The organism is Variovorax sp. HW608 (assembly GCF_900090195.1).
In the GTDB taxonomy this organism is placed as follows: Bacteria; Pseudomonadota; Gammaproteobacteria; order Burkholderiales; family Burkholderiaceae_C; genus Variovorax.
In genome coordinates this window covers 4,895,178-5,791,044 of sequence record NZ_LT607803.1, presented here as the reverse complement: position 1 = coordinate 5,791,044, position 895,867 = coordinate 4,895,178, and the positions used below count along the sequence as shown (strand labels likewise).

The 895,867-nt window shown below is 67.4% G+C and carries 839 protein-coding genes, 10 tRNA genes, 6 pseudogenes and 2 riboswitches (2 of these 857 only partly in view); of the genes and pseudogenes, 376 read left to right on the top strand and 479 right to left on the bottom strand.

Annotation, left to right across the window (positions count from 1 at the left end; all coding sequences use genetic code 11):
• The 6 genes from VAR608DRAFT_RS27400 to nanR all read right to left on the bottom strand — a co-directional run.
• Positions 1-884, bottom strand: the 5' portion of a protein-coding gene (locus VAR608DRAFT_RS27400) for a DUF5060 domain-containing protein (protein ID WP_088956939.1). The gene continues 634 nt to the left of window position 1, outside the view; 884 of the gene's 1,518 nt are visible here — the first part of the coding sequence; its start codon is at positions 882-884; its stop codon lies off the left edge, out of view.
• A 2-nt stretch (positions 885-886) separates the two neighbouring features.
• On the bottom strand, positions 887-1,756 hold the full coding sequence (locus VAR608DRAFT_RS27395) for a carbohydrate ABC transporter permease (RefSeq protein ID WP_088956938.1): 870 nt from the start codon (positions 1,754-1,756) through the stop codon (positions 887-889).
• Positions 1,756-2,712, bottom strand: a complete 957-nt coding sequence (locus VAR608DRAFT_RS27390) for a carbohydrate ABC transporter permease (protein WP_197700419.1) — start codon at positions 2,710-2,712, stop codon at positions 1,756-1,758. Before VAR608DRAFT_RS27390 ends, VAR608DRAFT_RS27395 begins: the two co-directional genes overlap by 1 nt.
• 5 nt (positions 2,713-2,717) lie before the next feature.
• Positions 2,718-3,962 carry an ABC transporter substrate-binding protein gene (locus tag VAR608DRAFT_RS27385; RefSeq protein ID WP_088956937.1) on the bottom strand — a complete coding sequence of 415 codons (1,245 nt, stop codon included), beginning with the start codon at positions 3,960-3,962 and terminating at the stop codon, positions 2,718-2,720.
• A gap of 84 nt (positions 3,963-4,046) precedes the next feature.
• Positions 4,047-4,877 (bottom strand): phosphogluconate dehydrogenase C-terminal domain-containing protein, encoded by an 831-nt coding sequence (locus VAR608DRAFT_RS27380; RefSeq protein ID WP_088956936.1) that lies wholly within the window; start codon positions 4,875-4,877, stop codon positions 4,047-4,049.
• Between the two features lie 143 nt (positions 4,878-5,020).
• Positions 5,021-5,731, bottom strand: coding sequence for a transcriptional regulator NanR (nanR, locus tag VAR608DRAFT_RS27375; RefSeq protein ID WP_088956935.1), 711 nt, complete (start codon positions 5,729-5,731; stop codon positions 5,021-5,023).
• A 266-nt stretch (positions 5,732-5,997) separates the two neighbouring features.
• Between nanR and VAR608DRAFT_RS27370 the strand changes: the two genes are divergently transcribed.
• From VAR608DRAFT_RS27370 to VAR608DRAFT_RS27330, 9 genes are all read left to right on the top strand, one after another.
• Positions 5,998-7,299 (top strand): MFS transporter, encoded by a 1,302-nt coding sequence (locus VAR608DRAFT_RS27370; protein WP_088959006.1) that lies wholly within the window; start codon positions 5,998-6,000, stop codon positions 7,297-7,299.
• 37 nt (positions 7,300-7,336) lie between these two features.
• Entirely contained in the window at positions 7,337-8,167 is an 831-nt protein-coding gene (locus VAR608DRAFT_RS27365; RefSeq protein WP_088956934.1) for a phosphogluconate dehydrogenase C-terminal domain-containing protein, read from the top strand.
• A gap of 17 nt (positions 8,168-8,184) precedes the next feature.
• Positions 8,185-9,429: a ribulose-bisphosphate carboxylase large subunit family protein gene (locus tag VAR608DRAFT_RS27360; protein ID WP_088956933.1), complete on the top strand. Its 1,245-nt coding sequence runs from the start codon at positions 8,185-8,187 to the stop codon at positions 9,427-9,429.
• Positions 9,426-10,796, top strand: coding sequence for a 3-oxo-isoapionate kinase OiaK (gene oiaK, locus VAR608DRAFT_RS27355; protein ID WP_088956932.1), 1,371 nt, complete (start codon positions 9,426-9,428; stop codon positions 10,794-10,796). The genes VAR608DRAFT_RS27360 and oiaK overlap by 4 nt, the downstream gene beginning before the upstream one ends.
• Before the next feature lie 98 nt (positions 10,797-10,894).
• Positions 10,895-12,343 (top strand): FAD-linked oxidase C-terminal domain-containing protein, encoded by a 1,449-nt coding sequence (locus VAR608DRAFT_RS27350; RefSeq protein WP_231972976.1) that lies wholly within the window; start codon positions 10,895-10,897, stop codon positions 12,341-12,343.
• Between the two features lie 2 nt (positions 12,344-12,345).
• Positions 12,346-13,458 carry a glycolate oxidase subunit GlcE gene (gene glcE, locus VAR608DRAFT_RS27345; RefSeq protein WP_088956930.1) on the top strand — a complete coding sequence of 371 codons (1,113 nt, stop codon included), beginning with the start codon at positions 12,346-12,348 and terminating at the stop codon, positions 13,456-13,458.
• Positions 13,459-13,464: 6 nt separating this feature from the next.
• Positions 13,465-14,736, top strand: coding sequence for a glycolate oxidase subunit GlcF (gene glcF, locus VAR608DRAFT_RS27340; protein WP_088956929.1), 1,272 nt, complete (start codon positions 13,465-13,467; stop codon positions 14,734-14,736).
• A 65-nt stretch (positions 14,737-14,801) separates the two neighbouring features.
• Complete coding sequence (gene pyk / locus VAR608DRAFT_RS27335) at positions 14,802-16,220, top strand: pyruvate kinase (RefSeq protein WP_088956928.1); 1,419 nt, start codon at positions 14,802-14,804, stop codon at positions 16,218-16,220.
• Positions 16,221-16,286: 66 nt separating this feature from the next.
• Positions 16,287-17,213, top strand: a complete 927-nt coding sequence (locus VAR608DRAFT_RS27330; protein ID WP_088956927.1) for a DMT family transporter — start codon at positions 16,287-16,289, stop codon at positions 17,211-17,213.
• Between the two features lie 112 nt (positions 17,214-17,325).
• Here VAR608DRAFT_RS27330 and gpmA read toward each other — a convergent pair whose 3' ends face one another.
• Genes gpmA through VAR608DRAFT_RS27290 form a run of 8 tightly spaced genes read right to left on the bottom strand, consistent with a single transcriptional unit; the run spans position 17,326 to position 28,015 of the window.
• Positions 17,326-18,075, bottom strand: coding sequence for a 2,3-diphosphoglycerate-dependent phosphoglycerate mutase (gene gpmA, locus VAR608DRAFT_RS27325; RefSeq protein WP_088956926.1), 750 nt, complete (start codon positions 18,073-18,075; stop codon positions 17,326-17,328).
• 22 nt (positions 18,076-18,097) lie between these two features.
• Complete coding sequence (eda, locus tag VAR608DRAFT_RS27320; RefSeq protein WP_088956925.1) at positions 18,098-18,733, bottom strand: bifunctional 4-hydroxy-2-oxoglutarate aldolase/2-dehydro-3-deoxy-phosphogluconate aldolase; 636 nt, start codon at positions 18,731-18,733, stop codon at positions 18,098-18,100.
• Positions 18,730-20,655 (bottom strand): phosphogluconate dehydratase, encoded by a 1,926-nt coding sequence (gene edd, locus VAR608DRAFT_RS27315; protein WP_088956924.1) that lies wholly within the window; start codon positions 20,653-20,655, stop codon positions 18,730-18,732. Before edd ends, eda begins: the two co-directional genes overlap by 4 nt.
• A 33-nt stretch (positions 20,656-20,688) precedes the next feature.
• Entirely contained in the window at positions 20,689-21,981 is a 1,293-nt protein-coding gene (gene eno, locus VAR608DRAFT_RS27310) for a phosphopyruvate hydratase (protein ID WP_088956923.1), read from the bottom strand.
• A 16-nt stretch (positions 21,982-21,997) separates the two neighbouring features.
• A complete protein-coding gene (gene pyk, locus VAR608DRAFT_RS27305; RefSeq protein WP_088956922.1) occupies positions 21,998-23,413 on the bottom strand; it encodes a pyruvate kinase in 1,416 nt (471 codons plus the stop codon).
• 10 nt (positions 23,414-23,423) lie between these two features.
• A complete protein-coding gene (locus VAR608DRAFT_RS27300; RefSeq protein WP_088956921.1) occupies positions 23,424-25,061 on the bottom strand; it encodes an NADP-dependent glyceraldehyde-3-phosphate dehydrogenase in 1,638 nt (545 codons plus the stop codon).
• 28 nt (positions 25,062-25,089) lie between these two features.
• The gene (gene gntK / locus VAR608DRAFT_RS27295) at positions 25,090-26,652 is read right to left on the bottom strand and encodes a gluconokinase (RefSeq protein WP_088956920.1); all 1,563 of its coding nucleotides are present in this window, start codon (positions 26,650-26,652) and stop codon (positions 25,090-25,092) included.
• Positions 26,653-26,662: 10 nt separating this feature from the next.
• Positions 26,663-28,015: a GntP family permease gene (locus VAR608DRAFT_RS27290; RefSeq protein ID WP_088956919.1), complete on the bottom strand. Its 1,353-nt coding sequence runs from the start codon at positions 28,013-28,015 to the stop codon at positions 26,663-26,665.
• 285 nt (positions 28,016-28,300) lie between these two features.
• Between VAR608DRAFT_RS27290 and VAR608DRAFT_RS27285 the strand changes: the two genes are divergently transcribed.
• Both VAR608DRAFT_RS27285 and VAR608DRAFT_RS27280 read left to right on the top strand, forming a co-directional pair.
• A complete protein-coding gene (locus VAR608DRAFT_RS27285; protein WP_088956918.1) occupies positions 28,301-29,332 on the top strand; it encodes a LacI family DNA-binding transcriptional regulator in 1,032 nt (343 codons plus the stop codon).
• 497 nt (positions 29,333-29,829) lie between these two features.
• A complete protein-coding gene (locus VAR608DRAFT_RS27280) occupies positions 29,830-30,936 on the top strand; it encodes an IS110 family transposase (protein WP_088956917.1) in 1,107 nt (368 codons plus the stop codon).
• 458 nt (positions 30,937-31,394) lie between these two features.
• Here VAR608DRAFT_RS27280 and VAR608DRAFT_RS27275 read toward each other — a convergent pair whose 3' ends face one another.
• The 3 genes from VAR608DRAFT_RS27275 to VAR608DRAFT_RS27265 all read right to left on the bottom strand — a co-directional run bounded on the left by VAR608DRAFT_RS27275 (position 31,395) and on the right by VAR608DRAFT_RS27265 (position 36,878).
• The gene (locus VAR608DRAFT_RS27275; RefSeq protein WP_088956916.1) at positions 31,395-32,456 is read right to left on the bottom strand and encodes a DNA-binding protein; all 1,062 of its coding nucleotides are present in this window, start codon (positions 32,454-32,456) and stop codon (positions 31,395-31,397) included.
• A gap of 166 nt (positions 32,457-32,622) precedes the next feature.
• Complete coding sequence (locus VAR608DRAFT_RS27270) at positions 32,623-35,805, bottom strand: error-prone DNA polymerase (RefSeq protein WP_088956915.1); 3,183 nt, start codon at positions 35,803-35,805, stop codon at positions 32,623-32,625.
• Between the two features lie 74 nt (positions 35,806-35,879).
• Complete coding sequence (locus VAR608DRAFT_RS27265) at positions 35,880-36,878, bottom strand: IS1595 family transposase (protein WP_088956914.1); 999 nt, start codon at positions 36,876-36,878, stop codon at positions 35,880-35,882.
• Between the two features lie 28 nt (positions 36,879-36,906).
• On the opposite strand from VAR608DRAFT_RS27265, the gene VAR608DRAFT_RS37690 reads away from it, so the two are divergent.
• The gene (locus VAR608DRAFT_RS37690; protein WP_197700418.1) at positions 36,907-37,332 is read left to right on the top strand and encodes a hypothetical protein; all 426 of its coding nucleotides are present in this window, start codon (positions 36,907-36,909) and stop codon (positions 37,330-37,332) included.
• Positions 37,333-37,461: 129 nt separating this feature from the next.
• On the top strand, positions 37,462-37,650 hold the full coding sequence (locus VAR608DRAFT_RS37250) for a hypothetical protein (RefSeq protein ID WP_157731123.1): 189 nt from the start codon (positions 37,462-37,464) through the stop codon (positions 37,648-37,650).
• Between the two features lie 217 nt (positions 37,651-37,867).
• On the opposite strand, the gene VAR608DRAFT_RS27250 is transcribed toward VAR608DRAFT_RS37250, so the two are convergent.
• The 6 genes from VAR608DRAFT_RS27250 to VAR608DRAFT_RS27225 form a co-directional block, all read right to left on the bottom strand.
• On the bottom strand, positions 37,868-38,329 hold the full coding sequence (locus VAR608DRAFT_RS27250; protein ID WP_088956912.1) for a hypothetical protein: 462 nt from the start codon (positions 38,327-38,329) through the stop codon (positions 37,868-37,870).
• 50 nt (positions 38,330-38,379) lie between these two features.
• The gene (locus VAR608DRAFT_RS27245; RefSeq protein WP_088956911.1) at positions 38,380-38,613 is read right to left on the bottom strand and encodes a BPSL0761 family protein; all 234 of its coding nucleotides are present in this window, start codon (positions 38,611-38,613) and stop codon (positions 38,380-38,382) included.
• A gap of 35 nt (positions 38,614-38,648) precedes the next feature.
• Positions 38,649-39,947 carry an AAA family ATPase gene (locus VAR608DRAFT_RS27240; protein WP_088956910.1) on the bottom strand — a complete coding sequence of 433 codons (1,299 nt, stop codon included), beginning with the start codon at positions 39,945-39,947 and terminating at the stop codon, positions 38,649-38,651.
• Between the two features lie 10 nt (positions 39,948-39,957).
• Positions 39,958-40,155: a hypothetical protein gene (locus VAR608DRAFT_RS27235; protein WP_088956909.1), complete on the bottom strand. Its 198-nt coding sequence runs from the start codon at positions 40,153-40,155 to the stop codon at positions 39,958-39,960.
• A gap of 85 nt (positions 40,156-40,240) precedes the next feature.
• A complete protein-coding gene (locus VAR608DRAFT_RS27230) occupies positions 40,241-40,858 on the bottom strand; it encodes an MbcA/ParS/Xre antitoxin family protein (RefSeq protein WP_088956908.1) in 618 nt (205 codons plus the stop codon).
• A gap of 184 nt (positions 40,859-41,042) precedes the next feature.
• Entirely contained in the window at positions 41,043-41,588 is a 546-nt protein-coding gene (locus VAR608DRAFT_RS27225; protein ID WP_088956907.1) for a hypothetical protein, read from the bottom strand.
• Positions 41,589-42,612: 1,024 nt separating this feature from the next.
• On the opposite strand from VAR608DRAFT_RS27225, the gene VAR608DRAFT_RS27215 reads away from it, so the two are divergent.
• Positions 42,613-42,891 (top strand): helix-turn-helix domain-containing protein, encoded by a 279-nt coding sequence (locus tag VAR608DRAFT_RS27215; RefSeq protein ID WP_088956905.1) that lies wholly within the window; start codon positions 42,613-42,615, stop codon positions 42,889-42,891.
• 12 nt (positions 42,892-42,903) lie between these two features.
• Positions 42,904-43,440, top strand: coding sequence for a helix-turn-helix domain-containing protein (locus VAR608DRAFT_RS37685; protein WP_197700417.1), 537 nt, complete (start codon positions 42,904-42,906; stop codon positions 43,438-43,440).
• 1,627 nt (positions 43,441-45,067) lie between these two features.
• Here the strand turns inward: VAR608DRAFT_RS37685 and VAR608DRAFT_RS27200 are convergent.
• The 5 genes from VAR608DRAFT_RS27200 to tolB form a co-directional block, all read right to left on the bottom strand.
• A tRNA-Lys gene (locus VAR608DRAFT_RS27200) sits at positions 45,068-45,143 on the bottom strand.
• A 49-nt stretch (positions 45,144-45,192) separates the two neighbouring features.
• Complete coding sequence (locus VAR608DRAFT_RS27195) at positions 45,193-45,993, bottom strand: tRNA threonylcarbamoyladenosine dehydratase (protein WP_088956904.1); 801 nt, start codon at positions 45,991-45,993, stop codon at positions 45,193-45,195.
• 25 nt (positions 45,994-46,018) lie between these two features.
• Positions 46,019-46,756 (bottom strand): tol-pal system protein YbgF, encoded by a 738-nt coding sequence (ybgF, locus tag VAR608DRAFT_RS27190; protein WP_088959004.1) that lies wholly within the window; start codon positions 46,754-46,756, stop codon positions 46,019-46,021.
• Positions 46,757-46,758: 2 nt separating this feature from the next.
• Positions 46,759-47,268 (bottom strand): peptidoglycan-associated lipoprotein Pal, encoded by a 510-nt coding sequence (pal, locus tag VAR608DRAFT_RS27185; RefSeq protein ID WP_088956903.1) that lies wholly within the window; start codon positions 47,266-47,268, stop codon positions 46,759-46,761.
• A gap of 19 nt (positions 47,269-47,287) precedes the next feature.
• Positions 47,288-48,604, bottom strand: a complete 1,317-nt coding sequence (tolB, locus tag VAR608DRAFT_RS27180; protein ID WP_172843904.1) for a Tol-Pal system beta propeller repeat protein TolB — start codon at positions 48,602-48,604, stop codon at positions 47,288-47,290.
• 149 nt (positions 48,605-48,753) lie between these two features.
• Here tolB and msbA point away from each other — a divergent pair, with 149 nt between their 5' ends.
• Positions 48,754-50,538, top strand: a complete 1,785-nt coding sequence (msbA, locus tag VAR608DRAFT_RS27175) for a lipid A export permease/ATP-binding protein MsbA (RefSeq protein ID WP_088956902.1) — start codon at positions 48,754-48,756, stop codon at positions 50,536-50,538.
• Between the two features lie 110 nt (positions 50,539-50,648).
• Here msbA and rng read toward each other — a convergent pair whose 3' ends face one another.
• The 8 genes from rng to VAR608DRAFT_RS27135 all read right to left on the bottom strand — a co-directional run bounded on the left by rng (position 50,649) and on the right by VAR608DRAFT_RS27135 (position 57,591).
• Positions 50,649-52,175, bottom strand: a complete 1,527-nt coding sequence (gene rng, locus VAR608DRAFT_RS27170; RefSeq protein ID WP_088956901.1) for a ribonuclease G — start codon at positions 52,173-52,175, stop codon at positions 50,649-50,651.
• A 7-nt stretch (positions 52,176-52,182) separates the two neighbouring features.
• The gene (locus VAR608DRAFT_RS27165; protein ID WP_088956900.1) at positions 52,183-52,788 is read right to left on the bottom strand and encodes a Maf family protein; all 606 of its coding nucleotides are present in this window, start codon (positions 52,786-52,788) and stop codon (positions 52,183-52,185) included.
• Positions 52,789-52,870: 82 nt separating this feature from the next.
• Positions 52,871-53,338, bottom strand: coding sequence for a 23S rRNA (pseudouridine(1915)-N(3))-methyltransferase RlmH (rlmH, locus tag VAR608DRAFT_RS27160; RefSeq protein WP_088956899.1), 468 nt, complete (start codon positions 53,336-53,338; stop codon positions 52,871-52,873).
• Complete coding sequence (rsfS, locus tag VAR608DRAFT_RS27155; protein ID WP_088956898.1) at positions 53,335-54,003, bottom strand: ribosome silencing factor; 669 nt, start codon at positions 54,001-54,003, stop codon at positions 53,335-53,337. The genes rlmH and rsfS overlap by 4 nt, the downstream gene beginning before the upstream one ends.
• Positions 54,003-54,623: a nicotinate (nicotinamide) nucleotide adenylyltransferase gene (nadD, locus tag VAR608DRAFT_RS27150; protein ID WP_088956897.1), complete on the bottom strand. Its 621-nt coding sequence runs from the start codon at positions 54,621-54,623 to the stop codon at positions 54,003-54,005. The genes rsfS and nadD overlap by 1 nt, the downstream gene beginning before the upstream one ends.
• On the bottom strand, positions 54,614-55,543 hold the full coding sequence (gene hemF / locus VAR608DRAFT_RS27145; protein WP_088956896.1) for an oxygen-dependent coproporphyrinogen oxidase: 930 nt from the start codon (positions 55,541-55,543) through the stop codon (positions 54,614-54,616). Before hemF ends, nadD begins: the two co-directional genes overlap by 10 nt.
• A gap of 7 nt (positions 55,544-55,550) precedes the next feature.
• Positions 55,551-56,840: a phosphoribosylamine--glycine ligase gene (gene purD / locus VAR608DRAFT_RS27140; RefSeq protein WP_088956895.1), complete on the bottom strand. Its 1,290-nt coding sequence runs from the start codon at positions 56,838-56,840 to the stop codon at positions 55,551-55,553.
• Between the two features lie 25 nt (positions 56,841-56,865).
• Positions 56,866-57,591 (bottom strand): YebC/PmpR family DNA-binding transcriptional regulator, encoded by a 726-nt coding sequence (locus tag VAR608DRAFT_RS27135; RefSeq protein ID WP_088956894.1) that lies wholly within the window; start codon positions 57,589-57,591, stop codon positions 56,866-56,868.
• A 211-nt stretch (positions 57,592-57,802) separates the two neighbouring features.
• On the opposite strand from VAR608DRAFT_RS27135, the gene VAR608DRAFT_RS27130 reads away from it, so the two are divergent.
• From VAR608DRAFT_RS27130 to VAR608DRAFT_RS27120, 3 genes are read left to right on the top strand one after another with little or no spacing between them, the layout of a single operon-like run.
• Positions 57,803-58,831, top strand: coding sequence for a chorismate transformation enzyme, FkbO/Hyg5 family (locus VAR608DRAFT_RS27130; protein ID WP_088959002.1), 1,029 nt, complete (start codon positions 57,803-57,805; stop codon positions 58,829-58,831).
• A complete protein-coding gene (locus tag VAR608DRAFT_RS27125) occupies positions 58,800-59,645 on the top strand; it encodes a lysophospholipid acyltransferase family protein (protein ID WP_231972975.1) in 846 nt (281 codons plus the stop codon). Before VAR608DRAFT_RS27130 ends, VAR608DRAFT_RS27125 begins: the two co-directional genes overlap by 32 nt.
• Entirely contained in the window at positions 59,612-60,388 is a 777-nt protein-coding gene (locus VAR608DRAFT_RS27120) for a glycosyltransferase family 2 protein (protein ID WP_088956893.1), read from the top strand. The genes VAR608DRAFT_RS27125 and VAR608DRAFT_RS27120 overlap by 34 nt, the downstream gene beginning before the upstream one ends.
• Positions 60,389-60,434: 46 nt before the next feature.
• On the opposite strand, the gene VAR608DRAFT_RS27115 is transcribed toward VAR608DRAFT_RS27120, so the two are convergent.
• From VAR608DRAFT_RS27115 to VAR608DRAFT_RS27065, 11 genes are all read right to left on the bottom strand, one after another.
• Positions 60,435-61,037, bottom strand: a complete 603-nt coding sequence (locus VAR608DRAFT_RS27115; protein ID WP_088956892.1) for a DUF2652 domain-containing protein — start codon at positions 61,035-61,037, stop codon at positions 60,435-60,437.
• Between the two features lie 106 nt (positions 61,038-61,143).
• Complete coding sequence (gene fabG / locus VAR608DRAFT_RS27110; protein ID WP_088956891.1) at positions 61,144-61,875, bottom strand: 3-oxoacyl-ACP reductase FabG; 732 nt, start codon at positions 61,873-61,875, stop codon at positions 61,144-61,146.
• A gap of 9 nt (positions 61,876-61,884) precedes the next feature.
• Positions 61,885-62,340 (bottom strand): hydroxymyristoyl-ACP dehydratase, encoded by a 456-nt coding sequence (locus tag VAR608DRAFT_RS27105; RefSeq protein ID WP_088956890.1) that lies wholly within the window; start codon positions 62,338-62,340, stop codon positions 61,885-61,887.
• Entirely contained in the window at positions 62,337-63,086 is a 750-nt protein-coding gene (locus VAR608DRAFT_RS27100) for a class I SAM-dependent methyltransferase (protein WP_088956889.1), read from the bottom strand. The genes VAR608DRAFT_RS27105 and VAR608DRAFT_RS27100 overlap by 4 nt, the downstream gene beginning before the upstream one ends.
• A 37-nt stretch (positions 63,087-63,123) precedes the next feature.
• Positions 63,124-63,972, bottom strand: a complete 849-nt coding sequence (locus VAR608DRAFT_RS27095; protein ID WP_088956888.1) for a polysaccharide deacetylase family protein — start codon at positions 63,970-63,972, stop codon at positions 63,124-63,126.
• Positions 63,972-66,359: an MMPL family transporter gene (locus VAR608DRAFT_RS27090; RefSeq protein WP_088956887.1), complete on the bottom strand. Its 2,388-nt coding sequence runs from the start codon at positions 66,357-66,359 to the stop codon at positions 63,972-63,974. The genes VAR608DRAFT_RS27095 and VAR608DRAFT_RS27090 overlap by 1 nt, the downstream gene beginning before the upstream one ends.
• Positions 66,359-66,949, bottom strand: a complete 591-nt coding sequence (locus tag VAR608DRAFT_RS27085) for a LolA-related protein (RefSeq protein ID WP_231972973.1) — start codon at positions 66,947-66,949, stop codon at positions 66,359-66,361. Before VAR608DRAFT_RS27085 ends, VAR608DRAFT_RS27090 begins: the two co-directional genes overlap by 1 nt.
• Before the next feature lie 16 nt (positions 66,950-66,965).
• A complete protein-coding gene (locus tag VAR608DRAFT_RS27080; RefSeq protein WP_088956885.1) occupies positions 66,966-67,946 on the bottom strand; it encodes an acyl-CoA synthetase in 981 nt (326 codons plus the stop codon).
• A 55-nt stretch (positions 67,947-68,001) separates the two neighbouring features.
• Positions 68,002-69,705 carry an AMP-binding protein gene (locus VAR608DRAFT_RS27075; RefSeq protein WP_231972972.1) on the bottom strand — a complete coding sequence of 568 codons (1,704 nt, stop codon included), beginning with the start codon at positions 69,703-69,705 and terminating at the stop codon, positions 68,002-68,004.
• A gap of 13 nt (positions 69,706-69,718) precedes the next feature.
• On the bottom strand, positions 69,719-70,357 hold the full coding sequence (locus tag VAR608DRAFT_RS27070) for a hypothetical protein (protein ID WP_088956883.1): 639 nt from the start codon (positions 70,355-70,357) through the stop codon (positions 69,719-69,721).
• A gap of 3 nt (positions 70,358-70,360) precedes the next feature.
• Positions 70,361-70,672 carry a phosphopantetheine-binding protein gene (locus VAR608DRAFT_RS27065; protein ID WP_088956882.1) on the bottom strand — a complete coding sequence of 104 codons (312 nt, stop codon included), beginning with the start codon at positions 70,670-70,672 and terminating at the stop codon, positions 70,361-70,363.
• 106 nt (positions 70,673-70,778) lie between these two features.
• Here VAR608DRAFT_RS27065 and VAR608DRAFT_RS27060 point away from each other — a divergent pair, with 106 nt between their 5' ends.
• A complete protein-coding gene (locus VAR608DRAFT_RS27060) occupies positions 70,779-72,299 on the top strand; it encodes a helicase HerA-like domain-containing protein (RefSeq protein ID WP_088956881.1) in 1,521 nt (506 codons plus the stop codon).
• A 6-nt stretch (positions 72,300-72,305) separates the two neighbouring features.
• Here VAR608DRAFT_RS27060 and VAR608DRAFT_RS27055 read toward each other — a convergent pair whose 3' ends face one another.
• The 4 genes from VAR608DRAFT_RS27055 to VAR608DRAFT_RS27040 are packed head-to-tail and all read right to left on the bottom strand — an operon-like array spanning position 72,306 to position 76,289.
• Positions 72,306-73,532, bottom strand: coding sequence for a Glu/Leu/Phe/Val dehydrogenase dimerization domain-containing protein (locus tag VAR608DRAFT_RS27055; protein ID WP_088956880.1), 1,227 nt, complete (start codon positions 73,530-73,532; stop codon positions 72,306-72,308).
• 25 nt (positions 73,533-73,557) lie between these two features.
• The gene (locus VAR608DRAFT_RS27050; RefSeq protein ID WP_088956879.1) at positions 73,558-74,352 is read right to left on the bottom strand and encodes an ABC transporter ATP-binding protein; all 795 of its coding nucleotides are present in this window, start codon (positions 74,350-74,352) and stop codon (positions 73,558-73,560) included.
• Positions 74,352-75,281, bottom strand: coding sequence for an ABC transporter permease (locus VAR608DRAFT_RS27045; protein WP_088956878.1), 930 nt, complete (start codon positions 75,279-75,281; stop codon positions 74,352-74,354). The genes VAR608DRAFT_RS27050 and VAR608DRAFT_RS27045 overlap by 1 nt, the downstream gene beginning before the upstream one ends.
• A gap of 30 nt (positions 75,282-75,311) precedes the next feature.
• On the bottom strand, positions 75,312-76,289 hold the full coding sequence (locus VAR608DRAFT_RS27040) for an ABC transporter substrate-binding protein (RefSeq protein WP_088956877.1): 978 nt from the start codon (positions 76,287-76,289) through the stop codon (positions 75,312-75,314).
• A 205-nt stretch (positions 76,290-76,494) separates the two neighbouring features.
• On the opposite strand from VAR608DRAFT_RS27040, the gene VAR608DRAFT_RS27035 reads away from it, so the two are divergent.
• Positions 76,495-76,968 (top strand): Lrp/AsnC family transcriptional regulator, encoded by a 474-nt coding sequence (locus VAR608DRAFT_RS27035; RefSeq protein ID WP_088956876.1) that lies wholly within the window; start codon positions 76,495-76,497, stop codon positions 76,966-76,968.
• A gap of 18 nt (positions 76,969-76,986) precedes the next feature.
• On the opposite strand, the gene VAR608DRAFT_RS27030 is transcribed toward VAR608DRAFT_RS27035, so the two are convergent.
• Positions 76,987-77,628 carry a DUF1109 domain-containing protein gene (locus VAR608DRAFT_RS27030; RefSeq protein ID WP_088956875.1) on the bottom strand — a complete coding sequence of 214 codons (642 nt, stop codon included), beginning with the start codon at positions 77,626-77,628 and terminating at the stop codon, positions 76,987-76,989.
• A complete protein-coding gene (locus VAR608DRAFT_RS27025; protein ID WP_088956874.1) occupies positions 77,628-78,197 on the bottom strand; it encodes a sigma-70 family RNA polymerase sigma factor in 570 nt (189 codons plus the stop codon). Before VAR608DRAFT_RS27025 ends, VAR608DRAFT_RS27030 begins: the two co-directional genes overlap by 1 nt.
• 248 nt (positions 78,198-78,445) lie before the next feature.
• Here VAR608DRAFT_RS27025 and VAR608DRAFT_RS27020 point away from each other — a divergent pair, with 248 nt between their 5' ends.
• The 5 genes from VAR608DRAFT_RS27020 (at position 78,446) to VAR608DRAFT_RS27000 (ending at position 83,794) form a co-directional block, all read left to right on the top strand.
• Positions 78,446-79,786 carry a GTP cyclohydrolase II gene (locus VAR608DRAFT_RS27020; RefSeq protein ID WP_231972971.1) on the top strand — a complete coding sequence of 447 codons (1,341 nt, stop codon included), beginning with the start codon at positions 78,446-78,448 and terminating at the stop codon, positions 79,784-79,786.
• Entirely contained in the window at positions 79,783-81,183 is a 1,401-nt protein-coding gene (locus VAR608DRAFT_RS27015; protein ID WP_088956873.1) for a DUF1688 family protein, read from the top strand. The genes VAR608DRAFT_RS27020 and VAR608DRAFT_RS27015 overlap by 4 nt, the downstream gene beginning before the upstream one ends.
• A gap of 55 nt (positions 81,184-81,238) precedes the next feature.
• Complete coding sequence (gene upp / locus VAR608DRAFT_RS27010) at positions 81,239-81,868, top strand: uracil phosphoribosyltransferase (protein WP_088956872.1); 630 nt, start codon at positions 81,239-81,241, stop codon at positions 81,866-81,868.
• A 106-nt stretch (positions 81,869-81,974) separates the two neighbouring features.
• Positions 81,975-82,457 (top strand): DUF411 domain-containing protein, encoded by a 483-nt coding sequence (locus VAR608DRAFT_RS27005; RefSeq protein ID WP_088956871.1) that lies wholly within the window; start codon positions 81,975-81,977, stop codon positions 82,455-82,457.
• A gap of 56 nt (positions 82,458-82,513) precedes the next feature.
• The gene (locus tag VAR608DRAFT_RS27000; protein ID WP_088956870.1) at positions 82,514-83,794 is read left to right on the top strand and encodes an amidohydrolase family protein; all 1,281 of its coding nucleotides are present in this window, start codon (positions 82,514-82,516) and stop codon (positions 83,792-83,794) included.
• 13 nt (positions 83,795-83,807) lie between these two features.
• On the opposite strand, the gene VAR608DRAFT_RS26995 is transcribed toward VAR608DRAFT_RS27000, so the two are convergent.
• On the bottom strand, positions 83,808-84,833 hold the full coding sequence (locus VAR608DRAFT_RS26995; protein WP_088956869.1) for an AraC family transcriptional regulator: 1,026 nt from the start codon (positions 84,831-84,833) through the stop codon (positions 83,808-83,810).
• Between the two features lie 141 nt (positions 84,834-84,974).
• Here VAR608DRAFT_RS26995 and VAR608DRAFT_RS26990 point away from each other — a divergent pair, with 141 nt between their 5' ends.
• From VAR608DRAFT_RS26990 to VAR608DRAFT_RS26980, 3 genes are all read left to right on the top strand, one after another.
• Positions 84,975-86,393 (top strand): FAD-binding oxidoreductase, encoded by a 1,419-nt coding sequence (locus tag VAR608DRAFT_RS26990; protein WP_088956868.1) that lies wholly within the window; start codon positions 84,975-84,977, stop codon positions 86,391-86,393.
• A gap of 10 nt (positions 86,394-86,403) precedes the next feature.
• Positions 86,404-87,228 (top strand): alpha/beta fold hydrolase, encoded by an 825-nt coding sequence (locus VAR608DRAFT_RS26985; RefSeq protein WP_231972970.1) that lies wholly within the window; start codon positions 86,404-86,406, stop codon positions 87,226-87,228.
• Positions 87,229-87,356: 128 nt separating this feature from the next.
• Positions 87,357-88,007 (top strand): redoxin domain-containing protein, encoded by a 651-nt coding sequence (locus tag VAR608DRAFT_RS26980; protein WP_088956867.1) that lies wholly within the window; start codon positions 87,357-87,359, stop codon positions 88,005-88,007.
• A gap of 18 nt (positions 88,008-88,025) precedes the next feature.
• Here the strand turns inward: VAR608DRAFT_RS26980 and VAR608DRAFT_RS26975 are convergent, their stop codons facing one another.
• The 6 genes from VAR608DRAFT_RS26975 to icd form a co-directional block, all read right to left on the bottom strand.
• Positions 88,026-88,544, bottom strand: coding sequence for a GNAT family N-acetyltransferase (locus tag VAR608DRAFT_RS26975; RefSeq protein WP_088956866.1), 519 nt, complete (start codon positions 88,542-88,544; stop codon positions 88,026-88,028).
• Position 88,545: 1 nt separating this feature from the next.
• Positions 88,546-89,994, bottom strand: a complete 1,449-nt coding sequence (gene sbcB / locus VAR608DRAFT_RS26970; protein WP_088956865.1) for an exodeoxyribonuclease I — start codon at positions 89,992-89,994, stop codon at positions 88,546-88,548.
• A gap of 2 nt (positions 89,995-89,996) precedes the next feature.
• Entirely contained in the window at positions 89,997-91,454 is a 1,458-nt protein-coding gene (gene cls / locus VAR608DRAFT_RS26965; protein ID WP_088956864.1) for a cardiolipin synthase, read from the bottom strand.
• Between the two features lie 118 nt (positions 91,455-91,572).
• Positions 91,573-93,894, bottom strand: coding sequence for an ATP-dependent Clp protease ATP-binding subunit ClpA (gene clpA / locus VAR608DRAFT_RS26960; protein ID WP_088956863.1), 2,322 nt, complete (start codon positions 93,892-93,894; stop codon positions 91,573-91,575).
• Between the two features lie 53 nt (positions 93,895-93,947).
• Positions 93,948-94,307 (bottom strand): ATP-dependent Clp protease adapter ClpS, encoded by a 360-nt coding sequence (gene clpS / locus VAR608DRAFT_RS26955; protein WP_088958998.1) that lies wholly within the window; start codon positions 94,305-94,307, stop codon positions 93,948-93,950.
• 238 nt (positions 94,308-94,545) lie between these two features.
• Entirely contained in the window at positions 94,546-95,805 is a 1,260-nt protein-coding gene (gene icd, locus VAR608DRAFT_RS26950) for an NADP-dependent isocitrate dehydrogenase (protein WP_088956862.1), read from the bottom strand.
• A 191-nt stretch (positions 95,806-95,996) separates the two neighbouring features.
• On the opposite strand from icd, the gene VAR608DRAFT_RS26945 reads away from it, so the two are divergent.
• Positions 95,997-96,341: a cell envelope biogenesis protein TolA gene (locus VAR608DRAFT_RS26945; protein WP_088956861.1), complete on the top strand. Its 345-nt coding sequence runs from the start codon at positions 95,997-95,999 to the stop codon at positions 96,339-96,341.
• A gap of 182 nt (positions 96,342-96,523) precedes the next feature.
• Entirely contained in the window at positions 96,524-96,973 is a 450-nt protein-coding gene (locus VAR608DRAFT_RS26940; protein WP_088956860.1) for a DUF192 domain-containing protein, read from the top strand.
• Positions 96,974-97,033: 60 nt separating this feature from the next.
• On the opposite strand, the gene VAR608DRAFT_RS26935 is transcribed toward VAR608DRAFT_RS26940, so the two are convergent.
• Together VAR608DRAFT_RS26935 and xseA are read right to left on the bottom strand one after the other, a co-directional pair.
• Complete coding sequence (locus VAR608DRAFT_RS26935) at positions 97,034-97,615, bottom strand: superoxide dismutase (protein WP_088956859.1); 582 nt, start codon at positions 97,613-97,615, stop codon at positions 97,034-97,036.
• Between the two features lie 50 nt (positions 97,616-97,665).
• Positions 97,666-98,979, bottom strand: coding sequence for an exodeoxyribonuclease VII large subunit (gene xseA / locus VAR608DRAFT_RS26930; RefSeq protein WP_088956858.1), 1,314 nt, complete (start codon positions 98,977-98,979; stop codon positions 97,666-97,668).
• Between the two features lie 311 nt (positions 98,980-99,290).
• Here xseA and VAR608DRAFT_RS26925 point away from each other — a divergent pair, with 311 nt between their 5' ends.
• The 6 genes from VAR608DRAFT_RS26925 (at position 99,291) to adk (ending at position 103,090) form a co-directional block, all read left to right on the top strand.
• Positions 99,291-99,923, top strand: coding sequence for a MotA/TolQ/ExbB proton channel family protein (locus tag VAR608DRAFT_RS26925; protein WP_088956857.1), 633 nt, complete (start codon positions 99,291-99,293; stop codon positions 99,921-99,923).
• Between the two features lie 2 nt (positions 99,924-99,925).
• Entirely contained in the window at positions 99,926-100,351 is a 426-nt protein-coding gene (locus VAR608DRAFT_RS26920; RefSeq protein WP_088956856.1) for an ExbD/TolR family protein, read from the top strand.
• Complete coding sequence (lpxK, locus tag VAR608DRAFT_RS26915) at positions 100,348-101,337, top strand: tetraacyldisaccharide 4'-kinase (RefSeq protein ID WP_088956855.1); 990 nt, start codon at positions 100,348-100,350, stop codon at positions 101,335-101,337. The genes VAR608DRAFT_RS26920 and lpxK overlap by 4 nt, the downstream gene beginning before the upstream one ends.
• The gene (locus tag VAR608DRAFT_RS26910; RefSeq protein WP_088956854.1) at positions 101,318-101,500 is read left to right on the top strand and encodes a Trm112 family protein; all 183 of its coding nucleotides are present in this window, start codon (positions 101,318-101,320) and stop codon (positions 101,498-101,500) included. Before lpxK ends, VAR608DRAFT_RS26910 begins: the two co-directional genes overlap by 20 nt.
• Positions 101,497-102,273, top strand: coding sequence for a 3-deoxy-manno-octulosonate cytidylyltransferase (gene kdsB, locus VAR608DRAFT_RS26905; protein WP_088956853.1), 777 nt, complete (start codon positions 101,497-101,499; stop codon positions 102,271-102,273). Before VAR608DRAFT_RS26910 ends, kdsB begins: the two co-directional genes overlap by 4 nt.
• 160 nt (positions 102,274-102,433) lie before the next feature.
• Positions 102,434-103,090, top strand: coding sequence for an adenylate kinase (gene adk, locus VAR608DRAFT_RS26900; protein WP_088956852.1), 657 nt, complete (start codon positions 102,434-102,436; stop codon positions 103,088-103,090).
• 38 nt (positions 103,091-103,128) lie between these two features.
• Here the strand turns inward: adk and VAR608DRAFT_RS26895 are convergent, their stop codons facing one another.
• Positions 103,129-104,130, bottom strand: coding sequence for an asparaginase (locus VAR608DRAFT_RS26895; RefSeq protein WP_088956851.1), 1,002 nt, complete (start codon positions 104,128-104,130; stop codon positions 103,129-103,131).
• A gap of 74 nt (positions 104,131-104,204) precedes the next feature.
• Here VAR608DRAFT_RS26895 and lexA point away from each other — a divergent pair, with 74 nt between their 5' ends.
• The 4 genes from lexA to VAR608DRAFT_RS26875 all read left to right on the top strand — a co-directional run bounded on the left by lexA (position 104,205) and on the right by VAR608DRAFT_RS26875 (position 107,629).
• Complete coding sequence (lexA, locus tag VAR608DRAFT_RS26890) at positions 104,205-104,879, top strand: transcriptional repressor LexA (RefSeq protein WP_088956850.1); 675 nt, start codon at positions 104,205-104,207, stop codon at positions 104,877-104,879.
• A gap of 144 nt (positions 104,880-105,023) precedes the next feature.
• Positions 105,024-105,365: a hypothetical protein gene (locus tag VAR608DRAFT_RS26885; RefSeq protein ID WP_088956849.1), complete on the top strand. Its 342-nt coding sequence runs from the start codon at positions 105,024-105,026 to the stop codon at positions 105,363-105,365.
• Positions 105,366-105,452: 87 nt separating this feature from the next.
• Positions 105,453-106,460: a D-2-hydroxyacid dehydrogenase family protein gene (locus VAR608DRAFT_RS26880; protein WP_088956848.1), complete on the top strand. Its 1,008-nt coding sequence runs from the start codon at positions 105,453-105,455 to the stop codon at positions 106,458-106,460.
• Positions 106,457-107,629 (top strand): MFS transporter, encoded by a 1,173-nt coding sequence (locus VAR608DRAFT_RS26875; RefSeq protein ID WP_088956847.1) that lies wholly within the window; start codon positions 106,457-106,459, stop codon positions 107,627-107,629. The genes VAR608DRAFT_RS26880 and VAR608DRAFT_RS26875 overlap by 4 nt, the downstream gene beginning before the upstream one ends.
• On the opposite strand, the gene VAR608DRAFT_RS26870 is transcribed toward VAR608DRAFT_RS26875, so the two are convergent.
• Complete coding sequence (locus VAR608DRAFT_RS26870) at positions 107,619-109,742, bottom strand: type IV pilus assembly protein FimV (RefSeq protein ID WP_088956846.1); 2,124 nt, start codon at positions 109,740-109,742, stop codon at positions 107,619-107,621. The genes VAR608DRAFT_RS26875 and VAR608DRAFT_RS26870 overlap by 11 nt on opposite strands.
• A gap of 146 nt (positions 109,743-109,888) precedes the next feature.
• Here VAR608DRAFT_RS26870 and VAR608DRAFT_RS26865 point away from each other — a divergent pair, with 146 nt between their 5' ends.
• From VAR608DRAFT_RS26865 to VAR608DRAFT_RS26845, 5 genes are read left to right on the top strand one after another with little or no spacing between them, the layout of a single operon-like run.
• Positions 109,889-111,409: a 3-hydroxyacyl-CoA dehydrogenase gene (locus VAR608DRAFT_RS26865; RefSeq protein ID WP_088956845.1), complete on the top strand. Its 1,521-nt coding sequence runs from the start codon at positions 109,889-109,891 to the stop codon at positions 111,407-111,409.
• 13 nt (positions 111,410-111,422) lie between these two features.
• Positions 111,423-112,202 carry an oxepin-CoA hydrolase, alternative type gene (locus tag VAR608DRAFT_RS26860; protein WP_088956844.1) on the top strand — a complete coding sequence of 260 codons (780 nt, stop codon included), beginning with the start codon at positions 111,423-111,425 and terminating at the stop codon, positions 112,200-112,202.
• 55 nt (positions 112,203-112,257) lie between these two features.
• Positions 112,258-112,977 carry a Crp/Fnr family transcriptional regulator gene (locus VAR608DRAFT_RS26855; protein WP_088956843.1) on the top strand — a complete coding sequence of 240 codons (720 nt, stop codon included), beginning with the start codon at positions 112,258-112,260 and terminating at the stop codon, positions 112,975-112,977.
• Positions 112,978-112,988: 11 nt separating this feature from the next.
• Positions 112,989-114,077 carry a phosphotransferase gene (locus tag VAR608DRAFT_RS26850; protein WP_088956842.1) on the top strand — a complete coding sequence of 363 codons (1,089 nt, stop codon included), beginning with the start codon at positions 112,989-112,991 and terminating at the stop codon, positions 114,075-114,077.
• A gap of 23 nt (positions 114,078-114,100) precedes the next feature.
• Entirely contained in the window at positions 114,101-115,372 is a 1,272-nt protein-coding gene (locus VAR608DRAFT_RS26845; protein WP_088956841.1) for an acyl-CoA dehydrogenase family protein, read from the top strand.
• A gap of 53 nt (positions 115,373-115,425) precedes the next feature.
• Here the strand turns inward: VAR608DRAFT_RS26845 and VAR608DRAFT_RS26840 are convergent, their stop codons facing one another.
• From VAR608DRAFT_RS26840 to VAR608DRAFT_RS26820, 5 genes are all read right to left on the bottom strand, one after another.
• Positions 115,426-115,917 carry a GNAT family N-acetyltransferase gene (locus tag VAR608DRAFT_RS26840; protein ID WP_231972968.1) on the bottom strand — a complete coding sequence of 164 codons (492 nt, stop codon included), beginning with the start codon at positions 115,915-115,917 and terminating at the stop codon, positions 115,426-115,428.
• A complete protein-coding gene (gene glmM / locus VAR608DRAFT_RS26835; RefSeq protein ID WP_088956840.1) occupies positions 115,914-117,248 on the bottom strand; it encodes a phosphoglucosamine mutase in 1,335 nt (444 codons plus the stop codon). The genes VAR608DRAFT_RS26840 and glmM overlap by 4 nt, the downstream gene beginning before the upstream one ends.
• Positions 117,249-117,259: 11 nt before the next feature.
• The gene (gene folP / locus VAR608DRAFT_RS26830; RefSeq protein WP_088956839.1) at positions 117,260-118,105 is read right to left on the bottom strand and encodes a dihydropteroate synthase; all 846 of its coding nucleotides are present in this window, start codon (positions 118,103-118,105) and stop codon (positions 117,260-117,262) included.
• Between the two features lie 61 nt (positions 118,106-118,166).
• Positions 118,167-120,083, bottom strand: coding sequence for an ATP-dependent zinc metalloprotease FtsH (gene ftsH / locus VAR608DRAFT_RS26825; protein ID WP_088956838.1), 1,917 nt, complete (start codon positions 120,081-120,083; stop codon positions 118,167-118,169).
• Positions 120,084-120,250: 167 nt separating this feature from the next.
• Entirely contained in the window at positions 120,251-120,919 is a 669-nt protein-coding gene (locus tag VAR608DRAFT_RS26820; protein WP_088956837.1) for an RlmE family RNA methyltransferase, read from the bottom strand.
• 19 nt (positions 120,920-120,938) lie between these two features.
• Here VAR608DRAFT_RS26820 and VAR608DRAFT_RS26815 point away from each other — a divergent pair, with 19 nt between their 5' ends.
• Both VAR608DRAFT_RS26815 and VAR608DRAFT_RS26810 read left to right on the top strand, forming a co-directional pair.
• Positions 120,939-121,418, top strand: coding sequence for a YhbY family RNA-binding protein (locus VAR608DRAFT_RS26815; RefSeq protein ID WP_088956836.1), 480 nt, complete (start codon positions 120,939-120,941; stop codon positions 121,416-121,418).
• A gap of 2 nt (positions 121,419-121,420) precedes the next feature.
• Positions 121,421-122,185, top strand: coding sequence for a glycosyltransferase (locus tag VAR608DRAFT_RS26810; protein ID WP_088956835.1), 765 nt, complete (start codon positions 121,421-121,423; stop codon positions 122,183-122,185).
• A 20-nt stretch (positions 122,186-122,205) separates the two neighbouring features.
• Here VAR608DRAFT_RS26810 and VAR608DRAFT_RS26805 read toward each other — a convergent pair whose 3' ends face one another.
• From VAR608DRAFT_RS26805 to rpsB, 21 genes are all read right to left on the bottom strand, one after another.
• Positions 122,206-122,619 carry a DUF4149 domain-containing protein gene (locus VAR608DRAFT_RS26805; protein WP_088956834.1) on the bottom strand — a complete coding sequence of 138 codons (414 nt, stop codon included), beginning with the start codon at positions 122,617-122,619 and terminating at the stop codon, positions 122,206-122,208.
• A 16-nt stretch (positions 122,620-122,635) separates the two neighbouring features.
• Positions 122,636-123,112, bottom strand: coding sequence for a transcription elongation factor GreA (greA, locus tag VAR608DRAFT_RS26800; RefSeq protein WP_088956833.1), 477 nt, complete (start codon positions 123,110-123,112; stop codon positions 122,636-122,638).
• 65 nt (positions 123,113-123,177) lie between these two features.
• A complete protein-coding gene (locus VAR608DRAFT_RS26795) occupies positions 123,178-124,047 on the bottom strand; it encodes a Kdo hydroxylase family protein (RefSeq protein ID WP_088956832.1) in 870 nt (289 codons plus the stop codon).
• A 17-nt stretch (positions 124,048-124,064) separates the two neighbouring features.
• On the bottom strand, positions 124,065-127,292 hold the full coding sequence (carB, locus tag VAR608DRAFT_RS26790) for a carbamoyl-phosphate synthase large subunit (RefSeq protein WP_088956831.1): 3,228 nt from the start codon (positions 127,290-127,292) through the stop codon (positions 124,065-124,067).
• Positions 127,285-128,469: a glutamine-hydrolyzing carbamoyl-phosphate synthase small subunit gene (gene carA, locus VAR608DRAFT_RS26785; protein WP_088958996.1), complete on the bottom strand. Its 1,185-nt coding sequence runs from the start codon at positions 128,467-128,469 to the stop codon at positions 127,285-127,287. The genes carB and carA overlap by 8 nt, the downstream gene beginning before the upstream one ends.
• 137 nt (positions 128,470-128,606) lie before the next feature.
• The gene (locus VAR608DRAFT_RS26780) at positions 128,607-129,383 is read right to left on the bottom strand and encodes a TrmH family RNA methyltransferase (RefSeq protein WP_088956830.1); all 777 of its coding nucleotides are present in this window, start codon (positions 129,381-129,383) and stop codon (positions 128,607-128,609) included.
• A complete protein-coding gene (gene rnhB, locus VAR608DRAFT_RS26775; RefSeq protein WP_088956829.1) occupies positions 129,380-130,081 on the bottom strand; it encodes a ribonuclease HII in 702 nt (233 codons plus the stop codon). The genes VAR608DRAFT_RS26780 and rnhB overlap by 4 nt, the downstream gene beginning before the upstream one ends.
• Positions 130,053-131,207, bottom strand: coding sequence for a lipid-A-disaccharide synthase (gene lpxB, locus VAR608DRAFT_RS26770; protein WP_172843902.1), 1,155 nt, complete (start codon positions 131,205-131,207; stop codon positions 130,053-130,055). The genes rnhB and lpxB overlap by 29 nt, the downstream gene beginning before the upstream one ends.
• Positions 131,208-131,212: 5 nt before the next feature.
• The gene (lpxA, locus tag VAR608DRAFT_RS26765; RefSeq protein ID WP_088956828.1) at positions 131,213-132,001 is read right to left on the bottom strand and encodes an acyl-ACP--UDP-N-acetylglucosamine O-acyltransferase; all 789 of its coding nucleotides are present in this window, start codon (positions 131,999-132,001) and stop codon (positions 131,213-131,215) included.
• A gap of 13 nt (positions 132,002-132,014) precedes the next feature.
• Positions 132,015-132,458, bottom strand: coding sequence for a 3-hydroxyacyl-ACP dehydratase FabZ (gene fabZ / locus VAR608DRAFT_RS26760; protein ID WP_088956827.1), 444 nt, complete (start codon positions 132,456-132,458; stop codon positions 132,015-132,017).
• Entirely contained in the window at positions 132,455-133,441 is a 987-nt protein-coding gene (lpxD, locus tag VAR608DRAFT_RS26755; RefSeq protein WP_088956826.1) for a UDP-3-O-(3-hydroxymyristoyl)glucosamine N-acyltransferase, read from the bottom strand. Before lpxD ends, fabZ begins: the two co-directional genes overlap by 4 nt.
• A 14-nt stretch (positions 133,442-133,455) precedes the next feature.
• A complete protein-coding gene (locus VAR608DRAFT_RS26750; protein WP_088956825.1) occupies positions 133,456-133,986 on the bottom strand; it encodes an OmpH family outer membrane protein in 531 nt (176 codons plus the stop codon).
• Complete coding sequence (gene bamA / locus VAR608DRAFT_RS26745; protein WP_088956824.1) at positions 133,986-136,406, bottom strand: outer membrane protein assembly factor BamA; 2,421 nt, start codon at positions 136,404-136,406, stop codon at positions 133,986-133,988. Before bamA ends, VAR608DRAFT_RS26750 begins: the two co-directional genes overlap by 1 nt.
• 39 nt (positions 136,407-136,445) lie before the next feature.
• Positions 136,446-137,816: an RIP metalloprotease RseP gene (rseP, locus tag VAR608DRAFT_RS26740; RefSeq protein ID WP_088956823.1), complete on the bottom strand. Its 1,371-nt coding sequence runs from the start codon at positions 137,814-137,816 to the stop codon at positions 136,446-136,448.
• A gap of 24 nt (positions 137,817-137,840) precedes the next feature.
• The gene (ispC, locus tag VAR608DRAFT_RS26735) at positions 137,841-139,028 is read right to left on the bottom strand and encodes a 1-deoxy-D-xylulose-5-phosphate reductoisomerase (RefSeq protein ID WP_088956822.1); all 1,188 of its coding nucleotides are present in this window, start codon (positions 139,026-139,028) and stop codon (positions 137,841-137,843) included.
• A complete protein-coding gene (locus VAR608DRAFT_RS26730; RefSeq protein ID WP_088956821.1) occupies positions 139,025-139,870 on the bottom strand; it encodes a phosphatidate cytidylyltransferase in 846 nt (281 codons plus the stop codon). The genes ispC and VAR608DRAFT_RS26730 overlap by 4 nt, the downstream gene beginning before the upstream one ends.
• 4 nt (positions 139,871-139,874) lie before the next feature.
• Positions 139,875-140,609 carry a polyprenyl diphosphate synthase gene (uppS, locus tag VAR608DRAFT_RS26725; protein ID WP_088956820.1) on the bottom strand — a complete coding sequence of 245 codons (735 nt, stop codon included), beginning with the start codon at positions 140,607-140,609 and terminating at the stop codon, positions 139,875-139,877.
• 2 nt (positions 140,610-140,611) lie between these two features.
• Positions 140,612-141,172, bottom strand: coding sequence for a ribosome recycling factor (gene frr / locus VAR608DRAFT_RS26720; RefSeq protein ID WP_088956819.1), 561 nt, complete (start codon positions 141,170-141,172; stop codon positions 140,612-140,614).
• Between the two features lie 13 nt (positions 141,173-141,185).
• On the bottom strand, positions 141,186-141,908 hold the full coding sequence (gene pyrH / locus VAR608DRAFT_RS26715; RefSeq protein WP_088956818.1) for a UMP kinase: 723 nt from the start codon (positions 141,906-141,908) through the stop codon (positions 141,186-141,188).
• Between the two features lie 96 nt (positions 141,909-142,004).
• Entirely contained in the window at positions 142,005-142,931 is a 927-nt protein-coding gene (gene tsf, locus VAR608DRAFT_RS26710) for a translation elongation factor Ts (protein ID WP_088956817.1), read from the bottom strand.
• A gap of 109 nt (positions 142,932-143,040) precedes the next feature.
• Positions 143,041-143,796: a 30S ribosomal protein S2 gene (rpsB, locus tag VAR608DRAFT_RS26705; protein WP_088956816.1), complete on the bottom strand. Its 756-nt coding sequence runs from the start codon at positions 143,794-143,796 to the stop codon at positions 143,041-143,043.
• 233 nt (positions 143,797-144,029) lie between these two features.
• On the opposite strand from rpsB, the gene VAR608DRAFT_RS26700 reads away from it, so the two are divergent.
• The 3 genes from VAR608DRAFT_RS26700 to VAR608DRAFT_RS26690 are packed head-to-tail and all read left to right on the top strand — an operon-like array spanning position 144,030 to position 148,149.
• Positions 144,030-145,358, top strand: a complete 1,329-nt coding sequence (locus tag VAR608DRAFT_RS26700) for an amidase (RefSeq protein WP_088956815.1) — start codon at positions 144,030-144,032, stop codon at positions 145,356-145,358.
• Positions 145,359-145,411: 53 nt separating this feature from the next.
• Positions 145,412-146,668: a D-amino acid dehydrogenase gene (locus VAR608DRAFT_RS26695; RefSeq protein ID WP_088956814.1), complete on the top strand. Its 1,257-nt coding sequence runs from the start codon at positions 145,412-145,414 to the stop codon at positions 146,666-146,668.
• A gap of 17 nt (positions 146,669-146,685) precedes the next feature.
• The gene (locus VAR608DRAFT_RS26690; protein WP_088956813.1) at positions 146,686-148,149 is read left to right on the top strand and encodes an NAD(P)H-hydrate dehydratase; all 1,464 of its coding nucleotides are present in this window, start codon (positions 146,686-146,688) and stop codon (positions 148,147-148,149) included.
• Between the two features lie 10 nt (positions 148,150-148,159).
• On the opposite strand, the gene VAR608DRAFT_RS26685 is transcribed toward VAR608DRAFT_RS26690, so the two are convergent.
• Positions 148,160-148,921, bottom strand: a complete 762-nt coding sequence (locus VAR608DRAFT_RS26685; RefSeq protein WP_088956812.1) for an SDR family oxidoreductase — start codon at positions 148,919-148,921, stop codon at positions 148,160-148,162.
• Between the two features lie 15 nt (positions 148,922-148,936).
• Positions 148,937-151,189 carry a ribonuclease R gene (gene rnr / locus VAR608DRAFT_RS26680; protein WP_172843999.1) on the bottom strand — a complete coding sequence of 751 codons (2,253 nt, stop codon included), beginning with the start codon at positions 151,187-151,189 and terminating at the stop codon, positions 148,937-148,939.
• An 81-nt stretch (positions 151,190-151,270) separates the two neighbouring features.
• On the opposite strand from rnr, the gene VAR608DRAFT_RS26675 reads away from it, so the two are divergent.
• A tRNA-Leu gene (locus tag VAR608DRAFT_RS26675) sits at positions 151,271-151,355 on the top strand.
• A gap of 78 nt (positions 151,356-151,433) precedes the next feature.
• Here VAR608DRAFT_RS26675 and rimO read toward each other — a convergent pair.
• From rimO to VAR608DRAFT_RS26650, 5 genes are all read right to left on the bottom strand, one after another.
• Complete coding sequence (rimO, locus tag VAR608DRAFT_RS26670; protein WP_088956811.1) at positions 151,434-152,840, bottom strand: 30S ribosomal protein S12 methylthiotransferase RimO; 1,407 nt, start codon at positions 152,838-152,840, stop codon at positions 151,434-151,436.
• A 39-nt stretch (positions 152,841-152,879) separates the two neighbouring features.
• Positions 152,880-153,437 carry a polyhydroxyalkanoate synthesis repressor PhaR gene (phaR, locus tag VAR608DRAFT_RS26665; RefSeq protein WP_088956810.1) on the bottom strand — a complete coding sequence of 186 codons (558 nt, stop codon included), beginning with the start codon at positions 153,435-153,437 and terminating at the stop codon, positions 152,880-152,882.
• A 73-nt stretch (positions 153,438-153,510) separates the two neighbouring features.
• Positions 153,511-153,879: a hypothetical protein gene (locus VAR608DRAFT_RS26660; RefSeq protein WP_088956809.1), complete on the bottom strand. Its 369-nt coding sequence runs from the start codon at positions 153,877-153,879 to the stop codon at positions 153,511-153,513.
• A 211-nt stretch (positions 153,880-154,090) separates the two neighbouring features.
• A tRNA-Val gene (locus VAR608DRAFT_RS26655) sits at positions 154,091-154,167 on the bottom strand.
• Positions 154,168-154,216: 49 nt separating this feature from the next.
• Positions 154,217-156,457: a RelA/SpoT family protein gene (locus VAR608DRAFT_RS26650; RefSeq protein ID WP_088958993.1), complete on the bottom strand. Its 2,241-nt coding sequence runs from the start codon at positions 156,455-156,457 to the stop codon at positions 154,217-154,219.
• A 148-nt stretch (positions 156,458-156,605) separates the two neighbouring features.
• Here VAR608DRAFT_RS26650 and VAR608DRAFT_RS26645 point away from each other — a divergent pair, with 148 nt between their 5' ends.
• Positions 156,606-157,376, top strand: a complete 771-nt coding sequence (locus tag VAR608DRAFT_RS26645; RefSeq protein ID WP_088956808.1) for a 3-hydroxybutyrate dehydrogenase — start codon at positions 156,606-156,608, stop codon at positions 157,374-157,376.
• Between the two features lie 18 nt (positions 157,377-157,394).
• Here the strand turns inward: VAR608DRAFT_RS26645 and VAR608DRAFT_RS26640 are convergent, their stop codons facing one another.
• Together VAR608DRAFT_RS26640 and VAR608DRAFT_RS26635 are read right to left on the bottom strand one after the other, a co-directional pair.
• Entirely contained in the window at positions 157,395-158,099 is a 705-nt protein-coding gene (locus tag VAR608DRAFT_RS26640) for an SIMPL domain-containing protein (protein WP_088956807.1), read from the bottom strand.
• A 43-nt stretch (positions 158,100-158,142) separates the two neighbouring features.
• Complete coding sequence (locus VAR608DRAFT_RS26635) at positions 158,143-158,490, bottom strand: hypothetical protein (protein ID WP_088956806.1); 348 nt, start codon at positions 158,488-158,490, stop codon at positions 158,143-158,145.
• 171 nt (positions 158,491-158,661) lie between these two features.
• Between VAR608DRAFT_RS26635 and ompR the strand changes: the two genes are divergently transcribed.
• Both ompR and VAR608DRAFT_RS26625 read left to right on the top strand, forming a co-directional pair.
• A complete protein-coding gene (gene ompR / locus VAR608DRAFT_RS26630; RefSeq protein WP_088956805.1) occupies positions 158,662-159,393 on the top strand; it encodes an osmolarity response regulator transcription factor OmpR in 732 nt (243 codons plus the stop codon).
• A 34-nt stretch (positions 159,394-159,427) separates the two neighbouring features.
• The gene (locus VAR608DRAFT_RS26625; RefSeq protein WP_088956804.1) at positions 159,428-160,951 is read left to right on the top strand and encodes a sensor histidine kinase; all 1,524 of its coding nucleotides are present in this window, start codon (positions 159,428-159,430) and stop codon (positions 160,949-160,951) included.
• Here the strand turns inward: VAR608DRAFT_RS26625 and ispF are convergent.
• The gene (gene ispF, locus VAR608DRAFT_RS26620) at positions 160,942-161,427 is read right to left on the bottom strand and encodes a 2-C-methyl-D-erythritol 2,4-cyclodiphosphate synthase (protein WP_088956803.1); all 486 of its coding nucleotides are present in this window, start codon (positions 161,425-161,427) and stop codon (positions 160,942-160,944) included. The genes VAR608DRAFT_RS26625 and ispF overlap by 10 nt on opposite strands.
• On the bottom strand, positions 161,424-162,134 hold the full coding sequence (gene ispD / locus VAR608DRAFT_RS26615; RefSeq protein WP_088956802.1) for a 2-C-methyl-D-erythritol 4-phosphate cytidylyltransferase: 711 nt from the start codon (positions 162,132-162,134) through the stop codon (positions 161,424-161,426). The genes ispF and ispD overlap by 4 nt, the downstream gene beginning before the upstream one ends.
• A gap of 98 nt (positions 162,135-162,232) precedes the next feature.
• On the opposite strand from ispD, the gene mfd reads away from it, so the two are divergent.
• Genes mfd through VAR608DRAFT_RS26600 form a run of 3 tightly spaced genes read left to right on the top strand, consistent with a single transcriptional unit; the run spans position 162,233 to position 167,697 of the window.
• Complete coding sequence (mfd, locus tag VAR608DRAFT_RS26610) at positions 162,233-165,727, top strand: transcription-repair coupling factor (protein ID WP_088956801.1); 3,495 nt, start codon at positions 162,233-162,235, stop codon at positions 165,725-165,727.
• Positions 165,724-166,434 (top strand): phosphoserine phosphatase SerB, encoded by a 711-nt coding sequence (gene serB / locus VAR608DRAFT_RS26605; RefSeq protein WP_088956800.1) that lies wholly within the window; start codon positions 165,724-165,726, stop codon positions 166,432-166,434. The genes mfd and serB overlap by 4 nt, the downstream gene beginning before the upstream one ends.
• 3 nt (positions 166,435-166,437) lie before the next feature.
• Entirely contained in the window at positions 166,438-167,697 is a 1,260-nt protein-coding gene (locus tag VAR608DRAFT_RS26600) for a cystathionine gamma-synthase family protein (RefSeq protein ID WP_088956799.1), read from the top strand.
• A gap of 18 nt (positions 167,698-167,715) precedes the next feature.
• On the opposite strand, the gene VAR608DRAFT_RS26595 is transcribed toward VAR608DRAFT_RS26600, so the two are convergent.
• A complete protein-coding gene (locus VAR608DRAFT_RS26595) occupies positions 167,716-168,903 on the bottom strand; it encodes an aminotransferase-like domain-containing protein (protein ID WP_088956798.1) in 1,188 nt (395 codons plus the stop codon).
• Between the two features lie 78 nt (positions 168,904-168,981).
• Here VAR608DRAFT_RS26595 and nth point away from each other — a divergent pair, with 78 nt between their 5' ends.
• Positions 168,982-169,620, top strand: a complete 639-nt coding sequence (nth, locus tag VAR608DRAFT_RS26590; RefSeq protein WP_088956797.1) for an endonuclease III — start codon at positions 168,982-168,984, stop codon at positions 169,618-169,620.
• Positions 169,621-169,641: 21 nt separating this feature from the next.
• Here nth and VAR608DRAFT_RS26585 read toward each other — a convergent pair whose 3' ends face one another.
• The 8 genes from VAR608DRAFT_RS26585 to VAR608DRAFT_RS26545 form a co-directional block, all read right to left on the bottom strand.
• Positions 169,642-170,193, bottom strand: coding sequence for a histidine phosphatase family protein (locus VAR608DRAFT_RS26585; RefSeq protein WP_088956796.1), 552 nt, complete (start codon positions 170,191-170,193; stop codon positions 169,642-169,644).
• Entirely contained in the window at positions 170,190-170,987 is a 798-nt protein-coding gene (gene cobS, locus VAR608DRAFT_RS26580; protein ID WP_088956795.1) for an adenosylcobinamide-GDP ribazoletransferase, read from the bottom strand. The genes VAR608DRAFT_RS26585 and cobS overlap by 4 nt, the downstream gene beginning before the upstream one ends.
• A complete protein-coding gene (cobT, locus tag VAR608DRAFT_RS26575; protein ID WP_088956794.1) occupies positions 170,984-172,033 on the bottom strand; it encodes a nicotinate-nucleotide--dimethylbenzimidazole phosphoribosyltransferase in 1,050 nt (349 codons plus the stop codon). The genes cobS and cobT overlap by 4 nt, the downstream gene beginning before the upstream one ends.
• A complete protein-coding gene (locus tag VAR608DRAFT_RS26570; protein WP_231972967.1) occupies positions 172,030-173,499 on the bottom strand; it encodes a cobyric acid synthase in 1,470 nt (489 codons plus the stop codon). Before VAR608DRAFT_RS26570 ends, cobT begins: the two co-directional genes overlap by 4 nt.
• Positions 173,500-174,218: 719 nt before the next feature.
• Entirely contained in the window at positions 174,219-175,697 is a 1,479-nt protein-coding gene (locus tag VAR608DRAFT_RS26560) for an efflux transporter outer membrane subunit (RefSeq protein WP_088956792.1), read from the bottom strand.
• A gap of 38 nt (positions 175,698-175,735) precedes the next feature.
• A complete protein-coding gene (locus VAR608DRAFT_RS26555) occupies positions 175,736-178,996 on the bottom strand; it encodes an efflux RND transporter permease subunit (protein WP_088956791.1) in 3,261 nt (1,086 codons plus the stop codon).
• A gap of 24 nt (positions 178,997-179,020) precedes the next feature.
• On the bottom strand, positions 179,021-180,277 hold the full coding sequence (locus VAR608DRAFT_RS26550; protein WP_088956790.1) for an efflux RND transporter periplasmic adaptor subunit: 1,257 nt from the start codon (positions 180,275-180,277) through the stop codon (positions 179,021-179,023).
• 248 nt (positions 180,278-180,525) lie between these two features.
• A complete protein-coding gene (locus VAR608DRAFT_RS26545) occupies positions 180,526-181,386 on the bottom strand; it encodes an alpha/beta hydrolase (protein WP_088956789.1) in 861 nt (286 codons plus the stop codon).
• Positions 181,387-181,572: 186 nt separating this feature from the next.
• On the opposite strand from VAR608DRAFT_RS26545, the gene VAR608DRAFT_RS26540 reads away from it, so the two are divergent.
• Positions 181,573-182,505, top strand: coding sequence for a LysR family transcriptional regulator (locus tag VAR608DRAFT_RS26540; RefSeq protein ID WP_088956788.1), 933 nt, complete (start codon positions 181,573-181,575; stop codon positions 182,503-182,505).
• Here VAR608DRAFT_RS26540 and VAR608DRAFT_RS26535 read toward each other — a convergent pair.
• The 8 genes from VAR608DRAFT_RS26535 to VAR608DRAFT_RS26500 are packed head-to-tail and all read right to left on the bottom strand — an operon-like array spanning position 182,502 to position 190,098.
• Positions 182,502-183,464 carry an aminotransferase class I/II-fold pyridoxal phosphate-dependent enzyme gene (locus VAR608DRAFT_RS26535; protein ID WP_088956787.1) on the bottom strand — a complete coding sequence of 321 codons (963 nt, stop codon included), beginning with the start codon at positions 183,462-183,464 and terminating at the stop codon, positions 182,502-182,504. The two genes, VAR608DRAFT_RS26540 and VAR608DRAFT_RS26535, sit on opposite strands and share 4 nt — an antisense overlap.
• The gene (gene cbiB, locus VAR608DRAFT_RS26530) at positions 183,461-184,405 is read right to left on the bottom strand and encodes an adenosylcobinamide-phosphate synthase CbiB (protein ID WP_269458499.1); all 945 of its coding nucleotides are present in this window, start codon (positions 184,403-184,405) and stop codon (positions 183,461-183,463) included. Before cbiB ends, VAR608DRAFT_RS26535 begins: the two co-directional genes overlap by 4 nt.
• Before the next feature lie 5 nt (positions 184,406-184,410).
• Entirely contained in the window at positions 184,411-184,980 is a 570-nt protein-coding gene (gene cobO / locus VAR608DRAFT_RS26525) for a cob(I)yrinic acid a,c-diamide adenosyltransferase (protein ID WP_088956786.1), read from the bottom strand.
• Between the two features lie 19 nt (positions 184,981-184,999).
• Positions 185,000-185,788, bottom strand: a complete 789-nt coding sequence (locus VAR608DRAFT_RS26520; protein ID WP_172843901.1) for an ABC transporter ATP-binding protein — start codon at positions 185,786-185,788, stop codon at positions 185,000-185,002.
• Positions 185,785-186,792, bottom strand: coding sequence for a FecCD family ABC transporter permease (locus VAR608DRAFT_RS26515; RefSeq protein WP_088956785.1), 1,008 nt, complete (start codon positions 186,790-186,792; stop codon positions 185,785-185,787). The genes VAR608DRAFT_RS26520 and VAR608DRAFT_RS26515 overlap by 4 nt, the downstream gene beginning before the upstream one ends.
• Positions 186,789-187,658 carry an ABC transporter substrate-binding protein gene (locus VAR608DRAFT_RS26510; RefSeq protein ID WP_088956784.1) on the bottom strand — a complete coding sequence of 290 codons (870 nt, stop codon included), beginning with the start codon at positions 187,656-187,658 and terminating at the stop codon, positions 186,789-186,791. Before VAR608DRAFT_RS26510 ends, VAR608DRAFT_RS26515 begins: the two co-directional genes overlap by 4 nt.
• Positions 187,655-188,224 (bottom strand): bifunctional adenosylcobinamide kinase/adenosylcobinamide-phosphate guanylyltransferase, encoded by a 570-nt coding sequence (locus VAR608DRAFT_RS26505; RefSeq protein WP_088956783.1) that lies wholly within the window; start codon positions 188,222-188,224, stop codon positions 187,655-187,657. Before VAR608DRAFT_RS26505 ends, VAR608DRAFT_RS26510 begins: the two co-directional genes overlap by 4 nt.
• Positions 188,221-190,098, bottom strand: coding sequence for a TonB-dependent receptor domain-containing protein (locus tag VAR608DRAFT_RS26500; RefSeq protein WP_231972966.1), 1,878 nt, complete (start codon positions 190,096-190,098; stop codon positions 188,221-188,223). Before VAR608DRAFT_RS26500 ends, VAR608DRAFT_RS26505 begins: the two co-directional genes overlap by 4 nt.
• Positions 190,099-190,177: 79 nt before the next feature.
• Positions 190,178-190,423, bottom strand: a riboswitch (cobalamin riboswitch).
• 67 nt (positions 190,424-190,490) lie between these two features.
• On the opposite strand from VAR608DRAFT_RS26500, the gene VAR608DRAFT_RS26495 reads away from it, so the two are divergent.
• The 4 genes from VAR608DRAFT_RS26495 (at position 190,491) to VAR608DRAFT_RS26480 (ending at position 192,248) form a co-directional block, all read left to right on the top strand.
• A complete protein-coding gene (locus VAR608DRAFT_RS26495; protein ID WP_088956782.1) occupies positions 190,491-190,718 on the top strand; it encodes a DUF904 domain-containing protein in 228 nt (75 codons plus the stop codon).
• Positions 190,715-191,035 carry a cell division protein ZapA gene (locus VAR608DRAFT_RS26490; protein ID WP_088956781.1) on the top strand — a complete coding sequence of 107 codons (321 nt, stop codon included), beginning with the start codon at positions 190,715-190,717 and terminating at the stop codon, positions 191,033-191,035. The genes VAR608DRAFT_RS26495 and VAR608DRAFT_RS26490 overlap by 4 nt, the downstream gene beginning before the upstream one ends.
• A 344-nt stretch (positions 191,036-191,379) precedes the next feature.
• Positions 191,380-191,823, top strand: a complete 444-nt coding sequence (locus tag VAR608DRAFT_RS26485) for a universal stress protein (protein WP_088956780.1) — start codon at positions 191,380-191,382, stop codon at positions 191,821-191,823.
• Complete coding sequence (locus VAR608DRAFT_RS26480) at positions 191,823-192,248, top strand: universal stress protein (RefSeq protein WP_088956779.1); 426 nt, start codon at positions 191,823-191,825, stop codon at positions 192,246-192,248. Before VAR608DRAFT_RS26485 ends, VAR608DRAFT_RS26480 begins: the two co-directional genes overlap by 1 nt.
• A 6-nt stretch (positions 192,249-192,254) precedes the next feature.
• Here the strand turns inward: VAR608DRAFT_RS26480 and VAR608DRAFT_RS26475 are convergent, their stop codons facing one another.
• The 8 genes from VAR608DRAFT_RS26475 to VAR608DRAFT_RS26440 all read right to left on the bottom strand — a co-directional run bounded on the left by VAR608DRAFT_RS26475 (position 192,255) and on the right by VAR608DRAFT_RS26440 (position 202,231).
• Positions 192,255-193,814 (bottom strand): malonate--CoA ligase, encoded by a 1,560-nt coding sequence (locus VAR608DRAFT_RS26475; protein ID WP_088956778.1) that lies wholly within the window; start codon positions 193,812-193,814, stop codon positions 192,255-192,257.
• A 7-nt stretch (positions 193,815-193,821) separates the two neighbouring features.
• Entirely contained in the window at positions 193,822-194,598 is a 777-nt protein-coding gene (locus VAR608DRAFT_RS26470; RefSeq protein ID WP_088956777.1) for an enoyl-CoA hydratase/isomerase family protein, read from the bottom strand.
• A complete protein-coding gene (locus tag VAR608DRAFT_RS26465) occupies positions 194,595-195,584 on the bottom strand; it encodes a Bug family tripartite tricarboxylate transporter substrate binding protein (RefSeq protein ID WP_088956776.1) in 990 nt (329 codons plus the stop codon). The genes VAR608DRAFT_RS26470 and VAR608DRAFT_RS26465 overlap by 4 nt, the downstream gene beginning before the upstream one ends.
• Before the next feature lie 71 nt (positions 195,585-195,655).
• On the bottom strand, positions 195,656-197,086 hold the full coding sequence (locus VAR608DRAFT_RS26460; protein ID WP_088956775.1) for a malonyl-CoA decarboxylase: 1,431 nt from the start codon (positions 197,084-197,086) through the stop codon (positions 195,656-195,658).
• Positions 197,087-197,180: 94 nt separating this feature from the next.
• Positions 197,181-198,392: an OmpA family protein gene (locus VAR608DRAFT_RS26455; RefSeq protein WP_088956774.1), complete on the bottom strand. Its 1,212-nt coding sequence runs from the start codon at positions 198,390-198,392 to the stop codon at positions 197,181-197,183.
• Complete coding sequence (locus VAR608DRAFT_RS38125) at positions 198,389-200,317, bottom strand: serine/threonine protein kinase (protein WP_088958988.1); 1,929 nt, start codon at positions 200,315-200,317, stop codon at positions 198,389-198,391. Before VAR608DRAFT_RS38125 ends, VAR608DRAFT_RS26455 begins: the two co-directional genes overlap by 4 nt.
• 119 nt (positions 200,318-200,436) lie before the next feature.
• A complete protein-coding gene (lgt, locus tag VAR608DRAFT_RS26445) occupies positions 200,437-201,264 on the bottom strand; it encodes a prolipoprotein diacylglyceryl transferase (RefSeq protein ID WP_088956773.1) in 828 nt (275 codons plus the stop codon).
• Positions 201,265-201,292: 28 nt separating this feature from the next.
• Entirely contained in the window at positions 201,293-202,231 is a 939-nt protein-coding gene (locus VAR608DRAFT_RS26440; RefSeq protein ID WP_088956772.1) for a LysR family transcriptional regulator, read from the bottom strand.
• Positions 202,232-202,339: 108 nt separating this feature from the next.
• Between VAR608DRAFT_RS26440 and ilvD (VAR608DRAFT_RS26435) the strand changes: the two genes are divergently transcribed.
• Positions 202,340-204,034 carry a dihydroxy-acid dehydratase gene (ilvD, locus tag VAR608DRAFT_RS26435; RefSeq protein WP_088956771.1) on the top strand — a complete coding sequence of 565 codons (1,695 nt, stop codon included), beginning with the start codon at positions 202,340-202,342 and terminating at the stop codon, positions 204,032-204,034.
• A gap of 133 nt (positions 204,035-204,167) precedes the next feature.
• Here the strand turns inward: ilvD (VAR608DRAFT_RS26435) and VAR608DRAFT_RS26430 are convergent, their stop codons facing one another.
• Positions 204,168-204,404 carry a TIGR04438 family Trp-rich protein gene (locus tag VAR608DRAFT_RS26430; protein WP_088956770.1) on the bottom strand — a complete coding sequence of 79 codons (237 nt, stop codon included), beginning with the start codon at positions 204,402-204,404 and terminating at the stop codon, positions 204,168-204,170.
• A 106-nt stretch (positions 204,405-204,510) separates the two neighbouring features.
• Here VAR608DRAFT_RS26430 and VAR608DRAFT_RS26425 point away from each other — a divergent pair, with 106 nt between their 5' ends.
• A complete protein-coding gene (locus VAR608DRAFT_RS26425) occupies positions 204,511-204,816 on the top strand; it encodes a c-type cytochrome (RefSeq protein ID WP_088956769.1) in 306 nt (101 codons plus the stop codon).
• Positions 204,817-204,825: 9 nt separating this feature from the next.
• Here VAR608DRAFT_RS26425 and VAR608DRAFT_RS26420 read toward each other — a convergent pair whose 3' ends face one another.
• The 3 genes from VAR608DRAFT_RS26420 to fumC all read right to left on the bottom strand — a co-directional run bounded on the left by VAR608DRAFT_RS26420 (position 204,826) and on the right by fumC (position 208,983).
• The gene (locus tag VAR608DRAFT_RS26420) at positions 204,826-205,332 is read right to left on the bottom strand and encodes a Signal transduction histidine kinase (protein ID WP_088956768.1); all 507 of its coding nucleotides are present in this window, start codon (positions 205,330-205,332) and stop codon (positions 204,826-204,828) included.
• 39 nt (positions 205,333-205,371) lie between these two features.
• Positions 205,372-207,366 (bottom strand): acetate--CoA ligase, encoded by a 1,995-nt coding sequence (gene acs, locus VAR608DRAFT_RS26415; protein ID WP_088956767.1) that lies wholly within the window; start codon positions 207,364-207,366, stop codon positions 205,372-205,374.
• Positions 207,367-207,582: 216 nt separating this feature from the next.
• The gene (gene fumC / locus VAR608DRAFT_RS26410; RefSeq protein ID WP_088956766.1) at positions 207,583-208,983 is read right to left on the bottom strand and encodes a class II fumarate hydratase; all 1,401 of its coding nucleotides are present in this window, start codon (positions 208,981-208,983) and stop codon (positions 207,583-207,585) included.
• A 129-nt stretch (positions 208,984-209,112) separates the two neighbouring features.
• On the opposite strand from fumC, the gene VAR608DRAFT_RS26405 reads away from it, so the two are divergent.
• Genes VAR608DRAFT_RS26405 through VAR608DRAFT_RS26395 form a run of 3 tightly spaced genes read left to right on the top strand, consistent with a single transcriptional unit; the run spans position 209,113 to position 212,287 of the window.
• Positions 209,113-210,663: a fumarate hydratase gene (locus VAR608DRAFT_RS26405; protein WP_088956765.1), complete on the top strand. Its 1,551-nt coding sequence runs from the start codon at positions 209,113-209,115 to the stop codon at positions 210,661-210,663.
• Positions 210,660-211,514 (top strand): glutamate racemase, encoded by an 855-nt coding sequence (gene murI, locus VAR608DRAFT_RS26400; RefSeq protein ID WP_088956764.1) that lies wholly within the window; start codon positions 210,660-210,662, stop codon positions 211,512-211,514. Before VAR608DRAFT_RS26405 ends, murI begins: the two co-directional genes overlap by 4 nt.
• 11 nt (positions 211,515-211,525) lie before the next feature.
• Entirely contained in the window at positions 211,526-212,287 is a 762-nt protein-coding gene (locus tag VAR608DRAFT_RS26395) for a hypothetical protein (RefSeq protein WP_088956763.1), read from the top strand.
• 13 nt (positions 212,288-212,300) lie between these two features.
• Here VAR608DRAFT_RS26395 and VAR608DRAFT_RS26390 read toward each other — a convergent pair whose 3' ends face one another.
• The 13 genes from VAR608DRAFT_RS26390 to VAR608DRAFT_RS26330 all read right to left on the bottom strand — a co-directional run bounded on the left by VAR608DRAFT_RS26390 (position 212,301) and on the right by VAR608DRAFT_RS26330 (position 227,274).
• Positions 212,301-213,599 (bottom strand): MFS transporter, encoded by a 1,299-nt coding sequence (locus VAR608DRAFT_RS26390; protein WP_088958987.1) that lies wholly within the window; start codon positions 213,597-213,599, stop codon positions 212,301-212,303.
• Between the two features lies 1 nt (position 213,600).
• The gene (locus VAR608DRAFT_RS26385; protein WP_088956762.1) at positions 213,601-214,233 is read right to left on the bottom strand and encodes a DUF6806 family protein; all 633 of its coding nucleotides are present in this window, start codon (positions 214,231-214,233) and stop codon (positions 213,601-213,603) included.
• A gap of 22 nt (positions 214,234-214,255) precedes the next feature.
• Positions 214,256-214,348, bottom strand: a tRNA-Leu gene (locus tag VAR608DRAFT_RS26380).
• A gap of 87 nt (positions 214,349-214,435) precedes the next feature.
• Positions 214,436-214,509: transfer RNA gene (locus tag VAR608DRAFT_RS26375), tRNA-Cys, on the bottom strand.
• 39 nt (positions 214,510-214,548) lie between these two features.
• Positions 214,549-214,624, bottom strand: a tRNA-Gly gene (locus VAR608DRAFT_RS26370).
• 85 nt (positions 214,625-214,709) lie between these two features.
• Positions 214,710-217,151, bottom strand: coding sequence for an endopeptidase La (gene lon / locus VAR608DRAFT_RS26365; protein WP_088956761.1), 2,442 nt, complete (start codon positions 217,149-217,151; stop codon positions 214,710-214,712).
• Positions 217,152-217,270: 119 nt separating this feature from the next.
• The gene (gene clpX, locus VAR608DRAFT_RS26360; RefSeq protein WP_088956760.1) at positions 217,271-218,536 is read right to left on the bottom strand and encodes an ATP-dependent Clp protease ATP-binding subunit ClpX; all 1,266 of its coding nucleotides are present in this window, start codon (positions 218,534-218,536) and stop codon (positions 217,271-217,273) included.
• Between the two features lie 106 nt (positions 218,537-218,642).
• Complete coding sequence (clpP, locus tag VAR608DRAFT_RS26355) at positions 218,643-219,251, bottom strand: ATP-dependent Clp endopeptidase proteolytic subunit ClpP (RefSeq protein ID WP_088956759.1); 609 nt, start codon at positions 219,249-219,251, stop codon at positions 218,643-218,645.
• 89 nt (positions 219,252-219,340) lie between these two features.
• Complete coding sequence (gene tig, locus VAR608DRAFT_RS26350; protein WP_088956758.1) at positions 219,341-220,654, bottom strand: trigger factor; 1,314 nt, start codon at positions 220,652-220,654, stop codon at positions 219,341-219,343.
• Positions 220,655-220,683: 29 nt separating this feature from the next.
• Positions 220,684-220,770 (bottom strand) — tRNA-Leu (locus tag VAR608DRAFT_RS26345).
• Between the two features lie 137 nt (positions 220,771-220,907).
• A complete protein-coding gene (locus VAR608DRAFT_RS26340; RefSeq protein WP_088956757.1) occupies positions 220,908-224,081 on the bottom strand; it encodes an efflux RND transporter permease subunit in 3,174 nt (1,057 codons plus the stop codon).
• A gap of 10 nt (positions 224,082-224,091) precedes the next feature.
• On the bottom strand, positions 224,092-225,255 hold the full coding sequence (locus VAR608DRAFT_RS26335) for an efflux RND transporter periplasmic adaptor subunit (RefSeq protein ID WP_088956756.1): 1,164 nt from the start codon (positions 225,253-225,255) through the stop codon (positions 224,092-224,094).
• A 105-nt stretch (positions 225,256-225,360) separates the two neighbouring features.
• Positions 225,361-227,274, bottom strand: coding sequence for a potassium transporter Kup (locus VAR608DRAFT_RS26330; protein ID WP_443082894.1), 1,914 nt, complete (start codon positions 227,272-227,274; stop codon positions 225,361-225,363).
• Between the two features lie 54 nt (positions 227,275-227,328).
• Here VAR608DRAFT_RS26330 and hpnC point away from each other — a divergent pair, with 54 nt between their 5' ends.
• The 3 genes from hpnC (at position 227,329) to hpnE (ending at position 230,489) form a co-directional block, all read left to right on the top strand.
• Positions 227,329-228,225 (top strand): squalene synthase HpnC, encoded by an 897-nt coding sequence (gene hpnC / locus VAR608DRAFT_RS26325; protein ID WP_231972965.1) that lies wholly within the window; start codon positions 227,329-227,331, stop codon positions 228,223-228,225.
• 13 nt (positions 228,226-228,238) lie between these two features.
• Positions 228,239-229,078: a presqualene diphosphate synthase HpnD gene (hpnD, locus tag VAR608DRAFT_RS26320; protein WP_088956753.1), complete on the top strand. Its 840-nt coding sequence runs from the start codon at positions 228,239-228,241 to the stop codon at positions 229,076-229,078.
• Positions 229,079-229,208: 130 nt separating this feature from the next.
• Positions 229,209-230,489, top strand: a complete 1,281-nt coding sequence (gene hpnE, locus VAR608DRAFT_RS26315) for a hydroxysqualene dehydroxylase HpnE (RefSeq protein ID WP_088956752.1) — start codon at positions 229,209-229,211, stop codon at positions 230,487-230,489.
• Here hpnE and VAR608DRAFT_RS26310 read toward each other — a convergent pair.
• Together VAR608DRAFT_RS26310 and VAR608DRAFT_RS26305 are read right to left on the bottom strand one after the other, a co-directional pair.
• On the bottom strand, positions 230,486-231,988 hold the full coding sequence (locus tag VAR608DRAFT_RS26310) for a sigma-54 dependent transcriptional regulator (protein ID WP_088956751.1): 1,503 nt from the start codon (positions 231,986-231,988) through the stop codon (positions 230,486-230,488). The two genes, hpnE and VAR608DRAFT_RS26310, sit on opposite strands and share 4 nt — an antisense overlap.
• A gap of 16 nt (positions 231,989-232,004) precedes the next feature.
• A complete protein-coding gene (locus tag VAR608DRAFT_RS26305; protein WP_088956750.1) occupies positions 232,005-233,384 on the bottom strand; it encodes an acetate kinase in 1,380 nt (459 codons plus the stop codon).
• 568 nt (positions 233,385-233,952) lie between these two features.
• Here VAR608DRAFT_RS26305 and VAR608DRAFT_RS26300 point away from each other — a divergent pair.
• The 4 genes from VAR608DRAFT_RS26300 (at position 233,953) to VAR608DRAFT_RS26285 (ending at position 237,048) form a co-directional block, all read left to right on the top strand.
• Complete coding sequence (locus VAR608DRAFT_RS26300; protein ID WP_088956749.1) at positions 233,953-235,335, top strand: hypothetical protein; 1,383 nt, start codon at positions 233,953-233,955, stop codon at positions 235,333-235,335.
• Positions 235,336-235,431: 96 nt separating this feature from the next.
• The gene (locus tag VAR608DRAFT_RS26295) at positions 235,432-235,803 is read left to right on the top strand and encodes a hypothetical protein (protein ID WP_088956748.1); all 372 of its coding nucleotides are present in this window, start codon (positions 235,432-235,434) and stop codon (positions 235,801-235,803) included.
• 19 nt (positions 235,804-235,822) lie between these two features.
• Positions 235,823-236,506 (top strand): C39 family peptidase, encoded by a 684-nt coding sequence (locus tag VAR608DRAFT_RS26290; protein ID WP_088958986.1) that lies wholly within the window; start codon positions 235,823-235,825, stop codon positions 236,504-236,506.
• Positions 236,506-237,048, top strand: coding sequence for a hypothetical protein (locus tag VAR608DRAFT_RS26285; RefSeq protein ID WP_088956747.1), 543 nt, complete (start codon positions 236,506-236,508; stop codon positions 237,046-237,048). Before VAR608DRAFT_RS26290 ends, VAR608DRAFT_RS26285 begins: the two co-directional genes overlap by 1 nt.
• Positions 237,049-237,051: 3 nt before the next feature.
• On the opposite strand, the gene VAR608DRAFT_RS26280 is transcribed toward VAR608DRAFT_RS26285, so the two are convergent.
• On the bottom strand, positions 237,052-237,783 hold the full coding sequence (locus VAR608DRAFT_RS26280; RefSeq protein ID WP_088956746.1) for an HAD family hydrolase: 732 nt from the start codon (positions 237,781-237,783) through the stop codon (positions 237,052-237,054).
• A gap of 15 nt (positions 237,784-237,798) precedes the next feature.
• On the opposite strand from VAR608DRAFT_RS26280, the gene hemH reads away from it, so the two are divergent.
• Positions 237,799-238,836 carry a ferrochelatase gene (gene hemH, locus VAR608DRAFT_RS26275; protein WP_088956745.1) on the top strand — a complete coding sequence of 346 codons (1,038 nt, stop codon included), beginning with the start codon at positions 237,799-237,801 and terminating at the stop codon, positions 238,834-238,836.
• A 15-nt stretch (positions 238,837-238,851) separates the two neighbouring features.
• Here hemH and VAR608DRAFT_RS26270 read toward each other — a convergent pair whose 3' ends face one another.
• From VAR608DRAFT_RS26270 to VAR608DRAFT_RS26230, 9 genes are all read right to left on the bottom strand, one after another.
• The gene (locus VAR608DRAFT_RS26270; RefSeq protein WP_088956744.1) at positions 238,852-239,358 is read right to left on the bottom strand and encodes a DUF1993 domain-containing protein; all 507 of its coding nucleotides are present in this window, start codon (positions 239,356-239,358) and stop codon (positions 238,852-238,854) included.
• Between the two features lie 49 nt (positions 239,359-239,407).
• A complete protein-coding gene (locus tag VAR608DRAFT_RS26265; protein ID WP_088956743.1) occupies positions 239,408-240,283 on the bottom strand; it encodes an alpha/beta fold hydrolase in 876 nt (291 codons plus the stop codon).
• 20 nt (positions 240,284-240,303) lie between these two features.
• On the bottom strand, positions 240,304-241,365 hold the full coding sequence (locus tag VAR608DRAFT_RS26260; RefSeq protein ID WP_088956742.1) for a branched-chain amino acid ABC transporter permease: 1,062 nt from the start codon (positions 241,363-241,365) through the stop codon (positions 240,304-240,306).
• Positions 241,366-241,512: 147 nt separating this feature from the next.
• Entirely contained in the window at positions 241,513-242,493 is a 981-nt protein-coding gene (locus VAR608DRAFT_RS26255; RefSeq protein WP_088956741.1) for a branched-chain amino acid ABC transporter permease, read from the bottom strand.
• Positions 242,490-243,218 (bottom strand): ABC transporter ATP-binding protein, encoded by a 729-nt coding sequence (locus VAR608DRAFT_RS26250; RefSeq protein ID WP_088956740.1) that lies wholly within the window; start codon positions 243,216-243,218, stop codon positions 242,490-242,492. Before VAR608DRAFT_RS26250 ends, VAR608DRAFT_RS26255 begins: the two co-directional genes overlap by 4 nt.
• Positions 243,215-244,048: an ABC transporter ATP-binding protein gene (locus VAR608DRAFT_RS26245; protein ID WP_088956739.1), complete on the bottom strand. Its 834-nt coding sequence runs from the start codon at positions 244,046-244,048 to the stop codon at positions 243,215-243,217. Before VAR608DRAFT_RS26245 ends, VAR608DRAFT_RS26250 begins: the two co-directional genes overlap by 4 nt.
• Positions 244,049-244,090: 42 nt before the next feature.
• Entirely contained in the window at positions 244,091-245,557 is a 1,467-nt protein-coding gene (locus VAR608DRAFT_RS26240; protein ID WP_443082893.1) for an extracellular catalytic domain type 2 short-chain-length polyhydroxyalkanoate depolymerase, read from the bottom strand.
• A 113-nt stretch (positions 245,558-245,670) separates the two neighbouring features.
• Positions 245,671-246,873, bottom strand: a complete 1,203-nt coding sequence (locus VAR608DRAFT_RS26235) for a substrate-binding domain-containing protein (RefSeq protein WP_088956738.1) — start codon at positions 246,871-246,873, stop codon at positions 245,671-245,673.
• Positions 246,874-247,023: 150 nt separating this feature from the next.
• Positions 247,024-248,553: a sigma-54 interaction domain-containing protein gene (locus VAR608DRAFT_RS26230; protein ID WP_172843900.1), complete on the bottom strand. Its 1,530-nt coding sequence runs from the start codon at positions 248,551-248,553 to the stop codon at positions 247,024-247,026.
• Positions 248,554-248,787: 234 nt separating this feature from the next.
• Here VAR608DRAFT_RS26230 and VAR608DRAFT_RS26225 point away from each other — a divergent pair, with 234 nt between their 5' ends.
• The 5 genes from VAR608DRAFT_RS26225 (at position 248,788) to VAR608DRAFT_RS26205 (ending at position 255,954) form a co-directional block, all read left to right on the top strand.
• Entirely contained in the window at positions 248,788-249,633 is an 846-nt protein-coding gene (locus tag VAR608DRAFT_RS26225) for a GIN domain-containing protein (protein WP_088956737.1), read from the top strand.
• Positions 249,634-249,750: 117 nt separating this feature from the next.
• Complete coding sequence (locus VAR608DRAFT_RS26220) at positions 249,751-251,256, top strand: efflux transporter outer membrane subunit (protein WP_088956736.1); 1,506 nt, start codon at positions 249,751-249,753, stop codon at positions 251,254-251,256.
• Positions 251,253-252,404 (top strand): efflux RND transporter periplasmic adaptor subunit, encoded by a 1,152-nt coding sequence (locus tag VAR608DRAFT_RS26215; RefSeq protein WP_088956735.1) that lies wholly within the window; start codon positions 251,253-251,255, stop codon positions 252,402-252,404. Before VAR608DRAFT_RS26220 ends, VAR608DRAFT_RS26215 begins: the two co-directional genes overlap by 4 nt.
• The gene (locus VAR608DRAFT_RS26210; protein WP_088956734.1) at positions 252,401-255,532 is read left to right on the top strand and encodes an efflux RND transporter permease subunit; all 3,132 of its coding nucleotides are present in this window, start codon (positions 252,401-252,403) and stop codon (positions 255,530-255,532) included. Before VAR608DRAFT_RS26215 ends, VAR608DRAFT_RS26210 begins: the two co-directional genes overlap by 4 nt.
• On the top strand, positions 255,529-255,954 hold the full coding sequence (locus VAR608DRAFT_RS26205) for a hypothetical protein (protein ID WP_088956733.1): 426 nt from the start codon (positions 255,529-255,531) through the stop codon (positions 255,952-255,954). The genes VAR608DRAFT_RS26210 and VAR608DRAFT_RS26205 overlap by 4 nt, the downstream gene beginning before the upstream one ends.
• Positions 255,955-255,957: 3 nt before the next feature.
• Here VAR608DRAFT_RS26205 and VAR608DRAFT_RS26200 read toward each other — a convergent pair whose 3' ends face one another.
• Positions 255,958-256,662: a Crp/Fnr family transcriptional regulator gene (locus tag VAR608DRAFT_RS26200; protein ID WP_088956732.1), complete on the bottom strand. Its 705-nt coding sequence runs from the start codon at positions 256,660-256,662 to the stop codon at positions 255,958-255,960.
• A gap of 127 nt (positions 256,663-256,789) precedes the next feature.
• Here VAR608DRAFT_RS26200 and VAR608DRAFT_RS26195 point away from each other — a divergent pair, with 127 nt between their 5' ends.
• Complete coding sequence (locus VAR608DRAFT_RS26195) at positions 256,790-257,236, top strand: hypothetical protein (RefSeq protein ID WP_088956731.1); 447 nt, start codon at positions 256,790-256,792, stop codon at positions 257,234-257,236.
• Positions 257,237-257,327: 91 nt separating this feature from the next.
• Here the strand turns inward: VAR608DRAFT_RS26195 and VAR608DRAFT_RS26190 are convergent, their stop codons facing one another.
• The 3 genes from VAR608DRAFT_RS26190 to VAR608DRAFT_RS26180 form a co-directional block, all read right to left on the bottom strand.
• Entirely contained in the window at positions 257,328-258,833 is a 1,506-nt protein-coding gene (locus VAR608DRAFT_RS26190; protein ID WP_088956730.1) for a tripartite tricarboxylate transporter permease, read from the bottom strand.
• 142 nt (positions 258,834-258,975) lie between these two features.
• Positions 258,976-259,482, bottom strand: a complete 507-nt coding sequence (locus VAR608DRAFT_RS26185) for a tripartite tricarboxylate transporter TctB family protein (protein ID WP_088958983.1) — start codon at positions 259,480-259,482, stop codon at positions 258,976-258,978.
• Positions 259,483-259,505: 23 nt separating this feature from the next.
• A complete protein-coding gene (locus VAR608DRAFT_RS26180) occupies positions 259,506-260,465 on the bottom strand; it encodes a Bug family tripartite tricarboxylate transporter substrate binding protein (RefSeq protein ID WP_088956729.1) in 960 nt (319 codons plus the stop codon).
• 109 nt (positions 260,466-260,574) lie between these two features.
• Here VAR608DRAFT_RS26180 and VAR608DRAFT_RS26175 point away from each other — a divergent pair, with 109 nt between their 5' ends.
• The 4 genes from VAR608DRAFT_RS26175 (at position 260,575) to VAR608DRAFT_RS26160 (ending at position 263,973) form a co-directional block, all read left to right on the top strand.
• Entirely contained in the window at positions 260,575-261,255 is a 681-nt protein-coding gene (locus VAR608DRAFT_RS26175; protein ID WP_088956728.1) for a response regulator transcription factor, read from the top strand.
• Positions 261,252-262,667, top strand: coding sequence for a sensor histidine kinase (locus VAR608DRAFT_RS26170; protein WP_088956727.1), 1,416 nt, complete (start codon positions 261,252-261,254; stop codon positions 262,665-262,667). Before VAR608DRAFT_RS26175 ends, VAR608DRAFT_RS26170 begins: the two co-directional genes overlap by 4 nt.
• A gap of 15 nt (positions 262,668-262,682) precedes the next feature.
• Complete coding sequence (locus VAR608DRAFT_RS26165) at positions 262,683-263,105, top strand: RNA-binding S4 domain-containing protein (RefSeq protein ID WP_088956726.1); 423 nt, start codon at positions 262,683-262,685, stop codon at positions 263,103-263,105.
• A 61-nt stretch (positions 263,106-263,166) separates the two neighbouring features.
• Entirely contained in the window at positions 263,167-263,973 is an 807-nt protein-coding gene (locus VAR608DRAFT_RS26160; RefSeq protein WP_088956725.1) for a PPK2 family polyphosphate kinase, read from the top strand.
• Between the two features lie 32 nt (positions 263,974-264,005).
• Here the strand turns inward: VAR608DRAFT_RS26160 and VAR608DRAFT_RS26155 are convergent, their stop codons facing one another.
• The 10 genes from VAR608DRAFT_RS26155 to cysS form a co-directional block, all read right to left on the bottom strand.
• Positions 264,006-265,574, bottom strand: coding sequence for an acyl-CoA synthetase (locus VAR608DRAFT_RS26155; protein WP_088956724.1), 1,569 nt, complete (start codon positions 265,572-265,574; stop codon positions 264,006-264,008).
• 71 nt (positions 265,575-265,645) lie between these two features.
• Positions 265,646-266,113 carry a MarR family winged helix-turn-helix transcriptional regulator gene (locus tag VAR608DRAFT_RS26150; RefSeq protein ID WP_088956723.1) on the bottom strand — a complete coding sequence of 156 codons (468 nt, stop codon included), beginning with the start codon at positions 266,111-266,113 and terminating at the stop codon, positions 265,646-265,648.
• A gap of 60 nt (positions 266,114-266,173) precedes the next feature.
• Positions 266,174-267,139 (bottom strand): PDR/VanB family oxidoreductase, encoded by a 966-nt coding sequence (locus VAR608DRAFT_RS26145; RefSeq protein WP_088956722.1) that lies wholly within the window; start codon positions 267,137-267,139, stop codon positions 266,174-266,176.
• Positions 267,136-268,185, bottom strand: coding sequence for an aromatic ring-hydroxylating dioxygenase subunit alpha (locus VAR608DRAFT_RS26140; RefSeq protein ID WP_088956721.1), 1,050 nt, complete (start codon positions 268,183-268,185; stop codon positions 267,136-267,138). Before VAR608DRAFT_RS26140 ends, VAR608DRAFT_RS26145 begins: the two co-directional genes overlap by 4 nt.
• Before the next feature lie 239 nt (positions 268,186-268,424).
• Positions 268,425-268,517 (bottom strand) — tRNA-Ser (locus VAR608DRAFT_RS26135).
• Between the two features lie 23 nt (positions 268,518-268,540).
• The gene (locus tag VAR608DRAFT_RS26130; protein ID WP_088956720.1) at positions 268,541-269,809 is read right to left on the bottom strand and encodes an aspartate kinase; all 1,269 of its coding nucleotides are present in this window, start codon (positions 269,807-269,809) and stop codon (positions 268,541-268,543) included.
• A gap of 98 nt (positions 269,810-269,907) precedes the next feature.
• Positions 269,908-270,858 carry a tRNA lysidine(34) synthetase TilS gene (tilS, locus tag VAR608DRAFT_RS26125; RefSeq protein ID WP_088956719.1) on the bottom strand — a complete coding sequence of 317 codons (951 nt, stop codon included), beginning with the start codon at positions 270,856-270,858 and terminating at the stop codon, positions 269,908-269,910.
• A 39-nt stretch (positions 270,859-270,897) separates the two neighbouring features.
• Positions 270,898-271,878, bottom strand: coding sequence for an acetyl-CoA carboxylase carboxyltransferase subunit alpha (locus VAR608DRAFT_RS26120; RefSeq protein WP_088956718.1), 981 nt, complete (start codon positions 271,876-271,878; stop codon positions 270,898-270,900).
• 15 nt (positions 271,879-271,893) lie between these two features.
• On the bottom strand, positions 271,894-272,544 hold the full coding sequence (locus VAR608DRAFT_RS26115; RefSeq protein WP_088958982.1) for a DNA-3-methyladenine glycosylase family protein: 651 nt from the start codon (positions 272,542-272,544) through the stop codon (positions 271,894-271,896).
• A 14-nt stretch (positions 272,545-272,558) separates the two neighbouring features.
• Positions 272,559-273,935, bottom strand: a complete 1,377-nt coding sequence (gene cysS, locus VAR608DRAFT_RS26110; RefSeq protein ID WP_088956717.1) for a cysteine--tRNA ligase — start codon at positions 273,933-273,935, stop codon at positions 272,559-272,561.
• 189 nt (positions 273,936-274,124) lie between these two features.
• Here cysS and VAR608DRAFT_RS26105 point away from each other — a divergent pair, with 189 nt between their 5' ends.
• The 5 genes from VAR608DRAFT_RS26105 (at position 274,125) to VAR608DRAFT_RS26085 (ending at position 277,525) form a co-directional block, all read left to right on the top strand.
• The gene (locus tag VAR608DRAFT_RS26105) at positions 274,125-274,709 is read left to right on the top strand and encodes a tetratricopeptide repeat protein (protein ID WP_088956716.1); all 585 of its coding nucleotides are present in this window, start codon (positions 274,125-274,127) and stop codon (positions 274,707-274,709) included.
• Between the two features lie 52 nt (positions 274,710-274,761).
• Complete coding sequence (locus VAR608DRAFT_RS26100; protein WP_443082892.1) at positions 274,762-275,355, top strand: peptidylprolyl isomerase; 594 nt, start codon at positions 274,762-274,764, stop codon at positions 275,353-275,355.
• Between the two features lie 15 nt (positions 275,356-275,370).
• Positions 275,371-275,880 (top strand): peptidylprolyl isomerase, encoded by a 510-nt coding sequence (locus VAR608DRAFT_RS26095; protein WP_088956714.1) that lies wholly within the window; start codon positions 275,371-275,373, stop codon positions 275,878-275,880.
• A gap of 89 nt (positions 275,881-275,969) precedes the next feature.
• Positions 275,970-276,731 carry a UDP-2,3-diacylglucosamine diphosphatase gene (locus VAR608DRAFT_RS26090; RefSeq protein ID WP_088956713.1) on the top strand — a complete coding sequence of 254 codons (762 nt, stop codon included), beginning with the start codon at positions 275,970-275,972 and terminating at the stop codon, positions 276,729-276,731.
• A complete protein-coding gene (locus VAR608DRAFT_RS26085) occupies positions 276,731-277,525 on the top strand; it encodes a zinc-dependent peptidase (protein WP_088956712.1) in 795 nt (264 codons plus the stop codon). The genes VAR608DRAFT_RS26090 and VAR608DRAFT_RS26085 overlap by 1 nt, the downstream gene beginning before the upstream one ends.
• Before the next feature lie 25 nt (positions 277,526-277,550).
• On the opposite strand, the gene VAR608DRAFT_RS26080 is transcribed toward VAR608DRAFT_RS26085, so the two are convergent.
• Both VAR608DRAFT_RS26080 and VAR608DRAFT_RS26075 read right to left on the bottom strand, forming a co-directional pair.
• Positions 277,551-280,346: a DUF349 domain-containing protein gene (locus VAR608DRAFT_RS26080; RefSeq protein ID WP_088956711.1), complete on the bottom strand. Its 2,796-nt coding sequence runs from the start codon at positions 280,344-280,346 to the stop codon at positions 277,551-277,553.
• Between the two features lie 93 nt (positions 280,347-280,439).
• On the bottom strand, positions 280,440-284,279 hold the full coding sequence (locus VAR608DRAFT_RS26075; protein WP_088956710.1) for a DUF748 domain-containing protein: 3,840 nt from the start codon (positions 284,277-284,279) through the stop codon (positions 280,440-280,442).
• Between the two features lie 597 nt (positions 284,280-284,876).
• On the opposite strand from VAR608DRAFT_RS26075, the gene VAR608DRAFT_RS26070 reads away from it, so the two are divergent.
• From VAR608DRAFT_RS26070 to tolA, 20 genes are all read left to right on the top strand, one after another.
• Positions 284,877-285,725, top strand: coding sequence for a lytic transglycosylase domain-containing protein (locus VAR608DRAFT_RS26070; RefSeq protein WP_088956709.1), 849 nt, complete (start codon positions 284,877-284,879; stop codon positions 285,723-285,725).
• Between the two features lie 39 nt (positions 285,726-285,764).
• Positions 285,765-285,892: riboswitch (ZMP/ZTP riboswitch) on the top strand.
• Positions 285,893-285,933: 41 nt separating this feature from the next.
• Positions 285,934-287,178 (top strand): serine hydroxymethyltransferase, encoded by a 1,245-nt coding sequence (gene glyA, locus VAR608DRAFT_RS26065; RefSeq protein WP_088956708.1) that lies wholly within the window; start codon positions 285,934-285,936, stop codon positions 287,176-287,178.
• 73 nt (positions 287,179-287,251) lie between these two features.
• Entirely contained in the window at positions 287,252-287,695 is a 444-nt protein-coding gene (gene nrdR / locus VAR608DRAFT_RS26060; RefSeq protein ID WP_088956707.1) for a transcriptional regulator NrdR, read from the top strand.
• Between the two features lie 143 nt (positions 287,696-287,838).
• Complete coding sequence (locus VAR608DRAFT_RS26055) at positions 287,839-288,423, top strand: GspH/FimT family pseudopilin (RefSeq protein WP_088956706.1); 585 nt, start codon at positions 287,839-287,841, stop codon at positions 288,421-288,423.
• Positions 288,411-289,016, top strand: a complete 606-nt coding sequence (pilV, locus tag VAR608DRAFT_RS26050) for a type IV pilus modification protein PilV (protein ID WP_157731122.1) — start codon at positions 288,411-288,413, stop codon at positions 289,014-289,016. Before VAR608DRAFT_RS26055 ends, pilV begins: the two co-directional genes overlap by 13 nt.
• Entirely contained in the window at positions 289,003-289,806 is an 804-nt protein-coding gene (locus tag VAR608DRAFT_RS26045; RefSeq protein ID WP_088956704.1) for a PilW family protein, read from the top strand. Before pilV ends, VAR608DRAFT_RS26045 begins: the two co-directional genes overlap by 14 nt.
• Positions 289,806-290,513 carry a pilus assembly PilX family protein gene (locus VAR608DRAFT_RS26040; RefSeq protein ID WP_088956703.1) on the top strand — a complete coding sequence of 236 codons (708 nt, stop codon included), beginning with the start codon at positions 289,806-289,808 and terminating at the stop codon, positions 290,511-290,513. Before VAR608DRAFT_RS26045 ends, VAR608DRAFT_RS26040 begins: the two co-directional genes overlap by 1 nt.
• Before the next feature lie 45 nt (positions 290,514-290,558).
• Positions 290,559-293,678: a pilus assembly protein gene (locus tag VAR608DRAFT_RS26035; protein ID WP_088956702.1), complete on the top strand. Its 3,120-nt coding sequence runs from the start codon at positions 290,559-290,561 to the stop codon at positions 293,676-293,678.
• Positions 293,679-293,694: 16 nt separating this feature from the next.
• Complete coding sequence (locus VAR608DRAFT_RS26030) at positions 293,695-294,114, top strand: type IV pilin protein (RefSeq protein WP_088958981.1); 420 nt, start codon at positions 293,695-293,697, stop codon at positions 294,112-294,114.
• 14 nt (positions 294,115-294,128) lie between these two features.
• Positions 294,129-294,680 carry a GspH/FimT family pseudopilin gene (locus tag VAR608DRAFT_RS26025; protein WP_172843899.1) on the top strand — a complete coding sequence of 184 codons (552 nt, stop codon included), beginning with the start codon at positions 294,129-294,131 and terminating at the stop codon, positions 294,678-294,680.
• Positions 294,681-294,829: 149 nt separating this feature from the next.
• A complete protein-coding gene (gene ribD, locus VAR608DRAFT_RS26020; RefSeq protein WP_443082891.1) occupies positions 294,830-295,945 on the top strand; it encodes a bifunctional diaminohydroxyphosphoribosylaminopyrimidine deaminase/5-amino-6-(5-phosphoribosylamino)uracil reductase RibD in 1,116 nt (371 codons plus the stop codon).
• Positions 295,946-295,988: 43 nt separating this feature from the next.
• A complete protein-coding gene (locus tag VAR608DRAFT_RS26015) occupies positions 295,989-296,642 on the top strand; it encodes a riboflavin synthase (RefSeq protein WP_088956699.1) in 654 nt (217 codons plus the stop codon).
• A complete protein-coding gene (gene ribBA / locus VAR608DRAFT_RS26010) occupies positions 296,639-297,799 on the top strand; it encodes a bifunctional 3,4-dihydroxy-2-butanone-4-phosphate synthase/GTP cyclohydrolase II (protein WP_088956698.1) in 1,161 nt (386 codons plus the stop codon). The genes VAR608DRAFT_RS26015 and ribBA overlap by 4 nt, the downstream gene beginning before the upstream one ends.
• Before the next feature lie 29 nt (positions 297,800-297,828).
• Positions 297,829-298,293 carry a 6,7-dimethyl-8-ribityllumazine synthase gene (gene ribH / locus VAR608DRAFT_RS26005; protein ID WP_088956697.1) on the top strand — a complete coding sequence of 155 codons (465 nt, stop codon included), beginning with the start codon at positions 297,829-297,831 and terminating at the stop codon, positions 298,291-298,293.
• Positions 298,290-298,823, top strand: coding sequence for a transcription antitermination factor NusB (gene nusB / locus VAR608DRAFT_RS26000; RefSeq protein WP_088956696.1), 534 nt, complete (start codon positions 298,290-298,292; stop codon positions 298,821-298,823). The genes ribH and nusB overlap by 4 nt, the downstream gene beginning before the upstream one ends.
• Positions 298,823-300,022: a pyridoxal phosphate-dependent aminotransferase gene (locus VAR608DRAFT_RS25995; protein WP_088956695.1), complete on the top strand. Its 1,200-nt coding sequence runs from the start codon at positions 298,823-298,825 to the stop codon at positions 300,020-300,022. The genes nusB and VAR608DRAFT_RS25995 overlap by 1 nt, the downstream gene beginning before the upstream one ends.
• On the top strand, positions 300,019-300,480 hold the full coding sequence (gene ybgC, locus VAR608DRAFT_RS25990) for a tol-pal system-associated acyl-CoA thioesterase (protein WP_088956694.1): 462 nt from the start codon (positions 300,019-300,021) through the stop codon (positions 300,478-300,480). The genes VAR608DRAFT_RS25995 and ybgC overlap by 4 nt, the downstream gene beginning before the upstream one ends.
• The gene (gene tolQ / locus VAR608DRAFT_RS25985) at positions 300,477-301,190 is read left to right on the top strand and encodes a protein TolQ (RefSeq protein ID WP_088956693.1); all 714 of its coding nucleotides are present in this window, start codon (positions 300,477-300,479) and stop codon (positions 301,188-301,190) included. The genes ybgC and tolQ overlap by 4 nt, the downstream gene beginning before the upstream one ends.
• A gap of 16 nt (positions 301,191-301,206) precedes the next feature.
• A complete protein-coding gene (locus VAR608DRAFT_RS25980; protein ID WP_088956692.1) occupies positions 301,207-301,644 on the top strand; it encodes an ExbD/TolR family protein in 438 nt (145 codons plus the stop codon).
• A 3-nt stretch (positions 301,645-301,647) separates the two neighbouring features.
• The gene (gene tolA / locus VAR608DRAFT_RS25975) at positions 301,648-302,640 is read left to right on the top strand and encodes a cell envelope integrity protein TolA (protein ID WP_088956691.1); all 993 of its coding nucleotides are present in this window, start codon (positions 301,648-301,650) and stop codon (positions 302,638-302,640) included.
• A 25-nt stretch (positions 302,641-302,665) separates the two neighbouring features.
• On the opposite strand, the gene VAR608DRAFT_RS25970 is transcribed toward tolA, so the two are convergent.
• The 3 genes from VAR608DRAFT_RS25970 to dnaE are packed head-to-tail and all read right to left on the bottom strand — an operon-like array spanning position 302,666 to position 307,325.
• On the bottom strand, positions 302,666-303,229 hold the full coding sequence (locus VAR608DRAFT_RS25970; RefSeq protein WP_088958980.1) for a YbhB/YbcL family Raf kinase inhibitor-like protein: 564 nt from the start codon (positions 303,227-303,229) through the stop codon (positions 302,666-302,668).
• Positions 303,230-303,231: 2 nt separating this feature from the next.
• Positions 303,232-303,813, bottom strand: a complete 582-nt coding sequence (locus VAR608DRAFT_RS25965) for a phosphatase PAP2 family protein (protein WP_088956690.1) — start codon at positions 303,811-303,813, stop codon at positions 303,232-303,234.
• A gap of 11 nt (positions 303,814-303,824) precedes the next feature.
• Complete coding sequence (gene dnaE, locus VAR608DRAFT_RS25960) at positions 303,825-307,325, bottom strand: DNA polymerase III subunit alpha (protein WP_088956689.1); 3,501 nt, start codon at positions 307,323-307,325, stop codon at positions 303,825-303,827.
• Positions 307,326-307,420: 95 nt separating this feature from the next.
• On the opposite strand from dnaE, the gene VAR608DRAFT_RS25955 reads away from it, so the two are divergent.
• A complete protein-coding gene (locus VAR608DRAFT_RS25955) occupies positions 307,421-308,206 on the top strand; it encodes a sulfurtransferase (RefSeq protein ID WP_088956688.1) in 786 nt (261 codons plus the stop codon).
• A gap of 104 nt (positions 308,207-308,310) precedes the next feature.
• Here the strand turns inward: VAR608DRAFT_RS25955 and VAR608DRAFT_RS25950 are convergent, their stop codons facing one another.
• From VAR608DRAFT_RS25950 to VAR608DRAFT_RS25935, 4 genes are all read right to left on the bottom strand, one after another.
• Positions 308,311-309,201, bottom strand: a complete 891-nt coding sequence (locus VAR608DRAFT_RS25950; RefSeq protein WP_088956687.1) for a pirin family protein — start codon at positions 309,199-309,201, stop codon at positions 308,311-308,313.
• Positions 309,202-309,225: 24 nt separating this feature from the next.
• Positions 309,226-309,771 carry a flavodoxin family protein gene (locus VAR608DRAFT_RS25945; protein WP_088956686.1) on the bottom strand — a complete coding sequence of 182 codons (546 nt, stop codon included), beginning with the start codon at positions 309,769-309,771 and terminating at the stop codon, positions 309,226-309,228.
• 89 nt (positions 309,772-309,860) lie between these two features.
• Positions 309,861-310,304, bottom strand: coding sequence for a DoxX family protein (locus VAR608DRAFT_RS25940; RefSeq protein ID WP_088956685.1), 444 nt, complete (start codon positions 310,302-310,304; stop codon positions 309,861-309,863).
• 48 nt (positions 310,305-310,352) lie between these two features.
• The gene (locus VAR608DRAFT_RS25935) at positions 310,353-311,054 is read right to left on the bottom strand and encodes a pirin family protein (RefSeq protein ID WP_088956684.1); all 702 of its coding nucleotides are present in this window, start codon (positions 311,052-311,054) and stop codon (positions 310,353-310,355) included.
• A 145-nt stretch (positions 311,055-311,199) separates the two neighbouring features.
• On the opposite strand from VAR608DRAFT_RS25935, the gene VAR608DRAFT_RS25930 reads away from it, so the two are divergent.
• From VAR608DRAFT_RS25930 to trmB, 4 genes are all read left to right on the top strand, one after another.
• Entirely contained in the window at positions 311,200-312,153 is a 954-nt protein-coding gene (locus VAR608DRAFT_RS25930) for a LysR family transcriptional regulator (RefSeq protein WP_088956683.1), read from the top strand.
• A 345-nt stretch (positions 312,154-312,498) separates the two neighbouring features.
• The gene (locus VAR608DRAFT_RS25925) at positions 312,499-313,569 is read left to right on the top strand and encodes an NAD(P)/FAD-dependent oxidoreductase (protein WP_088956682.1); all 1,071 of its coding nucleotides are present in this window, start codon (positions 312,499-312,501) and stop codon (positions 313,567-313,569) included.
• Positions 313,570-313,586: 17 nt separating this feature from the next.
• Positions 313,587-314,501: a tRNA glutamyl-Q(34) synthetase GluQRS gene (gene gluQRS, locus VAR608DRAFT_RS25920; RefSeq protein WP_088956681.1), complete on the top strand. Its 915-nt coding sequence runs from the start codon at positions 313,587-313,589 to the stop codon at positions 314,499-314,501.
• A complete protein-coding gene (trmB, locus tag VAR608DRAFT_RS25915) occupies positions 314,471-315,244 on the top strand; it encodes a tRNA (guanosine(46)-N7)-methyltransferase TrmB (RefSeq protein WP_088956680.1) in 774 nt (257 codons plus the stop codon). Before gluQRS ends, trmB begins: the two co-directional genes overlap by 31 nt.
• Positions 315,245-315,268: 24 nt before the next feature.
• Here trmB and VAR608DRAFT_RS25910 read toward each other — a convergent pair whose 3' ends face one another.
• Positions 315,269-315,712, bottom strand: coding sequence for a hypothetical protein (locus VAR608DRAFT_RS25910; RefSeq protein ID WP_088956679.1), 444 nt, complete (start codon positions 315,710-315,712; stop codon positions 315,269-315,271).
• 231 nt (positions 315,713-315,943) lie between these two features.
• On the opposite strand from VAR608DRAFT_RS25910, the gene VAR608DRAFT_RS25905 reads away from it, so the two are divergent.
• A complete protein-coding gene (locus VAR608DRAFT_RS25905; protein WP_088956678.1) occupies positions 315,944-317,137 on the top strand; it encodes an ABC transporter substrate-binding protein in 1,194 nt (397 codons plus the stop codon).
• A gap of 95 nt (positions 317,138-317,232) precedes the next feature.
• On the opposite strand, the gene VAR608DRAFT_RS25900 is transcribed toward VAR608DRAFT_RS25905, so the two are convergent.
• Positions 317,233-317,955, bottom strand: coding sequence for a Crp/Fnr family transcriptional regulator (locus tag VAR608DRAFT_RS25900; RefSeq protein WP_088956677.1), 723 nt, complete (start codon positions 317,953-317,955; stop codon positions 317,233-317,235).
• A 100-nt stretch (positions 317,956-318,055) separates the two neighbouring features.
• Between VAR608DRAFT_RS25900 and VAR608DRAFT_RS25895 the strand changes: the two genes are divergently transcribed.
• Positions 318,056-318,649, top strand: coding sequence for an HD domain-containing protein (locus tag VAR608DRAFT_RS25895; protein WP_088956676.1), 594 nt, complete (start codon positions 318,056-318,058; stop codon positions 318,647-318,649).
• 22 nt (positions 318,650-318,671) lie between these two features.
• Positions 318,672-319,439 carry a class II aldolase/adducin family protein gene (locus tag VAR608DRAFT_RS25890; RefSeq protein ID WP_088956675.1) on the top strand — a complete coding sequence of 256 codons (768 nt, stop codon included), beginning with the start codon at positions 318,672-318,674 and terminating at the stop codon, positions 319,437-319,439.
• Position 319,440: 1 nt separating this feature from the next.
• Here the strand turns inward: VAR608DRAFT_RS25890 and VAR608DRAFT_RS25885 are convergent, their stop codons facing one another.
• Positions 319,441-320,004 carry a MarR family winged helix-turn-helix transcriptional regulator gene (locus VAR608DRAFT_RS25885; protein WP_231972963.1) on the bottom strand — a complete coding sequence of 188 codons (564 nt, stop codon included), beginning with the start codon at positions 320,002-320,004 and terminating at the stop codon, positions 319,441-319,443.
• Positions 320,005-320,232: 228 nt separating this feature from the next.
• Between VAR608DRAFT_RS25885 and VAR608DRAFT_RS25880 the strand changes: the two genes are divergently transcribed.
• From VAR608DRAFT_RS25880 to alaC, 6 genes are all read left to right on the top strand, one after another.
• Positions 320,233-321,222: a Bug family tripartite tricarboxylate transporter substrate binding protein gene (locus tag VAR608DRAFT_RS25880; protein ID WP_088956673.1), complete on the top strand. Its 990-nt coding sequence runs from the start codon at positions 320,233-320,235 to the stop codon at positions 321,220-321,222.
• 35 nt (positions 321,223-321,257) lie between these two features.
• The gene (locus VAR608DRAFT_RS25875; RefSeq protein WP_088956672.1) at positions 321,258-323,570 is read left to right on the top strand and encodes a xanthine dehydrogenase family protein molybdopterin-binding subunit; all 2,313 of its coding nucleotides are present in this window, start codon (positions 321,258-321,260) and stop codon (positions 323,568-323,570) included.
• On the top strand, positions 323,563-324,420 hold the full coding sequence (locus VAR608DRAFT_RS25870) for an FAD binding domain-containing protein (protein ID WP_088956671.1): 858 nt from the start codon (positions 323,563-323,565) through the stop codon (positions 324,418-324,420). The genes VAR608DRAFT_RS25875 and VAR608DRAFT_RS25870 overlap by 8 nt, the downstream gene beginning before the upstream one ends.
• Positions 324,421-324,581: 161 nt before the next feature.
• Complete coding sequence (locus tag VAR608DRAFT_RS25865; RefSeq protein ID WP_088956670.1) at positions 324,582-325,058, top strand: (2Fe-2S)-binding protein; 477 nt, start codon at positions 324,582-324,584, stop codon at positions 325,056-325,058.
• Entirely contained in the window at positions 325,048-325,875 is an 828-nt protein-coding gene (locus tag VAR608DRAFT_RS25860; RefSeq protein WP_088956669.1) for a CoxG family protein, read from the top strand. The genes VAR608DRAFT_RS25865 and VAR608DRAFT_RS25860 overlap by 11 nt, the downstream gene beginning before the upstream one ends.
• A gap of 111 nt (positions 325,876-325,986) precedes the next feature.
• The gene (gene alaC, locus VAR608DRAFT_RS25855; RefSeq protein WP_088956668.1) at positions 325,987-327,213 is read left to right on the top strand and encodes an alanine transaminase; all 1,227 of its coding nucleotides are present in this window, start codon (positions 325,987-325,989) and stop codon (positions 327,211-327,213) included.
• A 36-nt stretch (positions 327,214-327,249) separates the two neighbouring features.
• Here alaC and VAR608DRAFT_RS25850 read toward each other — a convergent pair whose 3' ends face one another.
• From VAR608DRAFT_RS25850 to VAR608DRAFT_RS25770, 17 genes are all read right to left on the bottom strand, one after another.
• The gene (locus VAR608DRAFT_RS25850) at positions 327,250-328,545 is read right to left on the bottom strand and encodes an MFS transporter (RefSeq protein WP_088956667.1); all 1,296 of its coding nucleotides are present in this window, start codon (positions 328,543-328,545) and stop codon (positions 327,250-327,252) included.
• A 13-nt stretch (positions 328,546-328,558) separates the two neighbouring features.
• Positions 328,559-329,527, bottom strand: a complete 969-nt coding sequence (locus tag VAR608DRAFT_RS25845) for a PDR/VanB family oxidoreductase (protein WP_088956666.1) — start codon at positions 329,525-329,527, stop codon at positions 328,559-328,561.
• Positions 329,528-329,550: 23 nt separating this feature from the next.
• A complete protein-coding gene (locus VAR608DRAFT_RS25840) occupies positions 329,551-330,000 on the bottom strand; it encodes a RidA family protein (RefSeq protein WP_197700415.1) in 450 nt (149 codons plus the stop codon).
• Positions 329,997-331,031, bottom strand: a complete 1,035-nt coding sequence (locus VAR608DRAFT_RS25835) for an aromatic ring-hydroxylating oxygenase subunit alpha (protein ID WP_088956665.1) — start codon at positions 331,029-331,031, stop codon at positions 329,997-329,999. Before VAR608DRAFT_RS25835 ends, VAR608DRAFT_RS25840 begins: the two co-directional genes overlap by 4 nt.
• A 37-nt stretch (positions 331,032-331,068) precedes the next feature.
• On the bottom strand, positions 331,069-331,299 hold the full coding sequence (locus tag VAR608DRAFT_RS25830) for a recombinase-like helix-turn-helix domain-containing protein (protein ID WP_197700414.1): 231 nt from the start codon (positions 331,297-331,299) through the stop codon (positions 331,069-331,071).
• 44 nt (positions 331,300-331,343) lie between these two features.
• On the bottom strand, positions 331,344-331,679 hold the full coding sequence (locus VAR608DRAFT_RS25825) for a hypothetical protein (protein ID WP_088956663.1): 336 nt from the start codon (positions 331,677-331,679) through the stop codon (positions 331,344-331,346).
• A gap of 28 nt (positions 331,680-331,707) precedes the next feature.
• Positions 331,708-332,703, bottom strand: coding sequence for a tripartite tricarboxylate transporter substrate binding protein (locus tag VAR608DRAFT_RS25820; RefSeq protein ID WP_088958978.1), 996 nt, complete (start codon positions 332,701-332,703; stop codon positions 331,708-331,710).
• Between the two features lie 11 nt (positions 332,704-332,714).
• Complete coding sequence (locus VAR608DRAFT_RS25815; RefSeq protein ID WP_088956662.1) at positions 332,715-333,686, bottom strand: VOC family protein; 972 nt, start codon at positions 333,684-333,686, stop codon at positions 332,715-332,717.
• A gap of 13 nt (positions 333,687-333,699) precedes the next feature.
• Positions 333,700-335,175 (bottom strand): aldehyde dehydrogenase, encoded by a 1,476-nt coding sequence (locus VAR608DRAFT_RS25810; RefSeq protein ID WP_088956661.1) that lies wholly within the window; start codon positions 335,173-335,175, stop codon positions 333,700-333,702.
• Between the two features lie 20 nt (positions 335,176-335,195).
• Positions 335,196-335,999: an aspartate dehydrogenase gene (locus VAR608DRAFT_RS25805; protein ID WP_088956660.1), complete on the bottom strand. Its 804-nt coding sequence runs from the start codon at positions 335,997-335,999 to the stop codon at positions 335,196-335,198.
• Positions 336,000-336,013: 14 nt separating this feature from the next.
• Positions 336,014-337,702 carry a thiamine pyrophosphate-binding protein gene (locus VAR608DRAFT_RS25800; protein ID WP_088956659.1) on the bottom strand — a complete coding sequence of 563 codons (1,689 nt, stop codon included), beginning with the start codon at positions 337,700-337,702 and terminating at the stop codon, positions 336,014-336,016.
• Between the two features lie 151 nt (positions 337,703-337,853).
• Complete coding sequence (locus VAR608DRAFT_RS25795) at positions 337,854-338,693, bottom strand: SDR family oxidoreductase (RefSeq protein ID WP_088956658.1); 840 nt, start codon at positions 338,691-338,693, stop codon at positions 337,854-337,856.
• 7 nt (positions 338,694-338,700) lie between these two features.
• Positions 338,701-339,546, bottom strand: a complete 846-nt coding sequence (locus VAR608DRAFT_RS25790; RefSeq protein WP_088956657.1) for an IclR family transcriptional regulator — start codon at positions 339,544-339,546, stop codon at positions 338,701-338,703.
• 31 nt (positions 339,547-339,577) lie between these two features.
• Complete coding sequence (locus tag VAR608DRAFT_RS25785) at positions 339,578-340,444, bottom strand: alpha/beta fold hydrolase (RefSeq protein ID WP_088956656.1); 867 nt, start codon at positions 340,442-340,444, stop codon at positions 339,578-339,580.
• 9 nt (positions 340,445-340,453) lie between these two features.
• On the bottom strand, positions 340,454-341,002 hold the full coding sequence (locus tag VAR608DRAFT_RS25780) for a cupin domain-containing protein (protein WP_088956655.1): 549 nt from the start codon (positions 341,000-341,002) through the stop codon (positions 340,454-340,456).
• Positions 341,003-341,025: 23 nt separating this feature from the next.
• The gene (locus VAR608DRAFT_RS25775; RefSeq protein WP_088956654.1) at positions 341,026-341,844 is read right to left on the bottom strand and encodes an SDR family oxidoreductase; all 819 of its coding nucleotides are present in this window, start codon (positions 341,842-341,844) and stop codon (positions 341,026-341,028) included.
• A 5-nt stretch (positions 341,845-341,849) separates the two neighbouring features.
• Positions 341,850-342,827, bottom strand: a complete 978-nt coding sequence (locus VAR608DRAFT_RS25770) for a Bug family tripartite tricarboxylate transporter substrate binding protein (RefSeq protein ID WP_088958977.1) — start codon at positions 342,825-342,827, stop codon at positions 341,850-341,852.
• Positions 342,828-343,207: 380 nt separating this feature from the next.
• Between VAR608DRAFT_RS25770 and VAR608DRAFT_RS25765 the strand changes: the two genes are divergently transcribed.
• The 3 genes from VAR608DRAFT_RS25765 to VAR608DRAFT_RS25755 all read left to right on the top strand — a co-directional run bounded on the left by VAR608DRAFT_RS25765 (position 343,208) and on the right by VAR608DRAFT_RS25755 (position 350,802).
• A complete protein-coding gene (locus VAR608DRAFT_RS25765) occupies positions 343,208-344,521 on the top strand; it encodes an MFS transporter (RefSeq protein WP_088956653.1) in 1,314 nt (437 codons plus the stop codon).
• Between the two features lie 91 nt (positions 344,522-344,612).
• Entirely contained in the window at positions 344,613-347,825 is a 3,213-nt protein-coding gene (locus VAR608DRAFT_RS25760; protein ID WP_088956652.1) for an adenylate/guanylate cyclase domain-containing protein, read from the top strand.
• A gap of 19 nt (positions 347,826-347,844) precedes the next feature.
• The gene (locus VAR608DRAFT_RS25755) at positions 347,845-350,802 is read left to right on the top strand and encodes a hypothetical protein (RefSeq protein ID WP_088956651.1); all 2,958 of its coding nucleotides are present in this window, start codon (positions 347,845-347,847) and stop codon (positions 350,800-350,802) included.
• Between the two features lies 1 nt (position 350,803).
• On the opposite strand, the gene VAR608DRAFT_RS25750 is transcribed toward VAR608DRAFT_RS25755, so the two are convergent.
• From VAR608DRAFT_RS25750 to alaS, 4 genes are all read right to left on the bottom strand, one after another.
• Positions 350,804-353,680, bottom strand: a complete 2,877-nt coding sequence (locus tag VAR608DRAFT_RS25750) for a Dyp-type peroxidase (RefSeq protein WP_088956650.1) — start codon at positions 353,678-353,680, stop codon at positions 350,804-350,806.
• A gap of 4 nt (positions 353,681-353,684) precedes the next feature.
• Positions 353,685-355,127: a cytochrome P450 gene (locus VAR608DRAFT_RS25745; protein WP_157731121.1), complete on the bottom strand. Its 1,443-nt coding sequence runs from the start codon at positions 355,125-355,127 to the stop codon at positions 353,685-353,687.
• 99 nt (positions 355,128-355,226) lie between these two features.
• On the bottom strand, positions 355,227-356,243 hold the full coding sequence (locus VAR608DRAFT_RS25740) for a 2-dehydropantoate 2-reductase (RefSeq protein ID WP_088956648.1): 1,017 nt from the start codon (positions 356,241-356,243) through the stop codon (positions 355,227-355,229).
• Positions 356,240-358,876, bottom strand: coding sequence for an alanine--tRNA ligase (gene alaS, locus VAR608DRAFT_RS25735; RefSeq protein ID WP_088956647.1), 2,637 nt, complete (start codon positions 358,874-358,876; stop codon positions 356,240-356,242). The genes VAR608DRAFT_RS25740 and alaS overlap by 4 nt, the downstream gene beginning before the upstream one ends.
• A 116-nt stretch (positions 358,877-358,992) precedes the next feature.
• Between alaS and VAR608DRAFT_RS25730 the strand changes: the two are divergent.
• Positions 358,993-359,350, top strand: a pseudogene (locus VAR608DRAFT_RS25730) (DUF2784 domain-containing protein).
• Here VAR608DRAFT_RS25730 and VAR608DRAFT_RS25725 read toward each other — a convergent pair.
• From VAR608DRAFT_RS25725 to thpR, 3 genes are read right to left on the bottom strand one after another with little or no spacing between them, the layout of a single operon-like run.
• A complete protein-coding gene (locus VAR608DRAFT_RS25725) occupies positions 359,316-363,449 on the bottom strand; it encodes a PAS domain S-box protein (RefSeq protein WP_088956646.1) in 4,134 nt (1,377 codons plus the stop codon). The pseudogene VAR608DRAFT_RS25730 and the gene VAR608DRAFT_RS25725 overlap by 35 nt on opposite strands.
• Before the next feature lie 8 nt (positions 363,450-363,457).
• Positions 363,458-364,429 carry a diguanylate cyclase domain-containing protein gene (locus tag VAR608DRAFT_RS25720; protein ID WP_088956645.1) on the bottom strand — a complete coding sequence of 324 codons (972 nt, stop codon included), beginning with the start codon at positions 364,427-364,429 and terminating at the stop codon, positions 363,458-363,460.
• Between the two features lie 30 nt (positions 364,430-364,459).
• A complete protein-coding gene (gene thpR, locus VAR608DRAFT_RS25715) occupies positions 364,460-364,990 on the bottom strand; it encodes an RNA 2',3'-cyclic phosphodiesterase (RefSeq protein ID WP_088956644.1) in 531 nt (176 codons plus the stop codon).
• Between the two features lie 199 nt (positions 364,991-365,189).
• Here thpR and VAR608DRAFT_RS25710 point away from each other — a divergent pair, with 199 nt between their 5' ends.
• The 6 genes from VAR608DRAFT_RS25710 to VAR608DRAFT_RS25685 all read left to right on the top strand — a co-directional run bounded on the left by VAR608DRAFT_RS25710 (position 365,190) and on the right by VAR608DRAFT_RS25685 (position 371,872).
• On the top strand, positions 365,190-366,311 hold the full coding sequence (locus tag VAR608DRAFT_RS25710) for a sugar ABC transporter substrate-binding protein (protein WP_088956643.1): 1,122 nt from the start codon (positions 365,190-365,192) through the stop codon (positions 366,309-366,311).
• 17 nt (positions 366,312-366,328) lie between these two features.
• On the top strand, positions 366,329-367,855 hold the full coding sequence (locus tag VAR608DRAFT_RS25705; RefSeq protein ID WP_088956642.1) for a sugar ABC transporter ATP-binding protein: 1,527 nt from the start codon (positions 366,329-366,331) through the stop codon (positions 367,853-367,855).
• Positions 367,852-368,838 (top strand): ABC transporter permease, encoded by a 987-nt coding sequence (locus VAR608DRAFT_RS25700; protein ID WP_088956641.1) that lies wholly within the window; start codon positions 367,852-367,854, stop codon positions 368,836-368,838. Before VAR608DRAFT_RS25705 ends, VAR608DRAFT_RS25700 begins: the two co-directional genes overlap by 4 nt.
• Before the next feature lie 8 nt (positions 368,839-368,846).
• Positions 368,847-369,815 carry an ABC transporter permease gene (locus tag VAR608DRAFT_RS25695; protein WP_088956640.1) on the top strand — a complete coding sequence of 323 codons (969 nt, stop codon included), beginning with the start codon at positions 368,847-368,849 and terminating at the stop codon, positions 369,813-369,815.
• A 27-nt stretch (positions 369,816-369,842) separates the two neighbouring features.
• The gene (locus VAR608DRAFT_RS25690; RefSeq protein WP_088956639.1) at positions 369,843-370,775 is read left to right on the top strand and encodes an SMP-30/gluconolactonase/LRE family protein; all 933 of its coding nucleotides are present in this window, start codon (positions 369,843-369,845) and stop codon (positions 370,773-370,775) included.
• A 134-nt stretch (positions 370,776-370,909) separates the two neighbouring features.
• Entirely contained in the window at positions 370,910-371,872 is a 963-nt protein-coding gene (locus VAR608DRAFT_RS25685; RefSeq protein WP_088956638.1) for a cupin-like domain-containing protein, read from the top strand.
• Here the strand turns inward: VAR608DRAFT_RS25685 and VAR608DRAFT_RS25680 are convergent.
• The 3 genes from VAR608DRAFT_RS25680 to VAR608DRAFT_RS25670 form a co-directional block, all read right to left on the bottom strand.
• A complete protein-coding gene (locus VAR608DRAFT_RS25680; protein WP_088956637.1) occupies positions 371,857-373,428 on the bottom strand; it encodes a hypothetical protein in 1,572 nt (523 codons plus the stop codon). The two genes, VAR608DRAFT_RS25685 and VAR608DRAFT_RS25680, sit on opposite strands and share 16 nt — an antisense overlap.
• Positions 373,421-374,527 (bottom strand): glycosyltransferase, encoded by a 1,107-nt coding sequence (locus tag VAR608DRAFT_RS25675; RefSeq protein WP_088956636.1) that lies wholly within the window; start codon positions 374,525-374,527, stop codon positions 373,421-373,423. Before VAR608DRAFT_RS25675 ends, VAR608DRAFT_RS25680 begins: the two co-directional genes overlap by 8 nt.
• 191 nt (positions 374,528-374,718) lie before the next feature.
• Positions 374,719-375,666 carry a transcriptional regulator gene (locus VAR608DRAFT_RS25670; protein WP_231972961.1) on the bottom strand — a complete coding sequence of 316 codons (948 nt, stop codon included), beginning with the start codon at positions 375,664-375,666 and terminating at the stop codon, positions 374,719-374,721.
• Positions 375,667-376,162: 496 nt separating this feature from the next.
• Between VAR608DRAFT_RS25670 and VAR608DRAFT_RS25665 the strand changes: the two genes are divergently transcribed.
• Positions 376,163-376,236, top strand: a tRNA-Gly gene (locus VAR608DRAFT_RS25665).
• A gap of 4 nt (positions 376,237-376,240) precedes the next feature.
• Here VAR608DRAFT_RS25665 and VAR608DRAFT_RS25660 read toward each other — a convergent pair.
• Positions 376,241-377,179, bottom strand: coding sequence for a LysR family transcriptional regulator (locus VAR608DRAFT_RS25660; protein WP_088956635.1), 939 nt, complete (start codon positions 377,177-377,179; stop codon positions 376,241-376,243).
• Positions 377,180-377,301: 122 nt separating this feature from the next.
• On the opposite strand from VAR608DRAFT_RS25660, the gene VAR608DRAFT_RS25655 reads away from it, so the two are divergent.
• The 3 genes from VAR608DRAFT_RS25655 (at position 377,302) to VAR608DRAFT_RS25645 (ending at position 380,699) form a co-directional block, all read left to right on the top strand.
• Complete coding sequence (locus VAR608DRAFT_RS25655; protein ID WP_088956634.1) at positions 377,302-378,552, top strand: CaiB/BaiF CoA transferase family protein; 1,251 nt, start codon at positions 377,302-377,304, stop codon at positions 378,550-378,552.
• A 115-nt stretch (positions 378,553-378,667) separates the two neighbouring features.
• A complete protein-coding gene (locus tag VAR608DRAFT_RS25650) occupies positions 378,668-379,645 on the top strand; it encodes a hydroxymethylglutaryl-CoA lyase (protein ID WP_088956633.1) in 978 nt (325 codons plus the stop codon).
• Positions 379,646-379,688: 43 nt separating this feature from the next.
• Positions 379,689-380,699, top strand: a complete 1,011-nt coding sequence (locus tag VAR608DRAFT_RS25645; protein WP_443082890.1) for a Bug family tripartite tricarboxylate transporter substrate binding protein — start codon at positions 379,689-379,691, stop codon at positions 380,697-380,699.
• A 4-nt stretch (positions 380,700-380,703) separates the two neighbouring features.
• Here VAR608DRAFT_RS25645 and VAR608DRAFT_RS25640 read toward each other — a convergent pair whose 3' ends face one another.
• The gene (locus VAR608DRAFT_RS25640) at positions 380,704-383,844 is read right to left on the bottom strand and encodes an adenylate/guanylate cyclase domain-containing protein (RefSeq protein ID WP_088956632.1); all 3,141 of its coding nucleotides are present in this window, start codon (positions 383,842-383,844) and stop codon (positions 380,704-380,706) included.
• A 240-nt stretch (positions 383,845-384,084) separates the two neighbouring features.
• Between VAR608DRAFT_RS25640 and VAR608DRAFT_RS25635 the strand changes: the two genes are divergently transcribed.
• Entirely contained in the window at positions 384,085-384,486 is a 402-nt protein-coding gene (locus tag VAR608DRAFT_RS25635) for a GreA/GreB family elongation factor (protein ID WP_088956631.1), read from the top strand.
• Positions 384,487-384,502: 16 nt separating this feature from the next.
• Positions 384,503-385,051: a hypothetical protein gene (locus tag VAR608DRAFT_RS25630; RefSeq protein WP_088956630.1), complete on the top strand. Its 549-nt coding sequence runs from the start codon at positions 384,503-384,505 to the stop codon at positions 385,049-385,051.
• On the opposite strand, the gene VAR608DRAFT_RS25625 is transcribed toward VAR608DRAFT_RS25630, so the two are convergent.
• Both VAR608DRAFT_RS25625 and VAR608DRAFT_RS25620 read right to left on the bottom strand, forming a co-directional pair.
• Positions 385,030-385,383, bottom strand: a complete 354-nt coding sequence (locus tag VAR608DRAFT_RS25625; protein WP_088956629.1) for a hypothetical protein — start codon at positions 385,381-385,383, stop codon at positions 385,030-385,032. The genes VAR608DRAFT_RS25630 and VAR608DRAFT_RS25625 overlap by 22 nt on opposite strands.
• A gap of 116 nt (positions 385,384-385,499) precedes the next feature.
• Positions 385,500-386,414, bottom strand: coding sequence for a hypothetical protein (locus tag VAR608DRAFT_RS25620; protein ID WP_088956628.1), 915 nt, complete (start codon positions 386,412-386,414; stop codon positions 385,500-385,502).
• A 261-nt stretch (positions 386,415-386,675) separates the two neighbouring features.
• On the opposite strand from VAR608DRAFT_RS25620, the gene VAR608DRAFT_RS25615 reads away from it, so the two are divergent.
• The 7 genes from VAR608DRAFT_RS25615 to VAR608DRAFT_RS25585 all read left to right on the top strand — a co-directional run bounded on the left by VAR608DRAFT_RS25615 (position 386,676) and on the right by VAR608DRAFT_RS25585 (position 396,554).
• Complete coding sequence (locus VAR608DRAFT_RS25615) at positions 386,676-388,373, top strand: DUF1302 domain-containing protein (protein ID WP_088956627.1); 1,698 nt, start codon at positions 386,676-386,678, stop codon at positions 388,371-388,373.
• Positions 388,374-388,408: 35 nt separating this feature from the next.
• Positions 388,409-389,764: a DUF1329 domain-containing protein gene (locus VAR608DRAFT_RS25610; protein ID WP_088956626.1), complete on the top strand. Its 1,356-nt coding sequence runs from the start codon at positions 388,409-388,411 to the stop codon at positions 389,762-389,764.
• 108 nt (positions 389,765-389,872) lie between these two features.
• On the top strand, positions 389,873-390,955 hold the full coding sequence (locus tag VAR608DRAFT_RS25605) for a WD40/YVTN/BNR-like repeat-containing protein (protein WP_197700413.1): 1,083 nt from the start codon (positions 389,873-389,875) through the stop codon (positions 390,953-390,955).
• Positions 390,956-390,980: 25 nt separating this feature from the next.
• Positions 390,981-393,428, top strand: a complete 2,448-nt coding sequence (locus VAR608DRAFT_RS25600) for an efflux RND transporter permease subunit (protein WP_088956625.1) — start codon at positions 390,981-390,983, stop codon at positions 393,426-393,428.
• 24 nt (positions 393,429-393,452) lie between these two features.
• On the top strand, positions 393,453-393,923 hold the full coding sequence (locus VAR608DRAFT_RS25595; protein ID WP_088956624.1) for a MaoC family dehydratase: 471 nt from the start codon (positions 393,453-393,455) through the stop codon (positions 393,921-393,923).
• A 62-nt stretch (positions 393,924-393,985) separates the two neighbouring features.
• Entirely contained in the window at positions 393,986-395,656 is a 1,671-nt protein-coding gene (locus tag VAR608DRAFT_RS25590) for an alpha/beta fold hydrolase (RefSeq protein ID WP_157731120.1), read from the top strand.
• 61 nt (positions 395,657-395,717) lie between these two features.
• Complete coding sequence (locus tag VAR608DRAFT_RS25585; RefSeq protein WP_157731119.1) at positions 395,718-396,554, top strand: alpha/beta fold hydrolase; 837 nt, start codon at positions 395,718-395,720, stop codon at positions 396,552-396,554.
• Here the strand turns inward: VAR608DRAFT_RS25585 and VAR608DRAFT_RS25580 are convergent.
• Positions 396,551-396,979, bottom strand: a complete 429-nt coding sequence (locus VAR608DRAFT_RS25580; protein ID WP_197700575.1) for a type II toxin-antitoxin system VapC family toxin — start codon at positions 396,977-396,979, stop codon at positions 396,551-396,553. The two genes, VAR608DRAFT_RS25585 and VAR608DRAFT_RS25580, sit on opposite strands and share 4 nt — an antisense overlap.
• Positions 396,976-397,257 (bottom strand): type II toxin-antitoxin system prevent-host-death family antitoxin, encoded by a 282-nt coding sequence (locus VAR608DRAFT_RS25575; protein WP_088956620.1) that lies wholly within the window; start codon positions 397,255-397,257, stop codon positions 396,976-396,978. The genes VAR608DRAFT_RS25580 and VAR608DRAFT_RS25575 overlap by 4 nt, the downstream gene beginning before the upstream one ends.
• 202 nt (positions 397,258-397,459) lie before the next feature.
• On the opposite strand from VAR608DRAFT_RS25575, the gene VAR608DRAFT_RS25570 reads away from it, so the two are divergent.
• The gene (locus VAR608DRAFT_RS25570) at positions 397,460-398,122 is read left to right on the top strand and encodes a hypothetical protein (protein ID WP_088956619.1); all 663 of its coding nucleotides are present in this window, start codon (positions 397,460-397,462) and stop codon (positions 398,120-398,122) included.
• Between the two features lie 24 nt (positions 398,123-398,146).
• On the opposite strand, the gene VAR608DRAFT_RS25565 is transcribed toward VAR608DRAFT_RS25570, so the two are convergent.
• The 3 genes from VAR608DRAFT_RS25565 to VAR608DRAFT_RS25555 all read right to left on the bottom strand — a co-directional run bounded on the left by VAR608DRAFT_RS25565 (position 398,147) and on the right by VAR608DRAFT_RS25555 (position 401,188).
• Positions 398,147-399,433 carry a cupin-like domain-containing protein gene (locus VAR608DRAFT_RS25565; RefSeq protein ID WP_157731118.1) on the bottom strand — a complete coding sequence of 429 codons (1,287 nt, stop codon included), beginning with the start codon at positions 399,431-399,433 and terminating at the stop codon, positions 398,147-398,149.
• A 211-nt stretch (positions 399,434-399,644) separates the two neighbouring features.
• Positions 399,645-400,271, bottom strand: coding sequence for a hypothetical protein (locus VAR608DRAFT_RS25560; protein WP_088956617.1), 627 nt, complete (start codon positions 400,269-400,271; stop codon positions 399,645-399,647).
• Positions 400,272-400,435: 164 nt separating this feature from the next.
• Positions 400,436-401,188, bottom strand: coding sequence for a response regulator (locus tag VAR608DRAFT_RS25555; protein ID WP_088956616.1), 753 nt, complete (start codon positions 401,186-401,188; stop codon positions 400,436-400,438).
• A gap of 198 nt (positions 401,189-401,386) precedes the next feature.
• Here VAR608DRAFT_RS25555 and VAR608DRAFT_RS25550 point away from each other — a divergent pair, with 198 nt between their 5' ends.
• From VAR608DRAFT_RS25550 to VAR608DRAFT_RS25535, 4 genes are all read left to right on the top strand, one after another.
• The gene (locus VAR608DRAFT_RS25550) at positions 401,387-403,642 is read left to right on the top strand and encodes an ATP-binding protein (protein WP_088956615.1); all 2,256 of its coding nucleotides are present in this window, start codon (positions 401,387-401,389) and stop codon (positions 403,640-403,642) included.
• Positions 403,643-403,740: 98 nt separating this feature from the next.
• On the top strand, positions 403,741-404,685 hold the full coding sequence (locus VAR608DRAFT_RS25545; protein WP_231972960.1) for an intradiol ring-cleavage dioxygenase: 945 nt from the start codon (positions 403,741-403,743) through the stop codon (positions 404,683-404,685).
• A gap of 129 nt (positions 404,686-404,814) precedes the next feature.
• Entirely contained in the window at positions 404,815-405,783 is a 969-nt protein-coding gene (locus VAR608DRAFT_RS25540) for a tripartite tricarboxylate transporter substrate binding protein (protein WP_088956613.1), read from the top strand.
• Positions 405,784-405,863: 80 nt separating this feature from the next.
• The gene (locus tag VAR608DRAFT_RS25535) at positions 405,864-406,958 is read left to right on the top strand and encodes a 3-keto-5-aminohexanoate cleavage protein (protein ID WP_088956612.1); all 1,095 of its coding nucleotides are present in this window, start codon (positions 405,864-405,866) and stop codon (positions 406,956-406,958) included.
• Between the two features lie 40 nt (positions 406,959-406,998).
• Here the strand turns inward: VAR608DRAFT_RS25535 and VAR608DRAFT_RS25530 are convergent, their stop codons facing one another.
• From VAR608DRAFT_RS25530 to VAR608DRAFT_RS25485, 10 genes are all read right to left on the bottom strand, one after another.
• Positions 406,999-408,039 (bottom strand): AraC family transcriptional regulator, encoded by a 1,041-nt coding sequence (locus VAR608DRAFT_RS25530; RefSeq protein ID WP_088956611.1) that lies wholly within the window; start codon positions 408,037-408,039, stop codon positions 406,999-407,001.
• Between the two features lie 34 nt (positions 408,040-408,073).
• The gene (locus VAR608DRAFT_RS25525) at positions 408,074-409,072 is read right to left on the bottom strand and encodes a Bug family tripartite tricarboxylate transporter substrate binding protein (RefSeq protein WP_231972959.1); all 999 of its coding nucleotides are present in this window, start codon (positions 409,070-409,072) and stop codon (positions 408,074-408,076) included.
• 138 nt (positions 409,073-409,210) lie between these two features.
• Positions 409,211-410,854 carry a 3-(methylthio)propionyl-CoA ligase gene (locus VAR608DRAFT_RS25520; RefSeq protein WP_088956610.1) on the bottom strand — a complete coding sequence of 548 codons (1,644 nt, stop codon included), beginning with the start codon at positions 410,852-410,854 and terminating at the stop codon, positions 409,211-409,213.
• Positions 410,855-410,896: 42 nt separating this feature from the next.
• Entirely contained in the window at positions 410,897-412,258 is a 1,362-nt protein-coding gene (locus VAR608DRAFT_RS25515) for an MFS transporter (RefSeq protein ID WP_331713004.1), read from the bottom strand.
• Positions 412,259-412,274: 16 nt separating this feature from the next.
• The gene (locus VAR608DRAFT_RS25510) at positions 412,275-413,246 is read right to left on the bottom strand and encodes a quinone oxidoreductase family protein (protein ID WP_088956609.1); all 972 of its coding nucleotides are present in this window, start codon (positions 413,244-413,246) and stop codon (positions 412,275-412,277) included.
• A 135-nt stretch (positions 413,247-413,381) separates the two neighbouring features.
• A complete protein-coding gene (locus VAR608DRAFT_RS25505; RefSeq protein ID WP_231972958.1) occupies positions 413,382-413,978 on the bottom strand; it encodes an RBBP9/YdeN family alpha/beta hydrolase in 597 nt (198 codons plus the stop codon).
• Positions 413,975-415,033, bottom strand: coding sequence for a 3-keto-5-aminohexanoate cleavage protein (locus tag VAR608DRAFT_RS25500; RefSeq protein WP_088956608.1), 1,059 nt, complete (start codon positions 415,031-415,033; stop codon positions 413,975-413,977). The genes VAR608DRAFT_RS25505 and VAR608DRAFT_RS25500 overlap by 4 nt, the downstream gene beginning before the upstream one ends.
• 54 nt (positions 415,034-415,087) lie before the next feature.
• Positions 415,088-415,936 carry a TauD/TfdA family dioxygenase gene (locus VAR608DRAFT_RS25495; RefSeq protein WP_088958971.1) on the bottom strand — a complete coding sequence of 283 codons (849 nt, stop codon included), beginning with the start codon at positions 415,934-415,936 and terminating at the stop codon, positions 415,088-415,090.
• Positions 415,937-416,147: 211 nt separating this feature from the next.
• The gene (locus VAR608DRAFT_RS25490; RefSeq protein ID WP_197700411.1) at positions 416,148-418,847 is read right to left on the bottom strand and encodes a LuxR C-terminal-related transcriptional regulator; all 2,700 of its coding nucleotides are present in this window, start codon (positions 418,845-418,847) and stop codon (positions 416,148-416,150) included.
• Positions 418,848-418,911: 64 nt separating this feature from the next.
• A complete protein-coding gene (locus VAR608DRAFT_RS25485; RefSeq protein WP_088958969.1) occupies positions 418,912-419,187 on the bottom strand; it encodes a metal/formaldehyde-sensitive transcriptional repressor in 276 nt (91 codons plus the stop codon).
• A gap of 46 nt (positions 419,188-419,233) precedes the next feature.
• Between VAR608DRAFT_RS25485 and dmeF the strand changes: the two genes are divergently transcribed.
• Both dmeF and VAR608DRAFT_RS25475 read left to right on the top strand, forming a co-directional pair.
• On the top strand, positions 419,234-420,211 hold the full coding sequence (dmeF, locus tag VAR608DRAFT_RS25480) for a CDF family Co(II)/Ni(II) efflux transporter DmeF (RefSeq protein ID WP_088956607.1): 978 nt from the start codon (positions 419,234-419,236) through the stop codon (positions 420,209-420,211).
• A gap of 103 nt (positions 420,212-420,314) precedes the next feature.
• On the top strand, positions 420,315-420,884 hold the full coding sequence (locus VAR608DRAFT_RS25475; protein ID WP_088956606.1) for a cysteine dioxygenase: 570 nt from the start codon (positions 420,315-420,317) through the stop codon (positions 420,882-420,884).
• A gap of 4 nt (positions 420,885-420,888) precedes the next feature.
• Here the strand turns inward: VAR608DRAFT_RS25475 and VAR608DRAFT_RS25470 are convergent, their stop codons facing one another.
• A complete protein-coding gene (locus VAR608DRAFT_RS25470) occupies positions 420,889-421,296 on the bottom strand; it encodes a VOC family protein (RefSeq protein ID WP_088956605.1) in 408 nt (135 codons plus the stop codon).
• On the bottom strand, positions 421,293-421,793 hold the full coding sequence (locus VAR608DRAFT_RS25465) for a helix-turn-helix domain-containing protein (RefSeq protein ID WP_088956604.1): 501 nt from the start codon (positions 421,791-421,793) through the stop codon (positions 421,293-421,295). Before VAR608DRAFT_RS25465 ends, VAR608DRAFT_RS25470 begins: the two co-directional genes overlap by 4 nt.
• 28 nt (positions 421,794-421,821) lie before the next feature.
• Between VAR608DRAFT_RS25465 and VAR608DRAFT_RS37245 the strand changes: the two genes are divergently transcribed.
• From VAR608DRAFT_RS37245 to chrA, 3 genes are all read left to right on the top strand, one after another.
• The gene (locus tag VAR608DRAFT_RS37245; protein ID WP_157731117.1) at positions 421,822-422,244 is read left to right on the top strand and encodes a hypothetical protein; all 423 of its coding nucleotides are present in this window, start codon (positions 421,822-421,824) and stop codon (positions 422,242-422,244) included.
• Positions 422,245-422,354: 110 nt separating this feature from the next.
• Positions 422,355-424,118 (top strand): tannase/feruloyl esterase family alpha/beta hydrolase, encoded by a 1,764-nt coding sequence (locus VAR608DRAFT_RS25460; RefSeq protein ID WP_088956603.1) that lies wholly within the window; start codon positions 422,355-422,357, stop codon positions 424,116-424,118.
• A gap of 79 nt (positions 424,119-424,197) precedes the next feature.
• On the top strand, positions 424,198-425,415 hold the full coding sequence (chrA, locus tag VAR608DRAFT_RS25455) for a chromate efflux transporter (protein WP_088956602.1): 1,218 nt from the start codon (positions 424,198-424,200) through the stop codon (positions 425,413-425,415).
• A gap of 13 nt (positions 425,416-425,428) precedes the next feature.
• On the opposite strand, the gene VAR608DRAFT_RS25450 is transcribed toward chrA, so the two are convergent.
• Positions 425,429-426,136 carry a VIT1/CCC1 transporter family protein gene (locus tag VAR608DRAFT_RS25450; RefSeq protein ID WP_088956601.1) on the bottom strand — a complete coding sequence of 236 codons (708 nt, stop codon included), beginning with the start codon at positions 426,134-426,136 and terminating at the stop codon, positions 425,429-425,431.
• Positions 426,137-426,235: 99 nt separating this feature from the next.
• Here VAR608DRAFT_RS25450 and VAR608DRAFT_RS37675 point away from each other — a divergent pair, with 99 nt between their 5' ends.
• The 6 genes from VAR608DRAFT_RS37675 (at position 426,236) to VAR608DRAFT_RS25420 (ending at position 429,625) form a co-directional block, all read left to right on the top strand.
• Positions 426,236-426,556, top strand: coding sequence for a hypothetical protein (locus tag VAR608DRAFT_RS37675; protein WP_197700410.1), 321 nt, complete (start codon positions 426,236-426,238; stop codon positions 426,554-426,556).
• Positions 426,543-426,752 (top strand): hypothetical protein, encoded by a 210-nt coding sequence (locus VAR608DRAFT_RS25440; protein ID WP_088956600.1) that lies wholly within the window; start codon positions 426,543-426,545, stop codon positions 426,750-426,752. The genes VAR608DRAFT_RS37675 and VAR608DRAFT_RS25440 overlap by 14 nt, the downstream gene beginning before the upstream one ends.
• Positions 426,753-426,856: 104 nt before the next feature.
• A complete protein-coding gene (locus VAR608DRAFT_RS25435; RefSeq protein WP_088956599.1) occupies positions 426,857-427,738 on the top strand; it encodes a S1C family serine protease in 882 nt (293 codons plus the stop codon).
• Positions 427,735-428,118, top strand: coding sequence for a response regulator transcription factor (locus tag VAR608DRAFT_RS38120; RefSeq protein WP_088956598.1), 384 nt, complete (start codon positions 427,735-427,737; stop codon positions 428,116-428,118). The genes VAR608DRAFT_RS25435 and VAR608DRAFT_RS38120 overlap by 4 nt, the downstream gene beginning before the upstream one ends.
• Positions 428,119-428,125: 7 nt before the next feature.
• Complete coding sequence (locus VAR608DRAFT_RS25425; protein ID WP_088956597.1) at positions 428,126-429,130, top strand: S1C family serine protease; 1,005 nt, start codon at positions 428,126-428,128, stop codon at positions 429,128-429,130.
• A 96-nt stretch (positions 429,131-429,226) separates the two neighbouring features.
• Positions 429,227-429,625 carry a VOC family protein gene (locus tag VAR608DRAFT_RS25420; RefSeq protein WP_088956596.1) on the top strand — a complete coding sequence of 133 codons (399 nt, stop codon included), beginning with the start codon at positions 429,227-429,229 and terminating at the stop codon, positions 429,623-429,625.
• 21 nt (positions 429,626-429,646) lie between these two features.
• On the opposite strand, the gene VAR608DRAFT_RS25415 is transcribed toward VAR608DRAFT_RS25420, so the two are convergent.
• From VAR608DRAFT_RS25415 to VAR608DRAFT_RS25400, 4 genes are all read right to left on the bottom strand, one after another.
• Positions 429,647-433,003, bottom strand: coding sequence for an error-prone DNA polymerase (locus VAR608DRAFT_RS25415; protein WP_088956595.1), 3,357 nt, complete (start codon positions 433,001-433,003; stop codon positions 429,647-429,649).
• Positions 432,996-434,348, bottom strand: a complete 1,353-nt coding sequence (locus VAR608DRAFT_RS25410) for a Y-family DNA polymerase (RefSeq protein ID WP_088956594.1) — start codon at positions 434,346-434,348, stop codon at positions 432,996-432,998. The genes VAR608DRAFT_RS25415 and VAR608DRAFT_RS25410 overlap by 8 nt, the downstream gene beginning before the upstream one ends.
• Entirely contained in the window at positions 434,317-435,123 is an 807-nt protein-coding gene (gene imuA / locus VAR608DRAFT_RS25405; protein WP_088956593.1) for a translesion DNA synthesis-associated protein ImuA, read from the bottom strand. The genes VAR608DRAFT_RS25410 and imuA overlap by 32 nt, the downstream gene beginning before the upstream one ends.
• Positions 435,124-435,203: 80 nt before the next feature.
• Entirely contained in the window at positions 435,204-436,193 is a 990-nt protein-coding gene (locus VAR608DRAFT_RS25400) for an IS1595 family transposase (protein ID WP_088956592.1), read from the bottom strand.
• A 158-nt stretch (positions 436,194-436,351) separates the two neighbouring features.
• Between VAR608DRAFT_RS25400 and VAR608DRAFT_RS25395 the strand changes: the two genes are divergently transcribed.
• Both VAR608DRAFT_RS25395 and VAR608DRAFT_RS25390 read left to right on the top strand, forming a co-directional pair.
• Complete coding sequence (locus tag VAR608DRAFT_RS25395; RefSeq protein WP_088956591.1) at positions 436,352-437,305, top strand: aldo/keto reductase; 954 nt, start codon at positions 436,352-436,354, stop codon at positions 437,303-437,305.
• A 247-nt stretch (positions 437,306-437,552) separates the two neighbouring features.
• On the top strand, positions 437,553-438,965 hold the full coding sequence (locus VAR608DRAFT_RS25390) for an amino acid permease (RefSeq protein ID WP_088956590.1): 1,413 nt from the start codon (positions 437,553-437,555) through the stop codon (positions 438,963-438,965).
• 7 nt (positions 438,966-438,972) lie between these two features.
• Here the strand turns inward: VAR608DRAFT_RS25390 and VAR608DRAFT_RS25385 are convergent, their stop codons facing one another.
• The 6 genes from VAR608DRAFT_RS25385 to VAR608DRAFT_RS25360 form a co-directional block, all read right to left on the bottom strand.
• Positions 438,973-439,944: a Bug family tripartite tricarboxylate transporter substrate binding protein gene (locus tag VAR608DRAFT_RS25385; RefSeq protein WP_088956589.1), complete on the bottom strand. Its 972-nt coding sequence runs from the start codon at positions 439,942-439,944 to the stop codon at positions 438,973-438,975.
• Positions 439,945-439,956: 12 nt separating this feature from the next.
• Positions 439,957-441,669, bottom strand: coding sequence for a dihydroxy-acid dehydratase (gene ilvD, locus VAR608DRAFT_RS25380; RefSeq protein WP_088958968.1), 1,713 nt, complete (start codon positions 441,667-441,669; stop codon positions 439,957-439,959).
• 56 nt (positions 441,670-441,725) lie between these two features.
• Positions 441,726-442,181, bottom strand: coding sequence for an aconitase X swivel domain-containing protein (locus VAR608DRAFT_RS25375; RefSeq protein WP_088956588.1), 456 nt, complete (start codon positions 442,179-442,181; stop codon positions 441,726-441,728).
• A 61-nt stretch (positions 442,182-442,242) separates the two neighbouring features.
• Positions 442,243-443,538, bottom strand: coding sequence for an aconitase X (locus VAR608DRAFT_RS25370; RefSeq protein WP_088956587.1), 1,296 nt, complete (start codon positions 443,536-443,538; stop codon positions 442,243-442,245).
• 42 nt (positions 443,539-443,580) lie between these two features.
• The gene (locus VAR608DRAFT_RS25365; RefSeq protein WP_088956586.1) at positions 443,581-444,423 is read right to left on the bottom strand and encodes an IclR family transcriptional regulator; all 843 of its coding nucleotides are present in this window, start codon (positions 444,421-444,423) and stop codon (positions 443,581-443,583) included.
• 72 nt (positions 444,424-444,495) lie between these two features.
• Positions 444,496-445,953 (bottom strand): FAD-dependent oxidoreductase, encoded by a 1,458-nt coding sequence (locus tag VAR608DRAFT_RS25360; protein WP_088956585.1) that lies wholly within the window; start codon positions 445,951-445,953, stop codon positions 444,496-444,498.
• Between the two features lie 162 nt (positions 445,954-446,115).
• Between VAR608DRAFT_RS25360 and VAR608DRAFT_RS25355 the strand changes: the two genes are divergently transcribed.
• Both VAR608DRAFT_RS25355 and VAR608DRAFT_RS25350 read left to right on the top strand, forming a co-directional pair.
• On the top strand, positions 446,116-447,111 hold the full coding sequence (locus VAR608DRAFT_RS25355) for a Bug family tripartite tricarboxylate transporter substrate binding protein (protein ID WP_088956584.1): 996 nt from the start codon (positions 446,116-446,118) through the stop codon (positions 447,109-447,111).
• 5 nt (positions 447,112-447,116) lie between these two features.
• Positions 447,117-448,118 carry a Bug family tripartite tricarboxylate transporter substrate binding protein gene (locus tag VAR608DRAFT_RS25350; RefSeq protein ID WP_231973602.1) on the top strand — a complete coding sequence of 334 codons (1,002 nt, stop codon included), beginning with the start codon at positions 447,117-447,119 and terminating at the stop codon, positions 448,116-448,118.
• 30 nt (positions 448,119-448,148) lie between these two features.
• Here VAR608DRAFT_RS25350 and VAR608DRAFT_RS25345 read toward each other — a convergent pair whose 3' ends face one another.
• The 3 genes and pseudogenes from VAR608DRAFT_RS25345 to VAR608DRAFT_RS25335 form a co-directional block, all read right to left on the bottom strand.
• Positions 448,149-448,580 (bottom strand): GNAT family acetyltransferase, encoded by a 432-nt coding sequence (locus tag VAR608DRAFT_RS25345; RefSeq protein ID WP_231972957.1) that lies wholly within the window; start codon positions 448,578-448,580, stop codon positions 448,149-448,151.
• Between the two features lie 175 nt (positions 448,581-448,755).
• Positions 448,756-449,646 (bottom strand): alpha/beta fold hydrolase, encoded by an 891-nt coding sequence (locus VAR608DRAFT_RS25340; RefSeq protein WP_088956581.1) that lies wholly within the window; start codon positions 449,644-449,646, stop codon positions 448,756-448,758.
• Positions 449,647-449,671: 25 nt separating this feature from the next.
• A pseudogene (locus tag VAR608DRAFT_RS25335) lies at positions 449,672-450,494 on the bottom strand (DODA-type extradiol aromatic ring-opening family dioxygenase).
• A gap of 90 nt (positions 450,495-450,584) precedes the next feature.
• Here VAR608DRAFT_RS25335 and VAR608DRAFT_RS25330 point away from each other — a divergent pair.
• From VAR608DRAFT_RS25330 to VAR608DRAFT_RS25280, 12 genes are all read left to right on the top strand, one after another.
• Entirely contained in the window at positions 450,585-451,472 is an 888-nt protein-coding gene (locus tag VAR608DRAFT_RS25330; RefSeq protein ID WP_088956580.1) for a LysR family transcriptional regulator, read from the top strand.
• Between the two features lie 88 nt (positions 451,473-451,560).
• Complete coding sequence (locus VAR608DRAFT_RS25325; protein ID WP_088956579.1) at positions 451,561-453,432, top strand: ABC transporter ATP-binding protein; 1,872 nt, start codon at positions 451,561-451,563, stop codon at positions 453,430-453,432.
• Between the two features lie 22 nt (positions 453,433-453,454).
• Entirely contained in the window at positions 453,455-453,601 is a 147-nt protein-coding gene (locus VAR608DRAFT_RS37240; protein WP_157731116.1) for a hypothetical protein, read from the top strand.
• A 279-nt stretch (positions 453,602-453,880) separates the two neighbouring features.
• On the top strand, positions 453,881-455,251 hold the full coding sequence (locus tag VAR608DRAFT_RS25320) for a DUF2868 domain-containing protein (RefSeq protein WP_231972956.1): 1,371 nt from the start codon (positions 453,881-453,883) through the stop codon (positions 455,249-455,251).
• On the top strand, positions 455,248-456,666 hold the full coding sequence (locus tag VAR608DRAFT_RS25315) for a GTPase/DUF3482 domain-containing protein (protein WP_088956578.1): 1,419 nt from the start codon (positions 455,248-455,250) through the stop codon (positions 456,664-456,666). Before VAR608DRAFT_RS25320 ends, VAR608DRAFT_RS25315 begins: the two co-directional genes overlap by 4 nt.
• A gap of 19 nt (positions 456,667-456,685) precedes the next feature.
• Complete coding sequence (locus VAR608DRAFT_RS25310; protein WP_088958966.1) at positions 456,686-457,432, top strand: glutamine amidotransferase; 747 nt, start codon at positions 456,686-456,688, stop codon at positions 457,430-457,432.
• 64 nt (positions 457,433-457,496) lie between these two features.
• Complete coding sequence (locus tag VAR608DRAFT_RS25305; protein WP_088956577.1) at positions 457,497-458,141, top strand: CDP-alcohol phosphatidyltransferase family protein; 645 nt, start codon at positions 457,497-457,499, stop codon at positions 458,139-458,141.
• Between the two features lie 61 nt (positions 458,142-458,202).
• Positions 458,203-459,780: a phospholipase D family protein gene (locus VAR608DRAFT_RS25300; protein ID WP_088956576.1), complete on the top strand. Its 1,578-nt coding sequence runs from the start codon at positions 458,203-458,205 to the stop codon at positions 459,778-459,780.
• 19 nt (positions 459,781-459,799) lie between these two features.
• Positions 459,800-460,414 carry a histidine phosphatase family protein gene (locus VAR608DRAFT_RS25295; RefSeq protein ID WP_088956575.1) on the top strand — a complete coding sequence of 205 codons (615 nt, stop codon included), beginning with the start codon at positions 459,800-459,802 and terminating at the stop codon, positions 460,412-460,414.
• Positions 460,415-460,451: 37 nt separating this feature from the next.
• Positions 460,452-461,411 (top strand): DnaJ C-terminal domain-containing protein, encoded by a 960-nt coding sequence (locus VAR608DRAFT_RS25290; RefSeq protein WP_088956574.1) that lies wholly within the window; start codon positions 460,452-460,454, stop codon positions 461,409-461,411.
• Positions 461,412-461,415: 4 nt separating this feature from the next.
• On the top strand, positions 461,416-461,739 hold the full coding sequence (locus VAR608DRAFT_RS25285; RefSeq protein ID WP_088956573.1) for a chaperone modulator CbpM: 324 nt from the start codon (positions 461,416-461,418) through the stop codon (positions 461,737-461,739).
• 175 nt (positions 461,740-461,914) lie between these two features.
• Complete coding sequence (locus VAR608DRAFT_RS25280; RefSeq protein WP_088956572.1) at positions 461,915-462,667, top strand: zinc ribbon domain-containing protein; 753 nt, start codon at positions 461,915-461,917, stop codon at positions 462,665-462,667.
• Positions 462,668-462,677: 10 nt separating this feature from the next.
• Here the strand turns inward: VAR608DRAFT_RS25280 and VAR608DRAFT_RS25275 are convergent, their stop codons facing one another.
• Positions 462,678-463,763 carry an IS630 family transposase gene (locus tag VAR608DRAFT_RS25275; RefSeq protein ID WP_088952391.1) on the bottom strand — a complete coding sequence of 362 codons (1,086 nt, stop codon included), beginning with the start codon at positions 463,761-463,763 and terminating at the stop codon, positions 462,678-462,680.
• 203 nt (positions 463,764-463,966) lie between these two features.
• Between VAR608DRAFT_RS25275 and VAR608DRAFT_RS25270 the strand changes: the two genes are divergently transcribed.
• Positions 463,967-464,410 carry a hypothetical protein gene (locus tag VAR608DRAFT_RS25270; RefSeq protein ID WP_088956571.1) on the top strand — a complete coding sequence of 148 codons (444 nt, stop codon included), beginning with the start codon at positions 463,967-463,969 and terminating at the stop codon, positions 464,408-464,410.
• A 27-nt stretch (positions 464,411-464,437) separates the two neighbouring features.
• Here the strand turns inward: VAR608DRAFT_RS25270 and mmsB are convergent, their stop codons facing one another.
• From mmsB to VAR608DRAFT_RS25250, 4 genes are all read right to left on the bottom strand, one after another.
• The gene (gene mmsB, locus VAR608DRAFT_RS25265; RefSeq protein WP_088956570.1) at positions 464,438-465,337 is read right to left on the bottom strand and encodes a 3-hydroxyisobutyrate dehydrogenase; all 900 of its coding nucleotides are present in this window, start codon (positions 465,335-465,337) and stop codon (positions 464,438-464,440) included.
• Between the two features lie 170 nt (positions 465,338-465,507).
• Positions 465,508-466,623, bottom strand: a complete 1,116-nt coding sequence (locus VAR608DRAFT_RS25260; protein ID WP_088956569.1) for an enoyl-CoA hydratase/isomerase family protein — start codon at positions 466,621-466,623, stop codon at positions 465,508-465,510.
• Between the two features lie 12 nt (positions 466,624-466,635).
• Entirely contained in the window at positions 466,636-467,790 is a 1,155-nt protein-coding gene (locus VAR608DRAFT_RS25255) for an acyl-CoA dehydrogenase family protein (protein ID WP_088956568.1), read from the bottom strand.
• Positions 467,791-467,943: 153 nt separating this feature from the next.
• On the bottom strand, positions 467,944-469,464 hold the full coding sequence (locus VAR608DRAFT_RS25250) for a CoA-acylating methylmalonate-semialdehyde dehydrogenase (RefSeq protein WP_088956567.1): 1,521 nt from the start codon (positions 469,462-469,464) through the stop codon (positions 467,944-467,946).
• A gap of 101 nt (positions 469,465-469,565) precedes the next feature.
• Here VAR608DRAFT_RS25250 and VAR608DRAFT_RS25245 point away from each other — a divergent pair, with 101 nt between their 5' ends.
• A complete protein-coding gene (locus tag VAR608DRAFT_RS25245; RefSeq protein ID WP_088956566.1) occupies positions 469,566-470,477 on the top strand; it encodes a LysR family transcriptional regulator in 912 nt (303 codons plus the stop codon).
• Position 470,478: 1 nt separating this feature from the next.
• On the opposite strand, the gene VAR608DRAFT_RS25240 is transcribed toward VAR608DRAFT_RS25245, so the two are convergent.
• The 5 genes from VAR608DRAFT_RS25240 to VAR608DRAFT_RS25220 form a co-directional block, all read right to left on the bottom strand.
• Positions 470,479-470,742, bottom strand: a complete 264-nt coding sequence (locus VAR608DRAFT_RS25240) for a hypothetical protein (RefSeq protein WP_088956565.1) — start codon at positions 470,740-470,742, stop codon at positions 470,479-470,481.
• A gap of 100 nt (positions 470,743-470,842) precedes the next feature.
• Positions 470,843-472,222, bottom strand: coding sequence for a CoA transferase (locus tag VAR608DRAFT_RS25235; protein ID WP_088956564.1), 1,380 nt, complete (start codon positions 472,220-472,222; stop codon positions 470,843-470,845).
• Positions 472,223-472,260: 38 nt separating this feature from the next.
• Positions 472,261-473,178 carry an NYN domain-containing protein gene (locus tag VAR608DRAFT_RS25230; RefSeq protein WP_088956563.1) on the bottom strand — a complete coding sequence of 306 codons (918 nt, stop codon included), beginning with the start codon at positions 473,176-473,178 and terminating at the stop codon, positions 472,261-472,263.
• Positions 473,179-473,188: 10 nt separating this feature from the next.
• Positions 473,189-473,827 (bottom strand): 3-oxoacid CoA-transferase subunit B, encoded by a 639-nt coding sequence (locus VAR608DRAFT_RS25225; protein WP_088956562.1) that lies wholly within the window; start codon positions 473,825-473,827, stop codon positions 473,189-473,191.
• Position 473,828: 1 nt separating this feature from the next.
• Positions 473,829-474,635 carry a CoA transferase subunit A gene (locus VAR608DRAFT_RS25220; RefSeq protein ID WP_088956561.1) on the bottom strand — a complete coding sequence of 269 codons (807 nt, stop codon included), beginning with the start codon at positions 474,633-474,635 and terminating at the stop codon, positions 473,829-473,831.
• Positions 474,636-474,735: 100 nt separating this feature from the next.
• On the opposite strand from VAR608DRAFT_RS25220, the gene VAR608DRAFT_RS25215 reads away from it, so the two are divergent.
• Together VAR608DRAFT_RS25215 and VAR608DRAFT_RS25210 are read left to right on the top strand one after the other, a co-directional pair.
• Entirely contained in the window at positions 474,736-475,302 is a 567-nt protein-coding gene (locus VAR608DRAFT_RS25215; protein WP_088958965.1) for a LuxR C-terminal-related transcriptional regulator, read from the top strand.
• Positions 475,303-475,314: 12 nt separating this feature from the next.
• Positions 475,315-476,376 carry an MBL fold metallo-hydrolase gene (locus tag VAR608DRAFT_RS25210; protein ID WP_231972955.1) on the top strand — a complete coding sequence of 354 codons (1,062 nt, stop codon included), beginning with the start codon at positions 475,315-475,317 and terminating at the stop codon, positions 476,374-476,376.
• Here VAR608DRAFT_RS25210 and alkB read toward each other — a convergent pair.
• Genes alkB through ada form a run of 3 tightly spaced genes read right to left on the bottom strand, consistent with a single transcriptional unit; the run spans position 476,348 to position 478,854 of the window.
• A complete protein-coding gene (gene alkB / locus VAR608DRAFT_RS25205) occupies positions 476,348-476,995 on the bottom strand; it encodes a DNA oxidative demethylase AlkB (protein WP_088956559.1) in 648 nt (215 codons plus the stop codon). The two genes, VAR608DRAFT_RS25210 and alkB, sit on opposite strands and share 29 nt — an antisense overlap.
• Positions 476,996-477,005: 10 nt before the next feature.
• Positions 477,006-477,716 carry a 2OG-Fe(II) oxygenase gene (locus VAR608DRAFT_RS25200; RefSeq protein ID WP_088956558.1) on the bottom strand — a complete coding sequence of 237 codons (711 nt, stop codon included), beginning with the start codon at positions 477,714-477,716 and terminating at the stop codon, positions 477,006-477,008.
• Between the two features lie 55 nt (positions 477,717-477,771).
• The gene (gene ada, locus VAR608DRAFT_RS25195) at positions 477,772-478,854 is read right to left on the bottom strand and encodes a bifunctional DNA-binding transcriptional regulator/O6-methylguanine-DNA methyltransferase Ada (protein ID WP_088956557.1); all 1,083 of its coding nucleotides are present in this window, start codon (positions 478,852-478,854) and stop codon (positions 477,772-477,774) included.
• A 173-nt stretch (positions 478,855-479,027) separates the two neighbouring features.
• Between ada and VAR608DRAFT_RS25190 the strand changes: the two genes are divergently transcribed.
• Positions 479,028-480,626, top strand: coding sequence for a glucan biosynthesis protein (locus tag VAR608DRAFT_RS25190; RefSeq protein WP_088956556.1), 1,599 nt, complete (start codon positions 479,028-479,030; stop codon positions 480,624-480,626).
• Here VAR608DRAFT_RS25190 and VAR608DRAFT_RS25185 read toward each other — a convergent pair.
• The gene (locus VAR608DRAFT_RS25185) at positions 480,605-481,048 is read right to left on the bottom strand and encodes an FKBP-type peptidyl-prolyl cis-trans isomerase (protein ID WP_088956555.1); all 444 of its coding nucleotides are present in this window, start codon (positions 481,046-481,048) and stop codon (positions 480,605-480,607) included. The genes VAR608DRAFT_RS25190 and VAR608DRAFT_RS25185 overlap by 22 nt on opposite strands.
• 97 nt (positions 481,049-481,145) lie before the next feature.
• Here VAR608DRAFT_RS25185 and VAR608DRAFT_RS25180 point away from each other — a divergent pair, with 97 nt between their 5' ends.
• Both VAR608DRAFT_RS25180 and eutC read left to right on the top strand, forming a co-directional pair.
• Entirely contained in the window at positions 481,146-482,540 is a 1,395-nt protein-coding gene (locus VAR608DRAFT_RS25180; protein WP_088956554.1) for an ethanolamine ammonia-lyase subunit EutB, read from the top strand.
• Positions 482,537-483,322, top strand: a complete 786-nt coding sequence (gene eutC, locus VAR608DRAFT_RS25175; protein WP_088956553.1) for an ethanolamine ammonia-lyase subunit EutC — start codon at positions 482,537-482,539, stop codon at positions 483,320-483,322. Before VAR608DRAFT_RS25180 ends, eutC begins: the two co-directional genes overlap by 4 nt.
• A 16-nt stretch (positions 483,323-483,338) precedes the next feature.
• Here eutC and VAR608DRAFT_RS25170 read toward each other — a convergent pair whose 3' ends face one another.
• Positions 483,339-485,036 (bottom strand): phosphoethanolamine transferase, encoded by a 1,698-nt coding sequence (locus VAR608DRAFT_RS25170; protein ID WP_088956552.1) that lies wholly within the window; start codon positions 485,034-485,036, stop codon positions 483,339-483,341.
• 228 nt (positions 485,037-485,264) lie between these two features.
• Here VAR608DRAFT_RS25170 and VAR608DRAFT_RS25165 point away from each other — a divergent pair, with 228 nt between their 5' ends.
• A complete protein-coding gene (locus VAR608DRAFT_RS25165) occupies positions 485,265-485,942 on the top strand; it encodes a response regulator (protein ID WP_088956551.1) in 678 nt (225 codons plus the stop codon).
• Positions 485,939-487,306, top strand: a complete 1,368-nt coding sequence (locus tag VAR608DRAFT_RS25160) for a sensor histidine kinase (protein ID WP_088956550.1) — start codon at positions 485,939-485,941, stop codon at positions 487,304-487,306. The genes VAR608DRAFT_RS25165 and VAR608DRAFT_RS25160 overlap by 4 nt, the downstream gene beginning before the upstream one ends.
• Positions 487,307-487,310: 4 nt before the next feature.
• Here VAR608DRAFT_RS25160 and VAR608DRAFT_RS25155 read toward each other — a convergent pair whose 3' ends face one another.
• On the bottom strand, positions 487,311-488,093 hold the full coding sequence (locus VAR608DRAFT_RS25155) for an SDR family oxidoreductase (protein ID WP_088956549.1): 783 nt from the start codon (positions 488,091-488,093) through the stop codon (positions 487,311-487,313).
• 116 nt (positions 488,094-488,209) lie between these two features.
• Here VAR608DRAFT_RS25155 and VAR608DRAFT_RS25150 point away from each other — a divergent pair, with 116 nt between their 5' ends.
• Positions 488,210-489,907, top strand: coding sequence for an electron transfer flavoprotein-ubiquinone oxidoreductase (locus tag VAR608DRAFT_RS25150; protein WP_088956548.1), 1,698 nt, complete (start codon positions 488,210-488,212; stop codon positions 489,905-489,907).
• A 16-nt stretch (positions 489,908-489,923) separates the two neighbouring features.
• On the opposite strand, the gene VAR608DRAFT_RS25145 is transcribed toward VAR608DRAFT_RS25150, so the two are convergent.
• The 13 genes from VAR608DRAFT_RS25145 to VAR608DRAFT_RS25085 all read right to left on the bottom strand — a co-directional run bounded on the left by VAR608DRAFT_RS25145 (position 489,924) and on the right by VAR608DRAFT_RS25085 (position 505,651).
• Positions 489,924-491,261: an ATP-binding protein gene (locus tag VAR608DRAFT_RS25145; RefSeq protein WP_088956547.1), complete on the bottom strand. Its 1,338-nt coding sequence runs from the start codon at positions 491,259-491,261 to the stop codon at positions 489,924-489,926.
• Positions 491,262-491,267: 6 nt separating this feature from the next.
• Positions 491,268-491,936, bottom strand: a complete 669-nt coding sequence (locus tag VAR608DRAFT_RS25140) for a winged helix-turn-helix domain-containing protein (protein ID WP_088956546.1) — start codon at positions 491,934-491,936, stop codon at positions 491,268-491,270.
• A gap of 28 nt (positions 491,937-491,964) precedes the next feature.
• Positions 491,965-492,696, bottom strand: coding sequence for a cytochrome b/b6 domain-containing protein (locus VAR608DRAFT_RS25135; RefSeq protein ID WP_088956545.1), 732 nt, complete (start codon positions 492,694-492,696; stop codon positions 491,965-491,967).
• The gene (locus VAR608DRAFT_RS25130; protein WP_088956544.1) at positions 492,668-493,138 is read right to left on the bottom strand and encodes a diheme cytochrome c; all 471 of its coding nucleotides are present in this window, start codon (positions 493,136-493,138) and stop codon (positions 492,668-492,670) included. Before VAR608DRAFT_RS25130 ends, VAR608DRAFT_RS25135 begins: the two co-directional genes overlap by 29 nt.
• Positions 493,135-493,557 (bottom strand): DUF1924 domain-containing protein, encoded by a 423-nt coding sequence (locus VAR608DRAFT_RS25125; RefSeq protein ID WP_088956543.1) that lies wholly within the window; start codon positions 493,555-493,557, stop codon positions 493,135-493,137. The genes VAR608DRAFT_RS25130 and VAR608DRAFT_RS25125 overlap by 4 nt, the downstream gene beginning before the upstream one ends.
• A 46-nt stretch (positions 493,558-493,603) precedes the next feature.
• Entirely contained in the window at positions 493,604-496,156 is a 2,553-nt protein-coding gene (locus VAR608DRAFT_RS25120) for a cation-translocating P-type ATPase (RefSeq protein WP_088956542.1), read from the bottom strand.
• Positions 496,153-497,112: a cation diffusion facilitator family transporter gene (locus VAR608DRAFT_RS25115; protein WP_088956541.1), complete on the bottom strand. Its 960-nt coding sequence runs from the start codon at positions 497,110-497,112 to the stop codon at positions 496,153-496,155. Before VAR608DRAFT_RS25115 ends, VAR608DRAFT_RS25120 begins: the two co-directional genes overlap by 4 nt.
• Before the next feature lie 56 nt (positions 497,113-497,168).
• The gene (locus VAR608DRAFT_RS25110; protein WP_088958964.1) at positions 497,169-500,837 is read right to left on the bottom strand and encodes a hydantoinase B/oxoprolinase family protein; all 3,669 of its coding nucleotides are present in this window, start codon (positions 500,835-500,837) and stop codon (positions 497,169-497,171) included.
• An 82-nt stretch (positions 500,838-500,919) separates the two neighbouring features.
• Positions 500,920-502,209, bottom strand: a complete 1,290-nt coding sequence (locus VAR608DRAFT_RS25105; RefSeq protein WP_088956540.1) for an MFS transporter — start codon at positions 502,207-502,209, stop codon at positions 500,920-500,922.
• Between the two features lie 40 nt (positions 502,210-502,249).
• Positions 502,250-503,065 (bottom strand): putative hydro-lyase, encoded by an 816-nt coding sequence (locus VAR608DRAFT_RS25100; RefSeq protein ID WP_088956539.1) that lies wholly within the window; start codon positions 503,063-503,065, stop codon positions 502,250-502,252.
• A 53-nt stretch (positions 503,066-503,118) separates the two neighbouring features.
• The gene (locus VAR608DRAFT_RS25095; protein WP_088956538.1) at positions 503,119-504,024 is read right to left on the bottom strand and encodes a LysR family transcriptional regulator; all 906 of its coding nucleotides are present in this window, start codon (positions 504,022-504,024) and stop codon (positions 503,119-503,121) included.
• 49 nt (positions 504,025-504,073) lie between these two features.
• Positions 504,074-504,850 carry a serine O-acetyltransferase gene (gene cysE, locus VAR608DRAFT_RS25090; RefSeq protein WP_088956537.1) on the bottom strand — a complete coding sequence of 259 codons (777 nt, stop codon included), beginning with the start codon at positions 504,848-504,850 and terminating at the stop codon, positions 504,074-504,076.
• Positions 504,851-504,886: 36 nt separating this feature from the next.
• Positions 504,887-505,651, bottom strand: a complete 765-nt coding sequence (locus tag VAR608DRAFT_RS25085; RefSeq protein ID WP_088956536.1) for an RNA methyltransferase — start codon at positions 505,649-505,651, stop codon at positions 504,887-504,889.
• A gap of 143 nt (positions 505,652-505,794) precedes the next feature.
• On the opposite strand from VAR608DRAFT_RS25085, the gene VAR608DRAFT_RS25080 reads away from it, so the two are divergent.
• Together VAR608DRAFT_RS25080 and VAR608DRAFT_RS25075 are read left to right on the top strand one after the other, a co-directional pair.
• On the top strand, positions 505,795-506,829 hold the full coding sequence (locus VAR608DRAFT_RS25080) for an inositol monophosphatase family protein (protein ID WP_088956535.1): 1,035 nt from the start codon (positions 505,795-505,797) through the stop codon (positions 506,827-506,829).
• The gene (locus VAR608DRAFT_RS25075) at positions 506,829-509,075 is read left to right on the top strand and encodes an FUSC family protein (RefSeq protein WP_088956534.1); all 2,247 of its coding nucleotides are present in this window, start codon (positions 506,829-506,831) and stop codon (positions 509,073-509,075) included. The genes VAR608DRAFT_RS25080 and VAR608DRAFT_RS25075 overlap by 1 nt, the downstream gene beginning before the upstream one ends.
• Before the next feature lie 2 nt (positions 509,076-509,077).
• On the opposite strand, the gene VAR608DRAFT_RS25070 is transcribed toward VAR608DRAFT_RS25075, so the two are convergent.
• Positions 509,078-509,587 carry a MarR family winged helix-turn-helix transcriptional regulator gene (locus VAR608DRAFT_RS25070; protein ID WP_088956533.1) on the bottom strand — a complete coding sequence of 170 codons (510 nt, stop codon included), beginning with the start codon at positions 509,585-509,587 and terminating at the stop codon, positions 509,078-509,080.
• A gap of 114 nt (positions 509,588-509,701) precedes the next feature.
• On the opposite strand from VAR608DRAFT_RS25070, the gene VAR608DRAFT_RS25065 reads away from it, so the two are divergent.
• The 3 genes from VAR608DRAFT_RS25065 to VAR608DRAFT_RS25055 are packed head-to-tail and all read left to right on the top strand — an operon-like array spanning position 509,702 to position 513,004.
• Positions 509,702-510,688: a Bug family tripartite tricarboxylate transporter substrate binding protein gene (locus VAR608DRAFT_RS25065; protein ID WP_088956532.1), complete on the top strand. Its 987-nt coding sequence runs from the start codon at positions 509,702-509,704 to the stop codon at positions 510,686-510,688.
• Positions 510,689-510,714: 26 nt separating this feature from the next.
• Positions 510,715-511,683, top strand: a complete 969-nt coding sequence (locus VAR608DRAFT_RS25060) for a Bug family tripartite tricarboxylate transporter substrate binding protein (protein WP_088956531.1) — start codon at positions 510,715-510,717, stop codon at positions 511,681-511,683.
• A 4-nt stretch (positions 511,684-511,687) separates the two neighbouring features.
• A complete protein-coding gene (locus tag VAR608DRAFT_RS25055; RefSeq protein ID WP_088956530.1) occupies positions 511,688-513,004 on the top strand; it encodes a sulfatase family protein in 1,317 nt (438 codons plus the stop codon).
• A 61-nt stretch (positions 513,005-513,065) separates the two neighbouring features.
• Here VAR608DRAFT_RS25055 and VAR608DRAFT_RS25050 read toward each other — a convergent pair whose 3' ends face one another.
• Positions 513,066-513,245 carry a hypothetical protein gene (locus VAR608DRAFT_RS25050; protein ID WP_088956529.1) on the bottom strand — a complete coding sequence of 60 codons (180 nt, stop codon included), beginning with the start codon at positions 513,243-513,245 and terminating at the stop codon, positions 513,066-513,068.
• A 273-nt stretch (positions 513,246-513,518) separates the two neighbouring features.
• Between VAR608DRAFT_RS25050 and VAR608DRAFT_RS25045 the strand changes: the two genes are divergently transcribed.
• The 6 genes from VAR608DRAFT_RS25045 to VAR608DRAFT_RS25020 all read left to right on the top strand — a co-directional run bounded on the left by VAR608DRAFT_RS25045 (position 513,519) and on the right by VAR608DRAFT_RS25020 (position 520,097).
• The gene (locus VAR608DRAFT_RS25045) at positions 513,519-514,100 is read left to right on the top strand and encodes a PadR family transcriptional regulator (RefSeq protein WP_088956528.1); all 582 of its coding nucleotides are present in this window, start codon (positions 513,519-513,521) and stop codon (positions 514,098-514,100) included.
• A 5-nt stretch (positions 514,101-514,105) separates the two neighbouring features.
• Positions 514,106-514,939 carry a siderophore-interacting protein gene (locus VAR608DRAFT_RS25040; protein WP_172843897.1) on the top strand — a complete coding sequence of 278 codons (834 nt, stop codon included), beginning with the start codon at positions 514,106-514,108 and terminating at the stop codon, positions 514,937-514,939.
• Positions 514,940-515,051: 112 nt separating this feature from the next.
• Positions 515,052-515,564, top strand: a complete 513-nt coding sequence (locus VAR608DRAFT_RS25035) for a hypothetical protein (protein WP_088956526.1) — start codon at positions 515,052-515,054, stop codon at positions 515,562-515,564.
• A gap of 79 nt (positions 515,565-515,643) precedes the next feature.
• A complete protein-coding gene (gene mutS, locus VAR608DRAFT_RS25030) occupies positions 515,644-518,271 on the top strand; it encodes a DNA mismatch repair protein MutS (protein WP_088958963.1) in 2,628 nt (875 codons plus the stop codon).
• 26 nt (positions 518,272-518,297) lie between these two features.
• Complete coding sequence (locus VAR608DRAFT_RS25025; RefSeq protein ID WP_088958962.1) at positions 518,298-519,137, top strand: proteasome-type protease; 840 nt, start codon at positions 518,298-518,300, stop codon at positions 519,135-519,137.
• 153 nt (positions 519,138-519,290) lie between these two features.
• Positions 519,291-520,097 carry an alpha/beta fold hydrolase gene (locus VAR608DRAFT_RS25020; protein WP_088958961.1) on the top strand — a complete coding sequence of 269 codons (807 nt, stop codon included), beginning with the start codon at positions 519,291-519,293 and terminating at the stop codon, positions 520,095-520,097.
• Positions 520,098-520,116: 19 nt separating this feature from the next.
• Here the strand turns inward: VAR608DRAFT_RS25020 and VAR608DRAFT_RS25015 are convergent, their stop codons facing one another.
• From VAR608DRAFT_RS25015 to VAR608DRAFT_RS25000, 4 genes are all read right to left on the bottom strand, one after another.
• Positions 520,117-520,941 (bottom strand): undecaprenyl-diphosphate phosphatase, encoded by an 825-nt coding sequence (locus tag VAR608DRAFT_RS25015; RefSeq protein ID WP_088956525.1) that lies wholly within the window; start codon positions 520,939-520,941, stop codon positions 520,117-520,119.
• A gap of 58 nt (positions 520,942-520,999) precedes the next feature.
• The gene (locus tag VAR608DRAFT_RS25010) at positions 521,000-521,638 is read right to left on the bottom strand and encodes an aspartate/glutamate racemase family protein (RefSeq protein ID WP_088956524.1); all 639 of its coding nucleotides are present in this window, start codon (positions 521,636-521,638) and stop codon (positions 521,000-521,002) included.
• Positions 521,639-521,647: 9 nt separating this feature from the next.
• Positions 521,648-522,496, bottom strand: a complete 849-nt coding sequence (locus VAR608DRAFT_RS25005) for a transporter substrate-binding domain-containing protein (protein WP_088956523.1) — start codon at positions 522,494-522,496, stop codon at positions 521,648-521,650.
• A 115-nt stretch (positions 522,497-522,611) separates the two neighbouring features.
• On the bottom strand, positions 522,612-523,961 hold the full coding sequence (locus VAR608DRAFT_RS25000; protein WP_088956522.1) for an aspartate aminotransferase family protein: 1,350 nt from the start codon (positions 523,959-523,961) through the stop codon (positions 522,612-522,614).
• Between the two features lie 126 nt (positions 523,962-524,087).
• Here VAR608DRAFT_RS25000 and VAR608DRAFT_RS24995 point away from each other — a divergent pair, with 126 nt between their 5' ends.
• Complete coding sequence (locus VAR608DRAFT_RS24995; RefSeq protein ID WP_088956521.1) at positions 524,088-524,954, top strand: MurR/RpiR family transcriptional regulator; 867 nt, start codon at positions 524,088-524,090, stop codon at positions 524,952-524,954.
• Positions 524,955-524,960: 6 nt separating this feature from the next.
• Here the strand turns inward: VAR608DRAFT_RS24995 and VAR608DRAFT_RS24990 are convergent, their stop codons facing one another.
• The 4 genes from VAR608DRAFT_RS24990 to VAR608DRAFT_RS24975 are packed head-to-tail and all read right to left on the bottom strand — an operon-like array spanning position 524,961 to position 534,151.
• A complete protein-coding gene (locus VAR608DRAFT_RS24990) occupies positions 524,961-526,433 on the bottom strand; it encodes an efflux transporter outer membrane subunit (RefSeq protein ID WP_088956520.1) in 1,473 nt (490 codons plus the stop codon).
• 4 nt (positions 526,434-526,437) lie between these two features.
• Positions 526,438-529,692: an efflux RND transporter permease subunit gene (locus VAR608DRAFT_RS24985; protein ID WP_088956519.1), complete on the bottom strand. Its 3,255-nt coding sequence runs from the start codon at positions 529,690-529,692 to the stop codon at positions 526,438-526,440.
• A gap of 13 nt (positions 529,693-529,705) precedes the next feature.
• Positions 529,706-532,846 (bottom strand): efflux RND transporter permease subunit, encoded by a 3,141-nt coding sequence (locus VAR608DRAFT_RS24980; protein ID WP_088956518.1) that lies wholly within the window; start codon positions 532,844-532,846, stop codon positions 529,706-529,708.
• Positions 532,847-532,861: 15 nt separating this feature from the next.
• Positions 532,862-534,151, bottom strand: coding sequence for an efflux RND transporter periplasmic adaptor subunit (locus VAR608DRAFT_RS24975; RefSeq protein WP_088956517.1), 1,290 nt, complete (start codon positions 534,149-534,151; stop codon positions 532,862-532,864).
• 249 nt (positions 534,152-534,400) lie between these two features.
• Here VAR608DRAFT_RS24975 and VAR608DRAFT_RS24970 point away from each other — a divergent pair, with 249 nt between their 5' ends.
• From VAR608DRAFT_RS24970 to VAR608DRAFT_RS24950, 5 genes are read left to right on the top strand one after another with little or no spacing between them, the layout of a single operon-like run.
• Positions 534,401-534,913: a DUF6622 family protein gene (locus VAR608DRAFT_RS24970; protein WP_088956516.1), complete on the top strand. Its 513-nt coding sequence runs from the start codon at positions 534,401-534,403 to the stop codon at positions 534,911-534,913.
• Between the two features lie 21 nt (positions 534,914-534,934).
• On the top strand, positions 534,935-535,219 hold the full coding sequence (locus VAR608DRAFT_RS24965; RefSeq protein ID WP_088956515.1) for a 2TM domain-containing protein: 285 nt from the start codon (positions 534,935-534,937) through the stop codon (positions 535,217-535,219).
• Positions 535,216-536,253: an alpha/beta hydrolase family protein gene (locus tag VAR608DRAFT_RS24960; protein WP_231972954.1), complete on the top strand. Its 1,038-nt coding sequence runs from the start codon at positions 535,216-535,218 to the stop codon at positions 536,251-536,253. Before VAR608DRAFT_RS24965 ends, VAR608DRAFT_RS24960 begins: the two co-directional genes overlap by 4 nt.
• Positions 536,250-537,308, top strand: coding sequence for a sensor histidine kinase (locus VAR608DRAFT_RS24955; RefSeq protein ID WP_088956514.1), 1,059 nt, complete (start codon positions 536,250-536,252; stop codon positions 537,306-537,308). The genes VAR608DRAFT_RS24960 and VAR608DRAFT_RS24955 overlap by 4 nt, the downstream gene beginning before the upstream one ends.
• 5 nt (positions 537,309-537,313) lie before the next feature.
• On the top strand, positions 537,314-538,138 hold the full coding sequence (locus tag VAR608DRAFT_RS24950; RefSeq protein WP_088956513.1) for a LytR/AlgR family response regulator transcription factor: 825 nt from the start codon (positions 537,314-537,316) through the stop codon (positions 538,136-538,138).
• Between the two features lie 112 nt (positions 538,139-538,250).
• Here VAR608DRAFT_RS24950 and VAR608DRAFT_RS24945 read toward each other — a convergent pair whose 3' ends face one another.
• Positions 538,251-538,586: a hypothetical protein gene (locus VAR608DRAFT_RS24945; protein ID WP_088956512.1), complete on the bottom strand. Its 336-nt coding sequence runs from the start codon at positions 538,584-538,586 to the stop codon at positions 538,251-538,253.
• A gap of 138 nt (positions 538,587-538,724) precedes the next feature.
• Between VAR608DRAFT_RS24945 and VAR608DRAFT_RS24940 the strand changes: the two genes are divergently transcribed.
• The gene (locus VAR608DRAFT_RS24940) at positions 538,725-540,530 is read left to right on the top strand and encodes a glutamine--tRNA ligase/YqeY domain fusion protein (RefSeq protein WP_088956511.1); all 1,806 of its coding nucleotides are present in this window, start codon (positions 538,725-538,727) and stop codon (positions 540,528-540,530) included.
• A gap of 16 nt (positions 540,531-540,546) precedes the next feature.
• Here VAR608DRAFT_RS24940 and VAR608DRAFT_RS24935 read toward each other — a convergent pair whose 3' ends face one another.
• Positions 540,547-541,476: a succinylglutamate desuccinylase/aspartoacylase domain-containing protein gene (locus VAR608DRAFT_RS24935; RefSeq protein ID WP_088956510.1), complete on the bottom strand. Its 930-nt coding sequence runs from the start codon at positions 541,474-541,476 to the stop codon at positions 540,547-540,549.
• A 155-nt stretch (positions 541,477-541,631) separates the two neighbouring features.
• On the opposite strand from VAR608DRAFT_RS24935, the gene VAR608DRAFT_RS24930 reads away from it, so the two are divergent.
• Both VAR608DRAFT_RS24930 and VAR608DRAFT_RS24925 read left to right on the top strand, forming a co-directional pair.
• A complete protein-coding gene (locus VAR608DRAFT_RS24930; protein WP_088956509.1) occupies positions 541,632-543,299 on the top strand; it encodes an HsdM family class I SAM-dependent methyltransferase in 1,668 nt (555 codons plus the stop codon).
• Positions 543,296-544,474 carry a restriction endonuclease subunit S gene (locus VAR608DRAFT_RS24925; RefSeq protein ID WP_088956508.1) on the top strand — a complete coding sequence of 393 codons (1,179 nt, stop codon included), beginning with the start codon at positions 543,296-543,298 and terminating at the stop codon, positions 544,472-544,474. The genes VAR608DRAFT_RS24930 and VAR608DRAFT_RS24925 overlap by 4 nt, the downstream gene beginning before the upstream one ends.
• 13 nt (positions 544,475-544,487) lie before the next feature.
• On the opposite strand, the gene VAR608DRAFT_RS24920 is transcribed toward VAR608DRAFT_RS24925, so the two are convergent.
• The gene (locus tag VAR608DRAFT_RS24920; RefSeq protein ID WP_088956507.1) at positions 544,488-545,534 is read right to left on the bottom strand and encodes an aldo/keto reductase; all 1,047 of its coding nucleotides are present in this window, start codon (positions 545,532-545,534) and stop codon (positions 544,488-544,490) included.
• Between the two features lie 143 nt (positions 545,535-545,677).
• On the opposite strand from VAR608DRAFT_RS24920, the gene VAR608DRAFT_RS24915 reads away from it, so the two are divergent.
• A complete protein-coding gene (locus VAR608DRAFT_RS24915) occupies positions 545,678-545,983 on the top strand; it encodes a hypothetical protein (RefSeq protein WP_088956506.1) in 306 nt (101 codons plus the stop codon).
• Positions 545,964-546,887, top strand: a complete 924-nt coding sequence (locus VAR608DRAFT_RS24910) for an RNA polymerase sigma factor (protein ID WP_088956505.1) — start codon at positions 545,964-545,966, stop codon at positions 546,885-546,887. Before VAR608DRAFT_RS24915 ends, VAR608DRAFT_RS24910 begins: the two co-directional genes overlap by 20 nt.
• 21 nt (positions 546,888-546,908) lie before the next feature.
• Here the strand turns inward: VAR608DRAFT_RS24910 and VAR608DRAFT_RS24905 are convergent, their stop codons facing one another.
• The 4 genes from VAR608DRAFT_RS24905 to VAR608DRAFT_RS24890 all read right to left on the bottom strand — a co-directional run bounded on the left by VAR608DRAFT_RS24905 (position 546,909) and on the right by VAR608DRAFT_RS24890 (position 550,893).
• The gene (locus VAR608DRAFT_RS24905) at positions 546,909-547,862 is read right to left on the bottom strand and encodes a beta-propeller fold lactonase family protein (protein ID WP_088956504.1); all 954 of its coding nucleotides are present in this window, start codon (positions 547,860-547,862) and stop codon (positions 546,909-546,911) included.
• 27 nt (positions 547,863-547,889) lie between these two features.
• On the bottom strand, positions 547,890-548,423 hold the full coding sequence (locus tag VAR608DRAFT_RS24900) for a cytochrome b (protein WP_231972953.1): 534 nt from the start codon (positions 548,421-548,423) through the stop codon (positions 547,890-547,892).
• Positions 548,424-548,497: 74 nt separating this feature from the next.
• Positions 548,498-549,031, bottom strand: a complete 534-nt coding sequence (locus VAR608DRAFT_RS24895; RefSeq protein ID WP_088956502.1) for a c-type cytochrome — start codon at positions 549,029-549,031, stop codon at positions 548,498-548,500.
• 128 nt (positions 549,032-549,159) lie between these two features.
• On the bottom strand, positions 549,160-550,893 hold the full coding sequence (locus VAR608DRAFT_RS24890) for a pyrroloquinoline quinone-dependent dehydrogenase (protein ID WP_088956501.1): 1,734 nt from the start codon (positions 550,891-550,893) through the stop codon (positions 549,160-549,162).
• Between the two features lie 233 nt (positions 550,894-551,126).
• Here VAR608DRAFT_RS24890 and VAR608DRAFT_RS24885 point away from each other — a divergent pair, with 233 nt between their 5' ends.
• The gene (locus VAR608DRAFT_RS24885; RefSeq protein ID WP_157731115.1) at positions 551,127-551,816 is read left to right on the top strand and encodes an ankyrin repeat domain-containing protein; all 690 of its coding nucleotides are present in this window, start codon (positions 551,127-551,129) and stop codon (positions 551,814-551,816) included.
• Between the two features lie 49 nt (positions 551,817-551,865).
• Here VAR608DRAFT_RS24885 and ylqF read toward each other — a convergent pair whose 3' ends face one another.
• Positions 551,866-552,825: a ribosome biogenesis GTPase YlqF gene (gene ylqF, locus VAR608DRAFT_RS24880; protein WP_088956499.1), complete on the bottom strand. Its 960-nt coding sequence runs from the start codon at positions 552,823-552,825 to the stop codon at positions 551,866-551,868.
• Between the two features lie 208 nt (positions 552,826-553,033).
• On the opposite strand from ylqF, the gene VAR608DRAFT_RS24875 reads away from it, so the two are divergent.
• Genes VAR608DRAFT_RS24875 through VAR608DRAFT_RS24865 form a run of 3 tightly spaced genes read left to right on the top strand, consistent with a single transcriptional unit; the run spans position 553,034 to position 555,363 of the window.
• Complete coding sequence (locus tag VAR608DRAFT_RS24875) at positions 553,034-554,215, top strand: acyltransferase family protein (protein ID WP_231973599.1); 1,182 nt, start codon at positions 553,034-553,036, stop codon at positions 554,213-554,215.
• Between the two features lie 60 nt (positions 554,216-554,275).
• Positions 554,276-554,650 (top strand): HPF/RaiA family ribosome-associated protein, encoded by a 375-nt coding sequence (locus tag VAR608DRAFT_RS24870; RefSeq protein WP_088956497.1) that lies wholly within the window; start codon positions 554,276-554,278, stop codon positions 554,648-554,650.
• Positions 554,647-555,363: a carboxypeptidase regulatory-like domain-containing protein gene (locus VAR608DRAFT_RS24865; RefSeq protein ID WP_157731114.1), complete on the top strand. Its 717-nt coding sequence runs from the start codon at positions 554,647-554,649 to the stop codon at positions 555,361-555,363. The genes VAR608DRAFT_RS24870 and VAR608DRAFT_RS24865 overlap by 4 nt, the downstream gene beginning before the upstream one ends.
• 3 nt (positions 555,364-555,366) lie before the next feature.
• Here the strand turns inward: VAR608DRAFT_RS24865 and VAR608DRAFT_RS24860 are convergent, their stop codons facing one another.
• From VAR608DRAFT_RS24860 to VAR608DRAFT_RS24830, 7 genes are all read right to left on the bottom strand, one after another.
• Positions 555,367-555,816, bottom strand: a complete 450-nt coding sequence (locus tag VAR608DRAFT_RS24860) for a desulfoferrodoxin family protein (protein ID WP_088956495.1) — start codon at positions 555,814-555,816, stop codon at positions 555,367-555,369.
• 19 nt (positions 555,817-555,835) lie between these two features.
• Complete coding sequence (locus VAR608DRAFT_RS24855) at positions 555,836-556,210, bottom strand: response regulator (protein WP_088956494.1); 375 nt, start codon at positions 556,208-556,210, stop codon at positions 555,836-555,838.
• Between the two features lie 61 nt (positions 556,211-556,271).
• Positions 556,272-557,840, bottom strand: a complete 1,569-nt coding sequence (locus VAR608DRAFT_RS24850; protein ID WP_157731113.1) for a sensor histidine kinase — start codon at positions 557,838-557,840, stop codon at positions 556,272-556,274.
• 114 nt (positions 557,841-557,954) lie between these two features.
• On the bottom strand, positions 557,955-558,872 hold the full coding sequence (locus VAR608DRAFT_RS24845) for an SDR family NAD(P)-dependent oxidoreductase (protein WP_088956492.1): 918 nt from the start codon (positions 558,870-558,872) through the stop codon (positions 557,955-557,957).
• An 83-nt stretch (positions 558,873-558,955) separates the two neighbouring features.
• A complete protein-coding gene (locus VAR608DRAFT_RS24840) occupies positions 558,956-559,336 on the bottom strand; it encodes a response regulator (RefSeq protein ID WP_088956491.1) in 381 nt (126 codons plus the stop codon).
• A 154-nt stretch (positions 559,337-559,490) separates the two neighbouring features.
• Positions 559,491-561,071, bottom strand: a complete 1,581-nt coding sequence (gshA, locus tag VAR608DRAFT_RS24835; RefSeq protein ID WP_231972952.1) for a glutamate--cysteine ligase — start codon at positions 561,069-561,071, stop codon at positions 559,491-559,493.
• A 131-nt stretch (positions 561,072-561,202) separates the two neighbouring features.
• Positions 561,203-561,859 carry an alpha/beta hydrolase gene (locus VAR608DRAFT_RS24830; protein ID WP_088956489.1) on the bottom strand — a complete coding sequence of 219 codons (657 nt, stop codon included), beginning with the start codon at positions 561,857-561,859 and terminating at the stop codon, positions 561,203-561,205.
• 176 nt (positions 561,860-562,035) lie between these two features.
• Between VAR608DRAFT_RS24830 and VAR608DRAFT_RS24825 the strand changes: the two genes are divergently transcribed.
• Positions 562,036-563,133, top strand: a complete 1,098-nt coding sequence (locus tag VAR608DRAFT_RS24825; RefSeq protein WP_088956488.1) for a M14 family metallopeptidase — start codon at positions 562,036-562,038, stop codon at positions 563,131-563,133.
• Between the two features lie 3 nt (positions 563,134-563,136).
• Here the strand turns inward: VAR608DRAFT_RS24825 and VAR608DRAFT_RS24820 are convergent, their stop codons facing one another.
• From VAR608DRAFT_RS24820 to VAR608DRAFT_RS24805, 5 genes and pseudogenes are all read right to left on the bottom strand, one after another.
• Positions 563,137-563,544, bottom strand: coding sequence for a hypothetical protein (locus VAR608DRAFT_RS24820; protein WP_088956487.1), 408 nt, complete (start codon positions 563,542-563,544; stop codon positions 563,137-563,139).
• Positions 563,545-563,643: 99 nt separating this feature from the next.
• Entirely contained in the window at positions 563,644-566,277 is a 2,634-nt protein-coding gene (locus VAR608DRAFT_RS24815) for an autotransporter family protein (RefSeq protein WP_443082964.1), read from the bottom strand.
• A gap of 27 nt (positions 566,278-566,304) precedes the next feature.
• Positions 566,305-566,436, bottom strand: a pseudogene (locus tag VAR608DRAFT_RS38595) (ESPR domain-containing protein); the annotation flags it as partial.
• Between the two features lie 233 nt (positions 566,437-566,669).
• On the bottom strand, positions 566,670-567,551 hold the full coding sequence (locus VAR608DRAFT_RS24810; RefSeq protein WP_088956485.1) for a DUF808 domain-containing protein: 882 nt from the start codon (positions 567,549-567,551) through the stop codon (positions 566,670-566,672).
• An 18-nt stretch (positions 567,552-567,569) separates the two neighbouring features.
• Positions 567,570-568,085: a GNAT family N-acetyltransferase gene (locus VAR608DRAFT_RS24805; protein ID WP_088956484.1), complete on the bottom strand. Its 516-nt coding sequence runs from the start codon at positions 568,083-568,085 to the stop codon at positions 567,570-567,572.
• Between the two features lie 44 nt (positions 568,086-568,129).
• On the opposite strand from VAR608DRAFT_RS24805, the gene VAR608DRAFT_RS24800 reads away from it, so the two are divergent.
• On the top strand, positions 568,130-568,411 hold the full coding sequence (locus VAR608DRAFT_RS24800) for a 2Fe-2S iron-sulfur cluster-binding protein (protein WP_088958959.1): 282 nt from the start codon (positions 568,130-568,132) through the stop codon (positions 568,409-568,411).
• Here the strand turns inward: VAR608DRAFT_RS24800 and VAR608DRAFT_RS24795 are convergent.
• Complete coding sequence (locus tag VAR608DRAFT_RS24795; RefSeq protein ID WP_231972951.1) at positions 568,408-569,583, bottom strand: MFS transporter; 1,176 nt, start codon at positions 569,581-569,583, stop codon at positions 568,408-568,410. The two genes, VAR608DRAFT_RS24800 and VAR608DRAFT_RS24795, sit on opposite strands and share 4 nt — an antisense overlap.
• A 110-nt stretch (positions 569,584-569,693) precedes the next feature.
• On the opposite strand from VAR608DRAFT_RS24795, the gene VAR608DRAFT_RS24790 reads away from it, so the two are divergent.
• Positions 569,694-570,332, top strand: a complete 639-nt coding sequence (locus tag VAR608DRAFT_RS24790; RefSeq protein ID WP_088956482.1) for an RluA family pseudouridine synthase — start codon at positions 569,694-569,696, stop codon at positions 570,330-570,332.
• 9 nt (positions 570,333-570,341) lie between these two features.
• Here the strand turns inward: VAR608DRAFT_RS24790 and VAR608DRAFT_RS24785 are convergent, their stop codons facing one another.
• From VAR608DRAFT_RS24785 to VAR608DRAFT_RS24770, 4 genes are all read right to left on the bottom strand, one after another.
• Positions 570,342-570,785: a universal stress protein gene (locus VAR608DRAFT_RS24785; protein ID WP_088956481.1), complete on the bottom strand. Its 444-nt coding sequence runs from the start codon at positions 570,783-570,785 to the stop codon at positions 570,342-570,344.
• A 112-nt stretch (positions 570,786-570,897) separates the two neighbouring features.
• Positions 570,898-571,638: a 2OG-Fe dioxygenase family protein gene (locus tag VAR608DRAFT_RS24780; protein WP_088956480.1), complete on the bottom strand. Its 741-nt coding sequence runs from the start codon at positions 571,636-571,638 to the stop codon at positions 570,898-570,900.
• Positions 571,635-571,916 carry a DUF427 domain-containing protein gene (locus VAR608DRAFT_RS24775; protein ID WP_088956479.1) on the bottom strand — a complete coding sequence of 94 codons (282 nt, stop codon included), beginning with the start codon at positions 571,914-571,916 and terminating at the stop codon, positions 571,635-571,637. The genes VAR608DRAFT_RS24780 and VAR608DRAFT_RS24775 overlap by 4 nt, the downstream gene beginning before the upstream one ends.
• A gap of 82 nt (positions 571,917-571,998) precedes the next feature.
• Positions 571,999-572,478, bottom strand: coding sequence for a VOC family protein (locus VAR608DRAFT_RS24770; RefSeq protein ID WP_088958958.1), 480 nt, complete (start codon positions 572,476-572,478; stop codon positions 571,999-572,001).
• Between the two features lie 158 nt (positions 572,479-572,636).
• Between VAR608DRAFT_RS24770 and VAR608DRAFT_RS24765 the strand changes: the two genes are divergently transcribed.
• Both VAR608DRAFT_RS24765 and VAR608DRAFT_RS24760 read left to right on the top strand, forming a co-directional pair.
• Complete coding sequence (locus VAR608DRAFT_RS24765; protein WP_157731112.1) at positions 572,637-572,885, top strand: hypothetical protein; 249 nt, start codon at positions 572,637-572,639, stop codon at positions 572,883-572,885.
• A gap of 239 nt (positions 572,886-573,124) precedes the next feature.
• Complete coding sequence (locus tag VAR608DRAFT_RS24760; protein WP_088956477.1) at positions 573,125-573,439, top strand: NIPSNAP family protein; 315 nt, start codon at positions 573,125-573,127, stop codon at positions 573,437-573,439.
• Positions 573,440-573,529: 90 nt separating this feature from the next.
• Here VAR608DRAFT_RS24760 and VAR608DRAFT_RS24755 read toward each other — a convergent pair whose 3' ends face one another.
• The 19 genes from VAR608DRAFT_RS24755 to egtB form a co-directional block, all read right to left on the bottom strand.
• On the bottom strand, positions 573,530-573,994 hold the full coding sequence (locus tag VAR608DRAFT_RS24755) for a hypothetical protein (protein ID WP_088956476.1): 465 nt from the start codon (positions 573,992-573,994) through the stop codon (positions 573,530-573,532).
• A 127-nt stretch (positions 573,995-574,121) separates the two neighbouring features.
• On the bottom strand, positions 574,122-574,454 hold the full coding sequence (locus VAR608DRAFT_RS24750; RefSeq protein WP_197700409.1) for a potassium channel family protein: 333 nt from the start codon (positions 574,452-574,454) through the stop codon (positions 574,122-574,124).
• On the bottom strand, positions 574,451-575,491 hold the full coding sequence (locus VAR608DRAFT_RS24745; protein WP_088956475.1) for a DUF2955 domain-containing protein: 1,041 nt from the start codon (positions 575,489-575,491) through the stop codon (positions 574,451-574,453). Before VAR608DRAFT_RS24745 ends, VAR608DRAFT_RS24750 begins: the two co-directional genes overlap by 4 nt.
• A 15-nt stretch (positions 575,492-575,506) precedes the next feature.
• Positions 575,507-576,652 (bottom strand): HlyD family secretion protein, encoded by a 1,146-nt coding sequence (locus tag VAR608DRAFT_RS24740; protein WP_088956474.1) that lies wholly within the window; start codon positions 576,650-576,652, stop codon positions 575,507-575,509.
• A gap of 55 nt (positions 576,653-576,707) precedes the next feature.
• Entirely contained in the window at positions 576,708-578,270 is a 1,563-nt protein-coding gene (locus VAR608DRAFT_RS24735; protein ID WP_088956473.1) for an efflux transporter outer membrane subunit, read from the bottom strand.
• 4 nt (positions 578,271-578,274) lie between these two features.
• Entirely contained in the window at positions 578,275-579,405 is a 1,131-nt protein-coding gene (locus tag VAR608DRAFT_RS24730) for an AI-2E family transporter (RefSeq protein ID WP_088956472.1), read from the bottom strand.
• Positions 579,406-579,426: 21 nt separating this feature from the next.
• Positions 579,427-580,068, bottom strand: a complete 642-nt coding sequence (locus tag VAR608DRAFT_RS24725; protein ID WP_088956471.1) for a VIT1/CCC1 transporter family protein — start codon at positions 580,066-580,068, stop codon at positions 579,427-579,429.
• Between the two features lie 40 nt (positions 580,069-580,108).
• Positions 580,109-581,047 carry a carbamate kinase gene (gene arcC / locus VAR608DRAFT_RS24720; RefSeq protein WP_088956470.1) on the bottom strand — a complete coding sequence of 313 codons (939 nt, stop codon included), beginning with the start codon at positions 581,045-581,047 and terminating at the stop codon, positions 580,109-580,111.
• Between the two features lies 1 nt (position 581,048).
• The gene (locus tag VAR608DRAFT_RS24715) at positions 581,049-582,053 is read right to left on the bottom strand and encodes an ornithine carbamoyltransferase (RefSeq protein ID WP_088956469.1); all 1,005 of its coding nucleotides are present in this window, start codon (positions 582,051-582,053) and stop codon (positions 581,049-581,051) included.
• Between the two features lie 12 nt (positions 582,054-582,065).
• The gene (locus VAR608DRAFT_RS24710) at positions 582,066-583,289 is read right to left on the bottom strand and encodes an arginine deiminase (protein WP_088956468.1); all 1,224 of its coding nucleotides are present in this window, start codon (positions 583,287-583,289) and stop codon (positions 582,066-582,068) included.
• Between the two features lie 32 nt (positions 583,290-583,321).
• On the bottom strand, positions 583,322-584,227 hold the full coding sequence (locus VAR608DRAFT_RS24705; protein ID WP_088956467.1) for an amino acid ABC transporter substrate-binding protein: 906 nt from the start codon (positions 584,225-584,227) through the stop codon (positions 583,322-583,324).
• A 15-nt stretch (positions 584,228-584,242) separates the two neighbouring features.
• Positions 584,243-585,574, bottom strand: a complete 1,332-nt coding sequence (gene potE, locus VAR608DRAFT_RS24700; protein WP_231972950.1) for a putrescine-ornithine antiporter — start codon at positions 585,572-585,574, stop codon at positions 584,243-584,245.
• A 49-nt stretch (positions 585,575-585,623) separates the two neighbouring features.
• A complete protein-coding gene (speC, locus tag VAR608DRAFT_RS24695) occupies positions 585,624-587,999 on the bottom strand; it encodes an ornithine decarboxylase (protein ID WP_172843896.1) in 2,376 nt (791 codons plus the stop codon).
• A 63-nt stretch (positions 588,000-588,062) separates the two neighbouring features.
• Positions 588,063-590,324, bottom strand: coding sequence for an arginine/lysine/ornithine decarboxylase (locus VAR608DRAFT_RS24690; RefSeq protein WP_088956466.1), 2,262 nt, complete (start codon positions 590,322-590,324; stop codon positions 588,063-588,065).
• Between the two features lie 4 nt (positions 590,325-590,328).
• Positions 590,329-591,708, bottom strand: a complete 1,380-nt coding sequence (locus VAR608DRAFT_RS24685; protein WP_157731111.1) for a DcaP family trimeric outer membrane transporter — start codon at positions 591,706-591,708, stop codon at positions 590,329-590,331.
• A gap of 159 nt (positions 591,709-591,867) precedes the next feature.
• Positions 591,868-592,965: an AraC family transcriptional regulator gene (locus tag VAR608DRAFT_RS24680; protein WP_088956464.1), complete on the bottom strand. Its 1,098-nt coding sequence runs from the start codon at positions 592,963-592,965 to the stop codon at positions 591,868-591,870.
• A 159-nt stretch (positions 592,966-593,124) separates the two neighbouring features.
• Positions 593,125-594,660, bottom strand: a complete 1,536-nt coding sequence (locus tag VAR608DRAFT_RS24675; protein ID WP_088956463.1) for a DUF3300 domain-containing protein — start codon at positions 594,658-594,660, stop codon at positions 593,125-593,127.
• A gap of 94 nt (positions 594,661-594,754) precedes the next feature.
• A complete protein-coding gene (gene egtD / locus VAR608DRAFT_RS24670) occupies positions 594,755-595,735 on the bottom strand; it encodes an L-histidine N(alpha)-methyltransferase (protein ID WP_088956462.1) in 981 nt (326 codons plus the stop codon).
• Entirely contained in the window at positions 595,735-596,982 is a 1,248-nt protein-coding gene (egtB, locus tag VAR608DRAFT_RS24665; RefSeq protein ID WP_088956461.1) for an ergothioneine biosynthesis protein EgtB, read from the bottom strand. The genes egtD and egtB overlap by 1 nt, the downstream gene beginning before the upstream one ends.
• 147 nt (positions 596,983-597,129) lie before the next feature.
• Here egtB and VAR608DRAFT_RS24660 point away from each other — a divergent pair, with 147 nt between their 5' ends.
• Positions 597,130-598,506 carry an NAD(P)/FAD-dependent oxidoreductase gene (locus VAR608DRAFT_RS24660; RefSeq protein WP_443082889.1) on the top strand — a complete coding sequence of 459 codons (1,377 nt, stop codon included), beginning with the start codon at positions 597,130-597,132 and terminating at the stop codon, positions 598,504-598,506.
• An 8-nt stretch (positions 598,507-598,514) separates the two neighbouring features.
• On the top strand, positions 598,515-599,000 hold the full coding sequence (locus VAR608DRAFT_RS24655) for a RidA family protein (protein ID WP_088956460.1): 486 nt from the start codon (positions 598,515-598,517) through the stop codon (positions 598,998-599,000).
• A gap of 17 nt (positions 599,001-599,017) precedes the next feature.
• Here VAR608DRAFT_RS24655 and VAR608DRAFT_RS24650 read toward each other — a convergent pair whose 3' ends face one another.
• From VAR608DRAFT_RS24650 to VAR608DRAFT_RS24635, 4 genes are all read right to left on the bottom strand, one after another.
• Complete coding sequence (locus VAR608DRAFT_RS24650; protein ID WP_088956459.1) at positions 599,018-600,229, bottom strand: DUF1501 domain-containing protein; 1,212 nt, start codon at positions 600,227-600,229, stop codon at positions 599,018-599,020.
• A 10-nt stretch (positions 600,230-600,239) separates the two neighbouring features.
• Positions 600,240-601,802 carry a DUF1800 domain-containing protein gene (locus VAR608DRAFT_RS24645; RefSeq protein WP_088956458.1) on the bottom strand — a complete coding sequence of 521 codons (1,563 nt, stop codon included), beginning with the start codon at positions 601,800-601,802 and terminating at the stop codon, positions 600,240-600,242.
• 92 nt (positions 601,803-601,894) lie between these two features.
• Positions 601,895-602,569 (bottom strand): DsbA family oxidoreductase, encoded by a 675-nt coding sequence (locus tag VAR608DRAFT_RS24640; protein ID WP_088958953.1) that lies wholly within the window; start codon positions 602,567-602,569, stop codon positions 601,895-601,897.
• 70 nt (positions 602,570-602,639) lie between these two features.
• Positions 602,640-603,578 (bottom strand): LysR family transcriptional regulator, encoded by a 939-nt coding sequence (locus tag VAR608DRAFT_RS24635; RefSeq protein WP_088956457.1) that lies wholly within the window; start codon positions 603,576-603,578, stop codon positions 602,640-602,642.
• 156 nt (positions 603,579-603,734) lie between these two features.
• Between VAR608DRAFT_RS24635 and VAR608DRAFT_RS24630 the strand changes: the two genes are divergently transcribed.
• Genes VAR608DRAFT_RS24630 through uraH (VAR608DRAFT_RS24615) form a run of 4 tightly spaced genes read left to right on the top strand, consistent with a single transcriptional unit; the run spans position 603,735 to position 606,485 of the window.
• Positions 603,735-605,072, top strand: coding sequence for an MFS transporter (locus tag VAR608DRAFT_RS24630; RefSeq protein ID WP_088956456.1), 1,338 nt, complete (start codon positions 603,735-603,737; stop codon positions 605,070-605,072).
• Entirely contained in the window at positions 605,072-605,602 is a 531-nt protein-coding gene (gene uraD / locus VAR608DRAFT_RS24625) for a 2-oxo-4-hydroxy-4-carboxy-5-ureidoimidazoline decarboxylase (RefSeq protein WP_088956455.1), read from the top strand. Before VAR608DRAFT_RS24630 ends, uraD begins: the two co-directional genes overlap by 1 nt.
• Positions 605,603-605,615: 13 nt before the next feature.
• A complete protein-coding gene (gene uraH, locus VAR608DRAFT_RS24620; RefSeq protein ID WP_088956454.1) occupies positions 605,616-606,104 on the top strand; it encodes a hydroxyisourate hydrolase in 489 nt (162 codons plus the stop codon).
• A 27-nt stretch (positions 606,105-606,131) separates the two neighbouring features.
• Positions 606,132-606,485: a hydroxyisourate hydrolase gene (gene uraH / locus VAR608DRAFT_RS24615; protein WP_088956453.1), complete on the top strand. Its 354-nt coding sequence runs from the start codon at positions 606,132-606,134 to the stop codon at positions 606,483-606,485.
• A 7-nt stretch (positions 606,486-606,492) separates the two neighbouring features.
• On the opposite strand, the gene VAR608DRAFT_RS24610 is transcribed toward uraH (VAR608DRAFT_RS24615), so the two are convergent.
• From VAR608DRAFT_RS24610 to VAR608DRAFT_RS24560, 11 genes are all read right to left on the bottom strand, one after another.
• On the bottom strand, positions 606,493-607,257 hold the full coding sequence (locus tag VAR608DRAFT_RS24610; RefSeq protein WP_088956452.1) for an alpha/beta fold hydrolase: 765 nt from the start codon (positions 607,255-607,257) through the stop codon (positions 606,493-606,495).
• A 33-nt stretch (positions 607,258-607,290) separates the two neighbouring features.
• Complete coding sequence (locus VAR608DRAFT_RS24605) at positions 607,291-607,725, bottom strand: carboxymuconolactone decarboxylase family protein (RefSeq protein WP_088956451.1); 435 nt, start codon at positions 607,723-607,725, stop codon at positions 607,291-607,293.
• Entirely contained in the window at positions 607,722-608,933 is a 1,212-nt protein-coding gene (gene pcaB, locus VAR608DRAFT_RS24600) for a 3-carboxy-cis,cis-muconate cycloisomerase (RefSeq protein WP_088956450.1), read from the bottom strand. The genes VAR608DRAFT_RS24605 and pcaB overlap by 4 nt, the downstream gene beginning before the upstream one ends.
• A 12-nt stretch (positions 608,934-608,945) precedes the next feature.
• Positions 608,946-609,779, bottom strand: coding sequence for a shikimate dehydrogenase family protein (locus VAR608DRAFT_RS24595; protein WP_088956449.1), 834 nt, complete (start codon positions 609,777-609,779; stop codon positions 608,946-608,948).
• Between the two features lie 21 nt (positions 609,780-609,800).
• A complete protein-coding gene (locus tag VAR608DRAFT_RS24590) occupies positions 609,801-610,553 on the bottom strand; it encodes an ABC transporter ATP-binding protein (RefSeq protein WP_088956448.1) in 753 nt (250 codons plus the stop codon).
• 158 nt (positions 610,554-610,711) lie between these two features.
• Positions 610,712-611,458, bottom strand: coding sequence for an ABC transporter ATP-binding protein (locus VAR608DRAFT_RS24585; RefSeq protein ID WP_088956447.1), 747 nt, complete (start codon positions 611,456-611,458; stop codon positions 610,712-610,714).
• The gene (locus VAR608DRAFT_RS24580; RefSeq protein WP_088956446.1) at positions 611,455-612,450 is read right to left on the bottom strand and encodes a branched-chain amino acid ABC transporter permease; all 996 of its coding nucleotides are present in this window, start codon (positions 612,448-612,450) and stop codon (positions 611,455-611,457) included. The genes VAR608DRAFT_RS24585 and VAR608DRAFT_RS24580 overlap by 4 nt, the downstream gene beginning before the upstream one ends.
• A complete protein-coding gene (locus VAR608DRAFT_RS24575) occupies positions 612,447-613,322 on the bottom strand; it encodes a branched-chain amino acid ABC transporter permease (RefSeq protein WP_088956445.1) in 876 nt (291 codons plus the stop codon). The genes VAR608DRAFT_RS24580 and VAR608DRAFT_RS24575 overlap by 4 nt, the downstream gene beginning before the upstream one ends.
• Before the next feature lie 22 nt (positions 613,323-613,344).
• Entirely contained in the window at positions 613,345-614,508 is a 1,164-nt protein-coding gene (locus VAR608DRAFT_RS24570) for an ABC transporter substrate-binding protein (RefSeq protein ID WP_088956444.1), read from the bottom strand.
• A 45-nt stretch (positions 614,509-614,553) separates the two neighbouring features.
• Positions 614,554-615,435, bottom strand: a complete 882-nt coding sequence (locus tag VAR608DRAFT_RS24565; protein WP_088956443.1) for a sugar phosphate isomerase/epimerase family protein — start codon at positions 615,433-615,435, stop codon at positions 614,554-614,556.
• Positions 615,436-615,473: 38 nt separating this feature from the next.
• Positions 615,474-616,397: a shikimate dehydrogenase family protein gene (locus VAR608DRAFT_RS24560; RefSeq protein WP_088956442.1), complete on the bottom strand. Its 924-nt coding sequence runs from the start codon at positions 616,395-616,397 to the stop codon at positions 615,474-615,476.
• 170 nt (positions 616,398-616,567) lie between these two features.
• Between VAR608DRAFT_RS24560 and VAR608DRAFT_RS24555 the strand changes: the two genes are divergently transcribed.
• Positions 616,568-617,353, top strand: coding sequence for an IclR family transcriptional regulator domain-containing protein (locus tag VAR608DRAFT_RS24555; protein ID WP_088956441.1), 786 nt, complete (start codon positions 616,568-616,570; stop codon positions 617,351-617,353).
• 7 nt (positions 617,354-617,360) lie between these two features.
• Here the strand turns inward: VAR608DRAFT_RS24555 and VAR608DRAFT_RS24550 are convergent, their stop codons facing one another.
• On the bottom strand, positions 617,361-618,773 hold the full coding sequence (locus VAR608DRAFT_RS24550) for an MFS transporter (protein ID WP_088956440.1): 1,413 nt from the start codon (positions 618,771-618,773) through the stop codon (positions 617,361-617,363).
• Positions 618,774-619,101: 328 nt separating this feature from the next.
• Here VAR608DRAFT_RS24550 and VAR608DRAFT_RS24545 point away from each other — a divergent pair, with 328 nt between their 5' ends.
• Positions 619,102-620,346, top strand: a complete 1,245-nt coding sequence (locus VAR608DRAFT_RS24545; protein WP_088956439.1) for an ROK family protein — start codon at positions 619,102-619,104, stop codon at positions 620,344-620,346.
• Between the two features lie 70 nt (positions 620,347-620,416).
• Positions 620,417-621,355 carry an ABC transporter substrate-binding protein gene (locus tag VAR608DRAFT_RS24540; protein WP_088956438.1) on the top strand — a complete coding sequence of 313 codons (939 nt, stop codon included), beginning with the start codon at positions 620,417-620,419 and terminating at the stop codon, positions 621,353-621,355.
• Between the two features lie 89 nt (positions 621,356-621,444).
• On the opposite strand, the gene aroC is transcribed toward VAR608DRAFT_RS24540, so the two are convergent.
• Positions 621,445-622,560 (bottom strand): chorismate synthase, encoded by a 1,116-nt coding sequence (aroC, locus tag VAR608DRAFT_RS24535; RefSeq protein WP_088956437.1) that lies wholly within the window; start codon positions 622,558-622,560, stop codon positions 621,445-621,447.
• A 99-nt stretch (positions 622,561-622,659) separates the two neighbouring features.
• Between aroC and VAR608DRAFT_RS24530 the strand changes: the two genes are divergently transcribed.
• Positions 622,660-623,079 carry a cupin domain-containing protein gene (locus VAR608DRAFT_RS24530; RefSeq protein ID WP_088956436.1) on the top strand — a complete coding sequence of 140 codons (420 nt, stop codon included), beginning with the start codon at positions 622,660-622,662 and terminating at the stop codon, positions 623,077-623,079.
• 49 nt (positions 623,080-623,128) lie between these two features.
• Positions 623,129-623,698 carry a GbsR/MarR family transcriptional regulator gene (locus VAR608DRAFT_RS24525; protein ID WP_088956435.1) on the top strand — a complete coding sequence of 190 codons (570 nt, stop codon included), beginning with the start codon at positions 623,129-623,131 and terminating at the stop codon, positions 623,696-623,698.
• On the opposite strand, the gene cydX is transcribed toward VAR608DRAFT_RS24525, so the two are convergent.
• Genes cydX through cydD form a run of 5 tightly spaced genes read right to left on the bottom strand, consistent with a single transcriptional unit; the run spans position 623,695 to position 630,050 of the window.
• Positions 623,695-623,817 carry a cytochrome bd-I oxidase subunit CydX gene (gene cydX / locus VAR608DRAFT_RS24520; protein WP_088956434.1) on the bottom strand — a complete coding sequence of 41 codons (123 nt, stop codon included), beginning with the start codon at positions 623,815-623,817 and terminating at the stop codon, positions 623,695-623,697. The genes VAR608DRAFT_RS24525 and cydX overlap by 4 nt on opposite strands.
• 33 nt (positions 623,818-623,850) lie before the next feature.
• Positions 623,851-625,005 (bottom strand): cytochrome d ubiquinol oxidase subunit II, encoded by a 1,155-nt coding sequence (gene cydB / locus VAR608DRAFT_RS24515; RefSeq protein WP_088956433.1) that lies wholly within the window; start codon positions 625,003-625,005, stop codon positions 623,851-623,853.
• A 16-nt stretch (positions 625,006-625,021) separates the two neighbouring features.
• A complete protein-coding gene (locus VAR608DRAFT_RS24510; protein WP_088956432.1) occupies positions 625,022-626,635 on the bottom strand; it encodes a cytochrome ubiquinol oxidase subunit I in 1,614 nt (537 codons plus the stop codon).
• A gap of 35 nt (positions 626,636-626,670) precedes the next feature.
• Positions 626,671-628,365, bottom strand: a complete 1,695-nt coding sequence (gene cydC, locus VAR608DRAFT_RS24505; protein ID WP_088956431.1) for a thiol reductant ABC exporter subunit CydC — start codon at positions 628,363-628,365, stop codon at positions 626,671-626,673.
• Positions 628,362-630,050, bottom strand: a complete 1,689-nt coding sequence (cydD, locus tag VAR608DRAFT_RS24500; RefSeq protein WP_443082888.1) for a thiol reductant ABC exporter subunit CydD — start codon at positions 630,048-630,050, stop codon at positions 628,362-628,364. The genes cydC and cydD overlap by 4 nt, the downstream gene beginning before the upstream one ends.
• A 185-nt stretch (positions 630,051-630,235) precedes the next feature.
• Here cydD and VAR608DRAFT_RS24495 point away from each other — a divergent pair, with 185 nt between their 5' ends.
• Positions 630,236-631,336 (top strand): glycosyltransferase family 4 protein, encoded by a 1,101-nt coding sequence (locus VAR608DRAFT_RS24495; protein WP_172843895.1) that lies wholly within the window; start codon positions 630,236-630,238, stop codon positions 631,334-631,336.
• Here VAR608DRAFT_RS24495 and VAR608DRAFT_RS24490 read toward each other — a convergent pair.
• The 7 genes from VAR608DRAFT_RS24490 to VAR608DRAFT_RS24460 all read right to left on the bottom strand — a co-directional run bounded on the left by VAR608DRAFT_RS24490 (position 631,333) and on the right by VAR608DRAFT_RS24460 (position 639,559).
• Positions 631,333-632,490, bottom strand: a complete 1,158-nt coding sequence (locus VAR608DRAFT_RS24490; protein WP_231972949.1) for an acyltransferase family protein — start codon at positions 632,488-632,490, stop codon at positions 631,333-631,335. The two genes, VAR608DRAFT_RS24495 and VAR608DRAFT_RS24490, sit on opposite strands and share 4 nt — an antisense overlap.
• Positions 632,491-632,500: 10 nt before the next feature.
• A complete protein-coding gene (locus tag VAR608DRAFT_RS24485) occupies positions 632,501-633,460 on the bottom strand; it encodes an NAD(P)H-dependent flavin oxidoreductase (protein ID WP_088956428.1) in 960 nt (319 codons plus the stop codon).
• Positions 633,461-633,549: 89 nt separating this feature from the next.
• Positions 633,550-635,370, bottom strand: a complete 1,821-nt coding sequence (locus VAR608DRAFT_RS24480) for an acyl-CoA dehydrogenase (protein ID WP_088956427.1) — start codon at positions 635,368-635,370, stop codon at positions 633,550-633,552.
• A 100-nt stretch (positions 635,371-635,470) separates the two neighbouring features.
• Positions 635,471-636,403 carry an electron transfer flavoprotein subunit alpha/FixB family protein gene (locus VAR608DRAFT_RS24475; RefSeq protein WP_088956426.1) on the bottom strand — a complete coding sequence of 311 codons (933 nt, stop codon included), beginning with the start codon at positions 636,401-636,403 and terminating at the stop codon, positions 635,471-635,473.
• Between the two features lie 2 nt (positions 636,404-636,405).
• On the bottom strand, positions 636,406-637,167 hold the full coding sequence (locus VAR608DRAFT_RS24470; protein ID WP_088956425.1) for an electron transfer flavoprotein subunit beta/FixA family protein: 762 nt from the start codon (positions 637,165-637,167) through the stop codon (positions 636,406-636,408).
• Between the two features lie 153 nt (positions 637,168-637,320).
• The gene (locus VAR608DRAFT_RS24465; protein WP_088956424.1) at positions 637,321-638,601 is read right to left on the bottom strand and encodes a mechanosensitive ion channel family protein; all 1,281 of its coding nucleotides are present in this window, start codon (positions 638,599-638,601) and stop codon (positions 637,321-637,323) included.
• Positions 638,602-638,605: 4 nt separating this feature from the next.
• Positions 638,606-639,559: a histone deacetylase family protein gene (locus VAR608DRAFT_RS24460; RefSeq protein WP_088956423.1), complete on the bottom strand. Its 954-nt coding sequence runs from the start codon at positions 639,557-639,559 to the stop codon at positions 638,606-638,608.
• 73 nt (positions 639,560-639,632) lie between these two features.
• Between VAR608DRAFT_RS24460 and VAR608DRAFT_RS24455 the strand changes: the two genes are divergently transcribed.
• The 6 genes from VAR608DRAFT_RS24455 to VAR608DRAFT_RS24430 all read left to right on the top strand — a co-directional run bounded on the left by VAR608DRAFT_RS24455 (position 639,633) and on the right by VAR608DRAFT_RS24430 (position 645,777).
• The gene (locus VAR608DRAFT_RS24455; protein ID WP_088956422.1) at positions 639,633-640,553 is read left to right on the top strand and encodes an AAA family ATPase; all 921 of its coding nucleotides are present in this window, start codon (positions 639,633-639,635) and stop codon (positions 640,551-640,553) included.
• Positions 640,550-641,557 carry a DUF58 domain-containing protein gene (locus tag VAR608DRAFT_RS24450; RefSeq protein ID WP_172843894.1) on the top strand — a complete coding sequence of 336 codons (1,008 nt, stop codon included), beginning with the start codon at positions 640,550-640,552 and terminating at the stop codon, positions 641,555-641,557. The genes VAR608DRAFT_RS24455 and VAR608DRAFT_RS24450 overlap by 4 nt, the downstream gene beginning before the upstream one ends.
• The gene (locus VAR608DRAFT_RS24445) at positions 641,551-643,545 is read left to right on the top strand and encodes a transglutaminase family protein (protein WP_443082887.1); all 1,995 of its coding nucleotides are present in this window, start codon (positions 641,551-641,553) and stop codon (positions 643,543-643,545) included. The genes VAR608DRAFT_RS24450 and VAR608DRAFT_RS24445 overlap by 7 nt, the downstream gene beginning before the upstream one ends.
• An 81-nt stretch (positions 643,546-643,626) precedes the next feature.
• Complete coding sequence (gene mltB / locus VAR608DRAFT_RS24440; protein ID WP_088956420.1) at positions 643,627-644,715, top strand: lytic murein transglycosylase B; 1,089 nt, start codon at positions 643,627-643,629, stop codon at positions 644,713-644,715.
• A 3-nt stretch (positions 644,716-644,718) separates the two neighbouring features.
• Positions 644,719-645,339: an HD domain-containing protein gene (locus VAR608DRAFT_RS24435; RefSeq protein ID WP_088956419.1), complete on the top strand. Its 621-nt coding sequence runs from the start codon at positions 644,719-644,721 to the stop codon at positions 645,337-645,339.
• Between the two features lie 24 nt (positions 645,340-645,363).
• On the top strand, positions 645,364-645,777 hold the full coding sequence (locus VAR608DRAFT_RS24430; protein ID WP_088956418.1) for a PaaI family thioesterase: 414 nt from the start codon (positions 645,364-645,366) through the stop codon (positions 645,775-645,777).
• Positions 645,778-645,843: 66 nt separating this feature from the next.
• Here the strand turns inward: VAR608DRAFT_RS24430 and VAR608DRAFT_RS24425 are convergent, their stop codons facing one another.
• The 4 genes from VAR608DRAFT_RS24425 to VAR608DRAFT_RS24410 all read right to left on the bottom strand — a co-directional run bounded on the left by VAR608DRAFT_RS24425 (position 645,844) and on the right by VAR608DRAFT_RS24410 (position 648,048).
• A complete protein-coding gene (locus tag VAR608DRAFT_RS24425) occupies positions 645,844-646,326 on the bottom strand; it encodes a DUF2846 domain-containing protein (protein ID WP_443082886.1) in 483 nt (160 codons plus the stop codon).
• Positions 646,323-646,793 (bottom strand): hypothetical protein, encoded by a 471-nt coding sequence (locus VAR608DRAFT_RS24420; RefSeq protein WP_331713003.1) that lies wholly within the window; start codon positions 646,791-646,793, stop codon positions 646,323-646,325. Before VAR608DRAFT_RS24420 ends, VAR608DRAFT_RS24425 begins: the two co-directional genes overlap by 4 nt.
• A gap of 4 nt (positions 646,794-646,797) precedes the next feature.
• Positions 646,798-647,247, bottom strand: a complete 450-nt coding sequence (locus VAR608DRAFT_RS24415; protein ID WP_157731110.1) for a hypothetical protein — start codon at positions 647,245-647,247, stop codon at positions 646,798-646,800.
• 336 nt (positions 647,248-647,583) lie between these two features.
• Positions 647,584-648,048, bottom strand: coding sequence for a winged helix-turn-helix transcriptional regulator (locus VAR608DRAFT_RS24410; protein WP_088956416.1), 465 nt, complete (start codon positions 648,046-648,048; stop codon positions 647,584-647,586).
• Between the two features lie 234 nt (positions 648,049-648,282).
• Here VAR608DRAFT_RS24410 and VAR608DRAFT_RS24405 point away from each other — a divergent pair, with 234 nt between their 5' ends.
• Together VAR608DRAFT_RS24405 and VAR608DRAFT_RS38115 are read left to right on the top strand one after the other, a co-directional pair.
• Positions 648,283-649,446 (top strand): MFS transporter, encoded by a 1,164-nt coding sequence (locus VAR608DRAFT_RS24405; protein ID WP_231972948.1) that lies wholly within the window; start codon positions 648,283-648,285, stop codon positions 649,444-649,446.
• A gap of 74 nt (positions 649,447-649,520) precedes the next feature.
• The gene (locus VAR608DRAFT_RS38115) at positions 649,521-649,937 is read left to right on the top strand and encodes a 2Fe-2S iron-sulfur cluster-binding protein (RefSeq protein WP_231972947.1); all 417 of its coding nucleotides are present in this window, start codon (positions 649,521-649,523) and stop codon (positions 649,935-649,937) included.
• A 122-nt stretch (positions 649,938-650,059) separates the two neighbouring features.
• Here VAR608DRAFT_RS38115 and glpD read toward each other — a convergent pair whose 3' ends face one another.
• Positions 650,060-651,703, bottom strand: coding sequence for a glycerol-3-phosphate dehydrogenase (gene glpD / locus VAR608DRAFT_RS24395; protein WP_088956415.1), 1,644 nt, complete (start codon positions 651,701-651,703; stop codon positions 650,060-650,062).
• A 101-nt stretch (positions 651,704-651,804) separates the two neighbouring features.
• Here glpD and VAR608DRAFT_RS24390 point away from each other — a divergent pair, with 101 nt between their 5' ends.
• The gene (locus tag VAR608DRAFT_RS24390) at positions 651,805-652,575 is read left to right on the top strand and encodes a DeoR/GlpR family DNA-binding transcription regulator (protein ID WP_088956414.1); all 771 of its coding nucleotides are present in this window, start codon (positions 651,805-651,807) and stop codon (positions 652,573-652,575) included.
• 11 nt (positions 652,576-652,586) lie between these two features.
• Complete coding sequence (glpK, locus tag VAR608DRAFT_RS24385; RefSeq protein WP_088956413.1) at positions 652,587-654,080, top strand: glycerol kinase GlpK; 1,494 nt, start codon at positions 652,587-652,589, stop codon at positions 654,078-654,080.
• Here glpK and VAR608DRAFT_RS24380 read toward each other — a convergent pair whose 3' ends face one another.
• From VAR608DRAFT_RS24380 to VAR608DRAFT_RS24370, 3 genes are all read right to left on the bottom strand, one after another.
• Complete coding sequence (locus VAR608DRAFT_RS24380; protein WP_088956412.1) at positions 654,081-655,037, bottom strand: alpha-E domain-containing protein; 957 nt, start codon at positions 655,035-655,037, stop codon at positions 654,081-654,083. It abuts the gene before it with no gap.
• Between the two features lie 17 nt (positions 655,038-655,054).
• Complete coding sequence (locus tag VAR608DRAFT_RS24375; protein WP_088956411.1) at positions 655,055-656,563, bottom strand: circularly permuted type 2 ATP-grasp protein; 1,509 nt, start codon at positions 656,561-656,563, stop codon at positions 655,055-655,057.
• A gap of 99 nt (positions 656,564-656,662) precedes the next feature.
• Positions 656,663-659,068 carry a DNA internalization-related competence protein ComEC/Rec2 gene (locus VAR608DRAFT_RS24370; protein WP_231972946.1) on the bottom strand — a complete coding sequence of 802 codons (2,406 nt, stop codon included), beginning with the start codon at positions 659,066-659,068 and terminating at the stop codon, positions 656,663-656,665.
• A gap of 100 nt (positions 659,069-659,168) precedes the next feature.
• Here VAR608DRAFT_RS24370 and VAR608DRAFT_RS24365 point away from each other — a divergent pair, with 100 nt between their 5' ends.
• From VAR608DRAFT_RS24365 to VAR608DRAFT_RS24345, 5 genes and pseudogenes are all read left to right on the top strand, one after another.
• The gene (locus VAR608DRAFT_RS24365; protein ID WP_088958946.1) at positions 659,169-662,660 is read left to right on the top strand and encodes a transglutaminase family protein; all 3,492 of its coding nucleotides are present in this window, start codon (positions 659,169-659,171) and stop codon (positions 662,658-662,660) included.
• Between the two features lie 54 nt (positions 662,661-662,714).
• Positions 662,715-665,423, top strand: a complete 2,709-nt coding sequence (locus VAR608DRAFT_RS24360; protein WP_088956410.1) for a circularly permuted type 2 ATP-grasp protein — start codon at positions 662,715-662,717, stop codon at positions 665,421-665,423.
• A 7-nt stretch (positions 665,424-665,430) separates the two neighbouring features.
• Positions 665,431-666,423 carry a transglutaminase family protein gene (locus VAR608DRAFT_RS24355; protein ID WP_088956409.1) on the top strand — a complete coding sequence of 331 codons (993 nt, stop codon included), beginning with the start codon at positions 665,431-665,433 and terminating at the stop codon, positions 666,421-666,423.
• Complete coding sequence (locus VAR608DRAFT_RS24350) at positions 666,420-666,878, top strand: RidA family protein (RefSeq protein ID WP_088956408.1); 459 nt, start codon at positions 666,420-666,422, stop codon at positions 666,876-666,878. Before VAR608DRAFT_RS24355 ends, VAR608DRAFT_RS24350 begins: the two co-directional genes overlap by 4 nt.
• A 15-nt stretch (positions 666,879-666,893) precedes the next feature.
• Positions 666,894-667,104 (top strand): annotated as a pseudogene (locus tag VAR608DRAFT_RS24345) (Lrp/AsnC family transcriptional regulator); the annotation flags it as partial.
• A 28-nt stretch (positions 667,105-667,132) separates the two neighbouring features.
• Here VAR608DRAFT_RS24345 and VAR608DRAFT_RS24340 read toward each other — a convergent pair.
• Positions 667,133-667,339 carry a DUF6494 family protein gene (locus VAR608DRAFT_RS24340; protein ID WP_088956407.1) on the bottom strand — a complete coding sequence of 69 codons (207 nt, stop codon included), beginning with the start codon at positions 667,337-667,339 and terminating at the stop codon, positions 667,133-667,135.
• Between the two features lie 82 nt (positions 667,340-667,421).
• Between VAR608DRAFT_RS24340 and amrB the strand changes: the two genes are divergently transcribed.
• Both amrB and amrS read left to right on the top strand, forming a co-directional pair.
• A complete protein-coding gene (gene amrB, locus VAR608DRAFT_RS24335) occupies positions 667,422-668,222 on the top strand; it encodes an AmmeMemoRadiSam system protein B (RefSeq protein ID WP_088956406.1) in 801 nt (266 codons plus the stop codon).
• Between the two features lie 5 nt (positions 668,223-668,227).
• A complete protein-coding gene (gene amrS / locus VAR608DRAFT_RS24330) occupies positions 668,228-669,295 on the top strand; it encodes an AmmeMemoRadiSam system radical SAM enzyme (RefSeq protein WP_088958945.1) in 1,068 nt (355 codons plus the stop codon).
• Between the two features lie 42 nt (positions 669,296-669,337).
• Here amrS and glnA read toward each other — a convergent pair whose 3' ends face one another.
• The 3 genes from glnA to VAR608DRAFT_RS37520 form a co-directional block, all read right to left on the bottom strand.
• Positions 669,338-670,831 (bottom strand): type I glutamate--ammonia ligase, encoded by a 1,494-nt coding sequence (gene glnA, locus VAR608DRAFT_RS24325; protein ID WP_088956405.1) that lies wholly within the window; start codon positions 670,829-670,831, stop codon positions 669,338-669,340.
• A gap of 44 nt (positions 670,832-670,875) precedes the next feature.
• A complete protein-coding gene (locus VAR608DRAFT_RS24320; RefSeq protein ID WP_088956404.1) occupies positions 670,876-671,127 on the bottom strand; it encodes a hypothetical protein in 252 nt (83 codons plus the stop codon).
• 411 nt (positions 671,128-671,538) lie between these two features.
• Entirely contained in the window at positions 671,539-671,799 is a 261-nt protein-coding gene (locus VAR608DRAFT_RS37520) for a hypothetical protein (RefSeq protein ID WP_172843783.1), read from the bottom strand.
• A gap of 53 nt (positions 671,800-671,852) precedes the next feature.
• Between VAR608DRAFT_RS37520 and VAR608DRAFT_RS24315 the strand changes: the two genes are divergently transcribed.
• From VAR608DRAFT_RS24315 to VAR608DRAFT_RS24305, 3 genes are read left to right on the top strand one after another with little or no spacing between them, the layout of a single operon-like run.
• The gene (locus VAR608DRAFT_RS24315; protein WP_231972945.1) at positions 671,853-672,227 is read left to right on the top strand and encodes a tripartite tricarboxylate transporter substrate-binding protein; all 375 of its coding nucleotides are present in this window, start codon (positions 671,853-671,855) and stop codon (positions 672,225-672,227) included.
• Entirely contained in the window at positions 672,224-672,613 is a 390-nt protein-coding gene (locus tag VAR608DRAFT_RS24310) for a RidA family protein (RefSeq protein ID WP_088956402.1), read from the top strand. The genes VAR608DRAFT_RS24315 and VAR608DRAFT_RS24310 overlap by 4 nt, the downstream gene beginning before the upstream one ends.
• Before the next feature lie 40 nt (positions 672,614-672,653).
• Positions 672,654-673,457, top strand: a complete 804-nt coding sequence (locus tag VAR608DRAFT_RS24305) for a cyclase family protein (protein WP_088956401.1) — start codon at positions 672,654-672,656, stop codon at positions 673,455-673,457.
• Here VAR608DRAFT_RS24305 and VAR608DRAFT_RS24300 read toward each other — a convergent pair.
• From VAR608DRAFT_RS24300 to VAR608DRAFT_RS24265, 8 genes are read right to left on the bottom strand one after another with little or no spacing between them, the layout of a single operon-like run.
• Positions 673,443-674,468: a LacI family DNA-binding transcriptional regulator gene (locus VAR608DRAFT_RS24300; protein WP_088956400.1), complete on the bottom strand. Its 1,026-nt coding sequence runs from the start codon at positions 674,466-674,468 to the stop codon at positions 673,443-673,445. The two genes, VAR608DRAFT_RS24305 and VAR608DRAFT_RS24300, sit on opposite strands and share 15 nt — an antisense overlap.
• A 14-nt stretch (positions 674,469-674,482) precedes the next feature.
• A complete protein-coding gene (locus VAR608DRAFT_RS24295) occupies positions 674,483-675,469 on the bottom strand; it encodes a 2-hydroxyacid dehydrogenase (RefSeq protein WP_231972944.1) in 987 nt (328 codons plus the stop codon).
• A complete protein-coding gene (locus VAR608DRAFT_RS24290; RefSeq protein ID WP_088956398.1) occupies positions 675,466-676,419 on the bottom strand; it encodes a sugar kinase in 954 nt (317 codons plus the stop codon). The genes VAR608DRAFT_RS24295 and VAR608DRAFT_RS24290 overlap by 4 nt, the downstream gene beginning before the upstream one ends.
• Positions 676,416-677,165, bottom strand: a complete 750-nt coding sequence (locus VAR608DRAFT_RS24285; RefSeq protein WP_088956397.1) for a sugar phosphate isomerase/epimerase family protein — start codon at positions 677,163-677,165, stop codon at positions 676,416-676,418. Before VAR608DRAFT_RS24285 ends, VAR608DRAFT_RS24290 begins: the two co-directional genes overlap by 4 nt.
• Positions 677,165-677,938, bottom strand: coding sequence for an amino acid ABC transporter ATP-binding protein (locus tag VAR608DRAFT_RS24280; protein ID WP_088956396.1), 774 nt, complete (start codon positions 677,936-677,938; stop codon positions 677,165-677,167). The genes VAR608DRAFT_RS24285 and VAR608DRAFT_RS24280 overlap by 1 nt, the downstream gene beginning before the upstream one ends.
• Positions 677,939-677,965: 27 nt before the next feature.
• Positions 677,966-678,763: a transporter substrate-binding domain-containing protein gene (locus VAR608DRAFT_RS24275; protein ID WP_088956395.1), complete on the bottom strand. Its 798-nt coding sequence runs from the start codon at positions 678,761-678,763 to the stop codon at positions 677,966-677,968.
• A gap of 44 nt (positions 678,764-678,807) precedes the next feature.
• Positions 678,808-679,461, bottom strand: coding sequence for an amino acid ABC transporter permease (locus VAR608DRAFT_RS24270; protein WP_088956394.1), 654 nt, complete (start codon positions 679,459-679,461; stop codon positions 678,808-678,810).
• Positions 679,462-679,466: 5 nt separating this feature from the next.
• Positions 679,467-680,138 carry an amino acid ABC transporter permease gene (locus VAR608DRAFT_RS24265; protein ID WP_088956393.1) on the bottom strand — a complete coding sequence of 224 codons (672 nt, stop codon included), beginning with the start codon at positions 680,136-680,138 and terminating at the stop codon, positions 679,467-679,469.
• 147 nt (positions 680,139-680,285) lie between these two features.
• On the opposite strand from VAR608DRAFT_RS24265, the gene VAR608DRAFT_RS24260 reads away from it, so the two are divergent.
• Positions 680,286-681,989 carry a hypothetical protein gene (locus VAR608DRAFT_RS24260; RefSeq protein WP_088956392.1) on the top strand — a complete coding sequence of 568 codons (1,704 nt, stop codon included), beginning with the start codon at positions 680,286-680,288 and terminating at the stop codon, positions 681,987-681,989.
• A gap of 7 nt (positions 681,990-681,996) precedes the next feature.
• Here VAR608DRAFT_RS24260 and VAR608DRAFT_RS24255 read toward each other — a convergent pair whose 3' ends face one another.
• From VAR608DRAFT_RS24255 to VAR608DRAFT_RS24230, 6 genes are all read right to left on the bottom strand, one after another.
• Positions 681,997-682,314 (bottom strand): hypothetical protein, encoded by a 318-nt coding sequence (locus tag VAR608DRAFT_RS24255; RefSeq protein WP_088956391.1) that lies wholly within the window; start codon positions 682,312-682,314, stop codon positions 681,997-681,999.
• 87 nt (positions 682,315-682,401) lie between these two features.
• On the bottom strand, positions 682,402-685,950 hold the full coding sequence (locus tag VAR608DRAFT_RS24250) for a patatin-like phospholipase family protein (protein ID WP_088956390.1): 3,549 nt from the start codon (positions 685,948-685,950) through the stop codon (positions 682,402-682,404).
• Between the two features lie 118 nt (positions 685,951-686,068).
• Positions 686,069-686,254 (bottom strand): hypothetical protein, encoded by a 186-nt coding sequence (locus VAR608DRAFT_RS24245; protein WP_088956389.1) that lies wholly within the window; start codon positions 686,252-686,254, stop codon positions 686,069-686,071.
• Between the two features lie 31 nt (positions 686,255-686,285).
• A complete protein-coding gene (parC, locus tag VAR608DRAFT_RS24240; protein WP_088956388.1) occupies positions 686,286-688,667 on the bottom strand; it encodes a DNA topoisomerase IV subunit A in 2,382 nt (793 codons plus the stop codon).
• Positions 688,668-688,701: 34 nt separating this feature from the next.
• Positions 688,702-689,565, bottom strand: coding sequence for a lytic transglycosylase domain-containing protein (locus tag VAR608DRAFT_RS24235; protein ID WP_088958944.1), 864 nt, complete (start codon positions 689,563-689,565; stop codon positions 688,702-688,704).
• 88 nt (positions 689,566-689,653) lie between these two features.
• Entirely contained in the window at positions 689,654-691,651 is a 1,998-nt protein-coding gene (locus VAR608DRAFT_RS24230; RefSeq protein WP_088956387.1) for a DNA topoisomerase IV subunit B, read from the bottom strand.
• Positions 691,652-691,790: 139 nt separating this feature from the next.
• Between VAR608DRAFT_RS24230 and VAR608DRAFT_RS24225 the strand changes: the two genes are divergently transcribed.
• From VAR608DRAFT_RS24225 to VAR608DRAFT_RS24205, 6 genes are all read left to right on the top strand, one after another.
• Entirely contained in the window at positions 691,791-693,008 is a 1,218-nt protein-coding gene (locus VAR608DRAFT_RS24225; protein ID WP_088956386.1) for an MFS transporter, read from the top strand.
• A 7-nt stretch (positions 693,009-693,015) separates the two neighbouring features.
• Entirely contained in the window at positions 693,016-693,156 is a 141-nt protein-coding gene (locus VAR608DRAFT_RS37235) for a hypothetical protein (protein ID WP_157731109.1), read from the top strand.
• Positions 693,153-693,707 (top strand): class I SAM-dependent methyltransferase, encoded by a 555-nt coding sequence (locus VAR608DRAFT_RS24220; RefSeq protein WP_443082885.1) that lies wholly within the window; start codon positions 693,153-693,155, stop codon positions 693,705-693,707. The genes VAR608DRAFT_RS37235 and VAR608DRAFT_RS24220 overlap by 4 nt, the downstream gene beginning before the upstream one ends.
• A gap of 44 nt (positions 693,708-693,751) precedes the next feature.
• A complete protein-coding gene (dapA, locus tag VAR608DRAFT_RS24215) occupies positions 693,752-694,678 on the top strand; it encodes a 4-hydroxy-tetrahydrodipicolinate synthase (protein ID WP_088956384.1) in 927 nt (308 codons plus the stop codon).
• A gap of 110 nt (positions 694,679-694,788) precedes the next feature.
• Positions 694,789-695,880: an outer membrane protein assembly factor BamC gene (gene bamC, locus VAR608DRAFT_RS24210; protein WP_088956383.1), complete on the top strand. Its 1,092-nt coding sequence runs from the start codon at positions 694,789-694,791 to the stop codon at positions 695,878-695,880.
• Positions 695,881-695,905: 25 nt separating this feature from the next.
• Entirely contained in the window at positions 695,906-696,682 is a 777-nt protein-coding gene (locus tag VAR608DRAFT_RS24205; protein ID WP_088956382.1) for an MBL fold metallo-hydrolase, read from the top strand.
• A gap of 62 nt (positions 696,683-696,744) precedes the next feature.
• Here VAR608DRAFT_RS24205 and VAR608DRAFT_RS24200 read toward each other — a convergent pair whose 3' ends face one another.
• From VAR608DRAFT_RS24200 to VAR608DRAFT_RS37220, 19 genes are all read right to left on the bottom strand, one after another.
• Complete coding sequence (locus VAR608DRAFT_RS24200; protein WP_088956381.1) at positions 696,745-697,005, bottom strand: hypothetical protein; 261 nt, start codon at positions 697,003-697,005, stop codon at positions 696,745-696,747.
• 94 nt (positions 697,006-697,099) lie between these two features.
• Positions 697,100-697,612 (bottom strand): hypothetical protein, encoded by a 513-nt coding sequence (locus VAR608DRAFT_RS24195; RefSeq protein ID WP_088956380.1) that lies wholly within the window; start codon positions 697,610-697,612, stop codon positions 697,100-697,102.
• On the bottom strand, positions 697,602-698,741 hold the full coding sequence (locus VAR608DRAFT_RS24190) for a cupin domain-containing protein (RefSeq protein ID WP_088956379.1): 1,140 nt from the start codon (positions 698,739-698,741) through the stop codon (positions 697,602-697,604). Before VAR608DRAFT_RS24190 ends, VAR608DRAFT_RS24195 begins: the two co-directional genes overlap by 11 nt.
• Positions 698,742-699,046: 305 nt before the next feature.
• Entirely contained in the window at positions 699,047-699,412 is a 366-nt protein-coding gene (locus VAR608DRAFT_RS24185) for a helix-turn-helix transcriptional regulator (RefSeq protein WP_231972943.1), read from the bottom strand.
• Between the two features lie 17 nt (positions 699,413-699,429).
• Positions 699,430-699,714: a hypothetical protein gene (locus VAR608DRAFT_RS24180; RefSeq protein ID WP_088956378.1), complete on the bottom strand. Its 285-nt coding sequence runs from the start codon at positions 699,712-699,714 to the stop codon at positions 699,430-699,432.
• Positions 699,715-699,742: 28 nt separating this feature from the next.
• Positions 699,743-699,919, bottom strand: coding sequence for a hypothetical protein (locus VAR608DRAFT_RS37230; protein WP_157731108.1), 177 nt, complete (start codon positions 699,917-699,919; stop codon positions 699,743-699,745).
• A 16-nt stretch (positions 699,920-699,935) separates the two neighbouring features.
• On the bottom strand, positions 699,936-700,187 hold the full coding sequence (locus tag VAR608DRAFT_RS24175) for a hypothetical protein (protein WP_088956377.1): 252 nt from the start codon (positions 700,185-700,187) through the stop codon (positions 699,936-699,938).
• 4 nt (positions 700,188-700,191) lie between these two features.
• A complete protein-coding gene (locus tag VAR608DRAFT_RS24170; protein ID WP_088956376.1) occupies positions 700,192-700,779 on the bottom strand; it encodes a hypothetical protein in 588 nt (195 codons plus the stop codon).
• Between the two features lie 78 nt (positions 700,780-700,857).
• Complete coding sequence (locus VAR608DRAFT_RS24165) at positions 700,858-701,238, bottom strand: hypothetical protein (RefSeq protein ID WP_088956375.1); 381 nt, start codon at positions 701,236-701,238, stop codon at positions 700,858-700,860.
• Complete coding sequence (locus VAR608DRAFT_RS24160; protein ID WP_157731107.1) at positions 701,231-701,527, bottom strand: hypothetical protein; 297 nt, start codon at positions 701,525-701,527, stop codon at positions 701,231-701,233. The genes VAR608DRAFT_RS24165 and VAR608DRAFT_RS24160 overlap by 8 nt, the downstream gene beginning before the upstream one ends.
• Entirely contained in the window at positions 701,524-701,862 is a 339-nt protein-coding gene (locus VAR608DRAFT_RS24155; RefSeq protein WP_088956373.1) for a hypothetical protein, read from the bottom strand. Before VAR608DRAFT_RS24155 ends, VAR608DRAFT_RS24160 begins: the two co-directional genes overlap by 4 nt.
• Complete coding sequence (locus tag VAR608DRAFT_RS24150; protein WP_157731106.1) at positions 701,852-702,493, bottom strand: YkgJ family cysteine cluster protein; 642 nt, start codon at positions 702,491-702,493, stop codon at positions 701,852-701,854. Before VAR608DRAFT_RS24150 ends, VAR608DRAFT_RS24155 begins: the two co-directional genes overlap by 11 nt.
• Positions 702,490-702,927 (bottom strand): hypothetical protein, encoded by a 438-nt coding sequence (locus tag VAR608DRAFT_RS24145; protein ID WP_088956371.1) that lies wholly within the window; start codon positions 702,925-702,927, stop codon positions 702,490-702,492. The genes VAR608DRAFT_RS24150 and VAR608DRAFT_RS24145 overlap by 4 nt, the downstream gene beginning before the upstream one ends.
• Complete coding sequence (locus VAR608DRAFT_RS24140) at positions 702,927-703,145, bottom strand: hypothetical protein (RefSeq protein ID WP_088956370.1); 219 nt, start codon at positions 703,143-703,145, stop codon at positions 702,927-702,929. The genes VAR608DRAFT_RS24145 and VAR608DRAFT_RS24140 overlap by 1 nt, the downstream gene beginning before the upstream one ends.
• Entirely contained in the window at positions 703,132-703,839 is a 708-nt protein-coding gene (locus VAR608DRAFT_RS24135) for a hypothetical protein (protein ID WP_088956369.1), read from the bottom strand. The genes VAR608DRAFT_RS24140 and VAR608DRAFT_RS24135 overlap by 14 nt, the downstream gene beginning before the upstream one ends.
• 48 nt (positions 703,840-703,887) lie before the next feature.
• Complete coding sequence (locus VAR608DRAFT_RS24130) at positions 703,888-704,991, bottom strand: recombinase RecT (protein WP_088956368.1); 1,104 nt, start codon at positions 704,989-704,991, stop codon at positions 703,888-703,890.
• Position 704,992: 1 nt separating this feature from the next.
• Positions 704,993-705,865 (bottom strand): PD-(D/E)XK nuclease-like domain-containing protein, encoded by an 873-nt coding sequence (locus VAR608DRAFT_RS24125; protein ID WP_231972942.1) that lies wholly within the window; start codon positions 705,863-705,865, stop codon positions 704,993-704,995.
• Complete coding sequence (locus VAR608DRAFT_RS37225) at positions 705,862-706,002, bottom strand: hypothetical protein (RefSeq protein WP_157731105.1); 141 nt, start codon at positions 706,000-706,002, stop codon at positions 705,862-705,864. The genes VAR608DRAFT_RS24125 and VAR608DRAFT_RS37225 overlap by 4 nt, the downstream gene beginning before the upstream one ends.
• Positions 705,999-706,157 carry a hypothetical protein gene (locus tag VAR608DRAFT_RS37220; RefSeq protein WP_157731104.1) on the bottom strand — a complete coding sequence of 53 codons (159 nt, stop codon included), beginning with the start codon at positions 706,155-706,157 and terminating at the stop codon, positions 705,999-706,001. Before VAR608DRAFT_RS37220 ends, VAR608DRAFT_RS37225 begins: the two co-directional genes overlap by 4 nt.
• 502 nt (positions 706,158-706,659) lie before the next feature.
• Here VAR608DRAFT_RS37220 and VAR608DRAFT_RS24120 point away from each other — a divergent pair.
• The 6 genes from VAR608DRAFT_RS24120 to VAR608DRAFT_RS24095 all read left to right on the top strand — a co-directional run bounded on the left by VAR608DRAFT_RS24120 (position 706,660) and on the right by VAR608DRAFT_RS24095 (position 711,107).
• A complete protein-coding gene (locus VAR608DRAFT_RS24120; RefSeq protein ID WP_172843782.1) occupies positions 706,660-707,034 on the top strand; it encodes a hypothetical protein in 375 nt (124 codons plus the stop codon).
• A gap of 6 nt (positions 707,035-707,040) precedes the next feature.
• Positions 707,041-708,309: an MT-A70 family methyltransferase gene (locus tag VAR608DRAFT_RS24115; protein WP_088956366.1), complete on the top strand. Its 1,269-nt coding sequence runs from the start codon at positions 707,041-707,043 to the stop codon at positions 708,307-708,309.
• Between the two features lie 360 nt (positions 708,310-708,669).
• The gene (locus VAR608DRAFT_RS24110) at positions 708,670-709,293 is read left to right on the top strand and encodes a hypothetical protein (RefSeq protein ID WP_088956365.1); all 624 of its coding nucleotides are present in this window, start codon (positions 708,670-708,672) and stop codon (positions 709,291-709,293) included.
• 15 nt (positions 709,294-709,308) lie between these two features.
• On the top strand, positions 709,309-709,836 hold the full coding sequence (locus tag VAR608DRAFT_RS38590; protein WP_088956364.1) for an HNH endonuclease signature motif containing protein: 528 nt from the start codon (positions 709,309-709,311) through the stop codon (positions 709,834-709,836).
• 257 nt (positions 709,837-710,093) lie between these two features.
• On the top strand, positions 710,094-710,585 hold the full coding sequence (locus tag VAR608DRAFT_RS24100) for a phage terminase small subunit P27 family (RefSeq protein ID WP_157731103.1): 492 nt from the start codon (positions 710,094-710,096) through the stop codon (positions 710,583-710,585).
• Between the two features lie 222 nt (positions 710,586-710,807).
• Positions 710,808-711,107, top strand: coding sequence for a hypothetical protein (locus VAR608DRAFT_RS24095; RefSeq protein ID WP_088956362.1), 300 nt, complete (start codon positions 710,808-710,810; stop codon positions 711,105-711,107).
• Positions 711,108-711,849: 742 nt separating this feature from the next.
• On the opposite strand, the gene VAR608DRAFT_RS24090 is transcribed toward VAR608DRAFT_RS24095, so the two are convergent.
• From VAR608DRAFT_RS24090 to VAR608DRAFT_RS24080, 3 genes are all read right to left on the bottom strand, one after another.
• Positions 711,850-712,149, bottom strand: a complete 300-nt coding sequence (locus VAR608DRAFT_RS24090) for a hypothetical protein (RefSeq protein WP_088956361.1) — start codon at positions 712,147-712,149, stop codon at positions 711,850-711,852.
• Between the two features lie 310 nt (positions 712,150-712,459).
• On the bottom strand, positions 712,460-712,636 hold the full coding sequence (locus VAR608DRAFT_RS24085; RefSeq protein ID WP_088956360.1) for a DUF3606 domain-containing protein: 177 nt from the start codon (positions 712,634-712,636) through the stop codon (positions 712,460-712,462).
• Between the two features lie 118 nt (positions 712,637-712,754).
• Positions 712,755-713,021 (bottom strand): hypothetical protein, encoded by a 267-nt coding sequence (locus VAR608DRAFT_RS24080; protein WP_157731102.1) that lies wholly within the window; start codon positions 713,019-713,021, stop codon positions 712,755-712,757.
• Between the two features lie 265 nt (positions 713,022-713,286).
• On the opposite strand from VAR608DRAFT_RS24080, the gene VAR608DRAFT_RS24070 reads away from it, so the two are divergent.
• On the top strand, positions 713,287-714,003 hold the full coding sequence (locus VAR608DRAFT_RS24070; protein WP_088956357.1) for an SOS response-associated peptidase: 717 nt from the start codon (positions 713,287-713,289) through the stop codon (positions 714,001-714,003).
• A 161-nt stretch (positions 714,004-714,164) separates the two neighbouring features.
• On the opposite strand, the gene VAR608DRAFT_RS24065 is transcribed toward VAR608DRAFT_RS24070, so the two are convergent.
• The 7 genes from VAR608DRAFT_RS24065 to VAR608DRAFT_RS24040 form a co-directional block, all read right to left on the bottom strand.
• Positions 714,165-715,043: a hypothetical protein gene (locus tag VAR608DRAFT_RS24065; protein WP_157731101.1), complete on the bottom strand. Its 879-nt coding sequence runs from the start codon at positions 715,041-715,043 to the stop codon at positions 714,165-714,167.
• A gap of 457 nt (positions 715,044-715,500) precedes the next feature.
• The gene (locus tag VAR608DRAFT_RS37665; RefSeq protein WP_197700408.1) at positions 715,501-716,040 is read right to left on the bottom strand and encodes a hypothetical protein; all 540 of its coding nucleotides are present in this window, start codon (positions 716,038-716,040) and stop codon (positions 715,501-715,503) included.
• Entirely contained in the window at positions 716,037-716,348 is a 312-nt protein-coding gene (locus tag VAR608DRAFT_RS37660) for a hypothetical protein (protein ID WP_197700407.1), read from the bottom strand. The genes VAR608DRAFT_RS37665 and VAR608DRAFT_RS37660 overlap by 4 nt, the downstream gene beginning before the upstream one ends.
• A 225-nt stretch (positions 716,349-716,573) precedes the next feature.
• Positions 716,574-717,395: a radical SAM protein gene (locus VAR608DRAFT_RS24055; RefSeq protein WP_088956355.1), complete on the bottom strand. Its 822-nt coding sequence runs from the start codon at positions 717,393-717,395 to the stop codon at positions 716,574-716,576.
• A 62-nt stretch (positions 717,396-717,457) separates the two neighbouring features.
• Complete coding sequence (locus VAR608DRAFT_RS24050; RefSeq protein ID WP_088956354.1) at positions 717,458-718,666, bottom strand: hypothetical protein; 1,209 nt, start codon at positions 718,664-718,666, stop codon at positions 717,458-717,460.
• A 73-nt stretch (positions 718,667-718,739) separates the two neighbouring features.
• A complete protein-coding gene (locus tag VAR608DRAFT_RS24045; RefSeq protein ID WP_088956353.1) occupies positions 718,740-718,955 on the bottom strand; it encodes a hypothetical protein in 216 nt (71 codons plus the stop codon).
• 26 nt (positions 718,956-718,981) lie between these two features.
• Complete coding sequence (locus tag VAR608DRAFT_RS24040; RefSeq protein ID WP_088956352.1) at positions 718,982-719,176, bottom strand: hypothetical protein; 195 nt, start codon at positions 719,174-719,176, stop codon at positions 718,982-718,984.
• Between the two features lie 264 nt (positions 719,177-719,440).
• On the opposite strand from VAR608DRAFT_RS24040, the gene VAR608DRAFT_RS24035 reads away from it, so the two are divergent.
• Both VAR608DRAFT_RS24035 and VAR608DRAFT_RS24030 read left to right on the top strand, forming a co-directional pair.
• Positions 719,441-719,662, top strand: coding sequence for a hypothetical protein (locus VAR608DRAFT_RS24035; RefSeq protein ID WP_157731100.1), 222 nt, complete (start codon positions 719,441-719,443; stop codon positions 719,660-719,662).
• A 12-nt stretch (positions 719,663-719,674) separates the two neighbouring features.
• Positions 719,675-721,537: a terminase large subunit gene (locus tag VAR608DRAFT_RS24030; RefSeq protein ID WP_088956350.1), complete on the top strand. Its 1,863-nt coding sequence runs from the start codon at positions 719,675-719,677 to the stop codon at positions 721,535-721,537.
• 23 nt (positions 721,538-721,560) lie between these two features.
• Here VAR608DRAFT_RS24030 and VAR608DRAFT_RS24025 read toward each other — a convergent pair whose 3' ends face one another.
• The gene (locus VAR608DRAFT_RS24025; protein ID WP_088956349.1) at positions 721,561-721,869 is read right to left on the bottom strand and encodes a hypothetical protein; all 309 of its coding nucleotides are present in this window, start codon (positions 721,867-721,869) and stop codon (positions 721,561-721,563) included.
• Positions 721,870-721,985: 116 nt separating this feature from the next.
• Between VAR608DRAFT_RS24025 and VAR608DRAFT_RS24020 the strand changes: the two genes are divergently transcribed.
• Genes VAR608DRAFT_RS24020 through VAR608DRAFT_RS24005 form a run of 4 tightly spaced genes read left to right on the top strand, consistent with a single transcriptional unit; the run spans position 721,986 to position 723,513 of the window.
• Positions 721,986-722,279: a hypothetical protein gene (locus tag VAR608DRAFT_RS24020; RefSeq protein ID WP_088956348.1), complete on the top strand. Its 294-nt coding sequence runs from the start codon at positions 721,986-721,988 to the stop codon at positions 722,277-722,279.
• Between the two features lie 12 nt (positions 722,280-722,291).
• Entirely contained in the window at positions 722,292-722,855 is a 564-nt protein-coding gene (locus tag VAR608DRAFT_RS24015; RefSeq protein WP_088956347.1) for a hypothetical protein, read from the top strand.
• A gap of 6 nt (positions 722,856-722,861) precedes the next feature.
• A complete protein-coding gene (locus VAR608DRAFT_RS24010; RefSeq protein ID WP_088956346.1) occupies positions 722,862-723,062 on the top strand; it encodes a hypothetical protein in 201 nt (66 codons plus the stop codon).
• Between the two features lie 4 nt (positions 723,063-723,066).
• A complete protein-coding gene (locus VAR608DRAFT_RS24005; RefSeq protein ID WP_088956345.1) occupies positions 723,067-723,513 on the top strand; it encodes a hypothetical protein in 447 nt (148 codons plus the stop codon).
• Positions 723,514-723,787: 274 nt separating this feature from the next.
• Here VAR608DRAFT_RS24005 and VAR608DRAFT_RS24000 read toward each other — a convergent pair whose 3' ends face one another.
• The 3 genes from VAR608DRAFT_RS24000 to VAR608DRAFT_RS23990 are packed head-to-tail and all read right to left on the bottom strand — an operon-like array spanning position 723,788 to position 730,220.
• Positions 723,788-726,976 (bottom strand): type I restriction endonuclease subunit R, encoded by a 3,189-nt coding sequence (locus tag VAR608DRAFT_RS24000; RefSeq protein ID WP_088956344.1) that lies wholly within the window; start codon positions 726,974-726,976, stop codon positions 723,788-723,790.
• Complete coding sequence (locus VAR608DRAFT_RS23995) at positions 726,973-728,301, bottom strand: restriction endonuclease subunit S (protein ID WP_088956343.1); 1,329 nt, start codon at positions 728,299-728,301, stop codon at positions 726,973-726,975. Before VAR608DRAFT_RS23995 ends, VAR608DRAFT_RS24000 begins: the two co-directional genes overlap by 4 nt.
• Positions 728,298-730,220, bottom strand: coding sequence for a type I restriction-modification system subunit M (locus tag VAR608DRAFT_RS23990; RefSeq protein WP_088956342.1), 1,923 nt, complete (start codon positions 730,218-730,220; stop codon positions 728,298-728,300). Before VAR608DRAFT_RS23990 ends, VAR608DRAFT_RS23995 begins: the two co-directional genes overlap by 4 nt.
• Positions 730,221-730,345: 125 nt before the next feature.
• Here VAR608DRAFT_RS23990 and VAR608DRAFT_RS38300 point away from each other — a divergent pair, with 125 nt between their 5' ends.
• Complete coding sequence (locus tag VAR608DRAFT_RS38300; protein WP_157731099.1) at positions 730,346-730,678, top strand: recombinase family protein; 333 nt, start codon at positions 730,346-730,348, stop codon at positions 730,676-730,678.
• A gap of 137 nt (positions 730,679-730,815) precedes the next feature.
• On the opposite strand, the gene VAR608DRAFT_RS37210 is transcribed toward VAR608DRAFT_RS38300, so the two are convergent.
• Positions 730,816-731,853: a hypothetical protein gene (locus tag VAR608DRAFT_RS37210; RefSeq protein ID WP_157731098.1), complete on the bottom strand. Its 1,038-nt coding sequence runs from the start codon at positions 731,851-731,853 to the stop codon at positions 730,816-730,818.
• Positions 731,854-732,058: 205 nt separating this feature from the next.
• On the opposite strand from VAR608DRAFT_RS37210, the pseudogene VAR608DRAFT_RS23980 reads away from it, so the two are divergent.
• The 5 genes and pseudogenes from VAR608DRAFT_RS23980 to VAR608DRAFT_RS23965 all read left to right on the top strand — a co-directional run.
• A pseudogene (locus VAR608DRAFT_RS23980) lies at positions 732,059-732,316 on the top strand (ATP-binding protein); the annotation flags it as partial.
• A 1,550-nt stretch (positions 732,317-733,866) separates the two neighbouring features.
• Complete coding sequence (locus VAR608DRAFT_RS23975) at positions 733,867-734,064, top strand: hypothetical protein (RefSeq protein ID WP_088956341.1); 198 nt, start codon at positions 733,867-733,869, stop codon at positions 734,062-734,064.
• 53 nt (positions 734,065-734,117) lie between these two features.
• A complete protein-coding gene (locus VAR608DRAFT_RS37205) occupies positions 734,118-734,294 on the top strand; it encodes a hypothetical protein (protein WP_157731097.1) in 177 nt (58 codons plus the stop codon).
• 402 nt (positions 734,295-734,696) lie between these two features.
• Positions 734,697-736,877: a DEAD/DEAH box helicase gene (locus VAR608DRAFT_RS23970; protein WP_157731096.1), complete on the top strand. Its 2,181-nt coding sequence runs from the start codon at positions 734,697-734,699 to the stop codon at positions 736,875-736,877.
• Complete coding sequence (locus VAR608DRAFT_RS23965) at positions 736,874-737,551, top strand: DUF2290 domain-containing protein (RefSeq protein WP_088956339.1); 678 nt, start codon at positions 736,874-736,876, stop codon at positions 737,549-737,551. The genes VAR608DRAFT_RS23970 and VAR608DRAFT_RS23965 overlap by 4 nt, the downstream gene beginning before the upstream one ends.
• A 519-nt stretch (positions 737,552-738,070) precedes the next feature.
• Here the strand turns inward: VAR608DRAFT_RS23965 and VAR608DRAFT_RS38585 are convergent.
• Positions 738,071-738,472: a hypothetical protein gene (locus VAR608DRAFT_RS38585; protein ID WP_231972941.1), complete on the bottom strand. Its 402-nt coding sequence runs from the start codon at positions 738,470-738,472 to the stop codon at positions 738,071-738,073.
• 238 nt (positions 738,473-738,710) lie between these two features.
• Between VAR608DRAFT_RS38585 and VAR608DRAFT_RS23950 the strand changes: the two genes are divergently transcribed.
• From VAR608DRAFT_RS23950 to VAR608DRAFT_RS37190, 20 genes are all read left to right on the top strand, one after another.
• Complete coding sequence (locus tag VAR608DRAFT_RS23950; protein ID WP_088956337.1) at positions 738,711-739,460, top strand: hypothetical protein; 750 nt, start codon at positions 738,711-738,713, stop codon at positions 739,458-739,460.
• Positions 739,457-740,926 (top strand): phage major capsid protein, encoded by a 1,470-nt coding sequence (locus VAR608DRAFT_RS23945; RefSeq protein WP_157731095.1) that lies wholly within the window; start codon positions 739,457-739,459, stop codon positions 740,924-740,926. Before VAR608DRAFT_RS23950 ends, VAR608DRAFT_RS23945 begins: the two co-directional genes overlap by 4 nt.
• A gap of 83 nt (positions 740,927-741,009) precedes the next feature.
• Positions 741,010-741,348 (top strand): hypothetical protein, encoded by a 339-nt coding sequence (locus VAR608DRAFT_RS23940; protein WP_088956335.1) that lies wholly within the window; start codon positions 741,010-741,012, stop codon positions 741,346-741,348.
• A gap of 4 nt (positions 741,349-741,352) precedes the next feature.
• Positions 741,353-742,813 (top strand): phage portal protein, encoded by a 1,461-nt coding sequence (locus VAR608DRAFT_RS23935; RefSeq protein ID WP_088956334.1) that lies wholly within the window; start codon positions 741,353-741,355, stop codon positions 742,811-742,813.
• The gene (locus VAR608DRAFT_RS23930) at positions 742,810-744,744 is read left to right on the top strand and encodes a hypothetical protein (RefSeq protein ID WP_088956333.1); all 1,935 of its coding nucleotides are present in this window, start codon (positions 742,810-742,812) and stop codon (positions 744,742-744,744) included. The genes VAR608DRAFT_RS23935 and VAR608DRAFT_RS23930 overlap by 4 nt, the downstream gene beginning before the upstream one ends.
• Positions 744,734-744,886 (top strand): hypothetical protein, encoded by a 153-nt coding sequence (locus VAR608DRAFT_RS37200; protein WP_157731094.1) that lies wholly within the window; start codon positions 744,734-744,736, stop codon positions 744,884-744,886. Before VAR608DRAFT_RS23930 ends, VAR608DRAFT_RS37200 begins: the two co-directional genes overlap by 11 nt.
• A complete protein-coding gene (locus tag VAR608DRAFT_RS23925; RefSeq protein WP_088956332.1) occupies positions 744,883-745,587 on the top strand; it encodes a phage gp6-like head-tail connector protein in 705 nt (234 codons plus the stop codon). The genes VAR608DRAFT_RS37200 and VAR608DRAFT_RS23925 overlap by 4 nt, the downstream gene beginning before the upstream one ends.
• Positions 745,587-745,946 (top strand): hypothetical protein, encoded by a 360-nt coding sequence (locus tag VAR608DRAFT_RS23920; RefSeq protein ID WP_088956331.1) that lies wholly within the window; start codon positions 745,587-745,589, stop codon positions 745,944-745,946. Before VAR608DRAFT_RS23925 ends, VAR608DRAFT_RS23920 begins: the two co-directional genes overlap by 1 nt.
• Positions 745,943-746,329: a hypothetical protein gene (locus VAR608DRAFT_RS23915; protein ID WP_088956330.1), complete on the top strand. Its 387-nt coding sequence runs from the start codon at positions 745,943-745,945 to the stop codon at positions 746,327-746,329. The genes VAR608DRAFT_RS23920 and VAR608DRAFT_RS23915 overlap by 4 nt, the downstream gene beginning before the upstream one ends.
• 13 nt (positions 746,330-746,342) lie before the next feature.
• Entirely contained in the window at positions 746,343-747,062 is a 720-nt protein-coding gene (locus tag VAR608DRAFT_RS23910) for a hypothetical protein (RefSeq protein WP_088956329.1), read from the top strand.
• Positions 747,059-747,376 carry a hypothetical protein gene (locus VAR608DRAFT_RS23905; RefSeq protein ID WP_088956328.1) on the top strand — a complete coding sequence of 106 codons (318 nt, stop codon included), beginning with the start codon at positions 747,059-747,061 and terminating at the stop codon, positions 747,374-747,376. Before VAR608DRAFT_RS23910 ends, VAR608DRAFT_RS23905 begins: the two co-directional genes overlap by 4 nt.
• Positions 747,377-747,444: 68 nt before the next feature.
• A complete protein-coding gene (locus VAR608DRAFT_RS23900; RefSeq protein WP_088956327.1) occupies positions 747,445-747,672 on the top strand; it encodes a hypothetical protein in 228 nt (75 codons plus the stop codon).
• The gene (locus VAR608DRAFT_RS23895) at positions 747,665-748,408 is read left to right on the top strand and encodes a hypothetical protein (protein ID WP_088956326.1); all 744 of its coding nucleotides are present in this window, start codon (positions 747,665-747,667) and stop codon (positions 748,406-748,408) included. The genes VAR608DRAFT_RS23900 and VAR608DRAFT_RS23895 overlap by 8 nt, the downstream gene beginning before the upstream one ends.
• A 35-nt stretch (positions 748,409-748,443) precedes the next feature.
• Positions 748,444-750,747: a phage tail tape measure C-terminal domain-containing protein gene (locus VAR608DRAFT_RS23890; RefSeq protein WP_088956325.1), complete on the top strand. Its 2,304-nt coding sequence runs from the start codon at positions 748,444-748,446 to the stop codon at positions 750,745-750,747.
• A gap of 6 nt (positions 750,748-750,753) precedes the next feature.
• Complete coding sequence (locus VAR608DRAFT_RS37195; RefSeq protein ID WP_157731093.1) at positions 750,754-751,134, top strand: hypothetical protein; 381 nt, start codon at positions 750,754-750,756, stop codon at positions 751,132-751,134.
• Positions 751,135-751,145: 11 nt separating this feature from the next.
• The gene (locus VAR608DRAFT_RS23885; RefSeq protein ID WP_157731092.1) at positions 751,146-751,613 is read left to right on the top strand and encodes a DUF1833 family protein; all 468 of its coding nucleotides are present in this window, start codon (positions 751,146-751,148) and stop codon (positions 751,611-751,613) included.
• Positions 751,610-752,026, top strand: a complete 417-nt coding sequence (locus VAR608DRAFT_RS23880; protein ID WP_088956323.1) for a C40 family peptidase — start codon at positions 751,610-751,612, stop codon at positions 752,024-752,026. Before VAR608DRAFT_RS23885 ends, VAR608DRAFT_RS23880 begins: the two co-directional genes overlap by 4 nt.
• A complete protein-coding gene (locus VAR608DRAFT_RS23875; RefSeq protein WP_088956322.1) occupies positions 752,011-756,507 on the top strand; it encodes a phage tail protein in 4,497 nt (1,498 codons plus the stop codon). Before VAR608DRAFT_RS23880 ends, VAR608DRAFT_RS23875 begins: the two co-directional genes overlap by 16 nt.
• A 13-nt stretch (positions 756,508-756,520) precedes the next feature.
• Complete coding sequence (locus tag VAR608DRAFT_RS23870; RefSeq protein ID WP_088956321.1) at positions 756,521-757,858, top strand: tail fiber domain-containing protein; 1,338 nt, start codon at positions 756,521-756,523, stop codon at positions 757,856-757,858.
• Complete coding sequence (locus VAR608DRAFT_RS37190) at positions 757,855-758,028, top strand: hypothetical protein (protein WP_157731091.1); 174 nt, start codon at positions 757,855-757,857, stop codon at positions 758,026-758,028. The genes VAR608DRAFT_RS23870 and VAR608DRAFT_RS37190 overlap by 4 nt, the downstream gene beginning before the upstream one ends.
• Before the next feature lie 5 nt (positions 758,029-758,033).
• On the opposite strand, the gene VAR608DRAFT_RS23865 is transcribed toward VAR608DRAFT_RS37190, so the two are convergent.
• The gene (locus tag VAR608DRAFT_RS23865; protein WP_088956320.1) at positions 758,034-759,419 is read right to left on the bottom strand and encodes a tyrosine-type recombinase/integrase; all 1,386 of its coding nucleotides are present in this window, start codon (positions 759,417-759,419) and stop codon (positions 758,034-758,036) included.
• 183 nt (positions 759,420-759,602) lie between these two features.
• Between VAR608DRAFT_RS23865 and VAR608DRAFT_RS23860 the strand changes: the two genes are divergently transcribed.
• On the top strand, positions 759,603-760,127 hold the full coding sequence (locus VAR608DRAFT_RS23860; protein ID WP_088956319.1) for an FKBP-type peptidyl-prolyl cis-trans isomerase: 525 nt from the start codon (positions 759,603-759,605) through the stop codon (positions 760,125-760,127).
• 78 nt (positions 760,128-760,205) lie between these two features.
• Here the strand turns inward: VAR608DRAFT_RS23860 and VAR608DRAFT_RS23855 are convergent, their stop codons facing one another.
• The 3 genes from VAR608DRAFT_RS23855 to coaBC all read right to left on the bottom strand — a co-directional run bounded on the left by VAR608DRAFT_RS23855 (position 760,206) and on the right by coaBC (position 762,593).
• Positions 760,206-760,700, bottom strand: coding sequence for a glycine zipper 2TM domain-containing protein (locus VAR608DRAFT_RS23855; RefSeq protein ID WP_088956318.1), 495 nt, complete (start codon positions 760,698-760,700; stop codon positions 760,206-760,208).
• A 176-nt stretch (positions 760,701-760,876) separates the two neighbouring features.
• On the bottom strand, positions 760,877-761,323 hold the full coding sequence (gene dut / locus VAR608DRAFT_RS23850; protein ID WP_088956317.1) for a dUTP diphosphatase: 447 nt from the start codon (positions 761,321-761,323) through the stop codon (positions 760,877-760,879).
• A 28-nt stretch (positions 761,324-761,351) separates the two neighbouring features.
• Entirely contained in the window at positions 761,352-762,593 is a 1,242-nt protein-coding gene (gene coaBC / locus VAR608DRAFT_RS23845; RefSeq protein ID WP_088956316.1) for a bifunctional phosphopantothenoylcysteine decarboxylase/phosphopantothenate--cysteine ligase CoaBC, read from the bottom strand.
• A 125-nt stretch (positions 762,594-762,718) separates the two neighbouring features.
• On the opposite strand from coaBC, the gene VAR608DRAFT_RS23840 reads away from it, so the two are divergent.
• The 7 genes from VAR608DRAFT_RS23840 (at position 762,719) to VAR608DRAFT_RS23810 (ending at position 768,908) form a co-directional block, all read left to right on the top strand.
• The gene (locus tag VAR608DRAFT_RS23840; protein WP_088956315.1) at positions 762,719-764,389 is read left to right on the top strand and encodes a CTP synthase; all 1,671 of its coding nucleotides are present in this window, start codon (positions 762,719-762,721) and stop codon (positions 764,387-764,389) included.
• A 79-nt stretch (positions 764,390-764,468) separates the two neighbouring features.
• A complete protein-coding gene (gene kdsA, locus VAR608DRAFT_RS23835; protein ID WP_088956314.1) occupies positions 764,469-765,326 on the top strand; it encodes a 3-deoxy-8-phosphooctulonate synthase in 858 nt (285 codons plus the stop codon).
• Positions 765,323-765,613 carry a DUF1330 domain-containing protein gene (locus VAR608DRAFT_RS23830; RefSeq protein WP_088956313.1) on the top strand — a complete coding sequence of 97 codons (291 nt, stop codon included), beginning with the start codon at positions 765,323-765,325 and terminating at the stop codon, positions 765,611-765,613. The genes kdsA and VAR608DRAFT_RS23830 overlap by 4 nt, the downstream gene beginning before the upstream one ends.
• A 19-nt stretch (positions 765,614-765,632) precedes the next feature.
• Positions 765,633-766,916 (top strand): phosphopyruvate hydratase, encoded by a 1,284-nt coding sequence (gene eno / locus VAR608DRAFT_RS23825; RefSeq protein WP_088956312.1) that lies wholly within the window; start codon positions 765,633-765,635, stop codon positions 766,914-766,916.
• Between the two features lie 21 nt (positions 766,917-766,937).
• Positions 766,938-767,213 (top strand): cell division protein FtsB, encoded by a 276-nt coding sequence (gene ftsB, locus VAR608DRAFT_RS23820; protein ID WP_088956311.1) that lies wholly within the window; start codon positions 766,938-766,940, stop codon positions 767,211-767,213.
• Between the two features lie 34 nt (positions 767,214-767,247).
• Positions 767,248-767,898, top strand: a complete 651-nt coding sequence (locus tag VAR608DRAFT_RS23815; protein WP_088956310.1) for an AAA family ATPase — start codon at positions 767,248-767,250, stop codon at positions 767,896-767,898.
• Between the two features lie 26 nt (positions 767,899-767,924).
• The gene (locus VAR608DRAFT_RS23810; RefSeq protein ID WP_088956309.1) at positions 767,925-768,908 is read left to right on the top strand and encodes a hypothetical protein; all 984 of its coding nucleotides are present in this window, start codon (positions 767,925-767,927) and stop codon (positions 768,906-768,908) included.
• Between the two features lie 19 nt (positions 768,909-768,927).
• Here the strand turns inward: VAR608DRAFT_RS23810 and hslO are convergent, their stop codons facing one another.
• Both hslO and VAR608DRAFT_RS23800 read right to left on the bottom strand, forming a co-directional pair.
• The gene (hslO, locus tag VAR608DRAFT_RS23805; protein ID WP_088956308.1) at positions 768,928-769,926 is read right to left on the bottom strand and encodes an Hsp33 family molecular chaperone HslO; all 999 of its coding nucleotides are present in this window, start codon (positions 769,924-769,926) and stop codon (positions 768,928-768,930) included.
• A complete protein-coding gene (locus VAR608DRAFT_RS23800) occupies positions 769,927-770,451 on the bottom strand; it encodes a gamma carbonic anhydrase family protein (RefSeq protein WP_088956307.1) in 525 nt (174 codons plus the stop codon).
• A 39-nt stretch (positions 770,452-770,490) separates the two neighbouring features.
• Here VAR608DRAFT_RS23800 and VAR608DRAFT_RS23795 point away from each other — a divergent pair, with 39 nt between their 5' ends.
• A complete protein-coding gene (locus VAR608DRAFT_RS23795) occupies positions 770,491-771,294 on the top strand; it encodes a ferritin-like domain-containing protein (protein WP_088956306.1) in 804 nt (267 codons plus the stop codon).
• On the opposite strand, the gene VAR608DRAFT_RS23790 is transcribed toward VAR608DRAFT_RS23795, so the two are convergent.
• Positions 771,257-772,525 carry an MFS transporter gene (locus tag VAR608DRAFT_RS23790; RefSeq protein WP_088956305.1) on the bottom strand — a complete coding sequence of 423 codons (1,269 nt, stop codon included), beginning with the start codon at positions 772,523-772,525 and terminating at the stop codon, positions 771,257-771,259. The genes VAR608DRAFT_RS23795 and VAR608DRAFT_RS23790 overlap by 38 nt on opposite strands.
• Positions 772,526-772,754: 229 nt before the next feature.
• Complete coding sequence (gene ltrA, locus VAR608DRAFT_RS23785; RefSeq protein ID WP_231972940.1) at positions 772,755-774,263, bottom strand: group II intron reverse transcriptase/maturase; 1,509 nt, start codon at positions 774,261-774,263, stop codon at positions 772,755-772,757.
• A gap of 403 nt (positions 774,264-774,666) precedes the next feature.
• Here ltrA and VAR608DRAFT_RS23780 point away from each other — a divergent pair, with 403 nt between their 5' ends.
• The 3 genes from VAR608DRAFT_RS23780 to VAR608DRAFT_RS38100 are packed head-to-tail and all read left to right on the top strand — an operon-like array spanning position 774,667 to position 776,170.
• Complete coding sequence (locus VAR608DRAFT_RS23780) at positions 774,667-775,068, top strand: VOC family protein (protein WP_088956304.1); 402 nt, start codon at positions 774,667-774,669, stop codon at positions 775,066-775,068.
• A gap of 36 nt (positions 775,069-775,104) precedes the next feature.
• Positions 775,105-775,629, top strand: coding sequence for a winged helix-turn-helix domain-containing protein (locus VAR608DRAFT_RS23775; RefSeq protein WP_088953016.1), 525 nt, complete (start codon positions 775,105-775,107; stop codon positions 775,627-775,629).
• The gene (locus tag VAR608DRAFT_RS38100) at positions 775,547-776,170 is read left to right on the top strand and encodes an IS630 family transposase (protein WP_231973569.1); all 624 of its coding nucleotides are present in this window, start codon (positions 775,547-775,549) and stop codon (positions 776,168-776,170) included. The genes VAR608DRAFT_RS23775 and VAR608DRAFT_RS38100 overlap by 83 nt, the downstream gene beginning before the upstream one ends.
• 15 nt (positions 776,171-776,185) lie before the next feature.
• Here the strand turns inward: VAR608DRAFT_RS38100 and VAR608DRAFT_RS23765 are convergent, their stop codons facing one another.
• Together VAR608DRAFT_RS23765 and xerD are read right to left on the bottom strand one after the other, a co-directional pair.
• A complete protein-coding gene (locus VAR608DRAFT_RS23765; RefSeq protein ID WP_443082884.1) occupies positions 776,186-777,163 on the bottom strand; it encodes a Bug family tripartite tricarboxylate transporter substrate binding protein in 978 nt (325 codons plus the stop codon).
• An 8-nt stretch (positions 777,164-777,171) separates the two neighbouring features.
• On the bottom strand, positions 777,172-778,074 hold the full coding sequence (gene xerD, locus VAR608DRAFT_RS23760; protein ID WP_088956303.1) for a site-specific tyrosine recombinase XerD: 903 nt from the start codon (positions 778,072-778,074) through the stop codon (positions 777,172-777,174).
• A 402-nt stretch (positions 778,075-778,476) separates the two neighbouring features.
• Here xerD and VAR608DRAFT_RS23755 point away from each other — a divergent pair, with 402 nt between their 5' ends.
• Entirely contained in the window at positions 778,477-779,847 is a 1,371-nt protein-coding gene (locus VAR608DRAFT_RS23755; RefSeq protein WP_088956302.1) for a chloride channel protein, read from the top strand.
• Here the strand turns inward: VAR608DRAFT_RS23755 and VAR608DRAFT_RS23750 are convergent.
• The gene (locus tag VAR608DRAFT_RS23750) at positions 779,793-780,020 is read right to left on the bottom strand and encodes a hypothetical protein (RefSeq protein ID WP_231972939.1); all 228 of its coding nucleotides are present in this window, start codon (positions 780,018-780,020) and stop codon (positions 779,793-779,795) included. The genes VAR608DRAFT_RS23755 and VAR608DRAFT_RS23750 overlap by 55 nt on opposite strands.
• 81 nt (positions 780,021-780,101) lie before the next feature.
• Between VAR608DRAFT_RS23750 and VAR608DRAFT_RS23745 the strand changes: the two genes are divergently transcribed.
• From VAR608DRAFT_RS23745 to VAR608DRAFT_RS23730, 4 genes are read left to right on the top strand one after another with little or no spacing between them, the layout of a single operon-like run.
• Positions 780,102-781,322, top strand: a complete 1,221-nt coding sequence (locus VAR608DRAFT_RS23745) for a helix-turn-helix domain-containing protein (protein WP_088956301.1) — start codon at positions 780,102-780,104, stop codon at positions 781,320-781,322.
• Positions 781,323-781,367: 45 nt separating this feature from the next.
• Positions 781,368-782,045, top strand: a complete 678-nt coding sequence (locus VAR608DRAFT_RS23740) for a Vgb family protein (RefSeq protein ID WP_088956300.1) — start codon at positions 781,368-781,370, stop codon at positions 782,043-782,045.
• 31 nt (positions 782,046-782,076) lie between these two features.
• On the top strand, positions 782,077-782,859 hold the full coding sequence (locus VAR608DRAFT_RS23735) for a DUF899 domain-containing protein (protein ID WP_088956299.1): 783 nt from the start codon (positions 782,077-782,079) through the stop codon (positions 782,857-782,859).
• 31 nt (positions 782,860-782,890) lie between these two features.
• Entirely contained in the window at positions 782,891-783,526 is a 636-nt protein-coding gene (locus VAR608DRAFT_RS23730; RefSeq protein WP_088956298.1) for a hypothetical protein, read from the top strand.
• Here the strand turns inward: VAR608DRAFT_RS23730 and VAR608DRAFT_RS23725 are convergent.
• Positions 783,465-784,442 (bottom strand): tripartite tricarboxylate transporter substrate binding protein BugE, encoded by a 978-nt coding sequence (locus tag VAR608DRAFT_RS23725; RefSeq protein WP_088956297.1) that lies wholly within the window; start codon positions 784,440-784,442, stop codon positions 783,465-783,467. The genes VAR608DRAFT_RS23730 and VAR608DRAFT_RS23725 overlap by 62 nt on opposite strands.
• Before the next feature lie 98 nt (positions 784,443-784,540).
• Here VAR608DRAFT_RS23725 and VAR608DRAFT_RS23720 point away from each other — a divergent pair, with 98 nt between their 5' ends.
• Both VAR608DRAFT_RS23720 and VAR608DRAFT_RS23715 read left to right on the top strand, forming a co-directional pair.
• Positions 784,541-785,461 carry an AEC family transporter gene (locus tag VAR608DRAFT_RS23720; RefSeq protein WP_088956296.1) on the top strand — a complete coding sequence of 307 codons (921 nt, stop codon included), beginning with the start codon at positions 784,541-784,543 and terminating at the stop codon, positions 785,459-785,461.
• A 43-nt stretch (positions 785,462-785,504) separates the two neighbouring features.
• Positions 785,505-785,930: a hypothetical protein gene (locus tag VAR608DRAFT_RS23715; RefSeq protein ID WP_088956295.1), complete on the top strand. Its 426-nt coding sequence runs from the start codon at positions 785,505-785,507 to the stop codon at positions 785,928-785,930.
• Here the strand turns inward: VAR608DRAFT_RS23715 and queG are convergent.
• Positions 785,917-786,987 (bottom strand): tRNA epoxyqueuosine(34) reductase QueG, encoded by a 1,071-nt coding sequence (queG, locus tag VAR608DRAFT_RS23710; protein ID WP_088956294.1) that lies wholly within the window; start codon positions 786,985-786,987, stop codon positions 785,917-785,919. The two genes, VAR608DRAFT_RS23715 and queG, sit on opposite strands and share 14 nt — an antisense overlap.
• On the opposite strand from queG, the gene tsaE reads away from it, so the two are divergent.
• Both tsaE and VAR608DRAFT_RS23700 read left to right on the top strand, forming a co-directional pair.
• Positions 786,973-787,467 carry a tRNA (adenosine(37)-N6)-threonylcarbamoyltransferase complex ATPase subunit type 1 TsaE gene (gene tsaE / locus VAR608DRAFT_RS23705; RefSeq protein ID WP_088956293.1) on the top strand — a complete coding sequence of 165 codons (495 nt, stop codon included), beginning with the start codon at positions 786,973-786,975 and terminating at the stop codon, positions 787,465-787,467. The genes queG and tsaE overlap by 15 nt on opposite strands.
• A gap of 166 nt (positions 787,468-787,633) precedes the next feature.
• The gene (locus VAR608DRAFT_RS23700; RefSeq protein WP_088956292.1) at positions 787,634-789,097 is read left to right on the top strand and encodes an N-acetylmuramoyl-L-alanine amidase; all 1,464 of its coding nucleotides are present in this window, start codon (positions 787,634-787,636) and stop codon (positions 789,095-789,097) included.
• Positions 789,098-789,115: 18 nt separating this feature from the next.
• Here the strand turns inward: VAR608DRAFT_RS23700 and VAR608DRAFT_RS23695 are convergent, their stop codons facing one another.
• The gene (locus tag VAR608DRAFT_RS23695) at positions 789,116-789,625 is read right to left on the bottom strand and encodes a hypothetical protein (RefSeq protein ID WP_088956291.1); all 510 of its coding nucleotides are present in this window, start codon (positions 789,623-789,625) and stop codon (positions 789,116-789,118) included.
• Positions 789,626-789,762: 137 nt separating this feature from the next.
• Between VAR608DRAFT_RS23695 and VAR608DRAFT_RS23690 the strand changes: the two genes are divergently transcribed.
• The 7 genes from VAR608DRAFT_RS23690 to VAR608DRAFT_RS23660 all read left to right on the top strand — a co-directional run bounded on the left by VAR608DRAFT_RS23690 (position 789,763) and on the right by VAR608DRAFT_RS23660 (position 795,055).
• On the top strand, positions 789,763-790,470 hold the full coding sequence (locus VAR608DRAFT_RS23690) for an RNA polymerase sigma factor (RefSeq protein WP_088956290.1): 708 nt from the start codon (positions 789,763-789,765) through the stop codon (positions 790,468-790,470).
• Between the two features lie 11 nt (positions 790,471-790,481).
• Positions 790,482-791,051 (top strand): ferritin-like domain-containing protein, encoded by a 570-nt coding sequence (locus VAR608DRAFT_RS23685; protein WP_088956289.1) that lies wholly within the window; start codon positions 790,482-790,484, stop codon positions 791,049-791,051.
• Positions 791,052-791,062: 11 nt separating this feature from the next.
• Entirely contained in the window at positions 791,063-791,464 is a 402-nt protein-coding gene (locus VAR608DRAFT_RS23680; RefSeq protein WP_088956288.1) for a c-type cytochrome, read from the top strand.
• 15 nt (positions 791,465-791,479) lie between these two features.
• Entirely contained in the window at positions 791,480-791,842 is a 363-nt protein-coding gene (locus VAR608DRAFT_RS23675) for a hypothetical protein (protein WP_088956287.1), read from the top strand.
• Positions 791,843-791,917: 75 nt separating this feature from the next.
• A complete protein-coding gene (locus VAR608DRAFT_RS23670) occupies positions 791,918-793,336 on the top strand; it encodes a porin (RefSeq protein WP_088956286.1) in 1,419 nt (472 codons plus the stop codon).
• A 25-nt stretch (positions 793,337-793,361) separates the two neighbouring features.
• Positions 793,362-794,285 (top strand): metal ABC transporter substrate-binding protein, encoded by a 924-nt coding sequence (locus VAR608DRAFT_RS23665; RefSeq protein WP_172843893.1) that lies wholly within the window; start codon positions 793,362-793,364, stop codon positions 794,283-794,285.
• A complete protein-coding gene (locus VAR608DRAFT_RS23660) occupies positions 794,282-795,055 on the top strand; it encodes a metal ABC transporter permease (protein WP_088956285.1) in 774 nt (257 codons plus the stop codon). The genes VAR608DRAFT_RS23665 and VAR608DRAFT_RS23660 overlap by 4 nt, the downstream gene beginning before the upstream one ends.
• On the opposite strand, the gene VAR608DRAFT_RS23655 is transcribed toward VAR608DRAFT_RS23660, so the two are convergent.
• Positions 795,043-795,465: an Lrp/AsnC family transcriptional regulator gene (locus VAR608DRAFT_RS23655; RefSeq protein WP_088956284.1), complete on the bottom strand. Its 423-nt coding sequence runs from the start codon at positions 795,463-795,465 to the stop codon at positions 795,043-795,045. The two genes, VAR608DRAFT_RS23660 and VAR608DRAFT_RS23655, sit on opposite strands and share 13 nt — an antisense overlap.
• Positions 795,466-795,606: 141 nt before the next feature.
• Here VAR608DRAFT_RS23655 and VAR608DRAFT_RS23650 point away from each other — a divergent pair, with 141 nt between their 5' ends.
• From VAR608DRAFT_RS23650 to VAR608DRAFT_RS23640, 3 genes and pseudogenes are all read left to right on the top strand, one after another.
• Positions 795,607-796,656 (top strand): ornithine cyclodeaminase, encoded by a 1,050-nt coding sequence (locus VAR608DRAFT_RS23650; protein WP_088956283.1) that lies wholly within the window; start codon positions 795,607-795,609, stop codon positions 796,654-796,656.
• Positions 796,657-796,730: 74 nt separating this feature from the next.
• A pseudogene (ctlX, locus tag VAR608DRAFT_RS23645) lies at positions 796,731-797,641 on the top strand (citrulline utilization hydrolase CtlX).
• A 128-nt stretch (positions 797,642-797,769) separates the two neighbouring features.
• Positions 797,770-798,057 (top strand): glycine zipper 2TM domain-containing protein, encoded by a 288-nt coding sequence (locus VAR608DRAFT_RS23640; RefSeq protein WP_088958939.1) that lies wholly within the window; start codon positions 797,770-797,772, stop codon positions 798,055-798,057.
• 66 nt (positions 798,058-798,123) lie between these two features.
• Here VAR608DRAFT_RS23640 and VAR608DRAFT_RS23635 read toward each other — a convergent pair whose 3' ends face one another.
• Positions 798,124-798,774 (bottom strand): DedA family protein, encoded by a 651-nt coding sequence (locus VAR608DRAFT_RS23635; protein ID WP_088956282.1) that lies wholly within the window; start codon positions 798,772-798,774, stop codon positions 798,124-798,126.
• A 48-nt stretch (positions 798,775-798,822) separates the two neighbouring features.
• Here VAR608DRAFT_RS23635 and mutL point away from each other — a divergent pair, with 48 nt between their 5' ends.
• The 5 genes from mutL to VAR608DRAFT_RS23610 all read left to right on the top strand — a co-directional run bounded on the left by mutL (position 798,823) and on the right by VAR608DRAFT_RS23610 (position 804,675).
• Complete coding sequence (mutL, locus tag VAR608DRAFT_RS23630) at positions 798,823-800,700, top strand: DNA mismatch repair endonuclease MutL (protein ID WP_088956281.1); 1,878 nt, start codon at positions 798,823-798,825, stop codon at positions 800,698-800,700.
• 179 nt (positions 800,701-800,879) lie between these two features.
• On the top strand, positions 800,880-801,803 hold the full coding sequence (locus VAR608DRAFT_RS23625; RefSeq protein ID WP_088956280.1) for an alpha/beta hydrolase: 924 nt from the start codon (positions 800,880-800,882) through the stop codon (positions 801,801-801,803).
• An 88-nt stretch (positions 801,804-801,891) separates the two neighbouring features.
• A complete protein-coding gene (locus VAR608DRAFT_RS23620; protein ID WP_231972938.1) occupies positions 801,892-803,082 on the top strand; it encodes a multidrug effflux MFS transporter in 1,191 nt (396 codons plus the stop codon).
• The gene (gene miaA, locus VAR608DRAFT_RS23615) at positions 803,072-804,025 is read left to right on the top strand and encodes a tRNA (adenosine(37)-N6)-dimethylallyltransferase MiaA (protein ID WP_172843892.1); all 954 of its coding nucleotides are present in this window, start codon (positions 803,072-803,074) and stop codon (positions 804,023-804,025) included. The genes VAR608DRAFT_RS23620 and miaA overlap by 11 nt, the downstream gene beginning before the upstream one ends.
• The gene (locus VAR608DRAFT_RS23610) at positions 804,022-804,675 is read left to right on the top strand and encodes an ABC transporter ATP-binding protein (RefSeq protein WP_088956277.1); all 654 of its coding nucleotides are present in this window, start codon (positions 804,022-804,024) and stop codon (positions 804,673-804,675) included. Before miaA ends, VAR608DRAFT_RS23610 begins: the two co-directional genes overlap by 4 nt.
• A gap of 14 nt (positions 804,676-804,689) precedes the next feature.
• On the opposite strand, the gene VAR608DRAFT_RS23605 is transcribed toward VAR608DRAFT_RS23610, so the two are convergent.
• Both VAR608DRAFT_RS23605 and VAR608DRAFT_RS23600 read right to left on the bottom strand, forming a co-directional pair.
• Positions 804,690-805,505 carry a YoaK family protein gene (locus VAR608DRAFT_RS23605; RefSeq protein ID WP_088956276.1) on the bottom strand — a complete coding sequence of 272 codons (816 nt, stop codon included), beginning with the start codon at positions 805,503-805,505 and terminating at the stop codon, positions 804,690-804,692.
• Positions 805,506-805,512: 7 nt separating this feature from the next.
• Positions 805,513-806,484 carry a threo-3-hydroxy-L-aspartate ammonia-lyase gene (locus VAR608DRAFT_RS23600; protein WP_088956275.1) on the bottom strand — a complete coding sequence of 324 codons (972 nt, stop codon included), beginning with the start codon at positions 806,482-806,484 and terminating at the stop codon, positions 805,513-805,515.
• Positions 806,485-806,689: 205 nt separating this feature from the next.
• On the opposite strand from VAR608DRAFT_RS23600, the gene VAR608DRAFT_RS23595 reads away from it, so the two are divergent.
• From VAR608DRAFT_RS23595 to VAR608DRAFT_RS23585, 3 genes are all read left to right on the top strand, one after another.
• The gene (locus VAR608DRAFT_RS23595; protein WP_088956274.1) at positions 806,690-807,508 is read left to right on the top strand and encodes a hypothetical protein; all 819 of its coding nucleotides are present in this window, start codon (positions 806,690-806,692) and stop codon (positions 807,506-807,508) included.
• Positions 807,509-807,623: 115 nt separating this feature from the next.
• On the top strand, positions 807,624-807,980 hold the full coding sequence (locus VAR608DRAFT_RS23590) for a YciI family protein (RefSeq protein ID WP_088956273.1): 357 nt from the start codon (positions 807,624-807,626) through the stop codon (positions 807,978-807,980).
• On the top strand, positions 807,977-809,230 hold the full coding sequence (locus VAR608DRAFT_RS23585; protein WP_231972937.1) for an RNA polymerase sigma factor: 1,254 nt from the start codon (positions 807,977-807,979) through the stop codon (positions 809,228-809,230). Before VAR608DRAFT_RS23590 ends, VAR608DRAFT_RS23585 begins: the two co-directional genes overlap by 4 nt.
• Here the strand turns inward: VAR608DRAFT_RS23585 and VAR608DRAFT_RS23580 are convergent, their stop codons facing one another.
• Complete coding sequence (locus VAR608DRAFT_RS23580; RefSeq protein WP_157731089.1) at positions 809,231-809,575, bottom strand: hypothetical protein; 345 nt, start codon at positions 809,573-809,575, stop codon at positions 809,231-809,233.
• Between the two features lie 172 nt (positions 809,576-809,747).
• Between VAR608DRAFT_RS23580 and VAR608DRAFT_RS23575 the strand changes: the two genes are divergently transcribed.
• Together VAR608DRAFT_RS23575 and VAR608DRAFT_RS23570 are read left to right on the top strand one after the other, a co-directional pair.
• Positions 809,748-812,303, top strand: coding sequence for an ABC transporter permease (locus tag VAR608DRAFT_RS23575; RefSeq protein WP_088958938.1), 2,556 nt, complete (start codon positions 809,748-809,750; stop codon positions 812,301-812,303).
• A 7-nt stretch (positions 812,304-812,310) separates the two neighbouring features.
• Positions 812,311-813,393, top strand: coding sequence for a lipocalin-like domain-containing protein (locus tag VAR608DRAFT_RS23570; RefSeq protein WP_443082883.1), 1,083 nt, complete (start codon positions 812,311-812,313; stop codon positions 813,391-813,393).
• Positions 813,394-813,662: 269 nt separating this feature from the next.
• On the opposite strand, the gene VAR608DRAFT_RS23565 is transcribed toward VAR608DRAFT_RS23570, so the two are convergent.
• The gene (locus tag VAR608DRAFT_RS23565; protein ID WP_088956269.1) at positions 813,663-814,583 is read right to left on the bottom strand and encodes a 2OG-Fe(II) oxygenase; all 921 of its coding nucleotides are present in this window, start codon (positions 814,581-814,583) and stop codon (positions 813,663-813,665) included.
• 509 nt (positions 814,584-815,092) lie between these two features.
• Between VAR608DRAFT_RS23565 and VAR608DRAFT_RS23560 the strand changes: the two genes are divergently transcribed.
• The 3 genes from VAR608DRAFT_RS23560 to VAR608DRAFT_RS23550 all read left to right on the top strand — a co-directional run bounded on the left by VAR608DRAFT_RS23560 (position 815,093) and on the right by VAR608DRAFT_RS23550 (position 818,326).
• On the top strand, positions 815,093-815,530 hold the full coding sequence (locus VAR608DRAFT_RS23560; protein ID WP_088956268.1) for a hypothetical protein: 438 nt from the start codon (positions 815,093-815,095) through the stop codon (positions 815,528-815,530).
• 101 nt (positions 815,531-815,631) lie between these two features.
• A complete protein-coding gene (locus VAR608DRAFT_RS23555) occupies positions 815,632-816,273 on the top strand; it encodes an FABP family protein (protein ID WP_088956267.1) in 642 nt (213 codons plus the stop codon).
• Positions 816,274-816,382: 109 nt separating this feature from the next.
• Positions 816,383-818,326 carry a kelch repeat-containing protein gene (locus tag VAR608DRAFT_RS23550; protein ID WP_088956266.1) on the top strand — a complete coding sequence of 648 codons (1,944 nt, stop codon included), beginning with the start codon at positions 816,383-816,385 and terminating at the stop codon, positions 818,324-818,326.
• A 27-nt stretch (positions 818,327-818,353) separates the two neighbouring features.
• Here VAR608DRAFT_RS23550 and VAR608DRAFT_RS23545 read toward each other — a convergent pair whose 3' ends face one another.
• The 10 genes from VAR608DRAFT_RS23545 to VAR608DRAFT_RS23500 all read right to left on the bottom strand — a co-directional run bounded on the left by VAR608DRAFT_RS23545 (position 818,354) and on the right by VAR608DRAFT_RS23500 (position 829,312).
• Positions 818,354-819,346 (bottom strand): branched-chain amino acid ABC transporter permease, encoded by a 993-nt coding sequence (locus VAR608DRAFT_RS23545; RefSeq protein ID WP_088956265.1) that lies wholly within the window; start codon positions 819,344-819,346, stop codon positions 818,354-818,356.
• 12 nt (positions 819,347-819,358) lie between these two features.
• Positions 819,359-820,234 (bottom strand): branched-chain amino acid ABC transporter permease, encoded by an 876-nt coding sequence (locus VAR608DRAFT_RS23540; RefSeq protein WP_088956264.1) that lies wholly within the window; start codon positions 820,232-820,234, stop codon positions 819,359-819,361.
• 10 nt (positions 820,235-820,244) lie between these two features.
• Positions 820,245-821,438, bottom strand: coding sequence for an ABC transporter substrate-binding protein (locus tag VAR608DRAFT_RS23535; protein ID WP_088956263.1), 1,194 nt, complete (start codon positions 821,436-821,438; stop codon positions 820,245-820,247).
• A 37-nt stretch (positions 821,439-821,475) separates the two neighbouring features.
• Positions 821,476-822,669 (bottom strand): ABC transporter substrate-binding protein, encoded by a 1,194-nt coding sequence (locus VAR608DRAFT_RS23530; RefSeq protein WP_443082882.1) that lies wholly within the window; start codon positions 822,667-822,669, stop codon positions 821,476-821,478.
• 33 nt (positions 822,670-822,702) lie between these two features.
• The gene (locus tag VAR608DRAFT_RS23525) at positions 822,703-823,413 is read right to left on the bottom strand and encodes an ABC transporter ATP-binding protein (protein WP_088956261.1); all 711 of its coding nucleotides are present in this window, start codon (positions 823,411-823,413) and stop codon (positions 822,703-822,705) included.
• A 1-nt stretch (position 823,414) separates the two neighbouring features.
• On the bottom strand, positions 823,415-824,185 hold the full coding sequence (locus VAR608DRAFT_RS23520; protein WP_088956260.1) for an ABC transporter ATP-binding protein: 771 nt from the start codon (positions 824,183-824,185) through the stop codon (positions 823,415-823,417).
• A gap of 179 nt (positions 824,186-824,364) precedes the next feature.
• The gene (locus tag VAR608DRAFT_RS23515; RefSeq protein ID WP_088956259.1) at positions 824,365-825,924 is read right to left on the bottom strand and encodes a DHA2 family efflux MFS transporter permease subunit; all 1,560 of its coding nucleotides are present in this window, start codon (positions 825,922-825,924) and stop codon (positions 824,365-824,367) included.
• Positions 825,925-825,942: 18 nt separating this feature from the next.
• Positions 825,943-827,256 (bottom strand): efflux RND transporter periplasmic adaptor subunit, encoded by a 1,314-nt coding sequence (locus VAR608DRAFT_RS23510; RefSeq protein WP_088956258.1) that lies wholly within the window; start codon positions 827,254-827,256, stop codon positions 825,943-825,945.
• 30 nt (positions 827,257-827,286) lie between these two features.
• Entirely contained in the window at positions 827,287-828,777 is a 1,491-nt protein-coding gene (locus VAR608DRAFT_RS23505) for an efflux transporter outer membrane subunit (protein ID WP_088956257.1), read from the bottom strand.
• Positions 828,758-829,312 carry a MarR family winged helix-turn-helix transcriptional regulator gene (locus tag VAR608DRAFT_RS23500; RefSeq protein WP_088956256.1) on the bottom strand — a complete coding sequence of 185 codons (555 nt, stop codon included), beginning with the start codon at positions 829,310-829,312 and terminating at the stop codon, positions 828,758-828,760. The genes VAR608DRAFT_RS23505 and VAR608DRAFT_RS23500 overlap by 20 nt, the downstream gene beginning before the upstream one ends.
• A 75-nt stretch (positions 829,313-829,387) precedes the next feature.
• Between VAR608DRAFT_RS23500 and VAR608DRAFT_RS23495 the strand changes: the two genes are divergently transcribed.
• Positions 829,388-831,175, top strand: a complete 1,788-nt coding sequence (locus tag VAR608DRAFT_RS23495; protein WP_088956255.1) for an ABC transporter transmembrane domain-containing protein — start codon at positions 829,388-829,390, stop codon at positions 831,173-831,175.
• A 30-nt stretch (positions 831,176-831,205) separates the two neighbouring features.
• Here the strand turns inward: VAR608DRAFT_RS23495 and VAR608DRAFT_RS23490 are convergent, their stop codons facing one another.
• From VAR608DRAFT_RS23490 to VAR608DRAFT_RS23370, 25 genes are all read right to left on the bottom strand, one after another.
• Positions 831,206-831,640, bottom strand: a complete 435-nt coding sequence (locus tag VAR608DRAFT_RS23490) for a DUF1178 family protein (protein ID WP_088956254.1) — start codon at positions 831,638-831,640, stop codon at positions 831,206-831,208.
• Between the two features lie 7 nt (positions 831,641-831,647).
• Positions 831,648-832,262, bottom strand: a complete 615-nt coding sequence (locus tag VAR608DRAFT_RS23485; protein WP_088956253.1) for an NUDIX domain-containing protein — start codon at positions 832,260-832,262, stop codon at positions 831,648-831,650.
• A gap of 10 nt (positions 832,263-832,272) precedes the next feature.
• Positions 832,273-832,578: a DUF2818 family protein gene (locus VAR608DRAFT_RS23480; protein ID WP_088956252.1), complete on the bottom strand. Its 306-nt coding sequence runs from the start codon at positions 832,576-832,578 to the stop codon at positions 832,273-832,275.
• A 9-nt stretch (positions 832,579-832,587) separates the two neighbouring features.
• Complete coding sequence (nuoN, locus tag VAR608DRAFT_RS23475; protein ID WP_088956251.1) at positions 832,588-834,075, bottom strand: NADH-quinone oxidoreductase subunit NuoN; 1,488 nt, start codon at positions 834,073-834,075, stop codon at positions 832,588-832,590.
• Between the two features lie 24 nt (positions 834,076-834,099).
• On the bottom strand, positions 834,100-835,575 hold the full coding sequence (locus VAR608DRAFT_RS23470; protein ID WP_088956250.1) for an NADH-quinone oxidoreductase subunit M: 1,476 nt from the start codon (positions 835,573-835,575) through the stop codon (positions 834,100-834,102).
• Positions 835,576-835,598: 23 nt separating this feature from the next.
• Positions 835,599-837,623, bottom strand: coding sequence for an NADH-quinone oxidoreductase subunit L (gene nuoL / locus VAR608DRAFT_RS23465; RefSeq protein ID WP_088956249.1), 2,025 nt, complete (start codon positions 837,621-837,623; stop codon positions 835,599-835,601).
• Between the two features lie 8 nt (positions 837,624-837,631).
• On the bottom strand, positions 837,632-837,940 hold the full coding sequence (gene nuoK / locus VAR608DRAFT_RS23460; protein WP_088956248.1) for an NADH-quinone oxidoreductase subunit NuoK: 309 nt from the start codon (positions 837,938-837,940) through the stop codon (positions 837,632-837,634).
• Positions 837,937-838,584: an NADH-quinone oxidoreductase subunit J gene (locus tag VAR608DRAFT_RS23455; protein WP_088956247.1), complete on the bottom strand. Its 648-nt coding sequence runs from the start codon at positions 838,582-838,584 to the stop codon at positions 837,937-837,939. The genes nuoK and VAR608DRAFT_RS23455 overlap by 4 nt, the downstream gene beginning before the upstream one ends.
• A gap of 35 nt (positions 838,585-838,619) precedes the next feature.
• Positions 838,620-839,162, bottom strand: a complete 543-nt coding sequence (gene nuoI / locus VAR608DRAFT_RS23450; protein WP_088956246.1) for an NADH-quinone oxidoreductase subunit NuoI — start codon at positions 839,160-839,162, stop codon at positions 838,620-838,622.
• Positions 839,163-839,167: 5 nt separating this feature from the next.
• Entirely contained in the window at positions 839,168-840,244 is a 1,077-nt protein-coding gene (gene nuoH / locus VAR608DRAFT_RS23445) for an NADH-quinone oxidoreductase subunit NuoH (RefSeq protein ID WP_088956245.1), read from the bottom strand.
• Positions 840,241-842,388: an NADH-quinone oxidoreductase subunit NuoG gene (gene nuoG, locus VAR608DRAFT_RS23440; RefSeq protein ID WP_088956244.1), complete on the bottom strand. Its 2,148-nt coding sequence runs from the start codon at positions 842,386-842,388 to the stop codon at positions 840,241-840,243. The genes nuoH and nuoG overlap by 4 nt, the downstream gene beginning before the upstream one ends.
• Before the next feature lie 22 nt (positions 842,389-842,410).
• On the bottom strand, positions 842,411-843,751 hold the full coding sequence (nuoF, locus tag VAR608DRAFT_RS23435; RefSeq protein WP_088956243.1) for an NADH-quinone oxidoreductase subunit NuoF: 1,341 nt from the start codon (positions 843,749-843,751) through the stop codon (positions 842,411-842,413).
• A complete protein-coding gene (locus tag VAR608DRAFT_RS23430) occupies positions 843,751-844,281 on the bottom strand; it encodes an NADH-quinone oxidoreductase subunit NuoE family protein (RefSeq protein ID WP_088956242.1) in 531 nt (176 codons plus the stop codon). The genes nuoF and VAR608DRAFT_RS23430 overlap by 1 nt, the downstream gene beginning before the upstream one ends.
• Positions 844,282-844,289: 8 nt before the next feature.
• Positions 844,290-845,543, bottom strand: a complete 1,254-nt coding sequence (locus tag VAR608DRAFT_RS23425) for an NADH-quinone oxidoreductase subunit D (protein WP_088956241.1) — start codon at positions 845,541-845,543, stop codon at positions 844,290-844,292.
• An 88-nt stretch (positions 845,544-845,631) separates the two neighbouring features.
• Entirely contained in the window at positions 845,632-846,243 is a 612-nt protein-coding gene (locus VAR608DRAFT_RS23420) for an NADH-quinone oxidoreductase subunit C (RefSeq protein WP_088956240.1), read from the bottom strand.
• A 13-nt stretch (positions 846,244-846,256) separates the two neighbouring features.
• The gene (locus tag VAR608DRAFT_RS23415) at positions 846,257-846,736 is read right to left on the bottom strand and encodes a NuoB/complex I 20 kDa subunit family protein (protein WP_012748606.1); all 480 of its coding nucleotides are present in this window, start codon (positions 846,734-846,736) and stop codon (positions 846,257-846,259) included.
• A 15-nt stretch (positions 846,737-846,751) separates the two neighbouring features.
• Positions 846,752-847,111: an NADH-quinone oxidoreductase subunit A gene (locus VAR608DRAFT_RS23410; protein ID WP_088956239.1), complete on the bottom strand. Its 360-nt coding sequence runs from the start codon at positions 847,109-847,111 to the stop codon at positions 846,752-846,754.
• Between the two features lie 58 nt (positions 847,112-847,169).
• Positions 847,170-847,254, bottom strand: a tRNA-Leu gene (locus VAR608DRAFT_RS23405).
• Positions 847,255-847,376: 122 nt separating this feature from the next.
• A complete protein-coding gene (gene secG, locus VAR608DRAFT_RS23400; RefSeq protein WP_088956238.1) occupies positions 847,377-847,808 on the bottom strand; it encodes a preprotein translocase subunit SecG in 432 nt (143 codons plus the stop codon).
• Positions 847,809-847,844: 36 nt separating this feature from the next.
• The gene (gene tpiA, locus VAR608DRAFT_RS23395; RefSeq protein WP_443082881.1) at positions 847,845-848,594 is read right to left on the bottom strand and encodes a triose-phosphate isomerase; all 750 of its coding nucleotides are present in this window, start codon (positions 848,592-848,594) and stop codon (positions 847,845-847,847) included.
• Positions 848,595-848,605: 11 nt separating this feature from the next.
• Positions 848,606-849,604: an NAD(P)H-quinone oxidoreductase gene (locus tag VAR608DRAFT_RS23390; RefSeq protein ID WP_088958936.1), complete on the bottom strand. Its 999-nt coding sequence runs from the start codon at positions 849,602-849,604 to the stop codon at positions 848,606-848,608.
• 38 nt (positions 849,605-849,642) lie between these two features.
• Positions 849,643-851,922, bottom strand: coding sequence for a polyribonucleotide nucleotidyltransferase (pnp, locus tag VAR608DRAFT_RS23385; RefSeq protein WP_231972936.1), 2,280 nt, complete (start codon positions 851,920-851,922; stop codon positions 849,643-849,645).
• 222 nt (positions 851,923-852,144) lie between these two features.
• The gene (gene rpsO, locus VAR608DRAFT_RS23380) at positions 852,145-852,411 is read right to left on the bottom strand and encodes a 30S ribosomal protein S15 (RefSeq protein ID WP_088956237.1); all 267 of its coding nucleotides are present in this window, start codon (positions 852,409-852,411) and stop codon (positions 852,145-852,147) included.
• Between the two features lie 212 nt (positions 852,412-852,623).
• Positions 852,624-853,808 (bottom strand): pyridoxal phosphate-dependent aminotransferase, encoded by a 1,185-nt coding sequence (locus VAR608DRAFT_RS23375; RefSeq protein WP_269458568.1) that lies wholly within the window; start codon positions 853,806-853,808, stop codon positions 852,624-852,626.
• A complete protein-coding gene (locus VAR608DRAFT_RS23370; protein WP_088956235.1) occupies positions 853,805-855,085 on the bottom strand; it encodes a branched-chain amino acid ABC transporter substrate-binding protein in 1,281 nt (426 codons plus the stop codon). The genes VAR608DRAFT_RS23375 and VAR608DRAFT_RS23370 overlap by 4 nt, the downstream gene beginning before the upstream one ends.
• A gap of 122 nt (positions 855,086-855,207) precedes the next feature.
• Here VAR608DRAFT_RS23370 and VAR608DRAFT_RS23365 point away from each other — a divergent pair, with 122 nt between their 5' ends.
• Both VAR608DRAFT_RS23365 and VAR608DRAFT_RS23360 read left to right on the top strand, forming a co-directional pair.
• Positions 855,208-855,582: an Hsp20/alpha crystallin family protein gene (locus VAR608DRAFT_RS23365; RefSeq protein ID WP_088956234.1), complete on the top strand. Its 375-nt coding sequence runs from the start codon at positions 855,208-855,210 to the stop codon at positions 855,580-855,582.
• Positions 855,583-855,828: 246 nt separating this feature from the next.
• On the top strand, positions 855,829-856,566 hold the full coding sequence (locus VAR608DRAFT_RS23360) for an alpha/beta hydrolase (RefSeq protein ID WP_231972935.1): 738 nt from the start codon (positions 855,829-855,831) through the stop codon (positions 856,564-856,566).
• Here the strand turns inward: VAR608DRAFT_RS23360 and tsaD are convergent.
• On the bottom strand, positions 856,514-857,563 hold the full coding sequence (tsaD, locus tag VAR608DRAFT_RS23355) for a tRNA (adenosine(37)-N6)-threonylcarbamoyltransferase complex transferase subunit TsaD (RefSeq protein WP_088956233.1): 1,050 nt from the start codon (positions 857,561-857,563) through the stop codon (positions 856,514-856,516). The genes VAR608DRAFT_RS23360 and tsaD overlap by 53 nt on opposite strands.
• A 76-nt stretch (positions 857,564-857,639) precedes the next feature.
• Here tsaD and VAR608DRAFT_RS23350 point away from each other — a divergent pair, with 76 nt between their 5' ends.
• From VAR608DRAFT_RS23350 to VAR608DRAFT_RS23335, 4 genes are all read left to right on the top strand, one after another.
• Positions 857,640-858,908, top strand: coding sequence for a nitrate regulatory protein (locus tag VAR608DRAFT_RS23350; RefSeq protein WP_088956232.1), 1,269 nt, complete (start codon positions 857,640-857,642; stop codon positions 858,906-858,908).
• Between the two features lie 326 nt (positions 858,909-859,234).
• The gene (locus VAR608DRAFT_RS23345; RefSeq protein ID WP_088956231.1) at positions 859,235-860,479 is read left to right on the top strand and encodes a CmpA/NrtA family ABC transporter substrate-binding protein; all 1,245 of its coding nucleotides are present in this window, start codon (positions 859,235-859,237) and stop codon (positions 860,477-860,479) included.
• Between the two features lie 10 nt (positions 860,480-860,489).
• Complete coding sequence (gene ntrB, locus VAR608DRAFT_RS23340; RefSeq protein WP_088956230.1) at positions 860,490-861,416, top strand: nitrate ABC transporter permease; 927 nt, start codon at positions 860,490-860,492, stop codon at positions 861,414-861,416.
• A 55-nt stretch (positions 861,417-861,471) separates the two neighbouring features.
• Positions 861,472-862,281 (top strand): ABC transporter ATP-binding protein, encoded by an 810-nt coding sequence (locus VAR608DRAFT_RS23335; protein WP_088956229.1) that lies wholly within the window; start codon positions 861,472-861,474, stop codon positions 862,279-862,281.
• Between the two features lie 15 nt (positions 862,282-862,296).
• On the opposite strand, the gene VAR608DRAFT_RS23330 is transcribed toward VAR608DRAFT_RS23335, so the two are convergent.
• Entirely contained in the window at positions 862,297-863,583 is a 1,287-nt protein-coding gene (locus VAR608DRAFT_RS23330) for an ANTAR domain-containing protein (RefSeq protein ID WP_231972934.1), read from the bottom strand.
• Positions 863,584-863,808: 225 nt separating this feature from the next.
• Between VAR608DRAFT_RS23330 and VAR608DRAFT_RS23325 the strand changes: the two genes are divergently transcribed.
• Positions 863,809-865,080: an MFS transporter gene (locus tag VAR608DRAFT_RS23325; RefSeq protein ID WP_088956228.1), complete on the top strand. Its 1,272-nt coding sequence runs from the start codon at positions 863,809-863,811 to the stop codon at positions 865,078-865,080.
• A gap of 29 nt (positions 865,081-865,109) precedes the next feature.
• On the opposite strand, the gene VAR608DRAFT_RS23320 is transcribed toward VAR608DRAFT_RS23325, so the two are convergent.
• A complete protein-coding gene (locus VAR608DRAFT_RS23320) occupies positions 865,110-866,819 on the bottom strand; it encodes a bifunctional protein-serine/threonine kinase/phosphatase (protein WP_088958934.1) in 1,710 nt (569 codons plus the stop codon).
• Positions 866,820-866,880: 61 nt separating this feature from the next.
• Here VAR608DRAFT_RS23320 and nirB point away from each other — a divergent pair, with 61 nt between their 5' ends.
• From nirB to VAR608DRAFT_RS23275, 9 genes are all read left to right on the top strand, one after another.
• Complete coding sequence (nirB, locus tag VAR608DRAFT_RS23315) at positions 866,881-869,346, top strand: nitrite reductase large subunit NirB (protein WP_088956227.1); 2,466 nt, start codon at positions 866,881-866,883, stop codon at positions 869,344-869,346.
• Positions 869,347-869,377: 31 nt separating this feature from the next.
• The gene (gene nirD, locus VAR608DRAFT_RS23310; protein ID WP_088956226.1) at positions 869,378-869,758 is read left to right on the top strand and encodes a nitrite reductase small subunit NirD; all 381 of its coding nucleotides are present in this window, start codon (positions 869,378-869,380) and stop codon (positions 869,756-869,758) included.
• A 10-nt stretch (positions 869,759-869,768) separates the two neighbouring features.
• A complete protein-coding gene (locus tag VAR608DRAFT_RS23305) occupies positions 869,769-872,570 on the top strand; it encodes a nitrate reductase (protein WP_088956225.1) in 2,802 nt (933 codons plus the stop codon).
• 98 nt (positions 872,571-872,668) lie between these two features.
• Positions 872,669-873,607, top strand: a complete 939-nt coding sequence (ybiB, locus tag VAR608DRAFT_RS23300) for a DNA-binding protein YbiB (RefSeq protein ID WP_088956224.1) — start codon at positions 872,669-872,671, stop codon at positions 873,605-873,607.
• Complete coding sequence (gene cobA, locus VAR608DRAFT_RS23295; protein ID WP_088956223.1) at positions 873,604-874,392, top strand: uroporphyrinogen-III C-methyltransferase; 789 nt, start codon at positions 873,604-873,606, stop codon at positions 874,390-874,392. Before ybiB ends, cobA begins: the two co-directional genes overlap by 4 nt.
• Positions 874,392-875,642: an NAD(P)/FAD-dependent oxidoreductase gene (locus VAR608DRAFT_RS23290; RefSeq protein WP_088956222.1), complete on the top strand. Its 1,251-nt coding sequence runs from the start codon at positions 874,392-874,394 to the stop codon at positions 875,640-875,642. The genes cobA and VAR608DRAFT_RS23290 overlap by 1 nt, the downstream gene beginning before the upstream one ends.
• Positions 875,643-875,739: 97 nt before the next feature.
• Positions 875,740-875,952, top strand: a complete 213-nt coding sequence (gene rpsU / locus VAR608DRAFT_RS23285; protein WP_007833691.1) for a 30S ribosomal protein S21 — start codon at positions 875,740-875,742, stop codon at positions 875,950-875,952.
• A 118-nt stretch (positions 875,953-876,070) separates the two neighbouring features.
• Positions 876,071-876,520 (top strand): GatB/YqeY domain-containing protein, encoded by a 450-nt coding sequence (locus VAR608DRAFT_RS23280; RefSeq protein ID WP_088956221.1) that lies wholly within the window; start codon positions 876,071-876,073, stop codon positions 876,518-876,520.
• A 3-nt stretch (positions 876,521-876,523) separates the two neighbouring features.
• Positions 876,524-876,976, top strand: a complete 453-nt coding sequence (locus VAR608DRAFT_RS23275; protein ID WP_088956220.1) for an NUDIX domain-containing protein — start codon at positions 876,524-876,526, stop codon at positions 876,974-876,976.
• Here VAR608DRAFT_RS23275 and pmbA read toward each other — a convergent pair.
• A complete protein-coding gene (gene pmbA, locus VAR608DRAFT_RS23270) occupies positions 876,973-878,343 on the bottom strand; it encodes a metalloprotease PmbA (RefSeq protein ID WP_088956219.1) in 1,371 nt (456 codons plus the stop codon). The genes VAR608DRAFT_RS23275 and pmbA overlap by 4 nt on opposite strands.
• Positions 878,344-878,413: 70 nt before the next feature.
• Here pmbA and yjgA point away from each other — a divergent pair, with 70 nt between their 5' ends.
• Both yjgA and mog read left to right on the top strand, forming a co-directional pair.
• A complete protein-coding gene (yjgA, locus tag VAR608DRAFT_RS23265) occupies positions 878,414-879,070 on the top strand; it encodes a ribosome biogenesis factor YjgA (protein WP_088956218.1) in 657 nt (218 codons plus the stop codon).
• Positions 879,067-879,663 carry a molybdopterin adenylyltransferase gene (mog, locus tag VAR608DRAFT_RS23260; protein ID WP_088956217.1) on the top strand — a complete coding sequence of 199 codons (597 nt, stop codon included), beginning with the start codon at positions 879,067-879,069 and terminating at the stop codon, positions 879,661-879,663. Before yjgA ends, mog begins: the two co-directional genes overlap by 4 nt.
• A 16-nt stretch (positions 879,664-879,679) precedes the next feature.
• Here mog and VAR608DRAFT_RS23255 read toward each other — a convergent pair whose 3' ends face one another.
• The 4 genes from VAR608DRAFT_RS23255 to VAR608DRAFT_RS23240 all read right to left on the bottom strand — a co-directional run bounded on the left by VAR608DRAFT_RS23255 (position 879,680) and on the right by VAR608DRAFT_RS23240 (position 884,125).
• Positions 879,680-881,116 carry an aldehyde dehydrogenase family protein gene (locus VAR608DRAFT_RS23255; protein WP_088956216.1) on the bottom strand — a complete coding sequence of 479 codons (1,437 nt, stop codon included), beginning with the start codon at positions 881,114-881,116 and terminating at the stop codon, positions 879,680-879,682.
• Between the two features lie 37 nt (positions 881,117-881,153).
• Positions 881,154-882,065, bottom strand: coding sequence for a 5-dehydro-4-deoxyglucarate dehydratase (gene kdgD / locus VAR608DRAFT_RS23250; RefSeq protein ID WP_088956215.1), 912 nt, complete (start codon positions 882,063-882,065; stop codon positions 881,154-881,156).
• A 142-nt stretch (positions 882,066-882,207) separates the two neighbouring features.
• A complete protein-coding gene (locus VAR608DRAFT_RS23245; protein WP_088956214.1) occupies positions 882,208-883,182 on the bottom strand; it encodes a Bug family tripartite tricarboxylate transporter substrate binding protein in 975 nt (324 codons plus the stop codon).
• A gap of 112 nt (positions 883,183-883,294) precedes the next feature.
• Positions 883,295-884,125, bottom strand: coding sequence for a FadR/GntR family transcriptional regulator (locus VAR608DRAFT_RS23240; protein ID WP_088956213.1), 831 nt, complete (start codon positions 884,123-884,125; stop codon positions 883,295-883,297).
• 68 nt (positions 884,126-884,193) lie between these two features.
• Between VAR608DRAFT_RS23240 and VAR608DRAFT_RS23235 the strand changes: the two genes are divergently transcribed.
• The 13 genes from VAR608DRAFT_RS23235 to dnaK form a co-directional block, all read left to right on the top strand.
• Positions 884,194-885,009 carry an NAD-dependent epimerase/dehydratase family protein gene (locus VAR608DRAFT_RS23235; protein WP_088956212.1) on the top strand — a complete coding sequence of 272 codons (816 nt, stop codon included), beginning with the start codon at positions 884,194-884,196 and terminating at the stop codon, positions 885,007-885,009.
• Positions 885,010-885,073: 64 nt separating this feature from the next.
• On the top strand, positions 885,074-886,060 hold the full coding sequence (locus VAR608DRAFT_RS23230; protein ID WP_088956211.1) for a TRAP transporter substrate-binding protein: 987 nt from the start codon (positions 885,074-885,076) through the stop codon (positions 886,058-886,060).
• 9 nt (positions 886,061-886,069) lie between these two features.
• The gene (locus tag VAR608DRAFT_RS23225; RefSeq protein ID WP_088956210.1) at positions 886,070-886,564 is read left to right on the top strand and encodes a TRAP transporter small permease; all 495 of its coding nucleotides are present in this window, start codon (positions 886,070-886,072) and stop codon (positions 886,562-886,564) included.
• Complete coding sequence (locus tag VAR608DRAFT_RS23220) at positions 886,555-887,907, top strand: TRAP transporter large permease (RefSeq protein ID WP_088956209.1); 1,353 nt, start codon at positions 886,555-886,557, stop codon at positions 887,905-887,907. Before VAR608DRAFT_RS23225 ends, VAR608DRAFT_RS23220 begins: the two co-directional genes overlap by 10 nt.
• A gap of 2 nt (positions 887,908-887,909) precedes the next feature.
• Positions 887,910-888,920, top strand: a complete 1,011-nt coding sequence (locus tag VAR608DRAFT_RS23215) for a lactonase family protein (RefSeq protein ID WP_088956208.1) — start codon at positions 887,910-887,912, stop codon at positions 888,918-888,920.
• Positions 888,921-888,932: 12 nt separating this feature from the next.
• Complete coding sequence (garD, locus tag VAR608DRAFT_RS23210) at positions 888,933-890,522, top strand: galactarate dehydratase (protein ID WP_088956207.1); 1,590 nt, start codon at positions 888,933-888,935, stop codon at positions 890,520-890,522.
• 53 nt (positions 890,523-890,575) lie between these two features.
• Positions 890,576-891,550: a tripartite tricarboxylate transporter substrate binding protein gene (locus VAR608DRAFT_RS23205; RefSeq protein ID WP_088956206.1), complete on the top strand. Its 975-nt coding sequence runs from the start codon at positions 890,576-890,578 to the stop codon at positions 891,548-891,550.
• A gap of 19 nt (positions 891,551-891,569) precedes the next feature.
• On the top strand, positions 891,570-892,562 hold the full coding sequence (locus tag VAR608DRAFT_RS23200) for a Bug family tripartite tricarboxylate transporter substrate binding protein (protein ID WP_088956205.1): 993 nt from the start codon (positions 891,570-891,572) through the stop codon (positions 892,560-892,562).
• A gap of 83 nt (positions 892,563-892,645) precedes the next feature.
• A complete protein-coding gene (gene asd, locus VAR608DRAFT_RS23195; RefSeq protein ID WP_088956204.1) occupies positions 892,646-893,497 on the top strand; it encodes an archaetidylserine decarboxylase in 852 nt (283 codons plus the stop codon).
• Between the two features lie 157 nt (positions 893,498-893,654).
• Positions 893,655-893,984 carry a winged helix-turn-helix transcriptional regulator gene (locus tag VAR608DRAFT_RS23190; RefSeq protein ID WP_088956203.1) on the top strand — a complete coding sequence of 110 codons (330 nt, stop codon included), beginning with the start codon at positions 893,655-893,657 and terminating at the stop codon, positions 893,982-893,984.
• An 88-nt stretch (positions 893,985-894,072) separates the two neighbouring features.
• Complete coding sequence (locus tag VAR608DRAFT_RS23185) at positions 894,073-894,423, top strand: FKBP-type peptidyl-prolyl cis-trans isomerase (RefSeq protein WP_088956202.1); 351 nt, start codon at positions 894,073-894,075, stop codon at positions 894,421-894,423.
• A 132-nt stretch (positions 894,424-894,555) separates the two neighbouring features.
• Positions 894,556-895,122, top strand: a complete 567-nt coding sequence (gene grpE, locus VAR608DRAFT_RS23180; protein WP_088958933.1) for a nucleotide exchange factor GrpE — start codon at positions 894,556-894,558, stop codon at positions 895,120-895,122.
• Positions 895,123-895,227: 105 nt separating this feature from the next.
• On the top strand, positions 895,228-895,867 hold the 5' end (the start) of the coding sequence (gene dnaK / locus VAR608DRAFT_RS23175) for a molecular chaperone DnaK (protein WP_088956201.1). 1,295 nt of this gene lie beyond the right edge of the window; only the first 640 of its 1,935 coding nucleotides appear in the window; it begins with the start codon at positions 895,228-895,230; its stop codon lies off the right edge, out of view.

The window sequence follows — 895,867 nt, the reverse complement described above, 5'->3', positions numbered from 1 at the left end:
TGGTCCACCCATGGCTTGCGGTGGTCGTAGCTCATGTCGGGATGGCCGTTGTGGATGGACTTGAGGTGTCGATACGGATCGCACTCCTCAACCAGATGGAAGTAGCGATCCCATTGCGGCACCGGCTTCACGTCGATGACGAAGTCATATTCGTTGGCGAGAGACCACCAGACGTTGGAGTACGCCGCCAGTCTGGCGACCACGTAGCGCAGGTACCGGCGATCGCGTTCTTCACCCATCGCGACGTAGCCCCAGCGGTCATAGGGATGGAACAGGATGATGTCCGCCTCGATGCCCAGTTCCCGGAGCGCACCCACCTGCTTCTCGAAGTGGCGATACATCACGACATTGGGTCGGTCCAGGTCTTCCTTGCCGTCGCTGCCGACCTCGAAGCACTTGTGCAGGGGTTCGTTGGCGTTGTAGATGTAGTCCTTCGGAAACACCTGCATGCGCATCTTGTTGAATCGGGCCTTCTTCAAGGTGGCCAGCGTCTCTTCCTGCATGGCGAGCGGCTGGTGCGTCCAGGCGTAGCAGGTCGTTCCGAACGGAAGATAGGGAGTCCCATCTGCGTGCGCGAAGTGGAACTTGTTCTTCACCTGTACCGGACCATGCATACCCTCGCGCGGCGCGCTGCACTTGAAGGCGCCCTTCTGCCCATGAAGGGCCGGCACGTCCGAGACGGTCTCGAAGGTCCAATCGCCCTCGGTATCGGGCATGAACCGGACGCGCCAGGTCTGATCGCCGTCGTAGAAGCCGGGGACCTTCACCTGTCGATTGCCGAAGCAGAAGACGGCATCGATCGTGGCGTCGATGAACGGATTGGCCAGCTTCGGGCCCTTGAACGAAGCCTCGAAGATGTCCCACTTGGGGGTGGATTGGGTCATGTTTATCCTTTGACCGCGCCGGAGGTGAGTCCGCCGACGAAGTAGCGTTGAAAGATGAGGTAGACGATCACGGCCGGAAGCACCGTGGTGACGATGGCGGCATTGAGAGGGCCGTATTCACTGCCGAACTCGCCCTGGAATGCCATGAGAGACAGGGGCAGCGTCCACATCTTTCCCTCGAGCAGGATCACCAGGGCCATCGCGAATTCGTTCCAGGTCGAGACGAAGTCGAGGATGAGAAGCGCGGCGAGCACCGGCAACGAGATCGGCAGGAAGATGCGTCGGAAGATCGTGAAGTGGGACGCTCCATCGACGATAGCCGCCTCGCTCAGCTCCTTGGGAACCTCCTTGAAGAACCCGTGGAGAACGAACACCTGATATGGCACACCGAAGGCGATGTACGGAAGCATCAGGCCCAGGCGCGTGTTCAGGAGGCCGAAGTCGTTGACCAGCGTGAACAGCGGCGCCAGCATCACCTGGAACGGAATCATCGTTCCGAAGAGAACCAGGAGGAGCATCAGCTTCTTGGCCGGGACGGTGATGCGGGCGAGCGCGTAGGCGGCCATGGCCGACAGCAGCAGGCCGACCGGGACCTTCACGAGCGTGATGATGGCGCTATTGACGAAACGCGTTCCAAAATTTCCGCGTTGCCACGCATCCGGATAGTTCTGGAAGAACAGCTCCGGCGGCGGCGTGAAGGCGCCCGTACCCATCACGTCCGCGTTCGTCTTGAGCGACGTGAAGAGAATGAAGACGATGGGTGCAAACCAGAGCAGCGCAATCGCGATCAAACCAACCCAGAGAACCACGAGCATCGGGTCGATGCGATCGCTGCCCTGCGGACGGAATGCGGTACTTGTCAACGAAGCCATCACTGCCCCTCCTCGCGCTTCATGCGCCACAACATGTACGGAACCACGATCGCCAACGTGATCAGGAGAAGAACAACCGCCACCGCGCTTCCTCGACCAAAGTCATGGATCTGCATGGACTGCGTGAAGGCCCACAGCGCCAGCATCTGGGTCGACTGCGCTGGGCCACCGAGCGTCATGCCATAGACGATGTCGAACGCCCTCAGAGACTGGATCAGGGAGAGCACCAGCACGATCGTGATGGAGGTGCTCATCGCCGGCAGCGTGACATGGCGGAAAACCTGAAATCGATTGGCTCCGTCAATCCGGGCGGCTTCGACGAGCGTGTGATTGACGCCTTGAAGGCCGGCGAGGAAGAGAACCATCGAGAAGCCGACGTGCTGCCAGATGTAGGCACCGAACACCGAATAGAGCGCGACCTGTCGATCGCCAAGCCAGTCCTTGATCCAGTTCTGCAGGCCCGCGGAGGTCAGCATCTGGTTGAACAGCCCGAAGAACGGGTCATACATCCACTTCCACATCGTCGCGACCGCGATCGGCGCGAGGATCACCGGGAGGTAGAAGATCGCGCGCATGATGTTGCGTCCGGGAACCTGCTGGTTCACGGCCATCGCAAGCCCGAAGCCGATCAGCGGCGGAATGGACACCGCGAGAACGGTCCAGATGATGGTGTTGCGGAACGCAAGCCAGAACACCGGATCGTCCTGGAGGATGTACGCGTAGTTGCTCAGGCCAGCGAATCCGCGCTCCGGCGTCAGGCCGTTCCACGACTGGAAGCTCAGGAGAAACGTGTCCACCATCGGGTACAGGGCGAACACGGCGTAGATCAGCATCGCGGGCCCGAGGAGGATCCAGGCCTGCGTCGAATGCGCATGCCAGAGACCGCTCCAGGAGAAACGCCCTTCAGCGAGCGCTTCGCCTTTGCTCGGCATCGGATGATGGACAGCGTTGGCCATGGCTATCAAGACGGCTTGCGCTTGTCGATGAAGGCCTGCAACGTTGTCGCCGCTTGCGCCGGAGGCAACTGGTCGCTGGCAACCGAATTGATCACGCGGAAGTACTCGGTCGTCACGTCCAGCGGGAAGCCCTGGTCGCCGTTGACGAAGCTCGCGTTGTACTTCGCGAAGATGTCGACCCAGGCGGTGTCCAGCGGCTTGGGTTCCTTGTAGACGACGTTCTTGTTCACGCCGATGGCACCAAACGCCCCGAGGTTGTCCTGCTGCACCTTGTCAGAGATGAAGTAGTCGAGGAATTTGGCGGCAAGATCCTTGTTCTTGCTGTACGGGCTCATGTAGAGATTGACGCCGAAGCCATAGAGCCGGCCCGTGCCGGTCGGGAACGGGAACACGCCATAGGCCTCCGCATCCTTCGTCTCGTTACGCAGCTGCGAGACCATCCAGTCGCCTTCGAGCATCATGGCCGCGCGGCCAGCTTCGAAGAGCTTGCGCGACTGCGCCTGATCGAAGCTCATGAAGGGCTTGAGCATGTAGTCGCTCGTCCACTTGTGGAATTCGTTGAACGCGGTGGTCGCACAGGGCGTCTCGGACCACTTGACGGTCATCGCCTTCAGGGCATCGTGGGTCTTGGCGCCGCATTGGGTTTCGAGGATGGCGTCCATCAGGCGCATGACGTGCCAGTTGACGCTGCCGCCGAAGGTGATGGCCGGGATGCCCGCAGCCTTGAGCTTGCCCGCCGCGGCGACGAGGTCCGCATAGCTGGCGGGCGGCGCATCGATGCCGGCCTTCTTGAACAGCTCCTTGTTGAAGTAGATCGCCTCGCCGTTGATCTGGTACGGCACGCCGTGCTTTCCGGGTGGATAGAGATTGGTGTAGGCGTCGGCGATCGGGCGGATGCGAGCGGTCCAGTTGTATTTCTTGTAGTACTCGTCGAGCGGTGCGCTCAAGCCAGCCTTGACGTACTCGCCGCCGAGGCCCAGGCCCGTCCACATGTAGTAGAGGTCCGGCCCCTGCCTGGAGGTGGATGCGATGCGCAACGCCGACTTGTGTTCGTCGACCGAGCGCGTCTCCATCTTGACGGTCACGCCAGGATTGGCGGCCTCGAAGTCCGCCATGATCTTCTTGAGGGCAGCAGTCTCCGCCGCGGAAGCCGTTCGATTCCAGATGACCAGTTCCTGCGCTTGCGCGGACAACGCTCCGCAGAGAACGACCAGGGCGGCCACGAGTGAACTACGCTTGAATGTGCGCATGATGTCTCCTAGTTGTGAAGGGGGGATGGCCGTGCTCTTGTTTGCGTCGGCCGCGGTCATTGACGCGTCAGGTTGCGCGACGTGCTAAGTGATTCGCCGGATGCTTTCGGCGATCTCTTCGCGATCGAAGACCTGCTTCCAGTCGTCTCGCATCAATCGAGGCTTCCCGAACGTAATGGCCTTGTTGCATGCGTCGGAGAACTGGCCCGGGATCTCCTTGAAGATCACGGCGCTCAGGATCGTCATGTGTCCCAGCAGGAAGTCGCGGGCCGCTGCCGGAGGCACGCCCTTGGCAATCACTTCATCCATCGCCTCGCGCATCACGTCCAGCAGCGTGGCGCAGACGGTCTCGGACAGACCCGGTTCGAGAAGCGCCATCTGATCCACCGTCAGGCGGTAGGAGCGAAGGATGGGCGCATAAATGGTCTTGGCGATGTCCTCGCCGAGTTCAAACGCCTCGGCCGGTCCTTGCATGAGCGCGCTGACCACCGACTGCTTGGCGAAGGCTCCGCCGAAATAGTCCCGCCGCGCTTCGGGCTCGGTCTCGTCGTTGAAGATCGGCGGGTGGCAAGGATGAGCCACGAAATAGACCAGGTCCGGGCGCTTGGGCAGGTGTCCTGCAAACGGCGCCGCAGCGTCGAGCGTGACCACCATGGTGCCCGCCTTGAGTTTCGGCGCGATCTCGTGAGCGAGCTTGCCGATCAGGGTGTCCGGAACCGCGAGGATCACCACCTCGGCGCCGTCGAGCGCGCCGTCCACATCGACACATTCAACGCCCAGTTCGTCCTTGAGGCGCTGGCGTCCGGCGGGACTCGGCTCGACGTGGCGAACACCATAGTCCGATGCGAGGAGGTTCTTCGACAGGCGAAAGCCCATCTTCCCGCCCGCGCCAAAAAGTGCAATCGAGGTCCCCATGGCTCATCTCCTGTGACGCCCCTCAAATACTCTTGAGGTGTGATCTGTTGGAGTGATGGTATGATGAGTATCCAAGAGTTGACCTATCGGAAACCCCTATGTCGCACCCATACCGGCTGGCCCGCCGGCGGGCTTATGGGGACTTAGCCGGTGCGGACCAGTTGTTGATAGAGGCGGTTGGCCCGGCTGAGGTGCGCGTGCATCGCCGCGGCGGCAGCGTCTGGATCTCGCGCGGCGATCGCATCCACGATTCGCTCGTGCTCCACCAGCGTCAACTCTTCCGCCCCAGGTGCGCGAACCATGGCCTGGTAGTACTCACTGGCCCAACGGAACATGGCCTCGACAATCGTCGGGTAGATCGGATTTCCGCTGATCGACGCGATTTCCCGATGGAACGCCATATCCAGCTCGATGAAGCGGGCTAGGTCGACCATCGAAGCGCGGTGTTTTGCAACTGCCAGACGCAGGCGCGCGACGTCCTCTTCTGTCGCCTTTTGCGCGGCCATCCGCGCTGTCCCCTGCTCGAGGAAGAGGCGGACGTCCTTGAGATGCTCCAGGGTTCCCGGCTGCGTGCGAAGCAGATGCATTGCACCACTCGCAATCTGAGCCATCAGGCGGTCGGCCGTCGGCACAACGACGCGTGCCCGCTCACCATGGACGATCTCGACGATGCCCGAGCGCTGCAGGGCCTGGAGCGCCTCTCGAACCGCCGGGCGCCCAACGCCGTATTCCTCCATCAGCTCCCGCTCGGAGGGCAACTGTGCATTTGGCGGAATCGCCCCAGAGCGAATCCGTTCCATGAGCCGGTCGTAGACCTCCTGATAAATCTTCCTGCGCTGGATGGCTTCACTCACGGTGGTCTCCTGACTTCTGCCCTGCGGGCAACTGGTCTGATGACAATACCACGACTCGACGCGTCGAGCGCCTTCGATGGGCCAGACGGATCTGATAGGCGTAAACCCTTATGGTCTGATCTCTATCGTAATGGTGTACTCATCATACCAGCATAGGCGATCAATAAAGGCTGGCGCAGCCTTGGCGAACACGGCGACCATCAGGAGACAAAGTGCAAATTTCTTTCGCGTCGAGCACGGAGGCTTCGGCCATCCGGAAGGTGTCCATGCGACTCGTGCCGTTCGTGGCATTGATGTTCTTCATCAACTTCCTCGATCGCACCGCGATCTCGTTCGCCGGCCCGAACGGCATGACCAAGGACCTCGGACTCACGGCGGCCCAGTTCGGCTTTGCAGCCGGCGTGTTCTTCGTCGGGTACATCCTGCTCGAGATCCCGAGCAACCTCGCTTTGCACAAGTTCGGCGCAAGGCGCTGGATGGCCCGCATCATGGTGACGTGGGGCCTCGTCGCCCTCCTCTTCACCTGGGTGGCCAATTCCACGCAGCTGTACTGGCTGCGCTTCCTGCTCGGCGTTGCGGAAGCGGGCTTCTTCCCAGGAGCAATCCTGTACCTGAGCCTCTGGGTTCCGACCAAGTACCGCTGCCACATCCTGGCCCTGTTCTACCTGGCGCAGCCGCTGACCACGGTGATTGGCGCGCCGCTCGCTGCGCTGCTCATCGAGGCACACGGCCTCTTCGGTCTGGCCGGCTGGCGGATCATGTTCTTCGGCGTCGCCGTGCCCGCCATCGTCGTCGGCCTGGTCGCCTGGTTCTACCTGGTCGACAAGCCCACGGATGCCAAATGGCTGACCCCGGCTGAACAGCAATGGCTGACGCTCGAACTGGCCAAGGAGGACCGGTCCAAGACGCAAGCCCACGGCAATCTCGCCGGCAAGGCGCTGCTCGATCCCCGGGTGTGGGCCTTCGCGCTCATCTACTTCGGCCTGATCTACGGCCTCTACGCCCTCGCCTTCTTCCTGCCGACGATCATCGGGGGCTTCGAAGCGCAGTTCGGAAGCAAGTTCAACATCTTCCAGAAGGGCTTGATCACGGCGATTCCGTACCTGCCCGCAGCGATCGCTCTGTTTCTCTGGAGCCGCCATGCAACGCGCCGCGGAGTGCACAACTGGCATGTCGGCATCCCAGCATTCGTTGGTGCGCTGAGCATCCCCTGCGCGCTGTACATGCAATCGCCCACCGCGACCGTCGCAGTCATCACCATCACCGCCTGCGCGATCTTCGCGGCATTGCCTAACTTCTGGGCCCTGCCATCGCGCTTCCTCAGCGGAGCGGGTGCGGCCGCAGGCATCGCGCTGATCAATACGTTCGGCAACTTTGGCGGCTTTGCCGCGCCGTTTATCACCGGTGCCGTCAAGGACGCCACCGGCTCCTACACCGCATCCATGTTCGTCGTGGGCGCCTTCATGGCTCTGTCAGGCGTTCTCGTCATGACCATTGCTGCGGCTCGCTCCACCCACCAGTCGCCTTCCACCCCCCTCCCCCTGAAGCCCAACACTCGTGCTGGCTAACAGGTCCTCTCAAATCCTCAACCCCGGAGACTCAAACATGTCTGAAAAAATTGCACTCTTTGGCGCAGGCGGCAAGATGGGCGTACGCCTGTCGAAGAACCTGCTCAAGTCGAACTACCGCGTGGCCCACGTAGAGCCTGGCGCTCCCGGCCGCCAACGCCTGAAGGACGAGCTCGGCGTTGATTGCGTGTCGATCGACGAAGCGCTCGACAACGCGGACGTCGTCATCCTCGCGATCCCCGACACGATCATCGGAAAAATCGCCCACGAGATCTCGCCCAAGCTCAAGGCGGGCACCATGGTGATGCTGCTCGACGCGGCCGCCCCGTTCGCCGGCCATCTGCCCGATCGCAAGGACATCACCTATTTTATCGCCCATCCGTGTCACCCGACCATCTACAACGATGAAGTCGAAGAAGCCGCGCGGCGCGACTACTTCGGCGGTGGCGCGGCGAAGCAATCGATCACCAGCTCGCTCATGCAAGGCCCTGAATCCGCATGGGACCTGGGCGAAGCGGTCGCCAAGACGATCTACCAACCGATCAAGGACTCGTACCGCCTGACGGTCGATCAGATGGCCATCCTGGAACCGGGCCTGTCGGAAACGGTCTGCGCCACGCTGCTGGCGGTCATGCGCGACGCGATGGACGAAACGATTCGTCGTGGTGTGCCCGAGAAGTGCGCGCGTGACTTCCTTCTGGGCCACATGAACATCCTCGGCGCCGTGATCTTCAACGAGATCCCCGGTGCGTTCTCGGACGCCTGCAACAAGGCCATCACCTTTGGCAAACCTCGCCTGATGCGCGACGATTGGCTCAAGGTCTTCGATCGGGAAGAAATCGCCGAGAGCATCCGCCGTATCACCTGAACTTCGAGGGGACCACGATGGCAGAACGCATTCACGCTACCTACTGGCTCGAGACCGGAGACGATCCGGCGCGTGCGGCAGAGGTGATCGCCGGCGAGCAATCGAGCGGAACCTTCGTGGCCCTGCCCACGGAGACGCCCGAACTCAAGGCGAGGTCTGGCGCACGTGTCGAACGACTGGAAATCATCGACACCGCAACGGTACCGAGCCTGCCGACACCGAAGAGCGCGAGCCGCTTCACGCGATGCGTGCTCGAGCTGTCGTGGCCCATCGAGAACTTGGGACCTTGCCTGCCCACCTTGATGGCCACCATGGCGGGCAACCTGTACGAGCTGCGAGCCGTCACGGGCCTGCGGATGCTCGATCTGCAGTTGCCCCCGTCGTTTGCAGCGGCCTATCCCGGTCCAGCTTTTGGCATCGAGGGTACCCGCCGCCTGGCGGCTGTGGATCGCGGACCGCTCATCGGCACCATCATCAAGCCCAGCGTCGGGCTGTCTCCAGAGGAGACCGCCCAGCAGGTGCGTGAATTGGTCGAGGGCGGCGTCGACTTCATCAAGGACGACGAGCTCCAGGCGGATGGGCCCCATTGCCCGTTCGACGAGCGGGTTCGCGCCGTGATGCGCGTCGTCAACGAGGCTGCGGATCGCACGGGCAAGAAAGTGATGGTGGCCTTCAATCTCACAGGCGACCTCGACAAGATGCGGCGCCGGCACGATCTGGTGCTCGCCGAAGGCGGCACCTGCGTGATGGCCTGCCTCAACTCGGTCGGGATCGTCGGGTTGCATGAGCTGCGCAAACATTCTCAGCTCCCGATCCACGGGCACCGGGCAGGCTGGGGCTATCTCACCCGTTCACCGGCGCTCGGCTTCGACTACGCGCCCCTGCAGAAGATCTGGCGCCTGGCGGGTGCTGATCACCTCCATGTCAATGGCCTGCGCAATAAGTTCAGCGAGTCCGATGAGAGCGTGATCGCCGCGGCACGTGCCGTGCTCGCGCCGGTCATGGCCAGCGCGTCCATGACGGCCATGCCCGTGTTCAGTTCGGGGCAAACAGGTCTGCAGGCGCACGACACCTACAACGCGCTCGGCTGCGCAGACCTCATTCACACCGCAGGCGGCGGGATCTTTGGTCACCCGAAGGGAACGGCCGCGGGCGTCGAGGCATTGCGTGCATCCTGGCAAGCGGCGATGGACGGTATCTCGCTGGCGGAGAAGTCCAAGCAGAGTCCCGCTCTCGCGCAAGCCCTGGAATTCTGGCGATGACAACCGCATCGATCTGGCCCGATGGGCCTCTGCTCGCCTACTACGGCGACGATTTCACCGGCTCCACCGACGCCATGGAGGCCATGGCGGCCGCGGGCGTGCCTACGGTGCTGTTTCTCGACATCCCCACGCCGGAGACGCTGGCTCGCTTCCCCGCGGCACGGTGCGTCGGGATCGCAGGTTCATCGCGCGGACGCAGTCCTGAATGGATGGAAGCCGAACTTCCGAAAGCCTTCAAGGCCCTCGCAGCCCTGAAGGCGCCCATCCTCCACTACAAGGTCTGCTCGACCTTCGACTCGTCGCCCACGATCGGCTCGATTGGTCGGGCGATCGATCTTGGCGTGCGCCACATGCCCGGCCAGTGGTCGCCATCCATCGTCGGCGCCCCGCGGCTGAAGCGCTACCAGGTCTTCGGGAACCTCTTTGCGGCGGTCGAAGGTGTCGGCTATCGGCTGGATCGTCATCCGACCATGTCGCGACACCCAGTCACGCCCATGGGCGAGGCCGACCTTCGACGGCATCTGTCATCGCAAACCACCCGTCGCATCGAACTGATCGACATGCTCCAGCTGCGCCAGGCTCAGGCCTCGGCACGTCAATCTGAACTCATGGGCGCCGACGTGCCGGTCGTCTTTCTTGACGTGCTGGATGAAGAGACGCTCGTGGCAGCGGGACAAGCCGTGTGGGATGGACGCGGCGAAGGCGTTTTCAGCGCATCGTCGTCCGGGCTTCAGTACGCACTCACCGCGTACTGGCGACAGCTGGGTTTGTTGCCATCCGAGCCTTCCCTCCGGAAAACGGATCACGCCGGCCCTATAGCCGTGGTGAGCGGCAGTTGCTCGCCGGTCACCGCATCGCAGATCGAGTTCGCGCGCCTGAATGGATTTCACACCGAGCGTCTTCACCTCGAGGCCGTTCTCGACGATCGGACGCGCGAGACCGAAATCGAACGCGTCGTGGCAGTCGCCCGCACGGCTCTGAAGGACAACATCAGCCCATTGGTCTACAGCGCGAAAGGCCCGGACGACGCGAGTGTGCTCGATTTCGATGCGATCGCGCAGCGCGCGGGCCTCTCGCGATCCGACGCTGCGCGGCGCGTGGGTGCGTGCCTCGCTGAAGTCATGCGGCGCATCCTGGACCGCTCGTCGCCGAAGCGCGTGGTGGTCGCCGGCGGCGACAGTTCTGGCGAAGTCGCCAGCGCACTTCAGATCGAAGCGCTCACAGTGGTGGCCGGTCTCTCCCCAGGCGCACCCTTGTGTCGTGCCTGGTCGACAAACCCAGGCAGAGACGGGCTGGAGATTGTCCTCAAGGGCGGGCAGATGGGCGGCCAGAACTTTTTTGTCATCGCACGGGATGGCACTCTTTGATGTTCGGCGGTAGCAAGCGACTAACGGGTCTCGCATCGACCGCGTTGATTCCTTCCGAACCGGCGCAGACTCTGCGTCCTGCGGAGCGCGAAGAAGCGATGCGCGTCATCGAGGCACTTCGGAACGCCCTCCCGTCTCACGCCTTGCTTTTTCGAGACGAAGAGATCACCCCATACGAATGCGACGGGCTCACCGCGTATCGCCAGCGCCCGCTGGCGGTCGCATTGCCGGAGACCGAAGCGCAGGTCGCTGCCGTGCTCAAAGCCTGCCACGCGCTCGGCGTGCCCGTGGTGGCGCGCGGCGCCGGCACCGGCCTCTCCGGCGGCGCGATGCCGAACGCGAATGGCGTGACGCTCTCGCTCACCAAGTTCAACCAGATCGTCAAGATCGACCCGGTGAGCCGCACCGCGGTCGTGCAGTGCGGCGTTCGCAATCTCGCGATCAGCGAGACGGCCGCGCCCTTCGGCCTCTACTACGCGCCTGATCCGTCGAGCCAGATCGCCTGCACCATCGGCGGCAACGTCGCCGAGAACTCCGGCGGCGTGCACTGCCTGAAGTACGGCCTGACGCTGCACAACGTGCTGCGGGTTCGCGGCTTCACCGCGGAAGGCGAACCTGTCGAATTCGGCGGCGAAGCACTCGACTGCGCCGGCCTGGACCTGCTGCCACTGGTCATCGGAAGCGAAGGCATGCTTGCGGTCACGCTCGAAGTCACTGTCAAGCTGGTGCCCAAGCCGCAGCTCGCGCGCTGCATCATGGCCAGCTTCGACGACGTGCGAAAGGCGGGCGATGCGGTCGCTGCCGTCATCGCCGCGGGCATCATCCCGGCCGGCCTCGAGATGATGGACAAGCCCATGACCGCCGCCGTCGAGGATTTCGTCCACGCGGGCTACGACCTCGACGCCGCCGCGATCCTGCTGTGCGAATCCGACGGCACGCCCGAAGAGGTGGAGGAAGAAGTCGGACGCATGACCGAGGTGCTGCGCGGCTGCGGCGCGACCGCGATCGCGGTGAGCGAAAACGAAGACGAGCGCCTCAAGTTCTGGAGCGGTCGCAAGAACGCCTTCCCCGCATCAGGGCGCATCAGCCCCGACTACATGTGCCTGGACTCGACGATCCCGCGCAAGCGGCTGGCCGACATCCTGCTCGCGATCCAGGACATGGAGAAGAAATACAACCTGCGCTGCTGCAACGTCTTCCACGCCGGGGACGGCAACCTGCATCCGCTGGTGCTGTTCGATGCGAACGATCCTGACGAGCTGCATCGCTGCGAGCTGTTCGGCGCCGACATCCTCGAGACCAGCGTCGCGATGGGCGGCACCGTGTCGGGCGAGCACGGCGTGGGCGTCGAGAAGCTCAACAGCATGTGCGTGCAGTTCACGTCCGAAGAGAACGAGCAGATGTTCGGCATCAAGCGCGCGTTCGATCCGGCCGGTGTGCTCAATCCCGGCAAGGTGATCCCGACGCTGCAACGCTGCGCGGAATACGGCAAGCAGGTCTTCCGCGCCGGCCAGCCGCAGCCCTTTGCGGACATTCCTCGATTTTGATCATGGGCAGTTCCTTTACTCCTCCTGCCTTGCTTGAGATCACCGAACGCATCCGCGCTGCCGCCGCCGCTGGCACCATGCTGTCCATCCAGGGCGGCGGAACCAAGGACTTCTACGGCGAACCGCCGCAAGGCGAGCCTCTCTCAACCGCAGGCCTGACCGGCATCACCAGCTACGAACCGAGCGAGCTGGTCGTCACCGTGCGTGCAGGCACGCCCCTGGCCGAGCTCGAAGCGGCGCTCGCCGAAAAGGGCCAGTGCCTCGCATTCGAACCCCCGCGTTTCGCCGATGGCGGAACAGTGGGCGGCATGGTCGCTGCGGGCCTCAGCGGACCTTCGCGCGCCAGTGTGGGTTCGGTGCGCGACTTCGTGCTTGGCGCGGTGCTGGTCAACGGGCGGGGCGAAGTGCTGATCTTCGGCGGACAGGTGATGAAGAACGTCGCGGGCTACGACGTTTCGCGCGTGCTCGCGGGCTCGCTGGGCGTACTTGGCGTGATCGCGGAAGTGAGCCTCAAGGTGCTGCCGGTCGCGCCGGCCGAGGCCACGCTGGAGTTCGCCTGCACGCAGTCCGATGCGCTTCGGCTGCTCAATGAATGGGGCGGCCGCCCGTTGCCGCTGAACGCGAGCGTCTGGCGCGAGCGCGAGGGCGCCGGCTTTCTTTCGCTGCGTTTGCGCGGAGCTTCGGCGGCAGTGCAAGCGGCCTGCACGCAGCTCGGCGGCGAGCGGCAAGACCCCGAAGATTCTGCCGCCGGATGGCAGGCGCTCCGCGACCAGCGCCACGCCTGGTTCTCGAGCCATGCCGAGCACGACCTCTGGCGCCTTGCGGTGCCGCAGACCGCACCGGTGCTCGATGTCGCCGGCAGCACGCTGGTCGAATGGCACGGCGGGCGGCGCTGGTATCTCGCGCCGCCCGACCAGCGTCCTCAGTTGCGCGCCGCCGCGCAGGCTGCTGGCGGGCACGCGACGTTGTTCCGGCCCTCGGATGCGCACGGCCATCGCGTGCTGGGCCGCTTCGATGCGCTTAGTGGGCCGGTTGAGCGCATCCACCGCGCATTGATGCAGGAGTTCGATCCTCACGCCGTCTTCCATCGTGGGCGGCTCTACCCCGCAGCCTGAACCAGCATGCAGACCGAACTGGCCCCCGAATTCAAGAACACGCCCGAAGGCCGCGAAGCCGAGGCGATCCTGCGCAAGTGCGTGCACTGCGGCTTCTGCACCGCCACTTGCCCGACCTATCAGTTGCTCGGCGACGAGCTCGATGGGCCGCGGGGCCGCATCTACCTCATCAAGCAGGTGCTCGAAGGCAAGGCGCCGACGCAAAGCACGCAGCTTCATCTCGATCGCTGCCTCACCTGTCGTAACTGCGAGAGCACTTGCCCGAGCGGCGTGCAGTACGGCCATCTGATCGACATCGGCCGCAAGATCGTCGAGGACAAGGTGCCGCGTCCACCCATGGACAACGCGCTGCGCTGGACCTTGAAAGAAGGGCTGACCTCATCGTTCTTCGCTCCGGCGATGAAGCTCGGGCAATCAGTGCGCGGTCTGCTGCCCGCGAAGCTCAGGGCCAAGGTGCCTGAGGTGCGCCCGGCGGGCGCATGGCCGACGCGCACGCATGCACGCAAGATGCTGATGCTCGCGGGCTGTGTGCAGCCTGCGATGTCGCCCAACATCAACAGCGCGACCGCGCGAGTGCTCGATGCCGCCTACATCCAGGCGGTGGTCGCACCGAGCGCGGGATGCTGCGGCGCCATCAAGTTCCATCTGAACGACCACGACGGCGGCAAGGCGCAGATGCGCGCGAACATCGACGCCTGGTGGCCGCAGGTCGAGCGCAACGAAGTCGAGGCGATCGTCATGAACGCCTCGGGCTGCGGCGTCACGGTGCGCGAGTACGGCCACATGCTCAAGGACGACCCAGCCTATGCGGAGAAGGCCGCGCACATCAGCGCGATCACGCGCGACATGAGTGAGCTGCTACCGGACATCGCGCCCAAGCTGCGGTCTCGCCTAAGACCGCGCAATGGTCTGATTGCCTATCACCCGCCGTGCACGCTGCAACACGGCCAGAAGCTGCGCGGCGGCGTTGAGAAGCACCTGCACGCGCTGGGCTTCGACGTGCAGGTCGCGCAGAACGAATCGCACCTGTGCTGTGGCTCCGCGGGCACCTATTCGGTGTTGCAGCCGGAGCTGTCCTACCAGCTTCGGGACCGCAAGCTCGGCCATCTGAACCAGCTTAGACCAACCGCCATCGTGTCGGCCAACATCGGCTGCATCACGCACCTGCAAAGCGGCAGCGAAGTGCCAGTACGCCACTGGGTCGAACTGCTGGACGAAGCCCTCTCACGCGATCGCGAGGCGCATCCGTCCCCATCAGTGAAGCGGCACGGAGTCTGAATCCCCTGTCTCAAATCTCATGCACCGATGACATCCAGTCCGGTGAATCCACTAGGAGCACACGAATGCGACGAACCAAACACGCCAAGATTGTTGCAACTCTCGGCCCAGCGAGTGACGAACGGCAAACTATCCAGGCACTCTTCGAAGCGGGAGCGGATGTCTTTCGCCTGAACTTCAGCCACGGCAAGCATGAGGATCACCGACGCCGGCTTGATCTCATCCGCGAGGTCGAACGCGATTGCGGCCGCCCCGTCGGTGTGCTGCTGGATCTGCAGGGCCCCAAGCTCCGGATCGGCACCTTTCCGAATGGTCCGATCACGCTTGTGGAAGGCGAATCGTTCAGGCTCGATCTCGACACGAAAACACCGGGCGACAGCACACGCGTGGCGATGCCCCATCCGGAGATCTTTGCTGCCCTCGAGGCAGGCACCGATCTCCTGCTCGATGACGGACGGCTGCGACTGCGGGTGGAGCAATTTGGCTCGGACTTTGCGCAGACCCGTGTCGTGACGGGTGGCAAGCTCTCCGACCGCAAAGGGGTAAACGTGCCGGGCGTGGTCCTGCCGCTGTCCGCTCTGACCGAAAAAGACCGGGCAGACTTGGCCTTCGGACTCCAACTCGGCGTCGACTGGGTCGCCTTGTCGTTCGTCCAGCGCCCGGAAGACATCACGGAAGTCCGATCCATCGTCAACGGCCGCGCCGGGATCATCGCCAAACTCGAGAAGCCCGCAGCGATCGCCTCGCTCGACTCCATCGTCGCAGAGGCTGACGCGATCATGGTCGCGCGCGGGGATCTCGGCGTCGAGATGCCTGCTGAGCAGGTACCGGCAATCCAGAAGCGCATCGTGCGCGCTTGCCGGGCGGCCGGAAAGCCGGTCATCGTTGCCACGCAGATGCTGGAATCCATGGTCACCTCCCCTGTTCCCACGCGGGCCGAGGCTTCGGACGTTGCAACCGCCGTCTACGAAGGCGCAGATGCAGTAATGCTTTCCGCGGAATCCGCCAGCGGCCGCTTCCCCATCGAAGCCGTCAAGATCATGAGCAACATCATTGCCCATACCGAGGGTGATCCAAACTACCGAGAAACGGTCGACGCCTCCAGACCGAAGCCGATGTCGGTGGCAGCCGACGCCATCGGCGGTGCACTCCGTGACGTCGCCGGCCTGCTCAAGGCGGCGGCGACGGTTGCCTATACGAGTTCCGGCTACTCCGCCGTGCGCATGTCTCGCGAGCGGCCACAGGCACCCATCATCGGGATGACCCCGCGACTGGCCACTGCGCGACGACTCGCGCTCGTTTGGGGGGTGCACGCCGTCCTGTGCCATGAAGTCGTCGATGTGCCCGAGATGAGCGATCTCGCATGCCAGACCGCACTGAAGGAGGGGTTCGGCAGTCGCGGCCAGACCGTCGTCATCTCTGCCGGTATGCCGTTCGGCACTTCCGGCACGACCAACCTTCTGCGCATCGCGCAAATTGCCTAGTTCCTTCTCCCCAAGGCACCCCGGGATCCGCAACGAAGACCCGCGATCACACGGGGTGTCCATCTCATGGTGAGGCGACCAGTCCCCGACAGTTCAGGTCTCGGCAGCGGTATCGCCCTGGTCCTGCTGGCCTCGTGCAGCTTTGCGGGCAGCGATGCGACCATCAAATATCTCGGCGGCTTCGTCCCCGTACTGGTGCTCTTGTGGGCCAGGTACATATTCCAAAGCGGTGTCATGGCGACTTGGCACTACACCAGGAGCGGGTCGTTCAAATTCAAGACCCGGGCCCCCATGCTTCAGGCGATTCGCGGGATTCTGCTCCTGTGCAATTCAACCGCCTCGTTTTACGGGGTTCAGCATGTTCCGCTCGCGGAGTTCACCGCACTTGTGTTGCTGGCGCCAGTCGCGACGACCGTCTTGGCGGCGGTTGTACTGAAGGAGCCCATGCCCCCTGCACGATGGATATTGGTCGCATTCGGAGTCGCCGGGATGCTCGCCGTGGTTCGTCCAACGGGCGAAGGTTCCATCGGATGGGGCGCGTTGCTGCCGATATTCGCAGCTCTCTGCTATGCCGTTTTCCAGTTGGTGACCCGACGTGTTGCGGCCATCGATGACCTGATCCTCACCAATTTTCTGTCCGCCCTCTTCATCACCTGCGCCCTCGGACTGGTCCTTTGGTTCTTGCCTCTCGACATCGTGCCTACGCTTCGAAGCATGAATACGGCGCATTGGGCACTTCTGCTGCTGATAGGCACATTGGCGACCCTGGGCCAGGTGAGCATGGCAGCCGCGGTCCGGACTGCGCCGCTCTCACTTCTGATGCCATTCGCCTACGCGCAGATCGGCTTTGCAGCCTCGATCAGTGCGGTGCTGTTTCATCACGCACCTGACCGCTGGACGGTTGGAGGTATCTGTCTCATCGTCTTGGGCGGTGTTGGGACGGTGTTGCTCGGCGGCAGAGCTTCGTTGCTTCGTCTGCTCAGGCCGAAGTGACGCAAAGGGTCAATCCGTCTGAGAACCTCCTCCGCCAGCACGTTTCAGGTGTCGAAGGCAGGGGATCAAGCGATTGATTCGCGCCGTACCTTGACCCGCCCGGGTTGATACTCTAAGCGCCCGACTTTCCCTGATTGGCCACGGCTTGCAAGGAGGCCTTGATCGCCTCTTCATCGCCAAGGTAGTAGTGCCGCAAGGGCTTGAGCTGGTCGTCCAGCTCGTACACCAGGGGCTGGCCGGTGGGAATGTTCAGCTCGACGATGTCGGCGTCAGAGACGTTGTCGAGGTATTTGATCAGCGCCCTCAAGCTGTTGCCATGGGCCGCGACGACCACACGCTGACCCGACTGCACGGCCGGCGCGATGGTGGAATGCCAGTGGGGCAGGAAGCGCGCCACCGTGTCCTTCAGGCATTCGGTCCTGGGAAATCCGCCGGCACCCAGTTCGAGGTAGCGGGGATCCGACGCCTCGATCCGGGGGTCGCCGTCCTCCAGCGACGGCGGCGCCACGTCGTAGGCGCGGCGCCAGATCTTGACTTGCGCGTCGCCGTACTGCGCCGCCGTCTCCGATTTGTTGAGACCCTGCAGGGCGCCGTAGTGGCGTTCGTTGAGGCGCCAGGAATGGTGGACCGGGATCCACATGCGATCCATCTCTTCGAGCACGGTCCACAGCGTCTTGATGGCCCGCTTGAGCACCGAGGTGTAGGCCACGTCGAAGTCGTAGCCTTCCTGCTTCAGCAGCTGGCCGGCTGCGCGGGCTTCCGCCAGGCCCGTGTCGGTCAGGCCGACATCGGTCCAGCCGGTGAAGCGGTTTTCCCGGTTCCAGGTCGATTCGCCATGGCGAAGGAGAACGAGTTTCTTCATGATCGGTCCTTGGTGAGGAGGTTCATCGGCTCGCGGAGCGCCGCAGGTCCAGGGACTCGCGGGCCAGCGTCGTGATGCGGCCCCAGTCCCGCGCGGCGACCGCGTCGGCCGGTGTCAGCCACGAACCCCCGACGCAGGCCACATTGGGCAAGGCGAGGAAGTCCGGTGCCGTGGCGACACTGATCCCGCCGGTCGGGCAGAAGCTCACATCGGGGAACGGTCCGCCGAGGGCCTTCAGCATGCCGATGCCGCCGGCCTGCTGCGCCGGGAAGAGCTTGAGTTCGGTGAAGCCCGCCGCGCGCGCGGCGATCACGTCCGAGGGCGTCATCACGCCGGGCAGCAGGGGCAGCGCGCTGTCCCGGGCCGCCGCCACCAGCCCTGGCGTCAAGCCCGGGCTCACGCCGAACAGCGCGCCGGCCTTGAGCGCCGCGTCGAAGTCCTCCGGCCGCGTGATGGTGCCCACGCCGGTGATCGCGCCTTCGACCTCGTTCGCGATGGCCTCGATCGCCTTCAGCGCCACCGGCGTGCGCAAGGTCACCTCCAGCACCCGGATGCCGCCTGTCACCAGCGCGCGCGCCAGGGGCACCGCGTCTTCCAGCCGGTCGATGACGATGACCGGGATCACCGGTCTGGTGCGCATGATCTGCAGGACGTTCATGCCGTGGCTCCTTGTGCGAATACGAAATGGTCGTGAACGGGCGCGGCATGCGCTCCGTGTGTGCCGTGCGCCCCAGTGTCCGACGCACCCGCCTCGGCCGCATGGAAGGTGACCGCCCCCGCCTCGGCGCCCAGCGCGTTGGCGCGGAAGGCCGCGAACAGTTCACGGCCCGTGCCGTAGTGCGACTCGCCGAGATCGGCGCCTGCGGGCTTGCGCGCCTGCCACTCGGCGGCGGCGACGCGGACTTCGAGCACACCGCGTTCGCCATCCAGCACGATGAGATCGCCGTCGCGTACCCGCGCCAGCGGACCGCCGGCGAGGCACTCGGGCGTGAGGTGGATCGCTGCCGGCACCTTGCCGGAAGCGCCGGACATGCGGCCGTCGGTGACCAGCGCCACGCGGAAGCCCTGGTCTTGCAGCACACCGAGGATGGGCGTGAGCTTGTGCAGCTCTGGCATGCCATTGGCGCGCGGCCCCTGGAAGCGCACCACCGCCACGAAGTCGCGCTGCAGTTCGCCGCGATCGAAGGCAGCGATTACCGCTTCTTGCGTGTTGAACACGATCGCCGGCGCTTGCACGATGCGGTGTTCGGGCTTCACGGCCGAGGTCTTGATGACGGCGCGTCCGAGGTTACCCGTGAGCAGCTTCAGTCCACCATCGGCGCTGAACGGCGCCGAGACCGTCGCGAGGACGCCGGCTTCCGCGCTCGCCCGCGGCGCATCACGCCATGCGAGGCGGCCGCCCTCGTCGAGATACGGCTGCTGGCGATAGCGCGCCAGGCCACCCGCGCCGGCCACCGTGAGCGTGTCGCCATGCAGCAGCCCGGCATCGAGCAGTTCGCCGATCACATGCGCCATGCCGCCCGCGGCATGGAACTGGTTGACGTCGGCCTTGCCGTTCGGATAGACGCGGGCCAGCAGCGGCACCACTTCCGAGAGGTCGCGGAAGTCGTCCCAGTTGATGACGATGCCCGCGGCGCGCGCAATGGCGACGAGGTGGATCGTGTGATTGGTCGAGCCACCCGTGGCGAGCAGGCCGACGATGGCGTTGGCGATCGCGCGCTCGTCGACCACGTGGCCGATCGGTGCGTATTCAGTGCCCTCGGCGCCGATCTCCGTGGCGCGCTTCGCAGCCGCCGCAGTCAGCGCATCGCGCAACGGCGTGTTCGGATTGACGAAGGCGGCACCCGGCAGGTGCAGCCCCATCACCTCCATCAGCATCTGGTTGCTGTTTGCCGTGCCGTAGAAGGTGCAGGTGCCCGCGCCGTGGTAGGACTTCTCCTCGGATTCGAGCAGCGCGTCGCGACCGACTTCCCCCTTGGCGAAGCGCTGGCGCACGCGCGCTTTCTCGTCGTTGGAGATGCCCGAAGGCATCGGCCCGCCCGGCACGAAGATCGCCGGCAGGTGGCTGAACTGCAGCGCGCCGATCAGAAGGCCCGGAACGATCTTGTCGCAGATGCCCAGGCACAGCGCCGCGTCAAACATGTTGTGCGACAGCGCCACCGCTGTCGCCATGGCGATCACGTCGCGACTGAAGAGCGACAGTTCCATGCCGGGCTCGCCCTGCGTGACGCCGTCGCACATGGCGGGCACGCCGCCCGCGAACTGCGCCGTCGCACCGGCCTCTCGCGCCGCCCGCTTGATGATCTCGGGGTAGCGCTCGAAGGGTTGGTGCGCCGACAGCATGTCGTTGTACGAGGAGACGATCGCCACGTTGGGTCGCCGCATCTCGCGCAGCATGATCTTGTCCCCGGCAGGTGCTGCGGCATAGCCGTGGGCCAGGTTCGTGCAGCCGAGGGCCTGGCGGATGGGGCCCTTGGCACGGGCTCGTTCGAGCCGCGACAGGTAGGTGGTACGCGATGCCGCGCTGCGGATGCGGATGCGGTCGGTGACCGCGGCAAGCACTGGATGGAGGTTCGTCATGGTTATCTCGAACAGCAAGGCTGCGACCGACCTTTAACCACGCAGGACCGGGAATGCATCGCGGCCGCCGTAAACGGCATCGGAACCCAGTTCTTGCTCGATCACGAGCAGGCGGTTGTATTTGGCAACGCGGTCAGAGCGACACAGCGAGCCGGTCTTGATCTGCGTCGCCCCGGTTGCAACGGCTAGGTCGGCGATGGTGACGTCCTCGGTCTCGCCCGAGCGATGCGACACGACAGCCGACCGGCCAGCGCCAACGGCCATGTCGATGGCGGCGAGCGTCTCGGTGAGCGTGCCGATCTGATTGGGCTTGATCAGAATCGAGTTGGCGATGCCCTCCGCAATGCCACGCTGAAAGATGGATGTGTTGGTGACGAACAGGTCGTCGCCGACCAACTGCACCTTGTTGCCAAGTCGCTCGGTGAGCAACTTCCACCCTGTCCAGTCGTCTTCGGCCAGGCCGTCCTCGATCGACAGGATCGGATAGTTCCCGGCCAACTTGGCGAGGTAGTCAACGAAGCCTGCCGAGTCGAAACGCTTGCCTTCGGATGCGAGTTCATAGTGCCCGTCCCTGTAGAACTCGGAACTGGCCGCATCGAGGCCGAGCCAGATGTCCTTGCCTGCCTTGAAGCCAGCCTTGTCGATCGCGCTCAGGATCGTCTCGAGCGCCGCCTCGTTTGACGGCAGGTCGGGCGCGAAACCGCCTTCGTCGCCGACGGCAGTGGCCAGGCCCTTCGCCTTCAGCACCGACTTCAAGGCATGGAAGACCTCGACACCGTAGCGCAATGCCTCGCGAAAGCTCGGCGCGCCGACCGGCAGGATCATGAACTCCTGGATGTCGACATTGTTGTCCGCATGCGCGCCACCGTTGACGATATTCATCATCGGCACGGGCATCTCCAGCTTGCGCTGTCCCTGCGGCGCGAGATGCCGATAGAGCGGCAAGCCACCTTCAGCAGCGGCCGCCTTGGCGACGGCGAGCGAGACGGCAAGAATGGCGTTGGCGCCCAGACGCGATTTGTTGGGTGTGCCATCGAGTGCGACCATCAGGTCATCGATGGCCTTCTGGTCCGCGACGTCGCTGCGAAGCAGCGCATCGCTCAGCTCTCCATTGATGTGCGCCACGGCACGGGTCACGCCCTTGCCGAGATAGCGCTGTGGGTCCTGGTCGCGCAACTCGACCGCCTCGCGTGATCCGGTCGACGCGCCCGAGGGCGCTGCCGCAAAGCCGCTCGCGCCCGAGTCGAGGATGACCGCCGCAGCGACGGTCGGGTTTCCTCGTGAGTCGAGGATTTCGATGCCCTGGATGTGCTTAATGTTCGTCATAAAAATGCTCCTTCCGTTATGCGCGTGCGATGTGCAGCAGGTTGGTGGTTCCGGCCTTGCCGAAGGGCATGCCGGCAGCGATCACGACGATGTCGCCGGGCTTGGCGTAGCCTTCGTTGCGGGCCACGGCGCAGCCCGTCTCGACCATCCCCGGCACGTCGCTGACGTCGTGTTCGACATGCACGGAGTGCACACCCCGAGCCAGCGCGAGCCGGCGCGCGACCGGTAGTTCGGGGGTGATGCTGACGACCGGCACCACGGGGCGCTCGCGCGCCGCGCGCAGGCTCGTATAGCCGGAACGTGTGTAGGTGACCATGGCCGCCACCGGCACCAGGCTCGCGGTCTGCCGCAGCGACGAGCAGATCGCATCGGCCACCGTCGGCTGGGGCGCGCTGTGCGATGCGTCGATCACCGTGCGGTAGTGCGGATCGCGCTCCACCTCGGCAATGATGCGGTCCATCATCGCGACCGCCTCGCGCGGGTATTGGCCCGATGCTGACTCGGCCGACAGCATCACAGCGTCCGCCCCGTCGTAGATGGCCGTCGCGACATCCGACGCTTCGGCGCGCGTGGGCACCGGCGCGCTGATCATCGACTCGAGCATCTGCGTCGCGACGATCACCGGCTTGCCGGCATCGCGGCACGCACGCACGATGCGCTTCTGGATGCGCGGCACCTGCTCGGCGGGCATCTCCACGCCGAGGTCGCCGCGCGCGACCATCACTGCATCGGACAGCGCGACGATGGCGTCGAGCCGCTCGATCGCTGCGGGCTTCTCCAGCTTGGCGAGCACGCCCGCGCGACCCTGCACGATCTCGCGCAACTCCTGCATGTCCTCGGGCCGCTGCACGAAGGACAGTGCCACCCAGTCGACGCCGAGCTGCAGACCGAAGTCGAGGTCGGCACGGTCCTTGGCCGTCAGCGCCGAGATCGGCAGCAGCACCTGAGGCACGTTGACCCCCTTGCGCTCGGAAAGAACGCCGCCCGCGATGACGGCTGTGTCTGCGAAGTCCGGACCGCAAGCCTCCACGCGCAGGCGGATCTTGCCGTCGTCGAGCAACAGGTCGGTCCCTGCCTTGAGCGCTGCGAAGATCTCCGGATGAAGCAGCGGTGCGCGCTGCGAGTTGCCCGGCGCGCTATCGAGGTCGAGGCGAAATGCGTTGCCGGCGACCAGCGTGACCGGGCCGTCTGCAAAGCTGCCGACTCGCAGCTTGGGCCCTTGCAGGTCGAGCAGGATGGCGATCGGCCTGCCCGTCTCCTGCTCGATGCGCCGCACGATGTCGTAGCGCGCGCGGTGCTGCTCATGGCTGCCATGGCTGAAGTTGAAGCGGAACACGTCGGCGCCGGCATCGAACAGTGCGCGGATGGTTTCGGCGTCGGAGCTCGCCGGCCCGAGGGTGGCGACGATCTTGGCGTGGCGTTGGCGATGCATGACCCGCCCCTCAGAGGATGAAGCCGGTGTTGATGAAGCTGGATTGGTGGTCCTGCACGATTGCATTGAGCAGCTTCTTGCTTGGCTCGGTCTGCTTCGCGGCCACCATCGAGCGGATCGAGAAGGCCCGCAGCGCATCGGCCACCGACAGCGTGCCCTCGGCCGAATCCTTGCGGCCGGCAAAGGGAAACACATCCGGGCCGCGCTGGCATTGGCAGTTGATGTTGACGCGGCAGACCTGGTTGACCAGCGGATCGACCAGCGCACCGATCTGGCCGGGGTCGGAACCGAAGATGCTGACCTGCTGGCCGTGGTCCGAGGTGATGACGTAGTCGAGCGCAGTCTCGACGTCGTCGAAGGGCATCACCGGCACCAGCGGGCCGAACTGCTCCTCGCGATAGAGCTTCATGCCTTCGGCGACCGGGTACACCACCGCGGGATGGAACAGCGTCTGGCAGAACTCGCCGCCGCCCTCGTTGACGATGCGTGCGCCCTTCGCGCGGGCATCGTCCAGCGCCTCGGTCATGTAGGCCGTGCGATGAAGTCCCGGCAGCGGCGTGATGCTTACCCCGCTCTCCCACGGCATGCCGATCTTGAGCTTGTCGAGCTCTTCGACGAAGCGCTGCAGGAAGCGATCGGCGATCGAGCGGTGCACGATCAGCATCTTGAGCGCCGTGCAGCGTTGGCCGTTGAACGACAGCGCGCCCAGGAGGCATTCCTTGACCGTGAGCTCGATGTCGGCGTCGGGCAGGATGATCGCGGCGTTCTTGGCGTCGAGCCCGAGGATCGCCCGCAGGCGGTGCGACTTCGGATGCTGCTTCTTCAGGTGGTCGGCCACCTTGCTCGAACCGATCAGCGCCAGCACGTTGACCTTGCCGGAGGCCAGCAGCCGCGGCACCACCAGCGCGCCGGGTGCGTAGATGGTGTTGATCACACCCGCGGGAAAGGCCGATCGGAAGGCCTCCAGCAGCGGATGGAACAGCAGCGTGCCGTACTGCGGCGGCTTGAACACCACGGTGTTGCCCATCAGCAGCGCGGGGATCAGCGTCGCGAAGGTCTCGTTCAAGGGGTAGTTGTACGGACCCATGCAGAGCACCACGCCGAGCGGTGTGCGCCGGATCTGGCCGATGGTGCCTTCGGCGATCTCGAAGCGCGAGCTTGCGTTGTCGAGGTCCTTCAGCGCCTGGATGGTCGCCTGGATGTACTCGACGGTGCGATCGAACTCCTTGCGCGAATCGGCGAGGCTCTTGCCGATCTCCCACATGATCAGGTTCACGATCAGCTCGCGCTGCTGCGCCATGCGGCGCACGAACTCCTGCATGCAGGCGATGCGCGCGGCAACGCCCATCGTGGGCCACTGGCCGCGGCCGTTGGCATAGGCTGCCACCGCCGCGTCGAGCGCGGCGTCGCTCTCGGCCTCGCCCATCACCGGGTAGCTGCCGATCTCGACCTGGCGCGCTTCGCCTGTGGCGGCGTCGCGCGTGCACACCGGCGACAGCACGGTCTTGCTCGGTCCGTTCCATTCGACCAGTCGTCCGGCAACGAGCGAATGGCGCTGGTGCACCTGTTCGGCCAGACGGTATTCGGCCGGGATGTCTTCGAGGGCAGGAAAGTGCTGTGCGAGTTGGGCGCTGCGGTCGCTGGTCATGGTTTCTCCGAGATGAAGTGGAGGGGTTTCAGGCACCCGTGTGCGTTGCGGGCGGCGCAGCCATCTGCTGCTGGAACTCCGCGATGGCACGGTATTCGTCCGCCAGCTTCGTTGGCAGCGATTGGTAAATCGGGAGCAGACGCTGGTAGATCGGGACGTTCTGTGCGTTCGGGGTGTGGCGATGCGTGGCGCCGACCATACCGGCCACGACCTCGAGCGAATCGATATGCCCCAGCGCGTACAGCCCGAGCACCGCGGCGCCGAGGCAGGAGCTTTCGAAGCTCTCCGGCACGACCACTTCGCGATCGAACACATCGGACATCATCTGGCGCCACATGCCCGAGCGCGCGAAGCCGCCCGTGGCCTTGATGCTGGTGCTCGGTCCGACGATCGACTCGACTGCGGGCAGGATGCTGTAGAGGTTGAAGATCACGCCTTCCAGCACGGCACGGATCATGTGCTCCTTGCGATGGTGCATTGCCAGGCCGAAGAAGGAGCCGCGCAGGTTGGCGTTCCAGTACGGTGCCCGCTCGCCGGCGAGGAACGGGTGGAACAGCAGGCCCTCGGCGCCCGCGGAGATTCGCTCTGCGATGCGCGTGAGCACCTCGTACGTGTCGATGCCCAGGCGTTTGGCGGTCTCGGCCTCGGCGGCCGCGAATTCGTCGCGCACCCATCGCAGGATCACGCCGCCGTTGTTGACGGGACCGCCGACGACCCAGTGCCGCTCCGTAAGCGCATAGCAGAAGGTGCGGGCCGAAGGATCGGTGAGCGGCCGGTCGACCACGGTGCGCATGGCGCCGCTGGTGCCGATGGTGACGGCCACCTCGCCGCGCGATATGGCGTTCACGCCCAGGTTCGACAACACGCCGTCATTGGCGCCCAGCACGAAGGGTGTGTCCTTCGCGAGGCCCAGGCGGAGTGCCGTATCCGCGGAGAGTCCCGCAACATGCCGCGTCGTGGGCACGGGCTGCGAGAGTTGTGCAGGTGTCACGCCGGCGAGCGCGAGCGCCTCGGCATCCCAGTCGAGCGTCGACAGATTGAATAGCCCGGTCGCCGAAGCGATCGAATGATCGACGAGCCATACGCCGAACAGTCGGAAGAAGATGTATTCCTTGATCCCGACGAAGCGCCGGGCACGTCCGAAGAGTTCGGCACGCTCCTGGCGCAGCCACACCAGCTTGGCAAGCGGCGACATCGGATGCACCGGCGTGCCCGTGCGGCGGTAGATCGCGTCACCGTTCCATTCGGTCTTGATGCGCTCGGCCCAGGCCGCGGCCCGGTTGTCGGCCCAGGTGATGCTGCGCGTGAGCGGCGTTCCCGCCTCGTCCACCAGGATCAGGCTGTGCATCGCTGCGCTGAAAGAGATGCACAGCACCTCGCCCGGCTTCGCGTCGCACTGCTGCACGCACGAGGCGATGACGGTCATCGCGGCCTGCAGGATTCGCTCCGGGTCTTGCTCGGCGGCGGCGGTCTCCGGTCGCAGCAACGGATAGTCGACTGCGTGGTGGGCCAGCACACGCCCATCGACAGTGAAGGCGACGGCCTTGGTGCTGGTAGTGCCGATGTCGACACCGATGGCGATGCGAGTCATGGCGCGGGCCTCAGACCACCATGCCGAGCAGCATGATGAAGATGATGCCAACCACCGAGATCAAGGTCTCCATCACCGTCCAGGTCTTGAAGGTCTCGGGGACGGTCATGTTGAAGTATTGCTTGACCAGCCAGAAGCCGGCATCGTTGACGTGGGACAGGATGAGTGAACCCGCTCCTGTCGCGAGCACCAGCAATTCCCGGTTGACGCCCGGCACCATCGTGGCGAGCGGTGCCACGATGCCGGCGCCGGTGATGGTCGCGACCGTCGCCGAACCTGTGGCGATGCGGATCACGCCGGCCACGAGCCACGCCAGCAGGATCGGCGAGAGCTGTGCCTGCAGCGCCATCCGGCCGATCGAATCACCCACGCCGCTGGCCACCAGCATCTGCTTGAAGCCGCCGCCGGCGCCGATGATCAGCACGATCGCCGCGGTCGGCGCCAGACTTTCGTCGACGAACTTCAGGATCTGCTTCGAGTTGAACCCACGGGCGACGCCGAAGGTGTAGAGCGACAACAGCAACGCGGCCAGCAAGGCGGTGATCGGGTTGCCGATGAAGTCGAGCCACTGGCGCACCGCGTTCTTCTCGTCGAGCGTCACGTCGGCGAAGGCCTTGAGCAGCATCAGCGCCACCGGCAGCAACACCGTAACGAGCGTGACGCCGAAGCTCGGCAGGTCGCGCGCCTCCGGTTCGTGCGCCAGTTGCTCCATGAGTTCGGCCGACGGCTCGCCCGGCACATACTTCGAGATGAACTTGCCGAAGATAGGGCCCGCGATCATTGCGGTCGGCAGGCCCACGATGAGGCCGTAGAAGATGGTCTTTCCGACGTCCGCGCCGAAGATCCCGATCGCGAGCAGCGGCCCGGGGTGCGGCGGCACCAGGCCGTGGACCACCGAGAGGCCGGCCAACAGCGGGATGCCGATCTTGATCATCGAGACGCCAGTGCGCTTGGCGACGATGAAGACCAGCGGGATCAGCAGCACGAAGCCGATTTCGAAGAACAGCGGGATGCCCACCAGGAACGCCGCGAACATCATCGCCCAGTGCACGCGATCGCGTCCGAAGGCGTCGATCAGGGTGCGGGCGATGCGGTCGGCGCCGCCCGACTCGGCCATCATCTTGCCGAGCATGGTGCCCAGGCCGAGCACGATGCCCACGAAGCCCAGCACGCTTCCGAAGCCGTCCTGGAAGGACTTCATGACCAGGCCCACGGGCATGCCCGAGGTCAGGCCCAGGAATCCTGCGGCGATCGTCAGCGCAATGAAGGGATGGATCCGCCACCGCGTGATGAGCAGGATCAGGCCGATGATCGCGACGAGCGCATCGAGCATCAGGAACAGTTCTTTGCTTAGGCCGAACATGAATTTGTCTCCAGGCGACGGCCAGGTGCCGTCGATAAATGGAATGGCTGCTTGATGTTGTTTGGATAGCGCTGTCCCGCACTTCGCAAAAAATGCAGCGGTTCGCTGCAATCCTCCTCCGCCATCAGTCGATTTGGACAGCGCTATCCTAGGACAGCGCTATCCCGATCCAAATAGGCGTTTACCCTATGCGTAGCGCGCGGTTGGTTTGGCGCAGGTCCGATCTGGATAGCGCTATCCTTCGCGTGTCCGCAAACCCAATCCAAACCCGAAAAAGCCAGGTCAATGTCAAGCCCCGCCAGCTCCCGTCCCGGCCGCTCATCTGGCCGGATTACGCTAGACGACGTGGCCCGGGTGTCGGGCGTCAGTCCGATCACCGTGTCGCGCACCCTGCGCGGCGAGCGCAACGTCGCGCCGGAACTCAGCGCGCGCGTGCACGCGGCAGTCCAGAAGCTGGGCTACGTACCGAATATCGCGGCGCGCGCCTTGGCATCTGCGCGCAGCTCGCACGTGGCTGTCCTGATTCCTTCGCTGACTAACGCGCTGTTCGTTGAATTGCTCGAAGCTGTTCAGAGCACCTTGGCGTCCAATAGCTTCCAGACCTTGATCGGCGTCACCCACTATCGGGCGTCCGACGAAGAGACGCTGCTGCGCAGCTACCTCGCGCAATCACCGGCCGGCTTACTGGTGACCGGCTTCGATCGCAGCGACAACGCACGCCGAATGATTGCCGACAGCGGGGTGCCATGCGTGCACATGATGGAGACGACGCCACAGCCAGGCGTCTACAGCGTAGGCCTGTCGCAGCACGCAGCCGGCCGTGTCATCACCGAGCATTTGCTGCAGCGCGGGCATCGGCGCATAGCCTATGTCGCAGGCCAACTCGATCCGCGCGTGATGCAGCGCCTGCAGGGCTATCGGCAGGCGCTGAGCGATGCCGGCCGCTACGATCCGAACCTTGAGGTGCTGGACCCGGCGCCGACCTCGATGGCGCTCGGAGCCCGGTTGTTCGAGGAATTGCTGGCGCGCCAACCCGACGTGGACGCGATCTTTTTTTGCAACGACGACCTTGCTCAGGGTGCCCTGCTCTCCGCGTTGCGTATGGGCGTGACGGTGCCGCAACGGGTGGCTGTCGCCGGCTTCAACGACCTCGCCGGCAGCGATCAGATGCTGCCGCCACTGACCACCGTTCGCACGCCGCGCAGTGAGATTGGCAAGCGGGCCGCCTCAATGCTGCTCGCGCTCATGCGGGGCGAGACGGTGAACGAAGGCGCGGTCGACTTGGGGTTCGAGCTCGTTGCGCGAGGTAGCAGCTGACGAATCTCAGCCGGCCTTCGATCGCAGTCAAAATTCCGGATTCGCGTGCGCGAGTCGCCTGGACTGCGAGCGGACCGGCGACGAGCGCCAGCTGCGTCGATTCTGGCGACGTATTGATCGACGGAGCTGCGCCCGCGGACTATCCCGCTGCCAGATCCTGCCAGAGTCGATCATGCTGTCGGAATTCAGCGGATCGACTCAATGCCCTGCTACGCCACCTTGCGATTGGGACTGCTCTGGGCACGCTCCCGAAGTGCAGGCCGACTACGTCCGGGCCACCGACCGCCATGAGTGCGCCGGCTCCTGAGCGTGCCCTTCAGGGTCACGCGTAGCGCCCCTAGACATGATGGCCCGTCCTCGGAGGCCGGGCTGACGGAATTGGGTAGACGGGAAGGGTCTGCCTCCTGCAGGAGTACCGTGGGTTGCGCACCGAGGTGCGCCGAGCCACATGCAGAACACCCGAGGGTGTGGTCTGCAGCTTTGCACAGGAGGCAGACATGGAAGAAGTTAGCACCGTTTTTGTGGGTCTGGATGCCCATGCTCAGTCCACGGCCATCGCGGTAGCACACGTCGGGCGCGAGGCACCACGGTTTGTCGGCACGGTCGGTGCTCGCCTGAGCGAGCTGAGCAAGGCGCTGGGCAAGCTGGGCGAGCCCTCGACGCTGTTGATCGTGTACGAGGCCGGGCCCTGTGGCTACGTGCTGGCGCGCGAGCTGCGCGCCAAGGGCTGGCGCTGCGAGGTGGTGGCGCCTTCGCTGATTGCGCGCAAGCCGGGAGAGCGCATCAAGACCGATCGGCGCGACGCACTGAAGCTGGCCGCGCTGGCGCGTTCGGGCGACTTGACGACGGTGAGCGTGCCCGACGAACGCGATGAGGCCATCCGGGATCTGTGTCGTGCCCGGGTGGATGCCGTGAGGGCGCGGCTGAAGGCGCGCCAGCAACTCAAGGCGATGCTGCTGCGCCACGGGCGCCGCTACACGGGCAAGACGTCGTGGACGGCGGCCCACGAACGCTATCTGGCCACACTCGGCTTCGCGCATCCGGCCCAGGATATTGCCTATACCGAATACCGGCTGGCAGTCAGCGAGGCCGATGCGCGCGTGCGGCGCCTGACCGAGGCCCTGGCACAGCAGATCGAGAACTGGCGCATGCTGGCGGTGGTGCGCGCGCTGATGACCCTGCGCGGTCTGGACTTGGTGGCGGCCACCACGGTGGTGGCCGAGTTGGGCGACATGCGTCGCTTCGCCCATCCGCGCGATCTCATGGGCTACCTGGGTCTGGTGCCCAGCGAGCACTCCAGTGGAACGACACGACGCCAGGGCGAGATTACCAAGACCGGCAACGGGCATGCACGCCGTGTGCTCGTGGAGGCCGCCTGGAACTATCGCTTCCCCGCCCGCATCAGCCGTGTCCTGCAGGTGCGACAGCAAGATCAACCCGCAGCGGTGCGCGCGATTGCCTGGCGTGCGCAATTGCGCCTGTGTCAGCGCTATCGGCGCCTGAGCGTGCGAGGCATGCACCCGAACAAGGTCTGCGTGGCCATCGCCCGCGAGCTCGCTGGCTTCGTCTGGGATCTGGGCCGCCAGGTCCCTCCGCAGGCGTAACCCCTGTCACGCAGAAGCACCACTGAACTGAGTGTGTTCACACCGCACCCGCAAACCCGACGAATGCACACGATAGGGGAACCCTCGACCGGGCGACTATGTGGGCATCCACCAGGATGATCCCCGTTACTAGAGCGAGGCAGCCCCGCGACGCAGGCATGTAGTGCGGTACCCAAACCGCGGATATCAGTGTGATTCATCGTCGCTGAAGCTGCACGCGTCGTCTCCAAGGTGCGGTGTGACGCCCTTCAAACTTCACTGTCGGTCCCTCGCTATCGCGAACACTTCGCGAGGAACCCCCCCTGCGCCGTCTTGACAAGACGGGCCATATCAGTCGCTACTTCGATCGAGGGGCCGCGGCTGCGTCGTGAGCTTCGTGGATCTATGGTGGAGCGCTGCTTTGCAGCGGACTCCAGTTCAATTTCAACCTTCCGCGAGACGTTTACCCTCGCGTAGTCCTACCCTCGTCGCGACGACCGCTTGGGAGTTGATGCCCGCTGCGCAACAGCGGCAATCGCCTGAGCCAGTGCAGCGCGCGCGGCGCTATGGGCGCCCTTTTCATCCATCAGTTGCTCGCGCGTCGCGACCAACTGCTCCTCCAGCCCTCGAGAAGTAGCTTCAGCCCGAGCAAGCGCAGTTGACTGCTCAAGCAATTGCTCGTGCAACTCGTCCTCTGATTCACGAGCCGCCACAGCCGCTGCTCGTTGCGCTTTCCGCTCTGCATCCGCAGCCTCCTCCCACTGCGACCAACGCTTGCGTTCCTTGATCAACTGCGCCTCAATGGCCTTGGCTGCCTGCCGCGCTTGATCCACTTCGGTCAAAAAGCGTCGCTCATGGGCGGCCTCGCGTTCCTGCGTGCGCTGGCGTTCCTGTGTCCACGCCGTCTCACGACTCGACAAGGCCTGCGCATGCTCGTCGCGCAGCACCACGGCGTCACGCTGCAACTGCGCATTGGTGCCTCGCAGCTTCTCGACCTCGCTTTCGTATCGACTGCGAACCACCGCGATGTCGTTCTGCGCCTGCGCCAACTCGGCGCGCAACGCGTCGCAGGTCTGACGCGTCTCGGCCAGGGCTGAGTCGAGAGCCGCCTTTGTGGCCATCAGCTGCTCTTCGCGCGCGACGAGTGCTTCCTGGTCCAGCGACAACTGTTCTCTGCTTTGCTCGAGCGCCGCGCGCTCGTCCTGCAAAGCCTGATCGGCGATCGCGCGTGCTTCGTGTTTGGCGTGGTTCCAGGCGCCGCGCAAGCTCGGCGGCAAGTCGTCCTCGACCGGCTCTGACGCGTCGGCCATGCGCGCCGCGAGAGCTGCAAACCAGACATCCAACATGGGGCTGACCGTGTTCGGCGAGCCCCCTCCCAAGTGCTGACGCACGCGCTCGATGGTGGGTTTGAGCCCCTGGGCCAGGAGCGCATCGGCTGCTTGAGCCACCTCTTCCTGCTGGACCCCGCGTGGGCCGCGCCGGCGGATCGGTGGCATGGAGGTTGGCGTGGACGCCGAGACGCCCGCAGTGCGTGGTTCCATCGACAGCCCTCCAATTGGGGTCGATAACGCAAGATTATCGGCCCCGACCGAATGAATTGCGTTAGATACCCTATGTGCGATGAACAAAGCATACGAATAACGCGCCGGCGCGTCCACTTTGGCGGGACGTAGATGGCCCAAGGGCGAGTCCAAAGCCTCACAAGGCTTACCGGAAGTCGCGACTTCCCACGCGAAGTTGCCCGAGCAATGGGGTGTGATCCACCAGCTTCATTGCGACCAGCGAATGAACGCCTTTCTCGCTCTGCCAGGTGCCCTCGACGCTCAAGAGCTTGGCGCCGAGCAGCACCGTGCGCTGCTGCTCGGCCACCTGAGGCCACACGATGATGTTGACGGTCCCGGTCTCGTCCTCGAGCGTCGCAAAGATCACGCCCTTCGCCGTGCTCGGCCGCTGCCGGTGCGTCACGATGCCGCTGGCGCGAACCTTCTGCCGGTCCTTGGCCTGGGTCCGCAGTTGCTCCGAGGTCCGGATGCCCATTTCGGCCAGCTGCGATCGAATCAGCGCCAGCGGATGGCGACGCAGGCTCAAGCCGAGGGTCCCATAGTCGTCAGCAATCTCTGCGCCCTCCTCCGGCTCGCCGAACGCAATCGCATCCTCATGCGTGCGGGCTTCGCGCAGCATCTTCGTCGGCCGCGTGTCGATGCCCTTTGCGGCCCAGACCGCGTCGGGTCGTCTTCCTGCGAGGCTCAGCAGCGCATCCGCACTCGAGAGGCACGCGAGGTCATGGGCATCGAGCTCGGCGCGCATCGCGAGATCTTCCACGCTCGCAAACGGCGCCTCTGCACGCGCGGCAACGATCCGGTTTGCCGCGTCCTCGCGCATCCCGTTGATCCGCGACATGCCGAGACGCACGGCGCGCAGCGGCTGCTCGTAGGTGGTGTCCCAGCGCGACGAGGCTTCCGCCTGCGCCGGCTCCTCCAGGGTCGTTTCCCAATCGCTGACGGTGACATCGACCGCACGCACGACGACGCCATGTTCGCGCGCATCGCGCACCAGCTGCGCCGGCGCATAGAAGCCCATCGGCTGGCTGTTTAGAAGCGCTGCCAGCATCGCATCCGGATGATGGCGCTTGAGCCAGCAGCTCACATAGACGATGAGCGCGAAGCTTGCCGCATGCGACTCCGGAAACCCGTAGCTGCCGAAGCCCTCTACCTGCTTCGCGATCCGCAGCGCGAACTCCTCGGTGTAGCCCTTCCTCAGCATGCGCTCGATGAGCTTGCGCTGGTGCACTTCGAGCCCGCCACGCTTGCGCCAGGCACCCATGGCCCGGCGCAGCTGGTCCGCTTCACCGGGGGTGAAGTCGGCCGCGGCCATCGCGATCTGCATGACCTGTTCCTGGAAGAGCGGCACACCGAGCGTTCGCTCCGTCGCCGCGCGGATCTCGTCGCTCGGGTACTCGATCGCCTCCTCGCCGGCTCGACGACGCAGGTACGGATGCACCATGCCTCCCTGGATCGGGCCCGGCCGCACGATCGCCACCTGGATCACCAGGTCGTAGAAGCGCCTGGGTTGCATGCGCGGCAGCATGCTCATCTGGGCGCGGCTCTCGATCTGGAAGACGCCGACGGTGTCGGCCTTGCAGATCATCTCGTAGGTAGCGGGATCCTCGGCCGGCACTTCCTGCAGACGCATCGGGCGGCCGAGGGTCTTCTCGCCGGCGAGGTCCAGCGCGCGGTGAATGGCCGTGAGCATCCCGAGCGCGAGGATGTCGACCTTGATGAGACCGGTCGAATCGAGGTCGTCCTTGTCCCACTGGATGATGCTGCGGTTCTCCATGGCCGCGTTCTCCACCGGCACGAGGCGGCTCACCTTGTCCCGCCCGATCACAAAGCCGCCCGGATGCTGGCTCAGGTGCCGCGGAAAGCCACGGATCGTGTCCGCGATCGTGAGCCACCAGATGACCGTCGGGTTGGTCGGATCGATCTCGTTCTCCAGCAGGCATGCTTCGCTGATCCATTTTTCATCGGTGCCGTAGGCGGTTTTGGCCAGACGGTCGATCACGTCATCGGCGATGCCCAGGGCCTTGCCGACGTCGCGCAGTGCGGACTTGGTGCGGTAGGTCGTGGCCACCGCTGTGAGCGCCGCGCGATCCCTGCCGTACTTCTCGTAGATGTACTGCATCGCCTCCTCGCGCCGCTGGTGTTCGAAGTCGACATCGATGTCTGGCGGCTCGCGCCGCTCGACCGAGATGAAGCGCTCGAAGAGCACGTTCATACGCTCGGGATCGACGTTCGTGACCTCCAGGCAATAGCAGACCGCGCTGTTGGCGGCGGACCCTCGCCCCTGGCAGAGGATGTTGCGACCGCGCGCCCAGTGCACGACGTCGGCCACAGTGAGGAAGTAGCTCTCGTACTCAAGCTGGGCGATGACCTGCAGCTCGTGCTCGATCTGCCGGCGGACCTTCTCGGGCAGACCGTTGGGGTATCGGCGCGCCGCGCCCTCGTAGGTGAGCTTGCGAAGGTGCGAAGCCGGCGTCTCGCCTTCGGGAACAACTTCGCGCGGGTACTCGTACTTAAGCTCCTCCAGCGAGAAGGTGCATCGGCTCGCGATGCGGACGCTCTCTTCCATCCATTGGGGGATGAACAGCTTGGCGAGGATCGCGCGCCCGCGCAGATAGCTTTCTGCATTTGCCGCCAACGCGAAGCCCGCCTTGGCCACAGTTGTCCCATGCCGCACCGCTGTGAGAACGTCCTGGACGGGTTTCCTCTTGCGCGTGTGCATGAGCGGACTCGAGCTCGCCACGAGAGGCAGGCCTGTGCGCTCCGATACCTCGTGGGCGGTGCAGATTCGGATGTCATCGTCCAAGAGGAGCGGAGCCGTCACGACGATCCATCCCCGATCGGGAAACCAGGTCTTGAGCCACATGGCCTGTGCGAAGAGCGACTCCACCGTGGCGTCGTCCTCAGGCAGCAGCAGCACGAGGCAGCCTGGCATGCCCGCCAGGTGCGGCGCCTGGATGTTCTTGCCTTCGACATCACTCACGAGAGCGCTGTAGCTGCCTTTCGCTGCCCGCCGGCGCGCGAGGGTGATGCATTCGCAGAGATTGCTCCAGCCGAGCTTGTTCTGCGCCAGGAACACGACCCGTGCATGCGGCTTGCCGCGTTGGGTCGTCAGCAGGATCTCGCTGCCGCAGATGAAGTGCAGGCCGCATTCGCGTGCGTGCAGATGAGCCCGAACCACGCCGGAGACGGAACATTCGTCGGTCAGTGCGAGGGCTGAATAGAGCTTCGCCGCGGCGCGCTCGACCAATTCTTCGGGCTGGGAGGCGCCGACCAGGAAGGTGAAGTTCGAGCGACAGTGCAACTCGGCAAAGGGAGGCGGCTCGTCCATTGAATGCTGTACATAAAAACGGGGTATCCATTTAGCTCCAGCGACGAGAGATATATGGATGTTCATCCAGTAATCTACGCCACTTCCGCGGATCTGGGGATGTTGTCCACGACATCGCGATAGGTCAGCGGATCCGTGACGACGGCCTGCTGCAGCAGCCGGTAAAACAGCAGCCCTCGCGAGCGCGAGGCCCTGCGATTGAAGCGAAAAACAAACTCATCGAGGTAGGCGTCCAGATGCGCCGGCTGCACGGCGCCTTGGTGCGTGCCCAGCACCCAGCGCTTGACCAGTGCGGCCACGCGGTGAACGCCAACCATGGAGACGTGCGCGGGAACGTCGGAGCCCCGATGAACAGTGCGCTGGTGCAAATAGCCCAGATCCGCGAGATCGCGGTAGACGGCCGAGCCGTCGGTGCACACCTGTGAGCCAGGTTCGATGTTGGCGAGCACGAAGGGGATGACCTGCTCGGTGGAGCCGCGATGGATGCGCTCGAGCCGCAGTCGGCCGAAGCCCTTGGGCTCATGCAGTTCCACGGCGATCGCCACAGGTATCTGATGCGTCTGGCTTATTCGACCCTTGCCCCTCCCACGGGCGACAGGCTGCTGACGATCGCTGATGGCCAGATACATCTCGTCGACCTCCACGATGCCGCCGAGCCGTTCCCGCTCGGGGCGCACCATCGCCTGGCGAAGACGGTGCAGCATCGCCCAGGCCGTCTGGTAGCTGCCCAGGCCGAGCACGCGCTGCAGTCCGAGCGCGCTGACGCCATGCTTCTGGTTGGTGACGTACCAGGCCGCGGCCAGCCACACCCGCAGCGGCGTGCGGGTCTTCTCGAAGATGGTGCCTGCGGTCACCGTGCTTTGGGTCGAGCAGCTTCGGCACATCAGCCGTGCGCGGCTGGAGCGATAGGGCTCAGCGGCCACCCCGCAGCGCGGGCACACGAAACCTTGCGGCCAGCGCAGCCGCTCCAGATAGCCAAGACAGGCCTCTTCGGTGGCGAACCAGTCCAGGAACTGGTTCCAGTTCACGGGGTAGTCCTCTCCCGCCTTGGGGACTAACATATGGACGTCCATCCAGTGATGCTAGTTCAACTGGAGCTAAATGGATACCCCGTACATAAAACCAGTACTCTACGCGTCTGAACGCAAGCCGGCGCAGCGGTTACAGTTTTCTCGTAGCGACCTTCAGGAGAGCGCGTTCGCGCAGTTGTCCATGTGCTATTCCGCCCAGATTCGAGCCGAGTACAAGCAGTTCGTGCGCCTCTTTGGCGGCGAGCTGAGCCTGCGCGCTTTTTCCAAGCTTTATTTCGAGCGCCAGAGCGATCCGAAGATCAAGATTCCCAAGGGGATGGACGCCCTCTTCGACCAGCCGCAGTCGGACGAGGAGCGCCAGATCAAACTTTGGATCGATGCGTTCAATGCCGAGCAGGCAACGAAGTTCGAACAGGAGCTCTTCAAGCAGCGCAAGCGCTTACCCACCAAGCAAAAGGTTGGATGTCTCGAAATCGATCCAACTGGCAAACGATAATTGTCATGCTAAGTCCCCTTCAAAGCTCTGAGTCGGTGACCTCTCCCGCAATTGGCCCAATGGCTTTCATGCGTGTCAGGCGTCTGTCGAACGGCTCCTTGCGTCATCCTCTCGGCGCGCCGCACCCGCTTGATCGAGCAGTGCTTCATGCGAAGACCTCAAGGCGGCGCGACGAACGAATTCCTCGACGCTCAGCGCTTGAAGCTCGGCTGCGCGAGCAATGAGCTCGAGTTCCGCGACGGGCACATGGAGCCTGAGCCTGCCGGTTTTTTCATCGCGCAGGCGCGTGTATCGGCGTTTTCCGGTGCGCGTCATTGAGCTGCGATGTTCAGTCGGGTCGCAATCCGACTCAATTCGTTGGGGCCGATGTCAGCCCTCTCGCAGTCCAACTGTCTCGCTGAGGCCATCCTCGCGTTGTCGGAAACCGAGGGGCTCTGCCCGCGTTCGTTGGCGTCGTCACGGTCGAATGTGAAACCCGCCGGCACGCGGCCCTCGAGGGCACGCAACCTTCGGAGGATCGATTCGAGATCGTCGGTCACGACAGAACCGCACCCGCGATGTCTTCTGGCGAGTGCATCGGGCAGAGCGTCACGTAGTAGCCGTTCGCGTCCTCCAAGCTGGCCCGCGCGCCGCAAACGATGCACGCCGTTTGTGTCTGCTCCTCCGCGGCATCGACGATGGCGTCAATGCGATCGGCCAACGCATCCCCTTTCCGGGTCGCACCTCTCAACACGGCAACGCCCTCCCCTGGCTCATGAACGTCCATCCTCACGCGCGAAGTGCTACCGAGCCTGTAGTAGAAGCGCGCAGATCCCCACTTCTCCTTGATCTGGCGCCAGTGAAAGACGCGCTTGTTCTCGCCCAGAGCCACATCGATCTCCGCGCAGGCGCGTACCAGGATCGGCATCCAACCTCGATAGAACTCGAACCCAATATGGGGCCGATCGAACATGTACGGGTAGCGAGATTTGAGCTGTTCAACAGTGAGCATCGGCATGGCCTTTCAGGTTTGAGAAGATGGCGCGCGGTGAAAATCTCACCATTGAGCTAGCGTGGCGGCTCCTTGCTGATCCACCAACACACCGGGTCATCGCTCTCGACCGCCGCATCCAGTTGCCAGGGTTCGGGGTAGTGCCTGAGGATGCGATGGGCCAGCAGCTTCAGCTTGGGCGGGATGGGGCCGCCCCAGAGCGCCTCGTGCTTCTCTGGCTGGAATGCGAGGTCCCTCAGCAGTTCTCCCGCCCATTCCAGCGCCCTGCGCCTTTCATAGCCCACGGTCATGGTGTATTCCCGTTCTCGAAGTAGATGCTTGCGTCCTAGGGCCTGAGCACGATCGCAACGATCGAACCGTCGTCGTCGTCGTGGTCTTTGCGCGGCGAGGCCGCATCGGCAGAGCCGCATCGCGGCTGCAGTTCGAAATCGCCATCCTCGAAGTGCCAGCGCCTGGCCAGGGCGGCGGCGCCCAAGGCGTTCTCGGATGCCTTGCGCATCTGGCGCGGCGTCATCCAGGCCAACGCGCAGAACTGCAGGTTGGTGGGGCGTCTGAACGCGAGTCGGATCTTCTCGTCGGGGACCATGCGCGCCATCGTCGCCTCATAGATGGTGTGCGCGAGCACGAGGCGCCCCTCAATATCAGGCTCTTGAATCTCAAAGGCCGTGAAGCGCGAGCGAAGCGGCGCGCTGAGGCGCGCAGGATCGTTGGCCGTGGCGATGTACATCGCGTAGCTCGCGTCGAACTCGAAGTCCATGCTGACGTCCTTCGTGCAACCTGCCGTCGCGGGCTCGAGCAGGGTCAGCAATGCGTCTGTAGGGGACCCGTGCCCATTACGTTCGCTTGCCTTGTCGAGTTCATCGAGCAGCACGATCGGGTTGGCAAATTCACCCAGGACGATGGTTTGCCACAGCGCGCCGACTTGCGAGTTGCTCCAATATCGTTCGGAGCCTCGCAGACCGGCGTTCGATTGCGCGTTGTCGAACGCCTGACGATAGAGGCTCGTGCCGAGCACCTTCGCCAGCCGCTCGGTGAAATGGGTCTTGCCGACGCCGGGACTTCCGAGCAGCAGGACCGGCCCCGGCTTGGGTGCAGAGCCGGTGAGCTCAGCCAGCGCGAGACTGCGCTCGTAGAACGCGACAACCTCGGCGAAGTGGGGCATCTCCGCGCTCAGTGTCGTCAGCGCCTCGCGCCAGAATGGCGGGTGCGCGACGGCGCGCCAGGGGCCTCGCGTCATGACGTCGCTGAACTGCCGGAGATCATGCCTGACAACATCGGAGTCGCCCGTATCCGGGTTCTTCTTCAGCGCGACGATCCGTGCCCGCGCGGCGGCCCAATCGAAGACCTCCACCGTGTTGGGCGGCTGCTCGGGCACCTCTGCGGGAAACCTATCCAGTTCGTCGCCCGACCGGGCCACGGCCTTTGACCTTTTCTCCTCAATGCGCTCGGCCTCCAGGGCCTGCGCCTGCTCGTTCAGGCGCTTGAGCTCCTCCCTCATCCGGCTCAGTACGGGCTGAGGCAACAGGAAACGCACCCACGTGTCGGTGTCTTCGACGTGATACGAAGCCAGGTGAAGACCGAAGCCTTCTGGCGGGACCTCAGCAGTGGCGGCGTGTTTTGCCATCGGTGAGCTTTCAGGCTGCAGTGGACAGAGAAGAGGCCCGCGTGCCTTCCGAGACACCGACCAGGTGGGTGTACACGTCCAGCGCGCTGAGGATCCGCGGGTCGTCGCGCAGACGCCGCGCTTGCATGCGAACGGCCTCCGAGTCCCGCTTCCTCAACGTCTCGCCCGCCCATTCCAGGGCCCTGCGTCTTTCATGCGCCGTCGTCATGGATGAACTCCTTCCGAATTGCTCGACCAAGTTGTGGCGCGGGACGGCGCTGTCGGCAGTCGCTCCTGATGCTCGATGCGCTACTTCACCGATCGGCATGGGGCGTCATGCGTCGCAACTCGTCCATGACCCGGCGTCGGCCAATGTCCGAACCCAGTGACTCGAGCGGGACGCCTCCCAGTTCGCGATTGAAGCCGCGCAGCCACCGATGCGCCTTGCTCCTGCTGCCGAAAACACGGCACGCTTCGCGCGTCAACATCTCTTCGTTCTTGAAGAGCTCAATGATCGCATCGGGGTTGCACGTGACGTCCAGGAGATCGTCCGGTGCTCGATAGCCCAGCGCTGGATGTTCATTGAAGAGCCACACGTGCAGGTGAGGCAACGGGTAGCACGCCAGGGTTTCCCAATCGTCTTCCATGCCAAGCTGCTTCGCCGCGCTCCTCAATCGGTCACAGACCTCATTGAGCTGCGCCGTGCCTCGCGTCGGCCTGGCCATCCACGTGTGCATGCTTCTTTGCTCGTCTGCCGCGCGTTCGAGTTCGAGTACATCGGGATAATGACGCAACGCCGATTCGACCTCGGAAACGAGCTGTTTGGGCAAGGACGCACCCCACCTGTGGGTGTGCTTGGCGGTATCGACGATGCTCCAGAGGATCTTTCCGGCCTGGATGAAAGCATCCATTCGTTGGTGTGGCATGGTCATGTGTGCGATCCTCGAAACAAGATGTGGACGCCGGCGGTGTCGCGCATCGTTAATACAGCATGGATGCGGCCGCGCGTTCGTCGCCGACGATCTCCACCGGCAAGTCCGCGACGCTCAGGCACCGGCGCCCGCTCTGAACGACACGCGCAATGCTCCTGCACGAACTGGAAGATCTCGCGCGCACTCAGGTGGGTGAGCTTGCGCGACAGCGCGGGCTGCGGGGGCGCGAAGCGAGAGACGCCGAAGCTTTCGCGCGGCCGCGGTGGCAATGAGATAGGCCGCTTGTAGCGCCTGCTCGCCACGCGGGGGCAAGATCGCGAACTCGCGATCGCAACGATTCGGGCAACGCGACTGCATCGTTCGAGTTGGCGATGTAGATGGCCAGGCTCGTGTCGAACGTGACGTCCAGACCCGCGTCCCGCAACGCGCACGCGGTCAGGGGCGCCAGCAGCGAATGGAACGCGGCCAGCGGGTTGTATTGGGCGTGCGGCGGCGCCTTGTCGATCTCTTCGATCACGAAGACCGGGTTTGCCGTCTCGCCAAAGACGATGCGCTCGCAGACGATGCCGTGCGACGCCGTAGACCAGTGACGTTCCGTCCCGAGCCAGATGGCCGCCGCTTGAGCGTTCTCCATCGACTGGACGTGAATGGACAGCGCGACGCGGCTCGCAACGAATTGCGTCGCCTCCCTGCATGTGCGGGTGCGCTTCAACCAGGAAGGCGAGATCACGGCCCCATCGATCCGGATTGCGTCCAGGATTGACGCCTGTGCGCAAGCCCCCGGATTGGTTGATCCGGTTCACAAGACGCGTGGCGTGCTGTCGGTGGTCCTCGTCGCGTGTGGCTTCTGCTCGCGATGCGGCGTCCCAAACTTGCGCCGCGGCAAGCACCCGGTGCATGCGCCCCGGGTCAACGTCTGAAAGAGCACCGTCAAAGTCCGCAACAAATGACGCCTTGTCGACGACGATGACGCGCTGGTCCAAGTCCTTGCGGCGCGAACTCGATGCCTTATGCTCCACGACCTCACGCCGCGCATCTGCAACGATCGCAGCTCGCTTCCGCTCTGTCGATTGCTGCGCTCGTTGCAACACCTCCGCTTCGACGGCGGCGATGAAGGAGGTTGGAAGAAGAAGCTCGAAGGGCTGTCGACCATCCTCGTAGGTACCGAACCAGCATGTCGCATTGCCACTGGATAGCGCATTGTCTCTTGCGCAATCGCGTTCGGCCGCTGTCATGGAGATTCGTCTCCGCACTCTTCTTCGAACGGGACGTGGCCGCGTGGAACGCGCCATGAAGCCAGCTTGGCTTTCGAACGTGCGCACGGCGCTGCAGCGTTCTTGCCAGACCGGTTGACCCGGCCCTTCAAGGGCCCGCCTTTGAGAAGTGTCAGCACGCGCATCACGCTCACCTCTTTCAATTCGCTTCGCAATGGCACGTTCACCATCCTTGCCGTGCTCCCGGGATCTGCGGACACTCGCGTTCGCGAATTACTGTCCAAACGACACAAATGCGCAGTTGCGCTCATCTCAGCCCTTTCGGCGATTCTGTTGCTCCTTGCGAGAGTGCAATCGGAGCGGCGTCGCCCAACCCATCAACTGCTGACGCGACCGATCGTCGCCATGACGCTCCACCACCCGAATCGAGTACCTCTGCCGAAGCCTGCGCATTGAGGAACTTGCAGAGTTTCAGAAGGTGCGAGTTTCGCACCTTCTGTTCTCGCTGACAAGGTGCCCGCCGAAACAACAAGCGGACTCATGCAGCGCTCACCCTACAGCCGAGAGAACCAGGTCATGGCAGAGATCTTGAAAGAATGGCGTCGGGCCGCCGGGCTCACCCAGAAGCAGATCGGCGAGCTCGCGCTCCTTCGCAAGAGCGATGTGACCAAGGTGGAGACGGGCGTGCGGATGCTCAGCTACTTCGAGCTTCGTCGTTGGCTGGCGGCGCTGGCCCTGGACATCCCGCTCTTCGATGCCGAGTTTGAGCATCGAATGCAGGGTCCGCTCGATCCCCTGGTTCACGATCCGCGCGCCTAGGGGTTCCTGGCCATGGATCCGGCCAAACAGGAACAGCTGGACCCGGGTCCCCTGTGGTTGCTCGGGCAAGCGATACGCCGTGAACGCGAGCGCCAGGACGTGAGCCAGGAGCGCTTCGCGTGGCTCTTCGGGTTGGACAGAAGTTATGTGGGCCGGGTGGAACGCGGCGAAGTCAACCTGACCTTCCGGAAACTCATGGTCTTCATCCGGGCCCTTCGCGCCGAGCCGGTCACGTTCTTCCGCGACCTGCACGTCGACCCGCACGCGCGCCGGCAGGTGCCGCAACGAAAGCCGCTTCCCCGCGCCGTGAACGACTTGTCAACCATGGTGGGCTTGGCGGTGATGAAAGAGCGGCAATGGGCCGGACTCACCCAGGAGGAACTTGCCGACAAAGCGGGTGTGGCGCGCAGCTACATCTCCTGGCTCGAATGCGGACGGCGAAACCCGACTTTCGCGCAATTGATGCGAATTCTGGAAAGCCTCGGGGTGGAGCCTGCCGAGTTTTTTCAGCACTTTCCCTTGCCGCCCAAAAAAAGAACTTCCAAATAACCTGCAGGACGGCTAACTCTATTGCCAAATTGGCCAAGCGCCCATCTATTGCGTGCTTTTCAGGACCAGGGTTGCGGAGACTCAAAACGATGGTCGTCCATTTTCATCGTCACTGCAGAAAAACAAGCGTATCGCGGCCGTCCTGCAATAGCAGGCGTCCTGCTTAGCCATGCAATTCAATTCAGGCAAAGAAAGACTTTTTTCACCCGCGAGTTTCTCTGAGTTCCACTCACGGCGTTCAACGCGAACCGTATTGGCGCAAGGGAAGGCTGCGGGGCAGCCCCGCTCGTGGTCATGCGTGTCGTCGGGCGAGACTGTCGCCATCGCAGCAGCGCCAACCGCGCGGGGCTCGTCCGAGGGCCAGTTCGGTGACGAACACGCCATGCGCTCCGGCCGCGAACGCCAGCCAACCGTCCTCGCACGCGGCTCAAATGTAACGAAACGCTTGGCGGACTCGGTCCGCCAGTGGCCGTCTGCGCCCGCCAGCCGTGGGCTGCCCCGGCCCGCTCACGAGCAGTGCCTCACGCTGCAGGCGGGCTCGCGTCAACTGGACAAAATGAATGGCCAGGGTGCGATTAACCAACCATTGCTCCTCCACTCGCATCTCCTCGCAAATTGTGAAAATTCAGATAATCTGACGCCACGGTCTATGGTGAACGTCGGTGTTTCATCAACTGCGTCTCGAACTTATTTCTGACCATTGAGCATTAACACGGAAATAGCGACGAAGCGCGCCCCCGGCGCTTCGATCGTTCGCTTTCAGGGGCGCTCAAGCCTTTTGAAGCCGGTTACTTGACAGCAATTGGCAGACATATCATCAAAATTCTTTCGATTCCGACAGGAGATGACCATGAGCGAAAACCGGCAACCTGATGATGACGAGAGCTTGCGCCCCCTGGAGAAGGTGGCGGCTAAGTTGGAGACCAGCGTGCGTAACCTCGCCCGCTGGCGCAAGCGCGGGGACGACCTTCCACCGTTCTACAAGCTCGGCAATCGCATATTTTGCAAGGTCGGGGAAATAAACGCCTGCATCGAACGCCGACGCGTGGAGCCACCTGCGCCCCCCGCCCCCTCCACCGCAGCCCCCCGGCCCTCCCGGCCCTCCCGGAAGGCGAAAGGAAAGCATTGATGGCGGGCATGCCGACCAGGCGGCGCACCAAGCGCGCCCGCAGGCGCATGGAGCGCGCCTGTGGCGCCGCGCCTCCCCGCCCGGGCGAACGGGCGCGGTTCGCCAGCGCCCCAAAGCCAACCCATGGCGTCCCTGCGGGTTCAGCAGTACCATGTTTTCGCCGGCCCCCTCGCCTGTGCGCCGGCGCTGCAGCCAGCCTGATCTGCTTGATGAGTAAATGATGACTGAAGCGAACGCCGACCGCCGTTGCTATCAATTTCGCAGCACGCGAGCGAGCACTGGCGCGGGTTCTTGGGTGGCAAATGCCCGGATTCGAACTGCGGGACACAGGAATCAAAATCCGGCGCGCGTGTACTTTTCCGCCCTCGGAGGGGCCTCAAACGCACCTTGGACCGTTGCATGCCCTAGTGATGAGTATCTGATGAGTCACGCCCCAAACAACGAGGCCCACTACCGTTTTGGCAGCGGGCCTGGCGTGTCCCTCAGAGGAAGAGTGAATGGTAGGACGTACTGGATTCGAACCAGTGACCAACGGATTAAAAGTCCGCTGCTCTACCAACTGAGCTAACGTCCCCTACCTGTTCAGGCATCTTTGCCGGCGTCGAATCCGGCAAAGCCAGAAATTATAGCGTGGTGTTTCGGGCAATCCGGTCCAGCACCCAGCCCGCTGCACATTGACCGAAAGTCGCCGTCACGCTCACGACCGACCCGTAGCCGTGACAGTTGAGCGACCCGTCGCCTTCGACCGCGCACGAGGCGTCGGGCGGCGCCACGCTCTCGCGGCTGAAGACGCAGGCGATGCCGATCTTGCGGCCTTCGCGCGGCGCTCCGTGCTCCTTGCGCAGACGTTGACGCAACTGCGCGAGCAAGGGGTCGTGCGTCACCAGCGCAAGGTCGTCGATGTCGACCTTGTGCGCCAGTCGCTTGCCGCCCGCCGCGCCCGCGGTGATGAAATCAGCCTTCGTGGCGCGCGCCCACGCCGCCATCGCGACCTTGGCCCGCACCTGGTCGCAGGCATCGATGAGCGCCGTCGGTGCCCCATTCGCTTCGTGCGCAGCGGCAAGCAAGGTCTGCCAGTTGCCCGGCTCGACGAAATCGTCGATGGCCAGCACCTCGCACGACGGGTTGATCTGGGCGATGCGCTCCCGCATCGCTTCGACCTTGGCCTGGCCGATCGTGGCGTCGAGTGCATGGATCTGGCGGTTGATGTTGGATTCGGCGATGTGGTCGAGGTCGATCAGGGTCAGCCGTCCCACCCCGCTGCGCGCGAGCGCCTCCGCGGCCCATGAACCGACGCCGCCGATGCCGGCGACCATCACATGCGAGGCCCGTATCGCAGCCGCGCCCGAGACGCCATAGAGGCGCTCCAGCCCGCCGAAGCGGCGAGCCAGATCCGCATCGTCTGCAGCTACGGCCGGCATCATGATCGGGCGCGATGGACGGCCGCGCTCAGCGCAGCCGCGAAAGCCGCTCGCGTCCGGCCTGTGCGGCCTCGGACTGCGGATAGGCCTTCGTCAGGTCTTCGAGCGTGCGCCGCGCTGCGCGCGTGTCCTTCAGCTCGATCTGGCAGTTTGCGATCGACAGCACCGCCTCCGGCGCCTTCGCATGGTCGGGCGCCAGCGAGAGCATCGAACGGAAGTTCGCGATGGCCTCGTTGTAGTTGCGGGTCGCGTACTGGGCGTTGCCGAGCCAGAACAGCGCCGAAGCGTTGTAGCCGCTCTGCGGATAGCGCTTCACGAAATCGGCGAAAGCGGTTTGCGCCTGCGCGAACTGCCCCGCGCGGAAGATGCCCAGCGCCGCATCGAAGTCGGCCTTCTCGCGCGGATCGGCATTGAACTCGCGACCGTCGATCGAGACTTTCGAGGGCTCGTTCTTCTTGAGCTGGGTATCGACTTCGGTCTGACGCTGCTGCATCTCCGAGAGCGACTTCGTGAGCTGCTCGTTCTGCCCGGTCATGCGGGCCAGGTCGCCGCGCATCTGCTCGATCTGGTTCTGCAGATCGAGCAGGCTGCGGCGCAGCTGCGCGTTTTCCTCGGCGCTTTGCGTGCGGATGGTCTCGACCCGCTGCCGCAGGTCGAGAATCGCGCGTCGCGCCTCGTCGTCCTCGAACAGCGCGGCCTGCGCGCCGAGGGAGGCGCAAAGCAATGCGGCTGCGAGGGCAGCGCCTCGCAAGAGAGCACCGCGCATCATCAGCGGTAGGTGATCTCGGCGCGGCGGTTCTGCGCCCAGACTTCCTCACCCGTGCCCTGCACCGCCGGCTTTTCCTTGCCGAAGCTCACGGCCTCGATCTGGCTGTCGGACACGCCGAGCAGCACCAGCGCACGGCGCACGGCTTCGGAACGCTTCTGGCCGAGCGCGAGGTTGTACTCGCGGCCGCCGCGTTCGTCGGTGTGACCTTCGATCGAGATGCGGCGCTGGGGATTGGCCTTCAGGAAGCGGGCGTGGCCGTCGATCAGCGACTGGAATTCGGGCTTGACGGTGTAGCTGTCGAAGTCGAAATAGACGATCCGTGCCACACCGACCGGACCCTGTGCGGTTTGCGCGCTCTGGTCGATCGAGACCGGTGCGACGCCGCTGGCCGCCCCACCCGAGCCCTGGCCACCGCGGTCCACCACCGGCGTCTCGTTGAGCTTGGTGCCCGACGAGCAGCCTGCGATCAGGGCGACGATGGCCAGCGAATAAATCGTACGTTTCAACATTTCGAACTCCTCAAGTTAGTCATTGCTTTTGAAACGGACCCCAGTCCGGTTCACGGATGTCTCCAGCCTGTCCCGCGAGGCGGGCTTTTATCTTTCCGTCGAGCGTCGTTGTCATCAGGGCCTCGCGGCCCTGAAGCTTCGTGGCGTACACGATCAACTTGCTGTTGGGAGCAAAACTGGGGCGCTCGTCGGCGGTGGTGTCGGTGATGGCCTGCACGTTCCCGCTCTGCAAGTCCATCACGTGAAGCTTGAACCCGCCATTGATGCGCGAAATGTAGGCCAACCACCGTCCATCGCCGCTGACGGATGGAGAGATGTTGTAAGAGCCGCTGAAGGTGACGCGGGTCGGGTTGCCGCCGCCGGCGCTCATCTTGTAGATCTGAGGCGCGCCGCCGCGATCGCTCACGAAGTAGATCGTGCTTCCGTCCGCCGAGTACACCGGCTCGGTGTCGATGCTGTTGCTCTGCGTGAGCCGGCGTGGCTCGCCGCCGCCGGACGAGATCGTGTAGAGCTGCGAGCCGCCGTCGCGGCTCAGGGTGACGGCCAGCGTATTGCCATCGGGCGCCCACGCAGGCGCGCTGTTGGAGCCGCGGAAATTGGCGACCAGCCGGCGCTGGCCGCTTGCGACGTTGTGCACGTAGACCACCGGCTTGCGCGACTCGAAGGACACATAGGCGAGCTGCGTTCCGTTGGAAGACCAGCGCGGCGAGATGATCGGCTCCGGGCTCGCGAGCGCGGCCTGCGCGTTTTCGCCATCGGCGTCGGCCACCCACAGGTTGTAGCGGCTGCCGCCCTTGGTGACGTAGGCGATGCGCGTCGAGAAGATGCCCTTCTCGCCGGTGAGCTTCTCGTAGACGTAGTCGGCGATCCGGTGCGAAGCGAGACGCAGGTCGCCCTGCGGCACGGTGTAGCTCTGACCGCCGAGATCCTGGCCGCGAACCACGTCCCAGAGACGGAAGCGCACTTCGTAGCGACCATCGGGAAGACGCGTCACGCTGCCGGCCACCACGGAATCGGCCGTGCGCTGGCGCCAGAGGCTCAGGTCGGGACGGGAGGTCTCATCGAGCGCCTGGCCCGAGGCGTCGACGCCACGGAACTGGCCGCTTCGTTCGAGGTCGGCCTGCACGATGGCGGAGATCTTCTGGGGCGAGCTCTCCTCACCCTTGAAAGGAACGAGTGCGATGGGCAACTGCGTCAACCCCACACCCGACACCTCGACCCGAAACTGGGCGAGCGCGGGAAGTGCGGGGGAGGCAGCGAGAGCCGCAATCAAGGCGCGGCGAACGAAGAACGATGAAGAAGGGGTTGGGGAGAAGTCTTGCAACGGCTTTTTCATGCGGTTCGGAGAGATTTCCGAGGAATAAGTTTCCCGCCTCGGACCTGACGGGGCCACATGGTACACATTGCGATGCGGCCCGAGTCACAAAACGTGTACAAGAACCGGTCCGGTCCTACACGGAAGGCGCGAACGTAGAATGCGCCGCCATGCAGCCCTCCCCCGCCGCCGACGATGCGCGGCCCCCCTTGACGCGCCGACTCGCGCGACTGATGACCTGGTTCGGCGGCTCGCGCCAATGGTGGGCAATCGGATTCCTCACCGCCAGCATCGCCGCGCTGACCGAAGCGCTCATGCCCGCCCTCACGAAGCCCCTGCTCGATCGAGGCTTCACCAAAGGCCAGCTCCAGCTCTGGATGGTGCCGGCCGCGATGATTTCGCTCTTCGCAGTGCGCGGACTCGCCCAGTTCGTCTCGCAATATGCGCTCTCGCGCATCGCCAATGAAGGCATGCAACGGCTGCGGCGCATGCTCTTCCAGAAACTCATGGCGGCGGAGCTCGCCCTGTTCTCGCGCCACTCGGCCAGCACCTTGTCCAACACGGTCATCTACGAAGTACAGACCGGCGGAATGCTGCTGATACAGGCCCTGCTGGGGCTGTCGCGCGATGGGCTCACCCTGATCGCGCTCGTGATCTACCTGCTCTACCTCAACTGGAAACTCACGCTCATCATCTGCGTCATGGTGCCGGGCGTCGCGTGGATCATGAAGATCCTGTCGAAGCGGCTCTATCACCTGACGAGATTGGGTCAGCTCGCGACCGACGAACTCGCCTACGTCGTCGAAGAAAACGTGCTCGCCAATCGGGTCGTGCGCCTGCACAACGCGCAGGCGAGCCAGCTGGATCGCTTCGAGCGCCTGAGCCACAGCGTCAACCGCCTGGCGCTGAAATCCACCATCGCTTCTGCCGCGATGACGCCGCTCACGCAGTTGCTGGCCGCCGTCGCGTTGTCCATCGTGGTGGTGATCGCGCTTTGGCAAAGCAGCGAGCACGGGCTGACGGTCGGCGGTTTCGTGGCCTACGTGGCCGCGATGGCGATGCTGATCGCGCCGATCCGTCGTCTTGCCGACGTGGCGAACCCGATCACCCGCGGACTTGCGGCACTGGAGCGGGGCCTCGACCTCTTCGACACGGTCGGCCCCGAAAAGCAGGGCCAGCACGAAATCTCGCGCGCCTCCGGGCGCATCGAGCTTCGCAAGACGCGCGTCAACTATCGTGGAAGCGACGAGGCTCGTGCCCTCGACGATGTCGATCTGGTGATCGAGCCCGGCGAAGTCGTCGCCTTCGTGGGACCTTCGGGCTCCGGCAAGACGACCCTCGTCAACCTCCTGCCCCGCTTCGTGCTGCCGAGCGGCGGCGAGGTCCTGCTCGATGGCCAGGATGTTGGCGAGTGGCAGCTCAGGAGCCTGCGCGCGCAGTTCGCGATGGTCAGCCAGGACGTGGTGATGCTCAACGACACGCTGGCGGCCAACGTGGCCCTCGGCGCCGAGATCGAGCGCGACCGGATCCTCGAATGCGTGGCGGCCGCCAACCTCGCGGTGCATGTCGAGAGCCTGCCGAACGGCATCGACACCGTGCTCGGCCACAACGCGACGCAGCTTTCGGGCGGGCAGCGCCAGCGTCTCGCGATCGCGCGCGCCCTCTACAAGAACGCGCCGATCCTGTTGCTGGACGAGGCCACCTCGGCGCTCGATACCGAATCCGAACGGCTGGTGCAGGAAGCACTGCAGCGCCTGATGCAGGGCCGCACCACCCTCATCGTCGCGCACCGCCTCTCGACCATCCAGCACGCCGACCGCATCGTCGTCATGGACCACGGCCGCATCGCCGAGCAAGGCAGCCACGCGCAACTGATGGCCCTCGACGGCCTCTACGCCCGCCTGCAACACCTCGCCATCCGAGGCGCTGCACCAGGGCAGGATCCCACCATCTGACCCAAGCGGGATACCAGAAACACCGCGGAACCGGCTCCGCCGGGCCGCTGGTGTTGCCCCCCGGTAGGGGGGTCAGAGCCACACGAAGTGGGCGAGGCTGGGGGGCGAGCCTATAACAATACGATGTCGTACTGGCCTTGCCCCATCGCGGGCTCGGCCTGCAGCGAGATCGGCTTGCCGATGAAGTCGCTGAGCCCGGCCAGGTGCTGGCTCTCCTCGTCGAGGAACAGCTCGATCACCTGCGGCGACGAGACGATGCGGAATTCGCGCGGCGTGAACTGGCGCGCCTCGCGCAGGATCTCGCGCAGCACGTCGTAGGCGACGCTGCGGGCGGTCTTCACGATCCCCTGCCCGCCGCATGCAAGGCAGGGCTCGCACAGCATGTGCGCCAGCGATTCACGGGTGCGCTTGCGCGTCATTTCCACCAGTCCGAGCTGCGAGAACCCGCCCGCGGTGGTCTTCACGCGATCGCGGGCGAGTTGCTTGCGGAACTCGGCAAGCACCTGCTCGCGATGATCGTCGCGCGCCATGTCGATGAAGTCGACGATGATGATCCCGCCCAGGTTGCGCAACCGGAGCTGTCGTGCAATGGCCTGCGCGGCCTCGAGGTTGGTCTTGAAGATCGTGTCGTCGAAGTTGCGCGCCCCGACGAAGCCGCCGGTGTTCACGTCGACCGTCGTCAGCGCCTCGGTCTGGTCGACCACCAGGTAGCCGCCGGACTTGAGATCGACGCGCCGCCCCAGCGCCTTGGCGATTTCCTCGTCGATCGAATAGAGGTCGAAGATCGGCCGCTCGCCCTTGTAGAGTTGCAGCTTGCCCGCCGCCTGCGGCATGAATTCGAGTCCGAACTTGAGAAGCGAATCGAACTGCTCGCGCGAGTCGATGCGGATGGTCTGCGTGTCCTCGCTCGTCATGTCGCGCAGCACGCGCTGCAGCAGGCTCAGGTCCTGGTGCAGCAGCGACATCGGCGGCATGCGCACCGAAAGCTCGCGAATGCGCGACCAGGTCTTGCGCAGGTAGGCGATGTCCTCGGCGAGCTCCGCATCGCTCGAATCCTCGCCGTTGGTGCGAAGGATGAAGCCGCCCGTGTTCGCCGGCACCACGCCGCCGGTTTCCGCAGCGGCCGCGGCCTCGATCAGCGCCTGCATGCGCGAGCGCAATGCATCGCGAAGATCCGGCGGGATCTTCTGCGAGACGCCGATATGGTTGTCCTGCGGCAGAAAGACCAGGAGCCGCCCCGCGATGCTGATCTGGGTCGACAGCCGCGCGCCCTTGGTGCCGATCGGGTCCTTGATGACCTGCACCAGCAGCGACTGCCCTTCGAACACCTGCTTCTCGATCGGGATCATCGCGCCGGCGTTGCGGTGCTCGCGGTCCGCCTGAACCGTGCTCGGCCGCGAACCCGGCGTGAACGGCGCCACGATGTCCGCCACGTGCAGGAAAGCCGTGCGGTCGAGGCCGATGTCGATGAAAGCGGACTGCATGCCGGGCAGCACCCGGGACACCTTGCCGAGGTAGATGTTGCCGACCAGACCCCGCTCGAGGGTGCGTTCCAGGTGGAGTTCCTGGACCGCGCCATGCTCCACCACGGCGACGCGGGTCTCTTGCGGCGACCAGTTGATCAGGATGTCTTGCATCTGTTGTCTAAAGCCTGAACCCTGCCTGGCGCAGCAACCGGGCGGTTTCGAACATCGGGAGGCCCATGATGCCCGAATGCGAGCCACTGATGTGTTCGATGAATGCGGCGGCCCGGCCCTGGATCGCATAGGCACCGGCCTTGCCGAGCGGCTCGCCGGTGGCAACGTAGGCGGCGATCTGCACGCCATCGATCGGCGCGAAGCTGACATGCGAGACATTGAGCAGCGCCCCCCGATCGGCGCCGTGCTGGAGCGCGATCGCGGTCATCACGCGATGGGTGTGGCCGGAGAGCATTTCGAGCATGCGCTTCGCATCGCGCGCGTCTTCGGGCTTGCCGAGGATCGTCCGCCCGAGCGCGACGGTCGTGTCGGCGCACAGGATCGGCGCGGGCGGCAAGCCGCGCTGTTCCCAGCGCGCGACGGCCGCGTCGAGCTTCAGCCCGGTCACCCGCTGGACGTAGGCCGTCGGCGATTCGCCCGGGAGCACGGCCTCGAGCGCTTCGGCATCCTCGCCAGGCTCGGCCAACAACAGTTCGTGCCGGATGCCCAGCTGCCCGAGCAACTGGGCGCGGCGCGGACTCTGCGACGCGAGATAGATGAAATCGGGGGTCACGTGAGCCCCCACGCTCGGCACTTCGTGTCCTCGCTGCCCCCCGAGGGGGAGCGAGCTTGCTTGGGGCGGCCCGGCACTGCGCTCATTCGCGGTGGTACGGATGGCCGGCGTTGACCGACCAGGCGCGATAGAGCTGCTCGACGAGCAGCACCCGCGCCATCGCGTGCGGCAGCGTGAGGTCGGAAAGCCGGATGCGCTCATGCGCCGCGGCCTTGAATGCAGGGTCGAGCCCGTCGGGGCCGCCGATCACCAGCGCGACGTCGTCGCCCTCGCCCTGCCACGCCTGCAGACGGGCGGCCAGCGCCTTGGTGGTGAGCGCGGTGCCGCGCTCGTCCAGCACGACGATGCGCATGCCCTTGGCGATGGCGGCCTCGATGCGCTCGCGCTCGGCTGCGTAGAGGGTTTCCAGCGTTTTCGAGCCGCGCGGCTCGGTCTTGACCGCACGCAGCTCGAGCTTGAGCTCCGGCGGGAAGCGCTTGGCGTAATCGTCCCAGGCGGTCTGCGCCCAGTCGGGCACGCGCTGCCCGACTGCGACCACCAGGAGCTTCATGACCGGGCGGAGGTGGTCTTGCGCGCGGCCTTCTTCGCCGCCGGCGCCGGCGCCGCTTTCTTCGTCGCGGCCTTCTTGGCGGGTGTCTTCACGACCACGGTCTTGGCCGCCTTCGGCGCCACAGCCTTTCCGGCGGGCGCCTTCCTGGCGGCAGTCTCCTTGGCCGCGGGCCGCTTGCCGGCCAGCTCCGCGGTGCGGGCGGCGGTCTTGGCGGCGCTGGAACGCCGCAGCGAAGTGTGTTTCGCCGCCGGCGCCTTGTCGGCCTCTTCCGATGCCCTCACGGCGATCGGCTTGGTGGCGCCGAGCTTGGTCCGCACCGGCTTGTCGCCCCAGATTTCCTCGAGGTGGTAGTACTGGCGGATCGCGGGCTGCATGATGTGCGCGACCGCGGAACCGCAGTCCACGATGATCCATTCGCCGTTGGCCTCGCCTTCGACGCGCGGCTTGTTGAAGCCGGCTTCGCGAACCGCGTCGAGCACGCTCGCCGCCAGGGCCTTGGTCTGGCGGTTGGAGGTTCCGGAAGCGACGATCACGCGCTCGAAGAGCGGGGAAAGATGCTCGGTATCGAAAACCTGGATGTCATGCGCCTTGACGTCCTCGAGGCCATCGATGATGGCTCTCTGGAGTTTCTGGGTGTCCTTCTTGGCGGCGGCTTCGGTTCTCATCAGGCGGATCGGTAGAGATGGTGTTGTTCAATATAGCGTGCAACCGCCGGCGGAACCAGTTGGCGAAGGTCCTCCCCTCGCTGGGCGCGCGCACGGATGTCGGTCGCGCTGATGTCCATCGGCGGGAGCTGGAGCTTTTCGAAGCGGGCGCCGGGCGGCACGGAAGGCAGCGAGGATGGATCGAACTGCCCGTCGGAGCCCGTGGAGAGTGCGCGGTATGCTACCGAAATTATAGCGATCGAAAGAATCTCTTCGAAGCCGTGCCAAGTGTGGAGCGAACTCGCCTGGTCGGCGCCCAGGATCAGCACGAACTGCGCGCCGGGCTGCTCGTGTTGCAATTCGCGCAAGGTGTCGAGCGTGTAGGTCGGACCGGCCCGCAGGATCTCGCGCGGATCGACCCGGGTGTCGGGCAGATCGTCGAAGGCAAGGTGCGACATGGCGAGGCGATGCTGCGCCGGGCTCAACGCCCGGTCCTTGTGCCAGGCCTGGCCCGTCGGAAAGATGCACAGCTGCGTGAGGTCGAGCTGTGCCAGCGCCGCCTGCGCCATCGCCACATGCGCGTTGTGAGGCGGATCGAATGCCCCGCCGAAGACCCCGATCCGCGGCTTCTTCAGAGCCATTCGCGCCGCACGATGAAATCCCGGTACAGCGCCGCTTCTGGGCCGCCCGGCTCGGGCTCCTGGCGGTAAGCCCAGCTGGCGAGGGGCGGCATCGACAACAGGATCGATTCGGTGCGCCCGCCCGATTGCAGGCCGAAATGCGTGCCGCGGTCCCACACGAGGTTGAACTCGACATAGCGACCACGCCGGTAGAGCTGGAAGCCCCGCTCGCGCTCGCCATAGAGCGTGTTGCGGCGGCGCTCGACGATCGGCAGATAGGCCGGCAGGAAGGCATCGCCGACCGAGCGCAGCATCGCGAAGCTGCGCTCGAAGCCCAGCTCTGAAAAATCGTCGAAGAAGATGCCGCCGACACCACGCTGCTCGTTGCGGTGCTTGAGGAAGAAGTAGTCGTCGCACCACGCCTTGAAGCGCGGGTACTTGTCGTCGCCGAAGGGGGCGAGCGCGTCGCGGCAGGTGCGGTGGAAATGGACCGCGTCCTCTTCGAACCCGTAGTACGGCGTCAGGTCCATGCCGCCGCCGAACCAGCAGACCGGCGGCGCATCGGCAGGAAGCGCCGCGAGCATGCGCACATTCATGTGCACGGTCGGCACGTAGGGGTTGCGCGGATGGAACACCAGCGACACGCCCATGGCCTCGAAGGGCGCACCAGCGAGCTCCGGCCGATGCTGGGTCGCGGATGGCGGCAGTTTGGGTCCGCTCACCTGCGAAAAACCGCAACCGGCGCGCTCGAAAAGCCCACCGCCTTCGAGGATGCAGGTCAGCCCGCTGCCCTGCAGCGGTTCGCCGGGCGCCTTGGACCATTCATCGCGCACGCACTGGCTGCCATCCGCCGACTCGATGGCACAGACGATGCGCTGCTGCAGGCCGCGCAGGTAGTCGCCCACCTCCTGCGGCCTGGCTTCGATCGGGGCGGTCTGCATTGGATCCTCAGGCGCCGCGCGCGTGCACGGCACGGTGCCCGATGTCCTTGCGGTACTGGGCGCCGTCGAAGTGAACGCGCGCCGCGACCTCGTAGGCACGCTGCTGCGCCTGCTTGACGCTGTCGGCCAGCACGGTCACGCAGAGCACGCGGCCGCCACTGGTCTTGAGTTCGCCGCCTTCCAGCGTGGTGCCGGCATGGAAGACCACCGCATCGGGCGCTTCGGCCGGAATGCCCTGGATGCGATCCCCCTTGCGCGGCGCGAGCGGATAGCCGTGCGCGGCCATCACCACGCCGAGCGCGACGCGGCGATCCCATTCGAGTTCGACCTGGTCCAGCGTGCCGTCGGTGGCATGCCAGAAGACTTCGAACAGGTCCGACTTGAGCCGCAGCATGATGGGCTGCGTTTCAGGGTCGCCCATGCGGCAGTTGAATTCGAGCGTCTTCGGGTGGCCCGTGGCGTCGATCATGAGTCCGGCATAGAGGAAGCCGGTGTACGGAATGCCGTCCTTCTCCATGCCGCGGATGGTCGGCAGGATGATCTCGCGCATCGCACGCGCGTGCACCTCGGCCGTGACCACCGGCGCCGGCGAGTAGGCGCCCATGCCCCCGGTGTTCGGCCCCTGGTCGCCGTCCTGCAGGCGCTTGTGGTCCTGGCTGGTGGCGAGCGCAATGACGTTCTTGCCGTCGCACAGGACGATGAAGCTCGCCTCCTCGCCCTGGAGGAACTCCTCGATGACGACGCGCGCGCCGCCCTCGTTGTGGGCGACGCCGAACTTGTTGTCCAGCAGCATGAAGTCGATGGCCTCGTGCGCCTCGGCCAGCGTGGCGGCGACCACGACGCCCTTGCCGGCCGCAAGACCGTCGGCCTTGATCACGATCGGCGCGCCCTTGGCATCGACATAAGCGTGCGCGGCGGCGGCGTCGGTGAACGACTCGTACTCTGCCGTGGGGATGCCGTGGCGCTTCATGAACGCCTTCGAGAAAGCCTTGGAGCTCTCGAGTTGCGCGGCTGCCTTGGTAGGCCCGAAGATGCGCATGCCGTGCGCGCGGAACTCGTCCACGACACCGGCGGCGAGCGGCGCCTCGGGGCCGACGACTGTCAACGCGATCTTTTCCTTCTGCGCCCACTCGCGCAGCGCGGCGGGCTCCGAGAGGTCGACGCACTCGTAGCGCGCATCCGCGCGCGTGCCGCCATTGCCGGGCGCCACATACACCTTGCTCACGCGCTGGGCCTGCGCCAGCCGCCATGCCAGGGCATGCTCGCGGCCCCCGCCCCCGATCACCAGTACCTTCATTCGCGTGCTTTCGTTGGCGCTTCCCTTACTCGGGGAGCGCAGCGTTGTGATAGACATCCTGCACGTCGTCGAGGTCCTCCAGGACGTCGAGCAGTCTTTGCATCTTCGCGGCGTCCTCGCCGGCGAGTTCGATGGTGTTCTCGGCCCGCATCGTGACCTCGGCCACGTCGGGCTGGAGGCCCGCGGCTTCCAGGGCGTTCTTGACGGTTTCGAAATCACCGGGCGCGGTGAGCACCTCGATCGCACCGTCGTCGTCGGTGACGACGTCCTCGGCGCCCGCCTCGAGCGCGACTTCCATCACCTTGTCCTCGCTCGTGCCCGGCGCGAAGATGAACTGCCCGCAGTGCTTGAACTGGAAGGCCACCGAGCCCTCGGTGCCCATGTTGCCGCCGTGCTTGGTGAAGGCGTGGCGCACCTCGGCCACGGTGCGCACCCGGTTGTCGGTCATGGTGTCGATGATGATCGCCGCGCCGCCGATGCCGTAGCCCTCGTAGCGGATCTCCTCGTAGTTCACGCCTTCGAGGTTGCCGGTGGCCTTGTCGATGTTGCGCTTGATGGTGTCGGCAGGCAGGTTGACCGCCTTGGCCTTGTCGACCGCCAGCCGCAGCCGCGGATTGGCGCTCAGGTCGCCGCCGCCGGCCTTGGCCGCCACCATGATTTCACGGATGGCGCGGGTCCAGAGCTTGCCTCGCTTCTCGTCCTGCCGGCCTTTCCGATGCTGAATATTCGCCCATTTGCTGTGTCCGGCCATGGCTTTAACTCTCGCTGTCTTGTGTTTTCAAAGCAAAGAGCGAGTTTACTGTCCGGCGCGAACGACGCCTGCGCCGATGTCAGGGAACCGGATGCCTTTTTGGGATAATCCCGGCGCTGAAAGACGCACTCTGCCGGGCTCCTTGCTCCGGCAACCCAGCCGCCTGCATGAGCACTTCTTCCACCACGCCCGCACACGCCGCACCGACCAAGTGACAGCACGAGAACCCCTTGGGGCGCCGCCCCTGCGCGTTGAGCGCCTTTCCCTCTCCGACAGCCTGGCACTCGCGGCCGGCGGATCCCCACCGTTCGGCGCGCTCGGCTACGGCACGCCCGACGGCCTGGCATGGATGTCGACCGTGAACGCCCGCGTGCTCTCCTCGAGCGCGATGGCGGACGTCTGGCACGCCAGCGAGCACATCGAGTCCGGCACCACCGGCGTGGTGCGCTGGCGCTGCGACGGGCACTGGATGCTCGGCGCCATCGATCTCGACGAGTCGGCCGAGAAGCAGGGCCTCGCCGCCCTTTCCCAGCGGGCCTACCACGACCTGTTCGAGTCGCTCGAGCAGACCGGCTGTGCGCACCTGCTGCGCATCTGGAACTACCTGCCGCAGATCAACGGCGACGGCGGCGGCCTCGAACGCTACCGCCAGTTCAACCTGGGCCGGCAAGAGGCTTTCGTCGAGGCCGGCCAGGCCGCGTTCGAAGGCGCTCCGGCCGCGTGCGCGCTCGGGATTCACCAGGGCGCCCTGTGCATCCGCTTCCTGGCCGGACGCAGCGCGCCGGTGCCGGTCGAGAACCCGCGACAGGTTTCGGCCTACCACTATCCCAAGACCTACGGACCCCGCGCGCCGACGTTCTCGAGGGCAGCGCTCGCCGAGATCGGCGGCGGCGACGTTGCGCTGTTCATCTCCGGCACGGCGAGCATCGTCGGCCACGAGACGGTGCACGAGGGCGAGATCCTGGCCCAGACCGAGGAAACCCTGCGCAACCTGCGCGCGGTCATCGCCGCGGCCAACGAGCGCACCACGGCGCGCTTCGACCTCGCGGCGCTCGACTGCGTGGTCTATGTGCGCAACGCGGCCGATGCTTCGGTCGTGCGGCAGGTCATGCAGGAGTCGCTCGGCCCCACGGCCCACACGCTCGGCCATGCCGTGTTCCTCGAAGCCGACATCTGCCGCCAGGACCTGTTGGTGGAGATCGAGGCCCATGCCGTGGCACGCGGTGCGCTGCGCGGCTGAGCACCCCCTTCACGCGATGACCCGGCCGCTTCGTCTGGCACTCTCGATGGCGCTCGCGCTGCCGCTCTATGCGCTGCTCGCGCTGCTGGGCATGGTGTCGCTCGTCTGGAACCTGGTCGCGATGCTGCTGTATCCGGTGCTGCCGGCGGAGACCGGGCGCACGCTGGGCCGGCGTGTCATCGCGCACGCGTACCGCGCCTTCTGGGCCTCGGCATCGCTGTGCGGCATGATGCGCATCGACGCCAGTTGCCTCGACGCCCTGCGCAACGAGCGCGGACTGATCTTCGTCGCCAACCATCCCACCATGCTGGACGCCCTGCTGCTGGTGGCCAGGCTGCCGCGCAGCGCCTGCATCATGAAGGCCGACCTGATGCGCAACGTCTTCCTCGGCGCGGGTGCTCGGCTGGCGCGCTACATCCGCAACGACTCGGCCCGCACGATGGTCAAGCTCGCGGTCGAGGACCTCAGGAATGGCGGCCAGCTCGTGATCTTTCCCGAGGGGACACGAACCGTGACGCCGCCGCTCAACGCATTCAGGCCCGGCGTCACGCTGATCGCCAAGCTCGCGCAGTCGCCCATCCAGACGGTCTTCATCGACACCGATTCGCCCTATCTCGCCAAGGGCTGGCCGCTGTGGCGCGTGCCGCCGCTGCCCATCGTCTTCCGGCTGCGCCTGGGCCAGCGCTTCGCGCCTTCGCAGCACAGCGACGCGCTGTTGAACCAGCTCGAACAGTATTTCCGCCAATCCATGGAACAGCGCTCCCCGGATGCGCAAGCCGCATGCCAGACGTCTCGCGCACCCACCTTGTCCTGATCCCCAGCTACAACACGGGTGAGCGCCTGTTCTCGACGGTCGCGGCCGCCCGCGCGCAATGGAATCCGGTGTGGGTCGTGATCGACGGCAGCACCGACAGCACCGGCGAGCGGCTCCAGGCGCTGGCGGCATCGGAACCCGGCCTGCGCGTTTCGATCCTTCCCACCAACCAGGGCAAGGGTGCCGCCGTGCTGCACGGATTGCGCGCGGCGCGGGCCGCCGGCTTCACGCACGTGCTGACCATGGACTCGGATGGCCAGCATCCCGCCGACCTGATTCCGGCTTTCATGAAGGCCTCCATGGGCCGCCCCGAGACGATGGTGCTGGGCCGCCCGGTGTTCGATGCGAGCGCCCCGCTGCTGCGCGTGCGCGGCCGGCGCATCTCGAACGGCTGGACGCAGCTCGAGACCCTGTTCGCCGGCATCGGCGATTCGCTGTATGGCTTTCGCGTCTATCCCCTTGCCGAACTGCTGGCGGTGATGGAAGCGCAGCCCTGGATGCGCCGCTTCGACTTCGACACCGAGGCCGTGGTGCGGCTCGCCTGGCGCGGCGTGAAGCCGGTCAACATCGACGCGCCGGTGAAATACCTCAGCGCCGAGGAAGGCGGTGTCTCGCACTTCCGCTATGGGCGCGACAACGTGCTGCTGACCTGGATGCACACGCGCCTGGTGATCGAGTTCATCGCCAGGCTGCCCGGTCTGCTGTGGCGCAGGCTGCGCCGCGCGCCGCCGTTCCAGCCCTGAATCGAGTTTCCCTACGCTTCAACGGTTTGCGCCAGCTTTGTGCCGCTTACAGCTCGTCCAGGTAGCAGGTCATCGAATGATGGCGATAGGCGACTTCGCCGAGCTCATCGTAGCGGTTGCTGCCGCTCTCGAATGGCACCGGCAGCGCAGACCGGTCGTTCAGGTGATCCAGCGTTTCCTGCGTGATCAGCAGGTACTCGGGCGCAGGTACCGAGTTCTTCAGCAGCCGATGCGCAACGATGATGCTCCGGCCGATGAATTTCGAATGTCCCTTGACCTCCATGGTGGATGCCGGGCCGCTGTGCGCGATGAACTTCAGGGTCAGCTGGTGCATCCGGGCGCAGGCGCCGCATTGGCAGACCCGCTCCCTTTCCCGCTCTCTCAGGTGCGCGTGAAAATTCAGGAACATCTTCTTGGCCTGCGCCAGGAGTTCTTCCAGGGTGGGAGGCGCCGTGCGGAAGAAGAGCACGGCATCGCCCTCGAACTCGGAAACCTCCAGACCGATCTCGTTGGAATCCACCAGCAGCTCCAGCAGTTCGCGAATGATGTGCTGGCTGTGGCTAATCTCGGTCTCCGTGACGAACCGGGTGAATCCGCCGATGTCGGGGATGAAGAACAGGACGTTGGAAAAGTTCGAGGACTCTGCCATGGCTCACTCCCCTGCTGCGGCCGCGATCGCTGCGATCGCAGCGATCGCAGCGATCGCAGCGACCAAAGGGTAGCGCAGAACGTCCCCGGCCGCAGGCCGTTGGAATTCAGATCATCCCGCCGTTGATCGAGATGACCTGCCCCGTGATGTAGGCGGCCTCGTCGCTGGCGAGGAAACCGGCCAGCGCGGCCACTTCCTCCGGCGTGCCGGCGCGTTTCGCCGGCACCAGCTGGTTGATCGTCGCCGCGTCGAACACGCCGTCGGCCATCGGCGAGGCGATGATGCCGGGCGCGATCGCGTTCACCGTCACGCCGCGTGCCGCCACTTCCAGCGACAGCGACTTCGTCGCGCTGTTGAGCGCGCCCTTCGCCGCCGCGTAGTTGACCTGTCCGCGATTGCCGGTCAGCGATGCGACCGAGGAAATGTTCAGGATGCGCCCCCAGCGCGTGCGCAGCATCGGCAGCAGCAGCGGCTGCGTCACGCGGAAGAATCCGTTGAGCGACACATCGATCACCTTGTGCCACTGCTCGGGCTGCATGCCCGGGAGCACCGCGTCGTCATGAACGCCCGCGTTGTTGACGATGATCTGGACCGGACCGTCCTTGAGCATGCGCTCGCAGGCCGCACGCGCGGCCTCGTCGCTGCGCAGATCGAACACCACGCATTCCGCCTTGCCGCCGGCGGCTGCGATCGTGGCCGCGAGCTGCTCCACCGCTTCGGGCCGCGAATTCGCATGCAGCAGCACCGTTGCACCATCGCGCGCAAGGCGCTGCGCGATCGCAGCGCCGAGCGCGCCGCTGGCGCCGGTCACCAGCGCGCGTTTTCCTGTGAGGGTCATGGACTTCCTTCAGTTGGCAAGCGGGGTGTTGAGCACGACCACGGCGCGGCCTTCGGCCAGCGCCCGGCCCTGCCCGTCCTTCACCGCAAATTCGTAGAGGATCTGCGTTGCGTCGCCGGAGATCCGTTCGGCGTGCACATGCAAGGCGCCGGCCACGTCGTCGATGCGCTCGACGGCCAGCCGCACGCCCCGCGCGCTCGCCAGAAAACCGGCCGAGGGCTCGCTGTCTTCCGGCGCCAGCAGGCCGCCGTGCAGCGCCATCGCCTGCGCCGCGTATTCGACGAGGTTCGGCGAGAGCAGGCCGCTCGCGGTGCGCAGCGGATTGTCCGCACGCGTGTGCGTGGTCGTCGTGCAATGGATGCGGTTCGCATCCCACGATTCCAGCCGCTCCAGCAGGCACATCGAGCCGCTGTGCGGAATGCGGCCGGCGATGCCGGCCCGGTCCATGGTTTGAGGTGCGGTCATCGGGAATCCTTGAGGTCGGCCACGAGCAGCACGTTCGCAAAGGGCGTGCCTTCGCTCATCGGGATGCTTTCGACCGAGAAGCCGAGGCGCTCCAGCAGCGCCTTCCAGTCCTTGAGCGGCCGGCCCCAGGTCGGCGACACCCGGTGCCCGCGGATGCGCGTGACGGTGCGGTCGACCCATTGGCTGATCGCGAAACGTCGCCGGCTGGCCGCATCGCCGATGCGCAGCAGCAGCCGGCCGCCGGGCTGCAGGGCGTCGCGCACGCGGCGCAGGACGCCCTCCTGCGCCGTGAGGTCCACGTAGTGCAGCACGTCGAGGATCACGACGAGATCACTTGCGGGAAGCTCGGTCGTGCACATGTCGCCGCACACGAACCGGGGCACCGGCCGGAGATGGCCCACCGACGACTCGGCGCGCGCCACGTCCTTGGGCATCAGTTCGACGCCGGTGTAGCTTGGCGACGCCGGCGTGGCGGGCCACGCGGCCGGCCATTCGCCGGGTTTCGCCTGCATCACGCTCATGGCCGACAGGAGGCTCGCGAACAGCCCCTGTCCACAGCCGATGTCGACCACGCGCGCCCGGGCTTCGCCGATGAGCCCGCGCTCGATCAGCCCGCGGAAGACAGGATCACGCCCGAGCTTGCCGCGGGCGAAACGCCAGGCGAAATTGCCGGCCTTCCTATAGGGCGCGCTCGCGCGCTCATGCAATCGACGCCACGCGGCGTCCGTGGAAATCGGCGCACTCATGAAGGAACTCTGGGGGACGCGACAACCGACCGGCGACTCATGCCGACAGGCCCTCCGGCAAGGTCACGGCGCGCAGACCGTCGGCCTGCAACCGCGCCAGCAGCTCGGGGAGCACTTCGAGGATCACCGGTTGCCCTTGCGGGGTACGCGCGGCATGGCCGTCGTGCAGCAGCAGGATGTCGCCTGCCTCGAGCCCCTTGGTGAGCCGCGCGAGCACGGTCTGGGCGTTGCCCTCGCGGGTGTCGAAGCCGCGCCGCGTCCAGCTCACGAGCGACAGGCCCATGCGATGCAGCACCGGAGCCAGGAAGGGATTGCGCAGCCCGGCAGGTGCACGAAAGCAGGTGGGACGCTGCCCGGTGACTTCCTCCAGCACCTGCTGCGCGCGCGAGATCTCGTGCGCGAACCCGCGCGGCCCGAGCAAGGAGAAGTTGTGCCGGTGGCGCGCCGTGTGGTTCTGGATGCTGTGGCCGCGCGCGACGATCTCGCGCGCGAGAGCCGGGTGCTCGAGCACGCGCTCGGCGATGCAGAAGAAGGTCGCGCGCTGGCGGTGCGCGCCCAGCATGTCCAGTACCTTCGGCGTGACCTCCGGGTCGGGTCCGTCGTCGATCGTGATCGCGATCTCGCGCCGCGCCGCCGCGCCGGCCGGCAGCCGCGTGACGTTGGGGCCCAGCAGGCCGCTGCGAGGCGTCAGCCCGGCCGCGGTGATGACCGCATGGTTCAACACGAGCGCGCCGATGGCCCAGGGCCACGCGCCCGGCACGAGAAGCCCCGCGCCGACGGCCGCGACGTGCACGACGGCGCTGGCCTGGATGACCGGCGGCCATGGCCAGGATTCGCGGTTGGATGGGGAAAGGACTTGGGACATGCGGCTGCGCGATTTTCCCATCAGCGCACCCTGTCGGCGACAGGCGCGGTCGCGCGCGCGAAAGCGGCCGAGAGCAGCAGCGCCAGCAAGGCGCCGGGCGCGACCACGCGGCCGATCGAGGACAGCGCAGGAATGTTCGAGATCGCGATCAGGCCGAACGAAATCACCGTCGCCAGGTTCGCCAGCATCAACGACGCGAGCGTGTCTTCGTCGGCGCGGCCGGTCTCGCGCAACTGGTCGAAGAACAAGGCGTAGTTCGAACCCACCGCCACGATCAGGAGCAGCCCCACCAGGTGCAGGATGCCCAGCGGCACATGCAGCGCCGCCATGCCGCCCAACGTGAGCACCACCGCCACCGCGAGCGGCTGGCACACCGCGAGCAGACGGCGCCCCGAGCGCAGGTAGGCGCCGAGCAGGATCAAGACCGCGAGCGCGCCGAGCATCACCTGGACGAAGGCCTCGTGCAGATAGCGCTGATAGAGGTTCGCCAGCTCGTCGCCCACGTTGACGACCTGCACGTCCGGCACCCCGTCGAGCGCGGCCGCGAGCCGGCCGGCATCGAAGCCCGCGCCCGGATGCAGCGCAATCAGCGTGGACCACCCGCCACCCTTGCGCTCGAACATCAGCGCACTGAGCACCGCATCGAGCGGACCGCCCTTCAGATCGGCCCGCTCGATCACCGGGAGGGCCTTGGCCGCCTGCACATCCGCAACGAAGGGTTCGAGCCGCGATGCGGGCAGCGGCAACCCGCGCGTCGCCTCGGCGAGCCGCGTGCGCAAGGTGTCCGCGTCGGGAAGGCTCGCGATCCGCGCCTTCTGCGCCGCTTCGCTCGGCAGCAGCCGCGTGACGGTTTCGTAGCCCGCGAGATCGCCCTTGTCGACCAGCGCGTCGAGCCGCGCGACGGCGGCCTCGGTGGTGCGCAGGGCCGATTGCAGGTCCGCACCCTGGATCACGATCAGCGTGCCGCCGTCGCTCGCGCCGATGTCCGAGCGCAGTTCGGCGTCGAGCTTCTGCGCGGCCTGCGGCACCGGGCTCATCGCACTGAGATTCGCACGCCACAGGTCCCCGCCCTGCCATGTCACCAGCGCCAGCGCGGCGACACCGAGCCCCGCGAACACCCAGCGCAGGCGCGGCAGAGTCCGCACCCCCACGCCCGCGATGCGCGCCATCTGCGCTCGCATGCCCATGCCGGTGGCGCCGTCCGGCGCGAGGATCGGCAGCACGAAGCGCGCCACGAGCGCCGCCGCGATCAGCCCCGCGAGCGAGAACACGCCGAGCTGCGCCAGCCCCGGAAATCCGGAAAACACCAGCGCAGCGAAGCCGCAGACCGAGGTCAGCAGCCCGAGCCGCACCGTCGGCCAATGGATGTCGCGCCAGCGCCGCCAGCCGGTGCCCGGCGTGGCCGCGCCGCGCGCCTGGATCAGGTAGTAGATCGCGTAGTCGACCGTCTCGCCGATCAGCGTGCTGCCGAAGCCCAGCGTGAGGCCGTGCACGGTGCCGAACACGAGGCTGACCGTCGCCGTGCCCCACACCACGCCGGTCGCGACCGGCAGAAAAGCGACGACGAGCGCACGCGGCGACGCGAAGGCCAGCAGCAGCAAGGCCCCCATCACGATGCCGCCCACCGCCGCGAGATGGATCGCCTCGGACTTGATCTGGTCGCGGCTCTCGACCGAGAAGATCGGCGCGCCGGTCATTTGCAGGCGCGGCCGGTCGCCGGACAGCCCCTGCGTGGCCGCGTCGAAGGCGCCGCGCACCTGCGCGATCGCCTTCGCGACCGCATCGAGGTCACTGCCCGACGCATGCGTGGTCGCGAGCAGCAACGCGCGCGGCGCGCTGCGCGACACCCACACGCCCTGCTCGCTGCGCGGCGAACTCGCGGGGATCAACGCTTCGGCGATGCGCTGCGTTTCGCCCGTCGGGTCACGCGCGAGCAGCGGCTTGAGGGCGTTGCCGGCGGGCGTTCCGAGCATCGAGAGCGTGTCGACGATCGCATCGCGCAGGCCATCTGCGGTGAAGCGATCCGGCGTGACATCGGGCGACAGCAGGTAGCGATGGTCGAGGACCCAGCTGCCCGAGGCCTGCCATTCGCTGGTGTCGCCGTTCTGGACCTGGTCGAAGAGACCGCTTTGCCGCATCGCCGATGCGACCGCACGCGACACCCCGGCGCGCTGCGCCGCATCCTTGCCGCCCTCGATGCCGATGAAGACGGTGCGCGAGGCGATGCCGCTCTGGAGTTGCTCGATCAGAACCCGCTGCCGCGCGTCCGGGCTTTTCGGCAGGAAGGCGGAGAGATCCGCGCTGAAATGCGAACGCGCAATGATCACGGCACCCACGGCCAGCAGCACCAGCCAGAGCCACAGCGCGTGTCTGGCGGGACGCCCGCCCGCCTGGGAAGCGCCGCGCATCACGGCGTGGATCGCGCCGGCGCCCCCGGCGCGTTGCCCGCGCGCCGCTCGGGCGTGATGTTCATCACCGAGCGGTCGCCGCCGATGAACTCCATCTCGATGCCGAGCACGTCGCCGCCGCGGCCGGTCAGGCGCATGCTGCGCACCTGTGCGGCGAGGCGCTCGTCGATCGGTTGCAGCTCCAGCGCCCAGTCGTTGCTGCTGCCGCTGAGGGAGCTGCGGAAATAGCGCTGAAGACTCTGGGCATTGCCGCTCAGGGTGCCGCGCATCGCTTCGACCATGCCGAGCAGCTCCGGCATGCTGTCGAGTGCCATCGTGCGCGTGCGGCCGCCGCGCGACAGCGTCAGCGTGTTGCCTTCCACGCTCATCGTCTCGGGGCGCGGCGAGAGCGTGCGGCGCAGCAGGCGGTCGGGTGCGGTGAAGCTCAGCACGCCGCTGGCGTCCAGCGGGCCTTCGAGGCCGCGCACGAAGCGCTGTTCGGTGAAGGTGGCGTCCCCGCTCTTGCGCTGCGCCAAGAGGCCCATCAGCTCGGGCAGGTCGAACGCCCAGACCGAGGACGCCGACAGCGCAAGCGTCAGCGCCGCGAGCATCGCCCTGCAGCAGCGATCAATCCGAATCTTCGAGCCAGAAATCATGAAAGTTGAACCAGTTGTGCGGATACGCGCGGCACAGCGCCTCGAGCCGCGCCACGTAGCTTTCGAGCGCCGCGCGGATGCGCCGTTCGCGCTCGGCAGGATCGCGCGCACGCTCGCTGAAGTCGGCGAGCGGCTCGAACAGCACATCGTAGCGGGCGCCGCCCACATACAGGCCCGCCATGAAGAACACCTTGCGGCGCAGCAGTGCGGCAAGACGGAACGGCCCGTCGTTGAAGACCGCGGGATGTCCGAGGAAGGGCAGCTCGATGCTGCTGCCCCGCTGCTGGCCGGCCTCGTCGGGGCCGGTGAGCGTGCGGTCCGCCAGCAGGCCGGCGAGGCCGCCCGAGTCGAGCCAGTCGCGCAGCTCGAGCATCGCGTGCGGACGGCCCAGCGCGATGATGTGCGGCCGATGCTCGGGCAGGCTGATCGCGCCGAGCAAGGCGCTGATCTGCTGCGCGTTGTCCTGGTACATCAGCATCGCGAGCCGCAAGTCGGCGGGTGCGCCTTCTGTCTGCCGCGTGGCGCCGAGCGCCTCGAAGCTGCCGACGTGCGCGCCGAGCAGGAAGGCGCCGCGCCCCGCGTTCACCTCGGCCTCGACCGCCTCGTGGCCGCGTACGCGGACGTCGAAGAGGTCCATGCGGCCGCGCAGGAAATAGATGCGGTCCAGCACTGTCGAGGCGAAGGCATGCAGCAGGCGATAGCCGTCGCCCCACCCCGCCTGCGGCCCGATCGCGCGGAACAGGTAGCGCTTGATGTGGCGGCGCGGCGTCGGCGCGAACAGCAGGAAATAGAGCGCGATCGGATGCAGCACCAGCCGCGCGACCGGCCGGCCGAGCTTGAGCGCGATCCAGCTGATGAGCTGCAGCGCCAGCATGTTGCTGCGCTCGGGCGCGCGCGCCCAATCGGCCTGTCGCGGTCGCGAATCGCCGCCCTCTGGCGGCGAACCGCTCACTGGACGAACCTCGCGCAGCGGCGCTTCGGGATTCGCCTACGGGCGGCCGGGCGGCTCATGCTTGGTTGCCGACGCTGGGGATCCAGCGCCCGCTCGCGGCGACGACATCGCCGCAGCGCACTTCGAAACGCAGTCCGCGCGACGCGCCGGTTTCGGGAACGAGGTCGATCGCCAGCGTGCTGCCGGGCCGCACCGGCGACAGGAACTTGGCCGCCGCCAGCGTCGGGGTCGGGCCCAGGCGCGCCGACAGGGCCGGCACGCCGCGCACCGCTTCGAGCACCTCCGCCACCAGCAGCGCGCCGGGCAGGAGGGGCTGGCCCGGAAAGTGGCCGGCGAAGGCCGGGTGGTCCTCGGGCACCTCGCGCGTGAGTTGCACCGGCGTCGTGTCCGATGCCAGGTGCGCCAGTGCGAACTCGCGCAGCGACCGGGCGGTGAGCTTGCCCGTCCCTTCGCGCGGGAAGGCATTCACGTGCACCACGCGCCGCGGCACGAACACCGCCTCGATGCGCTCGCGCAGCGCCGCGATGACCGCCTGGGCGTCGAGCGTCGGCGCCACCACGAAGGCCACAGGCCGCACCACGCCGTCGACCACGTCGTCCGGCAGCCAGAAGGCTCCGTCCACGACGCCCGGAATGCTGTTGAGGTGGTGGTTGAGATAGCCCAGCGAACTGCGCCGGCCTGCCACGTGGATGAGGTCGTTCGCGCGGCCCAGCAGGCGAAAGCGCTGGTCGCCCTGCAGTTCGAGGATGTCCGCCATCGGCGTCGGCTCGGCGATGAAGTCGCCCGAGAAGACGAAGCGCTCGTTGCCGGCCGGGTCCTGCTCGCGCCGGACACGGATCTCGCCGAAGGTCTCCCAGACCTCGCTTTGCGTCGGCTGGCGCGTCGCGACCTGGCCGGATTCGGTGCTGCCGTAGATCTCGATCAGCTTGCCGCCCATCGCCTGCTCCGCCTGCGCCGCGAGTTGCGGCGACAGTGGCGCGGTGGCCGACAGGATCAGGTCCACCGGCGGCAGTTCGATGCCGGAAAGCAGCAGGGTCTTGAGATGGAAAGGCGTGGTCACCAGCGCGCGCGGCTGCGGCACCGAGGCCAGCGCCTTCGCCACGTCGGCCGGGAAGAACGGACGGCCGCTGTCGAACGCGGCGCCGCCCAGCAGCGCGAGCAGCGCCGAGGATTCGAGCCCGTAGCTGTGCTGCACGGGCACCGTCGCGACCACCGTCAGGCCGGCGAGCGACGGACGGCCCAGCAGGCTCGACAGCCGCCGGGCCGCGGTGGCGATGTTGCCGACCAGCGTGCCCCAGGTCTTCGCGTGCGGCTGCGGCGCGCCGGTGGAACCGGAGGTCAGCAGGCTGACCGCGTGCATGTCGCGGTCGAGGACGGGCATCGCTACGTCGGCCGACCGGTCCGCGGCGGCGTGCTTGTCGAAGATGACGCTCGGAAGGCCGGGGGTCCCGATCGCCGCGTCGTCGATCACCGCGAATGCCGGATCGCCCACTTCGTGCAGGCGCGCGAGCGTGTCGGGCCGCGCATCGGGCGGCAGGAAGCTGGTTTCTCCGCGCACCAGCGCCGCCGCGAGGCTGACGGTGAAGGCGTAGCGGTCCACGCACAGGTTCACGACCGGGCCGCCGTCGCGCAACTGCGGCGCGAAGCGGGCCACGTCGGCGAGGAACTGGCGCGCGCTCACGGGCACGCCGGCGCGCCAGGCAATCGGCTGGTCGAGATCACGGTCCGCGATCAGCGGCAGGTAGGATTTGGATGTCACCGCAGTGTCCGGTTCAACGCCGGGCGGTGTCATCGACCGGCGTGCTGTAGAAGGCACGCACCGCATCCACGAGGCGGGTGCGTTCGAATTCGGGGTGAATCCGGTAGCGCAGCAGGTATTCGCCGACAAAGAGCGCGCCGATCAAGAGCGGCGTCAGCAGATTGGCGAGCACCGACCAGACCGCGAACGGCTCCGTCACGAAGACGATGACGGAAGCCACCGCCATCAAGGCGAAATAGAGCGTCCAGACCCGCGTGACCTGTGCGGTGTAGACCACCTGGTCCGGCGTCAGCGGGTGCACGCGCTGCGCGAACTGCCCGATGAGCGAGAGCCTGCCGCGGCGCAGCGAGCCGCCGAACCATCCGCACAGCAGCGCATTGATGCCGACGTGCTGCAGCATGTAGAGCCGGTTCGTGTCGCCCGCGTTGCCGTGGATGACCAGCGCGAACAAAAGCACGCCGCCGATCGCCGCGAGCGCCAGACCCCGGTTCCCGAAGCGGCTGCCCGCGAGGCCCAGGGCCGTGAGCCACAGCGGGCCGAGCAGCGCCACGATCGCCCACGGCTCTGCCGGGTGGTAGAGCATCATCCAGTGGGAGACACAGGCATAGGCCACCCCCGCGATCAGCAGGAGCGCCATGCGCCAACGGGACATCGGTCAGGAAGCGCCGCGGTTCTGCGCGACATGCGCCGCGAGACTGCGCAGCGACGAGAAGATCTGCTGGTTGCGCTCGTCGTCCGAACGCAGCTGGAAGCCGTACTTGCGCGAAACCTCCAGCGCCACTTCGAGGATGTCGATCGAGTCCAGACCCAGGCCTTCGCCGTAGAGCGGCGCGGTGGGCGCGATGTCGGCAGGTGCAACTTCAAGGTTGAGCGATTCGACCAGCAGCACGGCCAGTTCATTCTCCAGGGGGGACTGTTCGGAAGCGTCGCCAGTGGCGGGAATGGGAGATTGTGCGGTCGATGACAAAAGTGAACTCCGGAGGAACTTGTGAAAAACTATCGCTCGGGTTTTTGGAATTATAGGGAGGCCGCTTCGCTAGACTGGCTCCTCTCGCAACGACCGGAAATCCCCCATGGCCGACCCCCTCCTGATCGCCCGCCACGACGCGATCGAATGCAACCTGCTGCCGGGCCTGGCCAATCGCCATGGCCTGATTACCGGGGCCACCGGCACCGGCAAGACCGTCACGCTGCAGACGATGGCCGAGAAGCTCTCCGCCATCGGCGTGCCGGTGTTCATGGCCGACGTCAAGGGCGACCTGACCGGCATCAGCCAGAAAGGCAGCATCGGCGAGAAGATGGCCGCGTCGCTCAAGGACCGCGGCATCGATGCACCCGAAGCCCTCGCCTGCCCCGTCACGCTGTGGGACGTGTTCGGCGAACAGGGCCACCCGGTGCGCGCCACCATTTCGGACATGGGGCCGCTGCTGCTGGGCCGCATGCTCGGCCTCAACGACACCCAGTCGGGCGTGCTCAACCTGGTCTTCAAGATCGCGGACGACAACGGCCTCTTGCTGCTCGACCTCAAGGACCTGCGCGCGATGCTCCAGTACGTCGGCGAGAACGCGAGCCAGTTCACCACCCAGTACGGCAACATCAGCGCAGCCAGCATCGGCGCGATCCAGCGCGGCCTGCTGCAGATCGAGACCCAGGGCGGCGACAAGTTCTTCGGCGAACCGATGCTCAACATCGCCGACTTCATGCAGACCGAGGGTGGCAAGGGCGTGGTGAACATCCTGGCGGCCGACAAGCTGATGAATTCGCCGCGCCTTTACGCGACCTTCCTGCTGTGGCTGCTGTCGGAGCTGTTCGAGCACCTGCCCGAGATCGGCGACCCGGACCAGCCCAAGCTGGTGTTCTTCTTCGACGAAGCCCACCTGCTCTTCAACGAGGCGCCCAAGGCCCTGATCGAGCGCATCGAGCTGGTGGTGCGGCTGGTGCGTTCCAAAGGCGTGGGGGTCTACTTCGTCACGCAGAACCCGCTGGACATCCCCGACTCGGTGCTGGCCCAGCTCGGCAATCGGGTGCAGCACGCATTGCGGGCCTTCACGCCGCGCGACCAGAAGGCGGTCAAGGCGACCGCGACGACGATGCGCCAGAAGCCAGGCCTGGACATCGAGAAGGCCATCACCGAGCTCGCGGTCGGCGAGGCGCTGGTCAGCTTCCTCGACGACAAGGGCCGCCCGTCCGTGACCGAACGCGTGTACGTGCTGCCGCCCGGCAGCCAGATCGGGCCGATCACCTCCGCCGAGCGCCAGGCGCTCATCGCGAACTCGCTGGTCGCGGGCGTCTACGAAAAGGCGGTGGACCGCGAGTCGGCCTATGAAAAGCTCAAAGGCCGCGCCGCGAGCGCGCCCGACGCACCCGTGGCCGGCACCGCGAAACCGGGCGCGGCGGCGCCGCAGGATGCAGGCAGCGGCGTGATGAACACCGTCAACGAGATCCTGTTCGGCTCGGTCGGTCCGCGCGGCGGCCGGCACGACGGCCTCGCGCAGACCATGGCCAAGTCCGCCGTCCGCACCATGGGCACGACCGTCGGCAGGGAAATCCTGCGCGGCGTGCTCGGCAGCATCTTCGGCCCGAAGAAGCGCTGACAGGCCTCAGATCAGCTGGGTCAGCGCGTTCTCGAAAGCCATGCGCGCGATCCCGGTGCGCCCGCTGGAACGGGCATGGCAGCGTTCGAGCGCCGCAGCCACCGTGGCCGACACGTCACCGAAGATCGCTGCATCGGACAGCTCCGCATCGCCCGCCATCAGGAATGCGAACGCGCGCGCCATGCCGCAGTTGGCGATGAAGTCGGGGATCACCGCGACCTGCGAATCGGCCTCTTCGTAGATCGGGCCGTAGAAGATCTCGCGGTCGGCAAAAGGCACGTTCGCGCCGCTGGAGACCACTTCGAGCCCGCCTTCGACCAGCGCCCCGACCTGCTCGCGCGTCACGAGCCGCGAGCCGGCACAGGGCAGGAAGATCTCGGCGCCCGCGCTCCAGACGAGGCTGTCGATGTCGTCGAAGCGCAGCATGTGTTTCGCCGACAGCTGGTTTCCCTTCTTGTCGAGGAAGAGCTGGCGGACCTGCTCGAAGCTGAAGCCGTCCGGATTCAGCAGCCCGCCTTCGCGGTCGATGATCCCGACCACCTTCGCGCCGGCCTGCGCAAGGTAGTAGGCCGCGGCGGAGCCGACATTGCCCCAGCCCTGCACGATGACGCGCTTGCCGGCGACGCCGCCGCCGTACAGGCGGTAGTAGTGCCGCACCGACTCGGCCACGCCCCAGCCGGTGATCAGATCGGCCACCACGTACCGGCGCGCGATGTCGGGCGAATACTGGCGGTCTTCCACCACCTTGGCCACGCCCATGCGCAACTGGCCGACCTTCTGGATGCGCTCGCTGTCGCTGGGCGCGAAATGCCCGTTGACCACGCCCTCCTGCGGATGCCAGAGACCATAGCTCTCGGTGATCGGGATCACCTCGTGCACCTCGTCGACGTTGAGGTCGCCGCCGGTGCCGTAATAGGTCTTGAGCAGCGGCGTCACCGCCTTGTACCAGCGCCGCAGCACCTCGTTCTTGCGCGGATCGGCCGGGTCGAAGTCGATGCCCGACTTCGCGCCGCCGATGGCCGGGCCGGAGACGCTGAACTTGACCTCCATGGTCTTGGCCAGCGATTCGACCTCGCGCCGGTCCAAACCGGCGCGCATGCGCGTTCCGCCGCCGGCGGCACCGCCGCGCAGCGAATTGATGACGACCCAGCCCTTGGCGGGCGTTTCGGCGTCGTGCCATTCGAAGACGATCTCGGGCGCCTTGTTCTCGAAACGGGTCAGCAGTTCTTTCATTTCTGTCTTTCAGGATTCATTGAATTCAGGCGAGCAGCAATTTGTCGTCGTCGAGTTTTTCGCCGCGCGTCTTCTCGAACATGTCGAGCAGGTCGGGCACGTCCATGCCCGTGCGGTCCTTGCCCGCGACGTCGAGGATCACGCGGCCCTCGTGCAGCATCACGGTGCGGCTGCCGTAGTCCAGCGCCTGCCGCATGCTGTGCGTGACCATCATCGCGGTGAGCTTGCCGGCCTCCACGATGCGCGCGGTGAGGTCCAGCACGAAGGCGGCCGTCTTCGGATCGAGCGCCGCCGTGTGCTCGTCGAGCAGCAGGATGCGCGACGGCTGCAGCGAGGCCATCAGCAGGCTCACCGCCTGCCGCTGTCCGCCCGACAGCAGGCCCATGCGGTCGGCCAGCCGGTTCTCCAGGCCGAGGTTGAGGATGCTGAGCTTCTCGCGGAAGAACTCGCGCAGGCTGCGCGTGAGCGAGAAGCCGAAGCCGCGGCGCGCGCCGCGCTTCCAGGCCAGCGCCATGTTCTCCTCGATCGTGAGCGCCTCGCAGGTGCCGGCCATCGGGTCCTGGAAGACGCGCGCCACCATGTCCGAACGCTGCCATGCGGCACGTCGCGTGACGTCTTCGCCGTCGATGTGGATCGTGCCGCGGTCGACCAGCAGATCGCCGCTCACCGCATTCAGGAAGGTCGACTTGCCCGCGCCGTTGGAGCCGATCACGGTGACGAACTGGCCCGTCGGGATCTTCAGGTCCAGCCCGCGCAGCACGCGGTTCTCGATCGGCGTGCCCGGGTTGAAGGTGATTTCGAGACCCTTGGCGTGCAACATCAGCGGACCCCCTTGGCAGCGATCGAAGAAACGGTGCGCGCGGCCGCCCGGCGCACCGGCAGCTTGCGCTTCCAGGCCGGCACGAGCAGCGCGAATGCGACGAGTACGGCCGTCACCAGGTTCAGGTCCTGGGCCTTCAGGCCGATGAAGTCGCTGTTGAGCGCCAGCGCGATGAAGAAGCGGTAGAGCACCGCGCCGAGCACGCAGGCCAGCGTGGTCACGACGAGGCTGCGCGCCGGCAGGATGGTTTCGCCGATGATCACCGCGGCGAGCCCGACCACGATGGTGCCGATGCCCATCGAGATGTCCGCGCCGCCCTGGCTCTGCACGAAGAGCGCCCCCGCCAGCGCGACCAGCGCATTCGACAGCGCCAGGCCGCAGATCGTCTGGCGATCGGTCGAGATGCCCTGTGCACGCGCCATGCGCGGATTGCCGCCGGTGGCCCGCATCGCCAGCCCCGCTTCGGAGGCGAAGAACAGGTCCAGCAGTACCTTGGCCGCGACCACGATGGCCAGCAGCAGCAGCGGCTTGAGCAGGTAGTCCGGCATGCCGCCGAAGGCGAGCATGCTGAACACCGTGGGCTCGTCGATCAGCGCCACGTTGGGCTTGCCCATGACGCGCAGGTTGACCGAGTACAGCGCGATCATCACCAGGATGCTGGCGAGCAGCTGCATGATGCGCAGCCGCACATTCAGCCACGCGGTGAGCCAGCCGGCCAGCGCGCCGGCGGCGATGGCCACGCCCGTCGCGGCGAAGGGATTCCAACCCGCCACGATCAGCGCCGCCGCGACGGCGCCGCCGAGCGGAAAGCTGCCGTCGACCGTCAGGTCCGGAAAGTTGATGATGCGAAACGACAGGTAGACGCCGAGCGCGACCAGTCCGAAGATCAGACCGATCTCGATGGCGCCGAGCGAAGCGATGAGCGACATGGAGCGAGCCTCCGCCAGTGCGCTGCGTGCTTACTTGACGACCACCTGGGCCGACTTCACCAGCTCGTCCGAGAGCGTCACGCCCTGCTTCTGCGCTGCGGCCGGGTTCACGTGCAGCTCGAAGTTGTCGCTGGTCTGCGAGGCGATCGTGCCCGGTGCCTGGCCCTGCAGGATGCGCACGACGATCTTGCCGGTCTGGTGGCCGATGTCGTAGTAGTTGAGGCCCAGCGCCGCGACCGCGCCGCGCTTGACCGCGTCGGTGTCCGCCGCCACCACCGGGATCTTGGCCTGCTGGGCCACCTTCACGATGCCCTCGAAGGCCGACATCACGTTGTTGTCGGTCGGCGCGTAGATCACGTCCACCTTGCCCACCAGGCTCTGCGCGGCGCTCGCCACGTCGACGGTGCGCGCGGCGGCGCCTTCCACCAGCGTGAGGCCCGCGGCAGGCATCGCCTTCTTCAGCGCCTCGATGATCGCGACCGAGTTGGCCTCGCCCGGGCTGTAGATCACGCCCACGCGCTTGGCATTGGGCACGACGCGCTTGATCAGCGCCAGGTGCTTGTCCAGCGGCGAGAGGTCGGACACGCCGGTCACGTTCGTGCCCGAGGCCTCCCAGCTCTTCACCAGCTTGGCCGCGACCGGATCGGTCACCGCGCTGTAGACCACGGGAATGTCCTTGCTCGCGGCGACCACCGCCTGCGCCGAGGGCGTGGCGATCGCGACGATCACGTCAGGCCGCTCGCCGACGTACTTGCGTGCGATCTGCGCGGCCGTGCCGTTGTTGCCCTGGGCGCTCTGGAATTCGTACTTCAGGTTCTTGCCGGCCTCGAAGCCGGCGGACTTCAGCTCGTCCCTGACGCCGTCTCGTACCGCGTCGAGGGCCTTGTGTTCGACGATCGAGGTGACCGCCACGGACATCGTCTTGTCGGAAGCATGGCTGGGCGCGGCGGCGCCGGCGAGCGCGAAGGCGAAAAGACCGAGGGCGGAACGCACGAAAGAATGTTTCACGTTGAAGTCCTGATGAGAAATAGTCGATTGGGTTTCAATGGAGGAAAGCGCTCCGGCGCGAGGGCCTCGTGAGCCGCGTCGAATCGCTGCTTTCCAGGGCGAGAAGTGTGAACTTTCGGCCGGAAAATCTGCTTTCATCAAAGACCCGGGCGAACCCTCGGGCGAGAAATAGAATTTCCTCCATCGAACTTCAAAGGAATAAATCTTGTACGAGACCGATCTGGACCGCATCGACCGCAAGATCCTGGGCTTCCTGCAGGAGCACGGCCGGGCCTCCAACCTCGAGCTGGCCGAGGCCGCCGGCCTGTCGCCGGCGCAGTGCCACCGCCGCCACCGGCGCCTGGAGGAAGCCGGCTACATCGCCCGCTACGAGACGCGGCTGGCCCCTGCCCGGCTCGACCTGCACGTGGTCGCCTTCATCCTCGTGGCGATGGAAAAGGGTCACATCCGCGACCTGTCGAAGTTCACCAACGTGGTGACCGACCTGCCGGAAGTGCTGGAGTGCTACTCGATCACCGGCGACTACGACTTCGTGATGAAGGTCATCGCGCGCGACCTGAAGGGGCTGTCGCAGTTCCTGATCGAGAAGCTGATGCGGCTGCCCGGCGTGGACGGCGTGCGGTCCAGCGTGTGCCTGGACGAGTTCAAGTGCACGAGCGCGCTGCCGTTGCCGGAGTGATGGCGCCCCACCGCCTCCTCACCACCTCAACCACCTCGCGCCGATCAGCGCCCCCGCCGCCGCCGGCACGGAAACGCCGAGCACGTACCAGACCGCGAAAAACGGCGCCGCCAATTCCACGCAGTGCAGCGCATAGACCGCGGCCCCAGCCCCGCCGGCCATCAAACCGGCGGCCGCGCCCGCGAGCGCTGGCCGCGTCGGCGCGAGCCCCTTGAGTGCGACCAGTGCAGCGACGAAGACCGGCAACGCAACGAAGGCAATGTTGGCCGTGCAGGTCCGCCACGTCTGACCCATGACCAATGCAGGGCGCTCGCCGGCGGGTGCGGACATCAGCGTGTAGGCCGCAACGCCCCAGATCACGAGCAGCGGCACGGCCAGCCCGAGCCACGCCTTGCGAACGCGCACACCCGGCCGCGCCAGACGCTCGGCCATCAGGTAGGCACCCACCGCGATGCAGATCGGAAACAGCAAGCGCACCCAGAAGATCGGCAGCGCCATCACTTCCATCAGGTCGCGCCGCAGGCCATAGACCAGCAGCATGATGGCGAAGGACAGCGGCAGCCCGGCCAGCATGGCGCTCGACAGCCGCCGGCTCGTCGCATGCCTGGGCACCGGCGTGGCGCTGCCGGCGAGCATCGAGATGAGATCGTCGGTCTTCATCAGATCGCCTCCCTGATCTTCAGCGCCAGCGCCTTCAGGCCGCGATGGATGCCCACCTTGACCGCGGACTCCGACATGCCGGTGAGCTTCGCCGTCTCCGCCACCGAGAGGCCTTCGAGCTTGACGTGCACGATCGGCAGGCGATGGCGGTCCGGCAAGGTATCGAGCAACCCGGCCAGATCGCGGCGCGCATCGCTCGACTCGGTGGCCGATTCGGCGAACACCGCCAGGTCGTCATCCAGCGGCTCGTGCAGCGCTTCGCGCGCGGACTTGGCGCGCAGCAGATCGATCATCTTGTAGCGCGCGATCGCATGCACCCAGGCCGTCAGCGGCTGGTCGCTCTGGTAGGTGTGGCGCTGGTTGTGCATGGCGAGAAGGCATTCCTGGACGAGATCTTCCACTTCATCGGGCCAGCCGAACAGGCGCCTGGCCAGGTACGCGCGCAGGTGCGCGCTGAGCTTTCGCAGAAAGGCGCGATAGGCCGCCTCGTCGCCGTCCAGCCCGCGCAGAAAAAGGTCGCGCAGCGCAATCTCGGCCTCGCTCCTTGCCAACGGGTTCCCTTGGGTCATTCGTGCTTTCGGCTCCGACGGTTACAGCCCCGAGCAAAAAAGAAATCCGGCGGATTGTGCCCCGAGCTGCCAGCGCGCGAACTGCCATGGATTCGCCCGAAATCCGGCACATCTCGCGGCTGTCGCGGAGCATCTCCTCCCGCTGCCGCCTGACCAGCGCCCCCGCCGGAACCCTACGGCGAAAGGCGTATGCACCGGCTTGCCAGTTGTGGAAGCCCTCGATACATTTTGTTTTTTGAGGGCCTGCAATGTCTCTTGACACCGTTCCGACTCCGTCTTCTTCCTCCGTTTCTTCCGCGTCTCCTGAGCCCTCCATCGACGCAGCGGCCGCCCCGGCGGCCGGTTCATCCTCGCCGCGCAAGCACATCCGCCTGACATCGCACGCCGGTCTTTCCGGTGCCTTGCCGATCCAGTGGGGTGCCGCGACCGCCGCCGAGCGCGGGCCGGTGGTCGGTACCACCACCAAGCGCGCGCACCGCAACGTGATCGGCACGCACAGCGGTTCCTACAGCGTCTACCGCGCGCTGGCCGTGGCCGCCGGCGCGCTGTCGCCGAATCACAAGGCCGACCTGACCAACACCGCGCCCACCGATGCGATCGGGCCCTATCCGCAGTGGGGCGAACCGGGACGCATCGTCTCGCTCGATCCGTGGGGCGCGCTGGTCGCCGACGTCTTCGCGACCGAGCTCGCGGCCGGCTACGACATCCGGCCGACGATCGCGATCACCAAGGCGCACGTCATCCTTCCGGAGGTCATCGAGGCGCTGCAGAAGGGCCGCCTCCAGGCCGACGGCAAGTTCCTCACGCCGGGCGGCGCCGCGATCGTCACCAAGGCGGCGATCGAGCCCGTCTGGTATCTGCCCGGGGTCGCCAAGCGCTTCGGCTGTTCCGAGACCGACCTGCGCCGCGTGCTCTTCGAGGAAACCGGCGGCATGTACCCCGAGCTCGTGACGCGCTCCGACCTCGAAGTCTTCCTGCCGCCCATCGGCGGGCAGACGCTCTATATCTTCGGCAACCCGCGCGATCTCGCGAACCCGGAGGTCGAGCTCACCGCGCGCATCCACGACGAGTGCAACGGCTCGGATGTCTTCGGCTCCGACATCTGCACCTGCCGGCCCTATCTCACGCATGCCATCGAGGAGTGCATCCGCGGCGCGCAGCGCGGCGGCGTGGGCCTGATCGCCTACTCGCGCAAGGAAGGCCGCGCGCTCGGCGAGGTGACCAAGTTCCTGGTCTACAACGCACGCAAGCGCCAAGTCGGCGGCGACACCGCCGACCAGTATTTCGCCCGCACCGAATGCGTGGCCGGCGTGCAGGACATGCGCTTCCAGGAACTGATGCCGGACGTCTTCCACTGGCTCGGCATCCGCAAGATCCACCGGCTGGTCTCGATGAGCAACATGAAGTTCGACGCCATCGTGGGCTCGGGCATCGAGATCGGCGAACGCATCAACATCCCCGACGAGCTGATCCCCGCCGATGCGCGCGTGGAGATGGACGCCAAGATGGCGGCCGGCTACTTCACGCCCGGGGTGGTGCCCGACGCCGAGGAACTCAAGAAGGCCAAGGGCCGGGGATTGGATCAATGAGCAAGGACAACTACGGCCTCAATCCCGACCGGCCGACGCGCAACGCGGCCGTGCAGAGCGCGGATGCCGAAGGGCACGTCGATCCCGCCGTCGAGTTCGACCTCGACACCGACCAGCCTGCCGGCGCGGCGGCCTTCCTGCGCACCACCACCGCCATCCGCAGCCGCGCGGCGATGCTGCTGGCACGTGCGCGGGCCGGCGAATCGCAGTGGTTCACCATCGGCAACGGCGATGCGCTCGAAGACACCGCACGCACCATCGGGGAAGTCACGCGCGACCGCTACCCGTGGAACCCGATCCCCTATCACAGCCGCTGGCGGCACTTCGAGGCGGGTGGCATCAACCGCGTGGGGATGCTCGACGACCTGCTGGGTCCGATCGACGCCACCCAGCGCGCCCGCGCGCACATCGATCTGGTGCTGGTCAGCGTTCTGCTCGATGCCGGCGCCGGACCCGACTGGCACTACGTGGAACCGGCCACCGGCCAGCGCTACACGCGCTCCGAAGGCCTGGGCGTGGCGAGCTTCCATGCCTTCACGAGCGGGCTGTTCTCGTCGAATCCGATGCATCCGTTCCAGGCGGATGCGGCCGGATTGCGCGCGCTCGTCACCGACCGGCTCGGCGATGCCTTCCAGGTCAGCAGCTTCAATCCGCTGGTCGGCCTCGCAGGCCGCGCCACGCTGCTGCGCCGCCTCGGCGAGGCGATGAGCGAACAGCCGGAGTACTTCGGCGACGACGGCCGGCCCGGCGGCATCTTCGATGCGCTGGTCGCACCCTACGGCCCCGTCGCGCCGCCCACCGCGGAGATCCGGGCGCACGACATCCTCTCGCTGCTGCTCGATTCGCTGTCGGGCATCTGGCCGGCCTGCAACGCGGTCGACAGCATTGCGGCCGATGGCAGCGACGAGGTCGGCACCGGCGACCCCGCCTTTGCGCTGGGCGACTGCTGGCGCCACAGCGCCGTGCAGGGGCCGGGGCTGACCAACGGCTGGATGCCCTTCCACAAGCTCTCGCAGTGGCTCACCTACTCGCTGCTCGAACCCTTCGAATGGGCAGGCGTGAAGGTGCGGCAGGTCGATGCGCTCACGGCGCTGCCCGAATACCGCAACGGCGGCCTCTTGATCGACAGCGGCCTGATCGTGCCCAAGGACCCGGCCTTCCTCGCACGCGAATGGAAAGTGGGCGACGAATTCATCGTCGAATGGCGCGCACTGACGATCGCCCTGCTCGACGAACTCGTGCCCGTGGTGTGCAAGGTGCTCGGCCGCAAGGAGGACGAGTTGCCGCTCGCGCGCATGCTCGAAGGCGGCAGCTGGGCGGCCGGACGCGTGATGGCACAGCGCTTGCGTGAAGGCGCACCGCCATTGCGGATCGTGAGCGACGGCACCGTCTTCTAGACTTCAAGAACTTTTCCACAACGACAAGAGCGCCCCCGGCGCGCCTCGAATCACCATGAGCAACGTCCACCTCCTCGACCATCCCCTCGTCCAGCACAAGCTCACGCTCATGCGCCGCAAGGAGGCCAGCACCAACAGCTTCCGCCGCCTGCTCAATGAAATCAGCATGCTGATGGCCTACGAGGTCACGCGCGACATGCCGATGCAGGACATCGAGATCGAGACCCCGCTGGAGACCATGCACGCCAAGGTCATCGACGGCAAGAAGGTGGTGCTGGTGTCGATCCTGCGCGCCGGCACCGGCATCCTCGACGGCATGCTGAGCATCATCCCCGGCGCGCGCGTCGGCCACATCGGCCTGTACCGCGACCCGAAGACGCTGACAGCAGTGGAGTACTACTTCAAGATGCCGAGCGAAATGGAAGAGCGCGATGCGATCGTGGTCGACCCGATGCTGGCGACCGGCAATTCGGCGGTGGCGGCGGTGGAGCGCCTCAAGGAGCTCAACCCGAAGTCGATCAAGTTCGTCTGCCTGCTGACCTGCCCCGAGGGCATCAAGACGATGCAGGAGGCGCATCCCGATGTGCCGATCTACACCGCCGCGATCGACCGCGAGCTCAACAGCCATGGGTACATCCTGCCCGGCCTGGGGGATGCCGGCGACCGGATCTTCGGCACGAAGTGAGGCTCGCCCCCAAATTTGCCTGCGCAAACGCAAGAACCGGTGGCCCAACCGCCTTTAGCATGAGGCGCGTCACACCAAGGCCCCGGATAGGCAAAGGACCCCGCCAATGAACCGACCCCCCATCACCCGCAGGACCATGCTGGCAGCCGCGCTGGGCCTGACCCTCGCTCCTGCATTCGCACAGGGCGCCGCCGGCCGGACGCCGGTGGAGGTCTGGAAGGACCCGAGCTGCGGATGCTGCCAAGACTGGGTGGCGCATCTCGAAGCCAGCGGATTCGCCGTCAAGGTGCACGAAACGGGCAACGACGCGGCGCGCAGCCGCCTCGGCATCGACCGCCGGTTCGGCTCCTGCCACACAGCGCAGATCGGCGGATACGCGCTCGAGGGCCACGTGCCGGCGCAGGAGATCAGGCGGCTGCTCAAGGAGCGGCCCGCCGCGATCGGGCTGGCCGTGCCGGGCATGCCGATCGGTTCGCCCGGCATGGACGGCCCCGTCTACGGCGGCCGCAAGGATGCCTTCGACGTCCTGCTGCTCACGCGCAACGGCGGCTCGAAGGTATTCCAGCACTACGCAGGCGCGAAGGCGTAACACGTCGCCAACGAGCACCGGTAGTATTTGCGGTCGACCTCTCCAAGCCCGCACCCATGCTCGACCTCCTGATCCACAACGCCACCCTGCCCGACGGCTCTCGCAACATGTCGGTGGCTGTACGCGACGGCCGCATCGTCGAAGTCGCGCAGGGTCTTCAGGCGGCGGCCCACGAGGTGCTCGATGCCAATGGCCTGCTGCTGAGTCCGCCTTTCGTCGACCCGCACTTCCACATGGACGCCACGCTGAGCTACGGCCTGCCGCGCGTCAACGAGAGCGGCACGCTGCTCGAAGGCATCGCGCTGTGGGGCGAGCTCAAGCCGCTGCTGACGGCCGATGCGTTGATCGAACGCGCCCTGGCCTACTGCGACTGGGCGGTCGCCAAGGGCCTGCTCGCGATCCGCAGCCATGTGGACACCAGCGACCCGAGCCTGCTCGCGGTCGATGCGCTGCTCGAAGTCAAGCGCCGCGTGGCGCCTTATCTCGACCTCCAACTCGTCGCCTTTCCGCAGGACGGCGTGCTGCGCACCCGAGGCGGCGCCCTAAACCTGAAGCGGGCACTCGACAAGGGCGTGGACGTGGTCGGCGGCATCCCGCATTTCGAGCGCACCATGGCCGACGGCGCCGCGAGCGTGAAGCTGCTGTGCGAGATCGCCGCCGAGCGCGGCAAGCTCGTCGACATGCACTGCGACGAGTCGGACGACCCTCACTCGCGCCACATCGAGACGCTGGCCTGCGAAGCGCAGCGCCTTGGGCTGCAGGGCCGCACGACCGGCTCGCACTGCACTTCGATGCACTCGATGGACAACTACTACGTGAGCAAGCTGCTGCCGCTGATCGCGGAAAGCGGCGTCAGCGTGATCGCGAATCCGCTGATCAACATCACGCTGCAAGGCCGGCACGACACCTATCCCAAGCGCCGCGGCATGACGCGCGTGCCGGAACTGATGGCCGCCGGCGTCAACGTCGCCTTCGGCCACGATTGTGTGATGGACCCGTGGTATGGCATGGGTTCGGGCGACATGCTCGAAGTCGCGCACATGGGCCTGCACGTCGCGCAGATGACCAGCCAGCGCGGCATCCGCCAGTGCTTCGACGCGATCACCAGCAACGCGGCGAAGGTGCTGCACCTCGACGGCTACGGGCTCGCGGCCGGCTGCGACGCGAGCTTCGTGCTGCTGCAGGCGCGCGATCCGGTGGAGGCGATCCGCCTGCGCGCGACGCGCCTCAAGGTATATCGGAAGGGCAAGCTCATGGCCGAGACGCCGGCCGCCACCGCGGCGCTGCATGTGCCGGGGCGCGCCGCGTCGACGACCTGGATGATTCCGCGCGCCTGATCTGCCGAGGCCATCAGGCCGCGTCCGCCGCATCATGGTCGCGGCGCCACTCCCCAGGCGGCTTGCCGACCAGCCGCTTGAAGGCACGCGCAAAGGCCGCCTCGGATTCGTAGCCCACGTCGAGCGCGATCGCGGCCACCGTCGACCGCGTTTCGAGCAGCAGGCGCGCGGCCGCCTGCATCCGCCATTGCGCGAGGTACTGGATCGGCGGAATCCCTACCAGGTGCGCGAAGCGGTCGTGCAGCGCCGAGCGTGACAGGCCCACCTGCCGCCCGAGTTCGTCGATCGTCCAGTCCTGAGACGGCTGCTCGTGCATCAGCGCCAGCGCGCGGCCGACGAAGCGGTCGCGCAGGCCGGCCAGCCAGCCGGCGCTCTCCGTGGGCAGGCTGTCGGCATAGCGGCGCACCGCGTCGACGAACATCATCTCGCTCATGCGCGCCAGCATCGCCTCGCCGCCCGGACGCCGGGCATGCGACTCGGCCACCGCCTGCTGGGTGAACTGGGCAATCCACGCGCCCTCGCCGCTCGCACGCAGATGCAGGAGGCGCGGCAGCGCATCGATCAGCGGGTTGAAAGGCTGCAGGTCGCAACCCAGGAAGCCGCAGACGATGGTCACGTCGGCGTCGGCTTCGACATGCGGCAGCCATTCCGGCGACGCCGAATGCGTGACGCTGGCGCCGTTGTAGGCCACGCCCAGCGGAAGCTGGCCGACGCCGTCCATGCCCGGGAACCAGCCCAGCCCCGCATCGCCGCGCATGCCAGGCGCACTCGACACCACGTGGGCATCGCCGTGCGGAAACATGACGACGTCGCCGGCCAGAAGATGCGCCGAAGGTCCGCCGGGGATGCCGGCCCAGCAATTGCCCCTGGCGACGGCGTGGTATTCGATCACGTGATCGACGCCGCGCATCAGCATGGGCGCGAGATCGCGGGCGGGCGGCGCCTCCGCGGCCCAATCGCTGCTACCGCTGACGCTGAAGAACACAGCGCCGCGAAGACGCACGCCGCGCAGCACGTCCGAGAGCGTGTCTTGGCTCATGGGATGCAACCCAGGACGATCGGGCAAGACGCGCGGACTTCAGGTACGGCGCAACGCCGCACGAAAGAAAAAAATGCTCCCACTCGCGGCGCCGCGAGCACGGCGACCGGGTCGTCATCGTTTTCATCCGAGGAGCAGCTCATGCCATCGTTGACCTACCTTACGCTGGACAAGGACGTCCGGCAAGTCCAGCAGTCCGACGTCGATGCCTTCGCCGCCCAGATCAAAGGCGGCGTTTTGCGCATGGGCGATGCGGCCTACGACGAGGCCCGCAAGGTCTGGAACGCCACCGTCGACCGCCGGCCGGCGCTGATCGCCAAGTGCACCAGCGCTGCCGACGTGCAGGCCGGCGTGCAATTCGCCACCAAGCACCGGATGCTGCTGAGCGTGCGCGGCGGCGGGCATCACATCGCGGGCAACGCGGTGGCCGAGGGCGGCCTGACGCTCGACATGTCCGGCATGAAGACGGTCGACGTCGATGCAGCGAAGCGCACCGCGCGCGTCGGCGCGGGCGCGCTCCTGGGTGACTTCGACAAGGCCGCGCAGGCGCACGGCCTCGCGACGCCGCTGGGCATCAACTCGACGACCGGGGTCGCGGGTCTCACGCTGGGCGGCGGCTTCGGCTGGCTCACGCGACGCTACGGGCTCACCGTGGACAACCTCCTGAACGTCGATGTGGTCACCGCAGACGGCGCCAGGCGCACCGCCTCGGCGACCTCCGAGCCCGAGCTCTTCTGGGCGATGCGCGGCGGCGGCGGCAACTTCGGCGTGGCAACCTCGTTCGAGTTCAAGCTGCACCCCGTCGGGCCGGAGGTGTACTCGGGGCTGGTGGTCTACCCTTTCGCGCAGGCGCAGAAGGTGCTGCGTGCATGGCGCGACTTCAACAAGAGTTCGCCCGATGAGTTGAGCGTGTGGACCGTGATGCGCAAGGCCCCTCCGCTGCCCTTCCTGCCCGAATCGACGCATGGAACCGAAGTCGTTCTCTTCCCGTTGTTGTACTGCGGCGAGATGAAGGACGGCGCAGGCGCCGCCGCGCCGGTGACGAAGTTCGGCGACCCGATCGCGGTCGCGCTGGGGGCGAACCCCTACGCCGGCTTCCAGACCGCGTTCGACCCGCTGCTGACGCCCGGCAGCCGCAACTACTGGAAGTCCAACAACTTCAGCGAACTCAGCGACGGGGCGATCGACATGCTGATCGCGAACGTCGGCCGCCTGCCCGGGCCGCAGTGCGAGATCTTCATGGCGCAGCTCGGCGGCGCGATGGCGCGGGTGCAGCAGTCGGAAACCGCCTTCCCCGGCCGGGATGCGAACTACGTCATGAACGTGCACGGCCGCTGGTCCGAGCCGGCCGACGACGACAAGGTGCGCGACTGGGCACGCCGCGTCTTCCAGGAAGCCGCGCCGCACGCGACCGCGAGCGGCTACGTCAACTTCCTGACGGAAGACGAAGCCGAGCGCGTCGAGGCCAGCTACGGCGCGAACTATGCGCGGCTGCAGGCCGCCAAGCGGAAGTACGACCCGGACAACCTCTTGCGCATGAACCTCAACATCGCGCCGTAGGAATCTCCCAATGCGGTTCGCATCCCAGCAGGTCGAGATGTTCCAGGACGTCCCGTTCTTCCGGGAGGCCGGCGCCGGGCCCGGTGTGGTCTGCATTCACTCGAATGCGAGCACCTCGTCGCAATGGCGGGCCCTGACGGACCGGCTAAGCCCGCGGTTCCGCGTGCTGGCGGCGGATTCGATCGGCGCCGGAAAGAGTCCGGCATGGCCGCCGAATCGCAGGGTCACGCTGCGCGATGAAGTCGCGCTGCTGGAGCCGGTCTTCGCGGCCGCCGGGCACCCGTTCTTCCTGGTCGGGCATTCCTACGGCGCGGCGGTGGCACTGGTCGCGGCGCTGTCGTTCCCGGACCGGATCCGCGCGATGGTTCTCTACGAGCCCACCCTGTTCGCCGTGCTCGAGCAGGAAGCGCCCCGGCAGCCGCCAGCGAACGGCATCCGCGCGGCCGCCGACGACGCGGCGGCGTCGATCCGCGCGAACGATCCGATGACGGCCGGCGAGCGCTTCATCGACTACTGGATGGGCGACGGCGCTTGGCGGTCGATGCCGGAAATGCGACGGGTGCAGATCGCCGGCAGCATGCACAACGTGGCCGGCTGGGCCCGCGCCCTCTTCACCGAGCCGACGCCGCTCGCCGCCTTCGCCGGGCTCGACATTCCGGTCCTGTACATGCTGGGCGCACGGTCGCCGCCGTCCACCCATGGCGTCGCGCGGTTGCTGACCGGCTTGCTGCCTTCGGTCACCGTCACGGAATTCACCGATCTCGGCCACATGGGGCCGGTCACGCATCCGGACATCGTCAACACCGCGGTGCAGGCCTTCCTGCAGCGCAACTGAACGTGCCGACCGTCACAAACAGCTACCGCGCTGTGCGCGCCCCGGGTTGCAGCCCTCTGGCGAGTCCGCCCGCAGCGTGGTAATTTGCGAGCCTCTGCTTCCGCGTCAAAGGCGCGAAGGAGTCCGCAATGACGACGGCGATGAACCCACCCGTGGCACCGGGCGAACCGGCCCCCGACTTTGCGTTGCCGGCGGTGGCCGACGCCGAGACCATCTCCCTGGCCGACTATCGCGGGCGAAGCCCCTTGTTCCTGGCGCTGCTGGTGGGCCTGTGGTGCCCCTTCTGCCGGCGGCAGCTGGTTCAGCTCGGCGCCCTGGACGACAAGCTGAAGGCCCTGAGCGTCGAAAGCCTTGCCGTGGTGGCCACCGCGCCGGAGAACGCCCGGCGCTATTTCAAGTTCAGGCCGACGCGGCTGCGGCTCGCCTCCGATCCCGAGCTGTCCACGCACCGTGCCTACGGCGTCCCGAAGCCCGAGCCCACGCCGGACCTGATCCAGGCGCTGGAGCAGATCCGCGTGAACCCCTTCGGCGACCTGCCCGAGCCGCTGCCGATCGCCGAGGCCGCCAAGCTGATCCAGGATCAGGATGGCTACGTCAACACGCCGACCGACGACGCCGAGGTGGGAAAGCAGTGGCCGCAGCTCAAGGCCTACTTCATGATCGACCGCGAAGGCATCGTGCGCTGGGCGGACATCGAATGCAGCTCCGAAGGCCTGGGCGGCATCGGGAAGCTGGCGTCGGAAGACGTGATTCTCGACGCTGCCCGTGCGCTGCAATGAAGCCCCGAGCCGGCGGTCTCAGTCCAGCGCCGCCACGGCGCACCACATGTGCACCTTCGAGAGGTAGGCGCCCGCCAGCGCGACCGCGAAGGGCTCGACGCCGAACGGCCTGAAGCCGCAGCGCTCGTAAAGCGCCTGCGCCGCGGCATTGCCTTCGGTCACGGTGAGCTGAACGATCCGGACGCCCTCCCGCCCCGCCGCCTCGTCCATCAGGGCCAGCACCAGTTGCCGCCCGAAGCCGGCGCCGCGCGCCGACGGCGCCACGTACATGCCGAACAGGTCGGCCTTGTGCCGCGCCTTCTCGCGCGTCTGGAACTGCAACCCCGCCGCCCCGGCGAGCAGGTCACCGGCGATTGCGCCGAACACCACCTGTTCGGCTGCCGCAGAAGCATCGAGCCGCTTCTCCCACCATGACAGCGGCAGCGCCTCGCGCTCCGCGGCCGTCGAGGTGAAGGCGTCCGGATGGCGTGCGTAGCCCTCGAGCATCAGGGCGCGATAGGCCTCGGCATCGCCAGGAAGCAGGCGGCGGATCGTCATCTCAGACCGCCGGTGCAATGGCCTCGGCGTACTCGTACAGCGCGCCGAGGATCTCCTCGCCGCGTTCATCGGCCTTCTCGGCGAGCGTGTCGATCTCCGCGAACAGCTCGTCGACATTGCGCGCACCACCCTCGCCTTCGAGCAGCCGCGCGACGCGATGCGCCTCCCAGCGCTCGGCCTCTTCCTGCGTCAGCGTGTCGACGAAATTGCGGGCGCGGTAGCGGAACAGCAGCTCTTCGAGCCTCGGATCGTCGAAGCCGGTGCGCGCCTGGGCCTGGGCGAGCTGCTCCGGCGAAAGGCTGCGCAGCTGCGTGAGCCGCCGGCGATCGCCGTTGCCGACGAACCCGCCGTAGAGATCTTCGTCGACGTCCGGCGTGCCCTCCTTCGGACGCTCGAAGACCCGCGGCCAGATGCTGCTCATGTCGGGCAGCGAAGCCGCGATGGCCGCGTGGCGCAGGGCAGCCTCCATGTCGATGCCCCAGCGCGCGGCCATCGCCGGTGCGAGCGTGCGCAGGTTGCCGACGACCATCGGCGACTTGTTCAGGTGCAGGCCCTTGATCGGAAGGCGCGTCACGCCTTCGGGCAGATCGGCGCCTCGCGTGAACATGCGCAGCCGCAACGTCTCGACGTCGAGCCGGCCCAGTTCGCTCGGATCGTGCGCGAGGTCCCAGGCGAGCAGTTCGTTCCGGTTCGTCGGGTGGCTCGCCAGCGGCCACATGACCGCCAGGCATCCGCGCTCCGCCGGGAACATCCCCGAGACGTGCAGGAAAGGCCGCATGCCCTCCTTGGTGGCCGGGAGCCCCAGCTCGCTCGCCACGCGGTCCTTTCGGTGCAGCGCGAACGCGAAATCGAACAGCCGCGGCTGCCGGTCGCGGACGAGGCGCGCCAGGGCAATGGTCGCGCGAACGTCGGACAAGGCATCGTGCGCCGCTTCATGCACGAGGCCGTTGGCGCGCGTCAGGTCCTCGAGCTTGAAGCTCTGGCTGCCGTCCGGCTTCCTCGGCCATTCGATGCCGTCGGGACGCAGCGCATAGGTCAGGCGCACCACGTCGAGCAGGTCCCACCGGCCGCAGTCGTTCTGCCACTCGCGCGCATAGGGATCGATGAGGTTGCGCCAGAAGAGAAAGCGCGTCACCTCGTCGTCGAAGCGGATCGTGTTGTAGCCCACGCCGATCGTGCCCGGCTGCGAGAAGGCGCGTTCGATCCGGGCGGCGAATTCATGCTCGGGCAATCCGTGTTCGAGGCACTGCTGCGGCGTGATGCCGGTGATCAGGCAGGCCTCGGGGCTCGGCAGATAGTCGGGCGCGGGCTTGCAGAACATCATCAATGGCTCGCCGATCTCGTTGAGTTCGGCATCGGTGCGGATCGCGGCGAACTGCGCCGGTCGATCGCGGCGTGGCACGGCGCCGAAGGTTTCGTAGTCGTGCCAGAGAAAGGTGTGAGGAGCCATCGTCAAAGCAAAGGGGAGAACAAGCGCGCCGTGGCTTCAGCCAGGCGCCGCGGGAAAGTCTGGTGCCGGTTGCCCCGCACCGGCGAGGCATTGCGCAGGTCGGTCTGGAACTGCGTCACCAGTGCGCCGGTGAGCGTCGGCCCGTAGATCACGGCGGACACTTCGAAGTTGAGCCTGAAGCTGCGGTTGTCGAAGTTCGCGGTGCCGATCATCGCGCAGTTGTCGTCCACCACCAGCGTCTTGGAATGCAGCATCCGGGCCTTGTATTCCCAGATCTTGACGCCGGCGGCGATCAGCTCGTCATAGTAGGAGCGTGCGGCCGCGCTCACGATGAGCGAATCGCTGCGCCGCGGCACCAAGAGGCGCACGTCGACCCCGCGCAGCGCGGCGCTCGTGAGCGCCATCAACGCCGGCTCGGTGGGCACGAAGTACGGTGTGGTGAGCCAGGCGCGCTGCTCCGCGGCATGGATCGCATCGACCTGGATGCGGTGGATCGCCTCGACCGCGCTGTCGGGACCGCTGGTGACGATCTGCACCGGAATGTGGCCGACCCCCTCCTTCGCCTCGACGCGCGGGAACATGCTGTCGATCGCCTTGTGCACATGCCGCAGCGGCTCGCCCGTCGCGTAGGTCCAGTCCTCGATGAAGGTGGTCTGGAGCCAGCGAACGGCGCTCCCCTCGATCCTCAGGTGGACGTCGTGATAGGCATCCGGGCGCGTGCGCGCGTCTTCCGCGTCGGTGATGTTGACGCCGCCGGTGAAGCCGATGCGCCCGTCGCAAACGACGATCTTGCGGTGCGTGCGGTAGTTGGTCACCGGGCGCAGACGCCGCCCGATGCGGGTGTCATGGAACAGCGCCACCTGGACGCCCGCCTCGCGCATAGGCGCCATGAACTTGCGGCCGATGCGCTTGGACCCGAGCGCATCGAGCAGCAGGCGCACCGTCACGCCTTCGCGCGCACGCTCGATCAGCAGGTCGCGCAGCGCGGTGCCGATGTTGTCGGGCTCGAAGATGTAGTACTCGAGATGCACGTGGTCGCGCGCCTGGCGGATGCAGTCGAAGATGGCATCGAAGGTCCGCGCACCGCCCGACAGCAGCTCGGCCGAGGTCGCGCTCGACACCGGCAGTCCGCAGGCCGCCGTTCCCAAGGCGGCCAGTTTCCGCAGGGTGAGTGGCGCGTTCTTCGCTGCTTCCCGCAGCCTGGCGAGGTCGCCCGGCGCCTGCTCGATCGCGCGGCTGCGAAGGCGCCTGAGCCGCTGCTTCTTCAGTCGCTGCGGCCCGAGGAAGTAGTAGATGAGGAATCCCACGAACGGCAGCAACGCGAGCGAGAGGATCCAGCTCATCGTCGACACCGGCGCGCGCCTCTGCATCACGATCCAGACCGAGAGGACCGCGATGTAGCCGCTCCACGCCAGGGAGAGGCCCGTTTTCCATTCCTGACTGAGCTCGGGGAGGATCAAGGCGACGCGTGACTGAAAAAGAAAAAGGCCGGTAGCCCGATGCTACCGGCCCTCGATGACCGACCAGGAACACCACGCAGCCGGCTCAGCCGGGCCGCTGGTGTTGACCCCAAGTCGATCACCCTGCTGCGGTTTCTTCCGCTTCCGGCTTGGAGCGGCCTTCCTTCTTCGCCAGCGGCTGGATGTCGAGCGCGACCTCTTCCTTGTCGTCGAGATCGACCGTCAAGCGGCCGCCTTCCTGCAGGCGACCGAACAGCAGTTCGTCGGCCAGGGCGCGACGGATCGTGTCCTGGATCAGACGCTGCATCGGACGTGCGCCCATCATCGGATCGAAGCCCTTCTTCGCGAGATGCTTGCGCAGAGCGTCGGTGAACGTGACATCCACCTTCTTCTCGGCCAGCTGCGTCTCGAGTTGCAGCAGGAACTTGTCGACCACGCGCAGGATGATCTGCTCGTCCAGCGCCTTGAAGCTCACGATCGCGTCCAGGCGGTTGCGGAACTCCGGCGTGAACAGGCGCTTGATGTCGCTCATCTCGTCGCCGGCCTGGCGCGGGTTCGTGAAGCCGATGGTCGACTTGTTCATCGTCTCGGCACCGGCGTTGGTGGTCATGACGATGATCACGTTGCGGAAGTCGGCCTTGCGACCGTTGTTGTCCGTCAGCGTTCCGTGGTCCATCACCTGCAGCAGCACGTTGAAGATGTCCGGGTGCGCCTTCTCGATTTCGTCGAGCAGCAGCACTGCGTGCGGCTTCTTCGTGATCGCCTCGGTCAAGAGGCCGCCCTGGTCGAAACCGACGTAGCCCGGAGGCGCGCCGATCAGGCGGCTCACCGCATGGCGCTCCATGTACTCGGACATGTCGAAGCGGATCAGCTCGATGCCCATGATGTAGGCCAGCTGGCGCGCCGCTTCGGTCTTGCCGACGCCGGTCGGACCGCTGAACAGGAACGAGCCGATCGGCTTGTCGTCACGGCCCAGGCCCGAGCGGGCCATCTTGACCGCGGAGGCGAGCACTTCCAGCGCCTTGTCCTGGCCGAACACCACGCTCTTGAGGTCGCGCTCGATCGTCTGCAGCTTGCCGCGGTCGTCGTTCGAAACGTTGGCCGGGGGAATGCGCGCGATCTTCGCGACGATTTCCTCGACCTCGGTCTTGCTGATGGTCTTCTTGCGCTTGTTAGCGGGCAGGATGCGCTGCGCCGCACCGGCTTCGTCGATGACGTCGATCGCCTTGTCGGGCAGGTGGCGGTCATTGATGTACTTGGCGCTGAGCTCGGCGGCGGCCTGCAGGGCGGCCGGGCCGTACTTCACGCCGTGGTGCTCCTCGAAGCGCGACTTCAGGCCCTTCAGGATGTCGACCGTCTCGGCCACCGTCGGCTCGACCACGTCGACCTTCTGGAAGCGCCGAGACAGCGCCGCATCCTTTTCGAAGATGCCGCGGTATTCGGTGAACGTGGTGGCGCCGATGCACTTGAGCTGGCCGCTGGAAAGCGCCGGCTTGAGCAGGTTGGACGCATCCAGCGTGCCGCCCGAAGCGGCGCCCGCGCCGATCAGCGTGTGGATCTCGTCGATGAACAGGATCGCGTTGGGCTTGTCCTTGAGCGACTTGAGCACACCCTTGAGGCGCTGCTCGAAATCGCCGCGGTACTTCGTGCCGGCGAGCAGCGCGCCCATGTCGAGCGAGTACACGTTGGATTCCGAGAGGATCTCCGGCACGTCGCCCTGCGTGATGCGCCATGCGAGCCCTTCGGCGATCGCCGTCTTGCCGACGCCAGCCTCGCCGACCAAGAGCGGGTTGTTCTTGCGACGGCGGCACAGGATCTGGATCACGCGCTCGACCTCGTACTCGCGGCCGATCAGCGGATCGATCTTGCCCTCCTTGGAAAGCTGGTTGAGGTTCTGGGTGAACTGCTCGAGAGGAGACGACTTCTCGTTCTTCTCGCCGCCGCCCTCCTCGCCCTCGCCGGACGAGGCATCGCTGCTGCCCTTGGCGGCTTCAGGCGGATCGCTCTTCTTGATGCCGTGGGCGATGAAGTTCACCACGTCGAGGCGCGTCACCCCCTGCTGGTGCAGGTAGTACACGGCGTGCGAGTCCTTCTCGCCGAAGATCGCCACCAGCACGTTCGCGCCGGTGACCTCTTTCTTGCCGTTGCCGGTCGACTGCACGTGCATGATCGCGCGCTGGATGACGCGCTGGAAACCCAGCGTCGGCTGGGTGTCCACGTCATCGGTGCCGGCGACCTGCGGCGTGTTGTCCTTGATGAAGTTGGTGAGCGACGCCCTCAGGTCGTCGACGTTCGCCGAGCATGCGCGCAGGACCTCCGCGGCACTCGGGTTGTCCAGCAAGGCGAGCAGCAGGTGCTCCACCGTGATGAACTCGTGGCGCTGCTGCCTGGCTTCGACAAAAGCCATGTGCAAGCTGACTTCCAGTTCCTGGGCAATCATGTGATTTCCTTTTGGCCTTGCTGTAAATATTTCCAGATGGGTTGGAGAGCGATTTATTCAACCGGTTCGCTGACACATTGCAGCGGATGTCCGGCCTGGTGGGCTGCTTCCATCACCTGATTCACTTTGGTCGCCGCCATGTCGCGGGAGTAGACGCCGCACACGCCGCGCCCATCGAGATGGATCTTCAGCATGATCTGCGTGGCTGTCTCCCGGTCCTTGTTGAAGAACTGCTGGATCACGACGATGACGAACTCCATCGGCGTGTAGTCATCGTTGAGCATCACCACCTGGTACATCTGGGGTGGCGCTGTCTTTTGCGGCCGCCGTTCAAGAACGACCGAGTCGCCATCGTCGCCGGCCGGCTTCGTCGCCGGTGGCGTCTTGGGGGTCGGGGGGATTCTGGTAGCCATGAAAACCATTTTATAGAGCAGCCGCGCATTGCACTTGCGGCAGGGGGACAAGTGGTGGCGGCTTTGTGACATTCAAGGCGAATCGGGGCTGGAACCGGCCTTCGGCTCATGCAAGCGCCGTGCCTTCCGCCCCGGAAACTCCAGCCGGGATGCGATCGAGCGACGCGAAAAAAAGCCCCGGCGCCTTGCGACGCCGGGGGCCCTGGCCGTGAGGGTCCGGAAACGCTCCGGACAACGCTTACATGTTGTCGATCATCACCTGTCCGAAACCGGAGCAGCTGACCTGGGTCGCTCCCTCCATCAGGCGCGCGAAATCGTAGGTCACCTTCTTGCTGACGATCGATTTCTCCATGGAACTGATGACGAGGTCGGCGGCCTCCTTCCAGCCCATGTGGCGCAGCATCATTTCGGCCGAGAGGATCTCGGACCCGGGATTCACGTAGTCCTTGCCCGCATACTTGGGCGCCGTCCCATGGGTGGCCTCGAACATGGCGACCGTGTCGCTGAGGTTCGCGCCAGGGGCGATCCCGATGCCGCCGACCTGCGCCGCGAGGGCGTCGGAGATGTAGTCGCCGTTCAGGTTGAGCGTCGCGATGACGCTGTACTCGGCCGGTCGCAGCAGAATCTGTTGCAAGAACGCATCAGCGATCGAATCCTTGACGGTAATTTCTTTGCCGGTTTTCGGGTTCTTGATCCTCATCCACGGGCCGCCGTCGATGAGTTCGGCGCCGAATTCCTTGGCCGCCAGACCGTAGCCCCAATCGCGGAACGAACCCTCCGTGAACTTCATGATGTTGCCCTTGTGGACGAGCGTCACGCTGGGCTTGTCGTTGTCGATGGCGTACTGGATCGCCTTGCGCACCAGGCGCTCGGTGCCTTCGCGCGAAACCGGCTTGATGCCGATGCCCGAGCTGTTCGGAAAGCGGATCTTCTTGACGCCGAACTCGTCCTGGAGAAACTTGATGAGCTTTTTCGCCTTCTCGCTTTCGGCTTCGAATTCGATGCCGGCATAGATGTCTTCGGAGTTCTCGCGGAAGATCACCATATTGGTCTTCTGCGGCTCCTTCACGGGGCTCGGCACGCCCTCAAAGTACTGGATGGGCCGCAGGCAGACGTAGAGATCGAGCTCCTGGCGCAGCGCGACGTTCAGGGAGCGGATCCCGCCGCCGACCGGCGTGGTCAGCGGACCCTTGATGGACACCACGTATTCACGCACCGCCTGCAGCGTCTCGTCGGGCAGCCAGACGTCCGGGCCGTAGACCTGGGTCGACTTCTCGCCCGCGTAGACCTCCATCCAGTGGATCTTCCTCTTGCCGCCGTAAGCCTTCGCCACCGCCGCATCGACCACCTTGAGCATCACGGGCGTGATGTCCAAGCCCGTGCCGTCGCCTTCAATGAACGGAATGATCGGCTGATCCGGCACATTCAGCGAGTTGTCGGCATTCACCGTGATCTTTTGGCCTTCGGCCGGGACTTTGATGTGCTGATAGCTGGGCATGAGGGCAACGGCTCCGGATGAAATGAACACTTGGAAGACACTACGTTTCCAAGCGCCTGAATACCCTTAGAATTTTAGACGCAACCGGAGGGGTCTGAGGATCTGTCAACCACGGCCGTATTGGCTCCGTTGTTGACAGACCTTCTGCTGGCCGGGAGGCGTTTTCAACCATTTCCAATGAGGAATCCGTAATGAACAAAGTTCTCGCAGCAACGATGGCCGGCCTGATCGCAGCCGGTGCCGGCCTGTTCTCGGTCAGTGCATCCGCACAAGGCCCCTCCACCTCGCAGGAAGCCGCTCCGCCGACCAACACCAAGCCGCAGCAGCGCGCCCAGGAGCGCCGCGCCACCAAGCCGCAAGGCGAAGTCCGTCCTCAAGGCGGCGACACGCCCAAGACCGATGAAGGCAGTGGCGGCCTGACGCAGAACAAAGCGACGGAAGCCGGTCAGGCTCGCGCCGACACCCGCAGCGACCGCCGCCGCGACAAGAAGGGCAATGTCCGCAAGATGAACCCGCAAGGCGGCACGCCCCAGTAAGTCGGGGCTCGTCCCTAGCGAAAAAGCGTTCCTTCGGGAACGCTTTTTTTTCGTCCCCCGAATCAACTCGACTGTCAGCTAGCCGACAGCAATTTCGGCCGAATTAGAGGTAAGCTCGCGGCAATTGGCCATGCCCGCGGACGCGGGCATTGTTGTTTGTATCGCCGTTTGAAAGTCGTTCCATGTTTCAGCGTTTATTCGCCCTTCTCCTGTTGTCCACGTCATTGGGTTTTGTGCACGCCCAGGAGCCGCAAAGCAATCTCCCCCGCGTCCGGGTCAAGGCCGGCATGTATCAAATCGATGCACAGGTGGCAAAAACCCCCGAGCAGCGCCAGACCGGACTGATGTTCCGCAAGGAGATGCCGCAGTCCGAGGGCATGATCTTCGTGTTCGAGCAGCCCGCGACCCAGTGCTTCTGGATGAAGAACACCCTGATTCCCCTCACCGCAGCCTTCGTGGCCGAGGATGGCCGCATCGTGAACCTCGCGGACATGAAGCCGATGACCGAGGATTCGCATTGCTCCAAGGAGCCGGTGCGCTTCGTCCTCGAGATGAACCAGGGCTGGTTCGAGCGCAAGAACATCAAGGCGGGCGTGAAGCTCGGCGGCGAGCTGTTCGCGCAGAGCCGCTGACTTCCGAAGGGCAACAAAAAGCCGACCCGAGGGTCGGCTTTTTTGTTGCAGCGACTGCTATCAGGCGAAGTTCTTCTCGACGAAGCCCCAGTTCACGAGCTTGGCGAGGAAGGTCTCGACGAACTTCTGGCGCAGGTTGCGGTAGTCGATGTAGTAGGCATGCTCCCAGACGTCGACGGTCAGCAGCGCCTTGTCGGCGGTGGTGAGCGGCGTACCGGCGGCGCCGGTGTTCACGATGTCGACGGAGCCGTCCGCCTTCTTCACCAGCCAGGTCCAGCCGGAACCGAAGTTGCCGACCGCCGACTTGACGAAGGCTTCCTTGAAGGCCGCGTAGTTGCCCCACTTGGCGTCGATCGCCTTGGCCAGCGCGCCGCTCGGCTCGCCGCCGCCCGCGGGCTTCATGCAGCTCCAGAAGAAGGTGTGGTTCCAGATCTGGGCCGCGTTGTTGTAGATGCCGCCGCTGGACTTCTTGACGATGTCCTCGAGCGTCATGTTCTCGAACTCCGTGCCCTTCTGCAGGTTGTTCAGATTCACGACGTAGGCGTTGTGGTGCTTCCCGTAGTGGTACTCGAGAGTCTCCTTGGAGTACTCAGGTGCCAGCGCGTCCATCGGGTATGGCAGGGGAGGAAGAACGTGTTCCATGCTTTTTCTCTCTCGGGTTGGTTGTGGGATGGCTGATTCTAGAAAGGAAATCACGGCCCTGACGTCGGACGCATTCCCTTGGGCTGCGTTTGCAGGACCTTCAGATCGGCGCGGCCGTCGGCCAGATGCGCCTGCACCTGGTCGCCGACGGCAAGTCGATCGACGCTGGTGACAGCATGCCCTTGCACGTCCGTGATGAGCGCATAGCCCCGCTGGAGCACGAGCTCCGGATCCAGCAGCTTCAATCGCAGCGATGCACGGTTCAGCAGTTCCTGATGACGGTCGAGCGTCATTCGAAGCCGGGACGGCAAGCCGGCCTGCAGCACCTGCTGAGCATGGGCGAGCCGCGCCGTCTTCGCCTGCAAGGCGAAGTGCATGCGCTGGGCATGGTGCGCGAGACGCAGACGCTGGCGCCCCACCAGTTCCGAGGGACGGCCGAGCCGCCCGGCCGCAAGATCCAGCCGTTGGCTCGACGCATCGAGCCTCGCGAGGATCGCGCCGCGCAAGCGCTCTTCGATCAGCGCCAGCGCACCGAGCCAGAGATCGCGCGGCGCCGCCACGAGCTCCGCGGCGGCGGTCGGCGTCGGCGCGCGAACGTCGGCGCAGAAATCGGCGATCGTGAAGTCGGTCTCATGGCCGACACCGCTGATGAGGGGCACCGGGCTGCGGACGATCGTCCGCGCCAGTGCCTCGTCGTTGAACGCCCAGAGATCCTCGATCGACCCGCCGCCACGCACCAGCAGGATGACGTCGACCTGCGGCTCGAGAGCGTAGAGCGCCTCCAGCGAACGCACGAGCTCCGCCGGCGCACCCGCCCCCTGCACCGCCGCCGGCACCAGCACCACCGGAATGTGCGGCACGCGCCGGCGCAGCGCCGTCACCACGTCGTGCAGCGCGGCGGCACCGAGCGAGGTCACGAGTCCGATGGACCGCGGCATCGCCGGCAGCGGACGCTTTCGCGCCGTGTCGAAGAGCCCTTCTGCCTCCAGCTTGGCCTTGCGCTGGAGGAACTGCTCGAACAGCGCACCCTGCCCCGCCCGACGCAGGCTCTCGACGATCAGTTGAAGATCGCCACGCGGCTCGTAGAGCCCGAGCCGGCCGCGCACTTCGACCTGGTCGCCGTCGCGCGGTGCGAAGTCCAGCAGGCCCGCCGCGCGGCGGAACATGGCGCAGCGCAGCTGCCCGTTCTGATCCTTCAGCGAGAAGTAGCAGTGGCCGCTCGAGGCCCTCGAAAAGCCCGAGATCTCGCCTTTGACGGCGACCGGATTGAAGCGCGCCTCGAGCGCATCCGCAATGGCTCGACACAGGGCGCCCACGGCCCAGACCCGCACGCCGCCCGCAGGTGTTTGCTCACGTTCATTCATGCCGCATCGCTGTGACAGGGTGCGAATCTTCCACAAGCGTCCGTGCGGCCCCATGGCGCGGCGCCGCATACGCAACACAGGCACATGTTCTCGTACAAGCCATTGATTTCATTAAGGAAAGTGCTGCTCAAATATCGCTCGATCCAGCGCCGCGCCCATCCGGCGCGGCTCCGGCCAAGTTGCCCTGCGTGTTAATCACAAAGTTATCCACAGTTTCTGTGCGTCGACGCCTACACGCGAAGGACACCGAAACATGCGCCGGCTCGGTAGATAATCGCCGCGCATTTGCAGTCGATGGGCCGGAGGAATATTTGTTTTCCATCATAGTTGCTGCGGGCTGGCCGATCTGGCCGCTGCTCGCTTGTTCGATCATTGGCCTGGCGCTTGTCATCGAGCGGTTTACCAGCCTGAAGACCTCGAAAGTCTTGCCACCCAAATTGCTCGATGAGGCCATCGCAGTCTCGCGCAATTCCGTTCCGGCCCCGGATGTCGTGACGAAGCTGGAACACAATTCCAGCCTCGGCGAAGTCCTTGCGGCCGGCTTTCGTGCACTGAACTCCAACCCCGCCTCGAGCGAGGACGATCTGCGCGTCTCGATGGAGGCCGCCGGCCGCATGGTGGCACATCGGCTCGAACGCTATCTGCCGGCGCTCGCAACGATCGCATCCGCCGCGCCGCTCCTGGGCCTGCTCGGCACCGTGATCGGAATGATCGAGATCTTCGGCTCGCAGTCCCCGGCCAGCGGCGCGGTCGGCTCCGGCAACCCCGCCCAGCTCGCGCACGGCATTTCGATCGCGCTCTACAACACGGCCTTCGGACTGATCATCGCGATCCCGACGCTCATCTTCTGGCGCTATTTCCGCAGCCGGGTCGATGAGTACCTGCTGAACCTCGAGCTCGCGGGCGAGCGCTTCGCTCGTCACCTGAACACGCTGCGCCGATGAGGATGCACTTCCGCCACGGCTCGCGCGAGGAGCCCGAGATCAACCTGATCCCGTTCATCGACGTCCTGCTCGTCGTGTTGATCTTCCTCATGCTGTCGACCACCTACAGCAAGTTCACCGAAATGCAGCTGCGGCTGCCGGTGGCCGATGCCGAGGCGCAGCGCGACTACCCCAAGGAAGTGATCGTCGCCGTGTCGGCCGATGGGCGCTACTCGGTCAACAAGACGCCCCTGCCCGAGCGCAGCGTCGAGGCGGTCACCGCCGCCCTCGCCGCCGCGGCCAGCGGCGCGAAGGACAACGTGGTCATCATCAGCGCCGACGCCAGCGCGGCGCATCAATCCGTGATCACCGTCATGGAGGCCGCGCGGCGCGCGGGCCTCATGCAGATCACCTTCGCCACGCAGTCGGCCGCCCAGGCGGGACGATAGCCTTGGCTTCGTTGCAGCAGGCCTGGCTGCGACGCGGCGCGGCGGCGTGGCTGCTGTGGCCCCTGTCCCTCCTCTACGGCGGGCTCACGGCCTTCCGGCGCACCCTTTTCCGACTCGGCATCCTGCGAACGGAGCGCCTTGGGGTGCCGGTCGTGGTGGTCGGCAACGTCATCGCCGGCGGATCGGGAAAGACACCGGTCGTCATGGCCATCGTGCGCCGTCTGCAGTCGCAGGGCATCCGGGTGGGCGTGGTGTCGCGCGGCTATGGCCGATCGTCGACCGGTTGCCGTGAAGTACTGGACGACAGCGCAGCCGCCGACGCCGGCGACGAGCCCTTGCTGATACGACGTTCGACCGCCGCCCCCGTGTTCGTCGCGAAGCGGCGCGTCGAGGCCGGACGCGCCCTTCGCGCGCGTCATCCCGACACGCAGGTCATCGTCAGCGATGACGGCCTGCAACACCTTGCGATGGCGCGCGATGTCGAGATCTGCGTCTTCGATGACCGCGGCATCGGCAACGCCTGGCTGCTTCCCGCGGGACCGCTGCGCGAGAAGTGGCCGCGCCCTTGCGATCTCGTTCTGCATACCGGCCGGCATCCGGCTTTCGCGGGCTTCACGGCCGCGCGGTCGCTCGCGGACTACGCGCTCAGGAGCGACGGCACCCGGGTGCCGCTGACCGAACTCGCCGACCAGCGGCTCGCAGCCGTCGCCGCGATCGCCAAGCCCGAGGCCTTCTTCGACATGCTGGGACAGCGCGCGCTGCGCCTCGAGCGGCGCATCGCGCTGCCGGACCATCACGATTTCGAGGACTGGACGCCCTCGGCAACGCAGGGCTGCACGGTGCTGTGCACCGAAAAGGACGCCGTGAAACTGTGGCGCAAGGCGCCCGATGCGCTCGCGGTGCCGCTGCTGTTCGAGCCCGAGGCCGCCTTCTTCTCGGCGCTCGACGCAAAGCTATCATCGGCCGATGGACACCAAGCTGCTTGAACTGCTCGTCTGCCCCGTGACCAAGGGCCCGCTCACCTGGAACCCCGAAAAGCAGGAACTCGTCTCGCGCAGCGCACGTCTGGCCTACCCGGTGCGCGACGGCATTCCGGTGCTGCTCGAAAACGAGGCGCGCCCCCTGACCGACGAAGAACTGGGCCTTTGATCTTGAGCACGAAGTTCGTCGTCCTGATCCCCGCCAGGCTCGCCTCGACCCGGCTGCCGGACAAGCCGTTGGCCGACATCGCCGGTCTGCCCATGGTGGTGCGCGTGGCGCAGCGCGCACGGGAATCGGCTGCCGAGCGCGTCGTGGTGGCAGGTGATGACGCCCGAATCATCGAGGCCTGCGAAGCGCACGGCGTCGAAGCGCTGCTCACGCGCAAGGACCACGCCAGCGGCAGCGATCGCCTGTCGGAAGCCTGCACCCGGCTTGGCCTTGCGGACGATGCGATCGTGGTCAACGTCCAGGGCGACGAGCCCCTGATCGAGGCCTCGCTCATCGACGCCGTGGCCCGGACGCTGTCGGAGCACCCCGGCGCGGCAATGAGCACCGCGGCGCATGCCATCGATTCGCCGGAGGAATTCGCCAATCCCAACGTCGTCAAGACCGTCCTGGACGCGAGCGGCTACGCGCTCTACTTCAGCCGCGCGCCGATCCCATGGTGGCGCGACGGCTTCGCCGATGGCGGGCCGAAGAAGCTGCCGCCCTCGCCGCCGGCATTGCGGCACATCGGGATCTACGGCTACCGGGCCGGTTTCGTGCGGCAGTTTCCGACCCTTCCCGCGGCGCCGGTCGAAGGCACGGAGGCGCTCGAACAACTGCGCGCGCTCTGGCACGGCCACCGCATCGCGGTGCACGTCAGCGAGCATGCGCCCGGCCCCGGCATCGACACGCCGGACGATCTCGCGCGCGTGCGGGCCCTCTTCGCTGCGGGTTAGGGCCTGATCACGCTATTCCGGGGATCGCGGAATAGCGTGATCAGGCCTTAACCGCCGGCCCCGCCGGGGGGCCATGCTATCCTCGAAGGAACTCCGCCATTGACGCCACTCGTGATCAGCACGGCGCGACAGAAATCCAAGAAAACCTTCCGAGGACACCATGAGACTGATATTGTTGGGCGCGCCCGGGGCGGGCAAAGGCACACAGGCGGCCTTCATCTGCCAGAAGTACGGCATCCCCCAGATCTCCACCGGCGACATGCTTCGCGCGGCCGTCAAGGCCGGCACGGCGCTGGGCAAGCAGGCTGAAGCCGTGATGGCCTCCGGTGCGCTGGTCAGCGACGACCTGATCATCAACCTCGTCAGGGAACGCATCGCACAGCCCGATTGCGCGCAGGGCTTCCTGTTCGATGGCTTTCCGCGGACCATCCCGCAGGCCGAGGCGATGCGGGCCGCTGGCGTGAAGCTCGACTACGTTCTCGAGATCGACGTCCCCTTCTCCGACATCATCGAACGCATGAGCGGCCGCCGCTCGCATCCGGCATCGGGCCGCACCTACCACGTGAAGTTCAACCCGCCGAAGGTCGACGGCAAGGACGACGTGACCGGTGAGACCCTGATCCAGCGCGAGGACGACAAGGAAGAAACGGTCCGCAAGCGCCTCGACGTCTACAGCCAGCAGACCCGCCCGCTGGTCGACTACTACTCCCAGTGGGCCAAGGTCGAGCCCGCCGCGGCGCCGAAGTACCGCTCCATCAGCGGCGTGGGCAGCGTCGACGACATCACCCAGCGTGCCCTGACCGCCCTTGGCAGTTGATCGGGCCGGGCTGCGGCGCAGCCCGCGGCCGAACTAGACTAGCCCCCCTCGATCCGGCCGGACGCGCTTGCAGCCAGGAGTTCGAGCGCCAGGGCGATCCGCGCCTTGACCGGTGTGAGTGCGCCTGCATCTCGCAGCGACTCGTCCGGCTTCGCCAGGATGCGTCCCTGCATGCAACGGGTCGCGCGCACCACGGCAATTCCTTCGGCCTGCGCGCGCAGCGCCGCGGCCTCCAACGCGTGGTGCAAGGTGCCGTTGCCCGTCGCTGCGAGCACAAGGCCCTGGACGGCATCGGCGCTGCCTCGCTTGCGCTCGGCGATCAATGCATCGACGATCGCGCCGCGCGCTTCGGCGTGGCTCACCACGATCTCGACGCGCGGCAATGACACGGCACCTGCAACGCGGTCGAATACCTGGGTTGCAGCATGCGGCGCGGGCCAGTTGCGCAGCACCCGAAGCGCACCCTCTTCCACGTACGCCAACGGACCCCCATCGCCCGAGTCGAAGGCGTCGACGCGGTAGGTGTGAACCTTCTGGACATCGAACGCGCTGTGGACGGTGCCCGCACAGACCGCGACGACGCCTCGCACGCCCGCTGTCGCAGCGACCACGATCGCATCGCGCACGTTCTGCGGCCCATCGGGCGCCAGCGCAGTCGCCGGACGCATCGCGCAGGTAAGCACCACCGGCTTGGAAGGCGCGAGGACCGATTGGAGAAAAAAGGCCGTCTCCTCCAGCGTGTCGGTCCCGTGGGTGATGACGACGCCCGCCACATCCGCCTTCGCGAGCCAGTGGGCGCATCTTTGCGCCAGCGTCTGCCAGATCGCGAAGCTCATGTCCTTGCTGTCGACCTGCGCGACCTGCTCGGCCAGCAGCGCAATGCCCTCGGGCGCATCGATGCCTCCCAAAAGCTCCGAGACGCCGACCTCACCCGCGGTGTAGCCGATGTTGTCGCCTGCACGGCCGGCGCGTCCCGCAATCGTGCCGCCCGTGCCCAGAACGACGACCCGGCGCGTGCCGCCTTGAATGTTTTCGCCCATTGCTTGCCAATCCCAGGGAAACTGGTTAAAAATACAGGTACTGGATATGCAGCCAGTCCCTTTCAGGAGCCATCATGCAGTTCGCCGTCAAGCTTACCGCCCGTCAGCAGCAGATTCTGGACTTGATTCAAAGCGCCATCGCGCGCACCGGCGCCCCGCCGACGCGCGCCGAAATCGCGGCCGAGCTGGGCTTCAAGTCGGCCAATGCGGCTGAAGAGCACCTGCAAGCCCTGGCCCGCAAGGGCGTGATCGAGCTGGTGAGCGGCACTTCGCGCGGCATCCGGCTCAAGGGCGAGGCCCTGCGCGCGCTCAACGAATCGCGCAACAACCAGTATTCGCTGTCCCTGCCCGGCATGGCCCAACTCGCCCTGCCGCTGATCGGGCGTGTCGCCGCCGGCTCGCCCATCCTGGCGCAGGAGCACATCGACCAGACCTACTACGTCGAGAACACGCTCTTCCAGCGTCAGCCCGACTACCTCCTCAAGGTGCGCGGCATGTCGATGCGCGACGCCGGCATCATGGACGGCGACCTTCTCGCGGTGCAGGCCACCAAAGAGGCGCGCAACGGCCAGATCGTGGTTGCCCGCCTCGGCGACGAGGTCACCGTCAAGCGTCTCAAGCGCAACAAGCAAGTCATCGAGCTGCACGCAGAAAATCCCGACTACCCGACGATCGTTGTCCAGCCCGGCGAACCCTTCGAGATCGAAGGCCTTGCGGTCGGCCTGATCCGCAACACGATGTTGATGTAGCCCTCCATGCAGGCGAACGCGACGAAAGCGCATTCGCCTCATCACCGGCCGCGACAGGTGGCGGGCGTATGGCATTGGCCATCACCCTGTCGGGGCAATGAAAGCAATCCTGCCTGTGTTCAACCTCTACCTATCGGAGTTCACATGGGAATCGCTCTTCTCAGCATCGTCGACCTGTTCACGCCCCTGCAGTCGCTGGCCGATCGCTGGATGCCGGCACGGCGCTCGCGTCACATCAATTCATCAGGGCTGCGCTATGTCGGCGTTCGGCCGAGTTGCGCGTCGCGGCAGAGCCCGGCAGGCCGGGATGCGTCCGCCAGCATGCGTCCGCTGCGAGTGGTCCGCACGGTCGATGCACAGCAGCCCAACCGGCACCCGGGCCGCGTGGTGATCTCCGGTCGCATGGCGGATGTCTGCGCAGAGCTCGATCGCCTGGTCGCACTGGAAGCCGCGGACACGGCCCGCCACTACGCTCGCATGCATTGATTCCCCCCACCCGGCGTTGCGTGCATTGCCCGACGCCGGGCAACGCACCGACACAGCCTGCGAGTCGTGCAAGGCACAATGCAAACCATGAACATTGTGATCCTCGACGACTACCAGGACGCGGTACGCAAGCTGCAGTGCGCCTCCAAGCTCGACGCCTATGCGGCCAAGGTCTACACGAACACGGTCAAGGGTATCGGTCAGCTCTCGGTTCGCCTCAAGGATGCCGAGGTGATCGTGCTGATCCGCGAGCGCACCCACATCTCGCGGCAGTTGATCGAGAAGCTGCCCAAGCTGAGGCTCATCTCCCAGACCGGCCGCGTCGGCAGCCACATCGACGTGAACGCCTGTTCCGAGCTCGGCATTGCGGTGGCCGAAGGCACCGGATCCCCGCAAGCGCCGGCTGAACTCACATGGGCGCTGATCATGGCGGCGATGCGTCGCCTGCCCCAGTACATCAGCAACCTGAAGCACGGCGCCTGGCAGCAGTCGGGGCTCAAGTCGGGCTCCATGCCGCCGAATTTCGGACTGGGCTCGGTGCTCAAGGGCAAGACGCTTTGCGTCTGGGGCTACGGACGGATCGGTCAGCTCGTCGCGCGCTACGGCCAGGCCTTCGGCATGCAGGTGGTCATCTGGGGGCGCGAGCAGAGTCTGGCCAAGGCACGGTCCGACGGCTTTCAGGTGGCGCCGAATCGCGAAACCTTCTTCGCCGCGGCGGATGTGCTGTCGCTCCATCTCCGACTCACGGAGGAAACCCGTGGCCTCGTGACGCTCGAGGACCTGTCCCGCATGAAGCCGACCTCCCTGTTCGTGAACACCTCGCGTGCCGAACTGGTGGAGCAGGACGCGCTCCTTGCGGCGCTCAATCGCGGCCGGCCGGGCCTGGCGGCGGTCGACGTCTTCGAGAGCGAACCGCCGCTGCAGGGCCACGCCCTGCTCCGGCTCGAGAATTGCATCTGCACGCCCCACATCGGCTATGTCGAGCAGGAGAGCTACGAGATGTACTTCGGGCAGGCCTTCGACAATGTGGTGAGCTTCATCAAGGGCAACCCGACCAACATCGTCAACCCCGGCGCGCTGCAGGTCCGCCGTTGAAGCGGCCTGTCCTGCCGGCCGCCTTGTGGGCCCTGCTGGCGGGCAACTTCGTGATCGGCACGGGTGTCATGGTGGTGCCCGGCACGCTCAACGAGCTCAGTTCTTCGCTCCAGGTCAGCGCGGCGACTGCCGGCCAGTTGATCACGGCGGCGGCGGCCGTGATGTGCGTCGGCGCCCCGTTGCTTGCCGCGGTGGTCGCCGGTTGGGACCGGCGCGTACTGCTCGCCTGCACGATGCTCTGGTATGCCTGCGGCCATCTGCTCGCGACCTTGATGCCCACCTTCGGCGCGCTGCTGCCGGTCCGCATGTTGACGGTGATCGCTCCGGCGATCTTCACGGCGCAGGCCGCCGCCTGCGCGGGACTGCTGGCGCCGCCCGAGCAACGCGGGCGTGCAGTGACCTTCGTCTTCCTGGGCTGGTCCATGGCTTCGGTGCTGGGGCTGCCTCTCGGCGCCCTGATCGGAGGCCACCTCGGCTGGCGAGCGGCCTTCGCCACCATCGCGCTGCTGTCGTTGGCGAGCGCGACCTGGATCTGGGTGAAGCTGCCGTCCGGCATCCGTCCCGCCGCGTTGTCGCGCGATGCCTGGGCGCGGGTCTTCAAGAGTCCGCTTCTCATGGGCGTGGTCTGCGTGACCGCGCTGCAGGGCTCCGGCCAGTTCGTGCTGTTCAGCTACTTCGCACCGATTCTGAAGCAGCGACTCGGCGCCGACGCCACCCAGCTCGGGCTGGTCTGGGCATGGTTCGGCGCCTGCGGCGTGGTGGGCAACATGCTGGTCAGCCGCCACGTCGATCGATTCGGCACATCGCGCATGGTCCTGCTGACCACGGCCTTGATCGCGCTGAGCCTGCTTCTGTGGCCCCTGGGTGTCAGCCTGGCCTGGCTGATGGTCCTGCTCACGCCATGGGGCCTCGGCTGCTTCGCGACCAATTCGGCGCAGCAGGCGCGGCTGGTGTCGCTCTCGCCCGCGCTCGCCGCGGGGTCGGTGGCGCTCAACAGCTCCGGGATCTACATCGGCCAGGCCATCGGCGCCGGTGCGGGCGGCTGGCTGCTTGCCCATGGCGCGATCGGCTGGATGAACTGGGTCGCCTTCGTGACGGTGCTTGCCGCCATCGCACTGAGCGTCTCGGTCGACAGGGCGCGAGCGCGCGCCCCGGCCATCAGCGCTTGACGGACTTGCTCTTCGGCGCGATCTCGGCTTCGGTGGCCGGATCGAACAGTTCGAAGTCGATGACGTGCGGATCACCCGACGGGGCCGGCGGCTTCGGGGGCTCGATCGGCGTCGGCATGGTTTCGTAGGCCGTCTTGTCGAACTCGGCGAGGTCCAGCTCGGGTGGGGGCACGACCCGCGGCGGCGTGTCCCGCTCCTCGTGGTGCGCGGGCGGGATCGGCATGTCCGGGGCCATCACGGTGTCGTGATGGAGCCTGTCGTCGATCGAGCCGTAGATCGACGGCGGCAAGGTCGGCCCGTCCGGCATGACCGGCGGCACCGTATCGGGCCAGAGCGACGCGGTGGCGGTCGCCGAGTGCGTGTCGGTGAACGGCGCCGGCGCGACCGCGGCGGGCGGCGCCGTGTCGGGCTCGATCACTTCCTTGGCAAGGCCGTACAGCAGAAGCAGCTCCTGGTACGCCGCGAGATCAAAGGCGTCGTCCTCGTGGACGCCGGGCTTGCGGAAGATCAGCTCCTCGATCAGCGCCAGCGTGCTCGGCGCTGGCCATTGCGACTCGATGCGCGCGAGCGCGCTGGGGTAGCGCTCGAGGCCCTTGCCAGCGTCGGTGTACTTGTCGAACGGCGGCACGTCCGCGTTGAAGGCGCGTTCGAATTCCTCGGCGAGCCGCGCATAGTCTTCGCGACGATCGAGCGAATGGTAGATGCGCAGCAGGTCCAGATACGCCAGCGCACTCGTCCCCGGATTGGCCGCGATGTGTTCGCGCAGCACGTCGATCGCCTGGTCTTGCTGGCCGAGCGAGAGAAAGAAGTCCGACTGCTGCTGCACGTCGAACAGTTCCTCGGTGTTGACCGGCCGAACCGCCGCGGCTTCGATCGCCCGCGCAGGCGGCGGCGCCCCGACGTTGCCATCGTCGTCGGGCTCCAGAGGCGCGAAGGGCGTGGCGCCGAAGGTCGTCCTGCCGAGCGTGCGCTTCTTGGGCGGTTCGTCCTCGGCGTCGGTGTCCGATTCGTCGTCATCGAGCAGGCCGCCATCGCGACGCAGCCGCTTGGCCCCGTCCCCGCCCTCGGGCTGCAGCACCGACTCGCGCCACCACGCGGTAGCCGCGGCACGGCGACTCGCGCGCCACATCAGGAGCAAGGCGATCAAGGCCAGCAGCAGGCCCGCGATCAGCGCATAGACCAGCGGGTTGCGGAACTGGCTTTCGCGCGCCTGTGCGAGTTCGCTGCGCAATTCGAGGAGCGCGCGCTGGTTCTGCGCGGTCTGTTCGCGCAGCGCGGCCAGCGTGGTTTCCAATTCCTTGCTGCGCTGGTTCTCGCGCTGCGCCTGCTCCGCGGTGGGATTCATCGCGCCCCACAGCGCAGCCGCTGCCGCACGGCGCGCGGGATTCTCGGCGGGCGGAGGCTCGATCTGTGTGGTGCTCTTCAGCCCGGTGTCCCTGGCCGGTTCAGGCTCGAGCGCTTCGACCTGAAGCCGGGGCCCTGCAGCAACGGCTTCGGCCTTCGGTGGTGTCGCCGCCGCTGGCGGCGCGGCCGGCACTGCGCGCGGAACCACCGGCGCGGCCCGGCGCGGCGCCGGCGCAACGGGGGCACTTGCCTGCGGTGCGGCCTGCGCGGCGCTTTCGTGTTCCGCTGAAGAACGGGCCGCGACGCGACGGGCGGTCGAGCTTCCCGAACCGTCGGGGCTCGCAGCACCACCACCGCCACCCGCAGTGCGTGAGGCCGGGCGCGCAGTCGGCCTCGCCACCGGCGCCGCATCGGCCGACGGACGCGCACCCGCCATGGCAACGCCCGGCGGCGTGACATCGGAAGGCACGTCGGCCAACAGCACGTAGCTGCGTGTCGACCTCATGTCGCAGCCCGCGCGAACCGTGACGGTGACGACGGGCTCGTCGACCGGCACGGTCGTTCGCACGTGAATGCTGGAGTTGCCAGGGCTGTTGCCGGACTCGAGGGACACGGTCACCCGGCGTTCGAGCATGGGTGCATCGCCCTGCAAAACCTCGGCGCCGAGGCACAGTGATCCGCCGGCCTCCGCCGCATCGAGCGCAAGCGGAATCACCACGTCGATCGGCTTGCCGATCCAGACGGCACCTTGCGGCCGCCCGATCGTCAAGGCGGGTGATTCGAGGGCGACTCCGAGGAGGAGCAGGCCTGCCGCAAAGCGTGGGAGTTGCAAAATGGAATGCAAAAAGCAATCAAAAGTTAGCGCATTCTGACATGGGGGTCAGCCCCCCTCATTCACCGAGAGACAATTATCAAATGACCGTGAACTTTTCCAATACCGCCGTGATCGGTGCGGGCGCCATGGGGCGCGGCATCGCCCAGATCGCAGCGCAGGCCGGAAGCCAGGTGCTGATGCTCGACAGCTTCGAAGGAGCCGCCGAGCGGGGGCGCGACGCGATCCTCGCCCAGTGGCGCAAGCTGCAGGAGAAAGGCAAGCTCGACGCAGCGCAGCTCGAGGCGCTTTCAGGCCGCGTACGGGCCGTCGGCTCGATGCAGGACCTCGCCGGTTGCGACCTGGTGATCGAGGCGATCGTCGAGGACATCGAGGTCAAGCGAAAGCTGCTGCGCGAGATCGAGGCGGTGGTCTCGCCATCGGCAACGCTGGTGAGCAACACCTCGTCGCTTTCGGTGACCGCGATCGCCACGGCGCTCGAACATCCGGAACGCATGGCCGGCTTCCACTTCTTCAATCCGGTTCCGCTGATGAAAGTCGTGGAGGTGGTGGCGGGCTTCAAGACCGATCCCGAGATCTGCCGCAAGCTCGCCGGCTACGCCACGCAGATGGGCCACAGCCCGGTGCAGGCCAAGGACACGCCCGGGTTCATCGTCAATCACGCCGGCCGCGGCTATGGCACCGAGGCGCTGCGCATCGCCGGAGAAAGCGTGGCCGACTTCGCCACCATCGACCGCATCCTCAAGGACCAGGCCGGCTTCCGGCTCGGGCCGTTCGAACTGCTCGATCTCACCGCGCTCGACGTCTCCCATCCGGTGATGGAGTCCATCTACCGCCAGTACTACGAGGAGCCGCGCTATCGCCCCAGCGTGATCACGGCGCAGCGCCTCGCGGCCGGCGCCCTGGGCCGCAAGAGCGGCGAGGGCTTCTACCGCTATCCCGACGGCGCGATGCAGCAGGTGGCGGAACCGCCGGTGCCTTCGGTCGACACGATGCCGCCGGTCTGGGTATCGCCGCGCGCGGCACGGCGCCCCGAACTGCTGAAGCTGGTGCATGCGCTCGGTGCGCAGCTCGAAAGCGGCGCGGCGCCCTCGCCCGCCGCGCTGATCCTGGTCGCGCCGCTGGGCTTCGACGTCACGACCGTCGCGGCGGTCGACCGGCTCGACGCCACCCGCACTATCGGCATCGACATGATGGTCGACGATGCCGCCACCAGGCGGCGCGTGCTCGCCACCAACCCGGCCACGCGCCGCGACATCCGCGATGCGGCCCACGCGCTGTTCGCGCGCGACGGCAAGGCGGTCAGCGTGATCCGCGACAGCGGCGGCTTCGTCACGCAGCGCGTCGTCGCGACGATCGTCAACATCGCCTGCGACATGTGCCAGCAAGGCGTCTGCACGCCGGCCGACCTGGACCTGGCGGTACGGCTCGGCCTCGGCTACCCGCGGGGGCCGCTGGCCATGGGCGATCTCTACGGCCCGACGAACATGCTGGAAATCCTGTTCAACCTCCAGACCGTGTATGGCGATCCCCGCTACCGCCCGAGCCCCTGGCTGCGCCGTCGCGGCGCGCTCGGCCTGAGCCTCACCCATCAAGAAGAGTAAAGAGACGACAACCATGACCGCAGAGCTCAAGAGCACCACCGAAGGCAGCACCATGGTGCTGACCCTGTCCAATCCGTCGCAGCGCAATGCGCTCGGCCCCGAGATGTATGCGGCCGGCATCGAGGCCTTCAACGGCGCCGAGAACAACGCCGAGATCCGCAGCGTCGTCATGGTCGGCGAAGGCAAATGGTTCTGCGCCGGCGGTTCGCTGCAGCGGCTGCAGGCCAACCGCGCGCTCGATCCGTCGGTGCAGGCCGAAAGCATCGAGGCGCTGCACACCTGGATCGACACCATCCGGACTTTCCCGAAGCCCGTCATTGCCGCGGTCGAAGGCGCAGCGGCCGGCGCCGGCTTTTCGCTCGCGATGGCCTGCGACTTCGTGGTGTCGGCACGCGACGCGGTCTTTGCGGCTTCATACAGCAATGTCGCGCTCTCGCCGGACGGCGGCCTGAGCTGGCATCTGGCGCGCGCCCTGCCGCGGCAGCTCGCGAGCGAATGGCTCATGCTGGGCGAGCGGATCGAGCCCGCGCGCCTGCATGCGCTGGGCCTCGTCAACGAACTCACCGAGAACGGACAGGCGCTCGCGGGCGCGCTCGCACTGGCGGCAAAGATCAACGCGCGCGCACCGAATTCGATGGCCAGCATCAAGGAACTGCTCGGCGAGGCGCGCGGCGCGTCGCTCGTCTCGCATCTGACGCAGGAGCGCGATCACTTCGTGCGCAACCTGCATCACGCCAATGCCGGCATCGGCATTGCGGCCTTCCTTTCCAAGGAGACGCCGCGCTACGAATAGCGTGCCGTCGCCCCCGTGACAACCCCAGGCATTTCAGTCACCGACAGGACAGTCCATGGACGACCCGATTCTTACCATCGAAGAACGTGAAGCGATCAATAGTGGTCGCTGGTTTTCTTCTCTCTCTCCATCACTGCGCCACGACATCCTCCGATGTGCATTCGTCAAGCGATACAAGGACGGCGATCTGATCTGCGCGCGCGGCGATCCGCCCGAGCAGTGGATCGCCTGCGCCAAGGGCGCGGTCCGCGTGAGCTCGACCGCGGTGTCGGGCAAGCAGGTGACGCTGACCTACGTGGAGCCGGGCATCTGGTTCGGCGACGTGGCGATGTTCGATGGGGACAGGCGCACGCACGATGCGTACGCGCATGGGGACTCCACGATTCTTTGCGTGGCGCGCGCGGACTTCCAGAAGATCCTCGCGAATCACGTCGAGCTCTACGAAGCGCTGATGCGGCTGCAGGCACGCCGCATCCGGCAGCTCTTCGGCCTGGTCGAGGATCTGAACACCCTGCCCCTGCGCGCGCGGCTGGCGAAGCAGCTCATCCATCTGGTGCGCAGCTACGGCGTGCCGAACCTCGCGGATGGCAGCCAGATGCGGATCGGGCTGCACCTCGCGCAGGAGGAACTCGCGCAGTTGCTGGGAGCCTCGCGCCAGCGGGTCAACCAGGAACTCAAGGCGATGGAGCGCGAGGAAGCGATCCGCATCGAACCGGGCGGACTGGTGGTGCTCGACCGCGCGGCGCTGATGCGCATTTCGGAATCCGATCAATAAATCTCAGAGACATGACCCAGGACTTCGACAAATTCGTCGGCACGCGTGCCGTCTCCCCGCAGCACCAGTTCGACGTCCGCGCGCTCACCGCCTGGCTCGAAAAGAACCTGGTCGGCTTCAAGGGCCCGCTGACGGTCGAGATGTTCAAGGGCGGGCAGTCCAACCCGACCTACAAGCTGGTGACGCCCACGCAGAGCTACGTGATGCGCGCCAAGCCGGGCCCGGTCGCCAAGCTGCTGCCTTCGGCGCACGCGGTGGAGCGCGAGTTCAAGGTGATGAGCGGCCTGGCCGGCACCGACGTGCCGGTGCCGCGGATGTATTGCCTCTGCGAGGACGAATCCGTCATCGGCCGCGCCTTCTACGTCATGGAGTTCATGCAGGGCCGCGTGCTGTGGGACCAGTCCCTGCCCGGCATGAGCAACGCCGAACGCAGCGCGATCTACGACGAGATGAACCGTGTGATCGCCGCCCTGCACACGGTGAAGTTCGCCGAACGCGGCCTCGCCGACTACGGCAAGCCCGGCAACTATTTCGAGCGGCAGATCGGCCGCTGGAGCAAGCAGTACGTCGCCTCGATCACGCAACCGATCCCCGAGATGGACCGGCTGATGGAATGGCTGCCGGCGCACATCCCGGCGAGCGCGCGCGACGAGAAGATGACTTCGATCGTCCACGGCGACTTCCGGCTCGACAACCTGATGTTCCATGCCACCGAGCCGCGCGCGATCGCGGTGCTCGACTGGGAGCTTTCGACGCTCGGCCATCCGCTCGCGGACTTCAGCTACCACTGCATGTCGTGGCACATTCCGCCGGGCGCGTTCCGCGGCATCGGCGGCCTAGACCTCAAGAGCCTCGGCATCCCCACCGAGAGCGAATACATCCGCAAGTACTGCGAGCGCACCGGCATCACGACGCCCGAGGCGCTGGCGCCCGACTGGAACTTCTACCAGGCCTACAACCTGTTTCGCATGGCTGCGATCCTGCAGGGCATTGCCAAGCGGGTCGAGGCCGGTACCGCTTCGAGTGAGCAGGCGGTGGCCTCCGGTCGCGGCGCACGGCCGATGGCTGAAATGGCGTGGCAGTTCGCCCAACGGGCCTGACCCTTTACCCCACAGGAGACGAAATGGACTTCGAATACTCGGCGAAAACCAAAGACTTGCAGAAGCGCGTCACGGCCTTCATGGAAGACAACATCTACCCGGCTGAAGCCGAGTACGCGGCCGAACTGGCGGCCAACACCGCCGCGGGCAAGCGCTGGAGCGCACTCAACGTGGTGGAAAAGGTCAAGGCCAAGGCGAAGGCCCAGGGCCTCTGGAACCTGTTCCTGCCGGTCGACAGCGCGGCCGCATCCGGCTATGACGGCGCCGGCCTGACCAACCAGGAATACGCACCGCTCGCCGAGATCATGGGCCGCGTGCCATGGGCCAGCGAAGCGTTCAACTGCTCGGCGCCCGACACCGGCAACATGGAAACCATCGCGCGCTACGGCTCCGAGGAGATCAAGGCGCGCTGGCTCAAGCCGCTGCTCGAAGGCGAGATCCGCTCCGCCTTCGCGATGACCGAGCCCGAAGTCGCATCGAGCGATGCGACCAACATCTCGACGCGCATCGAACGCCAGGGCGACGAATACGTCATCAATGGCCGCAAGTGGTGGATCTCCGGTGCAGCCGATCCGCGCTGCAAGGTGTTCATCACCATGGGCAAGACGGATCCCGAGGCGCCCAAGCATTCGCAGCAGAGCATGATCATCGTGCCGGCGGACACCAAGGGCATCCGCATCGTGCGTCCGCTCAACGTGATGGGTTACGACGACGCACCGCACGGCCACGTCGAGATGTACTTCGAGAACGTGCGCGTGCCGGCCGGCAACATCCTGCTCGGCGAAGGCCGCGGCTTCGAGATCGCCCAAGGGCGCCTCGGCCCGGGCCGCATCCATCACTGCATGCGACTGATCGGCCTGGCCGAGCGCGCGCTCGAGCTGATGTGCAAGCGCGCCTCGTCGCGCGTCGCCTTCGGCAAGACGGTGGCATCGCAGACGGTGACGCAGGAACGCATCGCCGAGGCCCGCTGCAAGATCGACATGGCACGCCTGCTCACGCTCAAGGCCGCGTGGCTCATGGACGTCGCCGGCAACAAGGTGGCGAAGACCGAGATCGCGATGATCAAGGTGGTGGCGCCGAGCATGGCCTGCCAGGTGATCGACTGGGCCATGCAGGCCCATGGCGGCGGTGGCATGTGCGACGACTTCCCGCTCGCCTACGCCTATGCCGGCGCACGCACGCTGCGCTTTGCGGACGGTCCGGACGAGGTGCACCGCAACGCGATCGCCAAGTGGGAACTGGGCAAGTACGGCACCGGCAAGACAGACGACACGATGCCGGTCACGCGCTTCTGAGCGCAGCCTTCACAATCAGGGCCGCCGCACTGCGAAGTGCCGGCGGCTTTTTTTTACAGCTTCTTCTGAAGGAACATCGCCGAGCCGAAGGCGGGGTCGAGCTGGTAGTTCGCGAAGCCCTCGCGCTCGTAGGCGCGCAGCGCGCTCTGGTTGCCCGACAGCACCTCCAGCGTCAGCTTGCAGGCGCCACGCGCACGCGCCTCCTGCTCGACACGGGCCAGCATGCGCTGCGTCACTCGCTGGCCGCGATGGCTTTGGAGCACCACCACGTCGTGCACATTGACCAGCGGCTTGCAGGCGAAGGTCGAGAAGCCCTCGATGCAGTTGACCAGCCCGACCGGCTGCTCGCCGTCATAGGCGAGCACCGTGAACGCCTGCGGCCTGGCCGCCAGCGCTTCCGGCAGGCCTGCCAGCACATGGGGTTCGAGCGGCGTGCCGCCGCCGGCGGGATCGCGGGCATAGGCATCCAGCAGCGCCACGAGAGCGCGTGCGTGCGCGGCATTGCGATAGTCGGCGAGGCGGACGTCGATCACGGCTCGGTTCACCCAGCCTCCACGGCCGCAACCAGCCGCCTGGCGCAGGCCTCGGACTGTGCAGCGTCCTTGGCCTCGACCATGACGCGCAGCAAGGGCTCGGTGCCGCTGGCCCGGATCAGCACGCGACCCGCGTCGCCGAGCTCGGCCTCGACCCGTTCGATCTCGTTCGCGAGCGTCCGGTTGGATTTCCAGTCCTGATCCCCGGTGAGGCGCACGTTGATCAGCGTCTGCGGATAGAGCTTCACGCCGCCGAGCAGCTCGGCCACCGTCCGGCCGCTGCGCACGCAGGCCTGCAGCACCTGCAGCGCGCTGACGATGCCATCGCCCGTCGTATGGCGGTCCAGCGCCAGCAGATGGCCCGAGCCTTCGCCGCCGAGCAGCCAGTTGCGCTTGTCGAGTTCCTCGAGCACGTAACGGTCGCCCACGCGGGCGCGCACGAATTCGATGCCCTGCGCCTTCAGCGCCATCTCGACCGCCTTGTTGGTCATCAAGGTGCCGACCACGCCGGCGGGCTTCTCGCCGCGCGCAACGCGCTCCATCGCCATCAGGTAGACCAGTTCGTCGCCGTTGAAGAGGCGCCCGCTCGCATCCACGAGCTGCAGGCGATCAGCATCGCCGTCGAGCGCGATGCCGTAGTCGGCACCCTGCACCTTGACCGCTTCGATGAGCGCCTGCGGGTGCGTCGCGCCGAAGCCCTTGTTGATGTTCAGGCCGTCGGGCGCGCAGCCGATGCTGGTCACTTCGGCGCCCAGTTCGTGGAAGACGGCGGGTGCGACCTGATAGGCCGCGCCATGCGCCGCGTCGACCACCAGTTTGTGGCCCCTGAGCGTCAGGTCGTTGGCAAAGGTGCTCTTGCAGAACTCGATGTAGCGCCCCGGCGCGTCGTTGAGCCGCCGCGCCTTGCCCAGATTGCGGGAGTCGACCCACACGGGCTCTTCCTTCAAGGCGGCTTCCACCGCCAGTTCCCATTCGTCGCTGAGCTTGGTGCCGTGCGCGCTGAAGAACTTGATGCCGTTGTCCGGATAGGCGTTGTGGCTGGCGCTGATCACCACGCCGAGGCTCGCACGCTGCGCGCGCGTGAGATAGGCCACGCCCGGCGTCGGCAACGGGCCGAGCAGCACCACGTCCACGCCGGCCGAGTTGAAGCCCGACTCCAGCGCCGATTCGAGCATGTAGCCCGAGATGCGCGTGTCCTTGCCGATCAGGACCGTCGGCCGCGACTCGGACTGCTTGAGCACGCGACCCACCGCGTGCGCCAGCCGCAACACGAAATCGGGGGTGATCGGCGCCTGCCCGACGGTGCCGCGAATACCGTCGGTGCCGAAATACTGTCTAGTCATCGCTCTGCATCCTATCGCTGTCGTTCTCTGTTCATCGCTCGCCAGACGGCGAGCGCTGCGACGGTCTCGCGCACATCGTGCACGCGAACGATCGCCGCCCCCTTCTCCACGGCCAGCACCGCGGCGGCCACGCTCGGCACCATGCGCTCAGCCGCCGATTCGATGCCGCTGACCGCACCCAGCGAGGACTTGCGCGACCAGCCGGCCAGAAGCGGCAGGCCCGATGCCAGCAATTCGCCCTGTCGCGCGAGCAGCGCGAAATTCTGCTGGACGGTCTTGCCGAACCCGATGCCGGGGTCGAGGACGATGCGTTCCGCCTGCACGCCCCGGGCCCTCATCGCCCTGGCCTGCGCCTCGAGGAATTCGCGCACCGCGGGGACCACGTCCCCGCTCATCGGCGCCACCTGCATGGTCTGTGGATCGCGGTGCATGTGCATCAGGCAAACCCCACATGCCGGGTGCGCGCAGACCACCTCCAGCGCGCCGGGTCGCCGCAGGGCCCAGATGTCGTTGACGATGTCCGCACCGAGCTCCAGCACCGCGCGCATCACTTCGGGCTTGTAGGTGTCGACCGAGACCGGCACGCGCAGCTTCACCGCTTCGCGCACGACCGGCACGACGCGCGCCAGCTCCTCCTCCAGGGGCACCGCGGGACTGCCCGGCCGGGTCGACTCGCCGCCGATGTCCAGGATGTCTGCACCCTCGCCCATGAGTTGCTCGCAATGACGGAGGGCCGCCTCGGTCGAGGCATGGGCGCCGCCGTCCGAGAACGAATCCGGCGTGACATTGACGATGCCCATCACCTGCGGGCGCCCGAGATCGATCGCGAAGCGCGTGGTTTGCCAGACCGCCGTCATGCCGCGTCCCCATGAAAAAACGGGGCCAGGGGCCCCGTTGATCGCCAAAGCTCTGTCACGCTCAGGCTGCGGTCGGCGTCGGATCGGGATTCACCGCCGGCGTGCCGCCACTGCCACCGCTGCCCGACGGCGGGACGCGCGGCGTCCAGTCCTTGGGCGGTCGCGGCGCGCGCCCGGCCATGATGTCGTCGAGCTGTTCGGTGTCGATGGTTTCCCATTCGAGCAGCGCCTTTGCCATGGCGTGCATCTTGTCGCTGTTCTCCTCGATCAGCCGGCGCGCCAGGGCATATTGCTCGTCGATGATGCGGCGCACTTCCGCGTCGACCTTCTGCATGGTCGACTCGCTCATGTTCGTGGTCTTGGTGACCGAGCGGCCGAGGAAGACCTCGCCTTCGTTCTCCGCGTAGACCATCGGACCGAGCGATTCGGTCATGCCGTAGCGCATCACCATGTCGCGGGCGATCTGGGTCGCGCGCTCGAAGTCGTTGCTGGCGCCGGTGGTCATCTGGTGCATGAACACTTCTTCGGCGATCCGGCCGCCGAAGAGCATGCTGATCTGGTTCAGCATGTACTCGCGGTCGTAGCTGTAGCGGTCCTGCGCCGGCAGGCTCATGGTCACGCCCAGCGCGCGGCCGCGCGGGATGATCGTGACCTTGTGGACCGGGTCGCACTTGGGCAGCAGCTTGCCGATGAGCGCATGGCCGGCCTCGTGGTAGGCCGTGTTGCGGCGCTCTTCCTCGGGCATGACCATGCTCTTGCGCTCGGGGCCCATGAAGATCTTGTCCTTGGCCTTCTCGAAGTCCTGCATTTCCACCACGCGGGCATTGCGGCGTGCGGCCATGAGCGCGGCTTCGTTGCAGAGGTTGGCCAGATCGGCGCCCGACATGCCGGGCGTGCCGCGCGCGATGATGCTGGCGTTGACGTCCTGGCCCAGCGGCACCTTGCGCATGTGGACATTGAGGATCTGCTCGCGGCCACGGATGTCCGGCAGCGTCACGTAGACCTGGCGGTCGAATCGGCCCGGGCGCAGCAAGGCGGCGTCCAGGATGTCGGGACGGTTAGTCGCCGCGACCACGATCACGCCGAGGTTGGTTTCGAAACCGTCCATCTCGACCAGCATCTGGTTGAGCGTCTGCTCGCGCTCATCGTTGCCGCCGCCGAGGCCGGCACCGCGCTGGCGGCCGACCGCGTCGATTTCGTCGATGAAGATGATGCAGGGGGCGTTCTTCTTCGCGTTCTCGAACATGTCGCGGACACGGGCTGCGCCCACGCCGACGAACATCTCGACGAAGTCGGAACCGGAGATGGAGAAGAAAGGCACCTTGGCTTCGCCGGCGATGCTCTTGGCCAGCAGCGTCTTGCCGGTGCCCGGCGGGCCGACCAGCAGCAGCCCGCGCGGAATGCGGCCGCCGAGCTTCTGGAACTTGGCCGGGTCCTTCAGGAAGTCGACGACTTCCTTGACTTCCTCCTTGGCCTCGTCGCAGCCCGCGACATCGGCGAAGGTCACCTGGTTGTTGTTCTCGTCGAGCATGCGGGCCTTGCTCTTGCCGAAGCTGAAAGCCCCGCCCTTGCCGCCGCCCTGCATCTGTCGCATGAAGTAGACCCAGACGCCGATCAGCAGCAGCATCGGCCCCCAGCTCACCAGCAGGGTCATCAGCAGCGAGCCTTCCTCGCGCGGCTTGACGTCGAACTTGACGTTGTTGGCGATCAGGTCGCCGACGAGGCCCCGGTCGAGGTAGGTGGCGGTCGTTCGGATCTTGCGGTCGTCCGTGGTGACCGCGACGATCTCGCTGCCACCCTGGCCTTCCTGGATCGTGGCGCTCTTGATGCGGTTGTTTCGCACTTCCTCGAGGAAGTCCGAATAGCCGATGTTGCCTGCGCCGGCAACGCCGCGGGTGTCGAACTGCTTGAACACAGTGAACAACACCATCGCGATGACGAGCCATACGGCAACTTTGGAAAACCACTGATTGTTCAAACGAAGCTCCAGTCGATAGCGCGTAGCACTGAAATCAAAAAACGCACCGTGGGCACGTAATTGGCACCCATTTTAGGCTTTTCAACCCGAAAAACCGCCTGATTTCCCTATAGCAGCCATAGGGTGCGAGCGGTCTTGAGGAGAAATCGTGCATGTGGAAACCGGTATCAATTCGTATCGGAAGACTTGAGCCCGAGGCCGACCATGAAAGTTTCTGCCGATTTGTCGCGCGATGCCTTGGGTTTGAATGGTTTGACGACGCGGAAGTTGTCCTTGAAGAGCCGGCTCAACTCGTTGTAGCCGCTGCCATGGAACAGCTTGGCCACCAGCGCCCCTTCGGGTTTCAGGTGGTGGCGGGCAAAGTCGATCGCGAGCTCGATGAGATGCGCCACCCGCGCCGCGTCGGCAGAAGCGATGCCGGAGAGATTGGGCGCCATGTCCGACACCACCAGGTCGGCCTTCCGGCCGGCCATCGCCGCCGACAGCCGCTCCAGCACATCGGCTTCGCGAAAGTCGCCCTGCAGGAAGGTCACGCCTTCGATCGGCTCCATCGGCAGGATGTCCAGCGCGATGATGGTGCCCGCGAGCTCGCCAACGGCGGCCCCGTCCGGCGAGAGTCTCCGGCGGACGTACTGGCTCCATGCGCCCGGCGAAGAGCCCAGGTCGACCACCAGATGGCCGGGCTTGATCAGGCTCAAGCTTTCGTCGATTTCCTTCAGCTTGTAGGCGGCGCGCGCCCGGTAGCCTTCCTTGGTGGCCAGCTTCACATACGGGTCGTTCACGTGGTCGTGCAACCACGCCCGGTTGACCTTCTTCGCTTTCGGTTTGGGATTCATTGACATCGATAATACGGGGATGCCCGCCATTCAACTTACCCCTGCGCAGCGCAAGGTGCATCGCGCCGAAGCGCACCACCTCGACCCGATCGTCATGATCGGCGGCGACGGTCTGACCCCGGCCGTCAAGAAGGAGGCCGATGCCGCGCTGAAGGCCCACGGCCTGATCAAGGTGCGCGTGTTTTCCGATGACCGGGCTGCACGCGAAGCCATGCTCCAGACGCTGGCGGACGACCTGAACGCCGCGCCCATCCAGCACATCGGCAAGCTGCTCGTCCTGTGGCGCCCCATTCCCGAAAAGGAACGGACCCTCGATGAAGACCGCATGCCCGGTCCGCGCGACGTCAAGGTCATCAAGTACAGCAAGCGCGGCGGCCAGCGGCCCGAGATCAAGACGCTGCGCGTGCTCGGCAACCAGCGCCTGACCTCCGGCGGGAACGTCAAGCGCGCCAAGGCTCGCAAGCCCCTGTCGGTCAAGAAGCGGCGGCAGGCGGATTGAGGATGCCCACCAAGACCGCGGCGGGCGCGCAGCGCCACATCCTCTGCATGAAGTGGGGCACCAAGTACGGCCCCGAGTACGTCAATCGCCTCTACGCGATGGTGCGCAGGCACCTCAAGGGCGACTTCAAGTTCGTTTGCCTGACCGACAACAGCGCGGGGATTCGCCACGAAGTCGAATGCTTTCCGATCCCGCCGCTCGATCTCGAACTGGCCCCCGGGCAGGTCGACCGCGCCTGGAAGAAGCTGACGACCTTCGAGCAGGATCTTCACGGTTTGCGCGGCACCGCGCTCTTCATCGATCTCGACGTCGTGATCGTCGGCAGCCTGGACGAATTCTTCGAGTACCCGGGCGAGTTCCTGATCATTCACGACTACGAGCGCCCATGGCGGCGGCGGCGAATCACCGGGAACTCCTCGGTCTACCGTTTCGAAATCGGTGCCCATCCGGACGTTCTGGCGTACTTCCGCCAGAACATGGACAAGGTGCAGGCGGAGTTTCGCAACGAGCAGACCTACCTGTCCGATTTCATGCATCGCAAGGGCACCCTCGCCTACTGGCCCGAAGCCTGGTGCCCGAGCTTCAAGTACCACGGCATCCCGACCTGGCCGACGAACTACTGGAAGGAACCCTTCGTGCCGGAAGGCGCAAAGATCATGGTGTTCCACGGGGAATGCAATCCGCCGGATGCGCTGGCGGGCCGGCGCAACCGGCGCTTCAGGTTCATCCGGCCGGCGCGCTGGATCACGCGGTTCTGGCAGACCTGAGCGACGGGCGCCGGCGGGGTTCAGTTGCGCAGGCGGCCCATGCGCCACAGCAAGGCGCCGGCACACACCCACTGGCCGAGATACATGCCGCTGCCGAGCGAGTGCCAGAGCCTGAGGTTCTCGCGCGCGAGGATGTGCGGCGCGACGGCGTATTGCTGGAGCAGTGCGAGCAACAGGGCGGTCACGATCAGGATGACGGCGACCCGCTCGGAATCCGTCGACCGGTCATCGGCCCGCGACCGGAAATAAAGCAGCAGCACCAGTCCGCACCCCAGTGCCACCCAGGTCTGCGCCGCGAACAACTGGCCCGCGACATTGCCCGCGACGGCGGGATTGCCGAGCCGGGCGAAGAGCATCGGCACCACCAGAAAGCCGATCGTCGTCAGGCTGCCCCACCAGAAGGCGGCGAGCATGAGCGCGATCCGGTCTTTCATCCGGCTCGCTGGCATCTCAGACGTAGCTGACCGCCACGATCTCGTAGCGCTTCAGGCCGCCGGGGGCCTGGACCTCCGCGGTATCGCCTTCTTCCTTGCCGATCAGTGCGCGGGCGATCGGGCTCGATACGTTGATGAGGCCCAGCTTCAGGTCCGCTTCGTCTTCGCCGACGATCTGGTAGCGGACGGCTTCACCGGAGTTCTCGTCCTCGAGCTCGACCGTCGAGCCGAAGACGACCTTGCCGCCGGCATCGAGCTGCGCCGGGTCGATGATCTGGGCCGCCGACAGCTTGCCCTCGATGTCCTGGATGCGGCCCTCGATGAAGCCCTGACGGTCCTTGGCCGCCTCGTACTCGGCGTTTTCGCTGATATCGCCCTGCGCACGCGCTTCCGCGATCGAGTTGATGACGCCCGGTCGGTCGACCGTCTTGAGCTTTTGCAGCTCTTGGCGCAGCTTCTCGGCACCGCGCTTGGTAATCGGAATGGTGGCCACTAGTTTTGCTCCAGAAAGCGAAACCGCCGAACGCTGCCGTTCGGCGGTCGATGGGAGAGAAATGATCAGACGAGCTTGCGTCCGGTCAGCCGGCTCAGGATGGCGAGCGGGCTCGATTCGGGATTGTATTGCCTCGCAGCCGGCAGATGCAGCGTCTGCTCGAGCATGTACTGGCCCGACATGACCGCGTGCGAAGTCTGGTCCGAGAAGCAGACCCACACGGAACCGGCCGGAAACGGCACGGTCTGCTGTTCGGAGTTCTTCTGGTACTCGAGGTCCGACTTCATGCCGTCGTGCAGTTGCAGCATGAGATGGTCGTATTCGCTGCGCAGCGACTTCGTCACCCGAAGGGCACGCAACAGCCGCGCCTGCAGGCGCGAGTACGGCTTGGCGCGCGGCAGGAAGCGTCGCGCGACCGCCTCGAACGGTTCGCCGACGCGCCAGACCCGCGGCGCACCGTCCGGATTGGCGTTGGTGAAGACGCGAAGAATGCGCTCGCCGTAGTTGGGCCGCGAAGGAAAGGCATCGACATGCAGACGGCGGTCATCCGCCCGCCACGACTGCACGCGAGTCTCCACCTGCGTCGGCCTGAAGCTGGTCGGCGCCAGACGCAGCGCCGGCGTGTAGTGCGGCAGGAGACCATGGATCAACTGCTGCGCCTGCGCACGAAAGCGGCCGACCATGGCCGCCACCGCCTGCTGGCGCGCCTCGTCCCCTTCGACGCCTTTCAGGCGCCCCTGCGCATCCAGGCTGATGTTGCGGACCTTCGGCGACAGCACCTGCGGGGACAGCAGCGGCCGCTCCTCGGGCAGGACTTCGAACCCGAGCCGGGGAAAGTACAGGACCTTGCCCGCCTCGAGCGCCGCGATCCATGCGTCGTTGGGCACTGCGCCATTCCAGTCGGCCAGATCGAGTTCGACGAGCTGCGATTCCATGGAGCGCCTTTCAGCAATTACGCCGCCGCGAGCCGGGCATGCATTTCCTGCACCGAGATCACGTCGAGTTCGTTCATGTGACGCATGCCTTCGACAGCCGCTTCGGCGCCGAAGATGGTCGTGAACGTCGTCACGCGCGCCAGCAGCGCCGAGGTACGGATCTGGCGCGAGTCGGTGATCGCGTTGCGGCGCTCTTCCACCGTGTTGATGACCAGCGCAATCTCGTTGTTCTTGATCATGTCGACGATGTGCGGACGCCCTTCGGTCACCTTGTTGACGACCGCGCAGACGACGCCTGCCGCGCTGATTGCCGCCGCCGTTCCCTTGGTCGCGATGAGCTCGAAGCCCAGTGCCGCGAGACCGCGAGCCACTTCCACCGCGCGCGGCTTGTCGTTGTTCTTCACCGAGATGAAGACCCGGCCGGACTTCGGCAGGTGCGTACCGGCGCCGAGCTGCGACTTCACGAAGGCTTCGCCGAAGGTCTTGCCCACGCCCATCACTTCGCCGGTCGACTTCATTTCAGGGCCGAGGATGGTGTCCACGCCCGGGAACTTCACGAACGGGAACACCGCTTCCTTGACGCTGAAGTAAGGCGGCGTGACTTCCTTCGTGACGCCCTGCGACGCCAGCGTCTGGCCGGCCATGCAGCGCGCCGCGACCTTCGCCAGCTGGATGCCGGTCGCCTTGCTCACGTAGGGCACGGTGCGGGAAGCACGCGGATTCACTTCGAGGACGTAGATCACGTCCTGCCCTTCCTTTTCCTGGATCGCGAACTGCACGTTCATCAGGCCGACCACGTTCAAGGCCTTCGCCATGGCGGCACTCTGGCGCTTGAGTTCGGCGACAGTCTCGGCCTTCAGGCTGTAGGGCGGCAGCGAGCACGCGGAGTCGCCCGAGTGCACGCCGGCCTGCTCGATGTGCTCCATCACGCCGCCGATCAGGGTCGCGCCGTCGGCATCGCGCACGCAATCCACGTCGCACTCGGTCGCGTCGTTGAGGAAGCGGTCGAGCAGCACCGGTGAATCGTTGCTGACCTTCACGGCCTCTCGCATGTAGCGCTCGAGGTCGCGCTGCTCGTGCACGATTTCCATCGCGCGGCCGCCGAGCACGTAGCTCGGGCGCACCACCAGCGGGTAGCCCAGCTCGGAAGCCTTTGCCAGCGCTTCCGACTCGGTGCGCGCGGTGGCGTTCGGCGGCTGGCGCAGCTTCAGCTCGTGCAGCAGCTTCTGGAAGCGCTCGCGGTCCTCGGCCGCATCGATCATGTCGGGCGAGGTGCCGATGATCGGCACGCCGTTGGCTTCGAGGTCGAGCGCCAGCTTGAGCGGCGTCTGGCCGCCGTACTGGACGATCACGCCGGTCGGCTTTTCCTTGTCGACGATTTCGAGCACGTCTTCGAGCGTCAGCGGCTCGAAGTAGAGGCGGTCGCTGGTGTCGTAGTCGGTCGAGACGGTCTCGGGGTTGCAGTTGACCATGATGGTCTCGTAGCCATCCTCGCGCATTGCAAGCGCCGCGTGCACGCAGCAATAGTCGAACTCGATGCCCTGGCCGATGCGGTTGGGACCGCCGCCGAGCACCATGATCTTCTTCTTGTTGGTCGGCTCGGCTTCGCACTCGTCCTCGTAGGTCGAGTACATGTAGGCCGTGTTGGTGGCGAACTCCGCGGCGCAGGTGTCGACGCGCTTGAAGGCGGGACGCACGCCCAGGGCACGGCGCTTCTCGCGGATCGCGGTGTCGGTGGTCTTGAGCTGCTTCGCGAGACGGCGGTCGGAGAAACCCTTCTTCTTCAGCGCCAGCAGCGTGTCGCGGTCGATGTCGTCGAGCGACTTGGTCTCGAGTTCGAGTTCGATCTTCACGATCTCCTCGATCTGCACGAGGAACCACGGATCGATCTTCGTCAGCGCATGGACCTCGTCGACGGTCAGGCCCATCGCGAAGGCATCGCCGACGTACCAGATGCGGTCCGGACCCGGCTCGCCGAGTTCCTTTTCGAGGACCTCGCGGTCCTGCGTCTTCTCGTTGAGGCCGTCGACGCCGACTTCGAGGCCGCGCAGCGCCTTCTGGAACGACTCCTGGAAGGTACGGCCCATGGCCATCACTTCGCCGACCGACTTCATCTGCGTCGTCAGGCGCGAATCGGCCTGCGGGAATTTCTCGAACGCGAAGCGCGGGATCTTGGTGACGACGTAGTCGATGCTCGGCTCGAAGCTCGCCGGCGTGGCGCCGCCGGTGATCTCGTTGCGCAGTTCGTCGAGCGTGTAGCCGACCGCCAGCTTGGCCGCGACCTTGGCGATCGGGAAGCCGGTGGCCTTCGATGCCAGTGCGGACGAACGCGAGACACGCGGATTCATCTCGATGACGATCATGCGGCCGTCCTTCGGATTGACCGAGAACTGGACGTTCGAGCCACCGGTGTCGACGCCGATCTCGCGCAGCACCGCCAGCGAGGCGTTGCGCATGATCTGGTATTCCTTGTCGGTCAGCGTCTGGGCCGGCGCGACGGTGATCGAGTCGCCGGTGTGGACGCCCATCGGGTCGAGGTTCTCGATCGAGCAGACGATGATGCAGTTGTCGGCCTTGTCGCGCACGACTTCCATCTCGTACTCTTTCCAGCCGAGCAGCGATTCCTCGATCAGCAGTTCGTTGGTCGGCGAGGCTTCCAGGCCGCGCTTGCAGATGACTTCGAACTCTTCCGGGTTGTAGGCGATGCCGCCGCCCGTGCCGCCGAGCGTGAAGCTTGGGCGGATCACGGTCGGGAAGCCGACGTGCTTCTGCACCGCCCAGGCCTCGTCCATCGAGTGCGCGATGCCCGAACGCGCCGAGCCGAGACCGATCTTGGTCATCGCGTCCTTGAACTTCAGGCGGTCTTCGGCCTTGTCGATGGCTTCCGGTGTGGCGCCGATCAGCTCGACCTTGTACTTGTCGAGCACGCCGTTGCGCCAGAGGTCGAGCGCGCAGTTCAGCGCCGTCTGTCCGCCCATGGTCGGCAGGATCGCGTCGGGGCGCTCCTTGGCGATGATCTTCTCGACCGTCTGCCAGGTGATCGGCTCGATGTAGGTGACGTCGGCCGTGGCCGGGTCGGTCATGATCGTCGCGGGGTTGCTGTTGATCAGGATGACCTTGTAGCCCTCCTCGCGCAGCGCCTTGCAGGCCTGCACGCCGGAGTAGTCGAACTCGCAAGCCTGACCGATGATGATCGGGCCGGCGCCGATGATGAGGATGCTCTTGAGGTCTGTGCGCTTAGGCATTCTTCTGTCCTTCTTTGTGACTTTGCATGAGTGCCGTGAAGCGGTCGAACAGGTAACCGATATCGTGCGGGCCGGGCGAAGCCTCCGGATGGCCCTGGAAGCAGAACGCCGGCTTGTCGGTGCGCGCGAGCCCCTGCAGCGTGTTGTCGAACAGGCTGACGTGCGTCGGTCGCAGGTTCGCCGGCAGGCTCTTCTCGTCGACCGCGAAGCCGTGGTTCTGGCTGGTGATGCTCACGCGGCCGTTGTCGAGGTCCTTCACCGGATGGTTCGCGCCGTGGTGGCCGAACTTCATCTTGAAGGTCTTCGCACCCGAAGCCAACGCCATGATCTGGTGGCCGAGGCAGATGCCGAACACCGGAATGCCGGTTTCGATGAGCTGGCGCGTCGATTCGATGGCGTAGTCGCATGGCTCCGGATCGCCCGGGCCGTTGGCCAGGAAGATGCCGTCCGGACGCAGCTTCAGCACGTCGGCCGCAGGCGTCTGGGCCGGCACGACCGTGATGCGCGCCCCACGCTGGGCGATCATGCGCAGGATGTTCTTCTTGACGCCGTAGTCGAACGCGACGACGTGGAAGCGGGGCGTGATCTGCACGCCGTAGCCCGAGCCGAGCTTCCACTCGGTCTGGGTCCATTCGTAGGTTTCCTTGACCGACACGACCTTGGCCAGGTCGAGCCCGGCCATGCTCGGCGCCGCCTTGGCGGCGGCGATGGCCTTGTCGATCAGTGCCTGGGTGACGGCCTCACCATCGGCGAGGCCGAGGATGCAGCCATTCTGGGCACCTTTGGTGCGCAGATGGCGCGTCAGCTTGCGGGTATCGATGTTGGCGATGGCGACCGTGTTGCCGCGCACGAGGTACTCGTTCAGCGAGGCGGTCTTGCGGAAGTTCGACGCGACGCGCGGCAGGTCCTTGATGATCAGGCCTGCGGCATGGATCTTGTCGGCCTCGATGTCTTCCTCGTTGACGCCGTAGTTGCCGATATGCGGATACGTGAGCGTCACGATCTGCTGGCAATAGCTCGGGTCGGTCAGGATTTCCTGGTAACCGGTCATCGCGGTGTTGAACACCACTTCGCCGGTCGTGACGCCGGTGGCGCCGATCGAGTTGCCGAGAAAGACCGTGCCGTCTGCAAGCGCCAGGATGGCGGGCGGGAATTTTCCCTTGAGAGACAAAAGCACTGGGATCTCCGGATGGATGACGCCCAAAGCGAACCCAAGATGTGACTCGCGGGTCGCGACTTTCGTCGAGGAGTTGGCTTGCGTGCGCTCTGGGCGGGGTATGTTCGGGAAAGCCCTTGATTATACCCGGCGCCGGGTCACGACTTCGCCTGCGCGGCGCTGGCATGCAGGCAAATTGCGGCGGCGGCGGCCACGTTCAGCGACTCTTCACCGCCCGGCTGCGCAATCCGGATGTGCCGCGCGGCCCGCGCCTCGAGTTCGGCCGAAACGCCCTGCCCCTCGTGCCCCATGAGCCAGGCGCACGGATACGGCAATTCGGCCCGGTGCAGCCAGTCGCCGCGGTGCGAGCTCGTGGCCACAAAAGGCACCGAAAGGGCGTCCAGTGCGGCGATCTCCGCCCCCTCGATGAGCCGGAGGCCGAAATGCGCCCCCATGCCGGCGCGCAGCACCTTCGGCGACCACAACGCGGCGGTGCCCTTCAGGGCGATCACCTGCCTGAATCCGAACGCCGCGGCACTGCGGAGGATGGAGCCGACGTTTCCGGCGTCCTGGAGGCGGTCGAGAACCACGCTGGGTGCATGCGATTCGACCGCTGGACGCGACGGCAGATCGAGCACGAACCCCATCGGCGCCGGGGATTCGAGTCCGCTGACGCCAGCCATCAGCGCGTCGGCGATGACGACGGTCTTGTCGGCCGCCCCGGACCACTCGGCCCGCGCCGCCGGCCAGACCGATTCCGTGAACACCGCGACCGCGGCGCGAACACCCCGCTCGCGGGCCGCCCGGCAAAGATGATCGCCCTCGAGCCAGACCCGGCCGGCCTTGCGGTAGGCGCCGGGCTCGTGCGAGAGCTTTCGCAGTTCCTTGAGCAGTGCGTTGTCGCGCGACGTGATGTGGCTGGGCTCGGACGTCATGGCGCGATCCGGATCAGGGCACCCGTCGCCTCCACCACGATGGCGCCGACCCCCTGGATGCCCGCCGCCCCGCCCGAATCGCGCGCCAGCACCGCCGCCACGGGACTGAACGATCGCCGGTGATGCACGCACGCGCCGTGCCGTTCCAGCGCCTCGAGGTGCTCCGGCGTGCTGTAACCTTTGTGGCCGGCAAAGCCGTAGAGCGGAAACTCCGCGTGAAGCTGCTCGCAGAGCCGGTCGCGGTAGACCTTCGCGAGGATCGAAGCGGCCGAGATCGCCTTGATGCGCGCATCGCCCTTGACCACGGCCTCCGCCAGCACATCGAGCGTCGGGAGCCGGTTGCCGTCCACCAGCACCTTGGCCGGCTTGAGCCGCAGGCCCTCGACCGCCCTGCGCATCGCGAGCATCGTCGCCTGCAGGATGTTGTGCGTGTCGATCTCCTCGACGCTCGCCTGCGCGATCGAGCAGCACAGGGCCCTGGCCAGGATCTGGTCGTTGAGCCTTTCGCGCTGCAGAGCGGTCAGGGTCTTCGAATCCGCCAGGCCGCGGATCGGGCGCTGATCGTCGAGGATCACCGCCGCGGCAACGACCGGGCCCGCCAGCGGGCCGCGCCCCGCTTCGTCGACGCCGGCCACCAGGCCCGGCGCGTCCCAGGCCAGCGTGGCCTGCTCAGCCTTCAAGAACTTTCTGGATCGCATCAGCGCACAGTGTCGGTGTATCGCGCAGCAATTCGCTGTGCAGGGCGCAAAAACGTTGTTGCAAGGCGTGAACCCTGTCGGGTGCGTCGAGCCATTCGAGCGTCGCCTCGGCCAAGGCCTGCGGCGTTGCACGCTCCTGGAGCACCTCGGGCACGACGAACTCTCCTGCAAGGATGTTGGGCAGTCCGACCCAGGGCTGAAGCTGCTTGTGCCGCATGATCAGGTTCCAGGTCAGCGAATTCATGTGATAGGAGATCACCATCGGCCGCTTGAAGAGCGCCGCCTCGAGCGTGGCGGTGCCGCTCGCGATCAAGGTCACGTCGCAGGCGGCCAGCACCGCATGGGATTGACCGTGGAGCAGCGTCACCTGGCCCGCCATCCCGCTGGCCTCAAGCAACTGCTCGATCTCCGCCCGCAGCGTCGGCAGGACCGGAACGATGAACTGCAACGACGGCCGGGCCTTGCGCATGAGCGCCGCGGAGGCAAAGAACCGCGGCGCGATGTGGCGGATCTCCGAGCGGCGGCTTCCTGGCAGCAAGGCCACCACGGTGGCATCGGCCGCCAGCCCGAGCGAGGCGCGAGCCGACGCGCGATCGGGCGTCATCGGGATGACCTTGGCCAGCGGGTGACCGACGTAGGTGGCGGCGATGCCGTGCTTGGCAAGCAGCTCGGGCTCGAACGGAAAGATGCAAAGGACGTGATCGGCAGCGGCACGCAGCTTCACCACGCGTTCGGGACGCCATGCCCAGATCGAGGGACAGACGAAGTGCGCCGTCTTGATGCCGCTGGCACGCAGGCCGGCCTCGAGATCCAGGTTGAAATCCGGCGCATCGACGCCGATGAAGATGTCCGGCCGCTCGCCCTGGAGGCGCGCCCTGAGCTGGCGGCGGATGCCGGCGATCTCGGCGTAATGCCGCAGGACTTCGATGTAGCCGCGGACCGCGAGCTTCTCCTGCGGCCACCAGGTTTCGAAGCCGCGCGACAGCATCTGCGGGCCGCCGATCCCGACCGCCTTCAGCTCGGGCCAGCGCGCCTGCAGGCCGTCGAGCAGCAGCCCGGCCAGCAGATCGCCCGATGCTTCTCCTGCGACCAGCGCGAACTGTCGCGTTGCAGCTTCGACCGACATTGGGTTCAGCGCGCGATGCCGTTCACGGCATTGCCCAGGAAAGCGTCCATCCGGGCGATGTCTTCCGCCGCGCGGGGCATCTCGGCGGCCAGCCCGGCGATGCCCTCGCGGGCTTCGTCCAGTGTCTTGCCCTGGCGATAGAGCAACTTGTGCATCTCGCGGATGGCCGCGATGCGCTCGGCCGAGAAATCACGGCGCCGGAGGCCGACGAGATTGACGCCACGCACGACCAGCGGACTGCCGTCGACCACCATGTAGGGCGGGACATCCTTGTTGACGTGGCTCGCGAAGCCGACCATCGTATGGGCGCCGATCCGCATGCGCTGGAGCACGCCGGCGAGGCCGCCCACGGTCGCCCAGTCCTCGACGTGGACGTGGCCGGCCAAGGTCACGTTGTTCGCCATGGTGATCTGGCTGCCGAGCTGGCAATCGTGCGCGATGTGCACGTACGCCATGATCCAGTTGTCGTCGCCCACGCGCGTGACGCCGGCGTCCTGCGCGGTGCCGAGATTGAAGGTGCAGAACTCGCGAATGGTGTTGCGATCGCCGATCACGAGCTCGGTCGGCTCGCCGGCGTATTTCTTGTCCTGCGGAATCGCGCCAAGGGAAGCGAACTGGAATATCCGGTTGTCGCGGCCGATGGTGGTGCGGCCCTCGATCACGCAGTGCGCACCGATCGTGGTGCCGGCACCCACGCGCACGTGCGGCCCGATCACCGCGTAGGGCCCGACGCTGACGGTGGGGTCCAGTTGCGCGGCGGGGTCGACGATGGCCGTGGGATGAATCAGAGTCATGCGCGGCGCAGGCTCAATTGATCTGCCGCATGGCGCACATCAGGGTGGCCTCGCACGCCAGTTCGGCACCGACGGACGCCTTGCCCTTGAACTTCGAGATGCCGGCCTTCATGCGCTCGATCTCGACTTCGAGCCTCAGCTGGTCGCCGGGCTCGACGGGACGCTTGAAGCGCGCGCCGTCGATCGCCGCGAAGTAGTAGATCGTGTTGTCGTCCGGAACGATGTCCAGCGAGTGGAACGAAAGCAGCGCCGCTGCCTGCGCCATCGCCTCGAGCATCAGCACGCCCGGCATCACCGGCCGGTGCGGGAAATGGCCATTGAAGAACGGCTCGTTCATGGTCACGTTCTTGATCGCCGTGATGCGCTTGCCCTTCTCCATATCGATCACGCGATCCACAAGCAGGAACGGGTAGCGGTGGGGAAGCAGCTTGAGGATTTGATGGATATCGAGCGTCATGATTTCTTGTCCTGCATCGTCAGTTTTTCCAGCGCCTTGAGGCGCTCGCGCAGACTGTGCAGTTGCTTGAGCGTGGCTGCATTCTTTTCCCAGGCGGCATTGTCGTCGATGGGAAACACGCCGGTGTAGTGGCCCGGCTTGTGGATGGATCGGGTCACCAGCGAGGTCGACGAGATGTGCACGTGATCGGCGATGGTCAGATGCCCGAGGACGCCCGCGCGCCCTCCGATCGTGCAGTAGGCGCCGATCGTGGCACTTCCCGCTACGGCGGCGCAGCCGGCCATGGCCGTGTGCTTGCCGATGTGCACGTTGTGGCCGATCTGGATCAGGTTGTCGAGCTTGACGCCGTCCTCGATCACGGTGTCTTCGAGCGCACCGCGGTCGATGCAGGTATTGGCGCCGATCTCCACGTCGTTGCCGATGCGAACTGCGCCGAGCTGCTCGATCTTGACCCAGGCGCCTTCATGCGGCGCGAGTCCGAATCCGTCCGCGCCGATCACGACACCCGGATGCAGAAGGCAGCGCTCGCCGATGATGCAATCCTCGCTCACGGTCACCCGGGACTTCAGGACGGTCTCCGCGCCGATGCGCGCGCCGCGCTCGATCACGCACAGCGCGCCGATGCGAGCGGTCGGATCGATCGTCGCGTCGGGATCGATGACGGCCGTCGGGTGGATTCGCACGGCGTCCGGCCTGGCATGGGTCTTCCGCCAGAGCTGCGTCAGCCGCGCGAAATAGAGGTAGGGGTCCGCCGCGACGATGAACGCACCCCGCTCGGCCGCCGCTTCGCGCATGGAAGGCGCCACGATGACGCACCCCGCCTTCGAGGCGGCAAGCTCCTTGCGGTATTTGGGATGGCTCAGGAAGCTGATGGCGTCGGGCTGCGCCGTCGACAGCGGCGCCAGCCGCTCGATGGACAGCGCCCGATCGCCGTCAAGCTCGCCCCCGAGCGCATCAACGATTTCGCCTAGCCGGATTGCCACACCGAGATGCGGCGCTATTTGCCGCCGTTGGTAGTTGTTGCGTTCAGCGCCTTGATCACCTTCTCGGTGATGTCGTGCTTGGGATTGATGTAGATCGCCTCCTGCAGGATGGCGTCGTACTTCTCGGCCTCGGCAACCTGCTTGACCACGCGGTTCGCGCGCTCGTAGACCTGCTGGAGCTCCTCGTTCTTGCGCGCGTTCAAGTCTTCCTGGAACTCGCGGCGGCGGCGCTGGAAGTCCCGATCCTGTTCGACCAGCGCGCGCTGACGGGCAATGCGCTGGGTTTCGGACAGCGTGGGAGCCTCGCGCTCGAACTTCTCCGAAGCGGCCTTGAGTGCCTCGCCTTGCGCGGTCAGGTCCTTTTCACGCTTGAGAAACTCGGATTCCAGTTTGGCCTGCGCCGCCTTTGCGGGAAGGGCCTCGCGCAAAACGCGATCCGGATTGACGAACCCGATCCGGAAGGTTTCCTGCGCGTGCGCCGGCATTCCCACGGCCATGAGGGCCGGAAGCAGCAGCGCACCTGCGGCACGGAGCAAAGCAGTCATTAGAAGGAGGTTCCGATCTGGAATTGCAAGCGCTGAATTCTATCCTCCGGGATGAAGGTCGACGGGTCCAACGGATTTCCCTCGGCTTTCTGATACTTGACCGGGAGCGCATAGGCCAGGCGCAATGGTCCGAGCGGAGAAACCCAGCTGATGCCCAAACCGGCCGAGGCACGAATCTTCCTGATGGCGTCCCATTGCGCATCGGTCGAGAAACTATTCCGGTCCGCAAACACGTTACCCGCGTCGAAGAAACCGTAAAGGCGCAGCGTGCGGTCGTTGCCGGCGCCGGGGAACGGTGTGCTCAGCTCGGCGTTGAAGATCGCCTTCTTGGTGCCGCCCAAAGCGGCGCCCTCGGTCTGGCCCGCGATCGGCTGGTCGCGCGGACCCAGCGAGTTCTGCTCGAAGCCTCGCACCGAACCCAGGCCACCGGCGTAGAAGTTCTTGAAGATCGGGTAGGCCTTGTTGCCATAGGCGTCCGCATAGCCGAGTTCGCCGTTGATCGCGAACGTGTACTGCTTGCTGAGCGGGAAGAACTGCTGGTACTGGTAGTTGGCCTTGTAGTACTTCATGTCCCCGCCCGCGCCGACCTCGAGGTTGGCGCGTTGCAGGCGGCCGCGACTCGGCACCAGGGCACTGTCCCGGTCGTCCCGCGACCAGCCGACGGTCAGCGGAATACCATTGACCGAGTTGTCCTGGCAGATGATCACCAGGCCGTCGGCACCCGTGGTGCAACCGAAGTAGTTGCGATAGGACTGCGGCGTCAAGGCAGCCACCTTGCTGCCCGGGTCGAAGTGGTAGCGCTCGAGGCCGGCGCCGAAGTAGACCGTGTCGACCTCGCTGAACGGCACGCCGAAGCGAATGTTGCCGCCCTCGTTGACCAGCTTGTAGTCGCCGTCGACCGTGTAGTACGGCCGGGTCGTGGTGCTGTACAGGCTGATGGCGCGGGAAATCCCGTCCTTCGTGAAGTACGGATCGACCGTCGTCAACGACAGCGTGCGGTTGTACTTGCTGGTATTGACCTGCACGCCGAGGTAGTTGCCGGAGCCGAAGACGTTCTCCTGCGAGATGCCGAAGGTCAGGGAGACCTTGTCTGCGGTCGAGAAGCCGGCGCCCAGTTGCAGCGAGCCCGTCGGCTTCTCCGCCACGTTGATCATGAGGTCGACCTGATCCGGCGAGCCCGCCACTTCCTGGGTATCGACATTGACTTCGGTGAAGAAGCCCAGGCGGTCGACGCGGTCGCGGGACAGCTTGATCCGGTCGCCGTCGTACCAGGAGGCTTCGAACTGCCGGAATTCACGGCGGATGACTTCGTCCCGGGTGCGATTGTTGCCACCGATCGCGATGCGGCGGACGTACACGCGGCGGCCCGGGTCGGCATTCAGGGTCAGCGCGACGCGGTTGTTGACGCGGTCGATCTCCGGCTCCGCCTGCACGTGGGCGAAGGCGTAGCCGAACGAAGCGAAATAGTCGGTGAAGGCCTTGATCGTCTCGTTGACCTGTTCGCCGTTGTAGGGCTCACCCGGCTGGATCGTCACCAGCGACTTGAACTCGTCTTCACGGCCGAGGAAGTTGCCGGACAGCTTGACACCCGAGACCACGAACTTCTGGCCTTCGGTGAGGTTCACCGTGACGGAGAGATCCTGGCGGTCCGGGGAAATGGCCACCTGGGTCGAATCGATGTGGAACTCGAGATAGCCGCGCGTCAGGTAATAGGAGCGCAGCGTCTCGAGGTCGGCGTTGAGCTTGGCCCGCGAGTACTGGTTGGACTTGGTGTACCAGCTCAGCCAGCCGCCGCTGTCCTGATCGAACAGGCTGAGCAGCGTCGACTCGCTGAAATCCTTGTTGCCCACGATGCGCACTTCGCGGATGCGCGCGGGCTCACCCTCGGTCACCGTAAAGGTCAGGTTGACCCGATTGCGCTCGATCGGCGTGACCGTCGTGACGACCTGTGCGTTGTAGAGACTGCGGCTCACGTACTGGCGCTTGAGCTCCTGCTCGGCGCGATCGGCCAGCGCCTTGTCGAAGGGCCGGCCTTCCGCCAGGCCCACTTCGCGCAGCGCCTTCTGAAGCGCTGCCTTGTCGAATTCCTTCGTGCCGACGAAATCGACATCCGCGATGGTCGGCCGCTCTTCCACGATCACGACCAGCACATCGCCGTTGACGTCGATGCGCACATCCTTGAACAAACCCAGATCGAACAGCGCACGGATGGCGGCGGAACCACGCTCGTCGCTGTACTGATCGCCAACGCGAAAGGGCAGCGAGGCGAAGATGGTCCCAGGCTCCACACGCTGAAGTCCTTCGACCCGAATGTCGCGAACCGTGAATGGTTCGACCGCCCAAGCCGCGGTGGCGGCAATCGCGCTGGCCACAACTGCGGCAACGCTGCGCAGGCGAAAGCGACTGAATGAATTATTCATCTGTGAAATTGAGCCAGCGCGGAAGGGGCTGGCAGATAGTTAACCAAAGAGCCGCGTGACGTCGTTGAAGAGTGCGATCGACATCATGGCCAGCAGCAACGCGACACCACCGCGTTGAAGCCGCTCCATCCATGCGTCGGAAACACCCCTGCCGGTCAGGCCCTCCCAAAGATAATACATCAGGTGTCCTCCATCGAGGACCGGCAACGGCATCAGGTTCAACACGCCAAGACTCACGCTGATCAGAGCGAGAAAAACCAGGTACTGGGTCAATCCGAGGCTCGCGGATTTCCCTGCATAGTCGGCGATCGTCAGGGGTCCGCTCAGGTTCTTGAGCGACGCTTCGCCGATGACCATCTTGGCCATCATGCGCACCGTCAGCGCCGAGACCTCCCAGGTGCGGACAACGCCGTTGCGGAATCCCTCGACCGCGCCCTGCCGCACCAGAACCATCTCGGGTGGCGCACCCACGTAGGCGCCGATGCGGCCGACCTTCGTGGCGCCCTCATCGCGCACCTCGGGCGCGACCTCGATCTTGACCATCTGCCCAGCGCGCTCGACCTGCCAGGTCTGGCTGCGCGGCTGGTCGCCGTTGACCGAAGCGCGAATGACCTCGCGCAACTGCTGGCCATCGAGGATCGCAACGCCCCCGACGGCGCGCACCACATCACCGGCGTGCAGACCGGCGCGCTCCGCCGCACTCCTGGCCATCACTTCGCCGATCTCGGGGCGGGTCAGCGGCGCGACGACACCGATCTTCTTGAACATCTGCGCGTCGGCATCCTTGGCCTCGACGCGGCTCAGGGGCAGCACGAGCTCGCGGGATGGACGTCCGCCCTCGCCTGATATCTCCAGCGTCAGGTCGCGCTGGTCGAGCGCGCCTCGCGTGATGCGCCAGCGCAGATCCTCGAACGATCGGACGCTTTCCAGGTCGCCATCGAAGCCTGCCCGCGTGACATGCTCGCCACCACGCAGGCCGGCCGCCTCCGCGAGGGAAGCCACGACCGGGCGCGCGAGCTTCGCGGCCGGCTCCTGCACGCCGATCCAGTTGACCAGCGTATAGAGCAGCACCGCCAGCAGCAGGTTGGCCAATGGGCCCGCAGCGACGATGGCGGAGCGAGAGCGCAGAGGCTGGGTGTTGAACGCGCGATGCCGCTCCTCGGGCGCAACCGGGCCTTCACGCTCGTCGAGCATCTTCACGTAGCCGCCGATCGGGAAGGCGCCGATGACGAACTCGGTGTCCTGCCCCGGATGCTGGCGCTTCGGCTTCCAGCGATAGAGGGTCGGTCCGAAGCCGATCGAGAAACGCAGCACTTTCACACCGCACGCGACGGCCACGCGGTAGTGACCGTATTCGTGCACCGCGATCAAGAGGCCCAGTGCAACGATGAAGGCGACGACTGTGAGCATCGGGTGTCCCGGAAGTTGGTGGCGTCAGGCCGCGAAACGCAGCGCAGCGGCGTTGGCCGCGGCGCGGGCAGTCGCATCGAGTTCGAGCAGGTCCCCGAGCGACTGCGGCTTGGAGGGATGCACCACCTCCAAAGTTTCCATGTTGACCGCATGGATCCGGTCGAAGCGCAGCCTGCGATCGAGGAAGGCCTCGACGGCGACTTCGTTGGCTGCGTTCAGGACCGCCGTGGTACCGGGCGCGGCGCGCAGGGCCTGCCAGGCGAGTTCGAGACCGGGAAAGAGCTCCGCGTTGGGCGGATCGAAGGTGAGCGCGGCCATCTGGCGGAAATCGAGCCGGCTCGCGCCGCTCTCGATCCGTTCGGGCCACGAGAGCCCCACCGCGATGGGCACGCGCATGTCGGGCGTGCCCAGTTGCGCGATCACGGACGAATCGGTGAACTGGACCATCGAGTGCACCACGCTCTGCGGATGGATCACCACCTCGATCTGCTCCGGCTGCACACCGAACAGATGGCGTGCCTCGATGACCTCGAGCGCCTTGTTCATCATGGTCGCGGAGTCCACGGAAATCTTGCGGCCCATCACCCAGTTGGGATGGGCGCACGCCTCCTCCGGCGTCACGCTCGTCAGCGACGCCGGCAAGCGCGTGCGGAACGGCCCGCCGGAAGCGGTGAGGATGATCTTGTCGATCCGCCGCGCCCAGGTCGACGGATCCTCCGGCAGCGACTGGAAGATCGCCGAGTGCTCGCTGTCGATCGGCAGCAGGGTCGCGCCGCCGGTGCGCACCGTGTTCATGAACAGATCGCCGCCGACCACCAGCGCCTCCTTGTTCGCGAGCAGCAGGCGCTTGCCGGCACGGGCGGCGGCCAGACAGGGACCCAGGCCGGCCGCCCCGACGATGGCGGCCATCACCGCATCGGCTTCCTCGTGCGAGGCGATGGATTCGAGGGCGCCCGCACCCATCAGGACGCGCGTCGGCAGACCGTTCCGGGCCAGCTTTTCGGCGAGCAGCTCACCATGCGGCGTGCTCGCCATCACGGCGAACTTCGGCGAAAAGCGCGCGCATTGCGCGAGCATCTCGTCGACCTTCGTGGCCGCGGACAGTGCAAAGACCTCGAAGCGGTCGGGATGGCGGGCGATCACGTCGAGGGTGCTGGCACCGACGGACCCCGTCGACCCGAGCACCGTGACGCGCTGTTTGGTTGTGTTCACAGGAAAGCCAACATCATTGCAATGGGCAGCGTCGGCAGCAGCGCGTCGACCCGATCAAGTACGCCGCCGTGCCCTGGCAGCAAGGCGCTGCTGTCCTTGGCACCGGCACTGCGCTTGATCAGCGATTCGACCAGGTCGCCGACCACGCTCATCGCCGCCAGGAATATTACGCCGATCACGAGCAGCCACCAGCCTCGCTCGGCAAGACGGGTGTACAGGCTCGCGACGCCGGCCCGCAGGGCCGAATCGCTCCAGGCCCAGGCCAGGGCCAGAACGACCACGCCGGCCATGCCGCCCCAGACGCCTTCCCAGCTCTTTCCGGGACTGATGGTCGGCGCGAGCTTGTTTCGCGTGAACTTGAGCCCGAAGGCCCGGCCGGAGAAATACGCGAAGACATCCGCCACCCAGACCAGCACGAGGATGGAAAGGAGAAAGTTGATCCCGACGACCCGCGCCTGCACCGCGGCCAGCCATGCGACCCACAGCGCGAGTTGTCCAACCACGAGGCGCAGCCCCCGCGGAATGCGCGGCCATCCCGGGACCGCGACGCGCAGCAGCGCCGCGCCCCCCAGCACCCACCCGGCACTGGCCACGATCCACACCGGAAGCAGGGAGCTCTCGAGCAGGCCCAGCCACCACGAGAGCGCGCAAAGCACGGCGATCTCGGCGCCGAGAAACAGCGAGACGCGCGAACCGTAACCGTTGAGTCGCCCCCACTCCCAGCCGGCGGCGGCGATCAGCGCCAGCATCACGCAGGCGAAAGGGACGGGGGACGGATAGAAAAGCGCAGGCAGCAGGATCGCCAGCAGGACGACGGCGGTGATGATGCGTTGTTTGAGCATTCGCTCAAGCAGCTTGCTGGTCGGGGCGCGTCGCTGCCCGAACCTGTGCGGAGGTCTGACCGTAGCGGCGCTCGCGGTTCTGGTAGGCCGCGATGGCCTCGTCCAGCGCGGCCTCGTCGAACTCGGGCCACAGGCGATCGCTGAAGAACAGCTCGGCGTAGGCGCTTTGCCAGAGAAGGAAGTTCGAGAGGCGTTGCTCGCCGCCCGTGCGGATGAACAGGTCGGGATCGGGAACGTGCGACAGGGCCATCGCCGCATCGAGGTTGGCCTCGGTCAGCGCTTCGCCCCGGGCCGCCAGCTGTGCCGCGGCGCGCGCGATGTCCCAGCGCCCGCCGTAGTTGAAGCACACATTGAGGACCAGGCGCGAGTTGTGCGCCGTGGCCGCCTCCGCCTGCGCCAGGCCCGCCGCGATCTTCTCGGACAAGCCGCCGCGCTCGCCGATGAAGTGCAGCCGGACGCCGTCCTGCATGAGCCTGGGCACCTCGCGCCCGAGGGCCACGACCATCAGGTCCATCAGTCCCGAAACCTCTTCGACCGGACGATTCCAGTTTTCGGACGAGAACGCGAAGACGGTGAGCACCGAGACCCCGCGGGCGGCGCACGCTTTGACGCAGCGCCGCAAGGACTCGACGCCCTGCTTGTGCCCGGCGACGCGCGGCAGAAAGCGACGTGTCGCCCAACGGCCGTTCCCGTCCATGACGATCGCAATGTGATGGGGAACGGCGGGCGCTGCGCTCATCGTCAGACCGCCATGATCTCGGCTTCCTTCGCCACCACGAGGCGGTCGATTTCCGCGATGTGGCGATCGGTCACCTTCTGGATCTCGGCTTCGGCGCGCTTCTGGTCGTCTTCGGAGGCCAGCTTGTCCTTGACCAGCTTCTTGATCGCGTCGTTGGCATCACGGCGCAGGTTGCGCGTCGCGATCTTGGCCGTTTCGCCCTCGTTGCGGACGAGCTTGGTCATCTCCTTGCGGCGCTCCTCGCTCATGGGCGGCATCGGCACGCGGATCAGATCGCCCATCGATGCCGGGTTGAGGCCCAGGTCGCTCTCGCGAATCGCCTTCTCGATCTTGGCGCCCATGCCCTTTTCCCAGGGCTGGACGCTGATCGTGCGGGAATCGATCAGCGACACATTGGCCACCTGCGACAGCGGCACGCTGGAGCCGTAGTAGTCGACGTGGATGGAGTCGAGCAGCTGCGGATTGGCACGCCCCGTGCGGATCTTGGTCAGGTTGTGTTGGAACGCCGCCAGCGATTGATTCATCTTGGCGTCCGTCGTGTTCCGGATTTCTGCGATGGTCATATTCTTTCTCCACTCAGGCATGCACCAGCGTGCCTTCGTCCTCGCCCATCACGACACGCTTGAGCGCACCGTTCTTGAAGATCGAGAACACCTTGATCGGCAGGTTCTGGTCGCGGCACAGCGCGAAGGCCGTGGCGTCCATGATGCCGAGATTCTGCGCGATGGCTTCGTCGAAACTCAGGCGCGAATAGCGGGTCGCGCTCAGGTCCTTCTTGGGGTCCGCCGTATAGACGCCATCGACCTTGGTCGCCTTCAGCACCAGTTCGGCGCCGATTTCGGCGCCGCGCAGGGCCGCGGCGGTATCGGTGGTAAAGAAAGGGTTGCCGGTCCCGGCGGCGAAGATCACGACCTTGCCTTCCTCCAGGTACTGGAGGGCCTTGGGACGGACGTAGGGTTCCACCACCTGCTCGATCGCGATCGCCGACATCACCCGGGCGATCAAGCCCTGCTTGTTCATCGCGTCCGCAAGGGCCAGCGAGTTCATGACGGTCGCGAGCATGCCCATGTAGTCGGCCGTGGCGCGATCCATGCCGACCGAGCCGCCCGCGACGCCGCGGAAGATGTTGCCGCCGCCGATGACGACGGCGACCTCGACGCCCATGTTCACGACCTCGGCGACCTCACCCACCATGCGAACGATCGTCGCGCGGTTGATGCCGAATGCGTCGTCCCCCATCAACGCCTCTCCCGACAGCTTCAACAAGATTCGCTTGTGGGCCGGGCGGGTTTCTGGCATGGAGTGTTCCTTCAAAGTTGGGCGTGTGCGAGTGTATGACGTGGAATTGAAACAGCGGCGGCGCGAAGACTCGCACCGCCGCCGTGGGGCCGCGACTCAGGCGGCAGCGGCCTTTGCAGCGGCGACCTGGGCCGCCACTTCGGCCGCGAAGTCGTCGACCTTCTTCTCGATGCCTTCGCCGACCACGTACAGCGTGAACGACTTGATCGTGGTGTTGGCACCCTTGAGCATCTGCTCGACGGTCTGCTTGTCGTTCTTCACGAAGGACTGGTTGTGCAGCGACACTTCCTTGAGGTACTTCTGCACGCTGCCTTCGATGCGCTTGGCAACGATGTCCGCGGGCTGGGGCTGCTTGCCGGCGGCTTCGGCGGCCTTGCGGTCTTCTTCCGCCTTGCCGGCCGCGACCGCGCGTTCCTTCTCGATCAGTTCGGCCGGGACGTCGGCCGACGAGATCGCCACCGGCTTCATGGCGGCGACGTGCATCGCGACGTCCTTGGCGGCCGTCGCGTCACCCTCGAACTCGACCATCACGCCGATGCGGGTGCCGTGCAGGTACGACGCCAGCTTGCCGTTGCCGGCGAAGCGCTTGAAGCGGCGGAAGGTCATGTTCTCGCCGATCTTGCCGATCAGGCCCTTGCGGACGTCCTCGAGCGTCGGACCGAAGGTGTCCTGCTCGTACGGCAGCGCACCGAGCGCTGCCAGGTCCGCGGGGTTGTGCTTGGCGACCAGCATGGCCGCGGCGTTGGCCAGGGCCAGGAAGCTGTCGTTCTTGGAGACGAAGTCGGTTTCGCAGTTGATCTCGACGATCGCGCCGGCATCGCCTTCGGCATAGGCGGCGACCACGCCTTCGGCCGTGATGCGGCTCGAAGCCTTGCCAGCCTTGTTGCCCAGCTTGATGCGCAGCAGCTCTTCGGCCTTTTCCATGTTGCCGTCGGCTTCGGTCAGCGCCTTCTTGCACTCCATCATCGGAGCGTCGGTCTTGGCGCGCAGCTCGGCGACCATGCTTGCGGTGATTGTTGCCATGTGTATTCTCCGTTCGGTTTATCAGTTGCCGCCCCTCGCGGGCGCCACGAAAATCAGATTAAAAAAAAGGGGCTTCGAGGCCCCTTCTTCAGGCTCGAACGAGCACGAATCAGGCGGAAGCGCCCTCTTCGACCTCGACGAACTCATCGCCGCTGCCTTCGGACACCGCCTTGACCACGTCGCTCGCGGCGCTTGCACGGCCTTCGAGGATCGCATCGGCGATGCCACGGGCGTACAGGGTGACCGCCTTGGACGAGTCGTCGTTGCCCGGGATCACGTAGTCGATGCCTTCGGGCGAGTGGTTGGAATCCACCACGCCGATCAGCGGAATGCCCAGCTTCTTGGCTTCGGCCACGGCGATCTTGTGGTAGCCCACGTCGATCACGAAGATCGCGTCCGGCAGCGCGGTCATGTCCTGGATGCCGCCGATGTCCTTCTCGAGCTTCTCGATTTCGCGCGTGAAGGTGAGCTGCTCCTTCTTGCTCAGGCTGTCGAGACCGGCTTCGAGCTGGGCCTTCATGTCCTTCAGGCGCTTGATCGAGGTCTTGACGGTCTTGAAGTTCGTCAGCATGCCGCCGAGCCAGCGGGTGTCGACGTAGGGAACGCCGGCGCGGCGCGCCTCGGCAGCGACGATTTCACGGGCCTGGCGCTTGGTGCCGACCATCAGGATCGTGCCGCGGTTGGCGGTGAGCTGCTTGGCGTACTTCATCGCTTCCTGGAACATCGGGAGCGACTTTTCCAGGTTGATGATGTGAATCTTGTTGCGGTGACCGAAGATGTACGGGGCCATCTTGGGGTTCCAGAAGCGGGTCTGGTGTCCGAAATGGACGCCGGCTTCCAGCATTTCGCGCATGGTGGTCGACATAGGAATAACTCCAAAGGTTGGGTCTAAAATCCAGCCCGTTTTGTGCGCCCCTCATCGATGGATATCCAACGGACTTGAGGCATCACAACACCTTGATTGGGCTGGTTTGCGGATGCGCTTCACTTCGGGACTCTGGAAAATCACCAGGAAACACCAGAAAACGTGAGTAAAAGTACCCGGAGCGAAACCCAAAGAGTATAGCACGCACCCCATCCCTCAGCGCCCTCCGCCACATGCGCCCCGATCTGCACGCCGCCCGCCTCGCCCTCATGACGGGCGCTTCCGACGCACGCACCGAAATGGAGCACTCCATCGCCACGGCCGAGTCGGCCGTCTGCGAGCATGTCTTCACGCGCAAGCTGTTCGAAGAGGCCCGGCGCGAGGCTGCGGCCGCCTGGGCCGGGCAGCCCCTGGCCGGGCTTGCTTTCACCGCCAAGGACCTTTTCGACGTCGCCGGCCAGCCCACGCCGGCCGGCTCCGCCGTGCTCTCCCATGCGCCGGCAGCGAAGGCCGACGCGGTCGCGGTCGCCCGCCTTCGTGCTGCCGGGGGCGCTCTTCTAGCCCGGACCAACATGACGGAGTTCGCCTTCTCGGGCGTCGGGATCAATCCGCATCACGGAACGCCGGCCAGCCCGTCCGATCCCGGCACGCCGCGGATTCCGGGCGGCTCGTCCTCCGGCGCCGCCGTGTCCGTCGCCGCCGGGGCGGCGTTCATCGGGCTGGGCTCGGACACCGGCGGTTCGATCCGGATTCCCGCCGCGCTCAACGGGATCGTCGGCTTCAAGAACACCGCGCGGCTCGTTCCCACCGACGGCGCCCTCCCGCTCTCGACGACGCTCGACACGGTCTGCGCGATGACGCGGTCCGTCCGCGATGCGATCACGGCGCACGAGATCCTCTCGAGCCGCCGCGTCACCGCAGGAAACGCATCCCTGGCAACCTACCGGTTCGCGGTTTCGAAGGATCTTTTCCAGAACGGGATGGACGCCGTCGTGGCCGGTGCCTTCGAGCGGACCCTGCGCACGCTGCGCAACGCCGGCGCGCAGATCACCGAAATCAGCCTGCCGGCGCTGGCCGATCTGCCGGCGATCAACGCGACCGGCGGCTTCTCCGCCGCCGAGTCCTACGCCTGGCACCGCCATCTGCTCGAACGCAGCGGCGCGGGTTACGACCCGCGGGTCGCGCAGCGCATCCTCAAGGGCGCGACCATGAAGGCGCATGAGTACATCGATCTCTGCCACGCCCGGAGGCACTGGATCGCCCGCATGGAACAGGCGCTGGCCCCCTTCGACGCCGTGCTGTCGCCGACCGTGCCGATCACGGCCCCGACCATCGCCAGCGTGGCGCCGGGGCCGGAGCGCGACGACGAATTCTTCCGCATCAATGCGCTGCTTCTGCGCAACCCTTCCGTCGTCAACATGCTCGACGGTTGCGCGATCTCGATCCCCTGCCACGCCACCGGCGAGCTGCCGGTCGGCCTGATGATCTGGCACGCCGCGCTTCACGACGACGCGGTGCTGGCCGCCGCGCTGCAGGCCGAACGCGCGCTCGGCAGCCGGTAGTCCGGCGCCGACACCGGCCCGTTAGCGTCGAATCAATATCAACGAAGTACCGAATGAAAGTAGCGATCGTGGGAGCCGGCATCATCGGCGTCACCACTGCATGGGAGTTGGCCTCCGACGGGCATGAAGTCATGGTCTTCGACCGACGTGGCGCCGCGGCCGAGGAATCGAGTTTTGCCAACGCCGGCGTCGTGGCACCGGGATACGTCACCCCGTGGGCGGCTCCCGGCATGCGCGGCAAGGTGCTTCGCTCCCTCCTGTCCACGCATGGCGCGGTCAAGCTGCGTTGGCCGCTGTCCATGCGCGACCTGCACTGGATGAGCCACTGGCAGCGCGCGTGCAAGCTCGAAACCTACCTGGCCAACCGCGCACGACTGCAGCGGCTCGCCTTCTACAGCCGCACCCGCCTGCGCGCGATCACCGAGGCTTGCGAGCTCGACTACGAGCGCAGCGACGGCTATCTGGTGCTCCTGCGCTCCAAGCGCGAGAAGAAGCTGGTCCAGGCCGGCCTCGAGGTGCTGCGCACCGCCGGAGCCAAGTTCCAGGAAGTCGATGCCGACGAGGCCCGCAAGATCGAGCCGGCGCTGAATGCCGACACCGCGCTCGCCGGCGCCATCTACCTGCCGGACGACGAAGTAGCCAACTGCCGGCAGTTCGCGCAGTTGCTCAAGTGGGAAGCCGAGGCGCTGGGCGCCCAGTTCCATTTCAACTGCGACCTCGCGCCGCTGAAGCGCGCAGCCCCCACCGAGCTGTCGCTCGCGACCGGCTCCGAGAGCCATCGCTTCGACGCCGTGGTGGTCTGCGCCGGCGTGGCCTCCGCGGACCTGCTCAGGCCGCTGGGGTTGCGCCTGCCGCTGGCGCCGGTCTACGGCCACTCGATCAGCGCCAACATCCGCGAGCCGCTCAGTGCGCCGCGCAGCGCGGTCATGGACGAGCGGTACAAGGTCGCGATCTCCAGGCTCGGCCTGCGGGTGCGGGTCGCGGGGAGTGCCGAGATCGGCGGCTCGCCCGGGAGGATCAACCCGGCTTCGCTGCAGACCCTCTACAAGGTGCTGCAGGACTGGTTTCCCGGCGCGGTGACGCTTCGCTCGGGGGTCCAGCAATGGAAAGGCGCGCGGCCGATGCTGCCGGACGGTCCGCCGATCATCGGACCCAGCGGCGTGCCGGGTGTCTGGCTCAACCTCGGCCACGGATCGAGCGGGTGGGCCCTCTCCTGCGGCAGCGCGCGCGTCCTGGCGGACCTCATGCAGGGTCGAGACCCCGGCATCGACCTCGAGGGCTTCGGCCTGGAACGCCTGCTGCAACATTGAACCCAGAGGACCGCCGCATGCTTCGAATCACATCCGCCAGCACCGCCGATCTGTTCGACATCGCGGCCACGCGCCGGATCGAGGAAGCCGCGGCGAAGGCCCTGCCGCCGCACACGCTGATGCAACGCGCGGGCCTGGCGGCGGCCCGGCTCGCGATGGCGCTGGCGCCGCATGCGCGCCTGGTCTGGGTCGCCTGTGGTCCCGGCAACAACGGCGGCGACGGCTTCGAGGCCGCATCGCAGCTCCAGCGGCGCGGCTTCGAGACGGTCGTCACGCGAATCGGCGAGGAAGGCCGGCTGCCTGCCGACGCTCGGGCCTCGCTCCAGCGTGCGCGCGAGGCGGGTGTGACGTTTGCCGAAGCGCCGCCCGCGACCTGCGACCTCGCGGTGGATGCACTGCTCGGCATCGGCTCCGCCCGGCCGCCGTCCGGCCCGATGCTCGACTGGCTTCGCCGGATGAGCGACGCTGCCGCGCCGGTGCTCGCAATCGATACGCCGTCGGGGCTGGATGCGGATACCGGCAACCTGTCCGCCAACTACCTGCCCGCCGATGGCGCACGGCAGCGTCGCGTGTGCCTGAGCCTGCTGACGCTGAAGCCCGGACTCTTCACCGCCCAGGGCCGCGATGCTGCCGGCGAGCTGTGGTTCGACGACCTGGGCATTGCGGACATCGCCGAGCGCCCTGCCGCCCGGCTGCCCGGCCTCCCCGCCACCTCGCAACGGCGGCACGCATCGCACAAGGGGAGCTACGGCGATGTCGCGGTGATCGGCGGGGCGCCCGGAATGGCCGGCGCCGCGCTGCTGGCCGGCTCCGCAGCCCTCCATGCGGGTGCGGGGCGGGTCTTCGTCGCCCCGCTCGATCGCGATGCGCTGCCGCTGGACCCGGTACGGCCCGAACTCATGTTCCGCCGGCCCGACACGCTCGACCTCTCCGGCATGACGGTCGTGAGCGGATGCGGCGGCGGCACCGCGGTCGCCGAACTGCTGCCGCACATCCTCCAGACCGCTGGCGCGCTGGTTCTCGATGCGGACGCGCTCAACTGCATGGCCTCAGATCCGGCGCTGCAGAGCCTGCTGACGGCGCGCGCCGCGTCCGGCCGGCCGACGGTGCTGACGCCGCATCCGCTCGAGGCGGCTCGGCTGCTGGGCTCGAACACCGGCGAAGTCCAGCGCAACCGCCTCGCAGCGGCGCGCGAGCTCGCCGCCCGCTTCGGCGCGATCGTCGTGCTCAAGGGTTCGGGCAGCGTGATCGCCGGGCCGAACGAGATTCCGGTGATCAACCCGACGGGCAACGCGCGCCTGGCGACACCGGGCACCGGCGACGTTCTGGCCGGCATGGTGGGTGCGGCGCTCGCCGCCGGCCATCCGCCTATGACGGCAACCTGCGAGGCCGTCTGGCGCCACGGAGATCTCGCGGACCGTTGGCCGTCCGGTGTTCCGCTCACCGCTGGCGCGCTCGCCGGCGGCAGCCCGCCCCTCTGAACAGAGAGCGTCAGCCGCGGCCCACGAAGGGCATCTTGGTCGCCATCACCGTGTGGAAAAGCACGTTGGCATCCAGCGGCAGGTTGGCCATGTAGAGCACCGACTGCCCCACGATCGACACGTCCATGGTCGGCTCGATCGCGATCTCGCCGCTGGCCTGCGGGACTCCCTTGGTCATGCGCGCGGCCAGCTCGGTCAGGGCGTTGCCGACGTCGATCTGGCCGACGGCGATGTCGTGCTTGCGGCCATCCAGCGAAGCCGTCTTGGTCAGGCCTTCGACCGCGTGCTTGGTGGCCGTGTAGGCGATCGAATTCGGCCGCGGCGTCGTGGCCGAGATCGAGCCGTTGTTGATGATGCGTCCGCCGCGCGGCGTCTGCGCGCTCATGGTGCGGAACGCCTGCTGGATGCAATAGAACATGCCGTTCAGGTTGATGTCCACCACGCCTCGCCATTGCTCCGGCGTCCAGTCCTCGAACGGGCCCGGCGGGTTGCCCACGCCGGCGTTGTTGAAGAGCAGGTCGACGCGTCCGAAACGCTCCACCGCCGCCGCGAACAAGGCCTGCACGGATTCGGGATTGGCGACGTCGGTCGGCACCGCGAAGGCCCGCGCACCTGCGCCGGATTCCTCGGCCACCTGCTCCAGCGGTTCCAGGCGCCGGCCAGCCAGCACGACATGCCATCCGTCGCCCAGCAGGGCCAGTGCCGCCGCCTTGCCGATGCCGCTCCCCGCGCCCGTGACGATCGCGATGCGGCTCTTCTTCTCAACACTCATTCGAGTCTCCTTGGGTCAACGGCGCGTCTTGCGCCCTTTCATCTTGCTGGCCGCCTTCTTGACCGCGGTCTTGAAGGCCTGGATCGCCGATTTTGGCGCCCGCGACGTCGCGCGCTCGCTGCGTTCGACGGTGCCTTCGGGCTTCTTGCGCGCGCCGCGCTTGGTCGAGGCCTTCACGGGTACGCCACCCGGCGCCACTCCCTTGTCCTTCATCGCGCGCGACCCGAGTTCCTCGCCTTCGCGCACGAGCCGGAAGTCGATCTTGCGGCCGTCGAGGTCGACGCGGCTGACCTGCACGCGCACGCGCGTGCCGATGGCGTAGCGGATCCCGGTGCGTTCGCCGCGCAGTTCCTGGCGCTGCTCGTCGAACTTGAAGTACTCGCCGCCGAGTTCGGTGATGTGCACCAGGCCCTCGACGTACATCGCGTCGAGCGTGACGAAGATGCCGAAGGTGGTGGCCGCGGTCACCACGCCGCCGTACTCCTCGCCGAGGTGCTCGCGCATGTACTTGCACTTCAGCCAGGCCTCGACATCGCGGCTCGCTTCGTCGGCTCGCCGTTCGTTGGCGCTGCAGTGCAGGCCCGCGGCTTCCCAGGCCTGCACTTCCTTGCTCGGTGCGACGCTGGCCTTCTGCGGCTTGGCGCTCGGCGACTTCACGCGCGAAGCGAGGCGCTTCGCGAGCTTGGCATGCGCCTCGCCCGGCGTCGGCAGCATCGGCAACTGGTACTTGGTCTTGCCGAGGATCGCCTTGATCACGCGATGCACCAGCAGGTCCGGATAGCGCCGGATCGGGCTCGTGAAATGCGTGTAGGCCTCGTAGGCGAGGCCGAAGTGACCGCTGTTGATCGGCGTGTAGATCGCCTGCTGCATCGAGCGCAGCAGCATGGTGTGGATCTGCTGCGCATCGGGCCGCTCCTTGGTCGCATCGGCGATCGCCTGGAACTCGCCCGGCTTCGGATCGTCGGTGATCGAGAGCCCGACGCCCATCGCCTTGAGATAGCCGCGCAGGATCTCCTTCTTCTCCGGCGTCGGACCTTCGTGCACTCGGAACAGGCCCGGGTGCTTGCCTTCGGCGATGAAGTCCGCGCTGCAGACGTTCGCCGCGAGCATGGCTTCCTCGATCAGGCGGTGCGCGTCGTTGCGCGTGCGCGGCACGATCTTCTCGATGCGGCCGGCCTCGTCGCAGATGATCTGCGTCTCGGTCGTCTCGAAATCCACCGCGCCGCGCTTCACGCGCTGGCCGAGCAGGGCGCGATAGACGTCGTGCAGGTTCAGGAGGTCCTTGATGCGCTCCTTGCGCTTGTGCGCCTCCGGCCCGCGCGTGTTGCCGAGGATCGCGGCGACCTCGGTGTAGGTGAAGCGTGCATGGCTCCACATCACCGCCGGGTAGAACTGATAGGCGTAGATCTCGCCGTCCGCCGCCACGAGCATGTCGCACACCATGCACAGGCGCTCGACCTCGGGGTTGAGCGAGCACAGCCCGTTCGACAGCTTCTCCGGCAGCATCGGAATCACGCGGCGCGGGAAGTACACGCTGGTCGCGCGGTCGTAGGCATCGATGTCGATGGCCGAGCCCGTCTGCACATAGGCGCTGACGTCAGCGATCGCGACGAGCAATCGCCAGCCCTTGCCGCGGCCGACCTTGGCGGGCTCGCAGTAGACCGCGTCGTCGAAATCGCGCGCGTCCTCGCCGTCGATGGTCACCAACGGAATGTCGGTCAGATCGATGCGCCCCTTCTTGTCGGCGGGCCGGACCTTGTCGGGCAGCGCCTTCGATTCCGCGAGGCACGCTTCGGAGAACTCGTGCGGCACGCCGTACTTGCGCACCGCGATCTCGATCTCCATGCCGGGGTCGTCGATCTCGCCGAGCACTTCCTTCACGCGGCCCACCGGCTGCCCGAAGAGCGCGGGCGGCTCCGTGAGCTGCACCACCACGACCTGGCCCACCTTCGCGGTGCCGGTCGCGCCCTTGGGAATCAGGACGTCCTGGCCGTAGCGCTTGTCCTCCGGCGCCACGAGCCACACGCCGCCTTCGTGCAGAAGACGGCCGATGATCGGCTGCTCGGGGCGCTCGAGGATCTCGACCACGCGCCCCTCGGGCCGACCACGACGATCGAGCCGCACGACACGCGCCTTGACGCGGTCCTTGTGCAGCACCGCACGCATCTCGTTCGGGGGCAGATAGATGTCGGCTTCACCGTCATCGCGTTGCACGAAACCGTGTCCGTCGCGATGTCCAAGCACCGTTCCTTCAAATTCATCCAGCAGTCCGCCGGAATGGCCAAAATTTTTGATATGATCTCCTTCTTTCCTGAAATTCAAAACATAACTGCTTCGGCAGGTATGTGGGCCCAGATGGCGGAATTGGTAGACGCACTAGTTTCAGGTACTAGCGAGTAACATCGTGGAGGTTCGAGTCCTCTTCTGGGCACCAAATTCAAAAACACCCTTTGAGGGTTCTTCGATTCAAGCCACCGGTCTCCGGTGGCTTTTTTCTTTGTCGTTTGCGGCATCAAATCGCCAGCGCGATCAGGTCGTGCCCCTCGGCACCGACGATGCGCGCGCGCGTGAACTCGCCGACCTTCAGCGTCTTGCTGATCTTCTCGGGCGGCAGCAGCCGCACGGTGCCGTCGATCTCCGGCGCATCGGCATAGCTGCGGCCGACACCGCCCTTGCGGCCCATGGCCGGCGCCGAATCCACGAGGACCTGCATCGTGGCGCCGATGCGCCTCTGCAACTTGGCGATCGAGACCGCTTCCGCCACCTCCATGAAGCGCGCGCGGCGCGCTTCCCGTTCGGCTTCGGGCAGCATGCCCGGAATGTCGTTGGCAGCGGCGCCGGCCACCGGGCTGTAGGCGAAGCATCCGGCGCGATCGATCCCGGCCTCGCGGATGAATTCGAGCAGGTGCTCGAACTCTTCCTCGGTCTCTCCCGGGAAGCCGGCGATGAAGGTGCTGCGAATCACGAGCTCGGGGCAGACCTCGCGCCAGCGCGCGATGCGCTCGAGGTTCTTCTCGCCGCTGGCCGGCCGCTTCATGCGCCGCAGGACCTCGGGGTGGCTGTGCTGCAGCGGCACGTCGAGGTACGGCAGGACCTTGCCCTCGGCCATCAGCGGGATGATCTCGTCGACGCTGGGATACGGATACACATAGTGCAGCCTGACCCACGCACCGTAGGGCGCGGCGATCTCGCCGAGCGTGCGAACGAGCTCGAGCATGCGCGTCTTGACCGGCTTCCCGTCCCAGAAGCCCGTGCGGTACTTCAGGTCGACGCCGTAGGCCGACGTGTCCTGGCTGATCACGAGGAGTTCCTTGACCCCGCCCTCGAACAGCGCCCTGGCCTCCGACAGCACATCGCCGACGGGCCGCGACACGAGGTCGCCGCGCATCGACGGAATGATGCAGAAGGTGCAGCGGTGGTTGCAGCCCTCGCTGATCTTGAGATAGGCGTAGTGGCGCGGCGTGAGCTTGAGCCCGGCCACGCCGAAGGCCTGCGGCACCAGATCGATGAAGGGATCGTGCGGCTTGGGGAGATTCGCATGCACCGCATCCATCACCTCCTGCGTCGCGTGCGGGCCGGTCACGGCGAGCACGCTCGGATGCATCTCGCGCACCAGGTTGCCGCCCTGCTCGCCGGTCTTGGCGCCCAGGCAGCCGGTGACGATCACCCGGCCGTTCTCTGCCAGGGCTTCGCCGATCGTGTCGAGGCTCTCCTTGACGGCATCGTCGATGAAGCCGCAGGTGTTCACGATGACGAGGTCGGCGCCCTCGAAGGTCTTCGAGGTCTGGTAGCCCTCGGCGCTCAGTTGGGTCAGGATCAGTTCGGAATCAGTCAGGGCCTTGGGACAGCCAAGGCTCACAAAGCCGATCTTGGGGACAGTCGGCGGGGTCGTTCTATCGGGGGAGGCTACTTCGCTCATATCCCCGTATTGTCCCAGCTATCGGCCGGCACGCGGGATTCAGGGGCGCTTGATGCCGAAAGCGCCCAGGACCTGCTCGGTGTTCTTCTGCATCTGCTCCTGCATCTGCAGGAAGACATTCTTGGACTGCTCCACGTAGTTGCCCATCAGCCCCTGCAGCACCGGCGACTGCAGCGTCATGAAACGGGCCCACATTTCCGGCGTCAGGCTCTCGGCCTTTTCCGCGAGCTGGGCCTGCACCTCGGCCATGGCCTGGATGTTCTTCTCCAGATAGGGGCCCATGTAGCCCTGCATGGCGTGCCCGTAGAACCGGATGATGCTGGCGAGGACCTGCTCGGTGAACATCGGCGCGCCGCCGGCCTCCTCCTCGAGGATCACCTGGAGCAGGATGCTGCGCGTGAGGTCGTCGCCGGTCTTGGCGTCGCGCACGACGAAGGACTCCTTGTTCATGACGAGCTGCTTCACCTCGGCGAGCGTGATGTAGCTGGAGGTTTCCGTGTCGTAGAGCCTTCGGTTCGGATACTTCTTGATCACCCGCTGGACCGGCTTGGTACCGGACTTCTTGCTCTGCACTAGGGACTCCTTCGAATTTCGCATCGCGCGTGCAAACGATTCTAGGGAGCGGCCCTATTGCGCCGCGCCAAGGTTTACCCTGACCGAAAAGAAGGTGTCAGTCCAGCGACGTGGCGTACTCGGCGCCGCAAACCTTGCAGGTGCCGGTCTCGGGACGCTCGTGGGTCGCCTCCCGGTACTGGAGCGGGCTCTTGATGCCGTTGAATACCCAGCAGCGCGGGCAGTGCTCCTGCCCCGCGACCGGGAGATAGGCACGCGCGCGCTGCTCGGCGCGCTCCCGGGTCACCGGGGCGCCCTGGCGAAGGGTGCGCGCCACTTCCTCCGCCGCCATGGTGCCGGCGCGCCCGTGGGCCCGATCGTTGAGCCCGTAGACCACCCGCGCGAACTCCAGCGGCGCCTGGCGCACCAGCGCCGCGATGCGAAGTTCTTCCTGCGTTGGATCGATCTCGGCGGCGGGGCTGTTCATCTGTTCCCTGGAGTCGAGTGCATTGAGGTGACGAGCGGGCAAGTTACCACAACTGCCGCCGCAGCCGCCAGTCGCCCGAAGGCCATAGACCGATAAGCGATCGGGACCGGAATTCCAAGAGGGAAATCCAGGCGAATTCCAGAGAATTGGGAGGAAGAAGAACTTGATCAGCTTTGCGTCTGGTGGTTAATCAGACTGTGACCAAGTGAATTGGTAGGCGCGATTGGACTCGAACCAACGACCCCCACCATGTCAAGGTGGTGCTCTAACCAGCTGAGCTACGCGCCTGTGTGTATTCGAGAGATGAGATTGTAGCAGGCTTTTTCGGCGCCCTTTTTCAGCGACGTCGCGCGGAACGCACACCGGTCACCGAAGCAACCACCATCAGCACCTGCGCAAGCCGCGCGGCATCGGCGATCTCGATGGTGAAGGTCATCCACGCGGTTCCCTTGACGGACTGGGTCTGCACGCCGATCACATTCATCTTCTCGCGCGCGAACACATCGGAGATGTCGCGCAGGAGGCCCTGCCGGTCGGCGGCCTCGATCGCGACGTCGACCGCATAGACCGCGGCGCCATCGCCCTTCTGCGCGCCCCACTCGACATCGATCACGCGCTCCGCGTTCTGGCCCGCCATCGATCGGAAGTTGCTGCAGGTGGCGCGATGGATGCTCACGCCATGACCCTTCGTGACGAAGCCGCGGATCGCATCGGGCGGCGCCGGCTTGCAGCACTTGGCCAGCTGCGTCATGAGCGACGACACGCCGACCACCAGGACACCACCGCGCCCGGCCTGTTCGCTGCCGCGCGCCTTCTTGATGACGACGCCGTCGTCCGGGCCGGGCACCGGCTCGGGCGGACGCAGCAGCATCTCGATGTTGCGCAGCGAAAACTCGTCCTTGCCGACCACCTCGAACAGGTTGTCCGCCGACTTGAAGCCGAGCTGCGACGCGAGGTCCTCCAGCTTGAGCGCCGTCTTTCCTTCGCGCTGCAGAAGCCGTTCGACCGCCTCCCGGCCACGCGCCACCGTCTCGTGTGTGATCTGGGCGTTGAACCACGCCCTGACCTTCGCGCGCGCCCGATGGCTCGCCAGATAGCCCAGCTCGGCGTTGAGCCAGTCGCGCGAGGGACCGCCCTCCTTCGCCGCGATGATCTCGACCGTCTGGCCGTTCTGCAGCGGCGTGTTGAGCGGCACCATCACGCCGTCGACGCGCGCGCCGCGGCAGCGATGCCCGAGGCTGGTGTGAACCGTGTAGGCAAAGTCGACCGCGGTCGCGCCCTGCGGCAGCTCGACGATCGCGGCGTCGGGGGTCAGCACGTAGATGCGGTCGTCGAACAGGCCCTGCCCCTGCTGACCGCCGGACAGATCGCGCTCCCACGCCAGCAGTTGCCGCAGCACCGCGATCTTCGCGTCGTACTCGCCGGTCGCCCACACGCCCGCGTAGCCCTTCTGGCCCGCTTCCTTGTAGGCCCAATGCGCGGCCACGCCGTGCTCGGCATGGTCGTGCATTTCCTCGGTGCGGATCTGGATCTCGATCGGCTTGCCGGCACGCCCGCCGATCACATCACGCACCACGGTGTGCAGCGACTGATAGCCGTTGGGCTTGGGCCGCGCGATGTAGTCGTCGAACTCGGCATCGATCGGCTGGAAGTGCGAGTGCACCCATGCCAGCGCGGCGTAGCAATCCTTGACGTCGCCCACGATCACGCGCAGCGCCATGATGTCGAAGACCTGCTCGAAGTCGAGCGACTTGCCGCGCATCTTCTTGACGATGCTGTAGATGTTCTTGGGCCGTCCCTGCACCTTGGCCTTGATGCCCTCGGCGGCCAGTTCGCGCTCCAGGCGCGATCGCAACTGCTCGACGTAGCTTTCGCGCTCGATGCGCTTCTCTTCGAGAAGACGCGCGATCAGCTTGTAGGTGTCGGGTTCGAGGAAGCGGAACGAGAGGTCCTCGATCTCCCACTTCACCTGCCAGATGCCCAGGCGGTTCGCGAGCGGCGCGAAGACCTGCAGCGATTCGCGCGCGACGTTCTCCGGCGGGGGTTGCTTGGCCGCCGCCGCATAGCGCAGCGTCTGCAGCCTCGATGCCAGCCGGAGCATGACCACGCGCAGGTCGCGCGAGAAGGCCAGCAGCATCTTGCGCACGTTCTCCGTCTGCGTGCCCGCGCCGTCGTTCAGATGAACATTGGCCGTGGCCGAACGTGCCTGCTTCTGCACATACACCAGCTTGGTGGTCTCGACGGCGAGCGCCGCGAAGTTGTCGCCGAAGACCTTGGCGATGACCTCCTGCGGCCGATTCAGGTGCTGGCACGAATAGACGAGATAGCTCGCCGCCTGCATCGCCTCGGAGCCGCCCATCGACGCAACGATGTGCGCGACCGCATCCGCATGCGACAGCGTGTTCTCGCCGGTGTCCAGCGTCTCGTCGGCGATCAACGGCTCGGCGAAGGCGCGGGCGCGCGCGAGCATGTTCTCCATCACCGGCGAGCGCTCCGCCGTCGCGGCCGACAACGGATAGTCGACCACGATCGATTCCGGCGTGGAGGGCGCCTGCAGGTTGGATGGCTCGCGCTTCACAGTGCCTGACGCCGGGAAATCGACCGCCACGCCGGCCGGCAAGCCTCACGGGGGGCGTGATGAAAGGCAAGCGCGGTCATGTCGAAAGCGAAGTCGCGATGAAGATAATCGGGGTCGTTGCATCCTACTTCAACCGGAGTTCACCATCATGCTCAAAGGCAAAACCGCGCTCGTTACGGGGTCCACCAGTGGCATCGGCCTTGGAATCGCCAAGGCGCTTGCACAGCAAGGCGCAAACATCGTGCTCAATGGTTTCGGTGACTCCGAACAGCCGCGCGCGGAAATCGCCGCACTGGGTGTCAAGGTCGAGTACCACGGAGCCGACATGAGCAAGCCCGACCAGATCGCGGACATGATGAAGTTCGCCGCCTCGCGCTTCGACCGCGTCGACGTGCTCGTGAACAACGCGGGCATCCAGCACGTCGCGAACGTCGAGGACTTCCCGCCGGAGCGCTGGGACGCGATCATCGCCATCAACCTCACGAGCGCATTCCACACCACCCGTCTCGCGATTCCGGCGATGCGCCAGGCCAACTGGGGCCGGGTCATCAACATCGCCTCGGCACACGGGCTGGTCGCCTCGGCGCAGAAGTCGGCCTACGTCGCGGCCAAGCACGGCATCGTCGGCTTCACGAAGACGGTCGCGCTCGAGACTGCGACCAGCGGCGTGACCTGCAACGCGATCTGCCCCGGCTGGGTGCTGACGCCGCTGGTGCAAAAGCAGATCGACGACCGCTCTGCGCGCGAAGGCATCGCGGTCGCCCAGGCCCAGAAGGAACTGCTCGGCGAAAAGCAACCCTCGCTGCAGTTCACCACCGTCGAGCAGCTCGGCGGCCTCGCAGTGTTCCTGTGCTCGCCGGCTGCCGACCAGGTCCGCGGCGTCGCCTGGCAGGTCGACGGCGGCTGGACCGCCCAGTAAGCGAGCGCTACGTTCCAGCTACTTCAGCTGGACCGATCCGGAGACGTTCACCACCACGCTGGTCTTGCCGGCTTCGATCGGCAGCGGCGCGTCTGCTGCCATCTTGGCCGCCTCCATCGCCATCACTCGCGGGCGGATCGGGCCGCCGAGGTGCGAATTGACCGCCACCTCGCGCAGCGTGTAGCCGGCAAAGCCGAGCCGTTTGGCCAGCTCGTCGGCGCGCTGCTTGAAGTTGTCGATCGCCTGGCCCTGGGCTTCGGCCTCGGCCTTGGCCCGCTCCTCGCGGCTCAGGCTGAAGCCGACATTGCCGACGGTCAGGGTCGAAATCCTGCCCGCTGTCTGGGCGATGCGCGGGAAGTCCCGGCCTTCGAGAATCAGCTCCGCCGTGCCCTGCCAGCCGGTGAGCTTGCCTTCGCGGCTGCGGCGCGGCGACATCGTGAAGTTCCCGGTGTGCACGTCGAGCTGCCCCGGCTGAGCGCTCTTGCGCGCCTCGGCCAGCGCAGCATCGAGCGCCGACTTGAGCTGCGCCTGCACGGCGCTCGCGTCGGCGCCGTCGCGCGTCGTGGAAAGGGTCATGCTCAACTGGTCCTGCTGAACCTCCACCGTCGCGTCGGACGAAAGCTGCAGCACGTTCTGCGGCGGGGGAAGCGTGACGGCCTGCGACCAGGCCGCCGAAGCGCTCGTCAGGACGGCGCAGGCCGCCAACCATCTGGCTTTGTTCAAGACTGGATTCCTCGGAAGGTGAAAGACGCGGCGCCGGCACAGCTCATGGCCGCTGCTTGCCCGGTACGAGCACCGCGCCCTTGAAGACGGGCGCCGGAATCATGCGCTCCGGCGGCACGGATTCCGCCGAAGCCTGCTGCCGCGGCGCGGATTGCTGCCGCACCTGCTGGCGCAGCTCGGCCAGTTCGGCCGGCGTCAGCCTGCGACCCGCGATTGCCTCGCCCTGCTGGGCCTCGGCACGGGTCGCCGCACGATGGGCTTCGACCGCAGCGCGCAGGCTGCGCTGCTGATCGCCGGTGGAAATGAATCCGACAGGGCCCGCCGCCCAGGCAGAAAGGCCGAGCAAAGCGCAGGCGACGACAAAGGGCAGTACGAATTTATTGCTTTTCATGACGACTGTGGGACAGCAGGAGCGACTTTGCCATCCCAAGGCAATGCGTGAACGTCCTAGCCGCTAACGCCCGCAAGTTTTGTAACTTAGTGTCAAACCAATACCCAAAGCGACGCATCGGCCGCTCAACACCCTCAAAATCGGCGTTGTTACAAATTCACCGTTGTAAAAATGAATCAGACTCCAGCTCGCACTGACAAGATCGTGATCGTCGATGACGACGCCCGCATCCGCGACCTGCTGCGCCGCTACCTCACCCAGGAAGGATTCGAGGTCATCGTGGCGGAAGACGGCAAGGCACTGAACCGGATCCTGCTTCGCGACACGGTCGACCTGATCGTCCTCGACCTCATGATGCCCGGCGAAGACGGCCTCTCCGTCTGCCGCCGCCTGCGCGCCGCCAACGACCGCACGCCGATCATCATGCTGACCGCCAAGGGCGAGGACGTGGACCGCATCGTCGGCCTCGAGGTCGGCGCCGACGACTACCTCGGCAAGCCCTTCAACCCGCGCGAACTGCTCGCCCGCGTGCACGCGGTGCTGCGCCGCCGTCCGCCGCTGGAGGCGCCGGGCGCGCCGTCGACCGACAACGAGACCGTGAACTTCGGCCCGTTCAGCTTCGACCTCGGCTCGCGCACGCTCAAGAAGGACGGCGAGGAACTGTCGCTGACCACCGGCGAATTCGCGATGCTGAAGGCGCTGGTGCGGCACCCGCGCCAGCCGCTGTCGCGCGAAAAGCTGGCCCAACTCGCGCGCGGCCGCGAGTTCGAACCCTTCGACCGCAGCCTGGACGTGCAGATCTCGCGCCTGCGCAAGCTGGTCGAATCCGACGCCGCGGCGCCGCGCTACATCCAGACGGTCTGGGGCGTCGGCTACGTGTTCGTGCCGGACGGCACCACGTGACGCCCACGAAGCACGATGGAGTATTGAACTGAATATGGCCGTCACGCTCGGCCCCCAGACCACCCAGCCGAGCCCGCTCGACGACAGCACCCAGGGCACGCTGCCGAGCCCGCTTGACGGCATCGGGTCGCGCAAGAGGCGCACGCGGCTGCAGCTCGGCCTGAGCCTGTTCTGGCGGACCTTCTTCCTCCTGGTCCTGCTGCTCGTGGGCTGCACCGTCGCCTGGCTGCAGACCTTCCGCGCGCTCGAATACGAGCCGCGCGCGATCCAGACCGCGCACCAGATCGCCTCGCTCGTGAACCTGACGCGCGCGGCGCTGGTGTATTCGGACGCCATCACGCGCGTCTCGCTGATCAAGACCCTGGCCGACCAGGAAGGCGTTCGCATCCTGCCGCGCGAGCCGGGTGACCGCTTCCTGCCCTACACCAGCGGCGCGCTGGACCAGCGGGTCACCGAAGAACTGATCGCGCGGCTGGGCGAAGGCACCACCGTCGCCAGTCGCGTCAACGACGAGCCGGGCCTGTGGATCGGCTTCACCATCGAAAGCGACACCTACTGGCTGCTGGTCGACCCCACCCGCTTCAGCCGCCTGGACCGGCGCACCTGGCTGATCTGGCTCGCGACCACCATGGCCCTGTCGCTCGCCGGCGCGGCGCTGATCACACGGCTGATCAACCGGCCGCTCAAGCAGTTGTCGCAGGCGACGATGCAGGTGCGCGAAGGCGAATACGAGGCGCATCGGCTCGACGAGCGCGCCCGCACCAACGAGATCCGCGCGGTGAACGTCGGCTTCAACCGCATGGCCGACCAGCTCGCCAAGATCGAGCAGGACCGCGCCGTGATGCTCGCCGGGATCTCGCACGACCTGCGTACGCCGCTGGCCCGGCTGCGGCTCGAAACCGAGATGAGCGTGTCCGACCCCGATGCGCGCGACCACATGGCCGCCGACATCGCGCAGCTCGACGCGATCATCGACAAGTTCCTCGACTACGCGCGCCCGGACCACGTCGAGTTCAAGCCGGTGCTGCTGCGCGACGTTGTCGACGCCTGCGCCTATGCGGTGCAGGACCACGAGGACATCAAGATCACGGTCGACGTGCCCTCGGACCTTCGCGTGATGGCCGACGAGGTCGAGCTGCAGCGCGTGATTTCCAATCTCGTCGAGAACGCGCGGCGCTATGGCAAGACGCCCTCGACCGGTGTCGCCGACGTCGCGATCCAGGCGCAGGCCCACAACGACGCGGTGCTCATCAAGGTGCGCGACCATGGCCCGGGCGTTGCCCCCGCCCTGCTCTCGCAGTTGAGCAAGCCGTTCTTCCGCGGGGACGTGGCGCGCACCTCGGCCGCGGGTGCGGGCCTTGGCTTGTCGATCGTCACCAAGAACATCGAGCGCATGGGCGGCACCTTTGCGCTCACCAGCACGCCGGGACGCGGGCTGGCCGCGCACATCCGCATGCCGCGCGCCGCCTCGGCCAAGGGCGACCCTTCGCAGGCGAAAGACAGGGACAGGCACCCCCAGCCACGCCCTGACGCGAGCCGGCCTGGGGGTCAGCGATAGATCAACGCGACGGCGCGCGATTCCATCGCGCGGCCTTCGCCGACCGGGCCGAGCTTCTCGGCCGTCTTGGCCTTGACATTCACCTGCCCGACGTCGACGCCGAGCACCGCAGCGATGCGCTCGCACATCGCCGGAATGTGCGGTGCCAGCTTCGGTGCCTGTGCGATCACGGTGCAGTCGACATTGCCGATTTCCCAGCCGGCCGCGCGCACGCGCCGTGCCGCCTCGGCCAGCAGCACAGTCGAATCGGCGCCGCGGAACTGCGCGTCCGTGTCAGGAAAATGACGCCCGATGTCGCCGAGCCCGGCGGCGCCGAACAGCGCGTCGGTGATCGCGTGCAGCAGCACGTCGGCATCCGAATGGCCGAGCAGGCCCATGGTGTGCGGTACTTCGACGCCGCCGAGCATGAGCTTGCGGCCGGCGACGAGCTGGTGGACGTCCCAGCCTTCGCCGACACGCAGATTGAATGGGGTCATGGCTGGGCTTTCCGGCTGCGCAGGATCGCATTCGCGAGCGCGAAATCTTCCGGATAGGTGAGTTTGAAATTCTGCGCGCTGCCCGGCACCAGGAGCGGCGCGAGGCCGACGGCTTCGATCGCGCTCGCTTCGTCGGTCACGGCGTCGCCGGCACGCTCGAGCGCGTCGAGCAGCATGCCGATGCGGAACATCTGCGGCGTCTGGGCGAGCCATTTGTCGGCCCGCGTCGCAGTGCTCGCCACCCGGCCGTCGGGCGAAGCGACCTTGAGCGTGTCCGCCAGCCGATGCGCCAGCAGTCCGCCGACCGCATCGTGCTCGCAGGCGGCGATCAGCGCCTCGATCTGCGTCGGCGTGACGAGGCAGCGCGCCGCGTCGTGCACCAGCACCCAGTCATGCGCGCCGGCGCCGGCCTGCCGCAGCGAGCGCAAGCCGTTGCGCACCGTGGCGGCGCGCGTGGCGCCGCCGACACGGAACAGGTGTTCGCCGTCGGCCGGAAAGCGCTGCAGCAGGATGCCGACATCGGCATCGTCCGGCGAAACCACCAGCGCCACGCCGGCGAAAACGCCCTTGAGCGAGCGGAAGGCCTCCAGCGTGTGCTCGACCATCGGCCGGCCCGCGATGCGCTGGTACTGCTTGGGCCCCTGCCCGCCCGCGCGGCTGCCGGTGCCGGCGCAGGGAATCAACACGTAGAGTCGGGAAGCGGACATGGTTGCGAAGGGCCTGCGTGAACGGGGCAGCCATTCTAGAATCGCGCTTCACACCCCTCGCCGGTCGGCGCGGGGTGTTCTGCATTTCCAGGCACTTCATGGACCTCCCCCAACTCACGGCCGGCAAGCGCTTCACGCTGCCACGCCCGCCCCTGTCGGCCGACGCTCTCATGCTGGCGCAGCTGGCCGGACGCGAGAAAGCAGCGGGCCGCGCGACCGCCGTCTTCACCGCCGATGCGAACGACGCCCAGCGGCTCATCGACGAGATCATCTTCTTCGCACCCGAGCTGCGCTGCGCACTCTTCCCCGACTGGGAGACGCTGCCCTATGACAACTTCTCGCCGCACCAGGACCTGATCAGCGAACGGCTCGCGACGCTCTGGCGCATCAGCCAGAAGGAAGCCGACGTGGTGCTGATCCCGGCGACCACGGCGCTCTACCGGCTCGCGCCGCCGGCCTTCCTCGCCGGCTACACCTTCCATTTCAAGAGCGGCCAGAAGCTGGAGGAAGCCAAGCTCAAGGCCCAGCTCACGCTCGCCGGCTACAGCCATGTGACGCAGGTGGTGAGTCCTGGTGAATACGCGGTGCGCGGCGGGCTGATCGACCTCTATCCGATGGGCTCGCAGATGCCGCTGCGGGTCGACCTGTTCGACGACGAGATCGACTCGATCCGCACCTTCGACCCCGACACGCAGCGCAGCCTCTACCCGGTGCCCGAAGTGCGGCTGCTGCCCGGCCGCGAGTTCCCGATGGACGACGACGCCCGCGCGCGCTTTCGCAGCCGCTGGCGCGAGCTGCTCGAGGGCGACCCCACGCGCAGCCGCATCTACAAGGACATGGGCAACGGCGTCGCCACGGCCGGCATCGAGTACTACCTGCCGCTGTTCTTCGAAGAGACGGCCTCGGTCTTCGACTACCTTGGGCCGGAAGCCACCGTGGTGCTGCACGGTGACCTCGAACCCGCGTTCCAGAACTTCTGGCAGGACACCAGCGAACGCTTTCGCCTCGTGCGCGGCGATCCGGAGCGGCCCGCGCTGCCGCCCGAGGCGCTGTTCCTGAATGCCGAGCAGTTCTACCAGCGCGCCAAGCCGCATGCCCAGCTCGCAATACGTGGCAATGCCGGCGGCGACGTTCCCGCCGATGCGCCCTACACCGAGTTCGACGTCCTGCCGCCTTTCGCCGTGGTGCGCGGCGCGGACGATCCGCTGATCAAGCTCAAGGACCACATCAAGGCGACGCCCCACCGCGTGCTCTTCATCGCCGAAAGCGACGGCCGGCGCGAAAGCCTGCTCGATTTCCTGCGCGCGAGCGGCGTCGGCCCGCCGGCCTTCGATTCGCTGGCCGAGTTCGAGGCCTCGGAGGGCGAGAAGATCGGCATCGCGACCGCTGCGCTGGTCGCCGGCTTCGCCTGGCGCGAACAGGCGATCGACTTCGTCACCGAAACCGAGCTCTTCGCCGCCGCACCGTCGGCGCGCCGGCGCAACCGCAAGCAGGAACAGGTCAGCGATGTCGAAGCGCTGATCAAGGACCTGAGCGAACTCGCGGTCGGCGACCCGATCGTGCACTCCGCCCACGGCATCGGCCGCTACCGGGGGCTCATCAACATGGACCTCGGCCAGGGCACGGGCCCCGACGGCAAGCCGCTGCTGCAGGAGATGCTGCACCTGGAATACGCCGACAAGGCCACGCTCTACGTGCCGGTCTCGCAGCTGCACCTGATCAGCCGCTACACCGGCGTGAGCGCCGATGAGGCGCCGCTGCACAAGCTCGGTTCCGGCCAGTGGGAAAAGGCCAAGCGCAAGGCCGCCGAGCAGGTGCGCGATTCGGCCGCGGAGCTGCTCAACATCTACGCCCGGCGCGCGGCGCGCGAAGGCCATGCCTTCCGCTTCTCGGGCGCCGACTACGAGGTCTTCGCCAACGATTTCGGCTTCGACGAGACGGCCGACCAGAAGGGCGCGATCCACGCGGTCATCCAGGACATGATCTCGCCGCGCCCGATGGATCGCCTGGTCTGCGGCGACGTCGGTTTCGGCAAGACCGAAGTCGCGCTGCGCGCGGCCTTCGTCGCGGTGACGGGCGGCAAGCAGGTCGCCTTTCTCGCGCCGACCACGCTGCTCGCGGAACAGCACTACCAGACGCTGGTCGACCGTTTCGCGAAATGGCCGGTCAAGGTGGCGGAGATGAGCCGCTTCCGTTCCGCCAAGGAAATCAGCGGCGCCGCGAAGGGCATCGCCGACGGCAGCGTGGACATCGTGGTCGGCACGCACAAGCTGCTTTCGCAGTCGGTGCAGTTCAAGAACCTCGGCCTTTTGATCATCGACGAGGAACACCGCTTCGGCGTGCGCCACAAGGAAGCGATGAAGGCGCTGCGCGCCGAGGTCGATGTGCTCACGCTGACCGCGACGCCGATCCCGCGCACGCTGGGCATGGCGCTCGAAGGGCTGCGCGACTTGAGCGTGATCGCCACCGCGCCGCAGCGGCGGCTGGCGATCAAGACCTTCGTTCGCAACGAGGGCACCGGCGTGATCCGCGAAGCAGTGCTGCGCGAGCTCAAGCGCGGCGGGCAGGTCTACTTCCTGCACAACGAGGTCGAGACCATCGAGAACCGCCGACAGAAGCTGGAGCAGATCCTGCCGGAGGCCCGCATCGCGGTCGCCCACGGCCAGATGCCCGAGCGCGAGCTGGAGCGCGTGATGCGCGACTTCGTCGCCCAGCGCTACAACATGCTCTTGTGCTCGACCATCATCGAGACCGGCATCGACGTGCCGAGCGCCAACACCATCGTGATGAGCCGCGCCGACAAGTTCGGCCTCGCGCAGCTGCACCAGCTGCGCGGCCGCGTCGGGCGCAGCCACCACCAGGCCTATGCCTACCTGATGGTGCCGGACATCGACGGCCTCACCAAGCAGGCCGCGCAGCGGCTGGATGCGATCCAGCAGATGGAAGAACTCGGCTCGGGCTTCTACCTCGCGATGCACGACCTCGAGATCCGCGGCGCGGGCGAGGTGCTCGGCGAGAACCAGTGCGGCAACATGATGGAGATCGGCTTCCAGCTCTACAACGAGATGCTGGCCGAGGCGGTGCGCTCGCTCAAGGCGGGCAAGGAGCCCGACCTGCTGTCGCCGCTGTCGGTGACGACCGAGATCAACCTGCACGCGCCCGCCCTGCTGCCCGACGACTACTGCGGCGACGTGCACCTGCGCCTGTCGTTCTACAAGAAGCTCGCGACCGCGAAGACCTCCGACCAGATCGACACGCTGCTCGAAGAGATCGTCGACCGCTTCGGCAAGCTGCCGCCGCAGGCGCAGACGCTGATCGACATGCACCGCCTGCGCGTGCTTGCGCTGCCCTACGGCGTGACCAAGGTCGATGCGGCGCCGGGCGTCATCAACATCACGTTCAAGAAGGACCCGCCGGTCGATTCGATGAACATCATCAACCTCATCCAGAAGAACAGGCACATCAAGCTCGCCGGCAACGAGAAGCTGCGCATCGAGCGCGAGCTCAAGGAGCCCAAGGACCGCGCGCAGATGGTGCGCGACGTGCTGCGCAGCCTGGGCCAGCCCAAAGTACAGGAACCCGCATCGGTATGACCCCCAAGGAAATCTCTCCCGGCCTCGTCGTGCAGCGCTTCGCGCCGCCGCTCGCCCTCGCCGATTTCAAGCTGATCGCCTTCGACATGGATTCGACGCTGATCAACATCGAATGCATCGACGAGATCGCCGATGCGGTCGGCAAGAAGGCCGAGGTGGCCGCGATCACCGAAGCCACCATGCGCGGCGAGATCAAGGACTTCAAGGAAAGCCTGCGCCGTCGCGTCGCACTGCTGAAGGGCGTGCCGGTCGATGCGCTGCAGAAGGTCTACGACGAGCGCCTCAGGCTCAATCCCGGCGCCGAACAGCTGGTTGCCGCCTGCAAGGCCGCCGGGCTCAGGGTGCTGCTGGTGTCCGGCGGGTTCACCTTCTTCGCGAACCGCGTGAAGGACCGGCTCGGCATCGACTTCGCGCGCTCCAACCTGCTCGACGAGGCCGACGGCAGGCTCACGGGCGAGGTGGTGCAGCAATCCTGGGGCGACATCTGCGACGGCCCGGAAAAGCGCCGCACGCTGCTCGAAGTGGCCTCGCTGCTCGGCATCTCGCCGCAGGAAGCCATCGCCGTCGGCGACGGCGCGAACGACCTGCCGATGATGGGCGAGGCCGGCCTTTCAGTGGCTTTCCACGCCAAGCCGAAGGTGCGCGCAGAGGCCATGGTCGCGATCAATGAAGGCGGGCTGGACCGCCTGCTCGAAGTACTGAGGTGAGACATGGGCAACAACGCTGAAGACAACAAGGGCCCGCTGCCCGCATCCGCCACCGTGCATGCCGACCGCCGGTTCGGCGTCGAGCACGGTGCCATCCACAAGCCGATCCACACTTCGGTGCAATACGGCTTCGATCGCGTCGAGGATCTGATCGGCGTGTTCCAGGGCACGCTCAAGGGCGGCTTCAACTATGCGCGCCAGGGCACGCCGACCAGCGCCGCGCTCGAAAGCAAGATCACCCTGCTGGAAGGCGGCATCGGCACCATTTCCTTCTCGACCGGCATGGCCGCGCTGACCGCGATCTTCCTCACGCTGCTGCGTGCGGGCGACCACCTGGTGTCGAGCCAGTTCGTGTTCGGCAACACCAACAGCCTGTTCGGCACGATGGGCGATCTGGGCATCGAGGTGTCGAAGGTCGACGCCTGTTCGGTCGACAACGTGCGCGCCGCGCTGCGGCCCGACACGCGCATGGTGTTCGTCGAGACAGTCGCCAACCCGGGCACTCAGATCCCCGATCTCGAAGCGATCGGCGCGCTGTGCCGCGAGCGCGGGATCCTCTACGTGGTGGACAACACCATCACCTCGCCCGCCCTGTTCCGGCCGAAAACTGTCGGCGCCGGCCTGGTGGTGAACTCGCTGACCAAGACCATCGCCGGCCACGGCGCGGCACTCGGCGGTGCGGTCACCGACACGGGCCTGTTCGACTGGGCGGCCTATCCCAACATCTCGCCGAGCTATCGCAGCGTCGATCCGCGCCAGCAGGGGCTGCAGCAGCTGCGCAAGAAGGCGCTGCGCGACATGGGCGCGACGCTCTCGCCGGAACAGGCGCACCGCATCAGCCTCGGCGCCGAGACGCTCGCGCTGCGCGTCGCGCAGACCAGCGCCACCGCGCTTTCGCTCGCGCGCTTCCTCGAAGCCCATCCTGCCGTGGCGGCGGTGCACTACCCGATGCTCGAAAGCCATCCGCAGCATGCGCTGGCGGTGCGGCATTTCAAGGCCGGTTCGTGGCTCATGGCGTTCGAACTGCGCGCGGGTCTGGACATGCCGGCGACGCTCAATCGCCTGCAACTGCCGATCAAGGCCACCGGGCTCGGCGACAACCGCACCTTGATCATTCCGGTCGCGCCGACGATCTTCTGGGAAGCCGGCCCCGCGGTGCGTGCGCAGATGGGCATCGCCGACGGGCTGGTGCGGGTGTCGGTCGGGCTCGAATCGGCGGACGAGCTGATCGCCGATTTCGACCAGGCGCTGCGCGGCGCCTGACTGGCCTCGGAGGAAGGCTCAGAGCGCCGAGCCGAGGCGCGCGATGCCTTCCTGGATCTTCTCGACGTTGGCCGTCGCAAAGCTCAGCCGCAGCGTCGCGACGTCCGGCTTCTCGGCATAGAACGGCGCACCGGGCACGAAAGCCACGAGCTTCTCGATCGCGCGCCTGGCGAATTCGCTGGCGTCCGCGACCTTGCCGTTCGCGCCCGTGAGCCGCGCCCAGAAGAACAGCCCGCCGCCCGGCTGCGTGAAGCTGATCGCATCGCCGAGCTCCTTGCGCAGCGCCGCGCCCATGGCCTCGGCGCGCTCGGCGTAGACCTTGCGCACATGGGCCAGCGTGGCGGGCATGCGGCCGCTCTTGAGGTATTGCGCCGCGGTCGCCTGCGCGAAGGTGCTGGTGTGCGCGTCGCTGAACTGCTTGCACATCGTCGCCTTGGCGAGCAGTTCCGCATCGCCGATCATCCAGCCGATGCGCAGGCCCGGGCTCAGCACCTTGCTGAGGCTGCCGCAATGCACCACCAGTTCGCGGCTGCCGGGCACGTCCTTCGTGAGCGACATGAGCGACGGCGGCGGCGCCTGGTCGAAGTAGAGATCGCCATAAGGATCGTCCTCGACGATCACCGTGCCGTGCTTCACCGCCATCTCGAGCACCTTCCTGCGACGCTCGAGGCTCAGCATCGCGCCGCTCGGGTTGCCGAAGGTCGGGATCAGGTAGACGAACTTCGGCTTGTGCTCGGCGATGAGCGCTTCGAGCTCGTCGGTCTTCACGCCGTCGGCATCGACCGGTGCGCTGATCAGGTGCGCACCATAGAGCCGGAAGCATTGGATGGTCGCGAGGAAGGTCGGGCCCTCGACGATCACCTTGTCGCCGGGCGAGACGAGCGTCTTGCCGATCAGGTCCAGCGCCTGCTGGCTGCCGGTCGTGACGATCAGGCCGCTCGGATCGACGTCCACGCCCTTGGTCTTCATGAAGGCGCTCAGTTGCGTGCGCAGCGGTTCGTAGCCCTCGGTGGCGCCGTACTGCAGCGCGCCGCCGGCTTCCTCCGTGAGGGCCTTGGCACTGGCTTCCTTCAGCCCCTCGACGTCGAACATCGCGCTGTCCGGAAAGCCGCCCGCGAAGCTGATGATGCCAGGCTTGCCGAGCAGTTTGAAGAGCTCGCGGATGGCGGAGGTTTCGACGTTGTCGAGGCGGGAGGCGAATTGCATGGAAACCCTTCTGTCGGAGATTGGCGGAGAAGGTCGATTGTCGCAGCCGTCGTGCCCCGCCCTAAACTCGCTGCCACGATGAAAAAAGCCGATATCGAACCCTTCTTCGCGACGCTGGAGGCCGCGAATCCCACGCCCGAGACCGAACTCGAATACAGCACGCCCTTCGAGCTGCTCGCCGCGGTGCTGCTCTCGGCGCAGGCGACCGACGTGGGCGTGAACAAGGCGACGCGCAGGCTCTTCCCGGTCGCGAACACGCCGCAGGCCATCGTTCAGCTCGGGGTCGAAGGGCTGGAGGAATACATCAAGACCATCGGCCTGTACCGCAGCAAGGCCAAGCATCTCGTCGAAGCCAGCCGCATGCTGGTCGAGCGCCACGGCGGCGAAGTGCCGAAGACGCGCGCCGAGCTCGAAGCGCTGCCCGGCGTGGGCCGCAAGACCGCCAACGTGGTGCTCAACGTCGCTTTCGGCGAGCCGACGATGGCGGTGGACACGCACATCTTCCGCGTCGGCAACCGCACCGGCCTCGCACCGGGCAAGACGCCGCTGGAGGTCGAGCAGAAGCTCGAGAAGCGCGTGCCCGAGAAATACCGGCTGCATGCGCACCACTGGCTGATCCTGCACGGGCGCTACACCTGCCTGGCGCGCAAGCCGCAGTGCTGGCAGTGCGCGGTGTCGCCCTACTGCGACTACAAGCCGAAGACGCCGGCACCCTGATCGGTCGCCGGTCGCGCTAGCTCAGAGCTCGATCGTCACGCACTCGCCGAAAGCGATCGGCTGGCCCGGCCATTGGTCGGAGCGCTCGATCGCGCGGATGCCGTCGCGCAGCAGCCATGCGGCGCGGATCACGCCGGCATGGGTGATCCACACCGCGTCGCGCCCGCCGGCCCGCCATGCATCGAAGGCTTCGCCCACCCGCAGCAGGAACTGCCGCGTGCTTTCGCCGCTGCGGCCCGCGCGCGTATCGGCGAAGTCGCGCGTCCAGGCCTCGAGTTCGGCGGGATCGATGGCGGACCAGAGCTGCTCTTCCCACTCGCCCAGGTCCATCTCGGCAATGCGCGGATCGGTTGGCAGCGCTCTGAGATCGGGCCGCAGTTCGATGAGGGTCCTGGCAAGGTCGGCGCAACGCGAGAGCGGCGAGCAGGTGAGCGGCACGCCCGCAGGCAGCAGCGGCGCGACGCTTTCGGCCACCGCGCGCGTCACCTCGGGCAGCACGGACACATCGGTGCGCCCATAGCAGAAGCCGTCGACCGCGGTGGTTCGCGCATGGCGCACGAGCAGGAGCTTCATGCGCGCCACGCCAGCGCGAGGTAGATCGCCAGCTCGCACACCTGCTGCGTCGCGCCGAGGCCATCGCCGGTGAAGCCGCGAAGCCTGCGCTGCAGCAGCCGTGCCATGAAGAGCGCAGCCAGCGCGCCAAGAAGCACCGGGGCCAACCCGCGCGCGATGCCGAGCGCCGTCACGAGCCACGCGATCGCGGGCAGCGACCATGCCACGCCGACCAGCAAGGCGCCGTTGTGGATCGCATCGGCCAGCGGCTTCGACTTGCTCGCCGCGCTCTCGTCGCCGACGTAAGGCAGCCAGCGGATCAGGAACAGCGGCGCGAGGCGCGAGAGCACATGGGCGCTGACGAGCGCGAGGACGACATGGGCCATACCCTGCCCCGCCAGCGCCGCAAGCAGCGCCACCTTGAGGCCCAGCGCCAGCACCAGCGCAATCGCGCCAAATGCGCCGATGCGCGAGTCCTTCATGATCTCCAGCGCCCGCGCGCGATCCGCCGAAGCGCCGAGGCCATCGGCCACGTCGGCCAGGCCATCTTCGTGGAATGCGCCGGTCATCAGCACCGTCGCGATCGTCGACAAGGCGGCCGCGACCAATGCGCCGGCCCAGCCCGGGAGGCCGGTAGACGCGAGGTAGAACACGCCCGCGCCGACCGCGCCCACCAGCCATCCGACACCGGGAAAATGCGCCGCGCTCGCACGCAGCATCGCGGGGCTGAACCCCACCCATCCCGCCAGCGGCCCCGTGACCGGCACGCGGGTGAAGAACTGGAGCGCCAGAAGGAAGTGGCGCACCCCATTCATGTGGTTGCGTCCTGCCTCGAAACCCCCGCCGATTCGAAGCTCGCCATCTCGCGCAGGATGCGGCAGGCGGACTCCAGCAGGGGCCATGCGAGCGCGGCGCCCGAGCCTTCGCCGAGGCGCAGATCGAGCTGCAGCAGCGGCTCGAGACCCAGGAAGTGCAGCAGCAGCCGGTGCCCCGGTTCGGCCGACTCGTGCGCCGCGACGCAGCGCTGCACCACGTTCGGTCGCAATGCCTGCGCCACCAGCACCGCGGCGCTGGCGATGAAGCCATCGAGCACGATCACGCGCCGCTCCTGCGCGGCCTGCAGCACCGCGCCGACGAGCGTCGCGATCTCGAGGCCGCCGAAAGCGGCGAGCGCGGCCAGCGGCGATTCGGCGTCGGCATGCAGTTCGAGCACGCCGCGCAGCACCTTGCGCTTGTGGGCACGCCCGCTGGCGTCGAGGCCGGTTCCGGCGCCGGTGCAGGCATCGATGTCCTGCCCCGAGATACGCGCCAGCAGCATCGCGGCGGCGGACGAATTGCCGATGCCCATCTCGCCGAGCAGCACGACGTTGCCCGGCAGGTCGCGCACCAATGCCATGCCGTTGGCGACCGCTTCTTCGCATTGCGCCATGCTCATCGCCGGGCCGACCGAAGCATCGGCCGTCCCCGGCGCGATCTTGCGCACCAGCAGGCCATCACGGGGCGCGAACGCATGCCGCACGCCGCAATCGACCACCGTGAGCTTGAGCCCATGCTGGCGCGCGAGCACGCTCACGGCCGCGCCGCCGGCCAGGAAGTTCTCGACCATCTGCCAGGTCACGTCGCTCGGGTACGCCGACACGCCGCGCGCCGCCAACCCGTGGTCGCCTGCGCAAACGAGCATCTGCGGCGAATCGAATGACGGCGTGGTGGTGCCGAGGATCGTTCCAATGCGCGAGGCCAGCGCCTCGAGTCGGCCGAGTGCACCGACCGGCTTGGTCTTGTTGTCGAGCACGTGCTGGAGCCGCGCCGCGAGCGCGCTGTCGTCAATGCTGTCGATGGAGGGAAGTTCAAGAAGCGTCATTGGATGAGGGAGCGCAGCACGCCCGGTTCAGAGTTGGAATCGATGTGATCGGCCAGGCCGTCGAACACCGCGTCGAGCGTACGCGCTTCGACGCCGAACAGCGCCTCGAGCGCCGCGGGGTCTTCGAACAGGCCATGCAGGTACAGGCCGAGCACGTTGCCGGCGCCGTTCTGCCATGCGAGATCGTCCGCCATGACGGCGGCGGCGCGGTCGCCGGCCGCCGCCATCGCGCTGTGTTCGGCCGTCTGGCCATGATGGATTTCGTAGCCGCGCACGGTGATGCCGGACAGCGCCGACCACGGTCCCGCCAGGTCCGCGAACCTCGCCTCGCGGTGCCGCACGATCTTGTCGGCGGCGAACACGGTGACCACAGGCAACAGCCCGAGCCCGGGGCCATTGCCGTCGACGCCGTGCGGATCGATGAGCGCTTCGCCCAGCATCTGGAGCCCGCCGCACACGCCGAGCACCGCGCCGCCGCGCCCCGCGTGCGCAGCCACCGCGCGGTCCAGCCCTTGCGCGCGCAGCCATGCGAGATCGCCGCTGGTGTTCTTGGAACCGGGCAGGACGATCCAGTCCGCGCCGGCCACATCGGACGGGCTGCGCGCCCAGCGAAGGCGCACCCCCGCGATGTTCTTGAGCGGCTGGAATTCGTCTAGATTGCTGATGCGCGGATAGGCGATGACGGCGATGGTGCGAGTGACTTCGCCGCTCGCCACGCTGCGGTCATCGAAGACGCCGTCCTCCTCCGGCAGTCCGTGCTGCCACCACATCGGCAGCGTGGCGACGGTCGGCACGCCGGTCAGTGCCCGCAATTGCTCGGGCGCGGGCGCGAGCAGCGCGGCGTCGCCGCGGAACTTGTTGAGCACGAAGCCGGCGATCAATGCGCGATCTTCCGGTGGCAGCAGCGCCCAGGTGCCGTACAGATGCGCGAACGCGCCGCCGCGATCGATGTCGGTGACGAGCAGGCAGCGCGCATTCGCGTGGCGCGCGACCCGCAGGTTGACGATGTCGCTGGCCATCAGGTTGATCTCGGCGGGCGATCCTGCGCCTTCGATGACGACGACATCGTTCTCGGCCCGGAGTTCGTCGAGTGCCTGCGCGATCTGCGGCCAGACGCGCTCGCTTCGTCCGCGCCAGGGCAGCGACGACAGCTCGTTGCTGACGTGGCCCATGAGGACGACCTGGCTATGGGTGTCGCGCTCGGGCTTGAGCAGCAGCGGGTTCATGCGCACCTCGGGTTCGGCGCGCGCGGCCAGCGCCTGGAAGTACTGCGCGCTGCCGATCTCCCCGCCCGCGACGACGCGCGCGTTGTTGCTCATGTTCTGCGCCTTGAACGGCGCGACCTTGAACCCCTGGCGCGCATACCAGCGGCACAGCGCCGTCGCGATCCAGCTCTTGCCGGCGCCGCTGGTCGTGCCGAGGACCATCACGCAGCGCGCGCGCGGATTCACCACATTCGGACTCATGGGAGCGATTGTCCTTTACGTGAAGTCCATCACGCTTCGACTTCTCGCGTTGCGGTGAAGTGAAATCTTTCTTCTGATTCGCCATTAGCTTCTCGTCATCCGGAAACGATGGGAGTACGGCGGATGACCGCATTACGCGAAATCGCGCTCACGGTTGAAGAGCGCAACTCGAATCAGTTCTTTTGGGTTCTCCTGGAGGCCGTCAGCAGCGACGCCAGCGAGGCGATTCATTACCGCAAGATCCGGTCTGCGAGTTTGCCGCAGCCTAGCTTTTCGAGTGCTTTGGCTGTGGGGGCGAATGCTCTGCGAAGGTATGCCGACTCTGGGGGTTTTTCGGAGACCATTCTTTAAGTCTTTTTTTGGGGGGCCGCCCGGGTTGCGGTGCGGGGCTGGGGGCTTCACTACGCCGGCCGCTTCGCGGCTGCCCTGCGGTGCTCGCCTTTCGCGGGGTCTCGCGCAAACTCGCTTCGCTCAGACAGCGCGAGCCCTGATCCGCGAAAGGCTGCGCTCCTCGGCGGCGTAGAGGCGCCCCCAGCCCCGCACCACAACCCGGGCTCCGTGGTGCACGACGGGATTGCTCGTCTGCGACGTTGCAGTCATCCCCAAACAACGCTGATGGAGTGGACAGTTCTTCCCTACCGTTTCCGCGGTGACGTCGGCCGCCCAAGGGCACACCGCCCGCCACCGCCACCCCAGTCGCCAAACAATTCAAGCCTGCATCAACGCGCAGCAGCCACCCGCTCATCCCCGGAAGAAGCAGCGACCTTCACATCCCAACTCCCCCCGATCGCCCGAATCAGCCCCACGGTCGCCTGGTACTGCGCCGACCTGACCTGCAGTGCCTGCCGGCGATTCGCCAGCTCCTGCCGCCGCGCGTCCAGCAGATCGAGCTGGCTCACCATGCCGTTGCGATAGCGCGAGTCGGACAAGCTCGTCGCCCGGCTCGCCGAAGTCACGGCCTTGGCCTGCACGTCCGCCTGCTGCTCCAGGATGCGCAGCGCAGAGAGCTGGTCCTCCACTTCCTTGAACGCGACCAGCACCTGTGACCTGTAGTTCGCAAGCGCCCCGTCGAGCTGCGCCGAGGCGCTCTGCACGCCTGCCTCCCGGCGCCCGCCGTCGAACAGCGGCAGGTTCAACAGCGCACCGATGCCCCACGACTTGGCCGACCACTGGAACAGATCGCTCAACTTCTGCGAGGCATAGCCGCCACCCGCGGTCAACGAGATATCCGGGAACCACGCCAACTGCGCCACGCCGACGCGCGCCTGCGCCGCCATCACCGACTTCTGCGCCGCCGAAATGTCCGGGCGTCGCGTCAAGACCGTGGACGGAACACCTGCCGGAATCGTCGGCAATGCGGTGGCCCACTCGTCCGTGTTGACGCCGAAATCCGAAGCCGCATCGCCCGCCAGCACCGCCAGCGCGTGCTCCAGCTCGGCGCGCCGGCGGTCCAGGGTCAGCGCGTCGGATTCGGTCGAGGCCACCTCCGTCTCCACGCGCGCCACATCGAGCTCGGCCACATCGCCTGCCCGCTGCCGGCTCTGCGTCAACTTCAGCGTGTCGCGGTACGCCTCGACGGTGTCGCGCACCAGCGCCCGCTCGGCATCGACCGCACGAAGCTGCAGGTAGGTCTGCGCGGTTTCCGACTCGACCAGGAGCCGCGTGCTCTGCAACAGCCCTTCGCGGGCATCGGCATCCAGTTGCGCCGCCTCGCTCGCGCGCGACAACTTGCCGAACAGGTCGAGTTCATACGAAGCCGCGACGCCCGCAGTCAACAAGGTGGATGGCTTCGGACTCAGGTTGCGGTCCAGCCCCGCGCTGCGCACGCCGCCCGCGACCACGCCGACCTGCGGCGAGCGCTCGGCGTCGGCGCTATGGGCCAGCGCACGCGCCTCGGCCAGCCGCGCCGCGGCAGCCTGAATGTTCGTGTTGCGCGCGTCAGCCCGCTCGATCAGCTTGTCGAGCACCGGATCGTTGAACGCCCGCCACCATTCGCCGCGCGGCTGGGACTCGGCCGGCTGTGCGCGCGTCCAGGTCCCCTCGCGGGGCGCTGCAGCCTGCTCCTTGAACTGGGCCGGCGCCTCGAAGCTCGGTGCTTCCACCTTCGCTGTCGCGCAACCGGCCAGCACCATCGCCGCCACCAGCGGCAGCAACACGGCCTGCCACGGCCGCACCTTGGCTTGTGTTTCGTTTTTCATGATCCGCTTTCTCGATCCACAAAGTTGGCCTGGACGCCTCACTCGACTGCCTTCCGCGGCGCGGCGGGCGACGGACGCAGCGGCCCGCCGCCGGCCTGCGAAGGCGCCACCGGGTGGTCGCCCGACACGAAGGCATCGACGTGCGGCACCTGGCCGTGCAGCTTGAGCGCGCGATTGCCCGTCAGGCGGCGCAGCAGCACATAGAACACCGGCGTCAGGAAGAGGCCGAACGCGGTCACGCCGATCATTCCGGAGAACACCGCGATCCCCATCGCGTGGCGCATCTCGGCGCCCGCACCGGAGGTGATCACCAGCGGCAGCACGCCCATGATGAAAGCCATCGAGGTCATCAGGATCGGCCGCAGGCGCAGCCGGCTCGCCTCGATCGCCGCCTGCACCGGCGTTCGCCCGGCGAACTCCAGCTCACGCGCGAACTCGACGATCAGGATCGCGTTCTTCGCCGACAGCCCGACCAGCACCATCAACCCGATCTGCGTGAAGATGTTGTTGTCGCTGCCGGAGAGCCACACGCCCGTCATCGCGGCCAGGAGGCCCATCGGCACGATCAGGATGATCGCCACCGGCAAGGTCAGGCTTTCGTACTGCGCCGCCAGCACCAGGAAGACCAGCAGGATCGCGAGCGGGAACACCCACACCGCCGAATTGCCGGCGAGGATCTCCTGATACGTGAGTTCCGTCCATTCGAAGCTCACGCCCGGCGGCAGCGTCTCGGCCGCGATGCGCTCGACCGCCGCACGCGCCTGCCCCGACGAGAAGCCCGGTGCCGGTCCGCCGTTGATGTCGGCCGAGAGGAATCCGTTGTAGCGCATCGCACGCTCCGGCCCGTAGCTGGGCTGGATGTTCATCAATGCCGACAAAGGCACCATCTCGCCGCTGTTCGAACGCACCTTGAGCAGGCCCACGTCCTCCGCACGCGCACGGTACGGCGCGTCGGCCTGCACCCGCACGCTGTAGGTGCGTCCGAAACGGTTGAAGTCGTTCGCATACAGGCTGCCGAGGTAGATCTGCATGGTGTCGAACACTTCCGTCACCGGCACGCCGAGCTGGCGCGCCTTGGTGCGGTCGATGTCGGCGTAGAGCTGCGGCACGTTGACCTGCCAGCTCGTGAACATGCCCGCGAGTTCCGGCGTCTGGTAGGCCTTCGCCATGAAGGCCTTCACCGCCTTGTCCATGCCCTCGTAGCCGACCGAGCCGCGGTCCTCGAGCTGCAGCTTGAAGCCGCCCGTCGTGCCGAGGCCATGCACCGGCGGCGGCGGGAAGATCGCGATGTAGGCATCCTGGATCTGGCTGAACTGAGCGTTCAAACGGCCCGCGATCGCGCCAGCGCTCAAGTCCTTCGACTTGCGCTTGTCGAAATCGTCGAGGCCGACGAACACGATGCCCGAGTTCGAGCTGTTGGTGAAGCCGTTGATCGACAGCCCCGGGAAGGTGATCGCGTGCTGCACGCCCGGCTGCTTCATCACGATCTCGTTCATGCGGCGCGTGACTTCTTCCGTGCGGTCGAGCGTCGCGCCGTCGGGCAGCTGCGCGAAGCCGATCAGGTATTGCTTGTCCTGCGCCGGCACGAAGCCGCCCGGCACCGCCTTGAAGAGGCCGAAGGTCACGCCGACGAGCGCGAGGTAGATCACCATCATCAGCGCCTTGCGCGAGATGGCGCCCTTCACGCCGGCGCTGTAGCCCTCGGCGCCGCGATGGAAGACGCGGTTGAAGGCGCGGAAGAAGCGGCCGAACACGCGGTCCATGCCGCGCGTCAGCGCGTCCCTGGGTGCATCGTGGCTGCGCAGCAGCAAGGCGGCGAGCGCGGGCGACAGCGTGAGCGAGTTGACGGCCGAGATCACGGTCGAGATCGCGATCGTCAGTGCGAACTGCCGGTAGAACTGCCCCGTGAGCCCGCTGATGAAGGCCAGCGGCACGAACACCGCCACCAGCACCAGCGCGATCGCGATGATCGGCCCCGAGACCTCGCGCATCGCGCGGTAGGTCGCATCGCGCGGACTCAGGCCGGCCTCGATGTTGCGCTCCACGTTCTCGACCACCACGATCGCGTCGTCGACCACGATGCCGATCGCCAGTACCAGCCCGAACAGGCTCAGCGCGTTGATCGAAAAGCCGAACAGATGCATCACCCCGAAGGTGCCGATGACCGACACCGGCACCGCGAGCAGCGGGATGATCGATGCGCGCCAGGTCTGCAGGAACAGGATCACCACCAGCACCACCAGCGCGATGGCTTCGAGCAGCGTATGCACCACCGATTCGATGGAGGCGCGCACGAACTGCGTCGGGTCGTAGACGATGTCGTAGTCCACGCCGTCGGGCATGTTCTTCTTCAGCTCCGCCATGGTGGCGCGCACGTCGTTCGAGATCTGGATCGCGTTCGATCCGGGGGCCGCGAAGATCGGCACCGCGACCGCGTCCTTGTTGTCGAGCAGCGAACGCAGCGCATAGCTCGACGCACCGAGTTCGAGCCGCGCCACGTCGCGCAGCCGCGTCACCGCGCCGTCGCCGCCGGTCTTGACGATGATGTCGCCGAACTCCTCTTCGGTCTGCAGGCGCCCCTGGGCGTTGATCGAGATCTGCATGTCCACGCCCGGCAGCCCCGGCGAGGCGCCGACCACGCCGGCCGCCGCCTGCACGTTCTGCTCGCGGATCGCGCGCACCACGTCGCCGGCCGAGAGGCCGCGCTGCGCGACCTTCTGCGGGTCGAGCCAGACGCGCATCGAGTAGTCGCCCGAGCCGAAGAGCTGCACGTCGCCCACGCCCTGCACCCGCGCGAGCCGGTCCTTGACGTTGAGCACCGCGTAGTTGCGCAGGTAGGTCATGTCGTAGCGGCCGTTGGGCGACAGCAGGTGCACCACCATCGTGAGGTCGGGCGAGCTCTTGACGGTCGTGATGCCGAGCCGGCGCACCTCTTCGGGCAGGCGCGGCTCGGCCTGCGCGACGCGGTTCTGCACCAGCTGCTGCGCCTTGTCCGGATCGGTGCCGAGTTTGAAGGTCACGGTCAGCGTCATCAGGCCGTCGGTGGTCGCCTGGCTGCCCATGTAGAGCATGCCTTCGACGCCGTTGATCTGCTCCTCGAGCGGTGTCGCCACCGTCTCGGCGATCACCTTCGGGTTCGCGCCCGGGTAGTTGGCCCGCACCACCACCGAGGGCGGGACGACCTCGGGGTACTCGGAGATCGGCAGGCCGCGCAAGGCGATCAGCCCGCCGATCAGTATCAGCACTGAAAGCACGCCGGCAAAGATCGGCCGGTCGATGAAGAACTTCGAAAGATTCATGATGATTCCCCTCCTCGAACGGGATCAGGATTTCTCAGGCTTCGCTTGCGCGACGCGCTGGACCGGAGGCGCCAGTTCGGCCTTCGCATCCATCGTCACGGTCTGGGGCGCAACGGTCGCGCCGGGGCGGATGTGCTGCAGCCCATTGACGATCACGCGCTCGCCGGGCTCGAGGCCCTTGGTCACGATGCGCAGGCCGTTGTAGGGTGCGCCGAGCGCGACCTCGCGGTACTCGGCCTTGTTGTCGGCGCCCACGACCATCACGAACTTCTTGTTCTGGTCGGTGCCGACGGCGCGTTCGTTGACCAGCAGCGCCTTGTCGCTGTGGGCCTGGCCCATGCGGATGCGGGCGAACTGGCCGGGGATCAGCGAGCCGTCCTTGTTGTCGAAGGCGGCGCGCACGCGCACCGTGCCGCTCTTGGCATCGACCTGGTTGTCGATGAGCTGCAGGCGGCCTGCGTACGGCGTGCCGTCGGTGCCGGCGGTTCCCATCTGCACCGGGATGCCTTCGATCCGGGTGCGTGCGCCGGTGTCGCCCGGCAGGTCCTTGAGGGCGCGGACCACGATCTGCTCGTCGGCGTCGAAGCTCGCGTAGATCGGGCTCACCGACACCAGCGTCGTGAGCACCGGCGCGCCCGGACCCGCCGCGACCAGGTTGCCCACCGTGACTTCGAGCTTGCCGATGCGCCCGGCCACCGGTGCGCGCACCTGCGTGTAGCCAAGGTTCAGGCGCGCGCTCTGCAGCTGCGCCTGTGCGGCGCGCAGGCTGGCTTCGGCTTCGCGGCTGGCGTTCGTCCGCTCATCGAGCTCGCGTTGCGCGATCGCCTGTTCCGCCCAGAGGCGGCGAGAGCGCTCCGTCTCGCTGCGGGTGAAGGCCACACGCGCCTGCGCGGCGACGACCTGTGCTTCGGCGCGATCCACTTCGGCCGCATACGGAGCCGGGTCGATGGTGATCAGCAGTTCGCCCTGCTTGACCAGCGCGCCTTCACGGAAATGCACCGCCTGCACCGCCCCCGCGACGCGCGATCGGACGTCCACGCGCTCGACTGCCTCGAGCCGGCCCGAGAACTCGTCCCAGGTATTGACTTCGGTCGAGGCCACGGTGGCGACCGACACAGGCACCGCGGGTGGCGCTCCGGCCGCTGTCGCGTTGTTCGCCTCGGCATTGAAACTGTGGAATCCCAGGATCACCGCCGAAGCGATGGCGACCAGGGCCGTGACGCCCGTCACCGCGGGCCAGAGGCCGCGCCGGGCCGGGAAGGAAGACTTGTTGTTCGTCATGATGAATACGTCCTTTTGGTGACTTCTGGGATGCATGGGACCCTCCCGCGCGGGTGGCGCAGGACGGCGGGGAAATCGGGAAAGGGGTGGGAGCCCGGTGGACGGCGGCCGAAAGCCGTTGCGCGGACGAAGGCGTCACCGCTGCGACGGTCGTGCCGTCGCAGGAGAGAGAGGGATCAGGCCCTCAGCCTTCGGATCGATCCCGCGCCACGGGATCCATGGCCGCACGGCGAACCGTGCTTCGCCGCTCAGTGAGGCGGCGGTGCGGCGCTGAAGAACTCGCGGAAGTGCTTCTGCACCACCGCTTCGCATTCAGCGCAGCCGGAGCCCTCGGGCTCGTAGAGTGCGGCGGGCCAGTTCGAGGCCCCGGGCAGCACGCTGCTGGTGACCGGGATACCCGCGTCCTGGAGCCGCTGCGCGAAAGCCAGGCCCTCGTCGCGCATCGGGTCGTCCTTGCCGACCAGCACCAGGGTGCGTGCCACTTCGGCCAGCCTGAGCGACCCGCCCGGCACCGCGTAGGGATGCGTGGCGTTGACCGGGCGGCTGAGGAATTCGCGCCAGCCCGACGCCCATCGGCACTTGACCGCATCGCCCGTCGCCTGCCGCAGCGAGGCGGTGCCGGCACAGGGGTCGAGCATGGGCGACAGCAGGATCTGCCCGGCCAGCGGCGGATGGCCCCGGTCGCGCGCGATCAGCGCCACGGCCGCCGCCAGATTGCCACCGGCCTCCTCGCCCGCGAGGAAGAGCGCCGCGCCCTTGCCACCCAGCTTGACGCGCTGCTTGTGGAGCCATTCGAGCGCCGCATAGCCGACTTCGATCGGCTCCGGGAACGGCGCCTTGGGCGCCTTCGGGTAGTCGAGCGACACCACCACCGCACCCGCGCCGGCCAAGAGCCGCGCCACGTTGCGGCCGTTGTCGAGGCCGCCGCAAACGAAGGTTCCGCCATGGAAATGCAGCACCAGCGGCACCGTCACGCCACGGGCGCGCTCCCCGTAGACGCGGGCCTTGACGGGGTCGCGGCCCGGCAGATCGATGCTGATGTCGGTTTCGGCACCCCGCGCGGCGGCCGCGGGGGCGTCGGCAGATGGCGGGGACAGGCGGGTGGACATTGGACGGTCTCGGTGGATGGGCGATGGTTGGAATATAAGACGCCTCTCTCATGCTTCAAACAGGACGGAAGCCCCTACTCTGTTTCCAAGCGGCTAACAATCAGCTCAAATGGCCGTGTGAGAATCCCGCTCCCCCGGCCCCCGGGGCCACCCCCCAAAGCGCACTACTCTTCAGGAGCAGCATAGATGGATCAGATCCAGGCCATGCGGATCTTCGTCCGCGTCGTCGAGGCAGGTACTTTCACCCGTGCCGCCGACTCGCTCGGCCTGCCCAAGGGCACGGTCACCAAGCAGATCCAGGCGCTGGAGGGGCGCCTGCGCGTCAAGCTGCTCAACCGCACCACCCGGCGCGTCACCGTCACGCCCGACGGCGCGGCATACTACGAGCGCACCGCCCGGCTGCTGAACGATTTCGACGACATCGAGGCCAGCATGACGAATGCGCAGGCCAACCCGACCGGGCGATTACGGATCGACGTCGGCTCGTCGATGGCGCGGCTGGTCATCCTGCCGGCCTTGTCCACCTTCTGCGACCAGTACCCGGACATCCAGGTCGACGTCGGCGTGAGCGACCGCACCGTGGACCTGATCACCGACAACGTCGACTGCGTGATCCGCGGCGGCGACCTCACCGACCAGTCGCTGGTCGCGCGGCGCATCGGCAACCTGCCGTGGATGACGGTGGCCTCGCCCGCCTACATCAAGCGCTACGGCATTCCGCAGCATCCGACGGACATCGAGAAACGGCACCTCGTGGTGAGCTTCTTCTCGGGCAGCACGCGGCGCGTGTACCCGCACGAATTCCATCGCGGCGAGGAGCAGTTCGAAATCACCGGCCCCTACCGCGTCTCGGTGAACGACAGCAACGCCCACATGACGGCGGTGCTCGGCGGCTACGGACTGTCGCAGGTCATCACCTACATGGCGGAGCCCTACATCGAGAGCGGCGAACTGGTGCAGATCCTGAAGGATTGGACGCGCCCGCCGCTGCCGGTGCACGTGGTGTATCCGCCGAACCGGCACCTGAGCGCCAAGGTCCGCGCCTTCGTCGATTGGGCGGCGGAACTGTTCGCGAATCATCCGCAGTTGCAGCGGACCGCCGCCACGCCGCGGCCCTAACGCCAGCCCTGCCGCAGCGCCTGCTGGCTGGCCGGCGCCAGCACGCCGAGCCGCACGTGGCCCGGCAGGCCGAAAGACGCAGAGTCGCGCAGCTTGATGCCGTGCGCGCGCAGGGCGGCGGCGCGCTCCGCCGAATGAGGCACGTCCGGCTTGGCGCAGAAGTAGTTGGCGACGCTGGGCAGGCATTCCCAGCCCAGCGATTCGCACAGCCCGCGTTGGGCGGACTTCCAGGAACGCAGCGTGGCGCGGCTTTCGTCCAGCCACTGTTGCGTCGTGGAACGGGTCCAGCTCTCGAGTAGCGCGACGCCATGCGCGCCCACGGGCCAGGACGGCGCGAGCGCCGCGAGGTGCGCCGTCATGTCGTCCCGACCCGGCGGGGCGATCGCGTAGGCGGCGCGAACGCCGGTCAGGCCCAGCGCCTTGTTCGGCGTCCAGAGCTGCCAGATCGGATCGAGGCGCTCGCGGGTCAGGCAAAGCGCGCCCTCGAGCCGCAGCGGCTCGTAGGCGAGGTCGATCACGCAGGTCGCCTCGGCGCCCAGGCCTTCGATGCACGCATCGAGCCCTTCCTGCGGCTGCCCGAGCGGACTCGACGGATCGCAGCACCAGACCAGATCGGCGCCGCGGCTCACCGGCTCGAAGCCCCAGGCGGCGGCCGCGCGCAGGTAGTCGCCATAGCAATAGGGCGGCACCTGGATCCGCCGGCCACCGCGTCGCGCCACCGCCGTGGTGATGCGCGAAATGAACTCGCTGGCACTCGATGCCAGCACGATCCGCCGCGCATCGACCCGATGGAATTCGGCCAGCCGTTCACGCAGCGCCGTGTAGAGCGGGTCCGGATAACGGCCAGGATCAGCGGCATCGATCGCCGACAGCGCATCGGGACACGGACCGCAGGCGTTGGCGTTGGTCGAGAAATCGTGCCGCGCACCACCCAGCGCGTCGGGCCCGCCGTGCGTCATGACCAAACCGCCCGGCCGGCCATCGCGACCGTCGCGCCAAGGGCCGAGAGCCACACCACCCGTGACGCTGCCGCCGCGGCGCGCGCCGTGTCCGAAGCGGTGGCCACGCTTGCCTTGCCGTTGAGCACATACACACCGGGCTTCGCAAGCCGCACACCCAGCAGCAAAGCCATCGCGCCCATCGGCCAGCCGCCGTTGGGCGACGGCGTCTTGCGCGCCTCCCGCCGGCACCACGCCCACCCGACCGATGAACCCGGCAGCAGCAGCGCCGCGGTGATGCGCGCCGGCAGCCACGAAAGCACGTCGTCCACGCGCGCCGCCCACTTGCCGGCCCATTCCCAGCGCGCGCCGCGATAACCCCACATCGCGTCGGCCGTGTTCGCAAAGCGATAGATCGCCGCACCCGGCAGCCCGAGCAGTGCGAACCAGAACAGCGGCGCAACCAGCGAATCGTTGAGGTTCTCGGCCAGCGATTCGATGGCGCTCTCGCGCACTTCGACTGCGCTGAGCGCGCGCACGTCCCGGCTCACCAGCCGGGCGAGTTGGGTACGCCCTTCACCCGGCGAACGGCCGAGCGCCGCCTCGACCGCCAGGACTTCGTCGCGCAGCATGCGCCACGCGAAGAGCGGCTTGAGCACGAACCCGGACAACAGCGCGGCGGCCCATGCCGGCAGACTCCCGGCGATCAGCACGACGGCGCAGGCCACCGCCGCGACCAGCAAGGCACCCGCACACCAGGCGACTGCACCCGCGGCGAAGCGAGAGAGAGGGTGCGTCCGGCCCTCGCCATCGCGCGGCGCGATGCGTTCCCCGATCCAGCCCAGATAGCGCCCCATCCACACCACCGGATGCCAGGCCGAAGGCGGCTCGCCCATCCAGCGGTCGATCGCCAGCGCCAGCCAGAGTGCGGCGATCGAGACCAAGGCCCAGGGCGCGTTCACACGCCCTAGTCCTCGATCCCGCGCTGGGCCGGGATGCCGGCCTGGAACGCGTGCTTGATCATCTTCATCTCGGTCACCGTGTCGGCAAGCTGGATGATTTCCTCGGGGCAGCGGCGCCCGGTCAGCACCACATGCACTTCCTTCGGCCGCGCGCGCAGCGTTTCCAGCACGCCCTCGAGCGGCAGCCAGCCGTAGATCAGCGGATAGGTGATCTCGTCGAGCACCACGAGGAAGTATTGGCCGGAGAGGATCGCCGCCTTGGCCTTCTCCCAGCCGTCCCGCGCGAGCTGCGCCGAGCGTTCGAGATCCTGGCTCTTCCAGCTGAAGCCGTCGCCGAGCCCTTCGATCGGGATGCCGATCTGCTCGAACATCCGGTGCTCGCCGAAGCGTGCGCTCGGCACTTTCATGAACTGGAAGATCTTGACGGCCTTGCCGCGGCCGTGCGCGCGCAGCGCCAGTCCGAAGGCGGCCGTGCTCTTGCCCTTGCCGTCGCCGGTGTTGACGATCAGGAGGCCGCGGCGTTCGCCCTCGGGCTTCTCGTAAGGCTTCTCGCTGGGTGGGGTTTCGATCTGCATGGGTCCTTGATTCCAATGGTTAGCGCGGCACGGCCAGCCAGTGGCCCTCCACGCGATGCACGGCCACGCGCCGGTCGAACACCGCCTCCAAGGCACGGTGCGTGGCGGGGTCCTCGCACGGTCCATGATGCAGCACGCGCCCCCCGGCCATCACGACCATGTCGTCGGCGGCCAGGGCGGCGTTGAGCTCGTGCAGCACGCTGATCACGGTGCGGCCCTGCGCGATCAGCTCGCGCACGGTCTGCATCCAGTCGGCCTGATGCGGCGGGTCGAGATTGGCGAGCGGCTCGTCCATCAGCAGCACCTCGGCCTCGACGGCCAGCGCGCGTGCCAGCAGCACGCGCTGGCGCTCGCCGCCGGAGAGCTCGCCGAGCGGCCGGTCGCGCCATTCCCAGGCCTGCGTGCGGCGCAATGCGCGCTCGACCGCGGCGCGATCCGCGTCGCTCGGCGCCGCGAGCCAGCGCTGGTGCGGCAGTCGGCCGAGCATCGCGACGTCCCACACCATGAGGTCGTCCGCACTGCCCTCGCCCGCGCCGCCCTGGCCGAGCCACGACAGTCGCCGGGCCCGCGCGCGTCCCGTCGTCGCCGACAGCGCTTGACCGAACAAGCGCACGTCGCCGCTGTGCCGCAGCAGGCCCGCGAGGACCCTGAGCAAGGTCGACTTGCCCGCGCCATTGGGACCGACGATGCTGGTCCAGCGCCTTTCCGCCAGGGCCAGGTCGATGCCGTGCAGGACTTCGGCCTGGCCGAGCCGCGCGCCGATGCGGCGGGCTTCCAGCGCCGGTTCGCGACGCAGGGCGGCCGTCATCGCAGGCCTCCCCGCGCGCCGCGCCGATGCATCAGCCACAGCAGATAGCTGCCGCCGAGCACCGCGGTCAGCACGCCGACCGGCAACTCCTGCGGCGCGACGAGCCATCGGGCGAGCAGATCGGCAGTCATCAGCAGCAGGCCGCCCATCGCGCTCGACAGCGGGATCAGCCGCGCATGCGTGGTCTTGACGGCGGAGCGCACCAGATGCGGCGCCGCGAGGCCGACGAAGGCGATCAGCCCGGTCTGCGCGACCGCCGCGCCGGTCGCCAGCGCCAGCACCGCCACCAGCGCCGCGCGCATCGCGCCGAGCGGCAGGCCGAGGCTGCTCGCGGTGGATTCGCCGAGCGCCAGTCCATCGAGCACCGGCGCCAGCGCCCATCCGAGCAACAGGCACACGATGCCCAGCGCGCCCATCACCGCGCAGGCGCTCCAGCCCACGAGGCCGGTGCTGCCGAGCATGAAGCCCTGCATCGCCTGGAGGATGTCGGCCGAGGCGATGGTGATCAGGTCCTTCACGGCGCCGAGCACCACGCCGACGATCACGCCCGCGAGCAGCAGCCGCAAGGTCTGCTGCACGCCGCGCGCGAGCAGCAGCGTGAGCATCACCGCCACCACTGCGCCTACAAACGCCGCGCCGGTCATGCCCAGGCGCACCACCCATTGCGTGCTCGCCGGCGAGGCGCCGAACATCCACAGCGCCACCCCCACGCCCAGCGACGCGCCCGACGCGCTCCCCAGCAGGTACGGATCGGCCAGCGGATTGCGGAACAGCCCCTGCGCCACCGCGCCCGCGAGGCCGAGCAGCGCGCCGGCCAGCCATGCGCCGAGCGTGCGCGGCAGCCGGATATCCCCCACGATCTGCATCGCGACCGGGTCGCGCCAGGCGGCGAAGAGACTCTCGAAGCCGGTGCTGCCCACGCCGGCACCGACCACCAGCACGATGCCGCCAAGGACCAGGAGCGCGACACCGAGCCCGAGCGCGCGACGCTGCTCGCTCTTCATTTGCGCTCCAGGGTTGAGCTCAAGCACCGTGCCATCAGGCGCGCGGCTTCGCCCATGCGCGGCCCGGGCCGCACCAGCACGTCGGCCTCGTCGGCGCTGAAGCGGCAGATGCGGCCATTGCGCACCGCCTTGATGCGGCTCCAGCCCGGCCGTTGTTCCATGCCCTGCGCATTGCGCTCGCCGATCATGATCAGGTCCGGATCGGCGCGCACCACGAATTCGGGATTCAGCTTGGGGAACGGCCCCATCGACCCCGGCACGATGTTCTTCGCGCCAAGGCGCGCGAGCGTCTCGCCGATGAACGAAGACTCGCTCGCCGCATAGGGACCGCCGTTGACCTCGAAATACACGCGGGTGTGGCCGACGCTCTCCGGCACCGCCTGCGCCGCCGCCGTGACGGCGGCATCGATCGCGCGCCATACGCGCTGCGCATCGTCGGTGCCGAGCACGCGGCCGAGCACATCGAGCACGCGCCGCACATCGGCGTGGTTCTTGGGTTCGAGCACCACCACCTTGAGGCCCAGGGCTTCGAGCCGTTCGGTGACGCGCGACGAGCGGGCGGGCAGCACCACGTCGGGCTTGAGCCCGACGATGGCCTCGACGTTCGGGTCGATCCCGCCCCCCACCTGCGGCAAGGCGCGCACAGACTCGGGCCAGTTGGAGTAGCGGTCCACGCCGACCAGCCGGTCGCAGGCGCCGAGCGTGCAGACGGATTCGGTCAGCGAAGGCAGCAAGGTGACGATGCGCTGCGGCGGCTTCGGCAGGTCCACCGCCACGCCGCGCTCGTCGGTCACGACGAGCGCCTGTGCCGCGATCGCGAACACGGCCAGCAAGGCGGCGAACGCCAGTCTCGCAAGCAGCTTCATTCGGGTTCTTTCAGGGCGAGCGGCAGACCGGCCGCCATCAGCGTAACGCGGTCGCAGGCGGCGGCCACGCGCTGGTTGAGCACACCGAGCGCATCGACGAAGGCGCGCACCTCGCGTCCGAGCGGGATCACGCCGAGGCCGATCTCGTTGCCGATCAGCACCACCGGGCCGATCGCCGCTTCGAGTTCGTGCACCAGCGCGTCGGTCGCCGCATCGATCTCGCCGGGCGCATGCGCGATGCCGTCGGCCGGCATCATCAGATTCGTGAGCCACAGCGTGAGGCAATCGACCAGCACCAGCGTCTGCGGCGAAGCATGCGCACGGATCGCCTGCGCGAGCGCGCGCGGCTCCTCGACCGTCACCAGCCCCGGCACGCGCAGCGCACGGTCGCTGCGATGACGCGCGATGCGCGCACGCATCTCGTCGTCATGCGCCAGCCCGGTCGCGACGAGCACCGCGCGGTGCGCGTGCGAACGCCCGAGCCACGCCGCGGCGAGCTGCTCGCCGCGGCGCGATTTGCCGCTCTTCTGGCCACCGAGGATCAGTTCGCGGCAAGCGCCCTTCATTTCGGCTGCCACCTCAGCGTCAGGTAGAACGCGCGGCCGGGCTGGTTGTAGCCGAACGCAGTCTCGTAGCTCACGTCGCCCACGTTCGAGACACGCCCCTGCACCGACCAGTCCTTCGCCACGCGGTATTCCGCATAGAGATCGACCGTGGTGTAGCTGTTCAGCACGCGTGTGTTGGCCGCGTCGTCATAGCGTTGGCCCACATGGATCGCCGAGCCGCCGAGCTTCCAGGCGCCGATCTGGTAGTCGGCGCCGAGCGTGGCCTGCTCCTTCGCGCGCCGCGGCAGCAGCTTGCCGGTGACCTCGTTGTGCGGATCGAGCGAGTCGTAGCTCGCATGCAGGCCGAGGTTGCCGAACTGGCCGTCGTAGCCGAGCGTGCCGCCCTGGATGCGTGCGTGCGGGATGTTCTGCGGCAGCGTCTCGCTGGTGATGAAGCCCGTGATCTTGTTGTCATAGCCCACCAGCTTCACGGTGTGCCCGCCCTGGGTCCAGGTGATGCCGACGTCGGTGTTCCTGCCCTCCTCGGGCTTCAGGTTCGGATTGCCGAAGCCGGGGTAGTAGAGCTGGTTGAACGATGGCGCCACGAAGCTGGTGCCATGCGACACGTTCACGCGCCAGTTCGGCGTGATCCGGTAGCCGTAGCCGGCGAACCAGGTGTCGTTGCCGCCGAACTGCGAGTTGTCGTCGTGCCGCGCGTTGAGCTGCCAGCTGTGCGGGCCATGGTCGCCGCTCAGGCCGACGAAGGCGGAATTGATGTCGCGCTCGGTGACCGTGTAGCGGGTGTCGCTGTTCACGTTCTGTTCGAGCCGCTCCAGGCCCGCGATCACGGTGCCGACCGGCGTGGCGATGTCGTTCTGCCAGAGGTACTGGTTCTGCGTGGTCTGGAACAGGCCCGGCAGATTGAAGGGCGCCGCGACGATGTTGCGGCTGTAGTCGTCGCTGCGGGCATAGCGCAGTTGCGTGTTCCAGTTCGACATCAGCTTGCCGGCCGCCCCGACGTAAGCCGTTTCCGTGCGCACCGTGTTGCGCGAGTCGCGGCCCGGGCCGTCATCGAAGTGGTTCAGGCCGTCCGAATACAGGATGCCGGTGTCGAGCTTCCAGTCCGGGTTGAACTGCCAGCCGAACGATGCGTTGACCGCACTCTGGTTGAAGGGGTCGCGGTCGGGATTGAAGTTGCCGAATTGCACCTTGCTGTTGGTCGCCGAAAAGCTGTGGTCGATTGTGCGCTGAACATCGAGCGAGTAGGTCGCCGCGCCGGACGCACCGCTGAAGCCGCCGGTGATCTGCTTGTAGCTCTCGCTGCCGAGCGTCGCCGAGGCGCGCGGCATGAAGACCGAATCGCCGGGCGCCGCCTTGCGCGTGAAGATCTGCACCACGCCGCCCACGCCATCGCTGCCATAGAGCGCGGAGGCGGGGCCCTTCACCACTTCGATGTGGTCGATCATCTCGACGGGAATGTTGTCCCAGACCGGCGTGCCGAGCGTCGCGGAGCCGTAGCGCACGCCGTCGATCAGCAGGATGGTGTGACGCGCCTCGGTGCCGCGGATGAAGACGCTGCTCGACTTGCCGGCGCCGCCGTTGGCCGAGATCTGCACGCCGGCGACGCGCGCGAGGATTTCGGGCAGCGTGCGGCTGGCCTGCTGCTCGATCTGGGCACGGTCGATCACGACGGTGTCGGAAACCAGGTCATCGACGCGGGTCGGCGTGCGGGTGGCGGTCACCACGGTCTCGGTGAGCGCGCCGGTGCTCTGCGCCATTGCGGCGGAAGCGAGGCCCGACAGTGCGGCAACGGCCAGGGAAACGCGGCTGGCGCGCGCGAGCGGCCACGACGAAGCGCACCGGTCGGTGCGATGGAAGAAAACGCTTGTTTTCATGGGGACAACAAAAGATCAAAGTCCTTCGCCGGCTTCCCCGCCAGCGCATGGACGTCATGGCCGTTCGCATGCCTTCCATGCGGCGACCGCCTCGTTGGCCGGTATCCGGGCTGGCAGCACGACCTTCGTCGCCTTCCCAGAGGCCTGTTTCAGGGCATCCAGTGGCTGATTGACGAGGGCGGCATCCGAAGAAAGGACGCCGTCTGCTTGACCGTTGCGGGGGCAGCGCAGGCTGGCCTGAGCCCTGTGGGGGCGTCGGCTTCTGCTTCCCGTTGAACTGCGAGGTGTGAACCACCTCGCGAGCACCAACGCGCGGGATTGTAAAGTGTCAGGGCGCGCGGCCCTTGCAGCGCGTGGAAACCCGCAAGCGCCCGAATCTACAATCGCCCCCCATGCCTGCACCGAGCCGTATTGAACAGATCGCCGAGCGTGTCGAACGCCTGCTCGTGCGCCATGAAGAAGTACAGCGCACCAATGCGTTGCTGCAGGACCAGGTGGAGGCGCTCACGCGGGAACGCGATGCGCTCAAGTCCCGGCTCGCCGCGGCGCGCACGCGGCTCGATGCGCTCCTCGACCAGCTCCCGACCGATCCTACGCAAGACCCGAGCTCCCGCTCATGAAACAAATCGAAGTCCAGATCATGGGCCAGAGCTATCTGCTCGGCTGTCCCGAAGGCGGTGAAGCGCAGTTGCGCGAAGCAGTGGATCGTGTCGACGCGGCGATGTGCAAGATCCGCGATGCCGGCAAGGTGAAGGCGCGCGACCGCATCGCCGTGCTCGCTTCGCTGAACCTCGCGTTCGACCTGGTGCAGCGCGAAGCTGCGCCCCCGCCCGCGCCGCCTGCGGCCCCGTCCGACCCCACCGCCGACGATGCACGCGCCGTGCAATTGGTGCAGCGGCTCGATCAGGCCCTCGCCGGCGACGGACATTTGCTCTGAAAGGAGCGCCACGCGAGCTGCACAGGCGTAAAATGCGTCCTGTCTGCGGTGCGCGCTGGGCTTTATATGTCCTTGTACCAATGCTCCACGGAGCAGGGCTTGGTATATCGCTTGGCGGGTGTGATCATCTCGCGTCAGATGAACCCGAAGCCTTGCTGCCCTCGCCCACCTGAACCCCGGTTCAGGCTGCGAGTCCAGGCCCATCCGCAGACACCTATTCGCCAAAGCCACGGCGCCCGCATCGGGGCCGTGGCTTTTTTCTGTCGGCGGCTGAAGTTTGATGTGGCGCAAGCGCTTCTGCGGCGACCAGCCTAAAGTGACCGTTTCAACTGAAGGAGAACCGCATGTTCCAGCGAATCCTGGTCGCCACCGACGGCTCGCCCCTTTCCAGGAAGGCTGTGACGAGCGCCGTCGCGCTGGCGGCGCAGAATGGCTCCGAACTGCTTGCGCTCACGGTCGTCCCCCGCTACCCCACCAACTATTTCGACGGCGCCGCCGTCTTCACGCCCGAGGACATCGGCCGCATCGAGAAGCAGTGGTCCGATGCGGCGCAAGCCGCGCTCGACGCGGTCGCGGCCGAGGCCAAGGCGGCCGGCGTGAACATCAGGACATCGGTCATCAGCTCCGACCTCGTCGGCGATGCCATCATCAATGCGGCCAAGAAGCACGAGGCCAATCTCATCGTGATGGCCTCGCACGGCCGCAAGGGCATCAAGCGGCTGCTGCTGGGCAGCGAAACCCAGCATGTCCTCACGCATTCCGAGCTTCCTGTCCTGGTGCTGCGCTGATGAAGATCCTGATCGCCGTGGACGGCAGTCCCCACACGCAGAAGGCCATCGACTACCTGGCGAAGCACCGCCACATGTTCGTGGACGCCAACGAGCTGGTCGTGGTCCACGTCTGCATCGGCGTGCCGGGGCACATTGCCCGGCATCTGAGCAAGGGAACGATCGCGGAGTACTACCAGGAAGAAACCGCGAAGGTCATCGAACCGGTCAGGGCGCAGCTCGCACGGCACGACATCGCGAACTACCGCATCGACGAGCGCCACGGCCATGCGGCCGAGGAGATCATCAAGTCGGCCGGCGAATGCGGCGCCGAGCTGATCGTCATGGGCACGCACGGCCATGGCCTCATCGCCCGCGCGATCATGGGTTCGGTGGCCACCAAGGTGGTGGCCGAGACCGACATCTCGGTCCTGCTGGTGCAATAGCGCCGCTCAGGCGCTCGCGAACAGCCGCTTGTGCTGTTCGCGCAGCAGTGCTTTTTGCACCTTGCCCATCGCGTTGCGCGGGAGTTCTGTCACCACGAAGCAGCGCTTGGGAATCTTGAAGTTCGCGAGCCTGGCCTTGAGTTCGACCACGATCGCGTCGGCATCGAGCGTCGCCCCCGCCTTGGGAATCACGATCGCCACGCCCACTTCGCCGAAGTCCGGATGCGGTACGCCGACGATGGCGCTTTCCGCCACGCCGGGCAGCTCGTTGATGTAGCCCTCGATCTCCGCCGGATAGACGTTGTAGCCGCCGCTGATGATCAGGTCCTTGCTGCGCCCGACGATGGTCACGTAGCCGAGGCCGTCGATCTTGCCCACGTCGCCGGTCTTGAAGTAGCCGTCGGGCGTGAACTCCTCCTTGGTCTTCTCCGGCATGCGCCAGTAGCCGCAGAACACGTTCGGCCCGTCCACCTCGATGTGGCCGATCTCCTCGGTCGGGCACGGGTTGCCCTGGTCGTCGCGCACGCGCAGGCGCACGCCGGGCAGCGGGAAACCCACCGTGCCGCCGCGACGCTCACCCTGCACCGCGCTGTACGGATTGGAGGTGAGCATCACCGTCTCGCTCATGCCATAGCGCTCGAGGATGGTGTGGTCGGTGCGCTCGCGCCATTCGTTGAAGGTCTCGATCAGGAGCGGCGCGGAGCCCGAGATGAAAAGCCGCATGTTGCTGCAAGCCTCGCGCGTCAGACCCGGCTCGGCCAGCATGCGCACGTAGAGCGTCGGCACGCCCATGAAGACGGTCGCATCCGGCAGGCGCGCGACCACGCGGCGCGGATCGAAGCGGTTGAGCCAGATCATCCGGCTGCCGCTGATCAGCGCCCCGTGGATCGCGACGAACAGCCCGTGCACATGGAAGATCGGCAGCGCGTGGATCAGCACGTCGCCGTCGCCGCGCCTGGACGAGCGCCAGCCCCAGTAGTCCTTGAGCACCTCGGCGTTCGACTGCAGGTTGCGGTGCGAAAGCATCGCGCCCTTGCTGCGGCCGGTGGTACCGCTGGTGTAGATGATGGCGGCGAGATCGTCGCCCTTCTTGCGCGCGATGTCGTGCTGGTCGCTGCACTCTGCCGCCACTTCGAGCAGGGTGCCGGTGCGGTCGTCATCGAGCGTGAAGACGTGGCGCGTGCCGGCAGCGGTCGCGATCGGCGCGACCCATTCCGCATTGGCGCTGCTGCAGACGACCACCTCCGGCTCTGCATTGCCGATGAAATATTCGATCTCGGCCTGCCGGTAGGCGGTGTTGAGCGGCAGGAAGACATAGCCCGCGCGCAAGGTCGCGAGGTACAGCAGCATCGCCTCGACGGACTTCTCGACCTGCACTGCGATGCGTGCGCCCTCCTTGAGCTTCAGCGCATGAAGCAGGTTCGCGATCATCGCGCTCGCGCGGTCGAGGTCGCGCCAGGAATAGAACAGGCCGTCGTCGGTCTCGACCGCGATCGCATCGAGATCGGACGGGAAGGCAGCGCGCAATGCGGCGAAGAGATTGGCGTTCGTTGTCGTGTCGGTCATGGTGATATCAAAAGACGGGAGTGCGCTTGCCGAGGAAGGCGGCGATGCCTTCGCGGTGTTCATCGGAATCGGCGTAGTCGTAGGCCACGGCCACCAGCGGTGCCAGCGGGTCTTGTCCGCCTGCGCTGCGCAGCGAGGAGAAGGTGCGCTTGTTGAGGCGGGCGGCTTCGGGCGCGAGCGCGGCGATGCGCTGCGCTCGCGCCAGCGCCGCGCCCGCGACGTCGGCATCGGGCATCACGCGCAGCAGGAAGCCGGCGTCGTACAGGCGCTGCGCATCATGCACGCCGGCGGCCAGCAGCATGTCGCGCGCGAGCGCGTCGCCGATGGCGCTGGTCACCAGCGCGGCTTCGCGCGGCGCCATCGGAAAGCCCAGCTTGGCGATCGGCGCACCGAACTTCGCCGAGGCACCCGCCAGGCGGATGTCGCAGCAGCTCGCGATTTCCAGCCCCGCACCCATGCAGGCGCCCTCGATCTGCGCGACGAGCGGCAGCTCGCAGGCCAGCATCGCGGCGAGCGCCGCCCAGACCTCGTTCTCATGGAATTCGCGCAGGCTCGCCTCGTCGAAGCGAAACGACGGGTACTCGGAAATGTCGCCGCCGGCGCAGAAGGCCCCTCCCTCCCCGCGCACGACGACGCAACGGCTCGACGCATCGCGCCCAAGCTCTTCGAAGACCGCGCGCAATTCGCGCCACATCGCGCGCGTCATGGCGTTGAGCCGGCCCGCGTTCGCCAGCGTGACGAAAGCGATCGGGCCCTCCCCGTGCAGCGTGATCGAATCGGTCATTCCAGCTTGGCTCCGGAGGCCCTCACCACCGCGGCCCAGCGCTTGATCTCGGCGTTCACGAAGGCGCCATACTGCGCTCCCGTGAGGTTCGGGATCTCGGACCCGTTGGCGGCCCAGATCGATTTCAGCTCGTCGGTCGCCAGCGCCTTCTTCATGTCGTCGATGGCCCGCGCCTGCACGTCGGCCGGGGTGCCCTTGGGCGCCCAGAGGCCGTACCAGGTGGTCACGGTGTAGTCGGGCAGGCCCACCTCCGCGGCGCAGGGCACGTCGGGCAGGGCCGGGTTGCGCTTCCTGCCGGCCACCATGAGAGCCTTGATTCGGCCCGCCTTGATGTGCTGCGCAGAGGAGCCCAGGCCGTCGAACATCACGTCCACGTTGCCGGCGATCAGGTCCTGCAGCGCCGGACCCGCGCCGCGATACGGGATGTGGGTGATGAAGGTGCCGGTCTGCAGCTTGAAGAGCTCGCCCGCCAGATGGTGCGAGGTGCCCGAACCCGCCGAGGCGTAGTTGAGCTTGCCCGGGTTCTGCCTGGCATAGGCGACGAAATCCTTGAGCGTGGTCGCGCTCACGCGCTTCGGGTTCACGACCACCACCTGCGGCACGTCGGCCAGCAGCATCATGGGCACGAAGTCCTTTTCGAGGTCGTAGTCCAGCTTGGGATAGACCGAGGGCGCGATCGCGTGGTGGACCGCGCCCATGAAGAGCGTGTAGCCGTCCGCGCGCGCCTTGGACGCGATGCTCGCGCCCACGGTGCCGCCCGCGCCGCCCCGGTTGTCGATCACCAGCGTCTGGCCGACGATGCTGCTGAACTGCGCCGAGAGCGGCCGCGCGAAGGCATCGGTGCCGCCGCCGGCCGGGAACGGCACGATCATCGTCACGGGCCGGGTCGGCCAGCCCGACTGCGCGCGCGCGCCGCCGGCCAGGGCCGCGGCGCCCGCCGCCAGCGCGAGCTGCAACACATCGCGCCGCTGAAAGCCTGGGGTCATTCTTTCGTCTCCTCGTTATGGTCTGCCACACGCCGGGGCCTGCGGCGCAGGAATCTGGGCCCTTGAAAAAATCAATCCGGGAAAAAGAGATCGTCGATCGCGCCGGACACGGCCACCTTGCCCTGTCCGAGCAGGGCGCGGTGCTTGTCGAGCCGCTTGAGATCGTAGAGGTAGTTGACCATCAGGCCATAGGACTGCTTCAGCCCCTTCGGCGAAGGATCGCCGGCCCAATTGAGCCGCTCGACCCGCGCGCCGTTGCCGAGATGGAAGCGCGCGACCGGGTCCACCGGCTTGCCGTCGGCCGTGGCGCGGCCGAGGTATTCGGCGGCCGAATTGAGCAGCAGTTGCGCAACCGGCGACCTGGCGTCCTGCGCGCTCACCGCGTCCGCCGCCGCGAGGAAGCGTTCCGCCGTGGGCGGCAGCGATCCGACCACGCGGCCGAGCTCGGTCGAGCGCTTCTCGTCGAGCCGCGCCAGCATGTCGCCGGCATGCTTGCCGAGCCAGGCGCGAAAGCCCGGGATCGGCGACAGGGTCGCGAAAGTCTTCAGGCGCGGCAGCTCTTCCTGCAGCGTCTCGACCACGCGCTTGATCAGTGAATCGCCGAAGCTCACGCCGCGCAGGCCGGCCTGCGTGTTGCTGATCGAATAGAAGATCGCGGTGGTGGCCGTTTCGGGCCGGGTCAGCGCGGCGGCCTCGTCGAGCAGCGGCGCGATGCCCTCGCTGACACGGTCGACCAGCGCCACCTCCACGAAGATCAGCGGCGTGTTGGGCAGCCGTGGATGGAAGAAGCCGTAGCACCGGCGGTCGCTGTCGAGCCGGTTCTTGACGTCGGCCCAGCTCTTGATGTCGTGCACGGCTTCGTACTGGATCAGCTTTTCGATCAGCGAGGCCGGCGAATCCCAGCTGATGCGGCGCAGGTCCAGGAAGGCCACGTCGAACCAAGTGGAAAACAGGTGCTCGAGTTCGGCGTCGAGCGGCAGCAGCCGCCGGTCGCCCTTGAGGTGCGGCAGCAGCTGGGCGCGCAGATCGACCAGGAAACCCATGCCGTCGGGCTCGACCGCGAAGCGCTGCAAGAGCCGCGCGCGCGGCGAGGCCAGCGCGCGCCGCAGCTGGATCTCGGCCTGGCCTTCGTCGGCCGTCCCGACCGCTGCCTCGTGGTGCTCACGGGCGTTGCTGAGCTTCTGCGCATCGGGCGCGAAGCGCTCGCTCATGAGCAGCCAGATGTCGCGCCGCTCGTCGAGTTCGCGCCCCGCATACCACTGCACGAAATCATGGGCGCGGCGGCCGCCCTCGACTTCGCTCACGCTGGGGTCGACCACCGCCTGGAGGTCCCCCAGCGCGCGCCGCAGGGCGCGCGGCGCGAGCCCTTCGCCGGAGCGGCGCAGCGTGGCTTCGAGGCGTTCGGAAAGCGGCCTTGGTCCGACGGCAGTCCTGGCCGCTTCGGCGATGTTGCCCGGCTTCAGGCGCGAGACGTTGCGTGTGATCCAGTCGCTGGCATTCATGAGATCGGTTCGACCCTTCCTCGATGACTCTGACGAAAGGAGTCATCTTAGGGGAACCGAGACCGGATTTTTTCCGCCGGCCGCCGATAGACCCTCAACGGACGGCCTGCATCACCCCGCAATCGACGATCTTGAATTCGACGCGGCGGTCCAGCGCATCGACCGCATCGTCGGTGCCGCTGCCGATGATGTTCTCGCGGAAGCCCTTGCCGCTCGGCGCGGTGCGCGTGCCGAGCACGGCCGCCTCGCCCACCAGCCGCTGCTGGATGTACTTGGCCCGCTGCAGCGAGAGCGTGTCGTTGTAGGCCACCGACCCCGTGTGGCTGGTGTGGCCGATGATGTCCATGCAGACCTTCGCGCCGGCGCTCGCCTTGGCGATCTCGCGCAGCCACATCGGATAGGGGCCGCTGATCTTCTGCTCCGACCAGAACACCGTGGTGTTCGGATTGAAGAGGAACTTCACGCCGAGCTGCTGGTTGGCGATGCCATAGGCGACCAGCTTGCCGAAGGCCTGCTCGGCCTCCGCGCTCTTGCCGAGCCTGGCCGAGCTCAGGTAGATGCCGTTGAGCACCCGCAACTGCTCGCCGATCGCGCTGTCGCCGGCGGCGCTGTAGCCCGTGAGTGCGTCCTGGTAGCGCTCGGCGTTGTAGGCGCTGGTGGCGTCCTTGATCAGCGGCGCGACCGCGAGCCGTTCGAGGTAGTACGCATCCGCCTTCTGGCCGGGCGGGGTGGCGCTGGTGCGCACGTAGCCTTCGACCACGCGGTCCTTCGTCGGTACCGGCGTGTCGCGGTAGTAGAGCAGCGGCGTGTGGTCCAGCCCCTCGTCACGGGTGACCGCGGAGGACTGGGCGATCACCTTGCCGGTCGCGAGCTCGGTCAGCGCGAGGTTGATTTCCATCGGCCCGCGCGGCTGGTCGACCGCAAGCCGCGTCATCGTGCCGGTCAGCAGGTAGCGCGCCTTGTCGAGGTTCGCGCGCTGGAACGGCACGACCTGGATGGATTCCTGCGCGGCAAGCCGCTCGGTCACGCGTTCCTGCAGCAACTGCGTGGCGGCCGTCTGCTGGCCGCTTCCGGCGTCGATCATCGGATCCAGCACCACGCCGCTCTTGCCGCCGATCCTGGCGAGCAGGCTCTGCATCTTCTGGGTCTGCACCACCAGCCCGTCGGTGGCCTGCGCCACGGCCTGGTCGAAGGGAAGCTCGGTCCTGGACGAAGCCGGAGGTTTCGTGGCGCAGCCCGCCACGAGCAGGGCCAGGCCGAACGAGGACAGGGCCTGAAGCCAGCGAGCCAGTGTCGTGGTCATCATTCACACCCCTTTCTGAGTTGAGCCGCCTCGGCCGATGTCAGCGAGCCGAGCGAGGCCCGCTGGAGGATGTCGGTGCAGTTGATGCCGCCCTGCACGCGCTCCGGAGGCGGCGGGCGAACGATCGGTACCACGACGGTGCGCACTTGCGACTCGGCTTCGGCGACCGGCTGCTCGCGCCGGGCGATGCGCCTGGGTTCGGGGCGGGCGCGTGCGGCGCTTCTGTGAGGCGGTGCGATGGCGGCCGACGCCGCAGCCGCCGGCGCCGCCTCGTCAGCCTTCACGGGTTCGTCGACCGGCGCGCCCATGGCCGCCGGCCTCACCCGCTCAGGCGCCGTTTCCTTGACGGGTTCGACCGTCTTGAGCGGCTCGGCTGATGGCATCGGCGCGGGCGCTTCGACCGCCTTGGCGGGCACGGGCACGGGCACGGGCGCGGGCTGGGGCATCGCCGGTTCCGATACCTGCGGCGCGGGCGTCACGCGCATGGTCACCGCGCGCGGCTTGACGGGCGCCGATGGGGCCGTGCCTGCCGGCGACGGCGCGCTCGTCGTCGAGACGCCGCTGCTGCGGTAATAGACGAAGGTCATCACGCACGCCAGCACGGCGAGCGCCGCGAGGACGGCGGGCTTGACCCATTTCGCGCGCTGCCGCGCCGCGGCCGGGGCGCCGACCAGCGGCGGCCAGTTCGAGACCGACGCCCTGCCGCGGGTGCGGATCACGACCGGTTCCTCGCGCTCCTCGATCTCGTCGGACGCGGTATGGACGTGCTCCACCGACGCGGGCGGCATGGTCGGCGGCACGCGCACCGCTTCGGCCAGTTCCCGTTCGACGACCGGGTCCGGCTCGGCGAACGAGGGACGATCGGTCACGACCTTCGCGCCGGTGGACGTCGTGGGCGTCGTGGACGAGAGCACGTCGTTGCGGTGCACGGCGCGCACCAGTTCCAGGTCCTGCAGCCTTTCGCCGCAGCTCAGCATCGTCCAGAACTCGGCCGCGCTCTGGGGCCGGTTGCGCGGATGGAGCGACAGCGCGGCATCGATCGCGGCCAGGAAAGGCTCGCTGTACTGCCCGTGGGCGATGTCCGACAGCGGCTGCAGCCGGTCGTCCATCAGCCGCTCGATCGCCGGCATCGGCGGGTGCCCGGTCACGGCCGCGTACACCACGCCCGCGAGCGCGTAGAGGTCGGTCCAGGCGCCCTGCCGCATCGAGGCGACTTCGCCGTACTGCTCGATGGGCGCGAAACCGGGCTTGAACACCACCGTCGGCGACGAGCCCATGCCGTCGATCACGCGCCGCGCGGCGCCGAAGTCGAGCAGCACCGGACCGGCGTCGGTCAAGAGGATGTTGTCCGGCGCGATGTCGCGATGGAAGCAGCTCGCGGCATGCATGGTGCCGAGCGCATCCAGCAGGGGCCGCAGCCAGTTGCACAGCTCCTCCTCGGTGGGCGGGCGGCCGAGCTCGGCCAGCGCATGCTGGAGCGTCGGGCCTTCGTAGTACGGCATCGCCATGTAGGCCGTGCCGTTGTCTTCCCAGAAGTGCAGCACGCGCACCAGCGACGGGTGATCGAATCGCGCCAGGAGCCGCGCCTCGTTGAGGAAGCTGCGCATGCCGACGCGGAAGCTGTCGCGATGCCGCTGCGACTTGACCACCACCGCCGACGAGACGCTCGCGCGCGTCGCGAGGATGGCCGGGAGGTATTCCTTGATCGCCACATGCTGCTCGAGCGAGTGATCCCACGCGAGGTAGACGATGCCGAATCCGCCTTCGCCGATCGGGCCGACGATCTCGTAGTCGAGCAGGCGCGTGCCTTCGGGCAGGGTGTGCGCGGTGGCGCGCTCGGAGTCGCTCCACACGGACGCGTCCGCATCGTCCTGGCCCTCGAGGGAGCCGAGCACGGAATTCGGACCGATTGCCGACGCGGGGGTCATCGCCATCACTTCAGTTGCCCTGTCGTGCGGACTCTACTGCGCACCGCAGCATGATGCATTCACCAGAAGCACTAGCCGAACGGACGCTCCGCCCGGCTACGAACCCACGGGAATTTCCCTTACGCCGGCGCGGTCGTACTCCGCCGCTGCGCCGGCGCGCTGAGGTAGAGCCAGACGCCGAAGACGATCATCGGCACGCACAGCCACTGGCCCATGCTCATGTTGAGCGCGAGCAGGCCCAGGAAGTCATCGGGCTCGCGGAAGAATTCGGCCGTGAAGCGCATCGCGCCGTAGCCGATCAGGAACACCGCCGACACGCGGCGCTCGCGCCTTTGCTTGCGCGCATAGAGCCACAGGATCACGAACAGCAGCAGCCCTTCGAGCAGGAACTGGTAGACCTGCGACGGATGGCGCGGCAGCATCGAGCCGCTCTGCGGAAAGACCATGCCCCACGGCAGGTCGGCGGGCGCGAAGCGGCCCCAGAGCTCGCCGTTGATGAAGTTGCCGACCCGGCCCGCGGCCAGCCCGGTGGGCACGCAGGGCGCGACGAAATCCATCACCTGCCAGAACGGCCGCTTGCGCGAATGCGCGAACCAGAACATCGATGCGATCACGCCCAGCAGCCCGCCGTGGAAGCTCATGCCGCCCTGCCAGACGAAGAAGATCTCGATCGGATGGGTGAGATAGAAGCCCGGCTTGTAGAACAGGCAATAACCCAGCCGCCCGCCGACGATCACGCCGAGGACGCCGAGAAAAAGGATGTCCTCGAGGTCCTTGCGCGTCCAGGCGCCGGGGCCGGTGATCGAGCGGAACGGCTCGTGGCGCAGGCGGCGCGTGCCGAGGAAATAGAACAGTGCGAAAGCGGCCAGATAGGTCAGGCCATACCAGTGGATGGCGATCGGCCCGAGCTGCAACGCCACGGGGTTGATCTGCGGATACATGAGCATGACCGGGATTAAAGCACCCCGCGCGGACCTACCCGGCTGCACCGCGGCCGATGAATTCGATGAAGCGCGCGAGCGCCGGGTTGGCGGCGCCGGCAGCCCAGACGAGGCTGGTCTCGCAGCTCGGCAGCGCGACGGCTGCGCGGCGGCGGCCTTCGGGCTCGAATTCGGCCGCGCCGCGATAGACGATGCCCGCCCGGCGGAACTGCATCACGCTCTCGGGCACCCAGGCCACGCCGAGGCCGCCCCACACGAGGTTGACGATGGTCTGCATCTGGATCGCCTCCTGCGCGATGCGCGGCGTGCGGCCGGCCGCGTGGTAGAGGCCGAAGATCGCGTCGTGCAGCGAGGGCACGATGCGGCGCGGGAAGATGACCACCGGCTCGGCCAGGGCATCCGCGAGCCGGACCTTCCTGGCTCTCGCCAGCGGATGGGTGGCGGGAAGCGCGAGCACCAGTGGTTCCTGCGACACCGCGAGTCGCTCCAGGCCCGGCGGCGCGGAGCCCGGCGAGTGCAGCATGAGGCCGGCATCGATCTCGCCGCGCGAGAAGGCCTCGAGCTGCACGTCGCCGGTGGCCTCGACCAGTTCCAGCGCGACATCGGGCGAGCGCTGGCGGAATTCGCGCACCCACACCGGCAGCCGCTCGAAGCCGATGGTCGATACGAAGGCGAGCCGCACGCGACCGACCTCGCCCGCCGCCGCCGCGCGCGCACGCACCGGCAAGGCCTGTGCGCGGGCCAGGAGCTCGCGCACTTCAGGCAACAGCGCCTCGCCGGCCGGCGTGAGAGCGACCCGGCGCCGCGTGCGATCGAACAGCACCGCGCCGAGCGATTTCTCGAGCTGCGCGATCGCCTGCGTGACGGGCGGCTGCGTCATGTGCAGGCGCAGCGCCGCGCGACCGAAATGCAATTCCTCCGCCACCGCGAGGAACTGGCGCCAGACGCGGAGGTCGATCAGGCTCTCTTTCATATGCCGAGCATATCAATCAACGTCCAAAATTGGATTGGAACCAATCAATCAATCGTCCGATACTTGGCGTCCCCGATTTCCCAATTCCCCGATCACGAGAGACCCACGATGGAAACGAAACCGATCCAGATCAACCGCCGCAGCGCCAACATCGTCGAAGGCAAGAGCCGGGCGCCGAACCGGTCGATGTTCTATGCCATGGGCTACGAGGAAGCCGACTTCAAGAAGCCGATGGTCGGCGTCGCCAACGGCCACAGCACCATCACGCCCTGCAACTCGGGCCTGCAGAAGCTGGCCGACGCGGCCATCGCCGGCATCGAGGAAGCCGGCGGCAACGCTCAGGTGTTCGGCACGCCGACGATCTCCGACGGCATGGCCATGGGCACCGAGGGCATGAAGTACTCGCTGGTGAGCCGCGAGGTGATCTCCGACTGCATCGAGACCTGCGTCGGCGGCCAGTGGATGGACGGCGTGCTGGTGGTCGGCGGCTGCGACAAGAACATGCCCGGCGGCATGATGGGCATGCTGCGCGCCAACGTGCCGGCCATCTATGTCTACGGCGGCACCATCCTGCCCGGCCACTACAAGGGCCAGGACCTCAACATCGTGAGCGTGTTCGAGGCGGTCGGCCAGAACGCGGCCGGCAACATGAGCGACGAGGACCTGTTGGAAATCGAGCGCCGCGCCATCCCCGGCACCGGTTCGTGCGGCGGCATGTACACCGCCAACACCATGTCGAGCGCCTTCGAGGCACTGGGCATGTCGCTGCCCTACTCGTCCACCATGGCCAACCCGCACGACGAGAAGCAGAACTCGGCCAAGGAATCGGCCAAGGTGCTGATCGAGGCCATCAAGACGGACCTGAAGCCGCGCGACATCGTGACCAAGAAGGCGATCGAGAACGCGGTCGCGGTCATCATGGCCACCGGCGGCTCGACCAACGCGGTGCTGCACTTCCTCGCGATCGCGCATGCGGCCGGCGTGGACTGGACCATCGACGACTTCGAGCGCATCCGCAAGAAGGTGCCGGTGATCTGCGACCTCAAGCCCAGCGGCAAGTACCTCGCGGTCGACCTGCACAAGGCCGGCGGCATTCCGCAGGTCATGAAGGTACTGCTGAACGCGGGCCTGCTGCACGGTGACTGCATCACCATCACCGGCAAGACCGTCGCCGAAGTGCTCAAGGACGTGCCGGACCAGCCGCGCGCGGACCAGGACGTGATCCGCCCCATCCACAATCCGATGTACGCCGAAGGGCATCTGGCGATCCTCAAGGGCAACCTCTCGCCCGAAGGCGCGGTCGCCAAGATCACCGGCCTCAAGAACCCCGTCATCACCGGCCCGGCGCGCGTGTTCGACGACGAGCAATCGGCGCTGCAGGCGATCCTCGACGGCAAGATCAAGGCCGGCGACGTGATGGTGCTGCGCTACCTCGGCCCCAAGGGCGGCCCGGGCATGCCGGAAATGCTGGCCCCGACCGGTGCGCTGATCGGCGCCGGCCTCGGCGAAAGCGTGGGCCTCATCACCGACGGCCGCTTCTCGGGCGGCACCTGGGGCATGGTGGTCGGCCACGTCGCACCCGAAGCGGCGGCGGGCGGCACCATCGCGTTCGTCAACGAGGGCGATTCGATCACCATCGACGCACACCAGTTGAAGCTCGAACTCAACGTGCCCGACGCCGAAATCGCCAAGCGCCGCGCCGCCTGGAAGGCCCCTGCCCCGCGCTACACCCGCGGCGTGCAGGCCAAGTTCGCCTTCAATGCCTCCAGCGCCAGCTCCGGCGCCGTGCTCGACAAGTACTGACACCCCCCAAGCCGCTTCGCGGCAGCCCCCTCTCTCGCCTTCGGCGGGAGGGGGGCGAACCCGGCGGCCCGGCAAAGCCGGTTCCGCGGGTTCCCTGGCCTTGGACTGCGTGCGCTTCAGGCGCCGTAGGGAGCTATTTCCTCCGGAGCGTACCCAGCTTGCTCCGCTGCCGATCGATGCGCTCCTGCCGGCGCGCGTTCTCTCTTTCGACGACCTTGCGCTTGGTATAGCCCGAGGCATCGGCCCAGGCCCACCATGCGACGGCCAACGCGAAAGGCGACAGCACCACCCACCAGCTCCAGGTGGCGACAACGCCCACCTCGAGCACCTTGAGCGCCACGCCCAGCAAGCCCAACCCCAGGAACCACATCGCGAACTCCTCGTCCTTTGTCTGTGACGCGCGAGGCCCGGGACGTGCACCGCCCTACCTACAATCGCGTTGGATCGACTTTAACGCACCCACGCCTTTGAACCCCATGAAAAAAGCGCTCCTTGCTGCCGCGCTGTGTGCCGGCTGCGCAGCCCCCGCCTTCGCCGATCTGGCGCTGGCCACGTCGAAGAACTGCATGAGCTGCCACGCGGTCGATCGCAAGGTGCTGGGCCCGGCCTTCAAGGACGTGGCCGCCAAGTACAAGGACAACAAGGGCGCGGTCGACCAGCTCGCCAACAAGATCATGAAGGGCGGCTCCGGCGTCTGGGGGCCGGTGCCGATGCCCGCCAACAACCAGGTCAGCGAGGCCGATGCGAAGAAGCTGGCCGCCTGGGTGCTGTCGACGAAATAGCGCCGTCGATCAGACCGCCGGCGGCATGCCCGCCGCGGCGGCGGTCGAACGGCGATCCAGCCGGTCCTCGAGCTGGCCGATGTGTGCGGCCAGCGTGTTGTCGAGCTGCTCGGAACGCATCTTCATCGCCACCTCCAGTTGCTCGACCCGCGCGAGCATCGCCGCATGCCGCTCGGCGTTGCGGGTCATGTGGGCGTTTTCCTGGCTTTCAAGAAAGTTGCGCAGCTCGGTGAAGCGCGAGGCTTCCGCCTTGTCGGCGAGGTCGCGCTGGGCCTGCATCTCCTTGGTGTGACGGCGGGTCTCCAGCAGGATCGAGCTTTGCAGGTAGACCACGTAGGCGACGAAGAAGATGCCCAGCAGCGCCGTCAGCCCCAGCATGATCAGCCCGAAGGGCGCAGTGACCTGCATGAAGCCGATCGACATGGCCGTCGGCGCGGCGATGAGGCCCCAGTTCAACGCAGCCAGTGCCGCGATCAGCAGCACGACCACCAGCAATACACCTGTTCTGACTCCCATGACCTGCTCCAGTTTGTGATTGGAGGGTCATTTGTAACATCAGTAGGCCTGCCCGAGCTGCTCCAGGATCGCGGGGTTCTCCAGCGTGGAGGTGTCCTGCGTGATCGCCTCGCCCTTGGCGATGCTGCGCAGCAGGCGGCGCATGATCTTGCCGCTGCGGGTCTTGGGCAGGTTCTCGCCGAAGCGGATGTCCTTGGGCTTGGCGATGGGGCCGATTTCCTTCGCGACCCAGTTGCGCAGTTCCGCCGCGATCTGCTTGGCTTCGTCGCCGCTGGGACGGCCGCGCTTGAGCACCACGAAGGCGCAGACCGCCTCGCCGGTCAGGTCGTCGGGCCGGCCGACGACCGCGGCCTCGGCCACCAGATCGGTCTTGGCGACCAGCGCGGATTCGATCTCCATCGTGCCCAGGCGGTGTCCGGAGACGTTGAGCACATCGTCGATGCGCCCCGTGATGCGGAAGTACGCCCGGTCGGCGCTGCGCACCGCGCCGTCGCCGGCCAGGTAGATCGCGCCGCCCATCTCTTCGGGGAAGTAGCTCTTCTTGAAGCGCTCCGGGTCGTTCCAGATGGTGCGGATCATCGACGGCCACGGGCGCTTGATGACCAGCATGCCGCCGGCGCCGTGCGGGATGTCCTTGCCGGTCTCGTCGACGATCGCGGCCATGATGCCCGGCAGCGGCAGCGTGCACGAACCCGGCACCAGCGGCGTGGCGCCCGGCAGCGGCGTGATGACGTGGCCGCCGGTCTCGGTCTGCCAGAAGGTGTCGACGATCGGGCACTTCTCGCCGCCGACGTTCCGCCAGTACCACATCCACGCTTCGGGATTGATCGGCTCGCCCACCGTGCCGAGGATGCGCAGCGACGAGAGGTTCCAGTTCTTCGGATGCACCTTCTCGTCGCTGTCCGCCGCCTTGATCAGCGAACGGATCGCCGTCGGCGCCGTGTAGAAGACCGAGACCTCGTGCTTCTCGACCATCTGCCAGAAGCGGCCCGCATGCGGGAAGGTCGGGATGCCCTCGAACACCACCTGCGTCGCGCCCGCCGCGAGCGGACCGTAGGCCACGTAGGTGTGGCCGGTGATCCAGCCGATGTCGGCGGTGCACCAGAAGACGTCCTCCGGACGGATGTCGAAGGTCCAGTCCATCGTGAGCCTGGCCCACAGCAGGTAGCCGCCGGTCGAATGCTGCACGCCCTTGGGCTTGCCCGTGGAACCGGAGGTGTAGAGGACGAAGAGCGGATGCTCGGCGCCGACGGGCACCGGCGCGCACTCGGTGCCTTGGCCCTTGAGCGCTTCGTCGAAGGTCTTGTCGCGGCCGGCGACCATGTTGCACGGCGTCCTGGTGCGCTCGAAGACCAGCACCGTCCTGATCGACTCGCAGCCGCCGAGCGCGATGCCCTCGTCGACGATCGCCTTCAGCGGCAGCTCCTTGCCGCCACGCAACTGGAAGTTGGCGGTGACGACCGCCACGGCGCCGGCATCGATGATGCGCTCGTTCAGCGCCTTGGCCGAGAAGCCGCCGAACACCACGCTGTGCGTGGCGCCGATGCGTGCGCAGGCCTGCATCGCGACCACGCCCTCGATCGTCATCGGCATGTAGATGATGACGCGATCGCCCTTCTGGATGCCCTGCGCCTTCAGCGCGTTGGCGAACTGCGAGACACGCGCCAGCAGCTCCTTGTAGGTGACCTTCGTGACCGCGCCGTCGTCGGCCTCGAAGATGATCGCGGTCTTGTTCTCGACCGGCGTGCCGATGTGCTTGTCGAGGCAGTTGGCCGAGGCATTCAGTTCGCCGTCGTCGAACCACTTGTAGAACGGCACGTTGGACTCGTCGAGCACGCGCGTGAAAGGCTTGGTCCAGACCACGTTGGCTTTCGCCTGCCGCGCCCAGAAGCCCTCGAAATCATCGGCGGCTTCCTTGCACAGGGCTTCGTACGCGGCCATGCTGGGGATGCGCGCGCCCTGGCTGGCACGGGCGTCCGGCGGAAACACGCGGTTTTCGACCAGGACGGATTCGATGGTGGATGCGCTGCTCATTCGTTTGTCTCCTTTACCGACAGCATCAGATTGCGACCCGTTGCGGTGCCGGTCGAATGTCGGCGCGCGCACTTACGGAGGACTGACGGGCCATGTTAACGAGGGATTCGCGGCACGGCGCCCAACGGTCGCCCGCCACCGGCCCGAGCGGCCGGGGTGCGGATCGGCGGATGGCGCGGGTTCGGGGCGCGGACCCCTGATCCCGCGTAGACCGGCTCAGCGGCCGGTCATTTTTTCGGGCACCACCCAGGCGTCGAACTGCTCCGCCGTCAGGTGCCCCGAGGCGATCGCCGCCTCGCGCAGGCTGGTGCCTTCCTTGTGCGCCTTCTTCGCGATGAACGCGGCCTTGTCGTAGCCGATATGCGTGTTGAGCGCGGTCACGAGCATCAGTGAGCGCTGCACCAGTTCGGTGATGCGCTCGCGGTTGGGCTCGATGCCGACCGCGCAGTGGTCGTTGAAGCTCACCATCCCGTCGGCCAGGAGCCGCACGCTTTGCAGGAAATTGTGGGCGATCATCGGGCGGAAGACGTTGAGCTCGAAGTTGCCTGAGGCGCCGCCGACGTTGATCGCGACGTCGTTGCCGAACACCTGCGCGGCCAGCATCGTGACCGCTTCGCTCTGCGTCGGATTGACCTTGCCGGGCATGATCGAGGAACCCGGCTCGTTCTCCGGGATGCTCAGCTCGCCGATGCCGCTGCGCGGCCCGCTCGCCAGCCAGCGGATGTCGTTGGCGATCTTGTTCATGCTCGCCGCGAGCGTCTTGAGCGCGCCGTGCGCATGGACCAGCCCATCGGCCGAGGCCATGCCCTCGAACTTGTTCGGCGCCGTGACGAAAGGCAGTCCGGTGAGCTTCGCGAGCTCCGCCGCCACCTGCTCGGCATAGCCCTTGGGCGCGTTGAGGCCGGTGCCGACAGCGGTGCCGCCGAGCGCCAGCTCGCACAGGTGCGGCAGTGCGGCCCGCACATGGGCCTCGCCGTGCGCGAGCTGGGCGACGTAGCCGGAGAACTCCTGGCCGAGCGTGAGCGGCGTCGCGTCCTGCAGGTGCGTGCGGCCGATCTTCACGATGCCCTCGAAGTCCTTCGATTTCTTCTCGAGCGTGGCGCGCAGCTTGGCGATGGCCGGCAGCAGCCGGTGCGTGATCGAATCGACCGCAGCGACGTGCATCGCGGTCGGAAACACGTCGTTCGACGACTGGCTGCGGTTGACATCATCGTTGGGATGCACGAGCCGCCCTTCGCCGCGTTCGCCGCCGAGCAGTTCGCTCGCGCGGTTCGCCAGCACCTCGTTCACGTTCATGTTGGTCTGCGTGCCCGATCCGGTCTGCCAGACCACGAGCGGAAACTCCCCGGGATGCTTGCCGGCGATGACCTCGTCGGCCGCCTGCACGATGGCCTGGGTCTTCTTCTCGTCCTGCAGGCCGAGGGCGCGGTTGACCACCGCCGACGCGCGTTTCACCTGCGCCAGCGCACGGATGATCTCGGCCGGCTGGCGCTCGCCGGAGATGTCGAAGTTCTGCAGGGAACGCTGGGTCTGTGCGCCCCAGAGCCTGTCGGCCGGCACGTCGATCGGACCGAAAGTGTCGCGCTCGGTGCGGGTCTTGGAGGAGGATGTCGCCATGGAAAAGGGTCCCCGGTCGGAGTCGAAACGCCGACCATCGTACTCGGGCGCGGCCTGCCAGAGCGGCAGGCCACGGCCGCGGCGCGGATAATCGCGGGGTTTTGTCTGCCATCCATCCCACGTAACGCCATGACCATCATCCAGCAGGCCGACCTGATCGAATCGGTGTCCGCCGCCCTCCAGTACATCAGCTACTACCACCCGAGCGACTACATCGCGCACCTGGCCAAGGCCTATGAACGCGAGCAGAGCCCGGCGGCCAAGGATGCGATGGCACAGATCCTGACCAACAGCAAGATGAGCGCGACCGGCCATCGTCCGATCTGCCAGGACACCGGCATCGTCAACGTGTTCCTCAAGGTCGGCATGGACGTGCGCTGGGGCGGCTTCACCGGCAGCCTCGAAGACGCCGTCAACGAAGGCGTCCGCCGCGGCTACAACCACCCGGACAACATGCTGCGCGCCTCGGTCGTGGCCGATCCGCAGTTCGACCGCAAGAACACCAAGGACAACACGCCCGCCGTGATCTTCACCGAGATCGTCCCGGGCAACACCGTCGAAGTCACGGTCGCGGCCAAGGGCGGCGGCAGCGAGAACAAGAGCAAGCTCGCGATGCTGAACCCCGGCGACAGCGTGGTCGACTGGGTGCTCAAGACCGTGCCCACGATGGGCGCCGGCTGGTGCCCGCCGGGCATGCTGGGCATCGGCATCGGCGGCACGGCCGAGAAGGCCACCCTGCTCGCCAAGGAAAGCCTGATGGACGACCTCGACATGCACGAGCTGCAGGCCAAGAAGGCCTCGGGCGCCGAGCTGACCAAGGTCGAGGCGCTGCGCATCGAGCTCTATGAAAAGGTCAACGCGCTGGGCATCGGCGCACAGGGCCTGGGCGGTCTTTCCACCGTGCTCGACGTCAAGATCAAGATGTACCCGACGCACGCGGCGAGCAAGCCGGTGGCGATGATCCCGAACTGCGCGGCGACCCGCCACGCGCACTTCGTGCTCGACGGTTCGGGCCCGGTGTACCTCGAAGCGCCGTCGCTCGACCTCTGGCCCAAGATCGACTGGGCACCGGACTACAACAAGAGCAAGCGCGTCGACCTCGACAAGCTCACGCCCGAGGAAGTCGCGAGCTGGAAGCCGGGCGACACGCTGCTGCTCAACGGCAAGATGCTCACCGGCCGCGACGCCGCGCACAAGCGCATCGCCGATATGCTCGCCAAGGGCGAGAAGCTGCCGGTGGACTTCACCAACCGAGTGATCTACTACGTCGGCCCGGTCGATCCGGTCAAGGACGAGGCGGTCGGCCCCGCGGGCCCGACCACCGCCACCCGCATGGACGGCTTCACCGAGATGATGCTCGCCCAGACCGGCCTGATCGCGATGATCGGCAAGGCCGAGCGCGGCCCGGTCGCGATCGAGGCGATCAAGAAGCACAGGAGCGCCTACCTGATGGCGGTCGGCGGCGCGGCCTACCTCGTGAGCAAGGCGATCAAGACCGCGAAGGTGGTCGGCTTCGCGGACCTCGGCATGGAAGCCATCTACGAATTCGACGTGGTCGACATGCCCGTGACCGTCGCGGTCGATGCCGGCGGCACCAGCGCCCACATCACCGGCCCGGCCGAGTGGCAGAAGCGCATCGCCAGCGGCGAATTCAAGACCATCACGCTGGAGCCGGCTTGAGCGCTGCCGCGGCCGGGGCTTCGCCGGACGCCGATCGACCGATCGGCGTCTTCGACAGCGGCGTCGGGGGCCTGAGCGTCCTCAACGCGCTGCGTGCCGAACTGCCGCATGAGCGCTTCGTCTACTTCGCCGACACGGCCCATGCGCCGTACGGCGAGCGCGGCGATGCCTTCGTCGCCAAGCGAACCACGGCGATCGCGCGCCACCTCGTCGACGAGCACGGGATCAAGGCGCTCGTCGTCGCCTGCAACACCGCGACCGCGGCGGCGATCCATGAGCTGCGCGCCGAGCATCCCACCCTGCCCGTGATCGGCGTCGAGCCGGCCCTCAAGCCGGCGGTCGCGCTGAGCAGGACCGGCCACATCGCAGTCATCGCCACGCGCGTGACGCTGGAAAGCCGCAAGTTCGAAGCGCTGCACGGCTCGCTCGCGGCACGGGCCCGGTTCCGCATCGTCCCCTGCGATGGGCTCGCGGGCGCCATCGAGCGCGCGGACGCCGCCCGGGTCGCCGCGTTGTGCGAGAAGTACCTTGGCGCGGCCGGGCGCTTCGGCGATCAGCCCGGACAGATCGATACGCTGGTGCTCGGCTGCACGCACTACCCCTTCATCGCGGGCGAGCTGCGTCGCTGGACCGGGGACGCGGTGCGATTCATCGACACCGGCGCACCGGTCGCACAGCAGACGCGGCGCCTGCTGCTGAACGCCCGGCATCTCAAGCCGGAAGGCGCCGGGGATGTCCTGCTGCTCAGCAGCGCCGCGCCCGCAGCGCTCGATGCGGCGGCGGCGCGCTGGCTCGGGGGCCCGATCGAATGCGCGATCCACGCCCGGGCCCTCCACACGACCCCCGCCTGAATCCATCACGCATGCGCCGCCAGCATGTCGCCGCCTGCTTTCTCGGATTCGCCTGCGCGGCCGGGCATGCGGCGTGCGATACCGGCCTCGCAGAACGGATGCACACCAAGCTGCACCCCAGGCGTGCCCTCGACCACGAACGCGCCGTGTGCGAGCCCTGGAGGGGCTTCCCGGGCCGCTACATCGTCGTGCTGCCGATGCCGGAGGCCGGAGGAACTCCCGACACGACCCGGTTCGACCTCGATGTGCTGGTCGTCCAGCAGGCCGACAACGGCAACACCGAGCGCGCGAAGATCGTCAGCCGGCTGCTCGACGAAGGCGCGCTGACCGAAGACGCGATCCGCATCGCGGAAATCCGTGTCGACACCGCGCGCTACACGCTCGCGCCGGATGCACGCGCCTTCGGTCTGCGCGTGCTGTACCAGGGTTCTTCGCGCACGAGCCCCTACGCGCGGGAAACGCTCACGCTCTATCTGCCGCAAGGCCAGAAGCTCGCCAAGGTGCTCGACCAGCTCGAGATGACCCTGGAGCACGGCGAGTGGGACACGAATTGCACCGGCGTTTTCGAGGCCACGCGCGGCGCGCTGTCGGTCATGCGGGCGACGAGCAACGGCCTGGCCGACCTGACGCTCAGGCGCACGCGCTCCGGGAGCCGCGCCACGCTCCAGGGGGACGAGTGCATCACCCAGGAGCGTCCGGCGACTTTCAACGCCACCGTGCTGCATTACGACGGCACGATCTACCGGATACCCAAGCGCGCGGCGCGCGACTGAGCTTCGCGGACGCTCAGGCCCGAAGCGCGGCCTCGCGGCCCCGCCGCATGTCGATCGGCAGCAGCATCAGGAGTCCCGCGGCGAACAGCAGCGCGGTCGCGAGGATCGCGATGCGCTGGTTGCCGCCGGTCATCCAGGTGATCACGCCGTAGCTCAGCGGGCCGATGATGCTGGCCAGCCGCGTCGCGAAGGTCCACAGGCCGAAGAATTCGGCCAGCTGGCCCGGAGGCGCCAGGACACCCGTCATGGCACGGCCTGCCGATTGGCTGGAGCCCATCGCCAGGCCGGCGATCGATGCGGCCCACCAGAAGCCGCCCTTGGTCGTCACCGATGCCGCGATCACGCAGACGGCGATCCAGGCGACCAGCGTTCCGGCCAGCGAACGCCGGTGTCCGATCCGGTCCTGCCAATAGCCGAAGACGAAGGCTCCGAGCGCCGCAGCGATGTTCAGGACGAAGATCAGGATCATGGTTTCGTTCGGGACGAACCCGATCACCTGCTCCGCATAGATCGCCGCCAGCGTGATGGCGACCGCGACGCCGCCCTGGTAGGACACCGTGCAGGCCAGCAGCCACGTGAAGTCGCGGTACTTGCGGGCTTCCACGAAGGTGCTGCGCAACTGCTGCCACGCGCTCGACGCCTCGGCGCCCGCCTGCGGCACCGCGCGTTCCGGAAGGAGGATGAAGGTTGCGCACGCCGCGACGCCATAGAGCGCCGCCGTGATGAGCATCGTCACCGGCACGAAGTGGGCAGCCGGCAGTCCGCGGCTCTGTGCCCACAGCACGTAGGCGAGGCACAGTCCGAGCGCGAGCATGCCGCCGATGTAGCCGAAACCCCAGCCCCAGCCACTGACCCTTCCCATGCCGTCGGCGGTCGCCAGTTCGGGCAGGAACGCCCCGGTCAGCGACTCGCCATAGGAGTAGAAGGTGTTGGAGATGATCACCAGCGCCATCGCGACGACCACGCCGCTGAAGCCGTCGACGCGCGGCGTGAAGGCCAGCGCCGCAGTGCCGGCCACGCAGCCCGCGGTAGCCAGGAAGAGCACGCGCTTCTTGGCGGCATGAAGATCGGCCCAGGCGCCGATCGCGGGCATCGTCACCATCACGAGCGCATACGAGACGCTGAGCGCCAGGGTCCATGCGAAGGCGCCCCAGGGCGCCCCCTGGGCGATGCCGCCGACGAAATAGGCGGCGAACACCGCGGTGATGACCACGGTGGTGTAGCCCGAGTTGGCGAAGTCGTACATCGCCCAGCCGAACACTTCACGCTTGCGAACGCCCGGCTGCAGGGCTGACTGGGGGAAAAGGCTCAAGTCAGTGCAGGTGACGCGGCCGGCGTCCGCCGCCGTGGCCACCGCTGCCGGCGCCACCGGTGCCGCCGCGCGGGCGCTTGCCGATCTCGAGCGAGTTCACCAGCGCATCGAAGCGATCGCCGAAGAGCTTGTCGATCTCCGCCACCACGCCGCCGAGTTCGGCACCGTCGAAGTGGCGCTCCATGAGGTTCACGACGTCCTCGACCAGCAGGTCGCGCTGCACCTGCATGATCGCGGCGGGATTCGGGCCGACGAACAGCATCAGGAAGTCGTCGCGCGATTCCTGGTCGGGGTCGCCTTCCTCCTCGTCGAAGTCGGTGTCGTAGAAGGTGACTTCCAGCGCGGCGCCCTGCTCGGACAGCTCGTTGAGCGCCATGCACATCTCGTCGAGCGCCTGGCGGAAGTCCTCGTCGCCGGCCACCGTCCAGCAGATCTGGAGCATGTGGTCCTTCTGCTCGAAACGGATCCCGGGTTCTTCCTCGTAGACGCTGCTCGCGCCGTCGGCGAGCGAGCGCGCGCCGGCGTATTTCCACAGCGGCTTGAGGGCTTCCTGAATCTGCTCGAAATCAACGTCGGAGCGCAGCGGCACGTCGCCATGCACATGGATTTCGAACGGAGCGTTATAGCGAGGCATGTCTTGCTCCCTTGTAATGTGGTGGTGCCCGGAACCGGGGTCGAACCGGTACGCCCCTTATGCAGGAAGCGGCGGATTTTAAGTCCGATGTGTCTACCAATTTCACCATCCGGGCTTCCGGTCGGATGTTGACGATACCCCAAACGAAAACAGTCCCGTCAATCTGTATTGGCGGGACTGCATTTTGGGCATGAGGAATCGATGGAGGCGCGATCCGGAGTCGAACCGGACTAGACGGATTTGCAATCCGTTGCATAACCGCTTTGCTATCGCGCCGCGAAAAAAAAGGAAGCACCGGCTTCCCTTTTTTAGAACTGGAGCGGGAAACGAGGCTCGAACTCGCGACCTCAACCTTGGCAAGGTTGCGCTCTACCAACTGAGCTATTCCCGCGTACTCTGCTTCGACTTTCACCGATTGCTGCAGAGCCTCGAATTATATAGCAATTTTTCGAGGCTCCTCAAGAGGGCTGCACTTTTTAGTGCTTCACCGAACCTTCGACCGGTTGCGACGCGCGCTGCTTGGCCTGCTCCGCCATCGCCGCAGCGGATGCCGCGACCTCTTCGTCGGACAGCGGCGTCGGCGTCTTCTCGAGCGCGATCTCGAGCACCTTGTCGATCCACTTCACCGGCACGATCTCGAGGCCGTTCTTCACGTTCTCGGGAATGTCCTGCAGGTCCTTCGCGTTCTCTTCGGGGATCAGCACGGTCTTGATGCCGCCGCGCAATGCAGCGAGCAGCTTCTCCTTCAGGCCGCCGATCGCCGTGACTTCGCCACGAAGCGTGATCTCGCCCGTCATCGCCACGTCGGCGCGAACCGGAATGCCGGTCAGCGCGGAGACGAATGCGGTGGTCATCGCCGCACCGGCGCTCGGGCCGTCCTTGGGCGTCGCGCCATCCGGCACGTGGATGTGGATGTCGCGCTTCTCGAAGACCTCGTCCTTGATGCCGAGCCTGCGCGCACGGCTGCGCACCACGGTGCGGGCCGCCTCGACCGACTCCTTCATCACGTCGCCGAGCGAGCCCGTGCGGCTGATCACGCCCTTGCCGGGCATCGTCACGGCTTCGATCGTGAGCAGGTCGCCCCCGACTTCGGTCCACGCCAGGCCCACGACCTGCCCCACCTGGTTCTGCTTTTCGGCGAGACCGAAGGTGTACTTGCGCACGCCGAGGAAGTCGTTGAGGTTCTGGCCGTTGACCACGACCTTCGCCTCCATCTTCTTGAGCAGCAGGCCCTTGACCACCTTGCGGCAGATCTTCGACAGGTCGCGCTCGAGCGAGCGCACGCCGGCTTCCCGGGTGTAGTAGCGCACGATGTCGCGCACCGCCTCTTCGGTGATCAGGAGTTCGTCCTCCTTCACGCCGTTGTTCTTCATCTGCTTGGGCAGCAGGTACTTCAGCGCGATGTGCGTCTTCTCGTCTTCGGTGTAGCCCGCGAGGCGAATGACTTCCATCCGGTCGAGCAGCGCCGGCGGGATGTTCATCGAGTTCGAGGTCGCGACGAACATCACGTCGGAGAGGTCGAAGTCGACCTCGACGTAGTGGTCGCCGAAGGTGTGGTTCTGCTCGGGGTCGAGCACTTCGAGCAGCGCGCTCGACGGATCGCCGCGGAAGTCGGTGCCGAGCTTGTCGATCTCGTCGAGCAGGAACAGCGGATTGCGCGTGCCGACCTTGCCCAGGCTCTGCAGCACCTTGCCCGGCAGCGCGCCGATGTAGGTGCGGCGGTGGCCGCGAATCTCGGCTTCGTCACGCATGCCGCCCAGCGCCATGCGCGTGTACTTGCGGCCGGTCGCCTTGGCGATCGACTGTCCCAGCGAGGTCTTGCCCACGCCCGGCGGTCCCACGAGGCACAGGATCGGCGCCTTGACCTTGTCCACGCGCTGCTGCACTGCGAGGTATTCGAGGATGCGGTCCTTGACCTTCTCGAGCCCGTAGTGGTCCTCGTTCAGCACCTCCTCGGCATGGGCGAGGTCGTGCTTGATCTTGGTCTTCTTGCTCCATGGCAGGCCGACCAGCACGTCGATGTAGTTGCGCACCACGGTCGCCTCGGCCGACATCGGCGACATCAGCTTGAGCTTCTTGAGTTCGCTCTCGGCCTTCTTGAGCGCATCCTTGGGCATCTTGGCGAGCTTGATCTTCTTCTCGATCTCCTCGATGTCCGCGCCCTCTTCGCCTTCGCCGAGCTCCTTCTGGATCGCCTTGACCTGCTCGTTCAGGTAGAAGTCGCGCTGGTTCTTCTCCATCTGGCGCTTGACGCGGCCACGGATCTTCTTGTCGACGTTGAGGATGTCGACCTCACGCTCCAGCTGGCCGAACAGGTTCTCGAGACGCTCCTTGATGTCGGCCAGATCCAGCACCGCCTGCTTGTTGTCGAGCTTCAGCGGCAAATGGGCGGCGATGGTGTCCGCCAGCCGGCCCGGATCGTCGATGCTCGAAATCGACGTCAGGATCTCGGGCGGAATCTTCTTGTTCAGCTTGACGTACTGGTCGAACTGCTGCATCACCGCGCGGCGCAGCGCCTCGACCTCGGTCGCCTTCTGGGTGGAGGTGTCGGCAGGCTCGACCGGCGTCACGTTCGCCGAGAAGTGCGTTTCGCTGTCGTCGATCTGGTTGACGCGCGCACGTTGCTGGCCCTCGACCAGCACCTTCACGGTCCCGTCGGGCAGCTTCAGCATCTGCAGGATGGTCGAGATGCAGCCCACCTCGAACATGTCTTCGACCGAAGGCTCGTCCTTGGCGGCGGCTTTCTGCGCCACCAGCATGATTCGGCGCTCCGCTTCCATCGCCAGTTCGAGGGCCTTGATGCTCTTGGGGCGGCCGACGAACAGCGGAATGACCATGTGGGGGAACACGACCACGTCGCGCAGCGGAAGCAGCGGCAAGTCGAGTTCGGTTGCAGGCAGAGGGGTATGACCGGACATGGGGATCCTTTACTTGATCATGAAAAGATGGTCGGCCGCACGCGCTTTTCAAGCCCGCGTTGGCGGATTTCGGCGAAAGACGCCGGACGCATGTTTCAAAGCGGCCGGCTGCGCGGTCATCACGCCTTCTTGGCGGTTTCGCGGTAGACGAGCAGCGGAGGCTTGTTCTCGTCGATGGTCGATTCGTCGACCACCACCTTGTCGACATTGGTCGTGTTCGGCAGTTCGAACATCGTGTCGATCAGCGACTGTTCGAGGATCGAACGCAGGCCCCGTGCGCCCGTCTTGCGCGCCAGTGCCTTGCGGGCGATCGCCTTGAGCGCAGCCGGGCGGATCTCGAGGTCCACGCCTTCCATCTGCAGGAGCTTGGTGAACTGCTTGACGACCGCGTTCTTCGGCTCGGTCAGGATCTGGACCAGGGCGTCCTCGGTGAGCTCCGCCAGCGAAGCCACAACCGGCATCCGGCCCACGAGCTCGGGGATGAGGCCGAACTTGATCAGGTCCTCGGGCTCGACCTCGCGAAAGACCTCGGTGAGGCTGCGCTGCTTCTTGCTCTTGACCGACGCGCCGAAGCCGATGCCGGACGCCTCGGTCCGGTTCTCGATGACCTTTTCGAGGCCGGCGAACGCGCCACCGCAGATGAACAGGATGTTGGTCGTGTCGATCTGCAGGAAGTCCTGGTTCGGATGCTTGCGCCCGCCCTGCGGCGGCACGCTGGCCATGGTGCCTTCGATCAGCTTGAGCAGCGCCTGCTGCACGCCTTCGCCGGACACGTCGCGGGTGATCGACGGGTTGTCGGACTTGCGCGAGATCTTGTCGATCTCGTCGATGTAGACGATGCCGCGCTGCGCGCGCTCGACCTCGTAGTTGCAGCTCTGGAGCAGCTTCTGGATGATGTTCTCGACATCCTCGCCCACATAGCCGGCTTCGGTCAGCGTGGTCGCATCGGCCATCACGAAGGGCACGTCGAGCATGCGCGCCAGCGTTTGCGCCAGCAGCGTCTTGCCCGAACCGGTCGGGCCGATCAGCAGGATGTTGCTCTTGCTCAGCTCGACGTCGTCGCCCTTGGCCTTGTCCTTGTGGCGCAGGCGCTTGTAGTGGTTGTAGACGGCCACCGACAGCATGCGCTTGGCCGGCTCCTGGCCGATCACGTAGTTGTCGAGGTTCGCCTTGATCTCCGACGGCGTCGGAAGATCGCCGCGCGACTCGCGCGATTCCTCGCCCGTGGGCAGCTCGTCACGGATGATCTCGTTGCACAGGTCGATGCACTCGTCGCAAATGAAGACCGAAGGCCCGGCGATCAGCTTCTTGACCTCGTGCTGACTCTTCCCGCAGAACGAGCAGTAAAGCGTTTTTTCGCTGGAGGAGCCTTTTTTTTCGGCCATGGACAAATGCCTCGTAACAGGGGGGGTTCAGCAATGATAGCGAAACAAAAACGGCGTTCCCCGTGTGGGAAAACGCCGTCGTTGCTCGGGCGCCTCGCGCGGGCAATCAGCTGCGCTTGGTGATCACCTGGTCGATCAGCCCGTATTCCTTCGACTCGTCGGCCGTCAGGAAGTAGTCGCGCTCGGTGTCGCGGGCGATCTTGTCGACCGGCTGGCCGGTGCGTTCCGCCAGGATGCGGTTCATCTGTTCCCGGGTCTTCAGGATGTCGCGCGCATGGATCTCGATGTCCGTGGCCTGTCCGCGGGCGCCGCCGAGCACCTGGTGGATCATGATCTTCGAGTTCGGCAGCGAGAAGCGCTTGCCCTTCGCGCCGGCCGCCAGCAGGAAGGCGCCCATGCTGGCCGCAAAGCCGATGCACAGGGTCGACACGTCAGGCTTGATGAACTGCATGGTGTCGTAGATCGCCATGCCCGCGCTCACGCTGCCGCCGGGGGAGTTGATGTAGAACGAGATGTCCTTGTCCGGGTTCTCGCTCTCGAGGAACAGGAGTTGCGCCACCACCAGGTTGGCCGTCTGGTCGTTGACTTCGCCGACCAGGAAGATCACCCGCTCCTTGAGCAGGCGCGAATAGATGTCGTAGGACCGCTCGCCGCGACCCGACTGCTCGATGACCATCGGGATCATGCCGAGGCCTTGAATTTCCTGTGCGCTCATGTTTGCTCTCCAGAGGGATTTGGACTGTACCCAGACGAAATGGGGCTCGTGCCACAAAGCACAAGCCCCATGGATTCGACCGGCCGCGATCAGCCCTGTTGGGCCATCAGCTCGTCGAAGGATACCGACTTCTCGTTGACCTTCGCCTTGCCGAGCACGAAATCGGTCACGTTGTTCTCGATCACCACGGCTTCGACTTCCGCCAGGCGGCGGTTGTCGCTGAAGTACCAGCGCACGACGTCGGCCGGCTTCTCGTAGCTGGCGGCGAGCTCATCGACATGCGCCTTGATCTGCTCCGGCTTGGCCTGCAGGTTGTTGGCGCGGACCAGCTCGGCGACGACCAGGCCCAGGCGCACGCGGCGCTCGGCCTGCGGGCGGAACACGTCATCGGGGATCGGCGCCTTGTCGGCGTCCTTGATGCCACGCTGCTTGAGCTCGGCGCGGGCGCCTTCGATCATGCGGTCGACTTCAGCCTGGACGCTCGACTTGGGCAGGTCCAGTTCGGCGTTGGCGACGAGCGCGTCCATCACGGCGTTCTTGTTGCGCGCCAGGAGGCGGAACTTGACTTCGCGCTCGAGGTTCTTCTTGATGTCGGCGCGCAGGCCTTCGACGGTGGCGTCGGCGATGCCGAGCGACTTGGCGAACTGCTCGTTGACTTCAGGCAGGTTCGAGGCCTCGACCTTCTTCACGGTGACCATGAAGTCGGCTTGCTTGCCGGCCACGTCCTTGCCGTGGTAGTCGGCCGGGAACGACAGCGGGAAGGTGCGGCTGTCGCCCGCCTTCAGGCCGCGAACGGCGTCCTCGAATTCCTTCAGCATCTGGCCTTCGCCGACGATGAACTGGAAGTCGTCGGCCTTGCCGCCCTGGAAGGGCTCGCCGTCGATCTTGCCCTCGAAGTCGACGCTGACCCGGTCGCCGTCCTGCACGGCGGCGTCCTGTGCGCGCTGCGAGAAGGTGCGGCGCTGCTTGCGCAGGATGTCGAGCGTCTTGTCGATCGCCTCGTCGCCGACGGCGGCGCTGAGCTTCTCGACTTCGGCGCCGGCGAGGTCATTGATCTTGACGTCCGGGAAGACTTCGAAGATCGCGTCGAACGCGAGCTGGCCCTCGGGCGACTCTTCCTTCTCGGTGATGCGCGGCTGGCCGGCGACGCGCAGCTTGGCTTCGTTGGCGGCCTGCGAGAAGGCCTCGCCGACCTTGTCGTTCATGACTTCGTAGTGAACCGAGTAACCATAGCGCTGGGCCACGACGTTCATCGGCACCTTGCCGGGACGGAAGCCGTCCATCTTGACGGTGCGAGCCAGCTTCTTGAGGCGCGAATCGACCTCGGACTGGATGGCGCCGACGGGCAGGGTCAGCGTGATCTTGCGCTCGAGCTTCTCGAGGGTTTCAACGTTCACGGTCATTTGAGTCTTCCTTGTGAGGGGTCTTGTGCTGGTGCGCGGGGCCGGACTCGAACCGGCACGCCATTGCTGGCGTCAGGACCTAAACCTGGTGCGTCTACCAATTTCGCCACCCGCGCGGATCCAGTGTTTTCAGGTGATGAATACCCGAAGGCGGCCGATAGCCCATAGATAGCCCATGGGCCAGGCCGCCTTCGTCATTCGCTAGCGGACGACTCGGAAAAGCCCTCCGCCTGAAATCGGTCAACCGCGTATTTTAAGCGCGAACGAGGGCCTCTTCCGCCAGGGCCGCAGGGTTTCTCTCTTCGCGCCCGACGCGGAACCATGCCGCGTACATCGCCGGCAGCGCGAGCAGCGTCAGCACGGTGGCGACGATGAGCCCGCCCATGATCGCCACCGCCATCGGCCCCCAGAAGACGCTGCGCGACAGCGGGATCATCGCCAGCACGGCCGCTGCCGCCGTCAGCACGATCGGCCGCAGGCGGCGCACCGCCGATTCGACGATCGCGTTCCACGCCGGCACGCCGGCCGCGCGGTCGTGCTCGATCTGGTCGATCAGGATCACCGCGTTGCGCTGGATCATGCCCATCAGCGCGATCACGCCCAGCAGCGCGACGAAGCCGAAGGGCCGGTTCAGCGCCAGCAACGCGCCGGCCACGCCGACGATCCCCAGCGGCCCGGTGATGAAGACCAGCAGCGAGCGGCTGAAGCTGTGCAGCTGCAGCATCAGCAGCGTGAACACCAGGAACAGCATGACCGGCACGCCGGCCACGATCGACGCCGAGCCCTTGCTGCTTTCCTCCACCGCGCCGGCCACCTCGATGCGGTAGGCGCCCTGCCCGGCGGCATGCCACTTCGCTTCGAGCTCGCGCAGCCTGGGCAGCAATTGATCCGTCACCGTCGCGCCCTGCAGTCCTTCGACGATGTCGCCCTGCACCGTGATCGCGTAGTCGCGGTTCTCGCGCCACATCACACCGGGCTCCCAGGTGAAGACCGGCCTGGCGATCTGCGTCAGCGGAATCGATCGGCCCGAAGCGGTCGGGAGATAGGCATTGCCGACATCGGAAATCGCCTCGCGCTCGTCCGGCGACTGGCGCAGCACGATGTCGATGAGGCGGTCGTTCTCGCGGTACTGCCCGACCGTGGTGCCGCTGAACATGGTCCGCGACGCCTGCGCGATCGCCTGGCTCGTCACGCCCAGGGCGCGCGCCTTGTCCTGGTCGACCTCCAGCCGGATCACCTTGACCGACTCGTTCCAGTTGTCGTTGACGCCGCGCATGTTCGGGTTCTCGCGCATCACGGCCTTGACCTCGTCGGCCCGCGCACGCAGTTCGGCCGGATCGGTCCCGATCACGCGGAACTGCACCGGATATGGCACCGGCGGCCCGTTGGGCAGCAGCTTCACGCGGCCGCGCACCTCCGGGAACTCCTCTGCCAGCAATGCGGGCAGCTTCAGGCGCAGGGTCTCGCGATAGTGCAGGTCCTTGGCCAGCACGATCAGCTGCGAGACATTGGTCTGCGGGAACACCTGGTCCAGCGGCAGGTAGAAGCGCGGCACGCCCGAGCCGATCCAGGTCGTGACCGTGGTGACGCCCTCTTCCTGGTGCAGGCGCTGCTCGACGCGCCGGGCGACTTCCTCGTTCGCGGCAAAGGAGGTGCCCTCGGGGAACCACAGGTCGACCAGGATCTCCGGCCGGCTCGAATCGGGGAAGAACTGCTGCTGCACCTTGCCCATGCCGACGATGCCGAGCGCGAACATCAGCACCGTGGCGCCGATGGTGATCCAGCGGTGCGCCACGCACCAGTCCACCGTGCGGCGGAAGGTGTTGTAGAACGGCGTGTCGAAGAGCTCGTGCGGCGGCGCATCGGGGTCGTGCGGCTTGACCTTCAGGAGGATCGTCCCGAGGTAGGGCACGAAGTACACCGACACGAACCAGCTCAGCACCAGCGCGATCACCGTCACCGCGAAGATGGCGAAGGTGTATTCGCCGGTCACCGACTTCGCGATGCCGATCGGAAGGAAGCCCGCTGCCGTGATCAGCGTGCCGGTCAGCATCGGCTTGGCCGTGACGTCGTACGCGAAGGTGGCGGCACGCACCTTGTCGTAGCCCTCCTCCATCTTCCGCACCATCATCTCGACCGCGATGATCGCGTCGTCCACCAGGAGGCCGAGCGCGATGATCAGCGAGCCGAGCGAGATCTTGTGCAGCCCGATGCCGAAATAGTTCATGGCCAGGAAGGTCACCCCGAGCACGAGCGGAATCGTGATCGCCACCACCAGCCCCGGCCGGATGTCGATATACCAGCCGAAGCGCCCGCCCTTGTGCAAACCGAGCGAGATGAAGCTCACCGCGAGCACGATCGCCACCGCCTCGATCAGCACGTGCACGAATTCATTGACCGAGCGCGAGACCGCGACCGGCTGGTCCTGCACCTGCACCAGCTTGACGCCGAGCGGCAGCTGCTTTTCGATCTGCTCGGTCGCGCTCTTGAGCGCCTTGCCGAGCGCGATGATGTCGCCGCCCTTGGCCATCGAAACGCCGAGCGCGATCACTTCCTGGCCCTCGTGCCGTACCTTGACGGCCGGCGGATCGACGTAGGCGCGATGGATTTCGGCGATGTCGCCGAGCCGCATCTGGTTGCCCGAGCTGCCGCGGATCGGCATGGCACGCAACTGCTCGACGTTCGTGAACTGGCCGGCCACGCGCACCTGCACGATGTCCTGCGGCGCCTGGATGGTTCCGGCGCTCTCGATCGCATTCTGCGAGCCGAGCTGCGCGAGCACGTTGCTGAAATCGAGCCCGAGCTGGGCGAGCCGCTTCTGCGAGACCTCGATGAAGACCTTCTCGTCCTGCACGCCGAACTGCTCGACCTTGGCGACGTCCTTCACGCGCAGGAGGCGCTGCCGCACGTCGTCGGCGAAGGTCTTGAGTTCGGCATACGTGAAGCCTTCGCTTTCCAGCGCGTAGATCACGCCGTAGACATCGCCGAAGTCGTCGTTGAAGAACGGCCCCTGCACGCCGGAGGGCAGCGTGTAGCGCATGTCGCCGATCTTCTTGCGCACCGTGTACCAGACGTTCGCCACGTCGCCCGGCGGCGACGAATCCTTGATCTGGAAGATGATCTGCGACTCGCCGGGCTTGGAATAGCTGCGGATCTTGTCGGCGTACGGCGCCTCCTGCAGCGTGCGTTCGAGCTTGTCGGTGACCTGCTCCGCCACCTGTTGCGCGGTGGCGCCCGGCCAGTAGGTGCGGACCACCATGGCGCGGAAGGTGAACGGCGGATCCTCGTCCTGCCCGAGCTGGAAGTAGGACGCGAATCCCAGCAGCATCAAGACGAGCATCAGGTAGCGGGTGAGCGCCACGTGATCGAGCGCCCATTTCGAGAGGTTGAAGCCGGTCTTGCCGGCGTCGGCGTTGGGTGAGGTCATGAAGCCGTTCTCAGCGCGTGGCGACCGGGGCGTTGGGCGACCGCACCGCCGTAGCTGCCGTTTCCGTGGCCACCGGCGCGGCCGAGCGGTCCTGGTAGATCGTCACCTTCTGGCCCGGCTGCAGCACGTGCACGCCCGCGGCGACCACGAGCATGCCGGGCTCCAGCCCGCCGGCGATCACCGCATCGTTGCCGTCTGCGGTCATCACCTCGACCGGCTGCGAGCGCACCGTCATCGTGGCCTTGTCGAGCACCCAGACGGCGCTGCCCTGGCCCTCCTGCCGCAGCGCACTCGTCGGCACCTTCAGCACCGGCGCACCGCTGCTCGACAGCGCCTTCGGACGGGCGTAGACGGTGGCACCGAGCGCCGGCGCGGCCTGCGGGTCGACGGTCACCTTGACGGTGTAGGTGCGCGTGACGGCGTCGGCACTCGCAGCCACTTCGCGCACCTGGCCTTCGAATTCGCTGCCGTTGGCCCAACCGCGCACCGTGACCGGCGAACCGGCCTTGACCCGGCCCGCCTTGTCTTCGGGCACCGCGAACACCACGTCGCGCGCACCGTCCTGTGCCACGCGCACCACCGGCGCACCGGCCGCGACCACCTGCCCCGGCTCGGCCTCGATCGCGGTGATGATGCCCGGCACGTCGGCCACCAGCGTGGTGTAGTTGGCCTGGTTCCCCTGCGCCGTCAGCTGGGCCTGCGCCTGTTCGAGCTGGGCCTGGGCGGCCTTGTAGGTGGTTTCGCGGCGCTCCAGGTCGGCGCCGCTGATGAAGTTCTGTTCGCGCAGCTCGCGGTAGCGCTTGAGGTCCGCGGCTGCGAGGTCCCGGTTGGTCAGCGCGGCGGCATGCTGCGCCCTGGCGCCCTCCGCCGCGAGCCGGTAGTCCTGCGCATCGAGCTGGGCCAGCACCTGCCCGGCCTGCACGTGCTGGCCGAGCTCGGCCTGCCGCCTGGTGATCTTGCCGGCGACGCGGAAGCCGAGCCGCGATTCGACCCGTGCCCGCACTTCGCCCGAGAACTCCGGCTCGGTGTCATAGCCGCTCACGCCGACCGCGATGACCTTGACGGCGCGGACCGGCTCCTGCGCCGCCGGAGAACGCGAGCAGCCCGCGAGGACGAGCGCCGCGGCCAATGCGCCGATGCAGAGCGGAATCCGGAAATTTGACGAGGCGGTCATGTCTCACCCATGAAAGAACAGCGGGCAATTAATGACCCGCCGGTTAGTAATCTAGGGTAAACGCCTAGCGCTGTCAACGAAAACAGCTGCGCCCGACGAGAACTTTCAGGTCCGCTGTCCCATCTCCACGAGCCGGTTGTCGGGCAGCAGGAAGTAGTCCGAGGCACGGCCGGCGTTGCGCTGCAGCCAGCCGAACAGGGCCCGGCGCAAAGGGTTCATCTGCGGCAGCCGGTCGTCCCCCACCGATGCGCGCGAGACGAAGTAGGACGTGGTCATCGAGTCGCAGGCCAGCCCCTTCTGGTAGGCCAGGATGCGGATGAATTCGGGCACGTTGGGCCGCTCCATGAAGCCGTGCCGCGCGGTCACGACCCAGATGCCGTAGCCGAGCAGCTCGGCCTCGATGCGCAATCGCGCGTCCACGCGCGGCGTGTCGCACGACAGCACCCTGAGCACGATGATCTGCGAATGCAGCACCTGGTTGTGCTTGAGGTTCAGCAGCAGCGCGTGCGGCACGGTTTCGGCATCGGGGTTGAGGAACACCGCCGTCCCCTTGACCCGGTGCGGCATGTCGGCAGCCAGCGACTGGATGAAGGGCACCAGCGGCAAGCGCTCGGCCTCGGCCGCCTGGAGGCCGAGCCGCCGGCCCGTCGCCCAGGTCGTGAAGATCGCCATCACGATCGCCGCCGCAGCCAGCGTGAGCCACCCGCCCTCCAGCACCTTGAGGCTGTTGGCCACGACGAAGGTCGTGTCGACCAAGGCGAAGACCAGCGCGCCCAGCACCACCGCCACGCGGTTCCAGCGCCACAGCTTGTAGGCGATGATCCCGGCCAGCAGGGTGGTGGTGACCATCGTGATCGACACCGCGATGCCGTAGGCCGCCGACAAGGCGCTCGAACTCCGGAACCCGAGCACCAGCAGCACCACGCCCACCATCAGCAGCCAGTTGACGCCCGGCACATAGATCTGGCCGATGGCCTCGCCCGAGGTCTGCACGATGCGCATGCGCGGCAGGTAGCCCATGCGCATGGCCTGCGCCGTGATCGAGAAGGCGCCCGAGATCACCGCCTGCGAGGCGATCACCGTGGCCATCGCGGCGAGCACCACCATCGGCAGCACTGCCCAGGGCGGAAAGAGCCGGAAGAACGGATTGTCGACGGCCGCCGGATTGCCGAGCACCAGCGCCCCCTGGCCGAAATAGTTCAGCACCAGGGCCGGCAAGGCGATGAACAGCCATGCGAGGCGGATCGGGTGGGCGCCGAAATGCCCCATGTCCGCATAAAGCGCCTCCCCGCCCGTGAAGGCCAGGAACACCGCGCCCAGCACGGCCAGCGAATGCGCCCGATGCGTGAACAGGAAGCCCACCGCATGCCGGGGATCGAGCGCGGCGAGTACCTGGGGCTGCAGGATCACCTGCTGCAGGCCGCCGACCGCGATCACGACGAACCACAGCAGCATCACCGGCCCGAACACCCTGCCCACCAGCCCCGTTCCCCGCCGCTGAACCGCGAACAGCGCGACCAGGATCGCGATCGAACCCGGGATGACGAAGGGCTGCAGCGCCGGTGCCTCGACCTCGAGGCCCTCGACCGCCGAGAGGACCGAGATCGCCGGCGTGATCAGGCTGTCGCCGTAGAACATCGCCGCGCCCACGAGGCCGAGCCCTCCGATCAGCGGCAGGAGCCACGGTGAAGTCGGCGTGATGGTCACGGCCTTGCGCGCCAGCGCCTGGAGCGCCAGGATGCCGCCCTCGCCGTCGTGGTCGGCGCGCAGCACGAACACCACGTACTTCAGCGTCACGACGACCATCAGCCCCCAGAACACCAGCGACAGCAGGCCGAGCACCGCTTCCGGCGTGAACGGAATGCCGTGCTCCGGATTCAGTGTCTCCTTGAAAGCGTAGAGCGGCGACGTCCCGATGTCACCGAACACCACGCCCAGTGCCGCAAGCATCAGGGCCGGACCTGCACGGGGATGGGAAGCGGATTCCCCGGAACCCAGTTGTGGCAGCGTTGTCTTCATGATGTTTGGACCCTCGGTCCCGGATCGTACCTGCCGTGCAGCACAATCCGCCGCGTGTCAACCCGCTCCCCTCCGGTCGTCGCGGCCCCGCCGACCCACTACGAAAACTTCCCCGTCGCCTCCTGGCTATGCCCGCCGCGGCTGCGGCCGCCGATCGCCGCCATCTACGCCTTCGCACGCACGGCCGACGACATCGCCGACGAAGGCGATGCCGGTCCCGCGCAGCGCCTCGACGCGCTCATGGCCTTTCGCGCCGATCTGGCCGCGGCGGCACGCGGCATGCCGCCTTCGCCAAGCTGGCCCGGGGTCTTCGGCCCGCTCGCGCACGCCGTGCAAGCCTTCGCGCTGCCTGAACAGTTGCTCGCAGACCTGCTCTCTGCCTTCATGCAGGACATCGAAAAGACCCGCGACCGCGCCGGCTACGCGGACCGCGCCGAACTGCTCGACTACTGCCGCCGCTCCGCCAACCCGGTCGGCCGGCTGCTGCTGCATCTGTACGGTGTGAATGACGAACGCGCGCTGCGCCAGAGCGACGCGATCTGCAGCGCGCTGCAACTCATCAATTTCTGGCAGGACCTGAGCGTCGACCTGCCACGCGGCCGCTACTACCTGCCGCGCGAGGAGTGCGAAGCGCACGGGTTGAACGCGTCGAGCTTCGAGACCTTCCGCCCGCTCGGTTCTGCGCCCGCGCCGGCACCGGCGATCGCGCTGGTCGCCAGCCTCGTCGCCTGGGCCCGCCGCCTGATGAACGAAGGCGCGCCGCTGGTGCACGCGCTGCCGGGCCGCGCGGGTTGGGAACTGCGCTTCGTGATCCAGGGCGGCAGCCGCATCCTCGACAAGATCGAGGCGCTCGGCTGCGACACCTTCGCGGCCCGTCCGACGATCGGCAAGGCCGATGCGCCGCTCGTCGCCTGGCGGGCGCTACTTATGCGGAGACAATCACCCGCATGAAGAGGCCAGCACGATGACACCCGAGCAGTACGTCCAGGACAAGGCCGCTGCATCGGGCAGCAGTTTTTATTACGCGTTCCTGTTTCTGCCGAAGCTGCGCCGCGCCGCGATCACCGCCTTCTATGCGTTCTGCAGGGAGATCGACGACGTGGTCGACGAAGTCAGCGACCCCGGTGTCGCAGCGACCAAGCTCGCCTGGTGGCGCACCGAGGTTTCGCAGGCCTTCGCCGGCCAGCCGCACCACCCGGTGATGCAGGCGCTCATGCCGCACACCGCCGAGTACGGCATCGAGGAGCGGCAACTCCAGGAAGTGATCCAGGGCTGCCAGATGGACCTGGAGCAGACCCGCTATCTCGATTTCCAGGCGCTGCGCCGCTACTGCCATCTCGTGGCCGGCGTGGTCGGGGAAGGCGCGGCGCGCATCTTCGGGCAGACTGACCCGCAGACCACGGCCTACGCGCACAAGCTCGGTCTGGCGCTGCAACTGACCAACATCATTCGCGACGTCGGCGAGGACGCACTGCGCGGCCGCATCTACCTGCCGGTGAACGAACTGCAGCAGTTCGACGTCAAGGCGCACGAGATCCTGAACCGCGTGCATTCCGAGCGCTTCGTGGCGCTCATGAAGTTTCAGGCGGCGCGCGCCCAGGCGGCCTACGACGAGGCGCTCGGCCTGCTCCCCGCAGCCGACCGGCGCGCGCAGAAGCCCGGGCTCATGATGGCGAGCATCTATCGCACGCTGCTGTCGGAAATCGAGCGCGACGACTTCCAGGTGCTCAACCAGCGTGTGAGCCTGACACCCGTACGCAAGCTGTGGCTGGCGTGGCGTGTCCAGGCCCTCGGGAAACTGTGACTCCCCCCCAGGCTTGCTCACTTCGTGTAGCCGCCCACCCCCTACCGGGGGCGCTGCCAGCGGCCCGGCAAAGCCGGTTCCGCGGCAGCCCGCGAACGGGCGAGCGCTTCGCGCCGCCTGGGGGCGAGCCATGAACCTCGCGGTGGTGGGGGGCGGCTGGGCGGGCATGGCGTGCGCGGTAGAAGCCGTGCGCGCCGGCCATGCGGTCAGCGTGTTCGAGGCCGCGCGCAACTGGGGCGGCCGCGCGCGTGCCGTCGCCGCCACCTTGCCGGACGGCCGCGAAGTCCTGCTCGACAACGGCCAGCACATCCTCATCGGCGCCTACACCGCCTCGCTGGACCTGATGGCGCGCGTCGGCGTCGATCCACGCGAGGCCTTGCAGCGCGTTCCGCTGAACCTGCGCTTTCCGGATGGCACCGGCCTGTCGCTGCCGCGGCTTGCGCCATGGATCGACCATGCGACGCGCCGCATCGCGCCGCTGGACGTGCTGGCCGGTGTGCTCGGCGCACGCGGCTGGTCGTGGCAGGACAAGCTGTCGCTGCTGAAGACCGCCACCCGCTGGCAGCGACAGGGCTTCGTCTGCGCGGACCATGAAACGGTGGCCGATCTCTCCGCCCCGCTCACGCCGCGCGTGCAGGCGGAGCTCACCGAGCCGCTGTGCGTCTCGGCGCTCAACACGCCGGCCGCGCAGGCCAGCGGCAAGGTCTTTCTTCGCGTGCTCGACGAGGCGCTGTTCCGCACGCCGGGTGGATCAGAGCTTCTGTTGCCGCGCGTCGATCTCGGCGCGCTGTTTCCGCAGGCGGCCGACCGCTGGCTGCAGGGGCGCGGCGCCCGCACGGAACTCGGCCGCCGCGTGCGCTCGATCGAGCCGGCCGGCCACGGCTGGCAGGTCGACGGCGAGGCTTTCGATCGCGTGGTGCTGGCGTGCTCGCCGTGGGAGGCCGCACGGCTTTCGGCCGGCATTGCGGCAAGCTGGTCCGCCACCGCAGATGCGTTGGCGCACGAAGCCATCACCACCATCTACCTGCATGGCGACGTGCGGCTTCCGGCGCCCTTTCTCGCACTGCGCAGCGCCCCCCGGACGCCCGCCCAGTTCGCGTTCGACCGGGGACAGCTCGGCGGTCCGCGCGGCCTGCTCGCCTTCGTCATCAGCGCGAGCGGCGACGATCGCGAGCTGCTTCAGCAGCAAGTGATCGCGCAGGCACGCGAGCAGCTCGGGCTGGATCGGCTCGCGCCCGTGCTGACCGTGATGGAACGGCGCGCCACCTTCGCCTGCACGCCGGGTCTGGTCCGCCCGCCGATGCAGGTCGCGCCACGGCTCCTGGCCTGCGGCGACTACATCGAAGGCGCGTACCCCGGAACCATCGAAGGCGCGGTGCGCAGCGCGATCGTGGCCGCCGCGTCGCTCTAGGCCCGCCCCGAAGGCTTGCCGACGCCGTCCCAGTCGGCATGGAAGCCGGCCGCCGGCGCGCCGAGCACGGTCTCCAGCGGATTGACCACGGCAGCCGCGGGCGCGGTCCGCAGCGTCGGCTGCGGCGTCGGCCAGGGCTGGGTCACATGCGGCCGGATTTCGGAATCCAGCGCGATGCTGTGCTTGTCCATCAGGCGGTAAAGGGTCATGCGCGACACGCCGAGCTCGCGTGCGGCATGCGTGATGTTGCGCCCGACGCGGGTCAGGGTCAGCACGATGGCGTCGCGCTCGGCGACGGTCCGCGCGGCGTCGAGCCCCATGCCGACCGGGTTGTCCGCGGGCGCGAGGCCGAGATCGGCGGGCCCGATCAGGCGCCGGTCGGTCATCACCACCGCGCGCTGCACGCGGTTGAAGAGTTCGCGCACATTGCCCGGCCAGGCATGCGCGAGCATCGCCGCGACCGCCTGCCGGCTGAAGCCCTTGACGCGCGCCCTGCTCTTGGCGGCGCAGCGCTGGAAGAAATACTCGGCGAGGATCGGCACGTCCTCCATGCGCCGCCGCAAGGGCGCGACTTCGATCGAGAGCACGTTGAGGCGGTAGAACAGATCGTCGCGGAACTGCCCCACGGCCACCGCTTCCGCCAGATCCACATGCGACGCCGCGACCACGCGTACATCGACGTGCAGGTTGCGCACCGCGCCCACGCGGCTGATGGTCTTTTCCTGCAGGAAGCGCAGCAGGTTGGTCTGCAGCTCGATCGGCAGGTCGCCGATCTCGTCGAGGAAGATGGTGCCGCCGTTGGCCGCCTCGATGAGGCCGCGGCGTTCCGACGAGGCGCCGGTGAACGCGCCGCGCTCATGCCCGAAGAGCTCGGACTGGATCAGGTTCGGCGAGATCGCGCCGCAGTTCACCGCGACGAACGGCCCCGCCGAGCGCTGCGAGCATTGATGGATCGCCCGCGCCGCCAGCTCCTTGCCGCTGCCGCTTTCGCCGCCGATCAGCACCGGCGCATCGGTGGCGGCGACCTTGCGGATCTGCTGGCGCAGCCGCGTGATGGCCGGGCCCTGCCCCACCATGCCGAGCGCGTCGACCGCATGGCGATGCGCCGCGTCATGGCGCAATCGCAGCAGCGCGCGCTGGTCCGCGTGCTGCAGCGTCATCTCGAGTTCGCCGAGGTCGACCGGCATCACCTGATGGTCGAAGAAGCAGCCGAGCACCAGTTCGCGAAAGCCCGCGTGCTCCAGCGCCTCGGTCTCGCAGAGGCTCACCCACTCGGAGCCCGGCGAGGCGTTGACACAGGCTTCGACAGCGGCCTCCGGCACGTTCAGCGACGTGCCGACGATCAGCACGCCCACCTTGAAATGCCGATGCGCCTGCATGCGGCCGGCGGCGACCAGGTCGCTCGCTTGCGTCACGTCCCAGCCCCTCGCGATCAGGGGTTCGAGGACCTGGGTCGCATCACCGCCCAGCGTCACGCAAAGAATGCTTCCCGGCTGCATGCCGATACGCCCCCGCTCAGAAGGACATCGGGAACCTGACTGTCAGCTGGAAGTCGGGCGTGTCGCGCGTCAGGCCGGCGCCCACGCTCACATTGAACACGGACTTGTTGCTGTAGCGGTACGAGTAACCCAGCAGCAAGGACGCGAGCTGCGTACGTACCGAACCGATGACCGTCTGGCCGTTCTGCTGGGTCGGTGCGACGGTATACAGCTCCATGCCCAGGCTGAACGACGAGCGCTCGTTGATCGCGAGGCCCATGCCGAAATTCAGACCCCACACGTCGCCGGCCTTCACGTCGCCGAGGAACTCTTTCTGTCCGCCCTGCACCGTGCGGCTGACGTCGTTGCGCTGGAAGTTATAGGTGTAGCTCAGGCCGCCGAAGAACACGGCCGGATCGGACGGCAGCAGGAAGGTCAGGCTCGGCTGCAGCGAATAGAAGCCTGAGCCCGTCGGCAGCTCCAGCGGCAGGCCGGTCCCGGTGGTGTTGCCGATGCAGCGCGTCACGCAATCGGTCGGTACCTCGAACGGATCCTTGCCGTTGCGCGCCTTGAAGCGCAGCCCGCCAACCACATAAGGCTTGTTGTTGTCGCGGCCGTCGGCGATCTGGTAGCGGATGGCGGCTTCGATGTCGCCCATGCCGTTGCCGTGCGTATTGAAGACGTTGTCGGTCGCGGAACCGGTGAAGATCTCGCGGCTGATGGTCGAGTCCGAACGCGCCACATAAGGCAGCTTCAGCTCCAGTTCCATGCGGTTCGTCGCGCCCCAGCGGCCCGTCAACGCGCCGATGAAGGTGTTGCGCTTGAATTCGCGCACGTCGACCAGACCGATCAGGAGCGCCGGAATCACGGTGTAGCCGACCAGCGCGACGCGGTTGTTCGACGAATAGCCGTATTGCAGCGAGGGCTCCAGCACGAAGGAGCCCTTGGGCGTCAGGATGCTCGGCTCGTCGAACAGCTGGGCCACCGGTGGCGCCTGCGCCTCCTCGCTCGGCGCGACACCCACGCGCACCGGACGCGTGGACGTGTCGGAGGCTTCGGCCGCCGCGCCTTCGGGTGCGGGCTTTTCCTCGGCGATCTTCGAGCCCGGCGCGGGCATCGGAACGGGTCTCTGCGGGGCGGCGGCGGTCTTCGCCTCCTGCGACGACAGGCGGTCCTGGAGTTCCTTGTAACGGGTTTCCTGCTCGGCCGCCTGGCGGCGCAGGGCCTCGATCTGCTGGCCCTGCTCGGTCACCTGCTTCTGCAGCGCCTCGACGCGCCGGTTCGCGTTTCGTGCGGCCGTTGTATTTGTGGAACCGGTGGAACTCTGGGAACCCTGCGACTGGGCCATGGCATCGGGCGATGCCATCGAGGAACAGGCAAGCAACAACAGCGCCCCGTACGAGCGGTAGGTCTCCATCGGTGTCCCTCTCTTCCTGTTTCTTGGGCCAGGCGTGCGGCAGCAGCGTAAACGCAATGCTTGAGCTGCGCAAAGCCGGAAGTTGCAAACAAAGGTAAGCGACCGAATGTCGCCTGGAACCTGTCTCAGGGATGTGTCAGTTCAGTTGCGAATCGGCCCGGCGAACGCGGCAGTTCAGGAGGCAAACGCGGTGTCGCTGGTTCGGCGCAAGGGTCCTCGGGCGGCGATGAAGCGGCCCGCACCGGTGTACCGCGGCCGAGACAGAATGCGAATCCGCGCGCATCGCGGCCGAAGTCAATGCGGACGCTGGTGTTGCGAGCGAAAGCGCCACGGCGCGGCCACTGTTCACCGTCAAGCGGATGTGACAGTCGGCGTTGAAAAAGCACCCGCGCGAGCGCTGCGCAAGGCCCCGTGCTTTGTCGCCATTCCGTCATCTTCGATGCGCTCCGAATGAGAAAAGGTCCCGGCGAAACAAGCCGTAATTTGCTGGCATCGAAGTTGCGATGCGGGCCTGGATTTGCGGCGACGCACGTCAATCCATGCTTGTTCAACTTTTACTGGAGGGTTCATGAAAAAGACACTAGTGGCCTCGGCCATAGCGCTTGCCTACGGCTTCTGCGGTCTGGCTCTTGCGAATGACACCGATCAGATCACGGGCCAGAGAACGACGACGGGCAGCAACACCAGTACGGATACGAGTACCAGCACGAGTACCAGCACGCGTACCAGCACCCGTACCAGCACGAGCACTCGCACGGACAGCCACAACGACAGCAGCACGAACAAGGACTCCGGCGATGCGACGGCCAGCGCCGCACGCTCCGCGGCCCTGAACAACGGGTCGACCGGCACCTTCACGAACGCCTTCGACACGACGAAGGTCTCGGCCATCAGCAAGCTCGAAGGCTCGGTGTCGGGCAACAGGATCTACGGCATCGGCAATAACGCCTACAACTGGGGCTCGGCCAATGGCGGCACGGGTCAGGGCGGACACGGCGGCACCGGCCACGGCGGCGAAGCCTCCGGCGCCGGCGTGGGTGGCAACGGTGCCGTGGGCAACGGCGCCGTGGGCGCGGCAGGCGGAAGCGCCTCCAATGGCGCGATCACGCGCGGCAACACCACCAATGGCAGCTCCGGCGATGCCGGCAACGGTGGACTCGGCGCTGGCGGCGGCGCCAATGGCTCGAGCGGAGCCGGGGCCTTGTCCGCCGGCGGAGACGGCGCACGCGGCGGCTCGAGCGGCGATAGCGGCCGCGGCGGCAGCAGCGGAAGTCTCGCGGCCGGTCTGGGCGGAAGGAGCGGCGGCGGCGGCGGCGGCGGCAGTTCCGGCGGCAACTCCGGCGGCGCCGGCGGCGATGGCGGCAACGGAGTGGGCGGTGCCGGCGGTGCGGGCGGTGCTGGCGGCGCATCCGGTACCACCGGGTCGGCAGGCGCGGGCGGCGCGAGCGGCGCAGGCGGCGCGGGCACCGGAACCAGCACGGCTGGCGCAGGCGGCGCGAGCGGTGCCACGGGCGCAGGCGGAGCGGGCGGCGCAGGCGGCGGCGGTGGCGCAGCCACGGCCACGTCCGGCGGAACCCGCACGGGCGGCGCAGGCACAGGCGGTGCAGGCGGCTCGAGCACGAACGGCAGCGCCACGGCCGGCAGCGACAGCAACGGCAACAACACGGCTGGCTCCGGTGGAAACGGTGGCAGCGGCACGGGCGGCGCGGGCGGCTCGGGCAGCGGCGGAACCAACACGGCAGCTGGCGGCACCGGCGGCACCGGCAACGGTGGCACGGGTGGCGCAGGCGGCTCGGTGTCCGTCAACGCCGGCACGTTCAACATGTCCAACACCATGACGAGCGTCGGCCAGACCGCCGCCGGCATCATGGTCGCGAACCAGAACAGCGGACTCGCGTCGCTGGTTCAACAGAGTGTGAACGTCCAGGCCAACCTGACTGTCGGTCACTGATCGATAGCGAAGCCCGATGCGTGCCGCACGGCCTGACCCGTTCAGGCTGTGCGGCGCACGTCGGCTCGTCTTCACGGCAGGCCATAGGGAGACGCCATGAAATCCACCACTTTCCTCGGGACCGCTTGCATGGCCCTGGGGATGCTGCTGCCGGTTGCGGCTGTGGCGCAAGGCGCCCTGCCAGGCAGCGAGACAACGGCGAAGGCCGAGGAGGCCGTGGCGTTCGTCGCCACGCCGGTCGACTCGGCCACGCTGGCAGGCTATCGGGGCGGAGCCGAGGTGGTCCGCAACGACATGACCCTGAACGGCACGACGGCCGGCAATTCGGCCCGCAATGTCGAGACGGGGGACAACACCATCAGTTCGGGCTCGTTCGCCAACATGAGCGGGCTGCCGGTCGTGATCCAGAACTCTGGCGCGAACGTACTGATCCAGAACGCGGTGATCGTCCACGTGCAGATGAACTGAGGAGAGTGACGTGCGCGGCATGCTGCTCTCCCTCGCACTGCTGGCCGTGGCCACCGCGGCGCCCGCCCAAGAGGAAAAGGAGCGGGCCTATATGCCATCCATGGGTATGGGCGACTTCAACATACCCGTGACAAGCCTGAAGAAGCAGCGCCAGGCGCGCACGCTGATCCAGAAGTACGACTTCAGCTGCGGCTCGGCCGCAGTCGCCACGCTGCTCACGCACCACTTCAACTATCCGGTCACCGAGCAGCAGGTGTTCACCTGGATGTACGAGAACGGCGACCAGGAGAAGATCCACAAGGAGGGCTTCTCGCTGCTGGACATGAAGCGCTACCTGAAGACGCTGGGCTTCGAGGCCGACGGCTTCGAGCAGCCGCTCGAGAAGCTCCAGCAGGCGCGTGTCCCGGCCATCGTGCTGATCAACACCAACGGCTATCACCACTTCGTGGTCGTCAAGGGCCTGCAGCCGGGCCGCGTGCTGATCGGCGATCCGGCACAGGGCACGCGCGCTCTCTCGCGCAAGGACTTCGACGAGATGTGGCAGAACGGCCTGCTCTTCGTGATCCACAACCGGATGGACGTCGCGCGCTTCAACGTCGCCGCCGACTGGCGCGTCGCGCCGCACGCGCCGCTCGGCCAGAGCATCTCGCGCGAGGGCATGGAGATGCTCGCGCTGCCCAAGCTGGGACCGGGAGACTTCTGATGGCTGCGCGCCGCTCCCCCTTCGTCCATCTGGTCATCGGGCTCTATGCGCTGATGGTGGGAAGCGTGCTGTCGCCGGCGCGCGCAGACGATCCGGAATCCGAGCAGCCGCAAAGAACGGAAGAGATCTGGATCGCGGCGAGCAACCACGACCTCGACCAGCTGCGCGGCGGCTTCGACCCCGCCGGGACCGGCCTGATGGTGAGCTTCGGCATCACCCGCGCGGTCTACATCAACGGTGATCTGGTGACGCAGACGACGCTGGACTTCGGCCATATCACCGACCTCACGCCGGTGCAGGCGGCGCAGCTCGACAAGCAGCTCGCGAGCCTGAACCTGGTCCAGAACGGGCCCGGCAATAGCTTCCAGGCGCAGGGCGGCACCTCGAACTTCGGCACCGTGATCCAGAACTCGCTGAACAACCAGCAGATCGCCAACCAGACGATCATCAACGCATCGAGCAATTCGGCCGGGATGGTGAGGAGCCTCAACATCCTCTCGACGCTGAACGACAGCATCGCCGCAGCCATCGGCTCACGGTGAGCGTCAGGCGCCGCCGGCCTCCAGCGCCACGCACAGCGCGTGCAGATTGGGCACGATGAGTTGCGGGCGCGCGTCGTGCTCCCACGGGCGTTCGTCGCGCACCAGCCATGCCGCCTGCATGCCGGCGCCGAGCGCGCCGACCACGTCGAGCGCCGCGTCGTCGCCTACGTGGAGCACGTCCTCGGGCAGCAGGCCGACCGATGCCGCCGCAGCCCGGAAGATCGGCGCATGCGGCTTGCCGCTGCCGAATTCGCGCGCGTTGAACGCGGTGCGGAACCAGCGTCCGACGCCGGTGCGGTGGACATCGGCATTGCCGTTGGAAACCGCGACCAGCGGATAGCGCTCGCTGAGCCACTTGAGCGCGGGCAGCACATCGTCGTAGAGCTCCACGCGCTGGCGCTCCGCGAAGAAGATGTCGAAGGCCGGCTCGGCCAGCGCCGGGTTCTCGCCGGTGCGCACCAAGGCGGCGCGAATCGATTCGCGGCGCAGCGCGCTCAGGTCGTGCGCCAGATCGGAACGCTCCTTGGCCGTCGCCTCGCGCAACTCGCGCAGCACGCCGGGCGTGATCAGCAGGCTGGCGGTCCTCGGCGCCTCGCGCATCAACCAGGCGTGCAGCACGCGCTCAGCGCGCTCGATGGTGGGCCAGATCGGCCAGAGGGTGTCGTCCAGATCGAGCGAGATCGCGGCGATGCGCTTCACGTCGAGGGTCAGGGAATCGGGGGTCGCGAGAGCCATGGCCGAGAATATCGCATGCCTTTCCGACAAGAACCGCCCGCCGCCGACATGGCCCCAGGGCGCACTGCCGTGCTCTGGTGCAACCTGGGCTCGCCCGATGAACCGACGGCCAAGGCCGTGCGGCCCTTCCTCGCCGCCTTCCTCGGCGATCCGCGCGTGGTCGAGATTCCGAAGGCCGCGTGGATGCCGATCCTGCACGGCGTGATCCTGCGCACACGGCCCGCGAAATCCGCCGCCAAGTACGCCAGCATCTGGATGCCCGAGGGCTCGCCGCTCAAGGTGTGGACGAAGAAGCAGGCCACCATGCTTTCCGGCTGGCTCGGCGAGCACGGCCATCGGGTGACGGTGCGCGATGCGATGCGCTACGGCCAGCCATCGATTGCGAGCCGGCTCGACGAACTCCGCGCGGAGGGCGTCACCCGCGTGCTGGTGTTGCAGGCCTATCCGCAGTACTCCGCCACCACCACGGCCAGCGTGATCGACGAGGTGAATGCCTGGAGCGCGCGCGTGCGCCGCGTGCCGGAGTTCCGCTTCGTCAACGACTACCACGACGACGCCGGCTACATCGACGCGCTCGCGCGCAGCGTCGTGCGCCACTGGCAGCAGCATGGCCGGCCCGACCAGCTGGTGCTGAGCTTCCACGGCATTCCGGCGCGCAACATCCGGCTGGGCGATCCGTACCACGCGCAATGCGTGGTCACCGCGCGCCTCTTGGCCGAACGCCTGCAGCTCACGCCCGACCAGTACCGCGTGACCTACCAGTCCCGCTTCGGCCGCGCCAAGTGGCTCGATCCGTACACCGAGCCCCTGCTTCGCGAGCTCGGCGCCAAGGGCGTCAGGCGGGTCGACGTGATGTGCCCGGGCTTCCCCGCCGACTGCCTGGAGACGCTGGAGGAAATCGCGATGGAAGGCCGCGACGCCTTCCTGCATGCGGGCGGCAAGGAATTCACCTACATCCCCTGCCTCAACGACAGCAACGCCTGGATCACCGCGCTCGCGGGCATCGCGGAGCGCCATCTCGCGGGCTGGCCGACGCAGCAGCGCGGCGCGTGAGCCGGGGCGCGAAGCTCAGTAGCGCCCGAGATAGTCGAGCTTGCCGATCGGCACGCCGTTGTGCCGCAGGATGTCATAGGCGGTGGTGACGTGGAAGAAGAAGTTCGGGATCGCGAACTGCAGCAGGTAGCGCTGGGCGGTGAACTTCAGCTCGTTGCCCCGGACCTTCATGACCACCTCTCGGTCCTCGTGGCCATCGATCAGCCCGCGGTCCACGGTGCCCAGGTAGTCGATGGTCTTCGCGACGCGCGCCTGAAGCTCGGCATACGTCGATTCGGTGTCGGGAAAGCTCGGCCCGGTGATGCCGGCGATGCGCGCCACGCCGAACTTGGCGGCATCGCTCGCGCTCTGGACCTGCCCGGCGAGCGTGAACATGTCCGGCGCGAGACGCGCGTCGACGAGCTGCGAAGGATCGATGCCCGAGGCCTGCGCATGCGCGAGGCCCTTGTCGAGGATGTGGGAAAGCTGGCCCAGCGCGCGGGTGAACACCGGGACGGAAATATCGTAGAGCGAAAGCGCCATGAATTGACTCCGAGTTGTAGCGGCCGCCCGATTGTGCGGCCGCCACGGATCACGCGCCGGCCCTGCGCACGAAGGCCTCGATCGGGTCCAGATGCGCCGGCACGTTCAAGGCCGGCGCGTGGCCGCAACCGGGCACTTCGATGATCTGCAGGCGGCTCCTGCCGCCGGGTCCGCGGCGGCGCATTTGCTCCAGCGTCTCCGGCAGCACGAGGTCGGAGTCCACGCCGCGAAGGCACAGCACGGGCGCCTCGATCGCGTCGTAATGCGACCACAGCACGTAGTCCTCGGGATGCACGATGAACTGCCGCACCATCATCGGGTCGTAATGCGGCGTCACGCGGCCGTCGGGCAGGCGCCGGGTCGAGGTCTCGGTCAACCGCCGCCATTGCGCATCGCTGAGCCAGCCGTAGGGCTTGTAGACGGTGCGGAAGAAGGCTTCGAGTTCCAGCACCGTGTCGAAGGCCGGCGGCTGGCCCGCGTACGCACGGATGCGGTCGAGTGCTGCCGACGAGAGCTGCGGCGCGTTGTCGTTGAGCACCAGGCTCGCGATCCGCGGCTTCATCGCCGGTTCGACCAGGCCGCCCGCGCAGACCATGCCGATCGCGCCGCCCATCGAGGTGCCGACCCAGTGCACGCGCGTGAGCTTCAGCTCGTCGCACAGCGCCGATGCCAGCCGGGCGTAGAACGAGAGCTTGTATTCATCGTCCGGCGCCCTGCTCCACTGGCTCAGGCCGCGGCCGATGGTGTCGGGGCAGATCACGCGGAAGCCGCGCGCCGCGAAATGCGCCGCCAGCTCGTCCATGTCGCGGCAGGTGCGCGCCAGGCCATGCCAGGCGACGACGACGGGATCGCCGGCCCGGCCCCAATCCATCCAGTGGATCTCGTACCCGGCGAGTTGTGCGTAGTTGGAAGTAGGCAGGTTCATTTCAAGGATTCCGGCGTGATTCATTTCCTCAGGCGGCCGACGATGCCCGTGGGGAAGTAATAGACCGAGAGCACGAACAGCACCCCGAGCCACAAGAGCCAGCGGTCGGGTGACAAGAGCGCCGAGAGCCACGTCGCGCCGCTCGCCGCCTCGCTGCCGATGCGCAGCAAGTCCTGCAGGTAGCTCTGCGCGACCACGAAGATCACGCTGCCGATCACCGCGCCGTAGATCGTGCCCATGCCGCCGATGACCACGATCAGCAGCACGTCGATCATGATTTCGAAGCTCAGCGAGGTGTCCGGGCCGTTGTAGCGAAGCCAGATCGCGAGCATCGCGCCCGCGAGCGTCGCGAACAGCGCCGACAGCACCGACGCGGTGGTGCGATACACCACCACGCGGTAGCCGATCGCCTCGGCGCGGAACTCGTTCTCGCGGATCGCCTGCAGCACGCGGCCGAAGGGCGAATTCACGATGCGCAGCAGGGCCAGCACCAGCACCACCGCGAGCACGAAGAGCATGTAGTAGCACAGCAGCCGGCCGTCGAGCGAGACGCCGAGGAACGGCTCTTCCGCGAACTCGAAGCTCGGCGAGATCAGCTCGGGCAGCTTGAAGGTCAGGCCATCCTCGCCACCGGTGAAGTCCGACAACTGCGAAGCCAGCGTCTGGAAAGCCGCGGCTACCGCGAGCGTGATCATCGCGAAGAAGATCGCGCGCACCCTGAGCGAGAACAGGCCGATGGCGAGCGACAGCACCAGCGAGATCGCGAGCGCCACGCCCAGCCCGAGCAGCAAGGGGCCCCACCCCGCCCCGAGGCGCGTCGCCGAGATGGCGATGCCGTAGGCGCCGATGCCGAAGAACATCGTCTGCGCGAAGCTCACGATGCCGGTGTAGCCGAGCAGCAGGTCGAAGCTCGCGACCAGCACGATGAAGACCAGCACCTTGGCCGCCACGCTGAGCGCCTTGACGCCCGGGAAGATGAACGGCGCAAACGCCAGCCCCAGCAGCACCGCGACCAGCAGCACCGCGAGCACGCGGCTGCGCGGCGCATCGTTGGAAAGAAGACGGGAGAAAACGGACTTCATCTCAGATTCCCCTTCGCAATGGGGCGAGGCATGAAACAGGGACGGTCAAGACCAGGAATCCCGCGGAACCGGCTTTGCCGGGCCGCCGGGATTGCCCCCGGAGAGGGGGTGTCAGAGCCACACGAAGTGGGCGAGGCTGGGGGTGAGTCATCTGTTCACGACGGGATAGACGCCCTGCGGACGCCATAGCAAGACGGCGACCATCAGGAAGATGCTCGCGAACTGCGTGAGCGTCGGCATCAGGAAGCCGGTGTAGTTGTTCATCAGGCCCACCAGCAGCGCGCCGATGAGCGCGCCGGTGGTCGAGCCGAGGCCGCCGATGATGATCACGATGAAGATCAGCACGTTGACCTGCGCGCCCATCTGCGGAATGAGGTTCTGCTGGAACAGCCCCCACATCACGCCGCCGAGACCGGCCAGCGCGCTGCCCACCACGAACACGCCGACGAACAGCCGGCCGATGCGGTAGCCGAGCGACTCGACCATCTCGCGGTCCTGCACGCCGGCGCGGATCAAAAGGCCGATCTTGGTCCGGCCCAGCGTCCAGGCCAGCAGGCCGAAGACGAAGATGCCGACGATCACCGCGAGGATGCGGTACCTGCTGATCGCCGCATCGCCGATGAACAGCGAGCCGCGCAGCGCATCGGGCAGAGGCAGCGGGATCTGGCCGGGGCCCCAGATCACCTTGATCAGTTCCTCGCCGATGATCATGCCGCCCATCGTGATGAGGATCTGCTTGAGGTGCTGGCCGTAGACCGGCCGCACGATGAAGCGCTCGAAGGCCAGGCCCACCGCGCCCGCCACCAGCATCGCGACGAGCATGGCCGGGAAGACGGCCACGAGGTTGCGCCACAGATCCTGCGATCCGGTCCAGTCGCTCATGCCGCCGAGCACGGTGCTCGCGACGAAGGCGCCGAGCGCGATGAACACGCCGTGGCCGAAGTTGAGCACGTCCATCAGCCCGAAGACCAGCGTGAGGCCGGAAGCGATGATGAAGATGATCATCCCCATCGCGAGGCCCGCAACGGTGAGCGTGAGCCAGGTCGAGACGGAGCCGGTCAGCGGCAGCGCGATCAGCGCGAGCAGCGGCACCAGAGCCAGGGGTTTCCAGTCGAAATCTTTGTTCATAGTGCGAGCCCCAGCAGGGATTGCTGCAAGGCTTCATCCGCCGAGAACGCGGCCATGCTGCCGCTGTGCACCACGACGCCGTTGTCCATCACGGCCACCGTGTCGCCCAGGCGTTGCGCGAAGTTGATGTTCTGTTCGACGAGCAGGATCGTCACGCCGCTCTTCTTGAGCTCGCTGAAGGCGTCGATCATGTTGTTGATGATCGCGGGCGCGAGGCCCTTGCTGGGCTCGTCGACGATCAGCAGCTCGCGCGGCTCGACGATCGCGCGCGACACCGCGAGCATCTGCTTCTGCCCGCCCGAGAGCTTGCCGGCCGGGTGGTTCCAGAACTTCTCGACCGCCGGGAAGAGCTTGAAGATCCATTTCAGCCGCGTGTCGTCCATCTGGTCGGCGTTCTTCGCGCTTCGCGCGGCCAGCAGCATGTTCTCCTTCACGGTGAGATCCGAGAAGATGCCCATGTTCTCGGGCACGTAGGCGATGCCGAGCTCGGCGATCTGCGGCGTGCGCATCGCGGTGATGTCGGTGCTGCCGAAGCGCACGCTGCCGTGCGATGCATGCCACAGGCCCATGATGGTCCGCAGCGTGGTCGTCTTGCCGGCGCCGTTGCGGCCCAGCAGCATCGTGAGCTGGCCCTTGGGCACCGTGAGGTCCACGCCGTGGAGGATGTGATAGGCGCCGATATGCGTATGAACGCCCTTGAGCGTCAGAAGATTGGCCTGGTTCATGGTGTTTCTCCTTCCCCCGCGCGGGGGAAGGCCGGGATGGGGGCGGGCACATGGCGCGAAGCGTCCTCGGCGCCAGCCGAAGGCAAGCCGAGGTACGCCTCCTGCACCACCGGCGAGGCGATCACCTCGGCCGGCTCGCCGTCGGCCACGAGCTGGCCGTTGTGCAGCACGATGATGCGGTCCGCGAGCTCGCGCACCACGTCCATCTTGTGTTCGACCAGGAGGATGGTCTTGGTCTTGTCCTTCTTGAGCGCGCGGATCAGGTCGAGGATCACCGGCGCCTCGGCGGCATTCATGCCGGCGGTCGGCTCGTCGAACATGAACACCTTCGGCTCGAGCGCCATCAAGAGCGCGACTTCGAGCTTGCGCTGGTCGCCGTGCGGCAGGCTCGCGACGCTCGCGTGCTCCTTGGCCTTGAGCGCCACGTCGGCCAGGATCCGGTCGGCGCGCTCGGTCAGCGCGCGGTGGTCGCTCCAGATGCTCCAGAGATTGAGGCCGCGCCGGTGCGCGCCCTCGCGCGTGGCCTGCACCGCGAGCCGCACGTTCTCCAGCACCGTGAGGTTGGGAAACAGGTTCGTGAGCTGGAACGCGCGCCCCAGCCCCGCCCGTGTGCGTGCCGAGGCCGGCAGGCCCGAGAGCGATTGCCCGTCGAGCGTCACCGAGCCCTCGGTCGCCTTGAGCTGGCCCGAGATGAGATTGAAGTAGGTGGTCTTGCCGGCGCCATTGGGGCCGACGATGGCGGTCAATGTGCCGGGCGCGAAGGCGCAGCTGACGGCATTGACCGCCACATGGCCGCCGAAGCGGATGGTCAGGTTTCGGGTCTCAAGCATCGATCGAGTCAGGAAGCCGCCTTGCGGCGGCGCGGTTTGGAATCAGCAGCTGCCAATCACGTAGTAGTTGGTCCCGGTCTGCTTCAGGGTCGTGGTGACGAAGGTGTTCCACAGGCCCATGTTCTGGTTGGAACCGTTGGCGTAGGTGTAGCCGCCGCTCTGCGTGGCGCGCCCCGCAGTGGTGTGCGCGTAGTTGCTCGCGGTGTAGCAGACCGGCGTGGTGCCGCCGCTGGCCGCGAGCGTGGTGCCTGTCGCGGCCGAGGACATCGCGCCTTCGACGTTGCTCGTATCGACCGCGGTCACGCTCCAGCTGTAGGTGGTCGATGCGGCGAGCCCGGTGTCGGTGTAGCTGGTGGCCGACACCGCCGACGCATTGACCTTGCTGCCGCCGCGGTAGACGTTGTAGCTCGCGGCGCCCGAGACGGCGTTCCATCCGATCACCATGCTGCTGCTGGTCGCGCCGGACGTGCCGACGCCGGTCGGTGCGGCCAGCGTCGATCCGCCACCGCCGCCGGTCGAGCCGCTGGTCACGCGATCGACCATGGCCTTGATCGCCGCCATCTGCGGGCCCGACTTCTTCGCGTAGTTCGCGTTGTCGTAGCCCCACCAGTCGAAGCAGCTGTTGGTCGCTGCCGTGCTGGTCTGCGGGTAGATCAGGATGATGTTGTTGGTATCGGCCCAGCGGTTGTAGCCCGTGTCGCGCACGTACTTGTCGCCGATGTCGGAGTAGTTCTGCTTGCAGCCGTGCAGCACCACGTGCACGCGGCACGAGCTGCTGTTGCAGCTTTGCGGCACGTAGATCCAGCCGGTTGCGGCCATGCCGTGGCCGCTCACGAAATCGGTCTGGTTGAACTCGGTGAAGGTGCCCGAGAGCGTGCCGTTGTTGCGCGCGTTCAGCGCGCCGTAGAGGTACTGGAGGATGTCGCCCGCCAGGTCGAAGCCGCAGTTGTTGATGTAGGGCGAGGCCGTGGTGCTGCAGCTGCTGCCGTAGTCATCCGTGATCATGGCGTGGCCGGAACCGATGTTGTTCTTGTAGAAAGTGTTGGCCGTCGGAACGAAGCTCTGGTAGTAGGTTTGCAGGTCGTTCATCACCGCCTGCACCACCGTGTTGTCCGAGGTGCCGGAGTAGAGATACACCTTCGAGTTCGCGAGGTTCGACACCGGATCGATGGTGCCGCTCGAGGCCCAGCTGTTGGTGGTGCTGACCAGCGACGACACCGGGATGCTGCTGCTGTGCGACATGCAGCGCCCCGTCGCGTTGACGATCGACCCTTCGGCACAGTAGTACGGCCCGCCAGCGACGACGCCCGCCCCGCGCTTGAAGGTCGCCGAATAGGCGACGTGCAGCTGCACCGCCATGAACCCGCCCGCCGACAGGCCGGACACGCTGACCTCCGCGGAATTGGCCCCGAGCGCCGGCAGCGGCACCGCAGCCGTGGCCGCGTGGCCCGCCAGCGCGGCGAAGGCCGCGACCAGGCTCATCTTCATCATCATCCAGTTGCGCTTCATGCTTGTCTCCGTTGGCTTTTTCGAGGTGCACTGAACCGCCTCCTCTCGCGAGGAGGACAGATGGGGAAAGCGTCTTGTGAATGGGCGGCCCCTCGCAGGGGCCGATGCGCGGCTTAGCGCTTGTTCCGGATCGGGATGTCCATTTCCTCCGGCTTGATCTCATGGACCAGCTCAGGCACGCCCCACGCGAACGCCGGGTCTGCCTTGATCTTGAAGTGGTACATGCTCTGCATCGCCTGGTGGTCTTCCTTGCGGAATGTCATCTTGCCCTTGGGCGTGTCGAAGCTCATGCCTTCCATGGCCCCGATGAGCTTGTTGGTGCTGGTGTCGCCGCCCGTCTTCTTGAGCGCGGTGACCAGCGCCATCGCGGCCGAGAAGCCGCCCGCCGTGAAGAAGTCCGGCGGCGCCTTGAATTCCTTGTAGTGCGCCGCGACCATCGCCTCGTTCACCGGGTTCTTCGGGATGCCGAAGTAGTAGTACGTCGCGCCCTCCATGCCCGGGAAGCGTTTGTATGCCGTCATGGCCGGCAGGATATTGCCGCCCGTGCCCACGTCGATGTTGTAGCGTTTCTTGAGGTCGGCGTCCGCCAGCGCATTGAACGGCGTGGTGGCACCGGCCCACACCACGGCGATCACCTTGCGGCCGGGCTTGTCTTTCAGGGCATCGACCATGCGCTGAATACCCGCGGTGAAATCGGTGGTGGCGGGCGGCAGGTATTCCTCATGGACGATCTTGGTCTTCTTCAGCGCGTCCTTGAAAGCTTTGACGCCGTCGCGACCGAAGGCATAGTCCTGCGCCAGCGTGGCCACCGAAATGTCGCTGGCGTCCATGGCCACTGCATTGCTGATCGCATCCTGGCTGGAGTTGCGGCCGGTGCGGAAGATGTACTTGTTCCACTTGTCGCCGGTGATCGAATCGGCCACCGCGGGCTCGACCAGCAGGATCTTCTTGTATTCCTCGGCCACCGGCAGCATCGCGAGCGCGACACTGGACGACGTGGGGCCGACCGCGATTGCCGCCTTGTCGTCGGCATAGGCGGCCGCCAGCAGCGACTTGCCGAGGTCCGGCTTGCCCTGGTCGTCCTTCTCGATCACGACGATCTTCTTGCCGTTGATCTCCATGGTGCCGCCCGTGGCGTAGTCCAGGCCCATCATCAGCCCGGTCTGCGTCTGCTTGCCGTAGGCTTCGAGCGGCCCGGTCTTGCTGTAGATGTGGGCGATGCGGATCTCGTTGGACTGCGCCCAGGCCGGTGCGCTCAGGGTGGTGGCGGCCGCAGCGGCGATGCCAGCCAGCGCGACGAGGTGACGACGTTGCATTATTTGTCTCCAGTTGAAGGTGACTGAATGTTGCACAGTTCGTGCCAGTCGCCGCTACCCCGGAAACAGGGGACTTTCCCTTGGCTTTCACTCGGAACGACCGAATTCAAGACAAATCGCATGTCTTCAATTCAGACAATTGCATGATCTTCAGTCAGGGTTTTCCAGACGTTCATAGAGTGTCGCGCGCGAGATCCCGAGCAGCCGCGAGGTCGCGAGCTTGTTGCCGCCGGTCTCGGCCATCGCGGCGGCGATTGCCTTGCGTTCCAGTTCGGCGACCTGCTGCGCGAGCGGCCGCAGCAGCAAGGCGCGCTCCTCCGCCTCGGTGGCGGGCTCGGCCTGGACACGGGTCGGCGGCGCGATGTTCTCCTGCCCGGCTTCGCGCAGGATGCGTTCGAGCTGCGCCGCATCGATGCGCTGCGAATCGCTGCGCATGGTCACCTGCTCCAGCACGTTGCGCAGCTCGCGGATGTTGCCGCGCCAGTGCTGCGCCGCGAGCAGCGCGAGAGCATCGGGCGTCAGTTCGGGTGGCGCCTCGCCGCTGCGCAGCGCCATGTCTTCAGCCAAGGCTTCCACCAGCGCGGGGATGTCGCCGCGGCGCTCGCGCAGCGGCGGCACGCGCACCGGCAGCACGTTGAGGCGGTAGTACAGGTCCTCGCGGAAGCGCCCTTCGCGCACCAGCGCCGCCAGATCGCGTGAAGTGGCCGCGATCACGCGGGCATCGAACGGCACCAGCTTGTTCGAACCCAGCGGCTCGATCTCGCCTTCCTGCAACGCGCGCAGCAGCTTGGCCTGCAGGCCCAGCGGCATGTCGCCGATTTCATCGAGGAACAGCGTGCCGCCGTCCGCCAGCTTGAACTTGCCTTCGCGCGCCTTGCGGTCCGCGCCGGTGAACGCGCCGGGCGCAACGCCGAAGAACTCGGCTTCGAGCAGCGTGTCGGGCACGGCCGCGATGTTCACGCTGACGAAAAGGCCCTGCGCCCGCGCCGAAGCCGCGTGGATCGCGTGCGCGAGCAGTTCCTTGCCGGTGCCGGTTTCGCCGAGCAGCAGCACCGGACTCGACGATTGCGCCGCGCGCCGCGCATGGCGCTTGACCTCCACCGCGGCGGGACTGCTGCCGATGAAGCTCGCGAAGGTGTATTTGGACCGCCGCTGCCCGTCCGCCGACTGCTGGTAGAGCGGGTTGTTGCGCTGGCTCGCCAGCTCGCGCCGCGCGTCTTCGAGGTCGCGCTGGAGCAGCGCGAACTTGCTGATCAGGGGCTGCAGCGTCGTTTCCGGGTGGTCGAACAGCACGATGCCGATCGCGCCGATCACCTTGCCCGGCGCGGCGCCCTCGCCTTCCTCGCGCAGCGGAATCCGGCTCACCACGAACGTCCCCGCCTTGTTCGTCAGCAGGTCGACCAGGATCGGCTCGCCGGTTTCGAGCACGCGGCGCATCTGCGTGTTGGGGATCACATCCTCGACCATATGGCCGAGGAACTGGTCGATCGACGAGAAACCCAGCGCCGGCAGAAAACGCCGGTAGCCCTCGTTGACCCACACGATCCGCCCGGTGCGATCGACCAGGAACATCCCCTGGCTGATGCTCGAGAACAGATGGAACATCGAGCGCGCGGCGAGCGCGAGGATGCTGTCGGCGTCGAGCGGCAGAGCGGGTGGAGCGGCAGTGGCGGGCGGCATGGGCGGGATCGTAGCGCGGCGCTCCGAGGCCCATCGGCGACAGGCAAAACCAGACTTTTCTGAGTCCCGGCAGCTACCTTCGTTCATAGGATAGCCGGCCATCACCTCTGCGCCCCCCTCCCGCCGCGCAAGTACTACCGGCTCACCGAGGCAGGACGCGCCCGGCTTGCCGAACAGCGGCAGGCGTGGCATCAATTCATCAACTCAAGTCAACGCCATCGTTGGAGCAAGCTCATGAACAAGGAAGAATTCCTGCGCAAGATCCGCGCCGCCCTGCAGGGCCTCACACCCGCCGAAATCGACGAAATCCTCGCGGACTACGGCGCGCATTTCGACGAATCCACGGCCCTTGGCCGCTCCGAGGAAGCCACCGCGGCCGCGCTGGGAGATCCCGCCTGGCTGGGGCAGGAACACGTTGCCGATCTGCGCCAGGAAGAGCACGGGCTGCTGAGCGCTGCCAAGCGCCTGCTCGATCCCGGCCGTCGGTCGCACGGCGACAACACGGTCGTCGAGCGGCAGATCGCATGGACCCCGGGTTCGCGCATGACCATCGGGCTGCCCGTCGACGTGTCATGGCGGCCCGCCGATCACCCTCGCGCGACCCTGCACGGGCCCGCATGGCTGGTGGAGCATGTGCGACTCGAAAGCGAGCAGTTCAAAGGCCGCTTCAAGTGGCGGCTGTTCCACAACAACCACCTGCGCCTCGATCTCGAAAGCCCGGCGATCGAGACCTGGCACGTGAAAAGCCACGGCGACCTGCGCCTGCTCCATCTGTCTCAAGCGGCGTTGAACCTCGAGCTCGACGGCAGCGGCGACATCAAGGCCGCCGGGCGCGTGCAGGAGCTCAGCGCCCACCTGCTGGGCTCGGGCGACATCGACCTGAGCCTGCTCGAACCCGAGCGCGCGACCGTCACGCTCGCCGGCTCGGGCGACGTGACGCTGGCGCCCGGCGAGGAGGCCGACCTGTCGATCGAAGGCAGCGGCGATATCGTCTTGCTCAGCCATCCGGCGCGCCTCAGGAGCCATGTCTGGGGCAGCGGCAAGATCCGAATGCCCGATGGCACGGGCTCACCGAGCTAATGGACATTTGGCCTTGCTATGCTCCGCCCCTGACAGGGCCCACCAGCCTCCACAAGGCGCCGCGGCGGCCCATCCGGCCGCTGGACGACGCGCCCCTTTTTTCGGAACCTCGAACGCATGAGGACCACCCGGCTTCCGACGCTTTCGCTCGTCGTCTCACTGCTGCTGCTTTCGGCCTGCGCCGTCCCGCGTCCGCCCGAGAAGGCCGACGCCCCGATGCCGCCGACATGGAGCAATCCGCTCCCCGCCTCCACCGCCCCGCTGCCCCACGGCGGCTCGCTGCCGACGCTCGGCCAGTGGTGGGAGCAGTTGCATGATCCGCTGCTGGTCGACCTCATCTTCGCCGCCGAGTCCGTGAGCCCGACGGTCGCGAGCGCCGGCGCGCGCATCGCCGAAGCGCGGGCCACGCGCGTGGCGGCCGGGGCGGCACTGATCCCCAATCTCAACGGGCAATTGGCGGCCAGCCGCGGCAATTCGCCGACCTCCGGCTTCACCGGCACCTCGACCTCCGGCACCACTGGCTTGAGCACCAGCCTGCCGATCCTCACGACCGGTCAAGCGGGTCTGCAGTCGAGCTGGGAGATCGACCTGTTCGGCGGCCTGCGCGCGAACCGCGACGCGAGCCAGGCGCGGCTCGCCGGCGCGGACGCCAGGTGGCATGACGCGCGGGTGTCGGTCGCGGCCGAGACCGCGAACACCTACCTCGACGAGCGAGCCTGCCGCCGGCAACTCGTGGTCTCGACCTCCGATGCGCAATCGCGCGCCGAAACGGCGCGGCTCACCGACCTGTCGATGCGCGCCGGCTTCACCGCGCCGGCCGACGCGGCGCTCGCGCGTGCCAGCGCCGCCGAGGCGTCGGGGCGGCTCACGCAGCAGCGTGCGCAGTGCGCGCTGCTCGAACAGGCGCTGGTGTCCCTGACGGGCATCGAGGCGCCGGTGCTCCGCGCCAGGCTGGAGGCCGCACCGATCGACGTCGCGCTGCCGGCCGTGCAGGCGGTGCACAGCGTGCCGGCCGAGGCACTCGCGCAGCGGCCCGATGTGTACGCGGCCGAACTCGGCGTGGCGGCGGCGAGCGCCGACGCCGGCGCGGCGCTCGCGCAGCGCTTTCCGCGGCTGACGCTGCAGGGCTCGATCGCCACGGTGCAGGTGCGCACCGGCGGCTTCCGCGAGACCTTCGACACCTGGACCATCGGACCGCTCGCGCTCAACCTGCCGATCTTCGACGGCGGCACGCTGGCGGCCAACGAGGCCGCGGCCAAGGTGCGCTACGACGAAGCGGTCGCGCTCTACCGCGCGAGCGTGCGGCAGGCGGTGCGCGAGGTCGAGGAAGCGCTGATCAATCTGCGCAGCACCGACGAGCGCGCCGAAGACGCCGACACCGCCGTGAACAACTACCAGGCCTCCTTCGATGCCACGCAGGCGCGTTTCGGCACCGGCCTCGCGAGCCTGTTCGACCTGGAGAGTGCGCGGCGCACGCTGTTCGCCTCGCAGACCTCGCGCGTGTCGCTGCAGCGCGAGCGCGCCGAGGCCTGGGTCGCGCTCTATCGCGCCATGGGCGGCGGCTGGACGCGGCCCGAATCGATCGCCACGACGGCCCCGGCGGCCGCGCCGTCCTCACCATGAAAAGAATGAAGAAGCGTTCCACCCTCATCGTCATCGCATTGGTCGTGCTGGTTCTCGCCGGCGCGGGCTTCTGGCTCGCGCGCGGCAAGTCCGGCGGCGAGCGAAAGCCAGCCGCATCGACGGCCCGGCCCACGCTGACCGTCACCGTCGCCAGGCCGGAGACCAGCGAGCTCAACGTCACGCTCTCGGCCAACGGCAACGTCGCGGCGTGGCAGGAAGCCAGCGTCGGCTCCGAGGCCAACGGGCTGCGGCTCGCCGAGGTGCGGGTGAATGTCGGGGATGCAGTCAGGAAGGGCCAGGTGCTCGCGGTGTTCTCGGGCGATTCGGTGGATGCCGACGTGGCGCAGGCCAGGGCCTCGCTGGCCGAGGCGCGCGCGACCGCCGCCGACGCCGCCGGCACGGCAGCGCGTGCCCGCACGCTGCAGGCGACCGGCGCGATGAGCCAGCAGCAGATCAACCAGTACACGACCGCCGAGCAGACCGCCAAGGCGCGCGTCGAAGCGGCCGAAGCGGTGCTGGCGGCGCAACAGGTGCGCGGCCGCAACACCAAGGTGGTGGCGCCGGATGACGGCGTGATCTCCTCGCGCACCGCGACGGTGGGCAGCGTGGTCTCGGCCGGCACCGAGCTGTTCCGCCTGATCCGCCAGGGCCGGCTCGAATGGCGCGCGGAGATCATGTCCGCCGACCTCGGGCGCATCACGGTGGGCACGCCCGCCGTGGTGGTGAGCGCGACCGGCGCGACGGTCGACGGCAAGGTGCGCAGCGTCGCGCCCACGGTGGACCCGCAGACGCGCGCGGCGCTGATCTACGTCGACATCCCCGACGTGCAGCAGAACACCGGCATCAAGGCCGGCATGTTCGCGCGTGGCGATTTCATGCTCGGCCGCAGCCACGCGGTCACGGTGCCGCTGGCCTCGGTGGTGCCGCGCGACGGCTTCAATCATCTGCTGCTGATGCAGCCCGACAGCCGCGTGTCGATGCTGCGCATCGAGACCGGCCGCCGCGTCGCCGACCGCGTCGAGATCACCACCCCGCTGCCGCCCGACGCGCGCGTGGTCGTGCAGGGCGCCGGCTTCCTCAACGATGGCGATCTGGTGCGGGTGGTGGACGCGCTGCCCGCCAATCCGGCGAATGGAGCCGCCAAGTGAACGTCTCGGCCTGGTCCATCCGCAACCCGATCCCGGCGGTGATGCTGTTCGTGCTGCTCACCTTTGCGGGGCTGCTGTCCTTCAACGCGATGAAGGTGCAGAACTTCCCCGACATCGACCTGCCGACGGTCACCGTGTCGGCGTCGCTGCCGGGGGCGTCGCCGTCGCAGCTCGAGAACGACGTCGCGCGCAAGATCGAGAACTCGATCGCCACCGTGCAGGGCCTCAAGCACATCGCGACCAAGGTGCAGGACGGCGCGGTGACGCTGATCGTCGAGTTCCGCCTCGAAAAGCCGGTGCAGGAAGCGGTCGACGACGTCCGCTCGGCGGTGCAGCGGGTGCGCGCGGACCTGCCGGCGGACCTGCGCGATCCGGTCATCACCAAGCTCGACTTCGCGGCGCAGCCGGTGCTGGCGTTCACGATCTCGTCGTCGCGCATGGACGACCAGGAGCTCTCGTGGTTCGTCGACAACGACGTGACGCGCCGCCTGCTCGCGATCAGCGGCGTGGGCGCGGTGAATCGCGTGGGCGGGGTTGCGCGCCAGGTGCACGTCGATCTCGATCCGGGCAAGCTGCAGGCACTCGGCGCGACCGCGGCCGACATCTCGCGCCAGCTGCGGCAGCAGCAGATCGAGAGCGCCGGCGGCCGCACCGACGTGGGCGGCAGCGAGCAGCCGGTGCGCACGCTCGCCACGGTGCGTTCGGCAAACGAGATTGCCGACATCCAGATCCCGCTGTCGGACGGCCGGCGCATCCGGCTCGACCAGGTGGCGCGCATCAGCGACACCATCGCAGAGCCGCGTGCCGCCGCCTTCCTCGACGGCAAGCCGGTGGTCGGCTTCGAGGTCGCGCGCAGCCGCGGCGCGAGCGAGGTCGAGGTGGGCGATGCGGTGCAGAAGGTGCTGCAGCAGTTGCGCGCCGAGCGTCCCGACATCCGCCTGACCGAGGCCTTCAACTTCGTCGAGCCGGTGCGCGAGGAATACCAGGGATCGCTGCACCTGCTGTACGAAGGCGCCATCCTCGCGGTGGTGGTGGTGTGGCTGTTTCTGCGCGACTGGCGCGCCACCTTCGTGTCGGCGGTCGCGCTGCCGATGTCGGTGATCCCGGCTTTCGTGGGCATGTACCTGCTGGGCTTCTCGATCAACGTGGTGACGCTGCTCGCGCTGTCGCTGGTGGTCGGCATCCTGGTGGACGACGCGATCGTCGAGGTCGAGAACATCGTGCGCCACCTGCGCATGGGCAAGACGCCGTACCAGGCCGCGATGGAGGCGGCCGACGAGATCGGCCTCGCGGTGATCGCGACCACCTTCACCTTGATCGCGGTGTTCCTGCCGACCGCCTTCATGAGCGGCGTGGCCGGCAAGTTCTTCAAGCAGTTCGGCTGGACCGCCTCGCTCGCGGTGTTCGCCTCGCTGGTGGTGGCGCGGATGCTCACGCCGATGATGGCGGCCTACATCCTCAAGCCGCTCCTGGACGACCACAGGGAGCCGCGCTGGCTCGCGACCTACATGCGCATGGCCGGTTGGTGCCTCAGGCACCGCCTCGCGACCATGGTCCTGGCCACCCTCTTCTTCTTCGGCTCGGTGGCGATGATCCCGCTGCTCAAGACCGGCTTCATCCCGCCGGACGACAACTCGCAGACGCAGGTGTACATCTCGCTCGCTCCCGGTGCGACGCTCGCGCAGACCACCGCGATGGCGGAGGAAACGCGACGGCGCGTGATGGCGATCGAGCACGTGCGCAGCGTCTACACCACCGTCGGGGGCGGCAGCGCAGGCGGCGATCCGTTCGCGAACTTCGGCACGCCCGAGACGCGCAAGGCCACGCTCACGACCCAGCTCGAACCGCGTGGCGACCGGCCGCGCAAGCAGGTGATCGAGAAGAACATCCGCGCCGCGCTCGAGACCCTGCCCGGCGTGCGCAGCACGGTGGGCCTCGGCGGCTCGGGCGAGAAATACATCCTCGCGCTCTCCGGCGACGACCCCAATGCGCTGACCGCCGCCGCGCGCGCGGTGGAGCGCGACCTGCGCACCATCCCGGGCCTTGGCAACATCACCTCGACCGCGAGCCTGATCCGCCCCGAGATCGCGGTGCGGCCCGACTTCGCGCGCGCGGCCGATCTCGGCGTGACCAGCTCGGCCATCGCCGACACGCTGCGCGTCGCCACGCTGGGCGACTACGACCAGAACCTGCCCAAGCTCAACCTCGCGCAGCGGCAGGTGCCGATCGTGGTCAAGCTCGAGGACTCGGCGCGACAGGATCTCTCGCTGCTCGAGCGCCTCGCGGTGCCCGGCGCGCGCGGGCCGGTGATGCTGGGCCAGGTCGCCAGGCTGTCGATCGAGGGCGGCCCGGCGGTGATCGACCGCTACGACCGCTCGCGCAATGTCAACTTCGAGATCGAGCTCTCCGGCGTCGGCCTCGGCGACGCGAAGGATGCAGCGATGAAGCTGCCCTCGATCCGCAGCCTGCCGCCCGGCGTGCGGGTCGCCGAGGTGGGCGATGCGGAAGTCATGACCGAGCTGTTCAACAGCTTCGGCCTCGCGATGCTGACCGGCGTGCTGTGCATCTACATCGTGCTGGTGCTGCTGTTCAAGGACTTCCTGCATCCGGTCACGATCCTCTGCGCGCTGCCGCTCGCGCTCGGCGGCGCCTTCGTCGGGCTCCTGATCGGGCAGAAGGCGCTCTCGATGCCCTCGCTGATCGGGCTCATCATGCTGATGGGCATCGCGACGAAGAACTCCATCCTGCTGGTCGAATACGCGATCGTCGCGCGCCGCGACCATGGCATGAGCCGCTGGGACGCGCTGCGCGATGCCTGCCACAAGCGGGCGCGGCCGATCATCATGACCACGCTCGCGATGGGCGCGGGCATGACGCCGATCGCCTTCGGCTGGAGCGCGGCGGATTCGAGCTTCCGCGCGCCGATGGCCATGGCGGTGATCGGCGGACTCATCACCTCCACCGTGCTGAGCCTGCTGGTGGTGCCGGCGGTGTTCACCTATGTCGACGACGTCCAGCAATGGATCCGCCGGACGGTCAAGCGCATTCGTGGTGCGGTGCACGTCGGCCACGGCCATGAAGCTGGCGATAGACTCGCGCCATCGTCGAACGACAGGGGTACACCGTGATCAGCATCCTTCAGCGTGTGGCGGTTTCCGGCGCCTTCTTCGGCATCTCGTCGGCTGCGCTTGCACAGGCGCCCGATCTGGCGCAGGCCCAGCGGCAGTTCGACGCCCAGGTCGCGAAGTGCAACAGCGGCGCGCTGCCCCGGCCCGAACGCGATGCCTGCATCCGCGACGCCGGCGCCGCGCTGGACCGCGCGCGCGGCGGTCCGGCGGGCAACGTCACGACGCGCACGCGGGATCGGCGCTCCACCGTGGTCAAGCCCGAAGGCGCGCCGGTGCCCGGCAGCACGGCGACGGTCCGCTCGGGCGATCGCCGCTCTACCGTCGTGACGCCGCAGGGCACGCCCGCGCCGGCCGGCACGACGACGGTCACCACGCCCGACGGCCGGTCCACCGTGGTGGTGCCGGCCCCGCCGCAGCGCTGAGTTTCAGGGAAAGCCCCGCACCTCCGCCAGCATCGCGGCAAGGCGCCGCACATCCAGCACGACCAGCGCCTTGCCGTCTTTCGCAAGAACGCCCGCGCGCGAAAGCGCATTGAGTTCGCGCGTGACCTGCTCGCGATTGGTGCTGACCCGGCTGGCGAGCTCGGCGTGCGTCGGTGCGGGGTCCAGCCGCGCGCGGTTCTCGCTGACGCCCACCTCGTGCGCCAGCCGCAGCAACTCGGCATGGACCCGGTTCTGCACCCCCATCGTGCTCAGGTCGATCACGCGCTCGGACAACTGCCTCACGAGCGAAGCGAGGCTCTGCATCACGCGCTCGGCCACCATCGGTTCTTCACGCAGCAGTTCGAGGAACGCGAGGCGATCCAGGCTCGCCACCACGCTGGGTTTGAGGGTCAACACATCGGCGGAGCGCGGCCGGCCGTCGATGGCCGCGATCTCGCCGAGATGGTCGCCTTCGTTCAGGTCGCGAAAGGTGATCTGCCGTCCGTTGGCCGAATAGGTGGTCACGCGCAACTGGCCCGAGACGAGGAAGTAGACATCGCTTTTCTCCTCGGATCGCAAGAGCAGCGGTGCACCGGCGGCAACGCTCTGCCACTGGCAGCGCTGGGCCAGTCGATCGAAACGGGATTGCGACAGGCCCTCCAGCAGCGCAATGTGCTTGAGGGCCAGGCTGGAACGCTGGATCGTCATGTGCGTGAAACAGTTGAGAAAACCTGTGCGCAAACGCACAGCGCCAAAGGCCCGCCGACGCCACAGTACGGCTTCGTGATCCAGCGATTCCCGCAGTCACACATCAAGGCTTCAAGGAGATTTCATCATGAACGCAAAACTACTTCTCGGCATCTCCGCACTTGCGCTTGCCGGCGCCGTGTCCGCCCAGACCGTGCCGGCCGAGCAGTGGGTCGGTGCGCCGATTCCGGCCGCGAGCCACCTCAGCCGCGCCGAAGTGGCGGCGGACCTGAGCGCGAGCCGCATGAGCTTCGCGAGCGCACCGGCGGAATACCGCGTCGGTCCCGCCGACCCGGCGACGGGCGCGACAAGCCGCGCCGAAGTCGCCGCCGACACGAGCCTGTGGATCCGCTCGGGCATGAGCCAGGTCGCGAACCGCGACGGCTTCGATCCGACGAGCGCCGAATTCCGCCAGCAGATGGCGGCCTATCAGCGCATGCGCAGCGGCCCGGAGTTCATGGCCGAGGTGCAGCGCGCCCAGAGCACGCGCTCGATGAGCATGGCACGGTTCGGCCGCGGATCGTCGGCTGAATAAGGCCGCCCTACAAGCAGGTGCGTCGCCATCGCCGCGGAACCGCCCGGGCGGTCCGCGGCGTTTTTTCAATCGAGCGGCGGCGACGGCGGAATCAGGCCAGCTGCGGCTTCGCGCCCATGCGCCTGGCCACCCGCGGCAGCACCAGCACGGCCAGGATCACGACGACCAGCGCGATCGACATCGGGCGCTGGAAGAACACGCTCGCGCTGCCCTCCCCGATCGACATCGCGTTGCGCAGTTGCGCTTCGGCGAGCGGCCCGAGGATCATGCCCACCACGACCGGCGCGGTCGGGAAGTCGAAGCGCCGCATGACCACGCCCAGCACGCCGATGGCATAGAGCAGGAACAGATCGAACGCGCTCTGCCGCATGCCGTAGGCGCCGACCGTCGCGAAGATCAGGATGCCCGCGTAGAGCTGCGGCTTCGGGATCTTGAGCAGCTTGACCCACAGGCCCACCATCGGCAGGTTCAGCACCAGCAGCATCACGTTGCCGATGTAGAGCGAGGCGATCAGCGCCCACACCAGCGCGGCCGAGGTGGCAAAGAGCTGCGGACCGGGCTGGATGCCGTAGTTCTGGAACGCGCCGAGCAGGATCGCAGTCGTATTCGACGTCGGGATGCCGAGCGTGAGCAGCGGAATGAGCGCCGCGGTCACCGTCGCGTTGTTCGCGGCCTCGGGGCCGGCCACGCCTTCGATCGCCCCCCTGGTGCCGAATTCGGCGCGGGCTTGCGGGTCCTTTGCCAGCTTGCGCTCGGTCGCATAGCTCAGGAAGGTCGGGATCTCGGTGCCGCCGGCCGGAATGCAGCCGAAGGGCGTGCCGATCGCAGTGCCGCGCAGCCACGCCGGGATCGACCGCTTCCAGTCGCGCGCCGTCATGTGCACACGGCTGAGCTTGTTCTGCCCTTCGACGACGCGGCCCTCGTACAGCACCGCGTAGAGCACCTCGGCCACCGCGAACAGGCCGACCGCCACCAGCACGATTTCGATGCCGTCGAGCAGTTCGGGGATGCCGCCGGTGTAGCGGCCCTGCCCCGAGATCTGGTCGAGCCCGATGCATCCGGCCGCGAGGCCGATGAACAGCGCCGTCATGCCGCGCAGCGTGCTCTTGCCGAGCACCGCGCTCACGGTGGTGAAGGCCAGCAGCATCAGCAGGAAGTACTCCGGCGGGCCGAGCCGGACCGCGAAGTCGGCCACGAACGGCGCGAACAGCGTGACGATCACGGTGGCGATGGTGGCGGCCACGAACGAGCCGATGGCCGCCGTCGCCAGCGCCGCGCCCGCGCGGCCGCTCTTGGCCATCTTGTTGCCTTCCATCGCGGTCACCATGCTGGCGGTTTCGCCGGGCGTGTTGAGCAGGATGGAGGTGGTCGAGCCGCCATACATGGCGCCGTAGTAGATGCCCGAGAAGAAGATCATCGACGCCGTGACGTCGACCTTGCCGGTGATCGGCAGCAGCATCGCGACGGCGACCGCCGGCCCGATGCCGGGCAGCACGCCGACCGCCGTGCCGAGCGCGCAGCCCACCAGGCACCACAGGAGATTCGCCGGCGTGATCGCGAGCGCGAAGCCGTGCAAAAGAGCACTAAGAATTTCCATATGAGCAATCCAAACGCTTCAACACACCGGACCCAGGCGGGGGACCTCGCGGAACCGGCTCTGCCGGGCCGCTGAGGTTGCCCCCGGCGAGGGGGTGCAGAGCCACACGAAGTGGGCGAGGCTGGGGGAGAGCGTCATCACTTCAGATCCAGCCGGTCGCCGTGAGGCCCGGGAGGTTGATCGCCAGGAACTTCGTGAAGGTCCAGTACACCGGCGCGGAGATGATGAGTCCGGTCACGGCGTCGATCAGCCACGCACGCGGCGAATTCGCGATCGCCTGGCCGCCTGCGCGGCGCAGGCCCTGCACCGCGAGCAGGTAGCACAGCGCGCAGCTCAGCACGAAGCCGATGCTCGTGATGAGCCCGGCATTGAGCAGCAGCCCCGCCGAGACCCAGATGAAGCCGGTCCAATACGGCGGCGCCGAGTCCGACTCCTCCATCTCGCGGAAGCCGCCGGTGCGAGCCTCCCAGAGGATCCACGCGCCGCACACCGTGAGCGCAACCGAGACCAGCCAGGGCAGGAAGTTGGGGCCGACGCCGCTGTAGCCGGCCTCGGAGGAAATGTCGATCGCGCCCCACGCGAGCGCGAGGCCGCTCGCCAGGACCCCGACGCCGACCAGCGTCTGGGGCCAGTTCGCAGGCGGCGGCATGGAGGTCAGTTCGGCCTGCACGGTCAGACCATTCCCGACTTGACCATGGTGGCGCGCAGGCTTGCGAACTCGTCGTCCACGAACTTGGCGAAGGCGTCGCCCGAAAGCACCGCCGGCGTCCAGTCGTTCTTCTTCACGGCTTCGGCCCAGGCCGGCGTCTTGACCGCGGCCAGCACCAGGTCGGTCAGCGCCTTGCGCTGCTCCGGCGTGATGCCCGGCGCGCCGTACACGCCGCGCCAGTTGCCGATCTCGACGTCGATGCCCTGCTCCTTGAGCGTCGGCACGTTCACGCCCGACAGGCGCTCTGCCGAAGTGACGGCGATCGGCTTCATCTTGCCGGCGTTGATGTATTCGGCGAACTCGCTGAAGCCGCTGCCGCCCACCGTGACGTTGCCGCCGAGGATGGCCGCCGTGGCCTCGCCGCCGCCGCGGAAGGCGACGTAGTTGATCTTGGCCGGATCGACACCGACCTTCTGCGCGATCATCGCCGCCGCGATGTGCTCGGTGGAGCCGCGCGAGCCGCCGCCCCACTTCACGCTGCCCGGGTCCTTCCTGAGCTGGTCGATCACGTCCTTCATGCTCTTGTGCGGCGAGTTGGCCGGCAGCACGAAGACGTTGTATTCGCTCGTCAGGCGCGCGATCGGCGTGGCCTGCGAGAGCGAGACCGGCGGCTTGCCGGTGATGATGCCGCCGAGCATCACGGCGCCCATGATCATCATCGCGTTGGGATCGCCCTTGGAGCCGTTGACGAACTGCGCCAGGCCGAGCGCGCCGGCCGCGCCGCCCTTGTTGTCGAAGGTGACCGTGTCGGCCAGCTTGCCGTCGGTCAGGGCCTTGCCGAGCGCACGCCCGGTGGTGTCCCAGCCGCCGCCCGGGTTGGCGGGGATCATCATCTTGATGTTGGCGCCGGCCCATGCCGCGAGCGGCAAGGCACCGGTGGCCGCCAGCGCGGCCATGGATTTCAGAAACGTGTCTCGGCGCATCGATGTCTCCTTTTGTTTGAACCTGAGTAGAAGCTGACGCCGGTATGATGCGCCGCCCTGCTGTCAGTTGGCTGTCCGGCAGACTGGGGTAAACACCGAAAATCCCGGCATGAAGCTGCTGCTAGTCGAAGACGACCCGTCGATGCAAACCACGCTGCAGCGCAGCTTCGGCCGCCGCCAGATCGACGTCCGGGTGTGCGGGGACGGCGCCCAGGCGATCGCGCAATGGCGCTCGCTCGAACCCGACGTGGTGGCGCTCGACCTGAGTCTTCCGAACCTCGACGGCCTGCAGGTGTTGGCCCAGGCCCGCGCCGCCGGGCTGCGCACGCCGGTGTTGCTGCTGACCGCGCGCGGCACGGTCGGCGACCGCATCATGGGCCTCAATGCCGGCGCCGACGATTACCTGCCCAAGCCTTTCGACCTCGACGAGCTCGAGGCGCGCATCCGCGCCCTGCACCGCCGCAGCCAGAACGCGGGCGCCGATTCGCCGCCCCGGCTGCCGGAAGTCGGCGGCCTGCGCTACGACCCCGAGAACGGCGCGATCTACCACCGCGCGGAAGTGCTCGAACTCACGCCGCGCGAGCTCGCGCTCTTGAAGGCGCTGATGGTCAAGCCCGGCCATGCGGTCTCGAAGGAGCGCCTGTTCGAGCTGGTCTTCCCCGGCGAAATGGACGTGCAGTACGAAGCGATCGAAGTCGTGGTCTACCGCCTGCGCAAGAAGCTCGCCGCCACCGGCGTCACGCTGATCACGCTGCGCGGCCTCGGCTACCTGCTGCGCGAAGAAAAATGAAGCCGGTGTCCTCGCTGCGCGCAAGGCTGCTCATCGGCATCCTGGCGCCGATCGCGCTGTTCATCGTCATCAACAGCGTGAGCCTCCACCGCCAGAGCCTCGCGGCCGCGACCACCGCCTATGACCGCACCCTGCTCGCCTCGGCCAAGACCATCGGCGAGGAACTCGACGTGGACGGCTACGACGAGCACGCGGCGCTGCGCGCCATCGTCCCCTACGCCGCGCTCGAGGCCTTCGAGGCCGACAACCAGAGCCGCATGTTCTACCGCGTCTCGGCCCTGAACGGCGACCTCGTCTCCGGCTTCGAGGACTTCCCCCTCTGGCACGGCAAGCTGCCCGACCGGCCACCCTATGCGGCGCTGGTGGATTTCTACGACACCGAATTCCGCGGCATGCCGGTGCGCGTCGCGGTGCTGCTGCAGCCGGTCGCCAGCCCGCACGGGCTCGGCATGGCGGTGGTGCAGGTGGCCGAAACGCTGGAGCTGCGCGAGACGCTCGCGCGCAAGCTGCTCATCGATACGCTATGGCAGCAACTGGTGCTGATCTCGGTGATCGCGGCGGTCACGGTGGTGGTGGTGCAGCGCGCGACCCGGCCGGTGCGGGAGCTCGGCGAGGCGATCGAGGCACGCGCCGCCGACGACCTGTCGCCCATCGACGCGCCCGACGCGCCGCGCGAGCTCGCGCCGCTGATCGACGCGACCACGCGCGTCATGGGGCGGCTGCAGCGCCTGCTCGATCACCAGAAGCGCTTCGTACGCGACAGCGCGCACCAGTTGCGCACGCCGCTCGCGGTGCTCAAGGCGCAGGTGCAATCTGCGCGCCGCGGCGACGTGCCGGCCGGGCAGGCGCTCCAGGAGATCAGCCAGACGGTCGAGCGCGCCACCCTGCTCGCCAACCAGATGCTGTCGCTCGCGAAGGTCGAGCAGCTGCGCCAGCAGCCCGAGTCGGTGACGCTGGACCTCGCCGAGTGCGTGCGCGACGTCGCACTCGACCTTTCTCCTCTGGTGGCGGACAAGGCGCTCGATTTCGAGCTCTCCGCCGCGCCCGCGCCGGTGCCGGTACGCGCGCACCGGTGGATGCTGCAGGAGCTGTCGCGCAACCTGCTGCACAACGCGATCAAGCACAGCCCTGTCGGGGGCGCGCTGGTCGTGCGCATCGCGGCCGAAGCGGAGTCGGCGATCCTGACGGTGAGCGACCAGGGCCCGGGGATATCCGACGAGTTGCGCCAGCGCCTGTTCGCCCCCTTCGCGGCGGGCGACGTGGCGAGCGGCTCCGGACTCGGCCTCGCGATCTGCCGCGAGATCGTGCTGGCGCTCGGCGGCACCATCGCGCTCGAAAACCGGGAATCCGGCGGACAGGTGATCGGGCTCGATGCCGTCGTCCATCTGCCGCTGGCGCGCGACAATCCCTGATTCATGGACCGCTCAATGGATCGCCTACGCATCGACAAATGGCTCTGGGCCGCGCGCTTCTACAAGACGCGCTCGCTCGCCGCGGACGAGATCGGCAAGCACCGCGTGCAGGTGAACGGCGAGGTCGCCAAGGCCTCGCGCGAGGTGAAAGCGGGCGACAAGGTCACGCTGCGGCTCGGCCCGTTCACGCGCGAGGTGCTGGTGCGCGGGCTCAGCGCTCAGCGCGGCCCGGCGCCGGTCGCGCAGCAGCTCTACGAAGAGACGCAGGAAAGCCTCGCGGCGCAGGCCGCCGTGCGGGAGCAGCGCCGCCTGGGCAGCGAGCCCGCGCTCAGCATCGAGCAGGGCCGGCCGACCAAGCGCGACCGGCGCGAGCTGGAGCATGCGCGTCGCGGCAACTGGGACAACCGCTGGAGCGCCTCGCTCGACGATGACGAGTGAAACCGGCCGGACCCTGCCGCTTGGCGTACCCTGCGGCTTTTGCGAAAAGGAGTCCGACCCCATGGCCAGCTTCAAGAAGTACTGCGTCACCGGCAAGTTCAAGCTCGCGAGCATCGATCCCGCCGACACCCCATTTCTGACCGGCACCGAGGACGCGCAGCGGCAGGAGCTCGAACAACTCGCGGTTCGCCTCGACGATCTGCAGAACAAGCTGCATGCCGAGGGCCGGCGCAAGCTGCTGCTGGTGCTGCAGGGGCTGGATACCAGCGGCAAGGACGGCACGATCCGCTGGGTCTTCTCGCGCACCTCCCCGCTCGGCGTTCGCGTGAAGGCCTTCAAGGTGCCCAGCGAGGACGAACGCGCGCACGACTTCCTCTGGCGCTGCCACGCGGCCGTGCCGCCGACCGGCGACATCGCGATCTGGAACCGCAGCCACTACGAGGACGTGCTGGTTCCGGTGGTCGAAGGATTCATCGACAAGGCCGAGACCCAGCGCCGCTACGCGCAGATCAACGATTTCGAGCGCCTGCTGACCGAAACCGGCACCGTGGTCATCAAGTGCATGCTGCACATCAGCCGGGAAGAGCAGCGCAAGCGGCTGCAGGCGCGCATCGACCAGCCGGACAAGCACTGGAAGTTCCAGATGGACGACCTCTCGGTGCGCAAGAAATGGCCGGACTACGAGCAAGCGTACGAGAAGGCGCTCGCGGCCACCTCGACCGCCTATGCACCGTGGCACGTGGTGCCGGCCGACAGCAAGATCCACCGCAACCTGATGGTCGCGCACCTGATCGTGAAGACGCTGGAGGACATGAAGCTCGCCCTGCCGCCGTCGAGCCCCGCCCTGGAGCATCTCGTCGTGCAATGAGCGGCCCCTGAACCTGCCGCAGCGTCTGGCGGCTATGCGCCGCCAAAAAGCCCCGCGTGCGCCTTGCGCAGGTCGCGCTTGAGCAGCTTGCCGCTGGGGTTCTTGGGCAGGGCCTCTGCGAACACCACCCGCTTGGGCGTCTTGAAGCCCGCGAGGTGTTCGCTGCAGTGGGCCAGCACCAGCCCTTCGTCGAGCGTCTGGCCCGCCTTGGGCACCACGATGGCGACCACGGCTTCCACCCAGTGCGGATGCGGCACGCCGACCACTGCGACTTCGGACACCTGCGGCATGCGGTAGATCATTTCCTCGACCTCGCGGCTGGCGACGTTCTCGCCGCCGGTCTTGATCATGTCCTTCTTGCGATCGACGATGGTGATGTAGCCCTCCTCGTCGGTGGTCGCGAGGTCGCCCGAATGGAACCAGTCGCCGTCGAATGCGGCCCGGGTGCGCTCGTCGTCGTGGAAGTAGCCGAGCATCAGGTGCGGCGAGCGGTGCACCACCTCACCGATCTCGCCGACCGCGACATCCTTCATCAGGTCGTCGACCACGCGCGTCTCGACATTGAGCACCGCGCGTCCGGCAGAACCGGGCTTGCGCAGCTGGTCGTCGGGGCCCAGCATCGTCGCCAGTGGCGCGATCTCGGTCTGGCCATAAAGATTCCAGAGCCGCATCTGCGGCAGCCGGCGGATGATCTCGCGCATCACTTCGACCGGCATGATCGATGCGCCGTAGTAGCCCTTGCGCAGGCTGCCCAGGTCGGTGGCATCGAACAGCGGCGAGCGCAGCAGCGAGATCCAGACCGTCGGCGGTGCGAAGAACGAGCCGATGCGGAATTTCTCGATCAGCGGCAGCAGGTTGTCCGGCGTCGGCCTGGCGGTGATGACATTGGTCGCACCCGCATAGATCGACGGGCCGAGGAAGACGTCGAGCTGCGCGCAGTGGTAGAGCGGCAGTGCGTGCAGCGTCAGGTCGCTGCCGGTGATCTCGGCGTCGACGAGGCAGCTCACGTACTGCGCGATCACCGCATCGTGGGTGAGCATCGCGCCCTTGGGCGTCGACTCGGTGCCGCTGGTGTAGACGATCTGCGCGAGGTCGGTGCTCTGCAGGTCGGCCTCCGGCGGTTCGGCATCGCTTCGTGCGAGCTCATCGAAGCGCAGCATGCCGGGCACCGCATCGCTGGGCTCCTCGGACGGCAGCCAGAGGAAGTCGCGCACCGCGGTGTCGAGCGCCGCGGCTTCGCGCGCCAGGGCAGCGAGGCCGGAGTCGGTCGCGAGCATGGACGCACCGGCGTGACGCAGGATGTAGGCCACCTCCTCCGACTTCAGCATGAAATTGATCGGCACCAGCACCGCACCGAGGCGTGCGAGCGCGAAGCGCAGCGCCGCGAAGGCATGCGAGTTGCGCGCGAGGACCGCCACCCGCTCGCCCTTGCCGATGCCGTGGCGGGCCAGGGCGCCGGCCACCCGCGAACAGATCGCGTCGAACTCGGCGTAGGTCCAGCGCGTCTCGCCGCAGGCGATGGCGAGCTTGTCGGGATAGCGCCTCGCACTGCGGCGCAGAAGGTCCGCCAGGGTCTGGCGGCGTGCAGTCTCTTGCGGCATCGGTGTCTCCTTGATGGCGCACGAGCATAGTGCCCAGCCGGCGCCGCCGCCAGAGGTCCGGCCTCAGGTGCTCAGGTGCGCATGGGGGCGCGGCTGCGCTCGTTGTTGACGGTCACGAACTTGCTGAGCAGGTGCAGGAAGGCTTCGCGCTCGCTGTCCGAGAGCATGCCCAGCAGCGCGTTCTGCATCTGCTGCATGCCGGGCACCATCTTCGCGAGCAGTTCTTCGCCCTCGGCGGTCAGGCGCAGTTCGCGCTGGCCGCGCGCCAGGAGCTTGCGGGTGATCCAGCCCTTGCCTTCGAGCCGCACCGCGATGTCGGCGGTGCTCGATGTGTCGAGCGCCACCTGCTGCGCGAGCGTCACCTGGTCGATCCCAGGGTTGTCCTGCAGGGTGCGCATCACCGCGTACTGGACCGGCGTGACCTCGCGGCCCAGCGTTTCGTAGAAGACCGACACCGAGATCTGATGCGCCCGGCGGATCAGGTGTCCGGGCTGGTCGTTGAGGCTGATTTCGGCGGTGCTGGATTCCTGGCTCTGCATGGCGGATTCGATTGGCATTCAGCCCGCGATTATCGATGGCGGGACAGGCCCCGCTCGCGGCTACAGATCAAGAACCAGCATCGGCGAACGCGACCGCGAGCAGCAGGGCGTGAACTGGTCATTGGCCGCCTGCTCTTCGGGCGTGAGGTACATGTCCTTGTGGTCCGGCTCGCCTTCGAGCACGCGCGTGAGGCAGGTGCCGCAGACGCCCTGCTCGCAGGAGGTCTGGACCTCGACGCCGATCGCGGCCAGCGCCTGCACCACCGTCTGGTCCTTCTCGACCTTGACGACGCGGCCTGAGCTGGCGAGCTTGACCTCGAAAGCCGCATCGTCATCCGACTTGGCCACTTCGGCGGAGAAGAACTCGTAGTGGAGCTGGTCGGCCGGCCAGCCCGCGGCGCGCGCAGCGTCGAGCACCCAGTCCATGAAGCCCTTCGGCCCGCAGACGTAGAGGTGAACGCCCGGCTGCGGCGAGGCCAGCAGCGGATCGAGCGCCAGCTTCTGCGATGCATCACCGTCGTCGAAATGGAACTGCACCTGCGGCGCGAAGGCCGACTGCGCAATGCGCTCGACGAAAGCCGTCCGATCGCGCGAGCGCGTGCAGTAGTGCATCTCGAACGCGCCGCCGGTCAGCGCGAGACGCTCGGCCATGCACAGGATCGGCGTCACGCCGATGCCGCCCGCGATCAGCAGGCTGCGCGTTGCGCCGTGCGCGAGCGGGAAGTGGTTCTTCGGTGCGCTGATGCGCAGCAGAGCGCCCTCTTCCACCGCGTCGTGCATGGTCTTCGAGCCGCCGCGCGATGCCGGGTCGCGCAGCACGCCGATCAGGTAGCGATGGCTTTCGCGCGGGTCGTTGCACAGCGAGTACTGGCGCGTCACGCCGCCGGGCATGTGCACGTCGATGTGCGAGCCGGCCGAGAACGCCGGCAGCGCATGGCCCTCGGCCTGCACCAGCTCGAAGGTGCAGATGTCGACGGCTTCCGTCTGCTTGCGCGCGATGCGCACCTCGAGTTCGGCGCAGCTCATACAACCACCGCTTCGGTGCCGATGCCTTCCTGCGCCATCAGGCGATCGAGCACGCGGCGCGACTGCACGCCGCCCGAGTCGATGTTGAGCTTGAGCAGGTTGCGCGTGGGGTGCGTAAGCAGGTTGCGCTGCTGCGATTCGAGCATCTCGAGGTCCTCGCTGAAGATCTTGCCCTGGCCTTCGCGGATGGCTGCCGTGAGGGCCTTGTCCTGCGGCTGGAAGTTGCGCGCCATGCCCCAGAAGTACCAATGCGAGGTCTCGGTTTCAGGCGTGATGAAGTCGACCACGATGCTCGACACCTTGTGTGCCGGGTCGGCGTTGTAGCCACCCTTGCCCGCGTGCGCGACGCCGACCTCGATCATCACGTGGCTCGGCGGCGTGAAGCGGCAGATCTGCCAGCGGTCCACCGGCACGTCGTCGGCGAGGTGGTTGCCGCGCAGCGCCATGCGCCAGAACGGCGGCGCCGAGATGTTCTCCATGAAGCGGCTGGTGACCACCGTATCGCCATCCACCTTGGTGGTGGTCGGCGTCTCGTCGATTTCCTTCTGGCCGATGCTGGTGGAATGCACGTAGGTCTCGTGCGTCAGGTCCATCAGGTTGTCGACCATCAGGCGGTAGTCGCAGTGGATGTGGAACAGGCCGCCGCCGTAGGCCCACTCGGGGCTCTCGGCCCACTCGAGATGGTGCAGCTTGGCGGCATCGGCCAGCGCCGGATCGCCGGGCCAGACCCAGACGAAGCCATAGCGCTCGATCACCGGGAAGTTGCGGATCGCCGGAAAACCGCGCACGCGCTGGCCGGGCATGGCGACGGTCTTGCCGTCGCAGCCCATTTCGAGGCCGTGGTAGCCGCAGACCAGCTTGCCTTCGATCACGCGGCCCAGCGACAGCGGCGCGCCGCGGTGCGGGCAGAAGTCCTCCAGCGCCGTGGCCTTGCCGCCGAGCGCGCGATACAGGACCAGGCTTTCGCCGCAGATCTTGCGGCCCAGGGGCTTGTCGTCGATCTCGTTGGCCGAACAGGCGACGTACCAGGCGTTCTTCGGAAACATGGTGGCTCCTCGTGGGTGAGTGCGAAGTGGGATCGTGGGGCTGAAATTCAGTGCTCTCGGCGGCTTGATTCAGTACACTGAATCGTCGTCGATAAGTGTACTGAATGAAGTTTTCCGGCCGTACCCCGTAGTTACCCTTAGTCGGCGATTTGAAGCGCTTGCGACCTGACACGGACCGATCGCCGCCGGCCAAAACAAAAAACCCCGCTGATCCGGAGATCAACGGGGTTTCTGCTGTTTGGCGGAACCGGAGGGATTCGAACCCTCGATGAGGCTCTACACCCCATACTCCCTTAGCAGGGGAGCACCTTCGGCCACTCGGTCACAGTTCCTCAAGCCCGCCATTATGCCAGTTTCAGGAGGCGGGTTGATCCAGATCGAAGGCTTTATGCAGTGCGCGGACGGCCAATTCCATGTATTTCTCGTCGATCACGACCGAGGTCTTGATCTCGCTGGTGGAAATCATCTGGATGTTGATGCCCTCCTCGCTCAGCACGCGGAACATCTTGCTCGCCACGCCGACGTGGCTGCGCATGCCGATGCCCACGATGCTGACCTTGCAGATCTTGGTGTCGCCGACGATGTCCGCCGCGCCCAGGGTGGGCAGCACCTTGGCCTTGAGCAGATCGACCGCCTTGGCGTAGTCGTTGCGGTGAACCGTGAAGCTGAAGTCGGTGCGACCGTCCTTGCTCAGGTTCTGGATGATCACATCGACCTCGATGTTCGCATCGGCGACTGCGCCGAGGATGTGGTATGCGATGCCCGGCTTGTCGGGCACGCCCAGCACGGAAATCTTGGCTTCGTCGCGATTGAACGCAATGCCGGATACGACGGCTTGTTCCATGTTTTCGTCTTCCTCGAAAGTGATCAGCGTGCCTGACTTGGCTTCTTCGTTGATGTCGATGTCCCACGGCGTGAAGCTCGAAAGCACGCGCAGCGGCACCTTGTACTTGCCGGCGAATTCGACCGAGCGGATCTGCAGCACCTTGGAACCCAGGCTCGCCATCTCGAGCATTTCCTCGAAGCTCACGGTGGCCAGGCGGCGCGCATCGGGCTCGACGCGCGGGTCGGTGGTGTAGACGCCGTCGACGTCGGTGTAGATGAGGCACTCGTTCGCCTTCATCGCCGCGGCGACCGCCACCGCCGAGGTGTCGCTGCCGCCACGGCCGAGCGTGGTGATGTTGCCGGCGTCGTCGACGCCCTGGAAGCCGGTGATCACGACCACCTTGCCGGCATCGAGGTCGGCGCGCACGCGCTCGTCTTCGATGCGTTCGATGCGCGCCTTGGTGAAGGCACTGTCGGTCTTGACCTGGACCTGCCAGCCTGCGTAGCTGACCGCCTGAAGACCTTCGGACTGGAGGGCGATCGCCAGCAGCGCCGAGGAGGCCTGCTCGCCGGTCGAGGCCAGCATGTCGAGTTCGCGGTTGTGGTCGTCGTCGGGCGTGCCGGAGGCGAGTTCCTTGGCGAGCCCGAGCAGGCGATTGGTTTCGCCGCTCATGGCACTCGGGACCACGATCATCTGGTGGCCGGCGCGAGCCCATTTGGCGACGCGCTTGGCGACATTTCGGATGCGCTCGGTCGAGCCCATCGACGTGCCGCCGTATTTGTGAACGATCAATGCCATGGGTGAAGTCAAGAGAGAAGAGTTCGCATGCCGCAATGCCGGCATTCGTGCGCCTTCGCCATTCAGCTCACCTATCGAGATCAGCGCGAGGCTGCGAGCTACGGCAAGGGCGAAGCATTGTACCAACGCAGCGTGTCGCCTTCGCGTTCGACCCGCCCGGAAGCCACCTTGATGCGGATCCGATGGCCCCGGGTGCTGCAGGCCGCGATCTGGCCCAGAAGCTGTTCGAGCTGCGCTTCGCTCGGCACCACGCCATGCTCGCTCTTGAGCCAGTGGCGCAGGAGATTCGCCAGGCGCTCGCGGGGCAGCGCGCGCAGCGCGGCCAGCCTGGGCGGGGAGCCCGCTTCGGCGAGATCGCCCGCCGCTGCCTCGGAAAGCAGGCTCGACGCCCGCGCCGCGTTGCGCGCCGAGCGCGCGAAGGTCTCGCGGTACTGCGGCAGGGCCTGCGCGAGCGCCGGCAGCACCAGCCGGCGGATGCGGTTGCGCGTGTAGCGCAGGTCGGCATTGCTCGGATCGTCGATGTGGGAAATGCCGGCTGCCGCGATCCACGCGCGCAAGGCGTCGGCGTGCAGTTCGAGCAGCGGCCGGTGGAACACCACGCCATGCCGCTCCATGCGGCCTGGCATGCCGGCCAGGCCGTCGACGCCGGCGCCGCGGCCGAGCGCGATCAGCAGCGTCTCGACCTGATCGTCGGCATGCTGCGCGAGGAGGACGTGCTGTAGTCCGTGCCCCAGGGCCAGGGAGGCGAGCGTGGCGTAACGCGCACGCCGCGCCGCGTCCTCCGGGCTTTCGCCGGGCGCATGGCGCGCATCGACACGCCCGACGTGCAGCGGCACCTCCAGCGCCGCGCAGGCGGCGGCGCAATGCGCCTCGAAATCATCGGCGGCGTGCTGCAGGCCATGGTGAACATGAAGCGCATGGACCTGTCCCGGCCAGCGCCTTGCTGCCGCGTGCAGGAGCGCTGTCGAATCCGCTCCGCCGCTGTAGGCCACGCCCAATGGCAAAACCGCCGACCATGAAGCCAGTGCATGGTCGGCGGGATTTTCCATGGGAGAGATCGCGCGGCAGGCTCGCGCCCGCGCCGCGCGTTACTTGCCGCTGTCGGCCTTGGTGTCGGCGAAGCGGCCGTAGCTCTGGAGCCGGTCGTAGCGGCGCGCGAGCAGTTCCTTGACCGACAGGTCGCCCACCTGACGGAAGGCGTCGTTCAACGCACGCTTGAGGAAGGCGGCCATCTGCCGATGATCGCGGTGCGAACCGCCGACGGGCTCGTTGACGATCTTGTCCACCAGGCCGAGCGCTTTGAGCCGGTGCGCGGTGATGCCCAGCGCATCGGCCGCTTCCTGCGCCTTGTCGCTGGTCTTCCAGAGGATGGACGCGCAGCCTTCGGGGCTGATCACGGAGTACACCGAGTACTGGAGCATCAGCACCTGGTCGCCCACCGAGATCGCCAGCGCGCCGCCGGAGCCGCCCTCGCCGATGATGGTGACGATGATCGGCACCTCGAGCTGCGCCATCTCGAAGATGTTGCGGCCGATGGCCTCGGACTGGCCGCGCTCCTCGGCATCGATGCCCGGGTACGCACCCGGCGTATCGACGAAGGTGAAGACCGGAAGCTTGAACTTCTCGGCCGTCTTCATCAGGCGCAGCGCCTTGCGGTAGCCCTCGGGCTTGCTCATGCCGAAGTTGCGCGCGGTGCGCTCCTTGGTGTCGCGGCCCTTCTGATGACCGAGCACCATGCAAGGCGTGCCGTTGAATCGCGCGAGACCGCCGACGATCGAGAGGTCGTCGGCAAAGTGGCGATCGCCGTGCAGTTCGACGAAGTCCGTGAAGATCTCGTTGATGTAGTCGAGCGTGTAGGGACGTTCCGGATGCCGCGCGATCTTGGTGATCTGCCAGGGCGTCAGGTCGCTGTAGATTTCCTTGGTGAGCTGAAGGCTCTTCTTGCCGAGTTGATCGATCTCCTCAGAGATATCGACTGCGGACTCCGTCTGCACATAGCGCAGCTCTTCGATCTTGCTTTCGAGCTCGGCAACGGGCTGCTCGAAGTCGAGAAAGGTTCGTTTCGCCAACGTCTTCTCCTGTTGTCAGTATGCGACCGGTAGCGGGTCGAGCGATCGCCAAATATACCAAGTCGCCACGCTGCAGTACGGGGCCCAGGCGACAGCCACCTCGCGCGCATCGCTGCGGCTGACCGGGTCACCCGAAAAATAGTTCTGGCTGATGCCGTTGATGAGCCCGAGGTCGTCCAGCGGCAGCACGTTGGGACGCATCAGGTGGAAGATCAGGAACATCTCGGCCGTCCAGCGGCCGATGCCGCGGATCGCGACGAGTTCCTCGATGATCATCTCGTCCGACATGTCCTTCCACTTGTCGACATGGACCGCGCCCGAGTCGAAATGCAGCGCGAGATCGACGAGGTACTCGACCTTGCGGACCGAAAGCCCGGCCGCGCGCATGTCGTCGACCTTGAGCCTGAGGACGCTCGCCGGCGCCATCTTGCGCGGCAGCTTCGCGAAACGGTCCCATACGGACTGGGCCGCCTTCACCGAGATCTGCTGGCCCACGATGCTGCGTGCCAGCGTGGTGAACGCGTCGCCGCGCGATTCGAGGCAGGCGTCGCCGAAACGGGGAATGAGCCGCTTCATGACGCGGTCTTTCTTGGCCAGGTGCTTGCAGGCTTCCTCCCAATAGTCGGGCGTAAAGACCAGGACGGCCGGCTTCTGTGCAGGGGGCATCGTCTTCGCCCTGTTCACTGGGCCGACGACCATGTGGTGCCGGTGGGGGAATCCTTCAGCACGATGCCTTGCGCGAGCAGTTCGCTGCGGATGCGGTCCGCCTCGGCAAAGTTCCTTGCCGCCTTGGCATCCGCGCGCTGCTGGATCAGGGCCTGGATGGCCGCCTCGTCGAGCGTCGCGCCCGCCTGCAGGAAGGCCTGCGGATCGGACTGCAGGATGCCGAGGCACGCGCCCAGCGCCTTCAGCAGCCCGGCCAACGCAGGCGACCGGGTGCGATTGACTTCGCCGGCCAGATCGAACAGCACCGCCACGGCTTCGGGCGTGCCGAAGTCCTCGTCCATCGCCGCCTTGAAGCGCGATGCGTAGTCCTTGTTCCAGTCGATATCGATCCTTGCCGGCGGCACCAGATGCAGCGCGTTGTACAACCGCTTGAGCGACGCACGGGCATCGCCCAGATGCACGTCGCTGTAGTTGAGCGGGCTGCGGTAGTGCGCCCGCACCACGAAGAACCGGACCGTCTCGGCGTCGAACTCCTTGAGCACGTCGCGGATGAGGAAGAAGTTGCCCAGGCTCTTGGACATCTTCTCGTCGTCGATGTTGATGAAGCCGTTGTGCATCCAGAAGCGCGCCAGCGGCTTGCCGTTGGCGCCTTCGCTCTGCGCGATCTCGTTCTCGTGATGGGGAAACTGCAGGTCCGCACCGCCGCCGTGGATGTCCAGCGTTTCGCCGAGCAGTTCGCAGGCCATGGCCGAGCATTCGATGTGCCAGCCGGGCCGGCCCGGGCCGAACGGGCTCGCCCACTTGACCTCTTCGGGCTCGGTCGGCTTGGCGCTCTTCCAGAGCACCGGGTCCAGCGGATCGTCCTTGCCGTCGAGTACCGCGACGCGCTCGCCGGCATGCAGCTCGTCGAGCGACTTGCCGCTGAGCTTGCCGTAGCCGGGGAACTTGCGCACCGCGTAGTTCACGTCGCCGTTGGGCGAGCGGTAGGCCAGGCCCTTGTCTTCCAGCGTACCGATCATCGACAGCATCTGGGGCACGTATTCGGTCGCGCGCGGCTCGTGCGTGGGCCTTTCGATGCCGAGCGCATCGGCATCTTCATGCAGCGCAGCAATCATGCGATCGGTCAGCGCGCGGATGCTTTCGCCGTTCTCGACCGCGCGGCGGATGATCTTGTCGTCGATGTCGGTGATGTTGCGCACGTAGTCCACTGCCAGGCCCGAGGCCTTGAGCCATCGCTGCACCACGTCGAACGCGATCATCGAACGCGCATGGCCCAGGTGGCAGTAGTCGTAGACGGTCATTCCGCACACGTACATGCGCACCTGTCCGGGTTGCAGCGGAGAAAACTCCTCCAGTTCACGCGACAGCGTGTTGTAGATGCGAAGACTCATGAGGCTAGGAGCGTCAGTTCGCGCGCGTGCAAAACGGGCGAAGGACTGCTCATTTTCAGGGGTGGAAGTGCCGCGCAGACGAGCGGTTCGGCATGACCCCTCGGCTACAATGCCCCGCAGTATAAACGGCCACCGATGGATATTTCCGCGTGTTACGCGGCCTGTGTCCCCTCCCAATCTCGAGGCTCCATGCAGCTTGCCGCTTTCTTCTCCCCCGCTTCCCTCCTGCGCGTTTTCCCTGCTCTTGCGCTGGCCTTCGCGATGGGCGCCGCGCACGCGGACGACTACGGCGATGTCAACGCCCTGCTGCGCCAGGGCAAGGCGGACGAAGCGCTGGTCAAGGCCGACGCCTACATCAGCGGCAAGCCCCGCGATCCGCAGATGCGCTTCCTGCGCGGCGTGATCCTCACCGAACAAGGCAAGCAGGCCGACGCCGTGACCGCCTTCACGCAGCTCACGCAGGACTATCCCGAGCTGCCCGAGCCCTACAACAACCTCGCCGCCCTCTACGCCGCGCAGGGCCAGTTCGACAAGGCCCGCGCCGCGCTCGAGATGGCCGTCAAGCTCAACCCCGACTACGCGACCGCGCACGAGAACCTCGGCGACGTCTATGTGCGCCTGGCCGCGGAGTCCTACAGCCGGGCCAAGCAGCTCGAAGCCGGCAACGCCACCGTGCCGCCCAAGCTCGCGCTGATCCGCCAGATGTTCAGCGCCCCCGCCTCCGGCGAACTGCCGCCCGCGACGCAGGCGGCACGCAAGCCCGTGCGCAAGTAAGCCGACCATGTGCTCCCGCGCTTTTGCGCAATTTTCGGAAAGCGAATCTCCCGTGACCCTTCGAATCCTTACGCGCCGCGCGGCGCTGATCGCAGCCACGACGCTGGCGCTGGCCGGCACCGGCAGCATCGCCTGGGCGCAGGCCGCCGCGCCCCGCGTCAAGCTCAGCACCTCGGCCGGCGACATCGTGGTCGAGCTCTACCCGGACAAGGCGCCCAAGACGGTCGAGAACTTCCTCCAGTACGTGGGCGACAAGCACTACGACGGCACGATCTTCCATCGCGTCATCGACGGCTTCATGATCCAGGGCGGCGGCTTCACGCCCGAGATGCGGCAGAAGCCCACGCGCGCACCCGTTCCGCTCGAAGCGAAGAACGGCCTGAAGAACGACAAGTACACGATCGCGATGGCGCGCACCTCCGACCCGAACTCCGCCACCTCGCAGTTCTTCATCAACGTGAAGGACAACGCCAGCCTCAACGCGCCCTCGCCCGACGGCTATGGCTACACGGTGTTCGGCAAGGTGGTCTCGGGCACCGAGGTCGTCGACAAAATCCGCGCGGCCCGCACGGGCAACAAGGGCGGCATGCAGGACGTGCCGGTCGAAACCATCACCATTCAATCGGCCACCGTGGTGGCCAAGTAATCCCAAGGAGCCCTCATGAGCAATCCCCAAGTCGAACTCCACATCAAGGACAAGGGCGTGATCACGCTCGAACTCGATCAGGACAAGGCCCCGAAGACGGTCGCGAACTTCCTCGACTACGTCAACAACGGCCACTACAACAACACCGTCTTCCACCGCGTGATCCCCGGCTTCATGGTGCAGGGCGGCGGTTTCGAGCCCGGCATGGCGCAAAAGCCGACCGGCGCCGAAATCCAGAACGAAGCCAACAACGGCCTGAAGAACGACACCTACACGGTCGCCATGGCACGCACCAGCGCGCCGCACTCGGCCACCGCGCAGTTCTTCATCAACGTCGCGGACAACAGCTTCCTGAACCACACCGCGCCTTCGGCCCAGGGCTGGGGTTATGCGGTGTTCGGCAAGGTCGTCGAGGGCAAGGACGTCGTCGACAAGATCAAGGCGGTCAAGACCGGCCGCAAGGGCTTCCATGACGACGTGCCGCTCGAGGACGTCGTGATCGAAAAGGCCGTCGTCAAAGCCTGAATGACCCCCACGTTCGTCACTTCGTGTACTCACTGCCCCCCGAGGGGGCCGAGTCCGCCTTGGGGCGGCCCGGCGGCGGACTGACGCCCATGGAGGCGTTTGCAGAGATCGTCGCGCCGGCGAGCTGGCGCACAGTCGATCTCATCTCCGACCTCCATCTGCAGGCCGCGGACCCGGCCACTTTCGAGGCCTGGCGCGGCTATCTCGAAACCTCGCCGGCCGACGCGATCTTCATCCTCGGCGACCTGTTCGAAGTCTGGATCGGCGACGACGCCGCCACGCTCCCGGGCTTCGAGGCGCAATGCGCCGACGTGCTGCGCGCCGCAACCACGCGGCGGCCCATCTTCTTCATGCATGGCAACCGGGACTTCCTGCTCGGTCCCGCCTTCGCGGCCCAGTGCGGCATGACGCTCATCGGCGATCCGACGGTGCTCGTCCTGCACGAGCGGCGCTGGCTGCTGAGCCACGGCGATCTCCTGTGCCTCGACGACGTCGAGTACCTGCGCTTCCGCGCCCAGGTGCGCACGCCCGAATGGATGGCCGCGGTGCTCGCCCGCCCGATGGAGGAGCGCCGGGCCCTCGCCCGCTCGGTCCGCGCGCAGAGCGAGGACCGCAAGCAGAGCCCCGGCATGGTCTGGGCCGATGTCGACACGAACGCCGCGCGCGACTGGCTGCATCGCGCCCATGCGACCACGCTGGTCCACGGCCATACCCACAAGCCCAGGAAACACGAGCTGGGCGACGGTCTCGAACGCATCGTGCTGAGCGATTGGGATGCGGCGGCCCATCCGCCGCGCGCGCAATTGCTCTGCATCTCCGCCGCCGGCGCTCAGCGCGTCGATCTGCGCTGATGTTCTCCTGGCTGCGCCGGATTCGCCCGGCGCCCCGCATTCCCGACGAAGCATGGCAGGCGACGCTGGCCCGCTATCGCTTTCTGGCCGAGCGCTCCCCGGCCGACATCGAGCGCCTGCGCCAACTCGCGGCCGAATTCCTGCGCGACAAGCGCTTCCACGGCGCGCACGGGTTCGTGATCTCCGATGAGGTCGCGCTGGCGATCGCCGCGCAGGCCGTCCTGCCGGTGCTGCACCTCAAGGGCGGGCTCGACTGGTACGACGATTTCGTCGGCGTCGTCGTGCACCCGTCCGAAGCGGTCGCGCAACGCACGACGGTCGACGCGACCGGCGTCGTGCACGAATACGAAGAGATCGTGGCCGGCGAGGCCATGGACCGCGGCCCGGTGATGCTGAGCTGGCAGGACGTGCTCGCCAGCGGCGCCACGCGCGACGAGGGCTACAACGTCGTCATCCACGAATTCGCCCACAAGATCGATATGCGCGGCGGCGCGGCCGATGGCTGCCCGCCGCTGCCCCGGGGCTTTCGCGGCACCTCGAATCCGCGCGACGCGCGCGCCGCGTGGCTCGCGGTACTGCAGCCCGCCTACGACACCTTGCGCGAAAAGACCATCGTCGCCGAGCGCTTCGGCGGCGAAGAGCCGTGGCTCGACGCCTACGGCGCCCAATCGACCGGCGAGTTCTTCGCCGTCGCCTGCGAGGCGTATTTCGTGAACCGCGAGAGGCTGCGCAGCGACTTCGCGGAACTCGTCCTGCTGTTCGACGAGTTCTTCACGCCGGCCGGCCGGCGCTAGCCGCCGGCGCGGCGCTCACTTGCACTCACTTGCGCAGAAGGGCCTTGAGTGCGTTCTGCAACCGGCGCGCAGACGCCGCATCGTGCGGCGCGGCCAACACCTTGCCCGCATCCTGACCCCAGGTCTGTGCGGGCGCCGGGTCGCCACGACGTGTCAGCAGCTTGAGTTGCAGCGCACGGCGCGCCTCGAGCTGCTCGGCCGGCGTCGGCACTTCGGCCGCCATTTCGAGGCGCAGCAAGGCTTCGGCCGCATCGGCGGCCGGTGCGGAAGCCGCGCCAAGCGCCTGCGACCAGACATTGCGGACCGCGGGCGTCACCGCGCGGCCCAGTTCCTGCACACTCGGCAGTTGAGACGCGTCGCGCTTCTCCCACGCGCCGAGCACGTGGGTGAGCGCCTCGCCGTGCGCCTGTGCCGCGAGCTTGCGCAGCGCCAGGTCGGCGCGCTCCAGCGCGTCGCGCTGCGCGCGGAATGCGGTGTCGCCCAGACGCGGCCCGCGATCCTCGCGCGGCGGCCGATCGCCAAAGCGTCCGCCCGCCGGCGCACCGCGTTCGCCGCCGCGCGGCGCACGGTCGCCCGGTCGTCCGCCCGGTGCACCACGGCTGTCGCGACGATCGCCGAACCGGCCGCCGCGCGCGGCGGGCACGGCCTCGGCCTTCTTGTTGCCCGGACGGTCGTCGCCGCGCACGGCGATCACCGGCTTCGGTGCGGGCTTGGCCGGCGCGGCGGCAGGCATCGCCTCGGCATCGCTGCGCGCCGAAGGATCGGCGCCATCGGCCGGCGCAACCAGATCGGCAGCCGGCGCGGGCGCGGCGGCCTCCGCCGGTGCGGGTTGTGCTTCAGCATCTTCCGGCGCAGGCGATTGCCCGGCGCTTTCGCTGAACTCGGCGGCTGCCTGTCCCGGGGCCACGACTTCGGTCGCACCGACGGCCGGACCATCGGCGGATGCGGTCGCGGGCACCGCCTCCCTGGCGGCTTCGCCGCGCATCGCGGCCTCCAGTTGCGCGATGGCGGCGCGGATCTTCTGCGCATCGCCGCCGGCGCTGGCGGCTTCGAGCGCCTTCGACGCATCGAGAACGCTCCGATCGTGCGCATTCATGGCCGCCGACGCCTTTTCGCGCTCGGCTGTCTTGCGGTTGAAGGCTTCGTCGATGGGCGCGCGGAACGCGTCCCACAGCTTCTGCTCCTGCCGCCGATCGAGCGGAACCGACTGCGCCTCGGATTGCCAGCGCTGCTGGAGCGACTTGACCGCATCGATGCGCAGCGCAGGCGCCGCCCCGAGCTCGGCCGCCTCGGCGATCATGGCCTGGCGGCGCTCGACGCTTGCCTTCTGCTGGACCTCGAACGGCGCACGCGCCGCTCCGAAAGCCTCGGACCACTGCGACTGCAGCTCGGCGAAGACCTTCTCGCCCACATGGCCCGCGTCGCGCCAGCGATCGGCGAACTGATGCAGCGCGCGATTGACGGACTTCAGGTCCGGCCCGCTCGCATGCTCGGCCGCCCAGGCCTTCATTTCCTCGATCAGCGCGACGCGATGCGCACGATGCTCCGCTGCATCCGCGCGAACCTTCTCGAGCCACGCCTCGACCACCTTGTGGGCCTCGTTGCAGGCTTCGTCGAAGCGTTTCCAGAGTGCGTGGTTCGGCACCCCGCCCTGGTCGGATTGCTTCCACTGCTCGCGCAGGCTGCGCAGGGTTTCCTGCATCTTCCTGCCGCCCAGCGCCTGGCCTTCGGGGCGCTTGAGCAGGCCCTCGGCCTTGGCCACCAGTTCTTCGCGCACCTTGTCGGCGCTCCAGCGTTGCCAGCCTTCGAGCTCGCCGGCGGCGACCAGGGCGGCGTGAACCCGGGCTTCGAGCGCGGCGTCGACCAGCCGGCCATGCTCCTTGAGCACCGCGCGCAGCGCTGCTGCCGCACCGGCGCTTGCCTTGCCGTGTCCCTGGGCGGTTTCCTGCTCGAGCTTGGCGAGCGCCGCCTCCACCGCGCCGTGCGCCGCGGCGCGCTTTTCGGGATCGACCTTGGGCGCGGCGGGCTTCGCCGCGGCGGGCGCGGCCGCTTCCGGCACGCCGCCTCGCGCCACATGCAACTCCTCGGCCCATACCGGCACCGGGGGCAGCGGCGCGGCAGGATCGGTGGCCGCGGCCTGGGCCTGCGCGAGTGCGCCATGGAACGCGTCGGACACGACCAGCAGCTGCGCCCTGGAGGATTCGAGCTGCGGCGCGAACCTGGCGTCGAGGCTGCTCCAGTTGCCGTCGGCCGCGATCTCGGCCGCCTGCTGCTGCCAGTGCGCGACATCGCTGCGCAGGGCCTCTTCGGCGGCCTGGGCGTCGCGCCAGCTCTTGGTCGACAGCACCTCGAAGCGTTGCGCGAGCAGCACCGCCGCTTCGCGATGGACCTGGGCGCGATGCTGGAGATCCTCGATGCCCTTGACCCGTTCGGCCAGCCGCGTCTTGATGCCGGCCAGCGGCTCGCGCGACAGGGGTGCGCCGGCCTTCGCCGCATCGCGCTGCCAGGCGAGCGCATCGGCAATGTTGAGCTTGGGCTGGCCCAGGAGCGCTTCGGCCTTGTGCGTCCATTCGACGGCGATGGCTTCCTGCCCCTTCGCGCGCTTGAGTTCGTCGAGCTTTTCGCGCAGCAGGCGGGCGGCTCCCTTGTCGCGGCCGCTCAGTTCCTTGAACACGTCCTGCATCTGCTCCGCGGCCGGATTGCGGGCGAGCCATTCACGGATGCGCTGCGCTCGTTCGCCCGAGGTCGGCGCGGTGAACGCGCCGCCCGTCAGCGTGTCGAGGGACTGGATGTCGTGAGGCTTGGAAGAAGTTGAAGTCACTGCGCGAAGAATCGTTATCTGAAGAAGAAAAGCGAAGGCGCCGGCAATTTGCCGGCGCACCGCTGCATTTTCGCCGACTTGCCGCCGCCCGGTTCAACGGGTCGCGAGTTTCAGTTCGGCACTGGGTTTCCAATTGTCGCCCTCGGCCTTGGTACGCACCGCGCCGAGGAAAAGGCGCTCGCTCGGCACCTTCTGCTCGAGCAGGTAGTCGCGCACCGCGGCGCCGCGCGCGACCGCCAGTTGCCGCATCGACTCTTCGTCGACCGCGATGCTGGCCGCCAGCAGGTTCTCCATGTCCTGCTGCGGCAGGTCCTTGGCCAGACCCACCATGTTGCGCGGCTTGGTGATGTCCGAGCGCTTGTACGCCGCGGTCAGCAGCTCCGGGTATTCGGAATCGCTGAGCGCATCGACATCCGCCGCGTCCTTTCCGGCCCGAACGGCCGCGCGCCGCTTTTCGGCCTGCGCGAGCTGGCGCACACGCTGCCGCTGGTAGCCGTCGCGCTCGTGTTCGAGATCGGCCGTGCCGACGACCGTCATCTGCAGGCCGGGCCGGTCGATGATCGCCTTCGCGACCTTGTCGAGGCTCTGCTTGGCCTCGGCGGACAGATCGGAGCTGCCGGGCGCGAACACGACGGCGCTCGACTCGCCGCCGCCGCCGCCGCCGGTCAGCAGCGCGAACGGCGCCGTCGCGGCCTTCGCGATCAGGTTCACGAACGCCTTGAGGATCAGCGGCCCGATGCTGAACTCGGGATCGTTGATCGAGCCGCGCAGCGGCAGGTCGACGTCGATCACACCGTTGCGGTCAGCGAGCAGCGCCACCGCCAGCCGCACCGGCAGGCTCGCCGGCGCGCCCTCGACCTGCTCGCCGAACTGAAGCTGGTTGAGGATCAGGCGGTTGGACGCGGTGAGCGAGCCATCCGGCGCGATCTTGTAGTTCACGTCCATGCTCAGCTTGCCGCGCTCGATGCCGTGGCCCGCGAAGCGGACCGAGTACGGCGACAGGGGCGGAAGATCGAGCTCGCGCATCTTCGCCGTGATGTCGAGCTCGAGCGGCTTGACCAGCGGATTCAGCCGGCCGGTGATCTCGAGCGAGGCGGTCTGCTGGGCCTTGCCGCGCAATTCGAGATCGGCGAGCGCGGGCTTGTCGCCCTGGGGCCTGGACGAAAACGCGCTCAGCCGGCCCGTCAGTTCGGTCAGGTCCGCCGAGTAATTCGGCTTGATGAACATGTCGGAGAAATCGATCCGTCCGTTGACCAGCGCGATCGGGCCGAAATTGATGACCGGCGCCATCGGGTTGGGAGGCGCCGCGGGTGCAGGCGCGGCCGGTGCGGCAGCAGCGGCCTGGGGGGCGCCCCCCACCACCGATTCCGCAGGCGGTGGCGCGGCCGCCGGGGCGCGCGAGCGCGCCGCGCGGCTGGCATTCGTCGTCGTGGTGGTTCCGCCCAGGCTGCGCCGGGTCGTGACCTCGGGCGTCGGCGCCGAGGCCTCCGGCACCGCCGGCTGCCCCGGCTGCCCCGGCTGCTTGACCAGGTACAGCAGGTTCAGCTTCCCGGTCGGATCGATGATGATCCGGGCGAAGAAGTCGGTGAGCGTCGTTTCGCGCACGTCGAGGTTGAGCGGCGCGCCCGGCACCATGTTCACCTGCACGCCGCGCAGTCCCAGCGTCTTCCAGCTCAGCAGCTGCCTGTTCCCCGAACTCCCCTGCGCCTGCGTGAGGATCACGCTGTTGGCGCGGAAATCGTCGACGGCGGTGTCACCCGCCAGCCGCAGGCTCATGCCCGCGGGGGTCGACGCATATTTGACCGTGCCCCGATAGCTCGCGAAGGCGCGGCGGATGTCGATGTTGAGCTGATCGGCGTAGTAGGCCTTGAAGACGTGCGCCGGCAGCGCCGCGACCGTCACCTTCCCCTCGGCGGCAATCGGCTTGAGCGCCAGGTTGCCGTCGTATTCGAAGTGGCCCGGCTCGGCCCGGCCCGCCGCGATGAGGCCCGAGACCTTGAGCGGCGAGACGGTCGCTGTGTTCGGCGCGATCTTCTGGGCGCTGAGCTTCAGCGCGCTGACCTCGAACGCCACCGGCGTGTCGCTGGCGTTGTCGGCATAGGAAAGCGCGCCGTTGTCGACCGCCACCGTGGCGACGGAAAGCGCCCACGGCTTCGTGTTGGCCCCGGGTGCCGGGGCCTCGGACGCCTGCCGGTCCTTCGGCGCGGCGACCTTGGCCTCCTTCGCCTCACCGCTGCCGCCGTTGCCGCCACTGCCATTGCCACTGGCCGGCACCTTGAGCCAGCGCTCGAACATCCAGCGCTTTTCCTTGTCGCGCTCCACGCGCACCTTCGGGCTCGTGGCCGAGAAAGAGCCGATCGCCAAGGTGTGCTGGGTCATGTCGACCTCGGCATCGCGCAGCTCGAAGCGGCCGACGCTCGCGAGCGCGGTCTTCTCCTGGGTGAGCGCGAGATCCTCGGCGACCACGCTGCGCGCCTTGAACTTCAGTTCCGGCTGGATCCAGGCCACTTCGATGTGGCCGCTGAGCTTGCCGTCGAGCGTCGGTTCGAGGCTTTGCGCGAGGTACGGCGCCGCCAGCGACAGCGGCAGCGCGCCGACTTCGGTCTGCACCTGCGCCTCCTTGTCGGTCGCCCGGCCCTCGAACTTGACGGCCGCGCCGCCGACGGAGGTCGATCCGTTGAAGCTCGCCGGCTTGTCCATGGGCCAGGTGACGGCATTCACTACGACGGCCAGTTCCTTCGCGTCGATTTCGGCGGCCGGCTTCGTGGTCTGGTCGCGCCAGCCGATCTGGCCGCCGCTGAGCGCGACCTTGTCCACCTGCACGTGCCAGCCCGGCGGCTCGGCCGGCTTGGCGGCGGGGTCGCCGTTGGATTCGGGTGCCGGCGGGGTCGCGACCTTTTCCTTGGCACCGGTGGCCGGGTCGGTCGCGAGCAGGTTCAGCTTGCCGCCCGCATCGCGCGCCACCACGAGCTGCGGCGCGGCCAGCGCCACCTCGCTCAGATGGACAACCCGCTCCAGCGGCCGCACGTCCGCGAGCGCGACCTTGAGCGACTCGAAGCCGAGCAGGTCCCGGCCCCTGCCATCCGCCATCTTGACGCCGTTCGCCGCCACGCTGCCGGTGATCCTGAGTGCCGGCGCCGCTGCCTGCGCGAAATCGATCCGGATGTCGGCATCGAGCTTGCCGGCCTGCAACGCAACCGGCAGGCCGCCGGGGATGTAGCCGAGGTAGGGCACCAGATCGAGCCCCTCGAACTTGATCTGCGCATCGGTCTTGTGGCTCTCCGCGAAGGGCGTCGACTCCGCGGCGGAGTCGAACTTGCTGCCGTTGAGCACGAAGGCCAGCTTCGGCTCGGTCTTGATGTCCCGCTTGGAGGCCAGGTTGCTCAGGAACGGCACCGCCAGTTCGAGCTTGCGCAGTTCGTGCCGGCGCTGGACCGTCTGGTCGTCGAAGGTGAAGGAGCCGTTCGAAATCCCGATGTTGTAGATCGCGAAACGCGGCGGCTCGCCCTTGGGCGCGTCCGGCGCGGGCGCGAGCTTGGCCAGGATGTCGTCGATGTCGTATTTGCCGTCGCTCAGGTGCGTGAGCAGGATGGCTGGCGAGTCGATCGACACCGCGTCGATCACCGGCGCGAGGCGCAGGACCGATTGCAGCTCGGCGTCGAGATAGATGCGATTGATCGCCACCTGCGCCGCTTTGCCGTCGGCAGTGGCGATGCGCAGGTCATGCACCGTGAGCTCGAGAGTCCACGGCTTGAAGTCGATCTTGCCGACCGTGACCTGCCGGCCCAGCTTGTCGCTCGCGATTCGCTGGATCTGCCCCTTGGCGACGGGCGGCACCGCGAGCCACGCCAGCAGCCACACGCCCAGGAGGCCCAGCAGCGCCACGACGCCGCGCCGCACCCATTTGTTCTGTTTCAGCTCACCTATTTTCATCGCCCGGGAGTGTGCCCCAAACGACCCCGCCTTCCCAGAAACGAGAAAGCCCGGTGGCGCAACGAAAGTCATGCCACCGGGCTCGATGGCGGGCGCAACGCCCATGCCATCTTTTCGCGCGACCGGAAGTGGATTCGTTCCGATCAGGCTGGCAGCAAGAGATTGCCACCGTTGGGCCGCAGTCGTTGAACCGCCGGATTGCTCCTTGGGTTACCGGACCTTGGTGAAACGCCTACAAAGTCGAGGCACCTACAGCCTATGCCCGTAGCGGAAAGATTTCAAAATGAGCTTTTCAATCGAGCCGCGGCGGCCGATTCGCGAACTGATCTTCACATTTTTTACAATCAAAATTAGAATAACGCACCAAGTTCTTATTCTTGACCGGGTATTTAGCCGCTCCTAGAATGCCGCCAGCCCGGACCACCAGATCCGTCCGGACTCACCTAAATCCGCTGCCGATATGCATCGGCTTGATCAGGTGGCCGCGCCCCTTCCCTCCTCCGCGCGGACGACCTGATACGTACCAATCCAGGCGCTGCTGCGTTCTCCTTCGTCCTCGTGGCGTTGCGAACAAGGTCCGCATAGAAAGGAAAAGCGATGAAGCAGGCGCTCAATGCCACAGCCCGCGGGCTAAGGACCTTCATGTCCGACGTGGCCGACGGCTTCTTTGAAATCACGCACAACGGCTTTGCCCTTGTCGGGCTGGCGATCGTCTTCGCGGCGCTCGCACTGGCCGCCCGGCCAGACCTGCGCCAGACCGGCGAAGAGCAGCTCATGGGCTGGCTCCAGTCCCGCAAGCCGCCGCCGCCGGAAGCCCCGGACCTCGAACTCGAGCCGACCGCCATCGAGCGCACCACCGCGGCCAGCCCCCGTGAGCTGCCGAAGCAGCAGGCGGCCGTTGCCTATTGGCTGAGCAAGAAATACCGCGTCGCCGCGGAACCGCTGGCGGCGCTGGTTTCCGAGGCCTACGACCTCGGCCAGCGCACCAAGCTCGACCCGACGCTGATCCTGGCGATCATGGCGGTGGAATCCAGCTTCAACCCGTTCGCCCAAAGCCAGGTCGGCGCCCAGGGCCTGATGCAGGTCATGACGCGCATCCACGGCGAGAAGTACGAAAGCGCCGGCGGTACCCTGACCGCTTTCGACCCGGTCACCAACATGCGCGTCGGCGTCAAGGTGCTGCAGGAGTGCATCGCGCGCGCCGGCTCGCTCGAAGGCGGACTGCGCTTCTATGTCGGCGCCGCCAATCTCGGGGACGACGGCGGCTATGCCTCCAAGGTGCTGGCCGAGCACGAGCGCCTGCGCCAGGTCGTCGCCGGACGTCCGCCGTCCATCAACACGCCGCCGGCCGCGCCGCGCCAGAACCCGGTGCCCGCGGCGAACCCGAGCCCGGCCAAGCAGCAGGAGGCCGGTTCGGAGCGCGTCGCAATGGTCGTCGGGGATTAGCGTTCTTTCGAGACGGCGGCAACCGCCGTCAGCTACACTCGGCGGGCACGCGACTGGCGATAGGCGCTGCACTTTTTCAGGTGCGTTGCGCTGACGTGGACTACCACTGGGGAGCGTGCTGCCTGCGGTCTCGAGCAGGTGTTCAGCCGTTCGCCTGGGCAGCCCTTGTTTGGTTGAAGAACAAGGCCCACCGTCTTGAAGGACTGCCATGTACCACCGCAACAACCTGGTCGAACAGACCGATCCTGAAATCTGGGCCGCCATCCAGGCCGAGAACGCCCGCCAGGAACACCACATCGAGCTCATCGCGAGCGAAAACTACGCCTCGCCCGCCGTCATGGCCGCGCAGGGCTCGCAGCTCACCAACAAATACGCCGAGGGCTATCCCGGCAAGCGCTACTACGGCGGCTGCGAGAACGTCGACATCGCCGAGCAACTGGCCATCGACCGCGTCAAGCAGCTCTTCGGCGCCGATGCCGCCAACGTGCAGCCGCATTGCGGCGCCTCCGCGAACGAAGCCGTGATGCTGGCCTTCCTCAAGCCCGGCGACACCATCATGGGCATGAGCCTTGCCGAAGGCGGCCACCTGACCCACGGCATGCCGCTCAACATGAGCGGCAAGTGGTTCAATGTCGTGAGCTACGGCCTCGACGAAAAGGAAGCGATCGACTACGACGCGATGGAGCGCAAGGCGCACGAGCACCTGCCCAAGCTGATCATCGCCGGCGCCTCGGCCTATTCGCTGCGCATCGACTTCGAGCGCTTCGCCAAGGTCGCGAAGGACGTCGGCGCGATCTTCATGGTCGACATCGCCCACTACGCAGGCCTCGTGGCCGCGGGCGTCTACCCCAACCCGGTGCCTCACGCGGACGTGGTCACCTCCACCACGCACAAGAGCCTGCGCGGCCCGCGCGGCGGCATCATCCTGATGAAGTCGCAGCACGAGAAGGCGATCAACAGCGCGATCTTCCCGGGCCTGCAAGGCGGTCCGCTGATGCACGTGATCGCCGCCAAGGCGGTTGCTTTCAAGGAAGCGCTGTCGCCGGAATTCAAGGCCTACCAGCAGCAGGTGGTCAAGAACGCCCAGGTCGTCGCCGAGACCCTCACCGCGCGGGGCCTGCGCATCGTGAGCGGCCGTACCGAAAGCCACGTGATGCTGGTCGACCTGCGCGCCAAGGGCATCACCGGCAAGGAAGCCGAAGCGGTGCTGGGCGATGCCCACATGACGATCAACAAGAACGCCATCCCGCACGATCCCGAGAAGCCGATGGTCACCAGCGGCGTGCGCATCGGAACGCCGGCGATGACGACGCGCGGCTTCAAGGAAGAGGAAGCGCGCATCACGGCCAACCTGATCGCCGACGTGCTCGACAACCCGCGCGACGCGGCCAACATCGAGGCGGTTCGCGCCAAGGTGAACGCGCTGACCAGCCGTTTCCCGGTGTACCGCTGACTCCCGTGATTCCCATGCCCGGCGCTGCAAGTCGTCGTCAGAGTCGCGGCCCGGCGCCGGGCGGAGCGGCCGCATGAAATGCCCCTTCTGCGGCCACCTCGAAACGCAGGTCGTCGAGACCCGCGTTTCGGAGGACGGTGACTTCGTGCGCCGCCGGCGCCAGTGCAGCGCCTGCGACAAGCGCTTCACCACCTACGAGCGGCCCGACGTGACCTTCCCGGTGGTCGTCAAGAAGGACGGCAGCCGCGCCGACTTCGTGCCCGCGAAGGTTCGCGCCTCGATGATGCTGGCGCTGCGCAAGCGCCCCGTGAGCATCGAGCAGATCGACAACGCACTGCTGCGCATCGAGCAGAAGCTGCTCTCCAGCGGCCTGCGCGAGATCGAATCGACCAAGGTGGGCGAGCTCGTGATGCGCGAGCTCAAGAAGCTCGACAAGGTGGCCTACGTCCGCTTCGCGTCGGTGTACCGGAGCTTCGAGGACGTGGATGAGTTCAGGCAGTTGCTGCGGGATATCTGACTGGCCGCACGCCAGCGCTCTCCCAAAGACAACTGTTCCGAATTGTCTTTTCGATTGCAGATCTGACCATTCATCGCGCGAACTGCGCCGCCCGGTCGCTTTGAGATCTGTCACCGCCTAACGAGCCCTAGCATCCGCGCCCTATGCGGACAGGCTCGTTTTCATCCTTCTTTCGTCACGAACGCCGCCCGGCGGCCCGCATCCACTCGGGGTTTACGGCCATCGAACTGATGGTCGTGATCGCGCTCCTCGCCATCCTGGCTGCAATCGCCATGCCGCAGTTCCGGGACGTGCTGAACCGCTACAAGGTTCGGCGCGCAGTGGAAGAGATGCGCGGCACGCTTTATCTCGCGCGTACCGAATCCATCAAGCGCGGCGGTCAGGTGACCCTGCAGCGCATCGCATCTGCTGACTGCGCTCCAGCATCTGCCGAGTGGAGTTGCGGGTGGATGCTGTTCGCGGATGCGAACGAGAACGCCACGCTCGACGGCACCGATATCGTTCTCCAGACCTCTTCCGCGCCGATGGGAGTGAAAGTCGAAATCCAGCAGGGCGATTCGGCACCGGAATCGCTTCAGGCTGACCGCTGGGGCCAATGGAACGAAGGCTCCTTCAACTTCACATTCCGTCCCGTCGACGACGTGAGCGACTCGCTGGCGACGACCCTGTGTCTTCTGGCAGGCGGCTGGATGTACACGAGCCATGGAGCACACACATGCGACGAATGAAGAGGCTCAGCCATCGGCGTGCGGCGCGTCGCGTGTATCGCAAGTTCCAGCAAGGCATCACCTTGCTGGAATCGCTCGTCGCCATCGTGGTGCTGGTCCTCGCCGTCCTCGCAACGCTCGGCGTGCAACTGCGCTCGCTCGCCGAGACGCAGACTGGCGTGCGGCGCGCGCAAGCCGTGCGGCTCATCGAAGATCTCGCGGAACGCGTCAAATCGAATCCCGACGGCTTTGCGCAGCTCGCAGCCTTCGCCGGCGACTTCAATGCCAGCGGCGCGCCGGGCACCTCATGCGACACCAGCAGTTGCACTCCAGGCGAGCTCGCGAAATGGGACGTCCGCCAATGGCGCGCCGCCGTTTCGGAGACGCTGCCGATGGGGAAGGCAGCCATCTTCACCGCCACGGGCGAAGTCGACCCCGGCACCCGCCGCCAATTGCGCATCGTCGTGGCCTGGCGCGCCAACGAGTACCGGCGTCAGGGCCAGGACGCGAAAGACATCGAACTCTATGAAAAGCCATTGAGGGTCGCCACCGGAGCTGCCGGCATCGACTGCCCCGCCGATCTCATCTGCCATCTCGCCCATGTTCAGCCCTGACCGCCACCTCGGCGCCTTCCGGCGCAACACCCCCCCGCGCGTACGCCAGAAGGGGGCTTCCCTGATCGAATTGCTCGTGGGCCTCACGATCGGTTTGCTCGTGATTGCCGCCGCGCTCGGGACGCTGCTCATCAGCCGTGGCTCTTCGGTCGCGATCACCGAGATGAGCCAGTTGCAGCAGCAAGGCTCCTACGCGCTGCGCGTGATCGGCGTCCAGTTCCGGCAGGCCGGCTCGGTCGAATTGATGCAGGCCGCCTCGGGCGCTTACGCCTTCAGCAGCGCCTTCACCGGCTTCGGCGGCGGCCCCACGGTGGTGACCGGCAAGGAAGGCGCCAATGGGTTGCCCGACGAGGTATCGGTCAGCAACCAGCCGTCCGCGGTGCTGGCGACGCAGCGGCGCGATTGCCTCGGCAGGGAAACCACCGGCGACCGCATGGACAGCACGTTCTTCGTGAGGAACGCGCAGCTCTATTGCAGGGGCTCCGACCCGAAGGCCCAGGCCATCATCGGCAACGTGGCGGACTTCCAGGTCAGCTACCGGGTCAAGACCGACGCGGGCACACAGTCGCTCGCGGCCGACAAGGTCAAAGCCGCGAACTTGTGGTCCTCCGTGTCGGCCATCGAAATCTGCCTCGACCTCCAGGGCACCGACAACAGCAACCCGCAGGCCGGCACCTACCAGACCTGCCGGGTCGACGGCAGCGGGACTCCCGTGCGCGCGTCCCGCGACGGCCGCATTCATCTGGTCTACCGCAACGTCTTCAATCTTCGCACGCAGGGATTTCTCTGATGAACTCACCCCGTCATCGCCAGCAAGGCATCTCTCTGTTCGTCGTCATGGTCATGGTGATGCTCACCACGCTGATCGCCATGTGGGGCAGCCGCACCGCGCTTCTCAACGAAATGGTGACGGGCAACGACAGCGACTACCAGCGGGCGCTCGAAGCCGCGCAGGCCATGGTTCGCGACGCAGAGCTCGACATCACGGGGCAGAAGCCCGACGGCACGCCCTGCAAGACCGATGCAGCCTTCCAGCAAAGCTGCCGCGAAACCGTGATCGACATATCGGCCGGCAAGGTGTTCTTCCCGCAAGGCACCGAGGACTACCAGGACCTCGAGGCCGCCCTGGCCGCAAAGACGCCCTCCTGCATCAGGGGCATCTGCCTCGCGAACAAGGTGCAGCCGGAATTCTGGAAGACGGCGAACGGGGCCATGGGGCTCGACCAGATGAAGGCAGCGGCCGCGCACTACGGTGACTTCACGGGGGCCGTGGCGACCGCCAACGGCGACCCGTCGCTGGTCAGCAGCAGCAGCGGCGCGAACGCGTGGTACTGGGTGGAGGTGCTTCCCTACGACTGGCCGGGCCTTTCCTACGAGTTCATGCCGGACAAGGAAGTGCCCTACGTCTACCGCATCACTGGCATCGCCCTCGGGCGCAAAGCCGGGACCCAGGCCGTGGTGCAGACGGTATTCGTGTGGCGCAAGAACGCGTCGTAGCACGTCCCATCAGCTCGCGAAGATCGGATCGACAAGGGAGTGTTCATGAAATCAGAAAAAGCGAAGGAGCGACTCCGTCGCTCAGCGATATGGGTCGCCATCGGCGTCCTCGCGAACCCGGCACTGGCGGCCCCCCTGGCATTGAGCAGCGCGCCTGCGGGCTCGGGCTACAAGGCCCCCGCCCCGAACGTCATCGTTTCCGTGGACGACTCCGGGAGCATGGGAGACCGCGGGATGGGGACGCTGCGCGACGCCCTGCTCAACACCTTCACCGAAGCGAACGCGCCCGATGGAAGCATCCGCCTCGCCTGGCAGGCCATGACCGGCTGCGCCGACATCCCCAGCGGAGGCGATTGCAAAAACGAAAACACCATGCGTGTGCTGGATGCAGCGCACCGCAAGCGTTTCACGGATTGGGTCGCAACGCTCAAGACTCAGGGCGGCACGCCTTCGCATCGCATGCTGATCAACGCCGGCGAGTACTACAGGAATACCAGGCTCGGCATCAACAGCCCCTGGGCCAGCGTACCCGGCACGACCGAAGCGCCATTGCTCGGCTGCCGAAAGGCCTACGACATCTTCATGACGGACGGCGGCTGGAACAGCACGACCCCCAACGTCTGGTCGTTCATCGGGAATGCGGACGGCACGACACGGACGCTGCCCGACGGCACCGTGTACGACGCCAGCAGCACCGATGCCCACCCCTTCAAGGACGCCTACGGATCGACCGTGCTGCCGACGTTGGCCGACGTCGCCTTCTACTACTGGGCCAACGACCTGCAGTCGGGCATCGCCAACAATGTCCCGAAGCGCATGGTCGTCGACCTCCCCGAGATCATCACCAGCGGGGGCACGACACGGGCGGTCCCGCCCTACTGGAATCCGCGCAACGATCCGGCGACCTGGCAGCACATGATCACCTACACCGTCGGATTCAATGACGCGGCGGACTGGAACTTATCCGCCGAGCCCAAGTTCGGGACCGACACCTGGACCGGCGGCGACTATCCGGCCCTCATGACGGGAACCCGGGGCTGGACCGATGCCATCTCGGCAAAAGAAGGCGGCCGCAGGCCGGAGTTGTGGCACATGGCATTGAACAGCCGCGGCAAGTTCGTGCCGGCACCGAATGCCAACGCGCTGACGACCGCCTTCCAGGACATCCTCAACACGATCAATGCCGACCAGTCCACGCCTGTGACCTCCGTGGCCGGCAGTTCACTCACGACGCGCACCGCATCGATGGCCTTCGCCGCCGGCTACCAGGGCGCCAACTGGACGGGCCACGTCACGGCCTACGGCGTGGCTGCGGGCACGGGAGCGCTTTCGTCGACCGGCGCCTGGGGCACCATCGTCGGCAGTTCTCCGCCCAAACCAGTCACCACGGCGTCGAAGCTGGACGCCAGCACATTCGACCCGGCGGCGCGCGTCGTGCTGTCCCATGACGGTACGCAGGGCATCGCCTGGAAATGGAGCGAGCTTTCCGACGCCCAGAAGACGGCGCTGAACACGCTCCGCGGCACGACCGATGCGAGCGGTTCCGATCGCCTCGACTACCTGCGCGGCGACCGCTCCAAAGAGGTCAGCCACGGCGGCAGCTTCCGCAACCGGACCTCGCGACAGGGCGACATCGTGAACTCCAGGCTCTGGTATCTCGCGGGCAAGCCGGCGGCGGGCTTTGCGGACTCCACCTATGCCACCTTCAGGAGTGCCAATGCCAGCCGCACCTCCATGCTGTACGTGGGCGGCAACGACGGCATGCTGCACGGCTTTTCGGCCGCCGATGGCGTCGAGAAGATCGCCTATGTCCCGCGCGGCCTGCATGCCGCGCTGCCTGCACTGACCGATGTCAACTATGCGCACCGATACTACGTCGACGGCTCTCCCCTCTCGGGCGACCTGAAGGTGGGTGCCGCCTGGAAGACCTACCTGGCGGGCTTCCTCGGCGCCGGCGGACGCGGGTACTTCGTACTCGACGTCACCGCGCCGGACAGCTTCGGCTCGACAAGCCCGAACAGCCTGGTCGTGATCGACGACACCGATGCCGCGAGTCTCGATCCCGACGTGGGGCACATCTTCGGCGACCCTGTGATGGACGACGCTACTGCGTCGATCACACGGCAGATCACGAAGCTAAACGACGGACGCTGGGCGCTGGTCATGGGCAACGGCTACAACAGCGCCAACGAACAGGCCGTCCTGCTGATCCAGTATCTCGACGGGGCCAAGGAACTGCTCAAGCTGACTGCCGGCGCGCCGGGCGGCAACGGGCTCGGCGCGCCCAGGCTGGTCGACCTCAACGGCGACAAAATGCCCGACGTGGCCTACGCCGGGGACCTTCAGGGCAAGCTCTGGAAGTTCGACCTGAGCGGCAGCACATCATCGACCTGGAATGTCGCCTTCGGTGGGACTCCCCTCTACGTCGCAAAGGATGCGGGCAACAACCCGCAATCCATCACCGCGGCGCCAGTCTGGCTGCCCCATCCGAACGGCGGTTTGATGGTCGTGTTCGGAACCGGACGCAACCTGACGGATGCCGATCAGTCCAGTACCGCCGTTCAAAGCGTCTACGGCATCCATGACAGCACTTCGATCAGTCGGAATGCCAACAACGTATTGAGCCTCTCAGGCGGTGCCGCGGTGGCCAGGGGACGCTCCGACCTCGTGGGCCAATCCGTCGACCCGACCGTGGCTGGAACCGCCGCCTCGGGCTCGCGGATGTGGTCGCTGTCTTCCAACACAGTCGACTATGTCGGCGCCGGTGCCAAGAAGGGCTGGTATCTGGATCTGCCCGATTCCGGCGAACGCGTGGTGAGCAACCTCTCGTGGTTCGCGGGGCAACTGATCGACGTCAACAGCACCGTACCGAATATCGGCAGCGATATCACCGAGGAAACATGCTCGCCTTCTTTGATGGTCGGGCATGACTTCCTGAACACCATGAATGCCCTGACCGGCGCGGCACCCAAGTCGCAGGTCTACGCCTACACGGCGAGCGGGGCCCCTTCCGCGGAGATGACTGCGTCGCGCAGCGAGTCCGGCAAGCAGTACCGCCTCTCGTCATCAGGCGGACAGCAATACGTGTGCGTCGAAGGCAAATGCGCAGGCGAAACAAGATGGACCTACCAGGGCCTCCAGCCGTCATGGCGCCAGCTGCAGTGAGGGAAGGCCCATGACCATGAGCAAACCCAGTCAACGCGGCTTCACCCTGATCGAAGTCATGATCGTCGTCATGGTCGTCGCCATTCTGGCGGCCATCGCATTGCCGAGCTATCAGGAGTACATGCGACGAGGCCGCCGCGCCGAAGCGCGCGCGGCCCTGCTCCAGGCGGCGCAATGGCTCGAGCGCGTGGCGACGGCAAGGGGTCACTACCTGACGGAATTGACGGATTTCCCCGGCTCGCTGCAGACCGTCCCATCGGATAGCTACGACATCGTGCTGGTATCGACCAGTGCCCACGCCTACAGCCTCGAGGCCCAACCGAAGAATGCGCAGGCCGGCGACAAATGCGGCAGCTTCGCGCTCAACCAGTCCGGTGAGCGCAGCCTCACCTCCCCGACGGCACCCGAACTGATCGCGGAATGCTGGAACCGCTGACTGGCGTGTCTTCCATGGCCCCCTTCGTTCGACGGCGGCATTTCGCCGGCTTCACCGCCATCGAGCTTGCGGCCGCCATGGGCATCGTTGCGATCCTTGCGGTCATCGCGGCGCCGAACCTGGCCCGGTTCTTCGACCAGTACCGCGTCCGGCACGCGAGCGAGTCACTCAAGGCCGCCATCTATTTCGCCCGGACCGAGGCCATCCGGCGCGCGGGCAACGTCACATTGCGGAAGGCTTCGTCAACCCAATGCCCAACGACCGGCCCCACCGATTGGAGTTGCGGATGGATCGTGTTCGCCGACACCAATGCCAATGGCGTGCACGATGCGGGGGAAGAGCTGATCCAGACATCGCCACCCACGAGCAGGGTGAAGGTCACGATCGTCATCCCCAATCCATCGAGCTACCTCAAGATCAATCGATGGGGCCGCTTCAACGAGACCGTGAACGCGTTCAGCTTCCGGCTCGAGCCGGTCAAGGACGGCGGCAACGAAGCGCACATGACCCTGTGCGTCAACTCGGGTGGGCGGCTCAGGACCGTCCACGGCGCGGGCGGCTGCTGACGCCCTCGGGGCATGGGACAAGCGCGCGGGCCGCAACTACACTCGTGTTCTCTTGAATGCAATCCCGCGCCGAGCCCTCGGGCGCATCCTCCTCGCGCGGAAATCATCGAAAGCTCGCTCTGACTCACGCCAATCGAATTCCCACCCGCGTGTCCTCCGATGAAGCGGTGCGCCTGGCGATTTCGCTGGCTCACGAGGCAAACGCGATCGCTGCGCCAAACCCCGCCGTCGGTTGCGTGATCACGTCGGCCGACGGCAGGGTGCTGGGCGCAGGTCACACGCAGCAGGCGGGCGGCCCGCACGCGGAGATCATGGCGCTGCGGGATGCATCGGCTCGCGGCGTTGTAGTCGCCGGCGCCACCGCCTACGTCACCCTCGAACCCTGCTCCCACCACGGCCGCACCGGCCCCTGCTGCGACGCCCTGATCGCCGCCGGCATCCGCAAGGTCGTGGCCTCCATCGCCGACCCCAATCCGCTCGTCGCCGGCCAGGGCTTCGAGCGCCTGCGCGCCGCAGGCATCGAAGTCGAGGTCGGGCCACTCGCCGCCGAATCGCGCGAGCTCAACATCGGTTTCTTCAGCCGCATGATCCGCAAGACGCCGTGGGTCCGGCTCAAGGCGGCGGCCTCGCTCGACGGCAAGACCGCGCTCGAGAACGGCACGAGCCAATGGATCACCTCCGAAGCCGCGCGCGCCGACGGCCACGCCTGGCGCGCGCGGGCCGGCGCGATCCTGACCGGCGTCGGCACCGTCATCGAGGACGATCCGCGACTCGACGTCCGGCTGGTCGAATCGACGCGACAGCCGCCGCTCGTGATCGTCGACAGCCGCCTGCAGACGCCACCGACCGCGCGGCTTTTCGAGGTCGAGCGCAAGGTCTGGATCTACGCCGCCGGGCGCGACGAAGCCAAGGCCGCGGCGCTGGAGGCGCGCGGCGCCACGGTCAGCTGCATCGCCAATCCCCACGGCAAGGTGGACCTCGCGGCGCTGCTGCGCGACCTGGCGGCACGCGAAGTCAACGAATTGCACGTCGAAGCCGGCCACAAGCTCAATGGCTCGCTGATGCGCGAAGGGCTGGTCGACGAGCTGCTGCTCTACGTCGCCCCGAAGTTCATCGGCGCCGGCCTCGGCATCGCAAGCCGGCCCCACCCGGGGGGTGCGCTGACCTCGCTGGGCGACGCCCTGGCGCTCGAATTCCGCTCGTTCGAGGCGGTCGGGCCGGACCTGCGCATCGTCGCGCGGGTGGCGGGACGCGACCGGTTTTAGGGTTCACCCCGATCCCCGGCCGCATCTCTGCGAAAATGGCGGGATGTTCACCGGAATCATCACCGGCGTGGGGCGCATCGCCGCCGTCCACGACCTCGGCAGCTCTTCATCCCACGGCAAGCGGCTCAGCATCGCGGTGCCCGACGGCTACCTCGACGACGTGGGGCTCGGTGACAGCATCGCGCTCAATGGCGCATGCATGACGGTCACCTCGCTCGACCTCCCCGGCCAGCAGTTCACCATCGACATTTCCGCCGAATCGCTCGACAAGACGGCGGGCCTGTCGGACGCGGCCGCCGAGGTCAATCTCGAGAAGGCGTTGCGGGCCCACGACCGGCTGGGCGGCCACATCGTCTCGGGCCACGTCGACGGCATCGGCACGGTCACCCGCTTCGCACCGGTCGGCGAGAGCTGGGAGCTGCGCGTGCTCGCGCCCCCTGCCCTCGCCCGCTTCCTCGCCTACAAGGGCTCGATCACGATCAATGGCGTGAGCCTCACCGTCAACAGCGTGACCGACCTCGCGGACGGCAGCGAGGTCAGCATCAACCTCATCCCCCACACCGTGGAGAACACGGCGCTCGGCAGCCTCCAGCAAGGCAGCCGCGTGAACCTCGAGATCGACACCGTGGCGCGCTACGTGGAGCGCATGCTCCAGGCCGGCGCCATTCCACTCCCACAGAAAGACAAAGCCCCATGAACGCATCCGTCACACCGATCGGAGCGCCCCGCAGCAACCGCGCGCCGGCGCCCATTTCATCGGTCGAGGAAATCGTCGCCGACATGCGCGCCGGCCGCATGGTGATCCTGGTCGACGAAGAAGACCGCGAGAACGAAGGCGACATCGTGCTCGCGGCCGACCACGTCACGCCCGAAGCCATCAACTTCATGGCCCGGCATGCACGCGGCCTGATCTGCCTCACGCTCTCGCGCGAGATGTGCGAGCGCCTGAACCTGCCGCCGATGGTGGCGCGCAACGGCGCCAAGCATTCGACGGCGTTCACCGTATCCATCGAGGCCGCCGAAGGTGTCACCACCGGCATCTCGGCCGCCGATCGCGCCCGTACCGTGCAGGCGGCGGTCGCGCCCAACGCGGTCGCCTCCGACCTGGTGCAGCCGGGCCACATCTTTCCGTTGCAGGCGGTGGACGGCGGGGTGCTGATGCGCGCCGGCCATACCGAGGCCGGCTGCGACTTCGCCGCGATGGCGGGCTGCTCGCCCTCTGCGGTGATCTGCGAGGTGATGAACGAAGACGGCACGATGGCGCGCCTGCCCGATCTGCAGCTCTTCGCGGCCGAGCACGGCCTCAAGATCGGCACCATCGCGGCGCTGATCGAGCACCGCAGCCGCACCGAATCGCTGGTCGAGAAAGTGGGTTGCCGCGAGATCCGGACCGCGTGGGGCCCCTTCACCGCGCACGCCTTCAAGGACAAGCCGAGCAATGGCGTGCACCTCGCGCTGGTGCGCGGCCAGTGGAATGCCGGCGACACCGTCGACGTGCGGGTGCACGAGCCGCTGTCGGTGCTGGACGCGCTCGAGCTCGATCGCGCGATGCACTCGTGGAGCCTCGATGCCAGCCTCGCCCACATCGCCACCCAGGGCAAGGGCGTTGCCGTGCTGCTGAACTGCGGCGAAACCGGCGCGGAGCTGCTGTCGCAGTTCGACGGCACCGCGCGCCCCGCGCAAGCGCCCGAGCGCGGCCGCATGGACCTGCGCAGCTACGGCATCGGCGCGCAGATCCTGCGCGCATGCGGCGTGCACCGCATGAATCTCATGGGCACGCCGCGACGCATGCCCAGCATGGCCGCCGGTTTCGGACTCGAGATCGCCGGCTACATCACGAAAGACGAACAATGATCAACCCCAACGAGCGGGCAGGCTGACTGATGCAACACGCGAACAAAGGCAGTGACGTCGCACTCGACGGCAAGGGATTGCGCATCGGCATCGTGCAGGCGCGCTTCAACGAGGACATCACCGACGCGCTGGCCAAGGCCTGCCGCGACGAGCTCACGGCGCTCGGCGTCGCCGATGCCGACATCGACCACGTGAGCGTGCCGGGCGCGCTCGAAGTGCCGGTCGCACTGCAAGGCCTGGCCGAGCGCAACCGCTATCACGCGCTGGTCGCGCTGGGCTGCATCATCCGTGGCGAGACCTACCACTTCGAGCTGGTCGCGAACGAATCCGGCGCCAGCGTGAGCCGCGTGGCGCTCGACTACCGCATTCCGATCGCGAACGCGATCCTCACCACCGAGAACCTCGAGCAGGCCATCGCGCGGCAGACCGAGAAGGGCCGTGACGCGGCGCGCGTGGCGGTGGAAATGGCGCGACTGCTGGCCACCCTCCAATGACCGAGAACAACGACAAGGCCCCAGGCGCCAAGCCGCGCCAGTCGCGCACCGGCCTCACGAGCACGGGCGCGCGCAAGGCGTCCGCCAAATCCACCCGCAGCCGTGCGCGCGAATTCGCGCTGCAGGCGCTCTACCAGCATCTGGTGGGCCACAACGACGCCACCGCAATCGACGAATTCACGCGCGACCTCGCCGGCTTCCACAAGGCCGATGCGGCGCACTACGACGCGCTGCTGCATGGCGCGATCGAATCCGCCGAAAGCCTCGATGCGCTGATCGTTCCCCTGCTCGACCGCAAGCTCGAAGAAATCTCCCCGATCGAACACGCCGTGATGTGGATCGGCGTGTACGAATTCCAGAACTGCCTCGACGTGCCGTGGCGCGTGGTGCTCAACGAATGCATCGAACTGGCCAAGGAGTTCGGCGGCACCGACGGCCACAAGTACGTGAACGCGGTCCTCAACGGCCTCGCGCCGAAGCTGCGCGCCACCGAAGTCGAAGCCGACCGCGCGGCCGGGAAGGCCCGCTAATGAGAATTTCCAAGAGGGCGGAGCGCATCGAGCCGTTCTACGTGATGGAGGTCGCCAAGGCCGCTTCCGCGCTCGCGCGCGAAGTCGCGCACACCGACCGGCCGATGATCTTCCTGAACATCGGCGAGCCCGACTTCACCGCACCGCCGCTGGTCCAGGAAGCGGCCATCCGGGCGGTTCGTTCAGGCGCCACGCAGTACACGCACGCGACCGGCCTCGACCGCCTGCGCGAGCGCATCAGCGGCTGGTATGCGGAGCGCTTCGGCGTCGACGTGCCGGCGCGCCGCATCGTCGTCACGGCCGGCGCTTCGGCGGCCTTGCAGCTCGCCTGCCTCGCGCTGATCGAAGCCGGCGACGAGATCCTGCTGCCGGACCCGAGCTACCCGTGCAACCGCCATTTCGTCACCGCAGCGGACGGCCGCGCGGTGCTGGTGCCGACGACCGCGGCCGAGCGCTTCCAGCTCAGCGCCGCCAAGGTCGAGGCGGCATGGAACGAGCGCACGCGCGGCGTGCTGCTGGCATCGCCTTCGAACCCGACCGGGACCTCGATCGCGCCCGACGAGCTGCGCCGCATCCACGAGGTGGTGTCAGAGCGCGGCGGCATCACGCTGATCGACGAGATCTATCTCGGCCTTTCCTACGACAGCAGCTTCGGCCAGACCGCGCTCGCAATCGACGACCAGGTCATCAGCATCAACAGCTTCAGCAAGTACTTCAACATGACCGGCTGGCGCCTCGGCTGGCTGGTGGTGCCGGAAGCGCTGGTGCCGGCGGTCGAGCGGCTGGCGCAGAACCTCTTCATCTGCGCGAGCACCGTGTCGCAATACGCCGCGCTCGCCTGCTTCGAGCCCGACAGCATCGCCGAGTACGAGCGCCGTCGCGCCGAGTTCAAGGCGCGCCGCGACTGGTTCATCCCGCAGCTCAACGCGCTGGGCCTGGACGTACCGGTGGTGCCCGACGGCGCCTTCTATGCCTGGGCCGACTGCTCGAACTTCGCGGAGCGGCTCGGCATCTTCGGCAGCTGGGACTTCGCCTTCGAGGCCATGAAGCAGGCGCATGTCGCGGTCACGCCGGGGCGCGATTTCGGCTCGGCCGAGACCTCGCGCTTCGTGCGCTTCTCGACGGCCAGCTCGATGGCGCATCTCGAAGAATCGATCGACCGCCTGCGCGTGTGGGCGAACGCCACAGTTACTGCATGAGTTTTTCCCTGGCGATCCGCGTTTATTGGGAGGACACCGATGCCGGCGGCATCGTGTTCTACGCCAACTACCTGAAGTTCATGGAGCGTGCCCGCACCGAGTGGCTGCGCTCGATGGGCATCGGGCAGCAGCGCCTTCGGGAGGAGACCGGCGGCATCTTCGTCGTCTGCGAGACGCAGCTCAAATACCACCGGCCCGCGCGCCTCGACGACGAACTGCTGGTTACAGCCGAACTGCGTCAGATCGGTTCCGCGTCGCTGATAATCGCTCAGCGCGTGCTATCAAAATCAGAGCAAGGCGCCGATGCCGCCGCAGCCGGCACCGGGCTGCTGTGCGAAGGCACGATCCGCATCGGCTGGATCCAGGCCGACACACTGCGGCCCGCGCGCATTCCCCGCCAGGTTTCGGGAACCCTCGAGCGCCACGCCGGCTCCATGTCTCAACCTTTCAAGCCATGAATCAAGACCTCTCGATCATCTCCCTGCTGCTGCACGCCAGCCTCCCGGTGCAACTGGTGGTGGCACTGCTCATCGTCGTTTCCGTCGCGAGCTGGGCGGCCATCTTCCGCAAGTACTTCTCTCTCAAGCGCACGCGCTCGCTCAACGAAGACTTCGAGCGCGACTTCTGGTCGGGCACGAGCCTGAACGAACTCTTCTCTTCCGCCGCCCAGAACGCGAAGTTCGCCGGCCCGATGGAGCGCATCTTCGCCTCCGGCATGCGCGAATACCAGAAGCTGCGCGAGCGCCATGTGTCCGACCCCGGCACCTTGCTCGACGGCTCCCGGCGCGCGATGCGCGCCAGCTTCCAGCGCGAGCTCGACGCGGTCGAACAGAACCTCTCGTTCCTCGCCACCGTGGGCTCGGTCTCGCCGTACGTCGGCCTCTTCGGCACGGTATGGGGGATCATGCATGCCTTCACCGGCCTCGCCGCGCTGGCGCAGGTCACGCTTTCCACCGTCGCACCCGGCATTGCCGAAGCACTCGTGGCCACCGCGATCGGCCTCTTCGCCGCGATCCCGGCCGTGGTCGCCTACAACCGCTTCGCGCGCGAGATCGACAAGATCGCGATCGCGCTCGAGACCTTCATCGAGGAGTTCTCGAACATCCTCCAGCGCAACCTGACGGCCCACCAGAATCCGGCGACCGTCGCGGCGGCCACGGGCCGCTGAAGCGGAGCACGACGCCATGCCAGCCCTGTCCTCCCGCGGCCGCGGCCGCCGAACGATCAACGAGATCAACATGGTCCCGTTCATCGACGTGATGCTGGTGCTGCTGATCATCTTCATGGTCACCGCGCCGCTCATCACGCCCAGCGTGATCAACCTGCCGAGCGTCGACAAGGCCAACAAGCAGCCCGACAAGCCGATCGAGATCGTCATCAAGAGCGATGACGAGGTGCAGATCAAGAAAGACGCGTCCACCGGCAGCGGCGGCAGCTCGGTCCCGATGACGCAGATCGGCTCGGCGGCCAAGACCGCGCAGGGCGGCGACGGCGATCGTCCGGTGGTCATCAGCGCCGACAAGTCCGTCAAGTACGAGACCGTGGTCAAGGCCATGAACCAGCTCAAGCGCAGCGGCATCGAGCGGGTCGGCCTCTCGGTGCAGACCACGGGCGCGAAGTAAGGCATGTCGCTCGCCGCGGAACGCCCCGAATTCGCGCCGCCGCCGCAGCGCGGCACACCGCGCGCCGTGCTGCTGGCGCTGTTCGCGCACGCGCTGCTGATCGCCCTGTTGACCTGGGGCGTGAGCTGGCGTCGTGAGGCCGAGAACGACGCCGTCGAGGCCGAGCTGTGGTCGTCGACCGTGCAGCAGGCTGCGCCGCGCGCCGTCGCACCGCCGACGCCGACGCCTCCCCCTCCCGTCCCGACACCGGCCCCGCCGCCACCACCGCCTCCGCCCCCACCGCCGCAGGCCGTGAAGCCGCCCGAGCCGACGCCCGTGCCGCGCCAGCCCGACATCGCGCTCGAACGCGAGAAGAAGCAGAAGGAGCAGAAGGAACGCGAGCTGGAGCAGCAGCGCGTCGAGCAGCAGAAGAAACTCGAGGCCCAGAAGAAGGCCGAGCAGCAGAAGAAGGAAACCGAGGCGCGCCAGCGCGAAGAGGAAGAGGCCGAGCGCAAGAAGGACGAGCAGAAGAAGCTCGCCGAGCAGAAGCGCAAGCAGGAAGCCGAGGCCAAGCAGCAGGCCGAGGCCAAGCAGCAGGCCGAGGCCGCGAAGAAGAAGGAAGCCGACGCCAAGCAGGCTGCCCAGGCGGCCGCCGATCGCGCGGCAACGCTCAAGCGCATGCAGGCGATGGCCGGCACCGGCAGCGAAAGCTCGACGGGCACGGCTGCGCGCTCGTCAGGGCCGTCGAGCGGCTATGCGGCGCGAATTGCTGCAGCAGTTCGCCCCCATGTCAACTATCCCGACGCAGATACAGTCAGTGGCAATCCAACGGTCGAATTCGATGTCAGCCTGGCACCCGACGGCACGATCGTCGGGATTAAGCTCCGTAAGTCCAGTGGCGTTCCCGGTTGGGATGACGCTGCTGAACGTGGATTGCGAGCCACTGACAGGCTGCCGCGTGACACCGACGGTCGCGTATTTCCCTCATTGACCGTCGCACTTCAACCAAAGCGCTGAGGGCGACATCCCGCCCCCAGCCCCATCACTTGGCTCGGCCGTACTTCGCAGCGAAGCTCGCCGAGGCGAGCTTGTTGGCGTTGATCGCCGAGCCGACCCGTGCTGCGGCGGCGTCCGGCGGGATGTCGAGCTTGTCGGTCCCCAACGCATACACCGTGAAGATGTACCGATGCGGCTTGTCCCCCACCGGCGGGCATGCGCCACCGAACTCCGACGAGCCGAAGTCAGAGCGGCCCTGCACGCTGCCCGTTGGCAGGCCCTTGCCGTCGGCGGCGCCGGCGCCCTCGGGGAGCTCGCTGGCCGTGGCCGGGATGTTGTAGACCACCCAGTGCCACCAGCCCGAACCGGGCGCATCGGGGTCGTACAAGGACACCGCGAAGCTCCTGGTGTCCTTGGGCGCCCCGCTCCACTTCAACGCAGGCGAGATGTTCCTGCCGGTGCAGCCGAAGTCGTTGGACACCTGCGCATCCGTCAGCGTGCTCCCGGGCTTGATATCGGGACTGGTGAGGACGAATCCGGCCGCTTGCGAGAGCGTCGCACAGGCGGCCAGCGTCGCAGCGAGGGAAGCGGAACGCAGCCTTGAATGCATGGTCATGGCTCCTCCTTCCCGGATGTTCGCTGCGGCGCGATCACGCCGCGCGTCGCATGTCGCCGCCCAGCCGTCGCGACGATGTAGTGCGCCGCAATCGCCGCGAGGCCGCCGAGCACGAGTCCGAAGAACACGTCCATCGGGTAGTGCACCCCGACCACCACGCGGGCCGCGGCCACCAGGGCCGCAAGCACGAGCAGGATGCAGCCGAAGGCCCGGTGGCCCGCCGCGAGCAGGAACGAGAAGGCCATGGCGCCGTAGGCCGTCGCATGGCTGCTCGGAAACGAGGCACTCGGACCGTGCGGCAGATGCTGGAAGCCCAGCCCGAGCACGAAGGGCCGCGGCCGGTTCCAGACATGGCCGATGAGCTCGCAGGCCACCGAGCCCAGTGCCAGCGCGAGGAGCGCCGCCATCAGCGGCGTCAGGGACGGCTTCCCCCGACGCAGCGCATAACCCGCCAGCAGCGCGAGCGCCACCCAGTGCGCATGGACCGCGAAGAAATACCACGCGCCGATCCACCACCGGGGGGCATCGGCGCTCGCATTCAGCAACAGGAAGAGCTGGCTATCCAGCGCGTCGAGCATCGAAAAGCCCGCTACTCGTAGACGACGGCCGCCTTGCCGGCCTCGGCCTGCGCCATCCAGCTCGCCAGTGCGGCATCGGTCGGGAAGAACCTGGCGCGCTCGCCGAGCTGAAGCTCGACCTGCGCACCGTTGCGGGCCATCGACAGCCGCACGCCCAGACCCTGGAGCAGTTCGCCGTGCTCGCTCTGCTCGGCACGCGGCGGAAACTCCTTCACGAGCCGCGCGATGTCCGGCGCCTTGCCGTTGACCGCCACCCGCAGGTACTTGCCGAAGCGGCAGCGCGCCGCGGCGAGGTCCCAGGCCTGCATGACCTGGAAGCGCGCCTCGAAACCGCCGCGCGCCGGTTGCAGCCGGCCGCTCACGATCACCAGCTCGTCGTCCTTGAGCACATTGCGGTTGGCGTTGAACAGCGCCTCGTCGGCGGTCGCCTCGATCGAGCCCGACTTGTCGTCGAGCTTGAAGATGCAAAGCCGCCCGCGCTGCCCGTTGATGACGCGGAAGTCGCTCACGATGCCGGCGATCACCTGCTGCTCGCGGCTGTCGATCAGGTCGTCGATCGCGCGCTTGCAGAAGCGGCGCACCTCGTGCTCGACCTCGTCGAAGAGATGGCCCGAGAGGTAGAAGCCGACCGCGGTCTTCTCGTAGGTCAGCCGTTCCTTCACGCCCCAGGGCGTGGCGTCGATCAGGTCGGGCTCCTGCGCCGCCGAGCCGTGCTCGCTGTCACCGAAGATGTCGACCTGCGCCGCATTGGCCTCGGTCGCCACCGCGAACTCGAAGGCGCGATCGAGCGATGCGATCAGCGAGGCGCGGTTCTGCTGCAGCGAATCGAAGGCGCCGGCCTTGATCAGCGCCTCGACGGTGCGCTTGTTGATGCGCTGGCGGTCCACGCGCACGCAGAAGTCGAACAGGCTCCTGAACGGCCCGCCCTGCTCCCGCGCCCGCACCACCGCCTCGACCGCGAGCTGGCCTGTGCCCTTGACCGCGCCGAGGCCGTAGCGGATGACCTTGTCGTTGACCGGCTCGAAGCGGTAGTTGCCGCGGTTCACGTCCGGCGGCTCGAAGGTGATGCCGAAGTTCTTCTGCGCGTCCTCGAACAGCACCTTGAGCTTGTCGGTGTTGTCCATTTCCACGGTCATGTTGGCGCAGAAGAACTCGGCCGTGTAGTGCACCTTGAGCCAGCCGGTGTGATAGGCCAGGAGCGAGTACGCGGCCGCGTGCGACTTGTTGAAGCCGTAGCCCGCGAACTTCTCCATCAGGTCGAAGATCTCGTCGGCCTTCGCCTCGTTGATGCCGTTCTGCGCCGCGCCCTTGCGGAAGATCTGGCGGTGCTCGGCCATCTCCTCGGCCTTCTTCTTGCCCATCGCACGGCGCAGCAGGTCGGCGCCGCCGAGCGAGTAGCCGCCCAGGATCTGCGCGGTCTGCATCACCTGTTCCTGGTAGACCATGATCCCGTAGGTCTCGGAGAGCATGTCGGCCACCAGCGGGTGCGGGTACTCGACCGGCTCGCGCCCGTGCTTGCGCGCGACGAAGCTCGGGATCAGGTCCATCGGCCCCGGCCGGTACAGCGCGTTGAGCGCGATCAGGTCTTCGAGCCGCGTCGGCCGCGCGTCCTTCAGCATGCCCTGCATGCCGCGCGATTCGAACTGGAACACGGCTTCGGTCTTGCCGTCCGCGAAGAGCCGGTAGGTCGGCGCGTCGGAGAGCGGGATGTTCTCGAAGGCGAAGTTCTCCTGCCCCTTGTGGCGGCGGGCGATGAACTCCTTCGCGATCTCCAGGATCGTGAGCGTCGCCAGCCCCAGAAAGTCGAACTTCACGAGGCCGACCGCTTCCACGTCGTCCTTGTCGTACTGGCTCACTGCCGAGTCGCTGCCGGGCTGCTGGTAGAGCGGGCAGAAATCGGTGAGCTTGCCCGGCGCGATCAGCACCCCGCCGGCGTGCATGCCGATGTTGCGGGTCATTCCTTCGAGCTTCTGCGCCATCTCGACGACGGTGCGGACCTCTTCTTCCTTTTCGATGCGCGCCGCCAGTTGCGGCTCCATCTCGATCGCGTAGTTGTTCTTGTCGCCTTCGATCTTGGGCGAGGGCGGGTACTGCAGCGAGACCGACATGCCCGGCTTGTTCGGGATCAGCTTGCTGATGCCGTCGCAGAAGGTGTAGCTCATGTCCATCACCCGGCCCACGTCGCGGATCGCGGCGCGCGCGGCCATCGTGCCGAAGGTGGCGATCTGGCTCACCGCATCGCGGCCATACTTGTCCTTCACGTAGTCGATCACGCGATCGCGGTTGCCCTGGCAGAAGTCGATGTCGAAGTCGGGCATCGACACCCGCTCCGGGTTCAGGAAGCGCTCGAACAGCAGCTTGTATTCGAGCGGATCGAGGTCGGTGATCTTCAGCGCGTAGGCCACCAGCGAGCCGGCACCCGAGCCCCGGCCCGGACCGACCGGGCAGCCGTTGTTCTTGGCCCAGTTGATGAAGTCGCCCACGATCAGGAAGTAGCCCGGGAACCCCATCTTGAGGATGGTGTTGATCTCGAACTCCAGCCGCTCCACGTAGCGCGGGCGCTCGGCATCGCGCCTGGCCGCGTCGGGGTAGAGATGCGCGAGCCGCGCTTCGAGGCCTTCGAACGAGGCGTGCCGGAAGTACTCTTCCATCGGCATGCCGTTCGGCGTCGGGAAGTTCGGCAGCTGCGGCTTGCCGAGCACCAAGGTCAGGTTGCAGCGCTTGGCGATCTCGACGGTGTTGGCGATCGCGCTCGGCACGTCGGCGAAGAGCGCCTCCATCTCGGCCGAGGACTTGAAGTACTGCTCCTGGGTGAACTTGCGGATGCGGCGCGGGTTGCCGAGGATCTCGCCCTCGGAAATGCAGACGCGCGCCTCGTGGGCCTCGAAATCCTCGGCGGTCGCGAACTGCACCGGATGCGTCGCGACCACCGGCAGCCGCAGGCGCGCGGCGAGCTGCACCGCGGCGATCACGTGCGGCTCGTCTTCCGGCCGGCCGGCGCGCTGGAGCTCGATGTAGAAGCGATGCGGGAACATCCCGGCCAGTTGCAGCGCGACTTCGGCGGCGCGCTCGTGCTGGCCCTGGAGCAGCGGCGCGCCCAGCGGCCCGGCCTGCGCGCCGGACAGCGCGATCAGCCCGCCCTGCAATTCCTTGAGCCATGCCAGCTTGCAGGCGGCCTGCGCCTGGCCGCGGCCGACGTTCTGCGTCCAGGCGCGCGCGAGCAGCTCGGAGAGGTTGAGATAGCCCTCCTTGTTCTGCACCAGCAGCACGATGCGCGTGAGCGCGGCGGGGTCGGAACCCAGCCCTTCGACGACCACTTCGGCGCCCAGCACCGGCTTGACGCCCTTGCCGCGCGCTTCCTTGTAGAACTTGACGCCGCCGAACAGGTTGTTCAGGTCGGTGATCGCCAGTGCGGGCTGTTTGTCGGCGGCGGCCGCCTTGACGACGTCATCGATGCGGTTGGTGCCGTCGACGACGGAAAACTCGGTGTGCAGGCGCAGGTGAACGAACATCCGTCGATTGTAGGAAGCGGGGGCTTCACGATGTGATCTCGCTGTCCCTATTGCATCGGGTATCGCGTGGGCCCGCCCGCCTAAAATCCCGCCCCGTGCAAGAGACTCTGAATATCGCGGCCTACAAGTTCGTCCAGCTCGACGACGCCGCCGAGCTGCGCGAAATGCTTCGCGCCAGGACCCACGAACTGGGCCTCAAGGGAACCATCCTGATCGCGACGGAAGGCATCAATCTGTTCGTGGCGGGCACGCCGGATTCGGTGCGCGCCTTTCTGGCGCTGCTGCGCGCGGATCCGCGCTTCGCGGACCTCGAAGCCAAGGAAAGCTGGTCCGCCACCCAGCCGTTCCGCCGCATGCTGGTGAAGATCAAGCGCGAGATCATCCGCATGGACCATCCCGCGATCCAGCCGGCCGCCGGCCGTGCGCCCGGGGTGGACGCCGGCACGCTCAAGCGCTGGCTCGACCAGGGCCACGACGATGCCGGCAAGCCGGTCGCGATGCTCGACACCCGCAATGCCTTCGAAGTCGACTACGGCACCTTCGAGGGCGCGATCGACTGGCGCATCCACAAGTTCACCGAATTTCCCAAGGCCGTGCAAAAGCACCGCGACCAGCTCGCGGGCAAGACCGTGGTGAGCTTCTGCACCGGCGGCATCCGCTGCGAGAAGGCCGCGATCCTGATGCACGAACTCGGGCTGGACAACGTGCTGCAGCTCGACGGCGGCATCCTCAAATATTTCGAAGAGGTCGGCGGCGCGCACTACGACGGCGAGTGCTTCGTCTTCGATGGCCGCGAGTCGCTCTCGCCGGACCTCAAGGCACGCGCCAACGGCGTCAGCGCCCGGGCCTCGGAAGACCCGGACATCGGGATCAAGCGCTAGAAAACGGCTCTCCCCCAGCCTCGCCCACTTCGTGTGGCTCGGGCACCCCCTCTCCGGGAGCGACCCCAGCGGCCCGGCGAAGCCGGTTCCGCGGGGTCCCTCGCTCAGCCCGCCGGTCGGAAGGCTGGATGGTCGGGCAGCGGAATGAACTCGGTCTCGCCGGGCACATGGCCGATGCGCTGCGCGGCCCAGTCGGCGCCGGCGTCGAGGATGCGCTCGCGCCGGCTCGAGACGAAGTTCCAGGTAATGAAGCGCGGACCGTCGAGCGGCTCGCCGCCGATCACCACGGCGCGAACCGCATCCTGCGTGGTCAGCACGCCGCCCTGCCCGTCCGGCAGCACCGCCATCGTGTGCTGCGCGACCGGTTCGCCGTCGAGCGCCAGATCGCCGTCGACCGGATAGACCGCCAGTTCGGGCGCCAGCGCCGGCAGCTCGAATCGCGCGCCCGCGGGCAGCGCGATGTCGAGGTAGATCGTCTTCGAGAAGGTCGCCACCGGCGAGCGCACGCCGAAGGCTTCGCCGATCAGCACCCGCACCGGCACGCCCTGCAGCTCGAGCGCCGGAATGTCTTCGGCGGCGGTGTGCGTGAAGCTGGGATCGGCCTCTTCGTGCGCCTGCGGCAACGCGCACCAGAGCTGCAGGCCGTGGTTGACGTAGGTGGCTTCGAGCAGGCGTTCGGGCTTGCGCTCCGAGTGGACGATGCCGCGGCCGGCGGTCATCCAGTTGATCGCACCGGGGAGGATTTCCTGCCTGCTCCCGAGGCTGTCGCGATGCATCATCGCGCCCTCGAACAGATAGGTCACCGTCGCCAGGCCGATGTGCGGATGCGGCCGCACGTCGTGCTGGTTGCCCGGCTGCTCCGTCGCCGGCCCGAAATGATCGAAAAAGACGAAAGGCCCCACCGAACGGCGGCTGGCAGCCGGCAGCAGGCGGCGGACGTTGAAGCCGCCTCCCAAATCCTTGTCATGGGGTCGAAGCTGGAGCGTTTCGGTCATCGTGGTGTTCCGGTCTGGATCTGGTCAGTTTTGTAGCACCGCAGCGACGCGCTCGCCAAATGCGATGGCGGTTTCGAAGTCGCCTTTCGCCATCTCGGCCGGGCTGGCATCCGTGGGTGACGTGGTGAGCAGCCCGTTGTAGCCGCCGACATAGTTGATCGAGTCGCGCTTCGCCGCCTTGTCGTTGGCCGGCATGATGCCGAGGCTGATCCAGAGCCCGCCGTGCTGCATCGCGAAGTGCCAGAGGTAGGTCAGCGTGGCGTCCTTGTCGCCGTTCATCGCGCTGCTGTTGGTGAAACCGGCGAAGAACTTGTTCTTCCAGCCCTGGGTGTACCAGACCTTGGAGGAGGCGTCGGCGAACTTCTTGAACTGCCAGCTCGGCCCGCCCATGTAGGTCGGGGCACCGAGGATGATGGCGTCGGCGCCCGCGAGCAGGTCCCAGCCGTGGGCCGGCAGGTTGCCGTCGGCATCGATCGCCAGCAGGTGCGCGCCCGCGCCATCGGCCACGGCCTGCGCCACGCGCTGCGTGTGGCCGTAGCCCGAATGAAAAACAACAACGATCTCGGCCATCAGCCCTCCTTGCGATCAAGCGGCAGAGCTTATGCCAGAAACAAAGCGGACCGGCAGCGCCGGTCCGCTCGGGTGGCCGAGGCTCAGAGTTACTTGCGATCGATGCTGAAGCGGCCGGCGCCGAACGCCGCGATGGCGAGCAGGCCACCAGCGATCGCGATGTTCTTGAAGAACATCAGCTGGTTCACGTACGCCTTCTCGGCGGGCATGCCCCAGTAGTTGTGGAAGAACACCGCGGCAGCCACGGTGAACACCGCGATGGCGATCGCCGCCAGGCGCGACTTGAAGCCGACCAAGAGCAGGATGCCGAGACCGAGTTCGACGACGATCGCGATCACCGCGCCGAGTTGCGGCAGCGGCAGGCCGGCCGAGGCGATGTAGCCCACCGTGCCGGCGAAACCCATCAGCTTGCCGAAGCCCGCCGGAATGAAGAGTGCCGCGATCAGGATGCGGCCAATGAGGGCCAGCGCGTCTTGCGCCGCACCGGTGGTGGCGGCCGGAGCGGCGTAGTTGGATGCGGTGGTGGTGGTCATGGGATGGACTCCTGGGTTGAAAAAACGTGAAAAAGAAAACTCGCCGCCTCAGGCCGCGAGGTCGAAAACCAGCACTTCGGCGTCCTTGCCGCCTTCGAGGGTGAGCTGAGATTCGCCCTGGATCAGGGCCGCATCTCCGTTGCTGAGCTTGATGCCGTTGGCGGCGAGCTCGCCGCGCACCAGGTGCACGTAGCTCTTGCGCTTCGGGTCGAGCGCGAGGTTGGCCTTTTCGTCGCCATCGAACAGGCCCGCGAACAGCTTCGCATCGGCGTGCACCAGCACCGAGCCGTCAGCGCCGTCCGGCGACGCGACCAGACGCAGCTTGCCGCGCTTATCGGACGCCGAAAAGCTCTTCTGCTCGTAGCTCGGCGCAATGCCGCGCACGTTCGGCTCGATCCAGATTTGCAGAAAGTGCGTCGCCTCGTCGGCCTTGTGGTTGAACTCGCTGTGCATCACGCCGCGGCCGGCGCTCATGCGCTGGACGTCGCCGGGCGGAATGGACTCGACATTGCCCATGCTGTCCTTGTGCGCGAGCTCGCCGGACAGCACGTAGCTGATGATTTCCATGTCCCGGTGGCCGTGCTTGCCGAAGCCGGCGCCGGCGGCGACGCGGTCTTCGTTGATCACGCGCAGGTTGCCGAAGCCCATGTGCTCGGGGTCGTAGTAGCCGGCAAAGGAAAAACTGTGAAACGAGCGCAGCCAGCCGTGGTCGGCATAGCCGCGTTCCTGGGATTTACGGACTTGCAACATCGTTGACTTCCTGCCCTTCCATCAAGGGCTTTCGGTAGGCCGCGCCCTGTGCGCGGCGGATGTCCGGAACTTTAGGGTCCGGACCTTCTGCCAAAAGCAATGCCGTTTGATGGCATCATTCAATTTTTTTGAACGGTTAGCCCCCATGCCCACCGCCCGCGATGTCCTGACGCCCGACGCGCTGGCGATGCTGCAGACCGTGGCGAGCACGGGCAGCTTCGCGGCCGCGGCACGCACGCTCAACCTCGTGCCCAGCGCCCTGAGCTACCGGGTGCGGCTGATCGAGGACGCGCTCGACGTCCTGCTTTTCGATCGCAGCGGCCGGCAGGCGCGCGTGACCGAGGCCGGCGTCGAGCTGCTGCGCGAAGGCTCCCGCCTGCTCGGCGAGATCGATGCCGTCGCCAACCGGGTCAAGCGGGTCGCCACCGGCTGGGAGCCCATGCTCACGATCGCGGTCGACACCGTGATCGCGCGCGATCCGCTGCTCGATCTGGTCAACGCCTTCTACGCGCTCGACCCGCCGACGCGCCTCAAGCTGCGCGACGAGACGCTGCTGGGCACCATCGAGGCGCTGGCCAGCGGCGAAGCCGACCTCGCGATCGGCGCGGTGCTCGACGCGGCCAGCCTCGCCTTCACCGCCACCGGCATCCGCAGCCGGCCGATCGGGAAGCTGGCCTTCGTCTATGCGGTCGCGCCGCACCATCCGCTGGCCCGGGTCGAAGAGCCGCTGAGCGACGAGGTGCTGAGGCAGCACCGTGCCGTCGCGGCGGCGGATTCATCGCGCTCGGGCCCGAGCATGACGGTCAATCTGGTCGGCGGGCAGGACGTGCTGACCGTGCCGACCATGCAGGCCAAGCTGGCGGCCCAGCTGCACGGGCTGGGCGGCGGTTTCCTTCCCGAGCCGATGGCGCGGCCCTACATCGAGGCCGGGCACCTGGTCGAGCGGCAGACGCAGCGCGTGCAGCCGATCGCGACCATGCACGTCGCCTGGCGTGACCGCAGCGCGGGCAATCCGGGGCGCGCGCTCAAGTGGTGGCTCGAGCAGTTCGAGCACGAGGGCAGCCGCCGTGCCTTGCTCGAACGTCACCGCGGCAGATAGACCCACCCCCGTTGCTTGCTCACTTCGTGTAGCCGCCTCCGGGCGGCCGCCAGAGGCGGCTGCTCTTCGGGCACGTCCAAGCCTGCGCAGGCAGGCTTGGAGCCGCGGCCCTCAGCCCCTCAAGGGGGCTGAGCCCGCACACAAAAGGCCCGGTGGACCTTTTGTGGCCGGCGAAGGGCCGGGCCGCTGGCCCGGCGCGGCCTGCAAGGCCTCCCCAGCGGCCCGGCAAAGCCGGTTCCGCGGGTGCCCCGGCCTGGGCACCGAGCATCGTTTCGGTTCTGAACTGAGCGGCAACGGTTAGAGTCGCTTTCAGCCATTCGACAACCAACCAGCGAGACGTCCGACATGATCCTTCGACCCCCAGCCGACCGCCACCGACCCACCCCGTCCCGCCACTTTGCGGTGGTCGGGGCGGGCATCGCCGGCGTGGCCTGCGCCCGCACGCTGATCCAGGCCGGGCATCGCGCCACCGTGTTCGAGCGCGAAGCCAGCGCCGGTGGGCGCATGGCCAGCGTGTCGACGCCGTTCGGGCGTTTCGACAGCGGCGCGCAGTACTTCACCGTGCGCGACCCGCGCTTCACCCAGGCGATCGAGACCGCACCGGGCATCTGCAAGCCCTGGAGCGCGAACCTGGTGCGCGTGCTCGACGCCCATGGCCGCGTCGCCGAAGCGGCGCTCCCGGGCCTCGAACAGCACTGGGTCGCCCAGCCCGGCATGGATGCCCTCGTCAAGCAATGGGCGGCGCCGCTCGGTGATGCCCTCGTCCCGCGGACGAACGTGACGCGCATCGAGCCCGACGCGCTCGATGCAAAGCGCTGGCAATTGCGCACGGCCGGCGACGACGATTCGCAGCATGTCTATTCGGGCTTCGATGCGGTGCTGCTCGCCGTCCCGCCGGCCCGCACGCGCGAATTGCTCGACAACGGCCGGCTTTCGCGCGCGATCAGCAAGAAGGTCGAGGCGGTGCGCATCGCACCGTGCTGGACGCTGATGATCGCCTTCCCGCAGGCCAACCAGCCGACGATGTCGCACCTCGGCCCGCAATGGAACGTGGCGCGCAGCACGCACCACCGCGTGGCCTGGCTGGCGCGCGAATCGTCCAAGCCCGGCCGCGACCGCATCGAACGCTGGACGGTGCAGGCCAGCCCGGCATGGTCGCTGGAGCATCTGCGCGACGACCGCCCGCGCGTCGAGGCCAAGCTGCTTCGCGCCTTCTCCGAGATCACCGGCATCCGTGCCGCGCCTTCGCACTCGCAGGCCCGCTGCTGGCCCGAGGCGCAGACGCAGGTGCCGGCCGGCGCAGAGCATCTGTGGGACGCCGAGGCGCGCATCGGCGTCGCCGGCGACTGGTGCACCGGGCACCGCGTCGAGGATGCCTTTCTGTCGGGCCTCACGCTGGCGCTCAAGGCCCTCTGACGCTGCCCCGGGACGGCATGACGCCGATCGGCCGCTTCGCCCCCTCGCCGACCGGGCCGCTTCATGCCGGTTCACTGGTGGCCGCGCTGGCCAGCTGGCTCGACGTACGGGCACGAGGCCCGGCGGCGCGCTGGCTGGTGCGGATCGAAGACGCCGATACCGAGCGCTGCCTGCCGGGCGTGGGCGAGCTGATCCTGTCGCAGCTCGCCGCCTGCGCGCTGGTGCCGGACGAAGCGCCGGTCTGGCAGACAGAGCGCACGCATCGCTACGAACTGGCGCTGGAGAAACTGAAGGCCACCGGGCTCGCCTACCCCTGCGGCTGCTCCCGCAAGGACATCGACGAAGCGCTGGCGCGGCTGGGCGCCCCGCACACGCGGCACGGCGAGCGGGTCTATCCCGGCACCTGCCGCGACGGCCTGCACGGCAAGGCCCCGCGCGCCTGGCGATTTGCCGCGACGAGTTTCCAGCAAGCGGCGGCCGAGCCTCTGGTGCATTGGCATGACCGCCGCCTCGGCAATCAGCAGCAGGACGTGGCGCGCGAAGTCGGCGACTTCGTGCTCAAGCGCGCGGACGGCCCGTGGGCCTACCAGCTCGCCGTGGTGGTCGACGATGCCGAGCAAGGCGTGACGGACGTGGTTCGCGGCGAAGACCTGGCGGACAACACCGCGCGGCAGATCATGCTGCAGCGCGCGCTCGGTCTGACGACGCCCCGCTACCTCCACACGCCGCTGGTGCTCGGCCCGGACGGCGACAAGCTCTCGAAGCAGAACGGCGCGACGCCGCTGCGCACGGGGACGCCCGCCGAGGCGGTCGCTGCGCTCGACGCCGCCGCGCTGGTGCTCGGGCTCGGCCCCACGGCCGCCGGCTCGGCCGCGGAAGCGCTCGCACAGTGGGTTCCGCGATGGCGCGATCTCTACAATTCGCGCCCGTGATCAGCACCATCGACGACATCCCCCACGACCCGCCGGAAGACACCCCGGACGACAAACCCAGCGGCGAAGCGCATCCGCTGCATCGGCGCCTCAAGAGCTTCGTGCGCCGCGCCGGCCGCACCACCGAAGGCCAGGCGCGCGCCTACGAGCAGTTCGGCCCGAAGTTCCTGCTGCCCTACGCCCCCGCGCCGCTCGATCTCGAATCGGCATTCGGCCGCCGGGCGCCGACCATCCTGGAGATCGGCTTCGGCATGGGCGAAGCCACGGCGCACATCGCGGCGCTCCTGCCCGAAAAGAATTTCCTCTGCTGCGAAGTGCACGAGCCCGGCGTCGGCGCGCTGCTCAAGCGCGTCGGCGAACAGAACCTCAAGAACATCCGCATCTGCGCGCACGACGCGGTCGACGTGCTCGACCACATGCTGCCGGCGGCGACGCTCGCGGGCGTGCATGTGTTCTTCCCCGACCCATGGCACAAGAAGCGGCACAACAAGCGGCGGCTGATCCAGGGGCCTTTGGTGCGCAAGCTGGCGGACCGGCTCGCGCCCGGCGGCTATCTGCATTGCGCCACCGACTGGCAGCCTTACGCCGAGCAGATGCTCGAAGTGCTCTCGCAGGAGCCCCTGCTGCGCAACACGGCGCAAGGCTACGCACCCAAGCCGCCCTACCGTCCGCTGACGAAGTTCGAGAACCGTGGCCTCAAGCTGGGCCACGGCGTGTGGGACCTGGTGTTCGAGCGCGCCTGAACGCGCCCGCCGCCCGCAGGCGGCTCAGTGTGCGAACGAGAGCGAGCGCACTTCGCTCGCCGGCACCCCATCGATGCCCCGCGCGGACAAGGCATCCTCCTGCTGCGCCAGGATCAGCGCCGCCCGGTGCGCGGAACGGCTCGCGATCTTGGTATGGGTGATCAGCGCCTGCCACTCGAGCTCGAGGTCCTCCGGTGACCGGTCGCCCGGTGCGCGCATCAGCGCCTTGCTCACGTCGACCAGTGCAGCAGCCGCGCTCAGGCAGATGTTGACCGCCGACTGCGCCGCGCTGCCGCGAAAGCGCTCGGCCTCCGATGCGCAAGCGCCGCCCTCGGCCTCCAGCGGCAGGTCGATCGCCAGTCCGAAATACGGCCCTCCACAGAGTTCGCTGTCGGCATGTGCAAGCACTTTTTCGATGGCCAGGAGTGCGTTTTCGAGCAGGGCGAGATCGATGGACTTGGACTTCATTTGATTCGCCGGCGGTGATTTCCGGTACGCCGGGAATGGTGACAGGGCGGGCCCGGTTGCCCCTGTGAAAAATGCCACACGCTTGATGCAAAAGTTAACATTTTTGGATCCCTACAACGACCCGAACCACCACAGTCAGGCCGAACGCGTGTCAGTCCCGTGAACTAATCCCTTTGTTTGCGCCCAACGAATTGCTACATTTTTTTGTCGATTGCAACAAAAGGTGAAGCGATGGAACTGACGCGCAGGAGTTGGATGGGCAAGGCCGGCGCCACGCTGTTGCTCGGCGGCGCCGCGATCCACGCGGGCCGACCGGCCCATGCGCAAACGGCCAGCCCCGGCCGTGCGCAGGCCGCAACCGCTGCAGCCGCGCCGCGTACCGTGGTCCTCGGGCAATCCGTGCCGCTGACCGGCGCGGCCAGCGAGATCGGCCTCGCGTTCGCGGCGGGTGCCAAGCTCTATGCCGACCAGTTCAACGAATCCAGCGCGGCGAGCGGCATCCAGCTCAAGCTGCTGCAGCTCGACGACGGCTACGACGCCGCACGCGCCACCGCCAATGCGCGCAAGCTGCTGGGCACGGACAAGGCCGACATGCTGTTCGGCTTCGTCGGCACCGCCAGCAGCGAAGCCGGCGCCACGATCGCGGCGCAGCAGGGCTCGATGCTGTTCGCGCCCTTCGCCGCCGCCGACAACCTGCGCAGCGCGAACTACCCGAATGTCTTCCACGTGCGCCCCAGCATGGCGGACGAGGCGATCAAGATCCTGCGCCAGTGCGCGGCCGTCGGGCAGACGCGCATCGCGCTCATCGGCGACGACGACGCCATGGGCCGCGCAGGTCTCGCGGCGGTCCAGCAGGCGATCGACGAACTCAAGATCGCGCCGCTCGTCGCCACCGCGATGGTGCCGGAGGGCGGCGACAAGGCCGATGCGGCGATCGCCGGCGTGCTGAAGCAGTCGCCGCAGGCCATCGTGCTGGTGTCGCTGTCGGGCACGACTTCCAACGTGGTGCGCAAGCTGCGCAAGAGCGGCTATTTCGGCACGCTGATGACCTTCTCGATCGTGGGCATCGACCCGCTCTACGCCACGCTCGGCAAGGACGTGGGCGGCATGGTGATCTCGCAGGTAGTGCCTTCGCCGCGCTCGTCGGCGATCCCGATCGTCAAGGAGTACCTCGCCGCGGTGGACAACTCCGACCAGACCGCGTCCTACGAAGGCCTCGAAGGCTTCATCGCCGCCAAGGCCGCCGGCGAAGCGGTGCGCCGCGCGGGCAAGGGCTTCACGCCCGCGACCTTGCAGAAGGTGATGGCCGGCATGAGCGACTACGACGTCGGGGGCTTCCGCATCAACCTGCGGCCGGGGCTGCGCGATCCCGGGCGCAGCATCGATCTCATCAGCATCGCCAAGGACGGCCGGGTACTTCGTTGATCACCCCCAGCCTCGCCCACTTCGTGTGGCTCTGCACCCCCTCAAGGGGGCGCACCCCTGCGGCCCGGCAAAGCCGGTTCCGCGGGTGCCCCCGGTCATGCAGTGCTGCCGAGCTGCTGCAGTGCGTCGATCGACAATAGCTCGATGCGCCCGTAGCCGAGGGCGATCACGCCCTCCTCGGCCATCGCGTTGAGTTCCTTCGACAGCGTCTGCCGCGTCACGCCGAGCATCATCGCGAGCGCCTCCTGCGGCAGCGACACGGTGCGGCGCAGCGCCGGCGACTGCGTGACGTCGCCGCGCGCGAGCGACATCAGCCGCCGCGCCACGCGGGCACGCAGGCCGCGCAAGGTGGCGTCTTCCATCAGGCCGTAGAGCCCGCGCACGCGCGCCGCCAGCAAGGCGGCGATCGCGCGCGCGAAAGCGGCGTCCTGCATCTGCCGCGCGAAGGCCTCGTAGGGCACGACCAGCAGGTCGAGCGCCGACAGGGCAGTGGCGTCGTGGGTGCGCGGCGATCCGTCGATGAGGCTGATCTCGCCGAACCAGTTGCCGGGTTCGAGCACCGCGAGGATCGCCTCGCGCCCGTCCTGCCGCAAGGTCGAGATCTTGATGGTCCCGCCGGCGAGCCCGTAGAAGCCGGTGCCGGCCACATGCACCGGATCGCCCTGCCTGAAGACCATCGCGCCGCGCCGCACGTGGATCAGCTCGGCCGCGCCGAGCAGGGCTTCGCGCTGCGCGCGGCCGATCGAGGCGAACCAGGGATTGGCTTCCAGCGCGCTGCGGTGCGCGGCGGAAATGCGGGGTCTGGACGGCGGCGGCATTCGGGGTTTGTCTGGGCGCCGCATTGTCAAATTCTTGACAGTTGAGCGTCAAGCGCGGGTCTACAGTGGGCCGCACTTTTCCACGAAGAAAGACGAGACCATGAACGCGAGAGCGAACTTCAACCGCATGCAGGACAGCACGCGCGAAGACTGGAAACTGATCGGCGGCGAGTTCATGCACTTCGCCGCCAACCTGCCCGATCGCGTGGTCAAGCACCTGCAGCTCCTCGAAGGCGACTACGGCGGCTTCCCGATCGACCGCTATGCGCATTCGCTGCAGACCGCGACGCGGGCGCTGCGCGACGGCCGCGACGAGGAGTACGTGGTGTGCGCGCTGCTGCACGACATCGGCGACACGCTCGGCAGCTTCAACCATCCGGACATCGCCGCGGCGATCGTGAAGCCCTTCGTCGCCGAGGAAAACCACTGGATGGTGCAGCACCACGGCATCTTCCAGGGCCACTACTTCTTCCATCACATCGGGCTCGATCGCGACCTGCGCGAGAACTTCCGCAGCCATCCGAACTTCGAGCGCACCGCCGAGTTCTGCGAGCTCTACGACAACCCCGCCTTCGACCCGAAGGCGAAGACCTTGCCGATCAGCGAATTCGAGCCGATGCTGCGACGTGTGATGGCGCAGCCGCGAGAGAGCCTCTACAAGTCCGCCTTGAAATCCGAACAGGCCGCCGCCTGAACCCCTTCACCAGGAGACCCCGATGAACGCCACCGCCCCCAGCGAAGTCCAGAAACTCGTCAGCGCCGAAGAATGGCAGCTGCGCGTCGACCTTGCCGCCTGCTACCGGCTGGTCGCGCTCCACGGCTGGAGCGACCTCGTCTTCACCCACATCAGCGCGCGCGTGCCGGGCCCCGAGCACCACTTCCTCATCAATCCGTATGGGCTGATGTTCGACGAGATCACGGCGTCGAGCCTGATCAAGGTCGACAAGAGCTGCAACAAGATCATCGACTCGCCCTACCCGGTCAACCCGGCCGGCTTCGTGATCCACAGCGCGGTGCACGAGGCGCGCGAGGACATCCAGTGCGTGCTGCACACCCACACGCGCGCCGGCATTGCCGTGAGCGCGCAGAAGAACGGCGTGCTGCCGATCAGCCAGCAATCCACCTTCGTGCTGGCATCGCTCGCCTACCACGACTACGAGGGCGTGGCCTTCCGCGAGGACGAGAAGCCGCGCCTGCAGGACGACATGGGCGAGGCCAATTTCCTGATGCTGCGCAACCACGGCCTGTTGACAGTGGGCAAGACCATCGCCGATGCCTTCCTCGCGATGTACTTCTTCGAGAGCACCTGCCAGATCCAGATTGCCGCGCAGGCCGGCGGCGGCGAACTCACGCAGGTGGACCCGCGCATCGTCGACGGCGTGGGCCAGGCGATGAAGGTGCAGACGGGTGGCCTGGGCGGCGTTTTCGTGTGGCCGGCGCTGATCCGCAAGCTGGATCGGGTCGATCCGTCGTACAAGAGCTGAGCTAGATATCCAGCCCGCCGCCGTCCCGCGATGTCGGCAGGCGGCCCCGGGCTTCTTCCTCCACCCGGCAGTACTCCCGCAGCTTGACCAGCGCGCGATACAGCGCGTCGCGCTCCGCCGAATCGAGCACGCGCAAGGCCTCCGCCTGGCGCTGGCGCGCGACCGGGATGGCCTCGGCGTGCAGCGCCCTGCCCGATTCGGTGATCGAGCAGAACACCTTCTTGCGTGGTGTGCTGCCCTCGGCGCGCAGCTCGACGTAGCCCCTGTTTTCCAGCAGCTTGAGCGTGCGGCTGACCAGCGCCTTGTCCGAGGTCGACTGCTGCACCAGATCGCTGAAGGCCAGCGTCCCTGCGTGCGCCACGAGCGCCAGCACGCGCCATTCAGACACCGAAAGGCCGAACTGGTCGGCATAAGGCAGCGTGACGATGCGCCGCAGGGCGTTGCCCACCTGGCTCATCATGGTCGTGATGAAGGCGTCGACGGTGAGGCCGGTCCCGGCCGCGTCGAGTTCGGTCCAAGGCGTTGTCTGGGCGCCGGCCGGCCGGGAAGAGCTGTGGTCAGTCATTGGCGCGCATTGTTCCATGACGGGCGGCGGCCCGATTCGGGGACATCCGTTAATCGAAATTTCCATTGTCAATCCGTGTTTACGGCAAGTTGATGCATCAACAAGCAGGCGGAGAATTCTCTCTCGTTAGTGGATCGCTGTTTCACTAATAAACCAGCGTTTTCTCATGTAGCCAGCCGCCATGCGGGGGACCTTTACCTCCGCATGGTCCTCTCCCAGGAGCCCCCGATGTTCTCGACCCGTCGCCAAGTTCTTCTTGCGGCCACGATGGCGGCTTGCGCCCTGTCCGCCGGACCCGCCGCCTTTGCCGAAGCGGCCTACCCTGCCAAGACGATCAGCGTGATCGTGTCCTACCCGCCGGGCGGCGACACCGACGCGATTGCGCGCCTGTTCGCGGACAAGCTCTCGCAGCGCCTGAACCAGGCGGTGATCATCGACAACAAGCCGGGCGCCGGCGGCGCGCTCGGCAACAACTTCGTGGGCCGCGCCCAGCCGGACGGCTACACGCTGCTGTTCACGCCGAACCCCTTCACCACCGCGCCGCTGGTGATGAAGCTGTCGCCGGGCGCCAGCTACGACGTGCTGCACGGCTTCGAGCCGGTGATCAACACCGCGACCCAGCCGCTGGTGCTGGTCGCGAACCCGGCGGTCGGTGTCAAGACGCTGCCGGACCTGATCAAGCTCGCCAAGAGCGGCAGGCAGGTGACCTACGCCAGCCCGGGTGCCGGCTCGCCGATGCACATCGTGGGCGAGTGGCTCAACAAGGCCGCCGACGTGAAGCTCACGCACGTGCCGTACAAGGGCGTCGGCCCGTCGGTCACGGACGTGGTGGCCGGCCATGTGGATACTGCCTGGGTCACCATCGGCGCGGTGCGCGCCTACCTGGAAAACGGCCGCCTGATCCCGCTCGCGATCGGCGATGCGCAGCGCTCCAAGCTCGCGCCGAACGTGCCGACGCTGGTCGAGCTGGGCTACAAGGACGTGGTCGTCGGTTCGTGGAACGGCTTCTTCGCGCCCAAGGGCACGCCGGGGCCAGTCGTGAAGATGCTCAACGAGAACCTCAACGAGATCCTCAAGCAGCCTGAAGTAGCCGAGAAGCTGGCCGTGTTCGGCGCGCTGCCCGCGGGTGGACCGGCGGACAAGCTGGGCAAGATCAATGCGAGCGACTACACGGTGATGGGCAAGGTCATCAAGGACCTCGGAATTTCCGCAGAGTAAAGCTCGTCCCAGGCTGCGCGCACTTCGAGGTGAATATGAAGAATCCCCCTGAGATTTCTACTGCTGGCGCTTCGACCTTGGGTGCGGACATTCCGCAGGTCACTGCACGCGCCAAGGTGCTCGGTCGCGCGATGTATGCGGGCGATATCAAGCTGCCGGGCATGCTGCACGGCAAGGTGCTGCGCAGTCCTTATCCGCATGCGCGGATCGTGTCGATCGATGTGTCGGAAGCGCTCGCGCTGCCGGGCGTGAAGGCGGCGCTGACGGGCACCGATGCGCCGCGCGCGATGTGGGGCGTGCATCGCAAGGAGAGGCGCATCCTCGCCGAAGGCATCGTTCGCTTCGCGGGCGAGGAAGTGGCCGCGGTGGCCGCGACGACGGAGGAGATCGCGCGCGATGCGCTGGACCTGATCCGCGTCGAGTACGAGGAACTGCCCGCGATCCTCACGCCCGAAGAGGCAATGGACGAGGAAGCGCCCGGCGTGCATCCGGGGCGCAACAACATCTCGCACGAGATCCGCTTCGAGCGCGGGGACGTGGATGCGGGCTTCGCGTCCGCGCACGTCATCCACGAGGCCACCTACGACACGCACGCGCAGTACCCGGGCTATCTGGAGCCGATGGGCACGGTCGCGAACATCGACCCGGAAGGCCGCCTGGTCGTCTGGACCTCGACGCAGTCGATCACCCAGGCGCGCCTCCGGCTCGCCGCGGCGCTGGAGCGGCCGATCTCGAGCATCCGCGTGATCCAGGCGACCACCGGCGGCGGCTTCGGCGGCAAGATGGTGGAAGACGCCAACAACCTCATCGCCGGCCTGCTGGCGGTGAAGACCGGCAAGCCGGTGCGGGTGGTCAACAACCGGCTCGAAGACTTTCTCGCCTGTTGCTCCAGCGTGCCCGAGCGCATCACGCTCAAGCTGGGCATGGACCAGGGCGGGATCATCGTCGCGAAGGAGGTTCGCATCGTTGCCGAGTGCGGCGCGTATTCGGGCCTCTCCGCCGAGGTGATGCACGTCAGCGCGATGCGCAGCGACAACATGCATCGCAACCCCAACGTGCGCTCGCACGCCACGCTGGTCTACACCAACAACCCGCCGCACGGCGCGTTCCGCGGCTTCGGCGGCACGCAGATGCAGTTCGCGCTCAACAGCCACATCCACACGATGGCCGGCATGCTCGGGCTCGATCCGGTGGAGATCCACAAGCGCAACGCGATCCGCAAGGGCGAAGTCTCGATCCACGGCTGGGAGATCGGCAGCACCGGCCTCGTCGAGTGCATCGACCAGGCGACGCAGGCGCTCGACTGGGAAGCCAGGCGCAAGGCGCCGAAGGACGGCCCGAAGAAGCGCGGCGTCGGCATGGCGGCCGCGATGCACGTGAGCGGCAACCGCACCATCGGCAACTGGGACGGCTCCACGGTCGTCGTCAAGATCAACGAGGACGGCCGCCTTTTCATCATGAGCGGCGAATGCGACATGGGCCAGGGCGCGATGACCATGCTGAGCCAGGTGGTCGCGCACGAGCTCGACCTGCCGCTCGCGCATGTGCTGGTGCTGCAGCCGGACACCGACACCTCGCCGATCGCGATCGGCTCGCTCGCCTCGCGCGTCACCATCGCGGCCGGCAATGCGGCGATCGTGGCGGCGCGCATGGCACGCGACAAGCTGTTCGCGCTGGCATCGAAGCAATGGAATGTGCCGGCCGAGCAGCTCACACTCGCGGGCGGCGCGGTCTTCGTGGCCGATGCGCCCGAGCGCCGCGCGACCATCGCCGAACTCGCCAGGCTCCATGTCTGGACCCACGGCGGCGAAGGCATCCAAGTCAGCGGCACCTGGGACGCCAAGACCGTCATGCACGACGACAAGGTCTACGGCAACATCGCGCCGGCCTACTCCTTCGCCGCGCAGGCGGTCGAGGTCGAGGTCGACACCGAGACCGGCCAGGTCACCGTGCTCGACAGCTACGTCTCGGACGACTGCGGCAAGGCGCTGAACCCGATCGCGATCCACGGACAGACCAACGGCGCGACGGTGCAGGCCATCGGCTGGGCGCTCTACGAGCAGCTCCAGCTCGACAACGGCCGCCTGATGAACGGCAACTTCGCCGACTACACGATGGCGACCGCCGAAGCGGTGCCGCTGTTGCGCGGTGGCTTCGTCGAATCGAACGACCCGAACGGCCCCTACGGCGCCAAGGGCGCGAGCGAGACGGCGATCCTGCCCGGTGCGCCGGCCATCGCCAACGCGGTGTTCGACGCCGTCGGCGTGCGCATCACCGAGCTGCCGATCACCCCCGAAAAGATCCTCGCCGCCCTGCGCGCGAAGCAAGAGGAGGCGCTTCATGCGTGACTTCGACTATCTCGAACCGACCAGCGTCGACGAAGCCAGCCGCATGCTCGGCGACCTCGGCGACGAATGCCGCGCGATCGCGGGCGGCACCGCGCTGATGCTCGGCATGCGCCAGCGCATGCTGAGCCCCACGCACCTCGTTTCGCTCGCGCGCATCGAGGCGCTGCGCGGCATCGACTTCGATCCGCGCAAGGGCCTCACCATCGGCGCGCTCTCGCGCCATGCGGACGTCGCGAACTCGGCCATCGTGCAGAAGCACTACCCGGTGCTCGCGAGCATGGCCTCGCGCGTGGCGAACCCGCAGGTGCGCAACCAGGGCACGATCGGCGGCAACCTCTGCTATGCCGACCCGTCCACCGATCCGCCGGGCTGCCTGATGGCGCTCGATGCGCAAGTGGTGCTCGGCAGCGCGCGCGGCGAGCGCGTCCTTGGCATCGAGGAATTCCTGGTCGACTACTACGTGACCGCGCTGGAGACCGACGAGATGGTCGTCGAGATCCGCGTGCCGCCGCTCGCGGCCGGCACCGACGGCGTGTACACGCGCTTCCTGCGCACCGCGGCCGAGCACCGGCCGCTCGCCAGCGTGGCCCTGGTTGCGCAGCGCCACGGCCGGCTCTGCCGCGAAGCGAAGCTCAGCGTCGGCGCCTCGACGCCGATTCCGACCCGCCTGCGGCGCGCCGAAGCCTTCCTCGAGGACCGCATGGTCACGCCCGAGGTCGTGGCCGAAGTGGCCGACATCGTGGCCGCCGACATCGCGCCGGTGTCGGACGCCCGCGGCTCGGCGGACTTCCGCCGCGACATGGTGCGCGTCGTCGCGCGCCGCACGGTGGCCGAACTCTTCGGCCTGTGAAATGAAGCCCACCCCCGTTGCTTGCTCACTTCGTGTAGCCGCCTCCCCCCTCAAGGGGGCGCGCCCAGCGGCCCGGCAAAGCCGGTTCCGCGGGTGCCCTGGACTGTGCTGCGTCAGTGTCGTGGGTCATGAGTCGCGCGAAAGCGCAATGGAGAATTGAAATGAGCCAACACCGCATCGAATGCACCGTGAACGGCGAGGCGCAGAGCGTCGAGGTGCCGGCGCGCCGACTGCTGTCGGACTTCCTGCGTGACGACCTGCACCTCACCGGCACCAAGCGCGGCTGCGAGACCGGCATCTGCGGCGCCTGCTCGGTGCTGGTGGATGGCGAAGTCGTCAAGTCCTGCCTCAAGCTCGCCGTGCAGGTGCAGGGCTGCGATATCAGGACCGTCGAGGGCCTCGCCGACGGCGACCGGCTGCATCCGCTGCAGGAGAGCTTCATGCAATGCGGCGGCCTGCAATGCGGCTACTGCACGCCGGGCTTTCTCATGACCTCGTGCGCGATGCTCGAGAGCAACCCTGAGCCGACCGCCGACGAAGTGCGGCACGGCCTCACCGGCAATCTGTGCCGCTGCACCGGCTACACCCAGATCGTCGAATCCATCCTGAACGCCGCGGAGAAGATGCGTGGAAATTGAAAAGACACTGACCGTCGCTGCCCCGCCGCAGCGCGTATGGGCCCTGCTGCTCGATCCGCAGGTGATGGGCGGCTGCGTGCCGGGCATGAAGTCGATCGACGTGGTGAGCGACGTCGAGTACGTCGCGCTGATGCACGTGAAGATCGCCTTCATCAACGCCAAGTTCCGGCTCCGCACCACCATCGTGGAGCAGCGCGCGCCGAGCTACCTGCGCGCCGAAGGCACGGGCGAGGATGCGTCGGTCGCCAGCTCGCTGAAGCAGCAGAGCGAGATCTTCCTCACGCCGACCGCGGAAGGCGGCACCGAGCTGCGCATCAAGGTCAACGTCGACGTGCTCGGCCGCCTCGGCACCTTCGGGCTCAGCGTGATGAAGACCAAGGCCGACCGGATGTGGGAAGAGTTCGGCGCGAACCTTGCCGCGCGCATCGACGGAGGTGCGGTGCCGGCGGCACCGGCACCAGCGCCCAAGGCGGCGCCCGCCACCGCGCGCAAGCCCGCGCCGCAGGTGGTGCACGAAGCGGCCTCGGCCGTCGCGCCGGTTCTTTCCGACTGCGGCAGGCCGGTCGATGCCGCGCGCCCGCACGTCGCGGCGACGCGCACGACGAGCACGCACGAACGGGAACGGGAGCGGGAACCCGAAGCCGGCTGGTGGTCCCGCCTGCTCGGCGTGCGCAACGGCCGCTCCGCCAACGGCATGACGACGGATCGCTCGATCCGCATCGAGATCCGCCAGCGCGACAAGACGATCCACATCGAATGGCCGCTCGAAGGCGCGGACCAGTGCAAGGACTGGCTGCGAGAACTGCTCGCGAAGTGACGACGCGGCCGCTATGATGAGTCCGGCGCCGCAAGCATCGACCCCGGTCGGTGCACACGGCGCCACACGTCGCTCGGACGGTTCCGGGCGCTAACGTCAAGGAAACTCTTCATGTCATCCCCAGGCACGCGCCGCTTCGCGCGTATCGATCGCCTTCCCCCCTACGTCTTCAACATCACTGCCGAGCTCAAGCTCGCGGCTCGCCGGCGCGGCGAGGACATCATCGACATGAGCATGGGCAACCCCGATGGGGCGACCCCGGCGCACATCGTCGCCAAGCTGACCGAAGTCGCGCAACGGACGGACACGCATGGCTATTCGTCGTCCAAGGGCATCCCCAGGCTGCGCCGCGCCATCGCCCACTGGTATCGCGAGCGCTACGACGTCGAGATCGACCCGGAAAGCGAGGCCATCGTCACCATCGGCTCCAAGGAAGGGCTCGCGCACCTGATGCTCGCGACGCTCGATCGCGGCGACACGGTGCTGGTGCCGAACCCGAGCTACCCGATCCACATCTACGGCGCCGTGATCGCGGGCGCCGACATCCGCTCGGTGCCGATGGACCCGGATGTCGACTTCTTCGCCGAACTCGAAAAAGCGATCCGCGGCAGCTATCCCAAGCCGAAGATGATGATCCTCGGCTTTCCGTCGAATCCGACCGCGCAGTGCGTGGAGCTGGACTTCTTCGAACGCGTGATCGCGCTGGCGCGCAAGCACGAGATCCTGGTGGTGCACGACCTCGCCTATGCCGACATCGTGTTCGACGGCTGGAAGGCACCGTCGATCATGCAGGTCGAGGGCGCGAAGGACGTCGCGGTCGAGTTCTTCACCCTCTCCAAGAGCTACAACATGGCCGGCTGGCGCGTCGGCTTCATGGTCGGCAATGCCGAGCTGGTCGCGGCCCTGGCGCGCATCAAGAGCTACCACGACTACGGCTCGTTCACGCCGGTGCAGGTGGCGGCGATCGCGGCGCTCGAAGGCGACCAGCAATGCGTGCGCGAGATCGCCGGGCAGTACCAGCGCCGGCGCGACGTGCTCTACAAGGGCCTCATGGAGGCCGGCTGGCTGGTGGAGCGGCCCAAGGCGTCGATGTACATCTGGGCGAAGATCCCCGAACCCTACCGCTCGCTCGGCTCGCTCGAATTCGCCAAAGAGTTGCTGGCCAAGGCCAAGGTGTCGGTGTCGCCGGGCATCGGATTCGGCGACCTGGGTGACGACTACGTGCGCTTCGCGCTGATCGAGAACGAGTCGCGCATCCGGCAGGCGGTGCGGGGCATCAAGGCCATGTTCAAGGCGGATGGCCTGGTGAAGCCGGCTGCGGCCCCTGCGGCCGGCTGAACGGCGCGGCGGGTCCTGCGCCCGCCTGCGGCGGTATCAGGCCGCCGTCGCCGTCATGCCCGCCTGCGGCGCGCTGCGCTCGCGCAGCCACAGGATCAGGCCGCAGATGAACACGACCAGCTGCGTGCCGATCAGCATCGCGAAGCCGGCGAAGAAGCCCGAGGCCGAGCTGCCCGCCGTGCCCGCGCCGCCCGAGAGCGCAGCGATCACCGCCCCCATGAAGGCCGGCATGAAGCCCGCCACCAGGCTGCCCGTGCCGTTGACCACGCCGAAGGCGCTGGCCACGTGCTCGGGCCGCGAGCAGTACTGCACCGTGCTCGGGATCGCCGGGCTCATCAGGCCCCAGCAGAAGTTGGCCGCAATGAGCGAATAGGCGGCGACGTAGCGGTCCTGCGCGCTGATCGCCAGCAGCACCGACAGCGCCACGCCGACGCTCGCGCCCATGAAGATGAAGGGCACGTGCAGCCGCTCGATCCTGTCGATGATCACGCCGCCCAGCAGCACCGCGAGCACCGTCGCGTACTGGGGCAGCGATGCGAGCCAGCCCATTTCGCGCAGCGAGAAGCCGCGCGCTTCCTTGAGGTAGGCCGGCAGCCAGTTGCTGCCGCCCCAGAGATAGGCCAGCATGGCGGACGTCATCACCGTGATGAGCACGAGATGCCGCGTGTGCAAGGCGCCGCGCGCGATGCCCGCCACCTTGGCCATCGCCTCGCCGAAGGAACGCGGCTTGGCCTGGTTCACGTACGAGGCCGGCATGCGCACGAAGGCGACCACCAGCGGAATGCCCAGCAGGATGTTCAGGAGGCCCAGCACGTGGAAGGAGGTATCCCACGCATAGCTGGCCAGCAGATAGCCGACGAAGGGATAGCCCACCGCGAGCCCCAGCCCGGTGCCCATGTTGACGAAGGAGTTCGGCTTGCCGTTCTCGCGGTCCTCGTAGTGCGCCTTGATGTAGGACGAGGCCAGCGAGAACAGCGGCCCTTCGGAGACGCCGAGCAGGATGCGCGACGCGAGCAGCATGCCGTAGCCCGTGAACCAGGGCGTGACGAAGGTCACCACGCCCCAGAGGACGAGGCCCATGATCAGGCTTTTTCGCACGCCGAACAGCGCCGCGCAGAACGGCGTCAGCACGAAGGCCGAGACGCCGTAGCCGACCATGAAGGCGGTCGCGAGCAGGCCCTGGCTGACCCGGTCGGAGGCGGCGATGCCCATGTGGCCGAGGAAGGCCGGGTCGGTGATCAGGACCGCGATGTTGATGCGGTCGACGTAGGAGATGGCGACGATCACGAACAGCGTGATCACGCCGTACCAACGAAATTGCCTGGCTTGCATCGCTTGCTCCGGCTCAGATATCCAGGACCAGCGGGCCGCGCTTGCAACCGGAAACGCAGATCATGATGGTCTTGTTGGCAGCCTGTTCGGCCTTGGTCAGTATGCCGTCGCGATGGTCGATCTCGCCCGAGACCACCTTCGTTTCGCAGGCGCCGCAGACGCCTTCCTTGCAGCTGTGGTCGGGGCTCAGGCCGGCATCGATCAGGCTGTCGAGGATCGACTTGCCCGGCGGCACTTCGACCGACTTGCCGCTCTTCGCGCATTCGACGACGAAGGCCTCGCTCGCCGCCGGCGCTTCGACATGCGCCGCCGCGAAGCGCTCGATGTGCGCATGCGGCAAGCCGAGCTGCTCGCAGGCCTTCTCGAAGCTGTCGAGCATCGGCGTCGGGCCGCAGCAGTAGTAGTGGCTGTCGGCGCCCTTGCCGGCCAGCAGCTCGGCGAGCTTGGGCGGCGCGCCCTTCTCGTCATCGAAGTGCCAGGTGAGCTGCACCGACTTCTCGGCCGCCAGCGCGCCGATCGCCTCGCAGAAGGCAGCTTCCTTGCGGGTGCGCGCGCAGTAGAGCATCTCCACCGGCCTGCCGATCGCCACGAGGCGCTGCAGCATGCACCAGATCGGCGTCACGCCGATGCCCCCGGCCACCAGCACCGAGCGCTCGGCGCCCTCTTCGAGCTTGAAGTTGTTGCGCGGCGCCGAGATCGGCAGCGTCATGCCCACGCGCAACTGCTGGTGCACGTAGCGCGAGCCGCCGCGGCTCTTGCGGTCGTTGAGCACGCCCACCACGTAGCGCTGGCGGTCGCTCGAAGGGTTGCACAGCGAGTAGCTGCGCACCAGGCCGTTGGGCAGGTGCAGGTCGATGTGGGAGCCGGCCTCGAAGGCGGGGAAATCCACGTCCGGCGAAGCCGGGCGGAACTCGACGCTGACGATGCCGTCGGCTTCATAGCGCATCGTGTGCACCAGGGCGTTCAGCGTGGGGGAAGACATGGCGGGAACCTCGAAGAAACGATTCAGTTGGCGGTGCGCAGGTCGACGTCGAGCCGCGCGAAGGCGTCGATCTCGACGCGGAGTTCGGGAAACACCAGCGCGCTGACCGCGACCAGGGTGGAGGCCGGGTAGGCGCACTCCGGCAGCTGCGCGAAGAAGTCGCGCCGGGCACGCCCGACCTCGTCCTTGTCCGCGATGTCGGTCACGTACACCACGAGCTTCACGATGTTGTGGATGCCGCCCCCTGCCGCTTCGAGCAGGGCCTGCACCTTGCGCAGCACCACCAGCGTCTGCTCGTAGGCGCCGAGCGGCCGGCCCGCCTGCGCGGCGTCGCGCGTCGCGGGATGCGCCGTCTGCCCCGACAGCACCACCTCCTGGCCGACGACGAGCGCGTTGGACCAGATGGCATGCGGCAGATCGGGCACGGCCTCGCAGGCGACGCGGCGCACGGGCATGGCGGCCTGGGTGGTCATGCGGACTGCGAGGCGGCTTCGATCTGCTGCCGCGCGAGGCCACGCAGGTGGCGGCGCAGGCGCACGATGCCCAGGTCGTGCTGGTAGAGCTGCTCGTGCTGGTTGGCATCGGGCTCCATGTTCTCGATCAGCACGCGGTCCTGCTCGAGCACGTGCCAGTGGCGCGCTTCGAGGCGGTTCTTGTAGAGGAAGCGCCAGGTATCGCGCTCCCAGCCCTTGGGCAGCTTGCGCACGCGCCAGTGGAAGGCGCACGACAGCGTCGGCGAGATCGGCGTGTAGCTGCCGACGATGATGAAGTTGCCGCCCGGGCCGCCGGTCTTCGGGTACGGGATCTCCAGGCGCATCCAGTGCACGCCGGTGTCGGCCCACTCGGTCCAGTCGAAGTTGACGTTGCGCTGGCCTTCCTTCTCGAACACGAAGCCGGTGTCGGTCGCGCGGATGCCGAACTTGGCCTTCGAATCGCCTTCGGCCATCGAGTGCGACTGCTTGTGCAGGAAGGTGCCGTGCATCGGGTCCATCACGTTGTCGAGCACGTAGCGGTAGTCGCCCTTCCACTCCGCGTAGCAGAGGAAGTGCGAGTACTCGTCCTCGTTGGTGAGCTGCTCGGGCAGCACCAGCGGCGGCGGCGTCTCGACATCGTCCTTCGAGTTGTAGAGCCACACCGCGCCGGCCTTCTCCTGCACGTGGAAGAAGCGCGTCGCGTGCGAGCCTTCGAGCTTGCAGCCCGGGCTGCCGGGCACCTTGGTGACCACGCCGTCGCAGCGCACTTCGACGCCGTGGTAAGGGCACGAAAGGCGATCGCCCAGGATCACGCCCTGCGACAGCGGCGCACCGCGGTGCGGGCAGCGGTCTTCGAGCGCATGCAGCTTGCCCGCGTGGTCGCGCCAGAACGCGAACTTGCGGCCGAGCCGGCGCAGCGAAACCGGCCGTTCCTTGATGAGGCTCGACGGGCAGATCGGATACCAGAGGTCCTTGAGGCCAACTTCGAGCAGTTGGTCGACGGGATCGACTTGGATGGGAATGGTCGTCATGGTGGGTTCCTCGAATGAAGAATGAATGTCGGGCGGATCAGTTGCCGAGCGCGGCGATCTCTTCGCGGTAGATGGCCTCGGTCCAGAGCTGGCCGCTCGGGCTCGTGATGCCATCGCGATTGAGCGCCTCCACCAGACCCGTCAGGTCATGGACACCTGCGGCATAGGCGCGCTCGATCGCGTCGCCGAGCAGGTCCTCGTAGGTGGTGGGGGTGCGCGTGCGCGCCTGATGCGGTTCGAGAATGCGGTCGGTCATGGTTCGCTCCATCTGGGTTTAATAGGACGTGCGTAAGGGTTGCGTTCGGCGCGGCCTCACTGGCCGCCGTTGCGTACGCGCTCGCGGATGCGTTCGCGCACGGGGACGAAGTCGTAGGTCGGGTAGCACTCGGTGCTGAACACGCCCCACGCACGTCGTTCGAGTTCGAGGTTCACCAGCGGCAGCTTCTCGGGCGGCAGCTCCAGCGTCAGGATCTGGCCCAGCCCCATCGCCACCGTCCACGAGACGATGCGCGTGCCTTCCGGCGGGAACGACTCCCACCAGTCGCTGGCCTTCATGCGCGATTGCACGTCGTCCAGCGTGAGGCCGGGGTGATGCTTCATCACGATCGTGAGAAGCATCGTCGGCGAAGCGGCGGCTGCGGTGCTCATGCTCTGCTTGTCTCCTTGGCTCTTCGGTCTATTCGGCGACGATGTTGCGCGCCTTGATGATCTGGGCCCAGACCTTGGTCTCGTCGCGCATCGCGGCGGCGAACTCGGCCGGCTTCATGGTCGAGGCGGTCATGCCCTGCGCCTGCAGGCGCTCGCGCACCTCGGGCTGCGCCAGCATCTCGGCCGCGTCCTTCGCGAGCTGCTCGACCACGGCCGGCGGCGTGCCGGCGGGCGCCAGCAGGCCATACCACGAGGTCACGTTCACGCCCTGGATGCCCTGCTCCGCCAAGGTCGGGATCTCGGGCGCCACCGGCGTGCGCCTGGTATCGGTGATGCCCAGTGCGACCAGCTTGCCGCTCTTGATGAACTGCAGCGTGCCCGGCAGGTTGCTGAACATCAGCGGCACCACGCCGCCCAGCACGTCGTTGAGCGCCGGCGCCGTGCCCTTGTACGGCACGTGTATCAGGTCGACGCCGGCCTGCTGCTTGAAGAGCTCGCCGGCCAGATGCAGGCCGCTGCCGACGCCCGGCGACGCATACGACAGGCTGCCCGGCTTGGCCTTGGCCTGTGCGACGAGGTCCTTCGCGCTCTTGATGCCCGCACCCGGCGCGGCCACGAGCACGTTGGGCGCCTTCGCCAGCATCGTGACCGGCACGAAGTCCTTCTCGATGTTGAACGGGAAGTTCGGCATCAAGGTCGGGTTGATCGTCAGGTTGCCGGCCGGCACCACCAGCAGCGTGTGGCCGTCGCCCTTGGCGCGCTTGACCCGGTCCATGCCGATGTTGCCCGCCGCGCCCGCGGCGTTGTCGACCACGGCCACCTGGCCGTAGCGCTTGGCGAGGCCGTCGGACAGGATGCGCGCCAGCGTGTCGACGGGCCCGCCCGGCGGGAACGGCGAGACGATCGTGAAGCGATCGCTGCCGAGCTGCTTCTGTGCTTCGGTCTGCGCATACGCCGACGTCAGGGCCCCCAGGGCCAGCAGCGTGGTGCCGAGCAGGCGAAACATGGAAGTACGGCGATTCATGGTCATGAGCTTCATTTCTTCTCGGTCAAGAACTTGCCTTCGGGCCCTTGCACGTTCTTCTGGCGGCGGGTATTGCCGTCGAGGCCGCCTTCGACCGCCCACTCCGCGAACACGGTCGGGCCGGGCTCGAATTCGCGCGGCTGCCAGTCGCCGGTGAGCTGGTCTTCGTCCGCGTAGTACTCGATCAGGCCGCCGGCCGGGTTCTTGAAGTACCAGAAGTAGGCCGACGAAATCGGGTGGCGGCCGGGGCCGAGCTGCGTCTCCCAGCCCTTGCGCGAGAAATGCAGGCCGCCGCCGAACACCTCGTGGATGTCGCGCACGGTGAAGGCCACGTGGTTGAGGCCGCGCTTGCCCGAGGGAAGCTGCAGCAGGAACAGGTCGTGGTGGCCGCCGTCCGGCGCGCAGCGCATGAAGGCGCCGCGGTTCGGGTAGCTGTCGGAGCCGACGAAGCCGAAGCGCTCGGCATAGAAGGCGCTGGTGCCCTTCACATCGCTGACGAAGAAGACCACGTGGCCCACTTCGATCGGCGTCGCGCGTTCGTAGATCGGCGCCGGCTGGTCGATGCGCTGCTTGGCGTTCCAGGTGTTCATCGCGCCGCACTCGACCTCGACCGCACGCTTGCGCGAGACCTGCAGGCGCACCGCGAGGCCGTTCGGGTCGATGCAGCCGATGCGGCGTGCGCCCTCGACCTTGGCGTCGATGAAGCCCGGGTCCTTGGCGATCGCGGCGGCATAGCGGTCGAGGTCGGCGTCGTTCTCGACGCCCCATACCACTTCGAGCAGGGTCGGGCCCTCCTCCATCGCGACCGGCAGGCCCGGCTTGCCGAGCGCGGCGACCACCACGCGGCAGCCGTTCAGGCACTCGAAGACGAGCTCGTCGGCGGCCTCGGACTTCAGGGCGAGGCCCCAATCCTGGAAGAAGGTGCGACAGACGGTGAGGTCATCTGCCCCGTAGGTGATCTGGTCAATGCCCAAGACGCTCATTTCGTTCTTCCTGTCAGTTCGCCCACGGCAGGGGCTGCTCGTTGGTGCCCCAGTACATGCTCTTCTGCTCCATGTACTGGAAGATGCCTTCGCGGCCCTTCTCGCGGCCCAGGCCGCTGTCGCGCCAGCCGCCGAACGGCGTCGAGACCGAGAACTGCTTGTAGGTGTTGACCCAGACGGTGCCCGCCTGCACCGCGCGGCCGAGCTTCCAGGCGCGCTTGAAGTCGCGGCTCCAGACGCCGGCGGCCAGCGCGTAGACGCTGTCGTTGGCCTGCGCGATCAATTCTTCCTCGCGGTCGAAGGGCATCGCGACGAGCACCGGGCCGAAGATTTCCTCCTGGGCAATGCGTGCGTTGTTGGTCAGGCCTTCGAGGATGGTCGGCGTGTAGAAGTAGCCCTTGTCGAGCCCATTGCCGTGCGGGCGCACGCCGCCGGTGCGGATGTGCCCGCCCTCGGAGACACCGAGTTCCACGTAGCGCTCGATGCTCTCGCGGTGACGCGCGGTGATCAGCGGTCCCATCTGCGTGCGCTCGGAAGCCGGGTCGCCCACTCGCAGCGCATTGGCGCCTTCGACCAGGTGCGTAAGGAACTCGTCGTAGATGTCGCGCGCCACGAACAGCCGGGAGCCGGCGATGCACGATTCGCCCGAGCTGCTGAAGATGCCGTAGAGCACGCCCTTGACCGCGTGGTCGAGGTCCGCGTCCTCGAGCACCATGGTCGGCGACTTGCCGCCGAGTTCGAGCGACACCGGCATCATCTTGTCGGCCGCGATGTGCGCGATGTGCTTGCCGGTGGTGGTGCCGCCGGTGAAGGACACGCGCTTGACCAGCGGGTGCTTGGTGATCGCGTCGCCGATGACCGAGCCCTTGCCCGGCAGCACGCTCACGATGCCCTTGGGCACGCCGGCTTCTTCGCAGATGCGGGCCAGTTCGAGCGCCATGACGGGCGTGACTTCGGCGGGCTTGACGACCACCGCGCAACCCGCGGCGAGGGCCGGCGCCAGCTTCTGCGCCTCGCTCGCGATCGGCGAGTTCCACGGCGTGATCGCGGCGACGACGCCCATCGGCTCGTGCACGCTCATCGTGACGAAGGGGCCGCGCGAAGGCGTGATGGTTTCTTCGAGCGTCTCGAGCGCGGCAGCGAAGAACTGGAAGGTGCCGGCGGCGCTGGCGACCAGGGCGCGCGTCTCGTTGATCGGCTTGCCGTTGTCCAGGCGCTGCTTCTGCGCCAGGGTCTCGGCCTCGGCGCGGATCAGGTGCGCCACGCGGTGCAGCACGGCAGCGCGCTCGTGCGGCAGCTTCTGCGCCCAGCCGCTTGTGCGGAAGGCATGGTCGGCACGGGTGATGGCTTCTTCGACATCGGCCAGGCTCGCGGCCCTCAGGCGCGCGATCGGCTCGCCGGTCGCCGGATAGAGGCTCTCGTAGACATCGCCGCCGCCCAGGCGCCATTCGCCGGCAACGTTGATGGGGAGAAGTTCGGAGGAAATCATGGGTGGCTCGCTTCCGGGCTTCAGATCGTGAGGGGCGCGACTCTGTTGCGCAGCGCGCGCACAGCGCTGTAGACGGTCAGCGCCGAGGTCTTCGGGTTGGCTGCCAGCGGCTTGTTGCGCATGGTCAACTCGAAGTTGCCGAACGCGCCCTCGGCTTCGACGGTGTGGACGTTCTCGGCGACCGTCGGGTCGGCGATCAGGCGCACGCTGGTGCGATCGAGGCCGAGGCCGGCGAGGGACACGGTCGCCGCGACGTTGGCGTTCTTCGGATAGAGCGTCGCGGCTTCGCGCGCGCTGCCCTCGAAGATCACGGTGGCGCCGGTCAGCGCGCCGAGATCGCGGCCCTGCTCGGCCGGCGTGCCCTTCCAGGCGTGCGGCGGCTTGCGGCCGGTGTAGCGCACGCTGTCGAGCCCGCCGATGCGGGCCGCGGCCAGCGCATCGATGGCGCCGATCGCGCCGGCAATCAATTGCACCTGCGTCTTGCCGGCGACCGCCGCGGCTTCGAGCTTCTCGGCGAAGCCCTGCGCCGAAAGCGCGCCGACGGAGGCCACGACGCAAGGCGTGCCGCGCTGCAGCGCGGGCAGCACATGCGCCTCGATCGCGGCATGGCCTGCGGCTTCGACCACGAGATCGATGCCATCGGCCGGTACCGCCGACACCACCTGCGCGCCGGGCGCGAGCCGCGCGGCCACGTCCTTCGTGGCCGCGAAGGCCTCGGCGGGCACGACGATGGCGGCCACCGACAGGCCAGCGTCTTCGCGCAGCAGTTCGAGCGCCGCGGTGCCGATGGCGCCGCAGCCGATCAGAGCGATGCGAACGGTCATTGCCGGTGCCCCGCTCACTTGCCGCCGCCGAGCGCGGGGATCTGCGTGATCTTGTTGGTCGGCGGACCCGCGAAGGTGCTCTTGAAGCTGCCGATCGAGAGCATATCGATCTCGAGCAGGAACGGGCCGTCGGTCGACAGCGCTTCGTCCAGGCGTGCGGGCAATTGGTCGAGGCCGGTCACGCGGGCATGCGGCAGCGCGATCGACTTGCACAGCAGGTCGTAGTCGGGCGTGTGCAGTTCGGCGTAGCAGCGGCGGCCGCCGTACTGCACGTCCTGGATGTTCTTGATGACGCCGTAGCTCTTGTCGTTCATGAGCACGATCACCATCGGGGCCCTCTCCTGCACCATGCAGGCGAGCTCGCCGAGGTTCAGGATGAAGCCGCCGTCGCCGGCCAGGCAGAAGGTCTTGCGGCCCGAGCCGGTGACTGCCGCACCGATCGCGGCGCCGATCGCCATGGGCATGCCCTGGCCGATGCCGCCGCCGGTGGCGTGCACGCCGGCGCTGGGTTCGAAGATGCGCAGCTCGCGGTTGCCCCAGGTGCTGTTGGAGACGGTCACGTCGCGCACCCAGTTGAAGTTGCGGCCGGCGGCCGTCTGGAGCTGGCGCACGAGTTCGGCGTAGGGTCCGAGGCCGTCACGCAGCGACGCGACCGCTTCGTCGTGGGCCGCGCGCAGGTCGCTCAGCAGCTTCGGATCGGCCTTGTACTTGGCGGCTTCGAGGCGGTCGGCCAGGCCTTCGAGCGCGAGGGCCGAGTCACCGCAGACGAAGGCGTCGGTCGTGTAGCAGCGGCCTTCGACGGCGCCGTCGGCGTCGACGCGATAGAGCGGACGCGGGAGCTTGAGCTCGTACTTCAGCGTTTCGTTGCCGCGCAGGCGCGAGCCGACGACGAGCATCGCGTCGCAGGTCTGGTAGAAGTTCTCGACCGGCTTCTGGATGTTGTAGGCGCCGAGCGAGCCCGGATCGTCCTCGGGCACCGTGCCGCGGCCTTGCGTGGTGGTGACGACGCCGAAGCCGAGCTTCTGCAGGCGCTTGATGGCCGCGCCGGCGTGGCGGGCGCCGCCGCCGACCCACAGCAGCGGGCGCTTGGCCTTCGCGAGGTTCGCGGCCAGCGCGTCGAGCCCGGCCTTGGAGGGCACGGCCGCCTCGATCGGCAGCGGCGAGAGGTCTTCCGGCATCGTGACGAGCGCGGACTGGATGTCGATCGGGATCTCGACGCTGACCGGGCCGGTCGGCGCCGTGAGCGCGACCTGCACCGCGCGCTTGAGCGTGCCGAGCACGTTCTCGACGCTGCGCACGCGGAAGGCGGCCTTCGAGACGGCCTTGAGCATGGTGAGCTGGTCCGGTGCCTCGTGGATGTACGACATGCCCTTGTCGATGTAGGGCGTCTCGATCTGGCCGGTGATGTGCAGCACCGGAGCGCCTGCGGTCAGCGCCTCGACCATGCTGCCGGCGATGTTCCCTGCGGCCGGGCCGGTGCTCGTGACCGCCACGCCGAGGCTGGCGGTCGAACGCGCATAGGCGTCGGCCATGTTGCCCGCACCCGCTTCGCCGCGCGCCGAGATGAAGCGGATCGCGCCGCGCTGGGCGAAGGCATCCAGGATCGGCATGTTGTGGATGGAGATGACGCCGAACGCAGCCTTGACGCCGCACTGTTCGAGGAAGGCCGCGACGACTGCGCCGACGGTGACTGTGGGTTGCATATCAGTTCTCACTGGATCTTTGTGGGAAGGAGCGCTTCAACTCGCGCGGCCGAGGCGGGGGACACCGCGGATCCGGCTTTGCCGGGCCGCTGGTGTCGCCCCCTCGAGGGGGTGCAGAAGCCACACGAAGTGGGCAAGGCTGGGGGTGGGCTCATGCATTTCGGGAATGGCCTCCGGAGATATCTATGTGGGCACCCGTCGTATACGAAGCGAGGGGCGAAGCGAGGAAAAGGATGGCGCGCGCGGCTTCGATCGGAAGTCCGAGGCGGCCCATCGGGATGTGCTTGGTCCTGGCGAGCTGGCCGCTCCAGGTCGGCCAGTCCTGCGACTTGTCTTCGCGCGCCTCGAAGCGGCGGCGCCACTGGCCCGACTCGACGAGGCCGATGAGGATGCCGTTGACGCGCACGCCCTGCGGCGCGAACTCGGTGGCCATCGAGCGCACGAGGTTCAGCAGGCCCGCGCGTGCGGCCGAGGTGGCGACCATGTGCGGCTCGGGCTGGCGCGCGAGCAGCGAGTTGGCGCAGACGATGGCCGCGTCGCCGAGCACCACGCGCTGGGCCACGAGCTGCGGCAGGAAGGCGCGCGTCGGGTTGATGACCGAGAAGAACTTGAGGTGCAGTTCCTCCATCCACGCCGAATCCTCGGTGTTGGCGAAGGTGCTGACGCGCCCCTGCCCCGCGTTGTTGATGAGCATCGACGCGGCGCCGAGCGCGGCCTCGCTCTCGGCGGCGAAGCTCTGCACCGATGCGGCGTCGAGCACGTCGCAGGTGCGGGCGAACAGTTCGGCCTGCGGGAACCTGGCGCGCAGGCCGGCCACCGCACCGTCGAGGCGCTCGGCATTGCGGCCGCACAGCGCGACCGAGGCGCCGCATTCGACCAACTGCTCCACCGTCGCAAGGCCGATGCCCGAGGAGCCGCCGGTCACGACCGCGACGCGGCCTGCGAGCGCATCGGGCGCGAAAAAGGGGGTGGAGATCGTGGGCGTGGTCATGATCGTCTCAGGCGCGGCCGCCGTTGCGCAGCGGAACCACCTTGGCCGAGGCGGCGGGCGAATAGTTCAGGAGGCCGGAGATGGCGTCGGCGGTGTCGCGCACGCGCCGGACCATTTCGTCCATGCGGTTCTCCTCGATGTGGCCGGAGGTGATGGTCGCGCCCAGCGCCGCCACGATGTGGCCGCTGTGGTCGCGCACCGGCGCGGCGATGGTGGAGATGTTCGATTCGAAGAAGCCTTCGCCCAGCACGTAGCCGCGCGTGCGGTCGGCCTGGACCATGTCGAACAGCTCGGTGACCGTCTTCGGCGTGCTCGGCGAGAAGGTCTCCAGCCGCTCCTCGGGATAGAGCGCGCGCAGTTGCGGCAGGCTCAGGTCCTCGAGCAGGATGCGGCCGAGCACCGTGGCGTGTGCGGGCAGGCGCGTGCCGACCGTGACCGAGCTGGCGAACGGCGTCGGCGGCGCGACCTTGGCGACGTAGACGATCGAACGGCCGTCGCGCACCACGAGGTTGCAGGGCGTGCGCAGGTCCTCGCAGAGGCGCTGCAGCAGCGGCGTGCCGAGCTGCGTGAGTTCGAGCGACGCCAGGTACTCGAAGCCCAGGCGCAGCACCGCGAGGCCGAGGCGGTAGTCGCGGCCGCCTTCGGCCTTTTCGAGGAAGCCCATGTTCTCGAGCGTCGTGAGCAGGCGGAAGACCGTCGAGCGCGGCAGGTCGAAACGGCGCGCGAGTTCGGGCGCGGACAGCGTGCGGTTCTCGCGGCTGAATTCGCACAGCACGCGAAGGCCGCGCTCCAGCGCCGGAACGTTGTACCGGTCGGCGCCCTCTTCGATCACTTCATTGCCAGGGGTGGTCATAGGTCTCTGGTTCTGTTGCTTGTTGTTCGGCTCAGGCCGCCAGGGCTTCGCGCAGCAGGGGCGCCACCACGGCAGGCCGCTCCACATAGCTGGCATGGCCCGCGCCGGGGAGCAGCTCGAGCGCGACGCCGCATCGGCGCGCGACTTCTTCGCAGGCGGCCGGCGTGGTGACCACGTCGAGCTCGCCGCAGGCGACGCGCACCGGCATCGCGGGCGGCAGGTCGGCCAGCAGGTCGGCGCCGCAGAGCAGTTCGACGGCCTGACGGTACCCGCGGTCGTTCAGGCGCGCCATGTTCCAGCGCACCCATTGGCGCGCGACTTCGCTGGCGTTGTCCGACACCAGGCGGCCCGAGCGATGGGCGGCCATGCCGGCGACGCCGAGTTGGTCGAGCGTGCCGAGCCGTTCGCTGCGAACGCGCTGGCTGGCCTCCGGGCGCGTGCCGTAGCCGGCGGCCGGGCTGATGAGCACCAGCCGGCGGATGCGCGCGGCCAGCGGCGAGCCCGCACGGGCCGCCGAGGCCGCCGTCAGCGCGCCGAGCGAATGACCGACCAGCACGCAGGATTCGATTTCCATCGCATCGAGCAGGCCGAGCAGGCGCTTCGCATAGTCGGCCGCCTTCGGCACGTCTGGCGTGAGCGGCGTCGAGGCGCCGTAGCCCGGTGCGTCCCACGCGATCAGCCGCGCATCCGCTTCGAGCAGCAGCGCCGTATCGAGCCACGACGCGGCACCCGAGCCGATGCCGTGCAGGCACACCAGCGCCGGACCGGCGCCGCATTCGCGCACCGAGACCACGCCGCCGCCCTGCACCGGCACGCTGCGCGCGGGAAAGCGCGCCTCGAGCCGGGCCACTTCGGCCTCGGGCAGCAGGGAGATGTCGGTCACGGCAGCGTCGCTCATCGCAGCACCTCAGCGCTTGATTTTTGCGAGCGGGTGATCCGCGGGATAGGTCGGCGTGATCGGCTTCTTGGCGCCGAGCATCACGCACATCAGCGCGTCTTCGTCGCCGATGTTGATCTCTTCGCGGTACACGCCGGGCGGCACCGACACGACGTCGCGGTCGGTCAGCACGGTTTCGTAGCGCTCGCCTTCGGGCGTGGTCAGCACCAGCTTGAGCTTGCCGCGCATGACGAAGAACACTTCCTCGACGTCGACGTGGATGTGCGGCGGGCCTTCATGGCCGGCCGGGATGACCATCGTCGAGAAAGTGAAGTTCTCCGCCGGGATGGTGTGAACGTCGCTCGCCACGCCGGTGCCGCCGGTGCCGATGTAGCGCATCTGCGCACGGCGGAACTTGGGGTCGTAGTCGGCCTGGAACTTGAGGGCGTTCCAGTCGTACTTGCGGGTCGAGAAACGTGCGATGCGGGTGGTCATCCACTCCTCGAAGCTCGCGCCTTCGGGGCGAGCCCAGCTCGCTTGTTCGTTGTCGACGTTCTTTTGCTCGGACAGATCGCTCATCAGGTACTCCTTGGTCGAAAAAATCAGTGCATGACGAAGCCGCCGTTGACGGCCAGCAGTTGGCCCGTCACGAAGCGCGACAGGCCGGACAGGCCGAACAGCACCGCGCCGCAGACGTCCACCGCCTGCTGCTCGCGCGGAATCGAGCGGCCTTCGAGATATTTCTGGTGCCGTGCCATCGGCACGTATTCGGTGGCCTCCACCAGCGTGAGGCCCGGCGCCACGGCGTTGACCGTGATGCCGTCGCCACCCCACTCGCGCGACAGCGAGCGCGTCATGGAGATGACCGCACCCTTGCTCGATGCGTAGGCCAGCAGGTTGGGCGCGCCCCACAGCGCGGTGTCGGACGCGAGGTTGACGATCGCGCCGCGGCCGCTGCTGGCGAGCGCAGGCTGGCAGGCGCGGCTCATGAGCCAGGTGCCGCGCACATTGACGTTCATCACGCGGTCCCACATCTCGATCTCGAGCGCGTGGGCATCGCGGCCGCCGGAATTGGTGATCGCGGCGTTGTTCACCAGGCCGTCGAGGCCGCCGAGCAGGCGCACCGCCTCGTCGGCGCCGGCGCTGATCGATGCCGGGTCGGACAGGTCGATCGCCAGCGCATGCGCGTTGAAGCCCGCGTCGCGCAGCGCCTCTGCCTCGGTCTGCGCGAGGTCCGCCAGGATGTCGGCCAGCACCACGCTGGCGCCGGATCGGGCGATGCACTTGGCAAACGCCAGGCCCAGGCCGCGTGCGGCGCCGGTCACGAGCACGCGGCGGCCCTTGAGCAGGTCGGCCGGCAGTTCGGCGAGCAGCGCATCCAGGCTGGCGGGATCGGCGGTGGTGTTCACAGCAGCGGTCATGGTGTTCAGTCGGCCTGGATGCCCAGTTCCTTGATGATTCGCCCGAAGCGCTCGAAATCCGAGGCGTTGGTCTTCGCCAGCGTTTCGGGCGTGCCGCCGAGCGGCAGTGCGCCGAGCGTCGCCATGCGCGCCACCACGTCGGGCATCCTGATGATTTCGTTGAAGTGGGCGTTGAGCGTCTTCACGACTTCGGGCGGCATGCCCTTGGGCCCGAAGAGGCCGTGCCAGGCGGTGATCTCCACGTCCTTCACGCCCAGTTCCTGGAAGGTGGGCACGTTCGGCGCGAGCGGCGAACGCTGCTTGTCGGCCACGGCCAGCACGTTCAGCTTGCCGCCCTGCAGGTACGGATCCACCGGGCCCAGCGTGATGTAGGTCAGCGGCACGTGCCCGCCCAGCACGTCGTTGATGGCGGGCGCGACGCCCTTGTACGGCACGTGCGCCAGCTTGAGGCCGGTGGCCTTGTTGACCATCTCGCCGAGGATGTGCATGGGGGAACCGCTGCCCGGGCTGGCGAAGCTCAGTTGCTGCGACTTCGCGGCGGCCGTGAGGTCCTTGAAGCTCTTGATGCCGGAGGCCGAGCTCGACACCAGTGCCAGCGGCAAGGTGCCGGTCTGGATGACCGGGGTGAAGCCGTTCAGCACGTCATAGCCGCCCGAGCCGGTCTTGAGCACGAGCTGCGCGATGGAGAAAGTGCTCGGCGCGAACAGCAGCGTGTAGCCGTCGGCCGGCGCCTTGGAGACGAGGCTGCTGCCGATGACGCCGCTGGCGCCCGGCTTGTTGTCGATCACGACGGCCTGCCCGATGCGGGTGGAGAGCTTCTCGGCGTAGAGGCGGATGAGCGCATCGGTGTCGCCGCCGGCCGGGTAGGCCACCACGATGGTGATCGGCTTGCTCGGATAGCTTTGCGCCCAGAGCGGGCCGGCGCCGGTGGCGGCCGCCAGCGACAGGGCGAGGGTCAGGGCTTGGCGACGTGTCTGCTTCATCATGGTGGTCTGCAATCCGTACGAGGTTGAAACTGAAAACCGGCCTCCACTCCGGATGCAGATCAGCGGGTCGGGACGCCCGCCTTGTTTGCTCCGGATTCGTTTCACTAATAAAACAGTGATCTATTGGTGAAACGATGGAAGGAGAATATGACGAAATCCATTGGCAGACATAGGTAAAAACCCTAGGCATTACCTCTGCTTACAGCCCGAAGCCTCTTCGGTTCAGCGGCGGCTCGCCCGGCGCGTGCCTGCACCCGAGGGGCTGAAGGGCACCTGACTTCGGCCGCCCGGAGAAACCCCGAGCGCGCAGACGGCTGTTCGACAGCTTCGCTTCCTACGATGAGCCGGACGCAACCCGCCCACTTCCGGAGACACCCATGACCTCAGCCACTCTGGCGCCGGGGAACACCGCGCCTCGCCACGGCACATCCAAACTCGGCGCCGTGCTGCGCGTGACGAGCGGCAACTTCCTCGAGCAGTTCGACTTCTTCCTGTTCGGCTTCTACGCCACCTACATTTCCAAGGCCTTCTTCCCGGCCAGCAGCGAATTCGCCTCGCTGATGCTGACTTTCGCGGTGTTCGGCGCCGGCTTCCTGATGCGGCCGCTCGGCGCGATCGTGCTCGGCGCCTACATCGACAAGGTCGGCCGGCGCCAGGGCCTGATCGTGACCCTGGGCATCATGGCCAGCGGCACGGTGCTGATCGCCTTCGTGCCGGGCTACGCCACGATCGGCCTCATCGCGCCGGTGCTCGTGCTGCTCGGGCGGCTGCTGCAGGGCTTCTCGGCGGGCGCCGAGCTGGGCGGCGTGTCGGTCTATCTCTCGGAGATGGCGACGCCCGGCCACAAGGGCTTCTACACCTCGTGGCAGTCCGCGAGCCAGCAGGTGGCGATCGTGCTGGCCGCGGCGCTGGGCTTCGCGCTCAACGAGATGCTCGATCCGGCCGCGCTCTCGGCCTGGGGCTGGCGCATCCCCTTCTTCGTCGGCTGCATGATCATCCCGTGCATCTTCGTGCTGCGCCGCTCGCTGCAGGAGACCGAAGCCTTCCAGGCGCGCAAGCACCATCCGAGCACACGCGAGGTGTTCCAGTCGATGACGCGCAACTGGCGCATCGTGCTGGCCGGCATGCTGCTGGTCGCGATGACGACCACGACCTTCTACCTCATCACGGTCTACACGCCGACCTTCGGCAAGACCGTGCTGCACCTGAGCGCACGCGACAGCCTCGTCGTCACCCTGCTGGTGGCGGTGACCAACTTCATCTGGCTGCCGATCGGCGGCACGCTGTCGGACCGCATCGGCCGCAAGCCGCTGCTGCTGGCGGTGACGGTGCTCGCCATCCTCACCGCCTACCCCGCGATGCACTGGCTCGCCGCGGCGCCGAGCTTCGGCCGGATGCTCGACGTGCTGCTGTGGTTCTCGTTCCTGTTCGGCATGTACAACGGCGCGATGGTGGTGGCCCTGACCGAAGTGATGCCGGTCGAGGTCCGCGTGGTGGGCTTCTCGCTCGCCTACAGCCTCGCGACCGCCGTCTTCGGCGGCTTCACGCCCGCGATCTCGACCTGGTTGATCGAGACCACCGGCGACAAGGCCGCGCCCGCGTACTGGCTTAGCGTGGCCGCCCTGTGCGGGCTGGGCGCGACGCTCGCGCTCTATCGCAAGGGACGCCGGCCGGCCGCTGCGACCGCATAGCGCTCCCCCCCAACGGACACAGGCCGGAGGGAGGATGGCGGATCCCCGAGGCCGGTGATATCGTCCGCGCAGCTGAGAAAGGCTGGCGATCATGAGCGAAGCAGGCTCACCGTTGGATGCCGAATCGCGGGCGGCTGCGCCGCTCGGGTGCCCCCGGTGCGGAGCCCCGTTCAAGCCAGGTGCCAAATTCTGTTCCGAATGCGGCGCGCGCCTGATCAGCGCGGCCCAGCTGGAACGCCGCCCGCTCACCGTCCTGTTCTGCGACCTGGTCGACTCCACCGCGATGGTCGCAGGCGCGGACCCCGAAGACGCACGCACGCTGCTGACGACGTTCCACCGCGCCGTGACGGCCGCCATGCGGGAATTCGGCGGCCACGTCGCGCGCTTCATCGGGGATGCGGCGCTGGTGTACTTCGGCTATCCGGAGACGCAGGAAGACGACGCCGAGCGCGCGATCAATGCCGCGATCGAAGCGTCCAGGCAGGTCCGGGCGTTGAAGGATCCCCAGGGCCGCCCCCTGCAATCGCGCATCGGCATCGCAACCGGTCTGGTCGTGATCGGCAATCTGCACGAGGAGATGACGCCCGATGTGCTGGATGTCGCCGGCGAGGCGCCTCACCTCGCCGCGCGGCTCCAGGCGGTCGCAGAACCGGGCGGGATCCTGGCCGATACGCGGACCCGCCAGCGCGTCGGCGATCTGTTCTCATGGCGCAGCCTCGGCGATCTCACCCTCAAGGGCTTCGACAGGCCCATGCAGGCCTGGGCGGTCATGGGCGCACGGCCGGCGGCCAGCCGCTACGAAGCCCAGCACGAGAGCCGCCTGTTGCCGATGCTCGGCCGCAACGATCTGCGCGATGCCATCCTCGGCCACTGGCGCCAGGCCTGCGAGGGCCGGGGCCGCAGCGTCCTGATCCGCGGCGAGCCCGGTGTGGGCAAGTCGCGCATGGCGGCGGCCATCCTCGAAGCGACCTCCGCACGCACGACCCTGCGCTACTTCTGCTCGCCTTACCGCCGCGGCTCCACCCTGCATCCCTGCGCCCAACAGCTCGAATGGGCGGCGGGCTTCGCGCGCGAGGACTCCAACGAAACCAAGCGGGGCAAGCTCCGCGCGGTGATCGGTGAGGTTCCGGAACAGGACCGGGACCTGCTGGCGGAACTGGTCAACCTGGCGCCGGCTGCGCACGCGTCCGCACCGCCGCTCACGCCGCAGGCCAAGCGCCGCCGGACGATGGAGGCGCTGCTCTCGCAACTGGAGCGCCTCGCCGCCATCGAGCCGACGCTCGTGATCTTCGAAGACGCGCAATGGGGCGACGAAACCTCGATCGAGTTGCTTGGCATGGCCGTGGCGCGCGTGCATCGCCTCCCGGTCCTGATGCTGATCCTCGCGCGGCCGGAGTTCAGTCCGGCGTGGGGAAGAAACAAGCACCTGGAGGAGGTGACGCTCACGCCGCTCGAACCCGCGGTCGGCGGACAACTGGTGCGGATGATCGCGGGCAGCGCCGCCCTCTCCGCGCAGACGGTCCAGGACATCGTGGCCCGCACCGACGGCATACCGCTCTACATCGAGGAGATGACCAAGGCCGTGCTGGAGAACCGCCAGTGGCAGCCTTCGGCCGGCCACGCGATCGGGGCCCTGCCGATCTCGCTGCAGGCTTCGCTGCTGTCGCGGCTGGACCGCCTGGGCGAATCCCGCGAGGTGGCGGAGATCGCCGCCGCCATCGGCCGCACCTTCAGCATGGAACTGCTCGCGCTCGTGCTGCAGCGGACCGAGGGGTTGCAGCGCTCGCTGGACACGCTGGTCGCATCGGGCATCTTCCTGCGCCTCGGCGGCGCAGACGCGGACTACACCTTCCGGCACGCACTGATTCGCGATGCCGCCTACCGGATCATGGTTCGCGAACGCCGCCAGGCCATTCAGCTGCGCATCGTGTCGGCGATCGAATCGCACTTTCCGGAGATGCGCAGCGTGCAACCCGAGGTCTTGGCCTGGCACTGCGCCGAGGGCGGCCTGGACCGCGAAGCAGCCCAGTACTGGCTCATGGCCGGCGTCGCGGCACTCAGGCGCTCCGCCATGCACGAGGCCCTGATCCATCTGCGCAGCGGCATCAAGGTGCTGCCGGCGGAAGCGGACGAGCCCTGGCGCATCAAGCTGGAGCTCGATCTCACGATCGCCCTCGGCAAGGCCTTGATCGCGACGCAGGGCTATTCGATCGCGAGCACCGGGGAGACCTTCGCACGCGCCCGGGTGCTGTGCGATCAACTCGGCAATCCGCCGCAATTGCTGGCCGCCCTGCATGGCCTGTGGACCCACGCGCTGCTGCGTGGCGAACTGGCCTCCGCGCAGCGCCAGGCCGATGCATTGCTGGCGCAGGGCCGCGCGAGCGGCGACCGCATGTGCCTGCTGATGGGCCATCGCTTCAGCGGCATCACGAGCCATCCGCGCGGCGCGTTCTTCGATGCCGTGCGCCTGCTGGAGGAAGGGCTCTCCCTCTACGACCCGGCTCAGCAGGCCACTTACTGGGCCCTCACCGTGGACGACCCGAAGGTCATCATGCTGACCTACCTGTCCTGGTCGCAGATGTGCCTGGGCCGCATTGCCGACGCGCGCCGCAACAGCGAACGCGCCATCAGCGAGGCGCGCGGGATGCATCACGCCTATACGCTGGCGCATGCCCTGACCGGCGCATCGTTCGTGGCCCTCACGATCGACCGGCCCGAGGCGGCGCTGCAGAGGCTGGACGACCTGCGCGCGCTGCTGGAGGACAACGGCATCGCCTACTACGACGCGGTCGAGACGGTGCTCCGGGGATGGTGCCTGGCGGCGCTCGGGCGCTTCGACGAATCGCATGCGCTGCTCGAGCGCGGCATCGCGGCCTATCGGGCCACGGACGCGCGGCTCTACCTCTCGGGGTTCCTCCGGCACGCGGCCGAAGCCCATGCATGGGCCGGCAGGACCGATCTGGGGCTGCCGCTGATCGAAGAGTCGCTCTCGGTGCTGGAGGCGACCGACCAGCGATGGGACGAGGCCGAAACACATCGGGTGCACGGCGTCCTGCTGAAGGCGGCCGGCGACATCGAAGGTGCGAGACGGGAACTCGTCCGCGCCTGCGCGGTGGCCCGCCGCCAGAAGGCGCTGCTGTGGGAGCTGCGCGCCGTTTGCGATCTCGTGGCGCTCGACGAGTCCCGCGCCGGCCTGAAGGAAGAATCCATGGGGATGCTCGCTGCCGCGATCGAAGCCGCCGGCAGGGACGCCGAAACGCCGGACATCGCACGCGCCCGGGCCCTGCTCTCGCGCGGCACCTGACTCCATGGCGAGCTCACCTTTGTCCGCCCTTCGCTCGGTGCTGCGCGGGCTGGCGACGCAGACGCTCAACGCCCGCGCCATCGGGCGCATCCTGGGCCTCTCGGTCCTCATCGTGCTGGCGACCGCCGTCGCCCTGAGCGCGATCGATCCGACGCCGCGCGGCATCGGGTCGGTCTATGGCTTCGCGCTGGCGGACGATCTTCGGCAGCAGAGCGCCATCCTGGACTTCTGGCGGCAAAACGGCCTGGCACATCGCGCACGGCTCTTCGTGATCCTGGAAACCCTTGCGCTGGCCCCGGCGGCGGCGATCGCGCTGCTGTCGTTCGGCGTCCGCCTGCGCCAACTGCTCGCGCACGACCGGGGGACCGAATCTGGTCCGGGCGCGCGGCCGACCTTCGTCTGGTTCTGCCTGCTGGTCTTCGCCGCGCTCCTCGTCACGCTGGCGGCCAATCTCCTCACGCTACTGGCGATTTCGCGCGCCGCGTCCACCCCGGGCTGGATCGCGCAAGGCACGCATGTCGCACAGTGGATCAAGCTCTGCCTCTGGGGCCTGGCGGTCGTCTATGCGGGCCTGTGGTTCGCCCACTGGTATTTCGCGCTCGACCCGCCCGACGCGCCGGATCCCGCCAATACGCGATCGCGCATGCGCGCGGACATCGCCGACATCCTGTGGCGCAGCAAGTTCGCCATCGCGATCCTTGTCGCGCACGGCGCGCTGGTGCTTCTCATGGACCAGACACGCGACGGCCTGGTGCGCCAGGTGCCGGACGCGGCGGACCCTCCGGGCATGCAGTGGGGCATGCTCCTCGGACTCCTTCTGACGGCCGCGGCGCTGTGGCTGCTGGCCTACGCCTCATGGCTCTGGCCGCGCCTGCTGCTGCGCCTGGCGACGCCGGGACGCGAGCGCGCGCCCGGTACATCGTCCATCGCATTCGCCACATGGTGGGCCCGCATCCTGGGGCTGGCGCCGTTCGGCGCGGTCAGCCTGGCGATCGCCTGGACCCTGCGCGATCAGCCGGCAGGTTCGCCCGGAACGCGATGGCTCGCCGGGTTCCTGGTGGGCATCGGGGTGCTCGCGATGCTGTACCTCTCTGTGGTGACGTTCAGGCGCCACGACCCCTCGGCCGGCTACTACCAGACCAAACCGGGCGCCGAAGAGGCCCGGGCCGACATGGGACTGCGCCCCTTCTGGGTGGCCTGGGCGCCGCCGCTGCTCTTCATGCTCGTGCGGCTGACCAGCCTGCAGAGCTGGACCCCGCCGCTCGCCCTGGGCGTCATCACCAGCGGGCTGGCTGCCTGGGCCGGGATCGTCGGCTGGGTCGCCTATCTGTCGCGCCGGAACGCCGTTCCCTACCTGTTCGCGGCATTCGGCGTGTATGCCCTGTTCGGCATTCTCGGATGGAGCGAGGTCCACGGCATCCGTACCGACCGGGCCCCGGAAGCCGCGGACCTCGCGCGTTTCCTCTGGACGGCGGCACTCGGGCTGCCCTGCGTGGCCCTCGCCTGCTGGCTCTACCGCAGGGACGTTCCATCCAGGGGCTGGCTGGCGATCGGCGTGCCGGTGCTGCTCGCGATCATCGCGGTCCTCAAGCTGCACGACAGGCCGCCCCAGACCCTGGCGCTCCCCGAGCGGCCCAGCCTGGAAGGCGCGGTGGCGCAATGGCTGGGCGAACTGGCCCGGCAGGAACCGCGACCGGGCGAAGGCGCCCTTCCCGTCTACGTGATTTCCGCGGAAGGCGGGGGCATCCGCTCCGCCTACTGGACCGCATCCATCCTGGCGCGGCTGAAGGGCATCGATCCCGACTTCGATCAGCGCACCTTCGCGATCTCGGCCGTTTCGGGCGGCGCGCTCGGCGTCGCCGCCTTTCGCTCGTGCGAACTCGAGGCCGGCGCCGACGCAGCGCGATTGCAGGGCTGCGTCGACCGGATGGGCGGCGCCGACCTGTGGACCCAACTGCTGGGCGGCCTGCTGTTCGAGGATGCGCTGGCCAGCGCCCTGCCCACATCGCTGTTCTGCCGCAGTCCCGGTTGCGGCCTGCTCGGGCGCTCCTACTGGTTCGAGGGCGCCATCGAAGGCGCGGTCCCGCGCATGGCCACCGGGCTTGCGGCGTCGGGCGACGGGCGCCGGCCGCATCTGCTCCTGACCGTCACCCGCGTCGAGACCGGCGAAAGGTGGATCCAGAGCGATCTCGCGATCGACTGGCGCGTGTTCCCGGCCGCCTGCGACGTGCTGGGGATGCTCGGGTCCGACCTGCGCCTCAGCACGGCCGCGCACAACAGCTCCCGCTTTCCCTACACGAACCCGGTGGGCGCGCTGTACGGCAGCCATTGCACCGATGCCGGCGACAAAGGCCGCGCGCATGCCCTGCGCGCCCGGCTGCAGGACGGCGGCTATTTCGATGACAGCGCCGCCTCGACCAGTTCGGACATCCTGCGCATGATCGATCACTGTCTCTTCGGCCGGTGCGGGGCGCTTTCACCGCCGGGCGACGCCGAGGCGGCGCTGCGCCTCGAACGGCTGCGCGCACGGCTGCGTCCGATCGTCATCGCGATCCGCAACGAAGACCGCTTCGCCCAGGAAGCGGCCCACGATCCGGAGGGCAGCTGCAACGAAGCCGGGCGCCGCGACCCCGCGCTGCCGCGCGATCGGTCGCCGAGCCGGGTCGTGCCCGCGCTGCTGTCGTCGCCGGTCACGCTCTACCAAACCCGGGAGGCACACATGCATGCCTTCGATGCGCAGATCGCCGCCGAGGCCTACCAGATGTGGGATCGCCTCGGCCTCACGGCGCAGCCGTCGGCGACACCGTGCGGATCGTTCGCGAACTGGGCGGCCGACCGACCGATCCATCGTTTCGATCTGGTGGCGGACGGGCTCTATCCATCCGGCTGGGTGCTGTCCAAGAGCGCGATGAACGGCATCCGCCGGCAGGCGGACAGCAAGGTCGGTGCGACGGCTGCTGCCGCCGCGGCGCAATGAATCAGCCCGCCAGGACGCGCAACGCGGCACGGCCCGGAAGGAAGAAGTAGCCGCCTCCGCGCATCGTCACGAAGCGCGAGAGCCCCGCGGCCTGGCGGCCCGGACAACCCGGCAGGTTGAAGCCGCGGCCGTTGCGGCTGCCCAGGAGCGCGTCGGTCTCGTCTTCCAGTCCGCTGAACGAGGGGTTGAGAAGCCAGCGCTGCTGGACGAACTCGAACTGCCGCTCGATGCTGGCGTTGATGCACATGAACATCAGCCCCTGCCTGCCGTCCGGTTCGCGATAGGAGCGCCCGACGCGCAGCACGCGATGGGTCTGCACGGCGGCGAAGCCCTCCGCCGACCGGGGCGCGAGCGCGTCGCGCGGGTTGGCGCGGCGGATGTGTGCGCCCAGCGGACAGCGCGCGCCGGACGCGTCCTGCTCTGCATAGGCGAAGCTGTTGCCGATCCGGGCCGGCCGGGTTCCATCCCATCCGCTCGCCGGCTCGTCCGGATGGTTCACCAGCGGGCTGCCATCGCGCCAACGGCCGACCAGCTTGGCGGCCAGCCATTCACGGCGGTGCACGGGATGCAGCGGCACGTCGGGGCCGCGGACCGCCACGGCCGCCGTGTCCAGCCAGTGCTGGAAGGCCTCGACGTCCTGCTCCAGCTCGCGCACCACGAGATAGCTGCCATTGCGTCCGAGGTCGCGCGATGTGACGTTGGGCCCGCCTGCGAACTCCGGGCGCTGGCGGTCCTCGGCCATTCCCGCATCGTCGAGCGCATGGCCCGGATCGCACGCTGCGCGCAGCGTCGGCGACGGCGCCAGCGCACCGCGCTGGTCCGGATAGCCGAGAACGAGCTCGCCGGCGGCCACGACATCCTCCGCACGCATCCCCTTGGCGCGCCGCGTGCCGCTCATCGCGGGTTGCGAGATGCCGTCGACGAAGCCGAAGGCCTCGCGCGATGGCCCGGTCTGCGGCAGGTCGGCGCAGCGCCGGAAGAACACCTCGACCTGCGCGCCCGCGCGTGCCTGCGCGCGGACCTGGTCGAGCCGTTCGATCAGCGTCCTCGGCGAAGCGGCATGCACCATCACGACTGCATCCACGCGGGCATTGCCGCTGCCCCAGATCCATCGCGCCGGCGCCTGCGCATCCACGTCCCCATTGGCCCGCGCGCGCTCCGCATCGTCCATCCCCTGCTGGAACGCGACGGGGAAAGTCGCCATGTCCCGGGCGTTCGGGACGCCGGTCCCCAGCACGCCACGCGCCGACAGGGCGAGGCTCACGGCCCATGGACGCTCGGGCTCCTCGCCATAGCTCAACAGGGGTTCGAGCCGGGAGAGCCATGCGCGGGCATCGTCCGGCGCGCCGCAGAACGCATAGCCCAGAAGACAGGCATGCCGAAGCCGCGGCAAGGCACCGAATGCGAGCGCGGGGATGTCGTGGCGCGCGAGGGAGGATTCGGGCTCCGCTGCAGATCCGAAGCAGGCCAGCCAGTCGCGCGCGTCCTGCGCGCTCGTCGCGTTCGCCAGGCCCTGGCGAATCGCGGCGTTGGTGCGGATGCGGTCGGTCGTCAGACCCGCGTAGGCGGTGTACCAGCCGTGCACCGGACGCTGCTGCCGGCGCGCCCAGCGCACCAGGCGATCGCGGTCCGCGGCGCCGTCGTCGTACAGGTTGCGGGTGCGGGGAAATCCCAGGCAGTTGCTCCAGATGGAGGTCACGCCCTTGGCGCCGGCCGTGTTGATCACGAAGTCGCCGACGTATCCCTGCCAGCTCCCGTCGTAGTTGGAGAGGAACACCATCTGTCGCGTGCCGGGCACCACCAGCCAGCGCGCGAAGTGGATCACCCGGTTGGCGCCCAGAAAGCCGGGGCGGCAGAAGTACTTCACGAGGCCCACCGAGAAGAACGAGAAACGCAAGGCGAACCGGCGCAGCAGCCCCGGCTGGAGCCTCGACACCGAGAACAGCAGGTTCTGGGCCGTGTGGCCCTCGCCCCGCATGACCGCTTGCACGTCGGCCGAAGCCGGCTCCCTGTCCTCGGGCGTGTTCCCGATTTCGAGGCGCCGCAGCCTCAGCACCACCAGGACCGCCAGAACGGCCAGCAGCAGCCCCACGAGCACCAGCGCATCGATCGCCGACATGAAGCGCGCGGCCCCGATCACGAGGAGCAGCGCGATCAGCAGGAACGGCCAGCCGATGGTCGCCAGAAAGTCCAGGGCGATGCACGCGGCGGTGCGCATCGCCGCCAGTGCATCGAACGAGCGCTCCGGGATGGCATCGCCGAAGAAGCCGCGCACCAGCGGCGTCAGTCCGCTGTCGGGCGCGGCTTTCAGGCACAGCGCGGCCTCGGGCGCGAATGCCCACTTGAAATTGCCCTCGTGCCAGAGCAGGTCACGCGCAGCCTGCAGCCTCTCGAACGGCGCAAGTCCGTCGGGCAGTTGCCGAAGGATGGCGCCCAACCGGCGCGCCAGCGCCGCCTCCCGCTGGATCCGCCCGCACTGGAGTCCCGGCGTTCCAGCGAACGGCAAGCCCGGCGTCTCCCACCACGCCTGGCCGAGCACGAGCTGATGCCCCAGGAGCTGGTCGCGCAGCGATCCGGGGCCCGCGATGCCCGCCTTTTCCAACACCTTCGCGAGCTCCGGCTCCAGCGTTTCGGCGATGGCGTCGATGCCGGCCTCGGCCGTGCCGTCCACCGAGGCTTCGAGCAGCAGGTTGGCCGACCCGCCGTGCTCGGCCGGCACCACGAGCAGGCTCATGAAGTGCACCACGGCGCGCTCCTGGAGCCGTGCCGCGACCTGCGGGCGCATCGGATTTCCCAGCACGCGGCCGATGGCCGCTTCGACCTCGCTCGCGCGCGCGGCTTCGAACGGCATCACGACGGTCACGAATCCGTGGTCCATGGCGCTACCTGATCTGCACCGACAAATGCTCGGGAAAGAGACCCAAGAGGCGCATCCGCCCCGCCGCGCCCGGCGCGCGCATCAAGTGCCCCTCTCGCCGCAGAAGCGCCTTGAACCCCTGCGTGATCTGGGCATCGGCAATTGCCTTGCCGGCACACCAGTGCAGGCCATGTCCGAAAAGCAGCGACACGGCCGGGTCGCGCGTTCCGTCGAAGCGGCCGGGTCGATCGACGCTGCGCGGATCGAGCATGGCCGATTGCGTGCTCGCCAGCACCACCGTGCCTGGACGGATCGTGGTTTCGCGCGCCGTGCCCCGGGCCACGACGTACGCCTTCTCGCAGCGCCGCCACGGGCCCGGATTCAGCGGCCGGAAGCGCATCGCCTCGAACAGGCAGCGCGACAACTGGACATCATCGCCCCCGTGGGCGGCGGCACGCGCGGCCTCCATGGCCTCCGGACGGGACAGCAGGACCTCCAGGATGTGGCCGGCCGCCAGCGCGTTCGTGGGAACCGAGCCCATGATCATGCCGACCATGATCGCGCGCATGGTCGGCCAGCTCATGCTCTCGGGATCGCCGACGTGCTGCCGGGCCAGCCGGTGCAGGACGAGGTCGTCCCGACGCTCGGCGAGGGGGTCCCTGGCCTGCTCAATGGCCTCCCCGATGGCGAGGTCCACGAATTGCGCCACGCGGTCGGCGCCGGCTTCGGCCGTGGCCCATGCGCGATCCCGCTCGTAGGGCGGCCCGAACAGCAGGCCGCTCACCGCCACCGTCCACTGGAAGAATTCCACCCGGATCCTGGGCGGCACCGGCACGCCGAAATAGCGCTCGCAGGTGTCGATGAAGAGTGGGACGAACAGCGTCTGGATGGCGTCGAACGGGTCGCTCCCGGCGCCCTCGACGATCTCCGTCGCGTAGTCCTCGGCCAGCGGCCGCACCATGCGCTCGACGTCATCGCGCCGGAACGCCTGCATCACCTGCTTGAGGCCGGCCCAATACAACGCGGCTTCTTCGGGATCGCCGGTATCGAGCCCCAGGATGAAAGGGGTTCCCGGCGCCGATCCGTCATTGAGCACCCGGACGTCCTGTCCCCACGGGACCCTGAAGACGTCGGCGCGCCCAAGGACCTCGCGGACATCTTCATCGCGCGTCAGCAACACCCAGCGCTCGAGCTTGGGCACCGGAAACTTGCCGATGTAGCGCCACCCGGGAAGCCGAAGCGCCGGGAGAACCGAGCGCAGAACGGCAAAGACCCATGGCGGCGGGTTCCCGGCGATCCCCGCCAACCAGGCCTGGAGCCCGTGCAGGCGCAGCGATTCGACATCGAAGGCATGGCGCCGCGCGCGTTGATCGGCCAGCGACAGGCGCTCCTCGATGCTCATCGCATCGGCGCCATCGGATGAGGATGCCCTGGACCGCTCTACCGGTCTTTCCAGCAGCTCTTGCATTGGTGCCTCCGCGAACGGATTCGGCCAATGGTGATGCGCGACATCCCCCGCGTCAATCACCGCCCTCCCCAAGGCTGGGGACCCGGCGACCGCGCGCGCCTACAGCCCCAGTTGCGCCGCCAGCTGCTTGGCGGGCCAGCGCGCCTTGTTGTCCGGCCACGCCTCGAGCAATTCGACCATCTTCGCGTTGCGTGGCGCTTCGCCGCCATGCTTGCGCGCGAGGCGCACCACCTCGCCGCAGAGCGCATCGATTTCGGTACGGCGGCCGAGCGCCAGGTCGTCCGCCATGCTCGAACGCGCCTTGGCATCGATGCGCAGCATGCGCGCGGCCACCATGCGGAACAGCGGGGTCGGCAGGCGCAGGATGCCCGGCAGCTTGTGCGCGGGCACCGCGGCGAGCTGCGCGGGCGCGATGCCCGCCTTGGCCAGCGCGGCCAGCGCCTCGTCCATCAGTGCGGCGAGGCAGCGGCGGTAGTCGCGCTGCAGCAATTCCTCGCGCAGCGCAAGCCCCGACAGCGCGTTCACCGGGTTGTTGAGGTTCATCAGCAGCTTGCCCCACTGCACCGGCAGGAGGTCGGCATGCAGATCGATGGGCACGCCCGCACGCTCGAACACCGCCACCCAGCGCCGCAGCACCGGATCGTCCTGCGCGGCCAGGCGACCGACGGTGCCGCGGTGGAAGGCGCCGGGGCCGAGTTCGGCGATGTTGTAGGGAACCATGGCCGGCAGGACGTTGAGCCTCGGCGCGGCTTCGGAAGCAACGGCGGTGTTCGACATGCCGTTCTGCAGCGACAGCACCGCGGTGCCGGCGGGCAGCTTCGCCGCGAGCTCGGCCGCGGCTTCGGCGGTCGCCCCGCTCTTGACCGTGAGCAGCACCAGCGCCGGACGAACGCCGGTCGGGACGTGTTCGTAGACCTTGATCAGGCCCGGCGGCACGTGGTGGCGGATGCCCTCGAGATTGGTCAGCGTGAGGCCGCGCGTTTCCAGCGCACCGATCACGCGCGCTCGCCCGACGAAGCCGACGCGAACGCCCGCAGCCGCAAGGCTGCCGCCGATGTAGCACCCGACCGCGCCCGCCCCCATCACGAGGACGTCGAGCGCCAGCTCCTCGTTCATCCCTTGGCTTGGAGGCGTTCCGCCACCCAGCCGTGCACCGATTGCAGGGCGGCCGGAACGCCGGCGGCATCGGTGCCGCCCGCCATCGCCATGTCGGGCTTGCCGCCGCCCTTGCCGCCCACCTGCTGGGCGACGAAGTTGACCAGCTCGCCGGCCTTGACCTTGCCCATGGTGTCGGAAGTGACGCCGGCCGCGAGCTGCACCTTCGCGCCGTCGACGGCCGCGAGCACGATGGCCGCGGACTTGAGCTTGTCCTTGAGCTTGTCCATCGTGTCGCGCAGCGTCTTGGCATCGGCGCCGTCGAGCTTGGCCGCGAGCACCTTGATGCCGTTGACGTCGACCGCCTGCGCCACCAGCTCGTCGCCCTTCGAGGACGCGAGCTTGCCCTTGAGCGCGCCCACTTCGCGCTCCAGCGCGCGGACCTGCTCGAGCACCTGCGAAAGGCGCGGCTGCAGTTCGGAAACCGGCGCCTTGAGCGTCGCCGCCGCGCTGTTCACGGTGGCTTCGAGCTGCTGCAGGTAGGCCAGCGCATTGGCGCCGGTCAGCGCCTCGATCCGGCGCACGCCGGCGGCCACGCCGCCCTCGCTCACGATCTTGAAGAGGCCGATGTCGCCGGTGCGCGCGACGTGCGTGCCGCCGCACAGCTCGCGGCTCGTGCCGATGTCGAGCACGCGAACGGTCTCGCCGTACTTCTCGCCGAACAGCATCATGGCGCCGGTCTTCTGGGCCGACTCCATGTCCATCAGCCGTGCCTGCGTCGCCTGGTTGGCGAGGATCTCGGCGTTCACGCGGCGCTCGATCTCGGTGATCTGGTCGGCCGTGACCGGCGCGTTGTGCGCGAAGTCGAAGCGCGTCTTGTCGGCGTCGACCAGCGAGCCCTTCTGCTGGACATGGCCGCCGAGCACTTCGCGCAGCGCCTTGTGCATCAGGTGGGTGACGCTGTGGTTGCGCATCGTCGCGGCGCGCAGCCGGGTGTCGACGCGCGCGGTCACGACGTCGCCGACCTTGAGCGTGCCCTGCGTCTGGGTGCCGTGGTGGCCGAACACGTCGGCCTTGATCTTCTGCGTGTCGTCGACGCCGAACTGAACGCCCTCGGCCGCGAGCACGCCCTGGTCGCCCACCTGGCCGCCGCTCTCGGCATAGAACGGCGTGGTGTCGAGCACCACGATGCCGGAATGACCCTCGGCCAGTTGCTGGACCGGCGCGCCTTCGAAGTACAGCGCGACCACGGTCGCCTTCTCTTCGAGACTCTCGTAGCCGGTGAACGCATTGGCCGCGCCGCTGTATTCGACGGCACGTTCCATCTTGAACTTGCCCGCCGCACGGCCCGCGGCCTTCTGCTTTTCCATCGCGGCGTTGAAGCCGGCCTCGTCGACCGCCACGCCGCGCTCGCGGCACACGTCGGCCGAGAGATCGAGCGGGAAGCCATAGGTGTCATGCAGCTTGAAGGCCACGTCGCCCGGCAGCACCTTGGCATCGCCGGCCAGGGCCGCGTCGAGGATCTCCATGCCGTTCGCGAGCGTCTCGAAGAAACGCTCTTCCTCGGCCTTCAGCGTCTCGGTGATGCGCTTCTCGTCCGCGCGCAGCTTCGGGTAGGCATCGCCCATCAGAGCCACGAGGTCGGGCACCAGCTTGTGGAAGAAGGGCTTCTTCTGGCCCAGCTTGTAGCCGTGGCGGATGGCGCGGCGCACGATGCGGCGCTGCACGTAGCCGCGGCCCTCGTTCGAGGGGATCACGCCGTCGGCCACGAGGAAGGCGGTGGCGCGGATGTGGTCGGCGATGACCTTGAGCGAGTTGTTGGCGAGATCGGTGCAGCCCGTTTCGCGCCCCGCTGCCTTGATGAGCGCATCGAAGATGTCGATCTGGTAGTTGCTGTGCACGTGCTGCAGGATCGCCGCCAGGCGCTCCAGCCCCATGCCGGTGTCGACGCAGGGCGCGGGCAGCTTCACGACGCTGCCGTCTTCCTTCATGTCGAACTGCATGAACACGTGGTTCCAGATCTCGATGAAGCGGTCGCCGTCCTCGTCGGGGCTGCCCGGAGGGCCGCCGGGGATTTCCGCGCCGTGGTCGTAGAAGATCTCGCTGCACGGGCCGCAGGGGCCGGTGTCGGCCATCATCCAGAAGTTGTCGGACTTGTACCGGCCGCCCTTGTTGTCGCCGATGCGGATCACGCGCTCGGGCGGCATGCCGATGTCCTTGGTCCAGATGTCGTAGGCCTCGTCGTCGTCCTGGTAGACGGTGGCCAGCAGGCGTTCGGCCGGCAGCTTGTAGACCTGGGTCAGCAGTTCCCAGCCCCACATGAGCGACTCGCGCTTGAAGTAGTCGCCGAAGCTCCAGTTGCCCAGCATCTCGAAGAAGGTGTGGTGGCGCGCGGTGTAGCCCACGTTCTCGAGGTCGTTGTGCTTGCCGCCGGCACGCAGGCAGGCCTGGACGGAAGCGGCGCGCACATACGGGCGCTTGTCGGTGCCGAGGAACACGTCCTTGAACTGCACCATGCCGGAGTTCGTGAACATCAGGGTCGGGTCGTTGCCCGGCACCAGCGAACTGGAGGGCACCACGGTGTGGCCCTTGCTCTCGAAGAAATCGAGGAAGGTCTTGCGGATGTCGGCAACGCTGAAAGTGGGCTGGCTCATCTTGGAATCTGGTGTTGCAAAGGCGGCCGGTTGCGGGGCAGCACCTGCATCGAACCCACCTAACTGCTTGATCTGCTTGAACATTCGATTATAGGTTTGGGGAAGAATCTGGCCCCATGCTCGAACGCATCCTGGCCGACGCCGTGCTGGTGCTGCATGGCTTGTTCATCCTCTTCGTCCTCGCGGGCGGCGCAGCGGTGTGGCGCTGGCCCCGGCTCGCGTGGCTGCACCTGCCGGCGGTCGCCCTGGGCGATCTGGATCGAGTGGTCGGGCCGCATCTGCCCGCTGACCCCGCTGGAAAACGAGTTCCGCCGCGCGGCCGGGCTCGCGGGCTACGGCGGCGGCTTCATCGAGCACTACCTGCTGCCGGCGATCTACCCCGACGGGCTCACGCGCGGCGTGCAGATCGGCCTCGGCGCGTTGGTCGCGCTCGTCAACCTCATGGTGTACGCGCGGCTGCTTCTGCGTCGCTGACCAGCGATGCGTCGCGCAGCAGCGCGGCGGCGCGGCGGAACTGCAGCGACCGGACCGCAGCGTCGAATTGCGCGAAGCGCTCATCCCCGAGCGCGGCACGCAGCGCAGGGCCCAGTTCCTCGAACCAGGGCATGGCGGCGAGGTCCTGCCGGTCCAGCGCATCGACCAGCAGGGCAAGCCCCTCGGGATCGATCGGCGGCGCTTCTTCCGGTTCGTGCGCATCCTCCTTGGCGTCCAGCCACGGGCGAGCGGACGCTTCGAGAACGCGCAGCGCCGCGTTCAGCGCCTGCAGCGCCCGTCCGGCCGCCGCCCGGTCGCCGGCCTTCAGCGCCGTCTCGCCGTCCTGCGCCGCCTGCCGGACATCGCGGGCGCCGATCACGCCCGCGCTGCCCTGAAGCTTGTGCAGCCGCGCCCGCAGGGCTTCGTCCAGGCCGCCCTCGTCCGGCGTCGTCCCGGCAAGGTCGGCGTATTCGCCGAGAAGCCCGCGCAGCACGCTCTGCAGCAGCGCCTTGTCGCCCAGCAGGCGCGCGAAGGCATCCGCAGCGTCGATGCCCTCGATGCGCGGCCAGTCCGGCGGCGGCTGCGTGCCGGCGGCGAGCGGCCCGGCCGGCGCCGCGGACTGCGCCGCGGACTGCGCGCCGCGCACACGCTCCACCGAGCGGCGCACGATGCGGACCAGCGCCTCGACCTCGAAGGGCTTGCTGATGAAATCCGTCATGCCGGCTTCCAGCGCGCGGTCGCGCTCGGCGATCAGCGCGCTCGCGGTCAACGCGATCACCGGCAGGTCGCGCAAGCCCAGCTCGCCGCGGATGCGCCGCGTCGCCTCGTTGCCGTCGAGCCCCGGCATGTGGACGTCCATCAGCACCGCATCGACGGCATCGGGTGCGGCGCGCAACTGCAGGACGGCCTGGGCGCCGTCGGAAGCCAGGCTCACGCGCGCGCCCTCATGCTCGAGGATGTGGCGGCAGACGTCGAGGTTGGTCGCGCTGTCGTCCACCACCAGCACGCGGGCCCCCTCGAGCCGCCGGACCGGAAGCGGCTCGTCGGGCATCGGAAACGCATCGTCATCGCCGGCGATGTCGAGCGGCAGCACCACCCAGAACTCGCTGCCGACGCCCGACGTGCTGGCGACGCCGATCTCGCCGCCCATCAGTTCGACCAGCTGCCTGACGATCGACAAACCCAGCCCGGTGCCGCCGAAGCGCCGCGTGGTCGACGAATCGGCCTGCATGAAAGGCGTGAACAGGCGGTCGAGCAAGGCGGGTTCGATGCCGATGCCGGTGTCGGTCACCGAAAGCCGCAGGCGCACTGCATGCTCGTCGCGCGCCACCGCGTGCACCTGCAGACGCACCGAGCCCCTGGCGGTGAACTTGACCGCATTGCTCAGCAGGTTCACCAGGATCTGCCGGATGCGCGTGACGTCGCCGCACAGCCGTGGCGGCAGGTCATCGTCGGCGTCGAGCCTGAGCGCGATGTCCTTGTTGCCGGCTGCAACCGCCGCCATCTCGACGACGCCTTCGAGCAGCTCGCGCAGGCCGAACTCGGTCGCTTCGATCACCATCTCGCCGGCCTCGATCTTCGAGATGTCGAGGATGTCGTTGATGACGCCGAGCAGTGCGGTGCTGGCGGTCTGGATCTTCTGCAGCAGCTCGCGCTGGCGATCGTCGAGCGCGGTCTGGCGCAGCAGGTAGGCCAGCCCCAGCACGGTGTTGAGCGGCGAGCGGATCTCGTGGCTCATGTTGGCGAGGAACTCGCTCTTGGCACGGCTCGCCGATTCCGCCTGCGCGCTGCGCTCGTTGAGCGCCTCGTTGAGCTGTTCGAGCTGCGCCTGCGCCTCGCGCATGTCGGTCACGTCCACCGCCACCGTGATGAAGCCCTGCACCACCCCGGCGTCGTCCCGGTCCGGGATGAAGTGCAGCCAGTAGTGCACGACGCTGCCATCGACCATCGCGCGGGTGCGCATCACGCGCTGGTCCTCGCCGGCGAGCGCGGCGCGGATCAGGGGCTGGTTCTCGGCCAGGCGCACCGGCCCCAGGAGCTCTTCCATCGTGATGCCGGCCATCTCCCAGGCCTTGCGGCCCAGCCAGCGCTCGTGCGCGTCATTGGCGAAGGTGCATCGCAGGTCCGGCGTCCAGTAGGCGACCACGCCCGGGATGTTGTCCGTCACGATGCGCATGAAGCGCTCGTTCGAGCGCAGGCGCAGTTCGGCCGCCTTGCGTTCCGACAGATCGGTCGCGATCGCGATGAAGCCGAGCACCGCGCCTTGCGCATCGCGCAGCGGACTCACGTTCAGGTGCACCGCAACGCGGCTGCCGTCCTTTCGCACGTAGGTCCACTCGCGCGCCTGCGCACGGCCGGTGCCGGGCGCAGGCGCGTAGACCTCGCCGGCTTCGAGCGCACGGCCCACCTCGGTGGTGAGCGCCATGGCCCGCCCCTGGAGTTCGAACGCATCGTGGAAGCCGTTCATCTCCATCCGGTCGACGACTTCGGCGGCCGAGTAGCCCAGCAAGGCCTCCGCCGCCGGATTGAACAGCGTCACCACGCCGCGCACGTCGGTCGCGATGATCGCGCTCGCCGCGCCGTCGAGGATCGCGCGCTCGCGCTGCGACAGCGCGGCCAGCTCGGCGGTGCGCTGCTGCACCTGCTGCTCGAGCGTGGCGTTGAGCTCGAGGATGTGCGCCTTGCTCGCCTTTTCGTGCGTGATGTCGCGCATCGTCTCGGCGACGCCGACCACGCGGCCGTCCGCCGCCAGGATCGGCGCCGCGGCCACCGACACCGCCACCGGCGATCCGTCGCGGTGCCGGCGGAAGGTCTCGAAGGCGGCGACCGACTTGCCGTCGGCGATGTGCCGCAGCAGCGTCTCCTCTTCCTGCACGTAGTCCGGCGGCAGCAGGAGCGACTGCAGCGGCTGGCCCTGCACCTCCTCGGCGCTGTAGCCGAAGATCTTCGCGGCCGCGGCGTTCCAGTCGGTGATCCGGCCGTCGAGCCGGCAGCCGATGACGGCGTCGTTCGAGCTGGCCACGATGGCCGCGAGGCGCGAGCGCTGCTCGCCTTCGCGTGCCTTGCGCCGCTGGGTGACCTGCTCCACGAACGAGAGCAGCGCCAGCAGCATCGCCAGCACCGAGCCAATCAGGAGGATCGACCAGGGGCTGCGCAGGTTGAGCTGGTTGACGAAGCGCGGCTGCGCCGTGATCTCCGCTTGCCAGGTCCGCCCATAGAGCTGCAGCGGCAGCGAGGTCTTGAGCTCCGTCTCCTTGGCGTCCGGCTGCCGCGGCGAAGTGAAGAAGCGCTCGGGCCGGCCACCGGGCGTCGCGTCGACGAGCGACATCGCGAAATCGCCGTCCTGGAAATCGAAGTCCCTCAGGACCTCGTCGATCCGCAGCGGCGTATAGGCCCAGCCGAAGACCTCGTCCGGCATGCCGCGCGCCGCCGACGACCGGCGCTGCCGCTGCTGGAGCCTGCCGAGTTGCGCCTCGGCCCGATAGATCGGCAGCAGCATGATCACCGAACGCAAGCCGGCGTTCCTGGGCTCCGTCTGGATCAGCGTGATCGGCGCGCTGATCGTGGTTTCGCCGCTGCGCATGGACCGTTCGGCGGCGGCGCGCCGCTTGGGTTCGGACGCGACGTCCAGGCCGATCACCGGACTGTTCGAATCGGAGGGCTCGAAGAACTGGATGACGAAGCGCTCGCCCTCGTTCGGGCCGAGCTGATGGATCCGGAAGTCGGCCTTGCCGTCGAGCCGCGCCGCAGCGACGAAGGCGGCCTCCTCCGCGACCGGCACGCGCCGTATGTAGCCGAATCCGCCCGCGCCCGGAAACTCGCGCTCCAGATCGCGCGAGGCCATGAACTGCGCGAAACGCAGCCGGGTGATGCCGCCCTCTCCGCCCGCGGCGATCACCGCGCCGCGCGCGCTGCGCAGGCCGGTTTCGTAGGAATGCATGCGCGAGGAGAGCTGCTCCACCGCGCGCCGCGCGACCGCGTCGAAGCGCTCCTGCGCCAGCGACTCGTTCGATTGATGCTGCAGCAATGCGGCGCCGATCGCGCCGCCAAGGCCGACGATCAGCCAGACCAGGGACCGCGCGGACTCACGAATCCCCACGGGAGAGTTCAGCCCGCGTCGACGGCAGGCGCCGGCAGCACTTCGTGAGCCACCAGAGCGGCCTGCGCGCGGCCCGCGGCGACGGCCATCTCAAGCGCCTTCGCGGCCGCGGCGCCGAGCGCGTCGACCGCGCTGACACCGGCGGCTGCCAGTTCGTCACGCCGCGCCGCGTCGACGGAAGACACGCCCGCACTGCAAGTCACGTGGCGCGAAACCGCGGAGCCCTGGTGGCTGATGTCGAGCAACTCGACCGCGCGCAGCGCGCGGTTCGCGACATGCAGCGCGTCGTCGGCCGAGGTGTCGGGGAGCACCAGCGCAAAGCGCTCGCGATCGATCCGGGCGGCGACATCACCCGGCCGCCGCATGCTGCGGCAGAGCGCATCGCCAACGGCCGCGAGGCAGGCGTCGGTGGCCTTGCGGTCGTAGAGCGCCTCGAAGGACTGGAAGAAATCGACCTCCAGCAGCACCAGGGCGATCGCCTGCCGAGCCTCCGCGGCGCGGGCGCATTCGCGCGCGAGCGTCTCGGCATGGGCGGCCTCGTTGGCCAGCCCCGTGAGGCCGTCGACGCGCGACAGCCGGCGCAGGTCGTCCGACAGCCGCTTGAGCTTGAGTTGCGTGTTGACGCGCGCGAGCACCTGCTCGGCGTCGAACGGCTTGCGGATGAAGTCCATCGCGCCCAGCTGGAGCACCGCGACTTCGAGCTCGGATTCCTGGTGGCTGCTGACGAAGATCACCGGCACATCGGCCAGCGCGGGATCGGCCTTGAGCGCCTCGCAGACCTGGAGGCCGCTCATGTCGCCCATCTGCGCATCGAGCAGGATCAGATCGGGCGTTGCCTCCCTGCTGAGTTGCAGCGCGTCGGCACCGCTGGTGGCGAAACGAAGCGTCGAGTAATCAGAAAGTATGAGACTCAACACCTGGATGATGCTGGGATCGTCATCGACGAGCAGAAGGCTCGCCTCCACCGGAAATTTCTTCATCGATAAATTCTGCCGCAAGCACCCTGACCATCAGCCCTTTGCTGGATAGTGCGCGATGAACTCGTAGCGCGACGGATACGCGGTGTGCGAGCAAACCAGTACGAATTCATTCACTTGCCAGGCGATCGGCGCCATCCCGCCCGGCGGCACCGCGCCGCGCGTCCTGCGCGCGAGGGTCAGATGCGGCACCCAGCGTTCGGGCGGCACGACGAAGCCGGCGCGTTCGACCTGCCGCACGATGCCCTCGTGCAGCGCGCGCAGCCCTTCGTGCTCGTCGGGCATCAGCACGGCGATCGGGTTGCGCCAGGCCTCGGGCGTGCGCAGCAGCAGCGTCATGCCGCGCATGCGCACGTCGGCCAGGCATTGCGCGAGGGGCGGTTCGCGCGCGCGCTCCACCGGGCCGAGGAAGTGCAGCGTCATGTGGATGCGCGCCCCGTTCGTGAGCCGCACGCCCGCCGGCCACGCCCACGTCTTGCGATGCGCCTCGATGGCGGCACGCACGGCCGGCCCCGGGAACAGCCCGATGAAGAGACGCCGGGTCGATTCGTGGAGGGCGTTCATCTGCAATCAAAGGTTACGTGCACCGGAGGCATCGAAAGCCCCCGGCAAGGGTAATTCCCAAGCCGGCCGTGCAAAGGCGAATTTGTATGATGATCGTGCAACCTGCCCAAAAGGACGATGTGCAGGTGTGCGCGGCATTGTTTCGCCCCTTGGGCGGTCACGTTCAGGCGGGCCCCACGTCCAGAACAAGGAGACAGCAATGATCTTTCGCACCCGCATCGTCGCCGCAGCCGCGGCATTCGCCTGCGCATCCGCCATGGCGGCCGGCCCCTCGGTGGTCAGCGGCCCGGGCGAGAACCCCGCCTGCTTCAAGCCCTGGGACGCCAGCACCAAGTACTTCCAGTGGCCGGCCAAGAAGGGGCCGTACCGCATCGCGCTCGCCAACGGCTTCGTGGGCAACACCTGGCGCATCCAGATGATCAAGATGGCCAAGGCCTACGCGGCGACGCCGGAGATGAAGTCGCAGATCAAGGAGTTCAAGATCGTCTCCACCGGCACCGACGTCGCGGCGCAGATCGCGGCGATCGACAACTTCATCAACTCGGGCTACGACGCGATCGTGACGATCGCGGTCAACCCCACCGCCTTCGCGCCGGTGATCAAGCGCGCGAATGCGGCCGGCGTGGTGGTCGTGCCCTTCGACAACGTGCTCGACAGCGACCAGGTGATGATGGTCAACGAGGACCAGCTCGGGATCGGCCAGCAGTCCGGCGAATGGGTGGTCAAGAACATCCCGAGCAAGAGCGGCAAGCTGCTCGAAGTGCGCGGCGTGCCGGGCAACTCGGTGGACCGCGACCGTCACCTCGGCTTCCGCAAGGTGGTGGAAGCGCCGGGCAACAAGTTCGAGGTGGTCGAGGTCGTCGGCAACTGGGACGACGGCACCGCGCAGAAGGCGGTCGCCGATGCGGTGGCGGTGCACAAGAACTTCGACGGCATGTTCGTGCAGGGCGGCTCCACCGGCGCGGTGCGCGCGCTGATCGACGCCAAGCACAAGATGATTCCGGTTGCGGGCGAGGCCGAGAACGGCTTCCGCAAGCTGTGCGTGGAGCACGCCAAGGATGGCCTGGTGTGCGCCTCGCTCGGCCAGTCGCCGGGTCTGGTCGCGATCTCGATGAAGGCCGCCGTGGCCGCGCTGCAGGGCAAGGTGATGCCGCAGATGATCTCGGTGCCGATCCCGATGGCGACGCATCCGAACTTCGAGGCGGGCGAGAACTACTTCCCCGACCTCACCGACAACTTCTTCACCACGAATGATTTCCCGCCCTGCGACGTGAACCTCAAGGCGACGGACATCATGTCGAAGGACGAGAAGAACAACTGAGCGGCAACACGACCGTTTTGGCTTTGGCACCGATCCTGCGGCTGGTCGACGTCTCCAAGCGCTACGGCGGCGTGCGGGCGCTGGAGCGCGCCAGCTTCGCCTCTGCACCGGGCCGCATCCACGCGGTGCTCGGCGAGAACGGCGCCGGCAAGTCGACGCTCATCAAGATCATGGCCGGCGTGGTGCAGCCCGACGAGGGCCGCATCGTGCTGGAGGGCACGGAGCGCCGCTTCTCGCATCCCCAGGAGGCGGTCGCGGCCGGCATCGCGTGCATCTTCCAGGAGCTGTCGCTGATGCCGGACCTCTCTGTCGCGGACAACATCTGCATCACCAATCCGCCGCGCCGGCATGGCCTGATCGACCGCCAGGCGCAGCGCCGCATCGCCGAGGCCGCGCTGGCACGCGCGGGGGCGCAAGACATCCACCCGCTGGCGCCGGTCGATAGCCTGACGCTGTCGCGGCGGCAGATGGTCGAGATCGCGAAGGCGCTCGCGCGCGATCCGAAGATCCTGATCCTCGACGAGGCGACCTCGGCCCTGACCACGGCGGACGTGGAGCGCGTCTTTTCGCTGCTCAAGCGCCTGCGCAGCGAAGGCCTCGCGATCATCTACATCTCGCACCGCATGAAGGAGATCGCCGAGCTGGCCGACGACTGCTCGGTATTCCGCAACGGCAGCCATGTCGCGACCTTCGAGGCCGGCACGCGCAGCGACGCGGAAACCATCGAGATGATGATCGGCCGCGACATCGCGCACGCCTTTCCGCCCAAGCCGCCGCCGCGTGCCGCGGACGCCGGCGGCGCACCGGCCCTGGAGACGCGCGCCCTCTCGTGGAGCAACCGGCTGCACGACATCGACATGGCGGTGTGGCCCGGCGAGATCGTCGGGCTCGGCGGGCTCGACGGCCAGGGGCAGCGCGAATTCTTCCTTTCGCTCTTCGGCGTGCTGCGCGGCGTGACCGGTGAGGTGCGCCTCCAGGGCCGGCCCGCGTCGGTGCGCGATCCCAGGCAGGCCAAGAGCAGGCGCCTCGGCATCGCGCTGGTGCCCGAGGACCGCAAGACCGACGGCCTGATGCTGCCCATGTCGGTCAAGGAGAACCTGAGCCTCGCCGCGCTCGACCGCCTGAGCCGTGCCGGCGTGCTGATTGCTGCGGACGAGGCCGAGGCGGTCTCGCGGATGGTGCGCCGCCTGTCGATCAAGGCGCCGGACACCGGCGATCCGGTCGCCACGCTCTCGGGCGGCAACCAGCAGAAGGTGGTGATCGGAAAATGGTTGATCAATGCGCCGCGCATCCTGCTCTTGAACGACCCGACGCGCGGCATCGACGTCGGCACCAAGCAGGAGATCTATGCACTGGTGCGCACGCTGGCCGACGAGGGCGCGGCAGTGATGCTCTATTCGACCGACTACGCGGAGCTGATCGGCTGCTGCGACCGCGTCGCGGTCTTCTACGACGGGCGGATCGTGCGCTGGCTGGCCGGCGCGGAACTCACCGAACGGGCGCTGGTGTCGAGCGCCCTGAACCTGGAACGGGCCGCAGCATGAAGCACGCCGATTGGCGCTTTTACCTGCGCGAGCACCGCGCCGTCCTCGCGACCGCGGCGATGTTCGTCGTCATCTTCGCGCTCTACATCGCCAAGCATCCGGTCGGCTGGAGCACGCCGGTGCTGACCACCGCGGCCAACAAGGGCGTGCTGCTCGCGATCGTCGCGATGGCGCAGACGCTGCCGGTGCTGACCGCGGGCATCGACCTCTCGGTGGGCATGGTGTTCGTGCTCGCCAACTGCATGGCCTCGCACCTCGTGCTCGGCACGCCGCTGCAGGCGGGACTCGGCGTGGTCGCGGTGCTGGCGACCGGCGCGCTGTGCGGCTTCATCAACGGGATCATCATCGTCTACGGCCGCCTGCAGCCGATCATCACCACGCTGGCCACCGGCATCATCTACTTCGGCCTCGCGCTGGGCCTGCGGCCGGTGCCGGGCGGCGACGTGCAGGCGGGCCTGGCCGATGCGCTCACGGGCGCCCTGCCCGGCGGCATCCCCACGATGCTGGTGGTGCTCATCGTGGTGGTGCTCCTGGTATGGGTACCCTGGCGCCGTTCGGTGACCGGACGCGCGGCGCTGGCGATCGGCTCGTCCGAAAACGCGAGCTACATGTCCGGCGTCGCGATCGGCCGCGCGAAGATCGTCACCTACACGCTCGCGGGCCTGCTGGCGGCCATCGGCGGGCTGCTGCTCACCTTCGTGACCTACTCGGGCGAGGCCTCGTCGGCCATCGGCGGCGTCTACACGCTGAACTCGATCGCCGCGGTAGTGATCGGCGGCACCTCGCTCGCCGGCGGTTCGGGCAGCGCGATCGGTTCGATCTTCGGCGCGCTGGTGCTGCGCACCATCGGCGACCTGCTCTTCGTGTTCGACCTCGAGCCGCTGTGGCAGCCGCTGTTCCAGGGCGTGATCCTGCTGGCCGCGGTGAGCTTCGGGTCGCTGCGGCTGCTCAAGGTCGACAACCGGCTCGAGATCTTCCGGTGAGGCCAGGCATGAGCAGCCTAGCGTTGCGGTTCAGGCGATCGGGGCATCTGCCGGTGCTCGCGGGCGCGCTGTGCACCGTCGCGCTGCTGCTCGTCGGCAGCCTCTATTCGAAGAACTTCCTCTCGCCGGACTACCTGCTGCTGCAGTTGCAGATCGCCTCCTTCCTCGGCGTGATCGCCACCGGCGCGATGCTGGTGATCCTGCTCGGCGGCATCGACCTCTCGGTGCCGTGGCTGGTCACGGTAGGCGGCATGATGTCGGCCGCCGCCGCGGGCTGGTGGGGCGGCGCGGGCGCGGCGATCGCGATCCCCTTCGGCATCCTGTGCGGCGCGGCACTGGGGCTGGTCAACGGCATCGGCGTGGCCTACCTGCGCGTGCCCTCGATGATCTTCACGCTCGGCATCAACGCGGTCGCGCAGGGCTTGATCGTGGTGCACACCGGCGGCTTCGCGCCGCAGGACCGCGCCACGCCCGCGATGCACCTGATCGCGACCGGCCGCTCGCTGCTCGGCATTCCGAACGCGCTCCTGGTGTGGATCGCGCTCGGCGCGGCCACGATGTTCCTCCTGCATCGCACGACCTTCGGCCGGGCGATCTACGCGGTGGGCAACCGCGAGCGCGCCGCGTACCTGTCGGGCATCGACACGCGCCGCGTGACGCTCTTGTGCTTCGTGATCGCGGGCGCGTGCTCGGCGGCGGCCGGCGTGCTCCTGACCGGCTATTCGACCAAGGCCTACCAGGCGATGGGCGACGCCTACCAGTTGCCGGCCATTGCGGCCGTGGTGCTGGGCGGCACCAACATCCTCGGCGGCCAGGGCGCGTACCTCGGCACCGTGGTCGGGGTGATCCTGATCACCCTGCTCCAATCGATACTCTCGGTGATGCAGATTCCCGAGATGGGGCGGCAGGTCATCTATGGCGTCGTCATCATCACGATGCTGCTGGTCTATGGCCGCGGCCGCCGGCAGACCGGCTGAGCACACCCGGATTCCCAAGGAGACTCCATGACGATCGAAACCGCCGCCAGCTACGAGGTGCTCGACCCCCGCTTCAGCCGGCTCATCTTCCCGACCGTGCACGTCGAAAAGCTCTACACCGGCTGCCGCTGGGCCGAGGGGCCGGCCTGGTTCGCGGCCGGGCGCTATCTCGTGTGGTCCGACATCCCGAACGACCGCATGATGCGCTGGGACGAAACCGACGGCTCGGTCTCGGTCTTCCGCCAGCCGGCGCTCAACAGCAACGGCCACACCGTGGACCTGCAGGGCCGGCTGGTCTCCTGCGAGCATCGCGGACGCTGCGTGTCGCGCACCGAGCACGACGGCTCGCGCACCGTGCTCGCATCGCACCACGAAGGCAAGCGCTTCAACTCGCCGAACGACGTGGTGGTGAAGTCCGACGGCAGCATCTGGTTCTCGGACCCGAGCTACGGCATCGACAGCGACTACGAAGGCGACGCCGCGCCGAGCGAGATCGGCGACCGCTGCGTCTTTCGCATCGATCCGCAGGACGGCTCGGTGGCGCGCGTGGCGGATGGCTTCGTGCAACCCAACGGCCTGGCCTTCTCGCCCGACGAGCGGCTGCTGTACGTGGCCGACACCGGCGCGACGCATGTCGCGGACGGCCCGCGCCACATCCGCCGCTTCCAGGTCGCGGACGATGGCCGCAGTCTCGGCGGCGGCGAGGTCTTCGCCACCTGCGGCAACGGTCTCTTCGATGGCTTTCGCATCGACGCCAATGGCCACCTCTGGAGCAGCGCGGGCGACGGCGTGCACTGCTACACGCCGGACGGCACGCTGATCGGCAAGATCCACCTGCCCGAGGTCGTCGCCAACGTGTGCTTCGGCGGTCCGAAGCTCAACCGGCTCTTCATCTGCGCCACGACCTCGCTCTACGCGGTGTATCTGAATGCGCGGGCGGCGCGCCGAAACGGCGCCTGACCTGACCTCTGCCGGAAGGCATATCCAAGGGTTTGCCCCTATGCGGCAACTCTGCAAACGAGTAACCTTTTGTTTTCAATCTCCCGCGTGCATGCGATGCACGAACACCGGTTCTTTCCTGGGAGGAGGTCACGATGCTTGGAGAGTTCGTCCCGCGCGAACGGGCCGCCGCGTTCGCCGCCGACGGGAAGCCGCGATCCGGCGGCTTGCTCGATTTCGATCCCGAAGCGGTCGGCAGTTCGTACAACCGCCGGCCCTTCATCGTCCGCCATCACCTGGCCGAGCATCCGCTCCTGACGCTGGAGTCGCTGTTCGCGCTGTGCCGGCGACTGCCGGAGGACTTCGTCAAGCTCCGGCGGGGCGTGATTCCCGGCAATGCCCACTTCGATTCGTCCTACGACCGCTACCGGGACGGCCTCTCGCTCGAGGAAACGCTCGCGCATTTCGAGGAATTGAAGGCCTATATCTGCATCTACAACCCGGAGCGCGATCCGACCTATCGGCCGCTCATCGCGGGCCTTCTGGCCGAAATCGGCGCCGCCATCGCGGACATCGATCCGGTCATCACCTGGTTCTCGACCTACATCTTCGTCTCGACCAGCGGCGCGGTGACGCCCTACCACATGGACCGCGAGATGAACTTCCTGCTCCAGGTGCGCGGGGACAAGGAAGTGCTGCTCTGGGACCCCGCCGACGAGGAAATCCTGAGCCCCGCGGAAAAGGACCACCTGCTCTCCGCCTTCGGCGCCTGGCGGCCGACCTACAAGCCGTCCTTCGAGTCCAAGGCGATGCACTTCGACCTCAAGCCCGGCATCGGCGTGCACCACCCGTTCATCGCGCCGCACAGGGTCCATACCCTGGACGGCCTTTCCGTTTCGCTCGCCTTCACCTTCCGCACCCTCAAGTCCGACATGGCGACCAAGGCCCACAGCTTCAACGAGATCCTGAGGCGGCTGGGCATGTCGCCGCATCCGATCGGAGAAAACGAGGCCGTGGATCACGTCAAGGCCGTCGCATCGAATGCGGTGCGGGGCCCGATCAAGCTGTGGCAGGCGCGCAGGCGGGTGATGCAATGGCCCACTCAGCCCAGCACGTAGACGTCGAAAGTCTCGTCGGAACAGCAGATCACCGGGCCGAAACTCGCGAGCTTGTGCGTCGATGAAAGGAAGTTCCGCACCTGCGCGGGGCTCGTCGTGAGCTGCCACGCATACGACTCCTTGACGGTGCGCGCCGGCGCCGCCGGATCGAGCCGTTCGCGCAGCAGGATCAGCACCGGCCGGTGGTTGGCCTCGCGCAGTTGCCTGGCCTGCCCGAGGATCTCGTCCAGGCTCAGGCTGAGCCGGGCATCGCGCGTGAAGGTGACGACATTGCCGAAGCGCTGCTCGCGCATCAGGAAGGTCGGATTGCGCAGCTTGTAATAGGGCAGCGGCTCGACCAGGTAGTCGGGGTCGGCGATGACGATCGCGTCGCCCAGTTCCGGCTTGCGCTCGATGAGTTGCGCGAGATCGCGACTGCGGCTTTCCGCCGCGCCCTCCGGCGCGATGCGCTCGAACATCAGGGCCCCGTACAGCGCCTGGATCATCAGGAGCAGGCCGAACAGCGCCACCCCCAGGACGCGAAGCCGCCCCATCCAGGGGTCCCTTTGCGCGACCTGTCGCGCCGGATCGGCTTTCGCGATCCAGTACAGGCTCATCACGAACACCAGCCAGAGCGCCTGATCCCGGTATGCACCCTTGTAGATCACCGCAAAAAGGCACGACAGGCCCAAGAGCGCCGCCAGCGCCGCGACGAGGGCAGCGGGCCTCTGGACCAGCACGAGCGTGCTGCCGGCGAGGATCAGCGACAGCAGCGCTTCCGCGACCAGGAGGAAGGTCGGCGCGGACAGCAGGCCGAGCAGCGCCCCGAGGCGCGGAAAACCCGTGAGTTCGCCGAAGGTCCCGCCCGGCAGCAGCAGGCCCTCGAGCATCGCCTTCGGGATCGACGTATCGCCCAGGTCGAGCTGCGCGAGATCGTTGGTGGTCGGAAAGACGGTGGCCGCGCAGACCGCGATGCCGGCCACCGCGATCGCCGCATTGAGCACGAAATTCCGCAGCGCCGCAGGCTCGCGCGGCTCGTCCAGCCACAGGTCGAGCAGCCAGAACAGCAGCCACGCGCCCACCAGCAGCGCCGAATGCACGTTGCAGTTGGCAAGCAGGAACAGCACGATGCCGAGCGCCACGCCACGCGCGCGGCAGCGCCGGTACAAGGCAGCGAAGACGAACATCAGCAGCATGCTGATGCCGTAGTTGCGCGCCATCACGGAGTACTCGTACAGCGGCGCGCGCCCCGCCAGGAAGACGGCGATCACCGGCAGGCTGAACGGCGAGCGAAAGGCCAGCAAGGCCACCGCTGCCAGCGCGACCACCATCGAGACGACCGGCAGCACCGCGGGCGTCGGCACCAGCGAGTGGGCCGCGCGAAGCAGCGTGTGCCACAGGCCCGGGTGCCCGTCGCCGAGCGACCGCAGCATCTCGCCGTAGCCGTCGCCCTGCAATGCCAGCGAAAGCGCCCGCATCTCGTCGCGCCAGATCACGTGCCGCATCGACAGGAAGATGGTGATGGCGGCCCAGGTCAGCACGACCCAGAGCGCCTTCGTCCGGCGATCGTCACTCATGGATGGGGACGGAGCTCGGCGGGCAAGCGCTGCCGCGGGTCTGTTCGATCGCCTTCCTGATCTTCAGGAACACCGCCCGGCTGCTGAACGGCCGCACGGAGGCGCGTACCGCATCCGGGGCCGGCAACAGCGAGCGATTGGCCACGATGGCCTGGAGCCGGCCGGCCAGTGCGTCGTAGTCGGCCACGGGATAGAGCCACCCGTTCTGCCCCGGCCGCACGATGTCCGACGGGCCGGACGGGCAATCGCTGCTGAGGCACGGAATGCCGCGCGCCATCGCCTCGATCAGCACCATCGGGAAGCCTTCGAAGGCCGAGCAGAGGACGAGCAGGTCCGCGCGCTCCAGTGCGGCCCATGGGTCGGGCTGCCAGCCCACCCAGTCGATGCGATCGGCGATGCCCAGCGCATCGGCGAGCGCCTCCAGCTTGCCGGCGTCGCCGGCGAGGGCGACCGTCCCGACGACCTGCAGTCGCCAGTCGCCCTCGACCGTTGCGAGCGCCCGCAGCAGATCGTCGGTCCGCTTCTGACCTCCCACGGTGAGGCGGCCGACGTGGACGATCCGCAGCGGCCCCTGTGCGCTGCGCGCGATCGGCGCGGTCGAATCGACGCGCGTGCCGTTGTGCACGAGATGGACGTTCTCGGGCCGGATGCCTGCGAGCCTTCGGGTCGATTCCACGATGGGCTGGCTGATGCAGATGTGGCCGTGCGCGAAGCGCAGCAGGCTGGTGCGCTGCTTGAGCGCGTCGGAGAAATGCAGCCACGCCATGACCGGCCGCTTCAGCCCCGCGAGGAACAGCGCGAGCCTCGCCAGCGGAATCGACGAGCTGTAGATGACGATGACGGCGTCCGGCCGCTGCTGGCGGCACGCGCGAACCACGGCGGGCAGGCTTTCGATGGCCTGCCGCCTCAGCGACGGCGACCCGTTCGGCATCTCGCCGTAGTCCAGCCCCTCGTGCCAGCTCCCGTCGACGGTGCTGGGGCACAACGCGAGCACCCGGACATGATCGCCATTGGCTCGCGCTTCCTGCGCGAGCGACTGCACGCAAGTCTCGATTCCACCCTGACCGCTCAAGGTCCCGACGACAACAAGAATCTCCATACGCCCATCGACCCGTCAATGTTTCGGACCGGCCAGCCTAGGCACCGCGCTTTTGCCGCTGGTGTGGGACGAGGGCGCGTCTTCACGACGCTGGAATGCCGACCTGCGCGGGCGTCGTTCAATGGCAGAACGGGACTTCCAATCAACCGATTTTCTGTTTCAACGAACAGATCAAGTGATGCCTTGCAAAATCATTTCCTCCCTTCGGACCTCCTGGCTTGAGACAGGGGCTCAGTTGAAAGCGGGTCCGTTCTCAATGGGGTCAAGGCATTCGCGATTGAAAATGCCATGACCTTGGCTCGATCACGCAGGGAACTCCGTCCGGGCGGGCTGGGATTGATTCCAAGCCTTCTGAGGTAATGGTTGGCCCGATAGACATCCGCTCGCATGGAATCTATGAATTGGAAATTCACGCTCAAGGTCACCGAGATATTGTCGTCGTTCTGCAACCAATGAGGGCAGTTGACCGGAACGTGTACGCCATTTCCAGGAACCAATTTGTACGAGCGCGCGCGGTTCTGCAGTTCGGGTCTATAGTTTGGTGCGTTGTGGTCGACCGACCAGTATCGCTCAAGCTCTTCCTCCGGAAGAACCTGCCGATCTTCACGATCGAAGACATGCAGATCCTTTTTCCCGTGAATTTGAAGAATGAAATTGCATTCACGATCTATGTGATATGCCGTCACCCGCTTCGGCGATGTCACAAAAATGATGATGTCTTCCCTGCTGATCTTGGATTCGATACCGCCGCCAACCATATCCTTGATCTCCGCGATCGCGTGCCTGTACAGCTCGGTGTAGGCGGGATCTCTTTGCGTGCTTCTGAAAATGAACCAGGCGCTTGAATCCTCGAGCTGCCTCAATGCTTTCAGTGGGGAGAACACACGACCCGTATCTTTCCATTTTTGACCGGGAGCGACGTTGCCCATGTCGTAGTAAAGATCCGATGGGCGCGTTTTCAGGGTTCGCTCCGCCAGCTCCATCAATTGGGGGAGTTGAAAGAGCGGATGCAATGCCAAATGGTGGCTGACCTCGAAACTCATCCGGTCGAAATTCTCCCGAAACACCGAAGAATTCGCTTCGATCCATTTGTCGGGCAATGTCGCATCATGCACCGCTGGAACCGTGGACATCTCCATGGGATCGCTCCTTTCAGTCTGCTCGAATCACCGGCCGCCGGCGCCGACACAGGTGGTCCACCCGTGCTGCGCGTGGTGCGGCGCAGCCAGTCGATGGGCAGGCGAGCGGCGCTGCCGGCGGCTTCCTTGATGCGGTCGGCCACCGGGTCGCGCTCGGGTCTCACAGGAACACCTTCCTCTCTCCGTGCACCCAGCAGGAAGCCTTCCGCCACCGGTGCGGAACGCTGCCCGCGCCATGCCTGCTTACACCGGTTTTCAAATTCGAGACATGTAAGACGGAATGTTTCACGCAAGCGCGAAAACGTCAATTGTCCGGGAACGCACAGGGGGCATAGAGCGGAGGCAGAGTCCAGCCGCGATCCGCAGCCGCCACCCCACGAGATCGTCTCGATCGCTCTCGATCGGATCGATGCCGGCAGTCGTGACGGAAGTCGTCCCATCGTGGACGACCACGAGGTGATGGCCATCAGGCGCCACGCTAGAATCCGCAGCCAGCGCGGGCGTAGTTCAATGGCAGAACGGCAGCTTCCCAAGCTTCATACGAGGGTTCGATTCCCTTCGCCCGCTCCAAGACTCACTCATTCCCCCCGGTCCGGGGCCCCGCCGGCGACGTTTGCCCTCCCCTGCGCGACGCATCGGCCAGATGGTCCACCAGCATGCGCGCGGCCGGCGACAGGGCCTCGATGGAGCGCACCGCCAGCACCAGTTGGCGGCTGGCCCACGCTTCGTCGAGCGACACCGTGCGAATCCCCAGTGACGACACATAGAGCCTCGCGCTCAGCCGTGGCAGGACGCCTATGCCCAGGCCTGCAGCGACCATCAGTGCCATCGCGTCGTAGGCGCTGACCTGGATGCGAAGCCGCAGCGGCTGGCCGGCCTCGCTCGCCAGGCGGTGCAGCAGCGCGTTGATCGCGCTGCCCGGATGCGCGCCGACGAATTCGTAGGCGAGCGCCTCGCGGAACCGCACCCGGCGTCGGCGTGCCAGCGCATGGCCGCGCGGCACCAGCAGCACCAGTTCATCGCTGCGGTAGGGCAGGAAGCTCAGCGACTCGCCGTAGTCGCCGGCATTGAGGATGCCGATGTCCGCCGTGCTGTCGGCCACGGCGCGCGCGATGGCGGTGCTGATGCGCTCCTGCAGGTGCACCTGCACCATCGGCGCCGCCGCCATGAAGCTGCGCAGCTCGTCCGGCAGGAACTGGGTGATGGCCGAGATGTTCGCGAACACGCGCACGTGCCCGCGCAGCCCGGCGCCGAAGCCGGCCATCTGCTCGGCGATGTCGTCGAGCCCGTAGAGCACGTTGCGCGCGAGGCCGAGCAGCGCATGCGCGGCGGGCGTGGATCGTGTGCCCCGGTTGCTGCGCTCGAACAGCATCGTGTCGAGCACGCCCTCGAGCTCGCTGATGCGCCTGCTCGCCGCCGCCGGCGCGATGTGTTCGCGCTGGGCCGCGGCGGCGATGGTGCCTTCTTCCATGACCGCCACGAAGAGGCGCAACGAGACCGGATCGAGCTTCATGCGCCGCATTAGACACCCCGGCGCGATCTGCCATCGCGTTTTGCGATGGCAGCCTCGCCAATGACTGCTTTGCGGCCCGGGCGCCCTTTTGCATCATTCGCGCACCCTCACGGACGATGCCCATGCAAGCACCCCACCCCCAACCCGGCGCCGCCTCGATCCAGGGCGCCCTCGCCGGACTGCGCGTAGTCGAAATGGGCCAGCTCATCGCCGGCCCCTTCTGCGGCAAGACGCTCGGCGATTTCGGCGCCGACGTCATCAAGATCGAACCGCCTGCCGACCCGGCGCGCCCCGCTGCGAGCGGCGGCGATCCGCTGCGCAACTGGCGCATGCTGCAGGACGGCACTTCGGTCTGGTGGCAGGTGCAGTCGCGCAACAAGCGCTCGATCGCGCTCGACCTACGCGCCAGCGAGGGCCAGGACATCGCGCGTCGGCTGATCGCCGAGGCCGACGTGCTGATCGAGAACTTCCGCCCCGGCACGCTCGAAGGCTGGGGCATGGGCTGGGAAACGCTGCAGGCGCTGAATCCGCGCCTCGTGATGCTGCGCATCTCGGGTTACGGCCAGACCGGCCCGTACCGCGACCTGCCCGGCTTCGGCGCGATCGGCGAGGCGATGGGCGGCCTGCGCCACCTGACCGGCGAACCCGGCCGCGTGCCGGTGCGCACCGGCATCTCCATCGGCGACTCGCTGGCGGCGCTGCACGGCACCATCGGCGTGCTGATGGCGCTCTACCACCGCGCGGTGCACGGCGGACCGGGGCAGGTCATCGACGTGGCGCTGCACGAAGCGGTGTTCAACGTCATGGAAAGCCTGATCCCCGAATACAGCGCCTTCGGCGCGGTGCGCGAGGCGGCCGGCAGCGCCCTGCCCGGCATCGCGCCGTCGAACGCCTACCGCTGCGCCGACGGCTACGTGCTGATCGCCGGCAACGGCGACAGCATCTTCCGCCGCCTGATGGAGGTCGTCGGCCGCCCCGAACTCGGCAGCGCGCCCGATCTGCAGAGCAACGCGGGCCGCGCGGCGCGCGTCGAGGAGATCGATGCCGCGATCGGCGAATGGACGCTGCCGCGCACCCTCCCGCAGGTGCTCTCGGCACTCGGCGAAGCGCGCGTGCCCGCAGGCCGCGTCTATACCGCGAAGGACATCCACGAGGACCCGCACTACCGCGCACGCGACATGATCCTGCGCCAGACCACGCGCGACGGCCGCGAGATCGACGTGCCGGGCATCGTGCCCAAGCTCTCGCTCACGCCGGGCACCGTGCGCACTTCGGCGCCGCACCTGGGGGACGACACCGACAGCGTTCTTTCCGAACTGGGACTGGCCGCGGGCGACATTGCGGCGCTGCGCGCGAAGGGAGCCGTGGCATGAGCCGCCCGGCCGTTCCGAAGGCGAATCCCGAAGCGCCGCTGCGCGAGGGTAGTCCAGTGAGCCGCCCGGCCGCCCGTAGGCGAATCCCGAAGCGCCGCTGCGCGAGGGTGGTCCAATGAGCAGACCGGACGCCTGGACCGGTGCACGCCGCCGCATCCACATGCAGGAAGTCGGCCCGCGCGACGGCCTGCAGAACGAGGCCGCCTACGTCGCGACGGCCGACAAGATCGCGCTGATCGATGCCCTGTCCGAAGCCGGCCTCGCGAAGATCGAGGCCACCGCCTTCGTCTCGCGTGAGGCCATCCCCGCGCTGCGCGACGCGGAGATCGTGCTGCGCGAGATCCGCCGCAAGCCGGGCATCGTCTACACCTGCCTCGTGCCCAACGTGCGCGGCGCCGAACGCGCGATCGACGCCAACGCCGACGAGCTCAACCTCGTGATGTCGTGCAGCGAGACGCACAACATCGCCAACCTGCGCATGACGCGCCGGCAGTCCTTCGACGCGCTCAGCGAGGTCATGGCGCTGGCACGGCAGGCGAAGGTGCCGGTCAACGTGTCGCTGTCATGCGTGTTCGGCTGCCCGATGGAAGGCGAGGTCGACCCTCAGGTGGTGTTCGACTGGGCCGCGCGCTTCGCCGATGCGGGCGCGCGCGGCATCACGCTCTGCGATACCACCGGCATGGCCTATCCGACGCAGGTGTCGGCGCTGGTGCGCGACTTCCGCAGCCGCTTCGGGTCGCGGGAGACCACGCTGCACTTCCACAACACGCGCGGCATGGGGCTCGCGAACGTGCTCGCCTCGATCGAGGCCGGCGCGGACCGCTTCGACGCGTCGCTGGGCGGCCTCGGCGGCTGCCCTTACGCGCCGGGCGCGAGCGGCAATGTCTGCACCGAGGAGATCGTGCATGCGCTCGAGCTCATGGACTTCGACACCGGCTGCGACCTGAAGGCCCTCATCGACGCCGCGCATCGGCTGCCCGCGCTGGTCGGCCACGACATCCCAAGCCAGATCGCCAAGGCCGGCCGGCGGCTCGATCTGCACCAGCCGCCCCAGGATTTCGCCATCTGGCGCGACCGCGCGCTCGCGCGCTGAGCCGTTCTTTTGCACGCATTCGACACAAACCAGGAGACATCGCATGACCTCGACAACCACCCACGGCCTCTCGCGCCGCGCCATCGCCGCCGGCGCCCTCGGCGCGATGGCCGTCGCGCTCGCGGGCCCGCTGCAGGCGCAGAACGCGGCCAGCGGCTACCCGAGCCGCCCTGTGATGCTGCTGGTGCCCGCCGCCGCGGGCGGCACCACCGACATCGCGGCGCGCATGCTCGGCGTGGAGCTCGGCACCGCGCTGGGCCAGACCATCGTGGTCGACAACAAGGGCGGTGCCAACGGCGCGATCGCCGCGATGGCCGTCAAGCGCGCGGAGCCCGACGGCTACACGCTGCTGATGCAGTACTCGGGCTACCACGTCATCACGCCACTGGTCAGCAAGCAGCCCGCGCAATGGCAGGCGAGCGACCTGACGCCGGTCGCCAACGTGCTGTCGGCGCCGCAGATCGTGGTGATCCGCGCCGACCTGCCGATCAGGAACATGGCCGAGCTCATCGCCTACGCCAAGGCGCACCCGGGCAAGCTCAACTACGCCTCGTCGGGCAACGGCTCGCTGCAGCACGCGACCGGCGCGATGCTCGAACAGCAGGCCGGCATCAAGCTCACGCACGTGCCGTACAAAGGCACCGGGCCCGCGCTGCAGGACCTGCTCGGCGGCACCGTCGACCTGACCTTCGGCACCGCCCCGCCCTTCGTGCCGCACATCCAGTCGGGCAAGCTGCGCGTGCTCGCCACCACCGGCAAGACGCGCCTGCCGAACCTGCCGGACGTGCCGACCACCGCAGAAGCGGGCCTGCCGAAGCTGGATGCGACCTCGTGGTTCGGCGTCTTCGCGCCGGCCAGGACGCCCAGGCCGATCATCGACAAGCTGAGCGCCGAGATCGCGAAGATCGTCGCCTCGCCCGCCTTCAGGCAGAAGGCGCAGGAGCAAGGCGCGGTGGCGGACTACATGCCGCCGCAGCAGTTCGCGGATGCGGTCAAGGCGCAGACCGCGCAGTGGGCGGAGGTGGTGAAGGCGACCGGCATCGAGGCGGACTGAGGCGCTACGCCAGGAACGGCAGCACGACCAGCGCATCCGGATCGAGCCCCGCCCGGTCGCAGATGTCGCCGGCCAGCGCCATGTAGCGCTCGGCTTCTTCCGCCTTGTCCAGATCGAGGTGCAGCGTCGCCAGGCCGTCGTAGCAGGGAAAGAGCAACTGCGGCTCGCCCGACTTCTCGGCCAGTACCAGCGCCTCCTTGTAGTAGCGCAGCGCACGCAGCGGATCGCCGTGGCACTGGTAGATCTGCGCCAGCACGACAAGCGAGACGGCCAGATGGTCGAGCTGCCCGGTGCTGCGGTCGATGCGGATCGCATCGTGGGCCGCCACCATGCCGCGTTCATCGCAGCGGTTGGTCAGGGTGCAGTAGGCCACCGCCAGATTGGCCGAGAGGCGCGATTGCAGGCCGAGGTCGCCGATGCGGTGGGCGGTCTGCAGGCCGCGCTCGCAGGCATCGATGGCACGCTGCGGATCGCTGGAGCTGTAGAGCACGCCGAGGTTCGACAGGGCCCGGCATTCCGCCTGCGGCAGATCGGCGGCGCGCGCCATGTCGATGCTCTGCTCCAGCCGCTCTACGGCCTCGCCCAGCCGGTCCAGCCGGGCCAGCGCGACGCCCTGGATGTTGAGCGCCAGCGCGACCACCGCGCGGCTCCCGTGAAGGCCCGCAGCTTCGTCGGCGGCGCCGTCGAGGCTCCGGACGTGCGCGAGCGCGCGCTCTGTCCACGCCAGCGCACCCTGGCTGTCGCCGCTGCGAAACGCCAGCTCGCCGCGCTTCTGGAACAGCCACGCGAGCTCGGGGTGCGGCGCCACCTCGTTCATCAGCGCGAGCCCCGCTTCCAGGCACCCACGCGCCTCGTCGCGCTGTCCGGACTCCCAGCGCAACGCAGCGATCTTGCGCAGCACGCGCGCCTGGGCGATCCGGTCGCCAGCGCGCGCATGCCCCTCGCGCACCGCTTCGAGATGCGCCGTCGCGTCGGCGATCCGCCCGGCCGGCGCGAGCACGTCGGCGAGCCGCTCGCGGATCTGCAGCGACTGCCCGGCCTCCCCGCTGCCGGCTTGCGCGAGCGTCTCCAGCGCGTGCTCGTAGTGGCGGATCGCGTCGGCGTTCGCGTAGCTGTTGCGCGCCCAGTCGCCCGCGGCGACGAGGTAGTGCACCGCGCGCTGCTTGTCGGCGCCGAGGCGGAAGTGATGGGCCAGCGCCTGCAGTTCCTCCAGCTGCCGGGGCGTGCCGCCGCACAGGCGCTCCAGGCCCTCGCCGATGCGGGTGTGCAGCTCGGTGCGCCGGCTCAAAAGCAGCGTCTCGTAGGCCACTTCCTGGAACAGGCCATGGCGGAAGCGGAACTGCCGATCCCGGGTTGCGGGCGCGCCGGGCGAAGGCGGCACCGTCGACAGCAGCCCGGCTTCGACGAGCGCATCCAGCGCCTCGGCCAGCGTGCGCGCGCGGGCGGTCGCGACGCCCTGCAGCAGCGCCTCGGCGAACACCGGGCCGATCACCGCCGCTTCGCGCAGCGTCTGCCGGACCGGCACCGGCAGTCGGTCGATGCGGCCCAGCAGCAGGCCATGGATGGTCAGCGGCACGTGTTCGGCCGACGCGCGCGGGCTGTAGATCCAGGCGCCCGCCTGGTGGCGCAGCACGCCGTCGGCGATCAGCGCACGCACCATCTCTTCGAGGAAGAGCGGATTGCCGCCCGCATGCTCGACGATGCGCCTGCGCAGTTCGTCGGGCAGCGTGCGCCGGGAGCTGCCGAACAGGCCGTCGAGCAGCGTGGCGCTGCAGGCCGGCGAGAGCGGCTCCAGCTCGATCCGCGTGTGGGCCGCGGCCCCGCCGGCCAGCACATCGACTTGCGGCGCCGGCCGGTGCGTGACGAGCAGCATGAAGGGCTTGCCGCCCAACTGGTCGAGCAGATAGCGCAGCACGTCGAGCGATGCCGCGTCGGCCCAGTGGAGGTCCTCCACGATCAGCATCACCGGCTCGCGCTGCAGCCGGCGCTGGACGACCGCGAGCACGGCGGAGAAGATCTGCCGCTTGAGCTGCTCCGGATCGAGATAGCGGGTGCGCGAATCGTCGCCTTCGAGGCCCAGCACGTAGCCGAGATAGGAGGCGACCAGCTCGCGCTCGTCCACGCCGAGGTCCGCGAGCGCTGCCGCGATCTTGCGTTGCGCTTCGCCCGGGGCCTCGTGCTCCGAAAGGCCGTAGGCATCGCGCAGCAGCGCCGCGGGCACGCCGTAGGTGCGCTCGCCGAGCGACGAGCAGGCGGCGGTTCGCAGCGCGACGCCGTCGAGCCTGCCGTAGGCGCGCAGTTGTGCGATGAACTCCGCCACCAGCCGGCTCTTGCCGGTGCCCGCCTCGGCGACGATGCCGACGAACTGGCACTGCCCGCCCCGCATCGCTTCGAAGGCGCCCACCAGGGCGTCGAGGTCCGCGTCCCGGCCGACGAGCGGCGTCGCGAGGCCATGCGCCTGCAGCCCGCGCGCGGCCAGCGGCGCCGCCAGCGCGGCGCCGAGCCGGTAGGCGATCACCGGCTGGCTCTTTCCCTTGAGCGGCAACGGCGGCATCTCCTCGAAGCCGAAGGCGTGCTGCGTGAGCAGCCAGGTCGAGCGGCTCACCAGCGTCTCGCCAGCGCCCGCGGCGGATTGCAGGCGCGCGGCGGCATTCACCGTGTCGCCCGTCACCGCGTAGGTGGCGGCCGGATTGGAGCCGATGCGCCCGGCCACCACCGGGCCGGTGTTGATGCCGATGTGCAGCGCCAGCGGCCGGCCGATGCGGGCCTGCCAGCGCTCGCTCAGCGCGGCGATCCGCTCGTGCAGCAGCAGCGCCGCGCTCACCGCGCGCACCGGGTCCTCGTCGTGCGCTACCGGTGCACCGAACACAGCCATCACCGCATCGCCGACGTATTTCTCGACGAAGCCGTCGAGGCGCTGGATGGAGGCGGCCATCTCGGCGAACAGCTCGGTCTGCAGCGCGCGCACCACCTCGGGGTCGAGCGATTCGCTCAGCGAGGTGAAGCCCGACAGATCCGCGAACATGACCGTGACCGGGCGGCGGTCCGATTCGGGCTCGGGGGGCGCCACCTCGAGACGCTGCCCGCACTTCGGACAGAAGGCGAACGTCGCGTCGGCGTCGAACCCGCATGCAGAGCAAGGCATCACTGATTCTCCCCCCGCCTACAATCCGGGTCCATGCGCGTTCCCGCCCCGTTCCACGCCAATCAACATGCCACCGCGACTCTTGCGGGCATGGCGGGACTGCGCCAGCCGGACGCACCCTCCTCCGCCCGGCGATCCCCTCTCCCCCCTCTTTAGCGCAACCATCGATCGCCGGGCTCCCGCCCCGCGCGACAGCGGCCGCCATCTGCAACCGGCCGCATTCGACTGGAGAGTCTTTTCATGACCGCAACCATTCACGGCGAGCGCGTGCTCACCGAACTCGATCACGTCCGCCTTCGCAAGCTGCAGGGCGCCAGGGCGCATCCGGCGCTCGAATCCCTTCTGGACCTTGCCGAGGTGACGCGCTCGCGCGAAGTCCCGGCCGACATCGTGACCATGCATTCGAAGATCACCATCGTGGACGCGCAAACCGGCCAGCGCGACCAGATGACGCTGTGCTATCCGCCCGAGGCCGATCCGGCCAAGGGTTTCCTCTCGGTGCTCTCGCCGGTCGGCATGAGCCTGATCGGACTTCGGCTCGGCGCGGTGGCGCACTGGAACACGCCCGGCGGCGAGGCGCGCAGCGCACGGGTGGAGGAAATCCTCTTCCAGCCCGAGGCCAGTGGCGAGTACACCCTCTGAGCGGAACAGAGTGGCCATGGTCACGAACCCGCCCCGCAGGCCCAGCCTCGACGACCGCGCGCTGGAGCCCTATCCGCTGCGGCAGTCGCTGTCGGTCAATGCAGAGAAGCTCGCCGCGCTGCGCGACAACGCGGCGACCGAATGGATCTCCAAGCCGGACCACTACCTGCTGGTGGACGACGGCGAGCAGCTCACCCTGTGCGCCACGGACGAGCAGGCGCTGGAGGAAGCCACGCCGCTGGTGGCCGCCGCGCTCGGCGCCTCGGCGCGCTTCGGCACGCCGCGTGCGCATGACGCCGTTCGCCTGCATGACGGCGCCCGGCTGCAGCCCGTGATGTTGGTGCGCGTGCAGGTGATGCGCGCGCACGCCGCCCATGTGCGGGAGGAACTGGCACGCCGCGGCGCCAGGCTGGTCGAGGAAGACCCGCAGGGCGATCGACTCGTGCTGCGCGCCGAAGCGCCGCTCGCCGCCCTGATCGGCACCCGGAAGTTCCTCTGCGACACGACGAATGCGCGCTTCGAGCTGTGGAGCTGGCTCGCGCGCTACGAAAGCACGGACGCCTGAGCGGCATCGGTCCGCTGCGGCGCTGGCGGCGGTGGCAGGGGAGACAGGCTGCCTTCGAGATAGCGCACGAGCAGATCGCGCACCACCGCCTCGGGCTGGCTTTCGAGCCGCGACACGAGCTGCTCGCCGACGCAGCGGCCCTGGAAGCGGACGTGGACGCGCGCAAAGTAGGTCAGCGCCTCCGCGGCGTCGCGAAGGCATTCCACGAAGGATGGCAGGCCCCGGTCGACGTAGCAGGCCTCGGCAGCCGGCGCTCCCGTCGGCCGGGTGGCGTGCACGGTGTAGGTGTAGGAGTGCTCCCCGAGCTTGAGAATTTCGAGTACTGGCTGCATCGCGGACTCCTCTTCAGACCACGCGGGGCGGGCGCCAAATGGGCGGGGGAGGTAGTTTACGTTCCGTCGCACTCCTGACAAGCGACTACAACTTTCGGCCAGTGCGCCGGCGTCACTCAGAGGCCTGGCAGCAGGTCCTGCAGCTCGTCGTCGAAACCCACCATGGGCTGCGCCTTGGCCAGCGCCATCCAGATCGCGAACGGCATGCGCGGCTGCGCGCGATGCACGGCCGAGCGGGCCACGACGAGCCGCTCGCCCTCTGCGACCATCACGCCGCATTCCGCCGGGATCTCGTCCGGCTCGCCGATCGGCCGGCCGCGCGCGTCGCAGCCGAGCACGTACCAGCACTCGCCGCCCAAGTCGAGGTAGGCCGCGCGCTTGTCCGGCTTGCGCAGGTCGCTCAGCAGGTCGGAGCGGTTGACCTTGACCTCGTGGACCACCGGGTGGGCGTAGGCCTCCACGCTGGTGTTGCGAATCGAAAAGACGTCGGGGCGCGCGATGCACCAGCGCGCCTTGTCGCCCTCGGCGGCGGGCGGCAGCTGCGCGCGCAGGGTCAGGCCACGCCAGGCGACACGGCCTGCGCGCGTCATCTCGCGCGCGACGCGCTCCACCAGCGCCTCGTGGCGCGACATGACGGCGCGGTTGACCACCAGCGAGGTCGCGATGTGCGCGATGCCCGCGTCGGTCACGCGCAAGGTCTCGTGGCCGTGCGCGGAGCGGACGCGCTCCAGCAGCCCCGCGGCCAGCAGGTCCACCTCGATGGCGTCGCAACAGGGCCAGCCGGCGGAGCGATAGACCTCGCGCAGGCGCCGCGCATGCTGCCGCCCTGGCGCGAGGGCGCCGGGTGGCGGATCGGCCACCGGGGGCCCCTTGCCGGGCTCGACCAGCGGCGGGTCCGCGGGCGGCGGATCGACCACCGGCGTCGGGGGCTGCGTCGCGGGCGGCGCCGGCGGGATGGGAAGGTCGGGCGCGGGTGGCGGCGGGCCGATCGGCGTGCCCGCGGCGGCGCCCTGGGTGGCGAAAGCGTTCATCGCGCAAGATTAGCGAAAAGCGCACCGGTGCGCGCCCTGCCGGGCCTTTGTTCGCCATGCTGGAACTGGCGATCGAGCGCTTCCAGAGCGGTCGCCAACCCCGCTCCACGCCCCTCCCACCGGGCCTTTCCCCCGCCCCTGCCCCCTCCGCCAAGGAGGGGCGCCGGAGCGGCCCCGCCGCCCAGAATTCCATCCTGTTCCCGGCTGCCCGCAGGCGGGGAACACACCCCCCACAGATCCACCAAGAAAGAAGAGACACTCGTGCCTCAGCTCAACACCCAGACGGACTTCTTCGCGTCCGGTCCGTCCTTCCGGCTCGCCGCGACCGCGTTCGCGGCCCTGCTCGTCACCCTGTCGTCGAACGCGCGGGCGTTCGAGATCGACACGGGCAACCCCGATGTCGCGATCCGCTGGGACAACACGGTCCGCTACAACTACGCGAACCGGGTCGAGAGCCGCGATCCGAAGATCGGCAACTCCGCCGTCTCCGACGAAGGCACCTACAGCTTCGACCGCGGCCAGACGGTGGCCAACCGCCTGGACCTGCTGAGCGAGTTCGACGTCACCTACCAGAAGCGCTTCGGCGCGCGCGTGAGCGCAGCCGGCTGGGCCGACGCCGCCTACGGATCGACCAGCCACTCCAATCCGCTGCCGCCGCTGAGCCAGATCCCCAGCTACGTCAACCACCAATACAGCGACTACACCAAGCGCTACTACCGCGGGCCTTCGGGCGAGTGGCTCGATGCCTTCGTGTTCGGCGGCGCCGACATCGGCAGCGTGCCGGTCAACGCCAAGCTGGGCCGCCACTCGCTGTATTGGGGCGAGTCGCTGTTCCTGGGCGGCAACCTGAACGGCATCGCCTACGCGCAGAACCCGCTCGACCTGCAGAAGGGCTTCGCCACGCCGGGCGTGGAAGCCAAGGAACTGTTCCGTCCGCTGAACCAGCTCTCGGGGCAGGCGCAGGTCACGCAGGACCTGTCCATCGCGGGCCAGTACATGCTGGAGTGGGACTCCTTCCGCTACCCCGAAGGCGGCACCTACCTCGGCCCGGTGGACTTCGCCTTCAACGGCCCGGATCGCCAGTTCCTCTCGAGCCAGCTCGGCTTCGCCCAGCGCGGCAACCCGTCCGAGCCCAAGCAGCACGGCGAAGGCGGCCTGGCCGCGCGCTGGAGCCCCGAATGGCTCGACGGCACGATGGGCTTCTACTGGCGCAACTACGCCGACAAGCTGCCGCAGACCTTCCTCACGCAGGTCGGCCGCAACATCAGCCGCTACAACCTGATCTACGCCGACAACATCGACATGTACGGCGTGAGCCTGGCGAAGAACATCGCGGGCATCAGCTTCGGCAGCGAGCTCTCGTATCGCCACAACACGCCGCTGAACAGCACGGTGCTGGGCATCGCCCCCGGCCTGCCCACGGAGGGCAATACCAAGGGCCCGCGCGGCGATACGTACCACGGCCTCGTCAACGCCGTCGGCGTGATCCCCAAGACCCCCTTGTTCGACACCGCCACCTGGGCCGTCGAACTGACGTGGGCGCAATGGGCCAAGGTGCGCAGCGGCGCCAACCTCTTCTATGCCGAAGGCTTCGCACCCTGCGTCGGCAAGGACAAATGGGACGGCTGCACGACCAAGAACTTCTTCGGCACCGGCATGTCGTTCACGCCCACCTGGTTCCAGGTGTGGCCCGGCATCGATCTTTCCGCGCCCATCACCTATGCGGTGGGCCTCAGCGGCAACGCTCCCACGGTCTTCGGCGGCAACCAGGGCAACGGCAACTACAGCGTTGGCCTGGGTGTCGATGTGCGCCAGAAGTACCGCTTCGACCTCAAGTACATCGACTACCTCGGCCACTACCGCAGTACCAACGGCACCGCGGTGACGAGCCAGAACGGGTTCACCACGCTGCTGAAGGACCGCGGCTTCGTGAGCCTGACTTTCAAGACCACCTTCTAGAGCCCTTCTAGAGCCCACACCCAAGGAGACAAGAGATGAAGTTCACACTCAAGCGCGTCGTCATCGCCGGATTCGTCGCGGCACAGGCCGGCATCCTGGCGCAGGCCGCCGTGAGTGCCGACGAGGCCAAGGCACTCGGCACCACGCTCACGCCGATCGGCGCCGAGAAGGCCGGCAACAAGGACGGCACCATCCCCGCCTACACCGGCGGCCTGACCAAGGCCCCGGCCGAGTTCAAGGCCGGCGACGGCATCCGTCCCGACCCGTTCGCGAGCGAGAAGCCGCGTCTCGTGATCGACGCCAAGAACATGGCCGAGTACGCCGACAAGCTGACCGAAGGCACCAAGACGCTGCTGAAGACCTATCCGAGCTTCCGCGTCGACGTCTACCCGACGCACCGCACCGTGGCCTTCCCGAAGTTCGTGACCGACAACACCGCCAAGAGCGCGCTCAACGCCAAGACCGCGAACGACGGCCGCTCGATCGAGGGCGTGCATGCGGGCTTCCCGTTCCCGATTCCGAAGACCGGCTACGAGGCGATGTGGAACCACCTGGTGCGCTTCAACGGCCAGTCCTATGAAGCCAAGTACCGCAACATCAACGTCGACGCCAGCGGCCGCCCGGCGCTCGCCACCGAAGGCATGAGCGTGCAGGACTTCCCCTTCTGGGACACCGCCAAGGCCGACGCCGACACCTACTGGCGCATCAAGCTGACCTACACCGGTCCGGCACGCCGTGCCGGCGAGGCACTGATGGTCGTGGACCCGCTGGACGTCGGCAACAAGGACCGCCGCGCCTGGAGCTACCTGCCCGGGCAGCGCCGCGTGAAGGTCGCGCCCGATCTCGCCTTCGACACGCCGAACCCCGGCACCGCCGGCGCGACCACCTTCGACGACACCTTCATCTTCAATGGCTCGATGGACCGCTTCGACTTCAAGCTCGTCGGCAAGAAGGAGATGTTCGTGCCCTACAACGACTACGCCGCGGTCTACGGGACCAAGCAGGACGACCTGCTCAAGCCCAACCACCTGAACCCCGATGCGATCCGCTGGGAGCTGCACCGCGTGTGGGTGGTCGAAGCCACGCTGCGTGAAGGCAAGCGCCACGTCTACAGCAAGCGCACCTTCTACCTCGACGAGGACTCGTGGGCGGCGCTGGCGTCGGACAACTACGACGCCCGCGGCCAGCTCTACCGCGCCGGCTTCGCCTACATGGCGCCGAGCTACGACCTGCCGGCCCCGTACACCGACATGTTCGGCCACTACGACTTCGTCTCGCGCGTCTACTCGCTGACCGGCTACATCGCCGAGACCGGCGGCATGCGCCAGACGAAGGCGCTGCCCGACCGCGAGTGGACCGCCGATTCCCTGGCTGGCGCCGGGATTCGTTGACCACCCCCAGCCTCGCCCACTTCGTGTGGCTCTGCACCCCTTCGAGGGGGCAATCCCAGCGGCCCGGCAGAGCCGGTTCCGCGGGATTCCTGGCATTGGAGCATTGACATGAATCCGAAGATGACCATCCGGGCCGCCGCCCTGGCCCTCGCCTGCGCCGCCGCATGGGGAGCGCAGGCGGCGGCCGACAAGGGCTGGCGCGACGTGCTCGACACGCCGTCCGCCCGCAGCGCCCTGGCATCGCGCGCCCTGCTCAACGGGCTGGCGCGGGCCGGCGACCGCATCGTCGCGGTCGGCCAGCGCGGCCACATCGTGTACTCCGACGACGCCGGCAAGAGCTGGCGCCAGGCCGAGGTGCCGGTGAGCTCGGACCTCGTGGCCGTGAGCTTCCCGAGCGCCACCGACGGCTGGGCCGTGGGCCACGACGGTGTGGTGCTGCACTCGAAGGACGGCGGCCAGAACTGGGCCACCCAGCTCGACGGCCGCCGCCTCGGGCAGCTGATGTTCGACTACTACTCGAAATCCGCCGCCGCGCTCACCGACGACCCGAAGCGCGCTGCGCTGCTGGTCGAGGAAGCCAGGCGCTTCCAGGCCCAGGGGGCGGAGAACCCGTTCCTCGACGTGTGGTTCCGCGATGCGAACAACGGCTATGTGGTCGGCGCCTTCGGCCTCGTGTTCCGCACTGCCGACGGCGGCGCGACCTGGGAACCGCTGCAGCACGCGGTCGAGAACCCGAAGGGCCAGCACCTCTATGCGGTGCGCGGCATCGGTTCCGACGTCTATATCGCCGGCGAGCAAGGGCTGCTGCTCAAGCTCGCGCAGGGCGACACCGCCTTCCGTGCGCTGGAACTTCCCTACAAGGGCACGCTGTTCGGCGTCACCGGCAGCGGACAGACCGTGATCGCGCACGGCCTGCGCGGCACGCTGCTGCGCAGCACCGACGGCGGACACCAATGGCAGCAGGTTCCCACGGGCCTGCAGGTCGGCCTGACGGCGAGCACGCGCGACAGCGACGGCCGCCTCGTCATCGTGAGCCAGGCCGGCCACATCCTCGCGAGCCGCGATGACGGCGCGAGCTTCAAGCCGGTGCCCGTTGCCGGCGCCCTGCCCGCGGCTGCAGTGACCGCCGCGGGCCAAGGAACCCTCATCGTCGCGGGTCCGCGCGGCGCCCAGTCCCTACAGCTGCCCTGACCTCCGGGGCAGCCGGAGAACCTAGATGCACACCCCTGCTACGCGCGCGCAGGACGCCGCGCCGATTTCGCTCGAATCCTTCGACCTGCGCTCCGGCCCCCGGCTGGAGCGGCTGGTGTTCAACAACCGGCTCGCGATCGTCATCGCCTGCGCGCTGATCACGATCACACTGGGCTTCATGGCCTTCATGAAGCTGGGCCTGAACGCCAGCTTCGAGAAGATGATCCCGCGCAGCCACCCGTACATCCAGAACTACCTGGAGCAGCGCGCGGACCTGCGCGGCCTGGGCAACTCGCTGCGCATCGTGGTCGAGAACACCGAAGGCGACATCTACCAGCCGAAGTACCTCGACGCACTCAAGCGCCTGCAGGACGAACTCTTCCTCACCCCCGGCGTGGACCGCGCCTGGATGAAGTCGCTCTGGGCCCCCGGCGTGCGCTGGACCGAAGTGACCGAGGAGGGCTTTCGCGGCGGCCCGGTGATGCCCGACAACTACGACGGCTCGCCGCGCGCCATCGAGCAGCTGCGCGCCAACATCGCCCGCGCGGGCCTCGGCGGCAGCCTGGTCGGCAACGACTTCAAGTCGAGCATGATCATCGTGCCTCTGCTCGACAAGGACCCGACCACCGGCCAGCGCATCGACTACCGCGCGCTCTCGCACACGCTGGACAAGCTGGCCGCGAGCTACGAAAAGGACGCCAGCGGCAAGCCCACCGGCATCAAGGTGCACACCGTCGGCTTCGCCAAGCTGGTCGGCGACCTGATCGACGGCCTGCACCAGGTGGCGCTGTACTTCGCCATCGCGGCCCTGGTCGCGGCCGCGATCATCTTCCTCTACACCCGGTGCCTGCGCAGCACCGCGCTCGTGATCGCGTGCTCGCTCGTGGCCGTGGTGTGGCAGCTCGGGCTGGTGGCGGCGCTCGGCTTCGAGCTCGATCCCTACTCCATCCTCGTGCCCTTCCTGGTGTTCGCGATCGGCGTGTCGCACGGCGCGCAGAAGATGAACGGGATCATGCAGGACATCGGCCGTGGCGAGCACCGGCTGATCGCCGCGCGCTTCACCTTCCGCCGCCTCTTCCTCGCCGGCCTCACCGCGCTGGTGGCCGACGTGGTGGGCTTCGCGGTGCTGATGGTGATCGACATTCCGGTCATCAAGGACCTCGCGCTCACCGCGAGCATCGGCGTGGGCGTGCTGATCTTCACCAACCTGATCCTGCTGCCGGTGCTGCTGTCCTACGTGGGCGTGAGCCCGGCCGCGGCCGCACGCAGCCTGCGCGCCGAGAACAACGCCGGCGCCTCGCGCCTGAATGCATGGCTCGGCCACTTCACCGAGCGCAAGTGGGCGCTGCGCACCATCGGCGCGGCGGGCGCGCTGCTCGCGATCGGCTTCGCGGCCAGCACGCACCTGAAGATCGGCGACCTCGATCCGGGCGCGCCGGAGTTGCGTCCGCAGTCTCGCTACAACCGCGACAACGCCTACATCACGGCGAACTACTCGCTGTCGAGCGACACCTTCGCGGTGATCGTGAAGACCGCCAAGGAAGGCTGCCTGCAATACGGCACGCTGGTCGAGGCCGACCGCCTCGCCTGGGCGCTGCAGCAGGTGCCGGGCGTGCAGACCACGGTGTCGCTCGCCAACGCGGTGCGGCAGATCACCGCGGGCAGCAACGAAGGCAGCCCCAAGTGGCTCACCATCGCGCGCAACCAGGACGTGCTGAACTACGGCGCGCAGCAGGCGAGCGTGAACAACCCCGAGCTGTTCAACACCGACTGCTCGGTGATGCCGGTGATCGCCTACCTCTCCGACCACCGCGCCGAGACGCTCGACCGCGTGGTCGCCGCCAGCGCCGCCTTCGCCGATGCGCACAGCAACGACGAGCGCAAGTTCCTGCTCGCCGCCGGCAGCGCGGGCATCGAGGCCGCGACCAACATCGTGGTGCACAAGGCATGGAACGAGATGCTCGTGCTGGTCTACGCCGCCGTCATCGCGCTGTGCTTCGTCACCTTCCGCAGCTGGCGCGCAGTGGTGGTGGCCGTGGTGCCGCTCGTCATCACCTCGGTGATGTGCGAGGCGCTCATGGTGTGCCTGGGCATCGGCGTCAAGGTCGCGACCCTGCCGGTGATCGCGCTCGGCGTGGGCATCGGCGTGGACTATGCGCTGTACCTGCTGAGCGTGCAGCTCGCCGAACAGCGCCGTGGCGCGACGCTCGGCGAAGCCTATGCACGGGCCCTGCGCTTCACCGGCAAGGTGGTCGCGCTGGTCGGCGTCACGCTGGCTGCCGGCGTGCTGACCTGGGCGCTCTCGCCCATCAAGTTCCAGGCCGACATGGGCATCCTGCTCGCGTTCATGTTCATCTGGAACATGGTCGGCGCGGTGCTGCTGATCCCCGCGCTGTCGCACTTCCTGCTGCGTCCCCGCAAGAGCGAGCCGGTGGCGCAGGCCCCCGCCGCGGCGGCCCCGAACGCGGCCTGAGTTGCACCGATTCATTCAAGAACAATGACTTCCCTCAAGAACTACGACATCGCCACGCTGAAGGACCGCGTCGGCCACGACTTCGGCGCCTCGTCCCCGACCCTGCTCGACCAGCGGCGCATCGACCGCTTTGCCGGGTGCACCGGCGACGAGCAGTGGATCCACGTCGACGCCGAACGCGCCCGGACGCAGAGCCCCTTCGGCCAGACCATCGCGCACGGGCTGCTCGTCCTTTCGCTGGTTCCTTCCGCGCATTTCGAGCTTGGCGTCTATCCCGCCGACGCCAAGGGCGTGCTGAACTACGGCTTCGATCGTGTACGCTTTCTTTCGCCGGCGCCGAGCGGCAGCTATGTCCGCCTGCACGTCGAGCTCACGGAAGTCACCGAGAAGCAGTCCGGCCAATGGCTCGTGCGGTGCAAGAACACGGCCTATGCCGGCGGCGACGCATGGCGCCCGGTGATGGTGGCCGAATCGCTCGCGATGGTGGTGGCATGAGCGCCGCGCCGGCCCGCCCCAAGCAAGCTCGCACCGCAGTGCGAAGCACGGAGGTTTCAACAATGAGCAATGGAGCGCGCATTCGTCCGGATCTCGCCCGCGACGGCTCACGGATCAGCGACTCCCTGATCGCGCTGGCCGCGGCGGTCTGCCGCCGTCCTTTCGAGACCATCCACGCCCTGCAGCGCACCAGCTCGGCGCTGCTGGAGGCATCGACCGGCTTCTCGACGATCGAACCTGCCGCGGGCGATCGCCGCTTCGACGATCCGACCTGGACCCACAACCCGGTGTATCGCGCGCTCATGCAAAGCCACCTCGCGCTCGCGAGGGAAGCGCACCGGCTGGCCGGCGAGCTCGATCTCTCGCCGCGCGACGAGGCACGCGCGCACATGGCGCTCGGCATGATCGCGGACAGCCTCGCGCCGACCAACACGCTCGTGGGCAACCCCGCCGCGATCCGCCGCACGCTCGAGACCGGCGGCCGCAACCTGTTCGAAGGCGCCAGGCAGCTCGGCGCCGACTGGCGCGACAACGGCGGCCTGCCCGCGATGGTCGACGGATCGCAGTTCGGCGTCGGCCGCAACCTCGCGGTCACGCCCGGCGCAGTGGTGCACCGCCATGCGATGCTGGAGCTGATCGAATACAAGGCGCAGACGAAGACGGTGCACGGCACCCCGCTCTTCATCGTGCCGCCGCAGATAAACAAGTACTACATCTGGGACCTCGCGCCCGGCCGCAGCCTGATCGAGCACCTGGTGCGGCAAGGCTTCCAGGTCTTCGTCGTGAGCTGGTTCGATCCGGGTGCACAGCAGTCGGAATGGGGCCTGCAGGACTACGTGCTCGCGCTCGAAGAAGCGATGCAGGCGGTGCGCGAGATCTCGCGCTCGCCGCAGATGCACGTGCTGGGCGCCTGCTCGGGCGGCATCACCTCGGCGGCGCTCCTGGCCTATCTGCAGGCCAAGGGCAGCGACTGGGCGCGCAGCCTGACGCTGCTGGTCTCGCTGCTCGACGTGCGCGACATCGCCGACAGCTCGATGGGGCTCTTCGCCAACCTGGAGACGCTCGAACTCGCGCGCACCGCGAGCGGCAACAGCGGCGTACTGCAAGGCAAGGACCTCGCCAAGGTCTTCGCCTGGCTGCGGCCGAACGAGCTGGTGTGGAACTACTGGGTCAACAACTACCTGATGGGCGAGAAGCCGCCGGCCTTCGACATCCTCTACTGGAACTCCGACACCACGCGCCTGCCCGCGCAGCTGCACGCCGACTTCATCGCGCTCCTGGAGACCAACGCGCTCGCGCACGAGGGCGGACTCTCGATCGGCGGGCTGCCGCTGTCGCTGGCGGACGTCGCCTGCGACAGCTACATCGTCGCCGGCCGCACCGACCACATCACGCCATGGAGCGGCTGCTACCAGACGCGCCGCATGCTCGGCGGCCGGAGCGAATTCGTGCTGACCGGCAGCGGGCATGTGCAATCGATCGTCACGCCGCCGGGCGGCAAGAAGGCTTCGTTCATGACGAACGCCGGTGCGCACGATTCGCCGCAGAGCTTCGAGGCCGGCGCCCGGACCCACGAAGGCAGCTGGTGGCCGCACCTTGCGAACTGGCTCGCCGAGCGCTCCGACGCCGACAGACGCGCGCCGGCGCGCGAGGGCTCGCGCAAGCATCCGCCGCTTTGCGATGCACCGGGCAGCTACGTGCTCGCGTCCACCGAAGCGGCGGCGGCCGGATGAGCCCCCGCCCGGCCGCTCCGAAGGGGGCTCGCACCGCAGTGCGAAGCATGGAGGTTTCCCAGTGAGCCGGGCGAGCAAGCCTCTCGCGACATTCCCGGTCCGCATCGGAGCCCAGCGCCTGCGCGTCGCCATCGGCGGCGCACCGCAGGCGGAACGCACCCTGCTGCTGTTCAACGGCATCGGCGCCAGCGTGGAGACGATGGCGCCCTTCATGGCGCAATTCACCCATACGCGGGTCGTCACCTTCGACGCACCCGGCGTCGGCGAATCGCCCGCGCCATTGCTGCCCTACCGCCCGCGGAACATCGCGCAACTCGGCGCGGACCTGCTCGCGCAGCTCGGCGTCCCGGACGCGCACGTGTTCGGCGTCTCGTGGGGTGGCGCGATCGCGCAGGAGTTCGCGATCAACCATCCGCGCCGCTGCAAGACCCTCACGCTCGCGGCCACCTGCGCCGGCATCGTCATGGTGCCCGGCCGGATCAACGTGCTGTTCAAGATGCTGAGCCCGCGGCGCTACACCGACCCTGCGTACCTGATGCAGATCGGCGGCGATCTCTACGGCGGCGAACTGCGACTCGAATCTGAGCTGCTGCAACTGCACGCCGAATCGATGCGAACCCCGAGCCGCCACGGCTACCTCTACCAACTGCTCGCCACGGCCGGCTGGACGAGCTGGCCGCGCCTCGGCCGCATCGAAGCGCCCGCCCTGGTGCTGATGGGCGAGGACGACCCGATCGTGCCGCCGATCAACGGCCGCATCCTCGCCTCCGGCCTGCGCCGGGCCACGCTGGAGACGATCGATTGCGGGCACCTCTTCGTGCTCACCCGCGCGGCGCAGACGGCGCGGCGGGTGGAGGCGTTCATGGATCAGCATGCGGCGGGTGCTGCGTCAGCCTAGCTCGCGGCCTTCGGCTCCCACGGATTGAGCAGTGTCACGCCCGTGCGTGTGAAGTCGACCACGTTGCGCGTGACCAGGGTCATGCCGTGCGTCATGGCAGTTGCAGCGATCATCGCGTCCCGCTCGGGGGCAGGATCGGGCACGTGCAACCCCGCACAGCACATCGCGATCTCCGCGGTGAACGGCAGGATGCGGCCCTCGAACGCCCTGGGGATGCCGTTGAACCATGCCCGCAGGACCGTTCCTTGCGGCGGCTTGCGTCGTTCGAGTTGCCGGATGCCCAGTTCGATTTCGAGGATCGTGATCGCCGAGAGATAGATCCGGCTGAGCGGCACGGACTGCGCCCACTGAATGACCGCAGGCTCGATACGCGACTTTCCGGCACGCAACTCCGACAGCACGTTGGTGTCGAGCACGTACATCAGCGACTGGCCTCGTCCTCGTCGAAATCAGGCGTCCGCAGCTTCAGGTTCAGCCGTGGCGGCTCGAACTTGATGTCGTCCGTTGCGGGCAGTTCCGACATGGCCTGCCAGAGCGATTGGGCCGGCTGCTTGTCGCGACTCAGTTCCTCGAAGTCGTGATAAGTCAGCAGAGCGAATTCCGGCCTGCCCCTCGTCGTGATGAGCACGGGCCCCTTGGCCGCCGCCTGCTTCGCGCTCTTGAGGTCGCGAGCAAATTCGCGGCTGGTGATGAGATGGGTCATGGTTTTCTCCCTGGATCGAATCAAAAGCCGGGCGATCCGCGGCTTTGTCAGACATGTTATGACAATGGTCGACGGCATGCAACCCAAGTTCGAGCAGCACCAAAGACCAAGAAACCCGCACGCGCACCGCCAACCTGTTCCCAAGTCACGGAACGTGTGCTCAAATCCCGCCCCGCTGCAATCCCCAAGCAGGAGGGCACCCATGGGCAGAGGCCTCGCGTTCGTCTGTGCGACCGCGCTGATTGGCGGTTGCGCCACCCAACCGTCCACGACGCCGGGCACGGGCTCCGGCGCGTCGTACCTGCCCATGGTCGACATGCAGGGCGTGGACCCCGATACGCTCACGGCCGATGTCGCCGCCTGCCGCACCGTGGCTTCGAACGTGCGCGTGCTGCCGGTCAAGGGCCAGGGCGGCAACGAGGTGGCGGACGCGGTCGCACTCGGCGTGGGCATCGTCGTGCCCTTCGGCTTCGTCGGGATGGCCGTGTTTTCCGGCATCGCGTCAGGGCTGAATGACGAGACCAGGCCCCGCGTGGCCGATGCCCCGCTTCAGCAGAGGACGCTGGTCAACTGCATGGCCCGCAAGGGCTACCGCAATCTCGATCCCCACGTGACGGTCGCCTATGTGCCGCAGCCGCCGGCGGCAGCCGGTGCGAAGGCTTTCCGCACCGGGCGGGACACCTACGTGGCCGAGAGCTATGCCAAGGCGAACATCTGTCACGGGCCGGCGCGGGCGCTGCTCGAAAGCAAAGGCCCCGGTTTCGAGCGGCACAGCGTCGTGTGCGCGGATGGCCAGCGCACCGCGGTGCGATGCGAGTTCGGAAACTGCGCGCCGGAGCCGACGGACCTGGCCCTGGGCGAGTGAAGGCGGCCGTCACACCCGCCGAACCTACCAGTTGCGGATGTCAGGGTTCCGATAGGAAAAGTCGTTGGGCACGTCCAGGTTCGAATAGGACAGCGACATGCTCAGGTCGAGCGACACCACCTGATGCCACCAGGCGAGCGGAAGGAACATCGTCTCCCCGGGTTCGACGACCACATCGAGGATCGTGACTTCCTTGAAGAGCGGATAGCGGCCCAGGTCCGGGTCGTCGATGTCGACCGGGCTGAAGACGCCGTTGAAGTTGTAGAGCTTCGGCGTCTCCAGCGGCGAGACGAGGCGCCAGCGCTTGCGTCCGACCACCTGCGTGTGGAACAGCATGATCGTGTCGTGGTGCAGGGGCGTCTTGGTGCCCGCGGGCCCGAACCAGAAGGACGACCGATCGGCCAGCTGTGACCGGTCGCAGGCCGGCGGCAGGCTTCCGATGTCGGCCAAAAGCGGCGAGAAGGCCTCGCCGCGCAGGACCTCGTTGTTGGCGGTGAGGTAGTAGTCGTTGGTCGGTCCGCCCGCGAGCACGCGATCCACGAAGGGGCCGAGCGGCACGACGCGGCGATGCGCCAGCTTGTTCTCCTCGTAGTTCGGGTCGGCGTCGCGGCCGTCCTGGATCTCCACGTCGAAGCGCCCGAAGCGCTGCTTGAGGTCCTCGGGCGACCAGCGCTGCATCGCCGGCCAGTCGCGCGCGACATCCGTCAGCACGACGGGACGGCATCCGCGGACGTAGCGTTCGATGAATTCCTCGCGTGACGGCGAGCTGCGCTTCTCGACGACGTCGTAGCGCGGTGCGGACGCCCACAGCTTCTGCAGGTTGGCGGTGACGGATTCGAGCTTGCGCTGGACTTGCTGCATGCGACGCGCCGCAAGGAACGCCGGCTCGTTCTCCATCGCCGCGATCGCGGCCTCGGCCTCGGCCGCATCGAGGCCGGCCGTCTTCATGGTCTCCAGCATGGATTCGGGCGTGCACTCCCTGAGCCGGCTCTCGGCAATCCATTGGCGCCAGTCGCGGGAGAGCCCGGCAGCCACTGCGGCCCGAGGCCGCGGGGCGGGCGGCATCTCCGGCAGCGCACCGGCCGGGTCCGCGCGCCGGAGCATGTCCAGGATCTCCGAGAAGACGGCATCGACGAAGGGCTTGTCCGGAGCATCCCCGGGGATGCCTGCGTGGTCCTTGAGAACGCGCTCGATCGTTGCGCGGACGAAGCCGCCCTGCTGGCGCTCCGCTTGTTCCAGCAGCGCATGCAGGAGGTAGATCGAGGCACCCAGTTGAGCGCTCTGGTTTCGTTCGATGGCGTTCGGGTTCATTCCTTCTCCGACGGTTTGCGCCATGGCGCGGGGACGCCAGGCCCATCCATTCTGGACCCAGCGGCAAGGCCTGCGGTCCCGCGGGCAGTCACGAGCGCGAGCGTGGACGGACCCGTGCCGCACGCGAGATTCCGATCGGTGCATCCATCCGCGCCGCTGCACCCCCACAACACGGCCAAGCCGGCGATGAGGATCACGCAGACGCCCGCCCTCAAGGCTGGCTCCCCGCGGGGTTGTTGATCCGCAGCAGCGGAAAGCGCAAGGTCAGCGATTGCTGGCCGAGCGGCGACGGCGCCGCGTACATTCGTCCGCCGAGCTCCTCGACGATCGCGCGGCAGGTCGCGATGGCCGATGGCGTCGCGTCGCCATGGGCCGCCAGGATGCGGGGCACCACGGGCTCCGCCCCGCCCGCGTCGAGGCAATTGATCACCGCCTGCGCGCCGTCCGACCGCGCCAGGATGCGCAGCGTCGCACCCGGGGCCGGCGCCGCGCACACCTCCCGGATGATGTGCGCGAAGACCCGCCGCAGATCGGCTTCGTGCACCGCCACCGTCAAGGGCATCGATGGCACCTCGAGCTCCAGCCCGAGGCCGTGACGCGCGAGTGTCGGCTCGTAGGTCGACTGCAGCGCGCAGAGGAACTGGCGCAGGTCGATGGTCTCGCGGACCCGCTCACGGCGCCACGGCGGTGGCGAATCCTGATCGTTGCGCAGCTCTGCCGGGTCGGCGCAAAGCTCGACCTGCGCCGAAGACGCCCGGATGTTGTCCCGCATCGATTGCCACAGCTTCACGAGGATGAAGAGAACGGCCCCGGCGATGGCGATGGCGCTGCCGTTCATGCCACCACCTCGCCCACAAGCGGCAGGCACCGGCAGCGGTCGGCCGGCTTCATGAATTCCCGGAATTGATTCACCTCGAATGCTCCAATGAAGATGGAGCCGCGAGCTTCACCGGCGCTTGTTGCCGGGGGATTTCGCTTGTTTGCGCGCGCGTTGCGGGCGCCTCAGGGCGAAGGCGCCTGCCGCGTGACGGCGGGGGTGAACATGTAGCCTTCGTTGCGCACCGTGCGAATCAGGTTGGCGCGCTCTTCGCCGAAGCTCAGCTTGCGGCGCAACCGGCTGATCTGCACGTCGATGGCACGGTCGTACGACTCGCTGCCGGCGCCCAGCGCCTGGTCGAGCAGGTGATCGCGCGACAACACGCGCCTCGGGCTCTGGACAAAGGTGCGCAACAGCCTGAATTCACCATCCGACAGCGCCACGACGGAGCCGGCCGGGTCGAGAAGCACGCGCGCGGCCAGGTCCAGGCGCCAGCCGTCGAAGCAGACGGCTTCCGGGGCATCGCCTTGCACCGGCGCGGCGGCGACGGCGGGGGCCACGGCCGGCGCCGCGACACGGCGCAGCACGGTGCGGATGCGCGCCAGCAGTTCCCTCGGATTGCAGGGCTTGGCCAGGTAGTCCTCGGCACCGATCTCGAGGCCGACGATGCGGTCGACGTCGCTGCCCACGGCCGACAGCATGATGACCGGCGGGCCGCCGCTCTTTTGCAGGTTGCGCAGGGCGCTCAGGCCATCCTCGCCCGGCATCATCACGTCGAGCACGATCAGCGCATAGGGCTGCGCGGCCAGCATCGCGTTCATCTGCGCCACGTTGGCGGCCGTGTCGACCTGGAAGCCGTGTTTCTCGAGAAACGACGACACCAGGCCGCGGATGCCGACGTCGTCATCGACGATGAGGAGGCGGGTGGACAGGTTCACTGAATCACTGAAGGCCGGAAATGAGTCGGTGCAAGGGGCGCGCCACGCTGCAACAACGCGCAACACGATGAAATGCAGGCGCAAAACGCGCCGGGAATTATCGCGGCATTGCCTGGCCGAGGGCCGCCCCACGCGATTCCGGACCGCGCTGCCGCGACAGCGGTGACAGCGAACGGGGCTTCATGCCAGCATCCGCACATGAATTCTTCCCGTACCGCGCGCCGCTGGACCGGCCCGCCGCTTGCCCTGCAGATCGCGGCATTGCTGCTGGCAGGCCTCGGCGTTGCCCAACTCGTCACCCTCGCATTGACGATGCTGCTGCCCCCGCAACCGCCGCCCCAGTACCAGCTCGACGACATCGCCAGGATGCTGAAGGGCGACGCCGGCGCCGCCGAGCGCGACCGCATGCTCCTGCGCGCCGTGCGGTCCGGATCGCCCGAGCCCAGCGGGCCCGGCTGGCTGACCTCGGAGCGCTCGCGCCACGACCTCGCGCAACTGCTCGGGCGCGACGACGCCGACGTGCGCCTCTACTTCTACACGCCGCTGCCCTTCGCGGGCGTGGCCGGCCCGCCGCCGCGCGCCATGGGCGGCGATCCCGCCGCGCCGGTGGTGACGCGCGCCGCACTGCCGGTGCGGGTGTGGCCCGACGGCTTCATGCGGGTCGATTTCACGGTCGCGCAAGGGGGCCCGGGCGGGCCGGGTGGCGGCATGGCGCCCGGCGGCTTCGGCCCCGGTGGATTCGGTCCACCGGGCGGATTCGGCGCCCCCGGGGGTCTCGGCATGCCGGGCGGCTTTCCGCAAGGTGGAGGCGGCATGGGGCCGCTGCCTCAACGACAGCCGGACGTGAGCCCACAGCGGCAGGGAGCGCCGGGTGCGGGACCTGTCCCCGCGCCCGATTCGCCGCCCGGACACGGTGGCGTGCCGGCGCCGCCGGATGCGGGGAGCGCCGCCGGTGCCCCTGGCGCGCCCGGCGCCGCCAAGCCGTCTGCCGTTCCCGACGGCACGGCCGCCAAGCCTGCGGCAGCGGCCAGTTCGCCTTCCACGACGGCGGCACCGGCATCGCCTCCCGCCGGCATGACGGCAGGACCGTCCCCAGACGCCGCCCGCCCTGCCCCGCCGACCGGGCTGACGCCCGGCATCGGTCCCGCACCTTCAGGCGCCGCCCGCATGCCAGTGCCAAGTGGCGGCGCGGTATCGCCTCCCTCGACGGGCGGCAGCGTCATCGCGGACCCGGCGCAGCCACCATCGCGCCCCGTTGCACCAGCCCATCGCGAAGCCCCCGCCAGGACGACCACCCGTGCCGCAGCCGATGCGCTGCCGCCCCAGCCCGCGACGAGCACCGACAACGCGCGCGCACCGCAGGTCCAGACCGTGCCGCCTCCCGCCGGCAAGGCGCCTGCAGCCCCGGCACTCGTGCGGCCGCAGCCGGCTGAAGCTGAAAAGCCCCAGCCGGTCACGGCACCCGCGCGTGGCCTGTTCGGGCTCGCGCCCGCCCCCTTCGTCATCGGCGATTTCGTCGCCGCGGTGCGTCTGCCCGAAGGCGGCTGGGCCACCGTCCAGCCGGTGCCCGAGCCCTTCCCGAACGCCTGGCAGCGCCGCGTGCTGCTGTGGTTCCTGGTCGCCGCGCTGATCGTGACGCCGGCGGGCTGGTGGTTCTCGCGCCGGCTGGTGCGGCCCATTGCCGGCTTCGCGCGCGCGGCCGAGCAGCTCGGCCGCGACCCGCAGGCGCCGGTGCTGGCGCTTTCCGGCCCCGCGGAAGTGGGCCGCGCCGCGCAGGCCTTCAACCGGATGCAGAGCCAGCTTCGCAGCTTCGTGGCGGACCGCACCGCCATGATCGGCGCGATCAGCCACGACATGCGCACGCCGCTGACCCGCCTGCGCTTCCGCATCGAGGATGTGCCGGACGAGGTGCGCGCCGGGATGCTCGAGGACGTCGAGGAAATGGAGCAGATGATCAGCTCGGTGCTGGCCTTCATCCGCGATGCGTCGGAGCCCGGGCCGCGCGAACACCTGGACCTCGCGAGCGTCGTCGAGGACGTGGTCGAGAACGCGGAGTTCGTCGGCAAGAACGTGCGCCTCGGCCACAGCGAGGAAGCGCCGGTGGATGTCGACGCCATCGGCATGCGGCGCGTGCTGGACAACCTGATCGACAACGCCGTCAAGTACGGCAGCGAAGCCCGGGTGCGGCTGTTCATCGACGGCGAGGATGCGGTCGCCGAGGTCAGCGACAGCGGCCCGGGGCTGCCCGAGGGCGAACTCGAGCGCGTGTTCGAGCCCTTCTATCGCGCCCCGCTCGCGCGCGCCTCCGGCAAGCGCGGCAGCGGTCTCGGCCTGGCGGTGTGCCGCTCGATCGCGCGTGCCCACGGCGGCGACGTGCAGCTCAAGTCCGGCGCGCGCGGGCTGGTCGCGCAGCTTCGGGTGCCGCTGGCGATGAGCTTCGCGGGCGTGCATTGACGCCCCGGCCACTGAAAGAATCGCGCAAGGTTGCGAAACACACGGGAAACAAGGCGTGTCGATCCTCGGGGTCCCACCACTGGATCCGGATGAAGCAAGTGATCAAAGACACCCTCCCCAGCGACCCGACCCACGGCCACAGCCTGGCCGAAGACATCGCGCGGATCGAGGCGCAGATGCTGCAACGCCGCCGCGCGCTGGCCTGGCTGGGCTCCTCCGCCGGTGCGCTCCTCATCGGCGGCTGCGGCGGGGGCGGCAGTTCGTCGGGCTCGGCGACCACGGCGGCGACCACTGCCGCGACGAGCACGGGAACGAGCACGGGCACAACGGCCGCCGCCACGACGGCGTCGAGCAGCAGCACGAGCACCAGCAGCACCTCGTCGTCGTCGTGCGTCGCCGACCCGCAGGAAACCGCGGGGCCCTACCCGGCCGACGGCACCAACACCTCGTCCGGCTCGACCTCCGACATCCTGACCGCCAGCGGCATCGTGCGCAGCGACATCCGTTCGAGCTTCATCAGCTCGACGACGGTGGCGCAGGGCGTGCAGGTCACGCTGACCCTGACGCTCGCCAACACCGGCGCCAACTGCGCGGCATTGGCCGGCTATGCCGTCTACCTCTGGCATTGCGACGCCGTCGGCAACTACTCGCTCTATTCGGCGCCGGCCGAAAGCTACCTGCGCGGCGTGCAGGTCAGCAACAGCGCCGGACAGGTGACCTTCGTGACCATCTTCCCGGGCTGCTACTCGGGCCGCTGGCCGCACATGCACCTGGAGGTGTTCAGCTCCCAGGCGGCTGCGACCTCCGGAAAAAATGCGGTGCTGACCACCCAGCTCGCGATGCCGAGCGCCGTCTGTTCGGCGATCTATCCGTACGTCTCGAACTACACCCGCAGCGTCTCGAACTTCGCCGCGATCAGCCTCTCGACCGACAACGTCTTCAGCGACAACACGGCGGCGCAGATCGCCGCCCAGACGCCGACGATGGCGGGCAGCGTCGCCGACGGGTACACCGCGGCCGCGACGATTTCACTGGCAGGCTGAGGAGGCCAACCGCGATTGTCCCAATCCAGCAAGTTCGTGTCCCCAAAAGGCAAGTGAAAGCGCCCATGGCGCCAGACACTGCCTGCACCGGCGCATCGAGCCGGACATCGAAACGGATTGGAGACAAGGATGAATCTGCAGCGATTCGGGCGCCCTGCCCTGGCATTGATCGGATGGTCGCTGTCGCTCAGCGTCTGGGCGTTCGGCGACAAGCCTCTGAAGATCATCGTTCCGGCACCGGCGGGCGGCACGGTGGACATTGCCGCTCGCGTGATCGGCCAGCAGATGTCCGAGGACATCGGCCGGCCCGTCGTGGTCGAAAACCGTGCCGGCGCCACCGGGTCGATCGGCCTGGGCGCCATGCTGAAGGCCGACCCCGACGGCAACACGATCGCACTGGGCCCGAACAACATGCTGGTGGAAGCGCCGCAGGTGATGAAGGTGCCCTACGACCCGCTCAAGGACATCGTTTCCATCGCCAGGGTGGCCTTCACGAGCTACGTGCTCGTCACGGCCGCGAACTACCCGGCCAAGGATTTCCAGGGCCTTGTCGAACACCTGAAGACGCGCAAGGACAAGTCCTCCTTCGCCAGCTACGGCACCGGCACGGTGTCGCAGTACTCGGGACTCATCTTCAGCAGCAAAGCCGGCCTGGGCATGCAGCACGTGGCCTACCTCGGGTCCCCGCCCGCGCTGCAAGAGGTGATCGGCGGCCAGGTCGACATCATGTTCGATGGCATGGTGACTTCGCTGCCGTTGATCAGGAGCGGCATGCTGCGCCCCTATGCCGTTGCGGGGAAGAACCGGTCCAGGTACCTCCCCGACGTGCCGACCATGACCGAACTGGGCTATCCGGAGATCCAGTTCCAGGGACAGGTGTGCTTCTACGGCTCCAGCAAGCTGCCGCCCGAGGTCCTGGCGAAGCTTCGGGCCAGCATCAAGAAGGCTGCGAGTGCCCCGCGCGTTCAGCAGAAGCTGATCGACGTGGGCCTGGAGCCCGACCTGAGTGTCGATTCGGCGGCGCTGCTGGCTGAAAACAGGCTGCTGTCCCAGCGCAACGCCGCCATCGTCAAGAAGTTCGAAATCAAGGCGGACTGACAGCCCCGCGCAGTGCCCGAACCCACTGCATCCCACTCGACGTTCACAACGCTCATCACTCAACCTGGAGACCTTTCATCATGAACTTCCTCGACGGCCATCTGTATCCCGAGAACCAGCAGCCGCTGGTCATCACGGCCGCGCCCTATGCGCCGGGCTGGATCCCTTCCGACTTCCCGGAAGACATTCCGGTCACGATGGAGGATCAGATCCAGAAGGCGGTGGATTGCTACGAGGCCGGCGCCACCGTACTGCACCTGCATGTGCGTGAAGAAGACGGCAAGGGCAGCAAGCGCCTGTCCAAGTTCAACGAGCTGATCGCGGGGGTTCGAGCCCGCGTGCCGGAAATGATCATCCAGGTGGGTGGCTCCATCAGCTTCGCGCCGGAGTCCGAAGGCCAGGCCGCCAAGTGGCTGAGCGACGACACGCGCCATATGCTGGCCGAGCTCACGCCGACGCCCGACCAGGTGACGGTGACCGTCAACACCACGCAGATGAACGTGACGGAGCATGCAGGCGAGGACGACTTCAGGGGCGTTTCGCGCGGATTCCCGCACCTCTATGCGACCTACAAGGACATGCACGTGCCCGCGAACCCGAGCTGGGTCGAGGAGCACATCCGGCGCCTGACGGCCGCGGGAATCCAGAGCGAGTTCCAGGTCTACAACATCAACAGCTTCGAGACCATCGAGCGGATGATCCGCCGCGGCGTCTACAAGGGGCCGCTGGTGATGAACTGGGTGGCCATCAGCGGCGGCATGGACCAGGCGAACATCTACAACCTGGCCAACATGCTGCGTGCCGTGCCCGACGGCGCGGTGGTCACGGTGGAAAGCTCGGTGCTCAATGTGCTGCCCATCAACATGATCGGCATCGCCCTGGGCCTGCATGTGCGCTGCGGCATCGAGGACGTGCTATGGAACCAGACCCGCACCGGCAAGATGAGCTCGGTCGAGCAGATCAGGCAACTGGTGCGCATCGCCGGCGAGTTCGGCCGCCCGATCGCGACAGCAGAGCAGGCGCGGGAGATCATGAAGATCGGGGTCTTCTACGACACCGCCGAAGAGACGCTCGAGGCCAATGGCTTCGCGCCCAACCGCAATGGCGGCAACCAGGGATTCCTGCGCAAGCCCGCCATGAGCCTGCCGGCGGAGCAGAAATTGCGCGCTGCCTGAATGGCCCGCCACGCGCGCCTTCACAGTCAGCCCGCTCGGCTCAGGAGGTCCCGTACTCCCCCCGCGCCGCCATGGCGGCCGCCTCCTTGCTCCATTGCGAGGCGCTGCAGCCGAAAAGACCGTGGAACCAGTGACTGAAGCTGCTGGGCCGGGAGAAGCCCAGAAGCTCCGCCACTTCGCGAAGCGGCAGGTCGCTCTCGCGCAAGTGGCGCCTGACCAGCTCCGAGCGCACCTGCTCGAGCAAGCGGCTGAAGCTGAGGCCCTCGGCGTCGAGTCGGCGATGCAGCGTACGGCGATCGATGTGAAGGAAGCGTGCCACCTCCTGGGCGGTGCAGGCGCCACCCGGCAGCAGCGCCAGGATGATCTGGCGGCAGCTGGCCTCCATGCTTTCGCTGCGATCCATCAGGGCCGCTTCCGGGTACTTCCTGGCGAAGCCCGCAGCCACCTGGTCTCCGGACTCGCGCGGTGCGGACAAGTCGCTCGCCAGGCAGACCAGGCCGTTGAATTCCTGGTTGAACTTGACGTTCCGCCCGAAGAAAGCCCGATGCGCGGAGACGTCCCCGGGCGGACGATGTGCGAAGCAGACCTCGAGCGGCCGCCAATGCGGTCCGATCAATTCAGAGAGCATGCGAAACATGGTGCCCACGGCGAGCTCCACCGACTGCCGCATCGGCAGGCCGGGCGTCGGCAGCAGGTCTTCCCGGATGATCACCGTGCGGCCGGCGTCTTCGACACGGATCGTCAGCGAGGCGTTCACGAGCTTCAGATAGCGGCACAGCGTGTCGAGGGCGGCCCTGGGCGTCGGATCCTCGCGCAGCACGAGGCTGATCGGTCCGAGCGCGGAGAGCTTGCGCTGTGCCGCGAGACGCAGCGCCAGATCCTCCGTCTGCGTGGCGCGGGCGGTGATTTCCAGCAGCTCGCGCACCGCATCCCGCGGAATCAGCATCTCGGAGTCTTCGAGGAACTTCGCCTGCAGCCCCACCGTGCGCATGAACGCATAGGGGTCCCGCCCGAGCGACCTGACCAGCTCGACGTAGCCGCTCAGGCTGCTGCTGCGCACGAATTCGGAGAGGTGTCTCATGCGATGGCACCCCCCGCGTGAACCGGCTGCCGCGTCACTCCGGCTTGAAGTCGATCGACTTCAGCACCTCGCCGACGCGCTTGTAGTCGCTGTTCAGCGAGCTCACCAGCTCGTCGGGCGTGCGCCCGCTGCCGGCTTCGAGGCCCGCATCCAGCAAGCGCGTGCGCACGGCCGGCTGCGCAATCGCCTTGAGCGCCGCCTCGCGCACGCTCGCCTGCAGCGCGGCGGGCGTGTCGGGCTTGATCCACAGGCCCATCCACGAGACCGTTTCGAGCTGCGGATAGCCGAGCTCCGCAAAGGTCGGCACATCCGGCAAGAGCGGCGAGCGCTTGGGCGTGCTGACCGCGAAGGCCTTGATCTTGCCGGCCTTGATCATCGGCAGCGAAGTCGCCATGCCGTCGAACATGAGCGGCACGTGGCCGCCCATCACGTCGGTGAGCGCGGGCGTCGATCCCTTGTAGCCGACATGGGTCATGTCGATGCCGGCCGCCTTGTTGAGCTGCAGGCCGATGACATGCGACACGGTGCCGGGGCTGTACGAGGCATAGCTCACCTTGCCCGGGTTGGCCTTCACCCAGCTCAGCACCTCGGCGAAGTTCTTCGCCGGGACCGAGGGCGCGCCGACCATCACGAGGCCGCCGCGGCCGAGCTCGGCCACGGGGCGGATCTCCTTGGCCATGTCCTTGGGCAGCTTGACGATGTGCGGGATCTCGCTCACCAGGGAGCTGACGCCGACCAGCAGCGTGTAGCCGTCATGCGGCGCCATCGAGAGTTCGTTGACCGCCAGCGCACCGCCCGCGCCGGGCTTGGCGTCGACCACGACGGGCTGGCCCGTGTCCTTCGTGAGCTGGTCGCCCAAGAGGCGCGCGACGATGTCGGCGGTGCCGCCGGCCGGTCCGGCCACGATGATGCGCACCACCTTCTCGGGCCATTTGGCGGGCTGCTCGGCGTGCGCTGCAAGGCTTGCAACGCCAAGGCATGAGAGGCAAGCGGCCTGGATCATCTTCCGCCGCAACAAGTGATTCGATTTCATGTTCTGTGTCTCCTTCGTTATGGATTCAGGCAGACCAGCGCAGCAGCGCGAGCGCCAGTATGGCGAGAAACGTCGTCTCGCCCAACATCAAGCGCACGGGCTTGAGGGCCGGCCACGCCGCGATGGAGAGGCTGCCGATCATGCAAACCTCATCCCGATGTTGGCCAGCAGGTGATCGCCATGCGCCTCACGCAGCAGGTTCTTCTGCACCTTGCCGGTCGCACCGAGCGGAATGCGGTCGACGAAGACCACGTCGTCGGGCGTCCACCACTTGGCGATGCGGCCGTCGTAGAAGCGGATCAGCTCCTCGCGCGTCACGTCCTGGCCGGCCTTCTTCACGACGATGAGCAGCGGGCGCTCGTCCCACTTGGGGTGGCGCGCGGCGATGCAGGCCGCCATCTCGACGGCGGGGTGCGCCATCGCGATGTTCTCCAGGTCGATGGAGCCGATCCACTCGCCGCCCGACTTGATCACGTCCTTGCTGCGGTCGGTGATCTGCATGAAGCCGTCGGCGTCGATGGTCGAGACGTCACCGGTCGGGAACCAGCCGTCCACCAGCGGACCCGCGCCCTCGCCCTTGAAGTAGCCGGAGATCACCCAGGCGCCGCGCACCATCAGCTCGCCGGCGGTCTTGCCGTCGTGCGGCAGCTCGGCGCCGTCCTCGCCGACGATCTTCATGTCGATGCCGAACACCGAGCGGCCCTGCTTGGACTGGATCGCGAGGCGCTCGTCGGCGTCCAGCGACTGGTGGCAGGGCTTGAGCGTGCACACGGTGCCCACCGGGCTCAGCTCGGTCATGCCCCAGGCGTGCAGCACCTGCACGTCGTAGCGCTCCTGGAAGGCGCGCATCATCGCCGGCGGGCAGGCCGAGCCGCCGATGATCGTGCGGCGCATGGTGCGGAAGTTGAGGCCGTTGCTCTCCACGTGCGCGAGCAGGCCCTGCCACACGGTGGGCACACCGGCCGAGACCGTGACGCCTTCGGCCTCGAAGAGGTCGTGCAGCGACTTGCCGTCGAGCCACGGGCCCGGGAACACCAGCTTGGCGCCGACCATGCACGCGATGTACGGCAGGCCCCAGGCATTGACGTGGAACATCGGCACCACCGGCAGGATCACGTCCTTGGCCGAGCAGTTGAGCGCGTCGGGCAGCGCGGCGGCATAGGTGTGCAGCATCGTCGAGCGATGGCTGTAGAGCGCGCCCTTGGGATTGCCCGTGGTGCCCGAGGTGTAGCACAGCGACGAGGCCGCCTTCTCGTCGAACACCGGCCAGTGGAAATCAGGCGTGTGGTCGTCGATCAGGTCTTCGTAGCACAGCAGGTTCGGCACCTTCGACGAAGCCGGCATGTGCGCGCGGTCGGTCATCACGACGAAGGCCTTGATGGTCGAGACGCGCGAGGCGACGGCCTCGATCAGCGGCAGGAAGGTCAGGTCGAAGAAGAGGATCTGGTCTTCGGCATGGTCGGCGATCCAAACCACCTGGTCGGGGTGCAGGCGCGGGTTGAGCGTGTGCAGCACCGCGCCGGACCCGGAGACCGCGTAGTACAGCTCCATGTGGCGATAGCCGTTCCAGGCCAGCGTGGCGACGCGGTCGCCCTGCTCGATGCCGCGCGCGGCGAGCGCGTTGGCGAGGCGGCGCGCGCGCTGGCCCATATCGCGGTAGGTGTAGCGGTGCACGTCGCCCTCGACGCGGCGCGAGACGATCTGCTGTTCGCCGTGGTGGCGTTCGGCGTGCGTGAGGAGGCTCGAGATCAGCAGGGGCTGATCCATCATCAATCCGTTCATGGTGGAAGTCCGTTCAAATTCGGTGAGGGTGCGTACGCAGGTTCAGGCCGGCACGCTGCGGGGTGCGCCTGCGGGCGCGGATTCGGGTTCGGCATCGGCGGCGGCTTCGCAGGCCCGCTCCAGGTCGGCCCCGTAGCTGCGCGACGCGACCATGAAGGCCCCGGCCGCCAGCAGGCCGAAGACCGGCATCACGATCAGCGCGTGTTCGAGCGACCAGGCATCCGACAGAAAGCCTGCAATCAGCGGACCGGTGGCCAGGCCCAGCAGGTTCTGGAACAGCGAGAGCACCGAGGCGCCGGTGGCACGGATGCCGGGATGGATCACGTCGATGACGACCGCGGCGACCACGCCCACGCTGCAGGTCATCAGGAAGCCGCCGAGCGCCAGCAGCGCGAACTGGGCCTGTGCCGACAGCTCGATCCCGACGTGCCTGGCGCCGAAGCCGAGCGCCAGCACCGCGGCCGAAGCCACGCAGATCGCGGCCGTCACCTGCAGCTTGGCGGCGGGCCGCTTCCTGCCGGCGCGATCCGCCACCGCACCCCAGACCACGCTGCCGAGCGCGCCGCAGAGCACCACCAGCGCGGCCTTGATCGCGGCCTGCTCCGGCGTCATGCCGTGCACGCGGTTGAGGAAGCTCGGAAGCCAGGCCCAGATGGACGACACGAGGATGAGCTGCGCCGGTGCGGCGATGCAGACCCACAGCAGTGTGCGCGAGCGCATCAGCCGCTTGATGATGGCGCGCGCCGCACCCTGCGTCGAGCGCGTGGCCTGCTCGATGCGCGGCGTGAGCGCGACGGTGCGGTAGTCGCGCACCTTGATGTAGAGCAGCGCCAGGACCAGCCCCGGCACGCCGACCACGCCGAACGCAGCCTGCCAACCCCAGCGCGCGGCGATGACGCCGCCGAGCATCACGCCCAGCACCGAGCCGATCGATGCGGCGGAGAAGAAGGCCGCCATCAGCGCACCGCGCATGCGTGCCGGGAAGTGGCTCGCGATGAGCGCCGCGCCGACCGAGCCGTAGCCCGCTTCGCCCAGACCCACCGCCGATCGCGCGGCCAGCAGCTGGCCGAAGTTGCGCGTGAACATGCAGGAGATCGAGGCGAGGCTCCAGATCGTCGCCATCACGACGATGCTCTTCACGCGGCTGAAGCGGTCGGCGACGAGTGCGATCGGGATGCCGCCCACGGCGACCGTGACCGACACCGCCGACACCAGCGCGCCGAGCTGCTTGTCCGAAAGGCCCCAGGCTTGCTTCAGATGCGGAAAGAGCGAAACGATCACCTGGCGGTCGATGTAGTCGACCATCATCAGGCCGAGCGTCATCGCGAAGGCGAACCACGCCTGGCGCGGGCCGAACAGGTAGCTGTCGGACCCTTGCTTCGAATCGAGGGCATGCATGTCCATGGCAATCCCCTTGGCTTCAGGGCACGAGCACGGTCGCGCCGGTCGTGGCCCGCGATTCGAGCGCGCGGTGCGCGTCGGCCGCGTCGGCCAGCGCGAAGCTCTGCTTGGGCTCGCTCACGATGCGGCCTGCGAGCACGTGGCCGAACAGCTCGTCGGCCATCTCCAGCATGTGCGAGCGCGGCTGGATGTAGTGCATCATCGCCGGCCGCGTGACCCAGATCGAGCCCTTCACGGCGAGCAGTTGCGAGTCGATCACCACCGGGCCCGAGCTGGTGCCGTTGCTCACCAGCGAGCCGCGCGGCTGCAGGCTGTCGAGCGAGGCCTCCAGCGTGTCCTTGCCGACCGAGTCGTAGACCACCGGCACGCCCTTGCCGTCGGTGATCTCGCGCACGCGCTTGGCGATGTTCTCGCGCGAGGTCACGATGGTGTAGGCGCAGCCGTTGGCCTTGGCGATCTCGGCCTTCTCGTCGGTGCTGACGGTGCCGATCATGGTCACGCCCATCGCGCGCGCCCACTGGCAGGCGATCAGGCCGACACCGCCGGCTGCGGCGTGGTAGAGGATGGTCTCGCCGCCCTTGAGCGGGTAGACCTGGCGGAACAGGTACTGCGCCGTCATGCCCTTCATCATCAGCGTGGCCGCGGTGCGGTCGGAGACGCCATGGGGCAGCGGGATCAGCACTTCGGCCGGCATCACGCGCGCTTCGGAATACGCGCCTTGCGGGCCGATCAGGTAGCCGACGCGGTCGCCGACCTGGATGTCCGTGACGCCGGGGCCGACCGCCTCGACCACGCCGACCGCGTCCGAGCCCAGTCCATTGGGCAGCGGCAGCGGATAGCGGCCGGTGCGGAAGTAGATGTCGATGAAGTTGACCGCGATGTAGGTGTGGCGCACGCGCGCCTGGCCCGGGCCGGGCTCGCCGACTTCGACGTCCTCAAGACGCAGGACTTCCGGACCACCGGTTTCATGAAAGCGAATGGCCTTGGCCATGTTTGTCTCCTTGTTTGATGCAGAAAGTGGCTCTTACCCAGGGCACCCGCGGAACCGGCTTTGCCGGGCCGCTGGGTGCGCCCCCGGAGAGGGGGTTGGCGCAGCGACACGAAGTGCGCGAAGCCTGGGGGAGATTCATTTCATCGAAAGCTCGCTGATGAACAGTTCCGCGCGCGGCCATTTGCCGAAGCCGGACGCGGGATTCAGGTGGCCGACCTCGCCGAGGTCGAACAGGCGGCTGCCCCAGTCGCGTGCCAGCGCGGCCACGCGCACGTAGTCGCCGAGCGGATCGTTGCGGCTCGCCGCCACGATGCTCGGGAAAGGAAGCGTCCTGCGCGGCACGGGCAGCCAGCCGCTGGCGCGCAGTTCGTCGATGGTCGGATAGCCCTCGGGCATCGGGCGCTCGAAGTCCGGCGGCGCGGCCAGCAGCGCGCCTTCGATCGCGCGCCGCGTCTGGTGGGCCCAGTGCGCCACCATCACGCAGCCGCCGCTGTGGGCCACGAGGACGATCGGGCCCTCGATGGCCTGCGCCTCGTGCTCGATCGCCGCGACCTTCGCCCCGCAATCGAGATCGGTGCGGCCCATCGGCGGCACGGTGCGCACTTGGCGCCCCTTGGCCGCGAGGTCGGCGGCCAGCAGCGTCTGCCAGTGCCCGGCGACATGGTCGCGCAGGCCCGGGACGATGAGCACCGTCGGCAACCCGGCCATCGCGGCAGCACCTTGCATCGTCATGCCACCCGGCGCAGGTAGCCCTGCTGGCGGCCCTTGGGGTTGGGTGCGAAGCCGTTGGCGGCCAGCGTCTCCTCGACGGTCTCGTAGAACACGCCGATCTTCAGGATCTCGCGCGCTTCCTTGCCATTGGCGACTTCGCGGCCGAACTCGCGCGACATGCGAACGAGCTGCTCGATCTGCTGCACCGTCGTCATCTTCCCGCTGCGCGACTGGTTCCAGAGGTTGTCCTCGATGCCGCAGCGCACGTGCAGGCCCATGGCCATGCCCATCATGTTGATCGGCAGCACGTTGCGCATGCTGCTTTCCACGGTGAGCTTCGCGCCGTCGGGGATCGCACGCAGGAAGTTCGAGAGGTTGTAGATGTTCGGCGCGTCCATGCCGCCGCTGATCGCGACCCAGTTCATCACCAGCGGGCCCTTGTAGATGCCGCGGCGGATCAGCCGCTCCACGGTCTCGTAGCTGTTGATGTTGTAGAACTGGAAGGCGCTCTGGATGCCCGCCGCGCTCAGGCGGCGCACGTGCTCCTCGATGAAGCCGGGGCCCGAGGGCACGATCATCTCGCGGTAGGCCGCGTTGTTCTGCGGGTCGGCGAGCGAGGTGCCGGCGATGTCATCGGCTTCCATGTGCTCCAGCACGTTCATCTGCGTCGTGTTGACGGTGACCGTGACCTGGTCCGGCTTCGGATCGAGCTCGGCCAGCATGTGGCGCGTGTCGTCCTTGAGCCACTTGGCGGTCGCGCCGTCGGTCTCGGGTGCGAAGGAGATCGAGCCGCCGACCTGGATGACCATATCGGGCACGGCACGGCGGACGCCGGCGATCAGCTCGTTGAACATCGAAAGGCGCTTGGAGCCCTTGCCGTCGAGTTCGCGCACGTGCAGGTGCAGCACCGTGGCACCGGCGTTGTAGCAGTCGACCGCCTTCTGCACCTGCTCTTCCATGGTGACGGGGATGTCCTCCGGGAAGTCGGAAGGAATCCACTCGGGGCCGTAGGGCGCGGCGGTGATCACCAGCTTGTCCTGGTTTTCCGGGAAAAGGGAGCCGTCGAGGAAGTTCATGGTCTGTCTTTCAGTTGGGATGTCGGGTGTTGAATGAGGTGATGCAGCGCTGTGTCAGTACGTGGCCTCACCGATGATTCCGGCGCGTTCCATCTTTCGATGGCACGGTGGGTAGTCCATCACGGCGTAGTGCTGCGTGCTGCGGTTGTCCCAGAAGGCGACGCTGTTCTTCTTCCAGCGCCAGCGCACCTGGTACTCGGGGATCGCGGCCTGGCTCGTCAGGTAGTTCAGCAGCAGGCTGGCGCCGGGCGCGTGGTCCTGGCCGAAGCGCACGTTCGCGGCCGTGTGGTAGTTGGTGAAGTGCGTGGTGAAGGCATTGACGAAAAGGATCTTCTCGCCCGTCTCCGGATGGGTGCGCACCACCGGATGCTCGGCATCGGGGAACTGCGCGTGCAGCGCGAGCCGCTTCTCGATCGGCATCGCGGCGCCGAAGCTGGCCTCGATGCTGTGGCGGGCGCGCAGGCCGTCGATCTTCGCCTTCACGTCTTCCGGCAGGCGGGCATAGGCCTCCACCATGTTGACCCAGATGGTGTCGCCGCCGACTTCCGGCGTCTCGACGCAGCGCAGCACGCAGCCGAAGGGCGGCTTCTCGCGCCAGGTGGCGTCGGTGTGGAAGGCGTTCTCGTAGCGGTCGTTCGGGACCTCGGGCGACTTGTAGATGCGCACCAGGCCGGGGTGGTCGGGATCGCTGCCGGCGACCGGGTGGTCTTCCAGCTCGCCGAAGTGGCGCGCGAAGGCCACGTGCTCGGCGCGCGTGAAGTCCTGGTCGCGGAAGAACAGCACCTTGTGCTTGAGCAGCAGCGCGCGGATCTCGGCCACCGTCTCGGCGTCGCGCGAGGCGGCGCCGAGATCGACGTTGCGCAGCTCGGCGCCGATGGTGCAGGTCAGGCGCTCGACCTGGATGGAGTTCTTCAGCGCCGCGGGCGACACCACGGCGGGTGCGCCTTTCAGCGGGGTTGCTTCGACTGTCGTGTTCATGGGCCTGTCTCCGTTGTGAGCCCGGCTTGCGCCGGCTCTTGGGTGATGGAGCCGCGCGGTGCGGCTTCTCAGGCATCAAGAATAGGGAGCGGAGCCCCGGAGGGCCCCCTCCTTGCGGGAGGGGGGACCCCTCCCTTCAGCCCCCGGACTGGGCTTGGATCAGCCCGAGGATGCGCGCGCGCACGACGACTTCCTTGCGTGTGCCGGCGTCCAGCTTGGCGAGCAGGTTCTTGACGTGCCACTTGACCGTGGTTTCGCCGACCTGCATGGCGCGTCCGATCTCCTTGTTGGAGAGGTTGCGCGCCAGGAGTTCCAGCACCTGGCCCTCCTTGGGGGTGAGCACCATGCCGCGGGCCGTTGGCAGGTCGCGCGGCGGCGCCGGAACCGGCGGCGCCACGGGGGCGGCCGCCCGCGCGACCGGCGCCCCGGCGCCATCGAGGCCCCCGGCGGCCACCTCCCGCGCCCAATGGCCCAGATCGGGGTGCGCATCCTCGAAGACGCGCACCAGCCCGTAGCTCTGCGCCAGGTCCATCGCCTCGCGCAGCATCGGAAGCGCGCGTTCGCCGCAGCGGTCGAGCGCGAAGGCGCGCAGGCCGAGGATCTCGATGCGGAAACGCCCCTGGTGCATCGCCTGCGCCAGCTCGTCGGCATGCGCGAGCGGCTCGAGCGCAGCCCGCCAGTCCTGGCTCGCGATCGCCGCATAGCCCTGCGCGAGCCCCCGCAGCGCGTCGACGCCCCGCCGCCAGAGCCGGCCCTGCGGCAAGGAAGGATCGTCCAGCATCGCGTCGATGCGCCGGCACAGTTCGCGGCAGCTTCCGGCGCGGTAGCGCCGCGCGTGCATGCGCACCTGCTCGACCAGGCTCGCGATGCGCAGCCGGGGCAGCGAGCGGGCCGAGCCCACGGCGTCGAGCGCGCCGAGCAGCTCCATCGCCCGGTGCTCGGCGCCTTCGGCCATCGCCATGCGCGCCATGGTGCGATAGGCCAGCAGCAGCGATTCGGGCAGGCCGCTGCGCTCCAGCACGTCGATCCGGTCGGCCAGGAGCGCCGAGGCATCGGCGGGACGGCCGCGCTCCCACATCGCCGAGGCCAGGAGCGCCGCGAGCATGCAGCTGAAGCTGTTGCGCCGGCCGAGGTCCGCGTCGGCGCTGGCGACCGCCGGCTGCAGCAGGCTTTCGACCAGCAGCACCTGCCCTTCCCAGACGTAGGACAGGCCGATGATGAATTCGCCCCAGCGCCCGACGAAACCCTGCCCGGGCCCGAAATCCCCGCGCGGCGACTGCTGCTGCCGCAGGCGCGCCAGCGCCGGATCGCCTTCGAGCAGCGTGCGGTAGGCGGTGCGGTTGGCATGCACCTGCAGCAGCATCGGATCGCGCAGCGGCGGCGATTCGGCCCACGGATCGTGCAGCGCAGCAAAGCGGTCCGGATCGTCGGCGAACACCGCCGCGCCGCTGAGGATCAGCGCGCATTCGCATTGCAGCGTCGGATCGGGCTGGTCCTTGGACTGGTGCGCGAGGATGCGCGCGACCATGCGGCCGGCGTCCTCGTGGCGCTCGCTGATCGCCAGCGTCCAGGCGGCGGCCAGCAGCAGGCGCGGGCGGCGGTCGAGCTCGTCGGCGGGCAGCTGCGCCAGCCATTCGAGCACCACGCCCTGCCGGCCGTGGGTCACGATGGCTTCGTAGAGGCTGCGTTCGGCCAGCTCGTAGGCCAGCTCGCGCTGCCCTGCGACCAGCGCATGCCGCGCCGCGTCCTCGAGCATGCCGCGTTCCGCGAGCCATGCCGCCGCGCGGGCGTGCGCGCCCTCCTGCTGCGCCTTCGGCAGCGCGCTGAAGGCCTCGCGCAGCACGTCGCGCGCGAGCATGTGCATGCGCAGCCAGTCGCCCTGCTCCGCCGCGACGAAGACCGGGGTGTCGCGGCTCAGGCGGGCCAGGCGCTCGGTGGCGTCTTCGGTTTCGGCGACCCTGCGGCACAGCTCCGGATGCAGGTGGTGGAGGATCGAGATGCGGGTGAGGAATTCGCGGTCGGAGGCATCGAGGTTCGTGAGCATCAGCGTGAGGAACTGGTCGCGCAAGCGGCCGCCGATGCCCGCGATGCCGGCCACGTCGGCGCCGCGCGCCATCACCGTGAGCGACAGCTGCAGGCCCAGCGGCCAGCCCTCGGTGAGCGCGTGCAGACGCGCGGCGGTGTCGTTGTCGATGCTCGCGCCGAAGCGCTCGTGGACCAGTTCCAGCGTCTCTTCGAGCCTGAAGCGCAGCATCGCCGGGCCGACCACGACGCACTGGCCGTAGGCGATCAGGTCGTCGATGTCGAGGTTGCTGTCCGGACGGCTCGCGATGATCGTGCGCAGGTTCGGCGGCGCATTGCGCAGCAGGTAGCCCAGCGCTTCGCGCGAGGCGGCGGGCAGGCGCTCGGCCTCGTCGACGATCAGCACCACGTCGAGCGCGGTCTGCGCGAGTTCCGCCAGCCAGATCGTGATGCCTTCGAGGCCGGTCGGCCCCACCGCGTCGAGCAGCACGTGACCGAAGGTCGATCGCCCCGAACTGCGCCGCACCGACATCGCCAGCGCCTGTGCCAGCCGCTGCGGCGTATCGCGCGCCTGCACCGAGACCCAGGCCACGACGAGGCCGTGCGAGAGATGCTCCAGCCGCCACTGCGCGAGCAGCGAGGTCTTGCCGAAACCGGCCGGCGCCTGGATCAGGATCGCCGGGACGCCACGGAACGCCGGATCGTTGGCCAGGAGCCGCGGCCGCGAAAGCAGATGGCGCGGCACCCTCGGCGGCGAAACCCGCAGCAGCAGGTCGTCGCCCGCGCTGTCCGGCAGATCGGTTTCGGTGGTCACTGGGAGCCTCGGCAAGCGGGGGACGCCATGGGTTCGCCAGTCTAGCCAGAGTCGCCGCGCCGGGCTACTTCAGGTACGAGCGCAGCGCCGAAACGACCACGTCGAGGTCTTGCGCGCGCTCTTCGCGGGAGGCGTCGTGGGCGCCGAGGTGGTGGCGCACATGGCCATCGAGCACTTCCAGCATCAGCCCGTTGACCGCGCCGCGGATGGCCGCCAGCTGCTGCAGCACGGCGGTGCAGTCGCGCTCGTCCTCGAGCGCGCGCTCCAGGGCCTGCGCCTGCCCCTGGATGCGCCGGATGCGTGTGAGCAGGGGCTTCTTGTTGAGAACCGTATGCGACATGAAGGCCGATTCTAGGTCGCACCACATACTGGGGTACAGTATCCGGATGATCCATGCTTCCCCTGATACCGAGCCGTTCCTGCGCGACGCCGGCAGCCACTCCCACGTCTTCGACGACGGCAATCCGCTGGGCGAGAAGAACGCCCGCCTCGCGGTCCTTCTCACCGCGGCCATGATGGTCCTGGAGATCGTGGGCGGCTACTGGTTCAACTCCATGGCGCTGCTGGCCGACGGCTGGCACATGAGCTCGCATGCGCTCGCGCTCGGGCTCTCGGTGGCGGCCTACGCCACGGCGCGCAGGCTCTCGGGCAACACCCGCTTTGCGTTCGGGACCTGGAAGATCGAGGTGCTGGCCGGCTACACGAGCGCGATCCTCCTGCTGCTCGTCGCCGGCTGGATGGCCTACCAGTCCGTCGAGAGGCTGTTCTCGCCCGCCCCCATCCACTACGAGGAGGCGATCGTCATCGCGGTCATCGGCCTCGTGATCAATCTGGTCTGCGCCTGGCTGCTGAAGGACGGCCATCACCACCATCACGATCACGCGCACCATGACCGTCAACAGGATCATCACGACCACCACCACCACGGCCACCACGATCTCAACCTGCGTTCGGCCTACGTCCACGTGCTCGCCGATGCGGCCACCTCGATCCTGGCGATCGCGGCACTGCTGGGCGGCCTCTTCTGGGGCTTCGGCTGGCTCGACCCGGTGATGGGCATCGTCGGTTCGGTGCTGGTCGCGGCCTGGGCGCTGGGCCTGCTGCGCGACACCGGCCGCGTGCTGCTCGATGCCGAGATGGACGCGCCGGTGGTCGAAGAGATCCGCGAAGCGATTGCGGCCGGCCCCGTGCCCGCACGCATCCACGATCTGCACGTCTGGCGCGTGGGCCGCGCGAAGTACGCGTGCATCCTCGCAGTGGAGGTGCAGCAGGCCGCGACGCCGGCCCACTTCCGGCAACTGCTCGGCATCCACGAAGAACTGGCGCACGTCACGGTGGAGGTGCACCGGGCGCCGCGCAGCTGAGGGCGTGGATCGCCTGTTTCGCAGCGATCGAGCAGGCGATCCATCCGATCCGCGAGGAGATGGCCGCTATGCTCGGTGCCGCCAGCAATAGCCACGCCCACCCATGACCTCATCCGCCCTCGACCATTTCGTTTCCCGCGCTGCAGCATTCAGCCAATCCCATTCGGAGCCCGCCGATTGCGTCCTCGGCATTGCGCCGCTGATGCTCGAACTGATCGAGGAGGCCGGCAGCTTCCTTGAGCCGCAGCACCGGCGAAGCAGCACCGAAGGCTACGCGCGCAACCTCATCCGCAACATGCCCGAGCACGGCCTGTCGCTCTACGCCCTGGTCTGGCAGCCGGGCCAGTGGACGCCGGTGCACGACCACGGCAGCTGGGGCGTGGTCGGCGTCGTCGAAGGCGTGCTCGAGGAGCGCAGCTATGTGCGCGTGTCGCCCGATCGCGGCGTCGACCACGACATCGAGCTGGTGCGCGGCGGCATCCTCCTGCTCAAGCACGGTGCGGTGACCAGCTTCGTACCGAACCCGGACCACATCCACGTCACCGGCGTTCCGATCGAGCGGCCGGGCGCGATCAGCCTGCACCTGTACGGACGCACGATGAACGACTTCAACATCTACGACGTCGCCGGGCGCACGCGCAAGCGCATGCAGGTCGCGCACAACGAGAGCTGACTGTTCAGCCGCGGCGCTGGATCATCTTCCACCCGTTGCCCGACGGGTCGCGAAAGCCGGCATCCACGGTGCCATAGCGCTCCACCGGTTCTTGGGTGAATTCCACACCCTCGGCCGCCATCCGGTCGTAGGCGGCGCGGCAATCGTCCACGGCGAGCACGAGCGGCGGCATCGCGCCCTTGGCCACGATCTCGCGCACGGCCTGCGCGGTGGCCGCATCGAGCACCGGCGGCCCGGGGACGTACAGACCGAGCTGGAACGATGGCTGGTCCGGGTGCTGCACCGTGAGCCAGCGATAGTCGCCGTTGCGCACGTCGGTGTGGACGCGAAACCCGAGCTTCTCCACATAGAAGGCAAGCGCTTCGTCCTGATCGCGCACGTACAAACCGACCGTTTCGATGCCTTGTGTCATGAATGCTCCTGTTGAACGGTTTCGTTTGTACCGTCCAGGGCCTGCCGCCGCTTCTCCGAAACTGCGGTCTTGAGCTCGGGCCGGTGCGCGGCACTGACGATGCAGGCGGGCACCCGGCCGAGTTCATGGGTCGCCGCTCGGGCGCGCGTGCGCACCGCGCTCGGACTTTCGCCGGTGATGTCGCGGAAGGTGCGCCCGAAGGTGCCCAGGCTCGACCAGCCCGTCGTGAAAGCGATGTCGGTGATGGAGAGGTCCGTATCGCGCAGCAGCGCCGTGGCCCGCTCGATGCGCCGCGTGAGCAGGTAGCGATGCGGCGGGGTGCCGAAAGCCTGCTTGAACGATCGCGCAAAGTGCGCCTCGGAAACGCCGCTCACCTCTGCAAGCCGCCCGACGGGCCATTCCTCGTGCGAGGCGGCATCCATCCGGTCCTTGGCGCGCAGCAGTCGACGCAGCAGCGCGGGGTCCTGGCTTGCGGGGGTGGCATTGGGACTGTTCATTTCGAAGCGATGCTAAGCACAATCCGGCATGACGAATCCTTCGCTCCCGAAAGCCATCGCGCCCGCGGAACTCACCGATGCCCTGCGAAGCTCAGGCGCGATCGAGCGGCAACGGGTCATCGATGTGGCGGTGGAGACATCGTTCGCGACCGTGCTTTCGCACATCTTTCGCTTGCGGCTCACCTATGACCAGCCCCCTGCGAAGGCGCCCTCCACGCTCATCCTGAAAGCCGGCCTCGCGGACCGCCCCGGTGGACCCTGGTTCGGCGGCCGGCAGGAAGTGACCTTCTATCGCGAGCGACCGGCAGGCACTGCGCGACGACTAGCGGCTGTCGGTCCTCTGGCTGATCGCGAACCCGGTCTGGCAGCACGCGAACGGCATCCCGCCGGTGATCTGGTGGAACAACTTCGAGCGCATTCACCAGGCCGTGGACGACCTCGGATGTCGTGATCTCCTGGCCTAGGAACAAGATCGGAAATACCACTTGCGGAGCACCGCGAACTAGTTATAAAAAAGAACCTTGTGCGCATTCCTCCAGTACAACGAACAGGAGACGTGGAATGAACCTCAAGGATCGACTTCCGGCGCCGCTTGCACTGCTCCTCCTGGGAGCGACGGCCTACAGCCATGCGGCGACGCCCATCGCGTGCAACGCCCTGCTCAACCAGAGCATCGAAGGCGCGACCATCACGAGCGCCGTGCTCAACCTGGCGACGGCGACGCTGCCCGAGCACTGCGAGGTGCTCGGCACCATCGGCCAGCACACCGGGGCCGACGGGCAGTCCTACGCGGTGAAGTTCCATCTGCGCATGCCCACGTCCTGGAGCGAACGCTTCTACTACCAGGGCGGCGGCGGACTGGACGGCAGCGTCGGCGCCGCCAATGCGGCGCAGATCAATCAGGGCTATGCCGTGGTCTCCACGGACAGCGGGCACGACGCGGCGGCCAACATCTCCGCGGTCGCCGGCAATGCCGAGTTCGGATTCGACCCGCAGGCGCGCCTCGACTACGGCTACGACGGGCCCGCCCGCGTCGCGCAGGCCGCCAAGGCGATCACGCGCACCTACTACGGCCAGAAGATCAGGTACGCCTACTTCGAAGGCTGCTCGGAAGGCGGACGCGAGGGCCTGATGTTCTCGCAGCGCTACCCCGACATCTTCGACGGCGTCATCGCCGGCAACCCCGGCATGGACCTGCCCAAGGCCGCGGTCGCCGAGGCTTGGGACACGCAGGCCTTCGCCGGCGCCGCGCGTTCGCTCACGCCCTTCGGCTTTCCCGATCTCGCGACCTCGTTCACCTCGGCGGAGCTGAGCGCGATCGGCGACGCGATCTTGAAGGAATGCGACGCGAAGGACGGCCTCGTCGACGGCATCATCGCCAACCCCCAGGCCTGCCGCTTCGATCCGCGCACGCTCGGTCCGCAGGGCTCCGGGCTGCTGTCCGCCAGCCAGGTCACGGCGCTGAAGAGCGTGTTCGACGGCGCCAGGGATTCGAAGGGCCGTGCGCTGTACGCCGGCTGGTTCTGGGATCCGGGCATCGCCGCACCCGGCTGGCGCGTCTGGAAGATCGGGCCGCTCTTCCCCGCCCCGGGCAACACCTCGCTCAACACGACGCTCGGCGGCTCGGCCTTGCCCTTCGTCTTCACCACGCCGCCCAATTCGCAGACCGCCGGCCGGCCGGGATACCCGGGCACGGTCATCACGACCGCCGGGCCGGCGCCGAGCCTGCCGGGGCTCAACGACGCCTTCATGCCGTGGCTGCTCAGCTTCAACATGGACGTGGATGCGCCGAAGATCCATGCGCGCGGCGGCATCTTTTCGCAGTCGGCGATGGACTTCATGGGCACCAGCTCGACCGACTACCGGCGCTTTCGCGCCGGCGGCAGCAAGCTCATCGTCTACAGCGGCCAGGCCGATCCGGTGTTCTCGTCGAAATACCACATCGGCTGGTACCGTGACCTCGTCGACCGCTTCGGCGGCCTGCGCGACACGCAGCAGTTCGCTCGCCTGTTCGTGGTGCCGGGCATGAACCATTGCGGCGGCGGCTACGCCACTTCGCAGTTCGACGCCTTCGGCGCACTCGTCAAATGGGTCGAGCAGGGACAGGGGCCGTCGGCCCTCATCGGCACCGCACCGGCCGATACGCCCTGGCCCGGGCGCACGCGGCCGATCTGCGCCTATCCGAGCCAGGCGCGCTACGTCGGGCAGGGCAGCATCGAGGACGCCGCCAATTTCGTCTGCGTCGCCGTGCGCGACGACGACAATGACCACCCGCAGGACGGCAACGACCCCGGACACGGGAATGATGACAACAACCACCCATGACAACTGAACGCACGGAGGCATGACGACCCATTCGAAAGCCCGTCCGAAATCGCGTCCTTCGGGAGCCCACGATCGCGACATGCCCCCGGCGAAACAGGACGAGCCGGTCCCCATCGAACGGGGCGGCGCGTTGGAGGTGCTGCTCGTCTTTTTGAAACTCGGCCTGACGTCTTTCGGCGGGCCGGTTGCCCATCTGGGCTATTTCCGGGCCGAGATCGTGGAGCGCCGGCGCTGGCTCGATGAAAAGAGCTACTCGGACCTGGTGGCGCTGTGCCAGTTCCTTCCCGGACCGGCCAGCAGCCAGGTCGGATTGGCGATCGGGCTCACGCGCGCCGGCTGGCTCGGGGCACTGGCCGCCTGGTGCGGCTTCACGCTGCCGTCCGCAATCGCCCTGATCGTGTTCGCTTACGGCATCGGGCATTGGGGAGCCCTCGCAGACAGCGGCGCGGTACACGGCCTGAAGGTCGCCGCCGTCGCCGTGGTGGCGCAAGCGGTGTGGGGCATGGCCAGGAACCTGTGTCCGGACCGCACGCGCGCCGCCATGGCGATCGTCGCGGCGCTTGCGGTCCTGGTGCTGCCGACCTCGCTGTCGCAGGTCATCGCCATCGCGGTCGCGGGCCTGGTCGGCTGGTTGATGCTCGAGCTGCCGCACCAGCGGCCGGTGGCGCATCGGAGCTACGGCGTATCGAGGACCGCGGGTGCCGTCGCCTTGACGGTGTTCTTCGGTTTGCTGGTCAGTCTGCCGCTCATTGCAGCGACAACCGAATCGTTGGTGTGGACGATCGTCGAGGGCTTCTATCGCGCAGGTGCGCTCGTGTTCGGCGGTGGCCATGTGGTCCTGCCCTTGTTGCAGGCGACTGTCGTTCCGGCAGGGGTCGTCACGAACGAGCAGTTCCTGGCCGGCTATGGTGCTGCGCAGGCCGTGCCCGGCCCCTTGTTCACCTTCGCGGCCTACCTGGGCGCCGTGATGCGCGGGCCGCTTTCCGGCTGGACGGGTGGGCTCGCGCTGCTGGTCGTGATCTTCGTCCCTGCATTCCTGCTCGTGGTCGGGGCACTGCCTTTCTGGGATGCCTTGCGGCAGCGCGGCGCGGTGCAGTCGGCGATGGCCGGTGTGAACGCGGCGGTGGTCGGGATCCTGCTCGCAGCCTTGTACAACCCCGTGTGGACCAGCGCGATCCACACGCGGGCGGACTTCGCCACCGCGCTGGCGGCGTTCGCCCTGCTCGTCTACGGCCGCGTGTCGCCCCTCCTCGTGGTGCTGCTGGCAGCGGCTGCCGGCTGGGCTTTCCTTGGTTGAGCCAGGCGGTGCGTCAAGGCACCGCACCAAACAGCGCACCGACCCCCGCCGTCACTGCCATCGCCAATGTGCCCCACAGGGTCACGCGCATGGCGCTCCTGGCCACCGGCGTGCCACCGATGGTGGCGGCGATGGCGCCGAGCAAGGCCAGGAAGAACGCGGCGCTGACGACGGTCCATTGCAGCAATGAATGCTGCGGCGCCAGCGCGACGACGGTGAGTGGCATGGCCGCCCCCGCGGCGAAGCTGACGGCGGAGGCCATCGCCGCTTGCAGCGGGCGGGCACTGAGTGTCTCCGAAATGCCCAGCTCGTCACGCGCATGCGCACCCAGCGCGTCATGCGCCATCAATTGGGTGGCGACCTGATCGGCGAGTTCGTGTCGGAGACCACGGCGCACGTAGATCGCGGTCAGTTCCCGACGCTCTGCCTCGCCGTCCGTCGCCAGCTCGTGGCGCTCGCGCTCCAGGTCGGCCTTCTCGGTATCCGCCTGGGAGTAGACCGAGACGAATTCCCCTGCGGCCATCGACATCGCGCCTGCCACCAGACCGGCCACCGCGGTGGTCATGATGTTGGCGTGGCTCGCCTGCGCCGCCGCGACACCCGCGACCAGGCTGGCGGTGGAAATGATGCCGTCATTGGCGCCGAGCACGGCGGCACGCAGCCAGCCGATGTGTTCTGTGCGGTGTCGCTCGGAATGTGCGCGGTAGTGGAGTGGCTTCATCGGGCTTCGTTGCTCGTCCGGTTCTAATGTCGGGCTCAATTCTGAACGGTACCTGTTGATTGCCGCCCCCAAGGGCCCACGCCTTCTCAAGGAGTTGCCATGAAATTGATGCCCAGACGGTCCGCGCGCGCTCGGACCACGCCGGCAGCCGCGACCGGCGCGCACGCGATCGGGTTCGCCGCATTGGCCTCGGTCGCGCTGGGCGCCGTTGCCGTCGGTGCCTTGGCCATCGGCGCCCTGTCGATCGGTCGGCTCGTGGCGGGCCGGGTTCGAATCCGGCGATTGGAGATCGACGAACTGGTGGTTCGCCGCATTCGTGTCACTGAAGAGCTCACGACGCCGTCAACGCCGGACCCCGGCAGCGTCATCGAAACGTCGACAAGTCCGGCACGAAAGGAGTTCGATCGTGTTCACAACTGAAATTCATTTGCCCGAGCTCGCCTTGCTGGCCGGGACCCGCGGCGCCCTGGGCGCGGGCGTGGGCCTGCTGATTTCCGACAAGCTCAGTGAAGAGCAACGAAAGAGCATCGGGTGGACGCTGGTGGCCGTCGGCGTGCTGACCACCATTCCGATCGCGGCCCTGCTCTTCGGTCGCCGCCGAAGAAGCGACGCCTGAAGCAGAGAGAGAGAGCGCGCGGCTCGGCCATCGCCGCCCTACCCAACCGGGCAGTAGCGGCCCCCCTTGTGGCTTCACACAATGAAGCCATCTAAGGAGCTCCCATGGCCGATACGACGATTTCGTCCCTCGAACAACTGTCCGCCGCCATGGCGGACGCGGTGGCCGCCGCCTCGCGCGGCGTGGTCGCGGTGCATGCCGCACGCTCGCGCGCCAGCGGCTTCGTCTGGCGCGACGGGCTCATCGTCACCTCCGAGGAGGCGCTGCCCGACGAAGGCGACGTGGCCGTGCTGCTGCCGGACGGCGGCAAGCTGCCCGCGAGCATCGTCGGGCGCGATGCCGCCACCGACGTCGCGCTGCTGCGCGTCGAGGGCGCCGCGCCCTCCCCGATCGCCTTCGATGCCGCGCCGGTGCGCGCCGGCTCGATCGCGCTCGCGGTGGGCTCGCAGGCCGGAACGGCGGTCGCGGCGGCGGGCGTGGTTTCGCTGGTGGGCCCGGCGTGGCGCAGCCTGCGCGGCGGCGACATCGACCTGCGGATCGAACTCGACCTCGTGATGCGGCGCAGCGTCGAAGGCGCTCTGGCGCTCGATGCGGGCGGCCGTGCGATCGGCATGGCCGTGTTCGGGCCGCGTGGGCGCGTGCTCGTGATTCCGGGCACCACGGTCGAGCGCGTGGCCTCGCAGCTCGCCGCGCATGGCCGCGTGCCGCGCGGCTACCTCGGTGTCGCGCTGCAGCCGGTGAAGGTGGAACCCGACGGCATCGGCGCGATGGTGATGGGCATCGACCGCGACGGTCCCGGCGCCAAGGCCGGCGTGCGGCAAGGCGACGTGATCCTCGCGTGGAACGGCGAGCCGGTGCGCAGCGTGCACATGCTGTTGCGCTCGCTCGGGCCGGCGAGCGTGGGCACGGCCGTGACGCTCTCGCTGCGGCGCGCGGGCGAGCCGCTCGAACTGCCGATCGCCGTCGGAGAAAGGCCCGTCGATTGAGCACCTCGCGCGTCGCGGAACCGATCGTGGTCGCGATCGACATCGACGACACCGAGCTGTCGGAGCGCCTGCTCGCCTCGCTCGCTCATGCACCCGGCCTGCGCGTCGCGCAGCAGGGCGAACCTGCGGACGTGGCGCTGGTGGCGGCGACCGAGTCCACGCCCGCATCCGACAACAACGACGGGGCGCTGACGCCGCGCGAGCTCGAAGTGCTGGCGCTGATGGCCGAAGGCGCATCGAACAAGTCGATCGCGCGGCGGCTCGGCATCTCGGTGCACACGGCCAAGTTCCATGTCGGCTCGCTGCTCGACAAGCTCGACGCGACCGGCCGCACGGACGCGGTCGCGCAGGCGGTGCGGCAGGGCGTCATTCATCTGTGAGACGGACATGTTCGACGACGACAACTCCCCTTCATCGAGCATCGAAGGCGGCGCACCGGAGCTGGATCAGGGCGCGCTGATCGATGCCTATTCCCACGCGGTCGCGACGGTGGCCGACAGCGTCGGGCCGGCGGTGGTGCGCGTGCAGAGCGGCACCGCAGGCCGGCGCGGCGGATTGGGCTCGGGCGTGGTGATTGCCAACGATGGGCTGGTGCTGACCAACAGCCACGTGGTCGCCGGTGCGCGCCGCGTGCGCGTGGGCAGCACCGAAGCCGGCGACCACGAGGCCGAGGTGATCGGCGACGACCCGGCGACCGATCTCGCGCTGCTGCGCGTGGAGCTGCCGCGCGGCGCCGCCACCGCGACGCTGGGCGACTCGAAGATGCTCAAGCGCGGCCACCTGGTGGTGGGCATCGGCAATCCGCTGGGCTTCGAATCGACGATCACCGCCGGCATCGTGTCGGCGCTCGGCCGCTCCCTGCGCTCGCAGAGCGGGCATCTGATCGACGACGTGATCCAGACCGACGTGGCGCTGAATCCCGGCAACTCGGGCGGCGCGCTGGTGGCGGCCTCGGGTCAGGTGGTGGGCATCAACACCGCGATGATCGCGGGCGCGCAGGGCCTGGCCTTCGCGGTGTCGAGCAACACGGCGGGTTTCGTGATCGGCGAATTCATCGCGCATGGCCGCGTGCGGCGCGCGCACCTCGGCATCGCGGCGCAGACGGTGCCGCTGCCGCGCCGCGTGGCGCTGGCGATCCACTCGGGCGCCAACGCGGTGCGCATCGGCGAAGTGCAGCCCGGCAGCGCGGCCGAGCAGGCGGGCCTGCGCGTGGGAGACATCCTCGTGGCGCTGGACGACATGGTGGTCGCGGGCGCGGACGACCTGCTGCGCCTGCTGAGCGCGGACCGCATCGGCCGCAGCGTCGAGGTATCGGTGCTGCGCGACGGGCGGCTCATCACGCGATCGGTGACGGCGCAGGAGCGGCCGCCGATCGCTGCGGCGCGGCGCTAGGCGATCGCCTCCCGCGAGGTCGATCGCGCCGCGCCGTTCCGGCGCGCCACAGCGGACCATTGCCAAGCTCGCGCAGTGCAGTAGGATGGCCCCACCATGTCCGACATCGGCCTGACTCATGTCGCGCTTCCTGTGCACTCGCTGGTGGCCAGCGTCGCCTTCTATGCGAAGTACGCAGGCATGCAAGTCGTCCATTCGCGTCCAGGGGTGGCCTGGGTCAGTGACCGCACGAGGCCGTTCGCCATCGTCCTGATCGAGACCTCGAACGAGATCAAACCGCTGTTGCCGATGGCGCACCTCGGCGTCGGCGTGCGGTCCCGGGAAGAGGTGGATCGGCTCTGCCAGCTTGCGCGAGAGGATCGGTGTCTGGCGCGAGAACCCGAAGATTCAGGTCCGCCGGTCGGCTATTGGGCGCTGATGCGGGACCCGGACGGCCACACGCTCGAGCTTGCCCATGGTCAGGAACTGGGCTTGGCCGTCGAAGACGCGGCCTGACCCTTCCGACGGACTCGCCGCCTAGTGGAAGTCCCGGCTCCTGCTGCTCTCTGCCAGCCTGCCGAGCAGCGGCGTCAGGTCCTTGAACCCCGTCGCCACGAGATGCTGCACGTTCCCGCCGCTGTCCGTGTCGCGCTGCCAGGTGCCCTGCACGGCCAGCAAGGTGGACTTGAGCACCGCCTCGCGCCAGGCCTCGAGCATGTGGCTCCACACGATCACGTTGACGTTGCCGGTCTCGTCCTCGAGCGTGACGAAGATGGTGCCCTTGGCCGTCTGCGGGCGTTGCCGGCCCTTGACGATGCCGCAGGCGCGCACGGTCCGGCCGTCGGGGAGCAGGCGCAACTGCTCGGCGCTCATCAGGTTCATGCGCGCCAACCGGGGGCGCAGCAGCGCGAGCGGATGGCGGCGCAGCGTGAGGCCGAGCGAGGCGTAGTCGCCGACGATCTCCTCGCCCTCGGGCGCGGCGGGTAGCTGCAAGGCGGGCTCGTTGATCGGCACGCCGCGCAGCAAGGCCGGTGCGCGGCGCTGCGCGGTCGCGTCCCACACCTGCTGGCGACGGTGGCCGGAGAGCGACATCAGCGCATCGGCAGCGGCCAGCGCGCCCATGTCCTTGCCGTCGAGCTCGGCACGCAATGCAAGGTCCTCGGTGCTGCCGAAAGGCGCCTGCGCGCGCGCGGCGAGAAGGCGTTTCGCGCCGGCTTCGCTGAGACCGGACACGCGGCGCAGGCCCAGCCGCACCGACGGCTGGCCCGCGTTGCCGAGGCGATCGGCATAGCGCGCATCGGTGCCGGGCGGCATCTGCGGCGCATCCGCTGCGCGGGCCTCGATGCTGCTGTCGTACTCGCTCATGCCCACATCGACCGGCCGCACCTCGACGCCATGGCGCCGCGCGTCCTGCACCAGCTGCGAAGGGCTGTAGAAGCCCATCGGCTGGGCATCGAGCAGCGCGGCCAGGAAGCACGCGGGCTCGTAGTGCTTGAGCCAGCTGCTCACGGTGACCAGCAGCGCGAAGCTCGCGGCATGGCTTTCCGGAAAGCCGTAGTCGCCGAAGCCCATCACCTGCTTGAAGATCGATTCCGCGAAGGCCGGCTTGTAGCCCTTGCCGACCATGCCGTTCACGAGCTTGTCGTGGAACTTGCCGAGCCCGCCCTTGCGCTTCCACGCAGCCATGGCACGGCGCAGCTGGTCGGCCTCGTCGGCGCTGAAGCCGGCGGCGATCATCGCGATCTGCATCACCTGCTCCTGGAAGATCGGCACGCCCAGCGTGCGTTCCAGCGCGGGGCGCAGTTCGTCCTTCTCGTAGCTGATGGCCTGCCCCTTGCGCAGGCGCTCGCGCTGCTTGAGGTAGGGGTGCACCATGCCGCCCTGGATCGGCCCGGGCCGCACGATGGCGACCTCGATCACGAGGTCTTCGTAGCAGCGCGGTTTCAGGCGCGGCAGCATCGACATCTGCGCCCGGCTCTCGATCTGGAACACGCCGATGGTGTCGGCGTCGCAGATCATGTCGAACACCTGCTGGTCGTCGCTCCGGATGTGGTGCATCTCCACCGCGGTGCCGCGCCAGCGGTTCACGAGTTCGAGCCCACGCCGGATCGCGCTGAGCATGCCGAGCGCGAGCACGTCGACCTTGAGCATGCCCATGGCTTCGAGGTCGTCCTTTTCCCACTGGATGACGGAGCGGTCCTTCATGGAGGCCTTCTCGACCGGTACGAGCCGCGTGAGCTTCGTGTGGGTGAGCACGAAGCCGCCGACGTGCTGGCTCAAATGGCGCGGAAAGCCGCGGAGCTGATGCGTGAGATCGATCCACTGGCGCAGCTTGAGCTCGTCCTCCTGCACGTTCACGCGCAGGGCGGCGGTGCGCAACTGTTCGCCGAGCACGGCATCGTCGAACCAGTAGTGGTCCTTCGCGAATTCGTCGACCAGCCGCGCATCGATGCCGAGCGCCTTGCCCACGTCGCGCAGCGCACTGCGGGCGCGGTAGCAGATGACGACCGCGGCAATGGCGGCGCGCTCGCGGCCGTACTTCTCGTAGATGTACTGGATGACCTCTTCGCGCCGCTGGTGCTCGAAGTCGACGTCGATGTCGGGCGGCTCGTGGCGATGGCGGCTCAGGAAGCGCTCGAACAGCAGGTGGCCCGTGTCGGGGTTGATCGCGGTGATGCCGAGGCAGAAGCACACCGCCGAGTTGGCCGACGAGCCGCGGCCCTGGCAGAGGATCTTCTGCGAACGGGCGAAGCGAACGATGTCCTCGACGGTGAGAAAGAACATCTCGTACTTCATCTCGATGATCAGCGCGAGCTCGCGCTCCAGCTGGTCGGAGACTTTCTGCGGAATGCCGTCGGGATATTTGCCGCGCGCGCCTCCCCAGGTCTTGCGCGCGAGCGTCTCGGCCGGCGTCTCGTTGCTGCCCACGCTTTCGAGCGGGTACTTGTAGTTCTCGCGGATCACCTCGGGGTCGAAGCGGCAGCGCTCGGCCACGCGCAGCGTGTTGGCGAGCATCTCGCCGGTGTAGAGGCTGGCGAGATGCATGCGCAGGCGCAGGTGGCGCTCGGCGTTGGATTGCAGCGCGAAGCCGCATTCGGCCACGGTGCGGCCTTCGCGCACGGCGGTGAGCACGTCCTGCAGCGGCTTGCGTGCACGCGAATGCATGTGCACGTCACCGGCCGCGACGAGCGGCACGCCGGCCTGCTCGCCCGCCTCGACCAGCGTGACGAACCAGAGGTCGTCATCGAGCTCGTTGGGCATCTCGACGGCGAGCCAGAGGTTGTCGCCATGGAGCGCTTTCGCGGCGCACAGGTCTTCGTGCAGCGTGGCGCGATCGACCGCGCCGCCGGGCCGGCGGTCGGGCACGAAGAGGATCTGGCAGTGCGTGAGCGAAGCGACGTCGCTCCCGTCCCAGCTCACGCGGTAGTCGCCCTTGGGCAGCTCGGTGGTGCGCGCGGCGGTGATGAATTCGCAGAGATTGCCCCAGCCCTCGGTGTCGTTCGCGATGACCACGAGCCGGAAGCACTCGAAGCGGAACTCGCTGCCGAAGAGCAGGCGGAAATCCGGGTTGCGCGGGATCGGCGCTTCCTCGGGGTGCTCCTTCTCGTAGGCATCGAGCTTGGCCGGCAGTTCGCGCAGGCCGACGTGCGCGCGCACCACGCCGGCCACCGAGCATTCGTCGGTGATCGCGAGCGCCGCATAGCCGAGCTGGTAGGCGCGCTCCACCATTTCCTCGGGCGTGGATGCGCCGCGCTGGAAGCTGAAGTTGCTGAGGCAGTGCAGCTCCGCGTAATCGGGCAGGCCCGGCACGGACGGCTGCCGTTGCTGCTGCGGCAGCGCATGCACCCCGGCGAGCACGAGGGAGCGCTGCTTCTTGTCGCTGAGCTCAGGCATAGAGGCCTTGCAGGTACCAGCGCACTTCGGCGTCGGCGAAGCGGGTCGGCACGCGCTCGCGATAGATCCACACGAGGCCGGCCTCGGGGCTTTCGGCGACGTAGTAGTCGCGCACGGCCGGGCGGCCGCCATCCTGCGCCCCGCCCCACCAGCCGGCTTCGACGCGCTGCGGTCCGATCAGCTTGCGCAGCGGGCCGCGGTAGCAGGGGCGCTCGCCGTCCATGTCGAGGCGCTGCGGTCGAGACAGCAGCCACGTGGGGTAGATCGCGTCAGGCTGGGACGGCGCGGTGGCTGCGCGCTCCTTCTTTTTCTCTTTCTTCTCCCGCGGCCGATTTCCCGACAAGGCAGGCTGCCACGCCTGCATGCGCTCGGCGCGGTGATCGGCATGCGGCACGGGCACCAGCACCTGCTGCGGTCCGAGCCGTGCGCTGAGCCGCTCGACCATTTCATGCAGCTTGTCGCCCTTGCGGTTGTCCTCGGGCAGGAAGCTGGTGCTGACACCGGCCCACGGATCGGTTTCGAGGGAACGCAGCCGCAGCCAGCTCGCGGGCGCGGCGAGCGTGGTGAGCGCGAGTTTCTCGGCCAGGAGGCGGCGCAGGTGCGCCATGTCCTGCGTCGGCTCGGCGGTGCGCACGGTGATGTGCTGGTGGGGCGGCAGGTCGACGCCGTTGAAGCGCTTGAGGTCGAGCGTCCACTGCAGCTCGAGCGCGCGTGCGCCGCGCTGGCGTGCGCGCAGCCAGATCGAAAGCGCCGCCAGCAGGCGATTGGCCGACCACATGAGCTCATGGGCGTTCTCGGCCAGCGCGGGCAGTTCCAGCTTCTGCTCGAACACGTCGGGCAGTTCGAGCCAGACATGGGTTTCGGGGCGCTGCCCCCAGGCGACGTCGAGCGCCTCGCGCAGCGCCGCGCCGAAACGCCGCGAGAGCCCGCCGCGCGGCAAGGCGGCCACGTCGCCCCAGGTGCGGCAGCCGAGGCGCGCGAGCAGGTCGAGGTGCTCGCGCGCGGCGCTGAGCGTGTCGAGCGGCAGGCCGGCGGGCATGTCGTCGGGCCGGCGCTCGCCGCGCACGAAGAGCCGCAGGCGCGCGAGCGCCTCCAGGCTGGTGGCCCCCTGCGCGCCCAGGAGGCGCGTGTCGGGCGCGGGGTTGCTGCCGGAGAGCTGGCGCATGAGGCCGAGGCGCCCGCCCCAGAGCCGCTCGCAGGCGGCGACTTCGAGCATCAGGGCTTCGTCCTGCCAAACGACATGCGGCGTGAACTGCAGCGCCCACCAGCTCAAGGCTTCGGGGGGCGGCAGGGGCGTGTCGGGCGCATCAGGTTCAGGCAACCACTGCAATGCGATCCAGTGCATTCCGCCCTTCTTTCTTCCACGCGTCGATGCGGACCACGGTGGCTGAATCGACCGCTTCCGGCACCGACGTGCCCTGCTGCAGGCGCAGCTTGCGGCGCACCCGCGCGGCGGCGAGCAAGGCGCTCATGCGCTCGCTGCGCGCCGGCGCCATCACCGGCGTCGCGAGCGGCGGGCCGCGGCGCTTGAGGATGTGGAGCGCCACCTGCCCCGCATCGGCCGCGCTGCTGCGCACGATGTGCAGCCGCAGCCGCGCGGGCGAAGCCGACTGCGCCACCGTCTCGGGCCGGCAGACGAAAAGCAGCGCCTCGTGCTGCGCCGCCGCGAGCTGCAGCCGCCGCAGCTCGCCGACCCGCGCCTGCGGCAGCCAGGCCAGCACCGCGCCCACGTCGGCGCAGCGCAGGGCCTGCTCGCAAGCCCACAGGCGCGCGGCCGGCGCATCGCTGCGGACCCACATCAGCGACTCGGGCGCGAGCCCGTGCGCAGCCAGCGAAGCGCCGAAGGGCTCGCAGGGCGCGCCGATGAGCACCACCGGCCCGCCGCGCGCCTGCACCGCCTGCACGAGGCCGGGCAGCAGCAGCGGCCAGATCGGGTCCTGCGGCGCGGTCTGCAGCAGCTCCGTCATCGCACCGACCGGCCAGCCGCCGCCCGGCAGCTCGGCATCGAGCGCCGCATGGCCGGTGCCGATGACCTGCGCGTCGGCGCTGCCGAGCTCGTCGGCATGCCAGACGCCATGGCGGGCGGCAGCGGAAAAGGAGTCGAGGAAAGGCAGGCCCATGATGCAGTTTGACTGTATTTTTATGCGGCGTATCCGCTTAGCTCCACTGACTGAAATAACTGGATGTCCATCCAGCAATACTAGTCCTTTTGGCGCCCGGCCGCACCTGCCTGGACCACGTCCTCGTAGGTCACCGGAGCGGTGACCACGGACTGCTGCAGGAGCCGGTAGAACAGCATGCCGCGCGAGCTCGATGTGCGGCGGTTGAAGCGGAAGACGAACTCATCCAGATAGGCGTCCAGGTGCTCGGGCTGCACCGAGCCGTGGTGGGTGCCCAGAATCCAGCGCTTGACCAGCGCCGCCACCCGGTGCACGCCGGCCATGGACACATGGGCGGGCGCGTCCGAGCCCAGCATGACCGTGCGCTGGTGCTCGTAGCCCAACTCCTTCAGCGAGCGATAGGCCGCGGAGCCGTCTGTGCACACCTGGGTGCCCGGCTCGACGGAGTCCTGCACGAACGGGATGACATGGGCGGCGGAATCCCTGGGGATGCGGCGCAGGCGAATCCGGCCGAACCCCTTGGGCTCCAGCAACTCGACGGCCACCGCGACCAGAATCTTCGAGGTATTGCTCTTGCGCCCCTGCGGTGAGGCGGGCGCTTCGCGGTCCGTCAGCGCCAGATAGGTTTCATCCACCTCCACCACGCCGTGCAGGCGGTCACGACCCGGGCGCACCATCGCGCGGCGAAACCGGTGCAGCATGGCCCAGGCGGTTTCGTAGCTGCCCAGGCCGAGCACGCGCTGCAGGCCCAGGGCGCTGACGCCTTGCTTCTGGTTGGTCAGGTACCAGGCCGCAGCCAGCCACACGCGCAGCGGCGTTCGCGTCTTCTCGAAGATGGTGCCGGCGGTCACGCTGCCCTGGTATTTGCAGTCCCGGCACATCAGACGGGTGCGGCTGGCACGGTACGGCTCGGCCGTGCTGCCGCAGCGCGGGCAGACGAATCCAGCGCCCCAGCGCAGCCGCTCCAGGTAGGCCAGACATGCCTCCTCGGAGCCAAACCAGTCGAGAAACTCGTTCCAGTTTCGGGGGTAGTCCTTCCCGGCTTCCGGTACTACGATATGGACATCCATCCAGTCATTGTGCGCCGAGTGGAGCTAACTGGATACCCCTTATTTTTATACAGTATTTCTGCAATCGGGAAGAGAATTTTCTTGCAATCCCGAGCAGCCATCCTGGGAACCGCGGCAAGCCTGCGCAAGCGCGCAGTCTGCTCCGGATACTGCGCCCGATGACCGATGCAGGCGCCCTCCTCCTCACCCGCGCCCGGCTGCTGCGGCTGGGCATGGCGCTGTGTGCCGGCGCCGCGATCCCGACGTCCCCCACGCTCGCGCAGCAGCAACAGCCGCCAGGCAGGCCCCGCATGAACACTCGCCCCATCCCCTCGACGCAGGAAGCCTTGCCGGTGGTCGGCTGCGGCACCTGGCTCGGCTTCGACCAGCGCCCGGGCACGCCCGAATACCAGCGGCTGCCCGGCGTGCTCGACGCGCTGTTCGCAGCCGGCGGCTCGGTCGTCGACAGCTCGCCGATGTACGGCCGCTCCGAGGAAACCACCGGCGAACTGCTGGCCGCGTCGAACCAGCACGCGAAGGCATTCCTCGCGACCAAGGTCTGGACTTCAGGGCGCGAAGCCGGCATCGCGCAGATGGAGCAGTCCTTCACCCGGCTGCGCACCCAGCGCATGGACCTGATGCAGGTGCACAACCTCGTCGACTGGCGCACGCAACTCGCGACCTTGCGCGGCTGGAAGGACCAGGGCCGCGTGCGCTACCTCGGCATCACGCACTACACCGCCTCGGCGTACGGCGAAGTCGAATCGGTGCTGCGCGCGCAGAAGCTCGACTTCCTGCAGATCAACTACTCGCTCGACGCACGCGACGCAGAAAGGCGCGTGCTGCCGCTGGCCGCCGAACGCGGCGTGGCGGTGATCGTCAACATGCCCTTCGGCGGCGGCGGCCTGCTGCGCCGCCTGCGCGGCAAGCCACTGCCCGACTGGGCCGCCGAGATCGACTGCACGAGCTGGGCCCAGGTGCTCATCAAGTTCGTGCTGAGCCACCCGGCCGTGACCTGCACCATCCCCGGCACGGGCCGCGCCGAGCACATGGCGGAGAACGCGGCGGCTGGCGCGGGGACGATTCCGGATGCGGCGTTCTGGCGGCGCAACGCCGCGTCGCTGACGGTCTAGGCGCCACCCCAGACACCCCTCGGAGACCCGCGCAAGCCGCGAGGGCGCTGCCTCGCGCGCGAAGGTTTTTGCGCGACGGCGTCAAACGAAGACCGATTTGGATATCCATTTCTCTAATCAATCATTTGACGGCAAATACTTTCCGTTAATCACGTACGTAGGGTATTTCATCATCATTTCAAAGACCATTGCGAATACATTCGTCGCCCAGTCGCGCACATCTTTGGCACCGCAGGGAGACACATCAATGAGCAGCCATTTCGAGACGATTGCGAACCGGGAAAAAGGCCTTCACAAATCGCTCACCGCCGGCCAGATGGCCATGATCGCAATCGGCGGGGCCATCGGCACCGGCCTGTTCCTCGGCAGCGGCTTCGCGATCGGCATCGCGGGCCCGAGCGTCCTGATCAGCTATGCCATCGGCGGACTCATCGCGCTGCTGCTGATGGGCTGCCTCGCCGAAATGACGGTGGCGCATCCCACCTCGGGCTCCTTCGGCGCCTATGCCGAGCACTACATCGGCCCGTGGGCCGGCTTTCTCGTGCGCTACGCGTACTGGGCCTGCATGGTGCTCGGCGTGGGCACCGAGGTCACCGCGGTCGGCGTGTACATGGCCTACTGGTTTCCATCCGCGCCGCAATGGATCTGGGTGCTGCTGTTCTCCGCCGCGCTGGTCGCGGTCAATGTGATGAGCGTGAAGTCCTTCGGCTTCGTGGAGTACTGGTTCTCGACGATCAAGATCGCGGCCATCGTCGGCTTCATCCTGATCGGCGCGTACGTGGTGTTCGGCTCGCGCCCCGCCGGCGTCGGACTCGACAACTACACCGCGCGCGGCGGCTTCTTCCCGAAGGGTGCGTGGGGCACCTGGGTGGCGGTGGTGGTGGCGATCTTCAGCTATCTGAGCATCGAGATGATCGCGGTCGCCGCCGGCGAGGCGCAGGACCCGGAGCGCGCGGTCACGCGCGCCTTCCGCGCGACCATCGTGCGGCTGGTGGTGTTCTACCTCGCGTCGATCTTCCTGATGCTGGCCATCGTGCCGTGGAACGCGGCCAGCGCCGACAAGAGCCCGTTCGTGAAGGTGATGGAGATCATCGGCATCCCCGGCGCGGCGGCGGTGATCAACTTCGTGGTGCTGGTGGCGGCGCTGTCGGCGATGAACAGCCTGCTCTACATCTCCACGCGGATGATGTTCAGCCTCTCGCGTGCCGGCCATGCGGCCGAGCGCTTCGGGCGCGTGAGCGCCAGCGGCGTGCCGGTGGATGCGCTCGCGCTCTCGTGCGCCGGCATCGCGGTCGCCACGCTGGTCAGCGTGATCGCGCCCCAGGAATCCTTCGGGCTCATGATGGCCATCTCGATGTTCGGGGCCATGTTCACCTGGTTCATGATCTTCATGACGCACGCCTTCTTCCGCCGGGCATGGGTCGCGCAGGGCAACGCACCCCTCAGCTTCCGAATGTGGGGCTTCCCGTGGCTCACGCTGCTCGGGGCGGCGTTGATGCTGGCGGTCCTGGTCACGACCTACTTCACGCCGATGTTCAGGCTGACGCTGATCGTGGGCGTGCCCTTCCTGCTCGCGCTGCTGGCGATCTACTGGCTGCGCTATCGGCCGCAGCAGGCGCAACGAGCCGTCGACCCGGCCGCTTCGCCGATGCGCAACTGACCGGCCGCTACTCGAACTTCACGTTGTGCTCCCGCACGGTCGCGCCGAAGGCGTCGTACTGCAGGCGGAAGAAGTCCCGGAACTTCTCGGGGCTCATGCCGTAGCCCTCGAAGCCCTGCTGAGCGAGCTGCTTGCGCACCTCGGGCCGCTGCAGCGTGTTCTGCAGCTCGCGCGACAGCCTGTCGGTGAGGGCCTGCGGCAGCCCCGGCGGTCCGAAGAAGCCGGCCCACGGCGTGATCGTGAGCTTGCCCAGGCCGAGCTCGCCGCCGGTCGGCACATCGGGCAGCAGGTCGCTGCGCTCGGGCAGCAGCGTGACCAGCGCGCGGATGCGCCCGTCCTTCACGTAGGCCGGCGCGAGCGTGCCGGTGGTGAACATCATCTGCACCTGGCCGCCGAGCAGATCGGTCATGGCCTGCATGTCGCCCTTGTAGCGCGCATTGACCACCTTGCGATCGCCCAGCAGTTGCAGCATCGCGAGCTCGGAAGCGCTGTTGCTCGACGCCGAGTTGTAGCCACCCGGCTTGGCCGCGACCAGCGCGAGCAGCTCGTTCACGCTCTTCGCCGGCAGGCTCGACGGCACCACGAGGAACATCGAGAACTGGCCGGCCGAGCTGATCGGCGTGAAGGCCTTGAACGGGTCGTAGGGCGGCGTCGGCCGCAGCGTGGGTGCCGCGACCATGGCCGTGTTGGTGCCCATCAGCAGCGTGTAGCCATCGGGCTTCGCAGACGAGGTGGCCTGCGCCGCGATCACGCCGTCGGCGCCGGGCCGGTTGTCCACGATCACCTGCTGGCCGAGCTGCTTGGACAGGCCGTCCGCGATGATGCGCGTGAGCGCATCGGCGCCGCCGCCGGGCGCGAAGCCCACGATGAGGCGGATCGGCCTCTGGGGGTACGCCTCATCGGCATTCGCCCCGAAGGGCAGGCTCGTCAATGCGGCCGCGCCCCACAGGGCCGCGGCGGTCAGGGTTCTGCGTCGCATGGTCTCGTCCTTCTAGAAGCGGTCCTGGCCCGATGCCTTGGCGCCCTCGGTGCGCACCAGCACCGCGCCCTGCGAGAGCGGTCCGACGTTGCGCCGGTACTGCTGCAGCCAGCCGGTGTCATGCAGCCGCGGCGGGGGCTGCCAGTCGTCGCGGCGAGCCTGGATTTCGGCGTCGGTCAACGCAACGTCGAGACGGCGCGCGTCGAGGTCGATGGTGATGACGTCGCCATCGCGCAGCAGGCCGAGCGGCCCGCCGAGCGCGGCTTCGGGCGACACTTCGGCGACCACGAGCCCCTTGCAGACCAGGCCCGAGAGATGGCCGTCGGTGAGCAGCGCCACCTCGTCGCCGAGGCCCGCGCCGTCGAGCGCGAACACCACGCGCGACGCCCCGCCCCCCATGGCCGGTCCGCCGCAGGCACCGGCGCCGCGCATCACCATCACCTGCCCGGGCACGATGTCGCCCTGCTTGAGCGCCGCGATGGCGGCATCGGCGGTCCAGAAGCACACCGCGGGTCCGGTGAAGCGCCGCACCTTGCGCTTCGCGATGCCGGTCTTGATGAGGCCGGACTCGGGCGCGATATTGCCGCGCAGCAGCACGATCGCGGGCAGCGGCGCCACCGGGCGGTCGATGGGGCGGATCACTTCGGCATTCGCGACTTCGGTGTCTCGCAGTTCATCCGCGAGCGTGCGGCCGGTGACGCTGCGCGCGCCGGTGTCGAGCAAGGGTTCGAGCTGCTTCAGCAACGCGCGGCAGCCGCCGGCGGCCTCGAAGTCCTCGATCGAATTCGTGCCCACGGGCCGCACGCCGGACAGCACGGGCGTGGTCGGGCCGAGCTTTTCGAACAGGCCGTAGACATCGACGCCGGTCTGCCCTTCGGTCGCGACGGCCTGCAGATGCTTGGCGGTGTTGAGCGATCCGCCGACCGCGAGCACCGCGCGCACCGCGTTCGCGAAAGCGCCCGGCGTCAGGATGTCGCGCGGCTTCAGGTCGTCCCACACCATCTGCACGATGCGCGTGCCCGCGGCGCGTGCGTCGGCCATCATCTTCGGGCTCAGCGCCGCCACCGGTGCGCTGCCGGGCAAGGCCATGCCGAGCGCCTCGCAGACGATGTGCATCGAGTTGGCCGTACCGAGGCCCGAGCACACGCCGGGCCCGCGGATCGCCTCGCGGCTCATGCCCACGAGCTCTTCCACCGGCAGCTTGCCGGCGACCGCATGCATCGCGCCGATGAACACCTCCTCGATGTCCACGTGGTGGCCCCGGTATTCGCCGCTGGGCTGGTAGCCGCAGGGCACGAGCAGGGTCGGAATATCGAGCCGCGCCGCCGCCATGAGCTGGCCCGGCACGGTCTTGTCGCACGAGGTGAGGCAGACCATGCCGTCGAGCTGCGCGCCTTCGACCGCGACCTCGATGTCGTTGGTGACGAGGTCGCGCGCCGCCAGCATGTAGGCGCCGCGCGCACCCGCGCCGGTGATGAAGTCGCTGGGCGCGGCGGTGCGGATCTCGAAGGGCACGCCGCCGGCTGCGCGGATCGCGGCCTTCACTTCGGCGGCGACCGTGTCGAGGTGGCTGAAGCAGGCCGCGAGTTCCGAGGAGCTGTTGACGATCGCGATCTTGGGCTTCTCGCAATCCTCCTCGGGAATGCCGAGCGCGCGCCAGTGCGCATTGCGCACCGACCAGAGGTAGGAGCCGCGCGGAAAGTTGCTGCGCAGGGGCCGGGGCATTGGAGTACCTTCGCGCAGCAGCGCTTCGGTATTCGCCTTCGGAGCGGCCGGGCGGCTCATGCTGTGTCTCCTGGTCGTGATTTCTTGAAGATCTCTACCACGCCGCGATCGGCGTCCACGCGCACCCAGTCGCCGGTCTCGATGCAGGCGAGCGGATCGCGATCGAAGTCGGTCATCGCAGGCGCGTGCGTGACCACCGCGCCGAGCGCCATCTTGGTCGTCATCTCGTTGAACAGGAACGCCGCGGGCGCAGTGTTCATGAGCCGCGTCATGTGGAACATGGCCGACCAGCCGGACGAGCCCTTGGCGCCCGGGAAGACCAGCACCTTGCCCGCGAAGCTCTGGCCGCGCAGCGCATGCCGAGTTTCGATGACGGTGCCGGTGCGCGGATCGATGCCGCCCCAGCCCGAGATGCGGTCGCGCGTGACCAGGGCCTCACCCTCCGACACGCCGCCCACGACCCTGCGGCCGCGGATGACGATGGTTTCTTCTGCAATGACTGTTGCGCTCATTAGATAACCTCCGTGCTTCGCACTGCGGTGCGAGCCCCCTTCGGAGCGGCCGGGCGGGGGCTCATGCCTGGAATCCTTTCCAGCGGCCGGTGCAGGCCGCATCGATGCATTCGGCGGTGCTGCCGAACCAGGCCTGCACGCCGAGGATGGCGGGCAGGTAGTGGGCCTGCTTGGCCGAATCGAGCGCGACGGTCTTCGTGCCCCTGGGCACCGCGCGGCTCATGGCGGAACAGCTGTCGGTCATCAGGATGCCGCCCGCGTCTTCGATGATCTTCGTGTAGCCGTTGCGGTCGGCCAGCGACTTGATGGCGCGCGGCGTGAAGATCCACAGCTCGCAGTCCGGATGCACCTTGCGCCCTTCGAGGAGCTGGGCCGCTTCCCAGATCTGCTCGATCGTGTAGTGCGGGCAGCCGAGCATCACGTACTGCACCTCGGCCTCCCTGCCGGTGCTGTTGATCTTCTCGTAGGTGGCGCGGCGCTCGGCCTCGCCATAGCGCAGCACCCGGGCGGGCGCGCGTCCGCCGAGCGCCTGCTCGAGCGTGAGCGCCTCGGGCGTGACGCCGACGATGTGGTACATCTCCACGCCGCCCGAAGATGACGCGGCGGCGCCGAAGTGCTTGAGGCGCGGCAGGTTCGGCACGCGCGCAATGCCGCGCCGGCTGTGCACCACGGGCACGCGCTCCTGCACCTGGTCGCCGATGTAGTAGCCGAGCAGGCCCCAGTCCTGCACCGACTCGACCTCGATGTCGAGCTCGACCACATGCGTGGCGCGGCGGTTCTCGTCCAGGTGGTAGCCCCAGTACGGGATGCGGCCGGTGAGCATCGCGGCGCCGGTGCTCTCGCGGCCCTCGGTGTTGGTGCGCGCGCCGAGCACCGAATTGCAGTACACGACCGCCGACGACTCCATCCACGCGCAGTGCTCGCCGCGCGTCGGGATGTTGCCCACCTGGTAGGGCGTGCAGGTGTTCATGATCTGCGCGCCCAGGCTCGCAGCGTGCCGCTCGCTCTTGTCGTAGAAGCGCACGATCTCCTCGCTCACGCCCATGCGTTCGGGCTGGCCGGGGTCGAAGCCCAATTGCAGGTGGCTCGTGAACACCTTGAACTTCGGGATCTCGACCGTCTCCTGGCTGTCGAGGCTGAACTCGGAGAACACCGCATCCATGCCGCCGCCGCGGGCCAGGGCGAAGTCGCGCTGGAACGGCGTGGTCGATGTGATCGAAGCGCAGACGTTGCGCGTCTCGACCAGCCGCTCGGCGTCCAGGGCCTCGCCGTAACGTATCAGCAGGTCCATCGCCTTCTGCACGGCCGGTCCGTCGCGGCCGTCGCGCATGGCTTTTTCTTCATCGCTCAGGTGCATGCCTGTGTCTCCGTTCTTCGTGATCGGGGGAATCCCCGACTGCTAGCCCGACGAGGGTGTGGGTACGTGGCCGCCGATGTCGCGCGCGATGGTCAGCGCGATGTCGTGCAGCCGGGGTGCGAGTTCGTTGCGCAGCCGCTCTTCGGTGAAGACGAACGCCGCGCCGCCGCCGTTGAGCGCCATGACCTCGCCGTCCGGGCCGATCAGCGGCACCGACACCGAGTTGATTTCGCGGTGGAACTCGCCGAGCGAGAGGCAAAAGCCCAGCCGCTTCGATTCGCCGATGGCGCGGTTCATCGCGGGCTCGATGCCGCCCCACTCGGGCCCGCGCAGCAGGCGCATCGAATCGACGAGCTGGTTGCGCTGCGCCTCCGGCAAGGCCGACAGGTAGGCGCGGCCGAGCGCCGAGTTGGCCAGCGGCGCGCGCGAACCGACGTCGAGCCGCGCCGACAGCATCGACGAGCGCGGCCGGCAGGCCTCGATCAGCACCATCTCCATGCCGTCGCGCACCGCGAGGTAGACCGATGCGCCCATCTCCTCCGCCATCGCCTGCATGCTGGGACGCGCGACCGCGCGCACATCGAGGCTGCCGAGGAACACCCGCGCCAGCGACACCACGCCCGGGCCGAGCATGAAGCGGTCGGCCGCCGGCGCCGGCTTGAGCATGCCCATGGCGAGCAGCGTGGCGACCAGCCGGTTCACCGTCGGGCGCGGGATGCCGGTCATGCGCGCGACGTCGGCATGGCCGAGCACCGGCTGCTCTTCGCTGAAGCAGCGCAGCACCGAGATGCCGCGCTCCAGTGCGCTCACGGTGTCGGAGCGTTCGCCGCGCGCATCGGCCGTCTCGGCGGCGGAAATGGAGAGGTCGTTCTTGTCAGTGGCCATGGTGGAACCCTTGGGAAGTGGCTCCAATGTAGAGGCTCGCACAGTGAGGTCCGACGGTGGCATGGGGCGCCCTCAGAGGCCCGCCTCGGCCGTCGCCATCACTGATGCGGCATGGCCCTGACCCGCGCCGGGACGCAGGTAGACGCCCTGGCGCAGCAGTTCGGACTGCAGCGCGCCGACATCGACGAAGCGCGGCGCGATGCCGCCGCGCGAGGCCAGCGCCGCCGCCACGCCCGCGGCCTGCCCGGTGATCCAGCACTGCGGGATCTCGCGCATGAACCCGTGCGAGTTGCGGTCGCACGAGATGTGGCGTCCGCAGGCCAGCAGGCCGTCGAGTTGCTGCGGCACCAGCGCGCCATAGGGAATGGAGATGTTCGGGAACTTCGGCGACACCGCGGGCGACACGCCGATCTCGTCCGCCAGCGCCACGCCGTCGGGCCACTGGCTGCGCAGCACGGCGCCCACGCCGCTGAGCCGGCGCGCATGGCGCACGCCGATCTGCGGCGCGCTCAGCATCAGGAAGGCATTCTCGAAACCCGGCGCATGGGCGCGGAAGTAATCGAGGTGCTGCACCATCGCGCGGTGCGAGCGGACTTCCACCGCCGTGAGATCGTCCACGTCGAGCGCCGAATAGCCCGACTGGCGCGGCCCCATGAACAGCGCCACGTCGTTGCGCCACGAGACGAAGGGCCGCTCGAACAGGCCGCACTGCTCGCGGCCGCGCGCCATGAAGGCGGAGAAGGCTTCGGGCTGGCCGGCCTTGAATTCGATCCAGCGGTTCATGTCGACGCCGCCGAACAGCCACGAGGTGTTCATGCAGTGGTGCACGTCGGCTTCCTCGATGTCGTTCACGTAGGCGGCGCCGGCGCGCGCGAACAGGTCGCCGTCGCCGGTGGCATCGACCACCACGTCGGCCATGATCGCCATGCGCCCTTCCTTGCTCTCGAACACCACGCCCTTCACGGCGCCGTCCTGCACGATCGGAATCGCCGCCCACGAGTGGTAGATGAGCTTCACGTCGCGCTCCAGCACGATCTCCTGCGACAAGAGCTTGAGGCGCTCGGGGTCGATGGTCGGCGACCAGGTGACGATGCCGTGGTAGGCGGCGGTGCGCTGCGACCAGTGGGCGGCCTTGGCCACGTCCTGCGAACCCCAGTCGCCGCGCGCGGGGCCGGCGATGGCGTCGGCCGGCAGGCGGTCGAACAGCTCCTCGGCAAAGCCGCGGATGACCAGCCGGCCCTCCCAGTCGGTCATGCGGTCGATCCAGATAACGAGGCCGCCGGTGGACAGGCCGCCCAGGTGGTTGTAGCGCTCGAGCAGTGCGACGTCGGCGCCCGCCTGGGCGGCTGCCGCGGCGGCGGCGGTGCCCGACGGACCGCCGCCCACCACCAGCACGCCGCAGCGGTGATAGATGGGGATCTCCTTGCCGGGCTCGGCCCAATGGCCGTGGTCGGGCCGCCTGGCGCGGCTGTCGCGTTCGAAGATGTCCGAGGACAGGATGCGCTCATCGGTGCGGACGACAGTTTTCATGCGTTCGTTCGGAGATGTCTGATTCGATGGATCGGATGATATTTTGATTTCGCTTTCCATTTTTCGAATTTATTATCCCTTGTTCTCAGGGTATTCCCTGAACTATTATCAGTTTTATGGACATGATGATTGGTATCCGTGAATAACACAGAGACATTCATCATGAAGTTCGACGCTGTCCGGCGCGCCTTCGGCACCGCGCTCGGCGCCGCGGCCCTGCTCGGCCTGATGCCGGCGGCTGCGAGTGCGCAGGCCTTTCCGGTTGCGGGCAAACCGATCCGCATCGTCGTCGGCTTCACCGCCGGCGGCGGCACCGACGCGCAGGCGCGCATCGTGGCGCAGAAGCTCGGCGAAGTGCTGAACACCGCCGTGATCGTCGACAACAAGCCGGGTGCGAGCACCATGCTGGCCGCCAGCGAGGTCGCGCGCGCCCAGCCCGACGGCTACACGCTGCTCTACGCGCCCTCCTCCACGATGGCGCAGAACCCGCACACCTTCGCGCAGGTGCCCTACGACCCGTTCAAGGACTTCACCGCGATCTCGATGGGCGGGCGCGGGCCGCTGGTCCTGTCGATCAGCACCACGGTGCCCGCCGCCAGCGTGAAGGAACTGGTCGCCTACGTGAAGGCCCATCCCGGCAAGGTGAGCTACGCCTCGTTCGGCACCGGCACCTCCTCGCACATCTACGGCGAGGCCTTCGTGAAGAAGACCGGCATCGACGCGGTGCACGTTCCGTACAAGGGCGGTTCCGACGCCGCCCGGGACCTGATCGGCGGGCGCGTGCAGTACATGTTCGACTCGGCCTCGTCGGCGGTCATCGCCTCGGCCACGGGCAAGGTGAAGATCCTCGCGGTGGCCGCCAGCGCACGCATCGCCGCAATGCCCGAGGTGCCGACCTTCGCCGAGGAGGGATTCGCCGGACTCGACCTGCCGAGCTGGCTCGGCTTCTACGGACCGGCGCGCATGCCGGCGCCGGTGGTCGCCACGCTGAATGCGGCGCTCGCGAAGGTCCTGGCGATGCCGCAGGTGCAGGAGTTCTACCGCAGCGGCGGCTACGAGGCCGGCGCCACCACATCGGAGGAATTCGCCAGCATCACGCGCTCCACCTACGAGCGCTGGGGCACCATGGTCCAGCAAGTCGGATTGACCAAGCAATGAGCACCATGCAGCCGAATCCGAACCGCCGCCGTTTCTCCACCTGGCTTGCGCTGTGCGCGGGCGGCGCGCTGCCGCTGGCCGCATCCGCCGCCGCGCCCTTTCCCGAGAAGGGCCGCACGATCCGCATCGTGCTCGGGCTCGCCGCGGGCGGTGCCTCCGACGCGCAGGCGCGCTTCGTCGCCAACAAGCTGGCCGAGGTGCTGCAGACGCCGGTGATCGTCGAGAACCGGCCGGGCGCGAGCTTCATCCTCGCGACCGAGGAAGTCATCCGCTCCGCGCCCGACGGCTACACCTTCATGTATGCGCCCTCTTCCGTGGTGGCGCAGAACCCGCAGACGCTGGCGCAGGTGCGCTACGACCCGTTCAAGGACCTGACCCCGATCTCCCTCGGCGCGCGCGGTCCGCTGGTGCTGACGGTGCATGCGAGCGTGCCCGCGAAGACGGTGCAGGAACTGATCGCCTACGTCAAGGCCAATCCGGGCAAGATGAGCTACGCCTCCTTCGGCACCGGGACTTCGTCGCACATCTACGGCGAGGCCTTCGCGCGCCAGGCGGGGCTCGACGTGGTGCATGTGCCCTACAAGGGCGGCAGCGATGCCGCCAAGGACTTCCTCGCGGGCCGCGTGCAGTACTACTTCGACGCGGCGCCCAATGCCATCCAGAACACTGCCACCGGCAAGGTCCGCATGCTGGCGGTCGCCGCGCCGAAACGCAGCCCGATGCTGCCCGACGTGCCGACGATGGCCGAACAGGGCGTGAAGGGCGTGGACATGGCGAGCTGGCTCGGCTTCTACGGACCGCCGCGCATGCCCGAAGCGGTGGTCGCGCGGCTCAACGCGGCGCTGGCGGAGGTGCTGGCCATGCCGGCCACGCGCGACTTCTTCCGCCAGGGCGCCTATGAGGCGGAGTCGTCGAGCCCGCAGGCGCTGGCCGCGCTTACGCGATCGACCTACGACGAATGGGGCGACATCATCCGCAAGCTGGGCCTGGCCAGGCAGGCGCAGTAGTAGCGACGGACCGGCCCGGCCGGCCTCGCCTCAGCCGCGCCCGGGGAGCCGCTTGCCCATGCTGATGCGCGGCTCCACGCAAAAGCCCAGCGCTTCGTAGAAGCCGACCACCTGCTCGTTGCTGCTGACGATCTGGAGATTGATCTTCGGGCAGCCGAGCGCCGAAAGCGCCCGCTCGGCGTGCCGCACCAGCGCGGCGCCGATGCCGCGGCGGCGATGGGACGGATCGACCGCCACGGAGTAGATCCAGCCGCGATGGCCGTCGAAACCCGCCATCGTGGTGCCGATCACCGCGCCGCCTTCGAGCGCGACGAACAGCAGGCCGTCATCGGCCTTGAGCTTCAGGTCGAGCGAGTAGTCCGCGTCGTTGTGCGGCGTTCCATAGTCGAAGGTCTTGCGCCACAGCGCGACGACACCGGCGCGGTGGACCCCATCGGAATAGGTGGCGATCACCGTGGTCACTGGACTACCCTCGCGCAGCGGCGCTTCGGGATTCGCCTACGGGCGGCCGGGCGGCTCACTGGACTACCCTCGCGCAGCAGCGCTTCGGGATTCGCCTTCGGAACGGCCGGGCGGCTCACTGGACTAACCTCGCGCAGCAGCGCTTCGGGATTCGCCTTCGGAACGGCCGGGCGGCTCATGCGCGCGCCTCCGCGAGGAAGCGCAGCACCCGCGCGTTGACTTCATCCGCGCGCTCGAACTGCACCCAGTGCCCCGCCCCGTCGATCACCGTGCCTTCGCGCAGCGGGTGGTCCCGGACGAGCTCGCCCACCAGCGGCCGCGGATCGGCCGTGACGTCGTACTCGCCCCAGACGAGCAGCTGCGGCCCGCCGATGGTGTCGAGTGCGGACTGCAGGCCGCCGGACTGCGAAATCTCCTTGCTGCGAAAGCGCGTGCCGTGGCACGAGATGTCGTGGATCGCGAAGGCCAGCGCGTCGATGGACGACTTCTCGTGCAGCATCAGCGCGGCGAGGTTGTGCAGCAGTGCGGCACGTTCCTCGTCGCGGTCGGCGGCGGCACGCCAGTTGATCATGTCCGCCTTCATGCGGCGCAAGGTGCCGTGGCCGCCGCTGCCCATCAGGACCATCCGGCGGATGCGGCCGCGCCGCGCGCCGAGCCTGGACGCGATCAGGCCGCCGAAGGAGAAGCCGCCGAGGTCGATCCCGGTTTCCACCCCGACGAGGCTGTCGAGCGTCGCGCCCAGCGTGTCGAGAAAGGCATCGAGCATCGGCTGCCCCGGCGCCGGTTCAGGCATCGCATCGGAATCGTTGAAGCCCGGCATGTCCGGCAGCCACAGGCTGCGGCCTGCCGACAGCGCCCCGATGTTGCGCAGCCAGTGCATCCAGCTGCCATGGCCGCCGTGCAGCAGCACCAGCGGCGGATTCGACGTGTCGTTGCCGAAGCGGCGCCATCGCACGCGGACACCGCCGTGTTCGACATCGTGGTGGGTGGCGAGCGCGTCGACGCGCTCGATCAGGCGGACGGCTTCCGCCTCCGCGCGGGGTTCGTAGGTCGAGAAATAAGGCACCGGCGCATTGTGACGCGCCGGCGGGCTATCCGAACCTGAAGCTCGACACCGCGATGCCGCCCATGAAGGCGTCCTCGTGGTAGACGCGCTCGCCCGCCTCGCCTTCGGCCGCGCCGACGGCGACCATCAGCGGGATCAGGTGCTCCTCGCGCGGATGAGCGATGCGCGCGGCCGGCGCGGCCGACCATTGCAGCAACTGTTCGTTGCGCTGCCCGGCTGTAGCGCCGACCACCGCGGCGTTCAGCCAGTCGTCGAACGCCTTCGACACATCGCGCGCCTGCGGCCCGAAGGCGCGCAGGTTGTGGTAGCTCAGGCCGCTGCCGACGATCAGCACGTTCTCGTCGCGCAGCGGCGCGATCGCACGGCCCAGCGCGATGTGCTCGGCCGGATCGAGCCCGCGCCGCAGCGACAGTTGCACCACCGGGACTTCGGCCTTCGGATAGATCGCAGCCATCGGCGAGAACATGCCGTGGTCGAAGCCGCGCGCGGGATCGATGCGCACGGGCAGCCCGGCCGCTTCGATCAGCGACTGCACGCGGCGCGCGAGTTCGGGCGAACCCGGGGCGTCGTAGTGAATCTCGTAGGTGTGCGCCGGAAACCCCGCCGTAGTCGTAGATCATCGGCGGGCGCGGATTGCCCTGGACGGTGAAGGCCGACTCCTCCCAGTGCGCGGAGACCATCAGGATCGCGTCGGGCCGGCGGCCGACCTGGCGCGGCATGTCGGCCAGCGAGGCTTCGAGCTTGTCGTAGGCGTGGCCCATTTCCTTCTTCATCCACGGCCAGGGGCCGCCGCCGTGCGAGATGAAATAGGTGGGAAGACGTGGGGTGTTGCTGGTGGATTGGCTCATGGATCGCTCCTTGAGAGCGAGTCTATGGATTTCCAGGGAAGAAATCGATAGGCTAGGATTCATCGATTCATTTCTCCAGAGGAAACCGGGATGGACCGCCTCACCAGCCTGCGCGTGTTCCGCGAAGTGGTCGAATCCGGCAGCTTCGTCGCCGCGGCCGATCGCCTCGGGATCTCGGCGCCGATGGCGAGCAAGCATGTGGCGCAGCTCGAAAGGTCGCTCGGCGCGCGGCTTCTTCACCGCTCGAGCCGCCATCTGAGCCTCACCGAGGCCGGGCAGGCGTGGTACGAACAGAGCGGCCGCGCGCTCGACCTGCTCGACGCGGCCGAAGCCGCCATCGGCCACACCAGCGCCACGCCACGCGGCCAGCTCAAGGTCAGCGCGCCGGTGTGGTGCGCCACGCCGCGATTCGCGCGCGTGCTGGCCGGCTACCGCGAGCAATGCCCCGAAGTCGTGGTCGACATGCACCTGGAGAACCGCAAGGTCGATCTGGCGGCCGACGGCTACGACCTCGCGCTGCGCGCGACGCAGGAGCCGTCGCCGGCGTTGATCGCGCGCCCGCTGTGCAAGCTGCAGTTCCATCTGGTGGCCACGCCTGCGTGCATCGCGCGCGGCGGTCTGCCGGCTTCGCCGGCCGATCTCGCGAAGCTCGATGCCATCGTGCCCAGCTATGTCAACCTCGAAGGCTTCGCACTCAAAGGTCCCGGCGGCCGCCAGGCGCCGCTTCGGCTGCAGCCGGTCATGAAGTCCGACGACACCAACCTGACGCTGCACGCGGTGCACGCGGGCATCGGCATCTCGTTCCTGCCCGAATGGCTGATCGACGAGGACCTCGCCGCGGGCCGGCTGGTGCGGCTGGTGGCGGACTACGCGGCGCCGCCGGTGACCCTGTTCGCGGTGTACACGAGCCGGCAATACATGGCGCCCAAGCTGCGCAGCTTCATCGATTTCCTCGGCGCGCGCCTGGGCGGGGCCTAGCACGCATTCCCCTCGCGTGCATAGCCATTTGGCGCGCACAGGGCCGCGGGCGCCGGTACAGTCGGCCCCTCACCGGAGACCGTTCGCCTTGTTCCGCTTCTTCGAAAAACGCCTCGACGCCTACCCGCGTGCCGAACCCGGGCTGCCGCCGCACGGCTTCCTCGCCTTCGTCTGGTCGTGCACAGAGGGGCTGCGTGGCGCGATCGCCGCGATGGCGCTGCTGACGGCGGCGATGTCGGCCTTCGAGGCGCTGCTGTTCGCGATCCTCGGCCGCATCGTCGACTGGCTCGGCGGACAGGCGCCCGCGCGCTTGTGGGAAGAGCGCGGCACCACGCTGGCATGGCTCGGCTTCGCGCTGGTCGCGAGCATCGCGGTCGTCGCGCTGCAGACCATCGTCAAGCACCAGACGCTCGCGATCAACCTGCCGATGCGGCTGCGCTGGAACTTCCACCGCCTGATGCTCGGCCAGAGCATGGCCTTCTACCAGGACGAGTTCGCGGGCCGCATCACGGCCAAGGTCATGCAGACCGCCCTCGCGGTGCGCGACACCATCTTCGTGCTGGCCGACGTGCTGGTGGCGATGTGCGTCTACGTCGCGACGATGATCGTGCTCGCCGCGGTGCTCGACCGCCAGCTGATGCTGCCCTTCGTCCTCTGGCTCGCGCTCTACATCGCACAGCTGGTCTTCTTCGTGCCGCGCCTGGGCCACATCGGCAAGGCGCAGGCCGATGCCCGCGCGTCGATGACCGGGCGCGTGACCGACGCCTACACCAACATCGCGACGGTCAAGCTGTTCTCGCACGCGCACCGCGAGGCCGGCTTCGCGCGCGCCGCCATGCAGGAATTCATGCACACCGGCTACGGCCAGATGCGGCTCGTGAGCGCCTTCGAGATCACCAACCACACCCTCAGCATGGGCCTGACCGCCGGCATGGCGGGCATGGGGCTGTGGCTCTGGTCGCAGGGCGCGATCGGCGTCGGCGCGGTGGCTGCGGCAACCGCGATGGCGCTGCGCCTGCAGGGCATGTCGCACTGGATCATGTGGGAGATGACCAGCCTGTTCGAGAACATCGGCACGGTGCAGGACGGCATGAAGACGCTCTCGCGCCCGCGCACGGTGGTCGACGCGCCGGACGCCGCCACGCTCGACGTGCCGCGCGGCGAGGTCCGCTTCGAGCATGTGAGCTTCCGCTACGGCGATGCGGGCCGGCGCGTGATCGACGACCTCACGCTCACCGTCGCGCCGGGCGAGAAGATCGGCCTGGTCGGCCGCTCGGGCGCGGGCAAGTCGACGCTGGTCAACCTGCTGCTGCGCTTCCACGACCTCGACAGCGGCCGCATCCTCGTCGATGGTCAGGACATCGCGCACGTCACGCAGGACAGCCTGCGCGCCCACATCGGCATGGTGACGCAGGACACCTCGCTGATGCACCGCTCGGTGGCCGACAACATCAGCTACGGCAGGCCCGACGCCACCGGCGCCGCCATCCGGACCGCGGCCGACCGAGCCGAGGCGCATGCCTTCATCCAGACGCTGGGCGATCCGGCCGGCCGCAAGGGCTACGAGGCCCACGTGGGCGAACGCGGCGTCAAGCTGTCGGGCGGCCAGCGCCAGCGCATCGCGATCGCGCGGGTGATGCTCAAGGACGCGCCGATCCTGCTGCTCGACGAAGCCACCAGCGCGCTGGACTCCGAGGTCGAGGCCGCGATCCAGGCCAGCCTCTACCGCCTGATGGAAGGCAAGACGGTGGTCGCGATCGCGCACCGCCTGTCGACCATCGCGGCGATGGACCGGCTGGTGGTGCTCGACGAAGGCCGCGTGGTCGAGGAAGGCGACCACAAGACCCTGCTCGCGAAGGGCGGTCTCTACGCGCGGCTCTGGGCGCACCAGAGCGGCGGCTTCCTCGGCGACGGCAGCGAGGACGAGGACGCGGAAGAAGCGGAAGCGTCGACAGCCTGACCCGCGAGTCCTACAGTGGGCGGTGCAGCCCGCCGACACCGGCGGGAGGCGCGATGGGCATTCTGAAATCGTCTTCCATAGAGGAGTTTCAACCGTGAATTCCATCATCTACATCGTCGGTCTGGTCGTGGTCGTGGTCGCCATCCTGTCGTTCTTCGGCCTGAGATGAGGCCCACCCCCGTTGCTTGCTCACTTCGTGTGGCCGCCTCCTCCCTCAAGGGGCGCACCCGGCGGCCCGGCAGAGCCGGTTCCGCGGGTGCCTGCGAAGGGGCCTGCTGCGCGGCCTCCGCTGAAGACCCTCTCCTTCCCCTGCGCATGGAGTTGATGAGGCCGTAGCCGCGGCCATTTCTTGGGCGTTGCTCCCGGGTCGCCACGGGCATAATTTCCCGCTCCCCTCCGGTGCGCCGGAGTGCCCGCTCGCCGTCAAACAAGAAAGCTGTCGAACCCCGTGGCGCATCCCTCTTCGTTCCAGGACGCAACGCTCACCGAAGCAGTGCGATTGATCGAAGAGGCCGGCCCGCTCGAGGATTCGCAGGCGCTGCGCGAAGCCGCCGGCGCCGACCCCGGTGCGGCGGGCCGCATCGCCCAGCGCGCACGCATCCTCGCCGGGCGGACGGGGCTCGTCGCCGAACTCGCAGGCGCCCGCGCGTGGGCCCCGTGGGTGCTCCTCGGGCTGGTGGCGCTGATCGTCATCGCGGGCCTCTCGCTGGCCGGCAACGTTCTCGGCGGCGGTGAGCGGCGGATCAACGTCGTCGTCGCGCTCGCGAGCCTGCTGGGCCTGCACCTCCTCACGCTGCTGCTGTGGCTGATCGGGCTTTTGGTGTCGCCCGGCTCCTTCAACGCCTCCTTCGGCTGGATCTGGATCGCGCTCACCGCGCGCGTCGCGGGCGGCCGCCAGGGCCAGGTGCCGGTGCTGCTGCGCGCCACGACAAGGCTGCTCGCGCAGGCGCGGCTCTTGCCCTGGGCGCTGGGCTTCGTGAGCCATGCCATCTGGGCGCTGTCGTTCGCGGTGGTGATAGCGGCCATGCTGTTCGCGCTGGCGTTCCGCAACTACGCACTGAACTGGGAGACGACGATCCTCGATCCCGATTTCTTCGTGCAAGGCGTGCAGTGGCTGGGCCGCTTGCCAGCATGGCTGGGGTTTCCCGTTCCGGACGCGCAGGCGGTGCGCTCGCCGCTGGCGGCGGCATCCGGGCAACGCGCGTGGGCGCTCTGGCTCACGGGTTGCATCGTGGTCTACGGGCTGCTTCCGCGCGCCGCCTTCGCGCTGCTGTGCGCCGCGGTCTGGCGCATGCGCAGGCAGGCGCTCGCGCCCGATCTCTCCCTGCCCTACTACCGCAAGCTGATCGCGCGCTTCGACGCGCTGACACCGCCCAACATCGTCGATGCCGATCCCGGCCAGTCGCCGCACCTCGCACCGCAGCATCTGCCTTCGGCCGACGCCACCGAGACGCTGATGGCGATCGGCTTCGAACTGCCCGACGAGCTGCCCTGGCCGCCCGCCGCGCTCGACATGCGCGGCGCCCGCGCGATGCGCATCGACGGCAGCGCCGCGGCGATGCGGCAACTGCAGGGCACGCTGGCGCGGCTGCGGCCGCGCCGGGTGCTCGTCGGCTGCCACGCGGGCTCCAGTCCCGATCGCGGCACCGAGCGCTTCCTGCGCGAAGTGCTGGCTCTGTGCAGCGATTGCCGTCTCTGGCTCTTCGGCACGGCGGACGACGAGGCACGCCGGCGCTGGCACACCTGGCTGGGCGATGCCGGGCTCGACGGCATCCACGCCGGCGACGCGCTGGAGCCTATGCTCCACGACTGGACATGACGACCGACAAGCCCATCCGCATCGCCGTGGTCGGCCACACCAACGCCGGCAAGACTTCGCTGCTGCGCACCCTCACGCGGCGCGTGAACTTCGGCGAGGTGTCGCAGCAGCCGGGCACCACGCGCCATGTCGAATCGGTGGACCTCGAAGTCGGCGGCAAGCCCGCGGTGCGCTTCCTCGACACGCCGGGCCTCGAAGATGCCGTCGCGCTGCGCGAGCACCTCGAGATCTTCGACAAGGGCCTGACGCCGCCCGACCGCATCCGCCGCTTTCTCCAGGGCCCCGAGGCGCATGGCGTGTTCGAGCAGGAAGCCAAGGTGCTGCGCGCGATGCTCGAGATCGATGCGGCCTTTCTCGTGATCGATGCGCGCGAACCGGTGCTGCCCAAGTTCCGCGCCGAGATCGAACTGCTCAACGCCTGCGCGCGGCCGGTGCTGCCGGTGCTGAACTTCCTGCACGGCGCCGCGCACCGCGAAAACGCCTGGAAGGAACTGCTGTCGGCCTACGGCCTGCACGTGGTGGTGCGCTTCGACGCGGCCGCCCCTTTCGTCGGCGCGGAGCGCGAGCTGTACCGCGATCTGTCGACGCTGCTGCGGGACCGGCGGGCCGCCCTGGACAAGGTCGCCGCGTCGCTCGATGCCGAGTTCGCGCAGCGCCGGCGGGCTGCGTGCCAGCGCATCGCCGAACTCCTCGTGGACGCCACCGCGATGCGGCGCACCGCGACGGCCGCCGAATTCGCCGACGAGCAGGGACGCCACGCGCTGGTCTCCGGACTGCAGCAGTCGCTCTTCGACAAGGCGCAGCGCTCTGCCGACGATCTGCTCGCGCTCTACGGCTTCCGCGAAGGCGATGCCGACGAGGCGCCGCTGCCGGCGATCGAGGGGCGCTGGACCATGGACTTCTTCCACCCCGAGGCGCTGAAGGACGCCAGCATCCTGCTCGGCAAGGGCGTGGCCGTGGGCGCGGCGGTGGGCGTGGTGGCCGATCTCGCGCTGGCCGGCCTTTCGCTCGGCACCGGCGCGGCGCTCGGCGGCGCCATCGGCGGCGCGATGTCGCAAGGACTCGGCCCGCTCGGACGCAAGCTCGCCAACAAGCTGCGCGACGTGCACGAACTCACCGTCGAGGACCGCGTGCTGTTCGTGCTCATGGGCTGGCAGCTTCGGCTGCTGCGCGCGCTCGAGTACCGCGGGCATGCGGCGCTGGACCGCATCGGCGCCGATGGCCCGGGCGGCATCGACCAGCGCGCACTGGCCGAGGTCGTGCGTACTGCACAGCCGGCGCGCAGCCATCCCGATTGGGAGTCCGGCACGCGCCTGCGCTGGCGCGAGGCGCCGCAGCGGCAGGACCTCGCTTCGCACGTGGCGGGGCGGCTGCGGGAGGCCATCGAGGCCAAAGGCGGCGCGACCACGCCCTGATTCCGGCATGATCCAAGGCATGGAAGACATCGACCCCCGCCCCCTCGCGATCATCAAGGTCGGCGACACCTTCGAGCCGCTGCGCGAACGCCGCGGCGACTTCGAACACTGGATCGCCGCCGGGCTCGGCGACACGCAGCTCCCCGTCGTGGTGCTCGACCCGCGTCGCGGCGACACCCTGCCCGATCCCGCCGCGCTCTCGGGCGCCATCGTGACCGGCTCGCACGCCATGGTGTCGCACCGCGAACCCTGGAGCGAAAGCACCGGCGCATGGCTCAGGCAACTGGTGGCCCGTCACACGCCGGTGCTCGGCATCTGCTTCGGCCACCAGTTGCTGGCCGATGCGCTCGGCGGCGAGGCCGGCGACCATCCGGTGGGCATGGAGATCGGCACGGTTGAGGTCGAACTCAGGCCCGAGGCGGCGCACGATCCGCTCACGCGCGGACTGCCGAAGCGCTTCGACGCCCACGTGGTGCACCGGCAAAGCGCGCTGCGCCTGCCCGCAGATGCGGTGCTTCTGGCGGGCAATGCCTTCGAGGCGACGCAGGCCTTCCGCATCGGCGACAGCGCCTGGGGCGTGCAGTTCCATCCTGAATTCGACGACGAGATCATGCGCGGCTATGTCGAGCACCTGGCGGAGCCGATTCGAGCCGAGGGCGCGGACCCCGGCGCCGTCGAGGCGCGTGTGAAGCCGACGCCCGCGGCCGCAGGGCTGCTCGGACGCTTCGCGCGCATCGTCGAGGCGCGCGCCGCGGCATCGGCGTAGCGACTCCACCCGGCCGCCCCGACTTGCGCTAAGGTGTGCCGCAGGTCCGACCAAGGAACAGCCCATGCCCCACACCGCCTCCGGCGCGCGCCCGGCCCCGAAGCACTTCTCGATGATCCGCGGCTTCCATCTCGCGGACTTCTTCACGCTCGCGAACGCGGCCTGCGGCGTCGGGGCGATCTTTCTCGCGATGGCCTTCATCGCCAGCCAGTCGCTGGTGCACTTTCTGTGGGCGGCTGCGCTCGCGCCGGCAGCCTTCGTCTTCGATGTGTTCGACGGCCGCATCGCGCGCTGGCGGCAGACCAATTCGGCGCTCGGCCGCGAGCTCGATTCGCTGGCGGACGTGATCTCCTTCGGCGTGCTGCCCGCATCGCTCGCCTTCGCGGCGGGCCTCAACGGCGGCTGGGACTGCGTGATCCTGGTCTACTTCGTCTGCTGCGGCGTGAGCCGGCTCGCGCGCTACAACGTCACGGCTGAAGCGCTCTCCGAAGGCGGGGACAAGGTCAGGTACTTCGAAGGCACGCCCATTCCGACCAGCGTGGTGCTGGTCGGTATCCTCGCGCTCGCCGCATGGCAAGGCCGCATCGGCAGCAACATCTGGGGCGGCGCCTGGACGCTCCGCCCGTGGCTGCTGCATCCGCTCAGCCTGCTGTTCGCCCTCTCCGGCACCTTGATGATCAGCAAGACCTTGCGCATCCCCAAGCTGTAATCGCGCTGCGGCAGCAGGTCCCTAGAATGCCCGCATCGTCATTGCCGGCCCGCATCGCCACATGACCGCTTCGCGCGCAATCGCTGCCTTCCTCCTCGGCCTGCTGCTCACCGGCTGCGCAAGCCTGCCGGCCAGCGTCGAGCGGACCCCGACGAACGCACTCACGAACACCGCCGACACGCGCCTGGGCCAGGCGGTGCGGCCGCTGGCAACGGCGCATCCGGGCAAGTCGGGCATCCATCCGCTGGTCGTGGCGGAAGACGCCTTCGCCGCGCGCGTGGTGCTCGCAAGGCTCGCCGACCGCAGCCTCGACCTGCAGTACTACATCTGGCACGACGACACCACGGGCCAGCTGCTCTGGCAGGCGGTCTGGGACGCCGCCGAGCGCGGCGTGCGCGTGCGGCTGCTGCTCGACGACGCGAACACCCGCGGGCTCGACCCGACGCTGGCGGCACTCGACGCGCATCCGAACATCGAAGTCCGGCTCTTCAACCCGTTCGCGAACCGGGGCTTGCGCGCCGGCGACTTCATCTCGGACTTCTCGCGCGTCAACCGCCGCATGCACAACAAGTCCTTCACCGCGGACAACCAGGCGAGCATCGTCGGCGGACGCAACATCGGCGACGAGTACTACGGCGCCAACATGGAAGTGGGCTTCCAGGACCTCGACGTGCTGGGCATCGGCCCGGTGGTGCAGGAAGTCTCCAGCGAGTTCGACCTGTTCTGGAACAGCGCCTCCGCCTATCCCGCCGCCAGCGTGATCGCGCCCGCGCAGCCCGCCAGCGCAGCGGCGCTGCGCGAGGCATGGGACAAGGTCCATCAGAACCCCGAGGCCGTCCAATATCTGGAGGCGGTGCGCCAGACCCCGCTGCTGGCGCAACTGGCCGACAAGAACGTCGACTTCGAGTGGACCACCGCGCGCGTGCTGCATGACGACCCCTCGAAGGTGCTTCAGCCCACGGACCGCCGCGACCTGCAGATGCTGCCGCAGCTCCTTGCGGCCATGGGCCACCCGAAGCGCGAGCTCGATCTGGTGTCGCCCTACTTCGTGCCCGGCGCCGATGGGACCAAGTCGCTCGTCGAACTCGCGCAGAGCGGCGTGAAGGTGCGCGTTTTGACCAACTCGCTCTCGGCCACCGACGTGAGCCCGGTGCATGCGGGCTATACCAAGTACCGCGGCGAATTGCTCGAAGGCGGCGCGGTGCTCTACGAGCTGAAGCCGGGCGCGGCCGTACCGCCGCCCGAAAAGGGGAAGGACGATGACAGGGCGCGCGGGCTCCCGGGCAGCGGCAGCCGCGCGAGCTCGGCCGCGAGCCTGCATGCGAAGACCTTCGCGGTCGATCGCGAGCGCATCTTCGTCGGCTCGTACAACCTCGACCCGCGCTCGGCCAGGCTCAACACCGAGATGGGCGTGGTCATCGAAAGCCCGGCGCTCGCCGGCATGCTGTCGAAGCAGTTCGACACCACCATCCCCACACGGGCCTACCTCGTGCGCCGCCAGCCCGACGGACACGGGCTCGAATGGGTCGACGTCGAGCCGACCGGCGAGACGCGCCATTCCTCCGAGCCCGGTGCGGGCCCGGTGAAGCGCCTGTGGATCGACTTCCTGGAAATCCTGCCCATTGAATGGCTGCTCTGAACGCTGCCCCAAGAACCAGATGACATCAGGCCTGAAACTCCTTGCCGAACTCGCTGCCGGACAGCCGCTCTCGCCCGCGTGCGACCACTTCTACTTCCTGCGCCATGGACAGACCGCGTGCAACGCGCGCCGCATCTTCCAGGCCGTCGACGAGCCGCTGAGCGAGCTCGGCGTGCAGCAGGCGCACCACGCCGCTTCGATCCTCGCCGGCGAGCCGGTGCGCAGCATTCTCACGAGCGGCGTGGTGCGCGCACTGACCACCGCGCACACGGTGTCGGCGCCGCACGGCATCGCGCCGCTGGTGCTCGAAGGGCTGCGCGAGCGCAACTTCGGCGCCCTCATCGGCACCTCGTCGGCATCCATCGACTGGGCCTGCGAGCCCGAGAACGGCGAAACGCTGCCCGAATTCATCGACCGCTCGCGCGCCGCGATCGAGCATGCGCTGGCGCATCCGGGGCCGGTGCTCATCGTCGCGCACGGCGGCACGCTCTACGTGCTCGCGGCGCTCCTGGGCGTGCCGGTCGACCTTGGCGTGCTCGGCAATGCGCAACCCTTGCGATTCGAGCAGAGCGGCACCACCTGGCGCCTGAAGCCCCTCCTGCAGCAGGTGGACGGCGGGGCCGCCCTGGCCTGAACGCGCCGTTCGCCGCACTTTCCGGAAACCCATTGCCATGGACTTCAAGGACTACTACAAGATCCTCGGGCTCGAACGCGGCGCCTCGGAGGACGAGGTGCGCAAGGCCTATCGCAAGCTCGCGCGCAAGTACCACCCCGACGTCAGCAAGGAGCCCGACGCCGAGGCGCGCATGCGCGAGGTCAACGAGGCGAACGACGTGCTGCGCGACAAGGAAAAGCGCGCCGCCTACGACCAGCTCGCCGACCACGTCGCGCGCGGCGGCAGCCCCGACGGCGGATTCCAGCCGCCGCCCGGATGGGACGAGGGCTTCGAGTTCCATCGCGGACCGCACGCCGGGCCGGCCGACCATGCGGAGTTCAGCGAGTTCTTCTCCTCGCTGTTCGGTGCGGCCGAGCGGCGCGGCGCCCAGCGGCAGCACTACCGCGCACGCGGCGAGGACCACCATGCCGCGATCGAGATCGCGCTGGAGGACGCCATCAGGGGCGCCGAGCGCGAGATCACGCTGCGCTCGCAGGAGATCGACGCGCAGGGGCGTCCGCAATGGAAGACGCGCACGCTGAGCGTGAAGATCCCCGCCGGCGTGCATCCGGGCCAGTACATCCGCCTCGCGGGCCAGGGCATGCCGGGCCATGGCGGCGAGCCGCCGGGCGATCTCTACCTCGAAGTGCGCATCGCGCCGCACAAGCTCTATCGTGTCGAGGACCGCGACCTCTACATGACGTTGCCGATCACGCCGACCGAAGGCGCGCTCGGCGCGAAGGTGCAGGTGCCCACGCCCGGCGGCGGCGTCGTCGAGGTGACCGTGCCGCCCAACGCGCGCAACGGTCTGAAGCTGCGGCTCAAGGAGCGCGGCCTGCCCGGCAAGCCGCCCGGCCATCTCTACCTGCTGCTCGAAATCGCGCTGCCGCCGGCCGACAGCGATGCGGCGCGCAAGGCCTACGAGCAGCTCGCCGCTGCGGCGCCCTTCAATCCGCGCCGCCATCTTGGAGTTTGACCACATGGCTACTGTGACTGTCACGACCACCGCGCTGAGTGCTTCGCACCCCCTCGCCGCCACGGAACTCGCCCATGCCTGCGGTGCGGAAATCGACTGGGTGGTTCAATTGGTCGAGGTCGGCATCATCGAATCGCGCGAGCCGGGCAGAGAGCCCGAGCAGTGGCGCTTCCACAGCAGCGACCTGCAGTGTGCGCTCGATGCGCGCCGTCTGGAGCGCGACTTCGGCGTGGGGCTCGATGCGGCTGCGCTGATCCTCGATCTCGAACACGAGGTGCGCCGGCTCAAGGCCGTGCTGCGCGCGCAGGGACTCGGCCGCGAGATCTGAGCCCTCACTCCATTTCCGCGCCAAGCCGGCGTGGTCGCGCACGGTGGAATTCTTCGAGGCGCGGCTCGACGGGGCTTGATCGCGCCCCCAAAGTAGGCGGCGGCTGGCAGACTTCGCGCCACATGCCACGCAGAGTGGAAGCTTCGCGTCCTTTGGATGCGCCCGGAGTGCCCCCATGCCAGTGATCTGCCCCGCCTGCCAGACGGAGAACCGCGACTCTGCGATGTTCTGTCACGGATGCGCGCGCAAGCTCCCGACCTTCACCGCGACGCAGCCGTCGATGCTGGAGACCATGCGGGCGATGCCAGCTCGCCCCGTCGCCTCGACGGCTGCGGTGGCCACGCCGGTGCAGATCGAGCCGCGCTCGCTCATTGGCGTGTGGATCGGCATCGGCGTGGCGGCGTTCGTGCTGTTGGCGGGCATCGGCACGTGGTACGCGAGCCTGCTGCGCAAGCCGCCGCCCTCTGCGGCCTCCGCGACAGTGGCCTCGCGTGTCGAGCGGCCGGCCTCTGCCGCGTCGTCCTTGGCCGTTGCGGCCGACCAGCACACGGCGTCGGTACCGGCGCCGGAAACCGTCTCGCTCGGCGCATCGCTCGCCCCGGGCGAGGCCGCGGTGACGCCGGGCGGCAACGCGGCGCCAACCGACGGTCCGGCAATTCCGCCGGCGGCAGTGTCACCCCCGGTTGCCGCCTTGACGCCCTCGCCACCGCCGGCCGAACGCAGGCAGGTACCCAAGGCCGCGCCGCCAACGCGCGTCGGCGCGCTGGATCCGCGCAGCGGCTGCGAAACGCTCAACTTCGTCTTCGCCGCGCGCTGCGAGGCCGCGCACTGCGACAAGCCGCAGTACGCCCAGCATCCGCGCTGCAACCTGGTGCGCGCGCAGCGCAAGCGTGACGAGTTGCACCGCAACCCGACGCTGGCGTTCTGAGCCTGGCGCCCTAGTGTCGTGAGTTAGAAGTTCGCAAACAAAATCTCTCGACACTTGCGAGGATGTTGTCGGCGGTCTTGGACCAGACGAACGGCTTGGGGTCGTCATTGTTGTGCTTGATGTAGTGCCTGATCGCCTGTTCGAGTTGTCGTGTGGAGCGATGAGTGCCGCGGCGGATGTACTTTTGCGTCAGGGTGGCAAACCAGCGTTCGACCTGGTTCAGCCAAGACGCAGAGGTCGGCGTGAAGTGCACGTGAAAGCGCGGATGCCGGGCAAGCCAGTTCCTGATTGCAGGAGTCTTGTGTGTTCCGTAGTTGTCCATCACGAGGTGGATGTCCAGCACTTGCGGCACGTTGGCCTCGATGGTGCGCAGGAACTGCAGGAATTCGGTGCTTCGATGGCGGCGATGCAAGTCCCCGATGACCGAGCCGGTGGCAATGTCCAACGCCGCAAACAGCGTGGTGGTGCCATGGCGCTCGTAGTCGTGGGTACGCCGCTCGGGGATGCCTGGCGCCAGCGGCAGCAAGGGTTGCGTGCGATCGAGTGCCTGAATTTGGCTCTTCTCGTCCACGCACAGCACCATCGCCTTGAGCGGCGGATCAAGGTAAAGCCCGACGATGTCGCGCACCTTCTCGACGAACAGTGGATCGTTGGAGAGCTTGAAGGTCTCCTGGCGATGAGGTTGAAGTCCGAAGGCACGCCAGATGCGAGACACGGCCGTTTGGGACATCCCGGTTTCGCGCGCCATGGTGCGGGTGCTCCAATGCGTCGCCGCGACGGGGGTGCTCTCCAGCGTCTTGGCGATCACGGCGTCGACGCGCGCGTCGTCGATCGTTCGCGGTGCGCCAGGCCGAGGGGCGTCCAGCAGCCCGTCCAGCCGATGCTCGACGAATCGGGCACGCCACTTCGAAACCGTCTGCTGCGTCACGCGCTGGCGGCCTGCAACCACCTTGTTGTCCACTCCTTCGGCGCAGGCCAGAACAATGCGAGCGCGCAACGCCAGCGCCTGTGCGGTCTTACGCCGCAGCGTCAGCGCCGTGAGTTGCTCGCGTTCGGCTTCGCTCAGCACCAGTTCTGCCTTGGGTCTTCCTCGCATGGTCGCCTCGTCGTGTGTACACGGTACACGATCGATTCGACGCCATCAGATTAGTTCAATGAACTTCTAACTCACGACACTAGCAGAAGCCGAACGAATAGGGAAGCGCCCCGACCACGCTTGGCGACGATGCGGAATCGCGTCAGACTGCGCTGCGCGGTCTCGAACAACAACGCAATCTCACCGAAGGAGCGACGTTCATCATGGCTTTCCAACTGCACACCCGCATCGCGACCCTCGCCACGGCCCTCGCCCTCACCGCCTGCGCGATGCCGCAGCAGCAGCAGCCGCCGATGGCGATCACGCAGGGCAAGATCGAGCAGATCGCCCCCACCACCATCCGCAGCCCGGCCCATACCGGCGTGGGTGCGGTGGTCGGCGGCCTGACCGGCGTGGGCCTCGGCAGCCTGATCGGCGGCGGCACGGGCCGCGACGTGGCCATGGTGGCCGGCGCGATCGGCGGCTCCATGGCCGGCGCGCAGGTCGCGAACAACGCCGCCGGGTCGATGCCCGGTCAGGAAATCTTCGTGCGCACCGACAGCGGTGTGCTGGTCGAAGTGACCCAGCCCGTGGACCCCGGCCTGCGCGTGGGCCAGCGCGTGTTCATCCAGGGCCAGGGGAACGCGGCGCGCGTCGTGCCGCAGTAGCGCCACGCGCGGCGCCCGCGGTGCGCCTTACGCGGACTTGGCCTGCACCAGCTTGATGACGCTCGAGAAATCGAGCGCCCCATGGCCCGCGAGGCTGTGCGCCGCATACAGATTGCGCGCGAGCCCGCCCAGCGGCGTGGCCGCGCGCACGGCCGCCGCGTTCTCCTGCGCAAGGCCGAGGTCCTTGAGCATCAGGTCGGTGCCGAAGCCGCCCGCATAGCCCTTGGAAGCCGGCGCGTTCTCCATCACGCCCGGCAGCGGGTTGTACTTTTCGAGCGCCCAGTTGCCGCCCGAACTGCGGCGCATGATCTCCGACAGCACCTTGGGATCGAGCCCGTTGGCCACCCCCAGCGCAATGGCTTCCGAGGTGCCGATCATCAGAATGCCGAGCAGCATGTTGTTGCAGATCTTCGCGGTCTGCCCCGCGCCTGCGCCGCCCGCATGGAAGATGTTGGCGCCCATCTTCTCGAGCACCGGGCGCGCGCGTTCGAGGTCGGATGCGGCGCCGCCCACCATGAACGTCAAGGTGCCCGCGATCGCACCGCCCGTGCCGCCGGACACGGGCGCATCGATCACCGCCACGCCACGCTTCGCACCGGCCTCCGCCACCTTGCGCGAGCTCGCGGCGGCGATGGTGCTGCTGTCGATCACCAGCGTGCCCGCAGGGATCTGTTCCATGAGCCCGGGCTTGCCGTCGCCGCCGAGATAGAGCGATTCGACATGCTGGCTCGCGGGCAGCATGCTGATCACGATCTCGGCGCCTGCGATGGCCTCGGCGGTGGATGCCGCGATGCCGAGGCCGTCGCCCGCGAGCTTCTCGCAGGCCGGCTTCGAGAGGTCGAAGCCCCGGACCTCATGGCCCGCCTTCTTCAGATTCAGGGCCATCGGACCGCCCATGTTTCCGAGGCCGATAAATGCGATCTTCATACCTTGTCTCCGTATAGGTTCACCCCCAGCCTCGCCCACTTCGTGTGGCTCTGACACCCCCTCTCCGGGGGCAACCCCAGCGGCCCGGCAAAGCCGGTCCGCGGCGTTTCCCGGCTGGATGGCGACAGGTTCATGCGTCGTGGGTTCTTGCGGGGTATTGGGTTGAAAAATCAGACGAGCGCAGCCAGCGGATGCGGGCCCGGGGCACGCACGCGCAGGTGGTCTTCGATGAACTCCGGTGTGATCTCCTCGAGCGTCGCCGGGCTCCAGCGCGGATTGCGGTCCTTGTCGATCAGGAGCGCGCGAATGCCTTCGGCGAAGTCCTTGTGCGCACAGCACCCGAGCGACGCCCAGAACTCGAGCCGGAACACCTCGGCCAGCGACATGCGCGTGACGCGCTGCCAGAGCGCGAAGGACAGCGCCGCCGAACTCGGCGAGCCCTTCGCGAAAGTCGTCGCGGCGGTCTGCAGCCACGCATCGTCCGACTTCAGGCTGCGCAGGCGATGCGCGATGTCGAGAAGGTCGTCGCCGGCCATCAGATCGTTGATGGTGTCGAAGTGCTCGCGCAGCTTCGAGGGCTGCTTCTGCCCACCCTCGCCCGCCTTGGCGAGCAGGCGCGACAGCAGTGCGCGATCCGCTTTCGACTCACCCTGCCAGTTCGCGCCCGCGATGCCTTCGAGCACTTGCGCCTTGCGCTCGTGCGGCACGACGATGTCGGCCAGCCCGCAGAAGATCGCATCCGCCGCATTCAGCGGCGCGGCGGTGAGCGCGAGGAACACGCCCACACGCCCCGGCGCGCGGCGCAGGAACCAGCTTCCGCCGACATCGGGGTACAGGCCGATGTTGATCTCGGGCATCGCCACGCGGCTTTGCAGCGTGACCACCCGGTGCGACGCGCCCGCCATCAGGCCCACGCCGCCGCCCATCACGATGCCGTGTCCCCAGCACAGGAAGGGCTTGGGGAAGGTGTGGATCAGGTAGTCGAGCTCGTATTCCTCGCTGAAGAATTCCTCGGCATAGGTGTTGCGCGCGGGTCCGCATTCGAGCAGCGTCTGGTAGAGCCGGCGCAGGTCGCCGCCGGCGCAGAAGGCCTTCTCGCCCGAGGCGTCGAGCAGCACGCCGGCCACGCCGTCGTCCTGCGCCCATTCGCGCAGCTTCGGGATCAAGAGCCGCACCATCGCCACCGAGAGCGAGTTGAGCGATGCCGGCGAATTGAGCGTGGCAATGCAAAAGCGCTTGCCGTTGGCGGTCTTGATTTCGTTGAAGAGAACGACGGGATCGGTCATTGGCTGTGGTTGTTATCGGATGTCTGAATCGCCTTCGAGCAGCTTGCGGGCGACGATCATGCGCATGATTTCGTTCGTGCCTTCGAGGATCTGGTGCACGCGCGCATCGCGCACCAGCCGCTCCAGCGGGAATTCGCTCAGGTAGCCATAGCCGCCATGCAGTTGCAGCGCCTCGTTGCAGACGGTGAAGCCGGCGTCGGTGGCGAAGCGCTTGGCCATCGCGCAATAGGTGCTCGCATCGACATGGCCTGCATCGAGCTTGCTTGCGGCCATGCGCACCATCTGGCGCGCGGCGACCAGTTCCGTCGCCATGTCAGCCAGCTTGAACTGCAGCGCCTGGAAGCTCGCGAGCGGCTTGCCGAACTGCTGGCGCTCATGCAGGTAGCGGCGCGCCGCATCGAGCGCGCCCTGCGCCGCGCCGACCGAGCAGGTCGCGATGTTGATGCGCCCGCCGTCGAGCCCCTTCATCGCGATGCGGAAGCCCTCGCCTTCCTGCCCGAGCAGGTTCTCGGCCGGCACGCGCACGTTGTCGAAGTTGATGGTGCGCGTGGGCTGGCTGTTCCAGCCCATCTTGTGTTCCTTCTTGCCGTAGCTGATGCCGGGTGCATCGGCCGGCACCGCGATGGCCGAGATGCCGCTCGGGCCGCCACCACCGGTGCGCGCCATCAGCACCAGCACGTCGGTGGAACCCGCGCCTGAGATGAAGGCCTTGCCGCCGTTGATGACGTATTCGCCGCCCTGCAGTTCGGCGCGGGTCTTGAGCGAGCCGGCGTCGGAGCCCGCGCCGGGCTCGGTCAGGCAGTACGACGCGAGCTTGCGCCCGCTCGTCAGATCGGCGCCCCAGCGCTCGCGCACCGCTGGGCCGCCCCAGGTGCCGAGCATCCACGTCGCCATGTTGTGGATCGTGATGAAGGCGGTGGTCGAGGGATCGACCGCCGCCATTTCCTCGAACACCAGCGTCGCATCGAGGCGCGGCAGCGCGAGCCCTTCGATGCTTTCGGGTGCATAGAGGCCGCAGAAGCCCAGTTCACCGGCCTTGGCGATCGCTTCCCTGGGGAAGACCGCCTCCGCGTCCCACCGGGCCGCATGCGGCGCGAATTCGGCCAGCGCGAATTCGCGCGCGGTGTGCGCGAAGGCGCGCTGCTCTTCGGAAAGTTCGAAGTCCATGCCCCAAGTCTACGTTTGGAAAACTGTCTACCCCGGCCGCATCCCGTCCACCGGCCCCTTCCAGGAACACCGCGGAACCGGCTCTGCCGGGCCGCTGGTGTTGCTCCCAGCAGGGGGGTGCCCGAGCCACACGAAGTGGGCGAGGCTGGGGGGTTACTTGAGACTGATGGTGGTGTTCAGGCCGTGCGCCGTGCTGTCGTCGAACCAGCGCGAAGTCACCGTCTTGGTCTGCGTGTAGAACAGCACGACCTGCTTGCCGTAGGGCCCCAGGTCGCCGAGCTTCGACGCCCGCGAACCGGTGAACGAGAACATCGGCACCGGCACCGGGATCGGCACGTTGATGCCGACCTGGCCGACGTCGATGTCTTCCTGGAAGCGCCGCGCCGCCGCGCCGGACTGCGTGAAGATCGCGGTGCCGTTGCCGTTCGGGTTGGCGTTGATCAGCTCGATCGCGTCGTCGATGCTGTCCGCGCCGACGAGGCACAGCACCGGGCCGAAGATCTCCTGCTCGTAGATCGACATGCCGGGCTTCACGTCGGCGAACACCGTCGGGCCGACGAAGTTGCCCTTCTCGTAGCCGGGCACCGCGGGCTTGCGGCCGTCGAGCGCCAAGGTCGCGCCATCGGCCACGCCGCGTTCGATGAGGCCGGTGACGCGGTCGAACGCCGCGCACGAGACCAGCGGGCCGACGTCCACGCCCTTCTCGGTGCCCGCGCCGACCTTGAGCGTCTTGGCCTTCTCGACGAGGTCGGGAACCCAGTTGCGCGCCTCGCCCACCAGCACCGCCACCGACACCGCCATGCAGCGCTGCCCCGCCGCGCCGAAGGCCGCACCGGCCAGCGCATTGAGCGTCTGCTCCTTGCTCGCGTCGGGCATCACGATCGCGTGGTTCTTCGCGCCCATCATGCATTGCACGCGCTTGCCCGCGAGCGTCGCGCGGTTGTAGACGTGCGTGCCGACCTTGGTCGAGCCGACGAAGGAGATCGCCTTGATGTCCTTGTGGTCGCAGATCGCGTTGACCACCGCCTCGCCGCCGTGCACCACGTTGAGCACGCCGGGCGGGATGCCGGCTTCGAGCGCGAGCTCGCACAGGCGCATCGTGACCATCGGGTCCTGCTCGGAGGGCTTCAGCACGAAGGTGTTGCCGGTGACGATCGCCATCGGGAACATCCACAGCGGAATCATCGCGGGGAAGTTGAACGGCGTGATGCCCGCGCAGACGCCGAGCGGCTGCAGCACCGAGTAGGTGTCGACACCGCCGGCGACGTTGTTGGCGAACTCGCCCAGCTGCAGGTTGCCGATGCCGGCCGCGTGCTCGACCACTTCGAGGCCGCGGAACACGTCGCCCTCGGCATCGGGCAAGGTCTTGCCCTGCTCGGCCGTGAGGATCGCGGCCAGTTCGCCCATGTGCTCACGGATCAGCTGCTGGTACTTGAGGAAGATGCGCGCACGCGCGCCGATGGCCGTCTTGCGCCAGGTCTTGAAGGCTTCCTTGCCGGCGCCGACCGCGGCATCGACTTCGTCCTGCGTCGCGAACGGCACTTTGGCCAGGACCTGCTGCGTGGCCGGGTTGACGATGTTGCGCCACTCGGTGGTCTTCGACTCGACGAACTTGCCGCCGATGAGCAGCTTGACGGTGGCGACCTTCGTCGCCGGGGTGGTGGTGGCGTCCATGAACCTTGTCTCCTGAATGGGGTGCGAGTAACGATGCTAGCTTTGCACTTTTGCCATTGCAATAGACAAATACGCATGGCCGATCTGCATAATTGCACAGCATGGACTGGGACAACCTGCGCTTCTTCCTGGAGCTCGCGCGCACGGGCACGCTGGTCGGCGCGGCGCGCCGGCTGGCGGTCGATCACACCACCGTCGCGCGGCGCATCCAGGCGCTCGAAAAGGAAATCGGCAGCGCCCTCTTCTCGCGCGAATCGGACGGACATCGCCTGACTGAAGCCGGCCGCCGGCTGCAACCGCAGGTCGAGGCGATGGAGAGCGCCTTCCGCGCCGTCGAGAGCGCCGCGCCGGCCGCGAGCGAAGGGCTGTCGGGTCTGGTGCGCATCGGCGCCACCGAAGGCTTCGGCACCGTGGTGCTCGCGCCGCAACTGGCGCTGTTCGCGCAGCAGCATCCGAAGCTGGTGATCGACCTGCTCGCGATGCCGCGCCTCGTGCACCTGTCGCGGCGCGAAGCCGACATCGTGATCTCGCTCGAACGGCCGGCGCGCGGACCGGTGGTCGTCACCAAGCTGACCGACTACGTGCTGCGCCTGTATGCGTCGAAGCAGTACCTCGCGACGCACGGCGCGATCCGCACGCGCGAGGACCTGCGCGGCCACACCTTCATCAGCTACGTGGACGACCTGCTGTTCAGCAAGGAGCTGCAGTACCTCGACGAGCTCTACAAGCCCGACTCCTTCGCGCTGCGCAGCACCAGCATCCTGGCGCAGCACCAGGCGACGGCGGCCGGCGCGGGCATCGCGGTGCTGCCGGCTTTCATTGCCGAGCGCGACAAGTCATTGCGGCGCGTGCTGCCGGGCGAGGCCAACTTCATCCGTACTTTCTGGATGTCGGTGCCGGCGGAGACGCGGCATCTGGCGCGGATGAAGGCGGTGTGGGACTTTCTGAAGGAGACGGTGGAGGCGCAGCGCACCGTGCTCCTGCCGCCCGAGCGCGGCGGCGAGCCCGCCTGATTCAGAAGCTCGGAATCACCTCGGTGGACTGCGGCGCCGGCGTGTTCGCGAACACCCCGCTCGCCGCGGGCACCGGGTAGCTGATTCCCTCGGTGGGCTGCGCCTGCGCGGCCCCGGCATGCATCGCGGCAGCGTGCGAGGGATGGGTTCCGGACAGGCCTTCGATGATCGAGCCGCCGAGTCCCGCCGTCGCAAGCAATGCCAGCGAGATGATCCATTGCCATCCGAACTTTGGAAAAGAGCCCCCTGCTGATCGCTTGTTCATGACGATCACCTTCCTTCCTGACAGCCGGTCGATCGGATCGACCGTGCACGGTCAATCTAGCCGGCGATGCCGAAAGGCGCATCCCTTGCCAAAGGGATGACTAGGGCCACACGGGTGGATGGCTACCAGGCGGCATCGAAGGCCGGGGCCACGCGGCCGGTGTACGCGACAGTCGTGCACTGTGGCTGAGGCCCGTCAGCTCGCCAAAGCCGGAATGCGAGGTTTCCAGGAAGGGAGTCTTGTCAGGAACCGCGATCTTCAAGCCATCGGGCAGACGACCCAGCCCGCGCAGCCATTGCCCCGTCTGCGCCAGCGACACCTGCACGTGCCAGCTTCCGCCTTCGCGCTGCTGGCGGCACATCGCGGCGGACGCCCCCAGGGCGATGAGGTAGCCGGTCGCTTCGTCGAGGATCTGCATCGGCAGCGGCCTGGGCTTGCCGCCGCCCGCGGCCTCGCCCTCGGCATGGTTGAAGCCCATGGCGGTCTGCACGAGCGAGTCGAAGCCGCGGCGCGATGCCCACGGACCTTGCGTGCCGTAGGCGGTAAGCGAAACATGGACGATGCCCGGACGCGCACGCGCAGCCGCGTCCGGACCGAATCCGAGCGCCGCGATACCGCCCGGGCGATAGCCCTGGATGAAGACGTGCGCGTCCTTCAGCAAGCGGCCGAGCGCATCGCGTCCCGCTTCGCTTCGCAGGTCGATGTGCGTGGAAAGCTTGCCGCGGCTGGTGTCCGCGACCGCTTCGATGTTCGGCAGATCCGGCGAATTGACGAGCATCACGTCCGCGCCATAGGCCGCCAGCGCGCGACCGCCGACGGGACCGGCGAGGATGCGCGTGAGGTCCAGCACGCGCACGCCGGCAAGCGGACGTGCATCGGCCGCGAGCGGCGGCAGCGCCAGCGGCGGTGCATCGCCGATGCGATCGATGGTGAAGAGCGGCTGGCCCGCCAGGGCCTGGCCTTGCGGCGTGGCATCCCATTCGTCGAAACGCCGCAATGCGGTCGCAACCAGCCCCTGGGCGGCAGCCGCATCCTCGAAGTCCTGCGCCTTCCACGACTGCATCGCCGCTTCGGCATCCGCGCGTTGCGCCGTGCCCGGATCGAGGCCCAGCAGCCGCAAAGCGCCTGCGCGGTGGTGCGCGAAGTTGGCATGGATGCGCACCCAGCCATCAGAGGCGCGATACAGGCCCGAGAACGCATCCCACAGCTCCGGCACGCGGCCATCGATGCTGAACCAGCCGGTGCATTCGAGCGCCGCATGCAGCATGTCCACCGCCACCTGCTGGCGCGGCGCACCGCGCACATGGCCCAGCTCGCATGCGGCGAGTGCAGCGGCGGCAATGGTGCTCTGCGCGGCTGCACCGACCGCGAAGGACGAAGGCAGGACCGGATCCGCGCCGCTGAGTTGGACGCAGGTCAGCGCATCCTCGGGCAATCCGGCCATTCGCCAGATTCCGCCCAACGCGTCGTTCGCAATCATGTTCGGACCTCCATGCAAAGGCAGAGGCGGCCCCGCGCTCAGCGTGTGGCGGACTCCGGTTCAGCCAGCGCGGCGTCGACCAGGGCGACGTGACCACCGCCGTCCGCGTCCACGATCCGCACGATGTCGGGAAACTTCTCGAGGAAGCTCGTGAAGCTGCTGCAGCCCAGCGTCCGTTCGTCGAAGGCCGGCATGAGGCGCTTCATCAGGGACTTGAGCGCGCCGCGCTGCACGTAGTTGTCGCCTTGCCGCGCGACAAGCTGCGTCAGCGACTTGATCAGGGTTTCGCGCGCTTCATCGACCGACAGAAGCGTCGGCAACTCAGGCTCGGAAGGTGCCGCGGTAGCGTCCGGCGCGGGTTCGACGGGCACCTCGGAAGCCGCTTGTGCCGGCGGGACCGCTGCGGCCGCGGCCGAGGCTGCAAGCTCGCTGGCCTCGCTGAGCTCGACCAGCGCACGATAGAACTTGAACTCGTTGCAGCTCGCGATCCAGAAGCGGTTGCTGTTGTTCTCGACGCCCACGCCCGCGACGAAGCGGCCCGCCTGCTTGGCCTTCTGCGCCAGGCTGATGAAATCGCTGTCGCTCGATACGATCACGACGTGCGTCAGGTGCGGATGCGCATGGATGTCGCTCAGCGCGTCGAGCGCCATCCGGATGTCGGCGCTGTTCTTCATGTTTGCGCCACGGGGGAACATCTGGATCAGGTCGATGCCCGCGCCGTTGAGCGCATCGCGGTACCGCGCGAAGAACTGCCAGTTGCCGTACGCGCGATGAATGATCACATCGCCGAACGACGCAGCGTAGTCGAGCACCGGGGTCACGTCGACCACCGGCGCCTGAACGCTCATGCGATGGTCGCGGTAGTAGTCCTGCCCGTTCTTCTGGTCGGTCAGGACCGCGTGCAGGTTCTCGAAATCCCAGTAGATCGCGACCTTCGCTTCGCCGTTGGCTTTCATCTCCGGGAGATTACTGGATCAGCTTCGGCCCGGTCTTCGACTGGATCTGGTCGAAGCTCACGCCCGGGGCCAGTTCGATCACCTTCAGGCCCTTCGGCGTCACGTCGATCACGCCGAGGTCGGTGATGATGCGGTCGACCACGCCCACGCCGGTCAGCGGCAGCGAGCAGTGGTCGAGGATCTTGAGGTCCTCGGTGCCGTCCTTCTTCCTGGCGACGTGTTCCATCAGCACGATCACGCGCTTGACGCCCGCGACGAGGTCCATCGCGCCGCCCATGCCCTTGACCATCTTGCCGGGGATCATCCAGTTGGCGAGGTCGCCCTTCTCGCTCACCTGCATCGCGCCGAGGATCGAGAGGTTGATCTTGCCGCCGCGGATCATCGCGAAGCTGTCATGGCTGCCGAAGATCGCGCTGCCGGGCAGCGTGGTCACGGTCTGCTTGCCGGCGTTGATGAGGTCGGCGTCCACCTGGTCTTCGGTCGGGAAGGGGCCGATGCCGAGCATGCCGTTCTCGCTCTGCAGCCAGACTTCCTTGTCGCCGACGAAGTTCGCGACCAGCGTGGGGATGCCGATGCCGAGGTTGACGTAGAAGCCGTCTTCGAGTTCCTGGGCCGCGCGCGCGGCCATCTGGTCCTGGTTCCAGGGCATGTCAGGCTCCTTTTTTGCTGCTGTTCTTGATGGGCGCGGGCACTTCGCTGCCGGCGGCGGCTTGCGCGATCGCGGCCTGTGCCTCGACCTTGGCAGCGGCGGCATCGACCGACGCGCTCACGGTGCGCTTCTCGATGCGCTTCTCGGGCGTCGCGTTGAGCACGATGCGGTGCACGTAAATGCCCGGCAGGTGGATGTCGTCCGGCGCGATCTCGCCGACTTCGACGATCTTCTCGACCTCGACGATGCAGATCTTGCCGGCCATCGCGGCAGCGGGATTGAAGTTGCGCGCCGTCAGGCGGAAGCGCAGGTTGCCGGACTTGTCGGCCACGTCGGCCTTGACCAGCGCGACGTCGGGCACCAGCGAGCGTTCCATGACGTAGGTCTCGCCGTCGAACTCGCGCAGTTCCTTGCCTTCGGCGACCTGGGTGCCGACGCCGGTCTTGGTGAAGAAGGCCGGGATGCCGGCGCCGCCGGCGCGCAGCTTCTCGGCCAGCGTGCCCTGGGGCGTGAATTCGAGCTCGAGCTCACCCGCGAGGTACTGGCGCTCGAACTCCTTGTTCTCGCCGACGTAGCTCGCGACCATCTTCTTGATCTGGCGCGTCTCGAGCAGCCTGCCGAGGCCGAAGCCGTCGACGCCCGCGTTGTTCGAGATGCAGGTGAGGTTCTTGACGCCGGAATCGTGCAGTGCATCGATCAGCGCCTCGGGGATGCCGCAGAGGCCGAAGCCCCCGACAGCGAGGGTCTGGCCATCGGCCACGACGCCCTTGAGCGCCGCGTCGGCGGAGGGGTAGATCTTGTTCGCCATGGTTCCTCGTTCGGTGGTGGGTGATGGTGAATTCGGGAGCGTAGACGATACTACGTATATACATACGTAGTATTTCGTAATGGAGACACCCGACAAGGATCTGCCGGCCGTCGACTACCGGCTCGCCTTCGAACTCGCGCCGGTCGGAATGGTGCTGTCGCGCCACCGCATCATCGTGGATTGCAACGCCCGCGTGTGCGAGATGTTCGGCGCCACGCGCGATGCGCTCGTCGGCCAGTCCTTCCAGGTGCTCTACCCGAGCGTCGCCGAATTCGAGCGCATCGGCAAGCGCATGGAGCCGATCCTCAATGCAAGCGGACGTTACGCCGACAACCGCATGATGAAGCGGCTGGGCAATCTGCATGGCATGTTCGCGGGCGAGACCTTCTGGTGCCACGTGAGCGGACAGGCCCTCAATCGCGCCGCGCCGCACGAGGCCGGCATCTGGACCTTCGAGGACCTGGGCTCGCGCCGCTCGGTCAAGGCCGAGCTCACGCCGCGCGAGCGCGAGGTGGCGGCGCAGGTGATGCAGGGCCGCACCTCGAAGGAGATCGGCAAGGCGTTGCAGATCAGTCATCGCACCGTCGAGATCCACCGCGCGCGCCTGATGCGCAAGTACGCTGCCGCCACCACCGCCGAACTGGTCCAGAAGCTGATTGCGGGATAGATGGAGGCACCGATGAACCGCTACCTCGACCCCGCCAAGCCGCATCACCGCGAACGCGGCTTCCAGAACAACTACGAGGAGTTCCAGCCCCGGAGCCTGGCGGAGTTGCTGCGCTGGCGCCGGCAGGCCTTGCGCGACCATCTGCCACCGCCCCCGCTCGCGCCGACGCCGCGCGTGACGCCCGAGCTCGAATGGCTGCACGCCAACGCCCGCGCCGGCACCGCGATGGTGCCCTGCTTCACCTGGGTCGGCCATGCGACGGTGCTGGTGCAGATGGGCGGGCTCACGATGCTGACCGATCCGATGTTCTCGCTGCGCGCATCGCCGCTGCGCTTCGCGGGGCCGAAGCGGCAAACGCCGCCGGGGATCGAACTGCCGCAGCTGCCGCGCGTGGATCTGGTGCTGGTGTCGCACAACCATTACGACCATCTCGATGCGCTGTCGGTGGATGCGCTCAACCGGCAGCCGGGCGGTCCGCCGCTGTTCGTGGTCCCGCTGGGCATCAAGCCCTGGCTGGAAGGTCGCCGCATCCGCCATGCGGTGGAACTGGACTGGTGGGACCGGCACTCGATGCCCGGCGCGCACGGCGAGGTGGAGATCGCGCTCGTGCCCGCGCAGCACTGGTCGTCGCGCAGCCCTCGCGATGCGATGGCGACCCTCTGGGGCGGCTTCGCGGTGCTGGCGCCGGACTGCCATCTGCTCTACACCGGCGACACCGGCTACTCGCGCGACTTCGCCGACATCCGCCGGCACTTCAGCGACCGGCAGACGCCGGAGCAAGGCGGTGGCTTCGACATCGCGCTGATCCCGATCGGCGCCTATGCGCCGCGCTGGTTCATGAAGAGCCAGCACGCGGATATCGAGGAGGCATTGCGCATCCATGCCGACGTGGGCGCCAAGTGCTCGCTCGGCATCCATTGGGGCGTTTTCGCATTGAGCGACGAGGCGATCGACGAGCCGCCCCGCAAGCTGGCCGAAGTGCGCGAAGCGCAAGGCATGGCGGAAGACGCCTTCTTCGTGACCGCCGTCGGCGAAACTCGAAGGCTCACCCGGCGCGGCGGAACGTCAGGTTGAACCGGCAGGCGCCGGTCAGCGGATGCTCGGCTTCCTTCAGCGGCAGCACGCCGTGATAGTGCAGGCGCGCCGGCCCGCCCCACACCACCACGTCGCCATGCGCGAGCGGCACGCGCTGCGACTTGTGCGATCGCGTGGCGCCCCCGAAGAGAAACACCGCCGGGATGCCGAGCGAGACCGAAACGATCGGCTGGCCGTAGTCGCGCTCGTTGCGGTCCTGATGCAGCGAGAGGCGCGTGCCCGGCTCGTAGCGGTTGACGAGGCAGGCATCGGGGACGAAGCCTTCGAAACCCGCCTGCGATGCGGCGTCGCTCGCGAGGCGCACGAACACATCCGGCATGCGCGGCCAGGGATGGCCGCTTTCGGGGTCGATGGGGTCGTAGCGGTAGCCGGTGCGGTCGGTGACCCAGCCGAGATCGCCGCAGTTGGTCATCGCGACCGACATGGTGAAACCGCCGGGCGTGACCATATGGCGCAGCGGTGCCTGCTCGGTCACCTGCCGGACCGCATCCAGCAGGGCCGCTTCATCGGCCTTCGCGAACCGCCGCAGCACCACCGCGCCGGGGCCGAGCGGCAGGGACTCGGACACCACCCCGTCGTCGAAGAGATCCTGCGTCATGGCTCGCTGCTCACTGGGCATCGTGAAAGATGATCCCGGCCGTATGCCGCCTGCCCGAACGCACACGACTCACACCGTGTCGCAGATTCACACGATAGGCACCACGCGTGCCCTGCACCGGCCGGTGATGCACCGCGATCACGGCCGCATCGCCCTGCCGCAGCGGCAGCACCATCGGGCGCGACTGCATGCGCGGGCGCTGCTCCGTCATCACGAACTCGCCGCCGGTGAAATCGCGGCCGGGCTCGGAGAGCAGGATCACCACCTGCAAGGGAAACACATGCTCGCCGTAGAGGTCCTGATGCAGGCAGTTGTAGTCGTCACGCTGGTACTGCAGCAGCAAGGGCGTGGGCCGCAACTGCCCCGCCGCATGGCAGCGATCGATGAACTCGGCATGCCGCGGCGGATAGCGCACGTCGATGTCCATGATCTCGTTCCACCGGTTGGCGATCGGCACCAGATGCGGATAGAGCCGCTCGCGCAGGGCCGCGATCGGCTCCGGCAGCGGATAGGCGAAGTATTTGTATTCCCCGCGCCCGAAGCCGTGCCGCTCCATCACCACGCGGCTGCGAAAGGGCTTCTCGGCCGCGTAGAGGCCGGCCAGCGATTCGCACTCGCCGGGCGCGAGCAGCGACGGCAGCAGCGCGCAGCCCTGGTCGTCGAGATCGGCTTCGGCCTGCGCCCAGTCCATCTGCGCCACCCGTTCCTTCCACGTCGTCATTAAAGAACCTTCGCGCAGCGGCGCTTCGGTATTCGCCTTGGGGCGGCCCGGCGGCTCATGCAGCTTCGGCTTCCCGGCGCAGCAGCGCGCTCTTTCGCTCGACGCCCCAGCGGTAGCCCGAGAGGCCGCCGTCGCTGCGCACCACGCGATGACACGGGATCGCCACCGCGAGCGCATTCGCGCCGCAGGCCTGCGCCACCGCGCGCACCGACTTCGGCGCACCGATGCGCTCGGCGATCTCGCCGTAGCTGGCCGTCTCGCCGACCGGAATCTCGCGCAGCGCCTGCCACACGCGCTGCTGGAAGGCGGTGCCGCGCACGTCCAGCGGCAGATCGAGTCCGACCCGCGGTGCCTCGACGAAGCCGACCACCTTCGCGACCAGCGCTTCGAATCCGGCATCGCCGCCGATCAGCCGCGCACGCGGGAACTGGTCCTGCAGGTCGCGCGCCAGCGCATCGGGATCGTCGCCCAGCGCGATCGCGCAAATGCCGCGCTCGCTTTGCGCCACGAGGATCGCGCCCAGCGCGCACTGGCCGATGGCGAAGCGGATCTCGGTGTCCGCGCCGCCGGAACGCCATGCGGTCGGCGTCATGCCGAGGATCTCGTTCGAGTCCTCGTAGAAGCGGCCGTTGGAGTTGTAGCCGGCGTCGTAGATCGCCTCGGTGACCGTGTCGCTGCGCGTCAGCTCGCGGCGCACCCGGCTCGCGCGATGCGCCGCTGCATAGGCCTTGGGCGTCACGCCGGTCACTTCCTTGAAGAGCCGGTGCAGGTGCCAGGGGCTGAGCCCGGCGCGCGCGGCGAGCTCGTCCAGCGTCGGCACCTGCTCGGCGCTCTCGATGTGGCGGCAGAGATCCGCCACGAGCTCCGCCTGCCGGCTGGAGCGCGCCGGCTCGTCGGGCCGGCAGCGCCTGCACGGGCGGAAGCCCGCGCGCTCGGCATCGGCCGCCGTGGCGTGGAACTCGATGTTCTCCGGCCGCGCCCGGCGCGACGCGCAGGACGGCCGGCAGTACACGCCCGTGCTGCGTACCGAATAGAAGAAGCTGCCGTCGGCCTTCGCATCGCGCGCGACCACCGCGGCCCAGCGTGGATCGCTCACCGTGGCGAGGGCACGTGTTTCGTTGTCATTGCGCATGTTCATCTTGCGTCCTTCAGTGTCGTTGATCGGTGCATTCACTGTAGGGATCGGGGTCGGAAGGCGCACTCCGCCGCTTGCTTTCGAATTCGATCGTAGGACGATGCCGACAGCGTCCGGCCCGATTCAGCCCCCGGCCTACGGAGCCGCGGCCGGCTCATCGTTAACATTTGCGCCACATGATCGACCGTCGCTCACTCCTCTCCGCCGGCGGCGCCTCCCTGGCGCTCGCTTCCCTGGGCATCTCCGCCGATGCGTTCGCAGCCGCCGGGCTCCAGTTGAGCCAGCCGAGGCCCTTCTCCTTCGAGCGCCTCGTCGCGTTCGCGAAGACGCTGGGCGCGCAACCGTACGTCGCCGACCGGTCCCTGCCGGCCGACATCCTGGAGAAGATCGACTACGACGCGCACGGCAAGATCAAGTTCAACACCGACAACGCCCTGTTCCGCGACGGCCCGGGCCAGTTCCCGGTCACCTTCTTCCACCTCGGCCGCTACTTCCAGGTGCCGGTGCACATGCACGTGCTGGAAAACGCGGGCGGCGACGCCTTCGCGCGCGAGATCGTCTACGACCCGGGGTACTTCGCGATGCCGCCCGACAGCCCCGCGCACCAGTTGCAGGGCGGCGCCGGCTTCGCCGGCTTTCGCCTGCAGGAAAGCCGCCTCGGCGACCAGAAGAAGCTGCCGTGGCAGACCAACGACTGGGTGGCCTTCCTCGGCGCTTCGTATTTCCGCGCCATCGGCGAGCTGTTCCAGTACGGCCTGTCGGCGCGCGGCATCGCGCTCGATGCCGCCATGCCCGATCGCGCCGAGGAGTTCCCGACCTTCACCCAGTTCTACTTCGAGCCGCCGGCCAATGATTCATCGAACGCCATGACGGTCTACGCCGTGCTCGAAGGGCCCAGCGTCGCCGGCGCCTACAAGTTCGTGCTGCAACGGGGCAAGGCGGTGCTGATGGACATCGACGCGCGCCTCTTCCTGCGCCGCGACATCGGCCGCTTCGGCCTGACGCCGCTGACCTCGATGTTCTGGTATTCGGAGACCGTGAAACCCACCGGCATCGACTGGCGCCCCGAGGTGCACGATTCGGACGGCCTGGCGATGTGGAACGGTGCGGGCGAACGCATCTGGCGGCCGCTCAACAACCCCGCGCAGACCCGCGCATCGGCCTTCAGCGACAACAACCCGCACGGCTTCGGGCTCCTGCAGCGCGACCGCGCGTTCGACCACTACCAGGACGGCGTCTACTACGACAAGCGCCCGAGCCTCTGGGTCGAGCCGCTCGGCCAATGGGGCGAAGGCTCGGTGCAGCTGATCGAGATCCCGACCGACGACGAGATCCACGACAACATCCTCGCCTGCTGGGTGCCGAAGGCGCCGGCCAAGGCCGGATCGAGCTTCGAACTCAAGTACCGGCTGCACTGGTCGGCCGAGGAACCCTTCCCGTCGCCGCTGGCGCGCTGCGTCGCCACCCGCATCGGGCGCGGCGGCCAGCCCGGCACTCCACGGCCGCAGGGCGTGCGCAAGTTCATGGTCGAGTTCATCGGCAAGCCGCTCGAATCACTGCCCTTCGGCGTCAAGCCCGAACTGGTGCTGACGGCTTCGCGCGGCAAGTTCTCCTACATCTTCACGGAAGCGGTGCCGGACGGCGTGCCGGGGCACTGGCGGGCGCAGTTCGATTTCACGCCCGAAGGGCCGGAGCCGGTGGATATGCGGCTCTTCATGAAGAACAGGGATCAGACGCTGACGGAAACCTGGCTCTACCAGTTCCAACCCTTCTGACCCCCGCGCGGGTCGTTACTGCCCTTGATACCCAGCAGTTCGATCTCGAAGTTGAGCGTCGCATCCGGCGGGATCACCCCGCCCGCGCCGCGCTTGCCGTAGGCGATCCCCGGCGGGCAGGTCAGCCTGGCCTTGCCGCCGACCTTCATGAGCTGCACGCCCTCGGTCCAGCACGGGATCACGCCGTTCAGCGGAAATTCGGCCGGCTCGCCGCGCTTGAAGGAGCTGTCGAACTCCTTGCCGTCCGGGAAGGTGCCGCGGTAGTGCACCCGCACGACGTCGGTGGCGGCCGGCGATGCGCCCTTGCCGTCCACGAGCGACTCGAAGACGAGCCCGCTCGGCTTGGTCACGGGCGCCGATTGCGCGAAGGCGGTCGGCAGGACGAACGTCGAAACGACGGCGGCACAGAGAATGGTTCGCACGGAAACCCCTTTGATGATTGAGTGAACGGGTTCATTATTGCCGCGGCCACGCTGCCAGCCGACCTGGCACCGCTCTTGCACGACCACGCCAACGACCATGCGCTACCGGACCACGATCGATTCGCACGTCTTCGAGTTCGCCGACCTGAAGCAGGTCATGGCCTGCGCGAGCCCGGCCCGCTCGGGGGACTTTCTTGCACGGATCGCGGCCGAGACGGCGCAGCAGCGGCTCGCGGCACGGCATGTGCTCGCCGAGACGCCGCTCGCGCAGTTCCTCAGCGAAGCGCTCATTCCGTATGAGGAAGACAACGTCACGCGGCTCATCATCGACAGCCATGACGCTGAGGCGTTCGCGCCCGTGGCGCACCTGACGGTCGGCGACTTCCGCAACTGGCTGCTGTCGGAGCAGGCGGACACGCAGACGCTGACCGCGCTCGCGCCCGGCCTCACGCCGGAGATGGTGGCCGCGGTGTCCAAGCTGATGCGCAACCAGGACCTGGTGGCGGTGGCGCGCAAGTGCAGCGTCGTCACGCGCTTGCGCGACACCATCGGCCTGCCGGGCCACCTGGCGGTGCGGCTGCAGCCGAACCACCCGACGGACGATCTGCGCGGCATCGCGGCTTCGCTGCTCGACGGGCTGCTGCTGGGCGCGGGCGATGCGGTGATCGGCATCAATCCCGCATCCGACAGCATGCAGGTGCTGGAAAACCTGCTGCGCATGCTCGACGAGGTGATCCAGCGCTTCCAGATCCCGACCCAGAGCTGCGTGCTCACGCACGTCACGAACACGCTGAAGCTGGCCGAAGGCGGCGCGCCGGTCGATCTGGTGTTCCAGTCCATCGGCGGCACCGAGAAGACCAACCGTTCCTTCGGCGTCACGCCCGAGCTGCTCGACGAAGCGCACGCCGCGGCGCTGGCGATGAAGCGGGGCACCCTCGGCGATAACGTGATGTACTTCGAGACCGGCCAGGGCAGCGCGCTCTCGGCCAACGCCAATTTCGGCGTCGACCAGCAGACCTGCGAGGCCCGCGCCTACGGCCTCGCGCGGCGCTACCGGCCGCTCCTGATCAACACCGTGGTGGGCTTCATCGGGCCGGAGTACCTCTACGACGGCAAGCAGATCATCCGCGCCGGCCTCGAAGACCACTTCTGCGGCAAGCTCCTGGGCCTGCCGCTGGGTTGCGACATCTGCTACACCAACCACGCCGAAGCCGACCAGGACGACATGGACACGCTCTTGGTGCTGCTCGGCACCGCCGGCATCAACTTCATCATGGGCGTGCCGGGCGCGGACGACGTGATGCTCAACTACCAGAGCACCTCGTTCCACGACGCGCTGTTCCTGCGCGAGACGATGGGCCTCAAGCGCGCGCCGGAGTTCGAGGCCTGGCTGCAGCGCATGCGGATCACCGATGCGGCCGGCCGGCTCGCCCCGCCCTCCGCCAACGCCATGCTCTCGGACATGGGCACGCTGAAGGCACTTGCAGGATGAACGAACCCACCCCCACCACGAGCAGCCCGCTCGATCCCTGGCGGTCCGCAACGCCGGCCCGCATCGCGCTGGGCCGCGCCGGATCGGGGATGCCGACGAACGAGGTGCTGCGCTTCGGCTGGGCCCATGCGATGGCGCGCGATGCGATCCATGCGGCGCTCGACGCGCAGGCGCTCGCCGACACCTTGCAGGCGCAGGGCTGGGACACACTGCAGGTCCACAGCCGCGCAGGCGACCGCACCTACTATCTGCGCCGGCCCGATCTCGGCCGGCAGCTCGCATCCGAAGATTCAGCGCGCCTTCGCGCGCTGGCGGGCACGCCGAAGGACCTCTCTATCGTGATCGGCGACGGGCTGTCGTCGATGGCCATCGAGCGGCATGCCGCCCCCCTGCTGGCCGAGCTGCGGCCGAAGCTGCCGCCCGCGCTTTCAATGACGCCCATCGTGATCGCGACGCAGGCCCGCGTCGCGCTGGCGGACGAGATCGCCGAGGATCTGGTCGCGCGCCTGTCGATCATCCTGATCGGCGAGCGCCCGGGCCTGAGTTCGCCGGACAGCCTGGGGGTCTACCTCACGCACGCGCCACGGCGCGGGCGGCACGATGCCGAACGCAACTGCATCTCCAACATCCGCCCCGAAGGGCTCGGCTACGCGGCGGCCGCGTTCAGGCTCGCGTGGCTGATCCGCGAATCGCTGCGGCGCGGCCTCTCCGGCGTCGACTTGAAGGACGAAAGCCACCTGGCGCTGGTCGACGAAGGCGCCCCCCCAAGATCGGGGGCGTAGCGAAGCATCGCCGCAATCACCGCGTTCCGCGGCAGCTTGCGAGTGCGTCGAGCGAAGGCTGATAGGTCGGCGTCTTGACGTCCATCAGGCCCAGCACGGTGTGATAGAGGTTGTCGTGCGTGAGCGGCTTGTCGAGCCCGGATTCCATGCACGAGCGCGAGAGCTTGTTGCGCTCGGTCATGCCGTCGCCGAACCAGGTCACCATCGGCACGCGCTTTTGCACATCGGGCGCGAAGCCGTAGGGCAAGCCGTGCAGAAACAGGCCGTATTCGCCGAGCGACTCGCCGTGGTCGCTCACGTAAAGAAGCGACGGATCGAATTTCCGCGACTTCCCCTCGAGCCAGTCGATGACCTTGCCGAGGAAGCGATCGGTATAGGCGATCGAGTTGTCGTAGCCGTTGATCAGCTCGGAGTGGCTGCACTCGGCCAGCGCATTCGTCAGGCACTCGGGCATGAAGTGCTTCACGTCGGCGGACGAGCGCTTGTAGTAGGCCGGACCGAGGCTTCCCATCTGGTGCATCACGAGCACGATGCCCTTGCTGCTGCGCTCCGCGGGCAGCGCGGCGATGCGCTGGTCCAGGCCGCTGAGCATCACCTCGTCGAGGCATTCGTCGGCATCGCACAGCACGCTCTTGACGGCCGGGGCCACGTGATCGAAGGCGAACGCATGCGGAACGCGGTCGCACACGCCCTTGCACCCGCCGGCCTGGTTGTCGAGCCAGAACACCGCCAGACCCGAGGCCTGGAGCACGTCCATCAGGTTCTCGAAGTCGTCCTCGCGCGCCTCGAATGCGTCCTTGCTGAGCGGCGAGAACATGCAGGGCACCGAAGCCAGCGTGTTGGTGCCGCAGGAGCGCACCTCGCGAAAGCTCAGCACATGCCGCGCGGCAAGCTCCGGCGTCGTGTTGCGCACATAGCCGTTGAGGCCGAAGTGATCGGCGCGCGCGGTCTTGCCCACCACCAGCACGAAGAGCGGCGGCTTGGTCTGGTTCGCGTAGCTCGCGCCAAGCACGGTGCCGCCGGTGATCGGCACCAGCTTGCGGCTGTGGGCGAACAGCGGCTTGACCACCACGGCAGTCGTCGAATAGATGCCCGCGAGCGGATTGAGCATGTAGCGCAGATGGACGTTGTTGCGCATCAGCGGCGCAAGCTGCCGGTTCATCGCGAAGGCACCGGCGGCGGCGACCGCCGCTGCGATCGCCAGCAGCGCGAGGTTGCGCCAGGCCTGCGACAGGACCGGCGCCGGCGCGATGCGCACGCGCCACAATGCCCAGGCCGGCAGCGCGACGACCCACAGCACGTTGAGTGCCATGCGCCAGCCCAGCAGCTCCTGGACTTCGCTCGAATCGGTCTGCAGGACGTTGGCCAGCATCGTCGGATCCATCACGACGCGATAGGTCAGCATGTAGTGCTGCACCACCGCGGCGAGCACGACGACGCCGAACCAGACCGGCTTCATCCATCGCGTCCATGCGGTGAACGAGAGCACCGCGACCATGCCGCAGACCAGGAGCAGCGACATCAGCGCGATCGAAGGCATGTAGACGCTGGGGGCGCCGCCGATGCGCGCGAGCTCGCTCCACAGCGGCCAGTTCGCGGCCACCGCGAGATAGAGACTCAAGCCGATGACCACGCTCTGCGCCGAGCGCGGGCGCGCGAACCAGTGGTCCAGTGCACGCCAGGGCTTCGGGACTGGCGGCGCGTTTTCTTCCATGGAGCTTGCCAGGGCGGGGGTGGACTGCGCGCGAATGGCGGACATCACACGAGACTAGGAATCATGACTGAAGACTCGCTGAATGGGTCGATAAGCTCTCATTCAGACTACGGGCCGCGAGCTTAGCGCCACCGAATGAATCCAGCCTGAAGCTCCCCCGCCGGGCCCGGCACCGATGGCGCTGGCACTAGACTTCCACTTTTGTCATCGGAAAAAAGGAGGGCCGAGGTGCGCATATTGCTGGTCGAAGACGACGCCGCCCTCGCGAGCGCGGTCTGCAGCTACCTCGTGGCCAAGGCCTTCGTGGTCGACGTCGCGCCGGGCCTCGCAGAGGCGCGCGCCGCGCTTGCCGCGGTCCAATACGCCGCGGTCCTGCTGGATCTGCACCTGGGCGACGGGGATGGCCTGTCGCTCCTGCCGAGCGTGCGCGCGCTGCGGGACCGGCCGATCGTGATCGTCCTGACCGCGCGCGACCAGGTGACCGACCGCATCCGCGGCCTGGACGCCGGCGCCGACGACTACCTGATCAAGCCCTACGACCCCGCGGAACTGCTCGCCCGGCTGCGGGCGGTCGAACGCCGGCGCAGTACCAGCAGTTCGCCGGTGCTTCAGCTGGGCAAGCTCGAGATCGACCTGGCCCGCGACCTGGTGCGCAAGGACGGCCTGCCCGTCACGCTCACGCAGAAGGAATGGGCGCTGCTGCGCGTGATGGCGACGCGGCCCGACCGCATCCACACGCGCGACAACCTCGCCGACGCGCTCTACGGCTTCGGCGACGAAGCCGACAGCAACACGCTGGAGGTGTTCATCAGCCGCCTGCGCCGCAAGCTCGGCCGCAACCACATCGAGACCCTGCGCGGGCTCGGCTACCGGCTTTCGTTCAGTCCCGACGACGAGGACGAATGAGCTTCGGCTTCCCGCGCCTGGCGACAGCCCAGCCGCTCAAGCGCGATTCGCTCGCGGGCCGGCTGACGCGCACGCTCATCGTGTGGGTCGGCGGCGTCTGGCTGCTGTGCGTGCTCGGCGTCGTCTGGTATGTGGACCGCGAGATCAACCACAACTTCGACAACGAGCTCGTCGAGGCCTCGCACCGCATGTTCGAGATGGCGCTGAACGAGCTCGACAGCCTGCAGGCCGCCCATCCGGAGGCGCCGAAGCCCCTGATCGCGCGGCCGCAGCTCTTCGCGTCGAACGCCGTCATCTACCAGGTGGTCGACCCGGGCGAGCGCGTCCTGCTGCGCTCCGCCGAGGCGGCCGACACCTCGTTCGACGTGCCGCTGGCGCCCGGGTTCGCGAACGCCGAGCCGTGGCGCATCTACACCGTGCATCACCCCACGCGCGACCTCTATTTCCAGGTCGCCGACCCGCTCGACGCGCGCCGCTCCACCCTCAATCGGACCCTGCTGGGCCTGATCATTCCATTGGTCGCGGTTCTGCCGCTCTTGGCGCTGGTGCTGCGCAATGTCGCGCGCAGCGAGCTTCGCGGGCTGCAGGCGCTGGCCGCCGAGATCGAGCAGCGCAGCGGCACCGACCTGCGCCCGATCCGCCTGCCAGGCCTGCCCAAGGAACTGCGCTCGGTGGGCGACCACGTCAACCAGTTGCTGGAGCGGCTGTCGCAGTCGCTCGACGTCGAGCGCGCACTGGCCGCGAATGCGGCGCACGAGCTGCGCACGCCGCTCGCCGCGGCGCGGCTGCGGCTCCAGACGGCGCTCGAACACGAGCTGAAACGCGAGGAAGTGGTGGCCGCCCTCGAAGCCCTGCAGGTGCTCGGCCACCGCGCCGAAAAGCTTCTGCAGCTGTCGCGGGCGGAGTCCGGCGCCTCGCTGTCGCGGGCGCGGATCGACCTGGTGCAGCTCGCCGGCACGGTCGCACAGGAGTTCTGGCAGGACCCGGGCGCGAACGAGCGCCTCAAGCTCAAGGTGCCCGACAGCGAACCGCCGATCGCGCTCGGCGACGTCGATTCGCTCGCGATCGCGTTGCGCAATCTGGTCGAGAACGCCCTGCGCTACGGCAAGGGCCGCGTCTCGATCGAGGTGATGTTGCCTTGCACGCTCTGCGTGCGCGATTTCGGGCCCGGCGTGAGCCCGGAACAATTGCGCACCCTGCAGCAGCGCCACATACGCCACGGCTCGGACCACGCGGGTTACGGGCTGGGCCTGTCGATCGTGAACACCATCGTCGAGAAGCTCGGCGGCCAGCTCGAACTGGCCTCGCCGCCGCCGGGCGCATCGACCGGCTTCGAAGCGCGGATCGTCCTGCGGCCGGCGTGACCGTCTAGAGCGCGAACCCGTCGTCCGCCGCGATGACCGCGCCGTTCACGAAATGGCTTTCGCCGCTGGCGAGCAGCACGATGAGCCCGTCGAGGTCCTCGGGCTTGCCGATGCGCTTGCGCGGCAGCATGCCCACGAGCTTCTGTCCGCCGTCGGTAAACCAGTGCTCCTCGTTGAGTTCGGTCGCGATGTAGCCCGGGCACAGCGCGTTGACGTTGATGCCGAAGCGCCCCCACTCCAGCGCCATGGCACGGGTCATCTGCACCACGGCGGCCTTGCTCATGCAGTAGACGCCGATCTGGGGCAGCACCTTGAGCGCGGCGACCGAGGCGATGTTGATGATGCGCCCGCCGATGTAGGTGCCCGGCGCCGCGCCCTTGGCGCGCGCGAGCATGCGCTTGCCGACCTCCTGCGCGACGAAGAAGGAGCCCTTGACATTGGTGTCGAAGATGAAGTCGTAGTCCTCGACCGAGACCTCCTGCAGGCGCTGCGTGGTGCTCACGCCGGAGTTGTTGACGAGGATGTCGATCGGCCCGACCTCGGTTTCGGCACGCGCCACCGCGGCCTTGATGCTGCCCTGGTCGGTGACGTCGAGCTCGACCACGTGGGCGCCGCCGCCCTCGCCCTCGATGCGCGCGCGAAGCTCCTTGAGCTTGTCGGTGCTGCGGCTCGCAAGCACCACCGCCGCGCCCGCACGCGCGAGCGCCTTGGAGAACTGCGCGCCGAGTCCGCTCGATGCGCCGGTGACGAAAGCCACCCTGCCGGAAAGATCGATGCTGTACGCCATGGGGAGATCCTTTGGGAGTCGCCAACGCGACGGCTCGGGGCCCATGCAACCGCCGCATAAAATGGCCCGGCCACAGCGGTGCCTCGCACCCCCGAATCATTATCGACGAGACCCACATGACGAACGACGAAATACTTGCCCAGTTCGGCCCCCGCGAATCCATGGAATACGACGTGGTGGTGGTCGGTGCCGGCCCCGCAGGCCTCTCGACGGCCATCCGGCTGAAGCAGCTCGCCGCCTCGCATGGCAAGGAGATCTCGGTCGTCGTGCTCGAGAAGGGCTCCGAGCCCGGCGCGCACATCCTCTCGGGCGCGATCATGGATCCGCGCGCGCTCTACGAGCTGCTCCCCGACTGGGAAGAAATGGGCGCCCCGCTGAACCAGCCCGTCACGCAGGACACCTTCCTGATGTTGACCGAGACCGGCGCCACCCGCACCCCCAATTTCATGCTGCCCCACAACTTCCACAACGAGGGCAACTACATCGTCAGCCTCGGCAACGTGGTGCGCTGGCTGGCGCAGCAGGCCGAGGCGCTCGGCGTCGAGATCTTCCCGGGCTTCCCGGCGGCCGAAGTGCTCTACACCGAGGACGGCAAGGTGCGCGGCGTCGCCACCGGCAACATGGGGATCGGCAAGGACGGCGAGCCCACCGACAACTTCCAGCTCGGCATGGAGCTCCTGGGCAAGTACACGATCTTCGCCGAAGGCGCGCGCGGCCACCTGGGTCGCCAGCTGATCGCCAAGTACCAGCTCGACGCCGGCAAGGATCCGCAGAGCTACGGCATCGGCATCAAGGAGCTCTGGGAGATCGACCCCGCGCGCCACGAGCCCGGCCTCGCGGTGCACACCGCCGGCTGGCCGCTGCCCTCGGACACCTACGGCGGCTCGTTCCTCTATCACGCCGAGAACAACCAGGTGATCATCGGCTTCGTGGTCGGTCTCGACTACCAGAACCCGTACCTGAGCCCGTTCGAGGAATTCCAGCGCTTCAAGACGCACCCCAACATCCGCTGGTACTTCGAAGGCCAGGACAAGGGCCTGAAGGCACCGAAGCGCCTGAGCTACGGCGCACGCGCGATCACCGCCGGCGGCCTGCTCTCGCTGCCCAAGACGGTGTTCCCGGGCGGCGCGCTGGTCGGCTGCGATGCCGGCTACCTCAACGCCAGCCGCATCAAGGGCAGCCACGCCGCGATCAAGACCGGCATGCTCGCGGCCGAGGCCGCCTTCGACGCCGTGATGGCGGGCCGCCAGCACGACGAGCTCACGGGCTACCCGGCCGCCTTCGAGCGCAGCTGGCTGCACGCCGAGCTCAAGAAGGCGCGCAACTTCAAGCAGTGGTTCAAGAAGGGCATCGCGGTCGGCACCATCATGACCGGCATCGAGCAGTTCCTGCTGCGCGGTCACGTGCCATGGACCATCCACCGCGACCAGCCCGACCACGAGCGGCTCAAGCGCGCGTCGGCCTCGAAGAAGATCGACTACCCGAAGCCCGATGGCAAGCTGACCTTCGACCGGCTCTCCTCGGTGTTCATCAGCAACACCAACCACGAGGAGAACCAGCCCGCGCACCTGACGCTGAAAGACCCGGCGGTACCGACCCGGATCAACCTGCCCGAGTACGCCGGCCCCGAAAGCCGCTACTGCCCGGCCGGCGTCTACGAGTTCGTGCCGGATGAGGCAAGCGGCAAGGAGCGCCTGCAGATCAACGCGCAGAACTGCGTGCACTGCAAGACCTGCGACATCAAGGACCCGACGCAGAACATCGTCTGGGTCACGCCCGAAGGCGGCGGCGGGCCGAACTACGTCGGCATGTAGTTGAGCCCTGGCGGGGTCACGCGGCCCAGTCGACGGTAACCGCGAGCCCGCCGAGCCGGCGCGATCGCGAGACGGCGACCGTCGCCTGCTGCACCGATGCGATGCGCCGCACGATCGACCAGCCCAGGCCGCTGCCGCTTTCGCCGCTGCCCAGGACGCGGAAGAAGCGCTCCCCGCAGCGCGCCATCTCTTCCTCGGTCATGCCGGGGCCGCTGTCCTCGACGAGGAGGCGCACGTGGCCAGGGGGCCGTGCGAGTTCGACGCGAACATCCGCCCCTTGCGGGCTGTAGCGGATCGCGTTGTCGACCAGATTGCGCACCAGCACGGCGAACATGGCGGGGTCTCCCCGGACCTGGCATGTCTGCGCCGCATCGACCTTGATGTTCTGCCGCTTGCGGATCGCGGCGGGTGCGGCATCGGCCACCACGCCGCGGACCAGGGCGCCGAGCTCCAGGGCCCTGGATTCGAGTTCCGCGCCGCCCTCCAGACGCGACAGTGTCAACAGCTGTTCGACCAGATGCGCGGCCCGATCGCAGCCGGCCACCGTCGCCCGCAGCGCGTGGCCTCGCCTGGCATCGTCGGTCTCGGCGAGCGCGACCTGCGCCTGCGCCCGGATGGCGGCGATCGGCGTGCGCAGTTCGTGCGCGGCGTCGGCAGTGAAGCGGCGCTCCGACGCCATCAGTTCCCCGATGCGCCGGAACAAGCCGTTCAGGGCGTCGAGCATGGGCGCCATCTCCGACGGCGCGCCGCCAAGCGTGATCGGGTCCAGGGCCTGCGGCTCGCGCTGCGTCAGCATCCGGCCGAGTTGCCTGAGCGGCGTCACGCCGCGCCGGACCGCCCACCAGACGGCCAGCGCCAGCAGGGGCAAGGCGACGAGCATCGGCCAGAGCGTGCTTCGAAGCACGGCCCAGAGAATGGAGGACCTCGAATCCACCCGCTCGCCCACATACACCAGCACGTCGCGCTCGCCCCCGTAGGTGGCGAACACGCGCCAGCGCACGCCGTCGATCAGGGTGGTCCGGAACCCCGAACGGAAGCGCTTGTGCACATCGACCATCGGAAGCAGGGGCGCATTGGCGGACCGCAGGGTCAGGTGGCCTTCGTGGAAGACCTGGAAGGCGACCTTGGGCGCGTACCGGTGCAGCGTCGGCGCCTCGATGTCGGTGCCCTCTTCCGAGTTCTCGCGCATCTGTTGCGCCACCAGCAGCGCAGCGCCTTGCGCCAGATGACCGTCGAGCAATTCGTCCAGCTCATGGCGGACGTCGAGCCACGTCATCACGGCGGTGGCAACCCACACGCCCATGACCAGGCCGAGCACCAGCAGCAACAGGCGACCTTGGAGCGAGCGGGGCATCGTCCTTCAGCTTGCGGGGTCACGCGGCAGCATGTAGCCGACGCCGCGCACGGTCTGGATCAGGGAGGCGCCGAGCTTGCGGCGCAGGTGATGGACATGCACCTCGACCGCATTGCTCTCCACCTCCTGGCCCCAGCTGTAGAGGTGCTGTTCGAGCTGCTCGCGCGTCAGCACGCGCCCGGCGTTGAGCATCAAGGCATGCAGCAGCGCGAACTCCCGGGAGGCCAGCGCCACCGGCACGCCGGCGCGCTGCACGGCGTGGGCGCCGGGGTCGAGCACGACATCCTGCGCGTGCAGGCGTTCCTGGGGCTGGCCGTGGGCGCGGCGGATCAGGGCGCGCAGCCGCGCCGCGAGTTCGTGCAGGTCGACCGGCTTGACGACATAGTCGTCGGCGCCGACATCGAGTCCGCGGATGCGGTCCGGAACGGCGTCGCGCGCGGTGAGCACGAGGATCGGCATCGAGACGCCCGCCTTGCGCACGCTGGCGAGCACGGGCAAGCCGTCCTTCAGCGGCAGGCCGAGGTCGAGAACGGCCGCGGCATACGGCTCCGCGCGCAATTCGCGTTCGGCCGCTTCGCCATCGCGTACCCAGTCGACCTGGAAACCCAGCTGGCGAAGCCCGGCGCGCAGCCCGTCGCCGAGCAGCGGGTCGTCTTCGGCCAGCAGGATGCGCATAGGGAATTGTGTACGCGAAACGCGAGGCTCAGTCGTCGTCGCGATCGGGGCCGACGGCCTTGCCGGACACCACCGCCGGGCCGCCGGAGATGCCGGTCGGCATGCCCTGCCACTGCGTCCACCAGAAACCCAGGACGGCCACCAGCATGAGGATGCCGACGCTGCGCCAGGCGCTGCGCACGCCGTCCTCGGGCCGTCCGGGCTTGCGGCCCGTGATCATGGCCCCGACCAGGTTGTCGCGATGCATCCAGCTGGCGAGCAACACACCGGCGACGTGCAGCAGGACGACGCCAAGCATGAGATTGGCCGCGGCCTCGTGCAGCTCTTCGAGCCACTTGCCGCCGACGTCCTGGTAGTTGGCCCAGCCCGACGCCGTGACCGCCAGCGCCAGTCCGAGCAGCGCGACGATGGCGAGCGCGCCCGCCGGGTTGTGTCCGACGTGATGCGCCGTGCGACCGCGAAGCATGCTGCCGAGATAGGCCACGGTGGCGCGCGGCCCGCGCACGAAGCTCGAAAAGCGCGCGTGGCGCGTGCCGATCACGCCCCACAACAGGCGGAACGCGACGAGGCCCGCCAGCGTGTACCCGAGCGTCACGTGGACCAGGCGCCAGCGCTCCTGCTCGGCAGTGAGGTAGGCGCCGGCGAAGCACAGCACGATGAGCCAGTGGAAGACGCGCACCGGCAGGTCCCAAACGAGGACCCTTGCGGCCCCCTTCCCGGGTGCGGGACGCTCATCGGGGGATGCGGACATGGTGTTCATTGAAATCTCCTTGATCGGCTTGGGTGTGGCAGGCCGCGCAGTTCGCGGCGCTCCTGACGCTCGGCAGCTTCCAGGTGGCGGCAGCGACCTCGCGGTGTTTGCGGATGAACCAGGCTGAACGCGTGATGCGGTCGTCGGGCGGCGGCTCGCTCCTGCGCCCGTCGCGCGCCGCATTCGCCGTCAGCCAGTCGGCCAGCGCGCTCACCGTGGCGGGGTCGAGCAAGGCATCAGTGCCGTAGTGGCGCGGCAGGTTCGCCGTCACGCGCTGCCACGAGGCGGCCGGCATCAGGCCGGGCGGATAGGCGATGTGGCAGGCCGCGCATTCCTGGGTGTACTTCGGCAGCAGGGGCACCCGCGCGGAACGGGCCCCCTCGTCCGCCCAAACCTGCGCGCCGAGCAGGGCGACGGCCAGCCCGACCCAGCCAAGTCGACGGGCACTCATGGCTTCAGCGTCATCAGCCAGCCGAGCACATCGGCCTTTTCCGCTGCCGTGCATTCGCGCCCCATGACGTCGTTGCAGTTGCGGCGAAACCATTTGTCGGCCCTGGCAGCGTCGGTGAATCGCTCGGGATTGAAAGCAGGCGCGAGCGCGGCGATCGGCTTGCCGGTGGCCGCATGCCGGCCCGGTGCGGTGGGCACGGCGCCATGGCAGGCGGCGCAACTCCACTCGCGCCCATGGCGGCTGTTGAACAACGACTGGCCGCGATCCGGGTTCGGCGCAGCGCCTGCCTGCTCGCCGTAGCCGGCGAGCAGATCGGCGGGGGTGGCGGCGCCTGCGACGGGGACCATGGCCGCGGCGGCCAGACAGGCCGCGACGACGCGCGAACGATGGGGTTTCGAGAACGGTTTCAAAAAGCTCATGGCGACTCCTCGATGGGCATCGTGTCGCCGGGCTCTTAGCGTTTTCTTAACGCACGGGGCGCCCCCTCAATCCCCACTTGACGCCTTCGAACCACATCCAGCTCAAGGCCGACCCGCCCAGCGCCGCGAGCAGCAAGATCGGCGAAGGCTGCACGAACGAGAACAGCCGTCCGAGCGCCGGCACCGCGAGCACCACACCCAGCAAGGCGATCGTGGCCAGCACGATCCAGCGAAACTCCCTGCCGGACTCGCCGTCGACCCGCGCGACACCGCGGCCCCAGGAACGGTTGGCCTGGATCAACGCCAAGTTGGACAGGACCAGGACCACGAAGGTCAAGGTCCGCGCCAGGTCGTCGCGCTCGCCCTCCGGGGCCAGAAGTCGGACGCCGACATACAGGGCGACCAGCAGCGCGAGCAGGCCGGCACCTTGCCAAAGCCCGCGGACCAGCACCGCCTGGTCGAACAGGCGCTGGTCCGCGCGGCGCGGCGGCCTCTTCATGGCATCGGGCTCCAGCGGCTGGGCCTCGAACACCACCGAGCAGGCCGGATCGATGATGAGCTGCAGGAACAGGATGTGCACCGGCATCAGCAGCAGCGGCCAGCCCAGCAGCAGCGGCGCGATCGACAGGCCGACGATCGGCACATGCGCGGCCACCACGAACACGAGCGCCTTGCGCAGGTTCGCGAACACCCGGCGCCCGTAGCGCACCGCGGTCACCAGCGAGGCGAAGTCGTCATTCAGGAGGACCAGCGCGGCCGCCTCGCGGGCCACCTCGGTGCCGCGCGCGCCCATCGCCACCCCGATGTGGGCCGCCTTCAGCGCCGGGGCATCGTTCACGCCGTCGCCCGTCATGGCCACCACGTCGCCCCGGGCGTCGAAGGCGCGCACCAGCCTCAGCTTCTGGTCGGGCTGGACGCGGGAGAAGATGTGCGTTTCGGCCAGGCGCGCCGCGAGCGCTTCATCCGAGAGCTCCGCCAGCTCGACCCCGGTGACGACCGCCCCATCGGCGTCGAGGCCCGCCTGCCGCGCCACGGAAATCGCGGTGGCCGAATGGTCGCCGGTCATCATCACGACGCGGATGCCGGCTTGCCTGCACTCGGCAATGGCCTGGGGCACCTCGGGGCGCACCGGGTCTTCGAGCCCCACGAGGCCCAGGAAGCGGAAATCGAAATCGTGCTGGATGCCAGGCAGCGGGGCTGCGCCAAAGGTGGCCTGCGCCACGCCCAGCACGCGCAGCCCGTCCCGCGCCATCACCCGCACCTGCGCGGCCACTTGCGCGCCCTGGCCGGCATCCATGTGGCACAGGTCGACGATGGCTTCGGGCGCGCCCTTGGCCGCGATCAGGCGGTCGCGCTGGTCCGGCGACTGCCAGACGCGCGACATGGCCAGCATTTCGGGCGACAGGGGGTAGTCGTCGACCAGCGTCCATTCGGCATGCAGGTGCTCCGTGCCGGCCAGGAGCTGCTGCCCGGCCGCGGTGATCGCGGATTCCATCGGGTCGAAGGCCCGGCGGTGGCTGGCCAGCACGGCGTACTCGAGAAGACCGTGCAGCTCCTCCTGCAGCGCAGGCGCCGATGGCCGCCGGTCGTAGACGGCTGCTGCGGACCACAGGCGCCTCACCGTCATCTGGTTGGCGGTCAGCGTGCCGGTCTTGTCCACGCACAGCACGGTGGCGGCGCCGAGCCGCTCGATCGCGGGAATGCTCCGGGCCAGGACCTTCTCGCGCGCCAGCCGCCAGGCGCCCAGGCCCAGGAAGAGCGTGAGGACCAGCGGGAGTTCTTCCGGCAGGATGGCCATCGCGAGCGTAAGGCCCGCCAGCACGCCGTGCAACCAGTCGCCCCGGGTGATGCCGTACGCGACGGCGAGCACGGCGGCCAGCGCCAGGCCGACGGTGGCCACCTGCCGGACGACGCCGCGCGTCTGCTGCTGGATCGGCGTGGACTCGCCTGCGATGCCCGCGAGCGATTGGCCGATGCGCCCCAGCGCGCTGCGCTCGCCGGTGGCGCTCACGCATCCGCGACCGGTGCCCCGCGTCACCAGCGTGCCAGAAAACGCCCGGCAGGCGTCACCCGCGCCGGACGACGACGCGGCCTCCTTGGCCACCGGCACCGATTCCCCGGTCAAGAGCGATTCGTCGATCGCGAGGTTGGCTGCTTCGACGATGTCGATGTCGGCCGGAACCCGGTCGCCCTCGGCCAGCAGCACCACGTCGCCCACCACCAGCTCGCGCGCCGCGATGCGCCGCACCGCCTCGTCGCGAAGCACCTGGGCCTGCGGGCTCGACAAGTCCCGCAAGGCATCGAGCGCGCGTTCGCTGCGCCGCTGCTGGAAGAAGCTGATGCCCATCACCACGAAGACGAAGCCCAGCAGCATCAGCGCTTCCCAGGCGTCGCCGAGCATCATGTAGATCGCCCCGCATGCGGCGAGCAGCAGGAACATCGGCTCGGAGGCCACCTCGCGCGCCAGTCTCAGCACGCCGCGTGGGCGCGACACCGGCAGCTCGTTCGGGCCGTCCCGCTGCCGCCGCAGCGCCGCCTCGCCATCGCTCAGGCCGCCGGTCGCGGGCGGCGATGCCGAAGCGGGCGCGCCCGGGCTCATGGTTGCGTCTGGGCGGCCGGCGTCGCGTGGTCGAGGTCCGGCCTGCGCCACGGATCGACGTGCGTCATCAGGTTCAGCACGCGATGCCGCTGCAGCACGCGCTGGCGGGCTTCGACCGCGATGTCGTGGCCCTCTTCGACGCTGATCGTGGCATCGACCTCGAGGTGCGCATCCACGACGATCATGTCGCCCATCTTGCGCGTGCGCACGTCGTGCACGTTCCGCACGCCGTCGGTCTCGGTCAGCGTGCGGCGTATCGCCTCGACCTCCTCGTCGTCGACCGAACGATCCATCAGGTCATGCAGGGCATCCCAGCCGAAGCCCCATCCCATCCTGGACACCATGAACCCGACGATGAGCGCGGCGATCGGGTCGAGGATCGGATAGCCGGCCAGGTTGCCGATGATGCCGATGCCGACCACCAGCGACGAAGCCGCATCGGAGCGTGCGTGCCAGGCATTGGCGACCAGCATGCTCGACTTCACGCGCTTGGCGACGGCCAGCATGTAGCGAAAGAGCAGTTCCTTGGCGACGAGCGCGCCGCCGGCCACCCAGAGCGCGACGATATGCACCTGCGGCACGGTCTCGGGCTCCTCGAGCTTGCGAATGGCCGACCACAGCATGCCCACGCCCACGGCGAGCAACAGCAGGCCGAGCGCCAGGGAAGCGGCGGTCTCGAAGCGCTGGTGGCCGTAGGGGTGGTCCTCGTCGGCTTCCTTCTTGCTGTGATGGCTGGCAAAGAGCACGACGAAGTCCGCGACGAGGTCCGACAGCGAATGGATGCCGTCGGCCACGAGGCCCTGGGACTTCGAGAACAGGCCGACCGTGACCTGGGTGAAGGTCAGCAGCAGGTTGACGCCCACACTCACCCAGGTGCTGCGCGAGGCCGCGCTCGCGCGTTCGGCGGTGCTGTGCCGGGTGTCTTCGGGGTCGTCGGTCAGGTCATCGAGATTCATGGGGTCGCGCACGGTGTGGACCCCGAAGCCTAGCAGCAGCCGTGCACGGCTCGATGTCAGGATCGACCGGCGACCTCGCCCCAGCCGCCCCCGCCCGGCGTCTCGATGACGAACACGTCGCCGGGCTGCATCTGCGCCTGGCCGATGTGGTCCAGCGCCTCGACCGTGCCGTCGGCGCGCTCGACGCGGTTGACGCCCACTGCACCGGCCGATCCGCCGGCCCCGCCGAACGCGCCGTGGTGCCGCCCATTGCTGAGGATCGAGGCGGTCATCGGGGCCAGGAAGCGCAGGCGCCGCACGCCGCCGTCGCCGCCGCGCCAGCGGCCCGCGCCGCCCGAGCCGGACCGCAGGCTGTAGCTGTCGAGCCGCACGGGGAAGCGGAACTCCAGCACTTCGGGGTCGGTCAGCCGCGAGTTGGTCATGTGTGTCTGCACCACGCTCGTGCCGTCGAAGCCCGGCCCGGCGCCGGAGCCGCCCGAGATCGTCTCGTAGTACTGGCGCTCGCCGTCGCCGAAGGTGAAGTTGTTCATGGTGCACTGGCTCGCCGCCATGACGCGAAGCGCGCCATAGAGCGCGTTGGTCACGCAGCTCGAGGTCTCGACATTGCCGGCCACCACGGCCGCGGGCGGCAGCGGATTGAGCATGCAGCCGGCGGGCACGATCACCTCGATGGGCTTGAGGCAGCCCGCATTGAGCGGGATGTCGTCGTCCACCAGCGTGCGGAACACGTAAAGGACGGCCGCCATGGTGATCGCGCGCGGCGCGTTGAAGTTGTTGGGCAACTGCGCGCTCGTGCCAGTGAAATCCACCGTGGCCGAGCGCGCGGCGGCATCGACCTTCACGCGCACGCGGATTGAGGCGCCGTTGTCGAGCGGCAGCGCGTACTCGCCGTCCTTGAGCGCGGTGATCACGCGGCGCACCGACTCCTCGGCGTTGTCCTGCACATGGCCCATGTAGGCGGCCACGGTCTCGCGGCCGAACTGCAGGGCCATGGCCTGCAGCTCCTGCACGCCCTTCTCGTTGGCGGCGATCTGAGCGCGCAGGTCGGCCAGGTTCTGCTCGACGTTGCGCGACGGGTGCGGCCCGCTCGCGAGCAAGGCCCGGAGTTCGGCCTCGCGCAGCCGCCCTCCTTCGACCAGCTTGAAGTTGTCGATCAGCACGCCCTCCTCCTCGATGGTCTTGGAGAACGGCGGCATCGAGCCCGGCGTGATGCCGCCCACGTCGGCATGATGGCCGCGCGAGGCGACGTAGAAGGAGGGCCGCGCATCCGCGGCATCGAGATAGACCGGCGTCACCACCGTGATGTCGGGCAGGTGCGTGCCGCCGTGGTACGGGTCGTTGAGCACGTACACGTCGCCCGGCGCCATGGCTGGATTGCGGTCGATGACGGTCCTGATCGACTCGCTCATCGAACCCAGGTGCACCGGCATGTGCGGCGCGTTGGCGATCAGCTTGCCCTGCACGTCGAACACCGCGCACGAGAAATCCAGCCGCTCCTTGATGTTCACCGAGTAGGCGGTGTTCTGCAGCCTGAGGCCCATCTGCTCCGCGATGTTCATGAAGAGGTTGTTGAACACCTCCAGCATCACCGGATCGGCGCTGGTGCCCACCGACTGTCCGGCGATGCGCGGACGCACGCGATCGAGCGACACCCCACAGGCCGAGGCCCGCGCCTGCCAGCCGGGTTCGACCACGGTGGTCGCGTTGCGGCCGGCCAGGATCGCCGGACCGTCGATCACCGCGCCGGCGCGCAATGCGCTCTCGTCGTGCAGGGCCGCGTCGCGCCAGCCGGCGGCTTGTTCGTCCGCCTCGCAGTACATGCGCACCATCGCGAGCGGCGCCGGCCTGTGGCGATCGGCCCGCGCGGCCGGTGCGGCGATGGCGGGGCGCTCGCCCGCGCCGGTGGCCTCTACCGTGACGGCCTCGATCACCAGCGCGCGCCCCTCCATCAAGAAGGCGAAGCGGCGGCGATAGGCCGCTTCGAATTCATCGAGCAGCGCGGCAATGGCCTCGGCGGCGGGCGTCGCCATGGGCAGCATGCAAGGCAGGGCGGTGTCGGTGCCCTCGTAGCGCAGCTGGACGCGATGCGCGACCTCGATGCCGCTGCGGGCCACGCCCTGCCCTCGCAGTTCTTGCACCGCCCGCGATGCGAGCGAGGTCGCCGCTTCGCGTGCGGCCGCGAGGCCCTCGGCGTCGAGCCGGCGTTCGAGCGCGAGCTCGCGCATCGCGAGCTGATCGGCCAGCCCCATGCCGAACGCGGAAAGCACCCCCGCGAACGGATGCAGATAGACGCTGCGCATGCCGAGCGCGTCGGCCACGAGGCAGGCATGCTGGCCGCCCGCGCCGCCGAAGCACTGCAGCGTGTACTGCGTGACGTCGTATCCGCGGGCGACCGAGATGCGCTTGACCGCGTTGGCCATGCTTTCGACCGCGATGCGCAGCGCGCCGCTGGCCACCTGCTCGGCGCTCACGCTGCGGCCCGTGGCCTGCGACATCCGCCGGGCCATCTCCGAGAAGCCCCGCTGCACGGCGGCGAGATCGAGCGGCTCGTCGGCGCCGGGCCCGAACACCTGCGGGAAGTGCGCGGGCTGCAGCTTGCCGAGCATCACGTTGGCATCGGTCGTGGTCAGTGGCCCGCCGCGGCGGTAGCTCGCGGGCCCCGGGTTGGCGCCGGCCGATTCGGGTCCGACACGCAATCGCGCGCCGTCGAAGCCGATCACCGAGCCGCCGCCGGCCGCCACGGTGTGGATGCTCATCATCGGCGCCCGCATGCGCACGCCGGCCACCTGCGTCTCGAACGAGCGCTCGAACTCGCCCGCGTAGTGCGAGACGTCGGTCGACGTGCCGCCCATGTCGAAGCCGATCACGCGCGAATGGCCGGCATCGAGCGCGGTGCGCACCATGCCGACGATGCCGCCCGCCGGGCCCGAGAGGATCGCGTCCTTGCCCTGGAAGCGGCTGGCCTGCGTCAGTCCGCCCGAACTCTGCATGAAGAAGAGCGGAACGCCCGGCATCTGCTGCGACACCTGGTCGACATAGCGACGCAGGATCGGGCTCAGGTACGCATCGACCACGGTGGTATCGCCGCGCGGCACCAGCTTCATCAGCGGGCTGGTCTTGTGCGACACCGACACCTGCGTGAAGCCGAGCTCGCGCGCGATGCGTTCGGCCGCCAGTTCATGCACGGTGTGACGCCAGCCATGCATGAACACGATGGCGCAGGCGCGAAGGCCCTCCTCGAACGCGCCCTGCAGCGCCAGGCGCAGCGCCGTCTCGTCGAGCGGCTGCACGATGCCGCCCTCTGCATCGATGCGCTCGCCGGCCTCGATCACGCGCTGGTAGAGCAACTCAGGCAGCACGATGCGGCGGTCGAACAGGCGCGGCCTCGCCTGCGTCGCGATGCGCAGCGCATCGCGAAAGCCCGCCGTGGTGACCAGCACCGTCGGTTCGCCCTTGCGCTCCAGCAGCGCGTTGGTGGCCACCGTGGTGCCCATCTTCACGCACTCGACCCGCTCGGGCGTGATGGCCTCGCCCGCCGCGAGCCCGAGCAGCCGCCGGATGCCCTCGACCGCCGCGTCGCGGTATTGCTCGGGGTTCTCCGACAGGAGCTTCAGCGTGTGCAGCCGCCCTTCGGGATCGCGGCCCACGAGATCGGTGAACGTGCCGCCCCGGTCGATCCAGAACTGCCAGCGGGAGGAGGAAGAAAAAGAAGTCTGCGTATTCATGACAAGAAAGAAAGAGGGACGGATGAACAAGCCACGCCGCGACGCCACCCCTTCCAGGGTGTGAGGCTGGCGAGCCTGGGTGTTAGTTCTTGAAGTCTTTTCCGCGCGTCTCGGGCAGGCACAAGGCCATGACGACCACGATCGCGTACGCGACGGCCGCGCAGACACCGATCGCGGAGCCCAGCGACAGGCTGGTGCGGTCGCTCAGAAGCCCGACGACCGCCGGAAAGGTGGCGCCGATGCCGCGCCCGAAGTTGTAGCAAAAGCCCTGGCCCGAACCGCGCAGCTCATTGGGGAAGAGCTCGGCCAGAAAGGCGCCGGAGCCGCTGAAGATGCCCGACATGAAGAAGCCGAGCGGAAAGCCGAGCACCAGCATGACGCTGTCGGTGATCGGGAGCAGCGTGTAGGCATAGACCAGCGATCCCGCGCCGATGGCAAAGAGGATGAAGGCCAGCTTGCGCCCCAGCCGGTCGGACAGGTAGGCGCCGCACAGGTAGCCGGCGAAGGCGCCGACGATGAACATGAACTGGTAGCCGCCCGAGCCCAGCACCGTGAGGTGGCGCTCGTTCTTCAGGAAGGTCGGCAGCCAGACCCCGATCGCGTAGTAGCCGCCCTGCATGCCGGTGAACATCAGGCTCGCGAGCACGGTGGTGCCGAGGATGCCGGGCTTGAAGATCGCGAGGAAGTTGCCGCTGCGTTCGCCGCGCGCCACGGCAGCGCGCGTCTGCAGGTAGACCTCGGGTTCGTGCAGCGAGCGGCGGATGAAGACGATCAGCAGCGCCGGCGCGAGGCCGAGCAGGAACATCACCCGCCACGAGACCTCCGGCGGCAGCAGCGAGAACAGGGCCATCGACACCAGCACCGCCGCGCCCCAGCCGATCGCCCAGCTGCTCTGCACCAGCCCCACGGCCTTGCCGCGGTAGGCGGGCCGGATCATCTCGGCGATCAGCACCGAACCCACGGCCCATTCGCCGCCGAAGCCGAGGCCCTGCAGCGTGCGGGCGATGAGCAGCTCCTGCGGCGTGCGCGCCAGGCCGCAGGCGAAAGTGAAGAGCGCGAACACCAGGATCGTGAGCTGGAGCACGCGCACCCGGCCGAAGCGGTCGGCCAGCACGCCGGCCATCCAGCCGCCGATCGCGGAGGCCACCAGCGTGGAGGTGCCGATCAGCCCCACCTCGGTCTTGCTCATGCCCCACAGCGACAGCAGGATCGGCGTCACCAGCGGCAAGGTGTAGTAGTCGAAGGCATCGACCGCGTAACCGCTGAACGAGGCCGCCAGCGCGCGCTTCTCGTTGCGGTCGAGCGTGCCCAGCCAGCTGCCTTGCGGGGGACCCGCTTCGACCAGGTCGGTGGCATCGAGCGTGTGCTTCATGACGTTGTCTCCTTTGTGGATGCGAATTTAACGAAGGGCTTCAGAACGCCGCGAGGCGGTGGTGAAGCAGGTCGGTGACCAGCATCGCGCCCGGCGCATGCGTGATCGCGAAAGGCAGGCGCGCGGCGGCCAGCGCGGCCTGGGGCGTGACGCCGCAGGCCCAGAAGACCGGCAGTTCGCCCTGCAGCAGCTCGACGGCTTCGCCATAGTCCGGCCGGTCGATCGAACGGATGCCGATCAATGCCGGGTCGCCGATGTGGACCGGCGCGCCATGCACCGCCGGAAAGCGCGAGGTGATCTGGACGGCGCGAATGGCGTCGGCCGCCCGCAATGGACGCATCGAGACCACCATCGGCCCATGAAACACCCCGGCGCGCGCGGTCTGGATGTTCGTGCGGTACATCGCGACGTTGCGCCCCTGCGAGACATGGCGCAGCGCGATGCCTTCGGCGAGCAGCGCATGCTCGAAGGTGAACGAGCAGCCGATGACGAAGCCGACCAGGTCGTCGGTCCACAGCGCGCGAACGTCGCCGGGCTCGTCGACCAGCTCGCCATGGCGCCACACCCGGTAGCGCGGCAGGTCGGAGCGGATGTCGATGTCCTGGCCGAGCGCGGGCAGCGACGGGTCGCCGGCTTCCGAGACGCCCAGCAGCGGGCAGGGCTTGGGATTGGCCTGGCAGAAGCGCAGGAAATCGCCTGCGTGTGCCTGCGGCAGGATCACGAGGTTGCCCTGCACATGGGCGCTCGCCAGGCCGCTGGTGTGGGTGCTGATCGCGCCGCTGCGCGCGGCGAGGCGCACGCTGCGGGCGCTGCTCGCGCCATCGATTTTTTCGCTCTGGACTTCAGGGACTTGCATGAGGGCGGATTGTGGGAATCCGCCGCTTCGAACGCCAACGCAAAGTTTCTTGCTCAGGTCATCGATTTTTTCGATGAGCCCGCACGGTGCGAAGCGTGCACCACGGCGGAGCCCAGCGCCGCTTCCAGCAAGGGGGACGATGGGTCTTCGCGGTAGCTGGCGTAGATGGGCAGCGGCTCCAGCGTGGCGTCGCAAGGCAGCGCGCGCAGCGGGAGCCTGCGCGCCAGGGGTTCCACCACCGCGCGCGGCAGGGTCGCGACGCCGAATCCGGCTTCCACGAGCTGCGCCATGGCGGAGATCGACGAGATCGCATGCACCCTCGGCGCGGGATAGCCGCCCTCGCGGAAGAACTCGAGCAGCGCCACGTGCGGCTGCGAGCCGCGCTGGAAGGTCAGCAAATCGAACGAGAGCAGATCCGCCACGCGGTAGCGCCGGCGCGCATGCAGCTCGCGATGGCCGACGAAGCACATCGGCATCGGCGGCACGGCGCGGGTGCGCACGCCGTCGCCGCTGGCGGGCAGCGCGGCGAACACCAGGTCCTGCTTGCCGCGCTGGAGCTGGTCGACCAGCACGGGCGTGGTTTCGACGGTGAGTTCGAGCTCGAAGTCCGGATAGGTCTCCCGCATGTGCTGCAGCCAGCCGGTGAGCCAGCTGTGCACCACCGATTCGATGGCGCCGACCCGGAGCACGGTCTCGCGCACCGCGCCCGAGCCCATCTCGGCCTTGATATGCATCTGCATCTCGAGCAGCCGCTCTGCGAAGGCATGGAAACGCTGGCCCGCCACCGTGAGGCGGAACTGCTTGTCGCGCCGGTCGAGCAGCAGCACGCCGAGCTCGCGCTCGAGCGCCGCGATGCGGCTGGAGAGCGCCGACTGGGTCAGGTGCAGTTTCTCGGCGGCGCGGGTGACGCTCTTGAGCGCAACCGCCCAGTGGAAGGCTTCGACGAATCGCAGGTTCATGTCCGGGCTGCTTCGATGTCGGGACGGAAGGCCCCGATCATCGCCCGGATCACTTCCCGATCAGCTGCGTCAGCCGATCGGCCTCGAAGGACTCGTCCTTCGCGGCGTCACAGGGCACGCAATCCTTCTTGCCGGGCTGCCTGGACAGCGCCTCGAGCGCCTGCCACAGCATCGCGATCTGGTGTTCCTGGCTCGCGGTATGGTCGATGAGCCCCTTCATCGCCTGGCCGAGCGGATCGTCCTCCAGCGTGACGCCGTAGGCCGAGAACTTCGCGGCCGCCGGCTGCGCGACGTCGGCGCTCTCCCCCGCCTTGGAAGGGATGATCCGCGCCGGGATGCCCACCGCGGTCGCGCCGGCCGGCACGGGCTTGATGACGACCGCATTGCTGCCGATCTTGGCGCCGTCGCCCACCGTGAAGCCGCCCAGCACCTTCGCGCCGGCGCTCACCACCACGTTGCGGCCCAGCGTCGGGTGCCGCTTGGTGCCCTTGTAGAGCGAGGTCCCGCCGAGCGTCACGCCCTGGTAGATGGTGCAGCCGTCGCCGATCTCGGCGGTCTCGCCGACCACGACGCCCATCGCGTGGTCGAAGAACACGCGCTCGCCGACGATCGCGCCCGGATGGATCTCGATGCCGGTGAACCAGCGCGAGAACTGGGAGACGAAGCGCCCGATCCACTTGAAGCCGTGGCTCCAGAACCAGTGCGCGAACCGGTGCAGCACCACGGCATGCAGCCCCGGGTAGAGGGTCAGTACTTCCCAGCGCGACCGGGCCGCGGGATCGCGGTCGAGGATGCACTGGATGTCGGAACGCAGCCGGGAGAACATCGGTTGTTGTTATATGGATATGGGGCAGGCAGTCTATTACCGCGGCTCTTTACGCACGGCGGATGGGGTTTTGCCCGCTGCGCCGCCGTCCGCGGCATCCGCCATGGCCTTGGCGATGCCGCGCAGGATGTGGATCTCCTCCTCCGTGGGCTGTGCGCGGTTGAACAGCTGCTGCAGGCGCGGCATCAGCTTCTTGGGCGCCTGCGGGTCGAGAAAGCCGATCCGCACCAGCGAGCGCTCCCAGTGGTCCAGCATGCCCGCCACCGCCTGGGCGTCGGCCGCCCGCACCGGCGCGGTCGCGTCGCGCACCGCGAAGCCGCCCAGCGCCTGCCGCCATTCGTAGGCGATCACCTGGATCGCAGCGCCCAGGTTCAGCGATCCGAACTGCGGATCGGTCGGGATGCTGAGCGCGACATTGCAGCGGTAGACGTCCTCGTTGCGCATGCCGAAGCGCTCGGAGCCGAAGAGGAAGGCGACGTGCTGCCCCTCCCCCTTCGCCAGCGGTTCGAGGTGCTCGCGCGGCGTTCGCGTGGGCGGGCCGAAGTCGCGCGGGACCATCGCGGTGGCGCACAGGTGCGTGACGCCGTCGAGCGCCTCGTCGAGCGTGTCGACGATGCGCGCACTGGCCAGCACGCCCTGCGCACCGCTGGCGCGCTGGATGGTTTCCTCGCGCCGCAGCACGTTGGCCCAGCGCGGCGCGACCAGCACCAGGTCGCTGAAGCCCATGGTCTTCATGGCGCGGGCGGCGGCGCCGACGTTGCCGGCATGGCTGGTCTGGATCAGGATGAATCGGGTACGCATGGGAACTTGGAAATCACGCCGCCCGGGGCGCGGCGGCGCGGAGCCGGTAAAATCCCCCGATTCTCGCCGCCCGCATCGCCGGGCCGCATTCCAGGGGGCCCCATGCAAACGTCGTCGCTCCCATTCCGTTCTTCGCACAATTCATGTCGTCCCCGAACCTGCACCCCATGCTCAACGTGGCCATCAAGGCCGCCCGCGCCGCCGGCGCCATCATCAATCGCGCCGCGCTCGATGTCGAAGCCGTGCGCATTTCACAAAAGCAGGTCAACGACTTCGTGACCGAAGTCGATCATGCGAGCGAGCACGCGATCATCGAGACGCTGTTGCACGCCTACCCGGGGCACGGCATCCTGGCCGAAGAATCGGGCACCCAGCATGGTGCCAGGGATTCCGACTACGTGTGGATCATCGATCCGCTGGACGGCACCACCAATTTCATCCACGGTTTCCCGGTCTATTGCGTGTCGATCGCGCTCTCGGTACGCGGCAAGATCGAGCAGGCGGTGGTCTACGACCCGTCGCGCAACGACCTCTTCACCGCCACCCGGGGCCGCGGCGCCTTCATGAACGAGCGCCGCATCCGCGTGAGCAAGCGCACCCGGCTCAACGAATGCCTGATCTCCACGGGCTTCCCGTTCCGCTCCGGCGACAACTTCAAGCAGTACCTGGCCATCATGGCCGACCTGATGCCGCGCGCCGCCGGGCTGCGCCGCCCCGGCGCCGCCGCGCTCGACCTCGCCTACGTGGCAGCCGGCTTCAGCGATGCCTTCTTCGAGACCGGCCTCAACATCTGGGACGTGGCGGCCGGCTCGCTGCTCGTGACCGAGGCCGGCGGCCTGATCGGCAACTTCACCGGCGAGCCCGATTTCCTCGACCAGCGCGAATGCCTCGCGGGTGCGCCGCGCGTCTATGGCCAGCTCGTGCCGCTGCTCGCCCAGTACTCGAAATTCGCGAGCGTCGACGAAAAGCTGCGCGCCAGCGACCGCATCCGTGCCGTCGATCCTTCGCGTTCGCATGCCGACCTCTACGCGCGCAGCACGGTCGGCCTGACCGAGGAAAAGGCCGAAGAGGAGGCGCCCGCAGCCCCCGCCGAGGCCGCGCCGCAGCCGCGCAAGCTCACCCGCGTCCGCCGTGACGCCCCCGCGGCGCCCGCCGAGGGCGACGCCCCGGCCCAGTGATGCCAGCGCAGCGCGCGGCCACCGAGCGGGGCCGCGCGGCCCTGCGGGTGGCGCTGAGCCACTACGTTCTCAACGGCATCGCGGTCGCCTTCGGGCTGCTGCTGATCTCCGGGGGCGTGCATCTCGCGCTCGACGCGCTGGCCGCCTCGGCCGCGTCGGTCGGCGTCATCGTGAGCGCGCCGCCCGACCTCGCCGCGCCGCGGCGCGGCAAGTTCTTCCAGATGCTGCCGGCGCCGCTGATCGGGCTGCCGCTGTTCTTCCTGGTCCAGGTGCTGCACGCGGCGCCGCTGCAGCTGGGCCTGCTGCTGGTGCCCGCGACCTTCCTCGCGTTCCTGGCGATGGCCTGGGGCAAGCGCGGGATCCCGATCGCCATCGCGGTCATGTTCTCCATGATCTTCTCGATGGCCACGCCGACGCCGACCGGCATGGCAGAGGCGGTGCAGCGAACGATGCACTTCGGGCTCGGTGCGGGGCTGTACGTGGTCTACGCGGTCATCGCCAACGCGGCGCTCAATGCGCGCTACCGCGTGCAGTTGATGGCCGACCTGCTGCTCTCGCTGGCCGCGCTCATGCGCACCGAAGCGCGCCAGTTCGTGCCGCGCGACGAGTCCGGCGACGTGCGCGAGATCCCGCCGTCGCTGCTCGGGCAGCTCCTGCGCGAGCAGGCCGCGCTGGCCGACCAGCTGCAGGCGGCGCGCGACATCGTGCTCGAATCGCCCCGCACGCCGCGCCGGCAGCAGCTGGCCGGCATGCTGGTGACGGTGCTCGAACTGCGCGACCTGCTGCTGGCGAGCGAGCTCGACATCGACGCGCTGAAATCGCACCCCGACCACGCGCCCGCGCTCACCGAGATGCGCGACATCCTCGAAGGCCTGGCCGAAGACACGACCGCATTGGCCGACGCGCTGCTCCTGATCCGCAAGCCCGCCGCGCTGACCGATCGCCGACCGCGTCTGGCGGCAATCCGCCTTCACGAGGATGACCGGCCCGCCAGCTACACCGGCCCGACGCCGGCCATGCTGGCGCGCGGGCTCGCGAATCGCATCGGCCACATCAACGACGAGGTGCTGCGCCTGTCGGCGCTCGCGCGCGGCGACCGCGAGCCCGATCTCGCGGTCGTGCGCGCGAGCTGGCAGATGTTCGTGAGCCCGACGGCATGGTCGCTGCGCCCCTTCCTGGCCCTCTGGCGCTGGGACGCGCCGCCGCTGCGCCATGCGATCCGCGCCACGCTCGCGATCGCAACCGCCTACGGCATCGCGCTCGCCATGCCCTGGGGTTCGCACGACTACTGGATCCTGCTGACCATCGTGGTGGTGCTGCGGGGCAGCCTCTCGCAGACCCTGGAGCGGCGAAACAGCCGCGTGGCCGGCACGCTGCTGGGCTGCGTGTTCGCGGTCGGACTGCTCTCGGCGCATCTCTCGCCGCTCGCCCTCTTGATCGGCATGACGCTGGCGCAGGCCATCGCGCACGGCTTCGCGGTCCGCCGCTACCTCGTCACCGCGGTCGCGGCGACCGTGCTCGGCCTGGTGCAGGCCCACATGCTCAACACCGGTGTGAGCACCGCGTTCGCGCTGTTCGAGCGCGTGGCCGACACGCTGATCGGAGCCGCGCTCGCCTGGGCGTTCTGCTACGTGCTGCCGTCATGGGAGCGCGGGCAGATCCCCGCGCTGGTGGCGCGCACGCTGAAGGCGCAGGCGCGGCATGCGCGGCTCGCGCTCGGGCTCGGGCAGTTGCGCTCGGTCGATGCCAGCCCCGAGCTCGACTGGCGCCTCGCGCGCCGCGAAGCCTACGACAGCCTCTCCGCGCTGGTGCAGGCGACGCAGCGCTCGCTGTCGGAGCCGCGCGCGGTGCGCCCGCCGCTGGAGCCGCTCGAGCATCTTCAGGCGCACAGCTACCAGTTGCTCGCGCAGCTGAGCGCGGTCAAGTCGATGCTCGTGCTGCGGCGCGACCGCCTCACGGTGGCCGAGATCGAAGGCCCGCTGGCCCGCACCATCCAGCGCATCGAGGCGGCCATCGGCGCCGCGCCGACCAGCGGGCCGGCGATGCCCGAGAGCCCGTCGGCCACCACCATCGCCGGAACGGTTCCGCTGCTCGATCCTTTCGACAACGACATCACGCCGTGGCTGCTGCGCCGCCTCGACATGGCGAACGGCATCGCGGTGCAGCTGCGCGATGACGCCGCGCGCATCCTGCAATCGCTGGCCGAAACCGAGTCCGAAGCCGGAGCGCAGGCCGGGACCGCCTGAGCTCATCGATGCGGATCGCCGCGCCGCCGGCGGTCCGCCTTGGGCAGCACGGCCTCTGCCACCAGCTGCTCGGCATGCAGTTGCAGGCGCGCGAGCGATTCATCCAGTTGCCGGGCGGCATCGGCATCGAGCGCGCCGAGCAGGTCGGTGTTGATGCGTGTCACGAGCGGGAACAGCTCGTCGTACAGGTCGCGGCCGCGCCCGGTGAGGCACAGCAGCACCTGGCGCCGGTCGCCCACCGGATGCGAGCGCGCGATCAGGCCCTTGGTCACCAGCGAGCCGACGGCCTTCGAGGTGCGCGCGCGATCGAGCTGCGCATGCTCGGCGAGGCCTGACGAGCTGAGCTCGCCACGGCTCGCCAGCGTGGCGATCAGCCGCCATTCGCGCCGCGTGATGCCGAAGCGCCCCTCGCAGAGCCTGATCACCATGCTGCCCGCGACCGAGAGCAGCCGCGACAGCCGGTACAGCAGAAGGTCGTCGAGCGGTCGGCGCGACTCTGGCGTCGGGGTCATCTGGGGTTAGTCCGGAGGATGGTTGATTAGATCAATCGAATGTCGCAACTCTAAAGTCCTCCGAGACCCGGCCCTTCCGAAGGCCCGCCGCACGACCCAATCCAGGAGACTTTCATGCCCCGCACCGACCTCGACCGCCGCAGCCTGATCGCCGGCCTCGGCGCCCTCGCGCTCTCGCCGCTGGCAAGCGCGGAAGCGGCCTTCACGCCCGGCCAGCCGATCAAGGTGCTGATCGGCGTTCCGGCCGGCGGCACGCAGGACGTGCTGACGCGCGCCATCGCGCAGGAGGTGCGCGACTCGCTCGGCCCGCTGATCGTCGACAACCGCTCGGGCGCATCGGGCCGCATCGCGGTCGAGGCGGTCAAGCATGCGCCGCCCGACGGGCGCACCCTGCTGCTCGGAACCGCCAGCATGATGACGATGTACCCGAGCGCCTACGCCAAGCTCTCGTACGACCCGATCAAGGACTTCGTGCCGATCGTCAACGCGGCGCGCTTCGAGCTCGCGCTGGTGGTGAGCAAGGACGTGCCGGCCAACACGCTGGCCGAGTTCATCGCTTGGGCCAAGGCGCAGGGCGACAAGGTCAGCTTCGGCTCATACGGCGCGGGCACGCCGTCGCACTTTCTCGGCGAGATGCTGAACCGCTCGGCGGGGCTCAGGATGGTCCACGTGCCGTACCGTGGCTCCACGCCCGCGCGGCAGGACGTGATGGGCGGGCAGATCCCGGTGTATTTCGACACCGTCGGCGGCGCACTGCAGATGCAGTCCGGCGGCCGGGTGAAGGTGCTCGCGACCAGCGGCGAGAAGCGCTCGCCGCTGATGCCTGATCTGCCGAGCTTCGTCGAGGCCGGGCTCAAGGACGTGGTCGCGACCGCATGGTTTGCCTACTACGCGCCCGCGAAGACGCCGCGGCTGATCGTCGACAAGCTGCGCGCGGAGTTCAGCCGCGCGGTCGACTCGCCCGAAGTCAAGCAGCAGTTGCGGCAGAACGGCATGTATGCGGTCAACGACGACGCGGCCACGCTTCTGAAGACAATGCGCGAAGACACCGCCCGCTGGGCCGTGATCATGAAGGCCGTGAACTTCCAGGCCAACGACTGACACAACGCGAATTCTTCGGAGGACCCATGTTTCGCAAATTCATCCCGCACATCGCCGCAACCCTGACGCTGGCAGCCGCTTCCCTCGCCGCGCAGGCGCAAACACTCGAAGGTGGGCCGCTGCACATCGTGGTCGGCTATGCGGCCGGCGGCGCGACCGACCGCGTGGCGCGCATCGTGGCCGACAAGCTGCAGGCCAAGGTCGGCGTGCCGGTGATCGTGGACAACAAGGCCGGCGCCGGCGGGCGACTGGCGGCCCAGCAGGTCAAGGCCACGCCGGCCGGGCAGAACGTGCTGATGGTCGCCAACCCGGCCGTGATGGTGGTCGCGCCGCTGGTGTTCAAGGACAACGGCTACGACGCGGAGCGCGATTTCGTGCCGGTCTCGCATGTCAATGACTACGAGTTCGCGCTCGCCGTCTCCACCGCGGTGCCGGTGCGCGAGCTGTCGCACCTGATCGCGTGGATGCGCGCGAACCCCGAGAAGTCGAACTTCGGCGTGCCCGCGACCGGCAGCCTGCCGCACTTCTTCGGCCTGATGATGGGCGAGAAGGCGCACGTGCAGGCGCAAGTGGTCGGCTACCGCGGCTCCGGCCCGCTGCTGACCGACCTGGTGGGCGGCCAGGTGCCGATCGCCTTCGACACCTTCGACGTCGATCTCCCGCAGCACCAGGCCGGCAAGATCCGCATCCTGGCGGTCTCGGGCGCCAAGCGCTCGCCCTTCGCGCCGGATATCCCGACCTTCAGGGAAGCCGGCCTCGACCTCGTCGCGACCGGCTTCAACGCGTTCTTCGCGCCGGCCAGCATGCCGCGCGAGAAGGTCGCGCGGCTCGCCAAGGACATCCACGCGGTGATGCAGGACCCCGACACCCAGCGCCGCTTCAAGGACGCCCTGATGACGCCGGTCGTCAGCACGCAGGAGCAGACGGCAGCGATGCTCAAGGCCTACCGTGCGCAGTGGGCGCCCGTGGTCCAGAAATCCGGCTACCAACCCTGAAACCATGCAACGACCCAACATCATCTTCATCGTCGCCGACGATCTCGGCTATGCGGACCTCGGCTGCTACGGCGGCCGCGACGCCCACTTCGGGCCGGTGTCGCCGGTGCTCGACCGGCTCGCCGCGCGCGGCATCAAGTTCACGCAGGGCTATTCGAACTCGCCGGTGTGCTCGCCCACGCGCTTCGCGATGATCACGGCGCGCTACCAGTACCGCCTGCGCGGCGCGGCCGAGGAGCCGATCCGGAGCGACAGCCGTGGCAGCACCACGCTCGGCCTGCCGCCGGAGCATCCGACGCTGCCCTCGCTGCTTCGCGCTGCGGGCTATCGCACCGCGCTCATCGGCAAGTGGCACCTGGGATTTCCGCCGAACTTCGGGCCGCTGCGCTCGGGCTACGAGGCGTTCTTCGGGCCGATGTCGGGCGGCGTGGACTACTTCACCCACTGCGATTCGACCGGCCGCCATGACCTGTGGTCCGGCGAGGAGGACCACCAGGAAGAGGGCTACCTCACCGACGTGCTCTCGCGCCACGCGGTCGACTACGTGGAGCGCATGGCGAAGCAGGAGGCCCCCTTCTTCCTGAGCCTGCACTACACCGCGCCGCACTGGCCGTGGGAGACGCGCGACGACGCGGCCAAGGCGCCCGCAGTGAAGGACAACCTGTTCGACCTGTCGGGCGGCAATATCCACACCTACCGCCGCATGATCCATCACATGGACGAAGGCATCGGCTGGATCATGGACGCGCTCGAAAAGCATGGCATGGCCGACGACACGCTGGTGGTCTTCACGAGCGACAACGGCGGCGAGCGCTTCTCGGACAACTGGCCGCTGGTCGGCGGCAAGATGGACCTGACCGAAGGCGGCATCCGCGTGCCATGGATCGCGCACTGGCCGAAGGTGATCGCCGCCGGCGGCGACAGCGCGCAGCACTGCATGACGATGGACTGGTCGGCGACGATGCTCGATGCCGCTGGCGTGAATGCCGACCCGGCGTATCCGCTCGACGGCGTCTCGCTGATGCCGGTTCTGCGCGATGCGAAGCACAGCTTCGCGCGCCCGCTGCACTGGCGCATGAACCATCGCGACCAGCGCGCCCTGCGCGAAGGCGACTGGAAGTACCTGCAGGTCGACGGCAACGAATACCTCTTCAACATCCCGGCCGACGAGCGCGAACGGGCCAACCAGGCGAAGAAGGAGCCGGAACGCCTCGCGCGCATGCGCGAAGCGTGGCTGACGTGGAACGCGACCATGCCGCCGATCCCGGAAGACGCGACCGTGAGCCTCGGCTACTCGGTCAAGGACATGCCGCAGCGTTGAGCGCGGCCAACAACAAGAAGCCCCTCGTCGAGGGGCTTCTTTTCATGCAACGGCGTGGGCTTCAGTGGGCTTGCGTGCCGCGCATCAGGTCGGCGAAGGCCTTGAGGACGCGTTTGAACGCCGCAGCCAGGAGGGACGGCTCATCGCGGCCGATATGACGGACATCGTCGTTCGCCAGATCGCGCTCGAACGAGTCCGTGAACTTGGGATTACGGGGGAAGTACGAGGTCGAAGCAGTCATGCTGCGATCTTAAGGGTTTACCCTAATCCCTGCACGGCGCCCCGGAATTCCCCCGGCAACCCGGCGTTGCGTCACCCAAAAGCGTCTAGAGCGCCCGGATGGGCATGCAGAGCTCGCAGTTGAAGGCGCCGGTCTTCTCGTCCATCGCGAAATCCTTGCCGCTCGATCACGCGATTGATGCGCGCGACATAGGTGTGACGCGAGATCAGACTTGACTTCGACATTATTCAGATATATCGTTTCTCAATCAGATAACAGTCGAGCTCACCATCCATGCGCCATTTCACACACTTTGTACACGGCACCCGCCGCGATGAACACGACGACGGCCTCGGCGGCGGCCGGCACGACGGGGGCCTGCACCATGGCCTGCGCGCCGGTCGCGGCGGCGGCCGGATCTTCGGCCACGGCGGCCTGCGCTTCGTGCTGCTGCAGTTGATCGCCGACAAGCCCAGTCACGGCTACGAGCTCATCAAGGCCATCGAGGAACGCCTTGGCGGCCGCTATGCGCCGAGCCCCGGCATCGTCTACCCGACGCTGACGCTGCTCGAGGAACTGGGCTGCGTCAGCGTCGACAGCCCGGAAGGCGGCAACCGCAAGCGCTACACCGCCACGGAGGCGGGCCGCGAATTCCTCGCCGCCAACCGCGCGACGACCGACGAGCTGATGGCCCGCATGCAAGGCGGCGTGGACGGCGCCGGCCTGCGCGCCGGCCGTCCGCCCCAAGTCGTCCGCGCGCTCGAGAACCTCAAGCTCGCGATGCGCATGCGCCTCTCGGCCCCCCTTACCGAACAACAAGCCCACGAATTCGCCGCGGTGCTCGACAGCGCCGCCCAGCAACTGGAACGCATCTGACACTCATGACATCTTCCCAACACGACGCCTCTCTGCCCGACCGCCTGCCGCGCCGCATACGGCACGAACTGCGCTTCCGCAAGCTGCAAGTGCGCGCGGTGCGGCGCGTCACGCCGCACCTGATCCGCATCACGCTCGAAGGCGACGAACTCGCGGGCTTCACCAGCCCCGGCTTCGACGACCATGCCAAGCTCTTCTTCCCCGATGCGGAAACCGGCGTCCTGCAACTGCCGACTGCCGGCCCCGACGGACCGGTATGGCCGGGCGGTACCAAGCCCACGATGCGCGACTACACGCCGCTGCGGCACGACCCGGCGGCGGGCACGCTCGAATTCGACTTCGCGCTGCACGACGCCGGCCCCGCCACGCGATGGGCGGAATCCGCCAAGCCCGGGGACGTCATCGGCGTCGGCGGCCCGCGCGGCTCGTTCATCGTGCCCACCGCCTTCGACTGGCACCTGCTCGTCGGCGACGACACCGCCCTCCCCGCGATTTCGCGCCGCCTGGCCGAGCTGCCGGCCGGCGCCCGCGTGGTCGTGCTGGTCGAGGTGGACGGCGAGGCCGACCAGATCCCGCTCGCATCGGCCGCGAACGTGGAACTGCACTGGGTGCGCCGGCGCGGCGCCGAGCCCGGCGCCGGCGCGCCGCTGCTCGATGCATTGCGGGGACTGAAGCTGCCGCAGGGCGACTTCCATGCCTGGGTCGCCTGCGAGTCGGGCGCCGCCAAGGCCATGCGCGCGCACCTCGTCGACGAGCGCGGCGCGCACCCCAAGTGGACCCGGGCTTCGGGCTACTGGCGCCGGGGCGCCGCCGCCACCCACGATACCCACGACGGCTGAAGCACCCGACCCACCAAAAGCGCTATGCCACGTGTCCGGTTTACGACTTTCGGCGTGAGTTTGAAAATTCGGCGCCTTGAGTACTTTGGAAGTATTTCACCGGGGTGCACGAATGGGCATCAGCATGGCGCAGTGGCAGTTCTTCGCAGCCTTGTTGACCGGCGTGCTGCTCCTGCTCGCATTGATGTGGGCATGGCGGCGAGCGGCCGGGCGGCGTGAGACGCAGCGCCGAATCGAAGCTGCGCGCATCCGCTCGGGCCATGTGCCGCTCGAAATCCCGACCGTGCGCGGCAACCTCAACCCCTCGGGCGATTCCGTGCCCGATACGCTGCCCGAGTGGTTCATCCAGGGCAAGGGCGAGCATGCGATCGTCGACGAGCACCCGCGCATCCGCGTGCGCTACGTCGATGCGCACGACAAGAAGATCGAATGCGTGATGCAGGTCGACCACCTGGACCTGCAGAAGAAGATCATCACCGGCCACGGCGAAATGCCCGGCGAAGTCCGCCGCGTGCCGCTGCACCGCATTCACTCCGCGCGCATCGCGGAGACGGGGCAACGGTTCAATGTCGATACCTGGGTCGAGGCGGTGCGCGTGGCGCGCAGGCGCCGCGGGCAGACCTGAGCAGGTTCGGGCGCCGTCGGCGCGCGGTTCCTTATGATGCGTGCCTGCCGGCCCATCGGTCGGCGCGGCGTTCTCTTCGATGACTCTCCCTGCGACGGCACCTCACACCCCCATGATGGCCCAGTATCTGGGCCTGAAGGCCAACCATCCGGACACCCTGCTCTTCTACCGGATGGGCGATTTCTACGAGCTTTTCTACGCCGACGCCGAAAAGGCAGCGCGGCTGCTCGACATCACGCTGACGCAGCGCGGCCAGTCGGCGGGGCTGCCGGTGACCATGTGCGGCGTGCCGTTCCATTCGGTCGACACCTATCTCGCGCGGCTCATCAAGCTCGGCGAATCGGTGGCGATCTGCGAGCAGGTCGGCGAAGTCGGCGCGGCCAAGGGGCCGGTGGAACGCAAGGTCGTGCGCGTGGTCACGCCCGGCACGCTGACGGATGCCGAACTGCTCAACGACAAGAGCGACTCCCTGCTGCTCACGGTGCATGCGGGCACACGCAACTTCTGCGGGCTCGCCTGGCTCAGCGTGACGGGTGACGAGCTGCGGCTGGCCGAGTGTCCGGCCGATGCGCTCGAGGCATGGATCGCACGCATCGGCCCGAGCGAGTTGCTCTACAGCGCCGAAGTCACGCCGGCCTTCGAGCAGCGCCTGAAGGCGATGCGCAACGGCGCGTCGTCGTTCACGCTGTCGGTGCGGCCCGCGTGGCAGTTCGACGGCGGCCTCGGCGAGCGCAAGCTGTGCGAGCAGATGGGCAGCAACAGCCTCGCGGCCTGGAACGCCGATTCGCTCGCCAACGCGCACGCCGCCGCGGCCGCGCTGCTGGGCTATGCCGAGCACACGCAGGGGCGCGCGCTGTCGCACGTGCAGCGCCTGTCGGTGGAGCGCGACGGCGACCTGATCGAATTGCCGCCCGCCACGCGGCGCAACCTGGAACTGGTGCAGACGCTGCGCGGCGAGGATTCGCCGACCTTGTTCTCGCTCATCGACACCTGCATGACCGGCATGGGCAGCCGCCTGCTCAAGCGCTGGCTGCTCGCGCCGCGCCGCGACAGGACCGATGCGCAGGCAAGGCTCGGTGCCATCGACGCACTGCAGGCCACGCCGACCGGCGGCACCTCCGCGCCGTGGCGGCTGCTCCGCGAGCAGCTCAAGAACACGAGCGACGTGGAACGCATCGCCGCCCGCATCGCATTGCGGCAGGTGCGCCCGCGCGAACTGGTCGCGCTGCGCATGGCGCTGGCCAAGGCGGAGCAGCTGGCGCCGGCGCTTCCGGCCTCGGCGCCGCTGCTTGCGTCCATCGCGTCGCGGCTCGCGCCACCGGCCGGCTGCGTCGAAATGCTGGTCGCCGCGATCAGCCCGGAGCCGGCCGCGCTGGTGCGCGACGGCGGCGTGATCGCCTCGGGCCACGACGCCGAGCTCGACGAGCTGCGCGCCATCAGCGAGAACTGCGACGACTTCCTTTTGCAGCTCGAGACCAGCGAGCGCGAGCGCACCGGCATCGGCAACCTGCGCGTGCAGTTCAATCGCGTGCACGGCTTCTACATCGAGATCACGCAGAGCGCGCTCGACAAGGTGCCCGACAACTACCGCCGCCGCCAGACGCTGAAGAACGCCGAGCGCTTCATCACTCCCGAGCTCAAGGCCTTCGAGGACAAGGCGCTTTCGGCGCAGGATCGCGCCCTGGCGCGCGAGAAGTGGCTCTACGAGCAACTGCTCGACAAGCTGCAGCCATTCGTCGCCGAGCTGAACCGTCTCGCCGGCGCACTCGCCACGCTCGACGCGCTCGGCGCGCTGGCCGAGCGCTCGCACACGCTGCACTGGCGCGCACCCGGCTTCGTCGCCCACCCGTGCATCGAGATCGACAAGGGCCGCCATCCGGTGGTCGAGGCGCGGCTGGCCGAGAAATCATCGGGTGCGTTCATTGCGAACGACACGCGCATGGGCCCGCAGCAGCGCATGCAGATCATCACCGGACCGAACATGGGCGGCAAGTCCACCTACATGCGGCAGGTGGCGATCATCGTGCTGCTGGCCTCGATCGGCTCGCACGTGCCGGCCGACGCCTGCCGGCTCGGGCCGATCGATGCGATCCACACGCGCATCGGCGCGGCGGACGACCTGGCCAACGCACAGTCGACCTTCATGCTGGAGATGACCGAGGCCGCGCAGATCCTGCACAGCGCCAGCGCGCACTCTCTGGTGCTGATGGACGAGATCGGCCGCGGCACCAGCACCTTCGACGGGCTCGCGCTGGCAGCGGGCATCGCGGCGCAACTGCACGACCGCACCCGCGCCTTCACGCTTTTCGCGACGCACTATTTCGAGCTGACGGAGTTCCCGGCCACGCACCATGGCGCGGTCAACATGCACGTGAGCGCGACCGAGGCCGGCCGCGACATCGTGTTCCTGCACGAGATGCAGCCAGGCCCCGCGAGCAAGAGCTACGGCATCCAGGTCGCGCGGCTCGCCGGCATGCCGGCCGCGGTGGTCAACCACGCGCGCCAGGCGCTGGAGGCGCTCGAAGCGCAGCAGACCCAGACGCGCGCCCAGGTGGACCTCTTCGCGCCACCGCCCGCGGCCGAGGTTCCGGTGATCAGCGCCGTAGAATCCGCGCTGACTGCGTTCGACCCCGACGCGATGAGTCCGCGGGAGGCGCTCGAAGCGCTCTACACCTTGAAAAAACTCCAGACGCGCGAACAGGGCTGATGGTCCGATTCGTGCAACAAGACCTCATGACGTACTGTGTAGGCATCAAACTCAACGCCGGACTGGTGTTCCTCTCCGACTCGCGCACCAATGCGGGGGTGGATCACATCAGCACCTTCCGCAAGATGATCGTCTACGAGAAGCCGGGCGACCGCTTCATGGTGCTGCTGTCCGCCGGCAACCTGAGCATCTCGCAGTCGGTGCGCGAGATCCTGCAGATCGAAGAGCTGCGCGAAGTGCGCGACGACGGCGAGGAAGGCCCGCCGATCACCATCTGGAACGCCAAGAGCATGTTCGACGCGGCCCGCGTGCTCGGCTCGGCGGTGCGCCACGTGTACGACCGCGACGCCGAGGCGCTCAAGCATGCGGGGCTGGACTTCAACGTCTCGTTCATCTTCGGCGGCCAGGTCAAGGGCGAAGGCATGCGCCTCTTCCTCGTCTACTCGGCCGGCAACTTCATCGAGGCCACCACCGAGACGCCCTACTTCCAGGTCGGCGAATCCAAGTACGGCAAGCCGGTGCTCGACCGCGTGCTGACGCCCGAAACCCCGCTGGACGAGGCGGCCAAGTGCGCGCTGGTGTCGATGGATTCGACGATGAAGTCGAACCTCTCCGTCGGCCTGCCGCTGGACCTCGTGGTGTACGAGGCCAATCAGCTGCACACCGACAAGGTCATCTGCATCGATGCCGACAACCCCTACTACCGCATGATGCACAACAGCTGGGGCCAGAAGCTGCGCGAGGTGTTCGACAGCATCGAGGACCCGGTCTGGGACGATGCCTTCACCGAACACCCGCTCAAGATGCCCGCCACGCGGCACAGTCCGCTGCGCAAGATCTCCACGCCCGACGAAAAGCTGATCTGAAGGATTGAGCTCGCCCCCAGCCTCGCCCACTGCGTGTGGCTCGGACACCCCCTTCCGGGGGCAACCCCAGCGGCCCGGCGGAGCCGGTTCCGCGGGGTTTCGCGAATGGGCATCGCGTCGCTGGCCGGCTTGCTTCCAATCCCGCGCATTCCCATGCTTCCTCCCGTCATCTTCTCCCACGGCAACAGCTTCCCTGCGAGCACCTACCGGGTGATGCTCGACAGCCTGCGCAACCGCGGCTTCGACATCGACGCGATCGAGAAATTCGGCCATGACCCGAAATACCCGGTCACCGACAACTGGCCGCATCTCGTGCAGCAGCTGGCCGACTTCACGCGCGAGCGGACCAGGAAGCTGGGTGGCCCGGTCTTCCTCATCGGGCATTCGCTCGGGGGCTTCCTGAGCCTGATGTGCGCGGCGCGGCATCCCGAGCTCGCGCGCGGCGTGGTGCTGATCGACTCGCCGATCATCGGCGGCTGGCGTGCCGGCACCATCAACCTGATGAAGCGCACGCCGCTCATGAAGAGCGTCTCGCCCGGCGTGATCAGCCGCAAGCGCAAGAACACCTGGGAACACCGCGAAGCCGTGTTCGAGTACTTCCGCAGCAAGAAGGCCTTCGCGAAATGGGACGAGCGCGTGCTGCGCGACTACATCGAGCACGGCACCTTCGACGCCGAGGACGCACGCGCGCTCTGCTTCGACCGCGATGTCGAGACCGCGATCTACGACACCCTCCCGCACAACCTCGGCGCCCTGCTGCGCGCGCACCCGCTCAAATGCCCCGCCGCCTTCATCGGCGGCCGCCAGTCGGTCGAGATGCGCCGCGTGGGCATGGCGATGACCCAGCAGGTCACCAAGGGGCGCATCACGATGCTCGACGGCACGCACCTCTTCCCGATGGAGAAACCGATCGCCACCGCGGCGGCCGTCGAGGCCTCACTGCGGAACATGCTTCCCTGACGCTTGTGCCGGGGCGAGCCTATTCCGCCCAGACCACGAGTCCGCTCCACGCGGTCGCGAACACCAGGATGCCGAAGGCGATGCGATACCAAGCGAACGGGATGAAGTCGTGCGAGCTGATGTACCGCAGCAGCCAGCGCACGCAAAGCCAGGCGCTCACGAACGAGAACAAGAGGCCGACCAGGAACAGTGGAATGTCGGCCACCGACAGCATGGCCCGCTCCTTGTAGAGGCTGTAGACGCCCGCCCCGATCAGCGTCGGGATGGCGAGGAAGAAGGAGAAATCCGTCGCTGCCTTGCGCGACAGCCCGAGCAGCATGCCGCCGATGATGGTCGCGCCGCTGCGGCTGGTGCCCGGGATCATCGCAAGGCACTGCACGAGGCCGACCTTGAGCGCGTCCCACGGCGTCATGTCATCCACGTGCTCGATGCGCACCGAGCCCGGCGGCCGCTTCTCGGCCCAGAGGATGATGAAGCCGCCGATGATGAAGGTGCTCGCCACCACGACCGGGATGAACAGGTGCGCCTTGATCGCCTTGCCGAACAAGAGGCCCAGCACCACGGCCGGCAGGAAGGCGATCAGCACATTGAGCGCGAAGCGCCGCGCCTTGGGCTGGCGCGGCAGCGCGACGACGGTCGAATGGATCTTCTGCCAGTAGACCAGGATGACCGCGAAGATCGCGCCGGTCTGGATCGCGATGTCGAAGACCTTCGCCTTGTCGTCATCGAAGCCGAGCAGCGAGCCCGCGAGGATGAGGTGGCCGGTCGACGAGATGGGAAGAAATTCGGTCAGCCCCTCGACGATGCCCATGACGGCGGCCTTGACCAGCAAAACGATATCCACGCGCGCTCCTTGAAAGAGCGGTGATTATCGCGATCGTAGAAGTCAGGTGTCGCTCACATCAGCACCGCGCCCGCAACGCCCGCACCGCGCTGTCCACGGTGGTCATCACGGGCAGCCCCGATGCATCCTCGCAGGCGGCCCGTGCGCGCGCCATGCTGAACTGGGCCAGCGCGATGCGCGCGCAGCCGCGTTCCTTCAAGGCCCTGGCCTGCGCGGCGATCAGCTCGTCGTGCCGCTGCAGGTCGCCGCGGTTCAGCGCCTCCATCGCGCCGGCGGCAAGCGCCGTCACGAGTTCCACGCTGTGCGGGAATTCCGGCGGCATCGAATCCAGCGTCGGCTGAAAAGTGGCGATCAGCCCGAGCCTGCCCGTTCCCGCCGCAGCCTCCGCCACCATCGCCTCGTTGGGCTTGAGGACCGGGATTCCGGCATGCCGCCGCGCGACCGCCTCGATGCACGATCCGAAGGCCGAGCAGGTGAACAGGATGCCGTTCGCACCGGTATCGACTGCGTATTGCGCCAGCCGCTGGAAGCGCTCGTGCATCGCCTCGTCGAGGCCCCGTCCGCCGCGCGCGAGATCGGCCGAGAGGCTGTCGTCCAGCAGGTTCATGCGCACGGCTTCAGGCCAATCGCGCGCGAAGGCTTCGTTGATCGGCGCGACGGAGTGGCCAAGGGCGTGGATCAGGGCAATGCGGGTCATGGCTGCGGCTCAGATGCCCTTGGACGAGGGGTTGGCGAAGGCGTCCTTGGTCTCGGCATTGAGCGGGTAGTTGATGTTGATGTTCTTCGGCGGGATCGGCGACATGAACCAGCGCTTGTACAGCTTTTCCATCTCGCCCGTCTTCATCATCTCGCCCACCACCCGGTCCACCAGCGCCTTGAACGCCGGGTCGTCCTTGCGGAACATGAGCGACTGGTTCTCGGTGCGCAGGCTCTCGCCGGTGATGACGAAGTCCTTCGGATTGCGCGCGTTGGCGATCTGCCCGGCCAGCAGGATGTCGTCGAGCCCGAAAGCCTGGGCACGGCCGGACTCCACCAGCAGGAAGGATTCGGTGTGGTCCTTGCCGGCCACGTTGTTGACCTCGAGGTTGCGGCCTTTGTCGGCTTCGCGCAGCAGGCGGAACGAGGTGGTGCCGGTGGTGGTCGCGACCGTCTTGCCCTGCAGGTCCGCGATGCTGCGGATGCCGGAATCGGCCTTCACCAGCATCCGCACGTTGTAGCGGAAGATGTCCGGCGAGAACGCCACCTGCTTCTGCCGCTCGACGAGGTTCGTGGTCGAGCCGCATTCGATGTCGACGGTGCCGTTGCTCACCAGGGGGATCCTGTTGGCCGAGGTCACGGCCTGATAGAGCAGCTCCACGCTCGGCATCTTGAGCTCGGTCCTGATCGCATCGACGATGCGATGGCAGATGTCGATGCTGTAGCCGATGGGCTTGAGGTTCGCATCGAGGTAGGAGAAGCCGAACGAGGACTCGCGATAGCCGATGGTGATGGCGCCGCTGGCCTTGACCTTGGCCAGCGTGCCGGCGTCCTGGGCATGGACGGCGGCAAGCGGCATGAACGAACAGGCGGCCGCGATGGCGGCGGCAGCAAGAATGGATGGACGAGCACGGGCCACGGCGATCTCCTCGGTACGGGTTGGAAGAAAGGAAAAAGGGAAAAGCCCGGCGCGGTCAGGGCGCCGGCGTCGCGCCGACGGCGCTCGTGACCGTGTCGATCGCGGACGCAAGGCGCCTCGCGATCTCCCGCAGGTCCTCCCGGCTCGCGATGAAGGGCGGCGCGAGCAGCACGTGATCGCCCTGCCTGCCGTCGACCGTGCCGCCGAAGGGATAGCACAGAAGGCCCTCCTGGACCATCGCCGCCTTCTTGATCTGCGCGTGCAGCTTCAGCGCCGGTGCGAACGGCGTCTTGCGGGCCCGGTCGGCCACCAGCTCGATGCCCCAGAAAAAGCCCCGGCCGCGAATGTCCCCCACGTTCGGATGCGCTCCGAGCGCCTCGCGCAGCATCGCGCCGAAGGCCTCGCCGTCGCCCTGCACCTTCGCGAGCAGGCCGTCGCGATGAATCACCCGCTGCACCGCCAGGGCCGCCGCGCAGGCCACCGGGTGCCCGAGGTAGGTGTGGCCGTGCTGGAAGAAGCCGCTGCCCTCGGACATCGCATCGACGATCTTCTTCTGCGCCAGGACGGCGCCGATGGGCTGGTAGCCGCCGCCGAGCCCCTTGGCGATGGTGACCAGATCGGGCACCACGCCCTCCTGCTCGCAGGCGTGCAGCGTGCCGGTGCGGCCCATGCCGCACATCACCTCGTCGAGGATCAGCAGCACGCCGTAGCGGTCGCAGACCTCGCGCACCGCCTTGAAATAGCCCGGCACCGGCGTCAGCACGCCGGCGGTCGCACCGCCGACCGTCTCGGCGACGAAGGCGATCACGCGGTCGGCGCCCTGCGCGAGGATCGCTTCCTCCAGCTCGGCCGCGAGGCGCAGGCCGTACTGCTCGGCCGTTTCGTCCTGGCGCTGCTCACGGTAGGGGTAGCACGGCGAGACGTGGGTCGCCGGCACCAGGATGGGCGCGAACGGCTCGCGCCGCCAGGCATTGCCGCCGACCGCCAGTGCGCCCAGCGTGTTGCCGTGGTAGCTCTGCCGGCGCGCGATGAAATGGGTGCGCTGCGGCTGCCCGATCTCGACGAAATACTGCCGCGCCATCTTGAGCGCCGACTCGACGGCCTCGGAACCGCCACTGACGAGGTAGACGTGGCTCATGCCGGCCGGCGCGGTGCGGATCAGTTCGTCGGCCAGCTCCTCCGCCACCTCGGTGGTGAAGAAGCTCGTATGCGCATAGGCGATCTTGTCGATCTGCGCATGCATCGCGGCCATCACGTCCGGATGGGCGTGCCCCAGCGAGGAAACCGCGGCGCCGCCCGACGCATCGAGGTATTCGCGGCCGGCGGCATCGCGGATGGTCATGCCCCTGGCGGATGCGGCGACCGGCGGCGTCTGGCGAAGGTGGCGATGGAAGACGTGCGTCATGGGAGGGCTTTCCGAATCTGGAACCAATGTATTGGGCGGATTATTGGATGGAACATTTGTTCCGTCAACACCCGCTTGGAACACGCCTGTTTCATCCGGTACATTCGTTCCGACGAAAGGAAAGCCATGGGTGTCAAGGACGATCTCCGGGAACGCTATGCGGGCCTCAGCCCGGCGCTGCAACAGATCGCGAAATACGTGCTCGACCATCCCAACGAGGTCGTGACCCATTCGATGCGCACGGTCGGCACGCGCTCCGGCGCAACGCCCGCCACCCTGGTGCGCTTCGCGCAGACCCTGGGCTTCGCAGGCTGGCCGCAGTTGAAGGAGGCGGTGGCCGCGGACCTGGGCCTCGCCCCCGAGGCCTACGGAGAACGCGCCCGGACACTCGTCGGCCGCGCGAGCGACCAGACGCTGGTCGGCGAGATGTTCAAGGTGCACCGGCTCAACCTCGAATCCACCGAGCGCATGAGCGCGCCCTCCCTCCAGCGCGCCTGCGAACTGCTCGAGAAGGCGGGCACCGTGCACGCCGCCGGATTCAGGGCCTGCTTTCCGGTCGCGTTCTCGTTCGTCTACATCTATCGCCTCTTCCGCGCCAGCGTCCAGCTCATCGACGGCCAGGGCGGCTCGCTCGAAATGCAGCAGCGCGCCATGGTCAAAGGCGACGCGCTCATGGTGGCCAGCTTCGCGCCCTACTCCCGCGAGGCGCTGCAGGTCGCCCAGGCCGCCAAGGCCAGCGGCTGCAAGGTGCTCGCGCTGACCGACAGCGCCGCCTCGCCGCTGTCGCTGCTGGCGGACGAGACCCTGCTGTTCGCCATCCGCAGCCCGTCGTTCTTTCCGTCGATCGCGGCCGCTCTCGCGCTGACCGAGGCGCTGCTCGAACTGCTGGCAAGCCGCGCCGGCAAGCCGGTCGTGAAGCGCATCCACCAGGCCGAAGCCCAGTTGTTCGAGACCGGCGCCTACCTGCAGCCACCCCCGCTGCGGGGCGGCTGAGCGCCGCTATGGCTTCGATGTATTGACAGCCTGCTCGGTCTTCTCCATCCAGTCGGCATGCCAGCCGCCGCCGAGCGACTGGATCAGCGCCACCGCCGAGGTCTGGCGGGCCACCTGCACCTGCAGCAAGGTGCGCCGCGCGTTGAGCGCCGAGACCTGCGCCACCACGACGCTGGTGTAGTCGATGGTGCCCGCGCGGTAGCGGTTGAGGAACTGCTCCTCGGTGCGGTCCGCCGCGGCCGAGGCCTGGCGGCGCATGGTTTCCTGCTCGGCCAGGCTGGCACCGGCAGTGAGCTGGTCCTCGACGTTCTGGAACGCGGTCAGCACGGTCTGCCGATAGCGCGCGACGGAGGCTTCGTGGCTCGCCTTGGCGGCATCGACGCTGGCGCCGATCGCGCCGGCGTCGAACACCACCTGCGCCACCGACAGGCCCAGCGACCAGAGCGTGTTCGAGGCGTTGAAGAGGTCGCCCACGCGCGTCGCGCTGCTGCTGACCGCGCCGCTGAGCGTGAAGCTCGGGTAGTAGGCCGAGCGCGCGATGCCGATCTGCGCGTTGGCGACGGCCACTTCGCGTTCGGCGGCCGCGATGTCGGGGCGGCGCTGCAGGAGCAGCGTCGGCACGCCCGACGGGATGCCGGGCACCACCGGCTTCCAGTCGGCGGCGGGCAGCGAGAACTCGGCCGGCGCCGCGCCGATCAGCACCGCGATCGCGTGCTCCAGCGTGTCGCGCGTGCGCTTGAGCGCGACGCGCTCGGCCTGCGTGGTGACCAGCAGCGTTTCCGCCTGCAGCACGTCGCTCTGCGCGGCGATGGCGGCCTGGTAGCGGTTGCGCGTGATCTGCAGGCTGCGCTCGTAGCCTTCGAGCGTGGTGTCGAGGATGCGCAGTTCGGCATCGGCCTCGCGCAGCGAGAAGTAGTCGGTCGCAAGGTCGCCGATGGCGGACAGGCGTGCCAGCGCCAGATCGGCCTCGCTGGCCTGCGCGTTGGCCTGCGCGCTGTCGACCGCCTTGCGCAGCCGGCCCCAGACGTCGGGCGCCCAGTCGGCGTTGAGCGAAGCGGCCATGGCGTTCGACGGCGAGGTGTTGCGCGCGCCGCTGCGGCGCGCGCTGCCGTCCACCGTGACGCTCGGGAACAGCGCCGCCCGCTGGCCGCGCACCAGCGCCTGCGCCTGTGCATAGCTGGCGACGGCGGCCGCGACGTTCTGGTTCGACACCTGCACGTGCGAGGCGAGCTCGTCGAGGGTCGGGTCGCCGAAGAGCTTCCACCACTCGCCGCGGTCCAGCGCATCCGCGGGCGCGGCGGGCAGCCAGCCTTCGGCGGCCGGCGCGGACTTCCATGCGGCCGGGCTCGGCGCTTCCGGCCGGACGTATTCAGGGCCCACCGCGCATCCGGCCAGCACCGCGGCCAAAGCCAGGGCCATGGCCGTGCGCGCAAGCGCTCGCGGGCGGTTGCGGTAGGTCGATCGATTCGAAGCACTCATGATGTCAGTTTCCGTCGGCCGCGCGGCTCAGCCTTCTTTCGTTGCGGCTGCGGCGGCGCAGCTTGTCCAGCAGCACATAGACGACCGGCGTCGTCAGGAGCGTCAGCAACTGGCTCGCGATCAGCCCGCCGATGATCGCGACGCCCAGCGGCTGGCGCAGCTCGGCGCCCAGCCCGAAGCCGATCGCGAGCGGCAGCGCGCCCAGCGCGGCGGCCAGCGTGGTCATCAGGATCGGACGGAAGCGCAGCAGGCAGGCCTCGCGCACCGCCTGCACCGCGGTCAGGCCGCGCGCACGCTCGGCTTCGAGCGCGAAGTCGATGATCAGGATCGCGTTCTTCTTCACGATGCCGATCAGCAGGAACACGCCGATCAGCGCGATGATGGAGAACTCCATGCGGAACAGCAGCAGCGCCAGCACCGCGCCCACCCCGGCCGAAGGCAGCGTGGTCAGCACCGTGATCGGATGCACGAGGCTCTCGTAGAGCACGCCCAGCACGATGTAGATCACCACCAGCGCCGCGACGATCAGGAACCACTGCTGCCCCTGCGACTGCTGCGCCGCGAGCGCCGTGCCCTGGAAGCTGCCGCGCACGTTGACCGGCATCGCGATGTCGGCCTCGGCCTGCGCGACGGCGCGCTTGGCGTCGCTCAGGCTCACGCCGTCGGCGAGGCTGAACGAAACGGTGCTGGCCAGCTCGGTGTCCTGGTGGTCGATCGAGGTAGGCACCGCGCGCTCGCTGAACTTGGCGAAGGCCGACAGCGGCACCATCAGCGTGGTGTCGGTCGCGATCTGCTGCCCCGTGGACGCGGTGCGCGACGAGGGGTTGGCCGACACGAGGGTCGAGGTGCCGGTGGTGGCGTCCTTGTTGTCCTCGACCGAGCTGACGACCGTCGCGCCGCTCGCGTTGGTGGTGGCGGACAAGGTCGAGGGCACGTAGAGGTCCCGCAGCACGATCGGCGAACGCTGGAAGCGCGGCGCCCACTCCATGATCACCGAGTACTGGTTGAGCTCGTCGTAGATGGTCGCGACCGAGCGCTGGCCATAGGCGTTGTAGAGCGCGGCGTCCACGGCGCTCGAGCTGACGCCCAGGCGCGCAGCCGCGTCGCGGTCGACGTCGACGAAGGTCTCGACCCCGTTGTCCGCGTCGTCGCTGTCGACGTCGGTCAGCGCGCTCTCCTGCCGCAGCCGGTCGGCGAGCTTGGTCGACCAGGCGCGCAGGTCGCCGAGGTTGTCGCTCTTGAGCGTGTACTGGTAGGTCGAATTGCTCGCCCGCCCGCCCATGCGCAGGTCCTGCACCGGGAAGAGGAACACGCGCAGCCCGGTGAGCTGGTTGAGCTGCGGGCGAAGCCGGTCGATCACGGCCTGCGTGCGGTCGGTGCGCTCGGACACCGGCTTGAGATTGACGAACATGAAGCCGCCGCCGGCCCGTCCGCCGCCCGAGAAGCCGACGACGGTATCGACCGCCGGGTCCTTGCGGATGATGTCCACCGCCTGCTTGAGCTTCTCGGCGACCGCGCCCGACGAGAGGCTCTGGTCGGTGCGCATGCCGGCATTGAGCTGCCCGTTGTCCTGCTGCGGGAAGTAGCCCTTGGGAATCGCGTTGAAGAGATAGACGTTGAGCGCGATCACCGCGAGCAGCACCGCGATCACGACGCCCTTGCTCGCGAGCGCCCAGTCGAGGCTGTGGGCGTAGGCGACCAGCGTGCGGTTCCACGCGCTCTCGGTGATGCGGATGAGGAAGCTGCGCACCCTGCCGGGCGTCCTGCCGCCCTCTTCCGCCTCGCTGCGCAGCAGCATGGCGCACAGCATCGGCGTGGTGGTGAGCGAGATCACGAGCGAGATCAGCACCGAGACCGACAGCGTGACCGCGAACTCGCGGAACAGCCGGCCCACCTGTCCGCCCATGAAGAGCAGCGGGATGAACACCGCCACCAGCGACAGGCTGATCGACAGCACCGTGAAGCCGACTTCGCGCGCACCGCGCAACGCGGCCTCCATGCGGTTCATGCCGGCCTCGACGTGGCGCATGGTGTTCTCCAGCACCACGATCGCGTCGTCCACCACGAAGCCGGTGGCCACCGTGAGCGCCATCAGGCTCAGGTTGTTGAGGCTGTAGCCCAGCAGGTACATCACGCCGAAGGTGCCGAGCAGCGACACCACGGTCGCCACCGCCGGCACGATGGTCGCGCGCGCCTTGCGCAGGAACAGGCCCACCACCAGCACCACCAGCGCGACGGAAATCATCAGCGTGGTCTCGATCTCGCGCAGCGAGGCGCGGATCGAGTTGGTGCGGTCCGAGGCGACCTCGATGTTGATGTCCTGCGGCAACTGCGCGCGCAGCTCGGGCATCAGGTTGCGCACGCTGTCCACGGTCTCGATGATGTTCGCGCCGGGCGACTGCGTGACCAGCACGACCACCGCCGGCTCGCCGTTGAAAAGGCCCAAGGTGCGCGTGTTCTCGACGCTGTCGATCACCCGCGCCACGTCGCCGAGGCGCACCGCGGCGTTGTTGCGCCATGCGATCACCAGATCGCGGTAGTCGGCCGCATGCCGGCCCGGCGCGGGCGTGTAGATCTGCAGCTTGCGGTCGGCGCTTTCGATCGCGCCCTTGGGCCGGTTGGCGTTGTTGGCCTGGATCGCGGCGCGCACGTCCTCGGTGCTGATGCCGAACTTGTTGAGGGCGAAGGGCTCCAGCTCCACCCGCACCGCCGGCAGTGACCCGCCGCCGATCTCGACTTCGCCCACGCCTTCCACCTGCGAGAGGCGCTGGCTCACGATGTTCGAGACTTCCTCGTAGATCTGGCCCGGGGTACGCGTCTTCGAGGTGAGCGCGAGGATCATGACCGGCGCCGACGCCGGATTGCGCTTGCGGTACGTGGGATTGGTGCGCAGCGTCGCCGGAAGATCGATTCGGGCGGCATTGATCGCGGCCTGCACTTCGCGCGCCGCGCTGTCGATGTTGCGGGAGAGGTCGAACTGCAGCGTGATGCGCGCCGAACCCTGGGAACTCGTGGACGTGAGCTCGTTCACGCCCGGGATGATGCCGAGCCTGCGCTCCAGCGGCGTCGCGACGCTGGAGGCCATCGTGTCGGGGCTTGCGCCGGCGAGGCTGGCCTGCACCGAGATGGTCGGGTAGTCGACCTGCGGCAGCGGCGACACGGGCAGCACCAGGAAGCCGATGATGCCCGCCAGCGCGATGCCGATGGTCAAGAGGACCGTGGCGACCGGGCGTTGGACGAATGGCCTGGAGAGGTTCATGTCCGGCCCCGCCTCACGCCGTCACTCCGCCGTCGTCGGTGCCGCCCTTGCGGCCGCCGCCCAGCCGGCGGCCCATGCGGTCGAAGGCCAGGTAGATCACCGGCGTCGTGAAGAGCGTCAGCACCTGGCTCACCACCAGCCCGCCGAAGATCGCGAGGCCCAGCGGCCGGCGCAGCTCGGCGCCTTCGCCCCAGCCGAACATCAGCGGCAGCGCCGCGAAGAGGGCCGCCAGCGTCGTCATCAGGATCGGTCGGAAGCGCAGCAGCGCGGCCTGGTGGATCGCCTCCTGCGGCGACTTGCCCTGATGCCGCTCGGCATCGATGGCGAAGTCGATCATCATGATCGCGTTCTTCTTCACGATGCCGATCAGGAGGATGATGCCGATGATCCCGATCACGCCGAGGTCGTTGCCGGTCATCATGAGCGCGAGCAGCGCACCCACGCCGGCCGACGGCAAGGTCGAGAGGATCGTCAGCGGATGGATGTAGCTCTCGTAGAGCACGCCCAGCACGATGTACACGCACACCACCGCCGCGAGGATCAGCCAGAGCTGGTTGGTGAGCGACTTCTCGTAGGCCCCCGCCGCGCCGAGGAAGGTCATGCTCAGGCTGCCGGGCATGCCGATCTCCTTGGCCGCCGCGCGGATCGCCGCGACCGATTTGCCGAGCGCGACGTCCGGCGCGGTGTCGAAGCCGATGGTCGCCGCCGGGTACTGCGCCACGCGCGTGACCTGCAGCGGCGCGGACTGCTCGCGTACCGTCGCGAGCGACGACAGCGGCGTCGCCGTGCCCGAGCCGGTGCGCAACTGCAGGTTGCCGAGCGCTTCGGGCGAAGACAGCGGCTCGCGCTGCGCCTCGAGGATCACGCGGTACTGGTCGGTCTCGGTGAAGATGGTCGAGACGATGCGCTGGCCGAAGGCGCTGTAGAGCGCGTCGTCCACGGAACTCGCGGTGACGGACAGCCGCGATGCGGTGTTGCGGTCGACGTCCACGTAGGCGGCCAGACCCTGCGCGCCTGCATCGGTGGTCGGGTTGCGCACCAGCGGCTCGCTGCGCAGGCGCTCGACCAGCTTGCGCGCCCAGGTCTCCACCGTGGCCGTGTCCACGCCTTCGAGCGAGACGCGGAATTCGGTCGGCCCGGTCTCGGCGTCGATGGTCAGGTCCTGCGTCGGCTGCAGGTAGAGCGTGACACCGGCCGCGTTGGCGCGCACCCGCTCGCGCAGGCGCTGCATCACATCGGCCTGCGCGTCGTGGCCCTTGCGCAGGTTGATGAGCATGCTGCCGATGTTCAGCGCGGTGTTGTTGGCGGCGTCGACGCCGACCACCGAGCTCAGGCTCTGCACGTCCGGATCGGCCAGGATCGCGTTCGCGGCGGACTGCTGCAGATCGGCCATGCGCGCGTACGAGACTTCCTGCGCTGCCTCGACGCGGGCCTTGAGCTGGCCGGTGTCCTGCGTCGGGAACAGGCCCTTCGGAATGAAGACATAGAGCAGCACCGTGAGCGCCAGCGTCAGCAACGCCACGACGAGCGTGAGCGGCTGATGGCGGAACACCCATTTCAGCCATGCGTCGTAGCGCGCGATCACGCGCTCGAAGAAGCGCTGCACGCTGGCACCGAAACGGCCGCCCTCTTCCGATGCCGGCCTGAGCCAGCGCGCCGACATCATCGGCACCAGCGTCAGCGACACCACCGCCGAGATCAGGATCGTGATCGCCAGGGTCACCGCGAACTCGCGGAACAGCCGCCCGACCACGTCGCCCATGAACAGGAGAGGAATCAGCACCGCGATCAGCGACACCGTCAGCGAAATGATGGTGAAGCCGATCTGCGTCGCACCCTTGAGCGCCGCCTGGAACGGCGGCTCGCCCTCCTCGAGATAGCGGGCGATGTTCTCGATCATCACGATCGCGTCGTCCACCACGAAGCCGGTCGCGATGGTGAGCGCCATCAGGCTCAGGTTGTTGAGGCTGTAGCCCAGCAAGTACATGAGCCCGAAGGTGCCGATCAGCGAGATCGGCACCGCGACGCTGGCGATGACCGTCGCACGCAGGCTGTGCAGGAACAGGAAGATCACCAGCACCACCAGCACCACCGCGAGCACGAGTTCGAGCTGGACATGGCTCACCGATGCGCGGATGCCGGTGGTGCGATCGCTCAGCACCTCGACCCGGACCGCGCCGGGCAGCGAGGCTTCGAGCTCGGGCAGCTGCTTCTTGATGGCATCGACCGTGCCGATCACGTTCGCGCCGGGCTGGCGCTGCACGTTGAGGATGATCGCCGGGTACGGCCTGGCCTCGCCGTCACCCGCCTTCTCGCCCAGGCGCACCGCCGCCCACGCGCCGAGCTGGGTGTTCTCGGCGCCGTCGATCACGCGGGCCACGTCCGTCAGGCGCACCGGCGCCCCGTTCTTCCAGGCCACGATCAGGTTCTTGTAGTCGGCCGCCGTCACGAGCTGGTCGTTGGCGTTGATGGTGTAGGCGCGCTTCGGGCCGTCGAAGCTGCCCTTGGCGCTGTTGGAATTGGCCGCTGCGATCGCCAGCCGCAGCGTGTCGAGCCCGATGCCCACCGACGCCAGCGCGTTGGTGTTGGCCTGGATGCGCACCGCCGGCCGCTGGCCGCCCGAGAGCGTGACCAGGCCCACGCCGCCGACCTGGCTGATCTTCTGCGCCAGCCGCGTGTTCACGAGGTTCTGCACCTCGGTGAGCCGCATCGTGTCCGAACTGACGGCCAGCGTGAGGATCGGCGCATCGGCCGGATTGACCTTGGCGTAGACCGGCGGCGCGGGCAGATCGGCCGGCAGCAGCGACGCACCCGCGTTGATCGAAGCCTGCACCTGCTGCTCGGCGACGTCCAGCGTCTGGTCGAGCGCGAACTGCAACGTGACGATCGACACACCGGTCGCGCTGGTCGAGCTCATGCGATCGAGGCCGGCCATCTGGCCGAACTGGCGCTCCAGCGGCGCCGTGACGGTGCGGCTCATGACCTCCGGGCTCGCGCCCGGGTAGAGCGTCTGCACCTGGATGGTCGGGTAGTCGACCTGCGGCAAGGCGGCCAGCGGCAGGAACCGGAAGCCGACCAGGCCCGCGAGGACGATCGCGAGCATCAGCAGCGCGGTCGCGACCGGCCGCTCGATGAAGACGCGCGAAGGACTCATCTTCTTTCCTGTCCCTTACTGCGGCGGCGGCGGACGCTGGCGGCGGCCCTGTTGCTGTGCATCGCCGCGCTGTCCGCGCTGGCCGTTCGCGCCCTGGTGCGGCGCCGCGGGCTTGTCGCCCTGCAGGGTCACGCGCGCGCCGTCCTTGAGGCGGTCGCCGCCCTCGGTGACGACGAGCTCGCCCTCCTTCACGCCGTCGTTGATCGCCACCAGATCGACCGTCGCCTCGCCGCGCTTGACCGGACGCATCGAGACCGTGCGGTCCTCGTTGATCACGTACACGAAGCTGCCGTTGGGCCCGGTGCGCACCGCGGTGACGGGCACCACCACGGCGCTGATGGTGCGCAGCGTCATCTGGATGTTGACGAACTGGCTCGGGAACAGCGGCGCCCCCTGGTTCGCGAAGCGCGCCTTGGCCTTCACGGTGCCGGTTGTGGTGTCGACGATGTTGTCGAGCGTCGAGAAGGTGCCGGTGTCGAGCACCGAGCTGCGCACGCGGTCCAGCGCCTTCACGTGCAGCTCTTCGCCCTTGGCGAATTGCGCCTGGATGTCGGGCACGCGGTCCTGCGGCACCGCGAACTGCACGTCGATCGGGTTCATCTGCGTGATGACCGCGATGCCGGTGGTCGCATTGGCGGTCACGGTGTTGCCCGGATCGACCGTGCGCAGCCCGATGCGGCCGGCCACCGGCGCAGTGATCCGGGTGTAGTCGAGGTTGAGCTTGGCCGCGGCCTCGGCGGCGCGGTCGGTGATCACCGTGCCTTCGAGCTGCTTGACCAGCGCGGCCTGGGTGTCGACGTCCTGCCGCGCGATCGAGTCCTGCCCGAGCAGCGTACGGTAGCGCGCCAGCGTGACGCGCGCGGCTTCGAGCTGCGCCTCGTCGCGCACCCGCGTGCCCTGGGCCTGCGCCAGCGCCTGCTCGTAGGGACGCGGATCGATGCGCGCGAGCAACTGGCCCTTGGTGACCGCCTGGCCCTCGGTATAGAGCACCTCGGTCAGCACGCCGCCGACCTGCGGCCTGAGCGTGATCGTCGCCAGCGGCGTCACGGTGCCGAGGGCGTCGATGAGGATCGGGAGATCCGTCCGCTGCGCCGACGCATGGCCCACCGTCTGGCTGATGCCGCCGGCGCCGAAACCGGGCCCGCCCGCCGGTTGGGCGGAGCGCTTGATCAGATACCACGCGCCGACGGCCAGGCCCGCCACCAGGACCAGCGCCAGCACGGCGCCCAGCCAGCGCCGTCCACGCGACGGGGGCCGAGGTTCGGGATGGATGGGAAGGGTGGGCTCGGCGTTGGATGACGACATTGTTGGAGCAGGCTTTCGACGTATGCCTCTGAGTGGAGCGCGGAATCGTAGCTTCCAGTTCTTACCGACCGTAAAGCCTCGGTAAAGCCCGGGTTGCTGTTCTGCATCTGGCGACAGCGAACTGCAACTGGCGACGCCGGGATGCAGTTCGTCGCATCGCCGTGGCAGGCGGGGCGGGCCGCCGGCACAGTCCGGGCCATCGATCCAGGAACCCCTCCCATTTTTCTCCCAACCCTCACGGAGCACACCATGCTGATGCAGATCCTTCTTCAAACCCCCAAGTGGGTCTTCGGCCTCTTCGCCCTGCTGCTGTGGCTCGGCGCACGCCAGCTCGTCGCCACCAGCCTCGGCATGACCCGCATGACGCTGATGCCGGTCGTGATGGGCGGCCTGTCGATCTTCGGCGTCGCGTCGGCCTTCGGCGACTCGATCGTGTCGCTGCTGGCCTGGGCAGCCATGGTCTTCGCGACCATCGCGGTAGCGCTGCAACGCAGGCTGCCCGCGGGTACGCGCTACGACGCGGCGGCGCGCCGCTTCCACATCGCGGGAACCGCGGTGCCGCTCGTGCTCATGATGGGCATCTTCTTCACCAAGTACATCGTCGGCGTGCTGATGGCGATCCATCCGGAATACGGTCACCAGGCGCTCTTTTGCATCGGCATCAGCGCGCTCTACGGTACTTTCACCGGTGTCTTCGTCGGCCGCGCAATCCGGCTGTGGCGCCTGGCGATGCGCACCGATGCCGCCGCGGTCGCCGCCTGAAAACCCTTGAGGAGAACCACCATGACAAGCGACGACATCGACCGCCTGGCCCGCAAGCGCGCGAAAGCCAAGATGGGCTGGTTCATCCACGCAGCCATCTACGCGATCGTCAATCTCGGGCTGATCGCCCTGTCGGTGGCGACCGGTCGAGCCTGGGCCGTCTTCCCGCTGCTGGGCTGGGGCGTCGGCCTGCTGGCCCATGGGATATCGGTCTGGATGCTGCCGCCGGGCGGCACGCTGCTCGCGCGGATGGTCGAGCGCGAACGCGCCAGGCTGGCCGGCGGCAGCAAGGGAGACCCGTGGTGAAGGCCGGCGCGAGACGCCTTCTGGCGCTGGCGCTGATCGGCTTCCTGGGCCGCGCCGCGTTGGCTGCCACCGGTGTGACGGTGCTGCCGGCGCCGCCGGACACCGGCCCCGTCACGGTGTTCTACCCGACGGCTGCCGCGCCAGGCCGCTTCGTCCGCGGCCCCTTCTCCTTCGATCTGGCCGCCGATGCCGTCCCGCTGCATGGCAACGGCCGCCTGATCGTCATGTCGCACGGCTCCGGCGGCTCGCCCTGGCCGCAGGCCGACCTGGCGATCGCGCTGGTGGACGCCGGCTTCACCGTCGCCATGCCGGAGCACGCGGGCGACAACTACCGCGACATGAGCGACGTCGGCCCGGCCACCTGGCGCCACCGTCCCAAAGAGGTGTCAGAGGCCATCGATGCGATGGCCGCCGACGCGCGCTTCGCGCCGCTGCTCGACTTCAAGCATGTCGGCGTCTACGGCATGTCGGCCGGCGGCCTCACCGCGCTGACCCTGGCCGGCGCGCGCTGGTCGCCCGCCTTGCTGAACGCCCATTGCCAGGCCCATCTGGCGCAAGACTTCCCGACCTGCGTGGGACTGGCAAGCTCGCTCACGGGCAGCATGCTGGACGGCTTGCGCCTGGCGGTCGCCCGCCGCGTGCTCGATTGGAAACTGGGCAACCAGACCACCCTTGAATCCTGGGCCGATCCGAGGATCACGGCCGCAGTCGCGGCTGTGCCCATGGCCGCTCCGGTGGAGATGGCCTCGCTGGCCAAGCCGCGGATCCCCCTCGGACTGGTGCGCGCGGGCCAGGACGACTGGCTCGCCCCGCAATGGCACATCGACGCGGTGCGCGCGGCCTGTGCCACAAACTGCACGCTGGTCGCCGACATGCCTGCCGCGGGCCACGGGTCGATCCTGTCGCCGCAGCCGCCCGACCTGCCTGCCCGCGCGGCCCGGCTGCTGAGCGACCCGCCGGGCTTCGACCGGGCGAGCCTGCCCGCCGTCTACCACGCCATCGCCCGCTTCTTCGTCCAGAATCTGGCGCCATGAAGATTCACTGGCTCAGCGCCGGCCGGCATTACCTGCAAGTCATCGCGTTCTGCTGCGTGGTGGCGGTGCTGACCACCGCCATCTGGCCGAACAAGACCTACCTGATGCAGGTCGGCTATGCCCTGTCGGTGGGCACCGTCGTCTGGGCCGTGATCGAGTTCGGGCGCTATCTCGTCGATGAGCGCAACTGCCATACCGACAGCAGCGGCGGCCATGGCTGGCCGAAGGGCTGGCGCGGCGTGCTGCTGACGGCCGTGGGCATCGGCTGCGGCTTCCTGGTCGGCGACCGCGTGGGCGATTTCCTGTTCAGCTATCGCAATGTCTCGTCGCCGCGCGACAACACCATCAGCCTGGTGATCACGATCGTCACCAGCGCCGCGGCGAGCTTCTACTTCCATGCGCGCGGCAGGGCCGCCGCGCTGACCGCCAAGATCGCCACCGCCGAGCGCGATGCCGGCGAAGCCAGGCTCAAGTTGCTCGAGGCCCAGCTCGAGCCGCACATGCTGTTCAACACGCTGGCCAACCTGCGCGTGCTGATCGCGGTCGACCCGCCGCGCGCCATCGAGATGCTCGATCACCTGAACGACTACCTGCGGGTCACCCTCGCAGGCTCGCGCGCCACCTCGCATCCGCTGGCCTCCGAATTCGACCGGCTGCGCGACTACCTCGAGCTGATGTCGGTGCGCATGGGGCCTCGCCTGCGTTACTCGCTCGACCTTCCGGATTCGCTGCGCGGCCAGCCCTTTCCGTCCCTGCTCCTGCAGCCCCTGGTGGAGAACAGCATTCGCCACGGACTGGAGCCGAAGGTCGAGGGCGGCGACATCTCGGTGCGCGCACGGCGCGAAGACCGTGCCGAGGACGGCGTCTCACGGATCTGCATCGAAGTTCGCGACACCGGCGTCGGCCTGGTCTCGGCGCCGGCGTCGAACCATGAAGGCTTCGGCATCGAGCAGGTGCGCGAACGCCTGGTCACGACCTACGGCGCACGCGGCGGCCTGACGCTGCAGGGAGCGCCCGGCGGCGGCGCGATCGCAACAGTCACATTTCCAGCATGACCCGAATGAGAGTCACAGCCCTGATCGCCGAAGACGAGCCCCTGCTCGCGCAAGCTCTGCGCGCCGAACTGGCTGCGGCCTGGCCCGAACTGGAACTGGTGGCGTGTGTCGGAGACGGACGAAGCGCAGTGCGCGAGGCGCTCGAACAGCTTCCGCAAGTGCTCTTCCTCGACATCCGCATGCCGGGTCTCGATGGCTTGGGCGTGGCCGCCGAGTTGGCCGATGCATGGCCGGTCGACGAGGCGCCCATGCCGCAGCTCGTCTTCGTCACCGCCTACGACGAATACGCGGCGCGCGCCTTCGATGCAGAGGCGATCGACTACGTGCTCAAGCCCATCCAGTCCGACCGGCTGCGCCGCACCATCAGCCGGGTGCGCGCGGCGCTGGAACTGCGTTCATCGTCGCCCGCGCCGCTGGACGATGTGCTCGCCGGCACCCTCGCCCAGTGGCGAAAGGCGCTCGGGGCTGCAGAATCCGCACCCGGCGCTGCCGCACCGCTGAAGCTGATTCCTGCGAGCGAAGCCGGGTCGTCAGGCAACACCATCCGGATGGTGCCGATCGACGAGGTGCAGTACTTCGAAGCGGCGGACAAATACGTTCGCGTGATCACCGCAGGAAACGAATACCTTATTCGCACACCTCTCAAGCAATTGCTGCCGCAGATCGACTCGCAGGTCTTCTGGCAGGTCCATCGCGCGGCCGTGGTGCGCGCCGACGCAATCGAAGCGGTCCACCGCGACGAGGCGGGCAAGCAGCACCTGACGCTGCGTGGACGCGTTGAAAAGATCCCGGTGAGCCGCCTTTATGCGCACCTCTTCAGGGCCATGTAGTCCCGGTCCGACGCAGCAAGAACAAGGCCAGCAAGACAAAGAAAAGGCCGGCCCTTGGAGGGGCCGGCCTTTTCATGTGACAGCAGGCGGTAGGGATGGATGAAGCTGTCGCTCAATAGCGCCAGTGACGGTGGCCATGCCCGTAGTAGTACCCGCGGTAGTACACAGGCGCCGGTCCATAGTAGACGGGCGGCGGCGCGTAATAGACGGGCGCCGGACGGACATAGACCGGAGCCGGGGCCACATAGGCCGCCGGCGGGTAGTACGCCGGCGCTGGTGCGACGTAATACGGTTGCGGCGACGCCACACCCACGGCGACGCCAGGGACGTTGACACCCACCGACCAGGCAACATTGGCTGCGCTCGCGGACGCTGCGGCAAAGAGCGCAGCTGCGGCGACAGCGCCTGCAGTGGCCCATTTGAAGAGTGTGGATCGAGTTGTGCTCATGTCTGGACTCCTGTTTGAAGCGGGCGTATCGATCGCCCATGTCGATATTCAACGCGCCAAGTGTCAACGCGGTGTACGCCGCTCTGTGAAGAAGGTAGCGAAAGGTAACGGGTCTCTAGCGGCACGTAGAATGCGTGAATGACTTCCGCCGCAGCCGACAACGACACCGCCAAGCCTAGCAATTTCCTGCGCCACGTCATCGAAAACGATCTCGAGCAGGGCACCTATTCCGGCCGCAAATGGGGTGGCGACCCCGGCGATGCCGCCCATCACGCCCAAGGCATGCAGGACCCGGCCAAGGTCCGCATGCGCTTTCCGCCCGAGCCCAACGGCTACCTGCACATTGGCCACGCCAAGAGCATCTGGCTCAACTTCGAGCTCGCCAAGGAATACGGCGGCGTGTGCCACCTGCGCTTCGACGACACCAACCCCGAGAAGGAAGAGCAGGAATACGTCGACGCCATCCGCGACGCCGTGAAATGGATGGGCTACGAGCCCGTGATGGCCGACGACCCCGCGCATCCCGGCGCGCGCAACGACCACGTCTACTTCGCGAGCAACTATTTCGACTTCATGTACCGCGCGGCCGAGTACCTGATCACTGCCGGTCACGCCTACGTCGACGAGCAGAGCGCCGACGAGATCCGCGCCACCCGCGGCGACTTCAACACGCCGGGCACCGACAGCCCCTTCCGCGCCCGCACGCCCGAGGAGAACCTGGCGCGCTTGCGCGAGATGCGTGACGGCAAGCTGGCCGACGGCGCCGCGGTGCTGCGCGCGAAGATCGACATGGGAAGCCCCAACATCAACATGCGCGATCCGGCGCTCTACCGCATCCGCCGTGCGACGCACCACAACACTGGCGACAAGTGGTGCATCTACCCGATGTACACCTTCGCGCATCCGATCGAGGACGCGCTGGAGCAGATCACCCACAGCATCTGCACGCTCGAGTTCGAGGATCAGCGGCCGTTCTACGACTGGCTGCTCGACCGGCTTGCCGAGGGCGGGCTGATCGCCTCGCCGCATCCGCGCCAGTACGAATTCGCGCGCCTCAACGTCACGCACATCATCACCAGCAAGCGCAAGCTGCGGCAACTGGTCGAGGACGGCCACGTCGACGGCTGGGACGACCCGCGCATGCCCACCCTCGCGGGCCTGCGCCGCCGCGGCTACACGCCCGATGCGCTGAAGCTCTTCTGCGAGCGCTCCGGCGTGACCAAGTCCGGCGGCTGGATCGACTACGCGAGCCTCGAAGCCGCGCTGCGCGACACGCTCGACCCGATCGCCCCGCGCGCGATGGTGGTGCTCGATCCGGTCAAGCTCGTGATCACCAACTGGGGCGAGCTCATGGGCGGCGACGACGTGCTCGACGAATGCACGGCGCCCGTGCACCCGCACCACGCCGAGATGGGCCGACGCACCTTCAAGCTCGGCCGCGAGGTGTGGATCGAACGCACCGACTACGAGGACGTGCAGCCCAAGGGCTTCTTTCGCCTCTTCCCCGGCAACAAGGTGCGGCTCAAGTACGGCCACGTGATCGAATGCACGGGCGCCACGCGCGACGCCGACGGCAAGCTGGTCGAAGTGCAGGCCAGGCTCGTGCCCGACACCAAGAGCGGCACCCCCGGCGCCGATGCGATCAAGGTCAAGGGCAACATCACCTGGGTCGCGGCCGCGGATGCGCTGCCGGCCGAGGTGCGGCTCTATGAGCGGCTCTTCGCGGCAACGCAGCCCGGCTCCGGCGAGCTGCAGGACGAGCTCAATCGCGACAGCCTCGCGGTGACGCAAGGCTACGCCGAGCCTGCGCTGGCGTCCGCCGCGCAGGGCGCGCCCTACCAGTTCGAGCGGCACGGCTATTTCGTGCTCGATTCGCATGTCGGCGCGGACGGCCAGCGCGTGTTCAACCGGGCGGCCGGGATGCGGGACAGCTGGGGCAAATAACCCAGCCCTCGCGTCTTCAGAGCGGCTTCGTGAGATAGACCGCTTCGCGCCCCACGATCACGCGCTGCGCCGGCATGAACACGGTGCAGTCGTCGCACGGGGCGCGGATCTCATCGGGCCCGTTGTTGGCGATGAGTTCGCCCTTGGCGAAGGTCTCGAAGCCGATCAGCGGCCGCACGAAGCGGAAGTCCTCGGACTCGATGACGTGCGTCTGCAGCAGCTCGTAGCGCCGCTGCGGTGCGGGCGGAGCGGCGGGCTCCCTGTCGATCAATCCGAAATGCGCCAGGAAGCGCAGCGTCACCTCGGTCGCGAGGTCGGCCGCCGACTGCTTGAAATGCTGGCCGCACTCGACCACCACCGCCGCGCCCGGCGCATCGGCGCCGGCGTGCAGGCCGTGCTGGATCAGCGGCGTGCCCGAACCCAGGCCCGCCGGCATCACGAGATGGACCGGCGGCAGGCCGATCGCCAGCGCGACCTTGGCGTTGCGTTCGTACGCGGGGTAGACCCAGAAGGGCACGACGTCCTGGCTGGTGGAGTGGATGTCGAGGATGTGGTCCGCCGCCGCCACCACCGGCCGCAGCTCGCGCGCGCGGCGCAGCTCGGGGCTGTCCTCAGGACCGTCCAGCCAGTCGTCCGACCAGATGCGGTTGAGGTTGTGCACGATCTGCCGGTTGTCGAAGGGCTTGGCCGGATCGAAGGCGTTGTAGGCCTCGACGTGCGCGAAGCTCACGGTGAGCGTGCCGGCCTGGGGGCGCACGCCGCTGTCCAGCAGATGCGTCGCCGCGACCATGCCGCAGATCTCGTTGCCGTGGGTCAGCGCGTTGATCAGCACGTGCGGCCCGGGCTTGCCGGATTCGAAGCGGTGGACGTAGTCGACGCCGGTGTTGCCCTGGCGGTAGGCCGAAATGTCGCGCGGACGCACTTCGAGATCAGGATTCTGTGCCATTGAAGAGATGGATCCTCGGATGAAAAACAGCCGCGCTGCCGGATGCGCAAGTTTGCTACACCTTGGCAACGCGTGCCCGCCGGCCCCTGACAGCCGCCCATTGGGCCGTAGACTCGCGGGCCATCCGTGAGAACACCCGTGACAAGATCCCCTCCATGTCCCTGACCGCTGAAATGCGACGGTCGATCGACCAGATTCGCGACTATCTCTTTGGCGGCGGCTATCCCGATCCCGTCGGCAATGCGGAGCAGTTGTCGTTCCTGTTCTTCTTCTTCCTCTCGGAGACCATCGACGACGAGAACGGAAAGCGCGCCGAGGTCCTGAAGGAGCCCCATGCGAGCATCTTCGATGGCGAATGGCCGCTGCATCGGGCTGAAAACGCCACCCTGCCCGCCGTCCGCGAAGGCGGCCCGACCGCGACCGTGCTGCACACCGCCACGCAGGCGATCGCGCGCAGCCGTTTCCGCTGGTCCTTCTGGGCCCGGGAGCTGGCAGGCGATCCGCTCGTGCAGTTCGTGCGCGACGAGGTGTTTCCGTTCTTCGCCGAAATCGGTGCGGCCGGCGCGCATGACTTCATGCGCGGTGCGCGCCTGGGCATCACCGATCCGACGGTGCTGACGCAGGTCGTCCGGCTCGTGGACGACCTGGATCTGGCCGAGGCCGACTCCGACACCAAGGGCGATCTCTTCGAACACGTGCTGCGGCAGATCAGGCAGGCCGGCGAGCTCGGCCAGTTCCGCACCCCGCGCCACATCATCCGGCGCATCGTCGAGATGGTGGACCCGGCCATCGGCGAAACCATCTACGACCCGGCCGCGGGCACGGCCGGCTTTCTGGTGGCCGCCTACAACCACATCCGCCTTGCGCACTCGTCGCCCGAGGCGATCGCCCTGACCGAGGTCGAGGGCAAGATCCAGCAGCGCGGCCTCGGCGACCTGCTGACGCCTCATGATCTCGACACGCTGCAGAAGCGGACCTTCCACGGCAACGACGTCGACCCGAAGATGGTGCGCCTGGCGACGATGAACCTCACGCTGCGCGGGCTCACCCAGGTGCGCATCCTGCAGCGCAACGTCCTCACCTCGATGCTCGACGACGCCCGCAAGATCGAACTCGGGCAGCCGCGCGAGGGCTACGACGTGGTGCTGGCGAATCCGCCCTTCTCGGGCCGCGTGGACAAGGCGCGCATCGTCGACGCGGTGCGCGTCGGCAGCACGACCAGCACCGAGCTTCTCTTTCTCAAGTACATGCAGGACAGCCTGCGCGAGGGCGGCCGGGCCGCCGTGGTGGTGCCCGAAGGTGTGCTGTTCGGTTCGTCGGGCGCGCACCAGGAGCTGCGCCGGCAGCTGGTCGAGAACAACCGGGTCGATGCGGTCCTGAGCCTGCCGGGCGGCGTGTTCCAGCCCTATTCGGGCGTGAAGACCTCGGTGCTCTTCTTCCACAAGGGCGGCCGCACCGGCCAGGTGCTCTTTCTTCACGTGGAAGAGGACGGCTACGAGCTCGACGCCAATCACGACACGCCCAACGAGGACGACGACCTGCCGCGCCTGACCAAGGTGTATGCGCAGCGCGATACCTCGCTTTCGCAATGGGAAGCCCGCGAGCCCGAGGCCGAATGGAACGAGAACTGGTGGTTCGCCGATGCGGCCACGCTGCGCTCGAACAACTACAACCTCACGGCCAGCCGCTATCGCCCGCTCAGCGAAGCCCAGGCCGGGCACCTCCATCCGCTCGAGCTGATCGACGACGTGATCGCCAGGGAGCTCGAATTCGCCCGGGAGATGGAGACCCTGCGCATCATGGTCAGGGAGATGGACAAGTGACGGCGCCACGGATCGCGCTGCGGGAGGTGGTCGAGGCGAAGACGGGCACCATGAACCCGTCCGCCTGGCCCGACGATCCGATCACCTACGTCGATGTCACGGCGGTCGACAACAGGACGAAGGCCATCGCCGGCGCTCGCACCCTGCGCGGCGCCGAGGCGCCGGGCCGAGCACGCAGGCTGCTGCGCACGGGCGACGTGCTGGTCTCCACCGTGCGGCCGAATCTCAATGCGGTGGCGCTGGTGCCCGAATCGCTCGACGGCGATGTGGCGAGCACCGCCTTCTGCGTGCTGCGCGCGACGCCGCGCGTGCTGCCCGAGTACCTCTACTTCTTCGTCCAATCGGGACACTTCATCCGCCAGCTCGACAAGCTGGCCAAAGGTGCGCTGTACCCGGCGGTCTCCGACTCTTGCGTACTCGACCAGATGATTCCGCTGCCGCCCCTGGAGAAGCAGCGGGGCATCGTCGACATGCTGCTGTGCGCGCGACGCGCGCTGCGCCAGCGGCGCGAGATCCGCGAACGGACGGCGCAACTGCTGCCTGCGCTCTATGGCGACGCCTTCGGCGATTCGGTGAGCAACCCGAAGGGCTGGCCCGTGGTGCCGCTCGAAAGCCTGCTGAAGGCCTCGCCGCAGAACGGGCTGTACAAGCACCGGTCCGCCTACGGCGAAGGCACGCCGATCGTGCGGATCGACAGCTTCAATGAAGGCGAGATGTGCGAACCGGCACGCCTGAAGCGACTTCGCCTCGACGACGGGGAAGCGCAGCGCTACGTGCTCGCCGAGGGGGACATCCTGGTCAATCGCGTCAACAGCACGGATCACCTGGGCAAGAGCGTGCTGATCCGCACGCTGCCGGAGGCGACGGTGTTCGAGTCGAACATGATGCGGCTGGTCGTCGATCCCGAGCGCGCGTTGTCGCAGTACGTCTTCTCGGCGCTGCAGACGACGCGCACGCGGCGGCACTTCCAGCTCAACGCGAAGCGGGCGATCAACCAGGCGAGCCTGAACCAGCAGGACCTGAAGGCCCTGCCGGTCATGCTGCCGCCGCTCGCGAAGCAGGCGTCCTTCGCGCGCTACGCCGACACCGCCGCCTCGGCGCGCGCGACCGAAGCGCAGTTGACCTCGACCGCGGAGGCCACGCTGGCCTCGCTGCTCGCGAAGGTCTTCGGCTGAGCATGCATCCGGATCACCTGGCCTTCGCCTCCGCAAGCTGCTTGCGCCGGTACTCGCCCTGCCGCGCGAACATCCAGCCCGGGTATTCGGCCGGCAGCCGGCTCACGGCGTCGAGCTGCTCGAGCTCGGCCGCGCCCAGCGCGAGCTTCGTCGCGGCGATGTTGTCCGCGAGCTGATCGGGCCGCTTGGCGCCGATGATGACGCTGGTCACCTGCGGCTGGTGGAGCAGCCACGCCAGCGCGACCTGCGCGACCGACACGCCGTGCGCCTTCGCGATCGGTCGCATCGCATCGACGCAGTCGAACGCGCGGTCCTTGTCGACCGGCGGGAAGTCGAAGGTGGTGCGGCGGCTGCCCGGCTCGGCCTGCTGCTCGCGCCCGTACTTGCCGCTGAGCAGGCCGCCCGCGAGCGGGCTCCACACCATCAGGCCGACGCCTTCGCTGGCCAGCATCGGCACCAGTTCGCGTTCGAGATCGCGGCCGGCCAGGGTGTAGTAGGCCTGCAGCGATTCGAAGCGCGAGAGGCCCAGCCGCTCGGCCACGCCCAGCGCCTTCGCGATCTGCCACGCGGCCCAGTTGGAAACGCCGACGTAGCGGACATGGCCCTGCCGCACGAGCTGGTCGAGCGCGCGCACCGTTTCCTCGATCGGCGTGGCCGGGTCGAAGCCGTGGATCTGGTAGAGGTCGATGTGGTCGAGCTGCAGACGCTTGAGGCTCGCCTTCACGCCGTCCATGATGTGCCCGCGCGAGGCCCCGCGCGCGTTCGGCCCCGGCCCCATCTCGCCCAGGACCTTGGTCGCGACGATCACGTTCTCGCGCGGCACCTTGAGGTTCCTCAGCGCCTGCCCGGTGATCTGCTCCGCGCGGCCGCCCGAGTACACGTCGGCGGTGTCGATGAAGTTGATGCCGGCATCCAGCGCCGAGCCGACCAGCCGCTCGGCATCGGCCTGCTGCAGGTCGCCGATATGGGTCCAGATGCCCTCGCCGCCGCCGAAAGTCATGGTGCCAAGGCAGAGTTCGGACACGAAAAGGCCGGTGCGGCCCAAGGGAAGGTAACGCATGGGAAGGATCTCCTTGAAGCGAATCCGCGAGCATAGGGGGCCGCAGGGAATCTTGCAGGCGCCGCGACCGCATCCTTTAGTGCGTCTGGATCGTCATGGAGACTTCACATCCATCCGGCGCCGCCGGAGAAAGGACCCACCTCATGAAGCGCATGATCCGATACCGGCTCAAGGCCGACCGCGTGGCCGAGAACGAGCGTCTCGCCGCCGCGGTGTACGACGAGCTCCACCGCGTCCGCCCCGCGGGCCTGCGTTACGCCACCTTCCGGCTCGACGATGGGGTGAGCTTCGTCCACCTCGTGTCGTACGAGGAGGACGGCGCGAACAATGCCCTGACGTCGCTCGCGTCGTTCAAGGCATTCGCGGCGGGCGTGCGCGATCGCTGCGAAGATCCGCCGGTCACCACCGAACTCAAGGAGATCGGCTCGTATGGCTTCTTCGGCCGATGAAACGGATTCGATCATCGCGGCCCTCGACGAGGGCCGCCGGCGCTTCCTGGCGCTGGTGGGCGACATCCGCCCCGAACTGCACCGCTATTGCACGCGGATGACCGGCTCGGTCGCCGACGGCGAGGACGTGGTGCAGGACACGCTCGCACGGGGCTACTACCAGTTGCCCGAGCTGAAGGAGCTTCCGCCGCTGCGGCCCTGGCTCTTTCGCATCGCGCACAACCACGCCATCGACCACCGGCGGCACGAGGCGCACCGGGCTGCGGAGCCCATCGACCTCGCGCTGGACCTGGCCGAGCGCGAAGACCGCGAGCCCGAGCAGGCGCTTGCGCGCAGCCAGGCGGTGCATGCGGCCCTCTCGTGCTTCATGCAGCTTGCGCCGGCGCAGCGTGGCTGCGTGATCCTCAAGGACGTGCTCGACCACTCGCTGGAGGAGATCGCCGAGGAACTGGAACTGAGCGTGCCGGCCGTCAAGGCGGCCCTGCATCGCGGGCGCGCCGTGCTGCGCGAGTTGTCGCAGCCCACGGCCGACGCCCGGCCCGCCGCACAACCCGTCTCGCCGGAACTGGTGCGCTACGCGACACTCTTCAACGCGCACGACTGGGACGGCGTGCGCGCGATGCTGGCGGACGACGTGCGTCTCGATCTGGTCTCGCGGCGCAAGTCCGCCGGGCGGCGCGAGGTCAGCCTCTACTTCGGCAACTACGGGCGCGTGAGCGACTGGCATCTGGTGCCGGCGCATCTCGACGGTCGCGAGGTCCTGGCAGTGATGCGCGAACCGGGTGCCGCACGGCCCGGCTATTTCATCGAGATTGAATGGCGCGATGCGCACGTGGTCGCCATCCGCGACTACCGCTATGTGCACTACATCGCCCAGGAGGCGGCGCTGGTTCCGGCACGCTGAAGCCCTCGCGCGCAGTTCCGATCAGCGCACCGCCACCCCCCAAGGCAGCTTGCCGACCGGGACCTCCGCGGTCCGGGTGTTCGTTGCCGTGTCGATGACCGACACGGTGCCGGAACGGCCGCAGGCCACGTAGAGCTTGCTGCCATCGGGCGTGAGCGCCATGTTCCACGGCCGTTGCCCCACCGGGATGGTCGCGACGACCGTGTCGCTCGCCGTATCGATCACCGACACGCTGGCATCGCCGCCATTCGACACGAAGACGCGCCTGCCGTTCGGGTGCACCGCGATGCCGTTGCTGCGCAGGCCCGCGCCGATCCTCTTCAGCACGCCGAACGAAATCGCGTCGATGACGAAGACCTCGTTCGAGTTCTCAGCGGCAACGTAGGCTCGGTGTCCGTCCGGCGAGAAGCCGATGCCGCGCGGCCGCGCACCCACGGGCACCTGCGCGACCTGCTGGCGCTTCTGCACGTCGATGATGTCGACCGCGCCGCCGTCTTCAGCGCTCACGAACACGATCTTGCCGTCCGGCGAGAAAACGGCATGCTCGGGGTTCTTGCCGCGCACCTTCACGACGAATGCCTTCAGCTTGCTGCGCGTGTCGACGAAGGCCACGTCGTTCGATTCCTCCACCGCCGCCGCCACCCAGCGGCCGTCCGGCGAGATGCCGACACCCTCGGGCGATTCGCCCAGGTCGATGCTGCCGGCCACCCGCCGGCCGGCCAGGTCGATCAGCACCAGGCGGTTGTTCGGCTGGTCGCTCACGTAGGCCGTGCGTCCATCCGCACTGATGGCCGTGCCGCGCGGCTTCTTGCCGGCCGCGATGTCGGCCACCACCTTGTCGGTGGCCGTGTCGATCACGCTCAGCGTGCCCGATCCTTCGTTGGGCACGTAGGCGAACGGGGCCGCCGCCGCGAGAAGCGGAACGGCCAAGACGCACCCGAGCCATCGATGCCAAGACAGACGCCGGAACTTCATGCGACCCCTCCTTCCAACATTCGAATCCTAGTTCAGCATGCGCGCGAAGACGCCATCGCGGTCCAGCACCGCATGCTTGAGCGCCGCGAGCACATGCCCCACGATGAGCGCGCTGAACACCACAGCCGTGGTGAGGTGCACGCCTTGGAAGAACGCATACACCGACGGCAGCGGCGGCCCCCAGGGCGGCAATGCGATCCCGAAGAAGCTGATGCCGAAGCGGATGAAGTTCGACGCGATATAGCCCGACAGCGGCATCACCGCCATGCAAACGTAGAGCGCCGCGTGCATCGCCCGCGCGGCCCGGCGCTCGGCCTCCCCCATCGTTGCAGGCCAGGGCGGAGGCGGATGCGAAAGCCGCCAGCCGAGGCGCACGGCGATCAGCAGGCCCAGCACGATCCCGAGCGACTTGTGCAGATTGACCACGCCGGAACGCTCCGGCGTGGCGCGCGGCGCGATCTCGTCCAGCACGAAGCCGAAGGCGATCTGCCCGAGCAGCGCCGCAGCCAGCAGCCAGTGCAGCCAGACGGCGGTGCGCGTGTAGCGCGCGGAGGGCAGCACCTGCGGACCCGGGGTCGATATTGGTGATATACCGTGCATATCGTGAATAGCGTGCATTGGCATGCCGACGCATCTCAGAGGCCGCTCACGAAGTGAGCGAGATTCTCGATGTCCTGCGCGGTCAGCGTGTTCGCCACGCTGGTCATGTTGCCGGCGTCGTTGGTGCGCCTCCTGGCCTTGAAATCGGTGAGCTGCTTGACGATGTAGTCGTAGTTCTGCCCCGCCACGCGCGGAATCTCGTTCTGCCCGGCGAAGCCGTGGAGGTGGCACATGGTGCAGAGCGTCTCTTCGGCCTTGAGCTTGCCGAGCTTCACCTTGTCGGCATTGGGAACGAACTTCTGGCGTGGCGGCTTCTGCGCCGAGAAGTAGTTGGCGAGCTCATGCATGTCATCCCGGGTCATGCCGATGTGCAACATGACTTCGTTGGTCCGCCGCCCCTCCTGGAAGTCGCGCAACTGCAGATAGATGTAGCGCGAGTTCTGCCCCGCAATGATCGGATAGACCGGCATGATCGGCTGCCCGTCGGCCCCATGGCAGGCCGCGCACGCTGCCGCCTTCGCAGGCACCGCCGCTTGCTGCGCCCAGGCCAAGCCGCTCGCGAAGACCATCCAGCCCCCGAGCGTCAACGCCGCCAAACCCAAGGCACCCGCGGAACCGGCTCTGCCGGCCCGCTGGGTGCGCCCCCTTGAGGGGATGTCCGAGTCACACGAAGAGGACGAGGCTGGGGATGTTCTCATTACAACCCGAACACGACCACGGAGTTGCCGCGCTTGAAGTCGATCTGCGTGTTGCCGCCCGCCGCCACGGCGATGTACTGCTTGCCGTTCACGCTGTACGACACCGCCGGCGCGTTCACGCCTGCGCCGCACTGGTACTCCCACAACTTCTTGCCGGTCTGCGCATCGAAGGCGCGGAAGAAGCCGTTGCCTTCGCCGTTGAAGACCAGGTTGCCGCCGGTCGCGAGCACGCCGCCGATGAGGGGCTCGGCCGTGTCGAACTTCCACGCCAGCTTGCCGGTGTCGAGATTCACCGCGGCGAGCCGCCCCCACTGCTTCTCGGCAGGAATCACCTTGAAGGCGCCGCCCAGCCAGAGCTTGCTGCCGCCGGGGTACTTGGCTTCCTCGACGTGGTAGGTCATCGGCTGATGCAGGTTCGCCGCGTAGGCCATGTGCAGGTTCGGGTTGATCGCCATCGGGCTCCACTCGACGCCGCCGTTGGCGCCGGGAAGCATGCGTGCGCCGTCCTTGGTCGGCAGCACCCACATGCTCTCCTGGGGAATCATCGCCTCGCTGTAGCGGATCAACTCGCCGGTGGCGCGGTCGTGCACATAGACGTGCCCGGTCTTGCCGCCGTGGATCGCGACCTTGCGCATCCTGCCGTCCTTGCCCTTCGCCTCCGTCAGGATCACGGGCGATGCCGCGTCGAGGTCCCACACGTCGTGCGGCACGTACTGGTAGTGCCACTTGTAGGCACCGGAGTCCAGGTCGATCGCCACGATCGAGTCGGTGTAGAGGTTGTCCCCCGGCCGCTCTGCACCGTAGAGGTCCGGGCTCGGGTTGCCGACCACGAAGATCACCGATTTGGTTTCCTTGTCGATCGCCGGCGCCATCCACACGCCGCCGCCGAGCGTCTTGTAGAAGTCACCGCCGGCCTTCTCGAACTGGGCCTTCTCGGCCGCGATGTCGCGCAGCATGTTGCGCTGCGTCGCATCGTTCGGCGCCCAGACGCCTTCGTGGCCCTTCTCGGGGATGGTGTTGAAGGTCCACAGCAGCTTGCCGTCGTTCGCATCGAAGGCCTTCACGAAGCCGCGCACGCCGTATTCGCCGCCGTTGGTGCCGATCAGGATCTTGCCGTTCACCGCCACCGGGGCCATGGTCTCGGAGTAGCCTTGCTCGGGATCCGCGATCTGCGAGGACCACAGCAGCTTGCCGGTCTTCGCATCGAGGGCGACCAGCTTGGAATCGAGCGTGCCCATGTAGAGCTTGTCGTCCATGACCGCGACGCCGCGGTTGTTCGGCCCGCAGCAGAAGGTCGTGACCGGCCCCATCTTGTGCTTGTAGTGCCAGAACTCCTTGCCCGTCGTCGCGTCGAGCGCGTAGACGTGGTTGTACGACGTGGTGACGAACATCACGCCGTCGACGACGATCGGCGCGGTTTCCATCGACTCGACCACTTCGGTCTGGAAGGTGAAGACCGGGTGCAGTTTCGAGACATTGGCCGTGTTGATCTGCTTCGCCGGATAGAACCGGGTCTGCGCATAGCTCATGTTCGAGTGCAGGAAGTTGTTCGCATCCTTGTCCGCGGCGTCGAGCTTCTGCTGCGGCACCGAGATCGTCTTGGGTACCGGCGAGCCGGTCGTTCCCTGGTTCGGCACTTCGGCCTGGCCGAAGGCACCGAAAGAGACGAGGCCGAGCACCGGCCCGGCAACGAGCGTCCGGCGCAGGTGATGCTGGAACTTGGTCTTCTTCATCGCGGGTCTCCTCAGGCTTTTTTTGGAAGCCTCTTTGGCCACCGCGGCGACCCGGGAACCGGCGTCGCAAGGTGCGATGCGGGGCGATGGTGGATGCGCACCCGCGAAGGGCTCCAGCCGCTCGGCAGATGGCGGCCCTGCCCCACCTCGCTTGCAAGCGTAGCCACATTCAGGTCCACTGAATAGCGGATTCTTTCGGTGCACCGCAGCATTCGATGATTGGAGAACCCGCCATGAACAGCCTCTCCTCACCGCTTCGCCATGGACTGCATTCGCTCGTGCCCTGGGCCTTCGCGCTTGCGCTCGCCACATCGCTCCTCGGCGATGCAGCGGCACAGGCTGAGTCCGACCCCAGTCCCCATGCGCAGCTGCTCGTCGCAGCCCGGCAAGGCCAGATCGAGCGCGTGAAGGAGCTGCTTGCCAACGGCGCTTCGGTCAACGCCCGCAACCCCGTGGGCAAGACGCCTCTCTTCATCGCCTGCGAGAAAGGCAACACCGCGCTCGGCATGCTGCTCATCGATGCCAAGGCCGACGTCAATCTCGCGTCCACCGCTCGCGTCACGCCCTTGATGGCCGCCAGCTACAGCGGCGAAGCCGAACTCGTGAAGCGCCTGCTGGCCGCCGGCGCGCGCACCGATCCGGTGGACCGCATGAACAAGTCAGCGCCGGTGTATGCGGCCGCCCAGGGCAATACGGCGGCGCTCGACGCGCTGCTCGGCGCGGGCATCGACGTGAATGCGACCTACGAGCACAAGCTCACGCTCCTGATGTGGGCCGCAGGGCAAGGACATGCGGACACGGTGCGCCTGCTGCTCGCGCGCGGGGCAAAGGCCGACATGCGCGATGACCGCGGCCTGACCGCCTTCGACATTGCGCGCGGCGCCGGACAAGCCGCCGTGGCGGAGGCGGCCGGACTGCATTGATCGCCATGCGGCTTGGATCACTGCTGAGCCGCAATGACTGAAATGCAGCTCATGACGGCGTGTCGGAATTCGCCTTGTCCCCATCCGGCTTCGCGCCTTTCCTGCGCGCGGCGCGGGCATCCTTCTTCGCCTGCCGCTCGGCATCGAGCCGCCGCCCTTGCGCCAGCCACTGCGCGAACTCCTCGGGCGTCTCCAGCGTGATGCGGCCCATGTTGCCGCTGCGGAACTCGTGCATCACGATCTCGGCCGCCTTCTGCGTGTTGACCTTGCCCTTGCCGAGCAGTGCGCCGCGCTTGCGGCCGATGGCGTCGAGCACCTCGTCGTCGGCAAGGCCCGCGATCGGGTCGATCCTGAAGCGCGCCTCGACCAGCGCCGCGTAGTGCTGCTTCAGATACGACAGCAGCTCCAGCGCCACCAGTTCCTCGTCGAAGGCATTGCGCCCGACCGCGCCGCTGGCCGCGAGGTTGTAGCCGCTCTTGGCAACGATGATGCGCGGCCACAGCATGCCGGGCGTGTCCCACAGGTAGAAGTCATCGGCCAGCACGATGCGCTGCTCGAGCTTGGTGATGCCGGCTTCGTCGCCCGTCCTGGCCTTGCGGGTGCCGGTCAGGGTATTGATGAGTGTCGACTTGCCGACGTTGGGAATGCCGCAGATCAGCACCCGCATCGGCTTGGCCATGCCGCCGCGATTCGGCGCCAGCGCGTGGCAGGCATCGATGAGCTGGCGCGCGGGTGCCGTCTGGCTCGCGTCGAGGCCGATGGCGCTGGTGGCGGGCTGGGCGTTGTAGTGGGCGAGCCAGGCTTCGGTGCATCCCGGATCGGCGAGGTCCTGCTTGTTGAGCACCTTGAGACCCGGCTTGTGGCCGGTGAGATCGGCCAGCATCGGGTTCGCGCTGGAGCCGGGCAGCCGGGCGTCGAGCAGTTCGATGACGACGTCGATCTCCTTGATCCGGTCGGCGATGGCCTTCTTGGTCAGGTGCATGTGACCGGGGAACCACTGGATGGCCATCGCGAATGTCTTTCTCACTGTCGTTGAAGGGGAGCACGGATTGTCACCCGGGCATCCATGGCCCCCGGGTTTTCACGAATCCGGCGTTGCGCCGTCCCTCCAGCCGTCCACCATTCGTCACGAATGCCCGGCAAATCGTCCCCGGTGCGCACCGGGCCGCATGCCGGTGCCCTACCATGCGCGCCGTTCGAGGAATAACAACGTGACCATCAACCGGCGACATGACATCGATGCATTGCGGGCCATGGCCTTCGGCCTGCTCATCCTCTACCACGTGGGGATGTACTACGTGGCCGACTGGCCCTGGCACCTCAAGAGCGTCCATGCCAGCGAGTGGTTGCGATGGCCCATGGTGAGCGTCAACGTCTGGCGCATGGACCTGGTATTCCTGGTGTCGGGCGTGGCCTTCGGCTTCCTCTGCCGGGGACGCCGACCGATGTCGCTGATCGGTCGTCGCGCGGTCCGACTCCTGGTGCCATTGCTCTTCGGGATGGCCTTCATCGTGCCCTATCAGGCTTATGTCCAGGGCGTCGCCAACGGACTGGTGGCACCGGGTTTCGGGGCCTTCATGGCGCGCTATCTCTCGGGCGGCCCCTGGCCGAAGGGCGCATTCGACGGCTCGGACTTTCCGATGACGTGGAACCACCTCTGGTATCTCGCCTATCTCTTCGCCTACACGGCCGTCCTGGCGTTGCTGATGCCGGCGTTCCGCTCGGCGCCGGGCCTGCGGATCCGGGCGGCGTTCTTGGGCCTGCGCGGATGGCGGCTGCTCGCCGTCCCGGCGCTGCCGGTACTGCTGTTCACGCTGTGGCTGGCGCCGCGGTTTCCGGTCACGGACGATCTGGTGCACGACTGGTACCAGCACGCGCTGTTCTTCACCGTGTTCCTCTACGGCTTCTGGATGAGCATCGATGAAGGCATCTGGTGCGAGCTGGAGCGCCTGCGCGGCTGGGCGGCGGTGATCGCCCTGGGGTGCGTCGGGGCCTATCTCTTGCTGCGCTTCACGAGCGTGGGTCCGGAAACGGCCGCCTGGATCGCCCGCAGCCTGCGCACCGTGTACCTCTGGAGCGTGCTGGTCGTGATCCTGGGCTTCGCGCACCGCCACCTGAACCGGCCCTGGCCATGGCTCGGCTGGGCCAACGAGTCCGTCTATCCCTGGTACATGCTGCACCAGACGCTGATCATCGCGGGCGCCGTCACGCTTGCACCGCTGCGGCTCGGGCCGGTGTTCGAACCGATCGGAATCATCGTCGCCACCGTGGCCGGCTGCTGGCTGCTGACCGATGCCCTGATCCGGCGCTTTCGCTGGCTGCGCCCCCTGTTCGGCCTGCGTCGGCAGCAGTTGCAACAGCCGTCGCCGAATGCAAGCACCGGCGTTGTGGGCATTTGAACCTGGGCGCGGCAGCACGCATGCTAGAGGCTTGTCCACCTGCCGCGAAAGGTGCAAGACATGCAGATCCAGGTCAACACGAGCAACGGCGTTGCGAACAAGGAAGCGCTGGAACGATGGGCCGACGGACAGATCCGGCAGACCCTCGGCCGCTTCGCCGACACCGTGACGCGCATCGAGGTTCACCTCAGCGACGAGAACCATGACGCCAAGGGCGGCGCCGACAAGCGCTGCGTCATGGAAGCCCGGCTCGTCCATCACCAGCCGCTGGCCGTCACCCAGCATGCAGCCAGCCTCGACGAGGCGTTCCGGGGCGCGTCGGACAAGCTCAAGCGCTCGCTCGACAACGCGGTCGGCCGTCTCTACAACCACCGCGACCGCGAATCGATCCGCACGGGCCCTGATGGGGCGACCGACGAGGGGAATACCCCTTGAGTCCATCCAGGCCCAGGCCACGCGACGCATTTCGCGCCGCGCGGGCGCTGGCATGGATGCTGCTCGGTTGCGGACTCGCCGATGGCGCGCTCGCGGGGAGCATCAAGGGCAAGGTGATGTTCGCCGGCGCCCTGCCCGCGACCGCCAAGATACCGGTCACCATCGACCAGTACCTGTGCGGCCAGGAGAAGCCGGCGGACGACCTGCAGGTCTCCTCCGCGCGCGAGATCCGCAATGCGGTCGTATGGATCGAGAACGCGCCGCCCGGCGCGGCGGCCCCGGCCGCGCAGAAGGTGGAGGTCGACCAGAAAGGCTGCACCTTCGTGCCCCGCGTCGTGGTGGTCCCGGCGGGCGGCACGGTGGACTTCCTCAACAGCGACCGGCTGCTCCACAACATCCACGCCACGCCGAAGGACAACGTCTCGTTCAACCGCACGCAGCCGATGGGCCGCACGATCCCGGTCAGCTTCGCGCAGCCCGAGATCGTCCGCATCAACTGCGACCTGCATTCGTGGATGACCGCATGGGTGGTGGTCGCGGCGCACCGCTTCTATGCGATCACGGGGCCGGACGGCGGCTTCGCCTTCGACGACCTGCCGCCGGGCCAGTACCGGCTGCAGGTGTGGCACGAGCGGCTCGGCACGATGCCGGCCAGCGTCACCGTGGGCGAGCAGCAGCCGGGAGAGGTCAAGGTCGAGATGCGGATGCGCTGATCCTCAAGGAACCACGTTGATCTTCTTCGACGCCTCCCAGGCGGCCGAATGCGTCGGCTCGGCGATCGCGCGCAGCGACCCGCCTTCGTCCAGCGCCACCGTGAAGGTCACGGTCGGCGACGAGTAGACCGGATGCAGGTAGGCGCGCGCGATCTCCACCGTGTCCTTGTAGAGAGCGATGTAGCGCACGAAGTGCTCCTGCAGCGACGGATGAGGCGACTCCGCGCCGATGCTGATGGTCACGTTGAACCACGCGCCGCGCTTGACGCTGTCCGGCGCGGTGATCTTCGGCGTGTGCTTGCCGTCGAAGCCCTTGTGCAGTTCCCGGAACTCGGGCGTGAACTGCTGCGCCTGGTCTTCCTCGCCGTGCGCGGCGAAGGCCATGCAAAGGCCCATCGCGAAGGCCAGCGCCGCCGCGACCGGCCGGGCAGCATCCGAAGAATTCCTGCTCATGTGACCCTCCTCGCGTCCATCAGAGGTCGGGAAGAAACTGCTTCACCATCTTCAGCAGCTCGCTCGGGCTGTAGGGCTTGGCGATGTAGCTCGATGCACCGGCCTGCATGGCCTTGTCGCGGTCGCCGCTCAGCGCATACGAGGTGATGACGATCACCGGGATGTGACGCGTGTCGGCCTCGGTGGTGAGCAGCTTCGTCGCATCGAGGCCCGACATCTTCGGCAGCTGCACGTCCATCAGGATCAGGTCGGGCAATTCGCTGCGCGCCAGCGCGACGCCGGTCTCGCCGTCCGCCGCCTCAAAGAGCTTGCAGGCCGACCGGCTCAGCAGTTGCCGGACGATCTTGCGGTTGTAGGCGTTGTCCTCGACGTAGAGGATCTTGCGCTCGCTCATTGGGAAACCTCCGTGCTTCGCACTGCGGTGCGAGCCCCCTTCGGAACGGCCGGGCGGGAGCTCATGAACATTCTCCGCCCGCGCGCAGGGGCACGGAAAACCTGAAGGTGGAGCCCTTGCCCAGTTCGCTCTCGACCCAGATGCGGCCGCCGAGGCGCTCCACGAACTTCTTCGAAATGCTGAGGCCCAGTCCGGTGCCGCCGAACTCGCGCGTGATGGTGGTGTCCACCTGCCGGAACTCGGTGAAGATGTTCTCGAGCTCCTCCTGGGCGATGCCGATGCCGGTGTCGGAGACGCTGTAGATCAGCTCTTCGCCCGCTAGCGCAACCGCGATCTCCACCCGTCCCTTGCGCGTGAACTTGAGCGCGTTGCCGACGAGGTTGGTGAGGCACTGCGTGAGCCTGCCGCTGTCGCCGCGGGCGATGGGCAGGTCGTCGGGAACGTGCGCGGTGAACGCCAGGCCCTTCTCGGCCGCGATCGAGCGCAGCGCGGTGCGCACCGTGTTGACCACGTCGCTCACCACGTAATCCTCGAGCGCGAGCTCCATGCGCCCGGCCTCGATCTTCGACAGGTCGAGCACGTCGTTGATCAGCCGCAGCAGATTGCGTCCGTTCACCTGGATGTCGCCGAGCGGCTCCTTCAGCTCGGCGGGCACGTCGCCGTAGAGGCCGTCCATCATCATCTCGCTGAACCCGAGGATCGCGTTCATCGGGGTGCGCAGTTCGTGGCTCATGTTCGCGAGGAACTCCGACTTCGCCTTGCTCGCGCCGGACAGCTGCTCGTTGAGATCGACGAGCTCCGCGGCAGCCCGCCGCTGCGACTGGTCGAAGCGCTGCAGCTGCTGGCTCATGTGATTCATCCGGTCGGCGAGCGCACCGAACTCGTCACGGTTGGGCACCGAGATTTTGCGCCCGAAGTTGCCGGCAGCGACATCGTCGAGAAAGACATGCGCGGCGCGCACCGGAAGGATGAAGGACCACGAGATCACGAACCCGCACAGCCACGCGAGCAGCACCGCGCTCACCGCGAACGCCGAGGTCAGGACGAGCGAACGGCGGTTGGCCGCGCTCACGCTGTCGCGCAGGCGGGCCATGCGGTTCTGCTCCATCTCAACGAGCTGGCCCATGTAGAGCGCGATCTGCGCGTCCAGCCGCTCCTGGCGTTGCAGCAGATCGGAGGTGATGCGCTCCAGGTTGCCGTCGCGAATCGCGTTCGCGATGTCGGCCACCACGCCCATCGCATCGTCCTGCGACGCACGGATGCGGTCGATCAGGCCCTTTTGTCCGAAGCCGCTCGCGGTGTCGAGCTTGGCCAGCGATTCATTGAAGCGGTTGTTTTCGCGCAGGATGCGCTCGATCGCGACCTCGTCCTTCGACAGCAGCGCGAGCGCGGTGAAGTGCATCTGCCGGTCCAGCACATGCTGGCTCTGCTGCGACCAGTCGACCCGCTCGTGCGCCTCGTCGAGCAGGCGGCTCTGTTCGGTGGTGTTGACCAGCATCATCAGGCTCGCCACCGCCATCGCGATGAACAGCAGCGTGATGATCAGGAAGGCGAGCAGCAGCTTGGTGTGGACCGAGGCGCGAACACGCGCCACCCTTTGCACCAGCCCGGAGAAGGGTGACCGCTTCAACACCCGCGTGACAAGCTGCTCGAGTTTGATGCCGGGCTCCCTCAATCGGTCGAAGGGCCCTCCCTTTTGCAGCGGATGGTCCGCGACAACGCGGCCAGCGTCAAGGTTCGGCGCTCAGCGCCCGCGCGCGTTCGCCATCGCCTTGCCGACTTCGTTGCTGCCCTGCGCCGCGCCGCTTTGCGGGACGATCTCGCCGCTGCGGTCGGTGACTTCGGCGAGACTTGCTGCGAGGCGTTCGGGCGCATCGGCGCCGAAGCCGATCCACGCGCCCTGCGTGAGCGTGATGTGCGCGGCCTCGAAGGCGCCTGCGCCCGCGCAAAGGATGGCGCGGGTCGGCGCGTCCTGGCTCGCGAGCACCAGCATCGCGGGCACGACCGCCTCGGGCTTCAGCGCGTCGAGCACCTCCTGCGGCATCAGGTCCTCGGTCATGCGCGTGGCGGCGGTCGGCGCGAGGCAGTTCACGCGGATGTCGTTCTTCGCGCCTTCGAGGCTCAGAGTCTGCATCAGGCCCACCAGCGCGAGCTTGGCGGCGCCGTAGTTGCTCTGGCCGAAATTGCCGTACAGGCCCGAGGAGGACGTCGTCATCACGATGCGGCCGTACTTCTGCTCGTTCATGATGGGCCAGACGGCCTTGGTGCAATGCACGGCGCCCATGAGGTGGACGTCCATCACGAGGCGGAAATCGGCGAGATCCATCTTGGCGAAGCTCTTGTCGCGCAGGATGCCGGCGTTGTTCACCAGGATGTCGACGCGGCCCCAGGCATCCACCGCCTGGCGCACCATGGCCTGGACCGCGTCGAAGTCGGTCACCGAGGCGCCGTTGGCGATCGCCTCGCCGCCGGCGGCCCGGATCTCGTCGACCACCGCCTGCGCCGCGGTCACGGAGCCGCCGGAACCGTCGCGCGCACCGCCGAGGTCGTTCACCAGAACCCTGGCGCCGCGCGCCGCGAGGGCGAGCGCATGCTGGCGGCCGAGGCCGTTGCCCGCGCCCGTGACGATGGCGACGCGGCCCTTGAAATCGAGATTGCTCATGCTGGAAAGGCTTTCGTTGGAGTCGTTGACGCGCAGCGTTTTACCCCAGAAAGCAGATGCCCCGGGCCGGTGACATCCCCGGCTCAGTCGTGTGGGTGACTCAGTCGCTCGCAGTAATCCAAGAGCAGTTCGATTTCGGCCGACTTGTCGAAGAAGGCGTCGGCGCCCAGCGCCTTGGAGCGCGCGCGCATATCCGGCGTGGCGTAGTTGCTCAAGACCACCACCTTCTGGTCCGCGCGCCGTTGCCGGCAGGCGTCGATCACGCCAAGCCCGTTGCCCTGGTCGAGAAACAGATCGACGATGGCCACGTCCCAGGCGTCGCGGTGGTCCTTGAGCCAGTTGACCGCCTCGTCCTCGCCGCTCGCGTGGGCGACCACGACCGCGTCGGCGATGTCCTCGAGAAACCCGGTCAGGTTCTCGCGGATGACGGGGTTGTCTTCGACCAGATAGGTCTTGAAGGGCATGGCGTGCATGGGCAGTCGGTTGCAGGGGGTGGCGGTATGACCACCTTGATGCCCATTTTCCTCATGGCTGGCCGCACCCGGGTGAGCCTTGGCGGCCAATTCGGGTAGGCAGGAACCTACCCAGCCATATCGTCGGCCGCCCGGGCCGCGCGGCTCAAAGTGCCGCGCTCTGGCTCACCGGCCCGTCCGCCAGTTCCGGCCAATGGTTCTTGAAGCCGAGCCGGGCGGGCGACACGTACTGCTCGCGGTAGATCTCGAACGGCATGGTGTCGCTGGCCTCGATGCGCTTCTGCTCGCCGAGCGATTCGCGCGAAAGGCGCTCGAACTCGGCGCGCTGTTCGGCCGAGAACGGCAGCGCCAGCAGGGTTTCGCGCGTCTTCGCCGACTGCGCGCGCACGAAGCTCACGAAGGAATCGTTGTACGACGCCTTCATCGCCGCCAGCACGCGGGCGGACGGCAGGATCGACGGGTCCTTCAGCGCGGCGGCGGCGGCCTGCACCGCCTCGGCGTGCTTCGAGCCCCCGTGCGCCGCATCCAGCGCCGCGGCGACGGGCTCGAATTCGCGCAGCAGCTCGCTGCCCCACTCGGCAAGCAGCACCGGCTTGCCGGCACGCCGCAATTGCAGGCCGGGCTCGCGGCCGCGCGCAGCGGTCAGATGCTGGTTGTGCCCGAGATCGGCGATTTCCTCGCGGGTATCGGGCGGGCTGTCGGTGAGCAGGCAGTGCAGCAGGAAGACGTCGAGGAAACGCATCGTCTCGGCATTGATGCCGACCGGCTCGAAGGGGTCGAGGTCCATGAGCCGCACCTCGACGTATTCCACGCCGCGCTCGCGCAGCGCATGCAGCGGACGCTCTCCCGGGTAGATCACGCGCTTGGGGCGGATGGTGCCGTAGAACTCGTTCTCGATCTGCAGCAGCGTGGTGGCGAGCTGGTTGTAGTCGCCGCCGAGGTTGCGGATGCCAATGGCCTCGTAGGCGGGCCACGGGCGGGTCAAGGCGTCCTGCAGCGACGCCGCATAGCCGTCGAGGCTGTTGTAGCTCACGGCCAGCGATGCCTGCGCCTCGCTCTGGTAGCCCAGGCGCCCCATGCGCAGCGACGTGCCGTGGGGCATGTGCATGCTGCCCTCGCCGATCGGCAGCAGCTCGTGCGGCCGGCCGTCGACGAAGCTCGAACACAGGGCCGGCGAAGCGCCGAACAGGTACAACAGCAGGAAGGCCTGGCGCCGGAAATTGCGGATCAGCGCGAAGTACTGTTCGCTCGACACCTCCGGCAGCGACCAGTTGTAGTGGATGCCCGAGATGGTCTGCATGCGCCGGCCGTAGCGGTGGCTCAGGCCCATGCGGTAGACGCTCTTGGCGCGGCCCACGTTCGACGAGCCGTAGAGCCCGATCGGGATGGTTTCATCGGTGGGCAGGCCGCAAGGCATGCTCGACACCCAGAGGCGCTCGTCGCCGACCTCGTCCAGCACGCGGTAGGTGAACTGGTGGATCTGCACCAGTTCCTGAAGCACCGTCTCGACGTCCTTGTGCGCGCCGGTGATGAGCTCGACCTGCGACTCGCTGAAATCGGTCGTGATGTGCGGATGCGTGAGCGCCGACCCCAGGGCGCCCGGATGCGGCGTCAGCGCGAGCTTGCCGTCGGGCTGCGCGCGCAGGCTTTCCTTCTCGATCCCCCGCCGCACGCCCCTCAGCCGCGCGGCCGAGAGCGCTTCAAGGCGCTCCTTCAAATTGTTCATGTGGATATAACCCATCCGTTTTCGTGGGGCTGGAAGGTAGCACGCCAAAAAGACTGCTGCTGGCCGAGGACTGTTGACCCCGGCGCCGGCGGCTCATTCCGTGGGCGTCCGCATGAACGCGCAGCCAGCCGCTAGGCAAGAACCTTCAGCAGATAGCGGTTCAAATCGGCGATTTCCTCCATGCAGACGGAATGTTCCATCGGGTATTGATGCCATTCGACCTGGTAGCCCAGCGCCGCCAGCGCATCGCGGCTCTGGGAAGCCCGGGCGATCGGGATGACGCCGTCGCGCGTGCCGTGGGCCTGGAAGATCGGCGTCGCCTGGTTGGCGGGATGGCGCTCGGCGGCCACGGTCTGCGCCAGCGGCAGGTAGCCCGACAGGCCCACGATGCCCGCGAGCCGCTCGGGATGCCGCAAGGCGGTCATGAAGGTCATCGCGCATCCCTGCGAAAAGCCGGCGATCACGATGCGATGGGCCGGGATGCCGCGCGCTTTTTCGTTGGCGATGAGCGCCTCGACGGCGACCTGCGAGCGCCGCAGCCCCATTTCGTCCTCCGGGTTGCCCGGACCGAGGATGTCGTACCACGCCGGCATGCGGTAGCCGCCGTTGATGGTGACCGGCATCACCGGCGCGTTCGGGAACACGAAGCGCACCGGCCCCACGGCCGAGAGCTCGAGTTCGCTGGCGATCGGCACGAAGTCGTTGCCGTCGGCGCCGAGGCCGTGCATGAGGATGACCGCGGCTTTGGGATTCGGGCCGGTTTCGATTTCGATGGGTGGGAGTGACATGGCCCCGACGTTACCGCAGAAAGGGGGCCGCGGCGCGCGGCGCGCCGGACTCGGCGTGGCATCTGCTCGCGGTTTCGCTGCCGGCCTGCCGTGGATGCGAGACTTCGCCGGCGAGGACATCGATGCGGCCGATGCCCATCAAACTGCAAAGAACCCGATTTCCAAGGACTCTCACGATGTACACCACTGCAGCCACCCGCCATTTCTCGGGCACGTATGCCGAGGCGCGGCAGAAGTTCCTCGATGCCGCGGCCCAGTGCGGCGCGGCGGTCGAAAGCTTCGAACTCGAAGCGCATCGCGGCGCCCTCGGCGAAACCCTGGCCACCGACGTGGCCTGCCTCGGCAAGCCGGGCGCGGCCAGGCTGCTGATCGTCAGCTCGGGCACGCACGGCCCCGAGGGCTTCTGCGGCTCGGGCTGCCAGATCGCGACGCTGAACGACCCCGACCTGCTCTCGCGCATCGATCAGGCCGGCATCGGGCTCCTGCTGATCCACGCGGTCAACCCGCACGGCTTCTCGCACCTGCACCGCACGAACGAGGACAACGTCGACCTCAACCGCAACCACATCGACTTCGACGCGCCGCTGCCGGTGAACGCGGCCTACTCCGAGGTCGAGCCCTTCGTGCTGCCCGCCCACTGGCCGCCGACCGCCGTGGATCTCACGGCGATGTCGGCCTACATCGAGAAACACGGCATGTGGGCCTTCCGCACCGCTGTCTCATCGGGCCAATACACCTCGCCGCAGGGCGTGTTCTATGGCGGGAAGGCGCCCTCGTGGAGCAACCGCACCATGCGCGGCATCCTGCGCAAGTACGGTGCGAACGCCACGCACATCGGCTGGATCGACGTCCATACCGGGCTCGGCCCGTACGGCCATGGCGAAAAGATCTACGCGGGCCGCAATGCCGCGGCCGATCTCGCGCAGGCGCGCGCCTGGTGGGGCCTGGACGTCTTCGCGCCGTTCGAGGGGCGATCGGCCTCGGTCGATGTGTCCGGCCCGGTGGTGTCGGCGGTGTACGACGAGTGCCCGCAGGCCAGCGCCGCGCTGATGGGCCTGGAGTTCGGCACCCTGCCCGACCAGGAAGTCATGACCCGCCTGCGCGCCGACACGTGGCTGCGCCGGCATCCCGAGGCGCCGGCCAAGCAGCAGCGCACCATCCGCCGGGAGCTGCGCGAGGCCTTCTACTGCGACAACGACGAGTGGAAGGGCATGGTGCTCGGCCAGACCCGCGTGGTGCTGCTGCAGACGGTGCAGGGCCTCAGGAGCGCCTGAGGCTCACTGGGCAAGTTCCCTGCACTTCTGCAGGTTGGTGTTGAAGCGCTGCTGCATCCCCGGCACACAGCTATCTGCAGTGGTCATGATGCGGCACATGCCGACCACGAGGAAATCCGACACCGCCTCGGTGCACATCGGGTAGCGCGCGAGCTGCGGGTTGTCGCGCACCTTGAAACCCCACTGGTCCGAGAAATCGAGCATGCGCCCCATCGCGTCCTCGAAGTAGTCGCGATCGCGCTCCTTGATCGCGTTTTCCATCTGCGGCAGCTCGACGTTCAGGAAGCGCATGGCCGCGCCGGGAAACTCGCGCGCGTCCTGGGCGAGCGCGCCGGAAGCGAACAGGGCAAGCAAGAGCGGCGCGATCGCGCGTGAGGTGAGCGAAAGGACGCGGTGACGGGCAAATTCCATGGGCTTTCGGGGTGTGACGTCGGGGTGGAAAGCGCCGCGCGCCCGCGGGCGGCGGCAACCCCTATTTGAACCGAAAGCCGGCCCCGGCCCGGCGAGCGTTTACCAGGTCACCCGTACGCCAACCGAGCCCTGCACCGACGATTTCACGCGCGCATCGCCGCCGACGTCGAAGACGTGCCCGACTTCACCGTACAGCGTGGTCGACGACGACAGGGCCAGCGTCGCGCCGCCCGCCATTTCGGCCGAGCTGTAGCCGGTGGCGCTCGCGATCGGCGTGCTCGCGGCGGGACCGACGAAGGTCGCCACGTCGGTGCCGGAACTCGCACGATAGAGATTCACGCGGCCGTAGGGCTGCAGGCGGCCGGCGCCGGTCGCGAAGTCGCCCTTGACGCGAACGCCGAGACGGACGATCCAGCCGCTCGCGGCATCCTGGCGCACCGCGGCGCCGCTGATGAGCACGTCGTCGAAGCGGCTGCGCTGCCACGCGAGCTGGGCTTGCGGCTCGAGGGTCCAGTTCCCGGCAAGCGCAAGAGCCTTGCCGGTCTCGATCGAGGCCGTGAGGCTCTCGGCCTTGCCGGAAGCGCTCAGGTTCAGGTCCGGGCGCACCGTGTAGCGATGGCTGCCGCCTTGCAGCACCGCATCCGCGTACCAGCCGCTGCCGTCCATCCAGGTCGCGTAGCCGCCGAGGTAGCGCGACTGCAGGTCGTTGCTGCCCACGCGGCCGCTGGTGCCGCGCGCATTGCCGCTCACGTCCACGCCGCCGTCGAGATAGCCGACGTAGACACCGGCACGCCAGTGGCCCGCCGCGAACAGATCCGTGCCCGCCTGCAGGCCGCTCATGTGGCCCTTGCTGCCGGCGTCGGCCACGCCGTCCTGGTGGATGTCGAGATCGGTGTAGACCGCGCGCGCCCAGGCCTCGCGGCCCGCATCGCCCGAGCCCGCGACCGCGGTCCCCGGCGCGGCTTCATCGCCCACCCGGCGGTGCAGGTTGCCGAGCATCGCGATGTCCGCCTGGCGCAGTCGCGCCGGCAATGCGGCAAAGAGCGGCACTTCCTGGCGGTAGGCCGTCACCGTCGCGGCGGGCGCCGTAGCCGTCGGCGACTTGGTGATCGCCTCGGGCGAACTGCCCTGGGTGGCATCCGGCGTGGCGTCGGGCTGCACGGGCTGCGTGGCCGGCGGCGTGACCGGCACATCGGTGCGCAAATACCAGTTCTCGCCCGCACCGTGGGCATCCGCTGCATACAGTCGGTACTCGAAGGCGCCCGCATCGACGTGGCCGTTGGCCAGCGTGAAGGCGCTCTTCGTGGTCTGCGCGGTGGTGGTCGCGCCGCCCTGCGCACTCACCACCTCGATGCCGTTGCCGGTGGTCTGGGCGCCGAGCCCGCCGAGATTGGTGATGCGGATCGTGGTGCTGCCGCTCGCGCTCGCCGTCGGGCCGTTCAGCACCAGCCGGTCGCTCACGCTGCTGCTGTCGCCCAGCACCGTGCCGAGGTTCAGCACGCCGTTGTGGCCGACGTAGGCGCCGTTGACCGTCAGCGTGCCACCCGGGACCGCGCTCAGCAGGCTCACCGTGCCCGCGTTCTGCAGCGACGCGACGGTCTGGCTGAAGCCGCCGGTGTCGAGCGTCGCGCCCGCCGCGACCACATGCGCCGAGCCGGCGCTGAAGGTCTCGGCCGCGCCGGCCTTGAGCGTGCCCGCGCTGACCGTGGTGGTGCCGGTGATCGCCTGTGCCTTCGCGAGCGTCAGCGTGCCTGCGCCGGTCTTCTCGATGCCGCCGCTGCCGCTGAGCAGCCCGCTGTAGGTCGCATCGTTGGGCTGCGCGAAGCGCACGAGGCCGTTGTCGGTGACCGCCAGCGGCGCGAACTCGGCAGGGGTCTGCAGCGTACCGGCCGGGTCCACCGTCATGCTGCCGGCGTAGTTGCTGGCGTCCGCCACGAGCACCAGCGTGCCGCCGGCTACGCGCGCGCTCGTGAAGCCCGAGTCCTGCAGCGAGATGGCGAGGTTCCAGGTGCCGCTGTCGTTCTTCACCAGCGACTGGAAGTTCGAGATCGGGTGGTTGAAGGTGCCCGTGCCGGTGCCGTTGAGCGTCAGCAGGTTCCGGCCGCCGCCGCCGTCGATGGCGCCGGAGATCGTGCCGTTCTCATAGAGGTTGAGCGTGTCGTCGCCGGCGGCGAAGTTCAGCGAACCGAGCACCTGGCCCTTGTTCGTGAAGTTGATCGCCATGGTGCCGGCGACCGCGATGATGCTGGCCGTGCCGTCCCCGTAGCGGATCACGCCGGTCTCGCCGTTGACCACGGTGTTGCTGCCGCTTTTCGCTTCGAACCAGATCGCGGCACCGCCGGCCTGCGAGTCGATGGTGCCGTTGTTGATGATCGTGTTGCCGGTGCCGATCGGATTGATCGCCTCGGCGTCGCCGGCGATGCCCTTCGAGAGCACCTGCGCGCCCTGCGCGATCGTCATCGTGTTGTTGCTCAGGAACTCCACCGTGTTCGCGCCGGTGCCGAACAGCCCCTGGGTCAGGCCGAGGGCATTGTTCTCGACCGTCGCGCCGCTGCGCAGGGTGATGCTGCCGTTGCTCAGGATGCTGATCGCCGTCTGCTCCCCGGTGCTGATGACCGCGTTCTGCTGCACGTCGACCGTGGTCCCCGGGATGGCGCCGTAGCCCGCTCCGACCGTGGTGGTCTGGGGCCCGCCGGCGCTCGTGCAGACGTAGGCGGTGCCGATCCCGTTCAATGTGCAGGCGGCCGATGCGGCGCCGGACAGGACAAGAAGCGCCGAGGCGGTGGAGACCGCCCTGCAGGAGGTCGATTTACCCGCAGTGGCGGCAAGTTCGCAAGCAACGGACCAGGTTTGTAGCGATGAATTCCATACGACCCTGAAAACACGATTCACGAGCTTGCTCTCCCTTCCACCGACTCGGGACTGAAAACGAATACTTACGACTGTAATGCCGAGGTATTCATTTTCGTTGGGAGAAAGTCACATAAACGGTGCGCAGTCGCAGATATGCAACAAAATAGTTACAAAACTTGGGTTATTGGGCGGTGCAAGGCGCGTTTTGGCGACGCCCGTCGCCCCGGATTGGTGCCCGCCGCCTCGCGGGCGGCGCCGAATCTGGCGGCGCCTCAGCGCGGTGCGCGAAGCCGCTTCACGCCCTCGACCGCCGCCAGCACGATCGCGCCGGCGATCACGCCAAAGGCCGCGTTGCCGAGCAGCGAGGCCAGCGCGCCCCAGGCCTGGATCGCGTGCCCGAGGGCCGGCAGGCCATGCACGAGGATGCCCCCGCCGACGAGGAACATCGCGACCGTGCCGAGGACGGAAAGCGCCTTCATGAGCCAGGGCGCCGCGCCGACCAGCACGCGGCCCACCGCCTGCACGGCGGCGTTGCCGCGCTGGCTGAGGTAGTAGCCCATGTCGTCCAGCCGCACGATGCCGGCGACCAGCCCGTAGACGCCGATGGTCATCACGATCGCGATGCCCACCAGCACGCTGAGCTGCGTCAGGAAAGGCTGGCCCTGCACCGTGCCGAGCGTGATCGCGATGATCTCGGCCGAGAGGATGAAATCGGTGCGCACCGCCCCCTTGACCTTGGCCTTCTCGGCCGCGACCAGGTCGATCGCCGTGTTGGCGACGGCCTGCTCGTGCTGCTGCGTCTCGATCGCGTGCTCGGCCTTGTGCAGGAACCGGTGCGCGAGCTTTTCCGCGCCCTCGAAGCACAGGAACGCGCCGCCGATCATCAGGAGCGGCGTGACCAGCCAGGGCAGCCAGGTGCCGATCAGGAGCGCCGCCGGCACCAGGATCGCCTTGTTGACGAACGACCCCTTGCACACCGCCCAGACCACCGGCAGCTCGCGGCTGGCCCGCACGCCCGCGACCTGCTGCGCGTTCAGCGCCAGGTCGTCGCCGAGCACGCCCGCCGTCTTCTTGGCCGCGACCTTGGTGAGCAAGGACACATCGTCGAGCACCGTCGCGATGTCATCGAGAAGCAGCAGCAGGCTGGTGGCCATCGGTGGGTGCTCGGAGGGTCAGACGTTTCGCTTGAGGCGGATTTCCTCGATCTTCACGGTGCCGATCGCGGTGGTCTTGGCGGTCTTCATCTCGCGCTTGAAGCCGGCGAGTTCGCAGAAACGGATCGCGCGGTCGTTGCGCAGCGGCACCCAGATGGTCACGACGGTGCAGCCCTCTTCCTCGAGGCCTTCGCGCGCGGCGTCCCACAGCGCGACGCCCAGGCCCTTGTCCCAGTGCTCGGGCTTGACGTAGAGGGACCAGATCTCGCCGGTGGTCGACGGCGTCTTCGGATCGCGCGAACGGTCGAAGCCGACGAAACCGACGACTTCGCCGCCGAGCTCGACCACATGCACCTGCGGTTCGGCGTACTCGATCGCCTCGCGCCACTTGGCCTCGCGCGTGGCGGGCGTCAGTGCGCGCAGCTGGTCTTCGGGGAGGAGGCCCTCGTAGGCGGCCCGTGCGGCGGCGGCATGGACTTCGGCGACGGCCTTGGCGTCGCGCAGGGTGGCGGGGCGAACTTCGAAATCGGACATGAATGCAGGGAAACGATCGGTAAAGGGGCGTATTGTCGCTGCCGATGAAAGCGATCGTTCAACCCGGCGGCTTCCACTTCGACCTCGAAGCCGACCGCACACTCCTGGAAGCCGCGGAAGCCGGCGGCATCGAGCTGCCGAGTTCCTGCCGCAACGGCACCTGCCGCACCTGCCTGTGCAAGCTGGTCGCGGGCCGGATCCGCTACCGCATCGAATGGCCCGGCGTGAGCGCCGAGGAAAAGGCCGAGGGCTGGATCCTGCCCTGCGTCGCCGAGCCGGAAGGCGACGTCACGCTGGACGTGCCCTACGCATTCGCCGTCTTCTAGCCCCTGGCGAGCCGGTCGCGCTGCGCCAGCGACGGGAAGAGCCGGAACCAGCAGGCCGCCACCAGCACCGTGCCGATGCCGCCGGCCACCACCGAGCCGACCGGCCCGAGCAGCGCCGCGGTCGCGCCCGATTCGAATTCGCCCAGCTGATTGCTGGCGCCGATGAAGATCGAATTCACCGCGCTCACCCGGCCGCGCATCGCATCGGGCGTTTCGAGCTGCACCAGCGTCTGCCGGATCACCACGTTGACCATGTCCGCGCCGCCCGAGACCGCCAGCGCGACCAGCGAGACGACGAAGTTGCGCGAGACGCCAAAGACGATCATGCACAGGCCGAACAGCGCCACGGCCAGCAGCAGCATGCGCCCGATGCCGCGCTCCACCGGGTGGCGCGTGAGGTAGATCGACATCACCAGCGCACCCACCGCCGGCGCGCCGCGCAGCAGCCCGAGGCCCCACGGCCCGGTGTGGAGGATGTCCTTGGCATAGATCGGCAGCAGCGCCACCGCGCCGCCGAGCAGCACCGCGAACAGATCGAGCGACACCGCGCCCAGCACCGGCTTGCGCTTCCAGATGAACTCGACGCCGGCCAGGAGCGTCTTCGCGGTCACGGGCTCGCGCGGCATGGCCGTGTGGCCGTACTTCAGTTGCACCACCAGCGCGGAAGCGAGCACGAAGAACAGCAACGCCGCGCCGTACACCACGCCCATGCCGGCCACGAACAGCATGCCGCCGAGGGCCGGGCCGCCGATGATCGCGCCCTGCATGCCGGCGGAGCTGAAGGCCATCGCGCGCGGCAGCATCATCGGCGACACCAGGAGCGGCGTCAGCGCCTGCTGCGCCGGCATCTGGAACGCGCGCACCGCGCCGAGCACCAGCGAAAGCCCCAGCAGCAGCGCGCGCGAATCCTTGCCGCCGTACACCGAAAGGAGAAGCACGAGCGCGACCGCGCCCTGCACCGCGAAACACGCCGCGACGATGCGCCCGCGATGGTGGCGGTCGACCACGTGCCCGGCCCACAGCGCGAGCAGCAGCGCCGGCACGAACTGGTAGAGCCCGACGAGGCCGAGGTCCCACGCGCTGTGCGTGAGCTCGTACATGTGCCAGCCGATCGCGACCAGCAGCATCTGGCTCGCCGCCGTGCCGCACAGGCGCGCGGACCACAGTCGCATGAAGGGCCGCTCGCGCGTCAGGTCTGAAAAGCTGGAACTTCGATCGGGAGCGGCGGCGACGGACATCGGGTCGAGGATAGCCGAGCAAGCTCTTCTAGACTCGGCACCCGATGAATGACCTGCAAGTGGTCCACGAGGACCCTCACCTGCTCGTGCTCGACAAGCCCGCCGGCCTGCTGTGCGTGCCGGGGCGCGGCGAAGACAAGCAGGACTGCCTGAGCGCACGAGCCCAGCGGCGCTGGCCCGATGCGCTTGTCGTGCACCGCCTCGACATGGCGACCAGCGGCCTCGTGCTGATGGCGCGCAGCCTCGAGATGCAGCGTGCGCTCGGCGATCTATTCGCCAGCCGGCAAGTGGAGAAGCGCTACGAGGCCATCGTGGATGGCTTGATGCCCGTGCGCGACGAGTGGTCGCTGATCGACGCCCCGCTGATGGCCGACTGGCCGCGTCGCCCGCTGCAGAAGATCGACGCCGCCGGCAAACCGAGCCGGACGCGCTGGCGCGTGAAGGAACTGCTGCCCGAGCGCAACGCCACGCACGTGTGGCTGGAACCGCTCACCGGCCGCAGCCATCAGCTGCGGGTGCATCTGCTGTCGATCGGCCACCCGATCCTCGGCGATGCGCTCTACGGCAGCGAAGCCATCCGCCAACGCGCGCCACGGCTGCTGCTGCACGCGACGATGCTCGAGTTCGCGCATCCGGCCGATGGACGCGCGTGTCGCTTCGAGAGTGCGCCGCCCTTCGTCTAGGGCCTGACCCTAGAACGCACCCTTCACGACGAGCACCGGGCACTTCGCGTCCTGCAGCACGCGCTGCGTCACGCTGCCGAGCAGCAGCTTCTCGATGCCGGTGCGGCCGTGCGAGCCCATCACGATCAGGTCGGCGCCGATGGCGATCGCGGTGTCGACGATGCCTTCGTGCACCACGTGGCCGTCGATCACGCGCTGGTCGCTGTGCAGGCCCTCGGCCGCAAGCGCCGCGACGCCGCGCGCGAGTGCGGCATTGGCGCTGCTGGTGGCGGCGGCCAGGTATTCGTTCTGGCCGAGCGCGTAGTCCGCGCCCACGCCGATGAAGGGGTAGTTGTCCACCACGTGGATGAGCGTGATGCGACTGCCGAAAGCAAGCGCCAGCCCGCTGGCCTTGCTGACCGCCAGCATCGAGGTTTCGGAACCGTCGATGGGCACCAGGATGTGATTGAACATGGCAGACCTCTTGATCGAAGAGAACAGATTCCTGGTTCGCGGGCGAACCGGCCCCGAATGTACATCCAAGGCGTGGCCTGCGGATGTAGGACTCTACGGTCCGCGGCGAGGTTCAGTCACCCTGGAATTCGCCTGCGCGGCAGGTCACGACCAGCGTGTCGCGCCAGCCGGCTTCGCCTTCGATGAGCGGCTGGATCGGCGTCGATTCGTGGATCACGCGCGCGTCGTCGAGCAGGAGCAGCGACCACGGCTCCGTCAGCGTGAAGCGCTCGCCGCGCCGGCCCGCGGCCTCGAAGACGCGCGTCTCGCCGCCCTTGATGTTGTGCCGGCCGACGAGCGCGACCGCCACCAGGTCCACGCCATCGCGATGCGCACCCTCGGGCGTCGGGCGTCCGATGCCGTCGGCGGTGTCGATGCGGAACTGGTGCGCCTCCACGTACCAGCGCTGCACGCCGCGCAGCCCGCTCGCCGCATCGGCGAGCGCATGCATCAGCCGCTGCCAGACGGGCAGCGCCACCGTGGCTTCCTGCATCGGCGCGAACCAGCGCTGCATGCCGCCGTGCAGCGCGTTGTACTCGACCGGCTGCCAGTGCGCGCGATGCGGCACCTGCACGAGCTCGGCGCCGTCGACCGTGAAGCAGGCATGCCGCCGCGTGCGATAGCGTCCGCCGTCCTTCAGGTAGTCGTCAGGCGGCAGGTGGAACCAGTCGGCATGCAGCGTATCGAGCTCCGAGATCGGCACGCCGAGCCATTCGGACACGCCCTCCGGACTCAGCACGGCATAGCCGTCCTGGCGCAGCGTGGGAACAAGCCGGTCGGGCGGTGTGAATGGTGGGCTGAAGGCCGCGCTCACGCGCCCACCTTCACGCCCTTCCAGAAGGCGACGCGGTCGCGCACCATCTCGGCTTCGGGCTTCGGGTCGGCGTAGTACCACACCGCGTCGGGATTGAGTTCGCCGTTGACCAGCAGCGAGTAGTAGCTCGCGGCGCCCTTCCAGGGGCAGGTCGTCCTGTGGTTGCTGAAGCTCACATACTCGCGGTTGAGCGATGCGGCGGGAAAGTAGTGATTGCCTTCGACGAGCACGGTGTCGTCGCTCTCGGCGAGGGTGACGCCGTTCCAGGTTGCTTTCATTTCGTGACTCCAAGGCGCGATGCGCGCCACTCACATGCACGAAAGTAGCACATCGCGGCCGGTCACTTCGGGGCAACGCGACTCAGCCTCGCCGCGCCGCCTCGATGGTCGCGATATCGATCTTTCTCATCTGCATCATCGCCTCGAACGCGCGCTTGGCCGCCGCGCGGTCCGGGTCGGCGATCGCGTCCGTGAGCGCCCGGGGCGTGATCTGCCACGACAGGCCCCACTTGTCCTTGCACCAGCCGCACGCGCTTTCCTCGCCGCCGTTGCCGACGATCGCGCTCCACAGTCGATCGGTTTCCGCCTGGTCGTCGGTCGCGACCTGGAACGAGAAGGCCTCGTTGTGCTTGAACGCCGGGCCGCCGTTCAGCCCCAGGCACGGGATGCCCATGACGGTGAACTCGACCGTCAACACATTGCCCTCCTTGCCGGCGGGATAGTCGCCGGGCGCATGGTGCACGGCCTTCACGGCGCTGTCCGGAAAGGTCTTGGCGTAAAACTGTGCGGCCTCCAGGGCGGTGCCGTCGTACCAGAGACAGATGGTGTTCTTGCTGACCAATTTCATTCTCCATTCATGACAAGGAATGGGGTCAAGGGGTGCGGGCGCGAATCATGCCCCCGTGCTCCTCCTACAGCAAACTCGACAAGACGATGACACCGGGGCCGGCCGTCCTGCTGAGATGCTTTTTTGTACGGCATCAGGAGAGCAATTTGGACATGCAACCCAACATACCCCCGTTGACGGACGCCGACGTCGCTGCGCTCGAGGCCACCACGCCGCTGACACCGGGCGAGAGCCCGCCGCACGGCTTGAGACGCACACTGGATGTTTGCGCAGCGCGCACCAAGGCGAACATCGCGCAGCAGCCGGTGCGCGCGACGCTGATCGCGGCAGCAGGCGGCGCAGCCCTGATGATGTACGCCATGCGGGTGCTTCATTCATCGAATCACGAGACGCTCCACTGACAAAGCATTGACAAAGGCCCTCCGACGACTCGCGTCCGATCGGAGGGCCTTCGCGGTCCCGGATTACTTTTGGGGTCTTGCCGAGTCCGTGGCGGCAAATTAACCCGTCCCACCGGGTCGGGCGTTCAGCGAGCGCCGAAATTCTCTGCCGGAAAACGCCTACTCCGAATCCGATTGCCACCTGGCCCGCATGGTGCTTGAATAGCGGCCCTTCCCCTTCACCACGAAAGGAGGATGCCATGGCCTACGAGGCGCGATATGTCTTCAGACCGAATCCGGGCGCCGACCTCGGCGCCGTCATGGAGGCGATAAAGAACGGTGCGGCGCTCTGGAAGCGCCACGGCGCCACCAACGCGCGGCTGTGGGTCGTTGCCGCGGGCGAGATCGGCAACTACGTGCTCGAACTGCGCTTCGACAATGCAAGCGAATACGCCAAGGTCACCGACCCGCTTTCGGCCGACCCGGAGTTCAGGAAATGGCAGGCTGCGAATGTGCAGGCGGGTGCGTTCACGTGGGTGCGGAGCAATCTTCTGCGTGAACTGCCGCTGGCATAGCCGCGACCATGGCTGTCCTTCCCAAGACTGGCATCGTGAACGGGACACAGGTCGCCGCCGGCTGAGCGGCGCGTGCAGGCGCGCAGACCTTCAGAAAGGATCAGCCAAGTGGCTGGCAGAAGCCGATCGCAATCCGCCTCGCGATCGCGCCCGTTGCACGAGCAGCGCGATCAGCAGTGTCGCGGCGGCTGAGCCCGCCAGGCCTGCCGACGAGACCAGCAGCTGAGCCAGACCGTCGACGGTCTCGACGCTGACCTGTTGCGCGTGCCGGACCAGCGCGACCACGTCGGCGGCATGGACGTTCTGGATGTCCTCGAAGCGGACCTTCGGCTCCTGGCCGGCGTTGCGGAACCGGATCCTGGCGAAGATGCCGTTGGCGATGGCCACCAGCGACAGCACGCCCAGCGGCCGCATCAGCGCCTCGACGAGACTGCAGCGCTCGCCGGGCGGCGCCTCCTCGAAGACCTCGGCCACGAGGATCGGAATGGCCGTGTCCGAGCCGAGCTCAGCAGTCGTTCGAGCGTTGGCGATCGATTGCGACGGAGGATGTGCCATGGCGTTTGCTCTCGTTCTGTTTCTCGTTCGAGCCATGCATGATGGCCTTGCCGAATGGCATTCTGATGAACGTCACGTAAAGCCAGGCGACTTTAGGTGGCGGGAACTGCAGCTCGTTGCAGGCAGCTCATCCGCGATCCTCGCTGCTCAGGGCCGCACGCAGCGCCTCCACGGCGATGGCCACCACGAGGCCGGTCAGGACGATCCCGCACAGCCCGATCGACATGGCCAGCACGCGCGAGAGCCCTGCCTTGGGCACGAGGTCGCCATAACCGACCGTCAGCCCGGTGACGAAGGAGAAGTACAGCCCGTCGCTCAGCGGCCAGCCTTCCACCTTCGCGACGAGCAGCCCGATCAGCGCCATCAGCACCAGCAGCCCCGACAACACGGGCCAGATGATGGCCAGCCCGCGCCAAAGCTCGTGGAAGAAGCGGCGTCTGATGATCCTGGAAGCTTTCATTTGGCACTCGCTCGGTTGACATCGGGTGGAGGGGCCGGCTTCGGTGTACGGCGTCTCCAGCGTTCGAGGATCCACACCGTGGCCGAGGCGTAGAACGCCACGCCCACGAACAGGCAGGTGCGCATGACCGAGCCTTCGAGCACGCTCTTGCCGCTTGCGCTGTCCTCGATCGCGGGGCCGAGCAGGATCAGCGCGGTCACCAGCGCATTGCTCCAGAACGAGGGGCGAAAGCGCGTGCGCCGCACGCCGAACATGGCCGAGCCCGTCCACAGCGCCGCGGCCATCAGCCACAAGCTCAGCATCCACAGGCTCGGCCACAGCGACAGGCCCATCCACACGCCCATGCCGATGAAGGCACCCATGAGGGTCGAGCCCACGAGCTCGCGGCTCGCCGCGCCCGCCTGCGCCTCGCCGGCCTGTTGCGCCAGCGTTGCCGTCTTCATGATGGCGGCGAGATAGAACGAAGGGTTGGTCAGCGCGAGCACGAAGACCGGCATGACGATGATCGTCCCGCGCAGCGCGATCCAGTTGGCCGAAGCGGCGCCGGCGCGCTGCACGGGCGCCCTCGCCGGCTGCGGCGGATCGGGGAACAGCGCGCTGGACATGGCGCTCACCAGCGTGCCGACGCCCAGGCCGACGGCCAGCGTGCCGCTGAGCACGGCGACGAGCGATTGCTCCGCCACGCCCGCCACGGGCATCATCGCGAAGGAAATCACCAGCAGGATGGTCACTGCGCCACCGCGGGCCTGCCCGGCGCGGAACACCGCATGGAGCACCACGGCCGTCAGCAGCACGCCGGCGAACGCGTAGTGCTCGAGCAGTGGAACCATCAGGACGCCGGCCGCCACCAGCCCTGCGAGAACGAGCGCGACGACGATGCCCTTCACCAGCGGCATCGGCGGGCCGGGCTTGCACAGCACCAGCACCGCCATCACGCAGACCACGAACGGCAGCTTCAGCGCGAGCCCGTAGGCCAGCGCGGTTGCCAGGCCCAGTCCGAGGGTCAGGCGCAGGCTGGCCTTGTCACCGCGCGTCATGGAGGGCTCCAGTGCTCAGTAGAGGTACGACAGCCAGCTCACGACGCGGATGTAGAGCGCGCCGAGGGCGTTCATCACCGGGTGGTCGCCGGTGAAGACCAGCACATCCGCCTGGCCGCCCACCTGCACGCCGCGCAGCCGGCCGAGTTCGGACGGGTCGAACTCCACCACCACCGGGAAGCGCTGGGCCTGGCGCAGCCAGTCGCGGCTGTTCTCGACCGTGGGCAGGGCCCCGGGCGAGCCTTGCTTGCCGCTGCTCACGCCGCGGCCCACGCTGCGCACGCGCCCCTTGAGCACCTGCCCCGGCAGCAGGTCGAGGGCGATGGCCGCTTCGTTGCCGGGTTGGATGTTGCCCAGGTTGTTCTCGGTCATCTCGGCGCTGATCCAGAGGTCGTGCATCGCGATCAGCGTCATCAGCGGCGCGCCGGGCTGCGCGAACAGGCCCACGTCGGTCGTCAGGTCGGTGACCCTGCCGCGCGCGGGCGCGAGCACCCGGGTGCGCGCGAGGTCGAGCTCGGCCTTCTCCATCGCGGCCCGCGCGCTTTGCAGCTGTGCGTTGCCCTCCCCGCTGTCGCCGGCCGCCTCCTCTGCCTTGCGCAGGTCCGCCTCGGCGCGCTTGGCTTGGCTGCGCGCCTGGTCGCGCGTGGACTGCGCGATCTCCAGGCGCCGCACCGAGATCGCACCCGGGTCTTCGTCGTGCAGCCTTTCCTGACGGCTGGCATCGCGCTCGGCCATCTCGCGGCCGGCCTGGGCGACGCTCAATGCGGCGCGCGCCGCGTCCACGCCGGCGACCGAGCCCTGCACGGAACGCCGCACCGATTCGAAGTCGGCTTGCGAACGGCGCAGCGCGATGCGGAAGGGCTCGGGATCGATGTCGAGCAAGGGCTGTCCCGGCTGCACCTCGTCGTTGTCGCGCACGTGCACCGCCAGCACCTTGCCCCCGACCTCGGCCGCCACCGGCACCACGAAAGCCTGGACGCGCGCCTGCGAGGTGCTCGGCGTGAGGCGGTCGCCGACGAAGTAGATGACCAGGCTGCCGACGATGAGGACGGTCAGCACCAGCGCGCCGATGCGCGTGCCGGCGCCGGCTTTCGGCGCCGGCGCCGGCGCCTCGGGCGGCACATCGGGATCAGGTGGCGGGGTGGCGGTTTGATCGCTCATTGGGGGACCTCCGCGCAGCAGCGCTGCGGTATTCGCCTTGGGGCGGCCCGGCGGCTCATGGCATTTCGCTCCGTTGCCGCGAAGGCGGCTGCGCCCCCGGGGGCGGCAATGGATCGTTCAAAAGGGGCTTCCAGTCGCTGCGTTCGGCCATCGCGCGGCGTGTTTCCTCGTCGATCGGCAGCGGCCGCTCGCGCGCTGCCTGCCAGCCGCCACCCAGGGCCTTGTAGAGGGCCACGAGGCTTTGCACCACGCTGCCTTGCGTGCTCACGAGCTGCTCCTGCTGGCTGAACAGCGTGCGCTGCGAATCGAGCACGCGCTGGAAGTCGACCAGGCCTTCGCGATACTGGATCGTCGCGATGTCGAGCGAGCGGCGCGCGGCCTGCACCGCGCCTTCGAGCAGATCGATCTGCGCCCGGTTGCTCGCGAAGCCGGCCGCGGCATCGTCCATCTCGCGCGCGGCGGTCAGCACCGTGTTCTGGTACTGCTCCTGCAGCTCGCGGAAGCGCGCGTCCTGCACCAGCACCTGGTTCCTGAGGTTGCCGTGGTCGAACACGTTCCACACCAGCGCCGGACCGATCGCCCAGCTCGCCGTAGAGGGCGAACCCGCGATCGAGGTGGCCGACAGGCCGAGCGTGCCGCCGAGCGCGATCGAGGGATAGAGCGCCGCCTCGCTGATCCCGATCAGCGCCGACTGCGCAGCGAGCTGCATCTCTGCCGTGCGCACGTCGGGCCGGCGCCGCAACAGGTCCGCGGGCACGTCGACGATCAGCCCGAGCTCCGCGCGCGGGATGCGGCCCTGCCCGGCCGCCATCTCGGGCAAGGGGCCGGGCGGCCGGCCGAGCAGCACAGCGAGCGCGTTCTGCGACTGGCGCAACACGCCCTCGAACTCGGGGATGGTCGCCAGCGTGCCCAGATACAGCGAACGGGCCTGCTGCACGTCGAGCTCGGATTCGTTGCCGCTCTTGAACAGCCGCTCGGTGATCTGGAGGCTGCGCTTCTGGATCTCGGCGTTCTCGTGCGCGATGCGAAGGCGCAGCTCGGTCGTTCGGATGCTGCCGTAGAGGCTCGCCGCCTGCGCCGCGACCAGCACCTGCACGTCGTCGTACTGCGCGATGGTCGCGAAGTAGCCCGCGTCGGCCGACTCGATGCCGCGGCGGTACTTGCCCCAGAAGTCCATCTCCCAGGCGATGTTGAAGCCCGCGCTGGCGCTCCAGAAGGCGGTGCTCGCGCCGCGCGACTGCCGCTGGCCGGCGCGCAGCGCATTGGCGCTCACCTGCTGCACCTGCGGATAGAGGCCGCTGCCCGCGATGCCGAGCTGCGCGCGCGATTCGAGGATGCGCATCGCCGCGAGGCGCACGCCGGGATTGAGGCGCTGGGCCTCGGCCACGAGATCGTCGAGCACGGGGTCGTCGAAGCTGCGCCACCAGTCATCGGCCACGACCCGCGCGCGCGGCAGAGCATCCGCGGAGAGCGTGCGCCCGGCGTTGCCGGACCAGTCCTGCGCCCAGGGCACCACGGGCCGCGCGAAGTCCGGCCCGAGCATGGTGCAGCCGCCCAGCGCCAGGCATGCGGACCAGAGCAGGGTCGCAGTGCGCCAACGCGGGATCGCGGCCGGCATGCCTTCAGTCGGCGGCCGGCAGGTCGCTTTTCGGCGCCGCCGTGCCCGATGCCGGACCGGTATGGACCCAGCCCATGAAGATCTGGTAGCCGAGCGCGAGCAAGGTGGCGCCGACGAACATGCCGAGGATGCCCGCGGTCGCCATGCCGCCGAGCGCGCCGATCAGGATCACGGGCATCGGCGCATCGACCCCGCGGCCGAGCATCAGCGGCTTGAGCACGTTGTCGGCCATGCCCGCGACCAGCAGCAGCACGGTGTAGGCGACCGCGGCGCCGGTGCTTTGGTCGCCACGCGTCCAGAGCCAGGCGATCGCGGGGATGGTCACGATGATCGCCGGCACCTGCGCGATGCCGAGCACCAGCACGATCAGCGAGAGCACCCCGGCCCACGGGATGCCCGCGATCAGCAGGCACACGCCGACGATGATCGCCTGGATGAAGGCGACGCCGATCACGCCCTGCGCCACCGCGCGGATCGTGGCTGTGGAGAGGTCCGCGAACTCGACGCCGCGCGCCGGCCCGATGATGCGCACGAAGATCGCGCGGATGGCCCCGCTGCCGGCCTCGCCGAAGGCCATCACGATGCCCGCGACGATGATCGCCGCGACGAACATCAGGAGCGCGCCGCCGATGCCCGCGACCGCGCTGAGCGCCGTGCGCGCGAGGTTGCCGATCTTCGGCTGCAGGCTCTGCACCAGCGCCGGCAGGTCGTTGTAGGCCTGCGACCAGATCCCGAAGATCCTTTCGCCGACGATCGGCCATTTCGCGACGCTGTCGCGCGGCGCGGGCAGGCGCAGCGAGTTGTTCTGCACGTCGGCGATCAGTTGCCGCACCGAATCGCCGACCGAGCTCAAGAGCACCGCCGTCGGCACGATGATCAGCACGATGCCCGCGAGCACCAGCAGCGTGGCCGCGAGCCACTGGCGGCCGCCCACGCGGCGCGCGAGCGACCGCTGGGCCGGATAGAGCGTGACCGCGAGGATCAGCGACCACGCGATCAGGGTCAGGAAGGGCGAGAACACGCGATAGCACAGCAGCGCGAGCACGATCACGAGGCCGGCGCGGATCAGCACGTCCATGAGGGCGGACGCGCCAAGCGAGACCCGTTCGCCGTTGGATTCTTGAGGCATCTGCATGCTCGTCTCCGGTTAGTTGCGTCAACCGCCCAGCGCGATGATCACGGCCTGGATGCCGGCCCCGAGCGCCGCCATCACGAACGCCGCGCGCCATGGCTTCAGGCCCGCGTAGCGCCCCCATTCGTAGCCGCACAGGAACATGATCGCGATGCCGATGGCGGCCGACACGCGCATCGCGGGGCGCACCTCGCTGAAGAAGAAGAAAGGCAGCACCGGCGGAAAGGTCGAGGCGAAGACCAGCAGAAAGACGCCGAGGCCGCCCACCAGATCCTGTCGCGTGAGCGCCGCGACCGGCGCCACATGCGCGGGCTGGGCGACCATCCACTGCCGCGTGCGCTCCAGCTCGGAGGGCCCGAGGGCGCTCGCGAGCGGGCCGAGTTCCTGCGCGATCAGGCCATGGGCCGGCTCGGGCGCGCCCCCCGCGATCACCTCGCGCCAGAGCCTGGCCTGGCGCGCCCGCACGACGAGGTTGCGCAGTACGTACATCACGCCGTCGACGAAGCCCCACGCGATGTTGCAGCCGATCGCCGCGACGAGCATCTCGCGCACCTCCTTCTGGCCCGCGGTGGCCACGCTCAAGGTGCCGGTGAAACTCAGGACCATGAACAGGCCGAAGAGAATCTCGGAATTGCGGTCGATCGGGTCGAGAACACGGTTTTCCATCTGGACTCCTCCTCCCGTCGGGTCCCTCCCCGCGGGCAGCCTACCTGGCCAGCACGATGCCGGACGCCGCCGAAGATACCGTGGTTCCTGCTTCGCCCGCAATGATGCGTTCCAGGTCCCCGAGCGCGCCGATCGCGGCGGTCTTGCCGGTCGCCTTGGCGAAGCGGCAGGCCGCCGCCACCTTCGGCCCCATCGAGCCGGCGGCGAAGGTCATGGCCGAAAGCGCGTCGGGCGATGCGCGGCGGATCGCGCGTTGCATCGGCTTGCCCCAGTCCACGTACACCGCATCGGCGTCGGTGAGCATCACGTACAGGTCGGCCTTGAGTTCGCGCGCGAGCAGCTCGGTGGCGAGGTCCTTGTCGATCACGCATTCGACGCCGCCCAGCTTGCGCTGAGCGCCGGGCTCGTAGGCCGCCGGAATGCCGCCGCCGCCCGCCGCGATCACGATGGTGTTCTGTTCGAGCAGCCACTTGATCGGCCGCAGCTCGAAGATGCGCCTGGGCTCGGGCGAGGCAACCACGCGCCGCCACTTGTCGCCGTCCTGCCTGAAGACCCACGCCTTCTCGGCCGCCAGCCGGTCGGCGGTTTCCTTGCTGTAGACCGGGCCGATGAACTTGGTCGGGTTCGCGAAGGCCGGGTCCTTCGGGTCGACCTCGATCATGGTCAGGAGCGTCGCGAAGGGCCGCTCGAAAGGCAGCAGGTTGCCCAGCTCCTGCTCGATCATGTAGCCGATCATCCCTTCGGTCTCGGCGTCGAGCACGTCGAGCGGATAGGTCTCCACGTCGGTGTAGGCCGCCCCCTGGAGCGCGAGCAGGCCGACCTGCGGCCCGTTGCCGTGGCCGACCACCATGTCGTGCTGGCGTGCGACCGGCGCGAGCGCCCTGGCGGCGATACGGATGTTTTCTCGCTGGTTCTCCGAGGTCATGGGCTGCCCGCGTCGCAGCAGCGCATTTCCGCCGAGCGCGGTGACGATGAGCATGTCAGTCTCCCATCGTCGCGACCAGGATCGCCTTGATCGTGTGCATGCGGTTCTCGGCCTGCTCGAAGGCGATGTTGGATTCGGACTCGAACACCTCGTCGGAGACTTCGAGGCCGTTGCTGATGCCGTAGGTCTCGGCGATCTGCTTGCCCAGCACCGTCTCGCTGTCATGGAACGCGGGCAGGCAGTGCATGAACCTGACCTGCGGGTTGCCGCTGGCCTTCATCAGCTCCGCGTTGACCTGGTAGGCCTTGAGCAGGTCGATGCGCTCCTTCCAGACTTCCTTCGGCTCGCCCATCGAGACCCAGACGTCGGTGTGGATGAAGTCCACGCCCTTGACCGCCGCCTTGGGGTCGTCGGTGACGGTGAGCTTGCCGCCGTAGCGCTTTTCCAGGCCGCGCGCGATCTTCAGGTAGTCCTCGGCGGGCCAGAGCGACTTCGGTCCGCAGATGCGCACGTCCATGCCCATGAGGCAGCCGACGATCATCAGCGAATGGCCCATGTTGTTGCGGGTGTCGCCGAGGAAGGCGTACTTGATCTCGTGGATCGGCCGGTCGCTGTGCTCGCGCATGGTCATCACGTCGGCGAGCATCTGTGTCGGGTGGTATTCGTCGGTGAGCCCGTTGAAGACCGGCACGCCCGCGTACTTCGCGAGGGTCTCGACGCCGGTCTGGCTGGAGCCGCGGTACTCGATCGCGTCGTACATGCGGCCCAGCACGCGCGCCGTGTCCTTGAACGATTCCTTGTGGCCGATCTGCGAGCCCGCGGGGTCCAGGTAGGTCACGTGCGCGCCCTGGTCATGGCAGGCCACCTCGAACGAGCAGCGGGTGCGCGTGGAGGTCTTCTCGAAGATCAGGCAGATCTGCTTGCCCAGCAGATGGCGCTGCTCGGTGCGCGCGTACTTGGCGCGCTTGAGGTCCCGCGCGAGGTCGAGCAGGTAGCGGAACTCGCGCTGGGTGTAGTCCTGCACGGTCAGCAGGGAGCGGTTGCGCAGATTGAAGCTCATGTAACTCTCCTGTCAGTAGGCTGGATCGCGCGAGATGGGACAGGTCATGCAATGACCGCCCCCACGCCCGCGTCCGAGTTCCGCGCCGCGCACCGTGATCACTTCGATGCCCGCCTTGCGCAGCAGCGTGTTGGTATGCGTGTTGCGGTCGTAGGCCACCACCACGCCGGGTTCGAGCGCGACGACGTTGTTGCCGTCGTCCCATTGCTCGCGCTGGGCCTGCCAGGCGTTGCCGCCGGTGTCGACCACGCGCATCTTGGGGATGCCCAGGGCCTCCCTCACGACGTCGAACAGATGCCCCTTGTCGGCCCGGATGTCGAGCGCCTCGCCCTTGCCCGGCCGCACGCTGTAGCAGCGCACCTGGTCGGACACCTCGCGGAATGCGGTCACGACCTCGCGGTCGCAGAAGCTGAACACCGTGTCCAGGTGCATCGCCGCACGGCTCTTGGGCATCAGGCAGCCGATCACGCGTTCGGCAGCCTTGTGCGCGAACAACTGCTGCGCGACCTGGAACACCGCCTGCCGCGTCGTGCGCTCGCCCATGCCGATCAGCACCACGCCCTTGCCGACCGGCATCACGTCGCCGCCTTCCATGGTCGATGCGCCAAAGTTCTCGTCCGAATCGCCCCACCAGATCTTGAAGTCCGCCCCCTTGAACCGCGGATGGAACTTGTAGACCGCACGCTGCAGCAGCGTCTCGGGCTTGCGCGCCGGCCAGTACATCGGGTTGCAGGTCACGCCGTTGTAGATCCAGCACGAGGGGTCGCGCTGGAACAGCGTGTTCGGGATCGGCGGCAGCAGGAAGTCGGTGCCGCCCATCGCGTCCTCGAGCAGGGTCGACCACTCGCTCTTGGGCACGTCGAGGATCGCGATGCCGCCGATCAGGTGCTCGGCCAGTTTCTCGGCCGGCATCTGGTCCAGCCAGGCGCGAAGGTGCTTCACACCGAGCCCCACGTCGTTGACCGTGATGCGGCGGTCGAGCACGAATGCGCGCGCCTCGGTGTCCTTCAAGGTTTCGGCGAGCAGTTCATGCAGGTCGAGCACCTCGGCGCCGCGCTCGCGCATCTTGAGCACGAAGTCGTAGTGGTCCTTCTGCGCTTCCTGAACCCACAGGACGTCGTCGAACAGCAGCTCCGCCGCGTTGCCCGGCGTCAGGCGCTGATGGGCGAGTCCCGGCCGGCAGACCATCACGGTCCTGAGCTTGCCGACTTCGCTGTGCACTCCAAGCTTTTGCATATCGTGCCTCCTTCGTGCTGGTGCGTGGATGTCTATTCGGGCAGGGCCATGAGCTCGAAGAATTCGAGCGCCTCCCGGTCCGGCTCCTTCAGATAGGTCCGGTAGATGGTGGGCAGTTCGGGCGAGCGGTAGACGCGGCTCAGCGCGCGATCCACCGTGAGGCGGAAGTCGTCGTCGTTGCGCCGGATCGCCAACGCGAGCAGCTCGCGCCTGAAGAGGCGGTCGAGCACCACGAGGTTCGACTTGGCCGGGCTGCGCGCCACCGCGTCGAGCAGCAGCGGCCGCCCGTCGAAGAAGGCATCGGCGCGGCGGTCGACCACCGCCTGCACGCCTTCGGTGGTGTCCTTGACCGAGACCACGTCGATCGCGATGCGCCGTTCGGCGAGCTTGTCGGCCAGCGCACGTTCCACCGTCGAACCGCCGACCACCGCGAGCACGCGCCGCTCCGGCGCGTTGGTGCCGCGCCAGATCACCGGCGCGGGGGGTTCCCGCCCGGTCAGCACCTGCGCGAGGCGCACCGGCGCGTCGGAACGGATGACCGCATTGACGCCGACGAAGCCGACCGGGATCGAGAAGCTGACCTCGGCCCGGCGCTCCAGCGTCGGCACCGCGCCGCACAGCATGTCGATCTTGCCCTGTGAGACGGCGCTGAAGCGTTCTTCCATCGACACCTGGACAAGCTCGACGGCGAGTGCCGACAACTTCAGTTCTTGTTTGGCCGCTTCGCCGACCTTGGTGCACAGCGCAATCGCATAGCCGGTGATCTTGCCGGTCGCGTCCTTCTGCGTGAGCGACGAGCCGTCTGCGACGTAGCCGACGACGAACTTGCCGGATTCGCGCAGCTTGTCGAGCGTGCCGGCAGCGAATGCGGCACCCGCATGCAGCAGCGCGGCGCCGATCAGCGCGAGGACGGCGCTTCGGAATTGGATGGATCGCATGGTCTGGCCCTCCTCTTACGCCGCGCGGGCGGCCGCCGTCCGGGTCACGAAGCGCGGCGCGATGAAGCCGTAGATGACGAAGCCGATCGCCATCACCAGCATGCCGCCGAGCACCGCGTCCTTGCCCGAGGCGTAGAGCGCGTACACCGAATACAGCATCGCGATCACCGCGATGACCGCGTTGCGCTTGTAGACGCCGGGCTCGACGCCCGCGTTGCGCATGATCACGAACAGCGCCGAGAGCGAGACGATGTAGGGCACCACGTTGGTCACCACCGCGAGGTTGACCAGCGCCGCGAACTGCTTGCTCAGGTCCGGCGAGATCGTGGACAGGGCCATGACCGACTGCACGACACCCATGATCACCATGCCCGCGATCGGCGCGCCGGCCGCGCTGGCCTTGCCGAAGATGGCCGGGAACATGTGGGTGTCGGCGGCGTCCTTGGCGGTCTGCGCGAGCGTGAACTGCCAGCCCAGCAGCGAGCCGACGCAGGCCATCGCCGCCAGCGCCATCACGGTCTGGCCGACCGCCGGGTTGAACATCTGCGTGTAGGCGAGCCCGAACGGGCCGGTGGACTTGGCCAGCTCGGCATTCGGAACGATGCCCTGGATCACGGTGGTCGAGAGGATGTAGATCACCGCCGCGCCGAGCGTGCCGAACATGCAGGCGAGCGGCACGTCCCGCTTGGGGTTCTCGACCGCCGAGGCGTTCTGCGACGCCGATTCCATGCCGAGGAAGGCCCACAGCGTCAGCGAGATGCTCGAACCCATGCCCTCGAACAGGCTGACGCCCTTGGGGTTCCAGGCTTCCTCGAAGGTGTGGCCGTTGAACCAGATCCATCCCGCCACCGAGATGAAGCCCACCGGCAGGATCACGCCCCACACCGTGATCGAGCCGATGCGCCCGGTGAGCTTGGGCCCGCCGAAGTTGGCGACCGTGGTGATCCACAGCAGCGCGATGACGCCGGCGCAGGTCGAGATGGCGGAGGCGGTGAGGACGGGGAAGAACGCCGCGAGATAGCCGAGCGCCGAACTCGCCACCGCCACGTTGGCGATCGCAAGCGACAGGAAGTAAAGGAAGAAGACGAGGAAGTACCCGTCCTTCCCGTAGGCATCCTCCGCGTAGGCGGCCATGCCGCCCGAGCGCTGGTTGAACACCCCGGCCTGCGCGAAGCTGTAGGCGATCGCGAGCGAACCGATCGCGGTCACAACCCATGAAAGCAGCGAGATCGCGCCGACCTGCGCCATATTGGCGGGCAGCATGATGATCCCGGAGCCCATCATGTTGACCGTCACGATGAAGGTCAACTGCATCACACCCATCTTCTTTTCCTGAACGGCTGCCATCGTCGTCTCCTTGGTTGCTGTCCGCTGGGCCCGCTCCACCTGCGGCGCGTTATTCGCGCACCACGTAGGTGTGGAAGCGGATGCGCCCGTCGCTTCCTCGCTCCTGGTACACCCCCTGCACTTCGTAGTTGAAGCCCGGGAACCGGCCGAACGACTCCTCGAAGGCGCAGAAGTAGTCCCGCATCGGCTTGGCGCGCTCGTCCCATCGCTCGCCCGGCACCACGATGCCGATGCCCGGCGGATAGATCAGCGCCAAGGTCGCCGAGATGCGCCCCTCGGCCTCGGTGAGCGGCACGTAGTCCACCTGGTTGCCGACCAGCGCGCGGTAGGCGTCCTGCGGCAGCATCGCGAGCTCGGGGAAGCTGTCGGCGCGGAAGCACCGGCCCTGCAGGCCCTTGACGTTGGCGTCGCGGTAGAACGCATGCATCTCGTTGCAGACCTGCCGCAGGGTGTAGCCGGCATAGCGCTCGGCGTTGGCGGCGTAGAGCGACGGCAGCACGTCCTGCAGCATCGCGTCCTCGTCCCACAGGTTCTTGAACTTCACGAGCTTGGCGATCAGGCTGTTGAGCTTGCTTTCGTCCTCCGCCGGCGTCATCAGGAAGAGGATGCTGTTGAGATCGCACTTCTCGGGCACGATGCGCTGCTCGCGCAGGTAGTTCGCGACCACGGTCGCCGGCACGCCGAAATCGAGGTACTCGCCGGTGGCACGGTCGATGCCCGGTGTCAGCAGCATCAGCTTGTTCGGGTCGACCATGGCGTAGCCGTCCACGTAGCCGGCGTAGCCGTGCCAGCGCGCTCTGGGGTCGAAGTTCCAGCACTGCTGCTCGCGCTTGATCACGTCGGTGGCGAGGCTTTCCCACGGCACGTCGCTCACGTCCTCCATGAACGGCGAGCCCTTGATCGTCACCCGGTCTGGCACGAAGGGATCGAAGAACCACTGTTCGGCCGCATTGCGCCCGGTCTGCGCGAAATGGCGGCCGAACTCGCGGAACTTCTTGCGCGTCTCGATCCCGAGCTCGATGCAGCGGTCCCACAGCATCTCGCCGGCCTTGCCTTCGTGCACCTTCGCGTTCACGTCGAGCGATGCGAACAGCGGATAGAACGGCGAGGTCGAGGCGTTCATCAGGAACGACTCGTTGAAGCGCTGGTGGTTGACGTAGCGCGGCTGCCCGATCAGGTGGTCGTCGCGCTTGTGGATCTGGCTGGCCTGCGAGAAGCCCGCGCCCTGCTTGTGCACCGACTGCGTCGAAAAGAGCCCCGGCGCATCCGCACCGAGCTCGCCGAGCCGCATCGGACTGTGGTCGGCGAACAGCGGGTGGAAGGCGTTGTAGCCGATCCATGCCTCGTCCCACAGCACGTAGTCGCACAGCTGGCCGATGCGCTCCAGCACCTTGCGCACGTTGTAGACGGTGCCGTCGTAGGTCGCGAGCTGGATGCAGGCGAGGCGGAACGGGCGCGGCAGGTCGGCGCGCGATTTGTCCTCGATGAGCGGATGGGCGCGGATGCGCTCGCGCAGCGAGGCCTCGTCCCAGGCGTCCCAGTCGACCGCGCCGATCATCCCGAAGGCGTTGCGCGCGGTCGGCAGGAAGACCGGCACCGCGCCGGCCTGCACCAGCGCGCCCTGGTGCACCGACTTGTGGTTGTTGCGGTCGAACAGCACGAGGTCGCCGCGCCGAAGCAGCGCATTGGCGACGATCTTGTTCGAGGTGCTGGTGCCGTTGAGCACGAAGTAGGTCCGGTCGGCGCCGAACACCTGCGCCGCGTGGCGCTGGGCCTCGTCGGCCGCGCCCTCGTGGATCAAGAGGTCGCCGAGCTCGACATCGGCGTTGCACAGGTCGTTGCGGAAGATGCTCTCGCCGAAGTGCTTGAAGAAGAGCTGCCCCGCGGGCGACTTGCGGTAGAACTGCCCGCCCTGGTGGCCCGGGCAGTCGAAGGCGATGGTCGCCTTGCCGTCGTAGGCCATGAGCTTGCCGAAGAACGGCGGCAGGAGCGACATGCCGTACTTCACGAGGCTCGCGCCGATCTGCTTGGCATAGAACTCGGGCGATTGCTGGCCGAGGTAGACGTAGCCCTCGACCTCGCCGAGGCCGCTCACCACCGGCACGTCGGAAATGCGCTGCGAGTCCGCGAGGATCCACACCGGCGTGCGAAAGCCCACGCCGCGCAGCTCGCGCATCAGCGCGCGCGCCTTGGCGAGCATGTCGCCGTCGATCCAGAGGATGTACGCGCCCACGCCGGCGTCTTCGGCCAGGTCGCGTTCGAAGCGGCCCGACACTTCGAGCTCCAGGCCGTTCGCCGCGAGGCGGGCCAGCAGCTCCTTCGTCTGCGGGTTGTCGGCATCGACGATGGCGACCACCTTCAGGTACTTGTGCAGCGGAATCGGAATCGCCTGCGGCTGCAGCGAATAACTCGCGTAACGGCTCATTGGTCAACCTCCGCGCAGCAGCGCTGCGGTATTCGCCTTGGGGCGGCCCGGCGGCTCATGAGGCTAGCCCTCCTTGACGCAATCGACCTGCCAGTGCCTCCCCCCGTTGCGGTCGACCTCGAACCTGAGACCGTGGATGTCCGATTCGAAGCCCGGGAACCGGTCGTCCGAATCGCGCGCGAACTTCAGGTATTCGATGATCGAATCCGTGCCGAAGCGCTCGCCGGGCATGATCAGCGGAATGCCCGGCGGATACGGCACCAGCATCACCGCCGCGACGCGGCCCTTGAGCGCCTCGATCGGCACCGGTTCCACATGCCCGTGCACCAGCCGGTCGTAGGCTTCGGCGGGGATCATCGCGGGCTCGGGCAACTCGGTGTACATCGCGTTCATCGCGCGCGCGGAGTCGTTGTCCCGCAAGCAGGCATGCAGCGCCTCGCAGAGGTCGCGCAGGCCCATGCGCTTGTAGGTGGCGCCGCCGGCCGCGACCACACTGGGGAGCACTCTCGACAGGGGCGCGTTGCCCTCGTAGTCGGTCTTGAAATCGACCAGCGCATCGACCATCGTGGTCCACTTGCCGCGCGTGATGCCGAGCGAGAACAGGATCAGGAAGCTGTACAGGCCGGTCTTCTCGACCACGAGGCCGCGCTCCCAGAGGTACTTGGTGACGATCGATGCGGGGATGCCCGTCTTGCCGAGCTTCCCCCCGCTGCCCAGGCCCGGCGTGAGCAGCGTGACCTTGATCGGGTCGAGCATCACGTAGTCGCTCGCCACCTTGCCGAAGCCGTGCCAGGCCGCGTTCGGCGCCAGCACCCAGTCGGAGGTCTTCGGCGGCTTCTTCAGGTCGAGCTTCTCGGGCTGCCAGACCTGGAACCACCAGCCGCGCCTGAAGCCCTCGCCCACCGCCGCCAGCGCATGGCGGAAGTTCATCGCCTCGTCATGCGTCTCCTGGACGATCGAGCGGCCAGCCGGGCCGTCCATCATCGCGGCGCTGACGTCGAGCGACGCGATGATCCCGTAGTGGGGCGATGTCGACCCGTGCATCATGAAGGCATCGTTGAAGCGGGTCGTGTCGATCTTGCGCTTCTCGGACTCCTGGATGTGGATCATCGAGGCCTGCGAGAAGGCGGCGAGCAGCTTGTGCGTCGATTGCGTCGCGAAGACCAGCGTGTGGTCCGCGCGCGGATGGCCGCGCGGCACGCCCATCGCGTGCCGGCCCGAATAGAACTCGTGGAAGGCCGCGTAGGCGTACCAGGCCTCGTCGAAATGCAGGGCGTCGACCTGGTCGGTCACCTTCGCCTTGATCATCTCGGCGTTGTAGCAAAGGCCGTCGTAGGTGGAGTTGGTGATCACCGCGATGCGGACCTGCCCCTTGTGGCCGCGCGCGATCGGGCTCGCCGCGATGCGCCTTCGCATGGCCTCGGGCGAGAACTGATCCAGGCCGATCGGCCCGATGATCCCGTAGTCGTTGCGCGACGGCATGAAGTACACCGGCGTCGCGCCGGTCATGACGAGCGAGTGCAGGAGCGACTTGTGGCAATTGCGGTCCACCGCCACGAGGTCGCCGCGCCCCGCCATCGAATGCCAGACGATCTTGTTGGCGGTCGAAGTGCCGTTGGTGACGAAATAGGTGTGGTCGGCGCCGAACACGCTCGCAGCGTAGGCTTCGGCCTCCTTCACCGGCCCGGTGTGGTCGAGCAGCGAGCCGAGTTCCGGCACCGAGACCGAGAGGTCCGAGCGCAGCGTGTTCTCGCCGAAGAACTCGTGCAGCGCGAAGCCCACCGGCGACTTGGTGAAGCCGATGCCGCCCGCATGGCCCGGCGTGTGCCACGAATAGGCCGAGCGCTCCGCGTGGTGCGCGAGGGCCTTGAAGAACGGCGGCAGCAGGTTCTCCAGGTATTCCGATGCGGCGCGCATGATCTGCCGCGCCAGGAAGGGCACCGTGTCCTCGTACAGGTAGATGACGCTGTGCAGGTGGCGCAGCGCCTCGACCACCGCCGCCGAGCCCTTCTCCAGCGCGGCCGATTCGCCGAGCGCGATGATCGGCAACAGCGGCGCGCGCTCGTGCACCTTGTGCATTTCCTCGACCAGGCGCTTGAGCATCTCCGCATCGCCGCGCGCGGGCTCGGCGCTCAGCACGATGGCGGACAGCCCGCGATGCGCGCCGGCGACGATGCCGGCATCGGACTGCCCGGCGACGGCGATCGTCTTCCACCCGTTGCGTTCGAGCTCGTCCTGGATCTGGCGGATGCGCACGCCCGCGACCGAGGGGGCGCCGACGTCGCGATGCGCGATGAGGATCGGGAAGCTGGACTGGAACTGCATGGTCTTAGAAAGTGACCTTGGTCGAGAACTGCAGCCGCGAATCGGGTTCCGAGGCGCCGTCCTTGTTCTCGCGCCGGCCCCAGAGGTATTCGAGGCCGGTCGTGATGTTCTTCGTCGGGTAGAAGAGGACGTTCGCCGACGCGTAGCTGCCCTTGTGGAAGGCGCTGCCGAACTGGCCGTCCGTGTTGCTCTGGCGGTGCTCGCTGTAGCCGATCGCGCTGGACCATTGCGCGCTCCAGGCGTGGTTGTAGTAGAGCAGCCAGGCGGCTGAAGGCACCGTCTCGGCACGCAGGGTGGCGCCCGGCGCGAGGTCCACGCCGCCGTCGTTCGCATAGCTTGCGATCGCATGGCCGTAGGCGGCCTGCCAGGTCATCGAATCCTTGCCGCCGAAGAACTTGAAGGCGCCCGAGAGGTTCACCCCGTAGCCGGTCTTGTGGCCCGACGGATTGGCGCCCGGCGTGTTCACGAACTGGTAGCCCACCTCGCGCACCATGCCGGCCGCGCGCGCATGGCCCCAGTCGCCTTCGAGCCGGAACGACGCGATCGCGTCCGGCGTGCGGTTCCACGGCTGGATGCCGGTGCCGAAGGCCGGGTCCACTTGCGTGAGCTTGCCGGTGTCGATCGCGGAATTCGGCGCTTCGAGCGACAGCGCGACCTTCATGCCGTCGCGGTCGAGCGGCGTGTAGCGCAGCTGCGGGTTGCGCAGGAACATCATGCCGCTCGGTCCCCAGTAGTCGATCGTGTTCGGGAACACGTCGATGTCCATGAAGTTCGAGTAGTACTGCCCGACGCCGAACGCGCCGAGCTCGCCCCACACGTTGAGCCAGTGGACGTGGGTGCCGCCATCGGAGCCGAAGAGATCGAAGCTCACGTCGGTCTTGATCTGGCCGTAGGTGGTCGGGATGAACGACTTGAAGCCGAGGCTCGACTGCCGCACGCTGAAGGTGGTGGCGCCGTCCTTGCCGCAGCCCGCATCGCCCGGGCAGTTGACCGGGATCTGCGAGGGCCGCAGCGTCGCGGCCCACTGCGGGTTCATGCGCTTGGCGTCGTAGATCGCGTCGATCATCACCTGGCCGTAGAACTCGACATGCGCCTTGTCCTTGTCCGGTGCGTTCTCGTCGGCGACCGAGCGGGGTGCGATCACGAGCGCACCGGCCGGCGCACCAGCCGGCGCGCCCGCGGGCGCCTGCGCGGCAGCTGGTGCAGGCTGCTGCGCCTGCTGCTGCCGCTCCAGCGTCTCGACACGCCGCTGCATGTCCTCGATCGTCTTCAAGGCCTGCTGAAGCTGGGCCTTGAGTTCATCCACCTGCGGGTCGGCGGCGTGGGCCATGGGCACGGCCAGCACGCTTGTGACGATCGCAAGAGTCCAAAGCGATTTCCTCATGACACCCCCTCTGGTGTGGGTTGACAGTTCGCCATCGACCAACGCTCGCGGGGTGCGATCTTAGGAGTCACTGCCCGGCAGTCATTTGCAGGGCGGGACAATTTGTTTGCAGTTTGGGACAGGCACCCCTCTCGCTAACCCCACCGACCCGCAGCGCCCTCACATCGCGTCGAGTTCGGAGTGTTCGCGGATCGGCCGCCCCGGGCGGCCCATCCCTCGACGCGCCAACCACTGCGAGGCCGTCATGCCGAAGTGGCCGCGGAACCAGCGCGAGAAGTCGGCGCCCGAGGCGAATCCGAGCAGGTAGCCCACCTCGTAGAAGGTTCGCCCACCGCCGGCCAGGTAGGTTTCGGCCATCTCCGCGCGCACGCCGTCGATGACCGTCGAGACGCTCTGGCCGGCGACCGCGAGCTTGCGGTTGAGCGTGCGCCGGTGCGTGCCCAGTTGCTCGGCGACCCGCTCGACCGAGCAGCTTCCGCTCGGGATCAGCACCCTCGCCACCTGGCGCACCTGGTCGAGCGGTTCATCGCTCGACGCCGTGAGCTGCTGGTCCAGCCACTGCTTGAGCGCGTGGCCGAGTTCGGGGTCGGCCAGGGGAATCGCCAGGTCGAGGTCCCGGCTGCGGCAGACGATCGCGTCGAAGGGCTGCGAGAAGTCGATCGTCGCGCCGAGCACGCGCTTGTGAACCTCGAGGCTGCGAGGCTTCCCATGACGGAAGCAGATGCTGACGGGATGGAAGTCCTCGTGCGCGAGCGCGCGCAGCGTGCGTAGCGTGACGCCGGCCGCCATCTCGATCCCCTGGCGCGAGTCGCCCGGCTTCTGAAGCTTGAGCTCGAGGAAGGCCATCGTGAACTGGCCCATGTCCTCGAGCTTCAGGCCCAGGCCGGCGTTCTGCACGCACATGTAGCGTCTCAGGGATTGCAGTGCGGCGCGCAGCGTCGGCTCTTCGCGCAGCACTGCGGCGAGCACGCCCAGGTTGCTGATCCTGCGTGTCTCGGCGAGCAGCAGGCCGAAGGCCTCCTGCCCCGATGCGCGCGCCGACGCCTCGAAGAGCGTCGCGACCGAATCGACGCTGATCAGCGTGTCCTTGTTGCAAAGCACGGCCGGCGGCAGGCCGGCCGCCTTCATCATGTGCACGGGATCGAGCCCGACCGAGCGGGCCAGGGCGTCGTAGCCCGTCAGCGTCGCGCCCCGCGTCAGATGGCCCGCAGCCTGCGACTTCTCGTCGCGCAGCTCGAGGACGTCAAGGCGACGCATGTGGCGCGTCCCCCGCGGGCACCGAAGACAAGGCGGGCGCACGTGACCCGGCCCGCTGCACGATCGAAGCGTTCATGTCGGCCTCCATCCACCTTTCATTATTGACAAGCGGCCCGGCGGCGAACATTGCACCTTCGGGCAATGCCGGGGTCGCCCGCACTAGCGGCGTCCGCCGCCGCCGCGCCCGCCACCGCCGCCACCACCTCCACCACCGCGCCCACCGCCACCGCCGGAGAAGCCGCCGCTGCGGCCGGCGCCGCTGGATCCGGCGCTGCGGCCGCCGCTGAATCCGCCCGAGGAGCGGCTCGCGCCGTAGCTGGCGGAGGGCCGGCTCCGGTTCGCGCTGCTGCGCGCGCCGCCGTAGTTGGCCATCGATTGCCGGCTGGCCGCGCCGCGGTCCACCTGCTGTCGCGTCTGCGCGGCGCCGCCCGCGCCCCTGAACGCGTTGTCGGCGGACGGCCGGCTCTGCACCCGTTCCAGGCCCTGGCTGCGGTTGCCGGCGCCGAACTGGCCGCCGCGATCGCCGCCCGCGAACTGGCCGCCGCGGTCGCCCGCCCGCGTCTGGCCCGCCGCCCGGTCGCCTGCACGCAAGCCGGCCTGGTCCCCGGCGCGACCCCCCCGGTCCAGGTTGCCCGCCGCCTGCTGGGCGCGCTGGCGTGTCGCGGGGTCGTTGCGCAGGTTCTGCCGGCCCTGCGCCGGGTCCATGCCGCGCTGCTGCAATGCGGCTTGCGCGCGCTGGCGCTCCGCGTTGCGCCCGGCGTTGTCCCGGCCGCGGAAATCGGCGCGGTTCTCGGCACCGGGCACGTTGCGTCCGAACTGCTGCTGGCTGCGCTGGTCGCGGTACGGCACGCCGCGCCGGTTGGCCGCGTTGTGCTGCCAGTTGCCCTGGTTCGCCCCGATCTGGCGATTGGTGTTGATGCTGTTGTAGCGGTTGGCGTTGATATTGACGTTGCCGCCACCCCAGTTGCAATTGCCCCAGAGCGCGCCCACCGCCGCCACGCCGATGCCGAACGCGACGCCGGTGGCGAGCGCCGCGCCGGGGTACCAGCCCGGATACCAGGCGCCGTAGTACCCCACCGGCGGGTAGTAGTAGGGCGGGTACGCCGGATAGGGCCAGGTGCCGTACACCACGGACGGGTCGTAGGTCGGCACGTAGACCACCTCGGGATTCGTCGGCTCGATGCGGATCACGCTCTGCTGCGTCTGCGGCTCCTGCTCGACGATCACATGCTGCTGCTCGTTGCTCTTGAGGCTGCCCTGCTGCTGCGCCTTGCCGCGCAGGCGCTGCGCGGAATCGAGCACGTCCTTCGACGACGCGAGGAAGGCATCGCCGAGGTTCTGCACCCAGTCGGGCTGCTCGCCCATCATCTGGATCACCTGCGGGAAGGCAACCAGCGACTGCACGCTCGGGTCCCAGGGCTGGTTCTGCACCGCCCGGGCCGCGGCATCGCCGCTCTGGTCGGGATGGGACCTGGACCACTTCGCGGCGTCAGCCACGTCGGCGGGGTAGGTCGATGCCATCAGCACCTGCGACAGCAGCGAATCGGGATAGAGCGCGATCGGCGCCATCATCTGGTCGACCTGCTCGCGGCTGAAGGACGCCGGGGCCGACTGCTGCGCCACCGCCAGCGCCGGCAGGCACAGGCAGAGAAGGACGACGAGCAAGCGCGTAAACCGGCGAGCCGAAGGACGCATGGCGGTCTCCTGGATCGACCCCTGCCTTCTTGCCGAAGGCAGGCATCGCGGTCCGCATGCTCGCGCGCTTGGCCCGCCAGCGCAAGCGCCCGCCTCAATCCCTCGCCTGGAGCCAGTGCACGCTGAAAAGGCGATCCGGATCGGTCCACACCGCCGCGGGCCGGAAGCCCGCCTCGATTGCCAGCGCGCGCAGGCTTTCGCCGGTGAACTTGTACGAGTTCTCGGTATGGATCGTCTCGCCTTCCGCGAAGACGAAGCGCTGACCGTCGAGCATGACGGTCTGCGCACGGCGGCTCACCAGATGCATCTCGATCCGGTTCAGCGGCGCGTTGTAGAAGGCCGCATGCGTGAAGCCGTCGGGCTCGAAGTCGGTGTCGAGCTCACGGTTGGCGCGCCGCAGCAGGTTGAGGTTGAACGCCGCCGTCACGCCCTGCGCGTCGTTGTATGCGGCGTGCAGCAATGCCGGGTCCTTGACCAGATCGACCCCCAGCAGCAGGCCGCCACCGCGCAGCAGCCGGCACGCAAGCTGGAGGAAGGCGAGCGCCTCCTCGGGGCTGAAGTTGCCCAGCGTGGAACCCGGGAAGAAACCGACGCGCTGCCCTGCCGCCTTCTCGCGCGAAGGCAGCACCAGCGGCATGGTGTAGTCGGCCACCATCGGCTGCACCGCGAGTTGCGGATAGTCGGTGCGCAGGCGTTCGACGGCCGCTTCGAGGTGTTCGCCGGAGATGTCGATCGGCACGTAACGCCGGGGCGAATCGAGCGCATCGAGCAGCAGCCGCACCTTGGTGAGCGAGCCCGCGCCGAACTCGACGATCTCGGCATGCGGCCCGATCTGCGCCGCGATCTCGGGCGCGCATTCGGTGAGGATGCGCACCTCGGTGCGCGTGGGGTAGTACTCGGGCAGCTCGCAGATGCGGTCGAACAGCGCCGAGCCCGCGGCGTCGTAGAAGAACTTCGGCGAGATGCAGCGCTGCGGCTGGGAAAGGCCCGCATGGAGCTCGCGCGCGAAATCGGACAGCGGCGCCGCGCGCTGCGCCGCGCGAAAGGCGTGGACGTTGAAAGCATGCGTTTGCATCAGAGATCCTTTGCGAGCCGCAGCCCCGAGAACTGCCAGCGCGCCGCCGGCGGGAAGAAGTTGCGGTAGCTCGCCCGCGCGTGCCCTTCGGGCGTCGCGACGCTGCTGCCGCGCAGCACGATCTGGCCGACCATGAACTTGCCGTTGTATTCGGCGGCGATGCCCGCGAGCGGGCGGAAGCCCGGGTACGGGTCGTAGGACGAGCGCGTCCATTGCCACAGGTGCCCGTGCATCTCCGAGATGCCGGGCGCGTCGTGCGCGGCCTCCCATTCGAACTCGGTGGGAAGCCTGGCGCCGGCCCACTCGGCGTAGGCGGCGGCTTCGTAGAAGCTCAGGTGCGCGACGGGCGCCTCGGGCTCCATGGGCCGCACGCCATGCAGGCCGAAGACCTGCCAGCCGCCCGCCGCGCCGTGGTGCGCCAGCCGCGGATCGTCGGGCGCGAGCCAGTACGGCGGGCAGCGCCAGCCCTGCGCCTGCACCGTGGCCCAGCCGTCGGACAACCACAGGTCGGGACGCTGGTAGCCGCCATCGGCGATGAACTGCGCGTACTCGCCGCAGTTCACGAGCCGGTCCGCGATCGCGTGGGGATGCAGCAGCGTCACGTGGCGCGGCGTCTCGTTGTCGAACGCGAAGCCGGGGCCTGCGTGGCCGGCTTCCATGACGCCGCCGGGACGCTCGATCCACTGCATCGGCGGTGCGACCGACGCGAGGCGCAGCGCCGGACCCGACGCGGGGCGGTAGGCCGGCAGCACGGGATTGCACGACAGCGCATGCAGGATGTCGGTGAGGATCAGTTCCTGGTGCTGCTGCTCGTGGTTCAGGCCCAGCGTGAAGACGGGTTCGACCGCCGGCCAGTCGGCGTCGCCCGCGGTGCCGAGCCATGCGAGCACCGCCCCGTCCACATGCCGGCGATAGGCGCGCACTTCATCGAGCGAAGGGCGCGTGAGCAGCCCGCGCTGCGGGCGCGGATGGCGCGGGCCCAGCGCCTCGTAGTAGGAATTGAAGAGATACGGAAAGCGTTCGTCGAACAAGCGGTAACCACTGGCGTGCGGCTGGAGCAACACGGTTTCGAAGAACCAGGTGGTGTGCGCCAGGTGCCACTTGGTCGGGCTGGCGTCGGGCATCGACTGGATGCACTGGTCCTCGGCCGAAAGCGGCGCCGCCAGCTCGAGGGTGTGGGCGCGCACTGCCTGAAAACGCTCGCGCAGCGCCTGCGCCGCAGGCGCGGCCGGCCGGATCAGCTTCATGGGGTCTCCAGTGTTTGGTTGGTGGTTTTTTAGCCCATGCACGCAACGGGACGCCGTAGGACAAGGCCCCGCCCGGGGAGGGGCGGGGCAACCGGAACGCCGGCGCAGCGGAACGTGGCACTTTCGCACAAGTCGCAGGCGGCTGCCATGACCCTGCGTATCATCCGGCGAATGAGCACGCCCCCCTCTTCCGGCCGCCCGCACATCGTCATCATCGGCTGCGGTTTCGGCGGCCTCGAAGCGGCGCGCAAGCTGCAGAGCGCCGACGTCGACGTCACGGTCATCGACAAGACCAACCACCATCTCTTCCAGCCCCTGCTCTACCAGGTGGCGACCGCCGGGCTGGCGGCGCCGGCCATCGCGGCGCCGGTGCGGGTGCTGTTCCGGGGCCGGCCCAGCATCACGACGCTGCTCGGCGAAGTCACCAACATCGATCCGAAGGCGCAGCAGGTGCGGCTGGCCGACGGCACCCTCATCGCCTGGGATCACCTGATCGTCGCGGCCGGCGCCACGCACAGCTATTTCGGCAACGACCAGTGGGCGCAGGCCGCGCCGGGGCTCAAGACGCTGGCGGATGCCTTCGAGATCCGCCGCCGCGTGCTGCTGAGCTTCGAGCAGGCCGAAGTCGAGACCGACCCCGAGAAGCGCCGCGCGCTGCTGACCTTCGCGGTGATCGGCGCCGGGCCGACCGGGGTCGAGATGGCCGGCACCATGGCGGAAATCGCGCGCCATACGCTCTCGGGCGAATTCCGGCGCATCGACCCGGCCAGTGCCGAGGTGCTGCTGATCGAGGGCGGCCCGCGGGTGTTGCAGGCGATGCCCGAGTCGCTCAGCCAGCGCGCGCTGGAGCAGCTGCAGAAGCTCGGCGTGCAGGTGCGGCTCAACGCGCGCGTGACGGCGGTCGAGCCGCACGGACTGCAGATCGAATCGCCGTTCAGCGACGGCGGGGCCGGCGTCGGCAGCCACCACATCCCGTGCAACTGCGTGGTCTGGGCGGCCGGTGTCGCCGCATCGCCGCTGGGCAGGATGCTGGCCGCGGTGACCGGCGCCGAGACCGACCGAGCGGGCCGCGTGAAGGTGCTGCCCGACCTGAGCCTTCCGGACCATCCGAACATCAGCGTGGTGGGCGATCTCGCGGCCGCGATGAGCCACCGCCCGGGCCACGAGCCCAAGCCCGTGCCCGGCGTTTCGCCCGGCGCCAAGCAGATGGGCCGCGCCGCCGCCGCGAACATCCTGCGCCGCATCGCGGGCCAGGCGACGGAGCCCTTTCGCTACCGCGACTACGGCAACCTGGCGACGATCGGCCGCAATTCGGCGGTGGTCGACCTCGGCACGCCGCTCGGTCCGCTGCGCTTCTCGGGGAAGGCGGCGTGGCTGTTCTGGCTGTTCGCGCACGTGTACTTCCTGATCGGCTTCCGCAACCGCTTCGTGGTGCTGCTGGACTGGGCCAGCGCGTACTGGAGCTTCCAGCGCTATGCGCGCGTGGTCGTCGACGTCAGGGCCAAAGGGGGCCCCAGCCCATGACCACGCCCATGTCACGCATCGAAAGCAAGCTCCAATCCCTCGGCCTCGTGCTGCCGTCGCAGCTCGCGATGCCGCCCGGCGTCGTGCTCCCGTTTCCCTGGGTGCGCGTGGTCGGCCGGCGCGCGCTGATCTCGGGCCACGGGCCGCAGGCGGCCGACGGCAGCATCGCGCAGCCGCTCGGCAAGGTGGGGCGGGAACTCACGGTCGAACAAGGCTACGAGGCCGCGCGGCTCACCGCCTTGGGCATCCTCGCGAGCCTGCAACGCGCCATTGGCGATCTGGACCGCATCACCGCGTGGGTGCGCGTGTTCGGCATGGTGAACGTCGCGCCGGGATTCAACCGCACGCCGGCCGTCATCAACGGCTTCTCGGACCTGATCCTCCAGCTCTACGGCCCTGACGCCGGCGCACATGCCCGCAGCGCGATCGGTGTGGCCGAACTGCCCTTCGACATCCCGGTGGAGATCGAGGGCGAGGTCGAACTCGCGGCCTAGGTTCTGCCCGTCACGGTTCAGATCAGCCCGAGGTCCTTCGGCGCCACGCCCTCGAAGACGCGGCCGAGCTGCGCCGGCGAGAGCCCGTACATGCGCCTGAACAGCCCCCCGAACACGGCCCGGTACTCGTTGAGCACCGGGTAGTCGCGGTTCTGGAACAGACGCTCCTGTGTGACCGCCACCTGCTCGCCGACCACCCGCCCGCCGGCCTGGGCCGCAAGGCCGCCGCCGAGCACCCAGTAGACCGTGCCATGGCCGTGGTCGGTGCCGCGGTTGCCGTTCTCGCGGAAGGTGCGGCCGAATTCGCTGATCACCATGACGACAGTCCTGCGCCAGCTGTCGTCGCCGATCTCCGAGGCGAAGCCCGAGAGGCCGCGCCCGAGTTCGTCGAGCCGGTTCGCGAGGTAGCCGGTCGCCCCGCCCTGCCCCACGTGCGTGTCCCAGCCGCCGATGTCGACGAAGCCCAGGTCGAAGCGCTCGCGCATGAGCCGCGCCATGCGGCGCGCGACGAGCTCGAAGCCCTTGGCGCTCATCGCATCGCGACTCGCGGCCTCCATCTCGGCCTGCATCGAGCGCATCACATCGTCGCGGACCTGGAAGCCCTCCGCCACCGGCTGCGCCAGCGTGGTGTTGCGGTACATGGACTGGATCACACGGCTCTGCCGCTCGTCGATGCCGGGGCGCCCGACACCGGCGAGCGCCATGTTGGCCGCCTTGGCCTCGCCGCGCAGCGCGACCGGCAACTGGTTCGTGAACGCGATGGGCGACACGTCCGCGCGCGGCCCTGTGCCCAGCACCATGGCGAGCCGGTTGAGGAAACCCGATCGGTAGTCGCGCCGCCTGTCGAGCGCCTGGCCGAGCTCGATCGAATCCTGCGTCTCGAAGTGGCTGCGCGTGAGGTCGTCCGTGCCCGCGAAGGCGATGAAGGCGGCCTGCCGCTTCTGGAACAGCGGCATCACGCTCGGCGCGAGCACGGGGTGCAGGCCCCATGGCCCGTCGAGCGCCAGCGCGCCGTCCGTCTCGCCGGGTCGCGCGATGGCGATGTTGGGCCGTGCCGCGTAGTAGAAATCGCTCGACGTCGGCACGAGCACGTTTGCGCAGTCGTAGGCGCCGCGCAGGAACACCACCAGCAGCCTGGCGCCACCCGCCGCCGGCGCGGCAACAAGCTGGCCGGCCGCCCCGGAAGCGGCGCTTGCGCCGAGGAATCTGAGCACATCGCGTCGTTGCATGGCAGTTCCTTCAACGGTGCATCCGCTCGGGCGACGCGAGCAGGAAGGTGTTCCAGTCCTGCGGCGACCTGGCCTCTGCCAGCGCCTCGCGCGTTTCCACACTCATCGACGACAGGCTCTGCCGCACGACGGGCGACTCGGCAAGCGCGGGCGGGGCCGGCCGCTCGCCCGCAACACCATCGTCGCGGCGCAGCAGCACGCCGCCGTTCGCCCCGATGGCCCGGGCGATCTCGAAGCGGGTCGTCATCTGTCCGGCGCTGGCCCAGGCATCCTCTGTCATCGGATAGCCATCGGGCGTCTCATGGCCGTAGAGCGGCTCGCCCATGCGATACATCCACTGCAGCATCGGATTCAGGTTGCTGACGATGCGGCCGTCGTCGGCGAGCCGGACGCTCGCGATCACGTAGTGCACCGGGTCGCGGAACTTGCGGCCGAGCGAGGCGGCGAATTCGCGCGACTCGAACATCGTCTGCAGCGTCGCGGCAATGTCGCCGTCGGATTGGCGGAAGGTCTCGGCCATGCGGCCCACCAGTGCGGGCGGTGGATCGTCGGCGACGAAATACACCGCGAGCTTGCGCGAGATGAACCGCGCCGTCGCCGGTGCGCGGGCCAGGCGGTCCAGCGCCTCGTCCACCTCGGCGAGGCCGCGCTGCGTCATGGCTTGGCCCACCAGCGTCTTCGGGCCGTAGTCATGGCGGTTCGGATTGAATTCGAACAGGCCCTGCTGCACGTAGTCGCCGCGGAGCTCCGGCGGCAGGCGCGGCGGCGCCGCATCGGCCCCCCGCACCCGGATGCCCACGCCCGTGAGCACCCGGGCCAGCTCCTGCACGTCGGCCTGCGAATAGCCGCCGCCGACGCCCAGGGTGTGGAGCTCCATCAGTTCGCGCGCGTAGTTCTCGTTGACCCGGTCGGCGGCGTTCTGTGCGTTGTCCAGGTACAGCAGCATCGCCGGGTGATGCAGCGTGGCGCCGAGCAAGTCGCGGAACCGGCCCAGTGCATGCGGACGGACCGCGCTTTCCTCGTAGTCGCCGACCAGCGCGCGCAGGTTGGCCTTGCGCGCGTTGACGTTGAAGTGGTTGGTCCAGAACCACGTCATCTGCTCCTCGAGCTGGTTGGGCGAATAGAGCGCGCGCAGAACGAAGCGCTGCTGCGCCTCGCGCGTGAGGCGAGTCAGGTCCTGCTGGAGGGTCTTTCTCGCCTCCTTCTTCTGCTCTTCGTCGGCCACTTCGTTCATGGCGCGCCGCTGCGCGCGCAGCTCCATCACGATCGTTTCCACGGGAGTGCGCGAAATGGTCATGGCGTCGATCTGCGCCTGCGCCGCGGGGGGCAGCGCGGCGGGCCGGGGGTGCAACTGCTCGCGCAGCCATTCGGGCAGGCCGAGGCGCTTCAGATCCTGCGTGCTGCCGGCGTCGGCGCCCCAGGTGACCCGTTCGAGCCAGCGAAGCTGAGTGGTTTCGTCAGCTGCGGCGACCTTCGGGCGCGATCCCTGGCCCGCCGATGCCGCACAGGCGCCGAGCAGCAGCGACGAGGCAAGCAGGAGTCCGGACACCGCAGCGCGAGGTGGGGTTCTCATCGGGTCTTCCTCGGCCCCGGAGCACCGCCGGGACTGCCCCACTCAACCGGCCAGCGCCTGTGCCGGTTGACGGTCTTTACACGAGGTTCGGCTCAGGCCACCGCCACGCTCGGCGGCGCCGCGCCGGCGATCTGCCGCAGCGCACGCTCGAACACTTCGACCGGCTGCCCGCCCGAGATCAGGTGCTTGTTGTCGATGATGATGGCCGGCACCGAATGGATGCCGGCTTCGGTGTAGAGCCGTTCGCGCGCCCGGGTCTCGGCGGCGAACTCGTTGCTCTCGAGGATCGCGCGGGCGCGCTGCGGATCGAGCCCCGCTTCGGTCGCGAGGCGCACCAGCACCCCGTGGTCCGACGGGTTCTCGCCATCGGTGTGGCAGGCCTTGAGCAGCGCCTTCTTCAACGCGACCTGCTTGGCCAGGTCTTCACGCTCGGCCCAGTGCAGCAAGCGGTGGGCGTCGAAGGTGTTGTAGACGCGCGAGCGCCCTTCGCGACGGAACTCGAAGCCGACCGAAGCGCCGCGTGCGCGGATGGCTTCGCGGGCCTGCGCCTGCTGCTCGCGCGTGCTGCCGTACTTCTGGTTCAGGTGCTCGAAGGCGTCCTGGCCTTCGGGCGGCATGGCCGGGTTCAGCTCGAAAGGCTGGAAGCGAAGCTCGGCGGTGATCTCCGGCGCGAGCTTCTTCAACGCGGCTTCGAGCGAGCCAAGACCGACGGCGCACCAGGGGCACGAGACGTCGGACACGAAATCGATGTGGAGTCGGGTAGGCATGGTTCGCATCATGGGGCCGCGCGCGGATCTTTCAACCGGTGGGGGACCGATCACCCCACGGGTTGCTACGTCATCGCGGCTCGACCAGCCCGCGCCCGAACTGCGCGACCAGCCCGCGCAGCCAGCGATGGGCGGCCGAATGGTGCACCCGGTCGTGCCACAGCTGGTAGAAGCGCATGCGCGGAAAGCCCGCGGGGGCCTTGAGCACCGCCAGCGGCAGCAGACCGGCGTGGTAGTCGGCAAAGTGCCTTGCGGTCGTGAAGATCAGTTCCGTGCTGGCGGCAATCGACGGCGCGAGCCCGAAGTACGGCACCTCGATCCGCGCATCGCGCGCGAGCCGGCGTTCGCCCAGATAGGTTTCGACCACGCCGCGCTGGCCCATCGCATAGGGCACCGGCACCACATGCCCGGCGGCGAGGTAGTCCGCCTCGCTGACCTGCGTCGCGCCCTCTTGTGCGAGCGCATGGTTGCGCGCCATCACGCAGACCAGTTCGTCCTCCAGCAGCAGCGAGATGTGCAGGTGCTCGGGCGGCGAAGGCCAGTTGCCGATGACGAGGTCGAGCTCGTCATCGGCCAGCGCGCGCTCGAAGTCGAAGGTGGGCCCGAGCGCGCGCAGTTCGATGCGGCAGCGCGGCGCCTCGATGCTCACATGCTGTGCGAGCCGCGCGATCCATGACGGTGCGATGTAGTCGGGCGACGCGATGCGAAAGCGCTGCTCGGCCTTCGCGGCGACGAAGGCCTCGGGCTCGACGAGCAGCGCCTCGATCTCGCCGAGCGCGCGCCGCGCCTGCAGCGCGAGGCCGGCGGCGCGCGCGGTGGGCACCATGGCCGCGCCGTCGCGCACCAGCAGCGCGTCGCCGAAGATCTCGCGCAGCCGCTTGAGAGAGCCGCTCACCGCGGGCTGAGTCTGCCGCAGGCGTGCCGCGGCGCGCGAGACGCTGCGCTCCTCCACCAAGGTCGCGAGCACGCGCAGCAGGTGTCCGTCGAGCAGATCGGCGCCACGTTGCATGGTGTCTTTTGGTGTTAACCCTAGTCCTATCGCTATGCCCGATGCAGTCTATAGCGATTCACATGCCGCGCCGGTATCGACAGCGCGGGGGCTCGGCTGGCCCAATCCGACAACCCTTTCGATGACACCCTCGTGAAACGCCAAGGAGTTTGTTGCATGGCCAGCCTGGAAGTCCCTCAAACAGCCGTCGCCCCCGAAGCGCTGCCGGCCAGCGCGCTCGATGCGGCCTACAGCCGCATCACGTGGCGCATCATTCCGTTCATCTTCGTGCTCTGGGTGCTGGCCTGGGTCGACCGCGTCAACGTCGGCTTCGTCAAGCTCACCATGCTCGACGAGCTCGGCTGGAGCGAAGCGATCTACGGCCTCGGCGCCGGCATCTTCTTCCTCGGCTATTTCTTCTTCGAGGTGCCCTCGAACCTGCTGTTGCAGAAGATCGGCGCGAAGAAGACCCTCATGCGCATCACGATCGGCTGGGGCCTGGTCTGCATCGCGACGATGTTCGTGAAGACGGCCGGGATGTTCTATTTCCTGCGCTTCCTGATGGGGGTCTTCGAGGCCGGCTTCTACCCCGGCATCATCCTCTACCTCACCTACTGGTATCCGAGCGAGCGGCGTGCCAAGGCCTTCGGCATGTTCATGTCGGCCTCGGCGATCGCGGGCGTGATCGGCGGTCCGCTGGCCGGCACGATCATGAACAACCTGCATGGCGTGAACGGCTGGTCGGGCTGGCAGTGGGTGTTCCTGATCGAGGGCGTGCCATCGGTGATCGCCGGCCTGGTGACCTGGTTCTACCTGACCGACCGCCCCGAGCAGGCCAGGTGGCTCAGCGCCGAACAGCGCCGCCTCGTGCACGAGGACATGGTGCGCGACGCCCGGTCGCTCGGCCATCGCGAAGAGAGCCTGCTCGCCTCGCTGAAGGACGGCCGCATCTGGCTCTTGATCCTGATCTACTTCTGCATCATCGCGGCCAACTCGTCGCTGACCTTCTTCGGCCCGTCGGTGGTCAAGGAAGTGGGTTTCACCAATCCCGCGACGGTCGGCTGGATCATGGCCTTCTCGTACCTCTGCGGCGCGATCGGCATGGTCTACAACGGCCTGCGCTCCGACCGTCACCAGGAAAGCCGCCTGCATTGCGCCATCGCTGCAGCGCTCGGCGCCGCCGGCCTTGCGCTCACCGCCGTCTTCATGAAGCACAGCCCGATGATCGCGCTGGCCGCGCAGACGCTGGCCATCGTCGGCACGATGAGCGCGATTCCGGTCTTCTGGCAACTGCCGGGCCGCTTCCTCGCCGGTGCGGCGGCCGCGGGCGGCGTGGCGCTGATCAACTCGATCGCCAACCTCGCGGGCTTCGGCGCGCCGTTCATGCTCGGCGCGATCAAGACCTCGACCGGGCTGCTATCGCCGGGCCTCTTCATCGTGGCGGCGATCGAGGTGCTCGCGACGGTGCTCATCGTTGCCTTCATTCCGCGCTTTGCAAGAAAGGCGGTGAAGTGATGAGCGCGCTACTCGCCACGAGCGAAGCGCTGACGCTCGCCGGCATCAACCGGCTCGACCGCGTGCGCTTCGTGGCCGCTCTGGGCGGCGTGTTCGAGCACTCGCCCTGGGTCGCGACGCAGGTGTGGGCCGAGCGGCCTTTCGCGAGCATCGACCAGCTGCACCGCGCGATGATCGGCGTGGTGCGATCGACGTCCCGCGAGGTGCGCATCGACTTCCTGCGCATGCACCCGGAGCTCGCCGGCAAGGAAGCGCAGGCCGGCACGATGACCGACCACTCGACCGCCGAGCAGGCCGGCCTCAATGCGCTGACCCGCGACGAGCTTCTGACCCTGCGCCGGCTCAACGCGGAGTACGCGGCGAAGCACGGCTTCCCTTTCATCATCGCGGTGCTGAAAAACACACGCACGCAGATCTTCGCAGCGCTGCGCACGCGCATTCAACGCGACACCGATATCGAACTCGATGCTGCGATCGAGCAGATCTCGATCATCACCCGCCTGCGCCTCGGCAGGTTGCTGGCCCACTGACCGGAGCGACCCCATGACCACGCCCACCCTCACCCGCCGCGCCTTCCTGCCTGCAGGACTCGCGCTCGGCAGCATCGCGGCCGGCACCGCAGTCGCCCAGACCGCACCGGCGCCGCTGACCACCGCGCCGGTGTCGCAGCTCAACCTGAGCCCGCGCCTCACCATGCATGCGATCGACACGCACAACGGCTCGCCCGGCGCGGGCATGAAGGTGCAGCTGTCGAAATACGATCGCGACGACCTGCGCCTGCTGCGCCGCTTCGAGACCAACAAGGGGGGCCGCACCGACGAGCCCTTGCTGGTGGACCAGAGCTATCAGCCGGGCCGCTACGAGCTGCTGCTGCAGTTCGAGGATTACTTCGCCGCACGCGGCACGCAGTTGCCGAAGCCGAACTTCCTCTCGCAGGTGCCGGTGCGCTTCCGCATCACCAACCCGTCGGAACGCATCCACCTCGCGATCCTGTTCACCCCTTGGGGCTACTCCTACTACCGCGGTAGTTGAGATCGAAGACGCACGGAGACGACAAACATGGCAGGCATTTCCACCCACGTCCTCAACAGCGGCACCGGCCGCCCCGGCGCCGGCATGCGCATCGATTTCTCGGTGCGCGACGGCGACGGCTGGAAGCTCGTGAAGACCGTGACCACCAACGCCGACGGCCGCACCGACCAGCCGGTGCTCGCGCCCGATGCGGCGAAGGTCGGGCAGTACGAGTTGCTGTTCCACGTCGGCGACTACTTCCGCCGGCAGCCGGGCGCAGAGAGCGATCCGCCCTTTCTCGACACGGTGCCGGTGCGCTTCGCGATCTTCGATGCGCAGCAGCACTACCACGTGCCGATGCTGTGCACACCGTGGAGCTGCTCGACATACCGGGGAAGCTAGGGCTCTTTTACAGGCTGCGCCAGAAATCCATCAGCAGCTGGCTGAACTCGACGGGACGCTCCACCGCGCTCAGGTGCGCTGCGTCGATGATCGCCAGGCGCGAACCCCGGATCGCCGCCGCGATGGCTTCCGCCATGGCGGGCGGCGTCGCTTCGTCGCGTGCGCCGGCGATCACCAGCGTGGGCACCGGGATGGCGCGATTGCTGTCGCGGAAATCGATCGCGGCGATTGCATTGCAAGTCGCGATGTAGCTGGAGGCGTCGGTGCCCACCAGGGTGGCGGCGAGCTTGCGGGCCTCCTCGGCGCCTTCGGGCGTCGAAACGTACTCGGGCGTGAGCCAGCGCCCGACGGCGCCCGGCGCGATGGCCGCAACGCCCTCGGCCTCGACCGTCTCGATGCGCGTGCGCCAGGGTGCCTGGTCGGGATAGTGCGCGGACGAGTTCGCGATCACCAGGCTGCGGAGCAGCTCGGGATGCTTCGCCGCCAGCGCCTGCGCGGTCATGCCGCCCATCGACAGGCCGACGAAATGGACAGGCTCGCCGCCCGCCTCGCGCGCAATCAGCGCGGCGGCGTCGTCGGCCAGCGTCTCTATCGAGAGCGGACCAGCCGCGGCTTCGGACTTGCCGTGACTACGGTGGTCGTACCGAATCACCGTGTGCGCGCGAGCCAGCTGCTCGGCCACACCGTCCCACATGTGCAGGTCGCAGCCCAGTGCGTGGCTCAGCACGACGATCGGGCCGTTGCCTTCGCGGACGACATTCAGACGGGTCATGGTCTTTCCTTTCGTTGCGCGCGGCCGGCCCGCTCACTGGGGCGCGTCCGCGAGCAGGCCCTTTTCGCGCAGGATGCCCGTGGCGATGCCGAAGGCATGGTTGGCGACCGGCACGCCGCAATAGATGGCGGCCATCATGATCACTTCCTTGATCTCGTCGGGCGCGAGGCGCGATTCCGGCGGGCCGTCGAGCGCCGCGCGCACGTGCAGCGCGAACTCCTCGTAGGCGCGGATGCCGAGCAGCATCGACAGCACCATGAAGCGGCGCGTCTTGTCGCCGAGTGCCGGCCGGCCCCAGATGTCGTTCCAGGCGTGGCGCGTGATGAGTTCCTGGAATTCGCTGTTGAAGGCGTTGCGGTCGGCGAGCGATCGCTCGACCCAGGCATCGCCGAGCACACGGCGGCGATTCGCGAGGCCGCTTTCGTACGAGTTCTCGAATTCGTCCTGCGGCGTGGAAGCGGAAGTCATTTGGCGATCTGGGGTGGATGGAGCCGGGCCTGCAGCACCAGCGCCTGCGCCAGTGCCATCTCGCCGGCCGCCCCCGCCAGCGCCGGATCGAACCATTCGTCGGCGGCATCGCGGGGCAGCTCGGCGCGCACCCGGTCGATATTGGACCGCATCCGCGCCGCGTCCACCTGCAGGCCGGGCAAAGCCCCTGCAAGCGCACGCACGCTGCCGTGCGCGGACATCAGCAGTTGCGGCCACTCGCCGAGTTCGGCCTGCCAGGCGCCGAGTGCGCGCTCGTGTTCCTGCGGCATGGCCTGCAGCAAGGCGGCGACGCGCTGCGGTGCGCGTTCGGCGGCGGCGAGCGCGACCATCGAGGCCACCGGGTTGCGCTTGTGCGGCATCGCCGACGAAGCACCGCGACCCGGCTCGCTGGGTTCGGCGAGCTCGCCGACCTCGTACTGGCCCATGAGCGAGATGTCCTTCGCGATCTTGCCGAGGCTGCCGACCATGATGCCGAGCTCGCAGCCAAGCGCCACCCATTCGTCGCGCTGCGTATGCCAGGCCGCGCCCGGATCGCCGAGCCCCAGCGCTTCGGACATGAGGCGGCGCACCTGCGGCCCCTGCCCCTTCATTTGCGCCAGCGTGCCGACGGCGCCGCCGAGTTGCACATTCAGCGCACGGCGCGCGGCCTCGGAAATCCGATCGCGGCTGCGCACCAGCGGCGCGGCCCAGCCGACGCACTTGAGGCCGAAGCTGGTAACCGAGGCCGGCTGCATCAGCGTGCGCGCGAGGATGGGGGTGGCCGCATGCGTCTCGGCATGCCGCAGCAGCACCTGCGCGGCCTTGGCGAGGTCGGCCTCGACCAGCGACACCGCCTCGCGCGTGACCAGTGCCATCGCGGTGTCGATCACGTCCTGGCTGGTGCTGCCGAAGTGCACGTAGCGCACCGCGTCGGGGTTGAAGAGCCCCACGGCTTCCTTGAGGCTCTTGACGAGCGGGATCGCGACGCTGCCGGCACGGCCGCTGCCGCGCACGATCTTCGCCACGTCGAATAGCTCGACCTTGCAGCTGCCGACGATCGAATGCGCGGCCGATTCGGGAACCAGCCCGATCTGCGCCTGCGCGCGCGCCAGCGCGGCCTCGAAGCGCAGCATCGCGTCGACGAAGTTGTGGTCGCTGAAGGCGGCCAGCGTTTCGGAGGTGGACAGGAACCCCTCGAAGATGCTCATGGCATTCGGCGTTCAGTAGGCGAGCGTGGCGACGGCGCGCAGTTCCTCGGCGGTGGCGGTGCCGTAGCCGAAGAATTCGAGGTAGGCCGGGATCATCTCGAACAGCATGTCGGTGCCGACCTGCACCGAACAGCCCTTTTCCTTGGCCGCGCGCAGCAGCGGCGTGTATTCGCTCTTCATCACCACTTCGCCGACGAAGGTGGTGGGCGCGATGCGGTCGATGTCGAAGGGCAGCGGATCGCCTTCCTTCATGCCGAGCGGCGTGGCGTTGACCACGAGCTCGAAGCCGGCCGGATCGTTGGAGCCGGTCGTGACCTCGAGCTTCGGATAGTGGGTGCGCAGCCGCTCGGCGAGCGCTTCGGCCGACGCGGCGTTCGTGTCGAAGAGCGCCATTTCCGCGACGTTCGCCGCGGCGAGCGACGCGGCGATCGCCGAGCCCACGCCGCCGCTGCCCGACACCAGCACGCGCGTGCCGTCGAGCGACCGCCCCTTGCGCCGCACGCCGCGCACGAAGCCCGCGCCGTCGAACTGGTCGCCGACGAGCCGGCCGTCGGCGCGCTTGAGCACCGCGTTGCAGGCGCCCGCGATCTTCGCGGTGGGCGTGACTTCGTCGACCAGCGACATGGTCGTGATCTTGTGCGGCATGGTTACGAGCGCGCCGCGGATGTTGGTGAACTTGAAGACCGACGCGAACACCCCGGGATAGTCCTCGGCCTTCACGCCCATCGGGATGACGACCGCGTCGATGCCCTGCTTGTCGAACCAGGGGTTGTAGATCATGGGAGCCTTGAAGCTCTCCGTCGGGTAGCCCAGATGGGCGATGAGGGTGGTCTTGCCGGAAATCATTGCAGTGGTCCTATGGATGAATCACGCCGCGGCGGCTGCCGCGGCATGGGCGCCGCCGAGGAAAAGCCGCTCGATGTTCGGGTCGGCCAAGAGCTCGTCGGCCCGCTTGTGCAACACGAGGCGGCCGGATTCGAGGGCGATCGCCTCGTCGGCCATGCGCAGCGCGCTCTTCACGTTCTGCTCGACCATGAGCACCGTGGTGCCGCCGTCGGCCAGCCGGCGCAGCAGCTTGAAGACGTCCTGCACCAGGATCGGCGACAGGCCAATGGAGGGCTCGTCGATCAGGATCACCTTGGGCCGGAGCAGCAAGGCGCGGCCGACCTCGAGCTGCTTCTGCTCGCCGCCCGAGAGCGAGGCCGCGGCGCTGTGCATGCGCTCCTTGACGCGCGGGAAGAACTCCAGCACTTCGGGAATGCGCTCGTGCGTGGTCTTCATGCCCAGCGTGATGCCGCCGAGCTCCAGGTTCTCGAACGCGGTGAGCTGGCCGAACAGGTTGCGCCCCTGCGGGACGAAGGCGACGCCGTGCTTGACCAGCAGGTCGCGCGCGCTGGCGCCGGTGATGTCCTGCCCGTCGAGGCGGATCGCGCCCTGGCGCACCTTGAGCAGCCCGAACATCGTCTTCAGCACCGTGGACTTGCCCGCGCCGTTGGGCCCGAGCAGCAGCGTGATCCTGCCGCGCTTCGCCTTGAACGACAGGTTGTTGAGGATCATGAAATCCTTGTAGCCCGCGACCACGTTGTCGAACTCGATGCAGGTGTCGTCGATCACATTCATCCTAGTTGCTCCACTTTGCTCAACGCGACTCGCGACCTATGAATCCACCAAGGCCCAAGCCCAGGAATACCGCGGAACCGGCTTTGCCGGGCCGCTGGTATTGCCCCCGGCCGGGGGTTGGCGAAGCGACACGAAGTGCGCGAAGACTGGGGGCGCATCTAATTTCCAAGGTAGGCGTCGAGCACCTGCTTGTTGGCGCGGATCTCCGCCGGCGTGCCGATGGCCATCACCTTGCCCTCGACCATCACCATGATGCGGTGGCACAGGTCCATCACGAAGTCCATGTTGTGCTCGATCACGACGAAGCTGCCGCGGCGCGTGCGGTTGAGGTCCTTCAAGAGCGACGAGAGGCCGCTCACCAGGCTCGGGTTGACGCCGGCGCAGGGCTCATCGAGCAGCACCAGGTCCGGCTCGCTCATGAAGGCCATGCCGATGTCCACCAGCTTCTGCTGGCCGTAGGAGAGCAGGCCGGCCTTCTTGTCGGCGACATGGCGGATGCGGAACTGGTCGATCAGCGCATCGGCCTTGGGCCCGAGGCCCGAATCGCCGGGAGCGAACATGCGGCTCCACATCGTGCCCTGGTGCTCCTGCGCGGCGACGATGAGGTTCTCGCGCACGGTCATCTTGCCGAACACCTGCAGGGTCTGGAAGGTGCGGCCGACGCCGCGCCGGTTGAGCTCGAGCGGCCCGAGCTTGGTGACGTCGTCGCCGTTGAGCTCGATGCGGCCCGCATCGGGCGCGATCTGCCCGAGCATGCAGTTGAACAGCGTGGTCTTGCCGGAGCCGTTGGGGCCGATCACGCCGAAGATCTCGCCGGGCCGGACCTCGAAGCTCACGCCGCCGACGGCCTGGATCGCGCCGTAGGACTTGCGCAGGTCGGTCACGCGCAACACAGGTGCACTCATTGCGCCACCCCCACCTTCTGCGCCATCGCCGCGCGGGCCTGCGACGCTTCGCGCGATTCGCGGCGCGCCCGGATGCGATCGGGAATCGAGAGCAGCCCGTCGGGCAGCCACACCATCAGCAGCACCACGGCGGCACCGAAGAGCGGCAGATACCAATCGGACACGCCCGGCACGTCGCGCAGCCATTCCGGCAGCACCACGCCAACTGCCGCACCCAGCACCGGGCCCCAGAAGTAGCCGGGGCCGCCGACCACGACCATCAGGTACATCATGATCGAGGCCGCCACCGTGAACGGCGCCGGCTCGATGAACTGCACCAGCGAGGCGAACAGGCCGCCCGCCACGCCCGCGTAGGCGGCGCCGATCGCGAAGCTCAGCAGCGTGTAGCTGCGCACGCTGATGCCCAGGCTCTCGGCGCGGATCGGGTTGTCGCGCAGCGCGGTGAAGGCCTTGCCCCAGGGCGAGCGCAACAGGCCCCAGAGCGCGAGCGCGAGCAGCACCGCCACCGCCAGCACGAGGTAGTAGTACGGCCGGTTGCCCTCCAGCGAGAGGCCGAAGAGCGACGGGCGCGCCACGTTGTTGATGCCGAAGGTGCCGCCGGTGAGCCATTCCTCGTTGCGCATCACGAGCCAGATCGCGGTGTTGAAGCCCAGCGTGGCGAAGGCGAGGTAGATGGTCTGCACCCGCAGCGCCGGGAACCCGAGCGCCAGCCCGACCGCGAAGCACAGCACCGCCGCGAGCGGCAGCCCGAGCCAGAAGCTGAACCCGGCCTTGAGCATCAGCGCCATGGTGTAGGCGCCGATGCCGAGAAAGGCCGCATGGCCGAGCGACTTCTGCCCGGCATAGCCGACCGTGAGGTTGAGCCCCATCGTCGCGATGATGAAGATCAGCCAGTAGCTCAGCAGGTACACCCCGTAGTTCTTCAGGAACTGCGGCAGGACGAGCATCGCGGCCAGCGCGGCGGCGATGAAGAAGAGGTGGAGCTTTTTCATACCTTCCGCTCCTCCTTCTTTCCGAGCAGGCCCTGCGGCTTGAACAGGATCACGACCATGAAGATCACCAGTGCCACCGCGTCCTTGTAGGCCGGCGAGATGTAGGCCGCCGCGAGGTTCTCCGCCACGCCGACGATCAGCCCGCCCACCAGCGCGCCGCGCGAGTTGTTGAAGCCGCCGATGATGGCCGCGAAGAAGGCCTTGCTGCCCAGGCTTTCGCCCATGTCGAACTTGGCCAGGTAGGTCGGCGTGATCAGGAGAGCGGCCGCCACCGCGAGCGCGGCATTGATCGCGAAGGTATAGAACACCATGCGTGGCACGTTGATGCCCAGCACGCTCGCGCTCTCGGTGTTCTGCGCCACCGCCTGCATCGCGCGGCCGGTCACGGTCCTGGCGAGGAAGGCCTGGGTCGCCAGCACGATCGCCACCGCGAGCGCGAAGGTGCCGAGGTCGGCCATCGTGATCGTCACGCCGGCGACGTTGAAGAGCTTGTCCGCAAACAGGCTCGGAAAGGGCTGCGCCTCGGCGCTGTAGGCCGCGCGCACGCCGTTGCGCATCGCGATCGACAGGCCGATGCTCGCGACCACGATCGGCATCATCCCGTACTTGAGGAGCGGATCGACCACGCCGCGCTTGAAGGCCCAGCCGAGCACCACCACCGCCACCGCGATGGTGAGCACGAAGCCCAGCGCCAGCGGCGCGCCGAAGGACATGAACGCCAGCATGGCGAAAGCCGGCAGCATCACGAACTCGCCCTGGGCGAAGTTGATGGTGCCGCTTGCCTGCCAGAGCAGCGTGAAGCCGAGCGCCGCCAGCGCGTAGATCGAGCCGGTGGCGAGCCCGGAGAAGAAGAGTTGCAGGAAGTCGGTCATGGGACCTTGCTCGCCCTCGCGCCTACTGCTTCTTGCCCAGTGCAGGCAGGATTTCCTTCACCTCCTGCTTGCCGTTCTTCACCTCGACGATGAAGCTCTCGCGGTCGAGATCGCCCTTCTCGTCGATGGTCACGTCCATCAGCACGCCGGGCTCCTTCGCGACCGGGATCGTCAGGCCGTGCAGCGCCTTGGCGATCGCGATGCGGTCGAGCTTGCCGGCCTTCTCGACACCGGCCTTGAACATGTAGACGCTGGTGTAGCCCTTGATGCCGTTGTGGTCCGGGATGTACTTGTATTCCTTCTCGAACTTCGCGCGGAAGGCGCGCATCGTCGGGATCGGCGCGTCCACCGTGAGGCCCACGTGGGCCAGGATGCCGTTGGCGGATTCCCCCGCGAGCTCGATCACCTTCTGGCTCGGCAGCACCGTCTCGCCGAGGATCGGCTTGCTCCAGCCCTGCTTGCGCAGCTCGCGCAGCGCACGCGCCGACTCTTCCTCGTTGGTGTAGACGAACACCGCGTCCGGATTGCTCTGCTTGGCCTTGAGCACCGGCGCCGACCAGTCGACCTGCCCCGGCTCGGTCGAGATGTCGGCCACGATCTTGATGCCGTTCGCTTCGGCGGACTTCATGAACGCGTCGCGCCCGCCCTTGCCGAAGTCGTTGTTGACGAAGATCACCGCGATGGTCTTGGCCTTGAGGTTGGCGGCCACGTAGCGCGCGAGCTTCGGCATCGCATTGACCTGCGAGAAGCTCGTGCGGAAGACGAAGGGGTTGCCCTGCGCGGTGATCGGGGTCGCCTCGGCGCCGGTGAAGTTCGGCGTTTCGCCGCGGCGCGTCTCGGCCATGCTGACGATCATCGAGCCCGAGAAGCCCGGCCCGAACACCGCGATCACGCCGTTGTCGACCGCCTTGGCGGCCATGGCCTTGGCGACGCCGGGGTTCGACTGGGTATCGCTGATCGCGCTTTCGATCTTCTTGCCGAGGATGCCGCCCGAGGCGTTGATTTCCTTGATCGCCAGTTCGACGCCATTCCTGAAGTTCGTGCCCGCCGTGGCACCCGTGCCGGACAGTTCCTGGATGTTGGCCACCTTGATGGTGTCCTGGGCGAAGGCGCCGCCCGCGCAGGCGGCCAGCGCACACGCCGCGGCCAGACGGATCGCGAACCGGCGAGGTTGAAGAATGGTCATTCGAAGTCTCCTCTTTGCTAGTTGATTGATTTCTTGTTGCGCGACTCAGGCCTGCGGCGCGCGGGCCGTCTCGCCGCCCGCGACATGCGACTCGCTGAGCCAGCGCGCGCTCTTCATCGCGCGCTGTCCGACCACCATCGGGTCGGAGTTGACGTAGTCGTCGTTGAACACCTCGAAGGTGTAGTGGCCGCGGTAGCCCTTGTCCTCCAGCAGTTGCACGAGGTCGCGCACGTCGTGCAGGCCCTCGCCCGGGAACAGGCGCTGGTGGCGCGCGAGCTCGATCATGTCGGACTGGCGGTCGCTGTATTCGAAGAAGTAGTCGGCGAGTTGCACGAGGAAGATCTTCTCCACCGGCACCTCGGCCAACTGCCTGAGCGTCTCGGGCGTGTCGTCGCCGTGCACCGACATGTGGAAGGAATCGAGGTTGAGGCCGACGTTCTCGCGGTCGCAGCGGCGCACGATGTCCCACGCCTGGTACCAGCGGTTGGTGTGCCGGCCCCACGACAGCGCCTCGTAGCAGATGCGGATGCCCAGCGGCGTCGCGAGCGTGGCGAGCGTGCGCAAGTCTTCGGCCGCGCGGTCGGGATCGTCGATCGCGAGCGGCGAGGTGGTCGAGCAGCACAGCAGCAGGTCGGTGCCGACCAGCGCCATCTGGCGCAATTGCTCGCGCGCCATTTCGAGCCGGTGCGGGCGCATCGCGTCGGGCGCGCACTCGAAGTCGCGCAGCGGCTGGAAGTCGGTGACCTTGAGGCCGCTTTGCTTCACGAGCTCGGCCGCCTTGTCGACACCTGCCGGGTGGTTGATGAGATCGCGCGCCCAGAGCTCGACGCCCGAGAAGCCCGCCGCCTTCATGCACGCGAGCTTGTGGCCGAGTTCCCCGCCCATGGTGACGGTGTTGAAGCCGAAGCGGTCGAGGGCGATGGCCATGGGAGTCTCTGGTCGTTGGAAGATGGGCGGGCTGCGCCTCAGGCCACGTTGGCGGAGTGATAGCGCAATGGCGCGTGGATCTCGCCGGCCATCGAGGCCGGGTAGATCAGCTCGCGCAGGAAGTTCGCGTCGTGGCGCACCGCGTTGGCGGCGTCCTTGTGGCCGAAGAAGTCGAGGTAGTGCGGCATCTGCTGGATCAGCATCTCGAAGCCGGCCTGCGCATTGAGGCCGCGCTCGCGCGCCGCGCGCACGATCGGCGTGGGCTGGCCGCGCAGGAGGATGTCGAACAGCGCCGCGTGCGACTCCATGCGCACGACGTCCACCGGCAGCGGGTCCTCGGGCTTGAGGCCCAGCGAGGTGGCGTTGATGACGAGGTCGTAACCGGCGGGATCGTTGCTGTCCACCGCGACCGTGGTCGCATCGAAGAAGGCATCGAGCTTGGCCGCGACGCCCGCCGCCTTGCCCGCCGCAGTGTCGTAGAAGGCGATGTGCTCGGCCCCGTTGACCGTGCCGCCCTCGGCCAGCGCGACGCCGATGGCCGCCGCGCTCACGCCCGCGCCGAGGATCAGCACACGCTTGCCGCGGAACGGGATGTTGTAGCGGTCGAGCGCGCCGATCAGCCCTTCGCCGTCGAACAGGTCGCCTTCGAGCTCGCCGTTCTCGATGCGGCGCACCACGTTGGCCGAACCCGCGACCCGGCCGAAGAGGCCGCAGCCGTCCAGCAGGTCCACCAGCGACGGCTTGTGCGGCGGTGCGATCACCATGCCGCGCACGTTCCTGGCGAGGAAGGCCGCCTTGACGAAGACGGCGAGATCGCGCCGTCCGACCTGCACCGGGACCATCACCGCATCGATGCCGCAGCGCTCGAACACCGCGTTGAACATGCGCGGCAGGCGCACGTTCGTGACCGGGTCGCCCGGGAGGAGGTAGAGAGAGGTGCTGCCGACGATGGAAGGGAACATACGGATGTGTCTCGCTTCAAGTTGTTCGACTATCGACCGAATCACCGAGGAGGCGCCGCTAATGTAGCGGTGCATGTGCGTCGGCCGTCGCAATCGAAAGTGTAGAAATTCGATTATCGAACTACACTGATCGATCATCGAACGATTTCAGGGTTTGTCCCACAAACGCCATGGACAACGAGACATCCCCCGCCCCGCCCGGCCTCGACAAGCGCGACTGGATCGCCGGCCTTGAGCGCGGCGTCTCCATCATCGAATCCTTCGACGACGCGCATCCGCGCATGACTGCCAGCGAGGCCGGCCAGCGCACCGGCATGACGCGCACCGCGGCGCGCCGCTACCTGCTCACCCTGCAGCACATGGGCTATGTGGCGAGCGACGGCAAGCTCTTCTGGCTCACGCCGCGCGTGCTCAGGCTCGGGCAGTCCTACCTCGAATCGGCGCGGCTGCCGCGCATCGTGCAGCCCTTTCTCCAGCGTGTGGCGGCCGGCACGCACGAGATCGCCTATCTCAGCGTGATGGACGGCAACGAGGTGGTCTACATCGCGCGCAACGGCCCGAACCGCAGCATGAGCACCGGCTACGTGCTCGGCGCACGGGTGCCGGCGCAGGTGACGGCGTCGGGGATGCTGATGCTCGCGATGCGCAGCGACGAGGAGCGCAGCGCCTGGCTGGAAACGCACGAGCTGGCGGTGTTCACGTCGCACACCATCGCGAGCAAGGAGCGCATGAAGCTGGAGCTGGCGCGCATTCGCGCCCAGGGATGGGCGCTGTCGGAGCAGCAGCTGGACCTGAATTCGCGCGGCATCGCGGTGCCGCTGCGGGACCATCACGGGGAACTGGTCGGGGCGCTCAACGTGACCATGCCCATGGGCCATGAAAGCAGCGAGGACGCGGTCGCCCGCGTCCTCCCTGTGTTGCGCGAGACCGCGCAAGCGATGAGGAACCTGATCTAGTCGCGCCTCAGGCGGCCGCCTTGGCCAGCGAGGCTTCGGCCAGCGTCTGGGCGCGCAGGCGGTCGTATTCATCCTTCGGAACCGGCACCGCATTCGGCTTGCCGAGATCGTTGAGGTGGGTGCGGTAGGTTTCGCGGGCACTCGCCACGGCGATGGCGGCGATGGCGGTGATCCCGAGGGTCAGCGCGCCGATGATCATCGGGATGTTGGCCGCACCGGGAGGCGCGACGGCGACGAAGAGCGCCGGCAGCATGGCGGTGATGGCGGTGCCGACGTTCTGCGAGATCGCCATGGCCGAGCAGCGGGTGCGGGTCGGGAACAGTTCCGGGTAGAAGCTCGGGAAGACTGCGTTGTAGCCCTGGTACACGATGCCCCACATCAGGAGCGACATCACGATCGCCAGCGGTACGTTGTGGATGCTGATCGCATAGAGGTAGCCGAAGGACAGCAGCCCCGCGCCGAGCGAACCGAGCACCATCGGAAACCTGCGGCCGACCTTGTCCGAGAGGTTGCCGACCATCGGGATGACGATCACCGCGATGATGTTGCCGAGCACCGGAATCCACAGGTAGATGTCCTTCTGGAAGCCGATGCCGTAGGCCGGCTGCACTGCGTAGGCGGCACCGAACACGGTGGCGACGACCGGGATCACGTTCATGAGCGAAGCACAGACCACGCGGATCATGTCCTTCCAGTTCTGCGTCAGGGCCTCGATCACCGGAGCCTTCGGCGCAGCTTGACCCTCGCCGACTTCCTCGGTGAAGGCGGGCGTCTCGTCGACTTCGCGGCGGATGATGTAGCCGGCCACGATCACGACGAAGCTCAGGAGGAACGGAATGCGCCAGCCCCAGCTCAGGAAGGCGTCGTCGGGCATGTAGTGCGCGAGCGGCAGGAACACCGCGGCGGCCAGGATCTGGCCGGCCTGCACGCCCTGCAGCGTGAAGCTGGCGAAGAAGCCGCGCCGGCCGAAGGGCGCGTGCTCGAGGATCATCGAGCTGGCGCCGGAGATTTCGCCGGCCACTGCAAAGCCCTGGACGAGGCGCAGGATCACGAGCAGCACGGGCGCGAGCAGGCCGACCTGGTCATAGGTCGGCAGCAGGCCGACCGCGATGGTCGAGAAGCCCATGAGGAACATGCACACCAGCAGCATGTGCTTGCGCCCCTTGGTGTCGCCCCAGTGGCCGAGCACGAAGGCGCCGATGGGACGCGCGATATAGCCGACACCGTAGGTCGCCAGCGAGGCGACGATGGCGATCGTGGGATCGCCCTTGGGGAAGAAGATCTGGGGAAAGATCAGCGACGCGGCCGTCGCGTAGATGAAGAAATCGTAGTACTCCAATGCCGAGCCGATCCAGCCGCTGGCGGCCGCCTTCTTGGATTGGTGTCGGCCTTTCGGTTCCGAGTCCTGGGGGTTGCTCATTTGTCTCTCCGGATGATGGGTCGAGGGGCGGCGGACTTGGGACGGGGTCCCGCCGGCTTCGTTCGGCTATCGCGCAAGTTGCCATGCGCAGGGTGAATGTAGTGCGTGGCCCCTGCGCGGGCACAGCGAAATCTGGCAGCCGAAATCGATGATCGTACCCGCACGATCGATCATCGAACGCTCTCCGGGTTTCTCCTCAATCTTGCGCTTTGCCCATACTTTCTTGCAGTTTTGGGGGTTAACCCCCAAGGGCCCGGCCGAGCCTTCTCCTATCCTTTCTTCAACTTGAATTAATTAATAGCCCCAGGGGCCCCGAGGAGACAGCACAGTGAAGCCATCCGGCCCCGGTCGAGGCACGAATTCGGTGAACCTGCGGCTCTACAACGAGCGCACGCTGCTGCAGCGCCTGCGCCGCGCCGGCGAGGCCTCGAAGGCCGATCTGGCGCGCTGGGCCCAGCTCACGAACACCGCCGTCGGCAGCATCGTCCAGTCGCTCGAGGAGTCCCACCTGATCGAAACGGCCGGCCGCCGCCAGGAAGGCCAGCGCGGCCAGCCCGCCGGCCTCTACCGCATCAACCCCGAAGGCGCCTACGGCATCGGCGTGCGGCTCGACCGCACCAGCATCGAGACCGTGCTGATCGACCTCGGCGGCCGCATCCTCGCCCGCGAAGCGCACGACCTGCTGCTGCCCCAGCCCGACGAGGCCCTCACGCTCGTGCGCAAGAGCATCGCCCGCGTGCTCGGCGTGCTCGACGCCGCCCAGCGCCGCCGGCTCATGGGTGTGGGCCTGGCCCAGCCCTACAACCTCGGAAGCTGGCTGCGCGAGCTCGACCTCAAGGCCGACTTCCGCATCTGGGACGACGTCGACTTCGGCGCCCTGCTCTCCCAGGCCGTCCAGCAGCCGGTGTTCAAGGAAAACGACGGCAACGCCGCCGCCATCGCCGAGCTTTTCTTCGGCGTCGGCCGCGAGGAAAACGACTTCCTCTACGTCTTCATCGGCGCCGCGCTCGGCGCCGGCGCCGTGATCGGCGGCGAGAGCCTGCGCGGCAGCACCGGCAACGCGGCCGACCTCGGGCTCATGCCGGTCCCGCCCAGCCGCCTGGCATCGGCCCCGCCCTCGGACCGCCAATGGGACATCCTGCTGTCGCGCGCCTCGCTGAATTCGCTGGCACGGCACCTGCGCCATCACGGCACCACGGTGCGCGGACATGCCGATCTGGAGGCCTGCGTGAAATCCGGCAACGCGGCGGTGCGCGAATGGCTCGACGACTGCGTGGATGCGCTGGTTCCTTCGCTGCGCGCATCGCTCGCGGTGCTCGACCTGCCCGCCGTGGTGATCGACAGCGACATCGACAACGGGCTCATCGACGAACTGATGGCGCGCATCGACACCGGCCTGCGCCAGATCGCCCCCGAGGCGCGCCAGACGCCGCGCCTGCTGCGCGGCAGCTTCCGCGCCGATGCGGGCGCGATCGGCGCGGCGAGCCTGCCCATGTTCTTCAACTTCTCGCCGCGCGCCGACGTGCTGCGCGGCCGTTCGCACGCCACTTCCCTGGAGGCGGCCAATGCCTGATTCCCAAGGCGCCTGACTTCCGAATCGCTTTCCCTCAACCCACCCACCAACCACCACCTGGAGACTCTTCATGCGCAAGCAACTCTTCGCCCTCGCCGCCATTGCCGCTGCCCTCGCGGCGCCCCTCGCGCACGCCGCGGACAAGGAATTCAAGAACGTGGGCATCACGCTGGGCTCGATGGGCAACCCCTTCTTCGTCTCGCTCGCCAAGGGCGCCGAAGCCAGGGCCAAGCAGTACAACCCGAACGTGAAGGTCACGGCGCTGTCGGCCGACTACGACCTGAACAAGCAGTTCTCGCAGATCGACGGCTTCATCTCCGCCGGCTCGGACCTGATCCTGGTGAACGCGGTCGATGCCAAGGCGATCGAGCCGGCGCTGATGAAGGCCAAGAAGGCCGGCATCATCGTGGTCGGCGTGGACGTGGCGGCCAACGGCGCCGATGCCACCGTGCAGACCAACAACGTGCAGGCCGGCGAGATCGCCTGCCAGTACATCGCCGACAAGCTCGGCGGCAAGGGCAATGTGATCATCCAGAACGGCCCGCAGGTGTCGGCCGTGATCGACCGCGTCAACGGCTGCAAGACGGTGTTCAAGAAGAGCCCCGACATCAAGGTCCTCTCGGACGACCAGGACGCCAAGGGCTCGCGCGAAGGGGGCCTGAACGTGATGCAGAACCACCTCACGCGCTTCCCCAAGATCGATGCGGTGTTCGCCATCAACGACCCGCAGGCGATCGGCACCGACCTGGCGGCCAAGCAGCTCAACCGCAAGAACATCATCATCACCTCGGTGGACGGCGCGCCGGACATCGAGACCGCGCTCAAGGGCGACACCCAGGTGCAGGCCTCGGCCAGCCAGGACCCCTACATGATCGCCGTGAAGGCGGTGGAGATCGGGCATGACATCCTCAACGGCAAGAAGCCCGAGTCCCCGATGACGCTGTTGCCCTCGACGCTGATCACGCGCACCAACGTCAAGGACTACAAGGGCTGGCAGGCGCCGCGCTGAAGCCGGGAGCACGCGCCGCCGCGATCACCTGCTCGCGCCGCGGCGCGGACATGCCGCGGCGATCCGAACCGGACTGAAGCGGGACGAACTCAGAGGAACGACGCCTGCGGCGATGGCTCGCCGTTCGCCTGCGCCAGCGCTTCTCCCACGTCGCCGCACTGCGCGCGGTTGCGCAGGGCGTGCTCGATGACGACCAGCGCCAGCATCGCCTCGGCGATCGGCGTCGCGCGGATGCCGACGCAGGGGTCGTGACGTCCCTTGGTGACGACCTCGACCGGCTGGTTGTTCACGTCGATCGACTGGCGCGGACTGATGATCGAGCTGGTCGGCTTGATCGCGATGCTCACCTCGAGGTCCTGCCCCGTCGTGATGCCGCCGAGCACGCCGCCGGCGTTGTTGGTCTCGAAGCCCGAAGGCGTGATCGAGTCGCCGTGCGTGGTGCCGCGCTGCGCGACGCTCGCGAAGCCGGCGCCGATCTCGACGCCTTTCACCGCATTGATGCCCATCATGGCCCAGGCGATGTCGGCGTCCATCTTGTCGAACAGCGGCTCGCCGAGGCCCACGGGCACGTTCGACGCAGTCACGCGAACGCGCGCGCCACACGAATCGCCGGCCTTGCGCAGCGAATCCATGTACGCCTCGAGGTGGGAGACGTCGGCGATCGGCGCGAAGAAGGGGTTGTTCGGCACATGGTCCCAGCTCTCGAAGGGAATCTCGATCTCGCCGATCTGCGACATGCAGCCGCGGAACACGGTGCCGTACTTCTCGAACAGCCACTTCTTGGCGACCGCGCCGGCCGCGACCATCGGCGCGGTGAGCCGTGCCGACGAGCGCCCGCCGCCGCGCGGGTCGCGGATGCCGTACTTCTTCCAGTAGGTGAAGTCGGCGTGGCCGGGACGGAACTGCTGCGCGATCTGGCCGTAGTCCTTGCTGCGCTGGTCGGTGTTGCGGATCAGGAGCGCGATCGGCGTGCCGGTGGTCCTGCCCTCGTAGACGCCGCTCAGGATCTGCACCGTGTCGGGCTCGTTGCGCTGGGTGACGTGGCGGCTGGTGCCCGGGCGGCGGCGATCGAGGTCGCCCTGGATGTCCGCTTCGCAAAGCGCCATGCCGGGCGGGCAACCGTCGATCACGCACCCGATTGCCGGGCCATGGGATTCACCGAAGTTGGTGACTGCGAAAAGGGTGCCGAAGGTATTGCCGCTCATGGCGCGGATTATCCCAGCGTCGGCGCCGGCGGGCGGCCTCTCCCACGGGAACGCTTTATGCATGGTGCGACGCAGCATCCCCTCTTCAAAGGAACGCTCATGCTGGATCGGACCGACACGGAGTTCTCCCACGTCAAGCCGGCGGATACCGGGTACGTCTCGGGCGGGCTGCGCGATTTCTTCCTCTACCGCGATCTCGGGGTGGCCGAGGCTACCCACGGCAAGGTGGTCGCGCACCTGGTCAAGGCCAACATGGCACCGGAAGTGGGCACCGGCTGGCACCGGCACGAGGCGGACTTCCAGATCGTGATCATGGTCAAGGGCTGGGCCCGCTTCATGTACGAGGACAAGGAAACCCTCGTCGAGGCCGGCGACGTGGTGCACCAGCGGCCGGGCATCCGGCACTACCTGTTCGACTACTCGCCCGACATGGAGTACCTCGAGATCGTCTCGCCGGCCGACTTCAAGAGCGTCGATGTCGATCCGGTGTGCCAGGTGCCGAAGCCGACGCCCTGGTGAGTTTTCAGTATTTCCTGAACGTGCAGCATTTCGGCGTGAAAATCGCCCGATGCCTGCATCCGCCCTGCCGCCGCTCAGCCGCCAGTTCGTCGCCCACTTCGGAGAGATGGGCAGCAAATGGGGCATCAACCGGACCGTCGGCCAGATCTATGCGCTGATCTTCATCTCCGAGCGCGCGCTCAATGCCGACGAGATCGCCGATCTGCTGGAGTTCTCGCGCTCCAACGTGAGCATGGGCCTCAAGGAGCTGCAGGCATGGCGCCTCGTGCACCTGCGCCACCAGCCGGGCGACCGGCGCGAGTATTTCGAGGCGCCTTCCGATGTGTGGGAGATCTTCCGCGTGCTGGCCGAGGAGCGCCGCCGCCGCGAGGTCGAGCCCACGCTGTCGATGCTGCGCAATGCGATGCTCGAGGAGCCCTCCTCCGACGAGGAGCGCCATGCCCAGCAGCGCATGCGCGAGATGCACGACCTGATCGACCGGCTCATGAAGTGGTTCGACGAGGTGCAGCGCCTCGCGCCCGAGACCGCGATGCAACTCATGGGCATGGGCGCGACTGTGACCAGGGTGCTCGGCCTCAAGGACCGCATGACAGGCGCGGCACGCAAGAAAGCGTCCTAAGGCCTGTCCAGCTTGTCGTGGCGGATGGCTTCATCGTCCATCAACTCGTACCACATCGCATTGAGCACCGCGAAAGTCGCTGCCAGCGGCAGCCCCAGGATCCAGGCGAAGTACCACATGGAATTTTTTCCTTGCTTGATTCTCGGATGTGATCAGTAGGCGTGCCCGCGCTCTTCGCGGATCGCATCGCGATCGACCTTGCCGCGCAGCACGTGGTAGATCCAGCCGGTGTAGGCCACGATGATCGGGATGAAGAACGCAGTCACCACCAGCATGATGAAGAGCGTCAGGTGGCTCGACGAGGAATCGAACGCGGTCAGGCTCGCGCGCGGATCGGCCGAAGACGGCAGGATGAACGGGAACATCGACACGCCGACGGAGAGGATGATCCCGGCGATGCTCGCCGCGCTGGCGAGCAGCGTGAGCATCTCCGCCCGCATGCGGAACCCGAGCAGCGCCACCAGCGCGCCAGCAAGACCGAGCCCCGGAACGATGTAGAGCACCGGATGGGCCGCATAGTTGGTGACCCACGCGCTCGCATGCACCTCGACGGTCTTGAGCAGCGGATTCGATGGCCCGTCCGGCGGCAGCGAGCTTGTCACGCGATAGCCGTCGACGAACTTCCAGAGCAACACGCCGGCAACGGCGTAGAGCGCCACGGTCAGCACCGCCGCCACGCTTCCGTAGCCGCGGGCGCGAGCGGCGACTGGACCGGCAGTCTTCAACTGCAGCCAGGCGGCGCCGTGCATCGCGAGCATCGCCACCGACACCAGGCCGCACAGCAACGCGAAGGGATTGAGCAAGCCGAAGAAGCTGCCGTCGTAGTGGATCTGCATGTCGGTCCCGAAGCGGAACGGCACGCCCTGGAGCACGTTGCCCATCGCGACGCCGCAGATCAGCGAAGGCACGAAGCCGCCGATGAAGAGCGCCGCATCCCAACGCCCGCGCCAGGCCGCGTCGCCCTGCTTGCTCCTGAACTTGAAGGCGACCGGCCGCAGGATCAGCGCGACGAGGATCGCGAACATCGCGATGTAGAAGCCCGAGAACGACACCGCATAGAGCTGCGGCCAGGCCGCGAAGATCGCGCCGCCGCCGAGGATCAGCCAGACCTGGTTGCCTTCCCAGACCGGCCCGACGCTGTTGATGATCACCCGGCGCTCCAGGTCGTCACGCCCCGCGAAGGGCAGCAGCATGCCGGTGCCGAGATCGAAGCCATCCATGACGGCGAAGCCGACCAGCAGCACGCCGAGCAGCAGCCACCAGACGACGCGCAGGAATTCGTAGGAAAGAAGTGTGTGCAGGATCATGCTCGTGCTCCGGGGGTCAGTCGGCGGCAAGCCGCGAACGCGCCAGCGCGGCGGCCACTTCGGGATCGGCTTCGGCGCGATAGGCGGCCGGCGCGGGCACCGGGTGCTCGGCCGGTCCCTTGCGGATCGCGCCCAGCATCAGCTTCATCTCGACGATGAACAGGACCGTGTAGATCAGCGTGAAGACCAGGATCGTCGCCAGCACCGTGGCCGCGCCAAGGTTCGACACCGCCACCGCCGTGGGCAGCACGCCTTCGATCACCCACGGCTGGCGCCCCACCTCGGCCACGATCCAGCCCAGCTCGGCCGCGATCCAAGGCAGCGGAATCGCCAGCACCGCCACCCTGAGCAGCCAGGGATGCGCATCGAGCCTGCGCCGCGCGGAAAGCACGAAGAAGCTTGCCGTGAGCACGATGAAGAACATGCCGAGGCCGACCATGAGGCGGAAGGACCAGTAGAGCTGCCACACCGGTGGAATCGTGTCGAGCGCGGCCTGCGCGACCTGCTCCGGCGTCGCCTTGCGCGGATCGTCGACGTAGCGCTTGAGCAGGAGCGCGTAGCCGAGCGCATGGCCGTTCTCCTCGAAGATGGTCCTGGCCGATTCGGGAACCGCATTCGTGCTGCCGGCCTCGCGGATCTTCTGCAGCGCGTCGTAGGCCGAGATGCCGACGCGGATGTTGAGCTCGGCGCGGTGCACGAGGTCATCGATGCCGGGGATCTCGGTGGTCAGCGAGCGCGTGCCGATCAGGCCCAGGAGCCATGGGATGTGCACCGCGAAGTGCGTCTCGCGCGTGCGCTGGTCGGGAAAGCCGAAGGCGGTGAAGGCGGCCGGCGCGGGCTCGGTCTTCCACATCGCTTCGAGCGCGGCCACCTTCATCTTCTGGTGCTCGGTCGAGAGATAGCCCGATTCGTCGCCCAGCAGCACCACCGACAGCGAGGCCGCGAGGCCGAAGGAAGCGGCGACCGTCATCGAGCGCTTCGCGAGCTGCAGATGCCGGCCCTTGAGCACGTACCACGCCGACACGCCGAGCACGAAGATCGACGCCACCACATAGCCCGCCGACACCGTGTGCACGAACTTGGCCTGCGCCACGGGGTTGGTCAGCACGGCGAAGAAGTCGTTCACTTCCATGCGCATCGTCTGCGCATTGAAGGACGCGCCGACCGGGTTCTGCATCCAGCCGTTGGCGATCAGGATCCACAGTGCCGAGAAGTTCGAGCCGATCGCGACCAGCCAGGCGACGATCAGGTGCGCGACCTTGGACAAGCGGTCCCAGCCGAAGAAGAACAGGCCGACGAAGCTCGCCTCGAGGAAGAAGGCCATCAGCCCCTCGATCGCCAGCGGGGCGCCGAAGACGTCGCCGACGTAGTGGCTGTAGTAGCTCCAGTTCATGCCGAACTGGAACTCCATGACGATGCCGGTGGCCACGCCCATCGCGAAGTTGATGCCGAACAGCAGGCCCCAGAACTTCGTCATGTCGCGCCAGATCGTGCGGCCGGTCATCACGTAGACCGTCTCCATGATGGCGACGATGATGGACAGGCCGAGCGTCAGGGGAACGAAGAGAAAGTGATAGAGCGCCGTGAGTGCGAACTGCAATCGTGAGAGCGCGACGATGTCGAGGTCCATGAGGTTCCTTTCGTGTTCTTGCGATTCGTTGGGACTCAGTCGGGGCGCAGCGTCGAGAGCGCCGCTTCGAATGCCGGCGTGCCGCGCCGGAGCTCGGCCACGATGCGCCCTTGCTGCATCCGGATCAATCGATCGGCGAGCGCGGCCTCGCGCCGCAGGTGGGTCGCGATCAGGAGGACCCGGCCCTTGGCCTGTGCTTCGAGGCGCTGCAAGACGTCCTGCGCGGTCGCAGTGTCCAGCGCTTCCGTGGGTTCGTCCAGCAGCCACACAGGCACGTCGCGCAGCAGCAGCCGGGCCAGCGCGAGGCGGCGCGACTGGCCGCCCGAGAGTCCGAGGCCGCCTTCGCCGAGTCGCGTGTCGAGGCCGCCCTGCAGCGCCCGCACGTCGGGAGCAAGGCCCGCGGCCCACAGCGCGGCGAGCAGGCGCGCGTCGTTGGCGGCGGGATCGGCCAGGCGCAGGTTGTCGCGCAGGCTGTCCTGAAAGAGTTCGGTGCGCTGGGTCAGCAGGCAGTGGACCGGCGCATGCACCTCGCCGGACCGGGGCGCGAGCTCGCCCGTGACGACGGCCAGCAGCGTGGACTTGCCTGCGCCGGAGGGGCCGATCAGCGCGACGCGCTCGCCGGGTGCGATAGCCAGCGAGACGCCATCGAGCACGCGCACCCGGCTGCCGGGATGGGCCGCGCGCACCTCGTGCAAGCGCAGCGCCGATTCGTCATCGCCCACCGGCGCCCGCGTCGGCGCGCTCGCATCGGGCATCGCCATCCGCGGCGCGAGCCGCCGCCCGGCCAGCCAGGCGCGGCCGGCCTCGAGCGCACCGCGACGCAAGGCGGCAAAGGGCTCCATCGCCGTGAGCGCAACCAGCAATGCCAGCGCCGCGCCGGGCGCACCGATGGCACCCTCGCCCGCCAGCCAGCCCACGGCCAGCAGCACCGCCACCAGCGTCAGCGTTCCCGCGATGCCGTAGGCCGCGCCGGCGCCGGCTTCGAGCCGGTTGAGCCGCATGTCGGCCTCAGCGAGATGGCGATCCGCCGCCGCCAGCGATTCGCGCTCCGCATCGACCCGGCCGGCCATGACTAGCTCGGTCTGGCCTGCCACGAGGTCCACCGCGCGGGCCCGCAAGGCCTCCATCGCCTGCGCGCGCCGGACCGCGGCGGGACGCGCGCGCGCCGCGGTCACGACCGCGATGCCCCAACCCGCAACGAGCAGCCAGAGGGCGAGCCCGATGCCCATCCAGAGGCTCATCGCACCCAGCACCGCGCCCGCCAGCAGCGCCGCCGCGAGCGCCGCACCCGCGGGCACCAGCATGCGCAGATAGAAGGCTTCGAGCGCATCGATGTCCGCGGTCAGGCGAAACAGCAGCCGCGACGGCCGCGCGAGCAGTTGACGCGCGGCGCCGGCCTGGGCCCAGCCACGGAACAGGCGCTCGCGCAGGGTCGCCAGCACGCCGAAGGTGGCGTCGTGCGTCACCAGCCTTTCGCCGTAGCGCGATGCGGTGCGTCCGAGCGCGAGCAGGCGGATGCCCGCCGAAGGCATGAAGACATCGAAGCGGATCGCGGTCGCCGCATTCAGCCCCGCCAACGCGGTCGCGGTGATGAACCAGCCCGAGAGCCCGAGCAGCGCCATGCCCATCAGCACGGTCAACGCGGCCAGCGCGGCACCCAGCGCAAGCTGCCTCGGCTGTGCACCGAGGAACGGCAGCAGCACCGGACGAAGCTCGCGCCAGAGCTTCATGCGGCCTCCCGGCGGGGTGCGGCGTCGAGCCGGATCGTGCGATGCATGCGCGCCGCCAGGATCGGGTCGTGCGTCACGGCGATGAGGGTCTTGCCGCGCGCGAGCTCGATCAGCGCATCGGCGACACGCTCGGCGATCTGGGTGTCGAGGTGCGCGGTCGGCTCATCCACCAGCAGCAGGTCGGCCTCTCTATGCACCGCGACGCGCGCGAGTGCCAGCCGCACCGCCTCGCCGCCGGAAAGGCCGCTGCCGCCCTCGCCGAGCGACATGCCCGGATGCGCCTGCGCCACCTCGTCGAGCACGGCGAACTGCATCGCGGCTTCGACATCCTTCGCGTCCACGCCGCCGCGCCCGAGCGCGACATTGGCATGCACCGATCCGGCGAACACATGCGGCTTCTGGCCCATCCATGCGATGCGCGCGCGCAGCGCTGCTGCCGTGCGATCGGTCAATGGCGTGCCGCCGATCGCGATCTCGCCGTGCTGCGGATGCACGAGTCCCGCAATGAGGCTCAACAAGGCCGTCTTGCCGGAACCGCTCGGGCCCATCAGTGCGACATGCTCGCCCGCGGCCACGCGCAACTCGTAGCCTTCGAAGAGCACATCGCCGCCCGGCTGCGCGTAGTGCAGGTCGCGAATACTCAGCGTGGGTGCGCCGGACACGACCCTCGGCGGCGAAGACGCAGAAGCCGCCGCACCAGCACCGGGCAGGGGCACGCCTTCTGCCGAAAGCGCATCGAGCGAACCCAGGGCGGCCTCGCCCGCCGCCCGGTCATGCCACGCGGCGGAGAGATCGCGCAAGGGCTCGAAGAAGGCGGGCGCGAGCAGCAGCACGAACATCCCTTCGCCGAGCGTCAGCCGCCGGCCCCAGGTGCCGAATTCGAAGGTGCCGAGCAGATGGAAGCCGACATGGGCCGCCACCATCGCGACACCGAGCGCCGAGAACAGCTCGAGCACCGCGGACGAGAGAAAGGCGATGCGCAGCACCGCCATCGTGCGCAGGCGCAGGCCCTCTGCGCCTTCGCCGAGGCGCTTCGCGGTGGCATCCACGGCATCGAGTGCCCGCAGGGTCGCGAGGCCGCGAAGGCGATCCAGCAGGAAGGCGTTCATGCCGCCCATCTCGACCATCTGCGCTTCGCTCGCGGCCTTCGCGCGCCAGCCGACGATGGCCATGAAGATGGGGATCAGCGGCGCGGCGATCAGCAGGATCAGCGCAGCGAGCCACGACAGGCTCGCCACCAGGGCGGCGATCACGATGGGAACGACCACGGCTCGCGAGCGCGCGGGCCCGTAGCGCACGAGGTAGGGCACCACCGCCTCGGCTTGCTCCGCGATCACGCTGGCGGCAAGGCCCGAGGCCGGGCGCGCGCGGTCGATCGGCGATCTCGCGGCGAGCGCGGCAGCCACGTGTGCACGCAATGCCGAAAGCCCGGAGCGCGCGGCCGCATACACCCGGCGCGAACCCCAGGCCTCGCAGGCGGAACGCAACAGGCCCAGCAGCAGGATGCCCGCCGCCGGGATGAGGACCGAGTCGAAGCCCTCGCCGTCACCCAGGCGCTGCACCGCCCACGCCAGCAAGGCCGCCTGCGGCAGCCAGAACAGCGCGGCCATGCCTTGGATCAGATTCCCGACCCGATCGGTGGCGAGGGAACGCAGGCCGGCGGTTGGCGGTACGGGTGAGCTCACGAGGCTTTTGGAATTTCAGTATTTACTGAAAACTCAGCAATCATAAGAGAAGTCTCTCTGCCCTTCCGATCTTGAGGCCAAACTCGGGCGGCAGGATGACAAATCCCCGTGACGCAGCCGCTAAGCTAGGGCGTGTTCACCCTATTCCGGGGATCGCCCTGGACGCCATCGACGGAGAAAACGAATTGAAGATCCTGTCCATCACGCCCACGTACTTCCCCGAGGTGGGCGGGATCGAGTCCGTGGTCCGGGAGCTGGCCACCCGAATGTCCGCCCACGGCACGCAGGTGGACGTGGCGCACGTGTCGCCCAGGCACGCGGCTTTCTCCGTGAGCCGCGTGGACGGCATCGACGTCTATTGCGTCCCCGTGTCGGGCAACCGGCTGGTGGGCTATGCGCGCGGCTTCGGCGAGCTCGCGTCGGGCTACGACCTGCTGCATGTGCACGATCCGCAGCTCATGATGCTCACCGGCAACGTGCTGCTGCAATGCCGCCGCATCCCCGCGATCCTGAGCACGCACGGCGGGTTCCGGCACACGCGCAAGCTGCGCGCCTTCAAGTGGGTGCACGAGCATTTCCTGATGCGGCCGCTCTTGAAGCATTACCGGCGCGTGCTCGCAGTGAGCGAATCGGATGCGGATTACTTCGGTCACTTTTCCCGGCGTGTCCACAAGGCGGAGAACGGCATCGCCTATGCCAAATTCCAGCGCGGCCGCACGACCGGCACACCCGACCCGACACGGTGGATCTACTGGGGCCGCTGGTCGCGCAACAAGCGCATCGACGCGGTGATCGACACCGTCGCCCTGGCGCGCGACAACGGCATCGCCATCGACCTGCTCATCGCGGGCCCGGACTTCGACCAGCTCGGCGACAGCTTCAAGGCCAGGATCGAGGCCCTGCGGCTGGGCGACGCGGTGCGCCTGCATCCCTACATCGAGGACGACCGGCTGATCGCCGAACTGCAGCAGCGCACGGTCTTCATCACCGGCAGCGAGTACGAGGGCTTCGGCGTCGGCATCCTCGAAGCGATGGCCGCCGGCAAGATCGTCGCCTGCCGCGACATGGAGCCGATCAACGGCTTCGTGGCGCCCGGGGTCAACGGCTTCTTCCTGGACTTCGACGGCGGCGCCAAAGACCTCGAGGTGGTGCGCCGGATCGCGGGCCTCGATGACGGGCAATGCCGCGCGATGTCGGAGGCCGCGCAAGCGACCGCCAAGCGCTATGACTGGGATTCGGTCGCCCGGCAGTTCAGCGAGCACTACGCCAGCGCCCTGGGCCGCTAGGCAGCGATCAGCGAAACCACCGCGCCGCAGGCCAGCAGGCCCACGAACAGGCCCAGCACGCCGCGCCACGTCGCCGGCCGCGATTCGACGAAGCGATACAGCAGAAACGCGGCCCCGATCGACAGCGCAACGGTCGCCAGCAGGCCGCCCATGCCGACCCACGGCGTGACGCGCATGAAGTGACTCACCATCGCGCTCACCAAGAGCAGCACCGGGAAGTGGATGAGGAACAGCGAATACGAGATGCGCCCGAGCCGCACCAGCGGCTCGCCGAACGCCGGCCATGCCGATGGCTCCAGCCCATCGAGGTGCTGGATGACCGCCACCGCCAGCGCCGTGATCCAGGCTGTCGCGATCCGGCTGCGCCAGTCGAGCGCCAGCGCCGCGGTGCCGAGCAGTGCGAGCACCAGCACCGCGAAGCCCCAGGTGCTGCGCCGCGTCGCGCGTCCGATCCAGAAGACGAACATGCCCAGGCCGTACGAGCCGAAGAAATAGAGCGCGGTCGAATCGAGCTCCGCATGCCGGTTGAACACGGCCAGCGACGAGACCACGAGCAGCAGAACAAAACCCACCATCAGCCGGCGCGACGTCTCGGGCCGCATGGCCAGGCGCCGCTGGAGCACCTCCGACAGGCCGATCGCCGCGAGCGCCAGCACGAAGAGCTGGAAGTCGATCGCCACGTACCAGACGCCGGTGGACAGCGCCTCGAAGCCCAGCAGGTCCTGCAGCAACAGGCCGTGGGCGATCAGTTGCGCCATCACCGGCGGTCCGGGCACCGCTTCGTCGTCGAGCCAGGGCCGCACCAGCGCGGCCACGATCACGCTGAAGGTCAGCGCCGCGAGGTACGGCATCACGAGCCGGCCGTAGCGCTGGAAGATCCTGGCGAGCGGGCGGTCGATGCGCAGCTTGCCGTCGGGCGCGAGGCTGCCTGCCGCGAGAAAACCGGCCAGCACCAGGAACACCTGCACCGCCAGCCGCCCGTACTGCGACAGCCAGTCGAAGACGCCGGGCGCGAGCGTCGCCGCGCCTTCAGGCAGCGGACCGTAGCGCGACAGGTGGTGGCCGACGATCAGCAGGCAGGCGAGTCCCTTCACTGCGTCCAGCAGCGGCATGCGGCTGGCGGCGCGCTTCGCCGCTGGCGCGGCGCGGTTCATGGCTTGTGACTCAGAGTGCAAGACGGCTGCGCGCTTCCAGGTACTCGCGCTTCAGTTTCTCGATGAATGCCGCGGCCGTGCCGACTTCCGTCACCGCACCGATGCCCTGCCCGGAGCCCCAGATGTCCTTCCAGGCCTTCTTGGCGCTGTCGCCGCCGCCGAAGTTCATGGTCTTCAGGTCGCCCTGCGGCAGATTCGCCGGGTCCATGCCCGCGGCCACGATGCTCGGCGCCAGGTAGTTGCCGTGCACGCCGGTGAAGAGGTTCGAGTAGACGATGTCGTCGGAGGTGCCGTCGACGATGGCCTGCTTGTATTCGGCACTCGCGCGCGCCTCCTCGGTGGCGATGAACGCGGTGCCGATGTAGGCGAAGTCCGCGCCCATGGCCTGCGCCGCGAGCACGGCCGCACCGGTGGCGATGGAGCCCGACAGCGCGAGCGGGCCATCGAACCACTGGCGGATTTCCTGCACCAGCGCGAACGGGCTCTTGATGCCCGCATGGCCGCCGGCACCGGCCGCGACCGCGATCAGGCCGTCGGCGCCCTTCTCGATCGCCTTCTGCGCGAAGGCGTTGTTGATGACGTCGTGCATCGTCACGCCGCCGTAGCTGTGCACCGCGTCGTTGACGTCGGTGCGCGCGCCCAGCGAGGTGATGACGATCGGCACCTTGTACTTCACGACCAGCTCCATGTCGTGCGCGAGCCGGTCATTGCTCTTGTGCACGATCTGGTTGATCGCGAAGGGGGCAGCCGGCTTGTCCGGATTCGCCTTGTTGTAGGCCGCGAGTTCCTCGGTGATCTCCGCGAGCCAGTCCTCGAGTTGCGAGGCGGGCCGCGCGTTGAGTGCGGGCATCGATCCGACCACACCGGCCTTGCACTGGGCAATCACGAGCTTGGGGTTGCTGATGATGAACAACGGCGAGCCGATGATGGGCAATGGCAGGTTGGCGAGCACGGGCGGCAGCTTGGACATGGTGTCTCCGGAAAATAAAAAACGGCAGAGTCGGATTTATAGAAGGGGGCGCGTGCCGCAACGGTCCGTTGCGCGACACGCGCCGTGCATCAGAAGGCTTCGAGCGCCAGCGCGTTCACGCTGTCCGCGCCATCGACGATGCTGTCGCGCAGGCCGGGTGCCTTGTTCAGGATGTGCTCGGCATAGAAGCGCGCCGTCGCGATCTTGGCCTTCATGAAAGGCACGTCGGTGCCCGCCTTGGCGAGGTCCTCTGCCACCAGCAGCGAACGCGCGAGCTGCCAGCCCGCTACCAGGTTGCCGCCCAGCATCAGGTAAGGCACGCTGCCCGCGAAGACCGCGTTGGGCGAGGCCTTGGTCTGCCCGGCGACGAAGCCGACCACGTCGACGAAGGCCTCGCGGGCGGCCTTCAGGCGCTTCGCCACGGCCTTCGCATCGGCGCTGTCGCGCTTGGCGAGTTCGGCCTCGGTCTTCTCGATCTGCGCGGCGATGGCCTTGCCGACCTGTCCGCCGTCGCGCGCGGTCTTGCGTCCCACGAGGTCGTTCGCCTGGATCGCGGTCGTGCCTTCGTAGATCGTCAGGATCTTGGCATCGCGCAGGTACTGCGCCGCACCGGTTTCCTCGATGAAGCCCATGCCGCCGTGCACCTGCACGCCGAGCGACGCCACTTCCAGGCTCATCTCGGTGCTGTAGCCCTTGACCAGCGGCACGAGGAACTCATAGAAGGCCTGGTTCTGCTTGCGCGTGTCGGCGTCGGGATGGTGGTGCGCCGCATCGTAGGCAGCAGCCGCCGTCGTCGCCATGGCGCGGCAGCCTTCGGTGTAGGCGCGCATCGTCATCAGCATGCGCTTCACGTCCGGGTGATGGATGATCGGCGCGCTCGCGTTGATCGAGCCATCGACCGGACGGCTCTGCACCCGCTCCTTCGCGTAGGCCACCGCGTGCTGGTACGCACGTTCGGCGACCGCGATGCCCTGCATGCCCACGGCGTAGCGCGCCGAGTTCATCATGATGAACATGTACTCGAGGCCGCGGTTCTCCTCGCCGACCAGGTAGCCCACAGCGCCGGGTCCGGCGCTGTCCGCAATGCTCGCCGCCTTTCCGTCACCGTACTGCAGCACAGCGGTCGGGGAGGCCTTGATGCCCAGCTTGTGCTCAATGCTCACGCAGTGCACGTCGTTGCGCGCGCCGAGCGAGCCGTCCTTGTTGACGAGGAACTTGGGCACCACGAACAGGCTGATGCCCTTCACGCCTTCGGGCGCACCGCTCACTCGCGCCAGCACGAGATGCACGATGTTCTCGGCCATGTCATGCTCGCCATAGGTGATGAAGATCTTCGTGCCGAAGATCTTGTAGGTGCCATCGGGCTGCGGCTCGGCACGGCTGCGCACCAGCGCGAGGTCGCTGCCGGCCTGCGGCTCGGTCAGGTTCATCGTGCCGGTCCACTGGCCGCTCACCAGCTTCTCGAGATAGGTGGCCTTGAGCTCGTCCGAACCCGCGGTCAGCAGCGCCTCGGTGGCGCCGTCGGTCAAGAGCGGGCACAGCGCGAAGCTCATGTTGGCCGAGTTCAGCATCTCGACGCAGGCCGCGCCGATCGTCTTGGGCAGGCCCTGGCCGGCGAATTCCGTGGGATGCTGCAGGCCTTGCCAGCCGCCCGCCACGTACTGCGCAAAGGCTTCCTTGAAGCCGGGCGTGGTCGTGACCTTGCCGTCTTTGAACGATGAAGGATTGCGATCGCCTTCCACGTTCAGCGGCGCGATCACGTCCTGGTTGAAGCGCGCGCACTCCTCGAGCACGGCCTGCGCGGTTTCGAGTCCGGCTTCCTCGAGGCCCGGCATCTGCGACACCTTCGCAATGTCGGCGAGGTGTTCGATGTCGAACAGCATGTCCTTGATGGGAGCGGTATAGCTCATGGTTGTCTCTCCTGCGGCCCTCGGGCCCGATGCGAACCGACGTGAAAAAGGGCATCGCGAACGATGCCCCTTCTGGGTCCAAACAGCTATCTGAAGTGGCTCAGAGCGCCTTGACGAGCTCGGGCACGGCCGTGAACAGGTCGGCCACGAGGCCGTAGTCGGCCACCGAGAAGATCGGGGCTTCTTCGTCCTTGTTGATCGCCACGATCACCTTGGAGTCCTTCATGCCCGCCAGGTGCTGGATGGCGCCGGAGATGCCGCAGGCGACGTACAGCTGCGGGGCGACGATCTTGCCGGTCTGGCCGACTTGCCAGTCGTTCGGAGCGTAGCCGGCGTCCACTGCGGCGCGGCTGGCACCAAGGGCGGCGCCGAGCTTGTCCGCCAGCGGCGCCATCACTTCAGTGAACTTCTCGGCGCTGCCGAGGGCTCTTCCGCCGCTGACGATGATCTTGGCCGCGGTGAGTTCGGGGCGCTCGCTCTTGGTCACTTCACGTCCCACGAAGCTGCTCTTGCCGCTGTCGGCCACGCCTTCGGCGCTTTCCACTGCGGCGCTGCCGCCCGTGGCGGCTGCGGCGTCGAAGCCCGTCGTGCGCACCGTGATCACCTTGATCGCATCGCTGCTCTGCACGGTGGCAATCGCATTGCCCGCATAGATCGGGCGCTCGAAGGTGTCGGCGCTGTCGACCTTGGTGATGTCGCTGATCTGGGCCACATCCAGCTTGGCCGCCACGCGCGGGGCGACGTTCTTGCCGTTGGCGGTGGCGGGGAACAGGATGTGGCTGTAGCTCTTGGCGATCGCCAGCACCTGGGCGGCGACGTTCTCCGCGAGGTTCTCCGCCAGGCTCGGGCTGTCGGCCACGATCACCTTGGCAACGCCTGCCACCTGGGCAGCCGCCTTGCCGGCTTCGGCGGCGTTGGCACCGGCCACCAGGATGTGCACATCACCGCCGCAGGCCTTGGCCGCGGTCACGGTGTTCAGGGTCGCCGGCTTGAGGGTGGCGTGGTCGTGTTCGGCAATAACAAGTACGGTCATGATCAGATCACCTTGGCTTCGTTCTTCAGCTTGTCCACCAGCGTGGCGACGTCGGGCACCTTGATGCCGGCGCCGCGCTTGGGGGGCTCCGCGACCTTCAGGGTCTTCAGGCGCGGCTTGACGTCCACGCCCAGGTCTTCGGGCTTGAAGGTATCGAGCTGCTTCTTCTTGGCCTTCATGATGTTGGGCAAGGTCACGTAGCGCGGCTCATTGAGGCGCAGGTCGGTGGTGATGACTGCGGGCAGCGACAGGGACAGGGTTTCCAGGCCGCCATCGACTTCGCGCGTGACGCTGAGCCTTCCTTCCCCATCTGTACCGGCGACCTCGACCTTGCTGGCGAAGGTGCCCTGGGGCAGGTCGGCCAGGGCGGCGAGCATCTGGCCGGTCTGGTTGTTGTCGTCATCGATGGCTTGCTTGCCGAGGATCACCAGAGCGGGTTGCTCCTTGTCGACCAGCGCCTTCAGGAGCTTGGCGACGGCGAGAGGCTGCAGCTCTTCGGCGGTCTCCACGAGGATGCCGCGATCCGCGCCGATGGCCATCGCGGTACGCAGCGTTTCCTGGCACTTCGCATCGCCGCAGGAGACGGCGATGACTTCGGTCGCCACGCCCTTCTCCTTCAGGCGAACCGCCTCTTCGACGGCGATCTCGTCGAAGGGGTTCATGCTCATCTTGACATTGGCAATGTCCACACCGGTGCCGTCAGACTTGACGCGCACCTTCACGTTGTAGTCGACGACCCGCTTGACGGGGACCAGGATCTTCATTGGCTTGACTCCATTGAATTGCGAAACCGGGACATGTACAGGGCTCGATGATTTTAGGCACCGGGCCCTGCGCGAAGTGTTCATTTCAATCAGGGGTTGCGCTTGCGAAAGCAGGCGCGGAGAAAAAATCGAACGATCGTGCTTTTTTCGTAATTATAGATGGGCATTTGGCAAAGGCGAAGCATCAGAAGGTAACGATGCGACGCGAACCACCCGCTGCGGACTGGCGATGGTGATACCCGCCGAACGCAGCCCCTCGAGAATGGCGATGTTGATCGCCGAGCGAAGGTTGTCCCGCCCCTTGTCGGGGTCGGACACCCAGAAATTGAGGCTGAACTCTAATCCGTCGGGCACGAAGTTCAGCAGGAAGGCGACCGGCGCCGGATCGGCGATGACTCGCGGCTGTGCGTGGGCCGCATTGCAGAGAATGGACAGCACCGTCTCCACGTCGCTGTCGTAGCCGACGATGATGTTCGTCTGGATGTTGAACTTGAGGTCCGCCTGCGAGAGGTTCTCCACGCGGCTCGTGATCAGCGACTCGTTCGGCACGATCGACTCGCGCCCGTTGCCCGCCCTCACCAGCGTGTAGCGCGTCTTGATGTCGGTGATGCGCCCTTCGAAGCCGTCGACCCGCACGTTGTCGCCGATGCGTATCGAGCGCTCCAGCAGGATGACGAAGCCGCTCACGTAGTTGGCCGCCAGCTTCTGCAGCCCGAAACCGAGGCCGACGCCCAGCGCGCCGCCGAGCACCGACAGCGCCGTCAGGTCGACCCCGACCGCGGACAGCGCGAACAGGAGGCCGATCAGCAGCAGGAAGGCGCGGATCGCATTCGACGCCACCTTGCGCATCGAGAGGTCGTTCACCGCCTCGCGCAGGATGCGCTTCTCGATCGTCGACGAGATCCACAGCGCGATCGCCATCACCAGCCCCGCCGACAGCGCGCCGTCGAGAATGGTGCGCAGGCTCACGCGCGTGCGGCCGAAGGCGAGCGTGATCTCGTCGAGCTCCGCCAGCACCGGCGGCAGCAAGCCGACGATCCAGAGGATCGCGCCGATCCATGCGATCCACGAGATGGTGCGCTCGACCAGCCGCGCCATTGCCGATGCCGGGAACACGGCCCGCAGCACCCGCGCGAAGAACCGGATCACCGCCAGCGAGATGAACACCGACACCGCGATGCGCAGCACCAGCACCGGCTGGAATGTCAGCACGCCGCGCCGGGCCAGATCGGTGAGGAGCAATGCGAGCAGTGGGAACAGCAGCCCGTCGAAGACGCGGGCGCCGAACCAGATGGAATCCTTCGGCTGGTCGCGCCCGAACCAGCGGCAGATGCCCCACGCGACGGCCACGCAGGCGACGAGGATGGCAAATTCGATCCAGAGGCCGCGCGCCTCGATCTGGCTGAGTTTCTGGGTAAACGCGCTGAAATCCATCGATCTACAAGTCGGCCAGCACCCTCAGATGTTCTTCGACGCTGCGCGCCAGCGCATCGAGGCTGTAGCCGCCTTCGAGCATTGAAACGATGCGGCCCTGCGCATGGCGGCGGGCCACATCGACGATGCGGCCGGTGATCCAGCCGAAGTCGTTCTCGTTGAGCCTGAGCTGTCCGAGGTCGTCGTCGCGATGCGCATCGAAGCCCGCGCTCACGAAGATCATCTGCGGCTTGAACTCCTCCAGGCGCGGCATCCAGCAGGCCTCGATCAGCTCGCGCACGTCCATGCCGCGCGTGTAGGCCGGCACCGGCAGGTTGAGCATGTTCGGCGCCGGATGCTCGGTCCCGCTGTACGGATAGAACGGGTGCTGGAAGATGCCCACCATCAGCACGCGCGGGTCGTTGCTCAGGATGTCCTCGGTGCCGTTGCCGTGGTGCACGTCGAAATCCACGATCGCGACGCGCGCGAGGCCATGATGTTCGAGCGCATGGCGCGCCGCGATCGCGACGTTGTTGTAGAAGCAGAAGCCCATCGCCTTGTCGCGGCAGGCATGGTGCCCCGGCGGCCGCACCGCGCAGAAGGCGTTCTCGACCTGCCCCGCGATCACCGCATCGGTCGCCGCGATGGCGGCCCCGGCGGCGCGGCGCGCGGCCAGCACGGTGAAGCGGTTCATCGAGGTATCGGGGTCGATCTGCGCGTGATCCGGGCCGCCGGCGGGTGCGTCCTCGACGAGGCGCTGGCTCAGCGCTTCGAGATGCTCCATGTGCGCCACGCTGTGGGCGCGCGTGATCTGCGCCAGCGTGGCGAGCGGCACCTCCCCGCGTTCGAGTGCGTCGCCGACGCCGGTCACGAGCAACCGGTCCTCGATGGCATCGAGCCTCGCAGGGCATTCCGGATGCCCCTGTCCCATCTCGTGTCTCCAGCAGTCGCGGTGTGTGAAATAGCCGGTCTTGCCCATGGTCGTTCTTCGCCAAGGCCTTGCGCCGCAGGGGCCGCGAGGCTTAGGGTATGGTTTGCATATGGATACAAAAATGGACGTTGCCGCGAAGCTCGCCAGTTTGCTCGGGCAGCTTAACACGGTGATCGTCGGCAAAGAGGCCCAGGTGCGCGACTGCGTGGCCTGCCTGCTGGCCGGCGGGCATCTGCTGATCGAGGACGTACCGGGCGTCGGCAAGACCACGCTGGCGCATGCGCTGTCGCACACCTTCGGGCTGCACTTCTCGCGCGTGCAATTCACCGCCGACCTGATGCCCGGCGACCTGTCGGGCGTCGCGATCTACGACCGCGGCAAGCAGAGCTTCGTCTTCCATCCCGGCCCGATCTTTGCCCAGGTGCTGCTGGCGGACGAGATCAACCGCGCCAGCCCCAAGACGCAGAGCGCGCTGCTCGAAGCCATGGAGGAAAAGCAGGTGACGGTCGAAGGCGAGACCCGCCCGCTGCCGACGCCCTTCTTCGTCATCGCCACCCAGAACCCGCACGAGCAGCTCGGCACCTTCGCCCTGCCCGAATCGCAGCTCGACCGTTTCCTGATGCGCATCTCGCTCGGCTATCCCGACCGGGCGGCCGAACGCGAGCTGCTGGCCGGCGCCGACCGCCGCGACCTGCTCGCGGGCCTGCCGGCCCTGCTCACCGCCGGCGAGCTCACCGCCCTGCAGCAGCGCGTGCTCCAGGTGCACGCGGCGGAGCCGCTGCTCAACTATGTGCAGGACCTGATCGCCGCGACGCGCTCCGGCCGCTGGTTCCTGCAGGGCCTGTCGCCGCGCGCGGGCATCGCGGTGCTGCGCGCGGCCAAGGCGCAGGCGCTGCTCGCCAACCGCGACTACGTGGCGCCCGACGACGTGCAGGCGGTGCTGCCGCAGACCATCGCCCACCGCCTGACGCCGGTCGGCGACGCGGGCCGGGGCGCCGTCGAGCAGGTGCGCGCCATGATCGCGGCGGTGCCCTTGCCGTGAACGCGCCGGCGCCCGCCCGCAAGTGGGTCGCGCATCCGTTCGCGCAGTTGCGGTCCCGCATCGACCAGTGGTTCCTGTCGCGGCGTGCGCCGTCCGACACGCTCGAGCTCACGCAGCGCAACGTCTACATCCTGCCGACCCGGGCCGGCTGGATGCTGGCCGCGACCCTGCTGCTCCTGCTGGTGGCCTCGATCAACTACCAGCTCAACCTCGGCTACCTCTTGACCTTCCTGCTCGCGGGCTGCGTGGCGGTCGGCATGTATGTGTGCCACGGCACCTTGCGCGGCCTGGCGATGCGGCTCATGTTGCCCGAGCCGCAGTACGCCGGCTCGGCCGCGGTGTTCCGCATCGTGCTCAGCAACGCCCGCCGCAGCACGCGCTACGGCATCGGCTTCGCGGTGCACCGCAGCGGGCAATGGTCGTGGAGCGATGTGCCGGCGCAAGGCAGCGCGACGGTCGAAGTCGCCTTCAGGCCCGAGCGGCGCGGCCTCCATGCCGTGCCCACGCTGACGGCGGAAACGCGCTTTCCGCTCGGCACCTTCCGCGTCTGGTCGATATGGCGGCCTGCCGCGCAGGTGCTCGTCTACCCGGCCCCCGAATCGAACCCGCCGCCGCTGCCCGAGGCCGAACCGCTGGCCGGTCCCAGCGCCGCAGTGGCGATGCGCGCGCACATCGCGGGCGAATACGACGGCGTGCGGGCCTACCGCCGGGGCGATTCGCTCAAGCTCGTGGTGTGGAAGCGCGCCGCGCAGGCGCAGGCCGCCGGCTCCGATGAACTGGTCAGCCGCGACACGCTGCAGGCCCAGCGCTCGCAGCTCTGGCTCGATGCGCAGCATGCCGGCCTGGCCGACGCCGAAGCGCGCCTGTCGCGGCTGTGCGCCTGGGTGCTGATGGCCGACCATCTCGGCGTCGACTACGGCCTGCGCGCGGGCGGCCGCACCGTCCAGCCATCGCAGGGCGAGGCGCACAAGCGGCAATGCCTGGAGGCGCTGGCGCTATGTTGAGCATGAGCAGGCTCCAGGCCCTGCCGAGGGACGCGCGGGACACGCTCTTCCTGCTGTCGGTCATCGGCCTCATCCTGCTGCCGCAGGTGCCGCACCTGCCCTGGTGGTGCAGCCTGCTCGCGGCCATCGTGCTCGTCTGGCGCGGCACGCTCGCGGTGCAGGCCAGGCCGCTGCCCAGCAAATGGTGGCGCGTCGCGCTGCTCGCGATCACGCTCGTCGCCACCTACGCGACGCACCGCACGCTGCTCGGCCGCGATGCCGGGGTGACGCTCATCGTGATCCTGCTCGCGCTCAAGACGCTGGAGCTGCGCGCACGGCGCGATGCCTTCGTCGTCTTCTTCCTGGGCTTCTTCACGATGCTCACGAACTTCTTCTATTCGCAATCGCTGCCGACCGCGTTCGCGATGCTGCTCGCACTGCTGGGCCTGCTCACGGCGCTGGTCAACGCCCACATGCCGGTCGGCCGCCCGCCGCTCGCGCAGGCGGCGCGCACCGCGGGGTCGATGGCGCTGCTGGGCGCGCCGATCATGGTCGTGCTGTTCATGCTGTTCCCGCGCCTGGCGCCGCTCTGGGGCGTGCCGGGGGACGCGATGGCCGGGCGCACCGGCCTGTCGGACACCATGCGCGTCGGCACCATCGCGGAACTCGCCATGGACGACGGCATCGCCGCGCGCGTCAGGTTCGACGGCGACCGCATCCCGGCACGATCGAGCCTCTACTTCCGCGGCCCGGTGCTCTCGCAGTTCGACGGCCGCGAATGGAAGGCGGCCCCGATCCTGCGCCAGCAGCCCCCGCCGGACCTGCGGACGCACGGAGCGCCGGTGAACTACGAAGTCACGCTCCAGGCTTCCAACCGCCCGTGGCTCCTCACGCTCGAAGCCACGCCCCTCGCGCCCGAGCTGCCCGAATACACGGTGTCCGGCACGCCCGAGCTGCAGTGGCTCGCCAACCGTCCCATCGGCGATCTCGTGCGCTATCGCGCCGAGAGCTTCCCCGAGTTCCAGTACGGCCCGCTGCGCCGCACCCGCGCAATGCAGGCCTACGTGTCCATGCCGCCGGGCACCAACCCGCGCACCGTTGCGCTCGCCGCCGAAATGCGCCGCGACCCGGCGCTGGCCGGCGCATCGACGCATGCGCTGGTGCAGAACGTGCTGCAGCGGCTTCGCACCGGCGGCTATTCGTACACGCTCGAACCCGGCGTCTACGGCGACGACACCGCCGACGTGTTCTGGTTCGACACCAAGGCCGGCTTCTGCGAGCACATCGCCTCGGCCTTCGTGGTGCTGATGCGCGCGCTCGACATTCCCGCGCGCATCGTCACTGGCTACCAGGGCGGCGAGCTCAATTCGGTCGACAACTACTGGGTGCTGCGCCACAGCGACGCCCACGCGTGGGCCGAGGTGTGGCAGGAAGGCCTGGGCTGGACCCGCGTCGATCCCACCGGCGCGATCTCGCCCGACCGCGTCGGCCAGTTCCGCCGCCTCGCGGCCCAGCCGGGGATCATTGCCGAGGCGTTCGAGGCGATGTCGCCATCGCTCGTCCTCAACCTGCACGCGACCTGGGAAGCGATCAACAACGGCTGGAACCAGTGGGTGCTCAACTACACCCAGAGCCGGCAGCTCAACCTGCTCAGGAACATCGGCTTCGAGGCGCCGAGCCTGCAGGACCTCATCCTCGTGCTGCTCGTGCTCCTGGTCGTCACGAGCCTCGCGGGCGCCGGCTGGACCCTGTGGGAACGCAGCCAGCACGACCCGTGGCTGCGCCTGCTCGCGCAGGCCCGCGCGCGCTTGAAGCTGGCCGGCATCGACGTGGCCGAAGCCACACCGCCGCGCCAGATGGCCGCGCGCCTCGCCGAACGCTTCGGCGCCGACGCGCAGGCAGCGCAGGACTGGCTGCTGCGCCTCGAAGCCCAGCGCTACGCGAAATCGCCGGCGGCCGCGCTGCCGGCGCTGCGCGCCGAGTTCCGCCGCCTCACCTGGCCGCGCTGAGCCGCCGCGCCGGATAGCCGCGCTGAAACCACATGTGAACTTCCACCCGGCGCGTGCCGCGCGGACGGCACAATCCACGCGATGCCACGCCCCCTGCTCCCCGTTTTTTCCAACGCCCTCTTCGCGGCCCTGCTTTGCGCCGCCACCTTCCTGCCCGGCACCCACGCGACCGCGCAGGCCGCGCCCGACAAGCGCAACGCCCCGGCGCGCGGCATCCCCTATGCCACCCGCGAAGACGCGATGCAGTTCGCCGATGAGATCGCCGCGCGCCGCCATCTCGACCGCGAATGGGTGCGGGCCACCATCGGCAGCGCCAGGCTGCTGCCCAGCGTGCCGCGCCTGATGCTGCCCGCGCCCACCGGCACGCCGAAGAACTGGTATGCCTACCGCAGCCGCTTCATCGACCCGGTGCGCATCCAGGCCGGCATGCGCTTCTGGCGCAACAACGCGGTCACGCTCGCGCGCGCCGAGGCGGAGTTCGGCGTGCCGGCCGAGATCATCGTCGGCATCATCGGCGTCGAGACCATCTACGGGCGCAACATGGGGAGCTTCCGCGTGATCGATGCGCTCGCGACGCTGGCCTTCGATTTTCCAGAGGCGCATCCGCGCGCGAGCGAGCGGCAGGCCTTCTTCCGCAGCGAACTCGAAAGCTTCCTCAGCACCGAAAGCCGCACCCACGAGAACCCGCTGCTCCCGCTCGGCAGCTATGCCGGCGCGATGGGCATGCCGCAGTTCATGCCCAGCAGCATCGCCAAGTACGCGGTCGACTACGACGGCGACGGCCGCATCGACCTCGTCAACGACCCGATCGACGTGATCGGCTCGGTGGCCAACTACTTCAAGGCCTTCGGCTGGCAACCCGGCGTGCAGCCGGTCTTTCCGGTGAGCCTCGACGAATCGCGGCTCCAGAAAGCGGTGCTGCTCGGTCCGGACATCGTGCCCACCTTCAGCGCCGACGCCTTCGTCGCCGGCGGCGCGGTACTCGAAGGCGAAGCACTGCAGTTCAAGGGACTGCTCGCGCTCATCGAACTGCAGAACGGCGGCGATGCGCCGAGCTACGTGGCCGGCACGCAGAACTTCTACGTGATCACGCGCTACAACTGGAGCAGCTACTACGCGATGTCGGTGATCGAGCTCGGGCGCGAAGTGCGCGCCGCGATGGAGAACTGACTGATGGACGAAGCCGCGCTGCACGACACGTGGGTCCAGGCCTGGCGCGCGCTCCGGGTCGGATCGCCCGACGAGGCGCTGCTGGACGAGCTGCTGGCCGCGCACTGCGAGGCGCATCGCGCCTACCACACGCTCCAGCATCTGGGCGAATGCTTCGCGCTGCTGGAGGCGCAGCCAGGCAGCGCGCAACGCCCGGCCGAAGTCGCGCTCGCCCTCTGGTTCCATGACGCGGTCTACGACGTGCGGCGGCACGACAACGAGGAGCGCAGCGCCGAGTGGGCACGGCGCGCGATGCAGGACGCTGGCGCCGCGCCCGACGCAGCCGAGCGCGTGCATGCGCTCGTGATGGCGACGCGCCACGAGGCGGAGCCCATCGGTGCGGATGCGCGGCTTCTGGTGGACATCGACCTCGCGATCCTCGGCGCACCGGCCGAGCGCTTCGCGGAATACGAAAGGCAGATCCGCATCGAATACGCGCACGTGCCGGCCGAGGTCTTCGAAACACGGCGCCGCGAGAAACTCGCCGGCTTTCTCGCGCGCGATCCGCTCTATCTCACCGCACCGATGCGCGAACGCTTCGAAGCGGCCGCGCGCGCCAACCTGAAGCGCGCGGTCAAGCGCTAGGCACATCCAAAGCGAGCACCCTCCATGAACGACGACCTCGACGAACGCATCCGCTCAGGCAAGGCGCTGAGCGAATCGATGGGCAATTTCCATGTGACCGGCTGGGACCCCGAGCGCAAGGTGCTCTCGGCCGCCTTCACGGTACGGCGCGAGTACTGCCACACCAACGGGACGATCGCGCAAGGCGGCTTCATCACCGCGTGGCTGGACGCGGCGATGGCCCATGCAGTGATCCACGAATCCGATCACAGGCAGACCGTGTTCAGCCTGGAGATCAAGGTCAGCTTCTACGAGAAGGTCGGCCCCGGGGAGGGCCGCACGGAAGCGCGCATCATCCGGCGCGGCAAGCGGGTCGCGTTCCTCGAAGCTTCGCTCTACAACCCGCAAGGCAAGCTGGCGGCGGAAGCGACTTCGACCGGCATCCTCGCCGACCTCTAGGCATAAGACGCCGCCCGGCGCCCTGGGGATGGGCGCGACGAAGAGTCCCTCGCGCCGGAGTCTTGCCTACTTGCTCGCCTGCTTGGCACCCAGCGGCTTGCCCGTATAGCTCAGGGAGGGCAGCTCCGCCTTCGCCTTCTCGGCGGTTTCGAGTTCGACCACGATACGGCCGACCATGACGCCGAAGGACGGCGAGGTCCGGAGGTACTTCGTCTCTCCGGGGGCCAGAACGAAGCTCGCGCTCTTCTCCGTCTCGGTCGAGGTGGCGGCCACGTAGTTGCCGGCCGGGCGATCGACAAAGAAGAAGCCGCCCGGCTTGGAAGTGCCGACGACTTCTCCGTTGAGACGGATGTCCGGCTGGATGGCTGCGCCGAACATCGACGAGGACCGGAAGAAGTAGATCCGGCCCTCACCCTGCTTGATGCTCGGAATGGAACTGGCCATCTCCTGATGCTTGATGCCGGATGCACAACCGGCGAGCACGCTCACTGCGCAGGCGGCAATGGCAAGACGAAGGACACTGCGCTTGGAGGCCGAAATCAAAGTCACTGAAACACTCCTTTGGGTAGTTGCACTGGGGGATCGAGCGGTGAAAAGCGGCCTTCCGCCGGCAGATAGAAGCCGGTGAGCACGTCGGCGCGTACCACCAGGTACGCCTCATGCACCTGCCGCCCTTCAATCGTGAAGACCGAGTCGAGGGGACGGTAGACCTGCCCCTGCAGAAGCTGGCCGATCGGACGCCACTGGCTGCCCGCCGGCAAAGAGCGCGAATAGCCCGTCGCGAGCCGGATCGAGACGTCGGATGGCAATCGAGCGTCATGCGCGGCGAACGAGGCGGCCCCTGCCGAGGGCGCCTCGAGCCGCGCCGGAACGGAGGCCACCATCGGCGCACAGCCGACGAGCGCGGCCGCGACGAGAGTGAAGAGCGCGGCATTTCCGCACGCCCGCAGCCATCGGCCGGACGCGCCGGTGCGCCGGGGACCTGATCCCCGCCCGGTCGTCGATTCGGTTCCCACGGCGCTACTTGGAGACAAGCTTGTCGAGATTGACGGCCTTGCTGGTCGCAAGCAGTTTCCTGGCCTCCGCTTCGTCCGCGGACCTGACAGCGGCACAGCTCAGGTTGGGACGCACCACGAAGTAGCTGGGCGCCCCCTGTCTTGCGTCGAACCTGAGCGAGTCCTCCTTCCACGTCGGCGTGAATCCACCGAAGCATTTCACGCCGAGATAGTGCTCGCCCGCAGCTACCGCGAACTCGGCATGCTCGCCCGAGCCGATGCCGAGCACATCCTTTCCATCCAGCGCGACGATGTATCCATTGGCCGCGCCGACCATGCTGCTGACTCTGACAACCACCACCTTGGAGGCCGCCGAGGAATTCGCCACCTCGGGAAGAGGACCCAGTCGTCCGGAGGTGCTGCCGCATCCGGCGAGAAGTGCTGCGGCGGCAAAAAGTAGTGCGAGCGCTTTCACTGAATTCCTTGTTGTATTGCACGGACCGATGACCGGTTAACGCAACAAGATACAAAAAGATACTGATCGATGCATTGGTGTTAGCCCTGCACTGATGGCTCGGTCGCGGCACCAGCGACCTCATCACCCTCACCGGGCTCAAGTTGCCCGCCTCGTCGGCAGCCTCATCGCCGGCATCATCGTGCGCGACGTGACCGCCACCTTCACCAAGCCGAGGGGCCACCTCTGGCATTGGGCCCACATACGAGTAGGCCAGTACCTGCAGGCTCATCTCCGTTCGCACATGAGGCAGGGCTTGGGTCACGGCCTCGTTTCAAGATCCGTGTCCTTCGGGGCCTACACCTTTGCTGGCTTCTTCCCTAACTTCTGCACATAAGTTTCTTCCGGCCCTATGACCCTCCCGTCGCGGCCCTTCACCTCGACGACAGGGACCGGCTTGCCAGAGTCACGCTCAAGCAACGTCGAATGCGGCTCCGAACGCGCAAACAAATACTGCTCTCCCCATTGCCGGAGCGTCACGATCACCGGAAACAGGGACAGGCCGCGTGGCGTCATTGCATAGTCATGGTAGACGGAGCCATCCGACGCCGGTACTGTCTCCAGCACACCCGCATCCACGAGCATCCTCAGACGCTCGGTCAGGATGTTCCGTGCGATACCCAGGTTCGCCTGGAATTCACCGAAGCGTCGCACACCATCAAAGGCATCGCGAACGATAAGTAGCGACCAGCGATCGCCAATCACATCCGCCGCCCTCGCCACAGGACAAGGCGAATCGCAGAAGTTCTTCCGTCTAGCCATTTCATTTCGCCCCTAAGGACCGCCGGATCTGATGTCGGCTTTTGTTACAAGAACTCCGCTGATAGGTAGTTGCATTTTACAACCACCAAAAGTAGAGTTCGATCCAGTTTCATTACGCAACTACCTGATCTTTCTCACATGACCAGAGAGTTAACGATCGCCAAGGCTCAAATGGCCGCCCCAGACAGTCTCAGAGGCGAACAGCTTTCCGAGTCCCCGGGAATCAGACGGCCCATGTTGCTGTTGCTGGCGGCGTGCGGCACGATGAGCGTGGCCAATGTCTATTACGCACAGCCGCTTCTTGACTCCATTGCCGACGAATTCGCAATCAGTCACGCAGCGGTAGGAGGCGTGATCACATCCATCCATATTGGCTGTGCGTTGGCGGTGCTTCTGGTGGTTCCGCTCGGAGACCTCGTCAACCGCAAACGTTTGATCTGCGCGCAACTCGTCCTGTTGACGGGAGCACTTGGGCTCGTCATCTGGTCGCCTTCATGGATATTGATGCTGATCGGAATGGCGGCCATCGGGTTGCTCGGAACCGCCATGACGCAAGGGCTGATCGCCTACGCCGCGAACATGGCCCAGGAATCAGAACGCGGCCGCGTTGTTGGAACCGTGCAAAGTGGCGTTGTGATCGGCTTGCTTTCGGCCCGTTCGCTCGCAGGCTTTTCCGCTGACGTGTCAGGCTGGCGCACCGTCTACGTCGTTTCGGCCGCACTTTCGCTCCTGATGCTGGTAGTGCTCTCACACGCACTGCCAACGCCCCGCGCCCCCGCACCCAAACTGCATTATTCGAAGCTCTTGGGCTCCATGCTCCAACTGATCCTGAGCGAAAGAACACTGCAGGTGCGCGGAGTTCTTTGCTTGCTGATGTTTGCCGCATTCAGCGTGTTCTGGAGCACCTTGGTCCTGCCGCTCTCGGCAGCCCCGTACTCGATGTCCCACACCACCATTGGAGCATTCGGCCTGATCGGTCTGGTTGGCGCCCTGGCAGCAGCCGGTGCAGGCAGGTGGGCCGACCGTGGACTGGGACAGCCAGCAACCTGTATCGCCCTTCTCTGCATGCTTTTCTCTTGGGCGCCGATTGCTCTTCTGCACCACTCCATGCTGGCCCTGATGCTTGGAATCATCCTGCTCGATCTGGGGGGACAGGCCATTCATGTCATCAACCAGAGCATGATTCTCAACAACAAGCCAGAGACACACAGTCGACTTGTCGCCTGCTACATGCTTTTCTACGCTGCCGGCAGTGGACTTGGCGCCATCGCATCAACCTTCGTTTTCTCCAAGGCAGGTTGGCTCGGCGTATGCGCGCTCGGCTTCTCAATCAGTTCCGTCGCCTTTGCCTTCTGGCTGGCAACCCGCAAACGAATGTGCCGAGGTCAGAACCCATAGCACCAGCCCGGCGAGGGCGCAGCGATTTTTCCGAAACCACCAAGCACACGTTCGTCGACCGGCGAAATGGTGGCATGTCCTGTCTTGCATCCAAGGGAAGTGAGGTCAGCGTGTTCAAAGTGATCATGAGCCCCAGTGGCAATGAAGCCTGGCTACCGCGCGGAAGCTCATTGACCGAGTTGGCACTCGAATTGACGGGGTCGGATCGCATTCCCTTTGGCTGCCGTGCCGGCGCGTGCGGCGCATGCGTCATCGAAGTTCTTGAAGGCCTTTCAAATCTGAGCAACAGGGAGGAAGATCACCTGACGCCGATCAACTCTTTGAACTGGCCGAGTTTGACGACGGTCATCGGAGGAGCCGGCACTGCGACGCGGAACAGCCAACTGGTCGCTCCTGGCTCTTCCTCTTCCTCTTCATTGCGTCCGCTCTTGGATTTCTATCAAGGAGCTTCGGAAAAGATAGGAAGAAGTCGCAAGCGCGATAGCCGATGACGTCGCGCCGGCCGAGGAGATCGACCGGCGCGATGCACATCAGAGGAAGGCTGACCCCAGGACGCGTGTGGTGATCTGCGGATAGAGCCAGTCTGCGCGCGTCCGCCTTCTTGGTGCGGCCGTCAAGTCACAGCCGCACGGACCTCCTCTCCATCGGCTTCATGGGCCCGCATCCATGCGTCGACCTGCTCGCGCTCGGCGCGCGCGTAGTGCAGGCCGAGCTTGGAGCGGCGCCACAGCACGTCGTCGCCGCTCACCGCCCATTCCTCGCTTCGCAGGTAGTGCAGCTCGCGCTCGTGCAGGCCGGGCGCGACCGCGGGGCCGAGGTCGTGCATCGAGCGCGCGTCGCCGATGACCTCGGCGATGCGTGCGCCGTAGGCCCGCGCGAGCCGGCGCGCGAGGCCGGCGTCGAGCCAGGGATGGCGTTTCTGCACTTCGGCCACGAAGCGCTCGAAATCGTCGTCGGGCCGCGATGCGCGGCTCGTCCCGCCGATCCATGCCGACAGATCGCCGCCGGCCAGGAACGCGCCTTCGGTCCACGGCTTGCGCGCGTCGCCGAGCATGCGGCCGACTTCATCGGCGGCGTCTTCGGCGAGCTTGCGGAAGGTGGTGATCTTGCCGCCCCACACCGAGAGCAGCGGCGCGGCCGCCGTGTTGGTTTCGAGCAGGTAGTCGCGTGTGACGGCCGACGGATCGCCCGAGGCGTCGTCGAGCAGCGGACGCACGCCGGAGTAGGTCCAGACCACGTCCGAGGGCCGGATCGGCTTCTCGAAATAGCGGCTCGCCTGCGTGCAGAGGTAGTCGATCTCGTCGTCGCCGATGCGCGCCGCGCCGGGGTCGTCGCCGGCGAGCTCGATGTCGGTGGTGCCGATCAGCGTGAAGTCGTCCTGGTACGGGATCGCGAAGATGATCCGCTTGTCGGGGTTCTGGAAGATGTAGGCGTGGTCGTGGGCGAACACGCGCGGCACCACGATGTGGCTGCCCTTGACCAGCCGCAGGTGCCGGGTGGCGAGCGCCTCGTCGCGCGCCGGGCGCGCCACGCCGCGCAGGAAGGCTTCGGCCCACGGGCCCGCCGCATTGACGACCGCGCGGGCGCGCACGGTGCGCTGCCCTTCGGGGCCTTCGAGCACGGCCGTCCACTTGTCCGCGCTGCGCTGCGCGCTCACGCAACGGGTGCGGGTGAGCACTTCGGCGCCGCGTCCGCGCGCGTCCAGCGCGTTCAGCACCACCAAACGCGCATCGTCCACCCAGCCATCCGAATAAACGAAGCCGCGCTTGAACGCGCTTTTGAGCGGTTCGCCGGCCGGATGCTTTCGCAGATCGACGCTGCGCGAAGCGGGCAGCACCTCGCGCCGGGCCAGGTGGTCGTACATGAACAGGCCCAGGCGGATCATCCACGCGGGACGCATCGAGGGGTCGTGCGGCATCACGAAGCGCAGCGGCCACATGATGTGCGGCGCGCTCTTGAGCAGCACTTCGCGCTCCTGCAGCGCCTTGCGCACGAGCGAGAATTCGAAGTACTCCAGATAGCGCAGCCCGCCATGGATCAGCTTGGTGGACGACGAGGACGTGTGGGCCGCGAGATCGTCCTTCTCGCAGAGGACGACGCGCCAGCCGCGCCCCGCGAGGTCGCGCGCGATGCCGCAGCCATTGATGCCGCCGCCGACGATCAGGACGTCGCAGTCGGTCTCTGACCCGGCGCAGGGGTCTGCAGGGCGGCTTGAAGAAGCGCGATTCGAGGGATATTCGTGTTCGAATATTTTCATATTGGTTCCTTAAGGTGCGATTTTCGTCGGCGTTAACCCTCAAGTCCATTCGTTTCTTTTCGTTTTAAATTCGTTCGCGCCCTGCGCTGCGCCTGCTCCCCGTGAATTCCAACCCCAGACAACTCAAACTGCTGAACACCGTGCGCTCGCGCGGGTCGATCCACGTCGACGAGCTGGCCAGCATGCTCGGCGTCACCCTGCAGACGGTGCGCCGCGACGTCCAGCGGCTGGCCGACGAAGGGCTGCTCGCGCGCTTTCATGGCGGCGTGCGGGTGCCGAGCTCCACCACCGAGAACATCGGCTACCAGCAGCGCGAGAACCTGCATGCCGAAGGCAAGGCGCGCATCGCGCGCGCGGTGGCGGCCAAGGTGCCGAACGACTGCTCGCTGATCCTCAACATCGGCACTACCACCGAGGCGATCGCCAAGGCGCTGCTGGGCCACACCGGTCTGCGCGTGATCACCAACAACCTCAATGTCGCGACGATCCTGAGCGGCAATCCGAACTGCGAGGTGATCGTGGCCGGCGGCTCGGTGCGGCTGCGCGACCGCGCGATCGTCGGCGAGGCGACGATGGATTTCATCCGGCAGTTCAAGGTCGACATCGCGCTGATCGGCGTGTCGAGCATCGAGGCCGATGGCACGCTGCGCGACTTCGACCTGCGCGAGGTGAAGGTGGCGCAGACCATCATCGCGCAGGCGCGCGAGGTGTGGCTGGCCGCCGATGCGAGCAAGTTCAACCGGCCTGCGATGATCGAGCTGGCGAAGCTGTCGCAGATCGACTGCCTGTTCACCGATGCGGAGCCGCCGCCGCCCTTCCCGGATCTGATCGAACGCGCGCAAGTGCGTTGTGTCGTCGCCCGGGAACACTGAAGGACCCTTTCATGACCTACCTGCTCGCCCTCGACCAGGGCACATCGAGCTCACGCAGCATCGTGTTCGACCGCGACGGCCGCATCGTCGCCATCGCGCAGCGCGAGCTGACGCAGATCTATCCGCAGCCCGGCTGGGTGGAGCACGACGCGATGCAGATCTGGAACGACCAGCTCGCCACCGCGCGCGAGGTGCTCGCCAAGGCGAAGCTGACTGCGAAGGACATCCACGCGATCGGCATCACGAACCAGCGCGAAACCACGGTGGTGTGGAACCGCAAGACCGGGCAGCCGGTGCATCACGCGATCGTCTGGCAGGACCGCCGGGCCGAGCCGCTGTGCGCGCGGCTGCGCGAGGACGGCATGGCGGGCACGATCCAGGAGAAGACGGGGCTCGTGATCGACGCCTATTTCTCGGCCACCAAGCTGCGCTGGCTGCTCGACAGCGTGCCCGGCGTGCGCGCGCAGGCGGAGCGCGGCGAACTGGCCTTCGGCACGATCGACAGCTGGCTCGTCTGGCAGCTCACCGGCGGCACGGTGCACGCCACCGACGTGAGCAATGCCTCGCGCACGATGCTCTTCAACGTGCACAGCAACCAGTGGGATACCGATCTGCTGAAGGCGCTCGACATCCCCGCTTCGCTGATGCCTCATGTAAAGCCGTCGAGCGCCCATTTCGCCGACACCGCGGCGGGCCTGTTCGATCGCGCCCTGCCGATCGGCGGCGTGGCGGGCGACCAGCAGGCCGCCCTCTTCGGCCAGGCCTGCTTCCAGGCCGGCATGGCGAAGAACACTTACGGCACCGGTTGCTTCCTGCTGATGCACACGGGCGGCGACTTCCAGCCCTCGCGCAACGGCCTCCTGGTGACCAGCGCCGCGCAGACCAGCGCGAAGCCGCAGTACGCGATGGAAGGCAGCGTGTTCGTCGGCGGCGCGGTGGTGCAGTGGCTGCGCGACGGGCTGAAGGCCATCCCCGGCAGCGCGCATGTGCAGGCGCTGGCCGAAAGCGTGCCGGATGCGGGCGGCGTGATGATGGTGCCGGCCTTCACCGGGCTCGGCGCGCCCTACTGGAACGCCGAGGCGCGCGGCATCATCACCGGCCTGACGCGCGGCACCACGGTGGCGCACATCGCGCGCGCGGCGCTGGAGAGCATCGCCTACCAGAGTGCCGCATTGCTGCAGGCGATGAGCCGCGATGCGGTCGCCGCCGGCGGCACGCCGGTGGCCGAATTGCGCGTGGATGGCGGCGCGTGCGTGAACAACCTGCTGATGCAGTTCCAGGCCGACCTGCTGGGGATTCCGGTGGTGCGGCCGGAGGTGACCGAAACCACCGCGCTCGGCGCCGCGTATCTTGCGGGACTTTCGACCGGCTACTACAAGGACGTGAGCGAGCTCTCGAAGCTCTGGCGCGTCGAGCGCCGCTTCATGCCGACGCTCGGCCGCGAGAAGGCCGACGAAGCCATGGCGCGCTGGGAGCGCGCCGTGCGCCAGGCGACCGCCGCGTAGTTACTGTGCCGGGACGAGGAAGTCCTGGCTGATGCGCCAGCCGAGTTCGTTCACCCGATCGAGGAACTGCGTGAGATACGCATGCAGCCCGGTCGAGAGGATCTCGTCCACCGTCGCGTACTGAAGATCCGCCAGCAGCTTGCCCGCACGGCGCTGCGTCTCGGCGCTCTGGTCGTTCTTGACCTTGTCGAGGTTGTCCACCACTTCGACGAGGCTCGCGTGCAGTGAACGCGGCATGTCCGCGCGCAGGATCAGCAACTCGGCCACGCGCTCGGGCTTGATCACGTCGCGGTAGACCTTGCGATAGACCTCGAAGGCGGAGACGCTGCGCAGGATCGCGCTCCAGTGATAGAAGTCGTACTCCTGGTCTTCCTCGGTCGCGGTGCCGAAGAACTCGCTGTTGAGCGCGTGGAACTTCACGTCCACCAGCCGGGCCGTGTTGTCGGCGCGCTCGAGGAAGGTGCCCAGGCGCGAGAAGTAGAAGGCCTCGTCCTGCAGCATGGTTCCCGCCGTCACGCCGCGCGAGAGGTGCGAGCGGAACTTCACCCATTCGAAGAACTGCGCCGGGTCGCGGTCGAGGTCGCCGGCGCGCAGCATGCGGTTGACTTCGAGCCAGGTGGTGTTCTGCGTCTCCCAGGCCTCGGTGGTGAGCGTGCCGCGCACCGCGCGGGCATTCTCGCGCGCCGCGCGAAGGCACGAGAGGATCGACGACGGGTTCGACTCGTCCCTGACCATGAACTCCATCACCTCGTCGGGCGTGATCTGGTCGTGCTTCTCGTTGTACGTCGGCAGCAGTTCGCTGATCGACAGCAGCCCCTGCCAGCCGTACTTGGCGACCTGGGCCGATTGCGGCAGCAGCGAGGTCTGGTAGTTGACGTCGAGCATGCGCGCGGTGTTCTCGGCGCGCTCGGTGTAGCGCGACATCCAGTAGAGGTGATCGGCGGTGCGTGACAACATGATCTGAAGGCTCCCGATCAGGACGTTTGCGTTTGAGTTTGTGTCTGGGACTGGCCTTGCGGGCGCGGCGCGGCGCTGCGCTCGGCTTCGAGGATCCAGGTGTCCTTGGTGCCGCCGCCCTGCGACGAGTTGACCACCAGCGAGCCTTCCTTGAGCGCGACGCGCGTGAGGCCGCCGGGCACCATCTGCACCTCCTTGCCCGACAGCACGAAGGGCCTGAGGTCGATGTGGCGCGGCGCAATGCCGGCGTCGACGAAGGTGGGCGAGCTCGACAGGCTCAGCGTCGGCTGCGCGATGTAGCCGTCGGGCTTGGCGAGCACCGCCTTCTTGAAGTCCTCGATCTCGCCCTGCGTCGCGGCGGGGCCGATGAGCATGCCGTAGCCGCCCGCGCCGTGCACTTCCTTGACCACCAGGTCCTTCATGTTCGCGAGGGTGTAGTCGAGGTCGTCCTTGTTGCGGCACATGTAGGTGGGCACGTTCTTCAGGATCGGCTTCTCGCCGAGGTAGAACTCGATCATCTTCGGCACGTAGGGGTAGATCGACTTGTCGTCCGCGACGCCGGTGCCGACCGCGTTGCAGATGACGACGTTGCCTTCGCGGTAGGCGCGCATCAGTCCGGTGCAGCCGAGCGTCGAAGTCGGGCGGAACACCTCGGGGTCGAGGAAGTCGTCGTCCACGCGGCGGTAGATGACGTCGACGCGCCTCGGCCCGCGCGTGGTGCGCATGTAGACGAAGTTGTCCTTGACGAACAGGTCCTGCCCCTCGACCAGCTCCACGCCCATCTGCTGCGCGAGGAAGGCGTGCTCGAAGTAGGCGCTGTTGTACATGCCGGGCGTGAGCACGACGACGGTCGGCTCGGCCGTGGCCGGCGGCGCCGAGGCGCGCAGGGTTTCGAGCAGCAGGTCGGGATAGTGCGCGACCGGCGCGATGCGGTTCTGGCTGAACAGCTCGGGGAAGAGCCGCATCATCATCTTGCGGTTCTCCAGCATGTAGCTCACGCCGCTGGGCACGCGCAGGTTGTCCTCGAGCACGTAGTACTCGCCGTTGCCGCTGGCGTCGGGCGCGCGCACGATGTCGATGCCGGAGATGTGCGAATAGACATCGTTGGGCACCTTCACGCCGGCCATCTCGGGCCGGTACTGGGCGTTCTTCAGGATCTGGTCGGCGGGGATGACACCGGCCTTGATGATTTCCTGGTCGTGGTAGACGTCATGGATGAAGCGGTTGAGCGCGGTGACGCGCTGCACCAGCCCCTGCTCCATCGAGGCCCACTCGTGCGCGGGAATGATGCGCGGCAATAGGTCGAAGGGGATCAGGCGCTCGGTGCCCGACCCGTCCTCGTCCTTCGCGCCGTAGACGGCGAAGGTGATGCCGACCCGGCGGAAGATCATTTCCGCCTCTTCGCGCCGCGAACGCATCACCGCTTCGGGTTGCTTCGCGAGCCATTGGTCGTATCGCTTGTAGTGGCTCCGGACGGCAGCGCCGTGGTAGGGAACCTGTTCATACATCTCGTCGAATTTGTGCATGGACGACCAATCTCCTTGACCATAGCTTAGCAAGTTCAAGGCCAAACTTCGGCGCCCGATGGGGGAAACGAGGGGTCCGGACGGCGGTCTTGCGCCCCATCAGTCCATCTGGTGGTGCCAGTAGCGGCGCGCGGTGCTTCTGTGGCAAGCCACTTCGCCCGGCGCCGCGCTGGACCATGTCGCGGCGCCGCAATGGGGCGTGTCGACGAGCCCGATGCCATGGTCCGCATAGCGTCCCACCACGTCGGGCGCCGGATGCCCGAAGCGGTTGCGCCAGCCCGCCTGGACGATCGCAAGGCGCGGCTGCACCGCGTCGAGCAGCAGCGGGCTCGACGACGTCTTGCTCCCGTGATGCGGCACGAGCAGCAGGTCGGCCGCCACCCGGTCGGCATGGCGGGCGACCAGCGCAGCCTCCTGCGCCCGCTCGATGTCGCCGGCGAGCAGCGCCGTCGCGCGGCCGTTGCCGATGCGCAGCACGCAGGAGATCGCATTGGGCCTGGTGAAACCGGCGTAATCGCTTTCCGCGGGATGGAGGATCTCGAAATCCACGCCGTCCCAGCGCCAGCGCTGCCCGGCGATGCAGCGCTCCGCCGCGCGCAGCGCCTGCAGCGGATGGTCGGCCTCGATCGAGCTGAGCAGCCTCGCCTGCGGCTGCATCGCCAGCACCGCCGCCGCGCCGCCGGTGTGGTCCGCGTCGCGGTGGCTCAGGACGACGGTGTCCAGCCGGTCGCCGAGGGCGCGCAGCAGCGGCACCAGCACGCGGTGGCCGGCATCGTTGTCGAGGCTGTAGCGGGGCCCGGCGTCGTACAGCAGGCTGTGCGAGGCAGTGCGCACCAGGACCGCGTTGCCCTGCCCGATGTCGGCGGCCAGCAGCTCGAACTCGCCCGCCGCCGGTCGCAGCGGCTGCCAGAGCAGCACCGGCGCCAAGAGCGGCAGCCCCAGCGCGCGAACCGACCACGGCAGGCGCATGGCGGACACGATGCCGCCCAGGACGCCCGCTGCCGCCATCCATAGCGGCGGCGTCGGCATCGACAGCGTGGCGAACGGCCAGTTCGCGAGCCACTGCAGCACCCACGACAGCGCCTGCATCGCCCAGGAAGCGAGCTGCCACAGCCAGGGCGCCAGCAGGCCGAGCATGGAAAGCGGCGTGACCACCAGCGTCACCCACGGGATGGCGACCAGGTTGGCCGGCAGCCCGACCAGCGAGACCTGCTGGAACAGCAGCAGCGTCAGCGGCGTCAGCGCCAGCGTGACGACCCACTGCGCACGCAGCAGGCGCAAGACGCGCCCCGCAACGCCCGCGGGCCCCTCGTCCGGCGCCCCGTTGCCGGCGGCGAAGAGAACCCCCACGGCGACGAAGCTCAGCCAGAAGCCCGGCTGCATCAGGGCCCACGGATCGATCGCGACCACCGCCGTGCAGCCCGCGAGCCAGGTCAACGGCCAGGGCCACTGCCGCCCGGCCAGACGAAGAAGCGCGACGACCGCGAGCATCCAGACCGTGCGCTGCGAGGGCACGCCCCAGCCGCTGAACGCCGCATAGAGCGCAGCGAGCGCCACGCCGCCGGCGAGCCCCGCATGCTGCGCCGGCCAGCAAAGCATCAGCCCCGGGCGACGGCGCCACAGAGCCTCGGCCGCCAACGCGGCGAGCCACGCGAACATCGTGATGTGCAAGCCCGAGATCGCCACCAGGTGGGCGACGCCGGTGGCGCGAAAGACGTCCCAGTCGGCGCGCTCGATCGCGTTCTGGTCGCCGGTGACCATCGCGGCGATCACGCCGGCGCTCTGGCGGTCGGCGATGCGCTGCAGGATCGCATCGCGCACCGCCTCCCGGGCGCGCTCGACCGGATGGCGCCAGGTCGCCCCGATGCGCTCCGGCGCTCTATCCCGGACATTCGCCCGCACGTAGCCCGTCGCCTGCTCGCCCTGCTCCCACAGGCGCAACTCGTAGTCGAAGCCATGCGGGTTGAGGGTGCCGTGCGGCGCCTTCAGCCGCACCGGGAGGCGCCATCGTTCACCGGCATGCGCCGATGCGGGCAGCTCGCCGCCCGCGTCGGCATACCAGCCGAGCGAAATGCGCGGCGGCACGGCGGGCGGCGCGCGCCCGTCGTCCGTCGTGCCCGGCCAGCGCGCCGATTCGACTTCGAGCGCGAAGCGCAATTCGCTTTCGTTGCGCAGCGGCATCTGGGCGACCACGCCGGTCACGACCAGATCGCGGCCCTCGAACGCCGCGGGCAAGGCATTGGCCGCAAAGCTCACCGCGCGCCAGCCCGCAAGCCCGCTGCCGGCCATGCCGCCGAGCAGCAGCGCCGCCGGCAGCACGAGCGCGCCGCGCCGCATCCGCTCCAGCGGGCGCAATGCCAGCCACCCGGCCAACGCAGCCGCCAAGAGCGCCGCATAGACGGCTTCGCGCCACAGCGCCGCCTGCTGCAATTGCAACGCCGTTCCGAGCACGAAACCCGCCATCGCGGCCACCACGCGCAGGCCGCGCACATCCCATCCCTGCATACCGCAATCCGCTCCCTAGCACGCCTTTGTGGCGCGCTAATTGCTATTCGTGTCGGCTAGTATGCGTCTCACCCGAGGCACGACCGACGCACTGAACAACATGTCCATTCACGCCGCGCTCCACCACGTCACCCACTACAAGTACGACCGTCCGGTGCAATTGGGCCCCCAGGTCATCCGCCTGCGACCCGCGCCGCACTGCCGGAGCAACGTGATCTCTTATTCGCTCCGGGTCGAGCCCGAGCAGCACTTCATCAACTGGCAGCAGGACCCGTTCGCGAACTACCTCGCGCGGCTGGTGTTCCCCGAGAAGGCGACGGCCTTCAAGATCACGGTCGACCTCGTCGTCGAGATGGCGGTCTACAACCCCTTCGACTTCTTCCTCGAACCGCAGGCCGAGAACTTCCCGTTCAAGTACACCGAGGCGCAGGCGCAGGAACTCGCGCCCTACCTGGTCGCCGATGCGCCCACGCCGCTGGTCCAGGCCTACCTCGACCGGATCGATCGCAAGGAACAACGCACCATCGATTTCCTGGTCTACCTCAACCAGCAGGTGCAAAAGGACGTCAACTACCTGATCCGCATGGAGCCCGGCGTGCAGACGCCGGAGGAGACCCTCGCCAAGGGTTCGGGCTCCTGCCGCGATTCGGGCTGGCTGCTGGTGCAGCTGCTGCGGCACTGCGGCCTCGCGGCGCGCTTCGTCTCGGGCTACCTGATCCAGCTCACGCCGGACGTGAAGTCGCTCGACGGCCCGAGCGGCACCACGGTCGACTTCACCGACCTGCACGCCTGGTGCGAGGTCTACCTGCCGGGCGCCGGCTGGATCGGGCTCGATGCCACCTCGGGCCTCCTGGCCGGCGAAGGCCACATCCCGCTCGCCTGCACGCCGACGCCGTCGAGCGCCGCGCCGATCGAAGGCGCGGTGGACGAGGCCGAGGTCGATTTCGGCCACGAGATGAAGGTCACCCGCATCTACGAATCGCCGCGCGTGACCAAGCCCTACACCGAGGAGCAGTGGGAAGACGTGCTCGCGCTCGGCGAGGCGGTGGACAAGCGCCTGAAGGCCGGCGACGTGCGCCTGACCATGGGCGGCGAGCCCACCTACGTCGCCACCACCGACCGCGACGCGCCCGAGTGGAACACCGATGCGCTCGGCCCCACCAAGCGCGGCTACGCGACCGAGCTGGTGCAGAAGCTGCGCGCCGAATACGGCGAAGGCGGCTTCCTGCACTTCGGCCAGGGCAAGTGGTATCCGGGCGAGCAACTGCCGCGCTGGGCGCTGTCGATCTTCTGGCGTGCCGATGGCGAAAGAATCTGGCACAACCCCGAGCTCTTCGCGGACGAGCGCCACCCCACCCACTACACGAGCGAGGATGCGCGCCGCTTCACCACGGCGCTGGCCACGCGGCTCGGCCTGACCGAGCGCTACATCCAGCCGGGCTACGAGGACGTCTACTACTACCTCTGGCGCGAACGCCGCCTGCCGGTGAACGTGGACCCCTTCGACTCGAAGCTCGACGACGAGATGGAGCGCATGCGGCTACGACGGGTGTTCACGCAGAAGCTGGACGCGGTGATCGGCTACATGCTGCCGATCGAGGCCTCGAACGCCGACGGCGATGCACCCGCCCTCGCCGGCCCCGGCTGGAAGACCGGCCCCTGGTTCCTGCGCGATGACCGGCTCTACCTCATGCCCGGCGATTCGCCGATGGGCTTGCGCCTGCCGCTCGATTCGCAGCCGTGGGCCAGCAAGGGTGACTACCCCTACCTCGTCGAGCGCGACCCGACCGCGCCGCGCAGCGGGCTGCCGACCGCGGCCGACTACCGCTCGCGCTATGCCGGCGCGTTCGGCGCCGGCGACGCCGATCGCAGCGCAGTGCCTTACGACTTCGGCGCGCCCCGGGCCACGCCCGCCGCGCTGCGCATGCAGTCGCCGGGCGAAGGCGCGGGCTTGCGCGATGCGACGCAGGACCCGACCGTACCGCGCCAGCCGCGTCGCGGCGAATCCGCCCACTGGATCACGCGCACCGCCCTGTGCGTCGAAGTGCGCGACCCGCGCCGCGCCAACGGGCCGGCGGCCGAAAAGGTCGGCAACGCCTCGGGCGTGCTCTACGTGTTCATGCCGCCGCTGGCGCGGCTGGAGGACTACCTCGACCTGGTTGCCGCGGTCGAAGCCACGGCCGAGGAGCTCGGCGTCAAGATCGTCATCGAAGGCTATCCGCCGCCGCGCGATCCGCGCCTCAAGCTGCTGCAGGTGACGCCCGACCCCGGCGTGATCGAAGTCAACATCCATCCGGCGCACAACTGGGGCGAGCTGGTCGCGCACACCGAGTTCCTCTACCACGCGGCCTTCGAGACGCGCCTGTCGGCCGAGAAGTTCATGACCGACGGCCGCCACACCGGCACCGGCGGCGGCAACCACTTCGTGCTCGGCGGCGCGACACCGGCGGACAGCCCCTTCCTGCGCCGGCCCGAACTGCTCGCGAGCCTGCTGCTGTACTGGCACAACCACCCGTCGCTGAGCTACCTGTTCTCGGGCCTCTTCATCGGCCCCACGAGCCAGGCCCCGCGCGTGGACGAGGCGCGCAACGACCAGCTCTACGAGCTGGAGATCGCGCTCAAGGAAATCGCCCGCAGCCGCGAGATCCACGGCCAGGACATGCCCGCATGGCTGGTGGACCGCACGCTGCGCAACATCCTCATCGACGTCACCGGCAACACGCACCGCAGCGAGTTCTGCATCGACAAGCTCTACTCGCCCGACTCGAGCACCGGCCGCCTCGGGCTGCTCGAGCTGCGCGCGTTCGAGATGCCGCCGCACGCACGCATGAGCGTGGCGCAGCAACTGCTGCTGCGCGCGCTGGTCGCCCGCTTCTGGGACGCGCCCTACACCGCACCGGCCACCCGCTGGGGCACCGAGCTGCACGACCGCTTCCTCTTGCCCACCTTCGTGAAGATGGACTTCGAGGACGTGATCAGCGAAATGCGCCAGGCCGGCTTCGCCTTCGATCCGAACTGGTTCGCGCCGCATTTCGAGTTCCGCTTCCCGCTGGTCGGGCAGGTGCAGGCGATGGGCGTGGAACTGTCGCTGCGCAACGCGCTCGAACCGTGGCACGTGATGGGCGAGGAAGGCGCGGCCGGCGGCACGGCGCGCTACGTGGATTCGTCGCTCGAACGTGTCGAGATCCGCGTCACCGGCATGAACGAGAGCCGCCATGTCATCACCGTCAACGGCCAGGCGCTGCCGTTGCAGCCCACCGGCACCGCCGGCGAGTTCGTCGCCGGGGTGCGCTACAAGGCATGGAATCCGCCCTCGTCGCTGCATCCGACCATCGGCGTGCATGCGCCGCTCACCTTCGACATCGTCGACACCTGGATGAAGCGCTCGCTGGGCGGCTGCCAGTACTTCGTCGCGCATCCGGGCGGGCGCAACTACGAGACCTTCCCGGTCAACGCCTACGAAGCCGAAAGCCGCCGCCACGCGCGCTTCTCGCGCATGGGCCACACGCCGGGCCTGATGACCACGCCGCCGGCGACGATCGAGATCAGCGGCAGCCGCGAGTTTCCGTATACGCTGGATCTGCGGCGCTAGCCACTTCATCGGCGAATCAGCTTTGCATGTCCGCGGTGTGACAATCGGCGCAACGTGGACTCACAGAACACATCCCTCTTCGATGCGCAGGCCCTGGAGGCACCGGCCGAGCTGGCATCCGCCCTCGCGCCGCCGGCCGCGCCGGGGCATTTCGACGAACTGCGCGACATCGCCACGCCGCAGACCACCCCGCGCCTGGGCACGCCTTCGCAGCCCGCGCCGCTCTATGACGCCGCCTCGGTGCCGCCCGCCGCACCGGCGTCCGACGAGAGCGATCTCGCGCCGGGCGAACATGCACCGCTGGCACCGGCCTGGGCCGGCTTCTTCGAGAACCTCGGCCCCGACGGCTTCGACGACCTGCCGCGCCGCGCGGTCAGCCTGGAGCGGCAGATCCGCGACAACGGCGTCACCTACAACGTCTATGCCGACGCCGTCCACGGCCCGCAGCGGCCGTGGTCGCTCGATCTCTTTCCGCTGATCGTCTCGCCCGAGAGCTGGGCGCAGATCGAGACCGGCGTGCAGCAGCGCGTGCGCCTGCTCGATCGCGTGATGGCCGATGTCTACGGTCCGCAGCAACTGCTGTCCGAAGGGCTGCTGCCGCCCGCGCTGGTGCAGGGCAATCCGGGCTACCTGCGCGCCATGCACGGCGTGAAGCCGCCCGGCGACACCTGGCTGCACATCACCGCCTTCGACCTCGCGCGCGGCCCGGACGGCAACTGGTGGGTGGTCTCGCAGCGCACGCAGGCCCCTTCGGGCCTCGGCTACCTGCTGGAGAACCGCCTGGCGATCGCGCGCCAGTTCCCGCAGGCCTTCGAGAACCTGCACGTGCAGCGGCTCGCCGCGACCTACCACGCGATGATGGAAGGCCTGCAGCAGATGTGCCCCGCCGGCCAGCCGCCGCACATCGCGCTGCTGACGCCGGGGCCGTACAACGAAACCTACTTCGAGCACGCCTACCTGTCGCGCTACCTCGGCATCACGCTGGTCGAGGGCAGCGACCTCACGGTGCGCGACCAGCGCCTCTACCTGAAGACGCTGCAGGGCCTCAGGCCTGTGCACGGCCTCATCAAGCGGCTGGACGACCAGTTCCTCGACCCGCTGGAACTGCGCCCCGATTCCACGCTGGGCGTGCCCGGGCTGCTGCAGGCGATCCGCGCCGGCAACGTGCTGGTGGCCAACATGCCGGGCTCGGCCTTCCTCGAATCGCCGGCGCTGCTGGGTTTCCTGCCCGCGCTGGCGCGCCGGCTGCTGGACGAAAAACTGCAACTTCCTGCGCTGCCGACCTGGTGGTGCGGCGAGCGCGCCGCGATGGAAGCGGTGCTGCCGCTCATCTCCGACTCCGCGATCAAGGCCACCTACCCCGGCGACGATTCGCACACCAGCTTCCCTGCGGTGCTCGGCACCCGCATGGACCGCCGAGAGCTCGACGAGTGGGCCGGCCGCATCCTGCGCCAGGGCGACGAGCACACGGTGCAGAGCTACCTGCCGCTGTCGCAGATGCCGACCTGGACAGAGGACCTCGGCCGCGGCCACATCGCGCCGCGCGCGGTGGTGCTGCGCGTCTTCGCGATCAGCGACGGCCCGCGCTCGTGGCGCGTGCTGCCCGGCGGTCTAGCGCGGCTGGCCGGCCCGGACGCGCAGATCGCCTCCATGCAGCGCGGAGGCAGCAGCGCCGACGTCTGGGTGCAGACGCTCGGCGAGGTCGACATGACCACGCTGCTGCACTCGCACACGACGCCGGCCTCGCTCGCACGGCACCGCGCACCGGTCACCAGCCGCGCGGCGGAGAACATGTTCTGGCTCGGCCGCTACACCGAGCGCGCCGAGAACGCGGTGCGCCTCGCGCGCGTCACGCTCGACCTGCTCGGCGGCGAGGAAGTCTCCTCGCGTGCACTGCTCAACTGGCTGCATCAGCTTGCCGAGCGCAACGCGCTCGTGCCCCGCGAGGTGCCGAGCCTGCCGAAGTCGCGCCGCGTGTTCGAACGCACGCTGATCGCCGAACTCGGCGACGTCGAGCGCGGCGGCAGCGTCGGCTTCAGCCTCAGCTGCGTGCGGCGCTCCGCCGCCGCGGTGCGCGAACGGCTGTCGCAGGACCACTGGAACCAGATCGTGCGCGCCGAGGCCGACTTCCTGCGCCGCAGCGCCGAACAGGCCGGCGAGAAAGGCGAAGCCGGCTACGAGTGCGGCGCGGCGCTGCGCCTGCTCGAATCCGCCAGCGCCGCGCTGGCCGCGATGACCGGCGCGCAGACCGACCGCATGACGCGCGACGACGCATGGCGCCTGCTGTCCATCGGGCGGCACATCGAGCGGCTGGCCTTCCTTTCGAGCGCGCTCACGGCCGGCTTCGAGACCGGCGCGGTGCACGAGGTGGCCGGCTTCGAGGCGATGGTGGCGCTGTTCGACAGCACCATCACCTTCCATGCGCGCTACCAGCAGCGGCGCGACGTCGCGCCCCTGGTCGACCTGCTGGTGCTCGACGGCGACAACCCGCGCTCGCTCGCCTGGGTCACGCACACGCTGCGCAAGCGCATCGCCAAGCTCGCGGGCAGCGCGCCGGGCAAGCTCTCCGCGCTGTCCTACGAACTGCCCGACCCCGACGGCTGGACGCTGGAGCGCCTCTGCGATGCCGGCCCCGAGTCGCAATATGGCGCGCTGCTCGATCTCTGCAGCGCATGCGAGACCGCGGCCTACCATGTGTCGGACGCGATCGGCACGCGCTATTTCACGTTGACCTCCGAATCCCTGCGCTCGGTGGGAGCCTAGCCTGACCATGCTGCTCCACGTCACCCACTCCACGCGCTACGACTACACGCCGCCGGTCGATACCGCGCAGCATCTCGCGCACCTGAAGCCGATGACCACCGCATCGCAGCGGCTGGTGAGCCATGCGCTCAGGATCACGCCGCCGCCGGTGCAGAAGAGCGAATCGCCGGATGTCTTCGGCAACACGCGCACCTTCTTCGCGCTCGATTCGACGCACGAGGAACTCCTCGTCACCGCCGAGAGCGTGGTCGAGACCTCGGTGCCGCAACTGCCCGCCTCGGTGGCGCGCGAGCTGCCGTGGGAAGAGGTGCGCGAGCGCTTCCGCTACGTCAAGGATTCGCACTACGACCCCGCGGCCGAGTTCCTGTTCCCGTCGCGCTACGTGCCGCGCCATGGCGACTTCGCGGCCTATGCACGGCCCAGCTTCGCCGCCGGCCGGCCGACCTTCGACGTGGCGATGGACCTGGCATTGCGCATGTTCAAGGACTTCGGCTACGACGCCGAGAGCACCGAGATCAGCACGCCCGCGATCGAGGCGCTCGCGCAGCGCCGCGGCGTGTGCCAGGACTTCGCGCACATCATGATCGCGTGCATGCGCACGATGGGCCTGCCGGCGCGCTACGTGAGCGGCTACCTGCTCACGCAGCCGTCGCCCGGACAGCCGCGTCTCGTCGGCGCCGATGCATCGCATGCGTGGGTGTCGGTCTACCTGCCCGGCGCCAGCGGACCGGGCGACTGGGTCGACTTCGATCCGACCAACGGCCGCCAGCCCGGCGAGGACTACGTGACGCTCGCGATCGGCCGCGACTATTCCGACGTGTCGCCGATGCGCGGCGTGCTGCACGGCGGCGCGCGCCATTCGCTGCATGTCGGCGTGACGGTGCAGCCGATCGAGGAACGGCTGGGCGAAGCCGTGCTCGCTGCGCGCGCCGAAGCCGGCCCGGTGGCGGACAATCCGCCATCCGCCTTACTGCCACCCGAGAACAAGGACATTCCATGAGCATCCAGGACAAACTCAAGAGCCTCGGCATCACGCTGCCTCCCGTCTCCGTGCCCGCCGCCGCCTACGTGCCTTTCGTGCAGACCGGCAAGCTGGTCTTCCTCTCCGGCCACATCGCCAAGAAGGACGGCAAGCCCTGGGTGGGCCAGCTCGGCGCCAACATGACGACCGAGGAAGGCAAAGAGGCCGCCCGCGCGATCGCGATCGACCTGCTGGGCACGCTCAACGCGGCCGTCGGCAGCCTGGACAAGGTCAAGCGCATCGTGAAGGTGATGAGCCTCGTCAACTCGACCGGCAGCTTCACCGAACAGCACCTCGTGACCAACGGCGCGAGCGAGTTCTTCGCCGAGGTGTTCGGCCCCGAAAAGGGCGCGCATGCGCGCAGCGCCTTCGGCGTGGCCCAGATTCCGTTCGGCGCCTGCGTCGAGATCGAGCTGATCGCCGAAGTCGAGTGAGGCGTTGACAAGGCGTTGGACGACACCGACCGGCACCTGCTGAGCCTGCTGCAAGCCAACGCGCGCGAATCGGCCGCGCGGCTCGCGCGCGAAGGCGTGATCGCCGGCTACGGCGTGCGGCCTGGGCAAGCGCCTGGAGGAAGGCGCGGTGCGCGCCTGCTGCGGCCTGAGCGTTGCACCAAAGATGGGCGCCGCCGTCATGCGCGCACTGGAACGGTTACCCGAGAACCGGCACCGCCAGCCCGCCGGGAAGCTCAATCCAGATGGATCTCGCCGTCGAACCCGACCTTGAGCTGGACGCCGGGGATCTCGAGCGTCATCCTGGCCGGCAGCGCGGCATTGCCGGCGATCGATCCGGCCTGCAGCGCCTTGGCGACGGCCTGCTCGATCTCGCGCTGCGAGCTCACGCCGACCATCTTGAGGAACTTGCGGATGCTGATGTTGAAGCTCTCTTCGTTCATGGCACGCTCCGGGTGAGGACATCGCCGATGGGATTGATTTTCGAATCCGAAGGGTTCAAATTCAACGCCAGGAGCCGCCTTCATGCCTGCCGTGCGCCATGCCGCCGTGTGCGGCCTGTTCTATCCGTCCGCCCCGCGCGAGTTGCGGGAACAGGTCGAGGGCTTTCTGCGTGATGGCGCCGACGAGGACGTGCAAGCGCATCCGCGGCCCAAGCTGCTGATCGCGCCGCACGCCGGCTACGCCTATTCCGGGCCCATTGCCGCGAGCGCCTATGCCCTGCTGCGGCATCCGGACGCACCGCCGATCCGCCGCGTGGTGCTGCTGGGGCCTGCACATCGCGTGTGGGTGAACGGCCTCGCCGCACCGCAAGCGGATGCCTTCCAGACGCCGCTCGGCCGCGTTGCCATCGATCGCGAGATGCTCGACCGCATCGCCGACCTGCCGCAGGTGATCCGCAGCGACCGGGCGCATGCCCAGGAGCATTCCATCGAGGTGCACCTGCCCTTCCTGCAGGCGGCGCTCGGCGAATTCACACTGGTGCCGCTGGTCGTCGGCGACACCGGCGGCGCGGCGGTCGCCGAGGTGCTCGAACGCCTCTGGGGCGGCGACGAAACGCTGATCGTCATCAGCTCGGACCTCTCGCACTACCTGCCCTATGCGAAGGCCAGGCTCGCCGACAAGGCGACCGTGCAGCGCATCCTGCACCTGGATGCCGGACTCACGCCGCACGAGGCCTGTGGATCGGAGGCGATCAACGGCGCCTTGCTGGCTGCAGGTCACCATGGCCTGAAGCCGCGCCTGCTCGATCTGCGCAATTCCGGCGACACCGCGGGCGACCTCGATCGCGTCGTCGGGTACAGCGCGATCGCCTTCGAGGCGTGATCGCGATGGACTCGCCCGCCCGCTGGTGGCACCGCCTCGACGACGGGCGCATCCAGTGCGACCTCTGCCCGCGCGACTGCCGCCTGCACGAAGGCCAGCGCGGGATGTGCTTCGTGCGGCAGCGCGTCGGCGATGCGATGGTGCTCACCACCTACGGGCGCAGCTCGGGCTTCTGCATCGACCCGATCGAGAAGAAGCCGCTCAACCATTTCCTTCCCGGCAGCAGCGTGCTGAGCTTCGGCACCGCGGGCTGCAACCTCGCCTGCAAGTTCTGCCAGAACTGGGACATCTCGAAGAGCCGCGAGCTCGACCGCCTCATGGACGCGGCCTCGCCCGAACGGATCGCAGAAGCCGCCAGGCAGAGCGGCGCCGACAGCGTGGCCTTCACCTACAACGACCCGGTGATCTTCGCCGAGTACGCGATGGATACCGCCGACGCCTGCCATGCGCTCGGGCTGTACAGCGTGGCGGTGACCGCGGGCTACATGCACGCGGAACCGCGCCGCGCCTTCTACGAGCGGATGGATGCGGCGAACGTCGACCTCAAGGGCTTCAGCGAGCGCTTCTACTTCCAGCAGACCGGCGCGCATCTCGCGCCGGTGCTCGATACGCTGCAGTACCTGAAGCACGAAACACGCTGCTGGTTCGAGATCACGACGCTCTTGATTCCGAGCCACAACGACGAGAACGCCGAGATCGAAGCCATGACGCGCTGGATCGCGGACCACCTCGGCCCCGATGTCCCATTGCACCTCACGGCCTTCCATCCGGACTACAAGATGCTGGACGTGCCGCCCACGCCGCCCGCGACGCTGAAGCGCGCCCGCGCCATCGCGCTCGCCAATGGGCTGCATCACGTCTACACCGGCAACGTGCACGACGTCGAAGGCGGCACCACCTTCTGCCCCGGATGCCACGCCGCGCTGGTGCAGCGCGACTGGTACCTCGTGCTGGATTGCGAACTCGACGCAAGCGGCACCTGCCCGCATTGCGGCACGCCGGTCGCCGGCCGCTTCGGGGCGTTCAGGGGCGGCTTCGGCCGGCGGCGGATTCCGGTGCGGCTGGCGGCGTAGCTTGGCGCTCAGCCGCACCCGATCCACGCGGGTCGGACAGGCTCAAACGTCGAAGTAGAGCTGGAACTCCCAAGGATGCGGGCGCAGCCGCACGGGGTCGACCTCGTGCTTCCATTTGTACTCGAGCCAGGTGTCGATCAGGTCCTGGGTGAACACGTCTCCGCGCATCAGGAAGGCGTGATCCTTCTCCAGTGCGCGAAGCGCCTCGTCGAGCGATCCGGGGACTTTCGGGATGTTCCGGGCTTCTTCGGGCGGAAGCTCGTAGATGTTCTTGTCCAGCGGCGCGCCCGGGTCGATCTTGCCGTCGATGCCGTCGAGGCCCGCCATCAGCATGGCCGCGAACGCGAGGTAGGCATTCGCGGTCGGGTCCGGGCAACGGAACTCGACGCGCCTGGCGTTCGGCGAATCCGAGTACATCGGAATGCGAGCGGCGGCAGAGCGATTGCGCTGCGACATCGCGAGGTTCACCGGCGCCTCGTAGCCCGGTACGAGCCGGCGATACGAGTTGGTGGTCGGCGCACAGAACGCCATCAGGGCGTGCGCATGCTGAAGCAGTCCGCCGATGTACCAGCGGCACAGGTCGGAGGTCAGCGCCCAGCCGCTGGCGTCGTAGAACAGGTTGGTCTTGTGGTCCCACAGGCTCTGGTGGCAGTGCATGCCGCTGGCGTTGTCCGCGAACAGCGGCTTGGGCATGAAGGTGGCGACCTTGCCGTGCCGGCGCGCGATGTTCTTGACGAAGTACTTGTAGATCATCACGTTGTCGGCCATCCGCAGGAGTGACGCGTACTTCATGTCGATCTCGTTCTGGCCCGCGGTCGACACCTCGTGGTGGTGGATCTCGACCTGCACGCCCGCGTTCATCAGCGCCAGCACGATCTGCGAGCGGATCTCCTGCAGCGTGTCGTGCGGAGGGACCGGGAAATAGCCCTCCTTGTAGCGCGGCTTGTAGCCGAGGTTGCCGCCGCCGAACGCGCCTTCGTCGCGGCCCGAGTTCCACGCGCCCTCGACCGAATCCACGTAGTAATAGCCGCAATGCTCGTTCTGATCGAAGCGGATCGAGTCGAAGATGAAGAACTCGAGTTCCGGACCGAAGTAGCAGGTCTGGGCGATCCCGGTGCTCTTCAGATGACGCTCGGCCTTGCGCGCCACGTACCGCGGGTCGCGCGAATAGGGCTGCTTGAGTACCGGGTCGACCACGTCGCAGATCAGTGAAAGGGTCGGGGTCTCGCACATCGGATCGATGAACGCCGTGGCCGGATCCGGTTGCAGCAGCATGTCCGACTCGTGAATCTCCTGGAAGCCGCGGATCGACGAACCGTCGAAGCCGATGCCGTCGTCGAACAGCTCGTTGTTGAGTTCCGGCAGCCCGATCGAGAAGTGCTGCCAGAGGCCCGGCAGATCGGTGAACTTGAGGTCAACGATCTGGATGCCGTGCTCCCGCACGAGCTCGATCACCTCCTTCGCATTCTTGGGCGGGCTCGCCTGGTAGCTGCCGGGCCCGAAGTGGGCGATCGGGTGTTTTTTTTCGCTTGCCATGGCTCTCTCCTCGGTTGGGGTCACCCAGCATCCGGGCACCGCTCTCAGTCGCCGCCGGAAGATTCGCGCACCAGCCTCACATCCGTGCCGGCCAGGATCATTGCGCCGTCCTTGTCGACGTTGACGTGGCGACCATCCGCCAGCTTGTATTCGGCGAGGCCCGTCGGCTCCCACTGCCCCTCTATGTCGGGCACCGCATCGAGGCGGGCGAGGTGTTCATAGGCCTGGACACGGTAGGTCTGGCCGTCGCTGCCGCGCGCCGTGAAGGTGTCGAGCAGATGAAGCATCTTTTCCATGCGATCTCTCCTTGGTTACAACGGGCCGGGGCGCCTTCTGCATCCCGAGCACTCGCAGGCGATCAAAAAGGCGCACGCGAAGAAGAATTCGACGTGCCCGCCGGCATTGAAGTTCCGACGGGATCGTCATGGGACGGCACCGCGGGCAAACCCGCAGACGAAAGCCCGGCCGTTGTAAAGCCGTTGACATACGGCGCGCCGCCGCGTTCCTAGACTGGCCCGCAAGCCGTCGCCATCACGCGGACAAGGCAAGTTCATGACCCATCCATTCTCTTCGTTGCGAAAGCTCTTCCCCATCCTGGAGAACACCATCCAGTTGTCCAGTTGCTCGCAGAGCGCGCTCAGTCTGCCGGTCAAGCGCGCGATCGGCGACTACCTCGACGTATGGACACGGCGCGGTGCCGACTGGGGCTACTGGATGGAGCAGGTGGCGCTCGCACGCGCCGAGTTCGCCCGCATGGTCCACGCCGACGCGAATGACATCGCGGTGCTCGGCAGCGTGTCGGATGCGGCATCGAGCATTGCGTCCGCGCTGCGCTTCGGCGGCGAGCGGCCGGGCATCGTGACCGGCAGCCTGGACTTTCCGTCGATCTGCCATGTGTGGCTCGCGCAGCGGCCGCGCGGCGCGCAGGTGCGCTTCGTGCAGGCGCAGCCCGGTGCGAGCGACACCACGGACAAACTGGTGCGCGCGATCGATGGGCATACGGCGCTGGTGTCGGTGTCGCATGCCAGCTTCTACGACGATGACCGAGCTGATCGAATACCACCGCGCGGGCAAGGTGCGCATCCTCGCGAGTTCCGGCGAGGAGCGCAGCAAGACCGCGCCGGAGATCCCGACTTTCCACGAGCTCGGCTTCAACGGCATCGACAAGAACCCGTGGCTCGCATTCTTCGGCCCGAAAGGCGTGTCCTCGGATTTCATCGAGCCTTTCGAGCGCGCGGTGAAGACCGTGCTCGCGCAACCGGACGTGCAGGAGCGCCTGGCCAAGATGGGCAACGAAGTGACGCCGGCCTCGGGCAAGGAAGTCGGGCAATGGGTGGTGGACACGAACGCCACCTGGAGCAAGGTCATCCGCGAATCGGGCTTCAAGGCGCAATGAGCGCAGCGCGGCAATTCATCCAGAGCGGCTCGCGCTGGGAAGAACTGGCGGGCTATTCGCGCGCGGTGATCGATGGCGAATGGGTCTTCGTCTCCGGCACGATCGGCCAGGACTTCAAGTCCGGCGCCTTTCCCGACACCGCCGAAGGCCAGAGTGAACTTGCGCTCGACACCATCGAGCGCGCACTGGCACAGGCCGGATCCGGCCTCGCCGACGTGGTGCGCGTGCGGGTCTACGTGCCCGACCGCAACGACGTGATCGCGGTCAGCCAGGTGCTGCGGCGACGCCTCGGCGCCCATCGCCCCGCCAACACCACCGTGTGCAGCCCGCTCGCCGTGGAAGGCGCCAAGGTCGAGATCGAAGTGACCGCGCGGCGCACCGCATGAGCCATCCCCTTGTCTGTTCCTTTCCGACTGGACCCCATCGATGAGCCTCCTGACCCAGCTCGCGCAGGCCATGCGCAACAGCACCATTCGCACCATCGACCTCACCCACACCCTGAGCGAGGACTTCCCCGCCCTGCAGCTGCCGCCCCAGTTCGGGCAGGTGTCGGCGTTCAGGATGGAGCGGATCTCCCGCTACGACGAAGCCGGCCCCGGCTGGTACTGGAACAACTTCTCCTGCGGCGAGCACACCGGCACGCACTTCGACGCGCCTGCGCACTGGGTCACCGGCAAGGACCATCCGCGCAACACCGTCGACACCATCGCGCCGCACGACTTCATCGCGCCCGCCGTCGTGGTCGATGCCAGCGCGGAGGTGGCACGGAACGCCGACTGGCTGCTGACGGTCGAGTTCCTCGAAGTCTGGGAGGCCGCGCACGGCCGCATCCCAGAAGGTGCGTGGGTGCTGCTGCGTACCGACTGGTCCAAGCGCCTTCACGACCCGGCCGCGTTCGTCAACATGCAGGAGGACGGCGCGCACACGCCGGGGCCGACGCAGGCCGCGGTCGAGTGGCTGATCCACCAACGCAAGGTGCACGGCTTCGGCGTGGAAACGATCAACACCGACGCGGGCCAGTCCTACGCCTGGCCGCTGGCGTACCCGTGCCACACGCTGATGCACGGCGCCAACCGCTACGGGCTGCAATGCCTGAAGAACCTCGACCAATTGCCGCCGACCGGCGCGCTCATCGTCTCGGCGCCGCTGAAGATCCAGGAAGGATCCGGCAGTCCGTTGCGGGTACTGGCCTTGGTGGAAGACTCGGCGGGCGGCTCAGGCCGGGCCTGACGATCCCCGGACGATCAGCTCGCCGGGCAGCAGCAGCTGCCGCGGCGGCCCTTCGAGGCCCTGAAGGCGCTCGATCAGGCAGGTCGCCGCAGTGCGGCCGATCGCGTCGGTAGGCTGCGCAATCGCGCTGAGACCGGGGCCGATCAGCGGCGCCCACTCCGGATCGTCGAAGCCCACGAAGCCGATGTCGGCGCCGAAGCGCAAACCCAGCCGCGCCATCGCGCTGGCCACGCGCAGCGTCACGACCGCGTTGCCGGCGAGCACCGCGGCGCGGCGTCCGCGCCTGGCGCGCTTTTGCAGCGCGCGCAAGGCGGCATCGAGGCTGTCGCTGTCCTCGCCCGTGCACTCGAACACCTCGCCTTTCACGCGCGCTTCGTGCGCCGTCATGCAGGCGTCGAAGGCGCTCGCCCGTTCGCGCCGCGAGCTCACGCCCTTGAGCGGTTCGGTGATGTAGAGCAGCTCGCGGAAGCCGCTTTCGACCAGATGGCTGCAGGCCGCCTTCATCGCAAGCGGGTTGTCGAGCGAAACGAAATCGGTGTGCATGCCGGCATGGTGGCGGTCCACCAGCACCGCCGGCTTGCCATGCAGCGCCTCGGCATCGACGAGCCCCACGCCCCGGCCGAGCGTGTTGAGGATGAAGCCGTCCACCTGGTAGCCGGCGAGCGCATCGATGGCCTCGCGCTCGCGGTCGATGTCGTTGCCGAGGTTGAACAGCATCACGAGGTAGCCGGCGTCCTGGCAGGCCTTTTCCGCGCCGCGCAGCACGGCCACCGAATAAGGATTGGTGATGTCGGCCACGATCAGGCCGATCAGGCGCGAGCGGCCATGGCTCAGCGCTTGCGCCATCGGGCTCGGGCTGTAGTCGAGCTGGGCGATCGCGGCTTCGACGCGCGCCGCGATGTCCGGGCTCAGCAGCCGCTCACGGTGATTGAGAAAGCGCGAGACGGTGGCCTTGGACACGCCCGCCGCCCTGGCGACGTCGGCGATGGTCGCGCGGGCCGGGCGCTGCATGGGCGTCTTCGCGTTCAAGCGGCGGCCGTGTCGTAGACCGCCAGCGGACGCTCGCCTCCGAGCGCACGCAGCAGGTTCGTGGTCGCCATTTCCGCCATCGCATGGCGGGTCTCGTGCGTGGCCGAGCCGATGTGCGGCAGCGGCGTCACGCGCGGATGGGTGCAGAGCGGGGATTCCTTGGGCAAGGGTTCGGTGGCGAACACGTCGAGGCCGGCGGCGCGCAGCCGGCCGCTGTCGAGCGCGGCGAGCAGGGCGTCCTCGCGCACCGTGGCGCCGCGTCCGCCGTTGATGAAGATCGCGCCGGGCTTCATCGCATCGAACACGCTGGCGTCGATCATGCCGCGCGTGCTGTCCGACAGCGGCAGCATCGCGACCACGAAGTCGGCGCGCACTAGAAGTTCATCCCGCGGCGTGTACAGCGCGCGTCCCTGCAGCTCGGGCGCCTGCGCGGCGAGATCCACCGGCCGGCGCGTGTGATAGAGCACCGGCATGCCGAAGCCGAGCAAGGCGCGGCGCGCAATCGCCTGCCCGATGCGGCCGAAGCCCAGCAGCCCCAGCGTCTTGCCGTGCACATCGAAGCCGAACAGGTCTTCGCCAATGTTCTGGGTCCATTTGCCCTCGCGCACGAGGTTCGAGAGCTCGACCACCCGGCGGCTGGTCGCCATCAAGAGCGCAAAGACCGTGTCGGCCACCGTCTCGTCGAGCACGCCCGGCGTGTGGCACAGCAGGATGCCGCGCGCATGCAGCGCCGCCAGCGCGTAGTTGTCGACGCCGACCGACACGCTGGAGACCACCTGGAGCTGCGGCGCGCGCGCGAGCAGCGCGTCGTCGATCGGAAAGCTGGAACCGATCAGCCCGTGCGCGAGCGGCAGCGCGGCATCGAAGGCCGCCTGTTGCGCATCGATGCGCGGGTTGGCGACCGTGACCTCATGTTCGGCCTTCAGCCGCGCGAGCTGGTCACCCGGCAACTCACGGAAGACGAGGATGTTCTTGCGTGTCACAGGCGGGCCTCGTCGAGTTGGGCGCGCGTCGGCAGGCCCTCGGTATCGCCGAGCACCTGCACCGCGCGCGCGCCGATCCATGCGCCACGGCGCACGGCTTGAGGCACCGGCTTGCCTTCGAGCAAGGCGCTGACCACGCCGGCCGCGAAGCCGTCGCCGGCCCCGACGGTGTCGATCACCTCCTTGACCGGGAAGCCTTCGATGGTGCCGGTGCCCGCGACATCGCTGTCGTAGTAGGCCCCCTTCGCACCGAGCTTGACGACCACCAGCTTCGCGCCGCGCGCGCGGTAGAAGCGCGCGATGCCTTCGGGGGTGTCGTTGCCGGTGAGGATGAGGCCTTCCTCGACGCCGGGCAGCACCCAGTCGGCGCGCGCGGCGAGTTCGTTGATCCAGTGCCGCATCGTCTCGGGCGAGGACCAGAGCGTCGGACGCAGGTTGGGGTCGAAGGAGATGGTGCGGCCGGCGGCGCGCATCACCTCCATCGACTTGATCGCGGCCTGCAGGCTGGTGTCGGAGATGGCGGCGAACACGCCGGTGGCGTGCAGATGGCGCGCCGAGCGCAGCCACTCTTCGTCCACATCGGCCGGGCCCATGTAGCTCGCGGCCGAACCCTTGCGGTGGGATTCGACCGGCGGATCGCTGCCATCGGTCACGCGGCCCTTGAACTGCATGCCGGTACGCTGCGTCGGGTCGCAGACGACGTGCGAACAGTCGATGCCCTCGCTCTTCATGGTGGCGAGCAGCGCGCGCCCCATCGAATCGGTGCCGAGCCGGCTCGCCCAGCCGACCTTCAGGCCGAGGCGCGAGAGGCCGATGGCCACGTTGGTTTCGGCACCGGCGGTGCGCTTGTGGAAGGCGGTGGCGTTCTCGATCGGGCCCGGCTGGTCGGCGACCAGCAGCAGCATGGCCTCGCCGAACAGCGCGACATCGAAGGCAGATGATGAAGTCATGGGGTGGTTCGCAGTGATCGGATATGCGCGACCTGGTCGCGCGTGACAGCGGGCAGATCGTCGCCGACCAGCGGGTATTCGATGGCGCGCGGCACGTCGGCGGGCAACGCGCGCAGCACCGAGCGCCACGGCGCGATCGAATCGGCGAGCGGCACCGCGATCCACTTGGCGGGCAGGCGCTGCACGCCCTTGCAATGCACGTAGCGCACGCGCCGGCCCAGTGCCTGCGCGGCCTGCAACGGGCATTCGCCGAGCCAGTGCCAGTTGCCCATGTCGAAGGTCATGCCGAGGTCGAGGCCGGCGCGGTCGGCGGCATCGAAGAAGGCCTGCAACGCGGGCAGCGTGCCGGCTGAAACCGTCTGGTCGTTCTCGATGACGAGCTCGATGGAGGTTGCGGCCAGGCTGGACTTGAGGCTATTCAGCGCGCCGTGCGACGAGGGGCCGAAGTCGCCGATCGCCATCTTGAGCCGTGCGGCGCCCAGCGTGGTCGCTGCCGCAATGCCGCGACCGAGCGCGGCTTCGTCGAGATCGCCGCCCTGCGCGAAGAGGCCTTCAGGGCTCGAATAGACCGCTGCGAGGCCGGCCAGCGCCGGCAGTTCGGCTTCGGGGTCGCGCAGCAACTCGCCGCGCACTTCGACGCTGTCGGCACCCGCGGCCCTCGCAAGCTGCGCGCACCAGAGCTGCCCGTGGCGGCCGATCTCGGCGGCGCCGAAGGATGAGAGAGAGATCAGGACCGGCGTGGCCATCAGTGATGCGAACTCAGGATCTGGCCCAGGAACTGGCGCGTCTTCTCGTGCTTCGGATTGCCGAAGAATTCGCTCGGCGCACCCTGCTCGATGATCTTGCCGTCGGCCATGAAGATCACGCGATCGGCCACGCTGCGCGCGAAGCCCATCTCGTGCGTCACGCACAGCATGGTCATGCCGTCCTCGGCGAGGCCGATCATGGTGTCGAGCACTTCCTTGACCATCTCCGGATCGAGCGCGGAAGTGGGCTCGTCGAACAGCATGATCTTGGGCGACATGCACAGCGCCCGCGCGATCGCCACGCGCTGCTGCTGGCCGCCGGAGAGCTGGCTCGGGTACTTGTGCGCCTGGTCGGGAATGCGCACGCGGGTGAGGTACTTCATCGCGACCTCTTCCGCCTGCTCCTTCGACATGCCGCGCGAGCGCATCGGCGCCAGCGTGCAGTTCTGCAGGATGGTGAGGTGCGGGAACAGGTTGAACTGCTGGAACACCATGCCGACCTCGGCGCGCACCGCATCGACGTTCTTGCCGCCTGCCGTGAGCTCGATGCCGTCGACCACGATGCGGCCCTTCTGCACCGTCTCCAGGCGGTTGATGCAGCGGATCAGCGTCGACTTGCCCGAGCCCGAGGGGCCGCAGATCACGATGCGTTCGCCGGTGCGCACCGAGAGCTCGATGTCGGTCAGCACCTGGAAGCTGCCGTACCACTTGTTCACCGCTTCGAGCCGGATGATGGTGTCCGCGCCCGCGTGGGTCGCGACTGCGTCGGTCATGGATGTTCCCTGCGTTGACTTGACCGCTTACTGCATCTTCGGCAGGTCGGTCTGGAGCCACTTGTTGTAGAGCTTGTTCAGCTCGCCGTTGGCCGAGTTCTTCTGCACGAACTCGTTCACGTTCTTCAGCAGGTCGTCCTGGCCCGGGCGCATCGCGATGCCCATGTTCTGCTGCACCAGCGTGAACTTGTTTTCGAAGGTGTCGGCCGGCACGCGCTTGGCGATCTGCGCGGCAACGGTGGTCGAGGCGCCGATCGCATCGACCTGGCCCGACATCAGCGCCTGCATGGCCGAGGCGTCGTCGTCGAAGCGGCGGATCTCGGTGCCTTCGGGCGCGGCCTTGGTCACGGCCACGTCCTGCGTGCTGGCACGGGCCACGCCCACGCGCACGCCCTTGAGGTCGGCTGCGCTCTTGATCGGCAGGCCCTTCTTGCCGTAGAGCACGATGGTCGCGGCCGCGTAGGGCTGCGAGAACTGCACCTGCTTCGCGCGCTCGGGCGTGATCGCGAGCGAGGCCACCAGCAGGTCGACCTTGTTGGTCAGCAAGAAGGGAATGCGGTTCGGCCCGGTGACCGGCACGATGTTGGCCTTCACGCCCCATTCCTTGGCCAGCAGCTTGGCGACGTCGGCGTCGTAGCCGTCGGGCTGGTTCTGCGCATTGGTCGTGCCGTAGGGCGGGAAGTCGACCAGCATGCCGATGGTGATCTCGCCCTTCTTCTTGATGTCCGCGACGCTCTGTGCGGAAGCGAGCGGTGCGAAGGCGGTGAGTACGGCGCCCAGGCCCAGGGCCGCGATGGCAGCGCGGCGGGTGGTGGAACGGAACATGTCGGGTCTCCTTGATTGAGAACGGGTGAGATGGAAAGAGAGATTCAGCGGGCCAACGCACGAGCGCGCTGGCGCTCCATGCGCGCCGCCAGCAGCGACAGCGGCCAGCAGATGACGAAGTAGATCGCCGCCACGGTCGTGAACACATGCAGCGGCTGGAAGGTCGCGTTGTTGATGATCTGCCCGGCGCGCGTGACTTCGGTGAAGCCGATGATGGCCGCCAGCGAGGTGCCCTTGATGATCTGCACCACGTAGCCCACGGTCGGCGGCAGCGCGATCTTGAAGGCCTGCGGCAGCACCACGTCGCGCATGAGCGAGGCGTAGCCGAGGTTGAGCGCATGCGCCGCCTCCCACTGGCCGCGCGGGATCGCCTCGATGCAGCCGCGCCAGATCTCGCCCAGGAAGGCCGCGCTGTTGAGGACGAGCGCCACGCCGGCCGCGATCCACGGATTGATGTCGAAGCCCAGCACCGGTGCGCCGAAGAAGATCAGGAAGAGCTGCAGCAGGAGCGGCGTGCCCTGGAAGATCTGGATGAAGCCGGTGGCGAGCACGCGCGCCGTCTTGTTCTCCGAGGTGCGCGCCAGGGCGATGACGAGCCCGAGGACCGCGCCGCCGATGAAGGCGATCGCCGACAGCGCCAGCGTCCACTGGGCCGCCTGGAGGATGAACAGGAATTCGGGATAGCCGAAGGTACGCATGGTGTTCAGCGCCGGTCGGGGTAGTTGAGGGTGCGCCGGTAGATCAGCTTGAACAGCGCCGAGAACGCCAGCGCCAGCGCGAGGTAGATGCCCGCGACCACGATGTAGATCTCGAAGCTGCGGAAGGTCTGCGACTGCAGGTTGGCCGCGACCGAGGTGAGGTCGTCCGCCGAGATCACCGACACCACCGCCGAGCTCAGCATCAAGAGGATGAACTGGCTGGTGAGCGCCGGGTAGATGGCCTTGAGCGCGGGCTTGATGATGACGAAGCGGAAGATCTCCCAGCCCTTGAGGTTGAGCGCCCGCCCCGCCTCGATCTGGCCCTTCGGAATGGATTCGATGCCCGCGCGCACGATCTCTGCCGCGTAGGCGCCGAGGTTCACCACCATCGCGGTCAGCGCGGCCGTGTAGGGCGACCAGCGCAGGCCCACCGCCGGCAGCGCGAAGAAAAAGAAGAACAGCTGCACCAGGAACGGCGTATTGCGGATCACCTCGATGTACGCATTGACGACGAAGCGCAGCCACTTCGGCCCCGAGACCTTGCCCCAGGCGCAGAAGATGGCCACCACCAGCCCGAGCAGCGTCGCCACGAGCGAGAGCTGGATCGTGATCCAGGTGCCCTTGAGCAGCAGCGGCCAGGCGGCGAAAACGGCGTCGAACTGGAATTGGTAGTTCACGGAATGAGGGGGCTGGGGTGCGTGCTCGCAATTGGTGCAATTGCGCGACGAACGCACGTCGTCGCGGGCGGCGCCAGTATATGTGAAACCGGTTTCAGCACCGACCTAGGGATTCCCCCAGGTCGTGCGCCTGCCTACACTGGCGCGATGCTGGTCAACACAACAACAGAAGCAAGAACACAGCAAGCAGGCACCGAGAGCGCCCCCAAGGTGCAGCACCTGCGCCAGAACCTGCTGTGGCCTGTGCGCCTGATGACGACACGCGAGCCCCAGCCTTCACGGCGGGGCCCGTGGCAGGTGCTGCGCGACATGGGCGATGCATCGCCCTGGCGCGAGGAGATCGACGAATACACCGGCAGCAGCGATCGCTTTCACGAGCGCCACTACAACGAGTTCGTGAGCTTCCTGCCCTACGTGCAGCGCTTCCTCTACGGCGACGGACGCCGGGGTCGTGCGGCCGGCGCGGAGGTGGGCAGCGAATCGCCGATGCGCGTGTTCCGCCGCAGCGACGTGACCGCGGTGCGCGTGACGACGCGCGCCGGTGAAGCGCCGGTCACGCTGCAGGTGGTGCACATCGACCTCTACTTCTTCTTCGACGTCGATGTGGTGATGCTCAACGTCGAGGTCGGCGCCGACATGCTGAGCCTGCCGCAGGCGCAGGAGATCCTCTACCGCTTCGGTCGCGCCTACCCCGGCGGGTGGGATGCGCGGGGCCAGGCGCTGCATTGCATGCACAGCGTCGAGTGGCTCGGCGCGGATGGCCGCGTGCTGGCCGCCTCCGACGCGCAGCAGCGCGAGGCCTTTCTCTCGCACGTGGCCGAGCACCGCGCGCCGCGCATCGCGGCGCACTGGGCGTGGCTGATGCAGCCGCTCGTGCTCGATCAATCCGAGGAACCCGGCCTGCTGCGCTACCGGCAGATCGAGTACTACCGCATGCCGGTGATGGCCTATCTAGCGCTCGACGATCCGCGCCGCCTCGCGCGCGCGGATTTCCTGCGCCTCGCGCTCGTCTCCGGCGCGGCCGAGCCGGCCGTGTCGGGCACCGGCCCCCTGCCCTTCGGCGAGGACCTGATGACCGACTTCGAGCAGCGCTACTGCTACGACCGCTTCTGGGTCAACGCGGGCGCCGCGCCCAACACGCGCTACCTGTGCAACGGCCGCGCGCTGATCGTGCTGGGCCAGGCCGATTCGGAATTCTTCTGCTGCCGCGACCGCGGCGTGCTCGCGCAGTTCCGCCACCAGCATTTCCTCTTGTTCCTGATCGCGCACTTCCAGAAGGCGGCGCTCCTGATGTACTCGGACCGGCTGGTCGAAGCGCTGCGCCGGCTCGACATCCACGACGTTGCGAGCGTCAAGCGCTTCAAGCGCGCGATCCGCGCATGCTTCGAGGGCTTCCTGCGCTTCACGCACCGCTACTGGTTCCACGAGATCTCGGAACAGGCGCAGGTGCGCGCGCTGTCGCACCTGTGCACCACGCACCTCGGCCTCGATCCGCTCTACGAGGAAGTCAAGGAGCGCATCGCCGACATGAACACCTACCTCGAAGCCGACAGCCTGCGGCGCCAGGCCAACACCGTGGTGCGGCTCACCGTGGTCACGCTCTTCGGCCTGATCGGCACCATCACCACCGGCTTCCTCGGCATGAACCTGCTCGCCGAGGCGGACTCGCCGATGTGGCGCAAGCTGGTGTGGTTCGGCGTCGTGTTCGTGCTCACCACCTGGCTCACGGTCTACACGATGGTCAAGTCGAAGCGGCTGTCGGACTTCATCGACGTCCTGTCCGACGAGCGGGCCACCCTCCGCAGCAAGCTCGGCATCCTCGCGCGGGTGTGGCGGCCGGGCGGCGACTAGCGGCAACTCAGTCCAGCGTGCGGTTGCGATAGTCCGCGACCTCGGTGGGGCGGAAGTCGCCGACCGGAACGCGAAGGTCGTCGAGGTTCGTGATCCGCATACGGATGTACCCGCCGTCGCGCACCCAGCAGCCGCGCAGCGTGGCGCCGTCCCACCACGTCAGGTAGCCGAGATGGGCCGGCGCATCGCAAGTGTCCTGGGCATCGGTGAGGCTGAGCACGTTGAAGTCGCTGCCGTTCGCGACGAAGGTCACCGCCGGTTGCGATTCGCACGCGGCGATCAAGACGCAAGCGGCCACAAGGCCCGCGATCGGTGATGTGTCCATGGCCGTCCTCCTGGTCACTTGCGACATTGGACGCTTCGTTCGGTGCGCCGTCATCACCCTGGCAGGTGAAGATCGCGCGCCCGCAGCTCAGCCGGCGGCCGAGTCCCTGGTCCGCGGCAGCCAGACTTCGATCGCGCCCGGTTCGGCCTTGATCGACCGCGGCAGCAGCTTGATGACCCAGGGCTGGCCGGTGGGCGAATTCGCGGTCTGGATGAGCGCCTCTGCGCAGGCACGCGAGGATTCGTCGCGGATGACCACCGTCGGATCGGGATGGCCGACCGGCGGTGCGCGGCCCGCGCGGCGCGAGGTGCTGAGCACGTCTTCGATCGGCGGCACCGATGCGCCGAGCGCACGCCAGGGCCCGCGCCAGTTGCGCGCCTTGTCGCGCAATGCGGTCCCGTAGGTCTGGATATAGACCACCGCGCCCTGGCAGGCGTCGGGCGGCGGCATCGCGGGCGCAGGCGATCCCGCCGGCGAGCCGTTGCCGTCGGCCGCCGCAGGCGCATAGGTCGGCGGCACGGCGGTACCAGGGAGTGCCACTGGCGGCGGTGGCGCCGCCGCCACCGTGGTTTCCTCGCCGCCCCGCCCGGTCAGCACGTCGCGCATCCAGACGGCCACCGGCCAGGGTTCGGGCAAGGTGCCGCTGCAGTTCTGCTTCGAGCCGGTCTGGCCGGTGTAGTCGCGCGCCCAATAGCGCGGCGCGCACGGCGGCGCCTGCGCGGGTTGCAGGCAGTCGATGCCGTTGCCCGGATCGAGCAGCCGCGCGCACGCGGGCGAGCGCTGGCCCGGCGCCTCGTTGCCGCAGGCCTGCTTCGCATCGTCGACGATGCGCACCGAGAGGCGGAACCTCGCCATGAAGTTGTCGCTGCCCTCGCGGCACAGCAGGTCGCCGGTGCGCAGCAGCTCCGCGGCCAGCAGCGCGGGCGCGTCGCCGCCGGCGTTGCTGCTGTGCAGGTGGGCCCAGCGTTCGGTCAGGTCCTTGAAGGCGCTGTTCTCCGAGCGCTCCTGGTCCGCCCTTTGCGCACGCCAGCTGTCGATGCCCTGCCAGGCCGCCACGCCGAAGGTCGCGGCGGTGCCGATGCCGATCGAGGCGGTCACTGCGCCGGCCTTCAGCACGCGCGCCTGCAGCCGGCTCATCGAGCCCACCGCCGCGGCGGTCGCGCTGTCCTTGTCGCCCCCCCTGGCCGCGTGCGGCGTCGAATCCGGCTGGCCGTCATCGGGCACGAAGAGGCCCACGGCGCCCATCGCGACGTGCGAGAGCATCTCGTCTTCCAGGCGGTTGCCGATCTCCGCGCCGAGGCGGAAGTAGCTCTCCCACTGGGCTTCGTCGAAGAACTGGTCGGTGGTCGGCTGCTGCGGGAACAGCGGGTTGGCGGCCTTGAAGTTCACCAGGTCCACCGGCAGCGAGGCCGAGACGTTCGGCTTGACCAGCACGATCTGCCCCGTGGCGCCGCTCGCATAGCGCACCTGCGCGAGCGCGAGGCAGGCCTGGCTGCTCGGCGACGCCAGGTCGTTGAGCGAACCGAAGGCCTCGAGGTGCTTCCAGTCCGCGCCCGGCCTCGGCTTCATGAAGGTGATCTCGGCATTGAGGTCGATGCGCGCACGCCGGATCAGGATCTCCAGATCGCAGAAGCGGTAGTCGGGATCGGCGCCGCAGTCCGCGATCACGATCAGCGCTGCCTCCTGGCGCAGCAGCGCATAGGCGGCGGTGTTCTCGAAATGCCCGCCGTCGCTCAGATACCAGTTGGCGGAACTGCTGCCCGGAAAGGCGCCGAAGCATTCGAGCAGCAGGAAGCGCGTCTTCATCAGCAGCGGACTCGCATGCACCACCGCCCCGCGCTGCACGATGCCGGCATCCGCGCTGTTCCACCAGTAGCCGAGCCGCAATCCGGCGAAGACCGACAGCGTCGCGAGCCCGCGCTTGGTCAGCCGCCCGAGGCCCGGCGCGAAGGCCGCGCCCGAGATGGCGGTCCAGGCGCCGAGCGAGAGTGCGCCGTCGCCATGCGCCTGCGTCCACTGCGCACCGCCGGCCTGCATCCAGCCCAGCGGACCGACGGTGAGCGGCTGGCTCTTGCGGTCGCGGTTGAAGAGCTTGTCCTTGGTGCTGTGCGTCTGGTTGATGCAGATGTTCGCCAGGTGCACCGGGCCGCCGTGCAGGTGCGGCGCGTAGCGCAGCTGCGAGATGTCGTCGTGCGGATCCACCTCGCCCACGGGCACCTGGGGCGGCTCCAGCCCCGAGACCTGGTCCACCGGGCTCGCGCCGAGGCGCCGCGCATTGGCCGCGCCGAGGTAGCCACGCACGATGCGCGCCTTGTAGAACATGTGCAGCGACGAGACGTTGAGGAAGCCGAAGTTGCGCCCCGTCACGATCGCGTAGCTGCCGATGATCACCGCGATGGTTCCGAGCCAGGCCCAGCCGCGCGTGAAGTCGAGCCCCGCGGGTGTGAACACCGGCAGCAGCACCACGGTGTAGACCACGCCGATCCACCACGCCGCGAGGCAGAAGGCCAGCAGCAGCCCGAGCAGGCTCGCGAGGGTCAGCATCAGCGACTTGCCGATGCCGGGCATCTCCTGCCGGTGCGACAGCAGCATCGGCAGCACCCCGCGCAGTGCCGCCGCCACCACCAGCAGCACCGCGCCGTAGGACACGCGCAGCTGCGAGTCTTCCGCGGCGAGCCACCACGCGCTCTGGTCGAGCAGGCCCAGCATGACGATCAGCAAGGCGGTGCTGATGATCGACGCCAGCCGGTCGGTGAGCTCGTTGCGCATTGCAGCCGGCGCCTTGCGGCGGCTCTGGAACAACACCCAGACCAGCGCGACCACCCAGCACATCGAGAAGCCGACGAAGGCCGGCGTGATCCACACCGGCCCGCTGTAGCGCTGCACCAGCGGCCCGCCGATCAGGCTCGCGCCGATGCCGAGCGCGAGCCACATCCCGATCTGCAGCAGCATCGACGCGGTGGACGGCTTGTCGCGCACCGACCAGTACGCACACGCCAGCACGACCGAGGCGATGAAAGGCCCCACCAGCGTGAACCACAAGGTGGGCCATTGCGTGGCCCACTCCACGAGCAGCCGCACGTACTGCGTCGCATCCAGGTCGATGACGCTGCTGGCCGTGTCGGGCGGCAGGCTGTTGAGGTCCACCGCGCGGAACACCGTATCCCAGAGCAGCAGGTTGGTTGCCGCGAGCACCATGCCGATGAGGCTGGCGGCAATCGCGAGCTCGATGTGCGTGCCCAGCAGATTGCGCAGGTAGAGCGCCGCCGCGAAGAGCGTGTCGCGCACCCCGCCCGGGATGAGATACCGGCCGTTGGCGCGCAGCCACCAGCCGAAGCGCGCGCGGTCCACGTCGCCGAGCGCGCGTTCGATCTCGCGCACGTCGTCCGGCGACTTGGCATCGGTGCACAGGCGGCCGATCGTGGCGCCGATGTAGCCGCCGCCCGAGACGGTCGAGACGAGGTCGAACTTGAGCAGCTGCCGATGCTCCGCCAGCGACTTGAGCAGGCCGAGACAGAAGGTGGCGCTGCGGATGCCTCCGCCGGACAGCGCGAGCCCCCAGGGGCGATGACCATCGTCGACGCCGTGGAGCGCGCGGCGGCGCTCGCCTACCAGCTGCTGGATGGTTTCGTCCATGCCGCTCCTCGTCGTTCTGCGCCGCAATATTTCATGCCTTGCGCGGCGCAGCAATGGAGCGAAAGGCCTATGGCTTCGGACGGGCGATGGGTTGGGTGATCGTTGGGCGTTCGCTCTTTCAGCGCCGCCGCTGCTGCTGCCGCTCGCGCGCACGCCGCACCTGGCGGCTCTGCGATGCCTGTTCGGCCGCGCGGGCCTGGTGCGCCTTGTTCTCGCGCCGCCGCTTCGACAACCAGCGGCCGAGCGCGAAGCTTCCGATCCCGCTCACGATCGCGATGACGAGGCCGAGGATGCCGACTTCCATGCGTTGTCTCCGTCGTGCGCGCTAATGCATGCTATTGCACGCGCGTGACGCTTGCCGGCTTGAAGCCGAGATCGGCCGCCTTGCCCTTGCGCGCCCGCGCGCCGCGGGCGTTGTTGAGCGAGCGGATCTCCAGCGTTTCCTCGCGCTCCTTGCCGCCGCGGCCCACGCCCGCGATGCTCACGCTGCGCGTGTACGCGGCCGCGCCCGCGAGCGTGTCCTTGGCCTCCAGGTCGATCAAGGTCAGCCCGCGGCCGCCCTTCGGCAGCGCCTTGAGTTCGCCGATCTCGAAGGTCAGGATGCGGCCGCCCGTCGATGCGCAGCACACATGCGTGGCCGCGGGCAGCGGCTCGGCGCCGCCTGCGCCGCCGACCAGCGACGGAGCGCAGAGCTGCTCGCCCTCGCCCACATCGACGAAGGCCTTGCCGCCCTTCTGGCGCGAGACCATGTTCTCGACCGCCGCGATGAAGCCATAGCCCCCACTGCTCGACAGCAGCAGGTTCGCGCCCAGTGGGCCCGCGAAGTAGTGCGCGACATGCGTGCCGCTTTCGAGATCGATCAGCGTCGTGACCGGTTGCCCGTCGCCCCGGCCGCCCGGCAACGAAGCCACCGGCACGCTGTAGACGCGCACGCTCTTGTCCTTGGCGGTGCCGAAGACCAGCAGCGTATCCACGGTGCGGCATTCGAAGGCCCCGTAGAGCGCGTCGCCGGACTTGAAGCTGTACTCGGGCGGCGCCGACCCCGCGGCGCGCTCGCTGGCCCAGCCCTTCTGCGTGCGGACCCAGCCCTTCTGCGACACGATCACGGTCACCGGTTCGTCGACCACGCGCACTTCGGCGACGGCGCGCTTCTCCGCCTGGATCAGCGTGCGGCGCGGGTCCTCGAAGTTCTTGGCGTCGGCTTCGATTTCCTTCACCACCAGGCGGCGCAGCGCCGCCGGGCTCGCGAGGATGTCCTCGAGCTTCTTCTGCTCTTCGCGCAGGCTCTTGAGTTCCTGCTCGATCTTGATCGCCTCGAGGCGCGCGAGCTGGCGCAGCCGGATCTCCAGGATGTCCTCGGCCTGGCGCTCGCTGAGGTTGAAGCGCGCGATGAGCGCCGCCTTGGGCTCGTCGGAGGCGCGGATGATCGCGATCACCTCGTCGATGTTCAGCAGCACGAGCTGCCGGCCTTCGAGGATGTGGATGCGGTCCTGCACCTTGCCGAGGCGATGCCGCGAGCGCTTCTCGACCGTGACCTCGCGGAACGCGATCCACTCGTTCAGCATCTGCCGCAGCGACTTCTGCGTCGGCTTGCCGTCGATGCCGACCATCGTGAGGTTGACCGGCGACGAGCTTTCCAGCGAGGTCTGCGACAGCAAGGTGCCGATGAACTCGTCCTGGCTGATGCGCGAGGTCTTCGGCTCGAACACGAGGCGCACCGGCGCATCCTTGCTGGACTCGTCGCGCACGCCGTCGAGCACCGCGAGCACCGCGGCCTTGAGCTGCGTCTGTTCGGTGGTCAGCGCCTTCTTGCCGGCGCGCACCTTCGGGTTGGTGAGTTCCTCGATCTCTTCGAGCACCTTCTGCGTGCTGACGCCCGGCGGCAGTTCGTTGACCACCAGCTGCCATTGGCCGCGTGCAAGTTCCTCGATCTTCCAGCGCGCGCGCACCTTGAGCGAGCCGCGGCCGGTGCGATAGGCCTCGGCGATCTCGGCCGCGCTGCTGATGATCTGCGCGCCGCCCGGATAGTCCGGACCCGGCACCAGCGAGAACAGCTCCTCGTCGCTCAGCTTGCCGTTGGACTTGATCATCGCCACGCAGGCATCGGCCACTTCGCGCAGGTTGTGGCTCGGGATCTCGGTCGCGAGACCGACCGCGATGCCGCTCGCGCCATTGAGCAGCACGAAGGGCAGCCGCGCCGGCAGCAGGCGCGGCTCGTCGGTCGAGCCGTCGTAGTTCGGGATGAAATCGACCGTGCCTTCGTCGATCTCGTCGAGCAGCAGGCTGGTGATGCGCGACAGGCGCGCTTCGGTGTAGCGCATCGCCGCGGCGCCGTCGCCGTCGCGGCTGCCGAAGTTGCCCTGGCCGTCGACCAGCGGATAGCGCTGCGAGAAGTCCTGCGCCATGCGCACCAGCGCATCGTAGGCGGCCTGGTCGCCGTGCGGATGGAAGCGGCCGAGCACGTCGCCGACCACGCGCGCGCTCTTCACGGGCTTGGCGCCGACGGTGCCGTTGGCGCCGCCGAAGCCCAGGCCCATGCGCGACATCGAATAGAGGATGCGCCGCTGCACCGGCTTCTGGCCGTCGCTGACATCGGGCAGGGCGCGGCCCTTGACGACGCTCAACGCATATTCGAGGTACGCGGTCTGCGCGTAGTCGGCCAGCGTCAGCGCGCCGTCGTCTTCAGGGCTCTGGAAATCGAGCGTGGGTTGGTCCATGGGAACAAGGAAGTGAAAAAAGAAATCCGCGAAATCACGAAGCCGGCTCCGCGGATTCGGTCTTCGGCGCCGCCGGCAGTTCCGGCATCGCGGGACGGCCGCGCACGTCGGGCGGCATATTGCCACGACCGAGGGCACCGCCGACCGGCACGCCCATCTCCATGCGGATGCGTGCCGGCGCCTGGCCGCGGCCGATCGCGGATGAAGGCTTGAGGTAGGCGTAGAGCTGGAGCACCGTGCTCACGTAATTCTGCGTCTCGCGGTAGTTGGGGACCTTGTTGCCGGCGCGCTGCACCGCGCCCTCGCCCGCGTTGTAGGCCGCCAGCGCGAGTTCGAGGTCGCCGGGGAACATCGCGATCAGGTCGCGCAGATAGCGCGAACCGGTGGCGATGTTGATGCGCGGATCGAAGAGCTTTTTCTCGATCGACGCGCGCTTGTCGGCCGCCACGCCGTAGCGCTCCGCCGTCGCCGGCATCACTTGCATGAGCCCCAGCGCGCCCTTGGGCGAGACGGCCTGCGCGTCGAAGCCCGATTCGGTCGCGACCAGCGCCTGCAGCAGCTCGTAGTCGATCGAGTGGCGGCGGGCCGCCTCGCGCATCGCGCCCTGGGCGGGCTTGTAGCTCGGCGAGGCCTCGAACATCGAGATCAGCGCCTGCGAGGCGCGCGGCACCTTGCCGCCTGCCAGGCCGCCGCGCCCGCGACCGAGGCCGTTCGCGGTATCGAAGCTCTGACCGCCACGGAAGAACAATTGGTAGCGTTCGTCGACCTTTTCCGACGCGAAATGCGCCACGCCCTTGTCGTCGACGTAGCCGAAGATGTCCGTCGCCCGCGCAGCCTGCGGCGAAACCGCCAGCACGAGTGCCGACAGCAACGCAACGATCCATCCAGAAAACCTCATCGATTTCGCCATGCGGCACTATGCCCGCGCCCGGTAAACGCACATCGTCCGCACCGTCACAAAATGTTCGGCGCCGCCGGGCAGTGCGTCAGATGTCCACTTCGACCTCGTCGGCGCGCAGTTCCATGAGCTCGCGCCGCGCGGCAGCCTCGCCCTTGCCCATCAGCTTGGTGATCTCGCCCTGCGTGCCCTGCACGTCGAAGCGGCCGAGCCGGACCTGCAGCAGACGCCGCGTGTCGGGATTCAGCGTGGTTTCCCACAACTGTTCCGCGCTCATCTCACCCAGGCCCTTGAAGCGGCTGATGCTCCAGGCGTTCTCGCGCACGCCGTCCTTGCGCAGCTTGTCGAGGATCGCCGTGAGTTCGCCTTCGTCGAGCGCATAGACCTTCGACGCCGGCTTCTTGCCGCGCGCGGGCGCATCGACGCGGAAGAGCGGCGGCTTGGCCACGTACACATTCCCGGCCTCGATGAGCTTCGGGAAGTGGCGGAAGAACAGCGTGAGCAACAGCACCTGGATGTGCGAGCCGTCGACGTCGGCATCGCTCAGGATGCAGATCTTTCCGTAGCGCAGGCCCGAGAGGTCGGGCGTGTCGTCCGGACCATGCGGGTCGACGCCGATCGCGACCGAGATGTCGTGGATCTCGGTGTTGGCGAACAGCCGGTCGCGCTCGACTTCCCAGGTGTTGAGCACCTTGCCGCGCAGGGGCAGGATCGCCTGGCATTCCTTGTCGCGGCCCATCTTGGCGCTGCCGCCGGCCGAATCGCCCTCGACCAGGAAGACCTCGTTGTGCGCGGTATCGCGGCTTTCGCAGTCGGTCAGCTTGCCGGGCAGCACGGCCACGCCCGAGCCCTTGCGCTTCTCGACCTTCTGCCCGGCGCGCTGGCGCGTCTGCGCGGCCTTGATGGCGAGTTCGGCAAGCCGCTTGCCGTAGTCCACATGCTGGTTGAGCCACAGCTCCATCGCCGGGCGCACGAAGCTGGAAACCAGACGCACCGCGTCACGGGAGTTGAGGCGCTCCTTGATCTGGCCCTGGAACTGCGGGTCGAGCACCTTCGCCGACAGCACGTACGAAGCCCGCGCGAACACATCTTCCGGCAGCAGCTTCACGCCCTTGGGCAGCAGCGAATGCAGGTCGATGAAACTCTTGACCGCGGTGAAGAGCCCATCGCGCAGGCCGCTGTCGTGGGTGCCGCCCGCGCTGGTCGGAATCAGGTTGACGTAGCTCTCGCGCACCGGCTGGCCTTCTTCGGTGAAGGCCACGCACCAGTCGGCGCCTTCGCCCTCGGCGAAGTTGTCGGCGTTCTTGTCGGCATGGCCCGAGCCCTCGAAGAGCGGGATCACCGGGTCGCCGCTGAGCGTCTGCATCAGGTAGTCGCGCAGGCCGCCCTTGTAGAGCCAGGTCTGGGATTCCTTGGTTTTCTCGACCGCCAGCGTGACCGAGACGCCGGGCATCAGCACCGCCTTGCTGCGCAGCAGGTGCGTGAGTTCGTGGACCGGCAGCGCCGCGGACTCGAAGTACTTCGCGTCGGGCCAGGCACGCACCGTGGTGCCCTGCCGGCGGTCGCGCGGGCCGTCGCCATTCCCGGCCGCGGCGCTCTCCTGCGGGCGCACCTTGAGCTTGTCGACGACGTCGCCGGCGGCAAAGGCGATCTGCGCGACCGAGCCTTCGCGGTACGAGGTCACTTCGAGGCGCTTCGACAGCGCATTGGTCACCGAGACCCCCACGCCATGCAGGCCGCCCGAGAAGCTGTAGGCGCCGCCCGCGCCCTTGTCGAACTTGCCGCCCGCGTGCAGCCGCGTGTACACCAGTTCGATGACCGGCGCCTTTTCTTCCGGATGGAGGCCGAACGGAATGCCGCGGCCGTCGTCTTCCACGCTCACCGAGCCATCGGCGTGGAGGACGACCTTGATCTTCTTGCCGAACCCCGCGAGCGCCTCGTCGGCGGCGTTGTCCAGCACTTCCTGGATGATGTGCAGCGGGTTGTCGGTGCGGGTGTACATGCCCGGCCGCTGCTTGACGGGCTCGAGCCCCTTGAGGACGCGAATCGACGCTTCCCCGTAACTGCCTGGTTCCTTGCTTGCCATGGCGCGGGATTCTAGGGCGGCAGCCCGGGAAGCCGCGACGGACCCCTGCCTACGCCTCATCAATGCGATGCGTAAATATCAATAATCGCTTTTGGCCTCAGGCCGGCGCCGGCATCGGCTTTTCGGTACATTGCCCGCGATGCATCGCACCGCCAGCCAGCCTCTCAGCCTCAAGCAAGTGCTCCTCTGCGGAGCCATGATCGTCACGCTGTCGATGGGCATCCGGCATGGATTCGGGCTCTGGCTGCAGCCGATCACGCAGGAACAGGGCTGGTCGCGGCAGGCGTTCTCGTTCGCGATCGCGGTGCAGAACCTGTCGTGGGGCCTGATCGGCGTGTTCGCCGGCATGCTGGCCGACAAACTGGGCGCGTTCCGGGTGCTGGTGGCGGGCGCGGTCCTGTATGCGCTGGGCCTGGTCGGGATGGCGTTCTCGCCCACGCCCCTGATGTTTGCGCTGACGGCCGGCGTGCTGATCGGCGCGGCGCAGGCCGGAACCACCTATGCGGTGATCTATGGCGTCATCGGCCGGCAGATTTCGCCAGAAAGGCGGTCCTGGGCCATGGGCGTGGCGGCCGCGGCGGGCTCTTTCGGCCAGTTCCTGATGGTGCCGGTGGAGGGCCAGCTCATCGCGCGCCTCGGTGCGCACAGCTCGCTGGTCGTGCTGGCCGCGATGGTGCTCATGATCGTTCCGCTGGCTTTCGGGCTGCGCGAGCCGCGCCACGATTCGGTCGCGGTGCGCCGCCACCAGACTATCGGGCACGCGATCCGCGAAGCTTTTGGCTATCCGAGCTTCATGCTGCTGACGGCCGGCTACTTCGTCTGCGGCTTCCAGGTGGTGTTCATCGGCGTGCACATGCCCAGCTACCTGCGCGACCAGGGCCTCGCGCCCGAAGTGGCGAGCTACGCGCTGGCGCTGATCGGGCTGTTCAACGTCTTCGGCACCTACGTCGCCGGCTCGCTGGGCGCGCGGCTGGCCAAGCGCAAGCTGCTCGCGGCCATCTACATCACCCGGGCGGTGGCGATCGCGCTGTTCCTCGTCGTGCCGATCTCGCCGCTCACGGTCTACGTCTTCGCCGCCGTGATGGGCTTCCTGTGGCTGTCCACGGTCCCGCTGACCAGCGGCATCGTGGCGCAGATCTTCGGCGTGGCGCATCTGTCGATGCTGGGCGGGATCGTGTTCTTCAGCCACCAGGTCGGCTCGTTCCTGGGCGTCTGGCTCGGCGGCTACCTCTACGACCGCACCGGCAGCTACGACATCGTCTGGTACATCGCGATCGCGCTCGGCGTGTTCGCGGCGCTGATCAACCTGCCGGTCAAGGAAAGCGCGATCGCGCGGCCCGCCCCGCAACCGGCCTGAGGCATCCGTGTCACAAACGACCCGCGTTCGACTCGTGCGCACCGGCTGGCTGGCCGTGGGGAGTGTCGTACTCGCGGGGGTGTTCGCGCTTTACGCGCAACCGGCCTTCCTCGTGACGATGATCGACCAGCTCTGGGCCTGCTTTTGAACCACGCTTCCCTCGCGCCCTCGCCCTGGATCGAGCGCTGGTGGCACCTGCTGGCGCCGGGCGCCACGGTCCTGGACGTCGCCTGCGGGTCCGGGCGGCACATGCGTTTCGCGGCCGAACGGGGCCATGCGGCCACCGGCGTCGACCGCTCGCAGGAGGCGCTGGACGCGGCCGCGCCGTACGGCCAGACGCTTCTGGCGGATATCGAGAACGGTCCGTGGCCGTTTCCAGACCGGACATTCGGCGGCGTGATCGTCACCAACTACCTGTGGCGCCCACGGCTCCCCGACATCGTGGCGGCGGTGGCGCCGGGCGGCATTCTGCTCTACGAGACCTTCGCGGCGGGCAACGAAACGGTCGGAAAACCCTCCCGGCCCGATTTCCTCTTGCAGCCCGGTGAATTGCTGACCGCCTGCGCCGGCCTGCGAGTGGTCGCTTACGAGAACGGCTTTCTCGCCGAGCCGGAGCGCTTCGTCCAGCGCATCGCCGCCGTCCGCCCGGCGGCGCTAGCGGCCGCCTCCGCGCCCCGCCACCTGCTGATCCCCCGGTAGGCCCCGGGGCGGCCCTGAGCCGCGGGCAACGGCGGATCAGTAGAATGTTCGCTTTCGTCCACCGACAGAAGAGATTCCCCTTGGAGCAACTGACTGGCAGCATCGTCGCACTCGTCACGCCGATGCACGACGACGGCAGCGTCGACTATCCCGCCCTGCGCCGGCTGATCGACTGGCACATCGACGAAGGCACGGATTGCCTCGGCGTGGTCGGCACCACCGGCGAGTCGCCGACGGTCGACGTCGAGGAGCATTGCGAGATCATCCGCGTCTCGGTCGAGCAGGCGCGGGGCCGCGTGCCCGTCATGGCCGGCTGCGGCGCCAATTCCACCAAGGAGGCCATCGAGCTCGCCCGGTTCGCCAAGAGCGTCGGCGCCGATTGCCAGCTCCAGGTGGTCCCCTACTACAACAAGCCGACGCAGGAAGGCCAGTACCAGCACTTCAAGGCGATCGCCGAAGCGGTGGGCGACCTTCCCATCGTGCTCTACAACGTGCCCGGCCGCTCGGTCGCCGATATGGCGCACGACACCGTGCTTCGGCTCGCGAAGGTGCCGGGCATCATCGGCATCAAGGAAGCCACCGGCAACATCGAGCGGGCCCAATGGCTGATCCGCGAGGTGCCGAAGAATTTCGCCATCTATTCGGGCGATGACCCGACGGCCGTTGCGCTCATGCTGTGCGGCGGCCAAGGCAACATCAGCGTCACGGCCAACGTGGCGCCGCGCAAGATGCACGAGCTGTGCGTGGCCGCCATCGCCGGCGACGTGAAGCGCGCCATGCAGATCCAGTTCGAGCTCATGCCGCTGCATCGCAATCTCTTCGTGGAACCCAATCCCATCCCCGTCAAGTGGGCCATGGCACGGCTCGGCCTGTGCGGCGGGGCGTTGCGCCTGCCCCTCACCGAGCTTTCCGAAGCCAGCCGCCCGGCCGTCGAGGCCGCGCTGCGGGCGAGCGGCCTCCTCAAGGGTTGATCCATCTTTACCGCGCAGTTCGCGAATGCGGGCAACTTTTGCTCGGACTGCGCTCTTTTGAAACTGCGGGCGATGCAGCCCATTCCATTGAGCCGGACATTCCCAGAAAGATGATGACGTTGAACACCATTTCGCGATTCGCGCTGCTGGCCGTGGTCGCCAGTCTTGCGGCCTGCTCGGTCTTCGAAAGCGACAAGATCGACTACAAGAGCGCCGGCAAGGCGCCCACGCTCGAAGTGCCGCCCGACCTGTCGCAGCTCTCGCGCGACAACCGCTACGCCATCCCCGGCGGCGCGGTGTCGGCCAACACCTACCAGGCCGGCCTGGCCAATTCGCCGGGCGTGCCGACGGCCGCCGCTTCGATCGGGGACGTCCGCATGGAACGCGCGGGCTCGCAGCGCTGGCTGGTGATCAATCGCCCCGCCGAGCAGCTCTGGGATCCGGTCAAGGACTTCTGGCAGGAGAGCGGCTTCCTGATCACCACCGAGCAGCGCAACCTCGGCATCATGGAAACCGACTGGGCCGAAAACCGCGCCAAGCTGCCGCAGGACGTCATCCGCAGCACGCTCGGCAAGTTCATGGATTCGCTCTACTCGACCGGCGAACTCGACCGCTTCCGCACGCGCATGGAGCGCACCTCCAACGGCACCGAGATCTTCATCAGCCATCGCGGCATGCAGGAGGTCTACAGCACCGCCCGCCAGGACGCCACGATGTGGCAGCCGCGACCGAGCGACCCCGAGCTCGAGGCCGAGTTCCTTCGTCGCCTGATGGTCAAGCTCGGCGTGTCGCAAGAGCAGTCCAAGGCCATCGTCGCGGCCGGCGCGCCCATCCAGACCGCCAAGATCGCCGACGTCAACGGCCAGCCCGTGGTCCAGATCAGCGAAGGCTTCGAGCGCGCATGGCGCCGCGTCGGCCTGGCACTCGACCGCACCGGCTTCACCGTGGAAGACCGCGACCGCACCGCCGGCACCTACTTCGTGCGCTACGTGCCGCCGAATCCGAACAAGAGCGAGCCGGGCTTCTTCGGCAAGCTGTTCACCTTCGGCTCGAGCAAGACCGAGGCGCCGCTCAAGTTCCGCATCCAGGTCAAGGGCTCGGGCAATGCGAGCACGGTGTCGGTGCTCGACGGTTCGGGTGCGCCTGACAGCTCGGCCAATGCCAAGCGGATCGTTCAGGTCATCGCCGACGACCTGAAGTAGCCCAGCCACCCCGGCTTGCTGCCCGATGCTGCGCTTTCGGAGCCTTGGCAGCGGCAGCTCGGGCAATGCCACGCTGGTCGAGGCGACCAGCGGCGGCAGGACCTCCCGGCTCCTGATCGACTGCGGCTTCACGCTGCGCCATCTCGAAGTCCGGCTCGCACGCGCCGGTCTTTCGGCCGCCGACATCGACGCCGTCTTCATCACGCACGAGCACGCCGATCACATCGGCTGCGCGCATACGCTGTCGCGCCGCGAAGGCGTTCCCGTGTGGATGAGCGAAGGCACGTGGCTCGCCACCGGCGGCCGCGATTTCGGGGGGCACCTTCACCTCGCGCATGACGGCGCCGACATCGTGGTCGGCGACATGCTCGTCCAGCCCTTCACCGTGCCGCACGATGCGCGCGAGCCGCTTCAGCTGCGCTGCACCGATGGTGCCCGCAGCCTCGGCGTCCTGACCGATCTGGGACACGCGACGCCGCATGTGCTGGGCCGGCTCATGCAACTCGATGCACTGCTGCTCGAGTTCAATCACGACAGCGACATGCTCGCGGGTTCGCGCTATCCGCCCTTTCTCAAGCAGCGAGTCGGCGGCAACTACGGCCATCTGTCGAACACGGCAGCCGCAGCGATCGCGAGCGCCGTGATGCACGCCGGACTTCGCCATGTGCTCGCCGCGCATCTGAGCGAGCAGAACAACAGGCCGGAGATCGTTCGCCGCGTCATGGCCGAGGCGCTCGGCGCGCGCGAGGACGAGATGCTCACCGCCAACGCGGCGGAGGGCTCGCCCTGGCTCGACCTGTAACCAGGAAGCGCAGATGAACGAAGGCCGCCCATGGGCGGCCTTCGTTCATCCGGTCGACGCACTCAGGGCTTGGCCGGTGGCGTCTCCGCCTGCTTCTTCGCAGCCTCGGTCGCCGCATTCGCCGCATCGAGCGCGGACTGCGCGTTGGGCGACGGTGTCGCGGGGGTCGCATCCGACGAAGGCGATGCCGGCGCAGCGGGTGCCGGGGCGGGCGCAGGCGCGGCAGGTGGCGCCACGACGGCCGCTGCGGGTTCTTCCTTCTTTCCGCATGCGGTCAACGCGGCAGCGGCAACCAGCGACGCGAGCAGTACGTGCTTGTTCATTTCAACGGCTCCTTTGGGTGAGGGTCACGATCAAAAAATTCTAGACCCGCATCCTCGCGCGCAACTGTTTCAAGGTGCGATTCGCGGCATTGGCTTACAAGCCCAATGTCGAAGTCGGAAACCCGCTTTTCGCATGGCGAAGGCACTCGTCGATGCGCTCGCGCACCGCGCGCCGGCTGTCGGGACTGCGGCCGCAGACGCCTCGCACGTGTTCGATGTCGATGCGATGAAGAAACCATGTCGGCGTCCAGATGGCGCTCGGAACCTGCGGCATGCCCGGTCCGTGACAGACGCGGCAATCGATGATGTGTCCCCACATCCTGCGCCAATGGACGAAGCGCGCATGCTCGCGCTCGAACACGTCGAAGCGCTCCGCGACCATGATCAGTTGGCGTCCGGAGGACGCCCATGCCTGCAGCGCATCGATGACGCTGCGTTCACCGAGCGGCCAGTCGCTGAAGTCCGGATCGCTCCAGACGAACTCGCGCCAGTTCTGTTGGCAAGCCGCGGCGAACGCGCTGCGCAAGTGCGCGTCGAAGGCATGGCGTCCGTCGAACGAGCCTTCGGGCAATTCGATGCGTGAATGTGAATCGTCTTCAGTCTGCATGCAGCCACCCCGCTTCGCACCAGTCGCCGAGAAGCGCCAGCGCATCCTCGCTTGCACCCGCCAGATCGCGCGGACCGAGCATGCGCTGATCCGCCAGCCGGCGCATCAGTTTGGCATCGCGGCCCGATGCGCGAAAGCTCTCTCCGTTGATGTAGAGATGGCGTGCGTCATACAGCATGCGCGTGCGGCGGTCGAGCACCACGCCATTCAAAGCCGAAAGCGGCTCGCCCTGGTCGAACCACACCGTGGGCTTCGGCTCGGTCATGGATTCGCCGAGCGCGCGCTCGATCCCCTCGCCGTCGCGCATGAGGGCCAGCACCGCGTCGCGCGCGAAGGCCTGCAAGGCGGGCGGCATCTGCGCGGGGTTCTGCAAGGCAGGCTGTGAAGGATCGCGGTAATGGATGGCCGCCTGCCCCACGGCATCCTGCAGTTCCTCGGCCCGTGCCTCGGCGATGCGCGCCAGAAGATCCGCGCCGAGCGGCGCGGCGGCGGGCGAACGCAGGCCGATCGAATAGGTCATGCAGTCGCCGCCGACCGCCACGCCGTCGTGCGCGTAGCGAGGCGGCAGATACAGCATGTCCCCCGGCTCGAGGACGAAAGTCTCTTCGGGCTCGAACTGCGCGAGGATCTTGAGCGGCACGTTCGGCTGCAGGCGCAGATCGCGCTGCCGCCCGATGGACCAGCGGCGTCTTCCGTGCACCTGCAGCAGGAACACGTCGTAGCTGTCGAAGTGCGGGCCCACGCCGCCGCCGTCGCTGGCGTAGCTGATCATCAGATCGTCGAGCCGCGCATCGGGCACGAAGCGGAAACGCGAAAGCAGCTCGTGCACGCCCTGGTGATGCAGGTCCACGCCCTGCACCAGCAGCGTCCATTGGGCCTGGCGCAACGACGGCAAGGCGCGGCGCGAGAACGGGCCGTGCCGCAGGGTCCATCCCTTGCTTGCGTGCCGGATCAGGCGCGACTCGACATCCTCACGCGCGGCCAGGTCGAACAACTCGCCGCGCGCGATTGGTGGCACCATCCCGGATACCGCCTGCCGGATCAGCAGCGGCTTCTTCTGCCAATGGCGTCGCATGAATTGCTGGGCGCTCAGACCGCCGAGCAGAGGCAGGGGTTGATCAATCTCCATGGGAGAATTCTCGTATGGATTGCCGAGAGCCTTTATTCATGCGGGTTTCCAGAGGGGTGGTGCGTTCTACCTACATTTGTGCCCACATTGAAAAATGCCTAAGAAATAAGCAGTTTTCTTGTTTTTTCTCCGGCATTTTGGAATTCTCCGGCGGAATCTCTGAGGGCACCGTGCGAGCGTAGCACCGCGCCTACGGAATGAGCGCTGGAGCTGCTCAGCGTAGGGCGGTTGCGGCCGTGAGCCGCGTGGGGGACCGGATAGCGGCCTTGGCGCGGGCCGTTTGGGGCCGCACCTTTGTGGCGCTATCAGGACTTGCGCGCGGGCCGGCCGAGATGCCGGCCGTACTTGGACATGCGCGGGCCGTCCACGGCGGCTGGCTGAACAGCTGGCTCTGCAGGTGGGTCTGCTGCTGCCGCGTCTGCGGCGGGTGGCTGCCACACCGGCGCACCCGGCCGGGTGGCACGGGGGCGCGAGTTGATCCAGGCCTGGATCTCGTCCTCATACCACGCGACGGCAATGCCGCGCCCGAGGCGCACAGCTGCCGGAAATTCGCCTTTGCTCATCTTGTCGTAAATGTAGGAATGGCCAAGACCCGTGAGGGACATGACCTGATCGAGCTTGATTAGGCGGCGCGTTGGGGTGGCTACTGTCATCGGCACGGATTCAATCATGGCGAGCGCCCTCCTGGTTATTCCTTGCGGGGCCGTCCACGGCCGCGCTTGAAGAGCACCACCCGCCCCTCGGGTGCGGACGATTCCTGCGTCTGGGCTTGCAGCCAGATCTCGAGCTTCTGGCGGCTGCGTACCAGCAGAGTCTCGGACAGTCGGATCTCGGGCGGGAACGTCGGGTCCCTCTCGGCGATGCGCGTGATGGTGCGCGGGTTGACACCGAGCCACCTCGCCTGCTCGCTCTTGCGAAGAAACTGCTTGCTACCCAGGTCATCGTCTTCCGGATCAGCTTCTTCTTCTTTCATGAAAGGGTGCCTCCTTTCTGACATGCGTTCACATGGTCGATGACATCCACATGAAGACCGCCACGCACGCAACGATGGCGAGCAGCAGCAAGCTCCGATACAGCACCTCCTGGCGCTGCTCGCGATCGATATCGGCGCGGCGCCAGGCGCTGCGTGTCATGGCATCGTCTTCGGTCATCGACTCTTCGTCTTCCTTTTCTTGCATGAATCGGGGCTCCTTTTCAGAGCGGGTCGATGCACTGCTCGATGGCCAGCTCCAGCCAGTCATCGATTGCCTCGCGGCTGTAGAGCTGGTCCACGGCCTTGCGCAGCACGTGCACCGCCTCGCTGCCGGCCCACGGATACGCGATCCATTGGCGCAGGTACGCGCGCAGCGCGGCGATGTGCTCCGGCGTCATGGGTTCGTCCCGCAGGTAGGCCTCCACGGCCGGACGCAGCACGCCGCTCGTCTCGTACATCCAGTAGTTCGGCATGGCTTCACGCGCTCATGATGCGAGCGGCCAGGGCGGCCTGCTCGACCTCGGTCAAGTCCCACGCTGCGCACACGATCCACAGGTCCGCCTTCCCGACGCGCCGCAGCAGCATCGGGTCCTTCGGCGGCACTGGCATCCACTCGGCCTCGAACAGGATGTGGTAGTTCTCAAGCCCGCGCTTGGGCCGCAGCGGCAGTGGCACCGTGGGCACGATCGCGCATGCGCGCTTGCGCTGCGTGAAGGCGAAGCTGCCCCGCGGCATGTTGATGCGCTGGCGCGCATAGGCGGAGTCTCGCCACGCGTGCAGCGCAGACTGGTTCATCGTGAAGACGGCGCTGCCATCGGACTCGGCCTGCAGCCAGCAGTGCTCTGCATCGGCGCGCACGAGCGCCAGCCGGGGCAACCCCCCTGCATCGAGACCCGCGACCTTCATGCTCTCCAGCGCCCGGATCACCACCTTGCCCTGCGCGAGCGCGTGATACGTGCGCGAGACCTCATCGTCGATCGGCTGGCTCCAGTGCTGGTGCTTGCGGTAGTCGCGCCACAGCACGCGGGCGCGCTCGCGGTCCAGGGTGATCGGTTCGGTGTGCATGACATTCCTTTACCTTATGGCTGCGGTGAAGAGGTCGGCGTCATCAATCGGGAGGATGACAGGCGAGCGCGGGACGCATCAGAGGGACCTCGCCGGCGTCTCGTAGTCGTAGTCAGGAACGACGACGACGTCGCCCACGATCTGGTGCGTGGCGCCGGGCACGCAGGTTGTGTGGTACAGGCGCGTGGCCTCGGCGTTCACGGGCTTGCGCGCCTTGGTGCAGCGCTGCTCGAAGCGCCCGCCGCCGTGGTCGATCAGCGTCGTCTCGTAGCCGAGGTCATCGACGATCATCACGTGGATCGGATGCTCACCGAACTGGCGCAGCACGACGCTATCGGTCATCGCCGCGCCGATGAGCTTCTCGATCTCGGCGAACGTGACCGGCTTGTCCAGGCGTTCGATGCGCCCGTCGGTGCGGATCACGCATCGGAAAGGAGTGAAGGGCAGCTTCTCACGCATGGCCGCGCCCCTGCGCCGCAGCGCGGCGTCTCTGGTCCGCCATGCGCCAGGCGAGCTGCACCCGCGAGGCGTCCGGGTTCATCGAGATCTCGGCGGCTTCCCCGGCCGTGGTGCGGCGGATGCCGTCCGGCGCGGCGTGATCGAAGATGCCGAAGTGGCCGCAGCCGATGCAAAGCGAGTAGTCGCCGTCCTTGGGCCGCGGGCCATCGGTCGCGTTGCTGGCGAACTGGTGCCGGCGCGCGCAGTAGGGGCAGGCGCTCGCGAATTGATGGTCTTCCAGCTTCATCATGACGCGGCTCCCATCGCACGACGCAGGACCTCGTTGGTCTTTGCTGCGCTTTGCAGCGTTTGCAGCACGCCGCGCAGGTCCGCATCGCTGGCCCCGTCCCTCTTCATTCCGACGAGGCAGGCGAACAAGACCACGCTGACCTCGCCAGAGCTGAACGACTCGATCGCGCCGATGCCCTGCGTGACGATGCGCGCGACCAGCCGGCCCTTGTCGACCGAGCGGATCTCTGCAGCGTGATCCGGCATCCCAAAGAGACCGGTCATGTGATAGAGCCGGTCAAGGCTCAGGTCGCAGAGAACCGCGGCGAGGTGAAAGGTGGATGCGTCAACGGCCATGGTGGATCTCCTTCAACATCCGCGGCATCGAGCCCCAGTCGAGCACGCCGAGCATCGAGCTCACAACGGCCTCCCCGACGATGGGCGCCACGATCCTCACCTCGGCGTCGGGGTACTTGTACGTGTTGCAGTTCTTCGGGTCGCTCGCAACGAGGTACTTGCGGCACGCCGCAGGGCGATGCTCGTAGGCCCGACACTCGTCCTTCTCGTTCAGAAACACGCAGCGCCGGTCGCCCGGGGGCAGCTCCTTCCATGTCGCGAGGCCATGCTCGGCCTGGCGCTCCACCTTGTCCCAGTCGAGTTCGATGCGCTTCTGCTCGGCCGCGATCAGCAGCAGGCTCGCCTCCGCGAGAGTGATGCTCACATGGATCTTGCAGCACGCCGCGCAGCCACGCTTGCACTGCACCTGGCGGCCGTTGCGAGTCTTGAGCGTCTCGGCCACGCTGTCGTCGACCAGGCCGTTCAGCGTGTGCGCGATGTTGTGAGGCTCGTGGCCCTGCTCGACCATCTTCCGCACCTGGCCCTCGTAGTGCAGATGCATCTCGCCGAGCATCGTGCGCTCGCGCTCGCTCGCGTTCGTGAAGATCTTGGCGAAGGCCTCGGTATGCGGCATGAAGGACTGGCGCGTCATGAGGGCTTCCTTCCCCATGCGTCTCCAACGCGCTCGCTGGTGGTCACCGAGCCGAAGTGCTGCTGCGTCTGGCTCGCGAGCTGCAGGACCACCATTGAGAATTGCGCCATGTGCACGGCCAGGAAATCGAGCGTGTTGATCGTCGCCGAGATATCGGCGCCCTGCGCCGCACGGGCCTCGGCCTCGGCCAGGCCCCGCGCGCGGTACTCGTCGAGCTTGGAGCGCATGCGCGCGCCGATCGTCACGCCCTCGTCGTCGGTTTCAAGCTTCAGGCGCAGCCACGGCGCCGTGTCGAACATGATCGCGTCGGCACAGTGCGTCGGGGCGCTCAGGAAAAAGCAGCCCGCCAGGCGATGCTCGGTGAGCAGCTCGCGCATCATGCGCGCGACGTGCTCGACGCGTTCCTGATCGGTGAGGGTGAGCGGTTCGGTCATCAGTGAGCCTTTCGCTTGGGGTCATCGATGCGGCCGAGCACGATCGCATCCGCTACCCACGTCTCGGGGTGCAGCACGCGATCGCGCCGGCCGGCGCGGGTGAGCTGATAGACCGTGCCATCGGCATCGACCTCCACGGTCGTATAGACCACCGCCGCCCTGGACAGGGTGGACATGGCATAGAAGCCGGGCACGGCGAGCATGTCATCGATGGTCATGGCGAGGGCCTTTAACGGGCTGGGCATGCTGATCTACGAAAACCTGCGATGCATCCTTCGCGCCGTCCTTCGCCACGGTCCTGCGCTTGCGTGTGGTGACCGTCGGCGGTGGTGCCGGCGCGGTGGCGGCGGCGCTGGAGCGCTGCACCTGGTCTTCGGCCGATCGGGTGCCGGGGAACGGCCACAGAACGCCGTCGTCCTCGGACAGGGTGAGCGTGGCCTTAACGTCGCACTCGGTCAGCATGGCCAACTTTCCAAGCTCGCGTTCACCCGCGCTCGTGCATTGCAGCCGCCAGGTCAGACCGACCGTGCCGCCTTCCTTGGGATCGATCGCAAAGTCGTTGATCGTGCAGTCGCCAAGGACAAGATCGGATTTCCCGCCCAGGCCGTGATCGATGCGCAGGGTGTAGCCGGTGCCCTCGTCCTTCCAGCGCAGTGGCAGCAGCTTCTCGAAGACCCGGTTCGGCGCTGCGACCGGTTCGACCCCCTCGATGTGGTTCTGCGCCCGTGTGCTTTCGCTTGAGTAGTACAGGGCCTGCATCAGTTCCGGGTGGAACATCGACAGCGCTACGTTGGATGTCTCCATGCGCAGCTTCAGGTCGACAGCCGGCACGTTCTCGCCGCCGTGCTTTTCAGCGCACGGGTTGACGTGAATGATGCGCACCGTCGACATCGTCTTGATCTCGAATATCATCGCAATCCTTCCTTCGGTCAGAACACCCACTCGCCAGGGTTGGTTAGGTCAGTCAGAGAAGCGGGTTTCGTACAGGCGCGCGAGATCCTCGCGCTCAACGTCGGGCAGTTCCCGCCCGCGATCGAGCACCTGGTCGGCCACATCCCGATCGGGCGCAGCGTTCATCGCTTCTTCGAGCTGCGCATAGGTGACGCCCATGGGCGGCGGTGGCGGCGCTGGCCCTTCGGCTGCGGGCGACGTTGACTGCTTCGGCCGCGGCCGCGAGGTCCGCGCCGCGACCGGTTCCTTCTCCTTCACGACCTCGGCGCCCGTGAGGTCGGCCACGGTCGGGCTCGGATCGAACGCGAGCGATTCGACGCCCGGTGCAGCAGGCGCCACGATGTCGCCCAGTCCGGTCTGCCCCGCAATTCCGATCGCCTCGTTGTCATGCGCAATGAGGCGGTCGAGCCGGTCCATGCGCGGCAGCTGCTTGGCCGCTCGCTTGATCACGCTCTTGATCGCCTGCTGGTCGTACCACTTGACCCAGGGCGAAGCCTCGCCGGTGCCGGACTTGCTCACGGCGCGCACGGCCTCGATGTCGCGCCGGAACATGACCTCGCGCTTGAGTTCGCCGCTGGTCATGCGAACCACCACGTAGGCGGCCTTCACGCGGCCCGGATCGTCCTCCGAGGTCGGCTCGTGCTCAAGCACCGGAGCGTCGCCGCGCCGAAAGAGAAAGCGGTCCTTCTCGAACACCGCGGCCGCATCGACCATGCTCACGAGCCCGCTTTCGTACAGGCCCTTGATCATGCCTCCGACCATCGGCAGGTACTGCGCCATCGGCACCCAGTTCTCTCTGCCGGTCTGCGGGTCCTTCACCTTCGTGTTGTAGACGTTCAGAACCGCTTCCCGCGCGTCGGGCATCAGGCCATCCATCGCGGACTTCATGCACGCGGCAATCAGCGAGCGCCTGTTGCACGTGGTCAGGGCTGGATTGGCCAGCACCGCGTTGAGCACCACGCGCACGAAGGCATCCACGTTCGCCTGGCTCCCCAGGAGCGGCAGGAATTCGTGCTTGCTGCCTTCGAGCTGGCGCTTGAGGCCCTCGTAGCTGTTCGGCGGTGCCTCGGGCTTGTCGCCGCGGCGCAGTTCGTTGATGGTGGTGGAGGGCATGTCAATCCTCGTCGATGGTGGTGGTTTCCACGGTGGCCCAACGCGGCAGAGAGAGCAGCTCGATGCGCGCGGAATAGCCCGGCCACTCGCCGATGCGAAGGCACTCGGCATAGGTGGCCAGGTGCCGCTGGTACCAGCGGCGGCCCGCTTCGAGAGATTCGTCGTCCAGCATGTAGCAAGCCGCCGCATGCGGCCACTCGCTCTCCACGGCCACGAACACAAAGCCATGCACGGTCAGTCCCGAGGCAGCCGCGAAGCCGTCCGAGTAGTACGCGGCCTGCGCCGCATAGGACTTGCGCGCGATCTGGCGCACGAACTGGCTGGCCGATGCATCGGCATAGGTCTTCACATCCACCAGGATGCAGCCCGACATGCCGGTCGGGCTCGTCCAGTCGGGCCGGCAGCGGCATAGCACCTGCGTGGCTTCGTCGCGCCAGTACGCGGAGACCTCGGCATGGCCCTCGGCCAGGGCTTCCTTGACCTCGGGCAACGATCGAACGCTCTCGGCCTGCAGCCTCGCCGCTTCGTACTGGTACAGCTGGATCGGCTCCAGGCCATCGGCCTGCGCCTTCTCGGCGAACGCCTTCCAGACCTTCGTGTTGCGATTGACGTTGGCACCGACGCGATAGCGGCGCGCGAACTGATCGGGTTCGAGCGTCGCGCAGTGCGCGAGCGTTCCTTCCAGCTGCCCCGCCTTCTCGCGCGGCGCGGGCCGCTTCGGGTCCAAGTGCCGGGCGTAGTAGTGCGCGGGACTGCGCGCCATGTCGTCCAGACCGCTCTTGCTGATCGAGCCCGTGTCAGCGTGGTACTGCTCGATGGGCAGATCGCAGACAAGGCCGGTGCGCGCCGGCTCGCGCATGACGGCGGCGCTCATGTCGGGATCCAGAGAAAGGCAGCGACGAAGGCACCGATGAAGCCGACGAGCACGCCGAGGATGAACGCGACGGACCAGGAGAGCGCGCGAGCCCTACGCCGCGCCCGGTGGTGCTCGACCTGGACGGGCGCGATCATTCGATTGCCCTGCCGTTGGCGAGCGGCCGCACCAGCTCGTCAATCCTCTCCTCTCGCTCGTGTGCTTGCACCTGCCAAGACGCCCAGGTCGTGCGCAACAGTGCAGCGATCAGCTCCGAGCCGATGTCGCTACACACCTTGCGTTGCTGCTGCAATGGGGTCTCCATGTCGATGTCTCGCTTTCGGTAAGGTCGTGTACAGGTCATCACTTTCCAGTCACGAAAGCATTGTTCTAATCAGCGACCACGGGACCTGGGGTAAAGAGACGAAACGTCAAAACGCTGGTTTCGCAAATATTTGTTCGGCCAAACGTGTGGACTTGAGTGGACTTGAGTGGACTCCTTCGGACATTTATCTGGTCAGTTGTCAAAGAAGGCTGAATCACCCTTCGTTACTACTTGAGTTCACGAGTGGGCGCGCACACATCGAAGTTGAAAACCTTCGACCTATGCGCCTGAAAAGTGTGAAAACTTCACATTGGGTCGGCAACGTATGTTCAGCCGTGCATAGGTTGGACCGGGAGAAAACCGGCTCGATGAAGTCGAACGAAGCGCACCGAATGCGCTGACGCATCCCGAGTAGCAAGCAGGGGCTTTGCCCTTTTTGCATGTGACTCTTGTGGACTTGAGTGGACTTGAGTGGACACGAATTTTCTGATTGCAATTCGGCGCGTTGCATCCCCTGGACAACTGTTCTAACTTGCGGCTCGTTATGCGAAAGCAACGGGCCATTGAGATCTTGGGCGGCACAGTGCGCAGCACCGCGAATTGCGTGGGCGTGGTCGATGCGGCTATTCGAAATTGGCCTGATCCGCTCAATCCCGTCACGCGCGATCGCGTGATCGCGGCGCTCGTGCGCATGCGTGCGGCCGAGGCCATGGGCCTCACGCTGTCCGAGTTCCACGAAAGTCGCGAGGCCCACAAGGCGCTGGAGGATGCGCTGGTCGCATCGGCCGACAGCCTCAAGGTGATCGGCGAGCGCGCGCTCGAGCACTTCAACAAATCGCGACCGACTGCCCTCGCGGCGGCCTGATGCGTCATGGCCGCCACCCGCCAGCCGTCGATCAACGGTAGCGCGAGCGCCGACATGCTGCTTGTTGTAGACGATGAGTTTCGCGCGATCATTCCGCCGCTACGGAGCGAGGAACGCGAACAGCTGGAACGCAACCTCGTGCAAGAAGGTTGTCGCGATGCACTGGTGGCGTGGCGTCGCGATGCAGATCCTGTCTTGCTGGACGGCCACAACCGCCGCGAGATCTGCGAGCGCCTTGGAATCGAGTACCGCATCGAGTATCTCGAACTCGCCGACCGCGACAGCGCCAAGCTGTGGATCATCGCCAACCAAGCAGGCCGGCGAAACCTCACCGACTTCCAGCGTGCCGAGCTGGCCCTCGTTGCCAAGCCCATCATCGAAGCGCGGGCACGGTCGCGGATGCTTGCTGGAGTCAGGGCAGACCCTGACCAGAATTCTGGTCAGGGTAAGACGGACCGTGAGCTTGCTGCACGCGCCGGCGTTTCGCACGACACCATCGGCAAGGTAGAGACGATCCTGGCCGAGCAGCCGAGCAGCAATCTACTGAGCGCGGTGCGTGCGGGTGAGGTGTCGATCAATGCAGCCGCCGACATAGCGACGCTGTCGCAGGACAAGCAGGTCGAAGTCATGGTGCAGGGGCGCGGTGCATGGCTCACCGCGGCGAAAGAGGTGCGAGCTGCGCGAGCACGGCGGCGTCGCACGCAGCGCATGGAAAAGATCGCGCAGATCAGTCGCGGCGATGCGCCGTTGCTGCAGCTGGCCGAGCGATACCCCGTCATCTACTGCGATCCGCCTTGGCGCTACGACTACGTCGAGACGGAAAGCCGCGCCATCGAGAACCAGTACCCGACACTGGACCTGCAGGACATCATGTCGCTTCCGGTGCAGGAGATCGCGTTCGACGACTGCGTCCTGTACATGTGGGCGACCTCCCCGAAGCTCGCCGATGCGATGGAGGTGTTGCCCGCGTGGGGGTTCACCTACCGGACGTGCGCCGTGTGGGACAAGCGCAAGCTCGGCATGGGCTACTACTTTCGCCAGCAACACGAGTTGCTGCTCGTCGCCACCAGAGGTGAGCCGCCAACGCCGCTGCCAGAAAACCGACCATCCTCGGTGTTCGCGTTCGAGCGCGGCGAGCATAGCGTGAAGCCGGTGGAGGTCTACGAGTTCATCGAGGCCATGTACCCCGAGTTGCCCAAGCTCGAAATGTTCAGCCGCAGCCCTCGCACCGGCTGGGGTGCATGGGGCAATCAGGCTGAGAGGGGACGCGCATGACCTGGAGCGGGCATCACGTTTTCAGCGAATCGCTTGCCCGCAGCCATAGCGTGTCCGACCTGCCGATCTGGCTCGAGATCTACCGCAAGGCCTACCCCGATCTCATCGCATGCTGTGACCACCGGCAAGACGGCGAGCACCAGCGTGCGGGCATCGACCGCAGCCTCACGTGCGCCAACAGCAAGCAGATTCTCATCGACGAGAAAGCGAGGTTCGCCAACAGACACGGCCGGGTCTACGACAACATCCTGCTCGAGCACGTTTCCAACGACGTGCGCAATGTCGCAGGATGGGTGTGCAAGCCGCTGCGCGCGGATATCGGAATGAGACCGACGCTGATCCGGCGGCGGAATCCCCCGCATGACCACCCAACTCGACAACTCCACGTTCGTGCAGAAGACGCGACTGCGCAACCACGTGCTCGCGCAGTCGGGCACCCGCGTGGATGTCCTCGAAACGCACGGCGGGTTCGGCCGGATCTTCGAGCGCACCTGGTACCGGGCCGAGCGCGGCGCCGTCATCGAGCGCGACAGCGTCAAGGTCGAACACCTGGCACGCCAACGCTCGAGCTGGGCGGTCTACGAAGGCGATTCGCTCGCGGCCCTGCAGGCGGGCCTGTTCGCATCGCGCGCCTTCGACATCGTCGACCTCGATCCCTACGGATCGACGCTCACGTACTTCGCGCCGCTGTTCGATGCGCACCGAGCGCGACCTGCGGTCTGGTGGCTCGTCGCCAACTGCGGGCTGCGGCACACGCTGGGCCTGAAGCAGGCATGGCGCATCGAGGTCCTGCAGGACCTGGCCGCACGGCTCGGCGCAGCGTCAGACTTCTATCACCGGTACCTGCCGGTGGTGCACCTGCTGCTCACCGAGCACGCGCAGGCAAGCGGGCAGCGCGTCGCGTGGTTCGATGGCTACTACTGCGGCCATGGCAACAACATGACGCACTACGCCGCGCGCATCGAAAGCACCCCCCTCACGTAACCCCCCTGCCCCACCATGCCCGGCGATCCGTTCTACCAGTCCGCTGCATGGAAGGCGCTGCGCCTCAAGGCACTGCGCCGCGACCGCTGGCGCTGCGTGCTGTGCGGTGCGAGCGTTGCCGCACGCGGCATGTCACGCGTCGACCACATCCAGTCCCGAAAGGCCCGGCCGGACCTGGCCATGGTGCTGTCGAACCTGCGCACGCTGTGCCCCGCCTGCGACAACCGCAGGCACGCGAGCGACAAGGCACGCGCGGCCGACGCGCAGCTGCGCGGCGCGGATGCGAACGGCTGGCCGACATCACCGGCTCACTCTTGGAACCGCACACGCTTTGCGCGCCGTGCGCGCGCGACGGGGGCCGGGGCCACCTCCTCGGGGGGGAACTGCGCGAGCTCGGGCGCGACCGCTCGACCGGAGCTTGCTTCGTCGTGTGCACCTCGAAGGGTTGGGCGAGTTTTGAGGGCGGCGCGCGCGTGGGGCCTGCCGGGGCACAGTGCGGCACAGCGCGGAAAATTTTTGAGCGCTTTTTGCCGCTCAGCGTAGGGTAGTGTGGGCTGGCTCGGAAAAACGGCGTGTAGGGCCGGATTGGGGCCTTGGTGAGCCTCCGGTTTGAGGCTGGAAATGGAGGGTTGTATGGCGGGCAATGGCCGGGGGATCGTAAGCGGACGGGCAACGGTGGGCGGCGGTGGCGGGTCGTGGGAGCCTTTGGGCGGCACTGGCGTAGGGTCGTGTGGGCCGGCACGGTTTGACGGCGTGGGCGACGGTTTGGCGGGCCGGATCTGCCTGCGGCGGGGGCGGCGGTGAGCGGGCCAGCGCCGAAGGCGACCGCGCTGGCGCTGGTGGATTCGGGCGGCAAGCTGAGCACGGCTGCGCGCCGCCGTGCGAAGCATGAGGCGCAGGTGCTGGACGCGCTCGGCGATCCGCCCGAGGACTTCACGGACGCGCAGCGCGCGGCATGGGTGGCGATTGCCAAGCTGGCACCAGTGGGTCTGCTCACGAGCGCCGACCGCGAGGTCTTTGCCGGCTTCGTGGTGACTGCGGTTCTGCGGGCGCAGACGCTGCAGCTGTTCAACCGCAGCGGCGGGCATGTGCTCGTGCGCGACAACAACCACAACCAGCTGGTGCTCAATCCGCTCATGCGCGAGTACCGGCGCATGACCGAGCAGCTTCGCGCACTCAGCTCCGAGCTGGGCTTTTCGCCCGCCTCGCGCGCTCGCCTTGCCAGCATCCTCGCCAACGGCGAAGGCGACGGCGACGAGCTCATGAATTTTCTCGCGCAGGGTCGCGCCTGAAAAGAAAAAAACCCGGCACTAGGGCCGGGTTGTAAATGCAGTAATGACTACAGAAAGGAGTCGCCAGTATAGCGGGCTCGGGCCTTGCGCTTGAGGGCATCCGATGCCGCGCACGCCCAGCGTAACGACAACCTTTGACAACAGCTGCTCGGCATGCTTGGACTTGGCGGCCTTCTTCGAAAAGGTCAGGGGCGTAGCGAAGTAGGAAGTATTCTCGCCCCCATGAAGTTCCGCGATCTCCCGGTGGGTGCCACGTTTCGCTTCTTCACTCGGGGCCTGCTACTGGCCAAGACATCCGCAAAGACCTACGCCTCGGCGGACAGCACCGTGCGCAACCAGACGGCAAGCCCTGATGCCGACGTGATCGAAGATGCCTTGGAGCCCTTGGCACCGGTGACCTTCGACCCCTACGGCGAGGCCAACACAGTCGAATTCTCGAAGAAGACTGTGAGGCTCGATGGTGTCTTCACCGCGGAGCATCTCGAGGCGGTTCTGGCCGAGATGAAGAAACGCAAGAGGTGAGCGTACTCACCGTGGCTTCGGAGGCGCCTTCTTTATTGCGAGGGCAATCGCGTACCGTTGGTAATCTATTCCGCGTGCCGCAAGCGCGAGCATGTCCCCCTAGCTAGCCCTCGGCTTCGGTGCCCTCGGAACGACCGACCACCAACAGGAGCTTTCAGCGCTTCAGCGCTGCTGCCGCGCCCCTCGGACACTCGGACGACGTGCTCAGGCGGCTGGTCGACGAAGACCTGCTGCGGCAGTACACAGTATGGGAATTCCCGAGCCTTGGGCATCTCGGCCCTGTGGAACGCATCGGCAGCCCGCGACTCGAAGGCACCTGCTCTTGGCATCCGAAGCCGATCCTCAAGCCGCCTTCTCGCGCCCAGCTATCGAAACCAGGTCGCTTCTCCATGTCCGGACCACCAAAGCGCCGGGGCTCTCTCCGCCGCATCCCCTCTTTTAAGGATGCGACGAGGTAACTACGCCGCAAAGATGCCTTGGCCAAAAGTTGCCGGAGGAGACAATGCCAGTCGACCGTGCAGGCTCGAACGAACAAGTTTTTCGCGAAGCGGTCGGGTGATTTTGACCGACAGAGGTGGGAGGCCCAAGAAGCCCGCGACAACGAGGAATTGGAGCTGCGCAAGCGCCACGCAGACCTTCTGCAATACCTTCTCAGCAAAGCCCTGTTGGATGGAGATGGTAGGGGGCGCGAGAGAGTGCTCAAAAGGAAAAGCCCGCGCTCAGCGGGCCTTCATTTTTCTTGTCAGCTCAAGTAGTCGGCTGTCCCGGTCAGGCTCGCGCTCGAGTTGTCGCCAGGGTCCGTCACTGTTCCCTGGATCACGTTGTGGCTGTTGACGGTCCATTGGTACTTGCCAGTCGGCCCCGCGTCCCACCTAACACTGATGCTGAAAACGCCTCCGTTCCGCGTACCGGTGAAATTTCCGCCGCCGCCGCCGGGTGCCTGCGCCCGCCCAGCCAGGTTAGTGTCGTCCGGGGTAGCCAGGATGAAATCGATTCGATCCGCGCCCTGCATGACAAATATCGTGTTGCCATTTAGCTCCATGACCTGCCCTCCAATGTTAGGGAACGCAACTTTGCCACCACTTGCTCGTGTGTTGCAACAGTTGCGGACATCAATCCTTACTTGAAGATCGCCAGCGCGTTACGGACGGTCGAGTTGGTAGGCGCCTTATCGGATCTATACGAGCGGATGGCCGGCAACAAGCCCTATGTTTCACTGGTGCGCGCAGCGACTGGTCAAGCTCAGGCGCAATTACTGATCGCGGTCGTAAGCTTAGCTGGTTTCCTTGGGAGGCTGGCTAGCGATGCGAGTTTGCTGGAAACGACGCGCGGCCCGCTTGGCGCGGCGCGGTTCATTTCTTCCGAAGATACTCTCGCACCTTCTCCGCTGAGTTGCCGACTGCCTTGACTGCCTCACGCAGTCGCTGCTCGGTCACGCGGAGAGCCTCGGTCCAGCTGCGGACCTCGTGCGGCTCTTCAAGGGAAATCAGTTTCCGGTCATGGCCGGTCTTCTTTGGGTCGTCTGGCATGTCTGTCTCCATAGGGGCGAGCTGGGCCCTAGAGATAGTTTTCCCGCCGTTCCAAGGAAGCCACGCAGGCCTTTTGCGCGTCAGGGTGACGGATGAGCCTTACCGACGCACACCTCCTCTAAAGCTTCAAGATCTCGCACTTCCACTCCTGCAGGCACCAGCAGAAATCGACCTTCTCGAGGCCCACGATGGTGAACTCATTTCCTCCGACGGCCTTGATCTTCGGGTCGTAGAGCTCCGGGCCATGCAGGATGCTAATGGCTGCCATTACGGCATCGTCCTTCGTCACCCGCGATGTCATGAGCTCGCCGGTGAACTCCCTTGGCTTCTCGTTCCAGGCGCGCCAGCGGCCGGCATTACGCATGAGAGAGACTTTGACTTGCATGGGGCTAGGCGACCGGTAAGCCCTGAATGGTACTGGATAAACATCCAGTATTCGACTATCCTAACCCGATGGACCGAGACGACTGGATTGCTGTTTGCGCCCACCAACTGCAGCGTCAGTGGCGCACCATCGACCCCGACCAACTTGACGAGGTGGCCGCGGATCTGTGGCGAGACGAGCGGTTGCGATCGATGCCGCCGGCACGCGCAGCACGCGAGTGGCTTGCTCCGGTGGCCGGTGAGCACGACTCCAGCAGAATGCGCTGATGTGCAATCGATATGAAACCCCAGACGTGTGGGAAATTGAGCGCTACTGGCATGTCGGCCGTGAGGACGGCCCCCCGCGTTGGGTAAAGGCGGTCTTTCCGCGTTCGCCCGGGCCTTTCATTCGCCGCGCGCGGCATGCCACCGGCTATGAGCGCGAGCTTGTTGTCGGGCAGTGGGGCCTGATTCCATGGTTCGCGAAGACGCCGAAGCTCACTTTTTCGACCAACAACGCGCGCTCTGAGGAGCTGGCGTCAAAGCCCACGTTCAAAGATCCGTGGAAGCGCGGTCAGCGCTGCATCATCCCGGCATCGAGCTTTGACGAACCCTACTGGGGCCCATACGAAGAGCAGTTCAAGAAATGCCAGTGGTGGAGCTTCCGGCGTGCCGACGGGCAGCCGTGGGGCCTGGCGGGCCTGTGGAACACCTGGGTCGACAAAGCGACAGGGGAGATTCACGAGTCGTACACGATGCTCACCGTGAATGCCGATGAACATCCGATCATGGGCAAGATGCACAAGAACGAATTGGACCCAGCGACGAAGAAGCCGTTGTCGCTCGAAAGGCAGGACAAGCGGTCCGTCATTCCGATCGAGCCGGGCGACGTCGATCAGTGGCTGATTGGGTCGGTGGAAGAGGCGATGCAGCTCCTGAAGCTGGCGCCTGCGGATGCTTTCGATGCGGGCCCGACTGAGTTGGTCCAGCCGACACTCGTCTGAGTGTTTATGAGCCGGTTTGCGCTTAAGCGGACATCCGGTGCGCTCGAAAGCGGTCACACTAGGCGGTCATGCGAGCCAGTCCGCGGCACTCTAGTCAAAGGATGTGCAGCCGCTAAAAGCGGCTGCGCTAACCGCGAGTCCGAGTACTACGCAAGGACTGCTTACGTGGCGTCGAGGAGGCCAAAATCGAGCCGGACAGAAAAGTCGTCAATTTCTCGACCTGTCTTTTTGCAGAGTCGCGCTATATCCGCCCAGGTTACAAAATCAGAGGGGTCGTCGACGATGACGTGCCATTCGTCTTTGTCACTGCTGAACGAACCAGCGAGGCCAATAGAACCTACCTCATATCGTTCCATCGCCTCCCCGAGCATCTTGATTCGCCTGTGCGAAATGCCCATTGCGCCTTTAATGTCCTCGACATGTACTTGCACGCAGGCGGTGTGTGCCTCCAGCTTAATCCATCGTTTGATCACGGACGTCATAAATTCACGCTCGTCTGCCGGAACCTTGCTGAGCTTTTTCACAAAAGACCTGACCTGCTTGAGGCGGGCCGACTGGTCCGATTCATCGACCTTGCAATGGGGTACCACCTGCTCCAGCTGGGCGAATGACTCAGGGTTCGTCGGCGCCAGGCTATCCGTCAAATCAACATAGCTACTTTCGAAGGCTTGTTCGAGCGAGTGAGCGAGGCCTTTGAACTTCTTTTCGTGATCGGCCTTGATCTTCCTTAGTTTCTGGACCGTATACGTGGCCTCGTGCTGCATGCTGTCGATTTGCGCGTGGTGCATGGCGCACATGAGCACGAGATTCGAGAAGGCACGTCGCTGCTCATTGGTTTGATGCGGATTGAAGCGCGGGCCGTCCGGCATCGCAGCCTCGATATGGCAAACGTGTCCCACCACCACACCTGCATGATCAATGATCACGTGATTGCATTGAGGCATCGCGCAGTTGTTGCCTGAAAGCAGGTAGAGCTCACGCAGTACGTCGGGTTTGGGCGTGAGCCTCTTCGGCTTCAATGCTTTTTTTTCAACGGCCATCTTGATTCTTATAAAGTCGTTTGGAGCGTCCCATCATTGCCCGCAGCTTTGCATTCGCGTAGCAGCTTCAGCCTCTGCCTGGCCCGGGAGGCGACCGCTAAGCAGATCACCCGCCTCCCATACATCCTCACGGCGATCGGGGATCGTACCTCCTAGGAGTCTGGGCGGCAGAAGACCAGAGGCTCGAAGAGTCTTGATTTCAGGGGTCGTTGACCCCTTGGGGCCTTCAAAAAAAACGCTCCTGCGCGGTTCTGAGCGGTCGAATTTCGAGCAGTCATTTTTGAATCCTTCTGCCGCCCAGACTCCTAGATCCGGCCGCCGGCCTTGCGGGTCAGCGCTCTGGCCTACGGCCGTCATCCGGCAGGTGATCGCAGCGCTGACAGGGCGGGCCGCTGTCGCGCTCGACGCCGTCTGCTTTGTGGCCGGCGTGGGCACTTGCAGCCATGGGAGTGCACTCTCACTTGCTGATCACCTCTCGGACTTGCCACTTGAATGTGAGGTCACATTCGGTCAGTTCCTTCAGTTGGATGAGAATCGCAAACGTCGAATTCTTTGGATAAACAACTGCAATCTGCCCGACCTGCATCCTGGCAGCATGAGCTGTCTCGCGAAATATTAGTGGATCAGAAATATCGTTAAAGTCGCGGGCACCCAGCGCTTCGCGCACTGCATCATTGCCGTCGTAATCTGCATGAAGATCGACTATCCCTGATGAGTACTGAATCAATCGCCATCGAATATCAATGCTGGACAGGTCTGTACGGGATCGTTGAACCGTAAATTTTCTCCCGGCCGTACCAACGACTCCGACTCGACGGGTTCCCTCCGGCCCATAGCCTCGACCAACGTCCCCTTCCTTGAATGTGCTTTCCTCTACCTGCGCCCTTAAAGGTGTATCGAAGAAGCTTACTTGGATACCGGCATTGAGGAGGGTGCGGTACCCTTGGCTGTATACCTTTCCGTTCGGATCTAGAACGCCAATGACGACTTCCCTCACGCCATGTTGCGTGATGAGTTCGGCGCAAGGTCGCTCAGGTTGTTGCAAGGTCGCTCAGGTTGTTCTGCATGAAATTCCACGCACGGTTCTAACGTCGTAACGATCATTGCGCCATCCAGCTGATTCGCCTGCAGCTTGCCGATGGCTACACGCTCGGCATGCAACTTCTGGACTTCTCCGCGAAACCCGGTGGCCAGGATTTCGCCATCTTTTGCTATCACCACTCCAACTTTCGGGTATGCATCACATTTTTTTAGTTCTTCGATGGCCCTCGCCATTAGTTCGGTCCTAGTGTTGATTTTGTTCATAAGAATGAATTGATACAGCAAAGCCGACGCCCAATTTTCGACCGAGGGCGCAAACGGACGAGACTTATCGGTCTTAGGAAATCCGTTGAATGACGGCTTGTGCCTCGGTGCCGACCCACCGCTGTTGGCCCAGGAGCTGTGGTGAGACCGTCCCGCGCAGAACCGTGGGGCAACATCGCCCCGCATGCGCACTGTACATGCGCATGCGGTGCGGCAGTTCGCCGCCTAGTGGTGCTGGGGCACGCGCATGAGGTTCACGTACCCATCCGGCAGATACTTCTGCAGGTCCTTCTTGACGTAGTGCGCCACGCCCAGCTGCTCGCACAGCTCGATCATTCGATGCGTGTAGCTTTCCCAGTCAGTGCGCCCGGTCATGGGCAGGTAGTTGGCGCGGCCGATCTTCCAGAGGTCCACGTACGCGTGGGCCTCGCGCACGATCGCCAGCGATGACTCGACATCCAAGGTCGGCTCAAGGCTCACCCACGTGAAGATCCCCTTCTCGTGAAAGCGCTTGAGCGCGGCCAGTCGATCGGCGGGCGGCGCAGCGCCCCTCTCCCACTTCAACGAGAACGCATCGTCCAAACTGGTGAGCGTCGACGCGAACGCATCACGATCGCGCCGGAACAGCGAGAGGTCGCGCAGCGCGCGCGTGCCGCCCTTCGTGAGCGTGCAGAATCCGAGGTCGTGCTCGGCCAGGATCTGCAGCGTCTCGCGCGTGGCGCTCGTGTCGCCTGGGTGGTAGGGATCGGTCGTGAAGCTGAGCATCACCTGCCCATGCAGGCCCGCGGCCTGATAGCGCTTCGCCTCGCGGCGCAGGCTGTCGAGGTAGCCGGGACGCAACGTCGCGCCCTGATCGAACTCGGCCCGGTCCATGCGCAGCACCTTTGGCACATAGCAGTACGCGCAGCCGTGGCCGCATCCCCTGTAGGGGTTCGTCGCCAGCGGCGAGTACTCGCCAGCCTGTCCCGCAGGTGCGTAGATCGTCTTGGCCGAGCTGATCGCCTGACCGCTGCCGTCGTCGTGAATCGGGATGATCTGTCTTTGCATGGGTCGCTTCCTTTCTTGTCGTCAGTCAATGGCCCCGGCTCGCCGGCCGGGGCGTCGGGGTCTCAAGCGGCCTTCTTCTCCGGTGCGGGCAGCGCCTTTGCTTCGTTGGCCGCGCCCATCAATTCCTTGATGCGCTTGGCGAAGCCGGCCGCTTTCTCGCGCAGCGCCTTCGCCTCTTCAGGGTCCTTCGCTTCCTTCGCGGCCTGTTCGTTGCGCGTCTGGTGCGCCTTGAGTGCACCCACGCTGCCCCGCACGGCCGGCGCGAGCACGGATGCCGCTTGAACCGACATCGCGCCGCCGTCGCGAATCGGCATCACGTACAGCGCCGCACGCCGCACGCCGAACGTGAACACCGCCGCGCTCTTGCCGTCGCCCATGTACGCCTGTACGCCGGGGATGTTGAGCGACTGCGCGACCAGCGTCGCCAGCTTGAAATAGTTGGCGTCGATTGCGGTCGTGTCTAGCGGGGTGCGCTCGCCTGAGTGCGACAGCGTGCCGGCCGCGCCCTCGGCGATCTTCTCGGTGTCCGGAAACTTCACGTTGTCGAACATCTCGAGGCGGAACGTCGCCCACTGGTCGGGCCATGTGCCCACGGTCATATGCGGGTGGCCGATGCCCGTCGACAACTCCAGCACCACGCCGTCGTTCTTGCCCGCCGCGCTCACGGCGCGGCCGAGGTTCTCGCGATTGACGACAACGCCGCCGGCCTTCGCCCACGCCGGCACTTTCTCGACCGGATAGTCGTGCACGAACAGCACGTGGCCATTGGCCGCCTCGATGCGAAGCACGCCCTCGCGATGCTCGAACAGGTGCACGCCGTTCAGGTAGTAGCGCACATCGTTTTTTGCAGCGCAGTGCAGCGCGGCGGCCAGGATGCTGGCCTCGATCTGCACCGACTCGCGGTCGCCCAGCTTCTCGACCGGCGTCTTTTTGTCGGCTGGCTGCTGCTTGGTGGTCGCGGGCAGGTTCGCCACTTTCGCGGCCGGCTTGTCGGCCTCGGCGGCGACCTCGGCGACGCGGGCGGCGACGGCCTCGGCCATTTCCTTGTCGACCATCTTTACGCCGCCGTCAGGCATGCGCACGGCCGCGGGGCCGGCCACGTCCTGCAGGGGCCTCACCGGGGGCGATGCCTTCACGCCGGTGGGCTTGGTCGCCGGCTTCACGCTCACGGGCTTGACGCTGGCGGGCTTCGAGCTTGCCGGCTTCACGCCCGCGGCCTTCGGGCTCGCGGCATTCTTGAGCGCAGGTTTTGCGCTGGGTTTCTTCGCCATTTTCAAAAGTCCTTTCTGTCGCAGTCGAATCGCTGCCTATTACCCCCGACGCGCGGGGGCAAGGTGGCAAGGATCAGAAACCAACCGTAATTCCGGTCAGTTCGAACAGCGCCGCGCGGAATCCGACAGCGCGCTCGTATTGCAGGACCGCGGCCCGGTTCAATTCGTCGCGGGTGCCCGGCTTGCGTGCGCGCTCTGCTCGCTCGCACAAATTCGCTTGCGATTGCCGCGCGCAGGTGTATTGGCTCAGCAGGTGCTCGGCGCGCTGGGCGACTTCGTGGGTCAGCATTTCGCTTTCCTTTCGGTCGCCTGCTATCAGCCATGCACCGCGCGGGCGAATTCGGCGGCTTGCGTGGCGAGCTCGACATACTTTGCGAGCGCATCGGGGGTCGTCTCGCCGTTCAGGATCGCCAGTGCGGCACGGGTTTCGTGCGCCTTCATCGCGCCCAGCGTCAGGATCGCGGGGACGAATTGGGGAGCCTTGCGGACGGTGTTCATTTGCTTGGCCATTTCGGTTTCCTTTCAGAGTGACTAATTTCGCTTTCCTATTTATCGGAATCTTTTCGTCTTCCGATGTGGAAATTATATTCTTTGAATAGTCGATTACATGGGGTTTTAGACAGGGGTGCGTATTGGGTGCGTTGGGGGTGCGCAAATACTTTGTAATTCTTTTTTGCCGAACTAGGGGGTGCGTAATTAGGTGGGGCGGGGGTGCGTTGGGGTGCGTTCGAGTAAATAATCAATGCGTATATACTGAGCCGCATGATCGAACACATGGATTTACCAATCCCCAGCCCCCAGGAGATCCGCGCGGGGCGTTTGGCCTGCGGCCTCACGATGCAGGAGGCCTGCGACCTTTCAGACGTCGCCCATCAGCCGACCTGGGCGGCCTACGAATCGGGAAACCGGCGCATGGCCGCGTCGCGCTGGCTTCTCTTCCAGCTGCGCACGGACCAGCACCCCCGGTACCGGCTCGTGCCACGCCGGGGGGCCTAAGCTGTTCTCCTCATGCCAAGCAAGCGCGGGCGAGACCCGCCCCAGATCGATCGCGTCACCGAGTACGCACGCTCGGTCGAATCGGGCGCCACAGTCGCAGGGCCGCACGTGCGCGCGGCGTGCGCGCGCCACCTCGATGACCTCGTACACGCGCCAGCGCGCGGCTATACGTTCAATCTCGCCCGGGCGCAGCACGCGTTCGACTTCTTCGCCGACATCCTGCAGCTGAACGCGGGCGAGTTCGAGGGCCTGCCCTTCGAGCTGCAGCCGTGGCAGGCATTCATCATCGGATCGATCTTCGGCTGGGTCGATGCGAACGGCTGGCGGCGCTTTCGCACGGCGTTCGTCGAGGCTGGCAAGGGCAGCGGCAAGTCGCCGATGGCCGCAGGGGTGGGCCTGTACCTGATGGTGGGAGACCATGAGGCGCGCGCCGAGATCTACGCGGCCGCCTCCAAGAAGGACCAGGCCATGATCCTGTACCGCGATGCGGTCGCGATGGTGCAGCAGTCGCTCGCGCTCACGCGCCACGTCCGCATCGTCGGCGGAGTGAGCCCGTGGAACATGATCTTCAAGGATTCGTTCTTCCGGCCCATCAGCTCCGACGAAGGGCAAAGCGGCCCGCGCCCGCATGGCGCGCTCGTCGACGAAGTGCACGAGCACAAGGACGACATCGTCATCGAAATGCTGCGCGCGGGCTTCAAGTTCAGGCGCCAGCCCTTCATGCTGCTCATCACCAACGCGGGCGTCGATCGCCAGTCAGTGTGCTGGCGCTACCACCAGCATGCGGTGCACGTCGCGGATCGCGCATTGGAGGACGATCGATTTTTCTCCTATGTCTGCGCGGTCGATGACGCCGACGAGCCCATGGGGGACGAATCCTGCTGGATCAAGGCGAACCCAAACCTGGGCGTGTCGATTCGCCGCGAGTACATCCGCGATCAGGTCAACGACGCGCGCGCGATGCCGGCCAAGGAAAGCCTCGTGCGGCGGCTGAACTTCTGCCAGTGGACCGACGCGAGCACGCCGTGGATCAGCGGCGATGCTTGGCGGGTCTGCGAGTTCGATCCGCCGGCCGATGTGCTCGAACGCTTCGAGGGGCGCTCGTGTATGCTGGCCGTGGACCTGTCCACTACCACCGACCTTACGGCGCTTGCGATCGCCACCGACCAGACCGACGCACAGGGCCGGCCGTTCGAGCCCGGTACCGAGCCGTCAGCTACGGCCGATGACGCCGACGAGCTGGGACCGGTGGAGCCGCCGCCGATGATCGAGGCGGCCGTCGAATTCTGGGCGCCGGGGGACGGCGTGGCCGCGCGCGAGATCCGCGATGCGGTGCCCTATCAGCTCTGGGCCAAGCAGGGGTACCTCAATCTTTCGCCGGGTCCCACGGTGGACTACGACCACCTGGCCAAGCGAATCAAGCAGATCACCGAGCGCATCTATGTTCGCGCGCTGGTCTTCGACCGGTACCGCATGCCGTACCTGAAGAAGGCGCTCGAGCAGGCCGGCGTCGAGCTGCAGCTGATCGAGCACCCGCAGGGCTGGGTGAAGATCCAGCCCAAGCCCGACCCCTTGGGCCTGGAGCGCCCCGTGCTGTGGATGCCGCAGAGCATCAACGAGATCGAGCGCGCGATCCTGCAACGGCGCCTGTACGTCCTGCGCAACCCCGTGCTGACCTGGTGCGCCGCCTCTGCCGTGTGCAACATCGACGATCAGGGCTCGCGCATCTTCAACAAACGCAAAAGCACGGGCCGAATCGACGGGCTGGTCGCGCTTACGATGGATGTGGGAGCCCTTCGGGCGCCCAACATAGTCATCGACATCGACGCCATGATCCCACCTGCCCGCCGTCGCACCCCGGCGGCTGCGAGTTGAAAAAAGTAGAAGGAAGGACTTCGCTAACGAAGGCCGCTTTCGAGAGCGAAGATTACCTCCACGGGCTTCAGTGCTATCGGGATCGCGAACAACTCTTCGCACGTTTCGCGCCAGTGGTCCAGGGTTCTCGCAAGCGCCCGCACACGCTCTGCGCCGCGACGTGCCTCAAGAAGTGATGCGAAGTGCGCCTGGAGATAGGCCGCCCCGATCGCGACCCCCATCGCGACGAATGTGCCGAAGGCTTGGGCCCAGCCGGACCACTCGCCCTTCTGCATGCAGGTGGACCAGTGATTGATCCAGAAGAGGCAGTATTCGGGCGGGGTCGGCGTCATCTGGCGGCAGGGTACCAGACCAACGCCTCGGGATTTGCAGGCCGCGGCGCGTGGCCCCCGTCGCGGCGTGCGCCACAATGCGCACCTCGAAACTCTGCCCCAGGAGCTAGGGAGCCATGAACGAAGCTGAACGAATCGAGAAGCTGACGGGCGAGGTCGCTGCCCTCAACGCCTTCTGCCTCGCACTCATCGGCGCGTATCCCGATCGCGCCGAACTTGCCCGGCACTTCAATGGCCTGGTCGAATCTCTGACGGCGCAATCGCTTGCGATGCCAGTTCCGGAGCTTCGGTTGCAGGGCATGCGAGACTTCGCCTCTGGCCTGCAGGAAGCAATCCGACGCTACGATGAGCTGGCCTCCGCAGCGAGATCCGGATCGCGGCCTGCCGCTGACGGAACAGCACAGCTCTGACCCACCACTCCGATGCGATTCACGCTCACGTACCGCGGCCCCCTTCCTGCAAACGGCAACCCGAGGGACAAGCAGGTGATCCGCCGCCAACTACACCCGCAGCTCAAGCATCTCTTCACCTATCCCCCTCTCAAAAGCAGAGTCGACACAATGCTTGCGGACCCGGCGGTGGAGAGCGCGCATCGACCCAGCATCGTTGAGAAAGTAGGACTGTTTCGATTCGCGCCGGTGGTGACGACAAAATACCACCTGGTCGCCACGCTCGAGTTGCTCTTTCTGCGTCCTGAGCCGCCAGGTAGCCTGATCTCCAGGGGCGGCGACATCGACAACCGTCTCAAAACCCTGTTCGACGCACTCCGTATGCCGCGCGTGGAATCCGAGATCCCGAAGGGAGACTCGCCCGCTACGGATGAAGACCCCTTCTTTTGCCTATTGCAAGAGGACACCCTGATCACTGAACTCGACGTGAAGACAGATGTTCTGCTGGATCCGAGCGCGGACCCATCGCAAGCGCACCTGTTCATTCGTGTTCGGACAGAGACAGTGGTGGGAACGTTTGCCAACTTGGATTTGTAGGAGACCATGGACCAGCCCACCGACAACGAATCGGCGGACCTGATCGCGGATCTGCTTGATCCGGCCTACGAGCCGACGAAGACTTTCACCGAGATCTTGACCACCGGTATCGAGCATGCCGGCGGCTTGGCGCAGCTGGCCCAGGCCGAGCAGGACGGCACGTTGTTCGGCCCCGAGGCGCCGCGGACGCCCGAGAAATCACCTTGATCCCATGACCGACACCGCGATCGTTGCTCTACTCGTCGGTCTCGTCGCCGCCCTCCTCGCCGCCGAGCAGTGGAAGGTCGCCCGAGCCAAGCTCAGACTCGATCTTTTCGAAAAGCGCTATGCGCTCTACGAGATCCTTTGGGCCCACCTTTCGGCGAGAGTTGGCGATCATGCCGACATCAAGGAGAAGTCACGCGCGTTGCAGAACAGCATCCCGCAGTTCTATTTCCTCTTCGGCGACTCGATCGGCGACTTCGCCCGGGAGGCGCTAAGCAAGGGCATTTACCAGGACACCGCCACGCGCGTCTCAAAAGGCTTCGGAACAGCGGAAGCCGTGAGCAAGGCCAACAACGACCTGACCGAGCATTACAGCTGGTTCATGACGGAGGTCGACAAGATGCGGCAACGATTTGCGCCCTACTTGGGCTTCGAGGAGTGGCAGAAGATCTGACCCGCGGGGCATTTTCAGGGGCAGATCTCAGACTGAACCCAGTCCAGTAGAGCAGCGGCACGGCGTAGCGGCGATCTGCGGTGGTTCAGGTGTCCATGTCCGATCGTTGAGGTAAGCGTTGCCCCCGAGGCCTGTGTGGGGTAGAGAGCCTGGCCCGCGGTGGGCGATGCACCGGTGGCGCGGCGAGCCCATAACAGGGTCGCAGGCGCGTGCACGCTGGATGCTTTGAACAGCGTCTCCCCAACAGACGGATAGTTGCCCGCGCTTGCTCCCGCTACGCCGCTCCGGCCTTGAACATCTCCGCAGAGTCTTGTCGCTTCAGCATCTCGTAGACCACGTCGAGGAACACCGTCCGGGTCCCCTGATCGCTGAGCAGTTTCGTCGCGAGGTCTTTGTGCGTATGCATCGCCGAAACGATCGCATCGACGGCAGCCCCCGGCAGGTTGGCTTTCATCGCCCGGTCCTTCGGGTTGTTTTGGATCTGCGCCATCACCACGTCGTTGCCGCGCAGTTTTTCCGAAACGTGCACCGCGAACGCCACCTGATCGGTGTCGCTGATTTCCTTGCCGAAGGCGTCGTTCAGGCGCTTCACCAGTTCCGACAGGAACGCCTTCTCGCGGTCCTTCGCGTCGCGCAGGCCGTTGTCGGTGATCGGGTCCAGCATGGGTACTTTGCCTTCGCCACCGACCCCTATGAGGCCGTCTTTGGCCTTGAGCTTGAAGTGGGTCAAACGCAGGTCGCCCAGGTCCACTTGCTCGGCCGACAAGCCCTTCAGCCGCTTGCGCAGTAGCCGCGCGAAGCTGCCAAAACCTTCCAAATCCGGATCGCCGAAGTCGACCAGTTGTGCGACGTACTCATAGGTGCGCACAAACTTGCCTAGCCCCTCACTGAAGATGAGCAGCTTGTCGCGCTCCTTGGACAACTCGGCGCGCTGCGCATCGGCGTTGATCTTGCCCTTCTCGTCCCCGGCTTCATCGGCCTGACGCCACGCCTGTTCCCACGCGTCAATGGCACCGTTCAGCTGCTTCAACTTGGCGTTGAAGCGATCCGCCGGCGCCTGCGTGAGGTTGAACAGCTTTTGGTGCGTGACCTGCGGGTCCACTACCGCTTCGGCGAACGCGCGCACCTCGGAAGTCTCGTACAAAAGCGTCGCGTCTAGCCTTTGCTTCAGGTCATAGACGATATTCGCGTCCTGCACGTCAGAGACCTTGGCGTCGCGGTAGAACGTCTTGAAGGCATCTAGAATCTCCTTGGCCTCGTTGGTGAAGTCGATCACGTAGGTCCTGTCCTTGCCCGCATAGGTGCGGTTCAGGCGCGACAGGGTCTGCACCGCTTCAACGCCCGACACCTTCTTGTCCAGGTACATCGCCACCAGCTTGGGCTGGTCGAAGCCGGTCTGAAACTTGTTGGCGACGATCATCACCCGATAGTCGGAAGTGTCGAAGGCCTTGCGCATTTCGCGACCCCTCAGCCCCTGGTTCAGGTTGATCTCGTTGAAGCCGTGGTCGTCAGCGAATCCTTCTTCCTTGGCATCGGCGTTGGACACGTCGCCCGAGAAGGCCACCATCGGGTGTACGTCGTCATAGCCGCGCGCCCGGCAGTAACGTTGCAGTTCCAGGTGGTACTTCACCGCCGCCGCGCGCGAGGGCGTGACGATCATCGCCTTGGCCTGACCGTTCAGCAGCGGCGCCACGTTCGCCCGGAAGTGCTCCACGATCAACTGCACCTTCTGCCCGATGTTGGTGGGATGCAGGCTCAGCCAGCGCGCCAATGCGCGGCTTGCGCCCTTCTTGTCCACCCGGCGATCACCTTCCTCGGTGAATTTCGTTCCAACGCGCAAGGCGGTGGAGTAGCTGGTGTAGTTGCGCAGAACGTCAAGGATGAATCCCTCCTCGATGGCCTGCTGCATCGTGTACGTGTGGAACGGTACCGGCGGGTTGTCCACGCTGGCAGGCTGCTTCGGATCCTGCGGCCGGCCAAACAGGCTCAACGTGCTGTGCTTGGGCGTAGCTGTAAAGGCGAAGTAGCTCGCGTTGCCCGGCCGCTGGCGCGACGACTGCCAAACCGACAGCCGTTCGTTCGCGCTCATCTTCTGCCACTCGTCCTCACTTTGCCCGGTCAGCACGTAGCGCAGGTCGTCGGCTGTGCTCCCACCGGTACTGCTGTGGGCTTCGTCGATCACGACGGCGAAACGGCGATCGCGCAAACTTTGTTCCGACAGGATCAGCTTCTGCGCGTGCGGAAAGGTCTGCAAGGTGCACACGATGATCGGCGTGCCGTCGAGCATGGCCTGCGCCAGCTGCTGGCTCTTGGGCAGACTAGAGGCCTCCCCGTCAATCGCCCTGACCACGCCGGTCTGGTGCTCGATCTGCGCGATCGCATCCTGCAGTTGCTTGTCGAGCACAGTGCGATCGGTGACGACGATCACGCTATGAAAGTACGGCTCGCCATCGGGCCGGCGCACGCGGATCAGTTCGTGCGCCGTCCAAGAGATCGTATTTGTCTTGCCCGAACCCGCGCTGTGCTGAATCAGGTAGGGCTGACCGGCGCCTTCAACGCGCACTGCATCGACCATCGCGGCCACGCCTTCCCACTGGTGGAAGCGCGGGAAGATCATCGTCTCGCGCCAGTGCGGCTTGCCCTGGGCGTCCTCGACTTGCAGCCGCTCCAACAGCACAAATCGGTGAAAGATGCGCAGCCAGTTATCCCGCGTCAGCACGCGCTGCCACAGGTATGACACCGGGTAATTGCCCTCACCGCCGGGTGGGTTGCCAGCGGCGCCGTCGTTGCCGCGATTGAACGGCAGGAAGAACGTGCTTGACCCAGACAGCTTGGTGGCCATGCGAATGTCGGTGTCGCTCATCGCGAAGTGCACCACCGCGCCACGACGGAAAGCAAGCAACGGCTCGACGCGGCCGGTCTTGACGCTCTTCGGCGGGCGATCGTCGCGGTACTGCGCCATGGCCGCTTCGACACTTTGCGTGAAGTCGGTCTTCAGTTCGAAGGTGGCCACAGGCAGGCCATTGACGAAGAACACGAGGTCGATGCGATCGGCCGTATCGAGCGAGTAGACGAGCTGGGGCACCACGCGCAGGCGGTTGGCGGCGTAGCGCTGGATCACGCTGGCATTGCGGTCATCTTCGGGCAGCGCTTGACTCATCGCGAGCGGGCCACCACCGGCGACTGCGAAACCACGGCGCAGCACGTTGACGGTGCCGCCCTCGGGCGCATCCAGTGTCTTGACCAAGCGGTCCAGCACCAAGGCCTCGGTATTGCCGCCATTGAGCTTCATCAGCTTTTCCCAGGCTTGAGGTTGGCTGTCCTGCAGCCACCCGGTGACGTCCTCGGGGTAAAGCGCCCGCGCGCGGTCGTACGCCCCCGATTCGCCGACAAGCCAGCCCGCAGCGGCCAGCTGCTCGACGATGTGGCGCTCGAGTTCGCACTCGTGATGAGTCTTGCTCACGCGGGCTCCAATTCTTCGAGGGTGGGTTGCTCTGCGCGCAAATCAATTTGACCCGTGACGGCGGCGCTGATAAGGGCAGCGCGGCGTTCGCGAAGGAGCTCGATACTTTTCTTGGCAGCGCTCGAAAGCCGATCAATCCTCGCGCAATGCGAATCTAGGTACCTCAGTATCTGGTTTTGCTCAGCAAGCTCAGGCACCGCAACCACCGCACGCTTCAAGGAAAAAATGTTGATCCCTCGGATGGTTGCTCCGGTGGCCTCGCGATCAAGCTGAGCGAAAAGCGCTCTCGACTTCAAGAAGTACAACAACCATCGCGGGTTGACCCGCGGTCCGGGAGAAACTCGCGCAACATCCTGGGTTATGTTCGCGTCAAGCAACTCTTCCGGCACCAGTTCGGCATCACCAATCGATCCTCGTATCGAGTAGACAATATCGTTCGGTCGCAGGCGGGCCCGCGCAAAAGGAGCTTCAATTTCGGGCGTAGTTCGACACAGCTTGACGCGGTTGAGCTGCTCTCTCTTGACATTCCCGCCCTTCACAATCGGTACTCCTTCCTCTACATCGGGTCCCGGGAGCACGATGCCGTACATGATGTCCCTGCCATATTCGGTAAGGTGCATCAAGCGAGTGACCGTATATGAAGCCGGCACATAGCCAAGCAGTTCCACTCCCGAGTCCTTCATCGGCGCGTGTGGATCGAGCCCCCTCGTCACTGCCTGCGTGATCAGTGCTCCCCGTTTTTCGTGAAGCAGTTCGATGAAGCGGGTCTTCTTCTCGGTCAAGGCGTCGATGCGAGCGATTTCCTTGTCGAGGTACGAGGCGATGAAGCGTTGGACCGCTATCGGCGGCAACAGGATCAGATCGTTGCGGGTGAATTCATCAGGGACGCGCTTCAACCCCCCTGCACCGGTCATTGCGCCAGCACCAGGCCCACGGAAGCGCGAACTAGACAAGTAATAGCGCAAGTAGTCGGCATGAAGCCCCGGTCGCGGGCGCAGCACGGTTAGTTCTGTTGTACCGAATCCGACGCCGCCGACGAGTCCGCGCATGAGCGCGCCCTTGCCGTTCTCGAAGCAAGGCGTGACTTTGGCAAAGGCAACATCACCATCCGCAAAGTAGGAGTAGCTGGCCCGCACCTCTGAAGCGGGTCTTACCAGGTCCAATTGCAGGCCGCCGTCCTCGCCGATAGCCTCCATCGGTAGGAACGAGACTTCTTCGTCATCAGGGAGCACATTCCGTGGCGGAGCCGCCGGATTTAGATCTGCAACGAATCTGAGGCGCACGGCGCGCCAATTGGCTGGCAACGATCGTGTGATGTCGATCATGCGGTGACCTCGCCGAGCAAGGCTGCGATCTCCGCCTCCACAGCCTTCAACTCCGCATCGATTTCTTCAAGTGGCCGGGGCGGCACGTACCTATAGAAATGGCGGTTGAAGTTGATCTCATAGCCGACCACACCGACCAGCCCATCCTTCTCGTCGGTCTTGCTGTCGTCAATCCAAGCGTCGGGCACATGAGGGAGCACCTCGCGCGCGAAGTAGTCACATATGTCCTGCTTCAACGGCACGTTTTCAAACTCGCGCAGCTCGGCGTCGGGCACCAGAGCGCCATCGGCATCGGTTACCAATTCGGCCGCTGGGTCGCGCGTGCCAAAGCAGTCGAGCACCGCCTTGCGGGTGCCCTTGGCGAGCTTCTTGATCTTGGCTGCGGCAAGGAAGACGTCTAGGCTGTCGAAGCTGGTGCCACTCAGCGCGGCAAAGCGATCAACATGGTCTGCGCCCTTGGTCTCAGCATATGCCTTGAGCGCTGCTTCGGTCACCGCGAAACGCATCCGCAGTGGCCGCTCGATCGTGATGCGCCGGTGCCCGAAGTCGGCGGTGTCGAACAACTTACTGATTTCGCTTTCGGCAAACGTGTCCTGCGCGCCGGCGATTTCGTCGATCTGCGCGTGAGCGATGAACTTGCGCTTGCTGCCCAGGCTCTTGCGCATCGGGGTGTGCAGCCCGGTCGCATCGATCAGCTGCACCTTGCCCTTGCGCGCCGGCGCCTTGTGGTTCGACAGCACCCATACGTAGGTGCCGATGCCGGTGTTATAGAAAAGGTCGCTTGGCAGCGCGACGATGGCTTCCAGCCAGTCGCTTTCGAGTATCCAGCGTCGGACCTCTGATTCGCCCGAGCCGGCACCTCCGTTGAACAGCGGCGAACCCGACAACACGATGCCGATGCGCGTGCCGCCTTGTTCCACCGGCTTGCGCTTGGAAAGCAAGTGCATGAGGAACAGCAGCGAGCCGTCGCCGACGCGCGGCAGGCCGGGGCCAAAGCGGCCGGCGTAGCCGAGATTTTTCCGCTCGTCGCTAACGGCCTTCTGCACCATCTCCCACTTCACGCCAAAGGGCGGATTGGCGAGGCAATAGTCGAAACGCTCCCCGGGCAGTTGATCGTCGTCCAGGGTGTTGCCGCGCTTCAGGTTTCGCACGTCGTAACCCTGGATCAGCTTGTCGGCCACGCAGATGGCATACGTCTCAGGGTTCAGCTCTTGAGCGTACGGAACGATGCGCGCAGCCGGATTCCATTCGGCCACCTGTTCAATGGCCGAGGACAGAAAGCCGCCCGTGCCGGCAGCGCAGTCGTACACGGTACGGACCACCCCCTCGCCGTTCAGCGCCTCGTGGTCGGTGGCGAAGACCAGCGTGGTGACTAGACGCACCACGTCGCGCGGGGTGAAGTACTCCCCGGCATCATCATTGGCGGCCTCGGCGAACTTGCGGATCAGGTGTTCGAAGGCCAAGCCCATCTCAGCGTTGGACAGGCGCGTCGGATGCAGGTCGATGGCGGCGAACTTCTGCGTGACCAGGTACAGCAGGTTCGCCTCCTCCAGCTTGACCAGCCAATTGTCGAAGCCGAAGTAGTCAAAGACTTGGCGCGCATTGGCCGAGAAGCGCGAAAGGTACTCCTCCAGGTTGGCGCGCGTGCTCGTCGAGCCGAGCGTGGCCAGCGTGTACTGGCTGGTGTTGTAGAAGGGCGCGGCCGCGACGGCGGGCAACACGAGGTCTAGCTCGACACCAGAGCCGATCAGAGCCGCGTGACGTTCAAGAACGGCCTCGCGGGTGGGCTCCAACACGCACTCCAGGCGGCGCAGCACCGTAAAGGGCAGGATGATGCGGCCGTACAACGAAGGTTTGAACGGGCCGCGCAAGGCGTCGGCGACGTTCCAGATGAAGTCGGCTAGGTTTTGTTGATTCATTGCTTGGGAATTGTCGACTGCGGGCTCAACGGCGCCATCGCGCCGGCCGCGAACTATCGCACGGACCTGCGCGAATCGAAGGCCCGCCGATCCCGGCCCCGCCCGGGTGCCCGAAATTCGTCAAGATGACCACGGGCCTGATCGCGGCCGTCGCCGAGTTCGAGCGCGACCTCCTGGTCGAACGCACCCGTAGCGGGCTGGCGCGACGCGCCAAGGCGGATGGGAGGACGCTGGAGCGGGCCGCGAGCCCTGACCGAGGCCCATGCTCACGACGTGCGCCAGCGGCTCACAGCGGGCCAAGCGTGGCGCGTGCATTGAAGACGAGCCGCGCGACCGCGATCCGCGCCAGGGACGGACCGCGCCTGATCAGCCGGCGGGCCCGCCCTCGACCGGCAGCCGGCGGCCCGCTTCGGTTCGCCGATGCCACTGACCTTCGACCAGCATCGTCCCGTGAATGAATTCGTACCCCGTCGGCCGCTATGCGCGCGAATCGGTCTTCAGGGTTACCGCGACAGCGGTCGTTTGCCGAATCGATCTGACACGTTGAGTTAGGAACCCCGTTTCGATCCGAATTGGGCCGCGCTACCGCCGGAATTCATTGGTCAACAAGGTAGATGACGGCACCATGCGTTTGCAGCCAGACCGGAAGCAGACCTGAGTTCGGACCATTCGTGTCCTGGTCGGGACTAATCGGCAAGCCTTCTTCCTTGAACATGCCATTGAAGATATCTGCGCGCTTGAAGCACTTCGAAATCTCCTTCATCAATGGAACATTGCTACCCATCGATGTATAGATTCGGTAAAAATTAGGCATGCCGGGCTCCTGCGCCTTCGGCGGTTTTGGCACCTCATCAACCTTAGCTCCGGCTTCTCTAAGTATTTGGGAGGCAACATTGTTGAAGTTTAGAGGATGGTCGGCGGTGAAATGAAGCAGGATTCTCTGGTCCTTCAAGTTGCAAGCTTCTATTTTTGGAGGGCAGAAGGATGGCAAGGATAACGAGCTTGCGCCATTTATCGCCTTGGAGGCTTGGGTGAAAACAGTGACGGCCTCTTGGCAGTTCGCACGTTTATAGCTCCACCGCGGTATGTTGCCGCCAATGGTGACTGGAACTTTATCGCCATCCAGCAGTGTGACGGTCGACGGATACACCTTAATTCTCTTAAGCGTTGGCGCCACGAATCGGTCCTCATCGGACACGTACTTCATTGCGATGGTGAAAACGAACGGGTCGCTGGAGGTTTCCACCCATGCATGAAGTCCTGGAGTTGACAAGCACTTGTTGAACTCTTGGGCAAGCGCGACATTGACGCGTGTGCCAATTTCAACAACACGACTCCGCAAGGACGAGTTATTCTCGTTATAGCTTTCGACATCTTGCTTGGCTTCCTTGGCGGCCTTCGCGTCGTCCTTATATGCGAGTGAGAAGCCGTCGTACCCCAGGTTGCCGCCATGTGAGCCGGACGATTTGTCCGATGAACTGCTTTGATTCCGGTACCAGTTGCGAACCGCCTCGGCTTTGTCAAGCTCGCTGTTCAGAGAACTAAATTCAAAGATACCTTGGCGCAGCAGTGAGTTGCAGTCCGCCGAAGTCGCGACGTTGGCCAGTAAGGCAACGGCAAGGGCTGTGAACATCTGTCTCAAATTGCGCATATGGTCCTCCGGATTGAGTGAGGGTTTGCCCAAGTATCCTTTGCAGTGGTTGGCAGTGTCGAGGGGTGTTCGCGACAAATCAAAGCATCCACCCCGCCTCCTGCTACGCTACATCGTGCCGGCCGGACGACCGGAAGAGGGTACACAGACCGTTGGCCTAGCCGTGGGGCCAGCCCGCCCCTCCTCATTCCGCCGCCGCTCGATGCTCATCACCGCCAACCAGCCCTTCGGGGAATGGAACAAGGTCTTCCCCGATCCTGCGATGACCTTGGCCGCCGTCGACCGCCTCGTGCACCACTCGACGATCTTCGAGCTCAACGTCGAGAGCTACCGCAGGCGCACGGCCATGCAGCGCAAGCAGCACGGACCAGGACGCCCCGCAAGCTTCGCCACCCCGAGGAATGTCGGCATCCCAGCAGCGCGCGACAAACAAACCGCCGATTGACCTTGCCAGCGTCAATCAACGCCGGCATCATCCCTCGGCCGCGACAGTTCTTCTCATCTTGTTTGTCGCGCGCCTATCACCCAGATCGTCGCGCCATACGGGGCAGCATTCCCCGAACGTCGGCTGCCGGCTAATTGAGCCGCCGACGAATCTCGGGTTGTGGCCGCCTGCGGCCGGCCGATTGCGGCGGAGATGCGCCCGTTGCGGCTATATGCAACGCGGTAAAGCAGCCGTTCAACTAGGCACCTTGGGTGCCTCCTACGCCCCATCGAAGAAGCAGAATGGACAGCGGAAACGCGGTCACATGCTCAGACTGAGAGCGACATCCAGATAAGCGCGAGAGACCGTGTGCGCTTGCTGGCGCAGCAGGAACGGATGTGCTTCCTACGAGCTACATTCCCGAGCAAGGCCCCCCCTGCACGTGGTCCTTTTTGCCGGTCCAATACAGGTCTTCATCCACGACATCGGTGCATTTGCGGCAAACGTCCGGCCCTCTCGCTATTCGCTCTATTTCATTGAGCGCGACGCTACAAGACTGGTCGGAAAAGACCGTGCGGACACAATCGCCGCCCGTAGGCATCCTCGTCCTCTTACTCGCACATTGAAACTGAGCAACGATGTAGTAAGGCTTCGGAGGAGGTCCGAAATCTGGAACGGATTTGTTTGGCGTTACCTCCCCCTTGTCAGAGCATGCCTGCGGTCGTCCCCAACACGGCGGAAGAAGCTCGCCTGGACTATGCAATTGGACCCGCAACTTCTTCGGCCATCGGAGTTTCTTGGCTTCTACTGGTTCGGACACGAGGAGCATGCCGGCCACCACCATGCAGGTCAGCAAGGGAAGCGCGTGTTGCATCGCAAAGCTCCTCTATGACAGTAACGGCTTCGAGTCCCAAGGCTTATGTTGCCCAAGCACATTGGACCCCTTATTTGGGTAGCCGTGAAGAGCTCCTTCGCCGCTACGCCAAATGCGCTTGTAGCCGTGGCAGCTCGCGCGAGATTCGCCGGCCGCCGAAACTTGAGTGCATCGGGCCCACTGCTCATCTTCTTATCGCCTTGGCGCTGGTCGTCACACTTTTGAGACGCACGCTATCGCGTGTAGGACCTTCGCTACAGAATCCGAGATGCCGCTTTAAAGTTCGGGCGGTGTTTTTCGTCGAGGAGAAGGCAATGTTCCGAAAGCTGTTTCGCTTGATGATTCCTGGCGGGCTCATATTGGGCGCAACTCTCGTGATGAGTAGCTCGGCGTTCTGTGAAAACTGCAGCGGCTCGTGCAAGGGCCATCGCGATTGCGGTATGAGTGGAAAATGCTACTGCGCGGATGGGACCTGCAAATCATCAAGCATGTAGGCAAGACCTCTCTGACAACCTTCACCGAGGGCCGGTGCCCCGCAGGCGCCGCTATCCAGGGCGCTATAGGGGCCTCCCTGCGGCGATGCGGCGGTGGGCCGACTGGCCTTCTAGCCTTCCATGCAACTTGGCGCACGATGACTTGGTCCAATCGACCTTGCTGCACGGGCGTCAGCGGCGCATGCTCGCACCTCCGAGATTTCTTGGCGCATGTGTCGTTTGTGAAGATCGGCGCCAAGGGCATCCTGATCGAGGGCGTCGAGGTTGTGCTCCGCGGCATGGGCATCAAGAACATCAAGGCGGACTACTACCCACAGGCGTGGTGGTGTGTGCCGCGTCTGGTTCGGCGCGCGCCCCGCCCTGCTGGTCACCGGATTGAGGCCAAGTTTGAAGAACCGTGAAGCGATCAGCATCAAGCCCATCGTCCACGCCGGGGTTACCGAATGAGTTCACGATGCCCGCGAATGTCCGCTTCGCAGCGGTGAGCTGCGTCGAGCCGAACGACCAGTTACCGATCAAGCTGTCGTGGGGCAACGAGGCGAGGCTTGATTCGCTCTTGGGCGCAATCCTGCCACAGCTCCCGGCAACCGCTCCTCTGGGCGCCTTGCTGTCGTCGGCCTGCGCGAACTGAACGCCCGTCCATGGCGGTCTGCTGCCTGTCGACTGCGGCGGCACTGCGCCCATTGCTGCCGCACAGCCCCTGAGCAGCCGTTCGACGTCCTGAGCCCTGAGGACCGCTTCGAGCTCGATTGAGGAAGTAGGTCTCGGGGTTCGACCGGAGGCCTACTGCAGACTGGATGGCACAGGAGAACAGTGCTTTCCGCAAAGCGGCAGCTCCCTGACCCCCACCAACGCATCTGGCACCGGCAGACCGGCTCAGATCGAGGGGCCGCATGGTCCGCTGTCGCTTCGACTTGCGATACGCTCGCCTCACTCACTCACTTGCCTGCGTTCCGCTGCGCTGTGATCGTCGAACAAGTCCATTCCTTCTTTACGTATGCCCGAGACGCTCAAGTACCTTTCCGGATCTCTAATGCTGGAGAACCGGCCGTTCCACATTCAGGCTGCAGCAGGGATTAGGAATGCACTGAAAGAGACGCACGGTTATCTTGCTTACAAGCTGACTACTTTAGGCAGAGCATCGGACGACGAGGTGCCGTCGTTTCTTATTGTCACTCAAGAACTTGGAATACTGCTGCTCGACATTATCGAGGAGCGTGTGGAAGAAACGGTTCCTTCTGACGAGTTGATATATTGGAAAGTCGACCCCGGCCCGTCCATCGTTAGCCGAGATCTAATCCTAGAAATATACGAAGACGAGGTAGAGAGTCGTTTAAAGAATGACTTATCTCTATACGATCGCAAGACTAAGCGCCCGAAAATTCCGGTCGCGAGCGTAGTGGTATTCTGCAGAAATACCTCCGCCGAAATTGAGCAAATCGTTGATCTTGACTCAAGTAGATGTTCGGCCATTACCATTGACGATCTAGGTACTTGGCTAGCGGAGAAAACTGCTGTTCCGGCTTACGCTGGGACCGAGGAGTCGGTTGGAAGAATTCTGTCTTTGCTTGAGGGTACGTTCGTCTATGAAACGAAACGCGGTCCGTTGCACGATGAACCGTTGATCACTGTCAATGACTACATCCAGCGATCACTTCAAACAACGTTTCAACAGGATGATGCTCAGCGACTAGCTTCGCTGCAATTGCCTCCGGGCCCTCAGAGAATTCGTGGGCTTGCAGGAACTGGAAAAACGATCGTTCTATCGATTAAGGCCGCAATAACCCACAAGCGATTTCCTCAATATAAGATTCTTTATCTCTTCAACACGCAGAGCCTCTACCAACATGTTCAGGGGTTGATCGCCAAATATTACACTTTAGAAGCAAAAAGAACCCCTGATTTCGATGATCACCTGCATGTCTTTCACGCTTGGGGTGGTCGCCAGCGGCCAGGACTTTATTCCACGCTTTGCCAGAAATACGGGCTCCGACCGTTGACCCTATCGGACGTCAGAGGTGCGAGCGACTCCTTGGCCTTCATCTACAAAGATTTGCTGTCAAAGGCCAAAAAGGCAATTAAGGCCGAATACGACTTGGTGCTAATCGATGAGGCTCAGGATTTCCCTAAAGAGGTTTTTGAAGTGGCCTATCTTCTTGCAAAAGGGGTTGGGGCGGATAAGCGCATCATCTGGGCGTATGATGAATTTCAGTCGCTTCGCGATACACAGATCAAGGAGCCGGATGAACTTTTTGGAGTCAACGCAAAGGGCGAACCGAACTTGCCGAAAGCGATTCTAAGCGGTGCCTATGCAGGCGGAATACCGAAGGATTTTGTCCTTCCAAATTGTTATCGTACGCCGCGCCCTGTCTTGATGACCGCCCACGGAGTGGCGATGGGTTTGTATTCGGGTAAGCCAACAGAGATGTTTTATTATCCCGACGAATGGGGTGCTATCGGCTACAAAGTTAACCAACCGCGCAAGCTAAGTATTGCAGCAGGCGACCATGTAGAAATTGAACGCCCTGACGAGAACAGTAAGAATCTTCTGGAGAGCTTGCTTCGTGGTAACGGCAAGTCAGCACGCCATCTTGTTCAAATAGAAGAGTGCGCGGACGCCGACGATCAATTGGCCTTCGTCGCCAATAAGATTCAAGAATTGATTAGTGAGCAAGGGGTTGCACCTGAAGAAATAATTGCAATCAATCTTCGGTCGGGAAACAATAAGGAGGAAATGCTTCAGATTCAACGAAGTCTGACAGGCGTAGGGGTTAAGTCAGTGTTGCCTGGTTACGTTGAAAGCTCGGATATTTTCAAGCCGAAGGGATTCGTGACAATTACGACGCCCTTTAGAGCCAAAGGAAATGAGGCGAACATTGTTTTCGTCCTCAATGCGCAAAGTGTTGCAAGCGATTTCACGCTGCGGATGCGAAATGCTTTTTTTGTTGCCGTCACTCGGTCCCGGGGCTGGTGCTATATCAGCGGCTACGGGAAAGGTATCCCGAGGCTTGCAGAAGAGATTGACGGACTTAAGAAAGATTTGCCGCTTTTTCGCTTCGTCTGCCCCGACCCTTCTGAGGTTCAAAGTAGCAAGTCATTTTTACAGAAATCAGATAAGGAGCTCGACGAGATTGCTAAGCTGTTGGAATTGTACGACAAGAATCCCGAAATCCGTAGATTGATACAAGAGCGTGAGCGGGGAGGGGGTGAATGAATTTCGCTCGAACATGCCAAGGACTCGGCAGCGCGAGATCGTACTTCTCAAGAAACAGTCTGACGCAAGTTGACAATATTGCAATTAATACGCAATTACGAGAGATTTCTTGGGCTGGTTATCAAGCCGGCATAATAAGAAACACAGCTTATCCGATCGAGTATCAGTTCTTGCTTGACAACCATCAGTACTCAATTCTGCTAAAGGATGGTTCGTTCTTTCAGTTTTACTTCTCCTTTGAAGCCGACGAGCTTAATTCGGCAAGGCTCGCTTTTTATCCAAGGCCGTTGCCGCTCAAGGACGACCCATCTTCGTTGAGCCAAGCAGCCGAGGAGGCGCTTGATCGGGGTGACGAGGAGATTCTGCAATATCTGCTGAATTGGGTTGAATTGATGGAGTTAGAGGGGAGGCTGATGCCATCAAATACCTCGCACGTTCGTTTTGACTACGACCGCGACGTCGAGGCACACTGCAAATCGCACCTGCAACTGGGAGCGATACAAGATCTCAGAATTCCCGCGAATTTTTTTCCGCAGCCGCTGGCCTTTATTCAGTTGTGTCAAAACCTAATTTATGGCTCGCTGCCACTTCCTTCTGTCGGCCTCGGATTTGAGAGAAATCATCTGTTTGCCCTAGAGCGGCCAGATTTCCTAATTACGCTTGGCTGTCAATGACTGAGGAGACCGCAGCGCGGCAGTATGCAGTCTTTCGCATCTACCGAAGAGCGGGCGTTTTGCATGCCTGGCGAGGCAGGTGAACTGCCAGGTTTTCGTCTTCGGGCCTGATGCGATGCCCGACGGCACCTACGCAGGCGCGTCGGCAGCATTCACGGCGAGCTGTTCAACAGGGCATAGGAGATGGCCGATCCCAATACGGCCCGGTCAGAACTCTGCCGAGAGGTCTTCAAGACGTTCATTCAAGTGCAAGCCGCCAAGAGGCTCATCGCACTGGGCGGTTCCACGCCAAACATGAAACGCGTCCGGCGGCGCCGTGAAGTGCCCCCTCGGTGAGCGGAGGGCCGATCGGCCTGGATCATTCACTTCGATCTCTTGTTTGCACAAAGCGCGCGCGCGGCGACTCGCTGCCGAACTGCTCTATTCATCGAAGGACTGCAAAAAGAGTTCTGAGCGGCCATCGGAACGTGGCTTGAGGAAAGACCGCTCACGCTGCGCTCCGCCCGGCCCAGTCCAACGTCAGCAGATGGTCGAATTCTGCCTCTGGTCGGGTCGCACGAGCCGGAATCGGCTGCGCGCGCTCGCAACGAAAAAGAGCGCCGACCTCGCGGAGGGGTCCGATTGTCGTTGGGGAGTGAGAAACCCCCTGTAGGTTCGCCCATTCGAGCCATGGAGGGAAAACTCCGCGCCCATGCCATTGTCGCGCTCGAAGCTATTGATGCTGCGTTGCGTCTGGGCCGCGTTGTAGACATCAGGCGTGATGATGCTGTCGAGCAGGCGCTGAAACTCGCTGTCGGTCAGGCTGACCCGATTGAGCGCCTCGAACTTGCGCGGAAGTTGGCTTCGAGCGCAGAGCGGTTGCGGATGTCTGGCACGGCGCGAAGGTCCATGGCCGGCAAGGCGAAGATACGTTTCGCGCATTGCATCGGTTCTCGGAAAGGGAAATAATCGCCCCGCAAATGAACGCCATCTTCTACATTCCGGCGACGGACCACCGGCCGGCCTCACAGAGGCCCGGCCATGTATTGCGCCCTTAGCCAGATCATCCTGAGCACGCGTCACCGTCCGCCGCCTGGCGCACGCGATCGGCGCGACCCCTCCCCTACTCCCGGCAACGGACCACCGGCCGGCCCCGAATCGATCGGGGCTGGAGCGGTGTATGTCCGGCGCTGACATCACCGCGGCGCTTCTCGCCCCGTCGCGCCGAGAGCTGCGCGACATCGACGAGTTCACCACCCAGTTCGCGCAGCCTGCCGCGCCGGCCGAGGTCGAGGTCATCAAGTCCGCGAGCGGCAAGCGCGAAGGCCGCTATCGCTACGTCATCAGCACCGACCAGGTCGACCTCATGGGCGACATCGTCGTGCAGGAGGGTCTGAAGGCCGTCGCCGATCGCATCCCCGCCCAGGTCGACCACAGCGGCAAGATCCGCGACCAGATCGGCTACTGGACCGACATCGAGCTCAAGGGCCACAAGACCTTCGCCACGCTCAACCTGTTCCCGGAAGGCCTGTCGCGAAACGCGGACCTCGTGCGCGCGATGCACGAGGCCGACATGCCCATGGCCTCTTCGATCGGCTTCGTGCCCGACATGACGGAAGGCGGGTTCGAATACATCCGCGACGAGAAAAACGAATTCATCACCGGATACCGGTTCCTTCGTTCGCTGCTGGTCGAGACGAGTGTCGTCGTCGTGCCGGCAAACCCGGGCGCGCTGTCGCTGCGCTCGGCGGAGTTCGCAAAGCGCCTGGGCATGGACGCGGATCGCGTCGGCCAGCGCCTGCGCAGTTTTGTCACGGCCGACGCATCGCAGCAGCTGCTGCGCGGGGTGCGGGTGCATGACCTGACGGTCCGAGGCGCAGCCGCGCTGCAGAGGGCCACCGCATGTCTGGAAAGGGGGGCCGTCAAATGACCCTCTCCGAAAAGATTGCGGCCATGAAGGCCGCGCTGCTGGAAAAGAAGAATGCCCTGCAGGCCGTCCAAGACAAGATGGCGGCGCTCACCGTGGACGAGTCGCTCAGCGATGACGAGGACGCCGCGGCCGAGGAATTGAGCCAGAGCATCAACAAGCTCATCGACGACATCGAGAAGGCCGAGCGCCACCAGCTCACGCTCGCGCGCAATGCGCGTCCGGCCAGCGGCACCAACGGCGGCGCGTCCACCGAGGACACCATCGCCAGCCTGCGTGGCGGCGGTGGGCAGCTGGCCACCCTCGCCGCGCCAGGCGTGGCCACGCGCGGCGGCGGCATCGTCACGCGCAAACCCAACATCAACCTGTTCGTTCGCTCGGCCATCGCTGCGTTCGAGTCGCACCATACGCACTACCCGGTGCAGGAGATCATCCAAGCGCGCTGGCCGGGCCAGCAGGACCTCCTGGAAGTCTCGCGCCTCATCACGGGCTACCGGCTCAAGGGCGTGCAGAACCCTGCCATGACCGACGTGCCCGAATGGGCCGGCGCTCTGGTGCGCGAGACGCTCGCCGCCTTCATGGATCTGCTGCAGCCCGAGTCGGTGATCCCGCGCCTGGGCCTCGCACCGCTGGACTTCGGCGGCTCGGCGATCATCAAGGTGCCGTACCGCCTGCCCACTGCAACGGGCGGCAATGATCTCTCAGGCGCATTCCGCAAGGAAGGCGACCCGATCCGCATCGGCGCCGCGCGCATGGGCACCAAGTCGCTGCGCTCCTACAGCATGGGCGTCATCGGCACCTTCACCATGGAGATGCTGGAGGCCAGCCTGCTCAACTTCGAGCAAGCCGTGCAGCGCTGGATGGTGGAGGACACCGCCAAGGTGCTGGACACCGTGTTCCTCGACGACCGGCCCGAGGTTGCCGACACGCGACCGGCCGGGCTGCGCTACGGCCTGGATGCGGGCGACATCCATGCATCGAGCGGTGTCGATCCGGCGCAGGTGCAGCAGGACCTGCGCGATGCCATCTCCGCCATGACCGACGCACTCATCGGGCGCCGGCCCGTGTGGCTGATGCACCCCAATCGCGCCACGGGCCTGAGCACGATGTGGAACAGCGTGGGGCTGCCGGCGTTTCCATCGATGGAAGCCAACGGCACGCTGATGGGCTATCCGGTCATCAGCTCGATCACGGTACCGAAAGACCTCGTGTTCCTGATCGACACGGCCGAGATCGCCTTCGCGGGCGGAACGCCGCGCTTCGACTACAGCACCGAGGCCTCGATCGTCGAGCAGGACGGCCTGCCCATCACGGATGGCGTGCAGTCAGAGGTCGAAACCTTGGATGCGGGCACGCCGGCTCGAAGCCTCTGGCAGACCAATAGCGGCGGCATCCGTGCCCTGTGGAACGTGAGCTGGGCGCGCATGCGCGACCACTCGGTGCAAGTGATCACCGGGGCAGCCTGGTAAGTCTCCGCCTCGACGCGAAGCACAGGGGGGCCGGCATCCCGTCTCGGGGGGCCGGCCCCTCTTTGATTGAAGGAGTACAGGACATGGCCACGAGAACGAAAACTGCAGCGAAGACCCAAGCGGCAGGCGCGGCTGCGGCAGCCGCCGCCCCGGTGCGCAGGAACTTCGCCATCTGGCAGTTCGATGGACTGCCGCTGCCGAAGCTGGGCCTGCGCATGGTGACGAAGGAGGAAGGCGAAGCACTCATCGCAGAGGGCGTGGCGGTCAAGGCCGATGGGCGCACGAAGTACCCGTTCCGAGCCGGTACCGAGCCAACCGGGTTCCCCAGGCCACCAGCACCGCCGCCTGCGCCTGCGGCACCGGCCGCACCACCAGTCGAGGAAACGGACGCCGCGCCTGCGCCGGCGCCGTTCGAGGGCTGAAGCCATGAAGCTGCGCGAGCTGGTGCCGAGCCTGATGCCGCGCCTGGCCCATGCCGTCAAGGGGTTCTTTTCGACCGAAGGGTCGTGGCGCGGACCGTTCATGGCCATCGGGGAACTCGGCGGCAGCTTCCGGGTCGAGCCCACCGGCGACGGCTGGCAGCGAAACCTCGAAGTGCCCACCTTCGGCGTGCGGCGCATCCCGGCCGCCTATGCGGCCGTGATGGCGAACGCCGCCGCCGTTGCGCAGTGCTGGCCGCGGCACCTGCGCGAGACCGGAGCCGCGGCCGAGTTCGCGCGCGTGACCACGAGCCCGGCCTTTCGCATCTTCCGCAAGCCCAACGCCTACGAGACATGGCCCGTCTTCATGCTCAACCTGGTGGCGGCCATGCAGTTCGACGGCACCGGCTATGCGATTGCACTGCGCGATGACAAGGGCGCGATCACATCGCTGCACCGCGTGCCAACCGGAGGCGCCGCGCCTTTCATCAGCCCCGTCGACGGCTCGGTCTACTACAGCATCGGGCACAACGAGCTGACTCCGGACTTCACGGGCAGCATCGAGGGCCTGGCTTACGTGGTGGCAGCGCGCGATGTCATGGCGCTGCGCCAGTACTGCCCGCGCCATCCGCTGCGGGGCGAGTCGCCGGCCACCGCGGCGGCGCTGGCCATGGGCATCAACGTGGCGCTGTCGCGCTCGCAGGCCGTGTTCTTCTCGCGCATGTCTCGCCCTTCGGGCGTGCTGGTGTCCGATCAGCAGCTCACTGCGGTACAGATCACGCGCGCGCGGGAGAACTGGGAAAGCCAGGCCACGCTCCTCGCACAGGGGGGCGTTCCGGTGCTGGGCAACGGCATGAAGTGGATCCCCATGACCATCACCAGCGAGGACTCACAGCTCATCGAGGCACAGCGCTTGAGCATCGAGGACATCGCGCGGGTCTACCGCGTGCCGCTGCCGGTCATCGGCGACCTCACGCACGCCACCCTCACTAACGTCGAATCGCTGATCAGCTTCTGGCTCTCGACGGGCCTGGGGTCGCTCCTCGAACTGGTGGAGCGCGCCTTCGACGAGATGTTCGGTTTCGACAACGTGACGGAGTACTGCGACTTCGACACCACGGCGCTGCTGCGCACGGACTTCGCAGGGCGCATCGAGGCGCTGTGCAAGGGCATTCAGGGCGGCCTGTACAAGCCCGACGAGGCGCGTGCGCGCGAAGGGCTCGGACGCGTGCCCGGTGGCGACACGGTCTACGTGCAGCAGCAGATGGTGCCACTGGGCACGACGGGCCAGTCCACGACCCCCATCGCCGCCCCGCCCTCCCCCGCCGAGCCGGCCGCCAATGACGGCCCCGGGGACGGCCAGGGCGGGCCCGTGGAGCTCTCGCTGGCCGTCGGCGAGACCATGAGTTCAGAGCAGGTTGCACGCGCCTTGATGAAGCGCTTGGGCGTGCGGGAGCCGCAGTCATGAATGCGCAGGACGTGGACCGCATCGCGCAGGTGATCGAGCTCGCGCTGGCCGACCAGCGCCAGACGCTGGAGGCGCTCATCGAGCTGCGACGGGCTGAATGCATGGACGCCGCACAGGCCAGCGAGGTCGCGCGCGAGCAGGTGAGCGCCGCCGAGGATCGGCTGCGCGAGTTTCTCCAGCGCAGCACCACCGATGCCGCGCTCGCCATGCAACAGGCCGCGGCCGCCGAGCTCGCGCGCAGCCAGGACCTGCTGATGCGCCGTATGCAGACGGCCGAGGCCTTGGATGCCGAGGTGCGCAATCTGTGCGCGCAGTTGCAGCAGGCGAGCCCGAAGTCGGATGCGGTCGAGATCCACGAGCAAGTGACCGCGGCCGAGGACCGGCTGCGCGACCTGGTCGAGGACCGCACGGTGGACGCGGTGAGCACGATGCGGCAGGCGGCCGCCGCCGAGGTCGCGCGCAGCCAGGATCTCCTGTTGCGCCGCCTGCAGATGGTGGACGACCTGGCAGCCGAGGTGCGCGCGCTGCACGTGCAACTCCAGCAGGCGAGCCCGAAGTCGGATGCCACCGAGATCCACGAGCAGGTGACGGCCGCCGAGGACCGGTTGCGCGAGCTGGTCGAGCACCGCACGGTGGACGCGGTGAGCACGATGCGGCAGGCCGCCGCCGCCGAGGTCGCGCGAAGCCATGACCTTCTCTTGCGTCGCCTGCAGATGGTGGACGACCTGGCTAGCGAGGTGCGAGGGCTGCACGCGCAGTTGCAGCAAGCGAGCTCCAAGTCGGATGCCGCCGAGATCCGCGAGCAAGTGACGGCGGCCGAGGACCGGTTGCGCGAACTGGTCAAGGACCGTACGGGGGACGCGGTGAGCACGATGCGGCAGGCGGCCGCCGCCGAGGTGGCGCGCAGCCAGGATCTTCTGTTGCGCCGTCTGCAGATGGTGGACGACCTGGCAGCCGAGGTGCGCGCGCTGCACGTGCAATTGCAGCAGGCGAGCCCCAAGGCAGATGCGGCCGAGATCCGCGAGCAAGTGTCGGCGGCCGAGGACCGGCTGTGCCAGCTGGTGAAGGAGGCGGCCGCCCGCGAGCTCGCCGGCAGCCAGGATCTTCTCTTGCGCCGCCTGCAGGCGGCGGACGACCTGGCAGCCGAGGTGCGCGCGCTGCACGCGCAGTTGCTGGACGCGAAGCCGCGCTCGGCCTACGACATCGCGCGGGCCGAAGGCTTTGACGGCAGCCAGGCCGAGTGGCTTGCGAGCCTGAAGGCCGAGGCGCCTGCAGCGCACGAGGTGGCCGAGGCGCTGATGCTCACGCACGCGGGCGCGCTCGAAGGGCGGCCCGGTACCGAGGGCAAGGACGGCACAAACGGCAAGGATGGCCAGGACGGCGCCGGCATCGACACCCCGGCATGGGCGCCGGGCATCCACCGCGAAGGCGCGCTGGTGCAGGCCTACATGGGCCAGTTCTATCGGGCGCTGCGCGACACAACTGACGAGCCCTACGGCAGCCGCGACTGGCAGCGCGTGGGCACCCTGGGCCTGCACCTGGCCAAGCCCTACGCCGAGGGCGCCCAGTACGCGCTGGGCGATCTCGTCATGCACGACTTCAGCACCTTCGTGATCGATGCGAGCGGCGAGCTGCACCTGTTCGCTGCGCGCGGACCCGCCGGCGAGAAGGGGCGCGACGGCAAGGGCCGCGACGGCACCAACGGCAAGGACGGCAACAACGGTCGCGACGGCTACGGTATCGAGGACATGCAGCTCAAGGGCGGCATGCTCGCGGTGCTAGCGCGCAACGCCTCGGGCCAGCTACAGGACTTCGCCGTCGATCTGGTTCCGATGCTCGAAACGCTGGGCGAGGCCATCGAACAGCGCCTGATCGCGCGCTTCACGCGCGCCCCTACCACCCCACCGCAAGGAGACGGTCATGCTCTCTGACGCGATTCTCGTGCTGGCCGAAGTGTTCTTCGTGCTGGCCTGCATTCCCGCGGTTAAGCAGCCGTTCAACTTCATGGCTGTCGGTCTCGCGCTCGCGGATCTTTCCCTCGTCATCGCCAACTGGGGAGCGGTCTTCAAATGAGCTGGGATCTCGACACCGCCAGGAAGCGCCTGGGCATCGAGGGCGGCGAACAGGACGAGGTCATCGAGTCCGCGATGAACTTCGCGCTCGCCGTGGCCGAAAGCTACTGCGACCGTCGCTTTCTCAAGCAGGAAGACAGGCAGGAGTTCACGCTGCCGTGCGGGCCGAACCTGCTCGTGCGTCGCTATCCCCTCGTCTCGCTCGAAACCATCGAGCCGATCGATCCGCAGCCCGACCCGCCGCCCGAGCCCTATGACGTTTCGGCGGCCTGGCGCATGGACAAGAAGCGCGGCATCGTCTTCGTCGTCGGAGCGCCGCCATGGGTTGCAGGAGGGGTGGACGCCGCGGCGCCGAGCCCGTTCTACGGCCGCGAGAGCGCCGGCTTCGTGCTGAACTACACCGGCGGCTATGACCCGTTGCCCGCAGATCTCGAACAGGCGCTGTGGCTGGTCTTCGACGCCGTCTGGTTCGCGACGCCCGGATGGGGAGCGGACGCCGGGTCGCAAGCCGGCGCGGGCGCAGGCGGTGCCGTCAAGTCCTTCAACATCGACGGCATGGCGCTGGCCTTCGACACGGGTAGCGGCGACAAGGCCGCGAGCCAGGCCGGCGGCGATGTGGGCTCCTTCGGGCCGTTCCTGCCGCTGTCGGCCACGTCGCTGCTGCACCCCTACCGGGCAGAGACGGTCATCGGGATCGGATGATGACAAGCCGCGCCGCCACCGCCGCGATCCAGTCGCTGCATGTGTCCATTCGCATGCTGGGGGTGAGCGGCCAGCTCGTGCGCGCTTCCGATCCCGACGCGTCGCCGCTGCCGCTGCGGTTCCTCCGCACGCACCCGCAACGACGCGACGAGCAGATCGTCAACGCCTTCGGCATCAACGCGCTGATCCTGACCCTGCCGCCGATCGCGGAGCTCCTGGCCAAGCCGCCCGCCAAGTACGACCTGGTGCTCGTGGGCACGCCCGAGCAGCCCACCTATGCGCTGGACACCGTGCTCGCGCGCATGCTCGACGACACCGTCATCGCATTCACGGCCTATGTGCGAGGGCGCACGGTATGAGCAGCCTGTACGTGCGCACGAAGGTACGCGACTGGTGCGCGGGCCTCACGCTGCCGTTCTACGACACCGTCAACGTCAATCAGCCCGATCCGCCTCACCCGGCCTGGCTCACGGTGCAGTTCGTCACCGCGAGCAACTCGCAGCTCGACTTCTGCAATGGCATGTGGGAGCGCGGCACCTTCGATCTCATCGTGCTCACGAAGGGCAACACGAGCGACGTGGTGCTCGCGCAGGCCGAAGCTGACCTCAAGACGTTCATGGCGCAGCGCGACCGCCGGCTGGCCCTGATCACCGCCAGTCCCTTCGAGGACTTCTTTCAACCCGCTGTGGCGCGCTGGTTCACCTTGAGCTCGGCCGTCGATTACCAGTTCATGCACCACTAAAGGAGAGTCAGCCATGGTCGCAGAAGCCAAGAGCAGCAAAGACGTTCGCATCTACCTGAGCGACGGATCGGCCCCGATCTCGGTCGAGGTCACGGGCGTCTCGAAATCCAGGCCCGCGGTCATCACGGCCGCCTCGCCCGCCGGAGGCTGGCAGCTCGGCGCACCGGTGATGTTCCAGGGCACCGGGTTCCCCGAGCTGGACAACCACTTCTTCACGATCGGAAGCTCAACCGGGGACTCTTTCACAGCCACCGGCAGCGACACCACCGACAGCACCGGATCGCTGTCGAGCGCAGGTGCGGAGGTTCTCGTGTACGACAACACGGACCTCACGCCGCTGTGCCTGTCATCGTTCGCCTATGCACTGGAGACTCCGGGAACGGTGGACGTCGGCACGTACTGCAACCCGAGCGCGACGCTCCCGGCCACCGCCGGGGCGCCCGGAACCATGACCCTCGGCGGCTACATCGACGTGCAGGACTCGGCCTATCCGGCGGTCTACCGGGCCGTCAAGGACGGCAAGACACGGGTGCTCTCGATCCTGCTCGGACAGGGTCAGGGCGAGCTCATCCAGGCCGTCAACTTCGTGAGCATGACTTGGGACATCCCGATGGGAGATGGCGGCATGGCATGGACCGCGACCGCCAACCTCAAGTCGCGGCCCGAGCACGTGTGGGACGACACCGAAAGCACGGGCGAGCTCATTCCGCTCACCGAAGGGGTCGCGGCATGACGACCGAGCGCGACAAAGGGGGCGTCGTCTTTCGCAGCCAGCGCGTGGGCGACTTTGTCGTGCACGAGCTGTCGATGCGACTGCACCTGCAGGTGATGAAGGACTACCCGGAGCCTGGCATCGAGCGCGCGGCGGGGTACCTCGGCCATGCGGTGAGCAACGGCACCGGGGAGCCCATCGGTCGCGATGCCGTGCTGGATTTGCCGCCCGCCTTGTTCAACGAGCTGATGGAAGCCTATACCGAAGTGAGCAAGCGGTACGAGACGCAGCCGGAAGGCAAGCAACCGGAAGGCAGCGCCGAGGGAAACGCCTGAGCCCGGTTCGCAGGCAACTGCATGACCTCGCGCTGGAGCTGGGCAAGACCGTAGGAGAACTCACCGCCATGTTGTCCTGGGCTGAATTCTTGGACTGGGTCCAGTACTTCAATGATCGCGAGCAGGACCGGTCGCGGGCAGCGGCGCGCGCCAAGGGCGAGATCCGCACCGACGACCCGAACGCCGTGCAGGCGCTGCTCAAGGCGAGCGGCGCAGCGGCGCGCAAGCCGCGGGCGAGGGCCAAGGAGACAGCAGCGCCTGCAGCACCGTCCACCGGAGCGCCGTCCCATGGTTGAGGCCTACGTCCCTGTCATCAAGCGCCAGGTCGTCAGGGCGCGCGGCGACGGGCGCATGACGCAGTCGATCACCAAGGACGTACAGGGCTGGTCGCGCAATCAGCTCATCGTCGCGCTGCGCAAGGACACCGTGGACACCGTGGCCCAGCAGATCCGACTGGAGAATCCCCCGGAGGCTGCGGTCGTGGACAACACGCGCGGCAAGCCCATCCTGCAGGCCGTGCGGCGCACGGCCGTCAACTTCGGATCCGCGGTCAGGGCCGCGGCCCTCAACGTCCTGAAGGCCGAGCTCCAGCGCGCGATCGAGCAGAGCACGATTCGGCGCAGCGGCGACCTGGCCAACATGAACAACTGGGAATGGGTCTACGTGCGCGACGGCCGCAGGCAGCCTCTGCCGATCATGGGGACGAGCGGCATCACCATGCGCCCCGGAGACTTCATCGTCCTGCGCCCGCGCGTGCCGTACGCGAGCATCGTGAACCTGCGCGTCGCGAACGGCTCGCGCGCCCTCACGTTGCGCAAGACGCGCCAGAGAGCCGAGCGACCCACGAAGGCGAACCAGCGGCTGGGCTTCCTCGCGTTCGCCGCGCGGCGCGCGAAGCGCCACTCGCTCTTTCGCGGCTTCAACGTGCGGGTCAGCTTCACGCATCGGCATGCCATCGAGGGCGAAGTCAACAGGCGGCAGGGCACGGGCACGCTGGTCATCACGCCGTCCTCCGGGCGCGGGCGCTGGTGAGCGCCGCGCTGGCGTCGCACACAGGGGGCAACTGAATGGCCACCACTGACAATATCGAGCGCATCGTCCGATACGAGGCGGACACCTCGCAGGCGATCGCGCAGCTGGACAAGCTCACCGCTGCCACGCAGCGCAACGCCGAGCAGATGGACAACGTGGGCGGCCAGCTCGCCTCCATCGGCACCAAGCTCGATATCGCCGCCGGGTTCTACATCGCCAAGGAGGTGATCGGCCAGGTCACCGACGCCGTCAAGGGCATGATCGACCAGATGGACCAGCTGGGCAAAAGCGCCCAGCAGGTGGGCCTCACGGTCGAGCAGGTGCAGGAGCTGCAGTACGCATTCGGCTTCGCGGGCCTCAAGGGAAGTGAGACCGTCACGGTGCTGGGGCGCCTCACGGACAAGCTCGCCGACATCGACGACATGACCAACAAGTCGTCACGCGGCCTCCGTTCGATGGGGATTGCGGCCGGCGACGACGCGTCCACTGCAATCCTGAAGATGGCCGACGCATTCCAGGGCATGAGCGACGGCACCGAGAAGACCTCGATTGCGGTGGACACCTTCGGCCGCACCCTCGGCATGAAGATGATTCCCGCGCTCAACGATGGCTCGGCCGCCGTCGAGCAGCTGATCGCCGAGCAGAGCCAGTATGGTCAGGTGAGCGAGGAGACGGCCCGCCAGGCCTCGGAGTTCAACGACAAGCTCACCCGGCTCGAGGAGGTCGGCATCAGCGTCGGCAAGGCGATCGTCGCCGAGCTGCTGCCGGGACTGAACAAGTTCCTCGACTGGTGCCTGTCGATGGTCAGTCCGGTGTCCCGGGCCATCAGCTGGCTCAACGAGCTCAACGCCAGTTTCAGCGCCGGAGCCATCGCCGCGAAAGCCTTCTCGGTCGCCTCCGCGCAGTTGGGGCCGCCACCGGGCCTGAAGTCCATGGCCGATTCGGTCGGCACCTTCGCCGACTCGTTGCAGAAAGCGGCCGAGCAGGAGGCCGGTCCGAGGTGGCTCAAAAAGTTCGAGGAGCAGGCCCGCGACACTGCCGAGGGGTTCGCGCAGGTACCGCAGAAGGTCAAGGCGCTGCGCGAGGCGATCTCGTTCCTCGACCCCGCGGTCGAAAAGGACGCGCTGCTGCTCAAGTCCTACACCAAGCAGCTCGAAAGCCTCGAAAAGCAACTCGATGGCACCACCAAGAAGGCCGGCACGTCCAGAAGGACGCCCACCGCGATCCAGACGAGCGACTTCGAGAAGTGGATGGACTCGATGCTCAAGTTCGCCACGGCGAGCGACGACGCGGGCGCAAAGATCGAATGGCTCACGAGCCATCTCGCGGTCCTCGCGGCCAACGGCGACACGATAAGCGAGGCCTTCAAGCGATGGACCGCCGAGCTTCGAAGGCTCCAGCCCGACCCGGTTGCCGATGCGCTCGAACGGATCGCCAGGGCAGCGAAGGCGCTCGATGATCAGCCGGCGATCATCGCGGGCCTGTCCGAGCGCATGACCGAGCTCATGGCCGCCGGCAAGGGAGGCACCGAGGAGTTCAGGCTCCTGCGCGAAGAGATCCTCAAGCTCGAAGCGGCCAAGGACCCGATCGCGGCTGTCACGCTCGAGCTCGAAAAGATGCGCGCCGAGACGCGCCGCAACGCCGAGATGGAGGCCGAGTGGTTTCGGCTCCTCGCCGATGGCGCCGTCACGACGCAAGAGTTCGCCGAGGGCGCGAGCAAGCACATGCAGACCTATCAGGACGGGATGGAAAAGAGCGTCAAACAAACGAAGGACCTGGCCGACGCGATCGAGGAGGCCGGGGCGCGCTTCGTGACGGACTTCGTCGGCACGCTCATCGACGGGTTCGGAAAAACCGATCAGGCGTTCAGCGACATGATCGAGAGCATGCTCAAGAACCTCGCCAAGCTGCTCGTGAATCAGCAGATCGCGAACCTCTTCAGGACGATGGGCTGGGGCAGCGTCTCGGGCACGGCACAGGGAGGCGCCTGGGACGCGAGCGGCGTCGAGTTCATGGCACGCGGTGGCATCCTCTCGCGGCCGACCTTCTTCGCAACCGGCGGCGGGCTCGCTGTCGCGGGCGAGGCCGGGGCCGAGGCCGTGGTGCCCCTACGTCGAGGCACGAGCGGCGACCTCGGTGTCGCTGCCTCGCCCGTGACGGTGAACATCCACAACAACGCAGCCGTGGATGTGTCGACACAGAACAAGGACAACGCGGACGGCTCGCGCCAGATTGAGGTCTACGTTGAGCAGAAGGTCAAGACGATGTTCGCCAACGGCTCGATGGATCGCACCATGCGCCAGGGCTACGGCCTCACGCGCCAACCGATCGCGGGGTGACGCACCATGGCAAGCATTCAAGTCGCCCCGCGCCCGAACGAGATCGACGGCTGCCTGCAATCGTGGGCCGACCACGACGAGGTCCAGGTCGTGCGCTCGTCGATGGAAACCGGCGCGATCAAGGTACGCCGCCGCTTCACGGCCGTCGTCTGGCTCGTGGACGCGAGCGTGACGCTCGATGCCTCGCTCTACCTCACCTTCCGCGACTGGTTCCGCGTCAGTTGCCAATCGGGGGTACTCCCCACGCGCTTCAAGACGCCATGGGGCGCGGAGGTCGTGATGCGCTTCACGGCTCCGCCCGCCTTCGACTGGGGCGTCGACGCGGGGGCGAGGGCCTTCCGCGTCTCGATGACGCTCGAACAGATGCCCGAGTGGGCCTCGCTGTAGGAGCTTTCGCCGTGCCGATCTCGCAGACCAACATCCGCGCGGTGCTCGAATCGTCGAGCTCGGTGGTGTGGCTGTTCCTGCTCACGATCACGCAGACCGGGCTTGATCCGCTGCGGGTCGTCAACAACAACGAGGCGGTGGTCTCGCGCGGCTATTCCTTCGCGCCGTTTCCGTTCACGGTGGTGCTACCGCCCGATGACTCCGAGGCACTGCCGAAGGTGACGCTCTCGCTCGTGAACGTGGACGCTTCGATCATCGAGTACATCCGTTCGCAATTGACGCCGCCCGCGATCACGATCGAGCTCGTGACCTCGGCATACCCCGATACCGTCGAGGTCGCGCTTGACTTCCTAAAGCTCACGACTGTGACGTACGACGCGATCACGATTCAGGGATCGCTCGACGTGGACAACTTCCTCGCGCAGCGCTTTCCGGCCGAGGCGTACCTGCCGCCACAGTTTCCGGGGCTTTTCCGATGAACGCGCCCGTTGCCATCGATCTCTCGCGCTGGGTCGGCATCCCGTACCGGCCCAAGGGGCGCGACCGCACCGGGATGGATTGCTGGGGGATCGTTCTGGCTTATGCCCGCGAGGAGCTCGGCCTGGAGCTGCCCGAGTACTACTACGATGAGGCGGCGATCCTCGAACACGCGTGCGCGCACATCGGGCGCGAGACGAAGGCACCGCACTGGACGCCTATCGCCCGCCGATCGATCCGCCCAGGCGACGTTCTCATCTTTCGCATCCGCGGCTTCGAGACGCACTGCGGAATCGCGGTGGGCGGCCGGGACTTCCTACATTCGCTGGCCGGGCGCGCCTCGTGCATCGAGTCGCTCGACCACACGAACTGGGCGCACCGCTGCACGGGGGCCTATCGATGGACCGCGAAGTGATCGACGGCGGAGTGATCGAGATCGAGGCCCGCGAGGTGAACGACTGCGAGATCGCGATCGAACTGCCGGAGCTCACGCCGGCGCCTGGCCGCGTCGTGCTGCCCGGTGGCGAGCGGCGCGCTGTCGCAGTCGTCGCGGGTATGTCGGTGCGCGAGATCGTCGAGGCCGCCGTCGAGCCGCAGCTGTGGCCGCTCGTGGAGGTCTTCAACCACGGCCGGCGCGTCGAGGACTGGGACACCTTTCGCGTGCGGCCCTCCGACGCGCTGCTTCTCCTCGTCGTGCCACAGGGAGGCGGCGGCAGCAGGAAGGGGATCATCGGCGCGGTGCTCGCGATCGCCGTCGCGGTCGTTGCGCCCTATGCGGCCGGCGCGCTTGCAAGCGCGGGGGTGATCGGCGGCGTCGGGACAGTGAGCTATGCCGCAACGATGGTCGGCATCACGCTCGTGGGCAACCTGCTGATCTCCGCGCTCGTGCGCCCGCCCTCGGTCAATACCGGCAACGTCTCCACCAGTGCGGCCAAGAGCTACTCGCTCACCGGGCAATCGAACGCGGCGCGGGCCTATGGCGCGTGCATCGTGGTCTATGGGCAGCACCGGCTCTATCCCGTGACGGCGACCAATCCGCGCGTGGAGAACCTCGGCGAGGAAAGCAAGCTCACGGCGCTGTATGACCTGGGCCTGGGCTATGTCCACTTCGATGACATTCGCATCGGCGACGTGCAGATCTCGGAGTACCAGCCGGCGCTCATGGGGCACTGGAATTCGCTCGGCCAGGACATGCGGCTGAACTTCTCGCAGATCGGCTATGACCAGTATGCGATCGAGCTTCAGCAGAACGTGCCAGTGACCTTGACGACCAAAGAGGACAGCTACTCGGCCGAGCTCGACATCAGCTTTCCGCTCGGGATCGGGCAGATCGCGCCTCAGTTCGGCTCGATACCGTACTGGATCGACATGCGCTCGCAGTGGCGGCGCTCGGGCTCCAATGATGCGTGGCAGGCCGTGCCAATCGACTGGTATCTCGGCGCGATGGGTCGCCAGTACCAGAAGCCGCCGCAGGCGCAGATCCAGTTCAGGCTCAACTACGGGGACTATGCGGCGACGTGGTACGACTACGACCCCGCGAGCTCCCCGGCCAGGCTCAGGGAGCTCCAAGCGACGTATCGGGCGCAGGCGGCGAGAAACAACCCTTATCCGAATTTCAAGCCGCTGCCGGACTCGAACTACATCGTCGTCGGCTCATGGTCATCGGAAGACTACTTCGGCCGCTATCCCGACATCCTCGCGGCCGGCTGGGACCCGGTCGCCCGCAATGCCTATGACCACTTCATGTCGATCGGCTCGCGTGAGGGCCGGATCATGGGCGCGGCGGCCAACGTCTATATCTCGGTGCCCAACATCGGCTGGTACGACCCCGCAACCTCGCCCTCGACGCTGCACCAGTACGACATGCTCTACGCATCGGACGACCCGCTCGTCGGTGGCTGGCAGTGGATCCAGCAGGGCATGCCCTCGCAGGCGATCGGCGCCGCGCCGATCGAGTTCCGCGTGACGACGGGCGCCTTCGACGGCGACGGTTATCTCGCCCGTTACCCGGACGTGGCGGCCGCGGGCATGGACCCGTGGACGCACTTCACCAACTTTGGTGCTTTCGAAGGTCGCAACCCCTACGACGGGAACGCCGATCTGGACGTGCGCCTGATCGCGAATTTCCTTGGTCAGTACTGGCTGCGCATCGCCTTCAACTTCCCGACGCCAGGGCGCTACGACCTTCGGATCTGGCGCACCGACGTGGTAGAGGACGGGACCGACTCGACGATCAACGTCATCAGCGGCGGCGCGGTGACGGGCCGAGTCAATAAAGCGGTGCTCTCGATCCTGCGCTCCTACAAGGCCGGGCCGGTCGTCGCGCCGCGACTTCGCCACACATGGCTCGAAATGCAGGTGCGCGCCACCGACAAGCTGCAGGGCGTGGTGCAGAACCTGAGCCTGATGGGGCGCGGCGTCGTGCTCGTGACTGATGGCTCGGGCTCCTTCTGGTACGCGGAGACGCGTAACCCCGCGTGGATCGCGCTCGATGTCCTAACCTCCGAGAAGAACCCGAGGCCGGTTTCGCGCGACGCGATCGACTGGCCCTCCTGGCTGCACCTCGTCTCGGTCTGCGACGCGCTTCGCTCGTGGATCGTGAACGGCCAGCCGTTCACCGCGGCGCGCTTTCTCTTCGATGCGGTGATCGTCGATTTCACTACCATCAAGGAGCTCGTCGACTCGATCCTCTCGGGCTGCCGTGCGTCGCTCATGCTCATGACCAACGGCAAGTGGGGCGTGCTCGTCGACGAGGAGAAGGCAACGCCCAGGCAACTCCTCACGCCGAGCAACTCGTGGGGGTTCTCGGGCCTGCGCACCTTCTCGCAGATTCCGCACTGCCTGCGCGTGTCGTTCATCAACCGGGACACCAACTACCAGACCGATACAGTCCCGGTATACGCGGACGGCTATGACGGCTCGAACGCGACCGTTTTCGAGGACCTCGATACCTTCGGGATCACCGACTACCCGCACGCGTGGGCGTATGGCCGCTACATGATGGCGCAGGGGATCATGCGCAGCGAGACCTTCACCGTCTCGATGGACGTGGAGAATCTCGTCGCGCAGCGCGGCGACCGCATCGACGTAGCGCACGACGTGCCGCGCATGGGCGGAACGTCCACGCGCATCGTCGACTATGGCTGGGCCGCCGGAGCGAACGGAGGCGGGCTCGTCAGGATCGCTATCACGCTCGCCGCCGCGCCGACCGGGTACGCGATCCGGCGGAGTGCCGACGGTGTCGTGATGACCGGGCGAGTACTCTCGGTCGATGCGTCGGGCCACGTCATCGAGGTGGACGACCTCACCAACGTCGGCGCGGACGACCTGATCGTCTTGGGCGAGTTCTCACGCGTGACGTACCCCTATCTCGTCCAGCAGATAACGCCCGGGGCGGACCTGACGGCCGAGCTCACGCTCGTGCGCTACGACCCCGCCGTCTACACCGCTGATATCGGCGCGTTGCCGGGGTGGGACCCAGGCATCGGCATCGACTTCCAGAACGGCACGGACTTGCGCACCTTCAACGTCCAGGCGTCGCAGTCGCTGCGCTACGTCGAGCGCGAGCCCCTGTGCGACGTGCAACTCGTGTGGACCACGCAAGGCTATGCGCTGCACCACCATACGGTCGTGCTGATCCTGCCCTCGGGCGTGCGCGAACAACTCGGGCAAGTCGCCGCGATGTCGTTCCTCTGGATCGTCGACGCGATCCGGCGGCGCAGATACTTCGACATGCCGCTCCAGTTCGAGGTCACGCCGACCTCGGAGGCGGGCTTCAACGGCATAGCGGGGTACGTTTCGATCACGCTGGTACCCGACCGTACGCCGCCTGGTCCGCCGGCCGAGTACGGAGTGAACGTGCAGAAGGAGACCATCGATCTCTTCTGGCAGCACCCCGCCGACCCTGACATCGCGCACTACGTGCTGCGCTACACGCCCGAGGTAGATATCCCCTCGTGGGACGCCTCGACGCTCCTCGCGCAGGTGGCCTGGCCGACGACGAAGGCGAGCGCGGGGGCGCGCACCGGCACCTACATGATTCGCACGGTCGACACCTCGGGCAACGTCTCGACCGTCGAGATGCGGCGCACCACGGTGGCGACGCTTCCCGATATCAACGTCATCGCGACAGTGAACGACATGCTTCTCGATCCCCCGTGGACTGGCATCCACGACAACACCGAGATGGGCGGTGGCGGCGTGCTCGAAACGGCCGGCGCGTGGGGCTCGATCCCACAGGATGCGATCTACTACTTCGACACGCTATTCGATCTCGGCGCAGTGTACGAATGCCGGGTGTCGAGCAAGCTCAAGGCCTTCGGCATCACGCAGGGCGACCTGATGCACAACTGGGCGGCGCTCTCCTCGGTGGTATCGATGGTCTCCGCTACCTCGGACTTGTGGAACGTCTGGCTCGAAATGCGCGTTTCGAATCAGGCTTCGTTCATGAGCGAGTGGCCCACGCTCTCCGAGGTCGACCCGATTGGGATGGGCTCGCCCGATTCCTGGTCCGCCTGGCGTTGGATCGAGGTCGCCGATATCACGGGCGAGCTCCTCCAATTCCGCATCCGCCTGCAAAGCAAAAACCCGGGCGTGCGGCCGGTCGTGAAGTGGGGGCAGGTTGATGTGGACATGCCAGATCGGACCGACTCGTATCCCGATGTGATCGTCCCGCCTGCGGGCATCGACTTCCTGTGGGACCCCGCGTTTCGTGTGTGTGAGGCCGTGGCGGTGACGATCGACGGCTCGGTGAATCCGCAGGTAGCCCACGTCTCGGACCGCAGCCCGATCGGCGTGCACATCCAGCTCCTGAATCTCAACACGGCCGCGCCCGAGGCGGGCCAGGTCGACATCATGGCAAAGGGGTACGGGCGTCTACGGCCGGCCTCGATCTGAAGGAGAAAGAGCTATGTCTCAAAGCCTAGCCGCCGACTTTCCGATAGACCCGACAACGACCTCGGGCGATGCCCTGGCCGATATCCTCAACCGGCAAAACTCGGCGATCAACACCTCGAACGCAGGACCGACCTCGCCGCCTCGCACGTTCCCCGGGCAGATCTGGCTCGATACCTCGGTCGCGGACCAGCCCAATGGCGTCCTTCGCTTGCGCGACGCGGCCAACGGCTCGTGGGTATCGATGTTGCCTGCGATCTCGAGCGCAGGCGATCCCGCGACCACACTCGCCGCGCTTGGCATACCGAATCACGACAAGATCGTGGTTAATTCGGCGGGCAATACATCGGTGCCGGGGTCGTTGACTCTCGGGACGTCGCAGGGCACGAGCTTTTATGCGTCCTGGCTGAACGCCAATACGCCCACGCTCAATATGTGGACGAACTATTACCTTGCGTTCGACGGCACGACCGGGAGCCTTGTGTGGAACACCGCAGGCGGGCGCAGCGTGACCATCGATGTCTCCTGCAACATCGCGACACCGGGGAACATTACGGGAGCGGGGGGGAGCTTTCAAAGCGGCGTGCAGTTCATGCCGGGTTTCTCAACCTATCGCTCCGCCCCGTATTACATCCTTCAATTCGCCGGTAACTACTATTGGCGCTGGAACGATCAGGACGGCCGGCTTGACTGGATCACCCAGGCCGGCATCCCGTTCACCATCAGTTATGCGGGCGTGACGACGACGGCGCAGCAGTTCGTTTGTGCCGGGACGTCGCCCTTCTGGGCCAGCGGCTACACGAACAACGCGGGCACCGATTTTTGCAACACGATCAATTCAGCGAGTAGCTACGGCTACATGCGGCTGTCGTCGATCCACACGCCCGGCAACGTCGCCGGCTGGCAAATGCAATTCGACAACTCGGGCAGCTACACCTTTCGCACCGATGGTTGGGGCGAAGCGCCGGCCGGGTGGCGGCAGGCTTCGGATGCGCGCCTGAAGGACAACGTCGCCACGCTCACGGACGCATGCGCAAAGATCAAGCAGCTGCGCGCCGTCACCTACGACCGCAACGACGTGAAGCCGCTGGACGGCTCGATCGCGCACTCGGCGGGCTTCGTTGCGCAGGAGGTCGAGACGGTCTTCCCGGTAGCAGTCGGCTATTCGGCGGCTCTCGATTCGACGGCGCTCGCCGCCGCACTGGCCGAAGCTGCCGAGAGTGGCGGCGAGGTCGCCACCGTGGCCGCGCCCGAAGCGATGCGAACGCTCGACGTCATGCCGATGATTGCGCTCACCTATGCCGGCGTCGCCGAACTGATCGCGCGCGTCGAAACCTTGGAGGCCAAAGCATGACGCTCGAATTCACGAACGAACAGCTGCAGAACCTGCTGAACTACCTGGCGTCGCACCCGTGGCGCGAAGTGCAGCCGATCCTCGGGCCGATCCTGCAGCAGATAGAAAAGCAGCAGCAGGCGCAACAGGCGGGCCAGCCGCCCGCACTGCGCGCTGTGCCCGAGGCCTGAGAGGATCAGGCTGCCTTGCGACGTGCCTCAATGATGCTGACGACCTTCTCGCTCGCGGCCGTCTTGTAGGTGCGCACGCGCGCATCCTTGGACTGCCGGCCGTTCAGAAAGCCCGCCCATGCATTGAGGATCTCCGCGCGGCGATCGACCGCGCCGCCGCGCACATAGGCCCCCTCGGTCGAGTCCCCGACCTTGTGTGCCAGCGCGATCTCGACGATCTTCTGGTCGAACTCGGTGGCCTCCAGCGACCACGTCTTGAACGTCGCGCGCGCCAGCCCATGCGGCGTGGCCGCATGGCCGAGCTTGGCCACGAGCTTGCCCATTGCGTCCTTGTGCAACTCGACCCCGTTCTCCATGAAGACGAGATCCGAGGGCTTGCCGCGCTTTTGCGCACGGATGATCTTCACGGCCTCGGCCGGCATGGGCACCAAGTGCTTGCGCTCGCCCTTCATGTCCTCGGCATCGAGCGCCCACAGCGGGCGCTTGCCGTCGATATCCACGAGATCCGCCCAGCGCATGCCGCGAATCTCATTGCTGCGCGACTGGCAGTAGATAGCCACCAGCAGCGCGCGGGCGCGGTCGCCCGCGTCGGGTGCCGCCTCGGCCAACTGCGCCATGAACGCGGGCATGTCCTTCCATTCGAGCGCGGCGTGCCCCTTGGTCTTGTGCACCTTGTCGGGCGCGGCCAGCGCGTGCTCGAGCTTGCCCTTCCACGAAGCGGGGTTCGGCGTGTCCGCGCGCATGCCGCGGATCGTGGCGAAGGCCAGTACGTCCTCCAGCTCACCGCGCAGGTCGTTCGCAGTCGGATGCTTGGTCTTCCAGATCGGCTCGATCACGGCCAGGACGTCGAGGTGCGTGATCTGGTCCGGCTGCATGTGGCCGATGCGTTTCTTGGCGTGCAGCTCGAAGCGGCGCTTCACGAGCGTGGCGCGGTTCGCCTTCCACTCGCTGCCCTTCGCCGCGAGGTACATGTCATAAGCCTCGGCGAGTGTGGCCGCACTGGCGGCGCTGGTACGCGCGTGTGACAGCTCGACCTGCTGGCGCGTGCGCCGAGAGGCCAGCGGCGCAAGGGAGGCCGGGGCGGCTGCGGATGGCGCAGCCGATGCGTGCGCGACCGCCGGGGCCGCAGCAAGCGGCGAACCGGCGCTGCGCTCAACCAGCAGCGCAGCCCGCTTGTCCTGCGCTTTCTGGCGTGCTTGCGCGAGGCTGACGGTGTGCAGCGGGCCGAGGCCGAGCGTGCGGGCGCGGCCGTTGAGCGTGTAGCGAAACACCCATGAGCGGGCGGTGGGGCTGGTGACCTGAAGCCACAGGTTGCCCCCGTCGGCGTACATTCCGGGCGTGACCTGCTTGGCGACCATGGCTGCGCTGAGCCGGTGCATGAAGCGGGGCATTTGTTTGGTGTCCTTTCTGAACCCTATCTACATGTTTACCTACATTCGTACCTACATTTGAAGCGTGGAATGGTACGGAATGATGAAGTATAGCGCGGAATAAAAAACCTCTGAAAACCCGCATGAACATTAGCTTTTTTGGACTTTTAATGCGTCATCTTAGAGTGAATGGAGAATTCTCGTATGGAAATCTCTGAACAATGCGTGGTCGGCCTCACCTGGACCCTCAAGGACACGCTCGGTGACGTGCTCGACGTGCTGGACGAGCCGGTTGAATTCCTCGTCGGCGGCGAGGACCTCTTCGACGCCATCGAAGCCGCCCTGCTCGGCCACGGGCCCGGTGCCCGGGTGCAGATCCAGCTCGAGCCCGAGCAGGCGTTCGGCGACTTCAACGACCAGTTGCTCTTTCTCGAGCCGCGTTCGCTCTTCCCCGAAGGCATCGAGGAAGGCATGACCTTCGATGGCGCCGCGCTGCCCGCGGGCGTGAATCCGGACATGCCGAAGGATGTTCTCTACACCGTGAGCGAGATCTATCCGGAGCACCTCGTGCTGGATGGCAACCATCCGCTCGCGGGCATCGCGATCCGGCTCGACATCACGGTGAAGTCGGTGCGCGAAGCGACGGAGGAGGAAGTCGGCCGCGGAACCGCCGGCACCGGCTTCTTCAAGATCCCCCCGACCGCGCCGGGCAACGACCTGTTGCACTGAGCCGTCCCCGAGGCGGGCGGACGCAAAAAAGCCGGGCCACGCCCGGCTTTTTCGATGGCGCCAGCCGCTCTTCCTTGATCAGTAGCGCGAGATCTGGCCGTTGTTGATGACCACGCGGTCGCCGATCCGCAGATCGCCCGGCGAGGGCACGTCGAACGCGCGATAGCCGCCGTTGTCCGTCTGCACCGACACGCGGTAGGTCTGGTAGGTCCGCGGGGCATTGCTGTTGGCTTCGATGCTGTTGCCGAGCAGCGCACCGCCGACCACGCCCAGCGCCGTCGCCGCCGCGCGGCCGTTGCCGTGGCCGATCTGGTTGCCGAGCACGCCGCCGACCACACCGCCGGCGACCGCACCGCCGCCCGTGGTCGGAGCGCCCGAGGACTGGCTCTGGATCACCTCGATGTTGGCGACGCGGCCGTATTCGACGTAGGGGCCGGGCGCCACTTGCTGGACCGGCGGCTGGTAGGGGTAGCGCGAGGTCTGATAGACCGGTTGCGGTGCCACGCAGGCCGCGAGCGTGGACAGGGCCAGGACCGAGGCGACAGCGGCCAGGGGACGGATCGAGATCTTCATGTTGGATGGCTTTCTCAAAAATGGCGCGTTCGATACGCGCTCATGGACCTGACAACGCGCGAACGCCGCAGGCGATGACGACGGTCACATGTTGACACTTTCGAGCCGCCGGCAAGGCGAACGGTTCCCGTCTTTACGCACGCGAAACGTCTGGCGCCGATCCCGTGCGTGCCGGCTCAGTGCTTGCCGGTCGACCCGTAGCCGCCCTCGCCGCGTTCGCTCGGCGGGAACTCCGCCACCACGCGGAACTGCGCCTGCACCACCGGCACGATCACCAGCTGGGCCAGCCGCTCCATCGGCTGCAGCACGAAGGGCGTGTCGCTGCGGTTCCAGGCGCTCACCTTGAGTTCGCCCTGGTAGTCGCTGTCGATCAGGCCGACCAGGTTGCCGAGCACGATGCCGTGCTTGTGCCCCAGCCCCGACCGCGGAAGGATCAGCGCCGCGTAGCCCGGGTCCGCGAGGTGGATCGCGATGCCGGTGCCCACCAGTTGCCAAGCGTTGGGCTCGAGCGTGATCGGCGCGTCGAGGCAGGCCCTCAGGTCCAGCCCGGCGCTGCCGGGTGTGGCGTAGGCAGGCAGCTGGTCCTGCATGCGGGGATCGAGGATGCGAACGTCGACTTTCACTGAATGGGTCCTTGGGTGGGTGTTGAATTCATTGCTTCCTGGCCGCGCGCACATAGTCCGGCAGCCGGGCCGCGATCTCGGCGACGAGCTCGCGCGCCAGCGTGAGCTTGGGGGCGCGCGGCAGCTCGCGCACGCCCTTGGCGTCGACCAGGAGCAGGCTGTTGTGGTCCTGCCCGAAGGTCAGCGGGCCGATGTTGCCGACCAGGAGCGGAATGCCCTTGCGCTCGCGCTTGGCCTTGGCGTGCTCCAGCAGATTTTCGCTTTCGGCGGCAAAGCCGACGCAGAAGAGCTCCCCGCCCTTGGCCCGTGCGCCCTGCGCGACGGTGAGCAAAATGTCCTCGTTCTCGACGAAATGCAGCACCGGCGGCTGGCCGCTTCCGTCCTTCTTGATCTTCTGCGCGCTATGGGCCGCCGGCCGCCAGTCGGCCACCGCGGCGGTTGCGACGAAGATCGACGCGGCCTGCACCGCCTGGAGCGTCGCGGCGAGCATGTCCGCTGCCGACCTGACGTCGACGCGGCGCACGCCGCGCGGCGTCGGCAGGTGCACCGGGCCGGCGATCAGTGTGACTTCCGCGCCCGCGTCGCGCGCCGCGCGGGCGATCGAAAAGCCCATCTTGCCGGACGAATGATTGGTGATGCCGCGGATCGGATCGAGCGCCTCGAAGGTCGGCCCGGCCGTCACCACCACATGCTGGCCCGCCAGCACCTTGGGCTGGAACTGCGCGACGATTTCCTCCAAGAGCTGCTCGGGCTCGAGCATCCGGCCGTCGCCGGTCTCGCCGCAGGCCTGCCAGCCGTTGCCGACGCCCAGCACGCGGGCGCCGTCGGCGTCGACCTGGCGCAGATTGCGCTGGGTGGCCGGGTGGCTCCACATCTCGCGGTTCATCGCCGGCGCGATCAGGAGCGGCACCCGGTCGATGGGCCGCGCCAGGCACATCAGGCTCAGGAGTTCGTCGGACCGCCCCTCGACCAGCCGGGCGATGAAATCGGCGCTGGCCGGCGCCAGCACGATCGCATCCGCCTCGCGGCTCAGGTTGATGTGCGGCATGTTGTTGGCCTCGCGCGCATCCCACTGCGAGGTATAGACGGGGCGCCCCGACAGCGCCTGCATCGTGACCGGCGTGATGAACTGCGCCGCCGCCTCGGTCATCACGACCTGCACCGTGGCCCCGGCCTTCACCAGCAGCCGGCACAACTCGGCCGACTTGTAGCAGGCGATGCCGCCCGTCAGTCCCAGAACGATGTGTTTGCCCGTGAGGTCTTGTTGCATCGGGAAAGTTTAGAGCCTATTCACAGCGTTTTTCGGGGTCGCGAAAGGCCTTTGAACAGGCTCTCCGGTTGGCCGTCCTCTACAATCCCCATTTCCCACTTCCCGGACATGCGTCCGGAACTGGCATGACCAAATTCGTCTTCGTCACCGGCGGTGTGGTGTCTTCCCTCGGCAAGGGAATCGCCTCCGCCTCTCTCGCCGCGCTGCTCGAATCGCGCGGCCTCCAAGTCACCCTCATCAAGCTCGACCCGTACATCAACGTCGATCCGGGCACCATGTCGCCGTTCCAGCACGGCGAAGTCTTCGTCACCGACGACGGCGCCGAGACCGACCTCGATCTCGGCCACTACGAGCGCTTCATCACGACGCGCATGCGCCGCGCCAACAATTTCACCACGGGCCAGATCTACAAGTCGGTGCTCGAGAAGGAACGCCGCGGCGACTACCTCGGCAAGACGGTGCAGGTGATCCCGCACATCACCAACGAGATCCAGGAATACATCAAGCGTGGCGCCGGCATCGGCACCGCGCACGAGGTCGACGTGGCGATCGTCGAGATCGGCGGCACGGTGGGCGACATCGAATCCCTGCCCTTCCTCGAGGCCGTGCGCCAGATGAGCCTGCGCGCGGGCCCCAACAACTCGGCCTTCGTGCATCTGAGCTATGTGCCGTGGATCGCCGCGGCCGGCGAGCTCAAGACCAAGCCGACCCAGCACACCGCGCAGAAGCTGCGCGAGATCGGCATCCAGGCCGATGCGCTGCTGTGCCGCGCCGACCGCCCGATCCCCGACGACGAGCGCGCCAAGATCTCCCTCTTCTCGAACGTGCCCGAATGGGGCGTGATCTCGATGTGGGACGTCGACACCATCTACAAGGTGCCGCGCATGCTGCACGAGCAGGGGCTCGACGGCCTCATCTGCGACAAGCTGCGCATCAACACGCCGCCGGCCAAGCTCCAGCGCTGGGACGACCTGGTCTACGAAGTCGAGCACCCGCAGAAGGAAGTCTCGATCGCAATGGTCGGCAAGTACGTCGACCTCTCCGACAGCTACAAGTCGCTGAACGAGGCGCTGCGCCATGCCGGCATGAAGAACCATGCGCGCGTGAAGATCGACTATGTCGACTCCGAGACCATCACGCGCGAGGACGTGGCCCGGCTCGGCAAGTACGACGCCATCCTGGTGCCCGGCGGCTTCGGCCAGCGCGGCGTCGAAGGCAAGATCGCAGCGGCGCGCTTCGCCCGCGAAACCAAGGTGCCGTACCTGGGCATCTGCCTCGGCATGCAGGTCGCGACCATCGAGTACGCCCGCAACGTGGCCGGCCTCAAGAACGCCAACAGCACCGAGTTCGATGCCGAGACGCCGACCCCGGTGATCGCGCTGATCACCGAGTGGAAGGACGCCGACGGCACGGTCAAGGTGCGCGACGAGAAGTCCGACCTCGGCGGCACGATGCGCCTGGGCGCGCAAAGCTCCGACGTCGCGCCCGGCACGCTGGCCCACAGCATCTACGGCGACGTGGTCACCGAGCGCCACCGCCATCGCTACGAAGCCAACGTCAACTACCTCGACGAGCTGCGCCGTGCCGGCCTCGTGATCTCGGCGCTGACCCAGCGCGAGCACCTGACCGAAATCGTCGAACTGCCGCAGGACGTGCATCCCTGGTTCATGGGCGTGCAGTTCCACCCCGAGTTCAAGTCCACGCCGTGGGGCGGTCATCCGTTGTTCAACGCGTTCATCAAGGCAGCGCTCGAGCATCAGGGCGCCGACAAGAAAGCGCTCAAGGTGGTCGCATGAGCGTCGCAGGACCGCTCCAAGACGCGAAGACCCCCTCGGGGGGCAGCGCAGCACACGAAGTGGCAAGCGAGGGGGCACTATGAAGCTTTGCGGATTCGACATCGGGCTTCACAAGCCCTTCTTTCTGATCGCGGGTCCGTGCGTCGTCGAGTCCGAACAGCTCCAGATGGACACGGCCGGCACGCTGAAGGAAATCACCTCCTCGCTCGGCATCCCCTTCATCTTCAAGAGCAGCTTCGACAAGGCCAACCGCTCGTCCGGCACCAGCTTCCGCGGTCCGGGCCGCGAGCGCGGGCTGGAGGTCCTCGCCAAGGTCAAGCGCGAGCTTGGCCTGCCGGTGCTGACCGACGTGCACACCGAGGACGACATTGCCGCCGCCGCCAAGGTGGTCGATGTGCTGCAGACCCCGGCCTTCCTCTGCCGCCAGACCGATTTCATTCGCGCCGTGGCGCAGTCGGGCAAGCCGGTCAACATCAAGAAGGGCCAGTTCCTCGCGCCGCACGACATGAAGAACGTGATCGACAAGGCGCGTGCGGCCGCCAGGGAAAAGGGCCTGCCCGAAGACAGCTTCATGGCCTGCGAGCGCGGCGCGAGCTTCGGCTACAACAACCTCGTCTCGGACATGCGCTCGCTCGCGATCATGCGCGAGACCGGCGCGCCGGTGGTCTTCGATGCCACGCACTCGGTGCAGCTGCCCGGCGGCCAGGGCACGAGCTCCGGCGGCCAGCGCGAGATGGTGCCGGTGCTGTCGCGCGCCGCGGTCGCGGTGGGCGTGGCGGGCCTGTTCATGGAAACGCACCCGAATCCCGCCAAGGCGCTGAGCGATGGGCCCAATGCGGTGCCGCTCAAGCACATGAAGGCGCTGCTCGAGACGCTGCTCGCGCTCGACACCGTCACCAAGAAAAACGCTTTCCTCGAGGACACTTTCCAAGCATGACCAGCGCTTACATCATCGCCAACGTCGAGGTCACGAATCCGACGCAGTACGAGGAATACAAGAAGTGGTCCTCCGAGGCCATGAAGGTGCATGGTGCCGAGGTCTGCGTGCGCGGCGGCAAGGTCGAGGTGCTCGAGGGCGACTGGCACCCCGAACGCATCGTGATCCTCAAGTTCCCGAACGTCGAGGCCGCCAAGAAATTCAGTGCATCGCCGGAATACGGCAAGGCGCGCGCAGCACGCCAGGGCGCCGCGATCATGCGCATGATCGTCGTCGAAGGTATTTGACCCAGGAGAAAGTAAAGAGATGAGTGCAATCGTAGACATCGTCGGGCGCGAAATCCTCGACAGCCGCGGCAACCCCACCGTCGAGTGCGACGTGCTGCTCGAATCGGGCACCATGGGCCGCGCGGCCGTGCCCTCGGGCGCATCGACCGGCTCGCGCGAAGCCATCGAACTGCGCGACGGCGACAAGAGCCGCTATCTCGGCAAGGGCGTGCTCAAGGCCGTCGAGAACATCAACACCGAAATCTCGGAAGCCGTGCTGGGCCTCGACGCCAGCGAGCAGGCCTTCCTGGACCGCACCCTGCTCGACCTCGACGGCACCGAGAACAAGGGCCGCCTGGGCGCGAACGCGACCCTCGCCGTATCGATGGCTGTGGCCCGCGCGGCCGCTGAAGAATCCGGCCTGCCGCTGTACCGCTACTTCGGCGGCATGGGCGGCATGCAGCTGCCGGTGCCGATGATGAACGTCATCAACGGCGGCGCACACGCCAACAACAGCCTCGACCTGCAGGAATTCATGATCATTCCGGTGGGTGCGAAGAGCTTCCGCGAGTCGCTGCGCTACGGCGCCGAAGTGTTCCACGCGCTCAAGAAGATCCTGGGCGACCGCGGCATCAGCACCGCCGTGGGCGACGAAGGCGGTTTCGCGCCGAGCGTCGAAAGCCATGAAGCCGCGATCCAGCTCATCCTCGAAGCGATCGACAAGGCCGGCTACACGGCCGGCGAGCAGATCGCGCTCGGCCTCGATTGCGCCGCGAGCGAGTTCTACAAGGACGGCAAATACGTCCTGTCGGGCGAAAACCTCAGCCTCACCGCCGAGAGCTGGACCGACATGTTGTCGAGCTGGGTCGACAAGTACCCGATCATCAGCATCGAGGACGGCATGCACGAAGGCGACTGGGACGGCTGGAAGCTCCTGACCGAGCGCCTCGGCAAGCGCGTGCAGCTGGTGGGCGACGACCTGTTCGTCACCAACACCAAGATCCTGCAGGAAGGCATCGAGAAGGGCATCGCCAACTCGATCCTGATCAAGATCAACCAGATCGGCACGCTGACCGAGACCTTCGCCGCGATCGAGATGGCCAAGCGCGCGAGCTACACCGCCGTGATCAGCCACCGTTCGGGCGAGACCGAAGACAGCACCATCGCCGACATCGCGGTGGGCACCAATGCCGGCCAGATCAAGACCGGCTCGCTGTCGCGTTCGGACCGCATGGCCAAGTACAACCAGCTCCTGCGCATCGAGGAAGACCTCGGCGACGTGGCCGTCTATCCCGGCCGCTCCGCCTTCTACAACCTCCGCTGATCGTCCGGCGGATCAGGCGCCATGCGCTCCCGCATCGTCCCGATCATCCTGGTCCTGCTGCTGCTGCTGGTTCAGTGGCAGCTCTGGACCGGGCGCGGCAGCGTGCCCGACGTGGCGCAACTGCAGGAAAAGCTCGCCGAACAAAAACAGTCCAACGCGCGCGCCGCGTTGGCGAACGAGCGCCTGGAGTCCGAGGTCAACGATCTGAAGGAAGGGCTCGAGATGGTCGAGGAGCGGGCCCGGCAGGAGCTAGGGATGGTCAAGCCCAATGAAGTTTTCGTCCAGATCACGAAGTGATCTGCGACGGGTGATCTGAGTTCGCGGCGACCCCATGACGCCCGCTCTTCCCGTCGGTTGCGTGATTGCAGTGCTGGGTGCCCGGGGCACCGGCAAGAGCGAACTCGCGAATGCGCTCGCTGCGCGGCTCTTGCAGCGCGGCATCGCCGCCGAGCTGGTGACCGATCCCGCGCCCCGATCGCCGACGTATCGGCAACAGGCCGAAGCGGCCTTCGAGCAGACGAATCGCATCGCCGAAGCAGCCCGGCGCGGCGTGGTGATCGCGGATTCGACCGCACTCGCGGCCGCAGTCGATGCCGACATGCGGTTCGGCGAAACCGCGCTCTACGATCACGCGCTGGCCGCGCACCGCAGCCATGCGATCACGCTGCTGATGGCGCTCGATCTGCTGCCCACGGACGGCACCGCCCCCGATGCACTGGCGCAGGCGGAAAAAGCCGACGCGCTCCTGCGCGCCGCCCTCGCCCGCGCCGGATCGCCCTACGCCGTCATCCACGGCCGCGGCCCGGAACGGCTCGCCAGCGCCTGGAACGCGATCAACGCGCGGGCCGAGGATGCCGGCGTCAGTTCGAGCTCGGGCCGGACCGCCTCCGGCGAACGCGCCTGGTTCTGGCCCTGCGACAAGTGCTCCGACCCGGCCTGCGAGCACAGGCTCTTTCGCGATCTCATCGCGCGGCGCCCCTAGCGCCGGCGATTCAGCGCACGATCCCCATGGCATCGCCCCACCCCAGGCTTCTCGCAGCATCCGGCGCGGCCGCCCTCGCCTTCTGGTTCACTGCTGCGGCGTCGGCGGCACCGGCGACGGTGATCGTCGAGAACAAGACACGGCCGACCGCCTGCGCGGAGGAAGACAACGTCTCGATGGTGCTGCGCGGCCAGGGCATCACGAGCTTCCGCGTCGAGGCGCTCCAGCCCGCCTACATCGACAGGATCGAGAAGGACGTCACCGCGCCCGACTTCTCGGGCTGCAACTTCGACGGTGGCGCGCACCCCACGGACCCGAGCTACAAGTTCAAGCCGCGCCGCGTGGTGCTGTACGACGGCCCGCAATGGATGATCGTCGGCATGACCCTGCCGTCTTTCTGGCGGCCGAACCGCGTGCCGGTGCGCGTCGGCGCGCGGTCCGGCAACGACTTCCATCTGGTCCAGGTCTTCGCCAAGGCCAAGGAAAAGGACAAGAAGCCGATGGAAGCGCTGGTGCTCTACCCGGCTGACGGCTACTGGCGCCTCAAGCCATTGCCCCTGGCGCGCTTCGGCGATGGCGCGTACGGCTCGTCGTTCCTCATGGGCCCCGTGGAGGATGCCGGCCGGCCGGTGGTCAACATCGCGTCGATCTCGATCCAGACACAGCCGCTCGCGCTGCGCCTGCGCTTCGCCAATGGCGGCAGCGCCTCGGTCAAGGTCGCGCAGATCAGCGAAGAACGCACCGCGCTCGACGTGTCGCTTCATCCGGCCACGCAGAAGTCGCAGCCTTTCGCGGTGCTTCGTTCGATGTACGTGTCCGCGGACAACGCCGATGTCAGCGAACTCGCCTGGCAATCGGCCCGCTCCGCCGGGCCGGAGACAAGGCCGCTGCCCGAGATTTCATCGATCGAGGCCGCGCAGGTGCACTTTGCACGGACCACGCCATCGCGCCACAACACCAGCGCGCCGGATATCCGCTTCAGCGACTTCGAAAACGCGCGGCGCAACTGAATCGCCGCGCGCTGCGCGACTACTGGACGACCGCGCTGCCCGGCATCTGATTGCCGGGCGCAGTGAAGATCTGCGCCGCGTCCACCGCATCGAAGTGGTACTGCTTGCCGCAGAAATCGCAGCCGACCTCGATGTTGTCGCGCTCCGCGAGGATGCTCTCGGCTTCTTCGCGGCCGAGGCCGCGGATCATGTTCTCCACGCGCGCGCGGCCGCAGGTGCACGCGAAGTGCGGGCCGAGCATGCCCGTCTGCGGCTCGAAGCGCAGCAGCTTCTCTTCCCAGAACAGGCGGCGAAGGATCGTGTCGACGTCCAGCGTCAGCAACTCGTCGCGCGTGAGGCTCGACGCCAGGATCGAGATGCGGTTGTAGTCCTCGTTGTGCCCGATCTGGTCCTGCTGCACCTGCTCGCGGCCGCCCTCGGCGGTGCCTTCCAGATTGGCCTCGCCCTTGACCGGCAGGCGCTGGATCAGGAGCCCGGCCGCGATCTTGTCGTCGGCGGCCAGCACCAGCGTGGTGTCCAGCTGCTCGCTTTGCAGCATGTAGTGCTGGAGGATGTCGCTCATGCGCTCGAGCTTGCGGCCGTTCTCGTCGATGAGCGGCACCACGCCCTGATAGGGCTGCTGGCCCGGCAGCTTGTCCTTGGGATCGAGCGTGATCGCGCAGCGGCCCTTGCCGTGCGCATTGACCATGTCCGACAGCTTCGCATCCGCCGCGATCTCCCCGATCGCCTTGGCCGTCGAGCGCAGGCTCAGGTCGGGCTTGACCTCGGCCACCGCGACCTTGACCGGCCCGTCGCCGAAGATCTGCAGGATCAGCGACCCGTTGAACTTGATGTTGGCCTGCATCAGCGTGGCCGCGGCGGTGATCTCGCCGAGCAGTTCGGCCACCGGCTGCGGATAGGCGCCGGTGTCGGAATTGGACGCGCGGCGCGCCAGCACTTCCTGCCAGGACTCCGTCAGGCGCACGATCATCCCGCGCACCGGCAGGCCTTCGAACAGGAACTTGTGGAGTTCAGACATTCAAGCGATCTTTTTGAGGCCCTTCGCGAAGCGATGGGCGTTTTCGACATAGTGTTCGGCGCTTTGGCGCAGCTTGGCGGCGGCCGCCTCGTCCAGCGTGCGGACCACCTTGGCGGGCGACCCGATGATGAGCGAGTTGTCCGGAAACTCCTTGCCCTCGGTCACGACGCTGCCGGCGCCGACGATGCAATTGCGGCCGATCCTCGCGTTATTCAAGACCACCGCCTGGATGCCGATCAGCGAGTTGTCGCCGACGGTGCAGCCGTGCAGCATCACCTGATGGCCGACCGTGACGTTCTCGCCGATGGTCAGCGGGCAGCCGCGGTCGGCATGCAGCACCGACTGGTCCTGGATGTTGCTGTTGCGCCCCACGCGCAGCGTGTCGGTGTCGCCGCGCAGCACCGCGCCGAACCAGACGCTGGCGTTCTCGGCCAGCACCACATCGCCGATCACCTGTGCACTGTCGGCGACCCAGGCGCCCTCTCCCAGTTGCGGCGCCACGCCATCGAGTTCGTACAAGGCCATCGCGGTGTCTCCAAAGGTCGAAAAACTAGAATTGTAGGGATGCACCCCCGCCTTGGCGCCCTCGCTGCGCTGCGCCTCACGGACCCCGAACAGAAGGTCGCCGCCACCCGCGCGCTGTTCGCCCAACTGGCCGGACGGCCCCTGTCACTGCAACCGGTGCGCTCGCCCGGCGACGATGCCGGCGTGCCCGGCCGGCCGGAGCGCCCGCTGCGCGTCTCGGCCACCGCGGTCGAGAAACGTTCGCCCTTCACGCCCGAAGGCCGCGCGGCGCTGATCCATTCGATCTGCCACATCGAGTTCAACGCGATCAACCTCGCGCTGGACGCCGCATGGCGCTTCGATGGCATGCCCGAGGATTTCTATCGCGACTGGCTCCGCACCGCGGACGAAGAGGCGCAGCACTTCACGCTGCTGCACGCGCACCTGCAGGGCATGGGCCACTGCTACGGCGACTTCACCGGCCACGACGGCCTGTGGTCCATGTGCGAGAAGACCAAGGATGACATCGTCGCGCGCATGGCACTGGTGCCGCGCACGCTCGAAGCGCGCGGACTCGATGCGACGCCGCTGATCCAGGCCAAGCTGCGCCGCGTCAACACGCCGGATGCGCTCGCGGCCTGCGCGATCCTCGACATCATCCTCTGCGACGAGGTCGGCCATGTCGCGATCGGCAATCGCTGGTATCGCTGGCTCTGCGAGCGCGAAGGGCTCGATCCGGTCTCGCACTACCGCGTGCTGTACCGCCGCCACGAGGCGCCGCGCCTCAAGGCGCCGTTCAATCTGGACGCTCGGGCGCAGGCGGGCTTCACTGACGAGGAACTGCGCGCCCTCGCACAGCCCTGAAGGCCCGGTGGCCGCTGCCGTCGGCACGGTCTGCCATCAGCACCGCCACGGCCGACAGCAGTGCGCACGCGCCGGCCAGCATGATCGACAGCGTGTAGCTCTCGTAGAGATCGAACAGAAGGCCTGCGAGGCTGCCGCCCGCCACGGCCGCGATGCCCACCGCGATGTAGAGCGCCCCGAGGATCGCTCCGAGGCTCTTGGTGCCGAACCAGCTTGCCGCCACCGCCGGATACAGCGCGATGCATCCGCCGTTGGCGGCGCCGAACAGCAGCGCGAAGACCGCGAGTCCGACGAAGCCGTACGCCACGCTCCAGAGTGCGCACAGCACAGCCAGGCTGACGGTAAGCCACACCAGGAATCGCAGCGCGCCGATCTTGTCGCCGATCCGTCCCAGCACCAGACGTCCCAGGATGTTGCCGACGCCGATCAGGCCGATGAGCAGGTTCGCCTGCGTCATCGAAAGCCCCTGCTGCTGCGCGTAAGGATTGATGTGGACGAGCGCGAGAAAGAGGCCGATCGAGCCGAAGAAGATGGCGGCGAAGAACCACCAGAACCGGACCGTCAATGCTGCCTCCCCCAAGGCAAGCCCTCCTTGCGCCTGCAGATCGGCCAGCCCGGCACGCACAGCGATGCCGTCTGCGTGCAAGCCAAGTTCTTCAGGTCGCCCCCTCAGGCTCATCGCGGCAGCCAAGCCCAGGAGTGCGATCGCGCCGGCATAGACCTGCATGGTGACCTGCCAGGAAAAGTGGCGCATGAGCAGGCCTGCGACCATCGGACCGACCAGCGTTCCCAGCCCCGTGCCGGCCAGCGCGATGCCCGAGGCCGAACTGCGCCGCACGACGAACCAGCGCTGGATGGTCGAAACAGCCGGCACATAAACAAGCCCCACGCCAAGACCGACCAGCACGCAAAAGGCGCCGAGGAACAGCACGAGCGAAGACGACAGAAGGCTGCTGAGCAGAAAGCCCAGGGACAACAGCACGATGCCCGCGCCCGTCACGACGCGAACGGAGCTTCTGTCGCTGAGCGCGCCCGAGAACACACCCACCGCGTAGTAGATCAACGCGGTCACTGAGAAGATGGATGCGGTGGAGAAACGGCCCGCATCGAAGTTCGCCTGGATGCTGGAAAAGAACGCGCCGAAGGAATACGCCGCGCCGAAGATCAACGCCAGCAGAACGTGGACCGCACCCACGATGTACCAGCCCCTGAACAGACCGTTGCTTTTCATATGCTCCCCCTCGACCAATGATGTCGACCGCCGAACGTCCGGGTGTCGGGGCGTGCCGCAGTCAAAATGACTGTACTTGTCTATACATGAATGATCAAGGGGATTTTGCTCGCGACTTCAGACCGCGCCCCACCATCGGCGCGCCGGTGCTGCTACCCTGACCGAACCCGCAGTCAGAGTAGGAATGTCAGTCACCCAACACCCCCTCCACAGATCCGTACGTGCGGAGCTACCGCATACGGCTCCTGCCTTGGGTCATGACGATCAGACGCTGGTGCGGGTAGGGGTGGCAGATGTTCGGGACAGGCAGCCAGTGCGCCATCAAGCGATACATGCGTCGCCAAGGCAGGTCGTGGCTCTGGCTGCGGCGGCACAGCGTGCGATGCCACAGCCCGACGACCTGATGGCGGAATGTCCTCAGCCGCGCGCCGTTGCACGGCACGCCGAAGTAGCGCGCATGCCCAGTCACCACCGCCCGCAGGTACTGGCCCTGCTCCGGGATGGGTTGGTGCATGCGCCTTCTGAGTTCGAGCTTGATCACCTGCAGCTTGGCTCGCAGGCGTTTGGCACTGGTGAGTCGCAGGACCATGAACTTGCCCTTTCGGGTCGTCCCGCAGCAATGCGTGAACCCCAGGAAGTCGAAGGTCTGCGGCTTGCCTTGTCCCTTGCGGCGTCGGTTCTCGTGGGCGAAGCGCCCGAACTCGATCAGCCGCGTCTTCTCGGGATGCAGCTTCAACCCGAACTGGCCCAGCCGCTCGGCCACCGCGCGCTGGAAGCGCTCGGCGTCATCACGGAACTGGAACCCCGCAACCCAATCGTCGGCGTAGCGCACGACGATCACGTCACCCCGGGCATGGCGCCCCCTCCACTGCTTCACCCACAGGTCCAACGCATAGTGCAGGTAGATGTTGGCCAGCAGCGGACTGATGCTCCCGCCCTGAACCGTCCCCAACTCACCTTGCGTGAGCCTGCCGTCCTCCAGCACGCCCGCGTGCAGCCATTTCTTGATCAGCCGCACCACGCGCGTGTCAGCCACGCGATGTTCGATGAACTTCACCAGCCAGTCCCTTTCGATCGTGTCGAAGAACTTGGCGATGTCCGCATCGAGTATCCAGTTCACCTTCCTTGCGCCCACACCCACCGCCACGGCATCCAGCGCGTTGTGCGCGCTGCGCCCGGGCCTGAAGCCGTAGCTGAACCCGAGGAAGTCCTGCTCGTAGATGGCGTTCAACACTTCGACCGTGGCACGCTGGACGAGCTTGTCCTCCAGCGCCGGCACGCCCAGCGGGCGCTTGCTGCCGTCGGCCTTGTCGATGTACACCCTCTTCACAGGCTGGGGCCGGTAGCCCCCTCGGGCCAGCCGCTCGGACAACTCCAGGAGATTGCCCTCCAGGTCCTGTCCGTACGTCTGCCAGGTCTGGCCGTCCACCCCGGCGGCCGCGTCGCGCTTGAGCGCGAGGTAAGCCGCCCGCAGGCGTTCGACCGCGTAGATGTGATGCAGCAGTCCCGTGAACCTCGCATCACGACGGCCCTTTGCCGTCTGTCGTATGCCATCGAGCGCGGTTCCCATGTCATAGACCCGCACCGATCTGCGGGACATGCGCGCCGCGATGGCATTTCCCTTGGCCTGCCGCCTTCCCTCCACCACCTCCGCCGCCGCAGGAGCTTCCCCCGCAGCCTTGTTCGGCAGCTTCTTCGGTACTACGCAGCAGTCCGACTTCCCGCGCCTGTGGCTCATCGTCGTACGCCCTTGGGCTTCACGATGCGCTCTGCAGCCAGCGCTTCCCAGCGCTGCGCAGAAGGACGCGGGATCTCCCGGTTCCCGAACAAAGTGCTTGCGTGCGTGCTCGGGGTCTTTGACCGCGCGGGGTCCGCCTCTGCCTCGCCAATGCGGCAGCGACGGTGTGACCTTCGGCATTCTCCTACTGCCTCGGCACCCCGGACCACCCGCAGCTGTCGCCACGGGGCATGTATTACGCGGCTCGATACCCGGCCCGCTCGTCCCCCTATCAACGCTTCGCCCACACCCTCGCGGATGTGCACGCATGACTCGGGGCCGCCGTAGCTGGCTAAGCCTTCAACGTATGAAACTTTCATTCACAACACTTTGCCGGTTTTGACCGGCGCACAGGAGACAACCCATGATCGTCGGCATGAACCACTTCACCGTGATCGCGGAGGACCCGAAGGCGACGCTGGACTTCTACACCGGCCTGCTCGGCCTGCGGGTCGGCCACCGGCCCGACCTCGGCTTCGATGGCGCATGGCTCTACGGCGATGCGCCGCAGTCGGTGCTGCACCTCTTCTTCGACCGCCCGGCGCCCGCCCAGCGCGCGGGCGTGATCGACCACATTGCCTTCACCGCGCGGGGCTTGCGCGAAATGAAGGCGCGGTTCGATGACAGCGGCACGAAGTACGACCTGCGCCGGCTCGCCGGCGCAGGGACGTGGCAACTGTTCTGCCACGACCCGAACGGTGCGAAGGTGGAGCTGGATTTCGATCCGTCGGAGACGCTTTATACCAATTTGCGTTCAATAGATTAGATATCATGTCTGTCCACGTACTTCAAGGAGTCGTGGATGAAGAGTCTGATCGTTGGGGATAAGGCGACCGTGATGCGCTTGGCAGAACGGCTCAAGCAAGCCGACAGCCATGCGCAGTACCAGCGCATCCAGTGCGTGCTGATCAGGGCCACGCTGGGCAGCTCGGCCGCGCAGATTGCACAGTTGCTGGGTTGGTCAACCACCACCGTGCATGTGATGCACTCTCGATGGGCCAAGGAAGGTGATGCCATCTTCGATCTTCGAGGCCGCGGTGGCAGACACCACCAGCATTTGAGCGCCGAACAGGAGCAGGAGTTGCTGGCACCCTTCGTCGAACGCGCACAGGCAGGCGGGATGTTGACGGTAGCTGAGATCCAGCAGGCCTACCAGAAGCAACTCGGCAAGGCGGTGGCGCCCTCGACGATCTATCGGCTGCTCGACCGTCACGGCTGGCGCAAGGTCGTGCCCCGGCCCCGGCATCCCAAGGCGGACGTCGCGGCACAGGCCGCCTTTAAAAAAACTCCGCCGCCAGGTACGCCAAGAGGTCGTGCGCCAGGCTGAACAAGGTCGCGCGGTGCGGCTGATGTTCCAGGACGAGGGGCGATTCGGATTGCTGGGCACGCCGCGTCGCTGCTGGGCGCCACACCGCATTCGACCTGTCGTCGGCGCTCGCCTGGAGCGCAAGTACATCTATGCCTTCAGTGCCGTCAGCCCACACGACGGCGTGATGGACAGCCTCGTGCTGCCCTGGGTGAACGCCGAGACCATGTCGCTATTCCTGGCCGAGGTCGCCCAGCGCCATGTCGAGGAATTCATCGTGATGGTCATGGACCAGGCGGGCTGGCATCTGGCAGGTCAACTCGCGGTCCCGGATCACATGCGACTGATCTACCTGCCTCCGTACAGCCCCGAACTCAACCCGGCCGAGCATCTGTGGGAGGCGATTCGCGAGGACTGCTTTGCCAACCATGTCTTCGCCAACCTCGACGCCGTCGAACGCGCCCTCACGACAGGGCTGGTGGCGCTCGAATCAGATCACGAGAGAACCCGATCGATGACCGGTTTCGATTGGATAACTTCTATATCTTTGAACGCAACTTAGTATTAGGCGCCGCGCTCACTCGGGCTTGATCGCGGCCGCCCGCACGATCCGCCCATTGCTCTCGAACTCGCTCGCGATCTCGGTCGCGAACTCTTCGGCACGGCCGCCGGTCGGCACGTTGTCGGTCGATTGCAGCCGAGCGCGGAGATCGGGACTCGCGAGCGCCTTGTTGATCTCGACGTTGTACTTCTCGATCAGGATCGGCGACGTCCCCGCCGGCGCGAAGACGCCGAAGAGCGAGGACTGGTTGGCGTCCCCGTAGCCCAGTTCGGCCAGCGTCGGCACCTTGGGCAGGCTCTCGAGCCGCTTCGGCGCAGCTACCGCCAGCGGGCGCAGCTTGCCGGTCTGGATCTGCGCCGCGACCGACGGGCCGGCGTTGGTCGAGAGGATCTCGAACTGTCCGCCGACCGCATCGTTCAGCTGCTGGCCACCCCCCTTGTAAGGGATGTGCGTGATGTCGACATTCGCCGCTGCGCGCACCTGCTCGAGCACGATGTGGCCGAGCGAGGCCTGCCCCGACGTGGCCCAGCGCACCGCACCGGGACGTGCGCGCGCATCGTCGAGCAGGGTCTTGAAATCGCGCGTGCCGGTGGCCGGTGTCGCGAGCAGCAGCACCGGCGAATACATCACGCTGGCCACCGGCGCGATGTCCTTCAGCGGATCGAAGGGCGACTTGGTGAGGTGCGGGTTGAGCACCAGCGGGCTGACGGACGAGAAGCCCAGCGTCGCCCCGTTGGGCGCGGCCTTCGCGACCGCGTCCATGCCGATGGTGCCGCTCGCGCCGGCCCGGTTCTCGACGATGAAGGTGACGCCGAGTTGCGCCGAGAGCTTGTCGGCCAGCGCGCGCGCGACCACGTCGCTGACGCCGCCCGAGGGATAGGCCACGATGAGCCGGACGGTCTTGGGCACCGCTTGCCCGTACGCAGCCGCTGCGGCTAGGGCAAGCCCCATGGCGCCCACGACGGCTCGCAAGCGTTTATTCAAGAACATCATTCAACTCCTCATCCTCTCGGGTGGTGATGCGCGTGCAGCTGCTTGAGGCGCTCGCGCGCGACGTGCGTGTAGATGGTGGTGGTCGAGATGTCCGCGTGCCCGAGCAGCAATTGCACCGCCCGAAGGTCCGCGCCGTGGTTGAGCAGGTGCGTCGCGAACGCATGCCGCAGCGTGTGCGGCGACAGCGGGACATGGATGCCCGCAGCCTGCGCCTGCTTCTTGACGATGACCCAGAACATCGCGCGCGTCATGCCCGCGCCGCGGTTCGTCACGAACAGGTCCTGCGTCTGCTGGCCGTCGAGGATCGCGGGGCGCGACTCGTGCAGGTAGCGCTCGATCCAGCGCCGCGCCTCGCCGCCGAAGGGCACCAGCCGCTCCTTGCTGCCCTTGCCGAGCACCCGCAGCACGCCGTCGTTCAGGCTCATCTCGAACACCTTGAGCGCGACCAGCTCGCTCACCCGAAGGCCGCTCGCGTACATCAGCTCCAGCATCGCGCGGTCGCGCAGGCCGAGCGGCGTTTCGACATCCGGCGCGGCGAGCAGGTCGTCCACCTGCTTTTCGGAGAGGGTCTTGATCGCACGCGGCATCTGCCGCGCCGGCATCAGCCGCAGGCTGGGATCGGCCGCGATGCGGCGCTCGCGCAGCGCCCAGCGGTAGTAGCGCTTGAACACGGTCAGCCGCCGGTTGGCCGAGGTCGCCTTGCCCTTGTCGGACAGCCGCACGCCCATGTAGGCCTGCAGGTCGATCTCGTGCGCGCCATCGAGCGCCTTGGCGCGCTCGGCGGCGAGCCACTTGGCGAACAGTTCCAGATCGCGGCGGTATGCGGCCAGCGTGTTCCTGGAAAGTCCGTCCTCCAGCCAGAGGGCGTCGATGAACTCGTCGATTTCAGTGGATTCGGTGACCGCGGTCATGCGGGGCAAGATAGCAAAAAAGCAAAAGGGCCGGCGTGGACGGGCCGGCCGCGCGGCGCCACGGCAAAAAAAATCGATCGGGAAGCGGCGCTGTGCCCGTTCCATAGGCATCGCAATGGAAGCCAAGCGGAATGCGGGTCCGGCGAGATGCCCACTTCGTTATCCACAGAGTCATCCACCGCCCAAGGGGAAAACAGGGCCTTGACTTACGTGTTTTGGTGCACTGCACAAACACGCTTTTCCCATTGGAAGCAGCCCATCCTGCGTGCGTTGAGCACGGCGTTGCAGCAAGCCATGTTGGTGCATCGTGCCCCATTCTTTTCCACAACGGGATGCAAGCGGCAACTCACTTGCGGCGCACGCGTCCGATCTGGCGCATGTCGTGCTTAAACTGGCCGCCTCATGAATCGCGAGCCTGATTTTCTTGCGCACCTGCGCGCCGAACTATCGGGCGGCCGCATGTGGATCGACCGGGCCATCGTGCTTTGCTATGCCATCGCCGCCGGATTGCTCGTGGTGGGCTTCACCCTGATCAGCGACTGGGTGTTCGGACACTTCCAGCGCCTCTACGGCCGCTGGCCCTGGGCCATTCTTCTGACCACGCCGCTCATCACCGCGGGCATCGTGTGGCTGACCCGGCGTTACTTCCCCGGCGCGGGCGGCTCGGGCATTCCGCAGGTCAAGGCGGCGCTGCATCAGGACCTGCCGCACGAGAAGCGCTTCTTCTTCGCCTCGCTGCGGCTCACGCTCGCCAAGATCGGGCTCGGCGCGGCGGGCTTCGCGGCCGGGTTGTCGATCGGGCGCGAAGGCCCTTCGGTGCAGGTCGCCGCCGGCGTGATGCAGCATGCGCGGCGCTGGCTTTCGCCGGGCAGCACGATCGACGGACGCGCGCTGCTGGTGGCCGGCGGGGCGGCCGGCATCGCGGCGGCGTTCAATGCGCCGCTCGCGGGCGTGGTGTTCGCGATCGAGGAACTGACGGGGCGGCTCGAGACACGCTCCAGCGGCCTGATCATCACCGCGATCGTCCTGGCCGGCCTGGTGGCGGTGTCGGTGTTCGGCAACGTGAGCTACTTCGGCGTGATCCACGTGCCGCGGCTGGGCTGGGATTTGCTCGGGCCCGGGCTGCTGGTGGCGCTGGCGAGCGGCGCCGCGGGCGGGCTGTTCGCGCGGCTCATGACCGCCTCGCTGACCGGCGCAAGCGGACGCTTCAATACATGGCGGGCGCGCTATCCGGTGCGCTTCGCGGCCGCGCTCGGACTGTGCGTCGCCATCATCGGGCTCGCCACGGGCGGCATCACCTTCGGCGCGGGTTCGGAAGCCGTCAAGCAGATGCTCCGGGGCCATGACGAGCTGACGCCGCTCTACACGCTCCTCAAGTTCGTCGCCACCTGGCTCACGGCCTGGAGCGGCGTGCCGGGCGGCATCTTCGCGCCTTCGCTGTCGATCGGCGCGGGCATCGGCGATGCGATCTCGGCGATCGCCAATGCCGACCTCGCGCCCGCGCTCATCGCGATGGGCATGGCGGCCTTCCTCGCGGCGGTGACGCAGGCGCCGCTCACCGCCATCATCATCGTGATGGAGATGGTCGACGGCCACTCGATGGTGCTGAGCCTGATGGCCGCCGCGATGCTGGCCAGCCTGGTCTCGCGCATGATCAGCCGGCCGCTCTACGACACGCTCGCCGAATACATGGTCTGGCGCGCACGCGACGAAACCGGCTACGCACCCCCTGCCGCGGCGGAACGCGAAGGCGCCGCGAGCGTCAGCCCGTAGCGCGACACCACCTCGACCAGCCTCGCTTTGTCGGGCGGGCCGCCGGCGTTGATCACCGCCGCGACGTCGCGGAAGTACTGCGCGCCGATGTCCGGCGTGAGCACCACGAGCGCGCGCGCCGGCTGCGACCCGCCGTTCCTGAAGCCGTGCACCGAGCCGCGCGGGGTGGACATCCATTCGCCGGGCTTCAGCTCGCGCGTGCCGGCATCGACCGGATTTTCAACTGCGGGAGGCGGGCTGGTAGCCTCGCGGCAATGGATTCCCTGATCGCCGCCTCCGCACGCGCGCTCGCCACCGGCGATGCGCTCGGCGCGCTCAAGCGGGTCGCGCTGCGCGACGACCCGCCCGCGCTGGCGCTGCGCGGCATCGCGATGGCCCAGCTCGGCGAGCACCCGCGCGCCCGCGAGCTGCTGCGGCGCGCGGCGCGCGGCTTCGGCGCGCACGAGGAACTGGCGCGCGCGCGCTGCGTGGTCGCCGAAGCTGAAGTGGCGCTCGCGATGCGCGACCTCGGCGGTTCGCCGCGCGCGCTCATGGCGGCATCGGCCACGCTCGAAGCGCGCGCCGACCGCGCGAATGCCCTGCAGGCGCGGCTGATCGCGGCGCGGCGACTTCTGCTGCTGGGCCGGCTCGACGAGGCCGGGACTGCGCTGGCGCAGCTCGATGCGCACGGCCTGCCGCCGTTGTCCGCCGCCATTGCCGAGCTGACCGGGGCGGAGCTCGGGCTTCGCTCGCTGCGCATCGAAGCGGCGCATGCGGCGCTCGCCCGTGCTGAGGATGCCGCGCGCCAAAGCGGCGTTCCCGCGCTCATGGCCGAGGTCGCGGAGGCACGCGCCGCGCTCGACCGCCCCGCGGCACGGCGGCGGTCCGCGGGCCGCGTCCAGGCTCTGCGCCTGGGCGAAGTCGCCGCGCTCGTGAGCGGCGGTGCGCTGGTGGTGGACGCATGCCGCCATGGCGTCCGCATGGGCGACACATGGCTGCCGCTTGCGCGCCGGCCGGTGTTGTTCGCGCTGGCCCGGTCCCTGGCCGAGGCATGGCCGGGCGACGCCGATCGCGATGCCCTGATCGCGACCGCGTTTCGCATGCGCGAGCCCGACGAGACGCATCGCGCGCGCCTGCGGGTCGAGATCGGCCGGCTGCGTGCACTCGTCAAGCCGATGGCCGATGTCGAGGCCACCGCACAGGGCTTCGTACTCAAGCCACGCGATGAACGCGAAGTCGTTCTGCTCGCCCCGCCGATCGACGGCGAGCAGGCATCGCTCGTGGCGTTGCTGTCGGACGGCGCCGCATGGTCCACCTCCGCGCTCGCGCTGGCGCTGGGCGCGAGCCAGCGCACCGTGCAGCGGGCGCTGGTCGAACTGGAGGCCACGGGGCGCGTGCGTTCGATCGGCCGTGCGCGGGCGCAGCGCTGGCTGGCGCCGCCGCTGGCGGGATTCACGACGATCTTGTTACTCCCCGCGTCGCTGCCGTTTGAATAGAGTGCTCCCAACGGCGCCGCTTCCGGCGCCCAACAGGAGCCCTTGATGAGCAGCAAGACGAGCAAGGACAGCAGCGCCACGCCGACCGCACACGCCGCCGAGGTGGTGCGCGAGTACGGCCCCTTCGCGGGCGCCGATCACATCCACGGCGTGAGCTACGACGGCGAGCGCGTCTGGGCCGCCACCGGCCCCCGGCTGCTCGCCTTCGATCCCGAGAGCGGCGACACCACGCGCACGCTCGACCATGCGTGCGACGCAGGCACTGCCTTCGACGGCAAGCACCTCTACCAGATCGCCGAATCGCGCATCGACAAGATCGATCCGGTCACCGGCAAGACGCTGTCATCGATTCCCGCGCCGGGCAACGGCTTCGACTCGGGCCTCACCTGGGCCGAGGGCAGCCTGTGGGTCGGGCAGTACCGCGACCGCAAGATCCACCAGATCGATCCCGAGACCGGGAAGATCAAGCGCACCATCGAGTCCAACCGCTTCGTCACCGGCGTGACCTGGGTCGACGGCCAGCTCTGGCACGGCACCTGGGAAGACGAGCAAAGCGAGCTTCGCCGCATCGATCCCGAGAGCGGCGAGGTGCTCGAACGCCTGGAGATGCCCAAGGGCACCGGCGTGAGCGGGCTCGAGTCCGACGGCGACGGCCTCTTCTACTGCGGCGGCGGAACGAGCGGAAAAGTCCGCGTCGTGCGGCGGCCGAAGACCGCCGCCTGATGACCTCCCAAATTGCATCCAGGAGCACACCATGACCACATCGACCGCCGTTGAAACGGGCACCGCGAACCATCCTGTGGTCTCGCGAGACCGCTGGGTCGCCGAGCGCAAGGCGCTGCTCGCGCGCGAGAAGGAACTCTCGCACCTGCACGACCAGATCGCCCGCGAACGCCGCGCGCTGCCATGGGTGCGCGTCGACAAGCGCTACGTCTTCGACACGCCCGACGGGCCGCGCACCCTGGCCGACCTGTTCGAAGGGCGCAGCCAGCTCATCGTGCAGCACTTCATGCTCGGCCCGGGATGGGAGCAGGGCTGCGTGGGCTGCTCCTACATGGCGGACCACACCGACGGCATGACGGTGCATCTCGAGCACCGCGACATCGCATGGGTCGCGATCTCGCGCGCGCCACTGGCGGAGATCGAACGCTTCCAGCGCCGCATGGGCTGGAAGTTCAACTGGGTGTCGTCGAACGGCAGCCCCTTCAACCACGACTTCGGCGTCAGCTTCACGCCCGAGGAGACGGCGCGCGGCGAGGTCTACTACAACTATGCGATGCAGGCCTTTCCGCACGAGGAAGCGCCCGGCATCAGCGTCTTCTACAAGGACGAGTCAGGCGAGGTGTTCCACACCTACTCCACCTACGGCCGCGGCGTGGAAGTGATGATGGGCGCCTACAACATGGTGGACCTCACGCCCAAGGGCCGAGATGAAGGCGATGCAGGCATGGGATGGGTGCGCCACCACGACCGCTACGAGCCGGCGCCGAAGAAGAGCTCGGCGGCCGCCGGGTCGTGCTGCAGCTCGCACGGCTGACAGGCGCACGGCGGGCGATGGGGCAAGCGTCATGGCACAGCTCTGGCCCTGGCTGGTGGTCGCGGGCAGCGGCGCCCTTCATGGGCTCAACCCCGCCACCGGCTGGATGTTCGCTGCGGTCTGGGGCCTGCGCTCGGGCGACCGGTCGCAGGCGCTGCGGGCGCTGACGCCGATCGCCGGCGGGCATGCGGCATCGATCGCATTGGTCGCCGTGGCGGTGGCGCTCGGCGTGTCGATGGACCGCGCGCTGCTGCAGGCCATGGCCGCGGGGCTGCTCGTGATCGTGGCGCTCGTGCATCTGTCGGGCCGGAAGTCGCGCCACCCCGATCCGCCTGCGCACGGGCACGGCCCGGTCGGGCATGCGGGCCTGGCGCTCTGGTCCTTCATGATGTCCAGCGCGCACGGCGCGGGCTTGATGCTGGTGCCGGCGCTGGTCCCGCTGTGCATGGGGAGCGCGCCGGGACAGGCGAGCACCGCGTCGGGCGCGCTGGCGCTGGCGCTCGCGGCAGTGGGGATTCACACGGCGGCGATGCTCGCGGTGACCGCCCTGGTCGCCACCGGCATCTGCCACGGTTTCGATGGCGGCAGACGCCTGGTGCGAAAGCTCAATCGAGCTGGAGCTTCTGCTTCGTCACGACTTCCTTGTAGACCTGGTACTCGGCCTTGATCTGCGCGGCGAACTGCTCGGGCGTGTTGGCGACGATCAGCGAGCCGGTGTCCTCGATGCGCTTGCGCACCGCCGGATCCTCGACCGCCTTCTTGACGGCGGCGTTGATCTTGTCGACCACTTCCTTGGGCAGCCCCTTCGGACCGAGGATGCCGTAGTAGGCCATGCGGTTCACCGGCTCCAGGCCGACTTCCTTGAAGGTCGGCACGTCGGGCAGTTCCTTGAGCCGCTGCGGCGCCGCGACCACGATCGGCACCAGCCTGCCGCTCTTGATGAAGGGCAGCGCCGAAGGAATGTTGTCGAACATGATCGGCACCTGGCCCGCCACCACGTCGTTGAGCGCCGGGCCCGCGCCGCGATACGGGATGTGGGTCACGTAGGTGTTGGTGAGGCTCTTGTAGAGCTCCATCAGCAGGTGGCCGATGCCGCCCGTGCCCGACGAGGCGTACGAATACTTGCCCGGGTTCTTCTTGATCGCGGCGAGGAACTCGGCGTAGTTCTTCGCCGGGAAGCCCGGATGCACCGCGATGATGTTCGGCGTTGCCGCGATGTTGATGATCGGCGTGAAGTCGTTGATCGGGTCGTACGGCGTCTTCGGGTTGATCGCCGGATTCGCCGCCGTGCTCGACACCGTCGCGATGCCGAGCTTGTAGCCATCCGGCGCGGCGCGCGCGGTCTCGGCCGCGCCGACGATGCCGCCGCCGCCCGCCTTGTTGATCACCACCACGCTCTGCCCCAGCGCCTTGGTCAGCGGTTCGGCAATCACGCGCGCGACGATGTCGGTGGTGCCGCCCGGCGCGAACGGCACCTGCAGTTCGATGGACCGGTTCGGGTAACTGCTCTGCGCCCAGCTGGACCCTGCGACCGCGAACAGCGCGGCTGCGCCGGCGAACGCATTCCATTGACGACGGTTCATTGAATGGCCTCCTTGAGCCAAGAAGAAACGAAAAGTCTGGATGCTAGCGGCTCGCTCGCCGCGCTACCTCGTGGATAACCCACAAGAGACCAGCGTTTATCCTCGACCGGGTGAACTATGCGCAGCTTCTCTTCCCGGACTTCTCACTCATCGCCTGCGGCTGGCTCCTGTGCCGCTACACCGCACTCAACCGCCTCGTGTGGGACCAGGTCGAAAGCCTCGTCTACTATTTCCTCTTCCCGGTGCTGCTGTTCCATTCGATCGTGCGCAGCCCGCTCGACTTCAACGCCACCTCGAACCTGCTGACAGCGGGCGTCGGCGTCGGGCTCTCGGGCATCGCGCTCGCTTACGCCCTGCCCTTCCTGCCGCTGATCGGCGCGCGCATCGACCGGCGCGAGCACGCGGCGAGCGCGCAGATCGCCTTCCGCTTCAACTCGTTCATCTGCCTCGCGCTCGCGGGCCGCGTGGGCGGACCCGAGGGGCTCTTGATGATCGCGGTGCTGATCGGCGTGTGCGTGCCGATGTTCAACATCGCCGCGGTGTGGCCGATGGCGCGGCATGCTGGGGCCGGCTTCGCGCGCCAGCTCGCGCGCAATCCGCTCATCATCGCGACGGTCACCGGGCTCATCGCCAACCTGCTGGGGCTGGCGGTGCCGACGTGGCTCGAACCCACGCTCGCGCGCATCGGGGCGTCATCGCTCGCGCTGGGGCTGATGGCGGCCGGCGCTGGCATGCAGTTCGCGTCGCTCGCACGCGGCAAGCTGCTCGCGGTCTCGCTGCTCGCGATCCGTCATCTGGCCCTGCCGCTCATCGGCTGGAGCCTCGCGGTCGCGCTCAAGCTCGACGCGGCGCAGGCAGCAGTGCTGATGACCTTCGCCGCGGTGCCGACCGCATCGAGCGCCTACGTGCTCGCGGCGCGCATGGGCTACAACGGGCCCTACGTCGCGGGGCTGGTCACGCTTTCGACGCTGCTGGGCGTGGCGAGCCTGCCCTTTGCGCTGTCGCTGATCTCGCGCTGAGGCCGGCCCTGCCGGAAAGCGCGCCAGCGGCTACGATGCGCCGATGCGCTACTTCCTCGCCGCCGTCGCTGCAGCGTCGCTCGCGGGCGCCGCGCAGGCGCAGGACTACACGCGCTATCAGGGCGCATGGAACGGCTCTTTCCTGCTCTACTTCGCGCAGCAGGACGGCGGTGCGCTGGGGCCGCCCATGGTCTACCCCGGCACGCTCCAGATCGAGCAGGACGGCACCGTGCACGGCAGCGTGCCCGATGCGGCCTGCCTGATGGCCGGCACGAGCGCCGACTACGTATCGCCGGTCAACGCGACGATCGACCTCGACGTGAGCGGCTGTCACGACGTGCGCTTCAACGGCCGCTACAGCGGCAAGCTGCTGAACAATCCGGCGCTGAAATACGCCTCGATCCGGCTGAGCTCCACGCACTCGCTCGAAACCGGCACCGCGCAGATCTCCGCCATCATCCGGCACTGAGACCGAGCGCCCATTCGACATGCTCGCGCACCAGCGCGCTCGGGTGCGACAGGCGCGTTTCCAGCGCTGCGCGGGCGCTTTCATCGCCCGCACGCAGCGCATTGCCGAGCGCGATCGCCACGTTGCGCAGCCAGCGTTCATGGCCGATGCGGCGGATCGGACTGCCCTCGGTGTGGCGCAGGAATTCTTCTTCGCTCCAGGCGAAGAGCTCGGCCAGCTGCCGGCCGGTGAGCCCTTCGCGCGCATCGAAATCCGGCAGCGCGCTCTGCCTGGCGAACTTGTTCCACGGGCAGATGAGCTGGCAGTCGTCGCAGCCGTAGACGCGGTTCGCCATCAGCGGCCGCAACTCCACCGGGATCGGCCCCGCATGCTCGATGGTGAGGTAGGAAATGCAACGCCGCGCGTCGAGCCGGTAGGGCGCGATGATGGCCCCCGTCGGGCAGACGTCGATGCAGGCGCGGCAACTGCCGCAATGCGCGCCGACCGGCTCGCTCGGCGGCAGCGCCATGTCGACGTAGATCTCGCCGAGGAAGAACATCGACCCGGCCTCGCGGTCCAGCACCAGCGTGTGCTTGCCGCGCCAGCCCTGGCCGCTGCGCGATGCGAGCTCGGCTTCGAGCACCGGTGCGGAGTCGGTGAAGGCGCGGTGGCCGAAGGGTCCGACCTCCTCTGCGATGCGCTCCGCCAGCTTCGAGAGGCGCGAGCGCAGGACCTTGTGGTAGTCCCTTCCGCGCGCGTAGAGCGACACGATGCCTTCGCCGCGCCGCTCGAGCCGCGCGAACTCCACGGCCTGCCAGCCGTCGGGCGTGCCGCGCGGCAGATAGTCCATGCGCGCGGTGATCACCGACACCGTGCCCGGCACCAGCTCGGCCGGACGTGCGCGCCGCATGCCATGCGCGGCCATGTAGTGCATCTCGCCGTGAAAGCCCTCTGCAAGCCACTGCCTGAGGCCCGGCTCGGCACTCGACAGATCGACACCCGCAACCCCGATTTGGGAGAATCCAAGTTCCCGGGCCAGCGCCCGAATCCGACTCACGAGTTGATGGCTGCCGATCACCTGCCGATTGTAGAAACGCACAGCGTCACGCGCGTCTGGCGCACTGAATCCGACACGCAAGCATTGGCTCGCGCGCTCGCGTCATCGCCGGCGCTGCGTGATGCGTTCATCTCACTGCAGGGCGATCTCGGCGCGGGCAAGACCACCTTCGTGCGCCACTTGCTGCGTTCGCTCGGCATCACGGGCCGCATCAAGAGCCCGACCTATGCAGTGGTGGAACCGCACGAGGCACCCGATGGACTCGCGATCTTTCATTTCGACTTCTACCGCTTCAGCGATCCGCGCGAATGGGAAGACGCGGGCTTCCGCGACATCTTCGCGGGCCCCGGCGTCAAGCTGGCCGAATGGCCCGAGAACGCCGCAGGGCGCATCCCGCTTGCGGATCTTGCTATTAAAATCGAAGCAATGACCGACGACACCCGCACCGTGACCCTGCGCGCCAATACCGAGCGCGGCAGCCGGTTGCTCAACGCTGCATGAGCGCCGCGCCGGGCCGCCCCAAGCAAGCTCGGCCTTGCAGGCCGCGCCGCTGCGAGACGCAGCGGCTCTTTATGCCGTCCAAGCCTGCGCAGGCAGGCTTGGAGCCGCGGCATTCAGCCCCCTCGGGGGGCAGCGAGGACACGTCAGTGCCGAGCGTGGGGGCTTCATGAACGCCGAAGGATTCAAACGCCGCGCACTGCTGCAAGGCGGCAGTCTCGCCCTCCTGCTCGGCATTCACGAGATCGCGCGCGGCGCGACCATCGTCGCGGTGCGCGTCTGGCCCGCCGAGGATTACACGCGCGTCACCATCGAATCCGACGGGCGATTGAATTCACAGCAGCTCGTCGTCGGCAATCCGCCCCGGCTCGCGGTGGACATCGAGGGCATCGACCTCAACCCCGCGCTTCGCGAGCTGGTCGGCAAGATCAAGCCCGACGACCCCTACATCAACGGCCTGCGCGTCGGCCAGTTCGCGCCGAGCGTGGTGCGGATCGTGTTCGATCTCAAGCAGGCGGTCGCGCCGCAGGTCTTCTCGCTCGCGCCGGTGGCGGCCTATCGCGACCGGCTGGTGCTCGACCTCTATCCGCAGAAGCCGATCGATCCGCTCGAGACCTTCATCGCCGAGCGCATGCGCGAGGTGCCAAAGACGCAGGCATCGCGCAATGCACCGCCGGTCGCCGAGGCGCCTGCCGCAGCGAGCGCCGGCAGCGAAGCGCCCGATCCGCTCGGCGACCTGATGGCGCAGCAGTCGGTGCGCGCGTCGCAGCAGCCCTCTTCCGCCGCGTCCGCTGCTGCGGCCGGGCGCGCGCCTGCCGGCGGCCTGCCGCTGCAGGTCCCGCCGGTGGCCAGCGCCCCGCCCCCCGCGCCCGCGCCCGCGCGCGGCGGCGCGATGCCGAACCAGACCGACCGCATCATCATCGTCGCACTCGACCCCGGCCACGGCGGCGAGGACCCGGGCGCGATCGGCTCGAACGGCACGCGCGAAAAGGACATCGTGCTGCAGATCGCGCACCGCCTGCGCGAGCGGATCAACGCGAGCAGCGTCAACGGCAATCCGATGCGCGCCTTCCTCACGCGCGATGCGGACTTCTTCGTGCCGCTCGGCACGCGCGTCCAGAAGGCGCGCCGGGTGCAGGCCGACCTCTTCGTGAGCATCCATGCGGACGCCTTCACCACGCCCGACGCACGCGGCGCGAGCGTGTTCGCGCTGAGCCAGGGCGGCGCATCGAGCAGCGCCGCGCGCTGGCTCGCGAACAAGGAAAACCAGGCCGACAAGGTCGGCGGCGTGAACGTGGGCGACCACGAGGTGCAGGTGCAGCGCGCGCTGCTCGACATGAGCACCACGGCGCAGATCAACGACAGCCTGCGTCTCGGCGGCGCGATGCTCGGGGAAATCCGCGGCATCGGGGCGCGCCTGCACAAGGGGCAGGTCGAACAGGCCGGTTTCGCGGTGCTCAAGGCGCCGGACATCCCGAGCGTGCTGGTCGAGACCGCCTTCATCAGCAACCCCGAGGAAGAAAGCAAGCTGCGCAGCACGGCCTACCAGGAAGACCTCGCGGATGCGCTGATGCGCGGCATTCAGCGCTACTTCGCGCAGAACCCGCCCCTGGCACGCAGCCGGCAGTTGTAGCCCCGGTGCAGCGACCGCTCACTTGAGCTCGATCTGCGGGTGCCGCACCGGCAGCTGTTCCTTGGCGCCGCAAGAGCGCATCGAGGCCTTCTTGAGGTTGTCGATCTCGCCCTTCGATGCGGGCGGTGAAGCGCGGAACGCGGTCGCGAAGGCCTCGGCGCTGCAGCTGCAGAAGTCGCCATGGCTCGGCTGCCGGCTGGCGTTCGAGATGCAGTCCTGCCGGAACCACGCATAGATGCTCGATTTCGCGGCCGGGCATTGCTGCAGCAGCTTGTAGTCGCGCACGAGCGCCCGGCGACGGAAGGTGGAGCCGGTTTCCTTCACGGCCTCCCTGTAGCCTTCGGTGAGGCAGCGGCAGTCGTAGAGCTCGGGGTAGTCCTCGTTCTTGGCGCAGGCGACCGCGAAGCGCTGCACCTCGCGCTCCAGCTTGGCCGCGGGCGCCGCGCCCGCACCGTGCGCGCACGCCAGCGCCGCAGCCACCACCAGCAACGCGCGTATCGCGCATATCGCGCGCCAGGCCCCGTTCATCCGTTCTCCTCTGGAGCCGCCACGCGGCGGCGACGATGACGATGTTGCCGGGTCTTGCGCCGGATGTATATGGCGGCTTCCACGAAAGTTGAAACGTGACGGCGTGACGGACCATCCAATGGGCAAGAGAAGCACGCATGTCACACATCGCATCCACTCCCACACCTTCATGCCCGCCCTCGCCGCAGGACTCCGATGCCGGGCTCGCGGTCCGCGCCGCCGGCGGCGAAGGGCAGGCCTTCGCGCTCATCATGCGGCGGCACAACCAGCTGCTGTTCCGCACCGCACGCAGCATCCTGCGGAACGACGACGAAGCGGAGGACGCTCTGCAGGAAGCGTACCTGCGCGCCTGGCGCGCGATCGGCAGCTTCCGCGAGGAGGCCCGCCTCTCGACCTGGCTCGCGCGCATCGTCATCAACGAAGCCCTCGCGCGCCTGCGCCGCCATGGCGCCCAGGTGATCCCGCTCGACAGCGCGATCGATGCCGCCGCCGATACCGGCGAGCCATGGGAGGAAGCCGATCCCGACCTTCAACCGGAGCGCATGGCCATGCGGCAGGAAATCCGAAACCTCATCGAGCGCCGCATCGACCGGCTGCCCGAGGCCTACCGCACCGTGTTCATGCTGCGCGCGGTCCAGGAGATGAGCGTTTCGGAAACCGCCGAGGCGCTCCAGCTCAACGAGGCCACGGTGCGTACGCGCTTCCTGCGTGCGCGCGGCATGCTGCGCGAGCACCTTTCGCGCGACATCGACCTTGCGCTCGGCGACGCCTTCTCGTTCGCCGGCGCACGCTGCGACCGCATCGTGGCCGGCGTGCTCGCAAGAATTGACCCGACCCACCACTGAAGGGAGCCATCATGTCGTTCTTCCGGATGCCAACGACCGCCGCCGCGCGGCGTCTCTTTCTCGGCCAGACGGGGCTCGTGCTCTCCGGCACGGCAGTCGCGCTGCTGGCCGGCGACCATGCGCTCGCGGCCAAGGCCGGTGGCGACGGCGCCAACGACGTGCGCATCCTCAACACCGCGCTGGGCGCGGAGCTCGAGGCCGTCGCGGCCTATCAGCTCGGCGCCGAAAGCAAGCTGCTCGAGAAACCGGTGCTCGACCTGGCGACCACCTTCCAGGGCCATCACAGGCAGCATGCGGAACTGCTCGCCGCGACCATCTCGAAGCTGGGCGGCAAACCCGTCACGGCCAAGTCGAAATACGACTTTCCGGCCGAGCAGCTCAAGTCGCAGGCCGACGTGCTGCGCTTCGCGGCGAAGCTCGAACAGGGGGCGGTCAGCGCCTACCTGGGCGCGGTGCCGCTGTTCCACGAGCGCGATCTCTCGAAGGCGGCCGCCAGCATCCTCGGCGACGAGGCGATGCACTGGGCCGTGCTGCGCCAGGCCGTGGGCGAGCCGCCCGTTCCTGCGGCTTTCGTGTCGTGAATGCGCGCCGCATGGCGACGGCGGTCGCGCTGGCCGCCGGCGCGGCCGTGCCTGCGTTCGCGGCACCGGACGTGGCGCGCGGCGAAGAGATCTACGCGCGATGCATGGCCTGCCACGCACTCGCCAGCGACCGCGTCGGCCCGCGGCATTGCGGACTCTTCGGCCGGCGCGCGGGCAGCATCCCGGGCTACCCCTACTCGGATGCGATGAAGAACTCGCGCATCGTGTGGAACGACAAGACGCTGGACCGCTTTCTCGCGAATCCGCCCGCCACCGTGCCCGGCACCACGATGACCTATGCCGGGGTCGCCGACCCTGCCGAGCGCGCCGACCTGATCGCGTACCTTCGGCACGCCAATGAGACCCCGGCCTGCGGAAGCCGCGCCGAAGCCAGCCGCAGCGCCACTCGCTAAGATCCGGGGTTCGCCATGGCAGCCCCACGCATTCCACGACCTTCGACGCGCCGCTTCACGTGGCTGCTGTGGGTCATGCTGCTCATTCCGGTGGCGCAGGCCGCCAGCCTATGGCACGGCGTGTCTCATGTGGCGCCAGCGGTCCAGGCAGTCCAGCAGGGCGCGCCGACACCCGACGGGCCGCTGTCGCAGGCAGACCACTGCGACCTCTGCCTCATGGCGGCCACCATTCACGGCGGTGCGCTGCCCAGCGCGCCGATCCTGCTCCCGCACCCGCCCGCACGGCACGAAGCGCCGCTCGCGGCTTTCGCCGCCGGCTGGCCGGGATCGCCCGCGCATCCCTACCGCAGCCGCGCGCCGCCCGCTTCCTCGCTCTGATCCGTCGGTCCCACGCCCGCCCGCGCCCCGCGCGGGGCGGGCGCTCTCCAACGTTCCTGCGAGGAGCCTCCGCTCATGCAATTCCTTTCCCGGGCCGGCCTCGTGCTGGCCCTGGCCATGCCGCTCGGCGCACTGGCCGAACCCACGTCCTCCGACGTCGACGCGCTTCGACGGGAGATCCAATCCATGCGCGCCGACTACGAAGCGCGCCTGCAGGCGCTCGAACAGCGCGTCAAGGCGGCCGAGGCCGCCGCGGCGCAGCCGCCCGCCGGCGCCAGTACGGGCGGCACCGCCAGCGCCGCGGCCGCACCGCTCGCCCCCCCACCACCCGCCGCGGCGGCCGTCGCTTCGACGGCTGGCGGTGGCGGTGGCGCGAACTCCTTCAATCCCGCGCTGTCGCTGATCCTCTCGGGTGCCTACACGCGCACGTCGCAGGACCCGGCGAACTACGCGATCACCGGCTTCCCGCTGCCGCCGAACGCAGAGATCGGGCCCGGCACCCGCGGCTTCAGCCTCTCGGAATCGGAGCTCGGCTTCTCGGCCAGCATCGACCCCTGGCTGCGCGGTGCGGCCAACATCGCGCTCAATCCGGACAACTCCGTGTCGGTCGAGGAAGCCTTCATCCAGACGACCTCGCTCGACAACGGGTTCTCGCTCAAAGCGGGCCGCTTCTTCTCGGGCATCGGCTATCTCAATTCGCAGCATTCCCACACCTGGGACTTCGTCGACAACCCGCTTGCCTACCAGGCGATGCTCGGCACGCAGTACGGCGACGACGGCCTGCAGCTGACCTGGATCGCGCCGATCGACCACTACATCGAGCTCGGCGCCGAGATCGGCCGGGGCCGCACCTTTCCGGGCAGCGATTCGAGCAGCAACGGCGCCGGCATGACCGCGCTGACCTTGCATACCGGTGGCGACATCGGCGACAGCAGCAACTGGCGCGCGGGCGTCTCGGTGCTCAACGCCAAGGCGAACAACCAGGCCCTGGTCTCGACGAACGCGGCGGGCGCGACGGTGAACGACATCTTCAACGGCGACACCCGCGTGTGGGTGCTCGATGGCGTGTGGAAGTGGGCACCCAACGGCAACGCCACGCGGACCAACTTCAAGCTGCAGGGCGAATACCTGCACAGCACGCGCAACGGCAACCTGCTCTACGACGTCGGCAACACCGATGCCTTCGGCGACTATCGCGTGGCGCAATCGGGCTGGTACGTGCAGGGCGTCTACCAGTTCATGCCGCGCTGGCGCGTCGGCCTGCGCACCGAAAGGCTCGACCCCGGCACGCCGAGCTTCGGGCTCGCCTCCACCGCACTGTTCAGCGACTACCGGCCGCGCAAGAACTCGATCATGGTCGACTTCAGCCCGAGCGAGTTCTCGCGCATCCGGCTGCAGTTCGCGCAGGACCGCGCGCGCGAAGGCTTCACCGACAACCAGATCACCCTGCAATACCAGATGAGCCTCGGCGCCCACGGCGCCCACAACTACTGATCGACCCACGAACAAGGAGCACACCATGAACTACCGCTCTCGCCTTCCCCTCATCGCCCTGCTGGCCGCACCGCTGATGCTGCTGGCCGCGCCCGCGCAGGCTGCGCTGCGCGTCTTCGCCTGCGAGCCCGAATGGGGCGCGCTCGCGCAGGAGCTCGGCGGCAATCTCGTCGACGTCTCGGTCGCGACCAATGCGCTGCAGGACCCGCACCAGATCCAGGCCAAGCCGAGCCTGATCGCCCGCGCGCGCAGCGCCGACCTCGTGGTCTGCACCGGCGCCGAGCTGGAGATCGGCTGGCTGCCGGTGCTGCTGCAGCAGTCGGGCAACGCGAAGGTGCAGCCCGGCCAGCCAGGCAACTTCGCCGCTGCCGACTTCGTGCGCAAGCTCGAAGTGCCGACGCAGGTCGACCGCTCGCAGGGCGACGTGCACGCGGCGGGCAACCCGCACATCCAGACCGATCCGCGCAACATCGCGCTGGTCGCGACCGCGCTCGGCAAGCGGCTTGCGCAGGTCGATCCGGGCAACGCGGCCGAGTACGCGAAGCGCGGCGCCGACTTCGGCCAGCGCTGGCAGCAGGCGATGGCGCGCTGGAGCACGCAAGCCGCGCCGCTCAAGGGCGCGCCCGTCGTCTCGCAGCACAACGCCTTCGTCTATCTCTACGACTGGCTCGGCATGAAGGAGGTCGCGGTGCTGGAGCCCAAGCCCGGCGTCGAGCCCACGGCCTCGCATCTGCAGGAGGTGCAGGCGACGCTCAAGGGCACGCCCGCGAAGATGGTGATCTACGCCGCCTACCAGGACTCGCGGCCCTCGGACTGGCTCAGCAAGAACGCGGGCACCCCGGCGGTCAAGCTGCCCTTCACCGTGGGCGGCACCGACGGCGCGAAGGACCTGTTCGGCCTCTTCGACGACACGCTCGCGCGGCTGCTCGGCGCCGGGACGAAGTCGTGAACTGGAGCTCGCTCGACGCCGGCATCCTCGGCCCGGCGCTGATCGCCGGCCTGCTGGTGCTCGCCACGCACGTGCCGCTGGGCATGCAGGTGCTGGACCGGGGCATCGTGTTCATCGACCTCGCGATCGCCCAGATCGCGGGCCTCGGCGTGATCGCCGCCGACGCCTTCGGCATGCCCGAGGGCGGCGTCGCGGTGCAGGCGGCGGCCGTCACCGCGGCGCTGCTCGGCGCCTGGCTGCTCACGTGGACCGAACGCCGCGCACCGCAGCAGCAGGAGGCGCTGATCGGCGTGATGTTCATCCTCGCGGCCTGCGCCGGCATCCTGCTGCTGGCGAGCAATCCGCACGGCGGCGAGCATCTGAAGGACCTGCTGGTCGGCCAGATCCTGTGGGTCAACAAGACGCAACTGCTGTGGCTCGGCGGCATCTCCGCCGTGCTGCTGGTCGCGATGCGGCTCGGATGGATCGCGCGGCTGGGCCGCTTCGGCTTCTACGCGGCCTTCGCGCTCGCGGTGACGGCCTCGGTGCAGCTCGTCGGCGTGTACCTCGTGTTCTCGAGCCTCATCATCCCGGCGCTCGGCACCCGGGCGCACGACGGGGCGCGGCGGCTGCGCATCGCCTACGTCGTGGGCGCGCTGGGCTACGCGCTCGGGCTCGCGCTGTCGGCGCTGTTCGACCTGCCTTCGGGCGCGGTGATCGTGTGGACCCTCGCGGCCTGCGCGCTCGCGGGCGCGCTGGTGCTGCGGCCGCGCCTCGTTCAGAGCTTGTAGGTCGACAGCAGGATGCTGGTCTCGCTGTTCGAGATCCCGGGGATCGAGCGGATCGCGGTCAGAACGCGGTCGAAGGCTTCGAGCGTGTCCGCGCGCAACTCGGCCAAGAGGTCCCAGCGGCCGTTGGTGGAATGCAGCGTGATCACGTTCGGATGGCCCCGCAGCGCGCGGCGCACCTCGTCGCCGTTGGGGCCGTCGACCTCGATGCTCATCATCGCGCGGATGCGGTAGGCCTCCGCATCGGGCCGCAGGCGCACCGTGTAGCCGACGATGGTGCCCTCGGCCTCCAGCTTCGCGATGCGGTTCTGCACTGTCGCGCGCGCCACGCGCAGCTTCTGCGCCAGCGCCACCACCGACAGGCGGGCGTTGTCCCTGAGGAGCGCGATGAGCTGACGGTCGATGTCGTCCATGACATGGCATTTTGCTATTCATATCTAGCAGATTGCAAGCTTAATCGCTGGATTTGACAGGTTGAGGGGTTCAATCTGGCACCGCCGGGCGGAACAATGAGCTCATCCGACCAATGCCCTGCGCCCCGCAAGGAGAGCCTCATGACCCGCTTCATCGATGTCCCCACCATGTCCCGCCTGATCCAGGACGTCGGCGTGATCCCGTTCATCGGCGAGCTCTCCGACGTGATCCGCGAGGACTTCATCCGCTGGGCCGACTTCGACAAATCGGCCCGCCTGGCGAGCCACTCCGACATCGGCGTGATCGAGCTGATGCCGGTCTCCAGCGCCAAGACCTATGCCTTCAAGTACGTCAACGGCCACCCGAGCAACACCGCGAAGGGCCTCTACACGGTGATGGCCTTCGGGGTGCTGGCGGAAGTGGACACCGGCTATCCGGTGCTGCTGTCCGAGCTCACCGTCGCGACCGCGCTGCGCACCTGCGCGACCTCGCTGATGGCGGCGCGCGCGCTCGCACGGCCCGACGCGCGGCGCATGGCGCTGATCGGCAACGGCGCGCAGAGCGAGTTCCAGGCGCTCGCCTTCCATGCGCATCTGGGCATCGACGAGATCGCGGTCTACGACGTCGATCCGCGCGCCACGGACAAGCTGGTTCGCAACCTCTCGGTCTATCCGCAGCTGAAGCTGATCCGCTCTGCATCGACCGCCGAAGCGGTGCGCGGCGCCGACATCGTGACCACGGTCACCGCCGACAAGACCTACGCCACCATCCTCACGCCCGACATGATCGAGCCGGGCATGCACATCAACGCGATCGGCGGCGACTGCCCCGGCAAGACCGAACTGCACGTGGACGTGCTGCGCCATGCGCGCGTGTTCGTCGAGTACGAGCCGCAGACGCGCATCGAAGGCGACATCCAGCAGTTGCCGAAGGACTTCCCGGTGATCGACCTGTGGCGCGTGCTTGCCGGCATCGAAGCGGGCCGCCAGCATCCATCGCAGGTCACCGTGTTCGACTCGGTGGGCTTCGCGCTCGAGGACTATTCCACCTTGCGCTACGTGTTCGACCAGGCCATGTCGCGCGACATGGGCGTCGACGTCGAACTCGTGCCGGCGGCCGACGACCCGAAGGACCTGTTTCGATACACCCGCCCCGGCGCTTCGCGCGCAGTGATGCGCCGCGTGGCCTGAACTCCCCGTCACCAGAGAGAGGAACCGCACCCGTGTCCACGCTCCGCTCCATCCAGGCCCCCTCTGCCATCGTCATGATCCGCCCGCATGGCTTCACCCCCAATCCCGAAACCGCGGCGGACAACGCATTCCAGACGCGTGCCGGGAATCCGCGGAGGCCCTCGCGCGTTCGGCCTACCGCGAAGTGACCGCGGCTGCCGAGCGCCTCGAAAGCGAAGGCGTGCGAGTGCACCTCTTCGAGGACCGCGGCGAGCGCGACACGCCGGACTCGGTGTTCCCGAACAACTGGTTCTCCACGCATCCGGGCGGCCACGTCGCGCTCTATCCGATGTACTGCGAGAACCGCCGCCGCGAGCGCCGCCCGGAGATCATCGAGACGCTCAAGGCCGATTACCGCGTGCAGGAGGTGATCGACTACTCGGGCCTCGAGCACGACGGGCTCTTCCTCGAAGGCACCGGCGCGATGGTGCTCGACCACATGGCGCGCGTGGCCTACGTCGCACGCTCGAACCGCGCCGACCAGGTCGCGCTCGAACGCTTCAGCACGCACTTCAATTTCGAACCGATTGCGTTCGACACCTGCGATCCAACGGGCCGGCCGGTCTATCACACCAACGTGCTGATGTGCGTCGCGACCGCGTTCGCGATGGTGGGCCTCGACCTCATCCCGGACCGCCGCCGCGCGGACGAAGTGCGTGCACGGCTCGAAGAATCGGGACGCGAAGTCATCGCCTTGAGCGCCGGACAGATCGCCGACTTCGCAGGCAATGCGATCGAGTTGTCGGGACGCGATGGGCGCATCCTCGCGCTCTCGCAGCGCGCGTGCGCGAGCCTCACCGCGCCGCAGAAAGCGCTGATCGAGCGCTCCGCGCGACTCGTGCCGCTCGCGGTGCCGACGGTGGAAATGGCCGGCGGCTCGGTGCGCTGCATGATCGCGGGCATTCACCTTGCACCGAGGCAGCGCGACGCGCAACGCCTGCACTGATGCCCTGCGCGCAATTTGTCGTTCACGTGCCGATAGCGCATTCGTTCAAGACACCGGGGTCATTTCCTACACGTGCGCACAGCCGTCTCCGGAGAATGAAGTTCACCAATCACTGAAAGGTGAACATCATGAAGACGAGACTTTGGATCACGGCTGCGGCTGCCACTGCGATCTTGACCTTGGCAGGCTGCGCCGCAGGACCGAACGAGCAGTTGGGCACGGCAGGCGGCGCAGTGGGCGGCGCGGTGATCGGCCACGCGATCGGCGGCAACACCGCATCGACGGTGGGCGGCGCGGCAGTCGGTGGCTTGATCGGCAACCAGGTCGGCCGCAGCGCCGACCAACGCAACTACTACTACGGCCGGGACTACTACCCGAGCAACAGCTACTACCCGAACAACGGACCTCGTTACTGAGCGGCCCGGACAAACGAAAAAGCGCGCCTTCGGGCGCGCTTTCTTGTTGTGGGAATCGCTTGTCCGTCAGCGCGCTGCGGAAGCACTGCGCGAGCCGCGCCATGCACCGAAGATCGCGATCAATCCGGGGATGAGGATCAGGCCCCAGATGATCTTCTCCAGATGCTCGCGCACCAGCGGCAGGTTGCCGAAGAAGTAGCCCGCGGTCGTGATGCCCAGCACCCAGATCAAGCCGCCCACGACGTTGAACAAGGTGAACCTGCCGCGCGTCATCTCGGCCACGCCGGCCACGAAAGGCGCGAAGGTGCGGATGAACGGCATGAAGCGCGCGAGCACGATCGTGATGGCGCCATAGCGCTCGTAGAACGCATGCGCCTGGTCGAAGGCCTTGCGGTTGAAGAAGCGCGAGCTCTCCCACTGGAACACCTTCGGCCCGAAGTAGCGGCCGATGCTGTAGTTGCACTGGTCGCCGAGGACCGCGGCCGCGAGCAGGATCGGCACCGCGAGCCCGACGTTCATCAGCCCCGCGCCGCTCAACGCGCCGACGATGAAGAGGAGCGAATCGCCGGGCAGGAAGGGCATCACGACGAGCCCCGTTTCGACGAACACGATGAGGAACAGGAGGCCGTAGACCCAGACGCCGTAGGCCGCAACGAAGGCTTCGAGATGCTTGTCGATATGGAGGATGAAATCGACGAGAAAGCTGATGATTTCCATGGCGCGCATTATCACGACTGCACAAGGGGGCCCTTCTAGAATGTCCCCGTGAGCGCACTCCCCTCTTCCGCAGACCCTGCCACGCGGCGCCCGATCCGCGAGCTTGCCGACGAACTGATCAGCCAGATCGCGGCCGGCGAAGTGGTGGAGCGCCCTGCGTCGGTGATCCGCGAGCTGCTCGACAACGCGCTCGACGCCGGCGCGCGGCAGATCACGGTGCGGCTCTCCGCGGGCGGTGTTCGCCTGATCTCGGTCGAGGACGACGGCACGGGCCTGCCGCGCGATGAGCTTCCGCTGGCGCTGCGCCGCCACGCGACAAGCAAGATCGCAAGCCTGCACGACCTCGAGACCGTCGGCACGATGGGCTTTCGCGGCGAGGCGCTCGCGGCGATCAACGCGATCGCCGAACTCAGCATCCAGTCGCGCTTCGCCGGCGCCGACGGCGCCTTCGCGCTCGATGGCCGCACCGGCGAGTTGCGTCCCGTGGCGCGCGCGACCGGCACCACGGTCGAAGTGCGCGAACTCTTCTTCGCGACACCCGCGCGCCGCAAGTTCCTGAAGACCGATGCGACGGAACTCGCGCACTGCATCGAGGCCGTGCGCCGCCACGCGCTCGCGCGGCCCGATGTCGGCTTCTCGATCTGGCACGAAGGCCGATTGGTCGAACAATGGCGCACGGCGGCCACGCTGGAGCAGCGGCTGGCCGACACGCTCGGCGACGACTTCGTGAAGCACGGCGTGGTGGTCGATCACGCGGCCGGCCCGGTGCGCGTCACCGGCCGCGCGGGCATCCCCGATGCGGCGCGGTCGCGCGCCGACCAGCAGTTCTTCTACGTGAACGGGCGCTTCGTTCGCGACAAGGTGCTCGCCCACGCGGTGCGCAGCGCCTACGAGGACGTCCTGCACGGCCAGCGCCAGCCGGTGTATGCGCTCTACCTCGAGATCGATCCGGCGCGCGTCGATGTCAACGTGCATCCGACCAAGATCGAAGTGCGCTTCCGCGACAGCCGCGAAGTGCATCAGGCGGTGCGCCATGCCATCGAGAACGCACTCGCGGCGCCGCGCGCCGGCGATGCGGCTGCTGCGCCTGCCGAGCCCTTCTTCAAGCCGCGCGCCTTGCCCCAAGCGGCTTCTTGGACGCAACCCGCGATTCCGTTCGCGTCCGAACGCGGCCTCGGCGATGCGGCGGCGATGTGGCCCGCCTACCGCGACAAATCGGCGACGCCGGTTTCGCTGCCGACATCGGACACCCGCGCAGCGCCCGCGAGCGCACCCCTCGCGCCGTCTGCATTCGCGCCGGCAGCGCAAGTCCCGCCCGGCATCGGCACGGCCGCGGAGGGAAGCTGGCCCCTGGGCCGCGCGCTCGCGCAACTGCAGGGCGTCTACATCCTCGCGGAGAACAGCCAGGGCCTCGTGATCGTCGACATGCACGCGGCGCACGAACGCATCGTCTACGAACGGCTGAAGACGCAGCTCGACGGCGCGGCGATCGCGAGCCAGCCGCTGCTGATTCCCGCCACCTTCGCGGCGACGCCACAGGAAGTCGCGACCGCGGAAGCATGTGCCGCGGTGCTGCCCTCGCTGGGACTCGAAATATCGCCGTTCTCGCCGCGCACCCTCGCGGTGCGTGCCGTGCCCAGCACGCTGGCGGAGGGCGATCCGGTCGAGCTCGCGCGCAGCGTGCTCGCCGAGCTGGCCCAGCACGATGCCAGCACCGTGGTGCAGCGCGCGCAGAACGAGCTGCTCTCGACCATGGCCTGCCACGGCGCGGTGCGCGCCAACCGCAAGCTGACCATCGACGAGATGAACGCGCTGTTGCGCCAGATGGAAGCCACCGAACGCTCCGACCAGTGCAACCACGGGCGGCCGACATGGCGCCAACTGTCGGTCCGCGAGCTCGACGCGCTCTTCATGCGCGGTCGCTGAGCGAACGCTCACCGCTCTTCTTTTCCTTACCACGCTTACATCCGGCGGCATCCTTGCCCCGGATCCGCGCACGCGCGCGCCAAACCTAGGGTTTTCCGGGGTCATCGGCTTGGCGGGCACATCCGTTGCATGAGGTCTTTCGTTGAACTTTCCGGCTGAGTGCCTATCTTTCGACGTTCATGAAACCCTGGTCCCTGTACGCATCCGCCACCGCCCTGGTCGCCCTGCTGGCAGCCGGCTGTTCGACGCTCGACGAGCGCCAGCGCGAATGGATCTTCCAGCCCAGCGACCGCAGCTGGGGCAATTCGGAAGCCAGCAGCAGGGGCATGGACGACGTCTGGATCGAGTTCAAGTCCTCGCTCACCGGCGAGCCGGTGAAGCTGCACGGGCTGTGGCTCGGCCGCGCGCCGGAATCTCCGGGCCAGCCGGTCATGCTCTACCTGCATGGTGCGCGCTACAACGTGACCGGCTCATCGCCGCGGATGCGGCGCATGAACGAGCTGGGCTTCTCGGTGCTCGCGATCGACTACCGCGGCTTCGGCAAGAGCTCCAAAGCTTTGCCGTCCGAAGATTCGGCGCGCGAGGACGCGCTCGAGGCCTGGAAGTGGCTCGCCGCGCACCATCCCAGGCAGCCGCGCTACATCTTCGGCCACTCCCTCGGCGGCGCGATCGGCATCGACCTCGCATCGCGCGTGCACGACGAGAGCGGCATCATCGTCGAGAGCACCTTCACCTCGATCGCCGACGTGGTCAGCAGCTTCAAGTGGGGCTGGCTGCCCTTCGGCCCCTTCATCACGCAGCGCTTCGAGGCGATCAGCAAGGTCAAGGACATCGATGCCCCGCTGCTCGTGGTGCATGGCACCGCAGACAGCCTGATCAACCCGACGCTTGGCCGCAAGCTCTACGACGCCGCCACGGTGCCGAAGATGTTCGTGCTGGTCGAAGGCGGATCGCACCACAACCTCAATTCGATCGGGCAGGCGCAGTACCGCGCGGCGCTCGCGCAACTGTTCCGCATGCACGAGCCGCCGCTCGAAGCGCCCGCGGACGTGGCGGCGAGCGCACCCGCCGTCGCGCACGGCGCGGCCGCGCCTTCGCTCTGACGCGGGCTTTGTTACCCTTGGGCGCATGCCGCCCCCCGCCGCACAGGCCCTCTCCCCTTCCTCCCGGACCGCTTCCCGCATCGCCGGCATGCCGGCCGCCCTGCTCGTGCTCGTGCTCGCGCTGCTGCTGGGCCTCCAGCCGGTCACGACCGATCTCTACCTGCCCGCACTTCCCGCGCTCACGGCCAGCCTCGGCGCGCGGATGGCGCAGGCGCAGCTCACGCTGAGCGCGCTGCTGTTGGCCTTCGGCAGCTCGCAACTCGTCTTCGGGCCGCTGTCGGACCGCTTCGGCCGGCGGCCGGTGCTGCTGTGGGGACTGGGCGGCTACGTGATCGCGAGCATCGGCGGCGCGGTCGCGCCCTCGATCGAAGTGCTGATCGTCTGGCGCACGCTGCAGGGCGCAGCGATGGGCTCGGCCGTGATGGCGGCACGCGCGATCGTGCGCGACCTCTACCAGCCGGCCGAGGGCGCGCGCGTCATGTCGCGCGCGCTGACCGGGCTGGGCGTCATCGCCTGCCTGTGCGCGCCGACGGGCGGAGGGGTCTCCGACCTCTTCGGCTGGCGCTTCGCGCTCCTGGTGCCGACCTTGTTCGGCGCGGCCACGCTGGCGCTGATCGCGCTGCGCTTCAACGAGACGCTGCCGGCGCGCAACCCGGAGGCGCTGCGCCTCGCCACGATGGCCTCGACCTGGACCATGGTGCTGCGCAACCCGACCTTCCTCGCCTTCAGCGCGCTCACGACCGCGGCCTACGGGCTGCTCTTCACATTCCTCGCTTCATCCTCCTTCGTCTTCATCCAGGTACTCGGCCTCTCGAAGACGCAGTACGGGCTCGTGATGCTGTGGAACTCCGTCGCCTACATCGCGGGCACCTTCATCTGCCGCCGCTGGCTCGCGCGCCATGGCGTCCGCGGCAGCGTGTCGCGGGCCGGCGTTCTCACGCTGGTGGGCGGCACCGCGATGGGCGTGCTCTCGCTGGCGGGCGTGCAGTCGGTCGCGTCGATCGTGGGGCCGCTCACCCTCATGATGCTCGGACACGGGGTGCACCAGCCCTGCGGACAGACGGGCGCGGTCGGGCCTTCTCCGCAGGCGGCGGGCGCGGCATCGGCGCTCAACGGCTTCATCATGATGCTGGCCGCCTTCGGCATCGGCGGCTGGCTCGGAACCCGCATGGACGGCACCGTGATGCCGCTCACGCTCGGCATGTGGTTCTGGAGCGTCTGCATCGCGCTCGTGGCCTGGACGCTGGTGCGCCGGCATGGAGAGGCGCATGGCCACTGACGGCAGCGCCGCGCCGCGCTACGTGGCGCTCGCAGGACCGACCGCATCGGGCAAGACCGCGGCAGCGCTGGCCGTCGCGCGCCTGCGCCCGGTCGAGATCGTCAGCGTCGATTCGGCGCTGGTCTATCGCGGCATGGACATCGGCACCGCCAAGCCCACGCGCGAAGAGCGCGCCGAGGTGCCGCATCACCTGATCGACATCATCGACCCGCGCGATGCCTACAGCGCGGCCGCCTTCGTGCAGGATGCGCGGCGGCTCATCGTCGAGATTGCCGCGCGTGGCCATTTGCCGCTGCTGGTCGGGGGCACGATGCTGTACTTCAAGGCGCTGGCCGAAGGCATCGATGCGATGCCGGCCGCCGACCCCGAACTGCGCAAGCGCCTCGAAGCCGACGCCGCCGCGCTGGGCTGGCCCGCGATGCATGCACGGCTCGCCGAAGTCGATCCGACCACCGCGGCCCGGCTGGCGCCGAACGACAGCCAGCGCATCCAGCGCGCGCTGGAGGTGTGGCACACCAGCGGGCAGCCGATTTCGAGCTTCCATGCGGCCGGCAACACCGGCGCGCTCGCGAGCGGATGGCCGGCCGCGGCGCTGATCTCGCTGGAACCCACCGAACGCGCATGGCTGCACGAGCGCATCGCGATGCGCTTCGATGCGATGCTGGCCTCGGGCTTCATCGCCGAGCTGCAGGCCCTGCGCGCACGCGGCGACCTCCACGCCGACCTGCCCTCGATGCGCTGCGTCGGCTACCGGCAGGCCTGGGAGGCGCTGGACGGCGGCTGGCCGATGGCCGAGCTTCGCGAGCGCGGCATCGCCGCCACGCGCCAGCTCGCCAAGCGGCAGATCACCTGGCTGCGCAGCATGCGCGAGCGCCACGTCATCGCGGCCGAGGCGCCGGATGCGATCGCGCAGGTGGTGCGACAGGTGGCAAAGGTCGCATGACGCTGCAAGTCAACGACCTGGGCAAGCACTATGGGGACGTGCCCGTGTTCGAGCATGTCTCGCTCGAGGTCGCGAGCGGCGAATTCGTGGCGATCGTCGGCGAATCGGGCGTGGGCAAGTCGACGCTGCTCAACTGCATGGCCGGGCTCGACCACTGGGATGCCGGCAGCGTGGTGCACGACGGCGTCGACATCGGATCGCTCGATGCCGAGGCGCGCGCGGTCTGGCGGCGCCGCCATGTCGGCTTCGTGTTCCAGGCCTTCCATGTGCTGCCGCATCTCGACGTGTCGCAGAACGTCGCGCTGCCGCTGATGCTGCTCGGCCAACGCGGCGCGGCAGCCGACGAGCGCGTGGCGCGGATGCTCGACGCAGTGGGGCTGGCCGGGCTCGGCGATCGTCTGCCGCAGCAGCTCAGCGGCGGCCAGTTGCAGCGCGTCGCGATCGCGCGTGCGCTGGTGCACCGGCCGTCGCTGCTGCTCGCGGACGAGCCGACCGGCAACCTCGATCCGACCACCGCGGCGCGCGTGCTGGAGGTGCTGCTCGCGCAGACGCGCGAGCAGGGCGCGGCGCTGGTCCTGGTTACCCACTCGGAAGCCGCGGCGGGGCGCGCCGACCGGGTGCTGCATCTGAGCGCCGACGGCGTGCGCTAACGCGCCCCGCAGGCTCAATCGCCCGATCCGGCGCCTCCGTCGCCGGCAGGCCGCGCCCACCAGCCCAGGCGCCCGATCGTCCGGATCAGGGCCACGGACCTCGGCGCGTCCCGGATCAGCGGCGGCACCGACAGCGCCAGCAGCAGCGCCGCCAGCGGCACCACGCACACGAAGCCGAGGAACTTGAAGCCGACCGCGCCCGCCACGCCGCCGAGCACGAACATGCCGATCAGGCCGCCCGCGAGCTTGAGCCGCGAGCGGTCATGGCGAACCAGCACCGCGCCGTGCGCCACGCGGCGGTTCCAGTAGAGCATCTTGCCGAGCTCCATCCCGAGGTCGGTGATGTTGCCGGTCATGTGCGTGGTGCGCGTGCTGCCGCCCGAGGTCTTGGAGGCCACGGCGTTCTGCAGGCCCATGATGAACGACAGCAGCAGCACAGTGAGCGGCACCGCGAAAGGCGTCGACCAGGTGAGCGTGACCGCGCCCATCAGCCCGAACGGGAACATGAGCACCGCCTCGAGCAGCAGCGGCAGCGCATACACGCTGTGCAGGCGGTGCTGGCGGCCCCAGTTGACCAGCATCGCGCACACCGCGGCGCCGGCGACGAAGGACAGGATCGCGCCCAGCGCATTGAGCAGCATCCGGACCTGCCCGAGCACGAGCCCGTCCGCGAGCTGGGAGGTGAAGCCGGTCATGTGCGAGGTGTAGGTGTGCAGCACGAGGAAGCCGCCCGCATTGACCGCGCCCGCATTGAAGGCCAGCAACAGGCCGAGCATCCGGTTCGTCGAAGGCGACCGGTGCCGGATGGTGAGGAATCGAAGCCTGCGCACGGCGGTCTCAGACGCCCGCTCCGCCGACCAGCGCCGCAAAGCGCCCCAGGTCGACGTTGCCACCGCTGATGATCACGCCGACGCGCTTGCCGCGGATCGCCTCGCCCGCCGCGCAGGCGCCCGCGAAGGCGAGGCACCCGGTGGGCTCGACCACCATCTTCATCCGCTCGGCGAAGAAGCGCATCGCATCGACCAGCTGCGCATCGCTCACGGTGACGATGTCGTTCACGTCGCGCCGGATGATCCCGAAGGTGTATTCGCCCAGGTGCTGCGTCTGCGCGCCGTCGGCAATGGTCTTGGGCGTGTCGATGTGGACGATGCGGCCCTCGCGCAGCGAGCGCTGGCCGTCGTTGCCGGCCTCGGGCTCGACGCCGTAGATCGTGCATTGCGGCGACAGCGCGCGCGCCGAGAGCGCCGAGCCGCTGGTCAGGCCGCCGCCGCCGAGGCAGACGTAGAGCACGTCGAGCGGCCCCGCGTCCTCGATCAGCTCCTTCGCCGCCGTGCCCTGCCCCGCGATCACGTCGGGATGGTTGTAGGGCGGGACGAGCGTCATGCCGCGCTCCTGCGCGAGCTTGCGCGTGAGCGCCTCGCGGTCCTCGGTGAAGCGGTCGTACTGCACCACCTCGGCGCCGTAGCCGCGCGTGGCGGCGAGCTTGGCCGCGGGCGCGTCGTTGGGCATCACGATGACCGCCGGCATGCGGAGGATGCTCGCGGCCAGCGCCACCGCCTGCGCGTGGTTGCCCGACGAGAACGCGATCACGCCCGCCTGGCGCTGCGCCGCGTCGAACCTGGACAACGCGTTGAACGCCCCGCGGAACTTGAAAGCGCCCATGCGCTGGAAGTTCTCGCACTTGAAGAAGAATTGCGCGCCCCAGCGCGCGTCGGCGGTTCGCGAACGCAGCACCGGGGTGCGGTGGGCATGGCCATGGATTCGCCCGGCGGCGGCGATCACATCGTCGTAGGTGGGAAGTGGGTGCATTTCGGCTTCTTTGGTACAGCGCTGTCGGACACGACTGACAGACAGCAGGGTTCGAGCGTGCAATTTTTACCGGATGTCCAATCCTCTCGTCTGTGGGAACTGTGGAACGCCGAACCGCGCGAATGCGAAATTCTGCATTGGCTGCGCAGGGCGGCTTCCGGGCCTTGCGCCGGCGGGCGGCATTCCGCCACGGATGGCTGCTGCGATGCCGACCTCCGATCGCGAACGGCCGATCGCCGCCTCGCGGCCGGAGCCGTCGTCCACTTCGTTCTGGCTGCACCTCGGGCTGGTCGGGCTCACGATGATCTTCACCTTCGTCGCGTGGTGCATCTATGTGCTCCTCGGCCGACCCGCGCCCTGGAACCCTCCTGCGCAGGCGTCGGCAGCACCCGCCACGCAAGTGCACGAGCCGGTCCGCGTGTTCGTGCCCGTCCCGACGCCCGTGCCCGCTCCGGCGCCCGTGCCCGTGCGGGAACCGGCCCTGACGGCGGCGGCCGAACCGAAAAGCGGCAATGCGACGCAGCCGCCCGCGCCGGACACGGTGACGCAGGCGCTTTCGCTCACACGCCGTCCCGAGGCATCCGCCAACCGATCGCCGTCTTCATCGCCCGCTTCGTCCCGGCAGGCGACAGCCGGGGATCGGATCCAGGCAGCTTCCCGCCCCGCGCCGGCGCGCACCGACGCCACCACGCGCGCGCGCCGCGATACGCGCGCCCCGGAGGAGCCGATCGACTACCCGGTGGTCGTCCGCCGTCCCGGCTCGCAGCCGGATCCGGGCCCGCCGATCGCGCCGGGGCCGGGCCCGCAATACAGCTGGACACGTCCCGCGACGACGCGTGTCGCCGGCGATCCCGGCCCGCCCATCGCCGTCGGCCCCGGCCCGCGCTACGAGACGCGGCCGGAAGTGCGCGCGCCGGTCACGGCGGTCATGCCGAGCGGCGACTCGGGGCCGCCGATCGCGATCGGCCCGGGCCCGCGTTACGACTACTCGACCCCCTCGACTCCCTCGGCCCGAGAGCGCTGAAGCGCCTTGCGCCAAGGATTCCTCGCATTTTTCGGCACCTGCTGTCGAAATGCCGACTTGCGCGCCGTCATTGCAGTGAGCGATCCTGCTCGGCACATCTTCTTGCGAGGTTTCCATGCAATACATGCTCATGTTCTATCAGCCGGAGTCGGAGTTCCTGGAACGCGACGAGATCTCCAGCCAAGCTTACCGCGCGAGCTGGATGGACTACGTGGGCGCGATCCGCCAATCCGGCGTCGCGCTCAACGGCCACGGCCTCCACCCGCCGATGACCGGCACCACGCTGCGCATCCGCGGCGACAAGCGGCAGGTGCAGGACGGCCCCTTTGCCGACACCAAGGAGCAGCTCGGCGGCTACTTCGTGATCGACGTCGCCGACCTCGACACCGCGCTCGAATGGGCCGCGCGCGCGCCCTGCGCGAGCACCGGCGGCGTCGAGGTGCGCCCGGTCTTCACGACCTCCACGATGTGACGGACACCGCGCGGGACAACGCACGGACCGCCGCCGAAAGGGCCGCCGAGCAGGCCGCACGCCAGTCGTACGGCCGCCTGGTCGCCATTCTTTCGGCGCGCACGCGCGACATCGCGGCCTCGGAAGACGCGCTTGCCGATGCCTTCGCGCGTGCGCTCGAGCGCTGGCCGGTCGAAGGCGTGCCGGATCGGCCCGAGGCCTGGCTGCTCAGCGTCGCGCGCCATCGCACGCTCGATGCCTGGCGGCACAGCCGGGTGCAGGACGAAGCGGCGCAGACCCTCCTCCTGCTGGCCGATGAAGTCGCGGCGGAGGCAGGCGGCACAGAAGCCGTGCCCGACGACCGGCTGCGCCTGCTCTTCGTGTGCGCGCACCCGGCCATCGACGAGGCGGCTCGCGCGCCGCTGATGCTGCAGACGGTGCTCGGCCTCGACGCCGCCCGCATGGCCGGCGCCTTCCTGACCGCACCGGCCACGCTCGGGCAGCGCCTGGTGCGTGCCAAGGCCCGCATCCGGGCGGCGGGCATCCCCTTCGAGTTTCCACGCGCGCAGGACCTGCCGCAGCGCCTGCAGGACGTGCTCGACGGCATCTACGCCGCCTACGGCACCGGGTGGGACGATGTCGACGGCGCGGATGCCAAGCAGCGCGGCCTGACGTCAGAAGCCATCGAGCTGGGGCGCATCCTTTGCGAACTGATGCCGCGCGAGCCCGAGCCCTGGGGGCTTCTCGCGCTGATGCTGTTCTGCGAAAGCCGCGCCGCCGCCCGCCGCAGCGATGCCGGCGACTACGTGGCGCTCGACGAACAGGACATCTCGCGCTGGGACCACGCGCTGCGCGCACAGGCCGAGCAGGCGCTGCGCAGCGCCGCCGCCTTGAAGAATCCGGGCGCCTATCAGGTGGAGGCCGCGATCCAGTCGGCGCACTGCGCGCGGCGCCTGGGCGCCGACGTGCCGCCCGATGCGCTGGTGGCGCTGTACGACGGCCTGCTCGCGCTGCGCCCGGGCCTGGGCGCGCAGGTGAGCCGCGCCTGCGCGCTGGCGAACGCCGCCGGTCCGGCCGAAGGGCTGCGCGCGCTCGACGCCTTCACGCCAGCACAAATTGCAAACTACCAGCCCTACTGGGCGGCGCGCGCGCATCTGCTGGGAGAGACAGGAAACCTGGCCGAGGCACGCGAGGCCTATGCACGCGCGGCCGGCCTGAGCACCAGCCCCGCGATCCGGGCCTACCTGATGGCGGCGTCCGGCCGGCTGTGATCAGCCCGCGCTCTTCAGCCGAAGCCAGGCCGGAAAGGCGCGATCGAACTCCTGGGCGGTCACGTCCTGCAGATGGTCGCAGGCGCTGAGCGGCAGGCCGACACTGACTTCGCGATGCCAGATCACCACCCCCGCGAGGCGGTTGACGAGGATCCGCTCCTCGCGCGGCACCGGGTAGTCGGACACGCTGCTCGGGAGCCGCTCCATGCCGACCCGGCGGCGGACTTCGACGGCCATCCAGCCCTTGCGTTGCCTCCTGATACAGATCGACCGCCCCAGCCAGTGCTCCAGATAGAGCTCCCGCAAGGCCAGGACAGCGATCAGGACAAGCACAGAGGTCAACATGAAATGTCCGCCGTAAGTGGTTGAGTGGAAAGACTTTGACCGTTATCAAACGATAGGCCTGCAGCACCGTGCAGGCAATACGGCGAAAGCAGTAGCCCTGCCATGCAGATACGAACAGCGTGATATTTGTCGCTTTGAAACAACCACGCTGCGCCGCGGCAGAATGCATCGCATGTGGGCGCTGCTTTCCACCTTCTCGATGCAGGAACTGCGCCATCACCCATGGCGCAACGCCGCCGCGATCGTCGCGGTGATGCTCGGCGTGGCGCTGGCCTTCTCGGTCCAGCTCATCAACGCCTCGGCGCTCGACGAGTTCTCGAGCGCGGTGCGCTCGGTCAACGGCCAGCCCGACTTGGAACTGCGCGCCGTGCAGGGCGGCTTCGACGAAGCCGTCTTCGCAAAAGTGGCGACGCATCCGATGGTGTCGCTGGCCAGCCCCGTGCTCGAAGTGCCGACGGTCGCGCTGGCCGAAGGGCGGCAGGTCCCGATCCGCGCGGTGGGCGTCGACCCGCTGGTGCTGCCGTCGATCGCACCCGCGCTGATGCCGAGGCCGGCCGAAGGGAGCGAACGCCTTTCGCTGCTGCGGCCGGGCTACGTGTTCCTCAACGCCGCGGCGCGCAAGGCGCTCGGCGAGACAGCCGCCGCCGTGCAGCTGCGCGTCGGCGGCCAGTGGCAGACCTTGAAAGTCGCCGGCCAGGTGGCCGCCGGCGGCGCGGCGCTCGCGGTGATGGACATCGGCGCGGCGCAGGATCTTTTCATCCGCGGCGGCCAGCTCACGCGCATCGATCTGCGGCTGGCGCCGGGCGCCGACCGCGCCGCCTTCCTGCGTGCCCTGCGCGAATCGCCGGGCTGGCCGCAGGGCATCCAGATCGCCGAGCCCGGCGACGCGGCGGAGCGCGTGAGCAATCTCTCGCGCGCCTACCGCGTCAACCTGACCGTGCTCGCGCTGGTGGCGCTGTTCACCGGCGCCTTCCTGGTCTTCTCGGTCCTCGCGCTCAGCGTGGCGAAGCGCGCGCAGCAGTTCGCCCTGCTCGGCGTGCTGGGCCTCACGCCGCGCGAGCGGCTGAAGCTGGTGCTGGCCGAATCGCTGCTGCTGGGCCTGATCGGCAGCGCGGCCGGGATCGCGCTCGGGACGGCACTCGCGGCCTTTGCGCTCGAGGTGCTCGGTGGCGATCTCGGCGGCGGCTACTTCGAAGGCGTCGCGCCGACGCTGCGCTGGAGCTGGGGCGCCGCCCTGCTCTACGGCGCGCTCGGCGTCCTCGCTGCGCTGGTCGGCGGCTGGTGGCCGGCACGCGCGGCAGCGGCGCTGCCGGAAGCGCAGACGCTCAAGGGCCTCGGCACCATGCACGCGCAGCGCGGCGCGCATCGCATCGCGCTGCTGCTGATCGCGGCCGGCGTGGCACTGGCCGCGGCGCCCGCGGTGTTCGGCATTCCGATCGCAGCCTACCTCTCGGTCGGCTTCCTGCTGGTGGGCGGCATCACCGCGCTGCCGTGGCTCATCGCGTTGCTTTACGACCGGATCGCGCCGCTCTTCTCGCAACGTGTGCTGCCGCTGCTCGCGATCGAACGGGCGCGGCGCATGCGCGGCACCGCGGCGGTCGCGGTCAGCGGCGTGGTCGCGAGCCTGAGCCTCGCGGTCGCGCTCACCGTGATGGTCGCGAGCTTCCGCGATTCGGTCACGCGCTGGCTCGACGTGGTGCTGCCGGCCGATCTCTATGTGCGCAGTTCGAGCGGCGGCAATTCCACGAGCGAGCAGGCCTCGTTCGCGCCCGCGACCGTGCAGGCCTTCGCGCAGATCCCCGGCGTGACGCGCAGCGGCACATTGCGCACGCGCGCATTGCTGCTCGATGCGTCGCGCCCCCCGGTCACGCTCATCGCGCGCAGCCTCGACGACGGCGCTGACCGCTCGCTGCCCTTGCTCGGCGCGGCGCGGCCGGTGCCTGCGGGCCGGATCGGCGTCTACGTGAGCGAGGCGATGGTCGAGCTCTACGGCGCACGGCCGGGCGCAGTGTTCGAGCCGCTGTCGCGCGCATTCGCTTCGACTTCTTCCGCCGAGCCGCCCGCCTTCTTCGTCGCCGGCGTGTGGCGCGACTATGTGCGGCAGTTCGGCGCCATCACGATCGACGCGCGCGATTTCGTGCAACTGACGGGCGACCGCAGCGTCAGCGACGTGGCGCTCTGGCTCGCGCCCGGCGCGGATGCATCGACGGTGGCGCAGGCGGTGCGCGACATCGCAGCCGAGCGGCTCGGCCCGGCGGAGCCGATCGAGATCGCCTCGGTCGGCCAGATCCGCGCCACCTCGCTGCGCATCTTCGACCGCAGCTTCGCGGTCACCTACTGGCTGCAGGCGGTGGCGATCGGCATCGGCCTGTTCGGCATCGCGGCCAGCTTCAGCGCGCAGGTGCTCGCGCGGCGCAAGGAGTTCGGGCTCCTGGCGCACCTCGGCTTCACGCGCATGCAGGTGCTGGCGATCGTCGCCGGCGAAGGCGCGGCGTGGACCGCCATCGGCGCGATCGCGGGCCTCGCGCTCGGGCTCGCGGTGTCGGTGGTGCTGGTGCATGTGGTGAATCCGCAGAGCTTTCACTGGACCATGGATCTGCTGGTGCCGTGGGTCCGCCTCTTGGCGCTGTGCGCGGCGGTGCTCGCGGCCGGCACGCTCACCGCGTGGCTCGCGGGACGCGCAGCCGCCGGCCACGACGCCGTGATGGCCGTCAAGGAAGACTGGTGAGCGCCTGATGACAATCGCCCGCATGCATGCACGCGCACTCCCGCGCCTGTCACGACGTTCGCTGATGCTCTGCGCGCTCGCGGCGCCGGTGGCCGCATGGGCCCTGCCGCCGCGCGAGATGCGCTTTCCGCGCGACTTCGGCAGCCACCCGGAACGGAGCACCGAGTGGTGGTACATCACCGGCCATGCACGCTCCGGCGCGCGCGAGTTCGGCTTCCAGCTCACCTTCTTCCGCTCGCGCATCGCCGAAACGCAGGACATGCGATCGGAATTCGCGGCGCGGCAGTTGATCTTCGCGCACGCGGCCCTCACCGATCTCGAAGGCCGCAGGCTCTGGCACGACCAGCGCATCGCACGCGCCGGCTTCGGCGTGGCGTCCGCCTCGGAAGAAGACACCGACGTGCGCCTGCGCAACTGGACGCTGCAGCGCGAATCGACGAGCTACATCGCGCACCTGCCGGCCGAGGGCTTCGCGCTCGACCTGCGATTCACGCCCACGCAGCCGGTCATGCTGCAAGGCAACGCAGGACTCTCGCGCAAAGGGCCGGAACTCGAACAGGCGAGCTACTACTACAGCGAACCGCAACTCGCGACCCAAGGCCGGCTCAGCCTGCAGGGCCGCAGCTTCGACGTCCAGGGCACCGCATGGCTCGACCACGAATGGAGCGATGCCTACCTGCATCCCGAGGCTTCGGGCTGGGACTGGATCGGCATGAACCTCTTCGACGGCAGCGCGCTGATGGCCTTCCGCATTCGCCATCGCGACGGCAGGGCGCTATGGGCCGGCGGCTCGATGCGCAGCCCCGACGGGCGCGTGCGCGTCTTCAGCCCCGAGGAGCTTCGGTTCACGCCCGAAGGGCGATGGGTGAGCCCGCGCACGCGCGCGGACTATCCGGTGCGGCTGCGCATTCAGACGCCGGCCGGCACCTTCAGCGTCCATCCGCTGCTGGACGATCAGGAACTCGACAGCCGGGGGTCGACCGGCGCGGTGTACTGGGAGGGGTTGAGTGATCTGCGGGATGCGCAGGGGCGCATCGTGGGGCGGGGGTATCTCGAGCTCACGGGGTATGCGCAGGCGTTGAGGATGTGACGGCGTCGGCGTGTTGGCGGAGCAGCTTACTTCCTGTTCAAACCGGTTGCGCGGTCCATTGGCTTGTGAACGTGAGAGGCGCAGTGCGCCCAATCCCGACGCCCGACGTACTCCGACCGACCGGCGGGATTGCGGCGTAAGGCGGTCGTCGGCGCTGAGAGCGCAGCCGGCTCAGGCTGCATCCCTGCAGAAGAAGGATGCCTGGAAACAACCCGACGCACGCGGCCGATTCCGACAGCATGGGAGCCGGCCACCGGGCCGTGGCGAGTTCAGCGGCCGAAGAGCTTCCTTCCCAGTGCCCAGATGAATGGCGGCGCGATCATGCGCGCGATGACCTTGGCCTGGTCGATTCGCGCAGGGTGCAGGAAGATCGTTGCCGATTCATGGCAAGGGCGCTTGCCCGCGAACGGGCTTGTGTAGAAGTACGCGGCGACCGAACGCCTTGGCCGTCCGTCCGGCGTATTCAGCGGCTTCGTATGCCCGTGATAGCTTGCGGGACCATGGGGGAGGATCATCGTCCTGCCGAACTCGGGCTGAACCGACTTCGCGCAGCGATCGGCCTTCTTGTCCCACAGCTCCAGCGCCGAGCCCCATTCGGATTGCCAGCCCTTGTTCAGGTAGGTGATGAAGACCATCGCATTGCGCAGGCCGATGTCGCGATGGCGGTAGAAATCGCGATGGATCGAGAAGGCGCCGCCGGACCGGCTTTCGTGCAGCCCACCGCCCCACAGTTTGGGGTCCGACAGCAGGTAGGGCACGCCCGTGATCGAAGTCAGCCACGCGGTGAACCAGCCCGAACTCACGATGTCGAAGTACAACTGCGAAGCGGTCTGCAAGCTCTCGCCCGGCAGCAAGCGGCGCGTGCATTCGTACGGGCTCTTGACCTCAGCCCAACTGGAGGCAGGCTGCGTATCGAACTCCTCCGCGACGAGTTCCAGCAACGCCGGATGGAACAGGCCATCGAGCACGAGATGCGGGAAGGGCTGGGCAAGCTCCAATTGCTGGCGCAGGCGCGCCCGTTGCTCGGGGGCGAAGAAGGATCGGTCGACGAGTTCCGAGTACCGCAACTGGACGCCGCGGATGCATACATGGTCATCCAGCAAGGGCCGCGCCAGTTCAGCGACTTCAACGGGCAGCAGTGACTGTTCTGCGAGTGCCCGCCAGGCTTCGGTTGACATCACGGCTGACATGACGGCACCTCCACGGATTCTTGGAAGTTATGGCTTTTGAATCCGCTGGATGACTGTAAATCGAGGCCAGGCAGGATGTGACAGTTCTTACAACAACATGGTGAAATGTGAGGCAGATGTCTCACATGACTCTTAATTCTTTCACTTGGAGAAGAAAATGGCCGGACTGCTGCGCAGCGGGCATTCCGAACTAGATCACTCGTATCGCGTGTCGACATGCCGGCACTTGACCGCCACCCGCTGACATCGAGTGTCTGCTGTCCCATTTCGCGCACAGCCGCTGTGGGGTCGAGTGTGGCGGTTGACGGTCTGGTTGCGAGCGGAAGGTCTCACTCCTGTTGCCGACGTTCAAGGGGGTTGCTTGACCGACGGCTCCTGGCCGGGTGCGGAAGTTTAGGCTGATCGATCTGAACGAGTCCCATCGCCCACGCGCCCCCAAACGATAGCCCCGTCGAACTCATTGACGCTGGCATACTTCGCCCGTCGCATCGGCAACGATGCGACCGGGTTTGGAAGCCCGAAACAATTTACTCAGGGCGGAAGCCGCAGAGCCTCACGGGCTGGCGGCTTCCCTGTTCGCGTCCCATTTTTGGCGGCTCGGACGGGAGGACGAAAGTCCTGCCGGTTTTTTCAATTCCAGATCCGGCAAACGCAAAGTTCGCGGACGGAAAAGTTCAACAGGCAACGCCTCGACACCCACACGCAAATGCAAGGCCCAAGGCGCCGCACTGAACGCCATCGACGAGTTCCACAACCTGCGCGACACGCTTCTCGCCTTCGAGTGCCTGCAGGGCTTTCTGTCGCCGCATCGCCGATACGAATTCGAAGAGTTCCATGTCGAGCCCGGCGAGTTGAGGGCGCTGGTCACCTGCATCAACGCCGAGACCCAGCGGCGCGTGCAGGCCGTGGACGAAGCAATCGAATCGGTGCGACGGGCATTGCACTGACGCAGGGCCACGGGCGTTGGCGCGGTCGTCTGCACCAGAGGTAGGATTGCCCCGCCACCTCATGGCCCCGACGACAACCTGCAATTCATCTACGCACCGCCATGTCCGACTTCCCTGCAGACATCTACACCGAACCTTCCGACCTCGACCCCGACACGCTCGCCAACCTCGGTCCCCTGCGCCGCATGGCGGGGCTGTGGCGCGGCGAAAAGGGGGTCGACGTCAAGCCCAAGGCGCAAGGCCCGAAGACGCAGGTCTACGTCGAGCACTACGAGCTGCAGCCGATCGACCCGCAGACCAACGGCCCGCAGCTCTACTACGGGCTGCGCTATCACACCTTCATCCACAAGCCGGGCCTCGCCAAGATGTACCACGACCAGGTCGGCTACTGGCTCTGGGAGCCCGCGACCGGCACGGTGCTGTTCACCCTCGCCATTCCGCGCGGACAGGTCGCGATGGCGACGGGCCATGCGGCGGCGGATGCGGATCGCTTCGAGCTCAGTGCCGTGCGCGGCAGCCTGACCAACGGCATCGTGTCCAACCCATTTCTCGAGCACGCCTTCACCACGACGGACTTTCGCATCGAGGTTGAGTTCAACGCCGACGGCACCTGGACCTACCGGCAGGACACGGTGCTGCAGATCCGCGGTCAGGCCGAGCCCTTCCACCACACCGACGGGAACACGCTCACGAAGGTGGGCGAGCCAACGCCGAATCCGCTGGCGTCGGCTGCGATGCGGTAGTTCGCCCATCGGATCGGCCCGCCGCGCAGCGCGCCCGCCTGCCGGTTGCGGATCGTCACGACAGCGCACAGAATTTCGCGCGACGCACCAAGAGGTGCGGGGGGTCGCCATGACAACAACGGATCTCGCGCGGGGGTTGCCCGTTCTGCTGGCCGCCCTGATGAGCGGATGCGGCGGCAGCGGCGGCGGGTTCACCCTCAATACCGTCTCCCAGCCGCCTGAAGGACTGACCTACCGCGACGCATCGGTGGTGTATGCGCAGGGGACGCCGATCGTCCCCGACACACCGACCATGAGCAACGCGCAGGCCACGCGCTATAGCGTGCGGCCGCCCTTGCCTCCCGGTCTCATCCTGGACACGCAGACCGGCGACATCACCGGCACGCCCACCGGGACATCCCCGACCACCGTCTACGAGGTCACCGCGAGCAACCCGGCAGGCGGCAGCGCGGCGCGCGTGGAGATCGAGGTCAAGGATCAGGTCATCGCGCCGGACGAACTGAGCTACCTGGACAGTTCGATCACCTACGTGGCCAACGAGGCGGTGACGCCCAATACACCCATTTCCGATGGCGGCGAGATCACCCGGTTCAGCGTGCAGCCACCCCTGCCCCCGGGGCTGGCCATGGACCCGCAGACCGGCGTCATCACCGGCACCCCGATCGAGGATTCGCCCGCGACGGTCTACACGGTCACCGGCAGCAACAGCGCGGGAAGCATCGAGACGCAGATCACGCTCGAAGTGCGCCCGCAGGCCGCGCCGCCGACAGGCCTGGACTATTCGGACACCGCGCCCGTGTACACCGTCGGCGTTCCTGTCGTCTACGGCGAACCGCAGTACGGCGGCGGCGAAGTCGCCCTGTTCACGGTGTCGCCCGCACTGCCGCCCGGCTTGAGCCTGAATTCACTGACCGGATCGATCAGCGGCACGCCGACCGCGCCGCAGCCGGAGACCCTCTACACCGTCACTGCCGCGAACAGCGCGGGCAGCGTCAGCGCGCAGATCGCCATCACCGTGTTCAACGCGGTGCGCGGCGAGTGGCGGCCTGTGGACGCCATGAATGGCAAGGGGCGCATCCGCCATACCGCGACGCTGCTCGGCAACGGCAAGGTCCTGGTGGCGGGCGGATTCGGACCGGGCGGCGCGCTGACGTCGACCGAGCTCTACGACCCGGCCACGGACTTCTGGTCGACCGCCGGGAACCTGGGCCAGGAGCGACAGAACGCCACGGCCACGCTGCTGCGCGATGGCCGGGTGCTGGTCGCCGGAGGCTTCGGTCGCGGCGCAGGGAGCTCGGTCGCCACGGCGGAGGTGTTCGATCCCGCGACCGGCGCGTGGTCGCCGACGGGAAGGATGAGCCAGGCGCGCGACACGCACACGGCGACGCTGCTGCCCGACGGGCGGGTGCTCGTGGCTGGAGGAGAAGACGCCTCCGGTTCGGCGCTGTCGTCAGCCGAGCTGTACGACCCCGCCACGGGCGCATGGTCGCAAGCAAGCGGCATGGGGAACGCGCGCGCCTTCCACACCGCCACCCTGCTGAATGACGGTCGCATGCTCGTGGCTGGCGGCATCGGCAGCGGCGGATCGCGTTCCGCAAGGCTGGCTTCCGCCGAGGTGTACGACCCGGCGACCGGCCTCTGGTCCCTCACCGGCAGCATGGGACAAGGCCGCAGCCAGCATGGCGCCGCGCTGCTGCAAAGTGGCAAGGTGCTGGTCGCGGGCGGCTACGACGGGCAAGCCGCGCTCGCTTCTGCCGAGGGCTTCGATCCAGCGGCGGGCACCTGGTCGAAGGCCGGCGCGCTGGCGCACGCACGCTACGCGCATACCGTCACCGGTCTGGGCAATGGGAACGTGATGGCAACCGGGGGCACCGATCGGAAGCCGCTGGCATCCGCCGAGCTCTTCGATCCGGCCGCGGCCAGTTGGTCGCCGACCGGAGATCTGGCGCTCGCGCGCTATTCGCATACGACGACCCTGCTGTCGGACGGCAGGGTGCTCGCGGCGGGGGGATTCGGCAAAGGCTACCTGTCTTCGTCCGAACTGTTCCATTGACCGGCGCTTACGGTCGGACGAACTCACTCAACCCTTCGCCGCCCCGCGCCGGCGATCCATGAAGGCGATGATCTCGCCCATCACGCCGCGCCGGAAGGCGAGCACGCAGATCACGAAGATCAGGCCGGTCACGATCGTGACCGACTCGCCGAGCGTGTCGAACCAGTCGAGGGTCGTGATGCGCGCCAGCAAGTGGCCGAGTTCGCCGATCTTGTTCTCCAGCAGCACCACCACCGCCGAGCCCACGAGCGGCCCGGAGAGCGTGCCGAGGCCGCCGACCAGCGTCATGAGAATCACCTGGCCCGAGGCGCTCCAGTGCACGTCGGACAAGGTCGCGAAGCCGAGCACCAGCGTCTTGAGCGAACCCGCGAGGCCCGAGAGCGCAGCCGAGATCACGAACGCGAGCAGCTTGAAGCGGCTCACGTCGTAGCCCAGCGACAGCGCGCGCGGCTCGTTCTCCTTGATGCCCTTGAGCACCTGGCCGAACGGCGAGTGGATGGTCCGCACGATGAGCAGGAAGGCCGCGACCACGATCGCCAGCGTGACGTAGTACATCGTGAGGTCGCTCTGCAGATCGACGACGCCGAAGAGCTTGCCGCGCGGCACGCCCTGCAGGCCGTCCTCGCCACCGGTGAACCTGGCCTGCAGCGCGACGAAGAACACCATCTGCGCGAGCGCGAGCGTGATCATCGCGAAGTAGATGCCCTGGCGGCGGATCGCGAGCGAACCGAAGACCCAGCCCAGCAGTGCGCCGGTGAGCGTGCCGAGGACGAGGCCGATCTCGGGCGTCACGCCCCAGACCTTCATCGACTGGCCCGCGATGTAGGCGGAGCCGCCGAGGAAGGCCGCGTGGCCGAAGGACAGCAGCCCCGTGTAGCCGAGCAGCAGGTTGAAGGCCGAGGCGAACAGCGCGAAGCACATCAGCTTCATCACGAACACCGGATAGGCGCCGGCGAAGGGCGCCACCACGAGTGCCGCGAGAAGGAGCAGGTAGAGGATGAGAGAAGTCTTTTTTTTCATGCGGCGGCTGTCTTATTTTTCTTTTCCGAACAGGCCGGCTGGCCGCAGCAGCAGCACGATGACCATGATCACGAACACGACGGTGGACGAAGCCTCCGGGTAGAACACCTTGGTCAGCCCCTCGATGACGCCGAGGCCGAGGCCGGTGAGGATCGCGCCCATGATCGAGCCCATGCCGCCGATCACGACCACCGCGAACACCACGATGATGAGGTTCTGGCCCATGAGCGGCGACACCTGGATCACCGGTGCGGCGAGCACGCCGGCGAAGGCCGCGAGCGCGACGCCGAAGCCGTAGGTGAGCGTGATCATCAGCGGCACGTTGACGCCGAAGGCCTCGACGAGCCGCGGGTTCTCGGTGCCGGCACGCAGGTAGGCGCCGATGCGGGTCTTCTCGATCATGAACCAGGTCGCAAAGCACACCACGAGCGAGGCGACGACGACCCACGCGCGGTAGTTGGGCAGGATCATGAAGCCGAGGTCGGTCGCGCTCGCGAGCAGGTCGGGCGTGTCGTAAGGCAGGCCCGAGACGCCGTAGATGGAGCGGAACACGCCTTCGATCAGCAGCGTGAGCCCGAGCGTGAGCAGCAGGCCGTACAGGTGGTCGAGCTTGTAGATCCAGCGCAGCAGCAGCCGCTCGATGACGACGCCGAACAGGCCGACGAGCACCGGCGCGACGATCAGCATCACCCAGTAGTTGACGTTGAAGTAGTTCATCGCCATCCAGGTCGACACCGCGCCCAGCATGAACAGCGCGCCATGCGCGAAGTTGATGACGTTGAGCAGGCCGAAGATGACCGCGAGCCCGAGGCTCAGGATGGCGTAGAACGACCCGTTGACCAAGCCCAAAAGGAGCTGGCTCAACAGGGCAGGAAGAGAAATGCTCATGAACCGGCGATTACTTCCAGATGGCGCACTTGGACTCGGCCTTGGTCGTGAAGACCTCTTCGCCCGGCAGCTTGGCGACGACCTTGTAGTAGTCCCACGGCTGGCTCGATTCGGCCGGCGACTTCACTTGCACGAGGTACATGTCGTGCACGAAGCGGCCGTCGGCGCGGATCTGGCCCTTGGCATAGAAGTCGTTGACCGGGGTCTTCTTCATCTCCGCCATCACCTTGTCGGCATCCGTGCTCTTGGCCGCTTGCACCGCCTTCAGGTAGGTCATCGTGGCCGAGTAGTCGGCGGCCTGGATGTCGGTGGGCATGCGCTTGATCTTGTCGAAGAACTTCTTGCCGAAGGCGCGCGTCTGGTCGTTCAGGTTCCAGTCCCAGCTGGTGGTGAGCAGCAGGCCTTCGGTGTTCTTCAGGCCCAGGCTGTGCACGTCGGTGATGAAGACCAGCAGCCCGGCCAACTTCATGTTCTTGGTGATGCCGAATTCCTTGGCGGCCTTGATCGCGTTGATCGTGTCGCCGCTTGCATTGGCCAGGCCGAGGATCTGCGCCTTGGAGTTCTGCGCCTGCAGCAGGAACGACGAGAAGTCCGACGCGTTGAGCGGATGCTTGACGCTACCCAACACGGTGCCGCCCTTCTCCTTCACGACCTTGGTCGTGTCGGCTTCGAGCGCCTGGCCGAAGGCATAGTCGGCCGTCAGGAAGAACCAGCTTTTGCCGCCGTTGGCCACGACCGCACTGCCGGTGCCCTTGGCAAGCGCGACGGTGTCGTAGGCGTAGTGCACGGTGTAGGGGCTGCACTGCTCGTTGGTCAGCGCCGAGGTGCCGGCGCCGTTGACCATGAAGACGCGCTTTTTTTCCTGCGCGACCTTCGCCATCGCGAGGCCTGTGCCCGAGTTGGTGCCGCCGAACAGCATCGTGAGGTTCTCGGTGTCGATCCACTCGCGCGCCTTCGAGGCGGCGATGTCGGCCTTGTTCTGGTGATCGGCCGTGACGAGTTCGATCGGCATGCCGTTGACCTTGCCGCCGAAGTCGTCGATCGCCATCTGGATGGCGGTCGCGCCGGCCTTGCCCTCGACGTCCGCGTAGAGGCTCGACATGTCGGTGATGAAGCCGATCTTGACCTTGTCCTCGGCCTGGGCAGCGCCTGCCGCGAGCGCGATGGCGAGAGAGACGGCGGAGAGTGCGAGGGTCTTTTTCATGTTCTGGGTGGGTTGTTGGACAAAGAAAGGGGCGGTGTCATTTCCAGAGGGCGCACTTGGAGTCGGCCTTGGCGGTGAAGACCTGGTCGCCCGGCAGCTTGGTGATGACCTTCAGGTAATCCCACGGCTGCTTCGATTCGGCCGGCGTCTTCACTTCGACGAGGTACATGTCGTGCACGAAGCGGCCATCGGCGCGGATCTGGCCCTTGGCGTAGAAGTCGTCGACCGGCATCTTCTTGAGCTCCGCCATCACCTTGTCGGCATCGGTGGTCTTGGCCGCCTGCACCGCCTTCAGGTAGGTCATCGTGGCCGAGTAGTCCGCCGCCTGGATGTCGGTGGGCATGCGCTTGGTCTTGTCGAAGAAACGCTTGGACCACTTGCGCGAGTCGTCATTCAGGTCCCAGTACCAGCTCGTGGTGTGCAGCAGGCCTTCGGTGTTCTTCAGGCCCAGGCTATGGATGTCGCTCAGGAAGATCAGCAGGCCGGCGGTCTTCATGTTCTTGCCGATGCCGAATTCCTTGGCGGCCTTGATCGCGTTGATCGTGTCGCCGCCCGCATTCGCGAGGCCGAGGATCTGCGCCTTGGAGTTCTGCGCCTGCAGCAGGAACGACGAGAAGTCCGATGCATTGAGAGGATGCTTGACGCTGCCGACCACGGTGCCGCCCTTCTCCTTCACCACCTTGGCGGTGTCGGCTTCGAGTGCATGGCCGAAAGCGTAGTCGGCCGTCAGGAAGAACCAGCTCTTGCCGCCGCGTTCGACCACCGCGCCGCCGGTGGCCTTGGCGAGCGCGACGGTGTCATAGGCGTAGTGCACGGTGTAGGGGCTGCACTGCTCGTTGGTCAGCGCGGAGGTGGCGGCGCCGTTGTTGAAGTACACGCGCTTCTTCTCCTGCGCCACCTTCGCGGTCGCGAGCGCGGTGCCGGAGTTGGTGCCGCCGAAGACCATCGTCACGCCCTCGGTGTCGATCCATTCGCGCGCCTTCGAGGCGGCGATATCGGCCTTGTTCTGGTGATCGGCCGTGACGAGCTCGATCGGCTGGCCCAGTGCCTTGCCACCGAAGTCGTCGATGGCCATCTGGATCGCGAGCGCGCCGTTCTTGCCCTCAATGTCGGCGTAGAGGCTCGACATGTCGGTGACAAAACCGATCTTCACTTTTTCCTGCGCGTGGGCGCCGGATGCGAGGGCCAGTGCGGCCACGGCGATCGACAGTGCGGAGAGAGAGGTCTTCATGATTGGCTCCATCCAGTCAGAAAGGGATTGGGATCAGACGCCCAGCAGTTCGTTCAGCACCGGCATCTTGGCGTCGAGCTCGGCCGCGCCGAAGGCCTCGACCATGCGGCCGTGTTCCATCACGTAGAAGCGGTCGGCGAGCGGCGCGGCGAAGCGGAAGTTCTGCTCGACCATCACCACGGTATAGCCCTTGCCGCGCAGGGTGTGGATCATCCGCGCCAGCGCCTGCACGATGACCGGCGCCAGCCCTTCGGAGATTTCGTCGAGCAGCAGCAGCCTGGCGCCGGTGCGCAGGATGCGGCCGACGGCGAGCATCTGCTGTTCGCCGCCCGACAGGCGCGTGCCCTGGCTGTGCCGGCGCTCGGCGAGGTTCGGGAACATCGCGTAGATCTCGTCCACCGACATGCCCTTGTCGCTGCCCTTCAGCGGCGGCGGAAGCAAGAGGTTCTCCTCGCACGAGAGGCTCGCGAAGATGCCGCGCTCCTCCGGGCAGTAGCCGATGCCGTAGTGCGCGATGCGGTGCGTGGGCAGGTGGATCGTCTCGTGGCCATTGACCTTGATGCTGCCCTTGCGCGCACCGGTCAGGCCGAGGATCGCGCGCATGGTCGTGGTGCGTCCGGCACCGTTGCGCCCCAGCAAGGTGACGACCTCGCCGGGCTGCACCACCATGTCGACGCCGTGCAGCACGTGCGACTCGCCGTACCAGGCCTGCAGGCCGCTGATTTCGAGTGCAGGTGTCGGCATGTCAGTGGGCTCCCTGCAGCTGGCCTTCGGTGGTGCCCATGTAGGCTTCCATCACCTGCGGATTGCGGGAGACCTCGGCATACGGTCCTTCGGCGAGCACCGCACCGCGCTGCAGCACCGTGATCTTGTCGGCGATGGTCGAGACCACGCTCATGTTGTGCTCCACCATCAGGATGGTGCGGCCGGCCGACACGCGCTTGATGAGTTCGGCCACGCGATGCACGTCTTCGTGGCCCATGCCCTGCGTGGGCTCGTCGAGCAGCATCAGCTCGGGCTCCATGGCGAGCGTGGTCGCGATTTCGAGCGCGCGCTTGCGGCCGTAGGGCAGGTTGACGGTGAGCTCGTCGGCAAGGTCTTCCAGGCCGACCTGCGCGAGCAGCTCGCGCGCCCGTGCATTGAGCGGCGTCAGCGACTTCTCGCTCTTCCAGAAGTGGTAGGAGGTGCCGAGCGCGCGCTGCAATCCGAGGCGCACGTTCTCGAGCAGGGTCAGGTGCGGGAATACCGCGGAGATCTGGAACGAGCGGATGATCCCGCGGCGCGCGATCTGCGCCGGCCGCTCGCTCGTGATGTCCGTGTCGTTGAACAGGATCGTGCCCGAGGTCGGCTCGAGGAACTTGGTCAGCAGGTTGAAGCAGGTCGTCTTGCCCGCGCCGTTCGGTCCGATCAAGGCATGGATCGATCCGCGGACGACCGACAGATCCACCTTGCTGACTGCGGTGAAGCCCTTGAATTCCTTGGTGAGCTTGCGCGTTTCGAGAATGATGTCGGTCATCTCGCGATTGCGCCCTTGAGCTGGCAGAAATAGTCGGTCATGCGATCCATGTTTGCGCACGCCACCATGGCCGTGCGGAACGCATTGTTCGCAGGCGTAACAAACCTGCCTACTGGGGCAAATGCCTATGCTGCGCTGCGGCACTCGAACCAGCCGCGCGAAGCCTAGGGTGAGCCCAGTCAGTGTGCGCCTGCAGCAGCGTCGGATGAGCCGCCGCCGCGTGCCGGCTTCGCCAGCCACACCAGCGGGATCAGCAGCAGGAACAGGACGGCCGAGCCGTAGAACACGTCGCTCGACGCGAGCATGAAGGCCTGCTGATCGACCAGGCGATTGATCTGCCCCAGCACCTGCTCGGCCGTGAAGCCGGCACTGCCCAGGTTGGCGATCGCGCCGCTCGCGGCCGTGCTGCCCTGGTTGACCGCCTCGACCAGTTGCGCGTGATGCAGCGCCGCCCGGTTCTCCCACAGCGTGGTCGCGGTCGAGGTGCCGATGGCGCCCGCCGTGATGCGCAGGAAGTTCGACAGGCCCGACGCGGCCGGGATACGGTCCGGAGACAGGCCCGACAGCGTGATCGTCACCAGCGGGATGAAGAAGAACGCCATCGCCACGCCCTGGATGACGGTCGGGATCATGATGGTCCAGAAGTCCGCCTGGGTGTTGAAGTTGGAACGCATCCACAGCACCAGCGCGAAGACCAGGAACGAGAAGGTCGCGTAGCGCCGCGGATCGACCTTCCCCACCGTCATGCCGACGATCGGCGAGAAGAAGATCGCCAGCAGGCCCACCGGCGCCATGATCATCCCCGCCTGCGTGGCGGTGTAGCCCATGTACTGCTGCAGCCACAGCGGCAGGATCACCACGTTGCCGAAGAAGAGCCCGTAGGCCACCGCGGTCGCGAATGCGCCGGACCAGAAGTTGCGGCGCTTGAAGAGCGACAGGTCGACCACCGGATGCTTGTCGGTGAGTTCCCAGACCAGGAAGAAGGCGAAGCCCACGCCCGCGACCACGGCCAGCGTCACGATCTGGGCGGAGTGGAACCAGTCGAGCTCCTTGCCCTTGTCGAGCATGAGCTGCAGCGAACCCACCCACAGCACCAGCAGCGCGAGGCCGATGCCGTCGATCGGCACCTTGCGCGTCGCGCTTTCACGCTTGTGATAGATCGCCCAGGTGATCCCGGCTGCGAGAAGGCCCACGGGGATGTTGATGTAGAAGATCCAAGGCCACGAGATGTTGTCGGTGATCCAGCCGCCGAGCAGCGGCCCCATCACCGGCGCGACCAGCGTGGTCATCGACCACATCGCCATCGCGAGACCCGCCTTGGCGCGCGGATAGCTCGACAGCAGGAGCGTCTGCGACAGCGGGATCATCGGCCCCGCGACGAAGCCCTGCAGCGCGCGGAAGGCGATCAGCATCGTCATGTTGGGCGCGAGGCCGCACAGCCACGAGCTGATGATGAACAGGAGCACGCTCGCCATGAACAGGCGCACCTGCCCGAAGCGCTGCGTGAGCCAGCCCGTGAGCGGCACCGCGATGGCATTGGCCACCGCGAAACTCGTGATGACCCAGGTGCCCTGCGTGGAGCTGACGCCGAGGTCGCCGGAGATCGCCGGCAGCGACACGTTCGCAATCGAAGTGTCGAGCACGTTCATGAAGGTCGCGGCCGACAGCGCGATGGTTCCCCACGTGCGTGCGGAACCTTCGAGCGGCGGGAGCGGCTGCGGTGCAGCGGCGTTCGACATGGCGCGAAGCTCGGTCGATCAGCCCGGCTGGGCCACCGACGCCGATGGCGCTGCCGACTTGGTGCCGTTCGAAGCCGGCGCCTTCTGCGGGACTTCGTGGCCGAGGTTCGCGGCGATGATGCGCTGCACTTCGGCATCGGCGCCGCGCTCGAGCTGGCTGTAGACCTGCGTCTGTGCGGCCGCCGCCTCGCCGCGCGGTGCATCGGCGAGCATCTTGCCGCCCTTCTCGCGCACGTCGATCTCGGCGTCCATCGACAGACCCACGCGCAGCGGATTGGCCTTGAGCTGCTCGGCGTCCAGCGCGATGCGGACCGGCACGCGCTGCACCACCTTGATCCAGTTGCCGGTCGCGTTCTGCGCCGGCAGCAGCGCGAAGGCCGCACCGGTACCGACGCCCAGGCCCTGCACGTGGCCGGTGTACTCGACCTTCTTGCCGTACAGGTCGGCGGTCAGCTTCACGGGCTGGCCGATGCGGATGTTGCGCAGTTGCACTTCCTTGAAGTTGGCGTCGACCCACAGCTGGTTGAGCGGAACGATCGACATCATCGGCGTGCCGGCGGTGACGCGCTGGCCGAGCTGCACGGTGCGCTTGGCAACGTAGCCGTCGACCGGTGCCGGCATGCCGACACGCTGCGTTGCGAGGAAGGCCTCGCGCACCTTGGCCGCGGCGGCCTGCACGCTCGGGTGCTGCTCGACGCTCGTGCCTTCGGTGAGCGACTGGTTGCTCGACAGTTGCTCGCGCGCGGCGAGCACGCCCGCCTGCGCGGCCGCCAGCGCGCTCTTGGCGTTGGCCAGTGCGGTTTCGGAGTGGTTGAGCTCTTCCTTCGACACGGCGCCGCCGCCCGCGAGCGCCTGGCGGCGCTTCAGGTCGTCCTCGGCACGGGCGATGTCGCTCTGCGCCCGGACGATGTCGGCCTGCTTCAGCGAGACCTGCGCCGCCAGCGATGCGTTGTTGACGTACAGCGTGCGGACCTGCCGAACCGCCTGGGCCAGCGCCGCTTCCGCCTGGTCGAGCGCCACGCGGGCATCGGACGGATCGAGCTGCACCAGCGGCTGGCCGGCCTTCACGAAGTCCGTGTCATCGGCATTGATCGCCATCACGGTGCCGCCGATCTGCGGCGTGATCTGGATCACGTTGCCCTGCACGTAGGCGTTGTCGGTCGACTCGTAGCGGCTGGCGACGAGCCATTCATACCCGCCCCAGCCGGCACCGGCGACCACCACGGCCGCGGCCAGCGCGGTGAGCGCGCGGCGGCGCTTGTTGTTCGGAGCCTGTGCTTCTGCTGCGGCTCCGGCCGGAGCGGCGGAGTTGGCGGCGCTGTTGTTTTCCATGGCGATGTCTTTCGAGTACGAATCGTTTGTTCAGTTGTGCGCGGTGGCGGAGCCGGCCGCCGCGGTTTTTGCGTCTTCAGGCTGCCAGCCGCCGCCCAGTGCGCGTGCGAGGCCGACCTGCGAATCGAGGGCGCGCGCAGCGAGGTCCACGCTGTCGCGGCGCTGTCCGAGCACGGTCACTTCCGCCGTGAGCACATCGAGATAGGTGCCGAGGCCGGCGCTGTAGCGCTGCACCGCGATGTCGTAGGCGGCTTCGGCCGCATCCTGCGCTTCGCGTTGCTGCACCTGCTGGCGCGCGACCGACTGCAGGCTGGAGATCTGGTCCGCGACGTCGCGCACCGCATCGATCACGGTGGCGTTGTAGCTTTCGATCGCGGTGTCGAGGTCGGCCGACTTGCCGCGCAGGTTGGCGCGCAGGCGCCCGCCTTCGAAGATCGGCAGACGCACCGCGGGACCGACGCCCCACTGCTGGCTGGCGGACTTCAGCAGGTTGTCGAAGCCGATGCTCTGGAAGCCCGCGAAGGCCACCAGGTTGATGTTGGGATAGAACAGCGTCTTGGCATTCGCCACGTCGCTGGCGGCGGCTTCCACGCGCCAGCGCGCGGCCGCGATGTCGGCACGGCGGCCGAGCAGGTCGGCCGGGATCGTCGACTGCAGCGCGATCGGCTTCATGTTGCCGAGCACCGGCGGGGTGAGCCCCTGGGTGGCGTTCGGCTTGGCGACCAGCGCGTCGAGCGCATGCTGGGCGATCTCGACCTGCTCCTTGAGCGATTCGATCTGCTGGCGCGCTTCGGGCAGGCCGCCTTCGCTCTGCTTCAGCTGCAGGCGGGTGTCGAGGCCGGCGGAAACGCGGTCCCGCACGAGCTTGTAGGTCTCTTCGCGCTGCGCGAGCGTGCGGTTGGCCACGGCCAGGCGATCCTGCAGTCGCGCCCACTGCACGTACCCGCGCGCGACGTTGCTCGCGAGCAGCACGCGCGCTGCATCGGCATCCGCCGCGGCGGCATTGGCGCTGCCGATGGCCGCCTCGATCGCGGTGCGGTTCTTGCCGAAGAAGTCGAGCTCCCAGCTGCCCGAGAGCTGCAGCGTGCCGACCTCCTGGATCGAACCGCCGAGTGGCGACGGATAGATGTAGGTGTTGGAAAACTTCTCGCGCGTCAGGTCGAGCGAGCCGTTGATCTGGGGCTTGTCGTTGGCTTGGACCACGGACACCGCGGCCTGCGCACGCGCGAGCCGCGCACGGGCAACCTGCAGGTTCGGGTTGCCTTCCAGCGCCTCTGCGACCAGCGCATCGAGCTGGGCATCGCCGAAGGCCAGCCACCATTGGCTGTCGAGGGCGGGGGCGGCAGGCGCGGCAGCGGCCGGCGACACCGTTGCCGTGAGGCCGAGCGAATCGGCATCGCGCAGCTTGGCCTGCGACGAAGCGCCGCCCATGTCGGCGCAACCGGCCAGCGCCAGCGCGAACACGGCTGTCGCCACCGCAGTGGCACGGCGCAACGCGCCTTCAGGAAGAAGATGAGTCATTTTTTTCTTTGCGGGCCGAGATGGCCTGTGCGTTATCGAGAATGCGGCGCAGATAGCTCTTGAGCTGCTCCCATTCCGCGTCGGAAAAGCCGGCGAGGTGCTCGTTCTGCACGCGGCAGAGCAGATGCGGTACCTGCTTGGCGGCGGCGCGGCCTTCGTCGGTGAGTTCGATGTTGACCACACGGCGGTCGGACACCGAGCGAACGCGCCGGCAGAGGCCCTTGGCCTCGAGACGATCCAGCAGGCGGGTCATGGCGCCGGTGTCGAGTTCGCACTCGCGCGCCAGTTCGGCCACGGTGGTCGCCTGCCCCATGTGAAGCTTGTGCAGCGGCACCCATTGCGGATAGGTCGGGCTGCCGGGTTCGCACATGAGCGCTTCCACGGACTGGCCGACGGCCGACATGATGCGCCGCATCAGGTAGCCGATGCTCTCCTCCGCACGGTAGTTTTCGGCCTTGTAGAACGTCTTGACGGCGCGCGGCCCCCCGTTTGGCGACTCTGCCAGCGTGGATTCGGGGCTCTTGGATTCGGACATGCCGCAATATTAGTTGCCGAGGCAATTATTGTCAAGGCGGCCTTTGAGTGGGCAAGCGTTAGCTAGAATCGGGCCATGGCTTCTTCCGCTGCTTCCACCAGGCCCGGCAAAGGCTCCCCGAAGTCCTTGTCCGGGCTGGCGCCCTTTCTTAGGCCGTATCGCACCCAGATCCTCCTGGCCGGGGTTTTCCTGGTGCTTGCCGCCGTCACGACGCTGGTCTTCCCGATCGCGCTGCGCAGCCTGATCGACGGCGGCCTGGTTTCGAGCGACAAGGGCGCGCAGACGATGGCCCTGCGCGATCACTTCGTCGCCCTCTTCGCCGTCGCCGTGGCGCTGGGCCTGTTCTCGGCCGCGCGCTTCTACACCGTGAGCTGGCTCGGGGAACGCGTCACGGCGGACCTGCGCAATGCCGTCTACGCCCACGTGCTGCGGCAGAGTCCGGTCTTCTTCGAGACCACGCAGACCGGCGAGGTGCTTTCACGCCTCACGGCCGACACCACCCTGGTGCAGACCGTGGTCGGCTCGTCGCTCAGCATGGGCCTGCGCAATGGGGTGATGGGCGTGGGCGCCCTGGCGATGCTGATCTGGACCAATCCCTACGTGATGGTCCAGGTGCTCGGCATCCTCGTGCTGGTGGTGCTGCCGAGCATGTGGTTCGGCCGGCGGGTGCGCAAGCTGTCGCGCGCCAGCCAGGACCGCGTGGCGGACTCGAGCGCGATCGCGGCCGAAGTGCTCAATGCCATCCCGGTCGTTCAGAGCTACACGGCGGAGTCACGCGAATCGGCCCGCTTCGACGCCTCGACGGACAACGCCTTCCGCACCGCGGTTCGCCGCACGAAGGCGCGCTCCTTCCTCGTGGCGTTCATCATCATCGCGACGTCGGCGGCGCTGCTCTGGGGGCTCTACCAGGGCACACAGGCCGTTCTGCGCGGCGACATCACGGCCGGCCACCTGGGGCAGACGGTGGTCTACGTGATCATCCTCGCGAGCGCCGCGGCGGTGCTCGGCGAGGTCTACGGCGACCTGCTGCGCGCGGCCGGCGCGACCGAGCGGCTGATGGAGCTGCTGCACGCCAAGTCCGTGATCCAATCGCCCGCCGCACCCGTCCAGACGCCGGCTTCCGACGCGGGAAGCTCGGTCCGTTTCGAATCGGTGGACTTTCACTACCCTTCCCGCCCCGGCATTCCCGCGCTGCGCGACTTCAGCCTCGCGATCACGCCCGGAGAAACCGTGGCGCTGGTGGGCTCGAGCGGGGCCGGCAAGAGCACCGTCTTCCAGCTCCTGCTGCGCTACTACGACCCGCAATCCGGAAGCATCTCGCTGGACGGTGTTTCGCTCGGTGCGCTGTCGCTCGACGAGTTGCGCACGCGCATCGGCCTGGTTCCCCAGGATGCGGTCATCTTCTCGGCGACCGCCTTCGAGAACATCCGCTACGGACGCCCCGATGCCACCGAGGAAGAAGTCCACGCCGCCGCCAAGGCGGCCTTCGCGGATGGCTTCCTGCGCGCGCTGCCCGAGGGATACGACACCTTCCTGGGCGAGCGCGGCGTCCGCCTTTCCGGCGGCCAGCGGCAGCGCATCGCGATCGCACGCGCCATGCTGAAGAATCCGCCGCTGCTTCTGCTCGACGAGGCCACGAGCGCGCTCGACGCCGAGAGTGAACGCATGGTGCAGGCGGCACTGGAATCGGCAATGGCCGGGCGCACCACGCTCGTGATTGCCCACCGGCTCGCGACCGTGCAAAAGGCGGACCGTATCGTGGTGCTCGACCACGGCGGCATCGTCGAACAAGGGACGCACGCGAGCCTGGTGGCAGAGAACGGCGTTTACGCCCGACTCGCAGCGCTGCAATTCGTGGCCTGAGGGCCAGGGACACCCGGCCGGCGCGCTGCGCTACTGCAAGGTTTCCTTGAGCGCGGGCGGCAAGGGCAGCGAAAACACCGGGATCCCTTCGTCGATCAGGCTTTGAGCCTGCTCGCGCGTGGTCTGGCCGCGGATGCCGCGCTCTTCCGCCTCGCCATAGTGCATCTTTCGTGCCTCGTCGGCGAAGCGGTCGCCGACGTCCTCGGTTTGCGCGATCACCTTGCGCACCGCCTGGAGCCAGCGGCCTTCCGGCGATTCGGCCTCGTCCGACGGCGCCCGCGGCTCGGCCGGCTTGGCGCTGCCGAGATTCAGCCGCGGCGCGGCCAGCAGCTTGGTGATCTTCCTGTCACCACAGAGCGGGCACTCCACCAGCCCGGCCGTGAGCTGGCGCTCGAACTCCTCGTGGGACGCGAACCATCCCTCGAAGCCATGACCGTGTGCGCATTGGAGGTTGAGAACCTTCATGCGCGCATTATCCCGCCGCAGCGAACTGCGCGGGCGATTGCCAGTCGAGGACCCATGCGCCCGAAAGGACGTTCTGAACCCACAAGGCGCAAGTCTGCGACTTGGCGTCGGTCACGATCCCGTCGCGGCACCAGGCCAGGACCTCCTCGGGCGTCGCTGTGATCACGTCGAGGAACTCGCCGTGATCGAGCTGGCGCGTTCCGAGCGAAAGGCCGCGCGCAAAGTAGATGTGGATGATTTCGGTCGAGTAGGCCACCGCCAGATGCATCGCGCCGGCGTAGGCCCACTCGCGCGCGGTGTAGCCGGTTTCCTCGAGCAGTTCGCGCTGGCCGCACAGGAAAGGATCCTCGCCGGCATCGAGCTTTCCGGCCGGAAACTCGGTCATCACATGGCCGATGGGGTAGCGGTACTGGCGCTCGAGCACGAGGCGCCCGTCGTCGAGCAAGGGCACCACCACCACCGCCCCCGGATGCACGACGTATTCGCGCGTCGCGGTGTGCCCGTCGGGCAGCCTGACGGTGTCGCGCCTGGCGCGCAGGAAGTTGCCCTGGAACAGCAACTCGCTGCCCGTGCATTCTTCACGGAGGTGCGTATCGACGCTGTCAGGGGACTTCGAGCTCATGCGATTTCCTTCAGCGATGCTTCAACAGGTAGCGCCACGTGAACCCGGGGAAGGCCAGCACGACGAACAGCGCGGCCGTGACGGCGTAGAACTCCCATCCCTGGGGTGCAATCTGCCCGACGCGGCTTTCGAACAGCAGTCCGATGCCGCCGACGACGAAGTAGAGCAGCACCAGTTCGCCGAACCGGATCGCCAGCGACTTCTTCGTCGTGCTGGGCGGCGGGATCAGCCCCAGTATGCGCTCCGTGAAGAACGGGAGGTTGGCTGCCAGCAGCGCAACCAGCAGCACCACCCAGACCGAGGCGCTTTGCGACACGGAGCCGGATCAGGTCGCGAGCGTTGCCACGATCGCCTGCGCGCACAGCGCCATCAGGCCACCGGGCAGGATCCCGAGGATCAGGATCAGCGCGCCGTTGACGGTCAGCACGGCACGGACGTCCTGGGGCGCCGACACCGTCGTCGCGGTCAAAGGCTCATCGAAGTACATGACCTTGACCACGCGCAGGTAGTAGAAGGCGCCGATCAGCGACATCACCACCGCGTAGACGGCCAGCGCGATGTGCATCGCCTGGCCCGATGCGATCAGCGCCTGGAGCACCGCGAACTTGGCGTAGAAGCCGACCAGCGGCGGCACACCCGCCAGCGAGAACATCGCGATCGCCATCACGCCGGCATACAGTGGACTGCGCTGGTTGAGACCGGCGAGATCGGTGATCTCCTCGCTCTCGAAGCCTTCGCGCGCCAAGAGCAGGATGATCCCGAAGCTCGCGAGCGTGGTGAGCACATAGGTCACGATGTAGAACATCGCGGCGCTGTAGGCGAACTGGGCGTTGTAGGTGTTGCCGTTGACGACGCCGGCCACCAGGCCGAGCAGCATGAAGCCCATCTGCGCGATGGTCGAATAGGCCAGCATGCGCTTGAGGTTGGTCTGCGCGATGGCCGCGAGATTGCCCACCAGCAGCGACGCGATCGCCAGCAGCGTCAGCATCTGTTGCCAGTCGAATGCGAGCGGGAGCAAGCCTTCGACCAGCAGGCGGATGATGATCGCGAAGGCCGCCAGCTCGGGCGCCGCGCCGATCAAGAGCGTGATCGCCGTCGGAGCGCCCTGGTACACGTCGGGCACCCACATGTGGAACGGTGCAGCACCGACCTTGAACGCCAGACCGGCGACGATGAAGACCAGGCCGAAGACCAGGACCTGGTGGTTGACCTGACGGCTTCCGATGGCCTTGAACACCTCGTTGGTGTCGAGCGAACCGGTCGCGCCGTACATCATCGACAGGCCATACAGCAGGAAGCCGCTGGCCATCGCGCCGAGGACGAAGTACTTCATCGCGGCCTCGCTCGCCAGGGCGTTGTCGCGGCGCAGCGCGACCAGGGCGTAGCTCGACAGCGTCAGCAGCTCGAGGCCGAGGTACAAGACCAGGAAGTTGCTGCCCGAGATCATCACGAACATGCCGAGCAAAGCCAGCATGCTCATCGTGAACAACTCGCCGCCGCGCAGCATGCCGCGATCGGCCGAATAGGGGCGGCCGTAGACCAGCGTGACCATCAGTGCCAGCGTCGAGAAGCACTTGAGCCAGTTGCCCATCGGGTCGCTCACGACCATCCCGCCGAATCCGTAGAGGGTCTTGCCTTCGGCGGCGTTGAATCCGGTCAGCACCGCAATCACCGCCAGCGTCAGCAGCGTCAACACATAGGTGGCCGTACGGCGGGGGCTGGTGGTGGACAGATCCAACAGCGCGATGACGCATGCCATGATGAGCAGCGCCGCCTCTGGGTAGATCGTCATCCAGCTGAGTTTGTCAATCATCTCGTTCTCTTCTTCAGCTTGGATTTAGGGCAGCTTGGAAACCGCCACGTGGCGCAGCAGTTCAGCCACGGACGGATTCATCACGTCGGTAAAGGGCTTGGGGTAGACGCCCATCCAGAGCACCGCGGCCGCCAGCAACGCCAACATGAGGTTTTCGCGGGCACCGATGTCGCTCAGCTCCTTCACGTGGCCGTTGCCCGGGGCGCCGAGGTAGACACGCTTGTACATCCACAGCGTGTAGGCGGCACCGAAGATTAGCGCCGTGGCGGCACCGAGGCCGAGCCAGAAGTTGGTCTTGACCGCGCCGATGATCACCATCCACTCGCCGACGAAACCGGCCGTTCCGGGAAGGCCGCAGTTGGCCATCGCGAACAGCAGCGCGAACGCCGCGAACTTGGGCATCGTGTTGACCACGCCGCCGTAGTCCGCGATCTCGCGGGAATGCACGCGGTCGTACAGTACGCCGATGCACAGGAACATCGCGCCGGAGACGAAGCCGTGGGAAATCATCTGGACGATGCCGCCCGAAACACCGATCTCGTTGAAGATGAAGAAGCCGAGCGTCACGAAGCCCATGTGGGCCACCGACGAATACGCCACCAGCTTCTTCATGTCCTGCTGCACGAGGGCGACGAGGCCGACGTAGATCACGGCGATCAGCGACAGCGCGATCATGAACCAGGCCCACTCGTGCGAGGCATCGGGCGCGATCGGCATCGAGAAACGCAGGAAGCCGTAGGCGCCGAGCTTCAGCATGATCGCGGCCAGCACGGCGGAACCACCGGTCGGCGCCTCGACGTGCACGTCCGGCAGCCATGTGTGGACCGGCCACATCGGGACCTTCACCGCGAAGGCCGCGAGGAAGGCGAAGAACAGGAAGGTCTGCGTGCGCGCATCGAGCGGCAGCTTGTGCCAGGTCAGGATGTCGAAGCTGCCGCCCGACTTGTTGTACAGGTAGATCAGCGCGACCAGCGTCAAGAGCGAGCCGAGCAGCGTGTAGATGAAGAACTTGAAGGCCGCGTAGATCTTGTTCGGGCCGCCCCAGATGCCGATGATCAGGTACATCGGGATCAGCGTGGCTTCGAAGAAGGTGTAGAACAGGATCCCGTCGAGCGCGGCGAAGGTGCCGATCATCAGGCCGGACAGGATCAGGAACGCGCCCATGTACTGGTTGACGCGCTCGGTGATCACCTCCCAGGCCGAGATCACCACGACGACCGTGATGAACGCCGTCAGCAGCACGAGCCAGAACGAGATGCCGTCCAGGCCGACGTGGTAGTAGACGTTGAAACGCTCGATCCAGCTCGTCTTCTCGACGAACTGCATCGCGGCGGTGCTGGTATCGAAGCGCGCGTAGAGCGGCAGCGTGACGAGGAAACTCGCGATCGAGCCGACGAGCGCGATCCAACGCACTGCAGTCGCCTGACTGTCACGACCGAAGGCCAGTAGCACGGCGCCGATGATGATCGGCATCCAGATGGCAAGGCTCAACAGACCCATTTTTGTTTTTCTCCAGCGAGCGCTTACCGTTTAAACCAGACGAAATACGACATCAGCACGAAGATGCCCAGCAGCATCGCGAATGCGTAGTGATAGATGTAGCCCGACTGCACCCAGCGCACGGCACCAGCCACGCGCCCGACCAGCTTCCATGAGCCGTTGACGATGGCGCCGTCGATGACGCCCTGGTCGCCGCCCTTCCACAGACCGATGCCCAGGGCGCGGGTGGCGCGGGCGATGACGTTCTCGTTGAACCAGTCCATGTAGTACTTGTTGTCGAGCAGCCGATAGATCGGAGCGAAGGCGCGCTTGATCGCCGCCGGCAGCGCCGGGTTGACGAGGTACATGTACCAGGACAGCACCACGCCTGCGAGCGCGAGCCAGAACGGCGCCGCGGTCAAGCCATGGAGCGCCATCGCCAGCGGGCCATGGAACGCCTCGGTCAGTTCCTTCATCGACTCGTGCCGGGTCTCGTCGATGACGATCGCGCCGCTGAAGAAGTCGCCAAAGAGCATCGGCTGGATCGTCATGAAACCGATGACGACCGAGGGAATGGCCAGCAGCACCAGCGGCACCCACACCACCCACGGAGACTCGTGCGGGCCGTGATGCTCGCCGTGGCCGTGGTGATCGTCGTGCGCATCATGGTGCGCGTCCGGATTCTGGTCGTAGCGCTCCTCGCCGTGGAACACCAGGAAGTACATCCGGAACGAGTAGAAGGCCGTCACGAACACGCCTGCGAGCACCGCGAAATACGCGAAGCCGGAGCCCCACAGATGGCTTTCGTGGACCGCCTCGATGATGGTGTCCTTGGAGTAGAAGCCCGCGAACAGCGGCGTGCCGATCAGCGCGAGCGAGCCGACGAGCGAGGTGATCCAGGTGATCGGCATGTACTTGCGCACGCCGCCCATCCAGCGGATGTCCTGGTTGTGGTGCATTCCGATGATCACCGAGCCGGCGCCGAGGAACAGCAGGGCCTTGAAGAAGGCGTGCGTCATCAGGTGGAACACCGCGGCGGAGTATGCCGAGGCGCCGAGCGCCACGGTCATGTAGCCGAGCTGCGAAAGCGTCGAGTAGGCCACCACGCGCTTGATGTCGTTCTGGACGATGCCCAGGAAGCCCATGAAGAGCGCCGTGATCGCACCGATCACCAGGACGAAGCTCAAGGCGGTGTCGCTCAGCTCGAACAGCGGCGACATGCGCGCCACCATGAAGATGCCGGCGGTCACCATCGTCGCCGCGTGAATCAGCGCCGAGATCGGGGTCGGGCCTTCCATCGAATCAGGCAGCCAGACGTGCAGCGGGAACTGCGCGCTCTTGCCCATCGCGCCGATGAACAGGCAGATGCAGATCACCGTGATGAGCATCCACTCGGTACCGGGGAAGGTGATCTTGGCCAGCTGGTCGGCCTTCGCGAAGGCTTCGCCGTAGTTCAGCGTGCCCGCATAGGCGGCGATCAGGCCGATGCCGAGGATGAAGCCGAAGTCGCCCACGCGGTTGACGATGAAGGCCTTCAGGTTCGCGAAGATCGCCGTGGGCCGGTTGAACCAGAAGCCGATCAGCAGGTACGACACCAGGCCCACGGCTTCCCAGCCGAAGAAGAGCTGGAGCATGTTGTTGCTCATCACGAGCATCAACATCGAAAAGGTGAAGAGCGAGATGTAGGCGAAGAAGCGGTTGTAGCCGTCGTCGTCCGCCATGTAGCCGATGGTGTAGATGTGGACCATCAGCGACACGAAGCTCACCACGCACATCATCATGGCGGTGAGGCCGTCGACCAGGAAGCCGATCTCCATCTTCAGACCGCCGACCGTCATCCATTCGTAGATGGTCTCGTTGAAGCGGGCGCCGTCGGCGACCACGCTCCTGAGCGTCATGGCCGAGATGATGAAGGCCACCAGCACGCCGAGGATGGTCAGCGAATGCGTGACACGGCGGCCGATGTGGTTGCCGCCGAACTTGGTGCCGAACAGGCCCGTCACGACGGCGCCGGCCAGGGGAGCCAGCGGGACGGCCAGCAGCGAGGAAGCGGAAAGTGTTGCGCTCATGATGATCCTTAGCCCTTGAGCGCGTTGAGTTCGTCGACGTTGATGTTCGACCGGTTCCGGAACAGCAGGACGAGCAGCGCCAGGCCGATCGCGGACTCGGCCGCGGCGACCGTCAGGATGAAGAACACGAAGATCTGGCCGTGCATGTCGCCGAGGAAATACGAGAAGGCGACGAAGTTCATGTTGACGGCCAGGAGCATCAGCTCGATGCACATCAGGAGCACGATGAGGTTCTTCCGGTTGAGGAAGATGCCGATCACGGAAAGCGCGAACAGCATCGCGCCCAGCGAGAGGAAGTGTCCGAGCGTGAGCGTCATGCCTTGGTCTCCGCAGCTGCCGACGGTTCTTCGGCCGCAGGTTGTGCCGCACGCGTGGCCGGCATCTGGACGATGCGGACCCGGTCGCGCGCCTTCACCCGGACCTGATCGGCCGGATTCACGTACTTGCTGTCCTTGCGGGCGCGCAGCGTGAGCGCGATGGCCGCGAACATGGCGACCAGCAGGATCACCGCCGCGATCTCCAGCGGATAGAGATAGTCGGTGTAGAGAAGCTTGCCCAGTTCGAGCGTGTTGGAGGTGTCGGGGCCGCTCGCCAGCGGGCTCTTCGGCGCGGCGAGGCGGAAGCCGCCCATCAGCACCGCGGCCATCTCGAGCGCGATGAGCGCACCGACGCCTGCGGCGAGCGGGAAGTGCCGCCAGAAGCCCTCGCGCAGACTGTCGACGTTGATGTCAAGCATCATCACGACGAACAGGAACAGCACCATCACCGCCCCCACGTAGACGAGCACGAGCGAGATCGCCAGGAACTCGGCGCGCAGCAGCAGCCAGATCGCCGAAGCCTGGAAGAAGGCCAGCACCAGGTAGAGCGCGGCATACACGGGGTTGCGCGCGGTGATCACGCGGAAGGCTGCGAACAGCAGCACCGCGGAAAACAGATAGAACAGACCGGTCTTGACGTCCATGGGTCGAATTCGTTGCGAGGTTCGGGCCAGACCGCTCAGCGGTACTTGGCGTCTGCCGCCTTGTTGGCAGCGATTTCTTTTTCGTAGCGGTCGCCCACGGCCAGGAGCATGTCCTTGGTGAAGTAGAGGTCGCCGCGCTTTTCGCCGTGGTATTCGAAGATGTGGGTCTCCACGATCGAGTCGACCGGGCAGCTTTCTTCGCAGAAGCCGCAGAAGATGCACTTCGTCAGGTCGATGTCGTAGCGGGTGGTGCGGCGCGAGCCGTCGTCACGCACGTCGGATTCGATCGTGATCGCCAGGGCCGGGCACACCGCCTCGCACAGCTTGCAGGCGATGCAGCGCTCCTCGCCGTTCTCGTAGCGGCGCAGCGCATGCAGGCCGCGGAAGCGCGGCGAAAGCGGCGTCTTCTCTTCCGGGAACTGCACGGTGATCTTGCGGCTGAAGGCGTACTTGCCGGTGATCGCCAGGCCCTTGAACAGTTCGAACAGCATGAAGCTGCGCAGAAAGTCCTTGAGCGAAAACGGCTGCGCCGTCGTCGATGATGCGCGCGCAAGCGCGCTGGTGGTTTGCGCAGACATGCAGGTTACTTCCAGATGTTGAACGGGGTCTGCATCCACGCGCCGACCACCACCAGCCACACCAGCGTGACCGGAATGAAGATCTTCCAGCCCAGACGCATGATCTGGTCATAGCGGAAGCGCGGGAAGGTCGAACGGACCCACAGGAACATGGTGACCACGCAGAAGGTCTTGACGCCCAGCCAGATCCAGCCCGGAATGAACGACAGGAACTCGAACGGAGGCAGCCAGCCGCCCAGGAACAGGACCACGCAGAGGATCGAGACCAGCCACATGTTGGCGTACTCGGCCAGGAAGAACATGGCGAAGCTCATGCCCGAGTACTCGATCATGTGGCCCGCGACGATCTCGGACTCGCCCTCGACGACGTCGAAGGGGTGGCGGTTGGTCTCGGCCAGGCCGGAGATGAAGTAGACGACGAAGATGGGCAGCAGCGACAGCCAGTTCCACGACAGGAAGCCGACGCCCATCGAGGCGAAGTGGCCCTTGCCCTGCCCCGTCACGATGTCGGTCATGTTGAGGCTGGCCGAGACCATCAGCACGACGACGAAGCAGAAGCCCATCGCGATTTCGTAGCTGACCATCTGCGCGGACGCACGCAGCGCGCCGAGGAAGGCGTACTTCGAGTTCGATGCCCATCCCGCGATGATCACGCCATAGACCTCGAGCGAGGTGATGGCCATGATGAACAGCAGGCCGGCGTTGATGTTGGCGAGCGCGACTTCGGGACCGAACGGAATCACGGCCCAGGCGGCAAGCGCCGGCATGATCGTCATGATCGGGCCGAGCAGGAACAGTCCCTTGTTGGCGACCGTCGGAAGGATGATTTCCTTCGTCAGCAGCTTGAGCGCGTCGGCGATGGGCTGCAGCAGGCCCAGCGGGCCGATGCGGTTGGGGCCGATGCGGATCTGCGTGAAGCCGATGGCCTTGCGCTCCCAGAGGGTCAGGTAGGCGACCGCACCCATCAACGGTGCGACCACGACGACGATCTTGATCAGCGTCCAGATGATGGGCCAGATGATGCCGGTCCACCAGCCGGCGGACACGAGTCCGGCGCCGAAGCCGTGCAGTGCGTCGATCATGCGAGCACCTCCTCTGCCGCGGAAGCCTGCGCACGGCGGGCGTCGGCCGTGAGCTGGAGCGACGGCGCGCGACGGACGATCGAATCGAGCTGATAGATGCTTGCGACCACCGGCGCCTGCGCCGTGGTGCCGGCAGCGGCCGACGCAGACGTCGCGTTGCCGAGCTTGCCGGTCACCAGGTCGGCGGCCGGGCCCATGTCGGCGAGAACGTCCGCCGAGGATTCGAACGCGAAGCCGGGCAAACCGAGCAGGTTGGCCAGGACGCGGAGAACCTTCCAGGCCGGACGCGCCTCGCCCTGGGGCTTCACGACCGCATGGAAGCCCTGCACGCGCCCTTCGGCATTCACGAAGGTGCCGGCCGTTTCGGTAAAGGGAGCGATCGGCAGCAGCACGTCGCTGAATTCGAGGTTGGCCTTGAACGGGCTCAGCGTGACGACCATCTGGGCGTGCGCCAGGCCCGCCACCGCGGACTCGCCGGCGGCCGAGTCGAACACCGGCTCGTTGTTGAGCAGCAGCGCGGCCCTGAGCCCGCCCGCCAGCATCTGGCCTGCATTCAGTCCGCCGTTCCTGGGCAACGCGCGCGCGACCTGCGCACCGACCGTGTTGGCGGCCTCGGTCAGGAAGCCGACGCTCGCCCCGGTCTGCGCACCGATCCAGTTCGCCAGCAGCAGCAAGGTGCTTGCCTGTGCGTGGTGGGCAGCTGCATTGCCGAGCAGAACCGCCTTGCGTTCGCCGTCCTGCAACGAGGCGGCGATCGCCTTCGCGGCATCGCTCGGCGCGCCGTTGGCGGCGACCGGCGCGCTCGTGCCCTTGCCTTCGGCAATGACGGCGGCGATCTGCGCCAGAGCCTCGACCCAGCCATCCGCGGAGACGCGGATCGAATTAGCGACCGGCATCGCCCAGGCTTCGGCATCGGCGAAAAGCGCCTCTGAGGTGACGGCACTCAGCACGCCGCCCTTGCGAACCGACTGGCGGATCCGCTGCGCGAACAGCGGGTGGTCCTTGCGCAGGTTGGAGCCGATCACGAGTGCGCGCTGCAACTGCGACAGCGAGGCGATCGAGGTTCCGAGCCAGCGCGCGCCTTCGAAATGCGCGAACTCGGCATTGCGCAGGCGGTAATCGATGTTGTCGCTGCCCAGGCCGTGCGTCAGCAGCTTGGCCAGGTGCAGCTCTTCGAGCGTGCTGTGCGGGCTGACCAGCGTACCGATGCTCTGTGCGCCGTGATCGGCCTTGATCTGCCTGAGCCCGTTGGCGACGTATTCCAGCGCCGTCTGCCAGTCCACTTGCTGCCACTGGCCGCCCTGCTTCAGCATCGGCTGCGTCAGGCGCTCGGGGCCGTTCAATGCCTCGTACGAGAAGCGGTCACGGTCGGCGATCCAGCACTCGTTCACGTCTTCGTTCTCGAGCGGCACCACGCGCATCACGCGATTGTTCTTGACCTGCACGATCAGGTTGGCACCCGTCGAATCGTGCGGGCTCACCGACTTGCGGCGGGACAGTTCCCAGGTGCGTGCGCTGTAGCGGAAGGGCTTGCTCGTGAGCGCGCCAACCGGGCAGATGTCGATCATGTTGCCCGACAACTCGGAATCCACCGAGTCGCCGAGGAAGGTTTCGATCTCCGAGTGCTCGCCGCGGTTCGACATGCCGAGCTCCATCACGCCGGCCACTTCCTGGCCGAAACGGACGCAGCGCGTGCAGTGGATGCAGCGGCTCATTTCCTCCATGCTGATCAGCGGGCCGACGTCCTTGTGGAAGACGACGCGCTTTTCTTCTTCATAGCGCGAGGAAGAACCACCGTAGCCGACGGCAAGATCCTGCAGCTGGCACTCGCCGCCCTGGTCGCAGATCGGGCAATCCAGCGGGTGATTGATGAGCAGGAACTCCATCACCGACTGCTGGGCCTTGATCGCCTTGTCGCTCTTGGTGCGGACGATCATGCCCTGCGTCACAGGCGTCGCGCAGGCCGGCATCGGCTTCGGCGCCTTCTCGACGTCGACCAGGCACATCCGGCAGTTGGCGGCGATGCTGAGCTTCTTGTGGTAGCAGAAGTGCGGGATGTAGGTGCCCGCCTTTTCGGCCGCATGCATGACCATGCTGCCTTCGGTCACTTCGACCTTCTTGCCGTCGAGTTCGATTTCAACCATATGTGTCGTGTTCTTCTTGTGCTCAGGCCTTGGCGGGAGCCTTCGGAACGTAGCCCGGAACCAGGGCTTCGAACTCGTGGCGGAAGTGCTTGATCATGGCCCGCACCGGCATGGCGGCGGCGTCGCCCAGCGCGCAGATGGTGCGGCCCATGATGTTGTCGGCGACGGAGTTCAGCAGATCCATGTCGGTCGGCTTGCCGCGGCCGGTGTGGATCCGGTCCACCACGCGCCAGAGCCAGCCGGTGCCTTCGCGGCACGGCGTGCACTGGCCGCAGGACTCGTGCATGTAGAAGTACGAAAGCCGCTTGAGCGACTCGACCATCGAGCGGCTGTCGTCCATCACGATCACCGCGCCGGAGCCGAGCATCGAGCCCGCCTTGGCGATCGAGTCGTAGTCCATCGTGCATTCCATCATGATGGAAGCCGGCAGGACCGGCGCCGACGATCCGCCGGGGATCACCGCCTTGAGCTGGCGTCCCTTGCGGACACCGCCCGCCAGTTCGAGCAGCTTGGAGAACGGCGTGCCCATCGGCACTTCGTAGTTGCCGGGCATCTCGACGTCACCGCTGACCGAGAAGATCTTGGTGCCGCCGTTGTTGGGCTTGCCGCATTCGAGGTAGGCCGCACCACCGTTGTTGATGATCCACGGCACCGCCGCGAAGGTCTCGGTGTTGTTGATCGTCGTCGGTTTGCCGTAGAGGCCGAAGCTCGCCGGGAACGGCGGCTTGAAGCGCGGCTGCCCCTTCTTGCCTTCGAGCGACTCGAGCAGCGCGGTTTCCTCGCCGCAGATGTAGGCACCGAAGCCATGGGCGGCGTGCAGCTGGAAGTTGTAGCTGCTGCCCATGATGCCGTCGCCGAGATAGCCCGCTGCGCGGGCCTCTTCCAGTGCTTCCTCGAAGCGCTCGTAGGTCTGGAAGATCTCGCCGTGGATGTAGTTGTAGCCCACGCTGATGCCCATCGCATAGGCCGCGATGGCCATGCCTTCGATCACGATGTGCGGGTTGAACTGCAGGATGTCCCGGTCCTTGCAGGTACCGGGCTCGCCCTCGTCGGAGTTGCAGACCAGGTACTTCTGGCCCGGGAACTGCCGGGGCATGAAGCTCCACTTGAGGCCGGTCGGGAAGCCGGCGCCGCCGCGTCCGCGAAGGCCGGAAGACTTGACTTCGGCGATCACCTGATCGGGCGTCATGCCCTCGGCCAGGATCTTGCGCAGCGCCTTGTAGCCGCCGCGCGCCTCGTAGTCGGCCAGGCGCCAGTTGGTCCCGTTCAGGCCGGCATAGATCTGCGGCGAGATGTGGCGGTCATGGAAGCAGGTCTGGACACCGGTCGCCTGGAATTGCGACAGCACTTGTTCGGGCGACATCATTGCGCTCCCTTCGGCGTCGAATTGCGCAGGCCGTCGATCAGCTGGTCGAGCTTCTCGTTGCTCATGAAGCTGCACATCGTGCGGTCGTTGACCAGCATCACCGGCGAATCGGCACAGGCGCCGAGGCATTCGCTCTGCTGCAGCGTGAACATGCCGTCGGCCGTGGTCTCGCCCATCTGGATGCCCAGCTTCTTCTCGAGATGCGCCAGCGCGGCCGCGCCGTCGCGCAGCTGGCAAGGCAGATTGGTGCAGACGTTGAGCTTGAACGCGCCCACCGGCCGCTGGTTGTACATGTTGTAGAAGGTCGTGACCTCATGGACCGCGATCGGCGCCATGCCGAGGTAGTCCGCGATCTCACGCTCGCGCAGCTCGCTGATGAAGCCGTCTTCCTGCTGCACGATGGAAAGGCAGGCCATCACGGCGGACTGCTTGCCGGCCGGCGGGTACTTGGCGACCTCGCGTGCAAAGCGGGCAAGCGTCGCTTCCGAGAGCGGTGCCTGTTCGCGGTGGTGGGTGTCGGAAGTCATGGGTTCGCTTACCTGTCAATCTCGCCGAACACGATGTCCATCGTGCCGATCACGGCGACCGCGTCGGCAATCATGTGGCCGCGCGACATTTCGTCGAGCGCCGCCAGATGCGGGAAGCCTGGCGCGCGAATCTTGAGTCGATACGGCTTGTTGGCGCCATCGCTCACGAGATAGATGCCGAACTCGCCCTTCGGGTGCTCGACGGCGGCATACGCCTCGCCTTCCGGCACGTGGAAGCCTTCGGTGAAGAGCTTGAAGTGGTGGATCAGCTCCTCCATGTTCGCCTTCATCGACTCGCGCGCCGGTGCGGCCACCTTGTGGTTGTCGGTGATCACCGGACCCGGGTTGGCGCGCAGCCAGGCAGAGCATTGCTGGATGATCCGGTTGGCCTGGCGCATTTCCTCGACGCGCACGAGGTAGCGGTCGTAGCAGTCGCCGGTACGGCCGACGGGCACGTCGAACTCCATGCGGTCGTACACGTCGTAGGGCTGCTTCTTGCGCAGGTCCCATTCGACGCCCGAGCCGCGCAGCATCGGGCCCGTGAAGCCGAGGTTCAGCGCGCGCTCCGGCGAGACGACGCCGATGCCGACGGTACGCTGCTTCCAGATCCGGTTGTCGGTGAGCAGCGTTTCGTACTCGTCGACCATCTTCGGGAAGCGCTTGCAGAAGTCGTCGACGAAGTCGAGCATCGAACCCTGGCGGTTCTCGTTGAGCTTCTCGATCGCCTTCGCGTTCTTGATCTTGCTGACCTTGTACTGCGGCATCGAATCCGGCAGGTCGCGATAGACGCCGCCCGGGCGGAAGTACGCCGCGTGCATGCGCGCGCCGGAGACCGCCTCGTACAGGTCGAACAGGTCCTCGCGCTCGCGGAAGCAGTAGATGAGCATGTTCATCGCACCGCAATCCAGACCATGCGCGCCCAGCCACAGCAGGTGGTTCAGGAGCCGCGTGATCTCCGCGAACATCACGCGGATGTACTGCGCGCGAATCGGCACCTCAAGGCCGAGAAGACGCTCGATCGCCAGGCAGTACGCATGCTCGTTGCTCATCATCGACACATAGTCGAGACGATCCATGTACGGCAGCGACTGGATGAAGGTGCGCGTCTCGGCAAGCTTCTCGGTTGCGCGGTGCAGAAGACCGATATGCGGATCGGCACGCTGGATGACTTCACCATCCAGCTCGAGCACGAGGCGCAGCACACCGTGGGCCGCAGGGTGCTGGGGCCCGAAGTTGAGCGTGTAGTTCTTGATTTCGGCCATCAGACCTCCCGCCGGGCCGCCCCAAGGGAGGGCTGCGCCCCCATGGGGGGCAGTGAATACACAAAGTGATGAACGTGGGGGCTCATGATCAGTGCAATCCACCACCGTAGTTGTCTTCGCGAATGACCCTCGGCGTGATCTCACGCGGCTCGATGGTCACCTGCTGGTAGATCACGCGCTTCTGTTCCGCGTCGTAGCGCATCTCGACGTGACCGGAGACCGGGAAGTCCTTGCGGAACGGATGGCCGATGAAACCGTAGTCGGTCAGCAGGCGGCGCAGGTCCTCATGCCCCTCGAAGACGATGCCGTAGAGATCGAAGGCCTCGCGCTCGAACCAGCCCGCGCTGTTCCAGATGCTCGTGAGCGAATCGACGACCGGCAGGTCCTCGTTGGGCACGAACACCTTCAGGCGCACGCGCTGATTGAGGCTCACCGACAGCAGATGGGACACGACGCCGAAGCGCTCGCCATCCCACTCGCCTTCGCGGTAGCTGGAGTAATCCATTCCGCACAGATCGATGAGCTGCTCGAAACGGCAGCCCGGCGCATCGCGCAGCAACGCGGCAGCGGCAAGGTAATCGGAAGCCCCAACGACCACCGTCACCTCGCCGAGCGAGACCGTGACGCTCTTTGCCCTGGAGCCAAGCGTTTCGGTGATCTGGGTCTGGAGCGCCTCGGGAGAAATCGCAAAGTCGGTCATCGTCTTTTGCTCTTCAGGCGCGCGCGATGGTATTGGTACGCCGGATCTTCTGCTGGAGCTGGATCACGCCATACAGAAGCGCCTCGGCGGTCGGCGGGCAGCCCGGCACATAGACATCGACCGGCACGATGCGATCGCATCCGCGCACGACCGAATAGCTGTAGTGGTAGTAACCGCCACCATTGGCGCACGAGCCCATCGACAGGACCCAGCGCGGCTCGGGCATCTGGTCGTAGACCTTGCGCAGCGCCGGCGCCATCTTGTTGCACAGCGTGCCCGCCACGATCATCAGGTCGGACTGGCGCGGACTGGGCCGGAAGAGCATGCCGAAGCGGTCGATGTCGTAGCGGGCCGCACCCGCATGCATCATCTCCACCGCGCAGCACGCCAGACCAAAGGTCATGGGCCACAGTGATCCGGTCTTGGCCCAATTCACCACCGAGTCGTAGGTCGTGGTGACGAAGCCTTCCTTCATGACGCCTTCAATGGCCATTTTCGGGATTCCTTGTCATTCCCAGTCGAGCGCACCCTTTTTCCACTCGTAGACGAAGCCCACGACGAGGATGGCGAGAAAAATCATCATCGCCCAGAAGCCGACGGCACCGATCTCCTTGAGCGCGATCGCCCAGGGGAAGAGAAAGGCGATTTCGAGATCGAAGAGGATGAAGAGAATGGCGACGAGGTAGTACCGGACGTCGAACTTCATCCGAGCGTCTTCGAAGGCCTCGAAGCCGCATTCGTAGGGGGAATTCTTTTGGGTGTCGGGCCGATTGGGGCCGAGGATGTAACCCAGAACCTGAGGTGCGACGCCGACACCGACACCGACCAGGATGAACAACAGGACGGGGAGATAGGAATCGAGGTTCATCAGGGGGCTCTATCACCGCTTGACACCGGCAGGAAGCAGGATTCCTGCCGGTGAGATTTGGTGCGGTCGGCGAGACTCGAACTCGCACAGCTTTCGCCACTACCCCCTCAAGATAGCGTGTCTACCAATTTCACCACGACCGCGGTTTTTGTCTGCCCGGATGGCATGAGGAACCTTCGAAGAGGTTTGTTTGGCTTTCCGGAACCGCTTTAGAGTTTACCCTGAAATACTGCCCTTTTCACTCGGCAAGCACAGTTTCGTCAGATTACTTGTTCGGGATCTGGTTGGCAGGCGCCGCGGGCGCAGGCGCGGGTGCGCTCGTTGCAGGCGCCGAAGGTGCATTGCCCTGAGGAATTTCTGCCGCAGACCCTGACGGAGCCGTCGCAGGCGCGGGTGCGGGCGCGGGGGTCGGCGCACCGACCGCAGCGCGCTCGAGCAGGCTGCCGCCGCCCGCAGGACGGGCATGGCCGAAGTAGGCCAGCACCAGGGTGCAGGCAAAGAACACGACGGCAAGAACAGCCGTCGAGCGAGACAGGAAATTCGCGCTGCCGCTGGCACCAAACAGGCTGCCTGCACTGCCGCTGCCGAAGGCCGCACCCATGTCGGCACCCTTGCCGTGCTGGACCAGGATCAGGCCGATCATGGCGAGCGCGGCAAGCATCTGGACGCCGACCAGGATATTGAGGACCAAGTTCATTCGTTCTAACTCCTAAATTTTGACAACCGCGGCTCGTCAGCGAGCGGCGGCGATGATCTGCAGAAAGTCGGGCGCCTTGAGCGAAGCGCCACCGATCAGTCCGCCATCGATATCGGGCTGGGCGAGCAGTTCGGCCGCGTTGGAAGCATTCATGCTGCCGCCATAGAGGAGCCGGATCCCGCTCGCGTGCTCGTTCGCAGCATGATGGAGTTGCGCGCGCAACAGCGCGTGCACCGCCTGTGCCTGCTCCGGCGTTGCGGTCTTGCCGGTGCCGATGGCCCAGACGGGCTCGTAGGCGACGACGATCTCGCTGATGCAATGGCCATTGACATGAATGACCGCGGCCAGCTGGCGCTTGACCACTTCCTCGGTGTGCCCGGCCTCGCGCTCAGCGAGCGTTTCACCGACGCAGACGATCGGCGTCAGGCCGTTGGCCAGCGCTGCCGCCGTCTTCGCGGCGACCCCTTCGTCGGTCTCGCCGTGGTATTGCCGGCGCTCCGAGTGCCCGACGATCACGTACCGCACACCGAAGTCCTTGAGCATCGCAGCCGACTGCTCACCGGTGAAGGCGCCTTGCGGCTGCGCCGACAGATCCTGCGCGCCCAGCGCGATCGGCGAGCCCGCGACGAGCGTCTGCACTTGCGCGAGGTACGGCGCCGGAACGCAGACCGCCACGTCGCAAGCGGGCGTGCCGATGTCCTGCAGCAGCGCCCTGAGCAGCGCCTCGTTGGCCACGAGGCTGCCGTTCATCTTCCAGTTGCCTGCAATCAGCTTTTTCTTTTTCATTTCCGTCATGTTCACCAGGTCAGCACGATCTTGCCGATGTGCTGGTTCGATTCCATCAGGGCATGCGCCTCGGCCGCGCCGCTGGGCTCGCCGCCGGCGGCGAAGCTGCTGTGGATGACAGGCTTGACCGCGCCGCTTTCGAGCAGGGGCCAGACCTTCTCGCGCAGCGCCTTGGCGACCTGGCCCTTGAATTCGACCGGGCGGGGACGCAAGGTCGAGCCGGTGATCGTGAGTCGCCGCCGCAGCACGAGGCCCGCATTGAACTCGCTCTTGACCCCGCCCTGCACCGCGATGATGACCAGGCGGCCGTCTTCGGCAAGGCATTCGATCTCGCGCGCCACGTAGCCGCCAGCCACCATGTCGAGCACCACGTCCACCCCCTTGCCGCCGGTGAGACGCTTGGCCTCCTCGACGAAATCGGTGGTCTTGTAGTTGATCGCGTGATCGGCGCCGAGCTTGCGGCAGGCCTCGCACTTGTCGTCGCTGCCGGCGGTCACGATCACCGTGGCGCCGAGCGCCTTGCCGAGCTGGATCGCGGTCACGCCGATGCCGCTCCCGCCGCCCTGGATCAGCAGGGTCTCGCCCTTCTGCAGGCGGCCGCGCTCGAACACATTGCTCCACACGGTGAAGAAGGTTTCGGGCAGCGTCGCGGCCTCGACGTCGGTCCAGCCCTTGGGCACCGGCAGGCATTGCGCGACCGGCGCGACGCAGAGCTCCGCGTAGCCGCCGCCGGCGATGAGTGCACAGACGTGATCGCCGATCCTGAGGCCGGCCGCGGCGAGCGCCTTGTCGTCGCCGGCCACGATCTCGCCGGCCACCTCGAGGCCCGGCAGGTCCGATGCGCCCGGAGGCACCGGGTAGTGCCCCATGCGCTGCAGCACGTCGGGACGATTCACGCCGCTCGCAGCGACGCGAATCAGCAGCTCGCCCTGCCCTGCAGCGGGCGCGGGACGCTCGACCATGCGCAGCACCTCGGGAGCGCCGTACGACGAAATCTCAATGGCTTTCATGGACTTTCGAACGACGGCGTTGCCGCCGCCGCGCCTCATCAGGGCTGCTGGTCGCCGCGGTTCGGCTCTTGCAGCGGCAGTTGCTCGGCCATCTGCTCGACCGGTTCTCCGCGCTCGCCGCCTTCGGCGCGCGGGGCCCGCTCGCCACGGGGCGGACGCTCGCGACGCTCACCGCGCTCACCGCGCTCCTCGCGCGGCGGACGGTCGCCGCCTTCCATGCCGGCCGGACGCTCGGCGAGCGCCTTCATCGACAGCTTCACGCGGCCCTTGTCGTCGGTCTCGAGCACCTTGACCTTCACGATCTGGCCTTCGCTCAGGTAGTCGGTCACCTTCTCGACGCGCTCGTGCGCGATCTGGCTGATGTGCAGCAGGCCGTCCTTGCCGGGCAGCAGGTTGACCAGCGCGCCGAAGTCCAGGATCTTGGTGACCGGGCCTTCGTACACCTTGCCGATCTCGACTTCCGCCGTGATCTGCTCGATGCGCTTCTTGGCCTCCTCGGCCTTCGCCGGATCGGTCGATGCGATCGTGATGGTGCCGTCTTCGTCGATGTTGATCTGGGTGCCGGTTTCTTCCGTCAGTGCGCGGATCACCGAGCCGCCCTTGCCGATCACGTCGCGGATCTTCTCGGGGTTGATCTTCATCGTGAACAGGCGCGGCGCGAAGCTCGACACCTCGGCCTTGGCCTCGCCCATCGCTTCCTGCATCTTGCCGAGGATGTGCATGCGCGCTTCCTTGGCCTGTGCCAGCGCGACCTGCATGATTTCCTTCGTGATGCCCTGGATCTTGATGTCCATCTGCAGCGCGGTGATGCCGTTCGTCGTGCCCGCGACCTTGAAGTCCATGTCGCCGAGGTGGTCCTCGTCGCCCAGGATGTCGGTCAGCACCGCGAAGCGGTTGCCTTCCTTGATCAGGCCCATCGCGATGCCGGCCACGTGCGCCTTCATCGGCACGCCGGCGTCCATCATCGACAGGCAGCCGCCGCAGACCGAGGCCATCGACGAGGAACCGTTCGACTCGGTGATTTCCGAGACGACGCGGATGGTGTAGGGGAACTCTTCCTTGCTCGGCAGGCAGGCGACGAGCGCACGCTTGGCGAGGCGGCCATGGCCGACTTCGCGGCGCTTGGTCGAGCCCATGCGGCCGACTTCGCCGGTGGCGAAGGGAGGCATGTTGTAGTGGAACAGGAAGCGGTCTTCGTATTCGCCGGCCAGCGCGTCGATGCGCTGCGCGTCGCGCTCGGTGCCCAGCGTGGTCACGACCAGCGCCTGGGTTTCACCGCGGGTGAACAGCGCCGAGCCGTGGGTGCGCGGCAGCACGCCGTTGCGGATCTCGATCGGGCGCACGGTGCGCGTATCGCGGCCGTCGATGCGCGGCTCGCCGGCGAGGATCTGGCTGCGCACGATCTGCGATTCGATCGAGAACAGCAGGTCGCCGACCTTCGCTGCGTCGAAGGGCTCGCCGCCTTCCTTGAGCGCTTCCATCACGCTCGCGTTGGCTTCGCGCAGGGCTTGCGTGCGGGCCTGCTTGCTGCGGATCTGGTAGACGGCGCGCAGCTTTTCTTCGGCCAGGCCCTTGACCTTGGCGACGAAAGCCTCGTCCTCGGCAGGCGCCTGCCAGTCCCACACCGGCTTGCCGGCGTCGCGCACGAGTTCATGGATCGCGTTGATCGCGATGTTGGACTGCTCGTGGCCGAACACCACGCCGCCGAGCATGATTTCCTCGCTCAGCTGCAGGGCCTCGGACTCGACCATCAGCACGGCCGCCTCGGTGCCGGCGACGACCAGGTCCATCTGCGAATCCTTGCGCTCGGTCTGGCCGGGGTTCAGCACGTACTGGCCGTTGATGTAGCCGACGCGCGCGGCGCCGATCGGGCCGCTGAACGGAATGCCGGAAACCGCCAGCGCGGCGCTGGTCGCGATCATCGCGGCGATGTCGGCGTCGACCTCGGGGTTGAGCGACAGCGTGTGGATGACCACATGGACTTCGTTCAGGAAGCCCTCGGGGAACAGCGGACGGATCGGACGGTCGATCAGGCGCGAGGTCAGCGTTTCGAGTTCGCTGGGCTTGGCTTCGCGCTTGAAGAAGCTGCCGGGGATCTTGCCGGCGGCATAGGTCTTCTCGATGTAGTCGACCGTCAGCGGGAAAAAGTCCTGGCCGGGCTTGGCCGACTTGGACGCCACCACGGTCGCGAGCACGACCGTGCCCTCGATGTCGACGAGCACGGCACCGGTGGCCTGGCGCGCGATCTCGCCGGTTTCCATGACGACGGTCTTGCCGCCCCACTGGAAGGTCTTGGTGACTTTGTTGAAGAGGCTCATGTTTAGCTCCTGATTTTGTTGACGGCCCGGCCCTCTGCGTTCAGGGACCGGGCGGTGGCGGAGCGCTTGTCAGAACACGATGCCATTCCAGAGAAGCTCGATGAATCGAACTTCGTTGGAATGACACAGCTTCGCTCTGTTCGGCACTCCAGAATCGATTCGCGAAGTAAAAAACGCCTGAGCTAGCGGACTAACCCAGGCGTTCATTCATTGCGAATCGCTTTACTTGCGCAGACCCAGCTTGGCGATCAGCGCGGTGTAACGGTCGGCGTCCTTGGACTTGAGGTAGTCCAGCAGCTTGCGGCGGCGGCTCACCAGGCGCAGCAGGCCGCGACGGCCATGGTGGTCCTTGGCGTGCGTCTTGAAGTGCGGGGTGAGTTCGTTGATGCGGGCGGTCAGCAGTGCGACTTGCACTTCGGGGCTGCCGGTGTCGTTGGCGGAGCGAGCGTTGTCCTTGACAACTTCGGCCTTGATGGAGGCTGCGATCATTTGGCGTTTCCTGTTCCGGGATGTTTGACTTGCGATGCGAGGTGGAACTGCACGCATCGTGTGCTTTTGCGGATGCAAAGCCTACTGATTATAGCTCGCCCCCAGGCTTGCTCACTTCGTGTAGCCGCCCACCCCCTACCGGGGGCAACACCAGCGGCCCGGCAAAGCCGGTTCCGCGGTGTTTCACCAACGGGCCTGGCTCCGCCGGCCTCTTACTTTTGCGCGGCCAGCCAACGCTTGAGGCGATTGACGCCTTCTATCAGGCGCTGCTTGTCCTTGGAGGCAAAGCACCAGCGCAGCCAGCCTTGGGCTTCGGGGGCGAAGGCGTTGCCGGGGGCCAGGCCGAGGCCGGCTTCGGCGACCAGGCGCTTGGCGACCGCCAGCGAGTCGTCGAAGCCGCCCGGCTTGAAGAAGGCATACATGCCGCCACGCGCCGGTGCGACCTGGACGCCGGGGAGTTCGGCCAGCAACGGCACCAGCGTGTCCCGGCAGGACTTCAGGTGCGCGACGATGCGGGGCGTGATTTCCTCGGTGTGGGCCAGCGCAGCGATGCCGGCACGCTGCGTGAACACGCTCGCGCAGGAGGTGTTGAACTCGATGAGCTTGCCCATGCCGTCCATCAGCGCGGGCGGAAGCACCAGCCAGCCGAGCCGCCAGCCGGTCATCAGGAAGCTCTTGGAGAAACTGTGGGCCACCACCAGGCGGTCGTCAGGCGCCGCCACGTCGAGGAAGCTCGGCGCGCAGCGGTTGGGGGTGGGTTCGTAGTAGAGCCGCTCGTAGACCTCGTCGGCAAGGATCCAGGTGCCGGTCTTGCGGCAATGGTCGAGGATGGCCTGCTGCTCGCCCTGCGTGAGCGTCCAGCCGGTCGGGTTGTTGGGCGCGTTGACGATCAGCAGCTTGGTCTTCGGCGTGACCGCCGCCCGCAGGGCGTCGATGTCGAGCGTCCACTGCCCGCCCTGCGGCACCAGGGACACGCAGCGCACATCGGCGCCGAGGATCGCAGGCTGCGCGGTCAGGTTCGGCCAGACCGGCGTCACCGCGACGACTTCGTCGCCGGCATCGACCAGCGCCTGCACCGCGAGCATCAGCGCACTGACGCCGCCCGAGGTGATCGCGATGCGCGAGGCATCGATCCTCGGATGCAGGCCGCTCATGTAGGCCGCGACCGCCTCGCGCAGTTCGGGCAGGCCCAGGTTGTGGGCATAGAAGGTCTCGCCGCGCTGGAGGGACTCGATGGCGGCCTGGCGAATCACGTCCGGCGTGACTTCGTCGCTTTCGCCGAACCAGAACGCGAGCACGTCAGAGCGGCCGAGCCCGGCATTGGCGACTTCGCGGATCTTGGAGGCTTCGAGGTTATGAATCGCTTCGCGCATGGACTTCTTTCTCTTGGAGTTCAGGGACGCTGCATCTTGCAGCTCGTGGGCATTTGCGCGCGCTCGGCGGGAATGACCTTCACCACGCGGAAGCCGTAGCCCGATCCTTCGACGTCGAACTTCACGCCGGGCGCGCCCTGCCTGTCCATGACGCCGACCACCAGCGTCTGCTGGAACTGGTGATCCTCGGCACGCATGCGGCCCCGCTGCCCGGCGAGCGTGACGTCCGCCTTTTCGAGCGCACGCGCGACTGCCACCGTGTCGACGCTGCCGGCCTTCTCGATCGCCTGCGCGAGCGCCTCGACGAGCAGTTGCATGCGCATGTGCACGTAGTCTTCCGACGCCTTGGGGAAGCGCGCGCGGAACGACTGGTAGAAGGCCTCCGACTGCGGCGTCTGCACATTGGGCAGCCAGTCCGCGACCGCCACCACGCGGCCGATTCCGGCATCGCCGATCGCCGCCGGCGCGCCGAGCGCGTTGCCGTAGAAGGTATAGAAGCTGCCGTTGAACCCCGCCTCGCGCGCCGCCTTGACGAGCAGCGTGAGGTCGTTGCCCCAGTTGCCGGTGATCACCGCCTGCGCGCCGCTGGCGAGGATCTTGGTCGCATAGGGCGCGAAGTCCTTCACGCGGCCCATCGGATGCAGCTCCTCGCCGACGATCAAGACGTCCGGGCGCTGCTCGGCCAACTGCCGCTTCGATTCGCGCAACACCGACTGGCCGAAGCTGTAGTCCTGTCCGATGAGATAGACACGCTTGAGCGACTTGTCGTCCTTCATCATTTCCATGAGCGCCGCGACGCGCATGTCGGCGTGCGCATCGAAGCGGAAGTGCCAGAAGCTGCAGCGCTCGTTGGTGAGGATCGGATCGACCGCCGAGTAATTGAGGAACAGCACGCGCCTGGCCGGATCGCGTTCGTTGTTCTTGTCGATCGCATCGATCAGCGCCGCGGCGGTCGCCGACGAATTGCCTTGCAGCACGATGCGCGCGCCGTCATCGATCGCGGCGCGCAGCGCGGAGAGCGCCTCTTCGTTCTGCCCCTTGCTGTCGTAGCGGTCGAGTTGCAGGTAGCGCGCACCACCCGGCTGCTTCACGCCGCCGCGCGCATTGACGCGCTCGACGGCCCACAGCAGGTTGCGGAAGACGGCCTCGCCGGTGTTGGCGAACGGGCCGCTCATGCTCTCGATCAATGCGAGCCGGATCGGCTTGGCGTCCTCAGCCTGGAGCGGTGCAATGGCGCCCACGCATAGCGCCAGAGCCGCGAATTTCAAGGCCCTGCGACGCCAAATAAAGCTCGAAACCATTCTCTTGAAACGCTTCGCGCGATGCCTAGATGTGGAGGCATGCGGCACTTGTCCTGTTGAAACGCCGCGCAGTGTACGGGACACACATTCTTGTCCTCATCGTCATGCCCAGGAGTTCACACATGTTTTTTGCACCCGCCATCCGCACCGCCCGCTTCGCCCCGCGTTCGTTCGACCGCAGCGTGGAACGCTTCTTCAACGAAGCCTTCACTGGCGGCGCCCAACGCTCGCTCAACGTCGAACAGGACGAGAAGACCTGGACGCTGACGCTCGACGTCCCGGGCCTGGCGCGCGAGGACCTGACGATCGGCATCGAGGGCGCCGTGGTGCGCATCGAGAGCAAGGCCGAGGCCAAGCGCCAGATCAAGGCCGCGTACGAACTGCCGCAGGAAATCGACGCGGCGGCGAGCGAAGCCAAGCTCGAGAACGGCGTCCTGACCCTCAAGCTGGGCAAGCGGGTGCCGGTCAGCAACGTCGCGCAACTCGCCATCAACTGATCGGATCAGCGCGCTGTTTCCCGGCAAATCGCGTGCCGGGCAGTCGCAAGAAAGCCCCCAAGACACGGGCCGGTAACTTTTGGTTGCCGGCCCTTCTTGTTTCTAACTCACAATCCGTGCGAAATACGTCACGTTCTGTGACGTATTTTTCAAAGCTTTCGCACCAACCCGTACCCGGGGGTGCGGCGGGACTGCCAGGGCAGCCGGCGCGCCGGGGGTACTCGCACGAGCACTATGAATACGCATTTGAAGCTTGCAGACGCCAATGCCCGTTCCGACACCCTGCTGGTGTTCCTCCCGGGGGCATTCCTGAAGCCTGAAGAATTCGAACGCGAGGGATTCATTGGTGCCGTGCACGAGCGCGGTTTCGCGGCCGACGCCCTGCTCGTCGACGCCGACGTGTCCTATTTCTACGACCAGACCTTCGTCGAACGGCTGCACGAAGACGTGATCGCGCCGCAGCGCGCGGCCGGTTACAGGAAGCTCTGGCTGGTGGGCATCTCGATCGGGGGCTTCGGCGCCCTCATCCACGAACTCGCCAAGCCCGGTACGGTCGACGGCATCGTGACGCTGGCCCCGTACCTCGGCCGGCGCCCGGTCGCTGCCGAGATCCACAAGGCCGGCGGCCTGCGCACCTGGACGGTGCCCGAAGGCCCGCCGCCGGACCAGGAGGTGGACCGCAAGCTCTGGCCGTGGCTGCGGCAGTACACCGCGCCGGAAAGGGCCGCAGTCCTCCCCGAGCTCTACCTGGGCTACGGCCTCGGCGACCGCTTCGCGGCCAACCATCAGTTGCTGGCGGACGCGCTTCCCGCCGGCCACGTGTTCACCACGGAAGGCGGCCACGACTGGCCGCAGTGGTCCCAGCTCTGGCGGCAGATGCTCGACGTGCTGCCGCTGCCGTTGAAGGCGAAGGCGGCGGTCAGGAAGCCCGTCAGGCGGGCTCCGGCTCGGCGCTCAGCGATGCCAGTGGCCATCGCGGCTTGACGTCGAAGGCATAGCGCTCGGTCGGGCGCTGGATGCCGGCCTGCAGACGCATCGCGGCGGCCATCGCGATCATGGCCCCGTTGTCGGTGCACAGGTGCAGTTCCGGATAGTGCACGCGCACCCCGCGCCTGGCGCAGGCGGCGTCGAGTTGCTCGCGCAGCGACCGGTTCGCGCCCACCCCGCCGGCGACCACCAGCCGGTTCAGCCCGGTCTGCTCGATCGCTGCGAGGGATTTCCTCAGCAACACCTCGACGATCGCCGCCTGGGTCGAGGCCGCGAGATCGGACTTGCGTGACTCCAGCGCGTCGCCGAGCTTGCGCGCCTGCGTCAGCACCGCCGTCTTGAGGCCGGCGAAGGAAAAGTCCAGATCGCCGCTGTGCAACAGCGGGCGCGGCAGCTTGAAGGCGGCGGCGTCGCCCGCTTCCGCCAGCTTCGCCAGCCACGGGCCGCCCGGATAGGGCAGCCCCAGCAGCTTGGCGCTCTTGTCGAAGGCTTCGCCGGCCGCGTCGTCGATGGTTTCGCCGAGCAGCTCGTAACGGCCGACCCCATCGACCCGCATGAGCTGCGTGTGGCCGCCGGACACCAGCAGGGCGACGAACGGAAACTCGGGTGGATCGGCGCTCAGGAACGGCGACAGCAGGTGCCCTTCGAGATGGTGTACGCCCAGCACCGGCTTGCCGAGCGCGGCGCCCAGCGCACAGGCCACCCCGGCCCCGACGAGCAGCGCACCCGCAAGCCCCGGCCCGCGCGTGTAGGCGACCACGTCCACGTCGGAAAGCCGCTGCCCGGCCTGCGCAAAGACGGATTCGGCCAGCGGCAGCACGCGGCGGATGTGGTCACGGCTCGCCAGCTCGGGCACGACGCCGCCATAAGCCTGGTGCATCGCGATCTGGCTGTGCAGGGCGTGCGCCGCAAGCCGCGGCAGGCCGCTTTCGCCGGCTTCCACCAGCGCCACGCCGGTTTCGTCGCAGGAGGACTCGATTCCCAATACAAACATCCCGCGAGTGTAGGTGGCGGCCGGAATCGGGGCACGGTTGTTGCTGCAAGTCCCTCGAGATGAACCCGCACCCCCGATGAAATCAGGCCTCGATTTTCTGATCGCCGCCCTCCGCTGCGAGATCGAGGGGCTGGAGCAGCTGGCCCGCACCAGCGAGCTGGTGGGCACGATCGGCCGGCTGGTGCACGCCCTTCAACGCGAGCGCGGCATCTCCAACGTGCTCCTCGTCTCCCGCGGCCAGCGGTTCGCCGAACAGCACCGCGAACAGATCGCGGCCAGCCAGCGCATGGAAGCCGCCGTGTTGGAGAGCTTCGAGCAACTGGCCGCACAGAACCGCATCGGGAACGGCGCGCGCCTGTTCAGCCGCATCGCCTGGGTGCTGCCCGGGCTCGGCACGCTGCCGGAGCTGCGGCGCCGCATCGGCGCGCTGGAGATCGATGCGGCCGAATCGACCGCTGCCTTCGTCAAGCTCATCGCCGGCCTGCTGGCGGTGGTGTTCGAGGCGGCCGACGGCGCGACCGACCCCGAGATCTCCCGCGTGCTGGTGGCGCTCTTCAACTTCATGCAGGGCAAGGAATTCGCGGGACAGGAACGCGCCTGCGGCGCCGCCGCCTTCGCCTCGGGCCGCAACGACGGCGCGCGGCAGCAGCAGTGGCTGCACCTGATCGATTCGCAGGAGCGCTGCTTCAAGGTCTTCGTGAGCTTTTCGAACGCCGCCCTCGCCGAGCTGTGGCGCGCGAACCAGCCCCCCGGACAGATCGCCGAACTCGAGCGCCTGCGCCGCATCGCCTGCGCGGCGCCGGCCGGCGTCGCGCTCGACCCCGAACTGAGCCCGCTGTGGTTCGACTGCTGCACGCGGCGCATCGACGCCATGCAGGCGGTCGAGGAGCGGCTGGCCGACCGCCTGCGGCGCGTCTGCCGGCAGAAGATGGCCGAGGTGCGCAACGAACTCGCGGCGCACGAAGCGCTGCAGCACCAGCTGGCGGACGCGCGCGATCCGCCCGGCGCCGCGTTCTTCGAGTCCCATGGTCTTGCGGAACCAGCAGCCGGCGACGCCGCCCCCTACGGCCGGCAGCTCGAACGCTCGATCCTCGACATGGTCCAGGAGCAGTCGCACCGCCTGCAGGCGATGAGCGACGAGCTCGAAACCGTCCGCGCCGCGCTGAACGAGCGCAAGGTGGTCGAGCGCGCCAAGGGGCTCTTGATGGCGCATCGCCGGATCAGCGAGCAGGAGGCGCACAAGATGCTGCGCCAGACCGCGATGAACCAGGGCCGACGGCTGATCGATGTCGCCGAATCGGTGCTCGCGATGGCCGAGCTGCTGCCTCGGAATGCGGCCCCCTGAGGCGCCGGCGCTCCGGATTGGTGCAGCGCACAACGGCTCGTGACAGGTTTCCGTGCGAGGCCTCTCGGCATGAAGCCCACTGCCGGTCACGCTCTGGGGCTATCTTTTCCATAGCATCGAAAACGCGCGAGCGGCTGGCACGCCGCTTGCATCCATCTCCATCGTAGACCGATGAGGTCTCAGGCAGGCGGCATCCAACGGCGGATGCGGCCCACCCACCGGACAAAGGCGTCCCCACCCGCAAGGGCTCGTTCGCGAGCAGCCCCTGCGCGGTGAGGACGCCTTTTTGTTTTTGCGCTTTGACCTTGCTGACTGGAGTTCGCCCCATGACCGATTCGCTCTCCCACAAACTCAGTCGCCGGCGCGTGCTGCAGGCCGCGGCTGCCGGCGCTCTGGGGTTGGACCCCGCCCTGCGCGCCGCCGTCTGGGCGCAGGGCTCGGACAAGCCCGAGAAGGAGGAAGTGAAGATCGGCTTCATCCCCCTAACCGATTGCGCCAGCGTCGTCATGGCCTCGGTGCTCGGCATCGACAAGAAGTACGGCGTGAAGATCGTCCCGAGCAAGGAAGCGAGCTGGGCCGGCGTGCGCGACAAGCTGGTCAACGGCGAGTTGGACTTCGCCCATGTGCTCTACGGGCTGGTCTACGGGGTGCACCTCGGCATCGGCGGTCCGAAGAAGGACATGGCCGTTCTCATGACGCTCAACAACAACGGGCAGGCGATCACGCTGTCGAAGAAGCTCGCCGACAAGGGCGCGGTGGATGGCGCCTCGCTCGCCAAGCTCATGGCCGCCGACAAGGGCGAATACACCTTCGCGCAGACCTTCCCGACCGGCACGCACGCGATGTGGCTCTATTACTGGATGGCGGCCAACGGCATCAATCCGCTGAAGGACGCCAAGGTCATCACCGTGCCGCCGCCGCAGATGGTCGCCAACATGCGCGTCGGCAACATGGACGGCTACTGCGTCGGCGAACCCTGGGGCCAGCGCGCGATCATGGACGGCATCGGCATCACCGCCGTCACCACGCAGGACATCTGGAAGGACCATCCGGAGAAGGTGCTCGGCACCACCGGCGACTTCGTGAAGAAGTACCCCAACACCGCGCGCGCAGTGACCGCCGCGATCCTCGAAGCCGGCAAGTGGATCGACACCGGCCTGCAGAACAAGAACAAGATGGCCGAGACCATCGCCGACAAGAGCTACGTCAACACCAGCGTCGATGCGATCAATCAGCGCATCCTCGGCCGCTACACCAACGGCCTCGGCAAGAACTGGGACGACCCCAACTACATGAAGTTCTACAGCGACGGGGCGGTGAACTTCCCGTACCTGTCGGACGGCATGTGGTTCCTCACGCAGCACAAGCGCTGGGGCCTCTTGAAGGACCATCCGGACTACCTGCAGGTGGCCACGCAGATCAACCGGGTCGACATCTACAAGCAGGCCGCAACCGCCACGAAGACCGCGGTGCCGAAGGACACGATGCGCACCAGCAAGCTGATCGACGGCGTCGTGTGGGACGGCAAGAACCCCAAGCAGTACGCCGATTCGTTCAAGGTCCATGCCTGAGGAGCACACCATGGTCAGTGCCGTCTTTCACTCCCCCATCGATGCGGCTGCGGCGAGGCCCGCTGCCGTGAAGAGCACGCCGCTTCCTCCTGCACCGAAGCCCGTGCAGGAAGCCGCTCCCGTCAGGGCGAAGGCCGTGCAGCGCGCGCCGCGCGACTTCAGCGGCCTGTGGCTGCGCGTGCTTCCGCCGGTGCTCGGCATCGCCTTGCTGATCCTCGTCTGGGAGCTGGTCGCGATGAAGAGCACCACCGGCTTCCCCTCGCCGCTCGCCACCTGGCAGCAGGCGGTGCAGGTGTTCAGCGATCCGTTCTACAGCAAGGGGCCGAACGACCAGGGCGTGGGCTGGAACGTGCTCTCGTCGCTGCGCCGCGTGGCGCTGGGCTTCGGGCTCGCGGCCGCGGTGGGCATTCCGGCCGGCTTCGCGATCGGACGCTTCGAGTTCCTCTCGCGCATGTTCAATCCGCTCATCAGCCTGCTGCGCCCGGTCTCGCCGCTGGCCTGGCTGCCGATCGGCCTCCTGGTCTTCAAGGGCGCGAACCCGGCCGCGATCTGGACCATCTTCATTTGCTCGATCTGGCCGATGATCATCAACACCGCCGTGGGCGTGCAGCGCGTGCCGAGCGACTACATGAACGTCGCCCGCGTGCTCAACCTCAGCGAATGGAAGATCTTCACCAAGATCCTCTTTCCCGCGGTGCTGCCCTACATGCTCACCGGCGTGCGCCTCGCGGTCGGCACCGCATGGCTCGTGATCGTCGCGGCCGAGATGCTGACCGGCGGCGTCGGCATCGGCTTCTGGGTCTGGGACGAGTGGAACAACCTCAACGTCGCCAACATCATCATCGCGATCTTCGTCATCGGCATCGTCGGCCTCGTGCTCGAGTTCGCGCTGATCAAGGTCGCCACCGCATTCACGTTCGAAGAGGTGAAGTCATGAGTCGCACGGCCGTTCCGAAGACGAATACCGCAGCGCTGCTGCGCGGAGGTTTCCAATGAACGATGACAGGAAGTACATCGACATCCACGGCGTCGAGCAGCGCTTCAAGACGCCCAAGGGCAGCTTCCTCGCGCTGCAGGGCATCCACCTGCAGGTGGCCAAGGGCGAGTTCATCACCCTGATCGGGCACTCGGGCTGCGGCAAGTCGACGCTCCTGAACCTGATCGCCGGACTCACCACGCCCACGCAAGGTGCGCTCCTGTGCGCCAACCGCGAGATCAAGGGCCCCGGCCCGGAGCGCGCGGTGGTGTTCCAGAACCACTCGCTGCTGCCGTGGCTCACCTGCTACGAGAACGTCTATCTCGCGGTCGAGCGCGTGTTCGCAGCCAGCGAAGGCAAGGCGCAGCTGAAGGCGCGCACCGAAGCGGCGCTCGCGATGGTCGGCCTCAGCGCCGCCGCACAGAAGCGCCCCGGCGAAATCTCCGGCGGCATGAAGCAGCGCGTGGGCATTGCACGCGCGCTGTCGATGGAACCGAAGGTGCTGCTGATGGACGAGCCCTTCGGCGCGCTGGACGCACTCACGCGCGCCAAGCTGCAGGACGAGTTGCTCGCGATCGTGCAGAAGACGCACAGCACCGTGGTGATGGTCACGCACGACGTGGACGAGGCGGTGCTGCTGTCGGACCGCATCGTGATGCTCACCAACGGACCCGCCGCGACCATCGGCGAAGTGCTCGCCGTCGATCTCCCGCGTCCGCGCAACCGTGTGGAACTGGCCGAAGACCCGGTCTACGTGCATGCGCGCAAGGCCGTGATCGACTTCCTGTACACGCGCCAGGCGCACGTGGAGAAGGTCGCCGCCTGAGCTGAAGCCGCGGAGTCAGGACATGAGGACCTGCAGACTGTGCTCGTACGACGCAGTGAGCTGGTCGAAGGTCTCGACCAGCGCATCGCTGGAACGCACCAGCGCGGCGCGTCCCTCGGCGCTGTCGATCTCGCGCACGCCGCGCACGAGCCGCAGCCATTCGTCGCGCGCCGAAGCCAGCGCGGCGCGGATCTCGGGCGAGCTCAGCGGCGCCTGGTCCAGTTCGAGCAGCGCGGCTTCGAACTCGCCCATGATCGGTGCCAGTCGCTCGCGCGAGGCACTGGCGGACAGCGTCGCGGCCAGCAGCGCATCCTTCGCGAGCCGCTGCGCGCGCATGCGCTGGCGGCCGCAGATGTTGACGATGCGCAGCGCGCGCCGTGCGCCGGAAGTCTCCAAGGCGCCGGTCAGCACTTCGGCCGCCAGCAACAAGGCCTCGGCGCGCACATCGATCTCGGCCATCGCCTGGGGTGACATGCGCGCCGCGAGCGCGGCTTCGAGCGCGTTCCAGGCAGCGCGTGCGTGGCCCAAGCCCTGCGCTCCCGCCTCGTCGAGTTCGAGAGACGCAAGATGAACGAAGTTGTCCTGCACGCGCTCGGTCGACTGGGTGCGCAGCACGCGCGCACGCTTGGCATCGATGCCCGCCAGCGCCTGCGCCGCGAGGCGCACGAGCCGCTGCGACAGCATGCGCAACTGCCCCGCACGGTTGATCGCATCCGCCCAGCGCGAGGCCTCGATCACCGAGCGCGAGACTTCGCCGAGGCGCAGGTTCGCATGCATCGCCGCGCCGCGCAGGAGGCCGAAGGCCTCGTCCTCGCCGATGCCGCGCGCGGACATCAGGAGGCCCTTCGCGCGATCGATCCACTTGCGTTCGTCGAAACGGGTGCGCAGCGCGTCCAGTTCGGTGCGCAATGCGGATTCGCGCGCCCAGCGTGCACGCGCACGGCCGAGCAGTGCATCGAGCGATCGGGCATCGAGCGATTCGACCGCCATCCACGCATTGACGCCGAGCGCGGCCAGTTTCTCGTGGAGATCGGGCGCGAGCGGCCCGGAGACGAGGCTGAGCGGGCACGGCAACACACCACAGCCCGCTGCCAGCGCATCCAGAAGCTCCTCCACGGGCTGCGGCATGAACACCACGATCTCCCGCGATCCGAGCGCTTCGGCCTGCGACCGCAGGGTGCGCGGCGTTGCGCGCCCGAGCGCCGAAAAATCAACGGCACCGCCCAATGCCTGTCGCAGCGCATCGGGCAGTCCGGCGGACTCGGTGGAAAGGACGACGAGAAGGGAGTTCACGGCAAACATCGGGATACAGATGGAAGCATAGGTCAGGCCAGCGTGTGTGCACTGGCATGCCTCTTGCGTGAACGTGGGTGCGGCGTAACGAAGCACCGCATTGGTGACGCGGCGGAGTCCTCCACGCCGAACACCTTCCACGCCGCCAGCGTCCGCTGCCGGCACACCACCCCCACCCCGCCTCACGACACGGCCCGCCAACGGCCGCGCCGCGGCGTTTTGCATTGAGAGCCCATGACCAGCTTCAAGTCCTTCTTGCGCGCAGGCCACGGCCCGACGTTGTTCGCGGCCTTCCTGTACTTCGCCTTCTCGTGCTGCATCTGGGTGCTCAACGGGGCGATGGCGCCGTTCATCGGCGAGACCTTCAACCTGTCGCCGGCCCAGAAAGGGCTGATGCTCTCGGTGCCGATCATCGCCGGCGCGCTGATGCGCTTTCCGCTCGGCGTGCTCGCGCAGTACATCGGCCGCAAGAAGGCCACGCTGGTCGAGATGGGCCTGATCGCGGTGGCGATGCTGTTCGGCTTCTTCATGGTGCACAGCTTCAACGACCTGCTCGCGATGGGCGTGCTGCTGGGCATCGCGGGCGCGAGCTTCGGCGTGGCGCTCTCGCTGGGTTCCGGCTGGTTCCCGCCGCAGCACAAGGGCCTCGCGATGGGCCTCGTCGGCGCGGGCAATGTGGGCACCGCGGTGTCGGTGCTGGTCGCCCCGCCGCTCGCCCAATGGCTGGGCTGGCAGAGCGTCTACGGCATTGCGGCGGTCGCGATCCTGGCGCCGATGATCGTGATGATCGTGTTCGCCAAGGAGCCGCCGGACGTCGACAGCCACGCGAGCCTGCGCGAACACATCGCCTGCCTGTTCGAGAAGGACGGCTGGGTGTTCAGCCTGATCTACGGCGTGACCTTCGGCGGCTTCATCGGCCTCACCACCTTCCTGCCCTCCTACTACTACGACCAGTTCGGCGTCAGCAAGGTGCAGGCCGGCCAACTCACCATGCTGGCCGCCTTCATGGGCGCCGCGGTGCGCGTGATCGGCGGCTGGATCTCCGACCGCTGGGGCGGCGTGAACACGCTGACGCTGGTGCTGCTGGTGGTGGCCGTCGCGCTGGTGCTGGTGGGTTTCTCGTCGGGATCGCTCGCGATCACCACGCTGCTCCTGATCGCCTGCTTCGCCGCCCTCGGCGCCGGCAACGGCGCGCTGTTCCAGCTCGTGCCCCTGCGCTGGCCCGCGACCACCGCGGTGGCCGGCTCGATGATCGGCGAGATCGGCGCGCTCGGCGGCGGGCTGGTGCCGAACGCGATGGGCCTGTCGAAGCAGTACCTCGGCAGCTACACCTGGGGCTTCGTCTTCTTCGCCGCGCTCTCGCTCGTGATGCTCGGCGTGATGCGCGTCATGCAGATCCGCTGGACGCGCACCTGGGCCGAAAAGGGCGGACGCGCACGCGCATCGGCGCATGCGGCCTCGCCCGCTCATGCGCCCAAGAGCGCACCGAAAACGCGCAACGCATGAACATCCTGAACGTCACGGCGCACGCGGGCTCACTTCGGCAGGAACAGCAGCCAGAAGGCGAGCAGCGCGTTGAGCAGCACCGAGATGGCGAGCGCGATCTTGTAGAGCGCGGCCGGATCGCGGTGGATCAACGGCGTGGCGCTCGGCGCGCTGACCGGTCTCGCGGCGCCGCGCTCGAGCGCGAGCAGCATCTCCTCGGCCGTCTCGAAGCGCTGGCGCGGATCGCGCGCGACCGCCTTGCAGACCAGATGGTCGAGCCAGATCGGCACATCGGGGCGGATGCGCGACAGGGCGGCCGGATCGCGCCGGTAGCGCGCCGACTGGTAGGGCTCGATCTCGCCATAAGGCAGGCGCCCGGCGAGCCACTGGTAGAGCGTGACGCCGAGCGCGAACAGGTCGCTCGCCGCATCGGCGCCCTCACCTTCCCACTGCTCGGGATTGATGTAGCTCGGCGTACCGGCATGCAGCTCGCGCTGCGCCCGGCCTTCCCGCCCGGAAAGCGCCACGCCCAGGTCGAGGATGCGCCAGCGGCCGTCATCGCCGAGATGCAGGTTCCCGGGCTTGATGTCGCGGTGCACCACACCATGACGGTGCAGGCGGCCCAGCGCGCGGGCGACCTCGATCGCCGCGGCGACGACTTCGGCGACGGCGCCGCGCGGACGGGTCTTGCGGATCTGCTCCAGCGTTCGCCCGCCGTGCCAGTCGAAGACGGTGTAGAGCGCGCTCGCATCGGGCGCGCGCTCGTGCACCCGCACGAAACCGCTGTCGGCCCGCGTGCCGACGCGAAGCGCCAGCCAGGCTTCATGCGCGAGCATGGCGCGCTCCTGCGGATCGCTGGCACGGCTGGGATGCAGCGTCTTGAGCGCGACCAGCTCGCGCGTGGCCGGATGGCGCGCCTGGTAGAGCAGATGGACGCCGGTGTCGGCGACCACCGCGGTGACGACGTAGCCGTCGATGGTGTCGCCCACCTTCAGCACCGGCGGCGGAGCGAGCCGGCGCACGTCGCCGAGTTCGTCGTCGAGCTGGCGCGCGTCCAGCCCGGTGACGCGGATCACCAGCGCGGTCGCGTTGTCGCGCGTGCCGGCGGCGAGCGCAGCGCGCACCAGGGCGTCGCTGGCTTCGGCCGCACTCCCCTGCAGCGCGAGCGCGGCGAAATGCTGCGGCTTGAGCACGCCATGCACGCCGTCGGAACTCAGCACGAAGCAGTCGCCGACACGCACGTCGCCCTGCACGTAATCGACGCGCACCTGGTCGTCGAGGCCGATGGCGCGCGTCAGGCGACTGCGCAGGTCGGGATGGTCGAAGGCATGGTCCTGCGTCAGCGGCGCGGCGGGTTCGCCGTCCTGGCGCACGCGCCAGGCGCGGGTGTCGCCGACGTGTGCGAGCGTGTAGCTCTGCCCCTGCAGCACCAGTGCGGTGAGCGTGGTGAGCGCCGTACCGCCTCCCTGGCGACGGCGGTTGTGGTCGGCCAGCCAGGCGTTCTGCGCGCCGATCAGGCGGTCGAGCGCCGCGGTCGGCTCCCAGGTGTCGGGCGTTGCGAAGTAGTCGCCCAGAAGGCCCATCACCGTGGTCTGCGCGGCCTCCAGGCCCCGGCCGCCGGTCGACACGCCGTCCGCAATGGCGGCGATCAGCCCGCGCGCCTCCTCGCCCTTCGGCGCACGCACCGCGCCCGCGAAGTCCTCGTTGACGTCGCGCGGTCCGCGCTCGCTGCTGTAGCCGATGTCCACTTCGAAACTCATGGCGCGATTCTCCATGCGCGCCGCGGGCACCCGATTGCTTGATTCAGAAAGGTTGAGCCCCATGAAGAAGATGAAACTCGTGATGATCGGCAACGGCATGGCCGGCGTGCGCACGATCGAAGAGCTGCTCAAGATCGAGCCCGAGCTCTACGACATCACCGTGTTCGGCGCCGAGCCGCATCCCAACTACAACCGGATCCTGCTGTCGCCGGTGCTCGCGGGCGAGCAGACGATCGACGAGATCGTCCTCAACAGCTGGGAGTGGTACGCCGAGAACGACATCACCCTGCACGCCGGCAAGAAGGTGGTGGAGGTGGATCGCGTGAAGCGCATCGTGCGCGCCGAGGACGGCACCGAGGCCGCCTACGACCGCCTGCTGATGTGCACCGGCTCCAACCCCTTCATGCTGCCGGTGCCGGGCAAGGACCTCAAGGGCGTGATCGCCTACCGCGACATCGCCGACACCGACTACATGATCGAGACCGCGCGCACGCACAAGAACGCGGTGGTCATCGGCGGCGGCCTGCTGGGCCTCGAAGCGGCCAACGGGCTGATGCTGCGCGGCATGAACGTCACCGTGGTGCACGTCATGCCCTGGCTGATGGAGCGCCAGCTCGACGACGTCGCGGGCAAGATGCTCCAGAAGTCGCTGGAAGACCGAGGCCTCACGTTCCTGATCGGCGCGCAGACGCAGGAGCTGGTCGGCGGCGCAGACGGCCGCGTGAAGGCGATCCGCTTCAAGGACGGCACCGAGATCGCGGCCGATCTGGTGGTGATGGCGGTCGGCATCCGCCCCAACACCGAGCTGGCCGAGAAGATGCACCTGCACGTGAACCGCGGCATCGTCGTCACCGACACGATGCAGACCGTGACCGACCCACGCGTCTACTCGGTCGGCGAATGCGCCGCGCATCGCGGCATCGCCTACGGGCTGGTCGCGCCGCTGTTCGAGCAGGCCAAGGTGGCGGCGAACCACCTGGCGCATTTCGGAATCGGCCGCTACCAGGGCTCGCTCACCTCGACCAAGCTCAAGGTCACAGGCATCGACCTGTTCTCGGCCGGCGAGTTCATGGGCGGCGAAGGCACCGAGGAGATCGTGATGAGCGACCCCTTCGGCGGCGTCTACAAGAAGCTCGTGCTCAAGGACGACAAGCTGGTCGGCGCCTGCCTCTACGGCGACACGGTCGACGGCAGCTGGTATTTCAAGCTGCTGCGCGACGGCCGCAGCGTGCACGACATCCGCGACAAGCTGATGTTCGGCGAATCGAACATCGGCGACACCGGCCACGAAGGCCACAGCAAGGCGGCCTCGATGCCGGACGACGCCGAAGTCTGCGGCTGCAACGGCGTCAGCAAGGGCACCATCTGCAAGGCGATCAAGGAAAAGGGCCTGTTCACGCTCGAGGAGGTGAAGAAGCACACCAAGGCCAGCGCCTCGTGCGGCTCATGCACCGGCCTCGTCGAGCAGATCCTGATGTTCACCGCCGGCGGCGACTACTCCGCCGCGCCGAAGAAGAAGGCCCTGTGCGGCTGCACCGACGTGAGCCACCAGGACGTGCGCGACGCGATCCGCAAGGAGCACTACCTCACGCACGACGAGGTCTACCGCAACCTCGGCTGGCGCACGCCCAACGGCTGCTCGAGCTGCCGGCCCGCGGTCAACTACTACCTGATCTCGACCTGGCCCAAGGAGGCGAAGGACGATCCGCAGAGCCGCTTCATCAACGAGCGCAGCCACGCGAACATCCAGAAGGACGGCACCTATTCGGTGATCCCGCGCATGTGGGGCGGCCACACCACGCCCGACGAGCTGCGCCGCATCGCGGACGCGGTCGACAAGTACAAGATCCCGACCGTCAAGGTCACCGGCGGCCAGCGCATCGACCTGCTGGGCGTCAAGAAGGAAGACCTGGAGAACGTCTGGCGCGACATCGGCATGCCCTCGGGCTTTGCCTACGCCAAGTCGCTGCGCACGGTGAAGACCTGCGTGGGCAGCGAGTGGTGCCGCTTCGGCACGCAGGATTCGACGCAGATGGGCAAGGACCTCGAGCGCGCGCTGTGGGCGATGTACTCGCCGCACAAGGTCAAGCTCGCGGTGTCGGGCTGCCCGCGCAACTGCGCCGAGGCCGGCATCAAGGACGTGGGCGTGATCGGCGTCGACTCCGGCTGGGAGATCTACGTCGGCGGCAACGGCGGCATCAAGACCGAGGTCGCGCAGTTCCTCGTGAAGGCGAAGACGGCCGAGGAAGTCATGGAGTATGCCGGCGCCTTCCTGCAGCTCTACCGCGAGGAAGGCTGGTACCTGGAGCGCACGGTGCACTACATCGGCCGCGTCGGCCTCGACCATGTGAAGAAGAAGATCCTCGAGGACGCGCAAGGGCGCAAGGCGCTCTGGGAGCGGCTCCAGTTCGCGCTCGACGGCGAGCCCGATCCGTGGTTCGCGTCGGCCGAGGCTTCGGTCGACGTGCGCCAGTTCCAGCCGGTCGCGGCCGTCGCCGCGACGAACCCCGCCGCACAACCGGCCTGAAGCGGCTCGAAACGGCCCGAAAGGAAGCACGATGAGTGAATGGAAAGTGATCTGCCGCGTCGACGATATCCCGGTGCTCGGCGCGCGGCGCGTGAGCCGGCCGGTGGGCGTCGACGTCGCGGTGTTCCGCAATTCCGCGGACGAGGTCTTCGCGCTGCTCGACCGCTGCCCGCACAAGGGCGGACCGCTGAGCCAGGGGATCGTCTTCGGCACCAGCGTCGCCTGCCCGCTGCACAACTGGTCGATCGGCCTGGACGACGGCTGCGCGAAGGCGCCCGACGAAGGCTGCACGCCGCGCTTCGCGGTGAAGGTGGAGGACGGCGTGGTGCACCTGGATGCGCAAGAGCTCGAATCGCACGCGATCGATCTCCAAAAGCCGGTCGCCGGCCCGCAACGCACCATCGAAGTCTGAGGACCGCCCCATGAAGCAAACACGCTCGACCTGCCCATACTGTGGTGTGGGCTGTGGCGTGATCATCGAATCCGATGGCGCGCAGATCACCGGCGTGCGCGGCGATCCCGAGCACCCCGCCAACTTCGGCCGGTTGTGCACCAAGGGCTCGACGCTGCACCTGACGGCGAGCGCCGCGGTCACGATGCAGACGCGCCTTTTGCGGCCCATGCAGCGCGCCACGCGCGGCTCGATGCCGGAGCCGATCGGCTGGGATGGCGCGCTGGACCTGGCGGTGGAGAAGTTCGCGCAGGTCATCCACGACCACGGGCCGGATGCGGTCGGCTTCTATGTGTCCGGCCAGTTGCTGACCGAGGACTACTACGTCTTCAACAAGCTCGCCAAGGGCCTCGTCGGCACCAACAACATCGACACCAACTCGCGCCTGTGCATGAGCAGCGCGGTGGCCGGCTACAAGAAGACGCTGGGCGCCGATGCGCCGCCCGCCTGCTACGACGACCTGAAGCACGCACAGTGCCTCTTCATCACGGGCAGCAACACCGCGTGGGCGCATCCGATCCTCTTTCGTCGCATCGAGGACGCCAAGGCGGCCAATCCGGCGATGAAGATCATCGTCGCCGATCCGCGCCGCACCGACACGGTGGAGATCGCCGACCTGTTCCTGCCGATCCAGCCGGGCACCGACGTGATGCTGTTCAACGGCATGCTGCACCTGATGCTGTGGGAAGGCTGGACCGATGCGCGCTACATCGCCGAGCACACGAATGGCTTCGATGCGCTCAAGGCCACGGTGCGCGACTGCACGCCGGACCGCGTCGCGCAGGTGTGCGGGATCTCGAAGGAGGACCTGCTCGAAGCGGCGCGCCTGTTCGCGACTTCTCCCGCGACGCTGAGCCTCTATTGCCAGGGCCTCAACCAGTCGTCGTCGGGCACGCTCAAGAACGCGGCGCTGATCAACCTGCACCTCGCGACCGCGCAGATCGGCAAGCCCGGCGCCGGGCCCTTCTCGCTGACCGGCCAGCCGAATGCGATGGGCGGCCGCGAAGTCGGCGGCCTCGCGAACCTGCTGTCGGCGCATCGCGATCTCGCGAATCCGCAGCATCGCGCCGAAGTCGCTGCCTTCTGGGGCGTGGCCGACGTGCCCGGGAAGCCCGGCAAGACCGCGGTCGAGATGTTCCAGGCCGCCGCCGACGGCGAGATCCGTGCACTGTGGATCGCCTGCACCAACCCGGCGCAGTCGATGCCCGACCAGGCCACCGTGCGCCGCGCGCTCGAACGCTGCGAGTTCGTGGTGGTGCAGGAGGCCTTCTCGACCACCGCGACCTGCGCCTTCGCCGACCTGCTGCTGCCCGCCACCACCTGGGGCGAGAAGGACGGGACCGTCACCAACAGCGAGCGGCGCATCTCGCGCGTGCGGCCCGCCGTCTGCGCGCCCGGCGAAGCGCGCAACGACTGGGTGATCGGCGCGGACTTCGCGCGGCGGCTGGAAGAGCGCCTCGGCCGCACGCAGACGCTGTTTCCGTACGACTCGCCGGAATCGGTCTGGAACGAGCACCGCGAAACCACCGAGGGCCGTGACCTCGACATCACCGGCATGAGCTACGCGATGCTCGAAGCCGGGCCGCAGCAATGGCCGCTGCGCCGCGGCGAGACCGAGGGCCGCGCGCGGCTCTACGAAGACGGCATCTTCCCGACGCCGGACGGCCGCGCGCGCTTCGTCGACACGCCGTACAAGCCGGTGGCCGAGGCACGCGAAGCGCGCTATCCGTTCTCGCTCAACACCGGGCGGCTGCGCGACCAGTGGCACGGCATGAGCCGCACCGGCACGCTCGGCCGCCTGTTCGGCCACGCGGCGGAGCCCACGCTGCAGATGCATCCTCAGGACATGGCACGCCGCCAGATCGCCGAGGGCGATCTGGTGCACGTCACCTCGCGGCGCGGCTCGATCGTGGTGCCGGCCGCCGGCAGCACCGAGGTCGGACTGAGCCAGGCGTTCATCGCGATGCACTGGGGCGGCGAGTACCTGAGCGGCTCGTCGAGCACCGGCACGCCGCTCGCGGGCGTCAATGCGCTGACCACATCGAGCTACTGCCCCGATTCGAAGCAGCCGGAGCTCAAGCACGCCGCGGTGAAGATCCTCAAGGCCGAGCTGCCGTGGTCGCTGCTCGCCGCCGCATGGCTGCCGCAGGCCAGCGCGCTGGAGGTCGCGGCCCTGCTGCGCGAGCTGATGCGGTCCTTTCCCTTCGCGAGCTGCGTGCCCTTCGGCAGCGGCGCGGCGCTCGGAGGCGACGGCCAGGAACGCACCGGCGTCCTGTTCCGCGCGGCCGCCTACGAAGCGCCGCCGGATGCGCTGCTCGCGCAGATCGAGAAGCTGCTGGCGCTCGGCGGGCCCGACACCCTGCGCTATGCCGACGTCCGGCGCGGCCAGCGCCGCACGGTCCGACTGGTGCGCAGCGGCACCGATGCCTACCTCGAAGGCTTCCTGCTCGGCGGCGACACGCGCGCCGAAGCGTGGATCAAGGCCCTGCTGCAGGACCGCCTGCCGGCCCAGTCCTATGGCCGCCAGCTCCTGCGGCCCGGCGCGGCGGCGCCCGGCAACGTGGCTTCCAAGGGCAAGATCATCTGCAGCTGCTTCGGCGTGACCGAGACGGCGATCGCCGGGCAGCTCGCTGCAGCGGGCGGATCGGACGAAGAACGGCTCGCCGCGCTCCAGGGTTCGCTCAAGTGCGGCACCAACTGCGGCTCCTGCGTGCCCGAGCTCAAGCGCATGGTGCGCGCCGGCGCGCCGCCGGCCGTCGCGGTGGTGTCATGAACGGCCATGCTGCCCTCGCGGGCACAGACCTTCCTGCGGGGCGGGGCATAAGGACGCCCGCTTTGCGGCATAAGCCTTGCGGGACAATCCCCACACCCATGGGAATCAGCCACTACATCAAGGAAATCGGCCGCGGCGCACGCGGCGCCAAGCCGCTCGACCGCGAGCAGGCGTGCGATCTGTTCGGCCAGGTGCTGGACGGCACCGTGACCGATCTCGAGATCGGCGCCTTCTGCCTCGCGATGCGCATCAAGGGCGAGACGCCGGAGGAGCTTGCGGGCTTTCTCGACGCGACGCATGCGCGGCTGAACCGCTTTCCCGCCACCGATCGGCCCCTGGTCGTTCTGCCGAGCTACAACGGCGCGCGCCGCCTGCCGGTGCTGACACCGCTGCTCGCGCTGCTGCTGGCGCGCGAAGGGCTGCCGGTGCTGGTGCACGGCGCGGCGACCGAATCGGCGCGCGTGCTGGCGTCCAACGTGCTCGCCAGGCTCGGCGTGCCCGCGCTCACGGCCATCCGCGCGATCGCCGGTGGCGAAGTCGTGTTCGCACCGACCGAGCTGCTCTCGCCCGGGCTCAAGCGCCTGCTCGACGTGCGGCGCGTGGTCGGCCTGCGCAACCCCGGCCACAGCGTGGTCAAGCTGATGCAGCCGACGGCGGGCGAATGCGTGGTGGTCGGCAGCTACACCCATCCCGAATACGCCCGGTCGATGGCCGCGACCTTCGAGCTGATGGGCATGACCGCCCTGCTCTCGCGCGGTCTCGAGGGCGAGAGCGCGGCCGATCCGCGCCGTACCGCCCAGATCGACGGCTTCGTGCACGGGCGGCACGTCGCGCTGCAGGAGCAGCAGCCCGGCACGCAAAGCGAAGTGCCCGGCCTGCCGAAAGAGATCGACATCGACACCACGGTGGACTACACGCGGCGCGTGTTGTCCGGCGAAACGCCCATGCCAGACGCCATCGCGCTGCAGGTGGCGCAGATCGTCCAGCTCGCGCAGCGGGCGCTAGAGACACAGCCGCAAGAGACGGAGACCCAATGAAGACATCCCCCACCCAAGGCAGTTGCACCCTGGTCGGCGCCGGCCCCGGCGATCCGGAGCTGCTCACGATCAAGGCCGTCCGGGCGATCCAGGCGGCGACGGTGCTGCTGGTCGACGACCTGGTCAACCACGAGATCCTGGCCTACGCACGGCCCGACGCGCGCATCGTCCACGTGGGCAAGCGCGGCGGCTGCCGCAGCACGCCGCAGGCCTTCATCGAGCGGCTCATGATCACCGCGGTGCAGGAAGGCGAAACCGTGGTCCGCCTGAAGGGCGGCGATCCCTTCATCTTCGGCCGCGGCGGCGAAGAGGTCGAGCATCTGCGCGCAGCCGGCATCGAATGCGCGGTGGTCAACGGCATCACCGCGGGTCTCGCGGCAGTGACCGCGCTCGGCGTGCCGCTGACGCACCGCGACCACGCGCAGGGCGTGGTGTTCGTCACCGGCCATGCCAAGACCGGCCACTCGGCCGCCGAGAACCCGACCGACTGGCGCCAGCTCGCCGCCACCGCGCGCGATGCGCGGCTGACGCTGGTGATCTACATGGGCGTCTCGGGCGTCGCGCACATCCAGAACGAACTGCTCCACGGGCTGCCCGGCGACACGCCGGTGGCGGTGATCCAGCATGCGAGCCTGCCGCACCAGCGGCACATCACGAGCACGCTGTCGTGCCTGCGCACCGACCTCGCGGCCGCCGGCCTCGGCAGTCCGTCGGTGATCGTCGTCGGTGACGTGCTGCAGGGCCTGGCAGCAGCGGGGGTGTCGGTCACCCGTTTCGGCACCTGATGGCGGACGGTTCGAGGTCGTTCGACGCCATCGTCATCGGCGCCGGAGCCGCGGGGCTGTTCTGTGCCGCGCAGGCCGGGCAGCGCGGGGTCAAGGTCCTACTGCTCGATCACAGCGAGCGCATCGCCGAGAAGATCCGGATCTCCGGCGGCGGGCGCGCGAACTTCACCAACCGCGACCTGGACGTGCGCGCGCCGCAACGGCACTTCATCGGCGACAACCCGCATTTCTGCCGCTCGGCGCTGGCGCGCTATGCGCCGCAGCAGTTCATCGACATGGTGCAGCGGCACGGCATCGCCTACCACGAGAAGCACAAGGGGCAGCTCTTCTGCGACGGCTCTTCGCAGCAGATCATCGACATGCTGCTGGCCGAATGCCGCGCGGGGGGCGTCGAGCACTGGCAGCCTTGCGCCGCGGGGGCGATCGGCTGGTCCGACGGCGGCGGCTACCGGGTCGAAACCGCCCGCGGCACGGTGTGCGCGCCCCAACTGGTCATCGCAACCGGCGGTCTTTCGATCCCGCAGATCGGCGCGAGCGATTTCGGCTACCGGATGGCCGAGCAGTTCGGGCTGCGCGTGGTGACGCCGCGCCCGGCATTGGTGCCGCTGACCTTCGGCGGCGAAGCCTGGGAGCCCTATGCCGGACTGGCCGGGCTTTCGCTGCCGGTGCAGATCGAGACCGGCAGCAAGAAGGAGCGCATGCACTTCCTCGAGGACCTGCTCTTCACGCACCGCGGGCTTTCCGGCCCGGCGGTGCTGCAGATTTCGAGCTACTGGCGGCCCGGCGCGCCGCTCACCATCGATTTCGCCCCGGGCACCGACGTCGCCGAAGCGCTCGGCGAGGCCAAGCGCCAGTCGCGCAAGCGCATCGCCAACGAGCTCGCCGCCTTGGTGCCGTCGCGGCTCGCCGACGCCTGGGTCGGACAGGATGCGGCCCTGCAGCGGCCGATCAACGAAGCCGCCGACCGGGCGCTGGCGGCCCTGGCGGAGCGCATCGCGCGCTGGCAGATCACGCCCAGCGGCACCGAGGGCTACAAGAAGGCCGAGGTCACCGCCGGCGGCGTCGATACGCGCGACCTGTCCTCGCAGACCATGGAATCGAAGCAGCCGGGCCTCTATTTCATCGGCGAGGTGGTCGACGTCACCGGCTGGCTCGGGGGTTACAACTTCCAGTGGGCCTGGGCGAGCGCATATGCCTGCGCAGACGCGCTGGCGCTCAAGAGCAAAGCTCGCGCTATAATGCCGGGCTAACTTTGGCCTTCCCTCAACGGCCGCACCCATTTTTCAGTTGAGGAACCCCGGCTTGGGTGCCGATCTTGCCCGAGCCAAATTCAACCGATTCAACTCAATGACCACCATCCGCGTAAAAGAAAACGAGCCCTTCGACGTCGCGCTGCGCCGCTTCAAGCGCACCATCGAAAAGCTCGGCCTGCTGACCGACCTGCGTGCCCGCGAGTTCTACGAAAAGCCGACCGCCGAGCGCAAGCGCAAGAAGGCCGCCGCCGTCAAGCGTCACTACAAGCGCGTGCGCAGCATGCAGCTCCCCAAGAAGCTGTACTGATCGCCCGCCGCGCTGGCCCGGTGCCAGCGCCCGGTTCAGCTTCAGCTCCTTCCCCGAGCCGCGCCAGGACTGCCTGCCGCGGCTTTTTGTTTTCCGCCAGACAGACAGAAAGCCCGCCATGAGCCTCAAGGACCAGATCACCGAAGACATGAAGACCGCGATGCGCGCCAAGGACTCCGAGCGCCTGGGCACCATCCGCCTGCTGCTCGCCGCCATGAAGCAGAAGGAGGTCGACGAGCGCATCGAACTCGATGACGCCGCCATCGTCGGCGTGCTCGACAAGCTGGTGAAGCAGCGCAAGGACTCGGTCGCCGCCTTCACCCAAGGTGGCCGCATGGACCTCGCCGACAAGGAAGCCGCCGAGATCAAGGTGCTCGAGGTCTACCTGCCGCAGCGCATGAGCGCCGAAGAAGTCGCGGTCGAGGTGAACGCCATCGTGGCCGAACTCGGCGCCAAGGGCCCCGGCGACATGGGCAAGGTCATGGGCGTCGTCAAGACGCGCCTCGCCGGCAAGGCCGACATGGGCCAGGTCAGCGCCGCCGTCAAGGCGGCCCTGTCGGGCGCCTGAAGCATGACGCAGCGCCCGGTCCTCAAGGCCTGCGCCTGCCTGGTGGACGAGCGGGGGCGTCTGCTGGTCTTCCACCACCCCGAGGACCGGAGCATGCAGCTTCCCAAGGGCACGATCGAGCCCGGCGAAGCCCCGGAAGACGCGGTGCGCCGCGAACTGCTGGAGGAATCCGGCATCGACTACAGCGGCGAGCTGCTGCCCCTGGGCACCATCGATCGCTACTGCGAAGCCGGCGTGGAAGGCAACAAGCACCGGCATCCGCAGCTCTGGCACCTGTTCCTGATGCGCGCGCAGGCGGTGCTGCCGGAGACCTTCGACCACGTGGCGATAGGCAGCCCGGAGGAAGACGGCCTCGTCTTCAGCTTCAGCTGGCTCACGGCCGAGGCGCCGCTCGAAAACTTCGCCGCGCCCTACGTCCGGGTCATCAACAGGGTCCGCGAAACGCTCAGAGGCTAGGCCCCCGCGACCTTCATGCGGTTGACCAGCAGCGAGCCGGTCGTCTTGGCACCGTAGTTGTAGGCGTCGGCGCCGACCGCCTCGATGCCGAGCAGCATGTCCTTGAGGTTGCCGGCGATGGTGATCTCCTGCACCGGATAGGCGATCTTCCCGTTCTCGACCCAGAAGCCGCTCGCACCGCGCGAGTAGTCGCCGGTCACGTAGTTCACGCCCTGCCCCATCAGCTCGATCACGAAGAGGCCGGTGCCGAGCTTGGCCAGCATCGCGTCGAGGTCGTCGCCCGCCTGCGTGAGCCGCGAGGTCAAGGTGAGGTTGTGCGAGCCGCCCGCGTTGCCGGTGGTCTTCATGCCGAGCTTGCGCGCCGAGTAGGTGCTGAGGAAGTAGCCTTCGAGCCGCCCGCCGTCGACCAGCTTGCGCCGCCGGGTGAGCACGCCTTCGTCGTCGAAGGGCGAGCTGCCCTTGCCGCGGCGTACGTGCGGATCCTCCAGCACGTCGATGTGCGACGGCAGCACCTCCTTGCCGAGCGAATCGAGCAGGAAGGTGCTCCGGCGATAGAGCGCCCCGCCGCTGGTCGCCTGCACCAGCCCGCCCAGCAGGCCGGCCGCCAGCGGCGATTCGAACAGCACCGGGCATTCCGTCGTCTTGATCTTGCGTGCCTTCAGCCGACTCAGCGCGCGCTCGGCCGCATAGCGCCCGACGGCCTGCGGGCTCGCGAGCTCGTCGGCGGAACGCATGGAGCTGTACCACGCATCGCGCTGCATGTCGTCGCCCTTGCCGGCAATCGGCGCCACCGAGATCGAATGACGCGAACTCGCATAGCCGCCGCGGAAGCCGCGCGTGTGGGCGCTGAAGAAGTGACTCTGCTGTGCCGAAACACCGGCGCCCTCGCTGTTGGTGATGCGCTTGTCCGTCGTCAGCGCGGCGGCTTCGCATTCGAGCGCGAGCGCGGCAGCCTGTTCGCTGGTGATGTCCCAGGGGTGGAAGAGGTCGAGGTCCTGGTGCTCCTTCGCGATGTCTTCCTCGTCGGGCAAACCGCTGACCGGGTCCTCGGCCGTGAAGCGCGCGATGTCGTAGGCCGCCTGCACGGTCTGTGCGACCGCCGCCTCCGAAAAGTCGGAGGTGCTGGCATTGCCGCGCCGATGGCCGAGATACACCGTCACGCCCAGCGACTTGTCGCGGTTGCGCTCGACGTTCTCGAGCTCGCCCTTGCGCACCGACACGCTCAGGCCGCAGCCTTCGGACGCCTCGGCGCCGACGTCGGTGGCACCGAGCTTCTTGGCATGGGCCAAGGCCGAGTCGACCAGGTTTTCGAAGAAGGAACGGCTGTAGGCGAAGCCGGATTCGGCGCGCGAGGGTGTTGTGCTCATGTGGTTGGCTATGATACTTGCCCCCTTCGCGGCGCACACGACGCACCTGGAGGGGCCTACGATTGTCCCTATGTCCCGCAAACCCAAAAAAGGCTACTTCGTCCGCGGCCACTTCGTCGCCGAAGGCAGCGAACTCGACCTCGAGCTCAAGCGTGAACTCAAGGGCACCGACGCGGCAAGCAAGACCGATCTCAAGCGCGAGAGCGCCGAACTCCAGGCGCTCGGCGAAGCCCTGCTGACGCTGCGCGCCAGCCTCTTCGATCAACTCGACCTCGGCGACAAGCTCAGGGATGCGATCGCCGAGGCGCGGCGCATCACCAATTTCGAAGGCAAGCGCCGGCAGCTGCAGTTCGTCGGCAAGCTGATGCGCGGGCTGGATGAGTCGGCCATCGATGCGGTGCGTGCCGCGCTGGCCGAACAGAACCGCGGACCGGCCCAGGAAGCCGCCGCGCTGCACGAGGCCGAACGCTGGCGCGACCGCCTCATCGCCGACGACGACGCGCTCGGCGGCTGGATCGAAACGCACCCCGGCACCGACGCCCAGCAGCTGCGCGCGCTGGTGCGCCAGGCGCGCAAGGACATGAAGTCCGGCCCGCCGGGCGTTGCGCCGCGCCAGGGCAAGGCCTATCGCGACGTGTTCCAGCTCGTGCGCGAGGAGTTGCGCGTGCATGGCACCGACGATCACGCGGCCGAGGCGGCCGAGCAATCCCGCGAGGAAGATGCATGACAGACCTGAGCTTCGATCCGGTCCGCATCGGCATCGTCTCCATCAGCGACCGCGCATCCAGCGGCGTTTATGAAGACAAGGGCCTGCCCGCCCTGCAGGAGTGGCTGCAGCGCGCACTGCGCAATCCGATCACCTTCGCGTCGCGCCTGATTCCGGACGAGCAGCAAGGCATCAGCGCCGCGCTGATCGAACTGGTCGACGCCGGCTGCTCGCTGGTGCTGACCACCGGCGGCACCGGGCCGGCGCTGCGCGACGTGACGCCGGAGGCGACGCTGGCCGTGGCGCACAAGGAAATGCCGGGCTTCGGCGAGCAGATGCGGCAGATCAGCCTGCGCTTCGTCCCGACCGCGATCCTGTCGCGGCAGGTGGCGGTGATCCGCCACAAGAGCCTGATCATCAACCTGCCGGGCCAACCCAAGTCGATCGCCGAGACGCTCGAAGGGCTGAAGAACCCGGACGGCACGCAGGTCGTGCCGGGCATCTTCGCCGCCGTGCCCTACTGCATCGACCTGATCGGCGGGCCCTACCTCGAGACCGACGAATCGGTCTGCAAGGCGTTCCGGCCCAAATCGGCGATCCGCGCGCCGAAATAGGCGGGCTCAGAGCCCATCAAGCCAGCGTGTAGGCAGTCTTCACGATGGTGAAGAACTCCTGCGCATAGCGGCCCTGCTCGCGCGGCCCGTAGCTCGACCCCTTGCGGCCGCCGAAGGGCACGTGGTAGTCCACGCCGGCCGTGGGCAGGTTCACCATCACCATGCCGGCCTGGCTGTGGCGCTTGAAGTGCGTCGCGTACTTCAGGCTCGTGGTCGCGATGCCGGCCGAGAGGCCGAACTCGGTGTCGTTCGCCGTCGCCAGCGCTTCCTCGTAGTTCTTGACCTTGATGACGCTGGCCACCGGGCCGAAGATCTCTTCCTTGTTGATGCGCATGGCGGCCACCGATTCGCTGAACAGCGCCGGCGACATGTAGAAGCCGTCGGTATCGAGCTTGAGCCGCTCGCCGCCCGCGGCCAGGGTCGCGCCTTCCTTCTTGCCGATCTCGACGTATTCCAGGTCCTGCTGCAGCTGGCTGCCGCTGGAGACCGGGCCGATGTCGGTGCCCTGCGCGAGCGCATCGCCGACCTTGATCCTGGCCATGCGCGCCTTCATCGCCTCGATGAACTTCGGGTAGATGCCTTCGGTCACGATCAGCCGGCTCGATGCGGTGCAGCGCTGGCCGGTCGAGTAGAAGGCGCTTTGCACGCTGAGCTCCACGGCCTGGTTCAGGTCCGCGTCGTCGAGCACCACCTGCGGGTTCTTGCCGCCCATCTCGAGCTGCACCTTCTTGCCAAGGGTCGCGCACTGCACCGCGATGTCGCGGCCCACGCCGACCGAGCCGGTGAAGCTGATCGCATGGATGCCCGGGTGCTTGACCAGCGCATTGCCGATCACGCTGCCGCGGCCCATCACGAGATTGAAGACGCCGGCCGGAATGCCCGAGCGGCTGATGATCTCGGCCAGCGCCCAGGCGCAGCCCGGCACGAGGTCGGCGGGCTTGAGCACCACGCAGTTGCCGAAGGCGAGCGCGGGTGCCACCTTCCAGGCGGGGATCGCAATGGGGAAGTTCCACGGCGTGATCAGGCCCACGACGCCGACCGGCTCGCGCGTGATCTCGATGCCGATGCCGGGGCGCACCGACGGAATCACCTCGCCCGAAAGGCGCAGGCATTCGCCGGCGAAGAACTTGAAGATCTGGCCGGCGCGCGTGGCCTCGCCGATGCCTTCGGCGCGCGTCTTGCCCTCTTCGCGCGCGAGCAGCGTGCCGAGCTCTTCCTTGCGCGCGAGGATCTCGTTGCCGATCTTGTCCAGCGCTTCCGAGCGCGCCTGCACGCTGCCGGTAGACCAGGCCGGGAACGCAGCCGTCGCGGCCGCCACCGCGGCATCGACCTGGCCGGCATCGCCCTGGGCGTACTCGCCCAGCACGTCCGCGAGCTTGCTCGGATTGGTGTTCGCGCTGTAGCTGGCGCCGGCGGTCCATTCGCCGTTGATGAGGTTGTCGAATTTCTGCATGGCGGTATCCTTGGGGAATCGGTATCGGTCCGCGAGCTTACTGCGGACCGAGCTTCGCGATCAGCGTCTCGAGCGCCTGGTACTCGTCGGCCTTGAGGTCGGTCAGCGGCGTGCGCACCGGACCTGCGTCGTGGCCGACGATCTTGGCGCCGGCCTTGACGATGCTCACGGCATAGCCCTGGCCCTGGTTGCGGATCGCGAGGTAGGGCATGAAGAAGTCCTTGAGCAGGCGATGCTGCGTCGCGGTGTCGTCGCTGGCCACCGCGCGGTAGAACGCCATCGCGGTCTTCGGAATGAAGTTGAAGACGGCCGATGAATAAACCGGCGTGCCCAGCGCCTTGTAGGCCGCGGCGTAGACCTCCGCCGTCGGCAGGCCGCCCAGGTAGGCGAAGCGGTCGCCCATCTTCAGGTAGATGGAGCTCATCAGCTCGATGTCGCCGATGCCGTCCTTGAAGCCCACGAGGTTCGGGCAGCGCTCGGCCAGCCTGGCGAGCGTCGCCGGGTAGAGCTTGCTCTGGCCGCGGTTGTAGACGATGACGCCGAACTTCACGCTCTTGCAGACGGCCTCGACGTGCGCGGCGAGGCCTTCCTGGCCGGCTTCGGTGAGGTAGTGCGGCAGCAGCAGGATGCCGTGCGCGCCGGCCTTCTCGGCCGCTTGCGCGCACTGGATCGCGAAGCGCGTCGGGCCACCGGCGCCCGCGATGATCGGCACCTTGCCGCGGCAGGTCTCGACCGCGGTCTTGATGATCCCGGGGTACTCGTCGCCGGTCAGCGAGAAGAACTCGCCGGTGCCGCCGGCCGCGAACAGCGCGCTCGCGCCATAAGGCGCCAGCCATTCGAGGCGCTCGATGTAGCCCTTCCTGTTGAAGTCGCCGTTGGCGTCGAAGTCGGTCAGCGGGAACGACAGCAGGCCGGAGCCCATGATGGACTTGAGTTCTTGTGGATTCATGGTGTAGGAGTGGTAAGTAAAGGGTCAGAGGAAAATCGCTGCAATCAGCCCAGGAATCCCGCGGAACCGGCTTTGCCGGGCCGCTGGGATTGCCCCCCGGAGAGGGGGTGTCAGAGCCACACGAAGTGGGCGAGGCTGGGGGTCAGTCAAGTTTTATCTGCGCGGCGGAAACGACCTTCGCCCAGCGTGCGCGTTCCTTGTCGAAGAACTGGTCCTGCTCGGGCGGCGTCATCGTCACGACCTCGGCGCCCTGCCCGGCGAGGCGCGAACGCACCTCGGCCGATCGGATGATCGCGATCAGTTCCTTGTTCAGGCGCTGCACCAGCGCATCGGGCGTAGCGCGCGGCACCAGAACGCCTTGCCAGGTGCCGGATTCGAAGCCGGGCACGCCCTGCTCCGCGATGGTCGGCACCTCGCCGATCAGCGGCATGCGCGTCGGCTTGGAAACGCCGAGCACCTTGAGCTTGCCGCTCTGCACGTGGGGCCAGGTCGCGAGCATGCCGTTCATCAGCACCTGGGTCTGGCCGGCGACGGTGTCCTGCACCGCCTGCACGCCGCCCTTGTAGGGCACGTACTGCCAGCGCGCGCCGCTTGCGCGCTCCAGCGCAACGCCGGCGAGATGCGGCGCGCTGCCGGTGGCGGTCACGGCGAAATTCAGGTCGGCCTTCTTCGACAGCGCGACCAGTTCCTTGAGATTGCCGGCCGGCACCGAGGGATGCACCACCAGCAGGTGCGGCGAATAGGCCAGCATCGTCACGCCGCGCAGGTCCTTCGACGGATCGAAGGACAGCTTCGTGTAGACCGAGGGGCTGATCGCCAGCGCGCCGACGTCGCACAAGAGCAAGGTGTAGCCGTCGGCCGGCGCCTTCGCGACGTAGTCGGCGCCGAGGTTGCCGTTGGCGCCGGCCTTGTTCTCGACGATGACCGACTGCTTGAGCGCTTCCGACAACTGCGCGCTGATCAACCGCGCGATGATGTCCGACGACCCGCCGGGCGGATACGGCACCACGATGCGAATCGGCTTGCCGGGCCAGGCATCGGCGGCGCGGGCTGCGCCCGTGGCCATCAGGCCTGCGCCGAGCGCGCCGAACATCAGGTCGCGGCGGTTCAGGGTCATGCGTTTGTCTCCGGATGCGATGGAATGGGGATGACGATCGGCTCAAGGCCCAACGTTATCAGTCATCGTACAACCAGTTTGGCACGATGTCCAGCGCTTCAGGCCATTGGCTTCAGGCCGCGGGTGCGGGACCTGGCGCAGCGGCCGGATCGGCTTGCGGCGCCCCCTCGGCGGCGCTGCGCGCAGCCTCCTGCGCGATGCGCAGGCGTTCGCGGCTGTTCGTCAGGTGGATGCGCATCGCTGCGCGCGCGGAGTCCGGATCGCGCCGCGCGATCGCCGCGTAGATCTCCTCGTGTTCGCGGTTCACGCGCATCAGGTATTCACCGCGCCGGTCGTAGTTGCGGATGGCGGTGATGCGCGTGCGCGGAATGATCGTGGTGCCGAGGTGGCTCATGATGTCCGCGAAATAGGGATTGCCCGTGGCCTGCGCGATCTCCAGGTGGAAGCGGAAGTCGGGCGCGACCGTGTCCCCCGCCACCGCCACGTTGCGCTCGAAGTCGTCGAGCGCTTCGCGCATCGCCGTGAGCTGCTCCTCGGACCGCCGCATGGCAGCGAGCCCCGCGGATTCGGTTTCGAGGCTGATGCGCAGTTCGAGCACCGCCAGCACGTCGACCGAGGTCGCGAGTTCCGAAGCATCGAGCCGGAACATCCCGGCGGCCTTGGGCTGCAGCACGAAGGTGCCGATGCCGTGATGCGTTTCGACCAGGCCTGCGGCCTGCAGCTTGGACAGCGCCTCGCGCACCACCGTGCGGCTGACGCCATAGGCCTGCATGATGGCCGACTCGGTCGGCAGCTTGTCGCCAGGACGCAATTGCTGGCTGCGGATCTTCTCGCTCAGGTCGTCGACCAGCCCATGCGCCAGGCCCCGGCCTCGTCGACGCGCAGGGGCGCCGAAAGCGGGTTGATCTGCGGTTGAGGTTGACCCCGTTGACAGGTTCGACATGGCGTGATGATAATCCCCGCGCTGTTGTACGACAACCGATAACCTACGACAAGAGATCCGGAATTTCCATGAGCGAGACAACCTCCCCACGTGTTTCCCGCCTGCTGCTCACCGGCGCCGCGGGCGGCCTCGGCAAGGTGCTGCGCGAGCGCCTTCGCCCCTGCGCCGACGTCCTGCGTCTTTCGGACATCGCTGCGCTCGCCCCCGCGCGAGGCCCCCATGAAGAAGTCGTGCCCTGCGACCTCGCCGACAAGAAGGCGGTCGATGCGCTCGTGGCCGGCTGCGATGCCATCGTGCACCTGGGCGGCGTTTCGGTCGAGCGCCCATTCGAGGAAATCCTCGAAGGCAACATCAAGGGCGTGTTCCATATCTACGAAGCCGCGCGCCGCCATGGCGTCAAGCGCGTGGTGTTCGCCAGCTCCAACCACGTGATCGGCTTCTACAAGCAGACCGAGCCCCTCGACGCGCACGCGCTGCGCCGGCCCGACGGCTACTACGGCCTGTCGAAGTCCTTCGGCGAGGACGTGGCGCAGTTCTATTTCGACCGCTGGGGCATCGAGACGGTGAGCATCCGCATCGGCTCCTCGTTCCCCGAGCCGGCCAACCGCCGGATGATGAGCACCTGGCTCAGCTACCGCGACCTCACAGCGCTCGTCGAGAAGTCGCTCTTCACGCCGGACGTGCGCCACACGGTCGTCTACGGCATGTCCGCCAACAAGAACGTGTGGTGGGACAACAGCGCGGCCGCGCACCTGGGCTATGTCCCGCAGGACAGCTCGGAAGTCTTCCGCGCCAAGGTCGAGGCCCAGCCGCCGGTCGCCCCCACCGATCCGAACGCCGTCTACCAGGGCGGCGGCTTCACCGCGCAAGGGCCCTTCGAATAAGCCACCGATTCCCCCTCCTCAGCTCACTTTTTTTCCAGACCCCCATTCCAACAAAGGAAGAGACATGAAGACTTCGAACCGCAAACTGCTCAGCCTGATCGCCACCGCCGTGGTTGCGCTCGCCGCCACGCATGCGCAGGCACGCGACTTCCGTTCCGCGGAAGTGCATTCCAAGGATTTCCCGACCAACATGGCGGTGAAGTACATGAGCGACCAGCTGTCGGCCGCGACCGGCGGCAAGGACAAGATCAAGATCTTCGCCGACAGCTCGCTGGGTTCGGAGAAGGACACGGTCGAGCAGGTGAAGATCGGCGCGCTCGACATGGTGCGCGTGAGCAGCGCCTCGTTCCACGGCATCGTGCCGGAGTCGGTGATTCCGTCGCTGCCCTTCCTGTTCCGCGACATCGACCATTTCCGCAAGGTGATGTACGGCCCGACCGGCGACAAGATCCTCGCTTCGTTCGAGAAGGCCGGATTCGTCGGCCTCGCCTTCTACGAAAGCGGCGCGCGCTCGGTGTATGCCAAGAAGCCGATCAAGAACGTGGCCGACATGAAGGGCCTGAAGATCCGCGTGCAGCCCTCGGACCTGATGGTGAGCCTGGTCGGCGCGACGGGCGCATCGCCCACGCCGATGCCGATCGCCGAGGTCTACACCGGCCTCAAGACCGGGCTGGTGGATGCCGCCGAGAACAACTATCCGTCCTACGAGGAAGCCAAGCATTTCGAGGCCGCACCCGTGTATTCGGAAACGATGCACGTGATGACGCCGGAAGTGCTGGTGTTCTCCAAGAAGATTTGGGACACCCTGCCGAAGGAAGAACAGGCGCAGATCCGCAAGGCCGCGAAGGAATCGGTGCCCTACTACGTGAAGCTCTGGGAGCCGCGCGAGAAGGACGCCAAGGCCGCCGTCGTCAAGGGTGGCGCGAAGGTCGTCGCGGCCGCCGACATCGACCGCAAGGCCTTCGTCGAGGTCGAGAAGCCCGTGTGGGACAAGTTCGCCACCACGCCCGAACTCAAGGCGCTGGTGCAGGAAATCGTCGACACCAAGTAATGCGCCGCGATGACCTTGCTAACCCGACTGAACGCGAGGCTCTCGCGTTGGGCGATGTACTTCGCGTGCATCTGCCTGGTGGGCCTGCTGGGCGTGGTGGTCTATGGCGTGGTTCTTCGCTACGCCTTCAATGACGCGCCCGCCTATGTAGAACAGGTCGCACTGCTGCTGGTGGTCTCGGTCGCCATGTTCGGCGCTTCCGCCGGTGTGCGGGACGCCGGGCACATCGGCCTGGATTCGCTGGTGAAGGCGCTGCCCCCGAAGGGGCAGTTCTGGTGCAAGGTCGTCGTCTACGTCCTCACCATCGCCTTCGCCGTGGCGCTCGTCGCCGGCGGCGTGGAGATGGCGACGTCGACGCGCGAGACCACCATCCCGACCCTCGGCATTTCCGAAGCCATCCGCTACCTCCCGGTTCTCGCTGCCGGTGTGCTGATCACGCTGTTTTCCGTCGAGCACCTCGTCTCCCAATTCTCCGGCCACGAGGTCGTTCCATCATGGCATTGACGCTGCTGTCTCTCAGTTTCCTGGTCTTCCTGGTCCTCGGGATGCCGGTCGCGTTCGCGATCGGGCTGAGCTGTCTCCTCACCTTCGCCTATGAAGGCCTGCCCTTCGAGACGGCGATCCAGATGATGGTCTCGGGCATGAACGTGTTCTCGTTCCTGGCCATCCCCTTCTTCATCTTCTCGGGCGAGCTGATGCTGCACGGCGGCATCGCGGACAAGATCGTCGCCTTCGCGCGCAGCCTCGTCGGCCACTGGAAGGGCGGCCTCGGCCTCGCCAACGTGGTCGCCTCGACGCTGTTCGGCGGCGTCTCGGGCTCGCCGGTCGCCGACACCTCGGCCATGGGCGGCGTGCTGATCCCGGTCATGAAGAAGGAGGGCTACAGCGCAGCCTACGCGGTCAACGTCACCACGCATGCGTCGCTCTCGGGCGCGCTGATGCCGACCTCGCACAACATGATCATCTACGCCTTCGCGGCCCAGGCGGCCGTGGGCGAGATCGCCGGGCACGTCATCAAGGGCGTGTCGATCGGCGACCTGATGTTCGCGGGGCTGATTCCGGTCTTCTGGATCATGGTCTGCATGCTGGTCGCCGCCTACTGGCAGGCCGCGAAGTACGGCTATCCGAAGCGCGAGGACGGCAGCACGATGGTCGAGCGTTTCCCGGGCTGGAGCACGGTGGTGCGCACCTTCGTCGCCGCGATCCCCGGATTGCTGGTCATCGCGATCATCCTGTTCTGCGTGATGCAAGGCGTGGCAACGGCCACCGAGGCCGCGGCGATCGCGGTGACCTACTCCCTGCTGCTGACCGTCGTCGTCTACCGCACGATGACCCGGCAGAAGCTGCTCAAGTCGCTGGCCAAGGCCTCCAAGACCACCGGCGTGATCCTGCTGCTGATCGGCGTGTCGAACATGCTGCGCTACCAGATGGCGTACCTGGAGATCCCCGACACGATCGAGGCCGCGCTGCTGGCCGCGACCACGACGCCGTGGCTGATGCTGCTGTACATCAACATCATCCAGATCTTCCTGGGCGTGTTCCTGGACATGGCCGCGCACATCCTCATCACCACGCCGCTGTTCCTTCCGCTGGCCATCCAGATGGGCGTGGGCCCGGTGCAGTTCGGGATGATGCTGCTGCTCAACTGCGCGCTGGGCCTGGTGCATCCGCCGGTGGGCACGGTGCAGTTCATCGGCTGCGCGATCGGCAAGATCTCCATCGGCGAGGCCACGAAGACCGCGTGGCCCTACTACCTGGCGATCTTCATCGCGATCACGCTGGTGACCTACGTGCCTTCGTTCTCGACCTGGCTGCCGTCGATCATCCACGGCCACCCCGTGTTCTGACGATGTTCTGCGTCTACGTCTCGAACGCCGAGAGCGGCGACATCAGCGTCCTGCATCTCGATCCCCGCGAACGCACGCTCGTTGCGGTGCAGACCGTCCAGGTCGGCGGGGAAGTGATGCCGCTCGCATTGAGCCCCGACCGCCGGCGGCTCTACGCCGCGCGGCGCTCGGAGCCGCGCGAGGCGCTGAGCTTCGCGATCGATCCGAGGAACGGCCGGCTCACGCCCCTGGGCGCCGCGCCGCTGCCTCACAGCATGGCCTACATCGCGACCGATCGCACCGGCCGCTACCTGCTCAGTGCCTCGTATGGCGGCAACCAGATCGCGGTCAATGCGATGGACGCCAACGGCGTGGCGCAGGCCACGCAGCAGGTGCTGCCGACCGGCCCGAACGCGCACGCGATCCAGGCCGATCCGTCGAACCGCTTCGTCTTCGCCAGCACGCTGGGCGCGGGCGTCGTCGTGCAGCTTCGCTTCGATGCGGCCAGCGGACAACTGACGCCCAACACGCCACCCACCCTGCAGCCGCACGCGCAGGCCAGCCCCCGTCACTTCGTGTTCAGCCGCGACGCGCGCTTCGTCTACCTGCTGGGCGAACTGGACGGGGCCATCGACGTCCTCGCATTCGATTCGACCACCGGCACGCTGCAACCGCTGCAGACACTCAGTTCGCTGCCCCCAGGCTTCAGCGGCGCCCCGTGGGCGTCCGACCTGCATCTCACGCCCAACGGCCGCTTCCTCTACAGCAGCGAACGGCGCTCCGACACCCTTGCGGCCTTCCGGGTCGATCCCGCGAGCGGCATGCTGACGCTTATCGGCCATGTGCCGACCGAAACGCAGCCGCGCGGCTTCAACATCACGCCGGATGGCCGCTTCCTGATCGCGGCCGGGCAGCGCTCGCATCGGCTGCGCCTGTACGAGATCGACGGGGCGACAGGCGCTCTGCAGGCACTCGCAGAATGCCCTGCGGGCCAGGGGCCCAACTGGGTCGAGAGCATCATGCTCGAGAGCTGAGCAAGAACGTCCATGTCATCCACTTCCGACCGTCCTCCCCTCTTCATCACCATGCACGAGCGCGACAACGTCGCGATCGTGGCCAACGACGGCGGCCTGCCGGCGGGCACCGTCTTCCCATCGGGCCTGACCCTGCGCGAGAAGGTGCCGCAGGCGCACAAGGTCGCGCTGGTCGACATCCCCGAAGGCGGCGAAGTGCGCCGCTACGACGTCGCCATCGGCTATGCGCAGAAGGACATCCCGGCCGGCAGCTGGGTGCACGAGCGGCTCCTGAAGATGCCCGCCGCGCGCGAACTCGAAGGCCTGCCGATCGCCACCGCCCGCCCGCCCGCGATGCCGCCGCTGGAGGGCTTCAGCTTCGAGGGCTTTCGCAACCCGGACGGCTCGGTGGGCACCCGCAACATCCTCGCGATCACCCAGACCGTGCAGTGCGTGGCCGGCGTGACCGAGTTCGCCGTCGATCGCATCAAGAAAGAGCTGCTGCCCAGGTTCCCGAACGTCGATGACGTCGTTGCCCTGGAGCACAGCTACGGCTGCGGCGTGGCCATCGATGCACCCGATGCGGTCATTCCGATCCGCACGCTGCGCAACATCAGCCTCAACCCCAACTTCGGCGGCGAGGTGATGGTGGTGAGCCTGGGCTGCGAGAAGCTCCAGCCCGAACGGCTGCTGCCGCCCGGCAGCATCCCGCTGGTCGACGAGCGCAACGTCGCCGACGTGGGCGACAGTGCCGACAGCCAGCTCGACGTGGTCTGCCTGCAGGACGAGGCGCACGTGGGCTTCATGTCGATGATCGATTCGATCATGCGGCAGGCCGAGGAGCACCTGGAACGCCTGAATGCAAGGCAGCGCGAAACCGTGCCCGCGAGCGAACTCGTGGTCGGTGTCCAGTGCGGCGGCAGCGATGCGTTCTCGGGCGTCACCGCCAACCCGGCCGTGGGCTTCTGCACCGACCTCCTGGTGCGCGCAGGTGCCACCGTGATGTTCTCCGAAGTCACCGAGGTGCGCGACGGCATCGACCAGCTCACCGCGCGCGCGACCACGCCCGAAGTCGCCGAGGCGATGATCCGCGAGATGGCCTGGTACGACGCCTACCTGGACAAGGGCCGGGTGGACCGCAGCGCCAACACCACGCCGGGCAACAAGAAGGGCGGCCTCTCCAACATCGTGGAGAAGGCGATGGGCTCGATCGTCAAGTCCGGCAGCGCGCCGATCTCGGGCGTGATCTCGCCGGGCGAGAAGGCGAGGCAGAAGGGCCTGATCTACGCGGCGACGCCGGCCAGCGACTTCATCTGCGGCACGCTGCAGGTGGCCGCGGGCATCAACCTGCATGTGTTCACCACCGGCCGCGGCACGCCTTATGGCCTGGCCGAGGTGCCGGTGATCAAGGTCGCCACGCGCAGCGACCTGGCGCGGCGCTGGCATGACCTGATGGACGTGAACGCGGGACGCATCGCCGACGGTGAAGTCACCATCGAGGAGGTGGGCTGGGAGCTGTTCCGCCTCATGCTCGAAGTCGCCAGCGGCAGGAAGAAGACCTGGGCCGAGCAGTGGAAGCTGCACAACGCGCTGGTGCTGTTCAATCCGGCGCCGGTGACCTGAGGGATGCCCTGAGCCCGGTTCGCCTTTTCATCGACAACAACGGAGACCAAGACTTGAAAACGACTTTCCTGCGCGGCGCGGCTGCGATCTCGGCGCTGGCGGCCCTCTCGCTCGGGCTCGCGGCACCGGCCGCGGCCGAGACGGACTTCCCCAACCGCACGATCGAGCTCGTGGTGCCCTACCAGCCCGGCGGCGGCACCGACGGCCTCGCGCGCACCTTCGCGGACGCGAGCCGCAAGCACATGTCGCAGAGCATGGTCGTCGTGAACCGCGCGGGCGCGGGCGGCGCGATCGGGTGGACCGAGGTCATCAACGCCAAGCCCGACGGCTACAAGCTCGCGGTGCTCACGGTCGAGCTGCTGACCTTGCCGCACCTCGGCCTGGCCAAGTTCAACTACGACGACTTCCAGCCGATCGCGCAGCTCAATGCCGATCCGGCGGCGATCACGGTCAAGGCCGATGCGCCGTGGAACACGATCGAGGAATTCCTCGCGGCCGCGAAGAAGAGTCCCGAAAGCGTGCGCGTCGGCAATTCGGGCAATGGCTCGATCTGGCATCTCGCCGCGGCGGCGCTGGAGGACAAGACCGGCGCCAAGTTCGGCCACATCCCGTTCCAGGGCGCGGCGCCCGCGGTGCTGGCGCTGCTCGGCGGGCACATCGAGGCGGTTGCCGTGAGCCCGGCCGAGGTCTCGACCTACGTGCAGTCCGGCAAGCTCAAGATGCTGATGGTCATGGCAGACCAGCGCGTGAAGGGCTTCGAGAAAGTGCCGACCGCCAAGGAGCGTGGCATCGATGTCTCGATCGGCACCTGGCGCGGGCTCGGCGCGCCGAAGAACACGCCGCCCGAAGTGATGGCCAAGCTGCGCGAGATCACGGCCAAGACCGCCGCCGAGCCCGTGATGCGCGAGGCGATGGACAAGCTGAACCTCGGCTACGCCTACACCGACGGCGCGGCCTTCAAAGAGACGCTGGCCAGGGACAACGCCTACTACAAGGACCTGATCGCCAAGCTCAACATCAAGCCCTGAGGCCCCTGGAGACCCATTCATGCAACGCCGCACCCTCATCCACACCGCGCTCGCCTCCCTGGCCGGCGCCCTGCCCTCATTGCCCGCATTCGCGCAGTCCGCGTGGCCGACCGGCAAGACGATCACCTACATGGTGCCCTTCCCTGCCGGCGGTACCACCGACGTGCTCGCGCGGCTCATCGGACAGAAGCTCGGCTCCGCGCTCGGCACCACCGTGGTGGTGGACGACCGGGGCGGCGCGGGCGGCAGCATCGGCTCGGAGATCGCTTCCCGCGCCGCGCCGGACGGCTTCACCCTGCTGGGCGGCACGATCAGCTCGCACGCGATCAACGTCAGCCTCTATCCGAAGATCGGCTACGACCCGCTGAAGTCCTTCGCACCGGTGACGCTGATCGGCACCAATCCGGTGGTGCTGGTGGTCAACCACGCGAGCCCGTACAAGACGCTGAAGGACGTGCTCCAAGCCGGCAAGGCCAAGCCAGGCGGCCTGTCGTCGGCCTCGGCCGGCACCGGCACCTCGCAGCATCTCGCGCTCGAGCTGCTGGCGTACAAGTCCGGCGTGAAGTTCACGCACATCCCCTACAAGGGCAGCGGCCCGGCGATCCAGGACGTGATCGGCGGGCAGGTGGACATGATGTTCGACACCACCGTCGTCGCGGGCCCGCACATCCAGAGCGGCAAGCTGCGCGCGATCGCGGTGACCTCTGCCAAGCGCCTGCCCTCGATGCCCGACGTGCCCACCGTCGCCGAATCGGGCATTCCGGGCCTCACGAACTTCGAGGTGCTGTCGTGGCAGGCGATCTTCGTGCCCGCGGGCACGCCGGCGCCGGTCATCGACCGGCTCCACAAGGAGATCCGCACGATCCTCGCGGAGCCCGACATGCAGGAGAAACTCAAGAGCTTCGGCATGCAGCCGGCCGACATGACGACCACACAGATCGCGGCCTTCCAGAAGGCCGAGGTCGAGAAGTGGGCGCAGGTCATCAAGGCCGCAAACATCAAGCCGGATTGAGGCGGCACGGGCCGCCCGGTGGACGGCCCGGCCGGTTCCAGGCCGATCGATAGAATCGCCCACCGCCCCAGCCGAGAACGCCCTTGTCCGACCGCCTTGCCGTCCTGCCGCAATACCTGATCCCGAAGCAGGCATTGACCTCGTTTGCGGGATGGGTCGCGGGCAAGGAGCGCGGCGCGCTCACGACCTGGATCATCCGGCGCTTCGTCGCCAAGTACGGCGTCGACATGAGCGAGGCCCTAGCCAGCGACGTCGCGAGCTACCGTAGCTTCAACGAGTTCTTCACGCGCGCTCTCAAGCCCGGCGCACGGCCGATCGCCGATGCCGACCTCGTGGCGCCGGTCGACGGCGCGATCAGCCAGTTCGGCCCGATCGAGGGCGATCAGATCTTCCAGGCCAAGGGACACAGCTACTCGACCACCGCGCTGGTCGGCGGCGACGCGGCGCTCGCCGAGCGTTTCGAGCAGGGCAGCTTCGCGACCCTCTACCTGAGTCCGCGGGACTATCACCGCATCCACATGCCCTGCGACGGCCGCCTGCTGCGCATGACCTACGTGCCGGGCGACCTGTTCTCGGTCAACCCGGTGACGGCGCGCGGCGTGCCCGGCCTCTTCGCGCGCAACGAACGCGTGGTGTGCGTCTTCGAGTCGGCGCGCGGACCGTTCGTGCTGGTGCTCGTGGGCGCGACCATCGTCGGCAGCATGGCGACGGTGTGGCACGGCGTGGTCAACCCGCCGCGCCCGGGCGAGATCCGCGAATGGCGCTACGACGACCAGCAGGTCATGCTGAAAAAGGGCGAGGAAATGGGCCGCTTCCTGCTCGGCTCGACGGTGGTCCTGCTGTTTCCTTCCCCGCCGGTGGCCTTCAATCCGGACTGGGCGCCTGCACGCCCCATCCGCCTCGGCGAAAGCATGGCCAATTACGCAGCAGCTTGAACTCGCGCGCCCACAGCCCGCAGCCTGCCTGCCTTCTCAGCTATTAAAGTTGTAGCAATCGACCTTCTGGGCTATAGTCGCCGCCCGGCTCGTGGGGTCACGAGCCTGTCACAAGAAGAAAGTGGCCGCGCCGGCTGCCGTGTTCCCGAGGAGTCTGATGTCGACGAGTGGCAAGGAAAACGCAGCGATCAGCCAGTTGCTCGCGTTGCTGGAAGCGCGATACGCGCTGCGCGTCCTCTGGGCCTTGCGCGATGGTCATGCCCAGACCTTCCGCCTGCTGCAGGACAGCGTCGGCGGCATCACCCCGAACACGCTCAACACCCGCATCAAGGAGCTGCGTGAAGCCGGCCTCGTCAGCCATGGCCACGAGGGATACAGCCTGACGCTGAGCGGGCAGGACCTGCTCAAGCGGCTCTCGGACCTGCAGGCCTTCGCCGCGAAATGGCAACAGGGCCAGGCCAGGAAAACGCCCGCGCCGGCACCCTAGGACGGGCCGACGGCGCCGCGGCCTGCAGAGCGCCCCCCTGGCCTCGTTAAACTGCGCGGTTTCCTCCCACTTTCCACAGGAGCGCACCATGCCCACCACCCCCTCCGGCCTGCAGTACGAAGACACCACGGTCGGCGACGGCGCCGAAGCCAAGCCTGGCCAGCACGTGCATGTGCACTACACCGGCTGGCTCTACAACGACGGCGTGCAAGGCGCCAAGTTCGACTCCAGCCGCGACCGCAACGACCCCTTCGCCTTCTCGCTCGGCGCCGGCCAGGTCATCAAGGGCTGGGACGAAGGCGTCGCCGGCATGAAGATCGGCGGCAAGCGCACCCTGATCATTCCGCCGTCGCTCGGCTATGGCGCGCGCGGCGCCGGCGGCGTGATTCCGCCGAACGCCACCCTCAAGTTCGACGTCGAGCTGCTCGACGCCCACTGACCGGCTCCGCGGAGCCGATGAAATGCGCCGTTTTCCGGCGCTTTTTTTCTTGAAAACCCGGCGGCAGACCCCAGTTGGCTGCTTGTCGTTCGTTTTTCGTTGATTTCCGGCTTGGTCGCCGGCATTTTGAGCATGTCAGACCCGCAAAACACCCAACCGAATCCCGAGACCCTGCAGAACCAGCCCAGCCCTGAAGAGCTGGAGGCTGCACAGGCCGCCAACGAAGCCGATGCGCTGGCGGCGGCCCAGGCCGAGATCGCGGCATTGCAGGCCAAGAACGCCGAACTGGCCGACCAGTTCCTGCGCGCGCAAGCCGATGTTCAGAACGCCCGCCGCCGCGCCGACGAGGAGGTCAGCAAGGGCCGCAAGTTCGCGATCGAAGGCTTCGCCGAGAGCCTGCTGCCCGTGCTGGACAGCCTCGAAGCCGGCCTCGCGGCGCAGGACGCCTCGGTCGAGCACCTGCGCGAAGGCACCGAAGCCACGCTGCGCCAGCTCAAGAGCGCGCTGGAGCGCAACAAGGTCATCGAGATCGCGCCGCCGGCGGGCAGCAAGTTCGACCCGCACCTGCACCAGGCGATCTCCATGGTCCCGGTTCCCGGGCAGGAACCCAACACCGTCGCCAACGTGCTGCAGAAGGGCTACACGATCGCCGACCGCATCCTGCGCCCGGCCCTCGTCACGGTCAGCAGCCCGAGCTGAAAGCCAACAGGAAACCCACAGGAAAACCCCAGCCGATCCCTTGAATCGCACGGGGTTATCCACAAGTTCACAACAACCTCATTTCAGATCCCCAGGAGCAACAACATGGCCAAAATCATCGGCATCGACCTCGGCACCACGAACTCGTGCGTGGCGATCATGGAAGGCAACACCACGCGCGTGATCGAGAACTCCGAAGGCGCGCGTACGACGCCCTCGATCGTGGCGTACCAGGAAGACGGTGAAGTGCTGGTCGGCGCCTCGGCCAAGCGCCAGGCGGTCACGAACCCCAAGAACACCATCTACGCTGTCAAGCGCCTGATCGGCCGCAAGTTCGAAGAGAAGGAAGTCCAGAAGGACATCGACCTGATGCCCTACAGCATCACCAAGGCCGACAACGGTGACGCCTGGGTCGAAGTGCGCAGCAAGAAGCTCGCGCCGCCGCAGATCAGCGCCGAAATCCTGCGCAAGATGAAGAAGACCGCCGAGGACTATCTCGGCGAGACCGTGAGCGAAGCGGTGATCACCGTGCCGGCCTACTTCAACGACAGCCAGCGCCAGGCCACCAAGGACGCCGGCCGCATCGCGGGCCTGGACGTCAAGCGCATCATCAACGAGCCGACCGCTGCCGCGCTGGCCTTCGGCCTCGACAAGCAGGACAAGGCCGACCGCAAGATCGCGGTGTATGACCTCGGCGGCGGCACCTTCGACATCTCGATCATCGAGATCGCCGACGTGGACGGCG

Coding starts and splice junctions, on each gene's coding strand:
- VAR608DRAFT_RS24305 (WP_088956401.1), top strand. CDS start 672,654: ATGAGCCTCCTGACCCAGCTCGCGCAGGCCATGCGCAACAGCACCATT.
- VAR608DRAFT_RS27045 (WP_088956878.1), bottom strand. CDS start 75,281: ATGTCGCTCATCGCTTCGCTCGGCGCCATCGAGATCGGTCTGATCTTC.
- VAR608DRAFT_RS26885 (WP_088956849.1), top strand. CDS start 105,024: ATGGGAATCGCTCTTCTCAGCATCGTCGACCTGTTCACGCCCCTGCAG.
- VAR608DRAFT_RS26075 (WP_088956710.1), bottom strand. CDS start 284,279: ATGAAAATAGGTGAGCTGAAACAGAACAAATGGGTGCGGCGCGGCGTC.
- VAR608DRAFT_RS23620 (WP_231972938.1), top strand. CDS start 801,892: ATGCCGGCCGCCCTGCTCGTGCTCGTGCTCGCGCTGCTGCTGGGCCTC.
- gntK (WP_088956920.1), bottom strand. CDS start 26,652: ATGACTCGCATCGCCATCGGTGTCGACATCGGCACTACCAGCACCAAG.
- VAR608DRAFT_RS25270 (WP_088956571.1), top strand. CDS start 463,967: ATGGCTTTCCAACTGCACACCCGCATCGCGACCCTCGCCACGGCCCTC.
- VAR608DRAFT_RS24750 (WP_197700409.1), bottom strand. CDS start 574,454: ATGAAAGCTTCCAGGATCATCAGACGCCGCTTCTTCCACGAGCTTTGG.
- VAR608DRAFT_RS24950 (WP_088956513.1), top strand. CDS start 537,314: ATGAGAGTCACAGCCCTGATCGCCGAAGACGAGCCCCTGCTCGCGCAA.
- glcF (WP_088956929.1), top strand. CDS start 13,465: ATGCAGACCGAACTGGCCCCCGAATTCAAGAACACGCCCGAAGGCCGC.
- VAR608DRAFT_RS25885 (WP_231972963.1), bottom strand. CDS start 320,004: ATGACTGACCACAGCTCTTCCCGGCCGGCCGGCGCCCAGACAACGCCT.
- VAR608DRAFT_RS25605 (WP_197700413.1), top strand. CDS start 389,873: ATGAATCCGAAGATGACCATCCGGGCCGCCGCCCTGGCCCTCGCCTGC.
- VAR608DRAFT_RS23910 (WP_088956329.1), top strand. CDS start 746,343: ATGGTCGCAGAAGCCAAGAGCAGCAAAGACGTTCGCATCTACCTGAGC.
- VAR608DRAFT_RS38585 (WP_231972941.1), bottom strand. CDS start 738,472: ATGCGCGAAACGTATCTTCGCCTTGCCGGCCATGGACCTTCGCGCCGT.
- VAR608DRAFT_RS24455 (WP_088956422.1), top strand. CDS start 639,633: ATGGACGTTGCCGCGAAGCTCGCCAGTTTGCTCGGGCAGCTTAACACG.
- grpE (WP_088958933.1), top strand. CDS start 894,556: ATGTCAGACCCGCAAAACACCCAACCGAATCCCGAGACCCTGCAGAAC.
- VAR608DRAFT_RS27105 (WP_088956890.1), bottom strand. CDS start 62,340: ATGACCGCACCTCAAACCATGGACCGGGCCGGCATCGCCGGCCGCATT.
- VAR608DRAFT_RS27050 (WP_088956879.1), bottom strand. CDS start 74,352: ATGTTGCACGCCAAGGGTCTCGAAATCACCTTCAACCCGGGCACGCCG.
- VAR608DRAFT_RS26225 (WP_088956737.1), top strand. CDS start 248,788: ATGAACAAGGAAGAATTCCTGCGCAAGATCCGCGCCGCCCTGCAGGGC.
- VAR608DRAFT_RS27380 (WP_088956936.1), bottom strand. CDS start 4,877: ATGGGGACCTCGATTGCACTTTTTGGCGCGGGCGGGAAGATGGGCTTT.
- VAR608DRAFT_RS24580 (WP_088956446.1), bottom strand. CDS start 612,450: ATGAAAAAGCTCCACCTCTTCTTCATCGCCGCCGCGCTGGCCGCGATG.
- VAR608DRAFT_RS24575 (WP_088956445.1), bottom strand. CDS start 613,322: ATGACCGACTTCCTGCAACTCTTCTTCTCCGGGCTCGCCACCGGCTCG.
- VAR608DRAFT_RS26700 (WP_088956815.1), top strand. CDS start 144,030: ATGCGCCCCGATCTGCACGCCGCCCGCCTCGCCCTCATGACGGGCGCT.
- uppS (WP_088956820.1), bottom strand. CDS start 140,609: ATGAGCGCAGCGCCCGCCGTTCCCCATCACATTGCGATCGTCATGGAC.
- VAR608DRAFT_RS25365 (WP_088956586.1), bottom strand. CDS start 444,423: ATGGCCACTGACAAGAACGACCTCTCCATTTCCGCCGCCGAGACGGCC.
- VAR608DRAFT_RS26940 (WP_088956860.1), top strand. CDS start 96,524: ATGTTTCAGCGTTTATTCGCCCTTCTCCTGTTGTCCACGTCATTGGGT.
- VAR608DRAFT_RS25235 (WP_088956564.1), bottom strand. CDS start 472,222: ATGATTGCGAACGACGCGTTGGGCGGAATCTGGCGAATGGCCGGATTG.
- VAR608DRAFT_RS23580 (WP_157731089.1), bottom strand. CDS start 809,575: ATGTTGACCTCTGTGCTTGTCCTGATCGCTGTCCTGGCCTTGCGGGAG.
- aroC (WP_088956437.1), bottom strand. CDS start 622,560: ATGAGCGGCAATACCTTCGGCACCCTTTTCGCAGTCACCAACTTCGGT.
- VAR608DRAFT_RS26980 (WP_088956867.1), top strand. CDS start 87,357: ATGACGACGGCGATGAACCCACCCGTGGCACCGGGCGAACCGGCCCCC.
- VAR608DRAFT_RS25800 (WP_088956659.1), bottom strand. CDS start 337,702: ATGCAACCCACAGTCACCGTCGGCGCAGTCGTCGCGGCCTTCCTCGAA.
- VAR608DRAFT_RS23320 (WP_088958934.1), bottom strand. CDS start 866,819: ATGAGTTTCGAAGTGGACATCGGCTACAGCAGCGAGCGCGGACCGCGC.
- VAR608DRAFT_RS23750 (WP_231972939.1), bottom strand. CDS start 780,020: ATGTCCACCCCGCGCGGCTCGGTGCACGGCTTCAGGAACGGCGGGTCG.
- thpR (WP_088956644.1), bottom strand. CDS start 364,990: ATGAACGCCCTCCACGAATCGACCCGGCGTCTCTTCATCGGGCTGTTC.
- VAR608DRAFT_RS25025 (WP_088958962.1), top strand. CDS start 518,298: ATGACGTACTGTGTAGGCATCAAACTCAACGCCGGACTGGTGTTCCTC.
- VAR608DRAFT_RS24125 (WP_231972942.1), bottom strand. CDS start 705,865: ATGAGCGCCGCCGTCATGCGCGAGCCGGCGCGCACCGGCCTTGTCTGC.
- tsaE (WP_088956293.1), top strand. CDS start 786,973: ATGGCTGCCGATCACCTGCCGATTGTAGAAACGCACAGCGTCACGCGC.
- folP (WP_088956839.1), bottom strand. CDS start 118,105: ATGACGGCGGTCTGGCAAACCACGCGCTTCGCGATCGATCTCGGGCGC.
- VAR608DRAFT_RS27020 (WP_231972971.1), top strand. CDS start 78,446: ATGTCTCTTGACACCGTTCCGACTCCGTCTTCTTCCTCCGTTTCTTCC.
- VAR608DRAFT_RS26190 (WP_088956730.1), bottom strand. CDS start 258,833: ATGGAAATTCTTAGTGCTCTTTTGCACGGCTTCGCGCTCGCGATCACG.
- VAR608DRAFT_RS27195 (WP_088956904.1), bottom strand. CDS start 45,993: ATGATGCCGGCCGTAGCTGCAGACGATGCGGATCTGGCTCGCCGCTTC.
- VAR608DRAFT_RS25640 (WP_088956632.1), bottom strand. CDS start 383,844: ATGCCTTGCTCTGCATGCGGGTTCGACGCCGACGCGACGTTCGCCTTC.
- VAR608DRAFT_RS24805 (WP_088956484.1), bottom strand. CDS start 568,085: ATGTCCGATTTCGAAGTTCGCCCCGCCACCCTGCGCGACGCCAAGGCC.
- VAR608DRAFT_RS24610 (WP_088956452.1), bottom strand. CDS start 607,257: ATGACCCGTCTGAATGTCGTCCGCGAAGGCAACGGCCCGATCGTCGTG.
- VAR608DRAFT_RS24115 (WP_088956366.1), top strand. CDS start 707,041: ATGGCCGCCACCCGCCAGCCGTCGATCAACGGTAGCGCGAGCGCCGAC.
- VAR608DRAFT_RS23280 (WP_088956221.1), top strand. CDS start 876,071: ATGAGCCTCAAGGACCAGATCACCGAAGACATGAAGACCGCGATGCGC.
- VAR608DRAFT_RS26295 (WP_088956748.1), top strand. CDS start 235,432: ATGAAATCCACCACTTTCCTCGGGACCGCTTGCATGGCCCTGGGGATG.
- VAR608DRAFT_RS24795 (WP_231972951.1), bottom strand. CDS start 569,583: ATGCGACTGTGGTCCGCGCGCCTGTGCGGCACGGCGGCGAGCCAGATG.
- VAR608DRAFT_RS24155 (WP_088956373.1), bottom strand. CDS start 701,862: ATGGCCGTTGACGCATCCACCTTTCACCTCGCCGCGGTTCTCTGCGAC.
- VAR608DRAFT_RS23215 (WP_088956208.1), top strand. CDS start 887,910: ATGTTCTGCGTCTACGTCTCGAACGCCGAGAGCGGCGACATCAGCGTC.
- kdsA (WP_088956314.1), top strand. CDS start 764,469: ATGAAGCTTTGCGGATTCGACATCGGGCTTCACAAGCCCTTCTTTCTG.
- VAR608DRAFT_RS25825 (WP_088956663.1), bottom strand. CDS start 331,679: ATGAGCACCGCAGCCGCCGCTTCGCCGACGATGCTTCTCACGATCGTG.
- gpmA (WP_088956926.1), bottom strand. CDS start 18,075: ATGAAGAAACTCGTTCTCCTTCGCCATGGCGAATCGACCTGGAACCGG.
- VAR608DRAFT_RS24595 (WP_088956449.1), bottom strand. CDS start 609,779: ATGATTTCCGGCAAGACCACCCTCATCGCCCATCTGGGCTACCCGACG.
- VAR608DRAFT_RS24725 (WP_088956471.1), bottom strand. CDS start 580,068: ATGGAAAACCGTGTTCTCGACCCGATCGACCGCAATTCCGAGATTCTC.
- VAR608DRAFT_RS24225 (WP_088956386.1), top strand. CDS start 691,791: ATGCATCGCACCGCCAGCCAGCCTCTCAGCCTCAAGCAAGTGCTCCTC.
- VAR608DRAFT_RS23330 (WP_231972934.1), bottom strand. CDS start 863,583: ATGTTTGCCGTGAACTCCCTTCTCGTCGTCCTTTCCACCGAGTCCGCC.
- VAR608DRAFT_RS23780 (WP_088956304.1), top strand. CDS start 774,667: ATGATCGTCGGCATGAACCACTTCACCGTGATCGCGGAGGACCCGAAG.
- VAR608DRAFT_RS24355 (WP_088956409.1), top strand. CDS start 665,431: ATGCTGCTCCACGTCACCCACTCCACGCGCTACGACTACACGCCGCCG.
- VAR608DRAFT_RS25035 (WP_088956526.1), top strand. CDS start 515,052: ATGGGCATCAGCATGGCGCAGTGGCAGTTCTTCGCAGCCTTGTTGACC.
- VAR608DRAFT_RS26085 (WP_088956712.1), top strand. CDS start 276,731: ATGTTCTCCTGGCTGCGCCGGATTCGCCCGGCGCCCCGCATTCCCGAC.
- VAR608DRAFT_RS24320 (WP_088956404.1), bottom strand. CDS start 671,127: ATGGAAAAGATGCTTCATCTGCTCGACACCTTCACGGCGCGCGGCAGC.
- VAR608DRAFT_RS23715 (WP_088956295.1), top strand. CDS start 785,505: ATGCGCTACTTCCTCGCCGCCGTCGCTGCAGCGTCGCTCGCGGGCGCC.
- VAR608DRAFT_RS27270 (WP_088956915.1), bottom strand. CDS start 35,805: ATGGACGAGCCGCCTCCCTTTGCCGAGTTGCACTGTCGCTCGAACTTC.
- VAR608DRAFT_RS26515 (WP_088956785.1), bottom strand. CDS start 186,792: ATGAAGAGCGAGCAGCGTCGCGCGCTCGGGCTCGGTGTCGCGCTCCTG.
- mmsB (WP_088956570.1), bottom strand. CDS start 465,337: ATGAAGATCGCATTTATCGGCCTCGGAAACATGGGCGGTCCGATGGCC.
- rpsU (WP_007833691.1), top strand. CDS start 875,740: ATGACCACCATCCGCGTAAAAGAAAACGAGCCCTTCGACGTCGCGCTG.
- VAR608DRAFT_RS23730 (WP_088956298.1), top strand. CDS start 782,891: ATGGCACAGCTCTGGCCCTGGCTGGTGGTCGCGGGCAGCGGCGCCCTT.
- miaA (WP_172843892.1), top strand. CDS start 803,072: ATGGCCACTGACGGCAGCGCCGCGCCGCGCTACGTGGCGCTCGCAGGA.
- garD (WP_088956207.1), top strand. CDS start 888,933: ATGTCATCCACTTCCGACCGTCCTCCCCTCTTCATCACCATGCACGAG.
- VAR608DRAFT_RS27005 (WP_088956871.1), top strand. CDS start 81,975: ATGAACCGACCCCCCATCACCCGCAGGACCATGCTGGCAGCCGCGCTG.
- VAR608DRAFT_RS24250 (WP_088956390.1), bottom strand. CDS start 685,950: ATGGACGAAACCATCCAGCAGCTGGTAGGCGAGCGCCGCCGCGCGCTC.
- VAR608DRAFT_RS24980 (WP_088956518.1), bottom strand. CDS start 532,846: ATGAGTCCTTCGCGCGTCTTCATCGAGCGGCCGGTCGCGACCGCGCTG.
- VAR608DRAFT_RS23830 (WP_088956313.1), top strand. CDS start 765,323: ATGACCAGCGCTTACATCATCGCCAACGTCGAGGTCACGAATCCGACG.
- VAR608DRAFT_RS24790 (WP_088956482.1), top strand. CDS start 569,694: ATGAATGACCTGCAAGTGGTCCACGAGGACCCTCACCTGCTCGTGCTC.
- coaBC (WP_088956316.1), bottom strand. CDS start 762,593: ATGCAACAAGACCTCACGGGCAAACACATCGTTCTGGGACTGACGGGC.
- VAR608DRAFT_RS26985 (WP_231972970.1), top strand. CDS start 86,404: ATGCGGTTCGCATCCCAGCAGGTCGAGATGTTCCAGGACGTCCCGTTC.
- VAR608DRAFT_RS24885 (WP_157731115.1), top strand. CDS start 551,127: ATGAACAGCCTCTCCTCACCGCTTCGCCATGGACTGCATTCGCTCGTG.
- VAR608DRAFT_RS27070 (WP_088956883.1), bottom strand. CDS start 70,357: ATGTCCCGTTGGCGCATGGCGCTCCTGCTGATCGCGGGGGTGGCCTAT.
- VAR608DRAFT_RS26385 (WP_088956762.1), bottom strand. CDS start 214,233: ATGCCTCGCTATAACGCTCCGTTCGAAATCCATGTGCATGGCGACGTG.
- VAR608DRAFT_RS24765 (WP_157731112.1), top strand. CDS start 572,637: ATGCAACCCAACATACCCCCGTTGACGGACGCCGACGTCGCTGCGCTC.
- VAR608DRAFT_RS26990 (WP_088956868.1), top strand. CDS start 84,975: ATGCCATCGTTGACCTACCTTACGCTGGACAAGGACGTCCGGCAAGTC.
- VAR608DRAFT_RS26425 (WP_088956769.1), top strand. CDS start 204,511: ATGAAAAAAGCGCTCCTTGCTGCCGCGCTGTGTGCCGGCTGCGCAGCC.
- VAR608DRAFT_RS25610 (WP_088956626.1), top strand. CDS start 388,409: ATGAAGTTCACACTCAAGCGCGTCGTCATCGCCGGATTCGTCGCGGCA.
- ribBA (WP_088956698.1), top strand. CDS start 296,639: ATGAACGCATCCGTCACACCGATCGGAGCGCCCCGCAGCAACCGCGCG.
- VAR608DRAFT_RS38300 (WP_157731099.1), top strand. CDS start 730,346: ATGACCACGGGCCTGATCGCGGCCGTCGCCGAGTTCGAGCGCGACCTC.
- tsaD (WP_088956233.1), bottom strand. CDS start 857,563: ATGTTTGTATTGGGAATCGAGTCCTCCTGCGACGAAACCGGCGTGGCG.
- VAR608DRAFT_RS23725 (WP_088956297.1), bottom strand. CDS start 784,442: ATGAACCGTCGTCAATGGAATGCGTTCGCCGGCGCAGCCGCGCTGTTC.
- glpK (WP_088956413.1), top strand. CDS start 652,587: ATGACCTACCTGCTCGCCCTCGACCAGGGCACATCGAGCTCACGCAGC.
- VAR608DRAFT_RS25945 (WP_088956686.1), bottom strand. CDS start 309,771: ATGGCCGAGATCGTTGTTGTTTTTCATTCGGGCTACGGCCACACGCAG.
- VAR608DRAFT_RS26245 (WP_088956739.1), bottom strand. CDS start 244,048: ATGCTTGAGACCCGAAACCTGACCATCCGCTTCGGCGGCCATGTGGCG.
- VAR608DRAFT_RS25630 (WP_088956630.1), top strand. CDS start 384,503: ATGGTCACGAACCCGCCCCGCAGGCCCAGCCTCGACGACCGCGCGCTG.
- VAR608DRAFT_RS25500 (WP_088956608.1), bottom strand. CDS start 415,033: ATGAACTTCCTCGACGGCTCCCTTTTCCCGGAAAACCAGGACAAGCTG.
- VAR608DRAFT_RS24470 (WP_088956425.1), bottom strand. CDS start 637,167: ATGAAGATCCTGGTCCCCGTCAAGCGGGTCGTCGACTACAACGTGAAG.
- VAR608DRAFT_RS27300 (WP_088956921.1), bottom strand. CDS start 25,061: ATGACCAGCGACCGCAGCGCCCAACTCGCACAGCACTTTCCTGCCCTC.
- VAR608DRAFT_RS27125 (WP_231972975.1), top strand. CDS start 58,800: ATGCCGTGGCACGCGGTGCGCTGCGCGGCTGAGCACCCCCTTCACGCG.
- VAR608DRAFT_RS25760 (WP_088956652.1), top strand. CDS start 344,613: ATGAGCGAAGCAGGCTCACCGTTGGATGCCGAATCGCGGGCGGCTGCG.
- VAR608DRAFT_RS25835 (WP_088956665.1), bottom strand. CDS start 331,031: ATGACGACCATTCCCATCCAAGTCGATCCCGTCGACCAACTGCTCGAA.
- VAR608DRAFT_RS25130 (WP_088956544.1), bottom strand. CDS start 493,138: ATGAGTGCCCGTCGACTTGGCTGGGTCGGGCTGGCCGTCGCCCTGCTC.
- VAR608DRAFT_RS25360 (WP_088956585.1), bottom strand. CDS start 445,953: ATGAAAACTGTCGTCCGCACCGATGAGCGCATCCTGTCCTCGGACATC.
- VAR608DRAFT_RS24680 (WP_088956464.1), bottom strand. CDS start 592,965: ATGCGTCGCCTTGACGTCCTCGAGCTGCGCGACGAGAAGTCGCAGGCT.
- VAR608DRAFT_RS25020 (WP_088958961.1), top strand. CDS start 519,291: ATGCTTCCTCCCGTCATCTTCTCCCACGGCAACAGCTTCCCTGCGAGC.
- VAR608DRAFT_RS23875 (WP_088956322.1), top strand. CDS start 752,011: ATGGACCGCGAAGTGATCGACGGCGGAGTGATCGAGATCGAGGCCCGC.
- VAR608DRAFT_RS24195 (WP_088956380.1), bottom strand. CDS start 697,612: ATGCAGACTGAAGACGATTCACATTCACGCATCGAATTGCCCGAAGGC.
- VAR608DRAFT_RS23650 (WP_088956283.1), top strand. CDS start 795,607: ATGACCCGCTTCATCGATGTCCCCACCATGTCCCGCCTGATCCAGGAC.
- VAR608DRAFT_RS27135 (WP_088956894.1), bottom strand. CDS start 57,591: ATGGCCGGACACAGCAAATGGGCGAATATTCAGCATCGGAAAGGCCGG.
- VAR608DRAFT_RS37205 (WP_157731097.1), top strand. CDS start 734,118: ATGCCCGCGAATGTCCGCTTCGCAGCGGTGAGCTGCGTCGAGCCGAAC.
- VAR608DRAFT_RS24035 (WP_157731100.1), top strand. CDS start 719,441: ATGGATTTACCAATCCCCAGCCCCCAGGAGATCCGCGCGGGGCGTTTG.
- VAR608DRAFT_RS23695 (WP_088956291.1), bottom strand. CDS start 789,625: ATGAACGGGGCCTGGCGCGCGATATGCGCGATACGCGCGTTGCTGGTG.
- VAR608DRAFT_RS26520 (WP_172843901.1), bottom strand. CDS start 185,788: ATGACGGCCGCCCTGCGTCGCGAACCGGCGCTGGAAGCCCGCCGCATC.
- VAR608DRAFT_RS26750 (WP_088956825.1), bottom strand. CDS start 133,986: ATGACTGCTTTGCTCCGTGCCGCAGGTGCGCTGCTGCTTCCGGCCCTC.
- tig (WP_088956758.1), bottom strand. CDS start 220,654: ATGACCGTGAACGTTGAAACCCTCGAGAAGCTCGAGCGCAAGATCACG.
- alkB (WP_088956559.1), bottom strand. CDS start 476,995: ATGACGCAGGATCTCTTCGACGACGGGGTGGTGTCCGAGTCCCTGCCG.
- chrA (WP_088956602.1), top strand. CDS start 424,198: ATGCCCCCGGCGAAACAGGACGAGCCGGTCCCCATCGAACGGGGCGGC.
- VAR608DRAFT_RS25080 (WP_088956535.1), top strand. CDS start 505,795: ATGTCGTCCCCGAACCTGCACCCCATGCTCAACGTGGCCATCAAGGCC.
- VAR608DRAFT_RS24160 (WP_157731107.1), bottom strand. CDS start 701,527: ATGATGAAGCTGGAAGACCATCAATTCGCGAGCGCCTGCCCCTACTGC.
- VAR608DRAFT_RS25060 (WP_088956531.1), top strand. CDS start 510,715: ATGTTTCGCAAATTCATCCCGCACATCGCCGCAACCCTGACGCTGGCA.
- VAR608DRAFT_RS23510 (WP_088956258.1), bottom strand. CDS start 827,256: ATGGAAAACAACAGCGCCGCCAACTCCGCCGCTCCGGCCGGAGCCGCA.
- VAR608DRAFT_RS25845 (WP_088956666.1), bottom strand. CDS start 329,527: ATGTCTTCCCCCACGCTGAACGCCCTGGTGCACACGATGCGCTATGAA.
- VAR608DRAFT_RS26145 (WP_088956722.1), bottom strand. CDS start 267,139: ATGAGCTGCGCCGAACTCGAGGTGCGCATCGCGCGCAAGCAGACGGAA.
- VAR608DRAFT_RS24565 (WP_088956443.1), bottom strand. CDS start 615,435: ATGGCCATCGCCCTCGACCGCTTCGGCTTCAACACCGTCACCATGGGC.
- rsfS (WP_088956898.1), bottom strand. CDS start 54,003: ATGAGAACCGAAGCCGCCGCCAAGAAGGACACCCAGAAACTCCAGAGA.
- bamC (WP_088956383.1), top strand. CDS start 694,789: ATGATGACGTTGAACACCATTTCGCGATTCGCGCTGCTGGCCGTGGTC.
- VAR608DRAFT_RS26280 (WP_088956746.1), bottom strand. CDS start 237,783: ATGGCTCTCGCGACCCCCGATTCCCTGACCCTCGACGTGAAGCGCATC.
- lexA (WP_088956850.1), top strand. CDS start 104,205: ATGCAGTTCGCCGTCAAGCTTACCGCCCGTCAGCAGCAGATTCTGGAC.
- VAR608DRAFT_RS23230 (WP_088956211.1), top strand. CDS start 885,074: ATGAAGACTTCGAACCGCAAACTGCTCAGCCTGATCGCCACCGCCGTG.
- VAR608DRAFT_RS25425 (WP_088956597.1), top strand. CDS start 428,126: ATGTTCGACGACGACAACTCCCCTTCATCGAGCATCGAAGGCGGCGCA.
- VAR608DRAFT_RS25890 (WP_088956675.1), top strand. CDS start 318,672: ATGAACGCCACCGCCCCCAGCGAAGTCCAGAAACTCGTCAGCGCCGAA.
- VAR608DRAFT_RS24735 (WP_088956473.1), bottom strand. CDS start 578,270: ATGCCGGCCGCGATCCCGCGTTGGCGCACTGCGACCCTGCTCTGGTCC.
- VAR608DRAFT_RS25125 (WP_088956543.1), bottom strand. CDS start 493,557: ATGAGCTTTTTGAAACCGTTCTCGAAACCCCATCGTTCGCGCGTCGTC.
- VAR608DRAFT_RS24315 (WP_231972945.1), top strand. CDS start 671,853: ATGCCAGCTTCTACGACGATGACCGAGCTGATCGAATACCACCGCGCG.
- VAR608DRAFT_RS25620 (WP_088956628.1), bottom strand. CDS start 386,414: ATGAACGCTTTCGCCACCCAGGGCGCCGCCGCGGGCACGCCGATCGGC.
- VAR608DRAFT_RS25535 (WP_088956612.1), top strand. CDS start 405,864: ATGAACTTCCTCGACGGCCATCTGTATCCCGAGAACCAGCAGCCGCTG.
- ylqF (WP_088956499.1), bottom strand. CDS start 552,825: ATGGCCATCCAGTGGTTCCCCGGTCACATGCACCTGACCAAGAAGGCC.
- VAR608DRAFT_RS25465 (WP_088956604.1), bottom strand. CDS start 421,793: ATGAACAGTCCCAATGCCACCCCCGCAAGCCAGGACCCCGCGCTGCTG.
- VAR608DRAFT_RS25690 (WP_088956639.1), top strand. CDS start 369,843: ATGACGATCGAAACCGCCGCCAGCTACGAGGTGCTCGACCCCCGCTTC.
- VAR608DRAFT_RS24970 (WP_088956516.1), top strand. CDS start 534,401: ATGCTGATGCAGATCCTTCTTCAAACCCCCAAGTGGGTCTTCGGCCTC.
- VAR608DRAFT_RS23935 (WP_088956334.1), top strand. CDS start 741,353: ATGAAGCTGCGCGAGCTGGTGCCGAGCCTGATGCCGCGCCTGGCCCAT.
- VAR608DRAFT_RS26560 (WP_088956792.1), bottom strand. CDS start 175,697: ATGAAAAACGAAACACAAGCCAAGGTGCGGCCGTGGCAGGCCGTGTTG.
- uraH (WP_088956453.1), top strand. CDS start 606,132: ATGGCAGGCATTTCCACCCACGTCCTCAACAGCGGCACCGGCCGCCCC.
- VAR608DRAFT_RS26485 (WP_088956780.1), top strand. CDS start 191,380: ATGTTCCAGCGAATCCTGGTCGCCACCGACGGCTCGCCCCTTTCCAGG.
- VAR608DRAFT_RS26635 (WP_088956806.1), bottom strand. CDS start 158,490: ATGAAAAGCAATAAATTCGTACTGCCCTTTGTCGTCGCCTGCGCTTTG.
- VAR608DRAFT_RS23865 (WP_088956320.1), bottom strand. CDS start 759,419: ATGCCCCGCTTCATGCACCGGCTCAGCGCAGCCATGGTCGCCAAGCAG.
- VAR608DRAFT_RS25220 (WP_088956561.1), bottom strand. CDS start 474,635: ATGGCGAACAAGATCTACCCCTCCGCCGACGCGGCGCTCAAGGGCGTC.
- VAR608DRAFT_RS25155 (WP_088956549.1), bottom strand. CDS start 488,093: ATGGCGTACAGCATCGATCTTTCCGGCAGGGTGGCTTTCGTCACCGGC.
- pyk (WP_088956928.1), top strand. CDS start 14,802: ATGCGACGAACCAAACACGCCAAGATTGTTGCAACTCTCGGCCCAGCG.
- VAR608DRAFT_RS24895 (WP_088956502.1), bottom strand. CDS start 549,031: ATGGTCTTCGCGAGCGGCTTGGCCTGGGCGCAGCAAGCGGCGGTGCCT.
- VAR608DRAFT_RS37210 (WP_157731098.1), bottom strand. CDS start 731,853: ATGTTCACAGCCCTTGCCGTTGCCTTACTGGCCAACGTCGCGACTTCG.
- VAR608DRAFT_RS24045 (WP_088956353.1), bottom strand. CDS start 718,955: ATGCTGACCCACGAAGTCGCCCAGCGCGCCGAGCACCTGCTGAGCCAA.
- VAR608DRAFT_RS24860 (WP_088956495.1), bottom strand. CDS start 555,816: ATGAGCAGGAATTCTTCGGATGCTGCCCGGCCGGTCGCGGCGGCGCTG.
- VAR608DRAFT_RS25525 (WP_231972959.1), bottom strand. CDS start 409,072: ATGAAATCGAATCACTTGTTGCGGCGGAAGATGATCCAGGCCGCTTGC.
- tpiA (WP_443082881.1), bottom strand. CDS start 848,594: ATGAAAAAGAAAAAGCTGATTGCAGGCAACTGGAAGATGAACGGCAGC.
- trmB (WP_088956680.1), top strand. CDS start 314,471: ATGGCGCGATCTCTACAATTCGCGCCCGTGATCAGCACCATCGACGAC.
- VAR608DRAFT_RS26240 (WP_443082893.1), bottom strand. CDS start 245,557: ATGAAGCGCAACTGGATGATGATGAAGATGAGCCTGGTCGCGGCCTTC.
- VAR608DRAFT_RS27120 (WP_088956893.1), top strand. CDS start 59,612: ATGCCAGACGTCTCGCGCACCCACCTTGTCCTGATCCCCAGCTACAAC.
- VAR608DRAFT_RS25225 (WP_088956562.1), bottom strand. CDS start 473,827: ATGCCCTGGAACCAGGACCAGATGGCCGCGCGCGCGGCCCAGGAACTC.
- tolA (WP_088956691.1), top strand. CDS start 301,648: ATGTCGCTCGCCGCGGAACGCCCCGAATTCGCGCCGCCGCCGCAGCGC.
- VAR608DRAFT_RS24830 (WP_088956489.1), bottom strand. CDS start 561,859: ATGTCACTCCCACCCATCGAAATCGAAACCGGCCCGAATCCCAAAGCC.
- ntrB (WP_088956230.1), top strand. CDS start 860,490: ATGGTCAGTGCCGTCTTTCACTCCCCCATCGATGCGGCTGCGGCGAGG.
- VAR608DRAFT_RS23625 (WP_088956280.1), top strand. CDS start 800,880: ATGAAACCCTGGTCCCTGTACGCATCCGCCACCGCCCTGGTCGCCCTG.
- rnhB (WP_088956829.1), bottom strand. CDS start 130,081: ATGCGATCCAGAAAGTTCTTGAAGGCTGAGCAGGCCACGCTGGCCTGG.
- cydC (WP_088956431.1), bottom strand. CDS start 628,365: ATGAAGCTCTGGCGCGAGCTTCGTCCGGTGCTGCTGCCGTTCCTCGGT.
- VAR608DRAFT_RS26260 (WP_088956742.1), bottom strand. CDS start 241,365: ATGAAGTCCGTTTTCTCCCGTCTTCTTTCCAACGATGCGCCGCGCAGC.
- VAR608DRAFT_RS23680 (WP_088956288.1), top strand. CDS start 791,063: ATGGCGACGGCGGTCGCGCTGGCCGCCGGCGCGGCCGTGCCTGCGTTC.
- VAR608DRAFT_RS24820 (WP_088956487.1), bottom strand. CDS start 563,544: ATGGAATTTGCCCGTCACCGCGTCCTTTCGCTCACCTCACGCGCGATC.
- VAR608DRAFT_RS26570 (WP_231972967.1), bottom strand. CDS start 173,499: ATGAGTCCGAATGTGGTGAATCCGCGCGCGCGCTGCGTGATGGTCCTC.
- VAR608DRAFT_RS25930 (WP_088956683.1), top strand. CDS start 311,200: ATGCCCACCGCCCGCGATGTCCTGACGCCCGACGCGCTGGCGATGCTG.
- VAR608DRAFT_RS25370 (WP_088956587.1), bottom strand. CDS start 443,538: ATGCACCTGAGCGATGAAGAAAAAGCCATGCGCGACGGCCGCGACGGA.
- VAR608DRAFT_RS24705 (WP_088956467.1), bottom strand. CDS start 584,227: ATGCGATCCATCCAATTCCGAAGCGCCGTCCTCGCGCTGATCGGCGCC.
- VAR608DRAFT_RS24280 (WP_088956396.1), bottom strand. CDS start 677,938: ATGACCGACGCAGTCGCGACCCACGCGGGCGCGGACACCATCATCCGG.
- VAR608DRAFT_RS24675 (WP_088956463.1), bottom strand. CDS start 594,660: ATGCGTCCTTCGGCTCGCCGGTTTACGCGCTTGCTCGTCGTCCTTCTC.
- oiaK (WP_088956932.1), top strand. CDS start 9,426: ATGACAACCGCATCGATCTGGCCCGATGGGCCTCTGCTCGCCTACTAC.
- fumC (WP_088956766.1), bottom strand. CDS start 208,983: ATGGCGACATCCTCCTCCAAGACCCGCACCGAGCGCGACACTTTCGGT.
- VAR608DRAFT_RS25140 (WP_088956546.1), bottom strand. CDS start 491,936: ATGCGCATCCTGCTGGCCGAAGACGACCCGCTGCTCGGCGACGGGCTG.
- VAR608DRAFT_RS27265 (WP_088956914.1), bottom strand. CDS start 36,878: ATGGACGTCCATATGTTAGTCCCCAAGGCGGGAGAGGACTACCCCGTG.
- VAR608DRAFT_RS23515 (WP_088956259.1), bottom strand. CDS start 825,924: ATGTCGAACGCCGCTGCACCGCAGCCGCTCCCGCCGCTCGAAGGTTCC.
- VAR608DRAFT_RS26395 (WP_088956763.1), top strand. CDS start 211,526: ATGCGCCGCCAGCATGTCGCCGCCTGCTTTCTCGGATTCGCCTGCGCG.
- VAR608DRAFT_RS23920 (WP_088956331.1), top strand. CDS start 745,587: ATGACAAGCCGCGCCGCCACCGCCGCGATCCAGTCGCTGCATGTGTCC.
- VAR608DRAFT_RS25410 (WP_088956594.1), bottom strand. CDS start 434,348: ATGCACTGGATCGCATTGCAGTGGTTGCCTGAACCTGATGCGCCCGAC.
- mog (WP_088956217.1), top strand. CDS start 879,067: ATGACAGACCTGAGCTTCGATCCGGTCCGCATCGGCATCGTCTCCATC.
- VAR608DRAFT_RS25635 (WP_088956631.1), top strand. CDS start 384,085: ATGACCGCAACCATTCACGGCGAGCGCGTGCTCACCGAACTCGATCAC.
- VAR608DRAFT_RS24570 (WP_088956444.1), bottom strand. CDS start 614,508: ATGACCATTCTTCAACCTCGCCGGTTCGCGATCCGTCTGGCCGCGGCG.
- VAR608DRAFT_RS25160 (WP_088956550.1), top strand. CDS start 485,939: ATGAGCTTCGGCTTCCCGCGCCTGGCGACAGCCCAGCCGCTCAAGCGC.
- VAR608DRAFT_RS23690 (WP_088956290.1), top strand. CDS start 789,763: ATGTCACACATCGCATCCACTCCCACACCTTCATGCCCGCCCTCGCCG.
- VAR608DRAFT_RS37675 (WP_197700410.1), top strand. CDS start 426,236: ATGAAATTGATGCCCAGACGGTCCGCGCGCGCTCGGACCACGCCGGCA.
- speC (WP_172843896.1), bottom strand. CDS start 587,999: ATGAGCCGTTACGCGAGTTATTCGCTGCAGCCGCAGGCGATTCCGATT.
- VAR608DRAFT_RS23545 (WP_088956265.1), bottom strand. CDS start 819,346: ATGAAAAAAAAGACTTCTCTCATCCTCTACCTGCTCCTTCTCGCGGCA.
- VAR608DRAFT_RS25435 (WP_088956599.1), top strand. CDS start 426,857: ATGGCCGATACGACGATTTCGTCCCTCGAACAACTGTCCGCCGCCATG.
- uraD (WP_088956455.1), top strand. CDS start 605,072: ATGAGCGCGCTACTCGCCACGAGCGAAGCGCTGACGCTCGCCGGCATC.
- VAR608DRAFT_RS23370 (WP_088956235.1), bottom strand. CDS start 855,085: ATGGTTTCGAGCTTTATTTGGCGTCGCAGGGCCTTGAAATTCGCGGCT.
- VAR608DRAFT_RS25280 (WP_088956572.1), top strand. CDS start 461,915: ATGCCAGTGATCTGCCCCGCCTGCCAGACGGAGAACCGCGACTCTGCG.
- VAR608DRAFT_RS24990 (WP_088956520.1), bottom strand. CDS start 526,433: ATGAGTGCTTCGAATCGATCGACCTACCGCAACCGCCCGCGAGCGCTT.
- pnp (WP_231972936.1), bottom strand. CDS start 851,922: ATGAGCCTCTTCAACAAAGTCACCAAGACCTTCCAGTGGGGCGGCAAG.
- VAR608DRAFT_RS24975 (WP_088956517.1), bottom strand. CDS start 534,151: ATGTCGTCATCCAACGCCGAGCCCACCCTTCCCATCCATCCCGAACCT.
- VAR608DRAFT_RS24800 (WP_088958959.1), top strand. CDS start 568,130: ATGAAAGCGATCGTTCAACCCGGCGGCTTCCACTTCGACCTCGAAGCC.
- VAR608DRAFT_RS25905 (WP_088956678.1), top strand. CDS start 315,944: ATGGAACTGACGCGCAGGAGTTGGATGGGCAAGGCCGGCGCCACGCTG.
- VAR608DRAFT_RS25590 (WP_157731120.1), top strand. CDS start 393,986: ATGAGCAATGGAGCGCGCATTCGTCCGGATCTCGCCCGCGACGGCTCA.
- VAR608DRAFT_RS26405 (WP_088956765.1), top strand. CDS start 209,113: ATGACCATCATCCAGCAGGCCGACCTGATCGAATCGGTGTCCGCCGCC.
- VAR608DRAFT_RS25230 (WP_088956563.1), bottom strand. CDS start 473,178: ATGAAAGCCAACGGCGAAGCGAAGGTCGCGATCTACTGGGATTTCGAG.
- VAR608DRAFT_RS24090 (WP_088956361.1), bottom strand. CDS start 712,149: ATGGAGCTAAATGGCAACACGATATTTGTCATGCAGGGCGCGGATCGA.
- VAR608DRAFT_RS25805 (WP_088956660.1), bottom strand. CDS start 335,999: ATGACCGTTCGCATCGCTCTGATCGGCTGCGGCGCCATCGGCACCGCG.
- VAR608DRAFT_RS27330 (WP_088956927.1), top strand. CDS start 16,287: ATGGTGAGGCGACCAGTCCCCGACAGTTCAGGTCTCGGCAGCGGTATC.
- VAR608DRAFT_RS25350 (WP_231973602.1), top strand. CDS start 447,117: ATGCAGCCGAATCCGAACCGCCGCCGTTTCTCCACCTGGCTTGCGCTG.
- VAR608DRAFT_RS25675 (WP_088956636.1), bottom strand. CDS start 374,527: ATGGAGATTCTTGTTGTCGTCGGGACCTTGAGCGGTCAGGGTGGAATC.
- pilV (WP_157731122.1), top strand. CDS start 288,411: ATGCGACGAATGAAGAGGCTCAGCCATCGGCGTGCGGCGCGTCGCGTG.
- VAR608DRAFT_RS26180 (WP_088956729.1), bottom strand. CDS start 260,465: ATGCGCCGAGACACGTTTCTGAAATCCATGGCCGCGCTGGCGGCCACC.
- VAR608DRAFT_RS27280 (WP_088956917.1), top strand. CDS start 29,830: ATGGAAGAAGTTAGCACCGTTTTTGTGGGTCTGGATGCCCATGCTCAG.
- VAR608DRAFT_RS25505 (WP_231972958.1), bottom strand. CDS start 413,978: ATGACGATGCAAGGTGCTGCCGCGATGGCCGGGTTGCCGACGGTGCTC.
- VAR608DRAFT_RS24140 (WP_088956370.1), bottom strand. CDS start 703,145: ATGACCATCGATGACATGCTCGCCGTGCCCGGCTTCTATGCCATGTCC.
- VAR608DRAFT_RS37685 (WP_197700417.1), top strand. CDS start 42,904: ATGGATCCGGCCAAACAGGAACAGCTGGACCCGGGTCCCCTGTGGTTG.
- VAR608DRAFT_RS26095 (WP_088956714.1), top strand. CDS start 275,371: ATGAGCAATCCCCAAGTCGAACTCCACATCAAGGACAAGGGCGTGATC.
- VAR608DRAFT_RS23655 (WP_088956284.1), bottom strand. CDS start 795,465: ATGGACGACATCGACCGTCAGCTCATCGCGCTCCTCAGGGACAACGCC.
- VAR608DRAFT_RS25740 (WP_088956648.1), bottom strand. CDS start 356,243: ATGAACGAGGAGCTGGCGCTCGACGTCCTCGTGATGGGGGCGGGCGCG.
- VAR608DRAFT_RS27000 (WP_088956870.1), top strand. CDS start 82,514: ATGCTCGACCTCCTGATCCACAACGCCACCCTGCCCGACGGCTCTCGC.
- phaR (WP_088956810.1), bottom strand. CDS start 153,437: ATGCGAAATTCGAAGGAGTCCCTAGTGCAGAGCAAGAAGTCCGGTACC.
- VAR608DRAFT_RS26880 (WP_088956848.1), top strand. CDS start 105,453: ATGAACATTGTGATCCTCGACGACTACCAGGACGCGGTACGCAAGCTG.
- VAR608DRAFT_RS27350 (WP_231972976.1), top strand. CDS start 10,895: ATGCGCGTCATCGAGGCACTTCGGAACGCCCTCCCGTCTCACGCCTTG.
- VAR608DRAFT_RS27245 (WP_088956911.1), bottom strand. CDS start 38,613: ATGACCGTGGGCTATGAAAGGCGCAGGGCGCTGGAATGGGCGGGAGAA.
- VAR608DRAFT_RS25250 (WP_088956567.1), bottom strand. CDS start 469,464: ATGGACGCCACCACCACCCCGGCGACGAAGGTCGCCACCGTCAAGCTG.
- VAR608DRAFT_RS23855 (WP_088956318.1), bottom strand. CDS start 760,700: ATGAAGATCTCGATCCGTCCCCTGGCCGCTGTCGCCTCGGTCCTGGCC.
- VAR608DRAFT_RS25810 (WP_088956661.1), bottom strand. CDS start 335,175: ATGATTTCCTCCGAACTTCTCCCCATCAACGTTGCCGGCGAATGGCGC.
- VAR608DRAFT_RS23575 (WP_088958938.1), top strand. CDS start 809,748: ATGTGGGCGCTGCTTTCCACCTTCTCGATGCAGGAACTGCGCCATCAC.
- VAR608DRAFT_RS24640 (WP_088958953.1), bottom strand. CDS start 602,569: ATGCCTACCCGACTCCACATCGATTTCGTGTCCGACGTCTCGTGCCCC.
- VAR608DRAFT_RS24745 (WP_088956475.1), bottom strand. CDS start 575,491: ATGACGCGCGGTGACAAGGCCAGCCTGCGCCTGACCCTCGGACTGGGC.
- VAR608DRAFT_RS25710 (WP_088956643.1), top strand. CDS start 365,190: ATGATCTTTCGCACCCGCATCGTCGCCGCAGCCGCGGCATTCGCCTGC.
- VAR608DRAFT_RS27215 (WP_088956905.1), top strand. CDS start 42,613: ATGCAGCGCTCACCCTACAGCCGAGAGAACCAGGTCATGGCAGAGATC.
- VAR608DRAFT_RS37195 (WP_157731093.1), top strand. CDS start 750,754: ATGGCAAGCATTCAAGTCGCCCCGCGCCCGAACGAGATCGACGGCTGC.
- VAR608DRAFT_RS27235 (WP_088956909.1), bottom strand. CDS start 40,155: ATGACGACGGCGCATGAAAGACGCAGGGCCCTGGAATGGGCGGGCGAG.
- dmeF (WP_088956607.1), top strand. CDS start 419,234: ATGATCCATGCTTCCCCTGATACCGAGCCGTTCCTGCGCGACGCCGGC.
- VAR608DRAFT_RS25895 (WP_088956676.1), top strand. CDS start 318,056: ATGAACGCGAGAGCGAACTTCAACCGCATGCAGGACAGCACGCGCGAA.
- VAR608DRAFT_RS26255 (WP_088956741.1), bottom strand. CDS start 242,493: ATGAACAAAGATTTCGACTGGAAACCCCTGGCTCTGGTGCCGCTGCTC.
- VAR608DRAFT_RS25540 (WP_088956613.1), top strand. CDS start 404,815: ATGAATCTGCAGCGATTCGGGCGCCCTGCCCTGGCATTGATCGGATGG.
- VAR608DRAFT_RS25685 (WP_088956638.1), top strand. CDS start 370,910: ATGCTTGGAGAGTTCGTCCCGCGCGAACGGGCCGCCGCGTTCGCCGCC.
- VAR608DRAFT_RS24370 (WP_231972946.1), bottom strand. CDS start 659,068: ATGCAGGGATGGGATGTGCGCGGCCTGCGCGTGGTGGCCGCGATGGCG.
- VAR608DRAFT_RS25475 (WP_088956606.1), top strand. CDS start 420,315: ATGACCTCATCCGCCCTCGACCATTTCGTTTCCCGCGCTGCAGCATTC.
- nuoL (WP_088956249.1), bottom strand. CDS start 837,623: ATGAGCGCAACACTTTCCGCTTCCTCGCTGCTGGCCGTCCCGCTGGCT.
- VAR608DRAFT_RS26200 (WP_088956732.1), bottom strand. CDS start 256,662: ATGACGATCCAGCGTTCCAGCCTGGCCCTCAAGCACATTGCGCTGCTG.
- VAR608DRAFT_RS25510 (WP_088956609.1), bottom strand. CDS start 413,246: ATGGCCAAGGCCATTCGCTTTCATGAAACCGGTGGTCCGGAAGTCCTG.
- gluQRS (WP_088956681.1), top strand. CDS start 313,587: ATGACGCCGATCGGCCGCTTCGCCCCCTCGCCGACCGGGCCGCTTCAT.
- mltB (WP_088956420.1), top strand. CDS start 643,627: ATGCCACGCCCCCTGCTCCCCGTTTTTTCCAACGCCCTCTTCGCGGCC.
- VAR608DRAFT_RS26070 (WP_088956709.1), top strand. CDS start 284,877: ATGAAGCAGGCGCTCAATGCCACAGCCCGCGGGCTAAGGACCTTCATG.
- clpP (WP_088956759.1), bottom strand. CDS start 219,251: ATGAGCGCACAGGAAATTCAAGGCCTCGGCATGATCCCGATGGTCATC.
- VAR608DRAFT_RS23880 (WP_088956323.1), top strand. CDS start 751,610: ATGAACGCGCCCGTTGCCATCGATCTCTCGCGCTGGGTCGGCATCCCG.
- VAR608DRAFT_RS23950 (WP_088956337.1), top strand. CDS start 738,711: ATGTCCGGCGCTGACATCACCGCGGCGCTTCTCGCCCCGTCGCGCCGA.
- VAR608DRAFT_RS25110 (WP_088958964.1), bottom strand. CDS start 500,837: ATGAATACGCAGACTTCTTTTTCTTCCTCCTCCCGCTGGCAGTTCTGG.
- VAR608DRAFT_RS24645 (WP_088956458.1), bottom strand. CDS start 601,802: ATGAGAACCCCACCTCGCGCTGCGGTGTCCGGACTCCTGCTTGCCTCG.
- VAR608DRAFT_RS24290 (WP_088956398.1), bottom strand. CDS start 676,419: ATGACTTCATCATCTGCCTTCGATGTCGCGCTGTTCGGCGAGGCCATG.
- VAR608DRAFT_RS26025 (WP_172843899.1), top strand. CDS start 294,129: ATGGCCCCCTTCGTTCGACGGCGGCATTTCGCCGGCTTCACCGCCATC.
- VAR608DRAFT_RS25095 (WP_088956538.1), bottom strand. CDS start 504,024: ATGAACCTGCGATTCGTCGAAGCCTTCCACTGGGCGGTTGCGCTCAAG.
- tolB (WP_172843904.1), bottom strand. CDS start 48,604: ATGAAAAAGCCGTTGCAAGACTTCTCCCCAACCCCTTCTTCATCGTTC.
- VAR608DRAFT_RS26600 (WP_088956799.1), top strand. CDS start 166,438: ATGGGCAACAACGCTGAAGACAACAAGGGCCCGCTGCCCGCATCCGCC.
- VAR608DRAFT_RS23890 (WP_088956325.1), top strand. CDS start 748,444: ATGGCCACCACTGACAATATCGAGCGCATCGTCCGATACGAGGCGGAC.
- VAR608DRAFT_RS23810 (WP_088956309.1), top strand. CDS start 767,925: ATGGCATCGCCCCACCCCAGGCTTCTCGCAGCATCCGGCGCGGCCGCC.
- VAR608DRAFT_RS24915 (WP_088956506.1), top strand. CDS start 545,678: ATGAAGCGCATGATCCGATACCGGCTCAAGGCCGACCGCGTGGCCGAG.
- VAR608DRAFT_RS25180 (WP_088956554.1), top strand. CDS start 481,146: ATGCGCTACCGGACCACGATCGATTCGCACGTCTTCGAGTTCGCCGAC.
- VAR608DRAFT_RS23420 (WP_088956240.1), bottom strand. CDS start 846,243: ATGACCGACTTTGCGATTTCTCCCGAGGCGCTCCAGACCCAGATCACC.
- kdgD (WP_088956215.1), bottom strand. CDS start 882,065: ATGAATCCACAAGAACTCAAGTCCATCATGGGCTCCGGCCTGCTGTCG.
- pyk (WP_088956922.1), bottom strand. CDS start 23,413: ATGCATCGCCAACGCCACGCCAAGATCGTCGCCACCCTCGGGCCGGCG.
- VAR608DRAFT_RS26235 (WP_088956738.1), bottom strand. CDS start 246,873: ATGCAACGTCGTCACCTCGTCGCGCTGGCTGGCATCGCCGCTGCGGCC.
- VAR608DRAFT_RS24135 (WP_088956369.1), bottom strand. CDS start 703,839: ATGATATTCGAGATCAAGACGATGTCGACGGTGCGCATCATTCACGTC.
- VAR608DRAFT_RS37190 (WP_157731091.1), top strand. CDS start 757,855: ATGACGCTCGAATTCACGAACGAACAGCTGCAGAACCTGCTGAACTAC.
- VAR608DRAFT_RS25145 (WP_088956547.1), bottom strand. CDS start 491,261: ATGCCCCGCTCGCTCCAAGGTCGCCTGTTGCTGCTGGTGCTCGGCCTG.
- ispD (WP_088956802.1), bottom strand. CDS start 162,134: ATGTCCGCTTCCCGACTCTACGTGTTGATTCCCTGCGCCGGCACCGGC.
- VAR608DRAFT_RS24170 (WP_088956376.1), bottom strand. CDS start 700,779: ATGCACACCGAACCGATCACCCTGGACCGCGAGCGCGCCCGCGTGCTG.
- VAR608DRAFT_RS25050 (WP_088956529.1), bottom strand. CDS start 513,245: ATGACTGCTTCGACCTCGTACTTCCCCCGTAATCCCAAGTTCACGGAC.
- VAR608DRAFT_RS25970 (WP_088958980.1), bottom strand. CDS start 303,229: ATGCATTCAAGGCTGCGTTCCGCTTCCCTCGCTGCGACGCTGGCCGCC.
- VAR608DRAFT_RS24285 (WP_088956397.1), bottom strand. CDS start 677,165: ATGGCCACGCCGGTCCTGATCTCTCTCTCATCCTTCGGCGCCGCCGAG.
- VAR608DRAFT_RS25285 (WP_088956573.1), top strand. CDS start 461,416: ATGGCTACTGTGACTGTCACGACCACCGCGCTGAGTGCTTCGCACCCC.
- VAR608DRAFT_RS24145 (WP_088956371.1), bottom strand. CDS start 702,927: ATGACCGAACCGCTCACCCTCACCGATCAGGAACGCGTCGAGCACGTC.
- hemH (WP_088956745.1), top strand. CDS start 237,799: ATGCCTTTCCGACAAGAACCGCCCGCCGCCGACATGGCCCCAGGGCGC.
- VAR608DRAFT_RS25570 (WP_088956619.1), top strand. CDS start 397,460: ATGGGCAGAGGCCTCGCGTTCGTCTGTGCGACCGCGCTGATTGGCGGT.
- VAR608DRAFT_RS23995 (WP_088956343.1), bottom strand. CDS start 728,301: ATGATCGACATCACACGATCGTTGCCAGCCAATTGGCGCGCCGTGCGC.
- VAR608DRAFT_RS23670 (WP_088956286.1), top strand. CDS start 791,918: ATGCAATTCCTTTCCCGGGCCGGCCTCGTGCTGGCCCTGGCCATGCCG.
- VAR608DRAFT_RS24935 (WP_088956510.1), bottom strand. CDS start 541,476: ATGGCACAGAATCCTGATCTCGAAGTGCGTCCGCGCGACATTTCGGCC.
- VAR608DRAFT_RS25255 (WP_088956568.1), bottom strand. CDS start 467,790: ATGGACTTCGAACTTTCCGAAGAGCAGCGCGCCTTCGCGCACACCGCG.
- parC (WP_088956388.1), bottom strand. CDS start 688,667: ATGGACCAACCCACGCTCGATTTCCAGAGCCCTGAAGACGACGGCGCG.
- VAR608DRAFT_RS25070 (WP_088956533.1), bottom strand. CDS start 509,587: ATGACCCCGACGCCAGAGTCGCGCCGACCGCTCGACGACCTTCTGCTG.
- VAR608DRAFT_RS24825 (WP_088956488.1), top strand. CDS start 562,036: ATGTACACCACTGCAGCCACCCGCCATTTCTCGGGCACGTATGCCGAG.
- VAR608DRAFT_RS24530 (WP_088956436.1), top strand. CDS start 622,660: ATGCTGGATCGGACCGACACGGAGTTCTCCCACGTCAAGCCGGCGGAT.
- VAR608DRAFT_RS23905 (WP_088956328.1), top strand. CDS start 747,059: ATGACGACCGAGCGCGACAAAGGGGGCGTCGTCTTTCGCAGCCAGCGC.
- pmbA (WP_088956219.1), bottom strand. CDS start 878,343: ATGAGCACAACACCCTCGCGCGCCGAATCCGGCTTCGCCTACAGCCGT.
- VAR608DRAFT_RS38125 (WP_088958988.1), bottom strand. CDS start 200,317: ATGACCCCCGCGTCGGCAATCGGTCCGAATTCCGTGCTCGGCTCCCTC.
- VAR608DRAFT_RS26815 (WP_088956836.1), top strand. CDS start 120,939: ATGCCCGCCATTCAACTTACCCCTGCGCAGCGCAAGGTGCATCGCGCC.
- cobS (WP_088956795.1), bottom strand. CDS start 170,987: ATGAATGGGGTGCGCCACTTCCTTCTGGCGCTCCAGTTCTTCACCCGC.
- VAR608DRAFT_RS26195 (WP_088956731.1), top strand. CDS start 256,790: ATGAACGCAAAACTACTTCTCGGCATCTCCGCACTTGCGCTTGCCGGC.
- VAR608DRAFT_RS23815 (WP_088956310.1), top strand. CDS start 767,248: ATGACGCCCGCTCTTCCCGTCGGTTGCGTGATTGCAGTGCTGGGTGCC.
- nrdR (WP_088956707.1), top strand. CDS start 287,252: ATGAAATGCCCCTTCTGCGGCCACCTCGAAACGCAGGTCGTCGAGACC.
- VAR608DRAFT_RS24585 (WP_088956447.1), bottom strand. CDS start 611,458: ATGAGTGCACCTGTGTTGCGCGTGACCGACCTGCGCAAGTCCTACGGC.
- VAR608DRAFT_RS25010 (WP_088956524.1), bottom strand. CDS start 521,638: ATGACCCGCATTGCCCTGATCCACGCCCTTGGCCACTCCGTCGCGCCG.
- glmM (WP_088956840.1), bottom strand. CDS start 117,248: ATGACTAGACAGTATTTCGGCACCGACGGTATTCGCGGCACCGTCGGG.
- VAR608DRAFT_RS27365 (WP_088956934.1), top strand. CDS start 7,337: ATGTCTGAAAAAATTGCACTCTTTGGCGCAGGCGGCAAGATGGGCGTA.
- VAR608DRAFT_RS26850 (WP_088956842.1), top strand. CDS start 112,989: ATGACCCAGGACTTCGACAAATTCGTCGGCACGCGTGCCGTCTCCCCG.
- VAR608DRAFT_RS27055 (WP_088956880.1), bottom strand. CDS start 73,532: ATGAAAGAACTGCTGACCCGTTTCGAGAACAAGGCGCCCGAGATCGTC.
- VAR608DRAFT_RS24350 (WP_088956408.1), top strand. CDS start 666,420: ATGAGCATCCAGGACAAACTCAAGAGCCTCGGCATCACGCTGCCTCCC.
- VAR608DRAFT_RS26430 (WP_088956770.1), bottom strand. CDS start 204,404: ATGTGGTTCCTGGGGTTGGGCTTGCTGGGCGTGGCGCTCAAGGTGCTC.
- VAR608DRAFT_RS26330 (WP_443082894.1), bottom strand. CDS start 227,274: ATGAAGACAACGCTGCCACAACTGGGTTCCGGGGAATCCGCTTCCCAT.
- tilS (WP_088956719.1), bottom strand. CDS start 270,858: ATGGAAAATCCCGCCGACCATGCACTGGCTTCATGGTCGGCGGTTTTG.
- clpA (WP_088956863.1), bottom strand. CDS start 93,894: ATGATTGCCCAGGAACTGGAAGTCAGCTTGCACATGGCTTTTGTCGAA.
- cobA (WP_088956223.1), top strand. CDS start 873,604: ATGAAGACATCCCCCACCCAAGGCAGTTGCACCCTGGTCGGCGCCGGC.
- alaC (WP_088956668.1), top strand. CDS start 325,987: ATGTCATCCCCAGGCACGCGCCGCTTCGCGCGTATCGATCGCCTTCCC.
- VAR608DRAFT_RS27015 (WP_088956873.1), top strand. CDS start 79,783: ATGAGCAAGGACAACTACGGCCTCAATCCCGACCGGCCGACGCGCAAC.
- VAR608DRAFT_RS23345 (WP_088956231.1), top strand. CDS start 859,235: ATGACCGATTCGCTCTCCCACAAACTCAGTCGCCGGCGCGTGCTGCAG.
- VAR608DRAFT_RS24375 (WP_088956411.1), bottom strand. CDS start 656,563: ATGCACAAATTCGACGAGATGTATGAACAGGTTCCCTACCACGGCGCT.
- VAR608DRAFT_RS25940 (WP_088956685.1), bottom strand. CDS start 310,304: ATGACCACCACCACCGCATCCAACTACGCCGCTCCGGCCGCCACCACC.
- VAR608DRAFT_RS23990 (WP_088956342.1), bottom strand. CDS start 730,220: ATGAATCAACAAAACCTAGCCGACTTCATCTGGAACGTCGCCGACGCC.
- VAR608DRAFT_RS24810 (WP_088956485.1), bottom strand. CDS start 567,551: ATGGCCACCAGCCTGCTGCTGCTTCTCGATGACATCGCGACGGTGCTC.
- VAR608DRAFT_RS24020 (WP_088956348.1), top strand. CDS start 721,986: ATGAACGAAGCTGAACGAATCGAGAAGCTGACGGGCGAGGTCGCTGCC.
- VAR608DRAFT_RS25785 (WP_088956656.1), bottom strand. CDS start 340,444: ATGAGCGACGCTGCCGTGACCGACATCTCCCTGCTGCCCGAGGCCGAA.
- VAR608DRAFT_RS24245 (WP_088956389.1), bottom strand. CDS start 686,254: ATGGAAGTCGGCATCCTCGGCCTCGTCATCGCGATCGTGAGCGGGATC.
- VAR608DRAFT_RS27060 (WP_088956881.1), top strand. CDS start 70,779: ATGGCCGACCCCCTCCTGATCGCCCGCCACGACGCGATCGAATGCAAC.
- VAR608DRAFT_RS25005 (WP_088956523.1), bottom strand. CDS start 522,496: ATGCCGCTTGCCGCCGTCCATGCCCAGGACGCCGGCACGCTGGCCAAG.
- VAR608DRAFT_RS24760 (WP_088956477.1), top strand. CDS start 573,125: ATGGCCTACGAGGCGCGATATGTCTTCAGACCGAATCCGGGCGCCGAC.
- VAR608DRAFT_RS25770 (WP_088958977.1), bottom strand. CDS start 342,827: ATGAAGCAGACACGTCGCCAAGCCCTGACCCTCGCCCTGTCGCTGGCG.
- VAR608DRAFT_RS25390 (WP_088956590.1), top strand. CDS start 437,553: ATGAGCAGCCATTTCGAGACGATTGCGAACCGGGAAAAAGGCCTTCAC.
- nuoF (WP_088956243.1), bottom strand. CDS start 843,751: ATGTCGCCCGAACAAGTGCTGTCGCAATTCCAGGCGACCGGTGTCCAG.
- VAR608DRAFT_RS24510 (WP_088956432.1), bottom strand. CDS start 626,635: ATGGACCTCGACATCGTCGCGCTCTCACGATTGCAGTTCGCACTCACG.
- VAR608DRAFT_RS24710 (WP_088956468.1), bottom strand. CDS start 583,289: ATGCAAAAGCTTGGAGTGCACAGCGAAGTCGGCAAGCTCAGGACCGTG.
- lpxB (WP_172843902.1), bottom strand. CDS start 131,207: ATGTCGGTCGAAGCTGCAACGCGACAGTTCGCGCTGGTCGCAGGAGAA.
- rseP (WP_088956823.1), bottom strand. CDS start 137,816: ATGCTCACAGTCGTCGCCTTCATCGTTGCACTGGGCCTCTTGATCGCG.
- VAR608DRAFT_RS24485 (WP_088956428.1), bottom strand. CDS start 633,460: ATGTCCAAGCTGCCGCCCGTGCTCGCCAACCTGCCATTGCCCATCATC.
- uraH (WP_088956454.1), top strand. CDS start 605,616: ATGACCACGCCCACCCTCACCCGCCGCGCCTTCCTGCCTGCAGGACTC.
- ispF (WP_088956803.1), bottom strand. CDS start 161,427: ATGACCCCATTCAATCTGCGTGTCGGCGAAGGCTGGGACGTCCACCAG.
- VAR608DRAFT_RS25085 (WP_088956536.1), bottom strand. CDS start 505,651: ATGCGTACCCGATTCATCCTGATCCAGACCAGCCATGCCGGCAACGTC.
- VAR608DRAFT_RS26055 (WP_088956706.1), top strand. CDS start 287,839: ATGCGGACAGGCTCGTTTTCATCCTTCTTTCGTCACGAACGCCGCCCG.
- ltrA (WP_231972940.1), bottom strand. CDS start 774,263: ATGAGCCACAGGCGCGGGAAGTCGGACTGCTGCGTAGTACCGAAGAAG.
- gshA (WP_231972952.1), bottom strand. CDS start 561,071: ATGAACAATTTGAAGGAGCGCCTTGAAGCGCTCTCGGCCGCGCGGCTG.
- VAR608DRAFT_RS24270 (WP_088956394.1), bottom strand. CDS start 679,461: ATGCGTACCTTCGGCTATCCCGAATTCCTGTTCATCCTCCAGGCGGCC.
- VAR608DRAFT_RS25775 (WP_088956654.1), bottom strand. CDS start 341,844: ATGACCGCTGCTGTGAACACCACCGCCGATCCCGCCAGCCTGGATGCG.
- VAR608DRAFT_RS23755 (WP_088956302.1), top strand. CDS start 778,477: ATGAATCGCGAGCCTGATTTTCTTGCGCACCTGCGCGCCGAACTATCG.
- sbcB (WP_088956865.1), bottom strand. CDS start 89,994: ATGGCTCCTCACACCTTTCTCTGGCACGACTACGAAACCTTCGGCGCC.
- VAR608DRAFT_RS26845 (WP_088956841.1), top strand. CDS start 114,101: ATGGACTTCGAATACTCGGCGAAAACCAAAGACTTGCAGAAGCGCGTC.
- VAR608DRAFT_RS26660 (WP_088956809.1), bottom strand. CDS start 153,879: ATGAACAGCCCCGCCGCCGAGATCGATCCAACGCAGGAAGAACTTCGC.
- VAR608DRAFT_RS25040 (WP_172843897.1), top strand. CDS start 514,106: ATGACATCTTCCCAACACGACGCCTCTCTGCCCGACCGCCTGCCGCGC.
- VAR608DRAFT_RS26285 (WP_088956747.1), top strand. CDS start 236,506: ATGGCTGCGCGCCGCTCCCCCTTCGTCCATCTGGTCATCGGGCTCTAT.
- VAR608DRAFT_RS23505 (WP_088956257.1), bottom strand. CDS start 828,777: ATGACTCATCTTCTTCCTGAAGGCGCGTTGCGCCGTGCCACTGCGGTG.
- VAR608DRAFT_RS26810 (WP_088956835.1), top strand. CDS start 121,421: ATGCCCACCAAGACCGCGGCGGGCGCGCAGCGCCACATCCTCTGCATG.
- VAR608DRAFT_RS23700 (WP_088956292.1), top strand. CDS start 787,634: ATGAACGCCGAAGGATTCAAACGCCGCGCACTGCTGCAAGGCGGCAGT.
- fabZ (WP_088956827.1), bottom strand. CDS start 132,458: ATGACGCTCGATATCCATCAAATCCTCAAGCTGCTTCCCCACCGCTAC.
- VAR608DRAFT_RS24890 (WP_088956501.1), bottom strand. CDS start 550,893: ATGAAGAAGACCAAGTTCCAGCATCACCTGCGCCGGACGCTCGTTGCC.
- VAR608DRAFT_RS23600 (WP_088956275.1), bottom strand. CDS start 806,484: ATGCACCCACTTCCCACCTACGACGATGTGATCGCCGCCGCCGGGCGA.
- VAR608DRAFT_RS23555 (WP_088956267.1), top strand. CDS start 815,632: ATGTCCGACTTCCCTGCAGACATCTACACCGAACCTTCCGACCTCGAC.
- VAR608DRAFT_RS26175 (WP_088956728.1), top strand. CDS start 260,575: ATGAAGCTGCTGCTAGTCGAAGACGACCCGTCGATGCAAACCACGCTG.
- VAR608DRAFT_RS23535 (WP_088956263.1), bottom strand. CDS start 821,438: ATGAAAAAGACCCTCGCACTCTCCGCCGTCTCTCTCGCCATCGCGCTC.
- VAR608DRAFT_RS26030 (WP_088958981.1), top strand. CDS start 293,695: ATGAGCAAACCCAGTCAACGCGGCTTCACCCTGATCGAAGTCATGATC.
- VAR608DRAFT_RS25275 (WP_088952391.1), bottom strand. CDS start 463,763: ATGCGAGGAAGACCCAAGGCAGAACTGGTGCTGAGCGAAGCCGAACGC.
- VAR608DRAFT_RS25045 (WP_088956528.1), top strand. CDS start 513,519: ATGCGCCATTTCACACACTTTGTACACGGCACCCGCCGCGATGAACAC.
- rpsB (WP_088956816.1), bottom strand. CDS start 143,796: ATGTCGACCACCATGCGCGAAATGCTGGAAGCCGGCGTCCATTTCGGA.
- glyA (WP_088956708.1), top strand. CDS start 285,934: ATGTACCACCGCAACAACCTGGTCGAACAGACCGATCCTGAAATCTGG.
- VAR608DRAFT_RS23590 (WP_088956273.1), top strand. CDS start 807,624: ATGCAATACATGCTCATGTTCTATCAGCCGGAGTCGGAGTTCCTGGAA.
- VAR608DRAFT_RS24310 (WP_088956402.1), top strand. CDS start 672,224: ATGAGCGCAGCGCGGCAATTCATCCAGAGCGGCTCGCGCTGGGAAGAA.
- lon (WP_088956761.1), bottom strand. CDS start 217,151: ATGTCCGGTCATACCCCTCTGCCTGCAACCGAACTCGACTTGCCGCTG.
- VAR608DRAFT_RS26510 (WP_088956784.1), bottom strand. CDS start 187,658: ATGAAGCTGCTTGCGAGACTGGCGTTCGCCGCCTTGCTGGCCGTGTTC.
- nadD (WP_088956897.1), bottom strand. CDS start 54,623: ATGGCTCTGAAGAAGCCGCGGATCGGGGTCTTCGGCGGGGCATTCGAT.
- egtD (WP_088956462.1), bottom strand. CDS start 595,735: ATGCAAACGCATGCTTTCAACGTCCACGCCTTTCGCGCGGCGCAGCGC.
- upp (WP_088956872.1), top strand. CDS start 81,239: ATGAGCAACGTCCACCTCCTCGACCATCCCCTCGTCCAGCACAAGCTC.
- pcaB (WP_088956450.1), bottom strand. CDS start 608,933: ATGAGCATCTTCGAGGGGTTCCTGTCCACCTCCGAAACGCTGGCCGCC.
- VAR608DRAFT_RS24365 (WP_088958946.1), top strand. CDS start 659,169: ATGTCCATTCACGCCGCGCTCCACCACGTCACCCACTACAAGTACGAC.
- VAR608DRAFT_RS26865 (WP_088956845.1), top strand. CDS start 109,889: ATGACCGTGAACTTTTCCAATACCGCCGTGATCGGTGCGGGCGCCATG.
- VAR608DRAFT_RS23490 (WP_088956254.1), bottom strand. CDS start 831,640: ATGAAGGTTCTCAACCTCCAATGCGCACACGGTCATGGCTTCGAGGGA.
- VAR608DRAFT_RS27095 (WP_088956888.1), bottom strand. CDS start 63,972: ATGGGAAAATCGCGCAGCCGCATGTCCCAAGTCCTTTCCCCATCCAAC.
- VAR608DRAFT_RS27390 (WP_197700419.1), bottom strand. CDS start 2,712: ATGGCCAACGCTGTCCATCATCCGATGCCGAGCAAAGGCGAAGCGCTC.
- VAR608DRAFT_RS23425 (WP_088956241.1), bottom strand. CDS start 845,543: ATGGCCGAAATCAAGAACTACACGCTCAACTTCGGGCCCCAGCACCCT.
- hpnE (WP_088956752.1), top strand. CDS start 229,209: ATGAACCTCGCGGTGGTGGGGGGCGGCTGGGCGGGCATGGCGTGCGCG.
- VAR608DRAFT_RS25655 (WP_088956634.1), top strand. CDS start 377,302: ATGCAAGCACCCCACCCCCAACCCGGCGCCGCCTCGATCCAGGGCGCC.
- VAR608DRAFT_RS26910 (WP_088956854.1), top strand. CDS start 101,318: ATGGACACCAAGCTGCTTGAACTGCTCGTCTGCCCCGTGACCAAGGGC.
- VAR608DRAFT_RS27360 (WP_088956933.1), top strand. CDS start 8,185: ATGGCAGAACGCATTCACGCTACCTACTGGCTCGAGACCGGAGACGAT.
- VAR608DRAFT_RS25830 (WP_197700414.1), bottom strand. CDS start 331,299: ATGGAGCGAACCATGACCGACCGCATTCTCGAACCGCATCAGGCGCGC.
- VAR608DRAFT_RS25660 (WP_088956635.1), bottom strand. CDS start 377,179: ATGAAGCTCGATCCGGTCTCGTTGCGCCTCTTCGTGGCGGTCATGGAA.
- VAR608DRAFT_RS23365 (WP_088956234.1), top strand. CDS start 855,208: ATGTTTTTTGCACCCGCCATCCGCACCGCCCGCTTCGCCCCGCGTTCG.
- eda (WP_088956925.1), bottom strand. CDS start 18,733: ATGAACGTCCTGCAGATCATGCGCACCAGACCGGTGATCCCGGTCATC.
- VAR608DRAFT_RS25170 (WP_088956552.1), bottom strand. CDS start 485,036: ATGGAAGAAAACGCGCCGCCAGTCCCGAAGCCCTGGCGTGCACTGGAC.
- VAR608DRAFT_RS24525 (WP_088956435.1), top strand. CDS start 623,129: ATGCCTGCATCCGCCCTGCCGCCGCTCAGCCGCCAGTTCGTCGCCCAC.
- VAR608DRAFT_RS24730 (WP_088956472.1), bottom strand. CDS start 579,405: ATGCAGATGCCTCAAGAATCCAACGGCGAACGGGTCTCGCTTGGCGCG.
- VAR608DRAFT_RS23640 (WP_088958939.1), top strand. CDS start 797,770: ATGAAGACGAGACTTTGGATCACGGCTGCGGCTGCCACTGCGATCTTG.
- VAR608DRAFT_RS23470 (WP_088956250.1), bottom strand. CDS start 835,575: ATGGGTCTGTTGAGCCTTGCCATCTGGATGCCGATCATCATCGGCGCC.
- VAR608DRAFT_RS23200 (WP_088956205.1), top strand. CDS start 891,570: ATGCAACGCCGCACCCTCATCCACACCGCGCTCGCCTCCCTGGCCGGC.
- VAR608DRAFT_RS24070 (WP_088956357.1), top strand. CDS start 713,287: ATGTGCAATCGATATGAAACCCCAGACGTGTGGGAAATTGAGCGCTAC.
- VAR608DRAFT_RS24095 (WP_088956362.1), top strand. CDS start 710,808: ATGAAGTTCCGCGATCTCCCGGTGGGTGCCACGTTTCGCTTCTTCACT.
- icd (WP_088956862.1), bottom strand. CDS start 95,805: ATGCCCAGCTATCAGCACATCAAAGTCCCGGCCGAAGGCCAAAAGATC.
- VAR608DRAFT_RS26090 (WP_088956713.1), top strand. CDS start 275,970: ATGGAGGCGTTTGCAGAGATCGTCGCGCCGGCGAGCTGGCGCACAGTC.
- VAR608DRAFT_RS25625 (WP_088956629.1), bottom strand. CDS start 385,383: ATGCAGCCAGTACTCGAAATTCTCAAGCTCGGGGAGCACTCCTACACC.
- VAR608DRAFT_RS24475 (WP_088956426.1), bottom strand. CDS start 636,403: ATGACCGTACTTGTTATTGCCGAACACGACCACGCCACCCTCAAGCCG.
- VAR608DRAFT_RS23350 (WP_088956232.1), top strand. CDS start 857,640: ATGAAATCAGGCCTCGATTTTCTGATCGCCGCCCTCCGCTGCGAGATC.
- VAR608DRAFT_RS24775 (WP_088956479.1), bottom strand. CDS start 571,916: ATGAAAGCAACCTGGAACGGCGTCACCCTCGCCGAGAGCGACGACACC.
- VAR608DRAFT_RS25400 (WP_088956592.1), bottom strand. CDS start 436,193: ATGGATGTCCATATCGTAGTACCGGAAGCCGGGAAGGACTACCCCCGA.
- VAR608DRAFT_RS24465 (WP_088956424.1), bottom strand. CDS start 638,601: ATGGATTTCAGCGCGTTTACCCAGAAACTCAGCCAGATCGAGGCGCGC.
- VAR608DRAFT_RS25875 (WP_088956672.1), top strand. CDS start 321,258: ATGAAGAATCCCCCTGAGATTTCTACTGCTGGCGCTTCGACCTTGGGT.
- VAR608DRAFT_RS23275 (WP_088956220.1), top strand. CDS start 876,524: ATGACGCAGCGCCCGGTCCTCAAGGCCTGCGCCTGCCTGGTGGACGAG.
- VAR608DRAFT_RS24985 (WP_088956519.1), bottom strand. CDS start 529,692: ATGAACCTCTCCAGGCCATTCGTCCAACGCCCGGTCGCCACGGTCCTC.
- VAR608DRAFT_RS23220 (WP_088956209.1), top strand. CDS start 886,555: ATGGCATTGACGCTGCTGTCTCTCAGTTTCCTGGTCTTCCTGGTCCTC.
- xerD (WP_088956303.1), bottom strand. CDS start 778,074: ATGACCGCGGTCACCGAATCCACTGAAATCGACGAGTTCATCGACGCC.
- VAR608DRAFT_RS26130 (WP_088956720.1), bottom strand. CDS start 269,809: ATGGCATTGATCGTTCACAAATACGGCGGCACGTCGATGGGCTCGACC.
- VAR608DRAFT_RS26170 (WP_088956727.1), top strand. CDS start 261,252: ATGAAGCCGGTGTCCTCGCTGCGCGCAAGGCTGCTCATCGGCATCCTG.
- VAR608DRAFT_RS25980 (WP_088956692.1), top strand. CDS start 301,207: ATGCCAGCCCTGTCCTCCCGCGGCCGCGGCCGCCGAACGATCAACGAG.
- VAR608DRAFT_RS26805 (WP_088956834.1), bottom strand. CDS start 122,619: ATGAAAGACCGGATCGCGCTCATGCTCGCCGCCTTCTGGTGGGGCAGC.
- VAR608DRAFT_RS26585 (WP_088956796.1), bottom strand. CDS start 170,193: ATGAAGCTCCTGCTCGTGCGCCATGCGCGAACCACCGCGGTCGACGGC.
- VAR608DRAFT_RS25600 (WP_088956625.1), top strand. CDS start 390,981: ATGCACACCCCTGCTACGCGCGCGCAGGACGCCGCGCCGATTTCGCTC.
- VAR608DRAFT_RS25295 (WP_088956575.1), top strand. CDS start 459,800: ATGACATCAGGCCTGAAACTCCTTGCCGAACTCGCTGCCGGACAGCCG.
- VAR608DRAFT_RS24380 (WP_088956412.1), bottom strand. CDS start 655,037: ATGTTGTCACGCACCGCCGATCACCTCTACTGGATGTCGCGCTACACC.
- VAR608DRAFT_RS25385 (WP_088956589.1), bottom strand. CDS start 439,944: ATGCGACGCAGAACCCTGACCGCCGCGGCCCTGTGGGGCGCGGCCGCA.
- mfd (WP_088956801.1), top strand. CDS start 162,233: ATGGACCTCCCCCAACTCACGGCCGGCAAGCGCTTCACGCTGCCACGC.
- VAR608DRAFT_RS25260 (WP_088956569.1), bottom strand. CDS start 466,623: ATGACCGATCCCGTCGTTCTCTTCAACGAAATCAAGACCGCCAACGGC.
- ada (WP_088956557.1), bottom strand. CDS start 478,854: ATGAACATGCGCAATGACAACGAAACACGTGCCCTCGCCACGGTGAGC.
- imuA (WP_088956593.1), bottom strand. CDS start 435,123: ATGGGCCTGCCTTTCCTCGACTCCTTTTCCGCTGCCGCCCGCCATGGC.
- ilvD (WP_088958968.1), bottom strand. CDS start 441,669: ATGCCCCGGCCCCTGCGCAGCAACTTTCCGCGCGGCTCCTACCTCTGG.
- VAR608DRAFT_RS23255 (WP_088956216.1), bottom strand. CDS start 881,116: ATGCAGAAATTCGACAACCTCATCAACGGCGAATGGACCGCCGGCGCC.
- VAR608DRAFT_RS26935 (WP_088956859.1), bottom strand. CDS start 97,615: ATGGAACACGTTCTTCCTCCCCTGCCATACCCGATGGACGCGCTGGCA.
- hslO (WP_088956308.1), bottom strand. CDS start 769,926: ATGTCTGAACTCCACAAGTTCCTGTTCGAAGGCCTGCCGGTGCGCGGG.
- VAR608DRAFT_RS24940 (WP_088956511.1), top strand. CDS start 538,725: ATGACTTCCGCCGCAGCCGACAACGACACCGCCAAGCCTAGCAATTTC.
- VAR608DRAFT_RS24055 (WP_088956355.1), bottom strand. CDS start 717,395: ATGCAAAGACAGATCATCCCGATTCACGACGACGGCAGCGGTCAGGCG.
- cydX (WP_088956434.1), bottom strand. CDS start 623,817: ATGTGGTACTTCGCCTGGATCCTGGGGCTGCCGCTGGCAGCGACTTTC.
- amrS (WP_088958945.1), top strand. CDS start 668,228: ATGGACTCGCCCGCCCGCTGGTGGCACCGCCTCGACGACGGGCGCATC.
- VAR608DRAFT_RS25065 (WP_088956532.1), top strand. CDS start 509,702: ATGCCCCGCACCGACCTCGACCGCCGCAGCCTGATCGCCGGCCTCGGC.
- VAR608DRAFT_RS25910 (WP_088956679.1), bottom strand. CDS start 315,712: ATGAAGTCCAAGTCCATCGATCTCGCCCTGCTCGAAAACGCACTCCTG.
- VAR608DRAFT_RS23240 (WP_088956213.1), bottom strand. CDS start 884,125: ATGTCGAACCTGTCAACGGGGTCAACCTCAACCGCAGATCAACCCGCT.
- alaS (WP_088956647.1), bottom strand. CDS start 358,876: ATGAGCCAGCCCACTTTCAGCGTTGCCGACATCCGCAAGACCTTCCTC.
- VAR608DRAFT_RS38590 (WP_088956364.1), top strand. CDS start 709,309: ATGCCCGGCGATCCGTTCTACCAGTCCGCTGCATGGAAGGCGCTGCGC.
- VAR608DRAFT_RS26040 (WP_088956703.1), top strand. CDS start 289,806: ATGAACTCACCCCGTCATCGCCAGCAAGGCATCTCTCTGTTCGTCGTC.
- VAR608DRAFT_RS27030 (WP_088956875.1), bottom strand. CDS start 77,628: ATGAAGACCGACGATCTCATCTCGATGCTCGCCGGCAGCGCCACGCCG.
- VAR608DRAFT_RS24190 (WP_088956379.1), bottom strand. CDS start 698,741: ATGGAGATTGATCAACCCCTGCCTCTGCTCGGCGGTCTGAGCGCCCAG.
- VAR608DRAFT_RS23290 (WP_088956222.1), top strand. CDS start 874,392: ATGGCGGACGGTTCGAGGTCGTTCGACGCCATCGTCATCGGCGCCGGA.
- VAR608DRAFT_RS23595 (WP_088956274.1), top strand. CDS start 806,690: ATGCCGACCTCCGATCGCGAACGGCCGATCGCCGCCTCGCGGCCGGAG.
- VAR608DRAFT_RS23665 (WP_172843893.1), top strand. CDS start 793,362: ATGAACTACCGCTCTCGCCTTCCCCTCATCGCCCTGCTGGCCGCACCG.
- VAR608DRAFT_RS26855 (WP_088956843.1), top strand. CDS start 112,258: ATGGACGACCCGATTCTTACCATCGAAGAACGTGAAGCGATCAATAGT.
- VAR608DRAFT_RS25055 (WP_088956530.1), top strand. CDS start 511,688: ATGCAACGACCCAACATCATCTTCATCGTCGCCGACGATCTCGGCTAT.
- VAR608DRAFT_RS23775 (WP_088953016.1), top strand. CDS start 775,105: ATGAAGAGTCTGATCGTTGGGGATAAGGCGACCGTGATGCGCTTGGCA.
- VAR608DRAFT_RS26595 (WP_088956798.1), bottom strand. CDS start 168,903: ATGCAATTCGCCTCCCGCCTCGACAACGTCGAAACCTCCGCCATCCGC.
- VAR608DRAFT_RS26795 (WP_088956832.1), bottom strand. CDS start 124,047: ATGGAATCGCAGCTCGTCGAACTCGATCTGGCCGACTGGAATGGCGCA.
- VAR608DRAFT_RS25290 (WP_088956574.1), top strand. CDS start 460,452: ATGGACTTCAAGGACTACTACAAGATCCTCGGGCTCGAACGCGGCGCC.
- VAR608DRAFT_RS26490 (WP_088956781.1), top strand. CDS start 190,715: ATGAAACAAATCGAAGTCCAGATCATGGGCCAGAGCTATCTGCTCGGC.
- VAR608DRAFT_RS23305 (WP_088956225.1), top strand. CDS start 869,769: ATGAAGCAAACACGCTCGACCTGCCCATACTGTGGTGTGGGCTGTGGC.
- VAR608DRAFT_RS26695 (WP_088956814.1), top strand. CDS start 145,412: ATGAAAGTAGCGATCGTGGGAGCCGGCATCATCGGCGTCACCACTGCA.
- VAR608DRAFT_RS24180 (WP_088956378.1), bottom strand. CDS start 699,714: ATGAAAGAAGAAGAAGCTGATCCGGAAGACGATGACCTGGGTAGCAAG.
- VAR608DRAFT_RS25000 (WP_088956522.1), bottom strand. CDS start 523,961: ATGACGCACGTCTTCCATCGCCACCTTCGCCAGACGCCGCCGGTCGCC.
- clpS (WP_088958998.1), bottom strand. CDS start 94,307: ATGGCTACCAGAATCCCCCCGACCCCCAAGACGCCACCGGCGACGAAG.
- nirD (WP_088956226.1), top strand. CDS start 869,378: ATGAGTGAATGGAAAGTGATCTGCCGCGTCGACGATATCCCGGTGCTC.
- VAR608DRAFT_RS24005 (WP_088956345.1), top strand. CDS start 723,067: ATGACCGACACCGCGATCGTTGCTCTACTCGTCGGTCTCGTCGCCGCC.
- VAR608DRAFT_RS25995 (WP_088956695.1), top strand. CDS start 298,823: ATGAGAATTTCCAAGAGGGCGGAGCGCATCGAGCCGTTCTACGTGATG.
- VAR608DRAFT_RS24995 (WP_088956521.1), top strand. CDS start 524,088: ATGGGTGTCAAGGACGATCTCCGGGAACGCTATGCGGGCCTCAGCCCG.
- VAR608DRAFT_RS26150 (WP_088956723.1), bottom strand. CDS start 266,113: ATGCAGAGCCAGGAATCCAGCACCGCCGAAATCAGCCTCAACGACCAG.
- clpX (WP_088956760.1), bottom strand. CDS start 218,536: ATGGCCGAAAAAAAAGGCTCCTCCAGCGAAAAAACGCTTTACTGCTCG.
- VAR608DRAFT_RS23860 (WP_088956319.1), top strand. CDS start 759,603: ATGGAAATCTCTGAACAATGCGTGGTCGGCCTCACCTGGACCCTCAAG.
- VAR608DRAFT_RS24685 (WP_157731111.1), bottom strand. CDS start 591,708: ATGAGGAAATCGCTTTGGACTCTTGCGATCGTCACAAGCGTGCTGGCC.
- potE (WP_231972950.1), bottom strand. CDS start 585,574: ATGGCAGCCGTTCAGGAAAAGAAGATGGGTGTGATGCAGTTGACCTTC.
- VAR608DRAFT_RS24630 (WP_088956456.1), top strand. CDS start 603,735: ATGGCCAGCCTGGAAGTCCCTCAAACAGCCGTCGCCCCCGAAGCGCTG.
- VAR608DRAFT_RS26475 (WP_088956778.1), bottom strand. CDS start 193,814: ATGACCGACACGACAACGAACGCCAATCTCTTCGCCGCATTGCGCGCT.
- VAR608DRAFT_RS25820 (WP_088958978.1), bottom strand. CDS start 332,703: ATGAATCGCCGTACTTCCATGTTTCGCCTGCTCGGCACCACGCTGCTG.
- VAR608DRAFT_RS23915 (WP_088956330.1), top strand. CDS start 745,943: ATGAGCAGCCTGTACGTGCGCACGAAGGTACGCGACTGGTGCGCGGGC.
- rpsO (WP_088956237.1), bottom strand. CDS start 852,411: ATGATCGCAGCCTCCATCAAGGCCGAAGTTGTCAAGGACAACGCTCGC.
- VAR608DRAFT_RS24785 (WP_088956481.1), bottom strand. CDS start 570,785: ATGTTCAATCACATCCTGGTGCCCATCGACGGTTCCGAAACCTCGATG.
- VAR608DRAFT_RS23185 (WP_088956202.1), top strand. CDS start 894,073: ATGCCCACCACCCCCTCCGGCCTGCAGTACGAAGACACCACGGTCGGC.
- hpnD (WP_088956753.1), top strand. CDS start 228,239: ATGACACCCGAGCAGTACGTCCAGGACAAGGCCGCTGCATCGGGCAGC.
- VAR608DRAFT_RS26335 (WP_088956756.1), bottom strand. CDS start 225,255: ATGACCGCCTCGTCAAATTTCCGGATTCCGCTCTGCATCGGCGCATTG.
- VAR608DRAFT_RS27100 (WP_088956889.1), bottom strand. CDS start 63,086: ATGAGTGCGCCGATTTCCACGGACGCCGCGTGGCGTCGATTGCATGAG.
- VAR608DRAFT_RS26495 (WP_088956782.1), top strand. CDS start 190,491: ATGCCTGCACCGAGCCGTATTGAACAGATCGCCGAGCGTGTCGAACGC.
- VAR608DRAFT_RS26995 (WP_088956869.1), bottom strand. CDS start 84,833: ATGAGCCAAGACACGCTCTCGGACGTGCTGCGCGGCGTGCGTCTTCGC.
- VAR608DRAFT_RS24460 (WP_088956423.1), bottom strand. CDS start 639,559: ATGGGCAAGACCGGCTATTTCACACACCGCGACTGCTGGAGACACGAG.
- VAR608DRAFT_RS27090 (WP_088956887.1), bottom strand. CDS start 66,359: ATGCGCGGCGCTTCCCAGGCGGGCGGGCGTCCCGCCAGACACGCGCTG.
- VAR608DRAFT_RS24605 (WP_088956451.1), bottom strand. CDS start 607,725: ATGACTTCCGCTTCCACGCCGCAGGACGAATTCGAGAACTCGTACGAA.
- VAR608DRAFT_RS26185 (WP_088958983.1), bottom strand. CDS start 259,482: ATGCCGCCGCCTGCGAACTGGCCCCAGACGCTGGTCGGCGTCGGGGTC.
- VAR608DRAFT_RS23895 (WP_088956326.1), top strand. CDS start 747,665: ATGGTTGAGGCCTACGTCCCTGTCATCAAGCGCCAGGTCGTCAGGGCG.
- purD (WP_088956895.1), bottom strand. CDS start 56,840: ATGAAGGTACTGGTGATCGGGGGCGGGGGCCGCGAGCATGCCCTGGCA.
- arcC (WP_088956470.1), bottom strand. CDS start 581,047: ATGCTCATCGTCACCGCGCTCGGCGGAAATGCGCTGCTGCGACGCGGG.
- VAR608DRAFT_RS26290 (WP_088958986.1), top strand. CDS start 235,823: ATGCTGCTCTCCCTCGCACTGCTGGCCGTGGCCACCGCGGCGCCCGCC.
- cobT (WP_088956794.1), bottom strand. CDS start 172,033: ATGACGCTTCTTGAACTTCCCTCCATCGACAGCATTGACGACAGCGCG.
- VAR608DRAFT_RS24025 (WP_088956349.1), bottom strand. CDS start 721,869: ATGACGCCGACCCCGCCCGAATACTGCCTCTTCTGGATCAATCACTGG.
- VAR608DRAFT_RS26480 (WP_088956779.1), top strand. CDS start 191,823: ATGAAGATCCTGATCGCCGTGGACGGCAGTCCCCACACGCAGAAGGCC.
- frr (WP_088956819.1), bottom strand. CDS start 141,172: ATGACCATCGCAGAAATCCGGAACACGACGGACGCCAAGATGAATCAA.
- VAR608DRAFT_RS25460 (WP_088956603.1), top strand. CDS start 422,355: ATGAACCTCAAGGATCGACTTCCGGCGCCGCTTGCACTGCTCCTCCTG.
- carB (WP_088956831.1), bottom strand. CDS start 127,292: ATGCCTAAGCGCACAGACCTCAAGAGCATCCTCATCATCGGCGCCGGC.
- yjgA (WP_088956218.1), top strand. CDS start 878,414: ATGTCCCGCAAACCCAAAAAAGGCTACTTCGTCCGCGGCCACTTCGTC.
- VAR608DRAFT_RS23940 (WP_088956335.1), top strand. CDS start 741,010: ATGGCCACGAGAACGAAAACTGCAGCGAAGACCCAAGCGGCAGGCGCG.
- VAR608DRAFT_RS25300 (WP_088956576.1), top strand. CDS start 458,203: ATGACCGCTTCGCGCGCAATCGCTGCCTTCCTCCTCGGCCTGCTGCTC.
- secG (WP_088956238.1), bottom strand. CDS start 847,808: ATGAACTTGGTCCTCAATATCCTGGTCGGCGTCCAGATGCTTGCCGCG.
- hemF (WP_088956896.1), bottom strand. CDS start 55,543: ATGCAGACCGCCCCGATCGAAGCCAGGCCGCAGGAGGTGGGCGACTAC.
- pal (WP_088956903.1), bottom strand. CDS start 47,268: ATGTTGAAACGTACGATTTATTCGCTGGCCATCGTCGCCCTGATCGCA.
- cysE (WP_088956537.1), bottom strand. CDS start 504,850: ATGTTCTCCCGGCTGCGTTCCGACATCCAGTGCATCCTCGACCGCGAT.
- VAR608DRAFT_RS25795 (WP_088956658.1), bottom strand. CDS start 338,693: ATGACCACGCCCACGATCTCCACCCCCTTTTTCGCGCCCGATGCGCTC.
- VAR608DRAFT_RS24235 (WP_088958944.1), bottom strand. CDS start 689,565: ATGAGGTTTTCTGGATGGATCGTTGCGTTGCTGTCGGCACTCGTGCTG.
- edd (WP_088956924.1), bottom strand. CDS start 20,655: ATGACGAACCTCCATCCAGTGCTTGCCGCGGTCACCGACCGCATCCGC.
- VAR608DRAFT_RS26250 (WP_088956740.1), bottom strand. CDS start 243,218: ATGAACCAGGCCAATCTTCTGACGCTCAAGGGCGTTCATACGCATATC.
- VAR608DRAFT_RS24655 (WP_088956460.1), top strand. CDS start 598,515: ATGTCACGCATCGAAAGCAAGCTCCAATCCCTCGGCCTCGTGCTGCCG.
- nuoG (WP_088956244.1), bottom strand. CDS start 842,388: ATGGTTGAAATCGAACTCGACGGCAAGAAGGTCGAAGTGACCGAAGGC.
- VAR608DRAFT_RS26555 (WP_088956791.1), bottom strand. CDS start 178,996: ATGAATCTTTCGAAGTTCTTCATCGACCGGCCGATCTTTGCCGGCGTG.
- VAR608DRAFT_RS26420 (WP_088956768.1), bottom strand. CDS start 205,332: ATGGGAGTCAGAACAGGTGTATTGCTGGTGGTCGTGCTGCTGATCGCG.
- VAR608DRAFT_RS25075 (WP_088956534.1), top strand. CDS start 506,829: ATGCCAGCGCAGCGCGCGGCCACCGAGCGGGGCCGCGCGGCCCTGCGG.
- VAR608DRAFT_RS24910 (WP_088956505.1), top strand. CDS start 545,964: ATGGCTTCTTCGGCCGATGAAACGGATTCGATCATCGCGGCCCTCGAC.
- VAR608DRAFT_RS25115 (WP_088956541.1), bottom strand. CDS start 497,112: ATGAATCTCGATGACCTGACCGACGACCCCGAAGACACCCGGCACAGC.
- pyrH (WP_088956818.1), bottom strand. CDS start 141,908: ATGCCAGAAACCCGCCCGGCCCACAAGCGAATCTTGTTGAAGCTGTCG.
- VAR608DRAFT_RS26860 (WP_088956844.1), top strand. CDS start 111,423: ATGACCGCAGAGCTCAAGAGCACCACCGAAGGCAGCACCATGGTGCTG.
- bamA (WP_088956824.1), bottom strand. CDS start 136,406: ATGAATAATTCATTCAGTCGCTTTCGCCTGCGCAGCGTTGCCGCAGTT.
- VAR608DRAFT_RS24050 (WP_088956354.1), bottom strand. CDS start 718,666: ATGGCGAAGAAACCCAGCGCAAAACCTGCGCTCAAGAATGCCGCGAGC.
- VAR608DRAFT_RS24260 (WP_088956392.1), top strand. CDS start 680,286: ATGCTGGTCAACACAACAACAGAAGCAAGAACACAGCAAGCAGGCACC.
- VAR608DRAFT_RS26105 (WP_088956716.1), top strand. CDS start 274,125: ATGCAGCTTGCCGCTTTCTTCTCCCCCGCTTCCCTCCTGCGCGTTTTC.
- cydB (WP_088956433.1), bottom strand. CDS start 625,005: ATGATCCTGCACACACTTCTTTCCTACGAATTCCTGCGCGTCGTCTGG.
- glpD (WP_088956415.1), bottom strand. CDS start 651,703: ATGAAAATATTCGAACACGAATATCCCTCGAATCGCGCTTCTTCAAGC.
- VAR608DRAFT_RS24870 (WP_088956497.1), top strand. CDS start 554,276: ATGCAGATCCAGGTCAACACGAGCAACGGCGTTGCGAACAAGGAAGCG.
- VAR608DRAFT_RS37690 (WP_197700418.1), top strand. CDS start 36,907: ATGGATACCCCGTACATAAAACCAGTACTCTACGCGTCTGAACGCAAG.
- VAR608DRAFT_RS25470 (WP_088956605.1), bottom strand. CDS start 421,296: ATGACACAAGGCATCGAAACGGTCGGTTTGTACGTGCGCGATCAGGAC.
- VAR608DRAFT_RS37245 (WP_157731117.1), top strand. CDS start 421,822: ATGACGAATCCTTCGCTCCCGAAAGCCATCGCGCCCGCGGAACTCACC.
- VAR608DRAFT_RS24110 (WP_088956365.1), top strand. CDS start 708,670: ATGACCACCCAACTCGACAACTCCACGTTCGTGCAGAAGACGCGACTG.
- VAR608DRAFT_RS25560 (WP_088956617.1), bottom strand. CDS start 400,271: ATGAACGGCAGCGCCATCGCCATCGCCGGGGCCGTTCTCTTCATCCTC.
- VAR608DRAFT_RS25750 (WP_088956650.1), bottom strand. CDS start 353,680: ATGGACCACGGATTCGTGACCGTCGTGATGCCGTTCGAAGCCGCGCGC.
- VAR608DRAFT_RS23685 (WP_088956289.1), top strand. CDS start 790,482: ATGTCGTTCTTCCGGATGCCAACGACCGCCGCCGCGCGGCGTCTCTTT.
- VAR608DRAFT_RS27395 (WP_088956938.1), bottom strand. CDS start 1,756: ATGGCTTCGTTGACAAGTACCGCATTCCGTCCGCAGGGCAGCGATCGC.
- glnA (WP_088956405.1), bottom strand. CDS start 670,831: ATGGCAAGCGAAAAAAAACACCCGATCGCCCACTTCGGGCCCGGCAGC.
- VAR608DRAFT_RS26535 (WP_088956787.1), bottom strand. CDS start 183,464: ATGACGCACGGCGGGCCCGACGCGCTGGGTGGTGCGCGGCACGATTTC.
- VAR608DRAFT_RS27385 (WP_088956937.1), bottom strand. CDS start 3,962: ATGCGCACATTCAAGCGTAGTTCACTCGTGGCCGCCCTGGTCGTTCTC.
- VAR608DRAFT_RS25790 (WP_088956657.1), bottom strand. CDS start 339,546: ATGACCACCCCTGGCAATGAAGTGATCGAAGAGGGCGCCGACCGGTAC.
- VAR608DRAFT_RS24560 (WP_088956442.1), bottom strand. CDS start 616,397: ATGTTCCCTTCCATCGTCGGCAGCACCTCTCTCTACCTCCTCCCGGGC.
- VAR608DRAFT_RS24410 (WP_088956416.1), bottom strand. CDS start 648,048: ATGGCTAGACGGAAGAACTTCTGCGATTCGCCTTGTCCTGTGGCGAGG.
- VAR608DRAFT_RS26975 (WP_088956866.1), bottom strand. CDS start 88,544: ATGACGATCCGCCGCCTGCTTCCTGGCGATGCCGAGGCCTATCGCGCC.
- VAR608DRAFT_RS24945 (WP_088956512.1), bottom strand. CDS start 538,586: ATGAGCACAACTCGATCCACACTCTTCAAATGGGCCACTGCAGGCGCT.
- VAR608DRAFT_RS25645 (WP_443082890.1), top strand. CDS start 379,689: ATGACCTCGACAACCACCCACGGCCTCTCGCGCCGCGCCATCGCCGCC.
- VAR608DRAFT_RS26220 (WP_088956736.1), top strand. CDS start 249,751: ATGAGGACCACCCGGCTTCCGACGCTTTCGCTCGTCGTCTCACTGCTG.
- VAR608DRAFT_RS23390 (WP_088958936.1), bottom strand. CDS start 849,604: ATGAAAGCCATTGAGATTTCGTCGTACGGCGCTCCCGAGGTGCTGCGC.
- VAR608DRAFT_RS24340 (WP_088956407.1), bottom strand. CDS start 667,339: ATGAACGAAGAGAGCTTCAACATCAGCATCCGCAAGTTCCTCAAGATG.
- nuoK (WP_088956248.1), bottom strand. CDS start 837,940: ATGACGCTCACGCTCGGACACTTCCTCTCGCTGGGCGCGATGCTGTTC.
- xseA (WP_088956858.1), bottom strand. CDS start 98,979: ATGAATGAACGTGAGCAAACACCTGCGGGCGGCGTGCGGGTCTGGGCC.
- VAR608DRAFT_RS26625 (WP_088956804.1), top strand. CDS start 159,428: ATGGCCGTCACGCTCGGCCCCCAGACCACCCAGCCGAGCCCGCTCGAC.
- VAR608DRAFT_RS23540 (WP_088956264.1), bottom strand. CDS start 820,234: ATGAGCATTTCTCTTCCTGCCCTGTTGAGCCAGCTCCTTTTGGGCTTG.
- VAR608DRAFT_RS27290 (WP_088956919.1), bottom strand. CDS start 28,015: ATGTTCGGCCTAAGCAAAGAACTGTTCCTGATGCTCGATGCGCTCGTC.
- VAR608DRAFT_RS23790 (WP_088956305.1), bottom strand. CDS start 772,525: ATGAAAAGCAACGGTCTGTTCAGGGGCTGGTACATCGTGGGTGCGGTC.
- VAR608DRAFT_RS25395 (WP_088956591.1), top strand. CDS start 436,352: ATGACCGATGCAGGCGCCCTCCTCCTCACCCGCGCCCGGCTGCTGCGG.
- VAR608DRAFT_RS24555 (WP_088956441.1), top strand. CDS start 616,568: ATGGACAACGAGACATCCCCCGCCCCGCCCGGCCTCGACAAGCGCGAC.
- VAR608DRAFT_RS27370 (WP_088959006.1), top strand. CDS start 5,998: ATGCGACTCGTGCCGTTCGTGGCATTGATGTTCTTCATCAACTTCCTC.
- VAR608DRAFT_RS24955 (WP_088956514.1), top strand. CDS start 536,250: ATGAAGATTCACTGGCTCAGCGCCGGCCGGCATTACCTGCAAGTCATC.
- VAR608DRAFT_RS25240 (WP_088956565.1), bottom strand. CDS start 470,742: ATGAACAAGCGATCAGCAGGGGGCTCTTTTCCAAAGTTCGGATGGCAA.
- VAR608DRAFT_RS25530 (WP_088956611.1), bottom strand. CDS start 408,039: ATGAGACACCTCTCCGAATTCGTGCGCAGCAGCAGCCTGAGCGGCTAC.
- VAR608DRAFT_RS23740 (WP_088956300.1), top strand. CDS start 781,368: ATGAGCAGCAAGACGAGCAAGGACAGCAGCGCCACGCCGACCGCACAC.
- VAR608DRAFT_RS23245 (WP_088956214.1), bottom strand. CDS start 883,182: ATGACCCTGAACCGCCGCGACCTGATGTTCGGCGCGCTCGGCGCAGGC.
- VAR608DRAFT_RS27230 (WP_088956908.1), bottom strand. CDS start 40,858: ATGACCATGCCACACCAACGAATGGATGCTTTCATCCAGGCCGGAAAG.
- VAR608DRAFT_RS23455 (WP_088956247.1), bottom strand. CDS start 838,584: ATGGACGTCAAGACCGGTCTGTTCTATCTGTTTTCCGCGGTGCTGCTG.
- VAR608DRAFT_RS23520 (WP_088956260.1), bottom strand. CDS start 824,185: ATGACCGACATCATTCTCGAAACGCGCAAGCTCACCAAGGAATTCAAG.
- VAR608DRAFT_RS26440 (WP_088956772.1), bottom strand. CDS start 202,231: ATGAAAGAGAGCCTGATCGACCTCCGCGTCTGGCGCCAGTTCCTCGCG.
- rng (WP_088956901.1), bottom strand. CDS start 52,175: ATGCAAGACATCCTGATCAACTGGTCGCCGCAAGAGACCCGCGTCGCC.
- VAR608DRAFT_RS24650 (WP_088956459.1), bottom strand. CDS start 600,229: ATGCAACGACGCGATGTGCTCAGATTCCTCGGCGCAAGCGCCGCTTCC.
- VAR608DRAFT_RS25305 (WP_088956577.1), top strand. CDS start 457,497: ATGCCCCACACCGCCTCCGGCGCGCGCCCGGCCCCGAAGCACTTCTCG.
- VAR608DRAFT_RS25450 (WP_088956601.1), bottom strand. CDS start 426,136: ATGAAGCCACTCCACTACCGCGCACATTCCGAGCGACACCGCACAGAA.
- VAR608DRAFT_RS26455 (WP_088956774.1), bottom strand. CDS start 198,392: ATGATGACCACGACACTGGCTCGCTGGCTTCAGGCCCTGTCCTCGTTC.
- VAR608DRAFT_RS24550 (WP_088956440.1), bottom strand. CDS start 618,773: ATGAGCAACCCCCAGGACTCGGAACCGAAAGGCCGACACCAATCCAAG.
- VAR608DRAFT_RS25670 (WP_231972961.1), bottom strand. CDS start 375,666: ATGGAGATGTCCACGGTTCCAGCGGTGCATGATGCGACATTGCCCGAC.
- VAR608DRAFT_RS25420 (WP_088956596.1), top strand. CDS start 429,227: ATGTCCGACATCGGCCTGACTCATGTCGCGCTTCCTGTGCACTCGCTG.
- ftsB (WP_088956311.1), top strand. CDS start 766,938: ATGCGCTCCCGCATCGTCCCGATCATCCTGGTCCTGCTGCTGCTGCTG.
- VAR608DRAFT_RS24010 (WP_088956346.1), top strand. CDS start 722,862: ATGGACCAGCCCACCGACAACGAATCGGCGGACCTGATCGCGGATCTG.
- VAR608DRAFT_RS24855 (WP_088956494.1), bottom strand. CDS start 556,210: ATGAGCGAGCGCAAGATCCTCTACGTCGAGGACAACGCCTACAACCGC.
- nusB (WP_088956696.1), top strand. CDS start 298,290: ATGACCGAGAACAACGACAAGGCCCCAGGCGCCAAGCCGCGCCAGTCG.
- VAR608DRAFT_RS25925 (WP_088956682.1), top strand. CDS start 312,499: ATGATCCTTCGACCCCCAGCCGACCGCCACCGACCCACCCCGTCCCGC.
- VAR608DRAFT_RS25375 (WP_088956588.1), bottom strand. CDS start 442,181: ATGAGCGCAACAGTCATTGCAGAAGAAACCATCGTCATCCGCGGCCGC.
- VAR608DRAFT_RS25870 (WP_088956671.1), top strand. CDS start 323,563: ATGCGTGACTTCGACTATCTCGAACCGACCAGCGTCGACGAAGCCAGC.
- VAR608DRAFT_RS24150 (WP_157731106.1), bottom strand. CDS start 702,493: ATGACGCGCCAGTCCTTCATGCCGCATACCGAGGCCTTCGCCAAGATC.
- VAR608DRAFT_RS25865 (WP_088956670.1), top strand. CDS start 324,582: ATGAGCCAACACCGCATCGAATGCACCGTGAACGGCGAGGCGCAGAGC.
- VAR608DRAFT_RS24740 (WP_088956474.1), bottom strand. CDS start 576,652: ATGAGCGATCAAACCGCCACCCCGCCACCTGATCCCGATGTGCCGCCC.
- rlmH (WP_088956899.1), bottom strand. CDS start 53,338: ATGAAGCTCCTGGTGGTCGCAGTCGGGCAGCGCGTGCCCGACTGGGCG.
- VAR608DRAFT_RS27275 (WP_088956916.1), bottom strand. CDS start 32,456: ATGGAACCACGCACTGCGGGCGTCTCGGCGTCCACGCCAACCTCCATG.
- VAR608DRAFT_RS25315 (WP_088956578.1), top strand. CDS start 455,248: ATGACGACCGACAAGCCCATCCGCATCGCCGTGGTCGGCCACACCAAC.
- VAR608DRAFT_RS26920 (WP_088956856.1), top strand. CDS start 99,926: ATGCACTTCCGCCACGGCTCGCGCGAGGAGCCCGAGATCAACCTGATC.
- ybgC (WP_088956694.1), top strand. CDS start 300,019: ATGAGTTTTTCCCTGGCGATCCGCGTTTATTGGGAGGACACCGATGCC.
- VAR608DRAFT_RS37230 (WP_157731108.1), bottom strand. CDS start 699,919: ATGCAAGAAAAGGAAGACGAAGAGTCGATGACCGAAGACGATGCCATG.
- VAR608DRAFT_RS37660 (WP_197700407.1), bottom strand. CDS start 716,348: ATGAACAAAATCAACACTAGGACCGAACTAATGGCGAGGGCCATCGAA.
- VAR608DRAFT_RS24165 (WP_088956375.1), bottom strand. CDS start 701,238: ATGCGTGAGAAGCTGCCCTTCACTCCTTTCCGATGCGTGATCCGCACC.
- VAR608DRAFT_RS25135 (WP_088956545.1), bottom strand. CDS start 492,696: ATGAACACCATGTCCGCATCCCCCGATGAGCGTCCCGCACCCGGGAAG.
- VAR608DRAFT_RS27085 (WP_231972973.1), bottom strand. CDS start 66,949: ATGCTCGCGGCGCTGACGCTTGCGCTGTCGGCGTCCTCGGTCTGGGCG.
- VAR608DRAFT_RS26540 (WP_088956788.1), top strand. CDS start 181,573: ATGGATCAGATCCAGGCCATGCGGATCTTCGTCCGCGTCGTCGAGGCA.
- VAR608DRAFT_RS24040 (WP_088956352.1), bottom strand. CDS start 719,176: ATGGCCAAGCAAATGAACACCGTCCGCAAGGCTCCCCAATTCGTCCCC.
- VAR608DRAFT_RS25100 (WP_088956539.1), bottom strand. CDS start 503,065: ATGCAAGTCCCTGAAGTCCAGAGCGAAAAAATCGATGGCGCGAGCAGC.
- VAR608DRAFT_RS24130 (WP_088956368.1), bottom strand. CDS start 704,991: ATGCCCTCCACCACCATCAACGAACTGCGCCGCGGCGACAAGCCCGAG.
- eno (WP_088956312.1), top strand. CDS start 765,633: ATGAGTGCAATCGTAGACATCGTCGGGCGCGAAATCCTCGACAGCCGC.
- nirB (WP_088956227.1), top strand. CDS start 866,881: ATGAAGAAGATGAAACTCGTGATGATCGGCAACGGCATGGCCGGCGTG.
- VAR608DRAFT_RS25900 (WP_088956677.1), bottom strand. CDS start 317,955: ATGCCGCCGCCGTCCAGACCCCGCATTTCCGCCGCGCACCGCAGCGCG.
- VAR608DRAFT_RS24230 (WP_088956387.1), bottom strand. CDS start 691,651: ATGGCAAGCAAGGAACCAGGCAGTTACGGGGAAGCGTCGATTCGCGTC.
- VAR608DRAFT_RS24840 (WP_088956491.1), bottom strand. CDS start 559,336: ATGCCCTTCAAGACCTATCTGGTCGAAGACAACCCCGTCATCCGCGAG.
- VAR608DRAFT_RS23485 (WP_088956253.1), bottom strand. CDS start 832,262: ATGAGCTCGAAGTCCCCTGACAGCGTCGATACGCACCTCCGTGAAGAA.
- VAR608DRAFT_RS24540 (WP_088956438.1), top strand. CDS start 620,417: ATGCGCAAGCAACTCTTCGCCCTCGCCGCCATTGCCGCTGCCCTCGCG.
- VAR608DRAFT_RS23925 (WP_088956332.1), top strand. CDS start 744,883: ATGAGCTGGGATCTCGACACCGCCAGGAAGCGCCTGGGCATCGAGGGC.
- VAR608DRAFT_RS25120 (WP_088956542.1), bottom strand. CDS start 496,156: ATGAGCCCGGGCGCGCCCGCTTCGGCATCGCCGCCCGCGACCGGCGGC.
- VAR608DRAFT_RS24590 (WP_088956448.1), bottom strand. CDS start 610,553: ATGAATGTGATCGACGACACCTGCATCGAGTTCGACAACGTGGTCGCG.
- rimO (WP_088956811.1), bottom strand. CDS start 152,840: ATGAGCGAAGTAGCCTCCCCCGATAGAACGACCCCGCCGACTGTCCCC.
- VAR608DRAFT_RS25190 (WP_088956556.1), top strand. CDS start 479,028: ATGATCGACCGTCGCTCACTCCTCTCCGCCGGCGGCGCCTCCCTGGCG.
- VAR608DRAFT_RS23800 (WP_088956307.1), bottom strand. CDS start 770,451: ATGGCCTTGTACGAACTCGATGGCGTGGCGCCGCAACTGGGAGAGGGC.
- VAR608DRAFT_RS23500 (WP_088956256.1), bottom strand. CDS start 829,312: ATGTCCGAATCCAAGAGCCCCGAATCCACGCTGGCAGAGTCGCCAAAC.
- VAR608DRAFT_RS23765 (WP_443082884.1), bottom strand. CDS start 777,163: ATGATGTTCTTGAATAAACGCTTGCGAGCCGTCGTGGGCGCCATGGGG.
- lpxA (WP_088956828.1), bottom strand. CDS start 132,001: ATGACTCTGATTCATCCCACGGCCATCGTCGACCCCGCCGCGCAACTG.
- VAR608DRAFT_RS26310 (WP_088956751.1), bottom strand. CDS start 231,988: ATGCAGCCGGGAAGCATTCTTTGCGTGACGCTGGGCGGTGATGCGACC.
- ybiB (WP_088956224.1), top strand. CDS start 872,669: ATGGGAATCAGCCACTACATCAAGGAAATCGGCCGCGGCGCACGCGGC.
- VAR608DRAFT_RS26780 (WP_088956830.1), bottom strand. CDS start 129,383: ATGACGTCCGAGCCCAGCCACATCACGTCGCGCGACAACGCACTGCTC.
- VAR608DRAFT_RS26300 (WP_088956749.1), top strand. CDS start 233,953: ATGAAAAAGACACTAGTGGCCTCGGCCATAGCGCTTGCCTACGGCTTC.
- VAR608DRAFT_RS26685 (WP_088956812.1), bottom strand. CDS start 148,921: ATGAGTGTTGAGAAGAAGAGCCGCATCGCGATCGTCACGGGCGCGGGG.
- ribH (WP_088956697.1), top strand. CDS start 297,829: ATGCAACACGCGAACAAAGGCAGTGACGTCGCACTCGACGGCAAGGGA.
- VAR608DRAFT_RS26305 (WP_088956750.1), bottom strand. CDS start 233,384: ATGGAGACCTACCGCTCGTACGGGGCGCTGTTGTTGCTTGCCTGTTCC.
- VAR608DRAFT_RS26500 (WP_231972966.1), bottom strand. CDS start 190,098: ATGAAAACAAGCGTTTTCTTCCATCGCACCGACCGGTGCGCTTCGTCG.
- VAR608DRAFT_RS25650 (WP_088956633.1), top strand. CDS start 378,668: ATGAGCAGACCGGACGCCTGGACCGGTGCACGCCGCCGCATCCACATG.
- eutC (WP_088956553.1), top strand. CDS start 482,537: ATGAACGAACCCACCCCCACCACGAGCAGCCCGCTCGATCCCTGGCGG.
- VAR608DRAFT_RS24430 (WP_088956418.1), top strand. CDS start 645,364: ATGAACGACGACCTCGACGAACGCATCCGCTCAGGCAAGGCGCTGAGC.
- VAR608DRAFT_RS24405 (WP_231972948.1), top strand. CDS start 648,283: ATGTTGCTGTTGCTGGCGGCGTGCGGCACGATGAGCGTGGCCAATGTC.
- dapA (WP_088956384.1), top strand. CDS start 693,752: ATGTTCGCTTTCGTCCACCGACAGAAGAGATTCCCCTTGGAGCAACTG.
- VAR608DRAFT_RS25935 (WP_088956684.1), bottom strand. CDS start 311,054: ATGTTGCAAGTCCGTAAATCCCAGGAACGCGGCTATGCCGACCACGGC.
- VAR608DRAFT_RS24015 (WP_088956347.1), top strand. CDS start 722,292: ATGCGATTCACGCTCACGTACCGCGGCCCCCTTCCTGCAAACGGCAAC.
- VAR608DRAFT_RS23965 (WP_088956339.1), top strand. CDS start 736,874: ATGAATTTCGCTCGAACATGCCAAGGACTCGGCAGCGCGAGATCGTAC.
- VAR608DRAFT_RS25515 (WP_331713004.1), bottom strand. CDS start 412,258: ATGGACATGCATGCCCTCGATTCGAAGCAAGGGTCCGACAGCTACCTG.
- VAR608DRAFT_RS25880 (WP_088956673.1), top strand. CDS start 320,233: ATGTTCTCGACCCGTCGCCAAGTTCTTCTTGCGGCCACGATGGCGGCT.
- VAR608DRAFT_RS25330 (WP_088956580.1), top strand. CDS start 450,585: ATGGACCGCCTCACCAGCCTGCGCGTGTTCCGCGAAGTGGTCGAATCC.
- VAR608DRAFT_RS23225 (WP_088956210.1), top strand. CDS start 886,070: ATGACCTTGCTAACCCGACTGAACGCGAGGCTCTCGCGTTGGGCGATG.
- VAR608DRAFT_RS24965 (WP_088956515.1), top strand. CDS start 534,935: ATGACAAGCGACGACATCGACCGCCTGGCCCGCAAGCGCGCGAAAGCC.
- VAR608DRAFT_RS27240 (WP_088956910.1), bottom strand. CDS start 39,947: ATGGCAAAACACGCCGCCACTGCTGAGGTCCCGCCAGAAGGCTTCGGT.
- dnaE (WP_088956689.1), bottom strand. CDS start 307,325: ATGTTCGTTCACCTGCGCCTGCACACCGAGTTTTCCGTCGTCGACGGC.
- VAR608DRAFT_RS25965 (WP_088956690.1), bottom strand. CDS start 303,813: ATGCTCGACGCGCTGGATAGCCAGCTCTTCCTGTTGCTGAATGCGAGC.
- VAR608DRAFT_RS23745 (WP_088956301.1), top strand. CDS start 780,102: ATGGATTCCCTGATCGCCGCCTCCGCACGCGCGCTCGCCACCGGCGAT.
- VAR608DRAFT_RS27025 (WP_088956874.1), bottom strand. CDS start 78,197: ATGACCCAAGGGAACCCGTTGGCAAGGAGCGAGGCCGAGATTGCGCTG.
- nuoI (WP_088956246.1), bottom strand. CDS start 839,162: ATGTCTGCGCAAACCACCAGCGCGCTTGCGCGCGCATCATCGACGACG.
- VAR608DRAFT_RS25200 (WP_088956558.1), bottom strand. CDS start 477,716: ATGACGACGTGGAAGGAACGGGTGGCGCAGATGGACTGGGCGCAGGCC.
- VAR608DRAFT_RS23735 (WP_088956299.1), top strand. CDS start 782,077: ATGACCACATCGACCGCCGTTGAAACGGGCACCGCGAACCATCCTGTG.
- VAR608DRAFT_RS23525 (WP_088956261.1), bottom strand. CDS start 823,413: ATGCCGACACCTGCACTCGAAATCAGCGGCCTGCAGGCCTGGTACGGC.
- VAR608DRAFT_RS25765 (WP_088956653.1), top strand. CDS start 343,208: ATGACCTCAGCCACTCTGGCGCCGGGGAACACCGCGCCTCGCCACGGC.
- VAR608DRAFT_RS25355 (WP_088956584.1), top strand. CDS start 446,116: ATGAAGTTCGACGCTGTCCGGCGCGCCTTCGGCACCGCGCTCGGCGCC.
- VAR608DRAFT_RS23430 (WP_088956242.1), bottom strand. CDS start 844,281: ATGACTTCCGACACCCACCACCGCGAACAGGCACCGCTCTCGGAAGCG.
- VAR608DRAFT_RS25520 (WP_088956610.1), bottom strand. CDS start 410,854: ATGAACGGATTGATGATGGATCAGCCCCTGCTGATCTCGAGCCTCCTC.
- ilvD (WP_088956771.1), top strand. CDS start 202,340: ATGGAAACGAAACCGATCCAGATCAACCGCCGCAGCGCCAACATCGTC.
- VAR608DRAFT_RS24635 (WP_088956457.1), bottom strand. CDS start 603,578: ATGCAACGTGGCGCCGATCTGCTCGACGGACACCTGCTGCGCGTGCTC.
- VAR608DRAFT_RS24930 (WP_088956509.1), top strand. CDS start 541,632: ATGTCCCTGACCGCTGAAATGCGACGGTCGATCGACCAGATTCGCGAC.
- cysS (WP_088956717.1), bottom strand. CDS start 273,935: ATGAGTCTTCGCATCTACAACACGCTGTCGCGTGAACTGGAGGAGTTT.
- VAR608DRAFT_RS25485 (WP_088958969.1), bottom strand. CDS start 419,187: ATGTCGCATACGGTTCTCAACAAGAAGCCCCTGCTCACACGCATCCGG.
- VAR608DRAFT_RS26015 (WP_088956699.1), top strand. CDS start 295,989: ATGTTCACCGGAATCATCACCGGCGTGGGGCGCATCGCCGCCGTCCAC.
- VAR608DRAFT_RS26160 (WP_088956725.1), top strand. CDS start 263,167: ATGGCCAGCTTCAAGAAGTACTGCGTCACCGGCAAGTTCAAGCTCGCG.
- VAR608DRAFT_RS38115 (WP_231972947.1), top strand. CDS start 649,521: ATGTCCTGTCTTGCATCCAAGGGAAGTGAGGTCAGCGTGTTCAAAGTG.
- VAR608DRAFT_RS25575 (WP_088956620.1), bottom strand. CDS start 397,257: ATGACCCATCTCATCACCAGCCGCGAATTTGCTCGCGACCTCAAGAGC.
- VAR608DRAFT_RS23945 (WP_157731095.1), top strand. CDS start 739,457: ATGACCCTCTCCGAAAAGATTGCGGCCATGAAGGCCGCGCTGCTGGAA.
- adk (WP_088956852.1), top strand. CDS start 102,434: ATGAGACTGATATTGTTGGGCGCGCCCGGGGCGGGCAAAGGCACACAG.
- nth (WP_088956797.1), top strand. CDS start 168,982: ATGAAAAAAGCCGATATCGAACCCTTCTTCGCGACGCTGGAGGCCGCG.
- VAR608DRAFT_RS26645 (WP_088956808.1), top strand. CDS start 156,606: ATGCTCAAAGGCAAAACCGCGCTCGTTACGGGGTCCACCAGTGGCATC.
- VAR608DRAFT_RS25840 (WP_197700415.1), bottom strand. CDS start 330,000: ATGACCACCCAGGCCGCCATGCCCGTGCGCCGCGTCGCCTGCGAGGCC.
- VAR608DRAFT_RS24200 (WP_088956381.1), bottom strand. CDS start 697,005: ATGAACAAGCACGTACTGCTCGCGTCGCTGGTTGCCGCTGCCGCGTTG.
- nuoH (WP_088956245.1), bottom strand. CDS start 840,244: ATGATCGACGCACTGCACGGCTTCGGCGCCGGACTCGTGTCCGCCGGC.
- VAR608DRAFT_RS24030 (WP_088956350.1), top strand. CDS start 719,675: ATGCCAAGCAAGCGCGGGCGAGACCCGCCCCAGATCGATCGCGTCACC.
- VAR608DRAFT_RS26470 (WP_088956777.1), bottom strand. CDS start 194,598: ATGACCGATTCGATCACGCTGCACGGGGAGGGCCCGATCGCTTTCGTC.
- VAR608DRAFT_RS25950 (WP_088956687.1), bottom strand. CDS start 309,201: ATGACCGAAACGCTCCAGCTTCGACCCCATGACAAGGATTTGGGAGGC.
- VAR608DRAFT_RS25245 (WP_088956566.1), top strand. CDS start 469,566: ATGGACTGGGACAACCTGCGCTTCTTCCTGGAGCTCGCGCGCACGGGC.
- nuoN (WP_088956251.1), bottom strand. CDS start 834,075: ATGATTGACAAACTCAGCTGGATGACGATCTACCCAGAGGCGGCGCTG.
- VAR608DRAFT_RS23190 (WP_088956203.1), top strand. CDS start 893,655: ATGTCGACGAGTGGCAAGGAAAACGCAGCGATCAGCCAGTTGCTCGCG.
- VAR608DRAFT_RS24275 (WP_088956395.1), bottom strand. CDS start 678,763: ATGTTCCGTTCCACCACCCGCCGCGCTGCCATCGCGGCCCTGGGCCTG.
- ompR (WP_088956805.1), top strand. CDS start 158,662: ATGAATCAGACTCCAGCTCGCACTGACAAGATCGTGATCGTCGATGAC.
- VAR608DRAFT_RS23335 (WP_088956229.1), top strand. CDS start 861,472: ATGAACGATGACAGGAAGTACATCGACATCCACGGCGTCGAGCAGCGC.
- VAR608DRAFT_RS27285 (WP_088956918.1), top strand. CDS start 28,301: ATGTCAAGCCCCGCCAGCTCCCGTCCCGGCCGCTCATCTGGCCGGATT.
- VAR608DRAFT_RS25310 (WP_088958966.1), top strand. CDS start 456,686: ATGGAAGACATCGACCCCCGCCCCCTCGCGATCATCAAGGTCGGCGAC.
- VAR608DRAFT_RS25415 (WP_088956595.1), bottom strand. CDS start 433,003: ATGCCTGAGCTCAGCGACAAGAAGCAGCGCTCCCTCGTGCTCGCCGGG.
- VAR608DRAFT_RS26895 (WP_088956851.1), bottom strand. CDS start 104,130: ATGGGCGAAAACATTCAAGGCGGCACGCGCCGGGTCGTCGTTCTGGGC.
- VAR608DRAFT_RS24480 (WP_088956427.1), bottom strand. CDS start 635,370: ATGAGCTATACCGCTCCCATCAAGGACATGCTGTTCGACATCGAACAC.
- VAR608DRAFT_RS26945 (WP_088956861.1), top strand. CDS start 95,997: ATGAACAAAGTTCTCGCAGCAACGATGGCCGGCCTGATCGCAGCCGGT.
- acs (WP_088956767.1), bottom strand. CDS start 207,366: ATGAGCAGCGCATCCACCATCGAATCCGTCCTGGTCGAAAACCGCGTG.
- VAR608DRAFT_RS25720 (WP_088956645.1), bottom strand. CDS start 364,429: ATGAAGAAATTTCCGGTGGAGGCGAGCCTTCTGCTCGTCGATGACGAT.
- VAR608DRAFT_RS26045 (WP_088956704.1), top strand. CDS start 289,003: ATGTTCAGCCCTGACCGCCACCTCGGCGCCTTCCGGCGCAACACCCCC.
- tolQ (WP_088956693.1), top strand. CDS start 300,477: ATGAATCAAGACCTCTCGATCATCTCCCTGCTGCTGCACGCCAGCCTC.
- VAR608DRAFT_RS25700 (WP_088956641.1), top strand. CDS start 367,852: ATGAAGCACGCCGATTGGCGCTTTTACCTGCGCGAGCACCGCGCCGTC.
- VAR608DRAFT_RS23235 (WP_088956212.1), top strand. CDS start 884,194: ATGAGCGAGACAACCTCCCCACGTGTTTCCCGCCTGCTGCTCACCGGC.
- tsf (WP_088956817.1), bottom strand. CDS start 142,931: ATGGCAACAATCACCGCAAGCATGGTCGCCGAGCTGCGCGCCAAGACC.
- VAR608DRAFT_RS23675 (WP_088956287.1), top strand. CDS start 791,480: ATGGCAGCCCCACGCATTCCACGACCTTCGACGCGCCGCTTCACGTGG.
- VAR608DRAFT_RS26545 (WP_088956789.1), bottom strand. CDS start 181,386: ATGTCCACCCGCCTGTCCCCGCCATCTGCCGACGCCCCCGCGGCCGCC.
- VAR608DRAFT_RS37225 (WP_157731105.1), bottom strand. CDS start 706,002: ATGATCGCGCCCGTCCAGGTCGAGCACCACCGGGCGCGGCGTAGGGCT.
- VAR608DRAFT_RS26215 (WP_088956735.1), top strand. CDS start 251,253: ATGAAAAGAATGAAGAAGCGTTCCACCCTCATCGTCATCGCATTGGTC.
- VAR608DRAFT_RS25695 (WP_088956640.1), top strand. CDS start 368,847: ATGAGCAGCCTAGCGTTGCGGTTCAGGCGATCGGGGCATCTGCCGGTG.
- VAR608DRAFT_RS25680 (WP_088956637.1), bottom strand. CDS start 373,428: ATGAGTGACGATCGCCGGACGAAGGCGCTCTGGGTCGTGCTGACCTGG.
- ybgF (WP_088959004.1), bottom strand. CDS start 46,756: ATGCGCGGTGCTCTCTTGCGAGGCGCTGCCCTCGCAGCCGCATTGCTT.
- VAR608DRAFT_RS24715 (WP_088956469.1), bottom strand. CDS start 582,053: ATGAGCTTCAATCTGCGCAACCGCTCCCTGCTGACCGTGCAGGACTAC.
- VAR608DRAFT_RS23610 (WP_088956277.1), top strand. CDS start 804,022: ATGACGCTGCAAGTCAACGACCTGGGCAAGCACTATGGGGACGTGCCC.
- VAR608DRAFT_RS24905 (WP_088956504.1), bottom strand. CDS start 547,862: ATGAAGTTCCGGCGTCTGTCTTGGCATCGATGGCTCGGGTGCGTCTTG.
- VAR608DRAFT_RS23325 (WP_088956228.1), top strand. CDS start 863,809: ATGACCAGCTTCAAGTCCTTCTTGCGCGCAGGCCACGGCCCGACGTTG.
- VAR608DRAFT_RS23415 (WP_012748606.1), bottom strand. CDS start 846,736: ATGGCCATTGAAGGCGTCATGAAGGAAGGCTTCGTCACCACGACCTAC.
- VAR608DRAFT_RS23930 (WP_088956333.1), top strand. CDS start 742,810: ATGAATGCGCAGGACGTGGACCGCATCGCGCAGGTGATCGAGCTCGCG.
- VAR608DRAFT_RS24845 (WP_088956492.1), bottom strand. CDS start 558,872: ATGAGCAATCTCGATTTCAAGGGCCGCGTCGCCATCGTCACGGGCGCG.
- VAR608DRAFT_RS25745 (WP_157731121.1), bottom strand. CDS start 355,127: ATGCAAGAGCTGCTGGAAAGACCGGTAGAGCGGTCCAGGGCATCCTCA.
- VAR608DRAFT_RS24085 (WP_088956360.1), bottom strand. CDS start 712,636: ATGCCAGACGACCCAAAGAAGACCGGCCATGACCGGAAACTGATTTCC.
- VAR608DRAFT_RS26460 (WP_088956775.1), bottom strand. CDS start 197,086: ATGAATGCCAGCGACTGGATCACACGCAACGTCTCGCGCCTGAAGCCG.
- VAR608DRAFT_RS23530 (WP_443082882.1), bottom strand. CDS start 822,669: ATGAAGACCTCTCTCTCCGCACTGTCGATCGCCGTGGCCGCACTGGCC.
- VAR608DRAFT_RS26465 (WP_088956776.1), bottom strand. CDS start 195,584: ATGACCCCAGGCTTTCAGCGGCGCGATGTGTTGCAGCTCGCGCTGGCG.
- VAR608DRAFT_RS26115 (WP_088958982.1), bottom strand. CDS start 272,544: ATGCCCCCTGCACAGAAGCCGGCCGTCCTGGTCTTTACGCCCGACTAT.
- VAR608DRAFT_RS24255 (WP_088956391.1), bottom strand. CDS start 682,314: ATGGACACATCACCGATCGCGGGCCTTGTGGCCGCTTGCGTCTTGATC.
- VAR608DRAFT_RS23635 (WP_088956282.1), bottom strand. CDS start 798,774: ATGGAAATCATCAGCTTTCTCGTCGATTTCATCCTCCATATCGACAAG.
- VAR608DRAFT_RS26230 (WP_172843900.1), bottom strand. CDS start 248,553: ATGCCGCCCGCCACTGCCGCTCCACCCGCTCTGCCGCTCGACGCCGAC.
- VAR608DRAFT_RS23550 (WP_088956266.1), top strand. CDS start 816,383: ATGACAACAACGGATCTCGCGCGGGGGTTGCCCGTTCTGCTGGCCGCC.
- VAR608DRAFT_RS24065 (WP_157731101.1), bottom strand. CDS start 715,043: ATGGCCGTTGAAAAAAAAGCATTGAAGCCGAAGAGGCTCACGCCCAAA.
- VAR608DRAFT_RS23565 (WP_088956269.1), bottom strand. CDS start 814,583: ATGTCAGCCGTGATGTCAACCGAAGCCTGGCGGGCACTCGCAGAACAG.
- serB (WP_088956800.1), top strand. CDS start 165,724: ATGACCCCCAAGGAAATCTCTCCCGGCCTCGTCGTGCAGCGCTTCGCG.
- VAR608DRAFT_RS26165 (WP_088956726.1), top strand. CDS start 262,683: ATGGATCGCCTACGCATCGACAAATGGCTCTGGGCCGCGCGCTTCTAC.
- VAR608DRAFT_RS37200 (WP_157731094.1), top strand. CDS start 744,734: ATGCTCTCTGACGCGATTCTCGTGCTGGCCGAAGTGTTCTTCGTGCTG.
- VAR608DRAFT_RS24300 (WP_088956400.1), bottom strand. CDS start 674,468: ATGCAGCGCCCGGCCCGCGCGACCATCGCCGACGTCGCCAGGGCGGCG.
- VAR608DRAFT_RS25550 (WP_088956615.1), top strand. CDS start 401,387: ATGAATTCTTCCCGTACCGCGCGCCGCTGGACCGGCCCGCCGCTTGCC.
- VAR608DRAFT_RS24755 (WP_088956476.1), bottom strand. CDS start 573,994: ATGGCACATCCTCCGTCGCAATCGATCGCCAACGCTCGAACGACTGCT.
- VAR608DRAFT_RS25815 (WP_088956662.1), bottom strand. CDS start 333,686: ATGAGCGTCTTGGGCATTGACCAGATCACCTACGGGGCAGATGACCTC.
- VAR608DRAFT_RS24435 (WP_088956419.1), top strand. CDS start 644,719: ATGGACGAAGCCGCGCTGCACGACACGTGGGTCCAGGCCTGGCGCGCG.
- VAR608DRAFT_RS25150 (WP_088956548.1), top strand. CDS start 488,210: ATGACGAACGACGAAATACTTGCCCAGTTCGGCCCCCGCGAATCCATG.
- VAR608DRAFT_RS23570 (WP_443082883.1), top strand. CDS start 812,311: ATGACAATCGCCCGCATGCATGCACGCGCACTCCCGCGCCTGTCACGA.
- VAR608DRAFT_RS26550 (WP_088956790.1), bottom strand. CDS start 180,277: ATGACGAACAACAAGTCTTCCTTCCCGGCCCGGCGCGGCCTCTGGCCC.
- fabG (WP_088956891.1), bottom strand. CDS start 61,875: ATGACCCTCACAGGAAAACGCGCGCTGGTGACCGGCGCCAGCGGCGCG.
- VAR608DRAFT_RS24490 (WP_231972949.1), bottom strand. CDS start 632,490: ATGAACCGCGCCGCGCCAGCGGCGAAGCGCGCCGCCAGCCGCATGCCG.
- VAR608DRAFT_RS23495 (WP_088956255.1), top strand. CDS start 829,388: ATGGCTTCTTCCGCTGCTTCCACCAGGCCCGGCAAAGGCTCCCCGAAG.
- VAR608DRAFT_RS24690 (WP_088956466.1), bottom strand. CDS start 590,324: ATGCAGTTCCAGTCCAGCTTCCCGATCCTCATCGCGCATCGCGACGTC.
- VAR608DRAFT_RS24080 (WP_157731102.1), bottom strand. CDS start 713,021: ATGCAAGTCAAAGTCTCTCTCATGCGTAATGCCGGCCGCTGGCGCGCC.
- VAR608DRAFT_RS23970 (WP_157731096.1), top strand. CDS start 734,697: ATGCTGGAGAACCGGCCGTTCCACATTCAGGCTGCAGCAGGGATTAGG.
- cobO (WP_088956786.1), bottom strand. CDS start 184,980: ATGCAGATCGAAACCCCACCCAGCGAGAAGCCTTACGAGAAGCCCGAG.
- VAR608DRAFT_RS25105 (WP_088956540.1), bottom strand. CDS start 502,209: ATGAAGCACACGCTCGATGCCACCGACCTGGTCGAAGCGGGTCCCCCG.
- VAR608DRAFT_RS26730 (WP_088956821.1), bottom strand. CDS start 139,870: ATGCTCAAACAACGCATCATCACCGCCGTCGTCCTGCTGGCGATCCTG.
- VAR608DRAFT_RS24205 (WP_088956382.1), top strand. CDS start 695,906: ATGCTGCGCTTTCGGAGCCTTGGCAGCGGCAGCTCGGGCAATGCCACG.
- VAR608DRAFT_RS24660 (WP_443082889.1), top strand. CDS start 597,130: ATGACCCTGCGTATCATCCGGCGAATGAGCACGCCCCCCTCTTCCGGC.
- VAR608DRAFT_RS23795 (WP_088956306.1), top strand. CDS start 770,491: ATGCACCCCCGCCTTGGCGCCCTCGCTGCGCTGCGCCTCACGGACCCC.
- VAR608DRAFT_RS26035 (WP_088956702.1), top strand. CDS start 290,559: ATGAAATCAGAAAAAGCGAAGGAGCGACTCCGTCGCTCAGCGATATGG.
- VAR608DRAFT_RS23870 (WP_088956321.1), top strand. CDS start 756,521: ATGTCTCAAAGCCTAGCCGCCGACTTTCCGATAGACCCGACAACGACC.
- VAR608DRAFT_RS26270 (WP_088956744.1), bottom strand. CDS start 239,358: ATGGCGCTTTCGCTCTACGATATTTCCGTCCCGGTGTTCACCCGCGCG.
- VAR608DRAFT_RS23900 (WP_088956327.1), top strand. CDS start 747,445: ATGTTGTCCTGGGCTGAATTCTTGGACTGGGTCCAGTACTTCAATGAT.
- mutS (WP_088958963.1), top strand. CDS start 515,644: ATGACTCTCCCTGCGACGGCACCTCACACCCCCATGATGGCCCAGTAT.
- VAR608DRAFT_RS26690 (WP_088956813.1), top strand. CDS start 146,686: ATGCTTCGAATCACATCCGCCAGCACCGCCGATCTGTTCGACATCGCG.
- VAR608DRAFT_RS23840 (WP_088956315.1), top strand. CDS start 762,719: ATGACCAAATTCGTCTTCGTCACCGGCGGTGTGGTGTCTTCCCTCGGC.
- VAR608DRAFT_RS25565 (WP_157731118.1), bottom strand. CDS start 399,433: ATGAACCCGAACGCCATCGAACGAAACCAGAGCGCTCAACTGGGTGCC.
- glcE (WP_088956930.1), top strand. CDS start 12,346: ATGGGCAGTTCCTTTACTCCTCCTGCCTTGCTTGAGATCACCGAACGC.
- VAR608DRAFT_RS26340 (WP_088956757.1), bottom strand. CDS start 224,081: ATGACCTCACCCAACGCCGACGCCGGCAAGACCGGCTTCAACCTCTCG.
- VAR608DRAFT_RS26140 (WP_088956721.1), bottom strand. CDS start 268,185: ATGTTTCCGAAGAACGCCTGGTACGTCGCCTGTTCGGCCAACGAGATC.
- VAR608DRAFT_RS24185 (WP_231972943.1), bottom strand. CDS start 699,412: ATGATTGAATCCGTGCCGATGACAGTAGCCACCCCAACGCGCCGCCTA.
- lgt (WP_088956773.1), bottom strand. CDS start 201,264: ATGCTCATGTATCCGCAGATCAACCCCGTGGCGTTGCAGCTCGGGCCG.
- VAR608DRAFT_RS27115 (WP_088956892.1), bottom strand. CDS start 61,037: ATGGCAGAGTCCTCGAACTTTTCCAACGTCCTGTTCTTCATCCCCGAC.
- VAR608DRAFT_RS26820 (WP_088956837.1), bottom strand. CDS start 120,919: ATGAATCCCAAACCGAAAGCGAAGAAGGTCAACCGGGCGTGGTTGCAC.
- VAR608DRAFT_RS23410 (WP_088956239.1), bottom strand. CDS start 847,111: ATGAACCTCGATTCCTATCTCCCCGTCCTGTTGTTCATCCTGGTCGGT.
- VAR608DRAFT_RS27250 (WP_088956912.1), bottom strand. CDS start 38,329: ATGCCGATGCTCACTGTTGAACAGCTCAAATCTCGCTACCCGTACATG.
- eno (WP_088956923.1), bottom strand. CDS start 21,981: ATGACGAACATTAAGCACATCCAGGGCATCGAAATCCTCGACTCACGA.
- VAR608DRAFT_RS26155 (WP_088956724.1), bottom strand. CDS start 265,574: ATGCCGCAAGAGACTGCACGCCGCCAGACCCTGGCGGACCTTCTGCGC.
- VAR608DRAFT_RS24920 (WP_088956507.1), bottom strand. CDS start 545,534: ATGCGTTACCTTCCCTTGGGCCGCACCGGCCTTTTCGTGTCCGAACTC.
- VAR608DRAFT_RS24445 (WP_443082887.1), top strand. CDS start 641,551: ATGTTGAGCATGAGCAGGCTCCAGGCCCTGCCGAGGGACGCGCGGGAC.
- VAR608DRAFT_RS26265 (WP_088956743.1), bottom strand. CDS start 240,283: ATGAACCTGCCTACTTCCAACTACGCACAACTCGCCGGGTACGAGATC.
- VAR608DRAFT_RS25210 (WP_231972955.1), top strand. CDS start 475,315: ATGAACCGCTACCTCGACCCCGCCAAGCCGCATCACCGCGAACGCGGC.
- amrB (WP_088956406.1), top strand. CDS start 667,422: ATGCCTGCCGTGCGCCATGCCGCCGTGTGCGGCCTGTTCTATCCGTCC.
- VAR608DRAFT_RS25780 (WP_088956655.1), bottom strand. CDS start 341,002: ATGAGCGATCTGTCCGAGCAAAAGAACGTCGACAACGAACAAGCGAGC.
- VAR608DRAFT_RS26505 (WP_088956783.1), bottom strand. CDS start 188,224: ATGAAGGGCGCTTGCCGCGAACTGATCCTCGGTGGCCAGAAGAGCGGC.
- egtB (WP_088956461.1), bottom strand. CDS start 596,982: ATGAAGCTGATCCGGCCGGCCGCGCCTGCGGCGCAGGCGCTGCGCGAG.
- VAR608DRAFT_RS24175 (WP_088956377.1), bottom strand. CDS start 700,187: ATGCCGAACTACTGGATGTACGAGACGAGCGGCGTGCTGCGTCCGGCC.
- VAR608DRAFT_RS25850 (WP_088956667.1), bottom strand. CDS start 328,545: ATGCAAGCCAGGCAATTTCGTTGGTACGGCGTGATCACGCTGTTCGTG.
- msbA (WP_088956902.1), top strand. CDS start 48,754: ATGCAGCCCTCCCCCGCCGCCGACGATGCGCGGCCCCCCTTGACGCGC.
- VAR608DRAFT_RS25595 (WP_088956624.1), top strand. CDS start 393,453: ATGACTTCCCTCAAGAACTACGACATCGCCACGCTGAAGGACCGCGTC.